Below are 724,829 nucleotides of genomic sequence, written 5' to 3' on the forward strand. Positions count from 1 at the left end.
CAACCTGGCCCTGCGCGAACTGCTCAAGGACCCCGGCTACCTGCGCATCGAGAAGCCGTTGCTCAGCGATGATGAGTTCGTGTGGGGCGTGGGCGCGCTGCTGGCGGTGCTGGTGCTGGGGCTGGTGGCGTGGCGATTGCGCCGCCGGGCTTGAAACTGTTTCCAATGCCACACGGGTCAGATGAAAGGCTGGCGACGCACACCATGATCCTCGCCACACCGCCCCCTGGACGATACTCTGTCAGGGATATTTCCTACGACTTACTGTGAAACCGCCTAATGCAAAGCCTGCCTCGTTTTATCCAGCGCATCCTTGAACTGATGAAGCGCTACCCAGGGGTCATTGCGCTCGGCGGTTTCATCTCCGGCGTCGGCAGTTTCATGCTGGTGGACCGCCAGCAGGGCCTGGCCACCTGGATCGCGGTCATGATGCTGGTGAGCTGGCTCTGGCTGATGGTGGAGAACAGCATGACCCGGCTGTTCACGCGGATTTTCAAGCGAGAAATCCCCCAGCCGCTGTTGCGCTACGCCACGCAGATGATTCACCAGGAAAGCCTGTTTTTTGTCCTGCCGTTTTTCTTCATCACCACCACCTGGAACAGCAGCCAGCTGATTTTCACCAGCCTGCTGGCGGCGGCGGCGCTGATTTCGATCACCGATCCGCTGTACTACAAATGGCTGGCACCCCGGCGCTGGGCGTTCCTGGCGTTGCACACCCTGACGCTGTTCGCCGCCCTCCTCACCGCGTTGCCGGTCATCCTGCACCTGACCACCGACCAGAGCTTCAAGCTGGCGCTGGGCATTGCCATGCTGTTGTCATTCCCCAGCCTGGCGTCGATCTTTCCGATCCGCACGGTGCGCAACGCCTTGGCGATCCTGTGCATCACCCTAGGCATCGGCGCTGCCGGCTGGGTGCTGCGCTCCTGGGTGCCGCCGGCCACGTTGTGGATGACCGAAGTGGCGATCAGTACCCAGGTGGAGGATCGCACCCCCGGCGCCAGCCTCAAGGAAGTCAGTGCGGAACAGATTCGTGGCAACGGCCTGTACGCCTACACGGCCATCAATGCGCCGCGAGGCCTCGATGAGCGGATCTATCACGTCTGGCAGTTCAACGGCAAAGAGGTGGATCGCATCGCCCTGGACATCCACGGCGGGCGCAAGGAAGGCTACCGCGCCTGGACCCACAAGCAGAATTTCCCGGACAACCCGGCGGGCAAGTGGCAAGTGCGGGTGCTGACGGAGAATGGCCAGATGATTGGGGTGCTGCGGTTCAATGTGACGGGGTCGGCAGGTGGTTGAACATCGGGGCGGGGAGCAAGCTCCCTCGCCACGATGAATTTCACCGGACTTGCGCGCTGGCCTCAGCCAAAGAACCAGTAGCAGACCCCGATCGCCGACAAGACCCCGGCCAGTTCCGCCAGCAGCGCGCAACCCACCGCATGGCGCGCCCGCTGGATGCCGACCGCGCCGAAATACACCGCCAGCACGTAGAACGTGGTCTCGGTGCTGCCCTGGATAGTCGCCGCCACCAGCGCCGGGAAGCTATCCACCCCTGAGGTCTTCATGGTTTCGATCAGCATCGCCCGGGCGGCGCTGCCGGAGAACGGCTTGACCATGGCGGTCGGCAGGGCATCGACGAAACGCGTGTCCCAGCCGGCCCATTGCACCAGGTGGCGAATGCCGTCCAGGCCGAAATCCAGCGCCCCGGATGCCCGCAGCACGCCGACCGCGCAAAGCATCGCCACCAGGTACGGCAGCAGGTTCTTGGCGACGTCGAAGCCCTCCTTCGCCCCTTCGACGAAGGCCTCATAGACCTTGACCTTGCGCAGCGCCCCCACCACCAGGAACAGGATGATCAGGCCGAACAGCGTCAGGTTGCCGAGGATCGACGACAAGCCCGCCAGCGCGGTGGCCGACAACGTGGCCAGCAGCGCCATGAAGCCGCCAAGGGCCAGCGCCCCCGGCACCAGGTAAGCCAGCACCACCGGATCCCATAGGCGCAGGCGTTGCATGAACGCCACCGACAACAGCCCCGTGAGGGTCGAGCCAGTGGTGGCGATCAGGATCGGCAGGAACACCAGGGTCGGATCCGGCGCGCCTTGCTGGGCGCGGTACATGAAGATGGTCACCGGCAGCAGTGTCAGCGACGAGGCGTTGAGCACCAGGAAAAGGATCTGGGCGTTGCTGGCGATGGTCGGGCTGGGATTGAGGTCTTGCAGGGCGCGCATGGCCTTGAGGCCGATGGGGGTGGCGGCGTTATCGAGGCCCAGGCCGTTGGCGGCGAAGTTGAGGGTGATCAGGCCGATGGCGGGATGGCCGGCCGGTACTTCCGGCATCAGGCGCAAGAACAGCGGCCCCAGGGCCTTGGCCAGCCAGTCGACGATGCCGGCCTTTTCGGCGATCCGCAAGAACCCCAGCCACAGCGTCAGGGTGCCGAACAGCAGGACCATCACCTCCACCGACAGCTTGGCCATGGCAAAGATGCTTTCCACCATCGCGGCGAAGATCCCGGCGTTGCCGCCGATCAGCCACTGTCCCAGCGCCGACACGGCTGCCACGATAAAGAAGCCAAGCCACAGGCCATTGAGCATCGGTTAATCCCCTCGGAAGATGCCGCGAATGATAGCGGGGCTGGCAGAAACGACAAACCCCGGAGTGTTCCGGGGTTTGTGTTAATGGCTTTGACCTGGCATGCCCTCAGCGGCTGGAGGTTTCACCCGCCGGCAGCGGCTCTTTACTGCGCCAGTGCGGCAGGGAGTTCCAGTAGCGCTGGCCCTTGGCGTCGTCGTACATGCCTTCCCAACGGGCGATCACCAACACGGCCAAGGCGTTGCCGATGACGTTCAGCGCGGTGCGGGCCATGTCCATGATGCGGTCGACACCGGCGATGAAGGCCAGGCCTTCGAGCGGAATGCCCACGCTGCCCAGGGTCGCCAGCAGCACCACGAAGGACACGCCCGGCACGCCGGCGATGCCTTTGGAGGTCACCATCAAGGTCAGCACCAGCAACAATTGCTGGCTGATGGACAAGTCGATGCCGTACAGCTGCGCGATGAAGATCGCCGCGATGCTCTGGTACAGCGTCGAACCGTCAAGGTTGAACGAATAGCCGGTTGGCACCACGAAGCTGCAGATTGCCTTCGGCGCGCCGTAGGCTTCCATTTTTTCGATCACGCGTGGCAGCACGGTTTCGGAACTGGCGGTGGAGTAGGCCAGCACCAGTTCGTCCTTGAAGATGCGCATCAGCTTGAGCACCGAGAAGCCGAACAGGCGGGCGATCAGGCCCAGCACCACGAAGGCGAAGAACGCGATGGCGACGTAAACCAGGATCACCAGTTTCGCCAGCGGCAGCAGGGAAGCGAAGCCGAAGTTGGCGACGGTCACCGCGATCAGTGCGAAAACGCCGATCGGGGCGTAGTTCATGATCATGTGGGTGACCTTGAACATGCTTTCCGATACGCCTTGGAACATCTTCACCAGCGGCTCGCGCAGGTCCGATTGCAGGCTGGACAGGCCCAGGCCAAACAGCACGGAGAAGAAAATGATCGGCAGCATCTCGCCACGCGCCATGGCGGCAAAGATGTTCGATGGGATCAGGTTGAGGATGGTCTCGATGAACGCGTGTTCATGCTGGACTTCCGCCGCCGTGGCCTGGTACTTGGAAATATCCACCGTCCCGAGGGTGCTCATGTCGATGCCATTGCCTGGCTGGAAGAAGTTGGCCAGCAGCAGGCCGACGACGATGGCGATGGTGGTGACGATTTCGAAGTAGATGATGGTCTTGAGGCCGATGCGCCCGAGTTTCTTCGCGTCACCGACCCCGGCAATGCCGACGATCAGCGAGGAAATCACGATCGGGATCACGATCATCTTGATCAGACGGATAAAGATATCGCCTGCCGGTTGCAGCACATTGCTGATCCACCAGGCCTTCTCGGCACTGAAATGGTTGAGCAGAGCGCCCAGTGCAATCCCGAGGACCAGACCGATGAGGATCTGCCAGGCGAGGCTTAGCTTTGCCTTCTTCATATCATTACCCTTACTTCAGTTGGACTCGGGCAGCGGCATGGACGATAAACATCCGCGCATCTGCCCCCGTATAAGGTCACCCCGAGCGCGCTAGCGGCTTACTGGCAGGCGAAAAAAGGCGCAACTATTGCGATGCGGGATAGGCTCGTCTAATGCCGTAAACGCCTACCCTATGCCGAATCGGCATGAGATTTTCTAAACGAAACCCGCGTCCCAACCGGTTTGCGTAGGACATTTATGCAGGCATAAGCGCCGTGAACCGGCCATTTCAGCGTAGCCGGGCTTCCTCCACAAGGCTTGTAGAACCGATGAGAGGACCGCGGCCAGACACGTGCTGCAAAAGAAAACTGCTGCCGCGCTTCTCCGATATACGGTCGGAAGCGGGAAATGACTGGAGTGTCTGGAGACAAAATGCCGCAGTCGCGGGCCGGTGACGGGACTCCATCCACCAGCCGCTCTGGCACAGGCATTTTATAAAAGCGAAGCCCTGCGCAGGTTCGCCAAGTCGCCTGGACTTTGCGAACCTGCGTCGTAGCTTTTTCCTGACCCGGCCCTTTCGCAGGCACCCCTTGTGCCCGTAGGTCACTCCGACTCGATCAGCCAGAACGTCCCAGCCCCCTGGTCATGCATCGGCCCTCTTCGGGCTGTGCAGAAGGGAAAGGCAGGGTTGCCTTTCCCGTTTTCAGATTCAGTACCAGTTCGGATCTTTCTTGAGTTGTTCCATTAACAATTTCTGCATACCTTCATCGGGCTTGCCGAGGAAACGGTAGTCGGCATGTCGGGTCGGCGACTTGTCGGCCGGCAGGCCGGCGGGCACTTCCACCAACATGGCGTAGGCTTCGTCCTTGTCAAAGCTGAAGGCGACGATCAGGCGTTTGCTGCGACAGGTCGCCTGGGTCTCGCACAGGGGGCCGACCAGGTACTTGTCGCCGTCTTCCTCGACCGCGTTCATCTGCTCGGCATCGCCCGATAGGTTCATCACCCATTCCGGCAAGCGCTCTTCTTTCTTGACCACGTGCTGCCAGGTCTCGCGGTACTGCGGGTCGGCGGTCAGTAGTTCATTGGCGCGCATCTGCCCGTCATTGGCAGCCATTGCCACGGCACTGCCGCCCAGCAACAGGGCGGCGGCCAGTCCTTTAAGGGAAACGCTCATGGTCAGCCTCGGCCGCGACGGCCAAAGAAGAAGGAAGCGATGAACATCACCAGGAATACGACAAAGAGAATCTTGGCGATGCCCGTGGCGGTGCCTGCGATACCACCGAAGCCCAGTACGGCGGCGATGATGGCAATGATCAGGAAGGTAATTGCCCAGCTCAACATGGTGATTCTCCTTACACTTTTCTATTTAGTTAGGGTCTGGCGGTTGATGGTTCCGGTGCGACAGACGACCGGTCCATCGGGGTTAAAACACCCAGCGCTCCTGACGGGGCAGGTCGGCCACAGGCTGGGCCTGGTCGACGTCCATCATGCGCATCGAAGCGGCTGCTTCTTTCATGCTCGTGCTGCTGACGGCGCTGAAATGGGTTTGGGGAGCACGTTGAATCGACACATGCGGCGTTTCGGGCTGTTGGCTTTCTTGCCAAAGCATCCACTGCTGACCGACGACGAGCGTGATCAGCAGCGCCAGCGCGGCCCACAAGCCCTGTTGGATATGCAGGGAAGTCATGCGAAACGAGGCGGCACTTTGACGATTCATCCTGAAATTCCTCCCAGCCGGGTGTCGTGATCGGGTTACGGCGCTGGAACGCCATGTTGTTCGAGATATTGCAGACGTCATGCCAGAATTTTTAAACGAATAAAATCGTTTAAAATCAATAAGTTATGAAATGTAGAAAAGAGGCTAGAGGCGCATCCTGCACGATGGCCCCGGCGGGAGTCGTGCGTATTGCACGAACGGAAGAGGGGAGGCGTTAGATTCTTTTTGAATTGCCCGTCGCAAACCGCTGTCGGAATGAGCGAGCCGAGCCCCTCGAAACCGGCGAAACGGAAAAAAACGGACTCAAATCAATCTTTTAGCCAACTGACGTCCACAGGGTCCCTCTCGGTGGGTAATATTCCCTCGGAAACGACCATGCAACTTGCCCGATTTTTCTGACACTAACCATCATCATTCATTAAGGAGCGTAGGAAAAATGGAATCCGCCACTGAGCACCAAGGCCGCATTCTGCTGGTAGACGACGAGTCTGCCATCCTGCGTACCTTCCGTTATTGCCTGGAAGACGAGGGCTACACCGTCGCCACCGCCAACAGTGCGGCCCAGGCCGATGCGCTGCTGCAACGCCAGGTGTTCGACCTGTGCTTCCTCGACCTGCGCCTGGGGGAAGACAACGGTCTGGATGTGTTGGCCCAGATGCGTATCCAGGCACCGTGGATGCGGGTGGTGATCGTCACGGCCCACTCGGCGGTCGACACGGCCGTGGACGCGATTCAGGCCGGGGCCGCCGATTATCTGGTCAAGCCCTGCAGCCCGGACCAATTGCGCCTGGCGACCGCCAAGCAGTTGGAAGTGCGCCAGTTGTCGGCCCGCCTTGAAGCCCTCGAAGGGGAGGTGCGCAAGCCCAAGGACGGCCTCGACTCCCATAGCCCGGCGATGAAGGTGGTGCTGGAGACCGCTCGCCAGGTGGCCAGCACCGACGCCAACATCCTGATTCTCGGTGAATCCGGCACCGGTAAAGGCGAGCTGGCCCGGGCGATCCACGGTTGGAGCAAGCGCGCGAAGAAATCCTGCGTCACCATCAACTGCCCGTCCCTGACCGCCGAGTTGATGGAAAGCGAGTTGTTCGGCCACAGCCGTGGGGCGTTCACCGGGGCCAGCGAAAGCACCCTGGGACGAGTCAACCAGGCGGACGGTGGTACGCTGTTTCTCGACGAGATCGGCGATTTTCCCCTGACATTGCAACCCAAGTTGTTGCGCTTCATCCAGGATAAGGAATACGAACGGGTTGGCGATCCGGTGACCCGTCGCGCCGATGTGCGGATTCTGGCGGCCACCAACCTGAACCTTGAAGACATGGTGCGCGACGGGCGTTTCCGCGAAGACCTGCTCTATCGCCTGAACGTCATTACCTTGCACCTGCCGCCGCTGCGCGAGCGCGCCGAAGACATCCTGACCCTCGCCGATCGCTTCCTGGCGCGCTTCGTCAAGGAATATGCACGCCCGGCCCGGGGCTTCAGCGACGAAGCCCGCGAAGCGCTGCTTGGCTATCGCTGGCCTGGCAACATCCGCGAACTGCGCAACGTGGTCGAGCGCGCCAGCATCATCTGCCCACAGGAAAAAGTCGAAATCAGCCACCTGGGCATGGCCGAGCAACCAGTCAACAATGCCCCTCGCATCGGCGCGCCGCTCAGCCTCGATGAATTGGAAAAGGCGCACATCGGTGCGGTGCTGGCCACCGCCGACACCCTGGACCAAGCCGCTAAGACCCTGGGTATCGACGCCTCCACGCTGTACCGCAAACGCAAGCAGTACAACCTGTGAGCGACACCCTATGAAACTGGCGATGAAGCTGCGTACACGGCTGTTCCTCAGCATCTCGGCGCTCATTACGGTGGCGCTGCTGGGGTTGGTGCTGGGCCTGGTCAGCGTGATGCAGATGGCCCATACCCAGGAGCAATCGGTACGCAACAACTTCATCCTGCTGGACCTGGGGCTCAAGCTGCGCCAGACCCTGGGCGACCAGTTGATGATCATGCTCGACGACAAGCCCGACCTGGCCGCCCTGGAGGTATCCAAGAAACAGTACCTGGCGTTGATCGACGAGGGCATCGCCCACGAGCGGAGCCTGGACGAGGTGCCGGACAACTTCAGCAAGGCCAAGGCCGACTACCTCGACTTCTACGAGGCGTTTACCGCCTCTCGCCAGCAACCGAACCCGCTTTCCGCCATTCAGGAGCTCACCGATAAATTCAACGTGCTGCGCAACGGCCTGATCGAGAGTTATCGGCAGGCCCTGAACAACATCAGTGAAACCCAGACGCGTGCCCGCGAGCGGGCATTGTTGATCTCCGGGCTACTCGGGCTGGTGGGGCTGGCGGTGTTGATCATCGGTTTCGTCACCGCCCACGGCATCGCCCGGCGTCTCGGGGCGCCCATCGAGGCGCTGGCCGCGGCCGCGGATAATATCGGCCAGGGCAATTTCGAAGTGACGCTGCCGACGTCTTCCGCCGCCGAGGTCAACTTGCTGACACGGCGCTTCGGCATCATGGCCCAGGCGTTGCGCGAACACCAGGCCACCAATGTCGATGAGTTGCTCGCCGGCCAGCAACGCCTGCAAGCGGTGCTCGACAGCATCGATGACGGGCTGTTGATGATCGACCGGCAAGGCCGCCTGGAACACCTCAACCCGGTCGCCCAGCGGCAACTGGGCTGGGATGAGGAGCGCCTGGGCCAGGGCCTGGGCGAAGCATTGGGCCGCCCGGACCTGGATGACGAGCTGCAATTGGTGCTGCGTGGCGGGACGCTGGAGCGTGCGCCCGAGGACCTGAGCATCGAAGTGGACGGCGAGTCGCGGGTACTGACCTACAGCCTCACGCCGGTGAGCCATACCCAAGGCCATATCCTCGGCGCGGTGATGGTGCTGCACGACGTCACCGAGCAACGCGCCTTCGAGCGGGTCCGTAGCGAATTCGTGTTGCGTGCTTCCCATGAACTGCGCACGCCGGTGACTGGCATGCACATGGCCTTCGGCCTGTTGCAGGAGCGTCTGCATTTCCCAGCGGAGTCGCGCGAGGCCGACCTGCTCGACACGGTCACCGAGGAAATGCAGCGGCTGATGCAGCTCATCAATGACCTGCTGAATTTCTCCCGCTACCAGAACGGCCTGCAAAAGCTGACGCTGGCGCCGTGTTCCATCGAAGAGCTGCTGGAAGCGGCCCGGATGCGGTTCGCCGAGCAGGCCAGTGCCAAGGGCATCGAATTGCTCGTGGCGATCCAGGGCCCGCTGCCGCGCCTGCATGCCGACGCCGCACAGTTGGAGCGGGTGCTGGATAACCTGATCGACAATGCCATGCGGCACACCGGCGACCATGGCCAGATTCGCTTGCAGGCCCGCCGCCACGGCGAGCGGGTGATTATCAGCGTCGAAGACAACGGTGAAGGCATTGCCTACGGCCAGCAGGGACGGATCTTCGAACCTTTCGTCCAGGTCGGACGCAAGAAGGGCGGTGCCGGCCTCGGCCTGGCGTTGTGCAAGGAAATCGTCCAGCTCCACGGCGGTCGCATGGGCGTTTACTCCAGACCGGGGCAGGGCACGCAGTTCTACATGGCGTTGACGGTCTGACGGGCTTCAGGCTTCGTCGTCCAGACGCCGGCCGAGCAAGCGTCGCCCGCGGGTAATCAGCTCGATCAACTGCACCGCACTGAGTGCATGGGCAAACAGCCAACCCTGACCGAACTTCACGCCTTCGCTGCTCAAGTAGGAGGCTTGGGCTTCGTGCTCGATGCCTTCGGCGATCACCTTGAGCTGCAACGCGTGGGCCATGCGGATGATGTGCGGGGCGACACCGCTGCTGGCGGCATCGTGGCCCAAGGCATCGATGAAGGCTTTGTCGATTTTCAGGCAATCCACCGGCAAGGTTTGCAGGTACGCCAGGCTGCAATAGCCGGTGCCGAAGTCGTCGATCAGCACTTGATGCCCGTTGTCGCGTAACGACTGCAGGTTGTCCCGGGCCACCAGCACATCGATCAGCCCGCGCTCAGTCACCTCGAAGGCAATCTGCCGGGCCGAGACCCGGTGCAGCGCCAGCAGGCGGGCGATCACTTCGCCGATTCGCGGCACCATCACGTCGCAGGCCGCCAGGTTGACCGAGATGTACAACTGCGGATTGGCCCGCAGCAACTGGCCCAGCTGATCGAACAGCCGTTGCAGCACGAAATCGGTGATCTGGCGGATCTGCCCGGTGTCTTCGGCCATCGGGATAAACAAGTCCGGGCTGGTCAGGGTGCCATCCGGCCGGCGCCAGCGCAGCAGGGCTTCGGCGCCGACGCAATTGCGGCTGTTGAGGTCGAAGATGGGTTGGTACAACACCTGCAATTCACCGCGCCGTATCGCGCCGTGCAGCTCGGCGTCCATGGACTGTCGCTGGCGGGCCAGCAGCAAGACCTGGACGCCGATGCCCAGCCCTAGCAGCAGGCTGATAGGCAACATCCACCAGGCGTTGGATGGCATGTTGAAACCCTTGCGCGGGGCGATCAGCACCAACTGATATTCCGGGTTATCGGTCGGCATTCGGTAGATCAGCCGGGTTTGCGTCACTTGCAAGGCATTGCGGCCTTTCGGCGGCCAGGGCTCCGTGGGCGGCCAATGCTGGTTGGTGCCCAGCACCGGAATGGCCCGCTTGCCGTGATCCAGGACCACCAACAGGCTTCCGCCCGGCGGCAGATCGACCACATCGGTCAAATGCCCGCGAGAGGTGGCCACCCGAAAATTACCGCGCCCCAGCATCAGTGCCGCGCGGTCTTCGTCAGGTTCGGTGGTGGTGTTGAGCCAGTAGCTGTAGGTCGGACCGCGCAGGTCGGGCAGGCGGGTTACCGACAATCCGCTCTGGAGAGGCCGGTTCGAACACGCGCCGCTGCCGTCGACATACACCGCTTCATAAACGAAGCGGTAATTGAAGCTCACCTGCCGCAAGGTCGCGATCATGTCATCGCTACAGCCCCGCAGCGGCTGGTTCTGCAGGTCATCGAGGCCTTCACGCAATTGCCCGAAAAGTTGTTCCAGCCGTTGCAGGAAGCGCTCGCCCTGGGCGTTCATCTGGTCGCTTTCACGCTGCTGGATCTGTTGGACGACCACAAACAGACTCCCGGCCAGCAACAGCAGCGTACTCAGGGCAGCCGCCATCGTCGCCAAGAAAAGAGGGCGATGGAGCCAGCTCTGCAACGTTTCGCGGGCAGCCGTCATCATGGGTAATCCTAAAGGTCCCAATGAGTTATAGCTGCTGTTTGGGATTTGGCCCTGTTCGTCAGACGGGCGTCATTATTTTGTCTGGTTGAGCACCTGCAAGATCGCCGCGCTTTGCGCGTCGGGCACGCCATCGAAGCGGGTCGGCCGGTAGTGCATCTGGAACGCGGCCAGCACGTGGTGAGTGGCCACGTCCCATTCGCCGGTCTGGGGCGTCGGGTAGCCCAGGCGCGCCAATTCGGCCTGGAACCAGCTGGCGCTGGGCAGTTGTGCGGCGAAGACGACCTGTTGGCGCGCGACGGCCTGTTCGTCAGGCCAGAGGCCCAGGCCTGCCTGGGCCAGGCGCTTCCAAGGGAACAGCGGGCCCGGATCCAGCTTGCGCAGGGGCGCGATGTCGCTGTGGCCGATGATGGCGCGTGGATTGATGCCATTGCGTTGGATGATGTCCTTGAGCAACACGATCAAGGCCTGCACCTGGGCTTCGCTGTAGGGGTACCACAGGCGACCGGTAGGGGTGTCGACATAACCGGGGTTGACGATTTCGATGCCGATGGAGCTGGAGTTGAGCCAGGTGCGGCCTTCCCACTCGCTTTCCCCGGCATGCCAGGCCCGACGGTTTTCATCCACCAACTGATAGACGGTGGCGTTCTTATCGTCGCCGACCAGGTAGTGGGCGCTGACTTCGCCATGGGTCAGCAGGGCCAGGGAGCGTTCCAGGGAGGCCGAGGTGTAATGCACCACTACGAATTGGATGCGGCTGTCGTGATTGACCGATGGATGGCTGGTGTCGAGCCGAGGGCCGCTGGCGCAGCCGGCCAGGAGGAGCAGGGAAATGATGAACGGAGCGAATTTCATGGCAGGAGACGTTACACGTTGAAATTAATGCAACAGTGTAACGTATCGTTGCGCGATGAGCCGGGCCCGGCCGCAGATTAAACAAATTGGAACAATTGCCTTCAGCCCAGCTCCACCCGGTTACGTCCGGCGCTTTTCGCCCGGTACAGCGCTTGATCGGCTCTTTTAAGCACAGAATCGCTGTGTTCTCCGGGTTTGAACGCCGTCAGCCCCATGGACACCGTCACCGTGACAGGCTCGCCCTTGAAGTGGAATGGGCAGGCTTCGATGGCAGCACGCAGGGCCTCGGCCAACTGGGTCCCGGCTGTCAGGGGCGTGTCGGGCACCAACAGGACGAATTCCTCGCCGCCGAAACGGGCGATGAAATCGCTGCTGCGCAGGCGTTTGCGCAAAACCGAGGCAATCAGTTTCAGCACCCGGTCACCGGCCAGGTGGCCATAGTTGTCGTTGATCCGCTTGAAGTGGTCGAGGTCGAGCATGGCCAGCAACAAGCTGTTGCCGTGCTGTTGCCACTCGGCCACTTCCTTTTCAAGACGCTCGCTCCACGCTGCACGGTTGGGCAACCCGGTGAGTGGATCGATCAGCGCCTTGAGCCGCTGCTCTTCCAGATTCTCGCGAACGATCAGGGCATCCTGTTCCATCAGCGCTACGCGCTCGGCGAGGCTTTTCAGGCGCGCCGAGACTTCCTGTTCACGCTGCTCGCGTTGCTTTTGGTGCTGGTCCATCGTCCCCAGCAGGCCTTCCAGGTGGTTCTCAAGCACCTGCTTGAGGCTTTCCAGGTCATCGGCCTGCTGGACGCTGCTTTGCAGGCCATCGACGTGCTCGCGAATCTGGATGTCCATGTCCCGGGAGACCGAGAGATTTTCCGCATGGTCTTCGCTGGCGGCCAGCAAGCTGTTCTGGAACGCCTCCAGCCGATCGTTGAGGCGCTGCAGGTAGGCTTCGAATTCGTGCTGGCCGCTGTCGGTGATCGCCAGCATGAGCACCGCCAGATCGTCGAGAATCGGCAGTAACTCGTACCAGTTCAAACCATTTTGCAGCTTCTCACGCATTGCCTCGGCTTGCGGGCGGTGCCGCTCGGGCAGTGTCAGGTCACCCAGCAGGCCCAGCAAGGTGTCTTCAATGTGCCGGGCCACCGAGCTGTAGGACGGTTCCGGGGAGTCGGGCAGGGCGTATTGGGCATCGGCCGCCTCGACAGCGGCCTCGGCGGCGTTGGCCTCTGATTCTGGCTCTGTCGCAGGAAGAGGCGCTGGCGTCTGCGGCAGCAGCTCATCGGGGTTTGCAGGCGTCGCTTGCCGGGTAGGCGGTTCAACGGTGGCCGGCTCGGTGGTGTCGTCCGGTTCGCTGGCCGGCTGCGCCTCTTCGGGTGCTGGCGCCGGAACAGGGGGCGCGGCAGGCGCCACGGGGTCAGCTTCCGGCGCAGCGACGGTTGCCGGTTCAGGCCGTACTTGAGCGGCAAGCGCGGGCTCTGCCGAGGGCGCTGGTTCCGAGCTCGGTGTGGGTGCGGGCTGCGGCTCCGAATCCGGCTCGACAGGTGCTATATCGGTCGCGCGGCGCTGCGGCGTGGGTGCGGCCTGCGCGACGGGTGCCGCGTCGACCTGGGCAGGCTCTTGCGGCGCATCCTCGTGACCCTGGCCGCCAAACAGCCGCTGCAGCAGGCCGGGACGATGGGCTTCGGCAGGGGGTTCCAGCGCGCTCAGGGCCTGGCCTTGCAAGGTGCTCAGCTCGCTCAGCAACAGCGGGATCTCTCGGGTCTGGCCGACCCGGTCGTCCAGTCGCTTGGAAAATTTCTTCAGGGGCCGGCTGACGTCCTTGGGCAGCGGCAGGGTCTGCAACTGCGCCACCAGGGCCGTCAGTGCAGCGCTCATCTGCTCGACCCGGGTCTCGCGGCGCTGTTCGGAGTCGAGTACGGCTTTCTCCAGGCGCGGCAGCAGGGTGGCAAGGGCCGCATCCATGTCATCGGTGCGGATCGCCTCACGCATTTCCTTCATGCATTCGTCGACCGCCCGGTCCGAGCCTTCGGCGGCCAAGGTGCTGCGGACCAGGCCGCGACGCAGCAAGTCGAGCCGGGCATCCCAGCGGCGCTCAAGCTTTTCCTGCTGTTCGAGACTCTTGAGGTACTTCTCTCTCCAGCGTTCGGCGTCGTCGCTCATTCATCGGATCCGCGAGGGGCCGGACTTAACGCAGGGAAGGCGTCGGCCGTGAGCGAACCCGGCAAACGAATCTCGACTGCGACCGGCAGGTGATCGGAAATGGGTTGGGCCAGCACCTCGACGCGTTCGAGGGTCAGGGTGGGGCTCAACAGGATATGATCCAGGCAGCGCTGGGGGCGCCAACTGGGAAAGGTCGCTTGCAGTTGCGGCGCAAGCAGGCCCAGATCGCGCAGGGGCGAGGTTTGCAGCAGGTCGCTGGCGTGGGTGTTCATGTCCCCCATCAGCACCTGGTGCTTGTAACCGCCGATCAGCTCGCGGATGTAGGCCAGTTGCATCGTCCGGGTACGTGCGCCGAGGGCCAGGTGCATCATCACCACGATGAGCGCCTCCGGGCCTTCGCCGAACCGCGCCAGGATCGCCCCGCGCCCTTTGGGGCCAGGCAGCGGATGGTCTTCGATCGCCCACGGTCGCAGGCGACTCAGCACGCCATTGCTGTGCTGGCCGAAACGTCCGAGGTTGCGATTGAGTTGTTGGTACCAGTAGGGGAAGGCACCCAGTTGCGCCAGGTGTTCCACCTGGTTGACGTAGCCGGACCTCAAGCTGCCGCCATCGGCCTCTTGCAAGGCCACCAGGTCGAAATCCTTGAGCAGGTCGCCGATTTTCTGCAGGTTACCGGCGCGCCCGGTGTGGGGCAGCAGATGTTGCCAGCCGCGGGTCAGGTAATGCCGATAGCGCTCGGTGCTGATGCCGACCTGGATGTTGAAGCTCAGCAGTCGCAGGCGGCTGTCGGCAGGCAGGCCCGTGGAGGCGACATGATGTTCGTTGACCCGCGGTTCATGCAGGCCAACGAGGCGTTCGGTACTCCAGCGGGCCATGGGCGTGGGCCGCGCTTAGTTGGCAACTGCCTTTGTCGTCGCCCGTTCCTTGGTGATCAACTGGTCGGCCAGTTGCAAGGCTTGTTCCGCACCGCCGGCAGAGCCGATGTCGAAGCGATACTTGCCGTTGACGATCATGGTCGGTACGCCGGTGATCTCGTACTTCTTGGCCAGCTCCTTGGCTTTGACGATCTGGCCCTTGACGGCGAAGGAGTCGAAGGTCGCCAGGAATTTATCCTTGTCTACGCCCTGGGTCGCCAGGAAGTCGGCCATGTCATTCTTGTCGGTGAGTTTCTTGTGTTCTTTCTGGATCGCGTTGAAGACCGCCGCGTGAACCTGGTGCTCGACGCCCATGGCTTCAAGGGTCAGGAACATCTGGCCGTGGGCGTCCCATGGGCCGCCAAACATGGCCGGAATGCGAACGAAGTTGACGTCCTTGGGCAGCTTCTCGACCCATGGGTTGATGACTGGCTCGAATGCGTAGCAATGCGGGCAGCCGTACCAGAACAGCTCAACCACTTCGATCTTGCCAGGCGCTGACACCGGAACCGGGTTAGTCAATTCAACGTAAGGGGCCTTCGCCTCGTCGGCGGTGGCTTGGGCTGCCATGCCGAACAGGCTGGCGACGACGAGCGCGGCGCTGGTGATCAGATTACGCATGCTTTACTCCTGGACAATAAGGGGGCCTCGCGAGGTGTGTTTCTCAGACAGACCTTGGCGGGTTCAGTTTCGCTAGTGTAACGGCAGCGGCCACAAAAAAGGGCGGCCAAAGCCACCCTTTTGATGCTTGCATCGACAGATTAATCGAGCGTTAACGTTACAAGCGGTGTACACCCCTCATAACGTCGCCCGAGGACCTTAGTGCAGGCCCTGGATGTAGCTGGCGACGGCGGCGATGTCTTCGTCGCTCAACTTGCGAGCGATGGTACGCATGGTCATCGCGTCGCCGTCGTTGGCGCGGCCGGCTTCTTCCTTGCGGAAGTCGGTCAGCTGCTTGGCAACGTACTGGGCATGCTGGCCACCCAGGTGTGGGAAGCCGGCAGCGGCGTTGCCGGCGCCGTTAGGCGAATGGCAGCCGGTGCAGGCTGGCAGGCCCTTTTCCAGGTCGCCGCCGCGGAACAGTTTCTCGCCACGGGCCACGAGTTTTGGATCGGCTGCCCCGACGCTGCCTTTCTGGCTGGCGAAGTAGGCCGAGATGTCCGCCAGGTCCTGATCGCTCAGGTTGGTCAGCAAGCCGGTCATCTCCAGCACCGTGCGCTTGCCGGACTTGATGTCGTGCAGTTGCTTGTTCAGGTAACGCTCGCCCTGGCCCGCCAGTTTCGGAAAGTTGGGCGCCATGCTATTGCCATCTGGACCATGGCAGGCCCCGCATACCGCCGCTTTCGCCTGACCGGCAGCGGCATCGCCAGCGGCGTGGGCTACACCGGTCATCCCCAAGGTCAACAGCAGACTCACGATCAGTTTGTTCATCAGCTAATCCAACTACGGCTAAGGGTTAAAGAGTTATGGACCGGGATCACTCGCTCATCCACTGGATGATTGCTCGGTAATCCTCGGCACTGCAGTCCATGCACAAACCACGCGGCGGCATCGCCTTGAAACCCTGGGTCACGTGTTGCACCAGCGTCTCCATACCTTTCGCCAACCTCGGCGTCCAAGCTTCCTGGTCGCCCTTGCGGGGCGCTGTGGGGAGTTGGCCGGAATGACAGGCACCACAAACACGGTTGTACACAGCTTCCGGATCCTGTGTAGCCTGAGCGCTGTAAAGCGGCATCAAGACACCGGCAGCTAGCAGCCATTTCGTCATAAAACGACCTTTTCAGGGTTGAGAGCGAGCTGCGTTCTAGTGCGCAATTTCGGTCGATCGCTCCCGTGAGCTTCATCCTACGCTGGGACAAAGCGCACACAAAATCTGCGGCATTATATACTGGCGTCACTGAAACGGAAACGACACAGCTTGCCGCGTCCATTCCCGACGCCGCTCACATCGGAAATCCCATGCAACTGAAGAACCCCATCCTTGGCCTGTGCCAACAGTCCACCTTCATGCTCAGCGCCGCCAAAGTCGACCAGTGCCCTGACGACGAAGGCTTTGAAGTGGCCTTTGCCGGGCGTTCCAACGCCGGCAAGTCCAGCGCGCTGAACACCCTGACCCATGCGAGCCTGGCACGCACCTCGAAAACCCCAGGTCGCACGCAGCTCTTGAACTTCTTCAAGCTAGACGATGAACGCCGTTTGGTCGACCTGCCTGGTTACGGCTACGCCAAGGTGCCGATTCCGCTCAAGCAACACTGGCAGCGCCACCTGGAAGCCTACCTGGGCAGCCGCGAGAGTCTGAAGGGTTTGATTCTGATGATGGACATCCGCCATCCGATGACCGACTTCGACCTGCTGATGCTGGACTGGGCCGTGGCCAGCGGCATGCCGATGCACATCCTGCTGACCAAGGCGGACAAGCTCACCTACGGCGCGGCCAAGAACACCTTGCTCAAGGTGCAGTCGGAAATCCGCAAAGGCTGGGGCGACGCGGTCACCATCCAGCTGTTCTCGGCGCCCAAGCGCATGGGCCTGGAAGAGGCCTACACCGTGCTGGCCGACTGGATGGAACTGGCGGACAAGGGCAGCGAAGCGGCCGAATAAGCCAAATCGCAGGCAAAAAAAACCCCGGACTTCGTATGGGGAGGGGGAAGTTCGGGGTCCAAGTTCCGGACCGCTAGGGCGGGGTCCAGATATCTGCCAACACTTAACACAACATAGGAGCATTGAAGGGCTTCACCAGCCATTCAAAATCTCTGAGTGGCAATTCACGGGTTTAGTTCAGATTATTTTTGGAAATAACCGTAGGGCTTTTCCGAACTTAAACGTTTTTGCCGGTTGCGCAGTGCTTTCTGTGGCGAGGGAGCTTGCTCCCGCTTGAGCGCGAAGCGCTCACAAAATGTTGGGGGCGGCTGCGCCACCCAGCGGGAGCAAGCTCCCTCGCCACAGGCTGTTCTAGCGCCACCGGCAGACCTATCAGTGCGCCTCGTCCCAGTTATTACCCACGCCCACTTCCACCAGCAGCGGCACATCCAGCGTGGCGGCGGCGCTCATGTGCTGGCGAATTTCAGTGCTGACCTGGTCGACCAGGTCTTCGCGCACTTCCAGCACCAATTCATCGTGCACCTGCAGGATGACCCGGGCGTCCAGCCCTGAGTTCGACAACCAGCGGTCCACGGCCACCATGGCCTTCTTGATGATATCGGCGGCGGTGCCTTGCATCGGCGCGTTGATCGCCGTGCGCTCGGCGCCTTTGCGCAGGGCCGGGTTCTTCGCGTTGATGTCCGGCAGGTACAGCCGGCGGCCGAAAATGGTTTCGACGAAACCCTGCTCGGCCGCCTGGGCGCGGGTGCGCTCCATGTACTGCAACACCCCGGGGTAGCGGGCGAAATAGCGGTCGATGTAGGCCTGGGATTGCTTGCGGTCCACGCCGATCTGTTTGGCGAGGCCGAATGCGCTCATGCCGTAGATCAAGCCGAAGTTGATCGCCTTGGCGCTGCGACGCTGGTCATGGCTGACGGCTTCCAGCTCGACGCCGAATACTTCGGCGGCCGTGGCCCGGTGCACATCCAGATTGTTGCGGAATGCATGAAGCAGGCCTTCGTCCTTGGCCAGGTGCGCCATGATCCGCAGTTCGATCTGCGAGTAGTCCGCTGCCAGCAGCTTGTAGCCTTTGGGCGCGATGAACGCCTGGCGAATCCGGCGGCCTTCGGCGGTCCGGATCGGAATGTTCTGCAGGTTCGGGTCGATGGATGACAAACGCCCGGTCGCCGCGACGGCTTGTTGATAGTTGGTGTGCACGCGTCCGGTGCGGCTGTTGATCTGCTCCGGCAGGCGGTCGGTGTAGGTGCTCTTGAGCTTGCTCAACGAACGGTACTGCATCAGCACCTTGGGCAGCGGGTAATCCTGCTCGGCCAGTTCGGCGAGCACGGCTTCGGCGGTGGACGCCTGGCCCTTGGCGGTTTTGCTGAGTACCGGCAAGCCGAGTTTTTCGTACAGGATCACGCCCAGTTGCTTCGGCGAGCCGAGGTTGAATTCCTCGCCGGCGATGGCAAACGCCTCACGCTCCAGTGCCACCAGCTTCTCGCCCAACTCAACGCTCTGCACACCCAGCAGGTTCGCATCCACCAGCGCGCCCTGGCGTTCGATGCGCGCCAGGACTGGCATCAGCGGCATTTCGATGTCATTCAACACTGTGCCCAGGCTCGGCGTGGCGGCGAGTTTCTCCTGCAAGGCCTGGTGCAGACGCAAAGTCACGTCGGCTCCTTCGGCGGCGTACGGGCCGGCCAGTTCCAGGGCGATCTGGTCGAAGCTCAGTTGCTTGACCCCCTTGCCCGCGATGTCCTGGAAATCGGTCTTGCTCTGGCCCAGGTACTTGAGCGCCAGGCTGTCCATGTCATGGCGAGTCGCCGTGGAATCCAACACGTAGGATTCGAGCATGGTGTCGAAGGCGATACCCTGGACGAAGATGCCGTTGTTCTGGTCCCCGCCGATGGCGCAGTTCGCCAGGATGTTGGTTTCGAACTTGGCGTGCTGGCCGATCTTGAGCTTGTTGGGGTCTTCCAGCAGCGGCTTTAGGGTCTTGAGTACGGTGTCGCGGTCCAACTGCTCGGGCACGCCCATGTAGGAATGGGTCAACGGAATGTAGGCCGCTTCAAACGGCGCCACCGCGAACGACAAACCGACCAGTTGCGAATGCTGGGCGTCGTTGCCGTTGGTTTCGGTGACGAACGCGAACAGCGGCGCCTTGTTCAGCTTGTCGAGCAACGCCTCGAACTGCGCCTGTTCAAGAATGATCTCGTACTGGGCCTCGGCGGCGCCGGGCTGTTCGTCGCTGACTTCGACGATCTCCTGGCCAGCGCGCTTGGCGTCCCGCTGGTTTTCCTCGAACCAGCTCTTGAACTCCAGCAGGGTGTAGAGCTCGGCGAGTTTCTCGTGGTCCGGTTCGCCCATCTGCAGGTCGTCCAGGCCAACGTCCAACGGCACGTCGGTCTTGATGGTTGCCAGCTCGTAGGACAGGAACGCCATTTCCTTGTGCTCTTCCAGCTTGGCGGGCAGGGTCTTGGCGCCGCGGATCGGCAAGGTGGCGACGATGTCCAGTTGTGCGTACAGCTCGGTCAGGCCGCCGTTGACGCCCACCAGCAGGCCGGACGCGGTTTTCGGGCCGATGCCCGGCACGCCCGGGATGTTGTCGGAGGAATCGCCCATCAACGCCAGGTAATCGATGATCTGCTCCGGAGCGACGCCAAATTTCTCCTTAACGCCAGCCACGTCCAGTGCGCTACCGGTCATCGTATTGACCAAGGTAATGTGCCCATCGACCAACTGCGCCATGTCTTTGTCGCCGGTGGAGATCACCACCGGGCGATTGGCCGCCGCGCTGCTGCGGGCCAGGGTACCGATCACGTCATCGGCCTCGACGTTGTCCACGCAAAGCAGCGGGAAGCCCAGGGCCTTGACGCTGGCATGCAGCGGCTCGATTTGCACGCGCATGTCGTCGGGCATGCTCGGGCGGTTGGCCTTGTATTCGGCGTACAGCGCATCGCGAAACGTCCCGCCCTTGGCGTCGAACACCACGGCGAACGGGCTGTCCGGATACTGCTTGCGCAGGCTCTTGAGCATGTTCAGCACGCCCTTGACCGCACCGGTGGGCAGGCCTTTGGAGGTGGTCAGCGGTGGCAGCGCGTGGAAGGCGCGGTACAGATATGAAGAACCGTCCACCAGGACGAGGGGGGCTTGGCTCATGAGCACGATCAACCTTTTCGGCGGGTCCGGGGCTAGAATAGCGGGACCGTTGACGACAAAGGGACAAGGTTATCATGCGCACACTCAATCGCCTGTTACTGGCTGGCTTGTTTGCAACCGTTCCATTGGCCGTCATGGCCGCGGACGATGCCCCAACGCCAGAGCCGGAAGTTACCATCCGCACGGAAGGGGACAAGGTCATCCAGGAGTACCGCCAAAACGGTTTCCTGTACGCGATCAAGGTTACGCCCAAAGGCGCACCGCCGTATTTCCTGGTGCGCGCCGACGGGACAGATGCAAACTTCATCCGCTCGGACCAGCCGGACATGTTGATTCCGTCCTGGAAAATCTTCGAGTGGAAGTAGTTGCCTAACTTTAATCGGCGCCGCTGCACCGCGGCGCCAGAACTGAGCAGTTTTTAACCATGTCTGTGTTTACCCCCTTGGCCCGGCCCGAGCTGGAAACCTTTCTCGCCCCTTATGGGCTCGGCCGCCTGCTTGATTTCCAGGGGATTGCCGCCGGTAGCGAAAACACCAATTTCTTTATCAGCCTGGAGCGGGGCGAGTTCGTCCTGACCCTGGTTGAACGCGGCCCGGTGCAGGAAATGCCGTTCTTCATCGAACTGCTCGACGTGCTGCACGACGCCGACCTGCCGGTGCCGTACGCCTTGCGCACCACCGACGGCGTCGCGCTGCGGGAACTGGCAGGCAAACCGGCGCTGCTGCAACCGCGCCTGGCGGGTAAGCACATCAAACAGGCCAATGCCCAGCATTGCGCCCAGGTCGGCGAATTGCTGGCGCACCTGCACCTGGCCACCCGTGACAACATGATCAAGCGCAAGACCGACCGCGGCCTGGACTGGATGCAGGAAGAGGGCGCCAAACTGCTGTCGCACCTCGACGCCGAGGCCCGCCGGTTGCTGGAAGCCGCGCTGGAAGAAATCGCTCAGCAAAAGGTCGGCATCCTGGCGCTGCCTCGCGCCAACATCCACGCTGACCTGTTCCGCGATAATGCGATGTTCGAAGGCACCCACCTGACCGGCTTGATCGACTTCTACAACGCCTGTTCCGGGCCGATGTTGTATGACGTGGCCATTGCCCTGAACGACTGGTGTTCGGACGACGACGGCGTGCTCGACGGCCCACGGGCGCGAGCCTTGCTGGGCGCCTACGCGGCACTGCGACCGTTCACCGCCGCCGAGGCCGACCTCTGGCCGACCCTGCTGCGCGTGGCGTGCGTGCGCTTCTGGCTGTCGCGCTTGATCGCCGCCGAATCCTTCGCCGGGCAGGATGTGCTGATCCACGACCCGATGGAGTTTCAGCAGCGGTTGGCGCAGCGGCAGGCGGTTCGTGTGATGCTGCCGTTTGCGCTGTAGGCAGATGGGGCATCTGCTTTAATCGACTGGGCCTTGGAGCATTCAAGGCCTGTAGGTCGAGGGATGCTTCGAGTCAGATCATGGAGTCGACATCCAGCGCATAGGGTTTGCCAATGGAGTAGCCATGGGCATTTCTGAGCCCATCACCTTCGGCGTCCCGGGTCGGTGTAGGTGCCCATTGCACCATCCGCCGGTTCTGCGGGTGCGCCTGCCAACGGGTCAAACTTTGCGCCAACTGTTCGGGGCGCTCCGACACGCTGCCGTACACGTCTCTTTCACTGACCGAGGCGGTGCGTAAAGTCGCCAGGCGAGCGTGCGTGGTGCGTAGTTTGTCGATCTCGTGGGTAAGTGCGTCGTTAATGGGAATGTGGCTGCGCCCGTTGGGAGCACCCTGTTCCATCGCACGGGTTTCGCTGCGCAGTTGCTGGGTAATCCGTGCCAATGCGTTGGCCACCCATTCATATTCTCGCTTTGTCACCAATGTGTCTCCGGCTGCTTGCGCTTGCTGCCAGCGACGCAGCGTTGCCCAGCACGCGGGAATGTAGCCCGGGACCATGAAGTGATTGCCGGTATGGACCAGTTGAGCCAGTAACGACGGGCGATCCGGCAAACCATGGCGGTGCTGTAAGGCCACCTGGCAGGCGGCTTGCTGGGTGATGGTGTCGCAACTGGGGGTCCATAGGATCGAGGACTTTTCCTGGCGACCGAATTCAACCGGTAGGAAATGTCGCAAGGTGCCGTGGTGCGCGTAGTTTTCGCCTGTCCAGTTGGTGATGCCCGCCACGAACACCGAAAGTCCAACCGGTACGTTGACGAAAGTCAGTGCTGCACCTGTGCCATAAACGCCTGCCCGGGTGTTCATCCAGCTTCCGGGAACGCTGGGTATCGGGTCGTTGTGGTTGACCATGCGGTGGTGCGCAAGGGGCTCGGCATTTTTTGTGAAGGTGGCATCAGCCGCACGGGGTGCGCCGTAAGTGTAGAGCTGGATGCGGTAGTCAAAGCCTGCTCGGCGACGCAGCATTTCAGAAAGTAACAGGGCTACGGCACCGCCCAGGCTATGACCGCAAATCAATAGCTGTTGCCCGGTATGGAACCGGTCCAGATAACTTGTCACAAAGGCCGCCGCTTTTTTGGCCGCGCCATAGAATCCGCGATGTACTTGGCCATCACCCTCTTCAAATGGCACTTGAAGTGCATCGGCATCGCGCAAACCGTCAGCGAGCATTTCCGATGTACCGCGCACGGCAATCAGGATCACTTCGTCATGGTGGGTAATGAACGCTTGAGTATCAGTAGCTTCCTTGCCGAGCGTACGATCATCCAGAAAATGGACCTTGGCAGGGTGCTCCTGCTCTTCACCCAGTTTTGGGTCGTTCACCGCATAGAGTTCGATGTCGAACGGCACGATCTCCAGGCGTTTGGAGTAGGGAACATCTTCGTACAGCGGGTAGTAGCAGGGTTCTGGTTGCTCTGGGCCTAGCTTCCAGAGCTCCTCGGATTTGGCCAGGCCATCCGCGAACCAGTTGCCGACGCTGGGTTGGAGAGTGAAGCTTATCGGCGTGTTTATCGGAGGTTGGTCGGGTTTCTGGCCGAAGGGGCAATAGCTCAGTGTCGACATGAGGGCCAACTGATACAGGTTAAGCGCGCAGAATTCAGGAGTCAGTGATAACAAGGGCCGCAGGGCTCGCAACGGGCGCACTTCCAAAACCGTATGTTTTTCCGGCATCAAGGCCACGCCGAATTTGCCATGTTCGCCTAGCAGTCGTGCGGGGCCGCCGCGCAGCGGGTAATGACGATATACCTCGGGAGGCAAGTGAGCGGCGTGTTTGACCAGATGACGTACTTCCACCTGAAAGAAATCGTCCGCACTGGCTTGTGCAGGGTTTTCTCGGGTTCGGGTGGCATTGTTGTTCAGGTGACGGGTTTGTTCGGCACGGACTTGGAGTTCGGTGATTTCCAAGGGGTAGTGATCCCTGCCTTGAAGCGTTAAATAGAGCTCTTCGGGACCTCGATATTTTTGCTCAAAGATCAGGGCAACCGGTCCCGCATGGTGGTCATTGATCCTACCCATGCCGTTGGAGTCCAGGTTGTCCGTGTATTTTTGCCCTTCTGAATCGATTGCGACGTAAGTCAGTCCGGCGTAAGGCTCGCCAGAGCCGAACTCATCGACGAGTTGAAATCCAGTCCATTTTCCCTTCACGGGGCAGCTCAGAATGCGACTGCCCAGCCGGGATTCCAATTCCAATTGCATTGATGTCATGGTTGATGTCCTTATTCACTGCACCCTGGATAGAGGGTGCATTTCTGTCCGTCCGGCATCTGAAAGCCACTGAAGTCCTTGTGGTTTCCTAAACAGAATGCGTATGGATCCTCGAAGCTCTTGCCGAGGCAGCGCTTCCAGCCGTTAGGAAATTTCACCCAGGTGTCGCGCATGTAGGGCCGTTCCTCTTCCGCCAAGTTGATCCTCATCCTGAGCGTCTTGCCCGGTAGTTGATCCAGGGTATAAGCGGAGAACGGGCGACCAACTTGCAGCTCGCCTTGCGCATTGGTTTCCTTGCAGTCGAGGATCTTGACGATGCGACGCCTGGGCCCTGCGGTGCGGAACAGCCACTGGCATTGACCATAAAAGACACTTTCACCCGTTTCGCTGAAAGTGCCCTTGTATTGCGGCTCCAGCTCATCACGTATGGCAACGGTTGCGGCATCCCCGCTGATATCTCCCCAGTCGTCTCCGTAGGCCGAATTGATTTCGAGCTTGATCCTGTAAATCACCAGCTGGCAGCCGCTGACCCTTCGATACAGGGCGATTTTCGAATCTGGCTGGTAATGCTTTCGCCAGTGCAGGTTGTACCCAACTTCGGTATTTCTTCCACCCGGTACAGTGCAGGTTTGTCCTTTGGCAGGGACATATACGGCAATGGCCTGATAAGCAAAGTCAGGTGGCAGATCAGCGGTGAATGTGAAGGTATTGGATGGCTTGTAGATGCAGCCAGCCGTGATCGCCAGGCCCAAGCCAAGAATCGTTATCGGGAGGATCGTCATAGCGGTGCGCCTCCTTGCCAGAAGTCCGCCATCGATCGAACCCGGTCAAAATGCTCGTCGGGATCTTCGCCAGGACGTACGTGCCAGTACGGCGGCATCGGTTCGAGTGTGCGCAGGCGTTGGGTCAGCAAAAATTCCAACTGCCCAGGCGCCTGCCAGTTCCACGTTTCGGCCAGATCGAGTACGGATTGCAACCAGGTATCAGCGGCCTGCTGTTCGGCGAGTTCGGCATAGGCCTGGAGATGCTCGGCCAACAGAATCCGGTGTGCATTGAGCCGGCGGGCCTCCATCGCTTGCGGTCGTGGGAAGGGCACCTCTAACCAAAGCGGTGAGTCTGGCACCGGGTGCTTACCGGGGGCCGGGTTATCGACATTCTTCCAGCGCGTGCCCTGCCAGTAACATACGCTGATTGCTGGCCCGAGATAGGCGGGATAGGCCTCAAGGGGCAGGTGTTCAAGTGCCCGGCTCAATACCCGATTGTCATGAAAGCGATACAACGCCTGATGAGGGCGCGTTCCGACAATCATTCGCTCACGCCAGTGTTCGACCAGCCGGAAGAGGCTTCCCTTGGGCAGGCTGGCCAGCCATCCCCAGTGACTTTCTGGGCGCCTGAGCAGTTCGCTGACGTTCGGGTCGTCAGGTTGATCGAAACCAAAGACAAAGGGGCCGGCATCGTTGAGGTCGCTGGCCTCGGTTTGGCCATAGACGCTTAGGTACTGATCGGGTCGGCTGTTCTTGAGAAAGGCCTGGCGTGCCGGGCCCTCATTTTCCGAGTCCAGGACAACGCACAAACTGTGGCCAAGGTGTTGGTGCTCACTCAACCATTGATGGGGATAGGTTTGAGTCATGCGGCGACGGCTTCCGTACAGCAAATCCCTTCGCGGCAAGTCTCGCAAATCGGACAGAAGTCCAATCCCAGGGCTTTACTGGCGCTCATCAAGGCGCGCTGAGTAGGGGCGAGCGATCGAGGTGACTCTATCGGTGAAACAAGGGGGAGCGTTGTACCGTGCGTGTGTGATGAGGCGGGCGCAGCGGTTAGCGGTGCTCCGCCGATCTGAATTTCACTGCTGCTGTAGATGCCGCCGTGGCCTATGACGATGTGCTGACCTCCAGCATTCAAACTCAGGGTCGTGCCTGCGTGCAGAACCAGATGAGCGCCTGCCTTTATATGCACTTGCTGGCCAGCTTCGACGATCAATGTTTGATCGACGTGGGTATGTCGGTTGGCCGCGTGCAGGTGATCGTCCCCCTCCACCCGGATCGTGCGGTTGGAGGCCGTGGTTCGATGTTCTTCGGCACGTAGCACGGTGGTGCTGTTGCCCATGACGGTTTCCAGCCTTTCGTTGCCCACTTCCAACCGGCTGTCATGTTCAATCTTCTGTTCCATGTCGCGCTGGGCCCGCAGGTAGATCAATTCCTGCCCTTCGCGGTCTTCCAGATGCAGCTCATTGAACCCCTTGCCGCCCGGCGAACTGCGGGAGCGAAGCACCGTGCGCGTCTTGAGTTCGGGCAGGGGGTAGGGCAAAGGGTTACTGCTGTTGGTCAGACATCCGCTGATCAAAGGCTTGTCGGGGTCGCCTTCCATGAAGGTCACCAATACTTCCATCCCCACTCTTGGAATCGTCACGGCGCCGTAACCGTTGCCTGCCCAATTGGACGCGACGCGCAGCCAGCAACTGCTGCCATCGTCCAGAGGATCCGCGCGATCCCAGAAAAACCTGACCTTGACCCGACCGTAATGGTCGCAGTGGATGTCTTCGCCCTTGGGACCGGTAACCACGGCGGTCTGGCTACCCGCTATACAGGGTTTTTGATAGACCCGTCGTGCGCGAAAGATCACATCCCAAGGAGTCGCGACGAAGCGATTGCGATAACCCTGGTCGAAGTCTCCGGCGTGCGTGGAGGGGGCGCCAGCGGCGCCTTCTTCCAAGACTTGCGGCTGCCTGCCTTCGTGATGCACTTCCGTCAGCAGCCATAGATCATTCCATTCCTGGCGAGGATGTTCACTCAGCATCAGGAAGTGTCCGGCCGCCAGCGTGGGCTGACCACTGTGGCCTTCCGCCTGCTGGTAGTCGGCGCGATGGCGTTCCAGGCTGCGCCTGCTCAGCAGTCGACCTCGTTTATCCCGGGTAAAATTGCCGGGATAATCATAGTCCTCCAAGTCTGGTTGGACGCTTTCGTGGTCTGGCTGCCAGTTATTTTCCATTAGAACCGAGGCTTTTTCGAAATCGTAGTCTCGACGCCGGACTTGGCTGGTCCGGGTTTCCAGCCTTAAAGCAAAACGTCGTATCACCGGTTCATCGGCGATCATGCCGCTGTGCTGTTTATAAACACCAAGGTGGTCGATTCGGGGAAACACAGTCTGGTCATCGCCAAATACCAGGTAATGGCTCGATTCACTGTGCCGGAAATGATAGTGCAAGCCCTCTTCTTGACACAGGCGCTCAATGAAGTGCAAGTCTGATTCTCGGTACTGTACGCAATAGGCGCGGGGCGCGTAGTGTTCACTCAAGTGAAAGTGATGGGCATCGGAAAGAATGCCATGTTCCTTGAGGATCGATGTGATGATTTGCGGGACGCTGAGGTGCTGGAAGATCCGTTGATTAATGCGATGTGCCAAGTAGAAAAGTTGGGGTTTGAGTTTTACCTTGTAATGAGTGAGCCGCTTGCCGGAGTCGCCTTGTGCAGCGCGGTAGATGAGTCCGTGCACACCGCATGTCTGTTTTTCTTGTTGGCCGAATGTAAGAAATGCCTGTCTATGGAGCAGTTTCTCAAGATCGATGTCCTTTCGCTCACTGACGAGTTCTACATCGAACGAATAGGGCTGGCTGATAGCCTCTCTACCTTTGAATGTATGAACTTGAAATTCAGGTTCAAGGCCAGTGATGGCGATTCGGGATTTTGAACGGGCATGGAAGTGAGACATCGATTCGTCCTTGGGTTTGCAGTGGCTCCTGAGGACATTGAAGCAGCCTTGAAGGACAAAAACCTCAATAGATTAAAAAAAAGAAAAGTATGTAGGAAATTTCTCTTAACCATAAGTTTTGTCAACTTGTGTAATGATTTAGCTTTCTTGATGGTTGACGTGGAGTTCGACTTGGTATCAGTGATGTGATCTGGGTTGGGTTTTTACTGTCTGTTTGTCTTTTTCGTTTTGTTCCAAGTAAAAACCGAAATTTCCTACTTTTTTATTTGTTGAACCTTGGCATGCTCTGCTGCGTTCGAGTGGAGGGTAGCTGCTGGGGTGTAGTGGCAGTTGTCACCCACGTTATCTGAAGTATCCATTGCTTGCTTATGGATAGCCTGCGTCCTGAATAGTCGGACCATAAACCGAATTCATCTAAACAGAGTCGTGAATGTCGTACTCAGGAAAACTTTCCGCCCATTACCTGGCTCTCGCCAAGTCGCCTGTGTCCAAGGACAGCTTTGCGGGTGCGGACGTGCGTTTTTCCAATGAGTACGAAGCGTTGGAAAGCGAGTTGATCAAATCTCGATCGATGTATGAACACGATCAGGTCGATTGGCTGAAGGTTCTTGAACAGAGCGAATCGCTACTGCGCCGGCAGTCGAAGGATGTACGGGTCGCTGTCTGGCTGACATGGGCGCTGTATCAGCGTGAATCTTTCCAGGGGCTGTTGGCCGGCCTTTGTCTCTTGCATCACCTTTGTAAAAGCCATTGGGCCGAGATCCATCCCGCCAGGCTTCGAACCCGTGCCGCCAGCATCAATTGGCTGGTCACGCGCTTGGATCAAGTGCTGGGGGATAACGTGGCATTCAAAGAGCAGATGCCGTTGTTCCATCATCTGGCGGCTCAGCTTGAAGGCCTTGATGCGGTTTGCAGCGCTTATCTGGGCGACGAGGCGCCCTTGCTGTTACCGCTTTGCCGGCGAATCAAACACATGATCCAACGAGTCGCCCAGCACCAGCCGCAACCCGGTGTCATCCATGCGGCAGTTGCCCAGGTGAAACAGACGGCCGCTCAATTGCTTGCCTGCGAGACTCCGATTGAAAGCGAAAAAGAGGCTTGTAGAACCCTGCGCGTCCAGCAGGAAGGTGCCCGTTCACTGTGTGCCTGGTGGCTCAAGCAAAAAGCAACCGACGCTCGGGCCCTGCGGTTGAATAGGGCCTTGTTATGGCTCTCGATCGATGTAATGCCTGAGCGCAACGCAGAACAGGTTACTCAACTGCGTGGCGTACCGATGGACAGACTCAAGAGCTATCAGGAAACCTTCTTGCAGGGCCGCTATGCGGACCTGCTTGTTCAAGTCGAAGCCAGTCTGGCCAAGGCTCCATTCTGGTTCGATGGTCAAAGGCTCGCCTGGGAATGCCTACAAGGCTTGAATGCCGAGCAGGCCATGCGGGAAGTGGAAGTCCATTTTGCGCAGTTCATCCAGCGCCTGCCGGGTGTATTGGAACTGCGCTGGCATGACGGCGTGCCGTTTGCCGATCCGGCGACTCGTGGTTGGATCGCCGCCCATGTGATGCCTCACTTGCAATGCTCCAATGCCCCGCTTGGCATCGATGTCGTCAACAGCGACGCGCCGTGGGACCTGGCCCTCGAAGAGGCGCGGTCGATTCTGCATGAGGATGGCCTCAAGCCTGCTGTCCAGTCACTCAGGCACGGCATGCGAAGCGCTCTTGGCTCCCGTGAGCGATTTCTCTGGCGGTTCGCAATGGCTCGCTTGTGCATATCGGCCAAGAAATACGAACTCGCCAAGATCCAGCTCGAAGCACTGGATCAGAACCTTCAGCACGCCGACTTGAATGGGTGGGAGCCCGATCTTGGGCTTCAGGTACTGCACCAGTTGCATCACTGCTGTGAGCTTCTGCCACAGAGCCACGCCGTACGTGAGTGCAGGAACGAGACCTATCGCAGATTGTGTTACCTCGACCTGGAACGGGTCATTGAATAGGCCTGCGGGTCAAAATCTTAAGGAAAAAACCATGGCCAAAGATGGCTCTGTAGCGCCCAAGGAACGTATCAACATTACGTTCAAGCCCACGACTGGCGGGGCTCAGGAACAGATTGAACTACCGCTGAAATTAGTCGCAATGGGTGATTACACCCACCGTGCAGACGAGCGCAAGGTTGAGGATCGCAAGCCGATCAGCATCGACAAGATGACGTTCGATGAGGTCCTGGCCAAGCAAGAGTTGAAGCTGACGCTGAGTGTGCCGAACCGTTTGCTGGAAGAAAGCGAAACAGAAACGTTAGTTGTGCAACTGAGCGTTAATTCGATGAGGGATTTCAATCCGGCCAGCCTGGTCGAGCAAGTACCTGAGCTCAAGAAACTGATGGAGCTGCGCGACGCGCTGGTAGCTCTCAAGGGGCCCCTGGGTAACGCACCTGCATTTCGAAAAGCGATTGAGGGCGTGCTCGCCGTCGATGAGTCCCGGGCTCGTGTGCTGAGCGAGCTGGGCCTTGAAGCTGACCCCATTAGCCAAGGAGGCTAACCCCATGAGCAGCAGCGTAGCGCAGCAGAAAAACAATGAAGCAGTCGAGTACAGCCTTCTCGACAGCATCATCGCTCAAACCAGTCTTTCTCCGGACGACGAGGCCTACGACATCGCCAAGCGCGGCGTCTCTGCATTCATCGAGGAATTGCTCAAACCGCAGAACAGCGGTGAACCGGTCAAGAAAGCCATGGTTGACCGCATGATCGCCGAGATCGATGCCAAGCTCAGTCGTCAGATGGATGAGATTCTGCACGACCCGGAGTTCCAGGCCTTGGAGTCCTCTTGGCGCGGTTTGCAGTTGCTGGTGGATCGGACCAATTTCCGCGAAAACATCAAGGTTGAAATGCTTAATGTCTCCAAGAGTGATCTGTTGGACGACTTTGAAGACTCGCCAGAGGTCATGCAATCGGGCTTGTACAAACATATCTACACCGCAGAGTACGGTCAGTTCGGCGGGCAACCAGTAGGGGCGATCATTGCCAACTACTTCATGTCGCCAAGTTCGCCGGATGTGAAGCTCATGCAGTATGTATCCAGCGTTGCGTGCATGGCCCACGCGCCATTCATCGCCGCTGCCGGTCCTAAATTCTTTGGCCTGGAAAGCTTCGCCGGCCTACCGGACCTCAAGGACCTGAAAGATCACTTCGAGGGCCCGCAATTTGCCAAATGGCAAAGTTTTCGTCAGTCGGAAGATGCGCGCTACGTTGGATTGACGGTGCCACGCTTCTTATTGCGGACTCCTTATGATCCAGAGGAGAACCCGGTCAAGTCGTTTGTGTACAAGGAGACCGTTGCCAATAGCCACGAGCACTATTTGTGGGGCAATACCGCGTATGCATTCGGCTCGCGTCTGACCGACAGCTTCGCCAAGTTTCGCTGGTGTCCCAACATCGTTGGCCCACAAAGCGGCGGCGTGGTTGAAGACCTGCCTTTGCATCATTTCGCAAGCATGGGTGAGATCGAAACCAAGATCCCGACCGAAGTCCTGGTGTCCGATCGCCGCGAATACGAGTTGGCCGAAGAGGGTTTCATTTCCCTCACCATGCGCAAGGGCAGCGATAACGCCGCGTTCTTCTCAGCCAATTCCGTTCAGAAACCTAAGCTCTTCGGCAACAGTGTCGAGGACAAGCAGGCTGAGCTGAACTACAAACTGGGCACCCAACTGCCTTACATGATGATCGTCAATCGCCTTGCTCATTACCTGAAGGTTTTGCAGCGGGAGCAGTTGGGATCGTGGAAAGAGCGCATGGATCTGGAGCGTGAGCTCAACAACTGGATTCGCCAGTACGTGGCTGACCAGGAAAATCCAAGCGCCGAGGTCCGTGGTCGTCGTCCATTGCGTGCGGCAAAGATTGTTGTAAGCGATGTGGAAGGCGAACCAGGCTGGTATCGCGTTGGCTTGAATGTGCGCCCGCATTTCAAATACATGGGGGCCGATTTCACCCTGTCGCTGGTTGGCAAGCTGGACAAGGCGTAAGCACGGGTCATGGCCTATGGCAGCCTTTTCGAGCGCCTGGCCGGCGAAGCCCAGATGCGCAACGGTTTGAATGTCGAGGCTTGCATCATGGCATCCGTGGCCGCTCATCTGGCCAGGATGCTCAGCGTCCGCGCAGGCAGTGTGCGGACGCTATCCGATTACGGGCTGCCGGACCTCAATGACATGCGCTTGAGCCTGCATGATGCAAAAAGCCAGGCCCGCCGCGCGATCGAAGCCTTCGTTGAGGCTTACGAGCCTCGTCTCAGCAATGTTTGTGTCACTTCGATGCCGGGTCATCACGGCCAGCTGAGGTTGTCCTTCAGCATCGAGGGCTTGCTGGATGTTAAGGGTTTCAAGCGACAGGTTAGTTTTCTCGCGTGCCTGGATGGCGGCGGTCAGGTCAAGGTCAGACAAGGATAGCGATGCATGGCATTTAACCATTACTACCAGAGCGAGCTGACGGCGCTTCGTCAGCTGGGTCGACGTTTTGCCGATCGAAACCCGGCGCTGGCTCCTTTTCTGGGGCAGGCTGGACGGGATCCGGATGTCGAGCGCCTGCTGGAGGGATTTGCTTTTTTGACCGGGCGACTGCGCGAGAAGCTCGATGACCAGTTGCCGGAGCTGAGCCATTCGTTGATGCAGCTGCTGTGGCCTAACTATATGAGGCCATTGCCGGCCTTCAGTATTCTGCAATTTGATTCATTGTCGCGTTCCGGACCCGCACTGCGGGTAGAGCGCGATACACCGGTTGAAAGCAAGCCGATCCAAGGTGTGCGATGCCATTTCCGGACGTGCTATCCAACCGATGTCCTGGCCCTGGACCTGACCCGTTTGAGTTACTCGGTGAAGGGTACCGGCTCGCTGCTGAGCCTGCGCTTGGAGATGCCTTGCGACGGCCACTTGGGTGAAGTGCAGTTGAGCCGTTTGCGCCTGCACTTCACGGGCGAGCGGTATATCAGCCAGATGCTCTATCTCAGCCTGGTACGTAATCTTGAAGGCATTGAGCTGGTCCCATTGAACGGTGCCGGCGAGCCATTCAGCGCCGTGGATGGCAATCCGATGACGTTCAGGATTCCGGCTGAGCGTGTCCAGCCGGTGGGATTTGCGGAGGAGGAAGCGTTGATCCCGTATCCGCTGAACACCTTCCGCGGCTATCGCTACCTGCAGGAGTATTTCGCGTTCCAGGACAAGTTTTTGTTCGTCGACGTGATTGGCCTGGACGTGATCAGCACGTTGCCAGTGGACCGTCTGAAACAGGTGCGCGGTTTGGACCTGCGCTTTGATATCCGCAAAAGCGGCATCGAGCGCATGCGCCCGACGCTGGACAACGTGAAGCTTTACTGCACGCCAATCGTCAATCTGTTCAAGCATGACGCTCAGCCGATCCGCCTGGATGGCAAACAAGACGAGTATCCGTTGCTGCCGGCCGGTTATGACCTGGAGCACTGCTCGGTCTATTCAGTCGACAGCGTCATTGGCTGGCGGCCTGGTGGCCTGGGGTATCAGTCCTATGTGCCGTTCGAGTCGTTTGAGCATGATTCAAGTTTCGACGTCCCCACTGGCCGTCCGTATTACAGCGTTCGCCAGCGCCCCTCGTTGTTGAACAGCGGCCTCGATACCTGCCTGGCCTTTGGTATTCAACCAGCCCAGACCTATGAAACGCTGTCGATCGAACTGACGTGCACCAACCAGGACCTGCCACGCCAGCTCAAGCCCGGCGATATCGATCAACCCGGTGAGAGAACGCCGGAGTCTCTCAGTTTCCGCAATATCGGCCCGGTTACACCCAGCTTCGCGCCGCCACTGAACCGCGATTACCTGTGGAAGCTGATCAGCAACATGTCGCTCAACTACCTGTCGCTGGCGGACGTCAATGCGCTCAAGGTAATCCTCGAAAGCTACGATTTTCCGCGTTACTACGACGAGCAAACCGAGAAGGTCAGCAAGCGTCTGTTGGGCGGTCTCAAATCGATCAGGCACCTGCATGTCGATCGGCTGCATCGGGGGCTGCCGGTTCGGGGTGTACGTACCGAACTGACCGTCGACCCACAAGGTTACATCGGTGAAGGCGACCTATTTGTCTTCACTTCGGTTCTCAACGAGTTTTTTGCGCTCTATGCCAGCCTCAATTCGTATCACGAACTGCGGGTGAACAGCACACAGGGAGAGGTGTATCAATGGTCACCCCGCATGGGCCAACAGCCGCTTCTATGAACGTGCTGACACGAGGAATACGCGAGTACTCGCTGTTCCAAGCCGTGTTACTGGTCCTGAATCGGCTGCGTGAGGCCCATCCGGGCCTGGATGATGAGGCGCTTTACGATCAATTGGAATTCCAAGCCAATCCAAGCCTGGGTTTCCCGGCCAGCGATATCGATCGCGTGGAGTTTTTCGAGGAGCAGGGGAAGGTGCGCGCACGTATGCGCTTGAACCTGCTCTGTCTGATAGGTGCAGGTTCGCCTCTACCGGCGTTCTACGGCGAGCAAGCTTTGGGTGAGGAAGGCGGAAATTCGACTCGCCAGTTCCTCGACATATTCCACCATCGTCTTCAGCGACTGATGCTGCCGATCTGGCGCAAATACCGGTATTGCACAAGCTTTCAGAGCGGAGCTCGAGACCCCTTCTCCGAGCAGTTGTTTGCCTTGATCGGACTGGGTGGCGAAGAAATCCGCAAGGCCAGCCAACTGAACTGGAAGCGCCTGCTGCCGTACCTGGGCTTGTTGAGCCTGCGTGCTCACTCGGCGGCGCTGATCGAGGCGGTGCTGCGTTACTACTTCAAACACGCCGAGCTGGTTCTGGAGCAGTGCATCGAGCGTCGGGTGGAGATTCTCGACGAGCAGCGCAATCGGCTGGGGAGTGCCAATAGCCTGTTGAGCAACGACTTGGTGCTCGGTCAGCGGGTGCGCGACCGAGGCGGCAAATTTCGTATTCATATCTGTGAGCTGGATTGGCAACGCTTCCACGAATTCCTGCCCATTGGCCTCGGTTATCGACCGCTGTGCTCGTTGGTGCGATTCACGCTGCGCGATCCCCTCGAGTACGACATCCGCCTGGTCCTGCGTCAGCAGGAAATACGAGCCCTGTGCATTGGAGAACTGAACAGTTGTCGCCTGGGATGGACCAGTTGGCTGGGGCATGAGCGCGCGGACGGCGTGGTGATCCTAGGCAGTAAAACTCATTAGGAAATGGATGACATGATCAACGTAGATCTTCAGCGACTCATACAGGCATTGGATGCCGAAACCCGGGATGATCTGGAGCGTTCTGCCGAGCAGTGTGTGGCGCGTGGTGCCGATAAAGTCCTGGCGGAAGATCTGCTGCTGAGGTTGTTGGAGCGGCCCCGAGGCCTGCTCGAACGCGCATTACAAGATGCTCAGGTAAACGCCCAAGCGCTGTCTGCCACCTTGCAACCGCGGATGGAACATAGCGCGTCCTGTAATCCGGTGTTCGCGCCAGAGCTGGTGCAATGGTTGCAGGATGCGCTGTCGGTGGCGACGCTTGAACTTGAGCAAGAACTGATCGACCAGACGGCCTTGATCCTGGCATTGCTCCGTAACCCCGCTCGCTATACAGGCCGCTCCTGCAGCATTTTGTTGGCCCGGTTGAACACTGATCGGCTGAAGGATTTCGCCCTTTCACTGCCAATCCGGTCGCGCGACTGTCCGTCCATTCAAGCGGCAGGCTCCTTGCTGGAGCGCTTTACCCATAACCTGACCCGGCAGGCCCGTGAGGGTGGCCTTGACCCGGTGCTGTGTCGGGACGGCGAGATTAGGCAGATGATCGACATTCTCGTGCGACGGCGCAAAAACAATCCAATCGTGGTGGGAGATGCGGGCGTCGGCAAGACAGCCATTGTCGAAGGTCTGGCGCTGCGTATTGCAGCCGGAGAAGTGCCATCCGTACTGGAAGATGTTGAAGTGCTTTCGCTGGATATGGGGTTGCTACAGGCCGGCGCCAGTATAAAAGGCGAGTTCGAGCGACGCCTCAGGGGCGTGATCGACGAGATCAGGACATCATCCGGCTCCATCATCCTGTTCATCGACGAGGCCCACACCTTGATCGGTGCCGGTAGCAATGCTGGTGGCTCGGATGCAGCCAATTTGCTCAAGCCCGCCTTGGCCAGGGGGGAGCTGCGTACTATCGCGGCCACCACGTGGGTCGAGTACAAAAAATACTTTGAAAAAGACCCGGCACTGACCCGTCGCTTTCAACCAGTGCAACTGCATGAGCCGACAGTCAGTCAAGCGGTGACCATTCTGCGCGGTCTCGCCCCGGCCTATGAGAGCAGCCACGGTATCTACCTGCGCGATGATGCGGTGGTCGCGGCGGCTCAATGGTCGGCCCGTTACCTGACCGGACGCCAACTACCCGATAAAGCCGTCGATGTGCTCGATACCGCTTGCGCTCGCGTGCGTATCAGCTTGGCCAGCGCACCGCAAAACCTTGAGCGGTTACGCAGCGAACTGGCCGAAGGTGAGCGTCAGCGCCAGGCGCTGCGTCGCGACGCCGAAGCCGGCCTCTCGATCGATGCTCAGGTCTTGGAGGCACTGGAGGCGCGCCTGGATACCGTCGAAACCGAGTGCCAGGCGCTGGAAACTCAGTGGACCGAGCAACGCATCCTTGCGGAGCGTCTGCTGTCGCTGCGCCGCCAACTGATCGGTGCGCGGGAAACCGTGGCTGATCAAGCCCTGAGCATCGAGACTCTGGAGTCGGCATTGCGCGAAACCCGCGACACCCTGGTGGCTGCACAAGCCCGGGAACGTCTGGTCAGCTACGAGGTTTGCCCGCGTCTGGTGGCTGAAGTCATCAGTGCGTGGACCGGCATTCCCCTGGCGCAGTTGGCGCAAGAGCATGATGTAAACATCGCCAGTTTTGCGACTGACCTGCGAGCTCGCATACGGGGTCAGGAGCAGGCCGTTCAGGCGCTTGACCGCGTAGTCCGCGCCGCCGCTGCCGGCCTGAACAAACCCGACGCTCCGGTGGGCGTGTTCCTGTTGGTGGGGCCGAGCGGCGTCGGCAAGACAGAGACGGCCCATGCGCTGGCCGACCTGTTGTATGGCGGTGATCGTTTTCTAACCACTTTCAACATGACCGAGTTCCAGGAAAAGCACACGGTTTCCCGACTGATCGGTGCGCCACCCGGCTATGTCGGTTTTGGCGAGGGTGGAATGCTGACGGAAGCCGTGCGGCAAAAGCCCTATTCAGTGGTGTTGTTGGATGAAGTCGAGAAGGCCGACTCGGATGTGATGAACCTGTTTTACCAGATCTTCGACAAAGGCCTGGCCAACGACGGCGAGGGTCGAGAGATTGATTTTCGCAACACGCTGATCCTGATGACGTCGAACCTGGGCAGTGAGCGGATCACTGAACTGTGCGAGAGCGGCGCGCCGCCGAGCACAGAACGCCTCGAGGCGTGCATTCGCCCAATCCTCAGTAAACATTTCAAACCTGCACTGTTGGCACGCATGTGTGTCGTTCCCTATTACCCGGTTGGCGGATCAGTCCTGCGTGAGTTGGTGGAGCTTAAACTCGATCGCTTGGGCGAGCGGCTGCGTCGTCGTCAGTTGGGCTTCAGCTATTGCGCGCGTCTCGTGGATCACCTGGTAGGGCACTGCACTCGCAGCGACAGTGGCGCGCGGCTAATTGACCGTTTGCTCGATCTGCACTTGATGCCGCTGGTGGCCGATCGGCTGCTTGTTTCCAAGGCGGCCGAGGAACCCCTGCGGCACGTTCACGCGATGCTCAACAGCGAAGCCAACGTAGCGTGTGAGTTCACTTGAGGTGAGTGTCATGTTCGAGAGTGTTCCGCAACCGCTTGCCTATGCCCAGGCGCTTCTACTGCAGTTTTCCAGTCTTTCGCGCCTGGAGGACGAGGCTGTGCTGGTGGGGCATTTCATCCAAGGTGCTGCTCGACTCAGCGGGTGTGAACTGGCCCAGTTGTACTTGCTCGATGCAGCCCGTGGTCATTTGGGGTTGAACGCCGAATGCCTGGAAGGGCATCTGCGGAGCCGTGATCAGACAAATCTTCCCAGCGACTACAACCACGAGCCACTTTTGCAATTTGTGCTGCGCCAGAACCGTGTCGTATGCCTCGATGCGTTAAGCGACAGCCTCCATGAAACCGGATTTCTGCCAGGCCGGGCTACGCCGTGGCAATCGATGCTCTGCATCCCTCTCGTCAACTCCCGAGGGACCGCTGATGGTGTATTGCTGTGTGCCAGTGAAAACCACCTCGACCTCCATGGGTTTGCCGAGTCCCTGGGGCATCTTGGAACGTTTGCGCTGGGCCAACTCCGCCTGTTGCAACGCCTGCGTCGTTCCGTCGGCGAACTCCAATCCATCAATCGAAACCTGCCGAGCGCCAATGACTACGGCCTGATCGGCAAGAGTGCCGCGATGCGCAAGACCTGTTCGATGATCAGTAAGGTCGTGCACAGTCCTTTTACCATCCTGCTGCGGGGTGAGACCGGTACTGGCAAGGAGGTAGTGGCCCGCGCCATTCATGACGCCAGTCAGCGTCGGGCCAAGGCACTCGTTGTGCAGAACTGCGCAGCGGTGCCCGAAAACCTGCTGGAAAGTGAGCTTTTCGGCTATCGCAAGGGGGCTTTTACCGGAGCTGATCGGGACCGTGTCGGGCTGTTCGATGCCGCCAACGGAGGCACGTTGTTACTCGATGAGATCGGCGACATGCCATTGTCCCTCCAGGCGAAACTGCTGCGAGTGCTGCAGGAAGGTGAGATCCGTCCACTGGGGTCCAATGAAACTCACAGCGTCGACGTACGGATCATTGCAGCTACCCATCGCGACCTGAAGCAGTTGATGAAGGAGGGCAAGTTTCGCGAGGACCTGTACTACCGCCTGGCCCAGTTTCCGATCCAGTTGCCCTCATTGCGCCAGCGTGATGGGGACATTATCGAGCTGGCGCGACACTTTGCCGACAAGGCTTGTGCACTTTTGCAGCGCGATCCGGTGAGCTGGTCGGATGCGGCGCTTGACCATCTGAGCGCCTACGGTTTCCCGGGAAACGTACGCGAACTCAAAAGTATCGTGGAAAGGGCTGTGCTGTTGTGCGAGGGCCACGAGCTGCTTGTCGAGCATTTCGGGTTGCGCATCGAGAGCCCGGTGGAGCGCGGTCGTGTAAGTCTGCGAGAGCGGATGATGCAGATCGAGCGAAATCTTTTGATCGATGGTTTGCGCGAATTTGGCGGCAACAAGGCTCGTACCGCCCGTGAACTGGGCCTTCCACTGCGCACTCTGCTTTACCGTCTCGAGCGCCTGAACATTCAGCGCGGTGATTTCGATGACTGATCCTTTCCTTGTCTCGACGTATCCATTGCCGCGTCACCCATTAGCCCTGGAGCCATTTCCATGCGTGTCTTTTCCTGGTCCGCATTTGCTTTGTCCTGCGTCATGTCCTGCAGCCTTGTCGGGTGCAACAGCAATTACACATTCAACGACAGCGTTTATCGCCCTCTGGGTGATCCACAAGCGCTCAACCGCGGCAAATGAGCCGAGGAGCTTCTATAGATGGAACTTGTTCTCGAGATGCTGAACCCCGGCCGACCTGGCGCCGTACGGCATCGCCGGAAAGCTTTCGGGCCGGCTGGAGGTGTCATAGGCCGAGGTGAGGACTGCGACTGGATCATCCCTGACTGCCAGCGCGTGGTGTCCAAGCAGCACGCATTGGTGAGCTTTCGTGAAGGTACGTTTTGCCTGACCGATCTCAGCGCCAACGGTACGATCGACCGCGAGAGTGGCCTGCCCCTGCCCAAAGGCAAGCCGGTGCGGATAAAGGACGCTAATACCTACATCATGGGGGATTTCCAGATCCGGGTGCGGCAGGTCTGCGGACTCACTCGTAGCATTGCCGAACCAGGCCACCTGGCGTCGGGCGATCGGCTGATCCCGGATGACGCGTTTCTGGATCTGGACCCACTTAAAGCTCTCGATCAACAGGAGCGTACCTCCCTGGACATCGATGAGCTGATAAATCCTGTTGCACGAACGCGCAGCAGATTCGGGAGCTTGAACCCCGCTCGTCTCGATGTAGAAAACCTGTTGTTGCCGGAACTGGTCGAGGCTCCGGCCGATATTGAGTTCAAGCGCCATCCGCCAAGCGACTATCCGGATGACAGTTTCTGGGGACGCTTCGGCCACGCGTTGGGCATGGACCTCAATGACCTGGATAAGGCAGCCCGTGAATCCCTGGCGATCACAGCTGCGCAATGGTTCCAGCGAACTGCCCAGGCCTATGAAGAGCAAGCTCGCCTGATTTCCTCCCCGCCTATCGATCGCCACGGATGACGACCATGCCCCGTTTCACGATGTTCTTCTGCAGGACGCTTACAGCTTTTGTCGTAACGCTTTTGTTGAGCGGTTGCGCCGTCTGGTCGCCATTCTCGACGATGACCAAACTCAATCTCACACTGGCCGCCAGCGACCAGCTCAATCCCGACCTCAATGGGCGGCCGTCGCCAGTGGTGGTTCGGTTGTTTGAACTGAGGCAGCCGGTTGCGTTTGAGAACGCAGACTTCTTCAGCCTCTATGAGCGCGCGAGGGAAACGCTGTCGCCCGATCTGGTGGCCAGTGAAGAATTGGAGTTGCGCCCGGGCGACAGCGTCGAGCTCAGGTTGGGTCTTACCGGCGATGGTCGTTACGTTGGCCTGCTCGCGGCGTACCGAGACCTGCCGCACGCGCGATGGCGCTACACATTACCGGTTGCGCCGGCGCAGTTGACCGAGGCGAGCCTGATCCTCGCTCAAGACGGGATTACCAACCCTCTGGCCAAGGTGGATGACCAATGAATCACGATAAGGTCGTCTGGCAGGAAGGCATGCTCCTGCGCCCGCAACACCTGCAGCATAACGATCGTTACTTCGATCACCAGTTGAAGGTCCGCACTCGGTTGTTGAGCCGTTATGCGTGGGGATTCCTGGGGCTGGAAATCGATCTGCAGTTTCTTAACATGGGCCAACTGGTGGTCAGCCAGGCCAGCGGGATCCTGCCGGATGGCAGTCTGTTCGAGCTGGGTGGTCACGCCGAACCGCTGGTCTTGGAAGTCCCTTCCAATACCCGCAATACACCCATCTACCTCGCTTTGCCCTTGGTGACCGGTAATCACATCGAGTCCCGTCGTCCGGAACAGTCCGACGTACTGGCGCGCTACACCGTCTACGATGCACAGGTGGCTGACTCCAATGCCGGAGAAACCGGCACAAGCCAGATCAGCTGTGGTCGTCCGGACCTGCGTCTGCTGTTGGGAGAGCAACAGAGCGATGACGCATTCGTGAAGCTCAAGCTGTGTGAGGTACTCGACACCACGGCCGATGGCGTTATCAGGCTCGATCCGGACTTCGTGCCGACCTTCATCCAGGCTGCTTCATCGCCCTATCTGCTGTCTTGCCTCAAGGAAGTCCTCGGCATGCTCGCCCATCGGGGCGATAGCCTCGCCGAGCGAATCGGCGCCCATGGCAAGGCGGGTGGCGCCCAGGTGGGTGATTTCATGATGTTGCAACTGATCAACCGCAGCGAACTGTTGCTACGTCATTATCTGGACCTGGAGCATGTGCATCCGGAAACGCTGTATCGAACGTTGCTGGCGCTGTTGGGCGAACTGGCGACATTCTCCGGTGACAGTAAACGTCCCTCGTTCAACAACCGTTATCAGCACAGTAACCAAGGTGTGTGTTTTCGCGACTTGATGCAGGCGATTCGTCAGGCGTTGTCGATGGTGCTCGAGCAGCATGCAATCGAGTTGCAAATGCAGGCGCGTCAATACGGCATCACCGTTTCGCCGGTGAAGGATCTTTCGCTTCTGGACTCCGCCTCGTTTGTGCTGGCGGCAAGTGCCAACTGTGACAGTGATGAGCTGCGTCATCGACTGCCGTCGCACCTCAAGATCGGTTCGGTGGAACGCATCCGCCAGTTGGTCAACCTGCATCTGCCAGGCATCAGGATCAGACCCCTGCCGGTAGCGCCGCGACAGATCGCATTTCATGCCAACAAAACCTATTTCATTCTCGAACCGGGCACCGAAGACCTGGCTCAGTTGAGGCGCTCAGCAGGCTTTGCATTCCATGTTTCTGGTGATTTTTCCGAACTTGAACTGAATTTTTGGGCCATCAGGAATTGAACGACATGGAGAAGGAAAATCCTCAAGACGAAGCGACAGTCTTGCTAGACCATCATGGGCAGCGCCCTGCTTCGGGCCCCTTGACCGATGCTGTCGCGTCGCCGCGCATGGAGCACCTGCAGGAACGAATGATCTATGCGGCGCAATTGCCGCCGTCCCAGGTATTCAATGCCAGTCTCAACCCGTTGGTGGCAGCGGCCTCCGAATTGTTATCGCAAGTGGTGCAGCTCAAGTACGGTCAGGAACGTGGGGACCTGCTGGCACTCAAGCGCGAGTTGTGCCTGGACCTGGAGCGGTTCGAGGCCCGAGCCTTAAAGGCGGATGTCGAGAGCACGCAGTTGATCGCTGCACGCTATGTACTCTGCACCGTGATTGACGAGGCGGTCGTCACCACGCCCTGGGGGCAGGGCAGCGACTGGTCGAAGCTGAGTCTGCTCAGCACGTTCCACAATGAAACCTTCGGTGGCGAAAAAGTTTTCCAGTTGATTGATCGATTGTCGAAGAACCCCGTCAAGCACCTGCCGATGCTTGAGTTGATGTATCTGTGCCTGTCCCTGGGTTTTGAAGGCAAATACCGGGTTCAAGCTCGCGGGGTGCTTGAGCTCGAAGGCCTGCGCGATGCCTTGTACCGGCTGATTCGCCAGGTACGCGGCGACGCCCCGCGCGAACTGTCACCTCACTGGGAAGGCGCAGGTGGCATTCGTCGCCGTCCAATGCGCATTGTCCCGGCCTGGGCGGTGGCGGCCTTTACGGTGTTGTGCCTGGGCGTGATGTATTCGAGCTTCGCCTGGGTACTGGCCGAGCAACGCCAAAGCGTGCTGCAACCTTACCAACTGCTGGAACCGGTCACCGCTAAGCGGCTGCCTTGAACAGGGATGTGTCATGAAATTGCTTTACAGAAAAATCGATACCTGGGTTCGTCAAACCTGGGCCTGGTCGCTGCTGCTGGTGCTTTGTGCGTCGCTGCTGGTGTGGTTTGTCGGCCCACTGCTGGCAATCAATGACTACAAGTTCTGGGCAAGCCCTGTCGCCAGGCTGCTGAGTGTCAGTGTACTTACACTGGGGTGGGGCCTGGGTATGGTCTTCGCTAATGGGCGTGTCGGTTCGCCCGCGACGGTTCAGGAAAGCAACACTGATCAGTCACGTGGCTCGCATCGCACAAGGCTCGATAACGAGCGGCGCGAAGTGCGCTCGCGCTTCAGTAAGGCGCTAAGAACGCTAAAGTCCGCAGGTTTTTATCCTGGCCAGGGTCAACGCTGGCGCAACGATCTGCCGTGGTACTTGCTGGTAGGTCCGCCCGCCAGCGGCAAGACCAGCCTGCTGGAAGGCTCGGGCCTGGAGTTTCTCGACCGAGGTGAGCGTGCTCCGCCCAGCGATACGTCGGGTACTCGATATTGCGAGTGGTATTTCACTGAACACGCGGTCTTGGTCGACACAGCCGGGCGCTTTCTCACCCAAAGCAACGGCGATGTCGACAGCAGCGCGTGGACCGTGCTGCTTGAGTTACTGAAAAAACGTCGCCGGAGTCGGCCATTGAGCGGTGTGCTCTTGATGGTTCCGACCGAACTTTTGCTGCTGGGCGGCGAGGGGGAGGTAACCGCTCTGGCTCGACAGATCCAGGGCCGGCTACAGGAACTCAGGCGACGGCTGCACGTCGATGTACCGGTGTATCTGGTCCTGAGCAAAGCGGACTGTGTGCCTGGTTTCAATGAGTTTTTCGATTCGCTGGCTCGCGAAGAGCGCGACCAGGTGCTTGGAGCCAGTTTCAGTCGAGATCACCATGCAATCGACGTGACCGAGTTGCGCGACAACTTCGAAGCGTTGCTGCAGCGGCTCAACAGCCAGGTCCTCCTGCGCATGCATCAGGAGCGCGATACCCGGCGTCGTAGCTGCATTCTTGATTTCCCGCACCAACTTGAGCAACTCGGCGGCAATCTTTGCTTGCTGGTCGAGCAGGCATTCACCGGAAGTAATCGTTGCCTGCGTGGCTTCTATCTAACCTGCGCCCCACGCCCCAGCTTGGCCATGAAACCGGACGTTGGGCAGGGAAATTCTGGCGCTTGGGCCAGCAACGCCCCGTCTGGCGATTCGCCTCGATTCATCCGTCACCTGGTCACTCGGGTGATCTTTCCAGAGGCCGATCGGGTCGACCTCGATCAGCGTGAGCGCCGCCTTATCAATCGGGGGCAGCGGACTTCGTACCTTGCCGGATTGATAGTCCTTGGCGTATTTGGATTGTTGTGGGCGAACGGTTTTTCGACCAATCACGAACGCCTGGAAAGCTTGCGCGCACTGGCGCAGCGCTGGGATCAGCAGCAATCGACTGCTGTGACAGACGATGACTGGGTCGCGATGCTTCGATCACTTGATACACGTTTCGAAGCCACCCAGGTTTTTCCACCCCTAGCAGCGGTGCCTTTGTATGAACGCATTGGTTTGTACCAGGGTAAAGCCAGCAATCAAGCGGTGACCGACGCGTATGTGCGGGAGTTGCAGGCTCAACTGCTGCCCAGGGTCGCATTGCGATTGGAAGAGCATATCCGTGACAACCGTCATGATCGCGAGCAATTGTTCAACAGCTTGCGCGCGTACCTGATGCTGAATCTGCGCGAGCGTCGTGACACAGAGTGGCTCAAGGACCGGTTGGGCAAGGATTGGTCGCTTCGCTACGCTGGCGACACTGTGCTTCAAGAGGGCTTGAATAGTCATTTTGCGCGTTTATTGGAGCAGCCCTTCTCCCTTGCGCTGGACGAGTCGCTGGTGGCACAGGCAAGGGAACTCCTGCGCAGTGAATCCCTGGCCGTTGTCGTGTACAGGATGTTGCATGAACAGGCCAGCCATCTACCGCACTATCGGCTCAGCCATCATCTGGGTTCACAGGGCGCGTTGTTGGTCGGCACCGATCATGTGATTCCTGGCTTCTACACCCGACAAGGTTTTGAGCGGTACTTTTCGACTCAAGGGGCGGTCCTGGTCACTGAACTCTTGCGAGATAACTGGGTGCTGGGTGATGGCGAAAGTCTCAGCCACATGGACATGCGTCGCCTGATGGCCGAGCTGGAACAACTGTATTTTCGCGACTATGCCGACCGCTGGAGTGAGGCGATCGGTCGAGTGACCTTGCAGCCGATGACCGGCACTGGGACAGGAGCCGAGCAACTCGCAGGGCTGGCTTCGGCGCATTCGCCCATTTTGCAGTTGCTGGTGCAGGTGCGCGAAAACACACGAATCCAGTTGGGGGCCGAACGAGTAGTCGCTGTGGCGCAAACGGCAGGGGAAGGCGGCTCTGTTGAAAAACTCGCTGTGGCAGTGGGGAAAGCCGCTGATTCCCTGACCGAAAAGCTACCGGACACTGCACGAAAATCCTTGCAACGACGTTTCGAACCACTGCATCGGCTGCTGGACGCGGACAACGGCCCGACTGCTGATCTGAACCAGGCCTTGCGGGCTCTCGATGACCTGCAGTTGCAGTTGGCGAGCCTGGCCCGAGCCGGTGCGCCGGAGCACGCCGCATTCGAGTTGGCTCGAGGCCGCATGGGAGGGCACCGTGATGCATTGAGTCACTTGCGCAGTGCGTCAGTTCGGCTGCCGCGTCCGGTCAGTGCCTGGTTCAACGGGCTGGCCGAGGACAGTTGGCGTTTGGTACTCAGTGATTCGTACCGCTATCTGAACCAGCGCTATCAGAGCGAGCTGTACAGCTTTTACGGCAAGGCGATCGACAAACGGTACCCGTTCAACGCCCACAGCGTCAGTGACGTGGCACTCGATGATTTCCGGGAGTTTTTCAGGAGTGATGGCATTGTCGATCAATTCTTCGAACGCTACCTACGGCCTTTCGTCAGTGGGACTGCGGGGCACTACAGGCTGCGCAGCATCGATGGGCAAAGTTTGCCGATGTCCAGGGGCTTTCTCGACCAGATGACGACGACGGACACTATTCGCCGCAGCTTCTTCGCGCATAACCCGACTGAACCACAGGTGCAGTTCACACTTGAGCCCTACACCCTCGATCCTACGGTGAGCCGCTCTGAATTCAGCTTTGGCGGCAGGACGCTCGAGTACCGCCATGGTCCGATCCTGCCCCGGACGTTCACCTGGCCCAGCGACGAGCAGAACGGACGAACGGCTTTGGTGTTGGAAAAAATGGTCGGGCGAGGCGTGGGCATCGAAAAGAATACCGGCCCTTGGTCGCTGTTTCGCATGTTCGACCTGATGCCAACCGAATACCTGAGCGGGCGCGATGTGGCTGTGCTCAAGACCGATTTGGGCGGATTACGTGCCAACTACCTGCTGACAAGCCAGCGCACACCGAACCCCTTCGACATGGCTGCATTGCGGACATTTCGAATGCCGGTGCAACTCTGATGCAGACCGATGGCCCCTGGCGCAGTGCTGCGCGCACGGATACCGGTAAGGTCCGGACGCGTAATGAGGATGCCTTTCTAGAATGTCCGCAACAGGGGTTATGGGCCGTTGCCGACGGAATGGGCGGATACAGGGGCGGTGACATTGCCAGCCAGCTGATTGTTGCCCACCTGGCCGAGTTACCGATGCATCCAGACCTCTATGAACGCGCCAGTGCAGTGCGTCGGTGCTTGCGCTGGAGCAATCGGCGGCTTAGCCAGGAGCTGACCGTCACCGAGCGTCATCCCGGTATGATGGGCAGCACGGTGGTGGTGCTGCTATTGGAAGGCAACCATGGCATCTGCATCTGGGCCGGCGACAGCCGCTGCTACCTCTGGCGCGGCCGGCGGTTGTATCAGCTGTCCAAGGACCACTCCCTGCAACAGCAACTCATCGACACCCAACGCATCAGCCGCGCCGAGGCCTGTGCGCACCCCGCGGGCAAGGCACTGACCCGCGCGGTGGGCGCCGAGCAAGAATTGACGCTGGAGACGTTGGAACTGGCGGTGTATCCCGGTGATACGTTCTTGCTGTGCAGTGATGGCCTGTATCAAGGCCTTGGCGCAGAGGCCTTGGGCGGCGCGTTGGGGCTGGCTTCACCGTGTTCGGCAGTGGAGCGCTTGTTCGACGAGGTTCTGGGTGGCGCGGCGCGGGATAACCTTACGGCGGTGGTGATCCGGCGGTGAGTGTACAGAGCGGCCAGCACACCTATTTCGCCTTCGCCGATGCCCCGCTGGCGGTGGTCGCGACCGAACGCGACGCTAACCAAGCGCCGCTTGTCCTGGCCGGGCGTTTTCGTCTGGAGCGTTTACTGGGGGCGGGCGGCATGGGGCTCGTGTACCGCGCTCGGGATCTGCTGCACGAACAGTTCGGTGACCCCGCGCCCTACATCGCGCTAAAAATGCTCAGCGAGCCCTTCAACGCATCCCCCGACGCCAGTGCGCTGCTGTTCAGCGAGTTTGCCCTGAGCCGGCATTTGCACCACCCGAACGTGCTGCGCCCGTTCAGTTTTGAAGTGGATGCGACTCACCGGGAGGCGTTCATCACCATGGAGCTGATGCGCGGCCAGACCCTCGACCAGCTGCTTTGCGAGCGTCCGCAGGGCGTGCCCTGGCGCGAGTTACAAGCGATTGCCGTGCCGCTGCTCGATGCTTTGGCGTATGCCCACGGGCGGGGTGTACTGCACGGCGACGTGAAGCCCAGCAATGTCATGTTGGGTGAAGCACAGCTGCGTTTGTTCGATTTCGGTTTGGGCCAGGCACAGAGGGGGCCGTTGACGCGCTTGGCCAACCTTGACCGCAAACGCCTCAACGCCTGGACACCCGCCTATGCCGCGCCGGAACTGCTGGAGGGGGCGGCCCTGTCGCCGTCGGCCGACATCTATGGCGTGGCTTGTTTGTTGTACGAGCTGGCCAGCGGCAGCCACCCGTTTCGCCGCTTGCCGTCCACCCAGGCCCGCGCTGCTCGCCTGGAACGCCAACTCAAGGCACCGCGCAACCTTCCCGGGCGCTGCTGGCCGGCGCTGCGCTTGGCCTTGGCGTTCGATCCGGGCCGACGGGCTATCCGTGCGGCGCAATTGCGCGATGTTTTCAACAAGGGGAGGTTGTGGTGGTGAGGGGCGGCGTTGATCGCTTTCGCGAGCAGGCTCGCCCCCACAGGCGCAGGCGTGAGGATTAGAGCGGCTTGCTGCCGATGCTCACGCCCAGGGTATGGCTGGCGTCGGGCAGCAGCGTCACCACGTCATTCATGACATTCGCCGTTTCGATGCACAGCATGCGCTGCCAGCCGTCGTCGGCCATGTCGCTGAAGGCCTTGGCGCGTTCGGTCCAGGGGTTCCAGATGACCGCCGAGCGCGAGCCGCGGCTGGTCAGTTCGATCCGTCGTTGCCAGTGCGCATCGACGATGCTCAGTGTTGGCGGGGTATCGAGGTAGATGCGATCGGTTTCGCCGGCAAAGTGCAGGTCGCCGGCCTGGGTGACGGTTTTCCAGTCGTCCAGGGTTTCGATATAGCTCAGGCCGTCGACGCCTTGGACATGCACGTTGCGCACGTCGCTCACGGCAAAATAGCTGTGCAGCGCCTGGCTGAGGCTGACGGTTTCGCTGCCACGGTTGTGGCTGGTCAGGCTGATGTGCAACTGCTCGTCCATTTCGATGGTCAGCGTCAGGTCCACCTGGTGAGGCCAGCCCGGCAGGCCGTTCTCGGGGTAAGGCAGCACGAACTCCACCTTGAGGCGTTCGCCCTCGGCCTCGATGCCTTGCAGTTCCCAATCCATCGTCCGCACCAGGCCGTGGGCCGTGGCCGGGTCGTTGCTCACGCGCATGGCTTGCACGCTGTCGGGGTTGCGCGTCAGGTTGCCGAACCACGGCCAGCACACCGGCACGCCGGCGCGGATGCTCTTGCCGGCCTTGAACGTCGCCTGGTCGTTGAGCCAGATCAGCGGCGGCTGGCCGTCCACTTGATAGCTGAGGATATGCGCGCCTTGCTGGGCCACCAGCAACTCGGCCTGACCGTGGCGGATCCGCCAAGCGTTCAGTTCATCCAGTTTGACGGCTTCGACGTTGGGCGTGGACATGGTGCAATCTCGCTCTGGAACAGGGGCTACGATGGACCGCAAAACGGCCGCCGCGTTTAACGCGCGCGTGGCGGTACCGAGCGGGTGCGTCCACTGCCGTCGATGGCGACGAAGACGAACACCGCCTCGGTCACTTTACGCCACTCGCTGGACAGCGGATCGTCGCTCCAGACCTCAACCATCATCTGGATGGAGCTACGGCCGATTTCCAGCGCCTGGGTATAGAACGACAGCTGTGCGCCCACGGCCACGGGCACCAGGAAGGCCATGCGATCGATCGCCACGGTCGCCACGCGGCCGCCGGCGACCTTGCTGGCCATGGCGGTGCCGGCCAGGTCCATCTGGGACACCAGCCAGCCGCCGAAAATATCGCCAAAGCCGTTGGTCTCGCGCGGAAGCGCGGTGATTTGCAGGGCCAGGTCGCCTTGCGGGATTGGATCTTCTTGTTCGAGCTCTATCATGCCGAGGGGCCTCTGACCCGTAACGCTGTCTGGTGCTTCAGGTGAATAGCCGTCCTTGTAAAAAACGATTCAGCCCGAAGAGGCTACGTTCATCACGTTTTTCGTAAAGGCGTACCAAAGGGAGACTCTGCGAAACCGGCTGGTTCTGTCTGGCCCTACACCGCCAACGACGTTTTCGCACAGCAACCCCTTACAGAGTGTTGCAGGTTGCGAGTATATCGGGCGATAGACGTAGAGACGACCACCCGGTGCTGTTTTCGACTGTCAATTACGCGCCTCTATGTGCTTTTTCGAACAATTTGCTATGGTGCCGAACCTGCCCAGGCCCCAACTATCCTCCGGCCGGCAGAATCGACTATAAGAGAAGCCCTTGCCATGACCACTGCGCCTTCGAGCACGGCGACGCCCGCACAACCCGCACGTCCACTGACTCGCAACGATTACAAGACTTTGTCGCTATCTGCCCTGGGCGGTGCGCTGGAGTTCTACGATTTCATCATTTTCGTGTTCTTTGCCACCGTGGTCGGCAAATTGTTCTTCCCTGCCGAAATGCCCGAGTGGCTGCGCATGATGCAGACCTTCGGCATCTTTGCCGCCGGCTACCTGGCCCGGCCGCTGGGCGGGATCATCATGGCTCACTTCGGCGACCTGCTGGGGCGCAAGAAAATGTTCACCCTGAGCATTTTCATGATGGCCGTGCCGACCCTGATCATGGGCCTGCTGCCGACCTACGCGCAGATCGGCATGTGGGCGCCGATCCTGCTGTTGCTGATGCGCGTGATCCAGGGTGCAGCCATTGGCGGCGAAGTGCCAGGCGCCTGGGTGTTCGTATCCGAACACGTGCCGGCGCGCCATATCGGCTATGCCTGCGGCACCCTGACCTCCGGCTTGACGGCAGGCATCCTGCTGGGTTCGCTGGTCGCTACCGCGATCAACAGCCTTTATACGCCCGTGGAAGTGGCCGATTACGCCTGGCGGATTCCGTTCCTGCTGGGTGGCGTGTTCGGGCTGTTCTCGGTGTACCTGCGCCGCTGGCTGCACGAAACCCCGGTGTTCGCCGAGTTGCAGTTGCGCAAGGCCCTGGCCGAGGAAGTGCCGCTGCGCGCGGTGCTGCGCGACCATCGCGGCGCCATTGTCGTGTCGATGCTGCTGACCTGGTTGTTGTCCGCCGCCATCGTGGTGCTGATCCTGATGACCCCGACCGTGCTGCAGACGGTCTACCACTTCGCACCGACCACCGCGTTGCAGTCCAACAGCGTGGCGATTGTGATGCTGACCATTGGTTGCATCCTGGCCGGCGCCCTGGCGGATCGCTTCGGCGCGGGCCGTGTCTTTGTGTTCGGCTGCGCCGCCTTGCTGGCCAGCTCCTGGACCTTCTACCACAGCCTGGCCGAGCACCCTGACTGGCTGTTCCCGCTGTACGCCCTGACCGGGCTGCTGGTGGGCACCATCGGCGCGGTTCCCTACGTCATGGTCAAGGCGTTTCCGCCGGTGGTGCGCTTCAGTGGCCTGTCGTTTTCCTACAACGTGGCCTACGCCATTTTCGGTGGCTTGACCCCGATGGTCGTCAGCCTGCTGCTCAAGGAAAACCCGATGGGGCCGGCTTACTATGTGGCGGTGTTGTGTGGGCTGGGGATGGTGGTGGGGGCCTATCTCTGGAAGAAGGGGCGCTAGGTCGGCTCACTTGCGTATAGGTTGATCGACTTCGCGAGTAGGCTCGCCCCCACGGATGCCGTGCAGCCCGCTCGCGAAAAGGCCCGTTCAATCAGCCGATGTCTTCGGCGCTGCCAGGGCCTTCAACGCCGCTTTACGCGCCTCGATAGGCAGCCTGCCAAGCTTCTCGACCGCCGAATAGAACGCCTCCCAGTCTCCGTCTTGCTGCCTGTACAGCGCCGCAAACGCCGGGACCCATTGGTCGTACAGGCCGAACGGCAATAAGCGGGCGTTGTTCATGGGCGCATAGACCCAGGCATCGTAGCGCTTGTCGCCCGCCCACTGGCTGTCGCGCAGGTGTTCGTAGTCGCTGCGCAAGCGCTTGAATGCCTGAGCCTTGCGCTGGCGCATCTGCTCGGCTGGCAGTGGCTGGGCGTAGAGGGTCTCCAGCCGTTGCCGGGTGTCGAGCACCAGTTGGGTGAATTGGTCGCGCTGCTGCATCCGCTTGCCGTTGTCCGGCGCCAGGCCGCGGCTGGCGCGCCATTGCCGGGTGCCTTCCTGTTCGACGAAGGTGGCGAAGGACTCATTGAACTCGGTGTCGTCCTTTACATAGAACCGCTGGTGCGCCAGCTCATGAAAAATCAGCGTCGCCAGGCGCTCGTCGCCCCAGTGCATCATCGAACTCAGGATCGGGTCGTTGAACCAGCCCAGGGTCGAATAGGCCTCCACGCCGCCAATCGACACGTCCATGCCCTGCAAGCGCTGCAAGGCCGCCTCGCCACGGGCGGCGCCCTGGCTGTAGTAGCCGCGGTAGGCCACGCAGCCGGCGATGGGGAAACAATGGGTTTGCGGCGCCAGGGAAAACTCTGGCGTGGCGAAGACATTCCAGACCACGAACGGCCGGCCAATGTCGGCGTACAGGCGATAGCTCTTGTTGTCCGGCAGGTGCAGGTGGGCGCTGGCGAACGCGCGGGCCTCGCGGGCTTGGGCCAGGTGCGTGCGTAATTGGGCATCGCGCGTGGGGTCGGCAATCACCTTGTCGATCGGCTCGCGGGCTTGCAGCAAGCGCAGTTGTCCGCCGACCAACTGGCTGTAGTAGCCAACACTGGAGCAACCGTTGAGTAACAAAAGCAGGAGGCCTGGAAACAAAACCCGGAAAACACGGTCGAGTAACCGATGGCTTGAACGCGGCCTGATCAATTGGAATCACCTTGGGAGAGTCTGCCCACAAGACTATCTCGCTTGCCTGGAGCTTCGCTATGCGCGTGTTGATGCTGACAAGTGGCCTTTTGCTGCTGACCGGTTGTGCCGGGCTGCCGGACCCCGATCCGTCCCAGGCGTGGATTGACCTGGGAAGCCATCAGGACACCGCGTTGCAAGCGTTGGAGGTCGACGACAAGACGTCCATCGACAAGCGTTATTTCGAAGTGCAGCCTGGCAGCCATGAGCTGACGGTGCGTTATCAATTTGCCGTCGAGCCCGGCAACATCGGTCCGGATGCCGAGCCGCTGTGGCGTGATTGCCGGCTGAACGTCAAGTTCAAGGACTTCAACGCTGGCCAGCGTTACCAGTTGCAGGCCGGCAGCATTGGTTTCCGGCCGTGGGCCAAGCTCTACGATCAACAGCGCAAAGTGGTGGGGCAAGGTACGCCGGCAGGCTGCCAGCAAAGCTGATCGGCGCTATGCTCAGGGCCTGATTTTCCAGGACGCTGAACATGCGCGCTCTTATACCGATACTGACGCTCATTGCTCTGGGCGGCTGCGCAATGACCCCGCTTCCCCCGGTTGACCCGAACATGGCCTGGGTCGATTTCGCCACGCCATCGCCGGGTGGCAAGGTCCTGATGGCGCAAAGCCTGGATGGGCAACGCTTGCGGGATGGGCGATTTTTCCAGGTGTCACCAGGCAGCCACGAACTGGAAGTGCGCTTCGACTTCGAGGTGTTCGGTGGTGGCGGGTTGGGGATGTTTTCCGAACCGCAAGAGCGGCTGTGCTACCTGACCGTGCGCTACGATGGCTTCGAGGCCGGCCAACGCTATCGCCTGGAGGCCCGTAACCTGGCCTATAGCCCAAGCGCCAGGCTATACAACGCCAAGCGAGAAGTGGTCGCCGAAGACCGACAAGCCCATTGCCTGATGTAGCGCGGCTAGCGGTCGTTCTTCTGGTAGATGATTTTCTTCGTGCCGTTTTCGCACGTCCCCACCACCATGTTCTGGTCGTGGACTTCATCATTGGTGACGATTTCCAGCGTGTAGGACGTTACGCCCTGCGCCTGGATCTTGGCTTCGATCTCGGCCTTGAGCTCTTCGCACGGTTTGGGCGCCGCGAGGGCGGATGTGGCGAAGGCGCAACCAATGACCACCACGGCAAATCGTTTCATGCTCGAAATTCCTCATGGCAGCGCGCACTGCCTGTGCGCAGACACTGCATACCTTCATTCGACCACAGATTGCTGATGGGGTGACAGGGTAAAAAGACCGCAGCCTGCGGCGGCCCAGAGGCTGCGATCTTCGGTTTGTCAGCTCACCAGGGTCGCGTCCAGGGTGATCTTGGCGTTCAGCACCTTGGAAACCGGGCAACCTTCCTTGGCCTTGTTGCTCAGTTCTTCGAACTGCTGCTGGCTGGCGCCGGGGATCTTGGCCTTGAGCGTCAGTTTCACCGCGGTGATCGCAAAGCCGCCATCGACCTGATCCAGGGTGACGTCGGCGTTGGTGTCGATGGCGTCAGCCTTGAGCCCGGCTTCGCCGAGAATCATCGAAAACGCCATGGAGAAGCAGCCAGCGTGGGCCGCGCCGATCAGTTCTTCGGGGTTGGTGCCCTTGCCGCCTTCGAAGCGGGCCTTGAAGCCATAAGGTGCTTCGCGCAACACACCGGTTTCAGTGGAGATGGAGCCGATGCCGGTTTTCAGGTCACCTTCCCAGTGAGCCGATGCTTTCTTAATGATAGCCATGTCTGCCTCCTCAAGGTCCGGCGCGAGGTTTCGCGTCCGTGTTTGTCATTACCAGGGTTGTGAGGATAGACCGGCCAGGAAAGTTCATCCTGTCGATTAGTTGACCAATTTAGTAGGAAAATTCATTGTTGCTATTGAAACTCGGGTATATGCCCACATTGCATAGCACACACCTTTAGAAACGGCAGGCTTTCGCCCTTAGGAACGCCCGGAACGCCGTTGGAGATCCCGGCCCATGAAACAGTTGTCCGAAGTGAAATTCTCAACCCTGGACCTTGTGCCCGTTCGCGCCGACGGCAATGCCGCCCAGTCCCTGCGCAACTCCCTGGACTTGGCGCAGCACGTGGAAAAATATGGCTACACCCGCTTCTGGGTGGCCGAGCACCACAACATGGATGGCATCGCCAGCTCCGCGACGGCGGTGCTGCTGGGTTACCTGGCGGGAGGCACTTCGACCATTCGTGTCGGTTCCGGCGGGGTGATGTTGCCCAACCATGCGCCGTTGGTCATTGCCGAACAGTTCGGCACGTTGGAAAGCCTGTACCCCGGGCGAATCGATCTGGGCTTGGGCCGGGCGCCGGGTTCCGACCAGATGACCGCCCGGGCGCTGCGTCGCGAGCGCTCCGGCAGCGCCGACGACTTCCCTGATGACGTGGCCGAACTGATGCGCTATCTCGGCCCGCGCACGCCGGAGCAACGCATCATTGCCATGCCGGGCACCGGGACCAATGTGCCGGTGTGGCTGTTGGGTTCCAGTCTGTTCAGCGCGCAACTGGCTGGTGAGCGCGGTTTGCCCTATGCCTTTGCCTCACATTTCGCACCGCGCTTCATGCACGAGGCGATTCGCATCTACCGCAACCACTTCAAACCGTCCGCGGTGCTCGACAAACCTTACGTGATGCTCGGCGTGCCACTGGTGGCCGCCGACACGGATGAGCGGGCCGATTATCTGGCGACGTCGGTGTACCAGCGGATCCTGGCATTGATGCGTGGGCAGAGCCTGGTGCAGCGCCCGCCGGTGGAGTCCATGAACGGGCTCTGGCTACCTCATGAGAAAGAAGCGGTTGGCGACTTCCTTGGCCTGGCTATGGTCGGTGGCCCGCAGAAGATTCGCGCCAAGCTGGAGGTGTTGATCGAACAAACCCAGGCCGATGAGCTGATTTTCACCAGCGACCTGTATGAACATGCCGATCGCCTGCACTCGTATGAGCTGCTGGCCCAGGTCATGAAAGGCTGAATCGCAGCCATGAAAAAGCCGACGCATTGCGTCGGCTTTTCGTATGCATCAGATCAACCGCGTTTGTAGGTAATCACCTTACTGCCGGCCTCGCAGGTGCCGACGACCTTGGCGTCAGCCGCTGCGCTTTTTTCGACAATTTCAAGGGTATAACCTGACACGCCCTTGGCATCCAGCTTCGCTGCGATTTCGCTTTTCAGCTCTTCGCAAGGCTTGCCGGCCGCCAATGCGCCACCCGCAAGGCTCAGCAAACCCACGGCCACCATTAACTTTTTCATCGCTTGCACTCCTTGGTCGGATCAAATAGGGCAGGTATTGGAAAGACGTGACACGCAGACAATAGCGCATCGCCAGTCCCTATGGCACTCCGCCAGCGCGCAAGTTCATTGTCCTCAGCTGTTGGCGATGCGGAATCCGACCTTGATGGTCACTTGAAAGTGCGCGGCCCGGCCGTTTTCGATGTGTCCGCGGGTTTCCGTGACTTCAAACCATTCCAGGTGCTTGAGGCTTTTGCTGGCCTCGGCGAGGGCGTTGTTGATGGCGTCCTCGATGCTGGTGGGAGACGAGCCGACCAGCTCGACTTTCTTGTACGTGTGATGATCAGTCATGACGTTCTCCTGTAGGGGTCTTTAACAGCCTAGCAGCGATTTTTCGCCTTACATCTGGCGCCGCTTGCCCCTGGAAAGTTCAGATTTACTGCACTTTCAGAAATGGCTGGAGTCCCAATTCACACCACTCAACCACTGCAGGAGAGAGCCACCATGGCCAGCAATTCGTTACGTAAAGCCTCGTTGCAAAGCATGGAAGCGGAGATCGAGAGTCTGCTCAAGTCGTTGGAAAGCTTGAAGGACGACGCCTCTGATGAGTCGCGCAAGACCCTCAAGACGCTCAAGGCGAATGCCGAAAGTGCGTTGAAACATTCTCGGCACCTGCTCAGCGATGCGTATGAAGAGGTCAAGGTGAAAACCCGCGAAACCGGGCTCGCCACTCGCGATTACGCGCAAGAGCACCCTTGGACCACGGCCGGTGTCGCGGTGGGGGCCATTGGCCTGCTGGCCGCTTACCTGTTGTGCAAACGCGGTGACTGAGCCGGTTGGCCCAACTCATGCCTGAGCCACTGGGCCAATTGACGAGCGCGCCCGTCCGCGGCGCGCTTGGGTAGCCACAACGCCAGTCGCGCCGGGGTTTCACCGAAGCCCCAGGGCGCGACCAGCCGCCCGGCACGTACGTCCTCGGCCACCAACGGCTCGGGGGCGATAGCGACGCCCAGTCCGGCGACGGCGGCCTCCAGCAAATAATACAAATGTTCGAAGCCTTGCCCGAATGTCAGTGCCCGGGATTCGAGGGCGTTTTGCTGTGCCCAGGTCGGCCACGCCTGGGGGCGGGACGTGGTGTGCAGCAGCGGCTCATCCAGCAGCGCATTGGCCGGGGCACCTTGCAGCCGGGCGAACCCGGCGTAGTGCGGGCTCATCACCGGGCCGATGCGTTCGACCGCCAGCTCATACACCTGCATGTCGGCTGGCCAGGGCGGTTCGGCGAAGACCAGCAAGGCGTCCAGGCCCGGTCGCCTGGGGTCCAGGTCGCCTTCACCGGCGGACAGGTGCAGGCGCAGGTCCGGCAAGTCGGCATTGAGCCGGCCCAGGCGGGGAATGAACCAGCGCGCCAGCAGGCTGCCCGAGCAACCCAGTACGAACGGAGCATCCGCCGTGCTTTGGGTCAGTTCCGCGCACACGCTGCGCAGGCGTTCGAAGGCGTCGCTGCTGGCGTCGCGCAGACGTGCGCCCGCATCTGTGAGTTTCAAGCCGCGCCCATCCTTGACGAACAGACTCACGCCCAAGTGTTCCTCCAGTGCTTTGAGCTGGCGACTGACCGCACCGTGGGTCACGTGCAGTTGTTCGGCCGCCTGGCTTACGCTGTTGAGTCGGGCGGTGGCCTCGAAAGCGCGCAGGGCGTTGAGCGGAGGAAGATCGTGACGCATTTTATCTGTGAGTTTTCCTGACAGGTTGTGGCGATCTTATCGGTTTTCAGCGGGCAATGTCAGGGGTAGAGTGAGCCTCATTGTCTCTCTACACATTTGCCTGGAGCGCCCCGATGACCCAGCCTACGACCCCTTTCAACCTGCGCAGTGGCCCCGACGCCAATGGCCTGTTCGGTGCATTCGGCGGCCGCTATGTGGCCGAAACCCTGATGCCGCTGATCCTGGACCTGGCCCGTGAATACGAAGCGGCGAAGGAAGATCCTGCATTTATCGAGGAGTTGGCCTACTTCCAGCGCGATTACGTCGGGCGTCCGAGCCCACTCTATTTCGCCGAACGCCTGACCGAATACTGCGGCGGCGCCAAGATCTACCTCAAGCGCGAGGAGCTGAACCACACCGGCGCCCACAAGATCAACAACTGCATCGGCCAGATCCTGCTGGCGCGGCGCATGGGTAAAAAACGCATCATCGCCGAGACCGGCGCCGGCATGCACGGCGTGGCCACTGCCACCGTGGCCGCACGGTTCGGGCTCGATTGCGTGATCTACATGGGCACCACCGACATCGAACGCCAGCAGGCCAACGTGTTCCGCATGAAGCTGCTGGGCGCTGAGGTGATCCCGGTGGTGGCTGGCACGGGCACCTTGAAAGACGCGATGAACGAAGCGCTGCGCGATTGGGTGACCAACGTCGACAGCACGTTCTACCTGATCGGCACGGTGGCAGGCCCGCACCCTTATCCAGCCATGGTGCGCGACTTCCAGGCCGTCATTGGCAAGGAAACCCGCGATCAACTGCAAGCTCAGGAAGGCCGCCTGCCGGACAGCCTGGTGGCGTGCATCGGTGGCGGCTCCAATGCCATGGGCCTGTTTCACCCGTTCCTGGACGATAAGAGCGTCGACATCATCGGCGTCGAGGCCGCCGGCTATGGCATCGAGACCGGTAAACATGCGGCGAGTCTGAACGGCGGCGTGCCGGGTGTGCTGCACGGCAATCGCACCTTCCTGTTGCAGGACGACGACGGCCAGATCATCGACGCTCATTCGATTTCCGCCGGCCTCGATTATCCGGGTATCGGCCCGGAGCACGCCTGGCTGCACGACATCGGCCGCGTCCAGTACACCTCGGTCACCGATGCCGAAGCTCTGGAAGCGTTCCACAAGTGCTGCCGCCTGGAAGGGATCATTCCTGCGCTGGAAAGCGCCCACGCCCTGGCTGAAGTGTTCAAGCGCGCGCCCAACCTGCCCAAGGATCACCTGATGGTGGTCAACCTGTCCGGCCGTGGCGACAAAGACATGCAAACCGTGATGCACCACATGGAACAGTCCCAGCAGGAGAAACACTGATGAGCCGCCTGCAAACCCGTTTTGCCGAACTCAAGCAACTGAACCGCGCTGCCCTGGTGACGTTCGTCACGGCCGGTGATCCGGACTACGACACGTCGCTGGCGATCCTCAAGGGCCTGCCGGCAGCCGGTGCCGACGTGATCGAGTTGGGAATGCCGTTCACCGACCCGATGGCTGACGGCCCGGCGATCCAGTTGGCGAACATCCGTGCCTTGGGCGCCCAGCAGAACCTGGCGAAAACCCTGCAGATGGTGCGCGAGTTCCGCAAGGACAATAACCAGACGCCGCTGGTGTTGATGGGCTACTTCAACCCGATCCATCGCTATGGCGTTCAGCGTTTCATCGGCGAGGCGCTGGATTCTGGCGTTGATGGCCTGATCGTGGTCGACATGCCGCCTGAGCACAACGCTGAGCTGTGCGATCCGGCCCAGGCAGCGGGGCTGGACTTTATCCGCCTGACGACGCCCACCACCGACGATGTGCGGTTGCCCACCGTACTCAACGGTAGCTCTGGCTTCGTCTACTACGTATCGGTAGCGGGCGTGACCGGTGCTGGCGCCGCCACCCTGGAGCACGTCGAAGAAGCCGTGACTCGCCTGCGTCGTCATACCGATTTGCCCATCAGCATTGGTTTTGGCATCCGCACACCGGAGCAGGCCGCGGCGATCGCACGATTGGCCGATGGCGTGGTGGTCGGTTCGGCGTTGATCGACCATATCGCCAGCGCCGATACCCCGGCCCAGGCAATCGATGGTGTACTGAGTTTGTGTGCCGCATTGGCCGAAGGTGTGCGTAACGCGCGCTGAGTGTTCAGCCAGCGGGACACGAAAAAGGGTTCAGAACCAGGTTCTGAACCCTTTTTTGTTGTGCATGACGTGGTCGGTGGCTGGCGTCAGGGCAACTCCAACCCTCCGCCTGCCTTGTGCAGTTTTCGCAGGTGCTCGCCGATCTCTTTGACGTTGGCCTCGCTCGCTGCAATTTCGGCGGCGCGGCTTGGCTCCAGTAATGCCCGGACTTCCTTGTCCAGGTCGCCGGTCAGCGTTTGCAACTGTTTCTGTCGCAAGTTGCTCTCCGATTCCAGGCGCTGCCACTCACTGGGTTGGGGCAATCCGTAGCCGCTTGTGCCCAGCAACTCGGCGGGGCGGCTCAGAAAACCGCTGTTGGCGAGAATCTGTTGCAGCGTGGCATTCGCCCTTTCCATGCCGCCGTTTTGCAGCTCGCGGGCTCCGAGGTAGCGTTGCTTGACCTCGTCCTGGGCCAGCAGCAACTGCCGGCGGTAGCTGGCCTGCTCCAGCAACAGCAATGCCGCGCTGGTGCGCAGATCGGCCTGCTCGAACCAGACGCGGCGCTCGGCGGCATCCAGGGCCAGCCAGTCTTCCACGGTTTGTTGCTTGATGGGCAGGTACTTTTTCAGCACGTTGAACATGGCCTGGTAGCGTTCGCGGAACGAGTCGAAGCGGTAGCCCAGGCGCAAGGCTTCCTTGGGGTCGTCCAGCACGCTGGTGTCGGCCAGGCCCCGACCCTTGAGCACTTCCAGCAAACCATTGGGCATGATGCTGTCCAGGCCGGTGAGTTGCTGGTTGTTACTGCCGCTGCGCAGCAGTTTCAAGCTCTCGACTGCGCAGTTATTGGACAGGAAGTAATAGTTGCCGTCATAGCTCCAGTGCATTTCGGCGGCGTGTTCGACGGTTTCCTCGATTTCGCGGCGTGACAGCTTCAGTGGCACCGACGCCAGGCTGCGTAGTTCGGTCTTGGTGTACTCGTCGATCACCTGGGACAACGGCAATACGAACAGGCGCGACGGGTATTTGCCCACCAGGCCGTCCCAACTGGACAACTGCACATCGCCCACGAAAGCGCGATACGACAGCACCAGGTGTTGGTCCAGGTCCAGCCGGCAGTCGGGGCCACGGGGGCGGCCTGGAGCACAGATCACCAGTCGCAGCATGCTGTGGCCCCAGCGGCTGACCCAGTTCTGGTTGGCTTCGGCCAGCAGATAATCGATGGCGTAGACTCGCTCCGGGTCGACCTTGCCCAGCGGGGTCTTCGCGAAGTCGTTGCCGGCGTTGAGGAAGGCGAACGACTTGGCGCAGGCGTCCTTGGCAGCGGGAGCCCAGCCGAAGTGTTCCTGATAATAACGGTACAGGGCGGGTCGGCGGCAGGCATAGCTGGAGTCCAGGAGGAAGTACTCCATGTTGACCGCGACGAATTCCTTGGGGCTGCTTGTTTCGTAGAGGTCCGGGCTGCGGGCGACCTGGCGATTGTGTTGTTCCCGTTCGCCGCGCCGACCTACGTACTGCGGCCAGCCGGCGAGGTCCAGCAAGCGTGGATCATCGCTGAGGGTAAAGCGGCGGCCGTTCTGACCGCGGCATTCGTCTGGAAGGCCGATCAGCCCGGCGCTGTCGTTGCGTCGGGTGCAGCGCTGGATCAGCGCGCGTTCGGCATCAGGCCATAGACGCGAACGGTCATAGATGTGGGTCAGTTCATGGAGCACCGTGGCGAGCATCTCTCGCCGCACAGTGCCGTGGGGGCGGTGGGTCTTTTGGGTCGCGGCGCTGCCGTCGGTGAGGCTGTCGAGCAGGTTGCTGTTGAGGTCCAGTTGCGACACCAGCGAAGCCTGGCCGTAAGCATTGGCTGGCATCTGGTCGGTCCAGCCGACATCGATGCGTCGGTCCAGACGTTCGATGAAGCGCGGCGGCAGGGCCTGCATGGCCTCATCGAGCAGCGCCTGGCTGGCCTGCTGTTGTGCGGGGCTGAGCCCTTCGGTGTTGAGGTGCAGTTGCAGGCCGGCCTGGGCCGTGCTGCCCATGAGCAACAGGACCCCGGCCGTCAGCCAGGCGGCGAGCCGCCTCACAATGCGAGGATGGCTTCGGCGAGAACCTGGTCGCTGGCGTCACGCGCTTCCGGCACGCGGGTGCGCAAGGTGTCGAAGGCTGCCTCGAGATGAGCGCCACGGATCTCGCCATTGCTGGCGACAAAACTGGCGGCATCGTCGTGGGCTTCGCGGACGATTTTCGAATCGCGGATCGACGTGGTGGTGTCGGAAGTGAAATCGATCGTGCGCTGGGAGGCGCGGACGATGATGTTACTGGTGGCTACCAGGGTATGTGCCTGGGCCACATCGGCCAGTACCAGCAGGCCTAGGGCGGCAGCAATCAGCGGGCTACGCATGGAACGACTCCGGAGAATAAAGATAACTATTGGACGAGAATTGCTTGTGCCAGTTCAAGGTCGCTGACGTGAAGTTTTGGTTGGGTCCGGCGCAGGTAGTCCAGGGCCGATTCCAGTTGTGCACCTCGCAGCTGTCCGTCACTGGCGACAAACGCCGCGGCGTCATCGTGAGCGGCGACGATCAGTTTATGGTCGAAGGGCGCAGAGGTCACCATGCTCGTGGCATAGCCGCTGGCCACCACTTGCTGCGTGGACACATCGAAGGCATGGGCCGGAACAGACCAGCACGCCGCTACACAGGCAATTGCTAAGAACAGATCTGAGTAAAAACGCATGGGGCTCGACGGTTGACGGTGGACCTGAAGGCTAGCGCAAACCTCCGGCCCAGAGCCAGCGTTGAAACATCGGAACATATTTTGAAGCCCGATGTTTCATGTTGCATCAGATAACCAGGATGGCCTGGGCCAACTGCGCGTCGGTGGCGTTCAACTGAGGTGCCTGGTGGCGGATGTAGTCCAGGGCGCTTTCCAGCTTCACGCCGCGAATGGCACCTTCGCTGGCCACGAAGCTGGCGGCGTCGTCACGGGCCGCCTGGACGATTTTGTTGTCCCGCAGTGACGAAGTGGCATCGGAGGTCGCGTCGGAAGTGGCCTTCAATGCGCCGACGAGGGAATCGGTCGTGACGATGAAGCTGCTGGCGTTGGACTGGGCGGCTACGGCCAGCAAGGCAACTGCGCTAAGCAGACGAAGACGGGTCATGATGGAACTCCTTGGGCATTGAGGTGATGTCGGTGCGTGTAGCTGGAGAGGAGACGCATGCTCGACTCGCTTCGCCACGGTTGCACCGATATTAGGGCAGAACGAGTCGGCTGGCAGCCCTGCATGACTGATCAGTTCTGATGTCATTGATTCAGTGCCGCCTCCAACATAACTGTGCTGGTAGATTTTTATTAATCTATAAACTGTTATGGTGCCGCTTTTTTACCCTATCGAGGACCTGAAACGACAAGACCCGTCGTGGTTTCCCACGACGGGTCTTGTTTGTTCAATTCAGTGCTGGCGGTGGACCCGGAGGGTCAGGGCCAGCGACGCTGAGTTAGCGCCAGAACGGCTTGCTCAGCTCTTCGTAGCGTTGTGCTTCGCTGATACCGGCGTCAGCCAGCAGGCGCGAATCCAGACGAGCCAGTTGATGGCGGCTGGCGATGCGGCGCTGCCACAGCATCAGGTTGGCAATAAAGCGAAGAGGCAGGGAAGCCTGGTTTTTTGCAGCGTTGTCTTCGAAGAACAGCTCGGAACTGAGTGTACGTTCCATGGTGACATCCTTCCGCTTGTGGCGGGATTAGGTAGTGGTTTGACTGGTGCCCATGATCCTCTCGTTTGGCCAGTCTCTCTAGATACAGTTCACCTGTATTGTGAGAGACCAGTTAACTGTTAAACAGCGGTGTACTGGTCGATATTGAGGCAACTGTACCTATGTGCTCCAACTTGGTGCGAAACTGGAGGTCTGGCAAGTGTTTCTAGGAAAAGACTGTAAGAAAACACCGGTACAGCAGTACAGTTTTTGCCGAGAGTGAGCTGAGTTGCCGAGCATGGCCAAAACTGTAATTGCCAATAGGCCGATCCAACTGTGTCAAACCGCCAACATGCGACCGGTTTCTTCCAGGTTCACGTGCCAACTCAGTGCATCACGCAGAATGTGCGGGGTATGGCCTCCCAGTTTGCATGCTGCTTCGAAATACTGGTTCAAGGCCTCGCGATAGCTAGGGTGCACACACTTGTCGATGACCACGCGTGCCCGCTCCCTTGGAGCCAGGCCCCGAAGGTCGGCGAGGCCGATCTCGGTCACCAGGATGTCGACATCATGCTCGGTATGGTCCACATGGCTGACCATTGGCACGACGCTGGAAATCGCACCGCCCTTGGCAATCGACTTGGTGACGAAAATGGACAGGTGCGCATTGCGGGCAAAGTCCCCCGAGCCGCCGATGCCGTTCATCATCCGTGTGCCACAGACGTGGGTAGAGTTGACGTTGCCATACAGGTCGAACTCCAGCGCAGTGTTAATACCAATGATGCCCAGGCGGCGCACCACCTCGGGATGGTTGGAAATTTCCTGTGGGCGCAGGACCAGTTTGTCCTGGTAGCGCTCCAGGTTCCCGAACACATCGGCATTGCGCCGGCTCGACAGCGTGATGGAGCTGCCCGAGGCGAAGCTCAGTTTGCCGGCGTCGATCAAATCGAACGTGGAGTCCTGCAGGACTTCGGAATACATGGTCAGGTCTTCGAACGGAGAGTCGATCAACCCGCACATCACCGCGTTGGCAATATTGCCGATGCCGGCCTGCAGCGGGCCGAGCTTGTTGGTCAGGCGCCCAGCCGCCACTTCCTGCTTGAAGAACTCGATCAGGTGATCTGCAATGGCCTGGGTGTCGTTATCCGGTGGCGTGACGGTCGAGGGTGAATCGCCCTGATGGGTGATGACGATGGCGGCGATTTTTTCCGGCGGGATCGGGATCGCGGTACTGCCAATGCGGTCGTCGACCTTCACCAGCGGTATTGGCGTGCGGGTCGGCCGATAGGTCGGAATATAGATGTCATGCAACCCTTCCAGGTTCGGATTGTGGGCCAGGTTGATTTCCACGATCACCTGTCGGGCAAAGATGGCGAAGCTGGCGGAGTTGCCCACCGACGTGGTCGGTACGATGTGGCCTTGCTCGGTGATGGCGACGGCTTCGATCACGGCAACATCGGGCAGCTTGAGTTGGGCGTTGCGCAGTTGCTCGACGGTTTCCGAAAGATGCTGGTCGATGAACATCACTTCGCCTGCGTTGATCGCCTTGCGCAGCGTGCTATCGACCTGGAAGGGCATACGCCGGGCCAGTACGCCGGCTTCGGTGAGCTCTTTGTCGAGGTCGTTCCCCAGGCTCGCACCGGTCATCAGGCTGATCTTCAGCGGAGTGACCTTGGCGCGTTGGGCCAGCGCGTGAGGTACCGCTTTCGCTTCGCCGGCACGGGTGAAACCGCTCATGCCGACGGTCATCCCGTCCTGGATCAGCAGGGCGGCTTGCTCGGCGCTCATCACTTTGTTCAACAACGAAGGCAGGCGGATGCGATCACGGTACATGGTGTGTTATCTCGGGCTGGAAGCAAGGAGTGCGCAGTCTAGTGAATTCGCGCCATGCCCGACCCGCTACAAAAGTCGCATTTAAGGCGTCTATTACGGGGGTTTCAGGCAAAACATTATTACCGGATCGGTAACGCTGGGCCTTGATACAAATCAAAACGCCCCGACGAGGCGGGGCGTTTTGACGAAGCGAGGGAGTGTTTATTCCACGGCTTTGACCATGTCTTCGATGACCTTCTTGGCGTCACCGAAGACCATCATGGTCTTGTCTAGGTAGAACAGTTCGTTATCCAGGCCGGCGTAGCCGCTGGCCATGGAGCGCTTGTTGACGATGATGGTCTTGGCCTTGAAGGCCTCGAGGATCGGCATGCCGGCAATCGGCGATTTCGGATCGTTCTTCGCCGCCGGGTTGACCACGTCGTTGGCGCCGAGCACCAGCACCACATCGGCCTGGCCGAACTCGGAGTTGATGTCCTCCATCTCGAACACCTGGTCATAAGGCACTTCGGCCTCGGCGAGCAGTACGTTCATGTGCCCGGGCATGCGGCCCGCCACCGGGTGGATCGCGTATTTCACCGTCACGCCGTGGTGGGTCAGCTTCTCGGTCAGCTCTTTCAACGCGTGTTGTGCGCGTGCCACCGCCAGGCCATAGCCCGGAACGATGATGACCGTGTCGGCGTTGGTCAGCAGGAACGTCGCATCGTCCGCCGAACCGGACTTCACCGGACGGGCCTCTTGCGAACCGGCCGGGCCTGCCGCGTCGGCGCTGTTGCCGAAGCCGCCCAGCAGCACGTTGAAGAACGAACGGTTCATCGCCTTGCACATGATGTACGACAGGATCGCACCGCTGGAGCCTACCAGGGAGCCGGCGATGATCAGCATCGAGTTGTTCAGCGAGAAACCGATGCCCGCGGCTGCCCAACCCGAATAACTGTTGAGCATCGACACCACCACCGGCATGTCGGCGCCACCGATCGGGATGATGATCAACACGCCCAGCACGAACGCCAGGGCCAGCATCAAGGCGAATGCGCCGAGGTTGCCAGTGAACATGAAGGTCAGGCCCAGGCCCAGCGTGGCCAGGCCCAGGATCAGGTTGAGCTTGTGCTGGCCACCGAACTGTACGGGTGCGCCCTGGAACAGGCGGAACTTGTACTTGCCCGACAGCTTGCCGAAGGCGATCACCGAGCCGGAGAAGGTGATTGCACCAATTGCCGCGCCGAGGAACAGCTCCAGGCGGTTACCGGCCGGAATCGAATCGCCCAGTTGCTTGACGATGCCCAGCGATTGCGGCTCGACGACGGCGGCAATGGCGATGAACACCGCTGCCAGGCCGATCATGCTGTGCATGAAGGCGACCAGTTCCGGCATCTTGGTCATCTCGACGCGCTTGGCCATGATCGAGCCGGCGGTACCGCCGATCAGCAGGCCGACGATGACGTAGCCGATGCCGGCGGTTGCCAGCTCAGCGCCCAGCTTATAAATGAGGCCGACGGTGGTGAGGACCGCCAGCGCCATGCCGAGCATGCCGAACAGGTTGCCGCGACGGGACGTGGTCGGGTGCGACAGGCCTTTGAGGGCCTGGATGAAGCAGATCGACGCGATCAGGTAGAGCGTCGTTACCAGGTTCATGCTCATTACTTGGGCGCCTCTTCTTTTACGGCTTTCGGGGCTTTTTTCTTGAACATCTCAAGCATGCGGCGCGTCACCAGGAAGCCACCGAACACGTTCACGGCGGCCAGGGCCACAGCGAGGGTACCCATGGTTTTGCCCAGGGGCGTGACGGTCAGCGCGGCGGCGAGCATGGCGCCGACGATCACGATGGCCGAAATGGCGTTGGTCACCGCCATCAATGGCGTGTGCAGCGCAGGTGTGACGTTCCAGACCACGTGGTAACCGACATAAATAGCCAGCACGAAGATGATCAGGTTGTAGATACCGGGGGAGATAAGCTCTTCCATTGTCTGAATCCCTGCTTAGGCGTTTTTGCGGATGACCTGGCCATCGCGGCACATCAGGCACGCGGCGACGATGTCGTCTTCCAGGTTCACGTCGAACTGACCTTCCTTGGTGAAGACCAGCTTCAGGAAGTCCAGCAGGTTGCGGGCATACAGCGCCGACGCGTCAGCGGCGACCTCACCGGCCAGGTTGGTCGGGCCGACGATGGTCACGCCGTTCTCGACAACCACCTGATCGGCCACGGTCAGCGGGCAGTTGCCACCCTGGGCTGCCGCGAGGTCGATGACCACCGAGCCGGGTTTCATCTGCGCGACGGTGTCGGCGCTCAGCAGGGTCGGTGCCTTGCGGCCCGGGATCAACGCGGTGGTGATGACGATGTCGGCCTGTTTGGCGCGCTCATGCACGGCTTGCGCCTGGCGCTGCATCCAGCTGGCAGGCATTGGCCGGGCATAACCGCCCACGCCAACGGCGCACTCACGCTCCTCGTCGGTTTCGTAAGGCACGTCGACGAACTTGGCGCCGAGGGACTCGATCTGTTCCTTCACAGCCGGGCGCACATCCGAAGCCTCGATCACTGCACCCAGGCGCTTAGCCGTGGCAATCGCCTGCAACCCGGCCACACCCGCGCCGAGAATCAGCACGCGCGCCGCTTTCACGGTACCCGCCGCGGTCATCAGCATCGGCATGAAGCGTGGGTAGTAGTGGGCAGCCAACAGCACGGCCTTGTAGCCGGCAATGTTCGCTTGAGACGACAGCACATCCAGGCTTTGCGCGCGCGAGGTGCGCGGCGCGGCCTCCAGGGCGAACGCGGTAATGCCGCACTCGGCCAGCTTGGCGATGGTTTCGTTGTTGAACGGGTTGAGCATGCCCACCAGAACGGTGCCGCGTTTGATCAACGTCAGTTCGCTGTCGTTGGGGGCGACCACCTTGAGAATCAGCTCGGCGCCGAATGCCTCGCTGGCGCTGCCAATGGTGGCGCCTGCTGCCTCGTAAGCACTGTCGATAACGCTGGCCTTGATGCCGGCGCCGCTCTGGACGGTGACTTTGTGGCCTTGGCCGATCAGCTTCTTGATGGTTTCCGGGGTAGCAGCAACCCGTGTTTCACCCGGTTGGGTTTCGAGGGGAACACCAATGTGCACGTCAAATCTCCTGCGTGATCTTATTGAGTAAACCCATGCACTTCGGATGGTGCGGTTGGGGCGGCGGATCAGCACGACCCCACTGATTCAGGCGGGGCGCGGCATTTTGCAGGCGAAAATTCAGGCCTTCAAGGGATTATGACGTGTGACGGAAAATTAACTACAAGTCACCCTGTGACCGAATGTCGCAAGCGCCCCTGGACGTTCCTCTGAAACCCTTGCTCTGTAAGGCTTCAGGGGGTTTTCAAAGGTTTTGCCATGAATCAGGTGAATATGCATTGGTGAATGGCGATATGGCTCAAAGCCACGTATTTAAACGCTTTCGAGACTACCGTACTGATTTCCAACAGATTGACTGAAAGCGACAAAAACTTATATCTGTAGCGCTTTTTATTAGCTGACTACCGGAGTCGGTTATCGATTTATGGCTATTTTTCAAGGTGATAGTCCTTGGCTTGATCCACCAGCCAATCACGAAAAGCACGGAGCGACGCCGACTCCACCTTGCGTTCCGGGATCATCAGGTAATAAGCCTTGATGCTCGACAGCGCGCTGCGGTTGGCAATGACCAGGCGCTTTTCCGCCAGTTCGCGCTGGATCAGAAACGGCGGGATCAGGGCAATGCCCATGTCGTGCATGGCCGCTTGGGCCAGCATGGAGAATAGTTCATAACGCGGGCCTGTCAGGTCGCGAGCGATGTTCAGGTTCTGGGCGTTGAACCATTGGCGCCATGCATAAGGACGAGTGGTCTGCTGGAGCAGGGGGAGTTCGGCGATGGCTTCTGGCGTCAGACCTTTGCGGCCATCCAGTAGGGCTGGGCTGCACACCGGCATCGGATTCTCACCCATCAGTTTGTGGGACTCGGTTCCGGACCAGTCCGCATCACCGAAATAGATGGCGGCGTCAAATTCCGTGTCTGCAAAGAGAAAGGGTCGTGTGCGGTTCGTCAGGTTAACGGTGACCTCCGGGTGCTGCTGTTGGAAATCCTTGAGGCGTGGCAGCAGCCATTGGGTACCGAACGTCGGGACCACAGCCAGCTCGATCACGTTCGCACCGGTATGCCCCATCACTGACAGCGTATCTCGCTCAACGGCGTCCAATTGAGCGGCCACCCGCCGACTGTAGGAAAGGCCTGCCTCGGTCAATTTGACTCCTCGCCGTGAACGTCGAAAAAGCTCGACGCTGAGGAAGTCTTCCAGGCCCGCGATCTGTCGGCAGATGGCACCTTGGGTCAGGGAAAGTTCTTGAGCGGCCTTGGTGAAGCTCTCATGCCGGGCGGCGGCCTCGAAGCTGATCAGGGCGGCGGTACTGGGGATTTTGCGGCGCATGTACGGCTACCTCACTCATTACCGTTGTAAACAGGGCATACGGCATTTACGGAGTGAGAAATTAGCACAAGAGGATGCGTAATCCTCGTTTGCCCTTGTAGGAAACCGCGCCTAGGATCAACCCACGATTTTCATCTAATTGGCGAGGACTCTTTCATGGCCGGTAAAGCGAGCTTCAACTGGATCGATCCATTGTTGCTGGACCAGCAACTCACCGAAGAAGAGCGCATGATCCGCGACACTGCCGAGCAGTTTGCCCAGCAGAAGCTGGCGCCGCGGGTGCTGGAAGCTTTCCGTCATGAAAAGACCGACCCGGCGATCTTTCGCGAGATGGGCGAAGTGGGGCTGCTGGGTGCAACCATTCCCGAACAATACGGTGGCAGCGGGCTGAACTATGTCAGCTATGGCCTGATTGCGCGTGAAGTGGAGCGTGTCGATTCCGGCTATCGCTCGATGATGAGCGTCCAATCCTCCCTGGTCATGGTGCCGATCAATGAATTTGGCACCGAAGCACAGAAGCAGAAGTACTTGCCCAAGCTGGCCTCCGGTGAATGGATCGGCTGCTTTGGCCTGACGGAGCCGAACCACGGTTCCGACCCTGGCGCGATGATTACTCGTGCGCGCAAGGTGGAAGGCGGCTACAGCCTGACGGGCAGCAAGATGTGGATCACCAACAGCCCGATAGCCGACGTGTTTGTCGTCTGGGGTAAGGATGACGCGGGTGATATCCGTGGCTTCGTTCTCGAGGAGGGTTGGAAGGGGCTTAGCGCTCCGGCTATCCACGGCAAGGTTGGGTTGCGCGCGTCGATCACCGGCGAGATCGTCATGGATAACGTGTTTGTCCCTGAAGAAAACATCTTCCCGGATGTGCGTGGCCTGAAGGGGCCGTTCACTTGCTTGAACTCGGCGCGCTATGGCATTTCCTGGGGCGCGTTGGGTGCCGCTGAATTCTGCTGGCACACCGCTCGCCAGTACACGCTGGATCGCCAGCAGTTTGGCCGTCCTCTGGCGGCTAATCAGTTGATCCAGAAGAAACTGGCCGACATGCAGACAGAAATCACGCTGGCCTTGCAGGGTTGCCTGCGCCTGGGCCGTATGAAGGATGAGGGTTCGGCTGCGGTCGAAATCACGTCGATCATGAAGCGCAACTCCTGCGGTAAATCCCTGGATATCGCCCGCATGGCGCGGGACATGCTGGGCGGCAACGGCATATCCGATGAGTTTGGTATCGCGCGTCATTTGGTGAACCTGGAAGTCGTGAACACCTATGAAGGTACCCATGACGTTCATGCGCTGATCCTGGGGCGTGCACAAACCGGTATCCAGGCGTTCTATTAATAGGAGAGCGGTCATGGGCGCGCTTTCGCATCTGCGGGTGCTGGACTTATCGAGAGTATTGGCCGGGCCTTGGGCCGGACAGATCCTGGCGGACCTGGGGGCGGAGGTCATCAAGGTCGAGCGCCCTGGCAATGGTGACGACACGCGTGCCTGGGGCCCGCCGTTCCTGACGGATGCGTCTGGCGAGAATACGACCGAAGCGGCTTATTACCTGTCGGCCAATCGCAACAAGCAATCGGTAACGATCGACCTCACGCGCCCGGAAGGGCAGCAACTGGTTCGGGAGCTTGCGGCCAAGTCCGACATCCTGATCGAGAATTTCAAGGTGGGCGGGCTGGCGGCTTATGGCCTGGACTATGACTCGCTGAAAGCGATCAATCCGCAACTGATCTATTGCTCGATTACCGGCTTTGGCCAGACTGGACCTTATGCCAAGCGTGCCGGGTATGACTTCATGATCCAGGGGCTCGGCGGCCTGATGAGTCTTACCGGTCGGCCTGAAGGTGACGAGGGGGCGGGCCCGGTGAAGGTCGGGGTGGCGCTGACGGATATCCTTACGGGCCTGTATTCGACCGTGGCGATTCTGGCGGCGTTGGCTCATCGCGATCAGGGGGGTGGCGGGCAGCACATTGATATGGCCCTGCTGGACGTCCAGGTGGCTTGTTTGGCCAACCAGGCGATGAACTACCTGACCACGGGGCAGGCGCCGAAGCGGTTGGGCAACGCTCATCCGAATATCGTGCCTTATCAGGATTTTCCTACGGCTGATGGCGACTTCATTCTCACCGTGGGTAATGACAGCCAGTTCCGCAAATTCGCCGAGGTGGCCGGGCAACCTCAGTGGGCCGATGATCCACGGTTTGCGACGAATAAACTGCGGGTGGCGAACCGGACGGTGCTGATCCCCTTGATTCGCCAGGCGACGGTGTTCAAGACCACGGCGCAATGGGTGGCTCAGTTGGAGCAGGCGGGTGTACCGTGTGGGCCGATCAATGATCTGGCGCAGGTGTTCGCGGATCCACAGGTGCAGGCCCGAGGGCTGGCGGTGGAGCTGCCTCATGCGCTGGCCGGCAAAGTACCTCAAGTGGCTAGTCCGATTCGTCTGTCCGAGACGCCCGTTGAATACCGCAGCGCGCCGCCTTTGCTGGGGGAACATACCCAGGAAGTGCTCCGGCGCGTGCTGGGCTTGGACGAGGCCGCGGTGACCGCACTCAAGGAAGCTGGCGTTCTTTGAAACCGTCCTTCTATATAGAGAGACCCCAATAAGGGTTTTCCGGGCTCACTTAACTTATTGATAGGAAAGTGAAATTAAGTGTTGACGGCAGATTCCAGACGTCTATAATTCGCCCCACTTCCGGCGCAGTCGAAACGAAAAAATCCTTGAGTTTCAATGAGTTAAACGATTTTAGGCAGTGCAGGGCTTCAGTTCATCGAAGTCCGGAAGCCGTGGATAAGGCGCTGTCGTTTGGCTTTATCAACGGTTCGATCCTCTCGATCGAAAGCGGTGAAAAAGAGGTGTTGACAGCAGCGAACAACGCTGTAGAATTCGCCTCCCGCTAACGAGAGATCGAAAGCGCAAGTGGTTGAAGTTGTTAGTGTTTCCCACGGGAAACTTTGAAAAACTTCTTAAATAACCGCTTGACAGCAACACCAGGCGCTGTAGAATGCGCGCCTCGGTTGAGACGAAAGAATCAGCCACCGCTCTTTAACAACTGAATCAAGCAATTCGTGTGGGTGCTTGTGGAGTCAGACTGCTAGTCAACAGATTATCAGCATCACAAGTTACTCCGCGAGAAATCAAAGATGTAACCAACGATTGCTGAGCCAAGTTTAGGGTTTTCTCAAAACCCAAAGATGTTTGAACTGAAGAGTTTGATCATGGCTCAGATTGAACGCTGGCGGCAGGCCTAACACATGCAAGTCGAGCGGTAGAGAGGTGCTTGCACCTCTTGAGAGCGGCGGACGGGTGAGTAATGCCTAGGAATCTGCCTGGTAGTGGGGGATAACGTTCGGAAACGAACGCTAATACCGCATACGTCCTACGGGAGAAAGCAGGGGACCTTCGGGCCTTGCGCTATCAGATGAGCCTAGGTCGGATTAGCTAGTTGGTGAGGTAATGGCTCACCAAGGCGACGATCCGTAACTGGTCTGAGAGGATGATCAGTCACACTGGAACTGAGACACGGTCCAGACTCCTACGGGAGGCAGCAGTGGGGAATATTGGACAATGGGCGAAAGCCTGATCCAGCCATGCCGCGTGTGTGAAGAAGGTCTTCGGATTGTAAAGCACTTTAAGTTGGGAGGAAGGGTTGTAGATTAATACTCTGCAATTTTGACGTTACCGACAGAATAAGCACCGGCTAACTCTGTGCCAGCAGCCGCGGTAATACAGAGGGTGCAAGCGTTAATCGGAATTACTGGGCGTAAAGCGCGCGTAGGTGGTTCGTTAAGTTGGATGTGAAAGCCCCGGGCTCAACCTGGGAACTGCATTCAAAACTGTCGAGCTAGAGTATGGTAGAGGGTGGTGGAATTTCCTGTGTAGCGGTGAAATGCGTAGATATAGGAAGGAACACCAGTGGCGAAGGCGACCACCTGGACTGATACTGACACTGAGGTGCGAAAGCGTGGGGAGCAAACAGGATTAGATACCCTGGTAGTCCACGCCGTAAACGATGTCAACTAGCCGTTGGGAGCCTTGAGCTCTTAGTGGCGCAGCTAACGCATTAAGTTGACCGCCTGGGGAGTACGGCCGCAAGGTTAAAACTCAAATGAATTGACGGGGGCCCGCACAAGCGGTGGAGCATGTGGTTTAATTCGAAGCAACGCGAAGAACCTTACCAGGCCTTGACATCCAATGAACTTTCCAGAGATGGATTGGTGCCTTCGGGAGCATTGAGACAGGTGCTGCATGGCTGTCGTCAGCTCGTGTCGTGAGATGTTGGGTTAAGTCCCGTAACGAGCGCAACCCTTGTCCTTAGTTACCAGCACGTTATGGTGGGCACTCTAAGGAGACTGCCGGTGACAAACCGGAGGAAGGTGGGGATGACGTCAAGTCATCATGGCCCTTACGGCCTGGGCTACACACGTGCTACAATGGTCGGTACAGAGGGTTGCCAAGCCGCGAGGTGGAGCTAATCCCATAAAACCGATCGTAGTCCGGATCGCAGTCTGCAACTCGACTGCGTGAAGTCGGAATCGCTAGTAATCGCGAATCAGAATGTCGCGGTGAATACGTTCCCGGGCCTTGTACACACCGCCCGTCACACCATGGGAGTGGGTTGCACCAGAAGTAGCTAGTCTAACCTTCGGGGGGACGGTTACCACGGTGTGATTCATGACTGGGGTGAAGTCGTAACAAGGTAGCCGTAGGGGAACCTGCGGCTGGATCACCTCCTTAATCGACGACAGCAGCGACTCCATGAGCTCCCACACGAATTGCTTGATTCATTGAAGAAGACGATTAGAAGCAGCCCGAAATTGGGTCTGTAGCTCAGTTGGTTAGAGCGCACCCCTGATAAGGGTGAGGTCGGCAGTTCGAATCTGCCCAGACCCACCAATTTTGTGTGGGAAACGCCTGTAGAAATACGGGGCCATAGCTCAGCTGGGAGAGCGCCTGCCTTGCACGCAGGAGGTCAGCGGTTCGATCCCGCTTGGCTCCACCACTACTGCTTCTGAGACTGAAAGCTTAGAAATGAGCATTCCATCGACGCGATGGTGAATGTTGATTTCTGGTCTTTTGACTGGATCGTTCTTTAAAAATTTGGGTATGTGATAGAAAGATAGACTGAACGTTACTTTCACTGGTAACGGATCAGGCTAAGGTAAAATTTGTGAGCGTTCTTAATTGAACATGCAAATTTTCGGCGAATGTCGTCTTCACAGTATAACCAGATTGCTTGGGGTTATATGGTCAAGTGAAGAAGCGCATACGGTGGATGCCTTGGCAGTCAGAGGCGATGAAAGACGTGGTAGCCTGCGAAAAGCTTCGGGGAGTCGGCAAACAGACTGTGATCCGGAGATGTCTGAATGGGGGAACCCAGCCATCATAAGATGGTTATCTTGCACTGAATACATAGGTGCAAGAGGCGAACCAGGGGAACTGAAACATCTAAGTACCCTGAGGAAAAGAAATCAACCGAGATTCCCTTAGTAGTGGCGAGCGAACGGGGACTAGCCCTTAAGCTTCTTTGATTTTAGCGGAACGCTCTGGAAAGTGCGGCCATAGTGGGTGATAGCCCTGTACGCGAAAGGATCTTAGAAGTGAAATCGAGTAGGACGGAGCACGAGAAACTTTGTCTGAATATGGGGGGACCATCCTCCAAGGCTAAATACTACTGACTGACCGATAGTGAACTAGTACCGTGAGGGAAAGGCGAAAAGAACCCCGGAGAGGGGAGTGAAATAGATCCTGAAACCGTATGCGTACAAGCAGTGGGAGCAGACTTCGTTCTGTGACTGCGTACCTTTTGTATAATGGGTCAGCGACTTATTTTCAGTGGCGAGCTTAACCGAATAGGGGAGGCGTAGCGAAAGCGAGTCTTAATAGGGCGTCTAGTCGCTGGGAATAGACCCGAAACCGGGCGATCTATCCATGGGCAGGTTGAAGGTTAGGTAACACTGACTGGAGGACCGAACCGACTACCGTTGAAAAGTTAGCGGATGACCTGTGGATCGGAGTGAAAGGCTAATCAAGCTCGGAGATAGCTGGTTCTCCTCGAAAGCTATTTAGGTAGCGCCTCATGTATCACTGTAGGGGGTAGAGCACTGTTTCGGCTAGGGGGTCATCCCGACTTACCAAACCGATGCAAACTCCGAATACCTACAAGTGCCGAGCATGGGAGACACACGGCGGGTGCTAACGTCCGTCGTGAAAAGGGAAACAACCCAGACCGTCAGCTAAGGTCCCAAAGTTATGGTTAAGTGGGAAACGATGTGGGAAGGCTTAGACAGCTAGGAGGTTGGCTTAGAAGCAGCCACCCTTTAAAGAAAGCGTAATAGCTCACTAGTCGAGTCGGCCTGCGCGGAAGATGTAACGGGGCTCAAACCATACACCGAAGCTACGGGTATCACGTAAGTGATGCGGTAGAGGAGCGTTCTGTAAGCCTGTGAAGGTGAGTTGAGAAGCTTGCTGGAGGTATCAGAAGTGCGAATGCTGACATGAGTAACGACAATGGGTGTGAAAAACACCCACGCCGAAAGACCAAGGTTTCCTGCGCAACGTTAATCGACGCAGGGTTAGTCGGTCCCTAAGGCGAGGCTGAAAAGCGTAGTCGATGGAAAACAGGTTAATATTCCTGTACTTCTGGTTATTGCGATGGAGGGACGGAGAAGGCTAGGCCAGCTTGGCGTTGGTTGTCCAAGTTTAAGGTGGTAGGCTGAAATCTTAGGTAAATCCGGGGTTTCAAGGCCGAGAGCTGATGACGAGTTACCCTTTGGGTGACGAAGTGGTTGATGCCATGCTTCCAAGAAAAGCTTCTAAGCTTCAGGTAACCAGGAACCGTACCCCAAACCGACACAGGTGGTTGGGTAGAGAATACCAAGGCGCTTGAGAGAACTCGGGTGAAGGAACTAGGCAAAATGGCACCGTAACTTCGGGAGAAGGTGCGCCGGTGAGGGTGAAGCACTTGCTGCGTAAGCCCACGCCGGTCGAAGATACCAGGCCGCTGCGACTGTTTATTAAAAACACAGCACTCTGCAAACACGAAAGTGGACGTATAGGGTGTGACGCCTGCCCGGTGCCGGAAGGTTAATTGATGGGGTTAGCTAACGCGAAGCTCTTGATCGAAGCCCCGGTAAACGGCGGCCGTAACTATAACGGTCCTAAGGTAGCGAAATTCCTTGTCGGGTAAGTTCCGACCTGCACGAATGGCGTAACGATGGCGGCGCTGTCTCCACCCGAGACTCAGTGAAATTGAAATCGCTGTGAAGATGCAGTGTATCCGCGGCTAGACGGAAAGACCCCGTGAACCTTTACTATAGCTTTGCACTGGACTTTGAATTTGCTTGTGTAGGATAGGTGGGAGGCTTTGAAGCGTGGACGCCAGTCTGCGTGGAGCCATCCTTGAAATACCACCCTGGCAACTTTGAGGTTCTAACTCAGGTCCGTTATCCGGATCGAGGACAGTGTATGGTGGGTAGTTTGACTGGGGCGGTCTCCTCCTAAAGAGTAACGGAGGAGTACGAAGGTGCGCTCAGACCGGTCGGAAATCGGTCGTAGAGTATAAAGGCAAAAGCGCGCTTGACTGCGAGACAGACACGTCGAGCAGGTACGAAAGTAGGTCTTAGTGATCCGGTGGTTCTGTATGGAAGGGCCATCGCTCAACGGATAAAAGGTACTCCGGGGATAACAGGCTGATACCGCCCAAGAGTTCATATCGACGGCGGTGTTTGGCACCTCGATGTCGGCTCATCACATCCTGGGGCTGAAGCCGGTCCCAAGGGTATGGCTGTTCGCCATTTAAAGTGGTACGCGAGCTGGGTTTAGAACGTCGTGAGACAGTTCGGTCCCTATCTGCCGTGGACGTTTGAGATTTGAGAGGGGCTGCTCCTAGTACGAGAGGACCGGAGTGGACGAACCTCTGGTGTTCCGGTTGTCACGCCAGTGGCATTGCCGGGTAGCTATGTTCGGAAAAGATAACCGCTGAAAGCATCTAAGCGGGAAACTTGCCTCAAGATGAGATCTCACTGGAGCCTTGAGCTCCCTGAAGGGCCGTCGAAGACTACGACGTTGATAGGCAGGGTGTGTAAGCGCTGTGAGGCGTTGAGCTAACCTGTACTAATTGCCCGTGAGGCTTGACCATATAACACCCAAGCAATTTGCGCTTAGAAAGCCAGATTGCGGTGTGGTGAAGACGAAACAAACCGAAAGTTTGCGGCTCACACCCGATCACATACCCGATTTGCTGGAACGCTGAAAAGCGCGCTGGCTCAAGAATTTCTTGACGACCATAGAGCATTGGAACCACCTGATCCCATCCCGAACTCAGCAGTGAAACGATGCATCGCCGATGGTAGTGTGGGGTTTCCCCATGTGAGAGTAGGTCATCGTCAAGATTAAATTCCGAAACCCCAATTGCGAAAGCAGTTGGGGTTTTGTTTTAGTAGAAGTTATCGATTTTCTCCGGCTCGTTGTTGTTGAACGAGCGGGACACAGAATTTCTTGACGACCATAGAGCATTGGAACCACCTGATCCCATCCCGAACTCAGAAGTGAAACGATGCATCGCCGATGGTAGTGTGGGGTTTCCCCATGTGAGAGTAGGTCATCGTCAAGATTGAATTCCCAAAACCCCTGTCTGCTGACGCAGACAGGGGTTTTGTCGTTTTGGGCCGGTAATCGGATCAAGCGCTGATTGTCCGTGATGCCCCGGCAAACCCCGTTGCCGTTGCTATGCTGTGATAGTCGGGGTACCTCGAACCAAGGGCCCGCGACGTCACTGGTCATGGGGATTCCAATAATGAAAAACCCTTATGCTCCTGGCTTCTGGTGCGCGATTGCGGCGTTGTTGCTGCTCTCGGCCACCTACTTCTATGGCGTCATGCTCACTCACCAGATCGACAAGGCGCTGCTCTTCCTGGACAGCGCGGCGGCGTTGATCGGTGTGATCTCCATCGCAACCGTGGCCTGGGCATCCTTGCAAGGCCAACGCATCAAGAAAAAACACCTTGAGCAAGGCAAGACCCTGGTGCTGATCTGGGACACCAAGGTGGCGCTGCGGCGAGTGGAGACAGTGTTCGACCGATACTTCTGGGGCAGCTACTGGCAGCCGGGCCGCACTTTTCAGGAGGTCATGGGAGAGCTCACCGGCACTCCGCTGGAAAAGAGTCTCGAAGCCCTGAAGGTCCAATGCGCCGCCTTGGACAAGCAAGTCACCCAGGACGGTTGGCATTGGCTCAATAACGCACGTGAGCTGTGTGATGTCGCTAACGCCATGGCCCGGGAGCGCTACCAGCTGGATTTCTGCGACTCGCGGGCTGACTCATCTGGCGCCGCGGTGATCAACCGTGATTTCGAAGTGCTGGTCTACACATGGAGCGCCCGGCTCAAGACCTTCGACCATCAACTCGACGAAATTGAAGTCCAATATTCGTAGACCACCTCTCAAGAACAGGTTTTTACCCCTTTAAACATTGGGCCCGAAGGCCTGCGTGATGGTAATCTCCCCTCCACTTCACGGCGTCGAGCCACACCCCTTTGCGGGTCAGGGAAGACGACGGCTCTCTTCAACCATGGATATCAATCGGGTCACTCATGAATAAATCAGCAAGCGTACTTCTGGGTATCGTCGTGGCGGTCGGTGCGATCAGCGCGGGAGGCGCGTGGTACACCGGCACCAAGCTCGAAGGCGTGCTGCAAAAAGCGATTGTCGACAGCAACAAGCAAATGCAAACGGCCATGGCAGGCTCCAATAGCACCGCCGTCCTGGAGCTGGTTTCCATGGAACGTGGCACGTTCAGCAGCACCGCTCACTATCGTCTCAAGGGTGAGGGCGAGGTGTTTGGTGGTGAGCCGGTCGAGCTGCTGCTCGTCGACAAGATCGAACACGGTCCAATCCCGTTCTCGCGTCTGGTAACGCTCAAGTGGTTGCCAGTCATGGCCACCAGCCATACCGAGCTGGAGCCCAACCCGCTGACTGAAAAGTGGTTCGCTGCCACCCAGGGCAAGTCGCCGCTCAAGGGCGTGACCAACCTGGGTTATGACGAGTCCTTCAACGGCATCTATGAACTGTTGCCGCTGGACACCAAGCTGGATGAGAAAACCCAGCTGATCTTCTCTGGCCTGAAAATCGATATGGCCGCCAGTGCCCAAGGGCAGAAGGTCAAGGCTGACGGCTACATGGACAGCATCAAGCTGACCACGGTCAGCGAAGACCAGACACCGGTGCACGTCGAGGTAAACGGCCTGACGCTGGCCAGCAACCTGAGCAAAAGCACCTATGGTTACTACATGGGTGACAACACCGTGTTGCTGAGCAACATCAAGTCCACCTTTGGCGAGCCGAAGTCGGTGCTGGGCCTGAAAAACCTGGAGATGAAGAACAGCAGCTCCGAAAACGGCACCAGTGCATCCGGGCGCGCCGACTACAAGATCGGTGAGCTGTCGTACAACGACAAGACCATCGGTGCTGCGCAGATGGCTGTGAGCCTGAAGAACCTGGACATTCCGGCCACGATGTCGCTGATGCAGATCTACCAGACCAAGCTGCAACCCTACGAGAAAGCCGCCGCTGAAGCCGCTGCTGCCGGCGAGCCAACGCCTGAGTTGAACCTGACTGAAGCCGAGGAAGCGCAGGTCAAAGCCGATCTGGAGAAGATCCTGGCCGGCGCCCCGCAAATCGCTTTGGAGAACCTGTCGTTCAGTACCGCCAACGGTGAAAGCCGTGCGAGCCTGGTCGTCGACCTGGCCAAGCCGCAATCCATGGACCTGCCGCCTGATGAGCTGGGCCGCCAACTGCTCGCCCTGCTGGAGTTCAACCTCAAGGTGTCCAAGCCGATGCTGGCGGACCTGATCACTGTTCAGGCCCAGATGGAAGGCCAGACGGATGCCAAGATGATCGCCGACCAGGCCACCGCCACCAGCGATATGTTCAGTGCCATGGCTGTTGGCACGCAGCTGGCGACGCTTGATGGCAATGACGTGGTGACCAAGCTGCACTACGCCAACAATCAGGTTGATTTCAACGGTCAGAAGATGACAGTGGAGCAATTCACCGCGTTTGTGATGAATCAGATTGGCGGTGGCGTCTCGGTCCAGTAAACCGCCTCGCGCTGCATCCAGGCCGGCCCGTGCACTGCGCACGGGCCGGTTTTTTTTCGCCCGCGAAACCTTCGTTGAAATCTGTATCGATTCTGAAGAATTGTGGCGTTGCGAAAGATGACCGCTCGGACAGTGCAAAACTAAGCCCATTAGAGCTTGGCTGGATTCCTTTGATCCGGCTTCCTGTTTGATGGGCAAGGGGGCACTGCGACCCGGCTGGCCATGTAAGGATGCTGACGAATGCCGCGTACCGTGGGTCCCTTTATTCAACGTGGTTTACGCCCGCTGTTTCGCATGGCGCTGTGCGGTCAATTGTGCTGGCCGATGCTCGCGTTTGCCGACACGGCTTATGACCAGAAGGTGCTCGATGCCCGAGCGGGTCACTACACGCCCGCCTTGACCGTGTTGCGCCAGGTTCCGGCCGGCCAGGCCAGCGCCGGGCAAATCAGTGATCATCTGCAGATCGCCAGTTGGGCCGGCCTCGATGCCGAGGTGGTCGACGTCTATGAAACCCAAGGTCGTTATCGCGACCTGCCGGTCCAGGCACTGAGCGCAACGGCCCGCGCCTATCGCAATCTCAAACGCTGGGACGCGGCGGCGCAGGTGTATCGCCAGGCGTTGCGGATCGACCCACAGAACCCGGACCTGCAACTGGGCCTGGCCCTGACCCAGGCCGATGGCGGCAAACCCGATGAAGCCGTCAGCCGCGCCCGGGCTCTGGTCCAAGCGAAGCCAGCGGACCCGATGCGCCGAATGGCCCTGGGCTACGCCCTGACCCGGGCCAACAATCCCCACGAGGCGTTGTTCGAGTACGATCAGGCCTTCGCGCGCGCCGGCCACAACCCCGAAGTCGCCCGCGAATACATCGTCGCCCTGCAACGGGCGCGTTTGCCCGAGCCGGCGCTGCGCCTGGCCCGCCTGCAACCAGGGTTGATCGACCGGGGCATACAGCGCCGCCTGGAAGGCGATGTGGCGGCCGAACGGGTACGCCTGTCGGACATGACCAGCCGCGGCGAACAGGAACGCTTCGTCATTGCCGACCGCGCCCTGGCCGACTACGACAAGCTGCTAGCCACCTGGACCCCGGTGGCGGAGGCCCATGACGACGTGGTGCGTTGGCGGATCGACCGCATGGGCGCCCTCAATGCCCGTGCCCGCCGTGCTGAAGTCATTACCGAATACCAGAAGCTGCTCGCCGAAGGGGTGGGCATTCCGACTTATGCCCTGCGTTGGGTGGCCTCCTCGTACCTGGAGCAGCGGGAGCCGGAGATCGCCGTCGACCTGTACCGACGGATACTCGCGGCGCCGGATGCCGATCCGGCGGACCGCTTCGAAGACAGCACCGCGCTCTACTACGCGCTGCTGGAAAGTGAGCAGTCCGAAGAAGCCCGCGCCTTGGCCGAAGACATGGCCAAGTCCCAACGCCCGCGCATCGAGCTCAAGGGCTTACCGATCGGCAACCCCAACGACGAATGGATGGACGCCCAGCAGTTGGCTGCCCAGGCCGGAACCTACGGGGCTGATCTGCCCTCGGCCGAGACTCGCCTGGAAAACCTGGTCAGCCAGGGCCCCGGCAACACCGGCATGCGCCTGGCCCAGGCCGATCTGTACCAGGCCCGTGACTGGCCACGCCGTTCGGAAAGCCTTCTCAAGGAAATCGAGGCGACGATCCCGCGCAACCGTGACCTGGAAATTGCCCAGGCCCGTGCCGCGATGGATTTGCAGGAGTGGCGGCAGTTGGATGCGCTGACCGACGACGTGGTCGCGCGCTACCCCGAAAACGCCCACGTCAAACGCCTGCAACGCCAGCGCGAAGTGCATGACATGGCCGAGCTGCGTATCGAAGCCTACACCGGCAAGAGTTATGGCGGCGGCAACGGTGACGCGGGGGCCGTCACCGGTAGCCGGGACTTTGGTATCGAAACGCTGCTCTACAGCCCGCCGATCGACGAAGACTGGCGGCTGTTCGGCGGCACCGGCTACGCCACCGGTGATTTCGAGGAAGGCACCGGCCATCACCGCTGGCAACGCCTGGGCGTGGAGCGGCGCGCGCGTGACATGACGCTGGAAGCCGAGGTGTCCAACCACGACTACGGCTCCGGCGACAAACAGGGCGCGCGCCTGGCGATGGCCCTGGACGTCAATGATCATTGGCAGTACGGCGGCGGCCTGGACTACCTCTCGGCGAACACCCCGTTGCGAGCGCTCAACAGCGGCGTCCGGGCCAATGGCGGCAGTGGTTTCGTGCGTTGGCGGGCCAATGAAAGCCGCGAGTGGCGACTGACCGTCAGCCCGTCTCATTTCAGCGATGGCAATAACCGCCTCGAGACCCAGTTGACTGGTCGCGAGGGCCTCTACAGCGCGCCGCGCCTGCAAGTGGAACTGGGGCTGGAGGTGGCGGCCAGCCGCAACAGTGGTTCCAACGAAGTGCCCTACTTCAACCCCAAGTCGGACTTGAGCGTCATGCCGACGGTGCTCGCCAACCATGTGCTGTATCGCCGTTACGAAACCACCTGGAGCCAGCAATTTCAGGTCGGCGCGGGGGCCTACAGCCAGCGTGACTACAGCACCGCTGCCACGGGATTGCTCAGCTACGGCCAGCGTTTCATCTGGAACGACGTGGTCGAGGCCGGTGCCGCTCTGAGCTGGCTCAACCGCCCTTACGACGGCGATCGCGAAAGCGACCTGCGCCTGCTTGTCGACCTCACCTACCGCTTCTAGAAGAGTTTGAAGATGCCTGTCATTTCGCGATTCATCCTTCTGCTGGGGGTCTTGCTGATCAGCGCTTGTGCCCAGCAGGCCCCGGCCTTCACGCCGCCCGCGCAACGTCCCGTGGCCGCCAACGATGCGCCGTGGCCGAAGAACCACGTGCTCGGCATCGCTTACCACGACGTCGAGGACCTCGACCCGGACCAGGCCCTGGTGGCGGTGCGCACCGAGCGACTGATCGAGCAACTGGCCTGGCTGCGGGAAAACAACTACCAGCCGGTGACCGTGGACCAGATCATCACCGCTCGCAATGGTGGCCCTGAACTGCCGCCGCGTGCGGTACTGCTGAGTTTCGACGACGGTTACTCGAGTTTCTACACCCGCGTCATGCCCATTTTGCGCGCCTACAACTGGCCGGCGATCCTGGCCCCGGTCGGCAGCTGGGTCGACACACCGCTGGATCAACCGGTGGATTTCGCCGGGGTGCCGCGCAAGCGTTCCGAGTTCCTGACCTGGGAGCAGATTCGCGAAGTGTCGAAGTCGGGCCTGGTGGAAATCGCCGCCCACACCGACGCCAACCACAAGGGCGTACTCGCCAACCCGCAAGGCAACCAGCAACCGGCGGCGACCACCCGCCGCTACGATCCAGCCACCGGTCGCTATGAAACCGAGGCCGATTTCCAGGCGCGCTTGCGCAAGGACGTCGTGGCCATTTCCGAAAAAATCCGCAAGGTCACCGGCTATAGCCCACGGGTCTGGGTCTGGCCTTACGGGGAAGCCGACGGCACTGCGTTGCAGGTGATTGGCAGCGAGGGCTATCAGGTGGCCCTGACCCTGGAGGACGGACTCGACAGCCTCGATAACCTGATGAGCGGCCCGCGCTTTTTGGTGGCTTCCGACCCGGATGGCGCCCATTTCGCCGAGAGCGTGGTGTCCGTGCAGACGATGGACCCGATGCGCGTGGTCCATGTCGACCTCGATTACGTCTACGACCCGGACCCGGTGCAGCAGGAAGCCAACGTCGGCAAGTTGATCCAGCGCATTTCCGACTTGGGCGCCAACACGGTGTTCCTGCAGGCCTTCGCCGATCCGAAGGGCGACGGCCTGGTGCATTCGCTGTACTTCCCCAACCGTCACCTGCCGGTGCGGGCCGATCTGTTCGACCGGGTGGCCTGGCAACTGCGCACCCGGGCCAATGCCAAGGTCTACGCCTGGATGCCGGTGCTCAGTTTCGCCCTGGACGCGAAACTGCCGCGGGTGCAGCGTTGGAATCCTGAGACCGGCAAGACCGAGGTCGCTGCGGACCAGTACGTACGGTTGTCGCCGTTCGACCCGGCGGTGCGCAAAGTCATTGGCGAAATCTACGAAGACCTGGCGCGGATGAGCTCGTTGGATGGGGTCCTGTATCACGACGACGCGGTGTTCTCCGACTTCGAGGACGCCGGCCCCGCTGCGCTGAAAGTCTACGCGGCCAACGGCTTGCCGACGTCCATGGCGGCCCTGCGGGACGACCCGGCGACGATGCAGCGCTGGACTCGTTTCAAGAGCCGTTACCTGATCGACTTCACCCATGAACTCACCGCCAAGGTCCGGGCGATTCGAGGCCCGCAGGTTCTGACGGCGCGCAATATCTTTGCCGAGCCGATGCTCAACCCTTCGAGCGAAGCCTGGTTTGCCCAGAACCTCGACGACTTCCTCAATGCCTACGACTGGACGGCGCCGATGGCCATGCCGTTGATGGAAAAACAGACGCGCCAGCAATCCGGCCCCTGGCTGGAGCGCCTGGTCCAGACCGTCAAGTCCCGCCCCGGAGCCCTCAAGCGCACCGTGTTCGAATTGCAGGCGCGTGACTGGGACAGCCAGCCGGTGGCCGACATCGACGGCGAACTGCTCGCCGACTGGATGGGGCGCCTCAAGCGCCAGGGCGTGACTAGTTTCGGCTACTACCCGGACAACTTCATCGAAGACCAGCCCGCTGTGAAAACCGTGCGGCCGGCGCTCTCCAACAAGTGGAATCCTTGACATGCTCGACAGACTGCTCGCCCTGCTGGTGCTGGCGATCGTCCTTGGGGTGCCCCTGGGCCTGATCTTCCTGGTCACCGGGCAATTCCTGATGGACTTCGTGTTCTTCTATCCGTTGTTTATGTCCGGGCTGTGGATCGCCGGCGGCCTGTATTTCTGGCTGCACTGGGAGCGTCACTGGCCCTGGCAGGACGACACCTTGCCGCCGCCCCTGGCCGGCGAGCCGCTGATCAGCATCCTGATCCCGTGCTTCAACGAAGGTGACAACGTCGCCGACACGATTCACGCTGCGCTGGGCCAGCATTATCCGAACATCGAAGTCATCGCCATCAATGACGGCTCGAAGGACAACACCGCCCAGATGCTCGACCAACTGGCCGCCGAGGACCCGCGCCTGCGCGTGCTGCACCTGGCGGAAAACCAGGGCAAGGCCGTGGCACTGCGCATGGGGGCCATCGCGGCGCGCAGTGAGTACCTGGTGTGCATCGACGGTGACGCGTTGCTGGCGCCCAACACCTGCGCCTACCTCGTGGCACCGATGTTGGAGAACGCCCGCCTTGGCGCGGTGACCGGCAACCCGCGTATCCGCACCCGCTCGACCTTGATCGGCCGGGTCCAGGTCGGTGAGTTCTCCTCGATCATCGGCTTGATCAAGCGCACCCAGCGGGTTTTCGGGCGGATCTTCACCGTCTCCGGCGTGATCGTCGCCTTCCGTCGCACGGCCCTGCACCGGGTCGGCTACTGGAGCCCGGACATGATCACCGAAGACATCGACATCAGTTGGAAGCTGCAACTGGACCACTGGAGCATCTTCTACGAACCCCGTGCGCTGTGCTGGATCCTCATGCCCGAAACCCTGCGCGGCCTGTGGCGGCAGCGCCTGCGCTGGGCCCAGGGTGGTGCCGAAGTGCTGTTCAAGAACATCCGTGGCATCTGGCAGTACCGGCACCGTTACCTGTGGCCGTTGCTGTTCGAATACTGCCTGTCCACCGGTTGGGCCTTCACGTTCCTGTTGTCGGTGATCTTCTGGGGCGTTGGCAAGTTCGTGGCGTTGCCGGCGGCCATTTCCGTCGATCACCTCATGCCGCCAGCCTTCACCGGGCTGCTGCTGGCGGTGGTGTGCCTGATGCAATTCGGAGTGAGCATCCTGATCGATCGTCGTTACGAAAAAGGCCTTTGGCACATCATGTTCTGGGTGGTCTGGTACCCGTTGGTGTTCTGGCTGATCAGCCTGTTCACGACCTTGGTGAGCTTTCCGAAAGTGCTGTTCGGCCAGCATCAGAAGCGGGCGCGCTGGGTCAGCCCGGACCGCGGTATCAAGCCGTTCGATGATCAGGAAGAGGAAGTGATCCGATGAAAATTATCAGGACCCGACAGCGACCTTTTCTGGTGCTCATCGATGCGTTCATTACCGTGCTGGCGTGGGTCGGGCTGTTGTACCTGCTGGTCAACGGGCTCTGGCCGCTGTTCGACAGCCACGCCGGCCCCCGCCTGGGCGGCTCGCTGGTCGATACCCTCGCGACCTTGCAGGTGTATGGCTGGATCGCACTGGTCAACGCGGTGCTGCTGATCGCCTGGGCGCGGTATCAGCAGCGCAAGAGCCGCAGTTTTGCCCAGCGGCGGCTGCCGGCGCCGGTGGTGGACGACCAAGGCCTGAGCGACAGCTTCAAGTTGACTGACGAACGCCTGGAAACGCTGCGCCAGCCGGGCTCGAAGATCATCCACAACAATCAGGACGGCGATATCAGCCACGTCGTGCCGCATTTCCACCTGCTCGGCCCTGACCTGCAACCACCGCCCCTGGCCCCGCCGGAACGGCCGCGGGTCATTCACCTGCCGGCGGACCAGTCAGTGCACTGATACACGCTACAAAACGGTGGGCGCGAGCTTGCTCGCGATGGGGACGGCTCATCGATATTGACGTCCGCTGACCCACCGCTATCGCGAGCAAGCTCGCTCCCACAGAGGATTAGGGTGGATGTGGGCAGGCCTACGACGAAAAATCCCGCACCAGTCGCCAGGCCTCGTCCACCGGCAACGGTTGTTTCATGCGTTGTGCCAATGCCGCCATGGCCCGGCCTTCGTCGCACGCCACGGCCGCGGCCACGAGGCCGTTCTTGCCCAACAGGGCGATGAAGGGGGGATGTTCCGGCGTGCCCTTGAATTCCACCTCGTCCCAGTGTTCGGCGTGGCCGAGGTAGTCATAGCGTTTGCCGAAGTGATAGGTCCAGAAGAACGGCACGTCCAGATAATGCTCGTCGCCACCGAGCATGTTCGCGGCAGCGATGCGCGCGTGCTGCTGGGCCAGCCGCCAGTGCTCGATGCGTTGGGGCTGACCGCTGAGGGGAAAGGTCGCGATATCACCGACGGCCCACAATCCGTCCGTCACCCGCATGCCCGCGTCAACGCTCAGTGACAGGTCCTGTTGCCGTGGCAGGTCGGCAAACGGTTCGGTAGCGGGGCGTACGCCGACACCGATGATCACCAGGTCGGCGGCCAGGCGCTGGCCGTTATCCAGCACCACGGCTTCGACCTTGTGCGCGCCCTCGATTCCGGCCGCTTCGCCGTCGGTGCGATACACCACGCCATTGGCCTGGTGCAGGGCGAGGATCGCCTTGCCGACGCTTTCGCCCAACTGTGCGGCAAAGGGCACCGGATGCCGGGCCAGGACGGTGACCTCCAATTCGCGTTTGCGCAGGGAGGAGGCGACCTCCATGGCAATGAAACTGTCGCCGATGATCACCGCCCGCTGCCCGGGTCGGACTGTGTCGAGAATCTGCCGGGCGTGGGCGATCGAGCGCAGCACGAACACCTGCGACAGATCGATGCCGGGCAGCGCGGGCGTCTTCGGCTCCCCGCCCGTGGCAATGAGCGCGGCATCGTAGTCCAGGCGCCGGCCGTCTGCGAGCTGGATCTGTCGGGCATGGGGGTCAAGATGGGTGACCTCGCCATGGAGCCGTTCGATGCGTTGCTGTGTGAAGTAAGTTTCATCGCGCAGCGGCACTGTCTCGTTGACGGCCATGTCGCCGGCCAACACGTACTTGCTCAGTACCGTGCGGTCGTAGCTGGCTTCGGCCTCTCGGTCGATCAACAGGATTCGGCCGCCAAATCCCTTCTCCCGCAACGCCGCCGCGCCTGCCGTGCCGGCTGCACCGGCGCCGATGATGACGAAGGTGCGAGGGTCGTCGGCGGGCGGAGTTTTATCGGCCGGCAGCGGTTGGTCGTCGACCCAGACATCGGCGCCGCGCACCTCGACGTGATAACGGGCCAGGCTGTCGAGGGCCGGCGGTTCGCACAGGGCGCCGTCTTCGAGGCGAAACGCCGCCTTGTGCCAAGGGCAGATCAGCCTTCCATGGCACACCGCACCTTTGGCCAGCGGTGCGCCGGCGTGCGGGCATTTGCCCTGGAAAGCCCGCACCTGATCGCCTGAGCGCAGCAGCAGGATGGATGTTTCACCGAGTTTGACTTCGAGGCCGCGGTCTTCGCGCACATCGGCGAAGCGGGCGACTTGATGCATAGGCATGGTCGTTCTCCGGCAGGCATTTGCCGTTGGAGTCTCAGGATCTGAACGAGGTTCAGCGTAATTGTCACTGCAACCGGATGGGCGCTGCGGCTATAGTTCGCAGGCCGTCCATGGCCTGATCCGCATAAGGTGCCCGGTATGACCCGATTGAACTCCCTGACTCCCTGGCTGGCGGCCGTCGCCCTGGTGCTGTGCGCACAAGGCGTTGCCCAGGCCGAAGAGCGCTTCACGCTCAACATCCCCGGTGTGTCGGACGACCGCCTCTTCACCGCCGCCGCGGCCAGTGACGCCAACAACTGTGGCGGAAAGAACATTTCCCCGGCCCTGAGCTGGAACGCCGGCCCGCCCGGTACCCTCAGCTATGCCATCGTCATGTTGGACCCGGACGGTCAACGTGGCCAGGGCGTCGACCATTGGGTCCATTACGGCATCAAGGCCTCCACGCGGCAGATTCCGGCCGGCGCCGGCACCAAGGCCACGCTGGAAGGCATGAGCGGCATCAACAGCAAGAACACCCGTGGCTACATCGGTCCGTGCCCACCCATTGGTGACAGCGCGCATCATTACCTGATCCAGCTCTTCGCCCTGGACTTGCCGCCGGATGCCTTGCCCACGGGCCTGACGCGCGCCCAGTTGATGGAAAAAATCAACGGCCATGTCCTGCGCAACAGCAGCGTCGTGCGGCGCTACCACCGCTGATCAGCCCGCACGAACCCTGTGGCGAGGGAGTTTACCGTGGGGCCAGAGCGGCCCCCGAACCTCAACATTGGCATCACGGGCCAAAAGCGAGCACTATCGAGGCCCTGTTCACTCATGCCGGAGGATGGCGATGACGCAGAAACCCGACGGCATCGCCTGCCTCAAGAACTGCCCTACCAAGGGCGATGAAATACGCCGGGCCATCGCCCAGAGCCGCAAGGACTTCCTGCCCGCCGATGAGGCCGACGAAGCCGAAGTGGCCGCGCCGGCCCAACCCGTGGACCCTCGCGACAGCTGAGCCGTCGCCCTTTCCCAACTGTTCAAATCTGCCCATGACTGCCAACACTCATTTACCAGGCGAGCGATTCAGCCGATCCGACTACAAGACCCTAGGCCTCGCTGCCCTGGGCGGGGCGCTGGAAATCTACGACTTCATCATTTTCGTGTTCTTCGCCCTGACCCTCAGCCAGTTGTTCTTTCCCCCGGAAATGCCCGATTGGCTGCGCTTGCTGCAAAGCTTCGGGATCTTTGCCACCGGCTACCTGGCCCGGCCCCTGGGCGGCATTCTCATGGCGCACTTCGCTGATCGGCTGGGGCGCAAGCGGGTGTTCAGCCTGAGCATCCTGATGATGGCCTTGCCCTGCCTGCTCATCGGGGTGATGCCGACCTACGCGCAAATCGGCTATTTCGCCCCGTTGCTATTGTTGGCGTTGCGCATCCTGCAGGGCGCCGCGGTGGGCGGCGAAGTTCCCAGCGCCTGGGTGTTCGTGGCCGAGCACGCGCCGCTGCATCATCGCGGCTACGCGCTGGGCTTCCTCCAGGCCGGGCTGACGTTCGGCTACTTGCTGGGCGCCCTGACGGCCACCGCGCTGGCGCGGATCTACACACCGCAGGAGATTCTCGATTACGCCTGGCGCCTGCCGTTCCTGCTGGGCGGCCTCTTTGGCGTGATCGGCGTCTGGCTGCGCCGCTGGCTGAGCGAAACGCCGATCTTCATGGCGTTGCAGGCCAATCGCGAAGGGTCGGCTGAACTGCCGTTGCGCACGGTCCTGCGTGAGCACCGCCAGGCCTTGCTGCCCGCTGTCATCCTGACCTGCGTGCTGACGTCCGCCGTGGTGGTATTCGTGGTCATCACCCCCACCGTGATGCAGAAAAGCTTCGGCCTGACCCCCGGCCACACCTTCGCCCTGAGCAGCCTGGGCATCGTCTTCCTGAACATCGGCTGCGTCCTGGCCGGGCTCATCGTCGACCGCATCGGTGCCTGGCGCACCGTCATGCTCTACAGCCTGTTGCTGCCCCTGGGCATCGCCGTGCTCTACGCCAGCCTGATCAGCGGCAGCGCCTGGCTGGGCCTGGCGTACGCCATCGCCGGCCTGGGCTGTGGCGTGGTCGGTGCGGTGCCTTCGGTGATGGTCAGTCTGTTCCCGGCGAACATCCGTGTGTCCGGTATTTCGTTCACCTACAACATCGCCTATGCGTTGTGGGCCAGCATGACGCCGTTGCTGCTGATTGCGCTGGTGCCGTGGAGCCCGTGGGTGTGCGTGGGGTATAGCGTGGTGATGGGGGCGGTGGGCGTCGCGGCGGCGATGTATTTCTCGCGCCGTCCCATGACGTCGGCGCAGCCCTCATTGGCCTGTGATGCCTAGTTTGCCCAGGTGCCTGCAGGTTGGGTGGCCGTCCTTCAAAGGCGTTCACGCAAGAAGTCCACGAAAGCCCGGGTGCGTGCCGAGCGGCGTCGATCCTGGCTGAAGACGGCATGGATGGGCAATGCCATTGGCAGATAATGGGTAAGCACGTTGGTCACGGTTCCCTGGCGAACGTCGGCGGCGAACAACCAGTGTGGCGAAAGCGAAAGCCCTAGCCCGGCAAGCACCATTTCCCGGATCGCTTCGCTGCTGTTGCTGGTGACGTTGCCCTTGATCGTCACGTGATGGGGCTCGCCAAGGTGGTCGAACTGCCAGACGTCATAATGCTCCAGCAGGGTAAACCCCAGACAGTTATGGCGGCTCAGGTCGGACGGTTCGAGTGGCGTGCCGTGCCGTTGCAGATAGGTAGGGGAGGCATACACCTGGCGCGTGCTCTCGCCGAGCTTCACGGCCACCAGCCCTTCGTGTTTGACCTGGCCGATACGAATGGCCACGTCGATATTTTCCTTCAGCACGTCCTCCTGTTGATCGCTCAGCCTCAGGTCGATCCGAACCTGTGGATGACGCGCCAGGAAGTCACCGATCAAAGGTGCAATGCATAACCGTCCGAAACTCACCGGCGCCGCCACGCGCAGCGGGCCGGCGATCTGCTCCTGTCCGCTGGCGAAACTGAGCCGGGCAGTGTCCAGGCTGGCGAGGATTTCCTTGCTTTGGGCATAGAAGCGCTGGCCTTGGTCGGTCAGCGCCAGATGGCGGGTGCTGCGAGCAAACAGCGCCCCACCCAGGTGTTTCTCCAATCCGCGGATCTGCTTGCTCACCGCCGGTTGACCCAGGTTCAGTTCTCTGGCGACGGCCGAGAACGAGCCGCGTTCCACCACCCGTACAAACACCCGCATTGCCTCGAACAGATCCATGGGATTTGGCCTTTATGAGGAATAAATCCTATCCATTATTGCTTACTTATCGGAATGTTTCGGCGCTCGCACTATAAACCTACCCACTCATTGGAGGTTTACCCGTCATGAACAACACCATGTCTGCTGCCATTGCCGAAGTTGCCCAGGCGCCGCTGGTCGTGCGCTCCATTCCCCGGCCTGCTCCAGGTAATGGACAGGTCCTGATCAAGGTTCAAGCTGTAGGGATAAATCCGTTGGACACCAAGATCGCGACAGGCGGTGGTGCCCATGCTCGTCAGCCGCTGCCGGCTGTATTGGGAATTGACCTGGCCGGGACGGTGCTGGAGCTGGGCGAGGGCGTGGATGACTTTGTTCCCGGCCAGGAGGTCTTCGGCATGGCGGGCGGTATCGGGGGTGCCCAGGGTGCCCTGGCCGAATACATTGTCGTCGATGCTCGCCTGATCGCCCCCAAACCCGCTTCACTGAGCATGCGGGAAGCAGCGGCACTGCCGCTGGTCTTCATCACGGCTTGGGAAGGGCTGGTGGATCGGGCCAACGTCCGGGCCGGCCAGCAAGTACTGATTCATGGTGGCGCGGGAGGTGTCGGTCAAATGGCTGTGCAGATTGCCAGGGCGCGAGGTGCGCAGGTGTATGCCACCGGTTCGATCGGCAGCCTGGATTTCATTCGCGAGCTGGGTGCGACGGCCATTGACTACCGATCCGAGAACACCGACAGCTACGTACGCCTGCACACCAATGGCGAAGGCTTCGACATCGTGTATGACACGGTCGGCGGCTCGACCCTGGACGCGTCGTTCAACGCGGTGAAGACCTACACCGGCCATGTCCTCAGTTGCCTGGGCTGGGGACAACATAGCCTGGCGCCATTGTCGTTTCGTGGCGCGAGCTATTCCGGCGTCTTCACCTTGATGCCCTTGCTGGCCGGCAAAGGCCGCGAGCACCATGGCCAGATTTTGCGGGAGGCGGCAAAGCTGGTTGAGGCCGGGAAGCTGCGGATCAAGGTCGATCCACGGCGGTTTGGCCTGGGCCAAGTCAATGACGCGTTTGCGCAAGTGGCCGAAGGGCGCGGGCAAGGGAAAACGGTGGTGGAAATCGACGCCGAATGATTGGCTCTCCCGTTACGGGTCATGTGCCAGGAAAAGCTCGATCCCTGACGACCGGGGCCCTGGCCTCTGGGGAGGAGCGTCTTGGCAACACAGTCCGGTAAACAGCTTGAGAAGCCCTCCAGACTCCGTAGAATCCGCCGCGTTTACAATCCACTCTTCAAGGACGAGTCCTGATATGCGTTTTCTCGCCACATTCCTGGCCCTCTGCTTCCTGGCGGGCTGTGCCTCCACGCCTGATTACTACATTTCTCCCGCGCCGGTCGCGATCCCCAAGACAGCCACCTACTGGATCGACACCTTCAACGTTGAAGTCGTCGGCAAGAATGAACGCTTCCTGCCTGACGAAACCGTTCGCGAGCAATTGAACAGCGATCTGGTCCTGCGCCTGCTCGATGCCAATCGCTATGCCTCCAGCCGGGAAACAGCGGACTATCTGCTGGACGTGAACACCGTTTACGCGCGCCGCATCCAGGACACCCAGGGCGGCTTCATGAACAAGATCGTTGCCGACGGTACGTACCTTGCCAGCGTTGATTTCAGCTATCAGGTCAAGGTGAAGAAGGACGGCGCCGAGGTGTTGCACTTTGCCCAGGCTCGTGAAGGACTGATGCCGGCCGGGGCGATGGGGCAAATGCAAAACATGAAGAGCATGCTGGGCGCGCTGACCAACAAGGGGAACTCCGATGTAGAGGGGTACTATACCGGCGTGTTGAGCCGCTTTATCGTCGATGATCTGCAAGCCATTCCGTCTCGCTAGCCGCGTCTTGCGCCTGGACATCCTGGGTGACCAGGCGCTGCTGTTTCACCCCACAAAAAATTTTGCCGTCCTTAACCCGAACCGAAAATCCTCCTCGTCTGAGCTTGTGAACGGATTATCCACTCACGAGGTTCTGCCCATGTCCCGTCCATTCCCCTTCCTGCGTCCTGCTGCCCAGGGCTTCGCCGTGACCTTATTGGTTTCGCTGGCCGGTTGTGGGTTGTCGTCACGGGAGAGCGCCGGCCCCATCTCGGCGGCCGACAAGCCCGAGCTGCAACGCGAGGCCGCCGCCGTGCAGCCCTCCGTGGCCAAGTACAGGATCGCGCCAGCCCCGATGCCTTCGCCGATGGTGGCGAGTGATGCCATGTCCCCGGACTACCGCAGCGAGCCGCGCGAACAGTATGAAAAACTGCCGGACAACCCGGTCCACAGCGTCGCCGAAACGCCGGTCTCGACCTTCAGCGTGGATGTCGACACCGGCAGCTACGCCAATGTGCGCCGTTTCCTCAACCAGGGCAGCCTGCCGCCGGAAGGGGCGGTGCGGCTGGAGGAAATGGTCAACTACTTTCCCTACACCTACGCGCTGCCCACCGATGGTTCGCCTTTTGGCGTGACCACCGAAGTGGCTCCGTCGCCGTGGAACCCGCACACCCGGCTGCTGCGCATTGGCATCAAGGCATCCGACCGCGCCGTGGCTGACCTGGCGCCGGCCAACCTGGTGTTCCTGGTGGACGTTTCCGGCTCCATGGACCGCCGCGAAGGCTTGCCGCTGGTCAAGAGCACGCTGAAGCTGCTGGTGGATCAACTGCGCGACCAGGACCGGGTGTCCCTGGTGGTGTATGCCGGCGAATCCCGAGTGGTGCTCAAGCCCACGTCGGGTCGTGAAAAGGCCACCCTCCGCAACGCCATCGACCAATTGAACGCCGGTGGTTCGACCGCCGGGGCGTCGGGCATCGAGCTGGCCTACCAGATGGCGCGGGAGAGCTTCATCGACAACGGCATCAATCGCATCCTGCTGGCCACTGACGGTGACTTCAACGTTGGCATCAGCGACTTCGACAGCCTCAAGCAAATGGCCGTGGACCAGCGCAAGAGCGGTATTTCCCTCACCACGCTGGGTTTCGGCGTGGACAACTACAACGAGCACCTGATGGAGCAACTGGCGGATGCGGGGGATGGTAACTACGCCTACATCGATAACCTGCTCGAAGCGCGCAAAGTGTTGGTGGACCAGCTCAGCTCGACCCTGACCGTGGTGGCCCGGGACGTGAAGTTGCAGGTGGAGTTCAACCCCGCCCAAGTCAGCGAGTACCGCTTGCTGGGCTATGAGAACCGGGCGCTCAAGCGTGAGGATTTCAACAACGACAAGGTCGATGCCGGCGAGATCGGTGCCGGGCATACGGTCACGGCGCTCTACGAAATCGTGCCCAAGGGCGAGAAGGGCTGGTTGGAACCGCTGCGCTATGCCAACCCGCAGGCAAAGAAGGAAGGCACGTCCGGGGAAATGGCGATGCTGCGTGTGCGCTACAAGCCCGCTGAAGGCGGCAGCAGCCGGCTGATCGAGCACCCGATCGCCAGCGCGCAGGCCGAAGACAAGGCCAGCGATGACCTGCGGTTCGCGGCGGCCGTGGCGGCGTTTGCGCAGCAGCTCAAGGGAGATGGGCGCTACACTGGGTCGATGAGTTTGAAGGACACCGCGCAACTGGCCCGTGCTGCCCGCGGTGACGACCCGTTCGGGTTGCGCGCCGAGTTCGTGCAACTGGTCGAGCTCGCCCAGAGCCTCAAGCCCGAGGTCAAGCGCGGCTCCTGAAGAGTCATGGTATCAACCTGTAGAAGCCGGGCTTGTCCGGCTTCTACAAAGGATCGGTGTTGTTTGCAGGATCGCATTTCAATTGGAAGGAGTCCGCCGCCCAAATGCCCACCCCGATCGACTCAGTCAGCGACGAATCGTTGCTGACCCGCTACCGCAACGGTGATGGCGCCAGTTTTGAGATCCTGTATGCGCGGCATCGGCAGGGGCTGTACCGTTTCCTCGTATCCTTGAGCAACAAGGCCGAACTGGCCGAGGAAGTGTTCCAGGACACCTGGCTCAGCCTGATTCGCAGCGCGACCCAGCCACAGGGCCGGGCGAGTTTTCGTACCTGGTTGTTCCAGATTGCCCGTAATCGGCTGATCGACCACTGGCGCAAGCATGGCGTTCATAATCCACTGCATGACAGCTACGACGAACAGCTTCACGTCCAACCCGACGACACCGCCAGCCCCGAGCGACAGTTGAGCCTGAGTCGCGACCAGGCGCGCCTGGAGGCCGCTTTGCAAGCCTTGCCCGAGGACCAGCGCGAGGTCTTCCTGCTGCGCCTGCATGGCGACCTTGAGTTGCCGCAGATCGCCGTTCTGACCGGCGTCCCGTTGGAAACGGTAAAGAGCCGTTTGCGTTACGCCCAGCAGAAGTTGCAGCGCCTGCTGGCCGAGGAGGTACCCGCATGATCGATTCCCGACAGACCCCGGATCCCGCCGACGAAGCGCTGATCGAGCATTTCCGCCAACACACCCGCGGCGAGCCGCCCGCGTCCCTGGACGCCTTCATCCTGGCCACCGCCCAGCGCGAAGCCCCCGCGCCCCGGCCTGGTTTGTGGAAGCGCTGGTGGCTGGCCTGCCAACGACCGCGCTGGCAGATGGCGTTCGCCACGGTGGCAGGTGTCGCGCTGATGATCGGCCTGGTGCTGCGCTCGCCGGTACCCCAGCAAGAACTGGCCGCGCCGGCCTCGCTGGATGAGTCCGCAAGCCAGGCACCCGTCGTGGCCGCAGCGCCCGCGAAGCCGGCCCCCGCGCCGATGGCCCGCATCGCCCCCCAGGCCGAAATGGCCCTGGCACCAGCGCCGGCGAGCCCTGTGCAATCGCTGGCGGACGAGCCCAAGGCTCGGATGAGCAAGTCCGCGGCCGTTGCCCTACCGTCCCTGGAGCAAGGCTTGCAGGAAATACTGCGCCTGCGTCAGGCAGGGGACACCAAGGCGGCGGATGAGAAGCTGCTGGCACTGCACAAGCGCTTCCCCAAGGAAGACTTGCCGGCCCGGCTGGAGGCGTTGCAAAAGCGTTGAGGGACAGGTCTCCCGAGAACGGGATCGCTTCACAGTCGGCAGAAAATGTGCACCGGCCATTATCGCCTGGTTGCCGGGCATGGGGTTACAAATGCAGACATAGCAGGATCAAATGAGCGGAACTATACTCACGATCATGAAAAAGCTGATGCTCGAACTCGACGGAACCGACCCAAGCAAGCTCTCGATGGCTCGCTTGACGGATTATCTGCGTGAGCTCGTTGAGCTCTTCGGCTCTCAAGATGATGTTCATTTTGACTCTATAACTGAAGGCTGTGTCTGTCTGAACACGTGGGTAAAGGATGAGAAATACCCTCACGTTTTGAACAGAGTACGTGAAGCTGCTCAGGGAATTGGGCCTAAGCGTGCAAGGAAGGCATACGCGCAGCTCTCCGCATTGATGGAGCAGGACCGAGTCGACGGGGTCTTGCAAGCAGCGGATGTGAGTATTCTCCAGTTCCCGAAAGCCAAGACATCCCCTCCTCCCATGGTCGTCATCAAGCAGGGTAGCGTTCAGGGACGTCTGTATATCGTAGGCGGGAAAGACGAGACGATTCCTGTCCGGCTTGAGGGCGCTGGTGGTGAAACTCTTCTTTGTGAAGCCGACACGGCGTTGGCTGAACAATTGGGCAAGTTGTTGTTCAAGCAAGTCCGAGTTCATGGAAAGGGCGAGTGGGAAAGTCGACCCCATGGTGGTTGGCGACTGCGGAAAATGTTTATTCAATCTTACGAAAAGCTTGAAAAAAGCTCTTTGCGTAGCGCGGTTACTCAGCTCAAGGATCTTGGTGGCATCACTTGGAGTGAGATGGACGACCCTCATGGGACGATCCAGAACTTAAGGGGATGAGGTGCGCATAGTTCTCGACACCAACGTTCTCGTCCAGGTCCTGGGGAATGCCAAGGATGGTATCGTCTTGGTTGACCCTCTCACCCGTCACCCTGTTGAAAGGGCGGAGGCGAGAGCTGATGCATTGATCGAACAAGTTGATGCCGAGGGCGGGACGGTACTGATACCAACACCTGCTTTGGCCGAGTATTTGGTCGGTATTGATAGGCTCTTCCATCAGAGTCATCTTGATGTCATCAACGGTTTCTCATGTTTTGAGATCGTGTCATTCGATCAGATTGCTGCGGTTGAATGTGCCCGTATGGTTGATGACAACGAGCTGAAAGTGCTTGATCCCGCAGCGACAAAAGCCAAGCTACGGTTTGACCGTCAAATCATTGCCATTGCTCTGGCAACCAACGCTGATGAAATCTGGACCCACGATGCAGGTCTTTATTCCAAGGCTCGACAGTGCGGTCTTCTTGCGAAGTCCTTAGGGGATATTGACCCTTCCCCTGAACAGCTTGAGGTTGATCTCGACCACTGAACCCATCGGATAAGCATGCACCACTGCGCTCCTTTGAATTGTTATGCCCACAAAAAAGCCCCACGTCTTGCGACGTGGGGCTTTTGATCATCTGTATGGTGCACCAGGCGGGATTCGAACCCACGACCCCTGCCTTCGGAGGGCAGTACTCTATCCAGCTGAGCTACTGGTGCAGCGCGGGCGCCATGATACTCATATGCTGGGCGGGCGTCCATGCTGCTGATTTGCCGTTGTTTTCCCAAGGCTGTTCGGGCGTCGGCTACGCTGATCAGAAAAAACGGGCAAATGGGGGTTTTTCGTTCTTTTTTTCGAACAGCCTATTGTCCTCTCCCCCTATCGGCCCTAGGATTCGTTTGAGATTTCAAACGCTCTTGTCTGGGTGCTGAACCGCACGTCTATGCTTATGTGCGTTATTTCTGTGCTTCAGCCCGGTGGATGATTTCCCTGACGGCAGCCCATAAGGCGCCTTTCTACAACTCTAATTCGCTCCGCGTGCGCGCGGTGCTGTTAAGGAAAGCCGACATGCAGCTTAAAGACACCCAGTTGTTCCGCCAGCAAGCCTTTATCGATGGCGCTTGGGTCGATGCGGACAATGGTCAGACGATCAAGGTCACCAACCCGGCAACGGGCGAAGTGCTGGGCACGGTGCCGAAAATGGGCGCTGCCGAAACCCGCCGCGCGATTGAAGCCGCCGACAAGGCGCTGCCGGCCTGGCGTGCGCTGACCGCCAAGGAGCGCGCCAACAAGCTGCGCCGCTGGTACGAATTGCTGATCGAAAACCAGGACGACCTGGGTCGCCTGATGACCCTGGAGCAGGGCAAGCCCCTGGCCGAAGCCAAGGGTGAGATCGTCTATGCCGCGTCCTTCATCGAGTGGTTCGCCGAAGAGGCCAAGCGCATCTACGGTGACGTGATTCCTGGCCACCAGCCCGACAAGCGCCTGATCGTGATCAAGCAGCCGATCGGCGTGACCGCGGCCATTACCCCGTGGAACTTCCCGGCGGCGATGATCACCCGCAAGGCCGGCCCAGCCCTGGCCGCCGGCTGCACCATGGTCATCAAACCGGCTTCGCAAACCCCGTTCTCGGCCCTGGCCCTGGTGGAGCTGGCGCACCGTGCCGGCATTCCGCAAGGCGTGCTGAGCGTGGTCACCGGCAGTGCCGGCGACATCGGCGGCGAGCTGACCAGCAACCCGATCGTGCGCAAACTGTCCTTTACCGGTTCGACCGAGATCGGTCGCCAGCTGATGGCCGAATGCGCCCAGGACATCAAGAAAGTGTCCCTGGAGCTGGGCGGCAACGCACCGTTCATCGTGTTCGACGACGCGGACCTGGATAAGGCCGTCGAGGGCGCGATCATTTCCAAGTACCGCAACAACGGCCAGACCTGCGTCTGCGCCAACCGCCTGTACATCCAGGATTCGGTGTACGACGCGTTCGCCGAGAAACTCAAGGCCGCGGTGGCCAAGCTCAAGATCGGCAACGGTCTGGAAGACGGCACCACCACCGGTCCGTTGATCGACGAGAAAGCCGTCGCCAAGGTCCAGGAGCACATCGCCGATGCTGTCGGCAAAGGCGCGACCGTACTGGCCGGTGGCAAGGCGATGGAAGGCAACTTCTTCGAGCCGACCATCCTGACCAACGTCCCGAAAACCGCTGCCGTGGCCAAGGAAGAGACCTTCGGCCCGCTGGCGCCGCTGTTCCGCTTCAAAGACGAAGCCGAAGTGATCGCGATGTCCAACGACACCGAGTTCGGCCTGGCCTCGTACTTCTATGCCCGTGACCTGGGCCGTGTGTTCCGCGTGGCCGAGGCCCTGGAATACGGCATGGTCGGCGTCAACACCGGGTTGATTTCCAACGAAGTCGCGCCGTTCGGCGGCATCAAGGCTTCGGGCCTGGGCCGTGAAGGCTCCAAGTACGGCATCGAGGATTACCTGGAAATCAAATACCTCTGCCTGGGTATCTGATCCTGCTGCAAGCGCAAAGGGCACGAGAGCGCTGTCCTTTGCGTGCTCCACCTGTTCTGTTTCTTGTGGCCGGAACGCTGCGGCAGTCGATCATCGCATGCTGTCGCAGTTGCCTCCCCGCCATGTATTCCTTGGACTACGCCGACCGATGAGCGGCGAATGAGGACTGTAATGAGCAAGACTAACGCTGACCTGATGGCCCGTCGTACCGCTGCCGTTCCACGTGGCGTCGGCCAGATCCACCCGATCTTCGCTGAATCGGCGAAGAACGCCACGGTAACCGACGTTGAAGGCCGTGAATTCATCGACTTCGCCGGCGGTATCGCCGTGCTCAACACCGGCCACGTGCACCCGAAAATCATCGCCGCCGTGACCGACCAGCTGAACAAGCTGACCCACACTTGCTTCCAGGTCCTGGCCTACGAGCCGTACGTGGAACTGTGCGAAAAAATCAACGCCAAGGTGCCCGGCGATTTCGCCAAGAAAACCCTGTTGGTGACCACCGGTTCCGAAGCGGTGGAGAACGCCGTGAAGATCGCCCGCGCCGCCACCGGCCGTGCCGGCGTGATCGCCTTCACCGGCGCTTACCACGGCCGCACCATGATGACCCTGGGCCTGACCGGCAAGGTTGTACCGTATTCGGCCGGCATGGGCCTGATGCCTGGCGGCATTTTCCGCGCGTTGTACCCGAACGAACTGCACGGCGTGAGCATCGACGACTCCATCGCCAGCATCGAGCGCATCTTCAAGAACGACGCCGAGCCGCGTGACATCGCTGCGATCATCATCGAGCCGGTGCAGGGCGAGGGTGGTTTCTATGTCGCGCCGAAGGAATTCATGAAGCGCCTGCGCGCCCTGTGCGACCAGCACGGCATCCTGCTGATCGCTGACGAAGTGCAGACCGGCGCCGGCCGTACCGGCACCTTCTTCGCCATGGAGCAGATGGGCGTTGCGGCTGACCTGACCACGTTCGCCAAGTCCATTGCCGGCGGCTTCCCACTGGCCGGCGTTTGCGGCAAGGCCGAGTACATGGACGCCATCGCCCCGGGCGGCCTGGGCGGTACCTATGCCGGTAGCCCGATCGCCTGTGCGGCGGCGCTGGCGGTGATGCAAGTGTTCGAAGAAGAACACCTGCTGGACCGCTGCAAGGCCGTGGGCGAGCGCCTGGTGACTAGCCTCAAGGCAATGCAGAAGAAATACCCGGTCATCGGTGAAGTGCGTGCACTGGGGGCCATGATCGCTGTGGAGCTGTTCGAGGACGGCGATTCCCACAAGCCGAACGCCGCCGCTGTGGCCCAGGTCGTGGCCAAGGCCCGGGACAAGGGCTTGATCCTGTTGTCCTGCGGCACCTACGGCAACGTCCTGCGGGTGCTGGTGCCGCTGACCTCGCCGGATGAGCAACTGGACAAAGGCCTGGCAATCATCGAAGAGTGCTTGCGCGAACTCTGATTGTGGCTTGATTCACAAAAAACCCGCTTCGGCGGGTTTTTTCATGCCCGCTAAACGGTGTGGCCGCTTTTGAGCTGTCTGGAACGGCCGTCATTGGCTAAGGTGAAAGTATGGCAAGGGAGATGCGCAATGACTGCTGTGGTGTTACCCGCTGTACCGCGAGTGTTGATTGCCGAGGCTGATCCAGCCTCCCGGGAGTTGTTGGAGGAGGTGTTGTCACACGTGCGCTGTGACGCCCAGGTGGACAGCTGTAGCGATGGCCGTGAGGCGTTGGAGCTGCTGGGGCGCAATCCTTACGACTTGGTGGTAGCCGACTGGGAGTTGCCGGGCGTCGATGGCCTGAGCCTCTTGCGCGGCCTTCGTCAGCAACCCCGTACGCCCGTGCTGCCGTTCATCCTGATGAGTCGGCGCAATGACAGCGCCAGTGTGCGTGAGGTCTTGCCGCTGGCACCGACGGCCTACCTGAGCAAACCCCTGAACCGGGAAAACCTGATCCAGCGTTTGCAGGGATTGCTGCTGGGCGGCCCTGAAGCGGCGGACGCCGCGCCCACCCTGGAACCGGGCCTGACCCTGGCTGCCTTTCTCGAGCGTCGCCGGGACCAGTCCCAAGGCGCGCCATTGATGACCGACGTGCAAGTGGCGGTCAAGCGCAGCCTCAACCCCAAGGGGTTGGACCTGAAACTGCTGGAAGAAGAGATCCGCACGGATCCGCAGATCACCGCCGCGCTGATCGCGGCGGCCAACAGCGCGGCCCAGCATCAGAGTGGCGGCCCGGTGCAGACCGTGGCCCAGGCGCTGCACCAGCTGGGCAGCGGCCCGAGCATGAACCTGATCCTCGGCTTGACCCTCAAGCGTTGCGCCCGGCTTAGCGTTCCCGGCCTGGCGCATTACGCCGAGCGCTACTGGCAATTGTCGCTGTACACGGCCGAATACGCCCGGACGATCGCGCGATTGCTGGATTTGGAGCAGGAGCGCTGCTATTGCGCCGGGCTCTTGCATCGCTTGGGTGACCTGGCGGTGCTGCGTTGCCTGGAGGAATGGAAGCAGGCTGGCGGCGAGTTGGACGAGCCGGAGGAAGTGGGGGATTGCCTGGAACGGTTCGGTGCCGGCTTTGGCTCGGCGCTGCGGACCCGTTGGCGCCTGCCGCTGGAATTGCGCGAGTTGATCGCAGCGGTCTACGGATTGGGAGGCGGGGTGTATTCGCGCGAGGCGCTGGTGATGAACATGGCCGCGCAAATGGCCCGCCTGCCCGCGCACGAAGGGCTTGAGGAACTGGCACGGGGGCGCACGGCGCGTTTGCTGAAGGTCGGTTTGCCGGAGCTGACGTGCTTGCGCAAAAAGTAGCCCGCCGGCTCGCTCCCACAGGGTCAGGCGGCGATGATGCGGTTCTTGCCCTGGTGCTTGGCTTCGTACATGGCGGCGTCGGCGCGGGCGAACAGGCTGTCGAGGCTCTGGTCTTCGGCCGTGATGCTGGTCAGGCCCTGGCTGACGGTGATGCCGAAGCTCTGCTCGCCGCTGCGGAACGTCAGGCGCTGGATTTCCCGTTGCAACCGCTCGGCCACCTGCAACGCCATGTCCGGGGCGCAGCCGGGAAACACAGCGGCGAACTCTTCTCCGCCGATCCGGCCGAACAGATCGCCACGGCGCAGCACGGAACGACCGCTCTCGGCGATTCGCTGCAGCACCGTGTCGCCTTCCTGGTGGCCGTAGGTATCGTTGATCACCTTGAAGTCATCGATATCCAGTAGCAGGAACGCCATGGGGATTCCCTGGAGCCGGGCCTGCTCGAACTCGCGGTGGGCACATTCGAAGAAGTGCCGGCGATTGCTGCTCTGGGTCAGCACATCGGTGGTCGCCAGGCGCTGCAGCTCACTTTCCAGCAACTTCTTTTCAGTGATGTCTTCGGCGATGCCGACCACGATCACCGGTTGCCCCGGTTCGGCCTGGCGACTGATGAAGCATTTGTCGCTCAACCAGCGAATTTGGCCATCGCCGGCGATGATCCGGTATTCGCGGTCCTCGACGGCGCCCTTGACCAGCACTTCGGCCAGGCTTCGCTCGGCGTATTCCAGGTCGTCGGGATAGATCGCGTCGCGCCATTCGTTGAAATCGGCCAGGACCAGGCCGGCTGGGCGGCCGAAGATCCGTTCGTAGGCGGGGCTGACGTACAGCACTTGCCGGGTTTCCCAATTGAACGCCCAAAGCACGGCATTGACGCTGACCAACAGCGAACTGAACAACTGCTCACGTTCGCTCAAGCGCGCCACTTCACCCTGGGCGTGCATCAGCGCCATGAGCGTCTGGGCCGCCTCGGGCCAGTGAGGTAGGGATGAATCCTGTAGGTTCTTGTCGACCATCGGCACAAATCTCAAAGAGCGTGCACTGCTGAAGGTTCGCACGCGCTTTCTCCAAAGCCCGCCTGGATGGCGAAGTGCTCTTTGAGATAGGGGATTGTGGTCGAAGTTCCTTTTCAGGCGACGAAGGGCGGGGTGTCGGGGCCAAATCTGTGGCGAGGGGATTTATCCCCGCTGGGCTGCGGAGCAGCCCCGAATCTCGACTGCGGTGCATCTGGCTCACCGAGTTGATTTCGTGGGGTCGCTTCGCAACCCAGCGGGGATAAATCCCCTCGCCACAACAAGCTCCTTGCTACTTCAGCAAGCGCTTGCGGTTTGAATGTCAGGCCGTGGCAGGCCGCAGCGAATAGGTCTTGAGCTGGTCGGCAAAGTCGCGCAGGGACTGGATGCCGCTGGCCTCGGCTTCGTGGACCCAATCCTTGATGGCGGCGAGCATGTCGTGCCCGTTGCTGCTGGTCTTGATCCAGATCTGTTGCAGGGCCAAGCGTTTCTCGTAGATCACCTTCAACGCCTGGCTGTGTTCGAGCATGTTCTGGATGCGCAGGTGATGGCGGTCGTCCAGCAGGCTGGTTTCCCGCGACAGCAGGCGCTTGGCCCGGTGGAACTGGTGGCGCACGGAATAATCGACCTTTTCCAGCTCCTGCTTGACCAGCGGCGCGATGACCAGGCGACGGTACTGCGCCATGATCTGGAAGCGGTTATTGAGGATCGCCATGGCCGTGTCCATGTCCAGGTGGCCCTTGCCCTCGACCCGGTGGGCGATCGGCGCGACACGCTGGACCTTGGCCAGGCGCAGGAAACTGAAGACCTGGATCCAGGCCCAGCCCAGGTCGAACTCCCATTTGCGAACCGACAGCTTGGCCGAGTTGGGGTAGGTGTGGTGGTTGTTGTGCAGCTCTTCGCCGCCGATCAGGATGCCCCAGGGCACCAGGTTGGTCGCCGCGTCGCGGCATTCGAAGTTGCGGTAGCCCACGGCGTGGCCCAGGCCATTGACCACGCCGGCGGCCCAGACCGGAATCCACATCATCTGGATGGCCCAGATGGTGATGCCGATAGTGCCGAACAGCAGCAGGTCGATGACGCCCATGATCGCCACACCCAGCAGCGGGAAGCGGCTGTAGAGATTGCGCTCGATCCAGTCGTCCGGGCAGTTCTTGCCGTAGATGCGCAGGGTTTCCGGGTTCTCGGCTTCGGCGCGGTACAGCTCGGCGCCCTTGCGCAGCACGGTGGACAAGCCCTTGATGACCGGACTGTGGGGGTCATCGACGGTTTCGCACTTGGCGTGGTGCTTGCGGTGGATGGCGGTCCACTCGCGGGTGTTCTGGGCCGTGGTCAGCCACAGCCAGAAACGGAAGAAATGCTTGAGGCCGGCGTTCAGCTCCAGGGAGCGATGCGCCGAATAACGGTGCAGGTAGACCGTGACGGCAATGATCGTGACATGGGTCATCAGCAGGGTGACTGCCACCAGCGACCAGGCTGACAAGCCAAGAAAACCTTCGTACCACATAGGCTGTAGGGCCCTCGATAAAGATAGAAGCAGCCGTTGCATTATCACCGGCCCCACGGATAAAACCAGTCGGCCTTTCAGATAAGAGTGGCAGGATGTTTCTTCCTCTATAATTCCCGCCTCTCTGTAGGGACATGGACGACCGAATGACTGCCCATCAACGCGGTGCCTTGCGTACGGCGCTGCTTTATCTCCTGTTTTCAGTCATCTGGTTGCAGCTCGTTGGTTATTTATTGAGCAGTTTCTTCGATAAATTCGTCGACAAGCAGCACTGGCTCCTGATCAACGGTTACGCCTGGGTACTGGTCAGCGCCGGGCTGATCTTCCTGGCGCGGGTGCGCATTGCGCGCTGTTTTGCAAAGACCGGGCAAAGCGCCGACCGCGAGCGCCTGCGCCAGGCCGCGGCGGTCTTCGACTGCACTCGCGAAGGGGTGCTGGTGACGGACCGTAACGGCCTGATCGTGCACGTGAACCGCGCCTTCATGGCGATCACCGGTTACGAGGAGGACGAGGTCCTGGGCCAGCGTCCCAATCTGTTCAAGTCCGGCCGCCATGGTGCGGATTTCTACCGCGCCATGTTCACCGCCCTGGCAGAGGTGGGCGAATGGAGTGGCGAGATCTGGAATCGGCGCAAAAGCGGCGAGATCTACCCGCAATGGCAGACGATCCGCGTGATTCGCGACGATGACGCCAAGGTCAGCCATTACGTCGCGGTGTTTTCGGACATCAGTGCGATCAAGGATTCCGAACACGAACTGGCGCACCTGGCCCATCACGACCCGCTGACCGGCTTGCCCAACCGCCTGCTGTTTTCCGATCGCACGGAACAGGCCCTGGCCTCGGCGCAACTTCACAAGCGCGGCTGCGCCCTGTTGCTGGTGGACCTGGATCATTTCAAGAACATCAACGACAGCCTGGGCCACAACGTCGGCGATGAGTTGCTCAAGCGCGTGGCCGAACGGTTTCGCGGGCTGTTCGCGCCGGGCGTGACCCTGGCTCGGTTGGGCGGTGACGAGTTCGCGGTCCTGGTGGAAAACTGCTCGCAACCCGGCCAGGCGGCGGTATTGGCGCGCCGGATCCTCGACGCCTTGAAAGAGCCGCTGCGGTTCGACGACCACGCCTTGTTCATCAATGCGAGCGTGGGCATCAGCCTGTTTCCCGGCGACGCCCGCAGCGCCGGGCAATTGCTGCGCAACGCTGATTCGGCGCTGTTCAAGGCCAAGAGCGCCGGGCGTGATGGCTACGCCCTGTACACCGAAGAGCTCACGGCCCACGCCCAGCAGCGGGTCGAAATCGCTTTCGAACTGCGCCGCGCCCTTGAGCAGCAAGAGTTGCGCGTCTATTACCAGCCGGTACACGACCTGGCGAGCAGCCGTCTGGTCGGGGTCGAGGCACTGGTGCGTTGGCAGCACCCCTCCCGTGGGCTGGTCTCGCCTGCCGAGTTCATTCCCATCGCCGAGCGTACCGGGTTGATCGCCCGGATCGATGCCTGGGTCATGGACCAGGCCTGTCGGCAGATGTGCCGCTGGCAACAGGCCGGCGTGGCGCTGGAGTTTGTCGCGGTCAACGTTTCGAGCCGGCTGTTCGCTCATCGCGAGCTGTACGACGAAGTCGCCCGGGTGTTGCATGACACGGGGCTGGACCCGGCTTGCCTGGAGCTTGAGGTGACCGAAAGTGCGGTGATGGAAGACCCGGAGGTGGCACTGGAGCAGATGTATCGCCTGCGGGAATTGGGTGTGCGGCTGGCCATCGATGATTTCGGCACCGGCTATTCGTCGCTGCTGCGCCTCAAGCGCCTGCCGGTGCAGAAGCTCAAGATCGACCAGGGTTTTGTCGCCGGGCTGCCGTGGGACGAGGACGACGTGGCGATCGTCCGCGTCATCGTGGCCCTGGCCCGCAGCATGGGCATGCAGGTGCACGCCGAGGGCATCGAGCAGCGCGAGCAGGCGGCTTTCCTGCTCGAACAGGCCTGCGAGCTGGGGCAGGGCTACTGGTTTGGACGGCCGGTGCCGGCGCCGCAACTGGACTGGGCGCACGCCCCTGCAATCACCTGATGGTAAACCGTCGTGGAAATGAGCCTGCTCGCGATGGGGCTACCCTGATGAAAAGCCGGCTGCGCGGCGGTTTTCGCGAGCAGGCTCGCCTCGACGAAGACCAGCACCGGTCGAATGTTATTTTGGTTATATAAAAATTCTTAAATAGTCTTTTTAAGAATATCTGGCTTTATCTAGTATTGCTCCCACGCCGCAAGCAGTGCCGCCCACTGCCAGGCATTCATTCAAGGAGCAGCAGCATGAGCGCATCCCTACGTAGCGTTGACGGCCAGGACGAAGCAACCATCTTGCGTGAAATCCAGAGCGCCTTGCGCGATCTGCGTTTCGGCGCGGTGGAAATCACCGTGCACAACGCCCAGGTGGTCCAGATCGAGCGAAAGGAAAAATTCCGCTTGCAGCAGCCGAGCCATAAACCGGGCTGAAGAACCGTTGGGGCTGTGGGAGCAAGCCTTGCTCCCACAGGGCGGGGATTTTTCAGGGCCGTTTGATTCTTGAAGCCATAAGAAACCAGAATTCCAGGAGCTTTCACCATGTCGTCGATTCGCCGTTATGCCTTGGCCGCCCTGGCCAGTGCTGTTTTTGCAGGTTCCGCGGTTGCCAAGGATTACGAACTGCTCAACGTGTCCTACGACCCGACCCGCGAGCTGTATCAGGACTACAACGCCGAATTCACGAATTTCTGGAAGCAGTCGCACCCAGGCGACAGTGTGAAGATCCAGCAGTCCCATGGCGGCTCGGGCAAGCAGGGCCGGGCGGTGATCGACGGCCTGCGTGCCGACGTGGTGACCCTGGCGTTGGCCGGTGACATCGATGAAATCGCCAAATTGGGTAAAACCTTGCCGGTGGATTGGCAGAAGCGCCTGCCGGACGCCAGCACCCCCTACACCTCGACCATCGTGTTCCTGGTGCGCAAGGGCAACCCCAAGGGCATCAAGGATTGGGGCGATTTGATCAAGGACGACGTGTCGGTCATCACGCCGAACCCGAAGACGTCCGGCGGTGCTCGCTGGAACTTCCTGGCCGCCTGGGCCTATGGCCTGAAAGCCAACGGCGGTGACGAAGCCAAGGCCAAGGCGTATGTGCAAACGCTGTTCAAGCACGTGCCGATCCTCGACACCGGTGCCCGTGGCTCGACCATTACGTTCGTCAACAACGGTCAGGGCGACGTGTTGCTGGCCTGGGAAAACGAGGCGTTCCTGGCGCTGAAGGAAGACGGTGGCGCCGACAAGTTCGACATCGTCGTGCCGTCGCTGTCGATCCTGGCCGAACCGCCGGTGGCGGTGGTGGACAAGAATGCCGAGAAGAAGGGCAACGCCGAGATCGCCGAAGCCTACCTCAAGCACCTGTACAGCCCGGCTGGACAGGAAATTGCCGCGAAGAACTTCTACCGTCCGCGTGACAAGGACGTGGCCGCCAAGTACGCCCAGCAGTTCCCGAAACTGGAGCTGGTGACCATCGACAAGGACTTCGGCGGCTGGAAAAGCGCCCAGCCGAAATTCTTCAACGATGGCGGCGTGTTCGACCAGATCTATCAGGCGCAGTAAGCTGCTCCGATTCAAGTCGTAATTTTGATTCATCGTGGCAAGGGTGCTTGCTGTGGCGAGGGAGCTTGCTCCCGCTGGACCGGGCTGGCGCACCAGTGCGAAGCGCTCCCAGGATTCTGGGGCTACTTCGTAGCCCAGCGGGAGCAAGCTCCCTCGCCACAGTTGCTCCCTTGCCACAATCAGCCAAGGACTTCTATGTCGCGTCGCATCTCACCCGTCATACCCGGCTTCGGGCTGACGCTGGGCTACACCCTGGTGTACCTCAGTCTGATTGTGCTTATACCCCTGGCGGCCATGTTCGTGCATGCCGCCCAGCTCACCTGGGAACAGTTCTGGGCGATCATTTCGGCGCCGCGAGTGCTGGCGGCCCTGAAGCTCAGCTTTGGCACCGCGCTGTACGCCGCGATCATCAACGGGGTGATCGGGACGTTGCTGGCCTGGGTGCTGGTGCGGTACACCTTCCCCGGTCGCAAGATCATCGACGCGATGATCGACCTGCCCTTCGCCCTGCCCACCGCCGTGGCCGGTATCGCCTTGACGGCGTTGTACGCGCCGACCGGCCTGGTCGGCCAGTTCGCCACCGACCTGGGTTTCAAGATCGCCTACACCCCTTTGGGCATCACCCTGGCGCTGACCTTCGTGACGTTGCCGTTCGTGGTGCGCACGGTGCAGCCGGTGCTCGCTGATATCCCCCGTGAAGTCGAAGAAGCCGCCGCGTGCCTGGGGGCCAAGCCGTGGCAGGTGTTCCGCCACATCCTCGTCCCGGCGTTGCTGCCGGCCTGGTTGACCGGCTTCGCGCTGGCGTTTGCCCGTGGCGTCGGCGAGTACGGCTCGGTGATTTTCATCGCCGGCAACATGCCCATGAAAACCGAGATCCTGCCGCTGTTGATCATGGTCAAGCTCGACCAGTATGACTACACCGGCGCCACGTCCATCGGTGTGCTGATGCTGGTGGTGTCCTTCGTCCTGTTGCTGCTGATCAATTTGCTGCAGCGGCGCATTGAAACCCCATAAGGAGGCGCGAACATGTCCCAATCGTCCATTGCCGCCGCTTCCACCAATGCGGCCCGTCGCGGCAGCGCGACCTCGCGGCGAATCCTGATTGGCCTTGGCTGGCTGATTTTTGCACTGTTCCTGCTGCTGCCCCTGTTCATCGTCGTGTCCCAGGGCCTGAAGCTCGGCCTGGGGGCCTTTTTCAGCGCGATCTTCGAACCCGACGCGCTGTCGGCGCTCAAGCTCACGGTGATCGCCGTGCTGATCTCGGTGCCGCTGAACCTTGTGTTCGGCGTCAGCGCCGCGTGGTGCGTAAGCAAGTATTCGTTCCGTGGCAAAAGCATGCTGGTGACGCTGATCGACCTGCCGTTCTCGGTGTCGCCGGTGATCGCCGGCCTGGTCTATGTGTTGATGTTCGGCGCCCAGGGCCTGTTCGGACCGTGGCTGTCGGATCACGACATCCAGATCGTGTTCGCGCTGCCGGGCATTGTCCTGGCGACCATCTTCGTGACGGTGCCGTTCGTGGCCCGGGAATTGATCCCACTGATGCAGGAGCAGGGCACCCAGGAAGAGGAGGCCGCGCGCCTGCTGGGCGCCAATGGCTGGCAGATGTTCTGGCATGTCACCGTGCCGAACATCAAGTGGGGGCTGATCTATGGCGTGGTGCTGTGTACCGCCCGGGCCATGGGCGAGTTCGGCGCGGTGTCGGTGGTGTCCGGGCACATTCGCGGGGTGACCAACACCCTGCCGTTGCACGTCGAGATCCTCTACAACGAATACAACCACGTGGCCGCGTTCGCCGTGGCGAGCCTGTTGCTGATCCTGGCGCTCTTCATCCTGCTGCTCAAGCAGTGGAGCGAAAACCGAATCAACCGCCTGCGCGCCAGCGCCGCGGAGGAATAAGTCATGTCGATCGAAGTTCGTAACGTCAGCAAGAATTTCAACGCGTTCAGGGCACTGGATGACATCAGCCTGGACATCCAGAGCGGTGAGCTGGTGGCGCTGTTGGGCCCGTCGGGTTGTGGCAAGACCACGCTGCTGCGGATCATCGCCGGCCTCGAGACTCCGGACCAGGGCAACATCGTGTTTCACGGCGAGGACGTTTCCGGCCACGACGTGCGTGATCGCAATGTCGGTTTCGTGTTCCAGCACTACGCCTTGTTCCGCCACATGACGGTGTTCGACAACGTCGCCTTCGGCCTGCGCATGAAAGCCAAGGGCCAGCGCCCGACCGAAAGCCAGATCGCGACCAAGGTCCATGAGTTGCTGAACATGGTGCAACTGGATTGGCTCGCCGACCGCTACCCCGAGCAACTGTCGGGCGGCCAGCGTCAGCGTATCGCCCTGGCCCGCGCCCTGGCCGTGGAACCCAAGGTGCTGTTGCTCGACGAGCCCTTCGGCGCGCTCGACGCCAAGGTTCGCAAGGAGCTGCGCCGCTGGCTGGCGCGGCTGCACGAGGACATCAACCTGACGTCGGTGTTCGTGACCCACGACCAGGAAGAAGCCATGGAAGTCGCCGATCGGATCGTGGTGATGAACAAGGGCGTGATCGAGCAGATCGGTTCGCCAGGCGACGTCTACGAGAACCCGGCCAGCGATTTCGTCTATCACTTCCTCGGTGATTCGAATCGCCTGCACTTGGGTGAGGACCAGCACGTGCTATTCCGCCCCCATGAGGTTTCGCTGTCGCGTTCGGAACTGGAAGACCATCACGCCGCCGAGGTGCGCGATATCCGGCCACTGGGCGCCACCACGCGGGTGACCTTGAAGGTGGAAGGCCAGAGCGAGCTGATCGAAGCCGAAGTGGTCAAGGACCACGACAGCCTGGTGGGCCTGGCGAAGGGCGAGACGTTGTTCTTCAAGCCGAAGGTCTGGCAGAAAGTCGCCAGCCTTTAAGCGCTTGGCGAGCAAGCTCGCTCCCACGATGGACCTGAGGTGGCCGCTCATTGCGCCGTCACCACAGTTCCTTCTGTGAGCGCGAGCTTGCTCGCGAAGACGACTTCACCTTCACCCCATTCAAATCTGAATAACCGCGCGCAGTCTTGCGCCGATCGGTTCTACCCCCAAGCGTCTCCCTACCTAGACTCTGATGGGCCAGGAGGCGTTGTAAAGGTCCAATGACGGGCCGGTGTTATCTCCTGGTGTCTTGATGCCAAGGAGAGAAAGCATGAACAGTGACCTGGATAACTTCATCGGCCTGTCATCGGCCCTGACCGGTATTCCCTGCGAGCGATTGGCGCCGGCGATCGATCCGATGGGCCTGCCGCGTATCTTCCTCGAGTTCATCACCCCACGCGTCACGCCCGAAGTGCTCGACACCCTGTTGACGCAGTACGCCCGGATGGCGGCCGAACGCCGGCCGGCGGGTCAGATTGCCCAGGCCGTGTTGATGAACGGATCGCGCCCGGCCGTCACCCGGCCCGCACAGGCCGCGCGTTCGATCATGAAGTTGTGGCTGCTGGGCGTCTGGTACCAGCCTTATGCTGCCGGGCTCCACCAGCCGACCGATTCGACGGTGGTGTCCGACCAGGCGTACATCCAGAGCTGGGCCTGGAAAATTGCCCAGGCCCGTCCCAGGGATTACAGCGAGGTAACGCTCGGCCGCTGGGACCTGCCGTCGGCCCATCGACCCTCGCGCGCAGGCCTTGTACCTCGCGACCCCGAGCCTGGCCTCGGCCAGCGCTAGGGGTTGGGCCTCAGGCGGCCGAACGTTGCTGACGCACGGCCACCGGTCCGGCACGTTTCTCGATGGCGTGTTTCAGGTCATGCCTCAACCCCAGCAGGAACCCTGCCTCCGCGACCACGAACAACGGTCCGACGATCAGCCCGGTGAGGTCATCGACGAACGCCGGTTTGCGGCCCTCGTAGTAATGGCCGACGAACTGGATCACCCAGCCCACCACGAACATTCCCAGGCCACTGGCCAACCACACCGAGGTGCTCTGGGCGGCCAGGAATTGGCCGAACCATACCGCCAGGCCCAGCAGCACGGTCATCAGCACCCCCAGGCGCAGTTCCAGGCGCAGGTAGAACCAGGCACTGGCGATGGCCACCAGCAGCGCCGGCGAGACCAGGACCGCACCCACTGGCCAGCCTGGCCGCGACAGCAGTACGGCCACGGCGACGAAGATCAGCGGAATGCCAATGAAATGGCTGGCGATGTTGCGCGGGTCGCGGTGGTAGGCGGCGTATTGACTGAGATGATCGACGAGGCTTTTCATTGTTGTTCCTCCTGAGGTGATGCCTGCATGATGCCCAGGTTCGACGCGGTGTTCTGTCAGCTAGCCGACACTTGTCCCGGAGTCTCCATGAATTCGCATCCCTGGCACTCGCACCTGATGGCCGGCCACTGGTACAGCCATCTGCCCGTCGAGTTGCAGCATAGCCTGCTGGACATGTCGCGGGTGCGCCGCGTGCCGGCGGGGCATGCGTTGTTCCGGCGCGGCGACCCGCCCTGCGGGTTGTACGCCGTGCTGGAAGGCGCGGTGCGGGTCGGCTCGGTGAGCGAGCAGGGCAAGGAAGCGCTGCTGAGCGTTATAGAGGCGCCCCACTGGTTCGGCGAGATCTGCCTGTTCGACGGTCAGCCACGCACCCACGACGCGGTCGGTGTCGGGCACTGTACGCTGCTGCATTTGCCTCAGGCACCATTGCTGGCGTTCCTGCAGGCACAACCGATGTATTGGCGGCACCTGGCACTGCTGATGAGCCACAAGTTGCGCCTGACTTTCATCAACCTCGAACACCTGAGCCTGATGCCCGCCCCGGCCCGCGTGGCCCATCGCCTGCTGCTGATCGCCGAAGGCTACGGCGAAATCGAACCGGCCCGCCGGGTCCTGCAACTGCCCCAGGAACAACTGGCGCTGATGCTCTCGCTGTCGCGCCAGACCACCAACCAGATCCTCAAGGACCTGCAGGTCCAGGGCATTCTTCACCTCGGTTATGGCGAGATCGAAATCCTCGACATCGAACGGTTGCGGGCGCTGACGGCGCCTTGAACGCCGCCCTGTCTGTTGACGGGCCTGGCCCCTTCGCGAGCAAGCCCGCTTCCACAGGGGGATCTGTGCCTGGCAAAAATCTCATGTGGGAGCGGGCTTGCCCGCGAAGGGGCCAGATCAATCGCCGCAAACGCTAGCGCAACCCCTCCCGAAACTGCCCGGGCGTCATCCCGGTCCAGCGTTTGAATGCTCGGCTGAAGCTGCTGGTGTCGGCAAAGCCGAGCAGGTAGCTGACTTCGCTCAGCGAGCAATGCGGGTCGCGCAGGTGCAGCAGCGCCAGGTTTTCGCGACATTCGTTGAGCAGCGCGTCGAAGCGGCAGCCTTCGTCGGCCAGGTGCCGTTGCAGGCTGCGCAGGCTCAGGTGCATGGCTTGGGCGATGCGTTCGGCGCTGGGTTCGCCTTCGGGCAACTGGGCCTCGATGGCCGCACGCACCTTGCGCTCCCACGTCAGTGGCTTGAGCTGGGCAAGGGTGCGTTCCAGCACCGCTTCGTTGTGTTCGGCCAGCTCCGGATTGGCGTCGTCCAGGTGGCTGTCGAAATCATTGAGGTCGAACTCCAGGCAATTCTGGGCGGCGGCGAAGTGCACGGGGCAACGCAAGACCTTGTGCCAGGGGCCAGGGTCTGCCGGTTCCGGGCGCCGCAGGTACACCGCCAGCGGTGCGTAGTCGCGGCCCAGTCGGTTGCGGCAGGTGCGCACATAGATCGCGACGAACGCGTCGATGGCTTCGTAGGCCGGCGCCGGATTGCACGCTGGCACATCGAGGCTGAAGCGGTAGCGGTCTTCGCCGCGGCTCAATTGCAGGGTCAGGGCGTCGCTGACCACCGGGTGATAGCGCACGATCCGCTCGAACACTTCCCGCAGGCTGCCGCTGGCGACCAGGGCATAACCCAGGGCGTGAAACGTGGTGGGGCTGACGAAGCGTGACACGCGCAGGCCGATCGCCGGGTCGCCACTGGCCTGTACCGCCAACGCCCACAGACGCGTCGTCGCCGAGAGCGGGTAACGGGCGTTCGGGTCGTCCATCCATTGCGGGTCGAGGCCGGCCTCCAGGCACAAGGCATGGCTGTCCAGGCCCAACGCATCGAGCTGTTTGCGCAGGGCGCGGGTCCAGCTGGCGAGTGAGGTCGGTTCAGGCATGACGATTGGCGCTTGCGGTCAACAGGTTGGCGTATACGGCTACCACCCCATGGGACAACGCCCGGCAGGATGAGCACATCGATAACTAGAGGATGTAAGCCATGCACGGCCGTTGCGCAAGTCCCGAGCGATTGAATGCACAAGAACGATCCGCCCATATTCGCCAGGTGGTGTTGGCCCATGGCGAGCACTTGCGCCAGCGCTACCCGATCCTGCGGCACCAGGATGCGATCGGCGCGGGCATCCTGGCGTTCGCCCTGGCGGGAATGATCGGTTCGGCGCTGCTCTATCTCAACGGCGCGCTGGCCGGATGGGCGTGCCTGCTGCTCAATGCGTTCTTCGCTTCGCTGACCCACGAGCTGGAGCATGACCTGATCCACAGCATGTACTTTCGCAAGCAACGCCTGCCTCACAACCTGATGATGGGCCTGGTGTGGCTGGCGCGTCCGAGCACCATCAACCCGTGGATCCGTCGCCACCTGCACCTGAACCATCACAAGGTGTCCGGCAGCGAGGCCGACCTCGAGGAGCGCGCGATCACCAACGGCGAGCCCTGGGGCTTGGCGCGGTTGCTGATGGTCGGCGACAACGTGATGTCGGCCTTCATCCGGCTGTTGCGGGCCAAGAGCTGGGCTCACAAGCGCGGCATCCTCAAGCGCACGCTGAAGGTCTATTTTCCGTTGGCGCTGCTGCATTGGGGCGCCTGGTATGTGTTCCTCGGCTTTCACGGGGCCAATGCCGTTGCGGGCCTGCTCGGCGCCTCGATCGACTGGTCGGCGGACACGCTGGCGGTGATGCGGGTGATCGACATCGCGGCAGTGGTGATCATCGGCCCCAATGTGCTGCGCACCTTCTGCCTGCACTTCATCAGTTCGAACATGCATTACTACGGCGACGTCGAGCCAGGCAACGTCATCCAACAGACCCAGGTGCTCAATCCCTGGTGGCTGTGGCCGTTGCAGGCGTTCTGCTTCAATTTCGGCAGCAGCCACGGGATCCATCATTTCGTGGTGAAAGAGCCGTTCTACATTCGCCAGCTCACCGTGCCGGTGGCCCACAAGGTGATGCGCGAGATGGGCGTACGGTTCAATGATTTCGGCACCTTTGGCCGGGCGAACCGGTTTGTGCGGGAAGAGGGTGTGGCGCGGGAGAAGGTGAGTGCGGCCCAGGTTTGAGACGCACCACTTCAGGGACAAACACAGAACCTGTGGCGAGGGGATAAATCCCCTCGCCACAGGTGCATGTAGGGCCTGAAGAATGAGTTAGAACCGATAACTCACCGTCGCCGCCACATTGCGCTCCTCACCCAGGTAGCAATAGCTCAGGCTGGCGCACGAGGCGACGTAGTTTTCGTTCGTCAGGTTGTTCGCATTCAGGCGCACATCGACCCCTTTGAGCCCGACCTTGCCCAGGTCATACCCCACCGAGGCATCGAACAGCGTATAGGACGGCACCTTCGTGGTGTTCTCCGCGTCGGCCCAGCTGTAGCCGACATAGCGCACGCCACCGCCCAGGCGCAGGCCGTCGAGCGCGCCGCTGTCGAACCGGTAGTCGGCCCAGAGCGAGGCCATGTGCCGCGGCGCCTGGGTCGGTGAGTTGCCTTTGTTTTCGATGATGTCGGCGGCGCTGCTGAGGGTGCTGATCATCGACTTCGAGTATTCGATATCGGTAAAGGTGTAGCTGCCCAGCACCTTGAGCTGCTCGGTCAGTTGCAGGTGCGCTTCCAGCTCCAGGCCCTGGGAGCGCACGGCCCCGACGGCGCGGTAGAAGTTTTCCTGGGGCAGCTTGGTCGCCAGGTTCTCCTGGTCGATGCGAAACAGCGAGGCCGTGTACAGGTCATCGGTGCCCGGCGGCTGGTATTTCAAGCCCAGCTCCCATTGCTTGCCGTCAGTGGGTGGCAGTGGGTTGCCGGCGCTGTCGGCGTAGGAGTTGGGGTTGAACGACTCCGAATAGCTGATGTACGGTGCCAGGCCGTTGTCGAACAGGTACAGCGCACCGGCGCGACCGGTGAGCTTGGTGCGCTTGTCGTTGATCTCGGTGCCTTGCGGGCGACCGGATTCGGCGATGCGGTTTTCATCGGAGGTTTCGACCCAGTCCTGGCGCAGGCCCAGGGAAAAGCGCCACTGGTCCATTTCGATCAGGTCTTGCAGGTAGACGCCGGTCTGCTCCAGGCGCCGCAGGTAGCTGGTGGGACTGAAATAGGTAATGGCGGCGTTGCCGTAGGTCGGATCGAAGGCGTTGATCGGGGCCAGGCTGCCGCTGGTCCAGTCGACCACGGTCTTGCGGCGTTGGTAGTCGGCACCCATCAGCACGGTGTGTTTCGTCGCGCCGGTAAAGAACTCGGCTTGCAGCATGTTATCGACGATGAAGGCGTGGAGTTTTTCCTCGGCGCCGCTGTAGTAGCGGTTCAGCTCGTTGCTGGTGGGGGTGGTCCAGCCGTAGGCGTAGACCTGGTCGTTCTTGACCTCCGAATCCAGGTATCGGAAGTTCTGCCGCGCCGTGAAGACGTCGTTGAAGCGATGTTCGAACTGGTAGCCGAACGACTGCTGGTCCCGTTCATACCCATCGATGCCCGGCTCGCCCTCGAAAAAGTGTTCGGAAATCCGCCGGCCGTTGCGCGAGTGCAATGTGCCGTCGGCCGGCATGCCGCCGTGGTAGCCGCCCTCCGGGTCATGCTGCAGGTAGGCCTGGAGTGTCAGCGAGGTGTCTTCGCTGAAGTCGATGTTCACCGTGGGGGCGAGGGCGAAGCGCTTTTCCTTGTTGTGGTCGAACTGGGTGTCGGAGGTGTCCGCCAGGCCGACCAGGCGATAAGTGATGCGTTTGTCGTCATCCACCGGGCCGGTGAAGTCAAAGCCCATGCCGCGCTGGCCCTGGGTGCCGACCGTGGCCTGGACCTGGCGATAGGCTTCGTACAAGGGTTTCTTGCTGGTGAGGGCCACCAGGCCACCGGGGGAGCTGCGGCCATAGAGCACCGAGGACGGTCCCTTGAGGATATCGACCCGCTCCAGGAAATACGGGTCGATCTGTATGGAACTGTAGGTCCCGCTGTCGCCCATGGATTTGAGGCCGTCGAGGTAGATGTTGTCTACCGAGCCGTCGTTGAAACCGCGCATGGCCACGTAGTCGTAGCGATGAGTCGCACCGTAGGGGTTGGTCAGTACGCCGGGGCTATAACGCATGGCCTGGGACACGGTTTGCGCGCCCTGGTCGTCCATTTGTTCGCGGGTAACCACGGACACGCTTTGCGAGGTTTCCCGCAGGGCGGCGCTGGTTTTGGTGGCAACCTGGCTGTGGGTGGCGTTGTAGCCTTCCATGCTGCCCAAGGCGTTGCCCAGCGCGAAACCCTTGATGTCCGTGGTGGGCAGTTCCAGGGCGTTGTCGGCGGGCGCGGCTTGCAGCACGTAGCTGCTGCCGTCCTGGCTGACCGCAACCAGGCCCGTTCCGCTGAGCAGGTGGCTCAGGGCCTGGTCGGGCGAATAGTCGCCCTTGAGTCCGGGCGATTGGACGCCGCTGGTGTGGGTCGGCGTGCTGGCCAGGGTGATGCCGGCCTGGCGGGCGAATTGATTCAAGACCTCGCTCAGCGGGCCAGCCGCGATGTTGTAGCGCTGATGGCTGGCCGTCACGCCATGGTCGGCGGCGACCGCCAGCAGCGGCAGGGCGCCGACGCCCAGCACGGTGCAGAACAGCGCGGCGTGGACCGCCTGGCACAACAGGCCCGGTTGCGCGCGCAGGCCTAAGGAATTGCGGTGAAGTAAGCGCTCAGTCATTGTGGGTTCCATTGAAGTCGCTGAAGGCAGATAAGCGTTGCTTACTGTCCTAGCCGGACACCGGCTCGAAACCCGCCAAAAAAAATCAAGCCAGCCGTTCCACCGTGACCCACCACCGGGTTCGGTAGCGTATCTGCACCGGCAGCGTACGGGGCAGGACCGCCAGCAATGTGTCGGTGTCCTCCAGGCGAAACACCCCTGACAGGCGCAGGTCGGCGATGGACGGCGCGCACTTCAGCAAGCCCGGGCGGTAGCGGCCCACCTCACTGAGAAAGTCCTCCAGGCGCATGTCGCGCGTGACGATCAAGCCGTCCGCCCAGGCACTGGTGTCCATGTCCAGCGAGGCCGCCAGCGTCGTGGTCGACGGGGTGAGCACATAGCTTTGCCCGGCAGTCACCTGGAGGGGCGCACCACTGCCGCTGGAGTGGGAACGGATCGCCACCGTGCCGCGGGTGACGCTCAAGCGCGTGCAGTCGCTGTCCTGGCGTACGACGAAGCGCCCCTCGACGGTCTCGAACAGACCGTGTCGGCTTTGTACCCGCAAGGGCCGCGCGGTGTCGCGGTTGCAGGTGAGCATGATTTCCCCGCGCACCAGGGTCACCCAGCGATGGTCGGCGTTGAAATCCAGGTTGGCGGCGCTGTGGGTATTGAGTTCGAGGCGGGAGCCGTCCGGCAGTTGGAAGCCGCGGCGTTCGCCCGTGACGGTGGCGAAGTCGGCGCTCCAGGGTTGCCATGGCGACGTTTTGCCCAGCCAGGCGACACCACCCACCAGCACGAGGCCCGACAGCAGCTTCAGGGCCTGGCGGCGAGCGAGGCGCTGGGCGCTGTTTTCCAGGGTGTCGAGGGCCGTGTGGACGCCGGGCACTGCTCGCAGGTTCGTGGTCAGTTCGCTGTGCAGCGATTGCACCCGTTGCCAGGCCCGTTCGTGCGCCGGGTCGGTCGCGCGCCAGGCGTCGCATTGTCGGCTCAGGACAGGATCGGGGGCGTGGTTGCGCAGGCGCAGCAACCAGTTGATCGCTTGCCTGACGACCTGTTGCGACGGATCACTGGGGCGGGGGGTGTCCAGTGGTTCAACTTTCATAGCGCAACACATAGCAGTGGTACAGCGCATCGGCGACATAACGCTCCACCGATCGCAACGAGATCCCCATCTGTTCGGCGATCTGTTTGTAGGTCAGGCCCTCGCACTGGGCCAGCAAAAAGGCCTTGCGCACTTTTGGCTTGAGGCCTTCGAGCATCCGTGCGATGGCTTCCAGCAGTTCCAGAATCAAGGCCTGGGCTTCGGCCCCCGGGGTTTCGGCGGGCGGCAGGTGGGCAATGGTTTCAAGGTAGGCGCGCTCGATTTCTTCCCGGCGCCAATGATCGATTACCAGGCCATGGGCGATGGTGCGCAGGAACGCCCGCGGGGCCTTGAGCTCCAGGCGTTCGCTGCGTTGCAGTAGGCGCACGAACGTGTCCTGGGCCAGGTCCGCCGCATCGGCGGCATTGCCCAACCGGGTGCGCAACCAGGTGTTGAGCCAGCCGTGATGATTGCTGTAGAGCGCCTGAACTGCAAACTCGGGAGACGACATGAACGCGACGGGCCTGGTATCACAAATGATAATAGGTCGCATTGTCATCATGGTCCGATGAATTTGCAACCACCGTTCGCCCCGCCATGGCCTTCCGTCGCCCATTTCTGTTAAGCGCTCATTTTTTTCAGGCGTTGGCCGACAGCCTGATATGTGTGCACCAAAGTGGAGCGGACCACCTGTCCTGCCCGCGCTGTTACATGGATTGTTGCAACCGGAATGCACCCCCACTCCCTGCATAAGAAGCCTCGTCGATGAATCTGAAGTTCAGCCACAAAATCCTTCTAGCCGCCTCCGGTGTGGTGGTGCTGGCGTTTGCCCTGTTCACGTTCTACAACGACTATCTGCAGCGCAACACCATCGGCCGTAGCCTTGAATCCTCCATCGCACAATCCGGCGACCTCACGGCCAGCAGCGTCCAGAACTGGATGAGCGGGCGCGTGCTGGTGCTGGAGAACCTGGGGCAGAACATCGCGCACCAGGGGGCTGCCGCCGACCTGGCGGGGCTGGTTGACCAACCGGCGCTGACTTCCAATTTCCAGTTCACCTATGTGGGCCAGGCCAACGGGGTCTTCACCCAGCGGCCCGACGCCAAAATGCCTGACGGCTACGACCCGCGCCAGCGCCCTTGGTACAAGCAGGCGGTGACCAGCGATAAAACCATGCTGACCCCGCCGTACTCGGCCGCCGTCGGTGGCCTGGTGGTGACCATTGCCCTGCCGGTGAAGAAAAACGGTGAACTGCTGGGCGTGGTGGGCGGCGACCTGAGCCTCGATACCCTGGTGAAGATCATCAATTCGGTGGATTTCGGCGGTATCGGCCATGCGTTCCTGGTCAGCGGCGACGGTCAAGTGATCGTCAGCCCGGACAAGGACCAGGTGATGAAGAACCTCAAGGACATCTACCCAGGCACCCCGGTGCGCATCGGCAAGGGCATCCAGGAAGTCGAGCTGAACGGGCAGGACCGGATTCTCTCGTTCACCCCAGTCACCGGCCTGCCGGGCGCCGAGTGGTACATTGGCCTGTCGATCGACAAGGCCAAGGCCTACGCGCCGCTGAGCCAGTTCCGTACCTCCGCATTGATCGCGATGTTTGTCGCGGTGGCGGCCATCGCCTTGCTGCTGAGCCTGCTGATCCAGGTGCTGATGCGTCCATTGACCACCATGGGCCGCGCCATGCAGGACATCGCCCAGGGTGAAGGCGACCTGACTCGCCGGCTGGTCGTGCAGGGCAAGGATGAGTTCGCGGTACTGGGGGGCTCGTTCAACCAGTTCGTCGAGCGTATCCATGCCTCGATTAGCGAAGTGTCTTCCGCTACCCGCCAGGTGCACGACCTGTCGCAGCGAGTGATGAGCTCGTCCAACGCTTCACTCGTGGATTCGGATGAGCAGAGTGCTCGCACCAACAGCGTGGCGGCGGCCATCAACCAGTTGGGCGCCGCCACCCAGGAAATCGCCCGCAACGCCGCCGATGCCTCGCAGCAGGCCAGTGGTGCCAGCGAACAGGCCGACGATGGTCGCCAGGTGGTGGAAAAAACCATCCAGGCCATGACCGAGCTGTCGCAGAAGATCAGCCTGTCGTGCACCCAGATCGAAACCCTGAACGCCAGCACCGACAACATCGGCCACATCCTGGACGTGATCAAGGGCATTTCCCAGCAAACCAACCTGCTGGCCCTGAACGCGGCCATCGAAGCGGCCCGTGCCGGTGAAGCCGGGCGTGGTTTTGCGGTGGTGGCCGACGAGGTGCGCAACCTGGCGCACCGCACCCAGGAGTCGGCGGAAGAGATCCACAAGATGATCACCTCGCTGCAAGTGGGCTCCCGCGAAGCGGTGACCACCATGAACGCCAGCCAGGCCTCCAGTGAAGAAAGCGTCGAAGTTGCCAACCAGGCCGGCCTGCGGCTGGTCAGCGTGACGCAGCGCATCGGCGAGATCGACGGCATGAATCAATCGGTCGCCGCCGCGACCGAGGAACAGACCGCCGTGGTGGAAACCCTCAACATGGACGTCAGCCACATCAACCTGCTGAACCAGCAAAGCGTGGCCAACCTCAATGAAACCCTGAGGGACTGCGACGCCCTGTCCCAACAGGCCAATCGCCTGAAACAGCTGGTAGACAGCTTCAAGATCTGATCCACCGCATCGTCGGATCGCCGCTCGGAGCTGGCTCGCTCCCGCAGGGGATTGGGGGTGGACCCGGATCTCGGATCTACCCCGGAACCAGTTGTGGGAGCGAGCTTGCTCGCGATAGCGTCAGTCCAGCCAGCATCACCACCACTGATCCATTGCCATCGCGAGCAAGCTCGCTCCCACAGGAGATGGTGGCCTGGGGTTATTTGAACATCGCCTGTACGTTCCCCATCGCTTCATCGGCGAAGCCTTGCAGGAAGTCCCTGAAGCCCAACGGGGTGTGGGCGTCGGTGTGGTCGGCGATGATGGTCCAGGTGGCGCGGCAGCGGTTGTCCGTCAGGGGGTCGACGCGCATCGCCGCCCACAGGTTGTCGATGCCCAGGGTGTTGTAGATCAGTGTCCAGGTCATGTGCATGGCCTGGTCGTCGCGGCTGTTGAGCTGCTCCACCACCAGGTTCTGCCCATCGGCGAAGAACTTCTTGCGCAGCGACCTCTCGCCCTCGCCCGTCATTTCGATGCGCGCCAGCGCCGGGATGAAACGGTTGAAGCCGCCAAAATCACCTACCACGTCCCACACTTGAGCGGCAGGGGCCGCTACGTCCACCGAGGTTTCGACCTGGCAGGCGTGGGGGTTCTTGATCAGGGTGTCGGGTTGTAATGCAGTCATGGTCTTGCTCCTTGCGTGAGTGAGGGTGGTTCAAATGAAATCGATGGCCTTGAGGTACTCGGCGCCGCGCCGTAGCAGGGCCGGGGATTTTTCCGGGTAGCGCGCGCCCATCTGCCGCACACCGGTGCGGGCGTTGTCGTGGCGGATCAGCGAGATATCGCCGATGTCTTCCTCGAACCCGTTGAGGTAGAACCCCAGTACGCCGAACAGCGCGTTGTCGGCATCGACCCGGCCCAGTTGCCGTTGCCAGTCGGTGACGCTCACCAGGGAAAACTCCCGGCCGCTGTCGCGGAACGACGCCACGTAGGCATCCCAGCTCAACGGCTCGGGGTTGTGCAGGTTGAACACCGCTTGCGCCGGCTGGTAGCGGCTGGCGTGGAAAGCGATGAAACGGGCCAGGAAGTCCACCGGCATCAGGTCGAAATTGAGCGATAGGTCGGGCACCTGGCCGAGCTGGATCGAACCCTTGAGCATCAGCATCAGGCGGTTTTTGTGGGGCTGGCAGACCCCGGTCAGGCTGTTGAAGCTGATGTTGCCGGGGCGAAACAGGTTGACCCACACCCCACGATCCCGGGCCCGTTGCAGGATCCGTTCGCCGACCCACTTGGACAGGTTGTAGCCGTTCTTGATGTAGATCGGCGGCGTGGGCGCGGCGGGTTGTTCCAGCACCTGGCCGTTGGCATCCAGGGCGCTGGACGCCGACAGCGTGGAAACGAAGTTGAAGATTTTCTTACTGCGCCCCTCGCACAGGCGCAGGCATTCGAAAATCGGCTCCACGTTGTCCCGCGCCAACGACTCGTAGTCGAGCACGTGGTTGACGTGGGCGGCGTTGTGCACCAGCGCGCCGAACGTGCGGTCGATGCGGGCGTAGACGTCGTCCGCCAGGCCCAGTTGCGGTTGGGTGATGTCGGCGGCGTAGACGCTGACGCGGCTCAGGTCCAGGTGGGTCAGGCGGTTGTCCTGCAAGGCCTGGGAAAAACGTTGCGCCGCACTTTGCCCGGCAGACGCGCGCACAAGGCAGGCGACTTCGGTGGCGCCCCAGGCCAGCAAGGCTTCGACGATGTGCACCCCGAGAAAACTGTTGGCGCCGGTCACCACGACTTTGTGCACGTCACCGCACTGGCTGATGGGCAGCGGGTCGAGGTTGAGCTCGGCTTCGGCGTCAATGAACGCCTGGGGACTGAGGGTCGACGTCTCGTGTTGTTCGGGGCTGTCGAGCAATTTTGCCAAGGTCAGCAAGGTGGGTGCCTCGATGAACCGGTTGATCGACAGGCTGCGCCCGAACGTCTGGCGAATGCTCAGCAACAGTTGCGACAGCAGGATCGAATGCCCGCCCAGGTTGAAGAAACTCTCATCCGTCGCGATGTCCTCGGCCGGCACCTCCAGCAGCTCGGCCCACAGTTGGCGCAACTGCGTTTGCAGCGGGGTCTGAGGTTGTCGTCGCTGGCCGCCGACCTGGACCTGCACCGACATCGCGAGCAAGGCGCGGCGATCCACCTTGCCGTTGCTGGTGTAAGGCAGGCTCGGCAGTTCAACGTAGGCCGCCGGGTGCATGTAGCTGGGCAGCGAGTCTTGCACATGTTCGCGCAGGGCCTGGAGCGCGGCGCCGGGGCGGTCCTCCTCGGGATGAACCAGGAAGGCCAGGATCCGTCGCCGCTCATCCACGCCCACCGCCACCTGGCGAAACAACTGGCGCTCGCGCAGGCAGTGTTCGATTTCCTCTGGCTCGACCCTGAAGCCGCGAATCTTCACCTGGTTGTCCCGGCGGCCGCAGAGCTCGATGCCGGCGGCGGTCCACTGAGCGATATCACCGGTGCGATAGACCCGCACCGTTTGCCCGCCGGGCAGCGCCAGGTCGAGGTAACGGGCGGCGGTCAGCGTCGGATCGTTGAGATAACCCAGGCCGACCCCCGGCCCGGCGATGTAGAGCTCGCCGGGCGTATCCTGGGGTACCGGTTGCAGCTGCTCGTCCAGGATCAGCACCCGAGCGTTGGCGATGGGCACGCCCAGGTTGCGGTTGCTGTCGCCGACCGCGAATGGCCGGGTGGTCACCAGCACCGTGGTTTCGGTCGGGCCATAGATGTTGTGGAACGCACATTGTGGGGCGAGACGTTCGATCACGAACGGCTCACAGACATCGCCGCCGGTGATCAGGTGCGACAGGCCCAGGGGCTCGTCGAGGGGCATCACGCTCAACAGCGCCGGCGGCAGGAAGGCATGGGTGACCTGCCGGGCGTGCATCAGCATGACCAACTGCTGCGGATCGCGGCGTTGGTCTTCGCTGGGCACCACCAGCAGGGCGCCGCGGATGAACGTTGGCAGGATATCCAGCAGCGATGCGTCAAAGTTGATGGTGGAAAACTGCAACGCCCGGCTGTCGCGCTGCAACCCGACGTAATCGCCGTACCAGGCACAGAAATGGCTGAGGTTGCGATGGCTGAGCAAGACGCCCTTGGGCTGGCCGGTGGTGCCGGAGGTGTAGATCGCAACGGCCGGCTCGTCGCCGTCCACCACGCGGCGGATCAGCGAGGTCGGCAAGCCTGGCTTGAGTGCCGGCAAGCGCAGCACATCCAGCGTCGGCAGCGCGAGCTCGCCCAGGTCACTGTCGCCGGCGTGCAACAGCAGGTCTGCCTGGGCGTTCTCCAGGATGAAGCGCCGACGTTGTGCCGGGTGTTGCGGGTCCAGTGGCAAGTACACCGCGCCGCAACCCAGCACCGCCAGAATCGCTGCATACAGGTGTGCGGATTTGGGCAGACATACCGCAATCACCTTTTGCGAGCTAGGCTGGTGAGAGCAAGGCTTGCCCGCGATAAACGATGACTTGGTCTGGTTGGGTACCGCTGTGTCTGTATCGCGGGCAAGCTTTGCTCCCACAGGGCTGGATTGCCCTGGGTCTGCATGTTCCAACCGCTCCAGCAGCGCCTGCTGCAGCCTCAGCGTCAGGCCGCGCAAGGCCTTGTAGTCGATGCATTGCCCATCGACCCACAGGGCCGGTTGCGTCACGTCGTCGAGCATGCGCTGTTCGATGTCGTGCATCACCGGCACGTCGGCGGCGGCCAGCAGCCAGGGCACCGGCGGCCGATTGAAAGGGTGCTCGAAAGCCAGCGGCTCCAACGCATCGAGCCCGTGCAGCGGCTCGGCAACTGCATTGTCCTGCACCAGGGGCCAATGCTCGAAGCAGGTTTCATCCCGCGAGAACTGACTGACCAGCTGCGCCAACTGCTCGACCACCACCGCCTGCGTGCGCAGCCGCAATGACTGGCCATTGCCGCAGCGTTGCGGGGCGATTGTCTCCTGGCATAACACCCGCTGGTCGCCGTCGCGAATAATCACGGTCGGTTGCGGCAAGGGGTCACCGGGCAGCGTGCGCAGTGCCACGCGCACCTCAAGACGCATACGGGTTTGAACGGCGCACGGCTGCGTACCGTCGTCAATCAACAGGTCGAGCGCGGCAGGGACGGCCGATGTGTGCAGATCCACCACACCATGGCCGTGCAGTTCCAGTTCCTTGGCCAGTTCGGCCATGGCCTGGCTGCTGCCAGGCACTGCAATGTCGAGGCGTCTCATGGAAAGGTCCTCATGGGGTCAGGTAATCGGCGAGGGCATCGCGCACGCAGGGGGACGCGAGCATCGAGCTGCCGCGAAAGAACCGCGTGATGTTGCCCACCAGTGGATGGAAGCGATTGATGGGGTAGGCCAGTGCACTGGCGTCCTCACGCAGTGCCTGGCGTACCGACTCGTCGACGGGCAGGTGGGCGATCAGCTCGAAATCGAACGCCTGCTGCAGGTCGCTCGCCAGGTACTCGGCGATGAAGCCGGGCATCAAATGCGCGATCGCTTCACGGTCTTCCTCGGGCGCGGTGCGCCAGTACATCTGCACCAGCCGTGTCCAGAACCCCGAATGCCGGCCCTCATCGAGCAAGTGGTCGGCCATCAGCCCCTTGATCGAAGCCTTCACCGAATCGTCCCGGGCGAAGGCCGCGACTTCGTTGGTCACCGTGTTTTCGGCAATGGCGATGCAGATCAGCTCCACGGCGCTGAGCAAATGTTCCGGCGCCCGGGCCAGGGTCGCCGGTATCGCCCGGCTCAGCTCGATCTGCCCCGGCAACGGGATCGGCGCGATGCCGGTCATGTCGATGGTCTGTTGCATGAAGTCCATCGCCACCAGCGCGTGATAATCCTCGTCCACCACCACGGTCATCGCGTCGTAGCGGCACGGGAACGGGAACTCGATGCCGAAGCGATTCTTGGCGATGCGCCGGGCGGTGTGGTCCACAAGCTCGGTCTCGAAAATCACCACGTCGTTGATGAACTTGTACAGGCTCTGCACCAGCACGAAATCGCGCAGGGGCGCACAGTGGCTGAGAAAGGTCTGGCTGTGCACCAGCGGTTGGCGGCTCATGGGGAAGATCAGCTTGTCGTCGTCCTCGACCCGCCGGCGTGGCCGCGTGCGGATCGTGGCGCGGCTTTCCCAGGCGTCGGCGAACGATTGGTAGGCGAGGGCGTTCATAGGGTCACCTGCGCGGCCGGTTGGCTCATGCTTTCGCGCAGGCCGTCCCACAGGGCCGCGCGGCTGTGCACGGCGGCGAGTGCGGCGGCCAGCACTTCGGTTTCGCGCTGCGGATCGCCGTCGATCAGCCGCGCCAGCAGCTTCTCCGCGGCCGGGCCGTGGTCTTCGGAGTCGACCTCGATGTGGCGTTGCAGGTAGTAGCGAAAGGTGGGTGCCTGGTCCAGGCCAATGCCCCAGGCGTCCAGCATGCGTTGGAACATCTGCGGGATGACGCTCTCGCGGCCATGCACGAATGCGGCGGCCACACTGTGGGCCGGCGCATGCAGGGCGGTGTGCAGGGTCTGGCGAACGAACCGTGCCGCCGCCGGTTCCACTTCGACGCTTTCCAGCGCGGTTTCGGGGCTGACGCCTTCCTGTTGCAGGGTGATGAATCGCTCGATCGCCCGGGTGTCCGCGCCCACTTCGCGCATGGCGTCCAGGTACAGTTCGAAATGGCTGCAATAGCCCGCTCCAGGCCGATCATCCGACTCTTCGCCCAAGACGATTTCGTTGATCAGGCGAGCCGAATGTGGGTCGGCCGGCGGCAGCCAGGGCAGATGCACGCAGGTCAGTTCCCGTTGCAGGCGCTTGGTCAGGGACATGAAGTCCCACACGGCAAATACGTGGCTTTCCATAAACCGGCGCAGCAGATCAATTGATGTTATTTCGGAAAAAACCGGGTGTTGGCCAAGTTCGTGTTTTTTCAGAGATAGTTGTTCTTTGGTTGGCTGCATTGGAACGTCCTCATCAATGATATTTGTCCGGCAGGTGGCTCGAGTTTTTATATAGGCGAGCGGGTGCCTGAACCGGAATCCATGAATTACCCAAGTGGCTCAAGCATTCGCTTAATGTGCGTGTTTCGAGTCTGCGGTGCCTGTATTCAGGCGTTGTTGCGCTCTTTAAACAGCCGGTAACAATCCGGCGAATAAAAAACTAATACACGTATCAAGCGGGCGGCAAGTTATTTTTTAATTATTTAAAGTTGGGTATTTATTGGGCGCGAAGGAAGTTATTAAAACTTCTGGAGTAAGTTTTATTGAGGCGAAGAAGCTCCTTCCGATGGATAAGGATCAGAATCGAATCAGTCGAGTGAATGCCTCACTCGGAGCACTTCAGGGATCGGGAAGTTAAGAAGTCTTATGTTTAGGGGAGAGACGTCGGTCGGACATCCGATCATCCCGCCGGTTGGACGACGCTCCTTGCGTGTGGGCTTCGATTCGCCTGGTTTCAGCCAGGCACTGACTGCGACAGGTCTGTTTTTTCAATCGACAAGCGCAAGAGTGGGCCCAAATCGATGGCAGTGCCATTGGGCTTATGGGGCGGGGCGTCGCGGCCACGGCCGCGCCGCGCCGGGCAGGTAATTCGCTGGGTAGGCAGGATATGTAAGAAATTGATACGCCGGCCCGGACGCCGGCGCGAGGTCAGCGTTTCGACGTTTGTTCCAGGTATCGGCGTATGGTGACCGAGGCTTTTTCCAGGTGGTGTTCCAGCAGGGCAACGGCCTTATCGATGTCTCTGGTCGTCGCGGCTTCCAGCAGGGCGCGATGGTCGTCCTGGGTCAGCTTGCCCAGGCCCATGGACGATAGATGAAAACGCAGGAAGCGCTCTTCTTCGTTGAGTTCGCGTTCGATCAGGTCCAGCAGCTTGGCGTTGGGCGCCTTGTGGTAAAGCGACATGTGAAACAGCCGGTTGAGCTTGCCGATCTGGGCATGGTCGGTTTGCGCTTCCAACTGCTCGATATACTGGGCGGCGTGCGCCAGGTCGTCGTCGTCCAGCAACGGAATGGACAGGCGCAAGGCGAAGGACTCCAGGACCGAGCGCAGGGCGTAGGTCTCGACCGCGTTGTTGGTGATCAGTGGCGCCACCACCGCGCCCTTGTGCTGGACCACGTTGAGCAGTGATTGCGCTTCGAGCTGGCGCAGCGCCTCGCGCACCGGCATGCGGCTCACGCCGAACAGATCGGCCAATTCCTGTTGGCGCAGGGCCGTGCCACTGGGCAGGCGCCCGTCGAGAATGGCTTCGCGCAGGGATTCTTCGATGATCGAACGTGCCCGGTCAGCGGGAATGGGTCCGTTGACCTGGATGGTGCTGAGCGGTCTGGGCTTCTGGGTCACGACAACGCATCCTGACGAGTAGTAGAAAATGGATCCAGGCGAACATTAGTAACAGCTTTACGGGCCGTCAAAGACTTGTGGTGTCGGATCCTGAACTACAGTTTAGTCTGCTTGGAGTGATTGCATCCTGCCATTGTCTTTTGCCGGGCCAGGCTTCACCATCCAACGATTTCCAACGGCCCTTTTCGGACGTATTTCCCTTGGCTGCACCTTTCCCTGTTCCCAGGCCCTTGCGTTGGTTGTGTTCGGCAGTGTTGCTGGCCGGCCTCATGCTGGGCGGCCTGCAGGCCGACTGGGACTTCGCGCAGATCAGCCGACGGGCCCAGGCGCTCTACGGGCCCCTGGGGCAGGGGCAGCAGCGAATCGATGCCTGGCAGCAATTGCTGGCGACCCAGAAACAGATTCCCGAGCTGGAACAACTCAAGGTGGTGAACCTGTTCTTCAACAAACAGGTGCGCTACGTGGAAGACATCGACCTGTGGCACGAGGTGGACTACTGGGAAACCCCGATCCAGGCCCTGTGGAAAGGAGCCGGCGATTGCGAGGACTATGCCATCGCCAAGTACTTCAGCCTGCGCCATCTCGGGGTCTCCAGTGACAAGTTGCGCATCACCTACGTCAAGGCGTTGCGGCAGAACCGTGCGCACATGGTGCTGACCTACTACGCCACGCCCGAGGCGATGCCGTTGGTGCTCGACAGCCTGGTCGACGGCATCCTGCCGGCCAGCCAGCGAACCGACCTGTTGCCGGTCTACTCTTTCAATGCCGAAGGGTTGTGGCTGCCGGGCGCCAAGGGCAACAAGAAAGTGGGTGATACCAAGCGCCTGTCACGGTGGCAGGATGTGTTGAAAAAAATGCAGGCCGAAGGTTTTCCGGTCGAGACGACTAACTAGGAGCGCGCGCTCAGATGTCCTTGTTCAAACAGCTGTTGATCGCTATCTGTCTGTTCCTGGTGGTTGCCTTCAGCGGCAGCTTCATGGTCAGCCTCGAGAGCTCGCGGACCCAGTACGTCAACCAGTTGCGCTCCCATGCCCAGGACGCGGCCACGGCGTTGGCGCTGTCGCTGACACCGAACATCGACGATCCGGCGATGGTGGAGTTGATGGTCAGCTCGATCTTCGACAGTGGCTACTACGCCAGCATCCGGGTAGTCGATGTGGCCACCGACAAGACCCTGGTCGAGCGCACCGGCACGCCGGACGCCGGCAGCGTGCCGCAGTGGTTCGTCAAACTCATCGGCCTGGAGCCGGCCGGTGGCGATGCGATCGTCAATCGCGGCTGGGAGCAGGCGGCGCGGGTCGAAGTGGTCAGCCACCCGATGTTCGCCCTCGCCAAGCTGTGGCAGAGCGCGCTGGGCAGCCTGGGTTGGTTGCTGTTGTGCGGCGCTGTCAGCGCGGTGCTGGGGGCCTTGCTGCTGCGGCGTCAGCTCAAACCGCTGGATTACATGGTGCACCAGTCCCACGCCATCGCCCGGCGCGAGTTCCTCAGCTTGCCGGAGCTGCCGCGCACCCCTGAGCTGCGTCGCGTGGTCCAGGCGATGAACCAGATGGTCGAGAAGCTCAAGGCGCTGTTCCAGGAGCAGGCCGAGCGCAGCGAGAAACTGCGCGTGGAGTCTTATCAGGACAACCTCACGGGGCTGGCTAACCGGCGCTATTTCGAAATGCAGCTCAACGCCCGGGTGAGCAACCCGGAGCAGGCCAGCTCCGGTTACCTGTTGCTGTTGCGGGTCAAGGACCTGGCCGGTTTGAACCAGCGCTTGGGCGGCCAGCGCACGGACCAATTGCTTAAGGCGGTGGGCGAGCAGTTGCTGCGTGAAAGCGCGCGCTACCCGGAAACCCAGAACCTGGTGACGCGTATTCGGGGTGGCGAATTTGCTGTGTTGGCGCCGGGCCTGGTGCGTGAGGAAGCGCTGCAACTGGCACAGAACCTTGAAAACGCGCTGGCCAGCCTGCATGCCACCGGCGCGACCGACGTGGCGTCGGTGGCTTCCATCGGCCTGGCGCCCTTCGTCCATGGCGACTCACCGCAAGCAGTGCTCCAGCTCGGCGACCAGGCCCTGGCCCAGGCCGAAAGCCAAGGCGAACCGAGCTGGGCCTGCCTTGACCACAGTGCGGTCAAGCGTGTGGCCGACGATCACCATGCCTGGCATACGTTGCTCGACCAGGCCCTGAACCAGCAGCGTTTCGAGTTGTACTTCCAACCGGTGGTAGCAGCCCAGGACACCGCCATGGTGCTGCATTACAAGGTCTTGTCGCGGTTGCTCGACGAGCAAGGCCAGACCATTCCCGCCGGGCGTTTCCTGCCCTGGCTGGAGCGTTTCGGCTGGACGGCGCGGCTGGACCGCCTGATGCTCGAACAGGTGCTCAGGCAAATGGCCGGGCACGATCAATCCCTGGCGCTGAACCTCTCTTCCGCCACCCTGGGTGACCCACAGGCGTTGAACAAGGTCTTCGAGATCCTGCGGGCCCACTCCAACTTCGGGCCGCGCCTGACCCTGGAGATCGGCGAGGAACAGTTGCCTGAGCAAGCGGTGCTGGAGCAACTGACCCGGCAACTGCGCGAGCTGGGGTTCTCGTTGAGCCTGCAGCGCTTTGGTGGGCGGTTCAGCATGATCGGTAACCTGTCGCGGTTGGGGTTGGCTTATCTGAAAATCGATGGCGGCTACATTCGCGCCATCGACCAGGAGAGTGACAAGCGCCTGTTCATCGAGGCGATCCAGCGTGCTGCCCACAGTATCGACTTGCCGTTGATTGCCGAGCGGGTGGAGACCGAGGGGGAGTTGGCGGTGATTCGGGAGATGGGGTTGTTTGGGGTGCAGGGGCGGTTGGTTGGGGAGCCTGGGCGTTGGGGGAATTGAATTGAGAGTATATCCGTTGCTGCGGTAACGGCGGCTTATGGTTCCGCCCTTACGGCGGCTCACTTTTTTCAGGCGCCAAAAAAAGTAAGCAAAAAAGGCTTGCCCCACCACTCGGCACCTCGCTTAGGCGAGGTGTTCCCTCACTCCGGCATTGCTCCGTGGGCCCGCCGCGAAGGGCCATCCATGGCCCAGCGCGGCTACCTCGGCATCCATGCCGAGGTGCCCACTGCGCAATGCCTGCGTTCGGCCAGCGTGGTTAACGGGGCCTCAAGATCAAAAGCCAAAGCCAAAGCCAAAGCCAAAGCCAAAGCGAGGCGGTTTTACGGCCGACTTGTCTCTCTCGGGTGTAAGCCGATCCATTGTGGGAGCGGGCTTGCCCGCGAAGGCGGCGGCCCAGGCAATCCAGCTCTTGAAGATGCATAAAGCCAGCAAGTCCTAGGCGATGGATCGGCTGGAAGCGCAAGCGCCGAGCTGACAGGTCTGTGGTGGATTGAAAACCGCCTTCGTCGGATCAGACACACCCCAAAGACCGTGGCGAGGGAGCTTGCTCCCGCTCGGCTGCGCAGCAGTCGCAAGATCGGACAGTGCGGTCTGCCTGGAGAAATGCCGGGGCCTGCTTCGCAGGCCAGCGGGAGCAAGCTCCCTCGCCACAGAGGCTATGTATTGCCTGGAATGGCGTCAGCCTGAGAGTCAGGGCTAGATCAACCCCTTCTCATCATCATCGATCAACCGGCTCAACCCTCCCAATGCCACCCGTGCCTGGTTGCGGTCCATCAGTTTGGCCTGGGCCGCCGGTGGCAGGTCGGTGACGCGGATGACGCCTTTGCTGGTCAGCACCTGGATCAAGTCGTCGAGTACCCGGATCATCTCCAGGTCGCTCTGCTTGAGCTGCTTGAGACTGTTTTCCACCGCCTGGTTGGCAAACCAGTCCTGGATCTCGTGGTTGTCGGCCGGCAGGGTTTCGGTGGCTTCGGCATAGGCGATGGCTTCTACGCGCACCAGCAAGCCTTGTGCATCGCGTTGCACATAAAACATCGGGCATCCCTCATGTATGAAGCGGCGTCATGCTGGGCAGCATAGGCCAACTCTGCGGGAGTATGAACACTTATTGTGGCGAGGGAGCTTGCTCCCTCGCCACCGGTTTGTGTCAGGTTCAGCTGTTGTTGTGATCGATCTTGATGGTCGGGTCGCTGCCGGCGATCAACGAGTTCAGGTTGACGCTCGACCAGTTGTTGCCTTCCAGCTTGATCGTCACGTCCGGCGTCGCCGCGGCGTTGCCGGTGTTGAACTGACCGGAGCTGCTCACTTGCAGCGACGACACGCCATCGACCGTGCTGATTTTCAGGAAGTGGTCGATGGTGCTGCCGCTTTCGCCCTGCAATAGATCCCGCAGGTCGATCCGGTCACCTTCAGCGGCCTTGAAGTCCTTGATCACGTCAGTGCCGGTGTCACCGGACTTCCAGACAAAGGTATCGCCGCCCAAGCCACCGATCAGGGTGTCATTGCCCTGGCCGCCAATCAGCGTGTCGTTGCCGGTGCCACCGAGCAGGATGTCGTTGCCCTTGCCACCGTCGAGCAGGTCGTTGCCGCCCTGGCCGAAGATGATGTCGTTGCCGGCGCCGCCGAGCAGGGTGTCATTGCCATCGTGGGCACCCGACACATCGAACGCGGTGTAGTGTTCGGTGATGTACTGGTGCACGTTGCTGGTGGTGACTTTGCTGACGTCCACGCCGTTTTGCTGGGCAACGAACGCCTGGATGGCCTGGTAACCCTCGCCGGCAATGCCGTTGAAGCTCACCAGGTCGCCGAACAGGATGTCGTGGCCATCGCCGCCATTGACGGTGTCGGCCCCCGGCAGGGTCGCTTCGGTGTGGCCGATGATCGAGTTGGCCAGGTTTTTCGGGTCGATGTTGGTCTGCGGCGTCTGGTCCGAGTCGTAGGGCTTGAGGTCGGCCAGGGTCACGCCCTGGTTCAGGCCGATGGCTTCCACGCCGGACACCGAGCTGAGCAGCGCAAAGGCACTCAGGGAGTTGCTGCTGGTGGCCGAGTCGGTGCTGTTGCCGGTGCCGCTGAGGTAGGACAGTTCATAGGTGCCGTCCCCTTGGGCGTGCAGGGTGCCCAGTTCCTCGCTGCTCCAGTAGCCGCCCCAGGACTTCTGCCAGGTCTGCAGCGTGACGTTGCCGCTGCTATCGACCTGCACGCGGTGCTTGCTGTCCAGATCGGCGCTGAAGGTTTGCCCAAGCTTGTAGTTGTTGGTGGTGATGAGGCTGTCCAGCTTCACATCGCCATACAGGGTCGGGTTCGTCTGCTCGCCGGCCTGGTAGAACGTCGGCTGGCCGTCGGTGATGAAGTACGTCAGGTTCTTCGCGCCGGTGTTGGCCATGGCCTCGGTGCTCTTGAACCAGTTGGCCGTGGTCTTGAACACGTCCTCGTAGTTGGTGCCGCCGCCGGAAACCATGGAGTTCAGCACGCCCTTGAGCAGTGTCAGGGCATTCGGGTCGTTGAGGTTCACCGAAACGGTCTTGTTCACCTGGGCGTCGAAGTCGGCCAGGAAGATGTTCACCGTGCCGGAGTTGCTGCCCAGGCTTTGCTTGAGGGTGTTGAACACCGACGTCAGCGAGTCCTTGGCCGCGGTGATGGACGAGGAACTCATGCTGCCGGAGCTGTCGACCATGAAGGCGATGTTGTAGTTGACGCCCGGTACCACGGTCAGGCCGCCGATGTCGGCGACAATGATGTCGTTGGCGTCGGTGCCGACGACGTTGTCACTGGCGGAGGTCGCGGTGGTGGCGTTGTAGACGGCCGGGTACACGGTAACCGGGATCTGGGCCGTGGTGACTGCCGAGCCTCCCAGGGCTTCGGTGGCCGTCGACGTCACGGTCACGTTGAACTTGCCGTTGTAGTACGCCGGTGGCGTCAAGGTCAGGCTGCCCAGGTTCCAGCCGGTGATCGAGGCTTCGCCGCTGCTGCCCACGGTCGCGGTGTGGCCCGCGCCATCGGTCAGCACGCTGCCTTCAGGGATACCGCCGACTTTCACGCTCAGGCTTTCGGAGCCGTCGGTGTCGGTCAGGGCGGTGGTGATCTTCGACAGGTGCACGCTGGAGCCTTCGGCGCCTTCGTTGAGCTTGTAGCCGTCGTAGTAACCCTCGCCATTGCTGCCGTGCAGGTCGGAGACCGTCACGCCCGCATTCGCCAGGTCAGCCACGCCGGTGTACAGCGGTACGCCAGCACTGCTCAGGTCGACCGCCGTGCCGCCGTTGACCGACAGGTTCACGTCATAGCTGCCCGGACCGGTCTGGTTGTGGTGGTAGATGTCCAGGGTGTAGTAGCCGCTGGTGGTCGGCGTGAACGAGCCGTTCAGCTTGCCGCCCGCGCCCCAGGTAATCGCCGCCACGTCCTTGCCGCCGACGGTCACCAACAGGCTGTCGTCGCCGGTGCCGCTGAAGGTGTAGGTCTTGCCGGCTTCGAGGTAAATCAGACCGGAAGTTTTCGACGCCGTGCCAGGGTTCACGTTGCTGTCGGACTGCACGTTGGTCACGGTGCTGCTGCTGTTCGGCGTGCCGGCAGCATCGATCACCGACTTGAGGGTGCCGGACGGCGCGCCGCTGCCATCGGTGCCCAGGCCAGACAGGCCGGTCCAGACTTCCTTGATCAGGCCGGTGGAGGTCACGCTGTTGCCGGCCACGTTGAGGGTCGGGGCGTCGGCAACGGGTGTGATGTCGATCTTCACGGTGCCGGTAGTGCCCAGTGCCTGGCCGTCGGTGGGCTGGAAGCTGATCTGTGCGTAATCGGCCTTTTGATCGCCCACGCCGGCCGGGTTGCCGTTGGCACCGGATTCGTTGGCATCCGGCGTGAAGCGCAGCTTGCCGGCATCAATGTCGGCCTTGGTGAAGGTCTGGTTGTTGGCCACGTCCTTCCAGGTTGCGCCATCGAGGTACTGCAACTTGCCGTCGCTTGGCAGGCCGGTGATTTTCACGCCCAGGCTGGCTGCCGGGCTGTCCAGGTCGCTGACGCCGAAGGTCGACCAGCCGAGGACCAGCGAAGTGTCCTCGGTACCGGTCACCGCACCGCCGGTGGCCACCGGTGCATCGTTGACCCCGACCACGTTCACGGTGGTGGTGGCGGTGTTGGAGTAACTGGTGCCGTCGGTCACGGTCACGGTGATGATGCGCGGGACGGTGCTTGGGTCATCGCTGCTGTTGGTGAAGCTGATGTTCTTGATCTGCTGCATGTAGTCGGCGAGCGTCGCGTTGCCGGACAGGGTCAGCGTGACCGTACCGTTGGTGCTGTTGGCGTTGATGCTGATGCCATTGACGCTGTTGCCCAGGTTCAGCGCATCGCCGGGCTGACGGTTGGTCAGCACGATGGTGGCGCCGGTCAGCATGGTGCTGTCCGGGTCGGTGATTTTCAGGTCAGTGTCGCCAATCGACACGCCCTGGCCAGGGGTGCCTTCGGTGAAGGTCACCTGATAGTCAGCGCCGGTCTTGCCGCTGGAGTTGTTGGCATCCAGGTCGAGTACCGGTGGCGCATCGTTGTCGATGATCGAGGTGCTGACGCTGCCATTGGTGCCGCTGATCGCCAGGTTCTCGAAGTTGCCGCCGGTGGCCGAGTCGATCTTGACCACGAAGTTTTCCGTGCCTTCGGTGATCTTGTCGTCCAGCGTGGCCACGTTGAAGGTGGCGCTGGTGCCGTTGGCCGGGATCTTCACGGTGTAGACGCCGGTGAAGTCCGAGCCGTCGGCGGCGGTGCCGCTGTAGACGATCTTGAGCGTCACCTCGGTTTGCGCCGGGTTCGTCAGGCTGACGGTGTACGTAGCGGTCTGGCCTTCGGTGACCGACGTGCTGCCGCTGATGCTGACAGTACTGGTGTCGATGGTGTCGGTGACATTGGTCACGGCTGGAGTGGTACTTGGCACCAGGTTTTCGAAGTTACCGCCTGTGGCTTTATCGATGCTGACTTCGACCTTGCCGGCGTCTTTGTAGACGTCGTCTTTAGGTGCATCGACAGTGACGGTGCCGGTGGTTTTGCCGGCGTCGATGTGAATGACGGCGCCATTGCTCAGGGTAACGTCGACAGGTGTACCGGCCGCGTTGGTCAGGGTCGCGGTGTAGGTGATCTGACCACCCTCGGCCACGGTACCGGTAGCGCTCAGGCTCAGGCCGGTAGTGTCCTGAGTATCCGTAACGGTGGTGTCAGCGGTTTTGCCGTCGATGGCGAGTTTTTCGTAGTTACCGCCCTGGGCGTCATCGATCTTGACGCTCAGGTGATTGCCGCCGGCGAGGGCGTCGTTTGGTGCAACGAAGTTCACCGAAGCAGAGCTTGCGCCCACTGGGATGGTGATGGTCTGGCCGTTGCTCAGCGTGACGACCAACGGCGCGTTGGTGACCGGGGCGTTGACCGAGGCGGTGTAGACCACGGTGCCGCCTTCGGCGACGGTCGAAGTGGCGGACAGGCTGACGGTCGATGTGTCGATGGTGTCGGTGACATCAGTCACTGCTGGGGCAGTGCTCGGAACTAGGTTTTCGAAGTTGCCGCCAGTGGCTTTATCGATGCTGACTTCGACCTTGCCGGCGTCTTTGTAGACGTCATCCTTCGGCGCGTCGACGGTCACGGTGCCAGTGGTTGCACCGGCCGCGATGTTGATCACCGCACCGTTGCTCAATGTAACGGTCACTGGCGTGCCGGCGGCATTGGTCAGGGTTGCGGTGTAAACGATCGATCCACCTTCAGCAACCGAATCAGTCGCACTCAAGGTCAGGCCGGTAGTGTCCTGGGTGTCTGTGACTGTCGTGTCCGCAGTTTTGCCATCGATGGCGAGTTTTTCGTAGTTGCCGCCCTTGGCATCGTCAATCTTGACGCTCAGGTTATCGCCTCCGGCGAGGGCGTCGTTTGGCGTAACGAAGTTCACCGACGCGGAGCTTGCACCCACTGGGATGGTGATGGTCTGGCCGTTGCTCAGTGTGACAACCAGCGGCGCGTTGGTGACCGGTGCGTTGACCGAAGCGGTGTAGACCACGGTACCGCCTTCAGCAACGGTCGAAGTGGCGGTCAGGCTGACAGTCGACGTATCGATGGTGTCAGTAACGTCCGTTACGGCTGGAGTGGTGCTCGGAACGAGGTTCTCGAAGTTACCGCCAACCGCTTTATCGATGCTGACTTCAACTTTGCCGGCGTCTTTGTAGACGTCGTCTTTTGGCGCGTCGACAGTGACGGTACCGGTGGTCGCACCAGCGGCGATGTTGATCACGGCGCCATTGCTCAACGTGACGGTCACTGGGGTGCCGGCGGCGTTGGTCAGGGTAGCGGTGTAAACGATCGAGCCACCTTCAGCAACCGAATCAGTCGCACTCAAGGTCAGGCCGGTAGTGTCCTGGGTGTCTGTAACCGTAGTTTCAGCTGGAGTTTTATCTGCAACCAGATTTTCGTAGTTGCCGCCCTTGGCATCGTCAATCTTGACGCTCAAGTTGTCGCCGCCAGCGAGTGCATCGTTTGGCGTAACGAAATTCACCGATGCGGAGCTCGCGCCCACTGGGATGGTGATGGTCTGGCCGTTGCTCAGTGTGACAACCAGCGGCGCGTTGGTGACCGGTGCGTTGACCGAAGCGGTGTAGACCACGGTACCGCCTTCAGCAACGGTCGAAGTGGCGGTCAGGCTGACAGTCGACGTATCGATGGTGTCAGTAACGTCCGTTACGGCTGGAGTGGTGCTCGGAACCAAGTTCTCGAAGCTACCGCCAACCGCTTTATCGATGCTGACTTCAACTTTGCCGGCGTCTTTGTAGACGTCATCCTTCGGCGCGTCGACGGTCACGGTGCCAGTGGTTGCACCGGCCGCGATGTTGATCACCGCACCATTGCTCAGCGTCACAGTGACTGGCGAACCTGCAGCATTGGTCAGAGTAGCGGTGTAAACAATCGAGCCGCCCTCAGCGACAGTGTCAGTTGCGGAAAGCGTCAGGCCGGTGGTGTCCTGTGTATCAGTAACGGTGGTGTCCGCAGTTTTGCCATCGATGGCGAGTTTTTCGTAGTTGCCGCCCTGAGCGTCATCAATCTTGACGCTCAAGTTGTCGCCGCCAGCAAGGGCGTCGTTTGGTGCAACGAAGTTCACCGACGCGGAGCTTGCGCCCACGGGGATAGTGATGGTCTGGCCGTTGCTCAGTGTTACAACCAGCGGAGCATCAGTGACCGGGGCGTTGACCGAGGCGGTGTAGACCACGGTACCGCCTTCAGCGACGGTCGAAGTCGCCGTGAGTGAAACGGTGCTGGTGTCGATGGTATCGGTAACGTCAGTGACCGCTGGAGTAGTGCTCGGAACGAGGTTCTCGAAGTTACCACCAACCGCTTTATCAATGCTGACTTCAACTTTGCCGGCGTCTTTGTAGACGTCATCTTTCGGTGCGTCGACGGTCACAGTGCCGGTGGTTGCACCAGCCGCGATGTTGATCACGGCGCCGTTGCTCAGCGTGACGGTCACTGGTGTGCCGGCGGCGTTGGTCAGAGTAGCGGTGTAAACGATCGAGCCGCCCTCAGCCACAGTGTCGGTTGCGGAAAGCGTCAGACCGGTAGTGTCCTGGGTGTCTGTAACCGTAGTTTCGGCTGGAGTTTTATCTGCAACCAGATTTTCGTAGTTGCCGCCCTTGGCATCGTCGATCTTGACGCTCAAGTTGTCGCCGCCGGCGAGCGCATCGTTCGGTGCAACGAAGTTCACCGAAGCAGAGCTTGCGCCGACCGGAATGGTGATGGTCTGGCCATTGCTCAGCGTGACAACCAACGGAGCGTCAGTCACGGGGGCATTAACCGAGGCGGTATAAACCACGGTGCCACCTTCAGCCACGGTCGAGGTGGCCGACAGGCTGACGGTCGATGTATCGATGGTGTCGGTAACGTCAGTCACAGCAGGGGTAGTGCTCGGAACCAGGTTCTCGAAGTTACCGCCTGTGGCCTTGTCGATGCTGACTTCAATTTTGCCGGCGTCCTTGTAGACGTCGTCTTTAGGCGCATCGACAGTGACGGTACCGGTGGTTGCACCAGCCGCGATGTTGATCACCGCGCCATTGCTCAGTGTCACAGTCACTGGCGTGCCGGCGGCGTTAGTCAGGGTTGCGGTGTAAACGATCGAGCCACCCTCAGCCACAGTGTCGGTTGCAGAAAGCGTCAGGCCGGTGGTGTCCTGGGTATCGGTAACGGTGGTGTCAGCGGTTTTGCCATCGATGGCGAGTTTTTCGTAGTTACCGCCCTGGGCATCGTCAATTTTGACGCTCAGGTTATCGCCGCCGGCGAGGGCGTCGTTTGGTGCAACGAAGTTCACCGAAGCAGAGCTTGCGCCTACTGGGATGGTGATGGTCTGGCCATTCGACAAAGTGACGACCAGCGGTGCTTCAGTGACTGGAGCGTTGACCGAGGCGGTGTAAACGACAGTGCCACCTTCGGCCACCGTCGAAGTCGCGGTGAGCGAAACGGTACTAGTGTCGATGGTGTCAGTGACATCTGTTACCGCTGGAGTGGTGCTCGGCACCAAATTCTCGAAGTTGCCGCCTGTGGCTTTATCGATGCTGACTTCAACTTTGCCCGCGTCTTTGTAGACGTCGTCTTTAGGCGCATCAACGGTGACGGTGCCAGTGGTTGCACCAGCCGCGATGTTGATCACCGCGCCATTGCTCAGTGTCACAGTCACTGGCGTGCCGGCGGCGTTGGTTAGGGTTGCGGTGTAAACGATCGAGCCGCCTTCAGCGACAGTGTCGGTTGCGGAAAGCGTCAGACCGGTAGTGTCTTGGGTGTCTGTAACCGTAGTTTCGGCTGGAGTTTTATCTGCAACCAGATTTTCGTAGTTACCGCCCTGTGCGTCGTCAATCTTGACGCTCAGGTTATCGCCGCCGGCGAGGGCGTCGTTTGGTGCAACGAAGTTCACCGAAGCAGAGCTTGCGCCTACTGGGATGGTGATGGTTTGGCCATTCGACAAAGTGACGACCAACGGAGCGTCAGTCACCGGGGCATTAACCGAGGCGGTATAAACCACGGTGCCACCTTCGGCCACGGTCGAAGTCGCAGTAAGCGAAACGGTGCTGGTGTCGATGGTGTCGGTAACGTCAGTGACCGCTGGAGTAGTGCTCGGAACGAGGTTCTCGAAGTTGCCGCCAGTGGCTTTATCGATGCTGACTTCGACCTTGCCGGCGTCTTTGTAGACGTCGTCTTTTGGCGCGTCGACAGTGACGGTACCGGTGGTCGCACCAGCGGCGATGTTGATCACGGCGCCATTGCTCAACGTGACGGTCACTGGGGTGCCGGCGGCGTTGGTCAGGGTAGCGGTGTAAACGATCGAGCCACCTTCAGCAACCGAATCAGTCGCACTCAAGGTCAGGCCGGTAGTGTCCTGGGTGTCTGTAACCGTAGTTTCAGCTGGAGTTTTATCTGCAACCAGATTTTCGTAGTTGCCGCCCTTGGCATCGTCAATCTTGACGCTCAAGTTGTCGCCGCCAGCGAGTGCATCGTTTGGCGTAACGAAATTCACCGATGCGGAGCTCGCGCCCACTGGGATGGTGATGGTCTGGCCGTTGCTCAGTGTGACAACCAGCGGCGCGTTGGTGACCGGTGCGTTGACCGAAGCGGTGTAGACCACGGTACCGCCTTCAGCAACGGTCGAAGTGGCGGTCAGGCTGACAGTCGACGTATCGATGGTGTCAGTAACGTCCGTTACGGCTGGAGTGGTGCTCGGAACCAAGTTCTCGAAGCTACCGCCAACCGCTTTATCGATGCTGACTTCAACTTTGCCGGCGTCTTTGTAGACGTCATCCTTCGGCGCGTCGACGGTCACGGTGCCAGTGGTTGCACCGGCCGCGATGTTGATCACCGCACCATTGCTCAGCGTCACAGTGACTGGCGAACCTGCAGCATTGGTCAGAGTAGCGGTGTAAACAATCGAGCCGCCCTCAGCGACAGTGTCAGTTGCGGAAAGCGTCAGGCCGGTGGTGTCCTGTGTATCAGTAACGGTGGTGTCCGCAGTTTTGCCATCGATGGCGAGTTTTTCGTAGTTGCCGCCCTGAGCGTCATCAATCTTGACGCTCAGGTTATCGCCGCCGGCGAGGGCGTCGTTCGGAGCAACGAAGTTTACCGAAGCAGAGCTTGCGCCCACGGGAATGGTGATGGTCTGGCCATTGCTCAGCGTGACAACCAACGGAGCGTCAGTCACGGGGGCATTAACCGAGGCGGTATAAACCACGGTGCCACCTTCAGCCACGGTCGAGGTGGCCGACAGGCTGACGGTCGATGTATCGATGGTGTCGGTAACGTCAGTCACAGCAGGGGTAGTGCTCGGAACCAGGTTCTCGAAGTTACCGCCTGTGGCCTTGTCGATGCTGACTTCAATTTTGCCGGCGTCCTTGTAGACGTCGTCTTTAGGCGCATCGACAGTGACGGTACCGGTGGTTGCACCAGCCGCGATGTTGATCACCGCGCCATTGCTCAGTGTCACAGTCACTGGCGTGCCGGCGGCGTTAGTCAGGGTTGCGGTGTAAACGATCGAGCCACCCTCAGCCACAGTGTCGGTTGCAGAAAGCGTCAGGCCGGTGGTGTCCTGGGTATCGGTAACGGTGGTGTCAGCGGTTTTGCCATCGATGGCGAGTTTTTCGTAGTTACCGCCCTGGGCATCGTCAATTTTGACGCTCAGGTTATCGCCGCCGGCGAGGGCGTCGTTTGGTGCAACGAAGTTCACCGAAGCAGAGCTTGCGCCTACTGGGATGGTGATGGTCTGGCCATTCGACAAAGTGACGACCAGCGGTGCTTCAGTGACTGGAGCGTTGACCGAGGCGGTGTAAACGACAGTGCCACCTTCGGCCACCGTCGAAGTCGCGGTGAGCGAAACGGTACTAGTGTCGATGGTGTCAGTGACATCTGTTACCGCTGGAGTGGTGCTCGGCACCAAATTCTCGAAGTTGCCGCCTGTGGCTTTATCGATGCTGACTTCAACTTTGCCCGCGTCTTTGTAGACGTCGTCTTTAGGCGCATCAACGGTGACGGTGCCAGTGGTTGCACCAGCCGCGATGTTGATCACCGCGCCATTGCTCAGTGTCACAGTCACTGGCGTGCCGGCGGCGTTGGTTAGGGTTGCGGTGTAAACGATCGAGCCGCCTTCAGCGACAGTGTCGGTTGCGGAAAGCGTCAGACCGGTAGTGTCTTGGGTGTCTGTAACCGTAGTTTCGGCTGGAGTTTTATCTGCAACCAGATTTTCGTAGTTACCGCCCTGTGCGTCGTCAATCTTGACGCTCAGGTTATCGCCGCCGGCGAGGGCGTCGTTTGGTGCAACGAAGTTCACCGAAGCAGAGCTTGCGCCTACTGGGATGGTGATGGTTTGGCCATTCGACAAAGTGACGACCAACGGAGCGTCAGTCACCGGGGCATTAACCGAGGCGGTATAAACCACGGTGCCACCTTCGGCCACGGTCGAAGTCGCAGTAAGCGAAACGGTGCTGGTGTCGATGGTGTCGGTAACGTCAGTGACCGCTGGAGTAGTGCTCGGAACGAGGTTCTCGAAGTTGCCGCCAGTGGCTTTATCGATGCTGACTTCGACCTTGCCGGCGTCTTTGTAGACGTCGTCTTTTGGCGCGTCGACAGTGACGGTACCGGTGGTCGCACCAGCGGCGATGTTGATCACGGCGCCATTGCTCAACGTGACGGTCACTGGGGTGCCGGCTGCATTGGTCAGAGTAGCGGTGTAAACGATCGAGCCGCCCTCAGCCACAGTGTCGGTTGCGGAAAGCGTCAGGCCGGTGGTGTCTTGAGTATCGGTAACCGTGGTATCCGCAGTTTTGCCATCGATGGCGAGTTTTTCGTAGTTGCCGCCCTGGGCATCGTCGATCTTGACGCTCAAGTTGTCGCCGCCGGCGAGGGCGTCGTTCGGTGCAACGAAGTTCACCGAAGCAGAGCTTGCGCCGACCGGAATGGTGATGGTTTGGCCATTCGACAAGGTGACGACCAATGGCGCGTCAGTGACTGGAGCGTTGACCGAGGCGGTATAAACCACGGTGCCGCCTTCGGCCACCGTCGACGTCGCCGTGAGCGAGACAGTGCTGGTGTCGATGGTGTCGGTGACATCAGTCACCGCTGGCGTGGTGCTCGGCACCAGGTTTTCGAAGTTACCGCCAGTGGCTTTATCGATGCTGACTTCAACCTTGCCGGCATCCTTGTAGACGTCGTCTTTTGGTGCGTCGACAGTGACGGTACCGGTGGTCGCACCAGCGGCGATGTTGATCACGGCGCCATTGCTCAACGTGACGGTCACTGGGGTGCCGGCGGCGTTGGTCAGGGTCGCGGTGTAAACAATCGAACCGCCTTCAGCAACCGAATCAGTCGCACTCAAGGTCAGGCCTGTAGTGTCCTGGGTGTCGGTAACGGTGGTGTCAGCAGTTTTGCCATCGATGGCAAGTTTTTCGTAGTTACCGCCCTGTGCGTCGTCGATCTTGACGCTCAAGTTGTCGCCGCCGGCGAGCGCATCGTTCGGTGCAACGAAGTTCACCGAAGCAGAGCTTGCGCCGACCGGAATGGTGATGGTCTGGCCATTCGACAAAGTGACGACCAATGGCGCGTCAGTGACTGGCGCGTTGACCGAAGCGGTGTAGACCACGGTACCGCCTTCGGCGACGGTCGAAGTGGCGGACAGGCTGACGGTCGACGTGTCGATGGTATCGGTGACATTGGTCACGGCTGGAGTGGTACTTGGCACCAGGTGCTCGAAGTTGCCACCCGTGGCTTTATCGATGCTGACTTCAACTTTGCCAGCATCTTTGTAGACGTCATCCTTCGGCGCGTCGACAGTGACGGTGCCAGTGGTTGCACCAGCCGCGATGTTGATCACCGCGCCATTGCTCAGCGTCACAGTCACTGGCGTGCCGGCGGCGTTGGTCAGAGTAGCGGTGTAAACGATCGAGCCGCCCTCAGCCACAGTGTCGGTTGCGGAAAGCGTCAGACCGGTAGTGTCCTGGGTGTCGGTAACGGTGGTGTCAGCAGTTTTACCGTCGATGGCAAGTTTTTCGTAGTTGCCGCCCTGGGCGTCATCGATCTTGACGCTCAGGTTATCGCCGCCGGCGAGCGCGTCGTTCGGTGCAACGAAGTTCACCGACGCGGAGCTTGCGCCCACTGGGATGGTGATGGTTTGGCCGTTGCTCAGCGTGACGACCAGCGGCTCTTCAGTGACCGGGGCGTTTACCGATGCGGTGTAAACGACAGTGCCACCTTCGGCCACGGTCGAAGTCGCAGTAAGCGAAACGGTACTGGTGTCGATGGTATCGGTAACGTCAGTCACAGCAGGGGTAGTGCTCGGAACCAGGTTCTCGAAGTTGCCACCCGTGGCCTTGTCGATACTGACTTCAACCTTGCCAGCATCTTTGTAGACATCGTCCTTCGGTGCATCGACAGTGACGGTGCCAGTGGTCGCACCAGCCGCGATGTTGATGACCGCACCATTGCTCAGCGTCACAGTCACTGGGGTGCCGGCGGCGTTGGTCAGAGTAGCGGTGTAAACGATCGAGCCGCCTTCAGCAACCGAATCAGTCGCACTCAAGGTCAGACCGGTAGTGTCCTGGGTGTCGGTAACGGTGGTGTCAGCAGTTTTGCCATCGATGGCAAGTTTTTCGTAGTTACCGCCCTGGGCGTCATCGATCTTGACGCTCAGGTTATCGCCGCCGGCGAGGGCGTCGTTTGGTGCAACGAAGTTCACCGAAGCAGAGCTTGCGCCCACTGGGATGGTGATGGTCTGGCCATTGCTCAGCGTGACAACCAACGGAGTGTCAGTCACGGGGGCATTAACCGAGGCGGTATAAACCACGGTGCCACCTTCTGCCACGGTCGAGGTGGCCGACAGGCTGACGGTCGATGTATCGATGGTGTCGGTAACGTCAGTCACAGCAGGGGTAGTGCTCGGAACCAGGTTCTCGAAGTTACCGCCTGTGGCCTTGTCGATGCTGACTTCGACCTTGCCGGCGTCTTTGTAGACGTCGTCTTTCGGCGCGTCGACGGTCACAGTGCCGGTGGTTGCACCTGCCGCGATGTTGATCACGGCGCCGTTGCTCAACGTGACGGTCACTGGGGTGCCGGCTGCATTAGTCAGGGTCGCGGTGTAAACGATCGAGCCACCTTCGGCGACGGTGCCGGTAGCGCTCAGGCTAAGACCGGTGGTGTCCTGTACGTCAGTCACCGAGGTTTCAGCTGGGGTTTTATCTGCAACCAGATTTTCGTAGTTGCCGCCCTGAGCGTCGTCAATTTTGACGCTCAAGTTGTCGCCGCCGGCGAGGGCATCGTTTGGCGCAACGAAGTTTACCGACGCGGAGCTTGCGCCCACGGGGATAGTGATGGTCTGGCCGTTGCTCAGTGTTACAACCAGCGGAGCATCAGTCACCGGGGCATTAACCGAAGCGGTGTAAACGACGGTGCCACCTTCGGCCACCGTCGACGTCGCAGTGAGCGAAACAGTGCTGGTGTCGATGGTGTCGGTGACATCAGTCACTGCTGGGGCAGTGCTCGGCACCAGGTTTTCGAAGTTACCGCCAACCGCTTTATCGATGCTGACTTCGACCTTGCCGGCGTCCTTGTAGACGTCGTCTTTTGGCGCGTCCACAGCCACGGAACCAGTGGTTGCACCGGCCGCGATGTTGATCACGGCGCCGTTGCTCAGCGTCACGGTGACTGGGGTACCGGCAGGGTTGGTCAGTGTCGCGGTGTAGAGGATCTGACCGCCCTCTGCCACTTCGGTGGATGCCGACAGACTCAGATCGGTAGTGTCCGTCGAATCGGTAATCGTCGTGACCGCTGGCGTGGTGCTCGGAACCAGGTTCTCAAAGTTGCCGCCGGTGGCACCGGTAATGGTGGTGCTGACGGTGCTGCCGTTGTTGTAGACGTCGTTAGCCGGGGTGTCGACGGTGACGGTGCCGGCAGTCTGACCTGCCGCGATGGTGATGACCGAGCCATTGCTCAAGGTCAGGGTCACCGGGGTTTGAGCGGCGTTGGTCAAGGTGGCGGTGTAGGTGATCTGGCCGCCTTCGGTGATGGTGTTGCTGGCGGACAGGGTCAGGCCAGTGGTATCAGCCGAATCGGTGATCGTCGTGACCGCTGGCGTGGTGCTCGGTACCAGGTTCTCGAAGTTGCCGCCGGTGGCACCGGTAATGGTGGTGCTGACGGTGCTGCCATTGTTGTAGACGTCGTTAGCCGGGGTGTCGACGGTGACGGTGCCGGCGGTCTGGCCCGCAGCGATGGTGATGACCGAGCCATTGCTCAGGGTCACGGTCACCGGCGTTTGAGCGGCATTGGTCAGGGTGGCGGTGTAGGTGATCTGGCCGCCTTCGGTGATGGTGTTGCTGGCGGACAGGGTCAGGCCGGTGGTATCGGCCGAATCGGTGATCGTCGTGACCGCTGGCGTGGTGCTCGGTACCAGGTTCTCGAAGTTGCCGCCGGTGGCACCGGTAATGGTGGTGCTGACGGTGCTGCCGTTGTTGTAGACGTCGTTAGCCGGGGTATCGACGGTGACGGTGCCGGCAGTCTGACCTGCAGCGATGGTGATGACCGAGCCATTGCTCAAGGTCACGGTCACTGGGGTCTGTGCCGGGTTGGTCAGGGTCGCGGTGTAGGTGATCTGGCCGCCTTCGGTGATGGTGTTGCTGGCGGACAGGGTCAGGCCGGTGGTATCAGCCGAATCAGTGATCGTAGTGACCGCTGGCGTGGTGCTCGGTACCAGGTTTTCGAAGTTGCCGCCGGTGGCCCCGGTAATGGTGGTGCTGACAGTGCTGCCATTGTTGTAGACGTCGTTAGCCGGGGTGTCGACGGTGACGGTACCGGCAGTCTGGCCTGCCGCGATGGTGATGACCGAGCCATTGCTCAAGGTCACGGTCACTGGAGTTTGAGCCGGGTTGGTCAGGGTCGCGGTGTAGGTGATCTGGCCGCCTTCGGTGATGGTGTTGCTGGCGGACAGGGTCAGGCCGGTGGTATCAGCCGAATCAGTGATCGTAGTGACCGCTGGCGTGGTGCTTGGCACCAGGTTTTCGAAGTTGCCGCCGGTGGCACCGGTAATAGTGGTGCTGACGGTGCTGCCATTGTTGTAGACGTCGTTAGCCGGGGTGTCGACGGTGACGGTGCCGGCAGTCTGACCTGCAGCGATGGTGATGACCGAGCCATTGCTCAAGGTCACGGTCACTGGGGTCTGTGCCGGGTTGGTCAGGGTCGCGGTGTAGGTGATCTGGCCGCCTTCAGTCACCGTGTTGCCTGCGGTCAGGGTGACGTTGGTGGTGTCGATGGTGTCGGTGATCTGGGTCACGGCTGGCGCGGTAGGCAGGGTCACGGCGATGCCGGTACCGCCCGTGGTGCCAGTAACGGTCACGCTGATTTGGGTGGGGTCGTTGTAGACCGTGTCGTTCGGCGCCAGCGGAACGTTGACGGTGCCGGTTGTCTGGCCCGCTGGAATCACGATCACGGAGCCGTTGGACAGTGTCACGGTCAGGGCGGTCTGTGGCGCCTGGGTCACGGTTGCGGTGTAGACCAACACACCACCAGCCTCTGTCAGGGTCGGCGTGGCGCTCAGGGTCATCGTCGCGTTGACCACCGCGTTGGCGGTGGTATTGGCATTGGCGTTGGTATCCAGGCCAGTGAGGTCGGTGGTGGTGGCGGCGGCCGTGCTCAGGCCTTCCGTTGGAAAACCGACGGTAGGGTCGACGCTGCCAGCGGTGGCGTCCAGCGCCACGAAGGTGTGACCGCCACCGGCGGCACCGCCCGTCCCCGCGGCGGTGGCGCCGGCAGCGGTGGCTTCCAGGGCTGTCGTCGGGTCGGCACCGGCGGCGATGGCCTGCTGCAGTTCTTCTACCGACGGCGCGGCCTGGGCAGTGGCGGCGGCGAGATCGGTGGAAGAGTCGGGTGCATTGGCGCTCCACTGGGTGTCGCGGCCCAGGTCGAGCGTGCGGCCGTCGGCCAATTCCAACGTGACGGCGCCCGCAGGGCCGGTGTCCAACTGGTCGCCCGTGTACAGGCGATCACCTTCAATGAGTACACGCCGAATGCCCTCGGGGGATACGACGAAAACCTGACCAACAATGCTTTTGACAACGGCAATAACACTGCTCATTGAAGACTTCTCCGGGTGCCACGCTCAGTAGACTTCCATGGACCCGACAGCCTGTAAGGCAGCAGCGGTCTGGACGTTCTTGTTTCGCAAATAGGGGTTGTTTTGACGCTCTACTATGTCAATATTTTGGCTGGTTTTTTTCGAGCTTTTTGTTTATGCCAAACTATTGACCTTATGCCGGCCATCCTAAACAATCGCTTCGGTAATGTCACATTGATATTTAAGCGGCGACCTGTTAATTCGGTGCACGATTCGTTTCCTGTTTCGAACTTTCCGACATACGGTCATTCCGGTTGCCATCATCCGATGCAGCGCCACGTTTCGCTGTGATCCACGACAAGAGTTTCAGGAAAAATCCCACCATGCGTTCGCCTCTGTTCAAGGCTTTACCCTTCGCCCTCGCCGCCAGTTTCGTACAAGCACAAACCTTGCCGCAGGCCATGCAACAGGCGCTGGATGTTCATCCTGAAATTCAGGCTGGCGTTAACAGTCGCCTTGCGGCGGACTATCAACTCAAGGCGGCCAAGGGCGGCTACCTGCCTAGAGTGGACCTTGCAGCCGGGTACGGTCGCGAAGGCACCGACAGCGTCACCACCCGCTCGGGCAGCAACAATCACTGGGAAACCCTGAACCGTAGCGAGTCGAGCCTGCGCCTGACGCAAATGGTTTTTGACGGTTTTGCGACGTCCAGCGAAGTGGGGCGTCAACAAGCCACCGTCAACGCCCGCGCGTATTCGCTGCTGGACACCTCCGAGCGCACCGGTCTGACCGTCGCCCAGGTGTACCTGGACGTGCTGACCCGCCGCGAATTCGTGCGCCTGGCCGAGGAAAACCTCAAGAGCCATGAGCGCATCTTCGACCAGATCAAGCTGCGCACCAGCCGTGGCGTAGGCAGTGGCGCCGACCTCGACCAGGCGGAAGCGCGCATGGCCCAGGCCCGCAACAACCTGATCACCGAGCAGACCAACCTGGCCGACGCCGAGACCAACTACCTCAGCGCCGTGGGCCAACTGCCCGACCAACTGGAACGCCCCGCCGATTTTATGGCGCTGCTGCCGGCCAACCTCAACGAAGCCCGCAATCAGATGTTGGAAAACAGCCCGGTGCTGCGTTCGGCCGAGGCGGACATCGTTGCCACCGAGAAGCAGTACGAAGCCGCCAAGTCGAGCTTCTACCCTCGCTTCGACGCTGAGCTGGGCCGCACCGCCGACAACGACCTGGACGGCCAGAACGGCCACAACAATGAATGGCAGGCCATGCTGCGCATGCGCTTCAACCTGTATGCCGGCGGCAGCAACAAGGCTGACCTGGAATCCAAGTCGTACCTGTCCAACCAGGCCTTGGACATCCGCAACAACGCCCTGCGCCAGCTCAACGAAGAGTTGGGCCTGGCCTGGAACGCCATGAACAACGCCAATGCCCAGGTGCCGATCGCCCAGCAGTACGTGGACCGCAGCACCAGCGTGCGCACCGCCTACCAGAAGCAGTTCAGCCTCGGCGAGCGGACCCTGCTCGACTTGCTCGACAGCGAAAACGAGCTGTTCACCGCCTCCCGGCGCCTGGTGGAAATCAAGAACGTGCAGCTGTTCACCCAGTACCGGATCAAGGCGACCATGGGCCAGTTGCTCAAAAGTCAGGGGGTCGTCGCGCCGTTGGCATCGGTTGTGCAGAACGACGTGAAACCCAAGGTCCAGTTGCCTGGGATGAATTAAGCTCCCCATCCGTTTTAACCAGCAAGAGTGCCGAGCGTGGAATCAGAAGTCAGTCGAGTCGAACTCAGCCATGATCCGCGCACGCTGCACGATGACCCGTTGCTGGACGGTCTGCTGGCGCTTTGCATGCTGCACCAGAAGCCGGCCAGCGCGGCGATGCTCACCACCGGCTTGCCGTTGCCCAAGCAGCGCTTGAGCGTCGAATTATTGTCGCGCGCGGCGGCCCGTGCCGGTTTGCAAGGACGGGTGCTGCAACGCGAGCTCGACCAGATTCCGACCATTGCCATGCCGGCCCTGTTGTTGCTCAAGGACGGTCGAAGTGCCGTGCTGCTGGGCTGGGTCGGTGATGACCAGGCGCGCTTGCTGCTCAGCGAAAGCGATGGCGGCGAAGTGACCATCAACCGCGAACTGCTGGCGGACGACTACAGCGGCAAGGTCTTCTTCGCGCAGCCGCAACATAAATTTGACGTGAACCACGGCACGCTGATCCCTCGGGCACGCTCCTGGTTTCGCGACACCCTCAAGCGATCCCGCTGGCTGTACGCCGATGCTATCGCCGCCAGCCTGCTGATCAACATCATTGCCATGGCCGCGCCGCTGTTCGTGATGAACGTCTACGACCGCGTCGTGCCGAACCAGGCCGAATCGACCCTGTGGGTACTGGCCGTGGGTATCACCGGCGCCTATCTGTTCGACCTGATCCTCAAGATGCTGCGCAGTTTATGCCTGGACCTGGCCGGCAAGAAAACCGACCTGATCATCTCGGCCACGCTGTTCGAGCGCATCGTCGGCATGGCCATGAAATACCGCCCGGCGCGCGTCGGCAGCTTTGCCCAGAATATCCATGAGTTCCAGAGCCTGCGGGACTTCTTGGCCTCGCTGACGCTGACCAGCCTGATCGATTTGCCGTTCACCCTGCTGATCTTCCTGGTCATTGCGATTCTCGGCGGGCACCTGGTGTGGATCCCGGTGCTGGCGTTCCCGATTGCCCTGTTGATCGGCTATGCGTTGCAGAAGCCGCTGGTGGCGACCATGGAGCGGACCATGGCCCTGGGCGCCGAGCGTCAGTCCAGCCTGATCGAAACCCTGGCCGGCCTGGACGCCGTGAAGGTCAACAACGCCGAGAGCGAGCGCCAGTACCAGTGGGAACAGACCATCGGAACCCTGAGCCGCCTCGAACTGCGGGTGAAGATGCTGTCCGGCCTGGCGATGAACATCACCTTGCTGATCCAGCAACTGGCCGGTGTGATCATGATCATCTTCGGCGTCTACCAGATCATCGCCGGCAACCTGAGCATGGGCGGCCTGATCGCCTGCTACATGCTCAGCGGCCGCGCCCTCAGCCCGCTGGCGTCGTTGTCGGGCCTGCTGACCCGCTACCAGCAGGCGCGGGTCACCATGACCTCGGTCGACCAGATGATGGAGCTGCCCCAGGAGCGCAATTTCGAAGAGCGGCCGCTGAGCCGCAAGGTCCTGCAGGGCGCCATCGAATGCCGCCAACTGGACTTCACCTACCCGAACCAGCAGAACCCGGCGCTGAAGAACATCAACCTGGTGATCAAGCCCGGCGAGAAGATCGGCATCATCGGCCGCAGCGGCTCGGGCAAGAGTTCCCTGGCGAAGTTGCTGGTGGGCCTGTACCAGCCCGATGCCGGCGCGTTGCTGGTGGACGGCGTGGACATCCGCCAGATCGACGTCAGTGAGCTGCGCTACAACGTCGGCTACGTGCCCCAGGACATCCAGTTATTGGCCGGCACCCTGCGTGACAACCTGACCTCCGGCGCCCGCTACGTGGAAGACGAGCTGGTGCTGCAGGCCGCCGAGCTGGCGGGCGTGCACGAGTTCGCGCGCCTGCATCCGCAGGGCTACGAGCTGCAAGTGGGGGAGCGCGGGCAGAACCTGTCCGGCGGCCAGCGCCAGAACGTCGCCCTGGCTCGGGCGTTGCTGCTCAACCCGCCCATCCTGCTGTTGGACGAACCCACCAGTGCCATGGACAACACCGGTGAAGAACGCCTCAAGCAGCGTCTGGCCGCCGTGGTGGAAAACAAGACGGTGCTGCTGGTCACGCACCGGGCATCGCTGCTGTCGCTGGTGGATCGCCTGTTGGTGATCGACCGCGGGCAGATCCTGGCCGACGGCCCGAAAGCGGTCGTGATGGAAGCGTTGAAGAAGGGGCAGATCAGTGTTGCTTAAATCGGGTTTCAAGGAGTCTGTCGGCCGTTACTTCAAAGGCTCGGCGTCGTTGCAGGGCCAGCCTCTGCCGGAGGTCAACAAGGCCCTGATCGAAGACGCCCCGCGGGTGGTGCGCCTGACGATCTGGGGGATCATCGGCTTCTTCGTGTTCCTGATGGTGTGGGCCAACTTCGCCGTGCTCGACGAGGTGACCAAGGGCGACGGCAAGGCGATTCCGTCGTCCAAGATCCAGAAAATCCAGAACCTGGAGGGCGGTATCGTCGCCGAGCTGTTCGTCAAGGAAGGGCAGATCGTCGAGGCCGGCGCGCCGTTGATTCGCCTGGATGACACACGGTTTGTCTCCAACGTCGGGGAAACCGAGGCCGATCGCTTGTCCATGCTGCTGCGGGTCGAGCGCTTGAGCGCCGAAGTCGACGACCGACCGCTGAATTTCCCGGCCGATGTGCTCAAGGCCGTGCCCGGCCAGGCCGCCAGCGAGGAGTCGCTGTACATCAGCCGGCGCCAACAGTTGCACGACGAGATCGGCGGCTTGCAGGAACAGCTGGTCCAGCGCCAACAGGAGCTGCGCGAGTTCGTGTCCAAGCAGGCCCAGTACCGCTCCGGCCTGGCGCTGCAACGCCAGGAAATCAACATGTCCGAGCCGCTGGTGGCCCAGGGCGCGGTCTCCCCGGTGGAAGTGCTGCGGCTCAAGCGTGCGGAAGTCGAAACCCGTGGGCAACTGGACGCGACGACGCTGGCGATCCCCCGTGCCGAATCGGCGATCAAGGAAGTGCAGCGCAAGATCGACGAAACCCGCGGCAAATTCCGCAGTGAGGCCCTGACCCAGCTCAACGAGGCGCGCACCGACCTGAACAAGGCCCAGGCCACCGGCAAGGCACTGGAGGACCGGGTCAGTCGGACCCTGGTCACCTCGCCTGTGCGGGGCATCGTCAACAAGATGCTGGTGAACACCATCGGTGGGGTGATCCAGCCCGGCAGCGACCTGGTGGAAATCGTGCCGCTGGACGACACCATCCTGGTGGAAGCGAAAATCCGTCCCCAGGACATCGCCTTCCTGCACCCCGGCCAGGACGCCACGGTGAAATTCACCGCCTACGACTACACCATCTACGGCGGCCTGAAAGCCAAGCTGGAACAGATCGGTGCCGACACCATCACCGATGAAGACAAGAAAACCACCTACTACATCATCAAGCTGCGCACCGAACGCAGCCACCTGGGCACCGATGAAAAGCCCCTGCTGATCATCCCCGGCATGGTGGCCTCGGTGGACATCATCACCGGCAAGAAAACCGTGCTCAGCTACCTGCTCAAGCCCATCATCAAGGCCCGGGCCGAGGCGTTGCACGAGCGATAGACGCCCTGACCCTAGCGACTTGAGGCTTGAGGCTTGAGGCTTGAGGCTTGAGGCTTGAGGCTTGAGAGCTGAGAGCTGAGAGCTGAGAGCTGAGAGCTGAGAGCTGAGAGCTTGAGGCTCTTGTGGCGAGGGAGCTTGCTCCCGCTTGAGTGCGAAGCGCTCATCGCTGTTCAGGGCCGCTGCGCGCCCCAGCGGGAGCAAGCTCCCTCGCCACGGCTTGCACACTGACGTCCTGTGGAAAGGGAGCTTCCCGCCCCACCAGACCCCTACCAAAACTCCATATCGTTATTCGTTAACGGTATTTAAATTTCAATTCTTATAGCTATAAAGTCACTCCCCTGCGTACCTGCCGACCAATCGGCGCGCCGCACGACACGAACCGACACGGCAACGCCGTGAGTTTTGATCGACGCGCGCCATTGAAGCGCGCTGTGCGTGGGAGTGATGTATGCCAGCCGTTTCCTATTCTCCGGATCACCTTGCTTCAAGTGCCGCCGACATCGCGCCGCAGGCCTTCGATATCCGCCCGTTCGGCGACAGCGTCGGGGCCGAAATCGTCGGCCTGGACCTGTCCCGGCCGCTCAACGACCGCGACTTTGCCCGCATCCATCGCGCCCACCTGGATCACCACGTGGTGGTGTTTCGCGACCAGCACATCACCCCCGAACAACACATCGCCTTCAGCCGTCGCTTTGGCGTGCTGCAGATCCATGTGCTCAAGCAGTTTTTACTGGCCGGGCACCCGGAAATCCTGATCGTCTCCAACATCATCGAAAACGGCCAATCCATCGGCCTCGGCGATGCCGGCAAGTTCTGGCATTCCGACCTCTCTTATAAAGAACTGCCCAGCCTGGGCTCGATGCTGCATGCCCAGGAATTGCCGAGCGAGGGCGGCGACACGTTGTTCGCCGACATGCACAAAGCCTGGGAGGGCTTGCCCGAGGCCTTGCGCAAGGCCGTGGAAGGCCGTTCGGCGGCGCACTCCTACACGGCGCGCTACAGCGAGAGCAAGTTCGAAGGCAACTGGCGCCCGACGCTCACCCCGGAACAACTGGCCCAGGTCGCCGAAGTGGTGCACCCCATCGTGCGCACCCACCCGGAAACCGGGCGCAAGGCGTTGTTCGTCAGCGAGGGCTTCACCACCCGTATCGTCGGCCTGCCGGAGGATGAAAGCGCCGCGCTGCTGGCCGAACTGTATGCCCACAGCGTGCGGCCCCAGAACATCTATCGCCACCAATGGCAGCCCCATGACCTGGTGTTCTGGGACAACCGTTCGCTGATTCATCTGGCCGCCGGTTGCCCGAGCCATCTGCGTCGCAAGTTGTACCGCACCACCATCCAGGGCGATGCCCCTTTCTGATCGGCCGCGCCTCGCGCAAACAGCCCGGAGAATCACCATGTCCAAACGCATTGCCTTTGCACCGCTGGCCGCCGCCATCGGCCTGGGTTTCAGCCTGCTGGCCGGCAGCCTGGTGGCGCCCGCCAGCGCCCAGGCCGAGGGCGAGATTCGCATCGCCGAGCAGTTCGGCATCGTTTACCTGCTGCTGAACGTGGTCCGCGATCAGCAGTTGATCGAGAAGTACGGCAAGCAGGAAGGCCTCGACATCAAGGTCGATTGGACCCAGTTGTCCGGCGGCGCGGCGGTCAACGACGCGTTGCTGTCGGGCTCCATCGACATCGCCGGGGCTGGCGTCGGGCCGCTGCTGACGATCTGGGACCGCACGCGCGGCAAGCAGAACGTCAAGGCCGTGGCTTCGCTGGGCAACTTTCCCTATTACCTGTTGAGCAACAACCCCAAGGTCAAGACCATCGCCGACTTCACCGAGCACGACCGCATCGCGGTGCCGGCGGTGGGGGTGTCGGTGCAGTCGCGCTTCCTGCAATACGCCGCCGCCAAGCAATGGGGCGACAAGGAGTTCAATCGCCTCGACAAGTACACCCTGGCCGTGCCGCACCCGGACGCCACGGCGGCGCTGATTGCCGGCGGGACGGAATTGACCGGGCACTTCTCCAACCCGCCGTTCCAGGACCAGGCCCTGCAGAACCCCAATGTTCACGTGGTGCTCAATTCCTATGATGTGCTCGGGCCGAACTCGCCCACCGTGCTGTTCGCCACGGAAAAATTCCGCGATGAAAACCCCAAGACCTACAAGGCGTTTATCCAGGCCCTGACGGAAGCGGCGGCGTTCGCCCAGAAGGATAAAGAGGGGGCGGCGGATACGTATCTGCGCGTCACCCAGGCCAAGATCGACCGGGCCACGTTGCTGAAGATCATCGAGAATCCGCAGATCGAGTTCACTGTCACGCCGAAGAACACCTACCCGCTGGCGGAGTTCCTCTACCGTGTCGGCGCGATCAAGCACAAACCGGCGTCGTGGGAAGACTACTTCTTCCAGGACGCCCAGCCGTTGCAAGGGAGTTGATGGTCATGAACGCCCCCCTGCAAGGCCACGCGGCCAGCAACCTCAGTCGCACCGACGCGGCATTGCTCTCGGTGGACAGCGTCAGCCTCGAATACCGCACGCCGCAACGGGTGGTGCGGGCGACGCACCAGGTGAGTTTCGAGGTCGATCCGGCGGACCGGTTTGTCCTGCTCGGCCCGTCCGGTTGCGGCAAGTCCACGCTGCTCAAGGCCGTTGGCGGCTTCATCGCGCCTTGCGAGGGCGAGATTCGCTTGCAGGGCCAGCGCGTCAGCGCTCCGGGGCCGGATCGAATCGTGGTGTTCCAGGAGTTCGACCAGTTGCCGCCGTGGAGAACCGTCAAGCAGAACGTGATGTTCGCGTTGCTGGCGTCCCACACCCTCAAGCGCCGCGAGGCCGAGGAGCGAGCGTTGCACTATCTGGACAAGGTCGGGCTGGCGGCATTCGCTGATGCCTACCCACATACGTTGTCCGGGGGCATGAAAGCCCGGGTCGCCATTGCCCGGGCATTGGCGATGCAACCGAAAATCCTGCTGATGGACGAGCCCTTCGCCGCCCTCGATGCCCTGACCCGACGCAAGATGCAGGAAGAATTGCTGCTGCTCTGGGAGGAGGTGCGTTTCACCCTGCTGTTCGTTACGCATTCGATCGAGGAAGCGCTGGTGGTGGGCAACCGGATCCTGTTGTTGTCGCCCCATCCGGGCCGCGTACGGGCAGAAATCCACAGCCATCAGTACGACCTGCACAGCCTCGGGGGTGGGGCGTTCCAGCACACGGCGCGGCGGATCCACTCGCTGTTGTTCGAACCGGGCCAGTCGCCGCAGACCGAGCGTGAGCTGGATTTCGCCGACATTCGCATCGCGTACTGAGGGAAGCGTCCATGAACCATCTATCGCCTGTGCGCGAAGAATACGAAGTCGACCTGCAACCCTTGACCCACATCCCGCTGGAGCGGGCCTTGCCGTTGAGGCAGCGCCTCTGGCAGCAGGGGTGGTTGCGCAAAAGCCTGATTTTGCTGTTGCTGGCGGTGCTCTGGGAAAGCGTGGCCCGCTACCAGAACAACGACCTGCTGCTGCCGGGGTTCCTGCAAACCGCCAGCGCGCTGTACGGGGGCCTGGTCAGCGGCGAGCTGCTGGGCAAGGTCTGGATTTCCCTGGTGGTACTGCTCAAGGGCTATCTGCTGGGCATTGTCTTGGCGTTCGGCCTGACCACCCTGGCGGTGTCGACTCAACTGGGCCGCGACCTGCTCAGTACGTTGACGTCGATGTTCAACCCGCTGCCGGCCATTGCCCTGTTGCCGTTGGCGTTGCTGTGGTTTGGCCTGGGGCAGAACAGCCTGATTTTCGTCCTGGTGCACTCGGTGCTGTGGGCGTTGGCGGTGAACATGTACGCAGGCTTTCTCGGGGTGTCCGACACCTTGCGCATGGCCGGGCGCAACTATGGGCTCAAGGGTCTGCGCTTCGTGCTGTTCATCCTGATTCCGGCGGCGCTGCCGTCGATCCTCGCCGGGTTGAAGATCGGCTGGGCCTTCGCCTGGCGCACGCTGATCGCCGCCGAACTGGTGTTCGGCGCCACCAGCGGCAAGGGCGGCCTGGGCTGGTACATCTTCCAGAACCGCAACGAGCTGTACACCGACAAGGTCTTCGCCGGGCTGGCGGTGGTGATCCTGATCGGCTTGCTGGTGGAAAACCTGGTCTTCGACAGCTTGGAACGGGTGACGGTCAAGCGTTGGGGGATGCAGCGTTGAGCGGTGCTGGCGAGCTGTTCGGGTAAGCATTCCGGGCTTGGGCGACCGCCTTCGCACAGGTTTATTTATCGGCCGCCCCCGTCGGCCGGGTAAAGCCCCGGCCTTTTCCTTTAGACTTGCAGCCCTCAAGCACGCCTTCGGGACACGGAATGCCAAGCCCTCGCCACACTCTTCGCAAAGCCCTGATCGCCTGGCTGTATGCCTTGGCGCTGTTGCATCTGCTCGCCGGTTTCATGCTGAGTTGGGCCGGGCATTCGGGCGTGTTCGATGACTATCTGCTCACTCTCGAACAAGCGTTCTGGGCCTCCGACGCGGCGCCTGCGGCGGCCAGGGCGCAGCAGGTCTGGTGGCTGGCGTTGTTCGGCGCGACGTTGCAGAGCTATGCCCTGTACATGCTCGCCCTGGTGCACATCGGCCATCGCATGAAACGCGCCGCGCCCTGGGGCTGGATCATCGCCGGCATCCTGCTCTGGGCACCCCAGGACATGTTGATCTCCGCCCAGGCGCGGATGTGGTCGCACCTGTGGCTCGATGGCGTGGCATTGCTCCTGCTGCTGCCGCCGTTGCTCTGGCTCTATCGCCACGACGGCAACGGCTGTGCAGCCCGGGAGGCCCGCCATGGTTGATCTGGCATCCGCAGGCAAACCGTTGATGTACCTGCTGGCGGGTAACGGTAGCGCCGCCGATTGGTGGGATGACGTGCTCCCGCATTTTGCGCACTACCAGGTGGTGCCGCTGGAGTTGCCCGGTTTCGGTGACAACCCACAGGCGCCCTGCGAAGACCTGGCCGCCTACGCCGAGGCTTTGTTGGCGATGACGGCCAGGGGCAGCGCGATCACCGCGGTCGGGGTGAATGCGTTGTTGGTGCTGCACGCCTTGCAACGTCAGCCCGGGCACTTCCAGCGCAGCGTATTGCTGGCGCCGGTGGGGGCGTTCCTGTGGCAACGGCGCCTGCCGGCACTGATGTCGCCATTGCCGGTGCGCAAAACCATCCATTGGTTGCTGGCGAACAAACCGACGCTGTTTGCACGCAAATTCTCCAACCGGCCCTGGACGCCTGCGCAATACCTACGCATGGGCGCTGGCTACGCCCGCTGCCGTGCCTTCGTGCCGCACTGGGACCTGGTGCGGGCGGACACCGCGTTGCCGCTGCTGGAATGGATCACCGACCCGGTCGAGTTGGTCTGGGGCGACCAGGACAACATGCTGGGTGTCGAGCAGGCGGCGGCCTGGTCGGCGATTCTCGCCCGCGCCGACCTGACCATCAGCCTGAAGCCAGGCTGGGGCCATTACCCCTGGATCGACGCGCCGGCCGAGTTCGCCGCGTGGCTGGAGTCGGGCGCGCGTGGGTTTGTCGCGCACACCAAGGGCGGGCGTTTGCGCCTGGCTGCGTTGGCCGGGCAAGCGGTGCCGCCGGCGCTGACCCTCAATGAGTGCCACGACCCGCGCCTGCCGGCGTTTCTGGCCAGCCAAGCGCACGCCACGTGGGCGGTCCGCTCGTCCAGTTATGGCGAGGATCAAGCCGATGCGGCGAACGCCGGCCTGAGCAGTACGTTCCTGCGCGAGCCGGCGAGCCAGGTGCCGGGGCGCATCGCTGAGTTGACGGCGATGGGCGTCGAGGAAGTGGTGGTGCAACGCTTCATCACGCCGCAGCTGTCCGGAATCGCTTTCGTGCGTCACCTGGCGGTCGAGCTGGAGTGGGTCGAGGGGCACCTCGAGTCGTTGGCCGATGGTCAGGTGAGCCCCCGGCGCGCAGTCATTTCTCGCCTGGGAGCGGCCTGGAACTGCGGTGCGTTCGAGCCCACCCACGGTCTTGACGCCGACCTGTTGTGGCGCTTCCTGCAAGGTGTGCTGCGGGTTTTCCACTACGTGCCCGGTGACATCGAATGGGCCTGGGACGGCCAGCAACTCTGGCTGTTGCAGTACCGCCCGATCAGTGATTACGGCTGGCGTCGACACCTGACCGCGGCCAACATCGCCGAAATTCTGCCGCCCCAACCCAGCGTGTTGGTGGAGTATGCCCAGCGTCGTGCGGCGGCAAGCATCCCGGCGATCATGGCGCGTTGGGATGCACGGGTGTTGCAAGACAACGAGCCTTTCACGGCCGTGTTTGGCGGCGCGTCGTACATCAACAACGACTTGTTTCTCGCCCGGCTCGCCGACTGGGGCATCCGTTCCAGCAGCTACGCGGGGGAGGTCGGCGGGGCGACCCCGCGGTTGTCCTGGCGACCGGTGCGCCTGGTCCGATCACTGCCGTTGTTCCTGCGCATGCAGCACGTGGCCCGTGGGCACCTGTTGACGCTCGAAGCCGGTTTGCGCCGTTTCGATCATGAGCTTGCGCAACTGGCCGGGCAGGGCGCCGGAGGTCAGTCACTGGCCGATTGGTTCACCCGCTTCTATGTGTTCGTGGTGCAGGGCAACCTGTGCATCGCCACGGCATTGGCTAGCAGCGGTGGCGCCTGGCTCGGCCGGCCACCCACCGCCTATGACAACCTCGAGTCCGCCCCGCATCGGTTGCCCTGGGAAACCGACCCGGCCACGCCGCGTCCGGCCCCGACCGAGCTGCCCTTGCAAGCCTTTCCCCATTGGTCCCTGCCCGTACGCCTGGCGCATTCGGCGGGGCTGCCGGGGTTGCGTGGCTACTATCTGCAAGTGCGCGAATGGTACCGCGACAACCTGATGCGAATGTTCTTTCGCCTGCACCACGCCATGCCGCTGGCTGACCGCGCCCATTGGTTCGCGCCGCACCCGGACATTCGCAGTCGTGACGGCAGTTTTTGGCAGGACGGTCGCGAGGGCACCGAGCAGGCAGCGGGCTTCTTGATCTACCCGGGCCAGGCACAAGGCATCCTGGGCGCGGACATCCTGCTGGAAGACACCCTGGACCCCGGTCGCCACGCGCACTATCAGCGTGCCCGGGCCGTGATCGCGCGCATGGGCGGTCGCCTGTCCCACGGTTCGACCTTGTTGCGCGAACTGCGCAAGCCTTCGGCGGTACTGCCTCAGGTGGATGCCACGTGGCTCGGGCGGGAGGTGGTGTACCGCGACGGTGAGTTGACCTTGTTGGACAAGTCGCCAGCGGCCGGGGGGTGATCTGCTAGCATTGCGTCTGGATCAATGTTGATCTGTCACGAGTGCTCAGCATGCAACTCCCGGACATGAACCTGCTGGTCGCCCTCGATGCCCTGCTCGACGAGGGCAGCGTGGTCGGTGCGGCGCGACGGATGAACCTGAGCCCTGCCGCCATGAGCCGTACCTTGACGCGAATCCGCGAGGCCGTGGGTGACCCGATCCTGGTGCGCGCAGGCCGTGGACTGGTGCCGACACCCAAGGCCCAGGCCCTGCGCGAACAGGTGCGCGACGTGGTGGAGCAGGCGGCGCTGGTCTTCCGTTCGGCCGATGCGGTTGACCTGAGCACCTTGCGGCGGCGTTTCAATGTCCGGGCCAACGACTTCTTCGTCGGCGTCTATGGCGGCAAGTTGTTCGACACCCTCGAACGCAAGGCCCCGCATTGCGAGCTGCGCTATGTCCCGGAAGGCGACGGCGATGATGAGGCGCTGCGTGAGGGGCGGATCGACCTGAGCATCAGCAACACCCGGCCAGTGATGCCGGAAGTAAAGGTGCAGAACCTGTTTTCCACCCACTTCGTGGGCCTGGTGCGCGAGGACCATCCCTTGCTCAACGGCGAGATCACCGCCGAACGGTTCGCCGGGTTTTCCCACATCAGCACCTCCCGCCGCGGCATTGCTCGCGGCCCCATCGACACCGCGCTCAACGCGTTGGGGCTGGAGCGACGGGTGGCGGTCATCGCGCCGAGCTTTCATGCGGCCATGTTCGCCTTGCCCGATTCGGACCTGATCCTGCCGGTGCCCAAGGAAGCGTTGCTGAGCGTCAGGCGCCTGGGGCTGCACCTGCGCTCCTTCACGCTACCGGTCCCGTTGCCCACGCTCATGCTGACCCAGGCCTGGCACCCGCGCTACGACAACGACCCGGCCCACCGCTGGCTGCGCGAAACCCTCAAGGCCTGTTGCGACGAGACCTGGCTGGAAGCGCAGACGGGTTGATCGCCAGACTTTGGCTTTGGTGGCAGAGGGTTTCAATTGCTGCGTTAAACGCACTTATAAACTGCCAATAAGTCACTTTTTGTCAGCACTGCGGCTTTTTAAACTGCTCCGGTATTTCTCACTGGAGTGTTAACCCCCAATGACATCCCTCACAACCACGGCGCTACCGACGGCAGCGGCCGCGCCGCCGGCGTTCGGCCCGAGGATCGTCATCGGCCTGGTGGGCGTGTTGCTGGCGGTGCTGGTGTCGGGGCTGAACGAGATGGTCACCAAAGTGGCCCTGGCCGATATCCGCGGGGCCATGGCCATCGGGTATGACGAAGGCACCTGGGTGGTGGCGTGCTACGCCGCGACCTCAGTGGCCGCCATGGCCTTCGCGCCCTGGTGCTCGGTGACCTTCTCGCTGCGCCGTTTCACGCTGTGGGCCATCAGCCTGTTCACCCTGCTGGGTGCGCTGTGCCCGTTTGCGCCGGACTACGAAAGCCTGCTGGTGATGCGCACCCTGCAAGGGCTGGCCGGAGGTGCATTGCCACCCATGCTGATGACCGTCGCCCTGCGCTTTCTGCCGCCGGGCGTGAAGCTCTACGGCCTGGCCGGCTACGCCCTGACTGCCACGTTCGGCCCTGGCCTGGGCACGCCCCTGGCCGGCCTGTGGACCGAGTACCTCGGCTGGCAATGGACCTTCTGGCAGATCATCGTGCCTTGCCTGATTGCCATGGCCGCGGTGGCCTATGGTTTGCCCCAGGACCCGCCGCGCCTGGAGCGCCTCAAGCAATTCAACTGGCGAGGCCTGCTACTGGGTTTTCCGGCGATCTGCATGTTGGTGATCGGCATCCTGCAGGGCAACCGGCTCGACTGGTTCGAGTCGAGCCTGATCTGCACCTTGCTCGGCGGCGGGCTGGTGTTGCTGGTGCTGTTCCTGGTCAACGAGTGGTCGCAGCCGGTGCCGTTCTTCAAGTTGCAGATGCTCGGCATCCGCAACCTGGCCTTCGCCCTGATGACCCTGGCGGGTGTGTTGGTGGTGCTGCTGGCGGTGATCATCATTCCGTCCAGCTACCTGGCCCAGGTCCAGGGCTATCGCCCGGTCCAGACCGCTCCGGTGATGTTGTTGATGGCGCTGCCGCAGTTGCTCGCACTGCCGTTGGTGGCGGCGCTGTGCAATCTTCGCTGGGTCGATTGCCGCTGGGTGTTGGGGCTGGGCCTGGGCCTGTTGGCACTGTCCTGCCTGGGGGGGTCGCAACTGACGTCGGCCTGGATCCGCGATGACTTCTACGTCTTGCAACTGTTGCAGATCTTCGGCCAGCCCATGGCGGTGCTGCCGCTGTTGATGCTGTCCACCGGGAGTATTTCCCCCCTCGAAGGCCCGTTCGCTTCGGCGTGGTTCAACACGGTCAAGGGCCTGGCGGCGGTGATCGCCACGGGCGTGTTGGACGCGTTGACCACCGCACGCCTGCATTTTCATTCGACGATGCTGGTGGACAGCCTCGGCAACGCCCCGTTGGTGGACAACGACAGCGCCGGGCTTGCCCATCGCCTGCACCAGCAGGCGGTGGTGCTGACCTCTTCCGATCTTTACCTGTGCATGGCGGGCGTCGCGCTCGCCCTGATCCTGCTTATTTTCTGGTTACCGACGCGGATCTATCCGCCTCGTGCGCCGCGCTGAACCCTGAAGGTTTCCATCATGAATCAATTGAAAAAGCCCATAGCCCTGACCCTCGCGGCAACCCTCGTGCTCGGCGGGCTGACCTATCTGCTGGCACCGGGACTGTTCGGTAAACGCGTGCAGCAGAGCACCAACGATGCCTTTGTTTCGGCGGACTACACCCTGGTGGTGCCGCGCGTTGCCGGTTTCATCAAGGAAGTGCTGGTGGAAGACAACCAGCAAGTCAAGGCCGGGCAACTGTTGGCCCTGATCGACGACCGCGACTTGCACGCCGCCGCCCAGGCCGCCGACGCGCAGACCCTGGTTGCCCGCGCCCAGCTGGAAAACGCGCGGGCGACACTGGAGCGCCAGGCGTCGGTGATTGCCCAGGCCCAGGCCAATGTGGTCGCGGCCAAGGCGCAGATGGCCTTTGCCGAACATGAGCGCAATCGTTATCAACACCTGGCCGGCGTAGGGGCCGGTACCGTGCAGAACGCCCAACAGGCCCAGACCCGGATCGACCAGGCCACCGCGCAGTTGGCGAGTGCCACGGCGGTGTTGGCGGCCGAGCGCAAGCAGGTGGAGATTCTCACGGCCCAGCGTGACGCCGCCGAAGGTGGGTTGAAACGCGCCCAGGCGGCGTTGGAAATCGCCAGTTTTGAACTGTCGTACACCCGCATCGTGGCGCCCCAGGACGGCATGGTCGGCGAACGCGCGGTGCGGGTCGGTGCCTACGTGACGCCGGGCAGCAAGCTGTTGGCGGTGGTGCCGCTGGCCCAGGCCTATGTGGTGGGCAACTTCCAGGAAACCCAGCTCACCGATGTGCAGCCGGGCCAGCGGGTGAGCGTGCGGGTCGACAGCTTCGGCGGGCAAGCGTTGCTGGGCCGTGTGCAGAGCATTGCCCCGGCGACCGGCGTGACGTTCGCGGCGGTCAAGCCGGACAACGCCACCGGCAACTTCACCAAGGTGGTCCAGCGCATCCCGGTAAAGATTGTCCTGGACCCGGACCAGCCGCTGGCGCAGCGGTTGCGGGTGGGCATGTCGGTGGAAGCGAGTATCGATACCGCCCGTTCGGAGGGTGATGGGCGGGAGGTGGCGCAGCGATGAAATCGAGCCCCTTAGTCGCCCTGTGGCGAGGGAGCAAGCTCCCTCGCCACACAGGCCTGCTGGTCTGTGTGGCATCGGCGCTATGCGCCTGCACTGTCGGCCCGGACTTCCAGCGCCCCGTGGCACCCTCGCCGTCTCAATGGGCAACGCCGGCCAACGCCGCTGCCAGCCAGGTGGTCACCACGGACATGAGCGAGCGTTGGTGGGAGGTCTTCGATGACCCGGTGCTGTCGGCGCTAACCCGTCGTGCCGTGGCCGATAACCTCGACCTGAAACTTGCCGGCAGTCGCTTGCAGCAGAGTCGCGCGGCCCGCCAGGTCATCACCTCGGCGCAGTACCCCAACACCGCCGCCACCGGCAGTTATGGCCGTAAACGCAACAGCGGTGAAGGGCTCAATGACCCGTCGGGCCACAACGGCGATTCGGCTTTCAACCTGTGGGACGCGGGCTTTTCCGCGGCGTGGGAGCTGGATGTGTGGGGCCGGGTACGGCGTGAGGCCGAAGCGGCGGATGCCAACCTGGAGGTCGCGCGGGACGACCGTCGCGGTGTGCTGTTGGCGGTACTCGCCGAAACGGCTCACGACTACCTGCAACTGCGGGGTGTGCAGAGCACCCGGGCGGTCACCGAGCAGAACCTCGACGTGGCCCGCCACAGCCTGAAGCTCACCCAATTGCGCCTGGCCGATGGGGTCGCCACGGATCTGGACGTGGCCGAAGCGGCGGCCCAGGTCGCGGCCATCGAAGCGCGGCTGCCGACGTTGCAGCAGCGCCAAGCTCAACTGATCAATGCCCTCAGCCTGTTGATGGGCCAGCCTCCGCAAGCGTTGCAGGCCGAACTCGCCGCCGACGCACCGGTGCCCCAGGCGCCTCGCCAGGTCGCCATCGGCCTGCCCTCCCAGTTGGCTGAGCGGCGCCCGGACATCCGCCAGGCCGAGGCCCGGCTGCATGCCGCCACCGCAAGCATTGGCGTGGCCAAGGGCGATTTCTACCCGCGCATCACCTTGTCGGGCAACCTGGGCTCCCAAGCCATACAACTCAGTGATTTCGGTTCCTGGGGCTCCCGTGCGTTCGGCATCGGCCCGCAGTTCAACCTGCCGTTGTTCGACGGTGGACGCCTGCGCGGCATGCTGCAGTTGCGCGAGGCCCAGCAACAGGAAGCGGCGGTCGCCTACCAGCAGACCGTGCTCAAGGCCTGGCATGAAATCGATGACCAACTGAGCGCCTACAACGCCAGTCAACTGCGTCGCGACAGCCTCGCCGAGGCCGTGCGCCAGAACCAGATCGCCTTGCGCACCGCGCAACAGCAATACGTGGAAGGCGTGGTGGACTTCGTCACCGTGCTCACGGTCCAGGGCGCGCTGTTGGCCACCCAGGAGCAACTGGTGGAAAGCGCCACGGGCGTGTCGTTGGCGATGGTCGGGTTGTACAAGGCGCTGGGTGGGGGATGGGAGTCGGTGTACCCGGCGGGCGCTACCAATAATCCGGCTTGATGGCCGGCGCCTTGCGCGTGGGGACCCGGTCGGGGAACTGGTGGGATTGAAGCTCATCGCAAGTGACGACGCGGCGCATCCAGTGGGCGTGTTCTCTCAAGGAGCCTGGCGCAAGGCGCTTGGAGCCGGTTCGGTAGGGAAGCACGACGCCGACTCTCAAATGGGGAAAGTCTTCTCGAATAGCTCGCAGTGCGGGCGCCATATCAGTGTCGCCCGATACCAGCACAAGCTGTTCGATACGCTGGTGCTCGGGCAGTGCTTTTTGTCTGGATGCCGTGCGATACATGCTGATTGCGATGTGGACATCGGTTTCCTTTTCTTCAAGCTTCCAGATAGCAACGGTGTCTTGGCGTGAAGCACTGATCTTTTTGCTGACGAAGCGGGGGGCGTTGGCACGCTCGAGCTGGTGACGTCCATAGTGGACAGTAACCTGATTGGCCTTTAATGCGCGGACATAAGCGTCCTGAGCCTCTTTGGATACGATTCCACGCGTTGCCAGTTCCGGTTTGACGGAGGACGTGAAGTAGTCGAGTGAAGAAAATGAACTGTGTGGATTCTCGACGCGGGCTATGTGTATCAGTAGCTGCGTAAGGTTCAGCCATTTATAGGGCGTACCGGCGAGCAGCCCATAAAAAACGTTATAGCCGTCAACAAAAAAAGCGGTACGCACAAGCTCAATCCCCAGAAACGAAAAAACCGGCCGAAGCCGGTGTTTTCACCCCAACGGCCAGCGAATTTAATCGCTGCGTACGAGGTTGAGCAGTGGACGAATCCTAATCCCAGGGTGTTCGTGCGTCAACCGTGGATAGGAAAGCTGCGGCACCGGCGGTTTGAGAGTTGTGTGCTTTTATGGCTTGAGGGCAAGGCGTTTTTGAACCGATTTGGCTAAGTGTATTTCAGGGCTTTTCCGTGTAAGTGACAGTGGCTGATGATTTGAGTAGTCCATCCTGCCTGGCTGATTTTGAGGAGTGTATCTGCCTAAATCCTTGTGGGGTTTGATACCTGCCGGTGTCAGTAAAAAAGCCGGCACCTTTTATCCCCAACTCCAGCCTTTTTGAAACCAGAGATTTCTTCTAGACTCCGCCCATCCGTCAGGGAGTAAAACGGTCATGCGGCGTTTGAGTAGTTGGGTTGTGGGATTGACCTTTGTAGCGTGCGGCGTTCAGGCGCAGACGCCTGATGCAGGCGATCCGTTGCTCGAGAGCAACGCGGCGGCCAGTGCACCGGCTGGCAATGAGGCGCGTGGGGTGCTTCGGGCGCGGGATCAGGCGGTGCTGGCGAGTGAATTGGCCGGGCGTATTGTCGAGTTGCCATTCAGTGAGGGCGAGTCGTTCAAGAAGGGCGATACCCTGGCGCGGTTCGATTGCTCGGCCTATCAGGCCCAGCTCAATGCGGCCCAGGCGGCCAGCCGTGGGGCCAACGAAGAGTTGGCGCATAACCGGCAACTGGAGGCATTGAAGTCGGTCGGGCGTTTCGAAGTGTCGCGGGCCGAGGCCCGGGTCAGCGAGGCGCAGGCGCAGTCCCAGGTGTACCAGGTACAGGTCAAGCGTTGCAGTGTCATCGCGCCGTTCGACGGCCAGGTGGTGACGCGCAAGGTCCAGCGTTATGAAAGCGTGGCGGCCGGCGCGCCGTTGCTGGATGTGGTCGACAACCGCACCCTGGAAATCCATCTGCTGGTGCCTTCGCGCTGGATGGACCGGCTCAAGCCCGGCCAGCCGTTCACCTTCATTCCCGATGAAACCGGCAAGCCGTTGCAGGCCACGGTCAAGCGCCTGGGCGCGCGCATCGACGAGGGCAGCCAGACCTTGCTGTTGGTGGCGAGCGTGCCGGATGCCAGCGGCTTATTGTCCGGCATGAGCGGTACGGCGCGTTTTGCGGAGCCCAAGTGAACGCGCCGATAACGGGCAGCACCGAGCAGGTGTTCGCCCGCTTTCTCGACCTTGAGCGCCAGACGCGGGCTGCCCGTACCCCGGCGCAGTTAAGCTACAGCCTGGTCAATGACGGCCAAGCGCTGTTCGGGTTTCGCCATGCCGCGCTCTTGATTGCCGGCAAGGTGCACGCGGTGACGGGCGTCAGTGCCGTGGAGCCCAACGCGCCGTTCGTGGCATTCGTCGAGCAGGCGGTGGCCCAGTTGTTCAAGCAGGGGCTACTGAACCAGGCCCGGGTGATCGCCGCCGACGGTGTCAGTGAATCCATCCGCGCGGATTGGCGCAGCCTGTCGGCCGGGCAGGTGTTCTGGCTGCCGTTGGTCGATCATCAGGGCCAGGTGTTCGGCGGCTTGTGGCTGGCCCGCGACTTGCCGTGGACCCCGTCTGAACAAGTGCTCTTGTCGCAACTGGGCGACACCTACAGCCATGCCTGGCTGGCCTTGCAACCGCGCAAGCCGTGGCGCCTGCGCTGGACGCGCAAGCGCCAGGTGGCGCTGGTCGCGGTGCTGTTGCTGGGCCTGCTGATCCCGGTGCGCCAATCGGTCCTGGCCCCGGCCGAAGTGGTGCCGCTGGGCGGACAAGTGAAGGCGGCACCGTTGGACGGCGTGATCGCCGAGTTCATGGTCAAGCCCAACCAGGCCGTGAAGAATGGCGACCTGTTGTTGCGTTTCGAAAGCACCAGCCTCAAGGCCCAGGCCGACGTGGCCGAGCGAGCATTGGGGGTGGCCGAAGCGGAGCTCAAGGCCAATTCCCAGCGCTCGTTTGCCGATGCAGAGTCCAGTTCCAAGGTGGACCTGTTGGCCGCCCGTGTCGAACAGAAACGGGCCGAACGCAACTATGCGATGGAGCTGCTCAAGCGCAGCGAGGTACGTGCCGAGCGCGACGGTATTGCCGTGTTTGCCGATGCCGAGCGCTGGCTCGGCAAGCCGGTGCAGACCGGCGAGCGGCTGATGGAAATTGCCGATCCGAACCAGGCCGAGTTGCGCATCGAGCTGGCGGTGGGCGATGCGATTGCCTTGGAGCCCGGCGCACAAGTGGCGCTGTTTCTCGACAGCGATCCGTTGCAGCGGCACCTGGCCTGGCTCGAGCGTTCGGCCTATGAAGCGCAGCCCACGGCGGGCGGCCAACTGGCTTACCGACTGGATGCGCGCTTCGACGCCACGGCGCCGCGCATCGGCCTGCGGGGTACGGCCAAGGTCTTTGGCGAACGCGCCCCGTTGGCCTTGTACCTGTTGCGTCGACCACTGGCCGGGCTGCGCCAGAGCGTAGGCCTGTAGCATGGACCTGCCGAGCCTGCGGCCAGACTTGCAATTGTCCCCGGCGGCTCCAGACCCCGACGGTTCTCCGCAATGGACCCTGGCCGACCCGGTGCGTGGGCGTTATTTCAAGCTGGGTGCGGCGGCGATGCGCATGTTGCGGCATTGGTCCCTGGGCGACCCGGAGCGGGTGCTGCAAGCGGCGAATCGCGAGCCGGGCCTGCCCCTCAACGGTGAGTCGCTGGAACAGTTGCTGGGTTTTCTGCGGGGCCATGATCTGATCAGCGCGATGGACCCGCAACAGCGCGACAGCTACCTGTTCAAGACAGCGGCCCGGCGCCAGAGCCTGTGGCAGGTGCTGCTGCACCAATACCTGTTTTTCCGGATTCCGCTGTGGCGCCCGGACGCCTTCCTCAATCGTGCCTGGCCCTGGCTGGCACGCTTTGGGCCCAAGCTCTTGCGTTATGGGCTGCCGCTGACCCTGGGGCTGGGCATTTTCCTGGTGTCGCGCGATTGGCAGCGGTTCCTGGCGACCTTTCCGCACCTGTTCAGCCTGGGCGGCGCATTGGCGTTCGGCGCGGCGTTGTTTTTTGCCAAGCTGTGCCATGAGTTCGGCCATGCGTTCATGGCCAAGCGCGCCGGTTGTCGGGTGCAGAGCATGGGCGTGGCGTTCATGGTGCTGTTGCCGATGTTCTATACCGATGTCAGCGACGCCTGGCGGATCAATGACCGGCGGGCGCGGTTGTTGATCGGCGCCGGTGGCGTATTGGCCGAATTGCTGCTGGCGTGCATCGCCCTGCTGGCCTGGTCGCTGTTGCCCGACGGGCCGGCACGCACCGCCGCGTTCATGTTGGCCAGCGCCACCTGGATCACCACGCTGGTGATCAACTTGAATCCCTTCATGCGCTTCGACGGGTATTTCCTGCTCAGTGATTTCTGGGCGGTGGATAACCTCCAGGGGCGTGCATTCGCCCTGTGTCGCTGGCGCTTGCGCGAAGCCTTGTTTGGCTATGGCGTGGCGGCCCCGGAACCCTGGTCGCCGAAGATGCGCCGTCGCTTGCTGGTCTGGGGATATGGCTCGTGGTTATGGCGGGCGGCGTTGTTTTTCGGCATTGCCCTGGCGGTCTATCACCTGTTTTTCAAGGTGCTGGGCATTTTCCTGATGATGGTGGAATTGGTCTGGTTCATTTTTATGCCCATCGTGAATGAGTGGCGGCAATGGTGGAGTCGCCGTGAACAGGCCCACGGGCCGCGGGTGCTATTGAGCGGCCTGGTCTTGCTCGCGCTGGTGCTGGCGTTGCTGCTGCCCTGGCGCAGCGCCGTGGAGGTGCCGGCGATGCTCGAAGCCGGGCGCGCCAGTGCGTTGTATGCGCCGGTGGCGGCGCGGGTCAAACAGGTGAATGTGCGCGACGGCCAGACCGTGGCCCAAGGCGACGTGCTGATTGAACTGGAGTCGCCGGACATGGCTTCGCGCCTGGTCATCGTGCGTCGGGAAATCGAGATCCAGCAGTTGCAGATGCGTCGTCAGGCCGGACGCAGCGAGACCGCCGCCGATGCCGGCATCGTCGAGCAGCAGTTGGCCGAAGCGGTGGCGGAGTACCGGGGCCTGGTCGCCCAGCGCGAGCGCCTGTTGCTGCGTGCGCCTCATGCCGGCCAGGTGCGCGACCTGCTGCCGCAACTTTCGGTGGGGCGCTGGCTGTCGCCCACGCAGCCGCTGGCGCGGGTGGTGCAGACCGATTCTCGCCTGCGTGGGTACCTGACCGAGGCCGAGCTGTGGCGAGTCAGTGCCGGTGCCACGGGGCGGTTCATTGCCGACGATCCGATGCACCCTTCAATTGCCGTGCAACTGGATGAGATCGACACCAATGGCGTGGCCTGGGTCGAGCAGCAGGCGCTGACCTCCGATCATCACGGACCGATTGCGGTGCGCCGTGATTCGCAGCAGCGGGCCGAGCCAGTGCAGGCCCAGTACGGCGTGCGCTTGAGCGCGGTCGAGGACGGGGTTGCGCCGCTGCAACCGCTGCGTGGCGTGGTGGTGTTGCAGGGGCATGGCGAGTCGGTGCTGGGAGCGGCTTGGCGCCGGTTGGCGGCGCTGGGTGTGAGGGAAAGCGGATTTTAAGGAGCGAACATGAATTCAGTGGCGGCAGACGGATTGGTGGTGCGGCCATCGCGGGTCAGCGATGGTCCGTTTCTGCAGCGTCTTTACCAGGCGGCGCGTCCGGATTTGCAATGGATCGACGGCGAGCACGAGCAAGTGCAGCAGGTGATCGCCCAGCAGTTCCAGGTGCAGGAACAGGGCCTGGGGGAGAACTTTCCCAATGCCATGCATTACGTGGTGGAGAAGCTCGGCACCGCCATCGGCGCCCTGAGCACGGATTTCGGCCCGAATGAAATCCGCGTGCTGTACCTGGCCTTCATCCCCCAGGCGCGGGGGCAGGGTTACGGCAGGACGGTGCTGCAAGGGGTGCAGAAAGCCGCGCAACACATCCGCTGCCCGGTGGCCACCGTGGTCTGGACCAGCAACCCCCATGCCCGGCGGCACTACCTGGCGCTGGGCTTCGAGGTGCAAGAGCGCAGCCCGGCGGCTGAGCGGCTGGTGTGGTATCCGAAAGGCGACTGACAAAAACACCGACTTCTGTGGGATCGGGCTTGCTCGCGAAAGCGGAGTGTCAGTCAGCAGATTTTTATCTGAACCACCGCATTCGCGAGCAAGCCCGTTCCCACAAAAAGCACAGCTTTGCGGCGGCCTCAGTTACGCGAAGGGAAGAGCCCGTTCAAGGCGATGCTGAAGTTGATGGCCAGGAACGGGTTCATGATCGCCATCGGCAGGCCATTGCCCGTCGGGGCCACCGTTCCGCTGACCGTGGTGGTCACGCCTTTGAGCGGCACCGGTGTGGCGCCGACCTGGTCGGAATAGATATTCGCCGCACCCGGCCCGGTGCCCGAGGTGCCAATGAACGAATTGGTGGGCGTGGGCGCGTTCGCCGGGTTGCTGGCCGGGTTCGCCAACTGCACGGTGGTGGCAGCGGTGATGCCCGTGAGGGTGTGAGTGTGGGTGGGCAGGTTGTTCAGGGTCGCGGTGACGTTTTCGGTGCCGGAGACCTCGCCGATGACCCGCGGGGTCAGGCCCAGCCCGTTGCCCTGGCCCATCGGCAGGCGACCTTGCAGGTTGGGGAGCATGAAGTTGGTCTGGCCGTTGCCGCCGTAATAGGTGCCCAGCAGCGAGAACAGCGCCTGATACTGCGAAATGGCGAGCGTCTGTCCATTGCACAGCGCCCAGCCACTGGGTGCGAAGTTAAAGGCAAAAGACTGGATAGTGCCCATGAATACTTCCATAAATTCCTCATCCCTCAGGTTATTGGTCTGGTGTGGCCAGAGAAGAAGATTGCGTTCAGCCCGATTCCCTGTTCCCTGGCCTGATCACGCACGGCTGAGCGTAGACGCGGTTGTGGCACTCTGCCGGCGGCCTTGGCGGATCGCTGCAAGACCTGTGTACACCACAGATCCCACAGGGTTGCCCCCAACGCTAGTGCCTGTGTGGCTAATTCGTTTACTCAACTTCGGCGCCAGGACTTGAGTACTCGAATTAACCGTACAGGCCACTAGTTGAACGCGATGTAGTAATAGCCCAGCGTGGGGTCACGGCCCATGGGGGGCACCCGTGACACGAACACCCCTTCGAGCCGGCCCAGTTCGGGCACGTCCAGCGCACACAGGCCATCGACGAACTCGGTGGTTTCCAGGCTGTTGAACGCCACGCTGAACGGCATGCGCTCGGTGTTCGGCATCTTGGCCCTGGGGGTTTGATCGAGGGTCTCGAACTGTATGGGCAGGCAACTGCCGTCGGGCAGGGTCAGGCGGCTGGTCTGGCCCAGCAAGGGTTGGAAATGGTGGCTATGAACCGCTTGCAGCATGTCGATACTCCAACGGACCGCAGGGCCATGGCCCGGCGGTAGGTCATCAATTGCGGGTCGGGAAGTAACCTTGGAGGGCGATGCTGAAGTTGATCGCCAGGAACGGGTTCATGATCTCCATCGGCAGGCCATTGCCCGTCGGGGCCACCGTTCCGCTGACCGTGGTGGTCACGCCTTTGAGCGGCACCGGTGTGGCGCCGACCTGGTCGGAATAGATATTCGCCGCACCCGGCCCGGTGCCCGAGGTGCCAATGAACGAATTAGTGGGCGTGGGCGCGTTCGCCGGGTTGCTGGCCGGGTTCGCCAGTTGCACGGTGGTGGCGGCGGTGATCGCCGTGAGGGCGTGGGTGTGGTTGGGCAGGTTGTTCAGTGTCGCCGTGACATTCTCGGTGCCGGCGATGGTGCCGATGACCCGTGGCGTCAGGCCCAGGCCATTGCCCTGGCCCATGGGCAGGCGGCCTTGCAGGTTGGGCAACTGGAAGGTGGTCTGGCCATTCCCCCCGTACGTCACGCCGATCAGGGCAAACAGTGTCTGGTACTGGGCCAGACTGAGCATCTGCCCGTTGCACAGGGCCCAGTCCCTGGGGGCGAAGTTAAAAGCGAAGGGTTGGATAGTCCCGATGAATACTTCCATAAATGCCTCATTCCTCAGGTGATTGGTCTGGCGTGCGTCCGGCAGGCTGGGGAAGGGAGCGATCAGCCCGACGCCTTCATTCCCTGGCCTGTCACGCACGGCTGAGCGTAGACGGGGATGTCTGATTTTGCCGGGGGAGGCACGAGGAAAATTCTCCTGGATCGGCTAAAACGATTCAGTGGCGCCCGTGCTTCTACCGCCCATCTTTTTTGTAGGATAAAGTTAATTTGATATCAAAGTACTACTAGGCGGCGTTTGTTTCCTAAGCTACGCTTCGGACACAAAAGGACTACACACGGTGAAGGGATTGTCGCAGTTTCACTTTATTTCCGGCCTGCCGCGCTCAGGCTCGACCCTGCTGTCGGCGATTCTGCTGCAGAACCCGCGCTTTCACGCCGGCATGACCAGCCCCGTCGGTTCGCTGTTCAGCAGTGTGCTGCAACAATGCAGCGCTGGCAGCGAGTTTGGTTCGGTGATCGACACGGACCTGCGCCGCCGTCTGTTGCGCGGGCTGTTCGACTCCTACTACGCCGACAAGGCCGACAAACCTGTCATCTTCGACACCAATCGCCAGTGGTGCGCGCGCCTGCCGGCCCTGCAAGACCTGTTTCCCCAAGCCAAGACCATCGCCTGCGTGCGCAACGTCGCCTGGGTGCTCGACAGCCTGGAGCGGCTGTATCGCGCCAATCCCTTCGAGAATACCAAGCTGTTCAACGACGATGACGAACGCAACACCGTCTACAGCCGGTGCGAAACCCTGGCCCAGCGCAACCGCCTGGTGGGGTTTGCCTGGACAGCGCTCAAGGAAGCCTATTACGGCGAGCACGCCGAGTCGCTGTTGATCGTCGATTACGACCTGCTGAGCCAGGCGCCCGAGCGGGTGATGCGGCTGGTCTACGAGTTCATCGGCGAGCCCTGGTTCGAGCACGACTTCAATCACTTGACCTACGACGCACCGGCCTTCGACCAGGCCTTGGGCGTTGCCGGCCTGCACAAGGTCAAGCCCCAGGTCGCGCCGCAAGTGCGGCGAACCCTGCTGCCGCCGGACCTGTTCGAAAGATTTTCCGAGTTGTCGTTCTGGCGCGATGGGTCTGCCAGCGCGGCCAATGTCATCCGTATGAAAACCGACGCCGCGCTCAGCTGATCGCGGTTTTTTTCATTTGCGTGTTCAAGCAGTTCGAGTCCAGGTGAACGTCATGTGGTGGAGCAAAGGTAAATCGCGGGTAATCGAGGGCACCCAGGCCCTGGCATCGCCAATGATCATGTCGCTGGAGCCGCGCATGCTGTTCGACGGCGCGGTGGCCGCGACCGTGGCCGAAGCCGCGCAGCCGGAGGCCCATCCCACGGCTGACGCCGCCAAGGCGCCGACGGCCGACCAGCCTGCCGATACCCACGCGCCCCAGGGCCAGGTGGATGCCACCGAGGCGGCCGTTCCGGGCAAGTCCGTGGTGTTCATCGATTCGCGGGTCAAGGACGCGGCCAGCCTGCTCGATGGCGTCGCGGCCGGTACCCAGGTGGTGCAGCTCGATGCGACCAAGGACGGCCTGCAACAGATTGCCGATTACCTGGACAGCCACCAGGGCGTGAGCTCGGTGCAAATCATCGCCCACGGCAACGCCGGCGATTTGTGGTTGGGCAACGCCTACCTGTCGGCGGACAACGTCCAAGCCCGCAGCGAAGTGCTGGCGCAGATCGGCCAGGACATGAACGTCGGTGGCGACATCCTGATCTACGGCTGCTACACCGCCGAGGGCGACCGGGGCCTGGCGCTGGTCGATTCGCTGGCGCAGTTGACCGGCCGCGACGTGGCGGCCTCCAATGACCGCACAGGCCTGGGCGGCGACTGGGACCTGGAAATCGCCACCGGCACTATCGAAAGCACCAACGTGCTGTCCGCCAGCGCGATGAGCCAATACCAGTGGGGCCTCGCCACCTGGACCGCCACCAATAACGCCAACACCGGCGTGGGTTCGTTGCGAGCGGCCCTGGCTTCGGCGCAGAACGGTGACATCGTGACCTTCAGCAGCGGCATGACCGTTGCGCTGACCCAGGTGCTGGTGGTCAACAAGAACGTGACCATCGACGGCGACCTCAATAACGACAACGTGGCCGATGTCACCCTCGATGGGCAGTTCCGCACCCAGGTCCTCAACGTGACGTCCGGTACGACGGCGACCCTCGATGGCCTGGTGATTACCCGCGGCATGGTGGCGGGCGACGGGGGCAATGGCGGCGTCGATGCGGCGGTCGCCAAGGCCGGCGGGATCTACAACGCCGGGACCCTGACCATGCGCAACGTCACGGTCACCGCGAACGCTGCGTCGGGCGGTGGCGGCGGTGGCGGCGTGACGCCGCAATATGCCGGTGGTGGCGGCGGTGGTGGCGGGGCGGTCGGCAGCGGAACGGGTGGTCGGGGCGGCGATACGATCAATGCCACAGGCTCCGTTGGGTCGACCGGACAAGGCGGCGCCGGCGGTGGCTTCTTCAATATGGGCGGGCGGGGCGGCAATTCCACCGGTGGCGCCGGTGGTGCGGCGTATCCGGGCTACAGCACCGGATCGGCCGGCGGCACGGCGGCCAGCGCAGGCCTGTCCATTGGCGGCGGCGGTGGCGGTGACGGCTACAACGCCGTGGGCGGTGCGGGTGGCGGCGCCGTCGGTGGTATCTACAACGACACCGGCGCGACTTTGCGCATCATCGGCAACTCGGTGATTTCCAACAACATCGGCGCCGGTGGCGGCGGTGGCGGCGGTGGCGCCGGCGGTGGCTACACCCACACCGGTGGTGCGGGCGGCGTCGGCGTTGGCGCCATCTGGAACAAAGGCTCGATCCTGATCACCGCCGCCAACTTCGCGGCGCTGTCGGGTAACGTCGGCGGCAGCGGTACCGGCGGTGGCAGTGCCGGCTCTGCGGGTACTTCGCCGGCCTCGGTGGCGAACGTCTATGGCGATGGCGGGACCATCAACACCAACTATGTGCCGGACGTCACGCCACCGACCGCGACTGTCGTGGTGGCCAACCCCAACCTGAACTCCGGTGGCACGTCGCTGGTGACCATCACCTTCTCCGAAGCCGTGACGGGCCTCACCGCGTCCGACCTGACGGTGCAGAACGGCACCGTAGGCACCTTGAGCAGCAGCGACGGCGGCATCACCTGGACCGGCACGTTGACGGCGGCCAGCAACATTGCCGACACCACCAACGTGATCACACTGGACAACACCGGCGTCGCCGACCTGGCCGGCAACGCCGGCGTGGGGACCACCACCTCGAACAACTACGTGGTCAACGACACCGTAGCGCCGACCGCGACCATCGTGGTGGCCGATACCACGCTCACCAGCGGCGAAACCTCGGCCGTGACCATCACCTTCAGCGAGGCGGTGACCGGCTTCACCGCTGCCGACCTGACGGTGGCGAACGGCACGATCACCGGCCTGAACAGCGCGGACGGCGGCATCACCTGGACCGCGACCCTGACGCCGACCGCCGATATCACCGATACCACTAACCTGGTGGTGCTGGACAAGACCGGTGTCGCCGACCTGTCCGGCAACGCCGGCGTGGGCACCACCAACTCCAACAACTACGCCATCGATACCCTGCGCCCGACCGCCACCATCGTGGTGGCCGATCCGTCGCTGAGCATCGGTGAAACGTCCCTGGTGACCATTACGTTCAATGAAGCGGTGACCAGTTTCACCACCGCCGACCTGACCGTCGCCAACGGCACGGTGACCGGGTTGAGCAGCAGCGACGGTGGCATCACCTGGACCGCGACCTTGACGCCGACCGCCAGCGTCAGTGACACCACCAACGTGATCACGCTCAACAGTGGCGCCGTTGTCGACCTGTCCGGCAACGCCAATCTGGGCACTGTCGACTCCAATAACTATGCGATCGACACGGCGCGTCCGACCGCCACCATCGTGGTGGCCGACCCTACACTGTCGGCCGGCGAAACTTCACTGGTGACCATTACCTTCAGCGAGGCCGTGAGCGGCTTTACCCTGGCCGACCTGACGGTCGCCAACGGCTCTCTGAGTGGCCTGAACAGCAGTGACGGCGGCATTACCTGGACCGCGACGCTCACACCGACCGCCAGCATCACCGACGCCACCAACCTGATCGTGCTGGCGAACACAGGCGTGTCCGACGCCGCCGGTAATGCCGGTAGCGGTACCACCAGTTCCAACAACTACGCCATCGACACCCAGCGCCCGACCGCCAGCATCGTCGTGGCCGATTCGGCGCTTAGCATTGGCGAAACGTCGTTGGTGACCATCACCTTCAACGAGGCGGTGACCGGCCTCACCACGGCCGACCTGACCGTGGCCAATGGCACCGTGTCCGCGCTGAGCAGCAGTGACGGCGGCATCACCTGGACCGGCACGCTGACCCCGACCGCCAGCATCAGTGACGCCAGCAACGTCATCACCCTGGACAACACCGGCGTGAGCGATGCCGCGGGCAACGCTGGCACCGGTACCACCAGCTCCAACAACTACGCCATCGACAACGTGCGGCCTACCGCGACGATCGTGGTCGCCGACAGCACCTTGAGCATCGGCGAGACGTCCCTGGTGACCATCACCTTCAGCGAAGCGGTGACGGGCTTCTCCCTGGCCGACCTGACGACGGCGAACGGTGTCTTGAGCGGCCTGAGCACCAGCGACAACATCACCTACATCGCGACCTTCACCCCAAGCGCGAGCATCAGTGACACCACTAACCTGATCACCCTGGATAACACCGGTGTCGTGGACGGGGCGGGCAACGCCGGCACCGGCACCACCGATTCGAACAACTACGCCGTCGATACCCTGCGCCCGACCGCCACGATTGTGGTGGCGGACAACGCGCTGAGCGTTGGCGAAACGTCCCTGGTGACCATCACCTTCTCCGAAGCGGTCACAGGTTTCGACAACTCGGACCTGATCGTGGCCAACGGCACGCTCAGCGCGGTCAGCAGCAGCGACGGCGGCTTCACCTGGACCGCCACCCTGACCCCGAACCTGGGCGTCAGCGACGCCAGCAACCTGATCACCCTGAACAACACCGGTATCAGCGATGCGGCGGGCAATACCGGCAGCGGCACCACCAACTCCAACAACTACCAGGTCGACACCAACGTGCCCACGGCGACCATCGTGGTGGCCGATACGTCGCTGAGCATTGGTGAAACGTCCCTGGTGACCATCACCTTCAACGACGCCGTGAATGGCTTCGACAACAGCGACCTGACCATCAGCAACGGCACCCTGAGCAGTGTGAGCAGCTCTGACGGTGGCGTGACCTGGACCGCGACGTTCACCCCGAGCGTCGGCATTTCCGACACCAGCAACCTGATCACCCTGGACAACACCGGCGTGCGCAATGGCGCGAACAACGCCGGGGTCGGCACCACCGATTCGAACAACTATGCCATCGACACCGTGCGCCCAACGGCGACCATCGTCGTGGCCGACACGGCCATTGCCGCTGGCCAGACCTCACAGGTAACCATCACCTTCAACGAGGCGGTGACCGCGTTCACCAGCGCCGACCTGACGGTTGCCAACGGTGTGATCTCCGGCCTGAGCAGCAGTGACGGCGGCATCACCTGGACCGCGACCTTCACCCCGACCGCGGGCGTCACGGACACCAGCAACGTCATTTCGCTCAACAGCGGCGCCATCGCTGACTTGGCCGGCAACGTCAACGTCGGCACCACCGACTCGAACAACTACGGCGTCGATACGCTGCGCCCGACCGCCACCATTGTGGTGGCGGACAACGCGCTGAGCGTTGGCGAAACGTCCCTGGTGACCATCACCTTCTCCGAAGCGGTCACAGGTTTCGACAACTCGGACCTGAGCGTGGCCAACGGTACCCTGAGCGCGGTCAGCAGCAGCGATGGCGGTATCACTTGGACCGCGGTGTTCACCCCGGCCCTAGGCATCCGGGACACGACCAACCTCATCGTGCTGGACAACACCAGCTTGAGCGATGGGGCGGGCAATGCCGGAACCGGCGCGACCAGCTCCAATAACTACACCATCGACACCCAGGTACCGACCGCCACCATCGTGGTGGCCGATCCGTCGCTGAGCATCGGTGAAACCAGCCAGGTGACCATCACCTTCAACGAAGCGGTGAGCGGTTTCGACAACAGCGACCTGACCATCAGCAATGGCACGCTGAGCAACGTGTCGTCTTCCGACGGTGGCGTTACCTGGACGGCTACGTTCACACCGAGCGCGAGTGTTTCCGATACCAGCAACCTGATCACCCTGGACAACACCGGTGTCGTCAACGTCTCGGGCAACGCTGGTGTAGGCACCACCGATTCCAACAACTACGCCATCGACACCGTGCGTCCGAGCGCCACCATCGTTGTCGCCGACACGACCCTCGCCGCGGGCGAGACGTCGCTGGTGACCATCACATTCAGCGAAGCCGTGAGCGGCTTTACCATTGCCGACCTGAGTGTGGCCAACGGTACGGTCAGCGGCCTGACCAGCAGCGATGGCGGCATCACCTGGACGGCGACCTTCACCCCGAGTGCCGGCATTTCCGATACCAGCAACCTGATCACCCTGGACAACACCGGCGTGGCCGACCTGGCGGGCAACGCGGGCAGCGGCACTACCGATTCCAACAACTACGCCGTCGACACCCAGTTGCCGACCGCCACGATCGTGCTCAGCGATACGACGCTCCGGCCGGGTGAAACCGCGCAGGTGACCATCACCTTCAGCGAGGCGGTGACCGGTTTCACCAACGCCGACCTGACGGTGGCCAACGGCACCTTGAGCGCCGTCAGCAGCAGCGACGGCGGCCTGACCTGGACCGCCACGTTCACCCCGACCCAGGGCGTGAGCGACGCCACCAACCTGATCACCCTGGACAACACCGGGGTGAGCGACGCGGCGGGCAACGCGGGCGCGGGCACCACCGATTCGGCCAACTACGCGGTCGAGACCCGCGTGCCCACCGCCACGATCGTGGTGGCCGACAACGCCCTCAGGGTCGGTGAGACCTCGCTGGTGACCATCACCTTCTCGGAAGCGGTCAGCGGCTTCGACAACAGCGACCTGAACGTGAGCAACGGCACCCTGAGCAACGTTTCGTCCAGCGATGGCGGCGTGACCTGGACCGCGACGTTCACGCCGGCGAGCAACATCACCGACACCAGCAACCTGATCAGCCTGGATACCGCCGGCGTGGTCAGCGTCTCGGGCAACAGTGGCGTCGGGGTGGTGAACTCCAACAACTACGCGATCGACACGGTGCGCCCAGGCGCCACCATTACCCTGGCCGATACCCGCCTGGGCATCGGCCAGACCACCACCGTGACCATCAGCTTCACTGAAGCGGTGACCGGTTTCGACCTGTCGGACCTCAGCGTCGCCAATGGCGTGCTGTCCAACCTTGCCAGCAGCGACGGCGGCTTGACCTGGACCGCGACGCTGACGCCTACCGCGGGCGTCAACGATGCCACCAACCTGATCCTGCTGGACGCCAGCACGGTGCAGGACATTGCCGGCAACGCCGGTGTGGGCGTCGCGATCTCCAGCAACTACGCCCTCGACGCGACCCGGCCGACCGCGACCATCGTCGTGGCCGACTCGAACCTGACCGTGGGCGAGACGACCCAGGTGACGTTCACCTTCAGCGAAGCGGTGACCAATTTCGACCTGTCGGACCTCAGCGTCACCAACGGTGAACTGACCAACCTGACCACCAGCGATGGCGGCAGGACCTGGACGGCGACGTTCACGCCGACGGTGAACCTCACCGACCCGAGCAACTTCATCGCCCTGGACACCAGCAACGTCAGTGACCAGTCCGGCAACGCCGGGGCCAGCGTGGCGGTGTCCAACAACTACGCGATCGACACCGTGGTGCCCAACGATGTGAAGCCGCCACCGGAGTTCCTGGTGTCGGACCCGGTCACCGTGGTGCCTCCGACCGAGGTGCCGTTGCAACCGGTGGTCTTCACCCCGCCCACCGGCAACCTGGGCTCGCCGCTGGGCTTCCCGCCGCTGTTCGAACAGCGGGACGTGGGCGGTGGGCTGGATCCGATAGGCGATATCTTCATCAATCGCGGTGAACTGGCGCCGAGCTACATCGCCCAGGTCTTCAGCAGCGACGCTGCCGGCGATGGCTCGGGCCATGGGTTCCTGGGCTTTGGCGGTGGCGATGGCGGGGTGTTCGGCAGCAGTACGCTGGCGACGCTGTTCAACCACGACTCCGTGTCTGACAGCGAGTCGATGAACGCCTTCGGCAGCTCATCGATGCAGGGTGGCGATGTGTCCCAGGGGCTGCGTGGAATGTTTGGCGCACCGACCTTGGGCCAGCAACTGCAACACCTCAAGGACACAGAACAACGTCAGGTGGATAGCCTGGCAATGGCTTTGCAACAGGTCGGCATCAGCCAGGTGCAGGCCTGATAAAACTAAAAAATTGGGGCAGCCAGGGGCAATCCAGGGAATGAATAGAAGTCAGAAGTTATTCGCAGTCAGTGCGCTGGCGTTGGTGGTCAGCGGATGTGCCGTCACCAGTGAGCCGATCGATCGAAGCGTCAGCGAACAGCGCGCCCGAACCGATCTGCAGAACATGTACAAGGACCAGGAGCCCCTCAGTGGCCCGCTGACCCTGCACCAGGCCATGGCCCGTGCGGTGAAGTACAACCTTGAAGGCCGCTTGAAGATCATGGAGGAGGCCCTGGCCAAGCGGCAGCTGGACCTCGCCAGTTTCGACATGCTGCCGCGCATGGCGCTGGATGCCGGTTATGTGGGCCGCAACAATGTCAGCGCCTCCAGTAGCCAGAGCGTCGAAACCGGCACCCAGTCCCTGGAACCGTCGACCTCCCAGGACCGCGACCGTGAGGTGGCGGACCTGACCATGGTCTGGAACGTGCTCGACTTCGGCGTGAGCTACATCAGCGCCAAGCAGGCCGGCGACCAGCGTCTGATCGTCCAGGAACGCCGGCGCAAGGTGATCAACACCATCGTCCAGGACGTGCGCTCGGCCTACTGGCGCGCCATGGCCGCCGAACGGCTGCTCAAACAGATCGACAGCCTGATGGCGCGGGTCGAGTCGGCGCGCGGCAACAGCCAGAGCATGAGCGAGCAACGCATCGGTGACCCGGTGCAGGCCCTGGGTTACCAGCGCTCGCTGATCCAGGCGACCCGCCAGCTCGAAGAGCAGCGCCGGGCGCTGTCGTTGGCCAAGACCGAACTGGCAACCTTGATCAACCTGCCCCTGGGCACCGAGCTGACCCTGGCGACCCAGGATGAGTACGAGATTCCGGAGCTCAAGGTCGACCTGTCCCGTCTCGAACAGGAAGCCCTGGCCAGCCGCCCGGAACTGCGCGAGCAGGACTACCAGACGCGCATCACCGCCGCTGAAACCCGCAAGGCCATGCTGCGCCTGTTGCCTGGGCTGGAGTTCTCCGCCGGCGGGCACTACGACAGCAACTCGTTCCTGGTGGAGCAGGGCTGGGCCGACTATGGCGTGAAGGTCACCTGGAACCTGTTCAACGTGATCTCCGCCCCGGCGGCCATCGACGTCGCCAAGGCGGGCGAGGAAGTGGCGTCGGCGCGGCGCCAGGCGATGTCGATCGCGGTGCTGGCACAGCTGTACGTCGCCAACGCCAACTATCGCGAGGCCCTGCGACAGTTCAAGACCAGCCAGCAGCTGTCGGACATCGACGGGCAGATCGTCGGCCAATTGCGCAGCCGTCACCAGGCCGCGGGCATTGGCGAGCTGGACCTGATCCAAGGCGAATTGAACACCTTGCAGGCTGATCTGCGCCGGGACCTGGCCTATGCCGACCTGCGCAACGCCTACGGCCAGATATTCGCCAGCGCCGGCCTCGACCCACTGCCCAACGAAGTGCAATCGACCGAGGTCCAGTCGATTGCCACGGCGTTGGCCAGCCGTGAAGCGGCGTGGGCCCAGGGCAATATCGCCGTACCGACGGCCGCGGTGCCCAAGTAACGGCGCGCGCCCAGGATGCGCCCGGCGTTTTCCCGGCTGCCGCTGACGGTTGACCTGCCATTGCTGTTGCAAGCCTTGGCAGGTGTTGCCGAGACGCGCTGGCAGGGCCATTTCAACAGCGCCTACTACAGCGGTGACTGGAGTGGCGTGGCGCTGATTACGCCGGCGGATGCCTTGACCGAATTGTCGCCGGGGCGCGGCCAGCCTGTGATCCGCGAGCCGTGGTCCAGGGATGAGCGATGGCAGGCGGCGCTGGGCGATTGGCCCCTTCAGATCGTATCGGCCCGGTTGTTGCGACTGGGGCCCGGTGGCTGCATCCACGAACATCGCGATTATGACCTGGGCGGGCCGGACGCCGACCTGCGCCTGCATGTGCCGTTGCTCAGCGCGCCGGGCGTGGACTTCTGGCTGGAGGGGCAAATCATTCCGATGGCGGCGGGCGAGTGCTGGTTTCTCGACCTGGCGCGTCCTCATCGGGTGGTCAATCGCAGTGCTTGGCCGCGGGTTCACCTGGTGCTCGATTGTCGCCCCGGCCCCTGGCTGGAGCAGCAGATTGCCGATGGGCTGCCCACCACGCCCGTGCCGGGCAACGGGCCAAGCGACCTGGCCCGGTTCCAGCAATGCGTGGCGGGCGACCCGAACCTCGCCCAGGCCCTGCAAGGCGTGCAGGACGTCGAGGCGTTCATCGAATGCGCCCTCGCCCTGGGTGCCCGGCAAGGGTTGCACTTTTCCCGGGAAGAATTGCGCACGGCCATGCGCCACGGTCGACGGCAGTGGAGCGATCAATGGAAGGCCTGAACCTGCAAGGCTGGCTGCCGATTCGCGTGTGGCAAGAGGCCGGGCAGTGGTGGGTCGACTGGTGCTGGTTCGGCGACAAGCCCTTGTCGCAACCTTTCTTTGGCGATGCCGTGGAAGACGCCTTGCGCCTGCCCTTCAACCAGGCGTTCCGGCGCCAGACTCCCTTGCACGCACTCGCCCAGTGGCAGCACCAGAGCCCGGGCCTCGCCCCCAGTGCGTTCATCTTCCATGCCTCGCGCTGCGGCTCGACGCTGATCAGCCAGATGCTGGCGCAGTTGGACGATCACATCGTCATCTCCGAACCGCCACCGCTGGATCGGTTGCTGCGCAGTGACCTGCCTGCCGCCGAACGTTGCGCGGCGCTCAAGGGCTTGCTGTCGGCCTACGGGCAGCCCCGTCGCGGTGTGGAGCGACGATTGGTGATCAAGCTCGACGCCTGGAACATTGGTGAGCTGTCGCGGCTGCGGGAGTGTTTTCCCGACACGCCCTGGCTGTTCGTGTACCGCGATCCGCTGGAAATCGCCGTGTCTCACCTGCGCCGCCCCGGCATGCACATGGTGCCGGGGATGATCGGCCCGAGCGTGCTGGACGACGGCGTGCCGTACACCGGCCCGGAAGATTTCATTGCGCGCAGGGTCGGGAAATTGCTGCAGGTTGGGCTTGAGCAGTGCCAGGCATTGGCCGCAGTGGCCGTGAACTACACCGAGCTGCCCGAGGCCATGGCGGGCAGGCTGGCGGATTTTTTCCAGCTTGATGAGGCGCAGCGCAGGCAAGCGTTCGCCACCGTGGGGCGACACGCCAAGCAGCCGGCGCAGGGGTTTACCGGGGATAGCGAAGAGAAGCGCCGGGAAGCGTCGGCGCTGTTGCGCGAGCTGGTCATGCGCTGGGCGCAGGGGCCCTATGAAGCGTTGAAGTCACTGCCCCCGTAGCGGGGAATCAAACCCGCTTTTGTGGCGAGGGGATTTATCCCCGTTGGGCTGCGAAGCAGCCCTAAAGCAGCGAACTCAATCTTCCTGGCACACCGAGCTGGCCGATTCGGGGCCGCTTCGCAGCCCAGCGGGGATAAATCCCCTCGCCACAGGGGGATGCTTGCTCTGTGGGTCAAGGCTTGTTCGGTGACAACTCAGCCATGCCCTTGAGCAACTCGATCGGCAGGGGGAAGACGATGGTGGAGGATTTGTCCCCGGCGATCGACCCCAGCGTCTGCATGTAGCGCAGTTGCATGGCGCCCGGTTGGCGCCCGAGCATTTCAGCGGCCTGCATGAGTTTTTCCGAGGCTTGCAGCTCACCTTCGGCATGGATCACCTTGGCCCGGCGTTCCCGTTCGGCCTCGGCCTGGCGGGCGATGGCGCGGATCATCGACTCGTTGAGGTCCACGTGCTTGATCTCGACGTTCGCCACCTTGATGCCCCAGGCGTCGGTCTGGGCATCGAGCACTTGCTGGATGTCGCTGTTCAACTGCTCGCGCTCGGCCAGCAACTGGTCCAGGTCGTGTTTGCCGAGGACCGCGCGCAACGTGGTCTGGGCCAGTTGGCTGGTGGCCATGAGGAAATTCTCGACCTGGATGATTGCCTTCTGTGGGTCGAGCACGCGGAAGTACAGCACCGCGTTGACCTTCACCGACACGTTGTCCCGGGTGATCACATCCTGGGGCGGCACATCGAGCACAATCGTGCGCAGGTCGACGCGGATCATCTGCTGCACCACTGGAATCAGCAGGATCAGCCCCGGCCCCTTGACCTGCCAGAACCGGCCCAGTTGGAACACCACTGCGCGTTCGTATTCGCGCAGGATCCGGAAGGTCGAGGCCGCCAGTGCGATGACCAGCAACAGCAGCAGCGTAAAACCGATCTGCATACCCATCTCATGCTCCTTGTGAATCAGCCGGGGCCACTTCCAGCAGCAGGCCTTTGCGGGCCATGACCCGCACCGCCTGCCCGGTTCGCAGCGGCGTGACGCAGTTCACCTGCCAGCGTTCGCCTTCCAGCTGGACCCAGCCATGATGGTGGTTGCCGGCCTGCAACGCGGTCACCGTCGTGACGTTGCCCAGCAGCGCAGCATCGCCGGTGACCGCTTGGCGTGGTCGGGTTTTCAGCGCCCGGATCACCAGCGCCACCAAGAGCAGGGCGCTGATCACGCCCAGGCCCATCATCAAGGGCACCGGGACCTCGGCGTTGGTCAGGATCACCGCGCCGATCACGCACAAGACAATCCCGCCCAGTCCTGCAATGCCGTAGTTGGGCAGCGCCGCCTCGGCGGCCAGCAAGGCCACGCCCACTGCGATCAGCCAGAAGCCCAGTGGATCGATCCCCGACGGCACCAGGCCATCGGCACCGAACGCGGGCCCGCTGATCGCCAGCAGCGCAACCGTCAACCAGTGAATGTTCACGGGATCCTCCGCAACGTGTCGTTGTCGGGATGTTTACTCAAAGTCTAGTCGAGTCGGGGCTGATTGAATTTTGATCAGTCTGGCGGTCGGCGAGGGGCTAGACTGCGAAGAAACACCCCGCCATCCCCATGATGTTCAGGAGGCCCGTATGCACACCCCAATTCACCCTCTTTCCTCATTATTCAAGCAACTGGGCTTGCCCGATGACGCTCAGGGTATTGATCAATTTATAACCAGCCATTCACCCCTCAAGCCTGAGCTGCACCTGGCCGATGCGTTTTTCTGGAGCGAGGGTCAGCGGCAGATGCTGCGCGACGAGCTCCTCGAGGATGCGGACTGGGCGGAAGTGATAGACCAGTTGGATGTGTTGTTGCGCAAGGGGCGCAGCGAGTGATGCAGAAAACCTGTAGAAAATAACAATTATTCTTTATGGTTATTAATAAATAGCTTCTTATTCCTTAAATAATATAACTCTCCTCCCTATACTCGTCCGGGAACAGACACGCAGGAGAGCATCCCCATGCGCAACGAATCGATTCGCTACCTGATTGTGCCGGGCTGGCAAGGATCGCCGGAAAACCATTGGCAAACCCACTGGCAGAACAGCCTGCCCAACAGCGCCAGGGTCGAGCAGGCCGATTGGTTGACGCCTCGGCGCGAGGACTGGGTCGCGGCGCTGGCCGAGGCCATCGCCAGCGACAGCACGCCGGTCATCCTGATTGCCCACAGCCTGGGCTGCATCACGGTCGCCCATTGGGCCGCCACCGCGCCAGCGCAGTACCTGCGGCAAGTGCGCGGGGCGTTGCTGGTGGCCCCGGCGGATGTCGAGCGGCCGGCCTGCACCCCGGCGTTGCGCAATTTCGCGCCGATCCCCATGGACCTGCTGCCGTTTCCCAGCCAGGTGGTGGGCTCTGACAACGACCCTGCCGTGAGTGCCTCGCGGGCCCTGGAACTGGCGCGCCACTGGGGCGCCGAAGCCGGGATCCTGGGCGGGGCCGGGCACATCAATGTGAAGTCCGGCCACCAGCGCTGGGAGCAGGGTTTCGCCTATCTCTATCGCCTGCAGAACCGCATGGAGCATCACGCCCTGCGTCGCGCCTGACGCTGCGTTGTATCTGCCCTGAATTCAAGAGTGCCCCTCCGTCTGCCGGCGGTATGGCGCGGAGACTGCCATGAGTTTGCATGAAACCTTCGGTCAGCCATTGCTGACCTTTCCCGAGGCGGAAAAAAGCCCCCTGAGCATCCGTGCCAAGGCGCTGGTGTTCGTCGATCCACGTTCGCGCCAGTTGCGCCAGGCCCTGGAGCAACTGGCGCCGCGGGCGATCTCGGTGCTGATACGCGGTGAAACCGGCACCGGCAAGGAGTTGCTGGCCCGGCACATCCATCGCGAAAGCGAGCGCGGCGGGTTGTTCGTGTCCGTCAACTGCGGCGCCATCAGCCCGACCTACGCCGATGCCGAACTGTTCGGCTATGCCGCCGGCAGCTATAGCGGTTCGGCCAGCAGCCGGGCCGGTTGGTTCGGTTCGGCCAACGGCGGCACCCTGTACCTGGATGAGATCGGCGATTTGCCGCTGCCGATCCAGGTCAAGTTGCTCGCCGCCCTGGAAAACCATGAGGTCACTCGTGTCGGTGCGCACCAACCCAGCCCGGTGGACGTACGCCTGGTCGCGGCCACCAGCATCGACCTGGCGCAGGCGGTGGAGGCCGGGAAGTTTCATCAGCGGCTCTACCATTACCTCAGTGAAGGTCACCTGGAACTGCCGGCCCTGCGCGAACGGGTGGGCGATATCCTGTCCCTGGCCGAGTACTTCCTGGGCATCTACAGCCAGCGCCTTGGCCTGGCGGTGCCGCTGATCAGCGAGGCAGCCCAGCGTGCGTTGGAGCGACACAGTTGGCCGGGGAACACCCGCGAGCTGGAGAACGTCATTCATTTTGCGCTGCTGGTCAGCACCGGGGAGGAGATCCTGCCGGAACATTTGAACCTGCCGGCGCAGCCATCGGTGCTGGCGCTGATCGAGCAGCAGGTGGCGCAGGTCATTGCTCGTGGCACCGACACTGAACGCACGGCGCTCAAAGCGCTGCTCGCCCGGCTGGACCAAGCGTTATAAAACCTGTGGCGAGGGCGCTGGCGCCCGCTCGGTTGCGCAGCAGCCATAATATTTTCAGGGCCGCTTCGCCCCAGACGTCGGACCGTCCCAGCGGGAGCAAGCTCCCTCGCCACGGTCGGTTATTTATATGAGCAAAATGAATATGAACTTGAATAAAAGATATTGTTAAGGCATAAAAAATATCGGTATTGTCCGTCTCACGCCAGCGATAGCACTTCGCTGGCACTCTCACTTTCTGGCTGTCGCCGCGGGCGACGGTGATTCTCGATAAGGACACTGCATGAAAAAGGTTCTGTTGTTTACCGCATTGGCGGCAGCCCTGACTTCGGGCCTGGCCCAGGCGGCGGAAAAACTGGTCGTGGCCGCCACCCCGGTGCCCCACGCCGAGATCCTCGAACTGATCAAGCCGGCCCTGGCCAAGGAAGGCGTGGACCTGCAAATCAAGGTCTTCACCGACTACGTGCAACCCAACGTACAGGTCGACCAGAAGCGCCTGGACGCCAACTACTTCCAGACCCTGCCGTACCTCAAGAGCTTCAACGAAGGCAAAGGCACCAACCTGGTGACCGTTATCGGCGTGCACGTCGAACCCTTCGGCGGCTACTCGAAGAAAGTCAAAAGCCTGGCCGAGCTCAAAGACGGCGCCACCATTGCCATCCCCAACGAAGGCAGCAACAGCGGTCGCGCCCTGATCCTGCTGCAGAAGGCGGGCCTGATCGAGCTCAAGGATCCGAAGAACGCCCTGGCCACGCCGAAAGACATTGCCAAGAACCCGCACAACTTCAAGTTCAAGGAGCTGGAATCGGCCATGCTGCCGCGAGTGCTGGACCAGGTCGACCTGGACATGATCAACACCAACTACGCCCTGGAAGCGGGTCTGAACCCGGCCAAGGATGCTTTGGTGATCGAAGGTTCGGATTCGCCCTACGTGAACTTCCTGGTGGCACGTCCTGACAACAAGGACAGCCCGGCCATCCAGAAACTGGCCAAGGCCCTGACCAGCCCTGAAGTGAAGGCGTTCATCGAGCAGAAATACAGCGGCGCGGTATTGCCGGCGTTCTGATCGAGCCAAGCTGACGCGTTTGTGGCGAGGGGATTGATCCGCTCGCCACAATGGCACATCGATTCTGCTGTGCTACGCAGCTCTGTTCTTCAGCGCTCGGCGCAGGGCCACGAGCAGTTTGACCACGTCTTGCGGGGCGAGTGGTTGGGGGGCTTTCACGTTGGCCATTCAATTCTCCTTGTGTGTGTCGCCAGAGAGGCTGGCGGTTGGCTGCGTTTCCTTGGCGGGCGATCAAACCCGTCCTGCAGCGCAAGGAAAATAGTCCCCCTGCAACGCTTGTGCAAATCCTGCCGGTCAATCCGGCCAGTTCCAGGCCGGCATATCCAGCATTCCCTGGCCCACCACTGCGGTCTGTCCCAGGTCTTTTTCCAGCACGATGCAATTGCAGTCCTCGTCTTGTTGCAGGGCGGCGATCAGGCGCGTGGCATGGGACACGACCCAGATCTGGCAATTGGCCGAGGCGCGGATGATCAAGCGTGCCAGGGCCGGTAGCAGATCGGGGTGCAGGCTGGTTTCAGGTTCGTTGAGCACCATCAGCGACGGCGGTCGCGGTGTGAGCAGGGCGGCGACCAGCAACAGGTAGCGCAGGGTGCCGTCCGACAGTTCGGCGGCGGACAGCGGACGCAGCAGGCCGTGCTGCTGGAACGCGATCGCGAAACGCCCACCTTGGAGTTTTTCGATGTGCAGCCGGGCGCCAGGGAACGCATCGCCAATGGTGGCGTGCAACGCCTCGACGTCGCCGATCTCAAGGATGGTCTGCAGGGCGGCGGCCAGGTCGCGGCCGTCGTGGTGCAGCACCGGCGTGCGAGTGCCCAGTTGTGGCTGGCGTACCGGGGCGTCGGCGTCGCTGCGAAAGTGGTCGTAGAAGCGCCAGCGTCGGATGAATTCGCGCATCTGGAACACCTCCGGCGAGGAGCGCAAGCTGCCGACCTGATCGAACAGGCTGTCGAAGGTGGGCGTGTGCTGGGCCAGTACATCCCAGGCGCGGCCTTCGCGGGCACGGATCATTGGCCCGTTGCGGTCCACCAGCAGACTGGCGGGACGAAAGACCGGGCCGGCCCAGATGCATTCGCGCTTGATTTCAGGGTCCAGTGAAAACGCCGAGAGGCTGGGCTCCGGCAGGCCCAGGGCGATCGAATAGCTGAAGTCTTCCCCGGCAAAGCCCAGGCGCAGGCGCTTGGTGCCCTGACGCACGATGCCCTGCACAGGCACATCGCCGCTGCGCATGCGTCGGCTGATTTCCTCCGGCCCGGCCCAGAAGGTCGAGTCCAGGCCACCTTCGCGGGCCAGGGCGTTGACCACGCCACCCTGCGCGGTTTCAGCCAGCAGGCGCAGGGCGCGGTACAGATTGGACTTGCCGCTGCCATTGGGGCCGGTGATCAGGTTCAGCCGCCCCAAGGGGATCACCAGCTTGTTGATGGAGCGGTAGTTGGCCACCGCGAGTGTTCTGAGCATGGACGATTTCCTGCTGTCGGGTTAGCGTCTGTGCATCCGTGGAACCCTGTTCTAAGCTCACAGTCGTATCGTCACTGGCACGTTCGTGCAATGCAAGGAGTCTGCATGGCTGGTCCTCGAATCAAACGGGTTGTTGGCTTGGCCTTGTGTGCGTTGTTGGCGGGATGCGGTGATGAAAAACCTGTTGAAAAAGCCTTGCCACGGGTCTTCGTGCAGCAGGTCGTGCCCAGCGAATATGCGGCCTCGGTGACGCTGACCGGTGATGTCCAGGCGCGGGTGCAGACCGACCTTTCGTTTCGCGTGGGTGGCAAGATCATCGAGCGCAAGGTGGATGTCGGCGACCGGGTTTCGGCACGACAAGTGCTCGCCCGCCTCGATCCGCGGGACTTGCAGACCAACGTTGACTCCGCCGAGGCCCAGGTGGCCGCCGAGCAGGCGCGGGTCAAGCAGAGTGCGGCAGCGTTCGTGCGCCAGCAGAAACTCTTGCCCAAGGGCTACACCAGCCAGAGCGAATACGACGCGGCCCAGGCGCAGTTGCGCAGCAGCCAGAGTGCCTTGACCGCGGCCCAGGCCCAGTTGGCCAATGCCCGCGAACAGTTGAGCTACACCGCGCTGGTCGCCGAGGCGCCGGGCATCATCACGGCGCGCCAGGCCGAGGTGGGGCAGGTGGTGCAGGCCACCGAGCCGATTTTCAGCCTGGCCCAGGACGGCGCGCGCGACGCGGTGTTCAACATCTACGAATCGCTGTTGCGTGAACCACCCTCGGATCCGGCGATTGTCATCAGCCTGCTGGACAACCCGGCCGTCCAGACCACGGGCAAGGTGCGTGAAATCACTCCGGCAGTGTCCGCCCAGACCGGCACGGTGCAGGTCAAGGTCACCCTCGATGACCTGCCCGAAGGCATGCGCCTGGGGTCGGTGGTCAGCGCCACGGCCAAATCCGCGGGCCAGACCGCCGTCGAGCTGCCCTGGTCGGCGTTGACCAAGAACCTCAGCGAGCCGGCCGTGTGGCTGGTGGACGGCGAGGGCAAGGCGCAACTGCATTCGGTCACCGTCGGTCGTTACCTGACCGGCAAGGTCATCATCAGCGACGGGCTCAAGGGCGGCGAGAACGTCGTCACTGCCGGCGGGCAGTTGCTGCACCCCGGCGTTCGCGTCGAGATCGCTGAAAACACCGCCGCGAAACCCCCGACAGGAGCCCAGCCATGAAAGGTCCATGGACGCTCCTGATGACGCTGCTGCTGGTCGCCTGTTCGAAGGAAGAAGCCCCGCCCGAGCCGGTACGCCCGGTGCTGTCCGTTGAAGTGCAGGCCCTGGACCAACAGGCTCTCGGACGCTTTGCCGGGAACATCCAGGCGCGCTACGAGACCAACGTGGGTTTCCGCGTGCCCGGGCGAATCGCCAGGCGCAATGTTGATGTCGGCGCCGAAGTGAAGAAGGGCGACCTGCTCGCCACCCTCGACCCCACCGACCAGCAGAACCAGTTGCTTGCCGCCCAGGGCGACTTGGCGCGGATCGAGGCGCAGTACATCAATGCCCAGGCCAATGCCCGCCGCCAGCAGCAATTGTTCGACCGTGGCGTCGGTGCCCAGGCGCAACTGGACATCGCCCAGACCGACCTGAAGACCACCGGGGCCTCGCTAGAACAGGCCAAGGCAGCGGTGCAACAGGCCCGTGATCAACTCAACTACAGCGAGCTGCACACCGATCACGATGCGGTGGTCACGGCCTGGAATGCCGAAGCCGGGCAGGTGGTCACCGCCGGCCAGCAAGTGGTGACCCTGGCTCGCCCGGACATCAAGGAAGCGGTGATCGACCTGCCGGCCGACTTGGTCGACCGGCTGCCCGCCGGCGTCGTATTCGAAGTTGCCGCGCAGCTGGATCCGGCCACCCGCACCACCGCCACCGTCCGCGAGATCGAACCCCAGGCCCAGAGTGCAACGCGCACGCGTCGCGCGCGACTGACGCTGGCCGAGACGCCGCCGGGCTTTCGCCTGGGCACGGCCATCAGCGTCACCCTGAGTTCGGCCATTGAACCGCGGATCGAGCTGCCCCTCAGTGCGCTGCAAGAGGTCGATGGCAAGGCCCGGATCTGGCTGATCGACCCGCAGAACCAAACGGTCTCGCCTCGCGACGTGCGGATCATCGAGCGTTCGGCGGACTCGGTGCTGGTCGCCAATGGCATCAAGCCGGGCGACCGCGTGGTCAGCGCCGGCGTGAACAGCCTCAAGCCGGGGCAGAAAGTGAAACTCGACGAGGACGCACGATGAAAGGGCCTTTCAACTTATCCGAATGGGCCCTGCGGCATCAGTCGTTCGTCTGGTACCTGATGTTCGTCGCGTTGCTGATGGGGGTGTTTTCCTACCTTAACCTGGGGCGCGAAGAAGACCCTTCGTTCACCATCAAGACCATGGTCATCCAGACCCGTTGGCCCGGTGCGACCCAGGAAGAAACCCTCAAGCAGGTCACCGACCGCATCGAGAAGAAACTCGAAGAGCTCGACTCCCTCGACTACGTCAAGAGCTACACCCGTCCGGGGGAATCGACGGTGTTCGTGTACCTGCGCGATACCACCAGTGCCAAGGACATTCCCGAGATCTGGTACCAGGTGCGCAAGAAGATCAACGACATTCGTGGCGACTTCCCCGAAGGCCTGCAAGGCCCGGGGTTCAACGACGAGTTCGGTGACGTGTACGGTTCGGTGTATGCCTTCACCGGCGACGGCTTGTCGATGCGCCAGTTGCGCGACTACGTGGAGCAGGTCCGTGCCGAAATCCGCGACGTGCCAGGCCTGGGCAAGGTGGAGATGATCGGCGAACAGGACGAAGTGCTGTACCTGAACTTCTCCACGCGCAAACTCGCCGCACTGGGCATCGACCAGCGCCAGGTGGTGCAGAGCCTGCAATCGCAGAACGCGGTGACGCCCGCCGGGGTGATCGACGCCGGTCCCGAGCGGATTTCCGTGCGCACGTCGGGGCAGTTCCAGTCGGAAAAAGACCTGGCCAACGTCAATCTGCGGCTCAACGACCGGTTCTACCGCCTGGCTGACATCGCCGACATCAGTCGCGGCTACGTCGACCCGGCCACGCCGATGTTCCGCTTCAACGGCACGCCAGCCATCGGCCTGGCCATCGCCATGAAGAAGGGCGGCAATATCCAGGCATTCGGCAAGGCCCTGCATGCGCGCATGAACGAACTGACGGCCGACCTGCCGGTCGGCGTCGGCGTGCACACTGTGTCGGACCAGGCCGAAGTGGTGGAGGAGGCCGTCGGCGGCTTCACCAGCGCGTTGTTCGAGGCGGTGATCATCGTGCTGGTGGTCAGTTTCATCAGCCTGGGCATACGCGCCGGGCTGGTGGTGGCCTGCTCGATCCCGCTGGTGCTGGCGATGGTCTTCCTCTTCATGGAGTACAGCGGCATTACCATGCAGCGGATCTCCCTCGGGGCGTTGATCATCGCCCTGGGGCTGCTGGTGGACGACGCCATGATCACCGTGGAGATGATGGTCACGCGTCTGGAGAAAGGCGACAGCAAGGACCAGGCCGCCACCTTCGCCTATACCTCCACCGCGTTCCCGATGCTCACCGGGACCCTGGTGACCGTGGCCGGTTTCGTGCCCATCGGCCTGAACGCCAGCTCCGCCGGCGAGTACACCTTCACCCTGTTCGCGGTCATCGCCGTGGCGATGCTGGTGTCCTGGATCGTCGCGGTACTGTTCGCCCCGGTGATCGGCGTGCACATCCTGAGCACCAACGTGAAGCCCCACAGCGCCGAGCCGGGCCGGATCGGCCGGGCGTTCAACGGTGGCCTGTTGTGGGCGATGCGCAATCGCTGGTGGGCCATCGGCATTACGGTGCTGCTGTTCGTGCTGGCGGTGTTTTGCATGCGCTTCGTGCAGAACCAGTTCTTCCCGTCCTCGGACCGGCCGGAAATCCTGGTGGACCTGAACCTGCCGCAAAATGCCTCGATGGACGAGACGCGCCGGGCGGTCGATCGCCTGGAAGCGAGCCTCAAGGGCGACCCGGATATCGAGCGCTGGAGCACCTACATCGGCGAAGGCGCGATTCGCTTCTACCTGCCCCTGGACCAGCAGTTGCAGAACCCGTACTACGCGCAGCTGGTGATCGTCAGCAAGGGCCTGGAGTCGCGCACGGCCCTCACCGAGCGCCTGCAAAAGCGCTTGCGCGAGGACTTCGTCGGCATCGGCAGCTACGTGCAAGCCCTGGAAATGGGCCCGCCGGTGGGCCGGCCGATCCAGTACCGGGTCAGCGGCAAGGACATCGACCAGGTGCGCAAGCATGCCATCGAACTGGCCACCGAACTGGACAAGAACTCGCACATCGGAGAGATCATTTACGACTGGAACGAGCCGGGCAAGGTGCTGCGCATTGACATTGCCCAGGACAAGGCGCGGCAACTCGGCTTGTCCTCCGATGACGTCGCCCGGCTGATGAACAGCATCGTCAGTGGCTCGCCCGTGACCCAGGTCGACGACGATATCTACCTGATCGATGTGGTGGGGCGTGCCGTCGACGCCGAACGCGGTTCGCCGGAAACCTTGCAGAACCTGCAGATTGTCACCCCCGGCGGCGCCTCGATCCCGCTGTTGGCGTTCGCCACCGTGCGCTATGAGCTGGAGCAGCCACTGGTGTGGCGGCGCGACCGCAAGCCGACCATCACCATCAAGGCCGCGGTGCGCGACGAAATCCAGCCCACTGACCTGGTCAAGCAACTGCAACCGGACATCGACAAGTTCGCCGCCGGCTTGCCGGCGGGCTACAAGGTCGCCACGGGCGGTACGGTGGAGGAAAGCAGCAAGGCCCAGGGGCCGATTGCCAGTGTCGTGCCGCTGATGCTGTTCCTGATGGCGACTTTCCTGATGATCCAGCTGCACAGCGTGCAGAAGCTGTTCCTGGTGGCGAGCGTGGCGCCCCTGGGCCTGATCGGCGTGGTCCTGGCGCTGGTGCCGACGGGTACGCCCATGGGCTTCGTGGCGATCCTGGGGATCCTGGCGCTGATCGGCATCATCATCCGCAACTCGGTGATCCTGGTGACCCAGATCGATGAGTATGAGCGCGACGGCTACGAGCCCTGGGATGCGGTGGTGGAGGCCACCGAGCACCGGCGCCGGCCGATCCTGCTCACGGCCGCTGCCGCCAGCCTGGGGATGATCCCGATTGCCCGCGAAGTGTTCTGGGGGCCGATGGCTTACGCGATGATCGGCGGGATCATCATCGCCACGCTGCTAACGCTGTTGTTCCTGCCGGCGCTGTATGTGGCCTGGTACAAGATCCGCGAGCCCAAGCGCGATTGAAGGGGCTGTTCTCGGCCCCTGTGGCGAGGGAGGGCGGGTCTGATAAATGGGTACTGACTGTACCGACGCCTTCGCGGGTAAACCCGCTCCCACAAAGGCGGTGGTGTGAATACAGATTCTGCATCCGCCCGCGTCCCCTGTGGGAGCGGGTTTACCCGCGAAGGCGTCCACCCAGCCAACCGTGACCTTTACTTACGCAACAACCGCAACCCATTGAACACCACCAGCAAGCTCACCCCCATGTCGGCGAACACCGCCATCCACATGGTGGCGAGGCCGGCGAAGGTCACGCCGAGGAAGATCGCCTTGATGACCAGCGCCAGGGCGATGTTCTGTTTCAGGATGTTGGAGGTTTGCCGCGACAGGCGGATGAAGGCCGGGATCTTGCGCAGGTCGTCGTCCATCAAGGCGACGTCGGCGGTTTCGATGGCCGTGTCGGTCCCGGCCGCTGCCATGGCGAAGCCGATTTCCGCGCGAGCCAGGGCCGGCGCGTCGTTGATGCCGTCACCCACCATGCCCACCCGGTGCCCCTTGGCGTACAGCGCTTCGATGGCTTGCAGCTTGTCGTTCGGCAACAGGTCGCCCCGGGCCTGGTCCATGCCCACCTGGGTCGCAATCGCTTCTGCGGTGTGAACGTTGTCGCCGGTGAGCATCAGGGTCTTGATGCCCAGCTCATGCAATTGCCGGATGGCTTCGCGGCTGGACTCCTTCACGGTGTCGGCCACGGCGAACAGCGCCAGGGGCCCCTTGGCATCGAGCAACAGCACCACCGACTTGCCTTGTTTTTCCAGGGCGAAGAGTTGCTCCTCCAGCGCCGGTGAGCACAGGCCCAGGTCTTCCACCAGGCGATGATTGCCCAGGTGGTAGGTCTGGCCGTCGATGTCGCCACGCACCCCTCGTCCCGCCAGGGCTTGGAAGTTATCCACAGGCTGCGCCGCCCGTTGCTTGTCCGTCGCCGCCTCGGCGATGGCGCGCGACACCGGGTGGTCGGAACGGGCGGCCAGGCTCGCGGCCAAGGCCGGGGCGGTGGTTTCCACGGTGGGGTCCAGCACCACGCAGTCGGTCTGCACCGGTTTGCCGTGGGTAATCGTGCCGGTCTTGTCCAAGGCCAGGTAGTCGAGTTTGTAGCCACCCTCCAGGTACACACCGCCCTTGACCAGGATGCCTCGGCGCGCCGCTGCCGCCAGGCCGCTGACGATGGTCACCGGCGTGGAGATCACCAGCGCACAAGGGCACGCCACCACCAGCAGCACCAGCGCCCGGTAGATCCAGTCGAACCACGCCGCGCCCATGAACAGCGGCGGCATGACGGCCACGGCGAGGGCCAGGGCGAATACCACCGGGGTGTAATAGGTTGAAAATTGATCGACGAAACGCTGAGTGGGTGCCCGCGAACCCTGGGCCTGTTCCACGGCGTGGATAATGCGCGCCAGGGTGGACTGGTCCGCCGCGGCGGTGACGGTGTACTCCAGCTCGCCGGCCTGGTTAATGGTGCCGGCAAACACCTTGTCGCCGACGGTTTTCTCCACCGGCAGGCTTTCGCCGGTGATCGGTGCCTGGTCGATGGTCGAGCGCCCGGCTACCACGTTTCCGTCCAGGGCGACGCGCTCGCCGGGGCGAACCCGGACCCGCGCGCCCAGGGCGATGGCCTTGACCTCCTGCACCTGCCAGCTACCGTCGGGCTGTTGCACGGTGGCCTGTTCCGGGGCCATCTGCATCAGGCCGCTGATGGCATTGCGTGCCCGGTCCAGGGATTTGGCCTCGATCAGTTCAGCCACGGTGAACAGGAACATCACCATTGCCGCTTCCGGCCATTGGCCGATCAGCACGGCGCCGGTCACGGCGATGCTCATCAGCGCGTTGATGTTCAGGTTGCGGTTCTTCAGGGCGATCCAGCCTTTTTTGTAGGTGCCAAGGCCGCCGCTGAGGATCGACACCAGCGCCACCACGGCCACCACCCAGGTGGGTGCGGCATTGGTGAAATGGATCACCTCGGCGCCCAGGGCCGTGACGCCGGACAACGCCAGCGGCCACCAGGGCTTGGCGGGGGCGGGTTGTGGGTTGGCAGGTTTCTCCTGACCCGGTGTCAGCGGCTCGGCCTGCATGCCCAGGGACTGGATCGCGCGGATGATCGGTGCGTCGTCGGGCAAGTCATGGGTGACGCCCAGCACGCGGTTGATCAGGTTGAATTCCAGCTGCTGCACGCCTTCAAGCTTGCCGAGCTTGTTCTGGATCAGCGTCTGTTCGGTGGGGCAGTCCATCGCCTCGATGCGAAAGCTGCTCAGCCGTGCGCCGTCTGTCGGTGCGTGGCCGAGGTTGACCACCGACGGTGCCGCTTTCGAGGCGCAGCAGGAATGCCCGTGGTCATGGCCATGGTTGGGCTTGTGGATGTGAAGGGAATCGCTCATCGGGTGACGTCCATGAAAAGTGCCTGTTGCACAGTAAAGACCCTGTAGCCACTATAGGGTCAAGCACCTATTTGGGAGACACCGCCATGAAGATCGGCGAACTGGCGAAAATCACCGACTGCCAGGTCGAAACCATCCGCTACTACGAGCGCGAAGGCCTGTTGCCGGAGCCGGCCCGCAGCGACGGCAACTACCGCGTCTACACCCAGGCCCATGCCGAGCGGCTGACGTTCATCCGCAACTGCCGCACCCTGGACATGACCCTGGAGGAAATCCGTAGCCTACTGACCCTGCGCGACAGCCCCCAGGACCAATGCGAAAGCGTCAATGCCCTGATCGATGAGCACATCCACCACGTCAAGGCGCGCATCGATGGCCTGCTGGCCTTGCAGGCGCAACTGATCGACCTGCGCCATCGCTGTGGCGAAGGGCCGGACCTGGAGCAATGTGGGATTTTGCAGCGGCTGGAGGTCAGCGGAGCGGTGGTGCCGGAGACGGAGCCTTCGCATGTGGGGCGCAGTCATGGGCATTGAAGCCTGTCACCCGTCTCGAATACACAGAAAACATCTTGTGGGAGCGAGCTTGCTCGCGATAGCGGCCAATCAGTCAACATCGATGTTGAATGTAATGGCCTCATCGCGAGCAAGCTCGCTCCCACAGGGAGATGCGTGGGGAGTCAGACCGCCATCGGCGCGGTCATCGGCGCATGGTGCTGGTAGCCTTCGAGGCTGAAGTCGCCCGGCTCCACGAGCTCCAGCCACTCCGGCTGGTACACGCCGGTCTTGGCGAACTCCGGCACGCGCTCGGAAATCACCAGCCTCGGCATCGGGAACGGCTCGCGGGTGAGCTGTTCGTTGAGCATGTCCAGGTGGTTTTCGTAGACGTGCGCGTCGCCGATGAAATAGGTGAACCAACGCGGGGTATAGCCGGTCAGGCGGCCGATCAGGCTCAGCAGCGCGGCGCCCTCGGTGAGGTTGAACGGCGTGCCCAGCCCCAGGTCGTTGGAGCGGATGTAGAGGGTCAGGGAGATTTCCTTGGTCTCGACATTCGGGTGGAACTGATAGAGCAGATGGCACGGCGGCAGGGCCATCTCATCGAGCTGGGCGCAGTTCCAGCCGTGGAACAGAATGCGCCGGCTGCCCGGGTCCTTGATGATGGTGTCGACGCACTGGCGGACCTGGTCGATGGCTTTGTACAGCACCACGTAGGCCTGGCCGTTCTCTTCGCCTTCGGCGATCTGCCGGTAGCCCTGGGCCAGGGTCTGCTCGATGGCCGCCCGGTTGGTCACCGGGATCTGCTTGTAGGCCGGCCACTTGCGCCATTGCACGCCATAGATCTCGCCCAGGTCGTCTTCGCCCTGGCGGAATGGGTTGGCCAGCCATTGGGCGTTTTCATTGGCGTTCTGGTCCCAGACCTTGCAGCCCAACGCCCGGAATTCGGCAGCATTGTTGACGCCGCGCAGGAACCCGCACATCTCGCCGATGGCCGACTTGAACGCCATCTTGCGAGTGGTGATGGCCGGGAAACCGTCCTTGAGGTCATAGCGCAGCATCGCACCGGGGAAACTGATGGTGTTCACGCCCGTGCGGTTGGCTTGCTTGGTGCCGTTCTTGATGACGTGGGCCACCAGATCGAGATATTGCTTCATGGGTTACCTGTGTCCTTGAACCCGAGGCCGGGCCCCGGGGTTCGAATTTTTTAAGCCTTGGCCGCCGCAGCCGGCGCACGATGATAAGCCAGCCAGATCAGCACCAGGCCACCGACGATCATCGGCAGGCACAGCACCTGGCCCATGGTCAGCCAGTTCCACGCCAGGTAGCCGAGCTGGGCGTCCGGTACACGGACGAACTCGACGATGAAGCGGAAGATCCCGTAGAACAGCGCGAACATGCCCGACACGGCCATGGTTGGCCGCGGCTTGCGCGAGAACAGCCAGAGAATCAGGAACAGCGCCACGCCTTCGAGGGCGAACTGGTACAACTGCGACGGGTGGCGCGGCAACTGCGCCGGGTCGCTGAACGGCGGGAAGACCATCGCCCACGGCACGTCGGTCGGCTTGCCCCACAATTCGGCGTTGATGAAGTTGCCGATGCGCCCGGCGCCCAGGCCGATCGGCACCATCGGCGCGACGAAGTCCATCAGCTCGAAAAACGACTTGTTGTTGCGCTTGCCGAACCACACCGCCGCGAGCATCACGCCGATGAAGCCACCGTGGAACGACATGCCGCCCTTCCAGACCTCGAAGATCAGCGTCGGGTTGGCCAGGTAGGCGCTCAGGTCGTAGAACAGCACGTAGCCCAGGCGCCCGCCGACAATCACCCCCATGGACAGCCAGAACACCAGGTCGGAGAGTTTTTCCTTGTTCCAGGTCGGGTCGAAGCGGTTGAGCCGGCGCGACGCCAACAGCCAGGCGCCGCCGATGCCGACCAGGTACATCAGGCCGTACCAGTGGATTTTCAGCGGGCCGATGGCCAGGGCCACCGGATCGATCTGCGGGTAAGGCAGCATTGATATTCCTCGTAAACGTCAAAAATACCCGGGCGACGCTGCCACCTCGGGATTAAGCCAGGATTGCGTCAGAGCAGGAAACTTGCGCCCACGCAGAACAGCAAAGCGGCGAACAGCCGTTTGAGCAAGCGCGGCGACAGGCGATGGGCCAGTCGCGCGCCGAAGCGGGCGAAGACCATGCTGGTCAGGGCGATGCCCAACAACGCCGGCAAATACACAAAACCGAGACTATGGGCTGGGAGCAGCGGATCGTGCCAGCCCAAAATCATGAAACTTAAAGCACTGGCCAGGGCAATCGGCAGGCCACAGGCCGATGACGTCGCCACCGCCTGCTGCATCGGCACGCTGCGCCAGGTCAGGAACGGTACGGTCAGCGAACCGCCGCCGATGCCGAAAATCGCCGACGCCCAGCCGATCACCGTGCCGGCCAGGGTCAGCCCGGCCTTGCCCGGCACCGTGCGGCTGGCCTTGGGCTTGAAGTCCAGGGCCAGTTGCAGCGCGACGACCATGGCGAACACGCCGATGATCTTTTGCAGGTTCGGGCCGGAAATCGCCTCGGCGGTGACCGCTCCGACGCCAGCCCCGACCAGGATCCCGACGGTCATCCAGGCGAAGATCGGCCAGCGCACCGCGCCTTTGCGCTGGTGCTCGCGCACGGCATTGACCGAGGTGAAGATGATCGACGCCAGGGAGGTGCCCACGGCCAGGTGCGTCAGGACCTGCGGGTCGAAACCCTGCAAGGTGAAACTGAACACCAGGACGGGAACGATGATCATCCCGCCGCCCACGCCGAACAGCCCGGCCAGCACACCGGCGCAGGCGCCGAGCAGCAGATAGAGCACAAATTCCACCAGCGTCTCCCCAGCCATCCCCGAAACAAGAGCGGCATGGTAACGGATCCATGGCCCCGGGCTCCACTGAAGGCGATGGATGCGAGGGCGATGTGTGGGTAGAGTGGGTTCGAACACCGATCGCTTTTGTGGCGAGGGAGCTTGCTCCCGCTGGGCTACGCAGTAGCCCAAAAATCGCAGGGGAGTGCTGCGCCCTCCAGCGGGAGCAAGCTCCCTCGCCACGGGTCTTCGCTAAATCCGTCTAACTGGCTGGGGACTACCTGATGTGCCTGATCGTATTTGCCTGGCGACCTGGCCACGCTTGGCCGTTGATCGTGGCGGCCAACCGCGATGAATTCTACGCCCGGCCGACCTTGCCCCTGGCCCAGTGGCCGGATGCACCCCATGTCCATGCCGGCCGTGATCTGGAGGCCGGTGGCACCTGGCTGGGCATCGGCGCCGACGGTCGCTTCGCCGCCCTGACCAACATCCGCGACCCGGGCCAGGGCCCGGCCTTCAAGTCGCGGGGTGAGCTGGTGGCGCGCTTTTTGGGCGGGAGCCTGTCGATTGCCGATTATTTCAGTGAAGTCGTGCCCCGTGCCGGCGAGTATGGCGGGTTCAACCTGTTGCTTGGCGACGGTGCTGAGCTCTGGCACTTCAATGCTCGCGACGCCCGTCCGCAACGCCTGGCGGAGGGCCTTTACGGGGTGTCGAACGCCGGGCTGAACACGCCCTGGCCCAAGCTTCTCAAGGCCCGGGCCGCGCTCGCCGAGGTGCTGGATGACCCGCATCCCCAGGCCTTGCTGGCACTGCTCAACGACCCGGAGCCGGCCCCGGTGGCCGATTTGCCGGACACCGGCGTGGGCCTGGCGACCGAGCGGCTGTTGTCGAGTGTCTTCATTGCCAGCCCCGCCTACGGGACGCGAGCGAGCACGGCGTTGATCGTCCATGCCGATGGGACACGGCACCTGGTCGAACGCAGCTTCGGGCCCCATGGGGGGCATTTGGGGGAGGTGGAGGTGGAGGTGCGAGCCTGAAGGGGTAGCGTCAACCCGTGGCGAGGGAGCTTGCTCCCGCTGGAGTGCAAGGCACTCCCGATTGCGGGGATATCGATAAGAACAGTGTCAGGGGGAGCTTGCGACTGCTTCGCAGCCGAGCGGGAGCAAGCTCCCTCGCCACAGATGCGGCGACTAGGCTCTGCCCGAAAAGCCTTGATACTCGGTGATGCTGCGTTAAAAACCGCCTCACTTCGTCTCAAGACTTTCAAACAGAACCTAGAGCGTCTTGTTCGAAGCCGGATTGATCATCCGCGCCAACCCGAGGTTCTTCAGCGCCAGTTGCAGGGAGCTGTGGATCACTTGCGGGTTGTCGATGGTCATGACTTCCGCCAGCAGTTCCTGGGCCTTGCTGAGGTTGATCTGGCGCAGCATCCACTTCACTTTCGGCAAGTTGGTGGCGTTCATCGACAGGCTGTCAAAACCCATCGCCATCAACAGGACGGCGGCTGCCGGGTCGCCGGCCATTTCGCCGCAGATGCTCACCGGCTTGCCTTCGGCATGGGCGTCGCGCACCACGGTCTGCAACGCTTGCAGCACGGCGGGGTGCAGATAGTCGTACAGGTCGGCCACCCGTGGGTTGTTGCGGTCCACGGCCAGCAGGTATTGCGTCAGGTCGTTGGAGCCCACCGACAGGAAGTCCACCTGGCGCGCCAGTTCCTTGGTCTGGTACACCGCTGCCGGGATCTCGATCATCACGCCCACCGGCGGCATCGGTACGTCGGTGCCTTCGTCGCGTACTTCGCCCCAGGCCCGGTGAATCAGGTGCAGGGCTTCTTCCAGCTCGTGGGTGCCGGAGATCATCGGCAACAGGATGCGCAGGTTGTTCAGGCCTTCGCTGGCCTTGAGCATGGCGCGTGCCTGGACCAGGAAGATTTCCGGGTGGTCGAGGGTCACGCGGATGCCGCGCCAGCCGAGGAACGGGTTGTCTTCCTTGATCGGGAAGTAAGACAGGGATTTGTCGCCGCCAATGTCCAGGCTGCGCATGGTCACCGGTTGCGGGTGGAAGGCGGCCAGTTGTTCGCGGTAGATCGCCAGCTGTTCCTTCTCGCTGGGGAAGCGCTGGTTGATCATGAACGGCACTTCGGTGCGGTACAGGCCGACGCCCTCGGCGCCGCGCTTCTGCGCCCGGGCCACGTCGGCCAGCAGGCCGGTGTTGACCCACAGCGGCATGCGATGGCCGTCCAGCGTCACGCAAGGCAGGTCCCGCAGCGCATCCAGGCCCAGGGCCAGTTGCTTTTCTTCTTCCACCACATCGGCGAACTGCTTGCGCAGCACGTCGCTGGGGTTGGTGTAGACCTCGCCGTGGTAGCCGTCGACGATCATCTGGATGCCGTCGACCTTGGAGTACGGCAGGTCCACCAGGCCCATCACCGTCGGGATGCCCATGGCCCGGGCCAGGATCGCCACGTGGGAGTTGCCCGAACCCAGCACCGACACCAGCCCCGCCAGCTTGCCTTCGGGCACTTCGCCGAGCATGGCCGGGGTCAGCTCCTCGCTGACCAGGATGGTGTTGTCGGGGTAGACCAGGGTCTGCTGGCGTTCCTGCTGCAGGTAGGCCAGCAGCCGGCGGCCGAGGTCCTTGACGTCGGAGGCGCGCTCGCGCAGGTAGGCGTCGTCCATCAGTTCGAAACGGTTGACGTGGTCGGTCACCACCTGGCGCAACGCGCCCTGGGCCCACTGGCCGGTCTTGATGACCGTGGTCACCTCGCTGCCCAGGGAGGCGTCGTCGAGCATCATCAGATAAACGTCGAACAGCGCACGCTCTTCGGGGCGCAGTTGCGTCGCCAGTTTGGCCGAGAGCGCGCGCATGTCGGCGCGCACGCCTTCGATGGCGGTCTTGAACAGCCCCAGCTCGGCGTCGATGTCGGTGATGGTCTTGTCCGGCACCACGTCGAGGTCGGCCGGCGGCAGCATGACCACCGCGGTACCCACGGCCGCTCCCGGTGAACCCGGCACGCCGACGAACTTGGCTTCCTGGATGCCCTTGCCCTGGCGACCCAGGCCGCTGATCGAGCCGGTGGCCTCGGCGTGGGCGATGACCCCGGCCAGTTGCGCGCTCATCGTCACGAGGAAGGCTTCTTCACCTTCGTCGAACTGGCGGCGCTCCTTTTGCTGGATGACCAGCACGCCGACGACGCGGCGGTGGTGAATGATCGGTGCGCCGAGGAACGAGGCGTAACGCTCTTCGCCGGTTTCGGCGAAGTAGCGGTAGCGCGGGTGGTCCGCGGCGTTCTCGAGGTTCAGGGGTTCTTCGCGCGTGCCGACCAGGCCGACCAGACCTTCATTGGGCGCCATGCTGACCTTGCCGATCGAGCGCTTGTTCAAGCCCTCGGTGGCCATCAGCACGAAACGGTTGGTCTCGGGGTCCAGCAGGTAGACCGAGCAGACCTGGCTGCCCATGGCCTCTTTGACGCGCAATACAATAATCCCCAACGCCGCCTTGAGATCCTTGGCGGAGTTAACTTCCTGGACGATCTTGCGCAGCGTATTGAGCATGGCTCGGGGTCGAACTCCGTCGTCAGTCGCGCGTCAGCAGGCGCGGGGCAAGCTCTTTGAGAGCGCGTCGATACACCTCGCGCTTGAATGTCACCACCTGGCCCAACGGATACCAATAGCTGACCCAGCGCCAGCCATCGAACTCCGGTTTACCGGTCAAATCCATCCGCACCCGCTGCTCGTTGGAGATCAGGCGCAGGAGAAACCATTTCTGTTTCTGGCCGATGCACAGCGGTTGGCTGTGCGTGCGGACCAGGCGTTGCGGCAAACGATAGCGCAACCAGCCGCGGGTGCAGGCGAGTATTTCGACATCTTCTCGCTCAAGCCCCACTTCTTCGTTCAACTCGCGGTACAAGGCCTCTTCCGGCGTCTCCTGGGGGTTGATCCCGCCCTGGGGAAACTGCCAGGCGTCTTGATTGATACGGCGAGCCCATAGCACCTGCCCTGCATCATTCGTCAGAATGATCCCCACATTGGGGCGGAAACCATCGGGGTCGATCACGGCAACAACCTCGCAAACGCATGTCGCCGCATTGTTCCACAAAGGTTGTGAAAGCAGCAACGCGCCGGCCTACCTTATGTGCACTCTTGTGAAAAGTCCGTATTCTGGACGCCTTTCTTCAGATTTTTCAGCGAGTAACTGCAATGCGGCTGGCTTTATTCGACTTGGACAACACCTTGCTGGGCGGCGACAGCGACCACGCGTGGGGCGATTACCTGTGTGAGCGCGGCTTTCTCGACGCCGTCTCCTACAAGGCGCGCAACGACGCGTTCTACCAGGATTACCTGGCCGGCAAGCTGGACAACGCCGAGTACCTGAATTTTTGCCTGGAAATCCTCGGCCGTACCGAGATGGACGTGCTGGCCCAGTGGCATCTGGACTACATGCGCGATTGCATCGAGCCGATCGTGTTGCCCCAGGCCCTCGACCTGTTGAAAAAACACCGCGATGCCGGCGACAAGCTGGTGATCATCACCGCCACCAACCGTTTCGTCACCGCCCCGATTGCCGAGCGCCTGGGGGTCGAGACCCTGATCGCCACCGAATGCGAGATGGTCGACGGGCGCTACAGCGGCCGCAGCACCGACATCCCGTGCTTTCGCGAAGGCAAGGTGACCCGGCTGAACCGCTGGCTGGAAGAAACCGGGCATTCGCTTGAGGACAGCTATTTCTACAGCGACTCGATGAATGACTTGCCGTTGCTGGAGGCGGTGACGCACCCGGTGGCCGTGGACCCGGACCCGAACTTGCGGGCCGAGGCGCAGAAGCGGGGCTGGCCGGTGATTTCGTTACGCGGCTGAAACCGCTTTCGCGAGCAAGCCCGCTCCCACATGGGCGTGCACAACCCTGTGGGAGCGGGCTTGCTCGCGAATGGGGCCGCTCGGTCTCAAGGCTTAGACCGGCTTGGCCCCCATCAACCCGGCAATGGCGATAAAACAGACCACACCGAACAGCGCCAGGGCAAAGGTGAACCTGCCGTTGCCCGCCGTCGGTGCCTTGCGCGCTTTGTTCAGCCGTACCAACAGCCAGAACCCCGCCAGCGCCGCCAGGGTGTAGAGCACGCTGGAAGCCAGCAGCCAGGTCTGCCCCAGTGGCCAGCCGACCTGATGCACCATCCACCAGCCGGTAAACGGCAGGCTCGCCAGGGACAGGCCCATCACCAGCCAGACAAACAGCCGAGGGCGTTGCAGCGTGCGCGCCGCAGCCGTGGCATCGCCGTTACGGCGTGTCCGCCAGACCCAGATAGCCAGCCCCAGGACGCCCGCCAGCAGCAGTACCGTGGCAATGACGTGAGCGACTTTCAGGATGGTCAAGGTTTCCATGGTTCGATTTCCTTATGACTTGTCCAGCACAGCTTAGACCCCTCTGTGGCGAGGGAGCTTGCTCCCGCTGGGTCGCGAAGCGGCCCCAAAAAAGCAGTGAGCGCTTCGCACTCAAGCGGGAGCAAGCTCCCTCGCCACAGGTCCACCCAGTCCCCAGTCCAAACCGCGGGATTCACCCCAGAAACAGTTGATACGCCGGGTTATCGCTTTCATCCCAGTACGGGTAACCGATTTCCTCCAGCGCCGCCGGCACCAGATGGCGTTCATCGTGTGGCACCTGTAGCCCCGCGACCACCCGGCCGTCCGCCGCGCCGTGGTTGCGGTAGTGGAACATCGAGATATTCCAGCGCCCGCCCAGCTTGTTGAGGAAGTTGAACAGCGCGCCCGGGCGCTCCGGGAACTCGAAGCGCAGCACCACTTCGTCGATGACATGGGCCGCGTGGCCACCCACCATGTGGCGGATGTGCAACTTGGCCAGTTCGTTGTCGGTCAGGTCCAGCACCGGGAAGCCTTGCGCGGTCAGGCTGGCGATCAGCGCCGTGCGCGGGTCGTTCTCCGGGTGGGTCTGCACGCCAACAAAGATGTGGGCTTCGCTGCCGGTGTTGTAGCGGTAGTTGAATTCGGTGATCTGGCGCTTGCCGATGGCTTCGCAGAAGGCCTTGAAGCTGCCCGGTTTCTCGGGGATGGTCACCGCGATGATCGCTTCGCGACCTTCGCCCAGTTCGGCGCGCTCGGCCACGTGGCGCAAGCGGTCGAAGTTGACGTTGGCGCCGGAGTCGATGGCTACGAGGGTCTGGCCGCTGGTGGCGCGCGTTTCGACGTACTTCTTGATCCCGGCCACGCCCAAGGCGCCGGCAGGTTCGGTGATCGAGCGGGTATCGTCGTAGATATCCTTGATCGCGGCGCAGATCTCGTCGGTGCTGACGGTGATCACCTCATCCACGTAGTGCTTGCAGATATCGAAGGTGTGCTGGCCGATCTGCGCCACGGCGACGCCGTCGGCAAACAGCCCCACCGTTGGCAGCACCACGCGCTCGCCCGCCGCCAGGGCCGCTTGCAGGCAATTGGAGTCGTCCGGCTCGACGCCGATGACCTTGATGTCCGGGCGCAGGTATTTCACGTAGGCGGCGATCCCGGCGATCAGCCCGCCACCGCCCACCGGGACAAATATCGCATCCAGGCGCCCCGGGTGCTGGCGCAGGATTTCCATCGCCACCGTGCCCTGCCCGGCAATGGTATGGGGATCGTCATACGGGTGGATGTAGACGTAGCCCTTTTCGTCGACCAGTTTCAGCGAGTAGGCCAGGGCTTCAGGGAACGAGTCGCCGTGCAGCACCACCTTGCCGCCACGCGAGCGCACGCCCTCGACCTTGATTTCCGGGGTGGTCTTGGGCATCACGATGGTGGCCTTCACGCCCAGCACCTTGGCCGCCAGGGCGAGGCCCTGGGCGTGGTTGCCTGCCGACGCCGTGACCACGCCGCGGGCGCGTTCTTCGTCGCTGAGTTGGGTCAGCTTGTTGTAGGCCCCGCGAATCTTGAACGAGAACACCGGCTGCAAGTCTTCGCGCTTGAGCCAGATGTCGTTGCCCAGCCGTTCGGACAGCTGGCGAGCGGTCTGCAGTGGGGTTTCTACGGCAACGTCGTAAACGCGCGAGGTGAGGATCTTTTTGACGTACTGTTCAAGCATCGGAAAGCATCACTGGGCGGGTTGGGCAGGGCCAAGGAGTCTAACCCGGCTTTTGGCCGGGCGACCATACGAATTAAAGGGTTTCAAGGTACAAGGCCCCCTGTGGCGAGGGCGCTTGCTGTGGCGAGGGAGCTTGCTCCCGCTGGACTGCGAAGCAGGCCCAAGATTCTGCGACGGCTGCGCCATCGAGCGGGAGCAAGCTCCCTCGCCACGGTTTCTACGCCTATAATGCCGGCCTTTCGTTCACTCTCGGCACCTTCGGAGCCCGCATGACCCAGGATCAACTCAAACAGGCCGTGGCCCAGGCCGCCGTCGACCTCATCCTTGCGAAACTGGATGACAAGAGCATCGTCGGGGTCGGCACCGGCTCCACGGCCAATTGCTTCATCGACGCGTTGGCAAAACACAAGGGCGCCTTCGACGGCGCGGTTGCCAGTTCCGAAGCCACCGCTGCGCGGCTCAAGGGGCATGGGATTCCGGTCTACGAGCTCAACACCGTGAGCGACCTGGAGTTCTACATCGACGGCGCCGACGAAAGTGATGCGCACCTGAACCTGATCAAGGGCGGCGGCGCGGCCCTGACGCGCGAGAAAATCGTCGCCGCCGTGGCCAAGACATTCATCTGCATCGCCGATGCCAGCAAACTGGTGCCGGTGCTCGGCGCTTTCCCGCTGCCGGTGGAAGTCATCCCGATGGCTCGCAGCCACGTCGCCCGCCAGTTGGTCAAGCTGGGCGGCGACCCGGTGTACCGCGAAGGCGTGCTGACCGACAACGGCAACATCATCCTGGACGTGCACAACCTGCAGATCACCCACCCGGTAGAGCTGGAACGCCAGATCAACGCCATCGTCGGCGTGGTCACCAATGGCCTGTTCGCGGCGCGTCCGGCGGACGTGCTGTTGCTCGGGACGGCTGAAGGGGTGAAGACCCTCAAGGCTTGATCCGATGTGGTGACTGGCACTCTTGCGGCGAGGGGATTTATCCCCGTTGGGCTGCGAAGCAGCCCTAAAACCTGAGTTGATCGGTGTGCCAGATAGATTGAGTTCGTTGCTTTTGGGGGCTGCTACGCAGCCCAGCGGGGATAAATCCCCTCGCCACAGGATTTTTGATTCTTATCAATCGGGCTGCGGCTTCTTGAACACGTAGAACAGATTCGGCTCACTCACCAGGTAAAGGGTGCCGTCGTCGTCCATGGCGAGGCCTTCGGCCTGGGGTACGGTCTGCTGCAAGCCCTGGCTGCCCTTGCTCAAGGACAGCGTGCTCAGCGGCCGGCCATTGATGTCCAGTTCGATGATCAACCGCGATTCCTCGGACAGCGCCAGCAGATGGCCGCTGCGTTCATCGTATTGCAGGCTCGAAAGGTCGCGCACGAACAGCCCGGCATCACGCTTGGGGTTGTTGATGACATGGACCGCGTAGGACTTTTCTGGATTCTGATGGGGAAACCCATGCACTTCATAAATCAGCATCGGGTCGCGTTCCTTGGCCACGAATAGCCGTTTGCCTACCGAGTCGTAGGCGAGCCCTTCGAACCCCTTGTTGCTGCTCATGTGCACGCCAAGCGTCATCTGCTCGGCGTCGGCGGCGTCGAGGAACCGGGTGTCCTGGTCCAGATGGATCTTGATCAGTCGCTGCTGGCGCTCGTCGGTGATGACGTAAGTATCTTCGCTGATGAATTCCACCGCTTCCGGGTCGCCGAAGCCCACCAGGGCGATGCGCCGCAGGATCCTGCCTTCGAGTGACAGCTCGACCAGCTCCGGTTTCTGATTGGTGACGGTGAACAGGCTCTTGCGTATAGGATCGAAGGTCAGCGCCGAGACATCGTCGGCCAGGCCGTCGATCACCTGCGCTTCGACCGTGACCCGGTACTGGTCCAGCGCAATGGCCTGCTCGTGGGCGGGATTCCAGAAGCTGTTGACGTTGAACCAGGCGCGCTCGAACAGGCGCAGGCGCTGCCCCATTGTGATCGAAGCGATCAGGGCGATGGCCAGCAACATCAGGATCAGAGGTTTGGGACGGGCGAGTCGACGCATGTTGGGGGTGGGCTCGGATAAGAACAGGTGGCTGAAATATCACGACTACCTGAACTGAAGCTTAATGGCCGTGTGCCACACCCTACAGCGAAGGAGGAATAATCCTACAAGGTCAGCGTTGTTTTTCGAAACGATAGAACAGATTCGGTTCGCTGACCATGTACAGGTTGCCGGCCTCGTCGACGGTAACGCCCTCGGCACGCGGTATCGTGTCCTTCAGGCCGTTGAAGCCGCCCAGCAGGGTCATGAAGCTGACCTGCTCGCCTTTTTCGTCCAGCTCCAGCAGCAAGTGGGAGTCGGCCGAAAGCACCAGCATGTGACCGGTGCGAGGGTCGACGGCCAGCGCCGAGAGGTTGCGCAGGTCCAGCTCATTGCTGACATGGATCTGCTTGTCGCCCTTGAGCAGCTGGCTGCCGTCGCTTTTCCAGGTGTACAGCGCCGGCGGGCGTTCTTCACCCAGCACCAGCTGCTGGTTGCGCGGATCCCAGACGATGCCTTCGAAACCCTTGTTCTGGTTTTTCGATGCGCCAAGGTCATAACGAGGGAAGGCGGCGCTGTTCAGCTCGCGGGTGTTGGCATCCACCTGGATGATCGACAGGCTGTGATCGCGTTCATCGGTAATCGCCAGCAGGCCGTTTTCCATGTAGGTCACGCCCTCCGGATTGCTCCAGCCCACCAGCGGCATCTTGCGCAGGACCTCGCCCTGCAGGGTCAGCTCCACCAGGAACGGGTTTTTGCCCATGACGGCGAACAAGGTTTTGGTCTGCGGGTTGTAGGTCACATCGGAGGCTTCGTCCTTCTCCATGCCCGGTAGCGGCTTGGCGTCGATCACGGCATGGTAGTCCGGCAGCCAGACACTCTCCTGGCGCTGGGCCGGGCTTTGGAAGCGTTCCGATAGCCAGAGCAGACCGCGGTCGTCCCAGTGCATCGCGAACGCCAGGCCATAAGCGGCGGCCACGGCCAGCAGTGACCAGGCATACCAGGGCAGGGCAAAGCGAGAGCGGCGGGCGGACTTGGCAGGGGACAGCGCGTGGGGTTTGGCCATGGGGAGAATGCGTTCCAGGAAATTCGGCTAAGGGAATGGCTGGCTCAGATGCCGCATTCGCCGGAATTATCCGGATGGCATGTGAAAAAAACGATAAATCACGGGATGGACTGCTCCCAAATCCTCTGTAGGAGCGAGCTTGCTCGCTCCTACAGAGGATGATGGCAGCTTTTAGCGAACGCAGCTTTCGAAGCGGCTCGCGCCCGGCAATTCCAGGACCAGTTCATCGCCGGCATTCAGCGGCCCGACGCCGGCCGGGGTGCCAGTGAGGATGACGTCGCCGGCCTGCAGCGAGAAGCAGCCGGCCATGTACTGGATCATCGGCACGATGGGGTTGAGCATCAGGCGGCTGTTGCCGTCCTGGCGCACCTCACCGTTGATGGTCAGGCGCACCGGGATGTCGGCCAGGTCGGTAAACGTGCTGCCTGGCACGAACGGGGCGATGACGGCCGCGCCGTCGAACGACTTGGCCACTTCCCATGGCAGGCCCTTGGCCTTGAGCTCGGCCTGCTTGTCCCGAAGGGTCAGGTCCAGGGCCGGGGCGAAGCCGGAGATGGCGTCCAGGATTTCCTCGGCGCTGGGCCGGGTCGACAGCGGCTTGCCGATCAGCACGGCGATCTCCGCCTCGTAGTGCACCGAGCCGCGCTCGGCCGGAATGCTGAACCCGCCCTCCAGCGGCACCACGCAACTGCCCGGCTTGATGAACAACAGCGGTTCGGTGGGCACCGGGTTGTCCAGTTCCTTGGCATGTTCGGCGTAGTTGCGGCCAATGCACACCACTTTGCCCACCGGGAAGTGGATGCGTGTACCGTCGACATACTGGTGCTGATAGCTCATTACCGACTCCTGTTCTGGGATTGGGGTGATTAAAGAGTTCAAACCGCGAAGATCTTGCCCGGGTTCATGATGCCGTTCGGGTCGAAGACCGCCTTCACGGCCTTCATGTATTCGATTTCCACTGGCGAACGACTATAGGCCAGGTAGTCGCGCTTGGTCATGCCCACGCCATGTTCGGCCGATATCGAGCCGTTGTACTTCTCGACGATCTCGAACACCCATTTGTTCACCGTGGCGCACTTGGCGAAGAACTCGTCCTTGCTCAGGTTTTGCGGCTTGAGAATGTTCAGGTGCAGGTTGCCATCGCCGATGTGGCCGTACCAGACGACTTCGAAGTCGGGATAGTGTTTGCCGACGATCGCGTCTATTTCCCTGAGGAAGTCCGGGACTTTGGAGACCGTCACCGAAATGTCGTTCTTGTACGGCGTCCAGTGGGAGATGGTTTCGGAAATGTACTCGCGCAGTTTCCACAGGTTCTGCAACTGGGTTTGACTCTGGCTCATCACGCCGTCCAGCACCCAGCCCTGTTCCACGCAGTGCTCGAAGGTTTCCAGCGCCTGGTTGGCCACGTCTTCGGTGGTGGCTTCGAATTCCAGCAGGGCATAGAACGGGCAATCGGTCTCGAACGGCGCCGGCACGTCACCGCGCCCGAGGATCTTGGCCAGGGCCTTGTCGGAGAAAAATTCGAACGCGGTCAGGTCGAGCTTGCCCTGGAACGCATGCAGCACGGGCATGATCGAGGCGAAGTCCGGCGTGCCGAGCACCATCGCCGTAAGGTTTTTCGGCGCACGGTCCAGGCGCATCGTGGCCTCGACCACGAAGCCGAGCGTGCCTTCGGCGCCGATGAACAACTGGCGCAAATCGTAGCCGGTGGCGTTCTTGATCAGGTCCTTGTTCAGCTCCAGCAGGTCGCCCTTGCCGGTGACGACCTTCATGCCCGCCACCCAGTTGCGGGTCATTCCGTAGCGAATGACCTTGATCCCGCCGGCATTAGTGCCGATGTTGCCACCAATCTGGCTGGAACCGGCCGATGCGAAGTCCACCGGGTAGTACAGCCCGTGTTCCTCGGCCTTGTTCTGCAATTGTTCGGTGATCACGCCCGGCTGGCACACGGCGGTGCGGTCGGTGAGGTTCACGTCGAGGATCTGGTTCATGTAGTCGAACGACACCACCACCTCGCCATGGGCGGCCACGGCGGCGGCGGAAAGCCCGGTGCGCCCGCCCGACGGCACCAGCGCGACCTTGCGGGTATTGGCCCAACGCACGATGGCCTGCACCTGCTCAATGCTCTTGGGAAAGACGATGGCGCTTGGCGCGGGGGCGAAATGACGGGTCCAGTCCTTGCCGTAAGCGTCCAGGGAGTCGGCATCGGTCAGGACCTTGCCCGGCTCGACCAGGGTCTTCAACTCAGCGATCAGTTCAGCAGTAGTCATCGACAGAACTCTCGAACAATTCATGGTCACCCTGAAGACGGTTCACGTCGCAGAATGAGTGTTTGAAGGTCGCATATGCTAGCATACGCCCCCCGCAGAGGCGTTCTAACAGGCCACGCTGCGGGCCGGCGACTACGCCGTGTGGGCAGCCTGACGTTGCCCATTTCCCTGCCATTTTTCTCCGGGACACAGGTTACGCAGATGAGCAAGACTTCTCTCGATAAGAGCAAGATCAAGTTCCTTCTTCTCGAAGGCGTCCACCAATCGGCTGTCGACGTCCTCAAGTCGGCGGGCTACACCAGCATTGAGTACATCACCAGTTCTCTGCCGGAAGCCCAGCTCAAGGAAAAGATCGCCGATGCTCACTTCATCGGCATTCGCTCCCGTACCCAATTGACCGAAGAGATCTTCGACCACGCCAAGAAACTGGTCGCGGTCGGCTGCTTCTGCATCGGCACCAACCAGGTCGACCTCGACGCGGCGCGCGAGCGCGGCATCGCGGTGTTCAACGCACCGTACTCCAACACCCGTTCCGTTGCCGAACTGGTGCTGGCCGAAGCGATCCTGCTGTTGCGCGGTATCCCCGAGAAGAACGCATCCTGCCACCGTGGCGGCTGGATCAAGAGTGCGGCCAACTCCTTTGAAATCCGCGGCAAGAAGCTGGGGATCGTCGGCTACGGCTCGATCGGCACCCAACTGTCGGTCCTGGCCGAGGGCCTGGGCATGCAGGTCTACTTCTACGACACCGTGACCAAGCTGCCGCTGGGCAACGCCACCCAGGTCAATGACCTGCACGAGCTGCTGGGCATGTCCGATATCGTGACCCTGCACGTGCCGGAAACCGCTGCCACCCAGTGGATGATCGGCGAGAAGGAAATCCGCGCCATCAAGAAGGGCGGGATCCTGATCAACGCCGCCCGTGGCACCGTGGTCAGGCTCGAAGCCCTGGCCGAAGCGATCAAGGACAAGCACCTGATCGGCGCCGCCATTGACGTGTTCCCGGTGGAGCCGCGCTCCAACGACGACATCTTCGAAAGCCCGCTGCGTGGCCTGGACAACGTGATCCTGACCCCGCACATCGGTGGCTCCACCGCTGAAGCCCAAGCCAACATCGGCCTGGAAGTGGCGGAAAAACTGGTCAAGTACAGCGACAACGGTACTTCGGTATCGTCCGTGAATTTCCCGGAAGTGGCCCTGCCGGCTCACCCTGGCAAGCACCGCCTGCTGCACATCCACGAGAACATCCCGGGTGTGATGAGCGAGATCAACAAGGTCTTCGCCGAAAACGGCATCAACATTTCCGGTCAGTTCCTGCAGACCAACGAGAAGGTCGGCTACGTCGTGATCGACGTCGATGCCGAATACTCGGACCTGGCGCAAGAGAAGCTGCAGCACATCAAGGGCACCATTCGGTCCCGCGTGCTGTTCTAAGCCGCGAGGCTGGCTGGCAATGAAAAACGGGAGCCCGAAAAGGCTCCCGTTTTTTGTGCCTGATATGATGCTGCACCTGTGGGGGCGGGCTTGCTCCCACAAGGGCCTATGTTCCGTCACCCCAGGCGGTGTTATTTCACGTTTACCGTGATTTTCTTGGAGACAATCGGCGGATCGAACGGCATGTGGCCACTGTCGCCCAGTTCCAGCTGCAAGGTGTGCTTGCCTGGGGCCAGCTTGATGGTGGCCTCGGTCTGCGCCTTGCCGAAGTGCATGTGGTTGGCGTCGGTCGGGATCGGTGCGCCCGCGGCAGGCAATTGGTCGACATCGATCAGCAGATGGTGATGTCCGGTATTCTTGGTCACGTCACCCGCCGGAGCCAGGGCGATACCCTTGACGCCGAACTGGACCTTGAATTCCTGGGCGACAGTGGCTCCGTCGGCCGGGGAAACGATGAATGCTTCTGCGCCCTTGGGTGCAGGGGTTGCGGCGGTTGCCAGCATCGAAGTGCCGAGCAACAGGCCGGCCAACGCGGCACGAGACATAACGCTTTTCATTTTTTTCTCCAGTTTTTTCATGAAATCCGCCCGGTCATGACAACTTCATGACCAATCGTTGTCGAAGCCTGCAACAACCATAGCAAAGCGAGCCTGAAACGAGCGTCGCTTGTATCGATACCAAGGAGTGACCATGCGTTTCCTGCCTGGCCTGATCTGCCTGCTACCCCTTTTGAGCCCTTTGGCCCATGCCGAATTGATCGATGACATCAACGACCGTGGTGAGCTGCGCATCGCCCTGGAGGCCAATACCGCGCCGTTCAACTTCAAGGAAGACGGCAAGCTCACCGGGTTCGAAGTGGAGCTGGGCCAGATGCTCGCCAGTGAACTCGATGTACGCGCCGACTTCGTGGTCACCGATGCTGCGGACCTGCTGACCGGTGTGGAGAGCGGCAAGTACGACGTTGCCATCAACCACATAGCAATGACCCCGGAACTGGCCGAACGTTTCGACACCAGTGCCGCTTACAGTCAACCGGATGCGCAATTGTTGGCGAAAAAGGATGAAACCCAGCGCCCGCTGATGATGGCGCAGTCTTTCCAGCCGGAAGAAAAGAGCGGCCCGGCGCCGCACCTGGTGATCCCCTTCCAGAAAGGCAACCCGGCGTTCAAGGCCAGCCTGGACAACGCCCTGACGCGGATCAAGGATGACGGGCGGCTGGAGCAGTTGTCCCAGAAGTGGTTGGGCAAGCAGCAATAGCGGGGTGAGCGCAGCTTTTGTGGTGAGGATTGCTGGGCTTCAAATCTTGCGCCAGACACTCGCCAACCACGGCTGCTGCTCGCGCGGCCGTCCCGCCGGTCGGTAGTAATGCTCCAGCTCCACGAAGCCGGCGTCGGTGAGCAACGCGCGCCAGGCCGCCAGGTCGTGGTAGGCGCCGAAACGCTGGCCGTTCCAGCCCTCCTGATTCTCGCCCCGGGGGTTGGAGCTGAACAACACGCCGTCAGCCTTGAGGGTGGCGTGCAGTTGCCTGAGCACCCGCGGCAACTCCTGTCGCGGAACGTGAAACAGCACGGCGTTGGCGAAGATCCCGTCGAAGCGTTGCGCCGGCAGGTCGAGTTCCAGGAAGTCCTGTTGCCACACCTCGCAGCCGCTGTCCTGGCGTGCCATGCGGACGAACTCGGCTGAGCCGTCCAGGCCGATCGCGACGTGGCCCAAGGCGGTGAACGCGCGCAAGTCCCGGCCCGGGCCGCAACCCAGGTCCAGGATGTGCAGCGGTGCGCTGGTCCGGATATGGCGCAGCAATGCGTCGATGTTCTGGCTCACATCATGGTCGCGGGTGCCTTCGCGAAAGTCTTCGGCGACGGCGTTGTAGTTGCCCAGGGTGGTGGCGGTGATGGCTTGCAAGTCTTCGGGGGAGTGTTTCATGGTCGTGGGCTTGGGTAGGGAGCGTGGGCGGACTATAGCGCACATCCCCAGCCTGGCCGTTCACTTAAGGACGACACGTGATAAACCTCAAGTGAACAGCACTGCCACAAGGGCCGGCCTGTCAGCGTTTGTTCAGCCCCCGCGCCAGGCGGTCCCCGCCGAGCTGAATCACCGCCACCAGCGCCACCAGCAGAACGATCACCGTGAGCATGATCTGGCTGTCGAAACGCTGGTAGCCGTAACGGTAGGCGATGTCGCCCAGGCCACCGGCACCGATGGCCCCGGCCATCGCCGAGGAGTTGATCATGGTCACCAGGGTGATGGTGAAACCGCCGACGATGCCCGGCAGCGCTTCGGGCAGCAGCACGTGCCAGACAATGTGCCAGCGCCGGCAACCCATGGCCTGGGCCGCCTCGATCAACCCATGGTCGACCTCCCGCAGGCTGACCTCGGCGATGCGGGCGAAGAACGGCGTGGCGGCGATGGTCAACGGCACCACCGCCGCCCAGACGCCGTACGTGGTGCCGACGATCAGCCGGGTGAACGGGATCAGCGCCACCATCAGGATCAGGAACGGGATCGAGCGGAACAGGTTCACGAACGCGCCCAGGGCCTTGTTCAAGGCGGGCGCCTCAAAGATGCCACCCTTGCCGCTGGTCACCAGGATCACCGCCAGCGGTATGCCCGCCAGCAATGCGATCAACGACGACACCCCCACCATCAGGAAGGTGTCGATAAAGCCCTGCAACAACCGATCAAACCACATAGCCCAGCACCTCCACCCGTTGTGCCCAATCGCCTGCCCGTTGCCGCAGTTCCTCGGCGCCCCACGACGAGCCGCTTACCGCCAACAATAATTGCCCCAGCCCGTGGCCCTGGATCCGTTCGATGCCGCCATGGAGCAGCCGCACCCGTCCGCCGAGGGCGCTGAACAAGGCGGCGAGGTCGGGTTCGTCCTGCCCCGTGCCGGTGAACTGCAAGCGCAACACAGTGGCGGCCTCGGCTGAGGCCGGTTGCGCCTGCAAACGGCTTTTCAGTTCGTCGGGCAACGCGTGCTGCAACGGCGCGAGCAGGGTTCGGCTCACCGCGTGTTGCGGGTTGCCGAACACTTCCCAGACCGGTCCCTGCTCGACGATCCGTCCTTGTTCGAGTACCACCACCCGGTCGCAGACTTCGCGAATCACTGCCATTTCGTGGGTGATCAGGACGATGGTCAGGCCCAGGCGCTGGTTGATCTCGCGTAGCAGCCCGAGGATCGACTGGGTCGTCTCCGGGTCCAGGGCCGAGGTGGCTTCGTCGCACAGCAGTATCTGGGGATCATGGACCAGGGCCCGGGCGATCCCGACGCGTTGCTTTTGCCCGCCCGAGAGCTGCGCCGGATAAGCCTGGTGCTTGCCTTGCAGGCCGACCAGCTCAAGCAGCTCACGAACCTTTTGCTCGCGCTGCGCCTTGGGCACGCCGGCCACTTTCAGCGGCAGTTCGACGTTCTGCCACACAGTCTTGGCCGACATCAGATTGAAGTGCTGGAAGATCATGCCGATCCGTCGGCGCAGCTGCACCAACTGGTCTTCATCGAATTGGCCGATGTCCACCTGGTCGATCAGCACTCGCCCGCTGGTGGGCTGCTCAAGGCGATTGATGGTGCGGATCAGCGACGACTTGCCCGCGCCACTGCGGCCGATGATGCCGAACACCTCGCCGCGCTGGATCGCCAGGTCGATGCCTTGCAGGGCGGCCACCGGGCCTTGGGCGCCAGTGTAGGTCTTGCCCAGGCCGATGAAGCGCACGTGTGCGCGGTTCAGGTCCGGGTGCAGTTCGGTCGGGTCGGCGCCCTGGGGCGCGGCGGCTTCCTGTCGGAGCCTGGCGTTGACGGCGTTCATGATCAACCTTCCCAACCGGCCTGGTAGAGCTTGCCGTGGGCCTTGTCGAGGGCGGCACGGACGACGGGCGAATGCTGGTAGATGTCGACGAACTTGATCAGCCGTGGGTCATGCTGGCTCTTGGGCTGGATCACGAACTGAATCACGTATTCCTTGTGGTCCAGGCCGTCGAACAGCAGGGCCGAGCCGGCGTCGAAGGTCTTGGCCAGGCGGATGTAGGCGGGGTAGCCCTGCACCAGGTCGGCGTCATCGTAGGCGCGCACCAGTTGCACGGCCTCGACCTGGAGGATCTTCAGTTTTTTCGGGTTGGCCACGATGTCGTCTTCGGTGGCCTTGTAGCCCACCCCTGGCTTGAGGCTGATCAGCCCGGCCTTGGCCAGCAGTTGCAGGCCGCGACCGCTGTTGATCGGGTCGTTGGCGATGGCGACGCTCGCCCCTTCGGGCAACTCATCGAAGCTTTTGTACTTTTTCGAGTAGAGGCCGACGTTGTTGATAATTCCCGGTGCAAACGGCACCAGGTCAAACCCGGCGGCGGCCTTGGCGTTTTCCAGGAACGGGATGTGCTGGAAGTAGTTCACGTCGATGTCACCGGAGGCCAGGCTGACATTCGGTGCGATCCAGTCGCTGAACTCCACCAGCTCGACTTTCAGGCCTTGCTTGCCAGCCTCTTCGACGGCGGCTTCCAGGGGTATGGCGAAGGCGGCCGTGGTGCCGATCTTCAAGGGAGCATCGGCGGCGAACAGGGCCGAGCTGAACAGGCCGAGGGTCAGGGCCAGGGCTTTGACTGGCGAGGAAAGGGAGTATTTGGTCATAAAGTTCTTCCAGTCATTCATGGTCGGGTGCGTGTTTTTGTGGCGAGGGGATTTATCCCCGCTGGGCTGCGTAGCAGCCCCAAAGCAGTCAACTCCATCAGCCCGGGTGTACCGCGGCGTCAGATTCAAGGACCGCTGCGCGGCCCAACGGGGATAAATCCCCTCGCCACAGGGGTCAGTGTCGGTAGGTCGAACCAGTGTGTTGTTCGGGTAAATGAGCCGCTGCGCGAAACAGCTTTTCGCGCAGGGTGCCCTGGTCGTATTCGGTCTTGTACACACCGCGCTTCTGCAGTTCGGGGATCACCAGGTCGATGAAGTCCGCGTAGCTCTGGGGTGTCACGATGCGGGTCAGGTTGAAGCCATCGAGGCCGGTTTCGGCGATCCACGACTCCAACTCGTCGGCCACCTGCTCGGGCGAGCCGACCACGGTGATGTAGCGCCCGCCCAAAGCGTGCTGTTCGAGCAATTTGCGGCGCGTCCAGTCGTTGTTCTGCAGGGTCTTGGTCGCAGACTGGATGGCGTTGCTTTTCACGTACTGGATCGGCTCGTCCAAGTCGTACTCGGAAAAATCGATCCCTGTGGACGCGGAAAAGTGCGCCACCCCGGCCTCGGCGCTGGCGTAGCTCAGGTACTCGGCATGCTTGGCCCAGGCGGCGGCTTCGGTTTCGCCGACGATCACGTTCAGGCCCATGAACACCTTGATGTCGCCTGGGTTGCGTCCGGCCTCGACAGCGCTGGCGCGGACCTTGTCCACCTGGCGCTTGGTCGCCGGTTTGTTCTGGCCGCTGATGAACACGCATTCGGCATGCCGCCCGGCAAACTGTAGGCCACGCTCCGAACTGCCGGCCTGGAACAGCACCGGTGTGCGCTGGGGCGACGGTTCGCAGAGGTGATAACCCTCGACCTGGTAGAACTCGCCGTGGTGCCGGACCTTGTGCACCTTCTCCGGTTGCGCGTAGATCCGCTGCTCGCGGTCGTTGAGCACTGCATCGTCTTCCCAACTGCCCTCCCACAGTTTGTAGAGCACTTGCAGGTATTCGTCGGCCTGGTCGTAGCGCCGGTCATGTTCGACCTGCGCGCTCAAGCCCATGGCCTTGGCGGCGCTGTCCAGGTAGCCGGTGACGATGTTCCAACCCACCCGGCCGCGACTCAGGTGGTCGAGGGTGCTCATGCGCCGGGCGAACAGGTACGGTGGTTCGTAGGTCAGGTTCGCGGTGAGGCCGAAGCCCAGGTGCCGGGTGACGGCGGCCATCGCCGAGACCAGCAGCAGCGGGTCGTTGACCGGCAACTGGATCGACTCTTTCAGCGTGACGTCCACCGACTGCTGGTAGACGTCATAGACGCCGACGATATCGGCGATGAACAACCCGTCGAAGAGCCCGCGCTCAAGCAACCGCGCCAGGTCGGTCCAGTATTCCAGGGTGTTGTACTGGGTCGAGGTGTCTTGGGGATGGGTCCACAGGCCATGGTTGATGTGCCCGATGCAGTTCATGTTGAACGCATTGAGCAGGATCTTTTTCTTGCCGGCCGCCATCAGATCGTCCCCCGCAATGGCGGCTTCTCGTCGTTGAGATAGAAGTTGCCCACCGCGTGGTACTTCCAGCGCACCGGGTCGTGCAGGGTATGCACGCGGGCATTGCGCCAGTGACGATCGAGGCCGTGTTCGGCGAGTGTCGCCTGGCTGCCGGCCAGTTCGAACAGGGTGCTGCCGGTGGCCAGGGAAATATCGGTGCTGATGGCGCGCGCTTCGGCCACGGCGATCGAGGCAGCGGCGACGGTGTCGGCGTCAGGGGCGGCCTGGGCCTGGTCGAGAAACTCGCCGGCCCGCTCCAGCAGGGCTTCGGCGGCGTGCAGGCGCACGCTCAATTGGCCGAAGCGCTTGAGGGTGAGCGGGTCTTCGGTGGCGACGTCGCTGGTGGCGTCGATCCAGGGCCGGGTCTTGCTGCGGACGAACTGCAAGGCGTCTTCATAGGCCGCACGGGCAATGCCGGTGTCGATGGCGGCGTGGAGAATCTGCGCCAGCGGCCCCACCGGGGTCGGGCGCTCGAAGGCGCTCTGGAACGGCACGATGTCTTCGGCGCCGACGTAAACGTCTTCGAACACCACCGAGCCGCTGCCGGTGGTGCGCTGGCCGAAGCCGCTCCAGTCGTCGATCACCGTCAGGCCCTTGCTGTCGCGAGGCACGAACGCCAGTTGCTGCACACCGTTTTCATCCACCACCGAGGTGGGAATGCGCTGGGCGTAGAGAGCCCCGGTGGCGTAGAACTTGCGGCCGTTGATGCGATACCCCGCGCCGTCACGGCGCAGTTGGGTGGTGCGGTCGTGGGCGGTCTTGGTGCCCAACTCGGCCAGCGCGTTGCCAAAGCGCTGGCCGGCCAGCACCTCGGCGTACAACCGTTGTTTCTGCGCCTCGCTGCCGTTTACCCGCAGCACTTCCAAGGCGTAGTAATGGTTTTGCGGAATCTGTCCGAGAGAGCCGTCGGCCTGGGCGATCAGCGCAATGACCTTGGCCAGGGTGACATTGGAAACCCCGGCGCCGCCGTAGGCCTTCGGTACGCTGATGCCCCACAGACCGGAACGGGAGAAGGCCTCCAGCTCCGGGTGCGGGAGGCGGCGCTCGCGGTCGCGCAGGGCGCTGTCGCGCTTGAAGTCATCGGCCAGGTCGCTGGCCACGATCAGGGCTTGTTCATCGCTGGTGATCACCGCGACGTGTTGGGAAAGCGTCATGTGCTGCTCCAGAAAATCGGCGGGTCAGATCCAGGAATGCCGGGCCGGCAGGGTGCCGTTCAACCGATAGGCGCCGATGGCGTGGTACTTCCAGCGCACCGGATCGTGCAAGGTATGGACGCGTGCGTTGCGCCAGTGGCGGTCGAGGTTGAACTCGGCCAGGGTGGCGCGGCTGCCGGCCAGTTCGAAGAGCTTTTCGCTGGCTTGCAGGGCGATTTCGGTGGTCAAGGCCTTGGCCTCGGCCACGACGATCGAGGCGTGGGCGGCCGATTGCGCGGTGATGGGGGCGGCCGTGACCTGGTCCAGTACCCGTCCGGCCTTGCGCAGCAGTGCTTCGGCCGCGTGCAATTCGATCTTCAGTTTGCCGATGTCGGCGATCACGTAGAGGTCGTCGCTGGCGCGCTCGACCTTGGCATCGATCCAGGGCCGGGCCCGCTCGCGAACGAAGGCGATGGCATCGTCGATGGCGCCCCGGGCGATTCCCGCATCGATCGCGGCCTGGATCAGCTGCGAAATCGCGCCCTGGACGTTCGGCACGTCGTTGATGCGCCAGTTGTCCAGGACGAGTTCGGCATCGACCCGCACATTGTTCAGCAGTACCGTGCCGCTGGCGGTCGTACGCTGGCCAAAGCCCGACCAGTCGTCGACGATGCGCAGGCCCGGTGTGCCGCGCCGTACGAACGCCAGCACCTGCCGGCCCTGGTCATTCAGCGCCTTGACCGCCACCCAATGGGCAAACAGCGCGCCGGTCGAATAGAACTTCTGGCCATTGATGACGTAGTCGTCGCCGTCGGCGGTGATCCGTGCCTTGAGTTCAAGGGTATTGCGAACGCCACGTTCCGGCCCGGCGTTACCGATGCGCGCGCCCTCGAGCACGCTTTGCAGCAATATCTGTTTTTGCCGTTCGGTGCCCGTGCCGAGAATCAGCTGGAGCACGCCGAACTGGTTTTGTGGAATCTGCCCCAAGGCCGGGTCCGCAGCGGAGATGATCGCGAACACCTCGGCGAGGGTGACGAAGGATACCTGTGGGCCGCCGTATGCCCGGGGGATGGCGATGCTGCCCAGGCCACTGCGGGTGAACTGTTCGATTTCCGACCATGGCAGCTTGCGCTGCTGATCGCGGCGCGCGGCCTGCTGGCGGGCGACTTGCGCCAGTTCATGAGCGGCTTTGATCGCTTCGGCATCGTTGCGCAGCACTTGGGCGGGCAGCAACAGCGGGGCGATGTCCAGGTCGCTGTGGACGTTTGCCTGGGCCAGATCCGACATTACAGCCACTCCGTGGCTGCAGGCAGTGCCTTGGCGCACTGCGCTGGGGTGTTTGTGTTCCGTACCATACCCACCTCACCTGTGAAGAAAAAATCAGGAAATGTCCGGTGGTCCGGTTTATATACCCTAAACGCGTATAAATAATTTTCAAACTAACTTTTGGGAATATAAATAGAGAGATTTTTCCAGCGGGCTGTTGTGGCGAGGGGAGTCATCCCCGATGGGGCACGGAGCGGCCCTGAAGTTTTGGGGCCGCTTCGCCCGAGACGTCGGACCGTCCCAGCGGGAGCAAGCTCCCTCGCCACGGATAGATCCATTACCCGCGTATTTCTCAACGTATTTCGCGACTGGGCTCGGCAGCCATGAGCGCCTCTCTCGGCGGGGTTTTCAGGTAGGGATTGGCGCAACCGATCTTCAGTGTCCGTGGTGGCGCCCATTGGGAGTTGTTGCCCACTCGGTCGAGGATGCAGTAGCTCACTTCCAGGCGCAGGTCCTCGCCGGCTTCCAGGATGAGCTGCGGCGGCACCCAGACATTGATCGGCTGGCCGACCTCGTTCGGCTTGATCCGCGGCAGGTCCATGCGTACGTCGCCCCAGCGCAGGGTGATCGCGTCGTCGGGGGCCATGTTCAGGTAGGGTTCGATTGTCAACGGCACGCCGCGTTTGATCTGGCTAGGGTTGACGCCCTTGCGGCGGATGGTCTCGGGGATACGCACCGGCGCCAGGCCCTGGTTTTCATCGCCGCTCAGGGCTGACGGCTGGCCGCCGGGGCAGTCGAGCTTCACCTGTATCCGGCGCGTGGCCGACAGCGCCGGCCCGCGCCCGACCTGCATCACCCGGTAGTGCAGGCACGCGGTGCCGTTGACGATGAAACTCTCCGGCACTCGCAGCGTGACGCTGCTTTGCACGTCCTCCGGCGACAGCAGGCGCGAGCCGACGTAGCAGTTGTCCCAGAACAGTTCGATCAGGTCGCCGGCGTCCATGCCGGGGTAGGGGGCTATGGCGACCTCCAGGCGGGCGGCGCTGGTGATATTGATGCCGGCGGGGTGGGCATTGGCCAGGGTCGGTGCGGCCAGCCCGGGAAGATTCGACGTACAGGTCATGGTGTTCTCCTTGATGCTTAAAACGAAGTCCGTTTCGGGAAGATCAAAGGCGCTTGTGTTCGCGACATACTTTTATGGGCGCTGTCATTGAAGTTAATGACGGTTAATCGCCGTGCAGAATTAAAAAAAGTGTGCCTCGCCTGTGAGACAGGGCACTAGATAAGGGTTCATCAGTTTCAGTGTCAATAGAGGCACTTGCCTAATAAAACATTCAGTCAGGCTTCAGAATGTTCCTACGAACTGAAGTTAGGAATGCTCGACGGAAAATGCACTTTTCCTCGGTTTGTCGTGTTATGAGGCCTGAATGTCGGGGGCTGCGGGTTTCAATGATTGGCAACGGACCGAAGGGGAATATGTCACTGGGATAAGACTGAGCGTCGCGGTGAATCCGCGTGAAAGTTGCAAGTTGTATCGGGTTAATACATTCAGAGACGGTGTGTAATTGTGCGGTTGTCACACTTCCTTCCCTGGAAGTGTGGAGAGGGCGATTAACTTAGTGACTGTCGTGTCCGGCGGAAAGGAACTTGCTGAGGAACTGCCGAGTGCGTTCTTCCCGGGGCGCTGCAAACAAGGCCTTGGCTTCGCCTTGCTCGACGATGACGCCCTTGTCGAAAAACACCACGCGGTTCGCTACGTCGCGGGCAAAACCCATTTCGTGGGTCACGATGACCATGGTGCGGTTTTCTTCGGCCAGGCCGCGAATGGTCGCCAGTACCTCACCCACCAGTTCCGGATCGAGGGCCGAGGTCGGCTCGTCGAACAGGATGACCGCAGGCTCCATCGCCAGCGCCCGGGCAATCGCCACGCGCTGCTGCTGGCCGCCAGACAGGCGCCGTGGGTAGGCGTCTTCCTTGCCGGCCAGGCCGACCTTGGCCAAAAGCTTGCGCCCCAGGGCCTCGGCGTCGGCCCGGGGTGTTTTCTTCACCACGATCGGACCTTCGGTGACGTTTTCCAGGGCGGTACGATGGGGGAAGAGGTTGAAGTTCTGGAACACGAAACCCACCTGCTGGCGCAAACGGCGCACCAGGCCTTGCTGCTGGTTCAGCGGGCGGCTGCCATCGATTTCGATGTCGCCGACCTTGATCCGGCCGCTGCTGGGCTCCTCGAGGAAGTTCAGACAACGCAGGAAGGTGGTCTTGCCCGAGCCGCTGGGGCCGATGATCGCTACCACTTCGCCTTCTTCGATCTTCAGGTCGATGCCGTTGAGCACCAGCTGACCCTTGAACTGCTTCGTCAGTTTTTCCACGACAATCATGGGTCAGGACTCCTGGTCATGCCGATTGACCCGGGCTTCCAGGACGTTCTGCAAGTGCGCGAGCACGCTCGCCAGAATCCAGTAGATCAGCGCGGCGGCAAGGTACATGGTGAAGATTTCGAAGGTTCGCGCGGTAATCAACTGCGCCTGGCGGAACAGCTCCGGCACCTGGATGGTCGCCGCCAGCGCGGTGTCCTTGACCAGGGAAATGAAGCTGTTGCCCAGCGGCGGCAGGGCCGTGCGCGCGGCTTGTGGCAGGATGGCCCGGCGCAGGGTCTGCGCGCGGGTCATGCCGATACTTGCCGCGGCTTCCCACTGGCCGCGCTCGATGGAGCTGATGGCGGCCCGCAGGATTTCACACGCATAGGCCGCCATGTTCAGCGAGAAGCCGATCAGGGCCGCCGGCAGTGGGTCCAGCTCGACGCCCAGTTGCGGCAATCCGTAATAGATCACGAACAACTGCACCAGCAACGGCGTGCCGCGAAAGAACGACACGTAGATGCGGGCGATCCAGCTCACCAGTTTGACGTGCGACAGGCGCATGAGCGCCAGGCCGAAGCCCAGCAGCAAACCGAAGAACATGCCGCCCAGGCTGAGGAAGATCGTGTAGTACGCGCCCTTGAGCAGGAAGGGCGCGGAATCCAGTGCGAGTTGAAGAGCTGCTTCCATTATTGGGTAACGTCAGCGCTGAAGTATTTCTCCGAGAGCTTCTTCAGCGTACCGTCGGCGCGCAGTTTTTCGATGGCCTTGTTCACGGCCGCCAACAGCTCAGGCTCGCCTTTGCGCAGGGCAATGCCGGACTCCTGGCGCGAAAAGGCCTCGCTGGTGACGGTGGTGTCCTTGGCTTTCTTGGCGTATTCCAGCGCGGCCAGGCGGTCGATCAGGATGGTGTCGATACGGCCGACACGCAGGTCCTGGAACTTGGTGGGATCGTCATCGTAGGTCTTGACCTGGGCGCCCGGCACTTCTGCCTTGACCCACTGCTCGTAGTTGGTGCCCAGGCCCACGCCGACTTTCTTGCCGTCCAGGTCCGCAGCCTTCTTGATGTTCAACTCGTCGGCTTTCTTGGTCAGCACCAGTGCCTGGATCCCGGAAACGGTGTACGGCTCGGAGAAGTCGTATTTTTTCTTGCGCTCCTCGGAGATGGTCACCTGGTTGACCACGGCGTCCAGACGCTTGGATTCCAGCGCCGCGAGGATACCGGCCCATGGGGTGGTCTGCAGCTTGACCTTCACGCCCAGCTCCTTGGCCAGGGCCTCGGAGAACTCCACTTCGAAGCCGGTCAGCTTGCCGCTGTCATCGACGAAGCTGAACGGTGGGTAGGTGCCTTCCAGGCCAATCCTGATTTCACCGGCATCCTTGATTTTCTGCAGTTGCTCACCGGCAACCGCTTGCCCCAACAGGCCGGCGCTCAATGCCAGGCCCAGCGAACCTACCAACAGGTTGCGACGTAGTGCGGAAAAATTCATGACAAGCCCCTGTGTTTTCTTATGAAGACATCGATCTGGATGGGAAAGGCGTAGACGCGATCCGAAAAGATTGCCACATCCTGCCCTAAAAGCAGCCCGGACGTCTCGCGGCAAATACGCCTGCGGCGGGACTATAGGGCGGCCCTGTTAGATTGGAAAATAATATTAAATTAAATAAATATATCTATTTGGAATGAGCTCCTGTGGGAGCAAGCTTGCTCCCACAACGGATCTTCAGTAACCCTAAAATGCCCCGTCATAGGCAAACAACGCCGGGGCGCCGCCGGTGTGCAGGAACAGGATCGGACCTTCGTCGAAGCGGTCGCGACCGATGCCGTCGAGCAGGCCGGCCATGGCCTTGCCCGTGTAGACCGGATCGAGCAGCAGGCCTTCGAGACTGGCCAGCAACTTGACCGCCGCCAGTGTCCCGGCGTTGGGCTCGCCGTAGCGGGGGGCGAAGTACTCGTCCCACAGGTTCACCTTGAAGGCCTGCGCAAGCGCCACGCCCAGCAGTTCGGCGGTGCGCTCGGCCAGGCCCTGGACTTTCGGGAACTGGTCTTCTTCGCTGCGCGAAACCGTTACGCCGATGACCGGCAGGCGGGGCAGTGCCTCGCTCAACGCCAGCGCCAGGCCGCTGTGGGTGCCGGCACTGCCCGAGGCCAGTACGACGGCGGCGAAATCGAGCCCGGTGTCGCTGATCTGCCCGGCCAGCTCCAGGCCTGCACGGACGTAGCCCAGCGCGCCCAAGGCGTTCGAACCGCCAATCGGCACCAGGTAAGGTTTTTTCCCGTTGCTGCGCAGGCGAACGGCGAGGGCCTGCAGTTGCTCATCAGCGTTGTCCAGGTTGGCGACCAGCTCGACCTTGGCGTCGAACAATTCCAGCAACAGCCGGTTGCCGTTGCCCAGGTAATTGCTGTCCTCGGTGCCGATCGGGTTTTCCAGCAACGCCACGCAACCCAGGCCCAGTTTCGCGGCCAGGGCGGCGGTCTGGCGCACGTGGTTGGATTGGATCGCGCCGGCGGTGATCAGGGTGTCGGCGCCTTGGGCGATGGCATCGGCCGCCAGGTATTCGAGCTTGCGCAGTTTGTTACCACCCAGCGCCAAGGGTGTCAGGTCGTCGCGCTTGATATAGACGTCGCGCCCGAGCCAAGCGGAGAGACGCTCGAGTTTTTCCAGCGGTGTGGGGTGGCCGAGTAGTTCAAGGCGGTTAAAGCGGGCCAACTGTTGTTTGATCATTGCGCCGTACTGATTGCAGGAGATGCCTGGACTATAGGCATACCGATATTCAGGGGCAATCGCCAATCTGCCCGGTGTGTTGTTCGGGAGCGCTGAACGAATGTAGGTCAATCAGCGTCATACCCTCCCGTAGGCTGGTGTAGGAAACGTGCCGTCGGGCCGTGCGATTAGTCCTTAGCACCCTATTCATGTTTAACTTGAACGTTCATTCAAGTTAAACCGTCGGTTTGCTGCCCGCTCACAACAGGAGGCTTGCCTTTGCCGAGTCCGTTTTCGACCTTCGCTTTTTCGCCCTGCGGGACGCTCCGCCCATGAGCGCCTCGTCCCCTCCTTCCAGCGGCCTGGTCCGCGTGAACCCGCCGGTCTTTTACTTCGCCGCGACCGTCATCCTGCTGTTCGGCCTGGTGGTGATTACCCTGCCCGAGCAGGCCGGCGCCTGGTTGCTGGCGGCGCAGAACTGGGCGGCCAATACGGTCGGCTGGTACTACATGCTGGCGATGACCCTGTACCTGATCTTCGTGGTGGTGACGGCCTTGTCCGGCTACGGCAAGATCAAGCTCGGTGCCGATCACGACGAGCCGGAGTTCAGCTACCTGTCCTGGGCCGGCATGCTGTTCGCCGCCGGGATCAGCATCACGCTGTTTTTCTTCTGCGTCTCCGAGCCGCTGACCCATCTGGTACAACCGCCCCAAGGGGAGGCGGGCACCGCGGATGCGGCGCGCCAGGCCATGCAGATCCTCTTCCTGCACTGGGGCCTGCACGGCTGGGGCGTGTTCGCCTTCGTCGGCATGGCCCTGGCGTACTTCGCCTACCGACACAACTTGCCGCTGGCCCTGCGCTCAGCGCTGTACCCGCTGATCGGCAAACGCATCAACGGCCCCATCGGCTACGCCGTGGACGGCTTCGGCATCATCGCCACGGTGTTCGGCCTCGGCGCGGACATGGGCTTCGGCGTACTGCACCTCAACTCCGGTCTGGATTACCTGTTCGGCATTGCCCACACCCAGTGGATCCAGGTCGGCCTGATCGTGTTGATGATGGGCGCGGCGATCCTCGTGGCGGTGGCCGGCGTCGACAAGGGCGTGCGGGTCATGTCCGACATCAACATGCTGCTGGCCTGTGCGTTGCTGCTGTTCGTCCTGTTCGCCGGCCCGACCCAGCACCTGCTCAATACCCTCATCCAGAACCTGGGGGACTACCTCGGCGCCTTGCCGATGAAGAGTTTCGACCTCTATGCCTACAACAAACCCAGCGACTGGCTGGGCGGCTGGACGGTGTTCTATTGGGCCTGGTGGATCGCCTGGTCGCCGTTCGTGGGGTTGTTCATCGCGCGGATTTCCCGCGGCCGCACCATTCGCGAATTCGTGTTTGGCGTGCTGCTGATTCCCCTGGGCTTCACCCTGGCGTGGATGTCGATTTTCGGCAACAGCGCCATCGACCAGGTGTTGAACCACGGCATGAGTGCCTTGGGCATGTCTGCTCTGGAAAACCCGTCGATGAGCCTTTACCTGCTGCTGCAAACCTACCCCTGGAGCAAGACGGTGATCGCCGTCACCGTGTTCATCAGCTTCGTGTTCTTCGTCACGTCCGCCGACTCCGGCACCGTGGTGCTGTCGACCTTGTCGGCCAAGGGCGGCAGCCCCGACGAAGACGGGCCGAAATGGCTGCGGGTGTTCTGGGGCGCGATGACGGCGCTGGTGACCAGTGCGTTGCTGTTTTCCGGCAGCATCGATGCCCTGAAGTCGGCGGTGGTGCTCACGTCCTTGCCGTTCTCGATGATCCTGCTGTTGATGATGTGGGGGCTGCATAAGGCGTTCTACCTGGAGTCCCAGAAGCAGATCGCGCAGTTGTATTCCCTGGCGCCGGTGTCGGGTGCACGCCGGGGCAAGGGTGGTTGGCGCCAGCGCTTGAGCCAGGCGGTGCACTTCCCGTCTCGGGACGAGGTGTACCGCTTCCTCGACAGCACGGTGCGGCCGGCCGTCGAGGAAGTGAAGGCGGTGTTCGCCGAAAAAGGCCTGGCGGTCGTAACACAGCCAGACCCGGCCAACGACAGTGTCAGCCTGGAAATCGGCCACGGCGAGCAGCATCCGTTCATTTACCAGGTGCAGATGCGTGGCTACTTCACGCCGTCTTTCGCCCGCGGTGGCATGGGGTCCAAGGAGCTCAACAACCGTCGCTACTACCGCGCCGAGGTGCATTTGAGTGAAGGCAGTCAGGATTACGATCTGGTGGGCTACACCAAGGAGCAAGTGATCAACGACATCCTCGACCAGTACGAGCGGCACATGCAGTTTTTGCATTTGGTGCGTTGATCGTCTTCGTGGGGGTGTATCGCGGGATTGCTGTTTTTTGTGGGAGCGGGCTTGCCCGCGAAGGCGGCCTGACAGCCAACCTGACTCTCGCGGTAGCCCCCAATCCAGCGGGTGATCGAACCTGCCCGCGAAGGCGGCGGTTCAGACCAGCCCGCCGTTGGCCCGCAGGATCTGCCCATTCACCCAAGCGGCAGCCGGGCTTACCAGGAAGGCGATGATGTGGGCGATGTCCTCCGGCTGGCCGAGGCGTTCCAGGGGCGGCATCTTGGCGAAGTTCTGGATCTGTTCTTCGCTCTTGCCGTGCAGGAACAGTTCGGTCGCGACCGGGCCGGGGGCGACGGCATTGACTGTGATCTGCCGACCGCGCAGTTCCTTGGCAAACACCTGGGTCAAGGATTCCACCGCAGCCTTGCTGGCGATGTACACCGAGTAGCCGGGCAGGTTCAGGCCCACGGTGCTGCTGGAGAAGTTCACGATCCGCCCACCGTCGTTCAGGCGCGTCGCGGCTTCGCGCAGGGTGTTGAAGGTGCCACGGGTGTTGATGGCGAAGGTCTGCTCGAACAGCTCGTCGCTGTGCTCCACGAGGGGCATTACCTTGAGAATGCCGGCGTTGTTGATCAACACATCGACCTTGCCCAACTGCGCTTCGGCTTCATCGAACATCCGACGCACATCGCTGGCCGAAGACACGTCGGCCTTGATCGCTATGGCTCGGTGACCGGCCTGGCGCAATTGCACGACCAGCTTCGAGGCTTCGGTGGCGCTGCTGGCGAAATTGATCGCCACGGCAAAGCCTTCGCGCGCCAACTGCTTGGCGATTTCGGCGCCGATGCCACGCGAGGCACCGGTGACAATGGCAACTTTGGAGGTTTGGGTCGTCATGGTGAAGGTCCTTTGAAGTGGAGGTGCGTTAGGGTGATGCCAGACTCACATGTTTACTCCGGGCGATAAATATTCGAGAGTTGCCTTGGCTGTTCAATAATCACCAACAATCAGGGCGTGTGGAATGGACCAGGTCAAGGCAATGAAAGTGTTCGTGCGCATCTACGAACGCAGCAGCTTCACCCTGGCGGCCGAAGACTTGAACCTGCCGCGTGCAACGTTGACCCACACCCTCAATCAATTCGAAGCCTGGCTCGGCGTGCGCTTGCTGGAGCGCAGCACCCGCAAGGTGCGGCCGACCCTCGATGGCGAAGCCTACTACCCGCGTTGCGTGCACTTGCTGGCGGAACTCGAAGAGGCCGAGCTGGCGTTTCGCAGCGTAGCGCCCAAGGGACGCCTGCGCGTCGACATGCACGGCACCTTGGCCCGACACTTCGTGATCCCGGCATTGCCGCAGTTCATGGCGCGCTACCCGGACATCGAACTGTCCATCAGCGAGGCCGACCGCTACGTCGACCTGATCGCCGAGGGCGTCGATTGCGTGGTGCGCGCCGGCACGCTGGGGGACTCTTCGTTGATCGGCCGACGCGTCGCCAACCTGCGGCAGATCACCTGTGCCAGCCCCGCCTACCTGCGCCAGTACGGTGAACCGAAGACCCTCGCCGACCTGCGTCACCACCGGGCGGTGAACTACGTCTCGCGGACCACGGCCAAGCTGTACCCCTTTGAGTTCATGGTCGATGGCGAGCTCGAGGAAGTCGCCATTGAAGGCGCGCTCTCGGTATTTGGCGCCGAAATCTACGCCGCCTCGGCCATCGCCGGCCTTGGCCTGATCCAATGCCCACAGTACCGGATGCAGACGCAGATCCAGCAAGGCCTGATCCAGGAAGTCCTGCCCGCCACCCCACCACCGCCCATGCCGGTCTCGGTGCTCTACCCGCACAACCGCCACCTGTCGCCACGGGTTCGGGTGTTTGTGGATTGGTTGGCGCAGGTGTTCGAGGGCGCGCGTTGAAAGGACGGATGGATGAATGGGCGGATAAGATGTGCGCGAACTTTCCACCTGAACGGCGCGTCTGTGAAGTGTCAGCTTCGCCATCCGCCCCCGCCGTTCGCACAAGAGAGCTTTCCATGACCTACACCGCTGCCGAAAACCGCTACGAGTCCATTCCCTACCGCCGCGTCGGTCGCAGCGGGTTGGTGCTGCCGGCGCTGTCGCTGGGGTTGTGGCACAACTTTGGCGACAGTACGCCGATCGACACCCAGCGCTCGCTGCTGCGCACGGCGTTCGACCTGGGCATCAACCACTTCGACCTGGCGAACAACTATGGCCCTCCTTACGGCAGTGCCGAGATCAACTTTGGCCGGTTGTTACGTGAAGACTTCAAGCACTATCGCGACGAGTTGATCATCTCCAGCAAGGCCGGCTGGGACATGTGGCCCGGCCCGTATGGCCAGGGCGGTGGGTCGCGCAAATATGTGCTGGCCAGCCTGGACCAGAGCCTGCAACGCCTGGGGCTGGACTACGTCGACATCTTTTATTCCCACCGTTTCGACGCCGATACGCCCCTGGAAGAGACCGCCAGCGCATTGGCCACCGCGGTGACGCAGGGCAAGGCGTTGTACGTCGGCATTTCTTCGTATTCCGGAGTGAAGACCCGGGAAATGGCGGCGTTGCTCAAGGAGTGGAAGGTGCCGTTGCTGATCCACCAACCGGCCTACAACCTGCTTAACCGCTGGGTGGAAAAAGACCTGCTGGACGCCACCGAGGCACTGGGGACGGGCGTGATCGCGTTTACGCCGCTGGCCCAGGGCCTGTTGACCGACAAGTACCTCAAGGGCATCCCGGCCGATGCGCGGGTCAACCGTCCCGGCGGCGGTTCGTTGCAGGCTTCGCACTTGTCGCCGCAGAACATCGCCCACGTGCGCGCCCTCAATGAGATCGCCCAGCAGCGGGGTCAGAGCCTGGCCCAGATGGCCTTGGCCTGGACCCTGCGTGATCCGCGGGTCACCTCCGCCCTGATCGGCGCCAGCCGTCCCGAGCAGATCATCGAGAACGTCGGAGCGTTGAAGAATCTGGCGTTCAGTGCCGAGGAACTGGCGCAAATCGACCAGTTTGCCCTGGAGGGCGGGATCAATCTCTGGGAGAAACCGTCGACGGCGGAGTAACGCCCAGCGGTTACGCGATACCCGTGGCGAGGGCGCTGGCGCCCTCGCCACGGGTGACCTCACTTGAAGAACGGCACGTCCCCCAGCACCGTTGCCCGGTGCATCACCCGCCGCGCAGGGCGGTAGTCGTCTACGGCGAAATGCTGAGTCACGCGGTTGTCCCAGAACGCCACGTCATTGGCCTGCCAGCGCCAGCGCACGGTGAACTCGGGGCGGGTCGCGTGGGCGAACAGCAATTTCAGGATCACCTCGCTTTCGGTTTCCGACAGCTCGTTGATGCGGGTGGTGAAACCTTCATTGACGAACAGCGAGCGCCGCCCGCTCACCGGATGGGTGCGGATCACCGGATGAGACAGCGGCGGGTTTTTCCGGCGTGCCTGTTCCCAGCGCGCCAGGTCTTCGGCGGTGTTGCCGAAGCGCTCCAAGGGGAAGGAACGCGTGAAATCGTGGGTTGCGGTCAGGCCTTCCAGTAGGCGTTTGATGGGCGTCGACAAGGCCTCGTAAGCCGCGATGCCGCTGGCCCACAATGTGTCACCACCGAACGCCGGCAAGGACTTGGCGCTGAGCACCGCGCCCAGGGCCGGCGTTGGCAGGAAGGTCACGTCGGTGTGCCACACGGCGTTGTCGCGAACATCGGTGACGGCCGTGTCGAGCACCAGCACCTCGGGTTGCTCCGGCACGTTGGGGTAGATCGGATGAATATGCAGGTCGCCAAAATACGCGGCGAAACGCGCCTGTTGTTGCGGCTCGATCGGCTGGTCGCGGAAAAACAGCACCTGATGCTCCAGCAGGGCCTGCTCGATGAGCTCGCGGTGTTCCGGGGTCAATGGCTGGCTGATATCGATCCCGTCAATCTGCGCGCCGAGGGCGATGCTCAAGGGAGTAATGGTCGGACGGCTCATCGGTAGATTCTCGAATTCGGGCGCCGAAGGGTCGGCGTGGTCGTTGGTTTCAGCGGGCCTGGCCGTGCCATGGCACCAGTTTGCGTTGCAGGGCGCGCAGGCTCAGCTCCATGGCGAAGGCGATCAGGGCGATGACCAGGATCCCCAGCACCACGACGTCGGTCACCAGAAACTGGGCCGCCGACTGCACCATGAACCCCAGGCCGCTGGTGGCGGCGATCAGTTCGGCAGCCACCAGCGTCGACCAACCCACGCCCAGGCCGATACGAATACCGGTGAGGATGTCCGGCAGGGCACTGGGCACGATGACATGACGAATCAACTGGGCCCGCGTGGCCCCCAGCGACTGTGCGGCCCGCAGTTTGGCCGGGTCGACGGTGCGCACGCCGGTGGCCGTGGCGATGGCAATCGGGGCGAAGATGGCCAGGTAGATCAGCAGCACTTTCGACAACTCGCCGATGCCACACCAGATCACGATCAGCGGCAGATAGGCCAACGGCGGGATCGGCCGGTAGAACTCGATCAACGGGTCCAGCACGCCACGGGCAACGCGGTTGGCACCGATGGCAATGCCCACCGGCACGGCCGTCAACACCGCGAACAACAGGCCCAGGCCGATTCGTCCGAGGCTGGCGCCCAGGTGCTGCCAAAGGGTCGCGTCCATGTAGCCACTGGTTGCCAGCAGCCAGCCTTTTTGCAGCACTGCGGACGGCGAGGGCAGGAACAACGGCTCGATCAGGCCGCTGGCGGTAATGGCCCACCAGGCGGCGAGCAACACGACCAGGGTCAAGCCGCTGATCCATCGGATACTCAGGTTGAACTTAGGGGCGATCGCCGGGCGCCTGGCTTCAGGCGTACGGATCGCCGCCGGCACTTCATAACTGCTCATGGGCGCTCCTGTGTTCGAGTGGCGCTGCGCTGAGAGAACACCCTGGCAAGCACATGCTCGCGGGTTTCGATAAAACGCGGGTCGGACTTGATCGACCGTGCCGACTCCCCGGCCCCGTAGCGCCGGCCGAAGTCCAGGCTGAGGCGTTCGACGACCTGGCCGGGGTCGGGCGCCAACAGAATCAGGTCGGTGGCGAGGAACACCGCCTCCTCGATATCGTGGGTGATCAGGAACACGGGCTTGGCAGTGCGTTGCCAGACTTGCAGCAGCAGCTCCTGCATCTGTTCGCGGGTGAAGGCGTCCAGCGCACCGAAGGGTTCGTCCATCAGCAGTACGCGTGGATCGGCCGCCAGTGCCCGGGCCAGGCCGATACGCTGCTTCTGGCCACCGGAGAGCTGCCAGACGCGGCGTTTCTCGAAACCGGCCAGGTCCACCAGGGCCAGCATTTCCCGGGCACGGGCTTCGCGCTTGTCCTTGGGGACGCCCGCCAGTTCCAGGCCGAAGCCGACGTTCGCCAGCACATCCTGCCAGGGCAGCAGGGCGTCGTCCTGGAACACCACGCCGCGCTCGGCACCCGGCCCCAGGACCGGCACGCCGTCCAGGGTGATCTGCCCGGCACTGGGCTCGACGAACCCGGCGATCAGGTTAAGCAGCGAGGTCTTGCCGCTGCCGGACGGACCGAGGGCAACCAGCAATTGCCGTGGCCCCAGGGTCAGTGAAATATCCGCCAGCACGGGCGCCGGCGCGCCGGGGTACTGTGCGCTGATGCGCTCCAGCTGTAGCAAGGCCATCGCGGGGTCTCCCAAGGTTCTTCAGCGAGTGATGTACTGGGCGCTGACGTAAGGCGCGTAGTCCGGCAGCACGGCGTCGACCTTGCCTTGCTCCTTGAGGAACGCGGCGGTGTCGGTGATGGCTCGGGTGGTCGGCGCGCCGAGGCTCACGACCTGGTCGGCGGCCAGGGGAAAGACGTTGCCTTGCAGCAACAGCGGGATATCGCTGGCCTTGGCGCCGGAGAGTTTTACCAGCTTGTCGATGTTGGAGGCGTCGGCGATCCAGGCTTGTGGGTCCTTGCGGTACTGGGCGTAGGCATCTAGGGTGACCTTGGCGAAGGCCGTGACGATTTCAGGGTGCTTCTGGGCGAAATCCTTGCGCACGATCCAGGCGTCGAAGGTCGGCGCGCCGAACTGGGCGAGCTCCGCGGAGGTGATCAGCACCTTGCCGTTTTCCTTGGCCACGCCCAGGGCCGGGTCCCAGACGTAGGTGGCGTCGATGTCGCCGCGTTTCCAGGCGGCGATAATGGCTGGCGGCGCCAGGTTGAGTACGGTGACTTTCGACGGGTCGATGTTCCAGTGCTTCAACGCGGCCAACAGGCTGTAATGGCCGGTGGAAACGAACGGCACGGCGATTTTCTTGCCGATCAGGTCTTGTGGGGTCTTGATGCCGGAGCCGTCGCGGGCCACCAGCGCCTCGGCGGCACCGATCTGCGTGGCGATGAGGAACGTTTCCACCGGCACCTTGCGGGTGATGGCGGCGGTCAGCGGGCTGGAGCCGAGGTAACCGATCTGCACGTCGCCCGAGGCGATGGCGGTGATGACATCGGCGCCGTTGTCGAATTTGCGCCAGGCGATACTGGCCTGGGTGGCTTTTTCATAAGCGCCGTCAGCCTGGGCCACCTTGGCCGGATCGACAGTGGTCTGGTAGGCGACGGTCAGGTCGGCTGCCTGGGCAAACAGGCTGGTCGCGGCCAGCGTGGCGGCCGCGAGAAGGCGAAGGGAAACACGCAAAGTCATGGGAAAGCTCCTCAACAGGCCGCCGGATGTGTGGCGTGGGAGGAGACTAAATGATCTAAGAATTCAAAAATAAATAACTTTTTCGCATGAGCTTATCAGCGAAAAAATACGAGAGCAGGCCCTGTGGCGAGGGAGCTTGCTCCCGCTGGACTGCGAAGCAGGCCCAACATGCTGTGACTGATACGCAGCCGGGCGGGAGCAAGCTCCCTCGCCACATTGATGTGCTCCACAAGCGCGAGCTAGTTGCTGATCGCCAGAATACTCGCCTGATAGGCGCCCACGAACACGTCGAAATCCCCCACTTCGTTCTGCTCCAGATCGGCTTGCTGGACCAGGGACTCGCGCGCGGCCGTTTCGAAGGCGGCCTGTTCCTGGGCAGGCAAAGGCTCGGCACGGAAGTATTGAGCGTGAGCCTTGCTTTGGCGCAGGGAGAACTCGGCGAAGCTTTCCTGATGTTCGGCCATGGCGGCCAGCACCCGGGCTGAAGGGGTCAAGGATGGATCACGGACTTTCGCCCGTTGCGCGTCCAGTGCCTGGCGATGCGCGTCGCCTCCCTGGCTCTGGTCAAGCAGCGCGGCCAGTGGAGCGATTTTTTCCAGCAGCTCCATGGCCCAGGCCTGCATGTCCACCGATTGGCCCCGGCGCTGCAACTGCAGGCCTGGCTTGCGGCCTTCCTTGACCACGGTCAGGAAGTTGCTCGTGGCGTTGCCGCATTCGTTGTTTTCCAGTTGCGGGCTGTCATTGAGGCCGCAATACAGCAGGAATGCATCGAGGAACCGCGCTTCGGTGAGGTCGATGCCCATCGGCAGGAAGGGGTTGATGTCCAGGCAGCGCACTTCGATGTACTGGATACCCCGCGCCATCAATGCCTGGATCGGGCGCTCGCCGGTGTAGGTCACGCGTTTGGGGCGGATGTTGGAGTAGTACTCGTTTTCGATCTGCAGGATGTTGGTGTTGAGTTGCACCCATTCGCCGTTCTGATGGGTGCCGACTTCGACGTAGGGCGCGTAGGGGGTCGCCACCGCTTTGCGCAGGCTGTCGGTATAGCTTGCCAGGTCGTTGTAACACGGCGTGAGGCCGGCCTGGGCGTTGCTCTGGTAACCCAGATCACTCATGCGCAGGCTGGTGGCGTAGGGCAGGTACAGGGTGTTCGGGTCCAGTTGTTCCAACTGATGCGGGCGGCCGCGCAGGAAGCCTGCGTCCAGGGCCGGCGAGGCGCCGAACAGGTACATCAGCAACCAACTGTAGCGGCGGAAGTTACGGATCAGCGCGATGTAGGCCGAGGACTGGAAGTCGCGGTCGCTCACGTCGGCGGCTTCGGTCTGCCGCAGCAGCGGCCAGAGTTTTTCCGGCAGGGAAAAGTTGTAGTGAATCCCGGCAATGCATTGCATGGTTTTGCCGTAGCGCAGGGCCAGGCCCTTGCGGTAGACGTACTTGAGCCGACCGATATTCGAGGTGCCGTAGTAGGCGATCGGGATGTCCTCTTCCGCCGGCAACGGGCACGGCATCGAGGGGCTCCACAGGTACTCGTCGCCGAGCTTGCTGTAGGCGAACCGGTGGATCTTGTCGAGGCTGGCCAGGGTGTCGGCCGGGTTGGCCAATGCCGGGGTGATGAACTCCAGCAGCGACTCGGAATAGTCGGTGGTGATCTGTTCGTTGGTCAGCGCCGACCCCAACGCCTCGGGATGCGGGGTTTGGGCCAGGTGCCCGTTCTCCGTGACGCGCAGGCATTCACGCTCGATGCCATGCAGGCACTGTTCGAGCAGGGAGAGGTTGGCGCGCTCGCCGAGCAGGGCCAGGCGGCGGTTTAAAAGGTCGCTCAAGTTGAATTCCTTCACGCGTCAGTCGCCCCAATATGGGGGTGGGCAAGACGGTCTACAAGGGTGAAGTTAAAACTGGCGTTTTCGCCTGGTTTTTATGCTGTCATGGACTGATCACCGCAATGTCCTGTGGGAGCGAGCTTGCTCGCGATAGGGCAGTGTCAGTCAACACTCAGGTGACTGATCCGTCGCTATCGCGAGCAAGCTCGCTCCCACAAGGGGATTTCGTCGCCGCATTTGCAGCGCCGAAATTAACCCAAATCGATGACAGGGAGCTATAGCACAGCGAAGGTGCCTTGCGCTTTTGCGACCAACTTGTCGCCCTGGGTAACCTCGGCTTCGACCACCAGGGTGCGTCGCCCTGGATGGATGACCCGGGCGGTGCACATCACTTCGCCGTCGGAGACGGCGCGAATGTAGTTGATCTTGCACTCGATGGTCGCGCTCTGCTGGTCAAAGCCGTGAACACTGGAACAGGCCAGGCCCATGGCAATGTCCACCAGGCTGAACAGCGCGCCGCCGTGCAGTTTGCCGCCGCGATTGCGCAACGGCGGCTCAAGGTTCAGGGCGACCTGCGACACGCCGTCCCCGAGGCTGTGCAGACGGCAGCCGAGCAGTTTGAAAAACCCGCTTTCCACCAACCCGGCCGGCACGTCCATCAGCGTTTCTTCAATTGCTTGGCGTTGGCGAACAGCGAGGCCATGGCGTTGTTCGCCGGGGCGGCCGTGGCGGTTTCCTTGCGCGGTGCGGTGTTCTGCGACTGGCGCGGCGCCGAGCCCGGACGCGCGCCACGGGCCCCATCGATTTTCTCGCCCGGGGTGTCGCTCATGCGCATCGACAGGCCGACGCGTTTGCGCGGGATGTCGACTTCCATGACTTTCACTTTCACCACGTCACCGGCTTTCACGGCCTCGCGCGGGTCCTTGATGAACTTCTCGGACAGGGCCGAGATGTGCACCAGGCCGTCCTGGTGCACGCCGATGTCGACGAAGGCGCCGAAGTTGGTGACGTTGGTCACCACGCCTTCGAGGATCATGCCCGGTTGCAGGTCCTTGAGGTCTTCGACGCCTTCCTGGAACTCGGCGGTCTTGAATTCAGGACGTGGGTCGCGGCCGGGTTTCTCCAGTTCCTGAAGGATGTCGGTCACGGTGGGCAGGCCGAAGGTCTCGTCGGTGAACTTCTTTGGATCCAGGCGCTTGAGGAACGCGGCGTCGCCGATCAGCGAGCGGATGTCGCGATCGGTCTGCGCGGCGATCCGCTGCACCAGTGGATAGGCCTCGGGGTGAACCGCGGACGAGTCCAGCGGATTGTCACCGTTCATGACGCGCAGGAAGCCGGCGGCCTGTTCGAAGGTTTTTTCACCCAGGCGTGGGACTTTCTTCAATGCCGCGCGGGTCTTGAAGGCGCCGTGCTCGTCGCGGTGGGTAACGATGTTCTGCGCCAGGGTCGCGTTGAGCCCCGAGATACGTGCCAACAGCGCCACCGACGCGGTGTTCACGTCCACGCCCACGGCGTTCACGCAGTCTTCCACCACGGCGTCCAGGCCGCGGGCCAGTTTCAGCTGGGACACGTCGTGCTGGTACTGGCCGACACCGATGGATTTCGGATCGATCTTCACCAGTTCCGCCAGCGGGTCCTGCAGGCGCCGGGCAATGGACACCGCGCCACGGATCGACACGTCCAGGTCGGGGAATTCCTTGGAGGCCAGCTCCGATGCCGAGTAAACCGATGCGCCAGCCTCGGAGACCATGACCTTGGTCATTTTCATCGCCGGGTACTTCTTGATCAGTTCGGCGGCCAGCTTGTCGGTCTCGCGGCTGGCGGTGCCGTTGCCGATGGCGATCAAGTCCACCGAATGCTTGGCACACAGCGCGGCCAGCACGGCCAGGGTCTGGTCCCACTTGTTGTGTGGCACGTGGGGGTAGACGGTGGTGTGGTCCAGCAGCTTGCCGGTGGAGTCCACCACGGCCACCTTGCAACCGGTGCGCAGGCCCGGGTCCAGGCCCAGGGTGGCGCGCGGGCCGGCCGGGGCGGCCAGCAGCAGGTCGTGCAGGTTGTGGGCGAATACGTTGATCGCCTCGGTTTCGGCGTTGTCGCGCAGTTCACCCAGCAGGTCGGTTTCCAGGTGGGTATAGAGCTTGACCTTCCAGGTCCAGCGCACCACTTCGGCCAGCCATTTGTCGGCGGCGCGGTTCTGGTTCTGGATGCCGAATTGCTGGCCGATCATGCCTTCGCACGGGTGCATGGTGCCGGGCAACTCATCGCCGACTTTCAGCGCGGAGCTGAGGATACCTTCGTTGCGGCCTCGGAAAATCGCCAGGGCACGGTGCGAAGGCACGCTCTTGAGAGATTCGTCGTGTTCGAAGTAATCGCGGAACTTCGCGCCTTCCTCTTCCTTGCCGGCGATCACACGGGCGCTGAGGATGGCTTCCTGCTTGAGGAAGTTGCGCAGTTTTTCCAGCAGGTTGGCGTCTTCGGCGAAGCGCTCCATGAGGATGTACTTCGCGCCTTCCAGCGCGGCCTTGACGTCGGCCACGCCTTTTTCGGCGTTGACGAAACGCGCCGCTTCGGTTTCCGGCGCCAGGGTCGGGTCGTTGAACAGGCCATCGGCCAGCTCGCCGAGGCCGGCTTCCAGGGCGATCTGGCCCTTGGTGCGGCGCTTCTGCTTGTAGGGCAGGTACAAGTCTTCGAGGCGGGTCTTGGTGTCGGCCAGCTTGATATCGCGTTCGAGCTGCGGGGTCAGCTTGCCTTGTTCCTGGATGCTGGCCAGGATGCTGACGCGCCGCTCGTCGAGTTCGCGCAGGTAGCGCAGGCGCTCTTCCAGATGACGTAACTGGGTGTCATCGAGGCTGCCGGTGACTTCTTTTCGGTAACGGGCGATGAAAGGCACCGTGGAGCCCTCATCGAGTAGCGCGACGGCCGCTTCGACCTGTTGCGGGCGGACGCCGAGTTCCTCGGCGATGCGGCTGTTGATGCTGTCCATAAAACCACCTGACAAATGTGTGAAATCAGGCTCGCCACCACAGAGGTCGGGCTTGGCGAGACTGGTTGAGCGGGCGGGTGCGCGCCGCTGCCTGGGTCAAAAGGCTGCCTGTTGACCCGCGAAATTCAAAAAGTGCTGCCTGAGCCAGGGAAAAAATGAGTCGCCAGGCCATGATCCGGCCTGTCCTGGCACAAAAGGGCCGCGCATTATAACCAGCGTTCCGGGCTTGGGGGTGCGTCATGGTCTGTAGGCTTGTTGCCCGAATTTCTGTAGGCAGAGGAAAAATCTGCTAACAATGCACACGGGTGCGTATAACGGCAGCTAGGCCATAATGCGCGCCGAGATCAAAGGAGCTTCCTATGAGCAGCACCGCACAAACTGCTGAAGGCGAAAAAATTCTGATTGTTGACGACGATCCCGGGCTGAGCAGCTTGCTGGAGCGCTTTTTCGTCAGCAAGGGCTACCGCGCCCGCACCGTACCCAACACCGAGCAGATGGACCGCCTGCTGGCCCGCGAAGTGTTCAACCTGGTGGTGCTGGACCTGATGCTGCCCGGCGAGGATGGCCTGACCGCCTGCCGCCGCCTGCGCAGTGCCAACAACCAGATCCCGATCATCATGCTCACCGCCAAGGGCGACGAGCTGAGCCGCATCAAGGGGCTCGAACTGGGCGCCGACGACTACCTGGCCAAGCCGTTCAACCCGGACGAGCTGATGGCCCGCGTCAAGGCCGTGCTGCGCCGCCAATCGGCGCCAGTGCCAGGCGCGCCGGGCAGCGAAGACGAGAGCGTGACCTTCGGGGACTACGAACTGTCCCTGGCCACGCGCGAGCTCAAGCGCGGCGACGAAGTCCACATGCTCACCACCGGCGAATTCGCCGTGCTCAAGGCGCTGGTGATGAATGCCCGCCAACCGCTGACCCGCGACAAGCTGATGAACCTGGCCCGTGGCCGTGAATGGGACGCGCTGGAGCGTTCCATCGATGTGCAGATTTCCCGTCTGCGCCGGATGATCGAGCCCGACCCTTCCAAGCCGCGTTACATCCAGACCGTCTGGGGTGTGGGTTATGTCTTCGTGCCGGATGGTGCCGCCAGCAAGTGATCGGCGATTTGTAGGAGCGGGTGGCCTGGCGGGTTGAATGTATTCTTCCAGGCGACTCGCGGTCCGTCATTGTGCGAGCATCGCTCGCTCCTGCAAGTGTGTAGCGGTTATTCATGAAAACCCCCGTTTGGTTCCCCCAGAGTTTCTTTTCCCGCACCCTCTGGCTGGTGCTCATCGTCGTGCTCTTCTCCAAGGCGCTGACGCTGGTGTACCTGTTGATGAACGAAGACGTTCTGGTGGACCGACAGTACAGTCACGGCGTGGCCTTGACCCTGCGGGCCTATTGGGCGGCGGACGAGACCAATCGAACCAAGATCGCTGAAGCGGCGACGCTGATCCGTGTCGTCGGTGCCGGTGTGCCGGAGGGCGAACAGCATTGGCCCTACAGCGAGATCTACCAGCGCCAGATGCAGGCCGAGCTGGGCGCCGATACCGAGGTCCGCTTGCGCATGCACTCGCCTCCGGCGCTGTGGGTGCGCGCCCCGAGCCTGGGGGATGGCTGGCTGAAAGTGCCGCTGTACCCGCATCCGCTACGCGGCCAGAAGATCTGGAACGTTCTTGGCTGGTTCCTGGCCATCGGCCTGCTGTCGACGGCCTCGGCCTGGATCTTCGTCAGCCAGCTCAACCAGCCGTTGAAGCGCCTGGTCTACGCGGCGCGCCAACTGGGCCAGGGTCGCAGCGTACGACTGCCCATCAGCGACACGCCCAGCGAAATGACCGAGGTCTACCGGGCGTTCAACCAGATGGCCGAGGATGTCGAGCAGGCCGGGCGCGAGCGCGAACTGATGCTCGCCGGCGTCTCCCACGACCTGCGCACGCCGTTGACCCGGCTGCGGCTGTCCCTGGAGCTGATGGGCGAGCACACCGACCTGACCGATGAAATGGTCCGCGACATCGAGGACATGGACGCGATTCTCGACCAGTTCCTGGCGTTCATTCGCGACGGTCGGGACGAGTCGGTGGAAGAGGTGGACCTGACCGAGCTGGTGCGCGAAGTCGCCGCTCCCTATAACCAGGCCGATGAGAAGGTACATCTGCGCCTGGAGCCGATCCAGCCGTTCCCGCTGCGCCGGGTATCGATGAAGCGGCTGCTGAACAACCTGATCGGCAATGCCCTGAACCATGCCGGCACCGGCGTCGAAGTGGCGGCGTATGTCTCTGGCGACACCAATGCGCCTTACGTGGTGCTGAGCGTCATGGACCGTGGCGCCGGCATCGATCCGTCGGAGTTGGAAGCTATTTTCAACCCCTTCACCCGTGGTGACCGCGCCCGCGGTGGCAAGGGCACGGGCCTGGGCCTGGCCATCGTCAAGCGTATCGCCTCGATGCATGGCGGCAACGTCGAGCTGCGCAATCGCGCCGGCGGTGGGTTGGAAGCACGGGTGCGCTTGCCGTTGGGCTTGATGCTGCCTCGGGATGCGGTATAGCCATCTCTCTCAAGTAGGACAGATAGCTTGTGGGAGCGAGCTTGCTCGCGATGACGGTGTTTCAGTCAACATCAATGTGGCTGAGCCGACGCCATCGCGAGCAAGCTCGCTCCCACAGGGTTTTGTGTTGAGTTAACCCTTGCCCTTGGTGCGGGTCATGTTCGGCCCGCCATTCTTTTCCAGATGCTCGATGATGATGCCGGCCACGTTCTTGCCCGTGGTCGTCTCGATCCCTTCCAGGCCCGGCGAGGAATTGACCTCCATCACCAGCGGCCCGTGATTGGAGCGCAGGATGTCCACGCCCGCGACAGCCAGGCCCATGACCTTGGCGGCGCGCAGGGCGGTCATGCGTTCTTCCGGGGTGATCTTGATCAGGCTCGCGCTGCCGCCGCGATGCAGGTTGGAGCGGAACTCCCCGGGCCTGGCCTGGCGCTTCATCGAGGCGATCACCTTGTCGCCGACCACGAAGCAGCGAATGTCCGCGCCGCCGGCTTCCTTGATGTACTCCTGCACCATGATGTTCTGCTTCAGACCCATGAACGCCTCGATCACCGACTCCGCCGCCGTCGCGGTTTCACACAGCACCACGCCGATGCCCTGGGTGCCTTCCAGCACCTTTATCACCAGCGGCGCACCGTTGACCATCGCGATCAGGTCGGGAATGTCGTCGGGGGAGTGGGCAAAGCCGGTCACCGGCAAGCCGATACCGCGCCGCGACAGTAGTTGCAGCGAGCGCAATTTGTCCCGGGATCGGGCGATGGCCACGGATTCGTTCAGGGGATACACCCCCATCATTTCGAACTGGCGCAACACCGCGCAGCCATAGAAGGTCACCGAGGCACCGATGCGCGGGATCACCGCATCGAAGCCTTCCAGCGGCTTGCCGCGGTAATGGATCTGCGGCTTGTGGCTGGCGATGTTCATGTAGGCGCGCAGGGTGTCGATCACCACCATTTCATGGCCACGTTCGGTGCCGGCTTCAACCAGGCGGCGAGTGGAATACAGACGCGGATTACGCGACAGCACAGCGATCTTCATGCAACACCTGTGGCAGAGGTAGTGGACACCGGGAATGCCGGCTTGTCTTGAACGTATTTGGTACCTGGATTGACCACCAACTGGCCGTCGATCAAGGCTTTGGAACCCAGCAGCAGGCGATAGCGCATGGATTTGCGGCAGGCCAGGGTGAACTCGACCCGCCAGACCCGATCACCCAGCGCCAACGTGGTGCTGATCACGTAGCGGACCTGGGCGTGGCCGTTGGAACTCTTGATGGTCTTGCGCGCCACCAGCGGGGCTTCGCAGCGGCGATGGCGCAACTGCACCACCGTGCCGAGGTGTGCGGTGAAACGCACCCACTTCTCGCCATCGCGCTCGAACGGCTCGATGTCCGTGGCGTGCAGGCTGGAGGTGCTGGCACCGGTGTCGATTTTTGCCCGCAGGCCCGCGACTCCCAGATCCGGGAGCGCGACCCACTCGCGCAAACCGACGACGGTCAAATGGTCAAAAGTCTTCAATAAAACAACCTGCGATCAGTACATCGAATCGTGGACTCCGCGAATCGCGGTATTCACGCAGAATAATCACAAAATGGCGACAGTTATCTACCCGCCTGCGCGCTCACCGATTTATACATCCCGTCCGATGGAGCGGTCTGGCGGCATTCTATCCGTCGGGCCGGATTCGTGCGCCCGTCAAAAACGGTAGTACAGTTCTGACCATTGGCAGTGGAGAGGAATTGCAGTGGCACAAAAAAAGGAAGAGGACGACAAGGTCCGTCTCGATAAATGGTTGTGGGCGGCGCGTTTCTACAAGACGCGCGCGCTCGCCAAGGCCGCGATCGAAAGCGGCAAGGTCCATCACCGCGGGGAGCGTTGCAAGCCGGGCAAGGAACCGCGTGTCGGCGATGAATTTGTCATCCGCACCGGGTTCGATGAGAAAACCGTGGTGGTCGAAGCCCTGTCGATCGTGCGTCGCGGGGCACCGGAGGCCCAGGCGCTGTATCACGAAACCGAAGCGAGCATCGCCAAGCGCGAAGCCGCGGCTGCGCAACGCAAGGCGGGGGCTCTGGGTGTCAGCACCGATGGCAAGCCAAGCAAGAAGCAGCGTCGGGACCTGTTCAAGTTTCGGGGCGACAATAGCGAGTAAGCACTGATGGGGTGCCAATCAGTGATGCGAATGGAGTGCAGATTGTGGCGAGGGGATTTATCCCCGTTGGACTGCGCAGCAGTCCGTTACATTTTTCGTCTGTTTGCCTGTTTGCGCTTGTTCCATTTTTGGGGCTGCTACGCAGCCCAGCGGGGATAAATCCCCTCGCCACAGGAGCGGGAGCAAGCTTCCTCGCCACGATGCTTATCAGCGATTGCGCCGACCTCTTCCCGTCAGCCAGGTCCTCACCTTGCTTGGAACCCACCCTGATTGCCCATAAAATGCCTGTCATCCATTGTCATCACCTCAGATACCAGACTCTATGACTGATTTACCGGACACCGATTACACCCAACGTTTCATCTTCGATGACAGCGACGCCCGCGGCGAGCTGGTGGCGTTGGAGCGTAGCTACGCCGAAGTCCTTGCCAAGCACCCCTATCCAGAGCCGGTCGCGCAACTGCTCGGCGAACTGATGGCAGCGGCGGCGTTGCTGGTCGGCACCCTGAAGTTCGATGGCCTGCTGATTCTCCAGGCCCGTTCCGAAGGCCCTGTGCCGCTGCTGATGATCGAGTGTTCCAGTGAACGCGAGATCCGCGGCCTGGCGCGCTATGACGCCGAGCAGATCGCGCCCGACGCGACCCTGGCCGACCTGATGCCCAATGGCGTGCTGGCCCTCACGGTCGATCCGACCCAGGGCAAGCGCTACCAAGGTATTGTCGATCTCGACGGCGCGACCCTGGCCGAATGCTTCACCAACTACTTCGTCATGTCCCAGCAGACCAACACCCGTTTCTGGTTGTACGCCGACGGGCGGCGTGCCCGCGGCCTGCTGCTGCAACAATTGCCTGCCGACCGCATTCGTGACCCCGAGGAACGCGACGCCAGCTGGCAGCACATCACCGCGCTGGCCAGCACCTTGAGCGCCGATGAACTGCTCGGCCTGGACAACGAAACCGTGCTTCATCGCCTTTACCACGAAGAGGCCGTGCGCCTGTTCGACGGCCAGCCGTTGCGCTTCCAATGCAGTTGCTCCCGTGAACGTTCCGGCAATGCGCTGGTCAGTCTGGGTCTGGAAGATGCGCAGCAGTTGGTGATCGAGCACGGTGGCGCCATCGAAATCGATTGCCAGTTCTGCAACGAGCGCTACCTGTTCGACGCGGCGGACATTGCTCAATTGTTCGCCGGTGCGGGTGTCGACACACCGTCAGATACTCGTCACTAAAACGGTTCAGCGCAGGTAAATCTCCTGGCAAACGCCGGATTTACGCCGTACTGACGGGAGGGCCCTACTCTTTTTGGGCATTTCTGGCATAATCCGGCCCACTTTTTTCGGGTAGTAGTGCGCGACTTCCTACTACAAAACGTTTGGAGCACTCGGCCACGGGCCGACGGGGAATCTCATGACGCAAGCCAATAACGCCGTGTACACCGATCTGAGTGTCGATGAACTGGTCAAAGAAGCCCTGAATCGCGGTGAAGGCGAGCTTGCCGATACCGGCGCACTGGTTGTTCGTACCGGTCATCGTACCGGCCGTTCGCCAGTCGACCGTTTCATTGTTGAAGAGCCAACCACCCAGGACGCCATTGCCTGGGGCCCGATCAACCGCAAGTTCCCAGCCGACAAGTTCGATGCCCTGTGGAACCGTGTCGAGGCCTACCTGGGCGAGCGCGAGCGTTTTGTCTCCCATGTGCATGTAGGTTCCGATCCTGCGCACTACCTGCCGGTCAAGATGACCACCGAGACCGCCTGGCACAACCTGTTCGGCCGCTGCCTGTTCATCAACCCCGAGCAGTACAACGCCGGTGGCAAGGATGAGTGGCAGATCCTCAACGCGCCAAACTTTGTCTGCGAGCCTGAGCGTGACGGCACCAACTCCGATGGCACCGTGATCATCAATTTCGCGGCCAAGAAAGTGCTGATCGCCGGCATGCGCTACGCCGGTGAAATGAAAAAAGCCCTGTTCTCCGTACAGAACTTCCTGCTGCCGGCTGCTGACGTGCTGCCGATGCACTGCGCCGCCAACATGGGCGAAGAGGGCGATGTGACCCTGTTCTTCGGCCTGTCGGGCACTGGCAAGACCACTCTTTCCGCCGACGAAAGCCGTTACCTGATCGGTGACGACGAGCACGGCTGGGGCGTGGGCGTGGTCTTCAACATCGAAGGCGGTTGCTATGCCAAGTGCATCGACCTGTCCGAGAAGAACGAGCCGGTGATCTGGAAAGCCATCCAGCACGGCGCCGTACTGGAGAACGTGGTCCTGGACCCGGTCACCAAGAAAGCCGACTACGCCGACGACAGCCTGACCCAGAACAGCCGCGCAGCCTACCCGCGTGAACTGATCGAAAAACGCGCACCGAAGAACCTCGGTGGTGAGCCAAACGCCGTGATCTTCCTGACCTGCGACCTGACCGGCGTACTGCCACCAGTGTCGATCCTCAGCGAAGAGCAAGCCGCCTACCACTTCCTGTCCGGCTACACCGCACTGGTGGGTTCGACCGAAATGGGTTCGGGCAGCGGCATCAAGTCGACCTTCTCCACCTGCTTCGGCGCCCCGTTCTTCCCGCGTCCTGCCGGTGAATACGCTGAACTGCTGATCAAGCGTATCCGTGGTTTCGGCTCCAAGGTCTACCTGGTCAACACCGGTTGGACCGGTGGTGGCTACGGCGTTGGCAAGCGCTTTAACATCCCGACCACCCGTGCGGTGATCGCGGCCATCCAGAGCGGCGCGCTGATCGGTGCTGAAACCGAACACCTGGACATCATCAACCTGGACGTGCCGCTGGCGGTTCCAGGCGTCGAAACCGGCCTGCTGAACCCACGCAACACCTGGGCTGACAAGGCTGCCTACGACGAAGCGGCCAAGGCACTGGCCGGTCTGTTCACCGAGAACTTCAAGAAGTTCGACGTGAGCGACGCCATCAAGGCCGCTGGCCCGCAGCTGTAAGGCTCGGACAGCGTAAAAAAAACCGCCCTTCGGGGCGGTTTTTTCATGGGGGTGATTTGTTCGAGAAGTGGAAGGCGGGCGCCATGGTTTCCTGCTCGCGCCTGGACAGACCCAGGAAAACCGCTGCGATAAAGCCTTCACCGACTTTCGAGCATCCTGGAAAAGTTAATCAGACTGTCAGGATGTTGCAGGTCCAGCCACTGGAGTTTCGATAGCCAGAATGGGCGGCTCTTCCGGGATTTCCATGCATCCGCCCAGCAGCAGGCACAGGATCAGGGTGGTGGGTAAGGCGAGTTTGTACGACATGGTCATTTCCTTTTTCCAAGTTTGCGAGCCAAAGGCGTCTTGCCGTTGGCGGTTTCGGTGCAATGTGTTTGCTGGGTTTTTGTTCAGTCCGTCATGTGTTCAGGCCGGCGTAACGAGGCTGCCTCAAGGTCCATCAACCCTCTGCCATAGGCTTCGCTGTTGGCATAGATACCCGAGCGGTTGGCCGTCGCCAGGAGGTGCTCACGGACTTGTTGCGAGCTGAGTGCTGGATACAGGCTTTGTAGCGCCGCGAGCGCGCCACTGACTAACGCGGCGGCCGGCGATGTGCCGGCGGTTTGCACGTAGCGACCGTCCTTGCCTACGGTGAGCAGCCCGGCCTCTGCGCCTGAGTCGCCGCCGGGGACCGCGATGCACCAGGCGGCTGCAACGCCGCAATAGTTGGATTTTCCATTGACGGCGCTGCCGTCGTTTTTCAATGCAACGACCGCGATCCAACCCTTCTCCAGTTCGGGGAGCGCCCGCGGCAAGCCAGCTTCGGCAAGGGGCTCACGCTTGAGTTCGTTACCCGTCGGGAAGATGAATACGGCACCGTCGGATACCAGTTTCCGGGCGACCGCCAAGGCGTCGGGCATCACCTGGTTGTAGCGCGCCTCAGTGATTTCGGTTGCCGGGATGGCATTGGCCCAGGAGTTGTTGAACAGGCGAGCACCTTTGTCGAATCCGCTTTGCCAGGATTGGGCAATGTTGCTATCGAAGAAAAACGGCTCGTTGTCGTCGCCGAAACGAAAGGGTACCAACCGGGCATTGAAGGCGATGCCATGCATGCCCTGACCATCCTTGTTGGCGGCGAGGATGCCGGCCATTTGCGTGCCGTGGCCGACGCGGTCGAGCGTGCCGGGATGATTCTCGACATAATCGAATCCGGGGTCACTCAACCTGCCCTCGAACTCCTTCAGGTGGGTGTTGAGTCCCGAGTCGACCAGCGCCACCACGACGTCCTGGCCGGTGCCGCCGCGGGCGTATAAAGCCGAGGCCTTTACCACTGCCAAGCCTTGTTGTGCGAAGTATTCCGGTGTTTCGAACGTGGTCGGCTCCGCGCCAGATCGTGCGGGAAGGGTCAGGCAACCGGCCAACAGCGAGGCCGACGCAAGCATAAGCGCGCGTAATGCGGTAGATGGATGTGGCATGGTTCAGTCCTTGAACAGAGTTCTGGGCGCCAAGCTTCCTGGCCCGACGCAACGTATGTAGACGGCGACCTTAACGCGCAAACGGAACGGGAGCGAAGCATCAAAATGCCCGAACTTGTAACGCCTCATGGCGAGGCGGAAGGCCCCTCACGCGGTATCTCCAGTAGCGTTTCTGCCCCCGACCTATTCTCGAGTCGCCGCTTTGTCCCGCAGGCTGGGGCAGCACAGCCGTCAAATCGCTGTTCATTGCAATAAGGAGGAACGATCCCACAACAGTCTAGGAAGCGTCTGCTAAGCGTTCTCTCGGTTGCTCGGTAAGGTTCGTCACACCCTTTCAAATCCGGGTAGATACGGCCGGGCAAGGACGAACGATGAGTAAAGCAAAATCCGGTGAGCCCCAGGTTTGGGAGCGCCATGGTGGCGACTGGGGCTATAGGAGGCTGCGGGATATGACCCCAGCCGAGCTGGCCAAGCGCGAAGTCGATCAACAACGCCACGACGCCATGCTCGGCAGGCAGGACGCTTACATGAAGGCGCGTCTGGCCCAACTGCACCAAGAGCACGCTCCCGCCATACGAGGCTGCGTATTCACCAAATCCTGCAAGTTACCCGATGCGGTTATCGACTACTGCAATCCAACCGGCTACATCCCTACGGAGCTTGTGAAAGAGTACGGCACGGTGACGCTGCTGGGTGGGCGCCAGGTAGATGAGTCGGGACGCGTACCGCTGAAAAGAATCACCGGTGCGTTGCCGGCCAGCTTCGGAACGTTCGCCCTGGGCGGGACGGCATTGAGCGCAATCGGTACAGGCACCAGTGCCGCTGTCGGCGCGATCTCCGCACCTTTGGCGGCCGGAGCGCTGCTGGGGCTGGTGGGCTTGTTGGCGCCTACCAGCCTGGGTGACGGCTCACTCTACACCGAAGATCAATTGCGCTCCCTGGAACAAGCTCGCACCCGTGTGCGCTTGCATATCGAAACTCGAGCCGACGGGACGTTGAAAGGGTATGGCTACAACACCCAGGTGCGGCCCGACTGGGAAATGATTCCGGTGGTGACTTTCCAGGTTCGCGGCGACCTCTATGTCGCGGACTTTGGCGATGGGGTCGAATTGATCTGGACGCCAGCGCAGGATCCTTCGGCGACGCTGGGAATACCGGCCTTGGAGGCCGCTCCCCAGGCCCCACCTATCTGGATCTTTCCACCGACTCCTGCGGCGGACAGCATTATCGTCAATCCGATTTATCCACCGGAGTACAAGGATTTCATTCTTGTGTTTCCAGCGGATTCCGGGGTTTCGCCGCTGTACATAGTTTTTAGTGTTCGGCGTAAAGGGTTGCCGGACGTAGGGCATGATTACCATGTCGCACCCAAGGTGACGGAGATTGCAGGGTTCCCAGACTTAAGAGTTGTTAAAAAGAAGACTCCTCGCCAGGGAGGCGGCGGCTTTCGAGAGCGGTGGGCCGATAAAAAAGGCAGAATAATTTATGAGTGGGATTTCATGCACGGCGAACTTGAGGCATACCGTGCGAGCGATGGAAGTCATTTGGGGGCCTATGATTATTTAACGGGCGAGCAAATTGATGGTCCCAAACCAGATCGTAATATCAAAAAATATTTGTGAGGGAATGATGGGTTTAAAACTCAAATTGGATTGGTACGACAAGGAAACCGAGCTTGGTGAGGGGCGTGAGTACACCAAGGATTTTGGCGATGATCCTTGGGTGATGGATGCTCTCGGTGTTCCGGTCGAGGATAATATAAATGTAGGCGGTTTTAACGTGATTGACGAGTGGGTCGCAATATTGCAACCCCATTTTGAACACGTTCTTGATTTGTCTGGCTACGACTATCAAGTGTCATTTGATTATCGGGATGTTTGGTGAGCATAAATTAAACTCTGTTCAGCTTGCTTGCATCACACGCTGTAAACAAACCAAGTTCACATTAAACCTGGGGCGTCGGGCCATGCTCTACACAGTTGAAGCTTTTTACAATAATACTGGGTTGCTCGCTTTTGAAGAGAGGGTTCCCGAGGGTTATGACGAGGTTCTGAGGGGGATTATGGGCTGGGCTACTGATCAGCAAGGGTGGGAGGGCTATGATTTGACAAGGTATCAGCTTGAAAGCTTAGAAACGATATTGGGGAAAAGTATTTATGATCCTGTTCTTCTTTTTCAAATGAGTTGTAGTTGTCATGCTTAGTAAGCTGCATGGTTGATATTTTTTAAGGGATTAAGTGTCTGCTGAAAAGCTTTAGCAGATTAGGCGGGTGATGAAAATGGAAGAGAAGTTGGGGAGTGGGGAAAATTTCAGTGTGCTGGGTTTTTTCCAGGTAAGGAGGGTGTGGTATTTGAGCAATGCATCCACTTGTCGGTGGAACAGCTTATGCCTGTGATGCAATGGGGAGTTGCCGAAAATCACGTTGGCGCGGACTTTAAGCTTTCTGCAAAGCAAGTGTTGGAAAGTGAAACGGTTGGGAAGGATAACCTTCTCCAAGGAATTGGATCTTTACTTAACGTCGTATGGTTGACTATCTTCTGGTTATGGTAAAGCGAGGGTATCCATCTGATGAATGCCCGCCATCACACGAATAAATTTCAAAAAAAGTCTCACGCTGACTAAGGTGAAGGCTGTCTTTGGATCGCCAACAAGAGAGCAAACATGAGCCAGACACCCTTCGATATTCAGCGCGCCGCCGTGGTCGGTGCAGGCACCATGGGGCGGGGCATTGTGATGTGCCTGGCCAATGCCGGAGTGGCGGTGCAGTGGGTTGACAACAATCCACAGATGCTTGAGCAGGCTCTGGTCGCGGTGGCGGAGACCTACGCCCATGGTGTGCGTCAGGGACGTATTGACCAGGGCGAAGCCGATGCCCGGATCGCGCGGGTCACCCGCGCAGACGACTACACGGCAATCCGCGACGTGGACCTGGTGATCGAGGCGGTGTACGAAAACCTTGATCTCAAGCAAAGCATCTTCCGTGAGCTCGATAGCCTGCTCAAACCCGAGGCGATCCTGGCAAGCAACACCTCGGCGCTGGACATCGACGCCATCGCGGCCGTCACCGGCCGCCCCGGCCAAGTCCTGGGGCTGCACTTCTTCAGTCCGGCGCACATCATGAAACTGCTGGAAGTCGTTCGCGGTGCCCAAACGTCCCAGGCCGTGCTGGAGGCGGCGCTGGCGTTGGGCAAGCGCATGGGCAAGGTCAGCGTGGTCTCGGGCAATTGCCACGGTTTCATCGGTAACCGGATGCTCCACCCTTATGTGCTGGAGGCTCGCAAGATGCTGCTGGAGGGCGCATTCCCTCATCAAGTGGATGCGGCCTTGCAAGGCTTCGGCTTTGCCATGGGCCCGTTCCGCATGTATGACGTGGTTGGCATCGACCTGGAATGGCGGGCTCGCGAGTTGGCGGGCAAAGGTCAGGATGCGCCCGAGGTGCAAGTGGACAACCGCTTGTGCGAGCTGGGCCGGTTCGGCCAGAAAAGCGGCAATGGGTACTATCACTATGAACCTGGCAGCCGTCAGGCCGAACAGGATGTCGAGGTCGACGCGCTGGTGCAGGAGGTCAGCGAAGCACTGGGTTTCCAGCGTCGCGAGATCAGCCACGAGGAAATCCTGGAGCGCTGCTTGCTGGCGTTGGTCAACGAAGGGGCGAAGATCCTGCAGGAAGGCATTGCCGCGTCGGCCCACGACATAGACCTGGTTTACCTCAACGGCTATGGCTTTCCCGCAGACAAGGGCGGGCCGATGGCCTGGGCGGACAGCCAAGGGCTTGAAGACATTCATGCTCGCCTGCTGGCGCTCGAGACGAGGCAGGGCGACCATTGGCAGCCTGCACGCCTGATCGGCGAACTGGCCATGCAGGGCAAGGGTTTTGCCCAACGCTAGGCCGCCGCTCCCGTGAACCCTTCGACAATCGCAAAGGACACCTGATGCCGCAACGTAGCGAATACCCGCATCTGCAAGCCATCACCACGCGCTGGCACGACAATGATGTGTACGGTCACGTCAACAACGTCACCTACTACAGCTTCTTCGACACGACGGTGAACACCTACCTGATCGAAGTGGGCGGCCTGGATATCCATGAAGGGGACGTGGTGGGGTTCGTGGTGAGTTCGGCCTGCGATTACTTTGCGTCGATCGCCTTTCCAGACCGGATCGAAATCGGCTTGCGGGTGGGCAAGCTGGGCAGCAGTTCAGTGCAGTATGAATTGGCGGTCTTCAAGGTGGGCGAGGAGGAGGCCTGTGCGGCGGGGCGCTTTGTCCACGTGTTCGTGGACCGGGTGTCGAATCGACCCGTGGCCATTCCAGACCGGTTACGCGGGGCGATGGAGCGACTGCTGGTCTGAAACGAAAAATCGCAGCGTGCGATTAGGCGCTGGGGGAGCGCTGCGCAGGCTGCGATTTTTATCGCTGTAGCAATCAGCGATCAGTCGCGGTAGTGATGGCGATGCTTGCGATGCCCGTAGGCATGGCCGCGGCCGGGGTGACCGTCACGGTAGTAGCGGCGATCGCCACGGCGCCCTTCATAGCGACGATCATCATCGTCGTCCTTGCCCATGTAGTTACCCAGCGCGCCGCCGGCGCCACCGCCCGCTGCCGCGCCGATCAGGCTGCCGGTGCTGCCGCCGACACTGCGACCAACCACGTTACCGCCGGCTGCGCCCAGTGCGCCGCCGATGGCTGCTTCGCCACGGCTGTGTTTGTCTGCGCCAACTGCACTACCACCCGCGCCGCCCAGGGCTGCGCCGATAGTGGAGCCGGTGTTGCCGCCCAGGGACTGGCCGACGACCGAACCCAAAACCCCGCCCAATGCGCCGCCAACGCCTGCTTCGGCAGTACCGCCAGCAGAAGCGATGCCACTGACCAGGCCAAGGGACAACAAGAGAATGGAGGAGAACTTCATAGAGGAGCCTCAAAGGGATGACGGCGCGATCCTGAGGCTGGCTTCGCTTGGTGACAATCGAAATCCGACGAGTAGCACGACTTGTGCACAATTCTCTAAGTTATTGTTTTTAGGGCGGAACTTAAGGTGTTTTGGCCGGTCTTTAGCTACTTCAGACAGGCCGTTTTCTTAGGAAAACGGCCTTTTTCGTGGGCGCTGGAAAATTCCCGTGGCGAGGTCGCAGGCGCCCTCGCCATCGGTATGATCAGGCCGACTTGGCCAGGATCAGGCCATTCTCGCTCGCCGCTTCCAGGCGGATCGCCACGAACTTCGACGTCGGCGTGTGGCTGTCGTCACCGGTGCTTTCCAGCGGCACCAGGGGGTTCACTTCCGGGTAATAGGCCGCGGCCTGCCCGGCAGGAATGTCGAACGCGAGCAGGGTGAAGCCTTTGACCCGACGCTCGCGGCCATCATCCCAGAGCGAGACGATATCGGCCTTCTGCCCTGGCTTGAAGCCCAGGCGAATGATGTCCGCCTCGTTGACGAACAACACGTCCCGCTGGCCCTTCACGCCACGATAACGGTCGTCGAGGCCGTAGATGGTGGTGTTGTACTGATCGTGGGAGCGCATCGATTGCATGATCAGGTCGGGCTGTTGGCCGGTGGAGCGAGTGCGTTCATGCACCAGGTCGGCCGGCAGCAGGTTGGGTTTGAAGTTGGCCCGGCCCGAGGCAGTGTTCCAGCGACGCGCGCCGGCGCTGTTACCCAGGTAGAAACCACCGGGGTTCTGCAGCTTTTCGTTGAAGTCCTTGAAGCCCGGCACCGTGTCGGCGATCAGCTCGCGAATGCGGTTGTAGTCGGCCGCCAGCCAGTTCCAGTCCACCGGACGGCTGCCCAGCGTGGCGGCGGCGATGCCGGCGATGATCCAGGGTTCGGAGCGCATCTGGTTGGACAATGGCTGCAACTGGCCCTTGGAGGCGTGGACCATGCTGAAGGAGTCTTCGACGGTGACTGCTTGCGCGCCTTCGGTTTGCAGGTCGATGTCGGTGCGGCCCAGGCACGGCAGGATCAGCGCTTCTTTCCCGTGGGCCAGGTGGCTGCGGTTGAGCTTGGTGCTGATCTGCACGGTCAGGTCGCAGTTGGCCAGGGCCTCGAAGGTCCGACGGCTGTCTGGCGTGGCCTGGGCAAAGTTGCCGCCCAGGGCGATGAAGACTTTCGCCTCGCCGTTGGCCATGGCATGGATCGCCTCGACCACGTTGTGGCCATATTCGCGCGGTACCTTGAACTGGAAGCGCCGCTCCAGCGCGTCGAGGAAGGCCGTCGGCGGGCGTTCGTTGATGCCCATGGTGCGGTCGCCCTGGACGTTGCTGTGGCCGCGTACCGGGCACAGGCCAGCGCCTGGCCGGCCGATGTTGCCGCGCAGCATCATCAGGTTGGCGATTTCCTGGATGGTCGCTACCGAATGGCGATGCTGGGTGATCCCCATCGCCCAGCACATGATCACGTTCTTGCTCTTGGCGTACATGCGCGCCGCTTGCTCGATTTCCACCAGGGACAGGCCCGATTGCTCGACGATCTGTTCCCACGGTGTGTCGTCGACCACGGCCAGGTAATCCAGCACGTTGACGCTGTGTTCATTGAGGAACGCGTGGTCGAACACCGCTGGAGCGCCAGCCTTCTGGGCGTCACGCTCCCATTGCAGCAGGAACTTCGCCATGCCGCGCAGGATCGCCATGTCGCCACCCAACGCCGGGCGGAAATAGGCGGTGTTAGTCGGCTTGTCGCCGTTGGTGAGCATTTCGAACGGGTGCTGCGGATGCTGGAAACGCTCCAGGCCGCGCTCCTTGAGCGGGTTGATGCACACCACCTGGGCGCCGCGCTTTACTGCCTCGCGCAGCGGTTCGAGCATCCGTGGGTGGTTGGTGCCGGGGTTCTGGCCCCAGACGAAAATGGCGTCGGCGTGCTCGAAGTCATCGAAGGTCACCGTGCCCTTGCCCACGCCTACGCTCTGGGACAGCGCCACGCCGCTGGCTTCGTGGCACATGTTCGAGCAGTCGGGGAAGTTGTTGGTGCCGTAGGCGCGGACGAACAATTGATACAGGTAGGCCGCTTCGTTGCTGGCCCGGCCCGAAGTGTAGAACTCGGCCTGGTTCGGGTTGGAAAGCCCTTGCAGGTGCTTGCCGATCAGGGCGAACGCCGCTTCCCAGCCGATGGGCGTGTAGCGATCGGTCTCGGCGTCGTAGCGCATCGGCTCGGTCAGGCGGCCCTGGTATTCGAGCCAGTAGTCACTTTGCTCCAACAGCGAGGTCACGCTGTGCTTGGCGAAGAAGGCCGCATCGACGCGGCGCTTGGTGGCTTCCCAGTTCACCGCCTTGGCACCGTTCTCGCAAAACTTGACCATGCCGCTTTCCGGCGAGTCACCCCAGGCGCAGCCCGGGCAGTCGAAACCACCGTTCTGGTTGGTCTTGAGCATCATGCGGATATTTTTCAGCGCGTTATCGCTGGTCAACCAGGCTTGGGCGACGCTGATCAGCGCGCCCCAACCACCGGCCGGGCCCTTGTAGGGCTTGTAGCGCGGAACGGGTTTCTGGTCGGCTTGTTGATGATTGCTCACGCGTGATTCTCCATCGCAGGGCTGTAGACCCGCGGCGCACTTTTTTGCGGCAGGTGGATAAGGTTGAGGTTGTGTTGACGGGCCCATTGCACGGCAAGGCCGGTGGGCGACGACAGGCTGACCAGGGTCTGGATGCCGGCCCGCAGCACTTTCTGGATCAGTTCGAGGCTGCAACGGCTGGTGACGATCGCCACGCCACCGGTGACCTGGATCCGTTGCCGGACCAGGGCACCGATCAGCTTGTCGAGGGCGTTGTGCCGGCCAATGTCTTCGCGGCCCAGCAACAGTTCGCCCTGGGCGTTCATGAACAGCGCGGCGTGAACCGCACCGCAGTATTGGCCCAGTGGCTGGAACTGGCCGATGCGCTGACGCAGGCCTTCGAGCCATGGCGCGGGCGGCAACGCGGCACCGGGCAAGACCTTGAGGTTCGGCAGCGCCTGTTCCAGCGCTTCCACGCCGCATAATCCGCAGCCGCTGGTGCCCGCCAACTGCCGGCGTTGCTGCTTGAGGTTCCAGAACGCGCGGTTGGCGATGGTCACCTGGGCAGACTGGGCCGAACCACTGCCGCTCAGTTGCAGGTCGTAGATGTCGGATGCGTCTTCGATGATGCCGCTGCCCAGGCTGAAACCGACGATGAAGTCTTCCAGGTCGGTGGGGGTGACCAGCATCACGGCCTGGCTGATGCCGTTGTAGGCGATCGCCAACGCCACTTCCTCGGCCAGCGCGGCGCTGTCGGCTTGGGAGTGGTCCAGGTTGACGTATTGATAGCTCTGGCTCGCGGTGGGCACGGGTGCTTGCACCGCGGGCACCGGGCAGGCCGGAGGCTTGGTTTTCATGACATCACCGATGTGTGGAATAGTGACAAGACTAAATGCGGCAATCTGCCACGTCTAATCGCTATTACTGATCTATCAATAGATGACGTCGATCAAGAAGCTGTCGCTGATTTCTGATAGAGCGCGAAACAGGCTTCCGCCAGCGCCGAGCGGGGGGCGCCACGCCGCATGATCATCCCCAGCGGCACCAGGGTGTGCGCGCTGTCGATGGGTTGGATGCGCAAGTCTTCGGTGAGGACGTCCAGGCCGCTGTCCAGCGGCATTACCGCGCAGCACAGCCCGCCGTGCACCGCTTGCAACAATTGATGCACGGCGTCGGTTTGCAGCAGCGGTTGCGGCGTGAGGCCCCGGCTGTGGAAGTGGTAGTCGATGGACTGGCGAAAATGCATGCCGCTGGTGAGCATGCCCAACGGCAGTTCAATCAACGCTTGCCAGCTCAGCGCCTGTTCGCCGAAGAAGAAATACCGCTGGTCATACAGCAGGCCCATGCGGGTCTGGCTGAAGGGCAAGGCCTCGAAGCGTTCGTTGTCCAGGCGTTCCAGGTAGGAAATGCCCAGGTCGATGCGGTTGTTCGCCAGTTGTTCGAGAATCTGTTCGGAGCTCAGGGACGACAATTCGAAACGCAGGTTGGGGTGCTCGTCGTGCAGGCGCTGCATCATCGACAGCGGGTCGAAGTCCGACAGCGGCACCACGCCCAGGCGCAGCGTACCCGCCAGGTTGCCACGACAGGCCGCCGCCTCCGCCAGCAGGCCGTCATGGGCGGCCAGCACCGTGCGTGCCCAGGCCAGCACCCGCTCTCCCGGGGCAGTGAAGCCTTCGAAGCGCTGGCCGCGGTTGACCAGTGGCAGGCCGAGTTCTTCCTCGAGGCTGCGCAGGCGCATCGACAGGGTGGGCTGGGTGATGTGGCAGCGAGCGGCGGCTTGGCCGAAATGACGGGTTTCATCCAGGGCGATGAGAAATTTCAGCTGCTTGATGTCCATCTTCGCTCCAGCGCGCGGGAAGATTCGGATTCTAGCGCTTGTGCGTGACGGGGTCATTGGTCGGCTTGGCGTCGGGTTCGCCTGGCTTGGTCTAGTCTTTGGCGTCTGGATACCTAATCAAGGAGCGTGTGCCATGAGTCTTTTTAGCTTTGTGAAGGAAGCAGGTGAAAAGCTGATCGACCTGCTGACGCCTGGCAATGCTGATGCGAGCGAGCAGTTGAAAGAACACATCAACAAGGTCGGTCTCGGTAATCCGAATGTGCATGCCACCATCGAAGGCGATACCGTCACCGTCACCGGTGAAGTGGCAAGCCAGGAAGAGAAGGAAAAAATCCTGTTGGCGGTGGGCAATATCGCCGGTGTCGGCAGTGTCGACGACCAGATCACCGTCACCGGTCCGGTGGCCCAGGCGGCACGTTTCGTCACGGTGAAAAAAGGTGACACCCTCAGTGCGATCGCCAAGGCCGAGTACGGGGATGCGAACAAGTACAACAAGATCTTCGAAGCCAACAAACCGCTGCTGTCGCACCCGGACAAGATCTATCCGGGGCAGGTGTTGCGTATTCCTGAGTAACCGATACCTGTGGCGAGGGCGCTTGCTCTCGCTCGGCTGCGTAGCAGTCGCATTTTTGGAGAGCGCTGCGCACTGGAGCGCCAGCCCAGTCCAGCGGGAGCAAGCGCCCTCGCCACATTGATCGCGTCAGAGCCCTTCGATGAGCGTTCGGTAATCCACCAACGCCGCGAATTCACCCGTGTCCTTCGGCCCTTTGCGGCTGTCCGGTTCGCTGACGGCCAACAGGTGCGCCACGCCGAAATCCCGGGCGCTCCGCAGCACCGGCAAGGTGTCGTCGATGAAAAGGCTGCGGGCCGGGTCGAAGTTCAGGTCGGCTTGCAAGGCGTCCCAGAATTGCCGGTTTTCCTTGGGGAAGCCGTAGTCGTGTGAGCTGATCAGGCGCTCGAAGTAGGGCGCCAACTCGATGCGTTCCAGCTTCAGGGACAGCGAATCGCGGTGGGCATTGGTGATCATCACCACCCGCTTGCCCGCCTGCTTGATGGCCGCCAGGAAGGTATCGGCGTCCGGACGCAAGGCTATCAGGTGAGCGGTTTCCAGTTTCAATTCGCGCACCGGCAATTTCAGCTCGGTACTCCAGAAATCCAGGCAATACCACTGCAACTGGCCAGCGTTGCGCTCGAACAGCGGTTGCAGCTCCATCTCGGCCATCGCGCGGCTCACGCCGTGCAGTTCGGCGTAGCGCTGGGGCAGGTGTTCCATCCAGAAATGGTTGTCGTAATGCAGGTCCAGCAAGGTGCCGTCCATGTCCAGCAGCACCGTGTCGATCTCGTGCCAGGGCAGCAAGGCCATAAAACTTCTCCAGCGGTAATCGGATATCCGACACAAACAATCAGAATAGGCCGGGTATAGTAGCCCGCTATCGCCCAGGGAGCCGTATATGCGCCAGAAACCCACCATACTCGATCGCCGCATCGTCGCCACCAGCCGTCTGTTCTGCGTGGAAGAGCTGAAGCTGCGTTTTTCCAACGGCGTGGAGCGCGCCTACGAACGCCTGGCGAGCAAGGGTGCGGGTTACGGCGCGGTGATGATCGTGGCGATGCTCGACGCCGACCACGCGGTGCTGGTGGAAGAGTATTGCGGTGGCACCGATGCCTATGAGCTGTCCCTGCCCAAGGGCTTGATCGAGCCGGGTGAGGACGTGCTGGCGGCGGCCGAGCGCGAGCTCAAGGAAGAGGCTGGCTTCGGCGCGCGTCAGTTGGAACACCTGACCGAACTGTCGCTGTCGCCGGGCTACATGAGCCAGAAGATCCAGGTGGTGTTGGCGACCGACCTGTACGAAGAGCGGCTGGAGGGCGATGAGCCCGAGCCGATGCGCGTGGACAAGGTCAACCTGCATGAACTCTCGGCCCTGGCGCAAAACCCGCAATTCACCGAGGGGCGTGCCCTGGCGGCGTTGTACCTGGCCCGTGACCTGCTGACCCAACGCGGAGCCTTTTTTTCATGAATTTCCCTCATCCCCTGATGGCCCCCGTGGTGGCGCTGGCGCTCAAGGCCGGCGAGGCGATCCTGCCGTTCTGGCGCGCTGACGTGCAAGTCACCCAGAAGGCCGACGAGTCGCCGGTGACCGCCGCCGACATGGCTGCCCACGATGTGATCGTCGCCGGGCTGGCGGCGTTGGCCCCGGACATTGCGATCCTGTCCGAGGAGGACGCCAATATCGCCCAGGATGTGCGCGCCGGTTGGCAGCGCTGGTGGCTGGTGGACCCGCTGGATGGCACCAAGGAATTCATTTCCGGTAGCGAGGAGTTCACCGTCAACATCGCCCTGATTGAACAAGGGCGTGTGGTGTTTGGCGTGGTGTCGATGCCCACCACTGGCCGCTACTACGCAGGTGGCGCGGGTCTCGGGGCCTGGCGCGGCGACAAGGGCGGTGACCCCGTGCCTGTCGCGGTGCGCAACTCGCTGGCGCCGGGCGAGGCCTTTACCGTGGTCGCCAGTCGTCGCCATAGCAGCCCGGAGCAGGAGCGCCTGTTGCAAGGCCTGAGTGCCAGCCTGGGTGAGTTGCAATTGACCAGCATCGGCAGTTCGTTGAAGTTTTGCCTGGTGGCCGAAGGCGCGGCGGATTGCTATCCACGCCTGGCGCCGACGTCCCAATGGGACACCGCCGCCGCCCAGGGTGTACTGGAAGGGGCCGGTGGCGAGGTGCTGGACTTGAGTGGCGAGCCGTTCTGCTACCCACCGCGGGAGTCGCTGCTCAATGCATCGTTCCTGGCGTTGCCGGCGAAGGCGGCCTGGCGGGCGACACTGCTGGAGTTGGCGCGTTCCTAGCCGCTTCCATTCTTTGTGGCGAGGGGATTTATCCCCGTTGGACTGCGCAGCAGTCCCAAAAAGCAGGGCCGCTTCGCGCCCCAACGGGGATAAATCCCCTCACCACAGGGTTGCAGGGTGCCAAAGTCAGCGATGCAACACGTACTGCCCCTCGAACTGCACCGCCGGGTCCTTGCTCGCGGTGTTCAGCACCCGCGTCTGCAAGGCGATGCGCGCCCGGCCATGGCGGCGGTAGGTGGCGAGGAAGCGTTTCCAGGTGCTTTCCTGCGGCGCGTCGCAAATCACGCTCGCATCGCCGGTGACCGGCAGCGGATAGCTGATCTGCCCTTCCTGGATCACGATATGCCCATCTTCGATGCCTTCCTCGCGCAGGGCCAGGTGCAGCCAGCCCCAGCCGCCGAGCACCGCGCCGCAATACAGGCTGCCGCCGAACATGGTGCTCTTGTGATTGACGTTGGCGTCCAGCGGCAGGAACAACCGCAGTTGCCGGGCCTGCCAATCGACGACCTCCAGGCCCATGTCCCGTGTCAGCGGGATGTCGTGGTGCAGGATCGATTCCAGGTAACGCGTGTCGCGGTTCATCGAGGGGCCTCTGGCGGGACAGGAAGGTGGCGGTAACGCCGATGTCTCAATCGGCTTCGTCGGCGGCGCCGTGGCTAGTGTCGCCGAAGCTCAACCCGTGCTTGCGCAGCTTGTCGTGCAAGGTCTTGCGCGGGATGCCCAGGGCTTCGGCGAGGCTGCGGACCGAGCTGTGGGGACGCGCCAGCTCGGCGGCGATCAGGGTTTTCTCGAAGTTTTCCACCTGTTCGCTCAAGCCGCCACTGACCATCGCGACCGGTTCGCCGGGACTGCCGTCCGGCGCGCTGTTGTCCAGGGCCAGTTCCAGGCCCAGGGCAAAGCGTTCGGCGGCGTTCTGCAGTTCGCGCACGTTGCCTGGCCAACTGTGACGCAGCAGCAGCGCCCGCTGCGCCGGCTGCAATTCGTGGGGCGGCAGGCCGTGACGGGCGCTGGCCTCGTTGGCAAAGTGCTGGAACAGCACCAGGGCATCTTCGCCCCGCTCGCGCAGCGGTGGAATGCGCAGCGGCGCGACGTTCAAGCGGTAGTACAGGTCGGCGCGAAAACGTCCCTGGTCAGCGGCCTGACGCAGGTCTTCCTTGGTGGCAGCGATGACACGGATATCCAGCGGGATCTGCTGATTGCCCCCCAACCGTTCCACCATGCGTTCTTGCAGCAGGCGCAGCAGCTTGACCTGGACGTCCAGGCTCATGCTTTCGATTTCGTCGAGAAACAGCGTGCCACCGTTGGCGAATTCAAACTTGCCGATGCGGCGTTTCTGCGCGCCGGTGAACGCGCCGGGCTCGTGGCCGAACAATTCGCTCTCCACCACCGATTCGGCCAGGGCTCCGGCGTTGATCGCCACGAAGGGGCCGTTGCGGCGTGCCGAGAGGTCGTGCAGAGCGCGGGCGACCACTTCCTTGCCGGCGCCGGTTTCACCCAGGATCAGCACGTCGGCGCGGGTGGCCGCCAATGCGCCGATCTGTTCGCGCAGGCGCAATATGGGCGTCGACTGGCCCACCAGCCGGGCGCTGAGCTCGTGCCGATCGCTCAGGGCCAGGCGCAGGCTACGGTTTTCCAGTACCAGCCGACGCAAGGACAGGGCACGGCGCACGCTGTCGAGCAGGTGGTCGCTGGCGAAGGGTTTCTCCAGGAAGTCGTAGGCCCCGGCACGCATCGCCTGCACCGCCAGCGGCACGTCGCCGTGGCCGGTGATCAGCAGCACCGGCAGCTCCGGGTCCTGGGCGTGCAGCTCGCTCAGCAGTTCGAGGCCGTCCATGCCCGGCATGCGGATATCGCTGACCACCACGCCAGGCCAATCACGGGGCAATTGCCCGGCCACGCCCTTGGCTTCGGCCAGGGGCAAAATCTTCAGTCCGGCCAGGTCGAGGGTCTGGCTCAAGGCCTGGCGCAGGTGGGGATCGTCGTCGATCAGCACCACCTCAATCCGGTTATCGATGGTCATACACTACGGTCCTCGGACGGTTGCAGGCTCACTCCGGGCGCGCCGGCGCGCAGCTTCAGGGTGATCAAGGCGCCGCCCTCCTTGTGGTTGGCGAACGACAGTTCGCCCCCGAAGGCGCGCATCAAGGTGTCGCAGATTGCCAGCCCCAGGCCAAGGCCCTGGGTCCGGGTCTTGGTGGTATAGAAGGGTTCGCCGGCGCGGCCCAGGGCTTCCATGCAGAAGCCTGGGCCGTTATCGCGGATGTACAGGTTGACGCCGGTTTCGGTGGCCTGTGCGCTGAGCCAAAGTTTGCGCGGCGGGCCTTTCTCGGTGAGGGCGTCGAGGGCGTTGGCCAACAGGTTGCCCAGGACCTGGCGCAAGCGGGTTTCCCCGGCCTCGACCCAGAGCGTCGCGGCCGGCAGGTCGCGAATCAACTCCACCTCCATGCTGCGGCGGCGCTTGGCGAGCAGCGCCAGCGCGTCGTCTAGCGCCGGCTGCAAGGCAACGCTTTCCGGGGCGTGGCGGTCGCGGCGGGCGAAGGCACGCAGGTGCGCGATGATGGAGGCCATGCGCCCGGTCAGCTCGCTGATCAGCTTGAGGTTGCCCCGGGCGTCGTCGGTGCGCTGGTGGTCGAGCAGGATCTCGGCGTTTTCGGCGTAGCTGCGGATCGCCGCCAGCGGCTGGTTGAGTTCGTGGCTGATGCTCGCCGACATGGTGCCCAGGGCCGACAGTTTGCCGGCCTGCACCAGGTCATCCTGGGCCCGCACCAGCTCCTGCTGGGCCTGCTCGCGCTCCAGCACTTCCTGCTTGAGCCGCCGGTTCAGACCTTCCAGGTCGCTGGTGCGCTCGGCGACCCGACCTTCCAGTTGGTGACGCGCCTTGGCTTCGAAGGCGATCCGGTCCAGATAATGGCGCCGACGCTGCATCATCAGCCCAAGCAGCAGCATCAACACCAGCAGCGCCGCACCGCCGATTGTGAGCACGGTGCGCACCGGTCGGTCGATCAACGTGCGAGGGGCGAGGATGCTCACGCTCCAGCCCGTCTCCTCGATGGACTGGGTCTGGGTCAGCCAGGCGTTGTCATCCAGGTTCAGTGGCTTGGGATCGCGGGTCGGATAGGGCTGCACGGCGCTGATGGCCTTGCGTTCGTCCTCGCTCAAGGGACGCGTCGCGCGAAAGCGCCAGTCTTGCCGCGACGTGAGAATGACCACGCCGTTGTGATCGGTAACCAAGAGTTGTTCCGGGGTTTTGCCCCACAGGCTTTCGGTGTGGTCCAGGTCGACCTTGACCACTAGCACGCCAATGACTTTTTCGCGATCGCGCACCGCGGCAGCGAAGAAGTAACCGCGCTTGGCCGAGGTGGTGCCCAGGCCGAAGAAGCGCCCCAGGCGTCCGGCCATGGCCTCGATGTAGTACGGGCGGAACGCGAAGTTGCGGCCGACGAAGCTGTCGTGCTTATCCCAGTTCGAAGCCGCCAGGGTCTTGCCGTTGGCGTCCATCAGGTACATGACTTCGGCGCCGGTCTGGGTGCTGATGTTTTTCAGCAGCCGGTTGGCATTGCCTTGGGTGACCCCGTCGTCCGGGGCCGACAGCGCGGCGCGCAACGCCGGCAGGTCGGCGAGGATCTGCGGCAGTACCTCGTAGCGGTGCAGGGTGCCCAGCAGGTTGGCGACGTAGAGGTCCAGGGTCTGGCGGTTCTGCCCGGCCAGTTCGCTGCGGTAATAACGCTCGGCCAGATGCTCCAGCGGCCACAACAACGGCGCCAGGCACAGCGCAAGCAAGGCCAGGCTGCGCCAACGGGGTCTGCGGGGAAGGGTGGAGTTCATGAGCATCAGGCGCCTGTGGGGACAAGCGCATTATGCCTACGGTTGTCCAGCAAGACACTGTTGCAACGCGCTACGTCGCGCTCCCCCGGACATTCGCCTGGAGCGGGCGCCAGTCGTGAGGGGCTCTCGGGGCCTGGGAGCGCCGTCGCTTCAAATGCGATAGGGGTTGCTTATCCCCCGACTCAGTGGCGTGATAGGCATCCGATAAAACCACCTAAGGGGTTGTTGTATGCCGCTCGCTACGTTGGTTCACCGTGCCAGTTTGCCAAGCCCACAGATCAGCGCCGCACAAGTGTCGGTGCTGTTGCGCGCAAATTATGGACTCAGCGGTGACCTGCGACCCCTTGGCAGCCAGCAAGACCTCAATTACCGCGTCGACACCGGGCACGGGCGGTTCGTGCTGAAGATCTGCCACGGTGACTACGCGGTGCGGGAGCTTGAGGCCCAACACGCGGCGCTCAGGCATCTGGCTGACCACGGCGCGGTGAAAGTGCCGCGGGTGATTGCCGCCAACAATGGCCAGGACCTCCTGACGCTCGACGTCGAGGGGCAAGGGGTACATGTCCGGTTGCTGGAATACATCGACGGCCAGCCACTGACGCAGTTCAAGCACCTGGAGCCCGGCTTGGTGAAAGGGCTGGGGCGTTTGTGTGCACAGATCGACCAGGCCCTGGCCACGTTCGACCACGCCGGCCTGGAGCGCACCCTGCAATGGGACGCCCGCCACGCCCACACGCTGATCGAACACCTGTTGCCGGTGATCCAGGATGACGCGCAGCGCAGCCTGATTGCCGACATCGCGCAACAGGCCGAGCGTCGCTTGCAACCGCTCAAGGCCAGCCTGCCGGTGCAGGCGATCCACATGGACATTACCGATGACAACGTGGTCTGGCAGCGGGATGCCCAGCGCCAGTGGCAATTGCAGGGCGTCATCGACTTTGGCGACCTGGTCCGCACCTGGCGCATCACGGACCTGTCGGTGACCTGTGCGGCCCTGCTGCACCACGCCGATGGCGATCCGTTTTTCATCCTGCCAGCGATCCAGGCTTATCACGCGGTCAACCCGTTGCAGCGCGAAGAACTGTTGGCGTTGTGGCCGTTGATCGTCTCGCGAGCAGCCGTCCTGGTGCTCAGTGGTGAACAGCAGGTCGCCATCGATCCGGGTAACCAATACAGCCGCGACAACCTGGCCCATGAGTGGGAAATTTTCCGCGTCGCCCACTCGGTGCCCCTCGACCTGATGGAGGCGGCGATTCTCAGCGCCGTTGGCCACAACCTGGCGCCCATCGCCAGCGAAGGCTTTGCGCCGTTGCTGCCGACCCTGGTGGGGCGTGAATTCGCGCTGATCGACCTGGGCGTGCTGAGCCCGCATTTCGAGGCGGGCAACTGGGAGCAACCGGGCATCGACCAGCGCCTGTTGAGCGAGGCTGCCGCTGTTCATGGGCTGGCTGCCAGCCGCTACGGCCAGTATCGGTTGTCCCGCACGCGGCCCGACAGCGCCGTCGAGCCGGATACGTATCCGTTGCACGTGGAGCTGAATGTCCCGCAGGGCTCGTCGCTAGAATCGCCGTTCGCCGGGGTCGTGCACCTCGGCGCCGACGGCCTCCTGCAATTGGACGGTGCATCGTTGAGCCTGCGGCTGTGGGGCGTGACCTCGCCGCTGCATGCCGGCGCGGCGCTGGTCAAGGGCCAGGTGCTGGGCGAGGTGAGCGGACCGTTGCGGGTACAGTTGTGCCGGGGCGCCGGGTTGAATCCACCGCTGTTCTGCACGCCCTCCAGGGTGGCGGCCTGGCAGGCGCTGTGTCCTTCGCCGGCGGCGCTGCTGGGGCTGGCTTGCGATGCCGAGCCGGAGATCGATCCCGAAGCACTGCTGGCTCGCCGGGACGCCAGCTTCGCCCGTTCGCAAAAGCATTATTACGTCGACCCACCGCGCATCGAGCGCGGCTGGCGCAACCACTTGATCGACATGCAGGGGCGTTCCTACCTCGACATGCTCAACAACGTCGCGGTGCTGGGGCATGGTCACCCACGCATGGCGGCGGTGGCCGCGCGGCAGTGGTCGCTGCTCAACACCAACTCGCGCTTTCACTATGCGGCGATTGCCGAGTTTTCCGAGCGCCTGCTGGCGTTGGCGCCCTCGAACATGGACCGGGTGTTCCTGGTCAACAGCGGTACCGAGGCCAATGACCTGGCGATCCGCCTGGCTTGGGCCTACAGCGGCGGGCGCGACATGCTCAGCGTGCTGGAGGCCTATCACGGCTGGTCGGTGGCGGCCGATGCGGTGTCGACGTCCATCGCCGACAACCCCCAGGCCTTGAGCAGCCGCCCGGACTGGGTGCACCCGGTCACCGCGCCGAACACCTATCGCGGTGAGTTCCGGGGCCCTGACAGTGCGCCGGACTACGTACGCAGCGTCGAGCACAACCTGGCGAAAATCGCCGAAAGCCGGCGCCAATTGGCCGGTTTCATCTGTGAGCCGGTCTACGGGAACGCCGGCGGCATTGCCCTTCCGCCCGGCTACCTGAAGCGCGTCTATGAGTTGGTGCGCGAGCGTGGCGGGGTGTGCATCGCTGACGAGGTGCAGGTCGGCTATGGGCGCATGGGCGAGTTTTTCTGGGGCTTCGAAGAGCAGGGCGTGGTGCCCGACATCATCACCATGGCCAAGGGCATGGGGAACGGCCAGCCGCTGGGCGCGGTCATCACCCGCCGGGAAATCGCCGAGGCGTTGGAGGCCGAGGGTTATTTCTTCTCATCCGCCGGCGGCAGCCCTGTCAGTTGCCGCATCGGCATGGCCGTCCTGGACGTGATGGAAGAGGAAGACCTCTGGGAGAACGCACGGGTGGTCGGCGGGCATTTCAAGGCGCGCCTCGAAGCCTTGATCGAGCGCTATCCGTTGGTCGGCGCGGTGCACGGCTCGGGGTTCTACCTGGGCGTGGAACTGATCCGCAACCGCGCCACCCTGGAACCGGCCACCGAAGAAACCACGGCGCTGTGCAATCGCCTGCGCGAGTTGGGGATCTTCATGCAACCGACCGGCGACTACTTGAATATCCTCAAGATCAAGCCGCCCATGGTGACCACCCGTCAGAGCGTGGATTTCTTCGTCGACATGCTAGAGAAGGTGCTGGATGAAGGGCTCTAGGCGAGTACGCCGGTAACCCTTGTGAACGCGAGCCCGCTCGCGAAGGCAGCGCTTTTGCGAGCCGGCTCGCTCCCACGAGGCTTTCAGTGATTTGTCGATTTTTGTCGACATTGAGTTGCGTTTATTTTGATATTTCAGATGGTTTACGCTTTTAAAGCCGATTTTTATCGTCTATAAAGTCCCCCATTGCCCTCGATGACTCAGCGGAGTCCTGATTCATGACAACTTTGCACAGCACGCCTCGCGCGGATGGTTTCCACATGCCGGCCGAGTGGGCGACCCAGACCCAGGTCTGGATGATCTGGCCCGAGCGTCCGGACAACTGGCGCCTGGGCGGCAAGCCCGCACAGGCGGCTCACATCGCGGTGGCCAAGGCGATCGCCCGTTTCGAGCCGGTGACCGTGGCGGTATCCGCGGCCCAGTACGAAAATGCCCGGGCGCGCCTCGACGTGCCGAATATCCGCCTGGTGGAAATGTCCAGCGACGATGCCTGGATTCGCGACACCGGCCCGACGTTCGTCATCAACGACAGCGGTGAAGTGCGCGGCGTCGACTGGGACTTCAACGCCTGGGGCGGCTTCGACGGTGGCCTGTACGCGCCGTGGAACCGTGACGCGCAAGTGGCCAGCAAGGTCCTGGAGATCGAACGCAGCCCGCGCTATCGCACCGAAGGGTTTGTCCTGGAAGGCGGTTCGATCCACGTCGATGGCGAAGGCACGTTGATCACCACCGAGGAATGCCTGCTCAACCGCAATCGCAACCCGCACTTGAGCCGCGAGGAAATCGAGGCGGTGCTCAGTGCGCAACTGGCTGTGGACAAGATCATCTGGCTGCCCGACGGCTTGTTCAACGACGAGACCGACGGCCATGTGGATAACTTCTGCTGCTACGTGCGCCCCGGCGAAGTGTTGCTCGCCTGGACCGACGACCCGCAGGACCCGAACTACAGCCGCTGCCACGCCGCCATGAATGTGCTGCAAGACAGCACGGACGCCAAGGGGCGCCCGTTCATCGTGCACAAGATGCCGATCCCTGGCCCGCTGTATGCCACCGAAGAAGAGTGCGCTGGCGTGGACGCGGCGCAAGGCTCCCAGGAACGCAACCCGACGGTGCGGCTGGCCGGTTCCTACGTGAACTTCCTGATCGTCAACGGCGGCATCATTGCGCCGAGTTTTGACGATCCGCAGGATGCCCCGGCCCGGGAGCTCCTGCAGAAGCTGTTCCCGCAGCACGAAGTCGTCATGGTGCCAGGGCGCGAACTGTTACTGGGGGGCGGGAATATTCATTGCCTTACCCAACAACAGCCCGCTGCGCGGACAAAATGAGTGGCGATGTAACAGCGTGGTGACATCCACCGCGCCGGCTCTAGACCGGCGCTTTTGGATCCATCCCGGCAAGCCCGCGGCCCGATTGGGGGCGCGGGCTTTTTTGTGCCTGTTTATTGGCACTGCGGATACATTGGCATACCTCTTGTATCAGTGCTCTCGCAGTTCTGGGGAGAGAACTGAGTTGTTTTGTCATAAACCTTGGATAAATTGGCCGCTCATCAACCAGGAGAGGGCGCTGGAATGAATATGATAAGCGAGCGCACATGCCATCCCTTGGCCGTCAATGGTGAGTCGCTTCAAGCGTTGGCGCAGTGGTTGAAGTCCAACGGAACGCGTCAGGTCAGGGAACCTGATCCACGCCGAATGATCGTGGAGCGCTACCCGGCCGGGCTTTTCAGCGAGGCCGAGCTGCAAGCGCTGTGGGATGTCATGCAAGGATAGAATTCGAAGGATTGATAAAAAGCGCTGGCCGGGATGGCAGCGCTTTTTTTGTGCCCGCCGTTTTTACCCAGTCGGCGACTTCGGCACTGGTCTGCGGTCTGGACGGCTGTTCACCTTGAGTGGTTCTTAGACATTTTTTGCCTAATGACAGACGATTCACGAAATTGACACGTTGTCGAGGGCGCGACTAGGATTCGCCCCACGCCTGTGGCTAACAGCCATGACTCTTAAATAATAAAAAGGCCCGACACGTTGACGCGTGGGCGGGCCTTTTCATTATTTCAGGAGCAAGAGTCCGAAAAAGAGCGCAAAAAGCGCCGTTTCGGCTGCCGGTCGCAGTGCGTATCAACCCATACAAGGAAAATAATCATGTTGAACACGCGCATCGGTTTGATCGCACTGGGGATTTTGAGCACGACGCAGGCCATGGCCAACGACCAGGCCGAGTCCAAGGGGTTCGTCGAAGACAGCAGCCTGAAAGTGCTGCTGCGCAACGCCTACATCAACCGCGACTATAAGAACGGCAACCAGGACAAGGCCGAATGGGGCCAAGGGGTCATCGGTACGTTCTCGTCCGGTTTCACCCAGGGCACCGTGGGAGTCGGCGTCGATGCATTCGGCCTGTACGCCTTGCGCCTGGACGGCGGCAAGGGGCGCAGCGGCGCACAGGGCATCGACTTCTTCAAGCAGGGCGACAGCGGCAACGCCGCCGATGACCTGTCCAAGTTCGGTGCCGCGGTCAAATTCCGCGTCTCCAACACCGTGCTGGCCTACGGCGACCAGATGCCGGCCCTGCCGGTGCTGAGCTACGACAACGGGCGCCTGCTGCCGGAAAGCTACACCGGTACATTGATCACCTCCAAGGAGATCAAAGGCCTGGAACTCAATGCCGGCCGTTTCACCGCCGAGTCGCGCAAGAGCGCCGAAGGCCGCGACAGTGGCGGCTTGAAGTCGATCAACGTCTTGGGCGGCAGCTATCAGTTCACCGAACAGTTCAAGGCATCGCTCTACGCCTCGGACGTCGAGGACGTGTTGAAGAAGCAGTACGTGAACGCCAACTACGTGTTCCCGCTGGCCAAGGATCAGTCCCTGACCCTGGACTTCAACGGTTACCGCACCAAGTTGGACAACAGCTACGTGCGTGAAAACAACGTCACGGGCGATGACAACAAGATCTGGAGCCTGGCCGCCACTTTCGCCACTGGCCCGCACAGCTTCACCCTCGCTCACCAGCGCAGCACCGGCGACAGCAACCTCGGCTACGCCTATGGCGGCTACCAGCGCGGCCAGAACCGCGTGGGCGACGGCGGCAATACCATCTACCTGGCGAACTCCTACTGGTCCGACTTCAACGCCGAAGACGAACGCAGCTGGCAGTTGGGCTACGGCCTGGACTTCACCACCTTCGGTGTACCGGGCCTGAGCTACAACGTCGCCTACGTGCGTGGCGACAACATCACCACGTCCACCAGCGAAGGCGGCACCGAGCGCGAGATCTTCAACCAGTTCAAGTACGTGGTCCAAAGTGGCCCGGCCAAGGACCTGAGCGTGCGCTTGCGCAGCTCGGTGCTGCGCGTGTCGCAGAAGTCCAGCGAATACAACGTCAGCGGCAACGAGCTGCGGGTGTTCGTGGATTACCCGATCAACGTCTTCTGATGGCGTGACAAGGGCCTGATACCTGGGCCCGTAGCGTGGCGAGGGAGCGTGTTCCCGCCGGTTTGCATCACCACCCCGTCTGGGGCGTCGTGCAGGCAGGCGGGAGCACGCTCCCTCGTCATTTTTATGGGTAAGCCCATTGTCGGGTTCGGGTGTTTTTGGGTGGGATCGGGTTAAAAAAACCCTTTAAAAGCGCTTTTTACCCGAGAAAAAGTCCTACTAATTTCATTTCTGCCTTCGTTTCAAGCACGGCTTGAAATGCCTCAAATTCTTTCTCATGGACGTAAATCCTGCACCTACTAGATTAGGCCGCTCAATGCAGTGGAGACCTATGAAAAATGATCGTTCTGAACAGGGAAGTGGGCGAAGCGCTAAGACGTGACAAATACGTCAATGTTCGCGGTGGCGACTTCAACCTCTACGGTCATTTCGGCGATTTTGTCCGGCTGACCAAAAGCTGGGAAAACATGGAGCCCGACAGCTACTACGGCCAGGCCGAGTCAGGCATGCGTTTTCGCCGCTACAGTGACTTTGAATACAACCCCACCACCCGCGAGCTCAAGCAGCTCGAGCACCGGGCTTATATCCAGTCCAAGGCCAACAACAGCTACGTCGGCGGCTTGGAGCGGCATTTCCAGGACTTCTCCAATGAAGTCATCAACTCGCCGGTGATGCGCAGCCTGATCGACACGGACTTCGAGGTGTACAAGAACGTCCTGCCCCCGGAGCTGCACGATGAAATCTGGCAATGCCAGATCCATCAGATCCGCATCGAGATCAAGCCGGGCAAGCAACTGGAAATCACCCCCGAAGGCATCCACTGCGACGGCTATCCGTTCAGCGGCGTGCACTTCTGGGGCCGGAACAATGTAGCGGGCGCCGAAAGCCGTCTGTACACCGCCCAGCAAGAACAACTGGCGGCGACGACCTACGAGGACATCCTCGACACGACGTTCTTCCTCGATCGCGACATGCGCCATTACGTGACCCCGGCCCGTAACGTCCACAGCCATGAAATGGCCTACCGGCAGATCCTGGCGATTTCCTTCTCGCGGCCCGGGACCGCTTTCGACATTGTTCGCTGAATGGCTGGAACCCATGGAGGATCCGGCGCAGCAGGTCCTGTTGCGCCGGGCCATGGTCAGGGATGCCGAACGAATGGAGCGTTTTTTTCGCGGGTTCGATGAAGTGTCGTTCTGCGAATGGCAGGATGCCCGGTTCCTGCGGGGAGTATTGCTGCAGGAAACCACCACCGCGTACCTGGCCGTCGATACGGCCGGCGAGGTCGTGGGCGCGGTGATCGGCGGCATGCTGGGCACCCGTGGCACGATCAATCACCTGGCGGTCAGCCCGTTGCATCGCACCAAGGGCCTGGGCCAGCGCCTGGTGGAAGCGGCTTCGGCCGACATGAAGCGGGTCGGCGTGCTGCGCATGTTCCTTTTTGTCGACGATGCTAATCTGGCCGGCAAGCGTTTCTGGGCGGCCCAGGGTTTTTGCGAACCCCGGGGCGAGATCACCTTCGAGAGGGATTTATGAACAAGACTTCCAGCCAGCCGCTGGCGGTCGAACCACAAGCCTCGCGTACCTTTGCTGAAGCCAGTCCGGTGGTAGCGGGTTATTTTACGGTTTCGTTTGTGTTCGGTCTGATGGCGGTCAACGCCGGCTTACCCTTGTGGCTGCCGGTGGCGATGTGCCTGTTCGTCTACGCTGGCGCGTCGCAATTTGCCGCGTTGGCCCTGATTTCCAGCGGTGCGTCACTCACCACCATCGTGCTCACCACTTTCCTGATCAACGCCCGGCACATGCTGATGTCGGTGTACATGGCCAAGGCGTTGCGTGCGCTGGGGCTGAGCCGTTTCGAGCGCTGGTGCTACGCGGCGGGGCTGACGGACGAATCGTTCGCCTTCCACAGCGTCAAGCTGGGCAGCGGGGCGCCGGTCAGCTTGCGCTACCTGATTGGCTTCAACCTGTTTTGCCACACCTCCTGGGTGTTGGGCGGCCTGTTGGGAGCCGTGTGCGCGCAGTACGCGGCGCATCTGATCAAGTACCAGCTCGACTATGCCCTGACCGCGATGATGCTCTACGTCCTGGTCTCGCTGTGCAATACCCGTAACAAGCTGATCGCTGCCCTGGCCGCCGTGGCCTGCATGGGCGTGCTGAGCCTGCTGGGCAGTTCGCCGTTCAATGTCTTCATTGCCACGTTCGTTGGCTGCGGGGTGGGCGTATGCCTGACCAAACGTTCCTGATCCTGGTCGTGGCGCTGATGATGGCCGTGACCTTCCTGCCGCGCGCACTGCCGTTGCAGGTCAATACCGAGCACTGGCCACCGTTCATCGCCCGTGCCCTTGAGTACCTGCCGGTGGCGATCGTCGCTGCCATCAGCCTCACCCCGCTGTTGATCAAGGATCAGCAGATACAACTCGACCGCCCGGAGTTCTACGCCGCGATTCCGACGCTGTTATGTGCGTACTTCAGCCGCAACCTGTTTCTCAGTGTGGCGGTGGGCACGGCGGCGTACATCGCGCTCGGTTCGTTCCTGTAGCGTCAGGTCGACCACGTCATGCAGCGCCTGGCCAGACAACTCGGGATTGTTCACCGCCAGGCGCACCTCGAGGAAATCCTCGAAGTCCGGGAAAATCGCCAGGCCATTGCGCAGCGCCGCTTCCCGGGACACCAGCCCCAGCCCATCCAACTGGGTGATCAACGACAGGGTCAGTGTTTCACTGCAGGAGTAGACCATGCGCTGGCTCGTCCCGTATTCGCCCAGTCCCGCGTCGAGAAAGCGCAGGAAACTGTGGGAATAGGGGCATTCTTCGGCCGGACGCACCTGAAACTTGTCGCCGAGCAAGCCAAGGGAGTCGTCTTCGTCGCCACAATGGGCGCCGACCACCCGCACCTGCACGTCCGGCATGGCGATGGTCGAGAAGCTGCTCTGTTGCGCGCCGATCAGGATCGCCAGGTCAAAATCCTCGTTCTTGAGCTTGCTCAGGTTCTCCATCGACTCCGCGTAGCTGAATTCCAGTTGGTACTGGGGGAACACGGCGATCAACCGGTCGATCATCCGCCGGTTGAATTCCGCCGGCAGGGTGGTGTTCAGCGCCACTTTCAGCGTGCGTTGCCGGGGTTTTTTCAGTGCCGCGACCTTTTCCTCCAGCTGGCGCGTGGCCACCAGTACCTGATCCATGAAGGGGGTCAGTTCCGAGCCTTGGCTGGTCAACGTCAGGCCCTTGTTCGAGCGCCGGAACAAGCGGAAGCCAAATTGCTCCTCGACCTTGTTCAACTGCGCCGCCAGGGCCTGCACCGTGAGGCACGAATGTTCGGCCGCTGCCGACAACGAGCCGGTCTGCACGATGCGCATGAGGTTGCGTAGGGTTCTGCTATCCATGAGGTAATGCCCTCTGCTTAAGTGGGCTCGCTATTGTTGTGCACTCGGCCCGGGACAGGCAGTGCCTGCGGCGATCACCGCCTACCTTGCCACGGTTATCGCGGTTTTGCAGGGCAAGCCTGTGCCAGGCAATGGATAGAAGCTTACGCAGGATTTGGGTTTTTTGCCCGGATGATAGTGGGCGAGGCCAATAAATACGGTGGTGTGCCCTTGGTGCGACGAAACGTCCTGCGCTTGTTTCGTCGCGCTCCCAATGAGCGGGTTGATTGCTCCGATGTCCAACCCTGGGAAACCGGATGAAATGCAGCGATGGCCGCGAATGCTCAGATCTTGAACTGCTGCACCGAAGACTGCATCGACCCCGCGGCGTTGTTCAACTGATCCGCCGTTTGCGTCAGGTTGTGGATCGAACGGGTGTTTTCCCGGGACTGCTCGGCAATCGACTCCACCCGCTGGGCCATCTCGTCGCTGGCTTTGGATTGCTCGGCGATGGTCTGGGAAATCTCTTCCACCACCTCGGCGGCATGCCGGGCGCCGGTGCGGATCTCGCTGATGGACACCCCGGCCTGTTGCGCCAGGTTCACGCCCTCGTCCACGCGGCTCACGCACGCCTGCATGTTCGCCACGGCATCCCGGGCGCTGGACTGGATGCGCTCGATCATCGCCGTGATTTCCTGGGTGGATTGGGTGGTGCGCGCCGCCAGGTTACGCACTTCGTCGGCCACCACCGCAAAGCCGCGCCCGGCCTCGCCGGCCCGGGCGGCTTCGATGGCGGCGTTGAGCGCCAGCAGGTTGGTCTGCTCGGCGATGCTCTTGATCACCTGGATGATGGAGTGAATGTCTTCGGATGAAGCATCCAGCGCGGTGATCTTGCTGGAAGACTGGTTCACCACCTCGGCGATCCGGCTCATGCCTTCCACCACGCCCAGGATCACCTGCCCGCCACTGCTCGCCAGTTGTTCGGACTGCGCCGAAATCGTCCGCGCGCTGTCGGCATGTTGGTGAATCTGGCTGATGTTGGCCATCATCTGCTCCATGCTCGCGGCCATGCTGGTGGCGCTCAGGGCCTGCTGGTCGGCGCTGGAGACGATCTGCCGCGCCGTATCGCCCAAGGTCCGTGACGTGCCGTGCAGCTCATCGCTCTGGTTACGGATGGTGGCGATCATCTGCCGCAGGTTGATCTGCATCTGCTCGATCACCCCTTGCAACTGGCCGAGCTCATCCTTGCTTTGCGCGCCCATGGAGCGCTGCAAGTCCCCTTGGGAAATCGCCTGGGTGTTGAGAATGATCTTGTTCAGCGGCGTCAGCACCGCCTTCAGCAGGTTCCACGACAGCAGCGCCAACGCCACGCAGGTGGCCAGCAAGGTCATGATCAGCCAGTAGCCCGAAGACTGAATACTGTCATCCTGACGCTCACGCGCGTTCTGGGCCTGGTTCTCGATCAGCTCGCTGACGGCCTCGTTGCGCTCCTCCAGCACCGAAAACGCGGCGTTGAACTCCGTCCGCAACGCTTGCACATCCTGGGCACCGCCCAGCACCTTGCCGATGATCTGCTTGGCCTTATCGATGTAGGTATCGACTTGGGGTTTCAACTCGACGATCGCCTTGGCGATATCCGCGGGCAAGTTCGCCTCGGCGTTCTCGGCAATCACCTTGCGCATCCGCTGCGAATGCTCGTCAAACCCTTCCAGGACCTCCTTGGCCCCCTGCGCATCCCCCGGCGCCACCAGCAACGCGGCCAGCACATCGGCACGAATGGCGTCATGCATCATGTCCGCCTCCATGTGCTTGCGCATGGCGGAAATACTGGTCTCGTTCTCCGCCAGGGACTCGGTCATGGAGCGATGTCCCCACAAACCGATACCGCCGAGCAACAACGCAAAAGAGAGACTGACCAACCCCGAACCTATGACCTTGGTGCGGATCTTCATCGCTAACTGCTCCTGGAGCGGGGATTTCTGGGCAAGTGTAGTCGAGCGCCAGCGGCGCCTAGGGCCAGACGAGGCTGTTATTAAAGGCTATCGGCGGGAGGAATGATTAGATGAGAGGCGCTGCATCGGGGAGCGGGCGTTTGGCCAGGCGACACCCCTATCGGTTGCGAAGCCGCCATCGAGGGTGAATGTCATCTGCCTGAGGTTAAGGAATTAACCCAACTTTTTTCCGATTTCCGCTCGTCGCCCCTGTCAGCCCTGACAGTGGCGAGACTGTCGCAGATACGCCCACGCTAGCTGAAACGCCTGACCCTATTCATGGAGGGGTGCAACATGGTCATCGATGGTGAAGTGTTCAGAAGCGAATACGCGAACGTGAACGGCATTCGCATGCACTACCTGATCGGCGGCAACGGTGCGAAGCCGGTGCTCCTGGTACATGGCTTTCCGGGGAGCTGGAGGAGTTGGGAGCCCTTGATGGGACGGCTACTGCGTGCGGGGTACACCCCGGTCGTTCCTGACTATCGGGGCGCTGGAGAAACAGATATTGCCGCCACGGGTTATGACAAAAAGAACATGGCGCTGGATTTGCGCGAGCTGCTTAGATATTTGAATTTGAATCGGGTTGATATTGTCGGTCATGACATGGGATTGATCATCGCCTACGCCTACGGTGCGCTTTACCCCTCCGAAACCAAACACATGATTTTGATGGACGGATTCATCCCTGGCATTCCAGGCTGGGAGATCCCTTATAACGGCAACCCCTCAACCGGCGTTTCGAGCAAGTGGCATTTCCGCTTCTATGGCGCCACCGCTGCAAAAATGATTAAAGACAAAGAAAAAATCTACCTGGATATGTTTTTCGATGAGTTCGTCTACCCAGGCAACCATAAAGTGCCGACAGAAGTACGTGAAGCCCTGGTGAACGACTACTCTCGCTCCGGCCGCATGGACGCAGCGTTCAAGCTCTACTCAGCCTGGATAGAGCAGGACGCCAATGACAACCAGGCCTTCGCTGCAAATAAACTGACTCTCCCGGTGCTCACCATTGGCGGAGACCATTCAAGGGGCAAGACATTGTCCGAGCAGGTGCAGCACATCACTTCACGCCCCCACTCCTTGATCTTGCAAAACACCGGACATTGGGTGCTTGAGGAGAAGATGGAGGCGACTAGCCAGGCTATTTTGGACTTTTTACAGACGTGAGGAGGCAGAGGGGAGGCCGACCTCCGCCGTATACTGCACACTCCTGAATACTGGAAATGCTTCGGAGGTAGCCATTGACCCCAGAGAACAATCTGCTGGACCGTTATATCGGATGCCTACTAGGCCTGGCTTGTGGCGATGCTGTCGGCACCACCCTGGAATTTAGCGACCGCGACACCTTGAGCCCCATCACCGATATGGTCGGCGGCGGACCTTTCGCTTTGGCCCCCGGCCAATGGACAGATGACACCTCGATGGCACTTTGTCTAGCTGAAAGCCTGCTCTCGAAGAACGGCTTCGATGCCAGAGACCAGATGACGCGGTATCTCAATTGGTGGCATTGGGGTTACTGGAGTGCGACGGGGCAATGCTTCGATATCGGGACGACAGTGAGACAGGCGCTAATGACCTTTCAAGAAACTGGGGAGCCGTTCGCCGGTTCCATTGACCCGGAAACGGCCGGGAACGGTTCGATCATGCGCCTGGCGCCGGTCATCCTTTTCTACTTTCCGGACCAGAGTTCGATGGCATGGGCCACCAAGCAAAGTTCCCGCACAACCCATGGCGCCCCCGAGGCAATCGAGTCGTGTCAGTTGTTGGCAGAGGTGGTTTCCAAGGCATTGGCAGGTCATAAGAAAGACGACGTGCTTGCTCTTTCTCCGACACAGTATTGTGAGCCGGCAATCAAAGAACTCGCTTCTGGCAGCTTCAAGCACAAGCACCGTGACCAGATCAGAGGAACCGGGTACTGCATTGCCTCGCTCGAGGCCGCACTCTGGTGCTTCTGGTCCACTGACTCCTTTGAGGCAGCAGTGCTGCAAGCCGCCAATCTGGGTGACGATGCCGACACCACCGCTGCAATCGTTGGCCAGATAGCCGGTGCGTTCTATTCGAAACAGGGTATTCCATCTCGATGGCTTGAAAAGTTGCATCAGGTTTCGGACATTGAAGACATCGCCATCGCGCTGTTCAAGTCAGCCCGGTCCCGAATCACGGAAAGCCCGGACAGTCGAAACGAGTGAGCTTCAGTACGAAAAGTGGATATTGCCACCAACGACGAGCAGTCGAATGCTGAAAATCTCGGCTCCGTGGCGAGGGAGCTTGCTCCCGCTGGGCTGCAAAGCAGCCCTCCAATCGGTTCAAACCGACACTGGACCGCGAAACTAAGCCAGCTGGCTCCCTGGTGCTTCCAACACCTTCACCACATCATCGATGACGGCTTTACTCATGTCCTGCAAATAACACGATGCCCAGGCATAACGATCCGTGCCGCGAATCATCGCCGCGTCCTCGGCCAGCAGTTTGGCAACGTGGAGCAGATCGGAAGCGTGGGACAAGGCCTCACTGATGGATACACCGCTGGTAACGCGAAAGAGCGGGCGATCGGAGTGGAAGGAGAAGGGGGTTAGGCCGGGGGTTTTTAAGTCTTGTGGGTTGGGCATGTCTGGCTCCTTGACTGTCCCTCCGTCGAGAATAGGTAGGAATCCGCCAAAAGCTGCCGTGGCGACAGGCAGCAGACGGCCATAAGCGGACACTCTTGAACGACCGAAAGCAAGTCGTCATCGCTAGGTTATTTCGAAACGTGTTGCTTGCGTGCTACGGCTTGCGAACGATCCAAACGAATCCCACCCCAATTACTTTGTTCCCCATTAGCCTTTTCGTATGATGAGCGAACATGCTATTTGGAATATCTCGCGTGAATACACCACCTAACATCGGTTCATCACGCCAGGCAGTGCAAATGGGGGGCAGATCGGATTTCAGTGATGCTGTGGCCCAGCTCTCATGGGACGACTTGCGCATTATCAAAGCGCTTAGTGAATGCGCCAATCGCACTGATGCTGCCAAAAAACTGGGGATCAACATATCCACGGTATCGCGCCGAGTGGCCCAGCTTGAGAAAACACTTGGAGTTGCACTCTTCGATCACCGCCGCTCGGGATACATGCTCACAGCGGAAGGCGTAGAGCTGCGAGAGCTCGCCGAGCGAGTCGAACTGGATATCGTTAGTGTTGCACGGCGTGTGTCACGGGCGGGTCAGGGGCCACTCGGAAAACTGCGCATCACCACCAGCGATTCGCTGCTGCTGTACTTCCTCACACCTATCATTGCGCAATTCAAAGCTCTGAATGAAGGGATAGCGATTGAAGTACTTGTAGGCAATCAGACATTGAGTCTTGCCCGCGATGAGTCGGATATTGCGGTGAGAGCGACCAATAAACCAGCTGAAAGTCTGGTTGGGCGCAAACTCGCGACTATTGCCTGGGCGCCATACGGCAGCGATAAAAACGCACCGACCTCGACACCTTTCGCGGAAGGCCAGCCGTGGGTATCTTACTCGGCAGCTTTATGCGGCCTCAAAGCAACGAGCTACGTTGATAGCAGAGTTCACCCCGATTGCATTTCGTATCGTACCGACTCCGTCGCCGCTGCAAGCGCTGCGATTGTAGCGGGACTTGGTTTTGGGTTCCTTCCCTGCATGCTGGGTGACATCACGCCGGGATTGGTGCGTGTCGGCCCGGTTGTGCCTGAACTTCAGGATGGGCTTTGGCTGCTGACTCACCAGGACATTCGAAAGTCATGGCGAGTCAAGGCGTTCATGACGTTTTGCGCAGCGGCGGTTGCCGAACTCAAGCCTTTGGTCGAAGGCCAGCGAGCTCTCCCGGTTTCGTAGACGAAACCGGGAGCACGTCTTAACGGGTGCCGGAGCCAATGACCGCCTTGCAGACAATTTCGATCAACTGCGACCGCTGTGCGAGCCTCGATACGCCGATTATATTGCTCGCGCACTGGGGCCGCTCGGTGCCAAACGCAGCCTTGCGAACATTGCCTACCACGGCAAACGCCGCGTCCATGTCCAGCACATAAAGCGTCTCTTCGACCACGTCTTCAAGCGTTGCACCATACAGTGCAAGCAACTTGGAGATGTTGTCGTATGAAGCGCGCATTTGCTCTCCCATCGAAGAGAAATCACTGGGCTTGCCTTCGCTATCGAGTGGGGCAGGAGCTACCAGGTTGCCTTCTTCATCATGGTTGAATTGGCCGGATATATAGATGTCGTTCCCGACTTGTCTGGCCTGCGGGTAGCCATAGCTTTCTTCCCATGCGACCCCCCAGTAAGCGGTTTTCTTTCCGAACGGTTGCGAAGCTGACATTGCATTCTCCTGGCGTAGAACAGACTGCTCGCACAGCGGCAGTCCAAGTTGTGGGAAGCCAGAGACTAGCACCGCAAATGATTTTATAAGGGCGCATTAATGCGCCTCTGGAGACGCATTAATGCGCCCCTAAAATCGTGAGCGATCGGTTACCTTGAACTCGAAATCGGTGCCGCACCTACCGCCAACAACCTTCCGTGATTTTCAGCGGACAAAAGATTGGCCCGGCCCGCAAAGAGATTAAAAGACCAACACTTCACTAAAGGGAACCACCATGAACAATCCAAAAACCGAAGTCCTGACCCCTCAAAACAGCCAACTGATTTTCATTGATCAGCAGCCCCAAATGGCCTTTGGCGTGCAAAGCATCGACCGCCAGACGCTGAAGAACAACACGGTCGCTTTGGCGAAGGCCGCAAAAATTTTCAACGTGCCAACCACTATCACCACCGTCGAAACCAATAGCTTCTCCGGCCACACATATCCCGAATTACTCGCTGTGTTTCCTGACGCGCCTCTGCTGGAGCGCACCTCGATGAACTCGTGGGACGACCAGAAAGTACGTGACGCTCTGAAAGCCAATGGCCGCAATAAAATCATCGTCTCTGGCCTTTGGACTGAAGTGTGCAATACCACATTTGCACTTTCCGCCATGCACGATGCCGGCTACGAGATCTACATGGTCGCCGATGCTTCCGGTGGCACAACGAAGGAGGCTCACGATTACGCCATGCAGCGCATGATTCAGGCCGGCGTGGTGCCGGTCACCTGGCAGCAGGTGCTGTTGGAGTGGCAGCGTGACTGGAACAACCGAGACACCTACGACGCCGTCATGAATCTGGTGAAGGAGCACTCCGGTGCTTACGGCATGGGCGTCGATTATGCCTACACCATGGTGCACAAGGCTCCCGAGCGTGTAGACCACGGCCCGACCCTGGCACCTGTGGCCGCCTCTGTCTGAGCCTCACTGGCCCTCATCAATGGGGGCCAGTCCCTGAGGGATGCTGAAAAAGAGGACGAATTTATTTTCTTGACCCAAAAAAGATGACTCGTGCTCGGAAATGCTACGTTTCAATACAGCATCCACTTAGCCAGCAGTGTTCGTATCAACCCGACCCCCCCCCCCAAGGAGTCCCCTCCTGTAATGGACCTACACAACGAATTCGAAAACAGCAAATTCTTCCACCGCTCACGCATTGATCGGCGCGCCGCCGATGCCTTGGTGGGGCTGGCGGCTGGGATTACGGCGGACGGTGTCGTGAACACCGGCGAAGCGATTTTTCTTAAGCGATGGTTGGAGAGCAACCTCGTCCATCTGAATGACCCGGTGATCAATCTGTTGTATTCGCGTTTGGCATCCATGCTTCAGGACGATGCCCTGGACCCGGACGAGGCGCTTGAGCTGCTCAATATCCTGCGTAGTTTTTCTGGCGTGGATATTGAGAACTCTAAGGTCGGCGGGACTGTTGCCGTTGCGCCAACGGACCTGCCCTTCAATTCACCAGCGCCCGATTTGGTGTGGGATGGTCGGATGTTTGTCTTTACGGGCGTTATGGCCTTTGGGCCGCGGAAAGATTGCCAGGCATTGGTGGAGGAGCGTGGTGGCTTGATTGGGGGCGGGGTGAGTAAGAAGGTGCATTACCTGGTGGTTGGCAGCATGGGTAATGAGCAGTGGCGCCACAGTACCTATGGAACGAAGATCATGAAGGCCGTGGAGTTGCGGGAGGCGGGGGCTTGCATTGCCATTGTGGGTGAGGATCACTGGCAGAAGATGATTTTTGGTTGAGGTTGCTTCATGGGTTGTGAGGTGCGCGGTTCTGACTGGCAGATCGTCGGTGGAATTGGCGGCCTCATCGCGAGCAAGCTCGCTTCTACAGGTTTTTCAGGGAGTGGATACCCTGGAAACAACAAAGCCCCTGCATTTCTGCAGGGGCTTCGTTTTGTATGGTGCGGCACCAGGAGTCGAATCGCTCAACAAGCACATGATTTATATGTTGTTTTAACATGAGGCTATTAGTTACTACCTCATGGAATATCCTTGGTTTCACTTTCAGCCGCATGGGATCTATATCCCAGATGTGGGTGACGGAACTGAAACGTGGGGTTGCCAGCTTTTTTGCCCGATCCATCTATACTCGAATAAACAAAAGTACGATGGCGAAGGGGGGCATGGTGTATTTAATCAAATTTCGCTCTGGCGTTACGTTTTTTCGCCGGCCAGCTTCATGTGGCGCACTCGTTGAGCACAAAAAAATGATGTCACAGGTCCGAAGACTTTCGGCCCTAATAAGCTGATTTAAATTTCTATGGGTATGGTAATGGAATCCGATACCAATGATAGAGCCTAGACAGAGAAAAGAAAGCCAGAAAATATCTATTTATAAAATTAAAACCCCAGGCGAGTTTGATGTGGACTCGCTTATCAGAAAAGGCTTTATAAAAGAATATGAGGGGGGTAATACGACCGTTCTTCTATTGAAAGATAAACAGTCCACACCGTCTTGGTCAGTGCATCTGAAAAAAGATTTTGGAGTGGGTGAAGTGAGAAATATAAGTAACAGTTTCATGCTTCTACAAAAAAGAGAAGATGAACTGTATGCAGTGTGTGGTGGATATGCGTTCAAATATTTAAAGGATCTCTATCATGATGATTTTGGTTTGGAGGTCGCCGTACGGTTAATAACAGATGCAAATAGTATAACGTCTTTCCATCAAAGGGCTTTGAGTGGCGCGATTAAGCAACTATACCATGCAGTCAAAGGATATAATCCAAACTTTGATACGGAGAATTATTCTAGGATGTTGCGGTTTGTGGAGGGTAATTCTGTATTTGAAGGTAAAAAGTATAAGGTTTCCGGTCGATCCTCTTTGGTTGTTAGGACAGAGCGTGGGCTTAAAAAAATCGATGAGATAATCGCTGATATTGAAGTCGTGTTAAGGGGGGAGCCGAACGTTAAATTCCCTAAAACTTTTAAGCAGGTTTCTGATGAAAAAATAAAAGAGAAGTTGGATTCCGATTTTTTTAGCGAGCTTGCTGAATTTTTGTGCGTACCTGAGGGTACGACAACAATCTCGTTGGAGCTTGATGACTTTGTTAAACAAAGCAGTTGCGAAAACTTTAGGGTGAATATTAACGGAAGGTCTGTAACTTTGGATTCTTTAGATATTGATGAGTTAAAAGATAGGCTTTTTGAAAAAATAGATCCTGCGGGCCTTGATGCTGAAAGTGTATTGAAGATCAACTTTACTTCAAAGGATGAAAGTGGAGAGCCAATCTTAGAGCGTGTGCCGATAGACAAAATATGTGTTTATGAACAGGCAATTGGCAACAAGAATTTCATAAGGTTAGGAGGGAAATGGCTGGAGATATTGGATGATATCCAAAGCTATATTGATGAAGAAATAGCGAATATCGAAGTGAGACGAGGTATTCTGCCTGATTGGGATAAGCGAATATATAAAGAGGAAGGGAAGTACAACGAATTTGCGGCTGATAATAAAGGTTTTCTTTGTACTGATGCAGATTTTGTGTATCTGAAAAACGGACAAAATAAATTAGAGCTTGCTGATTTATTTGATAGTGCAACGAAAACTTTCTATCATATTAAAAATACTTGGGGGAGTAAGTCTTCATATTTTTTTAATCAGGCTTCTGTAGCCATTGAAACCTTCAAGAAAAGTGCAACGTTTCGAGAAAATATTAGGAAGAAGTGGCCTAAAGAATTTCCCGGTACATTCAAACTGGGGCAGTCTACGGTGGTCATTGGTTTTGCAATAACAGAAGATAAGCACGTGGATTTTCCAAATAATTTGTCATATTTTACGAAATTGAGCTTGATAAACAATGTTAATAAAATGGCTCAGTGTAATGTTCAAGTTGTATTGTCTCCTATTAAGCTGGTAGTCGGAGATTAGTTGCTTTAAAATGTTTGGCTAGCTATGGGGATGCAGCATATATGCCATTTTAAGGTATGGGTTTATTGTTGACTTCTCTTAATAGCCTTTCCAGTCGGATTTGTTTGGCCATAGAGATTTTGCATCTTTGAATGATTGAATTTCGATTTTTGAAGCGATTTTACGGAGGCGTATTACGCCGTTTGTAGGACTGCTAGTCCAATAGCTTCCACTTAGTTGTAAGTTTAAGTTTGATAGTTGAAGATCGCCCGCGCCGTTGATAAGTGTCGTTCTACCTTGATATTCGTTCTGTAACTCATATACATAGGCTAAACGGAAAATCCCCGTTTTTTTGTTTTCAAGTATCGCTTCTACTTTTGATTCTCCAACTTGGTGTTCGGTTAGGCTTCTGATTGAAAGAGTAAGATATGATTGTTTTACTATAAAAACAATTGGAAGTACAAGTGCTTGGTTACGCTCATCTATCTTGTAATTTGAAGAAAGCTCGCCTATCCACGTTCCTTCAAGCACTGGCCGCCCCAGCCATTTGGGGATCTTCCAAAGTTTCCAAACTAATTTGTAGAACAGGAAAAATAGAACTGATGTGATAGTGATGCTCGAGGAAATCCATCTAAAGCATTGAGTTGCGTCAGGGAGTTCCTGGGGAGATGTATTAATTGTTGCAAATATTAAGAAGAGTAGAACTGTTAGCGTGCCAAAGATTTTTTTAAGTGACGATAATTCGTCAGAGGATAAGGTTAAGTTCTGCATGTTAAGTCCCGGGTTCCATCCGAAAATATTTCTATAAAGTTGGTGCTGCTGATTAGAGCAGTGCACTCTACGAATGTTATTTTTGACATCGCCATCGCAGATTTGTGGCGAGCACCAACCGGTAAAGCGCCTGGATATGGCTCGCTGAACAGATCTAAACTAGGAGCCACGTACTGACAAATGTGCGTTAATTTGAAGGCTGGGTATTCAATAAGGTGAAAGCCATCATGCCAGTCAGATTCTTTTTGAGATATTTTCATTAATGTCTGTGCAATAGCGTCCTCTCCAACGATTGGAAGCTCAGGCTGAAAAAGGCTTTCATCTCCAAGTGCAGATATGGGTAAAGCGTTTAGCTCACGATAAAATATAATACCCAGGCCGGTAAATGATGAACCGGAATTTTTGGATATCGACTCAAGTAGCTTAATTATGCTTGCGTCTATCATAGAGATTTTCACACATAAATAGACGTTAAGACATTCCGACTCTCGGCATGTCCAGGTTTTTCTTTAAGAACCAAAAGGAAGCTATTCTCCTTTGCTACTTGTATCAGTAGTTCATCCATTGCAGCGGAAAGTGCAAGGAGTCCTTCAAATTTCTTCTCGTCATCAAAAATTAGTCTTGATTTGTCTGGGACTCGTAACGTCCTTGCGAACGCTTTGTCCTGCCAAAGAATGTCCAGGAATCGCTGTGCCTCAGCCAGTATCGCCAGCTCATATACCACGCCATTTCTGAACTGTTGCATATCGGCGTGGTACATACATGCTGTAATGTCGAAGCTTGATAGGTTAACTTTTCTCCCGTCTTCCTCGATATCTGCCTTCACGCTTTTACAAAGCCTTATGGCCTTTCTCAGACCGCCTCCGGTTGTATCACATAGGTCTTTGACCAATTTAATGTGGGTAAATGGCCAGTTATCGATTGTGATATCGGCCGCCTTATCATAAATTGTTACGGCTCTATCATGTTCGGTGTTACTGCTTTGATAGGCTGTGGTGTTGAACCAGTGCGATGAAATTACATCTACAGGGCGTGGAAGTGATCCTCCGGTAAGCTTGATGGCTTTACCGCCGGATGAATCAATGTTCACTGCAGGAAATGCCAGCTTCAATTGTCGTTCGCTATGCGCTCGTAGCTCAATCAGGACCTCTTTTGAGTTGCGAGATGAGAGGTTATATCCGCCGCGAATGCTAACTATACCTGCCGGATCGAATGTAAAAAAATCGGTCCTTAATGTAAGCAAGTCCACGTCGCTTACACCTCTAATATGGACATCAAGGGGAACAGATCCTTGAAGTCGATATTCAGTAGGGATGCCGACGGTCTGTAAGCGAGTAGATAGTTGGTTGCGTACTCTTTCAGCTGTTTCTAAACTGATTCTCGTGTAATCTGCGTCAACTGGCTGCATAGCACCAAGAGCATAAGTAGTTGAAGGTTTGTCTTTACTTCTGCGTTCCCATGCTTCAGCTGTTCTACTTTTGTTATTGATGAAATCCTTTGCGTCTTGTGTTATATGGTCGAAGCGATCGGTCCCGTTTCTACGAGCACGTAATCTAGATAAACGCTGATTGATATCTGTCATTTTTTGCTCCTAGTAAGGTTTAGTTTTCCGAAGCTTTGCCGGCCGTAACCGTTGTAGTATTCACCCTCCGCTGTATCTAATGTTTTGCTGAAGAGTATGTCTGCAAAGCCAATGTGGCTATGTAACTCCGGCTCGCCTAGTTTCGGGTCATTTTTGTAGTTGTAGAGCAGTCTAAAGCCTTCAGCTTCGTCATGCACTATAGCCGCCGTAATACTGTTAGATCCAGATTGAGAGGTTTTAAGTCTGATTCGTATCTTGTCCCAACTTTGTAAAATCGTAACTTCAGCATCCCATGAGTATATCTCTTCGCCATCTACTGAAAGTGACGAGCCTTTACAGTCCCAAGATCCTTTGAGATTTGGGACTTTTAAAAACATAGAAAAATATTTCCAGCACCATGCATATTTATTGAATATCATATATAGCACAGTGAATACTGTGCCCGCACTAATTAGCGAAAGTACAGTTGGAGGAAGGTTGGCTGGCAGTCCGAATTTCTTGGCAATATCTATTGCCGATAAAACGAGAAAAACTATCGCGCCTGAAATTGCTGCGGCTGCAATGCTTATATATCGCCCTATTTGTGCACGGTTCACACCGCCTAGTAATGAGTATTCGTGATCCATAAACCCCTCATCCTTTTGGCTTAGTGGATAAAGCCAATATTACAAAATGTTACGATTTTTATGTGCTAGCGATTGTGGCGCTTTAGATCTTATGCTTGGGGGGTAGTGCCATGCTCACATGGATAGTGCCTTTTTGGAGGTTTTACTCTCCTCCTGCTGCACGCAGACAAGAATAATTCAGCTATGTGAAACAACACACTATTTTTATTGATGAAAGTCAGCGGATGGCTGAAGGGTGGGCAGTTGTACCTAGATAACCCAGGGTTTATCTAAGCGTGTGATGATCAGCTTCAGCGTCAACCTATAGTAGGTCACTGTTGATTTTTTATGATGTCGCAGTGCTTGTGTCAGATACCAAATGAGATGCTTTCGCCTCCAAGTCCATGGGTTATCTCGGTGCCATCGATCAGAGATCGCTGTTTGAATGGCTTTTGCCTGGCGTAGGTGGCGCTCGCGACTGGCATGCGACCCGGTTAGAACTCCCGCTAGGAAAAGCTCCATGTCGATGGGTTTACTCATGCTCGACCACCGATGTATGCCGAGACCACATCGATTCGACCGTGTCCCAGCTCATAGCTGATTTGTAATCTTGCCTCTCGATCAAGGCGCGGATCGAGCCGCCTGCACCCGCCACCGTTGACGGGCGCTAGGTGGTGGGTGATCTGTTTATAGCGTTCGCACGCATAGGCTGCACGCAATTCGTGGAAGCCTTTGAGGTTGTGCTTACGGAGGATGTCCCGTGCGGGGCGGACGATTTCCCGTTGAAAATCGAGGTAGCTTTCGTTCGGTGCAAGCAGGTTGCGGCTACCCGTAGGCGACACCTGTTTTGCGAACCCAAGCGCGTCACGAATATGGTCATCCACCGCAATCCAACGTGGCGCCGACGCGCCGGATCGGCCCCCTTTGGTGCCATCCTGGATGTTGATCTTGCCGTAGTGTTCGGCTTCGCGTTTTAGGCGCGGAAGGTCGGCTAAGATGGCCTCGCGTAGGCGCATGCCGGTAGCTCGGGCCAACTGCACGATTGCAGCCGCGCGCGGCAGTTGGTGTTCGTAAAGCGCCTCGACGATCCGCTTAACTTGTTCACGATCCTGGCCTTGCGGGGCTGCTGTGCGGACGGTTGTGCGCTGCATTCCCAGCGCCTTACTCGGGCTCTGCACTTTCACATACTGATCACCGCGAAGCGCGGCCATGGTCCGGTTCACGCTGGACAACCGGTTTTGCGCAGTGGCGATGGCAAGCTCACCTTGTTCAACTTGTTGGCGTAGATGTCCGGCGTAGTCCAGCAAGGTCTGCCAATTAATCTGCCGCGCATCGTTAAACCCCGGCCCATCCTCCGACCGACACCAACGAACAAACGCCTGCCAGCGTTCACTGTGCGCCTTGACGGTGCCGTAATGCCCGCCGCCAAACAGATCGCGCAACGCCTGTGGCCCGGCATAACTCAGTTGCCGTCCATATCCAAAATTCCGCCCATCCCGTCTACCTACCAATGCCATGATCAAACTCCTGTCGAAGCCAAATCTTTGAAACTTTCCCCACGTCATCCCGCCACGAATGTTGAGTGTTATCAGGGATCAAGGCCCCTGCGACCTGTGAGGGTTGTCCACTAACGCGGGACTGGCGGCTCCTTACGGCCGGGAGCTTGGGCATCTCATGATCTGGCCTCCTGAACACTTCCGAAGAAGTGGGCGGGTGGAGGCTGCACTGGCTGACGAGACCGGCGCCGCGGGATCCTGAGTCGGGTGAAGGCAGTGATGCGATGACCGGGGCATGCCTGACTGTCAGTCAGGTGCAGTCCATTCCGTGGGCTGCGGCACCATCATCTGCATCGCTGTTGCTGGTGACTTTTCGGTGTTTGTCACGCCGATTGTCACGAGGGGAAATGCCGCAAAGCCTTGTACGAGTTGGGCTGCAGCAGCGGTAGGAGCGCCCGTCTCTTTCTGGGAGAAAGAGACGGGCGCAGGTTGGCGCAATGAAATGGCCAAGCGAATAGGTTGCTGCAGGGCAGCTATAAAAGGGTATGAGTTGCCGCAGTGGCACTCTGGTAGAAGTAGGCATCCATCACATCGCTGTGACCGTGAGAGCCGCCGGACGCTAATCGCACTTTGGGAGAACCACCACCGTGTGGCGTAGCCTTAAAGGTTCGGGCTACCTGGGTTGCTGTCGACGACAGCGCTTTGCCCGATCTTTTCTACGCCTGTGGATAATTCGGGTCAAGACTCCAATATTCGGGAGTTCTGCGGCTGTGGATGAAATTATCCACCGGTGGAAATCAGTGGTTTTCCACAGACAGTTGTGTGGGCTTTAGATTTTTTAAGTGAGGTCCATCCAAGCAGGGCGGCTTTGCAGCCCTGTTTGGATGGACCCGCGTGGACAAGCGGATCGCTGAGATATGAAGACCGAGCGCTTACTCAATTGCGCCACGTTTTGCTTTTAGGCGAGTGATGTTCGCTCCTGTCTGGTTCGCGAATTCGTGTGGAGTGACATGCTCCTGACGGTTGGCCTCCAGGTACCGGCTCCACCAGTTCATGATCAGCCTGCGCTCTTCGATGAACTCTGCCTTGTGGATGTAAGCGGCGCGGACGTTGTTGCGCTCCTTGTGGCTCATCTGCCGTTCAATAGCTGTCTCCGACCACAATCCTGACTCGATCAGTGCGCTGCAGGCCATCGAACGAAACCCATGCCCGCAGATATCGGTTTTGGTGTCGTATCCCATCGTCCGTAGCGCGTTGTTCACGGTATTTTCGGACATGGGTTTCCAGGGTTTGGCATCACCTGCGAAGACCAATGCGAAGTTACCTGTGAGCGCATGGATTTTTTCGAGTAGCGCCACTGCTTGCGGCGATAAGGGTACTAAATGGATATCCCCTGCCATCTTCGTACCCCTTGTGGAAAAGGGTACTCCCTCCAACGCGGGTCGAGTGTCCGGTATCTCCCAGGTACCGCGCTTGAGGTCGAACTCGCTCCAGCGGGCGAAACGCAGTTCGCTGGATCGTACAAACACATGCAGCGATAGCATCACCGTCAGGCGGGTAAGTGCGCGGCCTTTATAGGTGTCGATCCGCTCCTGTAGTTCCGGCAGTCGCGATAAGGGTAGAGCGGGGCGATGTACCACCCGCGGGGCTTTGATCAAGCCTTCGAGGTCGTAAGCAGGGTTGGCGGTGATAAGCCGGAGGCGTTTTGCCTCGCGCATGATGCTCTGCAGGTAGTTTTGTACCCTTAAAGCAACGTCTATCGTTCCGCGCTTCTTGATCGCTTCCAAGGGCTGCATGAGGTCATGGGTGTCGAGGTCGACAATGGCGCGGGCGCCGATCAGCGGGAACACGTGGGTTTTGAGGCGGCTCATCACAGTCTTGGAGTGGCCTGGTGCCCACTTGGCCGACATTTCCGTGTGCCAGTCCAGCGCAACGTTTTCAAAGGTTCTGCCTTTGATCACGGCTTCCGCCTTGGCTTGGTGCTTGGTCTCTATGGGATCAATGCCATCCGCCAGCATTCGCTTGACCTCCAAGCGCTTGCGGCGCGCATCGGCGAGGCCGATGACGGGGTAGTTGCCGAACGAGGTCAGTCCTTCCCGTCCGTCAGGTTTGACGTAACGGAGCCGCCAGCCTTTGCGGCCATTGGGTTGGACTAGGAGGTAGAGGCCATCGCCGTCGAAAAGCTTGTAGGCGCGGTCTGTAGGTTTTGCCAAGCGGCAAGCTGCGTCGGAGAGCGGAGCTGTGGTGCGCGACATAAGGGTACTCCCTTTTATCGAAGTGACCTGTATCCCAAACTCTACCCTTAAAACGGTTGGAATCCACCAGTTTCTGACGGAAACCGATGGAACGCCAAAACGAAAAAACCCGCCAGAAGGCGGGTTTTTCGGGGGTTCCAGAGATTTTGAAAGCCTTCTCTGGAACCTTGTATGGTGCCGGCACCAGGAATCGAACCCGGGACCTACTGATTACAAGTCAGTTGCTCTACCAACTGAGCTATACCGGCGTGTGGGCGACGATTATAGCGGTTGGGCGCGTTCTGTAAACCCCTGAATTCTGACTATTTTTGCGCGAGGTTGGCTCAGGTGCGGTGCAGCACGTTGCGCAGTTTCTGCAAGGCGCGCCAGGTACGGCTGTTTTGGATGGCGTGGAGTTGGGCTTCGGCCTGCTCGGCGCGTCGCAGGGCGGCGGTCAATTGGGCGTCGGTGTCGTCCAGGGGGTGGCTGAAGGGGTGGCCTTTGCGCAGTTGGAAGCCGTCGAGGTTGCAGGGTGGGATGTCGAAGGCGGGCTTGAGGGCCAGGTGTTCTTCGGCGAGGTAGTAGGTGTTGATGCCGTCGAACAGGATGGACTGGTAGCCGGCGCCGGTCACCAGGGTTTCCCAGGCCTGGTCGCGGGCCCATGGGGTTTCGATGAGGATGATCCAGGGGCGCCAGCGGCTGAAGTCCATGCCGCGCAGCACGGTTTCTTCGTGGCCTTCCACGTCGATTTTCAAGAAGTGGATGGGGCGGTCCTGCACATGCTCTTCGCAGATCGAGGCCAGGGTGCGGGATTGGACGGTTTGGGTGCGCACGTCCATGCCGGCGTCGCGGTGCTGTTGGGCGACGTTGGGTTCGACGGTGGACAGTCCGGTGTCAGCGATGGTGTAGAAGGTCAAGCTGTCGGCGTTGTCGCCGGCCACGCATTGCAGGTTGATGTCTCGGGGACGCTCCTGGCAGAGCGCGGCGTAGTAGGCCTGCACCGGTTCGATGTTGATGCCCTGCCAGCCGTGGTCGTAGAAAGCCCGGGTAACGGAATCATCGGTCGGATGGTTGGCGCCGACGTCGAGGTAAAAGCCGTTCTCCACCTGTTGAAGGGCGCGCCACAAGCGTATGTCTTCGAAGTTTTGTGCGTAGGAAATGAACGTCACGACCAATCCTTGAATGTGTCGGCAGGGTGTCAATCAGGATACGTTCGGTTGTTGTATAGCACCGCCAGGCCGGGTGCAATGAGTGCTGTAAGGCAGCACTGAATTCGGCGGTTATGTCGTTTTGCTTAGATGCTTATGCACAACGGGATGGATGCAGCCGCTTGAACCTTGCCATTTTGTGAACACGTTCTCATTGGGTCGCAAATAGCTGTTTTCATGGTTTTTTATCCATATGAACAAAAAATGAACACAGTGAATTCGGTCAACAAATCGCGGTTCCGTTGGATCCAGGCAGATTCCATCAACAGAGTTATCCACAGGCTGCGAGGGATTAATGACGCTCTGCCAGCAGCATCAGGTTTCGCGGCGTCAGGGGTGTTTCGCAGAAGGTGCCGAGGCGCACGGTGTAGCCTTTGTGGGTGAGGAAAAGTGCCCGGTCCAGTACCAGCCAAAGCTCCAGCGGGCGTCGGAAAAGACCACGCACCAGTTCCAGGTTGCGCACTTCGGCCAGGCGTTGCTGGCCCGCGGCTTCCAGTGCGGCCCAATCGGGCGTGCCGACTGTGGATAAGTCTTTGAGGGCCGCCAGATCGATGCAGTATTGGGCGAAGGATTTTTCCAGCCAGGCGCTGGGCAAGGACGGGGTTGGCAGGTAGTCGTCGCACCCTCGGATTTGCCGTTGCAGCAGGTCGAAGCCCAGGCGGCGGGCCATGGACTGGTCTCGTTGCCGTCGCACCCGGGCGCCAGCGGTCACGGTTTCGGTCAACGGCAGGCCGAGATCGTCGAGAGAAAGCTGTAGGGCGGAACCCTTGGCCGCGTCGGACAGCGGCTGATAGTGCTCGGCGCTGATGCGGTTGTAGCAACACGGGGCGATGGCCAGTTGCGCACACCCGGCCGCGCTGGCCAAGTGGAGCAAGCGCACATGCAGGTCGCCGCAGGCATGCAGGGCCACCGGTGTGTGTTCAGGGGCGATTGCCTGGGCGGCGTCTGCCGCCAGCACGTCTTGGCGCAGGTGCATGGCAGGCAAGTGGTGACGCTGGCTCAACTGCTGGCCGCTATCGACCAGCGTGGGGTCGTATTCCAGGCAGGTCAGGCGTTGCTCTCCGTGCAGCAGGCGGCGGCCGAGATGGCCTTTGCCGGCGCACCAGTCCAGCCAATGGATGGGTTCGCTGGCAAAGCGCAAGCGGCTGGCGAAGGCTTCGATCTGCTGCCATTTACGCCCGGGCACCTCAACATTGAGGCGATGGGTCGGTGCGTCCAGCGTTCGTGCGGGCAGGGGGGCAACTGAACTCAAGGTGCGGGAAGCGGCCGCCAGTTCCGCAAAGGGAGCCGGCGCGTGCTCGATCAGCCAGGGCTGGTGATGGTCGTGTTCGGCGGCTTCCAAGGAGCGCTGGCGTAGCCAATGGGCCATCTGTGGGTAAGACGTTTCCCAGGGGAGCTGCAGATGGGTGAACGGCCGCGGTTTCCACAAGGCCTGGTGTGCGGTGAGAAACCCATCCAGCGCCGTGAAACGGGCGAGCAGCGCTTCGCCCGTCAGCACGCCGCCGTCAGCGTCCTTGGCAGGCATCGACGCGTAACCAGCGCTCCAGCTGCTTGAAGCCTTGCACCAGCAGGAACGCCATCAACAGGTAGAACATGCCGGCCGCGAAGAAGATCTCCACCGGCAGGTAAGTCCGGGCAATGATGGTACGGGCCATGCCGGTGAGTTCCAGCAGGGTCACGGTGCTGGCCAGGGCGCTGGCCTTGAGCATCAGGATCACTTCGTTGCTGTAGGCCGGCAGGCCGATGCGCGCGGCACGGGGCAGCATGATGTAGAACAGCGCCTTGGGCCGCGACATGCCCAGGGCCCGGGCGGCTTCGACCTCGCCACGCGGAATGGCCTGGATCGCGCCACGCAGGATCTCGGCGATGTAGGCGGCGGTGTGCAGGGTCATGGTCACCGTCGCGCACCAGAACGGATCGCGCAGGTACGGCCACAACGCGCTGCTGCGCACGGCATCGAACTGCGCCAGGCCGTAATACACCAGGAACAACTGGACCAATAACGGCGTGCCACGGAAAAAGAAGATGTAGGCGTAGGGTAACGCCCGCACGTACCACAGGCGTGAAGAGCGGGCGATACCCAGCGGAATGGCCAGCAACAGCCCGGCGATCACGGCGATGGCCACCAGTTCCAGGGTCAGCGTCGCGCCCTGGGCCAGTTTTGGCAGCCACTTGATGATGACTTCCCAGTTCATTGGGTGCTCCTGATAAAGCCGCGCGCGGCGCGTCGTTCCAGCAAGTGCATGCCGGTCATGGCGAGTACGGTCAGGCCCAGGTACATGAACGCGGCCACCATGTAGAAGGTGAATGGCTGCTTGGACACGGTCACGCCGATCTGTGCGTGGCGCATGATTTCTTCCAGCCCGATCACCGAGACCAGCGCGGTGTCCTTCATCAGGATCATGAACAGGTTGCCCAGGCCCGGCAGGGCGATGCGCCACATCTGCGGCATGATCAACCGGGTGAAGATCCGCCATTTCGACAGGCCCAGGGCGACGCCGGCTTCACGATGCCCCTTGGGAATCGCCAGGATCGCCCCGCGAAACACTTCCGTCGCATAGGCGCCAAAGCACAGGCCCAGGGCGATGACGCCGGCGGCGAAGGCGTCGAGGGCCAGGTCGGGATTGCCCAGGTACTCGCCCAGTGCACGCATCAGGTTGACGGTGCCGAAGTAGATCAGCAGCACCCAGAGCAATTCCGGAATACCGCGGACCAGTGTCGAGTAAGTGCCGCCAAGCCATTGCAGCGGCTTGTACGGTGAGGTCTTGGCCAAGGCGCCGAGCAGGCCCAGCACCAGCCCCAGGCACAAGGCCGAGAGTGCCAGTTTGACGGTCATCAGCGCGCCGGCGGCGAGCGCCGGGCCGAATCCGTAGAGGTCGATCATCATGGGTGTGTGTTCATATCGCGGCAGGCTTTGCAAAGGGCCGGCGCTGCGGTGCAGCAGCGTCGGCCAGGCACGTCAGCATCAATAGATGTTGAACGGGAAGTACTTGTCGTTGATTTTCTTGTAGGTACCGTCGGCGACGATTTCCTTGAGCGCGGCGTTCAGCTTGTTGCGCAGTTCGTCGTCACCCTTGCGCACGGCGATGCCGATCTTGTCGCTTTCCACCACCGGGTCGCCCTTGAATTCGTAGGCGCGGCCGGCGTCGGTTTTCAGCCAGTCATAGTTGACGTACTTGTCTGCCAGGATCGCATCGACGCGTCCGGAGGTCAGGTCCAGGTAGGCGTTTTCCTGGGTGTCGTAGAGCTTGGCGGTGATGTCGCTGCCCAGTTCGTCTTCCAGCCAGGTGCCGGCCAGGGTCGCCCGTTGTGCACCGATGACCTTGCCTTTGAGCGAGTCCTTATCGGTTTTGAAGTCGACGTTTTTCGGCGCGATGAACTGCAGCTTGTTGGAGTAGTACGGGTCGGTGAAGTCCACCGCCTGCTTGCGTTCCTCGGTGATCGACAGCGAGGAGATCAGGAAGTCGAACTTCTTGGCGTTCAAGGCCGGGATGATGCCGTCCCAATCGGAGGTGACCACTTCGCACTCGACTTTCATCTTGGCGCACAGGGCGTCGCCGATGTCCTTATCGAAGCCCACGACCTGGCCGCTGGCGTCCTTGTTGTTGAACGGCGGGTAGGCCGCTTCGATGCCCATCTTCAGCTTTTCGGCCGCCATGGCATTGGCCGAGAGCACCAGGCTGGCGGCAGCGGCCAAAAGGAATTTCTTGTAGATCTGCATATGTACTGCTCCGTTAGCGGTTGCTGGACATGAATTGTTTGCAGCGCGCCGAAAGCGGGTTTTCGAAGACCTGCTGTGGCGATCCTTGCTCCTCGACCAGGCCCTGATGAAGGAACACCACTTCGCTGGAGACCTGGCGGGCGAAACCCATTTCGTGGGTCACCAGCAGCATGGTGCGGCCTTCTTCGGCCAGGGCGCGGATCACACTAAGTACTTCCTGGACCATTTCCGGGTCAAGGGCGGAGGTCGGCTCGTCGAACAGAATCACCTTGGGTTGCATCGCCAGCGTGCGGGCGATGGCGGCGCGCTGTTGCTGGCCGCCGGAGAGTTCGGCGGGGTAGGCGTGGCGCTTGTCGGCAATGCCGACCTTGGCCAACAAGGCTTCGGCGACTTCGATGGCCTCGGCCTTGCTCTGGCCGAGCACCCGGCGTGGGGCTTCGATGATGTTGTCGAGGATGCTCATGTGCGGCCAGAGATTAAAGTTTTGAAACACAAAACCAATCTCACTGCGCATGCGGTTGATCTGTTTGCCGTCGGCGGCCACCAACTCGCCGTTTTTCGCGGCCTTGAGCTTCAGCGCTTCGCCGGCCACCAGGATTTCACCCTGGTTGGGGTTTTCCAGCAGGTTGATGCAACGCAGGAATGTCGACTTGCCGGAACCGGAGGAACCCAGGATCGAGATCACATCGCCGTCGCGGGCGGTCAGCGAGACGCCTTTGAGCACCTCTAACTGTCCGTAGCGTTTATGCAGGTTGCGGATTTCAAGCGCGGGCGTGGCCTGGGCCATGTGCGGTCCTCATGGTGTGTGCTCCCTTGCTGTTGGCTGCCTTCCGTGGCGAGGCGGCCAAGCTAGCATGCGTCCGAATGGTCGCCAACAGCGCTACGGGGGGTAAATCGGTGATGTGCGGCAGGTTGTCGCATCGCCGCAGCAGACTGTCGCGCCATCAACAACCGAACGGCCGTTTGAACCGTGTCTACCGCTAAAAATCCCGGGGGAGTCGCGTAAAAAAAGGCGCGATGGTGCCAGCTTTGGGCGGGGGTTGGAAGGGTTAATCGGATGAGCGTTACCGCAATCAGAAGTAACTTCGGGTTATTCGGGAGCGTCCTCAAGATCCCACAATATTTTGAGGACCTCTCTGAAGCTGGCGCGTGCTGTTTCGAAATCCGCCTGTACTTCAGGGCTGTGAAGCCAATGTTCCGCTGTTTCCTGAATAGGAGTTTTGATGGAGCTTTTTAACTTCAGGCAACCGAAGTTACATCCCTGTCCAATCCTCGATGCGCAGTCCGGGGACTCTTTCGAATTCTTTCAGATTATTGGTGACTACGATCAACCCGAGGGAGCGGGCATGGCCGGCAATCATCTGGTCGTAGGGGCCGATTGGCCTGCCAATCTTTGCCAGCTCTGCCCGGATCATGCCGGTATGGGCTGCGGCGTCATAACCGAAAGGTAAAACCTCAAGTCGGGCACAGAACCCTTCGATGACGCCGAGATTTTTCTCTGGGGCGGATGACTTTTCTGCGCCGTAGATCAACTCCATCAGTGTGACGGCGCTGATGCAGAGCTGGCCGTGATGACGATTGAAAGCTTCTCTGACGATCTGGGGCTTGTTCTTGATGGTGAAAATACAGACGTTGGTATCGAGCATGAACTTGATCATCAGAAAGACTCACGCTCCTGATCGGCAGGCTGTTCACGCTCTGCCATGAAGTCTGCCGTGGCGTTATCGCCATCGAACCAGCTATCCCAGGCTTCGCCAGCCGGCGTGATAATGCGCGTTCTGCCTATGGCGATCACGTCTACACGCTTTACGTCGCTTGGCATCGCCACTGCCTTGGGTAGCCGGACCGCTTGGCTGCGGTTGCTCATGAAAAGGGTGGTTTGTTCCATGTGCCGTCCTCCATTGGATGCAGTTGAAGCATAGGATAATGGAGGGATATGTCAATGGGATATACCACGGTGACGAATAGCCGGCCGGTTTATTCGCTGGCGGGTTCTTCCATCGACTGGCGATACCGATCCAGCGCCTCGCTGAAGTCCTTGATGAACTCCGGGGTGCTGAGCCAGCGTTGCGCCGTCTCGCGGTCCATGTCGTCGGCCCACATGCGGTAGTCCACCAGCATGTCGGCGGCCAGGTTGGTGGCCGCCATGCTTTCGTTTTCGGCATTTTTCAGGTCGAGCAGGCCTGGACGTTCGCTGATCATCACGCTCAGGGAGGAGAGCAGCGTGTCGAGCAGTTCGGCACGGCTGACGGCCTCGGCTTCGCGCAGCTTGGCGAACAGCTCCAGCACATACACCGGCGGTTGAGCGGTGGCGTGGGCGGGGTCGCCATACATCGGGATGGATTTACGTCCGCTCATGCGGATCTGCTTGGCTTTGTCCTTGGCGCGCTTGGCGCGTTTTTGCTGCTTGTTCAGTGAGGCCATTGGGCTTCGGTTTCCAATTAGTCAGGGGATATGCCCGGCTCAGTCGATTTTTGGCACGGTAAAGGTGAACTCGCTGCCTTTGCCTGGCTGGCTTTCGGCGTGCAGTTTACCGCCATGGGCCTGGACAATCCCCTTGGAGATGTACAGCCCCAAGCCGGTGCCGTTCGGGTTGCCTTCCTTGATTGTCCAGTAGCGGTCGAACACGTGAGGCAACTGCTCTGCGGTAATGCCTTCGCCGGTGTCGCGAACACTGAACACGATCTCATTGCCTACCGACATCGCGCTGATGCCCACGCAGCCTTTCTGCGGCGTGAACTTGATGGCGTTGCCGATCAGGTTCGACAGCACCTGGAACAGGCGCTCGGGATCGGCGTTGATCTTCAGGTCGGGTTCGGCCTGGAAGGACATGTCGATGGCCTTGGCGATAGCCAGCGGCGACAACAGCGAGAAGGCGTCTTCGAAGATCTGGCTGACGGCGATCGGCTGGGGATTGATGGTGTAGCGTCCGGCGTCGATCTTCGAGGTGTCGAGCAAGTCTTCCAGCAGCGCGTTCATGCGGCTGGTGGCTTGTTGCATGGTGTCGATGGCCGAGGAAATGCGCTTGGAGCTGTGGGAGCCATCGGAGCTGAAGGCCTTTTGCATCATGCCGCAGAGCATGGAAATGACCGTCATGGGGCTGCGCAGGTCATGGGAAACCACCGCCACCAGTTCGTCGCGAGCCTGCACGGCCAGGCGCTCCTTGTGGACTTGGCGGGCCAGGTCGTTCTCCAGGGCCGAGCGCCGCAGGTCATTGGCCGCGAACAGGTCGCCATGGGTCCATTTGGTGCTGATGCCGGCCATTTCGACTTTCCAGATTTCGAAAGACGTCCGGGGCCGCAGGCGCAGGCCGGTCTCGCTGTTCTCCAGGTCCAGGGGCTTTTGCGGATCGCCGCTCCACTGGAGGGTTTGCTTCACCTCGGGGCGGAACCACAGCACGCCATTTTCCACCGGTTTGGGCAGGTGGATCGCCAGTACGCCGCTGGCCACCTCCTGGTAAGCCTGGGCCGGCGCAAAAATGCTGCCCAGGTTGTGGTGGGCGAACACCGGCTGGCCGGTTTCCAGGATCCATTTGTGCAATTCGCGGATCTGCTCCGGTTCCGGGCATTGGCCGTGGCGGTGCAGCTTGTTGTCCTCCAGAATCGCCACGCCGCAGGCGTCGGCCAGGCCCATCAGCCGTTGGGGCTCGTGGGACAAGCCGTCAAACACGTTATGGGTGGACTCGGCCATGGCGGCGGCGAGCACCTTCAGGTTCGCAAGCTTGGCATCTCGTTGGCGCGTCAGTTCCAGGGCTTCCATGGCACTGATCTGCAACGACAGCACTTGACCGATGGTCTGGCAGGCCATGCGCATTTCATGGGGGACCAGCAGCGGCTCGCGGTTGCCGCAACTGATCAGTCCCCACAAGCGCTCGCCTTCCATCAGCGAGATGCTCATGGACGACAGCACACCCATGTTCTTCATGTATTGGCGGTGGATCGGCGAGACGCTGCGCAGCGTGGCGAAGCTCAGATCCAGGGGCGCCCCGGTATCGGGTCGCAACTCGGGGACCAAAGGAACCGGCGCATAGTCGGCGTGGGGGATGATGCGCAACCAGTTGGTGCGGTACAGCTCGCGAGCCTGCTCGGGGATGTCCGAGGCCGGGAAGAACAGGCCTTTGTAGAGCTCCATCGACGGCGCGCTGGCTTCGGCGATCACCTGGCCGTGGCCTTCTTCTTCGAAGCGATAGATCAATACGCGGTCGTAACCGGTCATCGCCTGGATTTCCCGCACGCTGATTTCGTACAGGGCCTGAAGGGTCTTCGCACTTTGCAGGCGTTGCAGCATGCGGCCCATGTTGGCCTCGCCGCTGACGCCTTCGGGGCGGTAGTCGCTCAGGTGCTGTTCCAGCTCGACGATCAGGGCGCCTTGATGGCGATGCACCAGGGCGTCGAAGCGCAACTGGTTCACGACGATAGCCACGGGCACGTTGTCGCTTTCAGGAGCGGCACGGCAGGCGACAAGAATGGCTTCGGCCTGCTCCAGCCCGAACAGGGCGTCCAGGGTCTTGCCCAGCAGCCGGTCGGGGTCGTGGCCCATCAGTTGCAGCACGTTGGCGCTGACCTGGCGGATCACAAAGTCAGGCTCAGACAGCATCAGCAGAACGCCATGAGGCTGGATGGCCCCGGGGAAGCGAATCGGTTCGTCTGCGCAATTGGCCAGCAGTTCTTCGAAGGCTTCTTGGTTATCCGGGTTCATAACAGGACCTCCTGGCTGTCCAGCCAGTGTTCAAAATAGGTAAACGTCGCCTTGGCAGCGTTTGTGACTTCGAGCGTTTGGGCTTGGCCAAGGTTCCTGTCGTCCAGGTATTGGAGGAAGTCCTTCCAGCGTCGGCCGGTGAACTCACCATAAACGTTGAGAAACGCCGCGCCGCTGGAAGCATCGAGCCCCAGCTGCTCAGCCACCCGGCGCCGCAGAATCTGCCCGCCAAGGGTCGCGCCTTCCAGCACATAGGAAACACCCAGCGCCGCGGCGCGCGAGTCGATCCGGGGAAGCGCCTGGCAAGTCGGCAGGGCGTCGATTGCGGCGTCATCCAGGCCCAGCGCCGTGAGGTCCGCCCGCAGCACCGGGAGCTTGACACGCAGGGATTGGTCCAGCCCGGTCGGTATCAGCGCAAGCACATGAAGCCGTTGCTCCAGCGGCTGGTAAAAACCGTAGTAGGCCGCCATCAAGCGCCGATACAGCGCGAGATCCAGGCGCTCGGAGAAAAACGGCAGGCGTTTCTCCAAGGCAATGTGCAGGGTGGCGGTTTCGGTCCGCAATGCCTGGATCAGGGAAGGGTGGGGTGCGGCCGATGACATGCAGGAAAGAGCTCTTTGGTGGCGTGTTACGGAAAAAAATCCGCGTCAATGGTACACAGGATTTCTGAAAGGGTTATCCGCTTTTATCGCCCGTCTGGCGGTTGGCTTCTTCAAGCCGCGCCCGCTCGCGATCCAGGGCCTGGCGCAATTCTTCTTCCGATGGAAGGACGAGCTGATACTGGCTGGCAAACAGCTGTTCGTTGCCGTGCAAGACGGAGTAGCGCACCACGGATTCGTCCTTCTGGGCGCAGAGGATGATGCCGACGGTGGGTTTGTCGCCGGGCCCGCGCTTCAGCTCGTCATAGAGGCGCACGTACATGTCCATTTGCCCGATGTCCTGATGGCTCAGCTCACCGCGCTTGAGGTCGACAATCACGAAGCACTTGAGCAGGTAGTTGTAGAACACCAGGTCCAGGTAGAAGTCCTTGCTTTCGGTGCTGATGCGCTGTTGGCGCGCAACGAAGGCGAAGCCCTTGCCCAGCTCAAGGAGAAAGCCTTGTAGTTGGTCGATCAAGGCCTGTTCCAGGTTGGTTTCCAACAAGGTGCCGGCATTCGGCAGCCCTAGGAACTCCAGGACGACAGGGTCTCTGACAATGTCCCTGGGGCCCAGGTCAATCTCCTTGAGCTTGGCCGCCGCTTCCTCTTTCACCGCAGGCTGGTCACGGCTTGCCAGCAGGCGTTCGTAGTAGAAGGTACCGATCTGACGCTCCAGGGCCCGGGTTGACCAGCCTTGTGTGGTGGCTTCGTGCATGTACCACTGGCGAGCTGCGTCGTTTTCTACGCGCAGGAGCGTGCGGTAGTGGGTCCAGCTTAATTCGGTACGCACTGCGTTCCAAATTTGGAATGTCTGATAAAAGTCGCGCATGTGCCGCAAATTTCTTTCATCAAACCCTTTTCCGAACTTCGTCGTAAGCTCGATGGCCAATGTCGGCAGCAATCGCGCGCCATAAGCAGCCCGCTCGGCACCGCCCTGTTCGAACTCGACGATATGCCGGCCGATCTGCCAGCAGGTTTGCACTTGAAGGGTATCAACGGCGCGCAGCACCTTCTGTCGTGCCTGCCGGATCAGGTCACCCAGCTCGCTGATCAGTGGGGCCAGTGTCGGGTCATCCTGGGGGAGAAGGGAGCTCATCGAATGTCTGCCAAAGGAGTGGGCGGACCGAAAGGATGCGCCACGCGGCGTTTCGATGATGCCGGACGAAGCTGATTGATCGGGAGGAAAAGAGTGGGAGTCACGCCAGACCGATTTGAGGACTGGCTAGGCCACGTGTCGCCGACATGTAGGACCTATCCGAGAAAGCTGTAGGCACACCAATAGAGGCGAATACGTGACGAAGAGGCTGCCCACCCGGCGTGAACAGCCTCTCATTGACCAGGCGCGAAATTAATCAGGATGCTGCGTCAGCGCCTGGGAGGCGGCGACATAGTCAGCCTGGAATTGCGGGCTTTCGACCCAGTCCAGGGCCGCTTGCTCATCGACACCGGTGGTCAGGCGCCGGTATTCGATCAGCGCGGTAAAGATGAAGTCAGTGGCTTCTTCCTCACCCTCCTGCTCCAGGACGAGGGCCAGCAACGGATGCGCCAGGAAGACCGAGCACATGGCCTGCTGGCTGACCTTTTCGGCGGCGCGCATGGATTCGAACAGTTCCGACAGGTCTACCGTCTCCAGGTCGATGCGCTCATCGTTCGGGTCCAGAAAGTCGTTTGGTGCCGCGGCACGCTGGATGCGGTTCTTCTTGGCTTTCGCCTTGGCGCGCTGAGTGCGCTTTTGCTGCTTGTTCACCGATGCCATGGGCCGGGCTCCTGACGTAAAAATAAGGCTGCCCATGCTACAGCTTCGAGGCGCTCGCTTCGAATCAATCCACCACGAACAGCGTGGCACCTTGGGCGGTGGAAGAACGATGCGGTTCGGCCTGATCGGCCACCTGATAGCTCATGCCGGGCTTGAGCACAAATTGCCGGCCGTCCTCCAGTTCGGTGCTCAGCTCGCCTTTCAGGCAAAACAGGATATGGCCCTTGGTGCACCAGTGATCAGCCAGGTAGCCCGCCGTGTACTCCACCATCCGCACCCGGATGTTCCCGAACTGCCGGGTGCGCCAATACGCCGTTCCGGTAACGCCTTTGTGTACGGTGGGTTCGATGGTTGACCAATCGGTGGTGCCAAAGGGGATGCCGGTGATGTCCATGTCGACTCGTTTGTTGGGGGAGGTGGAGTGACGAGTGTCGAATGTAGCGGAGTCGGTTGGGTGGGGGGAAGAAACCCCAGGCAATAAAAAACCCCGATCAATCACTTGATCGGGGTTTTCGGTATTTGGTGCCCAGAGACGGAATCGAACCGCCGACACGGGGATTTTCAATCCCCTGCTCTACCGACTGAGCTATCTGGGCAACGGGGCGCATTAAACGGGTTTTTCAGGGGGGCGTCAAGCACGTTATCAAAAAATATTTAATTATTACCGTCGCTTACGATTCGCCCCCGGCCTGGACAGCTTATTCGGACGGCGGTACGTAGCCTTCGGCCTTGGCGTAATCTTCGCCGGAAAAGAACTTGTCCATTTCGCCCTGAAGGTACTTGCGGTCTTCAGCGTTCATCATGTTCAGGCGTTTTTCGTTGATCAGCAGGGTCTGGTGTTTTTGCCAGTCGCTCCAGGCCTTGGCCGAGACGTGGTCGTAGATGTCCTGCCCCTTGGCGCCCGGGAACGGCGCACGTTCCAGCCCTTCGAGTTCTTCTTTGTACTTGCGGCACATGATGGTGCGGGTCATTGCAACTCTCCTGCGTTCAATACGGCGGCCGCGCGTTCGAGCAAGGTCTTGACCGGAGCGGCGAGGCCCAGGCGCGGCGGGGTGGCGAGGTTATACCAGAGCCAGTCGGCCTCGGCCACGTGATGGCCGGTTTCCCGGACCTGGACCAGCCAGGGCTCGATGGCCAGCTGGAAATGGCTGAAAGTGTGCACCAGGCTCGGCAATTGCTGCTGGTTGCCCAGCTCCAGCGCGTGTTGCAGGGCCAAATGCTGCAAATCATCGAGGTCGTCGAGTTCCGGCAGGCTCCACAGGCCGCCCCACAGGCCGGTGGAAGGACGACGGTAAAGCAGGATCGCGCCTTCATGGTTGGCCAGCATCGGCATCAAGGTGCGTTTCTTGGGCACCTCTTTGCGTGGCTTGGGTATCGGGTAGCGAGTTGCCAGGCCCAGCATGTGCGCTTCGCAGCCCTTTTTCAGTGGGCAGAGCAGGCAACTGGGCTTGCTGCGGGTGCAGAGGGTGGCCCCCAGGTCCATCATCGCCTGGGTGTAGGCGTTGACCCGGTCCTGGGGCGTGAAGCGCTCGGCGGTGGCCCAGAGCTGTTTCGCCACCTTGGGTTCGCCTGGGTAACCTTCCTGGGCGGTGAAGCGCGCCAGCACCCGCTTGACGTTGCCATCGAGGATCGGCGCGCGCAGGCCCATGCTGATACTGGCGATGGCGCCAGCAGTGGACAGGCCGATGCCCGGCAACTCGGTCAGTTTCTCCACATCCCGGGGAAACTCGCCGCCATACTGGTCGACGACGATCTTCGCGGTTTTCTGCAGGTTGCGCGCACGGGTGTAGTAGCCCAGCCCGGTCCACAGGTGCAGGACTTCATCTTCCGGCGCGGCGGCCAGGGCCTGGACCGTGGGCAGCGAGGCCATGAAGCGGTCGAAGTAACCGAGTACGGTGCTGACCTGGGTCTGCTGCAGCATGATCTCCGACACCCACACCCGATACGGCGTGACGCCCTGTTGCCAGGGCAGGTCGTGGCGTCCGTGGCGGTCGAACCAGTCCAGCACGGCGCTGGAAAATTGCTCGGCGGTCATCGCTTGAACAGCCCCTTGAGCGCGTTTTTCACCTCGGGGCTGACTTTGTCGCCCAGCTTTTCGTCGATCTTGTCTTCGAGGCGGTCACCGGCCAGTTTCGCCGCGACCTTGCCCATCCCTTCGCTGTCCAGGCGGCATGCCTTGGCGCCCAGTTCCAGCGGGCCACGGCAGCGCAACGGCCATTCGATGTCGACATAGCGCTCGTTGACCTGGCAGGCCGGGTCGGGCATGTCGCTCTTGTCGCCTTCGACGATGATCCCGACGCGATAGTCCATGCCCAGCACCCGCAGGTCGATATCGCCGTTGCCGTTGACCGTCATGCCGGGGATGCGCACCTTCAGGTCGGGGTTGCTGGCCACGCCGTTGCGGAACGTCAGGTTGCCGTTGAGCTGCTGGAACGGCGTGTCCTTGCCCCGGGGCTCGCCGCTGAGCGCCTTGCGATTGAGGGTGGCGATGCCCTTGCACAGCTGCTGTTCGAGATTGGCATTGAGCAGCACGCCATCGTTGATGACGAATCCGGCGTTGCCGTTGAGGCTCTCGATCAGGGCTTTCTGGCTGTTGCCGCTGGCGGTCACCGTGCTGTTGAGCGTCACCAGCCCCTTGACGGGCGCAGCCTTGCCCTGGCTTTCGATGATCTTCTCGGCCGGCACCCGGTTGATGCGGGTTTGCAGGTTCAATTGTGGCGTCGGCTGGCGCACGTCCAGGGTGCCCTTGGCCTCGAAGTTGCCGTTGTACAGATCGCCACGCAGGTTCTCCAAGGTCAGCAGCCCCCCCAGGCCCGTGGCCTTGAGTGCGGCATTCTGGATCGGCAGCTTGTCGAGGGTCAGTTGGCCGAAGGTCAGGTCGGCGTCGAGGTCCAGCTTGCCCAGGCGTTCCACCGGAAACAGCCGGTCGTTGCTCCAGGCGCCCTGGGTCGGTGCATTCGGCAGCGGAGTGGTGCCGGCGCCCGCCATGGCACTGGCCTCGGTGCTGCTGACTTCGGCTTCGCGGGCGGCCTTGGAACTGTCGGCCTCGGCGGATTTGGGCGGCAGGTAGCGGTCGACGTTGAACGTGTCGGCCTTGAGCTGTGCACGCAGGGATTGCTTGGCGAAATCCTCCACGGCAATGCGGCCGCTGAAGCTGCTGTCGTCGACTTTCAGGTTGATATTGTTGAACTCGACACTGGTCGGCGTGCCGGCGACACGGCTGACCAGTTCGACCTTGCTCAAGCTGCCTTCGGCCATGGCCGGCAGTTTCTGCCCGACGCTGTCGACGAACTTCGCCAGGTCGAACTGGGCAATCGACAGGCCGCCGTTAAGCTGCGGGGTCTTGTCGAGGTCGTTGACCTTCAGTTCGCCCAACGCGCGCAGTTGGTTGAGCGACAACTTGATGCCGGTCCACTCGGCAACGTTCGCTGCCTTGTCGAGGAACAGTTGGCCTTGGGCGGCAAAGTTCAGGGTCTTGCCCTGCAAGGGGTCGCCTGTGACTTCGCCGGACAGTTTCAGGTCTTCGAACTTGTAGCGCTGCAGGGCGCGTTCGAAACGCAGCTCGCCGGTGACCTCGGTGCGCACGCGCACGGCCGGCTGGTTGCTGGACAGGAACGCGGTGAGAGTGACCGGGATGTTGGTCGAGTCGTGGACCGCGCCGGTGCTCAGCTGGATGCTTTCGGCAGTGAATTGCTTGCCGGTCTGCTCATCGGTGTACTCGACCCGGGCGTTGTTCACGGTCAGGCTGTCGATGTCCAGGCGGGTCGGCTGGGCCGGTTTTTCGGGCGTGGTGCTGGCCGGCGTCGACGGCTGTTCGGTCGGTGCCGGAGTCGGCGCGCTCGCTGTCGTCGTGGCAGGCGCCTTGCCGATGTCTTCCCAGTTGCCGTGGCCGTTCTTGTCGCGGTTCAGGCGCAGGTTCAGGCCTTCGACCCGCACGTCGCTCATCTGCACTTCGCGGCGCAGCAGTGGCATCACCCGCACCGACAGGCCAAGCATCTGCAGGTCGGCGAACGGTTGTGTCGGGTTGGTCAGGGTCGCTACGCTGGCTTCGTGCAATTCCAGACCCAGCCATGGAAACAGGCTCCAGCCGATGTCGCCATTGAGGGTCAGCTCAATGTGGGCTTTGTCGCGGGCTATCTGGCGAATTTCTTCCTTGTAGTCGTTGGGATCGAAGAGGTGGGTCAGGGCGAAGCCCAGGGCCACAATGATCAGCAACAGCCCGAGAAGTACCAGACCCAGGATTTTGCCGAACGCTTTCATGGGCGAATCCTTATAGGTTGAGTTCAAAATTTAGCCTGGGAGTATAACGCCGTGAGTGACGGCGCGTTGGCCGATCATGGGTGGCGCCCGGCGCCCCAGCCCCTCAAGAATGGGCGTGAAAAAAAATAAATGGTTAGCCCCCTACAGAAACCTGGCATCGGCGCGATAAGACAGATGACATGAAAAAGGTGATGTCACTTTGGTTTTTCTGTCACCTGCAAGTGGTAACCTTTCGTCCGTTCGCCGTCCTTCTGCGACTTGATGTCGCACTACTATGGAGCTTCACCAGAAAATACAGCCATGCCTGCGTGCAATGAAGGCTGAGGGTGATGCGTGGCTGGTGAACCATTCTAATAATTGGGGGATACACAATGAGCACGAGCATCACGGCCGGCGGCGTTGCCGACCAGCCTGCGTTCCTCTCCAAGGAACGCATCATCGCCAAGCCCGGTTTCAACCGTTGGCTGGTTCCACCGGCCGCGCTGGCCATCCACCTGTGCATCGGCATGGCCTATGGCTTCTCGGTGTTCTGGTTGCCACTGTCCAAGGCCCTGGGGATCACCAAACCGGTGGCCTGTGCGCCGGACATGAGCTTCATCTCGCAAGTCTTCTCGTCCCAATGCGACTGGCCGATCTCGATGCTCGGCTGGATCTACACCCTGTTCTTCATCTTCCTGGGTTGCTCGGCAGCCATCTGGGGTGGCTGGCTGGAACACGCCGGGCCACGCAAGGCCGGCGTCGTGTCGGCATTGTGCTGGTGCGGTGGCCTGCTGATTTCCGCGTTGGGTATCTATACCCATCAGATCTGGCTGATGTGGGTCGGTTCCGGGGTAATCGGTGGTATCGGCCTGGGCCTGGGCTACATCTCCCCCGTGTCCACGCTGATCAAGTGGTTCCCGGACAAGCGCGGCATGGCGACCGGCATGGCGATCATGGGCTTTGGTGGCGGTGCGATGGTGGGTGCACCACTGGCCGCGGCGCTGATGAACCATTTCGCTTCGCCAACCGGCGTGGGCGTGTGGCAGAGCTTCCTGGTCATGGCCGCGATCTACTTCGTGTTCATGATCGGTGGCGCCTTGTCGTACCGCGTGCCGCCGACCGGCTGGAAGCCTGAAGGCTGGACCCCGGCTCCGAAGAAAGCCGCGAACGCGATGATCACCCACCGCCACGTGCACGTGAACGTGGCCTGGAAAACCCCTCAGTTCCGTCTGGTATGGCTGGTGCTGTGCCTGAACGTCTCCGCCGGTATCGGCATCCTGGGCATGGCGTCGCCCCTGTTGCAGGAAGTGTTCGGCGGCAAGCTGCTCGGCAACGACCTGCCGTTTGGCCAACTGGACGCTGGCCAACTGGCCCAGATCGCGGCCATCGCCGCCGGTTTCACCGGTCTGTTGAGCCTGTTCAATATCGGCGGCCGGTTCTTCTGGGCATCGTTCTCGGACTACCTGGGTCGCAAGAACACCTATTTCGTGTTCTTCGCCCTGGGCTTTGCCTTGTACGCGCTGATCCCGAACCTGGGCCACCTGGGCAACGTCGCGCTGTTCGTGGCGGCGTTCTGCATCATCCTGTCGATGTACGGCGGTGGTTTCGCTACCGTGCCGGCCTACCTGGCGGACCTGTTCGGTACGCAAATGGTCGGCGCGATCCATGGTCGCCTGTTGACCGCCTGGGCCGCTGCCGGCGTGCTGGGCCCGGTGCTGGTGAACTACCTGCGTGAGTATCAGTTGAGCATCGGCGTTGAACGTGCCGCGGCCTACGACATCACCCTGTACATCCTCGCCGGCCTGCTGGTGCTGGGCTTCCTGTGCAACCTGATGGTTCGCCCGGTCGCCGACAAGTACTTCATGACCGACGCCGAGCTGGCCGCCGAACAGGCGCTGGGCCATGACAAGTGCGCCGACAGCACCACTTCGCTGGAATGGAAAGCTGCACCAGGCACCAAGCTGCTGGCGCTCGCCGCCTGGCTGGTGGTGGGCATTCCGTTGGCGTGGGGCGTGTGGGTGACCCTGCAGAAGACGGCGGTGTTGTTCCACTAAGAGGGTTGTCTGAACCTTCAAGGTAAAGTCGATCTTTGTGGGAGCGGGCTTGCCCGCGAAGGCGGTGGGTCAGAAGCATTTATGTTTACTGACACACCCTCTTCGCGGGCAAGCCCGCTCCCACATTTGTGTCTGGGTGATGGCAAACATTTGCGTCCATGGCTTGTATGGACATGTCTAACCCCGACAGGACGGGCAACAACCCGTCAGCGATATCACCTCCCGTGTTTCTGTTTGCCGCTCGCGCCCCTATAATGGCTGCCTTTTTCGCCCAATGATTTTGCGGAGCTGGTGATGGCCGAACGTAAGGCGTCTGTCGAGCGCGACACTCTGGAAACCCAGATCAAAGCCTCGATCAACCTGGATGGCACCGGAAAGGCCCGGTTTGATATCGGCGTGCCTTTTCTTGAGCACATGCTGGACCAGATCGCCCGTCACGGGCTGATCGACCTGGACATCGTCAGCAAGGGCGACCTGCATATCGACGACCACCACACGGTGGAAGACGTCGGTATCACCCTGGGGCAAGCGTTCACCCAAGCCATCGGCGACAAAAAAGGCATCCGTCGCTACGGCCACGCCTATGTCCCGCTCGATGAAGCGCTGTCGCGAGTGGTCATCGACTTCTCCGGCCGTCCTGGCCTACAGATGCACGTGCCGTATACCCGTGCCACCGTCGGCGGCTTCGACGTCGACCTGTTCCAGGAGTTCTTCCAGGGTTTCGTCAACCACGCCAACGTGACGCTGCACATCGACAACCTGCGCGGGCACAACACCCACCACCAGATCGAGACCGTGTTCAAGGCGTTCGGCCGCGCGCTGCGCATGGCCGTGGAGCTCGACGACCGCATGGCCGGGCAGATGCCTTCGACCAAGGGCGTCCTGTAATGCAGACGGTCGCGGTTATCGATTACGGCATGGGCAACCTGCACTCGGTGGCCAAGGCCCTCGAACACGTGGGTGCCGGCAAGGTGCTGATCACCAGTGACGCCGATGTGATTCGCGAAGCCGACCGGGTGGTCTTCCCTGGCGTGGGCGCGATTCGCGATTGCATGGCCGAGATCCGTCGCCTGGGCTTCGACAAGTTGGTGCACGAAGTCAGCCAGGACCGTCCGTTCCTCGGTATCTGCGTGGGCATGCAGGCCTTGCTCGAACGCAGCGAAGAGAACGACGGCGTCGATTGCATCTCCCTGTTCCCGGGCCAGGTGAAGTTCTTTGGCAAGGGCCTGCATGAAGACGGCGAGCACCTGAAGGTCCCGCACATGGGCTGGAACGAAGTGAAGCAGACGGTGGACCACCCGCTGTGGCACAACATCCCGGACCTGGCGCGCTTTTATTTCGTGCACAGCTACTACATCGCGGCCGGCAACGCCCGGCAGGTGGTGGGCAGCGGTCACTATGGCGTCGACTTCGCCGCGGCGCTGGCCGACGGCTCGCGATTCGCCGTGCAGTTTCACCCCGAAAAGAGCCATACCCACGGCCTGCAACTGTTGCAGAACTTCGCGGCGTGGGACGGCCGTTGGTAATGGCGCGCAAGAAACCGCCGATCCTCACCCTCACGCCTGAACAGGAGAGTGAGGCGAACCGCAAGATCCAGCGGTTCATGGAGGAGCGTTTCGAACTGGACCTGGGTTCGTTCGAGGCGGCGGAAATTCTTGAGCTGTTTACCCGCGAAATTGCTCCGCACTATTACAACAGGGCGATTTTCGATGTGCAGGCGCACCTTAAAGAAAGGTTCGAAAGCATTGAAAGCGACTTGTGGGCGCTCGAGAAAAACTGATTTTCGAGCCAAGCTGAATATTCGTATTTGAAGGTTTGCCAGATGCTGATTATCCCCGCTATCGATCTCAAGGACGGCGCTTGCGTACGTCTGCGCCAGGGCCGGATGGAAGATTCCACGGTGTTCTCCGATGACCCGGTGAGCATGGCCGCCAAGTGGGTGGAGGGCGGCTGCCGGCGCCTGCATCTGGTGGACCTGAACGGCGCCTTCGAAGGCCAACCGGTCAACGGCGAAGTGGTGACCGCCATTGCCAAGCGCTATCCGAACCTGCCGATCCAGATCGGCGGCGGCATTCGCTCCCTGGAAACCATCGAGCACTACGTCAAGGCCGGCGTGAGCTACGTGATCATCGGCACCAAGGCCGTGAAGGAGCCCGAATTCGTCGCCGAAGCCTGCCGCGCGTTCCCGGGCAAGGTCATCGTGGGCCTGGATGCCAAGGACGGTTTTGTCGCCACCGACGGTTGGGCTGAAGTCAGCACCGTGCAGGTGATCGACCTGGCCAAGCGTTTCGAAGCCGACGGCGTGTCGGCCATCGTCTACACCGACATCGCCAAGGACGGCATGATGCAGGGCTGCAACGTGCCGTTCACGGCGGCCCTGGCGGCGGCCACGAAAATCCCGGTCATCGCCTCCGGCGGTATCCACAACCTGGGCGACATCAAGACACTGCTCGACGCCAAGGCGCCGGGCATCATCGGGGCGATCACGGGCCGCGCGATTTATGAGGGCACGCTGGATGTGGCAGAAGCTCAAGCTTTTTGTGATGGCTATGCGGCCAGCTCCAAGCGGTAAGCTGCAAGCCGCAAGCTAAAGCGCGACTGCGATCCGCGCTTTCTTGCCGCTTGAAGCTTGAAGCTTGCAACTCTTAATCGGAGATTAAGCCCATGGCGTTAGCCAAACGCATCATCCCTTGCCTGGACGTGGACAACGGCCGAGTGGTCAAGGGCGTCAAGTTCGAGAACATCCGTGATGCCGGCGACCCGGTGGAAATCGCCCGTCGCTACGACGAACAGGGTGCGGACGAAATCACCTTCCTCGACATCACCGCCAGCGTCGACGGCCGCGACACCACCCTGCATACCGTCGAGCGCATGGCCAGCCAGGTGTTCATCCCGCTGACCGTGGGCGGTGGCGTGCGCACCGTGCAGGATATCCGTAACCTGCTCAACGCCGGGGCGGACAAGGTGTCCATCAACACGGCGGCGGTGTTCAACCCGGAGTTCGTCGGCGAAGCGGCCCAGCATTTCGGCTCGCAGTGCATCGTCGTCGCCATCGACGCGAAGAAGGTGTCCGGTCCGGGCGAAACCCCGCGCTGGGAAATCTTCACCCACGGCGGTCGCAAGCCTACCGGCCTGGATGCCGTTGAGTGGGCCAGGAAGATGGAGGGCCTCGGAGCCGGTGAGATCCTGCTGACCAGCATGGACCAGGACGGCATGAAGAACGGCTTCGACCTGGGCGTGACCCGTGCCATCAGCGATGCCCTGGGCATTCCGGTGATCGCCTCCGGCGGTGTCGGCAACCTTCAGCACCTGGCCGACGGTATCCTGGAAGGCCACGCCAGCGCGGTGCTGGCGGCGAGCATCTTCCACTTTGGCGAATACACGGTGCCGGAGGCCAAGGCCTACATGGCACAGCGCGGTATCTGCATTCGCTGACCGCTGGACACCATGGCGGGCCCAAGGCACTCTTGGGCACACCATGGATTGCGGTAGCTAGTGGCCTGTACGGTTAATTCGGGTGCTCAAGTTCGAGTGCCAGGACTTGCCAGGCAAGGCGCCATGACGAGTCGTAGCTCAGCTACGGCGAGGAATGGCAACGCAGCTTGGCGAGCACTGGCGCCGAACTTGAGTGCACGAATTAGCCACACAGGCCACTATACATGCTCAAACGCCTTGTTCTTGCCCTTGCCGGCGCCACTTTGCTGCTCGCAGGCACGGCTCGCGCCGCCGACACCTCGCTGGTGCTGCTGACGGAAAACTTCCCCCCGTACAACATGGCCAAGAACGGCAAGAACTTCGCTCAGGACGAGAACATCCAGGGCATTGCCGTGGACATCGTCCGCGAGATTTTCAAACGCGCCGACATCACCTACAGCCTGACGCTGCGTTTCCCCTGGGAGCGGATCTATAAGCTCGCCCTGGAGAATCCCGGCTACGGCGTCTTCGTCATGGCGCGGCTGCCGGAACGTGAAAAGCTGTTCAAATGGGTCGGCCCCATCGGCCCGGACGACTGGATCATGCTCGCCAAGGCGGACAGCACGATTGCCCTCGACTCCTTGGAGCAGGCGCGCAAATACCGGATCGGCGCCTACAAGGGCGACGCCATTGCCGAAACCCTGTGCAAGCAGGGGCTGAATCCCATTGTGGTGCTGCGTGACCAGGACAACGCGAGGAAGCTGGTCAACGGTCAGATCGACCTGTGGGCCACCGGCGACCCGGCCGGCCGCTACCTGGCCCGCCAGGAAGGTGTGAGCGACCTCAAGACGGTGCTGCGTTTCAACAGCGCCGAGCTGTACCTGGCGTTGAACAAGAACGTGCCTGACGAGGTGGTCGCGCGGCTACAGAAAGCCCTGGATGAGTTGCGCCGGGAAGGAGCGGTCGACGCGATCATGGCACGGTATCTCTGACCGCTGGAACAAACCTGTGGGAGCGGGCTTGCTCGCGAAAGCGGTGGGTCAGCTTGTAGAGATGTTGAATGTGTCGCCGTCATCGCGAGCAAGCTCGCTCCCATAGGGGGTCTGCTGTGAACGCCAATCTTGTGCCCGATGCAGAACCGTTGTGGGAGCGAGCTTGCTCGCGATGGCGGCGTCGCGGCTACCGCTATCGGTAGAGCCCATCCTTCCCATGCCCGGCCATCGCCCGGTTGCTGCGCAGGCTGATCATCGACTTGATGTCGATCCATTCGATGCCTTGGCCTTTGAGCCGGGGCAGTTCGCGTTCGAGCACGGCCAGGGTCTGCGGGTAGGGATGGCCGATCATCACCGCCGAGCCCTGGCGTCGGGCCAGGTCGATGGCGGTCTGGAGCTGGTGGGCGATGGCGGCTTCCGTGCGCTCGTCGTCGAGGAACACATCCCGCGACACACTGGCCAGGCCGATTTTCTGCGCCTCGGCGGCCGCGACGGTCTGGGCGCTGGTGCGGCTGTCGACGAAAAACTTGTGCCGCTGCTGCAGGTTCGCCATCAGCCACGCCATGGCCTGGGGTTGGGCGGTCATGCGGCTGCCCATGTGGTTGTTGATCCCGCTGGTGTAGGGCACGGCCGCGAAGGCGGCGTCGAGGCGTTTGCCGAGTTCTTCGATGGGCAGGTCCGGATGCCAGGCGAACGGCCCGGTGGCGGGGTCCATGGGCATGTGCAACATCACGAGCTTGCCGGCGCGATGGGCTTCTCGGGCGAATTCGGCGGCATGGGGCGTGTCGGGCATGATCGCGGCGGTGACAGGGCCGGGGAGTGCCAGTACCTGGCGATCCCGGGGCAGGTTCTGCCCCAGGTCGTCGATGATCAGGCTCAGGTAGGCCTTGTGCGGTGAAGCGACGGGCGTGGCGGGCGCGGCAAAGGCCGCGCTCGCCAGGCAGCACACCAGGCCGAGGATCAAGCGCCGGCGCATCTCAGCGGCCGGAGGTGATGTTCAGTCCTTTGAGCAGGCTCAGGGCCTGGGCCAACTGATAATCGTCATCCTGCGGCATCGGCTTGGCCTTGGCACCGGAGCCGGTCGGTTTGTCGGCGCCACCGTTGCCGTTGCCCAGGTGGCCTTGCAGGTCGGCTTCCTTGAAGTATTCGCTGTCCTGCTCGTTGGTGATCTTGGCCTTGCGCACCTCGATGTCCGGAACGATGCCCTGGGCCTGGATGGAGCGGCCGTTGGGGGTGAAGTACAGCGCGGTGGTGATCTTCAGGGCGCGATCATTGTTCAGTGGCAGCACGGTCTGCACCGAGCCCTTGCCGAAACTGGTGGTGCCCATGACCACGCCGCGTTTCTGGTCCTGCAGGGCACCGGCGACGATCTCCGACGCCGAGGCGCTGCCGCCGTTGATCAACACCACCAGTGGCACGGCGTCGCTCAGGTCGTTGCCGGTGGCCGAGAAGCGCAGCTCGGAGTTGGCGATGCGGCCCTTGGTGTAGACGATCAGGCCCTTGGTGATGAAGTGATCCACCACTTCCACCGCCGATTGCAGCACGCCGCCGGGGTTGTTGCGCAGGTCCAGGACCAGGCCGTTGAGTTTCTTGCCGTTGTCCTTGCGCAGCTTGGCCAGGGCCTTGGCGACTTCTTCGCCGGTCTTGACCTGGAACTGGGTGATACGGATATAGCCGTAGCCCGACTCCAGCAACTGGCTCTTCACGCTCTTGACCTGGATGACCGCCCGCGTGAGGGTCACGTCGAACGGCGTGCCGCCGTCGCGCACCAGGGTCAGGGTGATCTTCTGGCCGATCTTGCCGCGCATTTTGTCCACGGCTTCGGTCATGCTCTGGCCGCGGGTCGGCTGGCCGTTGATCTTGACGATGAAGTCGCCCGCCTGGATGCCAGCCTTGGAGGCGGGCGTGTCGTCGATTGGCGAGACCACTTTGACGAAGCCGTCTTCGCTGCCGACCTCGATGCCCAGGCCGCCGAACTCGCCGCTGGTGCTTTCCTGCAGCTCGGCAAAATCTTCCGGCCCCAGGTAGGCCGAGTGCGGGTCAAGGTTGCTGAGCATGCCCTTGATGGCGTTCTCCAGCAGCATCTTGTCGTCCACCGGCTCGACATAGGCCGCCTTGATCCGGTCCATGACTTCGGCAAACGTGCGCAGCTCGTCCAGCGGCAACGGCGCCTTGGTGGTCGCCGCCGTGGTGGCGGGGGCCGAGGGGGCCGGTTCAGCGGCGAAAGCCAGGGGCGCGCCGATCACGAGGGCGATCGTCAGGGCCAGCGAGGTGAGACGGGACAAATGCAGCATGTCGAACGAACTCCTTAAGTGGATGGGTGCGCTTATCCTTGCGCACGACACCATTGGGCCGGGTCACTGGGGCGACCCTGCTGACGAATAGCGAAATACAGGGCTGGCGTATCCTGCCCACCACTGTTGCCGACCGTGGAGATGGACTCGCCGGCCTTGACCACATCCCCCGCCGACTTGAGCAGCGTCTGGTTGTGGCCATACAGACTCAGGTACCCGTTGCCGTGATCCAGGATCACCAGCAGGCCGGCGCCGCGCAGCCAATCGGCGAACACCACGCGCCCGCCATGCACGGCGTGCACCTGGCTGCCGGCGGAAGCGCTGATCATCACCCCATCCCACTTGGTGCGGGTGTCGTCGCCACGGGTTTCACCAAAGCGTGCCAGTAATCGACCATTGACCGGCCATGGAAGTTTGCCGCGCGCCGAAGCAAATGCGCCGCCGAAGGTTTCACCGTCACTGGAAACCAGCGCGCCGGGGCTGGATTTGGTCGCCTTGCGGGGCGCCTCGTCCGAGTCCGCCTCGGCCTCACGCAAGCGCTTTTTTTCGGCTTCCTGCTGGGCGATCAGCGCTTGCTGCCGCGCTTGCTCTGCCTCTCGCGCCTGGCGGGCCAGGGTTTCCTCGATGGTCTTGAGTACGTTTGCCAGCTCGGCCTGGTCTTGTTCACGGGCCTTGAGCTTGCTGTCGCGGGCCTTCACATCGTCATTGAGCTTGGCCAGGGCCACCTGGCGTTCCTTGCGAACCTTGTCGAGTTCATCGCGCTGGCTGTCGAGGCTGCTTTTCTGTACCAGCAACTGGGCCTGCTGCAATTCGATGTCCTTCTCGACGTTGGCGAGCTGGCGCAGGGTTTCGTTGAAGTTCTTCAGTTGCTCCAGGCGGGCCTGGCTCAGGTAATCGTAATAGGTGAGCGTGCGGGCGAATTTCTCGGGGTTCTGCTGGTTGAGCAGCAGCTTGAGGTACTCCTGGCGGCCGTTCTGGTAGGCGGCGCGGGCCTGGATGGCGATCAGGTGTTGCTGTTCAGTGCGCGCGCTCTGGAGTTTTTTTTTCTCACCATCGAGTCGCTGCAGCTCGGATTCGCTTTTCTTCAGCTCTTTCTGCAGGGCGTCCACCTGCTTCTCCAGCTTGCCCATCTCGGTCTCGGTGCCGCGCAGGTCTTTCTGGACGCTGGATTTCTCTTCCTGCAGCTTGCCCAGCAGTTTCTTCAGCTCGGCAATGTCCTGGCGCGTGGCCTCCAACTGTTGTTGGGTTTGCGCGCGCTCGTCGGCAAAGGCCGGTTGGAGCAGGCAGGTCAGAACGAGGGCTATCAGGACGCGAAGCATAGAGGCGGGTGATACCAGGGAAAGGGACGGCCTAGTATGCCCGCCCCACGCGGCAAAAAAAACGCCCATTTGGGGCTGTGTGATAACTGGCCGGCAAAACACTGAAAGCCGCCAGCCTGCCGTGGCGAGGGAGCTTGCTCCCGCTGGGCTGCGAAGCAGCCCCTCGACAGTTGAGCAAGCCAGGGCCCCTGCGATGGCTGCGCCATCGGGCGGGAGCAAGCTCCCTCGCCACAACAAGCCAATGCTCCGTGACTACGTGTCGTCACACCAGAATCGAAGTCCCGGTCATCTCCGCCGGTTTTTCCATGCCCAGCAGCATCAGCATGGTCGGTGCCACGTCAGCCAGCACGCCGCCTTCGCGGACCTTGAGGTCACGCTTGCCGACATAGATGAACGGCACCGGCTCAGTGGTGTGGGCCGTGTGGGCCTGGCCGGTGGATTCGTCGGACATCTGTTCGACGTTGCCGTGGTCGGCGGTGATCAGTGCTTCGCCGCCGACCTTTTCCAGGGCCTCGACGATGCGACCCACGCAGGTGTCCAGGCATTCCACGGCCTTGACCGCCGCCTCGAACACGCCGCTGTGGCCGACCATGTCGCCGTTGGCGTAGTTGACCACGATCACGTCGTAACGCTGGTTTTCAATGGCATCGACGATGCGGTCGGTCACTTCGGGGGCGCTCATCTCCGGCTGCAGGTCGTAGGTGGCGACTTTCGGCGAGGGGATCAGGATGCGTTCTTCGCCCGGGAAGGGCTCTTCGCGCCCGCCCGAGAAAAAGAACGTCACGTGGGCGTACTTCTCGGTTTCGGCGATGCGCAGCTGGGTCTTGCCGTTTTTCGCCAGGTAGTCGCCGAGCACGTTTTCCAGGCTGCCGGCGGCGAAGGCCGACGGGGCCGGGATGCTGGCGGCATATTGGGTCAGCATCACGAAGCCGGCCAGTTTTGGCTGGCGGGCGCGTTCGAATTCCTTGAAGTCGTCTTCGACAAACACGCGGGTCAGCTCGCGAGCCCGGTCGGCACGGAAGTTCATGAACACCACGGCGTCGCCGTCTTCGACCTTGACCGGTTCACCGATGGTGGTGGCCTTGACGAACTCGTCGCTCTCGCCGCGCTCGTAGGCGGCATTCAGGCCTTCCTGGGCGGTGGCGGCGCTGAACTCGGCCTGGCCGTCGACGATCAGGTTGTAGGCCTGGGAGACGCGGTCCCAACGGTTGTCGCGGTCCATGGCGTAGTAGCGGCCGACGAGGCTGGCGATGCGGCCCTTGCCCAGGGCCTGGAAGGTGGCGTCCAGCAGTTCGATCGAGGAGGCGGCGCTTTTCGGCGGGGTGTCGCGGCCATCGAGGAATGCGTGCAGGTAGATCTTCTCGGCGCCGCGCTTGAAGGCCAGTTCGGCCATGGCCACCAGGTGGTCCTGGTGGCTGTGCACGCCACCGTCCGACAGCAGGCCCATGAAGTGTACGGCCTTGCCGGCGGCCACGGCTTTATCCACGGCCGCGCAGATGGTCGGGTTCTCGAAGAACTCGCCGTCGCGAATCGACTTGGTCACGCGGGTGAAGTCCTGATACACCACGCGGCCTGCGCCGAGGTTCATGTGGCCGACTTCGGAGTTGCCCATCTGCCCGTCCGGCAGGCCGACGTCCATGCCGCTGCCGGAAATCAGGCCGTTCGGCACGGTGGCCCACAGACGGTCCAGGACAGGCTTTTTGGCCGAATACACGGCGTTGGATTCGTGGCTGTCACTGTGACCGAAGCCGTCGAGAATCATCAGGACCAAAGGTTTAGGCGTGGTAGTCATGGAATCCACTCGTGGCGGTTAAAAGAAGACGATGCAAAAGGGACGAGCAGTTTAAAGGTAAGTTCCGGTGGCGTCACCGCCGGGCGGGGTTTGGCCGGCCTTGCGTGCTGTGTATACTGGCCGACATTTTAACGCCCTGGAACCTCCTTCGATGGTTGCTCACCTGATTGAATTTGCCACTAACCACTACATTCTCGTCGGTATCTTCGTCGTACTGCTGGCATTGCTGGTGGCCCACACGATGCAGGGCGGCGGGCGCAGCCTGAGCACTGGCGAGCTGACCGCGCTGGTCAACAAGGATGCCGGCGTGGTGGTGGATATCCGTCCGAGCAAGGAATACGCCACCGGTCACATTGTCGGGGCGGTGAACATCCCCCAGGACAAACTGATCGCACGTATCGGCGAGCTGGAAAAACACAAGGCCAAGACCATCATCCTGGTCGATGCCCAGGGCCAGCACGCCGGCACCCATGCCCGTGAACTGATGAAGTCCGGCTTCACCGCCGCCAAGCTCTCCGGCGGCGTGGCCAGCTGGAAAGCCGACAACCTGCCCCTGGTGAAGTGAGATGACCCACGTCGTTGTCTATTCCAGCGATTACTGCCCTTATTGCTCGCGAGCCAAGTTCCTGCTCCAGAACAAAGGGGTGGCGTTCGAAGAGATCAAGGTCGACGGCAAGCCGCAACTGCGCGCCGAAATGTCCCGGAAGGCTGGGCGTACGTCCGTCCCGCAGATCTGGATCGGCAGCACCCACGTGGGCGGTTGTGATGATCTGTTCGCCCTGGAGCGCGCCGGCAAGCTCGACGCGATGCTCAAGGCCTGAATTCCCTACTCAAGAACCTGAAAGTAAGAAGGATCTGCGATGACTGACCAACAAAACACAGCTGCCAGCGAAGAAGAAGCCGCACCGCAATTCTCCTTGCAGCGCATTTATGTCCGCGACCTGTCCTTTGAAGCCCCGAAAAGCCCGGCGATCTTTCGCCAGCAGTGGGAACCGAGCGTCGGCCTGGACCTGAACACCCGTCAGAAAGCCCTGGAAGACGACTTCCATGAAGTGGTGCTGACCCTGTCGGTGACCGTGAAGAACGGTGAAGAAGTGGCGTTCATCGCCGAAGTGCAACAGGCCGGGATCTTCCTGATCAAGAACCTCGATGCAGCGTCCATGAGCCACACCCTGGGCGCGTTCTGCCCGAACATCCTGTTCCCGTACGCCCGTGAAACCCTGGACAGCCTGGTGACTCGCGGTTCGTTCCCGGCCCTGATGCTGGCACCGGTGAACTTCGATGCCCTGTACGCGCAAGAACTGCAGCGCATGCAGCAAGAAGGCGCGACCGTTCAGTAAGTCGGTCGACGCAAGTCCAATGTGGGAGCGGGCTTGCTCGCGAAAGCAGTGTGTCAGTTGACATCAATGTTGCCTGACACTCCGCTTTCGCGAGCAAGCCCGCTCCCACATTTTTTATGGGGGCTATTGAAAGCCATTCTGCCGCCAAGCCTCATAGACCGCCACCGCCACGGTGTTGGACAGGTTCAGGCTGCGACAGCCTTCGCGCATCGGCAGGCGCAGGCGTTGGTCCGATGGCAGGGCGTCGAGCACGTCGGCGGGCAGGCCACGGCTTTCGGGCCCGAACAGGAAGGCATCGCCGGCCACGAACCGGGCGTCATGGAAGGGCCGCGACCCCTTGGTGGTGAAGGCGAACAGGCGTGGATGCCCCAGGCTTTCCAGACAACTGGCAAGGTCGGCGTGGCGCTGCAAGGTGGCATACTCGTGGTAGTCGAGGCCGGCGCGGCGCAGGCGCTTGTCGTCCATTTCGAAGCCCAGCGGTTCGATCAGATGCAGGTGGCAGCCACTGTTGGCGCACAGCCTGATGACATTGCCGGTATTCGGCGGAATTTCCGGTTGAAAAAGGATGACGTGAAACATGCACGGCTCCGCAGATAAAGATGAGCAGCATTCTACGCCGCAAACCGATCGACGTTCGAAGCTAATGCCTCGGGTGATGGGTTCCCTGGCGATTTTCGGCATGATGGTCGGGCTGATGATCGGGCGCCTGACCACGCCCGAGCCGAATGTGCTGCAACGAATCGAGGTGAGCGAGGGGGCGTTGGTGGCCTGGTTCGACAGTGAGCCGAAACTGCACGGCGAAGTCATCGACGGTTCGGTAGCGCTGCTGTTCGAAGCCGAGGGAAGGTCGCAGAATGGCCAGCTCAAGCTCAATGGCAAGGATGTGAACTGGCGGGTGCGCTTGAGCGACAAGGGCTTGTTGCTGACGTTGGTGGCGGCGCGACCGTTGCGCGGGGAGTGGGCCGGCGGCGAAGTGGATGATCGCTGGCGGCTGGAGGTCCGTCTCCAGGAGCAATAAAAGAGGGAATCCCCGGCCTGCCTGTACCAGGGTCCCCAAAACGGGAGGGCGACTGCAAGCGTCAGCCCAGGGTGTAAAGAAGGGAAACCTTGACCTGCCTGTATCAAGGCCCCCAAAACGGTGGGCTCATCGAGCCCGGTAGAAAATGGGGAATCCCCGGCCTGCCTGTACCAAGGTCCCCGAAACTGGGTAGTGATGAAGTTATTGCAGGGCGCGTGCCAGCTTTAATGGTTTGTCACAAAAAAACTGCTGATGAGACGCAAAGCCCCGTATTCCGGGGCTTTTGCTTTTTTTTGGCGGGTTTTTTCGAGGTGAATCGATCGGCCTGGGCTGGTATGACGCGCGCAGTTGCGGTTCGTGGTGCATTGGTGTGGTGCACGCAACTGAAGGATTTCAACCGGCGAGCTCATGCGACAGGCGCTGCAGCGTGACTTGTGGGAGCGGGCTTGCCCGCGAAGGCGGCATGTTGAGGTGGTCAATTTTTTCCGGACACCTCAATCGGTGTTTTTCAGGCTGCTTGCCGCTCATACTGATTGGGCGGCAAATAGCCCAAGGATGAATGGATTCGCCTTCCGTTATAGAACCGCACGATGTAGTCCGTGATGTCTTTGATCGCTTCGCCATGGTTGGCGTAATCCTTGCGCCAAACACGCTCCATCTTCAGATTCAAGAAGAAGCGCTCCATGACCGCATTGTCCCAGCAGTTGCCCTTGCGACTCATGCTGCAACGCATTCCATGTCGCGTCAGCAAGTTCTGGTAATCCGTACCGGCATACTGGCTGCCTCGATCCGAATGAGCGATCAAGCCCGGTTCAGGTTGTCTCTGCGCGATGGCCAGTTGCATCGCACTGCATACCAACTCTGCTCGCATGTGGGGTGCCATGGCCCAGCCCACGATTTTGCGTGAGTACAGGTCCATGACGGCCGCCAGGTACAGCCAGCCGCTGCGGGTACGGATGTAGGTGATGTCAGCGACCCACGACTGGTTGATGCGCTCGGGATTGAACTGGCGATTGAGCAGGTTCTCAGCCACCGGAAAATTGTGATTGCTGTCAGTGGTATGAACGAACTTGCGCTTCCAAATCGGACGCAAATCCTGTTGTTTCATCAGGCGGCGGACCTTGTTCCGTCCAACGGAGACGCCAGTGTCACGCAGCGCTTTCACCAAACGACGGCTGCCATAACAGTGTTCATTGGACACGAAGGCAGCCTTGAGCTGAGCGGAAACCGAGCACACAGGTTTTGGCTTCAAACGCCGCTGACGAGCTTCGTAAAACCCCGAACGACTGATCCGCAACACCCGGCAGATACGCGCCACCGGGTAGGCCTTGCATTGGACTTGGTGAACCAACTGGTGGATCACTTCAACTCGCGGGCAAAGAAGGCCGTAGCTTTTTTTAATATGTCATTATCCGTCTTCAGTTCGCGGACTTGCTGTTCAAGCTGGCGAATACGCTGCTGGTCGCTGGTCAATGGTTTGCCAATCCCCGTACCGCCCGACTGCTCGGTTTGATACTGCTGAACCCAGCGGCGCACGGCGGTATCGCTCAGGCCTAAATCGGTACAAACCGAGTTCACGCTCAGACCTTGATCAACAACCATCTTGCAGACCTTCAGCTTGAACTCGGCGTCGAATTTTCTGTACTTCTTAGTCATGGAATATTCCTCAATGAGTGTAGTTTCACCCATTGAGGTGTCCGGTGCTATTAGACCAGCTCATGTCAGCCAGCATTTAATTGGCTGATATACCGCTTTCGCGAGCAAGCCCGCTCCCACATGGGGTTTTAAGCTGGGCTAAGGCTGCTCAGCCCTCATCCCCTTCATCATCATCCCCGCCATCAACCTTCATCCCCAGTTCCTTGATCTTGCGGGTCAGGGTGTTGCGGCCCCAGCCCAGCAGTACCGCGGCGTCGCGGCGGCGGCCGGCGGTGTGCTTGAGGGCGGTTTCGATCATGATGCGTTCGAAACTCGGGACGGCGCTGTCCAGCAGGTTGGACTGACCGCGGGCCAGGGCCTGGTCTGCCCATTGGCGCAAGGCCTGTTCCCAGTTGGTCACCGGGGCCGAATCTTGTGGCAGGCTCAACAGTTCCGGTGGCAGGTCGCTGATATGCACTTCGCGACCGGACGCCATGACCGTGATCCAGCGGCAGGTGTTCTCCAGCTGGCGCACGTTGCCGGGCCACGGCAGGTTCTTGAGGTATTCCTCGGTTTCGCTCTTGAGCAGCTTGGGCTCCACCGCCAGCTCCTGGGCGGCGCGGCTGAGGAAGTGCCGGGCCAGTGTCGGGATGTCTTCGCGACGGTCCGCCAGGCGCGGGATATGGATGCGAATCACATTCAGGCGGTGGAACAGGTCTTCGCGGAACTTGCCGGCGTGGACCAGGGTTTCCAGGTTCTGGTGGGTCGCGGCGATGATGCGCACGTCCACCTTGACCGGCGTATGCCCGCCCACCCGATAGAACTCGCCATCGGCCAGCACCCGCAGCAGGCGAGTCTGGGTGTCGGCCGGCATGTCGCCGATTTCATCGAGGAACAAGGTGCCGCCGTCGGCCTGCTCGAAGCGCCCGCGCCGCAGATTGGCCGCGCCGGTGAACGCGCCTTTCTCGTGGCCGAACAGCTCCGATTCCATCAGGTCCTTGGGAATCGCCGCCATGTTCAAGGCAATGAACGGCGACGCGGCCCGTGGGCTGTGGCGGTGCAGTGCGTGGGCCACCAGTTCTTTACCGGTACCGGATTCGCCGTTGATCAACACGGTGATGTTGGAGTGGCTCAGGCGCCCGATGGCGCGAAACACTTCCTGCATCGCCGGTGCTTCGCCGATGATTTCCGGGGTACGGGCCAGGGCCGGCACCTCTTCCAGGCCTTGCTGCTCCTGGGCGTGCTGGTTGGCGCGCTTGACCAGCGAGACGGCTTCATCGACGTCGAACGGTTTGGGCAGGTATTCGAAGGCGCCGCCCTGGTAGGACGCCACTGCGCTGTCCAGGTCCGAGTGGGCGGTCATGATGATCACCGGCAGCCGTGGGTGTTGTTCGCGGATGCGCGCCAACAGGTCGAGGCCACTGGCGCCCGGCATGCGGATGTCGGAGATGATGACGTCCGGTTGCTGACGCGCCAGGCGACTCATCACCCCGTCGGCGCTGTCGAAGCTCTGGGTGGTCATGCCTTCCTGTTGCAAGGCTTTTTCCAGGACCCAACGGATAGAACGGTCGTCATCGACGATCCACACAGTTTCACTACGGCTCATGTCGATGTGGCTCCTTGTTCCAGTGGCAGGAAGATCGAGAAGGTGGTGTGGCCGGGGTGGCTCTCACACTCGATCAAGCCCTGATGCTGACTGATGATGTTCTGGGTAATGGCCAGGCCCAGTCCGGTACCGTCCGGGCGGCCGCTGACCATGGGAAAGAAGATGGTTTCCTGCAGTTCAGCAGGGATGCCCGGGCCGTTGTCGATGATTTCGATCTTGGTCACCAGGCGGTGGCGCACATGGCCTATGGTGAACTGGCGCATGGCGCGGGTGCGCAGGGTGATGCGGCCCAGGCGCAGTTCGTTCTGGCTGCCGATGGCCTGCATCGCGTTGCGCACGATGTTCAGCACCGCCTGGATCATCTGCTCGCGGTCGATCAGGACGTCGGGAATGCTCGGGTCGTAGTCGCGCACCAAAGTGATGCAGCCCTGGGCTTCGGCTTCCACCAGGCTGCTGACGCGCTCCAGCACTTCGTGGACGTTGCACATCGCCAGGGACGGCAGCTTGTTCGAGCCGAGCATGCGATCCACCAGATTTCGCAGGCGGTCGGCTTCCTCGATGATGACGTTGGTGTAGTCCTTGAGGCTTTCTTCCGGCAGTTCCCGGGCCAGCAATTGCGCGGCGCCACGAATGCCGCCGAGAGGGTTCTTGATCTCGTGGGCGAGGCCGCGCACCAGCATCTTGCTGGTTTCCTGCTTGGATAACTGGGCCTCTTCCTTGGTGATGCGCAGCAGGCGATCACGGGGATGGACTTCCAGCAGCAACAGGGTGGCGCCGTTATTCAGGATCGGGGTGACCGCGTAGTCCACGGTCAGGGTCTGGCCGGTCAGTGCGGTCAGCATTGCCTCGCGCTTGGTGAACGGGTGTGCCTGCTCCACCGCCTGGCGCAGGGAATTGAGCGCTTCGGCCGATTCGGTGAACAACTCGCTGATGAACTGCCCATGGCTGCGCTGGCCGCTGACAGCCAGCAGCATTTCCGCCGCCGGGTTCATGTACTCGAGGCGCAATTCGGCGTCGAGCAGGATGGTCGCGGTGGTGAGGTTGTCGAGTAGCAAGCGGTGTAGTGCATCGCTGATGGTCATCGGGACCTCTTTTGGAGCGTAGCAGGCACGCGTATGACGCGCCGGTACGAGGAAAATGCAAAAACCAAACCAAGGCTCTGAAAAGAAGCGTTTAGAGCCCTAAAGAGGCCTTTTTGCGCCCTCTTGCGTGGCGTTCTGCCAGCTTCTACGGGTACTTTCGAACCAAAATGGGCTGGAATCCGGGAAGCGGGCAGATTGATGCACCAATATAGTGCGTCAACCTGAACGAGGTTAGAAGAACGGCAGGATGTTGCTTTCTTCTTCGGGTTTTTCGGCGAGCGGGCATTCCGGGCGTTGACCATAGTCGGCCATGACGCACGGCTTGATGCGGCGCTTTTGCGCCAGGGACATGCGCTGCATGTGGAAAGGCTGGTTGGCCGTGCGTTCGAGGATGCGGTCTTGCTCGTCGAGGATCTCTACCGCCAGGTGATGGGTGCCGCGATCGACATTGTCCAGGGCGAACACCGGGCTCGTACCCGCGGCCCCGGTGGGCTGGCCGTCGAGCAGCAGGCGGTAGCGATGGCCTTTCTTCAAGCCGGGTTCGCTGGTGACGCTGACGATTAGCGCCCCTTCAGTGCTGCGTATCGTGGCGTCCGGCTCGGGGATCAGCAGGCGGAGCATTTCGTAATGAAACAGCGGCTCGGGCGAGGCTTCTTTGGCGGGCATCGCGGGCGTGCCCTTGGGGGGCGTGGGCATTCGGTTGCCGGGCGAGAGCTCGACTTTCCGGGCATTGCCGGGGCGGGGCTGGTCAGTGAAGACACGATTGCCTTGGGCGTCGACGTAGGTATAGACCTGCGCCATCCCCGGCAACGCGACCAGCGCCAGGCCCAACGTGAGCCAGCCGCGAATCATGGCTGGTGAACCCGCTGCACGGTGAAGGTGACGGTGTCGCTCTGCTGCACGAGGTTGTCCCCGTCGATGACTTGCACCGCCAGGCTGTGCTCGCCCCGGTCGATGTTCACCACTTGCAGGCGTGGCACGTTGGTGGGCTGGCCATAGGGTTGGCCGTCCACCAGCAGTCGAAACAGATGCGGGCTTTGCAGCCTTGGCTGCGTCCGCACGCCCACGGTAAAGGTGCCGTTGTTGGCGCGCAGGGCCTCCTCGCTGGGGATGTCCGTCAGTTCAAGCATCTCGTAGGCATTGCGTGGCTCATTCCTCTGCGCTGGGGCTGGCGGTGTGTCCGGGCTGGCGGCGGGCTGGCGCTCGATGCTGTTGAGCGGCGGCAGTTCCACCGTCTGGGCCGGTACGCCTTGGGGCGGCTGGTTGCTGTAGGCGGTGTTGCCCTCGGCGTCGGTATATTTATAGATCTGCCCGACCGCCGGCAGTGTCAGCAGCCACAACAGCATTCCTGAAAAAACGCGCCCCATAAAACCAACCGAGAATTGAATATGTCGGTTAGCAGCATAGGTCAGGGAGGGCGGATGGCCCAAGTTGTTGTAGAACCCTTGCGGGAGCGGGCTTGCTCGCGAAGGTGCAGTGTCAGGCAACGTGGATGTCAACTGACACACTGCTTTCGCGAGCAAGCCCGCTCCCACAGAGTATCGGCGTTGTCCATCCGATCCATGTGCGGCGCTGGGCTCTGTAGAGGTGTGTTTCAGGCTTTTGGGGCTGTACACAGCTCCCCGGTCGCCCGGATCAGGGCGAGTCGGTGCACTGGGTGCTGTTTGTCATTGTGGGTGGCGCGGGCCAGCCATTGCGGGCACTGCGGGTCGGTGCGGTAGGGGGCGAAGTCAGCCAGTTGTTGCAGCAGGCGCTTTTGCAGTCGATCGAGTTGCGGGCGGATCTCTCCCACCAGGTCGGGGCGCGGCAGGTCCGGTGCCTTGCCTGCCAGGGCCCAGTCGGACAGGTCGATGTATTGCACCATTTTGTTGGCTTCTATCTGGGCACTGAAGAACGCTTCCACGGTGTCGGCCGTGAGCTTGTAGGCCGGTGCCTGGGCGACGGCGGCGGCAATGACCTCGCGCTCGCGCTGGCGGTCTTCCACGGGTTTATGCGTGTCCCATTTGCTCAGCGCTACCTGATCGGCGATGGCGATGCGTTCGCCTATGGCATTGAGCAGCGGTGTAAGAGCATCCGGGGCGGGAGCGGCTTGGGCGGTGCTGGCCAGCACCACGGCGCAAAGGGCAAGGCCAAGCGTGAAGCGCAGCGTCATGGGCAGTCTCGTCTTGGAGGAGGGAGGTCAGCCATCATGCCCGTAATCTGCGCCCATAAAAAAGGCCTCCCGGAAGGAGGCCTCTTTTTATTTCACGCCGCGTGGGGCGACGCTACCGGATCAGCAGCTGTAGTACAGCTCGTATTCCAGTGGGTGTACAAAGGTGCGAACCTTGATTTCTTCTTCGCTTTTCAGTGCGATGTAAGCGTCGATGAAGTCGTCGCTGAATACGCCGCCCTTGGTCAGGAACGCACGGCCCTTGTCCAGCTCTTCCAGGGCTTCTTTCAGGCTGCCACACACCTGTGGGATTTCCTTGGCCTCTTCAGGCGGCAGGTCATACAGGTTCTTGTCGGCGGCATCGCCAGGGTGGATCTTGTTCTGGATACCGTCCAGGCCGGCCATCATCAGTGCAGCGAAGGCCAGGTATGGGTTGGCAGCCGGATCCGGGAAGCGGGCTTCGATGCGGCGGGCTTTAGGGCTGTTCACGTATGGGATACGGATCGAGGCGGAACGGTTGCGAGCCGAGTAGGCCAGCATGACCGGTGCTTCGAAGCCTGGGACCAGACGCTTGTAGGAGTTGGTCGACGGGTTGGTGAAGCCGTTCAGAGCCTTACCGTGCTTGATGATACCGCCGATGAAGTACAGCGCGGTGTCCGACAGGCCGGCATAGCCTTCGCCAGCGAAGGTGTTCTTGCCGTCTTTGGAGATCGACACGTGGACGTGCATGCCCGAACCGTTGTCGCCGTACAGAGGCTTGGGCATGAAGGTCGCGGTGCGGCCGTAGGCGTCGGCTACGTTGTGGACGACATACTTGAGGGTCTGGACTTCGTCAGCCTTCTTGACCAGCGTGTTGAATTTCACGCCGATTTCGTTCTGGCCGGCAGTCGCCACTTCGTGGTGGTGAACTTCGACGGTCTGGCCCATTTCTTCCAGTGCGTTGCACATGGAGGTACGGATTTCGTGGTCGAAGTCGAACGGTGGTACTGGGAAGTAGCCGCCTTTCACGCCTGGACGGTGGCCTTTGTTGCCGCCTTCCACGTCCTGGTCGGACATCCACGAACCTTGTTCGGAGAAGATCTTGAACATGGAACCGGAGATGTCGGACTTGAATTTGACCGAGTCGAAAATGAAGAACTCAGGCTCCGGACCGAAGAAAGCGGTGTCGCCGATACCGGTGGACTTCAGGTATTCCTCGGCGCGGTGGGCGATGGCGCGAGGGTCGCGGTCATAGCCTTGCATGGTCGAAGGTTCGATGATGTCGCAAACCAGGATCAGGGTCGGCTCTTCGGTGAATGGATCCAGGACGGCGGTTTCGTCGTCCGGCATCAGGATCATGTCGGAGGCTTCGATGCCTTTCCAGCCGGAGATGGAGGAACCGTCGAACATCTTGCCGATTTCGAAGAAATCGTCGTCCAGGGCATCACGGGCCGGCATGGTCACGTGATGTTGAGTGCCTTTGGTGTCAGTGAAGCGCAGATCAATCCACTTGACGTCATGATCTTTGATGAGTTGAACCGACTTCGACATATGTCCTCCGGGTGGCTTCGGGCGGGTAATGGTGTGCCCTAAGATATGGGTGATGCCGGCGCGAATACTCTGCCAAGGCAACCTGCCTCACAAGGGAGCAATTTGCATGCCAGTGCCCCAGCAATGGGTTTTTTGCACCAAATCCACGCTTTTCCAGCCAGAAACCGCAGATTGTCCGACAATGATGCACCGCAAAGTGGCGTTTTAAGGAGGGCTTGACCTGTTTTGGTGCATGCAAAACCATCTTCACATTAACTGGTTAAACCTTGAGCAATTTCCGCTATAATCCGCGCCCCCCTTTTTCGGCTGGCCGTTCGCGCGCTGTTTTCATGAAACTAATCGTAAAAGTCTTCCCCGAAATCACCATCAAGAGCCGCCCGGTCCGGATGCGTTTCATCCGCCAGTTGGCCAAGAACATCCGTGCCGTGCTCCGTGACCTGGATCCGGCTGTGGTGGTGAATGGCGTGTGGGACAACCTCGAGCTGGAAACCCGTGTCAGCGAACCCAAGATCCTGAAGGAGATGACCGAGCGTCTGAGCTGCATGCCGGGCATCGCGCATTTCCTGCAGGTGGACGAATACCCGCTGGGGGATTTCGACGACATCCTCGCCAAGTGCAAGCTCCATTACGGTGATGCGCTGGCCGGCAAGATTTTCTCGGTGCGTTGCAAGCGTGCCGGCAAGCACCCGTTCAGTTCGATGGACGTGGAGAAGTACGTGGGCAGCCAGTTGCGCCAGCAGTGCGGCGCCGCCGGTATTTCATTGAAGGACCCGCAGGTCGAAGTGCGCATCGAGATTCGCGACCAGCGGCTGTTCGTCATCCACAGCCAGCACGACAGCATTGGCGGTTACCCGCTGGGTTCGCTGGAGCAGACCCTGGTGCTGATGTCCGGCGGTTTCGACTCCACGGTCGCCGCCTACCAGATCATGCGTCGCGGCTTGATGGGGCATTTCTGCTTCTTCAACCTGGGCGGACGTGCCCATGAGCTGGGCGTGATGGAAGTGGCGCACTTCATCTGGAAGAAGTACGGCAGCTCCCAGCGTGTGCTATTTGTGAGCGTGCCATTCGAAGAAGTGCTGGGCGAGATTCTCGGTAAAGTCGACAACAGTCATATGGGCGTCATTTTGAAGCGTATGATGTTGCGTGCCGCGTCGAGCATCGCCGACCGCCTGCACATCGATGCGCTGGTCACGGGCGAGGCGATCTCCCAGGTCTCCAGCCAGACGCTGCCGAACCTGTCGGTGATCGACTGCGTCACCGAAAAACTCGTGCTGCGCCCGCTGATCGCCAGCCACAAGCAGGACATCATCGACACGGCCATCGAGATCGGCACCGCCGATTTCGCCCGGCACATGCCGGAGTACTGCGGGGTCATCTCGGTCAACCCGAAGACGGCGGCCAAGCGCGGGCGGGTGGAGCATGAAGAGAAAGAATTCGACATGGCGATTCTCGAGCGTGCGCTCGAAAATGCCAGGCTGGTGCCGATCGATCGCGTGATCGATGAGCTGGGCCAGGACATTCAGGTTGAAGAAGTCGGCGAAGCGCTGGCCGGTCAGATCATCATCGACATCCGTCACCCGGATGACGCTGAAGACGACCCGCTGGAGATCGCCGGCATCGAGGTACAAACGATGCCGTTCTATGCAGTGAACGCGCGTTTCAAGGAACTGGACCCTACTCGCCAGTACCTGCTGTATTGCGACAAAGGCGTGATGAGTCGCCTGCATGCCCACCATTTGCTCAGTGAGGGGCATGCCAATGTGCGCGTTTATCGACCGAGCTAAGTGCCCGGGGCTGTTTGCCTGTGGCCTGCGTCACCGGCCCCCCGACGCCGCCGGCAAGCTGTAACGGCTTTGTCGGACTCAACGTAAATCGCTGTCACGTCCTGTCAGCACACCGAATCCTCTGATCGAGATACACAAGTGATCGAAAATCTACGCAACATCGCCATCATTGCCCACGTTGACCATGGTAAGACCACCCTGGTAGACAAACTCTTGCGTCAATCCGGCACCCTGGAGCGCAACGAGCTCAACGACGAGCGCGTGATGGACTCCAACGACCAGGAAAAAGAGCGCGGTATTACCATCCTGGCGAAAAACACCGCCATCAACTGGAATGGCTACCACATCAACATCGTGGACACCCCGGGCCACGCCGACTTCGGCGGTGAAGTAGAGCGCGTGATGTCGATGGTCGACTCCGTACTGCTGCTGGTCGATGCCCAGGACGGCCCGATGCCGCAAACCCGCTTCGTGACCAAGAAGGCGTTCGAAGCCGGTCTGAAGCCAATCGTCGTGATCAACAAGGTCGACCGTCCGGGCGCGCGTCCTGACTGGGTCCTGGACCAGATCTTCGACCTGTTCGACAACCTCGGTGCCACCGACGAACAACTGGACTTCCAGGTCGTCTACGCCTCGGCCCTGAACGGCATTGCCGGTCTGGACCACACCGCCATGGCTGAAGACATGACCCCGCTGTACCAGTCGATCGTCGACAACGTACCGGCCCCTGCCGTTGACCGTGACGGTCCGTTCCAGATGCAGATCTCTGCCCTGGACTACAACAGCTTCCTGGGTGTGATCGGTGTTGGCCGTATCGCCCGCGGTCGTATCAAGCCGAACACCCCGGTCGTCGCCATCGACACCGAAGGCAAGAAGCGCAACGGCCGTATCCTGAAGCTGATGGGCCACCACGGCCTGCACCGTGTGGACGTCGAAGAAGCAGCCGCCGGCGACATCGTCTGCATCAGCGGCTTCGAAGAGCTGTTCATCTCCGACACCCTGTGCGACCCGACCGCTGTCGAAGCGATGAAGCCGCTGACCGTCGACGAGCCAACCGTTTCCATGACCTTCCAGGTCAACGACTCGCCATTCTGCGGTAAGGAAGGCAAGTTCGTGACCAGCCGTAACATCAAGGAGCGTCTGGACAAGGAGCTGCTCTACAACGTGGCACTGCGCGTTGAAGAAGGCGACTCGGCCGACAAGTTCAAGGTTTCCGGTCGTGGTGAGCTGCACCTGTCGGTACTGATCGAAACCATGCGTCGCGAAGGCTTCGAAATGGCCGTGGGCCGTCCTGAAGTGATCATCCGCGAAGTCAACGGCACCAAGCAGGAGCCGTTCGAGAACGTCACCATCGACATCCCTGAAGAATCCCAGGGCAAGGTCATGGAAGAAATGGGCCTGCGTAAGGGCGACCTGACCAACATGTCCCCGGATGGCAAGGGCCGTGTACGCCTGGAATACAACATCCCTGCTCGTGGCCTGATCGGTTTCCGTAACCAGTTCCTGACCCTGACCAACGGTGCTGGCATCCTGACCTCGATCTTCGACCGCTACGACACCATGAAGTCCGGCCACATGTCCGGCCGTCAGAACGGTGTACTGGTCTCGGTAGAAACCGGCAAGGCGCTGACCTACTCCCTGGAAACCCTCCAGGCGCGTGGCAAGCTGTTCGTCGAACACGGCCAGGAAATCTACAACGGCCAGATCGTTGGCCTGAACAGCCGTGACAACGACCTGGGCGTCAACCCTACCAAGGGCAAGAAGCTCGACAACATGCGTGCTTCGGGTAAAGACGAAACCATCGCCCTGGTTCCACCTGTTCGCTTCACCCTGGAACAGGCCCTGGAATTCATCCAGGACGACGAGCTGTGCGAAGTGACGCCGAAGTCGATTCGCCTGCGCAAGAAGATCCTGGACGAAGGCGAGCGTACCCGCGCTGCCAAGAAAGCCAAGAACTGATCTTTTAGCCTCGGCTGAATGAAAAACGCCCCCGGTCGCGAGATCGGGGGCGTTTTTTTATGCCTGTGATTTTTTAGCGCCTTTCGGGCCTCATCGCGAGCAAGCTCGCTCCCACAGGGTTCAGCGCTGTCCAGGTGGGAGCGAGCTTGCTCGCGATAGCGTCAGCCCAGGCACCGCTGAAACGTCAGCGGATCAAAACCGATCCAGCGTCCGCGGATTACGCTCGCGCTCCACTTCCTTGGGCTTGTACGCGCAGTAACCTGGCCGTGGCCCGATCCGCGGATGGTTGCGGCAAGTGTCCGGGCGCTTGTCATAAATGGTGCACAGGCGGCTCTTGCGGTCCAGATAAAGGCAATCGTTGTTGCTCATGCGCTGGAGCGTGAAGATTTCCGATTTCTGGTTGTAGCGCTCGACGATCCCTTCCTTTTGCAGGCGTTTGGCGATGTTCTTCGGCGGATCGCCGAGCTCGAACTCGTCGACGATGCCAATCCGGATCAGGTCCTTGATCTTGACCTCCACCGGCAGCGTGCAGCAGCTCGATACGCAGGAACCGCACATTGGCGCGGAATACTTGGCCCAGGTATCGAGTCGGTCGATCTCCGCGGCGGCGATCAGGTTGGGCTTCATCATGAGGGTGTACCGGCGTGTATCAGGGCGCGCGATCATACCGGGACTGGTGAAATTTTGAACGACCATCTGCCGGTTTTTTTCATTCGAGACGAGGCGCTCCCAGACCGGCACGGCCCCTGCATTCATTCGCCCATCCGGCAATTCTCTGGCGGCGATTCTCCGGCACGGGAGGAAAAACCACCGAACCTGCGCCTGTGCCGTCTGTCAGACCGACTAGGCTCAGACAATTCCCTGCTCGTTCGAGGTCTTCATCAATGACTCAAGAACCACTTGTTCGCGAAGCCGAAGTGGCTGCATTTCGCGATGCCGTATTGACCAAACTCACTTACGCCGTCGGCAAGGACCCGGATCACGCGTTTGATCATGACTGGTTCGAAGCCATTGCCCTTGCCGCCCGCGACCACATGGTCGACCACTGGATGGACCATACGCGGCAGATCTATCGCAAGGGCCAGAAGCGGGTCTATTACCTCTCCCTGGAATTCCTCATCGGCCGCTTGCTCTACGACAGCCTGAGCAACCTTGGTCTGCTGGACACCGCGCGTGAGGCCCTGACCGAGCTGGGCGTGGATCTGGAGCGCATCCGCCTGCTGGAGCCCGATGCGGCGCTGGGCAACGGTGGCCTGGGGCGCTTGGCGGCGTGCTTCATGGAAAGCATGTCGACCCTGGGCATCGCCGGCCATGGCTACGGTATTCGTTATGAGCACGGCCTGTTCCGCCAGGCGATGGTGGATGGCTGGCAGCAGGAACAGACGGAACATTGGCTGGATTTCGGCAACCCGTGGGAGTTCGAGCGACCTGAGGTGGTCTATCCGATCGGTTTTGGCGGCAGCGTCGAGACCGTGACCGACGACACCGGCAAGACCCGGCAAGTCTGGTCCCCGGCCGAAACCGTGCGGGCCATTGCCTATGACACGCCGGTGGTCGGCTGGCGTGGCGCCAGCGTCAACACCCTGCGCCTGTGGCGAGCCCGCGCCATGGAAGACCTGCACCTGGAGCGCTTCAACGCCGGCGACCACCTGGGCGCGGTGGCGGAAGTGGCTCGGGCCGAAAGTATCTCCCGCGTGCTGTACCCCGCCGACAGCACCGAGGCCGGCCAGGAACTGCGCCTGCGCCAGGAATACTTCTTTGTCGCGGCATCGTTGCAGGATTTGCTGCGTCGTCATCGCAACATGCACACCTCGGTGCTGACCCTGGGCGACCACGCGGCGATCCAGCTCAACGACACCCACCCGTCGATCGCCGTGGCGGAGTTGATGCGCCAATTGGTGGACGTCTACGACGTGGCGTGGGACGCGGCCTGGCAAGTCACCCAGGACACGCTTTCCTACACCAACCACACACTGCTGCCCGAAGCCCTGGAAACCTGGCCGGTCGGGTTGATGGAGCGCATGCTGCCCCGGCACATGCAGATCATCTACCTGATCAATGCCCAACACATCGATTCGCTGCGGGCCAAGGGCGTGCATGACTTCGATGTGCTGCGCTCGGTGTCGCTGATCGAAGAGGACAATGGTCGGCGGGTGCGCATGGGCAACCTGGCGTTCCTCGGTTCCCACAGCGTCAACGGGGTGTCCGGCTTGCACACCCAACTGATGCGCAGCACGGTGTTCTCCGAGCTGCACAAGCTTTACCCCGAACGGATCAATAACAAGACCAACGGCATCACCTTCCGCCGTTGGCTGTTCCAGGCCAACGCCGAATTGACCTCGATGATGGTCGATGCACTCGGCCCGAGCGTGCTCGACAACCCCGAGGAGCGCTTGATCGAACTGGAGCCGTTTGCCGATAAGCCGGCGTTCCGCAAGCAGTTCGCCGAGCAGCGCCTGCACAGCAAGAAGGCTCTGGCTTACCTGATCCACGAGCGACTGGGTATCGCTGTGAACCCGGCGGCGATGTTCGACGTGCAGGTCAAGCGCATCCACGAGTACAAGCGCCAGTTGCTCAACCTGCTGCACACCGTGGCGCTTTACCAGGCCATCCGCGCCGAGCCGGAAGTGGATTGGGTACCTCGGGTGAAGATCTTCGCCGGCAAGGCCGCTGCCAGTTACCACCAGGCCAAACTGATCATCAAGCTCACCAACGACATCGCCCGGGTGGTGAACAACGACCCGACCGTGCGCGGCCTGCTCAAGGTGGTGTTCTTGCCCAACTACAACGTCAGCCTGGCCGAAAGCATCATTCCGGCGGCGGATTTGTCGGAGCAGATCTCCACCGCCGGTTTCGAGGCGTCGGGCACCAGTAACATGAAGTTCGGCCTCAACGGGGCGTTGACCATCGGCACCATGGACGGTGCCAATGTGGAGATGCATGAGCGGGTGGGGGGTGAGCACATGTTCATCTTCGGCCTGACGGCCGAGCAGGTGGAAGCGCGCAAGCGCAATGGCGAGTTCAGCGCCGCGCCGGACATCGCCGCGTCCCATCGCCTCAACGACGTGCTGCAGGCGATTCGTGGCGGGGTGTTCTCGCCGGACGATCCGATGCGCTACACCGGGCTGGTGGATTCGCTGATTGACTACGACCGCTTCCTGGTCTGCGCCGATTTCGATGCCTATTGGGATGCCCAGGCCAAGGTCGAAGAGCGCTGGCACGACTCCAAGCAGTGGTGGCGCTCGGCGGTGCTCAACACCGCGCGCATGGGCTGGTTCTCCTCGGACCGGACCATCCGTGAGTACGCCACCGACATCTGGAAAGCCTTGGAGTAGCGTTTGCTGTAAGAAATGTGAGCGAAGCCCAACGGCGACTGGGCTTCGTCGATATACTAGGCGCCAGTTTCGCCGGGCTGTGTGACTGGGCTCATCTATTGCAGTGTCACCCATCCAGTGTGGGAGCGGGCTTGCTCGCGAAGGCGGTATGCCAGGCAATATCGTCATTGCCTGACACACCGCCTTCGCGAGCAAGCCCGCTCCCACATGAGATGGTGTGGTTTTCACTGGATTGAGCCAGGCACCGCATCGCCCCGGTTATGCCCGCAACGGGCCGCTTAGGGATATCGACCATGCAATGGATCTTGACGCTGTTAGGCCTGGCACTCGGCTGGGTGGTGGATGAGTCGTTCGCCGACGCGCTGATAGGCGCGCTGGTGGGGCTCGGCATTGCCCAGGGGTTTCGCCTGAGCCGCCTGGCAGCCCAGGCGGCCGAACAGCAGAACCTGCTGCGCAAGACCCAGCAGGTCCTCGACACGCTGGAGCAGCGCCTGGCCCTGTTCGAGCACAATCGCGCCCCGGTGCCGAGCGAACCGGCCGCGGCGCCGGCGCGGGAAATCATCGTGGCCCGGGTGCCGGAGCCCGAGGTTAAGGCCGAACCGGAGCTGGTCTGGGAACTGCCTGCTGATCTCGAACCCATTTCCGCTCCCGCGATGGCTGCCGAGGCCAGCCAGCCGTTGCCCGACGATGTCTGGACGCCTGCGCCCGTCAGTCGGCGGCAAGACCGCCCAGTGGCGTCCGAGCCCGTGGAGCCGGTCATCGCGCAACCGGCGGCGCCCCGTGGGCCGAACCTCATCGAGCGGGCCTTGGCGGGCGCGCGCAACTGGCTGTTCGGCGGCAACACGGTGCTGCGGGTTGGCGTGGTGCTGTTGTTCCTCGGCCTGGCGTTCCTGCTGCGCTATGCCACCGAAGGCATGGTGGTGCCCATCGAGCTGCGGTATGCCGGCGTTGCCGCCAGTGCCCTGGGCCTGCTGGGCCTGGGCTGGTGGTTGCGCCAACGCAACAATGGCTATGCGTTGATGCTGCAAGGCACCGGGATCGCGGTGCTCTACCTCACGGTGTTCGCCGCCATGCGCCTGCACCCGCTGCTCGACGCCAAGGCGGCCCTGGGCCTGTTGGTGGCGGTCACGGTGTTCTCGGCGATCCTGGCGGTGACCCAGAACGCCTTGGGCCTGGCGGCCGCCGCCGCGCTGGGCGGGTTTGCCGCACCGATCCTGACATCTACCGGCAGTGGCAATCACGTCGCACTGTTCAGTTATTTCATCCTGCTCAATGCCGGCATCCTGGCGATCGCCTGGTTCAAGGCCTGGCGCCTGCTCAACCTGATCGGTTTTGTCGGCACGTTCGGCATCGGCATCGCCTGGGGGCTGCGCTCCTATACACCGGAACTGCTCTTGAGCACCGAGCCGTTCCTGGTTGTCTTCTTCCTCATGTACCTGGCGATCGGTTTGCTGTTCACCCGGCGCAAACTCCGTGAGATGAGCGACGCCCCCGCGGACGGCAGCCGTGAAGCCTTGCTGCGCTGGTCGGCGCACAAGGGCGATTACGTCGATGGGACAATGCTGTTCGGGCCGCCGCTGGTGGGCTTCGGCCTGCAATTCGTGCTGGTCCAGCACCTGGAATTCGCCGCCGCTTTCAGTGCCCTGGCCCTGGGCATGATCTACATGGGCCTGGCGCGTGTCCTGATGGGCGGCCGTGCGTTGTTGCTGGCCGAGACGTGCCTGGCCCTGGGGGTGATTTTTGCCAGCCTGGCCATTCCCCTGGGCCTCGATGCCCGTTGGACATCGGCGGCCTGGGCGGTGGAGGGCGCGGGGATCTTCTGGTTGGGCCTGCGTCAGCAACGACCCGTCGCCCGTGCCTTCGCCCTGTTGTTGCAACTGGGCGCGGCGCTGGCGTTCGTCAGCGAACTGCGCGGCGGCGCAAGCAGCCTGCTCGACGGCGCGCCGTTGGGCGCCCTGATGTTGGGCGCTGCCTTGCTGTTTACCTTCTACCAATTGCGCCAGGCCGAACCACAGCAGGCCTCGCCCTGGGAGCGTCAAGGCTTGCCGGTGCTGGCCGTTTTGGGGCTGGCTTTCCTTTATCTGTTAGCGCCGCTGTTTTTCTTTGCCCACGGCACGGCCATCGCCTGGGCCCTGGCGGGGCTGGCAACGTTGTTCGTGGGCTTGCGCCTGCACTCGCGCAGCTTCCTGTTCACCGCGTTTGCCGTGCAACTGCTGGGCGGTGCGCTGTTCCTGATGCGCCTGCAAGGCGCCGAGGGTGATTCAACGGCGGTGTTCAGTGCCGGCTGGAGTGGTTTGCTCAGCGCCTCACTGATCGGCCTGGCCTTGATTGGCGGCATGTTGCTGGCGGCGCGTGACGACATGGTGCGCAACGATGTACGCCTGCTGCGTGGGTTGTCGGTGGTGTTGTTGGCAGGGTTGGTGTTGATCAACCTCGCCGTGCTGTTCGTCCTGCCGTGGCAAACGGCGAGCGGTGTGTGGGCCGCCAGTGGCCTGTTGATCATCTGGCTGAGCCTGTACCTGAAGCAGCGCGCCAGCTTTGTCTTCGGCCTGTTGTTGCAATTGCTCGGTGGCGCGGCGTTTCTCACGGCGGGGCCGGCATTGCTCGGGCCGCTCGACGCCGAGGGCCTGCGTCCCCTGGCCCATGGCGGGTTCTGGACGCCGCTGGTATTAGGGTTGGCGGCGCTGGTCGGCGCCTGGCGCTTGCAGCGAGGGCAAGCGGCGACGGTGTTCGAGGCCTTGAGCCTGCGGCGTTTGTCCGAGCTGCTGCTGGTCTGGGGCGCCGGTTGGTGGGCGTTGGCTTGGGTCAGCGAAGTGCTGCGGTTCGCCCCGGCGCACCTGTCGGGCAACCTGCTGCTGGTGGTCGCGGCTGCCAGTGTCGCGGTGTGGGCCTTGTTGTCGCTGCGCTTGAAGTGGCCGGCGCTGGGCGTGCTCTGCACCTTGCTGATTCCGGCGGCGGGCTGTGTGCTGTTGGCGAGCTGGCACACCCGCTATCACCCAGCCGCGGAGTTTGGCTGGCTGGCCTGGCTGGCGGTGTTCGCCGTGCATTTCCTGTCTCTCAAGCGCCTGGCGCCGACGCTGCCAGCCCAGGTTCGCAGCACCGCCCATGTGCTCGGCGCCTGGCTGCTGATCGGCGTGCTGGCGCTGGAGTTGCGCTACGGTCTGCTGTTGCTCTCCGAAGCGTACAACGCCTGGCGTTGGCTGGGCTGGGCGATCCTGCCGAGCCTGTATCTGGTGCTGATGGCCTCGCCGCGGGCCTGGCCATGGCCGGTGGCGGCCCAGCCGCGTGAATATCGTCTCTATGCGGCGGCGCCCCTGGCGCTGTTGATGCTCGGTTGGTTCTGGCTGGCGAACACCTTCAGCGACGGCACGGCGCAGCCCTTGCCTTATGTGCCGCTGCTCAATCCGCTGGAACTGGGCCTGCTGTTTGCCTTGTTCGGTGTCTACGTGTGGGCGCGCAGCGCGGTGGCGCAATTGACGCTTCGTTGGGCCCATGCCGAGCATGTCGCCCAGTTGCTCGCCGGGCTGTCACTGTTCGCGTTCTTCACCGCCGTGGTGATGCGCAGCGCTCACCACTGGATCGGCGTGCCGTTCGAACTGGACGCCCTGCTCGACTCCATGTTCGTGCAGGCCGGGCTGTCCATCGTCTGGACTCTGATTGCCCTGGGCCTGATGATCGGCGGTCACCTGCGGCATCGCCGCGAGGTCTGGCTGGTCGGCGCGGCATTGATCGCGCTGGTGGTCGCCAAGTTGTTCTTTGTCGAGTTGAGTAACCGCGGCGGTCTGGCGCGGATCGTGTCGTTCATCGGTGTGGGCGTGTTGCTGTTGGTGGTCGGCTACTTCGCGCCGCTGCCACCCAAACGCTCGGAAGCGGTCGAATCGACCGAACCGCCAATACCTGTCAGTGAGGGAGTGTCATCTTGAGTCGCACGTTGAATCGGATCGGGCTGGGTGTGGTGGGGTTGTGGGTGGCTTTGTCGGCCACTGCCCAGGAGCAGCCGGCGGATTTTGCCCACCAGGTGCCCTTGGCCTTGAGCGGCGAGGGGCCGTGGTACCGCCTGCCATTGCCCCTGGACGTGCAACTGCAGGCGCGGCAGACCGACTTGAGCGACCTGCGGGTGTTCAACGCCGCCGGGCAGCCCCAGGCCTATGCCTTGGTGCGCGAGTCGGCCCAAAGCCGGGAAAACCGCACCCTCACCGACGTAAAGTGGTTCCCCCTGTACAACGCCGCCGATGACAACGAGCGCGCACCCAGCGTGCGGGTGCAATCGAATGCCAATGGCACGCTGGTAGAAGTCCAGCCATCCAGCCGCCTTGAAGCCGGTGAGGAAGAACTGCGTGGCTGGCTGTTGGACGCCAGTGCGATCAAGGCACCGTTGCAGCAGTTGATCCTCGACTGGACCAGCGAGCGCGACGGTTTCCAGCGCTTCACCATCGAGGCCAGCGACGACTTGCAGCACTGGCAGTCCTGGGGTGATGGCCAGGTGGCGCGCCTGACCTTTGCCGATGAGCGGGTCGAACAGCATGAGGTCAACCTGCCGGGGCAACCGGCGCGTTACCTGCGCCTGTTGTGGGATTCACCGTCCTCCGCACCGGTGCTGACGTCGGCCCAGTTGCAGAGCACCCGCCACGAGAGCCTGCCGTTGCCATTGGTCTGGTCGCAGCCTTTGGCCGGCACCACCCTCAAGGCCGGTGAATACACCTGGCAACTGCCCATGGGGTTGGAGATCGAGGAGGTGCAGGTCGAGCTGAGCCAGGCCAACAGCCTGGCGCCGGTGACCCTGGCGGGGCGGCGTGAAAGCAGCCAGCCGTGGCAACCGATGGGCAGTGGCCTGCTGTATCGCCTGACCCAGAACGGCCAGGATGTGCAGCAGAACCAGTTGCAGTTGTCTGGCCAGACCGTGCAGCAATTGAAGCTGACGGTGGACGAGCGGGGCGGAGGCCTCGGCACCGAAGCGCCGGCCCTGCGTTTTGCCGTGCGCCCGACCCAGGTGGTGTTCCTGGCGCGTGGCGAGGGGCCCTACAGCCTGGCTCTGGGCAGTGCGACGGTGAAGGCCGCGAGCCTGCCGCTGACCACCCTGGTGCCGGATTATCGCCCCGCGCGCTTGGCCGCCCTGGGTTCGGCGACCGTGAGCGCAGTGACCACCTCCACCACGGTGGCCGCACCGGCCGCCGCGCCTGCGCCAGTCGACCCCTCCTGGAAGAAAATCGGCTTGTGGGCGGTGTTGCTGCTCAGTGTGTTGTTCCTCGGGGCGATGGCGTTCAGCTTGCTGCGCAAGCCGCCGGTCAAGTCCTGAGGATGGGCATGACTGAGCACCGAGTCGCCTGATTCCCGAGCGAGCCCGCCCCACATTTGGCCCTGTTCGACAGGACAATTGGGTCGCCTGTGGGAGCGGGCTTGCTCGCGAAGGTGCTCGCCCCGGCAGGCAGGCGATCTGCAAGCCATCGTCACCCTGTGAACTCAATCCTCCTTATCCCGTCTCATAGGAGGAATTAAGTCCCGACTCGCGCTAAACTGCGCTGGTTTTTCCGCCCCCTATTCTTCGGAGCCGTCCATGTCCCGCGTTACCTTGAGTCGCTATTTGATTGAGCAGACCCGCAGCAACAATACCCCTGCCGATCTGCGCTTTTTGATCGAAGTGGTGGCGCGTGCGTGCAAGGAGATCAGCCACGCCGTCTCCAAAGGCGCCCTGGGTGGTGTCCTGGGCAGCATGGGCACCGAAAACGTGCAGGGTGAAGTGCAGAAGAAGCTCGACGTGCTCTCCAACGAGATCCTGCTCGAAGCCAACGAATGGGGCGGTCACCTGGCCGGCATGGCGTCCGAGGAAATGGACAACGCCTACCAGATCCCGGGCAAATACCCCAAGGGTGCCTACCTGCTGGTGTTCGACCCGCTGGACGGTTCGTCCAACATCGACATCAACGCGCCGGTCGGCACCATCTTCTCGGTACTGCGTTGCCCGAACGAATACCTGAGCCAGAACGAAGCCCTGAATGAAAAGGCGTTCCTGCAACCCGGCACCCAGCAGGTCGCTGCCGGCTATGCCATCTACGGGCCGCAGACCATGCTGGTGCTGACCCTGGGCGACGGCGTCAAGGGTTTCACCCTGGATCGCGAAATGGGCAGCTTCGTACTGACCCACGAAGACATCACCATTCCTGAATCCACCCAGGAATTCGCCATCAACATGTCCAACCAGCGCCACTGGGAAGCCCCGGTGCAACGCTACGTCAGCGAATTGCTGGCTGGCGAGGAAGGTCCGCTGAAAAAGAACTACAACATGCGCTGGGTCGCCGCGATGGTCGCCGACGTCCACCGTATCCTGACCCGCGGTGGCCTGTTCATGTACCCGCGCGACAGCCGCGAGCCGTCCAAGCCAGGCAAACTGCGCCTGATGTACGAAGCCAACCCGATGTCGTTCCTGGTGGAGCAGGCCGGCGGCGCTTCCACCGACGGCCACCAGCGGATCCTCGACATCAAGCCTGAAGGCCTGCACCAGCGCGTGGCGGTGTTCCTCGGTTCGAAGGAAGAAGTCGCCCGCGCCACGGCGTACCACAAGGAGTAAATCATGGCCGAGCCTTGGCAGCCGTTACTCGATTGGTGGTTTGGTTCAGCCCAGACGCCGGACGATATAGCGGCTGACAAGGGCAAGCTGTGGTTTGGCAAAGGCCATGATCGCCAGGCGCAAGAGCGCTTCGGCGATCAGGTCGAGCAGGCACTGGCCGGCGGATTGGTCGACTGGGCGCAACGCCCGGAAGGTTGGCTGGCCCTGGTACTGCTACTGGATCAACTCCCGCGGATGATCTATCGCGACACCCCTAAAAGCTTTTCCGGCGACCTGCGTGCCCAAGCACTGGTAGCCCAAGGCCTGGCGGCGGGGTTCGACCGACAACTCAAGTCGATCCAGCGCGTATTCATCTACCTCGTACTCGAACACTGCGAAAACCTCGCGGTGCAGAACGAAGCCGTGTCACGGTTTATCGACCTGGTTCGAGAACAGCCTGAAACGCAGCGGGCGGTGTTTGAAGACAACCTGGATTATGCCGAGCGGCACCAGAGGATCATTGCCCGGTTTGGACGGTTTCCCCATCGCAATGGGGTGTTGGGAAGGGAATCTACGGCTGAGGAAGTGGCGTTTCTGAAAAAGCCGGGGTCAAAATTCTGATTTTGCGGTGAGGCGGATGCCGCCTTCGCGAGCAAGCCCGCTCCTACAACTGATTGCGTTTCCTCTGACGGAACACGGTCAACTGTGGGAGCGGGCTTGCTCGCGAAAGGGCCCGCAAGAGCGCTAGATCCGGAAACTCCCCACCAACTGCTTCAACCGCGCTGCCTGCTGCTCCAGGTCCGAACAGGCCCGCAACGTGGCTTGCAGGTTTTCCACGCCTTCCTGGTTCAGCGTATTGATCTCGGAAATGTCGACGTTGATCGACTCCACCACCGCGGTCTGTTCTTCGGTGGCGGTGGCGACGGACTGGTTCATGCCGTCGATTTCACCGATACGCTGGGTCACGCTGCCCAGACGTTCGCCGGCCTGGTTGGCGATGCCGACGCTGCTTTCGCTCTGGCGCTGGCTGTCGGTCATGGTCAGCACCGCCTCGCGCGCGCCGACTTGCAGTTCTTCGATCATCTTCTGGACTTGCTGCGCCGAGTCCTGGGTGCGGTGAGCCAGGTTGCGCACTTCGTCGGCCACCACTGCAAAGCCTCGACCGGCTTCTCCGGCCCGGGCGGCCTCGATGGCGGCGTTCAGGGCCAGCAGGTTGGTTTGCTGGGAAATGCTGGTGATCACCTCGAGGATCTGGCCGATGTTCACTGTGTTGCTGTTCAGGGTCTCGATGTTGCCGCACGAATCGCTGATCTTGGCGGACAACTGCTGCATGGCGGTGATGGTCTTGTCCACCACATGCTGGCCTTCTTCAGCCAGGTTGCGCGCGTCGCTGGAATGCTGCGAAGCGAGCGCGGCGTTCTGGGCGATTTCCTGGGCGGCGGCGCCGAGCTGGTTGATGGCCGCGGCGACGCTGCTGGTGCGCGAAGCCTGCTGGTCGGAGTTGAACATCGAGGAATTGGACGCACTGACCACGCGCAGGGCAACTTCGTTGACCTGGCCGGTGGCCGACGCCACTTCGCGGATCGAGGTGTGGATGCGCTCGACGAAACGGTTGAACGACACGCCCAGTGCACCGAATTCGTCGTGGCCGTGGATGGTCAGGCGCCGGGTCAGGTCGCCTTCGCCTTCGGCGATGTCATGCATGGCGCGGCCCATGGTCAGCAGCGGTTGCATCAACACGCGGATCAGCATGCCCAGCAGGGCGATGATGAACACCACGGCGATGGCCATGGCGATCAGCGCCGAGGTGCGGAACTCACTGAGCATCGCCAGGGCGGTGTCCTTGTCCAGTACCAGCGCCACGTACCAGTCTGCGCCCGGCACGCCATTGACGCGGGTGAAGGAGATGAACTGGGTCTTGCCGTCGAGTTCGACCTCCTTCATGCCGGGGCTGACTTGCGGCGCACCGTTAGGGTAGGCCTCGGCCAGGGTCTTGAGTACACGCTTGCTGTCCGGGTGGATCAGGATCTTGCCTTCGGCGCTGACGATGAACGCATGGCCGTGGCCGCCGAAGTTCAGCGAGTTGATGATGGCGCTGACGCTGGACAGGTCGATGTCCGCACCGGCCACGCCGATCATCTGGTTCTGGCGCTGCACCGGAGTGGCCACGGTGATCACCAGTTTGCCCGATGAGGCGGCGATGTAGGGTTCGGTGACGATGGTCTGCTGGGCGCTGTTGGCGGCCTTGTACCAGCCACGGGCGCGAGGGTCGTAGTCGGCGGGACGGTTGCCGGCCGGGACCGAGAACATCACGCCGTCGGTGCCGCCGAAATAGCTGAGCTGGAAGTTGCCCGTGTAGGCCGGCAGGTCGACGGCGCGCTTGAGGCTGGCGGCGCTGTTGCCGTCGATGGCGATCTGCTGGGCCAGCGATTGCAGCAACTGGATGCGTCCTTCGACCCAGGTCTGGATGTTGCGACTGGTCAGGCTGCCGAGTTCCTGCATGGTGGTTTCGGTGCTGCTGTTCAGGCTCTGGCGCTGACGGTAGTCGTTGAACAGGATGAAACAGGCGAATGCAACGGCTACCACGAGGGCGGCAGCCAGCAGGATTTTGTGGCTGAATTTCATGTTTCTGGTCATTAAGAGCGCTACCGCAGAGGAGCTGGTCAGGAAGGGAGGCAATTTGCCATAACGCAGGGCTTTGCGCTGCTCTTTTTATCGGCCGGCGGGCGCCAAGGATCAGCGCTCGGTGCCGCGATCCCGACGAAATGGCCAACACCGTCACAAACTGATTGATTTACCGACGAAACGGCGCATCCGAGGCCAATAAATACTGGGGTTGTCGGGGAACCAGAAGAGGGTTTTCTCTTCTAAGGTTCTGGTTGGCACCCTAGCCACCCCCTTCCGTTCCAGGAGTTACACCATGTCACTGCGCTCTATCGCCCTGTTGTTCGTGTGCGTCGTATTGACGGCATGCAGCAAGGTCAACCAGGAAAACTATTCGAAGCTGTCAGCCGGCATGCCCAAGGCCGAAGTCGAAGCGTTGCTGGGGAAACCGACCGATTGCTCGGGCGCGCTTGGCATGTCCAGTTGCACCTGGGGCGACCAGAAAAGCTTTATCAGCGTGCAGTACGCCGGTGACAAAGTGTTGATGTTTTCCGGCCAAGGCCTGAAGTAAACCGGGGCTAGTGGCCTGTGTCGGCCGCTAGGTGCCTGCGGGAGAAAAATAATGCGGTTATTGTTAGTACTTTTAGCCGGCCTGGTTTTGGCTGGCTGTGCCACTTCTGGCGAAGACCCGTTGGCGCCCAAGACTGTCCACAGCGTCAACCTCAAGCGTTACCAAGGGACCTGGTACGAGTTGGCCCGCCTGCCGATGTATTTCCAGCGCAACTGTGCGCAATCCGAAGCCCATTACACCCTCAAGCCTGACGGCAACGTGGGCGTGCTCAATCGCTGCCTGACCTCGGACTGGCAGTGGGAAGAAGCCCGCGGCACCGCCACGCCGCAGGTGCCGGGCAAGACCGACAAGCTCTGGGTCCAATTCGACAACTGGTTCTCGCGGATCGTGCCGGGCGTGGCGAAAGGGCAGTATTGGGTGTTGTACGTCAGCGACGACTACAAGACCGCCATCGTCGGCGACCCGAGCCGCCGCTACATGTGGTTGCTGTCCCGCACGCCCACCGTCAACAGCGTCGTGCGCGAAGAGCTGCTGAGCAAGGCGCGCCAGCAGGGCTATGACACGACACGGTTGATCTGGCGAGCGTCGGATCGGCAGATGGCCAAGACGTCGGATTAACTACCTCCGAATAGCCAATGTGGGAGCGGGCTTGCTCGCGAAGGCGGTGTATCAGTCAACGGTTATGTCGACTGATACACCGCCTTCGCGAGCAAGCCCGCTCCCACATGTTTATTCGTGTCAGCCCAGCAGCTCGCGCAACACCTGGGTAAACGCCTGGGCGCTGTCCTCTTGGGCGGCGTGACGACCGTCGCGCACCACCCATTTCCCGCCCACCATTACATCGCGAACCTGGCGATCCCCGCCGGCAAACAGCCACCGATTGAGGATCCCGTCGCCCTGCGCGGTGGCGAGATACGGGTCCTGGCCATCGAGCACCAGCCAGTCGGCACGCTTGCCGACTTCGAGGGCGCCGATCGGTTGCCCCAGCGCCTCGGCGCCGCCTTCCAGCGCGGCATCGAACAAAGTCCGCCCGACCATCGGCTGATCCGTCCGATACAAGCGGTTGCGCCGTTGATCCCGCAGGCGCTGGCCATATTCCAGCCAACGCAGTTCTTCCACCACGCTCAATGACACATGGCTGTCGGAACCGATGCCCAGCCGGCCGCCCTGGGCGAGGAAGTCCACGGCCGGAAAAATCCCGTCGCCCAGGTTGGCCTCGGTGGTCAGGCACAGGCCGGCAATCGCCTGGCTCCTGGCCATGAGGCTGACCTCGTGGGCGTTGGCGTGGGTGGCATGGACCAGGCACCAACGCCGGTCCACCTCGACGTTTTCGTACAGCCATTGCAATGGCCGGGCGCCGCTCCAGCTCAGGCAGTCGTCGACTTCCTTCTGCTGCTCGGCGATATGGATATGCACCGGGCACTGGCGATCGCTCGCCGCCAGCACGTCGCGGATCTGCTCAGGTGTCACCGCACGCAGGGAGTGGAAGCACAAACCCAGGGCCTGGGTGGGTTGCCCGGCCAGGATCGGCTGCAAGCGTGACTGGAGTTTGAGGTAGTTCTCGGTACTGTTGATGAAGCGCCGCTGCCCGTCATTGGGCGCCTGGCCGCCGAAACCGGAATGGCTGTAGAGCACCGGCAACAACGTCAGGCCGATCCCGGCATCGCTGGCGGCCTGGCTGATGCGCAAGGCCAGTTCCGCCGGGTCGGCGTAAGGCGTGCCGTCGGTATCGTGGTGCACATAATGGAATTCGGCGACCGAGGTGTAGCCGGCCTTGAGCATTTCGATATACAGCTGCCGGGCGATGATGCCGAGCTGGTCGGGGCTGATTTTTCCGACGAGCCGGTACATCAGGTCGCGCCATGTCCAGAAACTGTCGTTGGGGTTGCCCGCCACTTCCGCCAGGCCGGCCATGGCGCGCTGGAACGCATGGGAGTGCAGGTTCGGCATGCCCGGCAGCAGCGGCCCCGCCAGGCGTTCGGCGCCGTCTGCGTGGGAATCGGCCTGGATATGGGTCAGCACGCCTGCCGCGTTGACCTCAAGGCGTACATCGTTGGCCCATCCACTAGGCAGCAGCGCGCGTTCGGCAAAGAAGGCGGACATGGTTCAACCTCATCGTGCGTAATTTGTATATACATATACAGACGTTTGCCTGGCCGGTAAACTCCGGCAAGCTAGCCTTCTTATTTGCAGAACAGGGAACCGCCGTGCCGACTCCGCCTGCCAAACCGCCGCTGGCCGCAACCATGGGTGACAGCCCGGCGCCCTTGTATGCCCGCGTGAAACAGATGATCACCCAGCAGATCGACAGTGGAAACTGGCCGCCGCACTACCGTGTGCCGTCGGAAAGCGAGCTGGTCAGCCAGTTGGGTTTCAGCCGCATGACCATCAACCGGGCCTTGCGGGAGATGACCGCCGACGGCCTGTTGGTGCGCATGCAGGGCGTCGGCACGTTCGTGGCCGAACCCAAGAGCCAGTCTGCCTTGTTCGAAGTGCACAACATCGCCGACGAGATCGCCTCCCGTGGGCATCGCCACACCTGCAAGGTCATCACCCTGGAAGAAGAGGCCGCCGGTTCCGAGCGGGCCCTGGCGCTGGACATGCGTGAAGGCCAGAAGGTGTTCCATTCGTTGATCGTGCATTTCGAAAACGATATCCCCGTGCAAATCGAGGACCGTTTCGTCAACGCGCTGGTGGCGCCGGAATACCTCAAGCAGGACTTCACCCTGCAAACGCCCTACGCCTACCTGAACCAGGTCGCGCCGCTGACTGAAGGCGAGCACGTGGTCGAGGCGATTCTCGCCGAGCCGAATGAGTGCAAGTTGCTGCAGATCGAAAAGGGGGAGCCGTGCCTGTTGATCCGCCGTCGTACCTGGTCGGGGCGTCAGCCGGTGACCGCGGCACGGCTGATTCATCCCGGTTCCCGTCACAGTCTGGAAGGGCGGTTTCATAAGTGAGCGACTTGAAGATCCTGCGCGCGGCGGATTACCCGCGCATGCCGTGGAAGAACGGCGGTGGCAGCACCGAGGAAATCACCCGCGATGCCGGCACCGGCCTGGAAGGTTTCGGCTGGCGCCTCTCGATTGCCGATATTGGCGAGTCCGGTGGTTTTTCCACGTTCGCCGGTTACGAGCGGATTATCAGTGTCTTGCAGGGTGACGGCATGACGCTGAGCGTCGATGGCCAGGCCACGCGGCCACTGCGGCCGCTGGATCCCTTTGCGTTCAGTGGCGAGAGCCATGTGCATTGCACCTTGCTCGGCGGGCCGATTCGCGACTTCAACCTGATCTACGCGCCACAGCGTTACCGCGCACGGCTGCAATGGCTGGGCGGCCAGCAACGGTTTTTCAGCGAGGCGCAGACGCTGCTGATATTCAGTGCGGCCCCGGGGCTGACGCTCAAAGTGGGCGAAACCACTGCGGGCCTGGGTCTTTACGACTGTTTGCAACTGAGCGGTAACACCGGGTTGGTGGAAGTCGCCACCCACGGCCAATGTTGTGTGATCGAGCTGACAGCTCACTAACACATCTTGCGACAGGGCTTTTGTGGTGAGGGAGCAAGCGCCCTCGCCACAAAGGCCCCTCACTGTTTCCTTCTACGCGCACCAACTTGTTACCGAATGCCCCAGCGTGGCGCAATGCCGCGCTTTTTTTGTCCCTCCGATTTCTCTCCAAAAAACCTCTCGAAAAAAATCATCCGGCTCGCAAAGCCATCAACCACGGGGCTCGCAGCTAATCTCCCAGCGATTCTGAAGCATCCTCTTCGGCAAGTTGGCCGCTTGATTGCATATGCTTGTACATACAAGTAAAGACGTATGCGTATGAGTGACGACATTCAACGCGACGTTCGCAAAATCGCTGCCCGCTGCCGGGCTGGTCTGGATTGATCGCTGAGGAGTTTTTGCTGTGACCGACGCTACCCGCAAACCTGAAAAATACCGTGACGTTGAAATTCGCGCCCCTCGCGGTAACACGCTGACCGCCAAGAGCTGGCTGACCGAAGCGCCGCTGCGCATGCTGATGAACAACCTCGACCCGCAAGTGGCCGAGAACCCCAAGGAACTGGTGGTCTACGGTGGCATCGGCCGCGCGGCACGCAACTGGGAGTGCTACGACAAGATCGTCGAAAGCCTCACCCATCTGAATGACGACGAAACCCTGCTGGTGCAATCCGGCAAGCCAGTGGGCGTGTTCAAGACCCACAGCAATGCCCCACGCGTACTGATCGCCAACTCCAACCTCGTGCCGCACTGGGCCACCTGGGAACATTTCAACGAACTCGACGCCAAGGGTCTGGCCATGTACGGCCAGATGACCGCCGGCAGCTGGATCTACATCGGCAGCCAGGGCATCGTGCAAGGCACCTATGAAACTTTCGTCGAGGCCGGTCGTCAGCATTACGACGCCAACCTCAAGGGCCGCTGGGTCCTGACCGCCGGCCTGGGCGGCATGGGCGGCGCGCAGCCGTTGGCCGCGACCTTGGCCGGTGCCTGCTCGCTGAACATCGAGTGCCAGCAGGTGAGTATCGATTTCCGTCTCAAGACCCGCTACGTCGACGAGCAGGCCACCGACCTCGACGACGCCCTGGCCCGTATCGAGAAATACACCGCCGAAGGCAAGGCGATTTCCATTGCGCTGTGTGGGAACGCGGCTGAAATCCTGCCGGAATTGGTCCGTCGCGGAGTGCGCCCCGACATGGTCACCGACCAGACCAGCGCCCACGACCCGCTCAACGGTTACCTGCCGGCCGGCTGGACCTGGGACGAATACCGCGCCCGTGCCAAGACCGAACCTGCCGCCGTGGTGAAAGCCGCCAAGCAATCGATGGCCGTCCACGTCAAAGCCATGCTGGCCTTCCAGAAAATGGGCGTGCCGACCTTCGACTACGGCAACAACATCCGCCAGATGGCCCAGGAAGAAGGTGTCGAGAATGCCTTCGACTTCCCCGGTTTCGTCCCGGCCTATATCCGTCCGCTGTTCTGCCGCGGCATCGGCCCGTTCCGTTGGGCGGCGCTGTCGGGTGACCCGCAAGACATCTACAAGACCGACGCCAAGGTCAAGGAACTGATCCCTGACGACGCCCACCTGCACAACTGGCTGGACATGGCGCGCGAGCGCATCAGCTTCCAGGGCCTGCCAGCGCGTATCTGCTGGGTCGGCCTGGGTCAGCGCGCCAAGTTGGGCCTGGCGTTCAACGAAATGGTGCGCAGCGGTGAGCTGTCCGCGCCGATCGTGATTGGCCGCGACCACCTGGACTCCGGTTCCGTGTCCAGCCCCAACCGCGAAACCGAATCCATGCAGGACGGCTCCGACGCTGTCTCCGACTGGCCGCTGCTCAATGCGTTGCTCAACACCGCCAGCGGCGCGACCTGGGTATCCCTGCACCACGGTGGCGGCGTGGGCATGGGCTTCTCCCAGCATTCGGGCATGGTGATTGTCTGCGACGGCACCGATGAAGCCGCCGCGCGGATCGCCCGCGTGCTGCACAACGACCCGGGCACCGGCGTGATGCGTCATGCCGACGCCGGTTACCAGATCGCGATCGATTGCGCCAAGGAGCAGGGGCTGAATCTGCCGATGATTACCGGCAAGTAACGCAGGCTCCCTGTGGGAGCGGGCTTGCTCGCGAAGGCGTCATCAGATTCGACACCGGCATCGGCTGATACACCGCTATCGCGAGCAAGCTCGCTCCCACAGGAAGCAGGCTCCACAGGAACCCAGAACAATCCACAGAGGTTGAACCATGGCCACCAGCAGCACAGGTGCAAGCAGCAAGCCGTTGATCGAGAAACGCTCGATCGACTACATCCCGGAAGCGGAGAGGCATGGTCGATTGTTGAGCCAGTTCACCCTCTGGATGGGGGCCAACCTGCAAATCACGGCGATTGTCACCGGTGCCTTGGCGGTGGTGCTGGGCGGTGATGTGTTCTGGTCGTTGATCGGGCTGCTGATCGGCCAACTGCTGGGCGGTGGCGTCATGGCGTTGCATGCCGCGCAAGGTCCCAGGCTCGGCCTGCCGCAGATGATCTCCAGCCGGGTGCAGTTCGGCGTCTATGGCGCGGCCATCCCAATCGTACTGGTGTGCCTGATGTACCTGGGGTTCACCGCAACCGGAACCGTGCTGTCCGGCCAGGCGCTGGGCCAGTTGTTTGGCGTCAGCGACAGTGTCGGCATCCTCATTTTCGCCAGCGTCATCGTGCTGGTCACGGTGCTGGGTTATCGGGTGATCCATTTCATCGGCCGTGTCGCCAGCGTGATTGGCGTGATTGCCTTTGTGTACCTGTTCGCTCGCCTGATCAGCCAGGTGGACGTGGGTGCACTCTTGCAAATCCGTCATTTCAGCTGGAGCAGCTTCCTGCTGGCGGTGTCGCTCGCGGCGTCCTGGCAGATCGCCTTCGGCCCCTACGTGGCCGACTATTCGCGCTACCTGCCGAGCAAGACGTCCTCGGTGAAAACCTTTTTCGCCGCGGGCGCCGGCTCGGTCATCGGCGCGCAGGTGGCGATGATCCTCGGCGTGTTTGCCGCCGCTTCGGCCAACGGGCAGTTCGCGGGTCACGAAGTGGCCTACATCGTGGGCTTGGGCGGCGCTGGTGCCACGGCTGCGCTGCTGTACTTCAGCATCGCGTTCGGCAAGGTCACCATTTCCACGCTGAACTCCTACGGCAGCTTCATGTGCATCGCGACCATCATCAGCGGCTTTCGTGGCCACCTGAACGTAACGCGCTTGCAGCGCCTGGCCTTCGTGCTGGTCATCGTCGGCGCCGCGACCCTGATCGCGTTGCTCGGCCAGCACTCGTTCCTGGGTGCCTTCAAGTCGTTCATCCTGTTCTTGCTGGCGTTCTTCACGCCTTGGAGCGCGATCAACCTGGTGGACTACTACTGCATCACGCGCGAGCGCTATGACGTGCCGGCGCTGGCTGATCCAAACGGTCGCTACGGTCGCTGGAACGCCTTGGGTATCAGCGTCTATGCCTTGGGTGTACTGGTCCAGTTGCCGTTCATTTCTACCAAGTTCCTTACCGGCCCGCTGGTGGCCGCGATGGGGGGCGTGGACATCTCGTGGATCATCGGCCTGGTGGTCCCGGCGGCGCTGTACTACGTCCTCGCCAAGCGGTGGCACAGCGCAGTACCCGATCAATTGATCCTGCCGGTCGAGCAGGACACGGTTGACGCACAACCGAGCAGGGCGGGCCGCGTTCACGCGGCCTGATGGGACGTTGACAGGGCTGGATGCCTCTTGACTGCCGTAAGCCAACTCAAATGATTAGGAGCGTCACACAATGAAATCGAACAAGACCCTGCTGACCACGTTGCTTTCCATGGGCCTGCTGGCCAGTGCCGGCGCCACGCAAGCGGCGGGTTGGTGCGAGTCGGGCAAACCGGTGAAGTTCGCCGGCCTGAACTGGGAAAGCGGCATGCTGCTGACCGACGTCCTGCAAGTGGTGTTGGAAAAAGGCTACGGCTGCAAGACCGACAGCCTGCCGGGTAACTCCATCACCATGGAAAACGCCCTGAGCAGCAACGACATCCAGGTGTTTGCCGAAGAGTGGGTCGGCCGCAGCGAGGTCTGGAACAAGGCCGAGAAGGCCGGCAAGGTGGTCGGCGTCGGGGCGCCGGTGGTGGGCGCCATCGAGGGTTGGTACGTGCCGCGCTACGTGGTGGAAGGCGATGCCAAGCGCAAGCTCGAAGCCAAGGCACCGGGCCTGAAGAACATTGCCGACCTGGGTCAGTACGCCGCCGTGTTCAAGGACCCGGAAGAACCGTCCAAGGGCCGCTTCTACAATTGCCCGGCCGGTTGGACCTGCGAGCTGGACAACAGCGAAATGCTGAAAAGCTATGGCCTGGAAAATACCTACACCAACTTCCGCCCTGGTACCGGCCCGGCGCTGGATGCCGCCGTGCTGTCGAGCTACAAGCGTGGCGAGCCGATCCTGTTCTACTACTGGTCGCCCACGCCGCTGATGGGCCAGGTGGACCTGGTAAAACTGGAAGAAAAACCGGGCGTGGACAAGAGCGTGAGCATCAAGGTCGGCCTGTCCAAGACGTTCCACGACGAGGCACCGGAACTGGTCGCGGTACTGGAAAAGGTCAACCTGCCCATCGATATCTTGAACCAGAACCTGGGGCGCATGGCTAAAGAGCGGATCGAGTCGCCAAAACTGGCGAAGATCTTCCTGAAGGAACATCCTGAAGTCTGGCACGCCTGGGTCAGTGAAGACGCTGCCAAGAAAATCGACGCGGCTCTGTAGGTCGAATTCTTCCCGGCCAACCACAGGGCTGGCCGGGACGTTCACCGCATCCCTTTGATCGAGAGTCTCTTATGTTTCCCGAAAGCTTTACCTTTTCCATCGCCGATTGGGTCAACGGTTGGGTCGATTCACTGGTGACCAACTATGGCGATGTGTTCCGGCACATCTCCGACACGTTGCTGTGGGCCATCGTCAACCTCGAAGGCCTGCTGCGCCTGGCGCCGTGGTGGTTGATGCTGGCCATCGTCGGTGGCATTGCCTGGCACGCCACGCGCAAGGTCGTGGCCACGGCGGTGATCGTCGGCCTGTTGTTCCTGGTGGGCGCGGTGGGCCTGTGGGACAAACTGATGCAGACCCTCGCGTTGATGCTGGTCGCGACGCTGATCTCGGTGTTGATCGGCATTCCGCTGGGCATCCTCTCGGCGCGCAGCAACCGCCTGCGCTCGGTGCTGATGCCGTTGCTGGACATCATGCAGACCATGCCCAGCTTCGTGTACCTGATTCCGGTGCTGATGCTGTTCGGCCTGGGCAAGGTCCCGGCGATCTTCGCCACGGTGATCTATGCCGCGCCGCCCCTGATTCGCCTCACCGACCTGGGCATCCGCCAGGTGGACGGCGAAGTGATGGAAGCCATCAATGCCTTCGGCGCCAACCGCTGGCAACAGCTGTTCGGCGTGCAACTGCCCCTGGCCCTGCCGAGCATCATGGCCGGGATCAACCAGACCACCATGATGGCCCTGTCGATGGTGGTCATCGCCTCGATGATCGGTGCCCGTGGCTTGGGCGAAGACGTGCTGGTGGGCATCCAGACCCTCAACGTCGGACGCGGCCTGGAAGCCGGCCTGGCCATCGTGATTCTCGCCGTGGTCATCGACCGCATTACCCAGGCCTATGGTCGCCCTCGGCATGAGGTGAGCAAATGAACAACACCGCCATCAGCAAAATCGAAGTCAAGAACGTCTTCAAGATCTTCGGCAATCGCCCCAAGGACGCCCTGGACCTGATCCGCCAGAACAAGACCAAGGACCAGGTGCTGGCCGAAACCGGTTGCGTGGTCGGGGTCAACGACCTGTCGCTGAGCATCGGCACCGGCGAAATCTTCGTGATCATGGGCCTGTCCGGCTCGGGCAAGTCCACCCTGGTGCGCCATTTCAACCGGCTGATCGACCCCACCAGCGGCGCGATCCTGGTGGACGGCGAGGACATCCTGCAACTGGACATGGACGCCCTGCGCGAATTTCGCCGGCACAAGATCAGCATGGTGTTCCAGAGCTTCGGCCTGCTGCCCCACAAGAGCGTGCTGGACAACGTCGCCTACGGCTTGAAGGTGCGCGGCGAAAGCAAGCAAGTCTGCACCGAGCGGGCGCTGCACTGGATCAACACCGTGGGCCTGAAGGGCTACGAGAACAAATACCCGCACCAGCTCTCCGGCGGCATGCGCCAGCGCGTGGGCCTGGCCCGAGCGTTGGCGGCGGACACCGACATTATCCTGATGGACGAGGCCTTCAGCGCCCTTGACCCGCTGATCCGCGCGGAAATGCAGGACCAGTTGCTGGAGCTGCAAAAGACCCTGCACAAGACCATCGTGTTCATCACCCACGACCTCGACGAAGCCGTGCGCATCGGCAACCGCATCGCGATCCTCAAGGACGGCAAGCTGATCCAGGTCGGCACGCCGCGAGAGATCCTGCACTCGCCGGCGGATGAGTATGTCGATCGGTTCGTGCAGCGCCGGGCGGCGGTGGTTTGAGGCTGTGCACTGATTTGCAGGTTGGTGTTGTTGTGGCGAGGGGATTTATCCCCGCTGGGCTGCGTAGCAGCCCCGACTATCTGTAACTCAGTTGTATCAGGTTGACTTCATTGCTTGGTTTGGGGCTGCTACGCAGCCCAGCGGGGATAAATCCCCTCGCCACAAATGTTATTGGCAACTTTATGTGTATGAGGCTTTAGATGTCCCAGGCTGAAAAAATCATCATCGCCGATGTCCCCCTGCGTTGGCAGGACGTGGTCGCCGTCGCCCGTTTCGGCGCTCCGCTTGAGCTGTCGGCTCAGGCCTGGGCGCGGATCGACAATGCCCAGGCCATCGTGCAGCGCATCGTCGAAAGCGGCGAGCGCGCCTATGGCGTCAACACCGGCCTGGGGGCCTTATGCAATGTCTCGCTCAAGGACGAACAACTCAGCCAGCTGTCGCGCAACACCTTGCTCAGCCATGCCTGTGGCGTCGGCGCGCCGCTGGCCGATGAGCAGGCGCGGGCGATTCTCTGCGCCGCCATCCTCAACTACAGCCAGGGCAAGTCCGGTATTCATCGCCGGGTGGTCGAAGCGCTGCTGGCGTTGCTCAATCGCGGCATCACCCCGCAAGTGCCGTCCCAGGGGTCGGTGGGTTACCTGACCCACATGGCCCACATCAGCATTGCCCTGCTGGGTGTTGGGCAGGTCAGCTACCGCGGGCAAATCGTTCCGGCGCAACAGGCCCTGGCTGCCGAAGGCCTGCAACCGGTGCAACTGGGGGCCAAGGACGGTTTGTGCCTGGTCAACGGCACGCCATGCATGACCGGCTTGAGTTGCCTGGCCCTGGCCGATGCGACCCGCCTGGTGCAATGGGCCGATGTCGTCGGCGCCATGAGCTTCGAGGCCCAGCGCGGACAGATTGCCGCGTTCGACGCCGAGATCATCGCCCTCAAGCCGCACCCCGGCATGCAGCAGGTCGGAGCCAATTTGCGCGCCTTGCTCGACGGCAGCGAAGTGATTGCCTCGAGCCTGGGCATTCGCACCCAGGATGCCTTGAGCATCCGCTCGATCCCCCAGGTGCACGGGGCCGCTCGCGACCAGTTGGCGCATGCCCGGCAGCAGATCGAAACCGAACTCAACGCGGTCACCGATAACCCGCTGTTGCTGGGTACGCCGGAAAACTTCCGGGTCATGTCCCAGGCCAACCCCCACGGCCAATCGGTGGCCTTGGCGGCGGACCTGCTGGCGATTGCCATGGCGGAAATCGGCTCCATCGCCGAGCGCCGCCTCGACCGCTTGATCAACCCGCACGTCAGCGGCCTGCCGGCGTTCCTGGTGGCCAACCCCGGCGTGAACTCGGGGATGATGATCGTGCAGTACGTCGCCGCCTCTTTGTGTGCGCAGAACCGTCAGTTGGCGCAACCGGCGGTGCTCGATAACTACGTGACCTCGGGTTTGCAGGAGGATCACCTGAGCATGGGCACCAACGCGGCCTTGAAGCTGCACGGTGCGTTGGAAAACTGCACCCAGATCCTTGCCATCGAGTACCTGCTGGCGGCCCAGGCCTTCGAATTTCTCAAGGGGCAACGCTTCGGCGCCGGCACCGGCGTTGCCTGGCAACTGCTGCGTGAACGGGTTCCGCCCTACGACCAGGACCGCTGGTTGGCGCCCGACATCGCCAGTGCCGCCGCGTTGCTGAAGGACCCCTACGTGCTGCATGACGCGTTACCGAATATGAATTGAACACAACCGCCAGCGTGCCAAGGCACCTCTTGCCCACAAGGCATCGCCCACAAAGCGAAGGTGACGGATAACGGAACATTCCGGAGCGACTGGCGGATACATAAAAACTCTCAAAAGGAGCAGGAAATGACAGCGTTGAACTTGATCCCCGGCCAACTGAGCCTGGCTCAATTGCGTGACATCTATCAGCAGCCGGTGACACTGAGCCTCGACGCCAGTGCTTCGGCGCAAATCGAAGCCAGCGTGGCGTGCGTGGAGCAGATCCTCGCCGAGAACCGCACCGCCTACGGCATCAACACCGGTTTCGGCCTGCTGGCCTCGACCCGCATTGCCAGCGAAGATCTGGAAAACCTGCAGCGCTCGCTCGTGCTGTCCCATGCCGCCGGTGTGGGCGAGCCGATCAGCGATGCGCTGGTGCGGTTGATCATGGTGCTCAAGGTCAACAGCCTGAGCCGGGGTTTTTCCGGCATTCGCCGGCAGGTGATCGATGCGCTGATCGCGCTGGTCAATGCCCAGGTGTATCCGCACATCCCGCTCAAGGGTTCGGTCGGGGCTTCCGGTGACCTGGCGCCGCTGGCTCATATGTCCCTGGTGCTGCTGGGCGAAGGCAAGGCCCGTTATAAAGGCGAATGGCTGCCGGCCGTCGAGGCCTTGAAAGTTGCCGGTCTCGCACCGCTGACCCTGGCCGCGAAAGAAGGCCTGGCGCTGCTCAATGGCACTCAGGTGTCCACCGCGTTCGCCCTGCGTGGCCTGTTCGAAGGCGAAGACCTGTTCGCCGGCGCCCTGGCCCTGGGCAGCCTGACCGTGGAAGCGGTGCTCGGCTCGCGCTCGCCGTTCGATGCCCGCATTCATGCCGCCCGTGGCCAGAAAGGCCAGATCGACGCCGCCGCGGCGTACCGCGACTTGCTGGGCGAGCGCAGCGAAATCTCCGCCTCGCACCAGAACTGCGACAAGGTCCAGGACCCATATTCCCTGCGCTGCCAACCGCAAGTGATGGGCGCGTGCCTGACCCAGTTCCGCCAGGCCGCCGAGGTGCTGGTGATCGAAGCCAACGCCGTGTCGGACAACCCGCTGGTGTTCGCCGCCGAAGGTGACGTGATTTCCGGCGGCAACTTCCACGCCGAACCGGTGGCCATGGCCGCCGACAACATGGCCCTGGCGATCGCGGAAATCGGCTCGCTCAGCGAGCGCCGCATTTCGCTGATGATGGACAAGCACATGTCGCAGTTGCCGCCGTTCCTGGTGGGCAATGGCGGGGTCAACTCCGGCTTCATGATTGCCCAGGTCACCGCGGCGGCCCTGGCGAGCGAGAACAAGGCGCTGGCCCATCCTCATTCGGTGGACAGCCTGCCGACCTCGGCCAACCAGGAAGACCACGTTTCCATGGCCCCGGCCGCTGGCAAGCGTCTTTGGGAGATGGCTGAGAACACCCGCGGGATTCTCGCGGTGGAATGGCTGGCGGCGTGCCAGGGCCTGGACCTGCGCGGCGGCCTGAAGACCTCGCCGAAGCTGGAGCAGGCCCGTGGCCTGCTGCGTGCAGAAGTGCCGTTTTATGAGAAGGACCGGTTCTTTGCGCCGGACATCAATGCCGCCAGTGAACTGTTGGCGAGTCGTTGCCTGAACGAGTTGGTCACGGCGCAGTTGTTGCCGAGCCTGTAAGGACACCATCGCGAGCAAGCACACATGATGTTGATCCTACTCGATACCTGTGGGAGCGGGCTTGCTCGCGAAAGCGCAGGATCAGCTTGCATCAATGTCGAATGTGCCGCCGTCTTCGCGAGCAAGCCCGCTCCCACAGGTTCTGTGCAGTCCTTGTGGGAGCGAGCCTGCTCGCGAATCGATCTTGAATAATTCGAGGAAACCGGGATGAAAACCCTCTGGCAAAACTGCCACGCCGCGACCATGGCCCAGGGCGTCTACGCGATCATCGAAGACGCCGCCATCGTCACCCAGGGCGAACACATTCATTGGATCGGCCCGCGCGCAGAACTGCCGGCCGGCGACTATCCGGCGGTCAACGACCTCAAGGGCGCCTGGGTCACGCCGGGACTGATCGACTGCCACACCCACACGGTGTTTGGCGGCAACCGCAGCGGTGAGTTCGAGCAGCGCCTGCAAGGGGTCAGCTACGCCGACATCGCCGCGGCCGGTGGTGGCATCGCCAGCACCGTGCGCGCGACCCGCGCCGCCAGCGAAGAGGAACTGTTCGCCAGCGCCGCCAAGCGCCTGAAGAGCCTGCTGCGCGACGGCGTGACCACGGTGGAAATCAAGTCCGGTTACGGCCTGGACCTGGCCAGCGAGCGCAAGATCCTGCGGGTCATTCGTCGTCTGGGCGCCGAGTTGCCGGTGTGCGTGCGCAGCACCTGCCTGGCGGCCCATGCCTTGCCACCGGAATACAAAGATCGCGCCGATGACTACATCGAGCACATCTGCACCGTCATGCTCCCGGCCCTGGCGGCCGAGGGGCTGGTGGATGCGGTGGATGCCTTTTGCGAGTACCTGGCGTTTTCCCCGGCGCAGGTAGAGCGGGTGTTCATTACCGCGCAACAACTGGGGCTGCCGGTGAAGCTGCATGCCGAGCAGTTGTCGTCGTTGCACGGTTCGAGCCTGGCGGCCCGCTACCAGGCGCTGTCGGCCGATCACCTGGAGTTCATGACCGAGGACGACGCCATCGCCATGGCCGCTTCAGGCACGGTGGCGGTGTTGCTGCCGGGGGCGTTCTATTTCCTGCGTGAAACCCAGTTGCCACCGATGGATGCACTGCGCCGGCACGGCGTGAAGATCGCCGTGGCCAGCGATCTCAACCCTGGCACCTCGCCGGCGCTGTCGGTGCGCCTGATGTTGAACATGGCCTGCACCTGCTTTCGGATGACCCCGGAAGAAGCCTTGGCCGGCGTGACGATTCATGCCGCCCAGGCCTTGGGCATGGCCCGGACCCACGGTTCGCTGGAAGCCGGCAAGGTGGCCGACTTCGTCGCCTGGCACATCGATCGCCCGGCCGACCTGTCGTACTGGCTCGGGGGCGAACTGGAAAAACGCGTCGTGCGTCACGGCGTTGAAATCGATTGAGGAGAACGCTTGTGGAAAAGGTCCTGAATTTCACCCAGGGGCGCGTGCCGCTGTTGATCAGCATGCCCCACGCGGGCTTGCGCCTGACGCCGGCGGTGGAGGCCGGGTTGATCGCCGAGGCCCGGAGCCTGCCGGACACCGACTGGCACATCCCCAGGCTCTACGACTTTGCCGCCGAACTGGGCGCCAGCACCCTGGCTGGCGAGTATTCGCGTTTTGTCATCGACCTGAACCGTCCCGCCGACGACAAGCCGATGTACGTGGGCGCCACCACGGGGCTGTACCCGGCGACGCTGTTCGATGGCGTGCCGTTGTTCCGTGAAGGGCAGGAACCGTCCGCCGAGGAGCGGGCCCGGTACCTGGAGCAGGTCTGGATGCCTTATCACCAGGCCTTGCAACAGGAGCTGGCGCGGCTCAAGGCCGAGTTCGGCTACGCGTTGCTGTTCGACGCCCACTCGATCCGCTCGGTGATCCCGCACCTGTTCGACGGCAAGCTGCCGGACTTCAACCTCGGCACCTTCAACGGCGCCAGTTGCGACCCGAGGCTGGCCAGCCAGCTCGAAGCCATCTGCGCTCGTCATGACGCGTTCACCCACGTGCTCAACGGGCGCTTCAAGGGCGGGCACATCACCCGGCACTACGGTAACCCGGCCGAAAACATCCACGCCGTGCAACTGGAACTGTGCCAGAGCACCTACATGGAAGAGTTCGAGCCGTTCAGCTATCGGGCCGACCTCGCGGCGCCGACCCGGGTGGTCATCCGGGAGTTGCTCGAGGGCCTACTGGCTTGGGGGCGGGAGACTTATAAAAAATAAAGGTTATCGCGCTGCCTGTGTGGCGAGGGGATTCATCCCCGTTGGACTGCGCAGCAGTCCCAAATGGTGGGTGCGGCTCGTGCATTGTCGGGGCCGCTTCGCGACCCAGCGGGGATGAATCCCCTCGCCACAAGGTTCTCTATTGTTTGGGGCAGGGGGCATGCTCATTAAGGTCATTCGGGTTTATGATGCCGGACGGCAGACTAAATAGAAGTCCCCACAGGGATGACTCGACCCCTTACGGAGCGCGCAATGCAGACTTTGTACCCGCAGATCAAACCCCATGCCCGGCACGATCTGGCTGTCGATGAAACCCACACGCTCTATGTCGATGAAAGCGGCTCTGCCGAAGGCCTGCCGGTGGTGTTCATTCACGGTGGCCCGGGTGCCGGCTGCGATGCCCAGAGTCGTCGCTATTTCGACCCGAACCTGTACCGCATCGTCACCTTCGACCAGCGTGGCTGCGGGCGCTCCACGCCCCATGCCAGCCTGGAAAACAACACCACCTGGGACCTGGTCGAAGACCTCGAGCGCATTCGCAAGCACCTGGGCATCGAGAAGTGGGTGCTGTTCGGCGGCTCCTGGGGCTCGACCCTGGCCCTGGCCTACGCCCAGACGCATCCGGAGCGGGTCCATGGCCTGATCCTGCGTGGGATCTTCCTGTGCCGCCCGCAGGAAATCGAGTGGTTCTACCAGGCCGGTGCCAGTCGCCTGTTCCCCGACTACTGGCAGGACTACATCGCGCCGATCCCGCTGGACGAGCGCGACGACCTGCTGGGCGCCTTCCACAAGCGCCTGACCGGTAACGACCAGATCGCCCAGATGCACGCCGCCAAGGCCTGGTCCATCTGGGAGGGTCGTACCGCGACCCTGCGCCCGAACCCGTTGGTGGTCGATCGTTTCTCCGAGCCGCAACGCGCGCTGTCGATCGCCCGGATCGAATGCCACTACTTCACCAACAACGCCTTCCTGGAGCCCAACCAGTTGATCCGCGACATGGGCAAGATCGCGCATTTGCCGGGCGTGATCGTGCACGGTCGCTACGACGTCATCTGCCCGCTGGACAACGCCTGGGAACTGCACCAGAACTGGCCCAACAGCGAACTGCAGGTGATCCGCGATGCCGGGCACGCCGCTTCGGAGCCGGGCATTACCGATGCGCTGGTGCGCGCCGCCGGGCAGATGGCCCGGCGCCTGCTCGACCTGCCGCCCGAAGAAGCATGAAGGGGCTGTTGCAACGGGTTCGCGGCGCTCGGGTCGAAGTCGCCGGCGAGGTGGTCGGTGCCGTGGACCAAGGCTTGCTCGTGCTGGTGGCGGTCGAGCCTGAAGATACCCAGGCCAGTGCCGACAAATTGCTGCATAAGCTGCTTAACTATCGGGTGTTCAGTGACGCCGACGGCAAGATGAACCTGTCCTTGGCCGACGTGGGGGGTGGTTTGCTGCTGGTGTCGCAGTTCACGCTGGCGGCGGACACCAAGAGCGGTTTGCGCCCGAGCTTCTCGACGGCCGCGCCTCCTGCCCAGGGGGAAGCACTGTTCAAGTATCTGGTCACGCAGGCGAAACAGGTGCATGGCACTGTGGCATCAGGTAGATTCGGCGCCGACATGCAGGTCCATCTGGTCAACGATGGTCCGGTAACGTTCCTGTTACAGGTCTGAAAGCGTTTGAAACATCTTTTCAGGCCTTTTTCCAGGAAAAACTAGGAGTTTTCTCGATAAATACTTTGTTGCCCCTGATGCGTTGTCACGCGGCCTACTAGATAATCGCGCGCTACGGGGGACCGGCATTCGCTGGTCCATTTGACTTAGGTAGAGACTTGTCCTGGACCGTTTGGGGAATCATTTTCTTCCATCGGAGTCGGAACAATGCTCGCCAACTTGGCAGGAGTGGTCCGCGAGGTCGGTTTTTTCAAAGCCGATACCCAGCAGATACTTTATCTGGCCGTTGGTTTTTTGATCTGTTTTCGGCGAGGGTTGCTCGTGATTGTTAGTCCCTGTAATGCACCAAAAATGTCTGCCAAACGGTTTAGAAACGCTCTGGTAGCGGGCTCGGCCCTGTTGTGCCTGTTCGGCGCGGGCCAACTGTGGGCATTCAGCCTGGATGATGTATCGGCGAAGGCTCAAGAACTGGCCGGGCAAAAATATGAAGCCCCGCGCAGCAATCTGCCGAACGAATTCCGCGAAATGAAATTCGCTGACTATCAAAAAATCCGTTTCCGCACCGAAAAAGCCGAATGGGCCGACCAGAAGACGCCGTTCCGGCTGTCGTTCTATCACCAAGGCATGCATTTCGACACGCCGGTGAAAATCAACGAAATCACCGCCACGAACGTCGAAGAGATCAAATACGATCCTTCGCGCTTCGATTTCGGCGATGTCAAATTCGATCCAAAGGCCACCGAGCAGTTGGGCTATGCGGGTTTCCGCGTGCTGTACCCGATCAACAAGGCCGACAAGCAAGACGAAATCATGACCATGCTGGGCGCGAGCTACTTCCGCGTCATCGGCAAGGGCCAGGTCTATGGCTTGTCCGCCCGTGGCATGGCCATCGACACGGCACTGCCTTCCGGTGAAGAATTCCCGCGCTTTCGCGAGTTCTGGATCCAGCGCCCGAAACCGACCGACAAGCACCTGGTGATCTTTGCCCTGCTGGATTCGCCACGGGCCACGGGCGCCTACCGCCTGACCCTGCGTCCGGGCACCGACACCGTGGTCGACGTGAAGTCGCGCATGTTCCTGCGTGATCGCGTGACCAAGCTGGGCGTTGCCCCGTTGACCAGCATGTACCTGTTCGGCGCCAACCAGCCTTCCAAGGTGCTCAACTACCGTCGCGAGCTGCACGACTCCAGCGGCCTGTCGATCCATGCCGGCAACGGCGAGTGGATCTGGCGTCCGCTGAACAACCCGAAACACCTGGCCGTGAGCAATTTCTCGGTGGAGAACCCACGCGGTTTCGGCCTGTTGCAACGTGGCCGCGATTTCAGCCACTACGAAGACCTGGATGACCGCTACGACAAGCGTCCAAGTGCCTGGATCGAGCCGAAAGGCGATTGGGGCAAGGGCACTGTCGACCTGGTGGAAATCCCCACCGCCGACGAAACCAACGACAACATCGTTGCGTTCTGGAGCCCGGAAAAACTGCCTGAGCCCGGCCAACCGCTGGACTTCAGCTACCGCCTGCACTGGACCCTCGACGAAGCCAGCCTGCATTCGCCGGACAGCGCCTGGGTCAAGCAGACCCTGCGTTCCACCGGTGACGTGAAACAATCCAACCTGATCCGCCAGCCGGATGGCAGCGTGGCCTACCTGGTGGATTTCGAGGGTCCTTCGTTGCAGGCCCTGCCGGAAGACGCCGAGGTGCGTAGCCAGGTCAGCGTCGGCGACAACGCCGAGATCGTCGAGAACAGCGTGCGCTACAACCCGGAAACCAAGGGCTGGCGCCTGACCCTGCGCATGAAGATCAAGGACGCCAAGCAGGCCACCGAGATGCGCGCAGCGCTGGTACGTCCGTTGACGCCTGTCGAGGCGCCGGCCGCGGCGCACACCGTCACCACGACGCTGGCCAAGGCTGACAAGGTCGCCAGGCAGCAGAGCGAAAAAGAAACCGCCAAGGAAAAAGGGCAGGAGGAAGCCAAGGCCGTCAAGTCTGCTTCCGCTGCCGTTGAAGCGACCCCAACCCCGCAGGAACCGGAAGCGACTGAACAAGTCCTGACCGAGACCTGGAGCTATCAGTTGCCAGCCGATGAGTAATACGCCAGTCAAGCCAGAGTCACTCAGCGAGTACCTGGCCCATTTGCCCATGACCGACGAGCAGCGCGCCGAACTGGCGGGCTGCAAGTCCTTCAGCGAACTGCATGAGCGCCTTTCGTCGTCGACGTTCGACGCCCCTGAAGAGGCGGCGCAGGCTTCGGTGGGTCGTCGCTTGACCCTGAGCACCGCCGAGGAGCTTGCCGACGCCGAAATGCTGGGGCTCGACGCCAGCGGCCGGGTATGCCTCAAGGCGACGCCGCCGATTCGTCGGACCAAGGTCGTGCCGGAACCCTGGCGCACCAACATCCTGGTGCGCGGCTGGCGGCGCCTGACCGGCCGGACCAACCCGCCGAAGCCGCCCAAGGACGAGCGTGTGCTGCCACACGCCCGTTGGCGTACGGTGGGGTCGATCCGTCGTTATATCCTGCTGATCCTGATGCTCGGCCAGACCATCGTCGCCGGCTGGTACATGAAAGGCATCATGCCGTACCAGGGCTGGTCGTTGGTGGACCTGGACGAAGTCCTGCATCAACCGCTGTCCCAGACCGCTACGCAGGTGCTGCCGTATGCTCTGCAAACCAGCATCCTGATCCTGTTCGGGATCCTGTTCTGCTGGGTGTCGGCGGGTTTCTGGACCGCATTGATGGGCTTTCTTGAGCTGCTCACTGGCCACGACAAGTACCGTATCTCCGGTGCCAGTGCCGGCAACGAGCCGATTCCCAAGGACGCCCGCACCGCTCTGGTGATGCCGATCTGCAACGAAGACGTGCCGCGGGTTTTCGCCGGCTTGCGCGCGACCTTCGAGTCGGTGGCCGCCACCGGCGACCTGGACCGCTTCGACTTCTTCGTGCTCAGCGACAGTAACGAAACCGATATCTGTGTCGCCGAGCAGCAGGCCTGGCTGGACGTCTGCCGTGAAGCCGGGGGCTTCGGCAAGATTTTCTACCGTCGCCGTCGCCGTCGCGTGAAGCGCAAGAGCGGTAACCTCGACGACTTCTGCCGTCGCTGGGGCAGTGACTACAAGTACATGGTCGTGCTCGACGCCGACAGCGTCATGAGCGGCGAGTGCCTGACCAGCCTTGTGCGCCTGATGGAAGCGACGCCGGACGCCGGCATCATCCAGACCGCGCCGAAGGCCTCGGGCATGGACACGCTGTATGCGCGCATGCAGCAGTTCGCCACCCGGGTGTACGGTCCGCTGTTCACGGCCGGCCTGCACTTCTGGCAGCTGGGCGAATCCCACTACTGGGGCCATAACGCGATCATCCGCATGAAGCCGTTCATCGAGCATTGCGCCCTGGCGCCACTGCCCGGTAAAGGCGCGTTCGCAGGGGCGATCCTGTCCCACGACTTCGTCGAAGCCGCGCTGATGCGTCGTGCCGGCTGGGGCGTCTGGATTGCCTATGACCTGCCAGGCAGCTACGAAGAGTTGCCGCCGAACCTGCTGGACGAACTCAAGCGTGACCGTCGCTGGTGCCACGGCAACCTGATGAACTTCCGGCTGTTCCTGGTCAAGGGCATGCACCCGGTGCACCGTGCGGTGTTCCTGACCGGCGTGATGTCGTACCTGTCGGCGCCGCTGTGGTTCTTCTTCCTGGTGCTGTCCACCGCGCTGCTGGCGGTGAACACGCTGATGGAGCCGCAGTACTTCCTCGAACCGCGCCAGCTCTATCCGCTGTGGCCGCAATGGCATCCGGACAAGGCCATCGCCCTGTTCTCGACCACCATCGTGCTGTTGTTCCTGCCCAAACTGCTGAGCATCGTGCTGATCTGGGCCAAGGGCGCGAAAGAGTTCGGTGGCAAGTTCAAGGTCACCTTGTCGATGCTGCTGGAGATGCTGTTCTCCATGCTGCTGGCGCCGGTGCGGATGATCTTCCACACCCGTTTCGTGCTCGCCGCGTTCCTCGGCTGGGCCGCGACCTGGAATTCGCCGCAACGTGACGACGACTCCACTCCTTGGAGCGAGGCGGTCAAGCGCCACGGCCCGCAAACCCTGCTGGGCTTCTTCTGGGCCTTGCTGGTGATCTGGCTGAACCCAAGCTTCCTGTGGTGGCTGGTGCCGATCGTCGGTTCGCTGATGCTGTCGATCCCGGTGTCGGTGATCTCCAGCCGCGTCGGCTTGGGCCTGAAGTCCCGTGACGAAAACCTGTTCCTGATCCCTGAGGAATACGCGCCGCCACAGGAACTGGTGTCGACTGACCAGTACACCCATGAAAACCGTTGGCACGCGCTGAACGACGGCTTCATCCGGGCGGTGGTCGATCCGCAACAGAACGCCCTGGCCTACGCGCTGGCCACCTCGCGGCACGGCAAGGCCGAGCCGATCGAGTGGCTGCGGGTCGAACGCGTGCGCCATGCCCTCAAGGTCGGCCCGTCGGGGCTGAACAACGGCGAGCGCCTGGCACTGTTGAGCGACCCGGTGGCCCTGTCGCGCCTGCATCAGCAGGTCTGGAGCGAGGCTCATCCGGAGTGGCTGGCGGCGTGGCGTGCATCGGTGAAGGCCGATCCTCATGCGCCGTTGCTACCGCTTCAGCCGTTGAGCACGCAGCCTCAATTGGCCTGATCCGCAAAAAGCCCCGCTTCTGCAAAGATTCGGGGCTTTTTGTTGGTCTGGGTATTTGGGGGATATCCGTTGCTGCGGTTACGGCGGCTTGGGGTTCCGCCCTTACGGCGGCTTACTTTTGAAAAGCGCAAAAGTAAGCAAAACGCTCTTGCCCCACCACTGGGCACCTCGCTTAGGCGAGGTGTTCCCTCACTCCGGCATCGCTCCGTGGGCCCGCCGCGAAGGGCCATCCATGGCCCAGCGCGGCTAACCCGGCATCCATGCCGGGTTGCCCACTACGCAATGCCTGCGTTCGGCCCTTGTGGTTAATGGGGCGCTCAAGATCAAGATCCAAAGCCAAAGCCAAAGCCAAAGCCAAAGCCAACGGCAACGGCAACGGCAACGGCAACGGCAACGGCAACGGCAACGGCAACGGCAACGGCAACGGCTTTGGTATGGAAGCAGGCTGCTCGTGGCGAGGGAGCTTGCTCCCGCTGGGTGGCGCAGCCGCCCTCTTTATTGACGTCCACTGCGCGGTCGAGCGGGAGCAAGCTGCTTCGCCACGTTTTAGGTGCGCTCAAGGTTGTGTATTGAGTTCGTCCAGCATTCGATTCGTCAACAAACCGCCCAGCTCAATCAGTTGCTGAATGCCTAGGGCAAAATGACGCCGCGAACCATCCAGGTCGAATGCAAGGTTGTTGATCATGGTATTCGCTGAAGCCAGGGTTTCGCTTAGGTTGGCCAGCATGCTCTCAGTATCGACGCCGTCAACGACAGTAAATAACTGGCCCGAAGTCTGTTCGTCCTCGGGCTTGGTCTGTTTTGGGTTCAGGTAGTCATCGAGCGCACGATCAGTGGCTTCCTGAAGTTTTTTGGTATCGGTTTCTGGTTCTGGTGGGTTAGGTGTGACCTTGTACATGCTTGACGCTCCTAGGGTAATGGAGTCGCCAGACATCGCTGCTAAACGAGAAGGGTGGCGACTGTACGCGGGTTAGCAGACCGGGACCCTAGAACCCGGCAGACTCGAAAGTCTCCCACGCACAATCGCCATGACATAAATGAGTAGGCACCGAAGCCTGCTCACGCATGTGGAGAGCGCACGTCTAGGATTGTCCAGGCTGCTAAACCCGATCGCTAAGCCGATAGCGACCCGCAGACATTAGGCCTGGGGGGCCGAGACGCACAAGCCGGCGGATTCTGGCGTAGCTGTAGGCAATGGCGCAAGGCTGCGTAGCCTCGAGCTGACGGATTGTTGGCCTGGATATTGGCTGGGCCCGCTATGGGACCAGAGCCGGCTCGCGAGCCGGCTGTTAAGCCGCCTCGCTTTTGCTTTTGATCCTGCTTTTGATCTTGGGGCCCCATCAACCACAAGGGCCGAACGCAGGCATTGCGTAGTGGGTATCCCGGCATGGATGCCGGGATAGCCGCGCTGGGCCATGGATGGCCCTTCGCGGCGGGCCCACGGAGCAATGCCGGAGTGAGGGAACACCTCGCCTAAGCGAGGTGCCCAGTGGTGGGGCAAGGCGCTTTTGGTTACTTTTGGCGCCTTATCCAAAAGTGACCCGCCGTAAGGGCGGAACCGCCAGCGGCCGTAACCGCAGCAACGGATATACACACAACCCAGAGAGCACCACCAACAAGACCAAGCTAAACCCTGAACCGCCCCACCAACGTCTGCAAATGCACCCCCAACCGCGCCAGTTCAGCACTCGAAGCCGCAGTCTCTTCACTGGCCGCAGAAGTCTGCTCCGACACATCCCGCACATTCAGCACGCTGCGGTTGATCTCCTCGGCCGTGGCGCTCTGCTGTTCGGCGGCCGCAGCGATCTGTTGGTTCATCGACTGGATCGCCGAGACGGTACGGGTGATGTTTTCCAAGGAACCGCCAGCACGGCGCGTCAGTTCGACGCTGCTGTCGGTCAGGCCGCGGCTGTTGTCCATGATTGTGGCGACTTGCTGGGTGCCGTTCTGCAGGCCCAGGATCAGCTCTTCGATCTCTTCGGTGGACTTCTGGGTGCGCTGGGCCAGGCTGCGGACTTCGTCGGCGACCACGGCGAAGCCACGTCCGGCCTCACCGGCGCGGGCGGCTTCGATGGCGGCGTTGAGGGCCAGCAGGTTGGTTTGCTGGGCCACGGACTTGATCACGTCGAGCACGCTGCCGATCTTGTCGCTTTCGCGCTTGAGGTCGCTCATGGCGGTGGTGGAGTGGCCGACTTCCTCGGCCAGGCGTTCGATCTGCGCGATGGCTTCGCCCACCACCCGCTCACCCTCGCGAGCCTGCTGGTCGGCGGCGACGGCGGCTTCGGACGCTTCCTCGGCATTACGTGCCACTTCCTGCACCGTGGCAGTCATTTCGTGCATGGCGGTGGCGACCTGATCGGTTTCCACTTTCTGGTTGTTGACCCCGGCGCTGGTCTGTTCGGTGACGGCGGAGAGTTGTTCGGCGGCGCTGGCGATCTGCGTGACGCCTTCGCCGATGCCGCCGATCAGTTGCCGCAGGCTGACCACCATCCGTTGCAGGCTGCTTTGCAACTGCCCCATCTCATCGCGGCGACGAACCTCGAGGTTCTGGCTCAGGTCGCCGGAGGCCACCCGTTCCAGTGCCACCAGGGTCTGTTGCAGCGGCACGACGATCTGCCGGGTGATGAGCCAGGCGGCCAGCAGGCCAAACGCCAGCGCCAGTACGGTGACGATGATCAGCGTGCTTTTTGCGCTGGCCGTTTCTTCATTGCGTTTCTCGGTCTGCGAGGTCGTCAACTGATTGCTCAGGTCATTCAGGCGGGTCTCCTCTTGTGTCATTTTCTTCAGAGCCGAGGCGGTGGCGACCTGGGAATCGCGGAACTGGCTGACCGCCGCGCGATAGGCTTTCATCGATTCGGTGGCCTGTTGCAGGTTGGCGGTGTGTTGCTCCGGCAGTTTGCCTGGCAAGCCTTCCAGGTTTTTCAGGACGTTGTCGATGGCGTCCAACGCCGGCTGTTCGGCATCGGCCTTGCCGCTGTAGGTGTAGCCGCGGACCTGGTAGCGGGCCTGCTGGATCAGCTTGCTCAACTCGACCACGTCGTTGAACGGGGCAATGCTATCGCCTTGGCGCAAGGCGTTCTCGACTTCAGTAACCTTGGCCACGGCATTGTCGGCGTTGGCGCCCAACTTGGATCGGGCCGACTCGCGATCCTGCGTCGCCTGGGTCATGTCGGCAAAAGCGCGCTTGTATTCGTCGAGGTTGGCCAACTGTTGGTTGAGCAGGTCGCGGTCCGCTGGTCGCACGAATCGATCGAGGGCCGCCTGGAGGCTCCCTTGAAGCTTGGCCAGGTAGTCGCTCACGGCTGCCGGCCCTTGTTCGCCGCGACGCATCTCGTAGTCGAGGCGGGCGACTCGAAGGTCCTTGGCCAACTCGTTGAGGCTGGAGATGGAGGCCTGCTTGTCTGCGCGGCTGATCACGCTGCTCAGGCTGTTCCAGCCGGCGAGGGTGCTCAGGAGGGTCATGAACAGCACCAGGCCAAAACCGACGCCCAGTTTGCGATTGACGCTTACATTTCCCAGCTTCTCGGTCAGCCAACTGAACATGTTGATACTCCCCTCGAACCGTTTTATAGGCCTTATGAGGAGAGTATCGACCATAGACGAGCGATCTGTAGGAAATAGGCCGGCGTATTTCCAGGGCGAAGCAATCCGTGCCCCGCCCTGGCTGTTGCCGGTGCTAGACCTTGAACCGACCCACCAACGTCTGCAAGTGAACGCCCAGGCGGGCCAGCTCGGCGCTGGAGGTGGCGGTTTCTTCGCTGGCGGCCGAGGTTTGTTCGGAGACGTCGCGCACATTGAGCACGCTGCGGTTGATCTCTTCGGCCGTGGCGCTCTGCTGTTCGGCGGCCGCGGCGATCTGTTGGTTCATCGATTGGATCGCCGAGACGGTGCGGGTGATGTTTTCCAGGGAACCGCCGGCGCGGCGCGTCAGTTCGACGCTGCTGTCGGTCAGGCCGCGGCTGTTGTCCATGATCGTGGCGACCTGTTGGGTGCCGTTCTGCAGGCCCAGGATCAGCTCTTCGATCTCTTCGGTGGACTTCTGGGTGCGCTGGGCCAGGCTGCGGACTTCATCGGCCACCACGGCGAAGCCACGTCCGGCCTCACCGGCACGGGCGGCCTCGATGGCGGCGTTGAGGGCCAGCAGGTTGGTTTGCTGGGCCACGGACTTGATCACGTCGAGCACGCTGCCGATCTTGTCGCTTTCGCGCTTGAGGTCGCCCATCGCCGCGGTGGAGTTACCCACTTCGAGTGCCAGGCGTTCGATCTGGGAGATGGCTTCGCTCACCACCCGCTCACCCTCGCGGGCCTGCTGGTCGGCGGCGACGGCGGCTTCGGACGCTTCCTCGGCATTACGTGCCACTTCCTGCACCGTGGCGGTCATTTCATGCATGGCGGTGGCGACCTGGTCGGTTTCCACTTTCTGGCTGTTGACCCCGGCACTGGTCTGTTCGGTGACGGCGGAGAGTTGTTCGGCGGCGCTGGCGATCTGCGTGACGCCTTCGCCGATGCCACCGATCAACTGGCGCAGGCCCACGGTCATGCTGTGCATGGCGCGTTGCAGTTGGCCCAGTTCGTCGCGCCGATCTGAGGTGAGGTTATAGGTCAGGTCGCCAGCGGCTACGCGTTCGGCCACCGTCAAGGTCTGGCCGAGAGGGCCGACGATCTGACGGGTGATGAACAAAGCGGCGACCACACCCAACAGCAGCGCCAGCGCGGCGGCGACGATCAGGACGGTCTTGGCCTGGGCGGCGTCACGGTCACGCACGGCGGTCTGGGAGACGGTCAGTTTCTGGCTGGCGTCCATCAACACCTGGCCTTGCTCGGTCATGCGCTGGAGCGCCGCGGCGTTGTCGATCTGCGAGTCTCGGAACTGGCTGACAGCCGCGCGATAGAGGTTGAACGAGTCGTTGGCCTGTTGCAGGTTGGCCCGATATTCCTCAGGCAACTGCTCGGGCAAACGAGCCAGCAGCTTGAGTACGTTATCGATGGCCTCGAGGGCGGGTTGCTGGGCATCGCTCTTACCGCTGTAGGTATAACCGCGCACCTGATAACGCGCTTGCTGGACCGCTTTACTCAGGGTCACGATGCTGTTGAAGGACGAGATATCGCCCGATTGCAGCAGCGCCTTTTCAACGTCGGCGACGCGGGCCACGGCATTGTCGGCGTTGGCGCCCAGCTTGCTGCGGGCATCTTCGCGGCTGACGGTGGCGCGGGTCATCTGGGCAAAGGCGCCTTTGTATTCCGTGACGGCGGCCAGTTGTTTATCGATCAGCGCCACATCGGCCGGTTGTTCAATCAACTGGCGAGCGGTATTGAGCCCGGCTTCGAGTCGGCCAAGCAGGTCGTTGACCGGTTGTGGTCCTTTCTCGCCGCGTGTGGTGTTGTACTCGATGCTTGCCAGATTCAGGTCCTGGCTCAAGTCGTTGAGACTGGCGATGAACCCCAGCTTGTCGCCCCGGCTGATGACATTGCCCAGGCCGGACCAGCCGGTGAACGCGATCATCACTGTGAGAAACAGCACCAGGCCGAAGCCTGCACCGAGTTTGCGATTAACGCTTACGTTTCCCAGACCCTGGGCAAGCCATCGGAACATGCTGATACTCCCTTGGAGCGTTGAATTGGACTTGTGGGCGCTGTATCGGCGGCTCGGGTGGGATCTGTAGCCATGACGCTGACGAACTTGAACGTGTGGGGCTTGTGGCGGGGCTCGCCACAGGACGTCAATCAACCGCAGGGCATCAGAACAGCCGTGCAAGCAGCGCCGTGACCGCGGTCTCGACCCGAAGGATCCGCTCGCCCAACTGCACCGGTTGCAGGCCTGCCTTGCCCAGCAGGTCGATCTCGTAGGGGATCCAGCCACCCTCCGGGCCGATGGCCAGTGTCACCGCCTCCGTCAGCGCCCGAGGGCAGGGCGGATGGTTGCCCGGGTGGCCCACCAGGCCGAGGGTGCCATGGGTGATGGCCGGCAGACGGTCTTCGACGAAGGGCTTGAAGCGTTTTTCGATGATGATCTCGGGCAGCACGCTGTCCCGGGCCTGCTCCAGGCCAAGGATCAATTGCTCGCGAATGGCCTCGGGCTCGAGGAACGGCGTTTGCCAGAAGCTCTTTTCCACCCGGTAGCTGTTGACCAGCACCACTCGCGGTACGCCCATGGTGGCGACGGTCTGGAACACCCGGCGGAGCATCTTGGGGCGAGGCAGGGCCAGCACCAGCGTCAACGGCAGCTTGGCCGGCGGCGGCTGGTCGAGGCTCACCTGCAGCTCGGCCTCGCGGGCTTCCAGGCGCAGTACCTGAGCCGTGCCCATCAAGCCGCCGAGGCGCCCGACCCGCAGGCTGTCGCCGACGGCGCTGCGGTGGACTTCCTGCATATGGGTCAGCCGGCGATCGCCCAGGATCACCCGGTCCGGCCCGATGAAGTCGGCCTCTTCGAGCAGCAACAGGTTCACGCTTGGGTCGCAGGCGGTTGGTCGTTGTGGTCGTCAACCGTCTCGTCTTCCGGGTGTTCGCTGCGCTTGCGCACCAGGCCGCCGAACAGCACGCCGATCTCGAACAGCAACCACATCGGCACGGCCAGCAGGGTCTGGGAGAAGATGTCCGGTGGGGTCAGGATCATGCCGACCACGAAGCAGCCGATGATCACGTACGGACGGATCTTCTTCAGGTACTCGACGTCAACGACGCCGATCCACACCAGCAGCACCACCGCCACGGGGATTTCGAACGCCACGCCGAAGGCGAAGAACAGCGTCATGACGAAATCCAGGTAACTGGTGATGTCGGTCATCATCTCCACGCCCGCCGGGGTGGCGGCGGCGAAGAACTTGAAGATCAGCGGGAACACCAGGAAATAGGCGAAAGCCATGCCGGTGTAAAACAGCAGGATGCTGGACACCAGCAGCGGCACGGCGATGCGTTTTTCGTGCTTGTACAGGCCGGGCGCAATGAAGCCCCAGATCTGGTGCAGGATCACCGGGATCGCCAGGAACAGCGAGACCATCATCGTCAGCTTCAGGGGCGTCAGGAACGGTGACGACACGTCGGTGGCGATCATCGTCGCGCCGGCCGGCAGGTACTGGCGCAGCGGCGTGGAGACGAAGGTGTAGATCTGCTGGGTGAAGGCGAACAGCCCGGCAAAGATGATGAAGACCGCCGCGACGCAACGCAGCAGGCGCGTGCGCAGCTCGGTGAGGTGCGATACCAGCGGCATCGGCTGGTCATGCTCTGGGATATTGCTCATGGGGCTCGCGGCGGCAATGTAGGGTCGTTGGAAGCGGCTGGGGGCGTGGCCGTCGGGGCCGGCTCCACTGGTTTGGCTGGTTCGGCCGGTGCCTGCAACGAATCGGTCGCCGGCGCTTGCGGGGCAATCGTCGGCTCGACCGCAGGGGCGACCGGCGTCGGCTCCTGCTGGGTCGGCGTGAGGATTTTGCGCGCTTCCTGCTCCAGGGACAGGATGTGTTCGTTGTGCAGTTGCCGACGGATGTCGTCGGCACCGATTTCACGTTCAACTTCCTGTTTGATCGCGTTGAAGCTGCGCTTCAGGCGCCCGATCCACAGACCGGCGGTGCGCGCAGCACCCGGCAGGCGCTCGGGGCCCAGGACCAGCAGGGCAACGAGGCCGACGAGCAGCAGTTCAGTGAAGCTGATCCCAAACATTAGTCAGTGCTCACGAGTCTTTGCGGGTCGGCTCTTCGACTTTCTGGGCCTGCACGTCGATGGTGTGCGGCGCACTCACAGGCTGGGTCGCCTGGGGATGGACAGGTTGGGCCGGTGCCGCGCTCGGGTCGGCGGGTTTTTCGTCATCGTTCATGGCCTTGCGAAAGCCCTTGATCGACTCGCCGACATCGGTGCCGAGGTTCTTCAGTTTCTTGGTGCCGAACACCAGCACCACGACGACCAGGATGACGATCCAGTGTTTCCAGTCAAAAATACCCATGTGGCTATTCCTCTCAAGAGTTGATCAGGCGGACGGACGCGAGGCTTTCTCGACATGCCCGGACAGACCGAAGCGACGGTCCAGTTCATCCAGTACGGCCTGTGGATGCTGCCCGAGTTGGGCCAGCATGACCAGGCTGTGGAACCACAGGTCGGCGGTCTCGTAGATCACGTCGCTGCAGTCACCGCTGATGGCGGCGTCCTTGGCGGCGATGATGGTCTCGACCGACTCTTCGCCGACTTTTTCCAGAATCTTGTTCAAACCCTTGTGGTACAGGCTGGCGACATAGGAGCTGTCGGCCGCGGCGCCCTTGCGCTCTTCCAGCACCTGGGCCAGGCGGGTCAGGGTGTCACTCATGGGGATGTCCTGAATAAATGGCATGCGGGTCCTTGAGCACCGGGTCGACGGTTTTCCAGTCGCCGTTCTCGAAGACGCGATAGAAGCAGCTTTGACGGCCGGTATGGCAGGCAATCTCGCCGACCTGTTCGACCATCAGGATGATGACGTCGCCGTCGCAGTCCAGGCGCATCTCATGCAGGTGCTGGACATGTCCGGACTCTTCACCCTTGCGCCACAGCTTGCCACGCGAACGTGACCAATAGATGGCGCGGTTCTCGGCGGCGGTCAGGGCCAGTGCCTCGCGGTTCATCCAGGCCATCATCAATACGCGCCCGGTCTTGTGATCCTGGGCGATGGCCGGCACCAGGCCGTCAGCGTCCCACTTGATCTCGTCCTGCCAGTTTTTCATCTTCGACTCCGACAATGGGCCGCGCACTTGGCGTCGGCGGGCCCAGCGTTGAAACAGTGTGCCAGTGCGAACCGGTGCTGGCTATCGGCGAACGACCAGATACAGACCCACCGCTACCATGACACCGGCCGGCCAGTGGCCCAGTTGGCTCAACGGCCCGCCGCTGGCCAGCACCGCGCCACCGCCCAGGTGGGCCGCGCCGAGCAGGCGCAGGAACCAGTCGTCCTTGCGTTTGTGCCAAGGCGGTGGCGGATCCTGGGCATGGGGCTGGGACATGCGTTCCAGCAGGTCGCGGGTCATGTTGGCCAGGTGCGGGATCTGCTCGAACTGGCTCTGCACGTTGCCCAGCAAGGTGCGCGGGCTGACGCGCTCGCGCATCCAGCGTTCGAGGAAGGGCTGGGCGGTGTTCCATAGGTCCAGGTCCGGGTACAGCTGGCGACCGAGGCCTTCGATGTTCAGCAGGGTCTTTTGCAGCAGCACCAGTTGCGGCTGGACTTCCATGTTGAAGCGGCGTGCGGTCTGGAACAGGCGCATCAGCACCTGGCCGAAGGAAATATCCTTTAACGGTTTTTCGAAGATCGGTTCGCACACGGTGCGGATCGCCGCTTCGAATTCGTTGAGCTTGGTCTCGGCCGGCACCCAGCCAGAGTCGATGTGCAACTGGGCTACCCGACGGTAGTCGCGCTTGAAGAAGGCGAACAGGTTGCGGGCCAGGTAGTCCTGGTCTTCGGGGGTGAGGCTGCCGACGATGCCGCAGTCGATGGCAATGTACTGTGGGCTCCACGGCTGCACGGTGCTGACGAAGATGTTGCCCGGGTGCATGTCGGCGTGGAAGAAACTGTCGCGGAACACCTGGGTGAAGAAGATCTCCACGCCGCGTTCGGCGAGCATCTTCATGTCGGTGCGCTGGTCGGCCAGGGTCGCCAGGTCGGTGACCTGGATGCCGTAGATGCGCTCCATCACCAGCACCTTCGGGCGGCACCAGTCCCAGTAGACTTGCGGCACGTAGAGCAGGGGCGAGCCTTCGAAGTTGCGGCGCAACTGGCTGGCGTTGGCCGCCTCGCGCAGCAGGTCGAGCTCGTCGTAGATGGTTTTCTCGTAGTCCTGGACCACGTCCACCGGGTGCAGCAGGCGTGCATCGGCCGACAGCCGCTCGGCGGCGCGGGCGAGGATGAACAGCCATGCCAGGTCCTGGGCGATGATCGGCTTGAGGCCCGGGCGGATCACCTTGACCACCACTTCTTCGCCGCTCTTGAGTTGCGCGGCGTGCACCTGGGCCACGGAGGCCGAGGCCAGGGGCTCGACGTCGAAGCGGCTGAAGACTTCGCTGATCTTCTTGCCCAACTGCCCTTCGATCAGTGCCACCGACACCTTGGAGTCGAACGGCGGCACGCGGTCTTGCAGCAGCATCAGCTCATCGGCGATGTCTTCGGGCAACAGGTCGCGACGGGTCGAGAGAATCTGCCCGAACTTGATGAAGATCGGCCCCAGGTCCTGCAAGGCCAGGCGCAGGCGTGCACCGCGACTCAGGTCCAGGGTGCGCCGGGGCAGCCAGCGCCACGGCAGCACGAAGCGCAGCGCCAGGAGAAACCAGGGCAACGGCAGGGCGAACAGCAGGTCATCGAGGCGGTAGCGAATCACGACGCGCTGGATGCGCAACAAACGGCGGACGGCAAGCAGCTTCATGCGTTATCGCTTGGTTTCAAGGGATCGGGAAAGGCGCTCGAAACGCGCCTCGAGTCGTTCCAGGTCAAGCTTGACCTGGTCCAGTTCATTAAAGCGGGCCTGGGCTTCGCGTTGGCCGACGAGCGTACGCGATTCCTCGGCCAGGTACTCGCTCAGGTTCTGTCCCAGGCTGGCGAACCCCTGGCGGTACCAGCGGGCGCGGCTGCGCAGGTGGCCGCCGAGCAGTGGGGTGGCCACCGGGCCGAGCCATCGGGACACTTCATACTCCCAGTCCAGCTCCAGGTCCTGGAGGACCGCCGCCAGCTCCAGCAGCACGCCGCTGTCGCCGTCGAGCTCGACGTCGGGGCGGTGCAGGACCGCGGTCTTGTCCTTGCTCAAGGCCAAGCTCACCAGACTCGACGCCGGGGCCCGCAGCGTGCAGTCCGCCTCGGCTTCCCAGTGTGCGGCGAGCATCAGGCCTTCGTCGCTGGGCAGGAGAAACAGTTGCAACGCCGGGCTGCGGCAGTCGACGGCAATCACCTTGCCGCTCAAGGGCGCCAGGCGCGCGAGCGCCGTGCTGTCCAGGCGCAGAACGCGGTTTATACCGAGTTCGACGCTGGCGAGCAGGCCGGTGAGCAGCATCAGGGCTTGATACCGCGGTGCAGGGCGACGATGCCGGCCGTCATGTTGTGGTAGGTCACGCGGTCGAAGCCGGCGTCCACCATCATCGACTTCAGGGTTTCCTGGTTGGGGTGCATGCGGATCGATTCGGCCAGGTAGCGATAGCTTTCCGAGTCGTTGGTGATCAGCTTGCCCATCAGCGGCATGAAGGCGAACGAGTAGGCGTCGTAGGCCTTGGACATCAGCGCGTTGGTCGGCTTGGAGAACTCCAGCACCAGCAGGCGTCCGCCGGGCTTGAGCACCCGCAGCATCGAGCGCAGGGCGTCTTCCTTGTGGGTGACGTTGCGCAGGCCGAAGGCGATGGTCACGCAGTCGAAGTGGTTGTCCGGGAACGGCAGCTTCTCGGCGTCGGCCTGGACGAACTCGACATTGCCGGCCACCCCCAGGTCCAACAGGCGGTCACGGCCGACCTTGAGCATGGATTCGTTGATGTCGGCGAGCACCACCTGGCCGGTCGGCCCGACGATATGGGAGAACTTCTTCGTCAGGTCGCCGGTGCCACCCGCGATGTCCAGCACGCGGTTGCCGCTGCGCACGCCCGACAGTTCGATCGCAAAGCGCTTCCACAGGCGGTGCATGCCGCCCGAGAGCAGGTCGTTCATCAAGTCATACTTGGCGGCCACCGAGTGGAAAACCTCAGCGACTTTTTCCGCCTTCTGGCTTTCCGGCACGTTCTTGAAGCCGAAGTGAGTGGTGGGTTCGGCATCGCTGCCTTTGCGCGGGTCAGTCATATCGCTGTCACCAAAAAAGAATGCGGGACATTCTAATCCCGGTGGAGGGCTTTGTCTTGGCAAGGCTGAAGGTAAGATGAGCCACCGCCAGGACGTTTTGACGCAGCCAGGGTCTGAAACGTTCAGGCAAGTCCCGATAAAACAGGAGTCACCCGATGGCCCGTATTACTGTTGAACGTGCCCATGACCTGGGCAAGGAAGCGGCCCGTGCCAAGGCCGACAAGTTGGCGCAGAAGTTGTCCGAGAGCTACGGCCTGGAGCCGCAATGGGTCGGTGACACGCTCAAACTCAAGCGCTCCGGGGTCAAGGGCGAAGTGCTGGTCGGTGAGGACTCGATCCGTATCGACGTGGAACTGGGCATGTTGATGTCGGCGATGAGCGGGACGATCAAGACTGAGATTGAAAAGGCGCTGGATAAAGCGTTGGCCTGATTGATCGCAAGGAGGATACCGCCTCAAGTTCACCACCAAACGCTGTGGGAGCGGGCTTGCTCGCGAATGCGGTATGACATTCAGTATTGATGTTGACTGATCCACCGCATTCGCGAGCAAGCCCGCTCCCACCCGTGGTCAATCATCGCCCACTCTGTGTCAGTTGTTAGGGTGCCCTTTCTAATTATTGTCACTACTTTGTGCCTGAGCCCGTCCGTGTGCGGGCAGTTCCTCAAACCCATCTGCGAGTGAGGTGCACCATGGCCAAAGTTGTCCTGAAGAAAAAAACCGACGTTGAATCTTCCACGCTGAGCGACGTGAAAACGTACGCGCGCAAGATCTGGCTGGCTGGCCTGGGCGCCTACGCGAAGGTCGGACAGGAAGGCAGCGAATACTTCCAGGAGTTGATCAAGGCTGGCGAAGTTGTTGAAACCAAAGGCAAAAAGAACGTTGCCGGAAAACTTGAAGCCGCCAACAGTGAGTTGATGGAAGTGAAGTCCGACGTTAATACCTTCAAGGCCAGGGTTGAAGTTCAGCTCGATAAAGTAGAAAAGGTATTTGATGCTCGTGTTGCAAGTGCCTTGAATCGTATCGGCATTCCGTCTAAACATGACGTTGAGGCACTCTCTGTCAAGCTCGATGAGCTGACGGCATTGCTCGAGCGTGTCGCGCGTAAACATTAAGGAGAACGGGATGGCTGGTAAAAAAAGCACAGAAAAAGAAGGCAGCTCGTGGGCCGGGACGATTGAAAAGTACTCCCGCAAAATCTGGCTGGCTGGTTTAGGCGTGTACTCGAAGATCGACACTGACGGCAGCAAACTCTTCGAGTCCCTGGTAAAGGACGGCGAGAAGGCCGAAAAACTCACCAAGACGGCGGTCAGCAAGCAGGTCGATGCCGCCAAGGGCTCTGCCGAGTCCGCCAAGTCGCGCATCGGCGGCGTGAAGGATCGGGCACTGGGCAAGTGGGACGAACTGGAAGGGGCTTTCGACAAGCGCCTGAACAGCGCGATCTCCCGTCTGGGTGTACCAAGCCGCAATGAAGTGAAGGCGTTGCACAGCAAGGTCGACACCCTGACCAAGCAGATCGAAAAACTCACCGGTGCCAAGGTGACCCCGGTGGCAGCCAAGCCTGCGGCGAGCAAGACTGCTGCGGCCAAGCCGGCCAGCAAGACAGCGGCCAAGCCTCTGGTCAAGGCCGCGGCCAAAACCGCTGCCAAGCCGGCGGCCAAACCAGCGGCGAAAACCGCGGCGGCCAAGCCTGCTGCCAAGGCTGCGGCTAAACCGGTAGCGGCCAAGACCACCGCGGCAAAGGCTCCAGCCAAGCCAGCGGCCAAGCCGGCGGCGAAAACCGCAGCGGCCAAACCTGCTGCCACCAAGACAGCCGCGAAGCCGGCCGCCAAGCCTGCGACCAAAACGGCGGCCAAACCCGCTGCGGCGAAGAAACCTGCCGTGAAAAAACCAGCCGCACCGAAAGCCGCAGCCCCCAAGGCACCGACGGCGGCCGCCAAGCCAGCCCCTGTGGCGAGCACGGCGAACTCCGCCTCGGCACCGGCTCCGGTGGCCAACCCGACGCCAGCGCCGGCTCCAACGACGCCTACCAGTCAGTCCTGATTTACAGGGCAAATCAAAACGCCCGGCCTGTGAAGGTCGGGCGTTTTTGTTTGCGTTGCCACCCATCCAATGTGGGAGCGGGCTTGCCCGCGAATTCGATGGATCAGCCAGCATCGATGCTGAATGCCCCACCGCATTCGCGAGCAAGCCCACTCCCACAGGTTGCTAATCGTGGTCTTCCAGGTATTGGAGCGCCAATTGTTCGGTGGCGGCTTTCACCTGCGGCAGCAAGTGTGCCGCCACCAGCATCATGATCTGGTAGACCACCAGCCGGACCTCGCCCTCGCGAGCGAGAATGCGTTGGTAATCCAGCGAGAACAGCAAGGTCATGGTGATCTGCTCCACCAGTTGCCCCAGGGCCTGGGTATCGCTGACCAGCAGTCCTTGGGCCTTGAGTTGCGCCAGCAGCGACGCGAGGGTGCGCTTGAGGGCGTTGAGCAACTGGCGGATGCCCTTGGCCAGTTTCGGTAGGCGCCCGGCCAGGTTCGACAGGTCCTGGAACAGGAACCGGTACTGGGCCAGGCGCTCGACGATCAGGTGCAGGAACAGCCAGTAGTCCTCCGGTGCCAACCGCACTTGTGCCGGTGGGTCCAGCAGCGGCGCCAGTTCACCCTGGAATCGCTCGAACAGGCCGAGGACCAGTGGCTCCTTGCCGTGGAAGTGGTAGTAGAGGTTGCCGGGGCTGATGCCCATTTCATTGGCCACTTCCAGGGTAGAAACGTTCGGCTCGCCCTTTTCGTTGAACAATTGCAGGGCGCATTCAAGGATGCGGTCGCGGGTTTTCATCCGGTCTTCTTAATTGATCAAGTCGTGCCACGGCCATTGGTCGGCCGTGGCGTTGGGGCTTCAGCGCACGCGGACATAGGTACCGGGGGCCGCCTCCAGGGGCGGATAGTTGGCGTTGCCCAGGGTCATCAGGGTTTCGCGCTGGCCGCCGGAGCGTTCCTGGATCCAGCCCAGCCATTGCGTCCACCAGCTGCCTTCGACGTGCTGGGCGTCGTAGTACCAGGCCCGGGGATCGCTGCTCAGTTTCGGGCTCTCGATGTAGTTGGCCTTGGGGTTACCCGGTGGGTTGAGGATGCTCTGGACGTGGCCGCTGTTGGACAGCACGAAGCGTCGGTCGCCCCCCAGCAGCAGGGTCGAGCGGTACACCGCGTCCCATGGCGTGATGTGGTCGTTTATTCCGCCGACGCTGAAGCTGTCCACCGTCACTTTCTGCAGGTCGATGGGCGTGCCGCACACCTCCAGGCCGCCGGGATGGGTCAGCGGGTTGTGCTTGAAGAAGTCCAGCAGGTCGCCGTGGTAGGCCGCCGGCAGCCGGGTGTGGTCGTTGTTCCAGTAGAGGATGTCGAACGCCGGCGGCTCCTTGCCCAGCAGGTAGTTGTTGATGAAATAGCTCCAGATCAGGTCGTTGGGGCGCATCCAGGCGAACACCCGGGCCATGTCGCGACCGTCGAGGATGCCCCTCTGGTAGGAGCGGCGCTTCGCGGCTTCGAGGGTCTGCTCGTCGATGAACAGCGCGGCCGGGCTGTCCATCTGGCTATCCAGCAGGCTCACCAGGTAGGTGGCACTGGCGACCCGGCGCAGCTGGCGCTTGGCTTGCAGGTGGCCTTGCAGGGCGGCGATGGTCATGCCGCCGGCGCAGGCACCCATCAGGTTGACCTCGCGGGCGCCGGTGATGGCCCGGCAGACGTTCATGGCTTCTTCCGTGGCCTCGACGTAGCTGGACAGCCCCCATTCCCGGTGGCGGACGTCGGGGTTGCGCCAACTAATGATGAACACCTGCAAGCCGTTCTTCAGGGCGTACTGGACGAAGCTGTTGGAGGGGCTCAGGTCGAAGATGTAGAACTTGTTGATCTGCGGCGGCACGATCAGCAACGGCTTGGCGTACTGTTTTTCGCTCATGGGCCGGTACTGGATCAGTTCCAGCAGGTCGTTGCGAAACACCACCGAGCCGGGCGTGGTGGCCAGGGTCTTGCCGACCTCGAAGGCGTGGGGCGTGCTTTGCCGTGGCAAGCCGTCGTTGTGCAGCAGGTCGTCCACCAGGTGGCTGATCCCGCGGACCAGGCTGCTGCCGCCGGAGTTGAACAGTTCCTTGACCGCCAGCGGGTTGAGCAAGGTATTGGACGGCGACACGGCGTCGTTGAGCAGGGCGAAGGCGAAGTGGGCGCGGGCCTGGTCATCCGGGTCCATGGTGCTTTCGTCGATCCAGCTCTTGACCTGTTTTTGCCAGCTCAGGTACGCCTGCAGGCTGCGCCGGTAGAACGGATTGAGCTGCCAGGTAGGGTCGCTGAAGCGCGGGTCATTCGGGTTGGCGGCGTGCAGGGTTTCACCCAGCAACACGCGTCCCAGCTGGCCGCCCAGCCGCAACGCATGCCGGGCGCTGTGCACCGGGTTGCGCAGACCGTGGGCGGCCACGCTGCGCAAGGTGGACAGCAAGTCCCTGCCACGCAAGCCGGTGACCGCGCTCTGGGCGTTGATGAAGCTGGCAGGGGCGGGCATGGAATCCTTTGCCGGCTTGTCGCGCATGAGTCAACTCCTTCGTCATCAGGCTAAAAACAAACGCACCGAACCAGACAACATAGTCGCTGTTTCGGGTGGTTGCGCGATCCGGCGTCCTGCCAGGCGCTAATGGGCCGCGTCAGCCGCCGCCCAGCGGCGACGGATGCGGATGCATCACCGCGCGCTGACGTTCCTCCTGCAGGAACTTCATGATGATCGGCGCCACCGCCTCGGCCCGGGTGATCAGGAACAGATGGCCGTCATCGATGATGTGCAACTGGGCGTTGGGGATGCGCCAGGCCAGCATGCGCATGTTGATCAGTGGGATCAGCGGGTCGTCGTCGCCGGCCAGCACCAGGGTCGGCTGGTGGATCTTGTGCAGCCAGTGGATGCTGGTCCAGCCGAGGCCGGCGAACAGTTGCCAGTAGTACCCCAGCTTGCCGGCCGAGCGCACCTTGGCCGCGTGGCTGGCCGCCAGCCCCGGGTCGCGACGGAACGAGCCGCCATAGATCAGCGGGGCAATGCGCATCACATGGGAGGGCTGCACGTAGCGTCGCGGGCTGGCCATCATCCACAGCACTTTCGGTTTGCCCGGCACCATTACCGCGCCGGCCGCGGTGGCCGCCAGCACCAGTTTCTTGCAGCGCTCGGGGTAGTCGTAAGCGAACTGCTGGGCCAGTGCGCCTCCCCAGGACACGCCAATCGCGTTGACCTGGCCGTAGTCGAGGTAATCGAGCATCCGCGCGGTGAGCTTCGCCAGGCCCGGAAAACGATACGGCCGGCTGGGCGTCGATGAGCCGCCGACACCCGGCACATCGAAGGCGATGACTTCCAGGTCCGGGTCCAGGGCCTGGATGAACGGGAACACCAGCTCAAGGTTGGCGCCGATGCCATTGAAGATCAGCAGGGGCGTCAAGTGAGGCTTGCCGGGACGTACCGCGGTGCGCAAGGTCTGGCCATCCAGATCGACGGTACGGAAGATGTACGGTTGCGGCATGCTTCAAGCCCTGTGGGTTATGTCGCGATCTTTCATTTTTCCCGATTCCCTGTGGGAGCGAGCTTGCTCGCGATGACGGCGGCACATCCAACAGCCATGTAGGCTGACACACCGTCATCGCGAGCAAGCTCGCTCCCACATGGGATCCGCTGTGAACATGAGCTTTATGTTCGCCGGCGGTGCGGGCCTTGCATTAATGTCGGCTGGCGGGATGTATTCGTGAGCAGGTCCACTTCCGCGTCAGACGAGTTGCATCCATTACCGCTCATGCACATAAGTGCCGGGCGCCGCTTCGCCGGCCACATAGGTCTTGTTGCCCAGCACCGTGGGCGCCTTTTTCAGTTTGCCCGAGCGTTCGGCCTGCCAGGCTTGCCAGTGCAGCCACCAGGAGTCGGTGTGCTTGGTGGAGTTCTCCTGCCAGTCCTCGGCCTTGGCGGGCAGGTCATCGCCGGTCATGTAGCGCGCCTTCGGGTTGCCCGGTGGGTTGAGGATGCTCTGGATGTGGCCGCTGCTCGACAGCACGAACTCCACCTTGCCGCCAAACAACTGGGCCGACTTGTAGCAGGACTTCCACGGGGTGATGTGGTCGTTGGTGCCGGCCAGGGCGAAGATGTCGGCCGTGACCTGCTTGAGGTCGATGGGGGTGCCGCACACTTCCAGCGCGTTGGGCCGGGTCAGCGGGTTGCTCTTGAACATCTCGATCAGGTCGCCGTGGAACGCCGCCGGCAAGCGCGTGGTGTCGTTGTTCCAGAACAGGATGTCGAACACGGGCGGTTCGTTGCCCAGCAGGTAGTTGTTGACCCAGTAGTTCCAGATCAGGTCGTTGGGGCGCATCCAGGCGAAGACCTTGGCCATGTCGCGGCCTTCGAGCACGCCGGCCTGGTAGGAGTGACGCTTGGCCGTTTCCAGGGTCTGCTCGTCGACGAACAGCGCCACGTCGGTGTCCAGGGTGGTGTCGAGCACGCTCACCAGCAGGGTCATGGCGTTGACCTTCTTCTCGCCGAGGGCCGCGTAGTGGCCCAGCAGCGCGGTGCAGGTGATGCCGCCCGAGCAGGCGCCGAGCATGTTCACGTCCTTGCTGCCGGTGATGGCCGTGACCACGTCCACCGCTTCCTTGAGCGCCTCGATGTAGGTTGAAAGGCCCCACTCGCGCTGTTCCTTGGTGGGGTTGCGCCAACTGATGATGAAGGTCTGCACGTTGCTGCGCAGGCAGAAGCGCGCCAGGCTCTTGTCCGGGCTCAGGTCGAATACGTAGAACTTGTTGATCTGCGGCGGGACCACCAGCAGCGGCCGCTCATGGACCTGCTCGGTGATGGGGCGGTACTGGATCAGCTCCAGCACGTCGTTGCGAAACACCACCGCGCCTTCGGTCACGCCCAGGCTCTTGCCGACCTCGAACGCGCCCATGTTGACCTGGCTCGGCATCCCGCCGTTGTGCACCAGGTCCTTGGCCAGGTGGGACAGACCGTCCAGCAGGCTCTTGCCGCCGGTTTCGAAGAAGCGCTTGACCGCGGCGGGGTTGGCCGCCGAGTTGGTCGGCGACATGGCTTCGGTCATCAGGTTGATCACGAAATGCCCGCGGCTGATGTCCTGGGGCGCGAGGTTGCTGTCGTCGATCCAGGCGTGCAATTCCTTGCGCCAGGCCAGGTAGGTTTGCATGTAGCGTTTGTAGAGAGGGTTCTGGCTCCAGGCCGGATCGTTGAAGCGACGGTCGTCGCTGGCCGGTTGCAACTCGGATTTGCCGAACAGGACGTTCTTGAGCTCGGCACCGAAGTGGACGACGTGCTTGGCGCTGTGCAACGGTTGCTTGAGGGTCTGGGTCAGCACCATTCGAGCAGAGGCCAGCAGGTCTTTCCTGCGCAGGCCGACGACAGGATTCAACCCCAGGGTATTTTCCGAGGCCTGGTACTTCAGGTCATCGTTGTTCTTGTTGCTCATCTACGACGCTCCATTGTCAGACGAGTACCGGCGCCGTGCCGCAAGCCACAGCCAATACCAGTACGCTGCTCGGGTGACCGTTAATTCCGCATCGTGACCAATGAGGAAACATGTGCAAGGGAACTCGCCCGTTCCTTTGCAGGGAACTTGCCAGCTCCATTGGTTACCCGAGTTTAATTTTTTTCGCAAGCAGGCCAGTCATTGACCTCGCCGGGCGGACATTCAAGCAGATGAGTCTAGAAAATTCGCCCTAAAGCGCCAGCCCTTGAGCTAGAGCATCAGCTTGACGACGCAAGTGTTCGGGTCGCGGGTTTTTCCGGCGGCCTTGAGTTCGCCAAGATAATCGTTCCACAGGTCTTCCTGGCGCACCGCCAACTGGTAGAGGTAGTCCCAGGTGAACAGTCCGCTGTCATGGCCGTCGTCGAAGGTCAGTTTTAGTGCGTACTGGCCGGCCGGCTCGATCTTGGTCAGGCCGACGCCGAGCTTGCCGTATTGCAGGATGGGCTTGCCGTGGCCCTGGACCTCGGCGGAAGGCGAGTGCACCCGCAGGAACTCGGCGTTGAGGTGGTACTCCTCATCCGGCGCGTATTTCAGCGTCAGGGTCTTGGAGGCTTTGTGCAGGTTGATGGCGGTGGGGAGTTTGGTCATACAAGCAGCTTACAAGCTACAAGCTACAAGCTACAAGCTACAAGCTACAAGCTGGAGGTGACCTGCTTGCAGCTCGCAGCTTGAGGCTCGAAGCTCTAGAGGATATACCGCGACAGGTCTTCGTTCTGCGCCAGTTCGCCCAGGTGGCTGTTGACGTACTCGGCATCGATCAGGATCGGCGCTTCGTCGTGGGTGCTGGCCAGGTCGCCGGCGCTGAACGACACTTCCTCGAGCAAGCGTTCGAGCAGGGTGTGCAGGCGACGGGCACCGATGTTCTCGGTCTTCTCGTTGACCTGCCAGGCAATCTGCGCCAGGCGCTTGATGCCTTCGGGCGTGAACTCGATGTTCAGGCCTTCGGTCTTGAGCAGCGCGCAATACTGTTCCGTCAGGGACGCATGGGGCTCGCTGAGGATGCGTTCGAAGTCTTCCGGCGACAGCGCCTTGAGCTCGACACGAATCGGCAGGCGGCCTTGCAGTTCAGGCACCAAGTCGCTTGGCTTGCTCAGGTGGAACGCACCGGAGGCAATGAACAGGATGTGGTCGGTCTTGACCATGCCCAGCTTGGTGTTGACCGTGCAGCCCTCGATCAGCGGCAGCAGGTCGCGCTGCACACCTTCGCGGGACACATCGGCGCCGCCGACGTTGCCGCGCTTGGCCACCTTGTCGATCTCGTCGATGAACACGATACCGTGCTGCTCGACGGCCTCCAGGGCCTTGGCCTTCAACTCTTCTTCGTTGACCAGGCGGCTGGCCTCTTCCTCGCGCACCAGCTTGAGCGCTTCCTTGACCTTGAGCTTGCGGCTTTTCTTCTTGCCCTTGCCCATGTTGGCGAACAGGCTCTGCAACTGGTTGGTCATCTCTTCCATGCCCGGCGGCGCGGAAATGTCGACGCCGACCATTTCGGCCACTTCGATCTCGATTTCCTTGTCGTCCAACTGGCCCTCACGCAGGCGCTTGCGGAACAGTTGGCGGGTATTGGAATCCTGGGTCGCGGCGGAGTCGGCGTTGAAACCCATGCGCGCCGGCGGCAGCAGGGCATCGAGGATGCGCTCTTCGGCGGCGTCTTCGGCGCGGTGGCGGACCTTGGTGATTTCCTGTTCGCGCAAAAGCTTGATCGCGGCGTCGGCCAGGTCGCGGATGATCGATTCGACATCGCGGCCGACATAGCCGACTTCGGTGAACTTGGTCGCCTCGACCTTGATGAACGGCGCATTGGCAAGTTTGGCCAGGCGGCGGGCGATTTCGGTTTTACCGACGCCGGTCGGGCCGATCATCAGGATGTTCTTGGGCGTCACTTCGACACGCAGCTCTTCAGGCAGCTGCATGCGGCGCCAGCGGTTGCGCAGGGCGATGGCGACGGCGCGCTTGGCATCGTCCTGGCCGATGATATGGCGGTTGAGTTCGTGGACGATTTCGCGGGGAGTCATGGACATAGTAATTGGCGGTCCTCAAGCAGAAATGAGCCGTGGCACGGGGCCGGGACAGGCTTATTCCGCGAGATCCTGCTCCTCAATGGTTTGGGTGTGGTTGGTGAAGACACAGATGTCGCCGGCAATGCCCAAGGCAGTCTCGACGATTTCGCGCGCCGATAGGTCGGTTTTTTTCAACAGGGCGCTGGCCGCTGCCTGGGCGTAGGCACCGCCGGAACCCATGGCGATCAGGCCGTCCTCGGGCTCAACGACGTCGCCGTTGCCGGTGATGATCAGCGAGGCGTCCTTGTTGGCGACCGCGAGCATGGCTTCGAGGCGGCTCAGGGAACGGTCGGTGCGCCATTCCTTGGCCAGTTCCACGGCGGCGCGGATCAGGTGGCCCTGGTGCTTTTCAAGCTGGCCTTCGAAACGTTCGAACAGGGTGAAGGCGTCGGCGGTGGCCCCGGCGAAGCCGGCGATGACCTGGCCGTGATAGAGGCGGCGGACTTTCTTCGCGTTGCCTTTCATCACGGTGTTGCCCAGTGAAACCTGGCCGTCGCCGCCCATGACGACTTTGCCATGACGGCGGACTGAAACGATGGTGGTCAAGGGAAGAGTCTCCACGCAGCGGGGCGAAAATGCCCGGATGGAACTCATATGGGGGTGAGGTGGGGTTTTTCAACTGCGGGGTGAGGCAATGGACGAGTGGTGCGGTGGATGCTCAGCGCTCCTGTGGCGAGGGGATTTATCCCCGTTGGGCCGCGCAGCGGCCCCAAAGCTTGTCATCGGAGGGTCAGGCTAATTGCTTCAAGCTTTGGGGCTGCTGCGCAGCCCAGCGGGGATAAATCCCCTCGCCACAGAGGTTGGTGTCGCCTGGTTCAGCGGCTCTGGCGTTGTTGTAACAACAGGTTGCTAAACCCGCTGCCAGCCAGTTGCTTCTGAGCCTTGGTCAGTTCTTCCCGGTTGCTGTACGGGCCTACCAGTACCCGGTACCAGGTCTCGTCCTTCACGGTCCCCGATTCCACCGACACGGACTGGCCCAGCAGGATGATCTGCGCCCGGACCTTGTCGGCGTCGGCTTCCTTGCGGAACGAGCCGGCCTGCAGGAAGAACTTGGTCACCGGCGCGGCTTTCTGAACGGGTGGGGCCGGCGGTGGCGTGATACCGGCCAGTGCCGCCTGGGCGCGCGCGGTGTCGATCTTTGCCGCTTCGGCCGGGGTCACCGGCGTAGTCGGCACTTGCGGCGTCGGCAGGGTTTTTTCCGGCACGGCGTCGGGCGGCACGATGACTTCCGATTCCGGCAGCAAGGTGTAGAAGTCGTATTTCGGCTTCACCGGTTGCGTCGGGCTCGGCGGGGTCTTGTTGGCCTCGGCGATGCGCGTGGCTTTCTGCTGCTCCTGGCGGACGCGCTTGACGTCATCGCCCTGGCCCGGCTCCAGCTTCATCAGGAACACAATGAACGCGCCGACGCTCAGGCCGATGGCCATCCACAACCAGCCTGGAATCGGCTTCTTGGCAGGAGGCTGGTAACGACTGGCGCCGCGTTTGGGTGCAGGTTTTTTCTTGGCGGCCAACTTACATGCGCTCCAGGGTTTCCAGGCCCAGCAATTCCAGGCCTTGCTTGAGCGTACGCCCGGTCAGCGCGGCGAGGCGCAGGCGGCTCTGCATTTGCTCCGGGGTCTGTGCGCTGAGGATCGGGCAGTTCTCGTAGAAGCTGGAGAACAACCCGGCCACATCGTACAGGTAGGCGCACAGGGTGTGGGGCGTGCCCTTGTCGGCGACGTTGTTCAACACTTCGCCGAACTGCGCCAGTTTCGCTGCCAGTTCCTGTTCGTGGGCGGCTTCAAGCACGATCCGACCGTCCACTTCCTCGAAGCGTTTGCCCAGTTTGCGGAACACGCCGGCCACGCGGGTATAGGCGTACAGCAGGTACGGCGCAGTGTTGCCTTCGAAGTTGAGCATCAGGTCGAAGTTGAAGCTGTAGTCGCTGGTGCGGTGCTTGGACAGGTCGGCGTATTTCACCGCATCGATGCCCACGACCTTGGCGATCTTGCGCAGCTCGTCTTCGGCCAGGTCCGGGTTCTTGCCCTTGACCAGTGTGTAGGCACGGTCCTGGGCTTCGGTCAGCAGGTCGATCAGCTTCACCGTGCCGCCATCGCGGGTCTTGAATGGGCGGCCGTCGGCGCCGTTCATGGTGCCGAAGCCCATGTGCTCCATCTCCATCGGGCGGGTCACGAAGCCGGCCTGGCGCGCCACTTCGAACACCTGCTGGAAGTGCAGTGCCTGGCGTTGGTCGACGAAGTACAGGACCCGATCGGCCTCGAGCACGCGGTTGCGATAGCGCACGGCGGCGAGGTCAGTGGTGGCGTAGAGATAGCCGCCGTCGGCCTTGACGATGATCACCGGCAGCGGTTCGCCGTCGGCGGTCTTGAACTGGTCGAGGAACACGCACTGGGCGCCGTTGCTTTCCACCAGCATGCCCTTGGCCCGCAGGTCGTTGACCACGTTGATCAGGTCATCGTTGTAGGCGCTTTCGCCCATCACGTCGGCCATGGTCAGTTTGACGTTCAGCAGTTCGTAGATTTTCTGACAGTGGGACAGGGAAATGTCCTTGAACCGGGTCCACAGCGCCAGGCACTCGGCATCGCCGGCCTGCAATTTGACCACCAGGCCACGGGCGCGGTCGGCGAATTCCGGCGACTCATCGAAGCGTTGCTTGGCGGCGCGGTAGAAGTTTTCCAAGTCCGACAGCTCATCGCTGGTGATGGGGTTTTCCTGCAGGTAGGCCATCAGCATGCCGAACTGGGTGCCCCAGTCGCCGACGTGGTTCTGGCGGATCACCGTGTCGCCGAGAAACTCCAGGACCCGGGCCACGCCGTCGCCAATGATGGTCGAGCGCAGGTGGCCGACGTGCATTTCCTTGGCGAGGTTGGGGGCCGACAGGTCGACCACGGTGCGCTGCAGCGGGCCGGCCTTGCGCACGCCGATGCGTTCGTCGGCCAGGGCGGCGTCCAGGCGCGAGGCCAGGGCCTGGGTGTTCTGGAAGAAGTTGATGAAGCCGGGGCCGGCAATGTCGGCCTTGCTGACGTTTTCATCGGCCGGCAGTGCGGCGATGATTTTCTCCGCCAGGTCCCGCGGTTTCATGCCGGCCGGCTTGGCCAGCATCATCGCGATGTTGCTGGCGAAATCGCCATGGGTCTTGTCGCGGGTGTTTTCGACCTGAATCGCCGGCGACAGGCCTTCTGGCAACACACCTTCAGTGACGAGTCGGGCGATGGCTTGCTGGATGAGCTGGCGAATGGTGTCTTTCATGGTCTTCTCTATCAACCGCAGGCGCGGCGGCGCTTCGAGGCGCAGGTGGAAAAACTGGGCATTATCCGTGGCCCAGGCGAGCTTGCCAACTGTAGCGGGTCGGTTGGGGCCATGTGATGACTATTCTTGCTGGCCTGGATGTTATGCGATCTCCTGTGGGAGCGAGCTTGCTCGCGATAGCGGTGGGTCAGTGACGCTAGTGTCGAGTGTACCGTCGCAATCGCGAGCAAGCTCGCTCCCACAGGGGCAGGCTTGTGGTCTATTCAATACAGATCCACCGGGTCCACATCCAGCGACCAGCGCACCGCGCGCCCACTCGGCATCTGCTCCAGCGCCAGCAACCAGGCACTCAACAGGCGGTGCAGCGGCGCCCGGGCGTTGGCCTGCAAAAGGAGCTGGGCCCGGTAGCGCCCGGCCCGCCGTTCCATCGGAGCGGGCACCGGGCCCAATAGTTCGATCCCGGTGAGATTCTGCTGCGCCAGCAGGTGCTCCGCCTCGCTGCAGGCTTCGTCGAGGAAGCCTTCGGCCTGCCCGGGCTTGTGGGCTTCGGCGCGCAACAGCGCGAGGTGGGCGAACGGCGGCAGGCCGGCACTGCGCCGTTCGCTCAAGGCTTGTTCAGCGAAGGCGAAGTAGCCTTGTTCGGTCAGTTGGATCAGCAGCGGATGGTCCGCCAGGTGCGTCTGGATGATGACCTTGCCTGGCTCTTCCGCCCGCCCGGCGCGCCCGGCGACCTGGACAATCAACTGTGCCATGCGCTCGCTGGCGCGAAAATCACCGGAGAACAGCCCGCCATCGGCATCGAGGATCGACACCAGGGTCACCCGTGGAAAGTGGTGGCCTTTGGCAAGCATCTGCGTGCCTACCAAAATGCACGGCTGGCCCTTCTGGATCGTGGCGAACAATTGATTCATCGCGTCCTTGCGCGACGTGCTGTCGCGATCCACCCGCAGTACCGGGTAATCGGGAAACAGGATGCCCAGGCGTTCCTCGGCGCGTTCGGTGCCGGCGCCCACCGGACGCAAGTCCACCCGGCCGCACTGCGGACAATGCCGGGGCACCCGTTCGCAGTGGCCGCAATGATGACAACGCAGTTCGCCAGAGCGCTGGTGCACGGTCATTCGCGCGTCGCAGCGCTCACAGCCGGACATCCAGCCGCAGTCGTGGCACAGCAGCGTCGGGGCGAACCCGCGGCGGTTGAGGAACACCAAAACCTGCTGGCCGGCGGCAAGCGTCTGGCCGATGGCTTGCTGCATGGGGCCGGAAATACCGCTGTCCAGCGGACGGCTTTTCACGTCCAGGCGCAGGAAACGCGGCTGTTTGGCGCCGCCGGCCCGTTCGTTCAGGCGCAGCAGGCCGTAGCGGCCGGTGTAGGCGTTGTGCAGGCTTTCCAGGGACGGCGTCGCGGAACCGAGGACAATCGGGATGTTTTCCTGGCGGGCGCGTACCAGCGCCAGGTCGCGGGCGTGGTAGCGCAGGCCTTCCTGCTGTTTATAGGAGCCGTCGTGTTCTTCGTCGATGATGATCAGGCCGGGGTTTTTCATCGGCGTGAACAGGGCCGAGCGGGTGCCGATGATGATGTCGGCCTCGCCATCCCGGGCGGCGAGCCACGCGTCCAGGCGTTCGCGGTCATTGACCGCCGAGTGCACCAGGGCGATCCGGGCGTTGAAGCGTTGCTCGAAGCGCGCCAGGGTTTGCGGGCCGAGATTGATTTCCGGAATCAGCACCAGGGCCTGCTTGCCGGCTTCAAGGGCCTGGCGGATCAGTTGCAGATAGACCTCGGTCTTGCCGCTGCCGGTGACGCCCGCCAGGAGAAAGGCATGGTAGCTGTCGAAGCCTGCGCGGATCGCCTCGCAAGCGGCCCGTTGCTCGGTGTTGAGCGGCAGTTCCGGCTGGGCTAGCCAGTGCTCATGGCGCAGGCCCGGGGCATGCCGGCGAACGTCTACCTGGACCAGGTCCTTGGCCAGCAACAGGTCGAGGCTGTCCTTGCTGAGCATCAGTTTGCTCAGCAATTGATGCGCCACGCCGTGGGGGTGCTGGGCCAGGGTCGCCAAGGCCTCGCGCTGGCGCGGCGCGCGGGCGATGCGTGGATCGTCCAGGCTCGCGCCCGGCGCCACCGACCAGAACCGCTCCTGGCGCGCCTCGGCCGGCTCACCCTGGCGCAACAGCACCGGCAATGCCCAGCTCAAGGTATCGCCGAGGCTGTGCTGGTAATACTGGGCAGTCCACAGGCACAGCTTGAACAGCGAGGCCGGCAGCGGCGGCGTGGCGTCGAGCAGCGCCAGGGCCGGCTTGAGCTTGTCGGCCGGTACTTCGCTGTGGTCGGTGACCTCCACCAGGATCCCGATCATCTCCCGTCGGCCGAACGGCACCCGCAGGCGCATGCCCGGCTGCAACTGGGCGCGCGGGACCCCGGCCGGAGCGCGGTAGTCGAACAGGCGGCGCAGGGGCGAAGGCAGGGCAAGGCGCAGAATGGCGTTGGGCACGCGGGGATCTCAATGACAGGCATGTTCAAAAGGCTGGGCGCAATTCCTGTGGGAGCGGGCTTGCCCGCGAAAGCGGTGGCACAGTCGGCATTACCGCAAACTGATTCACCGCCTTCGCGGGCAAGCCCGCTCCCACATTGGTATCGTGCATGAGGCCGGGAGCCTAGCAGACGGTTGGTACAAGGCATAGCTTGCGTGATTGGCGATGTCTGGTAGAATCCGCGGCCTAATTACGTGCGGTATTCAACAATAGTGTTGGGTGGCGGCACGCTAGCCTGAGGAAACACCATGAAAACCGATATCCATCCGGAATACCCAGAAATTGCCGTGACTTGCAGCTGCGGCAACAAGTTCGAAACCCGTTCGACCTACGGCAAAGCCCTGGCGATCGACGTTTGCAACGAATGCCACCCGTTCTACACCGGTAAGCAAAAGACTCTGGATACCGGCGGCCGCGTTCAGAAGTTCGCCGATCGTTTCGGCGCTTTCGGCGCTACCAAAAAGGCCTGAGGCTGATCATTTTGGAGGTTCGTCTCGACGGCTCCAGACTGATGAAAAAGGCGTCCCTTGCGGGCGCCTTTTTTGTGTCCGCGATTTGGCTGGGGCAAGCCCAGGCGTTCTGTCCGGCACCGGCGGGCCTTGCCCAGGCGACGGTCCAGCGCGTGGTGGACGGCGACACCCTGCGCCTGAGCGATGGCCGCCATGTACGCATGATCGGCCTCAACAGCCCCGAGCTGGGGCGGCAGGGGCGTTCCGACGAGCCCTTTGCCGTGGCGGCCCGGCGTCGGCTCGAAGCCCTGGTGGCCGCCAGCGATGGGCGCGTGGCCTTGCAGCCCGGCAAGGAAGGCAAGGACCGCTACGGCCGTACCCTGGCCCATGTCTACGGGGCCGATGGCCAGAACCTTGAAGCGCAGTTGCTCGCCGAAGGCTTGGGGTTCTACGTGGCGGTGGCGCCGAATGTGGACCTTGTGGCCTGTCAGCGTGCGGCCGAACGCCAGGCGCGTGAGGCAGGACTTGGTCTGTGGAAGCGCTCGCCGGTGCTCAAGCCGCAGCAAATCCAGGCGCCGGGCTTCGCCGTACTGAGCGGACGGGTGAGTGATGTCAGGCGCAATCGCGGCGGGATTTGGATCGAATTGCAGGATTCGGTTGTGCTGCGCGTTGCGCCCAATCTGCTGGGGCAATTCGACACGGCGAGCCTTGAACGGCTCAAGGGCCGGCAGGTCGAGGCGCGGGGCTGGGTGGTCGACCGTTCACGACGGGGCGGGCGCGAGCCCGGACAAGCCCGTTGGATGCTGCCGCTGACCGACCCGGCCATGCTGAACGTGACGACCGAATAAAAATTGTAGACATTTTTCGCGCTGATTGTATGCAGCTAGCCCTTATGTTTCGCGGCTCTTGGCCCAAAGTCGTAGGGCAGGGCGCTTGACAGGGGTGACCGGTCAGTCTTGTAGGGACTTTGCGAGGCGCGTATCCTCGGCGGTCCGTCTGTCCAACACAGTAAAAAGCGGAATGCCCACATGTCTGATCTGAAAACTGCCGCTCTCGAATATCACGCTAATCCTCGTCCAGGGAAGCTGAGTGTCGAGCTCACCAAGGCCACCGCTACTGCCCGCGACCTGTCGCTGGCCTACAGCCCCGGCGTAGCCGAACCAGTGCGCGAAATTGCCCGCGACCCTGAACTGGCCTACAAGTACACCGGCAAGGGCAACCTGGTTGCAGTCATTTCCGATGGCACCGCGATTCTCGGCCTGGGTGACCTGGGGCCACTGGCTTCCAAGCCGGTCATGGAAGGCAAGGGCGTGCTGTTCAAGCGCTTCGCCGGTATCGACGTGTTCGACATCGAAGTCGACTCCGAGAGCCCGCAAGCCTTCATCGACACCGTCAAGCGCATCTCCATCACCTTCGGCGGCATCAACCTGGAAGACATCAAGGCGCCTGAGTGCTTTGAGATCGAACGCACCCTGATCGAACAGTGCGACATTCCGGTGTTCCACGACGACCAGCACGGCACCGCCATCGTGACCGCGGCCGGCATGATCAATGCCCTGGAAATCGCCGGCAAGACCCTGCCGGAAGCCAAGATCGTCTGCCTGGGCGCTGGCGCTGCCGCCATCTCCTGCATGAAGTTGCTGGTGAGCATGGGCGCGAAGATCGAAAACATCTTCATGGTCGACCGTACCGGCGTGATCCACTCCGGCCGCGACGACCTGAACCAGTACAAGGCCGTGTTCGCCCACGCCACCGACAAGCGCACCCTGGCTGAAGCGCTGGACGGTGCCGACGTTTTCGTCGGTCTGTCCGGTCCTAACCTGCTGAGCCCGGAAAACCTGCTGCGCATGGCGCCGAACCCGATCGTGTTCGCCTGCTCCAACCCGGATCCGGAAATCTCCCCGGAGCTGGCCCACGCGACTCGTAGCGACGTAATCATGGCCACCGGCCGTTCGGACTACCCAAACCAGGTCAACAACGTATTGGGCTTCCCGTTCATTTTCCGCGGTGCCCTGGACGTTCGCGCCAAGCGCATCAACGAAGAGATGAAAGTCGCGGCGGCCAACGCCCTGCGCGAACTGGCCAAGCTGCCCGTACCTCAGGAAGTGTGCGACGCCTACGGCGGCATCAAGCTGGAATTCGGTCGTGAGTACATCATTCCGAAACCTATGGATGCTCGCCTGATTACCCTGATCTCCGACGCCGTGGCCAAGGCTGCGATCGAGACGGGCGTGGCGACCCTGCCGTATCCGAAGAACTACCCGCTCAAGAGCGTGGATGACGTGTTCAACGGTTAACAGCAGTCGCTCATAAAAAAACCTGGCCTCGGCCAGGTTTTTTTATGAGCTTCGAGCGGCAAGCTTCAAGCTGCAAGTAGAGGCGAAGCCTACCGTGCTTGCTTTGGCTTTACTTGAAGCTTGCGGCTCGCCGCTGCTTTCCTAGAACAGATCGATAGGCGCCGCTTCGTCCGCCGGCAGCGGGCTGCCCGGTGCAACGCCATTGCCCAGTTCGTTGACCGACGGCGGGATGTCTTCGCTCTTGAACAGCTCGAAGTAGGCCCCCGGGGTGCCCGGGGTGGCGGCACGGCCGCTGACCGGGTCGACGCGCAGGCTGAGGATGCCTTCGGGTTCCGGTTGGGTGTGGGGCGGCTTGTCCTTCAGGGCGGCGCCCATGTAGCTCATCCAGATCGGCAACGCCACGGTGCCGCCGAACTCGCGGCGACCGAGGCTTTCCGGCTGGTCGAAACCAGTCCAGACGGTGGTCACGTAATCGGCGTTGTAGCCGGAGAACCAGGCGTCCTTGGACTCGTTGGTGGTGCCGGTCTTGCCCGCCAGGTCGGTACGCCCCAAGGCCAAGGCGCGACGGCCAGTGCCGAGCTTAATCACGTCCTGCAGCATGCTGTTGAGGATGTAGGTGGTGCGTCCGTCGACGATGCGCTCGGCGACGGCCGGTGCTTGCGGCACCCCTGGGGCGGTCGTGGCTTCGCCCGGCAGGGCGTTGACCGTGAACGTCTCGGTGGACGGAGCGGCCAGTCCATCACTGGCCTGCTCGCCCGTGGGCACGCGTGGCGGGTTAGCCACGAACAGCGTCTCGCCGTTGCGGCTCTCGATCTTGTCGATGATGTACGGCGTGATCTTGTACCCGCCGTTGGCGAAGGTGCTCCAGCCCGTGGCGATTTCCATCGGGGTCAGGGTCGCGGTGCCCAGGGCCAGGGACAGGTTGCGTGGCAGGTCCTGCTTGTTGAAGCCGAACTTGCTGATGTAGTCGATGGTGCGGTCCACGCCGAGCGCTTGCAGCAAGCGGATCGACACCAGGTTGCGCGACTTGTACAGCGCTTCGCGCAGGCGGATCGGCCCGAGGAACGTGTTGGTGTCGTTCTTCGGCCGCCAGACCTTGTCCAGGTACTCGTCGACGAACACGATCGGCGCATCGTTCACCAGGCTGGCGGCGGTGTAGCCGTTATCCAGGGCAGCGCTGTAGACGAACGGCTTGAAGCTCGAACCCGGCTGGCGCTTGGCCTGCAATGCGCGGTTGTAATTGCTCTGCTCGAACGCGAAGCCCCCCACCAGCGAACGGATGGCACCGTCCTGTGGGTCGAGGGACACCAGCGCGCCCTGGGCGGCCGGGATCTGGCTGAACTTGAGGGTATTGTCCGCCTGGCGCTGCACCCGGATCAGGTCGCCGACCTGGGCCACGTCCGACGGCTGGCGAGGGTTGGCGCCCATGCTGTTGGTGTTCAGGAACGGCCGGGCCCATTTCATGCTGTCCCAGCCGACATGCTCTTGCTGCTCGCCGTTGCGGGTCAGGACTTTGAGCCCGTCCTTGTCCACCGAGGTGACGATGGCCGGCTCCAGGCCGCTGATGGTGCGTTGCTTGGTCAGCTCCAGGGCCCAGGCTTCCTGGGTCTTGCCGGGCAAGCGCGATTCCGGGCCGCGGTAGCCGTGGCGCTGATCGTAGGTCATCAGGCCTTCGTGCAGGGCGGTGTTGGCCATTTCCTGCAAGTTGCTGGGCACCGTGGTGGTGACGCGGAAGCCTTCGGTATAGGCGTCGCTGCCATAGCGGCCGACCATTTCGGCACGGGCCATCTCGGCGATGTAGGGCGCGTTCACCTCGGGGGTCGGCACGTGATAGCTGGCGTTCAAGGGCTCGTTGATCGCGGCGGTGTAGTCGCTTTCGCTGATCTTGCCGAGCTTGTACATGCGCCCCAGGATCCAGTCGCGCCGCTCCTTGCTGCGTGCCGGGTTGGCCAGTGGGTTGAAGCGCGACGGGGCCTTGGGCAGGCCGGCGATCATCGCCATCTGCGCCAGGCTCACATCGCGGATCGACTTGCCGTAGTACACCTGCGCCGCCGCCTCGATGCCGTAGGCGCGGTTACCCAGGTAGATCTTGTTCACATACAGCTCGAGGATCTCGTCCTTGGTCAACTGCCGCTCGATCTGCAAGGCCAGGAGGATCTCGGTGGTCTTGCGCGAGAAGCTGCGCTCGCTGGTCAGGAAGAAGTTCTTGGCCACCTGCATGGTGATGGTGCTGCCGCCGGACTGGATGTGTCCGCTCTTGACCAGTTGGCTGGCTGCGCGCATCAGGCTGCCGGGATCGACGCCGTAGTGGTTGGCGAAATTGTCGTCTTCAGCACTTAGTAACGCATTGATGAAATTGGGGGGAATGTCGGCGAAACGGATCGGTGTGCGGCGCATTTCGCCAAATTCGGCGATCAACTTGTTGTCGCTGCTGTAGACCCGCAGGGGAATCTGCAACTGAATACTTCTCAGAGCCTCCACGGACGGCAAACCCGGACTAAGGTAAAGAAACGCACCGCTCAGACCCAGGAGCAGTCCGCAGAAAACGGCGATGATGGACCATCCGAAAAATTTCAGCAGACGAATCAAGGCTTTTGGATATCCAGGCAAAGAATGAAAAAGGCGCCAGGTGCAGGGAAGGCCCCGTGCTTGCAACAAAGCGAAAAAAACGCTGGGCATTATAAGCATTTTTTTTCGCCAGGAATGCCATCCGGACGTCCGTCGGACCGGAGTGATTGAACGCAACGCATATTAGAGAGTCCGTAACTCACGGATAGTCATAGGGAATTGGTAGTGCTACGACTCTTCAATAAAAAAACCCATGCACTTCTGGGGATCGACATCAGTTCAACGTCGGTGAAGCTGCTGGAGTTGAGCCGCCAGGGCGAGCGCTACCGCGTCGAGTCCTACGCGGTGGAACCGCTGCCGGCCAATGCCGTGGTCGAGAAGAACATCGCCGAACTCGAAGGCGTAGGCCTGGCGTTGTCACGGGTTCTGGTCAAGGCCAGGACGCCCGTGCGCAGCGTGGCGGTGGCCGTGGCGGGGTCGGCGGTGATCACCAAGACCATCGAGATGGACGCCGGCCTGTCCGACGACGACATGGAAAACCAGCTCAAGATCGAGGCCGACCAATACATTCCCTATCCGCTGGATGAAGTGGCCATCGACTTCGAGGTCCAGGGCGTGTCGCCGCGCAGTGACGAGCGGGTCGAAGTGCTGCTGGCGGCCTGTCGCAAGGAAAACGTCGAGGTCCGCGAGGCCGCGCTGGCGCTGGCCGGGCTGACGGCCCGGGTGGTGGACGTGGAGGCCTATGCGCTGGAGCGTTCGTTCGGCCTGCTCGCCACGCAACTGGCTGCCTCCCAGGAGCGCCTGACCGTGGCGGTGGTCGACATCGGCGCGACCATGACCACCCTGAGCGTCCTGCACAACGGGCGCATCATCTATACCCGCGAACAATTGTTCGGTGGCCGCCAGCTCACCGAGGAAATCCAGCGCCGCTATGGCCTGACGCCCGAGCAAGCCGGCCTGGCGAAGAAGCAGGGCGGCCTGCCCGACGATTATGTCGGCGAGGTGCTGCAACCCTTTCGCGAGGCGCTGGTGCAGCAGGTGTCGCGTTCCTTGCAGTTTTTCTTCGCCTCGGGCCAGTACAACGCGGTGGACCATATCCTGCTGGCCGGCGGCACGGCCTCGGTCACCGGTCTGGACCGACTGATCGAACAGCGCCTGGGCACGCCGACCCAGGTGGCCAACCCGTTCACCAACATGGCCCTGAGCAGCAAGGTCAATGCCGGTGCGCTGGCCAGTGACGCGCCGGCACTCATGATCGCGTGCGGGCTGGCCCTCAGGAGTTTCGACTGATGGCGCGGATCAACCTCCTTCCCTGGCGCGAGGAACTGCGCGAGGAACGGCGCAAGCGTTTCCTGCTGGCGTTGGTCGGTGCGCTGGTCGGCGCGGTCGGCGTGACGCTGATTGCCGTGCAATACATCGACAGCGCCATCGACCATCAGGTGGCCCGCAACACCCATCTTTCGGAACAGATCGCCGTGCTGGACGAGCGCATCAAACAGATCGGCGACCTCAAGGCCCGTCGCCAGCAGTTGCTGGAACGCATGCGCATCATCCAGGACCTGCAAGGCAACCGGCCCGTCAGCGGGCGCATCTTCGACCAATTGACCAGGACGCTGCCGGACGGGGTTTACTTCACCGAAGTGAAGATGGAAGACGGCACGCTTTCCATCAAGGGGGCCGCCGAGTCCAACAACCGGGTCTCGGACCTGATGCGCAACCTCGATTCATCGGACCTGTTCGATACCCCCAGCCTGACCGAGGTCAAGGCCACCACGGCCGGTCAGCTTGACCAGGCCAACGTTTTCCAGCTGACGGTCCGCCAGACCCGTCCAGTCGATGCGGAGGACGCCCAATGAAGCCGGGGGAATGGCTGGAGGCCCTGCGCAAGGTCGATTTGCGCGAGCTCGACACCAATAACGTCGGTTCCTGGCCGGCACCGATCAAATGGCTGGCGGGCATCCTGCTGGTGGCCATGGTGCTGGGGTTGGGCTACAACTTTGCCTTGAGTGACCTGGAGAACCAGCTGCAGCAGGTGCGCGAGGAAGAAAACACCCTCAAGGAACAATTCGCGGGCAAGGCCCACATGGCGGCGAACCTTGAGCGTTACACCGAGCAGATGAAGCAGATGGAAGCGTCTTTCGGCGTGCTGTTGCGACAGTTGCCCAGCGACACCGAAGTGCCGGGCCTGCTGGAAGACATCACTCGCACCGGCATGGGCAGCGGTCTGGAGTTCGAGGAAATCAAGCTGCTGCCGGAAGTCACCCAGCCGTTCTACATCGAGTTGCCGATCCAGATCACCGTCACCGGCGGCTACCATGACCTGGCGACGTTCGTCAGCGGCGTGGCCGGGTTGCCCCGGATCGTCACGCTGCACGATTTCGAGATCGCGCCCATGGAGCCCGAGGCGGGCGCCAAGCTGCGCATGAGCATCCAGGCCAAGACCTACCGCTATAACGAGCAGGAGGCGCAGCCATGAGCACGGCGTCTCGCGTTTGCCTGCTGGCGGGCCTGCTGGCATTGACGGGCTGCAACAACGACGACGGTTTCAGCGACCTGGATGCCTACATGAACGAAGTGCGCCTGCGTCCGCCCGGAAAGATCGAGCCGACGCCGACGTTCAAGCCTGCGCAAACCTTCACCTACAGCGCCGCCAACCTGCGCAGCCCGTTTTCCCGACAGATCCGGGTGGACCAGGCGGGCCGCCAGCAGGGCTCGCGCAACGTCCGGCCCGATCCCAACCGGGTCAAGCAGTACCTGGAAGGCTTCAATATCGAGCAATTCGAAATGGTCGGCACGATCTCCAATGCCAGCGGTTCCTTCGCGCTGCTGCGCGGCGCCAGCGGGGTGCATCGGCTAAAGGTTGGTGACTACCTGGGGCGCAACGACGGACGGATCGTCGCCATTACCGCCACTGAGGTCGATGTGATCGAAATCGTTCCCGATGGCGAGGGCGCCTGGCTGGAGCGACCACGGACCATTCCCTTGAAAGAGCACTCATTAGTGGAAACCCAACAATGAACAGGATTTTTTCAGCCTTTGGTGTTTCGCTAGGGATAGCGCTCTTATCACCGATGGTTCATGGGGCCGGCCTGAAGACCCTGGACGTGGCGGCGCTGCCGGGCGACCGCGTCGAATTGAAACTCTCCTTCGACGGGCCGCCGCCGACGCCGCGGGGCTACACCACCGAACAGCCGGCGCGGATCGCCCTGGACCTGCCGGGCGTCACCAATCAACTGGCGAGCAAGAGCCATGACCTGGGCGGCGGCAATGCCCGCAGCGCCACCGTGGTCGAAGCAGGGGATCGCACCCGGCTGATCATAGGGCTGACTCAGTTGGCGCCGTATAACACCCGCATCGAGGGTAACAACCTGTTCGTGGTGGTGGGCAAGGGCGCGGTTCCTGCGATAACCCCTGCGACAGTCCCCGCGCCGGCCGCCGCGGCGCCGCGCCCGGCGCTGGCCAGTGCGGCCCCGGTGAAGGCCCGCGCGCCGGCGGGCAAGGCGATTCGCGGGGTGGACTTCCAGCGCGGCACCCAGGGCGAGGGCAATGTCGTGATCGACTTGTCCGACCCCGCCATCGCGCCGGATATCCAGGAGCGTGAAGGCAAGATCATCCTCAATTTCGCCCGCACGCAGCTGCCCGAACCCCTGCGGGTGCGCCTGGATGTGAAGGATTTCGCCACCCCGGTGCAGTTCGTCAATGCCAGTGCCGGCACCGACCGGGCGACGATCAGCATCGAGCCCAGTGGCACCTTCGATTATTCGACCTACCAGACCGACAACAAGCTCACCGTCAGCGTTCGGCCCATGACCGTCGAGGACTTGCAAAAGCGCAATGCCGATCGCGCTGCCTACAGTGGTGAAAAGCTTTCCCTCAACTTCCAGGACATCGAGGTGCGCTCGGTCCTGCAACTGATTGCCGATTTCACCAACCTGAACCTGGTGGCGAGCGACACGGTGCAGGGTGGCATCACCCTGCGGTTGCAGAATGTGCCGTGGGACCAGGCGCTGGACCTGGTGCTCAAGACCAAGGGCCTGGACAAGCGCAAGGTCGGCAACGTGCTGCTGGTGGCGCCGGCCGACGAGATTGCGGCGCGTGAGCGCCAGGAGCTCGAATCCCAGAAGCAGATTGCCGACCTGGCGCCGCTGCGCCGGGAGCTGCTGCAGGTCAACTATGCCAAGGCCGCGGACATCGCCAAGCTGTTCCAGTCGGTGACCAGCGCCGAGGCCAAGGCCGATGAGCGTGGCACGATCACGGTCGATGAGCGCACCAACAACATCATTGCCTACCAGACCCAGGACCGGCTCGACGAGTTGCGTCGGATCGTCGCGCAGTTGGATATCCCGGTGCGTCAGGTAATGATCGAGGCCCGGATCGTCGAGGCCAACGTCGACTACGACAAGAACCTGGGCGTTCGCTGGGGCGGTTCGATACAGAACCAGGGCAACTGGAACTCTTCCGGGGTCACGTCCGGGACTTCCACGACCATCGGCACGCCGGGGAGTACGGGCACCAACCAGCCGTTCGTCGACATGGGTGTGTCAGGCAACACCTCGGGGATCGGCATTGCGTTCATCACCGACAACGTCCTGCTGGACCTGGAATTGACGGCGATGGAGAAAACCGGCAACGGCGAAATCGTTTCCCAGCCCAAGGTCGTGACCTCCGACAAGGAGACGGCGAAGATCCTCAAGGGCACGGAAATTCCCTACCAGGAAGCCAGCTCCAGTGGTGCTACCTCGGTGTCGTTCAAGGAGGCCTCGCTATCGCTGGAAGTCACTCCGCAGATCACGCCGGACAACCGCATCATCATGGAGGTCAAGGTCACCAAGGATGAGCCCGACTACCTGAACAAGGTGCAGGAGGTGCCGCCGATCAAGAAAAACGAGGTCAATGCCAAGGTGCTGGTCAACGACGGCGAGACCATTGTGATTGGCGGGGTTTTCTCGAATACTCAGAGCAAGGTTGTAGATAAGGTGCCATTTCTTGGCGATGTGCCGTATCTTGGCCGCCTTTTCCGGCGTGATGTGGTCTCGGAGAAAAAATCCGAGCTGCTGGTGTTCCTCACTCCGCGTATCATGAACAACCAGGCGATTGCTGTGAGTCGTTGATTCTGTGCGAAATTTGATTCTTGTAGGGCCGATGGGGGCTGGAAAAAGCACCATCGGCCGTTTGCTGGCCAAAGAGCTGCGCCTGCCGTTCAAAGATTCCGACAAGGAAATTGAATTGCGCACGGGCGCCAATATCCCATGGATCTTCGACAAGGAAGGCGAACCGGGCTTTCGTGACCGTGAGCAGGCGATGATCGCCGAGCTGTGCGCGTTCGAGGGCGTGGTGCTGGCCACCGGTGGCGGCGCGGTCATGCGCGAAGCCAATCGTCGGGCGCTGCATGCCGGCGGACGGGTGGTCTACCTGCACGCGTCGGTCGAACAGCAGGTCGGTCGCACGGCACGCGACCGAAACCGGCCGTTGTTGCGCACCGCCGATCCGGCCAAGACCCTGCGCGACCTGCTGGAGTTGCGTGATCCGCTGTACCGGGAGATCGCCGACCTGGTGGTGGAAACCGATGAACGGCCGCCGCGGATGGTGGTGCTGGACATCCTTGAGCGCTTGCAGCAACTGCCTCCCCGTTAATGCGCCTGGCGAAATGCGCTATCCTCGACGTCCCGTCGTGGCCCGCTTGGGGCGTGGCGTATGGCCATTGGGCGGCGTCGTATCACCGTGGACTTTCGTTAATTGCAGGCAGGACGCCTGATTCCATCTTCACTGTGGGGACACATGCAGACACTTAAGGTCGACCTGGGCGAGCGCAGCTACCCGATTCACATTGGCGAAGGTTTGCTGGACCAGCCTGAACTGCTGGCGCCGCATATCGCCGGGCGACAAGTGGCGATCATCTCCAACGAAACCGTCGCCCCCCTGTACCTGGAACGCCTGGCTCGCACCTTGTCGGCCTATTCGGTCATTTCCGTGGTACTGCCCGACGGCGAAGCGTTCAAGAACTGGGAAACCCTGCAACTGATCTTCGATGGCCTGCTGAGCGCGCGGCACGACCGCCGCACCACGGTCGTGGCCCTGGGGGGCGGTGTGATCGGCGACATGGCCGGCTTTGCCGCCGCCTGCTACCAGCGCGGCGTCGATTTCATCCAGATCCCTACCACGCTGCTGTCCCAGGTCGACTCCTCGGTGGGCGGCAAGACCGGCATCAACCATCCGCTGGGCAAGAACATGGTCGGTGCGTTCTATCAGCCCAACGTGGTGCTGATCGACACGGCCACCCTCAACACCCTGTCGGCCCGCGAGCTGTCCGCCGGGTTGGCGGAAGTCATCAAGTACGGGCTGATCTGCGACGAGCCGTTCCTGGGCTGGCTTGAAGAGAATGTCGACCGCCTGCGAGCCCTGGATCAGACGGCCCTGACCTACGCCATCGAGCGCTCCTGCGCCGCCAAGGCTGCGGTGGTCGGTGCCGACGAACGGGAGTCGGGCGTGCGTGCCACGCTCAACCTGGGTCATACGTTCGGCCACGCCATCGAAACCCACATGGGCTATGGTGTCTGGCTGCATGGCGAGGCCGTGGCGGCGGGGACGGTCATGGCCCTGGAGATGTCCGCGCGGCTGGGCTGGATCAGCGAGCAGGAGCGTGATCGCGGCATTCGCCTGTTCCAGCGTGCCGGGCTGCCGGTGATCCCGCCCGAGGAAATGACCGAGGCGGATTTCCTCGAACACATGGCAATCGACAAGAAAGTGATCGACGGTCGTCTGCGTCTGGTGCTGCTGCGCCGCATGGGCGAAGCGGTAGTGACCGACGATTATCCGAAAGAGGTTCTACAGGCCACGCTGGGAGCGGACTACCGCGCCCTGGCTCAGCTTAAAGGTTAATAAGATTCCGATGACTAGTTTGCATGCCGACGAGGCGTTCCTCGGCCATTTCCAGTTGAGTCACGACCCTTTTGCGCCACGGGTCCCGGGCTTCAAGTTCTTCCCTGCCCAGCGCAAGCCGGTGCTGGGCCAGTTGCATCACCTGGCGCGTTACAGCCAGTTGCTGCTGGTGGTCACCGGTCCCCAGGGCAGCGGCAAGACCTTGCTGCGCCAGGCCCTGGTGGCCAGCACCAACAAGCAGTCCGTGCAGAGCGTGGTGGTGTCTGCCCGCGGCGCCGGCGATGCCGCGGGTGTGTTGCGCCAGGTGGCCGAGGCGCTGAATGTGGCCCAGGCCGAAATCGGTGCGATTCTCGACCAGATCGTGCAACTGGCGCTGACCGGGCAGGAAGTCTACCTGCTGGTGGACGACGCCGAGCAGCTTGACGAGTCGGCCCTCGAAGCCCTGCTGGCCCTGGCGGCCGGCGCGCCGGAAGGCCGTCCCCATGTGTTCCTGTTCGGTGAGTCGTCGCTGATCGCCGAGCTGGATCAACTGAGCCTCGAGGAAGAGCGCTTCCACGTCATCGAACTGGCGCCCTACACCGAGGAAGAGACCCGTGAATACCTGGCCCAGCGTCTTGAGGGGGCAGGCCGGGGTATCGAACTTTTTACCGCCGATCAGATCTCTGAGATTCACCAAAGCGCCGACGGCTGGCCTGGCAACATCAACCAGGTTGCCCGCGATGCTCTGATCGAAGTCATGATCGCCAGCCGCTCCGCGGTGAAGCGTCCAAGTATGGGGTTCAACATGCCGAAGAAACACGTATTGGCGATTTCCGCCGTGGTCGTGGTCGCGGTCGCTGCCGCCTGGCTGATGCCAGGGCGCAACAAGGCGCCTACCACGGGCACACCTGCCAACGAACAGGCACAACTGCCCCTCGGCCAGGGCACGCCACAACCTAACGGCGGCGCACCGGCGGTGGAATTTGCCGGCAACACCCAGCCAATGCCGCTGCCGCTGGTCGGCCAGTCGCAACCGGTCATGCGTGGGCCCCTGGCCGAAGCCGCCGGCGGAATCACCGAGGGTGACGATGGCGCGGCACCGCCGATCGACGACAGCAGCGACACGCCGCCGACCGTGACCACCACCGCGCCGCCAGCCGGCGTGCCGGCCGGTCCGGCCCCGACGCCAGCACCGACCCCGGCCGCCAAGCCAACCCCGGCCCCGACCCAGGTGGCCACCGCCAAGCCCGCGCCGACGCCGGCCCCGGCCACCAAGCCCGCCGCGCCGGCGGCCAAGCCTGCGGCACCGGCCAAGGCCGCTGGCGGCAACTGGTACGCCGGCCAGGCACCGAGCAACTACGTGGTGCAGATCCTCGGCACCAGCTCGGAAGCCACCGCCCAGAACTTCGTCAAGGAGCAGGGCGGCGAGTACCGCTATTTCAAGAAAGTGCTCAACGGCAAGCCGCTGTATGTCATCACCTATGGCAGCTTTGCCAACCGTGATGCCGCTGTTTCCGCCATCAAGGCCTTGCCAGCGAAGGTCCAGGCTGGTAAACCTTGGCCTCGCACTGTCGCCAGTGTCCAACAGGAACTGGCTGCAACTCGCTGAAGATTCGGCGGCCTTACCCAGGCCGCCTCTCCCGGCAACCTCAACATTTCCACAAGGGCGAGCGACCTTTCGGGCCGCGCGCCTTGTGGTGTCTGCGTCACAGTAGCGTTTGAGTCGTCGCGGTCGGAACCCAAAAAAGTTTTGACTAGCACAGCATATAGCTTTAAACCTTTCACAAATGCGACATGAATTTGCGACAGTTCGTCGTCAAATTTGTGGGGCTTCGTGTCGGTGTGTACAATGACCTCCCTTTTGCCCCCGCAAAGCTGGCGTACGTTCGGCGCGGCATGCAACTGGTTGAATTGAAAAGAAATTTGCCTCGATTAGAGGCAGCCTGGTGAGAAAGTGTCTATGAAAGCAGGTCTGTACCAACCAGATGAATTCAAGGATAACTGTGGTTTCGGCCTGATAGCCCATATGCAGGGCGAGCCCAGCCATACCCTTTTGCAAACGGCCATTGAGGCCCTGACCTGCATGACCCACCGCGGTGGGATCAACGCCGACGGCAAGACCGGTGACGGTTGCGGCTTGCTGATTCAAAAGCCTGATGAGTTCCTGCGTGCCATTGCCCAGGAAACGTTTGGCGTGACCCTGCCCAAGCAATACGCCGTGGGCATGGTGTTCTTCAACCAGGACCCGGTGAAGGCACAGGCTGCTCGCGAGAACATGAACCGCGAGATCCTGGCCGCCGGCCTGCAACTGGTTGGCTGGCGCAAAGTGCCGATCGACACCAGCGTCCTCGGCCGCCTGGCCCTGGAGCGCCTGCCGCAGATCGAACAGGTGTTCATCGCCGGCGATGGCCTGAGCGACCAGGAAATGTCGATCAAGCTGTTCAGCTCCCGTCGTCGTTCGTCCGTGGCCAATGCCGCCGACACCGATCACTACATCTGCAGCTTTTCCCACAAGACCATCATCTACAAAGGCCTGATGATGCCGGCGGACCTTACCGCCTTCTATCCGGACCTGAGCGACGAGCGCCTGAAAACCGCGATCTGCGTGTTCCACCAGCGCTTCTCCACCAACACCTTGCCGAAATGGCCGCTGGCCCAGCCATTCCGCTTCCTCGCCCACAACGGCGAGATCAACACCATCACCGGCAACCGCAACTGGGCCCTGGCCCGTCGCACCAAGTTCGCCAACGACCTGATGCCGGACCTCGAAGAACTCGGTCCGCTGGTCAACCGCGTCGGTTCCGACTCCTCCAGTATGGACAACATGCTGGAGTTGATGGTGACCGGTGGCATCGACCTGTTCCGCGGCGTGCGCATGCTGGTGCCGCCGGCGTGGCAGAACGTCGAGACCATGGACCCGGACCTGCGGGCCTTCTACGAATACAACTCCATGCACATGGAACCGTGGGACGGCCCGGCCGGGATCGTCATGACCGACGGTCGCTACGCCGTGTGCCTGTTGGACCGTAACGGCCTGCGCCCGGCGCGCTGGGTCACCACTACCAACGGTTTCATCACCCTGGCATCGGAAATCGGCGTCTGGAACTACCAGCCGGCGGACGTTATCGCCAAGGGCCGCGTGGGCCCGGGCCAGATCTTCGCCGTGGACACCGAGACCGGCCAGATCCTCGACACCGACGCCATCGACAACCGGCTCAAGTCCCGTCATCCGTACAAGCAATGGCTGCGCAAGAATGCCCTGCGCATCCAGGCGACCATGGAAGACAACGACCATGGTTCGGCGTTCTACGACGTCGACCAGCTCAAGCAATACATGAAGATGTACCAGGTGACGTTCGAAGAGCGTGACCAGGTGCTGCGTCCGCTGGGCGAGCAAGGCTACGAAGCGGTCGGTTCCATGGGCGACGACACGCCGATGGCCGTGCTGTCGCAGCGCGTGCGTACGCCGTACGATTATTTCCGCCAGCAGTTCGCCCAGGTCACCAACCCGCCGATCGACCCGCTGCGTGAAGCGATCGTGATGTCGTTGGAAATCTGCCTGGGCGCCGAGCGCAACATCTTCCAGGAGTCGCCGGAGCACGCGTCGCGCGTGATCCTCAGCTCGCCGGTCATTTCCCCGGCCAAATGGCGCTCGCTGACCAACCTCGACCGTCCGGGCTTCGAGCGTCAGGTCATCGACCTGAACTACGACGAAAGCATCGGCCTCGAAGCGGCGATCCGCAATGTGGCCGACCAGGCTGAAGAAGCCGCGCGTGCCGGGCGCACCCAGATCGTGCTGAGCGACCGTCACATCGCTCCGGGCAAATTGCCGATCCACGCCTCGCTGGCGACCGGCGCGGTGCACCATCGCCTGACCGAAAAAGGCCTGCGCTGCGACTCCAACATCCTGGTGGAAACCGCCACCGCCCGCGACCCGCATCACTTCGCGGTGCTGATCGGTTTCGGTGCCTCGGCGGTGTACCCGTTCCTGGCCTACGAAGTGCTGGGCGACCTGATCCGGACCGGCGAAGTACTGGGCGACCTCTACGAGGTGTTCAAGAACTACCGCCGCGGCATCACCAAGGGCCTGCTCAAGATCCTCTCGAAGATGGGCATCTCGACCATCGCGTCGTACCGTGGCGCGCAATTGTTCGAAGCCATCGGCCTGTCCGAAGAAGTCTGCGAACTGAGCTTCCGTGGCGTACCAAGCCGCATCAAGGGCGCACGCTTCGTCGACATCGAGGCCGAACAGAAAGCCCTTGCGGCCGAAGCCTGGAGCCCGCGCAAGCCGATCCAGCAGGGCGGCCTGCTGAAGTTCGTCCACGGCGGCGAATACCACGCCTACAACCCGGACGTGGTCAACACCCTGCAAGCGGCCGTGCAACAGGGCGACTACAGCAAGTTCAAGGAATACACCGCACTGGTGGACAACCGTCCGGTGTCGATGATCCGCGACCTGCTCAAGGTCAAGACGCTCGAGGCGCCGCTGGACGTCAGCGAAGTGGAGCCACTGGAATCGGTGCTCAAGCGCTTCGACTCCGCCGGTATTTCCCTGGGCGCCCTGTCTCCGGAAGCGCACGAAGCCCTGGCTGAAGCCATGAACCGCCTCGGTGCGCGTTCCAACTCCGGCGAAGGCGGCGAAGACCCGGCGCGCTACGGCACCCTCAAGAGTTCGAAAATCAAGCAGGTCGCCACCGGCCGCTTCGGTGTGACGCCCGAATACCTGGTCAACGCCGAAGTGCTGCAGATCAAGGTGGCCCAGGGCGCCAAGCCCGGCGAAGGCGGCCAGCTGCCCGGCGGCAAGGTCAACGGCCTGATCGCCAAGCTGCGCTACGCGGTGCCTGGCGTGACCCTGATCTCGCCGCCACCGCACCACGACATCTACTCGATCGAAGACCTGTCGCAACTGATCTTCGACCTCAAGCAGGTGAACCCGCAGGCGCTGGTTTCGGTGAAACTGGTGGCGGAAGCCGGCGTGGGCACCATCGCCGCTGGCGTGGCCAAGGCCTATGCCGACCTGATCACCATCTCCGGCTACGATGGCGGCACCGGCGCATCGCCGCTGACCTCGATCAAGTACGCTGGCGCGCCATGGGAGCTGGGCCTGGCCGAAACTCACCAGACCCTGCGCGGCAACGACTTGCGCGGCAAGGTCCGGGTGCAGACCGATGGCGGCCTGAAAACCGGCCTGGACGTGATCAAGGCCGCGATCCTCGGCGCCGAGAGCTTCGGCTTCGGCACCGCGCCGATGATCGCCCTGGGTTGCAAATACCTGCGCATCTGCCACCTGAACAACTGCGCCACCGGCGTGGCGACCCAGAACGACAAGCTGCGCAAGGACCACTACATCGGCACCGTCGACATGGTGGTGAACTTCTTCACCTACGTGGCCGAAGAAACCCGTGAGTGGCTGGCGAAGCTGGGCGTGCGGTCGCTTGAAGAACTGATCGGTCGTACCGACCTGCTGGAAGTGATCGAAGGCCAGACCGCCAAGCAGCATCACCTGGACCTGAGCCCGTTGCTGGGCAGCGACCTCATCCCGGCGGACAAGCCTCAGTTCTGCCAGGTCGATCGCAACCCGCCGTTCGACAAGGGTGAGTTGGCCGAGAAAATGGTCGAGATGGCCGCTTCGGCGATCAACGACCTGAGCGGTGCCGAATTCGCCTTGGATATCTGCAACTGCGACCGTTCCATCGGCGCGCGGATCTCCGGCGAAATTGCCCGCAAGCACGGCAACCAGGGCATGGCCAAGGCACCGGTGACCTTCCGCTTCAAGGGCACCGCCGGCCAGAGTTTCGGCGTCTGGAACGCCGGCGGCTTGAACATGTACCTCGAAGGCGACGCCAACGACTACGTGGGCAAGGGCATGACCGGCGGCAAGCTGGTCATCGTTCCGCCCAAGGGCAGCGTCTACCGGACCCAGGACAGTGCCATCATCGGCAACACCTGCCTGTACGGCGCCACGGGCGGCAAGCTGTTCGCCGCCGGCACCGCGGGCGAGCGCTTCGCCGTGCGTAACTCCGGTGCCCACACCGTGGTGGAAGGCACCGGGGATCACTGCTGCGAGTACATGACCGGCGGTTTCGTCTGCGTACTGGGCAAGACCGGTTACAACTTCGGCTCTGGCATGACCGGTGGTTTCGCCTACGTGCTCGACCAGGACAACACCTTCGTTGACCGGGTCAACCACGAACTGGTGGAAATCCAGCGGATCAGCGGCGAGGCGATGGAAGCCTATCGCAGCCACCTGCAACGCGTACTGGACGAGTACGTCGAGGAAACCGACAGCGAGTGGGGTCGTGAACTCGCCGAGAACCTCGATGACTACGTGCGCCGCTTCTGGCTGGTCAAGCCGAAGGCTGCCAACCTGAAGTCGTTGCTTTCCAGCACCCGTGCCAACCCGCAGTGATATGCGCCTGAAGAGTTTGATGAGGTTTTAACAATGGCTGAACGTCTGAATAACGACTTCCAGTTCATCGATGTCGGGCGCAAGGATCCGAAGAAGAAACTGTTGCGTCAACGCAAGAAAGAGTTCGTGGAAATCTACGAGCCTTTCAAACCCCAGCAGTCGGCCGACCAGGCCCACCGCTGCCTGGGTTGCGGTAACCCGTACTGCGAATGGAAGTGCCCGGTGCACAACTTCATTCCCAACTGGCTGAAGCTGGTGGCCGAGGGCAACATCCTCCAGGCCGCCGAGCTGTCGCACCAGACCAACACCCTGCCGGAAGTCTGCGGCCGGGTGTGCCCGCAGGACCGCCTGTGCGAGGGTGCCTGCACCCTGAACGACGGGTTTGGCGCGGTGACCATCGGTTCGGTGGAGAAGTACATCACCGACACCGCGTTCGCCATGGGCTGGCGCCCGGACATGTCCAAGGTCAAACCGACCGGCAAGCGCGTGGCCATCATCGGCGCGGGCCCGGCGGGCCTGGGGTGTGCCGACGTGCTGGTGCGCGGCGGGGTAACCCCGGTGGTGTTCGACAAGAACCCGGAAATCGGCGGCCTGCTGACCTTCGGCATTCCCGAGTTCAAGCTGGAAAAGACCGTGCTGAGCAATCGTCGCGAAGTCTTCACCGGCATGGGCATCGAGTTCCGCCTGAACACCGAGGTGGGCAAGGACGTGACCATGGAGCAACTGCTGGCCGAGTACGATGCGGTCTTCATGGGCATGGGCACCTACACCTACATGAAGGGCGGCTTTGCCGGCGAGGACCTGCCGGGCGTGTACGACGCGCTGGATTTCCTGATCGCCAACGTCAACCGCAACCTGGGCTTTGAAAAGTCGCCGGAAGACTTCGTCGACATGAAGGGCAAGAAGGTCGTGGTACTGGGTGGCGGCGACACGGCGATGGACTGTAACCGCACGTCGATTCGTCAAGGTGCCAAGTCGGTGACCTGCGCCTACCGTCGTGACGAGGCCAACATGCCCGGCTCGCGCAAAGAGGTGAAGAACGCCAAGGAAGAAGGCGTGAAATTCCTCTATAACCGCCAACCGATTGCGATTGTCGGTGAAGACAAGGTCGAAGGCGTGAAGGTGGTCGAGACCCGTCTCGGCGAACCCGACGCCCGCGGTCGCCGCAGCCCCGAGCCGATCCCCGGATCCGAAGAAATCATCCCGGCCGACGCCGTGGTCATCGCCTTCGGCTTCCGTCCGAGCCCGGCGCCGTGGTTCGAGCAGTTCAGCATCCAGACCGACAGCCAGGGCCGGGTCGTGGCGCCGGAGCAAGGCCAGTACAAGCACCAGACCAGCAACCCGAAGATCTTCGCCGGTGGCGACATGGTCCGTGGTTCCGACCTGGTGGTGACGGCGATCTTCGAAGGCCGTAATGCGGCTGAAGGGATCCTGGATTACCTGCAAGTCTGACCTCGGGTTGGCGTACAGTTAAACCTGTGGGAGCGGGCTTGCTCGCGAATACGGTGTATCAGTTGACAGAAATGTTGCCTGACTCACCGCATTCGCGAGCAAGCCCGCTCCCACAGTCGCTCTGTGGTGTAGGGAATACCAAGTCCACCGCGACAAATTGACCCGATAGACAAAAGGCTGACCTGCATCCGTGCCTTTTGCGTCGCGCTCTGAGAAAATGCCCGCACTTTTTTTCCGGATGCCGACATGACTGCCCTGAAGAACGACCGTTTCCTTCGCGCCCTGCTCAAGCAACCCGTAGACGTCACCCCGGTGTGGATGATGCGCCAGGCGGGTCGCTACCTGCCGGAGTACCGCGCCAGTCGCGCCAAGGCCGGCGACTTCATGAGCCTGTGCATGAACCCGCAGTTCGCCTGCGAAGTCACGTTGCAACCGCTGGACCGTTACCCGCAGCTGGACGCGGCGATCCTGTTCTCCGACATCCTCACCATTCCCGATGCCATGGGCCAGGGCCTGTACTTCGAGACCGGCGAAGGCCCGCGCTTCAAGAAAGTCGTCAGCACCCTGGCCGACATCGAAGCGCTGCCGATTCCCGACCCGCAGAAAGACCTGGGCTACGTCATGGACGCGGTCAGCACCATCCGTCGTGAGCTCAACGGCCGTGTGCCGCTGATCGGTTTCTCCGGCAGCCCGTGGACCCTGGCCACCTACATGGTCGAAGGCGGCTCGTCGAAGGACTTCCGCAAGACCAAGGCCATGCTCTACGACAACCCGCAAGCCATGCACCTGCTGCTGGATAAACTGGCGCAGTCGGTGACGTCCTACCTCAATGGCCAGATCCTGGCCGGTGCGCAAGCGGTGCAGATCTTCGACACCTGGGGCGGCAACCTGTCGGCGGCGGCTTACCAGGAGTTCTCCCTGGCCTACATGCGCAAGATCGTCAGCGGCCTGATCCGCGAGCACGAGGGCCGCAAGGTCCCGGTGATCCTGTTTACCAAGAACGGCGGCCTGTGGCTGGAAAGCATCGCCGATGTTGGCGCCGATGCCCTTGGCCTGGACTGGACCTGCGACATCGGCAACGCCCGTGAGCGCGTCGGTCACAAGGTCGCCCTGCAAGGCAACATGGACCCGACCGTGCTGTATGCCAAGCCCGAGGCCATCCGTGCCGAAGTCGCACGTATCCTCGCCAGCTACGGCAGCGGCAGTGGCCACGTGTTCAACCTCGGCCATGGCATCACCCCGGAAGTCGATCCGGAACACGCCGGTGCCTTCCTGCGGGCGGTGCACGAGTTGTCGGCGCAATACCACCCGTAACAGTTGCGACGTTGACCCCAGCCTGTCCGGACCCGTGCCGGACAGGCTTTTTATTGCCCGTTGTTTATCCACTCAACATCAAACTCATTCACGTCTGATGTTTCTGTTTGTTTATGTTGGGTGGCTGTTTCTATGGGTAAGAGATTTCTTTTGTCATGTAAGGGGAAATCGATTCAGAGATCATTCCTTCCCCCTTGGGAGATTTGCCCTACATAGCGAGGTTTCGATTTTCTATAAGGTTTCGGCGCTTGCGAGGTGCGGCGCCAAACGATCCGGCGTGCCTTTCAAGATGACGGTTATACGTCCTTAAATCTCGATGACTAGTCTGGAACTTATATGAAAAACAACTTCAACACGCGCAGCACATTAACGGGGTGTGCGTCGTCATTGGTTCTATTGTCGGCACTGGCTGCGTCCCAGGGCGTACTTGCCCACGGTTTTCTTGAAGTACCGCCTTCGCGTGCATTCTTGTGCCAGAAAGGTGAAAACAATCATTGTGGTGGCGCGCAATACGAACCTCACAGCACCGGTGAGACGTTCAAGGGTTTCCCGAATGGCGCAGGCGGTGGTCCGCTGCAAGGCCCCATCGACGGCAAGATCGCCAGCGGCGGCAATTCGCTGTTCTCCGCCCTGGATGCGCAGTCTGCTTCTCGCTGGCAACTGACCGAAATCAGGGACCGGGAGATCGACTTCCAATGGCAATACTCCGCCCCGCACCCGGCGACCAAGCACGAATATTTCATCACTCGCGACGGCTGGAACCCGAACGAGCCGCTCAAGCGTGCGTCGTTCGACAGCGCTCCATTCTGCACGGTCGATGGCGCTCATCAGGTTCCAGTGAGTGGCACCAAGCACCACTGCGTGATTCCCGACAGCAAGTCGGGGCATCACGTCATCCTCGCGGTGTGGACGGTGGGCGATACCGACAACGCGTTCTACAACCCAGCGGATGTGAACATCCTCGCCGAAGCGGCATTGCCGGGCGGCTGGTCGCCGGTGGGCAGCATCGCGCCGTCGACCTCGCTGCTGGCGGGTGACAAGGTCAAGGCCCGAGCCTTTTCCGCGACAGGCGAAAACCCGCAGTACAGCGTCGAGATCAGCATCGACAACGCTGAAGAAGGCAAGCCTGAGAACTGGTCGTTCAAACTGGCCGAAGCCATCAACCAGGCCCATGCCCAGATTCGTGCCGGTATCCGCGATGAGGACGGCAACATCACGCCAGTCCAGGGCACCAACAAGCTGTACGCCCAGAAAGAAAGCGGCGTGAGCCGTTATGAAGTGCAACTGGACATGAAGGAAGACGCCAGCGCGAGCATGGCCATCGCGGGCTTGCAGCCGGAGTACGTCCTCGACAAAGGGCGGGTCGGCATGACGTTCGCTGCGCAGACCAACCGCAGGATGAACGTCGAAGCCACGTTGTTCGACGAGAACAACAAGCAGGTCGGTGTCGTGAGCCAGACCGTAGGCGAAGGCAACACCGAGCTGCGTATCGACGTGCGCAGCGCGCCGGGCGCCCACACCCTGACGCTGGTGGGCACCACCGAAGACGGCCGGACCACTCGCCAGCAGACCCAGCCTGTCACCCTCGGCGGTGAAGGCGCGGGCATCGAGTACGACTTCGTCTTCCCGGAAGGCCTCAGTGACTACGCCGCCGGCACGAAAGTGCTGCAGCCGAAAACCGATGAAGTCTTCGAATGCAAGCCGTTCCCGGCCTCCGGCTACTGCAAGCAGTACACGCCGACGGCCAACGGTTTCGAGCCGGGTGTCGGTGCTTCCTGGCAAAGCGCCTGGGACAAGCTGTAAGTCCCGACAGGCATGGCCCCAGGCAATCCGGATGGGCTGCCTGGGGCCTTCAAGCGAGAACGCGATGATGCATTCCTCTCATTACTGTGCACGGCGGGTGCTGCTGCACTGGCTGTCCGCGGTCATCATTCTATGGGCGTTGGTGTCGGGCTTTTACGTGGCGTATTACCCGGTGTCGGCGGCCACCGAACATTGGGTCGGCTCGCTCAATGTGTCGCTGACCACGCTGTTCATCCCGTTGTTTGCCTGGCGCCTCTGGCTGTTTGTCGGCGCGCTGCAAACCCGGGAACCGACGCCTTCGGCGATCCACCGGCTGGCCCTGGCGGTGCATGCCTCGATCTACCTGGTCATCGGCGTCGTGCTGGTGACCGGGGTACTGATGATGAAAAGCGCCATCAGTGTGTTCGGGCTTTTCCAGCTCCCTCAGCCGCTGGACGATCCGGCGCTGATCGACTGGGCGAACGCGGCCCATGTCGTGTCCTGCGCGGTGTTATCGCTGCTCATCGTGCTGCATCTTTGCGCCGTGGCCTGGCATGAGTTTTCCGGGCGTCGGGTGGTGCGGCGCATGTCCTTTGCACGGCGGCCGGACGCGCCCGTGCAGCGGTCGCCGCGGTGAGCCTTGCCCGTTGGGCCGGCAGCCGTTCAGCGACGGCCTTGCTGGTGCTCGTGCCGCTGCTGTACGCAGGCTGGCTGGTGGAGCGCGAGTGGCGTTTTCGCCAGGCGCTGGGTCGGGATATGCCGGTGGTGGCTGCCGCGCCGGCCACGGCCACTCGCGGCTTGCCCAACGTGCAGGCGGTGGCGACCGTGCTTGGCCTGGCACCCGAAGGTGCCTACGCAGCCAGCGCGGAACCGATGACGTTGCAGGCCAGCTTCGTGGTCGACCAGGGCCTGTCGCGGGCGTTGCTGGCGGATGCGGCGGGGCCGCGCATCTACCAGGTGGGCGAACGCTTGCCCGGTGGCAGCGTGTTGCGCCGGGTCGAACCCGGCCACGTGATGTTGTGGCGCAACGGGCGCGAAGAACGCCTGGCCCTGCAACCGGCGACCCCGCCGCTGTTGCGCCAGGTGGCTGCCGAACCGCCGCGCCAGGCCACGCTGCCTTCCTCGCAATACCTACGCCCGGTCGCCGGGCAAACAGAGTGATCGAATTGATGAACAGTTTTATCCGGGGCCCCGTATCGCGCGTCCTGTTCTGCCTTGCCGTGTGCGGCCCGCTGGCCTTTGCCGGCTCATTGCGGGCCGAGGAAGCCCATTGGCAACTGGCGATGAACAATGCCGAATTGCGTGACGTGGTCGAGGAAATCTCGGCAATCCTGGGCAAGACCGTGGTGCTTGATCCCAGAGTGTCCGGGCGCATTACCGTCATGTCGCGCCAGGCACTGGACCGCGAAGGCGTGCGCCGGTTGTTCTATTCGGTGCTCGATGCACACAACTTCACGGTGATCGATGAAGGTGAACGGATCCTGATCACCCCGGTCGCCGAGGCCAAGACCCGGGCCGGCGCCAGCGACGCCAACAGCGCCACGCCATCGCAATTCGTGACCCGGGTCCTGGACTTGCATTCGAGCATTGCCGCCGATGTCGCCGGGTTGGTCCGGCCGCTGGTGTCGGTCAATGGCTACGTCGGGCCTTCGGTTTCCTCCAACGCGCTGGTGGTCACCGACACCGCCGCCAACGTCCAGCGCATTGCCGGGGTCGTGGCGCAGTTGGACGCCGGGCGTAACCGCAATCACGTGGTGCTGCCCCTGCGCCATGCCCAGGCCGTGGACATCGCGCCGGTGATGGAAGCCGCCACCGGCAAGCGCGACGGCGACACGGCGGGCCTGGTGATTGCCGACGCGCGCAGCAATCGCCTGGTGATCATCGGCGCGCCGGCGGTGCGCCAGCGCTTGGCGGACCTGGCCCGGACCCTCGACGTGCCAGCGGCCGCCTCCCAGGGCAACGCGCGGGTCATCCGCCTGCGCCACAGCGATGCCAAGCAACTGGCCCAGGTGCTGGAAGCGGTCGGCCAGGACCGGAAAACCACGCCCGCTCTGGCCGGCCAGCGGGAAAGCGCCGTCAACGGTGGCTTCATGATCAAGGCCGACGAAAGCCAGAACGCCTTGGTGCTGCTCGCCGAGCCGGCCCAGGTGCGCACGGTGGAAAACATCGTCCGGGAACTGGATCAACCGCGCGCCCAGGTGCTCATCCACGCGGCCATCGTCGAGATCACCGGGGACATCGCCGAGGCCCTGGGGGTGCAATGGGGCCTCAAGAGCGGCAGTGCCACAGGCTTCATCAATTTTCCCGGCACCAAGGTGCCGATCTTCGGCGGGCTGGATGTCGATGCACTGAAAAGCGCGCCAGAAGGCGCGGTCCTGCAGTTGGGGAGTGATCGCTTCGGTGCACTGGTCTCGGCATTGGCGAGCAATACCCACAGCAACCTGCTGTCCACGCCCAGCCTGTTGACCCTGGATAACCAGGAGGCGGAAATCATCGTCGGCCAGAACGTCCCCTTCAAGACGGGTTCCTACGCCACCAGCGGCAACGGCGCCGACAACCCGTTCACCACCGTGGAGCGCAAGGACGTCGGCATCAGCCTCAAGGTCAAGCCGTACATCAACGAAGGTTCCACCCTGCGCCTGGAGGTCCAGCAGGAAGTCTCGGACATCGCCCCCTCGGTCACCGGCGTGGACTCATCCGACCTGATCACCAACAAGCGCGCCTTGAAGAGCACGATCCTGGCGGACGACGGCGAGATCATCGTCATTGGCGGGCTGATCCGCGACAGCGTACGTACCGAGGAAAGCGGCGTGCCGTTGCTGCGCAGCATTCCGTACCTGGGCGCGCTGTTTCGCTGGACCCGCGACACCCAGACCAAAAGCAACCTGATGGTCTTCCTGCGTCCCACCATCGTGCGTAACAACGAAGACCTGGCCGATGTCAGCCGGCAGCGCTACGACGCGTTGCGTGAGCTGAGCAAGCCCGGCTCGCGGCAGAACAATTCGCTGTTGCTGCCCCGGGACGCGCGCCAGTTGTTCGAGGCGTCGGAGACGTCCGCGGGCACCGCGCAGGCGGGTGACTTGTGAGTGACCCGCAGGCCGTGTTGCCCTTTGGTTTTGCCAGGCGCTTCGGCGTGCTGCTGGAAGGCGCGGGGCCGACCTTGAGCCTGGTGATGCGCCGCGATGCGGCGCTGATCGCGATTGCCGAAGTGCGACGCCTGTGTGGTCGGGAATTGCCGATCCAGGTGCTTGAGCCGGCACTGTTCGCGGTACGCCTGGCCAGTGTCTACCGCCAGGGCCAGAGCGCCGCCGAGCAGGTTGCCCAAGGCCTGGACGAAGAACTGGACCTGCTCAGCCTGGCCGACCAGGTGCCACAGACCACCGACCTGCTGGAGCAACAGGGTGATGCGCCGATCATTCGGCTGATCAATGCCTTGCTCAGCGAGGCGGTTCGCGAGCACGCCTCGGACGTGCATCTGGAGACGTTCGAGCAATACCTGTCGGTGCGCATGCGCATCGACGGTCAGTTGCAGGAAATGCTGCGCCCGCGCCGGGAGCTGGCGAGCCTGCTGGTGTCGCGGATCAAGGTCATGGCCCGGTTGGACATCGCCGAGAAACGCGTGCCCCAGGACGGACGCATCGCCTTGCGCCTGGCCGGGCACGAAGTCGATGTGCGGGTCTCGACCCTGCCCTCGGCCCACGGCGAGCGCGTGGTGCTGCGCCTGCTCGACAAGCAGGCCGGACGCCTGGACGTGCTGCGCCTGGGCCTGCCCGACGACACCCTGGCGAGCCTGCGGCAATTGCTCGGCAAGCCCCATGGCATCGTGTTGGTCACCGGCCCCACCGGGTCGGGGAAAACCACCAGCCTGTACGCCGCGTTGAGCAGCCTCAACGACCAGAGCCGCAACATCCTCACCGTCGAAGACCCGATCGAATATCACCTGCCGGGCATCGGCCAGATGCCGGTCAACCCGAAGGTTGACATGACCTTCGCCCGTGGCTTGCGGGCGATCCTGCGCCAGGACCCGGACGTGGTGATGGTTGGCGAAATACGCGACCGCGAGACCGCCGAAATTGCCGTCCAGGCCTCCCTGACCGGGCACCTGGTGCTCTCCACGCTGCACACCAACACCGCCGTCGGTGCGGTCACGCGGCTGGTGGACATGGGGGTGGACGCCTACCTGCTGGCATCGTCCCTGGCCGGCATCGTCGCCCAGCGCTTGCTGCGCAGGTTATGCCCGTCCTGCAAGGTGCCCTACGTGGCCGATGCCGCCACCTGCCAGCGCCTGGGGCTGGCTGCAACGGCCGCGCCTCGGCTGTTCAAGGCCCAGGGCTGCGAGCAATGCCAGAAAGGCTATCGCGGCCGTTTCGGTATCTATGAGCTGGTGACGGTGAGCAGCCCGTTTTCGCAACTGATTCACCAGGGCGCCACCGAGCAAGCGCTGGCGAGCGAGGCGCGCAAGACATCCCGCAGCTTGTTCCAGGACGGCCGCCAACGGGTCCTGGAAGGCCTGACCAGCGTCGATGAACTGTTGCGCGTCACCCAAGAGGACTAGCCCGATGCCGACCTTCGATTATCGGGCCGAAGATGCCCAGGGCCGACGCTGCAAGGGCCGAGTGGAGGCTGACAGCGCCCGTCAGGCCCGGCAGTTGTTGCGCGAACGCGGCTTGCTGCCCTGGGAACTGCACGAAGGCGGGGAACGGCGAACCTTGCGCAGCCGTTATGCCGGATCGCGCTTGAGCCCGGCCGAGCTGGCCTTGCTGACATTGCAACTGTCCACCTTGATTCAGGCCGGCCTGCCCCTTGAAGAGTCGCTGGCGGCGGTGGCGCAACAGAACCAGAAACGTCGTGTCGTCCAACTGCTGTCGGCGGTGCGTGGCCGGGTGATGGAAGGGCATGCGCTGGCGACGGCCCTGCGGGCGTTTCCCCAGGCGTTTCCCGAGCTGTTCTGCGCCACGGTGGCGGCGGGCGAGCAGTCCGGTCATCTCGGCCAGGTGCTGGAGCAACTGGCGAGCTACACCCAGGCGCGCCAGGCGTCGCGCCAGCGCATTCAACTGGCGTTGGTGTACCCGCTGATCCTGCTGCTGGCCTGCGTCGCGATCGTCGCCTTCCTGCTGGGCTACGTGGTGCCGGACGTGGTGAAGATCTTCATCGACAGCGGCCAGCCGCTGCCCTGGCTGACCCAGGCGCTGATCGCCGTGAGCGATGGCTTGCGCCGCCACGGCCTGTGGCTGTTCGCGGCGTTGCTCGGGCTCGTGGCGGTGTGGCGCTGGAGCTTGCGTCAACCGGCGTGGCGCCTGCGCTGGCATCGGTTGCTGTTGCGGCTGCCGTTGTTGGGCGAGGTGCTGCGGGCGATGGAAGCGGCGCGGTTCGCCAGCACCCTGGCGATCCTCAGTAAGAGCGCGGTGCCCCTGGTGGACGCCTTGCACATTGCCGCGCAGGTCATCGGCAACCTGACGATTCGCGCGCGCATGGCCGACGTCGCCCGCTCGGTCCGCGAGGGTGGGACGCTGACCCGCGGCCTGGAACGCGGCGGCGATATCCCGCCGCTGATGCTGCACATGATCGCCAGCGGCGAGCGGGCCGGTGAGCTCGACAGCATGCTGGCCCGCGCCGCCGAGCAACAGGAAGCCAGCCTCGCGGCGCGGATTGCCCTGGTGGTGAGCCTTTTCGAACCGGCCATGTTGGTGTTGATGGGCGGCGTCGTGCTGCTGATCGTCATGGCCATCCTCCTGCCTATCTTGAGCCTCAACCAATTGGTGAATTGACCCATGCACTCTCCAGACAACCGAGCGGTACCTCTTCAACGTGGCTTCACCCTGATTGAAATCATGGTGGTGGTGGTCATCATCGGCGTGCTCGGCGCCATCGTGGTGCCGCAGTTCATGAGCCGCCCCGACCAGGCCAAGGCCACGGCGGCGCGGACCGACATCCAGGCCATCGCCACGGCGCTGGAAATGTACCGGCTCGACAACTTCCAGTACCCCTCGACCCAACAGGGCCTCGAAGCGCTGAGCAAGCGTCCGGGAGGCACGCCCGCGCCGCGGAACTGGAACCCCCAGGGGTATCTGAAGAGCCTGCCGATCGATCCGTGGGGCACGCCTTACCAGTACCTCAGTCCGGGCCTCAGGTCGTTGGACGGCAGCTATGACCTGTATTCGCTGGGCGCCGATGGCGCACCGGGTGGCGATGGGCTGGCGGCCGACATCGGCAACTGGACTGAATGAACATGCGCGCCCGTTACCGGGGTTTTACCCTGCTGGAACTGATGGTGGTCGTCGTCCTGATCGCGATCGCGGCCGGCATGGTCAGCCTCGCCGTGGGCCCGAACCCGGCCAGGGAAGCGCGGCAGCAAGCCGGGGCGTTCATCCGGGTGGTGCAGCAGTTGCGCGAGCGGGCGGTGCTGGAGAGCGAGGAATATGGACTGCGCATCCACAAGCACGGTTATCAGGCGCTGCGCCTCGACGCCCAGGGCTGGACCGCGGTGGCGACCTTGCAACGCTTGCCGCAGCCACTGTCCCTTGGCCTGGAGCAGGACGGCCACGCCGTGGTCCTCGATGACACGTCGGGCGCGCCGCAGTTGCTGATGCTCAGCAGCGATGAAATCAGCCCGTTTCGCCTGTTTGTCCAGGTCGCCGGCCAGCGCTTGTCCGCGGTGTCGAGCGATGGCCTGTCGGAGCCCTCGATCGATGAGTAAGGCGAGCAGGCTGGCGGTCGATAGCCGGGGCTTCACCCTGCTGGAAGTCATGATCGCCTTGGCGATTTTTGCCACGGTGTCGGCAGCGGTGCTTTCGGCCAGCCAGTTCGTGCTCAAGCAGGGCGCCGGGCTGGAGGAGCGGCTGTTCGGCGCGTGGCTGGCGGACAATCAGTTGAGCGAGCTGCGCCTGCACCCGACCCCGGCGCCTGGGCGGCAACGGCTGGACCTGCGCCTGGGGCGTCGCGACTGGACGCTGCAACAGCGTATCGCCCCGGCCCATGACCCGCGCCTGCTCCAGGTCGAGATCCAGGTCAGCCGAGCCGGCAGTCCGGCGGTTGTGCACCGCACCCTGGGGTGGATCCGCCAGCGTGATGAATAGACAGTCGGGTTTCACCTTGTTGGAACTGGTCATCGTCATTGCCATTTTCGCCTTGCTCGGCCTGGCCAGTTGGCGGCTGTTCGACGGCGTCGTGCGAGCCCAGCAAGGCGCCGGTCATCACGAGCGAGACATCCGCGCCTTGCAACGGGCCGTGGGGGTGATCGAGCGCGATGCCTGGCAGGCCGTCCTTGGCTCGGTCGTGCTCGCGCCGACGGGCCTGCAATTGCAGCGCAGCCATTGGCGCAACCCACAGGACCTGCCGCGCAGCGAGCGGCAGGCGGTGGCTTATCGACTCGAAGGCCGCGTGCTGTGGCGCGACAGTCGCGCAGAAGGCAGCACCGTTGTGCAGCAGCAGAAATTGCTCGACGAAGTGCGCGGCCTGAGCTGGCGGGTGTTCGATCCGCAGCGCGGCTGGCGCAGCGAAACCGTGCGTGAGGTCGCGCCGCTGGCACTGGAACTGGTGGTGTCGACCGGGCGTTTCGAACAGGTACGCCGGGTGCTGCTGTTGCCGGGAGCGTCGCGATGAGTCGACAGCGAGGGGTAGCGCTGATCAGCGTGCTGCTGGTGCTGAGCCTGGCGTTGCTGGTGATCGGTGGCATGTTGCACAGCCATCGCCTGTTGTTGCACAGCAGCGCCCAGCCGCTGCAACAGGTCCAGCTGCGCCAGCTTGGGCTGGCCGGGGAAGCCTGGGCGCAAGCGGTGCTGCAAGAGAGCGTGGCCGCGTCGTCCGGGGTCGTTGACCTGAGCCAGGACTGGGCGCGGCGCGAACCGGCCTGGGCGCTGGACGACGCCCAGGTCCACGTCGCGATCGAGGATTTGTCGGCGCGGCTGAACCTCACCCCGTTGTTGGCCCAGGGGCAAGTCGACCAGGTGACCTTGGGTCGATGGAGCCGATTGCTTGCCTTGCTGGATCTGCCATCGATGTCGTTGCCTCAGGTCGGGGTGGTGCACGAGTTGAGTCAACTGCGCCTGTTGCCTGGCATCGATGGCTCGATGCTGCGGCGCCTGGCGCCTTGGGTGGTGCTGCTGCCCAAGGAGGCCCGGTTGAACGTCAACACCGCGCCGCCGCTGTTGCTAATGACCCTCGACGGCATGGAGGACGAGCCGGCCAGGGCGTTGGCCCAGCGGCGCTGGCAAACGCCCTACGCCAGTGTGCAGGCGTTTACCAATGATCCGCTGGTTGCCGGCCTGGGCCTCAGCAGCCATGGCCTGGGCGTGACCAGTCGCTGGTTCCGCATCACCGTGAGCGTGACCCGCGCCGGCAACCGTCTGCGCCTGGCTTCGGACCTCGAGCGTGATGCCACGACCGGACGCTGGACCGTGCGCCAGCGTCGTTTCTTACCCTTCAGCCCTGGTGAGCTCCCCTGATGAAAACCTGGCTTTACCTGACCGCCGAAGGCCTGGGCGCGCCCTCTGCCAACTGGCCCTGCTGCATATGGTCGCCGACGGGCGAGCGACGCTGCTTGCCCCTGCACGAAGCGGCCCGTGAACTGCTCGGGCGTGAGGTCGTCGTGCTGTTGCCGATGGAACTGTGCAGTTGGGTGCGCAGCGACCCCTGGCCCTCTCGCCGCCCGCCGCGACCCCAGGCGCTGGCATTCGCCATCGAAGAGCAACTGAGTGAAAACCTGGAAGTGCTGCACATCGCCGTCGGCGCCCGGGACCGGCAGCACCGTTACCCGCTGCTGGTGACGCAACGGGACCGGTTCCGGGCGTTACTGGCCTTGCTCGACGAACAGGGTGTCGCCGTGCGGGCGGTGCACGTCGATGCCGACCTGTTGGCCGGTGACCAGGCGTTTGGCGTGCGCTGGTTTGGCCGCTGGTTGCTGGGCGGTGCGCTGGCGGCACGGATGGCATTGTCGGGCCCGGCCCTGACGGTGCTCAAGCCAGGGCTTGGCGAGGACATCCACTGGCTGGACGAGGCCCGCGACCGTCCGGGCATCGATGAATGGTTGCTGAGCGCGGGCGGACACCCCGTTGACTTGTTGCAAGGCGAGTTCCGGCGCCGCCGCCAGCGCTTGCCATGGCGCGGTGCGATGGCCGCGGCGCTGGGTGTGTTGGTGCTGAGCTGGGTGTTCAGCGAAGCCCGCGTGCGCTTTCTGGAAGGCGAAACGCGACGGCTGTACAGCCAGAGCGAGCAGCGGTTCCGGGCGCTGTACCCCGGACAAAGCCGCATCGTCGACCTGGCCGCGCAGTTCCAGGCCATGCAGGGGCGCGGCGGACAGGACCAGGACACCCAGGTGGCGCGCCTGGTTCATCTGGTGGAGCGTGTCGTCGGCGCCAGTCATGTCGAGGTGCAGCGCATCGACTTTCGCGCAGGCGAGGGCTGGAAGCTCCAACTGACGGCCAACAGTTTTGTCGAGCTGGAACAACTGCGCGAACGCGGCCAACAGAACGGTCTGCCCCTGATCCTGGGCAGCGCGAGCAAACAAGGCAATCGCGTGCAGGCCATCCTGACGCTGGAGAACGGTGGATGAACGTCAAGGCACTACAGAGGCTGAAACAAGCCTGGGCAGGCGTGTCGCGCCGTGAGCAAGGGTTGTTGCTGGGGACGGCCGGGCTGGTGCTGGTGACCGTGGGCTACACCTCGATCGGGCGCCCCATGGCGCAACGGCTTGAAGTCGCCGAACGGCAGTACCGCCAACAGGCCGAACTGAGCGTGCGGATCCAGCGCGCCGCACCGGCCCGGGACACCGCGGACCGACCCTTGTCGGTGCGCGTCAATGACAGCGCCACGGCGGCGGGGCTGGACATCGCCGAGATGGAGGTCGATGGCGATGCGCTGCGACTCATGGTCACCGGTGACGCCAACCCATTGCTGCACTGGCTGGACCGCCACGAACGCGACGGCGCGGTGCTGCACGCGCTGACCCTGGAGGTGCGGGGGAAGGTGTTGGAGGCGCGGGTGGTGTTGGCACAATGATTGGTTGGAAAGAGGCGCCTGTGGCGAGGGGATTTATCCCCGTTCGAGTGCGAAGCGCTCGCCATTGGACTGCACTGCGGCGTAGAAACCGAGGCCGCTTCGCAGCCTGACGGGGATAAATCCCCTCGCCACAGGGACTGGGCCGATCCTGGCGGTGTCTGTCTAAACCGCCAGGTTACCTGGCAACACCGGCAACTTCGCCAGCTTCACCGCCACCCACAAGGCCACCACCAGCAACGCGCCGATGAACAGGCCGACCCCGTTCCAACCCCCCACGTGCCAGGCCACGCCGCCCGCCGTGCCGGCCACGCTCGACCCGGCGTAATAGCTGAACAGGTAAAGCGAGGAGGCCTGCCCCTTGGCGGTGAGGGCGCGGCGGCCGATCCAACTGCTGGCGACCGAGTGGGCGCCGAAGAAGCCGAAGGTGAACACCAGCATGCCCGGGATCACCAGCATCAGCGACGTGGCCATCGTCAGTGCGAGGCCGGCCAGCATCAGCGCGATGGTTGCCCAGAGCATCTTGCGCCGCCCCAGCTTGTCCGCCAGCGCGCCGACTTTTGCCGAGCTGTAGATACCCGACAGGTACACCACCGACAGCAGTCCGACGAAGGCCTGGTCCAGATGATAAGGCTCGGCCAGCAGGCGGTAGCCGATGTAGTTGAACAGGGTCACGAAGGCGCCCATCAGGACGAAGGCTTCAAGGAACAGCAGCGGCAGGCCAGCGTCGCGAAAGTGCTGGGTAAAGCCGTCGAGCAGGCTGCGCGGGTGCAGCGAGCGGGGCCGGAAATTGCGCGACTCCGGCAGGATCCGCCAGAAGACCGCCGCGGCGATCAGGGCCAGGCCGCCAATCACCAGCATCGCGGTGTGCCAACTGACGAAGTCGATCAGCACGCCGGTGATCAAGCGTCCGCTCATGCCACCGATGGCATTGCCGGCGATGTACAGCCCCATCGCCAGGCCGATGTGCTTGGGGTGGATCTCTTCGCTCAGGTACGTCATCGTCACCGCGGCCAGCCCGCTCAGCGACAGCCCCACCAGCGCACGCAGCAGCAGGACGCCGTGCCAGGTCGGCATCATGGCGCTGGCTAGGGTGCACAGGGCGGCGGCGAACAGGGCGGCGACCATCACCGGCTTGCGGCCGATGCGGTCGGAAATCGGGCCGGTGATCAACAGGCCGATGGCGAGCAGGCCGGTCGCCACCGAAAGGATCAGGCTGCTTTGCGCCGCGTTGACGGCAAACTCCTTGGACAACAACGGCATCATCGGCTGCACGCAGTACAACAGGGCGAACGTCGCGAAGCCGCCGCAAAACAGCGCCAGCACCGTGCGCATGAACATCGGCGTGCCTTTCTCGATGTAGATGTCCTTCAGTTCAGTGACGACGTCATCCTGTACGCGGGGGGGAATTTCATGGGCCAGTGGCGCGACAGCAGTTTTCACGGTGGACCTCGCAGGAGCACGATCAGGCAGGCAGTGAAAAAAGCATATAGCCGGCTAATGTTTCTATCCAATATATTGTTCGACCTGTTTAAGACGTTTTGCGACTTGTTAGGTGGACCATGGAACTGCGTCACCTGCGTTACTTCATCGCCGTGGCCGAAGAACTGCATTTCGGCCGTGCCGCCTTGGCCCTCGGCATCTCCCAACCACCCCTGAGCCAGCAGATCCAGGCGCTGGAGCAGGAAGTCGGTGCGCGTTTGTTCGAGCGCACCAATCGCCGGGTCGAGTTGAGCGAGGCCGGCCGATTGTTCCTCGACGAGGCGCGGCGGGTGCTGGCCCAGGTCGACAAGGCCGCCGACGTGGCCCGTCGCGCGCAGTTAGGCGAGCTGGGCGAACTGAAGATCGGCTTCACCTCCTCGGCGCCGTTCAACTCGACGATCCCCCAGGCGCTGTTCACGTTCCGCCAGCGCTTTCCCGCCGTGCACCTGAACCTGCGGGAAATGAGCAGCACCCAGGTGGCCGACGGTTTGATGGAGGGGGAGATCGAGGTGGGCATCATGCGACCGTTGCCGCTGCCCGAGTCCCTGAGCGAGATCGAACTCAGCCGCGAGCCGCTGGTGGCCGTGCTCAGCTCCAAGCACCCGCTGGCCCAGGGCAGCGATGCCGGGCTGTTCCTGTCGGCGCTGGCCCAGGAGCCGTTCGTGTTCTTTCCTCGCAGCTACGGCAGCGGTCTCTACGCGCAATTGCTGAGCCTGGCCCGCGACGCCGGTTTCAGCCCGCACTTCGCCCAGGAAGCCGGCGAGGCGATGACCATCATCGGGCTGGTGGCAGCGGGGCTGGGTGTTTCGGTCTTGCCCGCCTCCTACCAGCGCATGCGCATCGACGGCGTCGTCTACCGCCCGCTGCTCGATCCGGCGGCGGTGTCGGCGGTGTGGCTGGTGCAACGCAAGGACCAGCGCTCGCCGATGGCGCGGGCGTTCGTGGCGTTGTTGACCGGTGGTGGGGATGGTTCTATTGCGTAGGGTGAGTGCTAACGGCTCCGTAAACAGACTGTGTGAAAACGCACTGACGGTGGTTCCAAGCAAACGCCCTTTTCGTGAGCATGACGTGTGACATATCGGCGCTTAGCCTCAGTGCAGCGCAGTCGCTCATTTTCGCCTGGTAAATGCGGTCGCCCTAGCATCGGCAGTGACCGTCAGTTCGTCTAGCGCTTTATCAAATTCCAATCGCACCAGATCCAGCTTGGCGACGTAGACATCGATAACGTGAACCAGGTGATCCTCGGATATCAACTCTTCCAGCGATACCGGAAACAGGCTCGTCTGACTGCGGGACTGTCCCTTGATGTAGGCCATAACGAAAAATGCTCCGTATCTTTCGATACGGAGCATTTTTTTGAGCACCGGGCAGATTGCTAGGTTTTCACACAGTCTGCAAAGGCGCGCTTTCTTTTTTATTCCATCATCTGCGTCTGCAATCGTCGCCCAACAACGTCCAGTAAATCACAGCCTTCGCGTAGCGAAACGACCAGCACGCGCGCCAATTCGCTGTAGGGGCCCTCTTCAAACGCCAGACTTTCAAGTAGCTGAGTCGCCACACGTACCCGGTCGGCCGCTGTTTCATGCAACACGTCCAGCGGTGCCTGCGTGTCGATCAGTAGCGAAGCGGACGTGCAATCGATGCCGGTGATGGGGATGTACCTGTCCATAACAACAAACCTCCATGGCCTGGATAAATGGCACGGCTTAGCGTTGGCCGGCTAAAGAAGCTTCTGATAATTCCTGGGGAGGATCCAAATCATCGAGTGCTCGATTCACCAATAACTCGCACAGGACGGTGAGTTGCTGCATAGCCAAGGCGACGTTACGGCGGGGGCCGTTCAATTGGTCTGCAAGATCGCTGGCCATGACGCTCAATGAGGCGAGATTTTCACTGGCGTGGCAGAGCAGGGATTCAGTGTCGACGTTCGCAATCACGGTGAACACGTTGTTCACCGGATCGGGGCGCTCTTGATCATGTAGGCGTGCGTTGGCGAGGGTGTCATGGCCTTTGTGGGTGGAGGAAATATTGATGGTGTTGATGGATTCCGGGGATTCGGGGTCCGTCGCGGTGACCTTTCTCATCACAGCAGCTCCTTGCAAGGTTAAGAAGACGTCAGTCTCACTACTCAATCGAGATCTTTGGCATCCATGCATGAACCGACGGTGTGAATTTTATTACCAGAAAATTTTAAGTAATTAATCAAAAAAATTAACATCAGTGTAAAAAAATGATTCTTTGGTGGGTCTTAGAAGCTGTGTTGATTTAGGCGGTCGAGCTGGGGTGGCGATTAATCGCGGCGTTGCATCCTTATGTCTGAAAGTGCATTCCGTAATCAGTGTAAGAAAGCTCTGTTGATTGTTTAATTGGAGTAAACAAGTGGGGTGGCGTGGAGGGATGGATTTCACATTCTGGTTTTTTCTCTTGGGCTGGATGTGTAGTATGCCGATCCTGGAAAATCGCCTCGTAGCCAGTCCAGTGAAGATTTCTGCGGCTATAGGGAAATGGTGAAGTTTATATGTACAGAAAAGACAGGACAGAGAAGTTAAAAAGTAATATTAGATATCTTATAAAGAGTCGTGGCGAAACGCAGCTCTCACTGTGCAATGCAAGCGGTCTGACTAGGACGACTATCTATAACATTCTCGAAGGGCGTGTGGTTAATGTGCAACAGTCTACTGTTCGCAAAATATCTGATTTTTTTGGAGTTTCTTATCACGAAATAGAAACTGTTGACTTCGAGGCTAGAGAGGTTATTGAAAGCACTATTTCTCTGCACGGGAACATGAATCCAGCAGCAGTGCCAGTGATCCGGGAGAGCTTGCTGTTGCAGAACCTTGACAAAAGAATTGGTGAGCTGGCTGTTTCGCACCCTTTAACGTATTACTTTGGCTCAGCCCGCAATTTGATAGCCGTCCTTTTGGAATCAGATATTGCCGGAAAAAACGAGGCAGGGAACCTGCTGATCATAAGCAAGGGGGGTGTTCATGGCGCGGGCGAAAAGTTGGTCTGCCATAAACTGACTAAAAAGTTGAATATCGTAAGCGAGCCGAGTTTTGAGTTAGATGGATTTTATGTCATTGGAGCCGTTATTGAGGAGAGATTCAATGGTTAGTGGTGGGGATGCTGGAAGTGCCAAGTATAAGCTTTTAGGGTATGAAAGCAGTAAAGGTTTGGCGGTCATCATGGTGATTACTACCGGGAGGGTAGTGAAGGTAAAACTCGACGAGCTCTTGGGAAGCCACTTGATTGATGAATTGAGCAAGTCTGAGATAAAAGACATCTACAGAAAGTTTTATTCTGGAGGGGCTGCTGTAACCGCTTATGAGATTAAGGATCGCCATGAGCGGTCTTGGTTAGCCTACGTCGCCCTGAACCTGATGCTGTTTGCGCTCTATGTCTTTACCAATGTGTCAGCAGCAAAGCTTGTTTATATAGAGCGTTTTGATGTGGTGGTGACACCTGGAGTATTTCTTTACCCGCTGACTTTTTTGGTGGTCGATGTATTGAATGAGTCATTTGGGCTCAGGTTGGCGCGTAAGGCAATTTTTTTTGCCTTTATCAATAATGCATTTATCCTGGTTTTGTTGAGTATCACCGGTTGGCTACCTGGATTGCCCGACTGGAAGTTAGAAGGAGCCTATGGTGAGGTGATTACGCATGTGTCGTCTGCGCTGATCGCATCTTCTGTCTCGTTTCTTTTTTCTGAATATGCCAACTCCTATCTGCTAAGCAAAATCAAAAATCTGACTCGATCAAGATTTCTTTTTTTTAGGGTGTTTTTCAGCACTTTTTTTGCGGCGATCATAGACAGCTTTATATTCTGCTTCATTGCATTCTACGGCACGATGAAGAACGAAGATATTTTGGCCATCGTTTACGTTCAGATAGTTATAAAAGTGGCTTTCGCCTTTTTTAATGTGTTGCCCGCCTATGGGGCCAGGAAATTATTCAGGCATTATGCGGTTGGAACTCAAGCGGCATGACGTCGAGGGGATGGGCGTTAGCCCAATCCCCTACGTACTCGGCACTCACTACAACGCTAGCTTGCTTTTCAAACTGTCCATCACCTTTTCTCCGTTCTTCAAGAACTGCTCCAGGCCGTTCGCGCGAAGGCTACAGGCGTCGCAACTGCCGCATCCGTGTCCCTTGATCCCATTGTAGCAGGTCAGTGTTTCTTGATGGACCAGTTCCAGCTGGTTGTGATAATCGGCCAGCGCCCAGGTTTCTGCCTTGGTCAGCCACATCAGGGGTGTTTCGATGCGCAGTTTATAGTCCATGCCCAGCTCAACGGCCCTGTTCATAGCCTTGATGAACCCGTCACGGCAGTCTGGGTAGCCGGAGAAATCCGTTTCGCAGACACCTGTGATGACGGCCTGGGCGCCTACCTGATAAGCGTAGATGGACGCCAGTGTCAAAAACAGAATGTTTCGGCCGGGAACGAAGGTGGTGGGTAGGCCGTGAGGGGCACTGTTTGCTGGCGGGATGGGGATGTGGTCGCGGGTCAGGCTGCTGATGGCCAGGTCGTTGAGCAACGAGGTATCCAAGATTTTGTGTGCGGTGACGCGTAGTTTCTTGCAAAGCTGGCGAGCCACTTCGATCTCAGCGCGATGGCGCTGGCCGTAATCAAACGTTATGCAATGGATTTGTTCGTATCGCGGTAACGCATGAATGAGACAGGTGGTCGAATCTTGGCCGCCGCTGAAGACAATGACGGCTTTGGAGGTGAGTTCGTTCATCGGCTTGTCCCGATAGGGTTGAAGAAATGACCCTAGCTCGGAGGGTCAAAATCGTCCTGTAGGAAGTTTCTGAAAATACCCACTCCATATTCTGTATTTGAGTCCTCCTCTGCAGGCGATGCTGTTTGAAGCGAGGCCCCCGCGACGAAAGCCCTGACCAAAAGGACTTTTTTGCGGGGGCACGCTTGCAGGGGTCAACCTTCCCAGACCGTCGCAGGTCCGTTGACGTGGTAGTCGTAGAACCCCTGGAGTGTCCAGGTATCGCCCTTGCGTTCAAACGCGGCGCGCCAGGCGCCCTTGCCGCCGCCCGGGGTCAGTTGGGCCATGGTGTACCAGTAGTAGCGGTTGATCTTCTTGGTAGTGATCCGTCCCGCACGAATATCTTCCGTGATGACGTTCACCCTGGTTTGAGCGGCCTGCGAGAAGGTGGCATACGCCATCTGGGCTTCAGCCAATGGGCTGTTGGTGACGATGAACTTGTCCGGTGCCGGCGACGGGGCGGGCAAGGCCGTGGAGGGCTCGGCGGACGTTGTGCCTTCCACTTTGTGGCTTCGGGCCTGGGTCACGAGCTCGATGTCGAAGGGTTCGTAGTTGGCCAGTGTCCGGCTGAAGTTGGTGATGTCTTCCCCGGTGAGCAGTGTGACGTCGCGTTGTGCCTGGCCTTTGTTGGCGATGATGTAGGGCACTCGATTGTTGCGGATCTCGGTCAGCAGCCCGGGCTTGTGCCTGCGCTGCTTTTCTTCGCGCAGGGCGGTGATCAGCTCGTTGTAGTATTGCGCCGAGTTCGTGTAGCTGTCCCGGGCCGACTGTGCTTCTGGATTATTGCCGGGCAATCGCGCCTGCACGTGGGCCTCCAGCCTGGCTTCCACGGCATTCAGCATCTCCCGGGTGTCGTTCGCGATCTTGTCCATGGCCGCTTTCTTCTTTCCGCCTTTGGAGGTGAACGTCATGAAGATGGCGCCGGTGATGTTGTCGGTGATGACCGTTGTATGGACCTGGATCCGGTCTTCGGTGAAGAAGATATTCTTGTGCGTCATTATCGTGTCGTAGATTTTTATTTTCTGGGCTTCGCTCAGGGTAACGCTGGAGACGTTGGTCTCGATGCTCTCGCAACTGAGCACGACGATGCTCCAGGTGTTCATCTTGTCCAGCAGGTCCCGCAGGCTGGCCCTGCGTTTGGCCAGATCACCCTGGCTGCGGGTCCAGTCGGTTATCTGGGTACGGTAAGCGTTGATGTCGGCGACACCGACGTCCGCCATGCTCTCGCGGAGTATGCGTTCGGCCAGCGCTTCGGGCATCGAGTCGAAAATGGCCTTTGCGGTGCTGACGGCTTCACGGGTGGGGTAGCGATTCATCACCAGTACGGCCTCCACCAAGGCGGCGCATGTACGCTGCTGCGGTGTTTCCGGCGGACGCCCGAACAGGCTCAGGAGCGGGCCGCCGCCCCTGAGCCGATCGCGCTCCACCACGCGCCAGCGGTCATTTTCCCAAACGACCGTTCGCTGATTCGAGCGGTTGTCCGGCGCATAGATGATCCGTTCGCCGGCCTGGACCGCCGTTTTGTAATAGCCATCCCCCAGCATCAGGTAGCCCTGGCCATCAGCGCCCCTGTACCGGTGGCGCCCCTCGGCAATCAACCCGTGCCCGTCGAAGCCGTTGAGGCGGAAGGGTTCCAGCTCCGGATCCGGTAGCCGCGGCAGGGACGACAGCGTCGGGCGTGCCTGCCGACGGCGCCCGGCGCGGGCCATGATCAGGTCCTGGCCGGCTTCGGCGATGACCTCGCCCAGCCCCGCGATAAAGTCAGTGGTCCATTGGTGAACGCTACCGCCTTCGTCATCGATGGCCGACACCGCGGCACCGCCCACCATGGTTGGCAGGATCGCGCGACCCAACAGACCGCCGAGCCGTCCCACCGGGAACATCGACATGGCGCCCGTCAGCAGCATGACGGCGTTCCGACGCCCTTGCTGTGCAAACGCGCTGTCGCGCTCGGCATTGCTCACCGTCAGCATCTGCGTGGTCTTGATCGCGTGGGTGATCTGCGTTTCGTGCAGCACCTTGAACAGGTCGGCCTCCACCGTGGGGGCGGCGATTTTCTTCGCGAAGTCATTCTGTGCCCGGTCCTTCGTCCAAGCGAAGACAGAGCGCGTGACTGTCTTGATTTTTTGCTCGAACGTCAGGTTTTCCGACAGCGGCACCAGGCTGGCAAGCTGCTCGGCCTGGTCCAGTAACGGCAACTGCGCAATCAGCCAGCGGGTCATCTGCGGTGTGGCGGTGAGGGTCTGCACCACGCTCGCTTCCAGCGTCCGGCTGCTCGCCGCGTCGACGTCCCTGAACACCTTGCCGTCGGGAGCGCCCGGTGTGTAGAGCGTCAGCGAAGGGCGACTGGCGAGTGACTTGACCCCGAACGCCAGCACGTCTTTCAAGACGCTGTCGCCCCATTGCAGTTGACGAACCACCGCCTCATGCCCGCCGACCTTGCCACGGCCTTTCGCCGTGGGGCTGTCCAGCGCCGCCAGCACCAGTTTGAGCCCGGTATTGTCGCGGTCATGCCGCAGGTCGCCGGAAATGTGCGCCGCCCACACCTGTGCGCGCATCTGCTGCGCTTTCAGGGCCATCCAGGGCGCTTGGGTCTGCCAGGCGGCCACTTGCACTTCGGTCGGCAGGCGGGCGCCCACATTGGCCCTTTCGATGACCTCGACAATCTGCGCGAAGCTCAGCGGCCCATCCACGGTGGTGTGAGGCGCATTGCGTTCTTCCAGCGTCAGGTTGGACATTGCCCATTGCGTCAGGGAGCGACGATCATCGACGACGCCCCTGACACTGCCTTGGGATACTCCGGACCCAAACGGTGAGCCGCCGGTCGGGGCGTGGGGGTCGATCACCTCTTTGCGGATGCTCAGCGACACATCGTCGGGGTCGACCGGCGGGTATTTCTCGCGGATCAAACCTGCGAGCAAGGTGCGGGTGCGAGCGCGAAGGGCATCCGGGGTGGCCAGTGTCACCGGGTCTGGCGCGGGCGGTTTGTCCACCAGCGTGGTTTGCACGGCTTGGGTCGCTTCCCACCACGCCAGGCGATCGCCGCCGGTGACGTGAGGGTTGCCGTGCAACCAGTCGTCGAGCTTGTTCAGCCCCAGCCGCAATTCGCGTTCGTCCATGGCCGCGGCCAGGTCCAGCCGATTGCCCAGTTGCGCGGCGGCGTCCAGCCTGCCCAACCAGGTGCCGATCTCCTGTGTTTGTTCCGGGCCGCCGAGGAACACGCTGGCGACGGCGCTCTTTTGCTCTGTCCGCAGTTCGCTGACCAGGCGGGCCAGGAAATTTTCGGTGATGGGGGCCGTTTCGATCTCGTCTCCGGGGTCGCCGTCTTCCTTCAGGCTGGCCTTGAGCGCCGCCAGGTCGTCGTGGATGTGCAGCGGCTCGCCGGGACGGTACAGCAGCGCGCCGCCTGACTCGTTGGGGTCTGCATGTTGGGTCAGCACCGCGGCCATGGGCACCGGCACGCTGACCGCCCACCCGGACGGGATCACGCTCAGGCTGTGGACGCCGGGACGTTGGTGTTCCGCCATCCGTGCCCGCGACGCTGCGTCCGGTGCCGGCAGCGTGCGCTCCGTCAACGCCTTGTACATCGACGGGCGCAACGTTGCGTCCAACTGGTGCAGGTCTGCCTGGGCCCTGAGTTGCAGGGCCAGCTCGGTGGCCAGCCATTGGCTGATGCTCAGGCCCTGGCTGAAATCGGCGGAGCTGGCCCAGAAGTCGTCCAAGGCCTGGGTCAGCAGTTGAATGCACGACGCCGGGGGTAGGCTGATCAGGTGCTTAAGGTTGGCCAGGGCTTGGGAGGTGGGCCGGGTGTGATGCTGATCGATGACGAGTTCGATGTCGCTGGCCTCGTCGAAGAATGCGAGCGCATCCAAGCGCCCGGCGATCGCCCGCTCGAACAGCGTATCGAGGCGGACCGTGGTCTTGATCCCGTCCTGCTGCCGGCAGACGAACAGGTCCTGGGCGGTGAGGTGGTCGGACAGGTCGGGGAGGACGCGGCGCAGCCCGTCATTCAGGTGCCGGGCCAGCACTGTCGAGGAACGTGGCATGGCGCCGTTCAGGCGAATCATCCGCTGCTGCGAGGCCTCCAGCAGGTTTATCAGCGGGGCGCTCGGGTCTGTCGGGCTATCGGCCCGCGAGGGGGTGGTGTCCAGCATGTTGTTCTTCCTGGGAAAGTGTTCGGAAGAACAACCTATTGAAGCGCGGAGAGCGCCGGGCGGTAGATAGATACCGCCCGGCGCGGCGCCAGGCAAGCTAGCAAGGGCTGATCATTCCCACGCGGAGCGTGGGAGTGATCAACGCAGGGCTTACTGGACTTTTGCCAGGTCTCCTTTCAGCGCGACCCCGGCCATGATTGCGCCGGCGTGGCATTCGTAGGTGGTCGGGTCCTTGCGTTCGTTGCTCTTGTAGAAGCTGACGATGTTGGTCACGGCGTTGGCGCCAGCGTTCTTGGCCGCCTGGTGCAGGCTGATCAGGGCCGATTGCAGGACCCATTCGCACGCCACTTCGTCGGACTTGTTGAAGGCGTTGGTCTTCTTGTTGGTCACGGCACCGGGGCTGATCACGGTGACGTTGCCGGCCGGCTTGTTACCCGCCAGGTAGAACTTCACGCTGCCGTCGATCTTGCCGGTGCGGATGGCTTCGGCGACAACCTTGTCGAACGGCAGGAACAACGCGGTATCACGGGCCTGGCTGATGGCCGGCAGGGTGCTGAGCAACAGGGCGGCGGTAACGGCGATTTTCTTCAGCGACATCATGGTCTCCTTGACGGGGGTAACGGGAAGTTGAATCCGATTCAGCGCCAGCGGCGGAAAATCAGCGAAGTATTGACCCCGCCAAAGGCGAAGTTGTTGTTCATCACGTATTCATGGCTCATCGGCCGGAACGCGTCGCGCAGATAATCAAGCTTGCCGCATTCGGGATCAACCTCGTCGAGGTTGAAGGTGTGTACGTAGAGGTCGCGGTTGAGCATTTCGATGCTGAACCACGATTCCAGCGCGCCGCAGGCGCCCAGGGTGTGGCCGAGGAAGCTTTTCTGCGAGCTGATGGGCATGCGTTCGCCAAACAGGCTGCTGGTGGCCAGGGTTTCGGCGATGTCGCCCTGTTCGGTCGCGGTGCCGTGACCGTTGACGTAGCCGATGGCACCAGGCGCCAGGCCCGCGTCTTCCAGGGCCAGTTCCATGGCCCGGCGCATGGTGCTCAGTTCGGGACGGGTGGCGTGCTGGCCGTCGGCGTTGCTGCCGAAGCCGACGATCTCGGCGTGGATCCGCGCGCCCCGGGCCAAGGCGTGCTCCAGTTCTTCGAGCACCAGCATGCCGGCGCCTTCGCCGATCACCAAACCATCGCGGCCCTTGTCGTAGGGGCGCGGGCTGGTTTGCGGCGCGTCGTTTTTCAGGCTGGTGGCGTAGAGCGCGTCGAAGACCATCGCTTCGGTCGGGCACAGTTCTTCGGCGCCGCCGGCGAGCATCAGTGGCAGGCGTCCGAACTTGATCGCCTCATAGGCATAGCCGATGCCATGGCTGCCACTGGTGCAGGCACTGGACGTGGGGATCAGGCGCCCGGTCAGGCCGAAGAAAATGCTGATGTTGGCCGCCGTGGTGTGGGGCATCATCCGCACGTAGGAGTTGGCATTCAGGCCTTCGGCCACGCTGTTGAGCAGCATGTTGCCAAACGCCTTGATCTCGTCGGTGCTGCCGGTGGACGAGCCGCAGGACACGCCCATGCGCCCGTCCTTGATCGACTCGTCGCCCAACAGGCCCGCATCGGCCAGGGCCTGTTCCGCCGCGGCCACCGCCAGGCGTGAAACCCGGCCCATGCTGCGCAGTTGCTTGCGCGTCCAGTGGGCCGGGACCTGGAAGTCGTCGATCGGCCCGGCCAGGCGGGTGTTCAGTTCGGTGAAGCGGTCCCACTCTTCCATGTGCCGGATGCCGCTGCGGTTGGCGGCGAAGTTGGCGGCGATGGTTTCCCAATCGCTGCCCACGGAGGTGATGCCGGCCATGCCGGTGACAACGACGCGCTTCATCAGCACAAGCCTCCGTTGACGGCCAGGACCTGCCGGGTGATGTAGCCGGCTTCGGCGGACATCAGGAAATTCACCGCGCCAGCCACTTCTTCCGGGGTGCCCATGCGCTGGGCGGGGATCATCTTCATCAGTTCTTCCACGGGTACGTTTTCATCGAGCATGGCCGTGTCGATCAGCCCGGGCGCGACGCAATTGACGGTGATCTTGCGCTTGGCCAGTTCGATTGCCAACGCCTTGGCCGCGCCGATCAAGCCGGCCTTGGAGGCGCTGTAGTTGACCTGGCCGCGATTGCCGATCAGCCCCGATACCGAGGTCATGCACACGATCCGCCCGGCAGCGCGCCGACGGATCATCGGCATCATCACCGGGTGCAGCACATTGTAGAAACCGTCGAGGTTGGTGCGCATCACCGTGTCCCAGTCGTCTTCGCTCAGGGCCGGGAAGGCGCCGTCGCGGGTCAGCCCGGCGTTGAGCACCACGCCGTAGTAGGCGCCGTGGGCCTCGACATCGGCCTCCAGGATGGCCTTGCAGGCGGCGCGGTCGCTGACGTCGAATTGCAGCACCCGCGCCTGGCGGCCCAGTGCCTGGATGTCGGCCTGGACGGCTTCGGCCTCGGCGCGGCCGCTGCGGCAATGCAGCACGATGTCGTGCCCGGCCTGGGCCAGGCGCAGGGCGATGGCGCGGCCGATGCCACGGCTGGAGCCGGTGACCAGTACGGATTCAGTCATGGCAGGTTTCCTGTTGCGGACGGTTCGTTGAGGTAATGGGCGGCCTGGGGTGGGCGGAACACGTTCAAGCGGGCGGTGGCATGGATGCCGGGCGCATGGATATGGCATTCGAACACGCCCATGCCGTTGTCGTCTTCCAGCGAGCGCACACCGTGGATGGCCAACTCGGTGCCGGCTGGAAAGTGCTCGACGTTGCACTCGAACTTGCGGGTGCCGAGCAGGAAGCCCAGCGCCACGGCATCGCCGCGCTGGCGCGCATGGCAGCCGGCAAACGCGGCCACGCTCTGGGCCATCAGTTCGATGCCGACCCAGGCCGGCAAGGCGCCGTCGTCGCGACTGAACAGGCCGCCAGGCTTGACCAGGGTACGGGTATGGATCTGCTCGTCATCGAAGGCGACGACCCGGTCGATCAGGATCATGTCGCCGGCGTGGGGCAGCAGTTCGGCGAGCGGCCAGTCAATCATGGGGCGTCTCCGATAATCAGGCTGACGTTGTTGCCACCGAAGGCGAATGAGTTGCTCATCAGGCGGCGCGGGAAAGTCGGGTTGAGGCGGCTGTCGGCCTGGGCCAGGTCCAGCGCCGGCAGCTCGGGATCGGCCTGGCCGTCCCAGACGTGCGGTGGCAGGGCCTGGGCGGTGTTGTCGGCGCTCAGGGCCAGCCAGCAGAACGCCGCTTCCAGGGCCCCGGCGGCGCCGAGGGTGTGGCCGGTCAGGGGCTTGGTGGACGAGCAGGGCACGCCTGCCGGAAACAGCCCGGCCACGGCCTGGCTCTCCATGGCGTCGTTGTGTTGGGTGGCAGTGCCGTGCAGGTTCAGATAGTCGATCTGGCCGGCGTCGAGGCCGGCGCTGCGCAGGGCTTTTTCCATGGCCTGGCGGGCACCGCGGCCGCTGGGCTCCGGGGCGGAAATATGGTGGGCATCGGAACTGGCGCCATCGCCCAGCAGGGCAATCGAGGGGCCAGCGCCGGGCGTCCTGCTCATCAGGAACAGCACTGCCGCTTCGCCAATGTTGATGCCGCTGCGGTTCACCGAAAACGGATTGCAGCGCTCGCTCGACACCGCTTCGAGCGCCGAAAAGCCGTTGAGGGTCAGCTTGCACAAGCTGTCGACCCCGCCGCAGATCACCGCATCGCACAGGCCCAGGTCCAGCAGGCGGCGCGCGCTCATCAAGGCGCGGGCACTGGAGGTGCAGGCGGTGGAAATCACGTAGGACGGACCGCCCAGGTCGAGCCAGTCGGACAGGAAATTGGCCGGCGCGCTGAGTTCCTGTTGCTGGTAGTCGTAGCCCTCTGGAAAGCGCTGCTCGCGCAGGTAATGGGCGATGCCCTGGCTGGCTTCGTCGATGCCCGAGGTGCTGGTGCCCAGCACAATGCCGATGCGCGCGCGACCGTAGGCCTCGATGGCCCGGTCGATGTCAGGGCGGATCTGCAAGCCAGCTTCCAGCAGCAGCTGATTGTTGCGGCTGTTTTGCGCGGCCAGTGCCGGGGGGATGGCCGCGAGCTCGCCCGTCACCGCGGCGACCGGCAATGCCCGTTCAGCGACCCAGCCGGCTTCGACGCGCACGCCCGAGCAGTCGCCGGCAAACAGGTTGCGCGCCACGGTGCGCTTGTCGCGGCCCAGGGCGCAGATCACGCCCAGGGCATTCAAATAGGCGGTCATGGCGCGTTCTCGGTCAACGGTGTGATGCGGTAGTGCAGGCCTTGGGGCAGGCTCAGGTCAAAAGCCTGCGGCTGCTGGTAGCGCACCTGCCAGCGAGGGTCGAGGCTGCGTTGCGCTCCCTGCTGCCGGGCGCTCGGGTAGTTGCCGGCCAACTCGGCGGCAGGCGTCAGGGCGAACAACAGGGCGGCGAACAGCTCGCGGGCCTCGGCGTTGGGCGGCAGCAGGCCGTCGGCTTGCCACGCGCCATCGACCAGGCGCTGACGGGCCACCGGAATGCCCAGCGGGTCCATCATCGACCATCGAATGCCGGTGCTTTCGCGCTGGATCACCAGCAACCAGTCCAGGCGTTGCCCGGCCAGTTGCCGTTCGATGTGCAATTGCATCGGGAGGGCCAGGGTTGGCGTCTGCTCGGGCAGCGGCACACGGCTGGCGCAGGCGCCGAGCAACAGCAGGCAGCCGACCAGCAGGGCGTTGCGAAAGGCGGTGCGGATCATTCGCCGGCCCCTTCGAGCGGCTTGCGGGCTACCACGTTGACTAGGGTTTCCTCACGTTCGCCGAACGGCTTGGGGCGGCGCAGGCCAAAGCGCTCCAGCAGGCCGAAGTCCTTGGCGCGACTCCACCACAGGTACGGGTAGGAGACGTTGGCTGGCTCGAACTGGAAACCCTGGTGGCGGATCATGTCCAGGTATTGCGCGGCGCTTTTCTGCACGTGCATGGGGTGCCGGAACAACCAGCGGATCACCCAGGTGTCGATGTAGGCTTCGGTGGATTCGGCGAACATCAGGTAGCCGCCGGGCTTGAGCACCCGATGGAACTCGGCGAGGGCCTTTTCCTGTTCCACCAGGTGGTGGAAGGTCTGGTGGCAGAACAGCAGGTCGACGCTGGCATCCGGCACCGCCAGTTGCGCGCAGTCGCTGCCGATCAGCTCCACGGCCATGCCCTGGCGCGCGGCTTCCTCGGCACTCAGTGCTAGGCTGTGGGGGTCGGCGTCGACGCCGATCAGGCGCTGCGGTGCGAACGCCTGGCGCAGGTACTGGAACGACTTGCCCTGGCCGCAGCCGGCGTCCAACAGCACCGGGGCGGTTGGCAGCGGACTGTTGAACAGGCCGCGCAGGTCATTGATCGCCACCCGCAGCACGTGGTGTTGCCAGGTGTGGCTGCGCAGGAACCAGAACCCGAAGCGGGTCTCTTCTACGTAGTTGTCGCTCAGGTAGTTCATGGTGTCGGGCTCGCGCAGATGTCCGAGAGCATGCGCAGGCGGCGCTTGGGCTCGCTGACGAACGGGTTGCGCTCATCCCAGGCGTAGCCGGCCAGGATCGAGCTGATCATGCGGCGAATGTCGGCCGAGCCTTCGGTGTAGAAAATCACGTCCTGGAAGGTGCCGGCGTACCAGCCCTCGACATAGCAGCGGAAGGTGTCGACGCCGCGCTTGAGGGGCTCGGCGAATTCGCCTTGCCAGTCCACGGTTTCGCCTTGCAACTGGCGATGCAGCACGTCGGCGGCCATGCTCGCCGAACGCATGGCGATGGTCACCCCTGAGGAAAACACCGGGTCGAGGAACTCCGCCGCGTTGCCCAGCAGGGCGAAGCCCGGGCCATGCAGGGCTTTGACATTGGCCGAGTAACCGCCGATGGTCCGCGCCGGGGTGTCCCACACCGCGTTGCGCAACACGCCGGCCAGGCTCGGGGTTTCGTCGATGAAACCGCGCAGGCAGGCATCGAGGTCGTCGGTGCGGCCGGCGAAATGCTCCGCGGCCGCCACCACGCCCACCGAGCAGCGTCCGTCGCTGAACGGAATGGTCCAGAACCACACGTCGCGCTGGGTGGGGTGGGTGGTGATCAGGATTTTTTCCCGGTCGAACGTCGGCGCGTCGATGCGATCCTCGATGTGAGTGAACACCGCTTGGCGCACCGGGAAGTTCGACGGCGCTTCCAGGTCCAGCAGACGTGGCAGGACCCGACCGTAGCCACTGGCATCGAGGACGAAATCGGCCTGCACCCGGTACTCGCTGCCGTCTTCGCGCTGCACCGCCAGTTGTGGCCGGTCGAGGCTGAAATCGGCCTGGGTGATGGCTTGGCCATAGCGGATCTCCACGCCTTGCAGCGCGGCCTGGTCGGCCAGCAACTTGTCGAAGTCGGCGCGTTGCACCTGGAAGGTCGTGGGTTTGCCGGCGCTGAACGTGTCACCGAAATCGAAGGCGCTGTAGCGCTCGCCCCAGGCGAATGCCGCGCCATTCTTGCGCTGGAACCCGGCGGCATTGACCGCCTCGAGCATGCCGGCTTCCTCGACGAAATCCAGGCAGTGGGACAGCAGGCTCTCGCCAATGGAGAAGCGTGGGAAATGCTGGCGCTCGATGACCAGCACGTCGTGGCCCTTGCGCTTGAGCAAGGCGCTGGCGATGGCGCCGGAAGGGCCTGCGCCGATGATGACGACCTGTCGACGTTCCATTTCAACTGTTGGCACGGGGGCTCCTGGCCGGGGCGGCAATCAAGGGTAGACGGTGGAAGCCGGCGACGGCCGGCAGCAATGTCGCGATCAGCCCCATCAGCATCAGCGTGAAGTACAACGCCGGGCTGATGAGCTGTTGTTGCAAGAGCAGGTTGAGGAACACGATTTCACTCAAGCCGCGGATATTCAGCAAGACGCTTTCACGCCAGCGACTGGCACCGGCGAACGACGCGCCGGCCCATCCCAGCCCCAGCCAGTTGCCCAACAGTTTGCTGGCAATCGGCAACAGCAGCAACGCCGCCAGTTGCAGGGCGCCGAGGCTGTCGAGGACGCTGTGGACGTTGATCTGGACGATGCCGAACGTAAGGATCAGCGGGATGGCCAGGTAGGTCTGCAAGCCCTGCATCCAGGCCGCGTTGAGCGGCAGCACCAGCGGCACCTTGAGCGCGGCCATGCACAGCAGGTAGCCGATGCCGACGATCAGCGCGTTGAGCCGGTAATGCTCAGCCACCACCAACAGCGCGAAGAACAGGCCGCTGTGCAGCAACGGCTGGCGCAAGCCCAGCAGGCGCAACACCAGCGGCAGGCAGGCACCGGCCAGAGGCAGCAACAGGCTGCCCAAGTGCAGGCTACCCTGGGCCAGGCCGAACAGGCTCCAGCAGGCCAGGTCGATGAGGATCGCCGTTTGCACCAGCCGCCGGGTAGCGGCAGGCGGGTAGTCGATGTGGCGCAGGTACAGGTACAGCACGGGGATCGCGGTAATTGCGAACAGCAGGCCCACGGCCAGGGAGCTGATCCAGGGTTGTGCTGGCAATAGCCAGAGCGCCGTCGCCAGGCCGCAGGCAAACGGCACGGCGAAGCTCGGCAGGGCGATCTTCACGCTCTGACGGTCCAGGCGCAGGTCGATCACGTCGCTGAGGATGTGCCCCAGCAACACGGCAAACGCGAGGCTGTAGAGGTTCTTCAGCCACAACGGCGACACCAGTTGTGCGCCGCTGAGTTGCCAGCCGGGCTCGACCCAGAAATACATCAGCAACGGCAGGCCAAGGCTTGCCAGCAGCAACTGGCTGACGATCGGGATCAGCCCGAACCGCCGGCCCAGGCGCGTGGCGGCGGCAAACAAACCCAGGGCCATGAGCCAGAACAGCAGGATCATCATGACGCGGGCTCCAGGACGGCATTGTGGGCCCGGTGCCCGGCCCATGGCGCGAGCATGAAGCTGAAGGCCAGCCCCAGGCTTACCGCCAGGCCGAAGTTGCTCACCGCCGGGGTGCTGGACAGCGCCAGCAGCCCGAACGACAGCCAGGTGGTGACCGCCGCCAGCAGGGTGCCCAGCAGGCTCACGGCGGCGCCACCGATCTGTTCGCGCATCAGGATCGCGTAGTCGACGCCGATGGCCGTCACCAGCAACAGGCCGAACAGGCTGAACAGGGTCAGCGGCTGCCCCAGCCAGCCGAGGCTCGCCAGGCTGCACAACGCCGCCAACAGCGGCAGGGCGACGATGCGCAAGGCTGCGCCAAGGCCGAAGGGCCAGATCAGTACCAGCACGATCAGCGCGCAGGAGGCCAGTTTCAGCTCGGCGGCGCTGATCTGCGTGGCGGCAAAGACCCTATTCAGGTCGTCCAGGCGATCCACCAGTTGCACGCCGGGCAGGTCCACGGCCTGTACCCGCAACAGCGCGGCGTCGTTCAAGCCTTGCAGGCTGATCATGGCCGCCACGCCCTGGGCGGTCGGGCCGAGCCAGAGGGTGCGGTACGGCTCGGCCAACGGTCCGGTCAGCGCGGCGTCGATGTCTTGCACTGGCAGCGCCTGCAATTGCGCCAGCTCCGCCTGCAGTGCCGCGACCGGCACGCCGAGGTCCAGCAACGGTTGCCAGAACGCCGGCAGCCGGGCCAGGGCCTCGCGGACTCTCTGCTGTTCGGCCGGCGGGCTGACCAGTTGGTTGAGCGACAGGTAGCCCTGGAGTTTTTCCAGGCCGACGAGCTGGTCCAGCCGTTCGTTGAGGGCGGTCTGGCGCTCCAGCAACTGGGCCTGGTTGTCGGCGCGAATCAGGAAGAACTGGCTGGTGGGTTGGAACCCGGTGATGCGCGCCACCTCGCGGGCCTCGTCAGTGAGGTGCTGGGGCGTACCGATCCACTGGCGAATGTCGTTTTTCGTCGACAGGTGCCAGAGGCCGCCGGCACAAAAGACCAGCAGCAGCCCCAGCAGAATGGGCGTGGCTACCCGCGCCAGCAAGGCTTCGCGGGCCTGGAGCAGGCACTCGCACAGCCGCAGCGGCCATTGGGCGGGGCGCAGGTCGGCGCCCTTGAGCAGCGCGGGCAGCAGGCACACCGCGCTCAAGTAGGCACCGAGCAGCCCGGCGGCGGAAAACAGGGCGATCTGGGTCAGGGCCGGGAACGGTGTCCAGGCCAGGGCCAGGTAGCCGATGCAGGTGGTGATCAGGCTCAGGCTCAACCCTGGCAGGGTCAGGCGCAGGGCCGGCCAACTGCGCCATGGCTTGAGGCTCCAGCTCTTGGACAGGTAGTGCAGCGGGTAGTCGACCGCCACGCCGATCAAGCTGGAACCCAGCACCAGGGTCATGACGTGCATGCGGCCGAACAGCGCCACGCACGCCACGGTGCCGAACAGCATGCCGACCAGCACCGGCACGAACGCCAGCCACACCCGCAGGCGTCCGAAGGCGAGCAACAGCAGCAACAGGATGCCCACCGTGGCGCCACCACCGACCCAGGTGATTTCCCGGGAGGCCTGTTGCTGGCCGGCGGCGGCATACAGCAGGCCGCTGGCCGCCAGCAGTTGGCCCTGGGCCTGGGTCGCCTGATCGCGGCTGCGTTGCAGCAGGTCGGCCACTTGCAACGGCAGGTTCATGTCGAAGGCGTTGCCGCGGGTGCGGGCCCGCAGCATCACCCAGCTTTTGCCGTCGGCATCGGCGACCAGCGCGCCGCTGCCCACGTCCAGTTGGATGGCGCCGCGCTGGGGTTGGCTGTTCTGGATACGGCCGGTCAGGCCCAGCCAATCGTCCTGGCTGGGCACCAGGCTGAAGCCGCTGAACGGGTCGAACAACGCCTGCACCCGTTGCTGGATGAACGCCTGGGGTTGGTCGATCAGTTGCTGCCGGTCCGCCGTCGACAGCATCGCCAGGCGTCCGTCCAGCAACTGTGTGCGCAGCGCAGGCAGGTCGGCCTGTAACGTCCACTGGACCTTGTCGAACAGGCCGCTGGCCTGCCACTGCTGGCCGAGCGCTTGCGCCAGGGCGATGGCGTGCGGGCGGTCAGCGTGACCGACCAGCACCAGCACTTCGCGGTTCAGCGGTTCTTGCATGCGTTGCTCGGCGACGAGCTCCAAGGCATCGGGCGAAACGCCCGGCACCAGTTCCATCAGGTTGGCCGACAGCGGCGCGCCGTGGCGCCATTGCCAACCGGCAAGCGCCAGCACCGCCAGCAGCAGGATCAGGAACAGCCTTGGAAGCCTGCGTTCACTTCGCAAAGTCATGTTGCTCCGCTTCGCTCAAGGGTTGCGTGGCGACGCTGTCCTGCATGCGCAGCACCGTGCGGTCGCCCTGGGTCTCCATCAGCTCGATGCGCTGTACCAGTTCGCCGCCTTCGATGTTGATCTGGTTGAACACCTGCTTGAGCAACACCGAACGCGGGGTCAGGGTGAGCTTCCATTGCTGCGGCTCGCCCGCCAGGCTCAGTTCGAAATCCCGTAGCAGGCCACTGCTGTCGCCCTGCAGGACCGCCAGGAACAGCCGGTTCTGTTCGGCGCCAGCGCTCTTGTTTGGCAGCATTTGCCAGGCATTGCCGTCTCGTCGGGCGATGCCTTGGGCGGTGATGCGGTAGTCCTGTTGCAGCGGGGTTTGCAGCAGCCAGAGCAGGCCGTGGTTTTTCGCCAGGACGAAGCGGCCCTTGCTGATCAGCGGCTGGGGCAGGGCGCGCAGGTGTTTTTCCTGGATGAACGGGCCGTGGATCACCTCCGGGCGGGCCAGTTGCTCGCTCAACTGTTGCAGGTCGAACGCCTGGGCCAAAGGCGACAGGCAGCACAGCAACAACCAGGTGCACAGGCGTTTCATGGCAGCATCCTTTCAACGGCTTCGACGAAGACCCGCGGCGAGGCCAGCAGCATTTCACGGCTGGCGATCTCCACCGCCACCTGCACCGAACTGGCCCGCGTCAGGCGTTCGCCGGTGCTGGCGTCGCTGATCAGGTAATTGATCTTCAGACGGTTTTCCCATTCCACCAGGCTGGCGCGTACGGTCAGCGTCTGGCCGAACACCGCGCTGCGCATGTAGCGCAGTTGCAGGTCGATCACCGGCCACGCGTGGCCGGATTCGAGCATGTCGTTGTAGTTGTGGCCGATCTGGTCGAGCAAGGCGCAGCGGGCCACTTCCAGGTATTTGACATAATGGCCGTGCCAGACCACGTTCATCGAGTCGACGTCGAAAAACGGCACGACGACCTGTGTCTCTACGTGCAACACACCCTGACTACGCATGCAGCCTCCAGTGTTGCTCGGCGATGCGTTGCAGGCACAGGCGCAGTTCGCCTTCCAGGGCACGGTCTTCGATCACCGGGGCGAAATCCTCGGCCAGTTCGGCGTGCATGGCGGCCAGGGCCGGCGGCAGCGGTCGTGCGTCTTCGGCACGGCTGCGCAGCCACACGCCCTGGTGGGCCGCCAGCAGCGTGGCGGCGGCGACCTGTTCGGTCAGTTCCAGTACCCGGATCGCGTCCCGGGCGGCGATGGTGCCCATGCTCACCTTGTCCTGGTTGTGGCATTCGGTGGAGCGCGAGAACACGCTGGCCGGCAGGGTGTTCTTCAAGGCTTCGGCGGTCCAGGCGCTGGTGCCGATCTGCACAGCCTTGAAGCCATGGTTGAGCATCGCCCGGTCGGCGCTGGCGCCCGACAGGTTGCTCGGCAGGCCATGGTTGTAGCGCTCGTCCACCAGCAGGGCGAGTTGCCGGTCGAGCAGGTCGGCGACGTTGGCCACCAGGTTCTTCAGGCTGTCCATGGCGAAGGCAATGTGACCGCCGTAGAAATGCCCGCCGTGCAGCACCCGTTCGGCTTCGGCGTCGATGATCGGGTTGTCGTTGGCGCTGTTGAGTTCGGTCTCGATGAACGCGCGCAGCCAGTTCAGACTGTCGGCCAGCACGCCGAGCACGTGGGGCGCGCAGCGCAGGGAGTAGCGGTCTTGCAGGCGATGTAGCGGCGCGGTCGGTGCGTCGATCGCCAGGTCCTGGCGCAGCCACGCGGCGACCTGCATCTGCCCCGGGTGCGGCTTGGCGGCGAACAGGCGTTCGTCGAAGTGCTCCGGGTTGCCTTGCAGGGCGACGACGTTCAACGCGGTGATGCGGGTGGCCAGTTGCAACAGGTAATCGGCCCGGGCGAAAGCCAGGCACGCCAGCCCGGTCATCACGGCGGTGCCGTTCATCAACGCCAGGGCTTCCTTGGGGCGCAACACCAGTGGGGTCCAGCCCAGTTCGCGGTGCACATCGGCGGCCTGCCGACGTTCGCCCCGGAACATCACCTCGCGTTCGCCGGAGAGCGTCGCTGCCACGTAGGACAGTGGCGTGAGGTCGCCGCTGGCACCGACCGAGCCCTCTTCCGGAATCAGCGGCAGGATGTCGTGTTCGAGAAAGGCCTGGAGGCGCTCCAGCAATTCGATCCGCACCCCGGACACACCGTGGCACAGCGACTGCAAGCGTGCGGCCAGCACCGCGCGGGTGGCCTGGGCGTCCAGCAGCTTGCCCAGGCCGCAGCCGTGGAACGTGTAGAGGTGACGCGGCAGGGCCTCGACATGGTGCAGCGGCACCGCCACTACGCAGGAATCGCCGTAGCCGGTGGTCACGCCATAAATCACGCCTTCCTTGTCCAGCAGGGAGTCGAGGAACTGCGCGCCCTTGGCGATGCGCTGGCGGAATGCCGGGTCGTCCTGCAACTGCGTCGGCGCCTGACGGTTGGCCAGGGCCAGCACCTCTTCGATGCGCAAGGGGCGTTCGCCAAAGATTACCGGCTCAAGAGTGGGCATCGTCATCGGTCTTCCAGAAAGGGTAAAAGTTGAACCACTGTTGGGGCCCCTGGAGGCAGAATTGCGCCAGGCGCTCGGCGTAGCGGCCGGCCCAGTGGGCGATCACTTGCTCGCGTTCGCTGCGTTTCCACACCACGGCTTCGGCAAAAGGCTCGAGGGTGACGCGGTAGCGCCCCTCGTGCTTGAGGCACATCAGCAGGTTGACCGGGCATTTGAGCAGGCCGGCCATCAGCCACGGTCCCTGGGGAAAGGCGGCCGGGTGGCCCATGAAGTCCACGGTCACGCTGCGTCCGCCGTGCAGGGGCACGCGGTCGCCGGCAATCGCCAGCCACTCGCCGCGCTCCAGGCGCTCGCTCAGTTGCAGCATCACGGCCGGGTCCAGCTCGCTGACCTGGATCAGGCGCAGGTGCGTGGCGCCGGCTTCGCCCAGCAAGCGGTTGAATTGCTCGGCGTGCTTGGTGTGCACCAGCACGTTCATGGTGACCTTCTCGCCCAGCTCGGCCAGGGCCCGGCACATTTCCAGGTTGCCCAGGTGCGCGCCCACCAGCATCTGCCCACGGGCGTCACGCAGGTGATTGCGCAGCAGCGCGGTGTCGACGATCTCGATCTGCTCGATGCTCAGCTTGCCGTTCCAGACATCGAGCTTGTCGAGCAGGGAGTCGGCGAACGCCATGAACTGCCCGAACACCCGCCGGCGGGTCGGACGCAGTTCGGGACGCGCGCTCCATTCGGCCAGGCGTTGCTGGTATTGCCAGGCGGCCTGGCGAGCGCTGCGGCCGAAAATGAAGAAGTACAGCACGATGCCGTAGAGCACCGGCGTCAGCAGGCGCCGGCCCAGGACCTTGGCGGCGAACGCGGTGAGTTTCATCAGCCAGAAGCTGCCGCGCTCCTGGCGGTCGGCCCAGTGTTGTTTGTCCGCGTCGAGGCTCATGCCCGCCACCGTCGCCAGAGAATCAGCGGCAGGCGCACCAGCATGCCGAAGAACAACCGGGTGTGCATGCTGGAGATCAGCACGTTGTCGTGGAACAGGCGAAAGTGCGAGACACCGTCCTGGGGGTAATGCACCCGGGTGTGCAGCCAGCGCATCGGTTGGTTGCGCCAGGCCAGGCGCACCAGGATGTCCGAATCGAAATCCATGCGCTTGCCGATGTTGGCCGAGCCGATCAGCGCCAGCGTCGGGGGCAGCGGGTAGACCCGGAAGCCGCACATGGAGTCGCGGATTTGCAGGGACAGGCTGTTGATCCAGACCATCACGTGGGTCAGGTAGCGTGCGTACAGCCGGCCTTTCGGCACGCTGGCATCGTAGTGCGGGTAACCGCAGATCAGGGCGTCGGGGTAGGCGCGGGACTGTTCGATGAAGGTGTTCACGTCGCCGAGGTCGTGCTGCCCGTCGGCATCCACCTGCAAGGCGTGGGTGAAGCCCAGGCGTGATGCTTCCCGCAGCCCGGTCATGACGGCGCCGCCCTTGCCCTGGTTGACCGCCAGCCTGACCAGATGCACCCGCTCATCCTCGGCCAGGCGTTCCAGCACCGCCGCACAGGACGGGCTGCTGGCGTCGTCCACCAGTACGCAGGGCAGGCCATGGGCGAGCAACGCCTGGACCACCGCCGTGATGGCGGTTTCGTGGTTGTAGACGGGGATGACGGCGCAGGGGTTATGCATGGTTCCTGGCCTCCGACGTTCCCCTGTGGCGAGGGAGCTTGCTCCCGCTGGGCTGCGTAGCAGCCCCCCGCTTTTCTGAAGTGAGCGCTGCGCACTCGAGCGGGAGCAAGCGCCCTCGCCACGGGGCAGTGATGCAGACATGCGAGTCAGTCATCAGCCGCCCCCAGCACAATCCGCCCGCTGGAGCACGCCGCCGTATCGTTGCGGTAGGCGAAGTACAGCTTGCCGCGTTCACCGTCGAAACGCAGGTGCAGCTGGAGTTCATCGCCGGGGCGCACCAGTTGCTGGAACTTGAGCACTTCCATGCCGGCGAACCGGGGTGGCAGGTCCAGCAGTTGCCGGCCCAGGCTCATGGCCCAATCGACCTGCACCACCCCCGGCAGTACCGGTGCGGTGGGGAAGTGGCCGCTGAAGTAGGCCAGGTCCGGCGGCACCCGCAGTTGCAGGTTCCACTCACCGTCGCTTTCGACCTGGGCCAGTACTTCCGGGGCCTTGGGACGGGGTGCCAGCAGCAACGCTTCGACTTCGGCCTGGGGCAGCTTGCCCTGGGCATTGAGCGGCATCTGCCGCAGCCAGCGCCAGCGCCGTGGCAAGGCCAGGGTTTCGCAATGTTCGCCCAGGTGGCGGCGCAAGCCTTCGGTCACGGCGCGGCGGCCCTGGTTGCGCAAGGTGCGCAGGCCGGTTTCGCTCAACACCACCAACGCGCCGAGGGAGGCACGATTTTCCTGCACCACCCCCAGCCGGGCTTCGCTGACCCAGTCGTGGGCCACCAGGGCCTGTTCCAGCATCGGCAGGGAGATGCGTTTTTCTTCGAGCTTGACGATCCGGTCCAGCCGCCCGAGCAGCTCGAAGCGTCCATCCTCGGCGATTCGCGCCGCGTCGGCGCTGTGTTCCACGTGCCCGGCCGGCAAGTAGGGCGAGGCGATCAGCAGCGCGCCGTCACTGTCCTGGCTCAGTTCGACGTCGGCGAAGGGTTGCCACAGCTCAGCGCCCTGGCGCCAGGCGATGCCGCCGGTTTCAGAACTGCCGAAGATTTCCGTCGGCCATTGTCCCAGGCGCTGCTGCAAGCTGTGCGCGGCGTCGGACGGCAGCGCGCCGCCGGAAGAAAACACCCGGCGCACGGCGCTCAGGGCTGTCCAGTCGAGGTTGTCGCCCATGCGCTTGAGCAGCGCCGGGCTGGCGACCCAGGCAAAAGCCGGATGCTCGCGGCTGGCGCGTTGCAGGTCTTCCGGGAACGCCAACTGTCGACGCACGAACGTGCGCCCGGCGCAAAGTGGCCACAACACGCGGAACAGCAAACCATAGATATGCTGGGCGGCGACGCTGCCGATCATGCAGGCCGGGCCGAGCTCGGCGCCCCACAGTTGCTCCAGGGCGTGGACCTCGTTGCTCAACTGGCGCAGGGTTTTCTCGATGCGCTTGGGCTCGCCGCTGGAGCCGGAGGTGCACAGGCTCAGCCAGCAGCGGTCCAGGTCCAGCGGGGCGGCGGTCATCGGCGCCTGTTGCACGTCATCGGGGTGAGTGTCGCCGGGCTGGTCGGTCAGCCACAGGTCGACCTCCGCCGCCCAACGCTGGCGGGTCTGCGCTTGCAGGTCGGCGGGCAACAGCACGCGCACTCCGGCGCGCCAGGCACCGAGCAGGGTGATGGCGAGGTCGGCGGCGTCCTCCAGGTGGACGGCCGCATGTCGCACGCCCCGGGCTTGCAGGCCAGCGGCCAGGCGCAGCGCGGCGTCGCGCAGTTGCGCATGATCCAGTGCCGGGGCGACCGCGACGGCACGCTCCGGCTGAGCCTCGAGCAGCATCTGCTCAAGTGTTATCCAATTCATGGGCGGCCTCTTACCCGTTGTCGTATGAGCCATTCAATGGCAAACAGCAGCCCCATCAATCCGTAGGAAATCAGGCCGGTGTACAACATCCACCAGCTCAGCGGCGCCCAGAGGGTCAGGGCAGCGGCGAGCAAACCGTTACACAGGAAAAACACGCACCAGGCCCACGTGACCTGACGCGTATACACCACGGCCCGGGCTGGCAACTGCGGCTCGCGCAGGCGGGCCAGGCGTTCGATCATCGGCGGACCGTACTTCAGGCTCAGGGCGAACAGCCCCAGCATGAACGCGCTGATCAGCACCGGGTACCAACGCAGCAGGGCCGGGCTGTCGAACCACGCGAGCAAGGCACAGAAGCCGATCGCCGTGGCCGCCATCCAATGGCTGCCGGGCCCGCCCCTGCCGAGCAGGGCCCGTGCCAACCACAAGCTACCCAGCAGCAGTCCGAACTGCCATGGGGCGAAGTGCTCCATGCCGAAATACACCGCAAAGGGGTACAGCAGGCCCGCCAGCAGCAGGCTGAGGCCAATCAGCCGGGTCATGCGGCCGGTTGGACCAGTCGATAGACCGCCTCGACCACGTCGTTGACGGTGCGCACCGACTTGAATTCCTCGGCGGCAATCTTCTTGCCGGTCTGGCGCTTGATGTGATCGATCAGGTCGACCGCGTCGATGCTGTCGATCTCCAGGTCCTGGTACAGGTTCGATTCCAGGGTCACGCGATCGGGGTCCAGCTCGAACAGCTCGACCAGAGCATCGCGAAGGGTGTTGAAAATGTCGTCACGAGTTTGCATGGTCCGGTCTCAGGGGCGTTTTGCAGTGACGAAGGCCGCAAGGCTTGCCACATTGCTGAAATGGTTACGGGTGTCCTTGGCGTCGGCGTCGATCTTGATGCCGTACTGTTTCTGGATCGCCAGGCCAAGCTCCAGGGCATCTACCGAGTCCAGGCCCAGGCCTTCGCCGAACAGGGTCTGGTGGTCGCCAATGTCGTCGATGCCGATGTCTTCCAGGCCGAGGGCGTCGATGATCAGCTGTTTGATGTCACGGTGCAGATCGCTCATCTTCGGCGAGCTCCTTGATGAAATAGTGATGCAGAAAATCGTTGAGCCTGCGCGACGCTTGCGGCGGCGGGCCGAGCGCGGCGAATGCCTGTGGGTCTATATCGGCACCGACCCGGAAACTGAAATGCACGCGGCGCGCGGGAATGCGATACCAGGGTTCGGCCTTGGTCAGGGTGGTGGGGCTGACCTTGATGGTCACGGGCGTGAGGATTTTCGCACCCCGCAGCGCGATGGCGGCCGCGCCCCGATGAAATGCCGGCGCTTCGCCTGGCTGGGTGCGGGTGCCTTCGGGGAAGACGATCAGGGTCTGGCCCTCTTGCAGGGCGTTGCTGGCGGCATCGAGCATGTCCATGCTGCCGTCGTTGCTGATGTACTGGGTCGAGCGCAGCGGGCCGCGGGTGAAAGGGTTGTCCCACAGACTTTGCTTGACCACGCAGTTGGTGTCGCGCACCAGCCCGATCAGGAACACCACGTCGATCAGCGACGGGTGATTGGCGATGATCATCTGCCCGGGCCGGCCGAGTCGTTCGGCTCCGTCGATCTGGTAGGTGAGCACCCCGGTGCGGGCCATGAAGCGGATAAAGCACCAGAACAATCGCCCGACCGTGCGGCGGGCTCTGTGCCGGTGGGCCTGGGCATCGCCGGGCAGGCAGGCGAGCAACGGGAACACTAGCAGGCGCAGGCACAACCCGCCAAACCCGAACAGGGCAAAGCTTGCGGCGGTCGCGACCAGGCGCCAATAGTAGGCGTCGCGTTGTTTACCGGTCACCGGTTGCGTTGCCAGGTCCATAGACGATTCTTCCAGGCATGTTGGCAGGTGGTTTGGTGGTTCAGCAGCGTACGCACCAGGTCCAGGGCATGGGGCCACTCGCTGCCCGGCGGTTGTCCGTCCTGGGCGGCGAGGTCCAGTTGCCAGTCGTCGCCGCGGGTCAGCAGCAGTGCCAGCGCGTAGGGGAACGGTACGTCGTCGACCCACGGCGCATAGACCTGCGGCGGTTGTTCTTCGGTGATCACCAGCAATACCGCCGGCGCCCCTTCGTTCAGCAACGCGGCGGCTTCCAGCACGCCGTGCTCCAGCCCGTCGCCAGTGGCGGCCAGGGCAGTCATTTCGCTGGTTTCGCCCCGCATGATCGACCACAGCCCGATCACGGCGTTGTGCACCGACAAGCTGAACTGGGTCGGCGACAAGGGTTGGTCGGCCGCCAGGTCCTTGAGAATCTCAAATGTGCGTGGGGTTTCGCCGTGGCGGGAAATAAAGACCAACGGCAGGTCCGGCCGGTCTTCGGCCAGGGGCCAGCCGACACTGAAGGCCATCCGCGCCAGGCGGCTGAGGCGCCGGCGCTGCATGGCGGGCAGGAACGACACGTCCGGGGCGGCATCGCTGGCGGCCAGCACGACCGGCTGTCGGCTCCACGCCTGCCAATCGTCCACGCTTTCGAGCCCAGGGGCCCACGCGCGCCATTGGGCGATGTTGAAGTTGATCAAAAGCGTTCACCCCACCCCTGCGGGCTTTTTATTTGTCACGGTCAGCGATCTGACCCGCGTCCAACCCTGCACGGTCCTGCGACCCAAGTGGCGCGCATTATCCCGGTGCGGTTGGCTTGTAGCAAATACTGGTTACATTTTGCCCAGCAAAATGTACCGGTTGGTCCGCTTAATGTGAGGGACGGCTCATTCTGGTGATCGGAGCCCGCCTGTCTGCCGGTGTTTTCTGTCATTCCCGGCGCTTATGGACGTCGCCTTGTTGGAAAAAGCCACTGATGCTGTAGTCCTTCTACGTAGAAGGTAGCGAAGCGGGGCTGCGGCCAACTACACTCGGGAATCTTTGATACACGGAGGTCTTGTCATGCGGCGTGTGGTGTTCAATCAGAAAGGTGGCGTGGGCAAGTCCAGCATCGCCTGCAATCTGGCGGCGGTCAGCGCCAGCGAGGGTTATCGCACGCTGTTGGTGGACCTGGATGCCCAGGCCAACTCCACCCAATACCTGACCGGCCTGACGGGCGACGACATTCCCATGGGCATCGCCGACTTCTTCAAGCAGACCCTGTCGTCCGGGCCCTTCTCGAAAAAGAACAAGGTGGACATCTACGAAACCCCGTTCGACAACCTGCACGTCATCACCGCCACCTCTGAGCTGACGGACTTGCAGCCCAAGCTCGAGGCGAAACACAAGATCAACAAGTTGCGCAAACTGCTCGAAGAGTTGGAGGAGGACTACGACCGGATTTACCTGGATACGCCGCCGGCGTTGAACTTCTATGCGGTTTCTGCGTTGATTGCCGCCGATCGTGTATTGATACCCTTCGACTGCGACAGCTTCTCCCGGCAGGCCTTGTATGGCCTGCTGGCGGAAATCGAAGAGCTCAAGGACGACCACAACGAGGGCTTGGAAGTCGAAGGCATCGTGGTGAACCAATTCCAGGCCCGCGCCAGCCTGCCCCAGCAGATCCTGGACGAACTGATTGCCGAGGGCCTGCCGGTGCTGCCGGTGTACCTGAGCAGTTCGGTGCGGATGCGCGAGTCCCACCAGGCCAGCCTGCCGCTGATCCACCTGGACCCACGGCACAAGCTGACCCAGCAGTTCGTCGAGTTGCATGGGATGCTGGAAAGCGCCTGAATCCGAGCATAACCCTCTGTGGGAGCGGGCTTGCTCGCGAATGCGGTGTATCAGCCACCCAAGCTTTGGATGACATAGCGTATTCGCGAGCAAGCCCGCTCCCACAATGAGGTGGCTTCAAATCCCCTGGCTGCGCAACCAGGCCATCAGTTGCGGCAACGGGAACGCCCCGCTCTGGCGCGCCACTTCCCGACCGTCCTTGAACAGAATCAGGCTGGGAATCGAGCGGATTCCCAATTGCGCCGATAACGCCTGGTTGGCCTCACTGTCGAGCTTGGCCAGCCGGCATTTGCCCACCAGTCGCGCGGCGGCTTGCTCGAACACGGGGGCGAAGGCCTTGCACGGCCCACACCAGTCGGCCCACACATCCACCAACAACGGCAGGTCGCCCTTGATCTGGCTGGCATAATCGCCTTGCTTGAGTTCGAACGGTTCGCTCGACAGCACGGGGGCCTTGCACCGCCCGCACTTGGGCTGGTCGCCGAGGCGTTCGGCGGGTATGCGGTTGAGCCCGTTGCAGTGGGGGCAGGGGATCAGCATCAGGTCAGTCTCCCGGAAAAATCATTGGCACAGATTGAACACTATATAGAAACCACCGAAAACCCATGTGGGAGCGGGCTTGCTCGCGAAGGCGATGTATCAGACACCTGGATGTCGACTGATACACCGCCTTCGCGAGCAAGCCCGCTCCCACATTGTGTACGACGTCGCTGTTATTTAGCGTTGGTCAGTGTGTTGTAGCTGGTCATCAGGTTGCGGTAGTCCGGGATGTGGTTGGAGAACAACGTCGCCAGCCCTTCCACGTCGTTGCGCCAGTCGCGATGCAGCTCGCAGGCCAGGCCGAACCAGGTCATCAATTGAGCGCCGGCGGTGGACATGCGGTCCCAGGCCGAGTCACGGGTCAGCTCGTTGAACGTGCCGGAGGCATCGGTGACCACGAACACCTCGAAACCTTCGGCCAGGGCCGACAGCGCCGGGAAGGCCACGCAGACTTCGGTGACGACGCCGGCGATGATCAGTTGTTTCTTGCCGGTGGCCTTGATCGCCTTGACGAAATCTTCGTTGTCCCAGGCGTTGATCTGGCCGGGGCGGGCGATGTACGGCGCATCCGGGAACAGGTTCTTGAGTTCAGGCATCAGCGGGCCGTTGGGGCCGGTTTCGAAGCTGGTGGTAAGGATGGTCGGCAGCTCGAAGTACTTCGCCAGGTCGGCCAGGGCCAGCACGTTGTTCTTGAAGCGGTCCGGGTCGATGTCGCGCACCAGCGACAGCAGGCCGGCCTGGTGGTCCACCAGCAGAACGGCGGCGTTGTCTTTGTCCAGGCGGTTGTAGGAAGTGGTCATGGTGAATCCTCTCAAGTTTGGGTGCCGATCGGTTCGGCGTGATTAACGGGTGTGAAGGTGTTCCTAAGCGATGGATATAGATTAAAAGCGACACCTTTGATGCGCTAGACTGCAAAAATCCGCCTTAGCGTTCTATTTGGAGAACGATCATCGAAGACCTCAACACGCTGTACTACTTCACCCAAGTGGTGGAGCACGGTGGTTTCGCCGCCGCTGGCCGGGCGCTGGACATGCCCAAGTCGAAGCTCAGCCGGCGTGTTGCCCAATTGGAGGAGCGGCTCGGCGTGCGGTTGATCCACCGCACCAGCCGCCACTGCACGCTGACGGAGATCGGCCAGGCCTATTACCAGCGTTGCCTGGCAATGCGGGTCGAGGCCGAGAGCGCGGCCGAAGTGATCGAGCGCAACCGCTCCGAGCCCCAGGGCCTGGTGCGCATCAGTTGCCCGACGGCGTTGCTCAACAGCTGGGTCGGGCCGATGCTGACCCGCTATATGCTCCAGTACCCGCGGGTGGAGCTGTTCATCGAGAGCACCAACCGCCGGGTCGACCTGATCCACGAAGGGTTCGACATTGCCCTGCGGGTGCGCTTCCCGCCGCTGGAAAACACTGACATGGTCATGAAGGTGCTGGGCAACAGCACCCAATGCCTGGTGGGCAGCCCGATGTACCGCGAGCGCTTGTCGTCACCCGCTTCCCCGGCGGACCTCAATGGGCTGCCCAGCGTGCATTGGGGCTCGGCGCAGCGGGAATACCAGTGGGAGCTGTTCGGCCCGGACGGCGCCAGTGCGTTGATTCGTCACGCACCGCGCATGGTCACCGACGACCTGCTGGCCCTGCGTCACGCCGTGCTGGCGGGCGTCGGCATCGCCCACCTGCCCAACGTGGTGGTGCGCGAGGACCTGGCGGCCGGTCGCCTGGTGGAACTGGTGCCGGGTTGGACGCCCAAATGCGGGATCGTCCACGCGATCTTCGCCTCACGGCGCGGGTTGCTGCCGTCGGTGCGTACGCTGATTGACTTCCTGGCCGAGGAATTCAGTCGCAGTGACATGGCCTAGCGCAGAACACAGGGCGTGTTCGATGGGTTGCAGGTGTGCGCAAGTCTCACACCTGCTCACATTTTCAGCCGGAGGGTGGCGTCTGCGGTCGCTAGGCTGAAGTTGCACTTTGGCAACCGCTTGTCTACTCGGGATTATCGCGATTTGCGATGAGCTCGATCTATGTTTAACTCCTCTATAGCAAAGTGCGATAAGGACATTGCATGCATGTGATAACTGAGAAGCGTATCTGGGAGGCCAAGGAGCGATGGCCACATTCAGCCAGCGCGTTGGATCAATGGTATCGGTTGATCAAGCGCAACAATCCGATCGATTTTGCAGCGATGAAGTCGATTTTTCCTGCCATCGACAAAGTCGGGCCGCTCCATGTGTTCGACATCGGTGGCAATAAATTGCGATTGATCGCCGTGGTTCGCTATCGGGCCCGGCGTTTGTACATCAAGAGCGTGTTGGACCATCAAGCGTACGATAAAGGTAAGTGGAAGGAGGAAAAGGGATGAGTGCACTGATTGAGCAAGTCGCCGCCCATTGGGAGTTTGTGTCGCCTCTGCTGCGCAAACCCAGGAGTGAAGACGATTACGATCGGCTGGCCGGGGCCTTGGATGAATTATTGGAGCGGATCGGCGAAGACGAAACCCATCCACTTATGAGCCTGGTGGACATCATCGGCGAATGGATCGAGGCATGGGATCATCAGCATCGTCCCATGCCCAAGGCCAGCGGCGTCGAGACGTTGCGTTATCTGATGCGTGAACATGGGCTGAACCAGAGCGACCTGCCTGGGGTAGGTACCCAATCGGTGGTGTCGGAGGTGCTGAGCGGCAAGCGCCAACTCAACGTGCGGCAGATCCGTTGGTTGGCCGAGCGTTTCGGCGTCTCGGTGGAAACCTTTATCTGACGGGGTTATGTGATGCCATTGCTACTGTGGAACGGCATCACGAAGAGCAACTGATCTCCAGGTGCTTGCCCCACTCCGGCGGACGTTGCGCGTAGCGGTCCATGCCCGGTTGTGCTTCGAACGGTTTGCTCAGCACCGTGTGCAGGCGGCGGACTTCGTCGTAGTCGCCGGCCTCGGCGGCATCGATGGCGTTTTGCGCCAGGTAGTTGCGCAGCACATACAGCGGGTTCATCGCGTGCATGCGGGCCTGGCGCTGGGCCTGGTCCGGCGCACCGTCACGGCCGACGCGGGCGACGTACAGTTCGCCCCAGGCGTCGAAGCCCTTGAGGTCGACAAAGTCATCACGCAGTTGCGCGATGGCCTGTTCGGGGTCGTGCTCACCCAGCCGGCGAAAGAACAGGCTGTAGTCGACGCCGCTGTTCTGCATCAATTGCAGCAGGCGCTCCACCAGTGCCTGGTCGTCCTCTTCGGCGCAGGTCAGGCCCAGGCGGCGGCGCATCAGGTCCAGGTAGTGGGCCTGGTACAGCGGCAGGAACAGGCTAAGGGTTTCGCGCAGGGCTTCGACGCTGATGAAAGGCGTCAGGGCCTGGGCCAGGGCGCTGAGGTTCCACTGGCCGATGGGCACCTGGTTGCTGAATGAATAGCGGCCCTGGTCATCGGAATGGTTGCAGATGAAGTGGGCGTCGAAGTCATCGAGGAAGGCGAACGGCCCGAAATCGAAGGTGATGCCCAGGATCGACATGTTGTCGGTGTTCATCACGCCATGGCAGAAGCCGTAGGCCTGCCATTTGGCAATCAGCTCGGCGTTGCGCTCGACGATTTCGCGGAACATCGCCAGGTACGGCTCCGGCTGTTCACGGCATTCGGCAAAGTGCAGGTTCAGCACGTGCTCGGCGAGGGCCGCCTGTAGCTCGGGCTTCTTGGTGTAGTAGAAATACTCGAAGTGACCAAAGCGCACATGGCTGGGGGCCAGGCGCAGGACCATGGCGGCGCGCTCCTGTTTTTCGCGCCAGACCGGGGTGTCCGAGCCAATCACGCACAGCGCGCGAGTGGTGGGGATGCCCAAGGCGTGCAGGGCTTCGGAAGCGAGGAATTCGCGGATCGACGAACGCAGCACCGCGCGGCCATCGCCCATCCGCGAGAAAGGGGTCTGGCCGGCGCCCTTGAGGTGCAGGTCCCAATGCTCGCCGGCTTCGTTGTACACCTCACCCAGCAGCAGCCCGCGGCCATCGCCCAGTTGCGGGTTGTAATGGCCGAACTGGTGCCCCGAATACACCATCGCCCGAGGCTCGGTCTCGGCCCACAGCTTGTGCCCGCCGAACAGCTCGGCGAACAACGATGACTGGGCTTCGGCCGGGTCCAGGTCGAGCAACGCCATGGCGGCCGGGCTGGCGACGACCAGCCGGGGATTGTCGATCGGCTCGGGCAGCACATGGGCCGAGAAACCGTCGCCCAGGCGGGCGAAGCGGTTGTCGAAGGTCAGGGTTTCCAGCGTTTTCATGGCCGTCTCCGGCGCGATGCCTCAAGGCACCCCGCGATCAGTCGAGTGTCTGTTGCGGTGGTTCGGGGACCGGCTTGATGCTGGCGACGGTCGAAGGCACGGGCGAGAGCGTCTTGTTGTCGGGCTCGGCCGGGACCAGCTTGTACTCCTGGCCGTGCAGGTTCTTCAGGTAGATCTCCATCTGCCGGAACGAAATGTTGATGTGCTCTTTCTTGAATTCGCGGTTGATGAAGCGGTTGATCTCGTCCAGCACCGGGTTGCGGTCACCGAGGTCGCGCACGTGCATGCGCAACTCGTGGTCCAGGGTGCTTTCACCGAAGTTCAGGAAGTACACGATCGGTTCCGGCTCCTTGAGCACCCGTGGGTTTTCGCGGGCGGCCTTGAGCAGCAGTTCGCGGACACGGTCCAGGTCCGAGCCGTAGTCGACGCCCAGTTTCAGGGTTACCCGGGTGACGGTGTCGGTCAGCGACCAGTTGATCAGTTGCCCGGTGATGAAGGTCTTGTTCGGGACAATGATGTCCTTGCGGTCGAAGTCGGTGATGGTGGTGGCGCGAATGCGGATCTTGCTGACCGTGCCCGACAGGTTGCCGATGGTGATGGTGTCGCCGATGCGCACCGGGCGCTCGAACAGGATCATGATCCCGGAAATGAAGTTGGCGAAGATTTCCTGCATGCCGAAGCCCAGGCCCACCGACAGCGCGGCCACCAGCCATTGCAGTTTGTCCCAGCTCACGCCGAGGGTGGAGAGGGTGGTGACGAAACCGACACCGGCGATCACATAGGACAGCAGCGTGGTGGTGGCATAGGCGCTGCCCTGGGCCAGGTTCAGCTTCGACAGCACGAAGACTTCCAACAGGCCCGGCAGGTTGCGGGCCAGGGCGAACGTGATGCCGATGATGATCAGGGCGCCGAGCATGTCGCCGATGCTGATGGGCACCATGCTCATGTTGGCGCCGGTGCCGCTGGTGTATTCGTAGAGGGTGATGTTGTCCAGGTACGAGAACACGCTGATCAGGTCCGACCAGACCCAGTACAGCGCGGCCATGAAACCGCCCAGCAGAGCCAGGCGAATCAGGCGCAGGGACTGTTCGTTGACCTTTTCGATGTCCAGCGTCGGTTCCTCGACCACCGCCTCGCCGTCGCCGGCTTCCTTGGCGGCCTGGCGCTTGGCCAGGGCGCGCTGGTAGGCCAGGCGCCGCGCCGCCACCGACAGGCCGCGCACGAACGTGGCTTCGATCACCAGCCAGAACATCAGCAGGTACAGGGTGTTGATCAAGCGGTCGCTGAGCTTCAGCGCGGTGTAGTAGTAGCCGAAGCACACGGCCACGAACAGCGCGATCGGCAAGGCCGTGAACATCACCCCGACGGCCTTGCGAAACAGCGAGGTGTTCTTGTGCGTCGGGCTGCTGAGCAGCAAGCGGCTGAGCAGCCACGCCATCAGCGCGTAGCAGGTCAGCACCACCGGCATGCCCAGCACGTCGTCGGCCAGGGCCGCCGGTTGCAACTCGGCCACCGCCACCACGGCCACCAGCGCCAGCACCACCAGCCCGAGGCGGCGGATCCAGCCTTGCAGGAATTCGACCTGGGGTTTCTCCCAGCGGAAATGCAGCTCGGCTACGCCGCCCGGCGCCAGCACTCGATAGGCGGTGTAGAACACCAGCCAGGCCTGGCCGATCTGCAACAGCGCCGCGCCAAGGTTGGCGTTCTGGCCGCGGGCGTCGATCTGCAGGGCGTAGCCGCACAGCGCCAGTGCCAGAGCCACCGGCATTGCCAGCAGAATGTTGATCAGGATCGCCTGGGGGGTATGCAGTTGGCTGTCGCGCTTGAAGTGGCCGACGTCCTGGTGAACCTTGTTCAGGCGCGCGTACAGGCTCTTGCGCCGCCACAGCAGGGCACCGATCAGCAACGCCAGGGGCAGGAACAGCAGCGGCCGTTGAGTCAGGCCGTCGGCCAGTTCGCTGAGGCTCGAGGCCCAGGGCAACGAATCGACCTGTTTTTCCAGCCGCGCCGGCACTGCGCGCAACCATTCCAGGTCCAGCGGCTTGTTGCTGGGGATCCAGAACATCTGCTCTTCGAGGGTGGCCCGCAGGTTCTGGGCGGTGCTGAGCAGTTGCTTCTGGTTGAGCTGCAAGGTGATGGATTCGTTGAGGACCGCGCTCAGCTCACGGTTCAGTCGCTCCAGCAGGTCCACGCGGGTCAGGGCCAGGTCCAGCAGGGTCTTGCGCAGTTGCGGCGTGACCTGCTCCGACGGTTGCGACGCCAGCAGGCTGTCGACATAGGCGCTGGGGTTATTCAGCAACTCGCGCTGCTGGCTGACTTCGAACTGGTACAGGCGGATGTCGGCGATCTGGTCGGCCAGGTTCTGATCCAGCTTCAGCCGGGGCAGGGTCTGGCGCTGCTTGTAGAGAATCTTGGAGAGCAGCAGGCTGCCCTTGAGCACGCTGATCTGCTCGTCCAGGGCCGCGTCGGTCTGGGTGACGCTGTCGAGCAGTTGCTTGGTTTGCAGGTTCTGCTGGGTGACTTCGTTGAGGCGGTCGGTGCTCTTGAGCAGGTAGTCGGAAAGCTTCAGGTTGGCGGCGCTTTCGGTGGCCAGCAGGCTGCTGCTCCCGGCTTTCTGGGCCTCGATGGATTGCTGGGTCACCGTCTCCTGGGATTGGGCCAGGCGCTTCTGGTTGATCAGGTTTTGCAGGTCCTGGATTTCCTGCTCCATGCGGTCGATCTTTTCCGTGAGCAAGTCATGCTGGCCGTTGCCCAGGTCCTGCAACTGGCTATTGCCGGCCAGTTCCTGGCGGCGCAACGGGATCAGGGCGTTGAGCGCGGCCAGTTCGGCATTGAGTTGGTCGCGCTGTTCGCCGCTCAGGGGCTTGCCGGCGTCCCGGCCGGCCTTGAGGATGGCGTTGATTTGCTGGATGCGGGTCTGGCTGCTGGAAATTTCAGCCTGGGCGCGCTCGGGGCGGGTCTGGGCGGTGATGATCAGGCTGTTGGCGTCGGCCAGGGCTTTTTGCAGATCGCCCTGCTGGGTGGAGCGCTCCGCGAGCATCTGTTCGAGTTGGGGGATCGGCAGGTTGGCGTAGCGTTGCGCCACCGGCACCACGCTGGTGCCCTTGAGCCGGGCCAGTTCGCGCTGGTTTTCGATGTTCTGTTTCGGCGCGTTGGCCAGTTGTTGCTTGAGGGCGTGCAGCTTCTGTTCGTAGTCCGCCTTGTTGTTCAGCTGGGTCAGGGTGCCTTGCAGCACCGCTTGCAAGGCCTTCTGGTCGGCTTCCGGCAGCTTGCGGTCGGCGATCTTGTCCAGGTTGGCCTGCACCGACTCACGGGCGGGCACTTCGGCAGCTTGCAGGGTGCAGACGGAGAGACTCAGGCCCAGCAGGGCGGCGGCGAAAAAGGAGCGCAGGGTAGGCATAGAGACCGGTCGAGCAAGTGAGAGTGGGAGCAGTTTAGAGGAACAAGCCGGGACCCGGGCGACTTCCTTCGGGGAATCTGACGCCCACTTTGCCGATCTTGTTCCCGTCCATGGCCGCGACGGTCCACAGGGTATTGTTCCAGTCCACCTGGTCGCCGACCACCGGCGCGCCGCCGACTTTCTGGGCAATGAAACGGCCCAGGGACATGTCCGGATCGATGCCGTCGAGCTTCAGCCCGTACAGCGCCGCAACCGCAGCCAACTGGGCATCTCCTTCCAGTACGAAGTCGCCGAAAAAGCGCAGATCCAGGCCCCGTTGCGGTGCCTGGCTGAACAGTTTGCCAAGGGCCGGCAAGTCGTGTTCGTGGCCGATGACACACAGCAAATCACCGACTTCCAACACCGTGCTACCCGACGGATGGAGCAGTTGCTGGCCGCGAAACAGCGCTGCGATGCGGGTGCCTTCGGGCATTTTCAGGTCTCGCAGGGGCGAGCCGATGCACCATTTTTCCTTGCCCAGGCGGTAGATGAACAGCTCCCACTCGCTGGTGACGTGGACTTCCAGTGCGGCCCGGGAAATCGGCAGCGGCTCGGGTGGGACAGTGACATGCAACAACTTGGCGACCCATGGCAGGCTGGTGCCCTGCACCAGCAGCGACACCAGCACGATGAAGAACGCCAGGTTGAAGTACAGCTGGGCGTGGGGCAGGCCGGCCATCAATGGGAACACCGCCAGGATGATCGGCACCGCGCCGCGCAGGCCGACCCAGGAAATGAACGCTTTCTCGCGACCGTGGAACGCCCTGAACGGCAGCAGGCCCACCATCACCGACAACGGGCGGGCGAACAGGATCATCCACAGGGCCAGGCCCAGGGCGGGCAGGGCGATCGGCAGCAGGTCGTGGGGCGTGACCAGCAACCCCAGCACCAGGAACATGCCGATCTGGGCCAGCCAGGCCATGCCGTCGAGCATGTGCAGGATGCCGTGGCGGCTGCGCACCGGGCGGTTGCCCAGCACCAGGCCACACAGGTACACCGCGAGGAAACCGCTGCCGTGCAAGGCGTTGGTCAGGGCGAATACGGCCAGGCCGCCGCTGATCACCAGGATCGGGTAGAGACCGTTGGCCAGGTGGATACGGTTGACCAATTGCAGCATCAACCAGCCACCGCCCAGGCCGAGTACCGCACCGATGCCGAACTCGCGCACCAGGTGTCCGAGCAGGCTCCAGTGCAGGCCGGTTTCGCCGCTGGCGAGCATGCCGATCAGGGTGACGGTCAGGAACACCGCCATGGGGTCGTTGCTGCCAGACTCGATCTCGAGGGTGGCGCTGACCCGCTCGTTCAGGCCCTTGCCGCCCAGCAGCGAGAACACCGCCGCGGCGTCGGTCGAGCCGACGATGGCGCCGATCAGCAAGCCTTGGATCAGGTTGAGGTTGAACAGCCACGCCGCCGCCAGGCCGGTCAGCCCAGTGGTAATCAGCACGCCTACCGTGGCCAGCGACAACGCTGGCCAGAGCGCCACGCGAAAGCTCGAGACCCGGGTGCGCAAACCGCCGTCCAGCAGGATGACAGCCAGGGCGAGGTTGCCGACCAGGTAGGCCGTGGCGTAGTTGTCGAACAGAATACCGGCGCCGTCGATACCGGCTGCCATGCCCACGGCCAGGATGATCACCAGGATCGGGATGCCCAGGCGGGACGAAAGAGAACTGACCAGAATGCTCGCACTCACCAGCAACGCGCCGATCAAGAACAGGCTGTTGATGGTCGTCGCAGTCAAAGGCAGTACTCCGGAAAAGCTTAAGGGCGGACACAGACTGACCATGCAGTCTGCGTGCCAGCGATTCTAACCTGTTGAAATGCGCTGCTGTCAAAAAAGCTTTTGAACGAGGGAGCGATGAAACCTTGGATAGCCATCTGCGGCCATGGGATTGGTACTGCCCTTTGTGGCGAGGGGATTTATCCCCGTTGGGCTGCGAAGCAGCCCCAAAATCTTTGCTGCCATACAAATCGATGGCGAGCGCTTCGCACTCGATCGGGGATAAATCCCCTCGCCACAGGAAGCTCTCGCCACAAAGGCAGATAGGGTCTTAAAGATTGAAGCGCCCCACCATGCTGTTAAGGTCGACGGCCAGGCGCGACAGTTCGGCACTGGCGGCGCTGGTCTGGTTGGCGCCGGTGGCCGATTGCACCGACAGGTCGCGGATGTTCACCAGGTTGCGGTCGACTTCACGAGCTACTTGCGCCTGTTCTTCGGCGGCGCTGGCGATCACCAGGTTGCGTTCGTTGATCTCGACGATGGCGGTGTTGATCGTGTCCAGGGACAGGCCGGCGCCGCGGGCGATGTTCAGGGTCGACTCGGCGCGCTCGGTGCTGTTGCGCATCGAATCCACGGCCTGTTCGGTGCCGTTCTGGATGCTGCCGATCATGCGTTCGATTTCGCTGGTCGACTGCTGGGTGCGATGCGCCAGGGCGCGCACTTCGTCCGCCACCACGGCGAAACCACGACCGGCTTCACCGGCACGGGCGGCTTCGATGGCCGCGTTGAGCGCCAGCAGGTTGGTCTGATCGGCCAGGCCGCGGATCACGTCCAGTACTTTGCCGATGTCCCGGGATTCGTCGGCCAGGTTGCCGATCAGCGTCGCGGTACTTTGCACATCGGCGCTCATGCGTTCGATGGCACCGACGGTTTCCTGCACCAGGTCGCGGCCATCGCCAGCGGAGGTGGTGGCATTCTTAGAGGCCTCGGAGGTGCTGACCGCATTGCGGGCCACTTCTTCCACGGCACTGGTCATCTCGTTGACCGCGGTCGCGGCCTGCTCGATTTCGTTGTTTTGCAGGGTCAGGCCACGGGCGCTTTCGTCGGTGACGCTGTTGAGTTCTTCCGCGGCGGAGGCCAGTTGCGTGGCCGAGCCGGAGATGCGCTGCAAGGTGTCGCGCAGTTTGTCCTGCATGGTCGCCATCGCCCGCAGCAGGCGACCGGCTTCGTCGCTGCCATCGACCAGCACGGGCCGGGTCAGGTTGCCCTTGGCGATTTCTTCGGCGGCTTGCAGCGCGCTGCCAATCGGCCGGGTGATGCTGTTGGTCAGCAGCCAGGCGAACAGCAGGGTCAGGCCGGTGGCGATGACCAGCAGCGCGACGACCCAGGTGAACGCCGTTGAATACTGTTGCACAGCGCTCTGGTTGAGGTGCTCGGCCTGCTGGTTGTTGATCTCCATCAGGCGGTTGATCACCACGTTGATGGCATCGGAATTGGTCAGCAGCTCAGTGTTGAGCAGCGTGCGCAGCTCATCGATCTGGTTATTGCGCGACAGGGTCTTCATCCGCTCTTCGAGCTGACGGTATTGCCCCAGCAGTTGCACGTATTGCTCGTAGGCGGCCCGTTCTTCCGGGGCGCTGATGAGCTTTTCATAGGTGGCCTGGGCGGCCCGGATCTGCTGGTTGCGTTGTTCGAACAGCTCGTAGGTTTTTTGCTGGATGTCCGGTTCGCGGTTCACCAGCAGACGATAGGACAGCACCCGCAGGCGCAAGGTGAGCTGGGTGAACTCGTCCAGGGCCTTGATGCTGGGCACGCTGTTCTGGACGATGTTCTCGCCGGACGTGCGGATCTTGCTCATCTGGGCCAGGGCAAACACCCCGAGGATCAGCATCAGGGCGCCGATCAGGGCAAACCCCAGGAACGCCCGCGGGGCGATATTCATATTACGTAGAGACATGGAAAGTACCGGATGGAAGCGCTTCCGTGCGGGCTGTGACGGATATACCGGACTTATCGGTCATGCACCTGAAGTCTTGAGGGCGCTGCGGGCTTTTGTCGCGGCTCAAGGGCGGTGGCGCGACGAAGGGTAGGAACCAGATCCCTGAATCGCAGTCTCTAAAACTCGTCAGCGAAGCACCGCTGCCCGTAACCGTGGCGTCGCCGATGACTTTTCTTTATCGTACGCGCCCCCTGAAAAACCCTGGAAATCAATATGTTGGAAACATCCCTCAGCCAGCTGGAGCAACTGGTCAATGACCTGGTGCAACAGAATCGCCACCTCACTGGCCTGAACGAAACCCTGAGCGCGGACCTCGCCAGGGCCAAGGATGAAAACGAGAGTCTGCAACTGAGCCTGATGGAGCAGGAAGAACTGCACGGCACTGCCGCCGCCCGCATCCAGGCCTTGATCGAGCGCGCCAGCGCCGGTCCTGTCAGCGCATGAGGCACGGCGCCGAGGGGGTGACGGTCATCTCGATCCTGGGAGAGGATTATTCGATCAAGGCGCCGGCCGGGCAGGAGCAGGCCTTGCTGGACGCGGCCGCGATGCTCAAGGCTGCGCTGGCCGATACCAAGCGCAAATACCCGACGCTGATCGGTGATCGTTTGTTGGTCCTGGCGGCCATGAATCTGTGTTCGCAGCAGATCGATATGCAGAAGCAGCATCAGGCGGAACTCGACCGTTACCAAGAGCAAGTCAGCGCCACGGTCGATGTGATTGCCAAGACGATCCAGCAGGCCTGAAGGCCAAGGCCTGGTGACGATCTGATTGTGGGGGCGAGCTTGCGCGGGAAGGCGGTATGTCAGGTGCAATTGATTTGCCTGATCCATCGCTTTCGCGAGCAAGCTCGCTCCCACAATGGATCGTGGTGAACGCAGATGTCGCGTCCATTTGGAATTCTTGTGGGAGCGAGCCTTGCTCGCGATTGGATGTCAGCTGCACCACAAGCGCTGGCTCAGAACCACTCATCCCGCATCCCCAGGCACGTATCATCCCGCGCCTCGAGAATCGCCAGCTCATGATGACAACCCGGCACTTCCCAGGTAAGGAAGTAGCGCGCCGCTTGCAGCTTGCCTCTATAGAAGTCGCTGTCCGCGGTATTCCCCCTGGCCAGGCCTTCCTCGGCGCGAATCGCCTGTTCCAGCCAGCGCCAGCCAATCACCATATGGCCAAACACCTTGAGGTACAGCGCCGAGTTGGCCAGGCTGCTGTTGACCTTGCCTTGGGCCAGGTCTGTCAGCAGCCCGAGGGTGACGGTCTGCAGGCGCGCCACGAGGGCTTCCAGTGGCTGGCGCAACGGCGTCAGCGACGGGTGCGCCTGGGCGCGCTCGGTGGTGTCGGCCACCAGGCGGATCAGTTGCTTGAGACCGGCGCCGCCGTTCTGCGCCAGTTTGCGCCCCAGCAGGTCCAGGGACTGGATACCATGGGTGCCTTCGTGGATCGGGTTCAAGCGGTTGTCGCGGTAATACTGTTCCACCGGGTATTCGCGGGTGTAGCCGTGGCCGCCGAGAATCTGGATCGCCAGTTCGTTGGCCTTCAGGCAAAACTCCGAGGGCCAGGATTTGACGATGGGCGTCAGCAGGTCCAGCAATTCATGGGCCTGCCGGCGCTCGACTTCGCTCTTGAGGGTGGTGGTGTCGTCGAACAGCCTCGCTGCGTACAGGCCCAGGTCGAACGAGCCTTCGACGTAGGCCTTCTGGGTCAGCAGCATGCGGCGCACGTCGGCGTGCTGGATGATCGCCACCGGGGCGGTGGTCGGGTCCTTGCTGTCGGGGACCCGGCCCTGCGGACGTTCGCGGGCGTATTCGAGGGAATGCAGGTAGCCGGCGTAACCGAGCATGACCGCGCCCATGCCGACGCCGATCCGGGCCTCGTTCATCATCTGGAACATATAGCTCAGGCCGTGGTGCGGTTTCCCGACGAGGTAACCGACGCACTCGCCGTTGTCGCCGAAGTTCAGCGCCGTGGAGGTGGTGCCGCGCCAACCCATCTTGTGAAACAACCCGGCCAGCAGCACATCGTTGCGTTGGCCGAGGCTGCCGTCGTCATTGACCAGGAACTTGGGCACGATGAACAGCGAGATGCCCTTCACCCCCGGCGGGGCGTCCGGCAGTTTGGCCAGGACCATGTGCACGATGTTTTCCGACAACGGATGATCGCCGCCGGAAATGAAGATCTTGTTGCCTTTGAGCCGGTAGGTGCCGTCGGCTGCCGGCTCCGCTCGCGTGCGAATATCCGCCAGCGACGAGCCCGCATGGGGTTCGGTCAGGGCCATGGTGCCGAAGAAGCGGCCGTCGATCATCGGTTGCAGGAAGCGTTGCTTCTGCTCCTCGCTGCCGAAGCTCTCGATCAGGTTCGCCGCGCCCATGGTCAGGAACGGATAAGAGGTGGACGCGGCGTTGGCTGACTGGAAATGCGCGAAGCAGGCTTGCGAGAGCAACGTCGGCAATTGCATGCCGCCAGCGTCGAAGCTGCGTGCGGCGTTCAGAAAGCCCGCTTCCAGGAACGCGTCCACCGCCGGCTTCACCTCGGGAATCAGCACGGCCTGGCCGTTTTCGTAACGGGGTTCGTTTTCGTCGTTCTTGCGGTTGTGTGGCGCGAAGTACTTTTCGGCGATGCTGCGGGCCGTGCCAATGGCGGCGTCGAAGGTCTCGCGATTGTGTTCGGCGAACCGCTCGCGCTGGGTCAGGCCCTCGGCATCAAGGACTTCATACAGCTCGAAAGCCAGATTGCGGGAACTGAGCAACGTCTCGGACATGGCGGCCTACCTTGTTTGGAATGGGCCGAGTCTAGGTGTGGGAATAGAGGTTGAACAGGATGATTGATGACAGTGATGGAGGGGCGAGGGGGACACTAATCCCTGGTGGGAGCAGGCTAGCTCGTGAAGATGGTGTATCAGACGGATAGATGTCGACTGATACACCGACTTCGCGAGCAAGCCCGCTCCCACAGGGGATTTCGATGGCCAGGCACCCATTGCGGGCGCCTGGCTTGCAGCGGCTTAACCGATGGTCATCAGGCTGGCGTTGCCGCCCGCCGCCGCGGTGTTGACGCTCAGGGCGCGTTCGATCACCAGGCGTTCCAGCGCGATGCCGGTTTCCCCTTGTGACAGGCCGTGGACCCCGACGATGGCGCCGGCACGCTTGGCCACTTGCTGGCAAACGCTGCGCAGTTGATCCGAGTCACCGTGGTGCAGGACGGCGTCGAACACCACGTCGTCCTTGGTCCAGTCGGAAACCCGCTGGATGCGCGCCTGAATGTCCTTCGGCAAGCGTGCGAACAAGGCCTTGCTCGTGTCGGTTTCCGGCCACACCGCCGAGCCGCCCACCGCCAGCACGGCCGCCAGTTGCGTCAGCAGGTCGCCTTCCACGTCGGCCAGGCACAGCACGTGTTCGCGCGGCAGGATCGCGTAGCTGTTGCGTTCGCCGGTCGGGCCGGTCAGCTGGCGAGTAATGCCGCTTTGCGACTGGGCCGCGAACTGCACGCACAGGGCGCTCAGTTCGGCGAGCTTGTGGCTATCGGCCCAGGCTTGCAGGGCGGTCAGCGGCTTGCTCATGGCGTCGCGCAGGCGCAGGTCCGGTGCATTGAGGGCATCGCTGCGTACGAAGGACTGTTGGATCGCGTCGGCAGGACGAGTCGACAACAGGCGGTACAGGTACAACGGACCACCGGCCTTCGGGCCAGTGCCCGACAGACCTTCGCCGCCGAACGGCTGCACGCCGACCACGGCACCGACGATGTTGCGGTTCACGTAGACGTTGCCGGCGTGGACGTTGTCGATCACCTTGGCGATGGTCTCGTCGATGCGGGTGTGCACGCCCAGGGTCAGGCCATAGCCGGAGGCGTTGATCTGGTTGATCAACTGGTCCAGCTCCTTGCGCTTGTAGCGCACCACGTGCAGCACTGGGCCAAAGATCTCGCGCTGCAATTCGTCGAAGCTTTCCAGCTCGATCAGGGTCGGCATGACAAAGGTGCCACGCTTGCACTCGTCGCTGTCGGCGAGTGCCATCTGGTACACCGTGCGGCCCTTGTCGCGCATGGCCTGGATGTGTTTCTCGATGCCGGCCTTGGCCTCGGCGTCGATCACCGGGCCGATATCCACGCACAGGCGCTCGGGGTTGCCCAGGCGCGACTCGGCCATCGCGCCCTTGAGCATTTCGATGACGCGGTCGGCGGAATCTTCCTGCAGGCACAGGACCCGCAGGGCCGAGCAGCGCTGGCCGGCGCTGTCGAAGGCCGAGGACACCACGTCGATGACCACTTGTTCGGTCAGGGCCGAGGAGTCGACGATCATCGCGTTCTGGCCGCCGGTTTCGGCGATCAGTGGAATCGGGCGACCCTGGTTGTCCAGGCGACCGGCAATGTTGCGTTGCAGCAGGCGAGCGACTTCGGTGGAACCGGTGAACATCACGCCTTTGACCCGCTCGTCGCCCACCAGGCCGGCGCCGACGGTTTCACCGCGGCCCGGCAGCAGTTGCAGGACGCCTTCGGGGATGCCGGCTTCGAGCAACAGGCGCACGGCCTGTGCCGCCACCAGCGGGGTTTGTTCGGCGGGCTTGGCCAGGACCGGGTTGCCCGCGGCCAAGGCGGCCGCCACCTGGCCGCTGAAGATGGCCAGGGGGAAGTTCCACGGGCTGATGCAGACCACCGGGCCCAATGGGCGGTGGGCGTCGTTGGTGAAGTCGTTGCGCGCCTGCACCGCGTAGTAACGCAGGAAGTCCACCGCTTCACGCACTTCGGCGATGGCGTTGGCGAAGGTCTTGCCGGCCTCGCGGGCCAGCAGGCCCATCAATGGCTGGATCTCGCCTTCCATCAGGTCGGCGGCACGCTCCAGGATCGCGGCGCGTTCGGCCGGTGGCGTGGCCTGCCAGATCGGCGCGGCGTTGAGGGCGCATTGGATGGCGTTGTCGACATCGGCGACGGTGGCTTCCTGGACATGGCCAACCACGTCGCGATGATCGGACGGGTTCAGCACCGGTGCCGGGGTCTGCTCGCTGGCGGCGCAACCGAGCATCGGCGCGGCTTTCCAGTCGTTATGGGCGGTGGCCAGCAGCGCGCAGGACAGCGAAGCCAGGCGATGCTCGTTGGCCATGTCGATGCCACTGGAGTTGGCGCGTTCACTGCCGTACAAGTCACGCGGCAGGGGGATGCGCGGATGCGGCAGGCCGAAACCACCTTCCAGGGTCGCCATCTGTTCGATGCTGGCGACCGGGTCGGCCACCAGTTCCTGGATCGAGATGGACTGGTCGGCAATGCGGTTGACGAACGAGGTGTTGGCGCCGTTTTCCAGCAGGCGACGAACCAGGTAGGCCAGCAGTGTCTCGTGGGTGCCGACTGGAGCGTACACGCGGCACGGACGGTTCAGCTTGCCTTCGGAAACCTTGCCTACAACTTGCTCGTACAGCGGTTCACCCATGCCGTGCAGGCACTGGAACTCATACTGCCCCGGGTAATAGTTCTGTCCGGCGATGTGGTAGATGGCCGACAAGGTATGGGCGTTGTGAGTGGCGAATTGCGGGTAGATGACTTCCGGCACCGACAGCAGCTTGCGGGCACAGGCAATGTAGGAAACGTCGGTGTACACCTTGCGGGTGTACACCGGGTAGCCTTCCAGGCCTTCGACCTGGGCACGCTTGATCTCGCTGTCCCAGTAGGCGCCTTTTACCAGGCGGATCATCAGGCGGTGACGGCTGCGGCGGGCCAGGTCGATCACGTAGTCGATCACATACGGGCAGCGCTTCTGGTACGCCTGGATCACGAAGCCGATGCCGTTCCAGCCGGTCAGTTGCGGCTCGAAGCACAGGCGCTCGAGCAGGTCCAGGGACAGCTCCAGGCGGTCGGCTTCTTCGGCGTCGATGTTCAGGCCGATGTCGTATTGCTTGGCCAGCAGGGTCAGCGACAGCAGGCGCGGGTACAACTCGTCCATGACGCGTTCGTACTGGGCGCGGCTGTAGCGTGGGTGCAGGGCCGAGAGTTTGATGGAAATACCCGGGCCTTCATAAATCCCACGGCCGTGGGACGCCTTGCCGATCGAGTGGATGGCTTGTTCGTACGAGGCCAGGTACTTCTGGGCGTCGTGCTCGGTGAGTGCCGCTTCACCCAGCATGTCGTAGGAATAGCGGAAACCCTTGGTCTCGAACTTGTTGGCATTGGCCAGGGCTTCGGCAATGGTCTCGCCGGTGACGAACTGCTCGCCCATCAGGCGCATAGCCATGTCGACGCCCTTGCGGATCATCGGCTCGCCGCTTTTGCCAATGATGCGGCTCAGGGACGACGTCAGGCCTGCTTCATTATGGGTGGCGACCAGCTTGCCGGTCAGCAGCAAGCCCCAGGTGGCGGCGTTGACGAACAGCGAAGGACTGTTGCCCAGGTGCGGCTGCCAGTTGCCGGTGCTGATCTTGTCGCGGATCAGCGCGTCGCGGGTGCCTTTGTCGGGGATCCGCAACAGGGCTTCGGCCAGGCACATCAGTGCCACGCCTTCCTGGGACGACAGGGAAAATTCCTGCAGCAAGCCCTGAACAATCCCGGCACGTCCGCCGGCACTCTTCTGATTGCGCAGTTTTTCAGCAATCGACGCGGCCAGCTTGTTGGTGGCCTCGGCCATTTGCGCGGGGAGGCGGGCCTGCTCGATCAGCATGGGCACCACTTCCGGCTCGGGGCGACGGTAGGCTGCGGTGATGGACGCGCGCAGCACCGATTGCGGCAGGATGCTTTCGGCGAATTCGAGGAAGCATTGGTGGGCGTGGTCGGCCTGGACCTCGCCGGCATCGTCGCTGTCGGCACGGGTCGAACCGTTCAGCTCGGTCAGGGTTGCACCACCCTCGAGTTTCTCCAGGTAATTGAAAATTGCCTGCTTGATCAGCCAATGGGGCGTGCGATCAATCGAGGTTGCGGCGGCCTTCAGGCGTTCGCGGGTCGGGTCGTCGAGTTTGACCCCGAGGGTAGTGGTAGCCATATTTTTATCCTCATGTTTGCCACTGTCGCGTGGCATCAGCTGGCGGCAAGATTAGCTGCGCGCCGAATGAGGTGCAACCGGGTGCAACCCTTTTTTGGATGAAATACTCGGCAGCTCATCAGGAAAGAATCTCCGATTTGCTGGTGTTGCACTTTATTGGTGCCAAATGCTCCGATTGCGCCGTCGCCTTTGCACTAAAACGGCGCAAAACCTGGTGTTTTTCCGATAAAACCGATCGGGTGCAACTTATTCGAGCGAAACTGGTTGCACCTAATTTCGTTTCTTGAATAGGATTCGCCGCCAAGGTGCAACCGGTTTCGACCGAGGGCATCCGCCGATGGCTTTCCTGGGGAAACATCGGTCATACATTCGCGGGCCTGCCAATCGTCGCCATACTGTTCGTGTGGTCGACGCCTGCCTCTGCCACCGCAACATAAAAACAAAGCCAGGGCGTTATTCATGAGTGTTAGTAATCCAACCCTGATCACGTTCGTGATCTATATCGCAGCCATGGTCCTGATCGGCCTGATGGCGTACCGCTCCACCAACAACCTTTCCGATTACATCCTGGGCGGTCGCAGCCTCGGCAGCGTGGTTACGGCCTTGTCTGCCGGTGCCTCCGACATGAGTGGCTGGTTGTTGATGGGCCTGCCGGGCGCCATCTACATGTCGGGCCTGTCGGAAAGCTGGATCGCCATCGGCCTGATCGTCGGTGCCTACCTGAACTGGCTGTTCGTGGCCGGGCGGCTGCGGGTACAGACCGAATACAACGGTGACGCGCTGACGCTGCCGGACTACTTCGCCAGCCGTTTCGAAGACAAGAGCGGCCTGCTGCGGATCATCTCCGCCGTGGTGATTCTGGTGTTCTTCACCATTTACTGCGCTTCCGGCATCGTCGCCGGTGCCCGTCTGTTCGAGAGCACCTTCGGCATGTCCTACGAGACCGCGCTGTGGGCCGGCGCTGCCGCGACCATTGCCTACACCTTCGTCGGCGGTTTCCTGGCCGTGAGCTGGACCGATACCGTCCAGGCCACCTTGATGATCTTCGCGCTGATTCTGACGCCGATCATCGTGCTGCTGGCCACCGGTGGCGTGGACACTACGTTCCTGGCCATCGAGGCGAAAGACCCTGCGTCTTTCGACATGCTGAAGAACACCACTTTCATCGGCATCATCTCGCTGATGGGCTGGGGCCTGGGTTACTTCGGCCAGCCGCACATCCTGGCGCGCTTCATGGCCGCTGATTCGGTCAAGTCGATCGCCAACGCCCGTCGCATCTCCATGACCTGGATGATCCTGTGCCTGGGTGGCACCGTGGCGGTCGGCTTCTTCGGGATTGCCTATTTCTCGGCTCACCCTGAGGTGGCAGGTCCTGTGACCGAGAACCACGAGCGCGTGTTCATCGAGCTGGCCAAGCTGCTGTTCAATCCATGGATCGCCGGTGTCCTGCTGTCCGCCATCCTGGCGGCGGTGATGAGTACCCTGAGCTGCCAGTTGCTGGTGTGCTCCAGCGCCCTGACCGAAGACTTCTACAAAACCTTCCTGCGCAAGGGCGCTTCCCAGCTGGAACTGGTCTGGGTCGGCCGGGCCATGGTGCTGTTGGTGGCGTTGGTCGCCATTGCCCTGGCGGCCAACCCGAATAACCGCGTGCTGGGCCTGGTGAGCTACGCCTGGGCCGGCTTCGGTGCCGCGTTCGGCCCGGTGGTGCTGATCTCGGTGATCTGGAAAAACATGACCCGTAACGGCGCATTGGCCGGCATCCTGGTGGGCGCGATTACCGTGATCGTCTGGAAGCACTTCGAGCTGCTGGGCCTGTACGAAATCATCCCAGGCTTCATTTTCGCCAGCCTGGCCATCTATTTCGTCAGCAAGATGGGCTCGCCTACCACCGGTATGCTGCAGCGCTTCGAAGCAGCCGAGAAAGATTTCCGCCTGAACCAGTAAGGCGTTCGGCGAAGCCTTGATGGCTGGCTGAAGGTTGTATCGCAAAACGGCCCGTCTCTTGTGGAGGCGGGCCGTTTTTTATGGCGGGTCCAGGGGCGGTGCATGGAGCCGGGTTGAAGGGGGCGCCGCTTTCGCGAGCAGGCTCGCTCCCACCGTTGAAGAATGTCTATCGGAAAATACTGCCTGTCTCGCGGCTTTTTCTACGTCTAGGTCGTAGGGCAAATCTGTTTTTCCGGGTGAGGGGGTTGTTCACCCGATGGTTCGTGCAGAATCGCCAGCCTTCATTCAGCAGAGGGACATCGGATGTTCGCACCTGCCCACTTGCCCCGTTTCACCCTGACGCTCGACGGCGTGCCCCATGCGCTCAAGGTGCTGGAATTCACAGGCAAGGAAGCCATCAGCCAGCCCTATCGCGTTGACCTGGAACTGGTCAGCGAGCGGCCCGACCTGGCCCTGGAAGAACTCCTGCACCGCCAGGCCTTCCTGGGGCTCGACGATCATGGCCGGGGTCTTCACGGCCAGGTCTACAGTGTGGCCCAGGGCGACTCGGGCAAGCGCCTGACCCGTTACCGGATCACGCTGGTGCCGCGCCTCGCCTACCTGCGTCACCGCATCAATCAACGGATTTTCCAGCACCTGAGCGTGCCGACGATCGTCGCCCGGATCCTCGGCGAGCACGGTATCCAGGGCGATGCATTCCAGTTCAGCCTCGGTGGCCAGTACCCCGAGCGTGAGTATTGCGTGCAGTACGCCGAGAGCGACCTGGCCTTCATCGAACGGCTCTGTGCCGAGGTGGGCATCCATTATCACTTCCGGCACAGCCCCGGCGGCCATCTGCTGGTGTTTGGCGACGATCAGACGGTGTTTCCCCGTTTGCCCGAGCCGACGCGCTATCTGCCGGGCAATGGCATGGCGGCCAGCGAGCCGACGATCACGCGCCTGGCGGTGCGGCTCGAAGCCCGGACCACTGCCGTGACGTTGCGCGACCACGACTTTCGCAAGCCCGGGCTGGTGCTGCAGGCTGACGTCGACAGCCAGCAACTGCCGGCGCTGGAGGACTATCGCTACCCCGGCCAGTTTGCCGATCGCGAGCAGGGCCGGCACCTGGCCCAGCGTGCACTTGAGCGCCACGGCGCCGACTACCAACTGGCGCAAGGGCACAGTGACCAGCGAGCCCTGGCCAGCGGGCACTTCTTGCACATCCAGGGCCATCCTCGCGCGCCGTGGAACGATCTCTGGTTGCTCACGGCCATCACCCATCATGGCCGCCAGCCACAGGTGCTGGAGGACGCGAGCGATGACGGCCTGGAGGATTTCCAAGGCTACCGCAACACCTTCCATGCCACGCCCTGGGATGTGCTCTACCGTCCGCCCCTGGCGCAGGAAAAGCCCCGTGCCCACGGTTACCAGTCAGCCGTGGTGACCGGGCCTGTCGACAGCGAGATCCATTGCGATGCGTTCGGGCGGGTCAAGGTGCAACTGGTCTGGGACCGCGAAGGCCAGGGCGATGAGCATGCCAGTTGCTGGCTGCGCGTGGCCTCCGGCTGGGCCCATGATCGCTATGGCGGGGTGATGATCCCGCGGGTTGGCATGGAGGTGCTGGTCGGGTTCATCGACGGTGACGTGGACAAGCCCGTGGTGGTGGGTTGCCTGCCCAACGGCGCCAACCCGGTGCCGCTGGACCTGCCGGCGGACAAGACCCGCAGCATCCTGCGCAGCCAGAGCAGCCCGGGAGGCGGTGGTTACAACGAATTGCGTATCGAAGACCGCAAGGGCGCCGAGGAAATCTATCTGCGCGCCCAGCGCGACTGGACCCAGCACGTCTTGCATGACCAGCGGGTGCAAGTCGATCACGAGCGCAGCATCGTGGTCACGGGGGCGTCGCGGCACGAGCTCAAGGCTGATGAGCTGCGCACGACCCACGGCCGGCGCCAGGTTGAAGTCCGTCAGGACGATCACTTGCGGGTGATCGGCGAACGGCATATCCACGTGACCAGCCAGGCCCTCAGTGCTGCCCAGCAATACCATGTCGGTGCCGGCCAGCAGGTGGTGCTGGATGCCGGCGTCAGTGCGACGATCCAGGCCGGTGGTCATTGGATCAATATCGGTGCCGGCGGGATATTCAGTAGCGTGCCCATCGAAGTGGGCGGCGCGCCGATGGCCGTGATGGGCGCGGCGCCTGGCGTTTCCCGCGGCCCTGAGAGCCCGCTCGCCGCCGCGGCTCCTCGGCTGAGTCTTGGGCAAATCCTGAGCTTGCAAGGCCAGGCGCCGTTCTGTGAAGAATGTGAGCGATGCCGGATGGGCGTTTGCAGCATGCCGCCGGACCTTCATGGGCCCGCTGTTTTCCAGGTGCGCCCATGACGCCCCGTGCCTGGCTCCGAGACCACCCGTTGCGGGCATCCGAGCAACTGTTCGCCATCGTCAGCAACGCCAGCGGCGCAGGGCCGCTGTCTGCCTGGAAGCGCTCGATGACCACGCCGGCGAGCCCGATCTGGGCGGGCACGCCGTACGCCGAGTGGGAATCGGTCATGCCATATGTAGGGCTTGTCACCCCGGACAGTGAGTTTCTTGATTGGATAGCGACCACCGATGCGCTCGATTGGGGCTGGCTGGCGGTGTCTTCTGCCAGCCAGCAAAGGGTTGCCGAACATCTGTGCGGGTTGACACAGGTGTTGTTGCCCGACGCCAAGGCGGTATTTTTCCGCTTCTGGGATGGGCGCTTCGTGCGGCCGATCCTGCAATCGGCGCACGTTGATGCCGCCGTGTTGCTGCCGGTGCTCAGCCGCTGCCTGATCAATGGCCAGCCGCTGGCGCTGCAAGGCAATGCCCGGTGTGAGGCCCGGGCGTTCCCATGGTGGACGGTGCCGGAGGCGTTGCTCAGGTCATTGGCTGATGAGTCGAGCGATTGCCTGCTGGATAACCTGCTCAGGTGGCTGGATGAAGCGCACCCGGACCTGTTCGAGCAGGTTGACGAGCGCATCCTGCGGCGCAAGGTTGCGCATTTCCTCAAGGCGCCCGGGCAACCGCTGAAGGCGGCATTGCTGCAATTTTTGGCGCTCGAACTGGGGGACCGCCCACTCGGCTGCGAACCCTGACGTTCGGCGCACTTCAAGGTAAACTCGTCGCCCTTCGCAGGAGCCGCCATGAATTATCGCCATGCCTTCCACGCCGGCAATCACGCCGACGTGTTCAAACACCTGACCTTGACCCGCCTCATCGCGCTGATGTCGCGCAAGGAGCAGCCCTTCGCCTACCTCGACAGCCACGCGGGCATCGGGTTGTACGACTTGCAGGGCGACCAGGCCAATCGTACCGGTGAATACCTGGAAGGCATCGCGCGGTTATGGGGCCAGGATGACCTGCCGCCGCTGACCGCCGATTACATGAAAGTCCTGCACGACATGAACCCGGACGGGCAGTTGCGCTACTACCCCGGTTCCCCGGAATTGGCGCGGCGCCTGACCCGTGCGCAGGACCGCGTGCTGCTCAACGAGAAGCACCCCGAAGACGGCGTGCTGCTCAAGGACAACATGAAGGGCGACCGTCGCGTGGCGGTGCACTTGGGCGAAGGTTGGCATGTGCCTCGGGCGTTGCTACCGGTCCCGCAGAAGCGCGCCCTGATGTTGATCGACCCGCCTTTCGAACAGCTTGACGAGATGCAGCGCTGCGCCGCCTCCCTCAAGGAAGCCATCGGTCGGATGCGCCAGACGGTGGCGGCGATCTGGTACCCGGTGAAGGATCAGCGCCTGTTGCGCCGTTTCTACCAGGACCTGGCTGGCACCGGCGCGCCGAAATTGTTGCGCGTGGAGCTGTTGGTCCACCCGCTCGCCACTCCCAACAGCCTGAACGGCTCCGGCCTGGCCATTGCCAACCCGCCGTGGGGACTGGAGGAAGAGTTGCGCGATCTGCTGCCGTGGCTGTCGAAAAAGCTCGGGCAGACCCAGGGTGGCTGGCAGATGGATTGGTTGATCGCCGAGCATTGATTCGTGTTGACGAGGCGCCAGGGCGGGCGCTTTCGCGAGCAATCTCGCTCCCACAAGGCCTTCCTGAAGCCCGGCTCAAGCCCCGGTGATCAGGTTGACGCTGGTGATCCGGCCGTTCCAGATCATCTCGTAGTGAGCGGCCTGAAGAATCGATGACACCGGGCGCGGGGTCATCAGCGCCCAGCAATGGCTACCCGGGTTGCGTACCGATCGGTAGCGCAGCCCCGGACAACCTTCGCGCTTGATGGCCTTGCCCAGCAGATGGGCATGGCTGTAGTCATCCGGGTCATAGATGGGGTCTGTCATGGGCACGATCAGCGCATCTTTCATCGCTGCGTCCGTGAAGTGGCAGGAAAGCTCGCGGAAGACAAAGCGTTCATAGTTGAGGCCCTGCACCTTCGACCAGTAGTGGTTCTGGTGGTACTGCACTTCGGCCAGCGCCGTTTCGGCGGTGTCGGCCAGGTACAACACGCCGAAGCTGCCGTCGCTGAACCGCGAACCGGCGGGATTGACGTGGGTGAACGGCGCCGTCGCGTAGGCGCAGCCCGGGATGCCGAAGGGGATTTCCTGGCGGGCGATCAGTTCCAGGCGTCCCACTTCGTTCTGCAACCTGGGGTTGGTCAGGGCCTGGATCCGATAAAGGACTTCGAACTCATCAGCGTCGGCCACATCGTCGAACAGGGCGATGGGCGGGAATTTGGAGTTCACCAGCCTATGGGCCGTCAGGGGCTCGCCGGGCCGTTCGGGCAGATCGACGGCCTTCACCATTGCGCGCCTCGTAACGCGTCGATCCTGCGAAACGTCTCGTAGAGGGAAATCATGTCGCCCCGGGCCATGATCTCCAGCGGGGCGTGCCCATTGAAAAACTCGTTCTCATTGGGCATCGCCGCAAAACCATAGACGTTTTCGGGGTTGTCGAAAATGAGGCGCAAGGCGCCGTGGATATTCAGCACCAGGCTGATGCGTTGCAACTGGTCGGAGTCCAGGCTGACGGACCAGTTGGTTTCACGTTGCTTGGCGCGTGTATAGGTGCTGCGGGAAATACGCAGGATCCGACAGGCCTGGTCACTGGTTGCCTGCCATTTTTCCAGGATGCCCAGCACCGTCCGAAGACCGGTCACGCACTCGTCCTTGGTCAAGGCTTGGGCTGAAAGAGCAGGGGTCATGACGATTGCCTTTTGGGTCTGTAGAGCCAAAAGTAGCAATATGCAGTCTGTAGATCAAGTTTGCGGTCAAGTGCAAGGGAAGGGCGATGACCGGACACCTTCTTCCCTTGCATCGGGCTGGGGCTCAGTTACCCGCGAGGCTCGGCGGCATGCAGACGCCTGTGCCGCCAATCCCGCAGTAGCCCTCGGGGTTCTTCGCCAGGTATTGCTGGTGATACGTCTCGGCGTAGTAGAACGTCGGCGCCTCGTCGATTTCGGTGGTGATGTCCCCCAGGCCAGCCTTGGCCAGCTCTGCCTGGAACACTTGCTTGCTCTTCTTCGCGGCTTCCAGTTGCTCGGGCGTGGTGCAGTAGATCACCGAGCGGTACTGGGTGCCGATGTCGTTGCCCTGGCGCATGCCCTGGGTCGGGTTGTGCAGTTCCCAGAACATCGCCAGCAGGGCTTCGTAGCTGACCTTCTCCGGCTCGTAGACCACCAGCACCACTTCGCTGTGGCCGGTCAGGCCGGAGCAGACTTCTTCGTAAGTCGGGTTGGGGGTAAAGCCGCCGGCGTAGCCCACCGACGTGCTGTAGACGCCTTCGCGTTGCCAGAAGCGGCGTTCCGCACCCCAGAAGCAACCCAGGCCGAAGATGGCGAATTCGACGTTGCCCGGGAATGGGCCGAGCAGCGGATTGCCGTTGACGAAGTGCTCGTCCGGCACCTTGATCGGGGTTTCGCGGCCGGGCAGGGCTTGTTCTTGAGTAGGGAGCACGTTTTTGTTCACCAGGATTTCCGAGCGCAAGACCATCATCAGTCCTCTCAGTCAGATTGAGTTGAGCGAGTTCACGCAATAAGACTGTCAGTGTGCCCGAGTGTTACATCGCTGTCAGTCAATTGGTCCGCGCGGGTAGCGCTTGAGCTTCTCGACCAGCTCGGCGCCGGGGATCGGCCGGTCGAACAGGTAGCCTTGGCCGACGTCGCATCGGTGGCGCCGCAGGAAGGCCAGTTGCTGGGCGGTCTCGATGCCTTCGGCCACGACCTTGAGCTTGAGGTTGTGGGCCATGGCGATCACCGCCGAGGTGATTTCCATGTCGTCCTGGTTGTCCGGGATCTCATGGATGAAGCTGCGATCGATCTTGATGATGTCGATCGGGAATTTCTTCAGGTAACTCAGGGACGAATAACCGGTGCCGAAATCGTCCATCGCCAGGGTCAGGCCCAGGCGCTTGAGCTGGTCGAGCTGCAGGTGGGTGTCTTCGGTGGCTTCCAGCAGCAGGCCTTCGGTCAACTCCAGTTCCAGCAGCCGGGCGGGCAGTTGCTCCTCCTTGAGGATGCTGGCGATGGAGGCGACCAGGTCCGGGTCGGAGAACTGCTTGGGCGACAGGTTGATCGCCACTTGCAGGTTGCCCAGGCCGGCGGCGGTCAGTTGCTTGCTCATGCGGCAGGCCTGGCGGGCGATCCACTTGCCGATGGGGATGATCAGGCCGGTTTCTTCGGCCACGCTGATGAACTGGTCGGGACGGATCATGCCCTTTTCGGGATGGTTCCAGCGCAGCAGCGCTTCCATGCCCAGCAGTCGACCGCTGCGCAGGCATAGCTTGGGCTGGTAGAACACGTCCAGTTCGTTCTGGGTCAGGGCTCGGCGCAGGTTGTTTTCCACGAACAGCTTGTAGCTGGCCTCGGCGTTCAAGGCCTCGGTGAAGATCTGCACCTGATGCTTGCCGTTGGCCTTGGCCTTGTGCAGGGCGAGCCCGGCGTTGCGCATCAGGGTCTGGGGATCGCGACCGTGCAACGGTGCGCAGGCCAGGCCCACGGAGCCGGTCACGCTGATCAACTGGTTATCGACGAACATCGGTTTGTCGAGGGTCATCAGCAACTGGCTGGCGACCTGCTGGCCGGCTTCCAGGTCCGTGTCGTCCAGCAGCACGGCGAACTCGTTACTGGCGAACCGCGCCAGGCTGCCGCTGGGGCTCAGGCTGTTGCGCAAGCGCCGCGCCAGGCTGATCAGCAGCTTGTCGCCGGTCTGGTGGCCGAGGCTGTCGTTGATGCGCTTGAAGTTGTCGATGTCCACCAGCAGCAGGCTGATGGGCGAATCGCTGTCCCGGGCGAAGCGTTCATCGAGGTTGCGGATGAATGCCGGACGGTTGCCCAGGTTGGTCAGGTTGTCGGTGTAGGCCAGGCGTTCGATGCGCTGCTGGGCCAACTTGGTCTGGGTAATGTCTTCGTAGATGCCGATGTAATGGGTCAGTTCGCGATTGTCGCCATAGACCTTGGAAATCGACAGCTGGCCCCAGTAGGGTTCCAGGTTCTTGCGCCGGCTCTTGAACTCGCCTTGCCAGCTGTTGCTCTGGGCCAGGGCGGACGGTGCGTCGAACAGCAGTTCGCTGAGATTCTCCAGGGCCGGCAGCTCGGACAGGCGCTGGCCGTGGACTTCCTCGGTGGAGTACTGGGTGATCGCCGTGAAGCTCGGGTTGACGTATTCCACCACGCCGTCGCAATTGACCAGCAGGAAGGCGTTGGCGCTCTGTTCCACGGCGCGCTGGAACAGGTGCAGGGCGCTGGTGGCGGTGCGTCGGTTGTGGTTGTTGATCACCTGGGCGAACTGGTCTGCCAGCTCACCGGCAAAGGCGATTTCGTCGGACTGCCAGGCGCGGGTGACGCCGACCTGTTCCAGGCACAGCACGCCCACCACCTGGCCGTCGATGCGCACGCTGGCGTCGAGGATGGCGTTGACGTCGCGGGCGCGCAGGTTCTCCGCCAGTTCCCGGGTGCGCGGGTCACGCATGGCGTTGTGGGCATCGATGGCACGACACGATTGCAGCGCTTCCATGTAGTTGGGGTAGTCGCTGGCGTCGATGGCCGCTGGCAGGAAGTGCGCTTGGGAGGCTCGGTTGAAGGCGGTGATCGGCACCAGCTTGCCGTCTTCGAGGTTCCAGAGGCTGGCGCTGTCGATCTGATAGATGTCACAGGCACTGCGGGTGATGAGTTCGGCGGCTTCGAGCAGGGAGTTGTTAGCGCTGTAGCGTTGTCGGGTCAGCAGCAGGATCAGGTCCTGCTGGGCACGTACCCGGTCCAGATGCTGGAGTTGCTCCTGCTGGGCGCGCTGGTTCAACTCCAAGGCAATCTGCAGGCGCGAGTTCTGGGTTTCCAGGTCGACGGCCGGCAGGGACGGCTCGTCTTGCAGCAGGCTGTCCACCACCAGCAGGTAGCCGCGTAACAACTGACGATTGTGCTGCTTATAGGCTTCGCCCGTTTCCAGCAGGTTCATCGGGCCCTTGGCGGTGTGCAGCGTATAGCGGATCTGGTAATGCGAGTCTTGAGCCAGTTGTTCCTGGATGGTGTCATGCAACTGGTAGCGCGCTTCGGGTTCCATCAGGCTGGCGTAGGGCGCGCTGACCAGCGAACAGAGCTCCACCGCCGGGAGGCCGAAGTAGCGCTCGCAATTGGGATCGAGGAACAGCAGCGCCCAGCTCGCTTCATTCAGCCGTTCGAAACGCAGCATACCGAGCCGCGAGGGCACCGGTAACTGCGTCACTACCTCGGCCGCCATACGGCTGGCGGCATCGGGTTGGCTTTTCATGGGGAAACTCGCTTCGAAAATGCTGATCGCGCCGGGCTGACGCCCTCGTTCTTACGGACTGCCGCAAGGTTGCATCATTGCGGCACTGGCTGACAAGAGACATGAAGGCCAAGTGCTATAAACCTTTTATCGGCCGACGAAGGGATTTCTCCAGTCGCCAGCCGATCAGAGGGCACGCCAGGTGATGCCGTCCGTCACCGCAAGGGAATATCGACGGTCTGCACCGGGTTGCCGTCACGGTCGTGGAACGTGGCCTGGACGCTCTGGGCCGTGATGTTCAGGCGTGCGAAGTTATCCTGGCTGAGGACTTTGCTGGTCAGTTCGTAGCGATATTCTCCGTCGCCCGTGCGGGCCATGGGCTGGTCGAAGATAAAATCCGTGGCCTTGGCATAAGGCAGCAGCTTGCTGTTGCAGAACGGCGAGGCCACCAGGGTGTTGACTTCGAAATCAGGATCCTCGCTGTGTCGCAGGCGGCTGGTCATGGCGCCATGGACATCGCCCGAGATGAAGATCACGTTCCTGACCCGATGCTTGCGCAGGGTTTCCAGCAGCCGCAGGCGCTGTTGCGGGAAGGCCTGCCAGGCATCTCCATCATTGCGCTTGCTGTCGGGGTAGAACAGCACGCTGGTCACCACGAACTTGACCCGGGCGGGGCTGCCAACGAGCCATTGGAGCAGGGCCTGCTCCTGCTCTTCATCCAGGAGGCGGCGGTCATCTGCCGACAGGTTGCGTTGGGTACGGCTGTCGGTGACGAACCATCCGACGTCGCCGTGGGCAAACCGGTACCAGTAGCGTTTGAGCGACTTATCCAGCGTGCCGTTGGCCAAGCGTTCATGGGCCGGGCCATGGCTGGCCTGGTAAAGCGCGTACGCACTCATGGCGTTGGCATAGAGCACCTCGTCGTTGCCGGACCTGTTGGCGGGCCAGTTGTCTTCGATTTCGTGGTCGTCGAGGATCATGTAGGTGGGCACCTGCGCCATCAGTCGCCGGATGTGCGGCTGGGAGAATGCCGTGCGGTACTTGAAGAGAATGTCCTTGTAGGTCCGGTCAGGGGCCACCACGTTCAGGTCGTCGAGGTAGACCTGGTCCCCGGTCATCAGGACCGCGCTGATCGGCGGGTCGGCCTGGGCCACGACGCGGTTGATGCCGGCAAAGGTGCGGTCCCCGAGCGCGGGCCGCGAAGGCACGCCGGCGGTGATCCGCAGGTAGCGGCAGGAGCCGACGATATAGGCGCGCGGCAGGCCGGGCTCGTTGGTTGGCGTGCGCAGGCGATAGGTGTTCCTGGGCCATTGCAGCGGCAGTTCCTCAACGGTCCCTATGGTGTGGGTCGGGCTTAGCGGGCTGAACCAGCCTGCCTGGTATTCATAGGCCGTACCGGGCTCAAGGCCATCGAGCACGATGACATCGGACATGTCGCGGTAGGCCTTCAACTGGACGAAATGGCCCTTCGACCAGTGGGCGTCGCCCAGGCGCCGGTAGCGAACACCGGCGAATACCAGGCTGTTGTCATGATCGCCGCGCAAGAATATCCGCGCGTGATCCGTCGTGGTGTGGCCAACGATCGGGCCGACGGTGGGTATGAACATATTCGAATCCATTCGAAATGCAGCGTTTCAGTTAAGGAGGGTACGAGCGCAAGGGTGTCGCGCTGTGCCGATGCTAAGGCGCGAGGCGGGACAAATATCGACAGGCGAGGGGACGCAGGATGTGGGCAATGACTAACAGAGGGCGTAGTCAGTCAGGCGGGGAAGGGTAGGAAAGTTTGCCGGTGTACGGCGTGGCGCTTCAGCCCTGACGGCCAGGCAAAAAAAGCCCCGTCAAATGGACGGGGTTGAGGTACGAGCGTGGCGCTCGGAAAACAGCGGTGCGAGTGGCCCTTCCCTGGGGAAGGGCCACTCGGCGTTACAGCAGGATGGTACGAATGTCGCCCAACAGATCGCTCAGACGCTTGGTGAAGCGTGCAGCAGCGGCACCGTTGATCACGCGGTGATCGTAGGACAGCGACAGCGGCAGCATCAGCTTCGGCTGGAAGGCCTTGCCGTCCCAGACCGGCTGGATGGTGGCCTTGGAAACACCCAGGATCGCCACTTCCGGCGCGTTGACGATCGGCGTGAAGCCGGTGCCGCCAATATGGCCGAGGCTGGAGATCGTGAAGCAGGCGCCCTGCATGTCGTCGGCGGTGAGCTTCTTGTTTCGGGCTTTTTCGGCCAGGGCAGCGGCTTCGCCAGCCAGTTGCAGCAGGCTCTTCTGGTCGACGTTGCGGATGACCGGTACCAGCAGGCCTTCCGGGGTGTCGACGGCGAAGCCGATGTGCACGTACTTCTTGCGGATCACAGCCTTGCCGCTTGGAGCCAGCGAACTGTTGAAGTCCGGCAGTTCCTTGAGCAGGTGCGCGCAAGCCTTGAGCAACAGGGGCAGCACGGTCAGCTTCACGCCGGCCTTTTCCGCCACGGCTTTCTGCGCCACGCGGAAAGCTTCCAGCTCGGTGATGTCGGCCTGGTCGAACTGGGTCACGTGCGGAATGTTCAGCCAGCTGCGGTGCAGGCTCGACGCGCCGATCTGCATCAGGCGGGTCATGGCTACTTCTTCGGTTTCGCCGAAGCGGCTGAAATCCACCGCCGGGATCGGCGGAATGCCCGCGCCACCCGAGGCGCCTTCGGCCGGTGCGTTCTTGGCCTTCTGCATCATGGCCTTGACGTACACCTGCACGTCTTCTTTCAGCACGCGGCCGTGTGGGCCGCTTGGGCTGACAGCCGACAGCTCGACGCCGAACTCACGGGCCAGTTGTCGCACTGCAGGGCCTGCGTGAACCTTGGCACCGCTTGGCGCAGGGGTCGCGGCAGGGGCCGGTGCTGGCGCAGCCTCGGCCTTAGCGGCAGGGGCGGCAGCGGGAGCGGCTTCGGCCTTGGCAGCCGGCGCGGCGGCTTGAGCAGGTGCTGGCGCGGCAGGAGCAGCAGCGCCGGCCACTTTCAGCTTCAGGATCAGGTCACCGGTTCCGACTTCGTCTTCCAGCTTGATCTCGACGCTCTCCACCACACCGGCGGCGGGCGATGGGATTTCCATGCTGGCTTTGTCGGATTCCAGGGTGATCAGCGACTGGTCGGCTTCGACGGTGTCGCCGACCTTGACCAGGACTTCGATGATCTTGGCCTTGCCCGACGAACCGATGTCCGGGACATGGATGTCCTGGACAGACGCTTCGGCTGGTGCGGCCGCCGGTGCTGGGGCTGCTTCGGCAGCCGGTGCGGCAGCAGGCTTTTCAGCGGCGGCCGGGGCCGCTGCCGGCGCGGCCGCTTCAGGCGCCGCGGCGGCGCCCTCGACTTCCAGCTCCAGCAGTTCGTCGCCTTCTTTCAGGCGATCGCCCAGCTTCACTTTCAGGCTCTTGATGACGCCGGCCTTCGGCGCAGGCACTTCCATGCTGGCCTTGTCCGACTCGAGCGTCAGGATGCTCTGGTCGGCTTCGATACGGTCGCCGACCTTCACAAACAGTTCGATTACTTCACCTTCACCGCTGCCGATGTCAGGTACGCGAATGAGTTCGCTCACGAAAATTCTCCTCAGCAGTCCAGTGGGTTGCGTTTTTCTGGATCGATGCCGAACTTGGCGATGGCTTCGGCCACCACTTTCGGTTCGATATCGCCGCGGTCAGCCAGGGCTTCCAGGGCTGCCAACACAACGAACTTACGGTCGACTTCGAAGAAGTGACGCAGCTTCTTGCGGCTGTCGCTACGGCCGAAACCGTCGGTGCCCAGCACTTTGAACTCCTTGGAAGGAACCCACTGGCGGATCTGCTCGGCGAACAGCTTCATGTAGTCGGTAGAGGCAATGACCGGACCCTTACGGCCGCTCAGGCACTCTTCGACATAGCTCAGCTTAGGCTTCTGGCCAGGGTGCAGACGATTGCTGCGCTCCACGGCCAGGCCGTCGCGACGCAGTTCGTTGAAGCTGGTGACGCTCCAGACATCGGCACCGATGTTGAATTCCTCGCGCAGGATCTTCGCCGCCTCACGCACTTCGCGCAGGATGGTGCCGGAGCCCATCAGCTGGACGTGGTGCGCGGCTTCGCGGGTGTCTTCCTCGAGCAGGTACATGCCCTTGACGATGCCTTCCTCCACGCCGGCCGGCATGGCTGGCTGCTGGTAGGACTCGTTCATCACGGTGATGTAGTAGAAGACGTCCTGTTGCTCTTCGGTCATCTTCTTCATGCCGTCCTGGATGATCACCGCCAGCTCGTAGCCGTAGGTTGGATCATAGGTGCGGCAGTTCGGGATGGTGCCGGCCAGCATGTGGCTGTGACCGTCTTCGTGCTGCAGGCCTTCACCGTTGAGGGTGGTACGGCCGGCGGTGCCGCCGATCAGGAAGCCACGGGTGCGGCTGTCGCCAGCGGCCCAGGCCAGGTCGCCGATCCGCTGGAAGCCGAACATCGAATAGAAGATGTAGAACGGCAGCATCGGCTGGTTGTGGCTGGAGTACGAGGTACCGGCGGCAATGAAGGAGCTCATGGCGCCCGCTTCGTTGATGCCTTCCTCGAGAATCTGGCCTTTCTTGTCCTCGCGGTAGAACATCACCTGGTCTTTATCGACTGGCTCGTAGAGCTGGCCGACGGACGAGTAGATGCCCAGTTGGCGGAACATGCCTTCCATACCGAAGGTACGGGCTTCGTCCGGGATGATCGGGACGATGCGCGAGCCGATTTCCTTGTCCTTGACCAGTTGCGCGAGGATCCGCACGAAGGCCATGGTGGTGGAGATTTCACGGTCGCCCGAGCCGTCCAGGATCGCCTTGAGGGTGTCCAGTGGCGGGGTCGGGACGCTGAAGCTCTTGGCGCGACGCTGTGGCACGAAACCACCCAGCGCGGCACGGCGCTCGGCCAGGTAACGGGCTTCGGCGCTGCCTTCTTCAGGCTTGAAGAACGGCAGGTTTTCCAGCTCGCTGTCCTTGACCGGGATGTCGAAGCGGTCGCGGAACAGCTTCAGGCTATCGACATCGACCTTCTTGGTGTTGTGCGCGGTGTTCTTCGCTTCGCCGGCGCCGGTGCCATAACCCTTGATGGTCTTGGCCAGGATGACGGTCGGCTGCTCTTTGTGGTTGACCGCTTCGTGGTACGCCGCGTAGACCTTGTACGGGTCGTGGCCGCCACGGTTGAGTTTCCAGATCTCGTCGTCGGACAGATCGGCAACCATCGCCTTGAGTTCAGGCGTGTTGAAGAAGTGCTCACGGACGAACGCGCCGTCCTTGGCCTTGTAGTTCTGGTACTCGCCGTCGATGACTTCGTCCATGCGGCGTTGCAGGATGCCGTCGACGTCCTTGGCCAGCAGTGGGTCCCAGAAACGGCCCCAGATGACTTTGTTGACGTTCCACTGGGCACCACGGAACACGCCTTCGAGTTCCTGGATGATCTTGCCGTTGCCGCGAACCGGGCCGTCGAGGCGCTGCAGGTTGCAGTTGATGACGAAGATCAGGTTGTCCAGCTTCTCGCGGCCGGCCAGGGAGATCGCGCCCAGGGATTCCGGCTCGTCGCACTCGCCGTCGCCCATGAAGCACCAGACTTTCTGCTTGCCCGGCTCGATGAAGCCACGGGCTTCCAGGTACTTCATGAAACGTGCCTGGTAGATCGCCTGGATCGGGCCCAGGCCCATGGAAACGGTCGGGAACTGCCAGAAGTCAGGCATCAGCCAAGGGTGCGGGTACGAGGACAGGCCGTTGCCGTCCACTTCCTGGCGGAAGTTGTTCATCTGGTCTTCGGAGATACGGCCTTCCATGAACGCACGGGCGTAGACGCCGGGCGATGCGTGACCCTGGAAGTAGATCAGGTCGCCGCCGTGTTCATCGGTCGGGGCCTGGAAGAAATAGTTGAAGCCGATGTCATACAGCGTCGCGCTGGAAGCGAAGCTGGAGATGTGACCGCCCAGGTCAGAATCTTTCAGGTTGGTGCGCATGACCATGGCCAACGCGTTCCAACGTACCAGCGAGCGAATGCGGCGTTCCATGAACAGGTCGCCAGGCATGCGTGCTTCGTGGGTCACGGGGATCGTGTTGCGGTACGGCGTGGTGATGGCGTAGGGCAGTTGCGAGCCGCTGCGGGTCGCGAGTTCACCCATACGGGTCATCAGATAATGAGCACGGTCTTCGCCTTCTTTGTCGAGAACCGATTCCAGGGCGTCCAGCCATTCCTGGGTTTCGACGGGATCGAGGTCTTGCATGGCTTGCTCCAGGGCGGAAAGGCTACCAGAATCGGTTGCCTGAGTTTGCGACTGGCCTTGTGGGCAGACGATATAAATTCTTGGATTGCCGAAGGTAGATTCGACGGCGTGTAGTTTTACTACAAATCGTTGGCCGTTTCAGCTTTTCGAATGTATAGACGAGTAGTAAAACTACACAAGAGCGGCTTATGGCCCCTCGTTTCGTTGTGAGAATAATCGTTACTGTTGGTCTTTACCCAACTCGAACAGGTAAAAACTTGATGTCGGCTGCCAATAAAATCAGATTTTCAGCTATTTATCATCTTTGTTCGACAGTCGATCAGGTAGTGGTTTTTGAAAAAACACTACATCCAGCCTTCCCCGCGCCGATCAAGGATAGACCATGAGCCTGCCCTCGCTTGCCGAAGTACCGGTCATTCTCCAGTCATTGGTCAGTCGGGCCGAGGAGTCGTTCCGTGCGGCGGTCGCTTCGCTCGACGACGACCACGGCCTGTCGAGCTGGACGCCGCAGCACTGGGAGGCATTCCGGCGCGTCGCTGCCGCCAGTGACTTTGTCATCGAGCAAAGTGTGCGTGACCCGGCGATGCTGTTGGCGCTGGTGCGCAGCGGCGAGCTGGACCGCGGCTTCGCCCCCGGCGAGATGCGTGCGCAGATTGGTGCCGCGGTCCAGGCTGCCGAGACCGAAGACGAACTGGGCCGCGTCCTGCGTCGCCAGCGCACGCGCCAGCAGGTGCGGATCATCTGGCGCGACCTGACCCGCCAGGCCGACCTGGTGCAAACCTGCCGCGATCTCTCCGACATGGCCGATACCTGCATCGACGAGGCCTACCATTGGTTGTACCAGCGCCTCGCCCAGCAGTTCGGCACCCCCACCGGGCGGCGCAGCGGCGAGCCGCAGCAGATGGTCATTCTCGGCATGGGCAAGCTGGGGGCGGTGGAGCTGAACCTGTCGTCGGACATCGACCTTATCTTTGCCTACCCGGAGGGGGGCGAAACCGTCGGCGTCAAGCGGCCGCTGGATAACCAGGAGTTCTTCATCCGGGTCGGCCAGCGCCTGATCAAGGCCCTGGACCCGATCACCGTCGACGGTTTCGTGTTCCGCGTGGACATGCGCCTGCGTCCTTATGGTTCGGCCGGCGCACTGGTGCTGAGCTTCAATGCCCTGGAGCAGTATTACCAGGACCAGGGGCGCGACTGGGAACGCTACGCCATGATCAAGGCGCGCGTGGTCGCGGGTGACCAGGTGGCCGGTGCGCAGTTGCTCGACATGCTGCGTCCGTTCGTTTATCGCCGTTACCTGGACTTTTCCGCCATCGAAGCGCTGCGCACCATGAAGCAGCTGATCCAGCAGGAAGTGCGGCGCAAGGGCATGGCCGACAACATCAAGCTCGGGTCGGGCGGGATTCGCGAGGTGGAGTTCATCGCCCAGGCGTTCCAGCTGATCCACGGCGGTCGCGACCTGAGCCTGCAGCAGCGCCCGCTGCTCAAAGTGCTGGGCACTCTCGAAGGCCAGGGGTATCTGCCGACCAAGGTGGTCGACGAACTGCGCCAGGGTTATGAATTCCTGCGTTATACCGAGCACGCGATCCAGGCCATCGGCGATCGCCAGACCCAGATGCTGCCGGACAGCCCGCAGGACCAGGCGCGGATTGCCTTCATGCTGGGGTTTGCGCACTGGCCGGCGTTCCATGAGCGGTTGATGTATTGGCGCGAGCGGGTGGCCTGGCACTTCGGCCAGGTCATTGCTGACCCCGACGAAGACGAGGGCAGTGAGAGCGAAGTGGTGGTGGGCGGCGAATGGCTGCCGTTGTGGGAAGACAGCCAGGATGAGGAGGCGGCCTGCCGCCAGTTGGAGGCGGGCGGTTTCAGCGATGCGGCCAAGGCCCTCAAGGCCCTGGCTGTCTTGCGCGGCAGCCCGCAATTGCGAGCGATGCAACGCCTGGGGCGCGAGCGTCTGGACGCCTTCATTCCGCGCTTGCTGGCCCAGGCGGTGGAGCATGCCAACCCGGACCTGGTGCTGGAGCGCGTATTGCCGCTGGTCGAAGCGGTGGCGCGCCGCTCGGCTTACCTGGTGCTGTTGACGGAAAACCCCGGCGCCCTGCGGCGCTTGCTGACCTTGTGCGCGGCGAGCCCGTGGATCGCCGAGCAGATCACGCGTTTTCCTTTATTACTCGATGAGCTGCTCAACGAGGGGCGCTTGTTCAAGCCGCCGCTGGCGCCGGAGCTGGCCGCCGAGTTGCGCGAGCGCCTGACACGAATTCCCGAGGATGATCTTGAACAGCAGATGGAGGCGCTGCGGCATTTCAAGCTGGCGCACCGCCTGCGGGTGGCTGCATCGGAAATCGCCGGCAGCCTGCCGCTGATGAAAGTCAGCGACTACCTGACCTGGCTGGCCGAGGCGATTCTCGAACAAGTGCTGGCCCTGGCCTGGCGCCAGACGACCGCCAAGCATGGCATGCCGTTGCGCACCGACGGCAGCTTGTGCGATCCGGGCTTCATCATTGTCGGTTATGGGAAAGTCGGCGGCCTTGAATTGGGGCATGGTTCCGACCTGGACCTGGTCTTCATCCATGACGGCGATCCGCAGGCCGAAACCGACGGGCCGAAGCCGATCGATGGCGCCCAGTTCTTCACCCGGCTTGGCCAGCGGATCATTCACTTGCTGACGGCCCAGACCAACTCCGGGCAGCTCTATGAAGTGGACATGCGCCTGCGTCCGTCCGGGGCGTCGGGGTTACTGGTCAGCTCCCTCGGGGCGTTTGCCCGTTATCAGGAAAATGAAGCCTGGACATGGGAGCATCAGGCACTGGTGCGGGCCCGGGTGCTGGTGGGCAGTCAGGACGTGGGCCTGGCATTTGAAAATGTCCGCGCCCAGGTCCTGGGGCGCAAGCGTGACTTGTCGATGCTGCGCCAGGAGGTCAGCGAGATGCGCGCCAAGATGCGCGATAACCTTGGCAGCAAGGCCACCGCTGCCGGAACCGCGGCAAATGCCTTCGAGGCCACGGCGCCGTTCGACCTCAAGCAGGACGCCGGAGGTATCGTCGATATTGAATTTATGGTGCAATACGCGGCCCTGGCGTGGTCCGAGGAACACCCGTCGTTGCTGCGCTACACCGATAACATCCGCATTCTGGAAGGGTTGCAGGAGGTCGGGTTGATGCCGGCCGAAGACGCCACCTTGTTGCGCGAGGCCTACAAAGCCTACCGCTCCGCCGCCCACCGCCAGGCCCTGCAGAAAGAGGCCGGGGTGATTGCAGGCGACCAGTTCGTGGATGAACGCCGGCAGGTGCTGCGGATCTGGCGGACGTTGGGGTTGAATTGAGTACTGATTGATGTGGGAGCGGGCTTGCTCGCGAAGGCGGAGTGTCAGGCGAAGTAGAGGCTGCATGTGCCAGCCTCTTCGCGGGCAAGCCCGCTCCCACAGTTGGATTGGCGGTGCTTCACCGCACTTGAGGCGAATGAAGACCCCTTGTGGGAGCGGGCTTGCTCGCGAAAGCGCAGTGTCAGGCAAAATAGATGTTGGATGTGCCGGCCCTTTCGCGAGCAAGCCCGCTCCCACAGTGGATTGCAGTGTCTTTAGGCGGGGAGGCGTAGGCCTCCCCGTAGCGTTTTTGGAAACCACATGAATATTCTGATCGTTGGGCCCAGTTGGGTCGGTGACATGGTGATGGCGCAGACACTGTTCCAGTGCCTGAAGCAGCGCCACCCGCAGTGCGAAATCGACGTCCTGGCCCCCGAGTGGAGTCGGCCGATCCTGGAGCGCATGCCACAGGTACGCAAGGCCTTGAGCTTCCCGCTCGGCCACGGCGCGCTGGAGCTGGCGACCCGGCGGCGCATCGGCAAGTCCCTGGCCGGTCAGTACGACCAGGCGATCCTGCTGCCCAACTCGCTGAAGTCGGCGCTGGTGCCATTCTTTGCCGGCATCCCCAAGCGCACCGGCTGGCGCGGCGAGTTCCGCTACGGCTTGCTCAATGACGTGCGCACGCTGGACAAAGAGCGTTATCCGCTGATGATCGAGCGCTTCATGGCCCTGGCCTACGAGCGCGGGGCCGAGTTGCCCACGCCGTATCCGCGCCCCAGCCTGGCCATTGACCCGGTGAGTCGCGCGCAAGCCCTGGCCAAGTTCGGCCTGAGCCTGGACCGCCCGGTGCTGGCCCTGTGTCCGGGCGCCGAATTCGGTGAATCCAAGCGTTGGCCGGCCGAGCACTACGCCCAGGTCGCCGAGGCGAAGATTCGGGAAGGCTGGCAGGTCTGGCTGTTCGGCTCGAAAAAGGATCATCCGGTGGGCGAGGACATCCGTTCGCGGCTGATCCCGGGGCTGCGCGAAGAGTCGGTGAACCTCAGCGGCGACACGTCCCTGGCCGAAGCCATCGACCTGCTGTCCTGTGCCGATTCGGTGGTCTCCAACGACTCCGGCCTGATGCACGTGGCCGCGGCCTTGAATCGCCCGTTGGTGGCGGTCTACGGCTCCACCTCGCCGGGCTTCACCCCGCCGCTGGCCGACCAGGTCGAAATCGTGCGCCTGGGCCTGGAATGCAGCCCATGCTTTGACCGCACCTGCCGCTTCGGGCACTACAACTGCCTGCGCCAGCTCATGCCGCAGTCGGTGAACGAGGCCCTGGAGCGTTTGCAGGGCACACCCGTGGAGGTCGAGTAACTTGCGGGTATTGCTGATCAAGACCTCCTCGCTGGGGGATGTGGTCCACACGTTGCCAGCCCTGACCGATGCGGCGCGGGCGATCCCCGGGATCAAGTTCGATTGGGTGGTGGAAGAAGGCTTCGCCGAGATCCCGACCTGGCACCCGGCCGTGGGCAAGGTCATCGCGGTGGCGATCCGTCGCTGGCGCAAGAACCTCTGGCAAACGATCAAGAGCGGCGAGTGGCGACGCTTCAAGCAGAGCCTGCGCGCCGAAAAGTACGACCTGGTCATCGACGCCCAGGGCCTGTTGAAAAGTGCCTGGCTGACCCGTTACGTCAAGGCGCCGGTCGCCGGCCTGGACAAGGATTCGGCCCGCGAGCCCATCGCCGCGCGCTTCTACGATCGCCGCCTGGCGGTGGCCCGCGGTCAGCATGCGGTGGAGCGCGTGCGCCAGTTGTTCGCCGTGGCGCTGGGGTATGATTTGCCCCGGACCCAGGGCAGCTACGGCCTGAATGTCGATCGCCTGGTTGAATTGCCGCGCAAGTACCCTTATGTGGTGTTCCTGCACGGCACGACCTGGGAATCCAAGCACTGGCCCGAGCTGTATTGGCGCCAGCTCACCGAGCGCATGGGGCAGTTCGGCGTGGTGGTGAAGCTGCCGTGGGGCAACCCGTTGGAGAAGGCCCGGGCCGAGCGTATCGCCAAGGGCCTGCGCAATGTCGAAGTGTTGCCGAAGCTGAACCTGGGTGGCATGGGCAAGGTGCTTGCCGGCGCCCAGGCCTGCGTGGCAGTGGACACCGGTCTCGGGCACCTGGCTGCGGCCCTGGACGTGCCGACGATTTCGCTGCTGGGCCCCACCAACCCGATTCTGACCGGTGCCTATGGCAAGGGCCAGGTTCACCTCGCCAGCGATTTTCCCTGTGCACCCTGCATGCAGAAGCAGTGCACTTACCCGCCGACCGCCGAAGATGCCCGTCGGTTTGACCTGAAACGCGAGCAGCCCCTGTGCTTCACGCGTCTGAACCCCGAGCGTGTGGCCAGCCACCTGAGCACGTTATTGGCTGAGGAGCCGCGCTGATGCAATTGGCTTTTGTCCTTTACAAGTATTTCCCGTTCGGAGGCTTGCAGCGTGACTTCATGCGCATCGCCCTGGAATGCCAGCGGCGAGGTCACCAGATCCGCGTCTACACGCTGATCTGGGAAGGCGACGTCCCGCCGGGTTTCGAAGTGCTGGTGGCGCCGGTCAAGGCGTTGTTCAACCACCGGCGCAACGAAAAACTCAGTGCGTGGATGGAGGCCGACCTGGCCAAGCGCCCGGTGGACCGCTTGATCGGTTTCAACAAGATGCCCGGCCTGGACGTGTATTACGCCGCCGATGGCTGCTTCGAAGACAAGGCGCAGAACCTGCGCAATTCCCTGTATCGGCGTTGGGGCCGTTACCGGCATTTCGCCGAATACGAACGGGCGGTGTTCGCCAGGGACGCCAGGACCGAAGTGCTGATGATCTCCGAAGTCCAGCAGCCGTTGTTCATCAAGCACTACGGCACGCCATTGGAGCGCTTCCACTTGCTGCCGCCGGGCATCGCCCAGGACCGCCGCCGGCCCGCCGATGCCGATGAGATCCGCGCCGCGTTCAGGGCCGAGTTCGAGTTGGCCGATGATGAGCTGCTGCTGGTGCAGATCGGTTCCGGATTCAAGACCAAGGGCGTGGACCGCAGCCTCAAGGCCCTGGCCGCGTTGCCTGCCGAGTTGAGAAAACGGACCCGGCTGTTTGTAATCGGCCAGGACGACCCCAAGGTATTTCAATTGCAGAGTGCCGCGCTGGGGCTCGGTGACAACGTACGGTTCCTCAAGGGCCGTAGCGACATCCCGCGTTTCCTGCTCGGGGCCGACCTGTTGATCCATCCTGCGTACAACGAAAACACCGGTACCGTGCTGCTCGAAGCGTTGGTGGCCGGGTTGCCGGTGCTGGTCAGCGCGGTGTGCGGGTACGCCCATTACATCGCCGAGGCCGACAGCGGCCTGGTGCTGGACGAGCCGTTCGAACAGGCGCAGCTCACCGAATACCTGGGGCGTATGCTCAGCGATGCCGACGCCCGGGCGGCGTGGAGCCGCAATGGCCTGGCCTTCGCCGAGACGGCTGACCTCTACAGCATGCCGCAGCACGCGGCCGATGTGATATTGGCGGAGCAAGCGCAATGAAACTGATGCTGGCCGAACCGTTCAAGCGCCTGTGGGCCGGGCGCGATGCGTTCGTCGAAGTCGAGGCGCTCCAGGGCGAGGTCTATCGTGAACTCGAAGCCCGGCGCACCTTGCGCACGGAGGTGGACGGCCACGGTTTTTTCGTCAAGATCCACCGTGGCATTGGCTGGGGCGAGATCTTCAAGAACCTGCTCACCGCCAAGTTGCCAGTGCTCGGTGCGGGGCAGGAGTGGGCCGCGATCCAGCGCCTGCAGGAAGTCGGCGTACCGACCATGACGGCCGTCGCCTACGGCGAGAAGGGCCGCAACCCGGCTGACCAGCACTCGTTCATCGTCACCGAAGAACTGGCGCCGACCATCAGCCTCGAAGATTTCAGCATCGACTGGGTCAAGCAGCCGCCGCAACCGGCCCTCAAGCGTGCCCTGATTGCCGAAGTGGCGCGCATGACCGGCATGATGCACCGCGCCGGGGTCAACCACCGGGACTGCTACATCTGCCACTTCCTGTTGCACACCGACAAGCCGGTGACCGCCCAGGACTTCAAACTCTCGGTAATCGACCTGCACCGTGCCCAGACCCGCGCGGCGATCACCCGACGCTGGCGCAACAAGGACCTGGCCGCGCTGTATTTCTCGGCGCTGGACATCGGCCTGACCCGCCGCGACAAGCTGCGCTTTCTCAAGGGCTATTTCCAGCAGCCACTGCGCGAGATCCTCACGCAGGAGGCGGCCCTGCTGAGCTGGCTCGAAGGCAAGGCCAACAAGCTCTATGCCCGTAAGCAGCGGTATGGGGACGCGCTCTGATGTCGGGTTGGAAACTGGAACCTTCCTATGCCGAGCTGGCGCAGGACTTCGGCAGCCTCGACGCGGTGTTTGCCTTGCAAGGGGAGCGGCTGACCCGCGACCCGCTGTCGGAAGTGATCCGGGTGCAACGCAATGGCGTGAACTATTACGTCAAGCGCTACGTCGGGGCTGGCAAGGGCTTGCGTCGTTACCTGGGCAAGCCACGGGTCAAGTCCGAATGGCAGAACCTCAAGCGTTTCGCCAAGTGGGGGATTCCCACCGCCGAAATCGTGGGCTGGGGCCTGGAGCGACATGGCGCCACTTACGCCCGCGGTGCGATGATTACCCGCGAACTGCCCCACACCGAGGACCTCTCGGCGCTGGCCGAGCGGCATGATCCGCGGCTGGGCGACCGTGCCTGGGTCGACGGCGTGAGCCGGCAACTGGCCGCCTATACGCGGACCATGCACGATCATCGCTTTACCCACAACGACCTGAAGTGGCGCAACCTGCTGATCGATGACCGCTCGCGGCTGTTCCTGATCGACTGTCCGAACGGCGATTTCTGGCGCGGCTTCTGGCTCAAGTACCGTATCACCAAGGACCTGGCCTGCCTGGACAAAGTGGCCAAGTATCATCTGTCGGCGACCCAGCGGCTGCGCTTTTACCTGCAGTACCGCCAGCGTGACCGGCTCGACGCGTGCGACAAGAAGCGCATTCGTCACGTGGTGAGATTTTTCGAGGGGCGTGAATGACTGATTTCCTGGCCGCTGAAGACCGTGCGCTGCTGCAGCGTCACGGCCTGGACAGCTTTGATGCGCTTTGGGCGCGGCAACTGGACGCGGTGGACGAACCCAACACCTCGGGCGAGGGCTGGAGCAGCGTGTTCCGGCTGGACCTGGAGGGCCAGGGGTATTACCTCAAGCGTCAGAACAACTACCTGACGCGCACGCTGTCGCACCCGTTTGGCGAGCCGAGTTTCTCCCGGGAGTTTCGCAACATCAGTCGTTATCGCGAGTTGGGAATCCCGGCGTTGCAGGCGGTGTTCTACGGTCAGCGCAAGGTTGACGGCCAAGTGCGGGCGATCCTGCTGACGCGGGCCCTGGACGGCTGGGATGACCTGGATTCTCTCTTGCAACGCTGGCCGAGCCTCACGGCAGCGCAGCGCACCACCATCCTGCAGGCTTGCGGCCAATTGGCGCGGCGCCTGCACGGCATGCGCCAGGTGCATGGCTGCTTCTACCCCAAGCACATCTTCCTGCAAGCCACCGCCAGCGGCTATCAGGCGCAACTGATCGACCTGGAAAAGACCCGGCCGCTGCTGTTTGGCCTGCGCGATCGGGTCAAGGACCTCGAACCTTTGCTGCGGCGCGCGTCCGTCTGGAATGAAGGCGAAGTTCGCCAGTTGCTGTCCACTTACCTGGATCAGCCCCAGGACGCCGCGCTGGTGGACAATTGGTTGACCCGCCTGACCGCCCGGCGCAGCCACAAGGAAACCCGCTGATGCAGTTGTCCGAATTGAAGAGCGCCGGTCGCCGCCCAGCCCTGCCTTTGAGCCTGGAACTGGCCGATGCCGCCGGCCCGGCGCAATTGCAGTTGCTGTCGTTGTTGCGGGTGCTGCCGGGGCAGCGCTACGTCGGCGCCGGTATCTGGCGCGGTCGGCCGGTGCTGGCCAAGCTGCTGGTGGGCAGCAAGGCGCCCCGGCACTTCCAGCGGGAACTGCAAGGCGTGCGCTTGTTGGCCGAGCAGGGGTTGACGACGCCGTTGTTGTTGGCCGATGGCCTGAAGGACGGCGAGGGCGGCTGGCTGCTGTTCGAATTGCTCGAAGACGCCGAGAGCCTGGGGGACGCCTGGAAACAGGTCGAGCCACTGCCCTTGCTGGCCGACGAACAGGCGACGGTCCTGGCCGAGGCCCTGGGTGCGATTGCGCAACTGCACGGCAAAGGGCTGTGGCAGGAAGACCTGCACCTGGACAACCTGCTGCGCCACGGCGGCCAGCTCTACCTGATCGATGGCGCCGGCATCCGTGCCGAAACCCCCGGGCAGCCGTTGTCTCGGCAAAAAGTGCTGGAGAACCTGGGGGTGTTCTTCGCCCAGTTGCCCAAGTCCCTCGAACCGTTCACCGAAGAGCTGTTGGTGCATTACCTGCTGGGCAACGCCGAACACGCGCTGCCCATGGAAGCGCTGCAAAAACAGATCGACAAGGTGCAGGCCTGGCGCCTGAAAGACTTCCTGGACAAGGTCGGGCGCGAATGCAGCCTGTTCAGTGTGCAACGCGGGCCCTTCGGCCTGCGGGCGATCCGGCGAGACGAAGAGGCGGCGATGCTGCCGGTGTTGGAGCGTGCGGACGCCTTGCTTGACCAGGGCCACCTGTACAAGACCGGTGGGGCGGCGAGCGTCGGCAAGGTCGAAGTGGATGGCCGGGTCCTGGTGATCAAGCGCTACAACATCAAGAACCTGGCCCATTGGCTCAAGCGCTTCTGGCGCCCCAGCCGGGCCTGGCATTCCTGGCGCGAAGGCCATCGACTGGCGTTCCTCGGCATCGCCACGCCCAAGCCCCTGGCATTGCTGGAGAAGCGTTTCCTGTGGCTGCGCCGGGGCGCTTACCTGGTGACCGAGCACCTGTCGGGGCCAGACATCATCGAACGCTTCGCGCCGTACATCGACAACGGCGACGCGCCCGAGCCCGAGCTGCTGGCGCTGGACCAGTTGTTCGCCAGCCTGATCCGCGAGCGCATCAGCCACGGTGACCTCAAGGGGCATAACCTGTTCTGGCAGCACGACCGCTGGGCCCTGATCGACCTCGACTCGATGTGCCAGCACCGCACCCACGCCAGCTTCGCCCAGGCCTACGCCCGCGACCGCGCCCGCTTCATGCGCAATTGGCCGCAGGACAGTGCGTTGCATCGGCTGATCGACCAGCGGTTGCCGCAGACGATCGATAGCAGCTCGCCCGTTCTGTAAACCAATGAACCAGTCGGCGAACCCGTGGCGAGGGAGCTTGCTCCCGCTGGGTTGCGCAGCAGCCCCAAAGCCAGTCGGCACGGTGCGCCAGAAAAAACTGGGCAGACTCTACGACTGCTGCGCAGCCGAGCGGGAGCAAGCTCCCTCGCCACGGATGCGACGCTTAGCCAGCTCAATAGGCTGGATGGACGCCTGCCATTCACCGCTAGAGGCTTACCCGCGCTTTTACGCTATAATCCCGCCCTTTAGCTGCCCTACGCCCCGGCGAGCGGCACATTCATTTTTCGCGGCGCTTGTCGCCCGTATGCAGAAAAGAGGCTAGACCCTGTGGCATTGACGATTCTTGGCCTGTCCGGCGCCCTTAGCCATGATCCTTCCGCAGCGCTGTACATCGACGGCAAGCTGATCGCGGCGGCCGAGGAAGAGCGCTTCGTACGCGATAAACATGCAAAGAACCGCATGCCCTACGAGTCGGCGAAGTTCTGTCTGGAACAGGCCGGTATCAAACCGTCCGACGTCGATGTGGTGGCGATCCCCTTCGCCCCGATCAGCCTGTTCGGCGAAGCGCGCTGGCACTACGCCAAACGCTACTGGTACGCCCCGGACCGTGCCCTCGACGCGATCTTGATGGGTAACCGTCGCTACAAGCGCTATCGCCGCAAGATCGTCTGGTGCCTGGAGCAACTGGGCTTCGATCCGAAAAAGATCAAGATCGAGCCGGTCGAGCACCACCTGGCCCACGCTTCCAGCGCCTATCACTGCTCGGGTTTCCAGGAAAAAACCGCGATCCTGGGCATCGACGGCAAAGGCGAATACGCAACCACGTTCTTTGGCTACGGCGAAAACGGCAAGATCCACAAGATCAAGGAATTCTACGACCCGGATTCCCTCGGCGGCCTGTATGGCGCGATCACCGAATTCCTGGGCTTTGAAATGCTCGACGGTGAGTTCAAGGTCATGGGCATGGCGCCGTATGGCGACGCCACCAAGTACGATTTCTCGCGCCTGGCCTCGTTCGAGAACGGCGAGCTGGTGATCAACACCGACTACGCCAACGTGATCGGCCTGCGCCGCTATAAAGAGAAGGGCAAGGGCTTCTACTTCTCGCCGAAGCTGATCGAATGGCTCGGCCCGAAACGTGAAGGCGACATCGCCGACGAGCCATATATTCACTACGCTGCCAGCATGCAGGCGCTGTTCGAGAAGCTCGCGCTGCAGATGATCGACCACTACTTGGGCGACGTGCTCAAGGAAACCGGCAAGCTGGCGTTCGCTGGCGGCTGCGCGCTGAACGTCAAGCTCAACCAGAAGATCATCGCCCGCGACGACGTCAAGGAACTGTTCGTGCAACCGGCTTCCGGCGACGCCGGCACCGCGGTGGGCGCGGCGGCCTACGTGTCCCATGCCCGTGGCGTGCCGGTGGAGAAGATGGAACACGTCTACCTCGGCCCGGCCTACAGCAACGAAGACGTGATCGCCGCGTGCGCTCGTCATCCGAGCAAGCCGACATGGCGCAAGATCGACAACACCCCGGAGCGCATCGCCAAGATCATGGTCGACGGCAACCCGGTGGCCTGGTTCCAGGGGCGCATGGAGTTCGGTCCACGGGCCTTGGGCGGTCGTTCGATCATCGGTTGCCCAAGCGCCAGCGGCGTGGCCGACCGGATCAACGAGCAGATCAAGTTCCGCGAGCGCTGGAGGCCTTTCTGCCCGTCGATGCTCGACACCGTTGCACCGCAGATGATCAAGGTCGACCACCCGGCGCCGTTCATGACCTTCACGTTCGAAGTGGCCGAGGAATGGAAAACCCGCGTGCCGGAAGTCGTCCATGAAGACGGCACTTCCCGGGCCCAGGTGCTCAAGCGCGAATACAACCCGCGCTACTACGACATGATGAAGGCCCTGGAAGTGCTGACCGGCAACGGCGTGTCCCTGAACACCTCGCTCAACCGTCGTGGAGAGCCGATGATTTGCTCGCCGACCGATGCGTTGAACATGTTTTATGGTTCCGACCTGCAGTACCTGATCATGGAAGACATTCTGGTGGTCAAAGACGGCGTGGACGCTTATGACACGCTCGGCTGAGCGACATGTGCTGCAGTTCTGCCACGGCTATGACGGGCCGTTCCTCGACTGTGCCCGTCAATACGCCAGCTTGTTCGCCGGCACCGGCTATCGCGTGACCACGGTGTTTCTGACGGGGGCGGCGGATGCACAGGTCGCCGCCGGTTGCGCCTCGGACGAGGTGCTGTTCATGGAGTACAGCTCCAGCGCTGTTCGCGGCCTGAAGCTGGGCGCCATCGCCGACCTGCGCAAGATCGCCGCGTCGCGCAATTTCAGTTTCTGCATTGCCCATCGCTTCAAACCCATTTACATCGCCCTACTGGGCACCCGCCTGCCGGTGATCGGCGTGCACCACGCCTTTGGTGACTACCAGCGGCGTACGCGCCGGCTGTTCGCCCATCTTTTTCGCAAGCGCCTGAGTCTGCTCGGGGTTTCCGATGCGGTGCGTGACGACATGCGCCGCTGCTTGCCGGCATGGCCGGCGGCCCGGATCCAGACCCTCTACAACCGCATCGACCTTCAAGCCTCACAGGCAGCCCTGCTTGCCCGGGATGACGCGCGGCAGACTCTGGGGCTGGACAAGGACGCCTGGATTGTCGGCAACGTCGGTCGCCTGCACCCGGACAAGGACCAGGCTACGTTGCTGCGTGGCTTTGCCGCCGCGCTGGCGTATCTGCCGGCCAACAGCCAGTTGGCGATCCTCGGCAAGGGCCGCCTGGAGCAGGACCTCCGGGCGCTGGCGCTGGAGTTGGGCATTGCCGACCGCGTGCTGCTGCTTGGCCAGGTGCCCGAGGCGCGGCGTTATTTCCGTGCGTTCGATGTGTTTGCCCTGAGTTCCGACCATGAGCCATTCGGCATGGTGCTGCTCGAAGCCATGGCCGCCGGCGTTCCGCTGCTGGCCACGGCGTGCGGCGGCGCGAAGGAAGTGGTCGAAGGCGTGGGCATCCTGTTCCCGTTGGGCGATGCCGAGCACATGGCCCAGGGGCTGCAACACCTGGCGGCCATGGACGAGCACCAGCGTCGCCAGTGTGCCGAGTTGATGTTCGACCGTTTGCGCGAACGCTTTTCGGACCGCGCCGTACGCGACACCTTCTGGCGCTTGCCTCAAGTCATCGAACTGGCGCCGAGGGCCTGATGCTCAACCGATTCCAAGGCTGGCGCGAGCGCGGCTGGACGGCTGTAGACGCGTCGATCTACGCCCAGGCCTGGCACCGCTACGGCGGCAGCGTCGCCACCCATCCACTCGTGGTCGAACGCCTGGCAGGCCTGGCCGGGATTGCCGTGCGCTACCTGGCCTACGAACACGATGGCGACCTCAAGGCGGCCATTGCGACCTGGGGGCAAGACCTGGCGTTGTCCAAGGACGTGCTCAAGCGCAACGGCAAAAAGGGCCTGTTCGACCTGGGCAACGCCGAGCTGATTCTGCCGGCGGCCCCTGATGCCCAGGCGCCCCTGCGCCATCGCGCGCGCTATTTGTCGGCGCTCAATGAGGGCCGCTTCAGTGGCTTGAAGTTGCAGTCGGAACAGCTGGCCATGGCGCGCACGCCGGAAGAGCTGTCCAAGAAATTTCGCTACAACCAGCGCCGTGAGCTGCGTCTGCTGGAAGAGGCGGGCGGTGTGGTACGACCTGTCGAAGCGTTTTCCAGTGCGGACCTGGCCTCGATCTATTGCGATCTGTTCCTGCGTCGCTGGGGCTTTGCGGCCACCGGGGCCGAGCGCATGGGCGAGGTGATCGAGTTATTGCGCGAGTGGCTGATCGGTTCGGTGATTTTCCTCAATGATGCGCCGATCGCCATTCAACTGGTGTACCGCGTGGAAGCACCCGAGTGGATCAGCGTCGAGTACATCAACGGTGGCGTCGATCCGCAGACCCGTGAATTCAGCCCCGGCAGCGTATTGAGTTTCCTCAACACCCAAAGTGCCTGGGAACATGCCCGGGCCGCGGGCAAGCCGTTGCGTTTTTCCTTCGGCCGCGCGGACCGCGAATACAAGGATCGCTGGTGCAACCCTGTGCCGGTCTTTACCGTATGAACCCACCGATGAGTCGCAAGCAGCAGTTGCTCAAGCGTCACCGCCGCAACAAGCGCGTGGGGTTGCTGCTTGCCCTGGTGGTGCTGGTCCTGCTTGGCGTGCTGGTGGCCTGGTGGCTGCCGCTGGTGCTGGCGGTGCTGGGCTGGGTCGCCCATGAGGCCTGGTTCGCCGACCATCTGTTCTACTCGCCCAAGGACGACTACCAGTACAACTTCCCGCCGTTCACCCAGCAACCGAAGGTGCACCTGAACGCCGGTCGGCTGCGGCTGGATGACGGGGTTATCCTGGACGATGGTGCGACGCTGGTCCTCGGCTTGCAGGTCAAGAGTGCTTGGCTGGGGCGGTTTTTCGACCCGGTCGTCGAACTGTCGGGCGGCGACTGCCCGGATCGGCAAACGTTCGAGCGCGGCGTCAACGGCCTGCGCTACCTGAACCTCAGCGAGCAGGGCCCTGCGCTTTCCCGCGGTGAGTTGCGCCTGCGCGGGCGTTTCTGCCGCTTGCTGGGCGAACCGACGCTCTGGTCGTTCACGCCGCCTGAATTGCAGCACCGGCGCGTCATGGTCATCGCCCCCCATGCCGACGATGCGGAACTGGCGGCCTATGGGTTGTACAGCCGGGCCGACGAAGCCTGGATCGTGACGTTGACCGCCGGTGAAATCGAAGCCGAGCATTATCAGCAGATGGGGCTGGACCGTGTCGAGGCGGCGCGGCTCAAGGGGCGCCTGCGGGCCTGGGATAGCATCGCCGTGCCGCGCTGGGCCGGGGTACCGCAAGAGCACTGCGTGCAATTGGGTTACTTCTGCCTGCAACTGGCGGCCATGCAGGCCGCGCCGAGCCAGCCCCAGGGGTCTCGTGAGGCAGACCTGAGCGATACGCGGCTGTTGCGCCAGCTCAACTCTGTTGTCCTGCCCGGCGATACCGACGGCGCACCGACCTGGAACAACCTGCTGGCCGACTTGCGCGCGTTGTTGCTGATGGCGCGGCCCGAGGTCATTGTGTTGCCGCACCCGACCCTGGACCCCCACCCCGACCATCTCTGCGCCCATCATGCCGTCCGGCAAGCCCTTGAAGGCCTGGAGTGGCAGCCCGGCACCGTGTTGGGCTACGCCAATCACCTGCATGACAATGATCGCTGGCCCATGGGCGATGCCGGTAGCGGCATTGCATTGCCGCCGTGTTTCGAGTCAGCCGGGCCAATGGAACCGGTCAGCCTGCCGTTGGCGCTGGCCGACCAGCGCGACAAGGCCATGGCGCTGGGCATGATGCATGACCTGCAGCCACGCGCGCCGTTCAAGCGCCGCCTGCGTCGTGGCATCCAACGCCTGTTGGCGGGGCGCAAGGGCTCCGTGTATGGCGAGAACGAATTCTTTCGCAAGGCTGTGCGTCGCCATGAACTGTTCTGGCGACTGTAAGGGCCCAACGCGGGGTGCCCGTGCGCGATGGCGCGCCGGTGTCCCCGGTCATCCATCAAGTCGTTCGCTGCCGCAAGGAAGACGATGAAAGTTCTATTTCTGGTGCAGAAAGAGCAGCGGGCCATCCTGGACCGACTCTACGAAGGCGTGGCCGCTCATTGCGAGTGTGACCTGCGCTGGCTCGACAGCCAGGAGCAACGCAACCTGCGCAAATACTTCCGCCACCACGTGGAGGTGTCGCGCTATGACCGGATCGTGTTTTTCCTGCGCTTCAAGCAGGAAATCCGCCAGGTCGCCTTCATCCGCACGATCCCTAACCTGGTGATCCTCGAACACGACGCCTACCAGAACTACATCCCGTGCAAGTACACCGGCAAGTTCAGTGCGCATTACCGGCAACTGCCCTGGGTGCGGGTGATCAGTTCCGGCTTCATGGTCGCCGAACGCTTGCGTGGCGAAGGCTTCGACGCGGTGTTCGTGCCCAAGGGCTACGATCAGGCGTTGTTGCAGGACCGGGGCCGGGAGCGGGATATCGAGCTGGCCTTCGTCGGCAGCACCAACAGCGTCGCCTACAGTGGCCGCAAGGCGCTGCTTGATGAGCTGGGACGCGTCGAGCCGTTGGTGGTGACCCGGACCAAATCCGGCGAGGAGTACTGCGAGACCCTCAATCGCATCCGCTTTTTCGTCAGTGCCGATGTCGGCATGGGCGAGTTCATGATCAAGAACTTCGAGGCCATGGCCTGTGGCTGCGTGCTGCTGGCCTTTGACCAGGGCGCCGACGAGGCGCGCGCGCTGGGGTTACAAGACATGCACAACGTGGTCTTGTACAAGGACATCCCGCAGCTCCAGGAAAAGCTCGCCCGGCTGCGCGCCGATCCCGAGTTGGCGCAACGCGTGGCGCGCAATGGCCAGCAGTTGGCGCTGGACCAGTTCAGTTTTGCCCGCATAGGCCAGAAAATCGTTGAAACAATGGAGCCGCCCCTGCGGCCTCGTGCACCCTTGAGCATGCTGGCAAAATGGCGCCTGCGGCTGGGCATTTGAGGGTGCCCGTTCTGTCATCCGGTTCGGGGCCCGCTCGTCCAGCCATGGGCGGCTTGTCTCGCTGTTCGCCGATCTGCGGCCAGCTCCAATGGCCGGGCTTGTTCTTCAGCCGGGACCTGCGGTGGAAGGAAGATCGGCGTTGCGCCCCCTTTGCCGGCTTCGTCGGCGAAAAGCCTGCCCACTTCGCTATGTGCAGCCGAACTTGACGGCGGTCATGCTGGAAGGGGATGCTGTTTTACACACCGGATTCGGGGTTCACGTGGAGTGCCCGCGGAGCGTCAATGCAAGGCACATCGCCAGCGCCGCGAGCAAGTCAAGCTGTCCCTGGTTCTCTTGCTCGGAGTCTGCATTGGCTGGCTTATCAATTACTGAACGCTGCAAAGCTCGAATACCGGTCCGTGATAAAGGGTTTCCGGCTTGATGAGCATTATCAATGTCATGTGGGCGGGCGGCGCGCCGTTCGCTTCGGTACACAAGGTTCATCATCAGATCCTTTCGCGAATGGAGCCGGCGATGCCTGTCAAGACCTGGCTCTTGCAGGGGTCGGCAGCGGCCTGCCAGGTCGACGTCGGCCCGGCGCGTGAATGGAGGCTGACCTCTGCGCGGCTCAAGGGCCGCCATATCTGGCGCCTGTTCAAACCCCTGATGCACAGCCGTTTCCGCCAGGCATTGCTCGACAGCGATGCCCGGGTGGTGTTGCTCGACGGGGTGGGCGTGGCTCGGGCGCTGTTGCCGGTTCTCAAGGACATGCCGCAGATCCGTGTGGTGGTGATCTTCCACGGTGCGACGCGCCTGAGCATCGCGGCCCGGGAGCTGCTGCGCGGGTTCCCGGTTTCGCGCCTGACCCTGGCGGCGGTCTCCGAGACCCTGGCGACGTCGCTCCAGCAAACGTTGGGCATCCCGGTGACGGCGCTGCGCAGCGCCTTCGACCCGGCGGCCTTCCGGTCCGCGCTCCTGTCCCGCGAAGAGGCGCGTGCCCGGCTGGGGTTGCCTGGCACCGGTGGGCGGGTGTTCGGTGCGGTGGGGCGGTTGGTGAGTAACAAAGGGTTCGCCAGCCTGCTCGAGGCCTTTGGCCGGGCGGCGGCTGACCATCCGGACTGGCGCCTGGTCATTGTTGGCGAAGGTCCTCGGCGCCCTGCGCTACAAGCGCGGATGGCCCAGCCGGACCTGGCTGGCAAGGTCTTGCTGACCGGGCATCTGGAAGACGTCGCCAGGCTCTACAAGGCCTTTGATTGGGTGCTGATCCCGTCCCTGGACGAGGGCCTCGGTCTGATTCTCCAGGAGGCGGTGCTGGCCGGCACGCCGGTTTTGGCCAGCGAACTGGCTGTTTTCCGGGAGCAGTTGGGCGACACCGGCTGGTATGCGCCGATCAACGACGAGGGCGGGTGGAGCGAGGCGATCACCCGGGCTGCGCAGGTTCCGGTCGATAAGGTCGCGGCGGCCCAATACCAGGCCCTGGCGCCAGAGGAGGCCTGGCTGAGTTTCAGCCAGACGGCCCGGCAATTGATCTCAGGCGGCCAATAGGGCGTTTTCCAATGCCTGCATTGGAAAGCTCCCGTTCAGGTTCTCTCGGGCAATATAACGCGCGAAATGCTGCAAGTTGCGCCGCGCCAGGTAGCGAGGCAACGGCGAGCGCAGGAAGCGCATGTCAGCCACGTCGATCAATCCCCATTCGTTTTCAGGCGTCACGACGATGTTGCCCAGGTGCAGCGAGCGAAAGTAGATGCCACTGGTGTGCAGGCGGCGGATCAACTCGACCAGCGCCGGCAGCGCTTGTTGCCAGTTGAAATTTTCCTGGTTCGACAATTGCCGCAGGGTTTTGCCCGGCAAGGGTCGGTACAGCACGGCCGTCATGCCGGGCTTGTCCAGAGTGTAGGAGGCCAGCACCTGAAGTGTCGGCACGCCGAGTTTTTGCAGGCGCACGGCGTTATTGATGAATCGCGTTGAATACGGCCGTAAAAGAGCCGAAGAAAAAAGCCGCTTGCGGCGGAACAATTTGAGAATATTCCCATCCTGCAGCAGATAGACTTTTGGGCCGTAGCTGTCGGCCTCCAGAATGCTGGCGCCTTCAATCAATTGATTCAAAGCGGCTTGGGGAAGCCGTGAGGATTGCATCGTAGGGAAACCTTGTTGATAGAACCGGTGCCGTGGCGGGCCATGATGCCCAAAAGTTCACGTTTTAACCATGCCGGTTTGGCCGGCGGACCGTTTAGGAGCGATAGATGCACACAACACGTTGGGCTCAGGGATGGCTGGCCCTTGGCTTGTTATGGTTTTTGCTGGCGATAGCCCTGGCACCGACCAATAAAGTCTATCAACAGGGGTTGGTTGCGTTCGTCTGGTTGCCGGCGATCGTCTTCGCCTGGCCGGCCCGTCACCGGTTGTTGGAGGTGTGGCGCGCGCAGCGCCTGATGTACACGGCATTGCTGGGATTGATGGCCTGGGCGTTGATCAGCCTGGCTTGGTCCGAGGCGGCGGAGCCGGTGCGGGAAGTCAAACGGTTGCTCTATATCCTGGTGTTCCTGTTGTTCTTCCCGATTCTTGCCGATGGCCGGCCTGAGCGAGTGATGCGTCTGATGCAATGGGGGGGCGTGGGGCTTGCGCTGACGGCCTTGATGGCCATCGTCCAGTTCTACGGTATCAAGCACAATCCATGGAATACCCGTCTGGAAGGGTTGGGGGAGTTGTCCCATCCGATCCTGGGCGGCTACGTGATCGGTTTGACGGCAGTCTGGATGCTCCACTGGGTGCCTCGGCGTATCGGGCTGCAGGTGCTGTGGGTAGTGGCCCTGGCTTTGCTCGGGGTGTTCGTGGTGATGAGCCAGAGCCGTGGTGCGGCGCTGGCGTTGCTGCTCAGCGTCCTGGCCATGCCGATCTACTGCCGTGACCAGCGCGCCCGGGTGATCGCGGCGGCAACCCTGGTGCTGGCAATGTTCACCTTCTGGCTGCTCGAGCCGCTGGTGATGGCGCGCGGCGCTTCCTATCGGCCCGAGATCTTCATGTCGAGCCTGCACATGATCGCTGAACACCCATGGGGTGGGCTGGGAGCGGGGGCGGACTACCGGGTGCTCAGCAACGGCATGACATTCGATCACGCCCATAACCTGTTCAGTCATATCGCCATCCTGCTCGGTTTGCCTGGGCTGCTGTTGTGGTGCATCGTCTGGTTCGCCGTGCTGCGTGAAGCCTGGCGAACCCGGGACAGCCTGCTGGGCCGGGGCGTGCTTGGCATGTGGGTGTTCTCGTTCCTGGCGATGCAATTCGATGCCTCGAGCCTCACCGGAACGCCACGCGCCGAATGGTTCATCAGCTGGCTGCCGATCGGCCTGGCCGGCGTTTTGACCTGGGCGCGGGCCAAGTCCGGCGGCTGTGATAAAATTCCGCGTTCTTCCTAACCAGTGAGCTCGACGATGAGTGACGCACCGCCCAAAGCGGAACAGGATTCCAGCCTGAAGATCTATTTTCGGCTGCTGGGATACGTCAAACCCTACGCGGGCATTTTCCTGCTGAGTATCGTGGGTTTCGTGATATTTGCTTCCACCCAGCCCATGCTGGCCGGGATCCTCAAATATTTCGTCGACGGCTTGAGCAACCCCGATGCGGTGCTCTTCCCTAACGTGCCCTACCTCAAGGACCTGAAACTGTTGATGGCGGTGCCGCTGCTGATCATCCTGATCGCGGCGTGGCAGGGCCTGGGGTCGTTCCTGGGCAACTACTACCTGGCCAGGGTGTCCCTGGGGCTGGTCCACGACTTGCGGGTCGAGTTGTTCAACAAGTTGCTGGTGTTGCCCAACCGCTATTTCGACACCCATAACTCCGGGCACCTGATTTCCCGCATCACGTTCAACGTGACGATGGTCACCGGGGCCGCCACCGACGCCATCAAGGTGGTGATTCGTGAAGGCCTCACCGTGGTGTTTCTCTTCATGTACCTCGTGTGGATGAACTGGAAACTGACGCTGGTGATGCTGGCGATCCTGCCGCTGATCGCGGTCATGGTCAGCAGCACCAGCAAGAAGTTTCGCAAGCAAAGCAAGAAGATCCAGGTGGCCATGGGCGACGTGACCCATGTCGCGTCCGAGACCATCCAGGGCTATCGCGTGGTGCGCAGCTTCGGTGGCGAGGCCTACGAGCAAGAACGCTTTGCCCGTGCCAGCCAGGGCAATACCGATAAGCAGTTGCGCATGACCCGCACCGGCGCGGTCTATACGCCGATGCTGCAACTGGTGATCTACACCGCCATGGCGGCGCTGATGTTCCTGGTGCTGTTCCTGCGCGGCGACGCCACGGCCGGTGACCTGGTGGCCTACATCACCGCCGCCGGCCTGCTGCCCAAGCCGATTCGCCAGCTCTCGGAAGTCAGCTCCACCATCCAGAAAGGCGTGGCCGGTGCCGAGAGCATCTTCGAGCAACTGGACGTCGAGCCGGAAATCGATTCCGGTACGGTCGAGCAGGAGCGTGTCAGCGGTCGCCTGGACGTGCGCAACCTGAGCTTCACCTACCCCGGTGCCGACCGTGAGGTGCTCAAGGACATCAGCTTCACTGCCGCCCCTGGGCAGATGATTGCGCTGGTGGGCCGTTCGGGCAGCGGCAAGTCGACCCTGGCGAGCCTGATCCCGCGTTTCTACCACCACGAGGTCGGCCAGATCCTGCTCGACGACGTGGAGATCGAAGACTATCGCCTGCGCAACCTGCGTCGGCACGTCGCCCAGGTGACCCAGCATGTCACGCTGTTCAACGACACGGTGGCCAACAACATCGCCTACGGCGACCTGGCGGGAGCGCCCCGGGCGGACATTGAAAAAGCCGCCGAGGATGCCTATGCGATGGACTTCATCGCCCAGTTGCCCAATGGCCTGGACACCGAAGTGGGTGAAAACGGCGTGCTGCTGTCGGGCGGCCAGCGCCAGCGCCTGGCGATTGCCCGGGCCCTGCTCAAGAATGCGCCGCTGCTGATTCTCGACGAGGCGACGTCGGCGCTGGATACCGAGTCCGAGCGGCATATCCAGGCCGCGTTGGACCAGGTGATGAAAGGCCGTACGACCCTGGTCATCGCGCACCGGCTGTCGACCATCGAGAAGGCCGACATGATCCTGGTGATGGACCAGGGCCGCATTGTCGAGCGCGGCACCCACGGCGAACTGCTGGCCCAGAACGGCTACTACGCGCGTCTTCACGCCATGGGGCTGGATGCGCCAGCCCATAATATTGCCTGACCCTCAGGCCCGCCCCGGTGCCGATGTCGATTGGCACCGGCCCACTGTGTAAGGGCGGGCCTGTCCCCTCGGGTTTGTATCGAAGCCGTTACCAGGCTTGACCAAACCACCATAAAACGGCGACCCGCGCTTGGTAAGGTTTTGCCCACAGAACTTTCCTGAACGCACTTCAGCGATCGAGGGGGCCATCCTTCTCGCGTGGGTATCCGAATGCTGCAACGCTATCTCTGGAAGCTGCTGCCCAAGGCGCAGCGGTCCTTTCTGTTGGGGCGCCTGTCGGTGGTCGACCGCCAGGTCGTGAACAAGTCGATGTCGGCCAACTGCCATTTCCCCGAAATCTTCGCCGAGCGCGCCTGCCTGTTCATCCATGTGCCAAAATGCGCCGGTAGCAGTGTTTGCGCCGGCTTGTTCGAAGGCTATACCCCCGGACACCTGCCGTTGTACTGGTACGAGCAACAGTTTGCGCGGCAGTACGCCGACAGCTTCAAATTCGCTTTTGTGCGTGATCCGCTGGAGCGGGCATATTCAGCCTATGCTTTCCTGCGGGGCAATACGCTGGGGCAACGCGATCACGCGGCGCAGGCAATGGTGAGGCATTACCGCGATTTCGATGACTTCGTCGCCCGCTGGCTGCACCCGGAAAACATCACCCGGCAACTGCATTTCGCTGCCCAGACGGATTTTCTCACCGACTCCCTCGGCCATCTGGCGATGGATTTCATCGGTTATCAGGAACACCTGGGGCGCGATTATCGCCAGCTATACGAACGTCTCGGCGGCCGTGCGACCTTGCCCCATGTGAACCGCTCGCAGCAGCGCGCCGCGGTGCCGGTACGGGACCTGTGCTCGGTGCGCACGCGCCGCCTGGTGCGGCGGGTGTACCAACGTGACTATGAGATGCTCGGCTATGAATGAAACGTCAAAGGTATTGCAGGCGCAGATACGTCCTTGCGCGCCGGCGCTCACGCCCCAGGATCGGGCCGCGATCAAGGCCCAGCGTCCACGCTGCATCTGGCTGACCGGGCTGTCCGGGGCGGGCAAGTCGACGCTGGCCAATGCCTTGGAAGTACAGCTCAACCGGCAGGGCCTGCACACGGCCCTGCTCGATGGCGACAACCTGCGCCAAGGGTTGTGTCGAGGCCTGGGCATGGATGCCGAGTCACGCAAGGAAAACATCCGGCGCATCGGCGAGGTGGCGCGGTTGATGGTCGATGCCGGCCTGATCGTCATCGTCGCGGCGATCTCCCCGTTTCGCGCCGACCGCGAGACGGCCCGGCAGTTGTTCCCGGAAGGCACCTTCGTGGAGGTCTACGTCAGCACTCCCCTGGACGTCTGTGCCCAGCGCGACCCCAAGGGCTTGTACCGCGAAGCCCGCGCCGGGCGAATCAAGAACTTCACCGGGCTCGACAGTCCCTACGAAGTTCCGCTCGCCCCGGATTGCCAGATCGACACCAGTGAAACGGCGCTCGCCCAGGCCTGCGAGCGGTTGTCGGCGTTGCTGCAACGCTGATCGGGCGGGCAAACCTGCATCGCATCGCGCCTCCGAATGGGGGCGCGCATCGACGAGTGAAAGCAGTGGCACACAGCCATGAATCAGCCTTCACCAACCCTGTGCTAATATCGCGCCCCTGTTCATTTTGTATGTGGGATCTCCATGAAGTTGTCCATGCCGCGATTCGATCAAGCCCCTGTATTGGTGGTCGGCGATGTCATGCTCGACCGCTACTGGCATGGCGGTACCTCACGGATTTCCCCCGAGGCACCGGTACCGGTGGTGAAGGTCGAGAACATCGAGGACCGCCCCGGTGGTGCCGCCAACGTTGCCCTGAACATCGCCGCGCTGGGCGCACCGGCTTCACTGGTGGGCGTGACCGGCGACGATGAGGCCGCCGACAGCCTGACCAACAGCCTCAAGGGCGCGGGCGTGCGGGCGACCTTCCAGCGCATTGCGCACCAGCCGACCATCGTCAAGCTGCGGGTCATGAGCCGTCACCAGCAACTGCTGCGCATCGACTTCGAAGAGCCGTTTTCCACCGATCCCCTGGCCCTCGGCGGGGAAGTCGAGAGCCTGCTCGATGGGGTCAAGGTGCTGGTGTTGTCCGACTACGGCAAGGGTGCGTTGAAAAACCACCAGGTGCTGATCCAGGCCGCCCGTGCCCGCGGCATTCCGGTCCTGGCCGACCCCAAGGGCAAGGATTTCTCCATCTACCGTGGCGCCAGCCTGATCACGCCGAACCTCAGCGAGTTCGAAACCATCGTCGGCGGTTGCGTCGATGAGCACGAGTTGGTGAGCAAGGGCGCCCAACTGATGCAGGATCTGGACCTCGGCGCCTTGCTGGTGACCCGTGGCGAGCACGGCATGACCCTGCTGCGTCCCGATCATCCGGCGTTGCACCTGCCGGCCCGGGCCCGCGAAGTGTTCGACGTGACGGGCGCCGGCGACACCGTGATCTCCACCCTGGCGGCGGCCATCGCCGCGGGTGAGGAACTGCCCCATGCGGTGGCCCTGGCGAACCTGGCGGCGGGGATCGTGGTCGGCAAGCTGGGCACGGCGGCCATCAGCGCCCCGGAATTGCGGCGTGCCATCCAGCGCGAAGAAGGCTCCGAGCGCGGTGTGCTGGGCCTGGAGCAACTGCTGCTGGCGGTTGACGACGCCCGAGCCCATAACGAGAGAATCGTCTTCACCAATGGCTGCTTCGACATTCTTCACGCGGGCCATGTGACCTACCTGGAACAGGCCAGGGCCCAGGGCGATCGTCTGATCGTCGCGGTCAATGACGATGCCTCCGTGAGCCGTCTCAAGGGCCCGGGCCGGCCGATCAACAGCGTCGACCGGCGCATGGCGGTCCTGGCCGGGCTGGGGGCGGTGGACTGGGTGATCAGCTTCAGCGAAAGCACGCCGGAAAACCTGCTGCGCCAGGTCAAGCCGGATGTGCTGGTCAAGGGCGGTGACTATGGGATCGACCAGGTCGTGGGCGCGGACATCGTCGCGGCCTACGGCGGCACTGTGAAAGTGTTGGGGCTGGTGGAGAACAGCTCGACGACGGCGATCGTGGAGAAGATTCGCAACAACTGATGCGTCAGGCAAAGCGCAGAACCTGTGGGGGCGAGCTTGCTCGCGATTGCGTTGGATCATTCAGCCTCGATTAGGCTGACACACCGCTATCGCGAGCAAGCTCGCTCCCACAGGGCCCATTGTCCAGCCAGAAAATGGGCATCAGGCTTAGCGAGCCGTCTTGCGCGGCACGATCTTCTTGAACAATTGCCGGGCCTTGCCCTTCAGTCGGGTCAGTCCCGATTCCTTGCCCGGTGGCGCCAAGCCTTGCTGGCGCAACCAGTCCTTCCAGCGAATCCGCTCGTCACGCACCAGCCAGCCGTCCTGCCGGGCAAAACTTTCCGCCAGGTACAGCCCCCGGGTGCTGGCCGGGTATAACTGGTCCTTCTTCAAGGTATACAGCTCCGGCAGCGGTTGCCCATCCTGCAGCGGCATCAGGTACAGATCCGGCCTTTTGCGGTCCAGGCGCGCCACCAACTGGTCGCCCTCCAGGCGCTCATCCACATGGAACAGGCTCAGGGACTTGGCTTCCTTGGGCACGTCCAGGCGCAGGTCATAGATCAATTGCAGGGACGCCGTGGGCAGGTGCACATAGGCCCGAGGCCGCTCGATCAGTTGCAGGTTCGCGCTGCGCACCGGCCTCGCGGAGCCCGACAGCGGCGTCAGGCGGAACGGCAGGGCTTCGCGATAGTGCAAGGCACTGGCGTAAGGGGCCGGCAGCCAGGTGTCGTTGAAGCGTCCGCCGAGCCAGCCTTCCGGGGTTTCCAGCAGGCATTCCTCGGCGATTTCGCTGATGGCGGTGAGCAGTGGCAGGTTCAGCTCGTGGGCCGGGACGTAGCCGGAAATCAACTTGAGCACCACATCGCCACGGTCCTGCCGGCGCTGGCGCACCAACACCCAATAGTCACGATTCTGCCAATGCACGGTCAGGCGCACCGAAACGCCCAGGTTGGCCAGCTCCAGGGAAAAGCGTTCGGCGTCGGCCACGGTGACAGGACGGCGGCGCTGCAGGGTCTGGGCGAAATTCATCGGCATCCCGACGCTCTGGTAAGCCAGGCCTTCGGGCGTCGCTTCGACAAACAGGGGCAGGGTCTTGAAGTTGCTTGGGTTCTTGCGGATGAGCGTACGCGGCATGTCGACTCCTTCTTCATGCCGCGTCAAGCGGCGTCAGTTCTCACGCAGGACCTTGGCAACGGTCGCGACGTTATGGGCGAGGTGCAGCGGATTAATGGTGCCGACAATAGCACTGGCGACCCCAGGATGTTCAAACAACAGTTCGAAGCTGGCCCGGACCGGGTCCACGCCGGGGCTCAGGCAGACATGGCCGCTGGCCAGGGCTTTCTTGACCAGGATCGCCTTGCCGTGAGCGTTGGCGTAGTCAATGACCGCCTTCTCGGCCTGTTCGTTCAGATTGTAGGTGACCATCGCGCAATCGCCTTGCTCCAAGGCTTTCAAGCCGCCTTCGACGGTCTTGCCGGAAAAACCGAAGCCGCCGATCTTGCCTTCGCGCTTGAGCGCCGCGAGGGTCGGGTAAACCTCGCTGTCGTTGAGAATCGCCAGGTCATTGCCGTCGGAATGCACCAGCACCAGGTCGATGTAGTCGGTTTCCAGGCGCTTGAGGCTGCGTTCCACCGAGCGTCGGGTGTGGGCGGCGCTGAAGTCGTGGCGCGACTGGCCGTCGCTGAATTCCTCGCCGACCTTGCTGACAATCACCCAGTCCTGGCGCTGGCCGCGTAGCAACGGGCCGAGGCGTTCTTCGCTCTGGCCGTAGGCCGGCGCAGTGTCGATCAGGTTGATGCCCAGGTCGCGCGCCAGCTTGAGCAACATGCGCGCCGCCTCGTCATCGGGGATCTGGAAGCCGCTGGGGTACTTAACGCCCTGGTCGCGGCCGAGCTTGACCGTGCCCAGGCCCAGTGGCGAGACCTGGGGGCCGTTATGGCCCAGCGGCCGGTAGAGGTCGTGCAGGGTCGGTTGGCTCATGGCAGCAGTTGCTCCCAGGCCGGGACGCCCATGGGCGGTTTCGGCAACGCCGGCAACGGCGCCGCTTGATGGGGTTCGACACCGTCGCGTTGCAGCGCGCTGATCACCCGGTCGGCGAAGTCCGGGGCCAGGGCCAGCTTGGTCGGCCAGCCCACCAGCAGGCGATCCTGCTCGGCGAGAAAGGCGTTGTCCGGACGGGTCAGGCCGGTTTGCAACGGTTCGGCGCGGTCGACCCGCAATGTGGCCCATTGCGCGGTGCTGAGGTCGATCCAGGGCAGCAACTGGCCGAGCTCTTTCTGGGCGGCGGCGATCTGCGCGGCGGGCTCGCGGGCCACGCCATCGCCTTCGGCGAGGTCGCCTCCCAGGTACCAGACCCACTGGCCGTTGGCGGCCGGGTGGGTGGTTACGGTGACGCGCGGCTTCGGCCCGCCTCCCAGGCAGTGGGCGTAGAGTGGCTTGAGGCTCGGTCCCTTGACCAGGACCATGTGCAGCGGTCGGCGCTGCATGGCCGGCTGGTCCAGGCCCAGGGCGCCGAGCAGGTCGGCGGTGCCGCCGCCGGCGCTGAGGACAATGCGCTGGGCGCGGATCTCGCGGTCGTCCACCTTCAAGCCCACCAGTGCGCCGCCCTCGCGCAACGGCTCGATGCGCTGCCCGGCCAGCAAGCCGTCGCCGGCCAGCTCCGCCAGGCGCTCGATCAGGCTGGGAACGTCCACCACCAGTTCGGCCAGGCGATAGACCTTGCCCTTGAAGCGCTTGTCTTGCAGGGCCGGCGGCAGTTGTTCGCCCTTGACCTGGTCGACCCGGCCGCGCACGGCCTTGCTGGCGAAGAAACTGGTGAGGTTGCCGGCCAGGGTGCCGGGGGACCAGAGGTAATGGGCATCCGACAGCATGCGCACGCCGGAGAGGTCCAGCTCGCCTTCGCCCTTGAGGGCTTCACGCCAGCGGCGCGGCATGTCGGCGATGGCCTCCGAGGCACCGGTCAGGGCGCCGTGCAAGGCGTACTTGGCGCCGCCGTGGATGATGCCCTGGGATTTGACGCTCTGCCCGCCGCCGAGGCTGGCGCTCTCCACCAGCACGGTCGAAAAGCCCAGGCGACGCAGGCGTGCATTGAGCCAGAGGCCGGCGACTCCAGCGCCGACAATCAGAACGTCGGTGGAAATAACGGATGGCATGCAGCGACCTCAGTGAACAAGACGAAGGCGCAGTATACAGACTCGATGCTATTGGGATTTGTTGAGCATCAACATCAAAGGCGGCTGCCCGTGGCGAGGGAGCTTGCTCCCGCTTGGGTGCGAAGCGCCCACCAGGAGGACCGCGTTGCGGCCCAGCGGGAGCAAGCTCCCTCGCCACAAAAGGCTGTTCACCGCAGGTTTTTGTGTTCAGTGCCCGGCCGTCTTGGAGAACAGTTGAATCACCACCACCCCCAGCACAATCAGCGCCATCCCCAGCATCGCCGGTACATCCAGCTTCTGCCCATAGATGAACAACGCCGCCACGCTGACCATGACGATTCCCATCCCGGCCCACACCGCGTACGCCACGCCCACCGGCACCGTGCGCACCACCAGGGTCAGCATCCAGAAGGCAATGCCGTAGCCGGCGACCACCAGGATCAGGGGTAGAGGTGTGCTCAGGCCTTTCACCGCTTTCATCGAAACGGTGGCGATCACTTCCGCGCAAATGGCGATAGCCAGGTAGTAGTAAGCGTTCATGGGCAGTCCTCGGTCAGCGTTGCGTCTTTCGATGGCGCCATTCTAGAACCTGGGCAGATGCGGTAAAGTCATTACCTATCTGTATAAGAGATAGGTTGCGCCATGCCTGTGCAGTGGAATCTGGAACAAATACAGCTATTCGTGGAAGTCGCCGAGAAGCGCTCGTTTTCTGCCGTGGCACGGGACCGGCGCAAAGCCCAGTCGGCCATCAGCAGCGCGATCGCCTGGCTGGAAACCGACCTGGGGGTGAGCCTGTTCGAGCGCAGCAGCGGCCGGCAGCCGACGCTCACCGAGGCCGGCGAGGTCTTACTGGAAGAGGCGTGGGAGGTCTTGCGTCAGTGCGAGCGCCTCAACGGCCGGGCACTGGCGCTGATGCGTGGCCAGGAAGCCTCCCTGCGTCTGGCCCAGGACGAAGCCATGCCGTATCAACCGGTCATCGACAGCCTGGCGGCGCTGGCCGAGCAATTCCCTACCCTTGAGGTGCAACTGGCCAGCGCCGCCCAGGGCGACGTGGCGCGCAAACTGGTGGAGCGCCGCGCGGACCTGGGGTTGTTGTTCTACCACGACCAGATCCCCGAAGCCCTGGAACGCCGCGTGTTGGGCAGCGTCGAGATGGTCACCGTGTGCGGCAAGGGGCATCCGCTGGCCAGCCACGCCTATGTGTCCTGCCGAGAGATGGCCCGGCACCGGCAGTTGCTGATGGCGACCCAATCCAGTGTCTACCCCGGCAGCGAGCAGGCCAGCCCGCAGGTCTGGCGCGCCGACAGTTTCTATGTGTTGGCCGAATGGCTGCGAAGTGGCCTGGGGTGGGCCTGGTTGCCACGACACGTCGTGCAGTACCCGGCGTATCTGGGCGACATGGTGGAGCTCAACAGCGAGTGGACCCCGCCGGCCCTGGTGGTGGAGCTGGTCTGGCGCCGCGACGAACCTTTGGGGCCGGCGGCGCGCTGGCTGGCGGAACGTTTTGCCGTGCAGTTGCAGGCGATCGGCTGAAAAACCGATAAACTCCGCCGCCATGAACAGAACTCTCTATAGCGCATTGTTTTATCTGGGGCTGCCACTGGTAGCGATTCGGCTGTGGCTGCGGGCCCGCAAGGCGCCGGCGTATGCCCGGCGCATTGGCGAGCGTTTCTCTCGGGGGCTGCCGGCGATGGCGCCGGGAGGGATCTGGGTCCATGCCGTTTCGGTGGGCGAGAGCATTGCCGCCGCACCGATGATCCGCGCCTTGCTGCAACGTTATCCACAGTTGCCGATCACGGTCACCTGCATGACCCCGACGGGATCGGAGCGGATCCAGGCGTTGTTCGCCAACGAGCCGCGCATCCAGCACTGCTACCTGCCGTACGACTTGCCGTGCGCGGCCAGGCGTTTTCTCGACCAGGTGCGTCCGTGCCTGGCGGTGATCATGGAAACCGAGTTGTGGCCCAATCACATTCACCAGTGTGCTCGCCGGGGCATTCCCGTGGCGTTGGCGAATGCGCGATTGTCGGAGCGTTCGGCCCGAGGCTATGCGCGCTTCCCCGGGCTCACTCGGCCGATGCTCGCCGAGATGAGCCTGTTCGCCGTCCAGACCGAAGCCGAGGCCGAACGTTTCCGGCAACTGGGCGCCCGGACGGAGACCGTCGAGGTCACGGGCTCGATCAAGTTCGACCTGGCCATCGACCCGCAACTGCTGGAAAACGCCGGCGCCTTGCGGCGTCAGTGGCAAGCCATGGAGCGCCCGGTGTGGATCGCTGCCAGTACCCATGAAGGGGAAGATGAGGTGGTGCTCGACGCTCACCGCCGGCTGCTCGACAGTTATCCCGATGCGTTGCTGATCCTGGTGCCGCGTCATCCCGAGCGCTTCGACGCCGTGCACCAGCTCTGTGAAAGCCAGGGCTTCGCCACGGTCCGACGCTCCAGCGCGCAACCGATCACCGCCCAGGCTTCGGTCTTGCTCGGCGACACCATGGGCGAGCTGCTGTTTCTCTATGCGTTGGCCGACAGTGCGTTTGTCGGTGGCAGCCTGGTGGCCAACGGCGGACACAACCTGCTTGAGCCGGCGGCGCTGGCGAAGCCGGTGCTCAGCGGGCCGCACCTGTTCAACTTCCTCGACATCGCCGCGCAATTGCGCAGCGCCGGTGCGTTGCAGGAGGTCGAGGATGCCGAGAGCCTGGCCCTCGCGGTGCAACGCCTGTTCGAGCTGCCCCGCGATGCCCAGCGCATGGCCGAGGCGGGATTGAAGGTGATGCGGGCCAACCAGGGTGCGTTGCAGCGGTTGCTGGACGGGTTGGGGCGGTTGATTTCCGACCGGTGATCGTTGCCTTTGTGGCGAGGGGATTTATCCCCGCTGGGGCGCGAAGCGCCCCCTTTCAAGCCATCTGACACACCGAGTTGTCAGGTTTGGGGCTGCTACGCAGCCCAACGGGGATAAATCCCCTCGCCACAGGGGAACCGTTGCCTGTTAAACGGGTGGTTACTGCGCCGGCCGTGAACGCAACTGCTGCGCCGCGGCCTGCGCCAGGTCCGGCGGCAGGAAGTCCTTGTCCGGGTTGTAGTCGGGCTTGAGGTAGCGCGACAGGTCTTGCAGGTCGGCCGGGCTCAAGGTGCCGGCGGCCTGCTTGAGGCGCAGGTTGTCGAGGATGTAGTCGTAACGGGCGTTGTTGTAGTTGCGCACCGAGGTGTACAGCTGGCGCTGGGCATCCAGCACATCGACGATGTTGCGCGTCCCCACCTGGTAGCCGATCTCCGTGGCTTCCACCGCGCTCTGGTTGGAAATGATCGACTGGCGCCGCGCCTGGACCTGTTCCACGTCGGTGTTCACCGCGCGGTGCAGGTTGCGGGTGTTTTCCACCACCTGGCGGCGCAAGCCTTCGCGCTGCTGCTCGGTCTGGGTGAGTTGCGAGTAGGACTCGCGCACCTGGGAGCTGGTCAAGCCGCCGCTGTAGATCGGAATGTTCAGTTGCAACGCCAGGGTGCGCTGTTCGACGTCACCGCCGTACGGTTGGCCGAACGCGTTCGGGTTGCTGAAGCCCAAGGCATCGTTGTCGCCTTTTTCGTACCTTGCCACGGCGTCCAGGGTCGGTGCGTGGCCGGCCTTGCGCTGGCGCAAGGTGTCTTCGGCCGCGGTGACCGCATAGTTGCTGGCCAGCAGGTTGAGGTTCTGCTTGGCGGCCGTGTCGACCCAGGCCTTGGCATCGTTCGGTGCCGGCGGCAGGATCGGCAGCGTGTGGACGATGCCCTGGATCGAGTTGTACTGGCGGTTGGTCAGGGTGATCAACGCCTCGAAGGCATCCTCGACCTGGCGCTGGGCAAGGATCCGGTTGGCGCGCGCAGTGTCGTAGCTGGCCTGGGATTGCAGGACGTCGGTCTTGTCCGACAGGCCCACGTCAAAGCGTTCGTTGGACTGGTCGAGCTGGCGCTTGAAGGCGGCTTCCTCGGCCTTGGTCGAGGCCAGGTTGTCCTGGCTGCGCAGCACGTTGAAATAGCTCTCGGCGCTTTGCAGAATCATGTTCTGCTCGGTGGCCGACAGTTGCAGCGAGGCCTGTTCATTCACCGACTTGGCGGCCTGGAACTGGAACCAGCGATCGGCCCGGAACAGCGGCTGGGACAGCGTGGCCTGATACGAGCGAGCGCTGCGGGTGGCAACGGCGGCCGGCTGGTCGATGTCGGTGCGCACGTTGGCCACTTCGGCGCCGCCGGACAGGTTGGGCAACAACCCGGCACGCGCCTGGGGCACCACTTCCTTCTGGGCGCCATACTGGGCGCGGGCGGCGGCCAGGTCGGCATTGTTGTCCACCGCTTCCTGATACACGCTCACCAGATCGGTTTTGGTGGTCAAGGGCGCTTCGGCAGCCCAGGCCAGTCCATTGGACGCACAAGACACGGCGAGGGCCAGTGAGAGTTTGCGCAGCATGAGGCGATCCCTATTTCACGGATGAGTGCGCACTAAAGAGGCGCGGCGTAGCGAGTGTAGTTGCGCGCACGCACGGCAACAATCCTGTATATGCGCCATTCATCACGGCTTTTGCCCAGGTGATGGCGTTCCGCGGGAGTTGTGTCTAGACTGGCCAGGTTCTTGTCGGGGTGCCTTGCTATGAGGCTGAGATCGAATAATTTCGGATCCCGTTGAACCTGATCAGGTTAACGCCTGCGTAGGGAACAAGATTTCTCGTCACCCGGCGAGTCCTCTTGTGCTTCGTCCGGGATGTGGTTCGATCATCGACTTTCGATCTTCGAGCACGCTCCGCAGCAAGCACAGCATCCGCACCGTCGTGCGCGATTGCGTCCATTCGCTACAGGTTCGCTCCGACAAAAATCCACTGCCTGGATGTGTGTCTGGAGAGCCCGTGATGACGACAAAATCAAAAAACGCGATCAACCTCAGTGATTCGGCCCAGGTCGATCAGCAATCGGTTCAGCCCTTTACCCGCTCGCAAAAAATCTATGTCCAGGGCAGTCGCCCGGACATCCGCGTGCCCATGCGCGAGATCAGCCTCGACGTGACCCCGACCGACTTCGGCGGTGAGATCAACGCGCCGGTGACCGTGTACGACACCTCGGGCCCCTACACCGACCCGAACGTGATCATCGACGTGCGCAAAGGCCTGGCCGACGTGCGCTCGCCGTGGATCGAGGCCCGTGGCGACACCGAGCGCCTGGCCGGCCTGAGTTCCAACTTCGGCCAGCAGCGCCTGGCCGATCCCGAACTGACCCAACTGCGCTTCGCCCACGTCAACAACCCGCGCCGGGCCAAGCCGGGCGCCAACGTCAGCCAGATGCACTACGCGCGCAAAGGCATCATCACCGCCGAGATGGAATACGTCGCCATCCGCGAAAACATGAAGCTGGAAGTGGCCCGCGCCGCTGGCCTGCTGGACCAGCAACACGCCGGCCACAGCTTCGGTGCCAGCGTGCCGAAAGTCATCACCCCGGAATTCGTCCGCGACGAAATCGCCCGTGGTCGCGCGATCATCCCGGCCAACATCAACCACACCGAACTGGAACCGATGATCATCGGCCGCAACTTCCTGGTGAAGATCAACGGCAACATCGGCAACAGCGCGCTGGGTTCGTCCATCGAAGAAGAAGTGGCGAAGCTGACCTGGGGCATCCGCTGGGGCTCGGACACGGTCATGGACCTGTCCACCGGCAAGCACATCCATGAAACCCGCGAGTGGATCATCCGCAACTCGCCGGTGCCGATCGGCACCGTGCCGATCTACCAGGCCCTGGAAAAAGTCGGCGGCGTGGCCGAAGACCTGACCTGGGAGTTGTTCCGCGACACGCTGATCGAACAGGCCGAGCAGGGCGTCGACTACTTCACCATCCACGCCGGCGTGCTGTTGCGCTATGTGCCGATGACCGCCAAGCGCGTCACCGGCATCGTCAGCCGTGGCGGCTCGATCATGGCCAAGTGGTGCCTGGCGCACCACAAGGAAAACTTCCTCTACACCCACTTCGAAGACATCTGCGAAATCATGAAGGCCTACGACGTCAGCTTCTCGCTGGGCGATGGCCTGCGTCCGGGCTCGATTGCCGACGCCAACGACGAAGCGCAGTTCGGTGAGCTGGAAACCCTCGGCGAGCTGACCAAGATCGCCTGGAAGCACGACGTGCAATGCATGATCGAGGGCCCGGGCCACGTGCCGATGCAACTGATCAAGGAAAACATGGACAAGCAGCTCAAGTGCTGCGACGAGGCGCCGTTCTACACCCTCGGCCCGCTGACCACCGACATCGCGCCGGGCTACGACCACATCACCTCCGGCATCGGCGCGGCGATGATCGGCTGGTTCGGTTGCGCGATGCTTTGCTACGTGACCCCGAAGGAACACCTGGGCTTGCCGAACAAGGATGACGTGAAGACCGGGATCATCACCTACAAAATCGCTGCTCATGCGGCCGACCTTGCAAAAGGTCACCCCGGCGCGCAGATCCGCGACAACGCCTTGAGCAAGGCACGCTTCGAGTTCCGCTGGGAAGACCAGTTCAACCTCGGCCTGGACCCGGACACCGCGCGTTCGTACCACGACGAAACCTTGCCGAAGGACTCGGCCAAGGTCGCGCATTTCTGCTCGATGTGCGGGCCGAAGTTCTGTTCGATGAAAATCACCCAGGAAGTGCGCGAGTACGCGGCCAACCAGCGCATCGAGGCGGTGGATGTGGAAGTCGCCCAAGGGATGGCGGAACAGGCCGAGCGGTTCAAGCAGGAAGGCAGTCAGCTTTACAAGAAAGTGTGATGTGAGCTGGAGGCGGTGGTGTCCTTGCCGCCGCCTTCGCGAGCAAGCTCGCTCCCACAGTGGATCACTGGTGCACACAGATTTTTGTGCTTACCCCGATCCCCTGTGGGAGCGAGCTTGCTCGCGAAAGCAATCGCCAGAACAACAAGTATTCATCTGAGATAGCACCTTTGAACATCCAACCCAGCACCTACTCCCCCGACATCGCCGTCCCCCTGGACAAACGCGTCTTCGGCGCCCGCGATCTGTTTTCCCTGTGGTTTTCCCTCGGCATCGGCCTGATGGTCTTGCAGGTCGGGGCCTTGCTGGCGCCGGGCCTGGGCCTGAGTGGTTCGTTGCTGGCGATTTTCCTTGGCACGCTGGCGGGCGTACTGCTGCTTGCGGCGGTTGGGGTGATCGGCAGCGACACCGGCCTGTCGGCCATGGCCGCCCTCAAGCTCAGCCTCGGCAGCAAGGGCGCAAGCGTGCCGGCGCTGTTGAACCTGTTGCAGTTGATCGGCTGGGGGTCGTTCGAAATCATCGTCATGCGCGACGCCGCCAGCCTGCTCGGCGCCCGGGCCTTCAGCGAAGGCAGCCTCGGGGCGAATCCGCTGCTGTGGACCTTGTTCTTCGGTGCCCTGGCAACCTTACTCGCGGTGAGCGGGCCGCTGACGTTCGTGCGCAAGGTCCTGCGCAAGTGGGGCATCTGGCTGTTGCTGGCGGCGTGCACCTGGTTGACCTGGAACCTGTTCGCCAAGGCCGACCTGGCGGCGCTGTGGGCCCGGCCCGGTGACGGCTCGATGCGGCTGGCCGTGGGGTTCGACATTGCGATCGCCATGCCGTTGTCGTGGCTGCCGCTGATCGCCGACTACTCACGCTTCGGCCAACGCGCCCGGAATGTCTTCGGCGGCACCGCCTTGGGCTTCTTCATCGGTAACTTTTGGCTAATGAGCCTGGGCGTCGCCTACACCCTGGCGTTCGCCCCGAGCGGTGAGGTCAATGCGCTGTTGCTGGCGCTGGCGGGTGCCGGATTGGGTATTCCATTGCTGCTGATTCTGCTGGACGAGTCGGAAAACGCCTTCGCCGACATCCATTCGGCGGCGGTGTCCAGCGGCATGTTGTCGGGGCTGAAGGTCGAACACCTGGCGTTGGCGATCGGCCTCATCTGCACCTTGATCGCCTGTTTTGCGCCGTTGGCCCAGTACCAGAATTTCCTGTTGCTGATCGGCTCGGTGTTCGCGCCGCTGTTCGGCGTGGTGCTGGTGGACCACTTCATCCTGCGCAAACGCAGCAGCCAGGTGGCATCGGCCGCGTTGCGCTGGCCGGCACTGTTGGCCTGGCTGGGTGGGGTGAGCACGTATCACCTGCTCGCCAATGTCTACCCGGACATCGGTGCGACCCTGCCATCGCTCATGCTGGCAGGGCTGCTGCAACTGCTGCTGGGCCGGGCGTTCAGCTACGGCCGGGAAACAGCTCGGGCTTGAGGATGCCGTTGAGGCGTGGGTAGGCGATCTTCAGCTCGATGTGGCCCAGGGCGTAGGGCGCGATGGTGCTGGTTTCATACTTGAGGATCACCCCGCCATAGGTCAGGGCGATGTGCGGGGTTTTCTGGAAGGACCACTGTTTCAGGAAGTCCGGTTCCTGATCCAGCTTGGTGCTGATCAACCAGCTGTTGTGGGCGACCTGGGCGGCTTTCCAGAATGCGTCTTCCTGGCCCGGCAGCAGCATGTCTGCCAGGGTCAGCACTTTGTGCTGCTGGCGCGAATAGTTGATGAAGCCGCGTCCCGGCGTGCCGTGGGCGCCGCCGGTGTCCAGGTAGCTGGACAATTCGATGATCACCAAGCCGTCATGCTGCTCACGTACCTTGGCCTGCAAATAGCTGCTGGTGCGCGGCGCCGCGGTGCGCAGGAACTGCTCGCGGTAGGCGGCCAGCGTGGGCGCGACCGGGGCGTCCGGGGTGGTGCGAGTCATTTGCAGCAGGCGTTTTTCAATGAGGCTGTCCAAGGCCGGCTCGGCAGGAAAATGCACGGTGTCGATGTTCACCAGCGGGCAGTCGGCGCTGGCGCAGCCCGGCTGCAATTGTTCCGAGGCGTCGCGGGTGGTTTCCAGCGGGGCGCGGTAGTTGGGTTGGAACAGGCTTTGGCAGGCCCCCAGCGTCAGGGCAATGGCGGCCAGCGAGGCAATTCTGAAAAGCGACATGGGCGTCCTTCGTGGAACAGGGAAAGGCGAAAAGTTACCCGCTTCGACTGTCAGCAGGGCAATCAGTTCGCCACTAAGCTCATTAGAGTGATTTTGCGCCTGGCCGTCCATCCCGATGACGGGAAAGGGGCTGCATCAAAGGGTACGGGCGCGTTAGGATGGCGCGAAGCCGAGGTTGGAACCTCGTATTGATCACCGCAAACGAGGACAGTCATGACCGATTTCGCCAACACCACCCCGAGCGCCGTGGACATCGTCAAGCGCGAGAACTGCTTCCAGGGTTTCTACAAGCTCGATCGTGTCCGCTTGCGCCATGAGTTGTTCGCCGGTGGCATGAGCCGTGAAATCAGCCGTGAGTTGTTTGTGCGCCATGACGCGGTGTGCGTATTGCCATATGACCCGCTGCGCGATGAAGTGGTGTTGATCGAACAGTTTCGCGTTGGCGCCATGGACAAGGCCGCCAACCCCTGGCTGGTAGAACTGGTGGCGGGCCTGATCGACAAGGACGAGCAACCGGAAGAAGTTGCTCATCGCGAGGCGCAGGAGGAAGCTGGGCTGGTCTTCGCGGCGTTGTGGCCAATGACCAAGTATTTTCCCTCGCCGGGCGGCAGTGATGAATTCGTGCATCTTTTCCTGGGGCGCTGCGACAGCACGGGGGCCGGCGGCCTGCATGGCCTGGAGGAAGAAGCCGAAGACATCCGCGTGAAAACCTGGGCTTTTGAAGACGCCTTGCAAGCGGTGCGCGACGGGCGTATCTGCAACGCAGCCAGCATCATTGCCCTGCAATGGCTGGCCTTGAACCGCGATGAAGTGAGGGGGCTATGGTCCTGAGCAAGCTGCGCGATCGTTATCGCGTCGACCTGGTAGGGCTGCAAGCAGCCTGCGAGGCCAACTACGCCCGCCTGATGCGCCTGTTGCCCGACATGCGCAACGACCCGGCGCCGCGGCGTATCGCGGTGACCCATGGCGACCAGATGCTCGGCGTGCTGGCCCTCGAGGTGCTGCAAACCTGCCCCTACACCACCACGCTGCAGGTGCGCCAGGAGCACAGCCTGCCGTGGCTGCCGGTGCCGCAACTGGAGGTTCAGGTCTATCACGACGCGCGCATGGCCGAAGTCGTGAGCGCCGAGCATGCACGACGCTTTCGCGGCATCTATCCTTACCCCAATGCCTCGATGCACCAGCCGGATGAAAAAGCCCAGTTGAACCTGTTCCTGGGGGAGTGGTTGAGTCATTGCCTGGCGCTGGGTCACGAATTCGAAGTGGTTCGCTAGCGGGTGTCCTGTCTGTGAACCGGTTCCGGTTCGCGGGTTTCCCCTTTCGACTATCCCCAGCATAATTGCGGCTTCATCCAACGGCGCGAGTACGCCTGGGAGTGAGCGATTTGCCGAGCGTATCCACCTTGACCACCGCTGACGCGGCGTTGCTGGTCCAACTCTCCGACAGCCACCTGTACGCCGAGGCTGATGCCTCGTTGCTGGGCATGAACACCCGGGACAGCCTGCGGGCGGTCATCGACCTGGTGCTCGAACAGCAGCCGGAGATAGATCTGCTGCTTGCCACGGGCGACTTGTCTCAGGACGGTACGCTGCAATCCTACGAAGCATTCCGCCAGATGAGCGCGAGGATCGACGCTCCGGCGCGCTGGCTGCCGGGCAATCACGATGAGCCGCAGGTGATGCTCCAGGCGGCGGTCCAGAGCACATTGCTCGATCCGGTGGTGGACATTGGCAACTGGCGCGTGACGATGCTCGACTCCGCCGTGCCCGGATCGGTGCCGGGGTTTTTAGCCGAAGAGCAACTGATTCTGCTGGCCAATGCCCTGAGTGAGGCGCCGGAGCGGCATCATCTGGTGTGCCTGCATCATCATCCGGTTTCGATTGGGTGTGCGTGGATGGAGCCCATCGGGTTGCGTAATCCTGAGGCGCTGTTTGCGGTGTTGGATCGGTTTCCCCAGGTGCGGGCGGTGCTGTGGGGGCATGTGCATCAGGAGATTGATCAGGTGCGCAATGGGGTGAGGTTGTTGGCTTCGCCTTCGACCTGTATTCAGTTTGAGCCTGGTTCTGTGGATTTTGCGGTGGGGGAGCAGGTGCCGGGGTATCGGTGGTTGCGGCTTTTGGCGGATGGGCGGTTGGAGACGGGGGTTGAGCGGGTGGTTGGGTTTGAGTTTGCGGTCGACTATGGGGCCAATGGGTATTGAGTTTTTCTGTGGGAGCGGGCTTGCCCGCGAAGGCGGCCCAGTGATTGGCTTGGGTTTTGTTGATTGAGTACATATCCATTGGTGCGGTAACGGCTACTTCTGGTTCCGCCCTTACGGCGGGTTACTTTTGGCAAACGCCCCAAAAGTAACCAAAAAGGCTTGCCCCTCCACTCGGTGCCTCGCCTAGGCTCGGCATCCCCTCACTCCGGCATTGCTCCGTGGGCCCGCCGCGAAGGGCCATCCATGGCCCAGCGCGGCTAACCCGGCATCCATGCCGGGTTGCCCACTGCGCAATGCCTGCGTTCGGCCGTCGTGGTTAACGGGGCCTTCAAGATCAAAAGCAAAAAGCAAAAAGCAAAAGCAAAGCAAGGCGGCCTTGTGGCCGGCCTGTTCTTGCGGCTGACCTTGGTTCCCTGTGGGAGCGGGCTTGCCCGCGAAGGCGGCTTTACGGTCGACCTGCATCTGTGGGAATGGTCGGACCTCCGCGCAGATTTTTCCGACGAGCTCTGGCGGTTGCCGGGTGGGAAGGGTTATCGCTAACCTTTTTCGGTCGCTGCAATCAGCGACCGGGCCTGGAAAACCCGAAGAGTAAAAGGCGTAACAGCGCACCACGTGAGATACTGCCGTGCTTTATCTGTGCAGTTCTGCGTTATGGCGGCTGTGCGTGGGAGACTTTCGAGTCTGCCGGGTTTTCCTTTTACCTCGGTTTTTCCAGCCCTCGCATAGCTGCCACCTCTCGACTGGAAAACGAGATGTGGCGGTTCCACTTGGTAAAAGGAACCTCACCATGTTCAAAGTTACCCCCAATCCCCCAAAAACCGATCCCACCGCACCCCACGCCGGCTTCGATGCCAAGAAACTTGACGAAGCCGCCGAACGCGCCCTCAACTTCTACCTCGCCCCAGAACCCCAGGCCAAAAAGAAACCATCCCCCGGTCAGCTATTCACCGTCGTCGAAAACCTCGATAGCGAAACCCTCCTGGCCAACCTCAGCGAAACCCTGGCCTCGGCCAATGCGATGCTCAGCGACCTGGCCTTCAATCTGGAAGGCCCCAACCGGCATATAGCCTTCGGCGTCCAGCAGATGGTCGAACTGAGTGAGCTGCTGGCAAACCGAGCACTTGATGTCGTCGATCCCCGATAGGCCAGACAACATTTGCTTTTGCTTTTGCTTTTGCTTTTGATCTTGAACGCCCCATTAACCACAAGGGCCGAACGCAGGCGTTGCGTAGTGGGCATCCCGGCATGGATGCCGGGATAGCCGCGCTGGGCCATGGATGGCCCTTCGCGGCGGGCTCACGGAGCAATGCCGGAGTGAGGGAACACCGAGCCTTGGCGAGGTGCCCAGCGGTGGGGCACAGACTTTTTGGTTACTTTTGGGGCGTTTGCCAAAAGTAACCCGCCGTAAGGGCGGAACCCTAAGCAGCCGTTACCGCAGCAACGGATATGTACCCGGAAATCCAAGTCGACCACGACACAGCCATCGCGAGCAAGCTCGCTCCCACAATTGGATCGGAGTACAGCTGATAGAGATGGGCCGACGATAAGGCCAAATCCCCCAAACCGCCACAAACTCCCTGTAAACTCCGGCCTTTGCCCTCGACACAGGAAGTTGGCATGTCCGCTTCGATCCTCTACATCCACGGCTTCAACAGCGCCCCAGCCTCGACCAAGGCCCGTCAACTCATCGACGTGATGACCCGCCTGGGCCTGGGCGATCAGTTGCAAGTGCCAGCCCTGCACCACCACCCCCGCGAAGCCATGGCCCAATTGGAGCAGGCAATTGCACAACTGGGCCGTCCGCTGCTGGTCGGCAGCTCGCTCGGCGGCTACTATGCGACTCACTTGGCCGAGCGCCACGGCCTCAAGGCATTGCTGATCAATCCGGCCGTCAGCCCCCATCGGATGTTCGATGGCTACCTGGGCACGCAGAAGAATTTGTACACCGATGAAACCTGGGAGTTGACCCACGACCACGTCACGACCCTGGCCGCGTTGGAGGTGCCGGCGCCCCAGGATCCGCAGCGGTATCAGGTATGGTTGCAAACCGGTGATGAAACGCTGGATTATCGCCACGCCCAACAGTATTACCGCGCCTGTGCGTTGCGCATCCAGGCCGGCGGCGACCACGGTTTCCAGGGGTTTGCCCAGCAGCTGCCGGCGCTGCTTGGTTTTGCCGGCATTGGCGCCGATTTGTACCAGGCGATCGACTTCACCTCGCTGTGAACCATCGCCCCTTTTTCATTTGAACACTGACGACGAGACCCCATGGCCACTCCCAGCGCTAGCTCTTATAACGCAGACGCCATCGAAGTCCTCTCGGGCCTCGACCCGGTGCGCAAGCGCCCCGGCATGTACACCGACACCAGTCGGCCGAACCACCTCGCCCAGGAAGTCATCGACAACAGCGTCGACGAAGCCTTGGCCGGGCACGCGAAATCGGTGCAGGTCATCCTGCACGCCGACCATTCGCTGGAGGTCAGCGATGATGGCCGCGGCATGCCGGTGGACATCCACCCCGAAGAGGGCGTGTCGGGCGTCGAGCTGATCCTCACCAAGCTCCACGCCGGCGGCAAGTTTTCCAACAAGAACTACCAGTTCTCCGGCGGTCTGCACGGGGTGGGTATTTCCGTGGTCAACGCCTTGTCGACCCAGGTCCGGGTGCGGGTCAAGCGTGACGGCAACGAATACCAGATGACCTTCGCCGATGGCTTCAAGGCCACCGAGCTGGAAGTGGTCGGCAGCGTCGGCAAGCGCAACACCGGGACCAGCGTGTATTTCGCCCCGGACCCGAAGTATTTCGATTCGCCGAAGTTCTCTGTCAGCCGCCTCAAGCACGTGCTCAAGGCCAAGGCCGTATTGTGCCCGGGGTTGTTGGTCAGTTTCGAGGACAAGGGCAGCGGCGAGAAGGTCGAATGGCATTATGAAGACGGCCTGCGCTCTTACCTGGTGGACGCGGTCAACGGTTTCGAGCGCCTGCCCGACGAGCCGTTCTGCGGCAGTCTGGCCGGTAACAAGGAAGCCGTGGACTGGGCGCTGCTGTGGCTGCCCGAGGGCGGCGAGAGTGTCCAGGAAAGCTACGTCAACCTGATCCCCACGGCCCAGGGCGGGACCCACGTCAACGGTTTGCGCCAGGGCCTGCTCGACGCCATGCGCGAGTTCTGCGAGTTCCGCAACCTGCTGCCCCGGGGCGTGAAGCTGGCGCCGGAAGACGTGTGGGAGCGCATCGCGTTCGTGCTGTCGATGAAGATGCAGGAACCGCAGTTCTCCGGCCAGACCAAGGAACGCCTGTCGTCTCGCGAAGCGGCGGCGTTTGTTTCCGGTGTGGTCAAGGATGCCTTCAGCCTGTGGCTTAACGCCAACCCGGAAACCGGCCTGGCGCTGGCGGAGCTGGCGATCAGCAACGCCGGTCGTCGCCTCAAGGCCAGCAAGAAAGTCGAGCGCAAGCGCATCACCCAGGGGCCGGCGTTGCCGGGCAAGCTCGCCGACTGCGCCGGGCAGGATCCGATGCGTTCCGAGCTGTTCCTGGTGGAAGGGGACTCCGCCGGCGGTTCGGCCAAGCAGGCGCGGGACAAGGAGTTCCAGGCGATCCTGCCGCTGCGGGGCAAGATCCTCAATACCTGGGAAGTGGACGGCAGCGAAGTGCTGGCCAGCCAGGAAGTGCACAACATCGCCGTGGCCATCGGCGTCGATCCGGGCGCCGAGGACATGAGCCAGTTGCGCTACGGCAAGATCTGCATCCTCGCCGACGCCGACTCCGACGGCCTGCACATCGCCACGCTGCTGTGCGCGCTGTTTGTCCAGCATTTCCGTCCGCTGGTGGACGCCGGGCATGTCTACGTCGCGATGCCGCCGCTGTACCGCATCGACCTGGGCAAGGACATTTATTACGCCCTGGACGAAGCCGAGCGCGACGGCATCCTCGATCGCCTGGTGGCCGAGAAGAAGCGCGGCAAGCCACAGGTCACCCGATTCAAGGGCCTGGGTGAGATGAACCCGCCGCAACTGCGCGAAACCACCATGGACCCGAACACCCGTCGCCTGGTGCAACTGACCCTGGATGATTTCGCGGCCACGACGGAAATCATGGACATGCTGCTGGCGAAGAAACGCGCTGGCGATCGCAAGTCCTGGCTCGAATCCAAGGGCGACCTGGCCGAGGTGCTGGCCTGATGCGCAGCGGTTTCGCCCTGGCGTTGTTGCTGTGGGCGGGGGCTGTGGTCGCAGAACCGGCACCGGAATTGAAGTTGCTGTCCGAGCACGCCGTCGAAGGCATGCGCGGCGGCAACCTGTCCGGGTTGGCCCTGTGTGGCAATGAAATGTGGACGGTGTCCGATCGCGACGATGACCGCATTTATCGCCTGGACACCTCCGATGGGAAGGTCTGGCAGGCCCAGGCGTTGACCATCGACGTGCCTGAGGTGCCCGACAACGGTTTGCCCTGGGGCTTGCGTTCGCGAATCTGGGCTGCATCGTTCCTGCGCGGTGGCGCGCTGGATTTCGAAGGCATCAGTTGCGACAGCGCCGGCAATCGCTACGTGGTCAGCGAGGCCTACGCGGCGGTATTGCAAGTGCCGCCGACCGGCGAGGCGTCCTGGTTGAAAATCGCCCCGACAATGATTCGCCAGGCCCGGGCCAGCGGCATGTTGTTGCATTTCAATGCGCTGTTCGAAGGTCTGGCGGTGAGCCCGGCCGGCGATCAGCTATGGCTGGCGGCCGAGCGTGAACGTCGTGGCCTGTTGCTGATCAAGCGCCAGCAAACGGTGTGGGATTGCGATGACAACTGCGTGTTGTTGAGCGAAGCGGGACTGGAGATGCAGCCGGCGCAGTTCCCCAAGGCCCGCCCGGTTTCCCGGGATTTCGCAGATATTTCATTGTTCAATGGCAAGCTGTTTACCCTGGAGCGCAACGCCTTCCAGGTCTGCCGGCGTGATCCGCAGAGCGCCAGGGTGGAGCGTTGCTGGTCGTTTGCCGCCGAGGCCTTGCAGGACAATCGCCGCTATTCTCAGGACTACGGTCTGGCCGAAGCGCTCGTGGTGGATGCCGAGGGCGCCTGGATCGGCCTGGACAACAACGACGGGCCACGGGCCGACGGCGAAGAGCGTCCGATTGTCTGGCGCTTTGCGGCGCCAGACGGCGGCTGGGATGCCGCGCCATGAGCCAACAGGCGCCGGGCAAGCGCGCCGGTCGGGTGTTGATGATCCTGGCCTGGTGCGCGGCCCTGTTCCTGGCGACACGCTTCTTTGCCCAGGTAGAGCAGCGTCAGCAGAACCCCAACACCCAGGTGTATTCGCAACGGGGCGAAGGGTTTATCGAAGTGAAGCTGGTGGGCAATACCCAGGGGCATTTCGTCGCCAGCGGCCATATCAACGGCCAGCCGGTGGATTTCATGCTCGACACCGGTGCCACGGATGTGGCGATTCCAGTGGAGTTGGCCGAGCGCCTCAAGCTGGAAAAAGGTTTCGGCGTGACGTTGAGTACCGCCAACGGTTTGAGCGAGGGCTATCGCACCCGCATCGACCGGCTGCAATTGGGTGACATCGTCTTGCGCGATGTCCGTGCCCTGGTGGCGCCAGGCCTGGGTGGCACGCAGGTGCTGCTGGGCATGAGCGCCCTGAACAAACTTGAATTTACCCAGCGCGACGGCACCATGCTGCTGCGCCAGACAACGAACTGATGAGGCCCGCATGAGCGACATTCTTGCAGACAGCTTAGACGGCGTAGAGCGCCGGTCGCTGGCTGACTTCACCGAAAATGCCTACCTCAATTACTCCATGTACGTGATCATGGACCGCGCCTTGCCGCACATCGGCGACGGCCTGAAGCCGGTCCAGCGGCGGATCGTCTATGCCATGAGTGAGCTGGGGCTGGACGCCGATTCCAAACACAAGAAGTCGGCGCGCACCGTCGGCGACGTGCTCGGCAAGTTCCACCCCCACGGCGACTCGGCCTGCTATGAAGCCATGGTGCTGATGGCCCAGCCGTTCAGCTACCGCTACACCCTGGTGGACGGCCAGGGCAACTGGGGGGCGCCGGACGATCCCAAGTCTTTCGCGGCCATGCGCTACACCGAGGCGCGGCTGTCGCGCTATTCCGAAGTGCTGCTCAGCGAACTGGGCCAGGGCACCGCGGACTGGGGGCCGAACTTCGACGGCACCCTCGATGAACCCCTGGTGTTGCCGGCCCGTTTGCCGAATATTCTCCTCAATGGCACCACCGGCATCGCCGTCGGCATGGCCACCGATGTGCCGCCGCACAACCTGCGGGAAGTCGCCACGGCATGCGTGCGCCTGCTGGACGAGCCCAAAGCCACGGTGGAGCAGCTCTGCGAGCACATCCAGGGTCCGGATTATCCGACCGAAGCGGAAATCATCACGCCGCGCGCCGACCTGTTGAAGATCTACGAGACCGGTCGCGGTTCGGTGCGCATGCGCGCTGTGTACCATATCGAGGACGGCGACATCATCGTCACCGCGCTGCCGCACCAGGTCTCCGGAGCCAAGGTGCTGGAGCAGATTGCCGCGATGATGCAGGCAAAACCGTCGAAAGCGCCGCAAGTGGCCGACCTGCGCGATGAATCCGACCACGAGAATCCTTGCCGCATCGTGATCATCCCGGTCAACAGCCGGGTCGATCATGAGGCGCTGATGCAGCACCTGTTCGCCAGCACCGACCTGGAGACCAGCTACCGGGTCAACATCAACATCATTGGCCTGGACGGCAAGCCGCAGCTCAAGAACCTGCGGGCGTTGCTGGTGGAATGGCTGGAATTCCGGGTCAAGACCGTGCGTCGACGCCTGCAATTTCGCCTGGACAAGGTCGAGCGTCGCCTGCACCTGTTGGACGGCTTGCTGATCGCGTACCTCAACCTGGACGAAGTGATCCACATCATCCGCACCGAGGAACACCCGAAGGCCAGCTTGATCGCGCGCTTCGACCTGAGCGAAATCCAGGCCGACTACATCCTCGACACCCGCTTGCGGCAGTTGGCGCGGCTGGAAGAGATGAAGCTGCGGGCCGAGCAGGACGAACTGCTCAAGGAACAAGCCAAGCTGCAAGCCCTGTTGGGCAGCGAAGCCAAGCTCAAGAAGCTGGTGCGCGCCGAATTGCTCAAGGACGCCGAAACCTACGGCGACGACCGCCGCTCGCCGATCGTCGAGCGCGCCGAAGCCAAAGCATTGACGGAGCACGACCTGCTGCCGAACGAGAAAGTGACCGTAGTGCTGTCGGAAAAAGGCTGGGTGCGCTCTGCCAAGGGGCATGACATCGATGCCACGGGGCTTTCCTATAAGGCCGGGGACGGTTTCAAGGCCTTGGCGGCCGGGCGGTCCAACCAGTTCGCGGTGTTTGTCGACTCCACCGGGCGCAGTTACTCGGTGCCGGCCCATACCCTGCCATCGGCGCGTGGCCAGGGCGAGCCGCTGACCGGTCGATTGACGCCCCCGCCGGGTGCAACTTTTGAATGCGTGCTGATGCCTGATGATGACGGGCTGTACGTGATTGCCTCGGACGCCGGGTACGGCTTCGTGGTCAAGGGCGAGGATCTGCAAGCCAAGAACAAGGCGGGCAAGGCGTTGTTGAGCCTGCCGAACAACGCCAAGGTCATCGCACCCCGGCCCGTGGCCGATCGCGAGAACAACTGGTTGGCGTCGGTGACCACCGAGGGCCGACTGCTGGTCTTCAAAATCAGCGACCTGCCACAATTAGGTAAAGGCAAAGGCAATAAGATTATCGGGATTTCCGGCGAACGGGTGGCGAGCCGTGAGGAATATGTCACGGATATTGCAGTGTTGCCGGAGGGCGCCACGCTTGTGCTGCAGGCTGGAAAGCGTACGCTCTCGCTCAAGGCGGATGATCTTGAGCATTACAAGGGTGAACGCGGTCGGCGCGGCAACAAGCTTCCGAGGGGGTTTCAGCGGGTCGATGCACTGCTCGTCGAAAACTTGAATTAGGCGTACTAGAGGGCTCGGTCTGCGATTAAAAGGCGCAGACCGACGCTTTGGCGCTGGAGTCGGAACGCATATTCACGGATGATAGGCCCTTTCAAGCGCCGGCGTGGCCGAGCGTTCTTCATAATGACCGAGTATTTTTTCACTGTGGCAGGCCTTGTGGCCGCCACCTGGATGGAACGATGACTGCTCTGCGCCTTCCTATTTTATGGCTCGCCGGCCTGCTTGGCCTGGCGGGTTGCAGCGTCCATCAGCCGGTGTCGCTGTATCAACTCGACAGCGGGACGCCCGCCCAGCCTGCGCAAAGCACAGGCATGGCGGTATTGCTGGGGCCGGTATTGATCGCCGATTACCTGCAACGCGAAACCCTGTTGCAACGCCAGCCAGACGGCAGCCTGCAGGCTGCCACGGACGGCCGCTGGGCCGGTAGCCTGTCTTCGGACATCGACCAATTGCTGTTGCGCCAGGTCGCCGGGCAACTGGACAGCCAGCGCGTGGTGCTGGCGCCGGCCACCCAGGGTTTCACCCCGGATGTCCAAGTGCTGCTGTCGATCACCCGCCTGGACTCGGGCAAGAGCCAGCCTGCGGTGCTCGATGCCCAGTGGCGGTTGATCGACCGTCGGGGCAAGGTTCGCGAGAACCGTATCGTGCATCTGCAAGAGCAACACGCCGGGACCACCGCGGCGCAAGTCCAGGCCCAAGGTGTACTGCTGCAACGCCTGGCCGAGCAGTTGTCCGTGTCCCTCAAGCCGTTGGCCAACCAGCCTCCGATCGTCGATACGCCGCGTAAAACCGCACCGACCCAGGCCAAGCCCGCTGCGCCGGAAAAATCGCCGAAAATCCCGATGGCCCTGCCGATTCGCACGGACATGGAAGTGTTCAGGTTCTGATGGCTGGATAGCCGTGAAGCAAGCCCGCGTTGATGCGGGCTTTGTTGTTTCTGGGGGAGGGGCTTCCACGCTTGTGCTGGCCCCTTCGCGGGCAAGCCCGCTCCCACAAGGTCCTTCATGACCACAGAACCTAATCCTGCCGAGGATTAAATGTGGGAGCGGGCTTGCCCGCGAAGAGGCCGGCGCGGCCCACAAAAAAGCCCGCAGACAATCACTCATCTGCGGGCTTCGTCATTCCAAAAGCGGCCGGGGTTAGGCCTGGCGCTCGTGCATCCGCGCCAGTTGCCGCTCCAGCAGCGACGGGTAAGGCTCCATCAGCCGTTCCACGCAGCATGCGCCTTCAGGGCTGGCGATGGGGCGGATACGGGCGCGTTGGCGGATCAACGCGTCGTCGTTGATCTTGCGCTCCACCAGCAGCAGGTTGCGGCTGTGTTGCGACAGCGCCAGGGCGTCCTGTGCGGTTTCGGTCAGCAGCAGGTCGATCTGGCTGAGGCCGAACAGGCCGTCACCCAGGGTCAGGCCCAATTGCAGTTGCAGGGTGATGCCGCTGTCCGCGACCTCGATCTGCAACTGGTGGCCCAGCGCCCGCAGCAACTCACCGCAGCAGATGGCGTTGGTCAGGTAGTCGTCACCACTGTCCTCGGTGTGGAACAGCATCAACGTGCTGCCGTCGTTCAAGGTGTGCAGTTCGCCCTGGTAGAGCGAGGCGGCCTGGTCGAGGCAGTCACGGTAGCGCTCGAGCAACTCCTTCAGGCGTGCCTGGGGCAGGCGTCGCAGTTGATCCTGGGCGCCCAGTTGCACGGCCAGTACGGCGCTGTGCTGGGGCAGGTTCGAGACGACGGGCTTGACGAGCGGCTTCGCTTCGCCGCTGATCGAATCGTCACGCAGGTCGGCGAAGGCGTCGTCGTCTTCATCGTCTTCGACCGTGCGCACCACATGGCGGGGCGCCGGTCTGGCGGCGGGCATCGGCGGGCTCTCGTCGAAGCCGGGATCGCGCAGGTTACGCACTTCGAAGCCCGGCTCGGCCTCGTCTTCGTCGACGTAGTCGAGCGCTTCGGGCTCGGGCACGGGGGCCGGCTCCGGAGCGAAGCTGGCGTGCAGTTGCCGGGCCAGGTCGCCGATTTCGTCCTGGCGCTGGGTGGCCGGGGTGTGTTCGTCGATGTCCCGCAGCCAGACGCGCAATTGCAACAGCGGCGTGGAGATGTGCCGGCCCAGGCGCAGGCTCAAGGCCAGGGCCAGCGCCAGCAGTATCGCGCTGAGGATGCCCATGCTTTGCAGGCTGATGGTCATCGGTTGCTGGAACTGGTCCATGTCCAGGCTGATGCGCAGTTGCCCGGCCGTCACGTCCTGGAAGGTGATCTTGCTCTGGTACATGCCGCCGGACTCGCCCAAAAGGCCAGGCTTGGGCCGCTGGCCGGCCTCGGCGAGGATGCGGTTGTCGACGCTGTAGATGGCCGCGTGGGCCACCAGCTTGTTCTTGGTCAGGTTGTTGAGCAGCACGTTGAGGCTGAGGATGTCGTTGGACACCAGCAACTCGGTGGCGGACGTGGCGGTCTGGGTCGTGAGGCTCTCACCCAGGGCATCGGCCTGCTCGTGCATCGCCTGCTTGAACTGCAGGCCCATCACGCAGGCATAGATGACCAGGGCCAGGGCGACCAGGATCACGTTATGGCTGGCAATGCGCAATGCAATCGGCACGCGACGGTGGCGCAGTGCACGGAAGATCAGCAGGAAGAAATTGTCGGTTTTGACTGGCGTGGGCCGGTTCACTGAGCTCGGCTCTTTGTCCGTGAAATTGACGCGCAGTATAGCGACAGCCCCATGACCGGCAAAGCACTGGCGGTGCCCGATGGTCACTGAATGTGGGTAGAATGCGGTTTTTTTCCACCTGCGGGGGTGCGCCTTGCGCGAAATCGTCCTGATAAACATCACTGGCAGCGACCGTCCGGGTCTGACTGCGGCCATTACCGGCGTTCTGGCCCAGGGTGGTGTGAACATTCTCGACATCGGTCAGGCGGTGATCCATGACACGCTGTCGTTCGGCATCCTGGTTGAAATCCCGGACGCCGAACACAGCAAGTCGGTGCTCAAGGACATCCTGTTCACCGCCTACAAGCTTGACCAGCAGGTTCGCTTCACCCCGGTTTCCGAAGCCGATTACCAGCACTGGGTCGCCGGCCAGGGCAAGAAGCGCCACATCGTGACCCTGCTGACCCGCAAGGTCACCGCCGAGCAGTTGCAGCGCGTCAGCTCGATCACCGCCAAATATGACTTGAACATCGACCACATCGACCGTTTGTCCGGGCGCATGCCCCTGGACACGCCGGACGACAAGGGCAAGGGCTGCATCGAGTTCTCCGTGCGCGGCGAACCGGCCGATCCCCAGGCGCTGCGGGCCGAGTTCCTCAGCGTGGCCCAGGAGCTGAACGTCGACATCGCCTTCCAGGAAGATTCGCTGTTCCGCCGTAACCGGCGCCTGGCGGTGTTCGACATGGACTCGACGCTGATCGAAGCCGAAGTCATCGATGAGCTGGCCAAGGCCGCAGGGGTGGGCGACAAGGTCTCGGCGATCACCGAGCGGGCGATGGCCGGCGAGCTGGATTTTCGCGCCAGCTTCAAGGAGCGCCTGGCGCTGCTGCAAGGCCTGGACGTCAGCGTACTGGACGCCATCGGCGCCTCCCTGCGCCTGACCGAAGGCGCCGAGACGCTGTTCGCCGAACTCAAGCGCCTGGGCTACAAGACCGCCATCCTTTCGGGCGGTTTCACCTACTTCGCCAAGCAGTTGCAGGCCAAGCTCGGCATCGACTACGTGTTCGCCAACGAGCTGGAAGTGGTGGACGGCAAGGTGACCGGCGTGGCCGTCGAGCCGATCGTCGACGCCCAGCGCAAGGCGGACCTGTTGCGTGAGCTGGCGCAAAAGGAAGGCTTGCGCCTGGAACAGACCATTGCCGTGGGCGACGGCGCCAACGACCTGCCGATGCTGGCCATCGCGGGACTGGGCGTGGCGTTCCGCGCCAAGCCACTGGTCAAGCAATCGGCCCGTCAGGCCATCTCGACCCTGGGCCTGGATGGGGTGCTGTATCTGCTGGGCTTCCGGGATCGCGACGGGCAGCTTTGAGACGGCGCTACACTGTTCCTTGTGCTGAGAGGATTTATCTGTGGTGAGGGGATAAATCCCCTCGCCACAGGGGCTGTGTCTGGCCTTAGAGCGACTTCCACAACGAATCGAAATCCCCCTCCGCTTCGCCGCCGCCCTGGGTGTCGCCTGCGTTCTCCTGGTGATAGGAAAACTGATTGAAGCTGTGAGTGCTGGTGATCCGGCGGTCCAGCCCGGCGCGGTGCTCCTGGCCGTTGGTGTTGATCAGCACGCGCTGGCCCTCCTGGAAGGGCAGGCGCGGGGCAATCATGGTGGGGGGCAGGTCGACGGCGCTGATCTCCGGCAGCAGCAGCCCGCGCAGGTAGTGGCCGTGCTCGTTCTCTTCGCGCACCAGTTGCAGGCCGCAGGGCTGGGCATAAGGTGCCACCAGCTCGATACCCATTTGCATGGCGCCGTTGCGCACCTGTCGGATCCAGCGCACGACGGCGATGCTCCAGGATTGATCGCTGGCGTCCCGGATACCGATCATTTCCCCGGCTTGCAGTTGCTCCGGCACCTCTTTCGGCCAGCCTAGGCAATACCCACCCGGGCTGTGGTTGATGATCGGCAGGTCATAGGTGGGAAAGTGATGCTGGCGGTCGGAACTGCTGCTGTCCTCATCGGATGGATTGGCCGGGTACTCGATTTCCTCATAGGGCAGCAGTTCGTTGTCTCCGTTGGGTGCGGCGTCGAAGGCCTGGCCCCAAGTGTCGCTGTGCTTGGTTGGCGCGGCTTCGAACCGGGCCTTGCGCGTGGTGGGTTTCTTCAGGATTTCGCTGAACGAGCGTTCACCGCCGAGGTAGTAGTGCAGCGCACTCATGCCCACGCACAGCGTCAATGTCCCGTTGCCTTCCATGCGCTGGAAGCTTCGCTCGGCCGCCTCGCCCCAGGCCGCCTGCAAGTGATTCAAGGTGTCGGTGTTCATCCCGGCCGGTACCGACAGGGCCGGGGCGGCCGGCTGTTCCAGGTGGGTGGCGATCATGCGCACCAATGGCTGCGGATCGAAGCCCTGCAATGTCGGTTGCTGCTCGGCCCTGAACTTGGAGCGGTAGCGTGGCCCGACATCCAGTTCCGCGGCGACGGCGAACAGGCTGGTGGCGTTGCTGGCAGGGTCGAGCCTGACCCACTGGCTCCACGCCTCCAGGGCTTCGGCCAGTCGCGCGATCTGGCCCTGGCGTAGCTGATTGCTGCGTGAGGCGCCCAGCAACAGGGCGACGATGTAGGTTTGCTCGGGGCTCAACTGGTGAACCTGGCTGGCCAGTTCGTCGCTCACGCTTTGTTGTTGCAAGCGGTGCTGGCAGGCAATCCGGTATAACTGGTGCAAATCGAGCCACAAGCCTTCAGGCACAGGGCTGTAGAGCTGGCTGGCGCGAATCAGCGGGCCATCGAGGGCGTGCATGGCGCGCTGCAATGCGGTGCTGAGCAGGCGGGCGCGGTCCTTGGTGTACTTGGATGCGATGCGTGCCACGATCTGTTTGTAACCCATCGCTAGCTGGGTTTGCAGGGCCTGGCAGAGGTTGACGATCTTGCGCGAGCGGTCATCCAGCACGATGGCCTGTTGCAGGAAGTGCCGCTCCAGGTGCTTGCAGACGTAATACACCTCGGGGCGCAGCAATTCGAGCAATTGCAGGCGATTGTCGCTGGGCGTGAGCAACTGGTTGAGTTCGCCAAGGGCCTGGTACAACAGGCGGGCGGTTTCGCCGATGTTGGCCTTGGGCAGGTCGGCGATCCAGCGCTTGAGGTCGCGCGGCGAGGCTTCGCAGAACGACAGGCGCGATTGCGTCGGGGACAGGACACGCAGCAACTGGAGAGGGCTGGTCTCATTCATGCCGTGGACGGGCTCCGGCGGGAAACAAACGTGATGTTCCAACTCTAGCAGTTGTAGCCGAAGGAGGTGCGCTATCTATGCTGGATACCCTGTGGGAGCGAGCTTGCTCGCGATGACGCCAGGACAGTCGCCATCGAGGTGACTGTTATATCGCCATCGCGAGCAAGCTCGCTCCCACATTTGATCTTTTACTCAGGCCTTTGGCAGTGCCAGGCCTTGGCCCATCTGCACCGGCGAACCGGCCACCAGGCTTTCAACCCATTTCACCTGGTTCGGCCCGAACAGCACGATGGCGGTGGAACCCAGCTTGAAGCGCCCCAGTTCGGCCCCTTTTTCCAGGTGGATCGGTGCACGGGCCGCTTCGTCGTAGCGGAACGTCTTCAGTTCACGCTTGGGCGGCGTGACCAAACCGGCCCAGACGGTCTCGATCGAGGCCACGATCATCGCTCCCACCAGCACCACGGCCATTGGCCCGCGTTCGGTGTCGAAGATGCACGCCACGCGTTCGTTGCGGGCGAACAGCTCCGGCACGTTTTCGGCCGTGGTCTGGTTCACCGAGAAAATCCGTCCGGGAATGTAGACCATCTCCCGCAGGGCGCCGGCCAGCGGCATGTGCACGCGGTGGTAGTCCTTCGGGGACAGGTAGATCGTGGCGAAATCACCGCCCATGAACGGCGCGGCATTGGCCGCATCGCCGCCCAGCAGCTCCAGCACGCTGAAGCTGTGGCCCTTGGCCTGGAACACCCGGCCATGCTCGATCGGGCCAAGCTGGCTGACCGCGCCGTCGGCCGGGCAGAGGATCGCGCCCGGGGTTTCGTCCAGCGGCCGCGCGCCGTCTTTCAGAGCGCGGGTGAAGAACGCGTTGAAGTGTTCGTAGGCGGTCAGGTCTTCCACCAGGGCCTGGGACATGTCCACTTGATAGCGCTTGGCGAACCACGCGGTGAAGGCATTCTTGAACCAGCGCACGCGGCATTCGGCAATGCAACCGGCCAGCCGCGACAGCAGGTGGTGGGGCAGCAGGTACTGAGAGAGGATGAACAAACGGTTTTTCATTAACGGTCCTTAAGAGCCTTCAACGTTCGATGGGGGTGTCGGGGTGGTTGCCCCATTCGCCCCAGGAACCGGCATAGCCTTTGACCCTCGGATAACCGAGCGCCTTGGCCACAAGATAGGTGAAGCCAGAACGATGGTGGGTCTGGCAGTGGGTGATGATTTCTTTGTCGGGCGTGATGCCCAGTTGTTCGAGGATCTGCGGCATATCCTTGCGGATGCGCAGGCTGCGGGCCTGGTCCATGCCGGCCGTCCATTCGAAATTGACTGCGCCGGGAATGTGCCCGCCCCTGGCCGCGACGACTTTCTCGCCGGAGTACTCCAGTGGGCCGCGCGCGTCCCAGATGGCCAGGTCGGCGGCGCCGAGGCGGCTTTGCAGGTATTCGCGGGTGGCGGTTGGCGCGTCGTGCAACGTTAGGCTCACCGGGCCGGCGCCGGGCGCGGGTGCGTCGGTGGACACCGGCAGGCCCTCGTCCAGCCAGGCCAGCAGGCCGCCGTCGAGGTAGTGGTAATTGCCGTGGCCGATCACGTCCAGCAGCCAGATGAACCGTCCGGCCCAACCGCCGCCTTCATCGTCGTACACCACGTACACCGCGTCCGGGTGGTGCCCGAGTTCGCCGAACAGGGCCTCCAGGTCGGCTTTTGCCGGCAACAGGCCCGGCGCCGGTGGCTGGCCCAGTTGCGTGCGCTTGGGGTCGACGAAGCGGGCGCCGGGAATGTGCCCGGCGCTGTAGCGGGCGGCGCTGGTCAGGTCCACCAGGATCAGTTCGCGGGCGTCGAGGCGCGGCAGCAGCTCGCTCGGCTCGATCACCAGCGGCAAGCCAGAGAAGTCAGGCATGTGAGGTCTCCAGGGGCGCAAAGGGAAAGGATTGTAGCAAGTTCAACGGCCCCGGTTGGTAAAGGTGTGCAGGGCCCTTTCGATGCATTGCACGGTTTTGCCGAAGGCCTGCACGGTGACGTCCGAGAAAGGGCCGCCGCCCTGGTCCACGACGACGAGCATGATCACCCGGCCGTTGCAGGTCAGTGAGCGCAGCAGCAGGTGCTCGCCCTTGAACAGGGCGCGCAGGTCCGGCGGCAGTAACGCGGAGAACTGGGCATTGTTGTCCGGGTTCAGGCGTACCTGGGCCTGTTGGGCCAGCAACCGCTGCAAGACCTTGCTCTGGGCGATGGGGAAACTCATCGCCGCGACCTCTTTCGCCAGGCCGGCGGTTTGGTGCACGCGCACGCTGGTCTGGCTGCGGTCGGCCATCAGGATCATCACCCGGCGCATGCCACAGGCCGCCAGCACATCGCGAGCCGAACTGGTCAGGTGCATGGCGTTGCTGAACGGGCTCGGTTCCACCAGCAGGGCCGAGCATTGCTTGCGCCACTGGCTCAGGTCCGGGGCGCTGGGCGGGGGCGTCGACCGTTGGCCGGGCTGGACGCGGCGACTGCCCCAGGGCCAGATCAGGGCCTCGGCCGGGTGCCAGAGGTCTGGCATGGCGTGTTGCCGGGCGCTGTTGGCGGCCTGTTGGTGCAGTTGCTGCTGGACATCGTCCATTGAAATTTGCAGATACAAACTGGTGAGGTATTGCCAGCGGGCGATGTGAGGGGCGTCCCAGGCCTGGTGCGCGGAAAGGGCCAGGCCGTTGGCCAGCAGCACGGTGTTGGCCGGCTGATTGAGCCAGCGCCGCAGGGTCGGGTCATCGTCCAGGCGATTCTGCTGGCGCAACGGGTGCTCGCTGTCCCGAGCGATACGCAGCACTTTCACCAATTCGCGCCGTTCGTTGAGCAGCAAGCGGTAGCCTTGCACCACCCAGATCGGCAGGCGCCAGGCTTCGACCACGCCCAGGCAGATGTGCAGCAAGCCGACGCCGAACAGTTCGCGCTCGACCTGGCTGGCCGACTGGCCTTTATGGATGACTCGCAGCTCCCACTCCCCGAGCAGCCGCGGGTGCGTCAGGGCCAGGGGCCAGAGCGGCGAGAGGAACAACAGGCTGCCCCAGTGGATGTCCTGCCACAACCGCGCCAGGCGGCTGGAGAAAAAACCGTTGGCCTGTTGCGTGGCGTGCTGGCTGATCAGTTGCAGTTGGCGCAGGGTCACGGGGATCTGCTGCTCGGGCAGCGAAGGCAGGCGCGCGAGCAATTGCTCGGTGCGCTTGAGGCCGAGGCGGTTGAGGGCGACTTCAAGGTTTTCCGCCGGTTCGGCGAGGCTGCCATGGGTGTGATGGTTGGCTTCGCGGATGACGCTCAGGGCCAGGGCTGGGCTTTCCTGCATCAGCTCGGCGATGTCGCGCAACGAGCGGCGGCTGTCGGCAAGCGCCTTGCAGACCAGGTCGTGGCTGGCCTGGGGCACCGGCAGGTGGACACCCTGGAGCAGCTTTACCCAGCCTTCGAGGGTGGACGGTCTTGGAGTCGGGACGTTCGATACATTAGCCATGGTTGGACGCGATCATCCCATGAATTATCTACGCCCGGAACGGGGCAAATTGGCTTTTCGCCGGAACTGGCTATAGTCTGGCGCAGTTTTGCCGATAAGTAGAAGAAGAGATTTTTCAGCTTCCGAATATGACCTTGAACCCGACTTAAATAAGTACTTTCTATCTATGGCTAAAATTATCGGCATCATTGTCGTGTTCGCGAGCGTGCTCGGCGGATACGTGCTCTCCCATGGCAAGATTGCCGCCCTGATCCAGCCCTTCGAGGTGATGATCATCGGCGGTGCGGCCTTTGGCGCTTTCCTGCAGGCCAACCCTGGCTATATGACCATGCACGTGATCAAGAAATCCTTGACCATGTTCAGCTCGCGCTTCACCCATACCTTCTACATCGAGGTGCTGGGGCTGGTGTACGAGATCCTCAACAAAAGCCGCCGCGAAGGCATGATGGCGATCGAAGGCGATATCGAAGACGCCGCCGCCAGCCCGATCTTCGCCAAGTACCCAGCCGTGCTCAAGGACGCCCGCATGACGGCGTTCATCTGCGATTACCTGCGGATCATGTCCTCGGGCAACATGGCGCCCCATGAGCTCGAAGGGCTGTTCGACATGGAGCTCTACAACCTGAAGGAAGACCTGGAACACCCATCCCACGCGGTCACCGGCATCGCTGATGGCATGCCCGGCTTCGGTATCGTTGCGGCGGTACTGGGGATCGTGGTGACCATGGCGTCCCTGGGCGAAGGCGACCAGGCGTCCATCGGCTTGCACGTGGGTGCGGCGCTGGTGGGGACCTTCTTCGGTATCCTGGCGGCGTATGGCTTCTTCGGTCCCCTGGCCCATTCCCTGGCCCATGACGCCAAGGAAGAACTGAACGTCTACGAGGCCATCAAGGCCTCCCTGGTAGCGTCTGCCTCGGGCATGCCGCCGTCGCTGGCGGTGGAGTTCGGCCGCAAGGTCCTGTACCCGGCGCACCGTCCAAGCTTCGCCGAGCTGGAACAAGCAGTTCGCGGTCGCTGATATGGAAAATAACCAGCCGATCATCATCAAGCGTGTCAAGCGCATCGCCGCTGGACACCACGGGGGTGCCTGGAAAATCGCCTTCGCCGACTTCGCGACGGCGATGATGGCGTTCTTCCTGGTGCTGTGGCTGCTGTCCACGGCCACCCCGGAGCAGAAAATCGCCATCGCCGGTTACTTCAAGGACCCGATCGGCTTCTCCGAAAGTGGCACGCCCTACATCATCGACCTGGGTGGTTCGCCGACCCTGGCGCCGGACAATACCCTCAACCCTGAAGTCAAGTCCCAGCCACAGCCCGACAAGGTGACGGTGGACACCGATCAGGTCGAGGGCATGGCCGAGCAGGTCGAGCGCGAGCGCCTGGAATTGCTGCTGCAGGAGTTGCAGAACAAGGTCGACGAGAACCCGCAATTGCAGAAGTTCAAGGACCAGATCCTGTTCGAGATCACGCCGAACGGCTTGCGCATCCAGATCACGGATGCCGAGAACCGGCCGATGTTCGACTCCGGCAGCGCGCGCCTGAAGCCTTATTTCGAGGACATCCTGCTGGCCATGGCCGACACCATCAAGGCGGTGCCGAACAAGATCAGCATCAGCGGCCATACCGACGCCAAGCCGTACGTCGGCAAGGGTGACTACGGTAACTGGGAGCTCTCTGCCAACCGCGCCAACGCCGCACGTCGCGCCCTGGTGGCCGGCAGTTATCCGGATGAGCAGGTGGCGCGGGTGGTCGGTTATGCCTCCTCGGCATTGTTCGACCGCAAGGACCCGTTCAACCCGATCAACCGGCGTATCGACATCGTGGTGCTGACCAAGAAGGCTCAAAAAGCCATCGAAGGTTCGCAAACCAACGACCCGGCGCCAGACCCTGTCCAGGGTCAGGGCGCCCCCGGTGAAGCCCCGGCAACGCCGTCAGGCGCGGCGGTGGACCCGAACGCGTTGCCGGCGGACCAGCAACCGGTGCCGGCCCACGAACTGCGCGAACGGTTGAACCTGTTTGACGATGCGGCGCCCAAACCGCCCGCAACGCCTGGGCAGTGACCCATGAAAAAGCCGACATGACTGTCGGCTTTTTTTTATCTTTCGCAATTCCCGTGGCGAGGGAGCTTGCTCCCGCCGGGCTGCAAAGCAGTCCTTTTGGTGAGCGCTTCGCGCTCAAGCGGGAGCAAGCTCCCTCGCCACGGAAATTGTGTATTCCTACAGTCAGTAACTGCTGTCCGGCAAGCTGGCGATGATCGAGCGGTAGCTGTTCATCCGTTGTTGGTGCACGCGGCCTTCTTCCAGGGCCTTGAGCAGGGCGCAACCGGGTTCGCGGTCGTGCTTGCAGTCGCGGAAGCGGCAGGTACCGATCAACTCGTTGAACTCGATGAAACCGGCTTCCACATCGGCCCGGCTGACGTGGCCCAGGCCGAATTCGCGGATGCCCGGCGAGTCGATCAGTTCACCGCCGCCGGGGAAGTGGAACAACCGCGCGGTGGTGGTGGTATGGGTGCCCTGGCCGGACAGTTCGGAAAGCGGCCCGACCCGGGTCTCGACCTCTGGCAGCAGGCTGTTGACCAGAGACGACTTGCCGACCCCGGACTGGCCGACGAACACACTGATGCGCCCGTCCAGTTGCCGTTGCAACTGCTCCATGCCGTTGCCGTGGTGGGCCGAGACTTCCAGCACCGGATAGCCCAGGTCCCGATAGACCGACAGCAGGGCGTTCAGCGCCGGGGCGTTGTGCGCGTCGATCAGGTCGAACTTGTTGAGCAGCAACAACGGGCGGATGCCGGCATGTTCGGCGGCCACCAGGTAACGGTCGATCAGGTTGGCATGGGGCTCGGGCAACGGGGCGAACACGATGACGATCATGTCGACGTTGGCCGCCACCGGCTTGAGCTGGCCGCGGCTGTCCGGACGGCACAGCTCGGTGTGGCGCGGCAATTGCGCCACGATCACGCCGATGCCCTGGTTGCCGGCGCGCCAGACCACCTGGTCGCCGGTGACCAGTGCCGGCAGGTTGGCCCGCAGATGGCAGCGGAACACCTGGCCGGCCAACTCGCCTTCGCGGGCCTCGACCTCGACCTGCACACCGAAGTGCGCGATCACCAGGCCGGTCTGTTCAGGGCCCAGGTCGCCACCCTCCAGGGCCTCGACAGCGCTGGATTCGCGCTTGGCGGCGCGGGCGGCGCGTTCGCCCTGGATCTTTTCGATGCGCCAGTTCTGACGACGATTGAGTTGCCGTTTGGCCATGGGTGTTCCGTATGAAGAAATGCAGCGATTAGGTAAAACGGCCGCGAGTTTAGCACGCCCGAGGGCCGGCCTAGGCTAAACTGCTGGGCTACGCCGAGGAGCCCCCCATGCAAAATCCGCAGAACCTGATCTGGATCGACCTGGAAATGACCGGTCTGAACCCTGACACCGACGTCATCATCGAAATGGCCACCATCGTCACCGACAGCGACCTCAACACCCTGGCCGAAGGCCCGGTGATTGCGATCCATCACAGCGACGAAATCCTCGCCGGCATGGACGAATGGAATACCCGCCAGCACGGCGGCTCGGGCCTGACCCAGCGAGTGCGCGACAGCAAGATCAGCATGGCCGAGGCCGAGGCCCAGACCATCGCCTTCCTGGAGCAGTGGGTGCCGAAAGGCAAGTCGCCGATCTGCGGCAACAGCATCTGCCAGGACCGCCGCTTCCTTTATACCCACATGAAATCCCTGGAAAGCTACTTCCATTACCGCAACCTGGACGTCTCCACCCTCAAGGAACTGGCGGCTCGCTGGGCGCCACACGTGCGTGACAGTTTCCAGAAAGGCGGCAGCCACCTGGCCCTGGACGACATCCGCGAGTCCATCGCCGAGTTGCAGCATTACCGCAAGCATTTCATCAAGTTCTGACCGGCACCCAGCGAGATTGCTGTTGTGGCGAGGGAGCTTGCTCCGCTCTTGTGGCGAGGGGATTTATCCCCGTTGGGCTGCGTAGCAGCCCCAAAAACCTGATACCCCGTGTGTCAGGTCGCTTGGTCAGGCGTATCAGGGGCTGCTGCGCAGCCCAACGGGGATAAATCCCCTCGCCACGGGTTCCGTGTTGGGGATGTCGGAGCTGCCCTCTTTTGGTGCCTGTCCGAAATGGCTAGACTGCGCGCCCTCCTGCAAGGACCGCCATCATGTTGTTGATGCTTTACCTGATCGCCATCACCGCCGAAGCCATGACCGGCGCCCTGTCTGCCGGGCGTCGCGGCATGGACTGGTTTGGCGTGGTGCTGATTGCCTGCGTCACCGCGCTGGGTGGCGGCTCGGTGCGTGACGTGTTGCTCGGGCATTACCCGCTCACCTGGGTCAAACACCCGGAGTACCTGGTGCTGACCACCGCGGCGGCGATGCTGACGGTTTTCCTGGCGCGCTGGATGCGCCATCTGCGCTCGTTGTTCCTGGTGCTCGACGCCCTGGGTCTGGTGGCGTTCACCCTGATCGGCTGCATGACGGCCCTGGAAATGGGCCACGGCATGCTGGTGGCCTCGGTCAGCGGGGTGATCACCGGGGTGTTTGGCGGCATCCTGCGGGACATCTTCTGCAACGATATTCCACTGATCTTCCGTCGCGAGTTGTACGCCAGCGTCTCGTTTGCCGCGGCGTGGTGCTACCTGCTCTGTGTCTACCTGCAATTGCCGAGCGAACAGGCGATCCTCATCACCTTGTTCGGCGGTTTCCTGCTGCGGCTCCTGGCGATCCGCTTTCACTGGGAAATGCCCAAGTTCGTCTATAACGACGAGGTCTGACGTTGCGCATGCTGGCGCAGCGCCCATTCGACATGTTCGCGCACCAATTCCGAGGGGTAGTCGCGCCGCGCTTCCAGCGCCTGCAACACCGGGATGGTTGAGGGGGCGTTGCCCAGGCCGACCGCCAGGTTGCGCAGCCAGCGTTCGTATCCGGCCCGCCGCAGCGGCGAGCCTTCGGTGCTGCTGAGGAACGTTTGCTCGTCCCACAGGAACAGCTCGGCCAGGCCGGCGTTGTCGAGGTTATGGCGAGGCTTGAAGTCGCTCTCGCCAGAGGGGCGGGCGAAGCGGTTCCAGGGGCAGACGATCTGGCAGTCGTCGCAACCGAACACTCGGTTGCCGATCAACGGTCGCAATGCCTCCGGAATGGCGCTTTTGAGCTCGATGGTCAGGTAGGAAATGCAGCGACGGGCATCCAGCACGTAGGGCCCGACGAAGGCGTTCGTCGGACAAATGTCCAGGCAGGCGGTGCATTTTCCACAATGCTCGCTGGCATGGGGTGGATCTGTCGGCAGCGGCAGGTCGACGAACAGCTCGCTCAGGAAGAAGTAACTGCCGGCCTTGCGGTTCAGTACCAGGGTGTTTTTACCGATCCAGCCAAGCCCGGCCTGTTCGGCGATGGCTTTCTCCAGGACCGGAGCGCTGTCGACGAAGGCGCGATAACCGAAGGGGCCGATGACGGCCTGGATTTTTTCGGCCAGTTGTTGCACGCGCTTGCGGATCAATTTGTGGTAATCGCGGCCCAATGCATAACGCGAGACGTAGGCTTTTTCCGGTTGGCCGAGCATTTGCGCCATCTGGGTGTCGCCCGGCAAGTAGTCCATGCGCAGGGACACCACCCGCAGGGTGCCGGGCACCAGTTCTTCGGGGTGCGAGCGCTTGCTGCCATGGGCACCCATGTAGTCCATTTCGCCGTGGTAGCCCGCTTCGAGCCAGCGTTGCAGGTGCCGTTCATGCTCGGCGAGGTCCAGGCCGCTGATGCCGACCTGCTGGAAGCCCAGCTCGCGGCCCCACTCCTTGATGGATTGGGCGAGGGCGGGGAGGTCTGTGGGGATGGCGGGCATGAGGCGAGAGAAACCGGAGCTGAGATGCGTATAATTCTGCCAGACATCGGAGCCCGAAGACGCATGCCGCACACTAAAGATGATTTTCCCGACGCGCTGTACAGCGCCGCGCAAGTGCGGGCCCTCGACGCGCAACTGATCGCGGCAGGCACCACCGGCTTCGAATTGATGCAGCGCGCGGCCCGCGCCACCTGGCGCGCAATCGTCCGGCGCTGGCCCGATGCCCGTGAATTGACCGTACTTGCCGGTCACGGCAACAACGCCGGCGACGGCTACCTGGTTGCGACCCTGGCGCGCCGTGCGGGCTGGACGGTGCGGGTGCTGGCGGTGGGCGAGCCCCGGCGATTGCAGGGGGATGCCGCCAATGCCCACGCCGAAGCCATTGCCGTGGGTGTACCGGTGGAGCCGTGGTCGGACGAATCCGAATTGCGCGGCGTGCTGCTGGACGCATTGCTCGGCACTGGCCTGAGCGGCGAGGTTCGCGAACCGTATGTGCGTGCCATTGACACCATTAACGTCAGTGGCCTGCCGGTGGCGGCGGTGGACATTCCCTCGGGCTTGTGTGCCGACACCGGAAGGGTGCTGGGCACGGCGGTGACGGCCGACCTGACCGTCACCTTCATCGGCCTGAAGCTGGGGCTGTTCACCGGCGAAGCGGCGGACCGGGTCGGTGAGCCGGTGTTCAACGACCTGCAGGCCGACCCGGATCTCGTCGAGTCGGCGCCGGTCAGCGCTCGACTGCTCTCGGCGCACAATCTGCCACGCCTGGCATCGCGCGCCGCCACCGCCCACAAGGGCAAGTTCGGCCATGTGTTGCTGATCGGCGGCGATCGGGGTTTTGGCGGCGCGATCCAGATGAGCGCCGAAAGCGCCCTGCGCTGCGGCGCGGGCATGGTGTCCATGGCCACCCGCAGCGAGCATGTAGCGTCGGCCTTGACGCGCTTGCCCGAGGTCATGGTGCAGGGCACGCATTCGGCCAACCAATTGATGGGCCTGCTTAAGCAAGCCAGTGTCGTGGTGGTCGGTCCGGGCCTGGGCCAGGCCGCGTGGGGGCGCAGCCTGTTGTCGGCGGCGGCCAATGCGCCGCTGCCGCAGGTCTGGGATGCCGATGCGCTGAACCTGCTGGGCAGCGGCGCTGTCAGTCTGCCGGGGGATTGTGTCATCACACCGCATCCGGGGGAGGCGGCGCGGTTGCTGGGGATATCCACGGCCCAGGTGCAGGCTGACCGTCCGGCGGCGGCCCGTGCGCTGAGCGAACAGTACGCCGCTACGGTCGTCCTCAAGGGCGCCGGCAGCCTGATTGCCAGCCCGGACGGTCGCCTGGCGGTGTGCTGCCAGGGCCATCCAGCCATGGCCACCGCCGGCCTGGGAGATGTCCTGGCCGGGGTGGTCGGTGCGTTGCTGGCCCAGGGAATGGAAGGGTTCGAGGCTGCCTGTCTGGCGGTATGGCTGCACGCCAATGCCGGTGCCCAGGCCGGTCAGTCGGGCCGGGGGGTGGCAGCGACCGACCTGATCCCGGCCATTCGTCAGTTGTTGGAGGAGCATTCACCGTGTCTGAAGTAACCCTGTACGTGGCGGACGAAGACGCCATGACGGAATTCGGTGCGCGCATCGCACGCACCACGGCGGGCCATGGCCTGATTTTTCTCGAAGGTGATCTTGGTGCGGGGAAAACCACCTTGTCCCGTGGCATCATTCGCGGCCTCGGCCACGTCGGCTCGGTAAAAAGCCCTACGTTCACCTTGGTCGAGCCCTACGAGATCGGCGACATACGCGCTTTTCATTTCGACCTGTACCGGCTGGTGGATCCGCAGGAGCTGGAATTTCTCGGTATCCGCGATTATTTCGAAGATGACGCCTTATGCCTGATCGAATGGCCCGATAAGGGTGCAGGCTTTTTGCCAAAGCCTGACCTGACCATTACCATTGGCGCGCAGAACGGCGGGCGTTCGCTGAAACTGACGCCGCAAGGCTCGCGTGGCGAGTCGTGGTGTGCCGCGTTGGCATTGGAAAACTATTGATGATGGGGTTTGGTATGCGCTTTCGCGCGGTGGTTGCTGTCGTAGGACTGTTGCTTACGGCACTGGCCGTCGATGCTGTGGCCGAGACAAAGGTCAACAGCGTTCGCCTCTGGCGGGCGCCGGATAACACTCGACTGGTGTTCGACCTGACGGGGCCGGTGCAGCACAGCGTGTTCACCCTGACCGCCCCCGACCGCCTGGTGATCGACATCAATGGCGCCTCCCTGGGCGCGCCGCTGAACGTGGCCACCGCCAACACACCGATTACCGCCATGCGTTCGGCCCAGCGCACGCCCACCGACCTGCGGGTGGTCATCGACCTGAAAAAGGCCGTGACCCCGAAGAGCTTCACCCTGGCCCCCAATGCCCAGTACGGCAACCGGCTGGTGGTGGACCTGTTCGACAACCCGGCCGATGCCGCGCCGCCACCACCACCGCCGACCAATGTCGCCACGGTGCCTGCGGTGCCGGTGACCCCGGCCGAACCTGCAATCAAGCTGCCACCGGCACCGGCCGGCAAGCGCGACATCATCGTGGTGATCGACGCTGGCCACGGCGGCGAAGACCCAGGTGCCTCAGGCTCGCGTGGGCAGCGTGAAAAAGACGTGGTGCTGTCCATCGCCCGTGAGCTGCAACGCCAAGTCAACGGCATGAAAGGTTTCCGCGCCGAGCTGACCCGTACCGGCGACTACTTCATTCCGTTGCGCGGGCGTACCGAAATCGCCCGCAAGAAAGGCGCCGACCTGTTCGTCTCCATCCACGCCGACGCCGCACCTTCCGCGGCGGCATTTGGGGCGTCGGTGTTTGCCTTGTCCGACCGGGGCGCCACGTCCGAGACCGCCCGCTGGCTGGCCGACAGTGAAAACCGCTCCGACCTGATCGGCGGTGCCGGCAACGTCAGCCTCGATGACAAGGACCGGATGCTCGCCGGCGTATTGCTCGACCTGTCGATGACCGCCTCGTTGACCTCCAGCCTGAACGTCGGCCAGAAGGTCCTGAGCAACATCGGCCGGGTCACGCCGCTGCACAAGCAGCGCGTCGAACAGGCCGGGTTCATGGTGCTCAAGTCGCCGGATATCCCCTCGATCCTGGTGGAAACCGGCTTCATCTCCAACTCCAACGAAGCGTCGAAGCTGTCGTCGGCCAGCCACCAGCAGGCGCTGGCCCGTTCCATCAGCAGCGGTGTGCGGCAGTTCTTCCAGCAGAACCCGCCACCGGGTACCTACATCGCCTGGCTGCGCGACTCCGGCAAGATCGCCCAGGGCCCGCGGGACCATCGGGTCAGCCCGGGCGAGACCCTGGCGATGATCGCGGTGCGCTACCAGGTGTCGCCCGCCGCGCTGCGCAGTGCCAACAACCTCAAGAGTGACGAACTGAAGATCGGCCAGACCCTGACCATTCCCGGCAACGAAGTGGCGTCCAAGCAATGAGCGATGAAGTGATCGGCAGCAACGCCCGCATCGAGCTGCTCAGCCCGCGATTGGCGAACCAGATCGCGGCCGGCGAGGTGGTCGAGCGCCCGGCGTCGGTGATCAAGGAATTGCTGGAAAACAGCCTCGACTCCGGCGCCAAGCGGATCGATGTGGATGTCGAGCAGGGTGGCGTCAAGCTGTTGCGGGTGCGCGATGACGGCGGCGGTATCTCCTCCGATGACCTGCCGCTGGCCCTGGCGCGCCACGCCACCAGCAAGATTCGCGACCTGGAAGACCTTGAGCGGGTCATGAGCCTGGGGTTTCGCGGCGAGGCGCTGGCGTCCATCAGCTCGGTGTCGCGCTTGACCCTCACGTCCCGTACCCGCGACGCCGACCAGGCCTGGCAGGTCGAGACCGAAGGCCGGGACATGGCGTCCCGAGTCCAGCCGGCCGCCCATCCGGTGGGCACGTCGGTGGAAGTGCGCGACCTGTTCTTCAATACCCCGGCGCGGCGCAAGTTCCTCAAGGCCGAGAAAACCGAATTCGATCACCTGCAAGAAGTCATCAAGCGCCTGGCCCTGGCGCGTTTTGACGTGGCGTTCCATTTGCGCCACAACGGCAAGACCATCCTCAGCCTGCACGAGGCCCATGATGACGCGGCCCGCGCCCGGCGCGTGGGGGCGGTGTGCGGCGCGGGCTTCCTCGAACAGGCGTTGCCCATCGAGGTGGAGCGCAACGGTCTGCGGCTGTGGGGCTGGGTCGGGTTGCCGACCTTTTCCCGCAGTCAGGCCGACTTGCAGTATTTCTACGTGAACGGTCGGGCGGTGCGCGACAAGCTGGTGGCCCACGCGGTGCGCCAGGCGTATCGCGATGTGCTGTTCAACGGCCGGCACCCGACCTTCGTGCTGTTTTTCGAAGTCGACCCGGCGGTGGTGGACGTCAACGTGCACCCCACCAAGCACGAAGTGCGTTTCCGTGACGGCCGGATGGTCCACGATTTCCTGTATGGCACCTTGCACCGCGCCTTGGGCGATGTGCGGCCGGAAGACCAGCTCGCGGCGCCGGCCGCGGTGGGTGGCATGGTCCGGCCCACGGGGCTGGAGGCGGGCGAGTTCGGTCCCCAGGGCGAAATGCGCCTGGCGGCCAATGCGCTGCTGGAGCAGCCCCAGCCCCAGCCAAGCTACAACCCGGCCGGCAGCGGTGCCGGCAGCGGCTATCAATACCAATACACGCCACGCCCGCAATCGACTGTGCCGGCAGCCGAGGCCCAGGCGGCCTACCGCGAGTTTTTCAAACCGCTGCCTGAAGCCGGTGCCACGGCCTTACCCGACGGCCAGGGCGACATTCCGCCCTTGGGTTACGCCTTGGCGCAGCTCAAGGGCATCTACATCCTTTCGGAAAACGCCCAGGGCCTGGTCCTGGTGGACATGCATGCCGCCCACGAGCGGATCATGTACGAGCGGCTGAAAATCGCCATGGCCAGCGAAGGCCTCAGCGGCCAGCCACTGCTGGTGCCCGAATCCCTGGCCGTCAGCCAGCGCGAGGCCGATTGCGCCGAAGAGCACGTGGGCTGGTTCCAGCGCCTGGGCTTCGAATTGCAGCGCCTGGGCCCGGAAACCCTGGCGATCCGCCAGATTCCAGCTTTGCTGAAGCAGGCCGAGGCCAATCGGTTGGTCAGCGACGTGCTGGCGGACCTGATGGAGTACGGCACCAGCGACCGCATCCAGGCGCACCTGAACGAACTGCTCGGCACCATGGCCTGCCACGGCGCGATTCGCGCCAACCGGCGCCTGGCCCTGCCGGAAATGAACGGCCTGCTGCGGGACATGGAAAACACCGAGCGCAGCGGCCAATGCAACCATGGCCGGCCGACCTGGACCCAATTGGGCCTGGATGACCTGGACAAACTGTTCTTGCGCGGTCGTTGATGAGCCAGTTGCCACCCGCGATTTTCCTGATGGGGCCGACCGCTGCCGGCAAGACCGACCTGGCCATCGAACTGACCAAGGTCCTGCCCTGCGAGCTGATCAGCGTCGACTCGGCGCTGGTCTACCGGGGCATGGACATCGGCACCGCCAAGCCGTCCAAGGCGCTGCTGGCCGAATTTCCCCACCGCCTGATCGATATTCTCGACCCGGCCGAGGCCTATTCGGCGGCGGATTTTCGTCGCGACGCGCTCCAGGCCATGGCCGAGATCACCGCGCGCGGCAAGATCCCACTGCTGGTGGGCGGCACCATGCTGTATTACAAAGCCCTGGTGGACGGCCTGGCGGACATGCCGGCGGCCGATCCCGAGGTCCGCGCGCAGATCGAAGACGAGGCTGCGCGCCTTGGCTGGCAGGCCCTGCACGCGCAATTGGCGCTGATCGACCCGGAATCGGCCGCGCGCATTCATCCCAACGATCCGCAGCGGCTCAGCCGGGCGCTGGAGGTTTATCGGGTCAGTGGCCTGAGCATGACTGCCCTACGCCAGCGACAATCTGCGCAAAGTACTGAAGCAGCCGCTTCGGGACTGCAACAATTGCCCTATACTGTCGCGAATCTGGCCATCGCTCCGGCGAACCGGCAAGTGCTGCACCGGCGAATTGAACAAAGATTCACATTAATGTTGGAACAGGGATTCATCGACGAGGTCGTAGCCCTGCGTAAGCGAAGTGACCTGCATGCCGGGTTGCCGTCTATACGTGCTGTGGGTTACCGCCAGGTCTGGGATTACCTTGACGGCAAGCTGACGTCAGCCGAGATGCAGGAGCGTGGGATCATTGCCACGCGCCAATTGGCGAAACGCCAGTTCACCTGGCTGCGCAGCTGGACTGACCTGCATTGGCTCGACAGTCTCGATTGCGACAATCTGCCACGCGCCTTGAAATACCTCGGGACCATCTCCATATTGAGCTGAGTCCTTGCAATTGCCGTCTATCCTTGGGGGTGTGACGGCCCAAGCCATCTGATTCCGATTTTTATTATTGATCCTTAAAGGAGTGCGGCACATGTCAAAAGGGCATTCGCTACAAGACCCTTACTTGAACACTTTACGTAAAGAAAAAGTTGGGGTGTCCATCTATCTCGTCAACGGGATCAAACTGCAAGGCACGATCGAGTCTTTCGACCAGTTCGTCATCCTTCTGAAAAACACCGTCAGCCAGATGGTCTACAAGCACGCGATCTCCACCGTTGTGCCAGTTCGTCCAATTCGTCTGCCTAGCGCAACCGAATCCGAAGGCGGTGACGCTGAACCGGGTAACGCCTGATAGGAGCCTCCTTTGTTCTTTGAGCGCCACGGTGGTGGTGAACGGACCATTCTCGTTCACCTGGATGGACAGGACCCTGAGGCGCGCGAAGATCCGCAGGAGTTTCAGGAATTGGCACTTTCGGCCGGCGCCGAGACCGTCGCGTTCTTCAACGTGCCGCGTCATCGGCCAACCGCCAAGTTCCTGATCGGCAGTGGCAAGGTCGAGGAGTTGCGCGACCTGATCAAGGCCGAGCACGTCGATTTGGTGATTTTCAATCACATCCTCACGCCCAGCCAGGAACGCAACCTCGAACGTGTCTTCGAGTGTCGCGTGATCGACCGTACCGGTCTGATTCTCGATATCTTCGCCCAACGCGCCCGCACCCATGAGGGCAAACTCCAGGTCGAACTGGCCCAGCTTGAGCACATGAGTACGCGGCTGGTTCGCGGCTGGACTCACCTTGAGCGGCAAAAGGGCGGTATCGGCCTGCGCGGCCCGGGTGAAACCCAGTTGGAAACCGACCGGCGCCTGTTGCGGGTTCGCCTGCGCCAGATCAAGGGACGCCTGGAAAAGGTTCGCAGCCAACGCGAACAATCGCGACGCGGCCGCAAGCGCGCGGAGATCCCGACGGTTTCACTGGTGGGTTATACCAACGCCGGCAAATCGACCCTGTTCAACAACGTCACCCAATCCGACGTCTATGCCGCCGACCAGTTGTTCGCCACGCTCGACCCGACCCTGCGCCGGCTCGACCTGGACGACCTCGGGCCGATCGTGCTGGCCGACACCGTGGGCTTCATCCGTCACTTGCCGCACAAACTGGTCGAGGCTTTCCGGGCTACGCTCGAAGAGTCGAGCAACTCCGACCTGCTGCTGCACGTGATCGATGCCGCCGAGCCGGACCGGATGCTGCAGATCGAGCAGGTGATGGTGGTGCTGGGCGAGATCGGGGCCCAGGACTTGCCGATCCTCGAGGTATACAACAAACTCGATTTGCTCGAGGGCGTGGAGCCGCAGATCCAGCGCGATGCCGACGGCAAGCCGCAACGGGTCTGGTTGTCGGCCCGCGACGGCAGCGGCCTGGACCTGCTCAAGCAGGCCGTGGCCGAGCTGCTCGGCGACGATCTGTTCGTGGGGACCCTGAAGTTGCCGCAACGTTTCGCCCGGCTACGTGCCCAGTTCTTCGAGCTGGGCGCGGTGCAAAAAGAAGAACACGACGACGAAGGCACCTGCCTGCTGGCGGTGCGCCTGCCTCGATCGGAGCTGAACCGTCTGGTCAGTCGCGAAGGACTGCAACCGATGGAATTCATCGAGCAACACACTTTGCAATAAAAGCCTGAGAAAGCGGTGTCAGGCATTCTGTAGCATTGGTCGGCGCGCCGTGGGTGCGTCTTTGCTTTATCAGATGGAGAGCGCTATGGCTTGGAATGAGCCGGGTGGCAACTCGAACAATCAGGATCCTTGGGGTGGCAAGCGTCGTAACAACGGCGACCGCAAGGGGCCGCCGGATCTCGACGAGGCCTTCCGAAAGCTGCAGGAAAGCCTGAACGGTTTGTTCGGTGGCGGTAAAAAACGTGGTGATGATGGCGGCGGCCGTCCGGGCAAGAGCGGCGGTTTCGGCCTGCTCGGCATCGGTCTCGTCGTGTTGGCGGCTGTCTGGCTTTACAGTGCGGTCTATGTCGTGGACGAGCAGGAGCAGGCCGTGGTGCTGCGCTTCGGCAAGTACTACGAGACCGTCGGCCCGGGCCTGAACATCTATTTCCCGCCGATCGACCAGAAGTACCTGGAAAACGTCACGCGTGAACGTGCGTACAGCAAGCAGGGCCAGATGCTCACCGAAGACGAGAACATCGTCGAAGTGCCGCTGACCGTGCAGTACAAGATCACCAACCTGCAAGACTTCGTACTGAATGTCGACCAGCCGGAAGTCAGCCTGCAGCACGCGACCGAAAGTGCCCTGCGCCATGTGGTGGGTTCCACCGCCATGGACCAGGTCCTGACCGAAGGCCGCGAGCTGATGGCCAGCGAGATCAAGGAGCGCCTGCAACGGTTCCTCGATACCTATCGCACCGGTATCACGGTGACCCAGGTCAACGTGCAGAGCGCCGCGGCGCCGCGTGAAGTCCAGGAAGCCTTCGATGACGTGATCCGTGCCCGTGAAGACGAGCAGCGTTCGCGCAACCAGGCCGAAACCTATGCCAACGGCGTCGTGCCGGAAGCACGTGGCCAGGCCCAGCGCATCATCGAAGATGCCAACGGTTACCGCGATGAAGTGGTTTCCCGCGCCAAGGGTGAGGCCGATCGTTTCACCAAGCTGGTGGCCGAGTACCGCAAGGCCCCTGAGGTGACCCGTCAGCGCCTGTACCTGGACACCATGCAGGAAGTCTTCAGCAACACCAGCAAGGTCCTCGTGACCGGCAACAAGAATGGCCAGAGCAACCTGCTGTACCTGCCGCTGGACAAGATGGTCGAAGGGGGACGCAGCAGCGTCACCGCGCCACCTGTCGGCAGCACGTCGGCCGCCAGCAATGAAGCCAATGCCCGCGCGGCGGCGGACCTGCAGCAACAGCAAGCACGTACCAGGGAGAGTCGCTGATGAGCAATAAATCGCTGATCGCCCTTATTGTCGGTGTCGTCGTGGCGATCGCTGCCTGGAACTGCTTCTACATCGTGGCTCAGACCGAGCGTGCGGTGTTGCTGCAATTCGGTCGCGTGGTCCAGGCTGATGTCCAGCCGGGGCTGCATGTGAAAGTGCCGTACGTCAACAAGGTGCGCAAGTTCGACGCCCGCCTGATGACGCTGGATGCGCCGACGCAACGCTTCCTGACGCTGGAAAAGAAAGCCGTGATGGTGGATGCCTACGCCAAGTGGCGCGTGAAGGACGCCGAGCGTTTCTACACCGCGACCTCCGGCCTCAAGCAGATCGCCGACGAACGTCTGTCCCGTCGTTTGGAATCGGGCCTGCGTGACCAGTTCGGCAAGCGCACGCTGCATGAAGTGGTGTCCGGTGAGCGTGATGCGCTCATGGCCGACATCACCCGTTCGCTGAACTCGATGGCGGAAAAGGAACTGGGTATCGAGGTGATCGATGTCCGAGTCAAGGCCATCGACCTGCCGAAGGAAGTCAACCGCAGCGTGTTCGAGCGGATGAGCACCGAGCGTGAGCGTGAGGCTCGTGAGCACCGCGCCAAGGGTAACGAGCTGGCGGAAGGCATCCGTGCCGACGCCGATCGTCAGCGTCGCGTGTTGCTGGCCGAAGCCTATCGTGAATCGGAAGAGGTTCGCGGTGATGGCGACGCCCAGGCGGCTGCGATCTACGCCAAGGCCTACGGCCAGGACCAGGAGTTCTACGGGTTCTATCGTAGCCTGCGTGCCTACCGTGAAAGCTTTGCGAACAAATCCGACGTCATGGTCCTGGACCCAAGCAGCGACTTCTTCCACTACCTGGAGAAGGCCAAGCCTTGATTCGACGTTGACCTGGGGGCTCCGCCCGGCGGCTAAAGCGTCGGGCGGGGTGATCCTTTGGGAAAACGTGTGTATGATGCGGCAGCCGGGAAATTCCCGGCTTTTTTGCGTCTGCACGTTCGATTGCGGTTTGAAGTGCAGGCGTCGGGTTGAACGACTCGACAGGTTTTTCGAGGAAAGTGCCGGACGAGGCTGCAATGCCGTTCATTCCAGGCGTCGATTAAAGTTCTGTGGCAAGGGAGCAAGCTCCCTCGCCACAGGATTCAATTGACCTTGACTGAGCGGCACGGCGCCATTCGTCACGTCGCCCTTGCGCGTGTTTTGCGCGCGGGCGGGGCATTTTCTGCTTCACTCAAGGCTTGCCCGAAGGCTGGCCGCCCGGACCATAGGGGAATGGCGTAATGGCAACGGTAGACCGCTGGCTGCTGCCAGATGGCATCGAAGAAGTACTGCCACCGGAAGCTGCGCGTATCGAAGTAGCGCGTCGGCAGGTGTTGGATCTGTTCCAGAGCTGGGGTTACGAGTTTGTCGTCACCCCGCATATCGAGTACCTGGAATCCCTGCTGACCGGCGCGGGCCAGGACCTGGATCTGCGCACCTTCAAGGTTATCGACCCTCAATCGGGCCGTCAGATGGGCTTTCGGGCCGACATCACGCCGCAAGTGGCGCGTATCGATGCCCACACCCTGCGCCGCGAAGGCCCCAGCCGCCTGTGCTATGCCGGCAGCGTGCTGCACGCCCAGCCACGTGCCTTGTCATCCTCGCGCAGCCCGATCCAGTTGGGTGCCGAGTTGTATGGCGATGCCAGCCCGAGCAGCGACGTGGAAGTCATCAGCCTGATGTTGGCCATGTTGCAACTGGCCGACGTGCCGGATGTCCACATGGACTTGGGGCATGTCGGTATTTATCGCGGCCTGGCCCGTGCGGCCGGCCTGTCTGGCGAAGTGGAGCAGCAGTTGTTCGATGCGCTGCAACGCAAGGCCATCGACGAAGTCATCAGCCTGACCGAAGGCCTGCCGGCCGATCTGTCAGGCATGCTGCGTGCGCTGGTGGACTTGTGCGGTGGTCGTGAGGTGCTGGCCGCGGCTCGCGAGCGCCTGGCCCACGCACCGGCGCCGGTGTTGGCGGCGCTCGACGACCTGCTGGCGATTGCCGAGCGTCTGTCGGTGCGTTTCCCAGACCTGCCGCTGTATTTCGACCTGGGTGAGCTGCGCGGTTATCACTACCACACCGGTGTCGTGTTTGCCGTATTCGTGCCGGGTGTTGGCCAGTCCATCGCCCAGGGCGGGCGCTATGACGACATCGGTGCCGACTTCGGTCGCGCCCGTCCGGCGACCGGCTTCTCTACCGATTTGAAAACCCTGGTGACCCTGGGGCGTGCTGAGATCGAGCTACCGTCTGGCGGTATCTGGATGCCTGACAGTACGGATGCGGCACTCTGGCAGGCCGTCTGCCAGTTGCGCAGCGAGGGTCAGCGTGTCGTCCAGGCCTTGCCTGGGCAACCTGTGGCCGCCGCCCGTGAAGCGGACTGCGACCGGCAATTGATTCAGCAGAATGGGCTTTGGCAAGTATTGCCGCTGGCTTCTTGAGTTTTCTCGCCGGCCGCGGCCGGCACCAAGTTTGCGCGAATGAGGACAAGTGTTATGGGTAAGAATGTCGTAGTCCTGGGCACCCAGTGGGGTGATGAGGGCAAAGGCAAGATCGTTGATCTGCTGACCGAACATGCTGCCGCCGTAGTGCGCTACCAGGGTGGCCACAACGCAGGTCACACCTTGGTGATCGACGGTGAGAAGACCGTTCTGCACCTGATTCCCTCGGGCGTGCTGCGCGAAGGCGTCCAGTGCCTGATCGGCAACGGTGTGGTGGTTGCGCCCGACGCCCTGCTGCGGGAAATCATCAAGCTGGAAGAGAAAGGCGTACCGGTGCGTGAGCGCCTGCGTATCAGCCCGTCCTGCCCGCTGATCCTGTCCTACCACGTTGCACTGGACCAGGCCCGTGAAAAGGCTCGTGGCGAGCTGAAGATCGGCACCACCGGTCGCGGTATCGGCCCGGCCTACGAAGACAAGGTCGCGCGTCGCGGCCTGCGTATCGGTGACCTGTTCCATCGTGAGCGTTTCGCCGCCAAGCTGGGTGAGTTGCTGGACTACCACAACTTTGTCCTGGTCAATTACTACAAAGAGCCGGCCATCGACTTCCAGAAGACCCTGGATGAGTGCATGGAGTACGCCGAGCTGCTCAAGCCGATGATGCTCGACGTCACGGCCGAACTGCACGAGCTGCGTCGCGCCGGCAAGGACATCATGTTCGAAGGCGCCCAGGGTTCGCTGCTGGACATCGACCACGGCACCTATCCGTACGTCACCAGCTCCAACACCACCGCCGGCGGTATCGCCACCGGTTCGGGTTTCGGCCCGATGTACGTGGACTACATCCTGGGCATCACCAAGGCCTACACCACGCGCGTCGGTTCGGGTCCGTTCCCGACCGAACTGTTCGACGATGTCGGCGCTTTCCTGGCCAAGCGCGGCCATGAATTCGGTGCGACCACCGGTCGTGCCCGTCGTTGTGGCTGGTTCGATGCGGTCATCCTGCGTCGCGCCATCGACGTCAACAGCATCTCGGGCCTGTGCCTGACCAAGCTGGACGTGCTGGACGGCCTGGAAACCATCAATATCTGCGTGGGCTACAAGAATCAGGACGGCGCTGTCATCGACGCACCGACCGACGCCGACAGCTACATCGGCCTGGAGCCAGTGTACGAGCAGATGCCGGGCTGGGCTGAATCGACCGTAGGCGCCAAGACCCTGGAAGAGCTGCCAGCGGCTGCCCGTAACTACATCAAGCGTGTCGAAGAGCTGGTCGGTGCGCCGATCGACATTATTTCGACGGGGCCTGACCGTAACGAAACCATCGTTCTGCGTCATCCTTTCGGTTGATAAGTCGTTGATGTAAAAAGCAAAGGACCCTCATTTGGGTCCTTTGTCGTTTCTGCCGCCGGGCGGCATGACACTTGCTATGCAACTCCATTACAGGCAGCTCTTGATGAGTGCCATCAAATTAATGGCGTTTGGTAGAGGGATTTCACGTGTCGGCCGTTCTCTCACTGTTACAAAGCCGTTTACTGCGGCCCGTGTTCGTTACCCTCGGTATCGCCCTTTTGGTGCAGGTACTGGTGGCCGTCGCGCTGACCCGGAGCACTGTCACGGCGCTGGAAGCCGATCTCGGCGCGCGGTTGGGCGTAGACAGCCAGAAACTTTCGGCAGAGCTGGAGCAGGCCGGGCGTGAGGTCACGTCGAGCCTGGACAGCCTGTCCGCCAACACTCGCCAACGGTTGAATGCCGGGCTGTCCGCGCGTCTGAAGGACGAGCAGGCGCAGTTGCGTGGGACGTTGGAGAAAGACTTGCGCGATTCCGCCAATGATATGGCGCAACTCCTGGCTTCTGTCGCGCCCCGCGCCATGTGGGACAGCGATGTGCCGACCCTTTCCGAATTCGCTCGCCGGGCCCAGCGCAACCCCAATGTTTTGTTCGTCATTTACGACGACGCTGCCGGTGAACACCTGACTCGCTACTTGAACCGGGAAAACCCGATCAACAAGGCGTTGCTGGAGAAGGGCAAGGGCGAGCGGGCGCTGGACAAGGTGTTGGATGCGGCGAAGAGCGATCCTTCGGTGTATTACCTCGAAGCGTCTATCAACCCCAATGGCGTGGAGATCGGCAAGGTATTGATGGGGGTTTCCACCGCGTCCGTCGAAACCGACCTGAAGGCGCTGGACCAGCGCTTTTCGGCGTTGATCGCCAGCAGTGACCAGTTGGTGGGCGATAGCCTGAAGGGCGCGGCGGCCGACAGTGCCACCGCCATGCGCGGTCGGTTGCAATCGGCCCAGGCCACGGCCACGCAAATGCAGACCAACACTTCCAGTACGGTGCAGGAAGCGGCAAGCACCTTGCGCTGGCGCATCGGTCTCGGCCTGGCGTTGGTGGGCGCTGGTGTCCTGTTGCTGCTGGCCGTGGTGCTGGGGCGTCGGGTGGTCAATCGCCTCAAGCTGCTGATCGCGGCGATGAATGACCTGGCGGCGGGCGAGGGCGACCTGACCAAGCGTGTGCAAATCAACAGCAAGGATGAGATCGGCGACATGGCCTCGGCGGTCAATCGCTTTGTGGATAAGTTGCAACCCATCGTGCGCGAGGCCGGCGACGTGGCCCAGCGTACCGGCGTGGAAATCGGTGCGATGACCTTGCGCAACTCCGGCGCCGATGCGGCAGCCGGGATGCAGCGTGATGAGGTGGCCGAGAGCTTGCGGGCGCTGTCGCAAATGGCCGACGAAGCTCAATCGGAAAGCCAGGCGATGCAGGCGGCCTTGCAGCAGGTGGTGGAGATTCGCCAGGCCACGGACGAAAACACGCGCACCTCGGCGAAGGTCAGCGGTTTGATCGAGGCGCTGGCCGGGCAAGTGGACACCGGGGCGAAGGTGATCGAGCGGCTGGCGCAGCAGAGCGAGCAGATCGAGGTGGTGCTGACGGTGATCCATGGCATTGCCGAGCAGACCAACCTGCTGGCCTTGAACGCGGCGATCGAAGCGGCCCGGGCCGGCGAGACCGGGCGCGGGTTTGCGGTGGTGGCGGATGAAGTGCGGGCGCTGGCGAGCAAGACCCAGAGCTCGACGGGTGATATTCAGGCGCACATCGTGGCGTTGCAGCAGGGTGCTCGTGAGGCCGTGGCGGCGATTGGTCTGGCGGGACGTCAGGCCAGCGAGGGGTTGTTGGTGTTGCGTGACAGTGCGCGCTTGCAGCAGACGGTGCAAACCTCTGTGGAGCAGGTGCATGCGGCCATTGGCCTGGCGACTCAGGCCGCAGCTCATCAGGCCCAGGGCGCGCAAGCGGTGCGCGGGCGCGTGGAAACCATCCATGTCCAGGCCGAGAAGGCGGCCCAGGCCGTGGTGGAGACCACCGCCAGCGGCAAGGTGCTCGACAGCCTGGCTGCGCAGTTGAAGGCAAGCCTGGGGCAGTTCCGGGCCTGATCTCGCGGCTGGGCTGGCCTCATCGCGAGCAAGCTCGCTCCCACAAGGATCGCAGTGAACAGAGATCCACTGTGGGAGCGAGCTTGCTCGCGATAGCGATTTCAGTGACTCGGATATTTCCAGGGCCCAGAAACGCAAAAACCCGCTTTCGCGGGTTTCTGTGAGGTTCAAGGCCATGACCTTGAAACTTGAATTGGTGCCCAGAAGAAGACTCGAACTTCCACGACCTTGCGGTCACCAGCACCTGAAGCTGGCGTGTCTACCAATTTCACCATCTGGGCAGCATCTTCAGCGTTGCCGCTGTTGATGTGGCGCACTATACGGAGCGCGTTTTGATCTGTAAACCCCTGTTTTTGTTTTAGTAATTGCCAGGGCGAATTTCAGGAGGGCAGAAATGCAAAAACCCGCTTTCGCGGGTTTTAGTGAAGCTTGCAGGCTGTTGGTCTGCAGCTTGAAATTGGTGCCCAGAAGAAGACTCGAACTTCCACGACCTTGCGGTCACCAGCACCTGAAGCTGGCGTGTCTACCAATTTCACCATCTGGGCAATATCGGCAACGTGTGTGCGTCGTCGATGGCGCGCACTATACGGAGCGTGTTTTTAACTGTAAACCCCCCTTGGTAAAAAAACCTGGAAATTTCACGAATGGCACGATCCTAAGCTGCAGCGCAGGGTCGAACGGCGTCGGAAACAGGATTCAGGTGCCTGAAATTTCCCGTTTCATTAAGCCTATGCCAAACTAACCCGCATATAGACAAGGTGAAAATTCTCTAATGGCCGATTGGCAGTCCCTCGATCCCGAGGCCGCTCGTGAAGCGGAAAAATATGAAAACCCTATTCCTAGCCGCGAACTGATCCTGGCGCATCTCGCCGATCGGGGTTCGCCCGCCAGCCGCGAGCAATTGGTCGAAGAATTCGGGCTGACCACCGAGGACCAGCTCGAAGCCCTGCGCCGCCGCTTGCGCGCCATGGAGCGCGACGCCCAGTTGATCTACACCCGCCGCGGCACTTATGCGCCGGTGGACAAGCTCGACCTGATTCTGGGCCGCATCGCCGGCCATCGCGACGGCTTTGGGTTCCTGATCCCGGACGACGGCAGCGACGACCTGTTCATGAGCCCGGCGCAGATGCGCCTGGTGTTCGACGGTGATCGGGCCCTGGCTCGCGTCTCCGGCCTGGACCGCCGCGGTCGTCGTGAAGGCGTGATCGTCGAAGTGGTGTCCCGCGCCCACGAAAGCATCGTCGGTCGTTATTTCGAGGAAGGCGGCATCGGTTTCGTCGTCGCCGACAACCCGAAGATCCAGCAGGAAGTGCTGGTTACCCCGGGCCGCAATGCCGATGCCAAGGTCGGTCAGTTCGTCGAAGTGAAGATCACCCACTGGCCTACCCCGCGCTTCCAGCCCCAAGGGGACGTGGTGGAAGTGGTCGGCAACTACATGGCCCCGGGCATGGAGATCGACGTCGCCCTGCGCACCTACGACATCCCACACGTCTGGCCCGATGCGGTCATGAAGGAAGCCTCCAAGCTCAAGCCGGAAGTCGAAGAGAAGGACAAGGAAAAACGCATCGACCTGCGTCACCTACCGTTTGTCACCATCGACGGTGAGGATGCCCGGGACTTCGACGACGCGGTCTACTGCGAAGCCCGGCCCGGCAAGCTGCGCCTATTCTCCGGCGGTTGGAAGCTGTACGTGGCCATCGCCGACGTTTCCAGCTACGTGAAGCTCGGTTCGGCGCTGGACGCCGAAGCGCAGGTGCGCGGCAACTCGGTGTACTTCCCCGAGCGCGTGGTGCCGATGCTGCCTGAACAACTGTCCAACGGTCTGTGCTCGCTCAACCCGCACGTCGATCGCCTGGCCATGGTTTGCGAGATGACCATCTCCAAGTCCGGCGAAATGACCGACTACTGCTTCTACGAAGCGGTCATCCATTCCCACGCGCGGCTGACCTACAACAAGGTCAGCGCGATGCTGGAGACGCCGAAACTGGCTGAGTCGCGCAAGTTGCGCGGTGAGTACAGCGAAGTGTTGCCGGATCTCAAGCAGCTTTATGCGCTGTACAAGGTGTTGCTGGCGGCGCGTCATGTGCGCGGTGCAATCGATTTTGAAACCCAGGAAACCCGGATCATCTTCGGTTCCGAGCGCAAGATCGCCGAAATCCGCCCGACTGTTCGCAACGATGCGCACAAGCTGATCGAGGAATGCATGCTGGCGGCCAACGTCGCCACCGCCGAATTCCTGAAGAAGCACGAGATTCCCGCGTTGTACCGGGTCCACGACGGCCCGCCGCCGGAGCGTCTGGAAAAACTGCGGGCGTTCCTCGGCGAGCTCGGCCTTTCCTTGCACAAAGGCAAGGAAGGTCCGACACCCAAGGATTACCAGGCCCTGCTGGCCAGCATCAAGGATCGCCCGGATTTCCACCTGATCCAGACCGTGATGCTGCGTTCGTTGAGCCAGGCGGTGTACAGCGCCGATAACCAAGGCCACTTCGGCCTGAATTACGAAGCCTACACCCACTTCACGTCGCCGATCCGCCGTTACCCCGACCTGCTCACGCACCGGGCCATTCGCAGCGTGATCCATTCGAAGATGAACACTCCGCACGTCAAGCGTGCCGGTGCGATGACGATTCCGAAGGCGCGCATCTACCCGTACGACGAAGCCGCCCTCGAGCAGCTCGGCGAACAATGCTCGATGAGCGAGCGTCGTGCCGACGAAGCGACCCGTGACGTGGTGAACTGGCTCAAGTGCGAATACATGAAGGATCGCGTCGGTGAGTCGTTCCCGGGCGTGATCACGGCCGTGACCGGTTTCGGCCTGTTCGTCGAGCTGACCGATATCTACGTCGAGGGCCTGGTGCACGTCACTGCGCTGCCGGCGGACTACTATCACTTCGACCCCGTGCATCACCGCCTGGCGGGCGAGCGCACCGGTCGCAGCTTCCGCCTGGGTGATACCGTTGAAGTGCGGGTCATGCGCGTCGACCTCGACGAGCGCAAGATCGACTTCGAGATGGCGGAAAAGACCATCAGCGCGCCGATTGGCCGCAAGAAACGCGGTGCCGAAACCTCCGCGCCTGCTGCCAAGGCCGCCGAGCCGGCATCGTCCCGCTCCGGGCGCGGGTCGGCCAAGGAAAAAGCCAGCGAGGCCTATCGTCCGAGCGATGCGGCGGCGAAGAACGCCGAAGTGCGCAAAAGCCGTGAAATGAAGCAGGCGTTGCTGGCTGAAGCCAAGAACGGTGGCAAAGGAGCGTCGGGTAAGGCTGGGCGTTCGGCACCGGACAAGGCCGCCAGCAAACCGAGCAAACACCGTAAAGGCCCGCCAAAAGCGGGCTCGGCCCCGGCCAAGAGTGGCGGGGCGCGTAAACCCAAGGCCAAGTCATGAGTCAGTTGGAAAAAATCTACGGCGTGCATGCCGTGGAAGCGCTGTTGCGTCATCACCCCAAGCGGGTCAAGCAGATCTGGCTGGCGGAAAGCCGCAGCGAGCCTCGGGTGCAAACCCTGGTCGAGCTGGCCAACGAAAACCGCGTGGCAGTCGGCCAGGCCGAGCGGCGCGAGATGGACGCCTGGGTGGAAGGCGTTCACCAGGGCGTCGTGGCCGAGGTCAGCCCGAGCCAGGTCTGGGGTGAGGCCATGCTCGAAGAGCTGCTCGATCGCACCGAAGGCGCGCCACTGTTGCTGGTACTGGACGGCGTGACCGACCCGCATAACCTGGGCGCCTGCCTGCGTTCGGCGGATGCCGCCGGCGCGCTGGCGGTGATCGTGCCCAAGGACAAGTCGGCTACATTGACCCCGGCGGTCCGAAAAGTCGCCTGCGGCGCCGCGGAGGTGATTCCTCTGGTGGCCGTGACCAACCTGGCGCGCACCCTGGAGAAACTCCAGCAGCGCGGCCTGTGGGTGGTCGGCACGGCGGGCGAGGCCGAGCAGGACCTCTACCAGCAGGACCTGACCGGCCCGACGATCCTCATCATGGGCGCCGAAGGCAAGGGCATGCGTCGCCTGACCCGCGAGCATTGCGACTACCTGGTGAAATTGCCGATGGCCGGTAGCGTCAGCAGCCTCAACGTCTCGGTCGCCACCGGGGTCTGCCTGTTCGAGGCGCTGCGCCAGCGTAGCGTCAAGGCGGCTGCTAAGAAGTCTTGATTCAAACCCGAGCCTGAATGTGGGAGCGGGCTTGCTCGCGAATGCGGTCTGACAGTCGACAGTGATGTGTCAGCGACACCGCTTCGCGAGCAAGCCCGCTCCCACATTGGTTTTGCGGTGTTGTTCAAATAATCACCAATTGCCTTGCGCCGCCCTCGACCCTTCTCTACAATTGCGCCCCTTGCTGTGATGGCAGGCACTTATGTGTCTAGCGTCCACAAGTCCATAAGTGTCATTCACTCCTTGTCTGACCGTTTTTGAGCGGCAGGCTACAACCCGTAAGGAGCATTCATGCGTCATTACGAAATCATCTTTTTGGTCCACCCGGATCAAAGCGAGCAAGTCGGCGGCATGGTTGAGCGTTACACCAAGCTGATCGAAGAAGACGGCGGCAAAATCCACCGTCTGGAAGACTGGGGCCGTCGTCAACTGGCCTACGCAATCAACAATGTTCACAAGGCTCACTACGTGATGCTGAACGTTGAGTGCACCGGCAAGGCCCTGGCCGAGCTGGAAGACAACTTCCGCTACAACGATGCAGTGATCCGTAACCTGGTCATCCGTCGCGAAGAAGCCGTTACCGGCCAATCCGAGATGCTCAAGGCTGAAGAAAACCGCAGTGAGCGCCGTGAGCGTCGCGACCGTCCTGAGCACTCTGACAGCGCCGATGGCGATGACAGCGATAGCGACAGCGACAACAGCGATAACGCTGACGAGTAATCCACGGACCTTTTAAGGAGCCAATCACATGGCACGTTTCTTCCGTCGTCGTAAATTCTGCCGCTTCACCGCTGAAGACGTGAAAGAGATCGACTACAAAGATCTCAACACCCTGAAAGCCTACGTATCCGAGACCGGCAAAATCGTTCCAAGCCGTATCACCGGTACCAAAGCTCGTTATCAGCGTCAGCTGGCCACCGCTATCAAGCGCGCCCGCTTCCTGGCCCTGCTGGCCTACACCGACAGCCACGGCCGCTGAGACCAGGTTCGTCGACGAGTAGTAAGGGATTGAATGCATGCGCGCCTTAGCTGACTTCATCATGCGGGGACGTGTGCAGGCCACGCTGGTCGTGGCCGGATCCGCGGCATTGCCGCTGTTGTTCTGGTTGAGTGCCGCCGCCGGATGCCTTGTGCTCCTGCGGCGCGGTTCGGACGCCTTGAGCGTCCTGGGTATCGGGTTGTTGTCGGCGTTGGTGAGCTGGCATTTCCTGAAGGACCCGACAACGCTCCTGGTGTTGATCGGGGCTTGCAGCCTGGCGTTGATTTTGCGCGCCGGGCATACCTGGAACCGCGTGCTGCTGTGCAGCGTGGCCGTGGGGTTGTTGTGTGCGGTGAGCCTGGGGACTGTGTTCAGTTCCATCATCGAATCGCTGGCGCAGACGTTCAAGGACGTGTTGCCGCTGGCGATGGGTGGGGTCTACGAGACATTCTCGGCAGACCAGAAGGCGTTTGTCACCGCCATGACTGCTCCGCTGATGATCATTTCGATAGCGTCTTCGTTGCAGATCTTTAGCGTGCTGTGCCTGATGCTTGGGCGCTATTGGCAAGCTTCGTTGTACAACCCCGGTGGTTTCGGTCGCGAGTTTCGCGCCGTCCGATTCCCCAAAGGCGTGGCGCTGTCACTGCTGGCCGTCATGTGTGTGGCTCCGTTCTTCGGGCTGCATGCACTGATCCTGTTGCCGTTGTGCAGTGTGCCGCTGATCTTCGCCGGTCTGGCCCTGGTTCATGGGCTGGTGGCGCAGAAACGACTGGCCAGTTTCTGGCTGGTGGGGATGTACGTGACGTTGTTTCCTTTCATGCACTTGCTCGGTCCGTTGCTCGTGGTCCTGGCCATCGTTGACAGCCTGATTGATTTTCGCGGTCGGATGGCGTCGAAAGACGCCGACAACGCGAACGGTGAAGGTTAAAAGTTAGAGGATTTTCACATGCAACTGATCCTTCTGGAAAAAATCGCCAACCTGGGCAACCTGGGCGACAAAGTAAACGTTAAGGCCGGCTACGGTCGTAACTACCTGCTGCCTTTCGGCAAAGCCACCGCTGCGACCGCTGCCAACCTGGCTGCGTTCGAAGAGCGTCGCGCTGAGCTGGAAAAAGCCGCCGCAGACCGTAAGGCATCGGCTGAAAGCCGTGCTGCCCAACTGGCCGAGCTGGAAGTGACCATCACTGCCACCGCTGGCGACGAAGGCAAGCTGTTCGGTTCGATCGGTACTCACGACATCGCTGACGCACTGACCGCCTCCGGCGTTGAAGTCGCGAAAAGCGAAGTTCGTCTGCCGAACGGCACCATCCGCAACGTAGGTGAATTCGACGTCGCCGTGCACCTGCACGCCGAAGTTGAAGCCACCGTACGCGTTGTCGTGGTAGCAGCCTAAGCAACACCTGTCGGCTGGCACCCTCGGGTGCTTGCCGGTAACATCGGGCACGATCCTGTTTACAGGTCGTGCCCTTTGTCTTTCTGTAATTGCTGAATTTCATAACCAGACGTGGCCATGAACGAAATCACCGCTCCCGAGCAATACGATCTGCAAACCGCTGCCCTGAAGGTGCCGCCGCACTCCATCGAGGCCGAACAGGCCGTGCTCGGTGGCTTGATGCTGGACAACAACGCCTGGGAACGCGTGCTCGATCAAGTCTCCGACGGCGATTTCTACCGGCATGACCACCGCCTGATTTTCCGGGCGATCGCCAAGCTGGCCGATCAGAACATGCCGATCGACGTCGTGACCCTGGCCGAACAACTGGACAAGGAAGGGCAGACGTCCCAGGTGGGCGGCCTCGGTTACCTCGGCGAACTGGCGAAAAACACGCCGTCTGTCGCCAACATCAAGGCCTATGCGCAGATCGTCCGCCAGCGCGCGACCCTGCGCCAACTGATCGGCATCAGCAACGAGATCGCCGACAGCGCCTTCAACCCGGAAGGGCGTACCGCCGAAGAGATCCTCGATGAAGCCGAACGGCAGATCTTCCAGATCGCCGAGGCGCGGCCAAAGACCGGCGGTCCGGTCAGCGTCAACGACTTGCTGACCAAGGCCATCGACCGGATCGATACCCTGTTCAACACCGACAACGCCATCACCGGGCTGTCCACCGGCTACACCGACCTCGACGAGAAGACCAGCGGCTTGCAGCCGTCCGACCTGATCATCGTCGCCGGCCGTCCGTCCATGGGTAAGACCACCTTCGCGATGAACCTGGTGGAAAACGCCGTGTTGCGCAGCGACAAGGCGGTGCTGGTGTATTCCCTCGAGATGCCAGGCGAATCGCTGATCATGCGTATGCTGTCGTCCCTGGGGCGCATCGACCAGACCAAGGTCCGTTCCGGCCAACTGGAAGATGACGACTGGCCGCGCCTGACGTCGGCGGTCAACCTGCTCAATGACCGCAAGCTGTTCATCGACGACACCGCCGGCATCAGCCCGTCGGAAATGCGCGCCCGGACCCGTCGCCTGGTACGCGAGCACGGTGACATTGCGCTGATCATGATCGACTACCTGCAATTGATGCAGATTCCCGGCTCCAGCGGCGACAACCGGACCAACGAGATTTCCGAGATCTCCCGCTCCCTCAAGGCCCTGGCCAAGGAGTTCAACTGCCCGGTGGTGGCGCTCTCCCAGTTGAACCGCTCCCTGGAACAGCGTCCCAACAAGCGCCCGGTGAACTCCGACTTGCGGGAATCCGGAGCGATCGAGCAGGACGCCGACGTCATCATGTTCGTGTACCGGGACGAGGTGTATCACCCCGAGACGGAGCACAAGGGCATCGCCGAGATCATCATCGGCAAGCAGCGGAACGGCCCGATCGGCTTCATCCGCCTGGCGTTCATCGGTAAATACACCCGGTTCGAGAACCTGGCGCCGGGTAGCTATAACTTCGACGATGATGAGTAAGACCTTCTTTTTTTGAAGGGCTGCAATACTCCTTGTGGGAGCGGGCTTGCTCGCGAAAGCGGTGGCTCAGGAGACATTGATGCTGAATGTCCGTCCGCTTTCGCGAGCAAGCCCGCTCCCACATTGGTTTTGCGATAAGCCCGACCATTTCCGACCATAGCCGTCGGACTTGATCATTTTTTGTGCTATATTTCGCCCCCGCGATTTTTCACCTTTTATACCGGTCATCGACATGCAAGCAGCCAAGCCGTTATTTGACTATCCCAAGTACTGGGCCGAATGTTTCGGCCCGGCGCCATTCCTGCCCATGAGCAGGGAGGAGATGGATCAGCTCGGCTGGGATTCGTGCGACATCATCATCGTGACCGGTGATGCCTACGTCGACCACCCGTCGTTCGGCATGGCGATCATTGGTCGTTTGCTGGAAGCCCAGGGCTTTCGCGTGGGGATCATTGCCCAGCCGAACTGGCAGTCCAAAGACGACTTTATGAAGCTCGGCGAGCCCAACCTGTTCTTCGGCGTCGCGGCCGGCAACATGGACTCGATGATCAACCGCTACACCGCCGACAAGAAGATCCGTTCCGATGACGCCTATACCCCCGGCGGCCTGGCGGGCAAGCGTCCGGACCGTGCGAGCCTGGTCTACAGCCAGCGCTGCAAGGAAGCCTACAAGCATGTGCCCATCGTGCTCGGCGGCATCGAAGCGTCCCTGCGACGCATTGCTCATTACGATTACTGGCAGGACCGGGTGCGCAACTCGATCCTGATCGACGCCAGCGCCGACATCCTGCTCTACGGCAACGCCGAGCGGGCCATCGTCGAGGTCGCCCAGCGCCTGTCCTATGGCCACAAGATCGAAGACATCACCGATGTGCGCGGCACTGCGTTCATTCGCCGTGACACGCCCAAAGACTGGTACGAAGTCGATTCCACGCGCATCGACCGTCCGGGCAAGATCGACAAGATCATCAACCCGTACGTGAACACCCAGGACACTGCGGCCTGCGCCATCGAGCAGGAGAAGGAGCCGGTTGAGGACCCCAGCGAAGCCAAGGTCGTACAGATCCTGGCCAGTCCGAAGATGACCCGCGACAAGACCGTGATCCGCCTGCCTTCGGTGGAGAAGGTGCGCAACGACGCGGTGCTCTATGCCCACGCCAACCGCGTGCTTCACCTGGAAACCAACCCGGGCAATGCCCGCGCCCTGGTGCAGAAGCACGGCGACGTCGATGTCTGGTTCAACCCGCCGCCCATTCCGATGACCACCGAGGAAATGGACTACGTGTTCGGTATGCCCTACGCACGTGTCCCGCACCCGGCCTACGGCAAGGAAAAAATTCCGGCCTACGAGATGATCCGGTTCTCGGTGAACATCATGCGCGGCTGCTTCGGCGGCTGCACGTTCTGCTCGATCACCGAGCACGAAGGCCGGATCATCCAGAACCGTTCCGAGGAGTCGATCATTCGCGAGATCGAAGAGATCCGCGACAAGGTCCCGGGCTTTACCGGGGTGATTTCCGACCTCGGCGGGCCGACCGCGAACATGTACCGCATTGCTTGCAAGAGCCCGGAGATCGAATCCGCGTGCCGCAAGCCTTCTTGCGTGTTCCCCGGCATCTGCCCGAACCTGAACACCGACCATTCCTCGCTGATCCAGCTGTACCGCAGCGCGCGGGCATTGCCTGGGGTGAAGAAGATCCTGATCGCTTCCGGCCTGCGCTACGACCTGGCGGTCGAGTCGCCGGAGTACGTCAAGGAGCTGGTGACCCACCACGTCGGCGGTTACCTGAAGATCGCCCCGGAGCACACCGAGGAAGGGCCGCTCAACCAGATGATGAAGCCGGGCATCGGCACCTATGACCGGTTCAAGCGGATGTTCGAGAAGTACACCAAGGAAGCCGGGAAAGAGCAGTACCTGATTCCGTACTTCATCGCCGCCCACCCGGGCACCACCGACGAAGACATGATGAACCTGGCGCTGTGGCTCAAGGGCAACGGCTTCCGGGCCGACCAGGTGCAGGCGTTCTACCCGTCGCCGATGGCCACCGCCACGGCCATGTATCACTCGGGCAAGAACCCGCTGCGCAAGGTCACCTACAAGAGTGACGGGGTGACCATCGTCAAGAGCGAAGAGCAGCGCCGTTTGCACAAGGCGTTCCTGCGCTACCACGACCCCAAGGGCTGGCCGATGCTGCGCGAAGCGCTGACACGCATGGGCCGGGCCGACCTGATCGGGCCGGGCAAGCATCAGTTGATCCCGCTGCACCAGCCGGCCACCGACAGCTACCAGAGCGCCCGTCGCAAGAACTCGACGCCGGCCGGCAGCCACAAGGTGGGCAAGGACACCACCCGGATCCTGACCCAGCACACCGGCCTGCCACCGCGCGCCAGCGACGGCGGCAACTCGTGGGACAAGCGCGAGCAAGCCAAGGCCGCCGCGTTCGCCCGCAACCAGCAGGCCGCCAAGGAGCGCAAGGACGCGGCCAAGGGCAAGGGGCCGAAGCCGGCACGCAAGCCGGTCGTGCCACGCTGATTGCCACGTTGCACCGCAAACGCCAGCCTAAGTGCTGGCGTTTTGCTTTCTAGCGGCTGTGCTGCCCATTTGCTATCGTGGCCGCCGCCCCTGTTCCGGGCCATGAAGCCGGGTGATGCGCCGCGCCACAAGGTCTGTGCCGATCTTGCACAGAGGCTGTGTCGATAAAGCGCTCCCCCTCCGATCCTCAAGGATGATTCCCATGAGCAGCCCCTCAACCCCCGCCATTGGTATGGACTTCACGTTCTCCCAGTACATGGCCCGTCAACGCATCGAAGCCCAGGTCAACCTGCCGCGCCTGTTCGCGGCCATCGATGCGGACCCCAATATCGCCGGCGCAGGGGTGGTGTATATCGACTCTGAGTACAACGTGGTGACCCTGCGCGAGTTCAAGCCGATCTGCAGCATCGCGCCCAAGCGTGTGATTTTGCGCGAGGCCAAGAAGTACATCGCCCCGCAGCAGTTCATCGACCAGGTGAAAAGCAGCCCGCGGGAGTCGAAGCTTGGGGTGGAGGCGACCAATGCCGGCTTGTCCTGCGTCGCCGCCGTCATCGGTTGGGTGGTGGTGTTCAGTGGCAGCGTCGCCGTACCCTTTACCGCTGGAGCCAGTGCCTGGGTGGTGGCCCTGGGCGTAGCTGCCGCGACGGCGAGTACCGCTCAATGTGTGATTGGCGGCGCGCGGGTCGCCAACGAACTGAACAACCCCACCGGCAATGATGAGATGAACGACGCCGACTGGTACAACATCGTCTCGCCGATCCTGGATGCGGTGTCCCTGGTGGGCGTGGGTGGCTCGGCCCTGACCACGGTTCGCCTGCTCAAGGCCAACAAGGCAGCCGCTACCGGAAAGAGCTGGTACCAGTTGCTCAAGGGGTTGAGCCGGCAGGAACGCAGCAAATTGACCAAGGAGTTGCTGACGCTCAAGGACCCGAGCCTGACCGCCAAGCTGCTCAAGTTGCAGCAGCGGGCCGGGGCCCTGCCCAAACGTTATTCGTCCGCCGAAATCAGACACGCGACGCTGACCCAGATCAAGGACGCCTTGGGGGGGGCCTTGGGTGTCATCGGGAGTTACACCAGCGACGGCCATGTGAAAACCGTGGCTGTCGGCTTGTACGAGGAGTTCACCGAATGATCGGCGGCGGATCGCTGAAGGGCTTCCTGGCCCTCTACTTCCCGGTGTTCATGGGCACCCTTTTGCTGGGCTGCTTTTGCGGGTCGATGCTGCTCTCGCTGGCCGGGACGACCTACTGGCGGGCCTTGGAACCCTCCACCAGGGCTGACTATGTCGGGTTCGGGACATTGGCCCTGGTGCTCGTCCTGGTGGGGGCCAATCTCCTGATCGTACGTGGGCGGGCCTGGGCCGTCTGGGGGGTCGCGGGGTATTTCCTGGCGTGCCTGGCCGCCGTGCTGCCGATGTTTGCCTACCGGCCGCACCAAGGCGTCTACCTGTTCGCCGTGCTACTGCCTCTACTGGGGTTGTTGTTGCTCAACAGCCAGCGCCACCGGGAAATGCGCCGCAAGCTGGTGGAGATTCGCCGCCAGCGCGAGTTGATCATCCAGGCCGCCAAGGGCCCGCGCTCCCGCCGCTGAGCCCACGTCCTCGCCACATTTATGTGCGGCCCTTTGCGCGAGAAAGCGGGCAACGTTCGGTTTTAGTGCTCTACTGCCTTGAGTAGACGAAGAAAGTGTCCGGCCTGCCTGCATGGCATAAGTCTTGCGCCGCTTTCGATAACGCCCAGGCTCGCAGGAGACACGCCGTGTCGATCCATGTTGCTTTGCACCACGTCACGCATTACCGCTACGACCGCGCCGTCGAGCTCGGGCCGCAGATCGTTCGCCTGCGCCCGGCGCCCCATAGCCGTACGCGGATTCTTTCCTATGCGCTGAAGGTCTCGCCCGACCAGCACTTCATCAACTGGCAGCAGGACCCCCAGGGCAATTACCTGGCGCGGCTGGTGTTTCCCGAGAAAACCGAGGAGCTGCGGATCGAGGTCGACCTGCTGGCGGAAATGGCGGTGTTCAACCCCTTCGACTTTTTCCTCGAGCCTTATGCCGAGAAGATCCCCTTCAGCTACGCCGCCGATGAGCGCAAGGAGCTGGCCCCGTACCTGGAAACCCTGCCGCTGACGCCGCGGTTGCAGGCTTACCTGGAGGGCATCGACCGCACGCCGCTGCCGGCGGTGGATTTCCTGGTGGCGCTCAACCAGCGCCTGAGCGAAGACATCAACTACCTGATCCGCATGGAGCCCGGCGTCCAGACTCCGGAGCACACCCTGGAGCAGGCCTCCGGTTCTTGCCGCGACTCGGCCTGGTTGCTGGTGCAACTGTTGCGCAACCTCGGCCTGGCGGCGCGGTTCGTGTCCGGTTACCTGATCCAGTTGACGGCCGATGTGAAAAGCCTCGACGGCCCGTCCGGGACCGAGGTGGACTTCACCGACCTGCATGCCTGGTGCGAGGTCTACCTGCCGGGCGCGGGCTGGATCGGCCTGGATGCGACGTCGGGGTTGTTCGCTGGCGAAGGGCATATCCCGCTGGCGTGCAGCCCCGATCCGTCCTCGGCGGCACCGATCAGTGGCCTGGTGGAACCGTGCGAGTGCGCGTTCAGCCACACCATGTCGGTCGAGCGCGTCTGGGAAGCGCCGCGGGTGACCAAGCCGTACACCGACGCGCAATGGCTGGCGATCCAGGCCCTGGGCCGGCAGATTGACGTGGATCTGCTGGAGGGCGATGTGCGCCTGACCATGGGCGGCGAGCCAACGTTCGTGTCCATCGACGACCCGGATGGCGCCGAGTGGAACACCGCGGCGCTCGGGCCGGACAAGCGCAGGCTGTCTGCCGAGCTGTTCGCTCGGATGCGCGACCACTATGCCCCCAAGGGCCTGGTGCATTTCGGCCAGGGCAAGTGGTACCCCGGCGAACAACTGCCGCGCTGGTCGCTCAATTGCTATTGGCGCCGTGACGGTGTGCCGATCTGGCACAACAGCGCACTGATCGCCGACGAGCAGCAGGACTACCAGGCTGACGGTGAGCTGGCGGGGCGCTTCCTGACCCGCGTCGCCGAGCGCCTGAACATTCCCGCGCGATTCGTGTTCCCGGCCTACGAAGACAATTTCTATTACCTGTGGCGCGAAGGCGCGCTGCCTTCGAATGTCACGGCTCAGGACCCACGCTTGGAAGACCCTTTGGAGCGTGCGCGGCTGCGCAAGGTCTTCAGCCAGGGCCTGGACAAGGTGATCGGTCAGGTTCTGCCGTTGGCCCGTACCGCCAAGGGCGATCAATGGCAAAGCGGCCGCTGGTACCTGCGGGATGAGCACTGCCGGCTGGTGCCGGGGGATTCGCCCCTGGGCTATCGCCTGCCGTTGGCGTCGCAGCCCTGGGTCAAGGCGGCTGAGTTCCCGTTTATCCACCCCACCGATCCGAACCAGGATTTTCCTGAGTTGCCCGACACCGAACGGTTGGCGCAGCACGGCGAAGCGGCCGTCGAACCGGATCGTGCGCCGCCGGTCGATGTCTCGGCCGATTGGCTGACCCGCACCGCCCTCTGTGCCGAGGCCCGCGACGGCCGGCTGTACCTGTTCATGCCACCGCTGGAGCGGGCCGAGGATTATCTGGAGCTGGTCAGCGCCATCGAGGCGACGGCGCAGGCACTGCACTGCCCGGTGCTGCTGGAAGGCTATGAGCCGCCGAGCGACCCGCGCCTGGGCAATTTGCGCATCACCCCCGACCCGGGCGTGATCGAGGTCAACGTGCAACCCTCGGCCACCTGGGACGAGTTGGTCGAGCGCACCGAGTTCCTCTATGAGCAAGCGCGACAGACCCGCCTGACCACCGAGAAATTCATGATCGACGGCCGGCACACCGGCACTGGTGGCGGTAACCATTTCGTACTGGGCGGTGCGACACCGGCTGACTCACCTTTCCTACGGCGTCCTGATCTGCTGCGCAGCCTGATCAGCTACTGGCATAACCACCCGTCGTTGTCCTACTTGTTTTCCGGATTGTTCATCGGCCCGACGTCCCAGGCGCCGCGGGTGGACGAGGCGCGCAACGACGCGTTGTACGAGTTGGAAATCGCTTTTGCGCAGATGCCCCAGCCTGGGGAGGAATGCTCGCCCTGGCTGGTTGACCGGTTGTTGCGCAACCTGTTGATCGACGTGACTGGCAATACCCACCGCGCCGAATTCTGCATCGACAAGCTCTATTCCCCGGACGGTGCCACCGGCCGTCTCGGCCTGCTGGAACTGCGCGCTTTCGAGATGCCGCCTCACGCCCGCATGAGCCTGGTCCAGCAACTGTTGCTGCGGGCATTGGTGGCGCGGTTCTGGCGCGAGCCCTATGCGCCGGCGAAATTGGCGCGCTGGGGCACCGAACTGCATGACCGATTCCTGTTGCCGCACTTCATCGAGCAGGATTTTGCCGACGTCATCAATGAGCTGAACGCTGCCGGCTACCCGTTGCGCGCCGAGTGGTTCGCCGCTCACCTGGAGTTCCGTTTCCCCAAGGTTGGCGATTACGCGGTCAATGGCATCGAGTTGCAGTTGCGCCAGGCCCTCGAACCCTGGCATGTGCTCGGGGAGGAGGGCGCGGCGGGCGGCACTGTGCGTTATGTGGATTCCTCCCTGGAGCGCTTGGAGGTCAAGCTCAATGGCCTGGCACCGCAACGTTATGTGTTGACCTGCAACGGCGTGCCGGTGCCGCTGCACCCCACCGGTCGGGTCGGCGAGTTCGTCGCCGGGGTGCGTTTTCGCGCCTGGCAACCGGCCAACTGCCTGCAACCGACCATTCCGGTGCAGGCGCCGCTGGTCTTCGATGTGCTCGACACCTGGACGCAGCGTTCCCTGGGCGGCTGCCAGTATCACGTGGCGCATCCTGGCGGGCGCAACTACGAGAGCCTGCCGGTCAATGCCAACGAAGCTGAGAGCCGGCGGATGGCGCGCTTTTTCCGGCTCGGGCACACGCCCGGGAAAATTCCGATACCGAGCCTGGCCGTGGATGACGAATTTCCGCTCACGCTTGATCTGCGGCGTTTCCATGGGGCCCCGAAAATGTAACGCACATCTCCTGTGGCGAGGGAGCTTGCTCCCGCTGGCTGCGAAGCAGCTCCTTTTTGTGAGCGCTTCGCACGGGTGCGCCAGCCCGGTCAAGCGGGAGCAAGCTCCCTCGCCACGATGGTTCAAGGCTGAAATAGGTTGCCAGGCCCAAGGCAACACACATCTATCCGCGCGTCATCTGCTTGCGCTAGTCTGATCCTTCATTGCCGTCTGCCGAGCTTTCCATGCCTGACCTGCTTGACCGTTACCCGCTGACGACGGGCACCTATCACGAATTGCTGGACGACAGCGGTGCGGTGCGCCCGCACTGGCGACGGCTGCTCGACCAATTGCAACGCAGCACGCCGGCCCAGTTGATCCAGCGCCAGGCCCTGCTGGCGCGGCAGATCCAGGAAAACGGCGTGACCTACAACGTCTACGCGGACCCCAAGGGTGCGGATCGGCCGTGGGAACTGGACCTGCTGCCGCACGTCATCGATGCCCAGGAGTGGAAGCACCTGTCGGCCGGCATCGCCCAGCGCGGCCGCCTGCTCAACGCCGTGCTGGCGGATCTGTACGGGCCACAGCGGCTGATCAGCGAGGGCCTGTTGCCGGCGGAACTGGTGTTCGGGCACAACAATTTCCTCTGGCCCTGCCAGGGCATTGCCCAGCCGGGCGCCAACTTCCTGCACCTGTACGCGGTAGACCTGGCGCGCACACCCGATGGCCGCTGGTGGGTCACGGCGGATCGGACCCAGGCGCCGTCGGGGGCCGGGTATGCGCTGGAAAACCGCATGATCGTTTCCCGCGCGTTTCCTGAGTTGTACCGTGACCTCAAGGTGCGGCACCTGTCCGGCTTCTTCCGGACCCTGCAGGAAACCCTGGCACGCCAGGCGCCCAGCGATGGCGAGGCGCCGTTGGTGGTGCTGCTGACGCCGGGGCGGTTCAACGAAAGCTATTTCGAACACCTGTACCTGGCGCGCCAGCTGGGTTATCCGCTGGTGGAAGGCAGCGACCTGACCGTCCGGGACGCCACGGTCTACCTCAAGACCCTCAGCGGCCTGCGCCGGGTCCACGCCATCATGCGTCGGCTCGACGATGATTTCTGTGACCCGCTGGAACTGCGCACCGATTCGGCCTTGGGCGTGCCGGGGTTGCTGGAGGCGGTGCGCCAAGGCCGGGTGCTGGTGGCCAATGCCTTGGGCAGCGGCGTGCTGGAGTCGCCAGGGTTGTTGGGCTTTTTGCCGCAAATCAACCAGTACCTGTTCGGCGAAGCGTTGTTGCTGCCGTCGATCGCCACCTGGTGGTGCGGTGAGCCACCGGTGCTGGCCCAGGCCTTGGAGAAGTTGCCTGAACTGCTGATCAAGCCGGCGTTCCCCTCGCAGAGCTTCAACCCGGTGTTCGGCCGCGACCTGAGCGAACAGCAGCGTAGCCAACTGGCGGCGCGCATGCAGGCGCGTCCCTACGCGTACGTCGCCCAGGAGCTGGCGCAACTGTCCCAGGCTCCGGTCTGGCAGGCCGAGGACGGGCAGATCCAGCCCCGGGCCATTGGCATGCGCGTGTATGCGGTGGCCGGGAAGGATGATTATCGGGTGCTGTCCGGTGGCCTGACGCGCGTGGCCGCCGAGGCCGACGCCGAGGTGGTGTCGATGCAGCGCGGTGGCGCCAGCAAGGACACCTGGGTGCTGGCGGAGCAGGCACCGGGCGGCGAGCAGTGGGCCGCCCAGCGGACCGTAGGCGTCCACGACCTGGTTCGCCGTGACCCGTACCTGCCGTCGCGGGTGGTGGAAAACCTGTTCTGGTTCGGCCGCTACTGCGAGCGCTGCGACGACAGCGCGCGGCTGTTGCGGATCATGCTCGCGCGCTACGTCGACGGCGATGATCCGCAGGCCTTGCAGTCGGCGGTGGCCCTGGGCGAAAGCCTGATGTTGCTGCCCGACGAGGGCCAATTGCCCGAGCGGCTGCTGGCGGCCCTGCTGGGCGAGGACTGGTCGTTCAGCCTGCGCTCCAACCTGCAGCGCTTGCAGTGGGCGGCGTCCCAGGTGCGTGGGAAGTTGTCGCGGGAGAACTGGCAGGCGCTGGTTGAGCTGCAGCGCGAGGCCATGGAACTGGACACCGCCGAGCCGGATTTCGGCGAACTGCTGGACTTCCTCAACCGGCTGGTGATGTCCCTGGCGGCGTTGTCCGGTTTTGCCCTGGACGACATGACCCGCGACGAGGGCTGGCGCTTCCTGATGATCGGCCGGCGTCTGGAGCGCCTGCAATTTCTCAGCAGCAGCCTGGCGGCATTCCTGCGGGGCGAGGCCGTGTTCGATCAGGCCGGGCTGGAATGGTTGCTGGAGTTGGGTAACAGCAGCATCACCTACCGCTCGCGCTATTTGGCGGTGGCGCAACTGATCCCGGTGCTCGACCTGCTGTTGCTGGACGAGCAGAACCCCCATGCGGTGCTCTTTCAGTTGAAACTGGTGGCCCGCACCCTCAAGCGTCTCAACGATGACTTCGGCGCGCCCCGTGACGTTGCCTTGCCGGACCTGGTGACGCGCCTTTCACGCTTCGATTTGCGTTGCCTGGAAAACCCGTTGTTCGGCGAAACCAGCCTGCGCGCGGCGCTCGACGGGTTGGCCGACCTGCTCCAGGAAGTGGCCGATGTCAGCGGTCAGGTGTCCGATCGCCTGGCCTTGCGTCACTTTGCCCATGTCGATGATGTCAGCCAGCGCACGGTGTCCGTCTGATGAGCGCCCATTACCAGATTTTCCACGACACCCATTACCACTACGACAGTCCGGTTTCCCTGGCCCAGCAGCTCGCGCACCTGTGGCCACGGCCGTGTGAGTGGCAACGTTGTACCGAGCAGCAGTTGTTGATCAGCCCGGAACCGACCACCCGCCGCGATGAGCAGGACGTGTTCGGCAACCCATTGACCCGGCTGGCCTTCGAGCGGCCGCACGACGAACTGCAGGTCAACGCACGGTTGAGCGTCGAAGTGCTGGCCCGTCCTGAGCTGGATTTCAATATGTCCCCGGCCTGGGAGTCGACCTGCCAGGCCCTGAGCTACAGTGGCCGGCCGCTCGCGGCCCCGGTGCTGGAGGCGTGCCGTTACCGCTTCGAGTCGCCCTATGTGCACCTCAAGCGCAGTTTCGTCGAGTTTTCCGCAAGCTGTTTCCCGCCGGGCCGGCCGTTGATGCTCGGGGTCCGGGCGTTGATGGAAAAGATTTTCCAGGAATTCACCTTCGACGCCGAAGCGACCCAGGTGGCGACGCCGTTGGTGGAGGTGCTGGAACGGCGGCGGGGCGTGTGCCAGGACTTTGCCCACCTGATGCTGGCCAGTCTGCGCTCACGCGGGCTGGCGGCGCGTTACGTCAGTGGCTACCTGCTGACCCAGCCGCCACCCGGCCAGCCCCGCCTGATCGGCGCCGACGCGTCTCACGCCTGGGTGTCGGTGTATTGCCCGGTGCTGGGCTGGGTGGATTTTGATCCGACCAACAATGTGCAGCCGGCCCTGGAGCACATCACCTTGGCCTGGGGCCGCGACTTTTCCGATGTGTCGCCGTTGCGCGGGGTGATCCTGGGCGGCGGCAACCACGATCCCGAGGTGCGGGTGACGGTGATGCCGGTTGAGTCATAGGACGATCACTGTGTGGGAGTGGGCTTGCTCGCGCAAGCGGGTTGTCAGTCGATGACGAGGTCGCTGGCACACCGCCTTCGCGGGCAAGCCCGCTCCCACAGGCAAGGTATTCAATCGCGAGGAAAGCGTCATGTTCCCGGTTTCCATCAAAGGCGTCCTGCAATCCCCCGAAGGCCTGGTCGTGCTGATGCTCAATGAGCGAGACGAGTGGGAATTGCCCGGTGGGCGGATCGAGCTGGGCGAGACGGCGCCGCAATGCCTGGCGCGGGAGATCGCCGAGGAGTTGGCGGTCGATGTGAGCGTGGGTGAGCCGCTGGACACGTACCTGTTCGAGGTGATTCCCGGCAAGCACGTGTTCATCGCCACCTATCGCTGCCAGCTACAGGGTGGTTTCGTGCCGACGATCAGCCATGAACACAAGGAGATTGGTCTGTTCGAGCCGAGCCGGTTGCCGGCCAACCTGCCGCAGGGCTATCGCCAGTCGATTGGCCGGGCATTGGGTTCGTAAGGCCGGCAGCGGGGCTGCCGACCCAGGACACAGGACCGGCGGGCCAGGAGGGATCAGGCGTCAGACGCCGGGTCTTTCGGTGCGTCACCTTCGTCGGTGGTCATGTCGCTTTCGGCGTCGTGGCTCAGTGCCGCTTCTTCAGCCGAGGCTTTCTTGCGCTGCAGCTTTTCCTCTTTCTTCTGCTCCTTGGCCAGGTCTCTCTGACGTTTGGCGAAGGAATAATTGGGTTTGGCCATGGGCGTTCCTCTGGGGTCGAAGGGAGGTAGAGCGGCGCGTATTCTGCCCTGTATCGGGGCCGAGCCGTTAGCGGGGTTTTTGTTCGGCCCACTTCGGCTGCACCGAGGGTTGCCATTCGTCCAGCGCGTCGAGCAGGTCATGGGCCGATTCGCTCACTTGCAGCATGTCACGATGCGGCGCCCGGACGAAGCCTTCGCCGACGATGTGGTCGAGGAAACCGGTCAGTTTGCTGTAGAACCCGTTCACTTCCAGCAGGCCCAGCGGTTTGCCGTGATAGCCGAGCTGGCCCCAGGTCCAGACCTCGAACAACTCTTCCAGCGTGCCGAGGCCGCCGGGCAGGGCGATGAAGGCATCGCTGAGTTCGGCCATGCGCGCCTTGCGGGCATGCATGCCGTCCACCACCTCCAGGCGGGTCAGGCCGGCGTGGCCGATCTCCTTGTCCTTCAGGCTTTGGGGAATGATGCCAATGACTTCACCGCCGGCCGCCAGGGCCGCGTCGGCAACGATGCCCATCAGGCCGACGGCACCGCCGCCATAGACCAGTGTCAGCTTGCGCTCGGCCAACGCCTTTCCCAGGGCCTGCGCCGCTTCACGGTAGGCGAGATGGCTGCCGGTGCTGGCGCCGCAAAATACACAAACAGATGCAATGGACATGCTTTACTCCATGGGTCGATGACCGTTGCAGAGTAAAGCCTCGTCACGGGTGTGCAAAGGCACTGAAGGTCTTAGCCTTCGCGCTGGGGTTTTTCGTAGGTGCCACTGGCGCCGCAGGCGTAGGCGGCGAGCAAGCTGCACAACAGGCTGTTGAGGTTCATGGTGGACGCTCCAGGGGTTGATGGAGCCGATCATAGGGTGGGCTCGTGCGTCTGGCTGGTTGATTGTGTCCATCAGGCTGATAGCCTTAAGTTGTATACAATGTTTGATTCAGGTCATAGGAACTTGTCTGAAATTAAGGCAGTCTTCCCCTTTGAAGGAATTTTCTAACCATGCCTTGGAGATTCACGATGTTTGCCAAACTTGTTGCAGTATCCCTGTTGACGCTGGCCAGCAGCCAACTGATGGCAGCGGAGTGCAAGACCACGATCGATTCCACCGACCAGATGTCCTTCAGCACCAAGGCCATCGAAATCGACAAAAGCTGCAAGACCTTCACCGTTGAGCTGACTCATTCCGGCAACCTGCCGAAAAACGTCATGGGCCATAACTGGGTCCTGAGCAAAGAAGCCGACATGCAGCCGATCGCGACCGACGGCCTGGCGGCTGGCATCGACAAGAACTACCTGAAAGACGCTGACGACCGCGTCATTGCCCATACCAAGGTGATTGGTGCCAATGAGAAGGACTCGGTGACCTTCGACGTTTCGAAGCTCGATGCCGCTGAAAAATACGGCTTTTTCTGCTCGTTCCCGGGCCACATTTCGATGATGAAAGGTACTGTTACCCTGAAATAATTTCTGTGGGAGCGGGCTTGCTCGCGAAGGCGGCCGGACATTCAACATAAATGCCACAGATACACCGCCTTCGCGGGCAAGCCCGCTCCCACAAGGGATTGGCAGTGAACACAAATGCTGTGCACGCCGCAGCTTCCATGTGGGAGCGAGCTCGCTCGCGAAGACGGCGGCGCCAGCACCGGGTGGTTGGCTGACCGCCCGCTGTCACGAGCAGGCTCGCTTTCACGCAATCATGGCGCGTACGGCAGGACCCGTTTGTGCTCGGTCTTGCGGTAGGTTTCGCAGATGATCCGGGCGGCGTCTTCGCGGATGGTCTTGCCATGCAGGAAGGCGTCGATCTCGCCGTAAGTCACGCCGTGGGCGGCTTCGTCGGGTTTGCCGGGGGAGAGGTCCTCGAGGTCGGCCGTGGGGACTTTCTCCACCAGCGATTCCGGCGCGCCGAAGTCACGGGCGATGGCCCGGACCTGGTTTTTCACCAGGCCGCTCAGCGGGGCCAGGTCGCAGGCGCCGTCACCGAACTTGGTGAAGAACCCCATCACGGCTTCGGCCGCGTGGTCGGTGCCGATCACCAGGCCATGTTCGGCACCGGCGATGGTGTACTGCGCCACCATGCGCATCCGCGCCTTGGTATTGCCCAGCACGAAATCCCGCGAGCCCGGTGCCTTGCCTTCGAAGGCCAGCACCTCTTTGGCCAGCGCCTTGACCGCCGGGCCGATGTTGACGGTGTGGCGTTCGTCCGGTTCGATGAAGTCCACGCAGGCTTGTGCTTCGTGCTCGTCGAACTGGGTTTCGTAGGGCAGGCGCACGGCGATGAACTTGTAGGCCGGGTTGCCGGTTTTCTCCCGCAGTTCACGCACCGCCCGTTGGGCCAGCAATCCGGCGGTCAGCGAATCGACTCCGCCGCTGATGCCCAGCACGAGGGACTTGAGCCCGGAATTGACCAGGCAATCCTGGATGAAGCCCACCCGCCGTGCGATTTCAGCCTTGAGGGCCGCGTCATCGGCGAACGGTGGCTGGACGTTGAGTTGTTCAGCAATCTCACGCTGTACGGCTTGCATGAATTCACTCCTTGCTAGAGGGGTCGATAAGGTCGGCAGGTACTTGGAAAACATGTCGCATGTAGGCGACGAAATTGGGGTCCTTGCAGTGGGTCTTGCCGGGCTCGTCGGAAATCTTGGCCACGGGTTGCCCGTCACAACTGATCATTTTAAGTACGATGCTCATTGGCTCTACACCTGCAATGTCGCAGGTCAGGTTGGTGCCAATACCGAAGCTGACATTAATGCGACCACGCAATGCGCGGAAAATCTCCAGGCATTTGGGCAGGTTCAGGCTGTCGGAGAACACCAGGGTCTTGCTCATCGGGTCGATGCCCAGTTTGTGGTAGTGGGCGATGGCCTTTTCGGCCCAGATCACCGGGTCGCCGGAGTCATGGCGCAGGCCGTCGAACAGCTTGGCGAAGAACAGGTCGAAATCCGCCAGGAATGCGTCCATGGTGATGCAATCGGTCAGCGCGATCCCCAGCAGGCCCCGGTACTCGCGCACCCAGCAGTCGAGGGCGGCGATCTGGCTGTCGATCAGCCGCGGGCCCAGTTGCTGGTGCGCCATGATCCATTCGTGGGCCATGGTACCCAAGGGTTTCATGTCCAGCTCCCGGGACAGGTGCACGTTGCTGGTGCCGACGAAACGTCCGGGGAAATCATGCTTGAGCACGTTCACCACTTCTTCCTGGACGCGGTAGGAAAAGCGTCGCCGGGTGCCGAAGTCCGCGACCTGCAGTTCGGACAACTCGTCGGCGCTGGCATTGGCGGTCAGCCAGTCGAACTTGCGGTACAGCTGCTCCCGCGCCTGTTCCAGGACTATTTCCCGGTAGCGATAGCGGTTGCGCACTTCGCTGACGATGGCCAGCAACGGTACTTCGAACAGGATCACGTGCAGCCACGGCCCCCGCAGGCGGATGAACAGCTCGCCGTTGTCGATGCCGGTGTGCACGTACCGCAGGTTAAAGCGAAACAGGCCCAGGAAGCGCAGGAAGTCCGGCTTGAGAAAGCTGATGCGTTCCAGGAACCCCAATTGATCGGCGCTCAGGCTCAACTCGGCCAGGCGCTCGATCTGGAAGCGGATCTCCGCCAGGTAGGGGCGCAAGTCTTCGCTGTTGCGGCAACGAAACTCCCATTCGACTTCAACGTTGGGGTAGTTGTGCAGCACCGCCTGCATCATCGTCAGTTTGTAGAAGTCGGTGTCGAGCAGGTTCTGCACGATACGATCGGCAAATACACTCTCGCTCATGGCGGGTCTCCAGGCAGGTCGCTGCGTCGGGCAGCGGGGTGCAGCGGTTTGTTGAAAAGGTTAGTGGCGCATAACCTGGATGGGTATTGCCAGTGTTTTTTAGTCCCGCAGATCTTTGTGGCGAGGGATGCAGTTAATGTGGCAGATCCGGGTTGCCGATCTGTTCAAGCATCCATTCCACAAACGACTTCACCTTGGGCACCTCCGCCGAGTGCTCGGGGTAGGCCAGGTAATAGGCGCTGGTGCTGGGCATCGCGTGTTGCCAGGGGATGACCAGTTTGCCGTCGGCCAGTTCTTCTTCCACCAGAAAGCGCGGCAGCAGTGCCACACCGCAGCCGACCTGGGCGGCGCGGATGCACATGTAGAAGGTTTCGAAGCGTGGCCCGTGGTAGCTGTGTTCGGTGTGGTAGCCCTGGCTGTCGAACCAGTCGTGCCAGGCCTGTGGGCGGGAGGCGTTCTGCAGCAGGACCAGGTCGGCCAGTTGGGTCGGGTCGCTGAAGGGCCTTTCGGGCAGGCTGCCGGGGGCGCAGACCGGTACCAGTTCTTCGCTGAACAGTTTCAGGGATTCGGAACCGGGTCGTGAGCCCTGGCCGAAATAAAAGGCCAGGTCGCTGCGTCCTTGCAGCAGGTCGTCGGCTTCCTGTTCGCTGCACAGGTCCAGATGAATCGTCGGATGGCGCAGCCGCCAGCCCTTCAGGCGCGGGACCAGCCAGCGAGCACCGAAGGTCGGAGGCGTGGAAACCCGCAGGACTTCAGTGTCGCCGCCGTAGGAACGCAGGTAATGGGTGGACATCTCCACCTGCGTGAGGATTTTTCGCACTTCACCCAGGTACAACTCGCCGGCCGGCGTGAGTTGCAGGCGGCGGCGAACGCGCCGGAACAGCAAGTGTTGCAACAGTTCTTCCAGTTGCGCGACCTGCTTGCTGACGGCGCTCTGGGTCAGGTGCAGTTCTTCGGCGGCGCGGGTGAAACTCAAGTGCCGCGTCACCGCTTCGAAGCATTGCAGCGCCGTGATCGATGGCAAATAGCGTTTGTTGAGCATGGTGAGGCCTTGTTTCCGGTCGCTCTGCCTGGGCAGCATGAATAAACGGAATGATATCTCGCTTAATGGTCGTTTGTTGCCAAGTCTCGCGCCAGCTACAACTACAGTCCTGATCAGCCGTCTTCGTCCGGTTGCCGCCTATTGTCTTTTGCGTGAGGAATTTTCCATGGTTGCTGCATTGCTTGATCGTCTCGGTGTCGACTCGGCCCTGTACCAGAACGGCACCCAGCCGGTGCATTCACCTATCGACGGCAGCCGCATCGGCGCCGTGAACTGGGAAGGTGCCGCTGAAGTCGAGCAGCAGGTCAGCCGTGCCGAGCATGCCTTTGACCTGTGGCGCCAGGTGCCGGCGCCGCGCCGTGGCGAACTGGTGCGTCAATTCGGCGACCTGTTGCGCCAGTACAAGGCCGACCTTGGCGAACTGGTGTCGTGGGAAGCCGGCAAGATCACCCAGGAAGGCCTGGGTGAAGTGCAAGAGATGATCGACATCTGCGACTTCGCCGTCGGCCTGTCCCGCCAGTTGTACGGCCTGACCATCGCCTCCGAGCGCCCGGGCCACCACATGCGTGAATCCTGGCACCCGCTGGGCGTGGTCGGGGTCATCAGCGCGTTCAACTTCCCGGTGGCGGTCTGGGCCTGGAACACCACCCTGGCCCTGGTGTGCGGTAACGCGGTGATCTGGAAACCTTCGGAAAAGACCCCGCTCACCGCCCTGGCCTGCCAGGCGCTGTTCGAGCGCGTGCTGAAGAACTTCAGCGATGCGCCGCCGTACCTGAGCCAGGTGATCATCGGCGGCCGCGACGCCGGTGAAGCGTTGGTGGACGATCCACGCGTGGCGTTGATCAGTGCCACCGGCAGCACCCGCATGGGCCGCGAAGTCGCGCCGAAAGTCGCCGCGCGCTTTGCCCGCAGCATCCTCGAACTGGGCGGCAACAACGCCATGATCCTCGCGCCGAGCGCCGACCTGGACATGGCCGTGCGCGCGATCCTGTTCAGCGCCGTCGGCACCGCCGGCCAGCGTTGCACCACGTTGCGCCGGTTGATCGCCCACGAGTCGGTGAAGGATGAAATCGTCACCCGCCTCAAGGCCGCCTATTCGAAAGTGCGCATCGGCCATCCGCTGGAAGGCAACCTGGTCGGGCCGCTGATCGACCAGCACAGCTTCGACAACATGCAGGATGCGCTGGAGCAGGCCCTGAGCGAAGGCGGGCGGGTGTTCGGCGGCAAGCGCCAGCTCGAAGACCAGTTTCCGAATGCCTATTACGTGTCGCCCGCCATCGTCGAGATGCCGGAGCAGAGCGACGTCGTGCGCCACGAAACCTTCGCGCCGATCCTGTACGTGGTCGGCTACAAGGACTTCGCCGAGGCCCTGCACCTGAACAACGCCGTGCCCCAGGGCCTGTCGTCCTGCATCTTCACCACTGACGTGCGTGAAGCCGAACAGTTCATGTCGGCGGTGGGCAGCGACTGTGGCATCGCCAACGTCAACATCGGCCCGAGTGGCGCGGAAATCGGCGGCGCCTTCGGTGGCGAGAAAGAAACCGGCGGCGGTCGCGAATCCGGTTCCGACGCCTGGCGCGGCTACATGCGCCGCCAGACTAATACCGTGAACTACTCGCTGGCGCTGCCGTTGGCCCAAGGGATTACCTTCGACTGAGGTTGTTAGGGGCGGATTTTCAATTCGTGGAGATCCTTTGTGGGAGCGAGCTTGCTCGCGATAGCGGTGTGTCAGTCACATAGTCGTTGAATGTGCCGCCGCTATCGCGAGCAAGCTCGCTCCCACGCTGAATAGTGTGATGGTTGGGTTTTTCGGAGTCTGGCAATGCCGTTACGCGAAGAATGTCTGTGGGAAAAACTGACGCCGCAAAGGCCTGAAAATACTTCGCTCACCGGGGAGATTACAGCCGATGTCTGCGTGATCGGCGCCGGCTTCACCGGGCTGTCGGCAGCCGTGCATTTGCTGGAGCAGGGCAAGCGCGTTGCGTTGCTGGAGGCCCATCGGGCCGGGCATGGAGGCTCGGGGCGCAACGTCGGGCTGGTGAACGCCGGCCTGTGGATCCCGCCGGACGAGATCGAGGCCGGGTTCGGCGAAGCGGTGGGCAGCCAGCTCAATCGCATGCTGGGGGCCGCGCCAGCCCTGGTGTTCAGCCTCGTCGACAAATACAACATCGACTGCCAGTTGCGCCGCGAAGGCACCCTGCACATGGCCCATAACGCCCGGGGCGAGGCTGACCTGCGCAGTCGCGAAGCCCAATGGAAGCGCCGTGGCGCCCCAGTGGAGCTGCTCACCGGGCAAGCCTGCGTCGAGGCCACGGGCACCTCGAAAATCGCCGCCGCCTTGCTCGACCGACGCGCCGGCACGCTCAACCCCATGGCTTACGCCAGCGGCCTGGCCAAGACGGCCAGGGACCTTGGCGGGCAGTTGTTCGATCACTCCCCGGTCACCCGCCTGGAGCGCCAAGGCCAGCGCTGGTCGGTGCAAACGGCCCAGGGCTCGGTGCTGGCCGAGCAGGTGGTGATCGCGTCCAACGCCTACACCGAAGGCGACTGGACCGAGCTGCGGCGCAACTTTTTCCCAGGCTATTACTACCAGGTCGCCTCGGTCCCGCTGACCGACGACGCGGCCCGGCGCATCCTGCCGGGCGGACAGGGTTCGTGGGACACCCGCCAGGTCTTGAGCAGCATTCGCCGGGACAAGGACGGTCGCTTGTTGCTCGGCAGCCTGGGCAATGGCAACCGCAAGCCGACCTGGTTCCTCAAGGCGTGGGCCGACCGGGTACAGCGCCACTATTTTCCCTATCTCAAGCCCGTGGAGTGGGAATGCACCTGGACCGGGTGCATTGCCTTTACCCCGGATCACCTGATGCGCCTGTTCGAGCCGGCTCCTGGGCTGGTGGCCGTGACGGGCTACAACGGGCGCGGGGTGACCACCGGGACGGTGGTCGGCAAGGCCTTCGCCGACTACCTTTGCCAGGGCGACGCGAAGGCGCTGCCGATCCCCTTCGCGCCCATGCAGCCGCTGGCCGGCGTGGGGTTGCGCAGTTGCCTGTACGAGGCGGGTTTTTCGCTGTATCACGCGGGCCAGTGCCTGCGGATCGTCATCTGAGTGTAGAAAAATGTTACCGCGCGCCGCGTTTTCCGGCGCAGCGGCTAGCCTGTTATGGTGCGGGTTGTAGCAGTTGCGCACCGCCAGTGTGCAGTTCGGTGACGCAGGATGTTACAGCGTGGTTGCACGTCGTTTCGTACGATGGTTGCAATGATGGCTCATGGAGGGTTTCACCCACATAAATGCAAGGTTGCACCTTGTGCGGTTTAGACGGTTGCACGCCCTATGAAAAAGGGCCCGAAACAGTCGAAATAACAATAAAGCAGCGACTTTTTTCAGAATAAAAAACCGATGGCACGGCCCTTGCTCTGAGCTTCTCAGTGAAATGAAGTCGCAGTGCCAACTAAAAAAAACCTTGGAGCACCACCTCATGTCCCAGACGTTTTACAAGAAAGGCTTCCTGGCCCTCGCAGTGGCAGCTGCGCTGGGTGTGTCCGCGTTTGCGCAGGCTGATGTGAAATTCGGTGTGGCGGGGCCAATGACGGGGGCCAATGCGGCCTTCGGCGAGCAATACATGAAAGGTGCCCAGGCGGCCGCTGATGTCATCAACAAGGCCGGTGGCGTCAACGGTGAGAAAATCGTCCTGGTCGCCGGCGACGACGCCTGCGAACCCAAGCAGGCCGTGGCCGTGGCCAACCGCCTGGTGGACCAGGACAAGGTGATTGGCGTGGTCGGGCACTTCTGCTCGTCCAACACCATCCCGGCCTCCGAGGTCTATGACGAGGCGGGTGTCATCGCCATCACCCCAGGCTCGACCAACCCGGCAGTGACCGAGCGCGGCCTGAGCGCGATGTTCCGCATGTGCGGGCGTGACGACCAGCAGGGCATCGTGGCCGGCGACTACATCGTCGACGTGCTCAAGGGCAAGAAAGTCGTCGTGCTGCACGACAAGGACACCTACGGCCAGGGCCTGGCGGATGCCACCAAGGCACAGCTGGAGAAGCGTGGCGTGAAGGCCGTGCTGTATGAAGGCCTGACCCGTGGCGAGAAAGACTTCAGCGCCGTGGTCACCAAGATCCGGGCGGCCGGTGCCGACGTGGTCTACTTCGGTGGCCTGCACCCGGAAGCCGGCCCGCTGGTTCGCCAACTGCGTGAACAAGGCCTCAAGGACGTGAAATTCATGTCCGACGATGGCATCGTCACCGACGAACTGGTCACCACCGCCGGCGGCGCGCAATACGTCGATGGCGTGTACATGACCTTCGGCGCCGATCCGCGCCTGCTGCCAGACAGCAAGGCCGTGGTGGACGCTTTCCGGGCCCAGGGCGTCGAGCCTGAAGGCTACACCCTGTACGCCTACGCGTCGGTCCAGGCGCTGGCCGCCGGTTTCAACGGTGCCAAGTCCAACAAGGGCGAGGACGCGGCCAAGTGGCTCAAGGCCAATCCGGTGCAGACCGTCATGGGCAAGAAAGAGTGGGACGCCAAGGGTGACCTGAAGGTCTCCGACTACGTGGTCTACCAGTGGGACAAGGACGGCAAATACCATCAGTTGGAAAAACAGAAATAATTGAAGGGATAACGGCTTGTGGCGAGGGAGCTTGCTCCCTCACCACGATCGTCCTTCCCGGGCTAAGACCCACCTGTCTTTTCTCTCGAAAGCTGCGCACACATCGTGCCGCGTCGGCGGCTGAACCCCGGTCCGTCGCCGCGTTGTGCGTGCAGCCTTTCAAATGCGTGAGATCGCGTTATGGATGGTATTTTCCTGCAGCAACTGATCAACGGCCTGACCCTCGGGTCGGTCTATGGTCTGATCGCCATCGGCTACACAATGGTCTACGGCATCATCGGCATGATCAACTTCGCCCACGGCGAGGTTTACATGATTTCCGCTTACCTCGCGGCAATCAGTCTGGCTCTGCTGGCTTACTTCGGTATCGAATCCTTCCCGCTGATGATCCTCGGCACCCTGGTATTCACAGTCGTGGTCACCGGGGTCTACGGCTGGGTCATCGAACGCGTCGCCTACAAACCCCTGCGCAACTCCACCCGCCTGGCACCGCTGATCAGTGCCATCGGTATCTCGCTGATCCTGCAGAATTACGCCCAGATCAGCCAGGGCGCCCGCCAGCAGGGCGTGCCGACACTGCTCGAAGGCGCCATGCGCGTCGACATCGGCAGTGGTTTCGTGCAACTGACCTACACCAAGATCTTCATCCTGGTGGCGGCGTTTGCCGGGATGGCCCTGCTGACCTACATCATCAAGTACACCAAGCTGGGGCGCATGTGCCGCGCCACCCAGCAAGACCGCAAGATGGCCTCGATCCTGGGGATCAACACCGACCGGGTGATTTCCTACGTGTTCATCATCGGTGCCGCCATGGCGGCCCTGGCCGGCGTGCTGATCACCATGAACTACGGCACGTTCGACTTCTATGCCGGCTTCATCATCGGCATCAAGGCGTTCACCGCGGCGGTGCTCGGCGGCATTGGCTCCCTGCCTGGGGCGATGCTCGGCGGAATCATCCTCGGGATCTCCGAGTCGCTGTTCTCCGGTCTGATCAACTCTGACTACAAAGACGTGTTCAGTTTCTCGCTGCTGGTGCTGATTCTGATTTTCCGTCCCCAAGGCCTGTTGGGTCGCCCACTCGTGGCGAAGGTATAAGTATGTCTGCTGCCAATAAACCGATTGATATCAAACAGAGCGTCATCGACGCGATCCTGGCCGGGCTGATCTCGCTGATCGTGTTCGGGCCGATTGTCGGCGTGGTGCTCGACGGCTACAGCTTCAACCTGCAACCGGCCCGCGTCGGCTGGCTGGTGGCGATCGTGATGATCGGGCGCTTTGCCTTGAGCCTGTTCCTGCAAACGCCTCGGGGCCTGAAGGTGCTCCAGGGTTTCGAAAGCTCCGGCTCCGGCGTGCACGTCCTGCCACCGGACTACAAGTCGCGCCTGCGCTGGATCATCCCGGCACTGATCGTGATCGCCATCGTGTTTCCGTTCTTCGCCAACAAATACGTGCTCACGGTGGTCATCCTCGGGTTGATCTACGTGTTACTGGGCCTGGGCCTGAATATCGTGGTCGGCCTGGCGGGGCTGCTCGACCTGGGCTACGTGGCGTTCTACGCCATCGGCGCCTATGGCCTGGCGCTGGGTTACCAGTACCTGGGCCTGGGTTTCTGGACGGTGCTGCCCCTGGCGGCGATTGCGGCGGCGATGGCCGGCTGCATATTGGGGTTCCCGGTGTTGCGAATGCACGGTGACTACCTGGCGATCGTGACCCTGGGCTTTGGCGAGATCATCCGGCTGGTGCTCAACAACTGGCTGTCGTTCACGGGCGGGCCCAATGGCATGCCAGTGCCGTCGCCGACGTTCTTCGGCCTGGAGTTCGGGCGAAGGGCGAAGGACGGCGGGGTGCCGTTCCATGAGTTCTTCGGTATCGATTACAACCCCAACCTGAAATTCCTGTTCATCTACATCGTGCTGTTCATCGTCGTGATGCTGGTGCTCTACATCAAGCATCGCCTGACCCGCATGCCGGTCGGGCGTGCCTGGGAAGCCCTGCGCGAAGATGAAATCGCCTGCCGCTCCATGGGCCTGAACCACGTGCTGGTCAAGCTATCGGCGTTCACCATTGGCGCCTCCACGGCCGGCCTGGCCGGGGTGTTCTTCGCCAGCTACCAGGGGTTCGTCAACCCATCGTCGTTCACCTTCTTCGAGTCGGCGCTGATCCTGGCGATCGTCGTGCTCGGTGGCATGGGCTCGACCGTGGGCGTGGTGATCGCGGCGTTCGTGCTCACTGTGGCGCCGGAGTTGCTGCGCAGTTTCTCCGAGTACCGGGTGCTGCTGTTCGGCGTGTTGATGGTGTTGATGATGATCTGGCGACCTCGCGGCCTGATTCGTATCAGCCGTACCGGTGTGACGCCGCGCAAGGGGGTAGCGCCATGAGCGAAGTCGTACTTTCCGTAGAAAACCTGATGATGCAGTTCGGTGGCATCAAGGCCCTCAGCGACGTCAGCCTACAGGTCAAGCGCAACTCGATCTTCGCCCTGATCGGCCCCAACGGCGCGGGCAAGACCACGGTGTTCAACTGCTTGACCGGGTTCTACAAAGCTTCGGGCGGCAGGATCGAGCTCAACGTGCGTGGCGAGCGGACCAACGTCATCAAGCTGTTGGGCGAGGCCTTCCGGCCGACCGACTTCGTGTCGCCGAAATCCTTCGCCAGCCGGCTGTACTACAAGATGTTCGGCGGGACCCACCTGGTGAACCGCGCCGGCCTGGCCCGGACGTTCCAGAACATCCGCTTGTTCAAGGAAATGTCGGTGCTGGAAAACCTGCTGGTAGCCCAGCACATGTGGGTCAACCGCAGCCTGTTGGCCGGCATCCTCAACACCAAGGGCTACCGCAAGGCTGAAAGCGATGCCCTGGACCACGCCTTCTACTGGTTGGAAGTGGTGGACCTGGTGGATTGCGCCAACCGCCTGGCGGGCGAGCTTTCCTATGGCCAGCAACGGCGCCTGGAAATTGCCCGGGCCATGTGCACCCGTCCGCAGATCATCTGCCTGGACGAGCCGGCGGCCGGCCTCAACCCTCAGGAAACCGAAGCGCTGAGCGCGATGATCCGGCTGCTGCGCGACGAGCATGATCTGACCGTGGTGCTGATCGAACACGACATGGGCATGGTAATGAGCATTTCCGACCACATCGTGGTGCTGGACCACGGCAACGTCATCGCCGAGGGCGGTCCGGAGGCGATTCGCAACGATCCGAAGGTGATCGCGGCCTACCTGGGCGCCGATGAAGAGGAATTGGTATGAGTACACCGATCCTCGAACTCAAGGAACTGGACGTGTTCTACGGGCCGATCCAGGCCCTGAAGAAAGTCTCGATGCACATTGGCGAAGGCGAGACCGTGAGCCTGATCGGCTCCAACGGTGCCGGCAAGTCCACGCTGTTGATGTCGATCTTCGGCCAGCCGCGCGCGGCCGGCGGGCAAATCATCTACCAGGGCGTGGACATCACCCACAAGTCGTCCCACTACATCGCGTCCAACGGCATTGCGCAGTCGCCGGAGGGGCGCCGGGTGTTCCCCGACATGACCGTCGAGGAAAACCTGCTGATGGGCACCATTCCCATCGGTGACAAGTACGCCAGCGAAGACATGCAGCGCATGTTCGAGCTGTTCCCGCGGCTCAAGGAGCGGCGCAACCAGCGGGCCATGACCATGTCCGGCGGCGAGCAGCAGATGCTCGCCATCGCCCGGGCACTGATGAGTCGGCCGAAGTTGTTGCTGCTCGACGAGCCGAGCCTGGGGCTGGCGCCGATCGTGGTGAAGCAGATCTTCTCCACCCTGCGGGAGCTGGCGTCCACGGGGATGACCATCTTTCTGGTGGAGCAGAACGCCAATCACGCCCTCAAGCTGTCGGACCGGGCCTACGTGATGGTCAACGGTGAAATCCGCCTGACCGGCACCGGCAAGGAACTGCTCGCCAACGAAGAGGTGCGCAACGCGTACCTGGGCGGGCATTGAGGCAGGGATTGCAATGAGGAAACCCGGCGCAATCGCCGGGTTTTTTTATCTTTCCAGTTCACCGCAAACACTGTGGGAGCGGGCTTGCTCGCGAAAGCGGTTTCCCATCCAGCACCCTATCGGCTGACTCGCCGCATTCGCGAGCGAGCCCGCTCCCACAATGGGATGTTCGGTCTGTCGGGCAATTGTGGAAAACCATTCTGAACCCTTGCCAAACCGCGACATAAAGTCGCCGCAAACAGTTGTTTTGTCACACTTTTGACTTGTCCCCGTTTGCTGTGGAACTGGCTGTGGGTAACGTGGGAGTAGCTGGCTGAAAGCCTTTGATTACGCGGCCTACAGGGCGATGGTTAATTTCTGATCAGGTGTTTTTGATGGCGCGGCGGTGGCAGTTGTCAACACTTTTATGCGCTTGGGCGAGGCTGCGCAAAACGCTGGGCAAGCCTGTGGATAAGTCTGTGACTAAACTCTGGAAAGACCGCGCGAAGGGCCGTAGTTACTGGCTTGGAGCCATCGCCTAGTTGGCCGCTGGCTTATAGCAGAGATCCTGAACTGCACAACCGTTGTTGCGGGGTCAAGCGAAAAAAATTTCCAAACACCCCGCAAAGCCTTGTGCACAGCGGCCTGGCGCTTGTGCAGTTGCCCCCGGTTACTGTGGACGTGCCTGTGGATAAGGTGCGGGCAACCGGCTGTAGCCCTTATTCCGCGAGGCTTGGCGCCAGTTGGTTGTTTTATGATCAATGTTGGGGGCAGTCGACGGGGTTTCACAAGCCTTGCCCCTGCCATGTCGGGGCGGGCATGCTGTGGGCCGATTTTCATTTCAATGAGCGGTTCAAGCCCAAGCAAGGAGAACACGATGTCCAACACCCTGTTTATCACCGGCGCGACGTCCGGTTTTGGTGAAGCCTGCGCCCGTCGTTTTGCCGAGGCCGGTTGGAAACTGGTGCTGACCGGTCGTCGTGAAGAACGCCTCAATGCCCTCTGCGCCGAGTTGTCGAAGCAGACCGAGGTCCACGGCCTGGTGCTCGACGTACGAGACCGCAAGGCCATGGAGGAAGCCATCGCCAACCTGCCGCCGTCGTTCGCCACGCTGCGCGGGCTGATCAACAACGCCGGCCTGGCCCTGGGCGTCGACCCGGCCCCCAAGTGCGACCTCGATGACTGGGACACCATGGTCGACACCAACGTCAAAGGGCTGCTCTACAGCACTCGCTTGCTGCTGCCGCGCCTGATCGCCCATGGCCGTGGCGCCGGAATCATCAACCTGGGCTCCATCGCCGGTAACTACCCGTACCCGGGCAGCCACGTGTACGGCGCGAGCAAGGCGTTCGTCAAACAGTTTTCCCTGAACCTGCGTTGCGACTTGCAAGGCACGGGCGTGCGGGTGAGCAATATCGAGCCGGGCCTGTGCGAAAGCGAGTTCTCGCTGGTGCGCTTCGGTGGTGACCAGGACCGCTATAACGCCACCTACGCCGGGGCCGATCCGATCCAGCCGCAGGATATCGCCGAAACGATTTACTGGGTGCTCAACACGCCGGCGCACATCAACATCAACAGCCTGGAGTTGATGCCGGTGAGCCAGACCTGGGCCGGGTTTGCCATCGAGCGCAACAAGGCCTGACCGATGAGTTGGGGGGGGCGGTTGATGGAAACCTGTGGCGAGGGAGCTTGCTCCCGCTGGACTGCGAAGCAGGCCCAGGATTTTGCGACTGCTTCGCAGCCGAGCGGGAGCAAGCTCCCTCGCCACAAACGCATTACGCCAGGCAGTCGGCCAACCCGAGATAGCAGGTCATGAGGTGATAGGGCGTGGTGGACGGCATGTCCCGCCGGCTGACGATGCCATCGGCATCCAGGCATTCGTTCCAGCCCTTGGCATGTAGGAAGTGTTGCTGCAGGGCCTTTAGCTGCGGCAGCAAAGCCTGCTGACCGTCCGCACGTAAGGTCAGTGCGCGCAGGTATTCGGCCTGGGCCCAGATGCGCTGGGTCGCGTCCCGCGGGGCGGCATGCGGCTCTAGGCTCAGCATCGCGCAAACCGCGCCGGACTTTCGGTCTACGCCACGTTGCTCGCTGTATTCGAAGCTTCGTTCAAGGGCCTTGCGCAGCTTGCCGTCACGCAACAAGGGCGACGATGCGAGTAAGTAATACCATTCGAACTGGTGCCCTGGTTCGAACCAGTTATCCACAGACTTGAGCGGTTTCTCCATCATCACGCCCAGCGTCGGTTCGATGAAGCGCTTGAGCATCCCTTCGCACAGGCTCGACAACGCTTGCTGCACATGGGCGTCTTCGCGAACCGAAAGGGTGGCAAGAAACGCTTCGGCCAAGTGCATCAATGGGTTTTGCAGCGGACCCGATTCCAGGGTTGACCAGTCGCGCCCGAGGCTGGCTTCGTAGAGGCCGTCGCCGGTGGCAAAGCGTCGGGCGATGACCTCCAGGGCGGCGTTGAGCACCGACTCCACCAGTGGCTCGCGCACCTTGTCCCAGTAGTGGGCGCAGGCGAACAGGATAAAGGCGTGGGTGTAGAGATCCTTGCCGGTGTCCAGCGGCGCCCCTTGCGGGTCGATGCTGTAGAACCAGCCGCCGTGCTCGGCATCGTGGAAGTGCCGCTGCAGCGAACGAAACAGCGCGCTGGCCCGTTCCTCGGCCTGGGGCACTTCGCCAATCAGGCTGGCAAACACGTACAACTGGCGTGCACAGGCCATGGCGCGGTAGCGCTGGGGCGGCAGTGGCACATGGTGGGCGTCCAGGGATTCATAAGGCAATGCCAGTTCGCTGTTCCAGCCCGGGCCTTGCCACATGGGCACGATCACCTCGTGAAAATGCCGGCGCACCGTGGCGAACAGGGTGATCAATTCAGGCGGCAGGGCAGGGCGGGAAGCATCAGGCATTGGCGAGCGTCGTCACGGCTGGGGGCGATTGCGCGACATGGTAGCAGAGTGGCAGGGGCGAGCGATGCAGTGCCTTCAAGGGCCCCTTCGCGGGCAAGCCCGCTCCCACGATTCGACCGGCGTACGCGGACCTGTGGGAGCGGGCTTGCCCGCGAAAGCGGCCGTGAAGGCCCAGCCAGTCAACCTGCCAGTAGCCAGACCCCAGCCCCCGCCGAAGCGGCTCCGGCCAGTCGCACCAGTGGCGCTGCTGCCCGTGGCAATACACGCACCACCGCGAAACCGGCGCCATGCAGTACCGCCGTGGCTGCGACGAACCCTGCCGCGTAGGCCCAAGGGCTCGACATGTCTGGCAGCTCCAGTCCATGGGCCACGCCATGGAACAACGCAAACAGCGCCGTTGCCGCCATCGCCAGGCTCAGGGGTGGGCGCACTGCCAAGGCCACCGCCAGCCCGAGGGCCAGGACCGAAGCGGCGATTCCGCTTTCCATGGCCGGCAGCTCCAGCCCTTCAAAACCCAGCAAGCCACCGATCAGCATCGTGCCGACGAACGTGCACGGCAGTGCCCAGCGTGCCGCGCCCTGTTGTTGGGCCGCCCACAAACCGACCGCCAGCATGGCCAGCAGATGGTCGAGCCCGCCAATGGGGTGGCCGAGGCCGGCGATCAGGCCATTGTCGCCATGGCCGGGGTGGGCGAAGGCCAGCGCTGGCGCCAGCATCAGGGCAAGGGTGGCGAGGATGCGTTTGAATGTCATGAAGCGGCTTCCTTGTTGAAAAGTCGAAGAATCAGGCGGCCGTCAGCAGGCCTTGGCGTTCGATGAAAGCGATGATTTCGTCCAGGCCCTGGCCGGTTTTCTGGTTGCTGAACACAAAGGGGTTGCCGTTGCGCATCCGCCGAGTGTCGCTGTCCATCATCTCCAGGGATGCGCCCACCAGCGGCGCCAGGTCGATCTTGTTGATCACCAGCAGGTCGGATTTGCAGATGCCCGGCCCGCCCTTGCGCGGCAGCTTGTCCCCGGCCGAGACGTCGATCACGTAGATGGTCAGGTCCGACAGCTCGGGGCTGAAGGTCGCCGAGAGGTTGTCGCCGCCCGATTCCACCAGGATCAGATCCAGGCCCGGAAAACGCCGGTTCAACTGGTCCACCGCCTCCAGGTTGATCGAGGCGTCTTCGCGAATTGCCGTGTGCGGGCAGCCGCCGGTTTCCACGCCGATGATCCGCTCCGGCGCCAGGGCTTCGTTGCGCACCAGGAAATCGGCGTCTTCGCGGGTGTAGATGTCGTTGGTGACCACCGCCAGGTTGTAGCGCTCGCGCAGCGCCAGGCACAGGGCCAGGGTCAGGGCGGTCTTGCCGGAACCCACCGGGCCGCCGATGCCGACGCGCAAAGGTTGTGTATTCATGTGTGTCTCCTAGGAACGGAACAGACGGCTGTACTGGCGCTCATGGGCCATGCACGCCAGGGACAGGCCAAACGCGGCGCTGCCATGGTGATCGAGGTCGATGCTTGAAGCGGTGTGCTGGGCCTGTTGCAGCAGCGGCAGCAGTTCGCTGGTCAGGCGCTGGGCGGCTTGCTGGCCCAGCGGCAGGGTTTTCATCAGCACCGCCAGTTGGTTCTCCAGCCAGCTCCACAGCCACGCGGCGAGCGCATCCTGGGGCGCGATGTGCCAGGCGCGGGCTGCCAGCGCCCAGCACAGGGCCAGGTGCGGTTCGCTGTGGGCGTCGAGAAAGTGCCGCGCGGCGTCATCGAGTTCCGGCAAGCCGTTGAGCAACTGCTGCAGCGAGTAGCCCATCTGCCGGCTCTCTTGATACAGCTCCCGGGTTTCCCGGCTGGCGCGGTGTTGGCCGCTGTGGTGCTGCAAGGCCTCCCAGTCGTCGGCGGCCGCCGCGGTGCAGTGGGCCAGCAGCAACGGCGCTTCGAAGCGGGCCAGGTTGAGCAGCAATTGGTCGCTGATCCAGCGCCGCGCGGCGTCGGTCGTGTCGACCTGGCCGTTATCCACCGCCATCTCCAGACCCTGGGAATAGCTGTAGCCACCGATGGGCAACTGCGGGCTGGCCAGGCGCAGCAGCGCCCAGGCCGGGTTCATGTGCGCACGCCGAACTGATGCAGGCGCGGCGCATAGTTGAACGCTTCGTCGCCATGCCGGGAATGGTGATGGCCGCCGCCATAGGCGCCATGTTCCGGCTGGAATGGCGCTTCGATGGCTTCGGCGCTGGCGCCCAGTTGTTCGAGCATCGCCTTGAGTACGTAGTCGTCCAGCAGGCGCAACCAGCCGTCGCCCACTTGCAGGGCGACATGGCGGTTACCCAGGTGATAGGCGGCGCGGGTCAGTTCAAAGGCGTTGGCGCAGGTCACGTGCAGCAATTGTTCGGGGCGGGCGCAGACGCGCACGATGCGCCCGTCTTCGGCCTGCAGGCATTCACCGTCGTACAACGGCGGCTGGCCGCGCTCCAGAAACAAGCCCACGTCTTCGCCTTCGGCACTGAAACAGCGCAGGCGGCTTTTGCTGCGGGCGTCATAGGTCAGGTGCAGCTCGGCGTCCCAGTGGGGTTGAGGGTCGATTCTGCGATGAATCACCAGCATCGGCGTGCTTCCAGCAATGAGCGATGTGGTGTTTAGAGCAAGGGGCTTGCCAATCGAAGAGGGTGTAGGAAATAGCCGGGGGGCGTCGGGTCAACGCTTTACCGTGGGCGATGTTTTGTTTCGGATTGGTGCGCGCCATGAGTGGGGCGCACTATTTTGTGGCGAGCGGCGAACCTGTGGGAGCGAGCTTGCTCGCGAAGGCGGCGTGCCAGTCGACATCCATGTGGCTGAACCACCGCCTTCGCGAGCAAGCCCACTCCCACAATGAGGATTACTCGGTGCTGCCCAAGCCTTGCCAGTGCTTGAGGCCGATGAAGATGAACCGCAATTGCTGGGTGATCTTGGCCTGGGGCGTGAGGTGTTCGGGTGGTGCTTCGACGGGTGGGTCGATGATGTCTGGCAGGGTGGCGAACACGCTCTTGACGATGAGGTCGGCCATCACGCTCAGCGCGGCGGTGTTCAGGTGTTGCAGCTTGGGCATGAGGACCAGGTCGGCGGCAAGGTCGGAACTGATGTCCTCGCGCAGCCGTGCGATGGCCTGGCGCACGGGCAGGGAGCCGCCATATTGCTCGCGGGCGAGGAACAGGAACTGCGAGCGATTGGCTTGTACCACGTCGAGGAAGATTCGCACCGACGCGTCGATGATGCCGCCCATGACGAACTCGTTGTGGCGCACCAGGCGAATGGTTTCGCGGAAGGTCTGGCCGACTTCGCAGACCAGTGCCAGGCCCAGTTGGTCCATGTCGTCGAAGTGCCGGTAGAAGCCGGTGGGCACGATGCCTGCCGTCCTGGCGACTTCCCGCAGGCTCAGGCTGCCGAATCCCCGGCCGCACTCCATCAGGTGACGGGCAGCGTCCATCAGGGCAATTCGGGTCTGTTGTTTCTGTTCGGCGCGGGGCAGCATCGCAGGACTGACTTCCGAGTCATGGGAGCGACGCACTCTAGCAAATCGGCTTTGCCGACGTCGAACGATAGAAGGGGTTAACGCGGGGAAACGAGGGCTTTGAAAATCAAAAGCCCGATTGCAGGAATCGGGCTTTTTTCAAGGCCGCCATGGGCTTAGCTCACGGAGCCGTTGCGTTCGATCACACGGTCACCGCCGTCGGAAGCGAGGGCTTCACCCAGTGGAGTGCGGTCGGAACCGTCGGCTGCCAGGCTTTCACCCAGTGGGGTGCGGTCGGAACCATCGGCTGCGAGGCTTTCACCCAGTGGGGTGCGGTCGGAACCGTCGGCTGCCAGGCTTTCACCCAGTGGGGTGCGGTCGGAACCGTCGGCTGCCAGGCTTTCACCCAGTGGAGTGCGATCGGAACCATCGGCTGCGAGGCTTTCACCCAGTGGAGTGCGATCGGAACCATCGGCTGCCAGGGACTGACCTTGTGGAGTGCGGTCGCCACCGTCCTGGACCAGGCCTTTTTCTTCCAGGCGATCCCGGCCACCTTCAGCGACTGTCTGGCTATAGACCGAGTGGCTGTCCTTGACTTGCGGAGTGGCCTGTTCGGAGGCTGGCAGTGCAAAAGCAGTCGAGGCCAGCAGTGAAAGGGACAAGCTCATCAGTAATTGGCGTTTCATGATCATTGCTCCTTGGGAGGGCGATAAAGTGGGTACGAGGGCAATGCTACTCTCGATAAGTCGATATAAAAGTTCATAAACGCAATGGTAATAATCAACGGAATTGATTGTTCTGGGCGAGGGCTCTAGGACGGGCGTTTCCAGGGTGCGGTTTTGCACCGCAGTGGGTATTTTGTACCCATCGCTGCGTCACGAATGGGCGGGTGCGGTAACAGTTTGCTGACGGATCGGTCAGCAATTCGAGGTTTTTTTAGGCCGACCGAGGCAGCGGTGTTAAACCTGTTGGCTGTTTTGCCAGTCTGACCTTTTATAACGAACAGGCTAAGGTTGGTCTTTTTTTTCAGGCGCCGCCGTTCGGACGCCGACTTGTATCAGGAGCCCCGTGCATGACGCGCACCTCGAAAATCCTTGCCTGGAGTGTTGCCAGCCTTGTCGTCCTGCTGGCTGTGTTGGTGCTGGTGATCGTGTTCTTCGATTGGAACCGGATCAAACCCACGCTCAACGCCAAGGTGTCCGAGGAACTGCATCGCCCGTTCGCCGTCAACGGCAACCTGGCGGTGGTCTGGCAGCGTGAGCCGGAGGAAGGAGGCTGGCGCGCCTGGCTGCCGTGGCCCCATGTGGTGGCCGAGGATTTGAGCCTGGGTAACCCGGACTGGTCGAAAACCCCGCAGATGGCCACGCTCAAGCGCGTGGAATTGCGTATTTCACCCTTGGCGCTGCTGGGCCGGCGGGTGGTGATTCCCCGTATCGACCTGACGGAGCCCAATGCCAGCCTGCAGCGCCTGGCCGATGGGCGCGCCAACTGGACGTTCCAATTCGACCCGAAGGACCCGGACGCCGAGCCGTCCAGCTGGGCGGTGGACATCGGCGCCATCGGCTTCGACAAGGGCCACGTCACCCTCGACGACCAGACGCTCAAGACCCGCCTCGACGTGTTGATCGATCCGTTGGGCAAGCCCATCCCGTTCAGCGAGATCGTCGGCGACAAGGCCGCCAGGAAAGCCCAGGACCAGGGGGCAGTGCCGCAGGACTACGCGTTTGCCTTCAAGGTCGACGGGCACTATCACGGGCAGGCGCTCAGTGGTTCCGGCAAGGTCGGCGGCCTGCTGGCGTTGCAGGATGCCGCGCGACCTTTCCCGTTGCAGGCCCAGGCCAGGATCGCCGATACCCGCGTCGAGCTGGCCGGCACGCTGACTGACCCGATGAACCTGGGGGCACTCGATCTGCGATTGAAACTGGCCGGTAAAAGCCTTGCCCATCTCTATCCACTGACCGGCGTGACCCTGCCGGATTCACCGCCCTACGCCACCGACGGTCGCCTGATTGCCAAGCTCCACGAGCCGGGCGGGGCGCTGTTTCGCTACGAAGACTTTAACGGCAAGATCGGCGACAGCGACATCCATGGCAACCTCGCCTACGTCGCCGGCCAGCCACGGCCCAAGCTCAGCGGCGCGCTGGTGTCCAACCAGCTGCTGTTCAGCGACCTGGCGCCGCTGATCGGTGCCGACTCCAACGCCGAGCAAAAGGCCCGGGGAGGCGCCAGCAAACAGCCGGCCGACAAGGTCTTGCCGGTGGAAGAATTCCGCACCGAGCGCTGGAGCGCGATGGACGCCGACGTGGAGTTCACCGGTAAACGCATTGTCCACAGCGCGCAGTTGCCGTTCACCGACCTCTACACCCACCTGGTGCTCAACGACGGGCAACTGAGCCTGGAACCGCTGCGCTTCGGCGTGGCCGGCGGCCGGCTCGATGCCCAGATCCGTCTCAATGGCCACACCCGTCCCCTTGAGGGCCAGGCGAAGTTGACCGCGCGAGGCTTCAAGCTCAAGCAGTTGTTCCCCGGTTTCGAACCAATGAAAACCAGCTTCGGCGAGCTGAACGGCGACGCCGATATCAGCGGTCGCGGCAATTCGGTGGCGGCGTTGCTGGGCACCGCCAACGGCACGCTGAAAATGCTCATCAACGATGGCGCCATCAGTCGCGAGTTGATGGAACTGGCGGGATTGAACGTCGGTAACTACGTGGTGGGGAAAATCTTTGGCGACAAGGAAGTGAAGATCAACTGCGCGGCGGCGGACTTCGACATCAAGACCGGTCTGGCGACCACCCGCCTGTTCGTATTCGACACCGAGAACGCGATCATCTACATCGACGGCACGGCGAACATGGCCACCGAGCAACTGGACCTGACCATTTCGCCGGAGTCCAAGGGCTGGCGGCTGATTTCCCTGCGCTCGCCGTTGTATGTGCGCGGCCCTTTCGCCAAGCCTTCGGCCGGCGTCAAGGCGGTGCCACTGATGTTGCGCGGTGCCGGGATGGTGGCGTTGGGCGTGATCGCGGCTCCGGCCGCCGGCCTGCTGGCGCTGGTGGCTCCCAGCGGTGGTGAGCCGAACCAGTGTGCGCCGTTGCTGGAGCAGATGAAGGCGGGCAAGGCGCCGGTGACGGTGAAGCCAACGCGCTAACCCGTGGCTTTTGTGGTGGGGCCTAGGGCGTCTTCGCGGGCAAGCCCGCTCCCACAGTTGACCGAGTTCATTCAGAAGGAATGCGCTCGAATGTGGGAGCGGGCTTGCCCGCGAAGGGGCCGGTAAGGCTTACAGATCGGCCAGGATATCGGCCATGTCGTCGGCGTGCTCCTCTTCCTGGGCCAGGATGTCTTCGAAGATGCGCCGGGTGGTGGGGTCTTTTTCACCGATGTACTGGATGATCTCGCGATAGCTGTCGATGGCGATGCGCTCGGCCACCAGGTCCTCGTACACCATCTCCTTGAGGGTGTTGCCCGCCACATATTGGGCGTGGGAATTGCGGCTCAACAGGTCGGGGTTGAACTCCGGCTCGCCGCCCAATTGCACGATGCGTTCGGCCAGCTTGTCGGCGTGTTCGGCTTCCTGATTGGCGTGCTCGAGGAATTCGCTGGCCGCCAGGCTCGCCTTGAGGCCGGTGGCCATGTAGTAGTGGCGCTTGTAACGCAGCACGCACACCAGTTCCGTGGCCAGCGCCTCGTTGAGCAGGCGGATGACTTGCTGGCGATCGGCGCTGTAGCCCTCGGTCACGGCGCCGTTCTCTACGTTCTGCCGTGCACGTTCGCGCAGGGTGGTTACATCGGATAAGTGCATGTCGCTCATCTCGTTCTCCTGGAGGCTGATCCGGTTGGGAGCGTCACGCTCTCGGGGCGTGATCGCTTACAGGCTTGGGAGTGATGAGCGGGGCAAAAAGTTTTATGAAATGTGCCAACGCCTACAATCACGGTGATGCGTCATGAAGCACGCATAGACTGACCTTCCCCTCCATCGCTGAGCACAAGGATGTCCGCCCATGTCGCAACGCTGCGCCACTCGTTACCCGTTGGTACTGGTCCCAGGCATGCTCGGGTTCATTCGGCTGGTGCTGTACCCGTACTGGTACGGGATTGTCTCGGCGTTGCGCCGCGAAGGGGCCGTGGTCGTCGCGGTGAAGGTGTCGCCGCTGCATTCGTCCGAGGTGCGTGGTGAGCAACTGTTGGCGCGAATCGATGAAATCCTGCGCCAGACCGGTGCGCAGAAGGTCAATCTGATTGGCCACAGCCAGGGCAGCCTCACGGCCCGCTACGCCGCCGCCAAGCGCCCGGACCTGGTGGCCTCGGTCACGTCGGTGGCCGGCGCCAACCATGGCTCGGAACTGGCCGATTACCTGCAACGGCATTACCCCGCCGACAGCGCCAGGGGCCGTGTGCTCAGTGCGCTGCTGCGGCTGGTCAACGCCCTGATGAGCCTGCTGGAAACTGCCTACCACGGACCCAGGCTGCCGGTGGACATTGACGCGTCCCATGCCTCCCTCACGACGGCGGGCGTGGCCCTGTTCAACCAGCGTTATCCACAAGGGCTGCCGCCAACCTGGGGCGGACACGGCCCTGAAGAGGTCAACGGGGTGCGCTATTACTCCTGGTCGGGCACCTTGCAACCGGGCAAGACCGACAAGGGGCGCAACCTGTTCGATGGTACCCACCGCAGTTGTCGCCTGTTCGCCCGCACCTTCGTGCGCGAGGCCGGTCAATGCGACGGCATGGTCGGGCGCCACAGTTCGCACCTGGGCACGGTGATCCGCGATGACTACCCGCTGGACCATTTCGACATCGTCAACCAGTCGCTGGGGCTGGTCGGCAAGGGCGCCGAGCCGATCCGCCTGTTCGTCGAGCATGCCGAGCGCTTGAAAGCGGCCGGTGTCTAGTGGCCCGGGTTGTCTACACTGGATGCATCGCCGTCACGCTTGTGCGGCATTCAGGAGAAGACGTCATGAAAATGCTGCGTGTTCCTTTGTTGATGATCGGTTTGCTGCTGTGCTCCCAGGGCTTCGCCGCGACGGCGCAGCAGAACAAGATGACCACCTGCAACGCCGACGCCAGCGCCAAGGCGCTCAAGGGTGACGAGCGCAAGGCGTTCATGAGCACCTGCCTGAAGGCCGACTCGAGCACCCCGCAGGAGCGCATGAAAACCTGCAACGCCACGGCCACCACCCAGGCCCTGAAGGGCGATGCCCGCAAGGCATTCATGAGTGACTGCCTGAAGAAAAAATAGGCGGGGGCCTCTTCGCGAGCAGGTTCGCTCCCCGGCAGGTTTGCGTTGTGTGGCCCATTGTGGGGAGCGAGCCTGCTCGCGATGGGTCATCGAAGACGCAGCAAAAAATCCCCTGAACCTCGACCCGAATCGGCCGATACAATGCCTAGTGCTGTCGGCGGAAGGCTGGCAGACTGCCAATCCTTTCACGCCGTTTGCTTTGAGGCTGTATGCCAACGTTTTCTCAGCGTCATGTGTTGTTGGTGATCAGTTGGGTGATCATCTTCGGTGGGTTGTTGCTGGTGCTGCCGCTGCGCCTGTTGCCGAGCCTGCTGGCCGGGTTGCTGGTGTTCGAGCTCGTCAACATGCTCACCCCGCAGTTGCAACGGCTGATCGAGGGTCGGCGTGCCCGCTGGCTGGCGGTGGCGTTGCTGGGCACGCTGGTGGTCAGCGTGCTGACGTTGATTTTCGCCGGGGCCATCAGTTTCCTGCTCCATGAAGCGGAAAATCCGGGCGCCTCCCTGGACAAGTTCATGGCGGTGGTCGACCGCGCCCGCGGGCAGTTGCCGCCGTTCATCGACGCCTACCTGCCGGCCAGCGCCGCCGAGTTCCGAGTGGCGATCGGCGCGTGGATGAGCAAGCACCTGAGCGAGCTGCAGCTGGTGGGCAAGGACGCGGCCCACATGTTCGTGACGTTGCTGATCGGCATGGTGCTGGGGGCCATCGTCGCCTTGCAGCGCATCCCCGACCTGACCAAGCGCAAACCCCTGGCGGCGGCGTTGTTCGATCGCCTGAACCTGCTGGTCAAGGCGTTTCGCAACATCGTTTTCGCCCAGATCAAGATTTCCCTGCTCAACACCTTCTTCACCGGGATCTTCCTGGCGGTGGTGCTGCCGCTGTTCGGCATCAAGCTGCCGCTGACCAAGACCCTGATCGTGATGACCTTCCTGCTGGGGCTGCTGCCGGTCATCGGCAACCTGATGTCCAACACCCTGATCACCATCGTCGGCCTGTCGCTGTCGATCTGGGTCGCCGTGGCGGCGCTGGGTTACCTGATCGTGATCCACAAACTCGAATACTTTCTCAACGCCCGGATCGTGGGCGGGCAGATCAGCGCCAAGTCCTGGGAATTGCTCATGGCAATGCTGGTGTTCGAAGCCGCGTTCGGCCTGCCGGGGGTGGTGGCGGGGCCGATCTACTATGCGTACCTCAAGAGCGAGTTGAAGCAGATCGGGATGGTCTAGGACAGGAGTTACGAGCTGCAAGCTGCAAGCTGCAAGTAAAAGCCAGTCGTGCCGCATTACTGCTGTTACTTGGAGCTTGAAGCTCGAAGCTTGCAACTGGCTTTAGCCGTAACGCTTCATCGCCTCGATCGCCAACCCACTGCCAATGCTGCCGAAGATGTTGCCTTCGACATGCTTGGCCTGGGGCAGCATCGCCGAGACGCTGTTGCGCAGCGCCGGAATGCCGCTGGAGCCGCCGGTAAAGAACACCGTGTCGACCTGCTCGACGCCGACGTTGGCATCGCCGAGCAGCTGCGTGACGCTGGCGCGCACCCGCTCCAACAGCCCGTCGATGGCTGATTCGAACAGTGCCCGGCTCAGGTCCACGCTCAGGCCCGGCTCGATCCGGTCCAGGGCCACATGGCGTTGATCGGTGTGGGTCAGCTGGATCTTGGTTTCCTCGACTTCCATGGCCAGCCAGTGCCCGGCGCGCTGTTCGATCAACTTGAACAGCCGGTCGATGCCGCCGGTGTCCTCGATGTCGTAGCGCATGCTGTTCAGGGCGAGGGTGGATTTCTGCGCGTACACCGCGTTGATGGTGTGCCAGGTCGCCAGGTTCATGTGGTGGCTGGTGGGCATGTAGGCACCGCTTTTCATCCGGCTGCCGTAGCCGAACAGCGGCATCAGGCCCTGCAAGCTCAACTGCTTGTCGAAGTCGGTCCCGCCGATGTGCACGCCGCCGGTGGCGAGGATGTCGGCATGACGGTTGTCGTGGTTACGCCGTTGCGGTGACAGGCGCACCAGGGAGAAGTCCGAGGTACCGCCGCCGATGTCGACGATCAGCACCAGTTCTTCTTTCGCGATGGTCGATTCATAGTCGAAGGCGGCCGCGATGGGCTCGTACTGGAACGACACCTCCTTGAAACCAATCGCCCGGGCGACGTCCGCCAGGGTGTTCTCGGCTTCCTGGTCGGCCAGTTCATCGTCATCGACGAAAAACACCGGACGGCCCAGCACCACTTCTTCGAATTCCCGACCCGCGGCGGCTTCGGCGCGTTGCTTCAGTTGGCCGATGAACAGCCCCAGCAGGTCCTTGAATGGCATGGCCGTGCCCAGCACGCTGGTGTCGTGCTTGATCAGCTTGGAACCCAGCAGGCTCTTGAGCGAGCGCATCAGCCGGCCTTCGTAGCCTTCCAGGTACTCGTGCAGGGCCAGGCGGCCATACACGGGCCGACGTTCCTCAAGATTGAAAAAGACCACCGACGGCAGGGTGATCTTGCCGTCCTCCAGCTCGATCAACGTTTCCATGCCGGGGCGCAGCCAGCCGACGGTGGAGTTGGACGTGCCGAAGTCGATACCGCAGGCACGGGCCGGGGATGCGTTTTTCATGTCTTTGCGGTTCCAGCTAAAAAAACGGCCGCGCAGTGTATGCCAGTGCGGCCCGGATTCGAAGGCCGGTTATCCGCTAATTTGCAAACGCTGGCCTTGAAAGACCGCGCAATCCCCCCAAACTTGCTGGCATGGGCCTGGCAGCCACAGGGCGAGTACAAGAACCGCCACCGGCTGCCGATAAACTTCTGATGCGCCGCCCGGTCCCAATCTTGAGATCGGTCAATCCGCTGCCCGGTCATTCGGGCAGGCTGTGCGTGGCGGTGCGACATCGATAACGGATGGTGATGCTTAGATGGACTTCAAAGACTATTACAAGATCCTGGGTGTGGAGCCGACTGCGGACGATGCCACGATCAAGGCCGCCTACCGCAAGCTGGCGCGCAAGTACCACCCGGATGTGAGCAAGGAAAAGGACGCCGAGACCAAGTTCAAGGACGTTTCCGAAGCCTATGAAGCGCTGAAAAGCGCCGACAAGCGCGCGGAATACGACGACCTGCGCCGCTATGGCCAGCACGGCCAGCCGTTCCAGGGCCCGCCAGGCTGGCAGAGCCGTGGCGGCTTCGGTGGCCAGGACACCGGCGATTTCTCGGACTTCTTCAGTTCGATCTTCGGTAATCGCGGATCAGGTTTCGGTGGCGGACAATCAGGTCGCAGCGCCGGCCGTCGGGGACAAGACGTGGAATTGGAATTACCGATCTTCCTGGAAGAAACCCTCTCGACCGAGTCGAAGAAAGTCAGCTACCAGGTGCCGCAATACAACGCGGCGGGCCAGCACGTGAGCAACACCAGCAAGAGCCTGAACGTGAAGATTCCGCTGGGGGTGACCGACGGCGAGCGCATCCGCCTCAAGGGCCAGGGCGCGCCGGGCATCGGCGGCGGTGCCAATGGCGATTTGTACCTGACCATCCGCTTCGCCCCGCACCCCAAGTTCGACGTCGAGGGCCAGGACTTGATCATCACCTTGCCCCTGGCCCCGTGGGAACTGGCGCTGGGCACCGAAGTGGCGGTCCCGACCCTCACCGGCAAGATCAACCTCAAGGTCCCGGCCGGCAGCCAGAACGGCCAGCGCATGCGCGCCAAGGGCCACGGCCTGCGCAACAAGGCCGGCGAGCGCGGCTACCTGTTCGTGCAGCTCAAGGCGGTGATGCCCAAGGCCAGCGACGAGGCGGTCAAGGCCTTGTGGGCGGAGCTGGCGAAAAAGGCCGCGTTCGATCCGCGAGAGAATTTCTGACCGGCTCAATATAAAACCTGTGCCGAGGGAGCAAACGCCCTCGCCACAGTCAGATTTGTCATAAGCCTGGCTAGACTCGACAGTTGAAGCATTGGGAGAAGCAGACCATGAACAACCCGATCATTGAACTGAACCTGAAGGAATTCTGCGAGGCCGCGGCGTTGGCGGATGTCCATGTGATCGAAATCGTCGCCCATGGCATCCTCGAACCTCACGGCGCGGCACCGACCGACTGGCGTTTCACCGACTACGAACTGGTCCTGGCGCGGCGCGCGGCCAAGCTGCGGCGCGAGTTGGAACTGGAATGGGAAGGCGTCGCCCTGGCGCTGGACCTGCTGGAAGAAGTGCAACTGCTGCGCAACGAAAACCGCATGCTCAAACAGCGGTTGGGGCGGTTGGTGGAGTGATGCACACATTCCTGAGCCAGGTGTAAACCTTGTGGCGAGGGGATTTATCCCCGTTGGGCTGCGTAGCAGCCCCATTTTTTGCGGTCGCTGCGCAACCGAACGGGGATAAATCCCCTCGCCACAGGGTTATGGTGCTTCAGTCATTCAAGTCAAAACAGAAAATACCGCTGCGCCATCGGCAGGACGTCCGCCGGCTCGCACCACAGCAGCACGCCGTCGGCCTTGACCTGGTAGGTCTGCGGGTCGACGTCGATGTTCGGCAGGTAGTCGTTGTGGATCAGGTCAGTCTTCTGCACGTCGCGGCAGCCTTTGACCACGGCGATTTTCTTCTTCAGCCCGAGCTGTTCCGGCAACCCGGCCTCGACGGCGGCCTGGCTGAGGAAGGTCAGGCTGGTGGCATGACGCGAGCCGCCAAAGCTTGCGAACATCGGCCGGTAGTGCACCGGTTGCGGCGTCGGGATCGAGGCGTTGGCGTCGCCCATCAGGCTGGCGGCGATCGCCCCGCCCTTGAGGATCAGCGTCGGTTTGACCCCGAAGAACGCCGGGCGCCACAGCACCAGGTCGGCCCACTTGCCCACTTCGATGGAGCCCACTTCGTGGCTGATGCCATGGGTGATCGCCGGGTTGATGGTGTACTTGGCGATGTAGCGCTTGATACGGAAGTTGTCGTTGCCTTCACCGTCGCCGGGCAGGGCCCCGCGTTGGCGCTTCATCTTGTCGGCGGTCTGCCAGGTGCGGGTGATGACCTCGCCGACGCGGCCCATGGCCTGGCTGTCGGAGCTGATCATCGAGAACGCGCCGAGGTCGTGGAGGATGTCTTCGGCGGCGATGGTCTCGCGGCGAATGCGGCTCTCGGCGAACGCCACGTCTTCGGCGATGCTCGGGTCCAGGTGATGGCAGACCATCAGCATGTCCAGGTGTTCGTCGATGGTGTTGCGGGTGAACGGCCGGGTCGGGTTGGTGGAGCTGGGCAGTACGTTGGCGAAGCCACAAGCCTTGATGATGTCTGGCGCATGGCCGCCGCCAGCGCCTTCGGTGTGGTAGGTGTGGATGGTCCTGCCTTTGAAAGCACCGAGGGTGGTTTCGACGAAGCCCGATTCGTTCAGGGTGTCGGTGTGGATCGCCACTTGTACGTCGTACTGGTCGGCCACGCTCAGGCAGTTGTCGATGGACGCCGGCGTGGTGCCCCAGTCTTCGTGCAGCTTCAGGCCGATGGCGCCGGCCTTGACCTGCTCGATCAACGGCTCCGGCAGGCTGGCGTTGCCCTTGCCGGTCAAACCGATGTTCATGGGGAAGGCATCCGCAGCCTGGAGCATGCGCGCCAAATGCCACGGCCCGGACGTGCAGGTGGTGGCGTTGGTCCCGGTGGCCGGGCCCGTGCCGCCACCGATCATGGTGGTGACGCCGCTCATCAGGGCCTCTTCGATCTGCTGTGGGCAGATGAAATGGATGTGGGTGTCGATGCCGCCGGCCGTGAGGATCATGCCTTCGCCGGCGATCACTTCGGTGCTGGCGCCGATGGCGATGGTCACGTCGGGCTGGATGTCCGGGTTGCCGGCCTTGCCGATGGCCGCGATGCGCCCGTCCTTGAGGCCGACATCGGCCTTGACGATGCCCCAGTGGTCGATGATCAGGGCGTTGGTGATCAGCGTGTCCACGACATCGGCGGCCAACAACTGGCCCTGGCCCATGCCATCACGAATCACCTTGCCGCCGCCGAATTTCACTTCTTCGCCGTAGGTGGTGAAGTCCTTCTCCACTTCGATCCACAGCTCGGTGTCGGCCAGGCGGACCTTGTCCCCGACGGTGGGGCCGAACATGTCAGCATATGCCTGACGACTTATTTTCATCTCATGGTTCCTCGGAACTGAGCCGCAAGCTTCAAGCTGCAAGCCTCAAGTAAAAACAAAGCGAAGGGGAGCGCCGCAAACCGCTGTTTCTTGCAGCTTGCAGCTAGAGACTTGCAGCTGAAGTCTACAAGTCGCCCATGATTCGTCCCGCGAACCCGTAAACTCGCCGCAACCCAGCCAGATCGACAAGCTCGACTTCCCGACTCTGCCCCGGCTCGAAGCGCACGGCGGTGCCGGCCGGGATGTTCAGGCGCATGCCGCGGCTGGCGGCGCGGTCGAAGGTCAGGGCGTCATTGGTTTCGAAAAAATGGTAGTGCGAGCCGACCTGGATCGGCCGGTCACCGCTGTTGGCGACGGTCAGCGTCAGCGTGCGGCGGCCGACGTTGAGTTCGATGTCGCCGGGCTGGACCTGGTATTGGCCTGGAATCATTGCGGTTGTCCCAACGTCTTGAAGTAAATGGCGGTCGGCGAATAGGTGCCGTCCGGGGTCTGGCAGTAATCGGGCAGCTCGCCGACGCGGGTGTAGCCCATGGCGCGGTAGAAGGCTTCAGCCTCGGAGCCCGCCGCGGTGTCGAGGTACAGCAAGCCGCGTTTGCACTGGCGCGCGCCGAGCTCCAGGGCATTCATCAACTGCTGGCCGAGGCCGCGGCGACGGGCCTCGCCGCGCACGAGCAGCTTCTGCACCTCGGCGCGGTTCAGTCCGTTGGGTTTCTGGCACAGGGCCAGTTGGACACTGGCCTGCACCTGCTCGTCCTTGACCACCACCCACAGCAGCAGGCTGCCCTGGTTGAGGCTGGCCTGGACCTCATCGAAATAGGCACGGGCCTGGGCGGCATCCAGGTCGGCCATGAACCCCACGCTGGCGCCATGGCCGACGGCGTCGAGCAACAGATCGATCAGGCCCTGGCGATAATGCGCAAAGCTTTCAGCGTGGACTCGACGCAACTGGGCGGCGTTCATCGGGGTTCACTCCTTGTTGGCAGCCGGCGCGGGCGCTCCGGGATTGAGGTTCAACTGCATGAAGGTCAGGTCCAGCCAGTGGCCGAACTTGGTGCCCACCTGGGGCATTTGCCCGGTGATGACGAAACCGGCCCGCTCATGCAGGCGGATCGAGGCGCCATTACCGCTTTCGATGGCGGCGACCATGATGTGCTTGCCGCAGGCCTTTGCGCGCTCGATCAGTGCGCTCATCAGCAGCGGGCCCAGGCCTTGGCCGCGCTGGTCGCTGCGCACGTACACAGAGTGCTCCACGGTGTGGCGGAAACCGTCGAACGGCCGCCAGTCGCCGAATGAAGCGTAGCCGAGCACATTGGCCTCGCCGTCGACGGCGACCAGCACCGGATAGCCCTGGGCGTGCCGGGCGGCGAACCAGGCCTGGCGATTGTCCAGGTCGACGGGCGCATCGTTCCAGATCGCGGTGGTGTTGAGCACGGCGTCGTTGTAGATATCGCGGATCGCCGGCAGGTCGGTGGGTTGGGCATCACGAACGTGGCTAGTCATGGCGGGCCTCAGGCGATGGGCTGGTGGACGGTGACCAACTTGGTGCCATCGGGAAACGTCGCTTCGACCTGGATCTCCGGGATCATCTCTGCAATGCCGTCCATCACCTGCTCGCGGCTCAGCAACGTCGTGCCGTAATGCATCAGTTCGGCCACGGTCTGGCCGTCACGGGCGCCTTCGAGCAGGGCGGCGGAAATGTAGGCCATGGCCTCCGGGTAGTTGAGCTTCAAGCCACGGGCCAGCCGTCGTTCGGCGACGAGGCCGGCGGTGAAGATCAGCAACTTGTCTTTTTCGCGTGGGGTCAGGTCCATGTGTAATCCATAAGGGCAGATAAATAATTTGGGGCGGGATACTCATCCCTTGTGGGAGCGGGCTTGCTCGCGAAGGCGGACTCACATTCAACATTTGAGTTGGCTGACACGCCGTCTTCGCGAGCAAGCCCGCTCCCACAGGATCTCATGTGCTCCAGATCCGAGGGGGTACGGCTTCTCGTCCCAGCAATGCAGGCCTGAGCAACCGCCACAGCTCAATCAACCAGCCCCGCGCCAGCAACGCCTCGCTCGCCAGGCACCGCGCCACGACCAGCCCAGGCAATTGCGTCAGGTCGCCACGCACGGCGTGGCCCTGGGAGCGGCACTGTTCCAGCAAGTCGCCATCGATCTCACCGGTCACCAACAACGTGGCAAACACTGGATCGCCGCCGAGCCCGATGGGCGAGTCGAGCAAACCATCGCCGCCGACGATGCGCTGGCGCTCGTGCCAGAGCAAGCGGCCGTCGCGACGGATGTCCAGGTGCGATTGAAAATGCCCGAGGTCAAAACGCTCTCCGCTGGCCGGTCGGCCGAGGGCAACCATGTCCCAGTAGAACAAGCGCCCGTCGCCCTGCAGGTCGACGGTGGTGCTGAGCTCGGCCTGGGCCGCGCTGAATACGATGGTTTCCTGGGGCAACCATTCCAGCGTCGCCCCGGCATCGACACTCAGCGCCAGGTGCTGGTACGCCGGGCTCGCGGCGCGGTACCACTTGGCCGCGCCGGGGCTGGTCAGTTGCGCCCAGGCGCCGGGGCCGACGTGGGCCTGGATGTCCAGGCGGTCGCCGCCGGCTATGCCGCCGGGCGGGTGGACGATGATGTGCTGGCACACCTCGGGGCCTTCGGCGTACAGGTGCTTCTGCACCCGCAACGGGCCGTGATGGCGGCGTTGCACCGGGCGTGTGCTGTCGCCGAAGCGGGCATAGCCCAGGTCCAGCTCGGCGTGCCAATGGGGGGTGAACAGGGCGGGCGCGGATACGGGTAGGTTCATGATTTCTGATTATCGTCAGGACGCTACAGACTAGATCGTAACCAGTCCGCGCACACCCTCGGCTTCCATGTTTTCTCCGCGGCCCTGCTGCACGATCTCGCCCCGGGACATCACCAGGTACTGATCGGCCAGCTCGGCGGCGAAGTCGTAGAACTGTTCCACCAACAAGATCGCCATGTCGCCCCGGGCGGCCAGTTTCTTGATGACCGCGCCGATCTCCTTGATCACCGAGGGCTGGATGCCTTCGGTGGGCTCGTCGAGGATCAACAGGCGCGGCCGGCTGGCCAAGGCCCGGCCGATGGCGAGCTGCTGTTGCTGGCCGCCCGACAGGTCGCCGCCACGGCGGTGTTTCATTTGCAGCAGCACCGGGAACAGCTCATAGATGAACGCCGGCACTTCCCGGGCCTCGGCGCCGGGAAAGCGCGACAGGCCCATGAGCAGGTTCTCTTCCACGGTCAGCCGGCCGAAAATCTCCCGGCCCTGGGGCACATAGGCGATGCCGGCATGGACCCGCTGGTGCGGCTTGAACGCGGTGATGGTTTTGCCTTCCCAATTCACCGCGCCTTCCTTGGCCGGGAGCAGGCCCATCAGGCATTTGAGCAGGGTGGTCTTGCCCACGCCATTGCGTCCCAGCAGGCACGTCACCTCGCCGACCTTCACGTCGAACGACAGGCCCCGCAGGATGTGGCTACCGCCGTAGTACTGGTGAAGGTGTTGGACCTGTAACATTTGAACTCCGTTCGTAGGGCTTCAAGCGGCAAGCTTCAAGCTTCAAGCTTCAAGTAAGAGCGGGACGGTGTAGGACTTGCTTTCACTTGCCGCTTGAAGCTTGCGGCTCGAAGCTGGCCGATTCATCTTCCCAAATAAACTTCAACGACCCGTTCATCGGCCTGCACCTGCGCCAGCGACCCTTCGGCCAGCACGCTGCCCTGGTGCAATACCGTCACGTGGTCGGCGATGCTGCCGACGAAGCCCATGTCGTGTTCCACCACCATCAACGAGTGCTTGCCCGCCAAGGACTTGAACAGCTCGGCGGTGAAGTCGGTCTCGGCGTCGGTCATGCCCGCCACGGGTTCGTCCAGCAACAACAGTTGCGGGTCCTGGACCAGCAACATGCCGATCTCCAGGAACTGCTTCTGCCCGTGGGACAGCAACCCGGCCGCGCGATGCAGCGACGGGGCGAGGCGAACGGTATCCAGCACTTCGCGGATGCGGTCGTGCTGCTCGCCGTTGAGTGTCGCCCGCAGGCTGGCCCACACCGACTTGTCGGCCTTGAGGGCCAGCTCCAGGTTCTCGAACACACTCAAGGCTTCGAACACCGTCGGTTTCTGGAACTTGCGCCCGATGCCGGCCTGGGCGATCTGCACTTCGCTCATGTGGGTCAGGTCGAGGGTTTCGCCGAACCAGGCCTTGCCATGGCTGGGCCGGGTCTTGCCGGTGATCACGTCCATCAAAGTGGTCTTGCCTGCGCCGTTGGGGCCGATGATGCAGCGCAGCTCGCCGACGCCGATGTACAGGTTCAGGTCGTTCAGGGCCTTGAAGCCGTCGAAGCTGACGCTGATGTCTTCCAGGGTCAGGATCGTCCCGTGGCGGGTGTTCAGGCCCTTGCCGGCGGCCTGGCCGAGGCCGATGGCGTCACGGCTGCTGCCCGAGTCCCGGTTGGCATCGAGCGAGGGGTCGAGGACGGGTTCGAGCATGAATTCGGCCGAGGGTGTGATTCTCATGATTCGCCCCTTTTCTTCAGCAACCCGATTACGCCCTTGGGCAAATACAGGGTCACCAGGATGAACAGCGCGCCGAGGAAGAACAGCCAGTATTCGGGGAACGCCACCGTGAACCAGCTCTTCATGCCATTGACCACGCCGGCGCCCAGCAACGGACCGATCAGCGTGCCGCGTCCGCCGAGGGCGACCCACACGGCGGCTTCGATGGAGTTGGTCGGGGACATCTCGCTGGGGTTGATGATGCCCACCTGGGGCACGTACAACGCCCCGGCCAGGCCGCACAGCACCGCGCTCAGCACCCAGACGAACAGCTTGAAGCCGCGGGGATCGTAGCCGCAGAACATCAGGCGGTTCTCGGCGTCCCGCAGGGCCGTCAGCACCCGGCCGAACTTGCTGCGGGCCAGGCGCCAGCCGATGAACAGGCTGGCCACCAGCAACAGCACGGTGGCCAGGAACAGCACTGCCCGGGTTCCCGGTTCGGTGATGCCAAAGCCCAGGATCGTGCGAAAGTTGGTGAAGCCGTTGTTGCCGCCAAAACCGGTTTCGTTGCGGAAAAACAGCAGCATCCCGGCGAACGTCAGCGCCTGGGTCATGATCGAGAAGTACACGCCCTTGATCCGCGAACGAAAGGCGAAGAAGCCGAACACCAGCGCCAGCAGGCCCGGCGCCAGCACCACCAGGCACAGGGCCCAGAGGAAGCTGTCGGTGCCGGCCCAGTACCAGGGCAGCTCGCTCCACGACAGGAACGTCATGAAGGCCGGCAAGCCGTCGCCGGCGGCCTGGCGCATCAGGTACATGCCCATGGCATAGCCGCCCAGGGCGAAGAACAGGCCGTGGCCCAGGGACAGCAGGCCGGCGTAGCCCCAGACCAGGTCCAGCGCCAGGGCGACGATGGCGTAGCAGAGGATCTTGCCCACCAGCGTCAGGGTATAGGCCGAGACGTGCAACGGGTGGTCCGCCGTCAGCAGCGATAACAGCGGCAGGCTCAACAGGAGCGCGAGGATCAACGCGCCGAGGGCCAGGGTGACTTTGGGGCCGGCCTTTTGCGCGGCCGTGAGCATCAGGGGCTGGTTCATCAGTCGATTACCCGTCCTTTGAGCGCGAAGAGGCCTTGCGGACGCTTCTGGATGAACAGAATGATCAACGCCAGGATGAGGATCTTGCCGAGCACGGCGCCGATCTGCGGTTCGAGAATCTTGTTGGCGATGCCCAGGCCGAACGCGGCGAATACGCTACCGGCCAACTGGCCGACACCGCCGAGCACCACCACCAGGAACGAGTCGATGATGTAGCCCTGGCCCAGGTCCGGGCCGACGTTGCCGATCTGGCTCAGGGCCACGCCACCGAGTCCGGCGATGCCCGAGCCGAGGCCAAAGGCGAGCATGTCCACGCGGCCGGTGGGCACGCCGCAGCAAGCGGCCATGTTGCGGTTCTGGGTTACGGCGCGCACGTTCAGGCCCAGGCGTGTCTTGTTCAACAGCAGCCAGGTCAGCGCCACCACGAACAGCGCGAAGGCGATGATCACGATGCGGTTGTACGGCAGCACCAGGTTCGGCAACACCTGGATCCCGCCCGACAGCCAGGCCGGGTTGGCCACTTCGACGTTCTGCGCGCCGAACACCAGGCGCACCAGTTGGATCAGCATCAGGCTGATGCCCCAAGTGGCGAGCAGGGTCTCCAGTGGGCGCCCATAGAGGTGGCGGATCACCGTGCGCTCCAGTGCCATGCCAATGGAGGCGGTGATGAAGAACGCCACCGGCAGGGCGATCAGCGGGTAGAACTCGATGGCATTCGGGGCGAAGCGCTGGAACAGGATCTGCACCACGTAGGTGGAATAGGCGCCGAGCATCAGCATCTCGCCGTGGGCCATGTTGATCACCCCCAGCAGGCCGAAGGTGATCGCCAGGCCGAGGGCGGCGAGCAGCAGGATCGAGCCCAGGGACATGCCGCTGAACGCCTGGCCCAGCAGCTCGCCCACCAGCAGCTTGCGCTTGACCTGGGCCAGGCTGGTTTCGGCGGCGGTGCGCACGTTGGCATCGGTTTCGACGCCTGGCTCCAGCAGCCCTTCGAGCCGCGTGCGGGCCAGCGGGTCGCCGGTTTCACCCAGCAGCCGGACGGCGGCCAGGCGCACGTTCGGGTTGGCGTCCACCAGTTGCAGGTTCGCCAGGGCCAGGCTCAGGGCGGCGTGCACCGCTTCGTCCTGCTCGCCGGCCAGTTGCCGGTCGAGCAACGCCAGTTGGGCAGGGCGCGCGCTTTTTTGCAGTTGTTGGGCGGCGCCCAGGCGCAGGCGTGCATCGGTGGCCAACAGTTGATGGCTGGCCAGGGCGGTTTCGATCAGCCCGCGCAAGCGGTTGTTCAGGCGCAGGGTCTTGGGCTGGCCGTCGATCGTCAACTGGCCTTGCGCCAAGGCGTTGATCAACTCGACGCGTCCGGGCGCGGGTTGTGCGGCCCAGTCTTCCAGGAGCCTGGCCTGCTGGGTCGGGTTGGCGGCGACGAAGTCTTCGGCGTCACCGGCGTGGGCCTCCAGTGGCAACAGCAGCACCAGGGCGAGGATGAGGCGGTAAAGGGCGGTGGGCATATGCGAGGCCTTGCGCAGTGCTTTTTGTGTGAGCGAGCTTGCTCGCGATAGCGGTGTGTCAGTCACTGTTCTTCTGGCTGATCCATCGCTATCGCGAGCAAGCTCGCTCCCACAGGGGTTGTGTGTCGGCCCGGGGATTGGGGCCGACACCCATGGGCTCAGTTACTCTTCACCGCATAGTCGGGCTTCTTGTCGTTGCCGGGGATGAACGGGCTCCACGGTTGGGCACGGATCGGGCCTTCGGTCTGCCAGACCACGTTGAACTGACCGTCGGCCTGGATCTCGCCGATCATCACCGGCTTGTGCAGGTGGTGGTTGGTCTTGTCCATGGTCAGGGTGTAGCCCGACGGGGCGGCGAAGGTCTGGCCGGCCAGGGCTTCACGCACTTTGTCGACATCGGTGGACTTGGCTTTTTCCACCGCTTGGGCCCACATGTGAATGCCGACGTAAGTGGCTTCCATCGGGTCGTTGGTCACCGCCTTGTCGGCGCCCGGCAGGTTCTTGGCCTTGGCGTAGGCTTTCCAGGCTTCGACGAATTTCTTGTTCGCCGGGTTATCCACGGATTCGAAGTAGTTCCACGCGGCCAGGTTGCCCACCAACGGCTTGGTGTCGATGCCGCGGAGTTCTTCCTCGCCCACCGAGAACGCCACGACCGGCACGTCGGTGGCTTTCAGGCCCTGGTTCGCCAGTTCCTTGTAGAAGGGCACGTTGGAGTCGCCATTGACCGTGGAGATGACGGCGGTCTTGCCGCCGGCCGAGAATTTCTTGATGTTGGCGACGATGGTCTGGTAGTCGCTGTGGCCGAACGGGGTGTAGACCTCTTCGATGTCCTTGTCCGCCACACCCTTGGAATGCAGGAACGCGCGCAGGATCTTGTTGGTGGTGCGCGGGTAGACGTAGTCGGTGCCCAACAGGAAGTAGCGCTTGGCGCTGCCGCCGTCTTCGCTCATCAGGTATTCCACGGCCGGAATCGCCTGCTGGTTTGGCGCGGCGCCGGTGTAGAACACGTTCGGCGACATCTCTTCGCCTTCGTACTGCACGGGGTAGAACAGCAGGCCGTTGAGCTCCTCGAACACCGGCAACACCGATTTGCGCGATACCGAGGTCCAGCAGCCGAACACCACGGCGACCTTGTCCTGGGTCAGCAACTGGCGGCCCTTTTCCGCGAACAGCGGCCAGTTCGACGCCGGGTCTACCACCACCGCCTCGAGCTTCTTGCCGTTGACTCCACCCTTGGCGTTGATCTCGTCGATGGTCATCAGGGCCATGTCCTTGAGGGACGTCTCGGAGATCGCCATGGTGCCGGACAGCGAATGCAGGATGCCGACCTTGATGGTCTCGGCGGCCTGGACGGTCCAGGCCATGCCCATAGCGGCAATGCTTGCCGAGAGTGTAAAAGCCTTGATCAAGCTACGACGCTTCATGGTGCGATCTCCGTGGACTTATGGATTTTCTTGGTTGGCAGATGCGGACGCTGAAGGTGCTTTTGCAAGGGGTGTGCCCGGTCGGGAAAAGGCTTGGGAATACGGGGCGGTGCAGAGGGAAAAATGAGCGGGCGCACCACGAATGAGCGCTGTGTGGACGCGGGTGCGATCAGATGCGCCACGTTGGGGCGAAGGATTGCAGCCTTTGTGGGAGCGAGCTTGCTCGCGATAGCGGAGTGTCAGTCACATCTCTGCTAGCTGATCCACCGCCATCGCGAGCAAGCTCGCTCCCACAGGTCACTGTGCAAGCCGGGGAAGGAGGAGGGTTCAGCGCCGGCGCATCAACCCAATGAAGAACAGCCCGCCGATGGCGGCGGTAGCGACGCCGATCGGCAGGTCCTCGGGCGCGATCAAGGTGCGGGCGGCCACGTCCACCCACACCAGGAACAGGCTACCCAGCAGCACGCAAGCGGGCAGCAGGCGACGATGCTCGGCGCCCACCAGGCGCCGGGCGATGTGCGGGACCATCAGCCCGACGAAGCCAATCGAACCGCTGATGGACACCAGCACCCCGGTCATCAGCGAGGCGATCAGGAAGATCCACAGTCGCACTTTCGCGGCGTTCAGGCCCAGGGTCACGGCGGTCTGTTCGCCGGCCATCAGGGCGTTCAGCGGTCGGGCCATGCCCAGCAGCAACACCAGCCCCAGCAGCACGCTGGCGGCCGGCACGGCGAGCAGTTCCCAGCGCGCCAGGCCCAGGCCGCCGAGCATCCAGAACATCACCGCGGAACTGGCGCGGTGGTCACCCAGAAACAGCAGCAGATTGGCCGCCGCCATCATCACGAAGGACACGGCCACGCCGCACAGCAGCAAGCGATCGCTTTCCAGGCGCCCCTGTCGGCTGGCGATCGCCAGCACCAGCAGCATGCTCAGCAACGCGCCGATGAACGCGGCAAGGGGCAAGGTCAACAGGCCGATGAGTTCACCGACATGCAGCACGACGATGACCGCCCCCAGGGTCGCCCCGGACGTGACCCCCAGCAGGTGCGGGTCGGCCAGCGGGTTGCGCGTGACCGCTTGCAGCACCGCGCCGATCAACGCCAGCCCCGCGCCCACCAGGGCACCGAGCAGCAGGCGCGGCACGCGGATCAGCCAGACGATGTGTTCCTGGCCAGCGGTCCAATGCACGCTGCCCACGCCAAAGACCTTGTTCAGCAGGATGTCCCAGACCACCGCCACGGGCACCCGCGCCGGGCCGAAGCCCAGGGACACCACGCACGACACCAGCAGCAGCGCGCCGAGGGCGATCAGTAGTGCGCCATAGCGACGGCTGTTCATTGGGCGTGAAAGCCCTGCGCCAGGGTCCGTACCGCCAGCACGTTATCGATGCCCGGCGTGGCCTGGACGTAGGGGATCACGATGAAGCGCCGCTGCTTGATGGCGTCCACCGATTGCAGGGCCGGGTGGTTCAGCAGGAACTGTTCCTTCTGCTGCGCGCTGACTTCGCCGTAGTCGACGATCACGATGACCTCGGGGTTGCGCTCGACCACGTTCTCCCAGTTCACCCGGGTCCAACTGGTCTCCAGGTCGTCGAGGATGTTGCGCCCGCCGGCCGCTTCGATCAGCGCCTGGGGCATGCCCAGGCGCCCGGAGGTCATGGCCCGGTCTTCGCCGCTGTCGTACAGGAACACACGGGGTTGCCGGGTGGGCAGGTGCTGGCGGATGTCGGCCACCTGGGCCTGCATCGAGGCGATCAATTGGTTGGCGCGATCCTGCACATCGAAGATCCTGCCCAGATTGCGCAGGTCGTTGTAGGTGTCGTCCAACGACGCGGCGGGGCGCTTCATCACGAACGCGCAGGACTCGGTCAGCTCGTACACGTTGATGCCCAGCGGTTGCAGCGTCTGCGGCGTCAGGTCGCCGCCCACGCGCATGCCGTAGTCCCAGCCGGCGAAAAAGAAATCCACGTCGGCATTGAGCAGGGTTTCCACCGACGGGTACTTGGCCGCCAGTTCCGGCAGGCCGTCGAGGATCTTCGCCATTTCGGGGGTCACCGACTTCCAGCCGCTGATACCGCTGTAGCCGACCATGCGGGGCTTGAGGCCCAGGGCGAGCATCATCTGGGTCATGTTGATGTCGTGGCTGACGGCATGCCGGGGGGCTTGGTCGAACACCACCTGGCGGTCGCAACTCTGGATCGTCAACGGGTAGTGGGTGGCGTCGGCCAGGGCCGGGGCGCTGCCCAGCAGCAGCGCGAGCAACAGCAGAAAACGCGAGGTCATGGTTGGGTTATCCAAGTGATTCGTGGGTAGCCGGACAAAGGGTGTTCGTCCACCAGGGCGTCGATGCCGAACACGTCGCGCAGTAGCTCCACGGTCAGCACTTGTGCGGGTGTGCCGCTGGCGACGACGCGACCGTGATCGATCACGTACAGCCGGTCGCAGAACGCGGCGGCCAGGTTCAGGTCATGGAGGCTGGCGAGGGTGCCGATGCCCAGCCCCTTGATCAGTTGCAGCAATTGCAGTTGGTAATGCGGGTCGAGGTGGTTGGTCGGCTCATCGAGGATCAGCAGTTGCGGCTGCTGGGCCAGGGCGCGGGCCAGGATCACCCGCTGCTTTTCACCGCCCGACAGCGTGGCGAATCCGTGGTCCTCGAAGCCTTCGAGCCCCGCCGAGGCCAGCGCGGCGAGGACCAGGCGTCGATCCTCCTGGCTGTCGCCGTCGAACAGGCCCTTGTGGGGCATGCGGCCCATGGCGACGACTTCCGCCACGCTCAGGCCGAAGGCGTCGGGAAACTCTTGCAGCACCACGGCGATGCGTTGGGCGCACCAGCGTGAGGATTGCTGCCAGACGTTGTGATGCGCCAGCGTGACCTCGCCGTGTTCCGGCCGACTGAAGCGATACGCGCAGCGCAGCAGGCTGGTCTTGCCGCTGCCGTTGGGCCCGATCAAGCCGACGAACTCCCCGGCCGCCACGTGCAACGTGACGTCACGCAGCTGGAACTGGTGATGGCAGTGGCCATGGCCCAGGGGCGTCCAGGCGAGGTGGGAGAGGGTCAGCGAGGTCATTTGTTCACTCGAAGTTTTGGGGGCGACACCGTTCCATTGTGGGAGCGAGCTTGCTCGCGAAGACGTCGGTACATTCAACATTGATATGACAGACACAAAGCCTTCGCGAGCAAGCCCGCTCCCACAGTTGACCTGTGTTCAGCTTGGACAGGCGGCGCGATTGTAGAGGTTTCGCGCCGCCTTCCGTTAACGCGGTGTCTTCAACTTGAAGATGAAGCCACCTCAGCCCGGCGATTGGCGCGCACCACCAGCCGATCCAGCAGCCACACCACCACCAGCGAGGCGCCCACCAGCGGAAACACCACCGCCAGGGCGAGCATGATGAAGACCCCGGTCTTCCAGGTCGGCAGCTCGTGACGCAAGGGCGGCACGCCGAACTTGCCCTGTGGCCGGCGCTTCCACCAGATCACCAGGCCACTGACGGCACTGAGCAGGATCATCAGGCAAATCAGCAGCACGAGGATCTGGTTCACCGGGCCGAACATCTTGCCCTCGTGCAGCATCACGCCGGTCTCGGTGGCGCGGGCGACCACGCTGTAGTGGGCCCAGCGCACATCGGCCAAGACCTTGCCGGTGTATTGGTCGACATGCAGCGTCGCGTCGTTGCGCGGGTCATCGGCGAACACGGCGATGGTGAACACGCCGGTCGATGTGGTCGGCAGGGTGATGCTGTAGCCCGGTTCCACGTTGCGCTCGCGGGCGATGTCCTGCACCGCTTGCAGGCTGACGGTCGGTGCGGCGGGGCCTTCGTGGGCGCCGCCGTGGTTCATGTGTTCGGCGTGGTCGCCGGACATCGGCATCGGGGTGTTTTCCATGGCCCAGGGCACGGTCTGGCGGTGGGCGTTGTTGAGGCTGCCCGCCTCGACGTCGGACTTGGGGACGTCGTTCCACATCGCCGCCGGGAAGCGGTTCCAGAGATCGGCGTATTGCTTGCCCCAGAAGCCGGTCCAGGTCATGCCGCTGAGCAGCATCACCAACAGCAAGGCCGCGCCCCAGAAACCGATGACCACATGCAGGTCGCGCCAGAACAAGCGGCCGCGGGCGTTCCAGCGAGGCCACAGCACGCCGGCCGACGACTGCCCGCGCGGCCACCACAGGAACAAGCCCGAGACCACCAGCACCACCCCCCAGCCGGCGGCCATTTCCACCAGACGGTCACCGACGGTGCCGATCAGCAACTCGCCGTGAATGGCCCGCGCCATGGCCTGCAGGTTGTTCTTGGCATCCTGTTCGCCGAGGACGTCGCCATGGTAAGGGTCGATGAACACGTTCAGTTCGCGGCCCTTGTCGATCACCACGAATTGCGCGCTGCGCTCGGCGTTGATCGGTGGCAGGTACTGTTTGACCTGGCCCTCGGGGTAGGCCTGGCGAACCTGCTTGAGCAGGTCATCCGCCGCCAGGGTGTGGTGTCCGGCCGGCACGTTCAACAGGCTGCCGTACATCAGTGGATCGAGTTGTGGCTTGAACAGGTAAATGATGCCGGTCAGGGCCAGCATCACCATGAACGGCGCCACGAACAGCCCGGCATAGAAATGCCAGCGCCAGGCCAGGTTGTAGAAATTCGGTTTCGGTTGGCTCATGAAAAAGCGCTCCGCGGGGCAAATTGGATTGTTATGTTGGGCGGTCAGTCAAGGTGGAAACGAACCCCGTGGGAGCGAGCTTGCTCGCGATTAGCAATGGTTCAGCTTGCATCGATGTTGGATGTACCTTCGCTATCGCGAGCAAGCTCGCTCCCACAGTGGTGTCCTTGCTGACAGATCTCCGGTGCTGGTTAGAAACTCATATCCACCTTGGTCCAGAGCGTGCGCCCCGGTTCGTTGATGGCTTGCGGGTCGCTGGCCGGGTAGCCGAACCCGGCGTTGCCGGCCAGGTTCAGGTGCTCGGCATAGGCTTTGCCGAACAGGTTGTCGACGCCGCTGCTGACCTTCCAGTGTTGATTGATGCGATAGGCGCCGTTGAGGGAGAAGACCCCGAACCCTGAGCTGGTGCCGTAGTCCTTGCCCACCACGTTGCCCTTGTTCTCATCAACCCGGTGCTGCGCCGCCACCACGCGCCACAGCGCACCGGCGCTCCAGCGGTCGGCGCTGTAGGTCAGGCCCAGGCGGGCATCCAACGGCGGCATTTGCGCCAAGGCACTGCCGTCGCTGCTGTTCTTGCCCCAGGCGTAGGCCAGCGTCGCATCGGCCTTCCAGCGCTCGGTCAACTGATAGGCCGCGCCGAGCTCACCGCCCATGATCCGCGCGTCGATGTTCTCGGCCCGGGAGGTGCTGCCCATCATGCCGGGCGTGTAGTCGAACAGGATGTAGTCGCGCACCTGCCCGACATACGCCGAGGCCCAGGCTTCGAGGGTCTCGGTCTTGTATTGCAGGCCGACATCCAGTTGGGTGGTCTTCTCCGGCTTGATCGCGTCGAAGGCGTTGCGTGAACCGCTGGGGCCGGCGTTCGCCGAGAACAGCTCCCAGTAGTCCGGGAAACGCTGTGCATGCCCCAGGCCGGCGTAAACCGTCGTCGGGCTGTCCGCCAGGTCGTGCTCGTAGCGGACGAAGCCGCTGGGCAGGGTGTCGGAGCGGGTGTCGTCGGCGGTGGGATTGGGCCGGGCCATCATGCCGGAGCCGATGCTCTGCCGGTAATCCTTGGCCGAGGCCCGGTCAAGGCGGGCGCCGGTGACCAACCTGTCGCGGTCGGCGGCGTACCAGGTCAGCTCGCTGAACGCGCCGTAGTTGTGGAAGTCGGCATCCTTGGTGCGTGGTAGCTCTTTGTAGGTGTCGACGCCCATGCTGCTGCGTTGGCGATGTTCGTTGACCTGGGCGTCGAGGCCGCTGATCAGTTGCACATCGGCCCAGCGCCAGGTGGCCTTGATGCGCGCGCCGAGGGTGCGCCGGTCGACGTTGGAGGCCATGGGCCCGGCCATCATCCCGGTGCCGGACGGCGTGCGCAGCGTGTAGTTGTCCATCACATGGTCGGCGTAGTTGTAGTAGACCTGGGCCTCGACCTTGTCCAGCACCTCGCCCAGGTTCGAGCGTTCGAAACGCAGCCCGAGGCTTTCGCGCTTGAACTGCGAGCCATCCATGCCGCGCCCGGCGTAGCGCGCTTCGCCGTCGCCCTTGCCGGCGGTCAGCTCCAGCAGGGTATCGGCGTCGGGTGTCCAGCCCAGGGTGACGTCGCCGTTCCACTTGTCGTAGCGCGACGGCACCGTGTCGTTGTTGCCATCGCGGTAGTCGTCCGAATGGGCGGTGTTGCCGATCACCCGTACGTAGCCCAGCGACCCGCCCGCCGCGGCGTCCAGCACTTTGTCGAAGCGACCGTTGGAACCGGCCAGCACGCTGGCGTTGACCCGGGTGCCCAGTTCGCCGAACTGCTCCGGCTCGCGGTCGAACAGGATGGTCCCGGCGGACGAACCAGGGCCCCAGAGCACCGTCTGCGGGCCCTTGATCACTGTGAGCTTGTCGTAGGTTTCCGGCGAGATGTAGGACGTCGGCGCGTCCATCCGACCGGGGCAGGCCCCCAGCAGCATGCTGCCGTTGGTGAGGATATTCAGCCGTGAGCCGAACATGCCGCGCAACACTGGGTCACCGTTGGTGCCGCCGTTGCGCACCAGAGCGAAGCCGGGAATGGTCTTGAGGTAGTCACCGCCGTCGCTGGCCGGTACGGGCTGGCGTGGGTCCTTGGGGTTGGTGACGACGGTCAGGGGTGAGCTGGGCGCAATGGCGGTGATGACCGTCGGGCTCAGTTCTTCAACCTGGCCTTGATGATGATCGTGCTCATCGGCCAGGGCGTGAGGGGTCAGTAGCAAGCCGCACAGGGCGGCGACTGTGGAGGGTAAACGAACCCGTGGCTCATTCGGGGGGCAGTTGGCCTGGGCGGAGCCCAAAGCGATGCCGGCAGAAAACCTGGACATGATGATTCCATCGAACAGACGTAGACGACACGGTCGGGTGGCCTGTGGCTCTTGTGCGACCGGTTGGTGAGGTGTCGGGCTTACGCTGCGAGGGGTGGTGCGCGGGTGCGAGCACCCGGGAAGAACGACGGCCGGGCATGGCCCAGGCGGGGGGACGGGCTGGTGAAGGTCAGGGCCGGCGGCGTGTCGAAGACGCTGAAACCGTGGCCGCCAGGCAGCGCCGGGCAGTTGGACAGCAGGTTGCAATAGCCGCATTTCTCCCACAGCGCGTGATGCTCGCTTTGCGGCGGGCAGTGTTCGGCGGCGGGGGCTTCATGCCCGGCGTGGGCGCTCGCCGACATCTCCATGTCCATGGTCATGCTCATGGCCATGGACGAAGGCATGCGCTGATCCATCGGCATCGACTGGGAAACCAGTGGACCGATAAAGATCATCAGCATGGCGAACAGGCTGATCCAGCTGCCGCGTGTCAGGCTCATGGGCTGACGACGGGGCATGTGATGCCTGGCGCGGGACAAGGGCATGGGCGGTGCGATCAGTGCGTGTGGGCTTCGGTTTTAGTCCCGTCCGGGGCTTTCTTCTGCACCGCCACGTCGACCGTGACATCCCCGGCTTTCTCGAAATGCAGGGTCATGGCAAAGCGTTTGCCGTCAGTCAGCAGGCTGCGGTCCTTCAGGTCCAGCAGCATCACGTGATAAGCCATCGGGGCGAACGTGACGGTCGCGCCAGGGGCAATCGTGACAGTGGGCACCGGTTGCATCTTCATCAGGTCGTCTTGCTTCACATGCTCGTGAAGTTCTGCCTTGCCGGCGATCGGCGAGTCGACGCCCAGCAGGGTGTCCGCGCTTGCGCCTGCGTTGTGGATCACGAAATACGCGGCCACGGTCGGCGCGTTGGGCGGCAGTTCCTGGGACCAGGGGTGGGCGATCTCGAGTTCGCCAGCCTTGTATTGATGAGCCTGGGCAAGGCCAACGGGAAGCAGCAGGGCAGCCAGCAGGATAAGACGGTTCAACATGGTGATTCTCCGGAATGATTCAGGACACGGTGTTGTCGTGCACAGCCATCACACCAGGGGTGAAGCGCGGGGGTTGAGGTTCGGCCATTGCTGGCGCGGCGTGGGGCTGTCGAGCGGGCGTTGGGAGGCGGTGCGGTGGGCCGGTTGCGCGTCCAGGTACAACTGCGGGACATGCCCGCTCAGAGCCGTCAGGACCGTCGAACCTGCGCAGCACCAGCAATGCTGCATGGTGGAGTGATCATCGTTGCGGGGTGTGCCCTGTTCAAGCTTGCCCAGGGAAATCGCCATCATCTTCGTGCCGCTGGAGGAGCAGAAGCTGCCCCACAACAGTTGCTCGACCGGGGCCTCCGCTTTCGCCCCCGCATTGCCGGAAAGCGGCATGGCAAGCATGTTGAACAGCACTGCGAAGCAGGCGATCCAGGCAAATGCAAGCCGTTGTCGGGACATGGGCGAATCCGCTCGGTTGGGCGATCAGGTGGCGGTATTTAGCCTGATCGGGGGGGATAAGTAAAAAAGCCATGTGCGGTGTAGGGTCGCAGGGTTTGCATTAACAGTAGCAATAGTTTTGTAAGTGCATGCTGTTGTGGCGAGGGAGCTTGCTCCCGCTGGGGCGCGAAGCGGCCCTGAAATTGAACACCGCGGTCTATCAGGAAAAGAACGTTCGCCTGCTTGGGGCTGCTGCGCAGCCCAGCGGGAGCAAGCTCCCTCGCCACAGGGTTCAGATAGCAATGAAGACATTGCGAAGGATCATCCTCGCCATCTCCTGCTCTCCGTTCAAAAATAGAGTAGCGGCTTCATCCAGCAGAATTTTCGCGAACTCCGGATCACACTTGGCGCGACAATTGTGTGTTTATAGTCCGACCAAATGCCGCAGCCCCTGCAGCACCTGATCTGCCGTCTCGAACACTCGATCCACCTCCGGCAACACAGGCCGCTTCAACACCAGCACCGGCACTCCACGCTCGCGCGCCACTTCCAGCTTGGGTTCGGTGGCGGTGCTGCCGCTGTTCTTGCTGACCAGTACATCAATCTGCCGTCGCTCGAACAGTTCGCGCTCGCCTTGAATGTGGAACGGCCCGCGGGCGCCGATGACTTCGCAGCGTTCGTTGCCGGGGTACATGTCCAGGGCGCGCAGGGTCCAGAATTGTCCGGGGGGAATTTCGTGCAGATGTTGCAGCGGTTCGCGGCCGAGGGTGAACAGCGGGCGCAGGAAGGGTTGCAGGGCCTGGGTCAGTTCGGCCCAGTCGGCCACTTCGCGCCAGTCATCGCCGGCCTGGGGTTGCCAGGCCGGACGGCGCAGGGCCCAGCACGCAATGGCGCAGGTGCGTGCCGCCTGGGCGGCGTTGTGGCTGATTTGCGCGGCGTAGGGGTGCGTCGCATCCAGCAACAGGTCGATACCTTGCTCGCGGATGAATTGCGCCAGGCCTTGCGCACCGCCGTAGCCGCCGACACGTACCTGGCACGCCAGGTCGGTGGGCACGCGACCCACGCCCGCCAGGCTGTAGATGTGGGACGGGCCGAGGGTGCGAGCGATCGCCAGGGCTTCGGTGACGCCGCCCAGCAGCAGGATGCGTTTCATGTAAAGGCTCCGGCGTGGCCGACGATCCCGCCCTGGCGATCGATGGCAAAGACTTCGACTTGAACCTGCGCCGGCACCACGCTGCGGGCGAAGGCCAGGGCGTGTTCGCACACGGCGTCGCCGAGGGCGATGCCGGCCGCGCTGGCCATCGCCAGGGCTTGCTGGCTGGTGTTGGCGGCACGGATGCCCTGCTGCAAGGCCTCGTCGGCACCGATCGCCGCGGCCCAACCGGCCAGTTGCGGCAGGTCGATGCTCGAATGACGGCTGTGCAGGTCCATGTGGCCGGCGGCGAGCTTGCTGATTTTGCCAAAGCCGCCGCAGAGGCTGAGCCTGTCCACCGGGACCTTGCGCACGTGCTTGAGCACCGCGCCGACGAAATCGCCCATTTCGATCAGGGCGATTTCCGGCAACTGGTAGACCCGGCGCATGGTGTCTTCGCTGGCATTGCCGGTGCAGGCGGCGATGTGCAGGTAGCCGTTGGTCTTCGCCACGTCGATGCCCTGGTGGATCGAGGCGATGTAGGCCGCGCAGGAGAACGGCCGGACGATGCCGCTGGTGCCGAGGATCGACAGGCCGCCCAGGATCCCCAGCCGCGGGTTCATGGTTTTCAGCGCCAGGGCTTCACCGCCCTCGACATTGACCGTGACTTCGAAACCGGCGGTGTAGCCGGTCTCTTCGGCCAGTCGGCCGAGGTGATCGCTGATCATTTTGCGCGGCACCGGGTTGATCGCCGGCTCCCCGACGGCCAGCACCAGCCCCGGCCGCGTCACGGTGCCGACGCCGCGGCCGGCGATGAAACGTACACCGGGCTCGGCGATCAAGCGCACCTGGGAAAACAATAGGGCGCCGTGGGTCACGTCCGGGTCATCGCCGGCGTCCTTGATCGTCCCGGCTTCGGCGCCTTGTTCGGTCAGCCGGCAGAACTCCAGGCGCATCTGCACCTGCTTGCCTTTGGGCAGTACGATGTCCACGGCATCGGCTTCGGTGCCGCGCAGCAGTAATCGAGCGGCCGCCAGGCTGGTGGCCGTGGCGCAACTGCCGGTGGTCAGGCCGCTGCGCAGGGGCGCGGGTTGTTCGGCGGTTTCGTCACGCATCGAGGGGTTTCGTCAGGTCCAGCAAGGTAATCGGCAACGCCTGGCGCCAGGTGTCGAACTCGCCCAGTGGTTGGGCCTGGGCGATGTGGAGCCGGGTCAGTTCGCCGCCGTGGCGTTCACGAAAGTCCATGAGGGTCATCTCGCTTTGCAGCGTCACGGCGTTCGCCACGAGCCGACCGCCGGGCTTGAGTTGCGCCCAGCAGGCATCGAGCACGCCTTCGCGGGTGACACCGCCGCCGATGAACACCGCGTCCGGGCGCTCCAGTCCTTCCAGCGCTTGCGGGGCCCGGCCGCGGATCAGGTGCAGGCCCGGCACGCCGAGGCGGTCGCGGTTGCGTTCGATCAAGCCTTGGCGGCCTTCGTCGGCTTCAATCGCCAGGGCCCGACAGCTGGGGTGGGCGCGCATCCATTCGATACCGATGGAACCGCTGCCGGCGCCGACATCCCAGAGCAACTCACCCGGCGTGGGGGCCAGGCGTGCCAGGGTCACGGCGCGCACATCACGCTTGGTCAACTGGCCGTCGTGCTCGAAGGCGCTGTCCGGCAACCCGGCCAGGCGCGACAGGCGCAACGCCGACGGCTCTGCCTGGCATTCGAGGGCGATCAGGTTGAGGTCTGCAACCGCCGCGTCGGGCCATTGCTCGGCAGTGGCGTCGATGCGGCGTTCCGCCGTGCCGCCGAGGTGTTCCAGCACGCTCATGCGGCTGGCGCCGAACCCACGTTCGCGCAGCAAGGCCGCCACGGCGGCGGGGCTGTGGCGGTCATTGCTCAGCAGCAGCAGCCTGACGCCGGTGGACAGGTGCGCATTGAGCGCCGCCAGGGGCCGCGCCACCAGCGACAGGGTGACCACCTCTTGCAGCGGCCAACCCATGCGCGCCGCCGCCAGTGAGCAGGAAGACGGTGCCGGGATGATCAGCATCTGATCCCCCGGGACCTGCCTGGACAGGCTGGCGCCGACGCCATAGAACATGGGGTCGCCACTGGCGAGCACGCACACCGGCTCGCCCCGTCGCGCCAGCAGTGGGTCCAGGGAAAACGGGTTGGGCCACGATGCCCGTTCGCCGCGGATGCACACCGGCAACAGCGCCAGCTGGCGAGGGCTGCCGACAATGTGCGAAGCCCGCAGCAGCGCATGGCGAGCCGTGCGGCCCAGGCCCTTGAAGCCGTCTTCACCGATGCCCACTACGGTCAGCCAGGGGGTCATCTCTGTTCCTCGAATCAGGTGGATGGGGTCGGCGAAGTCTCGCCCCCGCAAACCGGGCCGCCATCATACCGCGCGCCCTGATCAGCATGCGAACCCGTGGGAGCAAGGCTTGCCATCCGACATCAGCGTCTCAGCCAGCCCGCCTTCGCGAGCAAGCTCGCTCCCACACGGGATCTGTGGTGGGCATACATCTCGAGTCTGCCAAATAACACTGTGGGGGTGCGCTTGCCCGCGAAGGCGGAGGGTCAGTCAACCTCTTCATCGACTGACCCACCCTCTTCGCGAGCAAGCTCGCTCCCACAGGGGATCTGTGGCGGACACACACATATCGAGCCTGCCAAATAACATTGTGGGAGCGGGCTTGCCCGCGAAGACGGCGGCACCTTCAACCGCGATGCCCCAGCCCGAACGCCCGGATTCTTGACGCCGCGGCGCACAATCCGACCGGCAAGCTTTTCATGCCCCCCGGCAAAGCAGGCATAATGGCGCTCCTTCGCCGATGCGGCGTGTCTCATTGACCGGTTGTCCCTTGAACGAACATCCATCCTCCAGCGTCATGCGTCCCTCGGGTTGTCCGGGGTTGCTGCGCGTCGTCCAGGCGCTGGACGGTGGAATCTGCCGGATCAAGCTCGACGGCGGCGCCATCCAGGCCGACCAGGCCGAGGCCGTGGCGGCGGCGGCCGAGCGGTTCGCCGGTGGGGTGATCGAGGCGACCAACCGGGCCAACCTGCAGATCCGCGGGATCGGTGCCGAGCACGCCGCCCTGATCGAGTGCTTGCTCGCCGCCGGCCTTGGCCCACGCAAACCGGCCGGCGACGACGTGCGCAACCTGATGCTCAGCCCCACGGCCGGCATCGATCGACAGGCGCTGTTCGATACCCGTGCGCTGGCCGCCGAGATTCTCGTCACCCTGCAAACCCACGAACGCTTCCCGGAGCTGTCGGCCAAGTTCGCCGTGCAACTGGACGGCGGCGAGGCGCTGGCGATGCTCGATCACCACCATGACCTGTGGCTGTCGGCCTGGGTACGCGGCGACGAACCTTGGCTGGCGTTCGGGCTGGCCGGTTCGCCCCGGGACGAACCGGCCGGCGCCGTGCCCCTGGCCGAAGGGCACGGCCTGGTGGTGGCGGTGCTGGAGCTGTTCCTCGACCTGGCGCGCCCGGACCAGATACGCATGCGTCATCTGCTGGCCGAATGTCCCCACGCTGAATTCATCCAGCGACTGGCTCGCCGCATCTCGTTGCACCCGTGCAGCGGCTGGCGGCGAGGGGCGTCCAGCGATGGCCTGCACATCGGCATTCACGCCCAGCACGACGAACGCTGCTATGTCGGCGCTGCAGCGCCCCTCGGCCGGCTCGACGCCGGCATGTTGCGCGGCGCGGCGCAATTGGCCCGGGAGCGAGGGGACGGCACGCTGCGCTTCACGCCCTGGCAAAGCCTGCTGCTGCCCAATGTCCGTCGCCAGGACGCGGACGAGGTGCTGGCGCGTCTCGCAGGGTTGGGCCTGCTGAACGCGGTGGACCAACCCCTGGCACAACTGATCGCCTGCACCGGTTCCAGCGGCTGCGGCAAGGCGTTGGCCGACACCAAGGACGATGCCCGGCAGTTGGCCGGGTGGCTGCAACACCATGGCCGGGGCTTGAAGGTTCACCTGTCCGGGTGCCCGCGCTCCTGCGCGGCGGCCCACACCGCGCCCGTCACCTTGCTGGCGGTCGCCCCCGGTCGCTACGACCTGTATCTTCGCGACGCCACGCTGCCGGGTTTCGGCGCGTTGCAGGCGCACAATCTGACTATTGAAGCGGTCGGCCACTGGCTCGCCGCTCGCCCCCGGAGCCCCCTTGATGCTTGATTACATCCGCGACGGTCAGGAGATCTATCGCAACTCCTTCGCGATCATCCGCGCCGAGGCCAACCTGGCGCGCATTCCGGCCGACCTGGAGAAACTCGCGGTGCGGGTGATCCACGCCTGCGGCATGGTCGAAGCCGTCGACGGTCTGCAGTTTTCCGAAGGTGCCGGCACGGCCGGACGCCAGGCGCTGGCCGCCGGTGCGCCGATCCTCTGCGATGCGCGGATGGTCAGCGAAGGCGTGACCCGTGCCCGCCTGCCCGCCAACAACCCGGTGATCTGCACCTTGCGTGACGAACGCGTGCCGGCGCTGGCCCTCGAACTGGGCAACACCCGGTCTGCCGCCGCCCTGGAACTGTGGCGGCCGCATCTGGAAGGCAGCGTCGTGGTCATCGGCAATGCGCCGACCGCGCTGTTCTACCTGTTGGAAATGCTCGACGCCGGCGCCCCGAAACCGGCGCTGATCCTGGGCTTCCCGGTGGGCTTCGTCGGCGCTGCCGAGTCCAAGGCGATGCTGGCGGCCAACAGTCGCGGCGTACCGTTCGTGATCATGCAGGGCCGGCTGGGCGGCAGCGCCATGGCCGCGGCCGCCGTCAACGCCCTCGCCACGGAGGTTGAATGATGCAGCAGCCTGGACGTCTGATCGGCCTCGGCGTGGGGCCCGGTGACCCGGAACTGATTACCGTCAAGGCCCTGCGCCTGCTGCGCGAGTCGCCGGTGGTGGCGTACTTCGTCGCCAAGGGCAAGAAAGGCAACGCCTTCGGCATCATCGAAGCCCATTTGCAGGACGCGCAAACCCTGCTGCCGCTGGTCTACCCGGTGACCACCGAAGCGTTGCCGGCGCCGCTGTCCTACGAGCAGGTCATCGCCGACTTCTACGACACCGCCGCTGAACAGCTGGCCGTGCACTTGGATGCCGGCCGCGACGTGGCGGTGATCTGCGAGGGCGATCCGTTCTTCTACGGCTCCTACATGTACCTGCACGATCGCCTGGCCGAGCGCTACGACGCCGAGGTCATTCCGGGCGTGTGCTCGATGCTGGGTGGTGCCTCGGTGCTCGGCGCGCCGCTGGTGTACCGCAACCAGAGCCTGTCGGTGCTCTCCGGCGTGTTGCCCCATGAAGAACTCAAGCGCCGCTTGGCCGACGCCGATGCGGCGGTGATCATGAAGCTGGGGCGCAACTTCCCCAAGGTCCGCCAGGTGCTCCAGGAACTGGGCCTCGATGGGCGGGCGCTGTATGTCGAGCGGGCGACCATGGCCAACCAGAAGATCGTGCCGCTGGATGACGTCGAACCGATGTCCTCGCCGTACTTCTCGTTGATCATCGTGCCGGGCGAACGGTGGCAGGGTTGATGACGTCCAGCGCTCCCGCCATCGTCATCCTGGGGCCGGGCAGTCTCGCCACGGCCCGGCGTCTGCAGCAGTGCTACCCGCACGCCCTGATCCATGGCCTGGCCGGGCGGGTCGAAGGGGCGGACCGTTCCTACGCCGAGTTCGGCGCGACCCTGCGCGCGTTCTATCAACAGGGCACGCCGATCATCGCCCTGTGCGCCGCCGGCATCGTCATTCGCACCCTGGCGCCGCTGCTGCTGGAAAAAGGCCAGGAGCCGCCCGTGCTGGCGGTGGGCGAGGATGGCAGTGCCGTGGTGCCACTGTTGGGTGGCCTGGGCGGGGTCAATGTCATGGCCCGGGAAATCGCCCAGGCGCTGCAAGTGGCACCGGCGATCACCACCAGCGGCGAACTGCGTTTCGGCACCTGCCTGCTCAATCCGCCAAGCGGCTATCACCTCGGCGACCTGGAGCAGGGCAAGCGCTTCGTGTCCGACCTGCTGGCCGGGGCGTCGGTGCGTATCGACGGGGCCGCGCCGTGGCTGGACCCGGCACAGTTGCCCCAGCACCCACAGGCACGGTTGGCGATTCGCGTCGACAGCGCCGCGGGAATGCCGGCGGCGGACGAGTTGCGCATCTACCCGCGCACGGTCGTGGTCGCGCTGGCGGCGGGCGCGTCACCGGCCATCGCCGAGACCTTGGAGGAGGCTGGCCTGGCGGTGCAGTCGCTGGCCTGCCTGCTGGCGGCGGACAGCGACATGGCCCGTGGCGAATTGCATGACGCGGCGGCAGCCCTGAATGTACCGCTGCGGTTTGCGCCGGCCGAGGGCGATATTGGCCCATGGCTGGGGGCAACCCTCGGTCAGCCGGCGTCGGTCCGGGTGTGGGGCGAACGTGCCGTCGCGGTGGCCGAGCAGCCCGTCGACCCGCAGCGAATCGGTCGCCCGCGCGGGCGTCTGGCGGTGATCGGCCTGGGCCCCGGCGCTGCCGAGTTGATGGTGCCGGCGGTGCGCGCCGAGCTCGATCGCGCCACCGATGTGCTGGGCTACGAAACCTACGTGCGCATGGCCGGCCCTTTCCGGGCCGACCAGGTGCAGCACTGCACCGACAACCGCGAAGAAATGCAGCGCGCCCGCCATGCCTTCGAACTGGCAGCCCAGGGGCGTTCCGTGGTGGTGGTCTCTTCCGGCGATCCGGGCGTGTTCGCCATGGCCGCCGCCGTCCTCGAAGCGTTGCACGAGGCAACGGATGCCCGCTGGCACGCGGTCGACCTGCAGATCCTTCCCGGGGTCTCGGCCTCGCTGGCGACGGCCGCCCAGGCGGGCGCGCCGCTGGGCCATGACTTCTGCGTGATGTCGCTGTCGGACAACCTCAAGCCGTGGTCGATCATCGAAAAGCGCCTGGACCTGGCGGCCGAAGCGGACCTGGCCCTGGCGTTCTACAACCCGATTTCCCGATCTCGGCCCTGGCAACTGGGGCGGGCGCTGGAGATCGTCGCGCAGCACCGCACCGCGCAGACGCCGGTGGTGCTGGGCCGTGACATCGGCCGCCCGGGCCAGACCCTGCGGGTCACGACGCTGGGGCAGTTGACCCCGGACCAGGTGGACATGCGCACCATGGTGCTGATCGGTTCCTCCACCACCTGTGTGTTCCCGCGCAGCGGGGGCGGCGAATGGGTGTACACGCCGCGCTGGTATGGCGAAAAGCCCGGCGCGTGAGCCAACGGCCGGCGCAATCGCTTGATGCCCGGCCGCTTCATCGGGCGGTTTTCTTCAAGGTAAACCGCCGCATGCGGTGGGCCTCCAGGTGCTTTTTCATCAAGGCCCGCTTGGCCTCGAATTCGCGCCTGTCCAGTTGCAGGAAGGCCCGTTGCTGGACGATCGTTGCCGAGCGTTTCTCCCATTGCCAGAACAGGAACCGGCTGCGCCTGGTTTCAACCTTCAGTTCGAGTTTGTAAAGGGCGATGTTCAGGTGGCCCTGTGCGTCGTAACGCGCCGGGATGACCTGGAAGGTTTCTCCCTGGCGGGTTTCGCCATCGAAGGATGACAGGGCCCCGTGATCGGACTGCAAGTTGTCCAGCGTGTCGATCATCGCATTCGCCTGGCGTACATCTTTCATCGCGGCCGCACTCTGTACCAGGAAGTCCGCCACGGAACCGGCGACGACATGGGCCGTGCGGGTGTTGATGGCGTCGCCGTACAGCGACCACCCGAGGAACCAGAGGGTGCGCACGTATTCTTCGAACCAGTCTTTGGCGGCGAGATAGCGGTGGTGGGCCAGGTCCGCCGATTTCGTCGCGATATTGTGGCAGTCGGCAAGGTCATCGTGCTCTTGCAGGTGCAAAGCGCCGATATAAGAAAATAAGTTCGGGCCTGTGACCAGTCCCGAGAAAGTTGCAGGGCTCATGAAGTTTGCTCCAGTACAAATAACAACGTGAGTAGGTTGCGATGTTTTTTATAGCGCAGCCTCCGCATTGTTTGAATCGATGGGAGGGTTTTATTTGAGAGTAAATATGAGCGGTCAAAACAATAATTGATCTACATACGTTGTAATCAGCTGGAGTTGTGGTTTTTTAAATGACTGAACTAGATTGTCGCTGAACCGCAGGAGCGGTCATCAACTCAATAAGGATATTGTATGAATACGTTGGAAAGTGAACTCGACATTGCCCACAGCATTGAATTGATCAGGGGCCGCTTGAACCGGCGCAAACCCCTGGCTTCCACCAGCCGACGCATGCGTCGCAGCGTCGGCGTGCAGCACGATGACAACCCGACCCGGGCGCTGGATGCGCTGATGCTGGGCGACGCGCTGCTGGGCTATGGCCACAACATGTCGCTCAACAACATGGCGATCATGGAAAACCTGATGACCATGGCAATCATGGAAGCCAACTATGAAGTCCCCACCGGCAAGAACACCCTGGCCTGGTATGACGCTTTCATCCAGTGCCTGCGCGACCTCGGCTGCTTCATCGCCGATGACGGCTATACCCGCTACTCCGAGCGTTCGACCCGGGTGGACATCGATTACGTGATCAGCGATATCGTCAAGGGCATCATCGATGGCGTGAAGGCCAGCGTCCCGGCGGTCTCGGTGCTCGGTGCCGTGGTGGACACCACCCTCGAAGGCCTGAAGAAAGACGACAAGACCCTTGCCTTGTACAACGGCCAGGTCAAGACCGCCGAAGGCGCGCGCCTGTCGGTCATCCCCTGCGAACAATTGGCCAATGGCGTGCTCATTGCCTCGTCGACGTCGATACGCCAGCACGGCACTTCCAGCAACGGCGGTGTTCTTTTTGTGAATTGGCAGGCTTCGGCGCGGGATATTTTTCGCGGCAAGTCGTTCGTGACATTCAATCCGGCCCGTTATGAAGAGTTTCGGGGCGAGATCGAAGAGTACCTTGGCGAACATCGTCGGCAAGTCTTGCGTCAACGGTTCAGTCGGCGCCGGTTGGCCTGATCATCCTCGCACTTCATAACTAACAGTTTTGCGTCGGCCTTGAATAACCGCTTGTTTCGTGCGGGCGGTTATTCAATGGCGGCTGACGATGGATGAACGATACAGGGAAGTATTTACTTTATGAGTGGCGCCAATGATTCAATGGCCGAGGACTTTGTCAGTTTCCTGAATGTGTTCAAGTTGAAAGACCTTGAACATGCCTTGGCGGCCTACCAGGGCACCGATCAATATGATGCCGTGTTGCGTTATTACACCGGTTGCATCGCTTCGCTGGACAGCCCGCAGATGCTCGAGCCCTTGGGGTTGCTCAAGCAGGCGCTGGGCGCGTTGGGCGGCAACCGTCGCCAGCGCCGGGCCTCGGAGCCGTCGCCGCCGGCGAGCGCGGAAGAAAACCTCGGCAGCCTGACGCACATCTACTGCCGTGTGGAAGGGTTCGAGGCGCGCCTGCACAGCAGCCTGGAACAATTGAAACACCCCGCCACCGAGGTGCCGAAGCACCTGCATTTTGCCTGGCTGGGGGGCGGCGTCGGTGCCATCCAGCGCGACTACATCAACCTCTGGCAGCAGGTGATGGCGCCCCAGGGGCACTCGCTCAGGCTCTGGTACGACAGCGATGCATTGCTGGCTTATGAAACCAACCGGATCATCGTCGAAGCGGCCAAGGCCCATGCCATGCTCGATGGTGGGGACGTCATTACCGATGCGATCGAACTGGGTGATCGCTATGAAGAACGCGCCATCGTCCTCAAGCAGCAGATGTACGCACATATCACCCAAGCGGTGGCAAAGGGCACCAGCGCCGACGCTGCGCGCATCGATTTGCTGGTTCGCGCCTATGGCCAGGATGAAGCACGACTGCGTGCCTTGAAGCGGGCCAATCAACAGAGTGTCGCGGCTTTGGGCGAAAGCGGCGTGATCTTGCGTGACCTGGGCAGTGGTGAGGTGTCGCTGCAACTGCAAGGGCTCTACCAGCGCGAGATCAGCCTGCGCGGTAATTTCGCGGCAGCCTCCGATATCGTGCGGGTCGAGGCGTTGTTCATCGAAGGGGGGCGATACGCCGACGTCGATAGCCTGCCGCCGCTGCTGGATCAACTCGGCGAGGTGGACATCCGGGCGTTCAAGACCGACGCGCGCCTGGGGCTGTTGCAGCTGTTGCTGGATCGCAACCCCGAGTGGATGCCGGGCCGCCAGGCCATACGCGATCGCTACACCGGCTATTCCAACCAGATTCCGGCGCAGCACCGTGCCGCACTGGAACGGTTTGCCGCCAGCCGACCCGAGCTCAAGCAGGTGTTCCGCGCTCCGCTGGAGCGCCTGGCGCCCCTGGACGGGCTGCGGGCGGTCGCCCAGCGACACACCCTGAGCAATGCGTTCCTGATGGCCCACCCTGGCTCGGCCATGCTCGAAGCGGTGATCGAGCGGTTCCGGCTCAACTATGAAATCGTCGAGGCCACCGCGCGCCTGGCCGATGAACAGAACACCGGCCTGACCGATGTCGAGGGCTTGATCGCACTGGCGACCCAGGTCGCGACACAAGTGTTCGGCCCCTTGCATGAGCTGACGGCGGAAGATGAGTTGGCGGTGTCGCTCCTGGCTCACGCCGCCGCCACCTACTACAGCGATGGTCTCCGCCCGCAGAGCGAGGTGACGATCTACCTCACCGGACCAGCCGCCATGCGCGACGGCATGGCGGACTACGAACGAGCTAACCTGACCCCGCGAACGGCCCTGGAGTGGCGCAGGCAGATGACCATCGACGCCGCCGACACGGTCAACCTGGCCACCGAGGAAGAGCTGGACCATTCCTGGAAAGAGAACCAGAACGACACCGTGCAATGGCTTGCCGATGAACAACAGCGCTGGCAGGACGGGCGATTCAAGGCCCGCTATCAGGGGGACCTCAAGCAACTGCTGCAGCACCGGACGCTGGAGTTCGACGATGGCTGGCCGCTGGTCGAGGGCCGGCACGTGTTATCGACCGAGTTGTTGCAGCACCTGGCCGATGAGCTGGGCGAGCCGTTCGTGAACAGGCTGAGCCAGGGCTATGACGGCGCGGTGACGTTCAACAAGGCCATCCCCCTTAGTTTCGATGAGCGCCAGGCGATCCGGGCCCAGGACGCGGGTGTATTGCCCCCCGCCTCGTTGGGCGATTCGCAGACCCGCCAGTTGTCCATCGACGAACTGCTGGCGCGGTTTGCCAAAGGAGCTTTCGAATTCGCCCAGTTGAGCCCGCTGCAACGCTTGCAGCTCGGTGCATTGGTGGGGGCCAAATCCCTGGACAACCGCAGCTTCGACGCGCTGCGGCCGCAGGTCGAGAACCTGGCCAACAGCCTCGTCGAACTGGGCACCGCCGGCCGTTACGCGACGATCGAGCGCCTGCTGTACCAGCACCAGGCGCCGGCATTTCTGGCCGGGCTGGGCCACCCGGTGGATCCGCCGGCCCATGGTGAAACGGCCTTGGACTTGAAGAAAAACGCCCTGGAGCAACCGATGACGTTGCGCCAGTGGGGCCGCCTGGCGGCACGGATCCAGCAGGTGGCCAAGCTGGAATATCGCGATCGGATCGCCGAGCGCCTGGGCAACGTCCTCGATGTTTTCGACAACGCCGCGATCAAGCTCGTGCCTCAGGACCTGCTGCTCCAGGGCTCGGGCGATCGGGTGGGCGGGCGGTGCTACCCCTTGGCCCTGGCCATGGCTGCCGCCCTGACAGAAGGCGCGTCGGCGGCCTATACCTTGCGCGGGCGGTTCTACCTCGGGGTGCTCGAACCCGAGGGCAGCGACTCGGTGACCTTCCTCAACAGCCTGGAGTCCTTGCGCGACGTACAGGTCGGCGACGTCGGCAGCGCCCTGGCGCGTTCGAGCCTGGACGAGGTGGTGCGGATCCTCAAGGCCCGCACCGCCACCAGCACGTTGATGCTCAATTCCGATAATCACGCGATGCTGGTGGCCAAAACCTTCGAGGGTGAGCAAGGCACTTATCACTTCTACGATCCCAATTTTGGCGTGTTCGAGTTCGAGCACCCGGCGCGGTTCGGGCAGGCGTTGAACCGGTTCTTCGTCCAACAGGGCATGGCCGGCCAATACGCGGCCTATGGCGATGCGGCATTGCCGACGTTCGACCTGATCGAGCTGGACGGCGCCCGGGTGTCCAGGCTGGCATTGCCGGGGGCGGTGCGAGTCGTCGACCTGCTGCAACCGGGCGGCTTGCCGGAGCAGTCGAAACCCCCGGTCAGGCAGCGGCTGGCCTCGGCCCGTGGGCAATCGCTGATGAGCAACCCGCGCCTGGGCAGTTGCCTGTTGGCGCTGGACGGTCACGGCTGGGCGCGGCAGATGGCACAGGTGACGGCCGACCTGCGGCAGGCCAATCGCTTGGCGCCCGGGCTGGTGCCGCTGTTCGACACCCTGGAGGTGACGACGGTGGGCGCCTATCGCATGAGTTTCATCGATCCGTCGAACGCCGAGCACCTGGTGCAGGTCCGCACGGAGGACGCTCGCCTGCCGCGGATCAAACAGTATCTGGCGGAATGTTTTACCACCCTGGCCAACCGGCCTGTCGTACCGAGCGACCCCACCGAAGTGGGCGGCGTCCACACCCTGAACGCCGGCTTCGCCGTGCAGGCGCTGATGAACGCGCTGAGGGCCCAGGAAGGGCCCGACCGGCCGCTGTCCCTGGCGGTTCGTCTGCATGCCTATGTCAACTATGCGCAATTGGTGCACGGTAATGTGGCTGACATCGCCGGCCTCGTCGGCCTGGTCCGGCAAGCACTGGCCGAGGATCGGTTGATCGCCGACACCGTGGCGCCTGTGGTCAAGGCCGCCGTGGGCGGCAGCATCAGTGAAGCGACCGGTGGGTTGCTGCAACTGGCGAATGTCGGCTTCGACATCTACCAGTTGGTCACCGCCCAGGACGAGGTGGCCCGTGCCCAGTTCGGCACGCAACTGGCGTTCGACTCCGCCGGGCTGCTGTTGTCGGTGGGTGCTTATGCCGCCGGTGCCACCGCTGGCGCGGTGCTCGGTGGCACCGCCGTCATCCTGGGTGGCCTGGCGGTGGGCGTGGCCGCACTGGCCCAGGGCTTCGCCGGCATTGCCGAAGAGGCCCGGCAGGTCGGGCTGTTTTTCGATGACGTGGCGAAGGCCCATCTCCAGGCCTATCGGTACGAGGCGACCCACCGTGCCTGGCTGCCGCGGGCGTCGCTGATTGTCCAGGCGCTGGATCTGGCCGGCGGCGAGCTGAGGCTGGACAGTCCGAAGCTGTACCCGCTGCGGGATCATTTCGGGGTGCCGACGTTCGATGCCGATTATGCGCGGGCGATCGACATTCGCCGGGAGCTGGCGCTGCCGGAGCGTGTCCCGTTCACGGTGCCGGCCGGACAAGCCCTGGTCCTGCCGTGCACCCCGCAAACCTGCTACGGCTATGAGTACAAGGCGCTGCCCTTCGCGACGCTGCGCCATGACCCCGGGTTCGATATGGCGCGACGCCTGGAGAAAAAGAACGCTGAGGGGCAATGGCTGTTCCTGTTTTCCTTCTATTCGTTTCCCAGCGAGTACATCCTCCATCGCCTGACGGTGCCGGCCTACCGGCCCACGGTGATCGACGTGCTGCTCGACGCCGTCGAGCGCTCGCTGGCGGTGCCGGTCATCCCGCCGGCCTGGCGCGACACTGTGACCTACCGGATCCAGGGGGGCGGCCAGCGGTGTACCGTGGCGCTCAATCCCGGCGTGATCCTGACCCTCGAGTCGCCAGGGGCCCGCACCTCGAGTTGGGTGCTCGAGGCAGTCTGGGCCGAGGAAAGCGACGTACGCATCGAGCCTTCCGGGAAACTGTTCGTGGGGGGCGTATCGGTCACGTTCTCCGGGGCCGGTCGTCACCAGACGTTGCTGCGACTGCGCAACGACCAGGTGTTCCAGTTTGTGCTGGGCGAGCGTGAACTGGCCTTGGTGGAACAGGACGTGCCGCCGGGCATGGACCGGCAGGCGTTGCAGGCGCACCTCAAGGCCATGGCCCGCGCCCATCGCCTGGTGATGCCGTACACGCAGGTGCGCCATTACCCGATTCCGTTCGAGAAACCCGACGAACCGCGCACCACCACGGCCTGGTACGACGCAGGGCAGGACCGTTTCCTCTACATCCGCGACGAGGATGTGCTGGAGGCCGAGGACGCGTTGCTGGGCGCGGTGGCAGGCGGCTACGCCTGGTTCTACGAGCCGGAGAACTTCCTAATATGGCAGGTCGATGCCGCGACCGGGCTGCTCAGCCACCGGTATCGTTTGCTGGTCAATACCGGCGTGGCCGCCGGCGCCATGCGGATCACCCGCATCGAGGCTGACGCCCAGGGGGTGATTCACGTGGAGCAGCAAATCACCCGCCAGGACCGGGCCAGCGATGTGCTGGTCTATGTGATTCATGACGGGCAACTGGTGCTGAGCTCGATCATCCGCGACCGGGACAACGAACTGGAAGCGCTGCTCAGCGCCCGTGACACGCTGGCCGACTGGTCGCAGGTGCTCGGCAGCTATCACGCCTTCGCGCCGGACAACGGTGACCAAGCATTCGTGAATGTCGACTGGCAGCCGGCGGCGTTCGTGTCGGTGTGCTGGAAAATCCGCACCCATTGGCGCGACATGGCCTGGGTGCGCCGCAGCGACCGGTTGATCATCCGTCCCTCGACGAGCCCCGGGCACCGCTATCGCGGCTGGAACGACTCGATCAAGCACATGACCGACATGACCCTGCTCACGCCGGCCGGCGACGATGACGTGTTTGTCATCTACTACGCGCTCGACCAGACGCTGTGCCGCCAGCAGCGCTCGGCGACGGGGCAGTGGTCGCAGGCCTGGATACAGCCGGAAAACCTCGAACATGTCGTCGCCGTCGAGAGCGGCTACGTGGCGCTGACCTCGCAGGGCCTGTTCTTCAACCTGACGGAACAGGGCCAACTGGCGTTGGGCGGTGTCAGCGATACGTGGCTCAAGGACCACCCGCGTTGGTGGCAGGCCTTGGCGCCGCTGGCCCGGCACTACGCGGCCGAACGCCTGGCCATCGTCGGGTTGCGCAACGCCAGCGGCGACGCGGCGTTGTGCGCCTGGTACCTCGCTGGTCGGCTGTTGCTGGCCGATCTGGGCTCGGGCCGGGAGGTGCGCCTGTTGGGCATGACCCCGGACAGCGAGGCGGCCTGGTTATTCGACGTGGCCAGTGGTGAAGTCCAGCGCCAGGGCTTTATCGACCCGCAGGGCCTGGAGGTCGCATTTGCCGAAGGGACGAAGCTGTTGCAGGCGGGCGCGCTGCCCGTGGCAACGCGCGAATGGGCGCCGTGTCAGTTTGCCGGGCTCACCGTCGAGGGAACGGGGTTGCGGGGTGTCACATTCGACGGCGTGGTGATGCGTTTGCGTGACCGGGAGCCGGCGATGATCTGCGGCGTCACCCAGGCCTGGGTCGCCACTCAGGTGGGCGAGCTGTCCGCAAACCTCAGGCGATTGGTGGACGGCCAGCCCCACGCCGCGCTGTTGTCGATCGAGACTGACGACAGCCTGAAGTGGCTGGTGGTTGAAACCGGCCGGATGATCCGCGTGCCGCGGGCCGCGATACCCGAGTCGTTTGCCGTGCTGGGCACTCGTCAGCGGCGCAACGTATTGCTGCACGAAGACAAGGATCGCCGGTTGTTGACCTATCCCGACCGGGCGAGCGCCGGGCCGCTCGATTATGTCCAGCGCAATGCCGAGGTGTTGGTTGTCGAGGGGGCGATGAAGGTCGATGAGGTTTTGCCGCTGTTGCCGGACGATGTCACTACCCTGGTCTTGCGCATGGGGCAGGGGGCGACCGGTTGCCGGTTGACCAAGGCGCTCTGGTTGAAACTCGAGTCAGTCATCCTCGACGGCTGGCATTTGCCGGATACCCCGGCGAAGCGTCCCGTCAGCCTGGTCTGGGAGGTGGATGAGCCGGACAGGCTGATGCTGAGCCTAGTCGAGGAACACCTGGTGATCATTGATCCGGACAGCGGACACAGCGTGATCCTGCGCGACGCGAACGCTCGCGATGCCTCCGTGCGCAACAATCTGCAACTGGCGTTCGCAGAGGCGCGACGTTATGCCGTCTCGACCTTGGTGCAGGTATTGCTCGCCTGGCGGGACACCCAGGGCAGTGCGACGCTCAAGGCCCTGGCCAGCGCCTCGACGGCCGTGGCCACTCAACCGGCGGATTGATCGCTTGCGCGGGCGCGGCCGTCAGGGGACCAGATAGCCCCTGACGCCGGTGAAGATAATCTGCGCGGCCAACGCACAAACGAACAAGCCCATCAGGCGGCTGACGATTTGCAGGCCCTGGTCGCCGAGGATCCGCTCGATGCGGCTGGACAGGTAAAGCACGACGCCGACGGTGAAACTCGCCAGGGCGATGCTGATGATGGCCATGAGTTTGTCGTCCCAGTGCGGCTGGCTCACGCCCATCACCAGCAGGGCGCCGATGGTGCCGGGGCCGACGGTCAATGGAATGGTCAGCGGGACGATGGTCACGTCCTGCTGGACATTGTCGGTCTGCACCGCCGATTTGCCCTGGGCCATGCCCAGCGCCGAGATGAACAGCACGCTGCCGGCGCCGATACGGAACGCATCCACGGTGATGCCGAAGACACTGAAGATCACTCGCCCGAACAGGTACAGCAACACGCTGGACACCAACGTCGCGGTTGCGACCTTCCAGGCCAGGCGCCGCTGTTCCTTGCGCGAATAGCCACGCGTCAGGCCGATGAAGCACGAGAGCACGAAGAAGGGGCTGTAGAGCACCAGCATCTTCAGGTAAACGCTGAACAGCACGTGGAGCATGGTCGAGGCTCAGGCGAAGGGAGACGACGCGAGTCTAACAGGCGTTTTGCCGTCTGTCGGCTCAGGTCGTCTGCGCCGTGCGGTTCTGCTGGTCGCGCTGTGCCACCCAGTGCTCAATCAACTCGCGCAACTGCGACAGTTCCACCGGCTTGGCCATGTGCCCGTCCATCCCGGCCTGGCGCGCGCGTTCCTTGTGTTCGGCGAGGATGTGCGCGGTGAGCGCCACCACCGGCGTGCGGGTCCGCTGGTTGCCGACTTCCCAGGCGCGCAGCTGCTGGGTGGCGGAGAACCCGTCGAGGATCGGCATTTCGCAGTCCATCAGGACCAGGTCGTAGCGCTGCGCCTTCATGGCCTTGAGGGCTTCCTCGCCATTGCTGGCGGTGTCGGGTTGCAGGTTGAGCTTGCCGAGCATGCCCCGGATGACCTTGGTGGAAATACTGTTGTCCTCGGCCACCAGGATACGGAAGTCGCTGGGTACGATCACCGGCGCGGTAGGGCCGGTGTTGGCTGGCGGGTGCGTCGCCTGGCCCCGGTTGCGCTGGTTCAGTTCGTCGGCCAGGGTGGTCTTGAGGGTGTAGCCGGCCACCGGTTTGGCGAGGATGCGCTTGACCCCGCTGTTGCGCGCCACGATCTTGCTCGGTGCGTTGCTGATGCCGGTGAGCATGATCAGCAGGATGTCGTGGTTCAGGCTCGGGTCTTCCTTGATCTTGGCCGCCAGTTGCATGCCGGTCATGCCCGGCATGTTCTGGTCCAGCAGCACCACGTCGAAATAGTCGCGCAGGTGCGCCTTGGTGCGCAGCAGTGCCAGGGCTTCCTTGCCCGATGGCACGGCGCTGACGTTCAGGCCCCAGGCGCTGCACTGTTGCACCAGCACCTTGCGGCAGGTGTCGTTGTCGTCGACGATCAGCACCCGGGCCCCTTGCAGCGGGCCGTCGAGGTCGGACGTCGGGTGTTCGAGGCGATCAGGGTCCAGCGGCAAGGTCAGCCACAAGGTGCTGCCCTGGTTGCTGCCGCTTTTGATGCCGAACTCGCCGTGCATCAGGATGATCAACTGGCGCGCGATCACCAGGCCCAGGTTGCCGCCCAGGCGCGTGGCCGAGAGGAAGTTCTTGCTGTGCAATTCGGCGTGCATCAGCGTGTCGCGCTCTTGGGCGTCCATGGGCGAGCCGCTGTCTTGCACTGCAATGCGCAGGCGCGGTTGGTCGCTGCGCTCGTCGAGGGCCACGACGATCAAGACTTCGCCCTCGTCGGTCTTTTTCAAGGCGTTTTCCAACAGGCTCAGCAGCGCCTGGCGCAACCGCGTCGGGTCGCCGCTGATCACGCGCGGCACCTGGGGCTGGATGAAGCTGATCAGCTCGACGTTCTGCTGTTCGGCCTTGGCGCGGAAGATGCTCAGGCAATCCTCGATCAGCGCGTTGAGGTCGAACTGCACGTCATCCAGTTCGATTTGCCCGGACTCGAGGCGGGAGATGTCGAGGATCTCGTTGATCAGGGTCAGCAGCTCGTTACCGGCGCTGTGGATCGTCTGCACGTAGTCGCGCTGCTTGACCGACAGCGGCGTGCCCAGCAGCAGCTCGGTCATGCCGAGCACGCCGTTCATGGGCGTGCGGATCTCGTGGCTGATCTTCGCCAGGAACTCGGCCTTGGCGTTGATCTCGGCGTTGCTGGCCGCCAGGTCGCGGCTGATGCTGAAGCGGCTTTCGTTGATCGAACGCTGGCGCTCGCCCAGGGCGACGCTCATCAACAGGCCGCTGATGCAGATGAAGACCAGCAGGGTGATGATCAGGCCCTGGGGCGGGACTTCCGTGAGCCCTTGCAGCGCCGGGAGGATGATCAGCGTGCCCAGGTTGAAGACCACCATGGCCGCGACGAACAGCCGGGCCGGCCGGTAGCCCTTCTGCCAGTGCCAGGCGCTGACGAACAGCATGCTCAGGCCGGCCAGGGCCACCAGCCCGTAGGTCATGATATTGAGCGGCAGCGTGTTGACGAACAGCAGCAACAGGCTACACAGCACGGTGAACACGATGTCGCCCAGCAGCAGCCGATTCAACGGATGCGGCCCCAATGGGGCGAAGAACCGGTAGGCGAACATCAGCCCGCAAGGGGCGGTCAGCAGCAAGGCCAGGTAGGCCCCCGGGGTCTGGACCTCCGGCCAGTCCGGCAGCCACGGCCCGGCCAGGTTCAGCAACAGCAACAGGCTGAGCATCAGCAGGCCTTCGCACGCGGCCAGCCACAGGCAACTGCGCGAACGGGTGTAGGCGTACCGGGTGAGGTTATGCAGGATCAGCATGGCGATGCAGCCGAACAACAAGCCATAGATCAGCGTCTGGTTCTGGTCGGCCGCGGCCAGGACGGCCGGTTGCAGGGTGACGTAGGGGCGCAGCTCATGGCGCGAAGCCAGGCGCAGGTAGACGTCCAGGGGCTTGTCGCTGTGGGGCAGCGCCAGCATGAAATCGCTGCTGGGCACGGGGTGTTCGTTGCGCGGCAGCTCATTGCCGGTGGTTTGTTGGTCCACCAGGGTGTCGCCGTCGAGCACGTAGAGATTGAGGCGCGACAGGTCGGGGGCGAAGACTCGCAGGATCTGTTCGTGCTTGTCGGGGGCCAGGCGGAAGCGCAGCCACAATGCCCCGCCGGCTTCGGCGGCCTTGAGGCGGTCGAGGTCGATGGGACTGAATTGATTGGTGTAGCGGGCAGAGCGGATGTCGCTCAGCTTGAGGTCGCCCTGTTCGTCGAGCAATACCGCCCATCCACTGCCTGGCGCGGCCTGGGCCGGGAGCATGCAGAGCAGTGTCAGCAGGGTGACGGTAAAGCCTATGGCAATCCTGAGCCAGCGCACGGCGAAATCCCTTCGTAGGTTGATGCCAGATTATAACTATGCGCGGCGCCGGAACAGTCCGGCAAGGGCCACAGACCCTTGCCGGACTCAATAGCCGGGTTATTCCAGATTTTCGCCACGCTCGCGGGCAATGGCACGGTAGCCAATGTCCTTGCGGTAGAAGCAACCTTCCCAGTCGATCTCGGCGGCCAGGCGGTAAGCCTGCTGCTGAGCGTCGTCGACACTGGCGCCCATGGCGGTGGCGCACAGGACGCGACCGCCGGCGGTGACCACCTGGCCATCCTTCAGCGCCGTGCCGGCGTGGAAGACCTTGCCTTCCAACCGGGCGGCGGCGTCCAGGCCCTGGATGGCGCTGCCCTTGGCGTAGTCGCCCGGGTAACCGCCGGCGGCCAGCACGACACCCACGCTCGGGCGTGGATCCCACTGGGCTTCGACCTTGTCCAGCGCCTGGGCCAGCGCGGCTTCGACCAGCAGCACCAGGCTCGATTGCAGGCGCAACATCACCGGTTGGGTCTCAGGATCGCCGAAACGGCAGTTGAATTCGATGACTTTTGGGTTACCAGCCTTGTCGATCATCAGGCCGGCATAGAGGAAACCGGTGTAGACATTGCCTTCCTCGGCCATGCCGCGCACGGTCGGCCAGATCACCTGGTCCATGACGCGCTGGTGCACTTGGGCGGTGACCACCGGGGCCGGGGAGTAGGCGCCCATGCCGCCGGTATTCGGGCCGCTGTCGCCATCGCCGACACGCTTGTGGTCCTGGCTGGTGGCCATGGGCAAGACGTTCTTGCCGTCGACCATGACGATGAAGCTGGCCTCCTCGCCGTCGAGGAACTCCTCGATCACCACGCGGGAACCGGCGTCGCCGAAGGCGTTGCCGGCCAGCATGTCGCGCACGGCGTCTTCGGCTTCGCCCAGGGTCATGGCGACGATTACACCTTTACCGGCGGCCAGGCCGTCGGCCTTGATCACGATCGGCGCGCCTTTCTCGCGCAGGTACGCCAGGGCCGGTTCGATCTCGGTGAAGTTCTGGTAGTCGGCGGTCGGGATCTTGTGACGCGCCAGGAAATCCTTGGTGAACGCTTTGGAGCCTTCCAGTTGGGCGGCGCCCGCGGTCGGGCCGAAGCAGTCCAAGCCGCGAGCGCGGAACAGATCGACCACACCGGCGACCAGTGGCACTTCCGGGCCGACGATGGTCAGCGCAACGTTCTTCTCGGCGAAATCGGCCAGTTGCTCCAGGGCCAGCACGTCGATGGCGACGTTCTCGCACTTGGCTTCGATGGCGGTGCCGGCGTTGCCCGGCGCCACGAACACCTTCTGCACGCGGGGATCCTGGGCCACTTTCCAGGCCAGGGCGTGTTCACGGCCACCGCTGCCGATGATCAAAACATTCATTTCAAAAACCTCGGATGAAGCTGATTCTGTTTTGGAGCCTAAAGCGTTTCACGCCGTAGGAGGTCGCAATGAAGCCGGTAGATGCAAGGCGGAGTCGGCCTCGATGAGCGGAGTTGCCTTTTGGCAATGAGCATCATCGAGGTCGGCTCCAACGCAGCAGATGCCGGCTTCAGTGCGGCCGTTGTCATGTTAGTGACGGAAGTGGCGCATGCCGGTGAACACCATGGCGATGCCGGCTTCATCCGCCGCCGCAATCACTTCGTTGTCTCGCATCGAGCCACCCGGCTGGATTACGGCGGTGATACCGACCTTGGCCGCGTTGTCGATGCCGTCGCGGAACGGGAAGAATGCATCGGAGGCCATGACCGCGCCCTGGACCTGAAGGCCTGCGTGCTCGGCCTTGATCGCGGCGATGCGGGCCGAGTTCACGCGGCTCATCTGGCCGGCGCCGACACCGATGGTCTGGCGGTTCTTGGCGTAGACGATGGCGTTGGACTTGACGTACTTGGCCACTTTCCAGGCGAAGATCAGGTCGTTGATTTCCTGTTCGCTCGGCGCGCGCTGGGTCACGACCTTCAGGTCTGCGCTGCCGATCATGCCGATGTCACGGCTTTGCACCAGCAGGCCGCCGTTGACACGCTTGTAGTCCCAGGCTGGGGCGCGATCCGCCGACCATTGGCCGCAGGCCAGCAGGCGTACGTTGGCCTTGGCGGCCACGATGGCGCGTGCTTGCTCGCTCACCGACGGGGCGATGATCACTTCGACGAACTGGCGCTCGACGATGGCCTTGGCCGTCTCGGCGTCCAGTTCACGGTTGAAGGCGATGATGCCGCCGAAGGCCGACTCGGTGTCGGTGGCGTAGGCCAGTTCGTAGGCCTGGCGGATGCCGCCCTCGGCGTCCGGGCTCACGGCCACGCCGCACGGGTTGGCGTGCTTGACGATGACGCAGGCGGGCTTGACGAAGCTCTTCACGCATTCCAATGCGGCGTCGGTGTCGGCCACGTTGTTGAACGACAGTTCCTTGCCTTGCAACTGGGTCGCGGTGGCGATGCCGACTTCGGCAGGCTTGGCTTCCACGTAGAACGCCGCGCTCTGGTGCGGGTTCTCGCCGTAGCGCATTTCCTGGGCCTTGATGAACTGGGTGTTGAAGGTGCGCGGGAACTCGCTGCGACCGTCCGTGGAAAGGGTTTCAGCGGCCTGGTTCACGGTGCCCATGTAGTTGGCGATCATGCCGTCGTAGGCGGCGGTGTGTTCGAACGCCTTGAGCATCAGGTCGAAACGCTGGGCGTAGGTCAGGCCACCGGCCTTGAGGTTTTCCAGGACGCTGGCGTAATCGCTGGCGTTGACGACGATGGCGACGTCCTTGTGGTTCTTGGCCGCCGAGCGGACCATGGTCGGGCCGCCGATGTCGATGTTCTCGATGGCGGTCGGCAGGTCGCAGCCAGGCTTGTTGATGGTGGCTTCGAACGGGTAGAGGTTGACCGCCACCAGGTCGATCGGCTTGATGCCGTGCTCGTTCATGATGGCGTCGTCGATGCCGCGGCGGCCGAGGATCCCGCCGTGGATTTTCGGGTGCAGGGTCTTGACGCGACCGTCCATCATTTCCGCAAAACCGGTGTAGTCCGCGACTTCCACTGCGGCGACGCCGTTGTCCTGCAGCAGCTTGAAGGTCCCGCCGGTGGAAAGAATCTCGACGCCCAGCTGTTGCAGCTCGCGGGCGAATTCGAGGATCCCGGTCTTGTCGGAGACGCTGATCAAGGCGCGGCGGATCGGCAGGCGGGTGGTCTGGTCGGTCATTTCAATTTCCATCACAAGCAAGGGAAGTCAGCAAAAAAGGCGACCGTTTTTTACGCGGGCGCCTTTCTGGTTTGATTGAATGCTTACAGCAGATCGTACTGCTTGAGTTTCTTGCGCAGGGTGCCGCGGTTCAGTCCGAGCAGCTCGCTGGCCTTGGTCTGGTTGCCCTTGACGTAGTTCATCACGCTTTCGAGCAGCGGTGCCTCGACTTCGGAAAGCACCAGGTTATACACATCCGTGACGGCAGCGCCCTCAAGGTGGGCGAAATAATTGTGCAGCGCCTTCTCGACACTTCCGCGAAGGGTCTGGCCTTCTTCGCTGGGCGTGTTCAGGTGCTGTTTCAAATTCACGTTGTCGCTCACGGGTGTTGTTCCACTCACTAAAGTCTCGGTCATCATCGTCATGCGGCCACCCCTTCGTCCCCTGTCAGGCTCTTGTAACGCTCAGCGAAGAAAGCCTGAACGTCGGCGCATTGTGCTTGCGTACCATCCAAACGATTGAAGCGGGCGCGAAACTCCCTGGCGCCCGGCAGGGTTGCGAGATACCAGCCCACATGCTTGCGAGCGATGCGGACGCCCATGACTTCACCGTAGAAGGCATGCAGCGCGGCCAGATGCTCTAGCAGAATACGTTCCACCTCGGACAATTGCGGCGCAGCGAGCTTTTCGCCGGTGCGCAGGAAGTGTTCGATCTCACGAAAAATCCATGGCCGCCCTTGGGCGGCCCGGCCGATCAACAGGCCATCGGCACCGGTCGCGTCCAGCACGTACCGGGCCTTCTCGGGCGAATCGACATCGCCATTGGCAAAGACCGGTATCGACACCGCCTGCTTGATCGCGGCGATGGTGTCGTACTCGGCTTCGCCGGTGTACAGGTCGGCGCGTGTGCGGCCATGCACTGCCAGCGCCGTGATACCTGCCTGTTCGGCGATCTTCGCCACCGTCAGGCCGTTCTTGTTGTCCCGGTCCCACCCGGTACGGATCTTCAGGGTCACCGGCACATCGACTGCGCCGACAACGGCCTGCAGGATCTCGGTCACCAGGGCTTCATCCTTCAACAGCGCGGAACCGGCGGCCTTGTTGCAGACCTTCTTCGCCGGGCAGCCCATGTTGATGTCGATGATCTGCGCGCCCAGCGCCACGTTGGCCCGGGCCGCCTCCGCCAGCATCTGAGCGTCGCCACCGGCGATCTGTACCGAGCGGGGCTCGGGATCGCCTTCGTGGATCATGCGCAGACGCGATTTGCGGGTGTTCCACAAACTCATGTCGCTGGTGACCATTTCCGACACCACCAGGCCGGCACCCAGTCGCTTGCACAGCTGACGAAAGGGCTGGTCGGTGACGCCCGCCATCGGGGCGAGAACCAGGCCGTTCTGCAATGTATATGGGCCGATGCGTACCGCCGACATAGGACTTCCCTGAAGTGGGGCCGGATCATGAGACTTCGAAAAAGGGTTGGCATGATACCCGCTCTCGATGACTGGATAAAGATCGAATTGGATAAAATCTGAACAGCTATTTTGTTATCGCCAGCGGTTTGGTCTGGGTCGGTTGAGTCAGAAAGCTGCCGTCAATCGGCCGGCCCTGGCGCGGCTTCACTCGGGGGAATGGAAGCTCAGGCTGTAGTTCACCGCCTTGGATCCTGGGTCGAGGATGTCCAGCGCGATGTGGATGGGCGTCTGGGGCGGCATTTCGCCGCGGCCTTCGAGATCGCCGCCCAGGTATTCCCCCGGCTTGAAGCGGCGACTGGCGATCAGGTGCCCGTTCAGGTCGGCGAAACGCAGTTCCAGCAGCGGGAACGGCTGGGAGAAGGGCGCGCGATTGTAGATGATCGCGTCCACCACCAGGGCGCCGCTGAACTCCGGATGGCTGCGCACCACCAGGTTGCTGCTCTTGATCTTGGCGATGTCGACCTTGGACGGAACGTCGCAGCCCAGGGTCGGGCAGATTTGCAGGAACCATGGCCGGTACTGGTCCTGGCGGGCCAGTTCCTCGAAGTGATAGGCGATGTACTGGCCACCCAGGGCCGCGGCGGCCAGCAGGATCAGCAAGCCCCACAGCAGGCGTCGACCCCACGGCGAACGGCGCTTGCGCCAGTCCAGTTGCAGCGGGTCGTCGTCCAGGTCCTGGAGGTCTTCGGCGCGTATGCCTGGCTCCTGGCGTTCGCGCGACTTGCGCAGCGGGACCGGTTGCGCCGGCTCTTCGTCGTGATCGTGATCGTCGGTGGCGGACAGGCGCTCGAGGTGTTCCTCGGGCTCGTCGTGCGGCGCCAGGCGCAGGGGGGCGACGGGTTCGTCGTCCGGTTCCAGGGGTTCCAGCGCCAGGGACAGCGAGGGTTCGGTGCGCGGCGGCCGGGCCGGTTCGTGGGGTTCGAAAGGCTCGGCAGGCGTCAGGAGCACGGCTTCGGCGCGCTCGTCGGGCGGATCGCTGTACAGGCTGTCGGACCAGTCGGCCTGTTCGTCGGCCAGCGGTTCGCGCTGCGCGCTCAGATTGTCTTCGCGACGGCGTCCGGCGGTGCCCGGCGCCCGATTGTCGCGCCGCTCCAGGCGCGCCAGTTCCTTGTCCAGGTCATCGAGGTCGAGCTCGGCGGCGGTCCATTGTTTCTGGCTGATGGCTCGCGGCGGCGCTTCGGCGGCCGGCCTGGCGACCGGCACCAGGGGCGGCGCGGCTTCCCGGGCGGCCCGCTGTTCGAGCAACTGGCGAGCGGCATTGAACACTTGCAGGCACGAGCCACAGCGAACCACCCCGCGGGCCACGCTCAGTTGAGCATGGTTGACGCGAAAGCTGGTGTGGCAATGCGGACACTGGGTGACGAAGCTGTCAGTCATGCGGCAATCCGGTTGATACAGGCGGCCATTCTAGCGCCGACGTCCGGTGATGCGCACCCAGCCATCGCGATTGGCGATCGGGTCGAGGTCGAAGTCCTCGGCATAGGCGGCAGCGACTTCTTCGCCCTGTTCGGCGAGGATGCCCGACAGTGCCAGGCGTCCGCCCGGCTTGACCAGGCTCGACAGTTGCGGCGCCAGGGAGACCAGCGGTCCGGCCAGGATATTGGCCACCAGCACGTCAGCCTGCGCTGGCGGCAGGTCTTGCGGCAGGTACAGCGGGAACCGTTCTTCGGCAATGTGGTTGCGCCCGGCGTTGTCGCGGGACGCTTCCAGGGCCTGGACGTCGATGTCGGTACCGACCGCCTCACGGGCACCCAGCAGCAGCGCGGCAATGGCCAGGATCCCCGAGCCGCAGCCGAAGTCGAGCACGTCGCAGCCCTTGAGGTCCTGGCCGTCGAGCCATTCCAGGCACAGCGCGGTGGTCGGGTGGGTGCCGGTGCCGAACGCCAGGCCCGGGTCCAGCAGCAGGTTGACGGCGTCCGGTTGCGGCGCGGCATGCCAGCTGGGCACGATCCACAGGCGCTGGCCGAAGCGCATCGGCTGGAAGTTGTCCATCCAGCTGCGTTCCCAGTCCTGGTCCTCGATCACTTCGCTGTGATGCTCGGGCAACGGGCTGCCGGTCAGCAGTTCGAGGTGGGCCAGCACGCTGGCCGCCTCGGTGCCGCCTTCGAACAACGCCAGCAGGTGGGTGTGCGACCACAGCGGCGTGGTGTTGAGTTCCGGCTCGAAGATCGGCTGGTCTTCGGCGTCCATGAAGGTTACCGATACGGCGCCTACTTCGAGAAACGCGTCTTCGTAGGTTTCGGCTTGTTCCGGGCTGATGGCCAGGCGTACTTGCAGCCAAGGCATGGCGGGCACCTTTGGAAAAAAAATACAGGGGGCAGCGTGGGGCTGCAAAGGCGCGCAGTGTACGCCAGGTCGCCCCCAAAGTGGATAAGCGAGTCGAGCAGCGTCGGGTGGGTGTTTCGATATATATATGTATGCCCTGGGCGTCGGGTGCGGCGGATAAGGTGCCGGTCCACACAACAGGGAGGTCTGTGATGGACAACACCGCCAAGCGACAAAACACTGTGATCGGCGCGGGGCCGCTTTCTTCCCCGCCAGAGGCGGCGGCTCATGTCGTGCTGGAAAGACTGGCTCAATGGCAGGCCGTCATCGAGGCGCGACTGCAAGCCCGGATGGGCGTGCTGGACGTGCTGGAAGAGTACCTGCTGGTGCAACTGCGCACCCACTATCACGACGGCAACATCGACCCGCATTTCATCGACACCCTGATCGACACGGTGCTGCGACGGATGATCGAGGTGGTGCCCGTGGCCCCGGACGATGAGGCCGAGGCGCCGTACCGCTGGCCGGGTGGGGCCGACCGAGGATTTTCGGCCGAGCGCCAGGAACGGATCGCGCAAGTGATAGAGAGCGTCGCGTCGAGTTTCATCGCGCACTATCGGGATTATCTGCGCCGGCATTGGTCAATGGTCGGGGGCGATGAGCCCTTGGTGGCGGCGGTCAGGCAGCGGCTCGAGGGGCACCTGAGCGACGTCGAGGCGCTGTTGCAACCGCAGCCGTTGGCTGGCCTTGGCATCGAAGCGTTGCGCGAAAGGCTCGAAGTGTTCGAGCAGGACTGGCGCCGGTTCGGCGAGCTGGCCGGGTTGGCGAGCGCCACGCAGCGTCAGCCGCTCGAGGCGCTCGCGCGTGCGCAACTGCCGGAGTGGTTGCGCGGGCTGGGCAAGGACGAGCGTCAGCGACTGGAGGCGCTTGAGGAGCAGACCTCCCAGGCCGAGGCGCTGGTGGATGGCTTGCTCAATGAACTGGGTTCGTTGCAAGCCTTCGCCCGGCGACTGGCCAAGGATTACGTCAGGCGTGAACTGGACATGACGGTCGAACCCGACAGCATTCGCGTGCAGGTGCAATGGCGAGGCGTGATGGGCCAGCCGGTGCGCGTCCACAGCCTCAGCCAGCTGCTGGCGTCGGGTCCGATCAGGCCGGACGCCGTCACGGTGTTCCTGGTGGAAAACGGCGCCATGCTGCGCAACCAGGCGCTGACGCCGTCGTTCATCAGCCAGTTGCTGGCGGACGTCGACGCACCTGCCGGGTATCGGCAAGCGCTGGTGGAGCGCCATGGACGAAGGGACCTGCAGGACGCTTTGTTCGATTGGGTCCTGGCGCGGCTGCAGCAAAGTGCGTTCGTTGCCCGCTGTGCCGGTCATTTGCAGGTGGCCAACCATGAAGCGGTCCAGGCCCTGTGGGGCCGCGAGACCGGCCCCCTGCGGGCGAGTGGCCTGGTGCTGCCCAATGCCTTGCGGTGTGACGATGTGCTCTTGTTTTATCGTCAGGACCTGCAAGGCGATGTGCTGTTGTACGCCCCCGGAAAACCGGACGGCCAGGAGTGGATCGAGCTGCCTTCGCTGTGGGCCGTGAGCGTCGAGGTGGGGGCGTGGACGCGCGACGAGGCCGGCCGAGAGTACCTGTTGCAGAGGATCTCCCCGACGGATCGGGACGCGGCCCGCGAGTATTTCAGCCGCGTGATGGACAAGCCGACGGTCTGGGATTCAAGCCGCGACCCCAGGCGGGCGGTGAGCGGTCTCAGCGAATGCCTGAAAGACAGCGTCGCCAGGGGCGTGGACAACCATCTGGCCCAGGTGGAGCAGGACGAGTCGCCCCGTTGGTACGCGGCGATGTCGCTCGATTCCCGGCGCAACCTCAGCAGCTTGAACCAGGAGCTGCGGGTTCATCAGCGCGTGTTCATCGAGCAGATGGCCGGCTACGAAGTCTTCATGGACTTCGCCAAGCGGGTCGTCACCCAGGCGATTGCCCCGTACATGCGCAGCAAGGGCGTGCAGGCGCCGGTCGATCCGGCCACGGTGCTGATCGACTACAGGCCTGGGCTGACAGGTGCGACGAAAACCGCCAGTCTGCTGGACCTGGCCATCTACGGGTATGACGACAACGGCGGAATCGACGACCCTCGAAAAGGCGTGCGCTCATCGGTCGGCCAGGACCTGCGGCAAGTGCGCAGCGCGGAGCTGGCGGTTTACCTGCGTGGGGCGTATGTGGGGGAGCACTATGGGCGGGACACCCGCGCCCGGTTTCTCGATACCGAGGCGGCGCAATACACCGCCCGCCGCATGGCCTACCGCAATTTGCTGCTGACCCGAATGGACCGCGACCTGCGTGTCGCCATGGGACAGTCCCAGTTGAATGCCGAGCAATTCTGGTGGCTCACCCGGCAGGTCAGTCGGCTGGGCGAGCCGGCGCCGGCGGTCGGTCCGGGATATTCGGGGGCCGCCGTGCAGCAGGAGGGGATGATCCGGTTTACCCTCGGCGGGCAGGTCGTGATCGGCGTGTATGTGTTCGCCTATTTCCAGCCAAGGGGCGTGTATTGGCTGTACACGCCGGATTCTGCGGACGGTATCGCGTTCCGTCGTTACCAGGATTTCTCCGGTGCCGTCGTTGCCCGCCTGCACGATTACTTGCTGGAGCGGGTTGCCCTCGGCGCCCGCGCTGCGGTCAGGCGCACCCTGGTGGCGTTGGCGGCGGGCACCGTGAGCGTGGATACATTGCGCGAGTTCAATCGGGTAAGCGATGTCCGGACGGAGTTCGATGCCTGCATCGAGCGTGCTGTCGCCGATGTGGAAGCGGTCACCCGCAGTCGCGCCGAGGTGATCCGGCAACAGGTCATCAAGGGATTGCTGTTCGTGTCGGCGCCTATGTGCCTGGTGTACCCACCTTTGGGCTTGCTGTTGGATGCAGTCGTGATCGCCAGCAGCGTCAAGCAGGCAGCCGAGTCTCACGGGAAAGGGGACACGGAACGGGCGTTGGGCCATTGGTTGATGGCCTCCTGGGGCGCCTTGTTCGCCGCCTTGGGCGTTACAACCCTGGTGGCATTGCTGGGGCGGGCGGCCAGCAGCCTCCAGCGGGTGGTCAGGCCGCTGTCACTGTCCGCCCAGCGCCTGGCGGGCTTGCCCCCGCGGATGGCCAGGGACGCCGGGCCGGTGCTCCAGCCCATCCGCTTCAAGCCGAAACAGGCGGTGGGCAAGGCCCCTGACCACCTGGAGTACGTGACCAAGGAGGGAATTTTCAACGGGACCTATCGCAGTCCGGCCAGCGCCTCGCAGCCGCGCAGCCTCTACTACGTGCGCCACCAGGGTCGGTACTACCAGGTGAAGGAAAATACCTATTTCGGCGGTTTGTGCCTGGTGGACGCCCGCCGCCCCGGCGCCTTGTACAACGTGCCCATCCGACGGCTGGGGAACGGTAAATGGGTACGTAACGAAGTCGGCCTGCGTGGGGGTAATGATGAGGTGCTTGTCCTCGGGCACGTGAGGGATTTGCGCGAGGCGTTTCCCGGTCATGTCTTCCCGGATGTCTCAAGGGGGGCGTTGCAGGGCGAGGCGCTGGTGGCGCGCTACAGCGAGGCGGTCGCGGACAATTATCTGTTCTCGTTGAACGCGCAGACCTGCGTGATCGCGGCGTTGTACAGCCCGGCCACCCGGACCGGAGCCGTCATTCACTTCGATCACAACATCCGCGCGCTGATCGAGCGCAGCCTGCGGGACGTCATGCAGCGCCTGGACACGACGGCGCAAGAGGTTCGTGCCACCCTGGTGGGCGGGGATTGGCTGACCGGCACTGACATTGGCGGGCGGGTCCGGTCGGCGATGCGGCGCGAAGGCCTGCAACCGACGTGGGATCACTGGTCGTACTCGTCCTGTTTTGGCAACACTTACGGTCTGGCGCTGGACCTGCGCAATGGCGTGACATCGGTCTTCAAGACCTCGCGCGGCCAGGTCGAGCGTTACTACATCCCGGTGCTGGCGCGGGCGAAGAAGAGCGCCGATCCGGTTTCGGCGCGAGCCCGCGGGTTCATGCGGCGCGTGCGCAACGAACCCCTGGTCGCCAATCCCAGCGGTGCCATCAGCACGGGGCAGGGGCGGCTGGCGACGCCGGCGGAAGTCGAAGCGCAGGCCTTCGCGACGGTGCTGCTGAGCTGAGCGATCGGCAGGCAAAAAAAGACCCCGGCCAATGGGCCGGGGTCCTTTACATCACTCGAAGCATCAAGCCTGGTGGGCCAGCTTGTGTTCCAGGTAATGGATGTTGACGCCGCCTTCGCAGAAGCCTTCGTCACGGACCAGATCACGGTGCAGCGGGATGTTGGTCTTGATCCCGTCCACCACGATTTCGTCCAGGGCATTGCGCATGCGCGCCATGGCTTCGTCGCGGGTCGCACCGTAGGTGATCAGCTTACCGATCAACGAATCGTAGTTCGGCGGAACGGCATAACCGCTGTACAGGTGCGAGTCGACGCGAACGCCATTGCCGCCCGGGGCGTGGAAATGCTTGACCGTGCCTGGGCTTGGCATGAAGGTTTTCGGGTCTTCGGCGTTGATCCGGCATTCCAGTGCGTGACCGCGGATGACCACGTCATCCTGGGTGAACGACAGCTTGTTGCCGGCGGCAATGCTGAGCATTTCCTTGACGATGTCGATACCGGTGACCATCTCCGAAACCGGGTGCTCCACCTGAACACGGGTGTTCATTTCGATGAAGTAGAAACGACCGTTCTCGTAGAGGAACTCGAAGGTGCCGGCGCCGCGGTAGCCGATGTCGATGCAGGCCTTGACGCAACGGGCCAGGACTTCCTGGCGCGCCTGCTCGTCGATGCCCGGTGCTGGCGCTTCTTCGAGTACCTTCTGGTGACGACGTTGCAGCGAGCAATCGCGGTCCCCCAGGTGGATGGCCTGGCCTTGGCCGTCGGACAACACCTGGACTTCGACGTGGCGTGGGTTGGTGAGGAATTTTTCCAGGTAGACCATCGGGTTGCCGAACGCCGCGCCGGCTTCGGAGCGGGTCAGTTTCGCCGAGGAAATCAGGTCTTCTTCCTTGTGTACCACGCGCATGCCGCGACCACCGCCGCCGCCAGCGGCCTTGATGATCACCGGGTAGCCCACTTCACGACCGATGCGCAGAGCGGTTTCTTCGTCTTCAGGCAACGGGCCGTCGGAACCCGGAACGGTCGGTACGCCGGCAGCGATCATGGCGTGCTTGGCCGATACCTTGTCGCCCATCAGGCGGATGGTGTCGGCTTTCGGACCGATGAAGGCAAAACCGGAGTTCTCGACCTGTTCGGCGAAGTCGGCGTTTTCCGCCAGGAAGCCGTAGCCTGGGTGAATGGCGGTGGCGCCGGTCACTTCGGCAGCGGCGATGATCGCCGGGATGTGCAGGTAGGAGTGCGCAGCCGACGCCGGACCGATGCAGACGGATTCGTCTGCCAGGCCCAGGTGCATCAGTTCTTTGTCGGCCTTGGAGTAAACGGCGACGGTCTTGATGCCCATCTCCTTGCAGGCTCGCAGAATCCGCAGGGCGATCTCACCGCGGTTTGCGATCAGGACTTTTTCCAACTTCGCAGTCATCAAAGGCTCTCCGCGGTTCAAACGATGGTGAACAGCGGTTGGTCGTACTCAACCGGCTGGCCGTCTTCGACGAGGATGGACTCGATCACACCGCTGGTTTCAGCTTCGATGTGGTTCATCATCTTCATGGCTTCGACGATGCACAGGGTGTCGCCTTTCTTCACGGTCTGGCCCACTTCAACGAAGGACGGCGAGGTTGGCGAAGACTTGCGGTAGAACGTGCCTACCATGGGCGAACGAGCGACGGTGCCGTTGAGTGCCGGAGCGGCGGCAGCGGCTGGAGCAGCGGCGGTGGCGGCTGCCGGTGCGGCTGGCGCAGGGGCGGCGGCGGGTGCTTGCATCGGTGCCGGGGCATAGAACTGCTGGGCTGGCGTCTTGCTGTGGCGGCTGATGCGTACGGACTCTTCGCCTTCCTTGATCTCCAGCTCGTCGATGCCGGACTCTTCCAGCAATTCGATCAGTTTCTTAACTTTACGGATATCCATGAATCATCAACTCCCAAGGGTCGGTCAGGGGCGTGTAGCTTGTTGTTCAAGCTGCTCCAGGGCAGCCTCCAGGGCCAATCGGTAACCGCTGGCGCCAAGGCCGCAGATCACTCCCACCGCTACATCGGAGAAGTAAGAGTGATGGCGGAAAGGTTCGCGTTTATGCACGTTGGACAAATGCACTTCGATGAATGGGATGCTCACCGCCAGCAGCGCGTCACGTAATGCGACACTTGTGTGTGTAAAAGCTGCTGGATTGATCAGAATGAAGTCCACGCCTTCGCCACGCGCGGCATGGATGCGATCGATCAATTCATATTCGGCATTGCTTTGCAGGTAGAGCAGATGATGGCCGGCGGCGCGGGCCCGCTGCTCCAGATCCTGGTTGATCTGCGCCAGTGTCACGGCGCCGTAGACGCCAGGTTCGCGGGTGCCAAGCAGGTTCAGGTTGGGTCCGTGCAGGACCAAAAGGGTTGCCATCTGCTGTTCCTTGTTATCCGTGCGCAGGTGTCAGAACCCGGCGACTATGCCGCAAAGCCTTAATGACTGTCCAGTTCTCTGCAATAGCCAGCACGATGACCGATGTTTGCGCGAAATTTATGACCATGCCCCAGGATCCGGTCATCTGCAGCCGGAAAACCCGCACTGAACCTTGGGGGAGCGGGCTTGCCCGCGAAGGGGCCGGTACATCCAATATCGTCGCAAGCTGACCCAGCGCTTTCGCGGGCAAGCCCGCTCCCACAGTGGGTGTTGTGGTGGATGTTAATCCTGCGACCAACCCGAATGATTGTGGGAGCGGGCTTGCCCGCGAAGGGGGCGGTACATCCGACATCGTTGCAAGCTGACCCAGCGCTTTCGCGGGCAAGCCCGCTCCCACAGTGGGTGTTGTGGTGAATGTTAATCCTGCGACCAACCCGAATGATTGTGGGAGCGGGCTTGCCCGCGAAGGGGGCGGTACATCCGACATCGTTGCAAGCTGACCCAGCGCTTTCGCGGGCAAGCCCGCTCCCACAGTGGGTTGGTGGCGGACGTTAATTCTGGGGCCAACCCGAATGATTGTGGGATAGGGGGTTAGACCCGGAATGCTTGCACCGCCGTGTGCAAGCGTCCGCCCAGTACCAGCAGGTTGTCGCCTTGTTCCCGGCCCTGGCCGATGCGCAGCAGGTTGTCGCCGCCCAGTTGGTGGATGCGTTCGCTGTGGTCGCGGATTTCGCTGACGGCGCCGCTCTGTTGGGCGGTGACGTCAGCGATGCGCACGGCGGTGTCGGCGATGGTCTGGATGGCGCCGACGATTTCATCCAGCGCACCGTCGGCGGCCTGGGCCTGGTTGGCGGTGGCTTCGGCGTGTTCGACCTGGGCGCGCATGCCGTCCACCGACTGGCGTGCGGCCTGTTGCAAGCGGGCGATCAGGGTCTGGATCTCGGCGGTGGCGCCGGCTGTGCGTTGGGCCAGGGAGCGAACCTCTTCGGCCACCACTGCGAAGCCGCGGCCCATTTCCCCGGCGCGGGCCGCTTCGATGGCGGCGTTGAGGGCCAGCAGGTTGGTCTGGTCGGCGATGGAGCGAATCACCGTCAGCACGCCGCCGATGGTGGCCGACTCCTCGGCCAGTTGCTCGATCATTTGCGCGTTGTCCTGCACTTCCCCCACCAGTGCATGCAAACCGGTAAGGCTCAGGCCGATGACTTTCTGTCCTTGTTCCACCGCGTGGCCGGCGCTACGGCTGGCGTCGGCGGCCTGGCTAGCGTCGCCAGCGACTTGCTGGATCGTCGCCTCCAATTCGCTGAGGGAGTCTCGGATCAGCGCCGTGTCGTCGGCCTGGTCCTCGGCGCCGCTGTGCAGCTCGCCGCTCAGTTCCGCCAGGGTCCGGCTGCTGCCGGCCACTTGTTCGGCGTTCACGCGAATGGTGCCCACCAGATCCACCAGGTAGGCGCGCAGGCGATTGAGCGACGCTTCGATGTCCTGCAGTTCGCGGTTGCTGGCGCCCACCCGGATGTCGCGGCTGAAATCGCCCTCCGCCCAGGTCGACAAGGCGGGCGCCAGGTGGGTCAGGGTCCGGGCGAGACGTCGCTGCAAGGTGTCGATGAGCAACGCGATCAGCAGGATCAGGCCGATCATCACGCCCTGGATCAAGCGCACCTCGCCCTGGATCCGCCCGTGTTGGGCCCGCACCGCAGGCTCCATGGCATCGATGGCCTGCTGCACGTCAGCGGTCTTGAGGTGCGTGGCGTTGCTCAATTCGGTGCGTTTCTGGATCAGTTCCCGCGTGCGCGACAGCTCCGCCGGGTAGCGGCCAAGCAGGCTGTTGAGTTCGCGTTTGAGAGCGATGCCGGCATCTTCGGCGGCGGTTTTTTCCTGGGTCTCCAGGCCCATCAGCGCAGCGAAATCATCGCCGGCGGTTTCGCTGCTGGCCGTCACGCCGAGCAGTGGCAAGCCATCGAGCTGGGCGGCCTGGGTGCGGATGCTCTGCAGTTCCCGTTCGACGTCGGCGGCCATTTCACTGCGACCGCTGCTGACCAGCTTGTCCCGGGTGAGAGACAGCCGGCCCAGGTGCTGCGATGCGGCGAACAGCGGTGGCAAGTAGGCCGGCGCGCCTTGGGCGTATTGGGCGAGCTGGTCGAGGTTGGCGCTCAATTCACGTTCGGCCTGGAGCAACAGGGCCTGGGGGTCGCCGGCCAGCTTGCCGGCGCCCAGCAGGTCGGTCTTGCTGAAGCTGTCGAGGTTGGACAGGCTCGGGCGCAGGGTCTGGGCCAGCTCCGGCGGGAACGCATCGAGTTCCTTTTGCAGGGTTTCCAAGGCCTGGGTCGCGGCGCTCAGGCGCAAGGCATCGCCGCTGTTCAGGTACTCCTCGATATTGCGTGTCACCTCGCCCTGAAACTGCCGCGACAGGCCCAGGTAGCGTTCCATCAACAGATAGGGGCGTTCCAGGGCGATCTGCGACCACCACAACGTGGCACCCAGGCCCAGGCACACGGCAACTAAAAGAAGGGTATTGAGATTGGTCAGCAGCTTCAGGCGCATCAAGGGTCTACCAAGGGCAGAATCGTAAGTGCCTGAAGTTATTGCGTTTGAGTTACAGGTTTATGACCGAATCGGTGGATTCCGATGAAAAAGTGGCACTTTGCCTGGCCGCCTGCACGCGGTTGCGTCCGGCGTGCTTGGCCCGGTACAGCGCCTCGTCCGCCTGGCTCGCCATCATCAGGCTGTCGGAGTCATCGCTCATCTCCACCACGCCGGCGCTGAAGGTGCACCACAAGTCATGGGGCTGGGCCGGGTAGTGGATTTCGGCAAAGCGCTGGCGGATTTCATCCAGCACCTTGCAGGCCGCCTCGATGTCGGTGTCGGGCATGACGATGGCGAACTCTTCGCCCCCGTAGCGGCCGATGAAATCGGTCTTGCGCAGACGCTGCTTGAGAAACAGCGCCAGGCTCTTGATCACCCGGTCACCCATGGGGTGGCCATGGCTGTCATTGACCCGCTTGAAGTGGTCGATGTCGAGCATGGCGAAACTCAGCGGCTTGCCTTCCCGGCGGGCGCGGAAACTGCAATCTTCGAGCAACTGCAGGATGTGCGTGTGGTTGTACAGCCCGGTGAGGCTGTCGCGCACCATCCGCGCCTTGAGGTTGCGCGCCCGTGCCGCGCGGTTGCGCACGGTGGTGATCAGGTGGCGGGGCTTGATCGGTTTGGTCAGGAAGTCGTCGCCGCCTTCGCTCATGGCATCGAGCTGCTTGTCCAGGTCGTCTTCGGCGGACAGGTAGATGATCGGCACGCTGACGTAGCGGTCGTTGTGGCGGATCACCTTGGCCAACTCGGTGCCGGTGCAGGCGGGCATGTACATGTCGAGGATGATCAGGTCGGGCTGGAAGTCCGCCAGCTCGGCCATGGCCTGGATCGGCTCGATCAGCGTGCGGGTGACGATGCCGGCACTGTTGAGCAGGCGTTCGGTGTGCAGGGCCTGGGCGCGGGAGTCATCGATGATCAGCACTTTGTAGGGCTCGTACTGGGCGACGCAGGTCAGCACTTCGATTTTTTCCAGCAGGCTCGACGCTTCGAGCGTGCCGGTGAGGAACTCCTGCCCGCCGGCCCGCACGGCCGCCAGGCGGGTCGGCGTGTCGGTTTCCAGCAAACTGAAGAACAGCAGCGGCAGCGGCTGGTCCAGGCCTTCCTGGGCTTCGGCGGCCAGTTTCAGGCCGGCGCCGGGGCCGCTGAAATCCACGTCCATGACAATCGCCGCCGGCAGGCGCTCGACCATCGTCGCCCGAAATGCCGCGACGCTGTCCAGGGCCTGGGCACTGAGACCGAAGAATTCCAATTGCTTGGCCAGGCGCTCGGCGCGGTCGTGGTCTTGCAGCAGTACATAGATGGGTTTGCGCAGCGGCGGCAGGAAGGTCTGTTCGAGTTGGTCGCCATGGCGCAGGCCGGTGCGCGACAGGCGCTGCATCAGGCGGTTGATTTCGGTGATCAGGTGGCTGCTCAGGCGTCCGCGGTTGGCATCCACTGCCTGCAACGACTGACTGATGCCTTGGGCGAGCTGGGTGTGTTCGGGTTGTTCGAAGCGTTCGGCAAAACGCAGCAGCCGCAGATTGGCTTCGCTGAGCTCGGAAAGATCGGTGCTGGACCACTCGCTGCGCTGCAGGCGCTGCCAGATCTCCAGGATCTGACGAGCCTGGTGAATTACCCGCTGGGCAAAGTGATGCTTGAGGCGCTCGCGGCTGGGGTCTTCTGGCTCGGTCATATCCTGACTACTAGTTAGGCTGCATGCTGAGGTCGACTGGTGGCTCTATGCTAGCACCTCTTTTCCCTTGCATCAGTGTCATACGTCAATAATCTGTCCAACCGCGACATTCAGTTAATGACCGGCCAGTTTCGAAGACCGACGGCGGCGCTTCATTTATAGTGGCTGCTCGACGACCCTGCCAGGGCAGGCCTGATTGGCCGCCACATTATCGCGTTTCAAATCAGGCACGATGGCGTAGGGTTGTGGTCGAACCGAGAACTCAAGTGATTGAAGGGATATCGCCATGCTGGACTGGAAAAACCGCGCGGGCAGCGCGCCTGAACGTGCCGCCGAACCGAAATCGGACACCCGCAGCTACCTGGGTGGGCTGTTGTTCAGTCGGGCACTGGCGACGCTGGTCGGCCTGTACCTGCTGGTGACCATCGCCCTGGGTTGGTATTGGAGCCAGGAGCCGGCGCTGTTCCCGGTGCAGCAGAACGCCCAGGCGGCAGCCGAGCGGGACGGCCGGCAAATGGTGGTGGGCTACACCACCGTCGAGACCCTCAAGACCGTGGCCGGCACCTTGCTGACCAAACCGGGCGGCTACATTTCCAACGACCGTTTCCCGCCGGGCCTGTGGATGGACAACATGCCGAGCTGGGAATACGGCGTGCTGGTGCAGGTTCGCGACCTGAGCCGCGCCTTGCGCAAGGACTTCGCCCGTTCCCAGTCACAGTCCGCCGAAGACGCCGATCTGGCCAAGGCCGAGCCGCGCTTCAACTTCGATAACCGCAGTTGGGTGCTGCCCTCCAGTGAGTCGGAGTACCAGGAAGGCATCAATTCCCTGAGCCGCTACCAGGCACGCCTGTCCGATCCGGCCCAGAAGAGCGCGCTGTTCTACGCCCGTGCCGACAACCTGAACAACTGGCTGGGGGATGTCGGCACTCGCCTGGGTTCGTTGTCCCAGCGCCTGTCGGCCAGCGTGGGCCGGGTCAAGCTCAACACGTCGTTGAAAACCGAAATTCCGGCGCCGGGCCAGGTGCCGCAGGTGGATGAAGAAGTCGTCGAGACCCCATGGATGCAAATCGACAACGTGTTCTACGAGGCGCGCGGCCAGGCATGGGCGCTGTCGCATTTGCTGCGGGCCATCGAGGTGGACTTCGCCGACGTGCTGGCGAAGAAGAACGCCACCGTCAGCGTCCGGCAGATCATTCGTGAACTGGAAGCGTCCCAGGAACCGGTCTGGAGCCCGATGATCCTCAATGGCAGCGGCTTCGGCGTGTTGGCGAACCATTCGCTGGTGATGGCCAACTACATTTCCCGGGCCAACGCAGCGGTCATCGACCTGCGGCAACTGCTGAACCAGGGCTGATCGATGAGCGAAAGCGCCCGGGAGGTCGCCCACCGAGCGGCCTCGGATGCCGAGCTGATCGCCTGGGTCGATGAACACGACAACCTGCTGGGCAGCCTGGTGCGCTCGGACCTGCGTGAGCGCGGGCTGATCGGGCGCGGCACCTACATCCTGTTGTTCAACTCGGCCGGTGAACTGTGTGTTCACCGGCGCACGTTGAGCAAGGCGATCTACCCGGGGTTCTGGGACGTGGCGGCGGGCGGCATGGTGCAGGCCCACGAGACCTACACCGAATCGGCCGCCCGGGAGCTGGCCGAGGAACTGGGCGTGAGCGGCGTCGCGCTGACCGCCCACGACCACTTCTATTTCGAGGACACCGGTAGCCGGCTGTGGTGCTCGGCGTTCTCGGCGGTGTGGGACGGCCCCCTGGTGCTGCAACCGGAAGAAGTGCTCGAAGCGCGGTTTCTGCCCATCGACCAGGTGCTGGATGAAATCCGCCGCAAGCCTTACTGCCCGGACTCGCTGGCGGCGTTGGAGCGCTATTTGCGCGCCCACGGCGATGGCGTCGCAAAGAAGCTATAAATTGGCGCCGATTGGCCCTTAGCAAGTCGGCTTTTTGCCGTTACACTGCGCGACTTTTCAAGCTGAACCGACGTCTGCGGTCCAGTAGCGCTGCCCCTGCCTGAGTGGGGCTTCGCGGTCGAGGCATTGCTCTCTCGACCAGTCTTTGTCCTCCCGAGAGGATTGCCGGTGGCCAAAAAAGCCGCATCCTTCGCCGCCTTGGGCGGCCTGGTATTTTCTACCGACGCCGGTCGTCATTGCCCTGATTGCCGTCAACCGGTGGATGCCTGCATCTGCAAACAGACCGTCATCCCTGCCGGTGATGGCATTGCCCGCGTGCGCCGCGAAAGCAAGGGCCGCGGCGGCAAGACGGTGACCACGATCACCGGTGTGCCGTTGGCCGAAGACGCGCTCAAGGAATTGGCGACGACGTTGAAGAAACGCTGTGGCACCGGTGGCGCGTTGAAGGACGGCGTCATCGAGATCCAGGGCGATCACGTCGAGCTGTTGCTGGCCGAATTGGTCAAGCACGGTTTCAAGGCCAAGAAATCCGGCGGCTAGCAGCCTCTGTGAAAACCACCCTCGGCTTGATCCGAACGTACGGTTCGCGGTCGCCCGCATGGTTTTCACAGAGCCTGTTCTGAACGGGTTTCTAAACTCAGCGCTGCCAGCAGGGTCTACCCTGCTGACAGACAATTCGTCATTTTCACTCTCTAGACTGCCCCAGCCTCCGACCGGATGGTGCATTTTGACTTCTTTATAGGGGACTTCGATGTCCGTACGACGCACACGCAAAGACGATGGCAGCCAATGGACAGTTGCGGACAGCCGCAGTGTTTACGGGATTCGCCATTGGGGGGCCGGGTATTTCGCGATCAATGACGCCGGTCGCGTCGAAGTCCGTCCGAACGGTCCCGGCAGCTCGCCCATCGACCTGTTCGAACAAGTCGAGCAACTGCGCCAGAGCGGCCTCTCGCTGCCCTTGCTGGTGCGCTTCCCCGACATTCTGCAAGACCGCGTGCGCCAGCTCACCGGTGCGTTCGACAGCAACATCGCGCGGCTGGAATACCAGAGCCAATACACCGCGCTCTACCCGATCAAGGTCAACCAGCAGGAAGCGGTGATCGAGAACATCATCGCCACCCAGAATGTTTCCATCGGCCTGGAAGCCGGTTCCAAGCCGGAGCTGCTGGCGGTGCTGGCGCTGGCGCCGAAGGGCGGGACCATCGTCTGCAACGGCTACAAGGACCGTGAGTTCATCCGCCTGGCGCTGATGGGCCAGAAACTGGGCCACAACGTTTTCATCGTCATCGAGAAAGAGTCCGAAGTCGGCCTGGTGATCGAAGAGGCGACCTCGCTCAAGGTCAAGCCACAGGTCGGCCTGCGGGTGCGCCTGTCGTCCCTGGCGTCGAGCAAGTGGGCCGATACCGGCGGCGAGAAATCCAAGTTCGGCCTGTCGGCCGCGCAACTGTTGTCGGTGGTCGAGCGCTTCCGCGCCGCGGGCCTGGACCAGGGCATCCGTCTGTTGCACTTCCACATGGGTTCGCAAATCGCCAACCTGGCGGACTACCAGCACGGCTTCAAGGAAGCGATCCGCTACTACGGCGAGCTGCGCAACCTCGGCCTGCCGGTGGACCACATCGACGTGGGCGGTGGCCTGGGCGTGGACTACGATGGCACCCACTCGCGCAATGCCAGTTCGATCAACTACGACATGGACGACTACGCCGGTGTCGTGGTCGGCATGCTCAAGGAGTTCTGTGACGCCCAGGGTCTGCCGCATCCGCACATTTTCTCCGAAAGCGGCCGGTCGCTGACCGCCCACCACGCCATGCTGGTGGTGCAGGTGACCGACGTCGAGAAGCACAACGACGACGTGCCGGTGATCGACAACAAGCTGGAACTGCCGGAAACCGTGCAATGGCTGGTGGACCTGTTGGGGCCGACTGACATCGAGATGGTCACCGAGACCTACTGGCGTGCCACCCACTACATGAGTGACGTGGCCGCGCAGTACGCCGACGGCAAGTTGACCCTGGCCGAGAAAGCCCTGGCCGAGCAGTGCTACTTCGCCGTTTGCCGGCGCCTGCACAATTCGCTGAAGGCTCGCCAGCGGTCCCACCGCCAGGTGCTGGACGAACTCAACGACAAGCTGGCCGACAAGTACATCTGCAACTTCTCGGTGTTCCAGAGCCTGCCGGACACCTGGGCCATCGGCCAGGTATTGCCGATCCTGCCGTTGCATCGCCTCGACGAAGAGCCGATGCGCCGTGCCGTGCTGCAAGATCTGACCTGCGACTCCGATGGCAAGATCAAGCAGTACGTCGACGAGCAGAGCATCGAGACCAGCCTGCCGGTGCATGCCCTCAACACGGGCGAAGACTACCTGCTGGGCATCTTCCTGGTGGGCGCCTACCAGGAAATCCTGGGCGACATGCACAACCTGTTCGGTGACACCGACTCGGTGAACATTTACCAGAACGCCGACGGCAGTGTGTACCACGCCGGTATCGAGACCCACGACACCATCGAGGACATGCTGCGCTACGTGCACCTGTCGCCGGAAGAGTTGATGACTCACTACCGCGACAAGTGCGCCAGCGCCCGGATCAGCGCTGCCGAGCGCACCCAGTTCCTCGACGCCTTGCGCCTGGGCCTGACGCGTTCGTCGTATCTGTCTTCTTGATGGGGGCCTGAGCGTCCACCGAACCTGTGGCGAGGGGATTTATCCCCGTTCGGCTGCGAAGCAGCCGTAAAACCGGCTAACGAGATTTGCCTGTTGCTCCACAGACTGGGTTCTGGGGCCGCTTCGCAGCCCAACGGGGATAAATCCCCTCGCCACAGGGGCTCCGGCGCCATTTTCAACTGGACGGCAAATGCCCTTCGCTCTGTCAGAAACTGCATCGCATACTGCGGGAGTTTTCGGACAGTCCTGAAGGGCATTTTTGTTTGTGCCTGTGTTATTTCCGCGCATCGGCGCACATAACCGGCGTAGTCCTAATTTCGTGTAGTCCCTTTCCTAACTTGTACTTCAGCCCTCTACTCGACCATGGCTCTCGGCGAGAATCCTCGGCCGCCCCTCCTGTAGAGAAACGCCGATGTCCGATCCAGCCCGCGAGTCAGCCTTTCGTCTGGAGATAGCCGGTCTGCCCGAACCCTTGGTCGTCGTGGCCTTCACGGGCAGCGAAGCCATCAGCGAACCCTTCGCCTATGAGGCGCAATTGTTGCTCCCCGACGCCCCCGTGGACTTGGCCGGGCTGCTGTACCGCAACGTGTGGCTGAGCTTCGGCGCGCCGGGTCGAGGCATTCATGGGCAATTGCACGAACTGCTCGAACAGCCTCCGGGCGCCGGCTGCCGGGTGCGTATCGGGCCGAAGCTGGCTTGCCTGGCGCAGCGCTTCAGCCAACGGGTGTTCGTTGCTCGCTCGGTGCCGCAGATCCTGCGCCAGGTGCTCCGGGAACATGGCATCGGCGGCCGGCACCTGTGCCTGGACCTGAGCGGCGACTACCCTGCGCAAGACTTCTGCACCCAATACCGGGAGTCGGACCTGCAATTTCTCCAACGGCTGTGCGCGCAAGCCGGCATCCATTTTCATTTCGAACAGACCCCGGACGGACATTGCCTGGTTTTCACCGACAGTCCAGACCGTTTCCCGTTGGTGGGCGAGGCGGTTTATGGCGACCACCGGCCAGCGCCGGGCGTCCGGGCCTTCAGTGTGCAGAGCACGCTGCCGGGCGCACAGGTTGCCCGGGGGCGCAGCGACCTGAAGAACCTGCACGTTGGCCGAGCGGTGACGCTGGCAGCGCATCCCCTGGAGGGCTGGAACCGCTGCTGGCTGCTGACCGGCGTCGAGCACCGCGGCCAGGCGGGGGTGTATGGCAACCAGTTCAAGGCCATCCCCCAGGGCGCGCCGTGGCAGACAGCCCTGCGGGCGACGAAGCCGCGCATGGCGAGCCGGCAACGGGGTTGGGTGGTCGCGGTGGATGAGCCGGTGATGCAAGAAGCCGGACGCGTGGCGGTGCAGTTCGACTGGGTCTACCAGGGCGAGGGCGCCCGTTCCAGCCATTGTTGGCTGCCGTTGGCGCCCGAGTTGCTGGCGGGGGCGGACGAGTTGCGCGAGGGCACCGAGGTGTTGGTGAGTTTTATCGAAGGCGATCCGGATCGTCCGTTGATCAGTGCCTTTCTCGACGGCCCCGCGTTGGCTGCGCCGGTTGAGCCTGCGGCCGCCCCGATCGCCGGCCGCGCACCGGGGCCGGCGGTTGCCGACCCGATGCTCCTGTCGGCGATCCGCAGTGCCGAGCCGCTGGTCTTGTTGTGCCTGCTACCCGGCGGCGGCAGTTTCAGCCATTGCGCCGAGGCGTTGTGCACCTGCCGGTTGCTCACCCAGCCCGGCGCGGGTATCGCGCCGTGAGCGCCGGCACCCTGGCCGGGTCCCATTGGTTGCTGCTCGACGTACCGAGTGCGCCCGACGCGACGTGGCGCCTGCAAGAACAGTTCGCGGGGGTTCAGGCCGAGGTGCTGTTCGACGACACCGAGTTGCACGGCCTCGGGGAGCACAGCCCACTGTTGCTGGATCTTCGGCGAGCGGGTGGGTTGGTCAGTCTCTGTCATCTGGATCCGCAGGCCTGGCCGGGGCTGGTGTTGATCAGCAGTGCGTCGGCGGAACAACTGCTGGCGCATCTGCGGCGGATGCTGACGGTGACCTTGGGCCTGCACCACAAAGCGTTGCTGAACTATTACAACCCGCACACCGCCAGCTATTTTTTCGACGGTTGCGACCCGCAGGAACTCAGTTGCTGGCTGGGGCCCATCAGCCAGGTGCGCTGGTTCGGTGGCACCTGGGCCGACCGCGCCATCGGCAGCCTGGGCTGGCAGCAACTGACCAATCCCGGGTTGCCGGTGACGGCGCTGGAGAACGAACACAGCCTCAGTGATCGGCAGCAATGCCAACTCCAGCAATGCCTGCTGGAGCGCCACGCCTGGCGCTGGTCGCGCGCCATCGGGCGTGATTATCACCTGCTCTGGAAGCGCTTCCAGGAGGGGATGGGGCTGGGGTTCACCGAACAGGCGTTGCTCGATGACTGGTTGTGGCTGCGCTTGCAACACCCCGATGCCCGGCCGGTGCCGAAGTTGGAAGGCCGGTCGCCACGGGAATACCTCGATCAGCTACGCCGGGCATGGCAGGGCGGTCCGGGGTGAAATGTCATGGGCTGGGGCTGCCCAGCCATTGATCGCGCCGTTGCAGATGCCAGGCGATGGCCCCGAGGGTCAGGCTGCGCAAGGCCATGAACAGCAGGAAGGTGATCCACAACCCGTGGTTGCCCAAGCCTTGCAGCGCCCAGGCGACAGGCAGTACCAGCAACAGCGTCAGCAGCATGCCGTTGCGCATTTCCCGGGCGCGGGTGGCGCCGATGAACAGCCCGTCGAGCAGGTAGCTCCAGACCGCAATCAGCGGCAGGGCCGCCAGGTAAGGCAGATACTGGTCGGCGGTGGCGCGCACGTCGGGAATGTCGGTTTGCATCGCGATGAACAGGTGGCCGGCGAGCAGGAACAGCAGCGCGAACCCAAGGCTTGCAATCAGCGACCAGCCGCAGGCCACCACCAGCGAACGGCGCAGGGCGAGGCGATCGCGGGCGCCGATGGCATGCCCGCACAAAGCTTCCACCGCGTGGGCGAGGCCGTCCAGGGCGTGGGCGGTCAGCAGCAGGCCGTTGAGCAGCAGGGCATTGGCTGCCACGGTCGCGTCCCCTAGCCGCGCGCCTTGCACGGTGATCAGGAAGAACACCGCTTGCAGCGCCAGGCTGCGAATGAAAATGTCCCGGTTCACCGCCAGCAGCGGGCGCCAGCTCTGCCACCGCCCCAAGGCTGCCCAGGCCACCTGTCCGGGCCAGGCCCGCAGAGTCTTGCGTGCCAGGGCCAGGCCGACCAGCGCACCGGTCCACTCGGCAATCACCGAGGCCCGGGCCGAACCGGCCACGCCCCAGTCCAGGCCGATCACGAACCACAGGTTCAGGGCGATGTTCACCAGGTTGGTCACCAGCAGGATCGCCAGCGGCGCTCGGGCATTCTGGGCACCGAGGAACCAGCCCACCAATGCATAGCTGGCCAGCGCCGCCGGTAGGCCGAAGAGCCGGGTGTGGAAAAAGTCGCGGGTCAATTGGTCGAGTTCGGCCGATGGCTGCATGAAGTGCAACGCCACGCCACTCAGCGGTACGCCGACGGCGCCGAGCACCACCGCCAGCCCCATCGCCAGCAACAGGCCTTGCACCAGCACCTGCCGCAGCGCCGCGCCATCGCCACGTCCGGCGGCCTGGGCGGCGAACCCGGTGGAGCCCATGCGCAGGAAACCCATGGCCCACGCCAGCACGGTATACAGACTCGCCCCGACCGCCACCGCGCCCAGCTGATGGGCATGGGGCAAATGGCCGATGACCGTACTGTCCACCAGCGCCACCAGCGGCACGGAAATGTTCGAGAGAATCATCGGCGCCGCCAGCGCCCAGACCCGGCGATGGGTAAGGCGGTCGCGCCAGTCGGTGATCAGGTGGGACATGCGGGCTCCTTGATGGAGCGCAATTGTAGCGGGTTCTCTGGATGATCGTTTCCAGTCCCTGCGAAGCACGCCGCACTTCGCAGGCCCGTTTTTTGTGGCGAGGGGATTTATCCCCGTTCGGCTGCGAAGCAGTCGTAAATCCGACTAACGCGGTTTACCTGATGTACCGCATGGCCTGGGTTTGGGGCTGCTGCGCAGCCCAGCGGGGATAAATCCCCTCGCCACAACTGTGCTCCTGCATAGGCTCGTGCGACCTCAGTGAATGATCCAACTCAACAACCACAACCCCAATACCAACCAGATAATCCCCATGATGATCGAGGCCCGCATAAAGGCGCGGATCGCCGAATACAGCATCATCAACCCGATGATCAGCGCGATGATGCTGATGATCGAGGTGTCCATGCCCAAGGTGCGCGCCAGGCCGTCGACGAAGTTGCCGCCGGCGTGGGCCAGGGTGTTGAACAGGCCGCTGAGCAGGTCGACGATGAAGCGGATCACCGAACCGAGCGCTTGGCCGAGCCATTCGAAAAAGCTTTCTACCTGCATGTGTGCATCCTGATGAAGGGGATCCGGGTTGAACTGTGTCTGATTGTAGGAGCTGTTGGCGTCGCGATGGTTCGATTATGGGGCAAATTGCCACGCGCACCGAGAGGCTTGCCTTCCCCGGTCATCCCCCCGAAGCTATGCGCATTCAGGAGAGCCCGATGAACCTTGTTGAACTGACCGAACGCCTGCACGCCATTCGTGACCGTAACGATTGGCGGCGCTTCCACAGCCCGAAGAACCTCGCCATGGCCGCCAGCGTGGAAATGGCCGAGCTGGTGGAGATTTTCCAGTGGCTGACCGAGGATCAGTCCCGCCAGTTGCCGGCAGACACCCTGGCCCATGCCGGGCAGGAAGTCGGTGACATCGTGTTGTACCTGTTGCTGTTGTGCAGCGAATTGGGCCTGGACATGGACGCCGTGGTGCGCAACAAGCTGGCCGACAGCGAGCGGCGGTTCGGCCAATGAGCGACCGTCATTTCGACCAGTTGGCCACGCGGTTTGCCGAGAAAATCTACGGCGGGGCCAAGGGCGCGATCCGCCTGGCGGTGCTTCAGGCCGATCTGTTGGAAACCTTGCCGGATCGCCCGCTGCGGGTGCTGGATATCGGCGCGGGTCTGGGCCATATGTCGCTGTGGCTGGCCGAGCGCGGTCACCAGGTGACCCTCGCCGAGCCGGCCGAGCCCATGCTCGAAGGTGCCCGCCAACGCTTCGCCGTGGCGGGGCAGCAGGCAACGTTCATCCAGGCGCCGTGGCAGGATCTGCTTGGCCAGCTCACCGAGCCCTACGACCTGGTGCTGTGCCATGCGGTGCTCGAATGGCTGGCCGAGCCCCATGCCATCCTGCCGGTGCTGCATCAGCTCACGGCGCCGGGCGGCTGGTTGTCCCTGGCGTTCTACAACCGCGATGCGCTGGTCTATCGCAACCTGCTCAAGGGGCATTTCCGCAAGTTGCGCAAAAATGACATGGCCGGCGAAAAACAGAGCCTGACACCGCAACAACCCCTTGATCCGCGCGCGTTGGCGGCGCAACTTGAAGGCCTGTGGCAGGTCGAAAACCAGAGTGGCGTGCGGGTTTTCCATGACTACATGCCCGTGGAATTCCAAGGGCGCGTGGAGCTGGCGCAGTTGTTGGAAATGGAGCTGGCCCACCGTCGCCATCCCGCGTTTGCCGGATTGGGACGTTATCTGCACTGGATCTGCCGTCCGCGCTGATCCAGCGGCACTGGAGAGCAACATGAAAGGTCGTTCAGGGGTATTGGTGCTGTGCCTGGGGCTGGCGGCCTGCCAGGGCAGCAACCCGTATGTCGCCACTTCCAACCCGCTGCCGCCGGCACCACCGGAAGCCGCCCAGGTGTTCGACCGCAGTGCGTACCCCGCGCCGCCTCGGGACTACGGGCGCTACCGCAGTTGGGCCTGGCGCAACGGGCAACTGCCGCCGGGCACTGCGTGGGCGGACTCGGCCCAGGTGGCCGAGGCAGTGAGTAACGCGCTGGACCAGCGCGGCCTGCGCCCGCTGCATGACAATCGGCCGGCCGACCTCTTCGTCAGCGCCGACCTGCGCCTGGAAACCCGCCTGCGCCAGGTACGCGATGACTACGACACCGGCTACTACGGCGGCTACAACCGCTACGGCCCCGGCTATGGCCCTGGGTACGGCATGTATCACACGGTGCCGGTGGTGCGCACGTACCAGGAGCAGGTGGTGGTCGTGCGTGTCGAGCTGTTCGACGCGCGCAATGGCCAGCCGGTCTGGAGCGCCAGCGCCGAAACCAGCCAGCGCGGCAGCCAGGGTGCACGCACGGACGCTATCCGCGAAGCGGTGGAAAAAGCCATGTCGGCGTATCCGCCCAGTTGATCCTGCAACGGAGAAAAACCATGTTGCGCCGTCTTGCCTTACTGTCTTTTGCGCTGCTGCTGGGCGCCTGTGCCTCCAACCAGGTCAATCACGACTTCGACACCAGCCGCGATTTCGCGGCGTACCGCAGTTGGAGTTGGAAAGAGCCGGCGCTGCAATACCGTCCCGATGACCCGCGCATCAAGAGCGACCTGACCGAACAACGCATCCGTCAGGCCGTTGCCGATCAACTCGACCAACGCGGCCTGCGCCCGGTGGCGGCGGGTGGTCGGGCGGATGTGTTGGTCCAGGCTTACCTGATCGTCGAGGATCGCCAGCAGCAGGTGACCACGAACTATGGCGGTGGTTGGGGCGGTCCCTGGAACGGCTATTGGGGCGGGCCGATGTACAACGAAACCCGCAACATCAGCTACAAGGTCGGCACCGTGCAGATCGACCTGCTCGATGGCAAGGACGGCAAGCTGGTGTGGCGGGGCAGTGATGAGCAGATCCTGAGCGACTCGCCGAACCCGACGGACCGTAACACCGCGGTACGGGAGACGGTGGGGCGGATCCTGTCGACCTATCCGCCGCGATAGCCAGTTTGGCGCCGTCCATTTCTGGGCGCGGGCCTGCCTGAGGCGTTGACGTTGGATGGGCCGACGTCTTCGCGAGCACGTTCGCTTCCACAGGAGGATGAATGCCAGCCGCAGAATCCCGGACAGCCTCCGTCCCATGTGGGAGCGGGCTTGCTCGCGAAGGCGGTCCCGCGGCCACTGCATTGCTCGCGGTCACCTTTCAGCCCGCCGGCCGCCAGCCTCCCACCATGTGTTCCAGATCCCCTGCCCCCATCAACCGCAAGTCCCCGCTGGACCCTGCCGCACTCGCCAGCAGTGTCACTTCACTGGGCAGGCGTACGGGTTTTTTGAAGGCCACCTCGATCTCGAGGTTGGCCTCGGGCAGGTGTTGATCCAGGGCGGCCAGGGTCCTGGCTTTGTTCCACAGGCCATGGGCGATGGCAGTCGGGAAGCCGAACAGTTTGGCGCTGGCGGCGCTCAGGTGAATCGGGTTGTAGTCGCCCGACACCTTGGCGTACTGCCGGCCAATGTCGGCCGGCGCGCGCCAGTGCGCCACCTCCATCAATGCCAGGCTGTTGGCGGGCGTGTCGGCCAGCGGTGTCCCATCCAGTTCGACACCCCTGCACAGCATCTGGCTGTGGGCTTGCCACAATAGCCCCAGTTGATCCTCCAGGCGGGTGACCAGGTCGAACACCGCGCCTTTGGGGTGAGGTTGCAGGTTCTCGACATTGACGCTGGCCCGCACCTGGTTGACGCCGCCCATGGGCCGCAGCACACGGATGCGGTTGTTCAAATGGATCAAGCCCAACAACGGAAACGGAAAGTCCCGGTCGGTAAGCAACTGCATTTGCAGGGCGAACGCCAGGACGTGGGGATAGGTCGGCGGCAGCAACCCGTTCTCGGCGAAGCCGCAGACCTTGCGATAGGCTGCCAGTCGCTGCGGGTCGACCTGGAGCACCTGGCGCAGCCCTTGTTCCGGCAAGGTCTTGCCGCTGATCTTGCGCCGCGTCGCCGCTTTCACGTAGAGCGCGGTCATCGACGGTGCGCCGCTGACCTCGTGCCATTGGATCGTCATGTCATGCTCCCAGCAGGCTTTGCCCACACACCCGCACGGCCTGCCCAGTGACGGCGCCCGTGCCGGGTTGCGCCAGCCACGCTACGGTTTCGGCGACATCCTGGGGCAGGCCGCCCTGGCCCAGGGAGCTCATGCGTCGCCCGGCTTCGCGCAGGGTGAAAGGAATCTCGGCGGTCATGCGCGTTTCAATGAAGCCCGGTGCCACGGCGTTGATACTAATACCCCGCGCCTGCAGCGTAGGCGCCCAGGCCTGCGCCAGGCCGATCAGGCCGGCCTTGCTCGCGGCATAGTTGGTCTGCCCGCGATTGCCGGCGATGCCGCTGATGGACGCCAGCAGGATGACCCGGCCATTGTCCCGCAGGGTGCCGCTGTCGAGCAGGGCCTTGGTCAGCACCTGCGGAGCGTTGAGGTTGACGGCCAGGACCGCGTCCCAGAATTCCGGGGTCATGTTGGCGAGGGTCTTGTCGCGGGTAATGCCGGCGTTGTGCACCACGATGTCGACGCCGTCGGGCAAGTGTTCGATCAATTGCGAAGGCGCGTCTTCGGCGCAGATATCCAGGGTCAGGCTGCGCCCGCTCAGACGTGCGGCCAGGGCGTCGAGATCGGCCTTGGCCTGCGGCACGTCCAGCAGGATCACGTCGGCGCCATCGCGGGCCAGGGTTTCGGCGATGGCGGCGCCGATCCCGCGGGCAGCCCCGGTGACCAGTGCCTTGAGCCCGGTGAGCGGCCTTGTCCAATCCTGGACCTGGGTGTCGCAGGCATTGAGGCGAACGACCTGCCCGGACACGAAGGCACTCTTGGGCGACAGGAAGAAGCGCAACGCACCTTCTAGCTGTGCCTCGGCCCCGTCGCCAACGTACAGCAGTTGCAGCGTCCCGCCGTGGCGCAACTCCTTGGCCAGGGACCGGCTGAAGCCCTCCAGCGCACGCTGGGCACTGGCGGCGAACGGGTCGCTGAGCCGTTCCGGGGCGCGACCGAGGATGACCACGTGGGCGCTGCGGTCGATATTTTTCATCAAGGGCTGGAAAAATTCGCGCAGTTGCTTGAGCTGGTCGGCCTGCACCAAGTGGCTGGCGTCATACACCACCGCCTTGATTTTCGGGCCGTGGCCGGGGATCCACTCGGTGGCCAGGCTCGGTTCGCCACCGTAGACGAAAATGGCGTCGGTCAGGCGTTTGGCGAACGTGCCGACCTGCTCGGTCAACGGCCCGCCGCCCAGCAGCAACGCGCCCTCGATCGGTCGCAGCCGCCCAGCCTGCCAACGCTCCAGGCGCACCGGCGAGGGCAGGCCGAGGGCCCCGACCAGACGCAGGCCAACAGGTGAATTGGCGAAGTCGATATAGCGGTCAGACATGGAACACACTCCGGCTGATGAGGTTCCAAGTGTGGACCATGATTGGCAATCAGTCGTTCGATCGCCGAGATAAAGCCTAAGCTTGCGCAGGGAGCGGCGTTTTTTCAGGCCATTTGCGCATTCGAACCTACACGGGGAGTTCTTCATGACACAGCTACGCCGCGTCGCGATTATCGGTGGTAACCGCATTCCGTTCGCCCGCTCCAACGGGCCCTATGCCACCGCCAGCAACCAGGCGATGCTGACCGCCGCGCTCGAGGGGCTGATCGAACGCTACAACCTGCATGGTCTGCACATTGGCGAAGTCGCCGCCGGCGCGGTGCTCAAGCATTCCCGTGACATGAACCTGACCCGCGAATGCGTGCTGGGCTCGCGGCTGTCGCCCACCACGCCGGCCTACGATGTACAGCAGGCCTGCGGCACCGGCCTGGAAACGGTGTTGCTGGTGGCCAACAAGATTGCCCTCGGACAGATCGACAGCGCCATTGCCGGCGGCGTGGACACCACCTCCGACGCTCCGATTGCGGTCAATGAGGGGCTGCGCAGGATCCTGCTGCAAGCCAATCGTGCCAAGACCACCGCCGATAAGATCAAGGCCTTCCTGCAAGTGCGGCCCCAGCACCTGCTGCCCGACCTGCCGCGCATCAACGAACCGCGCACCGGCCTGAGCATGGGCGAGCACTGCGAGTTGATGGCCCAGACCTGGCAGATCCCTCGGGAGGCGCAGGATCAGTTGGCCCTGGAAAGCCATCAGAAAATGGCCGCGTCCTACGCCGAAGGTTGGCAAAACGACTTGATGACGCCGTTTCTCGGCCTGACCCGGGACAACAACCTGCGCCCCGACCTGACCCCGGAAAAACTCGCCTCGCTCAAACCGGCTTTCGAGAAGAGCGCCAAGGGCACCCTGACAGCAGGCAATTCCACGCCGTTGACCGATGGCGCCTCGCTGGTGCTGTTGGGAAGCGAAGAATGGGCCAAGGCGCAGGGCCTGCCGATCCTGGCGTACCTGCGCGATGGCGAAACGGCTGCGGTGGATTTCGTCCATGGTGCCGAAGGGTTGTTGATGGCGCCGGTCTACGCGGTGCCGCGGTTGCTGGCGCGCAACGGCCTGACCCTGCAGGATTTCGATTACTACGAGATCCATGAAGCATTCGCCGCCCAGGTGTTGTGCACCTTGAAGGCCTGGGAAGACCCGGACTACTGCAAGAGCCGCCTGGGCCTCGACGCCCCGCTGGGCGCCATCGACCGCAGCCGCTTGAACGTGAAGGGCAGCTCATTGGCCGCCGGGCATCCGTTCGCCGCCACGGGTGGACGCATCGTCGCCAACCTCGCCAAGTTGCTGGATGCCGCCGGGCGCGGCCGCGGGCTGATCTCCATCTGCGCGGCGGCCGGCCAGGGGGTGACGGCGATCATCGAGCGCTGAGGGCCGCCTCGTTCGCCTGGACGACCTGCGCCCGTCGGCGGCTGGCGTAGCGCTCGGCGAGGATCGAGCAGACGATCAACTGCAGCGGGTGGTAGATCATGATCGGCAGCAGGATCAGGCCCAGGCCGGGGTTGTTGCCAAAGATCAACGCGGCCATTGGCACCCCGGCGGCGAGGGATTTTTTGCTGGCGCAGAACACCGCGGCAATTTCATCGGCATTGCTGAACCGTAAGGCGCGTGCGGTGCGGGTGGTCATCCACAGGATGATCGCCAGCAGGATGGCGCTGCCCAGTGCCGCGCTGAGCAGCAGGCCGTTGCCTTGCTGCTGCCAGATTCCGGAGACCATCGAGTTGCAGAACGCCGCGTACACCAGCAGCAGGATCACCAGTTTGTCGATGACGTTGGTGTAGCGTTTGTAGCGGCCAAAGAACCCCGCCAGCCAACGCCGCAGGACCTGCCCGAGCACCAGCGGCAGCAGCAACATCAGGCACAGGTCGAGCAGGGTCGAGCCGAGGTCGATGCCCCCGGCGCCGCGCCCAACCACCAGGCTGACTAGCAAGGGCGTCAGCACCACCCCCAGTACGCTGGACAGGCTCGCGTTGAGAATCGCCGCGGGCACGTTGCCGCCGGCGCTACCGGTCAGGGCCACCGACGAGGAAATGGTCGAGGGCAGGGCGCACAGGTACAGGAAGCCCAGCATCAGCAGCGCCGGGACGTGACTGCCCACCAGCCAGTGACTGATCAGCCAGATCAGCGGGAACACGCCAAAGGTAAAACCTTGCACCATCAGATGCAGCCGGGTGTTTTTCAGGCCGTGGCGGATCTGCTCGCCGGACAGGTTGACCCCATGCAGGAAAAACACCACGAAGATGCCGATGTTGACGACCCATTCGGCATGCATGGCGCCGCCGGTGGCACCGAACGTAGGAAAGAAATAGGCCAGCAGCGTGGCGAGGACCATGCCGCAGAGGAACCAGTCGGTCACTATCCGTTTGAGGTGTCGGAAAATATGCATAGGGCACCGCAAGTTGTAAGAAAAGACGACTTAGCCTAACGTCGTCGCAAACAGTCGTCTTGCGACATAAGGCCAATCAATGCCGACTAACGGACACCAGCAACTCGAGCGCCGCATCCCCGACCTGACTCAACTGCCGCGGCCACTCTATGCCCGTGTCGAAAGCTTGAGCGCGGGGTCCTGGACCCAGGCCCATCGGCATGACTGGGTGCAGTTTTCCTACGCCATCAGTGGTGTTCTTGGCGTGCACACGGCCGCGGGCAGTTTCTTCGCGCCACCCCAGCGGGGCATCTGGATCCCGGCCGATCTGGAGCACCAGGTGGTGACGTCCACTCGGGCGGAAATGCGCAGCCTGTATGTCCATCGCCAGGCCTGCCCCTGGGCGGACGGGCGTTGCCGGGTCTTGGAGGTCACGCCGCTGGCGCGGGAGTTGATCAAGGTGTTCTGTCAGTTTCCGGCCGATTACCCCCAGGGCGATAGCCAGGAAGAGCGCCTGGTGCAGGTGTTGCTGGACCAGTTGGCGACGCTGCCGGAAGTGGGGTTTTCCCTGCCGTTGCCCCGTCATGCCCGCCTGTTGGCGCTGTGCAACGAACTGATCGAGCAGCCCGAGCAAGGCGTCACGCTGCAAGCCTGGGCGGAACGCCTGGGGACGTCGGAAAAAACCCTGATGCGTTTGTTCCAGCGGGAAACCGGCCTGAGTTTCCGTGCCTGGCGCCAGCGCGTGCGCTTGCTGTCGTCCCTGGGGGCGCTGGAGAAAGGCGACAGTGTCACCAGCGCGGCGTTGTCTTGTGGCTATGATTCGACCTCCGCCTTCATTGCCGCCTTCAAGGGAATGTTTGGTTTCACCCCCGGGGAGTTGTTCAAGCATTGACGCCGGCGCTGGCCATGGATGCGGTTGTCAGCGCTTGTAGCAAATACCTTCGCCTCCCGTTACCGGCGCCGCGCTCGGCGTCGGCTATGATTCGGCACGTTCGATGCGATCCGGCACAGTGTGTGCATCGCAGGTTCATAGGTCGGCAACCCCTCCCCGTGGAGCGAGGATTGCCGTATAACGACTGTCATTCGCGTGTTCGGTAATAAAGGACCCACAATAAAAGCTGATGAAGACTCCAAAACGCATTGAACCCCTGATCGAGGACGGTCTGGTCGACGAAGTGCTGCGCCCACTCATGAGTGGTAAAGAAGCAGCTGTTTATGTGGTGCGCTGCGGCAACGAGTTACGTTGCGCCAAAGTCTACAAGGAGGCGAACAAGCGAAGTTTTCGTCAGGCGGCCGAATACCAGGAAGGCCGCAAGGTGCGTAACAGCCGGCAGGCCAGGGCCATGGCCAAGGGCTCGAAGTTCGGGCGCAAGGAGACCGAGGACGCCTGGCAGAACGCCGAGGTGGCGGCGCTGTTCCGGCTGGCGAATGCCGGTGTGCGAGTCCCCAAGCCGTATGACTTTCTCGAAGGCGTGCTGCTGATGGAGCTGGTGGCCGATGAGTACGGCGATGCGGCGCCACGTTTGAACGATGTGGTGCTGGAGCCGGATCAGGCCCGTGAGTATCACGCGTTCCTGATTTCCCAGATCGTGCTGATGTTGTGTACCGGGCTGGTGCACGGTGACCTGTCCGAGTTCAACGTGCTGCTCACGCCGACCGGGCCTGTGATCATCGACCTGCCGCAGGCCGTGGATGCCGCGGGCAACAACCATGCTTTCAGCATGCTGGAGCGAGACGTGGGCAACATGGCGTCCTACTTCGGCCGGTTCGCCCCGGAACTCAAGCGCACCCGATACGCGAAGGAGATGTGGGCGTTGTATGAGTCCGGCACCTTGCACCCGGCCAGCGTGTTGACCGGCGAGTTCGACGAGCCTGAAGAACTGGCGGATGTGGGTGGGGTCATGCGCGAGATCGAGGCCGCCCGCCTGGATGAGCAACGCCGCCAGGCCGCCCGCACCGCCGACGATGCCCCCCCCGGCAAAACCGAAGAACCGCCTCCGCCCTGGATGCAATAAGCCCGGCCCGGTGAGTGAACCCTGTGGGAGCGGGCTTGCCCTGCGAAAGCGCTGTGCCAGGCGATAGGTGAGCTGGCTGGAATGGCGCCTTCGCGGGCAAGCCCGCTCCCACAAGGAGCGGTGTGCCGAGCGCAATTCTTCCGTCCCCCGAAGACCCACTGTGGGAGCGGGCTTGCCCGCGAAAGCGCTGTGTCAGGCGATAGGTGAGCTGGCTGGAATGACGCCTTCGCGGGCGAGCCCGCTCCCACAAGGAACGGTGTGCCGAGGGCAATTTTTCCATTCCCCGGGGGCGGGCACTCAGGCGGGTCGGGCGCAGCACCCCGACGCCAGTTCCTTGAGGATCGGGCAGTCCGGGCGGTGGTCGCCGTGGCAGTGGTCCACCAGGTCCTGGAGGGTGTCGCGCAGTTCGGCCAGTTCGCGGATTTTCTGGTTCAGTTCGTCGATGTGCTGCCGGGCCAGGGCCTTCACATCGGCGCTGGCCCGCTGGCGGTCCTGCCAGAGGGTCAGCAGTTTGCCGACCTCTTCCAGTGAAAACCCCAGGTCCCGCGAGCGCTTGATGAACGCCAGCGTATGCAGGTCTTCGGCGCCGTAGATCCGGTAGCCACTGTCGGTACGATGGGCCGCCTTGAGCAAGCCGATGGATTCGTAGTACCGGATCATCTTCGCACTCAGGCCGCTCTGCCGGGCTGCTTGGCCGATGTTCATCGCTTGTCCTCCAACGGCTCGGGTCTCCAGAGTTTCAACAGTAACGCATTGCTCACCACGCTGACGCTCGACAGCGCCATCGCCGCGCCGGCCAGCACCGGGTTGAGCAGGCCGAATGCCGCCAGGGGAATGCCGATCAGGTTGTAGACGAACGCCCAGAACAGGTTCTGGCGGATCTTGGCGTAGGTCTTGCGGCTGATGTCCAGCGCTGCCGGCACCAGTCGCGGGTCGCCGCGCATCAGGGTGATGCCAGCCGCGTGCATGGCCACATCGGTGCCGCCACCCATGGCAATGCCGATGTCCGCGGCGGCCAGCGCAGGGGCGTCGTTGATGCCGTCGCCGACCATTGCCACCACCGAACGGTCTTTCAATTGTTGGACGATGGCGGATTTGTCCGCCGGCAGCACCTCGGCATGCACGTTGGCGATGCCCAGCGCTTGAGCCACCACCCGGGCGCTGCCCTGGTTGTCACCGGTGAGCAGGTGGCTGGCGATGTGGCGCTTAACCAGGGCCTGGACGGCAGCCAGGGCGCCGGGCTTGAGCGAGTCGCCGAAGGCGAACAGGCCCAATACCCGTGGCGTCGGGGCTTGCTCGATCAGCCAGGACAACGTGCGGCCTTCGTTTTCCCACGCTTGCGCCGACTCGGCCAGCGTGCCGGGGTCCAGGCCCAGTTCTTCCAGCAGGCGCCGGTTACCCAATGCCAGGCGACGTCCGTCGAGGCTTCCGGCAATGCCGCGGCCGGTCAGGGACTGGCTGTCGTTGATGTCCGGCACGCTCAAGTCGCGTTCGCCGCAGGCGTCCAGCACCGCCTTGGCCAGGGGATGCTCGCTGCCGCGTTGCAACGCGCCGGCCCACTGCAGCAGCGTGTCTTCGTTACCCTCCAGGGCACTGAAGTGCACGATGCGTGGGGTGCCCGAGGTCAGGGTGCCGGTCTTGTCGAACACCACGGTGTCGACTTCGTGGGCACGCTCCAACGCTTCGGCATCCTTGATCAGAATCCCGTGGCGCGCAGCCACGCCGGTGCCGGCCATGATCGCGGTCGGCGTCGCCAGGCCCAGGGCACAGGGACAGGCGATCACCAGCACTGCCACGGCATTGATCACGGCGACTTCCAGCGGCGCACCGTACCACCACCAGCCGACCAGCGTGGCCAAGGCCAGCACCAGCACCACCGGCACGAAGACCTGGCTGACCTTGTCCACCAGTTTCTGGATCGGTGCCTTGGCGGCCTGGGCTTCCTCCACCAGGCGAATGATGCGCGCCAGGACGGTTTCGGCACCCAGTGCCTGGGTGCGCACCAACAGTCGGCCCTCGCCATTGATGGCGCCACCGGTGACCTTGTCGCCGGGCTGTTTGGGCACCGGCAGGCTCTCACCGCTGATCAGGGCTTCGTCGGCGTGACTCTGGCCTTGCAGCACTTCACCGTCCACCGGGAAGCGCTCGCCGGGCTTGACCAGCACCAGGTCATTCAAGCGCAAGGCGCTGATGGCGACGTCGCGCTCCTGGCCGTCGACCACCTGGATCGCCCGCTCCGGTCGCAAGGCTTCGAGGGCGCGGATGGCGCTGGCGGTCTGTCGCTTGGCGCGGCTTTCCAGGTACTTGCCCAGCAGTACCAGGGCTATCACCACCGCCGAGGCTTCGAAGTACAGGTGCGGCAGGCTGCCGGGGCGGGCGCTGGCCCACTCGTAAAGGCTCAAGCCGTAGCCGGCGCTGGTGCCCAGGGCGACCAGCAGGTCCATGTTGCCGGCGCCGGCGCGCACGGCCTTGAAGGCGGCGACATAAAAACGCGCCCCGAAGATGAACTGGACCGGAGTCGCCAGGGCGAACTGCACCCAGGCTGGCAACATCCAGTGCACGCCAAGCGGCTGCAGCAACATCGGCAACACCAGCGGCAAGGCCAGCAGGATCGCCAGCACCAATGCCAGGCGTTCATGGTCCAGGCGTTGGCGTTGCACTTCGGCGGATGGCTCGACGGGCCTGACCTCGGCCTCATAGCCGGCACGCCTGACCGCATCGACGAGGATCTGCGGGTCAACCTGGCCGTTCAATTCGAGATGGGCGCGTTCGTTGGCGAGGTTGACGCTGACGCTGTTCACGCCCGCCACCTTGCTCAAGGCCCGCTCGACCCGCCCGGCGCAACTGGCGCAGGTCATGCCGCTGATCGGCAGGTCGAAGGTGCTGGATTCGGACATCGGTCTGGCTCCCTGTAGTGAATGACTACAGGATCAACCTTGCCATGCTGGCAAGGTCAAGCGCCACCGAAATGCAGCCCTGCTCAGGTGGGCGCGATGACGGCTCAGTAACCCAACGCGGCCTGCTTGAGGTACATGCCTTGCTCGTTCATGGCGATGCGGTACTTGAGGATGTCGCCGGCCTTGAGCACGATTTCCTGGGAGCCCGGCGCGAGCATGCCCGGGTTGCACCCCGGTGCCTGGCCTGGCAGCAGTTTCAGGCGCAGGGAGAATCGGCCGGCCGGCAGGTTGAACGAGGTGCTTTGTTCCTGGAACAGTCGAGCCGAGAGCTGATCCTGGATATAGATGCCGATTTCGCAGGACGTCGCCACTTCCAGGCGCTCGCGGGAAATGATCAGCACGCCGTAGTCGTCGGCCGATGCCTGGGGCACCACCGCTGAAAAACCGAGCATGCAAAACAGGCTGAACGCTGACCAGCGCATGGCTGAACCTCCGGTGTGGAATCCTTGATGTGTGCAGCTTGGCTGAGGCCGTTGCCGATTGCCAGCCCGGCAGTTTTCCCTGGAACTTGACCTTGCCATGAGGGCAAGCTTGAAACTGCTGGCAACCTCAATCCAAGGAGTCATCCCATGCAAGTATTCAATGTCCAGGGCATGTCCTGCGGCCACTGTGTCAAAGCCATCACCCAGGCTGTGCAGGCCCGCGATCCGGCCGCCGACGTGCAGGTCGACCTGAGCGCGAAGACGGTCCAGGTCCAGAGTTCGCTGCCAGCCGCCGCAGTGGTCGAGGCCATCAAGGAGGAGGGGTACGAGGTCAGTGCCGCCTGAAGTTTTTTAATCGTTAGCGACCTATCGGAATGTTCAAGCGCGCCCGGCAGGGCTAAACTGTCGGGCTGCCGACTGACGCCTGACCTGGACGCCCGATGAACCTTCGCATCATTCTGATTCTTGGCGCCTTGAGCGCTTTCGGTCCCTTGGCGATCGACTTTTACCTGCCCGCCTTCCCGGCCATGGCGACCGCCTTCGGGACGGACGAAAAACACATTCAACTGACCTTGGCCGCCTATTTCCTTGGGTTGTCCATCGGGCAACTGGGCTATGGCCCGGTGGCGGATCGCTTCGGGCGACGCATTCCCCTGCTGGCCGGCGTCGGCTTGTTCACCCTGGCGTCCCTGGCGTGTGCCTATGCGCCGAACCTCGAATGGCTGATCGCTGCCCGTTTCGTCCAGGCCCTGGGCGGTTGCGCCGGCATGGTGATTTCCCGGGCGGTGGTGAGCGACAAATGCGACGCGGTGGGCTCGGCCAAGGTGTTCTCGCAACTGATGCTGGTGATGGGCCTGGCGCCGATCCTGGCGCCGATGCTCGGCGGCTTGCTGGTGAACCTGCATGGCTGGCAATCGATCTTCATCGCCCTGACCCTGTTCAGCGCGCTGGCGGCGACGGCCGTGGCCTTGTGGTTGCCGGAAAGCCTGCCGGACCATGTGCCTCGACAACCGCTGTCAGGGGCGCTGCGCCAATACATGCGGCTGCTGACCGACCCGATCTACTTGGGTCATGCCTTGACGGGTGGGATCGCCATCGCCGGGATGTTTGCCTACATCGCCGGCTCGCCGTTCGTTTTCATCAAGTTGTATGGGGTGCCTGCCGAACACTTCGGCTGGCTGTTCGGCACCAATGCGGCCGGCTTCATCCTGGTCGCCCAGGTCAACGCCCGGTTGTTGGCCAAGCGCGGCCCGGCGTTCTTGCTGGCCCGCGCCGTATGGGTTTACCTGTTGGCGGGGTTGAGCCTACTGGCGGTGAGCGCGTTGCAGCCCGAGCAGTTGTGGCCGCTTCTGATCCCACTGTTCATCTGCATCGCCAGCCTGGGGTGCATCCTACCCAATGCCTCGGCCTGCGCCATGACCGGGCAGGGCGCCCGGGCCGGCAGCGCTTCGGCTCTGTTAGGCTGCCTGCAGTTTTCCGTGGCAGCCGGGTCTGCCGCGCTGGTGGCGGCGCTGCATGACGGCACCGCCGTGCCCATGGCATTGGTGATCAGCCTTTGCGGGCTGTTGGTGGTCAGCGCAGCCATGCTGACCCGGCGCCTGCAAAATACCCGGGCACTGGCCCAGGCCGCCGGCAAGGTCTGATTCAGCCGGCCGCGCGTTGCTGCTGTTCGGGGAAATGATGCGGCGCGTGGATTCGCGCTTGCAGGGTATTGGCGAAGGCCTGGGCTTCGGCCTCGGTGCGGAACGTCACGACGTGCTGGTCGAGGCGCACCTGCCATTGGGATTTTGCCACTTCTTTTATCAGGATCTTCATTGCTGACCTCCTCACGTAAAAGATTGCGTTGCAAAGGCCTCGAGTGTAGACCGGAATGCGATCGCAAATGTGACAACGGTCAAGTCTCGGACTGACGGCACGATGAAGGGAGGGTGGCGAGGGCATTCGCTCCCTCGCCACCCCAGGCCCGCGCGGTCAGAACCCTTCGAGTACGATCTTGCCCTTGGACTTGCCGCTCTCCAGCAACCCATGGGCGCGCCGCAGGTTCTCGGCGTTGATGGTGCCGAAATGTTCGCCGACGGTGGTCTTCAGCGTGCCGGCATCGATCAGCTCGGCGACCCGGTTGAGCAGCGAGTGTTGTTCGATCATGTCGGGCGTCTCGAACAGCGAACGGGTGTACATGAACTCCCAATGCAGTGACAGGCTCTTGCGCTTGAGCTTGGTCACGTCCAGTGCCTTGGGATCATCGATCAGCGCCAGTTTGCCCTGGGGCGCCAGTGCGTCGACCAACTGGTCCAGGTGCTGGTCGGTCTGGGTCAGGCTGGCGACGTGGGTCACTGGTCCGTGGCCGGCCTTCTTCAATTCCTCGCTCAGCGGCTGGCTGTGGTCGATCACCAGGTCGGCGCCCAGGTCCCGTACCCACGCTTGAGTCTGTGGGCGGGACGCGGTGCCGATGACCTTCAGCCCGGTGAGTTGATGGGCCAGTTGGGTCAGGATCGAACCCACCCCGCCCGCCGCGCCAACGATCAGCAGGCTCTGGCCCTGATCGTCCTGGCCTTGGGGGATGTGCAGTCGTTCGAACAGCAACTCCCAGGCGGTAATGGCGGTCAGGGGCAAGGCGGCCGCTTCGGCGAAACCGAGGGTCTTGGGCATGTGGCCGACGATGCGCTCATCCACTGCGTGCAACTCGCTGTTGCCGCCGGCCCGGGCGATCGAGCCGGCGTAGAAGACCTTGTCGCCCACCTTGAACAACGTGACCTCGCTGCCCACGGCCGTGACCACGCCGGCCACATCCCAGCCCAGCACCTTGGCCTCGCCGCCTTCGGGCTGGACGTTCTGGCGAACCTTGGTGTCCACCGGGTTGACCGAGATGGCCTTCACTTCCACCAACAGGTCCCGGGGCCCGGCGACGGGGGCCGGCAGCTCGATGTCCTGCAGCGATTGAGGGTCGGTGATGGGCAACGAATGGTAGTAGGCAATGGCTTTCATGAGCGGCTCCGTGAGGTCAGTGACAATGCAGCCATGGTTAGCTATTTATCGGCGAGATAAAACCGGCTAAAAGAACAGGCTCTTTCAATGATTTTTTGATAATGGAGCCGTCATGCTTCGATTCGATGACTTGCAGCTGTTTGTCCGTGCAGCGGACTTGGGCAGCCTTTCTGCGGCGGCCCGGGTCATGGACCTGTCGGCGGCCGTGGCCAGCGCCGCGTTGAAGCGAATCGAGCAGCACCTGGGCGCGCGGTTGCTGGCCCGTTCCACCCGCAGCCTGCGCCTGACTGCCGAAGGGGAAGGTTTTCTCGAATACGCCCGCGCGGCCTTGAGCAGCCTCGACGAAGGACGACGGCTGTTGACCAGCGGCCAGGATCAGGTCAGCGGAGTGTTGCAGTTGTCCGCGCCCTCGGACCTGGGCCGCAACCTGCTGCTGCCGTGGCTGGATGCCTTCCAGCGTGAGCACCCGGGGCTGACAGTGCGGCTGTTGTTGGGCGATCGCATTGCCGACCTGTTCAAGCAACCGGTGGACATCGCGCTGCGCTATGGCGAGCCGGAGGATTCGAGCCTGGTGGCGCTGCCCGTCGCACCGGAAAACCGTCGGGTGCTCTGCGCTTCCCCAGACTACCTGGCGCGCGCGGGGGAACCCCAGCACCTGGAGCAACTGGCCCAGCACAACTGCCTGCTGTACATGCTTGGCACCCGCGTCCATGACCACTGGTGCTTTCATGACGGCAAGCGGGACGTGAGCCTCACGGTCAGCGGCGACCGTTTCAGCGATGACGCCGATGTGGTGCGGCGCTGGGCCGTGGCGGGTGCCGGGATCGCCTATAAGTCGTGGCTGGATGTTTCCACCGACGTGCTGTCCGGGCGCCTGAAAATCCTTCTGCCGCACCTGCAATGCGAACGGGCCCCGCTCAATCTGCTGTGTGCCCACCGGGCGCAGTTGAGCAAACCCATCAACCTTTTGCGAGAGATGCTCCAGGCCCGCTGCGGCCGGGTGACGGCACAATTCCCACACGCGTCAGGGGCGAACCAATAGTCGCGGGCAAATAGAGACATTTCCCGCATGCTCAATCGCCTCCAAAGGTTTCCGGAGGGCAGGAAACCTCGATCGCCACGCTTATACTAGCGGCCGCCCGAGCCGGCGCCGTATCGCGCCGCTTGCAGTGGTCCCATTGCTGGTCGATAGGCGCCAGAGCAGTAGACGAATGATTCAACAGGGAGTGAATACATGGAACATGCACCTTGCATCAGCCACATCGCCACGCTGCTGGCCGACCCCAAGCGCAGCGCAATGATGTGGGCCTTGATGGACGGCACGGCCCGGCAGGCCGAAGAATTGGCCTTGCTCGCCGGACTGTCGCCGTCCTCGGCCAGTGCTCATCTGGGGCGCCTGTGCGCCGGTGGCCTGCTGAACGTCGAGGTTCGCGGTCGCAAACGATTCTTTCGCCTGGCTGCGCCCGAGATCGGTGCGGCCGTCGAAGCCCTGGCCAGCGCGACCCTGGTCAGTACGCCACGACAGATCCCGGAGGTCTTCAAGCGTGGCGTCAAGCTGACCCAGGCGCCGTCGGCGCCCGTCTCGCTGATGCGCGCCCGGCTGTGTGACGATCACCTGGGCGGCACCCTGGCGGCCGACCTCTATCAGCGCCTGCTGGACGATGGTTGGGTCGAGCAGTGCGACCAGCGGGTGACGGTCACCCTCAAGGGCGCCAATCAACTGGCCGGCCGCGGCCTGTTCATCCAGGCGCTGGCCCATCGTAACGCCCACATCGCCTGCGCCTGCCCCGATTGGAGCGAGCGTCGCCCGCACCTGGGGGGCGCATTGGGGGCGGCCTTGCTGCAACTGTTCATGCAATCGGGCTGGCTGAGCCTGCCCAACGATTCGCGCGCGTTGCACGTGACTGCGCTCGGCCAGCAGGAGATCCACCGGTTCGCCAGGCAGGAAAGCCTGGAAATGGCGCTCTAGGAGCGCCGCCGGCAAGTCGCTCAGGGCTGCTGGCAGGTCGCATCCAGCCGTCGCTTCGCGCAGGGTTCGCGCACACTCGGTCCGGGGAATCATCGGATTGGGGAGGCAGCATGGACATTCAAGGTTACAGCGCGGCGGAACGCCTGGAGCGGTTACCCATCAGTGGTTATCACCGGGTGATCTTCATCATCATTGCCCTGGCGTTTTTCTTCGACTCCATGGACCTGGCGATGATGACGTTCCTGCTCGGCTCGATCAAAACCGAGTTCGGCCTGAGCACGGCCCAGGCCGGCCTGCTCGCCAGTTCGAGTTTCTTCGGCATGGTGGTGGGGGCGTCGTTGTCGGGGATGCTGGCCGACCGGTTCGGGCGCAAGCCGGTGTTCCAGTGGAGCATCGTGTTGTGGGGTGTCGCCAGTTACCTGTGCTCCACGGCCCAGGACATCGAGACGCTGACGCTGTTTCGCGTGCTGTTGGGCATTGGCATGGGCATGGAGTTTCCGATTGCCCAGTCGATGCTTTCCGAGCTGATCCCGGCCCAGCGCCGAGGGCGCTACATCGCCTTGATGGATGGCTTCTGGCCGCTGGGCTTCGTGGCGGCGGGTGTGCTGTCGTACTTCCTGTTGCCGGTGATCGGCTGGCGCGACATCTTCCTGGTGCTGGCGATACCGGCGGTGTTTGTCCTGGCGATCCGCTTCTTCATACCCGAATCTCCGCGCTGGCTGGAGCAGGCCGGTCGGGGTGCTGAAGCGGACGCAGTCCTGCGGCGGATCGAAGACAAGGTCCGGGCCTCGCTGGGGCGCGCGGACCTGCCGGCGCCCATCCGACTGCCCAGGCAGGTGAGCGTGCCGGGCGGTTTCTTCTCGGCCCTGGCACAGATCTGGTCGCCGCAGTATCGCCAACGCACGATGATGATCTGGAGCGTCTGGTTCTTTGCCCTGCTTGGTTTCTATGGCCTGACGTCCTGGCTCAGCGCGCTGTTGCAGCAGTCGGGGTTCGCAGTGACCCAGTCGGTGTATTACACCGTGCTGATTTCCCTGGGCGGGATTCCCGGTTTTCTCGTCGCGGCATGGCTGGTGGAGCGTTGGGGACGCAAGCCCGTGTGCGTTATCACATTGCTGGGCGGCGGGGCGATGGCGTTTCTCTATGGCCAGAGCGCGGTGTTTGGCGGCAACGTCGGGCTGCTGATCGGGACGGGGCTGCTGATGCAGTTTTTCCTGTTCGGCATGTGGGCGGTGCTCTACACCTACACCCCGGAGCTATACCCCACCTCGGCACGGGCCACGGGCTCGGGCTTTGCCTCGGCGATCGGTCGTATCGGTTCGTTGCTGGGGCCGTTGGTGACCGGCCTGGTATTCCCCATCACCGGCCAGGGCGGCGTCTTCGCCCTGGGCGCCTTGTGTTTCGCCGTGGCGGCCGCAGTGGTCTGGCTGTTCGGAATGGAAACCCGAGGCAAGACATTGGAGGAGTTGAGCGAGGGTTCAGCAGGCTAAATACCGTCCTCCTGTGGGAGCGGGCTTGCCCGCGAATGCGGTATGTCAGCGACATATGTGTTTGCTGACACCGCGCATTCGCGAGCAAGCCCGCTCCCACAGGAGGCGAGGCGTCAGGCTTAAGGTTTGATCAACCGCGCGTCCAGGCTGTTCTGCGCCAGGCGAGTGGCCTGGTCCTGGGTCATGCCCAGGTGGGTGTGCAGCGCGTGGAAGTTCTCGGTGACGTAGCCACCGAAGTACGCCGGGTCGTCGGAGTTCACCGTCACCTTCACACCACGCTCGAGCATGTCGAGGATGTTGTGCTGCGACATGTCGTCGAACACGCACAACTTGGTGTTGGACAATGGGCATACCGTCAGCGGGATCTGCTCGTCGATGATCCGTTGCATCAGCCGCTCATCCTCGATGGCCCGCACACCATGGTCGATGCGCTGGATCTTCAACAGGTCCAGGGCTTCCCAGATGTACTCGGGCGGGCCTTCTTCACCGGCATGGGCGACGGTCAGGAAGCCTTCGTGGCGAGCCCGGTCGAAGACCCGCTGGAACTTGCTCGGCGGATGGCCCATTTCCGAACTGTCCAGGCCCACGGCGACGAAGGCGTCGCGAAACGGCAGCGCCTGGTCGAGGGTTTTTTGCGCTTGTTCTTCACTGAGGTGGCGCAGGAAGCTCAGGATCAGGCCGCTGGTGATCCCCAGTTGCTGCTCACCGTCCTTGAGGGCGGCGGCGATGCCGTTGAGCACCACTTCGAACGGGACGCCGCGGTCGGTGTGGGTCTGCGGATCGAAGAACGGTTCGGTGTGGATCACGTTCTGCGCCTTGCAACGCAGCAGGTAGGCCCACGTCAGGTCGTAGAAGTCCTGGGACGTGCGCAGCACATCGGCGCCCTGGTAATACAGGTCGAGAAACTCCTGCAAATTGTTGAAGGCATAGGCCTTGCGCAGGGTGTCCACGTCGCTCCAGGGCAGGGCGATCTTGTTGCGTTCGGCCAGGGCGAACAGCAGCTCGGGCTCCAGCGAGCCTTCCAGGTGCAGGTGCAGTTCAGCCTTGGGCAAGGCATTGAGCCAGTCGTACATGGTTTTTTCTCATCAGCGAATCAATGGCGGCATTCTACAGGGGCCGGGCGCAATGTCGGCTAAAACCTGACCGGGTGATCCACTGTGCGGCAATATTCGCCGCCGTCACACCCCAAGGAAACGTTCATCGCCCCCGACAGTCTAGTAGCTCATGACCCCGTGCACGATGAAAGGCCAGCGATGCTCACGTTGATCAAGCAAGAAAAACTCCTGCTGCTGGCGTTGCTTGCCGCGTTCGTGGCTTATCCGCTGGAGCACTGGCTGTTGGGCAGCGGACAGATGGTGGCATTGATCGGCGCGTTGGCGCTGATTGGCTTCATCGTCGCCGCGTCCATGCGCGTGGCCCATCACGCCGAGCTGTTGGCGGAAAAGGTCGGTGACCCCTACGGCACGATGATCCTGACGTTATCGGCGGTGCTGGTGGAAGTGGTGATCCTGGCGATCATGATGAGCAACCAGGCTTCGCCGACGCTGGTGCGGGACACGATCTACTCGGCGGTGATGCTCGACATCAACGGTATCCTCGGGCTCGCGGCACTGATGGGCGGGATCAAGCATGGCGAGCAGGTCTACAACGACGACTCGGCGCGCACCTACAGCGTGATGATCCTCACCGCCATGGGCGTGTCGATGGTGGTGCCGGAGTTCATCCCCCGGGAAAGCTGGAAGACTTATTCGGCCTTTACCATTGGCGCGATGCTGGTGTTGTACACCTTGTTCCTGCGCATGCAGGTCGGCCCCCACAGTTACTTCTTCAGCTACAGCTACCCGGAAAAACGCCGCCGGAAAGAGCCGGTGGAAGATGAACCGAAACCCGTCAGCCTGGCGTTCTCCATCGCGGCGCTGGTGTTTGGTGTGGTGGTGATCGGCGCGCTGGCGGAAGTCATGTCCAAGGCCATCGACCTGGGGTTGGAAGGGACCGGAGCGCCGCCGGTGGTCACGGCCATCCTGGTGGCCGCCATCTCCGCCGCACCGGAAATTCTCACTGCCCTGCGCGCGGCGCTCGCCAATCGCATGCAGTCGGTGGTGAACATCGCCCTGGGGGCTTCGCTGTCCACGGTGATTCTCACGGTGCCGGTGATGGAGGCCATGGCCCTCTACACCGGCCAGCCCTTCCAGATGGCAATGACTCCGGTGCAGACGGTGATGATCTTCATCACCCTGATCGTCAGCGCGATCAACCTCAACGATGGCGAAACCAATGCCATCGAAGGCATGACCCACTTCGTGCTGTTCGCGACGTTCGTGATGTTGTCGTTGCTCGGCCTGTAAATCGTGCGCGGCGCCAGAGATGGGCGGGCTTGCTCGCGAAAGCGTCGGTGCCGCCAGCATCGATGTCGACTGACCGACCGCTATCGCGAGCAAGCCCGCTCCCACATGGGAGGGGCGTCGGGTCAGCTTCCCGCAATCAGCTCCCGCGCCGCCTGGCTGTGATCGGCGATCAACCCCTTCAGGTCCAGCCCCTCGACTTGGCCATCGATGACCCGCCAACGGCCGGCGATCATCACTCGATCGGCCCGGTCGGCACCGCACAGCAGCAGGGCCGAGATCGGGTCGTGGCTGCCGGAGAAACGCAACTCATCGAGCTTGAACAGCGCCAGGTCGGCCTGCTTGCCGACGGCCAACTCGCCGATGTCGCTGCGTCCGAGCAATTGCGCCGAGCCACGGGTGGCCCAGCCGAGGACGCGCTCGGGTGTGATCGCCGGCGCGCCGTAGCGCAGGCGCTGGATGTACAGCGCCTGGCGGGCTTCGAGCAGCATGTTCGAGGCATCGTTGGACGCCGAACCGTCGACCCCCAGGCCCAGCGGAGCGCCGGCGGCGGTCAGTTCCAGGGTGGGACAGATGCCCGACGCCAGGCGCATGTTGGAGCTTGGGCAATGGCAGATGCCGGTGCCGGCGGCGCCGAGACGGGCGACCTCATCCGGGTTGAAATGAATGCCGTGGGCCAGCCAGGTGCGCGGGCCGAGCCAGCCGACACTGTCCAGGTAATCCACCGTGCGCAGGCCGAAACGTTGCAGGCAGAACGCTTCTTCGTCGAGGGTTTCGGCCAGGTGCGTGTGCAGGCGCACGTCGAGCTTTTCCGCCATCTCGGCGCTGGCGCGCATGATGTCGGGTGTGACCGAGAACGGCGAGCAGGGCGCCAGGGCAATCTGGATCTGCGCGCCGTCGTTGCGTTCGTGGTAGCGATCGATCAGGCGCTGGCTGTCTTCGAGAATGACCTCGCCCTGCTGCACGGTCTGTTGCGGCGGCAGGCCACCGTCGGCTTCGCCCAGGCTCATGGAACCGCGCGTGAGCATGGCGCGCATGCCCAGTTCGCGCACGCTCTGCACTTGCACGTCGATGGCGTTTTCCAGGCCGTCGGGAAACAGGTAGTGATGGTCGGCGGCGGTGGTGCAGCCTGACAGCAGCAGCTCGGCCAGCGCCACTTTGCTTGCCAGGGCGAGTTTTTCCGGGGTCAGCCTCGCCCACACCGGGTAGAGGGTCTTCAACCATGGAAACAACGGCTGGTTCACCACCGGCGCCCAGGCCCGTGTCAGCGTCTGATAGAAGTGGTGATGGGTGTTGATCAGGCCGGGCAGGATCACGTGCTCGCGAGCGTCGAAGACCGTGTCACAGGGTTGGGCGGGCTGCTGGCCGAGGCCCAGCCGTTCGACGATCACACCGTCCTGCAGGACGAGGCCGCCACGGGCATCGAGGTCGTTGGCCGTAAAAATGGCGAGGGGGTTTTTTAACCAGGTACGGGTCGCAGGCATGGTGGCCGGCTCCTCTGAAAGTGGGTTCAGGTTAGCCAGCTCAGTGATGCCCTGTCTGCTGATCCAGGGTCGCCGTCGGGGGCGAAGTGGGGAGTTTACTCAGGTTCAGTCGTCCGTGACCAGTGCCTTACCCCGGCCCCTTGTGGGAGCGAGCAAGCTCGCTCCCACAAGGTTTACCAGGGAATCGTCTCGCCCTTGTAGTTAACGAAGTGATGCCCGCCCTTGCCGGCGAAGGCGTTGACCTGGTCGATCAAGCCGCGGGTGCTGGTCTGGACATCGATGTCTGCCCCTTCACCGCCCATGTCGGTCTTCACCCAGCCAGGGTGCAGCGACAGTACGGTCAACGTCTGGTCGCCCAGTTGGCTGACAAAGCTGTTGGTCATGGAGTTGAGAGCCGCCTTGCTGGCCTTGTAAAGCGCCAGTTCCGGGGCGTCGGGCATGGTCACGCTGCCCAGCACCGAACTCATGAACGCCAGCACGCCGCTGCCATCGCGGATCTGGCCGACGAAGCGCTGCGCCAGGTTGATCGGTGCCACCGCGTTGGTGAAGAACAACTGGCCGACTTCAGCCAGCGTCGCGCCGCCGGGGCTCTGGTTGTCCGGGCCCTTGACGCCGGCATTGACGAACAGCAGGTCGAAGGTTTCACCCTTGAGCTGCTGGCTCAGGGCGATGACCGCTTGCTGGTCGTCCATGTCGAGTTTTTCGATCCGAACCGGACCCAACGCCTTCAACGCCCCGGCGTTCTGCGGGTTGCGCACGGTGGCGGTCACGTTCCAGCCATCGTCCAGCAACACCTTCACCAGGCCGAGGCCCAAGCCCCGGGAGGCACCGATGATCAATGCGTTTTTTGCCGAATTCATGAGGGCATCCTTGAAAGAAAAAAGGTCACGGATTTAATGGACAACGTTGCCCGAGCCGTTGTTTCAGCTCGTGACGCAACGCGTCGAGTTCGGTCATGCGGGTTTCGATCAGGGTCAGTTTGTCCTGTAGCAATTGCGTGATGGCGTTGCCCGGATCCGGTACGCGCCACAGGGCGGCGACGCTATGGCCGATCTCGCCCAGAGTAAAGCCCAGGCGCTGGGCCGTCTTGATGTAGAGCACCAGTTGCACCATGTCGTCGGGATAATCGCGATAACCATTGGCGCTGCGGCCCGCCGCGATCAGGCCGCGCTGCTCATAGAAGCGCAGCGTATCGCGGCTGACGGCGCAGGCCTGGGCGAGTTCACCGATGCGCATGAGGGTCTCCAGAAGGGCTTGACCCTGGAGCATACCCCAAGCTTTAGCCTGTTCGCTCCTTGATTATCTGGAGCATTGTTATGTGGACCCCAACGCAGTACCGCCGCGTGGTGCGCGGCGGCGCCTGGTACGACCTGATCGTGACCGCCGCCTTCGCCACGCCCTGGACGTTTGCCATCCTGCATGGCGCGCTGACGAGCCTCGCCCAGGCACTCGATCTGCCAGGTGAGTTGCCGGCGTTTGCGCCCGCGCACCTGTTGATGGCGAACCTGCTGGGTTCGATTGTCTGTGTGTGGTCGGTGTTGCGGATCCGCGACCCGCAGCCGACGTATGGGCGGTATGACGCGGCGGGGCGGTTGCTGTTTGCAACGTGGATGCTTTATGCACTGCTCCATGGGGCCAGTGCCATCGTCTGGGTATTTCTGTTCTTTGAACTGGCATGGGGCCTGATGCAGGTCTTGCCTATTCGTGGCCAGTGGTTAAAAAATGATCAAGCCCCTGCGAGCCATGCCGTTATTGGCACCTGAAGACCCATGAACGGGTTATCCACAGCTTGCTCCACAGTAATTGTGCGCAAGCGAGACGCGCGGGCATAAGCGCCGCGCGGCTTTCTCCCAAAGGTGATAAACCACCGCAAGCAACTGTTTTGCTGGCGGATTTATCAACTGGATGAAGGGTTGGACAAAAACTGAGCAACCCTCTAAAACCCGCGTGACAGAAGGGTTACAGAGGGATGTGCTCAGGTTATCCACAGTCGGATGCACAGTGGATGTGGGCAAGTTTTGCGGCGGGGGGATTCGCCTTCGTGCTCAACGCTCCAGCAGAATCCGTCCACGGCTCAGGTCCGCCAATTGCTTTTGCAATAGCGGGATCTGCGCTTCGCCGACGGCCAGTTGCAGGGCCACGCCGTTGGCGGTGAATTGCTCCTCGGTCACCAGTCCGCCGCACTCGGCGACCCGCAGCTTCACCAGGGGCAATTCTGCAAAGCCGCAGGCGCAGCGCAGCGCCACGCGGCTGATCAGTTCGATCTTGTCAGCGTTTTGCAAACACTTGTTGGCGCCACCACCGTACGCCCGCGCCAGTCCGCCGGTGCCCAGTTGGATCCCGCCGTACCAGCGGATGACCAGCACCACCACCTGATCGCAAGCTTGCGCTTCGATGGCGGCCAATATCGGCCGCCCGGCCGTACCGCCCGGTTCGCCGTCGTCGTTGCTGCGGTATTGATCGCCGAGCTTCCAGGCCCAGCAGTTGTGCGTGGCGTCCAGGTCGCTGTGCTGCTCGATAAAGGCCTGGGCATCGGCGGGGCAGGTGATGGGGGCGGCGAAGGTGATGAAGCGGCTCTTGCGAATTTCTTCGCGGTATTCGCAAAAACCGGCAAGGGTAAAAGGCATGAGCAATCTTAAATGGCTGGTGTCAGGCCGCAGCCCTTGAGAATGATACGGATCAGGTTGTCGCCAGCTTCGATCATGTCCTGCTTGGTCAATTTGCTGCGCCCGGTCACGCGGCAGATCTGGGTGGCGAAGTCGGCGTAATGCTGGGTACTGCCCCACAGCAGGAAAATGAGGTGCACCGGGTCGACGGGGTCCATCTTGCCGGCGTCGATCCAGGCCTGGAACACGGCAGCGCGGCCGCCGAACCAGGCGCGATAATCCTGGTTGAAGTACTCGGTCAGACACTCGCCACCGCTGATCACCTCCATGGCAAACAAGCGCGAGGCTTGGGGCTGGCGACGGGAGAACTCCATCTTGGCGCGAATGTAGCGGGTCAAGGCCTCGGCCGGATCATCTTCGGCGGTGAGGTGATTGAAGGTGCTGTCCCACAATTCGATGATGTTGCTCAGCACCGCCACGTACAGGCCAAGTTTATTGGTGAAGTAATAATGCAGGTTTGCCTTGGGCAGCCCGGCCTTCAAGGCAATGGCATTCATGCTGGTGCCCTTGAACCCGTGGCGGGCGAATTCATCTTCAGCGGCCTTGAGAATGGTCTCTTCGTTCTTCTGACGAATGCGACTGGTGGGCTTGCCACCGTGGGCGGGGACTTCAAAGGTCATGGACGTTTCCGGGCTGGGTCTGTGGGGCAAGCAAATGCGTTGATAACGCACCGGCGGCGATCAGACAAGTGCCACCCTCATTTAAAGCCGTTTGGCGATCCGGGCTCAGCGCGTTGCCGCGAGGCTTTCGAGAAAACTCTCCAGCACCAGATGAGGCCGCCGCCCCTTGCGCGTGACCGACGCCAGGCTCAGGTCATAGAAGCGGGTTTTAGCTTTCAGGGCTCGCAACCGACCTTGCTGGACCCAGAGGTTGGCGTAGTGATCCGGCAGGTAGCCGATGTAGCGTCCGGTCAGGATCAGGAACGCCATGCCTTCGCGATCCGACGCACTGGCCGTGCAGTTGAGCGCCTGGTAGTGAGCCTGGATGTCGGCCGGCAGGCGGAAGGTGGGCGCGATGGCGTCCTGGCTGTTGAGGCGAGTGTCGTCGAGCTGCTTGTCATCCACATAGAACAACGGATGCCCCACGGCGCAATACAGCAGCGACCGTTCGCTGTAGAGCGGCTGATATTCCAACCCGGACAGGGCGCTGGCCTGGGGAACCACGCCGACGTGCAGGCGACCGTCGAGTACGCCTTGCTCGACTTCATTCGGGGCGATCATGCGAATCTGGATCTGCACGTCGGGTCCGCGTTCTTTCAATTGGGCCAGTGCATGAGTGATACGCATGTGGGGCAGGGTGACGAGGTTGTCGGTCAGGCCGATGGTCAGTTCGCCACGCAGGTGCTGGTGCAGGCCGTTGACCTCGGTGCGGAAGCTTTCCAGCGCACTTAATAGCTGCAACGCCGACTGATACACCTCGCGGCCTTCTTCCGTCAGCGAAAAACCCGCGCGCCCACGCTGGCACAGACGCAGGCCCAGGCGCTGCTCCAGGTCGCTCATCTGTTGGCTGATGGCCGAGCGGCCAATGCCAAGCACCGTTTCGGCGGCGGAGAATCCACCGCACTCCACCACGCTGCGGAAAATGCGCAACAGGCGGATGTCGAAGTCGCTGACCTGGGCCAGTGGGTCGGGGCGGCGGACGCTCATAGTTTAGTAGTCTGCTGACTGAAAGTTAGAAAAGTTGCATTTCACCGACTTTATCGCCGTGGCAACTTAGCCGCAAGAACGCCTTTTGATCCCTGTCGCCTTTGTCCTGAGAGGTTTTGTCGATGAACATGCCCGAACACGCAGCCGGTTCCCTGGCCAGTCAGCTCAAGCTCGATGCTCACTGGATGCCCTACACCGCCAACCGTAACTTCCAGCGCGACCCTCGCCTGATCGTGGCGGCTGAGGGCAGTTGGCTGGTCGACGACAAGGGCCGCAAGGTCTACGACTCGCTGTCGGGCCTGTGGACCTGCGGTGCCGGGCACACCCGCAAGGAAATCCAGGACGCGGTCGCCAAACAACTGGGTACCCTCGATTACTCGCCGGGGTTCCAGTACGGCCACCCGCTGTCGTTTCAGTTGGCGGAAAAAATCACCAGCCTGACCCCCGGCAACCTCAACCATGTGTTCTTTACCGACTCCGGTTCGGAGTGCGCCGACACCGCGGTGAAAATGGTCCGGGCCTACTGGCGCCTCAAGGGGCAAGCCACCAAGACCAAGATGATCGGCCGTGCCCGTGGCTATCACGGCGTGAACATCGCCGGCACCAGCCTTGGCGGTGTCAGCGGCAACCGCAAGCTGTTCGGCCAGGCAATGATCGACGTCGATCACCTGCCGCACACCTTACTGGCCAGCAATGCCTATTCCCGTGGCATGCCCAAGGGGGGCGGTGTCGCCCTGGCCGATGAGCTGCTGAAGCTGATCGAATTGCATGACGCTTCCAACATTGCGGCGGTGTTCGTCGAGCCAATGGCGGGTTCGGCTGGCGTGTTGGTGCCGCCTGAGGGTTACCTCAAGCGCCTGCGGGAAATCTGCGACCAGCACAGCATCCTGCTGGTGTTCGACGAAGTGATCACCGGATTCGGCCGCACCGGTTCGATGTTCGGTGCCGATAGCTTTGGCGTGACACCGGACCTTATGTGCATCGCCAAGCAAGTCACCAACGGCGCGATCCCCATGGGCGCGGTGATTGTCAGTTCCGAGATCTACCAGACCTTCATGAATCAGCCGACGCCCGAGTACGCCGTGGAATTCCCCCATGGCTACACCTACTCGGCGCATCCGGTGGCCTGCGCGGCCGGCCTGGCGGCGCTGGACCTGCTGCAGAAGGAAAACCTGGTGCAGAGCGTGGCCGAGGTCGCACCGCATTTCGAGAACGCACTGCATGGGGTGAAAGGGGCGAAGAACGTCATCGACATTCGCAACTATGGCCTGGCCGGGGCGATCCAGATCGCCGCGCGGGACGGCGATGCGATCGTGCGTCCGTTCGAGGCCGGCATGGCGTTGTGGAAGGCCGGTTTCTATGTGCGGTTTGGTGGCGACACCTTGCAGTTCGGGCCGACGTTCAACAGCAAGCCGCAGGACCTGGACCGTTTGTTCGATGCGGTCGGCGAAGTGCTGAACAAGCTCGACTGACCCACCCTTTCCTAATCGCTTTCAACAACGGGCGTCCGGTGACGGGCGCCTGTGGATAAATTCTGGAGTCCCCATGAGCCTCATCCCGCATTTGATCAATGGCGAACTGCTGAGTGACAGCGCTCGCACGGCCGACGTGTTCAACCCGTCCACCGGCCAGGCGATCCATAAGGTGCCCTTGGCTGATCGCGCGACCATTCAACAGGCCATCGACGCGGCCAAGGCGGCTTTCCCGGCCTGGCGCAGCACGCCGCCGGCCAAGCGCGCGCAGGTGATGTTTCGTTTCAAGCAATTGCTGGAGCAGAACGAATCGCGCATTGCCCAGTTGATCAGCGAAGAACACGGCAAGACCCTGGAAGACGCGGCTGGTGAGCTCAAGCGTGGCATCGAAAACGTCGAGTTCGCCTGCGCCGCGCCGGAAATCCTGAAGGGCGAATACAGCCGTAACGTAGGACCGAATATCGACGCCTGGTCAGACTTCCAACCCTTGGGTGTCGTTGCGGGCATCACGCCGTTCAACTTCCCGGCGATGGTGCCGCTGTGGATGTACCCGTTGGCGATTGTTTGCGGTAACTGTTTCATTCTCAAGCCGTCCGAGCGCGACCCGAGCTCGACCTTGCTGATCGCCCAATTGCTGTTGGAGGCGGGGCTGCCCAAGGGCGTGTTGAGCGTGGTGCATGGCGACAAGGCGGCGGTGGATGCGCTGATCGAAGCACCGGAAGTGAAGGCCTTGAGTTTTGTCGGCTCGACGCCGATTGCCGAATACATCTATGCCGAAGGCACCCGACGCGGCAAACGCGTCCAGGCGCTGGGCGGGGCGAAGAACCATGCGGTCCTGATGCCGGATGCCGATCTGGACAATGCGGTCAGCGCACTGATGGGCGCGGCATACGGTTCGTGCGGCGAGCGTTGCATGGCGATTTCGGTGGCGGTCTGTGTCGGCGACCAGGTGGCCGACGCACTGGTGTCCAAGCTGGTGCCGCAGATCAAGGCGTTGAAAATCGGTGCGGGGACTTCTTGCGGACTGGACATGGGGCCACTCGTGACCGGTCAGCATCGGGACAAGGTCAGTGGTTATATAGAAGATGGCGTCTCGTCGGGGGCTTCGCTGATCGTCGACGGTCGCGGCTTGAGCGTCGCCGGGCATGAGGAAGGCTTCTTCCTGGGCGGCTGCCTGTTTGATCGCGTGACACCCGAGATGCGCATCTATAAGGAAGAGATCTTCGGGCCGGTGCTGTGCATCGTCCGGGTCAACAGCCTGGAAGAGGCGATGCAACTGATCAACGATCACGAATATGGCAACGGCACCTGTATCTTCACCCGCGATGGTGAAGCGGCGCGGTTGTTCTGCGATGAGATCGAAGTCGGCATGGTGGGCGTCAACGTTCCACTGCCGGTGCCTGTTGCATATCACAGCTTTGGCGGCTGGAAGCGTTCGTTGTTCGGCGACCTGCATGCCTATGGTCCTGACGGCGTGCGTTTCTATACGCGACGCAAGGCGATTACCCAACGCTGGCCGCAGCGTGCCAGTCACGAGGCTTCGCAGTTCGCGTTCCCCAGCCTGTAAGGGGTGAATGCAGAGGCCGGCCCCTTGGGGCCGGCCTCTGCATTCATGGGGGGTTCTGACTGATGTGACAGATTTGTGAAAATAGGGGTTGACGGCAGATTCCAGACGTCTATAATTCGCCCCACTTCCGGCGCAGTCGAAACGAAAAACTCC

The 724,829-nt window shown here is 62.5% G+C and carries 605 protein-coding genes, 7 tRNA genes, 4 rRNA genes, 4 pseudogenes and 1 riboswitch (1 of these 621 only partly in view); of the genes and pseudogenes, 323 read left to right on the forward strand and 297 right to left on the reverse strand.

The window, feature by feature from the left end; genetic code table 11:
• Both V3H56_RS00265 and V3H56_RS00270 read left to right on the forward strand, forming a co-directional pair.
• On the forward strand, positions 1–154 hold the end of the coding sequence (locus V3H56_RS00265) for a pitrilysin family protein (protein WP_047739344.1). It extends 1,223 nt beyond the left edge of the window; the window shows 154 of its 1,377 coding nt (coding positions 1,224–1,377); the start codon falls outside the window, past its left edge; its stop codon occupies positions 152–154.
• Between the two features lie 125 nt (positions 155–279).
• Positions 280–1,299 (forward strand): DUF5924 family protein, encoded by a 1,020-nt coding sequence (locus tag V3H56_RS00270; RefSeq protein WP_047739343.1) that lies wholly within the window; start codon positions 280–282, stop codon positions 1,297–1,299.
• Between the two features lie 62 nt (positions 1,300–1,361).
• On the opposite strand, the gene V3H56_RS00275 is transcribed toward V3H56_RS00270, so the two are convergent.
• The 5 genes from V3H56_RS00275 to V3H56_RS00295 form a co-directional block, all read right to left on the reverse strand.
• Positions 1,362–2,591: a spore maturation protein gene (locus V3H56_RS00275; RefSeq protein ID WP_042728901.1), complete on the reverse strand. Its 1,230-nt coding sequence runs from the start codon at positions 2,589–2,591 to the stop codon at positions 1,362–1,364.
• Positions 2,592–2,697: 106 nt separating this feature from the next.
• Positions 2,698–4,029, reverse strand: a complete 1,332-nt coding sequence (gene gltP, locus V3H56_RS00280; protein ID WP_042728900.1) for a glutamate/aspartate:proton symporter GltP — start codon at positions 4,027–4,029, stop codon at positions 2,698–2,700.
• Between the two features lie 688 nt (positions 4,030–4,717).
• Positions 4,718–5,182 (reverse strand): inhibitor of vertebrate lysozyme family protein, encoded by a 465-nt coding sequence (locus tag V3H56_RS00285; protein ID WP_042728899.1) that lies wholly within the window; start codon positions 5,180–5,182, stop codon positions 4,718–4,720.
• 2 nt (positions 5,183–5,184) lie between these two features.
• A complete protein-coding gene (locus V3H56_RS00290) occupies positions 5,185–5,349 on the reverse strand; it encodes a DUF1328 domain-containing protein (protein ID WP_003177151.1) in 165 nt (54 codons plus the stop codon).
• Between the two features lie 82 nt (positions 5,350–5,431).
• Complete coding sequence (locus V3H56_RS00295) at positions 5,432–5,725, reverse strand: hypothetical protein (RefSeq protein ID WP_047739342.1); 294 nt, start codon at positions 5,723–5,725, stop codon at positions 5,432–5,434.
• A 436-nt stretch (positions 5,726–6,161) separates the two neighbouring features.
• Here V3H56_RS00295 and algB point away from each other — a divergent pair, with 436 nt between their 5' ends.
• Together algB and V3H56_RS00305 are read left to right on the forward strand one after the other, a co-directional pair.
• Positions 6,162–7,508 (forward strand): sigma-54-dependent response regulator transcription factor AlgB, encoded by a 1,347-nt coding sequence (gene algB / locus V3H56_RS00300; protein WP_042728897.1) that lies wholly within the window; start codon positions 6,162–6,164, stop codon positions 7,506–7,508.
• 10 nt (positions 7,509–7,518) lie between these two features.
• Complete coding sequence (locus tag V3H56_RS00305) at positions 7,519–9,309, forward strand: ATP-binding protein (protein ID WP_042728896.1); 1,791 nt, start codon at positions 7,519–7,521, stop codon at positions 9,307–9,309.
• 6 nt (positions 9,310–9,315) lie between these two features.
• On the opposite strand, the gene V3H56_RS00310 is transcribed toward V3H56_RS00305, so the two are convergent.
• The 7 genes from V3H56_RS00310 to V3H56_RS00340 all read right to left on the reverse strand — a co-directional run bounded on the left by V3H56_RS00310 (position 9,316) and on the right by V3H56_RS00340 (position 16,619).
• The gene (locus tag V3H56_RS00310) at positions 9,316–10,929 is read right to left on the reverse strand and encodes an EAL domain-containing protein (RefSeq protein ID WP_042728916.1); all 1,614 of its coding nucleotides are present in this window, start codon (positions 10,927–10,929) and stop codon (positions 9,316–9,318) included.
• 75 nt (positions 10,930–11,004) lie between these two features.
• Entirely contained in the window at positions 11,005–11,784 is a 780-nt protein-coding gene (locus V3H56_RS00315) for an N-acetylmuramoyl-L-alanine amidase (RefSeq protein WP_042728895.1), read from the reverse strand.
• Positions 11,785–11,885: 101 nt separating this feature from the next.
• Positions 11,886–13,937, reverse strand: a complete 2,052-nt coding sequence (locus V3H56_RS00320; RefSeq protein ID WP_338474086.1) for a diguanylate cyclase — start codon at positions 13,935–13,937, stop codon at positions 11,886–11,888.
• Entirely contained in the window at positions 13,934–14,812 is an 879-nt protein-coding gene (locus tag V3H56_RS00325; RefSeq protein WP_047739339.1) for an endonuclease/exonuclease/phosphatase family protein, read from the reverse strand. The genes V3H56_RS00320 and V3H56_RS00325 overlap by 4 nt, the downstream gene beginning before the upstream one ends.
• Positions 14,813–14,827: 15 nt before the next feature.
• Positions 14,828–15,472, reverse strand: coding sequence for a thiol:disulfide interchange protein DsbA/DsbL (locus tag V3H56_RS00330; protein ID WP_338474087.1), 645 nt, complete (start codon positions 15,470–15,472; stop codon positions 14,828–14,830).
• Positions 15,473–15,670: 198 nt separating this feature from the next.
• Positions 15,671–16,282, reverse strand: a complete 612-nt coding sequence (locus V3H56_RS00335; RefSeq protein WP_042732760.1) for a c-type cytochrome — start codon at positions 16,280–16,282, stop codon at positions 15,671–15,673.
• A gap of 46 nt (positions 16,283–16,328) precedes the next feature.
• A complete protein-coding gene (locus V3H56_RS00340) occupies positions 16,329–16,619 on the reverse strand; it encodes a c-type cytochrome (RefSeq protein WP_003177141.1) in 291 nt (96 codons plus the stop codon).
• 191 nt (positions 16,620–16,810) lie between these two features.
• Between V3H56_RS00340 and yihA the strand changes: the two genes are divergently transcribed.
• Positions 16,811–17,452 (forward strand): ribosome biogenesis GTP-binding protein YihA/YsxC, encoded by a 642-nt coding sequence (gene yihA / locus V3H56_RS00345; protein ID WP_042732761.1) that lies wholly within the window; start codon positions 16,811–16,813, stop codon positions 17,450–17,452.
• Positions 17,453–17,824: 372 nt separating this feature from the next.
• Here the strand turns inward: yihA and polA are convergent, their stop codons facing one another.
• Complete coding sequence (gene polA / locus V3H56_RS00350) at positions 17,825–20,593, reverse strand: DNA polymerase I (RefSeq protein WP_047739338.1); 2,769 nt, start codon at positions 20,591–20,593, stop codon at positions 17,825–17,827.
• Between the two features lie 74 nt (positions 20,594–20,667).
• Here polA and V3H56_RS00355 point away from each other — a divergent pair, with 74 nt between their 5' ends.
• Both V3H56_RS00355 and V3H56_RS00360 read left to right on the forward strand, forming a co-directional pair.
• On the forward strand, positions 20,668–20,958 hold the full coding sequence (locus V3H56_RS00355) for a DUF2782 domain-containing protein (RefSeq protein ID WP_034149452.1): 291 nt from the start codon (positions 20,668–20,670) through the stop codon (positions 20,956–20,958).
• A 59-nt stretch (positions 20,959–21,017) separates the two neighbouring features.
• Positions 21,018–21,968: a homoserine kinase gene (locus V3H56_RS00360; protein ID WP_042728888.1), complete on the forward strand. Its 951-nt coding sequence runs from the start codon at positions 21,018–21,020 to the stop codon at positions 21,966–21,968.
• A gap of 73 nt (positions 21,969–22,041) precedes the next feature.
• Here V3H56_RS00360 and V3H56_RS00365 read toward each other — a convergent pair whose 3' ends face one another.
• Genes V3H56_RS00365 through tssI form a run of 4 tightly spaced genes read right to left on the reverse strand, consistent with a single transcriptional unit; the run spans position 22,042 to position 27,936 of the window.
• Positions 22,042–24,228 carry a lipase family protein gene (locus V3H56_RS00365; protein WP_042728887.1) on the reverse strand — a complete coding sequence of 729 codons (2,187 nt, stop codon included), beginning with the start codon at positions 24,226–24,228 and terminating at the stop codon, positions 22,042–22,044.
• 11 nt (positions 24,229–24,239) lie between these two features.
• Complete coding sequence (locus tag V3H56_RS00370; RefSeq protein ID WP_042728886.1) at positions 24,240–25,010, reverse strand: hypothetical protein; 771 nt, start codon at positions 25,008–25,010, stop codon at positions 24,240–24,242.
• A complete protein-coding gene (locus V3H56_RS00375) occupies positions 25,007–25,858 on the reverse strand; it encodes a DUF4123 domain-containing protein (protein WP_042728885.1) in 852 nt (283 codons plus the stop codon). Before V3H56_RS00375 ends, V3H56_RS00370 begins: the two co-directional genes overlap by 4 nt.
• Positions 25,855–27,936, reverse strand: a complete 2,082-nt coding sequence (gene tssI, locus V3H56_RS00380) for a type VI secretion system tip protein TssI/VgrG (RefSeq protein WP_047739337.1) — start codon at positions 27,934–27,936, stop codon at positions 25,855–25,857. Before tssI ends, V3H56_RS00375 begins: the two co-directional genes overlap by 4 nt.
• 430 nt (positions 27,937–28,366) lie before the next feature.
• Between tssI and tssA the strand changes: the two genes are divergently transcribed.
• Genes tssA through V3H56_RS00460 form a run of 16 tightly spaced genes read left to right on the forward strand, consistent with a single transcriptional unit; the run spans position 28,367 to position 48,095 of the window.
• Positions 28,367–29,923, forward strand: a complete 1,557-nt coding sequence (gene tssA, locus V3H56_RS00385) for a type VI secretion system protein TssA (RefSeq protein WP_047739336.1) — start codon at positions 28,367–28,369, stop codon at positions 29,921–29,923.
• A 31-nt stretch (positions 29,924–29,954) separates the two neighbouring features.
• Entirely contained in the window at positions 29,955–30,464 is a 510-nt protein-coding gene (gene tssB, locus V3H56_RS00390) for a type VI secretion system contractile sheath small subunit (protein ID WP_047739335.1), read from the forward strand.
• Between the two features lie 4 nt (positions 30,465–30,468).
• Complete coding sequence (tssC, locus tag V3H56_RS00395) at positions 30,469–31,944, forward strand: type VI secretion system contractile sheath large subunit (RefSeq protein WP_047739334.1); 1,476 nt, start codon at positions 30,469–30,471, stop codon at positions 31,942–31,944.
• Positions 31,945–31,953: 9 nt separating this feature from the next.
• Entirely contained in the window at positions 31,954–32,364 is a 411-nt protein-coding gene (tssE, locus tag V3H56_RS00400) for a type VI secretion system baseplate subunit TssE (protein WP_047739333.1), read from the forward strand.
• Positions 32,365–32,370: 6 nt separating this feature from the next.
• Positions 32,371–34,158 carry a type VI secretion system baseplate subunit TssF gene (tssF, locus tag V3H56_RS00405; RefSeq protein ID WP_047739332.1) on the forward strand — a complete coding sequence of 596 codons (1,788 nt, stop codon included), beginning with the start codon at positions 32,371–32,373 and terminating at the stop codon, positions 34,156–34,158.
• Positions 34,122–35,126 carry a type VI secretion system baseplate subunit TssG gene (tssG, locus tag V3H56_RS00410; protein ID WP_047739331.1) on the forward strand — a complete coding sequence of 335 codons (1,005 nt, stop codon included), beginning with the start codon at positions 34,122–34,124 and terminating at the stop codon, positions 35,124–35,126. The genes tssF and tssG overlap by 37 nt, the downstream gene beginning before the upstream one ends.
• 12 nt (positions 35,127–35,138) lie before the next feature.
• Positions 35,139–37,724 carry a type VI secretion system ATPase TssH gene (tssH, locus tag V3H56_RS00415; RefSeq protein ID WP_047739670.1) on the forward strand — a complete coding sequence of 862 codons (2,586 nt, stop codon included), beginning with the start codon at positions 35,139–35,141 and terminating at the stop codon, positions 37,722–37,724.
• 10 nt (positions 37,725–37,734) lie between these two features.
• Entirely contained in the window at positions 37,735–39,252 is a 1,518-nt protein-coding gene (locus V3H56_RS00420; RefSeq protein ID WP_047739330.1) for a sigma-54-dependent Fis family transcriptional regulator, read from the forward strand.
• 60 nt (positions 39,253–39,312) lie between these two features.
• Positions 39,313–39,453 (forward strand): type VI secretion protein, encoded by a 141-nt coding sequence (locus tag V3H56_RS00425; RefSeq protein ID WP_080964397.1) that lies wholly within the window; start codon positions 39,313–39,315, stop codon positions 39,451–39,453.
• An 18-nt stretch (positions 39,454–39,471) separates the two neighbouring features.
• Positions 39,472–40,248, forward strand: a complete 777-nt coding sequence (tagH, locus tag V3H56_RS00430; RefSeq protein WP_080964396.1) for a type VI secretion system-associated FHA domain protein TagH — start codon at positions 39,472–39,474, stop codon at positions 40,246–40,248.
• Between the two features lie 5 nt (positions 40,249–40,253).
• On the forward strand, positions 40,254–40,748 hold the full coding sequence (tssJ, locus tag V3H56_RS00435; RefSeq protein WP_042728891.1) for a type VI secretion system lipoprotein TssJ: 495 nt from the start codon (positions 40,254–40,256) through the stop codon (positions 40,746–40,748).
• Positions 40,745–42,076 carry a type VI secretion system baseplate subunit TssK gene (gene tssK / locus V3H56_RS00440; protein WP_042728875.1) on the forward strand — a complete coding sequence of 444 codons (1,332 nt, stop codon included), beginning with the start codon at positions 40,745–40,747 and terminating at the stop codon, positions 42,074–42,076. Before tssJ ends, tssK begins: the two co-directional genes overlap by 4 nt.
• 5 nt (positions 42,077–42,081) lie before the next feature.
• Complete coding sequence (gene icmH, locus V3H56_RS00445) at positions 42,082–42,945, forward strand: type IVB secretion system protein IcmH/DotU (protein ID WP_338474088.1); 864 nt, start codon at positions 42,082–42,084, stop codon at positions 42,943–42,945.
• Between the two features lie 13 nt (positions 42,946–42,958).
• On the forward strand, positions 42,959–46,441 hold the full coding sequence (gene tssM / locus V3H56_RS00450) for a type VI secretion system membrane subunit TssM (RefSeq protein ID WP_338474089.1): 3,483 nt from the start codon (positions 42,959–42,961) through the stop codon (positions 46,439–46,441).
• Positions 46,441–47,166 (forward strand): protein phosphatase 2C domain-containing protein, encoded by a 726-nt coding sequence (locus V3H56_RS00455; RefSeq protein ID WP_047739325.1) that lies wholly within the window; start codon positions 46,441–46,443, stop codon positions 47,164–47,166. Before tssM ends, V3H56_RS00455 begins: the two co-directional genes overlap by 1 nt.
• Positions 47,167–47,213: 47 nt before the next feature.
• Complete coding sequence (locus V3H56_RS00460; protein WP_234408034.1) at positions 47,214–48,095, forward strand: serine/threonine-protein kinase; 882 nt, start codon at positions 47,214–47,216, stop codon at positions 48,093–48,095.
• Between the two features lie 58 nt (positions 48,096–48,153).
• Here V3H56_RS00460 and V3H56_RS00465 read toward each other — a convergent pair whose 3' ends face one another.
• Together V3H56_RS00465 and V3H56_RS00470 are read right to left on the reverse strand one after the other, a co-directional pair.
• Entirely contained in the window at positions 48,154–49,053 is a 900-nt protein-coding gene (locus V3H56_RS00465; protein WP_047739323.1) for a D-hexose-6-phosphate mutarotase, read from the reverse strand.
• A 56-nt stretch (positions 49,054–49,109) separates the two neighbouring features.
• Complete coding sequence (locus V3H56_RS00470; RefSeq protein WP_003177184.1) at positions 49,110–49,514, reverse strand: acyl-CoA thioesterase; 405 nt, start codon at positions 49,512–49,514, stop codon at positions 49,110–49,112.
• Positions 49,515–49,889: 375 nt separating this feature from the next.
• Here V3H56_RS00470 and V3H56_RS00475 point away from each other — a divergent pair, with 375 nt between their 5' ends.
• A complete protein-coding gene (locus tag V3H56_RS00475; RefSeq protein WP_042730559.1) occupies positions 49,890–51,188 on the forward strand; it encodes an MFS transporter in 1,299 nt (432 codons plus the stop codon).
• An 87-nt stretch (positions 51,189–51,275) separates the two neighbouring features.
• Here the strand turns inward: V3H56_RS00475 and V3H56_RS00480 are convergent, their stop codons facing one another.
• Positions 51,276–52,367 carry an aminopeptidase gene (locus tag V3H56_RS00480; RefSeq protein ID WP_338474090.1) on the reverse strand — a complete coding sequence of 364 codons (1,092 nt, stop codon included), beginning with the start codon at positions 52,365–52,367 and terminating at the stop codon, positions 51,276–51,278.
• 59 nt (positions 52,368–52,426) lie between these two features.
• Between V3H56_RS00480 and V3H56_RS00485 the strand changes: the two genes are divergently transcribed.
• Both V3H56_RS00485 and V3H56_RS00490 read left to right on the forward strand, forming a co-directional pair.
• Positions 52,427–52,840, forward strand: coding sequence for a hypothetical protein (locus V3H56_RS00485; protein ID WP_042730557.1), 414 nt, complete (start codon positions 52,427–52,429; stop codon positions 52,838–52,840).
• A 41-nt stretch (positions 52,841–52,881) separates the two neighbouring features.
• A complete protein-coding gene (locus tag V3H56_RS00490) occupies positions 52,882–53,307 on the forward strand; it encodes a lipoprotein (RefSeq protein WP_047739322.1) in 426 nt (141 codons plus the stop codon).
• A 5-nt stretch (positions 53,308–53,312) separates the two neighbouring features.
• Here the strand turns inward: V3H56_RS00490 and V3H56_RS00495 are convergent, their stop codons facing one another.
• Together V3H56_RS00495 and V3H56_RS00500 are read right to left on the reverse strand one after the other, a co-directional pair.
• A complete protein-coding gene (locus tag V3H56_RS00495; protein WP_047739321.1) occupies positions 53,313–53,546 on the reverse strand; it encodes a DUF1161 domain-containing protein in 234 nt (77 codons plus the stop codon).
• Between the two features lie 138 nt (positions 53,547–53,684).
• The gene (locus tag V3H56_RS00500) at positions 53,685–54,116 is read right to left on the reverse strand and encodes an OsmC family protein (RefSeq protein WP_042730554.1); all 432 of its coding nucleotides are present in this window, start codon (positions 54,114–54,116) and stop codon (positions 53,685–53,687) included.
• A gap of 235 nt (positions 54,117–54,351) precedes the next feature.
• Between V3H56_RS00500 and V3H56_RS00505 the strand changes: the two genes are divergently transcribed.
• A complete protein-coding gene (locus tag V3H56_RS00505) occupies positions 54,352–55,353 on the forward strand; it encodes an LLM class flavin-dependent oxidoreductase (RefSeq protein WP_047739320.1) in 1,002 nt (333 codons plus the stop codon).
• A gap of 53 nt (positions 55,354–55,406) precedes the next feature.
• Here V3H56_RS00505 and V3H56_RS00510 read toward each other — a convergent pair whose 3' ends face one another.
• A complete protein-coding gene (locus V3H56_RS00510; RefSeq protein WP_042730552.1) occupies positions 55,407–55,631 on the reverse strand; it encodes a DUF1161 domain-containing protein in 225 nt (74 codons plus the stop codon).
• A 114-nt stretch (positions 55,632–55,745) separates the two neighbouring features.
• The gene (locus V3H56_RS00515) at positions 55,746–55,961 is read right to left on the reverse strand and encodes a dodecin (protein WP_042730551.1); all 216 of its coding nucleotides are present in this window, start codon (positions 55,959–55,961) and stop codon (positions 55,746–55,748) included.
• 153 nt (positions 55,962–56,114) lie between these two features.
• Here V3H56_RS00515 and V3H56_RS00520 point away from each other — a divergent pair, with 153 nt between their 5' ends.
• Positions 56,115–56,441: a DUF883 family protein gene (locus V3H56_RS00520; RefSeq protein WP_042730550.1), complete on the forward strand. Its 327-nt coding sequence runs from the start codon at positions 56,115–56,117 to the stop codon at positions 56,439–56,441.
• On the opposite strand, the gene V3H56_RS00525 is transcribed toward V3H56_RS00520, so the two are convergent.
• Positions 56,414–57,331: a LysR family transcriptional regulator gene (locus tag V3H56_RS00525; RefSeq protein ID WP_042730549.1), complete on the reverse strand. Its 918-nt coding sequence runs from the start codon at positions 57,329–57,331 to the stop codon at positions 56,414–56,416. The genes V3H56_RS00520 and V3H56_RS00525 overlap by 28 nt on opposite strands.
• A gap of 113 nt (positions 57,332–57,444) precedes the next feature.
• Here V3H56_RS00525 and trpB point away from each other — a divergent pair, with 113 nt between their 5' ends.
• Together trpB and trpA are read left to right on the forward strand one after the other, a co-directional pair.
• Complete coding sequence (gene trpB, locus V3H56_RS00530) at positions 57,445–58,677, forward strand: tryptophan synthase subunit beta (protein WP_047739317.1); 1,233 nt, start codon at positions 57,445–57,447, stop codon at positions 58,675–58,677.
• On the forward strand, positions 58,677–59,483 hold the full coding sequence (trpA, locus tag V3H56_RS00535) for a tryptophan synthase subunit alpha (protein ID WP_042730547.1): 807 nt from the start codon (positions 58,677–58,679) through the stop codon (positions 59,481–59,483). The genes trpB and trpA overlap by 1 nt, the downstream gene beginning before the upstream one ends.
• An 86-nt stretch (positions 59,484–59,569) precedes the next feature.
• On the opposite strand, the gene V3H56_RS00540 is transcribed toward trpA, so the two are convergent.
• The 10 genes from V3H56_RS00540 to V3H56_RS00585 form a co-directional block, all read right to left on the reverse strand.
• A complete protein-coding gene (locus V3H56_RS00540; protein WP_042730546.1) occupies positions 59,570–61,531 on the reverse strand; it encodes a DUF4105 domain-containing protein in 1,962 nt (653 codons plus the stop codon).
• Positions 61,528–61,848: a DUF2388 domain-containing protein gene (locus V3H56_RS00545; protein WP_003187020.1), complete on the reverse strand. Its 321-nt coding sequence runs from the start codon at positions 61,846–61,848 to the stop codon at positions 61,528–61,530. Before V3H56_RS00545 ends, V3H56_RS00540 begins: the two co-directional genes overlap by 4 nt.
• A gap of 26 nt (positions 61,849–61,874) precedes the next feature.
• Positions 61,875–62,183 (reverse strand): DUF2388 domain-containing protein, encoded by a 309-nt coding sequence (locus V3H56_RS00550; protein WP_042730545.1) that lies wholly within the window; start codon positions 62,181–62,183, stop codon positions 61,875–61,877.
• Between the two features lie 106 nt (positions 62,184–62,289).
• Positions 62,290–62,607, reverse strand: a complete 318-nt coding sequence (locus tag V3H56_RS00555) for a DUF2388 domain-containing protein (RefSeq protein ID WP_042730544.1) — start codon at positions 62,605–62,607, stop codon at positions 62,290–62,292.
• A gap of 337 nt (positions 62,608–62,944) precedes the next feature.
• Positions 62,945–63,160 carry a DUF1127 domain-containing protein gene (locus tag V3H56_RS00560; protein ID WP_047739314.1) on the reverse strand — a complete coding sequence of 72 codons (216 nt, stop codon included), beginning with the start codon at positions 63,158–63,160 and terminating at the stop codon, positions 62,945–62,947.
• Positions 63,161–63,478: 318 nt separating this feature from the next.
• A complete protein-coding gene (locus V3H56_RS00565; RefSeq protein WP_042731841.1) occupies positions 63,479–64,972 on the reverse strand; it encodes an acetyl-CoA hydrolase/transferase family protein in 1,494 nt (497 codons plus the stop codon).
• A 201-nt stretch (positions 64,973–65,173) separates the two neighbouring features.
• Positions 65,174–66,610 carry an NAD(P)(+) transhydrogenase (Re/Si-specific) subunit beta gene (locus V3H56_RS00570; protein WP_042731840.1) on the reverse strand — a complete coding sequence of 479 codons (1,437 nt, stop codon included), beginning with the start codon at positions 66,608–66,610 and terminating at the stop codon, positions 65,174–65,176.
• Positions 66,610–66,933, reverse strand: coding sequence for an NAD(P) transhydrogenase subunit alpha (locus tag V3H56_RS00575; protein ID WP_003187010.1), 324 nt, complete (start codon positions 66,931–66,933; stop codon positions 66,610–66,612). The genes V3H56_RS00570 and V3H56_RS00575 overlap by 1 nt, the downstream gene beginning before the upstream one ends.
• Before the next feature lie 15 nt (positions 66,934–66,948).
• Entirely contained in the window at positions 66,949–68,070 is a 1,122-nt protein-coding gene (locus V3H56_RS00580) for a Re/Si-specific NAD(P)(+) transhydrogenase subunit alpha (protein ID WP_338474091.1), read from the reverse strand.
• Positions 68,071–68,498: 428 nt separating this feature from the next.
• Complete coding sequence (locus V3H56_RS00585) at positions 68,499–69,398, reverse strand: LysR family transcriptional regulator (RefSeq protein WP_042731838.1); 900 nt, start codon at positions 69,396–69,398, stop codon at positions 68,499–68,501.
• A 156-nt stretch (positions 69,399–69,554) separates the two neighbouring features.
• Here V3H56_RS00585 and V3H56_RS00590 point away from each other — a divergent pair, with 156 nt between their 5' ends.
• The 15 genes from V3H56_RS00590 to pgaD all read left to right on the forward strand — a co-directional run bounded on the left by V3H56_RS00590 (position 69,555) and on the right by pgaD (position 87,084).
• Positions 69,555–70,736 (forward strand): acyl-CoA dehydrogenase, encoded by a 1,182-nt coding sequence (locus V3H56_RS00590; RefSeq protein WP_338474092.1) that lies wholly within the window; start codon positions 69,555–69,557, stop codon positions 70,734–70,736.
• A gap of 13 nt (positions 70,737–70,749) precedes the next feature.
• Positions 70,750–71,970 carry a CaiB/BaiF CoA-transferase family protein gene (locus tag V3H56_RS00595; RefSeq protein ID WP_338474093.1) on the forward strand — a complete coding sequence of 407 codons (1,221 nt, stop codon included), beginning with the start codon at positions 70,750–70,752 and terminating at the stop codon, positions 71,968–71,970.
• Positions 71,971–72,116: 146 nt separating this feature from the next.
• Positions 72,117–72,296 (forward strand): hypothetical protein, encoded by a 180-nt coding sequence (locus V3H56_RS00600; RefSeq protein WP_212803232.1) that lies wholly within the window; start codon positions 72,117–72,119, stop codon positions 72,294–72,296.
• 300 nt (positions 72,297–72,596) lie between these two features.
• Positions 72,597–74,133 (forward strand): 16S ribosomal RNA (locus V3H56_RS00605).
• 82 nt (positions 74,134–74,215) lie between these two features.
• Positions 74,216–74,292: transfer RNA gene (locus V3H56_RS00610), tRNA-Ile, on the forward strand.
• 30 nt (positions 74,293–74,322) lie between these two features.
• Positions 74,323–74,398 (forward strand) — tRNA-Ala (locus tag V3H56_RS00615).
• A 246-nt stretch (positions 74,399–74,644) separates the two neighbouring features.
• Positions 74,645–77,536 (forward strand): 23S ribosomal RNA (locus V3H56_RS00620).
• Positions 77,537–77,673: 137 nt separating this feature from the next.
• Positions 77,674–77,789 (forward strand): 5S ribosomal RNA (gene rrf / locus V3H56_RS00625).
• A 105-nt stretch (positions 77,790–77,894) separates the two neighbouring features.
• Positions 77,895–78,010 (forward strand): 5S ribosomal RNA (gene rrf, locus V3H56_RS00630).
• Together the 16S, 23S and 5S rRNA genes with 2 tRNA genes alongside form the textbook arrangement of a ribosomal RNA operon.
• Before the next feature lie 183 nt (positions 78,011–78,193).
• A complete protein-coding gene (locus tag V3H56_RS00635; RefSeq protein ID WP_042728961.1) occupies positions 78,194–78,829 on the forward strand; it encodes a hypothetical protein in 636 nt (211 codons plus the stop codon).
• 158 nt (positions 78,830–78,987) lie between these two features.
• Complete coding sequence (locus V3H56_RS00640) at positions 78,988–80,493, forward strand: YdgA family protein (RefSeq protein WP_338474094.1); 1,506 nt, start codon at positions 78,988–78,990, stop codon at positions 80,491–80,493.
• Positions 80,494–80,733: 240 nt separating this feature from the next.
• Complete coding sequence (pgaA, locus tag V3H56_RS00645) at positions 80,734–83,214, forward strand: poly-beta-1,6 N-acetyl-D-glucosamine export porin PgaA (protein WP_123579719.1); 2,481 nt, start codon at positions 80,734–80,736, stop codon at positions 83,212–83,214.
• A 12-nt stretch (positions 83,215–83,226) separates the two neighbouring features.
• Complete coding sequence (pgaB, locus tag V3H56_RS00650) at positions 83,227–85,224, forward strand: poly-beta-1,6-N-acetyl-D-glucosamine N-deacetylase PgaB (protein ID WP_042728964.1); 1,998 nt, start codon at positions 83,227–83,229, stop codon at positions 85,222–85,224.
• Position 85,225: 1 nt separating this feature from the next.
• Positions 85,226–86,581, forward strand: coding sequence for a poly-beta-1,6-N-acetyl-D-glucosamine synthase (gene pgaC / locus V3H56_RS00655; RefSeq protein WP_042728965.1), 1,356 nt, complete (start codon positions 85,226–85,228; stop codon positions 86,579–86,581).
• Positions 86,578–87,084, forward strand: coding sequence for a poly-beta-1,6-N-acetyl-D-glucosamine biosynthesis protein PgaD (gene pgaD, locus V3H56_RS00660; RefSeq protein WP_042728966.1), 507 nt, complete (start codon positions 86,578–86,580; stop codon positions 87,082–87,084). The genes pgaC and pgaD overlap by 4 nt, the downstream gene beginning before the upstream one ends.
• Positions 87,085–87,214: 130 nt before the next feature.
• Here the strand turns inward: pgaD and V3H56_RS00665 are convergent, their stop codons facing one another.
• On the reverse strand, positions 87,215–88,747 hold the full coding sequence (locus V3H56_RS00665) for an FAD-dependent oxidoreductase (RefSeq protein ID WP_338474095.1): 1,533 nt from the start codon (positions 88,745–88,747) through the stop codon (positions 87,215–87,217).
• 138 nt (positions 88,748–88,885) lie between these two features.
• Between V3H56_RS00665 and V3H56_RS00670 the strand changes: the two genes are divergently transcribed.
• The 3 genes from V3H56_RS00670 to V3H56_RS00680 all read left to right on the forward strand — a co-directional run bounded on the left by V3H56_RS00670 (position 88,886) and on the right by V3H56_RS00680 (position 91,092).
• Positions 88,886–89,446 (forward strand): YbhB/YbcL family Raf kinase inhibitor-like protein, encoded by a 561-nt coding sequence (locus V3H56_RS00670; protein WP_053149050.1) that lies wholly within the window; start codon positions 88,886–88,888, stop codon positions 89,444–89,446.
• A 130-nt stretch (positions 89,447–89,576) separates the two neighbouring features.
• Positions 89,577–89,744, forward strand: a complete 168-nt coding sequence (locus tag V3H56_RS00675; protein WP_338474096.1) for a hypothetical protein — start codon at positions 89,577–89,579, stop codon at positions 89,742–89,744.
• A gap of 34 nt (positions 89,745–89,778) precedes the next feature.
• A complete protein-coding gene (locus V3H56_RS00680) occupies positions 89,779–91,092 on the forward strand; it encodes an MFS transporter (protein WP_042728969.1) in 1,314 nt (437 codons plus the stop codon).
• A 35-nt stretch (positions 91,093–91,127) separates the two neighbouring features.
• Here the strand turns inward: V3H56_RS00680 and V3H56_RS00685 are convergent, their stop codons facing one another.
• A complete protein-coding gene (locus V3H56_RS00685) occupies positions 91,128–92,006 on the reverse strand; it encodes a LysR family transcriptional regulator (RefSeq protein ID WP_123579722.1) in 879 nt (292 codons plus the stop codon).
• 107 nt (positions 92,007–92,113) lie between these two features.
• Between V3H56_RS00685 and V3H56_RS00690 the strand changes: the two genes are divergently transcribed.
• The 7 genes from V3H56_RS00690 (at position 92,114) to V3H56_RS00720 (ending at position 98,343) form a co-directional block, all read left to right on the forward strand.
• Positions 92,114–93,115, forward strand: coding sequence for a zinc-dependent alcohol dehydrogenase family protein (locus tag V3H56_RS00690; protein WP_047736259.1), 1,002 nt, complete (start codon positions 92,114–92,116; stop codon positions 93,113–93,115).
• 175 nt (positions 93,116–93,290) lie between these two features.
• On the forward strand, positions 93,291–93,872 hold the full coding sequence (locus V3H56_RS00695) for a hypothetical protein (RefSeq protein WP_042728972.1): 582 nt from the start codon (positions 93,291–93,293) through the stop codon (positions 93,870–93,872).
• 139 nt (positions 93,873–94,011) lie between these two features.
• Positions 94,012–95,682, forward strand: a complete 1,671-nt coding sequence (locus V3H56_RS00700) for a VWA domain-containing protein (RefSeq protein WP_047736258.1) — start codon at positions 94,012–94,014, stop codon at positions 95,680–95,682.
• 104 nt (positions 95,683–95,786) lie between these two features.
• On the forward strand, positions 95,787–96,359 hold the full coding sequence (locus V3H56_RS00705; protein WP_042728974.1) for an RNA polymerase sigma factor: 573 nt from the start codon (positions 95,787–95,789) through the stop codon (positions 96,357–96,359).
• On the forward strand, positions 96,356–96,970 hold the full coding sequence (locus tag V3H56_RS00710) for a hypothetical protein (RefSeq protein WP_042728975.1): 615 nt from the start codon (positions 96,356–96,358) through the stop codon (positions 96,968–96,970). The genes V3H56_RS00705 and V3H56_RS00710 overlap by 4 nt, the downstream gene beginning before the upstream one ends.
• A 148-nt stretch (positions 96,971–97,118) precedes the next feature.
• Positions 97,119–97,817 (forward strand): hypothetical protein, encoded by a 699-nt coding sequence (locus V3H56_RS00715; protein ID WP_234407974.1) that lies wholly within the window; start codon positions 97,119–97,121, stop codon positions 97,815–97,817.
• Between the two features lies 1 nt (position 97,818).
• Complete coding sequence (locus V3H56_RS00720) at positions 97,819–98,343, forward strand: PIN domain-containing protein (RefSeq protein WP_123579726.1); 525 nt, start codon at positions 97,819–97,821, stop codon at positions 98,341–98,343.
• 96 nt (positions 98,344–98,439) lie between these two features.
• Here V3H56_RS00720 and V3H56_RS00725 read toward each other — a convergent pair.
• Positions 98,440–98,516 (reverse strand) — tRNA-Arg (locus V3H56_RS00725).
• A gap of 349 nt (positions 98,517–98,865) precedes the next feature.
• On the opposite strand from V3H56_RS00725, the gene gabD reads away from it, so the two are divergent.
• The 3 genes from gabD to V3H56_RS00740 all read left to right on the forward strand — a co-directional run bounded on the left by gabD (position 98,866) and on the right by V3H56_RS00740 (position 103,101).
• Positions 98,866–100,308, forward strand: a complete 1,443-nt coding sequence (gene gabD, locus V3H56_RS00730) for an NADP-dependent succinate-semialdehyde dehydrogenase (protein ID WP_042731650.1) — start codon at positions 98,866–98,868, stop codon at positions 100,306–100,308.
• A gap of 171 nt (positions 100,309–100,479) precedes the next feature.
• Positions 100,480–101,757 carry a 4-aminobutyrate--2-oxoglutarate transaminase gene (gene gabT / locus V3H56_RS00735; RefSeq protein ID WP_042731651.1) on the forward strand — a complete coding sequence of 426 codons (1,278 nt, stop codon included), beginning with the start codon at positions 100,480–100,482 and terminating at the stop codon, positions 101,755–101,757.
• 129 nt (positions 101,758–101,886) lie between these two features.
• A complete protein-coding gene (locus V3H56_RS00740) occupies positions 101,887–103,101 on the forward strand; it encodes an HDOD domain-containing protein (RefSeq protein WP_338474097.1) in 1,215 nt (404 codons plus the stop codon).
• Between the two features lie 23 nt (positions 103,102–103,124).
• Here V3H56_RS00740 and V3H56_RS00745 read toward each other — a convergent pair whose 3' ends face one another.
• Both V3H56_RS00745 and desA read right to left on the reverse strand, forming a co-directional pair.
• A complete protein-coding gene (locus V3H56_RS00745) occupies positions 103,125–104,114 on the reverse strand; it encodes a sensor domain-containing diguanylate cyclase (RefSeq protein WP_042731653.1) in 990 nt (329 codons plus the stop codon).
• A gap of 319 nt (positions 104,115–104,433) precedes the next feature.
• Positions 104,434–105,618 carry a delta-9 fatty acid desaturase DesA gene (desA, locus tag V3H56_RS00750; RefSeq protein ID WP_042732576.1) on the reverse strand — a complete coding sequence of 395 codons (1,185 nt, stop codon included), beginning with the start codon at positions 105,616–105,618 and terminating at the stop codon, positions 104,434–104,436.
• A 146-nt stretch (positions 105,619–105,764) separates the two neighbouring features.
• On the opposite strand from desA, the gene dibA reads away from it, so the two are divergent.
• The 7 genes from dibA to V3H56_RS00785 all read left to right on the forward strand — a co-directional run bounded on the left by dibA (position 105,765) and on the right by V3H56_RS00785 (position 112,895).
• Positions 105,765–107,672 carry a phosphodiesterase DibA gene (dibA, locus tag V3H56_RS00755; RefSeq protein WP_047736257.1) on the forward strand — a complete coding sequence of 636 codons (1,908 nt, stop codon included), beginning with the start codon at positions 105,765–105,767 and terminating at the stop codon, positions 107,670–107,672.
• 239 nt (positions 107,673–107,911) lie between these two features.
• A complete protein-coding gene (oscA, locus tag V3H56_RS00760) occupies positions 107,912–108,094 on the forward strand; it encodes a sulfur starvation response protein OscA (RefSeq protein WP_042732574.1) in 183 nt (60 codons plus the stop codon).
• A gap of 108 nt (positions 108,095–108,202) precedes the next feature.
• Positions 108,203–109,216 (forward strand): sulfate ABC transporter substrate-binding protein, encoded by a 1,014-nt coding sequence (locus V3H56_RS00765; protein WP_042732573.1) that lies wholly within the window; start codon positions 108,203–108,205, stop codon positions 109,214–109,216.
• A gap of 195 nt (positions 109,217–109,411) precedes the next feature.
• A complete protein-coding gene (gene cysT, locus V3H56_RS00770; protein ID WP_013692011.1) occupies positions 109,412–110,230 on the forward strand; it encodes a sulfate ABC transporter permease subunit CysT in 819 nt (272 codons plus the stop codon).
• Positions 110,231–110,242: 12 nt separating this feature from the next.
• Complete coding sequence (gene cysW / locus V3H56_RS00775; RefSeq protein WP_042732008.1) at positions 110,243–111,112, forward strand: sulfate ABC transporter permease subunit CysW; 870 nt, start codon at positions 110,243–110,245, stop codon at positions 111,110–111,112.
• A gap of 3 nt (positions 111,113–111,115) precedes the next feature.
• Positions 111,116–112,105, forward strand: a complete 990-nt coding sequence (locus V3H56_RS00780; RefSeq protein WP_042732007.1) for a sulfate ABC transporter ATP-binding protein — start codon at positions 111,116–111,118, stop codon at positions 112,103–112,105.
• A 271-nt stretch (positions 112,106–112,376) separates the two neighbouring features.
• Positions 112,377–112,895, forward strand: a complete 519-nt coding sequence (locus V3H56_RS00785) for a hypothetical protein (protein WP_047736256.1) — start codon at positions 112,377–112,379, stop codon at positions 112,893–112,895.
• Between the two features lie 10 nt (positions 112,896–112,905).
• Here V3H56_RS00785 and V3H56_RS00790 read toward each other — a convergent pair whose 3' ends face one another.
• Positions 112,906–113,430: an Mpo1-like protein gene (locus V3H56_RS00790; protein ID WP_042732005.1), complete on the reverse strand. Its 525-nt coding sequence runs from the start codon at positions 113,428–113,430 to the stop codon at positions 112,906–112,908.
• 87 nt (positions 113,431–113,517) lie between these two features.
• On the opposite strand from V3H56_RS00790, the gene V3H56_RS00795 reads away from it, so the two are divergent.
• On the forward strand, positions 113,518–114,204 hold the full coding sequence (locus tag V3H56_RS00795; RefSeq protein ID WP_042732004.1) for a Crp/Fnr family transcriptional regulator: 687 nt from the start codon (positions 113,518–113,520) through the stop codon (positions 114,202–114,204).
• A 133-nt stretch (positions 114,205–114,337) separates the two neighbouring features.
• On the opposite strand, the gene V3H56_RS00800 is transcribed toward V3H56_RS00795, so the two are convergent.
• A complete protein-coding gene (locus V3H56_RS00800; RefSeq protein WP_123579733.1) occupies positions 114,338–115,342 on the reverse strand; it encodes an AraC family transcriptional regulator in 1,005 nt (334 codons plus the stop codon).
• 101 nt (positions 115,343–115,443) lie between these two features.
• Between V3H56_RS00800 and V3H56_RS00805 the strand changes: the two genes are divergently transcribed.
• Positions 115,444–116,517, forward strand: coding sequence for a fatty acid desaturase (locus tag V3H56_RS00805; RefSeq protein WP_338474098.1), 1,074 nt, complete (start codon positions 115,444–115,446; stop codon positions 116,515–116,517).
• Between the two features lie 87 nt (positions 116,518–116,604).
• On the opposite strand, the gene V3H56_RS00810 is transcribed toward V3H56_RS00805, so the two are convergent.
• The 3 genes from V3H56_RS00810 to V3H56_RS00820 all read right to left on the reverse strand — a co-directional run bounded on the left by V3H56_RS00810 (position 116,605) and on the right by V3H56_RS00820 (position 120,680).
• The gene (locus V3H56_RS00810; RefSeq protein WP_338474099.1) at positions 116,605–119,109 is read right to left on the reverse strand and encodes a TonB-dependent siderophore receptor; all 2,505 of its coding nucleotides are present in this window, start codon (positions 119,107–119,109) and stop codon (positions 116,605–116,607) included.
• Positions 119,110–119,194: 85 nt separating this feature from the next.
• The gene (locus V3H56_RS00815; protein ID WP_338474100.1) at positions 119,195–120,190 is read right to left on the reverse strand and encodes a FecR family protein; all 996 of its coding nucleotides are present in this window, start codon (positions 120,188–120,190) and stop codon (positions 119,195–119,197) included.
• A complete protein-coding gene (locus V3H56_RS00820; RefSeq protein ID WP_047736253.1) occupies positions 120,180–120,680 on the reverse strand; it encodes a sigma-70 family RNA polymerase sigma factor in 501 nt (166 codons plus the stop codon). Before V3H56_RS00820 ends, V3H56_RS00815 begins: the two co-directional genes overlap by 11 nt.
• Positions 120,681–120,934: 254 nt before the next feature.
• Between V3H56_RS00820 and V3H56_RS00825 the strand changes: the two genes are divergently transcribed.
• A complete protein-coding gene (locus tag V3H56_RS00825; protein WP_047736252.1) occupies positions 120,935–122,815 on the forward strand; it encodes a methyl-accepting chemotaxis protein in 1,881 nt (626 codons plus the stop codon).
• A gap of 199 nt (positions 122,816–123,014) precedes the next feature.
• Here V3H56_RS00825 and V3H56_RS00830 read toward each other — a convergent pair whose 3' ends face one another.
• From V3H56_RS00830 to V3H56_RS00850, 5 genes are all read right to left on the reverse strand, one after another.
• Positions 123,015–123,479 carry an SRPBCC family protein gene (locus V3H56_RS00830; protein WP_042730639.1) on the reverse strand — a complete coding sequence of 155 codons (465 nt, stop codon included), beginning with the start codon at positions 123,477–123,479 and terminating at the stop codon, positions 123,015–123,017.
• Between the two features lie 30 nt (positions 123,480–123,509).
• Positions 123,510–127,046, reverse strand: a complete 3,537-nt coding sequence (locus V3H56_RS00835; RefSeq protein WP_042730638.1) for a non-ribosomal peptide synthetase — start codon at positions 127,044–127,046, stop codon at positions 123,510–123,512.
• Between the two features lie 10 nt (positions 127,047–127,056).
• Positions 127,057–127,989 (reverse strand): diiron oxygenase, encoded by a 933-nt coding sequence (locus V3H56_RS00840; RefSeq protein WP_042730637.1) that lies wholly within the window; start codon positions 127,987–127,989, stop codon positions 127,057–127,059.
• On the reverse strand, positions 127,986–128,762 hold the full coding sequence (locus tag V3H56_RS00845; protein WP_042730636.1) for a DUF3050 domain-containing protein: 777 nt from the start codon (positions 128,760–128,762) through the stop codon (positions 127,986–127,988). The genes V3H56_RS00840 and V3H56_RS00845 overlap by 4 nt, the downstream gene beginning before the upstream one ends.
• Positions 128,763–129,449: 687 nt before the next feature.
• Positions 129,450–130,142, reverse strand: a complete 693-nt coding sequence (locus V3H56_RS00850; protein ID WP_042730635.1) for a GntR family transcriptional regulator — start codon at positions 130,140–130,142, stop codon at positions 129,450–129,452.
• Positions 130,143–130,342: 200 nt separating this feature from the next.
• On the opposite strand from V3H56_RS00850, the gene lapG reads away from it, so the two are divergent.
• Both lapG and lapD read left to right on the forward strand, forming a co-directional pair.
• A complete protein-coding gene (lapG, locus tag V3H56_RS00855; RefSeq protein ID WP_042730634.1) occupies positions 130,343–131,035 on the forward strand; it encodes a cysteine protease LapG in 693 nt (230 codons plus the stop codon).
• A 14-nt stretch (positions 131,036–131,049) separates the two neighbouring features.
• Positions 131,050–132,999: a cyclic di-GMP receptor LapD gene (gene lapD / locus V3H56_RS00860; RefSeq protein WP_042730633.1), complete on the forward strand. Its 1,950-nt coding sequence runs from the start codon at positions 131,050–131,052 to the stop codon at positions 132,997–132,999.
• Between the two features lie 696 nt (positions 133,000–133,695).
• Here lapD and V3H56_RS00865 read toward each other — a convergent pair.
• Entirely contained in the window at positions 133,696–134,034 is a 339-nt protein-coding gene (locus tag V3H56_RS00865; RefSeq protein ID WP_042730632.1) for a hypothetical protein, read from the reverse strand.
• Between the two features lie 118 nt (positions 134,035–134,152).
• On the reverse strand, positions 134,153–150,094 hold the full coding sequence (locus V3H56_RS00870) for a LapA family giant adhesin (RefSeq protein WP_338474101.1): 15,942 nt from the start codon (positions 150,092–150,094) through the stop codon (positions 134,153–134,155).
• Between the two features lie 362 nt (positions 150,095–150,456).
• Here V3H56_RS00870 and V3H56_RS00875 point away from each other — a divergent pair, with 362 nt between their 5' ends.
• From V3H56_RS00875 to V3H56_RS00935, 13 genes are all read left to right on the forward strand, one after another.
• Complete coding sequence (locus tag V3H56_RS00875) at positions 150,457–151,806, forward strand: TolC family outer membrane protein (RefSeq protein ID WP_047736250.1); 1,350 nt, start codon at positions 150,457–150,459, stop codon at positions 151,804–151,806.
• A gap of 36 nt (positions 151,807–151,842) precedes the next feature.
• Entirely contained in the window at positions 151,843–153,999 is a 2,157-nt protein-coding gene (locus V3H56_RS00880; RefSeq protein WP_338474102.1) for a type I secretion system permease/ATPase, read from the forward strand.
• Positions 153,989–155,356, forward strand: coding sequence for an HlyD family type I secretion periplasmic adaptor subunit (locus tag V3H56_RS00885; protein ID WP_042729577.1), 1,368 nt, complete (start codon positions 153,989–153,991; stop codon positions 155,354–155,356). Before V3H56_RS00880 ends, V3H56_RS00885 begins: the two co-directional genes overlap by 11 nt.
• Before the next feature lie 448 nt (positions 155,357–155,804).
• The gene (locus V3H56_RS00890; RefSeq protein WP_047736248.1) at positions 155,805–156,716 is read left to right on the forward strand and encodes a TauD/TfdA family dioxygenase; all 912 of its coding nucleotides are present in this window, start codon (positions 155,805–155,807) and stop codon (positions 156,714–156,716) included.
• Positions 156,717–156,753: 37 nt separating this feature from the next.
• Positions 156,754–157,779 (forward strand): ABC transporter substrate-binding protein, encoded by a 1,026-nt coding sequence (locus V3H56_RS00895; RefSeq protein WP_047736247.1) that lies wholly within the window; start codon positions 156,754–156,756, stop codon positions 157,777–157,779.
• 5 nt (positions 157,780–157,784) lie between these two features.
• The gene (locus V3H56_RS00900) at positions 157,785–158,645 is read left to right on the forward strand and encodes an ABC transporter ATP-binding protein (RefSeq protein ID WP_047739454.1); all 861 of its coding nucleotides are present in this window, start codon (positions 157,785–157,787) and stop codon (positions 158,643–158,645) included.
• 11 nt (positions 158,646–158,656) lie between these two features.
• Positions 158,657–159,523 (forward strand): ABC transporter permease, encoded by an 867-nt coding sequence (locus V3H56_RS00905; protein WP_042729574.1) that lies wholly within the window; start codon positions 158,657–158,659, stop codon positions 159,521–159,523.
• A gap of 149 nt (positions 159,524–159,672) precedes the next feature.
• On the forward strand, positions 159,673–160,149 hold the full coding sequence (locus tag V3H56_RS00910) for a hypothetical protein (protein ID WP_042729573.1): 477 nt from the start codon (positions 159,673–159,675) through the stop codon (positions 160,147–160,149).
• Entirely contained in the window at positions 160,142–162,616 is a 2,475-nt protein-coding gene (locus V3H56_RS00915) for an alpha/beta hydrolase (protein WP_047736246.1), read from the forward strand. The genes V3H56_RS00910 and V3H56_RS00915 overlap by 8 nt, the downstream gene beginning before the upstream one ends.
• A gap of 50 nt (positions 162,617–162,666) precedes the next feature.
• Complete coding sequence (locus V3H56_RS00920) at positions 162,667–163,587, forward strand: LysR family transcriptional regulator (protein WP_123578492.1); 921 nt, start codon at positions 162,667–162,669, stop codon at positions 163,585–163,587.
• A gap of 139 nt (positions 163,588–163,726) precedes the next feature.
• Complete coding sequence (locus V3H56_RS00925; RefSeq protein ID WP_338474103.1) at positions 163,727–165,250, forward strand: MFS transporter; 1,524 nt, start codon at positions 163,727–163,729, stop codon at positions 165,248–165,250.
• Between the two features lie 15 nt (positions 165,251–165,265).
• Positions 165,266–166,336, forward strand: a complete 1,071-nt coding sequence (locus V3H56_RS00930; protein ID WP_338474767.1) for an HlyD family secretion protein — start codon at positions 165,266–165,268, stop codon at positions 166,334–166,336.
• A complete protein-coding gene (locus V3H56_RS00935; protein WP_338474104.1) occupies positions 166,333–167,826 on the forward strand; it encodes an efflux transporter outer membrane subunit in 1,494 nt (497 codons plus the stop codon). The genes V3H56_RS00930 and V3H56_RS00935 overlap by 4 nt, the downstream gene beginning before the upstream one ends.
• Here the strand turns inward: V3H56_RS00935 and V3H56_RS00940 are convergent.
• Entirely contained in the window at positions 167,807–168,496 is a 690-nt protein-coding gene (locus tag V3H56_RS00940) for an NYN domain-containing protein (protein WP_123578495.1), read from the reverse strand. The two genes, V3H56_RS00935 and V3H56_RS00940, sit on opposite strands and share 20 nt — an antisense overlap.
• A 439-nt stretch (positions 168,497–168,935) precedes the next feature.
• On the opposite strand from V3H56_RS00940, the gene V3H56_RS00945 reads away from it, so the two are divergent.
• The 4 genes from V3H56_RS00945 to V3H56_RS00960 are packed head-to-tail and all read left to right on the forward strand — an operon-like array spanning position 168,936 to position 173,630.
• On the forward strand, positions 168,936–169,715 hold the full coding sequence (locus V3H56_RS00945) for an efflux RND transporter periplasmic adaptor subunit (protein ID WP_042729566.1): 780 nt from the start codon (positions 168,936–168,938) through the stop codon (positions 169,713–169,715).
• Positions 169,712–171,031 carry an HlyD family efflux transporter periplasmic adaptor subunit gene (locus V3H56_RS00950; protein ID WP_338474105.1) on the forward strand — a complete coding sequence of 440 codons (1,320 nt, stop codon included), beginning with the start codon at positions 169,712–169,714 and terminating at the stop codon, positions 171,029–171,031. The genes V3H56_RS00945 and V3H56_RS00950 overlap by 4 nt, the downstream gene beginning before the upstream one ends.
• A gap of 1 nt (position 171,032) precedes the next feature.
• Positions 171,033–173,129, forward strand: a complete 2,097-nt coding sequence (locus V3H56_RS00955) for a biotin/lipoyl-binding protein (protein ID WP_338474106.1) — start codon at positions 171,033–171,035, stop codon at positions 173,127–173,129.
• A 9-nt stretch (positions 173,130–173,138) separates the two neighbouring features.
• Positions 173,139–173,630 (forward strand): GNAT family N-acetyltransferase, encoded by a 492-nt coding sequence (locus V3H56_RS00960; protein ID WP_042732400.1) that lies wholly within the window; start codon positions 173,139–173,141, stop codon positions 173,628–173,630.
• A 128-nt stretch (positions 173,631–173,758) separates the two neighbouring features.
• Here the strand turns inward: V3H56_RS00960 and V3H56_RS00965 are convergent, their stop codons facing one another.
• The 3 genes from V3H56_RS00965 to V3H56_RS00975 all read right to left on the reverse strand — a co-directional run bounded on the left by V3H56_RS00965 (position 173,759) and on the right by V3H56_RS00975 (position 175,558).
• Positions 173,759–174,346 (reverse strand): tail fiber protein, encoded by a 588-nt coding sequence (locus V3H56_RS00965; protein ID WP_042732399.1) that lies wholly within the window; start codon positions 174,344–174,346, stop codon positions 173,759–173,761.
• A gap of 266 nt (positions 174,347–174,612) precedes the next feature.
• Positions 174,613–174,924 carry a hypothetical protein gene (locus V3H56_RS00970; protein WP_123578498.1) on the reverse strand — a complete coding sequence of 104 codons (312 nt, stop codon included), beginning with the start codon at positions 174,922–174,924 and terminating at the stop codon, positions 174,613–174,615.
• Positions 174,925–174,970: 46 nt separating this feature from the next.
• Positions 174,971–175,558 carry a tail fiber protein gene (locus V3H56_RS00975; protein ID WP_042732397.1) on the reverse strand — a complete coding sequence of 196 codons (588 nt, stop codon included), beginning with the start codon at positions 175,556–175,558 and terminating at the stop codon, positions 174,971–174,973.
• 298 nt (positions 175,559–175,856) lie between these two features.
• On the opposite strand from V3H56_RS00975, the gene V3H56_RS00980 reads away from it, so the two are divergent.
• From V3H56_RS00980 to V3H56_RS01000, 5 genes are read left to right on the forward strand one after another with little or no spacing between them, the layout of a single operon-like run.
• Complete coding sequence (locus V3H56_RS00980) at positions 175,857–176,702, forward strand: sulfotransferase (protein ID WP_042732396.1); 846 nt, start codon at positions 175,857–175,859, stop codon at positions 176,700–176,702.
• A gap of 52 nt (positions 176,703–176,754) precedes the next feature.
• The gene (locus V3H56_RS00985) at positions 176,755–183,993 is read left to right on the forward strand and encodes an Ig-like domain-containing protein (RefSeq protein WP_338474107.1); all 7,239 of its coding nucleotides are present in this window, start codon (positions 176,755–176,757) and stop codon (positions 183,991–183,993) included.
• 40 nt (positions 183,994–184,033) lie between these two features.
• Positions 184,034–185,545 carry a TolC family protein gene (locus tag V3H56_RS00990; RefSeq protein WP_042731897.1) on the forward strand — a complete coding sequence of 504 codons (1,512 nt, stop codon included), beginning with the start codon at positions 184,034–184,036 and terminating at the stop codon, positions 185,543–185,545.
• Positions 185,546–185,560: 15 nt separating this feature from the next.
• Positions 185,561–186,343, forward strand: a complete 783-nt coding sequence (locus V3H56_RS00995; protein ID WP_042731898.1) for an aspartyl/asparaginyl beta-hydroxylase domain-containing protein — start codon at positions 185,561–185,563, stop codon at positions 186,341–186,343.
• Positions 186,331–187,272 (forward strand): sulfotransferase family protein, encoded by a 942-nt coding sequence (locus V3H56_RS01000; RefSeq protein ID WP_338474108.1) that lies wholly within the window; start codon positions 186,331–186,333, stop codon positions 187,270–187,272. Before V3H56_RS00995 ends, V3H56_RS01000 begins: the two co-directional genes overlap by 13 nt.
• Positions 187,273–187,444: 172 nt before the next feature.
• On the opposite strand, the gene V3H56_RS01005 is transcribed toward V3H56_RS01000, so the two are convergent.
• Both V3H56_RS01005 and V3H56_RS01010 read right to left on the reverse strand, forming a co-directional pair.
• On the reverse strand, positions 187,445–188,206 hold the full coding sequence (locus V3H56_RS01005; RefSeq protein WP_042730291.1) for a slipin family protein: 762 nt from the start codon (positions 188,204–188,206) through the stop codon (positions 187,445–187,447).
• Position 188,207: 1 nt separating this feature from the next.
• Entirely contained in the window at positions 188,208–188,732 is a 525-nt protein-coding gene (locus V3H56_RS01010) for an NfeD family protein (RefSeq protein ID WP_042730290.1), read from the reverse strand.
• 148 nt (positions 188,733–188,880) lie between these two features.
• Here V3H56_RS01010 and V3H56_RS01015 point away from each other — a divergent pair, with 148 nt between their 5' ends.
• From V3H56_RS01015 to V3H56_RS01030, 4 genes are all read left to right on the forward strand, one after another.
• Positions 188,881–189,126 (forward strand): DUF2789 domain-containing protein, encoded by a 246-nt coding sequence (locus tag V3H56_RS01015; protein WP_042730289.1) that lies wholly within the window; start codon positions 188,881–188,883, stop codon positions 189,124–189,126.
• A gap of 126 nt (positions 189,127–189,252) precedes the next feature.
• Positions 189,253–189,834: an alpha/beta hydrolase gene (locus V3H56_RS01020; RefSeq protein WP_042730288.1), complete on the forward strand. Its 582-nt coding sequence runs from the start codon at positions 189,253–189,255 to the stop codon at positions 189,832–189,834.
• Between the two features lie 70 nt (positions 189,835–189,904).
• Positions 189,905–190,840, forward strand: a complete 936-nt coding sequence (locus V3H56_RS01025; protein ID WP_053148900.1) for a sigma 54-interacting transcriptional regulator — start codon at positions 189,905–189,907, stop codon at positions 190,838–190,840.
• Between the two features lie 280 nt (positions 190,841–191,120).
• Entirely contained in the window at positions 191,121–191,903 is a 783-nt protein-coding gene (locus V3H56_RS01030) for a MetQ/NlpA family ABC transporter substrate-binding protein (RefSeq protein ID WP_042730286.1), read from the forward strand.
• Positions 191,904–192,197: 294 nt separating this feature from the next.
• Here V3H56_RS01030 and V3H56_RS01035 read toward each other — a convergent pair whose 3' ends face one another.
• Entirely contained in the window at positions 192,198–193,358 is a 1,161-nt protein-coding gene (locus V3H56_RS01035; protein ID WP_042730285.1) for an AAA family ATPase, read from the reverse strand.
• Between the two features lie 105 nt (positions 193,359–193,463).
• On the opposite strand from V3H56_RS01035, the gene V3H56_RS01040 reads away from it, so the two are divergent.
• Genes V3H56_RS01040 through V3H56_RS01050 form a run of 3 tightly spaced genes read left to right on the forward strand, consistent with a single transcriptional unit; the run spans position 193,464 to position 198,672 of the window.
• On the forward strand, positions 193,464–194,567 hold the full coding sequence (locus V3H56_RS01040) for an efflux RND transporter periplasmic adaptor subunit (RefSeq protein WP_042730284.1): 1,104 nt from the start codon (positions 193,464–193,466) through the stop codon (positions 194,565–194,567).
• Entirely contained in the window at positions 194,564–195,628 is a 1,065-nt protein-coding gene (locus tag V3H56_RS01045; protein WP_042730283.1) for an efflux RND transporter periplasmic adaptor subunit, read from the forward strand. Before V3H56_RS01040 ends, V3H56_RS01045 begins: the two co-directional genes overlap by 4 nt.
• Complete coding sequence (locus tag V3H56_RS01050) at positions 195,625–198,672, forward strand: efflux RND transporter permease subunit (RefSeq protein ID WP_042730282.1); 3,048 nt, start codon at positions 195,625–195,627, stop codon at positions 198,670–198,672. The genes V3H56_RS01045 and V3H56_RS01050 overlap by 4 nt, the downstream gene beginning before the upstream one ends.
• A gap of 188 nt (positions 198,673–198,860) precedes the next feature.
• On the opposite strand, the gene V3H56_RS01055 is transcribed toward V3H56_RS01050, so the two are convergent.
• Positions 198,861–201,080, reverse strand: coding sequence for a heavy metal translocating P-type ATPase (locus V3H56_RS01055; protein WP_338474109.1), 2,220 nt, complete (start codon positions 201,078–201,080; stop codon positions 198,861–198,863).
• Between the two features lie 86 nt (positions 201,081–201,166).
• Here V3H56_RS01055 and cadR point away from each other — a divergent pair, with 86 nt between their 5' ends.
• Positions 201,167–201,613: a Cd(II)/Pb(II)-responsive transcriptional regulator gene (gene cadR, locus V3H56_RS01060; RefSeq protein ID WP_042730280.1), complete on the forward strand. Its 447-nt coding sequence runs from the start codon at positions 201,167–201,169 to the stop codon at positions 201,611–201,613.
• A 143-nt stretch (positions 201,614–201,756) separates the two neighbouring features.
• On the opposite strand, the gene V3H56_RS01065 is transcribed toward cadR, so the two are convergent.
• From V3H56_RS01065 to V3H56_RS01075, 3 genes are all read right to left on the reverse strand, one after another.
• Complete coding sequence (locus V3H56_RS01065) at positions 201,757–202,728, reverse strand: thymidylate synthase (RefSeq protein ID WP_042730279.1); 972 nt, start codon at positions 202,726–202,728, stop codon at positions 201,757–201,759.
• A gap of 50 nt (positions 202,729–202,778) precedes the next feature.
• Positions 202,779–203,588 carry a prolipoprotein diacylglyceryl transferase gene (gene lgt, locus V3H56_RS01070; protein WP_042730278.1) on the reverse strand — a complete coding sequence of 270 codons (810 nt, stop codon included), beginning with the start codon at positions 203,586–203,588 and terminating at the stop codon, positions 202,779–202,781.
• A 68-nt stretch (positions 203,589–203,656) separates the two neighbouring features.
• The gene (locus V3H56_RS01075; RefSeq protein WP_042730292.1) at positions 203,657–204,439 is read right to left on the reverse strand and encodes a sulfite exporter TauE/SafE family protein; all 783 of its coding nucleotides are present in this window, start codon (positions 204,437–204,439) and stop codon (positions 203,657–203,659) included.
• A gap of 263 nt (positions 204,440–204,702) precedes the next feature.
• On the opposite strand from V3H56_RS01075, the gene V3H56_RS01080 reads away from it, so the two are divergent.
• On the forward strand, positions 204,703–205,455 hold the full coding sequence (locus tag V3H56_RS01080; protein WP_338474110.1) for an NRDE family protein: 753 nt from the start codon (positions 204,703–204,705) through the stop codon (positions 205,453–205,455).
• 237 nt (positions 205,456–205,692) lie between these two features.
• On the opposite strand, the gene ptsP is transcribed toward V3H56_RS01080, so the two are convergent.
• The gene (ptsP, locus tag V3H56_RS01085) at positions 205,693–207,972 is read right to left on the reverse strand and encodes a phosphoenolpyruvate--protein phosphotransferase (protein ID WP_042732692.1); all 2,280 of its coding nucleotides are present in this window, start codon (positions 207,970–207,972) and stop codon (positions 205,693–205,695) included.
• Positions 207,973–207,994: 22 nt separating this feature from the next.
• Positions 207,995–208,474 carry an RNA pyrophosphohydrolase gene (locus V3H56_RS01090; RefSeq protein ID WP_003186867.1) on the reverse strand — a complete coding sequence of 160 codons (480 nt, stop codon included), beginning with the start codon at positions 208,472–208,474 and terminating at the stop codon, positions 207,995–207,997.
• Positions 208,475–208,617: 143 nt separating this feature from the next.
• On the opposite strand from V3H56_RS01090, the gene V3H56_RS01095 reads away from it, so the two are divergent.
• Positions 208,618–209,274 (forward strand): HAD family hydrolase, encoded by a 657-nt coding sequence (locus tag V3H56_RS01095; RefSeq protein ID WP_042732691.1) that lies wholly within the window; start codon positions 208,618–208,620, stop codon positions 209,272–209,274.
• Positions 209,275–209,367: 93 nt separating this feature from the next.
• Here the strand turns inward: V3H56_RS01095 and V3H56_RS01100 are convergent, their stop codons facing one another.
• Together V3H56_RS01100 and ilvA are read right to left on the reverse strand one after the other, a co-directional pair.
• Positions 209,368–209,796 carry a DUF2269 family protein gene (locus tag V3H56_RS01100; RefSeq protein WP_042732690.1) on the reverse strand — a complete coding sequence of 143 codons (429 nt, stop codon included), beginning with the start codon at positions 209,794–209,796 and terminating at the stop codon, positions 209,368–209,370.
• A gap of 172 nt (positions 209,797–209,968) precedes the next feature.
• A complete protein-coding gene (gene ilvA / locus V3H56_RS01105) occupies positions 209,969–211,483 on the reverse strand; it encodes a threonine ammonia-lyase, biosynthetic (protein ID WP_047736228.1) in 1,515 nt (504 codons plus the stop codon).
• Positions 211,484–211,752: 269 nt separating this feature from the next.
• Here ilvA and rpiA point away from each other — a divergent pair, with 269 nt between their 5' ends.
• Positions 211,753–212,424: a ribose-5-phosphate isomerase RpiA gene (gene rpiA, locus V3H56_RS01110; RefSeq protein ID WP_047736227.1), complete on the forward strand. Its 672-nt coding sequence runs from the start codon at positions 211,753–211,755 to the stop codon at positions 212,422–212,424.
• Positions 212,425–212,598: 174 nt separating this feature from the next.
• Here the strand turns inward: rpiA and V3H56_RS01115 are convergent, their stop codons facing one another.
• The 4 genes from V3H56_RS01115 to V3H56_RS01130 all read right to left on the reverse strand — a co-directional run bounded on the left by V3H56_RS01115 (position 212,599) and on the right by V3H56_RS01130 (position 216,831).
• The gene (locus tag V3H56_RS01115; RefSeq protein ID WP_338474111.1) at positions 212,599–213,516 is read right to left on the reverse strand and encodes an SdiA-regulated domain-containing protein; all 918 of its coding nucleotides are present in this window, start codon (positions 213,514–213,516) and stop codon (positions 212,599–212,601) included.
• 112 nt (positions 213,517–213,628) lie between these two features.
• Positions 213,629–214,561 (reverse strand): SdiA-regulated domain-containing protein, encoded by a 933-nt coding sequence (locus tag V3H56_RS01120; RefSeq protein ID WP_047736225.1) that lies wholly within the window; start codon positions 214,559–214,561, stop codon positions 213,629–213,631.
• 171 nt (positions 214,562–214,732) lie between these two features.
• Positions 214,733–215,398 carry a fumarylacetoacetate hydrolase family protein gene (locus V3H56_RS01125; RefSeq protein WP_042731436.1) on the reverse strand — a complete coding sequence of 222 codons (666 nt, stop codon included), beginning with the start codon at positions 215,396–215,398 and terminating at the stop codon, positions 214,733–214,735.
• 38 nt (positions 215,399–215,436) lie between these two features.
• Positions 215,437–216,831: an FAD-binding oxidoreductase gene (locus tag V3H56_RS01130; RefSeq protein ID WP_042731435.1), complete on the reverse strand. Its 1,395-nt coding sequence runs from the start codon at positions 216,829–216,831 to the stop codon at positions 215,437–215,439.
• A 201-nt stretch (positions 216,832–217,032) separates the two neighbouring features.
• Between V3H56_RS01130 and serA the strand changes: the two genes are divergently transcribed.
• On the forward strand, positions 217,033–218,262 hold the full coding sequence (gene serA, locus V3H56_RS01135; RefSeq protein ID WP_042731434.1) for a phosphoglycerate dehydrogenase: 1,230 nt from the start codon (positions 217,033–217,035) through the stop codon (positions 218,260–218,262).
• 131 nt (positions 218,263–218,393) lie between these two features.
• Here the strand turns inward: serA and V3H56_RS01140 are convergent, their stop codons facing one another.
• A complete protein-coding gene (locus V3H56_RS01140) occupies positions 218,394–218,819 on the reverse strand; it encodes a DUF4399 domain-containing protein (protein ID WP_042731433.1) in 426 nt (141 codons plus the stop codon).
• A gap of 133 nt (positions 218,820–218,952) precedes the next feature.
• On the opposite strand from V3H56_RS01140, the gene V3H56_RS01145 reads away from it, so the two are divergent.
• Positions 218,953–219,519 carry a transporter substrate-binding domain-containing protein gene (locus V3H56_RS01145; RefSeq protein ID WP_042731432.1) on the forward strand — a complete coding sequence of 189 codons (567 nt, stop codon included), beginning with the start codon at positions 218,953–218,955 and terminating at the stop codon, positions 219,517–219,519.
• Between the two features lie 39 nt (positions 219,520–219,558).
• Here V3H56_RS01145 and V3H56_RS01150 read toward each other — a convergent pair whose 3' ends face one another.
• From V3H56_RS01150 to V3H56_RS01205, 12 genes are all read right to left on the reverse strand, one after another.
• Positions 219,559–220,185: a class I SAM-dependent methyltransferase gene (locus tag V3H56_RS01150; protein ID WP_042731431.1), complete on the reverse strand. Its 627-nt coding sequence runs from the start codon at positions 220,183–220,185 to the stop codon at positions 219,559–219,561.
• A 121-nt stretch (positions 220,186–220,306) separates the two neighbouring features.
• A complete protein-coding gene (locus tag V3H56_RS01155; RefSeq protein ID WP_042731430.1) occupies positions 220,307–220,951 on the reverse strand; it encodes a methionine ABC transporter permease in 645 nt (214 codons plus the stop codon).
• Positions 220,941–222,065, reverse strand: coding sequence for an ATP-binding cassette domain-containing protein (locus V3H56_RS01160; RefSeq protein ID WP_123578509.1), 1,125 nt, complete (start codon positions 222,063–222,065; stop codon positions 220,941–220,943). The genes V3H56_RS01155 and V3H56_RS01160 overlap by 11 nt, the downstream gene beginning before the upstream one ends.
• A 2-nt stretch (positions 222,066–222,067) precedes the next feature.
• Complete coding sequence (locus V3H56_RS01165; RefSeq protein ID WP_042731428.1) at positions 222,068–222,877, reverse strand: MetQ/NlpA family ABC transporter substrate-binding protein; 810 nt, start codon at positions 222,875–222,877, stop codon at positions 222,068–222,070.
• 175 nt (positions 222,878–223,052) lie between these two features.
• Positions 223,053–224,411 (reverse strand): LLM class flavin-dependent oxidoreductase, encoded by a 1,359-nt coding sequence (locus V3H56_RS01170; protein WP_338474112.1) that lies wholly within the window; start codon positions 224,409–224,411, stop codon positions 223,053–223,055.
• A complete protein-coding gene (locus tag V3H56_RS01175; RefSeq protein WP_338474113.1) occupies positions 224,411–225,604 on the reverse strand; it encodes an SfnB family sulfur acquisition oxidoreductase in 1,194 nt (397 codons plus the stop codon). The genes V3H56_RS01170 and V3H56_RS01175 overlap by 1 nt, the downstream gene beginning before the upstream one ends.
• Before the next feature lie 24 nt (positions 225,605–225,628).
• Entirely contained in the window at positions 225,629–226,870 is a 1,242-nt protein-coding gene (locus V3H56_RS01180; protein ID WP_123578511.1) for an SfnB family sulfur acquisition oxidoreductase, read from the reverse strand.
• Positions 226,871–227,201: 331 nt separating this feature from the next.
• Positions 227,202–227,972, reverse strand: coding sequence for a hypothetical protein (locus V3H56_RS01185; protein WP_042731574.1), 771 nt, complete (start codon positions 227,970–227,972; stop codon positions 227,202–227,204).
• 493 nt (positions 227,973–228,465) lie between these two features.
• Positions 228,466–229,227: an L-cystine ABC transporter ATP-binding protein TcyN gene (gene tcyN / locus V3H56_RS01190; RefSeq protein ID WP_338474114.1), complete on the reverse strand. Its 762-nt coding sequence runs from the start codon at positions 229,225–229,227 to the stop codon at positions 228,466–228,468.
• A 3-nt stretch (positions 229,228–229,230) separates the two neighbouring features.
• Positions 229,231–229,896 carry a cystine ABC transporter permease gene (gene tcyL / locus V3H56_RS01195; RefSeq protein WP_042731572.1) on the reverse strand — a complete coding sequence of 222 codons (666 nt, stop codon included), beginning with the start codon at positions 229,894–229,896 and terminating at the stop codon, positions 229,231–229,233.
• Complete coding sequence (tcyJ, locus tag V3H56_RS01200) at positions 229,896–230,696, reverse strand: cystine ABC transporter substrate-binding protein (RefSeq protein ID WP_338474115.1); 801 nt, start codon at positions 230,694–230,696, stop codon at positions 229,896–229,898. The genes tcyL and tcyJ overlap by 1 nt, the downstream gene beginning before the upstream one ends.
• Positions 230,697–230,939: 243 nt before the next feature.
• The gene (locus tag V3H56_RS01205; protein WP_338474116.1) at positions 230,940–231,932 is read right to left on the reverse strand and encodes a D-cysteine desulfhydrase; all 993 of its coding nucleotides are present in this window, start codon (positions 231,930–231,932) and stop codon (positions 230,940–230,942) included.
• A 350-nt stretch (positions 231,933–232,282) separates the two neighbouring features.
• On the opposite strand from V3H56_RS01205, the gene betT reads away from it, so the two are divergent.
• The gene (gene betT, locus V3H56_RS01210; protein ID WP_185057646.1) at positions 232,283–234,244 is read left to right on the forward strand and encodes a choline transporter BetT; all 1,962 of its coding nucleotides are present in this window, start codon (positions 232,283–232,285) and stop codon (positions 234,242–234,244) included.
• A 141-nt stretch (positions 234,245–234,385) separates the two neighbouring features.
• Here betT and V3H56_RS01215 read toward each other — a convergent pair whose 3' ends face one another.
• Positions 234,386–235,126 (reverse strand): SDR family oxidoreductase, encoded by a 741-nt coding sequence (locus tag V3H56_RS01215; protein WP_042731569.1) that lies wholly within the window; start codon positions 235,124–235,126, stop codon positions 234,386–234,388.
• A gap of 124 nt (positions 235,127–235,250) precedes the next feature.
• On the opposite strand from V3H56_RS01215, the gene V3H56_RS01220 reads away from it, so the two are divergent.
• Both V3H56_RS01220 and mgrA read left to right on the forward strand, forming a co-directional pair.
• The gene (locus tag V3H56_RS01220; RefSeq protein ID WP_053148812.1) at positions 235,251–236,141 is read left to right on the forward strand and encodes a LysR family transcriptional regulator; all 891 of its coding nucleotides are present in this window, start codon (positions 235,251–235,253) and stop codon (positions 236,139–236,141) included.
• Positions 236,142–236,257: 116 nt separating this feature from the next.
• The gene (gene mgrA / locus V3H56_RS01225; RefSeq protein ID WP_042732959.1) at positions 236,258–237,295 is read left to right on the forward strand and encodes an L-glyceraldehyde 3-phosphate reductase; all 1,038 of its coding nucleotides are present in this window, start codon (positions 236,258–236,260) and stop codon (positions 237,293–237,295) included.
• A gap of 59 nt (positions 237,296–237,354) precedes the next feature.
• Here mgrA and tauD read toward each other — a convergent pair whose 3' ends face one another.
• The 7 genes from tauD to V3H56_RS01260 form a co-directional block, all read right to left on the reverse strand.
• Positions 237,355–238,197 carry a taurine dioxygenase gene (gene tauD, locus V3H56_RS01230; protein WP_042732960.1) on the reverse strand — a complete coding sequence of 281 codons (843 nt, stop codon included), beginning with the start codon at positions 238,195–238,197 and terminating at the stop codon, positions 237,355–237,357.
• Positions 238,198–238,246: 49 nt separating this feature from the next.
• Positions 238,247–239,086 carry a taurine ABC transporter permease TauC gene (gene tauC, locus V3H56_RS01235; protein ID WP_047736214.1) on the reverse strand — a complete coding sequence of 280 codons (840 nt, stop codon included), beginning with the start codon at positions 239,084–239,086 and terminating at the stop codon, positions 238,247–238,249.
• Positions 239,083–239,877 (reverse strand): taurine ABC transporter ATP-binding subunit, encoded by a 795-nt coding sequence (gene tauB, locus V3H56_RS01240; protein WP_047736213.1) that lies wholly within the window; start codon positions 239,875–239,877, stop codon positions 239,083–239,085. Before tauB ends, tauC begins: the two co-directional genes overlap by 4 nt.
• Before the next feature lie 21 nt (positions 239,878–239,898).
• Positions 239,899–240,876, reverse strand: coding sequence for a taurine ABC transporter substrate-binding protein (tauA, locus tag V3H56_RS01245; RefSeq protein ID WP_123578513.1), 978 nt, complete (start codon positions 240,874–240,876; stop codon positions 239,899–239,901).
• Positions 240,877–241,115: 239 nt separating this feature from the next.
• Positions 241,116–242,699: a glutamate--cysteine ligase gene (gene gshA, locus V3H56_RS01250; RefSeq protein WP_042729417.1), complete on the reverse strand. Its 1,584-nt coding sequence runs from the start codon at positions 242,697–242,699 to the stop codon at positions 241,116–241,118.
• A gap of 272 nt (positions 242,700–242,971) precedes the next feature.
• Complete coding sequence (locus V3H56_RS01255; protein WP_047736211.1) at positions 242,972–243,355, reverse strand: PaaI family thioesterase; 384 nt, start codon at positions 243,353–243,355, stop codon at positions 242,972–242,974.
• Positions 243,355–245,679: a Tex family protein gene (locus V3H56_RS01260; RefSeq protein ID WP_042729418.1), complete on the reverse strand. Its 2,325-nt coding sequence runs from the start codon at positions 245,677–245,679 to the stop codon at positions 243,355–243,357. Before V3H56_RS01260 ends, V3H56_RS01255 begins: the two co-directional genes overlap by 1 nt.
• Positions 245,680–246,038: 359 nt before the next feature.
• Here V3H56_RS01260 and ompR point away from each other — a divergent pair, with 359 nt between their 5' ends.
• Positions 246,039–246,779: a two-component system response regulator OmpR gene (gene ompR, locus V3H56_RS01265; protein ID WP_042729419.1), complete on the forward strand. Its 741-nt coding sequence runs from the start codon at positions 246,039–246,041 to the stop codon at positions 246,777–246,779.
• Between the two features lie 113 nt (positions 246,780–246,892).
• On the forward strand, positions 246,893–248,206 hold the full coding sequence (locus tag V3H56_RS01270; protein ID WP_042729420.1) for an ATP-binding protein: 1,314 nt from the start codon (positions 246,893–246,895) through the stop codon (positions 248,204–248,206).
• A 132-nt stretch (positions 248,207–248,338) separates the two neighbouring features.
• Here V3H56_RS01270 and rimK read toward each other — a convergent pair whose 3' ends face one another.
• Together rimK and V3H56_RS01280 are read right to left on the reverse strand one after the other, a co-directional pair.
• Positions 248,339–249,244, reverse strand: a complete 906-nt coding sequence (rimK, locus tag V3H56_RS01275) for a 30S ribosomal protein S6--L-glutamate ligase (protein ID WP_042729421.1) — start codon at positions 249,242–249,244, stop codon at positions 248,339–248,341.
• Positions 249,241–249,663: an ATP-dependent zinc protease gene (locus V3H56_RS01280; protein WP_234408002.1), complete on the reverse strand. Its 423-nt coding sequence runs from the start codon at positions 249,661–249,663 to the stop codon at positions 249,241–249,243. The genes rimK and V3H56_RS01280 overlap by 4 nt, the downstream gene beginning before the upstream one ends.
• Positions 249,664–249,949: 286 nt before the next feature.
• Between V3H56_RS01280 and V3H56_RS01285 the strand changes: the two genes are divergently transcribed.
• The 3 genes from V3H56_RS01285 to V3H56_RS01295 all read left to right on the forward strand — a co-directional run bounded on the left by V3H56_RS01285 (position 249,950) and on the right by V3H56_RS01295 (position 253,302).
• Complete coding sequence (locus V3H56_RS01285) at positions 249,950–250,354, forward strand: S4 domain-containing protein (RefSeq protein ID WP_047736208.1); 405 nt, start codon at positions 249,950–249,952, stop codon at positions 250,352–250,354.
• 322 nt (positions 250,355–250,676) lie between these two features.
• A complete protein-coding gene (hslO, locus tag V3H56_RS01290) occupies positions 250,677–251,579 on the forward strand; it encodes an Hsp33 family molecular chaperone HslO (RefSeq protein WP_042729424.1) in 903 nt (300 codons plus the stop codon).
• 178 nt (positions 251,580–251,757) lie between these two features.
• Positions 251,758–253,302: a phosphoenolpyruvate carboxykinase gene (locus tag V3H56_RS01295; RefSeq protein ID WP_053148785.1), complete on the forward strand. Its 1,545-nt coding sequence runs from the start codon at positions 251,758–251,760 to the stop codon at positions 253,300–253,302.
• A 177-nt stretch (positions 253,303–253,479) separates the two neighbouring features.
• Here V3H56_RS01295 and V3H56_RS01300 read toward each other — a convergent pair whose 3' ends face one another.
• Both V3H56_RS01300 and V3H56_RS01305 read right to left on the reverse strand, forming a co-directional pair.
• Positions 253,480–253,608 (reverse strand): hypothetical protein, encoded by a 129-nt coding sequence (locus V3H56_RS01300; RefSeq protein WP_272913997.1) that lies wholly within the window; start codon positions 253,606–253,608, stop codon positions 253,480–253,482.
• Positions 253,609–253,691: 83 nt separating this feature from the next.
• Positions 253,692–254,756, reverse strand: coding sequence for a S8 family peptidase (locus V3H56_RS01305; protein ID WP_338474117.1), 1,065 nt, complete (start codon positions 254,754–254,756; stop codon positions 253,692–253,694).
• Between the two features lie 371 nt (positions 254,757–255,127).
• Here V3H56_RS01305 and V3H56_RS01310 point away from each other — a divergent pair, with 371 nt between their 5' ends.
• The 4 genes from V3H56_RS01310 (at position 255,128) to V3H56_RS01325 (ending at position 259,109) form a co-directional block, all read left to right on the forward strand.
• The gene (locus V3H56_RS01310; protein WP_338474118.1) at positions 255,128–256,378 is read left to right on the forward strand and encodes a colicin E3/pyocin S6 family cytotoxin; all 1,251 of its coding nucleotides are present in this window, start codon (positions 255,128–255,130) and stop codon (positions 256,376–256,378) included.
• A 7-nt stretch (positions 256,379–256,385) separates the two neighbouring features.
• On the forward strand, positions 256,386–256,640 hold the full coding sequence (locus tag V3H56_RS01315; RefSeq protein ID WP_080964292.1) for a colicin E3-like toxin immunity protein: 255 nt from the start codon (positions 256,386–256,388) through the stop codon (positions 256,638–256,640).
• Between the two features lie 778 nt (positions 256,641–257,418).
• A complete protein-coding gene (locus V3H56_RS01320) occupies positions 257,419–258,645 on the forward strand; it encodes a 3-hydroxyacyl-CoA dehydrogenase (RefSeq protein WP_047736204.1) in 1,227 nt (408 codons plus the stop codon).
• Positions 258,646–258,689: 44 nt separating this feature from the next.
• Positions 258,690–259,109 (forward strand): thioesterase family protein, encoded by a 420-nt coding sequence (locus V3H56_RS01325; RefSeq protein ID WP_338474119.1) that lies wholly within the window; start codon positions 258,690–258,692, stop codon positions 259,107–259,109.
• Between the two features lie 80 nt (positions 259,110–259,189).
• Here the strand turns inward: V3H56_RS01325 and V3H56_RS01330 are convergent, their stop codons facing one another.
• The 4 genes from V3H56_RS01330 to V3H56_RS01345 form a co-directional block, all read right to left on the reverse strand.
• A complete protein-coding gene (locus V3H56_RS01330) occupies positions 259,190–259,666 on the reverse strand; it encodes a glycine zipper domain-containing protein (protein ID WP_042729430.1) in 477 nt (158 codons plus the stop codon).
• A 244-nt stretch (positions 259,667–259,910) separates the two neighbouring features.
• A complete protein-coding gene (locus V3H56_RS01335; protein ID WP_338474120.1) occupies positions 259,911–262,259 on the reverse strand; it encodes an FdhF/YdeP family oxidoreductase in 2,349 nt (782 codons plus the stop codon).
• Positions 262,256–263,095 carry a formate dehydrogenase accessory sulfurtransferase FdhD gene (gene fdhD, locus V3H56_RS01340; protein ID WP_047736201.1) on the reverse strand — a complete coding sequence of 280 codons (840 nt, stop codon included), beginning with the start codon at positions 263,093–263,095 and terminating at the stop codon, positions 262,256–262,258. The genes V3H56_RS01335 and fdhD overlap by 4 nt, the downstream gene beginning before the upstream one ends.
• Positions 263,096–263,187: 92 nt before the next feature.
• Complete coding sequence (locus V3H56_RS01345; protein ID WP_042729433.1) at positions 263,188–264,075, reverse strand: LysR family transcriptional regulator; 888 nt, start codon at positions 264,073–264,075, stop codon at positions 263,188–263,190.
• Positions 264,076–264,208: 133 nt separating this feature from the next.
• Here V3H56_RS01345 and lysM point away from each other — a divergent pair, with 133 nt between their 5' ends.
• Entirely contained in the window at positions 264,209–264,649 is a 441-nt protein-coding gene (gene lysM / locus V3H56_RS01350) for a peptidoglycan-binding protein LysM (RefSeq protein ID WP_047736200.1), read from the forward strand.
• Positions 264,650–264,775: 126 nt separating this feature from the next.
• Here the strand turns inward: lysM and yrfG are convergent, their stop codons facing one another.
• A complete protein-coding gene (yrfG, locus tag V3H56_RS01355) occupies positions 264,776–265,438 on the reverse strand; it encodes a GMP/IMP nucleotidase (RefSeq protein ID WP_042729435.1) in 663 nt (220 codons plus the stop codon).
• An 88-nt stretch (positions 265,439–265,526) separates the two neighbouring features.
• On the opposite strand from yrfG, the gene nudE reads away from it, so the two are divergent.
• Entirely contained in the window at positions 265,527–266,093 is a 567-nt protein-coding gene (gene nudE / locus V3H56_RS01360; RefSeq protein ID WP_047736199.1) for an ADP compounds hydrolase NudE, read from the forward strand.
• Complete coding sequence (gene cysQ, locus V3H56_RS01365; RefSeq protein WP_338474121.1) at positions 266,090–266,917, forward strand: 3'(2'),5'-bisphosphate nucleotidase CysQ; 828 nt, start codon at positions 266,090–266,092, stop codon at positions 266,915–266,917. Before nudE ends, cysQ begins: the two co-directional genes overlap by 4 nt.
• Before the next feature lie 126 nt (positions 266,918–267,043).
• Here the strand turns inward: cysQ and V3H56_RS01370 are convergent, their stop codons facing one another.
• Genes V3H56_RS01370 through V3H56_RS01380 form a run of 3 tightly spaced genes read right to left on the reverse strand, consistent with a single transcriptional unit; the run spans position 267,044 to position 270,742 of the window.
• A complete protein-coding gene (locus V3H56_RS01370; RefSeq protein WP_042730480.1) occupies positions 267,044–267,499 on the reverse strand; it encodes a YiiD C-terminal domain-containing protein in 456 nt (151 codons plus the stop codon).
• Between the two features lie 46 nt (positions 267,500–267,545).
• The gene (locus V3H56_RS01375) at positions 267,546–268,937 is read right to left on the reverse strand and encodes a sigma-54 dependent transcriptional regulator (RefSeq protein WP_047736196.1); all 1,392 of its coding nucleotides are present in this window, start codon (positions 268,935–268,937) and stop codon (positions 267,546–267,548) included.
• Positions 268,934–270,742, reverse strand: coding sequence for a cache domain-containing protein (locus V3H56_RS01380; RefSeq protein ID WP_042730491.1), 1,809 nt, complete (start codon positions 270,740–270,742; stop codon positions 268,934–268,936). The genes V3H56_RS01375 and V3H56_RS01380 overlap by 4 nt, the downstream gene beginning before the upstream one ends.
• A 229-nt stretch (positions 270,743–270,971) precedes the next feature.
• On the opposite strand from V3H56_RS01380, the gene V3H56_RS01385 reads away from it, so the two are divergent.
• The 8 genes from V3H56_RS01385 (at position 270,972) to V3H56_RS01420 (ending at position 279,851) form a co-directional block, all read left to right on the forward strand.
• Positions 270,972–273,884, forward strand: coding sequence for an aminotransferase (locus tag V3H56_RS01385; protein WP_338474122.1), 2,913 nt, complete (start codon positions 270,972–270,974; stop codon positions 273,882–273,884).
• Between the two features lie 218 nt (positions 273,885–274,102).
• A complete protein-coding gene (gene aguA / locus V3H56_RS01390; RefSeq protein WP_047736194.1) occupies positions 274,103–275,209 on the forward strand; it encodes an agmatine deiminase in 1,107 nt (368 codons plus the stop codon).
• Positions 275,210–275,452: 243 nt separating this feature from the next.
• Positions 275,453–275,653: a hypothetical protein gene (locus V3H56_RS01395; RefSeq protein ID WP_047736193.1), complete on the forward strand. Its 201-nt coding sequence runs from the start codon at positions 275,453–275,455 to the stop codon at positions 275,651–275,653.
• A 369-nt stretch (positions 275,654–276,022) separates the two neighbouring features.
• Entirely contained in the window at positions 276,023–277,309 is a 1,287-nt protein-coding gene (locus V3H56_RS01400) for an OprD family porin (RefSeq protein WP_053148739.1), read from the forward strand.
• A 338-nt stretch (positions 277,310–277,647) separates the two neighbouring features.
• Positions 277,648–278,394, forward strand: coding sequence for a 2OG-Fe dioxygenase family protein (locus tag V3H56_RS01405; RefSeq protein ID WP_042730486.1), 747 nt, complete (start codon positions 277,648–277,650; stop codon positions 278,392–278,394).
• A gap of 13 nt (positions 278,395–278,407) precedes the next feature.
• Positions 278,408–278,845 carry a GNAT family N-acetyltransferase gene (locus V3H56_RS01410; RefSeq protein ID WP_172679742.1) on the forward strand — a complete coding sequence of 146 codons (438 nt, stop codon included), beginning with the start codon at positions 278,408–278,410 and terminating at the stop codon, positions 278,843–278,845.
• Positions 278,842–279,555 (forward strand): AzlC family ABC transporter permease, encoded by a 714-nt coding sequence (locus V3H56_RS01415; protein ID WP_042730487.1) that lies wholly within the window; start codon positions 278,842–278,844, stop codon positions 279,553–279,555. The genes V3H56_RS01410 and V3H56_RS01415 overlap by 4 nt, the downstream gene beginning before the upstream one ends.
• Entirely contained in the window at positions 279,534–279,851 is a 318-nt protein-coding gene (locus V3H56_RS01420; RefSeq protein ID WP_042730488.1) for an AzlD domain-containing protein, read from the forward strand. Before V3H56_RS01415 ends, V3H56_RS01420 begins: the two co-directional genes overlap by 22 nt.
• On the opposite strand, the gene V3H56_RS01425 is transcribed toward V3H56_RS01420, so the two are convergent.
• Both V3H56_RS01425 and V3H56_RS01430 read right to left on the reverse strand, forming a co-directional pair.
• Positions 279,768–280,694, reverse strand: coding sequence for a LysR family transcriptional regulator (locus V3H56_RS01425; RefSeq protein WP_042730489.1), 927 nt, complete (start codon positions 280,692–280,694; stop codon positions 279,768–279,770). The genes V3H56_RS01420 and V3H56_RS01425 overlap by 84 nt on opposite strands.
• Before the next feature lie 323 nt (positions 280,695–281,017).
• Positions 281,018–282,625: a methyl-accepting chemotaxis protein gene (locus tag V3H56_RS01430; protein WP_338474123.1), complete on the reverse strand. Its 1,608-nt coding sequence runs from the start codon at positions 282,623–282,625 to the stop codon at positions 281,018–281,020.
• A gap of 333 nt (positions 282,626–282,958) precedes the next feature.
• On the opposite strand from V3H56_RS01430, the gene V3H56_RS01435 reads away from it, so the two are divergent.
• Positions 282,959–283,834 (forward strand): alpha/beta hydrolase, encoded by an 876-nt coding sequence (locus tag V3H56_RS01435; RefSeq protein WP_338474124.1) that lies wholly within the window; start codon positions 282,959–282,961, stop codon positions 283,832–283,834.
• A 74-nt stretch (positions 283,835–283,908) separates the two neighbouring features.
• Entirely contained in the window at positions 283,909–284,856 is a 948-nt protein-coding gene (locus tag V3H56_RS01440) for an ADP-ribosylglycohydrolase family protein (protein WP_244868254.1), read from the forward strand.
• A gap of 141 nt (positions 284,857–284,997) precedes the next feature.
• Here the strand turns inward: V3H56_RS01440 and V3H56_RS01445 are convergent, their stop codons facing one another.
• Entirely contained in the window at positions 284,998–285,276 is a 279-nt protein-coding gene (locus tag V3H56_RS01445; protein ID WP_047736187.1) for a DUF3077 domain-containing protein, read from the reverse strand.
• A gap of 299 nt (positions 285,277–285,575) precedes the next feature.
• Here V3H56_RS01445 and V3H56_RS01450 point away from each other — a divergent pair, with 299 nt between their 5' ends.
• On the forward strand, positions 285,576–286,508 hold the full coding sequence (locus tag V3H56_RS01450; protein WP_212803854.1) for a LysR family transcriptional regulator: 933 nt from the start codon (positions 285,576–285,578) through the stop codon (positions 286,506–286,508).
• A gap of 19 nt (positions 286,509–286,527) precedes the next feature.
• Here V3H56_RS01450 and V3H56_RS01455 read toward each other — a convergent pair whose 3' ends face one another.
• A complete protein-coding gene (locus V3H56_RS01455; protein ID WP_047736185.1) occupies positions 286,528–286,989 on the reverse strand; it encodes a Rid family hydrolase in 462 nt (153 codons plus the stop codon).
• A gap of 274 nt (positions 286,990–287,263) precedes the next feature.
• Between V3H56_RS01455 and V3H56_RS01460 the strand changes: the two genes are divergently transcribed.
• From V3H56_RS01460 to V3H56_RS01470, 3 genes are all read left to right on the forward strand, one after another.
• Positions 287,264–287,950 (forward strand): hydrolase, encoded by a 687-nt coding sequence (locus tag V3H56_RS01460; RefSeq protein ID WP_042730239.1) that lies wholly within the window; start codon positions 287,264–287,266, stop codon positions 287,948–287,950.
• 183 nt (positions 287,951–288,133) lie between these two features.
• The gene (locus V3H56_RS01465) at positions 288,134–288,775 is read left to right on the forward strand and encodes a BRCT domain-containing protein (RefSeq protein WP_338474125.1); all 642 of its coding nucleotides are present in this window, start codon (positions 288,134–288,136) and stop codon (positions 288,773–288,775) included.
• A gap of 548 nt (positions 288,776–289,323) precedes the next feature.
• On the forward strand, positions 289,324–290,904 hold the full coding sequence (locus V3H56_RS01470; RefSeq protein WP_338474126.1) for a DUF6119 family protein: 1,581 nt from the start codon (positions 289,324–289,326) through the stop codon (positions 290,902–290,904).
• 78 nt (positions 290,905–290,982) lie between these two features.
• Here the strand turns inward: V3H56_RS01470 and V3H56_RS01475 are convergent, their stop codons facing one another.
• The 25 genes from V3H56_RS01475 to V3H56_RS01595 all read right to left on the reverse strand — a co-directional run bounded on the left by V3H56_RS01475 (position 290,983) and on the right by V3H56_RS01595 (position 313,852).
• Complete coding sequence (locus V3H56_RS01475; RefSeq protein WP_338474127.1) at positions 290,983–291,654, reverse strand: hypothetical protein; 672 nt, start codon at positions 291,652–291,654, stop codon at positions 290,983–290,985.
• Positions 291,642–292,100, reverse strand: a complete 459-nt coding sequence (locus V3H56_RS01480) for a hypothetical protein (protein WP_338474128.1) — start codon at positions 292,098–292,100, stop codon at positions 291,642–291,644. Before V3H56_RS01480 ends, V3H56_RS01475 begins: the two co-directional genes overlap by 13 nt.
• 8 nt (positions 292,101–292,108) lie before the next feature.
• Positions 292,109–293,236 (reverse strand): hypothetical protein, encoded by a 1,128-nt coding sequence (locus V3H56_RS01485; protein WP_338474129.1) that lies wholly within the window; start codon positions 293,234–293,236, stop codon positions 292,109–292,111.
• Positions 293,233–293,862: a hypothetical protein gene (locus V3H56_RS01490; protein WP_338474130.1), complete on the reverse strand. Its 630-nt coding sequence runs from the start codon at positions 293,860–293,862 to the stop codon at positions 293,233–293,235. Before V3H56_RS01490 ends, V3H56_RS01485 begins: the two co-directional genes overlap by 4 nt.
• A gap of 515 nt (positions 293,863–294,377) precedes the next feature.
• Entirely contained in the window at positions 294,378–295,358 is a 981-nt protein-coding gene (locus V3H56_RS01495; protein ID WP_338474131.1) for an integrase domain-containing protein, read from the reverse strand.
• 911 nt (positions 295,359–296,269) lie between these two features.
• On the reverse strand, positions 296,270–297,592 hold the full coding sequence (locus V3H56_RS01500; protein WP_338474132.1) for an integrase arm-type DNA-binding domain-containing protein: 1,323 nt from the start codon (positions 297,590–297,592) through the stop codon (positions 296,270–296,272).
• Between the two features lie 172 nt (positions 297,593–297,764).
• Positions 297,765–297,840: transfer RNA gene (locus tag V3H56_RS01505), tRNA-Thr, on the reverse strand.
• A gap of 75 nt (positions 297,841–297,915) precedes the next feature.
• Positions 297,916–298,740 carry an FkbM family methyltransferase gene (locus V3H56_RS01510; RefSeq protein ID WP_338474133.1) on the reverse strand — a complete coding sequence of 275 codons (825 nt, stop codon included), beginning with the start codon at positions 298,738–298,740 and terminating at the stop codon, positions 297,916–297,918.
• Between the two features lie 331 nt (positions 298,741–299,071).
• On the reverse strand, positions 299,072–300,304 hold the full coding sequence (locus V3H56_RS01515) for a methyltransferase (protein WP_338474134.1): 1,233 nt from the start codon (positions 300,302–300,304) through the stop codon (positions 299,072–299,074).
• Entirely contained in the window at positions 300,285–300,974 is a 690-nt protein-coding gene (locus tag V3H56_RS01520; protein WP_123579377.1) for an ABC transporter permease, read from the reverse strand. Before V3H56_RS01520 ends, V3H56_RS01515 begins: the two co-directional genes overlap by 20 nt.
• On the reverse strand, positions 300,971–301,666 hold the full coding sequence (locus V3H56_RS01525) for an ABC transporter permease (protein WP_123579378.1): 696 nt from the start codon (positions 301,664–301,666) through the stop codon (positions 300,971–300,973). The genes V3H56_RS01520 and V3H56_RS01525 overlap by 4 nt, the downstream gene beginning before the upstream one ends.
• A gap of 78 nt (positions 301,667–301,744) precedes the next feature.
• On the reverse strand, positions 301,745–302,500 hold the full coding sequence (locus V3H56_RS01530; RefSeq protein WP_042728138.1) for an ABC transporter substrate-binding protein: 756 nt from the start codon (positions 302,498–302,500) through the stop codon (positions 301,745–301,747).
• A 13-nt stretch (positions 302,501–302,513) separates the two neighbouring features.
• Positions 302,514–303,287 (reverse strand): ABC transporter ATP-binding protein, encoded by a 774-nt coding sequence (locus V3H56_RS01535; RefSeq protein WP_042728139.1) that lies wholly within the window; start codon positions 303,285–303,287, stop codon positions 302,514–302,516.
• A gap of 466 nt (positions 303,288–303,753) precedes the next feature.
• Positions 303,754–304,158: a tRNA(fMet)-specific endonuclease VapC gene (gene vapC / locus V3H56_RS01540; RefSeq protein WP_042728141.1), complete on the reverse strand. Its 405-nt coding sequence runs from the start codon at positions 304,156–304,158 to the stop codon at positions 303,754–303,756.
• The gene (vapB, locus tag V3H56_RS01545; RefSeq protein WP_047736177.1) at positions 304,158–304,388 is read right to left on the reverse strand and encodes a type II toxin-antitoxin system VapB family antitoxin; all 231 of its coding nucleotides are present in this window, start codon (positions 304,386–304,388) and stop codon (positions 304,158–304,160) included. Before vapB ends, vapC begins: the two co-directional genes overlap by 1 nt.
• A gap of 89 nt (positions 304,389–304,477) precedes the next feature.
• Positions 304,478–304,924, reverse strand: coding sequence for a hypothetical protein (locus tag V3H56_RS01550; protein ID WP_212803285.1), 447 nt, complete (start codon positions 304,922–304,924; stop codon positions 304,478–304,480).
• A gap of 39 nt (positions 304,925–304,963) precedes the next feature.
• Complete coding sequence (locus V3H56_RS01555; protein ID WP_338474135.1) at positions 304,964–307,198, reverse strand: ATP-binding protein; 2,235 nt, start codon at positions 307,196–307,198, stop codon at positions 304,964–304,966.
• Entirely contained in the window at positions 307,195–307,800 is a 606-nt protein-coding gene (locus V3H56_RS01560) for a biliverdin-producing heme oxygenase (RefSeq protein ID WP_042728145.1), read from the reverse strand. Before V3H56_RS01560 ends, V3H56_RS01555 begins: the two co-directional genes overlap by 4 nt.
• A 73-nt stretch (positions 307,801–307,873) precedes the next feature.
• Entirely contained in the window at positions 307,874–308,932 is a 1,059-nt protein-coding gene (locus V3H56_RS01565) for a PDDEXK nuclease domain-containing protein (protein ID WP_047736174.1), read from the reverse strand.
• A 252-nt stretch (positions 308,933–309,184) separates the two neighbouring features.
• Positions 309,185–309,592 (reverse strand): hypothetical protein, encoded by a 408-nt coding sequence (locus V3H56_RS01570; RefSeq protein WP_042728147.1) that lies wholly within the window; start codon positions 309,590–309,592, stop codon positions 309,185–309,187.
• A gap of 64 nt (positions 309,593–309,656) precedes the next feature.
• Positions 309,657–309,986 carry a DHCW motif cupin fold protein gene (locus tag V3H56_RS01575; RefSeq protein ID WP_338474136.1) on the reverse strand — a complete coding sequence of 110 codons (330 nt, stop codon included), beginning with the start codon at positions 309,984–309,986 and terminating at the stop codon, positions 309,657–309,659.
• A 126-nt stretch (positions 309,987–310,112) separates the two neighbouring features.
• Positions 310,113–310,188 (reverse strand) — tRNA-Phe (locus tag V3H56_RS01580).
• 102 nt (positions 310,189–310,290) lie between these two features.
• Entirely contained in the window at positions 310,291–310,563 is a 273-nt protein-coding gene (locus V3H56_RS01585) for an oxidative damage protection protein (RefSeq protein WP_053148674.1), read from the reverse strand.
• The gene (mutY, locus tag V3H56_RS01590; RefSeq protein ID WP_338474137.1) at positions 310,560–311,627 is read right to left on the reverse strand and encodes an A/G-specific adenine glycosylase; all 1,068 of its coding nucleotides are present in this window, start codon (positions 311,625–311,627) and stop codon (positions 310,560–310,562) included. Before mutY ends, V3H56_RS01585 begins: the two co-directional genes overlap by 4 nt.
• Positions 311,624–313,852 carry an AsmA family protein gene (locus V3H56_RS01595; protein WP_338474138.1) on the reverse strand — a complete coding sequence of 743 codons (2,229 nt, stop codon included), beginning with the start codon at positions 313,850–313,852 and terminating at the stop codon, positions 311,624–311,626. The genes mutY and V3H56_RS01595 overlap by 4 nt, the downstream gene beginning before the upstream one ends.
• Positions 313,853–314,223: 371 nt before the next feature.
• Here V3H56_RS01595 and V3H56_RS01600 point away from each other — a divergent pair, with 371 nt between their 5' ends.
• From V3H56_RS01600 to V3H56_RS01630, 7 genes are all read left to right on the forward strand, one after another.
• Positions 314,224–315,885, forward strand: coding sequence for an OFA family MFS transporter (locus V3H56_RS01600; RefSeq protein ID WP_338474139.1), 1,662 nt, complete (start codon positions 314,224–314,226; stop codon positions 315,883–315,885).
• Positions 315,886–316,179: 294 nt separating this feature from the next.
• Positions 316,180–316,773, forward strand: coding sequence for an imidazoleglycerol-phosphate dehydratase HisB (hisB, locus tag V3H56_RS01605; protein ID WP_024778052.1), 594 nt, complete (start codon positions 316,180–316,182; stop codon positions 316,771–316,773).
• Positions 316,773–317,411 carry an imidazole glycerol phosphate synthase subunit HisH gene (gene hisH / locus V3H56_RS01610; RefSeq protein ID WP_003186750.1) on the forward strand — a complete coding sequence of 213 codons (639 nt, stop codon included), beginning with the start codon at positions 316,773–316,775 and terminating at the stop codon, positions 317,409–317,411. Before hisB ends, hisH begins: the two co-directional genes overlap by 1 nt.
• The gene (locus V3H56_RS01615) at positions 317,411–317,665 is read left to right on the forward strand and encodes a DUF2164 domain-containing protein (protein ID WP_042728153.1); all 255 of its coding nucleotides are present in this window, start codon (positions 317,411–317,413) and stop codon (positions 317,663–317,665) included. Before hisH ends, V3H56_RS01615 begins: the two co-directional genes overlap by 1 nt.
• Before the next feature lie 42 nt (positions 317,666–317,707).
• Complete coding sequence (gene hisA / locus V3H56_RS01620) at positions 317,708–318,457, forward strand: 1-(5-phosphoribosyl)-5-[(5-phosphoribosylamino)methylideneamino]imidazole-4-carboxamide isomerase (RefSeq protein ID WP_053148658.1); 750 nt, start codon at positions 317,708–317,710, stop codon at positions 318,455–318,457.
• Positions 318,458–318,549: 92 nt separating this feature from the next.
• Complete coding sequence (hisF, locus tag V3H56_RS01625; RefSeq protein WP_042728155.1) at positions 318,550–319,320, forward strand: imidazole glycerol phosphate synthase subunit HisF; 771 nt, start codon at positions 318,550–318,552, stop codon at positions 319,318–319,320.
• A 224-nt stretch (positions 319,321–319,544) separates the two neighbouring features.
• Entirely contained in the window at positions 319,545–320,291 is a 747-nt protein-coding gene (locus tag V3H56_RS01630) for an ABC transporter substrate-binding protein (protein WP_338474140.1), read from the forward strand.
• Positions 320,292–320,484: 193 nt separating this feature from the next.
• On the opposite strand, the gene V3H56_RS01635 is transcribed toward V3H56_RS01630, so the two are convergent.
• The 4 genes from V3H56_RS01635 to gpmI form a co-directional block, all read right to left on the reverse strand.
• Positions 320,485–321,267 (reverse strand): divergent polysaccharide deacetylase family protein, encoded by a 783-nt coding sequence (locus V3H56_RS01635; protein WP_338474141.1) that lies wholly within the window; start codon positions 321,265–321,267, stop codon positions 320,485–320,487.
• Between the two features lies 1 nt (position 321,268).
• A complete protein-coding gene (locus tag V3H56_RS01640) occupies positions 321,269–322,585 on the reverse strand; it encodes a S41 family peptidase (protein WP_042728158.1) in 1,317 nt (438 codons plus the stop codon).
• Positions 322,586–322,617: 32 nt separating this feature from the next.
• Positions 322,618–323,904: a murein hydrolase activator EnvC gene (locus tag V3H56_RS01645; RefSeq protein WP_047736166.1), complete on the reverse strand. Its 1,287-nt coding sequence runs from the start codon at positions 323,902–323,904 to the stop codon at positions 322,618–322,620.
• A 262-nt stretch (positions 323,905–324,166) separates the two neighbouring features.
• Positions 324,167–325,696 carry a 2,3-bisphosphoglycerate-independent phosphoglycerate mutase gene (gene gpmI, locus V3H56_RS01650; RefSeq protein ID WP_053148646.1) on the reverse strand — a complete coding sequence of 510 codons (1,530 nt, stop codon included), beginning with the start codon at positions 325,694–325,696 and terminating at the stop codon, positions 324,167–324,169.
• Positions 325,697–325,847: 151 nt separating this feature from the next.
• Here gpmI and V3H56_RS01655 point away from each other — a divergent pair, with 151 nt between their 5' ends.
• Genes V3H56_RS01655 through secB form a run of 3 tightly spaced genes read left to right on the forward strand, consistent with a single transcriptional unit; the run spans position 325,848 to position 327,036 of the window.
• Positions 325,848–326,261 (forward strand): rhodanese-like domain-containing protein, encoded by a 414-nt coding sequence (locus tag V3H56_RS01655; RefSeq protein ID WP_042728161.1) that lies wholly within the window; start codon positions 325,848–325,850, stop codon positions 326,259–326,261.
• A gap of 1 nt (position 326,262) precedes the next feature.
• Positions 326,263–326,517, forward strand: a complete 255-nt coding sequence (gene grxC / locus V3H56_RS01660) for a glutaredoxin 3 (protein WP_042728162.1) — start codon at positions 326,263–326,265, stop codon at positions 326,515–326,517.
• A gap of 39 nt (positions 326,518–326,556) precedes the next feature.
• Positions 326,557–327,036 carry a protein-export chaperone SecB gene (secB, locus tag V3H56_RS01665; RefSeq protein WP_042728163.1) on the forward strand — a complete coding sequence of 160 codons (480 nt, stop codon included), beginning with the start codon at positions 326,557–326,559 and terminating at the stop codon, positions 327,034–327,036.
• Between the two features lie 123 nt (positions 327,037–327,159).
• On the opposite strand, the gene trmL is transcribed toward secB, so the two are convergent.
• Complete coding sequence (trmL, locus tag V3H56_RS01670; RefSeq protein WP_047736165.1) at positions 327,160–327,615, reverse strand: tRNA (uridine(34)/cytosine(34)/5-carboxymethylaminomethyluridine(34)-2'-O)-methyltransferase TrmL; 456 nt, start codon at positions 327,613–327,615, stop codon at positions 327,160–327,162.
• Between trmL and V3H56_RS01675 the strand changes: the two genes are divergently transcribed.
• A complete protein-coding gene (locus tag V3H56_RS01675) occupies positions 327,614–328,054 on the forward strand; it encodes a hypothetical protein (RefSeq protein WP_080964290.1) in 441 nt (146 codons plus the stop codon). The genes trmL and V3H56_RS01675 overlap by 2 nt on opposite strands.
• Positions 328,055–328,562: 508 nt before the next feature.
• On the opposite strand, the gene V3H56_RS01680 is transcribed toward V3H56_RS01675, so the two are convergent.
• The 7 genes from V3H56_RS01680 to glnA all read right to left on the reverse strand — a co-directional run bounded on the left by V3H56_RS01680 (position 328,563) and on the right by glnA (position 336,056).
• A protein-coding gene (locus V3H56_RS01680) for an IS3 family transposase (RefSeq protein WP_144419424.1) occupies positions 328,563–329,710 on the reverse strand; the annotation gives its coding sequence in 2 pieces (ribosomal slippage) (positions 328,563–329,455 and positions 329,455–329,710; 1,149 coding nt in all).
• A gap of 148 nt (positions 329,711–329,858) precedes the next feature.
• A complete protein-coding gene (gene ntrC, locus V3H56_RS01685) occupies positions 329,859–331,295 on the reverse strand; it encodes a nitrogen regulation protein NR(I) (RefSeq protein ID WP_042731317.1) in 1,437 nt (478 codons plus the stop codon).
• Entirely contained in the window at positions 331,292–332,377 is a 1,086-nt protein-coding gene (glnL, locus tag V3H56_RS01690) for a nitrogen regulation protein NR(II) (protein ID WP_042731316.1), read from the reverse strand. Before glnL ends, ntrC begins: the two co-directional genes overlap by 4 nt.
• 231 nt (positions 332,378–332,608) lie before the next feature.
• Positions 332,609–333,229 carry a DUF4124 domain-containing protein gene (locus tag V3H56_RS01695; protein ID WP_338474142.1) on the reverse strand — a complete coding sequence of 207 codons (621 nt, stop codon included), beginning with the start codon at positions 333,227–333,229 and terminating at the stop codon, positions 332,609–332,611.
• Positions 333,226–333,744 carry a DUF4124 domain-containing protein gene (locus V3H56_RS01700; RefSeq protein ID WP_042731314.1) on the reverse strand — a complete coding sequence of 173 codons (519 nt, stop codon included), beginning with the start codon at positions 333,742–333,744 and terminating at the stop codon, positions 333,226–333,228. The genes V3H56_RS01695 and V3H56_RS01700 overlap by 4 nt, the downstream gene beginning before the upstream one ends.
• Positions 333,745–333,971: 227 nt before the next feature.
• Positions 333,972–334,529 carry a chorismate mutase gene (locus V3H56_RS01705; RefSeq protein WP_042731313.1) on the reverse strand — a complete coding sequence of 186 codons (558 nt, stop codon included), beginning with the start codon at positions 334,527–334,529 and terminating at the stop codon, positions 333,972–333,974.
• A gap of 120 nt (positions 334,530–334,649) precedes the next feature.
• Positions 334,650–336,056, reverse strand: a complete 1,407-nt coding sequence (gene glnA / locus V3H56_RS01710) for a glutamate--ammonia ligase (protein ID WP_024778072.1) — start codon at positions 336,054–336,056, stop codon at positions 334,650–334,652.
• A gap of 329 nt (positions 336,057–336,385) precedes the next feature.
• Between glnA and thiI the strand changes: the two genes are divergently transcribed.
• Both thiI and typA read left to right on the forward strand, forming a co-directional pair.
• Positions 336,386–337,840: a tRNA uracil 4-sulfurtransferase ThiI gene (thiI, locus tag V3H56_RS01715; RefSeq protein ID WP_042731311.1), complete on the forward strand. Its 1,455-nt coding sequence runs from the start codon at positions 336,386–336,388 to the stop codon at positions 337,838–337,840.
• A gap of 138 nt (positions 337,841–337,978) precedes the next feature.
• Positions 337,979–339,799, forward strand: a complete 1,821-nt coding sequence (typA, locus tag V3H56_RS01720) for a translational GTPase TypA (RefSeq protein WP_042731310.1) — start codon at positions 337,979–337,981, stop codon at positions 339,797–339,799.
• A gap of 192 nt (positions 339,800–339,991) precedes the next feature.
• On the opposite strand, the gene V3H56_RS01725 is transcribed toward typA, so the two are convergent.
• Positions 339,992–340,429, reverse strand: coding sequence for a YkgJ family cysteine cluster protein (locus tag V3H56_RS01725; protein WP_042731318.1), 438 nt, complete (start codon positions 340,427–340,429; stop codon positions 339,992–339,994).
• 254 nt (positions 340,430–340,683) lie between these two features.
• Here V3H56_RS01725 and V3H56_RS01730 point away from each other — a divergent pair, with 254 nt between their 5' ends.
• The 5 genes from V3H56_RS01730 to V3H56_RS01750 all read left to right on the forward strand — a co-directional run bounded on the left by V3H56_RS01730 (position 340,684) and on the right by V3H56_RS01750 (position 350,299).
• Entirely contained in the window at positions 340,684–343,134 is a 2,451-nt protein-coding gene (locus V3H56_RS01730; protein WP_047736161.1) for a glycogen/starch/alpha-glucan phosphorylase, read from the forward strand.
• A gap of 293 nt (positions 343,135–343,427) precedes the next feature.
• A complete protein-coding gene (locus V3H56_RS01735; RefSeq protein WP_338474143.1) occupies positions 343,428–347,057 on the forward strand; it encodes a DUF2339 domain-containing protein in 3,630 nt (1,209 codons plus the stop codon).
• Positions 347,054–348,430 (forward strand): DUF3999 domain-containing protein, encoded by a 1,377-nt coding sequence (locus V3H56_RS01740; protein WP_338474144.1) that lies wholly within the window; start codon positions 347,054–347,056, stop codon positions 348,428–348,430. The genes V3H56_RS01735 and V3H56_RS01740 overlap by 4 nt, the downstream gene beginning before the upstream one ends.
• 258 nt (positions 348,431–348,688) lie before the next feature.
• Positions 348,689–349,699 carry a class 1 fructose-bisphosphatase gene (locus tag V3H56_RS01745; protein WP_042730856.1) on the forward strand — a complete coding sequence of 337 codons (1,011 nt, stop codon included), beginning with the start codon at positions 348,689–348,691 and terminating at the stop codon, positions 349,697–349,699.
• A 3-nt stretch (positions 349,700–349,702) separates the two neighbouring features.
• A complete protein-coding gene (locus tag V3H56_RS01750) occupies positions 349,703–350,299 on the forward strand; it encodes a DUF924 family protein (RefSeq protein ID WP_338474145.1) in 597 nt (198 codons plus the stop codon).
• Positions 350,300–350,422: 123 nt separating this feature from the next.
• Here V3H56_RS01750 and V3H56_RS01755 read toward each other — a convergent pair whose 3' ends face one another.
• On the reverse strand, positions 350,423–352,315 hold the full coding sequence (locus tag V3H56_RS01755) for a methyl-accepting chemotaxis protein (protein WP_212803291.1): 1,893 nt from the start codon (positions 352,313–352,315) through the stop codon (positions 350,423–350,425).
• 283 nt (positions 352,316–352,598) lie between these two features.
• On the opposite strand from V3H56_RS01755, the gene V3H56_RS01760 reads away from it, so the two are divergent.
• Positions 352,599–352,853: a lipoprotein gene (locus V3H56_RS01760; protein WP_042730859.1), complete on the forward strand. Its 255-nt coding sequence runs from the start codon at positions 352,599–352,601 to the stop codon at positions 352,851–352,853.
• A 48-nt stretch (positions 352,854–352,901) separates the two neighbouring features.
• Positions 352,902–353,471: a lipocalin family protein gene (locus tag V3H56_RS01765; RefSeq protein WP_047736157.1), complete on the forward strand. Its 570-nt coding sequence runs from the start codon at positions 352,902–352,904 to the stop codon at positions 353,469–353,471.
• Between the two features lie 120 nt (positions 353,472–353,591).
• On the opposite strand, the gene V3H56_RS01770 is transcribed toward V3H56_RS01765, so the two are convergent.
• Positions 353,592–354,956 carry a formimidoylglutamate deiminase gene (locus V3H56_RS01770; protein WP_338474146.1) on the reverse strand — a complete coding sequence of 455 codons (1,365 nt, stop codon included), beginning with the start codon at positions 354,954–354,956 and terminating at the stop codon, positions 353,592–353,594.
• A 143-nt stretch (positions 354,957–355,099) separates the two neighbouring features.
• Here V3H56_RS01770 and hutC point away from each other — a divergent pair, with 143 nt between their 5' ends.
• The 16 genes and pseudogenes from hutC (at position 355,100) to mdoH (ending at position 374,771) form a co-directional block, all read left to right on the forward strand.
• Complete coding sequence (hutC, locus tag V3H56_RS01775; protein ID WP_172679745.1) at positions 355,100–355,810, forward strand: histidine utilization repressor; 711 nt, start codon at positions 355,100–355,102, stop codon at positions 355,808–355,810.
• Positions 355,807–356,376, forward strand: coding sequence for a HutD family protein (locus tag V3H56_RS01780; RefSeq protein WP_338474147.1), 570 nt, complete (start codon positions 355,807–355,809; stop codon positions 356,374–356,376). Before hutC ends, V3H56_RS01780 begins: the two co-directional genes overlap by 4 nt.
• Positions 356,377–356,758: 382 nt before the next feature.
• On the forward strand, positions 356,759–358,447 hold the full coding sequence (gene hutU, locus V3H56_RS01785; protein ID WP_047736153.1) for a urocanate hydratase: 1,689 nt from the start codon (positions 356,759–356,761) through the stop codon (positions 358,445–358,447).
• Positions 358,448–358,459: 12 nt separating this feature from the next.
• Positions 358,460–358,549: pseudogene (locus V3H56_RS01790) on the forward strand (metal ABC transporter ATP-binding protein); the annotation flags it as partial.
• Positions 358,550–358,595: 46 nt separating this feature from the next.
• On the forward strand, positions 358,596–360,062 hold the full coding sequence (locus V3H56_RS01795) for a cytosine permease (protein WP_338474148.1): 1,467 nt from the start codon (positions 358,596–358,598) through the stop codon (positions 360,060–360,062).
• Between the two features lie 70 nt (positions 360,063–360,132).
• A complete protein-coding gene (locus V3H56_RS01800) occupies positions 360,133–361,101 on the forward strand; it encodes an ABC transporter substrate-binding protein (RefSeq protein ID WP_053148595.1) in 969 nt (322 codons plus the stop codon).
• Positions 361,102–361,172: 71 nt separating this feature from the next.
• Complete coding sequence (locus V3H56_RS01805) at positions 361,173–362,024, forward strand: proline/glycine betaine ABC transporter permease (RefSeq protein WP_047736151.1); 852 nt, start codon at positions 361,173–361,175, stop codon at positions 362,022–362,024.
• Positions 362,021–362,851, forward strand: a complete 831-nt coding sequence (locus V3H56_RS01810; protein ID WP_052497403.1) for a glycine betaine/L-proline ABC transporter ATP-binding protein — start codon at positions 362,021–362,023, stop codon at positions 362,849–362,851. The genes V3H56_RS01805 and V3H56_RS01810 overlap by 4 nt, the downstream gene beginning before the upstream one ends.
• 200 nt (positions 362,852–363,051) lie before the next feature.
• Complete coding sequence (gene hutH / locus V3H56_RS01815) at positions 363,052–364,575, forward strand: histidine ammonia-lyase (protein ID WP_338474149.1); 1,524 nt, start codon at positions 363,052–363,054, stop codon at positions 364,573–364,575.
• A gap of 126 nt (positions 364,576–364,701) precedes the next feature.
• A complete protein-coding gene (gene hutH, locus V3H56_RS01820; protein ID WP_338474150.1) occupies positions 364,702–366,234 on the forward strand; it encodes a histidine ammonia-lyase in 1,533 nt (510 codons plus the stop codon).
• Between the two features lie 207 nt (positions 366,235–366,441).
• Positions 366,442–367,644, forward strand: coding sequence for an imidazolonepropionase (hutI, locus tag V3H56_RS01825; RefSeq protein ID WP_338474151.1), 1,203 nt, complete (start codon positions 366,442–366,444; stop codon positions 367,642–367,644).
• 11 nt (positions 367,645–367,655) lie between these two features.
• Positions 367,656–368,459 carry an N-formylglutamate deformylase gene (gene hutG, locus V3H56_RS01830; RefSeq protein ID WP_338474152.1) on the forward strand — a complete coding sequence of 268 codons (804 nt, stop codon included), beginning with the start codon at positions 367,656–367,658 and terminating at the stop codon, positions 368,457–368,459.
• Between the two features lie 252 nt (positions 368,460–368,711).
• On the forward strand, positions 368,712–369,683 hold the full coding sequence (gene pip / locus V3H56_RS01835) for a prolyl aminopeptidase (RefSeq protein WP_042732670.1): 972 nt from the start codon (positions 368,712–368,714) through the stop codon (positions 369,681–369,683).
• Positions 369,680–370,117, forward strand: a complete 438-nt coding sequence (dtd, locus tag V3H56_RS01840; RefSeq protein ID WP_047736147.1) for a D-aminoacyl-tRNA deacylase — start codon at positions 369,680–369,682, stop codon at positions 370,115–370,117. The genes pip and dtd overlap by 4 nt, the downstream gene beginning before the upstream one ends.
• Positions 370,118–370,468: 351 nt before the next feature.
• Entirely contained in the window at positions 370,469–372,208 is a 1,740-nt protein-coding gene (locus V3H56_RS01845; RefSeq protein ID WP_218187111.1) for a glucan biosynthesis protein G, read from the forward strand.
• The gene (gene mdoH / locus V3H56_RS01850) at positions 372,201–374,771 is read left to right on the forward strand and encodes a glucans biosynthesis glucosyltransferase MdoH (RefSeq protein WP_053148582.1); all 2,571 of its coding nucleotides are present in this window, start codon (positions 372,201–372,203) and stop codon (positions 374,769–374,771) included. Before V3H56_RS01845 ends, mdoH begins: the two co-directional genes overlap by 8 nt.
• Before the next feature lie 556 nt (positions 374,772–375,327).
• Here mdoH and V3H56_RS01855 read toward each other — a convergent pair.
• From V3H56_RS01855 to ubiE, 12 genes are all read right to left on the reverse strand, one after another.
• Positions 375,328–375,669: a DUF6124 family protein gene (locus V3H56_RS01855; protein WP_123579398.1), complete on the reverse strand. Its 342-nt coding sequence runs from the start codon at positions 375,667–375,669 to the stop codon at positions 375,328–375,330.
• A gap of 728 nt (positions 375,670–376,397) precedes the next feature.
• Complete coding sequence (locus V3H56_RS01860; RefSeq protein WP_338474153.1) at positions 376,398–378,314, reverse strand: methyl-accepting chemotaxis protein; 1,917 nt, start codon at positions 378,312–378,314, stop codon at positions 376,398–376,400.
• Between the two features lie 133 nt (positions 378,315–378,447).
• Positions 378,448–380,364: a methyl-accepting chemotaxis protein gene (locus tag V3H56_RS01865; protein WP_042732688.1), complete on the reverse strand. Its 1,917-nt coding sequence runs from the start codon at positions 380,362–380,364 to the stop codon at positions 378,448–378,450.
• A 145-nt stretch (positions 380,365–380,509) separates the two neighbouring features.
• Positions 380,510–381,217 carry a 16S rRNA (uracil(1498)-N(3))-methyltransferase gene (locus tag V3H56_RS01870; RefSeq protein ID WP_338474154.1) on the reverse strand — a complete coding sequence of 236 codons (708 nt, stop codon included), beginning with the start codon at positions 381,215–381,217 and terminating at the stop codon, positions 380,510–380,512.
• Entirely contained in the window at positions 381,214–382,008 is a 795-nt protein-coding gene (gene tatC, locus V3H56_RS01875; RefSeq protein ID WP_042730521.1) for a twin-arginine translocase subunit TatC, read from the reverse strand. Before tatC ends, V3H56_RS01870 begins: the two co-directional genes overlap by 4 nt.
• Positions 382,005–382,424, reverse strand: coding sequence for a Sec-independent protein translocase protein TatB (gene tatB, locus V3H56_RS01880; RefSeq protein ID WP_338474155.1), 420 nt, complete (start codon positions 382,422–382,424; stop codon positions 382,005–382,007). Before tatB ends, tatC begins: the two co-directional genes overlap by 4 nt.
• A 10-nt stretch (positions 382,425–382,434) precedes the next feature.
• Entirely contained in the window at positions 382,435–382,704 is a 270-nt protein-coding gene (locus tag V3H56_RS01885; RefSeq protein ID WP_047736141.1) for a twin-arginine translocase TatA/TatE family subunit, read from the reverse strand.
• 24 nt (positions 382,705–382,728) lie between these two features.
• Complete coding sequence (locus tag V3H56_RS01890; RefSeq protein WP_003186671.1) at positions 382,729–383,061, reverse strand: phosphoribosyl-ATP diphosphatase; 333 nt, start codon at positions 383,059–383,061, stop codon at positions 382,729–382,731.
• Positions 383,054–383,452 (reverse strand): phosphoribosyl-AMP cyclohydrolase, encoded by a 399-nt coding sequence (gene hisI / locus V3H56_RS01895; protein ID WP_047736140.1) that lies wholly within the window; start codon positions 383,450–383,452, stop codon positions 383,054–383,056. The genes V3H56_RS01890 and hisI overlap by 8 nt, the downstream gene beginning before the upstream one ends.
• 81 nt (positions 383,453–383,533) lie before the next feature.
• Positions 383,534–385,138 carry a ubiquinone biosynthesis regulatory protein kinase UbiB gene (gene ubiB, locus V3H56_RS01900; RefSeq protein WP_338474156.1) on the reverse strand — a complete coding sequence of 535 codons (1,605 nt, stop codon included), beginning with the start codon at positions 385,136–385,138 and terminating at the stop codon, positions 383,534–383,536.
• A gap of 3 nt (positions 385,139–385,141) precedes the next feature.
• Positions 385,142–385,759, reverse strand: coding sequence for an SCP2 sterol-binding domain-containing protein (locus V3H56_RS01905; RefSeq protein ID WP_157061582.1), 618 nt, complete (start codon positions 385,757–385,759; stop codon positions 385,142–385,144).
• A complete protein-coding gene (gene ubiE / locus V3H56_RS01910; RefSeq protein WP_042730516.1) occupies positions 385,759–386,529 on the reverse strand; it encodes a bifunctional demethylmenaquinone methyltransferase/2-methoxy-6-polyprenyl-1,4-benzoquinol methylase UbiE in 771 nt (256 codons plus the stop codon). The genes V3H56_RS01905 and ubiE overlap by 1 nt, the downstream gene beginning before the upstream one ends.
• A gap of 155 nt (positions 386,530–386,684) precedes the next feature.
• Here ubiE and V3H56_RS01915 point away from each other — a divergent pair, with 155 nt between their 5' ends.
• The 3 genes from V3H56_RS01915 to V3H56_RS01925 all read left to right on the forward strand — a co-directional run bounded on the left by V3H56_RS01915 (position 386,685) and on the right by V3H56_RS01925 (position 388,571).
• On the forward strand, positions 386,685–386,960 hold the full coding sequence (locus V3H56_RS01915; RefSeq protein WP_042730515.1) for a polyhydroxyalkanoic acid system family protein: 276 nt from the start codon (positions 386,685–386,687) through the stop codon (positions 386,958–386,960).
• Positions 386,961–387,220: 260 nt separating this feature from the next.
• Complete coding sequence (locus tag V3H56_RS01920; protein ID WP_053148551.1) at positions 387,221–387,643, forward strand: phasin family protein; 423 nt, start codon at positions 387,221–387,223, stop codon at positions 387,641–387,643.
• Between the two features lie 10 nt (positions 387,644–387,653).
• Complete coding sequence (locus tag V3H56_RS01925) at positions 387,654–388,571, forward strand: phasin family protein (protein WP_338474157.1); 918 nt, start codon at positions 387,654–387,656, stop codon at positions 388,569–388,571.
• A 165-nt stretch (positions 388,572–388,736) separates the two neighbouring features.
• Here the strand turns inward: V3H56_RS01925 and V3H56_RS01930 are convergent, their stop codons facing one another.
• The 10 genes from V3H56_RS01930 to V3H56_RS01975 all read right to left on the reverse strand — a co-directional run bounded on the left by V3H56_RS01930 (position 388,737) and on the right by V3H56_RS01975 (position 401,860).
• Complete coding sequence (locus tag V3H56_RS01930) at positions 388,737–389,357, reverse strand: TetR/AcrR family transcriptional regulator (protein WP_042730512.1); 621 nt, start codon at positions 389,355–389,357, stop codon at positions 388,737–388,739.
• Between the two features lie 60 nt (positions 389,358–389,417).
• Positions 389,418–391,100, reverse strand: a complete 1,683-nt coding sequence (gene phaC, locus V3H56_RS01935; RefSeq protein WP_338474158.1) for a class II poly(R)-hydroxyalkanoic acid synthase — start codon at positions 391,098–391,100, stop codon at positions 389,418–389,420.
• A gap of 112 nt (positions 391,101–391,212) precedes the next feature.
• Entirely contained in the window at positions 391,213–392,070 is an 858-nt protein-coding gene (gene phaZ / locus V3H56_RS01940) for a poly(3-hydroxyalkanoate) depolymerase (protein ID WP_042730510.1), read from the reverse strand.
• A 258-nt stretch (positions 392,071–392,328) separates the two neighbouring features.
• Positions 392,329–394,008: a class II poly(R)-hydroxyalkanoic acid synthase gene (gene phaC / locus V3H56_RS01945; protein WP_338474159.1), complete on the reverse strand. Its 1,680-nt coding sequence runs from the start codon at positions 394,006–394,008 to the stop codon at positions 392,329–392,331.
• Positions 394,009–394,278: 270 nt separating this feature from the next.
• Complete coding sequence (locus tag V3H56_RS01950) at positions 394,279–394,656, reverse strand: DUF971 domain-containing protein (protein WP_338474160.1); 378 nt, start codon at positions 394,654–394,656, stop codon at positions 394,279–394,281.
• A 95-nt stretch (positions 394,657–394,751) separates the two neighbouring features.
• Entirely contained in the window at positions 394,752–396,089 is a 1,338-nt protein-coding gene (gene hslU, locus V3H56_RS01955) for an ATP-dependent protease ATPase subunit HslU (protein WP_047736137.1), read from the reverse strand.
• Positions 396,090–396,143: 54 nt separating this feature from the next.
• The gene (gene hslV / locus V3H56_RS01960; protein ID WP_007968352.1) at positions 396,144–396,674 is read right to left on the reverse strand and encodes an ATP-dependent protease subunit HslV; all 531 of its coding nucleotides are present in this window, start codon (positions 396,672–396,674) and stop codon (positions 396,144–396,146) included.
• A gap of 269 nt (positions 396,675–396,943) precedes the next feature.
• A complete protein-coding gene (locus V3H56_RS01965; RefSeq protein ID WP_042731501.1) occupies positions 396,944–397,639 on the reverse strand; it encodes an SPOR domain-containing protein in 696 nt (231 codons plus the stop codon).
• Position 397,640: 1 nt separating this feature from the next.
• The gene (argS, locus tag V3H56_RS01970) at positions 397,641–399,377 is read right to left on the reverse strand and encodes an arginine--tRNA ligase (protein WP_042731500.1); all 1,737 of its coding nucleotides are present in this window, start codon (positions 399,375–399,377) and stop codon (positions 397,641–397,643) included.
• A 263-nt stretch (positions 399,378–399,640) separates the two neighbouring features.
• Positions 399,641–401,860 (reverse strand): primosomal protein N', encoded by a 2,220-nt coding sequence (locus tag V3H56_RS01975; RefSeq protein ID WP_042731499.1) that lies wholly within the window; start codon positions 401,858–401,860, stop codon positions 399,641–399,643.
• Positions 401,861–402,148: 288 nt separating this feature from the next.
• Here V3H56_RS01975 and rpmE point away from each other — a divergent pair, with 288 nt between their 5' ends.
• From rpmE to V3H56_RS01990, 3 genes are all read left to right on the forward strand, one after another.
• Positions 402,149–402,370 (forward strand): 50S ribosomal protein L31, encoded by a 222-nt coding sequence (gene rpmE / locus V3H56_RS01980; RefSeq protein WP_042731498.1) that lies wholly within the window; start codon positions 402,149–402,151, stop codon positions 402,368–402,370.
• A 41-nt stretch (positions 402,371–402,411) separates the two neighbouring features.
• Positions 402,412–403,197 (forward strand): thermonuclease family protein, encoded by a 786-nt coding sequence (locus tag V3H56_RS01985; RefSeq protein ID WP_047736136.1) that lies wholly within the window; start codon positions 402,412–402,414, stop codon positions 403,195–403,197.
• Positions 403,198–403,377: 180 nt separating this feature from the next.
• A complete protein-coding gene (locus V3H56_RS01990) occupies positions 403,378–404,646 on the forward strand; it encodes a malic enzyme-like NAD(P)-binding protein (protein ID WP_042731496.1) in 1,269 nt (422 codons plus the stop codon).
• 141 nt (positions 404,647–404,787) lie between these two features.
• On the opposite strand, the gene V3H56_RS01995 is transcribed toward V3H56_RS01990, so the two are convergent.
• Positions 404,788–407,235: a penicillin-binding protein 1A gene (locus V3H56_RS01995; protein ID WP_042731495.1), complete on the reverse strand. Its 2,448-nt coding sequence runs from the start codon at positions 407,233–407,235 to the stop codon at positions 404,788–404,790.
• 204 nt (positions 407,236–407,439) lie between these two features.
• On the opposite strand from V3H56_RS01995, the gene V3H56_RS02000 reads away from it, so the two are divergent.
• The 24 genes from V3H56_RS02000 (at position 407,440) to gspM (ending at position 435,025) form a co-directional block, all read left to right on the forward strand.
• Positions 407,440–408,504, forward strand: coding sequence for a pilus assembly protein PilM (locus V3H56_RS02000; protein WP_123579405.1), 1,065 nt, complete (start codon positions 407,440–407,442; stop codon positions 408,502–408,504).
• Complete coding sequence (locus tag V3H56_RS02005; RefSeq protein ID WP_042731989.1) at positions 408,504–409,070, forward strand: PilN domain-containing protein; 567 nt, start codon at positions 408,504–408,506, stop codon at positions 409,068–409,070. Before V3H56_RS02000 ends, V3H56_RS02005 begins: the two co-directional genes overlap by 1 nt.
• Positions 409,067–409,690 carry a type 4a pilus biogenesis protein PilO gene (gene pilO / locus V3H56_RS02010; protein ID WP_338474161.1) on the forward strand — a complete coding sequence of 208 codons (624 nt, stop codon included), beginning with the start codon at positions 409,067–409,069 and terminating at the stop codon, positions 409,688–409,690. The genes V3H56_RS02005 and pilO overlap by 4 nt, the downstream gene beginning before the upstream one ends.
• Complete coding sequence (locus tag V3H56_RS02015) at positions 409,687–410,232, forward strand: pilus assembly protein PilP (RefSeq protein ID WP_047736133.1); 546 nt, start codon at positions 409,687–409,689, stop codon at positions 410,230–410,232. The genes pilO and V3H56_RS02015 overlap by 4 nt, the downstream gene beginning before the upstream one ends.
• Positions 410,229–412,325 carry a type IV pilus secretin PilQ gene (pilQ, locus tag V3H56_RS02020; RefSeq protein ID WP_123579406.1) on the forward strand — a complete coding sequence of 699 codons (2,097 nt, stop codon included), beginning with the start codon at positions 410,229–410,231 and terminating at the stop codon, positions 412,323–412,325. The genes V3H56_RS02015 and pilQ overlap by 4 nt, the downstream gene beginning before the upstream one ends.
• Positions 412,326–412,329: 4 nt before the next feature.
• Positions 412,330–412,848 carry a shikimate kinase AroK gene (gene aroK, locus V3H56_RS02025; RefSeq protein ID WP_042731985.1) on the forward strand — a complete coding sequence of 173 codons (519 nt, stop codon included), beginning with the start codon at positions 412,330–412,332 and terminating at the stop codon, positions 412,846–412,848.
• Between the two features lie 144 nt (positions 412,849–412,992).
• Positions 412,993–414,093 carry a 3-dehydroquinate synthase gene (gene aroB / locus V3H56_RS02030; RefSeq protein ID WP_042731984.1) on the forward strand — a complete coding sequence of 367 codons (1,101 nt, stop codon included), beginning with the start codon at positions 412,993–412,995 and terminating at the stop codon, positions 414,091–414,093.
• Positions 414,094–414,103: 10 nt separating this feature from the next.
• A complete protein-coding gene (locus V3H56_RS02035; RefSeq protein ID WP_338474162.1) occupies positions 414,104–415,681 on the forward strand; it encodes an AAA family ATPase in 1,578 nt (525 codons plus the stop codon).
• 351 nt (positions 415,682–416,032) lie between these two features.
• A complete protein-coding gene (gene gltB / locus V3H56_RS02040; RefSeq protein WP_042731562.1) occupies positions 416,033–420,481 on the forward strand; it encodes a glutamate synthase large subunit in 4,449 nt (1,482 codons plus the stop codon).
• Positions 420,482–420,514: 33 nt separating this feature from the next.
• Positions 420,515–421,933 carry an FAD-dependent oxidoreductase gene (locus V3H56_RS02045; RefSeq protein ID WP_123579408.1) on the forward strand — a complete coding sequence of 473 codons (1,419 nt, stop codon included), beginning with the start codon at positions 420,515–420,517 and terminating at the stop codon, positions 421,931–421,933.
• Between the two features lie 246 nt (positions 421,934–422,179).
• Complete coding sequence (gene hemE, locus V3H56_RS02050) at positions 422,180–423,247, forward strand: uroporphyrinogen decarboxylase (RefSeq protein WP_047736129.1); 1,068 nt, start codon at positions 422,180–422,182, stop codon at positions 423,245–423,247.
• Positions 423,248–423,583: 336 nt separating this feature from the next.
• Positions 423,584–425,050 carry an N-acetylglucosamine-binding protein GbpA gene (gene gbpA / locus V3H56_RS02055; protein WP_338474163.1) on the forward strand — a complete coding sequence of 489 codons (1,467 nt, stop codon included), beginning with the start codon at positions 423,584–423,586 and terminating at the stop codon, positions 425,048–425,050.
• Positions 425,051–425,114: 64 nt separating this feature from the next.
• Complete coding sequence (locus tag V3H56_RS02060) at positions 425,115–425,666, forward strand: cytochrome b/b6 domain-containing protein (protein WP_338474164.1); 552 nt, start codon at positions 425,115–425,117, stop codon at positions 425,664–425,666.
• Positions 425,663–426,190 (forward strand): type II secretion system protein N, encoded by a 528-nt coding sequence (locus V3H56_RS02065; RefSeq protein ID WP_338474165.1) that lies wholly within the window; start codon positions 425,663–425,665, stop codon positions 426,188–426,190. Before V3H56_RS02060 ends, V3H56_RS02065 begins: the two co-directional genes overlap by 4 nt.
• A gap of 8 nt (positions 426,191–426,198) precedes the next feature.
• Positions 426,199–428,115, forward strand: a complete 1,917-nt coding sequence (gene gspD, locus V3H56_RS02070; protein WP_338474166.1) for a type II secretion system secretin GspD — start codon at positions 426,199–426,201, stop codon at positions 428,113–428,115.
• Complete coding sequence (gene gspE, locus V3H56_RS02075; RefSeq protein WP_338474167.1) at positions 428,112–429,584, forward strand: type II secretion system ATPase GspE; 1,473 nt, start codon at positions 428,112–428,114, stop codon at positions 429,582–429,584. The genes gspD and gspE overlap by 4 nt, the downstream gene beginning before the upstream one ends.
• Before the next feature lie 4 nt (positions 429,585–429,588).
• A complete protein-coding gene (gspF, locus tag V3H56_RS02080) occupies positions 429,589–430,797 on the forward strand; it encodes a type II secretion system inner membrane protein GspF (RefSeq protein ID WP_123579412.1) in 1,209 nt (402 codons plus the stop codon).
• A 3-nt stretch (positions 430,798–430,800) separates the two neighbouring features.
• A complete protein-coding gene (gene gspG, locus V3H56_RS02085; protein WP_042731799.1) occupies positions 430,801–431,256 on the forward strand; it encodes a type II secretion system major pseudopilin GspG in 456 nt (151 codons plus the stop codon).
• A 2-nt stretch (positions 431,257–431,258) separates the two neighbouring features.
• Entirely contained in the window at positions 431,259–431,726 is a 468-nt protein-coding gene (gene gspH, locus V3H56_RS02090) for a type II secretion system minor pseudopilin GspH (RefSeq protein ID WP_338474168.1), read from the forward strand.
• Entirely contained in the window at positions 431,719–432,105 is a 387-nt protein-coding gene (gspI, locus tag V3H56_RS02095; protein ID WP_338474169.1) for a type II secretion system minor pseudopilin GspI, read from the forward strand. Before gspH ends, gspI begins: the two co-directional genes overlap by 8 nt.
• A complete protein-coding gene (locus tag V3H56_RS02100) occupies positions 432,098–432,631 on the forward strand; it encodes a type II secretion system protein GspJ (protein ID WP_338474170.1) in 534 nt (177 codons plus the stop codon). Before gspI ends, V3H56_RS02100 begins: the two co-directional genes overlap by 8 nt.
• Positions 432,628–433,473, forward strand: coding sequence for a type II secretion system minor pseudopilin GspK (gspK, locus tag V3H56_RS02105; RefSeq protein ID WP_338474171.1), 846 nt, complete (start codon positions 432,628–432,630; stop codon positions 433,471–433,473). The genes V3H56_RS02100 and gspK overlap by 4 nt, the downstream gene beginning before the upstream one ends.
• The gene (gspL, locus tag V3H56_RS02110; RefSeq protein WP_338474172.1) at positions 433,473–434,579 is read left to right on the forward strand and encodes a type II secretion system protein GspL; all 1,107 of its coding nucleotides are present in this window, start codon (positions 433,473–433,475) and stop codon (positions 434,577–434,579) included. The genes gspK and gspL overlap by 1 nt, the downstream gene beginning before the upstream one ends.
• Positions 434,576–435,025, forward strand: coding sequence for a type II secretion system protein GspM (gene gspM / locus V3H56_RS02115; RefSeq protein ID WP_042731793.1), 450 nt, complete (start codon positions 434,576–434,578; stop codon positions 435,023–435,025). The genes gspL and gspM overlap by 4 nt, the downstream gene beginning before the upstream one ends.
• 162 nt (positions 435,026–435,187) lie before the next feature.
• Here the strand turns inward: gspM and V3H56_RS02120 are convergent, their stop codons facing one another.
• Positions 435,188–436,363, reverse strand: coding sequence for an MFS transporter (locus V3H56_RS02120; RefSeq protein WP_234407999.1), 1,176 nt, complete (start codon positions 436,361–436,363; stop codon positions 435,188–435,190).
• Between the two features lie 221 nt (positions 436,364–436,584).
• Here V3H56_RS02120 and V3H56_RS02125 point away from each other — a divergent pair, with 221 nt between their 5' ends.
• On the forward strand, positions 436,585–437,487 hold the full coding sequence (locus V3H56_RS02125; protein WP_047736121.1) for a LysR family transcriptional regulator: 903 nt from the start codon (positions 436,585–436,587) through the stop codon (positions 437,485–437,487).
• A 183-nt stretch (positions 437,488–437,670) separates the two neighbouring features.
• On the opposite strand, the pseudogene V3H56_RS02130 reads toward V3H56_RS02125, so the two are convergent.
• The 3 genes and pseudogenes from V3H56_RS02130 to V3H56_RS02140 all read right to left on the reverse strand — a co-directional run.
• Positions 437,671–437,820, reverse strand: a pseudogene (locus V3H56_RS02130) (IS5/IS1182 family transposase); the annotation flags it as partial.
• 98 nt (positions 437,821–437,918) lie between these two features.
• Complete coding sequence (locus V3H56_RS02135; RefSeq protein WP_047736119.1) at positions 437,919–438,173, reverse strand: hypothetical protein; 255 nt, start codon at positions 438,171–438,173, stop codon at positions 437,919–437,921.
• Positions 438,174–438,210: 37 nt separating this feature from the next.
• A complete protein-coding gene (locus V3H56_RS02140) occupies positions 438,211–438,588 on the reverse strand; it encodes a DUF6124 family protein (protein ID WP_047736118.1) in 378 nt (125 codons plus the stop codon).
• Between the two features lie 434 nt (positions 438,589–439,022).
• On the opposite strand from V3H56_RS02140, the gene V3H56_RS02145 reads away from it, so the two are divergent.
• Positions 439,023–439,619, forward strand: coding sequence for a helix-turn-helix transcriptional regulator (locus V3H56_RS02145; protein ID WP_047736117.1), 597 nt, complete (start codon positions 439,023–439,025; stop codon positions 439,617–439,619).
• Positions 439,612–440,490: a queuosine precursor transporter gene (locus V3H56_RS02150; RefSeq protein WP_047736116.1), complete on the forward strand. Its 879-nt coding sequence runs from the start codon at positions 439,612–439,614 to the stop codon at positions 440,488–440,490. The genes V3H56_RS02145 and V3H56_RS02150 overlap by 8 nt, the downstream gene beginning before the upstream one ends.
• A 48-nt stretch (positions 440,491–440,538) precedes the next feature.
• Here V3H56_RS02150 and queC read toward each other — a convergent pair whose 3' ends face one another.
• The 23 genes from queC to V3H56_RS02265 form a co-directional block, all read right to left on the reverse strand.
• Positions 440,539–441,243 carry a 7-cyano-7-deazaguanine synthase QueC gene (gene queC / locus V3H56_RS02155; RefSeq protein WP_053148507.1) on the reverse strand — a complete coding sequence of 235 codons (705 nt, stop codon included), beginning with the start codon at positions 441,241–441,243 and terminating at the stop codon, positions 440,539–440,541.
• A gap of 194 nt (positions 441,244–441,437) precedes the next feature.
• The gene (locus tag V3H56_RS02160; protein WP_338474173.1) at positions 441,438–445,436 is read right to left on the reverse strand and encodes a DUF6543 domain-containing protein; all 3,999 of its coding nucleotides are present in this window, start codon (positions 445,434–445,436) and stop codon (positions 441,438–441,440) included.
• Between the two features lie 150 nt (positions 445,437–445,586).
• A complete protein-coding gene (locus tag V3H56_RS02165) occupies positions 445,587–446,033 on the reverse strand; it encodes an excinuclease (RefSeq protein ID WP_042727942.1) in 447 nt (148 codons plus the stop codon).
• A gap of 41 nt (positions 446,034–446,074) precedes the next feature.
• Positions 446,075–447,301, reverse strand: a complete 1,227-nt coding sequence (locus V3H56_RS02170; protein ID WP_212803307.1) for a beta-ketoacyl-ACP synthase — start codon at positions 447,299–447,301, stop codon at positions 446,075–446,077.
• On the reverse strand, positions 447,301–448,029 hold the full coding sequence (fabG, locus tag V3H56_RS02175) for a 3-oxoacyl-ACP reductase FabG (protein ID WP_042727940.1): 729 nt from the start codon (positions 448,027–448,029) through the stop codon (positions 447,301–447,303). The genes V3H56_RS02170 and fabG overlap by 1 nt, the downstream gene beginning before the upstream one ends.
• Complete coding sequence (locus V3H56_RS02180) at positions 448,026–448,493, reverse strand: hotdog family protein (protein WP_042727939.1); 468 nt, start codon at positions 448,491–448,493, stop codon at positions 448,026–448,028. The genes fabG and V3H56_RS02180 overlap by 4 nt, the downstream gene beginning before the upstream one ends.
• Positions 448,490–449,686: a beta-ketoacyl-[acyl-carrier-protein] synthase family protein gene (locus V3H56_RS02185; protein ID WP_042727938.1), complete on the reverse strand. Its 1,197-nt coding sequence runs from the start codon at positions 449,684–449,686 to the stop codon at positions 448,490–448,492. The genes V3H56_RS02180 and V3H56_RS02185 overlap by 4 nt, the downstream gene beginning before the upstream one ends.
• A complete protein-coding gene (locus V3H56_RS02190) occupies positions 449,683–450,180 on the reverse strand; it encodes a hypothetical protein (RefSeq protein WP_047736111.1) in 498 nt (165 codons plus the stop codon). Before V3H56_RS02190 ends, V3H56_RS02185 begins: the two co-directional genes overlap by 4 nt.
• Positions 450,177–450,905 (reverse strand): class I SAM-dependent methyltransferase, encoded by a 729-nt coding sequence (locus V3H56_RS02195; protein ID WP_047736110.1) that lies wholly within the window; start codon positions 450,903–450,905, stop codon positions 450,177–450,179. Before V3H56_RS02195 ends, V3H56_RS02190 begins: the two co-directional genes overlap by 4 nt.
• Positions 450,902–452,149, reverse strand: coding sequence for an NAD(P)/FAD-dependent oxidoreductase (locus V3H56_RS02200; protein WP_047736109.1), 1,248 nt, complete (start codon positions 452,147–452,149; stop codon positions 450,902–450,904). Before V3H56_RS02200 ends, V3H56_RS02195 begins: the two co-directional genes overlap by 4 nt.
• Positions 452,136–453,293: a hypothetical protein gene (locus tag V3H56_RS02205; protein ID WP_047736108.1), complete on the reverse strand. Its 1,158-nt coding sequence runs from the start codon at positions 453,291–453,293 to the stop codon at positions 452,136–452,138. The genes V3H56_RS02200 and V3H56_RS02205 overlap by 14 nt, the downstream gene beginning before the upstream one ends.
• Positions 453,290–455,626 (reverse strand): MMPL family transporter, encoded by a 2,337-nt coding sequence (locus V3H56_RS02210; RefSeq protein ID WP_047736107.1) that lies wholly within the window; start codon positions 455,624–455,626, stop codon positions 453,290–453,292. Before V3H56_RS02210 ends, V3H56_RS02205 begins: the two co-directional genes overlap by 4 nt.
• Positions 455,610–456,203 carry an outer membrane lipoprotein carrier protein LolA gene (locus V3H56_RS02215; protein WP_042727932.1) on the reverse strand — a complete coding sequence of 198 codons (594 nt, stop codon included), beginning with the start codon at positions 456,201–456,203 and terminating at the stop codon, positions 455,610–455,612. Before V3H56_RS02215 ends, V3H56_RS02210 begins: the two co-directional genes overlap by 17 nt.
• Positions 456,200–456,625 (reverse strand): acyl-CoA thioesterase, encoded by a 426-nt coding sequence (locus V3H56_RS02220; RefSeq protein WP_042727931.1) that lies wholly within the window; start codon positions 456,623–456,625, stop codon positions 456,200–456,202. Before V3H56_RS02220 ends, V3H56_RS02215 begins: the two co-directional genes overlap by 4 nt.
• Complete coding sequence (locus V3H56_RS02225; RefSeq protein ID WP_042727930.1) at positions 456,618–458,162, reverse strand: aromatic amino acid ammonia-lyase; 1,545 nt, start codon at positions 458,160–458,162, stop codon at positions 456,618–456,620. Before V3H56_RS02225 ends, V3H56_RS02220 begins: the two co-directional genes overlap by 8 nt.
• Positions 458,143–459,087 (reverse strand): glycosyl transferase, encoded by a 945-nt coding sequence (locus V3H56_RS02230; RefSeq protein WP_047736106.1) that lies wholly within the window; start codon positions 459,085–459,087, stop codon positions 458,143–458,145. Before V3H56_RS02230 ends, V3H56_RS02225 begins: the two co-directional genes overlap by 20 nt.
• Positions 459,084–459,818 carry a glycosyltransferase family 2 protein gene (locus V3H56_RS02235; RefSeq protein ID WP_047736105.1) on the reverse strand — a complete coding sequence of 245 codons (735 nt, stop codon included), beginning with the start codon at positions 459,816–459,818 and terminating at the stop codon, positions 459,084–459,086. The genes V3H56_RS02230 and V3H56_RS02235 overlap by 4 nt, the downstream gene beginning before the upstream one ends.
• A 146-nt stretch (positions 459,819–459,964) precedes the next feature.
• Complete coding sequence (locus tag V3H56_RS02240; RefSeq protein ID WP_047736104.1) at positions 459,965–461,644, reverse strand: AMP-binding protein; 1,680 nt, start codon at positions 461,642–461,644, stop codon at positions 459,965–459,967.
• Positions 461,641–462,186 (reverse strand): membrane protein, encoded by a 546-nt coding sequence (locus tag V3H56_RS02245; RefSeq protein WP_047736103.1) that lies wholly within the window; start codon positions 462,184–462,186, stop codon positions 461,641–461,643. Before V3H56_RS02245 ends, V3H56_RS02240 begins: the two co-directional genes overlap by 4 nt.
• On the reverse strand, positions 462,183–462,437 hold the full coding sequence (locus V3H56_RS02250; RefSeq protein ID WP_047736102.1) for an acyl carrier protein: 255 nt from the start codon (positions 462,435–462,437) through the stop codon (positions 462,183–462,185). The genes V3H56_RS02245 and V3H56_RS02250 overlap by 4 nt, the downstream gene beginning before the upstream one ends.
• 9 nt (positions 462,438–462,446) lie before the next feature.
• A complete protein-coding gene (locus V3H56_RS02255) occupies positions 462,447–462,704 on the reverse strand; it encodes a phosphopantetheine-binding protein (RefSeq protein WP_042727925.1) in 258 nt (85 codons plus the stop codon).
• Entirely contained in the window at positions 462,685–463,494 is an 810-nt protein-coding gene (locus V3H56_RS02260) for a lysophospholipid acyltransferase family protein (protein WP_042727924.1), read from the reverse strand. The genes V3H56_RS02255 and V3H56_RS02260 overlap by 20 nt, the downstream gene beginning before the upstream one ends.
• Positions 463,470–464,189: a beta-ketoacyl synthase chain length factor gene (locus V3H56_RS02265; protein WP_042727923.1), complete on the reverse strand. Its 720-nt coding sequence runs from the start codon at positions 464,187–464,189 to the stop codon at positions 463,470–463,472. Before V3H56_RS02265 ends, V3H56_RS02260 begins: the two co-directional genes overlap by 25 nt.
• A 361-nt stretch (positions 464,190–464,550) precedes the next feature.
• Here V3H56_RS02265 and V3H56_RS02270 point away from each other — a divergent pair, with 361 nt between their 5' ends.
• Positions 464,551–465,321 carry a ParA family protein gene (locus tag V3H56_RS02270; RefSeq protein WP_042727922.1) on the forward strand — a complete coding sequence of 257 codons (771 nt, stop codon included), beginning with the start codon at positions 464,551–464,553 and terminating at the stop codon, positions 465,319–465,321.
• Positions 465,322–465,438: 117 nt separating this feature from the next.
• Here the strand turns inward: V3H56_RS02270 and trxC are convergent, their stop codons facing one another.
• Positions 465,439–465,861 carry a thioredoxin TrxC gene (gene trxC, locus V3H56_RS02275; protein ID WP_047736101.1) on the reverse strand — a complete coding sequence of 141 codons (423 nt, stop codon included), beginning with the start codon at positions 465,859–465,861 and terminating at the stop codon, positions 465,439–465,441.
• Positions 465,862–466,034: 173 nt separating this feature from the next.
• The gene (ycaC, locus tag V3H56_RS02280; RefSeq protein ID WP_042727920.1) at positions 466,035–466,661 is read right to left on the reverse strand and encodes an isochorismate family cysteine hydrolase YcaC; all 627 of its coding nucleotides are present in this window, start codon (positions 466,659–466,661) and stop codon (positions 466,035–466,037) included.
• A 149-nt stretch (positions 466,662–466,810) separates the two neighbouring features.
• Between ycaC and V3H56_RS02285 the strand changes: the two genes are divergently transcribed.
• The 3 genes from V3H56_RS02285 (at position 466,811) to V3H56_RS02295 (ending at position 468,614) form a co-directional block, all read left to right on the forward strand.
• Positions 466,811–467,716 (forward strand): LysR family transcriptional regulator, encoded by a 906-nt coding sequence (locus V3H56_RS02285; protein WP_199925096.1) that lies wholly within the window; start codon positions 466,811–466,813, stop codon positions 467,714–467,716.
• Positions 467,717–467,919: 203 nt separating this feature from the next.
• Complete coding sequence (locus V3H56_RS02290; protein WP_047736099.1) at positions 467,920–468,216, forward strand: type II toxin-antitoxin system HigB family toxin; 297 nt, start codon at positions 467,920–467,922, stop codon at positions 468,214–468,216.
• Positions 468,213–468,614 (forward strand): transcriptional regulator, encoded by a 402-nt coding sequence (locus V3H56_RS02295; protein WP_042727917.1) that lies wholly within the window; start codon positions 468,213–468,215, stop codon positions 468,612–468,614. Before V3H56_RS02290 ends, V3H56_RS02295 begins: the two co-directional genes overlap by 4 nt.
• Positions 468,615–468,651: 37 nt before the next feature.
• Here V3H56_RS02295 and V3H56_RS02300 read toward each other — a convergent pair whose 3' ends face one another.
• The 4 genes from V3H56_RS02300 to V3H56_RS02315 all read right to left on the reverse strand — a co-directional run bounded on the left by V3H56_RS02300 (position 468,652) and on the right by V3H56_RS02315 (position 477,228).
• On the reverse strand, positions 468,652–470,115 hold the full coding sequence (locus V3H56_RS02300) for a YdiU family protein (RefSeq protein WP_047736098.1): 1,464 nt from the start codon (positions 470,113–470,115) through the stop codon (positions 468,652–468,654).
• Positions 470,116–470,152: 37 nt separating this feature from the next.
• On the reverse strand, positions 470,153–473,515 hold the full coding sequence (gene mscK / locus V3H56_RS02305) for a mechanosensitive channel MscK (RefSeq protein WP_042727915.1): 3,363 nt from the start codon (positions 473,513–473,515) through the stop codon (positions 470,153–470,155).
• Positions 473,516–473,549: 34 nt separating this feature from the next.
• On the reverse strand, positions 473,550–475,292 hold the full coding sequence (locus tag V3H56_RS02310) for a potassium/proton antiporter (protein WP_042727914.1): 1,743 nt from the start codon (positions 475,290–475,292) through the stop codon (positions 473,550–473,552).
• 310 nt (positions 475,293–475,602) lie between these two features.
• Positions 475,603–477,228 (reverse strand): methyl-accepting chemotaxis protein, encoded by a 1,626-nt coding sequence (locus V3H56_RS02315; protein ID WP_338474174.1) that lies wholly within the window; start codon positions 477,226–477,228, stop codon positions 475,603–475,605.
• 255 nt (positions 477,229–477,483) lie between these two features.
• On the opposite strand from V3H56_RS02315, the gene V3H56_RS02320 reads away from it, so the two are divergent.
• Together V3H56_RS02320 and V3H56_RS02325 are read left to right on the forward strand one after the other, a co-directional pair.
• Positions 477,484–477,714, forward strand: a complete 231-nt coding sequence (locus V3H56_RS02320) for a hypothetical protein (protein ID WP_042727912.1) — start codon at positions 477,484–477,486, stop codon at positions 477,712–477,714.
• Positions 477,711–478,013, forward strand: a complete 303-nt coding sequence (locus V3H56_RS02325) for a cell division protein ZapA (RefSeq protein WP_338474175.1) — start codon at positions 477,711–477,713, stop codon at positions 478,011–478,013. Before V3H56_RS02320 ends, V3H56_RS02325 begins: the two co-directional genes overlap by 4 nt.
• 212 nt (positions 478,014–478,225) lie before the next feature.
• Here the strand turns inward: V3H56_RS02325 and V3H56_RS02330 are convergent, their stop codons facing one another.
• Together V3H56_RS02330 and putA are read right to left on the reverse strand one after the other, a co-directional pair.
• Positions 478,226–480,028: an acyl-CoA dehydrogenase gene (locus tag V3H56_RS02330; RefSeq protein WP_338474176.1), complete on the reverse strand. Its 1,803-nt coding sequence runs from the start codon at positions 480,026–480,028 to the stop codon at positions 478,226–478,228.
• A 243-nt stretch (positions 480,029–480,271) separates the two neighbouring features.
• On the reverse strand, positions 480,272–484,225 hold the full coding sequence (gene putA, locus V3H56_RS02335) for a trifunctional transcriptional regulator/proline dehydrogenase/L-glutamate gamma-semialdehyde dehydrogenase (protein ID WP_338474177.1): 3,954 nt from the start codon (positions 484,223–484,225) through the stop codon (positions 480,272–480,274).
• Positions 484,226–484,684: 459 nt separating this feature from the next.
• Here putA and putP point away from each other — a divergent pair, with 459 nt between their 5' ends.
• From putP to rlmJ, 4 genes are all read left to right on the forward strand, one after another.
• The gene (gene putP / locus V3H56_RS02340) at positions 484,685–486,169 is read left to right on the forward strand and encodes a sodium/proline symporter PutP (RefSeq protein WP_338474178.1); all 1,485 of its coding nucleotides are present in this window, start codon (positions 484,685–484,687) and stop codon (positions 486,167–486,169) included.
• A 303-nt stretch (positions 486,170–486,472) separates the two neighbouring features.
• Complete coding sequence (locus V3H56_RS02345; RefSeq protein WP_338474179.1) at positions 486,473–488,530, forward strand: type VI secretion system tip protein VgrG; 2,058 nt, start codon at positions 486,473–486,475, stop codon at positions 488,528–488,530.
• Positions 488,527–489,264: a DUF4123 domain-containing protein gene (locus tag V3H56_RS02350; RefSeq protein WP_042730819.1), complete on the forward strand. Its 738-nt coding sequence runs from the start codon at positions 488,527–488,529 to the stop codon at positions 489,262–489,264. Before V3H56_RS02345 ends, V3H56_RS02350 begins: the two co-directional genes overlap by 4 nt.
• Before the next feature lie 48 nt (positions 489,265–489,312).
• Positions 489,313–490,152 (forward strand): 23S rRNA (adenine(2030)-N(6))-methyltransferase RlmJ, encoded by an 840-nt coding sequence (rlmJ, locus tag V3H56_RS02355; protein ID WP_123579428.1) that lies wholly within the window; start codon positions 489,313–489,315, stop codon positions 490,150–490,152.
• Positions 490,153–490,227: 75 nt separating this feature from the next.
• Here rlmJ and V3H56_RS02360 read toward each other — a convergent pair whose 3' ends face one another.
• The 7 genes from V3H56_RS02360 to aceE all read right to left on the reverse strand — a co-directional run bounded on the left by V3H56_RS02360 (position 490,228) and on the right by aceE (position 501,080).
• The gene (locus V3H56_RS02360) at positions 490,228–490,920 is read right to left on the reverse strand and encodes an RES family NAD+ phosphorylase (protein ID WP_042730821.1); all 693 of its coding nucleotides are present in this window, start codon (positions 490,918–490,920) and stop codon (positions 490,228–490,230) included.
• Complete coding sequence (locus V3H56_RS02365) at positions 490,914–491,318, reverse strand: antitoxin Xre-like helix-turn-helix domain-containing protein (protein WP_047736091.1); 405 nt, start codon at positions 491,316–491,318, stop codon at positions 490,914–490,916. Before V3H56_RS02365 ends, V3H56_RS02360 begins: the two co-directional genes overlap by 7 nt.
• 124 nt (positions 491,319–491,442) lie before the next feature.
• On the reverse strand, positions 491,443–492,105 hold the full coding sequence (gene msrA / locus V3H56_RS02370; RefSeq protein WP_338474768.1) for a peptide-methionine (S)-S-oxide reductase MsrA: 663 nt from the start codon (positions 492,103–492,105) through the stop codon (positions 491,443–491,445).
• Between the two features lie 78 nt (positions 492,106–492,183).
• Complete coding sequence (locus V3H56_RS02375) at positions 492,184–494,877, reverse strand: GGDEF and EAL domain-containing protein (RefSeq protein ID WP_042730823.1); 2,694 nt, start codon at positions 494,875–494,877, stop codon at positions 492,184–492,186.
• A gap of 194 nt (positions 494,878–495,071) precedes the next feature.
• Entirely contained in the window at positions 495,072–496,463 is a 1,392-nt protein-coding gene (locus V3H56_RS02380; protein WP_047736089.1) for an alkaline phosphatase D family protein, read from the reverse strand.
• Between the two features lie 316 nt (positions 496,464–496,779).
• Positions 496,780–498,423 carry a dihydrolipoyllysine-residue acetyltransferase gene (gene aceF / locus V3H56_RS02385; RefSeq protein WP_047736088.1) on the reverse strand — a complete coding sequence of 548 codons (1,644 nt, stop codon included), beginning with the start codon at positions 498,421–498,423 and terminating at the stop codon, positions 496,780–496,782.
• An 11-nt stretch (positions 498,424–498,434) separates the two neighbouring features.
• Positions 498,435–501,080: a pyruvate dehydrogenase (acetyl-transferring), homodimeric type gene (gene aceE, locus V3H56_RS02390; RefSeq protein ID WP_047736087.1), complete on the reverse strand. Its 2,646-nt coding sequence runs from the start codon at positions 501,078–501,080 to the stop codon at positions 498,435–498,437.
• A 382-nt stretch (positions 501,081–501,462) separates the two neighbouring features.
• Here aceE and glnE point away from each other — a divergent pair, with 382 nt between their 5' ends.
• The 15 genes and pseudogenes from glnE to V3H56_RS02465 all read left to right on the forward strand — a co-directional run bounded on the left by glnE (position 501,463) and on the right by V3H56_RS02465 (position 519,739).
• The gene (glnE, locus tag V3H56_RS02395) at positions 501,463–504,402 is read left to right on the forward strand and encodes a bifunctional [glutamate--ammonia ligase]-adenylyl-L-tyrosine phosphorylase/[glutamate--ammonia-ligase] adenylyltransferase (protein ID WP_338474180.1); all 2,940 of its coding nucleotides are present in this window, start codon (positions 501,463–501,465) and stop codon (positions 504,400–504,402) included.
• A gap of 300 nt (positions 504,403–504,702) precedes the next feature.
• Positions 504,703–505,737, forward strand: coding sequence for a lipopolysaccharide heptosyltransferase II (waaF, locus tag V3H56_RS02400; protein WP_042731221.1), 1,035 nt, complete (start codon positions 504,703–504,705; stop codon positions 505,735–505,737).
• Between the two features lies 1 nt (position 505,738).
• Entirely contained in the window at positions 505,739–506,797 is a 1,059-nt protein-coding gene (gene waaC / locus V3H56_RS02405; RefSeq protein ID WP_042731222.1) for a lipopolysaccharide heptosyltransferase I, read from the forward strand.
• Entirely contained in the window at positions 506,797–507,921 is a 1,125-nt protein-coding gene (locus V3H56_RS02410) for a glycosyltransferase family 4 protein (RefSeq protein ID WP_042731223.1), read from the forward strand. Before waaC ends, V3H56_RS02410 begins: the two co-directional genes overlap by 1 nt.
• Positions 507,918–508,724 (forward strand): lipopolysaccharide core heptose(I) kinase RfaP, encoded by an 807-nt coding sequence (gene rfaP, locus V3H56_RS02415; RefSeq protein ID WP_042731224.1) that lies wholly within the window; start codon positions 507,918–507,920, stop codon positions 508,722–508,724. The genes V3H56_RS02410 and rfaP overlap by 4 nt, the downstream gene beginning before the upstream one ends.
• A complete protein-coding gene (locus V3H56_RS02420) occupies positions 508,724–509,458 on the forward strand; it encodes a lipopolysaccharide kinase InaA family protein (RefSeq protein WP_042731225.1) in 735 nt (244 codons plus the stop codon). The genes rfaP and V3H56_RS02420 overlap by 1 nt, the downstream gene beginning before the upstream one ends.
• The gene (locus V3H56_RS02425) at positions 509,455–510,207 is read left to right on the forward strand and encodes a lipopolysaccharide kinase InaA family protein (protein ID WP_042731226.1); all 753 of its coding nucleotides are present in this window, start codon (positions 509,455–509,457) and stop codon (positions 510,205–510,207) included. The genes V3H56_RS02420 and V3H56_RS02425 overlap by 4 nt, the downstream gene beginning before the upstream one ends.
• A complete protein-coding gene (locus V3H56_RS02430) occupies positions 510,207–511,667 on the forward strand; it encodes a lipopolysaccharide kinase InaA family protein (protein WP_338474181.1) in 1,461 nt (486 codons plus the stop codon). Before V3H56_RS02425 ends, V3H56_RS02430 begins: the two co-directional genes overlap by 1 nt.
• A 327-nt stretch (positions 511,668–511,994) precedes the next feature.
• On the forward strand, positions 511,995–513,752 hold the full coding sequence (locus V3H56_RS02435) for a carbamoyltransferase (protein WP_047736082.1): 1,758 nt from the start codon (positions 511,995–511,997) through the stop codon (positions 513,750–513,752).
• Positions 513,736–514,866 (forward strand): glycosyltransferase, encoded by a 1,131-nt coding sequence (locus V3H56_RS02440; protein WP_047736081.1) that lies wholly within the window; start codon positions 513,736–513,738, stop codon positions 514,864–514,866. The genes V3H56_RS02435 and V3H56_RS02440 overlap by 17 nt, the downstream gene beginning before the upstream one ends.
• A complete protein-coding gene (locus V3H56_RS02445) occupies positions 514,866–515,762 on the forward strand; it encodes an antimicrobial resistance protein Mig-14 (protein ID WP_042731095.1) in 897 nt (298 codons plus the stop codon). Before V3H56_RS02440 ends, V3H56_RS02445 begins: the two co-directional genes overlap by 1 nt.
• An 8-nt stretch (positions 515,763–515,770) precedes the next feature.
• Positions 515,771–517,174, forward strand: a complete 1,404-nt coding sequence (locus tag V3H56_RS02450; RefSeq protein WP_338474182.1) for a PIG-L family deacetylase — start codon at positions 515,771–515,773, stop codon at positions 517,172–517,174.
• An 84-nt stretch (positions 517,175–517,258) separates the two neighbouring features.
• On the forward strand, positions 517,259–518,215 hold the full coding sequence (locus V3H56_RS02455) for a glycosyltransferase (RefSeq protein ID WP_042731094.1): 957 nt from the start codon (positions 517,259–517,261) through the stop codon (positions 518,213–518,215).
• Between the two features lie 128 nt (positions 518,216–518,343).
• Positions 518,344–518,587: pseudogene (locus V3H56_RS02460) on the forward strand (glycosyltransferase family 2 protein); the annotation flags it as partial.
• 48 nt (positions 518,588–518,635) lie between these two features.
• A complete protein-coding gene (locus V3H56_RS02465; protein ID WP_042731093.1) occupies positions 518,636–519,739 on the forward strand; it encodes a glycosyltransferase in 1,104 nt (367 codons plus the stop codon).
• Here the strand turns inward: V3H56_RS02465 and V3H56_RS02470 are convergent.
• On the reverse strand, positions 519,725–520,330 hold the full coding sequence (locus V3H56_RS02470; RefSeq protein ID WP_042731092.1) for a toluene tolerance protein: 606 nt from the start codon (positions 520,328–520,330) through the stop codon (positions 519,725–519,727). The two genes, V3H56_RS02465 and V3H56_RS02470, sit on opposite strands and share 15 nt — an antisense overlap.
• Before the next feature lie 107 nt (positions 520,331–520,437).
• Here V3H56_RS02470 and V3H56_RS02475 point away from each other — a divergent pair, with 107 nt between their 5' ends.
• The 5 genes from V3H56_RS02475 to hldE all read left to right on the forward strand — a co-directional run bounded on the left by V3H56_RS02475 (position 520,438) and on the right by hldE (position 526,507).
• Positions 520,438–521,610, forward strand: coding sequence for an O-antigen ligase family protein (locus V3H56_RS02475; protein WP_042731091.1), 1,173 nt, complete (start codon positions 520,438–520,440; stop codon positions 521,608–521,610).
• A 15-nt stretch (positions 521,611–521,625) separates the two neighbouring features.
• Positions 521,626–523,431, forward strand: coding sequence for a lipid A export permease/ATP-binding protein MsbA (gene msbA, locus V3H56_RS02480; RefSeq protein WP_042731090.1), 1,806 nt, complete (start codon positions 521,626–521,628; stop codon positions 523,429–523,431).
• A gap of 210 nt (positions 523,432–523,641) precedes the next feature.
• Entirely contained in the window at positions 523,642–524,346 is a 705-nt protein-coding gene (locus tag V3H56_RS02485) for a sulfotransferase family 2 domain-containing protein (protein WP_047736077.1), read from the forward strand.
• Complete coding sequence (gene cysC / locus V3H56_RS02490; protein ID WP_042732487.1) at positions 524,339–524,941, forward strand: adenylyl-sulfate kinase; 603 nt, start codon at positions 524,339–524,341, stop codon at positions 524,939–524,941. Before V3H56_RS02485 ends, cysC begins: the two co-directional genes overlap by 8 nt.
• A 144-nt stretch (positions 524,942–525,085) precedes the next feature.
• Positions 525,086–526,507 carry a bifunctional D-glycero-beta-D-manno-heptose-7-phosphate kinase/D-glycero-beta-D-manno-heptose 1-phosphate adenylyltransferase HldE gene (hldE, locus tag V3H56_RS02495; protein WP_042732486.1) on the forward strand — a complete coding sequence of 474 codons (1,422 nt, stop codon included), beginning with the start codon at positions 525,086–525,088 and terminating at the stop codon, positions 526,505–526,507.
• Between the two features lie 147 nt (positions 526,508–526,654).
• Here hldE and V3H56_RS02500 read toward each other — a convergent pair whose 3' ends face one another.
• From V3H56_RS02500 to V3H56_RS02515, 4 genes are all read right to left on the reverse strand, one after another.
• Positions 526,655–527,620: a hypothetical protein gene (locus tag V3H56_RS02500; protein ID WP_042732485.1), complete on the reverse strand. Its 966-nt coding sequence runs from the start codon at positions 527,618–527,620 to the stop codon at positions 526,655–526,657.
• A gap of 33 nt (positions 527,621–527,653) precedes the next feature.
• Entirely contained in the window at positions 527,654–528,466 is an 813-nt protein-coding gene (locus V3H56_RS02505; RefSeq protein ID WP_042732484.1) for an aldo/keto reductase, read from the reverse strand.
• Complete coding sequence (locus V3H56_RS02510) at positions 528,463–529,638, reverse strand: FAD-dependent oxidoreductase (RefSeq protein ID WP_042732483.1); 1,176 nt, start codon at positions 529,636–529,638, stop codon at positions 528,463–528,465. Before V3H56_RS02510 ends, V3H56_RS02505 begins: the two co-directional genes overlap by 4 nt.
• A gap of 207 nt (positions 529,639–529,845) precedes the next feature.
• Positions 529,846–530,178 (reverse strand): multidrug efflux SMR transporter, encoded by a 333-nt coding sequence (locus V3H56_RS02515; protein WP_042731417.1) that lies wholly within the window; start codon positions 530,176–530,178, stop codon positions 529,846–529,848.
• Positions 530,179–530,280: 102 nt separating this feature from the next.
• On the opposite strand from V3H56_RS02515, the gene V3H56_RS02520 reads away from it, so the two are divergent.
• Positions 530,281–531,171 carry a LysR family transcriptional regulator gene (locus V3H56_RS02520; protein ID WP_042731418.1) on the forward strand — a complete coding sequence of 297 codons (891 nt, stop codon included), beginning with the start codon at positions 530,281–530,283 and terminating at the stop codon, positions 531,169–531,171.
• 22 nt (positions 531,172–531,193) lie between these two features.
• Positions 531,194–532,474: a lipid IV(A) 3-deoxy-D-manno-octulosonic acid transferase gene (gene waaA / locus V3H56_RS02525; protein WP_042731419.1), complete on the forward strand. Its 1,281-nt coding sequence runs from the start codon at positions 531,194–531,196 to the stop codon at positions 532,472–532,474.
• A gap of 159 nt (positions 532,475–532,633) precedes the next feature.
• Here the strand turns inward: waaA and V3H56_RS02530 are convergent, their stop codons facing one another.
• Positions 532,634–534,073: a TolC family outer membrane protein gene (locus V3H56_RS02530; RefSeq protein WP_047736072.1), complete on the reverse strand. Its 1,440-nt coding sequence runs from the start codon at positions 534,071–534,073 to the stop codon at positions 532,634–532,636.
• Between the two features lie 156 nt (positions 534,074–534,229).
• Positions 534,230–534,335, forward strand: a riboswitch (TPP riboswitch).
• Positions 534,336–534,509: 174 nt separating this feature from the next.
• On the opposite strand from V3H56_RS02530, the gene thiC reads away from it, so the two are divergent.
• Both thiC and cytX read left to right on the forward strand, forming a co-directional pair.
• Positions 534,510–536,399, forward strand: coding sequence for a phosphomethylpyrimidine synthase ThiC (thiC, locus tag V3H56_RS02535; RefSeq protein WP_338474183.1), 1,890 nt, complete (start codon positions 534,510–534,512; stop codon positions 536,397–536,399).
• A 170-nt stretch (positions 536,400–536,569) separates the two neighbouring features.
• Positions 536,570–537,862 (forward strand): putative hydroxymethylpyrimidine transporter CytX, encoded by a 1,293-nt coding sequence (gene cytX, locus V3H56_RS02540; RefSeq protein ID WP_338474184.1) that lies wholly within the window; start codon positions 536,570–536,572, stop codon positions 537,860–537,862.
• Here the strand turns inward: cytX and V3H56_RS02545 are convergent.
• Positions 537,831–538,577, reverse strand: a complete 747-nt coding sequence (locus V3H56_RS02545; protein ID WP_338474185.1) for a DUF3298 domain-containing protein — start codon at positions 538,575–538,577, stop codon at positions 537,831–537,833. The genes cytX and V3H56_RS02545 overlap by 32 nt on opposite strands.
• Positions 538,578–538,790: 213 nt before the next feature.
• Here V3H56_RS02545 and V3H56_RS02550 point away from each other — a divergent pair, with 213 nt between their 5' ends.
• The 11 genes from V3H56_RS02550 to V3H56_RS02600 all read left to right on the forward strand — a co-directional run bounded on the left by V3H56_RS02550 (position 538,791) and on the right by V3H56_RS02600 (position 549,616).
• The gene (locus V3H56_RS02550; RefSeq protein ID WP_042731424.1) at positions 538,791–539,408 is read left to right on the forward strand and encodes an NUDIX domain-containing protein; all 618 of its coding nucleotides are present in this window, start codon (positions 538,791–538,793) and stop codon (positions 539,406–539,408) included.
• Entirely contained in the window at positions 539,399–539,851 is a 453-nt protein-coding gene (locus tag V3H56_RS02555) for a DUF1249 domain-containing protein (RefSeq protein ID WP_024781420.1), read from the forward strand. The genes V3H56_RS02550 and V3H56_RS02555 overlap by 10 nt, the downstream gene beginning before the upstream one ends.
• A gap of 110 nt (positions 539,852–539,961) precedes the next feature.
• Positions 539,962–540,777, forward strand: a complete 816-nt coding sequence (gene cpdA / locus V3H56_RS02560; RefSeq protein ID WP_042731425.1) for a 3',5'-cyclic-AMP phosphodiesterase — start codon at positions 539,962–539,964, stop codon at positions 540,775–540,777.
• A gap of 279 nt (positions 540,778–541,056) precedes the next feature.
• Positions 541,057–541,317, forward strand: a complete 261-nt coding sequence (locus tag V3H56_RS02565) for a hypothetical protein (protein ID WP_047736070.1) — start codon at positions 541,057–541,059, stop codon at positions 541,315–541,317.
• A gap of 247 nt (positions 541,318–541,564) precedes the next feature.
• Positions 541,565–541,921 (forward strand): DUF6124 family protein, encoded by a 357-nt coding sequence (locus V3H56_RS02570; protein WP_047736069.1) that lies wholly within the window; start codon positions 541,565–541,567, stop codon positions 541,919–541,921.
• 473 nt (positions 541,922–542,394) lie between these two features.
• Positions 542,395–543,003 carry a YqiA/YcfP family alpha/beta fold hydrolase gene (locus V3H56_RS02575; protein ID WP_042732742.1) on the forward strand — a complete coding sequence of 203 codons (609 nt, stop codon included), beginning with the start codon at positions 542,395–542,397 and terminating at the stop codon, positions 543,001–543,003.
• A 42-nt stretch (positions 543,004–543,045) separates the two neighbouring features.
• Positions 543,046–544,950: a DNA topoisomerase IV subunit B gene (parE, locus tag V3H56_RS02580; RefSeq protein ID WP_338474186.1), complete on the forward strand. Its 1,905-nt coding sequence runs from the start codon at positions 543,046–543,048 to the stop codon at positions 544,948–544,950.
• Positions 544,950–545,936, forward strand: a complete 987-nt coding sequence (locus V3H56_RS02585; RefSeq protein WP_047736067.1) for an esterase-like activity of phytase family protein — start codon at positions 544,950–544,952, stop codon at positions 545,934–545,936. The genes parE and V3H56_RS02585 overlap by 1 nt, the downstream gene beginning before the upstream one ends.
• The gene (locus V3H56_RS02590; RefSeq protein WP_047736066.1) at positions 545,933–546,454 is read left to right on the forward strand and encodes a TIGR02281 family clan AA aspartic protease; all 522 of its coding nucleotides are present in this window, start codon (positions 545,933–545,935) and stop codon (positions 546,452–546,454) included. Before V3H56_RS02585 ends, V3H56_RS02590 begins: the two co-directional genes overlap by 4 nt.
• A 10-nt stretch (positions 546,455–546,464) precedes the next feature.
• Positions 546,465–548,729 (forward strand): DNA topoisomerase IV subunit A, encoded by a 2,265-nt coding sequence (gene parC, locus V3H56_RS02595; RefSeq protein ID WP_047736065.1) that lies wholly within the window; start codon positions 546,465–546,467, stop codon positions 548,727–548,729.
• Positions 548,730–548,908: 179 nt separating this feature from the next.
• A complete protein-coding gene (locus tag V3H56_RS02600) occupies positions 548,909–549,616 on the forward strand; it encodes a PqiC family protein (RefSeq protein WP_042730539.1) in 708 nt (235 codons plus the stop codon).
• A 252-nt stretch (positions 549,617–549,868) separates the two neighbouring features.
• Here V3H56_RS02600 and V3H56_RS02605 read toward each other — a convergent pair whose 3' ends face one another.
• The gene (locus V3H56_RS02605) at positions 549,869–551,386 is read right to left on the reverse strand and encodes an AhpA/YtjB family protein (RefSeq protein WP_047736064.1); all 1,518 of its coding nucleotides are present in this window, start codon (positions 551,384–551,386) and stop codon (positions 549,869–549,871) included.
• Positions 551,387–551,519: 133 nt separating this feature from the next.
• Here V3H56_RS02605 and serB point away from each other — a divergent pair, with 133 nt between their 5' ends.
• Positions 551,520–552,734: a phosphoserine phosphatase SerB gene (serB, locus tag V3H56_RS02610; RefSeq protein ID WP_042730537.1), complete on the forward strand. Its 1,215-nt coding sequence runs from the start codon at positions 551,520–551,522 to the stop codon at positions 552,732–552,734.
• Between the two features lie 85 nt (positions 552,735–552,819).
• Here the strand turns inward: serB and V3H56_RS02615 are convergent, their stop codons facing one another.
• The 4 genes from V3H56_RS02615 to V3H56_RS02630 form a co-directional block, all read right to left on the reverse strand.
• Positions 552,820–554,580, reverse strand: a complete 1,761-nt coding sequence (locus V3H56_RS02615; RefSeq protein WP_338474187.1) for a molecular chaperone — start codon at positions 554,578–554,580, stop codon at positions 552,820–552,822.
• A gap of 192 nt (positions 554,581–554,772) precedes the next feature.
• Positions 554,773–555,633, reverse strand: a complete 861-nt coding sequence (gene asd / locus V3H56_RS02620) for an archaetidylserine decarboxylase (protein WP_042730535.1) — start codon at positions 555,631–555,633, stop codon at positions 554,773–554,775.
• A 19-nt stretch (positions 555,634–555,652) separates the two neighbouring features.
• Positions 555,653–556,468 carry a rhodanese-like domain-containing protein gene (locus V3H56_RS02625; protein WP_338474188.1) on the reverse strand — a complete coding sequence of 272 codons (816 nt, stop codon included), beginning with the start codon at positions 556,466–556,468 and terminating at the stop codon, positions 555,653–555,655.
• A gap of 42 nt (positions 556,469–556,510) precedes the next feature.
• Positions 556,511–558,049, reverse strand: coding sequence for an HDOD domain-containing protein (locus tag V3H56_RS02630; protein ID WP_338474189.1), 1,539 nt, complete (start codon positions 558,047–558,049; stop codon positions 556,511–556,513).
• Between the two features lie 166 nt (positions 558,050–558,215).
• On the opposite strand from V3H56_RS02630, the gene motA reads away from it, so the two are divergent.
• Both motA and motB read left to right on the forward strand, forming a co-directional pair.
• Positions 558,216–559,067 carry a flagellar motor stator protein MotA gene (motA, locus tag V3H56_RS02635; RefSeq protein WP_042730532.1) on the forward strand — a complete coding sequence of 284 codons (852 nt, stop codon included), beginning with the start codon at positions 558,216–558,218 and terminating at the stop codon, positions 559,065–559,067.
• 1 nt (position 559,068) lies between these two features.
• Positions 559,069–560,109 (forward strand): flagellar motor protein MotB, encoded by a 1,041-nt coding sequence (gene motB / locus V3H56_RS02640; protein WP_042730531.1) that lies wholly within the window; start codon positions 559,069–559,071, stop codon positions 560,107–560,109.
• Positions 560,110–560,271: 162 nt separating this feature from the next.
• Here the strand turns inward: motB and rsgA are convergent, their stop codons facing one another.
• A complete protein-coding gene (rsgA, locus tag V3H56_RS02645) occupies positions 560,272–561,303 on the reverse strand; it encodes a small ribosomal subunit biogenesis GTPase RsgA (RefSeq protein WP_047736061.1) in 1,032 nt (343 codons plus the stop codon).
• A gap of 107 nt (positions 561,304–561,410) precedes the next feature.
• Here rsgA and orn point away from each other — a divergent pair, with 107 nt between their 5' ends.
• The gene (gene orn / locus V3H56_RS02650) at positions 561,411–561,953 is read left to right on the forward strand and encodes an oligoribonuclease (protein ID WP_047736060.1); all 543 of its coding nucleotides are present in this window, start codon (positions 561,411–561,413) and stop codon (positions 561,951–561,953) included.
• Between the two features lie 266 nt (positions 561,954–562,219).
• Entirely contained in the window at positions 562,220–562,834 is a 615-nt protein-coding gene (locus V3H56_RS02655; RefSeq protein ID WP_172679744.1) for a trimeric intracellular cation channel family protein, read from the forward strand.
• Here V3H56_RS02655 and queG read toward each other — a convergent pair.
• Positions 562,816–563,895: a tRNA epoxyqueuosine(34) reductase QueG gene (queG, locus tag V3H56_RS02660; RefSeq protein WP_042732965.1), complete on the reverse strand. Its 1,080-nt coding sequence runs from the start codon at positions 563,893–563,895 to the stop codon at positions 562,816–562,818. The two genes, V3H56_RS02655 and queG, sit on opposite strands and share 19 nt — an antisense overlap.
• 63 nt (positions 563,896–563,958) lie before the next feature.
• On the opposite strand from queG, the gene V3H56_RS02665 reads away from it, so the two are divergent.
• The 12 genes from V3H56_RS02665 to V3H56_RS02720 all read left to right on the forward strand — a co-directional run bounded on the left by V3H56_RS02665 (position 563,959) and on the right by V3H56_RS02720 (position 579,046).
• Positions 563,959–565,458: an NAD(P)H-hydrate dehydratase gene (locus V3H56_RS02665; RefSeq protein WP_338474190.1), complete on the forward strand. Its 1,500-nt coding sequence runs from the start codon at positions 563,959–563,961 to the stop codon at positions 565,456–565,458.
• Positions 565,446–565,916, forward strand: coding sequence for a tRNA (adenosine(37)-N6)-threonylcarbamoyltransferase complex ATPase subunit type 1 TsaE (gene tsaE / locus V3H56_RS02670; protein WP_042729511.1), 471 nt, complete (start codon positions 565,446–565,448; stop codon positions 565,914–565,916). Before V3H56_RS02665 ends, tsaE begins: the two co-directional genes overlap by 13 nt.
• Complete coding sequence (locus V3H56_RS02675; RefSeq protein WP_047736057.1) at positions 565,916–567,346, forward strand: N-acetylmuramoyl-L-alanine amidase; 1,431 nt, start codon at positions 565,916–565,918, stop codon at positions 567,344–567,346. Before tsaE ends, V3H56_RS02675 begins: the two co-directional genes overlap by 1 nt.
• Positions 567,343–569,256 carry a DNA mismatch repair endonuclease MutL gene (gene mutL / locus V3H56_RS02680; RefSeq protein ID WP_042729513.1) on the forward strand — a complete coding sequence of 638 codons (1,914 nt, stop codon included), beginning with the start codon at positions 567,343–567,345 and terminating at the stop codon, positions 569,254–569,256. Before V3H56_RS02675 ends, mutL begins: the two co-directional genes overlap by 4 nt.
• A complete protein-coding gene (miaA, locus tag V3H56_RS02685) occupies positions 569,256–570,227 on the forward strand; it encodes a tRNA (adenosine(37)-N6)-dimethylallyltransferase MiaA (protein WP_053148355.1) in 972 nt (323 codons plus the stop codon). The genes mutL and miaA overlap by 1 nt, the downstream gene beginning before the upstream one ends.
• A gap of 91 nt (positions 570,228–570,318) precedes the next feature.
• On the forward strand, positions 570,319–570,579 hold the full coding sequence (gene hfq, locus V3H56_RS02690) for an RNA chaperone Hfq (protein ID WP_003186419.1): 261 nt from the start codon (positions 570,319–570,321) through the stop codon (positions 570,577–570,579).
• Positions 570,580–570,591: 12 nt separating this feature from the next.
• Positions 570,592–571,893 (forward strand): ribosome rescue GTPase HflX, encoded by a 1,302-nt coding sequence (hflX, locus tag V3H56_RS02695; RefSeq protein ID WP_042729515.1) that lies wholly within the window; start codon positions 570,592–570,594, stop codon positions 571,891–571,893.
• Between the two features lie 85 nt (positions 571,894–571,978).
• On the forward strand, positions 571,979–573,157 hold the full coding sequence (gene hflK, locus V3H56_RS02700; RefSeq protein ID WP_042729516.1) for an FtsH protease activity modulator HflK: 1,179 nt from the start codon (positions 571,979–571,981) through the stop codon (positions 573,155–573,157).
• Complete coding sequence (gene hflC / locus V3H56_RS02705) at positions 573,157–574,026, forward strand: protease modulator HflC (protein ID WP_042729517.1); 870 nt, start codon at positions 573,157–573,159, stop codon at positions 574,024–574,026. Before hflK ends, hflC begins: the two co-directional genes overlap by 1 nt.
• Positions 574,027–574,427: 401 nt before the next feature.
• Complete coding sequence (locus V3H56_RS02710) at positions 574,428–575,615, forward strand: ATP phosphoribosyltransferase regulatory subunit (protein WP_042729518.1); 1,188 nt, start codon at positions 574,428–574,430, stop codon at positions 575,613–575,615.
• A gap of 54 nt (positions 575,616–575,669) precedes the next feature.
• A complete protein-coding gene (locus V3H56_RS02715; protein WP_042729519.1) occupies positions 575,670–576,962 on the forward strand; it encodes an adenylosuccinate synthase in 1,293 nt (430 codons plus the stop codon).
• Positions 576,963–577,111: 149 nt separating this feature from the next.
• Positions 577,112–579,046 (forward strand): methyl-accepting chemotaxis protein, encoded by a 1,935-nt coding sequence (locus V3H56_RS02720; protein ID WP_042729520.1) that lies wholly within the window; start codon positions 577,112–577,114, stop codon positions 579,044–579,046.
• A 194-nt stretch (positions 579,047–579,240) separates the two neighbouring features.
• On the opposite strand, the gene V3H56_RS02725 is transcribed toward V3H56_RS02720, so the two are convergent.
• Positions 579,241–579,327 (reverse strand) — tRNA-Leu (locus V3H56_RS02725).
• Positions 579,328–579,504: 177 nt separating this feature from the next.
• Positions 579,505–579,591: transfer RNA gene (locus tag V3H56_RS02730), tRNA-Leu, on the reverse strand.
• A 227-nt stretch (positions 579,592–579,818) separates the two neighbouring features.
• On the opposite strand from V3H56_RS02730, the gene rnr reads away from it, so the two are divergent.
• From rnr to V3H56_RS02800, 14 genes are all read left to right on the forward strand, one after another.
• On the forward strand, positions 579,819–582,428 hold the full coding sequence (gene rnr, locus V3H56_RS02735) for a ribonuclease R (RefSeq protein ID WP_042729521.1): 2,610 nt from the start codon (positions 579,819–579,821) through the stop codon (positions 582,426–582,428).
• Complete coding sequence (rlmB, locus tag V3H56_RS02740) at positions 582,425–583,186, forward strand: 23S rRNA (guanosine(2251)-2'-O)-methyltransferase RlmB (protein ID WP_042729522.1); 762 nt, start codon at positions 582,425–582,427, stop codon at positions 583,184–583,186. The genes rnr and rlmB overlap by 4 nt, the downstream gene beginning before the upstream one ends.
• A 291-nt stretch (positions 583,187–583,477) precedes the next feature.
• A complete protein-coding gene (rpsF, locus tag V3H56_RS02745; RefSeq protein ID WP_003186395.1) occupies positions 583,478–583,906 on the forward strand; it encodes a 30S ribosomal protein S6 in 429 nt (142 codons plus the stop codon).
• 28 nt (positions 583,907–583,934) lie between these two features.
• A complete protein-coding gene (rpsR, locus tag V3H56_RS02750; protein WP_002551829.1) occupies positions 583,935–584,165 on the forward strand; it encodes a 30S ribosomal protein S18 in 231 nt (76 codons plus the stop codon).
• A gap of 37 nt (positions 584,166–584,202) precedes the next feature.
• Positions 584,203–585,093 (forward strand): hypothetical protein, encoded by an 891-nt coding sequence (locus tag V3H56_RS02755; RefSeq protein WP_053148346.1) that lies wholly within the window; start codon positions 584,203–584,205, stop codon positions 585,091–585,093.
• An 18-nt stretch (positions 585,094–585,111) separates the two neighbouring features.
• The gene (rplI, locus tag V3H56_RS02760; protein WP_003186385.1) at positions 585,112–585,558 is read left to right on the forward strand and encodes a 50S ribosomal protein L9; all 447 of its coding nucleotides are present in this window, start codon (positions 585,112–585,114) and stop codon (positions 585,556–585,558) included.
• A gap of 117 nt (positions 585,559–585,675) precedes the next feature.
• Positions 585,676–587,073, forward strand: a complete 1,398-nt coding sequence (dnaB, locus tag V3H56_RS02765; RefSeq protein ID WP_042729524.1) for a replicative DNA helicase — start codon at positions 585,676–585,678, stop codon at positions 587,071–587,073.
• Between the two features lie 232 nt (positions 587,074–587,305).
• Complete coding sequence (locus V3H56_RS02770) at positions 587,306–589,606, forward strand: YgiQ family radical SAM protein (RefSeq protein WP_338474191.1); 2,301 nt, start codon at positions 587,306–587,308, stop codon at positions 589,604–589,606.
• A gap of 202 nt (positions 589,607–589,808) precedes the next feature.
• Positions 589,809–590,738 (forward strand): hypothetical protein, encoded by a 930-nt coding sequence (locus V3H56_RS02775; protein WP_047736051.1) that lies wholly within the window; start codon positions 589,809–589,811, stop codon positions 590,736–590,738.
• Positions 590,735–591,196, forward strand: a complete 462-nt coding sequence (locus V3H56_RS02780; RefSeq protein ID WP_338474192.1) for a hypothetical protein — start codon at positions 590,735–590,737, stop codon at positions 591,194–591,196. The genes V3H56_RS02775 and V3H56_RS02780 overlap by 4 nt, the downstream gene beginning before the upstream one ends.
• A gap of 167 nt (positions 591,197–591,363) precedes the next feature.
• Positions 591,364–594,657, forward strand: a complete 3,294-nt coding sequence (locus V3H56_RS02785) for a transglutaminase family protein (protein WP_338474193.1) — start codon at positions 591,364–591,366, stop codon at positions 594,655–594,657.
• 224 nt (positions 594,658–594,881) lie between these two features.
• The gene (locus V3H56_RS02790; protein ID WP_042731292.1) at positions 594,882–597,368 is read left to right on the forward strand and encodes a circularly permuted type 2 ATP-grasp protein; all 2,487 of its coding nucleotides are present in this window, start codon (positions 594,882–594,884) and stop codon (positions 597,366–597,368) included.
• Positions 597,368–598,261: a transglutaminase family protein gene (locus V3H56_RS02795; protein WP_338474194.1), complete on the forward strand. Its 894-nt coding sequence runs from the start codon at positions 597,368–597,370 to the stop codon at positions 598,259–598,261. Before V3H56_RS02790 ends, V3H56_RS02795 begins: the two co-directional genes overlap by 1 nt.
• A gap of 130 nt (positions 598,262–598,391) precedes the next feature.
• Positions 598,392–598,769, forward strand: a complete 378-nt coding sequence (locus V3H56_RS02800) for an NUDIX domain-containing protein (protein WP_042731290.1) — start codon at positions 598,392–598,394, stop codon at positions 598,767–598,769.
• Positions 598,770–598,822: 53 nt separating this feature from the next.
• On the opposite strand, the gene V3H56_RS02805 is transcribed toward V3H56_RS02800, so the two are convergent.
• The gene (locus V3H56_RS02805) at positions 598,823–599,005 is read right to left on the reverse strand and encodes a hypothetical protein (RefSeq protein ID WP_042731289.1); all 183 of its coding nucleotides are present in this window, start codon (positions 599,003–599,005) and stop codon (positions 598,823–598,825) included.
• 67 nt (positions 599,006–599,072) lie between these two features.
• Positions 599,073–599,660 carry a TIGR00730 family Rossman fold protein gene (locus V3H56_RS02810; RefSeq protein ID WP_042731288.1) on the reverse strand — a complete coding sequence of 196 codons (588 nt, stop codon included), beginning with the start codon at positions 599,658–599,660 and terminating at the stop codon, positions 599,073–599,075.
• 350 nt (positions 599,661–600,010) lie between these two features.
• On the opposite strand from V3H56_RS02810, the gene azu reads away from it, so the two are divergent.
• Positions 600,011–600,457: an azurin gene (azu, locus tag V3H56_RS02815; protein ID WP_053148327.1), complete on the forward strand. Its 447-nt coding sequence runs from the start codon at positions 600,011–600,013 to the stop codon at positions 600,455–600,457.
• A gap of 230 nt (positions 600,458–600,687) precedes the next feature.
• Here azu and nadE read toward each other — a convergent pair whose 3' ends face one another.
• The 3 genes from nadE to gcvA all read right to left on the reverse strand — a co-directional run bounded on the left by nadE (position 600,688) and on the right by gcvA (position 603,788).
• The gene (gene nadE / locus V3H56_RS02820) at positions 600,688–601,515 is read right to left on the reverse strand and encodes an ammonia-dependent NAD(+) synthetase (RefSeq protein WP_042731286.1); all 828 of its coding nucleotides are present in this window, start codon (positions 601,513–601,515) and stop codon (positions 600,688–600,690) included.
• A gap of 4 nt (positions 601,516–601,519) precedes the next feature.
• On the reverse strand, positions 601,520–602,746 hold the full coding sequence (gene pncB, locus V3H56_RS02825; RefSeq protein WP_042731285.1) for a nicotinate phosphoribosyltransferase: 1,227 nt from the start codon (positions 602,744–602,746) through the stop codon (positions 601,520–601,522).
• A gap of 133 nt (positions 602,747–602,879) precedes the next feature.
• A complete protein-coding gene (gene gcvA, locus V3H56_RS02830; protein WP_042732627.1) occupies positions 602,880–603,788 on the reverse strand; it encodes a LysR family transcriptional regulator in 909 nt (302 codons plus the stop codon).
• A 166-nt stretch (positions 603,789–603,954) separates the two neighbouring features.
• Between gcvA and V3H56_RS02835 the strand changes: the two genes are divergently transcribed.
• From V3H56_RS02835 to V3H56_RS02870, 8 genes are all read left to right on the forward strand, one after another.
• Entirely contained in the window at positions 603,955–605,445 is a 1,491-nt protein-coding gene (locus tag V3H56_RS02835; RefSeq protein ID WP_042732626.1) for an aldehyde dehydrogenase family protein, read from the forward strand.
• A gap of 165 nt (positions 605,446–605,610) precedes the next feature.
• Positions 605,611–606,894, forward strand: a complete 1,284-nt coding sequence (locus V3H56_RS02840; protein WP_123579452.1) for an FAD-binding oxidoreductase — start codon at positions 605,611–605,613, stop codon at positions 606,892–606,894.
• A gap of 370 nt (positions 606,895–607,264) precedes the next feature.
• Positions 607,265–608,401: a branched-chain amino acid ABC transporter substrate-binding protein gene (locus V3H56_RS02845; protein ID WP_047736046.1), complete on the forward strand. Its 1,137-nt coding sequence runs from the start codon at positions 607,265–607,267 to the stop codon at positions 608,399–608,401.
• Positions 608,402–608,581: 180 nt separating this feature from the next.
• Positions 608,582–609,496: a branched-chain amino acid ABC transporter permease gene (locus V3H56_RS02850; protein WP_042732182.1), complete on the forward strand. Its 915-nt coding sequence runs from the start codon at positions 608,582–608,584 to the stop codon at positions 609,494–609,496.
• A gap of 2 nt (positions 609,497–609,498) precedes the next feature.
• Positions 609,499–610,779 (forward strand): high-affinity branched-chain amino acid ABC transporter permease LivM, encoded by a 1,281-nt coding sequence (gene livM, locus V3H56_RS02855; RefSeq protein ID WP_042732181.1) that lies wholly within the window; start codon positions 609,499–609,501, stop codon positions 610,777–610,779.
• On the forward strand, positions 610,776–611,648 hold the full coding sequence (locus V3H56_RS02860) for an ATP-binding cassette domain-containing protein (protein WP_042732180.1): 873 nt from the start codon (positions 610,776–610,778) through the stop codon (positions 611,646–611,648). The genes livM and V3H56_RS02860 overlap by 4 nt, the downstream gene beginning before the upstream one ends.
• Complete coding sequence (locus tag V3H56_RS02865) at positions 611,645–612,361, forward strand: ABC transporter ATP-binding protein (RefSeq protein WP_042732179.1); 717 nt, start codon at positions 611,645–611,647, stop codon at positions 612,359–612,361. Before V3H56_RS02860 ends, V3H56_RS02865 begins: the two co-directional genes overlap by 4 nt.
• Positions 612,362–613,217: 856 nt before the next feature.
• A complete protein-coding gene (locus V3H56_RS02870) occupies positions 613,218–613,982 on the forward strand; it encodes an SDR family oxidoreductase (RefSeq protein ID WP_042732178.1) in 765 nt (254 codons plus the stop codon).
• A 133-nt stretch (positions 613,983–614,115) separates the two neighbouring features.
• Here V3H56_RS02870 and V3H56_RS02875 read toward each other — a convergent pair whose 3' ends face one another.
• The 7 genes from V3H56_RS02875 to V3H56_RS02905 all read right to left on the reverse strand — a co-directional run bounded on the left by V3H56_RS02875 (position 614,116) and on the right by V3H56_RS02905 (position 619,397).
• A complete protein-coding gene (locus tag V3H56_RS02875; protein WP_338474195.1) occupies positions 614,116–615,249 on the reverse strand; it encodes an AGE family epimerase/isomerase in 1,134 nt (377 codons plus the stop codon).
• Between the two features lie 179 nt (positions 615,250–615,428).
• Positions 615,429–616,001, reverse strand: coding sequence for a HupE/UreJ family protein (locus V3H56_RS02880; RefSeq protein WP_042732586.1), 573 nt, complete (start codon positions 615,999–616,001; stop codon positions 615,429–615,431).
• Positions 616,002–616,032: 31 nt separating this feature from the next.
• Positions 616,033–616,647 carry an urease accessory protein UreG gene (gene ureG, locus V3H56_RS02885; protein ID WP_042732585.1) on the reverse strand — a complete coding sequence of 205 codons (615 nt, stop codon included), beginning with the start codon at positions 616,645–616,647 and terminating at the stop codon, positions 616,033–616,035.
• 9 nt (positions 616,648–616,656) lie between these two features.
• Positions 616,657–617,331, reverse strand: a complete 675-nt coding sequence (locus V3H56_RS02890; protein ID WP_338474196.1) for an urease accessory protein UreF — start codon at positions 617,329–617,331, stop codon at positions 616,657–616,659.
• Positions 617,328–617,828, reverse strand: a complete 501-nt coding sequence (gene ureE / locus V3H56_RS02895) for an urease accessory protein UreE (protein WP_042732583.1) — start codon at positions 617,826–617,828, stop codon at positions 617,328–617,330. The genes V3H56_RS02890 and ureE overlap by 4 nt, the downstream gene beginning before the upstream one ends.
• A gap of 271 nt (positions 617,829–618,099) precedes the next feature.
• A complete protein-coding gene (locus V3H56_RS02900; protein ID WP_042732582.1) occupies positions 618,100–618,732 on the reverse strand; it encodes a TetR family transcriptional regulator in 633 nt (210 codons plus the stop codon).
• Positions 618,733–618,887: 155 nt separating this feature from the next.
• Positions 618,888–619,397 carry a hypothetical protein gene (locus V3H56_RS02905; RefSeq protein WP_047739447.1) on the reverse strand — a complete coding sequence of 170 codons (510 nt, stop codon included), beginning with the start codon at positions 619,395–619,397 and terminating at the stop codon, positions 618,888–618,890.
• 386 nt (positions 619,398–619,783) lie between these two features.
• On the opposite strand from V3H56_RS02905, the gene V3H56_RS02910 reads away from it, so the two are divergent.
• Positions 619,784–621,859: an AsmA family protein gene (locus V3H56_RS02910; RefSeq protein ID WP_047736041.1), complete on the forward strand. Its 2,076-nt coding sequence runs from the start codon at positions 619,784–619,786 to the stop codon at positions 621,857–621,859.
• Between the two features lie 129 nt (positions 621,860–621,988).
• On the opposite strand, the gene V3H56_RS02915 is transcribed toward V3H56_RS02910, so the two are convergent.
• Entirely contained in the window at positions 621,989–622,519 is a 531-nt protein-coding gene (locus V3H56_RS02915) for a ferritin-like domain-containing protein (RefSeq protein ID WP_042731809.1), read from the reverse strand.
• A 190-nt stretch (positions 622,520–622,709) separates the two neighbouring features.
• Here V3H56_RS02915 and V3H56_RS02920 point away from each other — a divergent pair, with 190 nt between their 5' ends.
• The 3 genes from V3H56_RS02920 (at position 622,710) to V3H56_RS02930 (ending at position 625,170) form a co-directional block, all read left to right on the forward strand.
• On the forward strand, positions 622,710–623,600 hold the full coding sequence (locus V3H56_RS02920; protein ID WP_047736040.1) for a triacylglycerol lipase: 891 nt from the start codon (positions 622,710–622,712) through the stop codon (positions 623,598–623,600).
• A 65-nt stretch (positions 623,601–623,665) separates the two neighbouring features.
• A complete protein-coding gene (locus tag V3H56_RS02925; RefSeq protein WP_042731807.1) occupies positions 623,666–623,947 on the forward strand; it encodes a PsiF family protein in 282 nt (93 codons plus the stop codon).
• Positions 623,948–624,156: 209 nt separating this feature from the next.
• Positions 624,157–625,170 (forward strand): AI-2E family transporter, encoded by a 1,014-nt coding sequence (locus V3H56_RS02930; RefSeq protein WP_042731806.1) that lies wholly within the window; start codon positions 624,157–624,159, stop codon positions 625,168–625,170.
• A 102-nt stretch (positions 625,171–625,272) separates the two neighbouring features.
• Here V3H56_RS02930 and V3H56_RS02935 read toward each other — a convergent pair whose 3' ends face one another.
• The gene (locus tag V3H56_RS02935; protein ID WP_047736039.1) at positions 625,273–626,538 is read right to left on the reverse strand and encodes an Hsp70 family protein; all 1,266 of its coding nucleotides are present in this window, start codon (positions 626,536–626,538) and stop codon (positions 625,273–625,275) included.
• 295 nt (positions 626,539–626,833) lie between these two features.
• Here V3H56_RS02935 and V3H56_RS02940 point away from each other — a divergent pair, with 295 nt between their 5' ends.
• Positions 626,834–627,772 (forward strand): DnaJ C-terminal domain-containing protein, encoded by a 939-nt coding sequence (locus tag V3H56_RS02940; RefSeq protein ID WP_042731804.1) that lies wholly within the window; start codon positions 626,834–626,836, stop codon positions 627,770–627,772.
• A 107-nt stretch (positions 627,773–627,879) separates the two neighbouring features.
• The gene (locus tag V3H56_RS02945) at positions 627,880–628,179 is read left to right on the forward strand and encodes a chaperone modulator CbpM (RefSeq protein WP_042731803.1); all 300 of its coding nucleotides are present in this window, start codon (positions 627,880–627,882) and stop codon (positions 628,177–628,179) included.
• Positions 628,180–628,328: 149 nt separating this feature from the next.
• On the opposite strand, the gene ureC is transcribed toward V3H56_RS02945, so the two are convergent.
• The 23 genes and pseudogenes from ureC to cbiE form a co-directional block, all read right to left on the reverse strand.
• Positions 628,329–630,029, reverse strand: a complete 1,701-nt coding sequence (ureC, locus tag V3H56_RS02950) for an urease subunit alpha (protein ID WP_042730007.1) — start codon at positions 630,027–630,029, stop codon at positions 628,329–628,331.
• Positions 630,030–630,153: 124 nt separating this feature from the next.
• On the reverse strand, positions 630,154–630,459 hold the full coding sequence (locus V3H56_RS02955; RefSeq protein ID WP_042730008.1) for an urease subunit beta: 306 nt from the start codon (positions 630,457–630,459) through the stop codon (positions 630,154–630,156).
• The gene (locus tag V3H56_RS02960; RefSeq protein ID WP_042730009.1) at positions 630,456–630,989 is read right to left on the reverse strand and encodes a GNAT family N-acetyltransferase; all 534 of its coding nucleotides are present in this window, start codon (positions 630,987–630,989) and stop codon (positions 630,456–630,458) included. Before V3H56_RS02960 ends, V3H56_RS02955 begins: the two co-directional genes overlap by 4 nt.
• Before the next feature lie 6 nt (positions 630,990–630,995).
• Entirely contained in the window at positions 630,996–631,529 is a 534-nt protein-coding gene (locus V3H56_RS02965; protein ID WP_042730010.1) for a GNAT family N-acetyltransferase, read from the reverse strand.
• Positions 631,530–631,537: 8 nt separating this feature from the next.
• Positions 631,538–631,840, reverse strand: coding sequence for an urease subunit gamma (ureA, locus tag V3H56_RS02970; RefSeq protein WP_042730011.1), 303 nt, complete (start codon positions 631,838–631,840; stop codon positions 631,538–631,540).
• 145 nt (positions 631,841–631,985) lie between these two features.
• Entirely contained in the window at positions 631,986–632,828 is an 843-nt protein-coding gene (locus V3H56_RS02975; protein ID WP_042730012.1) for an urease accessory protein UreD, read from the reverse strand.
• A gap of 30 nt (positions 632,829–632,858) precedes the next feature.
• Positions 632,859–633,557 carry an urea ABC transporter ATP-binding subunit UrtE gene (urtE, locus tag V3H56_RS02980; RefSeq protein WP_047736036.1) on the reverse strand — a complete coding sequence of 233 codons (699 nt, stop codon included), beginning with the start codon at positions 633,555–633,557 and terminating at the stop codon, positions 632,859–632,861.
• A gap of 122 nt (positions 633,558–633,679) precedes the next feature.
• Positions 633,680–634,552, reverse strand: coding sequence for an urea ABC transporter ATP-binding protein UrtD (gene urtD / locus V3H56_RS02985; RefSeq protein WP_123579457.1), 873 nt, complete (start codon positions 634,550–634,552; stop codon positions 633,680–633,682).
• Entirely contained in the window at positions 634,549–635,628 is a 1,080-nt protein-coding gene (gene urtC / locus V3H56_RS02990) for an urea ABC transporter permease subunit UrtC (protein ID WP_042730015.1), read from the reverse strand. The genes urtD and urtC overlap by 4 nt, the downstream gene beginning before the upstream one ends.
• On the reverse strand, positions 635,628–637,130 hold the full coding sequence (gene urtB, locus V3H56_RS02995; protein ID WP_042730016.1) for an urea ABC transporter permease subunit UrtB: 1,503 nt from the start codon (positions 637,128–637,130) through the stop codon (positions 635,628–635,630). Before urtB ends, urtC begins: the two co-directional genes overlap by 1 nt.
• A gap of 158 nt (positions 637,131–637,288) precedes the next feature.
• Positions 637,289–638,554 (reverse strand): urea ABC transporter substrate-binding protein, encoded by a 1,266-nt coding sequence (gene urtA / locus V3H56_RS03000; RefSeq protein WP_042730017.1) that lies wholly within the window; start codon positions 638,552–638,554, stop codon positions 637,289–637,291.
• Positions 638,555–638,881: 327 nt separating this feature from the next.
• Complete coding sequence (locus V3H56_RS03005; RefSeq protein ID WP_123579459.1) at positions 638,882–639,892, reverse strand: iron ABC transporter permease; 1,011 nt, start codon at positions 639,890–639,892, stop codon at positions 638,882–638,884.
• On the reverse strand, positions 639,889–640,836 hold the full coding sequence (locus V3H56_RS03010; RefSeq protein WP_047736030.1) for an ABC transporter substrate-binding protein: 948 nt from the start codon (positions 640,834–640,836) through the stop codon (positions 639,889–639,891). Before V3H56_RS03010 ends, V3H56_RS03005 begins: the two co-directional genes overlap by 4 nt.
• On the reverse strand, positions 640,833–641,621 hold the full coding sequence (locus V3H56_RS03015) for an ABC transporter ATP-binding protein (RefSeq protein WP_123579461.1): 789 nt from the start codon (positions 641,619–641,621) through the stop codon (positions 640,833–640,835). Before V3H56_RS03015 ends, V3H56_RS03010 begins: the two co-directional genes overlap by 4 nt.
• Before the next feature lie 200 nt (positions 641,622–641,821).
• Positions 641,822–643,201 carry a PepSY domain-containing protein gene (locus V3H56_RS03020; protein WP_042730021.1) on the reverse strand — a complete coding sequence of 460 codons (1,380 nt, stop codon included), beginning with the start codon at positions 643,199–643,201 and terminating at the stop codon, positions 641,822–641,824.
• A 191-nt stretch (positions 643,202–643,392) separates the two neighbouring features.
• Positions 643,393–645,519, reverse strand: coding sequence for a TonB-dependent copper receptor (locus tag V3H56_RS03025; RefSeq protein WP_338474197.1), 2,127 nt, complete (start codon positions 645,517–645,519; stop codon positions 643,393–643,395).
• Positions 645,520–645,599: 80 nt separating this feature from the next.
• Positions 645,600–645,998 (reverse strand): DUF2946 domain-containing protein, encoded by a 399-nt coding sequence (locus V3H56_RS03030; RefSeq protein ID WP_338474769.1) that lies wholly within the window; start codon positions 645,996–645,998, stop codon positions 645,600–645,602.
• Positions 645,999–646,054: 56 nt separating this feature from the next.
• Positions 646,055–646,534, reverse strand: coding sequence for a copper chaperone PCu(A)C (locus V3H56_RS03035; protein ID WP_338474198.1), 480 nt, complete (start codon positions 646,532–646,534; stop codon positions 646,055–646,057).
• Between the two features lie 48 nt (positions 646,535–646,582).
• The gene (locus tag V3H56_RS03040; RefSeq protein WP_123579462.1) at positions 646,583–646,981 is read right to left on the reverse strand and encodes a DUF2946 domain-containing protein; all 399 of its coding nucleotides are present in this window, start codon (positions 646,979–646,981) and stop codon (positions 646,583–646,585) included.
• 292 nt (positions 646,982–647,273) lie between these two features.
• Positions 647,274–647,401 (reverse strand): annotated as a pseudogene (locus V3H56_RS03045) (addiction module antidote protein); the annotation flags it as partial.
• Positions 647,385–648,113: a cobalt-precorrin-6A reductase gene (locus V3H56_RS03050; protein WP_042730470.1), complete on the reverse strand. Its 729-nt coding sequence runs from the start codon at positions 648,111–648,113 to the stop codon at positions 647,385–647,387. The gene V3H56_RS03050 and the pseudogene V3H56_RS03045, both read right to left, overlap by 17 nt.
• Complete coding sequence (locus tag V3H56_RS03055) at positions 648,110–649,207, reverse strand: cobalt-precorrin-5B (C(1))-methyltransferase (protein ID WP_042730471.1); 1,098 nt, start codon at positions 649,205–649,207, stop codon at positions 648,110–648,112. The genes V3H56_RS03050 and V3H56_RS03055 overlap by 4 nt, the downstream gene beginning before the upstream one ends.
• A complete protein-coding gene (gene cbiE, locus V3H56_RS03060) occupies positions 649,200–650,411 on the reverse strand; it encodes a precorrin-6y C5,15-methyltransferase (decarboxylating) subunit CbiE (RefSeq protein WP_338474199.1) in 1,212 nt (403 codons plus the stop codon). The genes V3H56_RS03055 and cbiE overlap by 8 nt, the downstream gene beginning before the upstream one ends.
• Before the next feature lie 499 nt (positions 650,412–650,910).
• Here cbiE and cobG point away from each other — a divergent pair, with 499 nt between their 5' ends.
• The 4 genes from cobG to cobJ are packed head-to-tail and all read left to right on the forward strand — an operon-like array spanning position 650,911 to position 655,304.
• A complete protein-coding gene (gene cobG, locus V3H56_RS03065) occupies positions 650,911–652,260 on the forward strand; it encodes a precorrin-3B synthase (protein ID WP_338474200.1) in 1,350 nt (449 codons plus the stop codon).
• Entirely contained in the window at positions 652,253–652,879 is a 627-nt protein-coding gene (locus tag V3H56_RS03070) for a precorrin-8X methylmutase (RefSeq protein ID WP_042730474.1), read from the forward strand. The genes cobG and V3H56_RS03070 overlap by 8 nt, the downstream gene beginning before the upstream one ends.
• The gene (locus V3H56_RS03075; RefSeq protein WP_185057686.1) at positions 652,876–653,610 is read left to right on the forward strand and encodes a precorrin-2 C(20)-methyltransferase; all 735 of its coding nucleotides are present in this window, start codon (positions 652,876–652,878) and stop codon (positions 653,608–653,610) included. Before V3H56_RS03070 ends, V3H56_RS03075 begins: the two co-directional genes overlap by 4 nt.
• Positions 653,610–655,304 carry a precorrin-3B C(17)-methyltransferase gene (gene cobJ / locus V3H56_RS03080; protein ID WP_338474201.1) on the forward strand — a complete coding sequence of 565 codons (1,695 nt, stop codon included), beginning with the start codon at positions 653,610–653,612 and terminating at the stop codon, positions 655,302–655,304. Before V3H56_RS03075 ends, cobJ begins: the two co-directional genes overlap by 1 nt.
• A 37-nt stretch (positions 655,305–655,341) precedes the next feature.
• Here the strand turns inward: cobJ and V3H56_RS03085 are convergent, their stop codons facing one another.
• Entirely contained in the window at positions 655,342–655,992 is a 651-nt protein-coding gene (locus V3H56_RS03085; protein WP_338474202.1) for a hypothetical protein, read from the reverse strand.
• 231 nt (positions 655,993–656,223) lie between these two features.
• Between V3H56_RS03085 and V3H56_RS03090 the strand changes: the two genes are divergently transcribed.
• Together V3H56_RS03090 and V3H56_RS03095 are read left to right on the forward strand one after the other, a co-directional pair.
• Complete coding sequence (locus tag V3H56_RS03090; RefSeq protein ID WP_042730477.1) at positions 656,224–657,048, forward strand: hypothetical protein; 825 nt, start codon at positions 656,224–656,226, stop codon at positions 657,046–657,048.
• A 120-nt stretch (positions 657,049–657,168) separates the two neighbouring features.
• The gene (locus V3H56_RS03095; protein ID WP_338474203.1) at positions 657,169–664,248 is read left to right on the forward strand and encodes a TcdA/TcdB pore-forming domain-containing protein; all 7,080 of its coding nucleotides are present in this window, start codon (positions 657,169–657,171) and stop codon (positions 664,246–664,248) included.
• 21 nt (positions 664,249–664,269) lie between these two features.
• Here V3H56_RS03095 and V3H56_RS03100 read toward each other — a convergent pair whose 3' ends face one another.
• From V3H56_RS03100 to prmA, 8 genes are all read right to left on the reverse strand, one after another.
• Positions 664,270–664,866 carry a MarC family protein gene (locus V3H56_RS03100; protein WP_014336378.1) on the reverse strand — a complete coding sequence of 199 codons (597 nt, stop codon included), beginning with the start codon at positions 664,864–664,866 and terminating at the stop codon, positions 664,270–664,272.
• A 61-nt stretch (positions 664,867–664,927) separates the two neighbouring features.
• The gene (locus V3H56_RS03105) at positions 664,928–667,702 is read right to left on the reverse strand and encodes a hybrid sensor histidine kinase/response regulator (protein WP_042729019.1); all 2,775 of its coding nucleotides are present in this window, start codon (positions 667,700–667,702) and stop codon (positions 664,928–664,930) included.
• A gap of 99 nt (positions 667,703–667,801) precedes the next feature.
• Positions 667,802–669,097: a phosphoribosylamine--glycine ligase gene (gene purD, locus V3H56_RS03110; protein ID WP_047736019.1), complete on the reverse strand. Its 1,296-nt coding sequence runs from the start codon at positions 669,095–669,097 to the stop codon at positions 667,802–667,804.
• A 189-nt stretch (positions 669,098–669,286) separates the two neighbouring features.
• Complete coding sequence (gene purH / locus V3H56_RS03115; protein WP_042729017.1) at positions 669,287–670,894, reverse strand: bifunctional phosphoribosylaminoimidazolecarboxamide formyltransferase/IMP cyclohydrolase; 1,608 nt, start codon at positions 670,892–670,894, stop codon at positions 669,287–669,289.
• Between the two features lie 83 nt (positions 670,895–670,977).
• The gene (gene fis, locus V3H56_RS03120) at positions 670,978–671,298 is read right to left on the reverse strand and encodes a DNA-binding transcriptional regulator Fis (protein ID WP_003186237.1); all 321 of its coding nucleotides are present in this window, start codon (positions 671,296–671,298) and stop codon (positions 670,978–670,980) included.
• Complete coding sequence (gene dusB / locus V3H56_RS03125; RefSeq protein ID WP_042729016.1) at positions 671,295–672,302, reverse strand: tRNA dihydrouridine synthase DusB; 1,008 nt, start codon at positions 672,300–672,302, stop codon at positions 671,295–671,297. The genes fis and dusB overlap by 4 nt, the downstream gene beginning before the upstream one ends.
• 186 nt (positions 672,303–672,488) lie before the next feature.
• A complete protein-coding gene (locus V3H56_RS03130; protein WP_042729015.1) occupies positions 672,489–673,721 on the reverse strand; it encodes a DUF3426 domain-containing protein in 1,233 nt (410 codons plus the stop codon).
• 30 nt (positions 673,722–673,751) lie between these two features.
• A complete protein-coding gene (gene prmA, locus V3H56_RS03135) occupies positions 673,752–674,630 on the reverse strand; it encodes a 50S ribosomal protein L11 methyltransferase (protein ID WP_042729014.1) in 879 nt (292 codons plus the stop codon).
• A 191-nt stretch (positions 674,631–674,821) separates the two neighbouring features.
• Here prmA and V3H56_RS03140 point away from each other — a divergent pair, with 191 nt between their 5' ends.
• Positions 674,822–678,772, forward strand: coding sequence for a DUF6543 domain-containing protein (locus tag V3H56_RS03140; protein ID WP_338474204.1), 3,951 nt, complete (start codon positions 674,822–674,824; stop codon positions 678,770–678,772).
• 63 nt (positions 678,773–678,835) lie between these two features.
• On the opposite strand, the gene accC is transcribed toward V3H56_RS03140, so the two are convergent.
• The 5 genes from accC to V3H56_RS03165 form a co-directional block, all read right to left on the reverse strand.
• Entirely contained in the window at positions 678,836–680,191 is a 1,356-nt protein-coding gene (accC, locus tag V3H56_RS03145) for an acetyl-CoA carboxylase biotin carboxylase subunit (protein WP_042729012.1), read from the reverse strand.
• A gap of 17 nt (positions 680,192–680,208) precedes the next feature.
• Entirely contained in the window at positions 680,209–680,676 is a 468-nt protein-coding gene (accB, locus tag V3H56_RS03150) for an acetyl-CoA carboxylase biotin carboxyl carrier protein (RefSeq protein WP_042729011.1), read from the reverse strand.
• A gap of 24 nt (positions 680,677–680,700) precedes the next feature.
• Complete coding sequence (aroQ, locus tag V3H56_RS03155; RefSeq protein ID WP_042729010.1) at positions 680,701–681,156, reverse strand: type II 3-dehydroquinate dehydratase; 456 nt, start codon at positions 681,154–681,156, stop codon at positions 680,701–680,703.
• A 591-nt stretch (positions 681,157–681,747) separates the two neighbouring features.
• Positions 681,748–683,694, reverse strand: coding sequence for a methyl-accepting chemotaxis protein (locus V3H56_RS03160; RefSeq protein WP_042729009.1), 1,947 nt, complete (start codon positions 683,692–683,694; stop codon positions 681,748–681,750).
• Between the two features lie 52 nt (positions 683,695–683,746).
• Complete coding sequence (locus V3H56_RS03165; RefSeq protein ID WP_047736014.1) at positions 683,747–685,408, reverse strand: PleD family two-component system response regulator; 1,662 nt, start codon at positions 685,406–685,408, stop codon at positions 683,747–683,749.
• Positions 685,409–685,694: 286 nt separating this feature from the next.
• Between V3H56_RS03165 and V3H56_RS03170 the strand changes: the two genes are divergently transcribed.
• From V3H56_RS03170 to V3H56_RS03195, 6 genes are all read left to right on the forward strand, one after another.
• A complete protein-coding gene (locus tag V3H56_RS03170; protein WP_042729007.1) occupies positions 685,695–686,762 on the forward strand; it encodes a DUF2333 family protein in 1,068 nt (355 codons plus the stop codon).
• Positions 686,763–686,765: 3 nt separating this feature from the next.
• A complete protein-coding gene (locus V3H56_RS03175; protein WP_123579472.1) occupies positions 686,766–687,323 on the forward strand; it encodes an NUDIX hydrolase in 558 nt (185 codons plus the stop codon).
• A 168-nt stretch (positions 687,324–687,491) separates the two neighbouring features.
• A complete protein-coding gene (locus V3H56_RS03180; protein ID WP_024781395.1) occupies positions 687,492–687,863 on the forward strand; it encodes a translation initiation factor Sui1 in 372 nt (123 codons plus the stop codon).
• Between the two features lie 211 nt (positions 687,864–688,074).
• On the forward strand, positions 688,075–689,988 hold the full coding sequence (gene speA / locus V3H56_RS03185; protein ID WP_042729005.1) for an arginine decarboxylase: 1,914 nt from the start codon (positions 688,075–688,077) through the stop codon (positions 689,986–689,988).
• A 412-nt stretch (positions 689,989–690,400) separates the two neighbouring features.
• Positions 690,401–691,714, forward strand: a complete 1,314-nt coding sequence (locus V3H56_RS03190; protein WP_047736013.1) for a contractile injection system protein, VgrG/Pvc8 family — start codon at positions 690,401–690,403, stop codon at positions 691,712–691,714.
• On the forward strand, positions 691,711–692,502 hold the full coding sequence (locus V3H56_RS03195; protein WP_047736012.1) for a DUF4123 domain-containing protein: 792 nt from the start codon (positions 691,711–691,713) through the stop codon (positions 692,500–692,502). The genes V3H56_RS03190 and V3H56_RS03195 overlap by 4 nt, the downstream gene beginning before the upstream one ends.
• 4 nt (positions 692,503–692,506) lie before the next feature.
• Here the strand turns inward: V3H56_RS03195 and V3H56_RS03200 are convergent, their stop codons facing one another.
• Positions 692,507–693,856, reverse strand: coding sequence for an MATE family efflux transporter (locus V3H56_RS03200; RefSeq protein WP_047736011.1), 1,350 nt, complete (start codon positions 693,854–693,856; stop codon positions 692,507–692,509).
• A 255-nt stretch (positions 693,857–694,111) separates the two neighbouring features.
• Positions 694,112–694,405, reverse strand: a complete 294-nt coding sequence (locus V3H56_RS03205; RefSeq protein ID WP_042732630.1) for a hypothetical protein — start codon at positions 694,403–694,405, stop codon at positions 694,112–694,114.
• 158 nt (positions 694,406–694,563) lie between these two features.
• Here V3H56_RS03205 and V3H56_RS03210 point away from each other — a divergent pair, with 158 nt between their 5' ends.
• The 4 genes from V3H56_RS03210 to V3H56_RS03225 are packed head-to-tail and all read left to right on the forward strand — an operon-like array spanning position 694,564 to position 696,836.
• Positions 694,564–694,869: a MazG-like family protein gene (locus tag V3H56_RS03210; RefSeq protein WP_047736010.1), complete on the forward strand. Its 306-nt coding sequence runs from the start codon at positions 694,564–694,566 to the stop codon at positions 694,867–694,869.
• Positions 694,866–695,615, forward strand: a complete 750-nt coding sequence (locus V3H56_RS03215) for a methyltransferase domain-containing protein (RefSeq protein WP_047736009.1) — start codon at positions 694,866–694,868, stop codon at positions 695,613–695,615. Before V3H56_RS03210 ends, V3H56_RS03215 begins: the two co-directional genes overlap by 4 nt.
• Positions 695,616–695,637: 22 nt before the next feature.
• Positions 695,638–696,258 carry a DUF4136 domain-containing protein gene (locus tag V3H56_RS03220; protein ID WP_047736008.1) on the forward strand — a complete coding sequence of 207 codons (621 nt, stop codon included), beginning with the start codon at positions 695,638–695,640 and terminating at the stop codon, positions 696,256–696,258.
• Positions 696,259–696,278: 20 nt separating this feature from the next.
• The gene (locus V3H56_RS03225; protein ID WP_053147914.1) at positions 696,279–696,836 is read left to right on the forward strand and encodes a DUF4136 domain-containing protein; all 558 of its coding nucleotides are present in this window, start codon (positions 696,279–696,281) and stop codon (positions 696,834–696,836) included.
• Between the two features lie 199 nt (positions 696,837–697,035).
• Here V3H56_RS03225 and V3H56_RS03230 read toward each other — a convergent pair whose 3' ends face one another.
• Together V3H56_RS03230 and V3H56_RS03235 are read right to left on the reverse strand one after the other, a co-directional pair.
• Positions 697,036–697,890 carry a MaoC/PaaZ C-terminal domain-containing protein gene (locus tag V3H56_RS03230; protein WP_042730148.1) on the reverse strand — a complete coding sequence of 285 codons (855 nt, stop codon included), beginning with the start codon at positions 697,888–697,890 and terminating at the stop codon, positions 697,036–697,038.
• A 1-nt stretch (position 697,891) separates the two neighbouring features.
• A complete protein-coding gene (locus V3H56_RS03235; protein WP_338474205.1) occupies positions 697,892–699,244 on the reverse strand; it encodes a 3-oxoacyl-ACP reductase in 1,353 nt (450 codons plus the stop codon).
• A gap of 145 nt (positions 699,245–699,389) precedes the next feature.
• Between V3H56_RS03235 and V3H56_RS03240 the strand changes: the two genes are divergently transcribed.
• Positions 699,390–700,667, forward strand: a complete 1,278-nt coding sequence (locus V3H56_RS03240; protein ID WP_212803355.1) for an acetyl-CoA C-acetyltransferase — start codon at positions 699,390–699,392, stop codon at positions 700,665–700,667.
• On the opposite strand, the gene V3H56_RS03245 is transcribed toward V3H56_RS03240, so the two are convergent.
• Entirely contained in the window at positions 700,654–701,682 is a 1,029-nt protein-coding gene (locus V3H56_RS03245; protein WP_338474206.1) for a bile acid:sodium symporter family protein, read from the reverse strand. The two genes, V3H56_RS03240 and V3H56_RS03245, sit on opposite strands and share 14 nt — an antisense overlap.
• 79 nt (positions 701,683–701,761) lie before the next feature.
• Here V3H56_RS03245 and V3H56_RS03250 point away from each other — a divergent pair, with 79 nt between their 5' ends.
• Together V3H56_RS03250 and V3H56_RS03255 are read left to right on the forward strand one after the other, a co-directional pair.
• Positions 701,762–702,553, forward strand: a complete 792-nt coding sequence (locus V3H56_RS03250; RefSeq protein ID WP_338474207.1) for a helix-turn-helix transcriptional regulator — start codon at positions 701,762–701,764, stop codon at positions 702,551–702,553.
• Positions 702,554–702,782: 229 nt separating this feature from the next.
• Positions 702,783–703,676: a PA4780 family RIO1-like protein kinase gene (locus V3H56_RS03255; protein WP_042730143.1), complete on the forward strand. Its 894-nt coding sequence runs from the start codon at positions 702,783–702,785 to the stop codon at positions 703,674–703,676.
• A gap of 297 nt (positions 703,677–703,973) precedes the next feature.
• Here V3H56_RS03255 and cueR read toward each other — a convergent pair whose 3' ends face one another.
• From cueR to V3H56_RS03270, 3 genes are all read right to left on the reverse strand, one after another.
• Positions 703,974–704,381 carry a Cu(I)-responsive transcriptional regulator gene (gene cueR / locus V3H56_RS03260; RefSeq protein WP_042730142.1) on the reverse strand — a complete coding sequence of 136 codons (408 nt, stop codon included), beginning with the start codon at positions 704,379–704,381 and terminating at the stop codon, positions 703,974–703,976.
• Positions 704,378–706,573, reverse strand: coding sequence for a heavy metal translocating P-type ATPase (locus V3H56_RS03265; RefSeq protein WP_338474208.1), 2,196 nt, complete (start codon positions 706,571–706,573; stop codon positions 704,378–704,380). Before V3H56_RS03265 ends, cueR begins: the two co-directional genes overlap by 4 nt.
• Before the next feature lie 104 nt (positions 706,574–706,677).
• Positions 706,678–707,055 carry a hypothetical protein gene (locus tag V3H56_RS03270; protein ID WP_047736000.1) on the reverse strand — a complete coding sequence of 126 codons (378 nt, stop codon included), beginning with the start codon at positions 707,053–707,055 and terminating at the stop codon, positions 706,678–706,680.
• A gap of 147 nt (positions 707,056–707,202) precedes the next feature.
• Between V3H56_RS03270 and V3H56_RS03275 the strand changes: the two genes are divergently transcribed.
• Complete coding sequence (locus tag V3H56_RS03275; protein ID WP_042730139.1) at positions 707,203–707,400, forward strand: cation transporter; 198 nt, start codon at positions 707,203–707,205, stop codon at positions 707,398–707,400.
• Positions 707,401–707,495: 95 nt separating this feature from the next.
• Entirely contained in the window at positions 707,496–708,698 is a 1,203-nt protein-coding gene (locus V3H56_RS03280; protein WP_047735999.1) for a multidrug effflux MFS transporter, read from the forward strand.
• Position 708,699: 1 nt separating this feature from the next.
• On the opposite strand, the gene V3H56_RS03285 is transcribed toward V3H56_RS03280, so the two are convergent.
• Positions 708,700–708,870, reverse strand: coding sequence for a hypothetical protein (locus V3H56_RS03285; protein WP_172679735.1), 171 nt, complete (start codon positions 708,868–708,870; stop codon positions 708,700–708,702).
• 156 nt (positions 708,871–709,026) lie between these two features.
• Positions 709,027–710,040 (reverse strand): zinc-binding alcohol dehydrogenase family protein, encoded by a 1,014-nt coding sequence (locus V3H56_RS03290; protein WP_042730137.1) that lies wholly within the window; start codon positions 710,038–710,040, stop codon positions 709,027–709,029.
• A 112-nt stretch (positions 710,041–710,152) separates the two neighbouring features.
• Here V3H56_RS03290 and V3H56_RS03295 point away from each other — a divergent pair, with 112 nt between their 5' ends.
• From V3H56_RS03295 to V3H56_RS03305, 3 genes are all read left to right on the forward strand, one after another.
• On the forward strand, positions 710,153–711,082 hold the full coding sequence (locus tag V3H56_RS03295) for a LysR family transcriptional regulator (protein WP_042730136.1): 930 nt from the start codon (positions 710,153–710,155) through the stop codon (positions 711,080–711,082).
• 192 nt (positions 711,083–711,274) lie between these two features.
• Positions 711,275–712,009, forward strand: a complete 735-nt coding sequence (locus V3H56_RS03300; protein ID WP_042730135.1) for a helix-turn-helix transcriptional regulator — start codon at positions 711,275–711,277, stop codon at positions 712,007–712,009.
• Between the two features lie 110 nt (positions 712,010–712,119).
• On the forward strand, positions 712,120–713,499 hold the full coding sequence (locus V3H56_RS03305) for an MFS transporter (RefSeq protein WP_047735995.1): 1,380 nt from the start codon (positions 712,120–712,122) through the stop codon (positions 713,497–713,499).
• A gap of 119 nt (positions 713,500–713,618) precedes the next feature.
• Here the strand turns inward: V3H56_RS03305 and V3H56_RS03310 are convergent, their stop codons facing one another.
• On the reverse strand, positions 713,619–714,572 hold the full coding sequence (locus V3H56_RS03310) for an adenosine deaminase (protein ID WP_042730133.1): 954 nt from the start codon (positions 714,570–714,572) through the stop codon (positions 713,619–713,621).
• Between the two features lie 180 nt (positions 714,573–714,752).
• Here V3H56_RS03310 and V3H56_RS03315 point away from each other — a divergent pair, with 180 nt between their 5' ends.
• The gene (locus V3H56_RS03315; protein ID WP_047735994.1) at positions 714,753–715,844 is read left to right on the forward strand and encodes a calcium:proton antiporter; all 1,092 of its coding nucleotides are present in this window, start codon (positions 714,753–714,755) and stop codon (positions 715,842–715,844) included.
• A 122-nt stretch (positions 715,845–715,966) separates the two neighbouring features.
• On the opposite strand, the gene V3H56_RS03320 is transcribed toward V3H56_RS03315, so the two are convergent.
• The 3 genes from V3H56_RS03320 to V3H56_RS03330 all read right to left on the reverse strand — a co-directional run bounded on the left by V3H56_RS03320 (position 715,967) and on the right by V3H56_RS03330 (position 718,561).
• On the reverse strand, positions 715,967–717,325 hold the full coding sequence (locus V3H56_RS03320; protein WP_047735993.1) for an 8-oxoguanine deaminase: 1,359 nt from the start codon (positions 717,323–717,325) through the stop codon (positions 715,967–715,969).
• A 173-nt stretch (positions 717,326–717,498) separates the two neighbouring features.
• Positions 717,499–718,185 (reverse strand): SDR family oxidoreductase, encoded by a 687-nt coding sequence (locus V3H56_RS03325; protein WP_042732590.1) that lies wholly within the window; start codon positions 718,183–718,185, stop codon positions 717,499–717,501.
• A 25-nt stretch (positions 718,186–718,210) separates the two neighbouring features.
• Positions 718,211–718,561, reverse strand: coding sequence for a MerR family transcriptional regulator (locus V3H56_RS03330; RefSeq protein WP_042732592.1), 351 nt, complete (start codon positions 718,559–718,561; stop codon positions 718,211–718,213).
• An 80-nt stretch (positions 718,562–718,641) separates the two neighbouring features.
• On the opposite strand from V3H56_RS03330, the gene V3H56_RS03335 reads away from it, so the two are divergent.
• A complete protein-coding gene (locus V3H56_RS03335) occupies positions 718,642–719,088 on the forward strand; it encodes a hypothetical protein (protein WP_047735992.1) in 447 nt (148 codons plus the stop codon).
• Between the two features lie 282 nt (positions 719,089–719,370).
• Here V3H56_RS03335 and V3H56_RS03340 read toward each other — a convergent pair whose 3' ends face one another.
• The 3 genes from V3H56_RS03340 to V3H56_RS03350 form a co-directional block, all read right to left on the reverse strand.
• Positions 719,371–719,952 carry a YigZ family protein gene (locus V3H56_RS03340; protein ID WP_047735991.1) on the reverse strand — a complete coding sequence of 194 codons (582 nt, stop codon included), beginning with the start codon at positions 719,950–719,952 and terminating at the stop codon, positions 719,371–719,373.
• Positions 719,953–719,960: 8 nt separating this feature from the next.
• A complete protein-coding gene (locus V3H56_RS03345) occupies positions 719,961–720,611 on the reverse strand; it encodes a TetR/AcrR family transcriptional regulator (protein WP_042732597.1) in 651 nt (216 codons plus the stop codon).
• A gap of 105 nt (positions 720,612–720,716) precedes the next feature.
• The gene (locus tag V3H56_RS03350) at positions 720,717–721,637 is read right to left on the reverse strand and encodes a LysR family transcriptional regulator (protein WP_042732596.1); all 921 of its coding nucleotides are present in this window, start codon (positions 721,635–721,637) and stop codon (positions 720,717–720,719) included.
• 122 nt (positions 721,638–721,759) lie between these two features.
• Between V3H56_RS03350 and V3H56_RS03355 the strand changes: the two genes are divergently transcribed.
• Both V3H56_RS03355 and V3H56_RS03360 read left to right on the forward strand, forming a co-directional pair.
• Positions 721,760–723,109 carry an aspartate aminotransferase family protein gene (locus tag V3H56_RS03355; protein ID WP_047735990.1) on the forward strand — a complete coding sequence of 450 codons (1,350 nt, stop codon included), beginning with the start codon at positions 721,760–721,762 and terminating at the stop codon, positions 723,107–723,109.
• 73 nt (positions 723,110–723,182) lie between these two features.
• Positions 723,183–724,676, forward strand: coding sequence for a CoA-acylating methylmalonate-semialdehyde dehydrogenase (locus V3H56_RS03360; RefSeq protein WP_047735989.1), 1,494 nt, complete (start codon positions 723,183–723,185; stop codon positions 724,674–724,676).
• Positions 724,677–724,829 lie beyond the last annotated feature (153 nt).

It is taken from the genome of Pseudomonas sp. MS646 (genome assembly GCF_036693845.1).
Lineage (GTDB): Bacteria > Pseudomonadota > Gammaproteobacteria > Pseudomonadales > Pseudomonadaceae > Aquipseudomonas > Aquipseudomonas chlororaphis_E.

Excerpts from the sequence above, each read along its gene's own strand:
- V3H56_RS00270 (WP_047739343.1), top strand. The coding sequence starts at position 280 with ATGCAAAGCCTGCCTCGTTTTATCCAGCGCATCCTTGAACTGATGAAG.
- V3H56_RS00275 (WP_042728901.1), bottom strand. The coding sequence starts at position 2,591 with ATGCTCAATGGCCTGTGGCTTGGCTTCTTTATCGTGGCAGCCGTGTCG.
- gltP (WP_042728900.1), bottom strand. The coding sequence starts at position 4,029 with ATGAAGAAGGCAAAGCTAAGCCTCGCCTGGCAGATCCTCATCGGTCTG.
- V3H56_RS00285 (WP_042728899.1), bottom strand. The coding sequence starts at position 5,182 with ATGAGCGTTTCCCTTAAAGGACTGGCCGCCGCCCTGTTGCTGGGCGGC.
- V3H56_RS00290 (WP_003177151.1), bottom strand. The coding sequence starts at position 5,349 with ATGTTGAGCTGGGCAATTACCTTCCTGATCATTGCCATCATCGCCGCC.
- V3H56_RS00295 (WP_047739342.1), bottom strand. The coding sequence starts at position 5,725 with ATGAATCGTCAAAGTGCCGCCTCGTTTCGCATGACTTCCCTGCATATC.
- algB (WP_042728897.1), top strand. The coding sequence starts at position 6,162 with ATGGAATCCGCCACTGAGCACCAAGGCCGCATTCTGCTGGTAGACGAC.
- V3H56_RS00305 (WP_042728896.1), top strand. The coding sequence starts at position 7,519 with ATGAAACTGGCGATGAAGCTGCGTACACGGCTGTTCCTCAGCATCTCG.
- V3H56_RS00310 (WP_042728916.1), bottom strand. The coding sequence starts at position 10,929 with ATGACGGCTGCCCGCGAAACGTTGCAGAGCTGGCTCCATCGCCCTCTT.
- V3H56_RS00315 (WP_042728895.1), bottom strand. The coding sequence starts at position 11,784 with ATGAAATTCGCTCCGTTCATCATTTCCCTGCTCCTCCTGGCCGGCTGC.
- V3H56_RS00320 (WP_338474086.1), bottom strand. The coding sequence starts at position 13,937 with ATGAGCGACGACGCCGAACGCTGGAGAGAGAAGTACCTCAAGAGTCTC.
- V3H56_RS00325 (WP_047739339.1), bottom strand. The coding sequence starts at position 14,812 with ATGGCCCGCTGGAGTACCGAACGCCTCGTTGGCCTGCATGAACCGCGG.
- V3H56_RS00330 (WP_338474087.1), bottom strand. The coding sequence starts at position 15,472 with ATGCGTAATCTGATCACCAGCGCCGCGCTCGTCGTCGCCAGCCTGTTC.
- V3H56_RS00335 (WP_042732760.1), bottom strand. The coding sequence starts at position 16,282 with ATGAACAAACTGATCGTGAGTCTGCTGTTGACCTTGGGGATGACCGGT.
- V3H56_RS00340 (WP_003177141.1), bottom strand. The coding sequence starts at position 16,619 with ATGACGAAATGGCTGCTAGCTGCCGGTGTCTTGATGCCGCTTTACAGC.
- yihA (WP_042732761.1), top strand. The coding sequence starts at position 16,811 with ATGCAACTGAAGAACCCCATCCTTGGCCTGTGCCAACAGTCCACCTTC.
- polA (WP_047739338.1), bottom strand. The coding sequence starts at position 20,593 with ATGAGCCAAGCCCCCCTCGTCCTGGTGGACGGTTCTTCATATCTGTAC.
- V3H56_RS00355 (WP_034149452.1), top strand. The coding sequence starts at position 20,668 with ATGCGCACACTCAATCGCCTGTTACTGGCTGGCTTGTTTGCAACCGTT.
- V3H56_RS00360 (WP_042728888.1), top strand. The coding sequence starts at position 21,018 with ATGTCTGTGTTTACCCCCTTGGCCCGGCCCGAGCTGGAAACCTTTCTC.
- V3H56_RS00365 (WP_042728887.1), bottom strand. The coding sequence starts at position 24,228 with ATGACATCAATGCAATTGGAATTGGAATCCCGGCTGGGCAGTCGCATT.
- V3H56_RS00370 (WP_042728886.1), bottom strand. The coding sequence starts at position 25,010 with ATGACGATCCTCCCGATAACGATTCTTGGCTTGGGCCTGGCGATCACG.
- V3H56_RS00375 (WP_042728885.1), bottom strand. The coding sequence starts at position 25,858 with ATGACTCAAACCTATCCCCATCAATGGTTGAGTGAGCACCAACACCTT.
- tssI (WP_047739337.1), bottom strand. The coding sequence starts at position 27,936 with ATGTCTCACTTCCATGCCCGTTCAAAATCCCGAATCGCCATCACTGGC.
- tssA (WP_047739336.1), top strand. The coding sequence starts at position 28,367 with ATGTCGTACTCAGGAAAACTTTCCGCCCATTACCTGGCTCTCGCCAAG.
- tssB (WP_047739335.1), top strand. The coding sequence starts at position 29,955 with ATGGCCAAAGATGGCTCTGTAGCGCCCAAGGAACGTATCAACATTACG.
- tssC (WP_047739334.1), top strand. The coding sequence starts at position 30,469 with ATGAGCAGCAGCGTAGCGCAGCAGAAAAACAATGAAGCAGTCGAGTAC.
- tssE (WP_047739333.1), top strand. The coding sequence starts at position 31,954 with ATGGCCTATGGCAGCCTTTTCGAGCGCCTGGCCGGCGAAGCCCAGATG.
- tssF (WP_047739332.1), top strand. The coding sequence starts at position 32,371 with ATGGCATTTAACCATTACTACCAGAGCGAGCTGACGGCGCTTCGTCAG.
- tssG (WP_047739331.1), top strand. The coding sequence starts at position 34,122 with ATGGTCACCCCGCATGGGCCAACAGCCGCTTCTATGAACGTGCTGACA.
- tssH (WP_047739670.1), top strand. The coding sequence starts at position 35,139 with ATGATCAACGTAGATCTTCAGCGACTCATACAGGCATTGGATGCCGAA.
- V3H56_RS00420 (WP_047739330.1), top strand. The coding sequence starts at position 37,735 with ATGTTCGAGAGTGTTCCGCAACCGCTTGCCTATGCCCAGGCGCTTCTA.
- V3H56_RS00425 (WP_080964397.1), top strand. The coding sequence starts at position 39,313 with ATGCGTGTCTTTTCCTGGTCCGCATTTGCTTTGTCCTGCGTCATGTCC.
- tagH (WP_080964396.1), top strand. The coding sequence starts at position 39,472 with ATGGAACTTGTTCTCGAGATGCTGAACCCCGGCCGACCTGGCGCCGTA.
- tssJ (WP_042728891.1), top strand. The coding sequence starts at position 40,254 with ATGCCCCGTTTCACGATGTTCTTCTGCAGGACGCTTACAGCTTTTGTC.
- tssK (WP_042728875.1), top strand. The coding sequence starts at position 40,745 with ATGAATCACGATAAGGTCGTCTGGCAGGAAGGCATGCTCCTGCGCCCG.
- icmH (WP_338474088.1), top strand. The coding sequence starts at position 42,082 with ATGGAGAAGGAAAATCCTCAAGACGAAGCGACAGTCTTGCTAGACCAT.
- tssM (WP_338474089.1), top strand. The coding sequence starts at position 42,959 with ATGAAATTGCTTTACAGAAAAATCGATACCTGGGTTCGTCAAACCTGG.
- V3H56_RS00455 (WP_047739325.1), top strand. The coding sequence starts at position 46,441 with ATGCAGACCGATGGCCCCTGGCGCAGTGCTGCGCGCACGGATACCGGT.
- V3H56_RS00465 (WP_047739323.1), bottom strand. The coding sequence starts at position 49,053 with ATGTCCACGCCCAACGTCGAAGCCGTCAAACTGGATGAACTGAACGCT.
- V3H56_RS00470 (WP_003177184.1), bottom strand. The coding sequence starts at position 49,514 with ATGATAGAGCTCGAACAAGAAGATCCAATCCCGCAAGGCGACCTGGCC.
- V3H56_RS00475 (WP_042730559.1), top strand. The coding sequence starts at position 49,890 with ATGACCACTGCGCCTTCGAGCACGGCGACGCCCGCACAACCCGCACGT.
- V3H56_RS00485 (WP_042730557.1), top strand. The coding sequence starts at position 52,427 with ATGCGCGTGTTGATGCTGACAAGTGGCCTTTTGCTGCTGACCGGTTGT.
- V3H56_RS00490 (WP_047739322.1), top strand. The coding sequence starts at position 52,882 with ATGCGCGCTCTTATACCGATACTGACGCTCATTGCTCTGGGCGGCTGC.
- V3H56_RS00495 (WP_047739321.1), bottom strand. The coding sequence starts at position 53,546 with ATGAAACGATTTGCCGTGGTGGTCATTGGTTGCGCCTTCGCCACATCC.
- V3H56_RS00500 (WP_042730554.1), bottom strand. The coding sequence starts at position 54,116 with ATGGCTATCATTAAGAAAGCATCGGCTCACTGGGAAGGTGACCTGAAA.
- V3H56_RS00505 (WP_047739320.1), top strand. The coding sequence starts at position 54,352 with ATGAAACAGTTGTCCGAAGTGAAATTCTCAACCCTGGACCTTGTGCCC.
- V3H56_RS00510 (WP_042730552.1), bottom strand. The coding sequence starts at position 55,631 with ATGAAAAAGTTAATGGTGGCCGTGGGTTTGCTGAGCCTTGCGGGTGGC.
- V3H56_RS00515 (WP_042730551.1), bottom strand. The coding sequence starts at position 55,961 with ATGACTGATCATCACACGTACAAGAAAGTCGAGCTGGTCGGCTCGTCT.
- V3H56_RS00520 (WP_042730550.1), top strand. The coding sequence starts at position 56,115 with ATGGCCAGCAATTCGTTACGTAAAGCCTCGTTGCAAAGCATGGAAGCG.
- V3H56_RS00525 (WP_042730549.1), bottom strand. The coding sequence starts at position 57,331 with ATGCGTCACGATCTTCCTCCGCTCAACGCCCTGCGCGCTTTCGAGGCC.
- trpB (WP_047739317.1), top strand. The coding sequence starts at position 57,445 with ATGACCCAGCCTACGACCCCTTTCAACCTGCGCAGTGGCCCCGACGCC.
- trpA (WP_042730547.1), top strand. The coding sequence starts at position 58,677 with ATGAGCCGCCTGCAAACCCGTTTTGCCGAACTCAAGCAACTGAACCGC.
- V3H56_RS00545 (WP_003187020.1), bottom strand. The coding sequence starts at position 61,848 with ATGCGTAGCCCGCTGATTGCTGCCGCCCTAGGCCTGCTGGTACTGGCC.
- V3H56_RS00550 (WP_042730545.1), bottom strand. The coding sequence starts at position 62,183 with ATGCGTTTTTACTCAGATCTGTTCTTAGCAATTGCCTGTGTAGCGGCG.
- V3H56_RS00555 (WP_042730544.1), bottom strand. The coding sequence starts at position 62,607 with ATGACCCGTCTTCGTCTGCTTAGCGCAGTTGCCTTGCTGGCCGTAGCC.
- V3H56_RS00560 (WP_047739314.1), bottom strand. The coding sequence starts at position 63,160 with ATGGAACGTACACTCAGTTCCGAGCTGTTCTTCGAAGACAACGCTGCA.
- V3H56_RS00565 (WP_042731841.1), bottom strand. The coding sequence starts at position 64,972 with ATGTACCGTGATCGCATCCGCCTGCCTTCGTTGTTGAACAAAGTGATG.
- V3H56_RS00570 (WP_042731840.1), bottom strand. The coding sequence starts at position 66,610 with ATGAGCATGAACCTGGTAACGACGCTCTACCTGATCGCGTCGATCTGC.
- V3H56_RS00575 (WP_003187010.1), bottom strand. The coding sequence starts at position 66,933 with ATGGAAGAGCTTATCTCCCCCGGTATCTACAACCTGATCATCTTCGTG.
- V3H56_RS00585 (WP_042731838.1), bottom strand. The coding sequence starts at position 69,398 with ATGCGCCGCAAAATCCCCAGTACCGCCGCCCTGATCAGCTTCGAGGCC.
- V3H56_RS00590 (WP_338474092.1), top strand. The coding sequence starts at position 69,555 with ATGGCCGGTAAAGCGAGCTTCAACTGGATCGATCCATTGTTGCTGGAC.
- V3H56_RS00595 (WP_338474093.1), top strand. The coding sequence starts at position 70,750 with ATGGGCGCGCTTTCGCATCTGCGGGTGCTGGACTTATCGAGAGTATTG.
- V3H56_RS00635 (WP_042728961.1), top strand. The coding sequence starts at position 78,194 with ATGAAAAACCCTTATGCTCCTGGCTTCTGGTGCGCGATTGCGGCGTTG.
- V3H56_RS00640 (WP_338474094.1), top strand. The coding sequence starts at position 78,988 with ATGAATAAATCAGCAAGCGTACTTCTGGGTATCGTCGTGGCGGTCGGT.
- pgaA (WP_123579719.1), top strand. The coding sequence starts at position 80,734 with ATGCCGCGTACCGTGGGTCCCTTTATTCAACGTGGTTTACGCCCGCTG.
- pgaB (WP_042728964.1), top strand. The coding sequence starts at position 83,227 with ATGCCTGTCATTTCGCGATTCATCCTTCTGCTGGGGGTCTTGCTGATC.
- pgaC (WP_042728965.1), top strand. The coding sequence starts at position 85,226 with ATGCTCGACAGACTGCTCGCCCTGCTGGTGCTGGCGATCGTCCTTGGG.
- pgaD (WP_042728966.1), top strand. The coding sequence starts at position 86,578 with ATGAAAATTATCAGGACCCGACAGCGACCTTTTCTGGTGCTCATCGAT.
- V3H56_RS00665 (WP_338474095.1), bottom strand. The coding sequence starts at position 88,747 with ATGCCTATGCATCAAGTCGCCCGCTTCGCCGATGTGCGCGAAGACCGC.
- V3H56_RS00670 (WP_053149050.1), top strand. The coding sequence starts at position 88,886 with ATGACCCGATTGAACTCCCTGACTCCCTGGCTGGCGGCCGTCGCCCTG.
- V3H56_RS00675 (WP_338474096.1), top strand. The coding sequence starts at position 89,577 with ATGACGCAGAAACCCGACGGCATCGCCTGCCTCAAGAACTGCCCTACC.
- V3H56_RS00680 (WP_042728969.1), top strand. The coding sequence starts at position 89,779 with ATGACTGCCAACACTCATTTACCAGGCGAGCGATTCAGCCGATCCGAC.
- V3H56_RS00685 (WP_123579722.1), bottom strand. The coding sequence starts at position 92,006 with ATGGATCTGTTCGAGGCAATGCGGGTGTTTGTACGGGTGGTGGAACGC.
- V3H56_RS00690 (WP_047736259.1), top strand. The coding sequence starts at position 92,114 with ATGAACAACACCATGTCTGCTGCCATTGCCGAAGTTGCCCAGGCGCCG.
- V3H56_RS00695 (WP_042728972.1), top strand. The coding sequence starts at position 93,291 with ATGCGTTTTCTCGCCACATTCCTGGCCCTCTGCTTCCTGGCGGGCTGT.
- V3H56_RS00700 (WP_047736258.1), top strand. The coding sequence starts at position 94,012 with ATGTCCCGTCCATTCCCCTTCCTGCGTCCTGCTGCCCAGGGCTTCGCC.
- V3H56_RS00705 (WP_042728974.1), top strand. The coding sequence starts at position 95,787 with ATGCCCACCCCGATCGACTCAGTCAGCGACGAATCGTTGCTGACCCGC.
- V3H56_RS00710 (WP_042728975.1), top strand. The coding sequence starts at position 96,356 with ATGATCGATTCCCGACAGACCCCGGATCCCGCCGACGAAGCGCTGATC.
- V3H56_RS00715 (WP_234407974.1), top strand. The coding sequence starts at position 97,119 with ATGCTCGAACTCGACGGAACCGACCCAAGCAAGCTCTCGATGGCTCGC.
- gabD (WP_042731650.1), top strand. The coding sequence starts at position 98,866 with ATGCAGCTTAAAGACACCCAGTTGTTCCGCCAGCAAGCCTTTATCGAT.
- gabT (WP_042731651.1), top strand. The coding sequence starts at position 100,480 with ATGAGCAAGACTAACGCTGACCTGATGGCCCGTCGTACCGCTGCCGTT.
- V3H56_RS00740 (WP_338474097.1), top strand. The coding sequence starts at position 101,887 with ATGACTGCTGTGGTGTTACCCGCTGTACCGCGAGTGTTGATTGCCGAG.
- V3H56_RS00745 (WP_042731653.1), bottom strand. The coding sequence starts at position 104,114 with ATGGTCGACAAGAACCTACAGGATTCATCCCTACCTCACTGGCCCGAG.
- desA (WP_042732576.1), bottom strand. The coding sequence starts at position 105,618 with ATGTGGTACGAAGGTTTTCTTGGCTTGTCAGCCTGGTCGCTGGTGGCA.
- dibA (WP_047736257.1), top strand. The coding sequence starts at position 105,765 with ATGACTGCCCATCAACGCGGTGCCTTGCGTACGGCGCTGCTTTATCTC.
- oscA (WP_042732574.1), top strand. The coding sequence starts at position 107,912 with ATGAGCGCATCCCTACGTAGCGTTGACGGCCAGGACGAAGCAACCATC.
- V3H56_RS00765 (WP_042732573.1), top strand. The coding sequence starts at position 108,203 with ATGTCGTCGATTCGCCGTTATGCCTTGGCCGCCCTGGCCAGTGCTGTT.
- cysT (WP_013692011.1), top strand. The coding sequence starts at position 109,412 with ATGTCGCGTCGCATCTCACCCGTCATACCCGGCTTCGGGCTGACGCTG.
- cysW (WP_042732008.1), top strand. The coding sequence starts at position 110,243 with ATGTCCCAATCGTCCATTGCCGCCGCTTCCACCAATGCGGCCCGTCGC.
- V3H56_RS00780 (WP_042732007.1), top strand. The coding sequence starts at position 111,116 with ATGTCGATCGAAGTTCGTAACGTCAGCAAGAATTTCAACGCGTTCAGG.
- V3H56_RS00785 (WP_047736256.1), top strand. The coding sequence starts at position 112,377 with ATGAACAGTGACCTGGATAACTTCATCGGCCTGTCATCGGCCCTGACC.
- V3H56_RS00790 (WP_042732005.1), bottom strand. The coding sequence starts at position 113,430 with ATGAAAAGCCTCGTCGATCATCTCAGTCAATACGCCGCCTACCACCGC.
- V3H56_RS00795 (WP_042732004.1), top strand. The coding sequence starts at position 113,518 with ATGAATTCGCATCCCTGGCACTCGCACCTGATGGCCGGCCACTGGTAC.
- V3H56_RS00800 (WP_123579733.1), bottom strand. The coding sequence starts at position 115,342 with ATGCCTGAACCGACCTCACTCGCCAGCTGGACCCGCGCCCTGCGCAAA.
- V3H56_RS00805 (WP_338474098.1), top strand. The coding sequence starts at position 115,444 with ATGCACGGCCGTTGCGCAAGTCCCGAGCGATTGAATGCACAAGAACGA.
- V3H56_RS00810 (WP_338474099.1), bottom strand. The coding sequence starts at position 119,109 with ATGACTGAGCGCTTACTTCACCGCAATTCCTTAGGCCTGCGCGCGCAA.
- V3H56_RS00815 (WP_338474100.1), bottom strand. The coding sequence starts at position 120,190 with ATGAAAGTTGAACCACTGGACACCCCCCGCCCCAGTGATCCGTCGCAA.
- V3H56_RS00820 (WP_047736253.1), bottom strand. The coding sequence starts at position 120,680 with ATGTCGTCTCCCGAGTTTGCAGTTCAGGCGCTCTACAGCAATCATCAC.
- V3H56_RS00825 (WP_047736252.1), top strand. The coding sequence starts at position 120,935 with ATGAATCTGAAGTTCAGCCACAAAATCCTTCTAGCCGCCTCCGGTGTG.
- V3H56_RS00830 (WP_042730639.1), bottom strand. The coding sequence starts at position 123,479 with ATGACTGCATTACAACCCGACACCCTGATCAAGAACCCCCACGCCTGC.
- V3H56_RS00835 (WP_042730638.1), bottom strand. The coding sequence starts at position 127,046 with ATGAGACGCCTCGACATTGCAGTGCCTGGCAGCAGCCAGGCCATGGCC.
- V3H56_RS00840 (WP_042730637.1), bottom strand. The coding sequence starts at position 127,989 with ATGAACGCCCTCGCCTACCAATCGTTCGCCGACGCCTGGGAAAGCCGC.
- V3H56_RS00845 (WP_042730636.1), bottom strand. The coding sequence starts at position 128,762 with ATGCAGCCAACCAAAGAACAACTATCTCTGAAAAAACACGAACTTGGC.
- lapD (WP_042730633.1), top strand. The coding sequence starts at position 131,050 with ATGTCCTTGTTCAAACAGCTGTTGATCGCTATCTGTCTGTTCCTGGTG.
- V3H56_RS00865 (WP_042730632.1), bottom strand. The coding sequence starts at position 134,034 with ATGTTTTATGTGCAACGCGATGCACAAGGCTTGCTGGTGCGCGTAGAA.
- V3H56_RS00870 (WP_338474101.1), bottom strand. The coding sequence starts at position 150,094 with ATGAGCAGTGTTATTGCCGTTGTCAAAAGCATTGTTGGTCAGGTTTTC.
- V3H56_RS00875 (WP_047736250.1), top strand. The coding sequence starts at position 150,457 with ATGCGTTCGCCTCTGTTCAAGGCTTTACCCTTCGCCCTCGCCGCCAGT.
- V3H56_RS00890 (WP_047736248.1), top strand. The coding sequence starts at position 155,805 with ATGCCAGCCGTTTCCTATTCTCCGGATCACCTTGCTTCAAGTGCCGCC.
- V3H56_RS00895 (WP_047736247.1), top strand. The coding sequence starts at position 156,754 with ATGTCCAAACGCATTGCCTTTGCACCGCTGGCCGCCGCCATCGGCCTG.
- V3H56_RS00900 (WP_047739454.1), top strand. The coding sequence starts at position 157,785 with ATGAACGCCCCCCTGCAAGGCCACGCGGCCAGCAACCTCAGTCGCACC.
- V3H56_RS00905 (WP_042729574.1), top strand. The coding sequence starts at position 158,657 with ATGAACCATCTATCGCCTGTGCGCGAAGAATACGAAGTCGACCTGCAA.
- V3H56_RS00910 (WP_042729573.1), top strand. The coding sequence starts at position 159,673 with ATGCCAAGCCCTCGCCACACTCTTCGCAAAGCCCTGATCGCCTGGCTG.
- V3H56_RS00915 (WP_047736246.1), top strand. The coding sequence starts at position 160,142 with ATGGTTGATCTGGCATCCGCAGGCAAACCGTTGATGTACCTGCTGGCG.
- V3H56_RS00920 (WP_123578492.1), top strand. The coding sequence starts at position 162,667 with ATGCAACTCCCGGACATGAACCTGCTGGTCGCCCTCGATGCCCTGCTC.
- V3H56_RS00925 (WP_338474103.1), top strand. The coding sequence starts at position 163,727 with ATGACATCCCTCACAACCACGGCGCTACCGACGGCAGCGGCCGCGCCG.
- V3H56_RS00935 (WP_338474104.1), top strand. The coding sequence starts at position 166,333 with ATGAAATCGAGCCCCTTAGTCGCCCTGTGGCGAGGGAGCAAGCTCCCT.
- V3H56_RS00945 (WP_042729566.1), top strand. The coding sequence starts at position 168,936 with ATGCGGCGTTTGAGTAGTTGGGTTGTGGGATTGACCTTTGTAGCGTGC.
- V3H56_RS00955 (WP_338474106.1), top strand. The coding sequence starts at position 171,033 with ATGGACCTGCCGAGCCTGCGGCCAGACTTGCAATTGTCCCCGGCGGCT.
- V3H56_RS00960 (WP_042732400.1), top strand. The coding sequence starts at position 173,139 with ATGAATTCAGTGGCGGCAGACGGATTGGTGGTGCGGCCATCGCGGGTC.
- V3H56_RS00965 (WP_042732399.1), bottom strand. The coding sequence starts at position 174,346 with ATGGAAGTATTCATGGGCACTATCCAGTCTTTTGCCTTTAACTTCGCA.
- V3H56_RS00970 (WP_123578498.1), bottom strand. The coding sequence starts at position 174,924 with ATGCTGCAAGCGGTTCATAGCCACCATTTCCAACCCTTGCTGGGCCAG.
- V3H56_RS00975 (WP_042732397.1), bottom strand. The coding sequence starts at position 175,558 with ATGGAAGTATTCATCGGGACTATCCAACCCTTCGCTTTTAACTTCGCC.
- V3H56_RS00985 (WP_338474107.1), top strand. The coding sequence starts at position 176,755 with ATGTGGTGGAGCAAAGGTAAATCGCGGGTAATCGAGGGCACCCAGGCC.
- V3H56_RS00990 (WP_042731897.1), top strand. The coding sequence starts at position 184,034 with ATGAATAGAAGTCAGAAGTTATTCGCAGTCAGTGCGCTGGCGTTGGTG.
- V3H56_RS00995 (WP_042731898.1), top strand. The coding sequence starts at position 185,561 with ATGCGCCCGGCGTTTTCCCGGCTGCCGCTGACGGTTGACCTGCCATTG.
- V3H56_RS01000 (WP_338474108.1), top strand. The coding sequence starts at position 186,331 with ATGGAAGGCCTGAACCTGCAAGGCTGGCTGCCGATTCGCGTGTGGCAA.
- V3H56_RS01005 (WP_042730291.1), bottom strand. The coding sequence starts at position 188,206 with ATGGGTATGCAGATCGGTTTTACGCTGCTGCTGTTGCTGGTCATCGCA.
- V3H56_RS01015 (WP_042730289.1), top strand. The coding sequence starts at position 188,881 with ATGCACACCCCAATTCACCCTCTTTCCTCATTATTCAAGCAACTGGGC.
- V3H56_RS01020 (WP_042730288.1), top strand. The coding sequence starts at position 189,253 with ATGCGCAACGAATCGATTCGCTACCTGATTGTGCCGGGCTGGCAAGGA.
- V3H56_RS01025 (WP_053148900.1), top strand. The coding sequence starts at position 189,905 with ATGAGTTTGCATGAAACCTTCGGTCAGCCATTGCTGACCTTTCCCGAG.
- V3H56_RS01030 (WP_042730286.1), top strand. The coding sequence starts at position 191,121 with ATGAAAAAGGTTCTGTTGTTTACCGCATTGGCGGCAGCCCTGACTTCG.
- V3H56_RS01035 (WP_042730285.1), bottom strand. The coding sequence starts at position 193,358 with ATGCTCAGAACACTCGCGGTGGCCAACTACCGCTCCATCAACAAGCTG.
- V3H56_RS01040 (WP_042730284.1), top strand. The coding sequence starts at position 193,464 with ATGGCTGGTCCTCGAATCAAACGGGTTGTTGGCTTGGCCTTGTGTGCG.
- V3H56_RS01045 (WP_042730283.1), top strand. The coding sequence starts at position 194,564 with ATGAAAGGTCCATGGACGCTCCTGATGACGCTGCTGCTGGTCGCCTGT.
- V3H56_RS01050 (WP_042730282.1), top strand. The coding sequence starts at position 195,625 with ATGAAAGGGCCTTTCAACTTATCCGAATGGGCCCTGCGGCATCAGTCG.
- V3H56_RS01055 (WP_338474109.1), bottom strand. The coding sequence starts at position 201,080 with ATGAGCGATTCCCTTCACATCCACAAGCCCAACCATGGCCATGACCAC.
- cadR (WP_042730280.1), top strand. The coding sequence starts at position 201,167 with ATGAAGATCGGCGAACTGGCGAAAATCACCGACTGCCAGGTCGAAACC.
- V3H56_RS01065 (WP_042730279.1), bottom strand. The coding sequence starts at position 202,728 with ATGAAGCAATATCTCGATCTGGTGGCCCACGTCATCAAGAACGGCACC.
- lgt (WP_042730278.1), bottom strand. The coding sequence starts at position 203,588 with ATGCTGCCTTACCCGCAGATCGATCCGGTGGCCCTGGCCATCGGCCCG.
- V3H56_RS01080 (WP_338474110.1), top strand. The coding sequence starts at position 204,703 with ATGTGCCTGATCGTATTTGCCTGGCGACCTGGCCACGCTTGGCCGTTG.
- ptsP (WP_042732692.1), bottom strand. The coding sequence starts at position 207,972 with ATGCTCAATACGCTGCGCAAGATCGTCCAGGAAGTTAACTCCGCCAAG.
- V3H56_RS01095 (WP_042732691.1), top strand. The coding sequence starts at position 208,618 with ATGCGGCTGGCTTTATTCGACTTGGACAACACCTTGCTGGGCGGCGAC.
- V3H56_RS01100 (WP_042732690.1), bottom strand. The coding sequence starts at position 209,796 with ATGGAAACCTTGACCATCCTGAAAGTCGCTCACGTCATTGCCACGGTA.
- ilvA (WP_047736228.1), bottom strand. The coding sequence starts at position 211,483 with ATGCTTGAACAGTACGTCAAAAAGATCCTCACCTCGCGCGTTTACGAC.
- rpiA (WP_047736227.1), top strand. The coding sequence starts at position 211,753 with ATGACCCAGGATCAACTCAAACAGGCCGTGGCCCAGGCCGCCGTCGAC.
- V3H56_RS01115 (WP_338474111.1), bottom strand. The coding sequence starts at position 213,516 with ATGCGTCGACTCGCCCGTCCCAAACCTCTGATCCTGATGTTGCTGGCC.
- V3H56_RS01120 (WP_047736225.1), bottom strand. The coding sequence starts at position 214,561 with ATGGCCAAACCCCACGCGCTGTCCCCTGCCAAGTCCGCCCGCCGCTCT.
- V3H56_RS01125 (WP_042731436.1), bottom strand. The coding sequence starts at position 215,398 with ATGAGCTATCAGCACCAGTATGTCGACGGTACACGCATCCACTTCCCG.
- V3H56_RS01130 (WP_042731435.1), bottom strand. The coding sequence starts at position 216,831 with ATGACTACTGCTGAACTGATCGCTGAGTTGAAGACCCTGGTCGAGCCG.
- serA (WP_042731434.1), top strand. The coding sequence starts at position 217,033 with ATGAGCAAGACTTCTCTCGATAAGAGCAAGATCAAGTTCCTTCTTCTC.
- V3H56_RS01140 (WP_042731433.1), bottom strand. The coding sequence starts at position 218,819 with ATGAAAAGCGTTATGTCTCGTGCCGCGTTGGCCGGCCTGTTGCTCGGC.
- V3H56_RS01145 (WP_042731432.1), top strand. The coding sequence starts at position 218,953 with ATGCGTTTCCTGCCTGGCCTGATCTGCCTGCTACCCCTTTTGAGCCCT.
- V3H56_RS01150 (WP_042731431.1), bottom strand. The coding sequence starts at position 220,185 with ATGAAACACTCCCCCGAAGACTTGCAAGCCATCACCGCCACCACCCTG.
- V3H56_RS01155 (WP_042731430.1), bottom strand. The coding sequence starts at position 220,951 with ATGTGGTTTGATCGGTTGTTGCAGGGCTTTATCGACACCTTCCTGATG.
- V3H56_RS01160 (WP_123578509.1), bottom strand. The coding sequence starts at position 222,065 with ATGAACGCCGTCAACGCCAGGCTCCGACAGGAAGCCGCCGCGCCCCAG.
- V3H56_RS01165 (WP_042731428.1), bottom strand. The coding sequence starts at position 222,877 with ATGACCAAATACTCCCTTTCCTCGCCAGTCAAAGCCCTGGCCCTGACC.
- V3H56_RS01170 (WP_338474112.1), bottom strand. The coding sequence starts at position 224,411 with ATGGCGGCCGGCAAGAAAAAGATCCTGCTCAATGCGTTCAACATGAAC.
- V3H56_RS01175 (WP_338474113.1), bottom strand. The coding sequence starts at position 225,604 with ATGACGCTTTCCCAACACGTCGCGGTGATCACCAGCGATGAACAAGCC.
- V3H56_RS01180 (WP_123578511.1), bottom strand. The coding sequence starts at position 226,870 with ATGTCGGATCTGGCCCAGGCAAACGTCCACAGCGACCTGGACATCGCC.
- V3H56_RS01185 (WP_042731574.1), bottom strand. The coding sequence starts at position 227,972 with ATGACCTGTACGTCGAATCTTCCCGGGCTGGCCGCACCGACCCTGGCC.
- tcyN (WP_338474114.1), bottom strand. The coding sequence starts at position 229,227 with ATGATTGTCGTGGAAAAACTGACGAAGCAGTTCAAGGGTCAGCTGGTG.
- tcyL (WP_042731572.1), bottom strand. The coding sequence starts at position 229,896 with ATGGAAGCAGCTCTTCAACTCGCACTGGATTCCGCGCCCTTCCTGCTC.
- tcyJ (WP_338474115.1), bottom strand. The coding sequence starts at position 230,696 with ATGAATTTTTCCGCACTACGTCGCAACCTGTTGGTAGGTTCGCTGGGC.
- V3H56_RS01205 (WP_338474116.1), bottom strand. The coding sequence starts at position 231,932 with ATGATCAAACAACAGTTGGCCCGCTTTAACCGCCTTGAACTACTCGGC.
- V3H56_RS01215 (WP_042731569.1), bottom strand. The coding sequence starts at position 235,126 with ATGACGACCCAAACCTCCAAAGTTGCCATTGTCACCGGTGCCTCGCGT.
- V3H56_RS01220 (WP_053148812.1), top strand. The coding sequence starts at position 235,251 with ATGGACCAGGTCAAGGCAATGAAAGTGTTCGTGCGCATCTACGAACGC.
- mgrA (WP_042732959.1), top strand. The coding sequence starts at position 236,258 with ATGACCTACACCGCTGCCGAAAACCGCTACGAGTCCATTCCCTACCGC.
- tauD (WP_042732960.1), bottom strand. The coding sequence starts at position 238,197 with ATGAGCCGTCCGACCATTACTCCCTTGAGCATCGCCCTCGGCGCGCAG.
- tauC (WP_047736214.1), bottom strand. The coding sequence starts at position 239,086 with ATGAGCAGTTATGAAGTGCCGGCGGCGATCCGTACGCCTGAAGCCAGG.
- tauB (WP_047736213.1), bottom strand. The coding sequence starts at position 239,877 with ATGGCCTTGCTACAGCTGGAGCGCATCAGCGCACAGTACCCCGGCGCG.
- tauA (WP_123578513.1), bottom strand. The coding sequence starts at position 240,876 with ATGACTTTGCGTGTTTCCCTTCGCCTTCTCGCGGCCGCCACGCTGGCC.
- V3H56_RS01255 (WP_047736211.1), bottom strand. The coding sequence starts at position 243,355 with ATGGACGTGCCGGCCGGGTTGGTGGAAAGCGGGTTTTTCAAACTGCTC.
- V3H56_RS01260 (WP_042729418.1), bottom strand. The coding sequence starts at position 245,679 with ATGGACAGCATCAACAGCCGCATCGCCGAGGAACTCGGCGTCCGCCCG.
- ompR (WP_042729419.1), top strand. The coding sequence starts at position 246,039 with ATGAGCAGCACCGCACAAACTGCTGAAGGCGAAAAAATTCTGATTGTT.
- V3H56_RS01270 (WP_042729420.1), top strand. The coding sequence starts at position 246,893 with ATGAAAACCCCCGTTTGGTTCCCCCAGAGTTTCTTTTCCCGCACCCTC.
- rimK (WP_042729421.1), bottom strand. The coding sequence starts at position 249,244 with ATGAAGATCGCTGTGCTGTCGCGTAATCCGCGTCTGTATTCCACTCGC.
- hslO (WP_042729424.1), top strand. The coding sequence starts at position 250,677 with ATGACTGATTTACCGGACACCGATTACACCCAACGTTTCATCTTCGAT.
- V3H56_RS01295 (WP_053148785.1), top strand. The coding sequence starts at position 251,758 with ATGACGCAAGCCAATAACGCCGTGTACACCGATCTGAGTGTCGATGAA.
- V3H56_RS01300 (WP_272913997.1), bottom strand. The coding sequence starts at position 253,608 with ATGTCGTACAAACTCGCCTTACCCACCACCCTGATCCTGTGCCTGCTG.
- V3H56_RS01305 (WP_338474117.1), bottom strand. The coding sequence starts at position 254,756 with ATGCCACATCCATCTACCGCATTACGCGCGCTTATGCTTGCGTCGGCC.
- V3H56_RS01310 (WP_338474118.1), top strand. The coding sequence starts at position 255,128 with ATGAGTAAAGCAAAATCCGGTGAGCCCCAGGTTTGGGAGCGCCATGGT.
- V3H56_RS01315 (WP_080964292.1), top strand. The coding sequence starts at position 256,386 with ATGGGTTTAAAACTCAAATTGGATTGGTACGACAAGGAAACCGAGCTT.
- V3H56_RS01320 (WP_047736204.1), top strand. The coding sequence starts at position 257,419 with ATGAGCCAGACACCCTTCGATATTCAGCGCGCCGCCGTGGTCGGTGCA.
- V3H56_RS01325 (WP_338474119.1), top strand. The coding sequence starts at position 258,690 with ATGCCGCAACGTAGCGAATACCCGCATCTGCAAGCCATCACCACGCGC.
- V3H56_RS01330 (WP_042729430.1), bottom strand. The coding sequence starts at position 259,666 with ATGAAGTTCTCCTCCATTCTCTTGTTGTCCCTTGGCCTGGTCAGTGGC.
- fdhD (WP_047736201.1), bottom strand. The coding sequence starts at position 263,095 with ATGAAAACCAAGCCTCCGGCCTGCCCGGTGCCCGCGGTGCAAGCACCC.
- V3H56_RS01345 (WP_042729433.1), bottom strand. The coding sequence starts at position 264,075 with ATGGACATCAAGCAGCTGAAATTTCTCATCGCCCTGGATGAAACCCGT.
- lysM (WP_047736200.1), top strand. The coding sequence starts at position 264,209 with ATGAGTCTTTTTAGCTTTGTGAAGGAAGCAGGTGAAAAGCTGATCGAC.
- yrfG (WP_042729435.1), bottom strand. The coding sequence starts at position 265,438 with ATGGCCTTGCTGCCCTGGCACGAGATCGACACGGTGCTGCTGGACATG.
- nudE (WP_047736199.1), top strand. The coding sequence starts at position 265,527 with ATGCGCCAGAAACCCACCATACTCGATCGCCGCATCGTCGCCACCAGC.
- cysQ (WP_338474121.1), top strand. The coding sequence starts at position 266,090 with ATGAATTTCCCTCATCCCCTGATGGCCCCCGTGGTGGCGCTGGCGCTC.
- V3H56_RS01370 (WP_042730480.1), bottom strand. The coding sequence starts at position 267,499 with ATGAACCGCGACACGCGTTACCTGGAATCGATCCTGCACCACGACATC.
- V3H56_RS01375 (WP_047736196.1), bottom strand. The coding sequence starts at position 268,937 with ATGACCATCGATAACCGGATTGAGGTGGTGCTGATCGACGACGATCCC.
- V3H56_RS01380 (WP_042730491.1), bottom strand. The coding sequence starts at position 270,742 with ATGAACTCCACCCTTCCCCGCAGACCCCGTTGGCGCAGCCTGGCCTTG.
- V3H56_RS01385 (WP_338474122.1), top strand. The coding sequence starts at position 270,972 with ATGCCGCTCGCTACGTTGGTTCACCGTGCCAGTTTGCCAAGCCCACAG.
- aguA (WP_047736194.1), top strand. The coding sequence starts at position 274,103 with ATGACAACTTTGCACAGCACGCCTCGCGCGGATGGTTTCCACATGCCG.
- V3H56_RS01395 (WP_047736193.1), top strand. The coding sequence starts at position 275,453 with ATGAATATGATAAGCGAGCGCACATGCCATCCCTTGGCCGTCAATGGT.
- V3H56_RS01400 (WP_053148739.1), top strand. The coding sequence starts at position 276,023 with ATGTTGAACACGCGCATCGGTTTGATCGCACTGGGGATTTTGAGCACG.
- V3H56_RS01405 (WP_042730486.1), top strand. The coding sequence starts at position 277,648 with ATGATCGTTCTGAACAGGGAAGTGGGCGAAGCGCTAAGACGTGACAAA.
- V3H56_RS01410 (WP_172679742.1), top strand. The coding sequence starts at position 278,408 with ATGGAGGATCCGGCGCAGCAGGTCCTGTTGCGCCGGGCCATGGTCAGG.
- V3H56_RS01415 (WP_042730487.1), top strand. The coding sequence starts at position 278,842 with ATGAACAAGACTTCCAGCCAGCCGCTGGCGGTCGAACCACAAGCCTCG.
- V3H56_RS01420 (WP_042730488.1), top strand. The coding sequence starts at position 279,534 with ATGCCTGACCAAACGTTCCTGATCCTGGTCGTGGCGCTGATGATGGCC.
- V3H56_RS01425 (WP_042730489.1), bottom strand. The coding sequence starts at position 280,694 with ATGGATAGCAGAACCCTACGCAACCTCATGCGCATCGTGCAGACCGGC.
- V3H56_RS01430 (WP_338474123.1), bottom strand. The coding sequence starts at position 282,625 with ATGAAGATCCGCACCAAGGTCATAGGTTCGGGGTTGGTCAGTCTCTCT.
- V3H56_RS01435 (WP_338474124.1), top strand. The coding sequence starts at position 282,959 with ATGGTCATCGATGGTGAAGTGTTCAGAAGCGAATACGCGAACGTGAAC.
- V3H56_RS01445 (WP_047736187.1), bottom strand. The coding sequence starts at position 285,276 with ATGCCCAACCCACAAGACTTAAAAACCCCCGGCCTAACCCCCTTCTCC.
- V3H56_RS01450 (WP_212803854.1), top strand. The coding sequence starts at position 285,576 with ATGGGGGGCAGATCGGATTTCAGTGATGCTGTGGCCCAGCTCTCATGG.
- V3H56_RS01455 (WP_047736185.1), bottom strand. The coding sequence starts at position 286,989 with ATGTCAGCTTCGCAACCGTTCGGAAAGAAAACCGCTTACTGGGGGGTC.
- V3H56_RS01460 (WP_042730239.1), top strand. The coding sequence starts at position 287,264 with ATGAACAATCCAAAAACCGAAGTCCTGACCCCTCAAAACAGCCAACTG.
- V3H56_RS01465 (WP_338474125.1), top strand. The coding sequence starts at position 288,134 with ATGGACCTACACAACGAATTCGAAAACAGCAAATTCTTCCACCGCTCA.
- V3H56_RS01470 (WP_338474126.1), top strand. The coding sequence starts at position 289,324 with ATGATAGAGCCTAGACAGAGAAAAGAAAGCCAGAAAATATCTATTTAT.
- V3H56_RS01475 (WP_338474127.1), bottom strand. The coding sequence starts at position 291,654 with ATGCAGAACTTAACCTTATCCTCTGACGAATTATCGTCACTTAAAAAA.
- V3H56_RS01480 (WP_338474128.1), bottom strand. The coding sequence starts at position 292,100 with ATGATAGACGCAAGCATAATTAAGCTACTTGAGTCGATATCCAAAAAT.
- V3H56_RS01485 (WP_338474129.1), bottom strand. The coding sequence starts at position 293,236 with ATGACAGATATCAATCAGCGTTTATCTAGATTACGTGCTCGTAGAAAC.
- V3H56_RS01490 (WP_338474130.1), bottom strand. The coding sequence starts at position 293,862 with ATGGATCACGAATACTCATTACTAGGCGGTGTGAACCGTGCACAAATA.
- V3H56_RS01495 (WP_338474131.1), bottom strand. The coding sequence starts at position 295,358 with ATGGCATTGGTAGGTAGACGGGATGGGCGGAATTTTGGATATGGACGG.
- V3H56_RS01500 (WP_338474132.1), bottom strand. The coding sequence starts at position 297,592 with ATGTCGCGCACCACAGCTCCGCTCTCCGACGCAGCTTGCCGCTTGGCA.
- V3H56_RS01515 (WP_338474134.1), bottom strand. The coding sequence starts at position 300,304 with ATGCCTGCCAAGGACGCTGACGGCGGCGTGCTGACGGGCGAAGCGCTG.
- V3H56_RS01520 (WP_123579377.1), bottom strand. The coding sequence starts at position 300,974 with ATGAACTGGGAAGTCATCATCAAGTGGCTGCCAAAACTGGCCCAGGGC.
- V3H56_RS01525 (WP_123579378.1), bottom strand. The coding sequence starts at position 301,666 with ATGATGATCGACCTCTACGGATTCGGCCCGGCGCTCGCCGCCGGCGCG.
- V3H56_RS01530 (WP_042728138.1), bottom strand. The coding sequence starts at position 302,500 with ATGCAGATCTACAAGAAATTCCTTTTGGCCGCTGCCGCCAGCCTGGTG.
- V3H56_RS01535 (WP_042728139.1), bottom strand. The coding sequence starts at position 303,287 with ATGGCCCAGGCCACGCCCGCGCTTGAAATCCGCAACCTGCATAAACGC.
- vapC (WP_042728141.1), bottom strand. The coding sequence starts at position 304,158 with ATGATCAAGTTCATGCTCGATACCAACGTCTGTATTTTCACCATCAAG.
- vapB (WP_047736177.1), bottom strand. The coding sequence starts at position 304,388 with ATGGAACAAACCACCCTTTTCATGAGCAACCGCAGCCAAGCGGTCCGG.
- V3H56_RS01550 (WP_212803285.1), bottom strand. The coding sequence starts at position 304,924 with ATGGCCTCACTGAACAAGCAGCAAAAACGCGCCAAGCGCGCCAAGGAC.
- V3H56_RS01555 (WP_338474135.1), bottom strand. The coding sequence starts at position 307,198 with ATGAACCCGGATAACCAAGAAGCCTTCGAAGAACTGCTGGCCAATTGC.
- V3H56_RS01560 (WP_042728145.1), bottom strand. The coding sequence starts at position 307,800 with ATGTCATCGGCCGCACCCCACCCTTCCCTGATCCAGGCATTGCGGACC.
- V3H56_RS01565 (WP_047736174.1), bottom strand. The coding sequence starts at position 308,932 with ATGAGCTCCCTTCTCCCCCAGGATGACCCGACACTGGCCCCACTGATC.
- V3H56_RS01570 (WP_042728147.1), bottom strand. The coding sequence starts at position 309,592 with ATGGCATCGGTGAACAAGCAGCAAAAGCGCACTCAGCGCGCCAAGGCG.
- V3H56_RS01575 (WP_338474136.1), bottom strand. The coding sequence starts at position 309,986 with ATGGACATCACCGGCATCCCCTTTGGCACCACCGATTGGTCAACCATC.
- V3H56_RS01585 (WP_053148674.1), bottom strand. The coding sequence starts at position 310,563 with ATGACCCGCACCATCATGTGCCGCAAGTACAAAGAAGAACTCGAAGGG.
- mutY (WP_338474137.1), bottom strand. The coding sequence starts at position 311,627 with ATGACCGCCGAGCAATTTTCCAGCGCCGTGCTGGACTGGTTCGACCGC.
- V3H56_RS01595 (WP_338474138.1), bottom strand. The coding sequence starts at position 313,852 with ATGAAAGCGTTCGGCAAAATCCTGGGTCTGGTACTTCTCGGGCTGTTG.
- V3H56_RS01600 (WP_338474139.1), top strand. The coding sequence starts at position 314,224 with ATGAGCACGAGCATCACGGCCGGCGGCGTTGCCGACCAGCCTGCGTTC.
- hisB (WP_024778052.1), top strand. The coding sequence starts at position 316,180 with ATGGCCGAACGTAAGGCGTCTGTCGAGCGCGACACTCTGGAAACCCAG.
- hisH (WP_003186750.1), top strand. The coding sequence starts at position 316,773 with ATGCAGACGGTCGCGGTTATCGATTACGGCATGGGCAACCTGCACTCG.
- V3H56_RS01615 (WP_042728153.1), top strand. The coding sequence starts at position 317,411 with ATGGCGCGCAAGAAACCGCCGATCCTCACCCTCACGCCTGAACAGGAG.
- hisA (WP_053148658.1), top strand. The coding sequence starts at position 317,708 with ATGCTGATTATCCCCGCTATCGATCTCAAGGACGGCGCTTGCGTACGT.
- hisF (WP_042728155.1), top strand. The coding sequence starts at position 318,550 with ATGGCGTTAGCCAAACGCATCATCCCTTGCCTGGACGTGGACAACGGC.
- V3H56_RS01630 (WP_338474140.1), top strand. The coding sequence starts at position 319,545 with ATGCTCAAACGCCTTGTTCTTGCCCTTGCCGGCGCCACTTTGCTGCTC.
- V3H56_RS01635 (WP_338474141.1), bottom strand. The coding sequence starts at position 321,267 with ATGCGCCGGCGCTTGATCCTCGGCCTGGTGTGCTGCCTGGCGAGCGCG.
- V3H56_RS01640 (WP_042728158.1), bottom strand. The coding sequence starts at position 322,585 with ATGCTGCATTTGTCCCGTCTCACCTCGCTGGCCCTGACGATCGCCCTC.
- V3H56_RS01645 (WP_047736166.1), bottom strand. The coding sequence starts at position 323,904 with ATGCTTCGCGTCCTGATAGCCCTCGTTCTGACCTGCCTGCTCCAACCG.
- gpmI (WP_053148646.1), bottom strand. The coding sequence starts at position 325,696 with ATGACTACCACGCCTAAACCTTTGGTCCTGATGATTCTCGACGGCTTC.
- V3H56_RS01655 (WP_042728161.1), top strand. The coding sequence starts at position 325,848 with ATGGTTGCTCACCTGATTGAATTTGCCACTAACCACTACATTCTCGTC.
- grxC (WP_042728162.1), top strand. The coding sequence starts at position 326,263 with ATGACCCACGTCGTTGTCTATTCCAGCGATTACTGCCCTTATTGCTCG.
- secB (WP_042728163.1), top strand. The coding sequence starts at position 326,557 with ATGACTGACCAACAAAACACAGCTGCCAGCGAAGAAGAAGCCGCACCG.
- V3H56_RS01675 (WP_080964290.1), top strand. The coding sequence starts at position 327,614 with ATGCACGGCTCCGCAGATAAAGATGAGCAGCATTCTACGCCGCAAACC.
- trmL (WP_047736165.1), bottom strand. The coding sequence starts at position 327,615 with ATGTTTCACGTCATCCTTTTTCAACCGGAAATTCCGCCGAATACCGGC.
- ntrC (WP_042731317.1), bottom strand. The coding sequence starts at position 331,295 with ATGAGCCGTAGTGAAACTGTGTGGATCGTCGATGACGACCGTTCTATC.
- glnL (WP_042731316.1), bottom strand. The coding sequence starts at position 332,377 with ATGACCATCAGCGATGCACTACACCGCTTGCTACTCGACAACCTCACC.
- V3H56_RS01695 (WP_338474142.1), bottom strand. The coding sequence starts at position 333,229 with ATGATTCGCGGCTGGCTCACGTTGGGCCTGGCGCTGGTCGCGTTGCCG.
- V3H56_RS01700 (WP_042731314.1), bottom strand. The coding sequence starts at position 333,744 with ATGGGGCGCGTTTTTTCAGGAATGCTGTTGTGGCTGCTGACACTGCCG.
- V3H56_RS01705 (WP_042731313.1), bottom strand. The coding sequence starts at position 334,529 with ATGACGCTGCGCTTCACGCTTGGCCTTGCCCTTTGCGCCGTGGTGCTG.
- glnA (WP_024778072.1), bottom strand. The coding sequence starts at position 336,056 with ATGTCGAAGTCGGTTCAACTCATCAAAGATCATGACGTCAAGTGGATT.
- thiI (WP_042731311.1), top strand. The coding sequence starts at position 336,386 with ATGAAACTAATCGTAAAAGTCTTCCCCGAAATCACCATCAAGAGCCGC.
- V3H56_RS01725 (WP_042731318.1), bottom strand. The coding sequence starts at position 340,429 with ATGATGAAGCCCAACCTGATCGCCGCCGCGGAGATCGACCGACTCGAT.
- V3H56_RS01730 (WP_047736161.1), top strand. The coding sequence starts at position 340,684 with ATGACTCAAGAACCACTTGTTCGCGAAGCCGAAGTGGCTGCATTTCGC.
- V3H56_RS01735 (WP_338474143.1), top strand. The coding sequence starts at position 343,428 with ATGCAATGGATCTTGACGCTGTTAGGCCTGGCACTCGGCTGGGTGGTG.
- V3H56_RS01745 (WP_042730856.1), top strand. The coding sequence starts at position 348,689 with ATGTCCCGCGTTACCTTGAGTCGCTATTTGATTGAGCAGACCCGCAGC.
- V3H56_RS01750 (WP_338474145.1), top strand. The coding sequence starts at position 349,703 with ATGGCCGAGCCTTGGCAGCCGTTACTCGATTGGTGGTTTGGTTCAGCC.
- V3H56_RS01755 (WP_212803291.1), bottom strand. The coding sequence starts at position 352,315 with ATGACCAGAAACATGAAATTCAGCCACAAAATCCTGCTGGCTGCCGCC.
- V3H56_RS01760 (WP_042730859.1), top strand. The coding sequence starts at position 352,599 with ATGTCACTGCGCTCTATCGCCCTGTTGTTCGTGTGCGTCGTATTGACG.
- V3H56_RS01770 (WP_338474146.1), bottom strand. The coding sequence starts at position 354,956 with ATGTCCGCCTTCTTTGCCGAACGCGCGCTGCTGCCTAGTGGATGGGCC.
- hutC (WP_172679745.1), top strand. The coding sequence starts at position 355,100 with ATGGGTGACAGCCCGGCGCCCTTGTATGCCCGCGTGAAACAGATGATC.
- V3H56_RS01795 (WP_338474148.1), top strand. The coding sequence starts at position 358,596 with ATGGCCACCAGCAGCACAGGTGCAAGCAGCAAGCCGTTGATCGAGAAA.
- V3H56_RS01800 (WP_053148595.1), top strand. The coding sequence starts at position 360,133 with ATGAAATCGAACAAGACCCTGCTGACCACGTTGCTTTCCATGGGCCTG.
- V3H56_RS01805 (WP_047736151.1), top strand. The coding sequence starts at position 361,173 with ATGTTTCCCGAAAGCTTTACCTTTTCCATCGCCGATTGGGTCAACGGT.
- V3H56_RS01810 (WP_052497403.1), top strand. The coding sequence starts at position 362,021 with ATGAACAACACCGCCATCAGCAAAATCGAAGTCAAGAACGTCTTCAAG.
- hutH (WP_338474149.1), top strand. The coding sequence starts at position 363,052 with ATGTCCCAGGCTGAAAAAATCATCATCGCCGATGTCCCCCTGCGTTGG.
- hutH (WP_338474150.1), top strand. The coding sequence starts at position 364,702 with ATGACAGCGTTGAACTTGATCCCCGGCCAACTGAGCCTGGCTCAATTG.
- hutI (WP_338474151.1), top strand. The coding sequence starts at position 366,442 with ATGAAAACCCTCTGGCAAAACTGCCACGCCGCGACCATGGCCCAGGGC.
- pip (WP_042732670.1), top strand. The coding sequence starts at position 368,712 with ATGCAGACTTTGTACCCGCAGATCAAACCCCATGCCCGGCACGATCTG.
- dtd (WP_047736147.1), top strand. The coding sequence starts at position 369,680 with ATGAAGGGGCTGTTGCAACGGGTTCGCGGCGCTCGGGTCGAAGTCGCC.
- V3H56_RS01845 (WP_218187111.1), top strand. The coding sequence starts at position 370,469 with ATGTCTGCCAAACGGTTTAGAAACGCTCTGGTAGCGGGCTCGGCCCTG.
- mdoH (WP_053148582.1), top strand. The coding sequence starts at position 372,201 with ATGAGTAATACGCCAGTCAAGCCAGAGTCACTCAGCGAGTACCTGGCC.
- V3H56_RS01855 (WP_123579398.1), bottom strand. The coding sequence starts at position 375,669 with ATGTACAAGGTCACACCTAACCCACCAGAACCAGAAACCGATACCAAA.
- V3H56_RS01860 (WP_338474153.1), bottom strand. The coding sequence starts at position 378,314 with ATGTTCAGTTGGCTGACCGAGAAGCTGGGAAATGTAAGCGTCAATCGC.
- V3H56_RS01865 (WP_042732688.1), bottom strand. The coding sequence starts at position 380,364 with ATGTTCCGATGGCTTGCCCAGGGTCTGGGAAACGTAAGCGTTAATCGC.
- tatC (WP_042730521.1), bottom strand. The coding sequence starts at position 382,008 with ATGAGCAATATCCCAGAGCATGACCAGCCGATGCCGCTGGTATCGCAC.
- tatB (WP_338474155.1), bottom strand. The coding sequence starts at position 382,424 with ATGTTTGGGATCAGCTTCACTGAACTGCTGCTCGTCGGCCTCGTTGCC.
- V3H56_RS01885 (WP_047736141.1), bottom strand. The coding sequence starts at position 382,704 with ATGGGTATTTTTGACTGGAAACACTGGATCGTCATCCTGGTCGTCGTG.
- V3H56_RS01890 (WP_003186671.1), bottom strand. The coding sequence starts at position 383,061 with ATGAGTGACACCCTGACCCGCCTGGCCCAGGTGCTGGAAGAGCGCAAG.
- hisI (WP_047736140.1), bottom strand. The coding sequence starts at position 383,452 with ATGAAAAACTGGCAGGACGAGATCAAGTGGGACGCTGACGGCCTGGTG.
- ubiB (WP_338474156.1), bottom strand. The coding sequence starts at position 385,138 with ATGAAGCTGCTTGCCGTCCGCCGTTTGTTGCGCATCCAGCGCGTCGTG.
- V3H56_RS01905 (WP_157061582.1), bottom strand. The coding sequence starts at position 385,759 with ATGCTGCTCACCGGCCTGCTCGCCAGCGTCGAACTCGGTATAAACCGC.
- ubiE (WP_042730516.1), bottom strand. The coding sequence starts at position 386,529 with ATGACTGACCCGCGCAAAGGCAGCGATGCCGAACCCACCACTCACTTC.
- V3H56_RS01915 (WP_042730515.1), top strand. The coding sequence starts at position 386,685 with ATGGCCCGTATTACTGTTGAACGTGCCCATGACCTGGGCAAGGAAGCG.
- V3H56_RS01920 (WP_053148551.1), top strand. The coding sequence starts at position 387,221 with ATGGCCAAAGTTGTCCTGAAGAAAAAAACCGACGTTGAATCTTCCACG.
- V3H56_RS01925 (WP_338474157.1), top strand. The coding sequence starts at position 387,654 with ATGGCTGGTAAAAAAAGCACAGAAAAAGAAGGCAGCTCGTGGGCCGGG.
- V3H56_RS01930 (WP_042730512.1), bottom strand. The coding sequence starts at position 389,357 with ATGAAAACCCGCGACCGCATCCTTGAATGCGCCCTGCAATTGTTCAAC.
- phaC (WP_338474158.1), bottom strand. The coding sequence starts at position 391,100 with ATGCGCGACAAGCCGGCAAAGGATTCCATGCCCGCCCCTGCCAGCTTC.
- phaZ (WP_042730510.1), bottom strand. The coding sequence starts at position 392,070 with ATGCCGCAACCGTACATCTTCCGTACCGTCGATCTGGATGGCCAGACC.
- phaC (WP_338474159.1), bottom strand. The coding sequence starts at position 394,008 with ATGAGCAACAAGAACAACGATGACCTGAAGTACCAGGCCTCGGAAAAT.
- V3H56_RS01950 (WP_338474160.1), bottom strand. The coding sequence starts at position 394,656 with ATGACCAAACTCCCCACCGCCATCAACCTGCACAAAGCCTCCAAGACC.
- hslU (WP_047736137.1), bottom strand. The coding sequence starts at position 396,089 with ATGTCCATGACTCCCCGCGAAATCGTCCACGAACTCAACCGCCATATC.
- argS (WP_042731500.1), bottom strand. The coding sequence starts at position 399,377 with ATGAAAGACACCATTCGCCAGCTCATCCAGCAAGCCATCGCCCGACTC.
- rpmE (WP_042731498.1), top strand. The coding sequence starts at position 402,149 with ATGAAAACCGATATCCATCCGGAATACCCAGAAATTGCCGTGACTTGC.
- V3H56_RS01985 (WP_047736136.1), top strand. The coding sequence starts at position 402,412 with ATGAAAAAGGCGTCCCTTGCGGGCGCCTTTTTTGTGTCCGCGATTTGG.
- V3H56_RS01990 (WP_042731496.1), top strand. The coding sequence starts at position 403,378 with ATGTCTGATCTGAAAACTGCCGCTCTCGAATATCACGCTAATCCTCGT.
- V3H56_RS02005 (WP_042731989.1), top strand. The coding sequence starts at position 408,504 with ATGGCGCGGATCAACCTCCTTCCCTGGCGCGAGGAACTGCGCGAGGAA.
- pilO (WP_338474161.1), top strand. The coding sequence starts at position 409,067 with ATGAAGCCGGGGGAATGGCTGGAGGCCCTGCGCAAGGTCGATTTGCGC.
- V3H56_RS02015 (WP_047736133.1), top strand. The coding sequence starts at position 409,687 with ATGAGCACGGCGTCTCGCGTTTGCCTGCTGGCGGGCCTGCTGGCATTG.
- pilQ (WP_123579406.1), top strand. The coding sequence starts at position 410,229 with ATGAACAGGATTTTTTCAGCCTTTGGTGTTTCGCTAGGGATAGCGCTC.
- aroB (WP_042731984.1), top strand. The coding sequence starts at position 412,993 with ATGCAGACACTTAAGGTCGACCTGGGCGAGCGCAGCTACCCGATTCAC.
- V3H56_RS02035 (WP_338474162.1), top strand. The coding sequence starts at position 414,104 with ATGACTAGTTTGCATGCCGACGAGGCGTTCCTCGGCCATTTCCAGTTG.
- gltB (WP_042731562.1), top strand. The coding sequence starts at position 416,033 with ATGAAAGCAGGTCTGTACCAACCAGATGAATTCAAGGATAACTGTGGT.
- V3H56_RS02045 (WP_123579408.1), top strand. The coding sequence starts at position 420,515 with ATGGCTGAACGTCTGAATAACGACTTCCAGTTCATCGATGTCGGGCGC.
- hemE (WP_047736129.1), top strand. The coding sequence starts at position 422,180 with ATGACTGCCCTGAAGAACGACCGTTTCCTTCGCGCCCTGCTCAAGCAA.
- gbpA (WP_338474163.1), top strand. The coding sequence starts at position 423,584 with ATGAAAAACAACTTCAACACGCGCAGCACATTAACGGGGTGTGCGTCG.
- V3H56_RS02060 (WP_338474164.1), top strand. The coding sequence starts at position 425,115 with ATGATGCATTCCTCTCATTACTGTGCACGGCGGGTGCTGCTGCACTGG.
- gspD (WP_338474166.1), top strand. The coding sequence starts at position 426,199 with ATGAACAGTTTTATCCGGGGCCCCGTATCGCGCGTCCTGTTCTGCCTT.
- gspF (WP_123579412.1), top strand. The coding sequence starts at position 429,589 with ATGCCGACCTTCGATTATCGGGCCGAAGATGCCCAGGGCCGACGCTGC.
- gspG (WP_042731799.1), top strand. The coding sequence starts at position 430,801 with ATGCACTCTCCAGACAACCGAGCGGTACCTCTTCAACGTGGCTTCACC.
- gspH (WP_338474168.1), top strand. The coding sequence starts at position 431,259 with ATGCGCGCCCGTTACCGGGGTTTTACCCTGCTGGAACTGATGGTGGTC.
- gspI (WP_338474169.1), top strand. The coding sequence starts at position 431,719 with ATGAGTAAGGCGAGCAGGCTGGCGGTCGATAGCCGGGGCTTCACCCTG.
- V3H56_RS02100 (WP_338474170.1), top strand. The coding sequence starts at position 432,098 with ATGAATAGACAGTCGGGTTTCACCTTGTTGGAACTGGTCATCGTCATT.
- gspK (WP_338474171.1), top strand. The coding sequence starts at position 432,628 with ATGAGTCGACAGCGAGGGGTAGCGCTGATCAGCGTGCTGCTGGTGCTG.
- gspL (WP_338474172.1), top strand. The coding sequence starts at position 433,473 with ATGAAAACCTGGCTTTACCTGACCGCCGAAGGCCTGGGCGCGCCCTCT.
- gspM (WP_042731793.1), top strand. The coding sequence starts at position 434,576 with ATGAACGTCAAGGCACTACAGAGGCTGAAACAAGCCTGGGCAGGCGTG.
- V3H56_RS02120 (WP_234407999.1), bottom strand. The coding sequence starts at position 436,363 with ATGTTCATGCGCACGGTGCTGGCGCTGTTTTGCGGCGGCTTCGCGACG.
- V3H56_RS02125 (WP_047736121.1), top strand. The coding sequence starts at position 436,585 with ATGGAACTGCGTCACCTGCGTTACTTCATCGCCGTGGCCGAAGAACTG.
- V3H56_RS02135 (WP_047736119.1), bottom strand. The coding sequence starts at position 438,173 with ATGGACAGGTACATCCCCATCACCGGCATCGATTGCACGTCCGCTTCG.
- V3H56_RS02140 (WP_047736118.1), bottom strand. The coding sequence starts at position 438,588 with ATGAGAAAGGTCACCGCGACGGACCCCGAATCCCCGGAATCCATCAAC.
- V3H56_RS02145 (WP_047736117.1), top strand. The coding sequence starts at position 439,023 with ATGTACAGAAAAGACAGGACAGAGAAGTTAAAAAGTAATATTAGATAT.
- V3H56_RS02150 (WP_047736116.1), top strand. The coding sequence starts at position 439,612 with ATGGTTAGTGGTGGGGATGCTGGAAGTGCCAAGTATAAGCTTTTAGGG.
- queC (WP_053148507.1), bottom strand. The coding sequence starts at position 441,243 with ATGAACGAACTCACCTCCAAAGCCGTCATTGTCTTCAGCGGCGGCCAA.
- V3H56_RS02160 (WP_338474173.1), bottom strand. The coding sequence starts at position 445,436 with ATGCTGGACACCACCCCCTCGCGGGCCGATAGCCCGACAGACCCGAGC.
- V3H56_RS02165 (WP_042727942.1), bottom strand. The coding sequence starts at position 446,033 with ATGTCGCTGAAGAAAATCGCCGTTACCGCCGCCCTGTTGCTCAGCACC.
- V3H56_RS02170 (WP_212803307.1), bottom strand. The coding sequence starts at position 447,301 with ATGAAGCGCGTCGTTGTCACCGGCATGGCCGGCATCACCTCCGTGGGC.
- fabG (WP_042727940.1), bottom strand. The coding sequence starts at position 448,029 with ATGACTGAATCCGTACTGGTCACCGGCTCCAGCCGTGGCATCGGCCGC.
- V3H56_RS02180 (WP_042727939.1), bottom strand. The coding sequence starts at position 448,493 with ATGATTGACTGGCCGCTCGCCGAACTGCTGCCCCACGCCGGCGACATG.
- V3H56_RS02185 (WP_042727938.1), bottom strand. The coding sequence starts at position 449,686 with ATGACCGCCTATTTGAATGCCCTGGGCGTGATCTGCGCCCTGGGCCGC.
- V3H56_RS02190 (WP_047736111.1), bottom strand. The coding sequence starts at position 450,180 with ATGATCCGCACCGCCTTTCGCAACGCCCTGCTGGTCGGCTGCCTGCTG.
- V3H56_RS02195 (WP_047736110.1), bottom strand. The coding sequence starts at position 450,905 with ATGAACTACCTGAGCGACAACTACGTAGAAGAGACCCGCTTCGGGTTC.
- V3H56_RS02205 (WP_047736108.1), bottom strand. The coding sequence starts at position 453,293 with ATGATGATCCTGCTGTTCTGGCTCATGGCCCTGGGTTTGTTTGCCGCC.
- V3H56_RS02210 (WP_047736107.1), bottom strand. The coding sequence starts at position 455,626 with ATGACTTTGCGAAGTGAACGCAGGCTTCCAAGGCTGTTCCTGATCCTG.
- V3H56_RS02215 (WP_042727932.1), bottom strand. The coding sequence starts at position 456,203 with ATGAAACGCCTGTGCACCTGGTTGTTGCTGTGCTGCCTGTCGCCTTTG.
- V3H56_RS02220 (WP_042727931.1), bottom strand. The coding sequence starts at position 456,625 with ATGCGTAGTCAGGGTGTGTTGCACGTAGAGACACAGGTCGTCGTGCCG.
- V3H56_RS02225 (WP_042727930.1), bottom strand. The coding sequence starts at position 458,162 with ATGACGATGCCCACTCTTGAGCCGGTAATCTTTGGCGAACGCCCCTTG.
- V3H56_RS02230 (WP_047736106.1), bottom strand. The coding sequence starts at position 459,087 with ATGAGCCTCGACGCGGACAAACAACACTGGGCCGACCGCCAGGAGCGC.
- V3H56_RS02235 (WP_047736105.1), bottom strand. The coding sequence starts at position 459,818 with ATGCATAACCCCTGCGCCGTCATCCCCGTCTACAACCACGAAACCGCC.
- V3H56_RS02240 (WP_047736104.1), bottom strand. The coding sequence starts at position 461,644 with ATGAATTGGATAACACTTGAGCAGATGCTGCTCGAGGCTCAGCCGGAG.
- V3H56_RS02245 (WP_047736103.1), bottom strand. The coding sequence starts at position 462,186 with ATGACCCGGCTGATTGGCCTCAGCCTGCTGCTGGCGGGCCTGCTGTAC.
- V3H56_RS02250 (WP_047736102.1), bottom strand. The coding sequence starts at position 462,437 with ATGCAAACTCGTGACGACATTTTCAACACCCTTCGCGATGCTCTGGTC.
- V3H56_RS02255 (WP_042727925.1), bottom strand. The coding sequence starts at position 462,704 with ATGAGCGATCTGCACCGTGACATCAAACAGCTGATCATCGACGCCCTC.
- V3H56_RS02260 (WP_042727924.1), bottom strand. The coding sequence starts at position 463,494 with ATGGACCTGGCAACGCAACCGGTGACCGGTAAACAACGCGACGCCTAC.
- V3H56_RS02270 (WP_042727922.1), top strand. The coding sequence starts at position 464,551 with ATGCGGCGTGTGGTGTTCAATCAGAAAGGTGGCGTGGGCAAGTCCAGC.
- trxC (WP_047736101.1), bottom strand. The coding sequence starts at position 465,861 with ATGCTGATCCCCTGCCCCCACTGCAACGGGCTCAACCGCATACCCGCC.
- ycaC (WP_042727920.1), bottom strand. The coding sequence starts at position 466,661 with ATGACCACTTCCTACAACCGCCTGGACAAAGACAACGCCGCCGTTCTG.
- V3H56_RS02290 (WP_047736099.1), top strand. The coding sequence starts at position 467,920 with ATGCATGTGATAACTGAGAAGCGTATCTGGGAGGCCAAGGAGCGATGG.
- V3H56_RS02295 (WP_042727917.1), top strand. The coding sequence starts at position 468,213 with ATGAGTGCACTGATTGAGCAAGTCGCCGCCCATTGGGAGTTTGTGTCG.
- V3H56_RS02300 (WP_047736098.1), bottom strand. The coding sequence starts at position 470,115 with ATGAAAACGCTGGAAACCCTGACCTTCGACAACCGCTTCGCCCGCCTG.
- mscK (WP_042727915.1), bottom strand. The coding sequence starts at position 473,515 with ATGCCTACCCTGCGCTCCTTTTTCGCCGCCGCCCTGCTGGGCCTGAGT.
- V3H56_RS02315 (WP_338474174.1), bottom strand. The coding sequence starts at position 477,228 with ATGTCTCTACGTAATATGAATATCGCCCCGCGGGCGTTCCTGGGGTTT.
- V3H56_RS02320 (WP_042727912.1), top strand. The coding sequence starts at position 477,484 with ATGTTGGAAACATCCCTCAGCCAGCTGGAGCAACTGGTCAATGACCTG.
- V3H56_RS02325 (WP_338474175.1), top strand. The coding sequence starts at position 477,711 with ATGAGGCACGGCGCCGAGGGGGTGACGGTCATCTCGATCCTGGGAGAG.
- V3H56_RS02330 (WP_338474176.1), bottom strand. The coding sequence starts at position 480,028 with ATGTCCGAGACGTTGCTCAGTTCCCGCAATCTGGCTTTCGAGCTGTAT.
- putA (WP_338474177.1), bottom strand. The coding sequence starts at position 484,225 with ATGGCTACCACTACCCTCGGGGTCAAACTCGACGACCCGACCCGCGAA.
- putP (WP_338474178.1), top strand. The coding sequence starts at position 484,685 with ATGAGTGTTAGTAATCCAACCCTGATCACGTTCGTGATCTATATCGCA.
- V3H56_RS02345 (WP_338474179.1), top strand. The coding sequence starts at position 486,473 with ATGTTCGCACCTGCCCACTTGCCCCGTTTCACCCTGACGCTCGACGGC.
- V3H56_RS02350 (WP_042730819.1), top strand. The coding sequence starts at position 488,527 with ATGACGCCCCGTGCCTGGCTCCGAGACCACCCGTTGCGGGCATCCGAG.
- rlmJ (WP_123579428.1), top strand. The coding sequence starts at position 489,313 with ATGAATTATCGCCATGCCTTCCACGCCGGCAATCACGCCGACGTGTTC.
- V3H56_RS02360 (WP_042730821.1), bottom strand. The coding sequence starts at position 490,920 with ATGGTGAAGGCCGTCGATCTGCCCGAACGGCCCGGCGAGCCCCTGACG.
- V3H56_RS02365 (WP_047736091.1), bottom strand. The coding sequence starts at position 491,318 with ATGACCCCTGCTCTTTCAGCCCAAGCCTTGACCAAGGACGAGTGCGTG.
- msrA (WP_338474768.1), bottom strand. The coding sequence starts at position 492,105 with ATGGTCTTGCGCTCGGAAATCCTGGTGAACAAAAACGTGCTCCCTACT.
- V3H56_RS02375 (WP_042730823.1), bottom strand. The coding sequence starts at position 494,877 with ATGAAAAGCCAACCCGATGCCGCCAGCCGTATGGCGGCCGAGGTAGTG.
- V3H56_RS02380 (WP_047736089.1), bottom strand. The coding sequence starts at position 496,463 with ATGTTCATACCCACCGTCGGCCCGATCGTTGGCCACACCACGACGGAT.
- aceE (WP_047736087.1), bottom strand. The coding sequence starts at position 501,080 with ATGCAAGACCTCGATCCCGTCGAAACCCAGGAATGGCTGGACGCCCTG.
- glnE (WP_338474180.1), top strand. The coding sequence starts at position 501,463 with ATGAGCCTGCCCTCGCTTGCCGAAGTACCGGTCATTCTCCAGTCATTG.
- waaF (WP_042731221.1), top strand. The coding sequence starts at position 504,703 with ATGAATATTCTGATCGTTGGGCCCAGTTGGGTCGGTGACATGGTGATG.
- V3H56_RS02410 (WP_042731223.1), top strand. The coding sequence starts at position 506,797 with ATGCAATTGGCTTTTGTCCTTTACAAGTATTTCCCGTTCGGAGGCTTG.
- rfaP (WP_042731224.1), top strand. The coding sequence starts at position 507,918 with ATGAAACTGATGCTGGCCGAACCGTTCAAGCGCCTGTGGGCCGGGCGC.
- V3H56_RS02420 (WP_042731225.1), top strand. The coding sequence starts at position 508,724 with ATGTCGGGTTGGAAACTGGAACCTTCCTATGCCGAGCTGGCGCAGGAC.
- V3H56_RS02425 (WP_042731226.1), top strand. The coding sequence starts at position 509,455 with ATGACTGATTTCCTGGCCGCTGAAGACCGTGCGCTGCTGCAGCGTCAC.
- V3H56_RS02430 (WP_338474181.1), top strand. The coding sequence starts at position 510,207 with ATGCAGTTGTCCGAATTGAAGAGCGCCGGTCGCCGCCCAGCCCTGCCT.
- V3H56_RS02440 (WP_047736081.1), top strand. The coding sequence starts at position 513,736 with ATGACACGCTCGGCTGAGCGACATGTGCTGCAGTTCTGCCACGGCTAT.
- V3H56_RS02445 (WP_042731095.1), top strand. The coding sequence starts at position 514,866 with ATGCTCAACCGATTCCAAGGCTGGCGCGAGCGCGGCTGGACGGCTGTA.
- V3H56_RS02450 (WP_338474182.1), top strand. The coding sequence starts at position 515,771 with ATGAGTCGCAAGCAGCAGTTGCTCAAGCGTCACCGCCGCAACAAGCGC.
- V3H56_RS02455 (WP_042731094.1), top strand. The coding sequence starts at position 517,259 with ATGAAAGTTCTATTTCTGGTGCAGAAAGAGCAGCGGGCCATCCTGGAC.
- V3H56_RS02465 (WP_042731093.1), top strand. The coding sequence starts at position 518,636 with ATGAGCATTATCAATGTCATGTGGGCGGGCGGCGCGCCGTTCGCTTCG.
- V3H56_RS02470 (WP_042731092.1), bottom strand. The coding sequence starts at position 520,330 with ATGCAATCCTCACGGCTTCCCCAAGCCGCTTTGAATCAATTGATTGAA.
- V3H56_RS02475 (WP_042731091.1), top strand. The coding sequence starts at position 520,438 with ATGCACACAACACGTTGGGCTCAGGGATGGCTGGCCCTTGGCTTGTTA.
- msbA (WP_042731090.1), top strand. The coding sequence starts at position 521,626 with ATGAGTGACGCACCGCCCAAAGCGGAACAGGATTCCAGCCTGAAGATC.
- V3H56_RS02485 (WP_047736077.1), top strand. The coding sequence starts at position 523,642 with ATGCTGCAACGCTATCTCTGGAAGCTGCTGCCCAAGGCGCAGCGGTCC.
- cysC (WP_042732487.1), top strand. The coding sequence starts at position 524,339 with ATGAATGAAACGTCAAAGGTATTGCAGGCGCAGATACGTCCTTGCGCG.
- hldE (WP_042732486.1), top strand. The coding sequence starts at position 525,086 with ATGAAGTTGTCCATGCCGCGATTCGATCAAGCCCCTGTATTGGTGGTC.
- V3H56_RS02500 (WP_042732485.1), bottom strand. The coding sequence starts at position 527,620 with ATGCCGCGTACGCTCATCCGCAAGAACCCAAGCAACTTCAAGACCCTG.
- V3H56_RS02505 (WP_042732484.1), bottom strand. The coding sequence starts at position 528,466 with ATGAGCCAACCGACCCTGCACGACCTCTACCGGCCGCTGGGCCATAAC.
- V3H56_RS02510 (WP_042732483.1), bottom strand. The coding sequence starts at position 529,638 with ATGCCATCCGTTATTTCCACCGACGTTCTGATTGTCGGCGCTGGAGTC.
- V3H56_RS02515 (WP_042731417.1), bottom strand. The coding sequence starts at position 530,178 with ATGAACGCTTACTACTACCTGGCTATCGCCATTTGCGCGGAAGTGATC.
- V3H56_RS02520 (WP_042731418.1), top strand. The coding sequence starts at position 530,281 with ATGCCTGTGCAGTGGAATCTGGAACAAATACAGCTATTCGTGGAAGTC.
- waaA (WP_042731419.1), top strand. The coding sequence starts at position 531,194 with ATGAACAGAACTCTCTATAGCGCATTGTTTTATCTGGGGCTGCCACTG.
- V3H56_RS02530 (WP_047736072.1), bottom strand. The coding sequence starts at position 534,073 with ATGCTGCGCAAACTCTCACTGGCCCTCGCCGTGTCTTGTGCGTCCAAT.
- thiC (WP_338474183.1), top strand. The coding sequence starts at position 534,510 with ATGACGACAAAATCAAAAAACGCGATCAACCTCAGTGATTCGGCCCAG.
- V3H56_RS02545 (WP_338474185.1), bottom strand. The coding sequence starts at position 538,577 with ATGTCGCTTTTCAGAATTGCCTCGCTGGCCGCCATTGCCCTGACGCTG.
- V3H56_RS02550 (WP_042731424.1), top strand. The coding sequence starts at position 538,791 with ATGACCGATTTCGCCAACACCACCCCGAGCGCCGTGGACATCGTCAAG.
- V3H56_RS02555 (WP_024781420.1), top strand. The coding sequence starts at position 539,399 with ATGGTCCTGAGCAAGCTGCGCGATCGTTATCGCGTCGACCTGGTAGGG.
- V3H56_RS02570 (WP_047736069.1), top strand. The coding sequence starts at position 541,565 with ATGTTCAAAGTTACCCCCAATCCCCCAAAAACCGATCCCACCGCACCC.
- V3H56_RS02575 (WP_042732742.1), top strand. The coding sequence starts at position 542,395 with ATGTCCGCTTCGATCCTCTACATCCACGGCTTCAACAGCGCCCCAGCC.
- parE (WP_338474186.1), top strand. The coding sequence starts at position 543,046 with ATGGCCACTCCCAGCGCTAGCTCTTATAACGCAGACGCCATCGAAGTC.
- V3H56_RS02585 (WP_047736067.1), top strand. The coding sequence starts at position 544,950 with ATGCGCAGCGGTTTCGCCCTGGCGTTGTTGCTGTGGGCGGGGGCTGTG.
- V3H56_RS02590 (WP_047736066.1), top strand. The coding sequence starts at position 545,933 with ATGAGCCAACAGGCGCCGGGCAAGCGCGCCGGTCGGGTGTTGATGATC.
- parC (WP_047736065.1), top strand. The coding sequence starts at position 546,465 with ATGAGCGACATTCTTGCAGACAGCTTAGACGGCGTAGAGCGCCGGTCG.
- V3H56_RS02600 (WP_042730539.1), top strand. The coding sequence starts at position 548,909 with ATGACTGCTCTGCGCCTTCCTATTTTATGGCTCGCCGGCCTGCTTGGC.
- V3H56_RS02615 (WP_338474187.1), bottom strand. The coding sequence starts at position 554,580 with ATGAATGAGACCAGCCCTCTCCAGTTGCTGCGTGTCCTGTCCCCGACG.
- asd (WP_042730535.1), bottom strand. The coding sequence starts at position 555,633 with ATGAAAAACCGTTTGTTCATCCTCTCTCAGTACCTGCTGCCCCACCAC.
- V3H56_RS02625 (WP_338474188.1), bottom strand. The coding sequence starts at position 556,468 with ATGCCTGACTTCTCTGGCTTGCCGCTGGTGATCGAGCCGAGCGAGCTG.
- V3H56_RS02630 (WP_338474189.1), bottom strand. The coding sequence starts at position 558,049 with ATGGCTAATGTATCGAACGTCCCGACTCCAAGACCGTCCACCCTCGAA.
- motA (WP_042730532.1), top strand. The coding sequence starts at position 558,216 with ATGGCTAAAATTATCGGCATCATTGTCGTGTTCGCGAGCGTGCTCGGC.
- motB (WP_042730531.1), top strand. The coding sequence starts at position 559,069 with ATGGAAAATAACCAGCCGATCATCATCAAGCGTGTCAAGCGCATCGCC.
- rsgA (WP_047736061.1), bottom strand. The coding sequence starts at position 561,303 with ATGGCCAAACGGCAACTCAATCGTCGTCAGAACTGGCGCATCGAAAAG.
- orn (WP_047736060.1), top strand. The coding sequence starts at position 561,411 with ATGCAAAATCCGCAGAACCTGATCTGGATCGACCTGGAAATGACCGGT.
- queG (WP_042732965.1), bottom strand. The coding sequence starts at position 563,895 with ATGCCCGCCATCCCCACAGACCTCCCCGCCCTCGCCCAATCCATCAAG.
- V3H56_RS02665 (WP_338474190.1), top strand. The coding sequence starts at position 563,959 with ATGCCGCACACTAAAGATGATTTTCCCGACGCGCTGTACAGCGCCGCG.
- V3H56_RS02675 (WP_047736057.1), top strand. The coding sequence starts at position 565,916 with ATGATGGGGTTTGGTATGCGCTTTCGCGCGGTGGTTGCTGTCGTAGGA.
- mutL (WP_042729513.1), top strand. The coding sequence starts at position 567,343 with ATGAGCGATGAAGTGATCGGCAGCAACGCCCGCATCGAGCTGCTCAGC.
- miaA (WP_053148355.1), top strand. The coding sequence starts at position 569,256 with ATGAGCCAGTTGCCACCCGCGATTTTCCTGATGGGGCCGACCGCTGCC.
- hfq (WP_003186419.1), top strand. The coding sequence starts at position 570,319 with ATGTCAAAAGGGCATTCGCTACAAGACCCTTACTTGAACACTTTACGT.
- hflK (WP_042729516.1), top strand. The coding sequence starts at position 571,979 with ATGGCTTGGAATGAGCCGGGTGGCAACTCGAACAATCAGGATCCTTGG.
- hflC (WP_042729517.1), top strand. The coding sequence starts at position 573,157 with ATGAGCAATAAATCGCTGATCGCCCTTATTGTCGGTGTCGTCGTGGCG.
- V3H56_RS02710 (WP_042729518.1), top strand. The coding sequence starts at position 574,428 with ATGGCAACGGTAGACCGCTGGCTGCTGCCAGATGGCATCGAAGAAGTA.
- V3H56_RS02715 (WP_042729519.1), top strand. The coding sequence starts at position 575,670 with ATGGGTAAGAATGTCGTAGTCCTGGGCACCCAGTGGGGTGATGAGGGC.
- rnr (WP_042729521.1), top strand. The coding sequence starts at position 579,819 with ATGGCCGATTGGCAGTCCCTCGATCCCGAGGCCGCTCGTGAAGCGGAA.
- rlmB (WP_042729522.1), top strand. The coding sequence starts at position 582,425 with ATGAGTCAGTTGGAAAAAATCTACGGCGTGCATGCCGTGGAAGCGCTG.
- rpsF (WP_003186395.1), top strand. The coding sequence starts at position 583,478 with ATGCGTCATTACGAAATCATCTTTTTGGTCCACCCGGATCAAAGCGAG.
- rpsR (WP_002551829.1), top strand. The coding sequence starts at position 583,935 with ATGGCACGTTTCTTCCGTCGTCGTAAATTCTGCCGCTTCACCGCTGAA.
- V3H56_RS02755 (WP_053148346.1), top strand. The coding sequence starts at position 584,203 with ATGCGCGCCTTAGCTGACTTCATCATGCGGGGACGTGTGCAGGCCACG.
- rplI (WP_003186385.1), top strand. The coding sequence starts at position 585,112 with ATGCAACTGATCCTTCTGGAAAAAATCGCCAACCTGGGCAACCTGGGC.
- dnaB (WP_042729524.1), top strand. The coding sequence starts at position 585,676 with ATGAACGAAATCACCGCTCCCGAGCAATACGATCTGCAAACCGCTGCC.
- V3H56_RS02770 (WP_338474191.1), top strand. The coding sequence starts at position 587,306 with ATGCAAGCAGCCAAGCCGTTATTTGACTATCCCAAGTACTGGGCCGAA.
- V3H56_RS02775 (WP_047736051.1), top strand. The coding sequence starts at position 589,809 with ATGAGCAGCCCCTCAACCCCCGCCATTGGTATGGACTTCACGTTCTCC.
- V3H56_RS02780 (WP_338474192.1), top strand. The coding sequence starts at position 590,735 with ATGATCGGCGGCGGATCGCTGAAGGGCTTCCTGGCCCTCTACTTCCCG.
- V3H56_RS02790 (WP_042731292.1), top strand. The coding sequence starts at position 594,882 with ATGCCTGACCTGCTTGACCGTTACCCGCTGACGACGGGCACCTATCAC.
- V3H56_RS02795 (WP_338474194.1), top strand. The coding sequence starts at position 597,368 with ATGAGCGCCCATTACCAGATTTTCCACGACACCCATTACCACTACGAC.
- V3H56_RS02800 (WP_042731290.1), top strand. The coding sequence starts at position 598,392 with ATGTTCCCGGTTTCCATCAAAGGCGTCCTGCAATCCCCCGAAGGCCTG.
- V3H56_RS02805 (WP_042731289.1), bottom strand. The coding sequence starts at position 599,005 with ATGGCCAAACCCAATTATTCCTTCGCCAAACGTCAGAGAGACCTGGCC.
- V3H56_RS02810 (WP_042731288.1), bottom strand. The coding sequence starts at position 599,660 with ATGTCCATTGCATCTGTTTGTGTATTTTGCGGCGCCAGCACCGGCAGC.
- azu (WP_053148327.1), top strand. The coding sequence starts at position 600,011 with ATGTTTGCCAAACTTGTTGCAGTATCCCTGTTGACGCTGGCCAGCAGC.
- nadE (WP_042731286.1), bottom strand. The coding sequence starts at position 601,515 with ATGCAAGCCGTACAGCGTGAGATTGCTGAACAACTCAACGTCCAGCCA.
- pncB (WP_042731285.1), bottom strand. The coding sequence starts at position 602,746 with ATGAGCGAGAGTGTATTTGCCGATCGTATCGTGCAGAACCTGCTCGAC.
- gcvA (WP_042732627.1), bottom strand. The coding sequence starts at position 603,788 with ATGCTCAACAAACGCTATTTGCCATCGATCACGGCGCTGCAATGCTTC.
- V3H56_RS02835 (WP_042732626.1), top strand. The coding sequence starts at position 603,955 with ATGGTTGCTGCATTGCTTGATCGTCTCGGTGTCGACTCGGCCCTGTAC.
- V3H56_RS02840 (WP_123579452.1), top strand. The coding sequence starts at position 605,611 with ATGCCGTTACGCGAAGAATGTCTGTGGGAAAAACTGACGCCGCAAAGG.
- V3H56_RS02845 (WP_047736046.1), top strand. The coding sequence starts at position 607,265 with ATGTCCCAGACGTTTTACAAGAAAGGCTTCCTGGCCCTCGCAGTGGCA.
- V3H56_RS02850 (WP_042732182.1), top strand. The coding sequence starts at position 608,582 with ATGGATGGTATTTTCCTGCAGCAACTGATCAACGGCCTGACCCTCGGG.
- livM (WP_042732181.1), top strand. The coding sequence starts at position 609,499 with ATGTCTGCTGCCAATAAACCGATTGATATCAAACAGAGCGTCATCGAC.
- V3H56_RS02860 (WP_042732180.1), top strand. The coding sequence starts at position 610,776 with ATGAGCGAAGTCGTACTTTCCGTAGAAAACCTGATGATGCAGTTCGGT.
- V3H56_RS02865 (WP_042732179.1), top strand. The coding sequence starts at position 611,645 with ATGAGTACACCGATCCTCGAACTCAAGGAACTGGACGTGTTCTACGGG.
- V3H56_RS02870 (WP_042732178.1), top strand. The coding sequence starts at position 613,218 with ATGTCCAACACCCTGTTTATCACCGGCGCGACGTCCGGTTTTGGTGAA.
- V3H56_RS02875 (WP_338474195.1), bottom strand. The coding sequence starts at position 615,249 with ATGCCTGATGCTTCCCGCCCTGCCCTGCCGCCTGAATTGATCACCCTG.
- V3H56_RS02880 (WP_042732586.1), bottom strand. The coding sequence starts at position 616,001 with ATGACATTCAAACGCATCCTCGCCACCCTTGCCCTGATGCTGGCGCCA.
- ureG (WP_042732585.1), bottom strand. The coding sequence starts at position 616,647 with ATGAATACACAACCTTTGCGCGTCGGCATCGGCGGCCCGGTGGGTTCC.
- V3H56_RS02890 (WP_338474196.1), bottom strand. The coding sequence starts at position 617,331 with ATGAACCCGGCCTGGGCGCTGCTGCGCCTGGCCAGCCCGCAGTTGCCC.
- ureE (WP_042732583.1), bottom strand. The coding sequence starts at position 617,828 with ATGCTGGTGATTCATCGCAGAATCGACCCTCAACCCCACTGGGACGCC.
- V3H56_RS02900 (WP_042732582.1), bottom strand. The coding sequence starts at position 618,732 with ATGCTGCCCCGCGCCGAACAGAAACAACAGACCCGAATTGCCCTGATG.
- V3H56_RS02905 (WP_047739447.1), bottom strand. The coding sequence starts at position 619,397 with ATGAAACGCCAATTACTGATGAGCTTGTCCCTTTCACTGCTGGCCTCG.
- V3H56_RS02910 (WP_047736041.1), top strand. The coding sequence starts at position 619,784 with ATGACGCGCACCTCGAAAATCCTTGCCTGGAGTGTTGCCAGCCTTGTC.
- V3H56_RS02915 (WP_042731809.1), bottom strand. The coding sequence starts at position 622,519 with ATGAGCGACATGCACTTATCCGATGTAACCACCCTGCGCGAACGTGCA.
- V3H56_RS02920 (WP_047736040.1), top strand. The coding sequence starts at position 622,710 with ATGTCGCAACGCTGCGCCACTCGTTACCCGTTGGTACTGGTCCCAGGC.
- V3H56_RS02925 (WP_042731807.1), top strand. The coding sequence starts at position 623,666 with ATGAAAATGCTGCGTGTTCCTTTGTTGATGATCGGTTTGCTGCTGTGC.
- V3H56_RS02930 (WP_042731806.1), top strand. The coding sequence starts at position 624,157 with ATGCCAACGTTTTCTCAGCGTCATGTGTTGTTGGTGATCAGTTGGGTG.
- V3H56_RS02935 (WP_047736039.1), bottom strand. The coding sequence starts at position 626,538 with ATGAAAAACGCATCCCCGGCCCGTGCCTGCGGTATCGACTTCGGCACG.
- V3H56_RS02940 (WP_042731804.1), top strand. The coding sequence starts at position 626,834 with ATGGACTTCAAAGACTATTACAAGATCCTGGGTGTGGAGCCGACTGCG.
- V3H56_RS02945 (WP_042731803.1), top strand. The coding sequence starts at position 627,880 with ATGAACAACCCGATCATTGAACTGAACCTGAAGGAATTCTGCGAGGCC.
- ureC (WP_042730007.1), bottom strand. The coding sequence starts at position 630,029 with ATGAAAATAAGTCGTCAGGCATATGCTGACATGTTCGGCCCCACCGTC.
- V3H56_RS02955 (WP_042730008.1), bottom strand. The coding sequence starts at position 630,459 with ATGATTCCAGGCCAATACCAGGTCCAGCCCGGCGACATCGAACTCAAC.
- V3H56_RS02960 (WP_042730009.1), bottom strand. The coding sequence starts at position 630,989 with ATGAACGCCGCCCAGTTGCGTCGAGTCCACGCTGAAAGCTTTGCGCAT.
- V3H56_RS02965 (WP_042730010.1), bottom strand. The coding sequence starts at position 631,529 with ATGACTAGCCACGTTCGTGATGCCCAACCCACCGACCTGCCGGCGATC.
- ureA (WP_042730011.1), bottom strand. The coding sequence starts at position 631,840 with ATGGACCTGACCCCACGCGAAAAAGACAAGTTGCTGATCTTCACCGCC.
- V3H56_RS02975 (WP_042730012.1), bottom strand. The coding sequence starts at position 632,828 with ATGAACCTACCCGTATCCGCGCCCGCCCTGTTCACCCCCCATTGGCAC.
- urtE (WP_047736036.1), bottom strand. The coding sequence starts at position 633,557 with ATGTTACAGGTCCAACACCTTCACCAGTACTACGGCGGTAGCCACATC.
- urtD (WP_123579457.1), bottom strand. The coding sequence starts at position 634,552 with ATGAGAATCACACCCTCGGCCGAATTCATGCTCGAACCCGTCCTCGAC.
- urtC (WP_042730015.1), bottom strand. The coding sequence starts at position 635,628 with ATGAACCAGCCCCTGATGCTCACGGCCGCGCAAAAGGCCGGCCCCAAA.
- urtB (WP_042730016.1), bottom strand. The coding sequence starts at position 637,130 with ATGCCCACCGCCCTTTACCGCCTCATCCTCGCCCTGGTGCTGCTGTTG.
- urtA (WP_042730017.1), bottom strand. The coding sequence starts at position 638,554 with ATGAAGCGTCGTAGCTTGATCAAGGCTTTTACACTCTCGGCAAGCATT.
- V3H56_RS03005 (WP_123579459.1), bottom strand. The coding sequence starts at position 639,892 with ATGAACAGCCGTCGCTATGGCGCACTACTGATCGCCCTCGGCGCGCTG.
- V3H56_RS03010 (WP_047736030.1), bottom strand. The coding sequence starts at position 640,836 with ATGACCTCGCGTTTTCTGCTGTTGCTCGCGCTGCTGCTGGGCAGCGCC.
- V3H56_RS03015 (WP_123579461.1), bottom strand. The coding sequence starts at position 641,621 with ATGACCTCGCTGACCCTCTCCCACCTCGCCTGGACGCCCCTGGGCCAT.
- V3H56_RS03020 (WP_042730021.1), bottom strand. The coding sequence starts at position 643,201 with ATGAGCCAACCGAAACCGAATTTCTACAACCTGGCCTGGCGCTGGCAT.
- V3H56_RS03025 (WP_338474197.1), bottom strand. The coding sequence starts at position 645,519 with ATGTCCAGGTTTTCTGCCGGCATCGCTTTGGGCTCCGCCCAGGCCAAC.
- V3H56_RS03030 (WP_338474769.1), bottom strand. The coding sequence starts at position 645,998 with ATGAGCCTGACACGCGGCAGCTGGATCAGCCTGTTCGCCATGCTGATG.
- V3H56_RS03035 (WP_338474198.1), bottom strand. The coding sequence starts at position 646,534 with ATGTTGAACCGTCTTATCCTGCTGGCTGCCCTGCTGCTTCCCGTTGGC.
- V3H56_RS03040 (WP_123579462.1), bottom strand. The coding sequence starts at position 646,981 with ATGTCCCGACAACGGCTTGCATTTGCCTGGATCGCCTGCTTCGCAGTG.
- V3H56_RS03050 (WP_042730470.1), bottom strand. The coding sequence starts at position 648,113 with ATGAAACGCATCCTGCTGCTGGGCGGCGTCACCGAAGCCCTGGCGATC.
- V3H56_RS03055 (WP_042730471.1), bottom strand. The coding sequence starts at position 649,207 with ATGCGTGACGAAACCGCCGAACAACCCGCGCCCCTGCGCAGCGGCCTG.
- cbiE (WP_338474199.1), bottom strand. The coding sequence starts at position 650,411 with ATGACCCCCTGGCTGACCGTAGTGGGCATCGGTGAAGACGGCTTCAAG.
- cobG (WP_338474200.1), top strand. The coding sequence starts at position 650,911 with ATGCGGCGTGTCTCATTGACCGGTTGTCCCTTGAACGAACATCCATCC.
- V3H56_RS03070 (WP_042730474.1), top strand. The coding sequence starts at position 652,253 with ATGCTTGATTACATCCGCGACGGTCAGGAGATCTATCGCAACTCCTTC.
- V3H56_RS03075 (WP_185057686.1), top strand. The coding sequence starts at position 652,876 with ATGATGCAGCAGCCTGGACGTCTGATCGGCCTCGGCGTGGGGCCCGGT.
- cobJ (WP_338474201.1), top strand. The coding sequence starts at position 653,610 with ATGACGTCCAGCGCTCCCGCCATCGTCATCCTGGGGCCGGGCAGTCTC.
- V3H56_RS03085 (WP_338474202.1), bottom strand. The coding sequence starts at position 655,992 with ATGAGCCCTGCAACTTTCTCGGGACTGGTCACAGGCCCGAACTTATTT.
- V3H56_RS03090 (WP_042730477.1), top strand. The coding sequence starts at position 656,224 with ATGAATACGTTGGAAAGTGAACTCGACATTGCCCACAGCATTGAATTG.
- V3H56_RS03095 (WP_338474203.1), top strand. The coding sequence starts at position 657,169 with ATGAGTGGCGCCAATGATTCAATGGCCGAGGACTTTGTCAGTTTCCTG.
- V3H56_RS03100 (WP_014336378.1), bottom strand. The coding sequence starts at position 664,866 with ATGCTCCACGTGCTGTTCAGCGTTTACCTGAAGATGCTGGTGCTCTAC.
- purD (WP_047736019.1), bottom strand. The coding sequence starts at position 669,097 with ATGAATGTTTTGATCATCGGCAGCGGTGGCCGTGAACACGCCCTGGCC.
- purH (WP_042729017.1), bottom strand. The coding sequence starts at position 670,894 with ATGACCGACCAGACCACCCGCCTGCCGATCCGCCGCGCCTTGATCAGC.
- fis (WP_003186237.1), bottom strand. The coding sequence starts at position 671,298 with ATGACGATGATGACCGAGACTTTAGTGAGTGGAACAACACCCGTGAGC.
- dusB (WP_042729016.1), bottom strand. The coding sequence starts at position 672,302 with ATGTCGGCGGTACGCATCGGCCCATATACATTGCAGAACGGCCTGGTT.
- V3H56_RS03130 (WP_042729015.1), bottom strand. The coding sequence starts at position 673,721 with ATGACTGACAGCTTCGTCACCCAGTGTCCGCATTGCCACACCAGCTTT.
- prmA (WP_042729014.1), bottom strand. The coding sequence starts at position 674,630 with ATGCCTTGGCTGCAAGTACGCCTGGCCATCAGCCCGGAACAAGCCGAA.
- V3H56_RS03140 (WP_338474204.1), top strand. The coding sequence starts at position 674,822 with ATGGACAACACCGCCAAGCGACAAAACACTGTGATCGGCGCGGGGCCG.
- accC (WP_042729012.1), bottom strand. The coding sequence starts at position 680,191 with ATGACTGCGAAGTTGGAAAAAGTCCTGATCGCAAACCGCGGTGAGATC.
- accB (WP_042729011.1), bottom strand. The coding sequence starts at position 680,676 with ATGGATATCCGTAAAGTTAAGAAACTGATCGAATTGCTGGAAGAGTCC.
- aroQ (WP_042729010.1), bottom strand. The coding sequence starts at position 681,156 with ATGGCAACCCTTTTGGTCCTGCACGGACCCAACCTGAACCTGCTTGGC.
- V3H56_RS03160 (WP_042729009.1), bottom strand. The coding sequence starts at position 683,694 with ATGCGCCTGAAGCTGCTGACCAATCTCAATACCCTTCTTTTAGTTGCC.
- V3H56_RS03165 (WP_047736014.1), bottom strand. The coding sequence starts at position 685,408 with ATGACCGAGCCAGAAGACCCCAGCCGCGAGCGCCTCAAGCATCACTTT.
- V3H56_RS03170 (WP_042729007.1), top strand. The coding sequence starts at position 685,695 with ATGCTGGACTGGAAAAACCGCGCGGGCAGCGCGCCTGAACGTGCCGCC.
- V3H56_RS03175 (WP_123579472.1), top strand. The coding sequence starts at position 686,766 with ATGAGCGAAAGCGCCCGGGAGGTCGCCCACCGAGCGGCCTCGGATGCC.
- speA (WP_042729005.1), top strand. The coding sequence starts at position 688,075 with ATGTCCGTACGACGCACACGCAAAGACGATGGCAGCCAATGGACAGTT.
- V3H56_RS03190 (WP_047736013.1), top strand. The coding sequence starts at position 690,401 with ATGTCCGATCCAGCCCGCGAGTCAGCCTTTCGTCTGGAGATAGCCGGT.
- V3H56_RS03200 (WP_047736011.1), bottom strand. The coding sequence starts at position 693,856 with ATGTCCCACCTGATCACCGACTGGCGCGACCGCCTTACCCATCGCCGG.
- V3H56_RS03205 (WP_042732630.1), bottom strand. The coding sequence starts at position 694,405 with ATGCAGGTAGAAAGCTTTTTCGAATGGCTCGGCCAAGCGCTCGGTTCG.
- V3H56_RS03210 (WP_047736010.1), top strand. The coding sequence starts at position 694,564 with ATGAACCTTGTTGAACTGACCGAACGCCTGCACGCCATTCGTGACCGT.
- V3H56_RS03215 (WP_047736009.1), top strand. The coding sequence starts at position 694,866 with ATGAGCGACCGTCATTTCGACCAGTTGGCCACGCGGTTTGCCGAGAAA.
- V3H56_RS03220 (WP_047736008.1), top strand. The coding sequence starts at position 695,638 with ATGAAAGGTCGTTCAGGGGTATTGGTGCTGTGCCTGGGGCTGGCGGCC.
- V3H56_RS03225 (WP_053147914.1), top strand. The coding sequence starts at position 696,279 with ATGTTGCGCCGTCTTGCCTTACTGTCTTTTGCGCTGCTGCTGGGCGCC.
- V3H56_RS03230 (WP_042730148.1), bottom strand. The coding sequence starts at position 697,890 with ATGACGATCCAATGGCACGAGGTCAGCGGCGCACCGTCGATGACCGCG.
- V3H56_RS03235 (WP_338474205.1), bottom strand. The coding sequence starts at position 699,244 with ATGTCTGACCGCTATATCGACTTCGCCAATTCACCTGTTGGCCTGCGT.
- V3H56_RS03240 (WP_212803355.1), top strand. The coding sequence starts at position 699,390 with ATGACACAGCTACGCCGCGTCGCGATTATCGGTGGTAACCGCATTCCG.
- V3H56_RS03245 (WP_338474206.1), bottom strand. The coding sequence starts at position 701,682 with ATGCATATTTTCCGACACCTCAAACGGATAGTGACCGACTGGTTCCTC.
- V3H56_RS03250 (WP_338474207.1), top strand. The coding sequence starts at position 701,762 with ATGCCGACTAACGGACACCAGCAACTCGAGCGCCGCATCCCCGACCTG.
- V3H56_RS03255 (WP_042730143.1), top strand. The coding sequence starts at position 702,783 with ATGAAGACTCCAAAACGCATTGAACCCCTGATCGAGGACGGTCTGGTC.
- cueR (WP_042730142.1), bottom strand. The coding sequence starts at position 704,381 with ATGAACATCGGCCAAGCAGCCCGGCAGAGCGGCCTGAGTGCGAAGATG.
- V3H56_RS03265 (WP_338474208.1), bottom strand. The coding sequence starts at position 706,573 with ATGTCCGAATCCAGCACCTTCGACCTGCCGATCAGCGGCATGACCTGC.
- V3H56_RS03270 (WP_047736000.1), bottom strand. The coding sequence starts at position 707,055 with ATGCGCTGGTCAGCGTTCAGCCTGTTTTGCATGCTCGGTTTTTCAGCG.
- V3H56_RS03275 (WP_042730139.1), top strand. The coding sequence starts at position 707,203 with ATGCAAGTATTCAATGTCCAGGGCATGTCCTGCGGCCACTGTGTCAAA.
- V3H56_RS03280 (WP_047735999.1), top strand. The coding sequence starts at position 707,496 with ATGAACCTTCGCATCATTCTGATTCTTGGCGCCTTGAGCGCTTTCGGT.
- V3H56_RS03285 (WP_172679735.1), bottom strand. The coding sequence starts at position 708,870 with ATGAAGATCCTGATAAAAGAAGTGGCAAAATCCCAATGGCAGGTGCGC.
- V3H56_RS03290 (WP_042730137.1), bottom strand. The coding sequence starts at position 710,040 with ATGAAAGCCATTGCCTACTACCATTCGTTGCCCATCACCGACCCTCAA.
- V3H56_RS03295 (WP_042730136.1), top strand. The coding sequence starts at position 710,153 with ATGCTTCGATTCGATGACTTGCAGCTGTTTGTCCGTGCAGCGGACTTG.
- V3H56_RS03300 (WP_042730135.1), top strand. The coding sequence starts at position 711,275 with ATGGAACATGCACCTTGCATCAGCCACATCGCCACGCTGCTGGCCGAC.
- V3H56_RS03305 (WP_047735995.1), top strand. The coding sequence starts at position 712,120 with ATGGACATTCAAGGTTACAGCGCGGCGGAACGCCTGGAGCGGTTACCC.
- V3H56_RS03310 (WP_042730133.1), bottom strand. The coding sequence starts at position 714,572 with ATGTACGACTGGCTCAATGCCTTGCCCAAGGCTGAACTGCACCTGCAC.
- V3H56_RS03315 (WP_047735994.1), top strand. The coding sequence starts at position 714,753 with ATGCTCACGTTGATCAAGCAAGAAAAACTCCTGCTGCTGGCGTTGCTT.
- V3H56_RS03320 (WP_047735993.1), bottom strand. The coding sequence starts at position 717,325 with ATGCCTGCGACCCGTACCTGGTTAAAAAACCCCCTCGCCATTTTTACG.
- V3H56_RS03325 (WP_042732590.1), bottom strand. The coding sequence starts at position 718,185 with ATGAATTCGGCAAAAAACGCATTGATCATCGGTGCCTCCCGGGGCTTG.
- V3H56_RS03330 (WP_042732592.1), bottom strand. The coding sequence starts at position 718,561 with ATGCGCATCGGTGAACTCGCCCAGGCCTGCGCCGTCAGCCGCGATACG.
- V3H56_RS03335 (WP_047735992.1), top strand. The coding sequence starts at position 718,642 with ATGTGGACCCCAACGCAGTACCGCCGCGTGGTGCGCGGCGGCGCCTGG.
- V3H56_RS03340 (WP_047735991.1), bottom strand. The coding sequence starts at position 719,952 with ATGCCTTTTACCCTTGCCGGTTTTTGCGAATACCGCGAAGAAATTCGC.
- V3H56_RS03345 (WP_042732597.1), bottom strand. The coding sequence starts at position 720,611 with ATGACCTTTGAAGTCCCCGCCCACGGTGGCAAGCCCACCAGTCGCATT.
- V3H56_RS03350 (WP_042732596.1), bottom strand. The coding sequence starts at position 721,637 with ATGAGCGTCCGCCGCCCCGACCCACTGGCCCAGGTCAGCGACTTCGAC.
- V3H56_RS03355 (WP_047735990.1), top strand. The coding sequence starts at position 721,760 with ATGAACATGCCCGAACACGCAGCCGGTTCCCTGGCCAGTCAGCTCAAG.
- V3H56_RS03360 (WP_047735989.1), top strand. The coding sequence starts at position 723,183 with ATGAGCCTCATCCCGCATTTGATCAATGGCGAACTGCTGAGTGACAGC.